This is a genomic window from Halomonas profundus, assembly GCF_020865425.1.
Classification (GTDB): Bacteria; Pseudomonadota; Gammaproteobacteria; order Pseudomonadales; family Halomonadaceae; genus Vreelandella; species Vreelandella titanicae.
This window is the reverse complement of the sequence record NZ_CP086344.1, coordinates 1610264-2533009: the sequence shown is the minus strand read 5'-3', so window position 1 is coordinate 2533009 and position 922746 is coordinate 1610264. Positions and strand designations below refer to the sequence as shown.

The following is a 922746-nucleotide window of genomic DNA, read 5'->3' as shown; positions in this document are numbered from 1 at the left end:
ATCGATGTTCGCGACGGTGGCTCCTTCGGTCGTGGCTGAGCTTGGATCAGTGGGTTCCAGCACTGCCTGTAGCGCCTGTTCCAATGCTTGGTCGTCACGATGGCCAATGTGGGTGATGTGGCCACTGCGATCAATCAGTACGTGCTGCGGGGTGACGCGTAGATTCAGTGCTTCAGCCAGCGTTCCGTCATCTACCGTGATAGGCATGGTCAGGCCCATTTCCTCGCGATACACACGTGCAGACTCTTCGGTGTCAGCGTAACCGGTGTTCACGGCGATTACTTGAATGTCATCACCATGCGCTTCTTGAAATGCTTGGAACCCCGGCATCTGCTGACGACAGGGCACACACCAGGTTGCCCAGAACTTTATATACACCGGTTTGACGCCATACAGTGTGCTGAGATCAATGGTGTCACCATCCAGCGTGGTAACGCTCAAATCAGGGCCAGGTTGACCAATGAGCGACTTGCCTGCCGCTCTGGCACGTTGTTCACCATCGGCGCCCTGATCATAGGCTTGATCGGCTTCTTGTTGATCGGTGGTCTCGGTCGCTTGCACCGGACCAAAGCAGCTGGCCAAAATGGCGAGCAGTATCGTAACGAAAAGCCTCGTGTTTGTTGTCCGCATTGATTTCATCCTTTTGGCAAATTGTTTTGGCCTGGCACAATCGTTCTAAGCGAATTCAAAGACAAAGAACTAACTCCAAGATTCAGGCCGAAAAAAAGTAGGGTAGATAGTGATTGTGAAGGACACCATGGTCTAAAAAAAAGCACCAAGACTGACAGATTTTTATGTACCATAGACCAATGAGTACACTTCGTTTTTCACTTGATCGCCAAGGCGAGCAATCTCTGTCAGAGCAGATACGTTCCAACATCGCTGATGCCATTCGACAGGGACATTTGTATGAGGGCGCGCGACTGCCTTCATGGTGTGACCTTGCGGCACAGCTGGGCGTTTCGCGGGGCACTATTAAAACGGCTTATGATCGGCTGAGCGATGATCAGTTAGTCATTTCGAAGGGTGCCGCCGGCACCTTCGTTAGCTCCGTTCTACCAGCGGCACCAGAAGTGATTGCTGGGGCCACCCGCCTGCCATTGCCTGATCTCTATCAGGATCTGGATAGCGCCCCCCAACTTTTTCAAGTGGGGGTGCCCGCGCAAGACGGTTTTCCATTTAAACATTGGTCACGCATCCTACTGCGCTGTTCGCGACAGGCGGTGGCCAAGCCGTTGCGTTATCCAGACCCGCGCGGAGAGCGGGAATTGCGCAAAGAAATTGCGGCTTATCTGGCGGTGGCCCGCGGACTGCTCTGTTCTGCAGACCAAATTATTATCACCAATGGTTATGCGGGAGCGCTGGGCCTGGCATTGCACTTGCTGCAGTTGAATTCAAGGCGGGTGTGGGTTGAGGATCCCGGTTATCCTCTGACACGGCACGCCTTGTCGCTATCAGGATATACCTCGATTCCCGTTCAAGTGGATGAGCAGGGGATCTCTGTGGAGCAGGGGATATCGCTGGCAGCAGATGCTCAGTTGGCGATTGTGACGCCAAGCCAGCAAGCACCTTTGGGTGTACAGCTATCGCTGGCTCGGCGCCAAGAACTATTACTATGGGCTAAAGAAAATGTTGGCTGGATCATCGAAGATGATTATCTAAGCGAGCTGCAACTAAGCGGCCAAGCAACGCCCGCACTGGCCTCGCTGGATCGGGACGGAAGGGTGATTCACATCGGCACTTTCAGTAAAACCATCAGCCCACAATTGCGGCTCGGGTTTATGGTGGTACCGATGAGGTTGTCAGAGCGTGCAGGAGATACGGCTGCCGCATTGTCGCCAGCGTCTGCTGTGCCTAGCCAACTAGCCGTTGCGGAGTTTCTACGCGATGGCCATTACTTGCGCCATATTCGGCGTATGAAACGTTTGTATATACAGCGCAGAGACGCGCTACTTGCGCTCATGGGCACATCGGTTTCATTGAATAATATGGCGGGCTTGTCACTGTTGCTCACCTTGGCTGATGATGCTGACGACGTTTACATTGCCGAGGCTGCCAAGGCGTTTGGCTTGGCACCGGCGCCGCTGTCTCCCTGGTACGCCACGCAAATCAATGCGCGAAAAGGATTACTCCTAGGCGTGACCAATCTATCGAGTCCAGCAATCGAAGAGGGTTATCAGCAGTTGGCAGCGCTTGTCGCCCGCCATCGCCAATAATGTGTGGTTTGCAGTTTATGGCATCACGTTAGTCAGTATGCCAGCCTTGACCAGAGCAGCCTGCGCCTGATGCCATGCTTTCTCGGTAGCAGACTCACCAAACGCTAAACCCTGTAAATACACGAAGTGGATATCCTGAATGCCGATGGTGTTGAGAATAAGCGTGAGGTAGGGAGTCAGAAAATCCGGTTGCGGGTTATCTCCTTGTAACATGCCTCCAGCGCTAACCAGGACGGTGGTCGGGCGATCTTGCAACAATCCCAGCTTGCCCTCAGCCGAGGCGATAAACGTCCGATTGATACGTACCACATGATCTATCCAGAGTTTCAGCGCCGCCGGTACGCTGAAGTTGTGCATCGGCATCGCAATCAATAAACGGTCGCTCTGTTCCAGCTCACCAATCAACTGTTCGGACTCTGCCAGGGCAGCATCGACGCTGTCGCCGAGATTGTGGTTGACGAGTGCCGAAGCGTAACTGTGGGTCAGCGGCGATAGAGGGGCAGCTAGCAAATCACGCTCCACCAAACTCACACTGGAATGTCTGAGTGTTTTCTCAGCCAGAATCTTTTGAGCCAGACAATAGCCTAACGCATGCTTACCATGCGGGCTGGCGTGAACGAATAAGATGTTACCCATGAAGCTCTCTTTTTAAAGGCGAATTGCAGTACTAAACCATACTGGCTTTCGCGATATCAAACTTCATGAGCCGAAATGAACTGCCTTCTTATTTAACATAATATATATTAAGCGAACCAGTGAGGCCGCTATGGGTAAAATTGCGCTCGTCCATTTCAAAAAAGGCAGCCCGCATATTTAGCAGGCTGCCTTCTGATCTATCACGTAGTCTATCTCACGCTAGCACGATTTACTCTGGGGCTGCGTACGAGCCATCTTCCTGGTGAACTTCATTACCTGTGATCGGTGGAGTAAAGACGCAGGCAACCGTCATGCCCTTCTCTTTGCCACGCAGCAAGTGTTCATCATGCTGGTCGAGTAGATAAATGTCGCCTGCTTTGATCGGCCAGATTTTACCGTCAGCCAGGGTTTCAACTTCGCCTTCACCTTCGTAGCAAAACACTGCTTCGTAGTGATTTTTGTAATGGATATGTGTCTCGGTGCCTGGGAAAATGCGGGTAATATGGAACGAAAAACCTGCATTATCGTTGGCCAGAACAAGGCGCGTACTGTCCCAGTTACCATTTTCAGCGGTCACTAGGCGATCTGTTTTACGCGCTTCATCAAGATTACGAACGATCATAGGAGTACTCCGTTGCAAAACGACTGGCGACTACCAGCCGCTATATCCCTAACTAAAAAACTGTGAGCTACTGCTTCAGCGTAACGCTTAATACTACCGCCAGGTTATTCGCTAGCAACAGCTTTAACGCACATTTCGAGAATATCCAAACCTTCCAGCAGGTCATCATCGCTAATGGTTAGCGGGCATAGGCACTTAACCACTTCACCATCCTGACCACTGGTTTCAATTACCAGACCATGCTCAAAGGCTTTACTGGTAATTTTATCGGCAATATCACCCGACACAACGTCAATACCGCGCATCAAGCCACGACCACGTTCAGTGGCAGGCATGCCGTGCTCCGTTAACAGCGCTGCTAACTTCTGGAAGCGCTCTTCTACAATACGCCCTTTGCGCTGAACATCACGCTCAAAGGTGTCATTAGTCCAGTATTTTTTCAACGCAGCGGTGGCGGTCACCATCGCCAGGCTGAAACCACGGAAAGTGCCGTTATATTGACCCGGTTTCCATTTATCCAGCTCTGGGCGCATCAACACATGGGCAAATGGCAGGCCAAAACCGGAGAGCGATTTCGAGTTGGTAATAATGTCAGGTGTAATACCCGCGTGTTCGAAGCTAAAGAACTTACCCGTACGGCCACAGCCTGCCTGAATATCATCGATAATCAGCAGAATGTCGTGGGCACGACAGATCCCTTCGAGACGCTTCAACCACTCCAAGCCTGCAACATTAATACCGCCCTCGCCTTGCACGGTTTCAATGATGACACCCGCTGGAATATCCAGACCACCAGATTTGTCGCTGAGCAGCTTTTCAAAATAATCCAGGGTATCGGTATGCTCACCCATGTAGCCATCGTAAGGCAGGAAGCTAGCGCCCTGGGTGGGTATGCCACCCGTGGCTTCACGGAATTTACGATTACCCGTGGTCGCCAAAGCCCCCATGGTGACGCCGTGGAAACCATTGGTGAAGGTGACAATGTTGTGACGGCCTTTAGCCACACGAGCCAAGCGGATAGCGGCCTCTACGGCATTGGTACCGGTTGGGCCAGGCAGATGCACTTTATAATCCAGCCCGCGTGGCTTGAAAATAACTTCTTCCAGCGTTTCAAGATAATCACGCTTGGCATTGGTCCACATATCCAAACCGTGAACAACACCGTCAGTCGACAGGTAATCAATCATCGCCTGTTTCATGTGCGGATTATTGTGGCCGTAGTTCAGCGTGCCCGCGCCGGCGAGGAAATCAATGTACTCACGGCCATTCTCATCGGTTAGACGCGCATTTTGCGCTTTGGTAAACACCACCGGAAACGAACGAGAATAAGTACGTACATTGGATTCCATGCGTTCAAGCGTCTGGGTCTGCATTAGCGACCTCCTTGGTTGATCATTTTAACTTTAGGCATTACTTGCCCGAAGCAACATGAGCGGGAAAAACGGTAAGTCCGATACGTGTATCTAGCAAAACGACGTATTAGATGCGATCTGTTTGGAACGGGCCGATACGAACCAGGTTTTCCGGGTCATGCTCTCCTCCGAGCTGTTCGGTAGAGAAGTATTCGCGGCTATTGAGCGGCGCATGCCAGCGTGCCGCCAAGCGACGGAATAAGCCCCAAGAGGCTAGATTGTCAGGGGTGATGGTGGTTTCAAGGTGATGCACATCATCAAGCTCAGGGCGGGACATAATAGCCTCGACCAAGCGTCGCGCTAGCCCTGTACCACGTGCTTTTTCACCGACAGCCACTTGCCATAAAAAGTAGGTGTCTGGAGCATTATCCTTAACATAGCCAGAAACAAAACCAACGATTTCGCCCTCTTCATTGGTAGCCACTGCGCAGGTATCACGAAACTGAGTCGCCAGTAGCAAGTAAGCGTAGGCTGAATTCACATCCAGCGGAGGGCAAGCTTTGACCAGCTCGTAAACTCCCCAGCCATCATCCGCATTGGGTTTGCGAATAAACAGCGGCATCTCCGCATGACCCACAACAGCATCAGCCACCGTTGGCCTGGCAAGGTCAGCAGAGGGGGTAAAAGGTTGTGTCGGCGTACTCATAGTTATGCTTCGCTGTAGCGAATTTGATGTTCATTATAACAGCTGATTATGAGCAATTCAAAAATCATATTATTCTACACCTCGCTTTCCATAATTTTTTGTTATGATCGAGTAGCATAACCACTGCTCACCGCTATCTCTTTTAGAATAGTGCAAGTAGCCTACAAAAAAAGGCGCGCCCATGGGCACGCCTTCACTTTTAATATGCTTATCTGCGTGTCAGCGTACGCAGCGTGACGAACTCCTCGGCCCCCGTTGGGTGGATGCCTACGGTGCGGTCAAAGTCCTGCTTGGTAAGGCCAGCTCTTACCGCGATAGCAATTCCCTGAATAATTTCACCCGCGTCATCTCCGACCATATGGGCCCCTACGACTACATCGGTAGCATCGTCCACGACCAGCTTCATTAAGGTGCGCTCTTGGCTACCTGATAGGGTGTGCTTCATGGCGCGAAAATCGGTGCTATACACACGAATATGGGTGAATTTTTCCCGCGCGGCCTCCTCGGAAAGACCCACGGTACCGATGTTGGGATGGCAAAAAACGGCGGTAGGGATCGTAGTGTAGTCCAACGGCTTGGGAACCGTATCGGCAAAGTGGGCGTCGACAAGCTGCATCGCCTCAGCCAGTGCTACCGGTGTTAATTCCGGCCCAGCCGTCAGGTCGCCCAAGGCTAAAATTGAAGGCAGCGCTGTTTCAAACCGCTCGTTTACGGGGATTTTACCCGCCTCATCCAGGCATAGGCCCAACGCTTCAAGCCCTAGCTCACGGATATTCGCCTTGCGCCCTGTGGCTGCGAGCACCACATCGACTTCAAGCACGTTGCCGTTGGTAAGGTGAACATTGTAGCCGTCTTGGCTGCGCTCAATACGCTCGATGTTAGTGTTGAAATGGAGGTTGACTCCCTTTCTTTCCATTTCCGCGCAGGTGAACTCGCGAACCTGTTGATCAAAGCCTTTTAAAAACAGCTCGCCACGGTAGATGAGGTGCGTCTCGCTGCCCAGACCATTAAAGATACTCGAAAATTCCACCGCAATATAGCCACCGCCAAGCACTAAAAAGCGCTTAGGAAAAGTATCTAGATCAAAAATCTGATTGGAATCCAGTGCGTGTTCACTGCCAGGAAAATCGGGTACCCAGGGCCATCCACCAGTAGCCAGAACGATTTTTTGTGCAGTCACCGATATATCGCCATGCTCGCCGCTTAAGGTCACCGTGTGTGCATCGGCCAAGCGTGCTCGTGCATTGAAGAGCGTTACTCCAGCGCCTTCCAGCATGCGCTGATAAATGCCATTCAGACGTTTGATTTCACTGATTTTGTTGTCGCGCAGTGTGGCCCAATCGAAGCTGGCGGGGCCAGGCAGCTGCCAGCCAAAACCTGCCGCATCATCAAAACTGTCATGGAAATGGGCAGCGTAGGAGTAAAGCTTCTTGGGCACACAGCCAACGTTGACACAGGTTCCGCCCAGGTAGCGATCTTCGGCAATGGCCACTTTGGCGCCGGTAGCCGCGGCCATACGCGCGGTGCGTACACCACCAGAGCCTGCGCCAATAACCAGAAGGTCATATTCGTATTCAGAAACGTCTGCCATGATTTGCTCCTGGGGAGTTAGAATTCGTATGAATCAATATCGGGTTGCCCATTGGTCAAGTGCAGTGGTTGACCTGACTACCCGGGAAGGTTAAAACCTTCTGCTGCTATTTTGTACTGGCCTAGGTTATACAAGGCCTAATTCCACCCTGAGTAGGGCTTTGATAACCCGCTTATCTACCAGCGACTTAACGCCCTTTAACTTTTCTGGAGACGCTATGTCTGACCCTATTGCGACGCTACTCGACAATAATCGCGCCTGGGCTGAGCGTATGTGCGAAGAAGACCCCGACTACTTTAAGCGCCTTTCGAACCAGCAGAACCCCGATTATTTATGGATTGGCTGCTCCGACAGCCGAGTACCGGCGAATCAAATTATTGCACTCCCGCCTGGGGAAGTTTTCGTACACCGCAACGTCGCCAACTTGCTACACCACACCGATATGAACGCCCTCTCGGTGGTTCAGTTCGCGGTGGATGTTCTTAAAGTCAGCCATATCATGATTGTCGGTCACTATGGCTGCGGGGGCATTAAGGCCGCCATGATGGGAGGCGAATGTGGCGTGGTGGATTACTGGCTGCACTCAGTGCGCGAACAGTACAACCATCACAGGAATTCGCTTGACCACCTCCCACTGGAAGATCAAATCGATCGCATGTGCGAGCTCAACGTGAAAGCCCAGGTAAACAGTTTGTGCCGCACCAAAATTTTGCAGCGCGCTTGGCAGCGAGGTCAGCAGATTTCGGTACATGGCTGGGTCTACGGATTAAGCGATGGCCGCGTTAAAGATCTTAACTGCACCGTAAGTGGTTTAGAACAAGTGGAAACACTTTACCGTATTGACCGCATCCAGCAAGGCGATTAAGCACTCCCCCAATGCCTACCGCTACGCTTAGTCGTAGCGGTAGGCACGATGGCAGCTCTTACAGCTCGCGCCCACTTCTGAAAGCGCTCGGGCAGTGTTTCGAGTATCCTCTTGCTCGGCTACATCAATTAAATTAGCGATTTTATCCTCCAGATCGCTAAAACCGGCGGCGAACTCACCCCACTCTTCCCATATGGATGCCCGCGCTTCAGAACCACTGCCGTGGGTGCCCTCAATAAACGCAGGTAGCAAACGATCAGCGCTGGCACGCTCTTGCAGCTTAAGTAACCGCGGCATTGCAGCCTCAAGATCTTGATTATTGATTAGATCAAAGCGCAGCTGACGCACCAGACTTTCAATATCTTTAAGCTCTTCTCGGCGCCAAACCACGGCTTCGCGCTCACTTGCGAATGGCGTGTCGCTGACGGCTTGGGGCATGGCCAGGGCGCTCGTTTCCTCGCCTGCCCAAGCCAGCGGCGTGCAGAGCATTAATGCTAAAGCGCTGGCTGCCGTGCCGCGGGGGGAAGCCCACTTCAGATAATGGCGTTGCTGCATAATGGCTTCCTGTCGATGATTCGGTAGTCAAAGGTTTAGTGCGCACGTTTTAACCTATCGGGCAGGTGACACCCGTACCTTTCAAGCCGCAGTAGCCATGAGGGTTTTTATCCAGGTACTGCTGATGGTAAGCCTCTGCGTAATAAAATGTTTCTAGCGGCTTAATCTCAGTAGTGATTGCCCCTCTGCCCGCTTTGTCGAGCGCCTGTTGGTACGCTGCCGCACTCTGCTCGGCTACCGTTTGCTGCGCTTGGCTGGTGGTAAAAATGGCGGAGCGATACTGCGAGCCAATATCGTTCCCCTGGCGATTGCCCTGGGTCGGGTCGTGCCCTTCCCAGAAAACCTGCAACAACGTTTCCAGCTCGACTTGCTGTGGGTCATAAATCACCCGTACCACTTCGGTGTGGCCAGTACGCCCCGTACATGTCTCGTCGTAGGTGGGGTTAGGTGTCTCACCACCAGCATACCCCGCCGCAGTGACATAGACTCCTGGCAACTGCCAAAACAGGCGTTCAACGCCCCAGAAACACCCCATGCCTAGCACGATCTCCTCGTGGCCTTCGGGAAACGGAGGATGTATCGAGTGCCCATTAATGGTATGCACCTGACTGGTTTCTATGGGCGTATCGCGTCCAGGCAGTACACGGCCTGAACCTGAGCTAGCGTTTGAAAATAGTGACATATCACCCTCACTTATTGCTGCTGAATGATTTCAGGATTACCGGAACGGGTAAAGGTGTAGATTAAGTCCACCGCTTGGTTGGTACCCGAGACGGCCTGTACATAAAGGTTACGCCACAGCGTGTAGCGTAGTGTTAGTTCGGCAATTGGCGAGAAAATTCCCACACCGTAACTAATTCTAAGATCATCGGTGAGTTGGCCACTGACAGCGACTTGGCTATCATCGCCAGCCCCAGTGGTGTCCAGAGTTAAGTCATCAATGCCGAAGGCTTCACCAATGGAACCAACCGCCCCACCGGTGCGCCCTAACGACATGCCTATCAGCGCGGTAGTCAGTGCGCTATCCACACCGCCCCCAGAAGCATCAGGTGCGCGACCCCGTAACAGGTAAGAGAGCGCACGGGATTCATCCATCGCCGGTTCAGAAAAGATCAGTACGTTCGGAGATTCGGCACTACCTGTTACCCGCAAGCCCGCAATAACGTCATCTTCGGTAATGTCAGGGTTGCGAATGGCCTCGAAGTCGAGCGTAGGTAGACCGGGTGGCCCACTAAACAGCAGTTCACCGCGGCGGATAACCAGGTCTTGGCCGAAAGCCTGGAAACGACCATCGACCAAATTAACGTCGCCGAATAACTGTAACGCGCCGCTGCTTTGGCGAATTTCCAGCGCGCCTCCCAAGCCAGATTCCAAGCCGTAGGCTGAAATTTGCATATCGCTACCCAACGTTAAGGTCACCAGTACGTCAATGGCCATACCGGTGGCGGCAAGCTCGTCCGCGGCACTTGGATCATCCTCATTGGCAGCCGCTCGCTGAACCTCAATTTCGGCCTGGCGATCATCGCGCTCGGTAATAATCACTTCATCGCCACTTGGGGTGACTGCTGATGAGGGCATATCGCCAATTTCAAGCCGTGCCCAGGGTAAATTCACATCCCCCCTCACTTGCAGCCTTTCCGGCGTGACCCGGATACGGATATCAGGCGCTACTTCAAGACGTCCAAACTGGGGCAGAACGACCAGGATAGGCTCCTGCACAGCATTCAGATCGACGCCAATCCGCCAATCATCACCGCTTGGCCAATATGCATCACCGGTGATTTCCAAACGCCCTCGCTCAGCGGCCAGGTAGCCATCAATATCCCCCTGTTCACCGTCGAAAGAGACCACCAGTTCGCCACCCTGAATATCGACAGGAATATCCGGACCACTTACCCCTATACCGCGCAGTCCAAGCTGGCCTTGTAAGTCAGGCGCGGCGGTGGTGCCAGTAATTTGGACGTTGCCCGTTAAATCGCCCTCCAGTCGCTCCATTCCTACCAACATAGGTCGATAGGGTTGCAGCGAAACATCTTCTGCACGCAGCTCGCCAGTTAACGCGCCGGCCCCCAAGGGATCATTAACCGCTAGGTCCAAGTTGATATCGCCTGCTTCGGCAAGCGAAAGTGACACATTGGCATTCGCCTGGGCTTGGTTGGCCTCGATCTGAGCGTCGAAACTGACTTCTGGCAGTTGCACAGGCTGGCCATAATCATTAACGGCGGTAATGGCGAGTTCGCTAAGAATTTGTAGATCTGCCTGCCACTGGGCACCCCCTTGACGCCAGTTGGCAACAAGATCCGCGGTTGTATCCCCCTCTAACTGCCACTCTTCAGGCAAAAAGGGCTCCAGCATTTCCATTGGCACTTCACGTACCGAAAGCACGGCGTTGCCCTGTTGCGCAGAGGCAGTGATCTCCTCTTCAGAACAGACTAGCCCACCTTGCTCCCGGCGCAGGCAGAACGGCGATAGGCGCGCCTGACCATTGGCTAGGTCATAGCGCAGGTCTAGAGGCGCTTCAAGACGAATATCCCCCGCCTCAGAATCAACTTCCAGTGGCGTTACGCGGGCTTGGTAAAGCTGGTCTTGCTGGTCAAAGCGGCTTTCCAGGGCAATCAGCGCACGGCTTAAAACGCTGTTGTCTGTGCCCTGGGCGGTCAGTTCAAGCTGATGCTCAGAGAGGCGCCCGGCCAAATTGGCCTCTATGTTTGCAAGGGCCTGCCCCCCAGCATTGACGTTTTGTAGTGCGAGCTGTACGTCGAGGGAAGGATCATCAATGCCCTGTACATCAGCATCTAGGACAAGCCGTTCAATACGATTCTGACCAAAACGCACGCCATCACCCTGTAAATTGGCGAGTAATTGCGGTTGATTAAAACTACCGCTGGCCTCTAGCGTACCGACGATAGTGCCCGCCAAGTCTGGCGATAGTGTCTGCAACTGGCGTAGTGCAATGTCCGCGTTTAACGACATGGCCTGTTCGCTAATTTGCCCCTCTGCTGTTAAGCGATTCTCCCCCTGGGTAAACAGCAACTCGTCAATCTCCAGCTCCAGGTTGCTGTTAGCATCAAAGGCCGCTTGCAGGGTTAGCGGGTAGTCGCGCAGTTCACCGTCAATCGCTAAGTTGGGTACGCTAACTGCCCACTGATCCTCTTGCTGCCTCAGCGTAAGCTCGATGTCGCCGTTTAAATTACCCTCAAGCTGATCCACGAAGTGGGCAGGGTTAAACTGATCCAGACGAATAGTGGTGTTGACCTGTAGCGGTGCAACCCAACTGATGTTCCCTTCGCTGCGCAGGGAGCTTTCGTCGACTGCGAGGGTGAGCGGTTGCCAGCTAAACTGCTCGAGATCGCCCTCTCCGGTAACGTTAATTTGAGTGCGCGGCAGGCTCGGGCCCTCAACCGCCAGAGCCAATTGAGCACTATAATCGCTCAGGCTGCCGGTGACCTGTAGATCCAGGTCATCGACTATATAGGCTTGGGCTGTCTCTTCTTCAGTGCTGTCATCGACGCTTTCATTGCTACTCTCATCTGCGCTGACAGGCAGCGGCCACTGAACTTGGTCACTTTGTAGCTGCAGTTGAAACGGCAGCGTCGGGGCGAGTGCATCGACTTGCCCCCTCAAGGACGCATTGACCGCGCCAGAGGCATCCAACTGCGCTTCAAGCGCATCCAGTGGACCAGACAGCGTTAAGGTTAAAGCTTCGCCACTTAGCTCAGGGTATATCTCAGGTAAAAATAGTTCGACGCCCAAGCGAGCTTCGAGTGGGTAGTTGCCGGTTAGAGTGGCGTTCGCGGTTAATTCCGCCTCAGCATCCGGGGTAACAACGGAAAGCTCAGTTACTTCGACGTTATCACCTTCGGTTAACAGCCCAAGCCGCAGTCGCTCGACGCGGTACTCGGTAGCCCCTTCCAATCGAAAATCGTTGAGCGTGAATTCAGGTATCTGGATATCAACCGGTAGCGTGATCTCTGGTAGTTCCAGGCGTTCGCGTTCTTCAAGCTGCTGCTCTGGAGATTCCACCGACGCCACGGCTTCTTGGGGTGGTTGGTTGATCAAGATAGCGGCATCGATGGCTTCAGCATAAAGCGGCGTTTCAATGCCCTGGGTTAGCAGAACACCTGGGGAAGGTGGCAAATAGACACGAGGCTGCTCCAAATGGGTTGGCGAGAGGCGTACTGTGTTTCCTTCAGCGGTGGCTGCCAAGCTTAACGAGCGCCACGCTACTTCGGTACCATCGGCAAGCCTGAGGTTAACATCGTCCAGCAACAAAGAACGTAGTTCGATGGGGAAAGGAAAACGAATAGTCAGCGGGCTCTCTTCCTCTTCGGGAGGTGGCGCTTGCTCACTGGATGGGCCTAGCTGGATGTCGGCGCCCACCACACGCAGTGTGTCGATGCATAGGCGCCCTGACAGAACACAGTCATCTGCCCACTGGAGTTCGAACTCATCCACGGTTATACGGGTTTCGCCTAGCTGTAGCTGGAAATCTTCGAGCTGGAAATGGTCGAGCAAGCCGCCTTCATGATGCGTGTAGGAGAAAAAATCACGCTGCTCCCCCTGCGAGAGCAGCACCCCAGTGCCCCAGGGGGATAACGCCACCCCGACAATCAGCGCCACAATACCGAACAGCCAAATAGGCAACACGATTACAAGACGCACAAGGCTCCAGAACAGTAGCCAGGCACGATACTTTGGAGACAACATACGGCGTTTATCAGACGCAGCTGGTTCAACCTGAGACAAGTCTCTCTCCTAGAATTCCGGTCCGATAGAAAAGTGCAAACGCCAATCGTCTTCGTGGTCAAAAGGGTGGGCGATGTCAAAACGAATTGGCCCCACCGGCGAGACCCAACGTACCCCGACCCCGGCGCCCGTTTTCAAATCATTAGGCCCCCAGTTATCAAACGCATCGCCGTTATCTATAAACGTGGCCCCCCACCAATCCCCCGTCACGCGACGCTGATACTCCAGGGTCGAGGTGAGCATTTGCTGCCCACCTCGCAGTCGGCCCTCGTCGTTGCGGGGAGATAAGCTCTCATAGGAGTAACCACGCACACTGCGGTCGCCACCCGCGAAAAAGCGCAGCGATGGCGGTATTTTGGCAAAATCATCGGTTTCAATGGCGCCTAAGCTAATACGTGCCAAGAAGCGGTTATCGTTGCCAATCATGCGGATCCACTCCGTATCCCCCGTGATACGAGCGAATGTCGCATCCGAACCCCAAACGGTATCCGAATACTCTAACGAGAGCTGCTGGCGATCACCCCATAACGGAAAGCGCTGAGGGCGTGTCCGCGTACGCGACCACTGAATACCTGGATAAAACAGCCATACTTGATCCGCTTCGCCGCCCTGTTCAAAGTCTTCATAAGTAGTGCGGAAATAGATCGTTTGCACCCAATCGTTATCAAACTCCCAACGCCGGGCTAGCTCGACAGTGCCTTCTAACGACTTGGTGTCGCTGTCATCGACATTACGAACCCCGTACTGAAGCCGATAGCTGTCGCGAAGCGGGTCTTCCAGTGGCACATTATATACCCCGGTAAAACGCTGCTCTGGGGCAGATAAATAGAGGTCGTGATCAAGGCTATGACCAAAGCGGTTAATCCATGGTTGATCCCAACCAAAGCGCAGCCGTGGCCCTACATCGGTGGCGTAACCAATACCCACTTCAAACTGATGGCGATCAGCAGGTTCAACACTGACATCGATAGGCAATTGGGTATCACTGGGCTTATTAAGACTTAGCGCGCTGGCCAAAGCAGCACTGGTGACTCTCGGGCGCTCCGGCTGAGAGGCGGTGGCTTCACTCCACCAGGGGGCACCACCGCCAGGAGGAGAAATAACCAACTCTTGGGCGGTCTCAAGGCGCGGACGCACCGAGACCGAGCTAAACCAGCCGGTTTCCGCAAGCGACCGATTATAGTCTGCCAGGGTCTGCGCCAAATAGGGGTCGCCCGGCTCGAAGGGCTGCATGCGACGCAATCGATCAAGCTCAATATGGCTTCCGGTAATGGAGGATTCACCAAATTGGTAGCGTGGGCCACTGTCAAAATCCATATACAGGCGCGCACTTTGCAGATACGGACGCACTTCCATGCGTCGATCGGTAAACCCCCAGTCAAAGTAACCGCGCTCAATAGCCAGCCCCGAAAACTGGCTGCTTAATCGATCCCAGGGGGCGTGCCGCAACACATCCCCTTCTTCCAAGGGAAAGTCCTCTACGGCCTGTTGGAAAGGTGGGTCTTCACTCGCATCGCCTTCCACATTGATTGACAGAATTTCAATTTCAACCTGAGGGCCGGGCTCGATTTCCAGCCACGCACGTTTATCAGTGGCGCGCTCAAGGGTTATCTCGGGTTCGTAATAGCCGTAAACACGCATTGCTTCCTCGGTGCGTCGGCGGATCTCACCCTCTAAACGCACCTCGGTATATTGTGCCGCATCGATATTCTTTAAGTAGGCTTGGATGTTGCCTTCGACCTCATCGGTAACACCCGTGACAGTCGCTTCTAATGCCCATGCGCTAGGTGATACGCATAACAGCGGTAGCACAACAGTAACGGTGCGCTTTGTGGCTGATGTCCATCGCCGTTGTCTTCCCATACATTTTTATCCCAACCTAAATCAGCGGCTTCATCGCCTAAGCATTTCAACGCATTAGCATGTTAAAGATTAAGCAATCACACTCATACTTCCGTCGCGCCTTATTAACGCAACATCTCTAGCTGGGCACTGAAAGCAAGCTGCGCCTGGCGTACTTGGCGCACATCGCTTTCCAGCGAATTCAGCCGTTGAGACCACTCCTGCTCCAATGCTTCCAGGGCTGCTTGATCTGCGGGTGCTTCTATCTCTGCAACGGATGTTTCCAGCTCATTAAAGCGTGCCTCGAACGCTGCTCTTTGTGCTGATAGCTGCTCTTCCCAAGCGCTACTGACACTGTTGAGCTGACTATCCAGGCCATTGATGCGCCGTTCGGTCAATTGCTCCAGATGGGAGACTTCCTCAACAAGATTTTGACGACCCGAGGAACCCGTTTGTTCCAAGGCGTCAAGAGATTCCCTCACCGCCATTAATTGACTGTCGCGCAGTTCGGCTTGCTCTCTAAGTTGAGACAACTGCCGCAACAGTGTATTGATGGAATCACTAGAGACAGTATCCTCGCTAGAAGTGAGAAAACCGTACAACTCTTCCCGAGTAGCGGCCAACGACACTGACAGCTGCTCCTGCTCTTGGAAAAGCGTCGACATCTGAGCTTGTACAAAGGTTATCGTATCTTGTACATCCGTGTCATCCGAATCCAACCGAGCGTGCACATTGGAGACTTCCCCACTTACCCGGTGCAGCTCACCCAGCAGTCGTTCACGTTCATACCAAAGTCCAGCCGCCGCCGCGCCCATAAGCGCAATGATCAGTAGCAAACATAGCCATAGTGGCCATAGCGTGGGCCCCTTTCGGTGACGCAAGTGTTGCGCCGTCAAGCTTTGATCCACATCGGGCACAATACGAGAGGATGCGGTAGCGTCTGGCATGACATTTCCTCAAAGAGTCTTCGGGTCGGCACGGCGGCCAATACCTCGGTACATTAATCCACAGCTGGCAACGAACTCAGGGTCGTAAATATTGCGTCCGTCTAGTACGAGCTTAGCGTTTAAAAGCGAGCCGAGTCGGTGCCAGTCCGGGTTCCAATACGTTTTCCATTCAGTCACCAGCATCAGTACATCGGCCCCCTCACAGGCTTGGTAAGGGTCATGCGTATAGGTGCGCAGGTCGTCACGTTCGCCCACCAAGGCATGAAGAGCTGGCACTGCTGCTGGGTCGTGGAGCTGAACTTTAATTCCTTGCGCCCAAAGAGCCTCAAGCAGCGTTAATACCGGGGCGTGGTCAATACGCGCTGTGCCGGGCTTAAACGCCGCACCCCATATCGCCACGGTTTTACCCGCCAGCTCACCTGCAAAGTGAGCCCACAGTTTGCGAAACAGGGTCTCTTTCTTCTGCTCGTTAATATCCATTACCTGCTCAAGCAGTGCTGAATAGCGACCACTTTGCAGTTGCACATCGGCCAAGCGCATCAAATCCCGGGAGAAATTCGGCCCGCCAAACCCACATCCGGGGTAGAGATACTCAAACCCGATCCGTGAGTCAGCGCCCATTCCCTGGCGGACATGTTCAACATCCACCCCCAGGGTATCAGCCAAGCCAGCAATTTCATTCATATAACTGATACGGGTAGCCAGCATGCCGTTAATTGCCAGCTTGGTGAGCTCTGCAGCGCGGCGCGGCATACACTGAAATACTTCGCTGCGGCGATTAAAGGCGCGTAATAGTTCCCTGGTCACCTGCTCACCAGTGGCATCATCGCAACCTAGCAGCCGCCTAGTGGGGCGGGTAAACGACTCCCACGCCCGCCCCTCTTCCAACGTATCTGGGAGTGCCACGCTGGTGTGCTGCATGCCCATCAGTGCATGCAGGCGCTCGGTCTCGCCGACCGGAAACGTTGAATTATTGATAAGCACTATGCCCTGCTGATCGACCAATAGCGGGTCTTCAACCAACGCACTGGCTGAACTACGCTGCGCAGGAGATAACGCCAGCCAGATCACTTCAGGCGTGCGCGCCTCTTTAAGCTGCTCAATGACCTCCAGTGTCCCATCCGCCAAACCCTGCTCCAGATGAGCCATCAGCTGAGGTTCGCTGCGCAGCCAGTCCACTCGGGAAAGTGCTGACCAGGGGGCGTCAGCGTGCGGCAACCACTGCACCTGATTCCCGACCCAGGCCAACGCAGCGGCGGCCGTCGCTGCGCTCAATTCGCTACCGTAAAGCAACACCCGCATGGGTTACTCTCCTTGTTGGTAACGTGATAACAGGGCTTGGAAACCCTCACCAAACTCGGGGTGACGACGCGCGTAGGCAAGTGTGGCTTCAAGATAACCCAGCGGCTGGCCACAATCGTAGGTCGTGCCCTGCATACGGTATGCCTGCACCCCCGACTGTTCGCGCAGGGTCTCCAGCGCATCAGTGAGCTGAATTTCGCCACCGGCACCGGGCTTGGTGGCTTCTAAAATGGAGAAAATATGGCCTGGCAGCGCGTAGCGACCAATCACGGCTAGGTTTGAAGGCGCTGCATCGCGCTTTGGCTTTTCCACCATTCCCACAAGATCTGCCGATTGGTTAGGTGCAGGCACATCGCCAGCGGGTGCCACGATGCCATACTTCTCAACTTGCTCCCAAGCCACCTCTTCCACCATTAGCTGCGCCGTTTGCTGTTGATCATAAGCTGCCAACATGCCGGCCAAGTCGGTCGTTTGGTTGGCGCTGTTGTCGACCAGCACATCGGGAAGCAGCACTGCAAAAGGTTCGTCGTCGCCGATGATCGGGCGAGCGCATAGCACCGCATGGCCTAACCCCAGCGGTACACCCTGACGAATACTGATAATGCTGACATCATCAGGCACCAAATTGCGCAACATCGCCAAAAGCTCGTGTTTACCTTTCGCTTCCAGGCTGGCTTCTAGCTCGGCGTGGGTGTCAAAGTGGTTTTCAATAGCGCTTTTATTACTACTGGTGACCAGCACAATCTCACGAATACCCGCGGCAATGGCTTCTTCGACCACATATTGAATAACCGGCCTATCGACAATCGTAATCATCTCCTTGGGAATAGCCTTCGAAGCCGGTAAGCAGCGGGTGCCAAACCCAGCAACAGGAAGTACGGCCTTGCGAATCATAAAGAGGTCCTTTTCATGCGTTCCGACACAGGAGTGGTTAGAATGTCCATAATACTGAAGGCGTGGATGGATGCCACCTCGCCAATGGACGATAACCAGTGCAAATGGATAATAACCAGTAACTAAGCGTCAACTCTTCGCTTAATGCGTAACGACAATGGGAGTCACAACATGCAAGCGACACCACAGGATAGCACTGCTGGTCACTATCAAGGCAATGTCGATGCAGCAGAAGTCGCCAAATTTGAAGCGCTTGCTAGCCGCTGGTGGGATCCGCAGGGTGAATTTAAACCACTCCACGAGATTAACCCTTTGCGGCTCGATTTTATTGATGCGCGTGCGGGCTTGGCAGGAAAAAAAGTGCTGGATGTGGGCTGTGGCGGCGGCATTTTGAGCGAATCAATGGCCAACCGCGGGGCTAAAGTAACTGGTATTGATCTCGGTGAAGCACCTTTAGCGGTGGCTAGGCTGCACGCGGAAGATCGCGGTGTCGAGATCGATTATCAGCACATCAGTGTGGAAGCCATGGCGGCTCAAAAGCCCGGTTTTTACGATGCAGTGACCTGCATGGAGATGCTTGAGCACGTACCCGACCCCGCCTCCGTCATTCGTGCCTGCAGCGCCCTGGTTCGCCCTGGCGGCTATGTGTTTTTCTCTACGCTGAATCGCACCGCCAAGTCCTATGCGTTTGCCATTCTAGGCGCCGAGTACGTGCTTAGACTGCTCCCCCGGGGTACGCATAACTACGCGAAATTTATTCGCCCTTCAGAAATGGCCGCCTGGTCTCGCGACTGTGGCTTAGAAGTGCGTGAGCAGACGGGGCTTACCTACAATCCGCTAACCCGGCACTATCGTTTGGTAAGCCATGATGTTTCGGTCAACTACATGATGTACTGCCGTAAGGTGAGCGATTAAATGCCGATGCAAGCGCCCCAAGCGATTCTCTTCGATCTAGACGGCACCCTGGTCGATACCGCTCCAGATTTAGCCCACGCAACCAATGCGCTACGTATTCACCACGACTTAGAGCCACTTCCCTTTGAAGTGATCCGCCGCCAGGTCTCTAACGGCGGTAGTGCGCTGGTGACGCTGGCGCTAGGGTTAGAAGCGACAGCGGATGGACATACTCAAGCACGCCAGTTTTTGCTGGATGCCTACGAGCAAGCGGTCGCGGTGCACAGCCAGGTCTTCTCGCCGCTCGATGTATGGCTGAAAGAGTGGCATGGCAACCAACGACCCTGGGGGATTGTGACCAATAAACCGCGTCGCTATACGCTACCGTTATTGGACGCATTGGCGCTTCAGCCGGGCGCCCTACTATGTGCAGATGACCTGAGTGTAAAAAAGCCAGCCCCTGAGCCGCTCTGGGAAGCTGCCCGGCGGCTAGGCGTTGAGCCGGGTCAGTGCTGGTACATCGGCGACCATGCACGGGATATCGAGGCCGCCGTCGCTGCGGGGATGACGGCCGTGGCCGTTGGCTACGGCTATATCAGCGCAGAGGATGACTATCAACAGTGGCCTGCTGACTTATGGTTTGGAGAGTGTCACGCGCTGGTCGATGCCCTTAACGGTTTCAGACGCTAGCGACAATTTCAAGCGTAAGTACCGGCGGGCATCGACGTGCTGATAAGGGGTTTAAAAGTAAGCGCTATACCCGTGGCGGCTGGGCATCAAGCTTTTGACCGTTGGTGCCTGCACTGTCTGGCCCCATAAGCCATAAGTAGGTAGGCATGATGTCTTCCGGGGTGCGTAGTGTGAAGGGATCCTCACCGGGGAACGCGGTACGCCGCATTTGAGTCCGTGTGGCACCCGGATTGAGTGAATTAACGCGTACCGTGGACTGGTTATCCAATTCGTCGGCCAACACCTCGACAAACCCTTCGGTGGCAAACTTAGAGACCGAGTACGCTCCCCAATAGGCGCGGCCTTTACGGCCAACGCTGGAGGAGGTGAATATCACCGATGCATCGTCAGACGCCTGCAGTAGCGGCAATAGTGCCTGGGTCATCCAGATGGGCCCATTGATATTCACCTGCATCACCTGCTGCCAGAGCTCAGGGTTATACTGCTCGAAAGGCGTGATGCGACCCAACAACCCAGCGTTATGCAACACCCCGTCCAAACGGCCAAACTCTTTATCCAGCGTTTCCGCCATATCATGAAAATCTTTTAGCGTAGCGCCTTCAAAGTTGAGCGGAAAAATCGCTGGCTGGGGGCCACCGGCCGCTTCGATTTCATCGTAAACGCGCTCTAACTTGGCAATAGTGCGCCCCAATAGAATCACGGTGGCTCCGTGTTGGGCATAGCTCAACGCTGCCGCACGGCCAATCCCGTCCCCTGCGCCGGTTACCAACACGATGCGATTTTCCAATAGGTTGGGCGCTGGTTGATAGTCGATCTTGCAGCTCATGCTGATTCCTTGAAGCAAAAGATATTAACTTGCTGATTGGCGTAAAAAGTCATTGGCAAGGCCCGCGGCACTGCTTTGCGGGTAGTCATCGCGCACTTGCTCGAGTAGCTCACGGCTGCGCTCTGCTTCGCCTTTACGTGCTTTCACTAAGCCTAGCTTATAGATCGCATCCGGCACTTTACTGCTGCCGCTGTACTCCTCGATCACACGGCTAAATGCCTGGTCGGCGGCATCCAGCTCGCCTTCTGCAGCATATAGCTCGCCCAGCCAGTAGTGACCATTAGCCGTTAGACTAGTATCAGGATGGTCGCTAACAAAAGCCTCAAAGGCCGCAATCGCCTCATCAAAACGGCGCGCTTGAACATGCGCAAAAGCCGCTTGGTAATCGGCCTGGGCGTCCTCACTGACATTGCGGCTCGAAGGCGCGTTAACAACTTCTTCAGCGGCCTCAGGCTCGACTGCTGGTGTTGACTGCTCAATCTGAGTTGGACCGCTGCTCATCAGGCGGTCTTCAATATCGAGATACTGCTGCTGGGATTGACGGCGCAGCTGTTCCAACTGGTGGCGTAACTCTTCAATTTGACCACGCAGCTGCTGGATCTCCTGCTGGTGCTCCTGCACCTGGTTAAACAATACCAGGTTACCGCTGGACGCTTCCTGGCGCTGCGTTTGCTGGTAAAAGCTGCTGTTGGAAGAGTTGGAAAGATCTTGAACGAGCGGCTGTTGAGCGGTGGCCGTTAGGGGCAATACGGACAGCGGGAGCACTATGGCTCCCGCACCGCACAGCCTCTCAACGTAACGCTTGAGACTGTGATTCATGATGACTCCGTAGACGTAAACGGCGTGCGATAAGCCGCACGCCGAATTCATCAGTGGTTAAGCATTCAATCGTTAAATGCTCAGTAGTTAAATACAACACGGCGGTTCTGAGCGTAAGCGCTCTCGTCTTGGCCATTGACAGCCGGACGCTCTTCACCATAGCTAACCACGCTCATTTGTGAAGGAGAGACGCCCTGAATATTCAAGAAGCGTTCTACCGCATTCGCACGACGCTCCCCTAGCGCCATGTTGTATTCACGGGTACCGCGTTCATCAGTATGCCCGTGGAGTACCACTTGAGCGTTCGGGTTAGCACGCAGATAGCGCGCATGAGCCATTACCACGGATTCGTACTCGCTCTTAATTGTATCGCGGTCGTAATCGAAATAGATGGTGCGTACTTCTGGGATGCGTGAATCAGCCTGCTGACCAGCGCCTGAACCAGAGGTGGAACCATACTGACTACCCGTGCCTGTACCCGAGGTGCTAGACCCAGTCGTGCTGCCATCCTGGCTACCGTACGAGTCACCGTCTTGGGTTCCGCCGGTGCTGGAACAGCCAGCGATTACCACGATAGATAGCGCTGCTGCTAATGAGCGAGCCAACGGTTTAAGTTGCATAATCAGACTCCTTGCCTGAAAACTGAAATTTTGATGTTAATCAATTTAAGAAGGGTGACCAAGCTGGATCACGAACATCGCCTTGTGCTGACGGCAGCCTGAATGAAGAGCGACCATCGGCAGAAACAGCACTTAGTACCCCACTGTTACCCTGCTGGGTAGCGAAGATTACCATGGTCCCGTTCGGCGCAACACTAGGAGATTCATCTCTTGTTGATTCACTCAATACCACTAAGCGGTCACCGCTTAGGTCTTGCCTTGCTACTTGATAACCACGGCTAGAGCGATGGATCAAGAATATTTGCTCGCCATCCGGCGAGAAGCGGCCACGCGCATTATAATTACCGGTAAATGTCAGGCGCTGGGACTCTCCGCCACCCAGTGTATATTGATAGAGCTGGGGGCCGCCGCTACGATCAGAGGTAAACAACAGGCTGCGTCCATCCGGCGCCCAAGCGGGCTCCGTATCAATACTGTTGTTATTGGTAATGCGCTCTACTGAACGGTTGGCAACATCCATAATGTAAATTTCAGGCTGGCCATCTTTAGACAGTGACATGGCGATACGCCGCCCATCCGGTGACCATGCTGGCGCGCCGTTAATGCCATCGAAGGAGGTCGCCTGCACGCGCTGGCCCGTCGCCACATCCTGGATATAGATCGCCGGACGCTCAGTCTCAAAGGAGACATAGGCGAGCTTGGTGCCGTCGGGCGACCACGCCGGTGACATGATCGGTTCATCAGAGGTCAACACCTGCTCACTACGGCGACCATCGGCGTCTGCAACGTACAGACCAAACTGCATATCGTCACCGATACCTTGGGCCGTGACATAAGCAATTTTGGTGGAGAACGCGCCGCGGATATCAGTAATCTCTTCAAAAATTTGATCGCTGATATAGTGTGCAGCACCGCGCAGGTCATTTCCCCTCACTGTCACGGTTTCACCGATCATTCGACGCTGACCACTGATATCCATCAGTTCAAACTGTAGTTCAAAGCCACCGTCAGTTTGTTCTGCCTGGCCGACGACCAGATAGCGCACGTCCAGCGAACGCCAGGTACCGAACTGCACATCGTCAGATTGGCTAGGCTGCTCAAACATAGCGCTGCGCGCCAAGGGGGCAAAATAGCCACTGCGTTCAAGGTCATCTTGAACAATCTGTGCTACATCTTCGGGAAGGCCGTCTGAACCGGCGAATGGCACGACACCAATCGGCAGCGCTTGATCGCTGCCCCGCGTGATCTCAATGGTTAAGTTAGCACTTGCCACACTGCTAAAAGTGAACAGCAAGCACAATAACCAAAATTTCTTTAACACTTGAGTTTGCATCAACGGACTCCCCCTGGGGAAAAGTTCAAAGTGATATTGCGTCGGATTTCACGCTGTTGATCTTCTGATAATTGTAGTAGCTCAGAAAACGGTGCCGCTTGCTCAACCGCCTGAATAATGGATTGATCAAAGGCACTATCGCCACTCGATGATGTTACGTTTACTAATAATACCTCCCCCGAAGGCCCCAGACGCACATTGACAGAAGCCCGCATACTATCACTTGATCCACCAGGAATTATCCAGGCTTGTTCAATAGCTCGTTTCATTATGTTGCTGAAATTATTTGCAGCCTGCTCAGCCTGCTGGGCATTGGCAGCTGCTTCGGCCTCACCGTCCAGTTGGCGCTGCATAGCCGCCTCGGCAGCTTCTGCGGCTTGGCGTTGGCGCTCAGCTTCTGCTTCACGACGCTGCTGCTCTTCGGCTTCACGCTGACGCTGTGCTTCGGCCTCTCGCTCTCGCTGAGCCTCCTCTTGCTCACGCAATCGCTGTTCTTCAGCTTCGCGTTGGCGTTCAGCCTCCTCCGCTTCACGGCGCTGCTGCTCTTCAGCTTCGCGCTGACGCTCGGCTTCTTCCGCTTCACGGCGCTGCTGTTCTTCGGCTTCGCGCTGGCGTTCTGCTTCTGCCTCTTCGCGTTGCTGCTGCTCGGCGGCTTCCTGCTGGCGTTGTGCCTCTTCCACTTCACGCTGGCGCTTTGCGGCAGCTTCCGCTTCGGCTTCACGTTCAGCCGCTTCAGCAGCCTGCCGTTCGGCCTGCTCAGCCGCTTCTTCAGCTCTACGTTGGGCCTCAGCTTCCGCAGCCGCACGTGCTTCTTCTAGCGCCTGCGCCTCGGCTTCCGCCGCCTGTTGGGCGGCTTCTTCTGCGGCTTGCTGCTCGGCTGCGGCCTGCTGTTCACTAGCTGAAGGCTCTTCCGGTGCATCAGGCTCGGTGGGGGCTTCAGCAGGCGCATTCATCGCCGCCTGCTCTTCCGTTGCTTGCTGCGCCTGGTCAGTAAAGGTTTCGGTGCTTACCAGCGTTGCCTGTACGATCGAGGAGCTGTCAGGTTCTGCGTCTCGATTAGGCAGGCTGATCAAGCTAAACGCTACAATCGCTACGTGCACACCTATCGCCAGAACAGTCGGCCACTTATAGCCGACGTCTTGAGGATCGCGCGGGGATTTCAGTGCCATGTGCTGCGCCTTGCCCTTACCCATCTTTTGACGGCTCAGATAGCAGCCCCACATTAGCCACGCCAGCGCCTTGCAGAGTGCTCATCAAGACGACAATCTGACCGTAGGCCACATTACGGTCGCCGCGTACCATTACCGGTGTGCCTGGGCGACGCTCTATAATCGTTGTCACTCGTGAGGACATCTCATCCAGCGACACCGACGTGGAGTCTTCCCCAAGCGTGATGAAGTACCCACCGTCGCTATCAACCGAGATAATGATCGGATCATTATCCTCCTGGATATCAATGGGCTGAGAGGTGACTTGCGGCAACTCAACTTGTACGCCCTGGGTCAACATGGGCGCGGTGATCATAAAGACCACCAGCAGTACCAGCATGATGTCAATGAAAGGGACGACGTTAATCTCCGCCATTGGCTTGCTTTTGCCGCTACGATTGAATGGTCCTTGCATGGCTCTCTCCCTTAGCTGGCGCTCGGTTTGCCGTCACGACCTTGCAAATTGCGGTGCAGGATAGCGTGAAACTCTTCGGCAAAGTCTTCATATTTGCCCAGCAGGCGAGAAGACGAGTTGGATAGGCGGTTATAGAAAATCACCGCTGGAATCGCCGCAAATAGACCCATGGCTGTGGCAATGAGCGCTTCAGCAATCCAGGGAGCCACCGTAGCAAGGGTCGCTTGCTGAGTCAGTGATAGTGCCTGAAACGACCCCATGATGCCCCATACAGTGCCGAACAAGCCGATATAGGGGCTAGCTGAGGCTACCGTGGCAAGAAACACTAAATGCTGGGTTAAGCGATCCTCTTCCCGAGACCACGCTACGCGCATGCTACGCTGAACGCCTTCCAGCACGGTATCCGGGTCACGGGTTTTAGGCATCAAACGGTTAAATTCACGAAAACCAGCTTGAAAAATATGCTCGGCGCCGTGGCGCGGGTCATCGGCAGGAATCTCACGATAGAGTTCGTTTAAGTCGACACCTGACCAAAAAGACTCCTCAAATTGGTTGTACTCTTTCTTGGCGCGGCCCAGCGCAATACTGCGCTGAAAAATCACTACCCAAGAGAGGATCGACCCCACCAGTAGCAGCAGCATTACCAGTTGCACTACAGTACTGGCATTCATTATCAAATGGGGAATGGACATGGTGTTATCGTTCACAGGTGCCCTCATCAATCTATTAGGGTCGGGATTGCCGACGCAGTGAGTGACCTCTTGGTTAAGAGGCCTGGGTCAAAACTTTAAGCGATGCTGGCCATGCTTTTGGCCGTAAACGTTCGGTGCTCAAGCAGGCTATCTCGACTGTGGCAGAGCATAGGAGTTCCTCATTACGCCAAACCTGCTGTTCAAATGTCATCCGACAGCGCCCAACGTTGGTAACGTGAGCACTAATTTCCAACGCGTCATCCAAGTAAGCCGGTTTCGCGTAGTGACAGGCCAAGCGGTATACCACTAGCTGTGTACCTTCGTCTAGCAGCGTTTGCTGATTCAGGCCCAACTGGCGGAGCCATTCACTACGCGCACGCTCCATAAACTTCAAGTAGTTAACGTAGTAGACAATGCCGCCTGCGTCAGTATCTTCCATATAAACGCGCAGCGGCAGTCGATAACCTTCTCTTGTGCAGCTACTCACGGACGGCGCTCTCCCTCCATATCGGTTGCCTGTTCGTGGGGCACGCGCTCAAAGTGCAGCCACGCCTGGCGGGTGGCCACCCGGCCGCGGGGAGTGCGCATCATCAAGCCCTGCTGAATAAGATAGGGCTCAATAACGTCTTCGATCGTGTCACGTTCTTCACTGATCGCCGCGGCGAGTGAGTCAATACCCACCGGCCCACCGTCAAATTTATCGATCATGGCCAGCAGTAGCCGCCGATCCATATGATCCAAGCCGTGGTGATCCACATTAAGCATATTGAGAGCCGCATCAGCCATGGCGACATCGACGACGCCGTTACCTTTCATTTCGGCGTAATCTCGCACCCGGCGTAGCAGTCGGTTGGCAATTCGCGGCGTGCCCCTTGAACGCCTGGCCACTTCAATGGCGCCATCATGGCTGGTTTCAACTCCTAACAAGCGCGCTGAACGCGAGACAATTTCTGTTAGCTCTTCCAGGTTATAAAACTCAAGCCGCTGCACGATACCAAATCGGTCACGCAGCGGGGAGGTCAATAATCCTGCCCGGGTCGTGGCGCCCACCAGGGTGAAGCGGGGAAGATCCAGTTTAATCGAACGTGCCGCAGGCCCTTCGCCAATCATAATATCGAGCTGAAAATCTTCCATGGCCGGGTAGAGCACTTCTTCGACCACCGGTGACAGGCGATGAATTTCATCGATAAAAAGTACATCGCCAGGCTCTAAATTAGTCAGCATGGCGGCTAGATCGCCTGCCCGCTCGAGTACCGGCCCGGAAGTCGACTTCATACCGACGCCCATCTCGGTGGCAATAATATGCGCAAGGGTCGTTTTACCTAACCCTGGGGGGCCAAATACCAGAGTGTGATCCAGGCTCTCTTCACGCAGCCGCGCGGCGCCGATAAAGATTTCCAGTTGTTCACGCACACGCGGCTGGCCAATATAGTCATCCAGCCGCTTGGGGCGAATCGCGTAATCAATGCGCCCCTCCCCCTGTTCAGGCTCAGCGGCGATCAGCCGATCGTGTTCTAACATAGGTGCTCTTCTTTATGGCGATTCAAAAGGTCTATTCACAAAGGTCTATCCACTACCCACAATTTCGTACTCACACCGCTGCCTGCTTAGCCACCCATGCGCTGGGTGAGCGCGGCTTTAATCAGCGCTTCGGTAGACTGATTGGGGTCGATATCGGCGAGCATTTTCGACGCCTCAGTCAGTTTATACCCCAAGCTAACTAACGCGGCTTCCGCATCAGCAAGACTATCGCGGGTAGAAGCACGGCCATTGGTGGCTTCAAGGGGCAGTAGCGCGTCGCTGCCATCTTCCCACTCGGGAAAACGGTCGCGCATTTCAATAATCAGCCGCTCTGCGGTTTTCTTACCCACTCCTGGCAGGGTTGTCAGCGCTTTGCTGTCGTCATCACGGACGCAGCGCATAAAGGCGTCTTCGTCCATACCCGACAGGATGGCGAGTGCAAGCTTGGGCCCTACGCCATTGACCTTGATCAAGGCGCGGAACAGAGCACGTTCATGCTCACGGCCGAAGCCATAGAGTAAGTGGGCATCATCACGAATGGTTAAATGGGTGAATAATGAGACGCTCTCTTTAATCGCAGGAAGTGCGACCAGCGTATTCATTGAGGTTTCCAGTTCGTAACCTACGCCATGAACGTCGATCACAATCCAGGGAGGTTGCTTTGCCACTAGCTGACCACTCAGACGTCCAATCATAAATACGCTCGCACCGGAATGAAAAAAATAGAGTGAAAAACAGGTGATTACTATAAAGCGACTCTGTACAGGTGACCAGTAGTTCAGCCAGCGGTACAGCGGGAATTAAAGCCGCCAGCGTCCAGTTGAGCGACGGCGGCCCCGAGATGGCGCAGCGGGCAAGCCATGGCTGCTAAACACAGAGCCGTTATAAGCATGGGTTAACGCAATGGCTAACGCGTCGGCGGCATCGGCCTGGGGAGTAGCGGAGAGCTGCAGAATGGCGGTCACCATATGCTGCACCTGCTCTTTGTCCGCGCCGCCCTGGCCGGTCACCGCCTGCTTGATCTGCCGCGCGGCGTACTCGGCAAGGCTCAAGCCATGATTGGCCATACACACCATTGCCGCCCCCCGAGCCTGGCCAAGCTTCAGCGCTGAATCAGGATTTTTGGCCATAAATACCCGCTCAATGGCCACCTGGGAGGGTCGATGCAGGCCGACGACTTCGCTAAGACCGGCGTAAATTTGCGCCAAGCGCTGCTCCAAGGCCCCTTCTGCCGTGCGGATACAGCCACTCGCTACGTAGCAGGGTTTAACGCCAATAATGTCGATCACCCCGTAACCGGTTACCCGGGAGCCAGGGTCTATGCCCAAAATGCGAATGGGTACGACGGGCTTTTGCTCTTCCATGGCGTCGATACTCGTGTGACTAGAACAATCGAGTAGGAAGGGGAGTCGCCTCCCCTGTCCTCTCACACCACCGGGCATACGGTTCCGTACCACGGCGGTTCATGCAGAACGTTTAAGCCATCTTACCGTATCCAGTACCGAGATCAGTCCCTGGTCATAAAACCATTTCCTCGGCAGGGCCTGATTCATGTGCGAAGCCCCGGCATTCCACCAGGGGCCTCGACCGTTCCCCGCCGATTTCCAGGCGCGGTGCCCGTCTAGGCCTAGCCCTCGCAGCTTCCGACGCCGAGTCGATGGGCGTTTCCATTGTCGCCAGATCAGGCCGCGTAAGCGCCGCCGTATCCATTGATCCAGTGCTTCCAAGGGGCGTTTCACATCAACAAGATTGAAGTAGTTAGCCCATCCTCGTAGGACTGGCCTCAACCCTTCGATTACCCGTTGGATGTTACGCCCCCTGCCACGTTTCAGGATCTCACGGACACGCTGCATCATGCGTGTCAGGCTTGTCTTGGCGAGCGTCAGTTTCGACTGCTTGTGCCGAGTGAGGCTGTAGCCCAGATATCCGCGTAGCCATGGCCGATCCACCGCACTTTTACGGCGATTGACCGTCAGCCGAAGTGAGCTCTCGAGATACTCACTCAAGCTGCCCATGACCCGCTCGCCTGCTCGTCGGCTCCGTACATAGATTTGTACATCGTCGGCGTAGCGGCAGAAGCGGTGGCCTCGGCGTTCCAACGCCTTGTCCATGTCGTCCAGCAGGATGTTCGCCAGTAGCGGGCTGAGGGGCCCGCCTTGGGGTGTCCCCCGCCGCCTCGGCGTGGGCAAGCCATGCTGGAACATACCCGCCTCCAGATAGCGACGGATCAGACGCAGTACACGCTTGTCGTCAACGCGCCGCGCGACCCGTGCCATCAGCAGGTCGTGATTCACTCGGTCGAAGAAGGCTTCCAGGTCAAGATCGACCACCCAGCGGTGACCGGCGGTGACGTGGGCCTTCATGGCCGAGACGGCCTGCTTGGCGCTCCGCTTGGGGCGGTAGCCGTAACTCGACTCGGAGAAGCCCGGGTCGAAGATCGGCATCAGTACCTGGGACAGCGCTTGCTGGATTAGGCGGTCGGTAACCGTGGGAATACCGAGCTGCCGCGTCCCACCCTTGGGCTTAGGGATCGTGGTTGCTCGGATCGGGCTGGGGTGGTACTGATCGGCCAACAGCCGCTCGCGCAGCGTTGGCCAGTACTGCTTCAGGTGGTCAGCCAGTTGATGCACCGTCATGCCATCGACACCCGGTGCGCCTTTGTTGGCCACCACCCGACGGTAAGCTCGCTCCATGTTTTCCGGGTCAACGACCCGTTCCATGAGCGAGGTTGGCTCCGCTTTCGTCCACGATAACGACGCCGGGCTGGTCTCGACGCTCACCGGCTGGGACTCGGGGTACTGCCCCTGCCCCTCTGGGTGAGTGACGGTATTAGCGTCATGGTCTGTCTTCATGATCGATCCTCGAGACGTTATCGCCTACTCGCGGTTCTTCATGTTCGGCCCTTGGTGCCGTGGTGAACCGGCACTTACTATGGCCTCGGCTGACGTCTGGTGATCCCTCCCGTCGCCTCTCGACGACGGTAGCACCGTGGCAGACCACCAGACCTCCCAGGGTAAGACGCGCGACCTTCCCGCTTATGCCTGTCGGATTTACATCATGGCGTTCCGTGCAAGTATCGGGCTTTGGTGAGTGTAGCCACCTTACCCCGCCATGACGCCTCGTATCCGCTTCCTGTTCGTCAGGCCAGCGTTTTGCCTCGGGCTGCCTTCAGATTCCCCCTCGCGAGGGACACCCTTGCCGTCGGCTAGCACTTCCCCTTGCCGGGCGTGCAGGGGACTTTCACCCCCAAGTCATCCTGAAGCACCACCCCCAGGAACAGCGCCGGTCAAGGCGCTGCGCGCCATGCCTGGCGCACTACAAAAACACCGACGCCGTGGCGTCGGTGTTGAGCAGCCATCCAAACCGATTTATTCGGCGGCGGGTTCCGCTTTGACTTTCTGACGTAGGCGGATGTTCAAATCTTTCAACTGCTCGGGGCTGACTTCGCCCGGTGCATTGGTCATCAAACAGGCAGCGCTTTGGGTTTTCGGGAAGGCGATGACTTCACGAATAGTTTTGGCACCGACCATCAGCATGACCAAGCGATCCAAGCCAAAGGCTAAGCCACCATGAGGCGGTGCACCATACTGAAGTGCATCCAGCAGGAAGCCAAATTTCTCTTGGGCTTCTTCTTCACCGATGCCTAGAATCTCAAACACCGTGCTCTGCATGGTCTGATCGTGGATACGAATAGAGCCGCCGCCCAATTCGGTACCGTTGAGCACCATATCGTAAGCGCGTGAAAGCGCATTGGCGGGGTCTGCCTTGAGCTCTTCCGGTGTGCAGGAAGGCGCGGTAAAGGGGTGGTGCAGCGGGCTCAGGCGACCACTGTCGTCGGCTTCAAACATTGGGAAGTCGACTACCCACAGTGGCGCCCACTCTTGAGTATAGAGTTCCAGATCAGCACCGAGCTTGACGCGCAGCGCGCCAATGGCTTCGTTAACGATACGGGCTTTATCGGCACCGAAGAAGATGATGTCACCATCTTCTGCGCCCACGCGGTCGAGCAGCTCTTCAACGATGTTTTCCATAAACTTGACGATCGGAGACTGCAGACCTTCAAGCCCTTTGGCGCGCTCGTTGACCTTGATCCACGCCAAGCCTTTGGCGCCGTAGATGCCGACAAACTTGGTATATTCGTCGATCTCTTTGCGCGATAGCTTGGCGCCGCCGGGTACTTTCAGCGCCGCTACGCGGCCATCATCCGCGCTGGCGGGGCCAGAGAAGACTTTGAAATCGACTTGCTGCATCAGGTCGTCGACATCGGTCAGTTCCAGCGGGATACGCAGATCCGGCTTATCGGAACCGAAGCGATCCATCGCTTCCTGCCAGGTCATGCGCGGGAACTCAGGGAGTTCGGCTTTTAGCACGTCCTGGAAAAGCTGACGAATCATGGCTTCGGTAATGCCCATGATGTCGTTCTCTTCCACAAACGACGCCTCGATATCAATCTGGGTGAACTCAGGCTGACGGTCGGCGCGCAGGTCTTCATCGCGGAAGCACTTGGCAATTTGGTAGTAGCGGTCAAAGCCCGCCACCATCAACAGCTGCTTAAACAGTTGCGGCGACTGAGGCAGTGCAAAGAAACTACCCGCGTGGGTACGGCTAGGCACCAGGTAATCACGAGCACCCTCTGGCGTAGCGCGGGTGAGTACCGGCGTTTCGATATCCAGGAAGCCTTGGTTTTCGAGGTACGCGCGCACGTTATGAGAAATACGCGAGCGCAGACGCAGCTTCTCGATCATATCCGGGCGACGCAGATCGATATAGCGATGCTTTAAGCGCACTTCTTCGCCGACCTTGCCATGCTCATCCAGCTGGAATGGCGGGGTAACGGCGGTATTGAGCACTTCAACGTCTTTTGCCAACACTTCAATCATACCCGTCGGCATGTTGGCGTTTTGGGTGCCTTCTGGGCGCAGCCGAACGCGACCAGTGATACGCAGGACAAATTCACTGCGGGCACGGTCGGCATTAGCGAATGCCTCGGCGGTATCAGGGTCGACCACGAACTGTGCGATGCCGTCGCGATCGCGCATATCGAGGAAAATTACCCCACCGTGGTCACGGCGGCGATGAACCCATCCGCATACCGTAACCGTTTGATCCACCAAAGTTTCGTTTAGCTGGCCGCAATAATGGCTGCGCATGTCAAATCCTGTTCTGTTACGTGGCAATGAGTGTGTCGCGGGCGTCCCGACCCTGACTGCCGCGGCTATGCCGCGGCGCCCTTGTCTTTGGGAGTGTCGCTCTTAGCGGTAGCGCTGGAATCGCTTGATTTACCGGCATCTGCAGAGGCAGTTTTGCCATCAGCGGCCAGGTTCTTTTTGCTACCCGTTTTGAAATCAGTTTCGTACCAACCGCCGCCGGCCAAACGGAATCCCGCTGCCGAGACAAGCCGTTCCAAGCCATCACTTTGGCATGCAGGGCAATCCTTGAGAGGATCGGCGCTAATCTTCTGCAATTTTTCCATGCGATGGCCGCAGGCCTTGCACTCATATTCATAGATGGGCATCTTAATGACTCCTAATAAGCTCAACCCTGACAAGCTTAGTTCTGACAGGCCTGATTCTAAAGACCCAGCTCTAAAGGCTCAGTTCTAAAGACCCAGCTCTGACAAATCCAGTTCTATCTAAAAGACTCGTTCTGAAAAGAAAGAACAATGGCGAACACAAACGCTGCCAGGCTGCAATATGTGGCCAGTCGGGGTAAATTCCAAGGCTGCGGTTGATAAAGCGCCGCCATTATACCCTTTTGTGCCCCCTGACGAGCAAGGTTATACAGCCCCCTGCGGTTAATGGAGAGAAGAAAATGCCCCATGCGGTGATACTGGATGCGCAAAGTCTCGGCCCCGAGATCAATTTGGCCGCCATTAAAGAGACGGTTTCAAACCTTGAGGTGTTTGAGCAGAGTACCACGCAACAAGCGCGGGAACGCCTTGCTAACGCCGATGTAGCGATCGTGAACAAGGTAGTGCTGGACGCCGAAACGCTGCAGCAACTGCCAAAACTGCGGCTAATATGCGTATTGGCGACAGGTCTCAATAATATCGATCTTGAAAGCGCAAAAGAACACAACATTGAAGTTAAAAACGTCGCGGCTTACGGCACTGCCAGCGTTTCCCAACACACTTTGATGCTCATGCTCGCGTTAGCCAATCGTCTTCCCCAATATCAGCGCGATGTCGCCGCAGGCGAGTGGCAGCGTAGCGCCTTCTTCTGTTTGCAGGATTACCCAACGCTCCAACTGGCAGGTAAACAGCTAGTGATGGTCGGACAAGGCGAGTTAGGTACCGAAGTAGCACGCTTGGCGGAAGCCTTTGGCATGCAAGTCACCTTCGCCGCCCGCCCCGGCAACGAAGCTAATGATAAGCGCCCTGCCCTGGACGACCTGCTTCCCGATGCCGATGTTATCAGCCTGCACTGCCCGTTGAGCGAGGCCACCAAGCACTTGATCAATCGGGAGCGCTTAACGCGCGCCAAGAACTCACTGCTACTGGTCAACTGCGCCCGCGGCGGGGTTATCGATGAAGTGGCAGCGTTAGAGGCGCTGCGTAGCGGCAAGCTGGGTGGATTAGGCGTTGATGTACTGCCCGCTGAACCACCCAGAGATGGGCACCCACTACTGGATGCACTCAGCGAGCCGCTAAACTTAATTGTCACGCCTCACAACGCCTGGATTACACCAGAAGCGCGCCAGAATATTGTTAGCCTGACAGCTAACAATATCCTTGAATGGAAAGGTGCCCAATAGAGACCTGCCGTCTCATTAGAGGCTCCCAATAGGCTTTACTGGGTGGCAAAGTGGCTCGGGGCGCGGCAGTTATCCAGCACCTCGAGCTCTACATGGGTAACTTGTGCACCTTCTGAGCCCTGCCATAGCCATTCGCTTAGCAGCTTGACTGCGTCGGAGTGACCACACATCAACACTTCAACCCGGCCATCGGGCAAGTTTTTGGCATAGCCGGTGATACTGTGCTGAAGAGCTTTCTCTTGGGTGGCACGGCGATACCAGACACCCTGCACCTTACCGGTCACAAGGGCACGTACACAGCAATCACTCATACTTATCTCCTTACCTTGGCGCTTCTTAACGGAGTGTTAAACAAACTCGCGTTTGACAATCACTGCGCTGTTGCGCGGAATCAGCGGGCGGCCACGGCGTAACAGCAGTGAGCGGGTGAACGCCGCCCCAAACAGCAATATTAGTGAACTGTAGTAGACCCAGAGCAAAATCATGACCACCGACCCGGCGGCACCATAGGTAGATGCTGTAGCCGTATACGCCAGGTAAATCGCGATTACACTGCGCCCAATAGTAAACAGTACGGCAGTGACGACAGCACCAATCAACACATCTTGCCAGCGCAACACAACGTCGGGAAGTACTTTAAAAATGGTGGCAAATAGTAAGGTAACGACAGCCAGCGAGACCAGCGACTCAACTGACGTTGTCAGCAAGCTGGCATAAGGCACCAAATTATCGGCGGCCTGGAGCATACCGCGCAAAACGACACCTAATACCAGCGATACCATCAGTATGAATCCGATGGAGAGCACCACTGTTAACGATAGCAATCGACTTTTAAGAAAGCGTAAAGCGCTATTAGAAGTGGGCTTTGCCGTTACGCCCCAAATGGTATTGAGCGAAAATTGCATCTGGGCGAAAACGGTTGTTGCACCAATCACCAGGGCTCCTACGCCCAATAGCGTTGGCAGGATACCCGACTCCTCAATCCTGGATTGAGCGACGGCGTCTTGAATAGCGACAGCTGCGTCAACCCCTAAGGTACCTTGCAGTTGCGCTACAATTTGTCCCTGAGCCGCCTCTTCTCCCATCACGACACCGATAACTGTGACAGCGATAATAATGGTAGGCGCCAATGAGAAAAGTGTATAGAACGCTAGCGAACCTGCGTAGCTAAAGGCATTACGCTCCAACCATAGTGACGTGGCGTCTTGGACTACTTTCCACCAAAAGATAGCGGCGCGTTTAATCATATTCACTCCCTGTGCTCTGGGTAACGGGGCTTTTTATAAGCGTTATCAACATCCTATTTTTCTAGCATACCTAACCACAGCGTTTAGCGCAGTTTTCTGGTAGGTTGCATCTCTGAGTTCACCAAACGAAAAAGGAAGCTTGGATGGCCACTGATACTTCGCGCTCTGCGACTGCCTGCGATTTCGACTGTTTGGTGTTTATTGGCCGTTTTCAGCCGCCACATCTGGGGCATCTCGCGGTCATTCGTGAAGCGCTCAAACGCGCACGGCAGGTCATTGTGTTGGTAGGCTCTTCTTGGCAGGCTCGCTCACTGCGTAACCCCTGGCGATTCGACGAACGACAAGCCATGCTTCGCGCGGGATTTGACGACGCCGATAATCAACGCTTGGAGATCACCCCGCTACTCGACGCCCTCTATAACGACGATGTTTGGGTGCGCGATGTGCAGCGCAAAGTGCGCGATTTAGCTGCACCTGCCAATGCTCGCCTACCACGTATTGGCTTGATCGGAGCCAGCCGCGGCCAGTCAAGCTACTACCTTTCACTGTTTCCTCAGTGGGAGTCTGTCAGCGTGCCGTCGGTGGAGGGGATTTCAGCCAGTCAAATACGTGAGCGACTGTTTCGCTCGCCGAGCTCAACGAATGACTACCTGAGTACCGGCGCTTACCACGATTTACCGCCAGGGGTGGTGGAGAGCGTCAAACACTTTTGCAATGAGGGCGCCTATCAGCGCCTGATCGAAGAGCAGCAGTTGTTGGATCAGTACCGTCAGGCCTGGGCTCACGCGCCCTACCCGCCTATTTTTGTCACGGTCAACGCAGTGGTCGTGCAGTCGGGCCATGTGCTGCTGGTACGACGCACGGCGGCACCGGGCAAAGGCCTTTATGCCCTGCCGGGAGGGTTTATTAACCCCCACGAACGGCTGCTGGATGCTTGCTTGCGTGAACTTCGCGAACGCATTCGCTTAAAGGTTCCTGAGCCTGTACTCAAAGGCTCGCTGCGTGGGCAACGCCTGTTTGATGAACCCCACCGCAGCTGGCGCGGGCGCACCTTGGCGGAAGCTTTCTATTTTGCGCTACGCCCCGATCAGCAGCTGCCACGCCTAAAGCCCGTTAAAGGCGGTGATCATGCGCGCTGGGTAGCACTTGCAGATCTCGAGCCTGACAGCCTGTTTGAAGATCACTTCTTCATCATTCAGAACTTTTTAGGGCTACCCGCAGATTTTGGCAGTAGCTAAACGTCAACAGGCCCTAGGCTTGTAGGAAATCCCGCGGCAGCTTCATCATCTGCCGCCATAAACGCTCTACGCCGGGCTTATGCACCATGGAGCAGCGATATAAGCGGATTTCCAGGGGGATATCCCAGCTAGGGTCTCCTGCCCTCACCAAACGGCCACTTTTCAGCTCTTCACGAATACAAAAGTCGGGGATCCATGCTACGCCAACGCCCTGTAATACCATTCCCTTCAGGCCTTCAGCCATGGCCGTTTCATATACCGTACGCAGCTTCATACGCAGCGGGTCATTTTTCAGCAGCATGCGCACACTGCGCCCTAAAAAGGCCCCCTGGGTGTACGAAAGATAGGGAATGGAGGTGTCGTGCTGGAGTGAAAATTTTGCTTTCCCATGCTCGTCGGGTAACGAAACGGGCAGCATATTGACCTTACCAATTGAGAAAGAGGGGAATACTTCAGCGTCCAGTTGCATCGTCGCAAAAGGGTCGTAGTAGGCGAGCATCAGATCGCAGTTGCCCTCTCGCAACACATGTATTGCCTCGCCCACATTCATGGCCACCAAGCGGGTCGGCAACTCGCCCAAACCCTGCTGCAGGCGGGAGATCCAAGGCGGATAAAAACTCAATGCCAGGGAGTGCGCCGCGACAATATCCAGCGCCTCATTGGCGATAGAGAGACCGCGCAAATGGCTAAGCGATTCGTTTAACTGTTCGACCAGATTGCGCGCAGTGACCAAAAACAGCTGCCCTTCGGGCGTTAACCCCACGGGGGTAGTTGAACGATCTACCAAGGTGACATCAACGGCCTGCTCCAACGCGCGAATACGGCGACTAAAGGCTGGCTGGGTCACGTGTCGCTGGCGTGCTGACGCAGAGAAGCTGCGTGTATTGGCTAGCGCGACAAAATCCTCCAGCCATTTTGTTTCAAGATTCACCCCATGACTCCTTGTCTCACCCTGCGTTTGAGCATCTCGATTTTCCTTTTAGGCTGACGTATCTATTGAACCGGGGCCATTAAATAGGCCGCCCGCGAAACGACTTTCATCCATACCGGGCGCTGGTTAATTTCATCGATAGTGACACGACGACAGTGAGCAAAGTCTTTTTCCAGCATCGCCTCGACGCTGGTAGCAAAATCGCGGCTAGGAATAAACGCGGTAATCTCAAAATTTAACCGAAACGAGCGATTATCCAAATTGACTGTCCCTACCGTGGCTGCTTCGTCGTCTACCAGCATGACTTTTTGATGTAAAAAACCAGGAAGATAACGGTATATTTTAACACCCGCCCTTAACATATCGGGTAGAAATGAGAACGCAGAGAGGAAAACCAACAAGTGGTCGGGGCGCTCTGGAATCATCACCCGAACGTCGACGCCGCGCATCGCTGCCAGCCGCAGCGCATCCTGAACTCCCTGGTCAGGGACGAAATAGGGGCTAGTCACCCACAGCCGCTGCTTGGCGCTATGAATGACCTGCTGGACGAGAAGGCTGGCGGTGTCCTGACGGTCAGCGGGCCCAGAAGGCACGATCACCACATGGTGGTCGGTCACTGAGGAACACGTATCGGCCATCCAGTTCAGGCTAATCACTTCATCCGTCGCCCAGTGCCAATCCTCCCAAAATGCCTCCTGCAAGCCCAGTACGCTGGGCCCTGCAAGCTTGAGATGGGTATCACGCCAAGGCCCGTGCCGTGGGTTCTCGCCGAGATATTCGACCCCAATATTAAAGCCCCCTATCCAGCCCTCCTTGCCGTCTATTACCGTTATTTTGCGATGGTTGCGAAAGTTAAGCTGAAAACGGTGCTTAAAGCCTCGCGATGAGCGAAAGGCACTCACGGCCACCCCATCGCTGATTAAATCATTGAGGTAGCTATCGGCTAACTTGCGGCTACCCACTTCATCATAAAGAAAATAGACCCGCACGCCGCGCCGGGCAGCACACTGTAAATGGTGCTTCAAACGTTGCCCGAGAGCGTCGTCGCGAACAATGAAGAACTGCACCAAAACATATTTTTCCGCCCGGTCAATACCATCGAACAGGCTTTCAAACGTTGCTGGCCCGTCAATGAGCAGTGTCGCTTGATTGCCATGGGTTAACGGCATCATGGCAAGCTGCTCGACCGCCTGAATATCGGCGTTGGTAGAGGGCGCAACGTAGGGTTGAACGTTAGCCCGGTAGTGCACTAGAACCCGGCGTAGCACGGTGTCCCGCTGGCCGCGGGCAGACACATAGCCATAAAACCTTGGACGCCCGAAAAACCAGTACGCTGGAAGCGCGACATAAGGGAACGTCAGCAGCGAGATGATCCATGCCACGGCCCCCTGAGAGGTGCGACTAGACATCAGCGCCATAATGGCTGAAACGATGCCAAGCAGGTGTATCAGTAAGATGCTGGTCCCTAGCAACCAGGAGGTCATAGTCACGTCCTTATAAAAGCCCTCACATAGAACAAGGCCTCGCCGTCAGCGAGGCCCTTATGCGTCTAAAGCCTAATCAACCTTACCACTCCATTACGCCGATTGGGCAATAATCTCTTTCCACTTCGCAGGCCCGGTTTGATGTACCGATGTGCCCAGGCTATCAACGGCGACGGTCACCGGCATATCTTCAACCTCAAACTCATAGATTGCTTCCATACCTAGGTCTTCGAAGCCCACTACCCGCGATTTTTTAATCGCTTGAGCGACCAGATAAGCCGACCCACCGACCGCCATTAAGTACACCGCTTCATTGTCACGGATAGCATCAATAGCGGCTTGGCCACGCTCTGCTTTGCCGACCATGCCTAACAGGCCAGTCTCTTCCAGCATAGTGCGGGTAAATTTATCCATCCGCGTGGCGGTAGTTGGGCCAGCGGGGCCAACGACTTCGTCACCAATGGGATCAACCGGGCCCACGTAGTAGATAAAGCGACCTTTCATATCCACGGGCAGCGGCTCGCCTTTGGCCAGCATATCGACCATGCGCTTATGAGCAGCATCGCGCCCCGTGAGCAGCTTACCGTTCAACAGCAGCGTATCACCAGGCTGCCAGGTTTTAACCTCCTCAGGCGTCACCGTATCAAGATTGACACGTTTGACGTTTTCACCCGCCTCGCGAGTGATTTCCGGCCAATCCTCAAGCTTCGGCGGCTCAAGTACCGCGGGGCCAGAGCCGTCAAGCGTGAAATGGGCATGACGGGTCGCCGCGCAGTTGGGAATAATCGCGACGGGCTTGTTGGCCGCATGGGTTGGATAGTCTTTGACTTTAATATCCAGCACGGTGGTTAAGCCGCCTAACCCCTGGGCACCGATACCGCTCTTGTTGACCTTGTCAAACAGTTCTAAACGCAGCTCTTCGGCACGGTTGCTGGGGCCACGGGCCTGTAGATCCTGAATATTGATAGGATCGAGTAGCGCTTCTTTGGCAATCAGCATGGCCTTTTCGGCGGTGCCGCCGATGCCAATCCCCAGCATCCCGGGTGGACACCAGCCAGCGCCCATCTTCGGAAGCTGCTCCATCACCCAATCAACCACACTGTCGGAGGGATTCAGCATGGCGAACTTGGATTTTGCTTCGCTACCACCGCCCTTCGCCGCTACGTGAATATCGACCGTATCGCCGGGCACAATCGAGTGGTGAATAATCGCCGGGGTGTTGTCTTTGGTATTGGCACGCTTGCCGTCGGGATCCGCCAGCACCGAGGCGCGCAGGATATTATCGGGGAGCAAATAAGCGCGACGAACACCTTCGTTAATCATGTCGTCCAGGCTCATGTCCGCTTCCCAGGTAACGTTCATGCCCACGTGAACGAATACGGTGACGATGCCAGTGTCCTGACAGATTGGACGGTGCCCGGTGGCGCACATGCGTGAGTTAATCAAAATCTGTGCGATGGCGTCTTTGGCGGCAGGGTTCTCTTCGCGCTCATAGGCGGCGGCCATGGCGTCGATGAAATCTTTAGGATGGTAGTAAGAGATGTACTGCAGAGCATCGGCAACGCTTTGAATAACGTCGTCCTGGCGAATCACGGTCATGGACTAATAGCTCCTAGGTTATCGTCTAGTCAGCGGCTTCCCCTCCGCGCCCGCGGAGGTGCCGTCTTAGCGTGCTACCAGTATACCGTATTGGCACTTACGCAGCAGCAATCCCTGGCACCTATCTGACTACTATGGTTAGGGCTTTAGTCGATGGTATCTCTTAAGCAAGATAACGGTATAACCCTACTCACGCCGACTGACAATATGGGCATAAATAAAGCCTGCGCGCCCCGACCCTTTTGCGCTCGATCACCGTTCCACAGCGGTGGCACTCTAGCCCTGCTCGCTCGAAAACCGCAAAACGCCACTGCCTGCGCGGCTCACCCGCTGCTTTAGCCTGAGCAATCCAGGCCTCACAATTAGTAACACCTGCGGCTTGGTAGGCTTGCCGGGTAACATCAATGATGCAGTCAGCCAGAGTTTGCTGCTGTTCTGGGGTTAAATCCACCGGTCGAGCGCTTGGCGGAAGCTGGGAGAAAAACAGTATTTCAGAGCGCAAATAGTTGCCCAGCCCGGCGACCAACCCCTGATCGAGCAGCAGTGCCCCCAGGCTGCGTTTATGAAACTGCTTTAAATTCAGCCGCTGCTGCACATCGGAGGGAGCCACGTCTTGACTCAGTAGATCAGGGCCCAAGCGGGCTAAGAAAGGGTGTTCGGTGAGATGTTCTGCGTGCCAGAGGGAAATATCGGAGGCGCTATAGAGGCTGGCGCAGTGCCCTTCTGCGCTCAATTGAACCCGCAGCGCTCGCTTGGTATTAGGCGGCTTATCCTCGCTATGCAGCTTCCAAACACCATAAAGTTGGTTGTGGGAATAAAGCACGCGCTGATCGGCAAACCGGACCAGCATTGCTTTACCCCAGGTATCTACTCGGGCAACCCGAACACCAATAAATGAGGCTGCCTGCTCGGCAAGTTCTGGAAAGGCGAACCAGGCATCGTCGATCACCCGTCCACCTATCTGCTGCTCGATACGATCCGCCGCGCGGCGAATTTCTGGGCCTTCTGGCATACCGCTAGCCCAGCGCCAGCTGTTTGTCTTTCATTTGATGGAGCTGGTCGCGAAGCCGAGCCGCCTCTTCGAACTCCAGATTTTGTGCTGCCTCAAACATGGCGTCTTCGAGCTTGCTGATGGCGCCCAACAGATCATGCTTGCTCATCGTGGTGACATCATACTCGGCGGCGCTTTCCGCCACCTTGCGCTCATTACCACGCCGACGGCTGTTCTTCTTGCCCGGCGCCTGGGCGGCTTCAAGGATATCGGCCACTGAGCGGGTAACCGTTGTTGGCGTAATACCGTGTTCTAGGTTGTGTTCGGTCTGCTTGGCGCGACGACGCTCGGTTTCATCAATCGCCTTGCGCATCGAGTCAGTAATCCGATCACCGTAAAGAATCGCCTTGCCGTGGGCGTTACGGGCAGCACGGCCAATGGTCTGTATCAGCGAGCGCTCGGCACGCAGAAAGCCCTCTTTATCGGCGTCGAGAATTGCCACCAACGATACTTCGGGAATATCCAGGCCTTCACGTAGCAGGTTGATGCCCACTAACACATCAAACTTGCCCAGGCGTAAGTCACGAATAATCTCAACCCGCTCGACGGTGTCGATATCCGAATGTAAATAGCGCACTCGAATGCCGTGCTCGTCAAAATACTCGGTCAGGTCTTCCGCCATACGCTTGGTTAGCGTGGTCACCAGCACCCGCTCACCTACTGCAGTGCGCAGTCCAATTTCCGATAGCAGATCGTCTACTTGGGTACTGGCCGGACGCACTTCAATTTCAGGATCCAGCAGCCCGGTGGGACGCACCACCTGCTCAACGGTCTGGCTAGCGTGTTCGCCCTCATAGCGGCCTGGAGTGGCGGAAACAAAGATGGTTTGTGGTGAAATGGCCTCCCACTCTTCAAACTTCATGGGCCGGTTATCCAACGCCGAAGGCAACCGGAAACCATACTCGACCAGGGTCTCTTTACGCGAACGGTCGCCTTTGTACATACCACCTACCTGGGGCACGCTGACGTGGGACTCGTCGATAAATAGCAGTGCGTCATCGGGCAGGTAATCAAAGAAAGTAGGCGGTGGCTCGCCGGGGGCACGCCCAGAGAGGTAGCGGGAGTAGTTTTCGATACCGTTGCAGTAACCCAGCTCCAGCATCATCTCAATATCGTAAAGTGTGCGCTGCTCAAGACGCTGTGCTTCTACCAGCCGTTCATGCTTACGCATCCACTCCAGTCGCTCTTTGAGCTCCTCTTTAATGGCATCAATGGCGCCCAGAATCGTTTCCCGGGGGGTGACGTAGTGCGATTTTGGATAGATAGTCATCCTTGGCACCTCCCCGCGGACAGCGCCAGTGAGCGGATCAAACAGTCGGATAGTGTCGATTTCGCTGTCAAACAGCTCTACCCGCACCGCCTCCTCGTCAGAGTCGGCAGGAAAGATATCGATCACATCGCCGCGCACCCGGTAAGTACCGCGGCGGAAATCCATATCATTACGAGTGTACTGAAGCTCGGCCAAGCGCCGCAGGAAAGCGCGCTGGTCAATCAACTCGCCGCGAGTGAAGTGCAGACGCATCTTTAAGTATTGGTCGGGGTCACCCAAGCCGTAAATCGCTGACACTGATACCACAATCAGCGCATCGCGCCTTTCTAGCAGTGCCTTGGTGGCCGAAAGCCGCATCTGCTCGATATGGTCGTTTATCGAGGCATCTTTCTCGATAAAGGTATCCGAGGAAGGCACATAGGCTTCCGGCTGGTAGTAGTCGTAGTAGGAGACGAAATACTCTACGGCGTTATCCGGGAAAAACGCCTTGAATTCGCCATACAACTGGGCAGCCAGGGTCTTGTTCGGCGCCATCACGATGGTCGGGCGCTGCTGCTGTTCCACCACATTGGCCATGGTGAAGGTTTTGCCCGACCCGGTCACGCCAAGCAGCGTTTGGTGAGCAAGCCCAGATTCCAGGCCACTAATCAGCCCTTTAATAGCAGCAGGCTGGTCGCCAGCGGGCTGAAATTTTGACTGCAATCGAAAGGCTTTGCTCATCGGTGCTCCTATAAAAGATATAATTTAAACTAACCGGGTGGCGATCTCGACCGTAGACTGGGTCATCAGGCGTTGAATCGGGCAGCGGTGGCTAATATCTTCCAGCCGGGCGCGCTGTTCGGGGTCTTCAATACCGTGCAGTGTTAATGCCACGTCTAGCTTGTAGATGCCCTTTTTTTCCTGACTATCGTCCCGCTGCACGGTGACGGTAATGCCCTCAAGCGGCCACTCTTTACGCTTGGCGTACATCTGCACGGTAACCGCCTTGCAGGTACCCAGAGCAATATCGAAATAGTCGTGGGGATCAGGGGCACTGCCCTCGCCACCTACTATCGGTGGCACATCGGCATATAGATCTTCCAAACCATTGACTTCAACTCGCTGCCTAAAGACATGGTTGCGTTCACTGATCACGGTAATGGGAGGGTGCATTAGGATACCTTTACGCCTAGCTTGAGTTTTTCAATGGCATTAATCAGCGTCTCGCGTTTTGCCCGGCCGTCCACATCGGCACCATGGCGCCCCACTTCGGCACTATCAACGCCATCAAGCATCATGAGTGCAGTGGTGATTTTGTTCACCTGATCGACCGATTTAACACCCTGGAATGTCAACGACTGCTGTGCCATAGCGTTTCCCTACCTGTTGCCCTGTGCAAAACTGATACAAGAGAAAGAGTCTAGCACGCTAATGGTGCCTTGCAATCAGTGACGACTGCCCACACCTAATAGCATTCAAGGCACTTTTACTTTTACGTACTGAATGCATCACTATCGAACGCTTTCCCACTTTTGCAGGAGTTTTTATGGCGACCGTTACCGCTAGCACCCCCGCCCTTGGCAGCGTCCGCCTTAACCACTTAGCCGCGCTGGATGTGAAGGGGGCGGATGCAGAAAAGTTCCTACAGGGCCAGACCAGCGCCCAAGTCAGCTTGGCCGACGGGCACTTTGCGCCGCTCACCTGTTTCTGCACGCCTAAGGGCCGCATGCTGGCCAACGCCCAGCTAATGCGCTTGGGCGAAGAGCATTATCGGCTACTGCTCAGTAATACCCTATTGGATAGCCTAGAGAGTCATCTTAAAAAATTCGCCGCTTTTTACCGTGCTGAACTAACCAGCCAACGCGACCTAGTATTCATTGGTGCCAGCGATGAGGCCCAATCGCTTGCGAATCAGCTGGGCCTGACGCTAGCTGATCAAGTAGGCACCCATACTAGCAACGATCAGGCCTGCGCAATCCGCTACCCTGGTGAGACACCGCGCTGGCTATTGTGTTTCGCAAACGACAGCAAGGTCGATTTAGCGTCGGCTCAGGATGACCAAGCGGGCCGTAACGCTTGGCAGCTTGAGGATATTCGTAGCGGTTTGGCGTGGCTAACCGATACCCAACAGGATCACTTCCTGCCCCAAATGCTGAACTGGGAAGCGCTGGGCGGCATTAGCTTTAAAAAAGGCTGTTACACCGGCCAGGAAGTCGTCGCCCGAGCACACTTCCGGGGTCAGGTGAAAAAGCGCTTGATGCGTATTAGCTTAGAAGCCGACTCACTGCCCGCAGCAGGTGCTAGCGTGGTTAATAGTGACGATAAAGCGGTAGGTGAAGTGGTGGTCAGTGCGTTTAATCATCAAGGCGGCGTCGAATTACTGGCAGTCATGAGCACCAAAGTCGCCGAAGAAACTATGCAACTTTATTTAGATGGGGTGCCAGCGACACTTCTCACGTTACCCTATACGATTGAACGCGTTGACCCTGAACAGCTGGCAGTTAGCCTTAACGGCTAGGCTTATTCTAGGTTGAAGGCAAGCCAAACAGCGTCGCGGCGGTATTACTGCTCTGAGCTGCGACCTGCTCCTCTGTTTGCCCGCGCAGTGCGGCAACAACGCTGCATACCTCAGCCACTCGACATGGCTCATTACGCATGCCCTGGTAGCCGCTAAGCGGCATATCGGGGCTGTCGGTTTCCAGCACAAAGGCATCGTCAGGCAGTCCCTCAACGGTTCGCCGTAACCGCCTGGCGCGTTCATAGGTGACTGCGCCGCCCAACCCCAGCTTGAAGCCCAGATCGAGAAACTTGGTTGCTTGCTCAATGGAGCCTGAGAAGGCGTGAATCAGCCCTGCCTCTGGAAGCGCAAGCTGGCGTAGGCGCTTGGCGACCTTATCGTTGGCGTGGACACAGTGCACCACTACCGGCAGAGAATGCTGTTTCGCTAGCTTCAGCTGGACATCAAAGTAGTGCCACTGCGCTTCAAGCGTGTCGGTAAAGCGACCATCAATACCGCACTCGCCCACTGCTACTATCTCAGGGTGCTCAGCGAGCAAATGATCAAGCGCGTTGATATCCGACGCTTGATGCTCATCGACAAAGTAAGGGTGCAAGCCCAAGCATACCGACGTATCCGGCCGCTCGCCGAGCGCCAGCACCTGCTGCCAGCGCGAACGGGTCGTCCCCGGTACCACAAAGTGCACGACACCCACTGCCTTAGCGGACTCGAACACCTCAGCCCGATCATCATCGAACTGGGTAAAATCGAGATGGCAATGAGCATCTATCAGCATGGGAACGCCTGACATATAGGGATTAGTGCTCGCGGGTAGGCTGGAAGCGAATATCCGGCCAACGCTCCTGAGTCATCTGCAGGTTCACCCGGGTAGGCGCAATGTAGGTGAGATAACCACCGCCATCGATCGCCAGGTTGGCGCTGGCCTTGCGCTTGAACTCTTCCAGCTTTTTGGCATCTTCACAGTAGACCCAGCGAGCTGTCTGGACATTGACACCTTCATAGAGGCAGTCGACCTTGTACTCCTCCTTGAGACGGTGGGCGACCACATCGAACTGCAGGGTACCTACGGCGCCGAGAATCAGATCGTTGTTGTCCATCGGCATAAAGACCTGGGTAGCCCCCTCTTCGGAAAGCTGCTGCAAGCCTTTTTGTAGCGCCTTCATCTTAAGTGGATCTTTAAGCCGTACGCGCTTAAATAGCTCGGGGGCAAAGTGGGGTATGCCGGTAAAGCGCATATCTTCGCCCACGGTAAAGGTATCGCCGATCTGAATCGTGCCGTGATTATGCAGGCCAATAATATCGCCGGGCCAAGCCTCTTCTACCTGGGAGCGGTCGGAGGCCATAAAGGTCAAGGCGTCGGCAATTTTAACGTCCTTGCCGATACGCACATGGCGCATCTTCATGTTCTTTTCGTACTTACCCGAGCAGACGCGCAAAAAAGCGATGCGGTCGCGGTGGTTGGGATCCATATTGGCCTGGATTTTAAACACGAAGCCGGTGAAACGCTCATCATCAGATGTAACTACCCGAGTATCGGTTTCGTGGGCCTTGGGCGGCGGTGCGTACTCGACAAAGCCATCCATCATCTCGCGCACCCCAAAGTTACCCATGGCGGTACCGAAATAGACCGGCGAAAGCTCACCCCGGCGATAAGCCTCCAGATCAAATTCATGGGAGGCGCCACGCACAAGTTCTACTTCCATACGCAGCTCTTCGGCCTGATCTTCCCCAAGCACAGCATCCACTTCGGGATTATCCAAACCCTCAATGCGCTTATCCTCGGGAATGCGGCTACCCTGCCCCTGGGTATAAAGATGAATCACGTCGTTATAAAGGTGATAAACGCCCTTAAAGTGGCGACCCATGCCAATCGGCCAGGTCATCGGCGCACACTGGATATTGAGTACCGTTTCAACTTCATCCATCACCTCAATGGGATCACGGATATCGCGATCCATTTTGTTGATGAAAGTGAGAATCGGCGTGGTGCGCAGACGACACACTTCCATCAATTTAATGGTGCGATCCTCAACACCTTTGGCGCCGTCGATCACCATCAAGGCAGAATCAACCGCCGTGAGCGTACGGTAGGTATCTTCAGAGAAGTCTTCGTGACCCGGTGTATCCAGCAGATTGACGATGCGGCCGCCGTAGGGGAACTGCATCACCGAGGTCGTTACCGAGATCCCCCGCTCCTGCTCCATCTTCATCCAGTCTGACGTTGCATGGCGATCGTTACGCTTGCTCTTCACCGAGCCGGCTAACTGGATGGCATTCCCAAATAGCAGCATTTTTTCGGTAATGGTGGTTTTACCGGCGTCGGGGTGCGAAATAATAGCGAATGTCCTGCGAAGCTCGGCTTCACGGGCTAATTGAGTCTCTTTCATTGTGCCTCTTCAAATATAGGGTCTCATTCGCAGCACTCACTCAGCAGCTTTCGCTAACTGGCCACCGCGCGTTGAGCCATGTCCATTGCGACAATTGTAACGCTTGGAGGCGGCTGTTGTCGCGGGTGGCGTCAAATGTGACGCTCTTGAAAAAGGCCAAAAAAAACGCTGAACAAGTCAGCGTTTTAATCTTACAAAGTGGCACAAGGCCGATGTTAACCACCACCAAAGCCGGGGGCTAGGCGAAGGTATTTACCTGCGTACCTAGGGTGCCCTCTTTAGCTAGATCTGGCTGCGCGCCAGTATCGGCAGAGGCCATTATTTCAGTTACTTGATCAGCTTGCGTATCCAAAGCTTCTTTGAAAACCTGCATTTGAGCCTGTTCGGCGGTTTGCGCCTGATTCATATACAGCGATGCACTGACTGAACTGCTGATGCCTACATCCATATATCCACCTCATGGTGTGCAAATGTACTTATAAACTAGCAAAGCATTAGATCACGCGCAAAGATACCGTCTCTATTACTGGTGCTAGCGTCTATTACTATCGGCCTAACTCGCCTGATCATTAATAAATAAAGCGCTAGTTAGAACCTATCAGCACGAAATGGTGCCATATCGATGGCCGTGGGCTGCCCCTCCATCATATCCGCCATTAGATGACCGGTGGCGGGCCCCAGAGTGAACCCCTGATGGCCATGGCCAAAGGCAAGCCACAACCCTGGATGCCTTGGCGCAGGCCCAATCACTGGCTTCATATCGGGCAAACAGGGGCGCGCGCCTTTCCAAGGGGCGTCATCGCGTCGCTCGCCCAAGGGGAACACGCTGCGTGCCACTTTCTCGGCGGCGCCCAGTTGATTGACATCAGCAGGCGCATCCAAGCGATCAAGCTCAGCGCCGGTAGTCAAGCGAACCCCTGCGTTCATCGGCGCCAGCAGGTAGCCCACCTCGGCATCCATAACCCAGAAATTTAGCTTGGCTGGCGCTTGAGGCGCGTAATGCATGTGGTAGCCACGTTTTACAAAGGTAGGAAAGTGGTAGCCCAATTCTTTTAGCCAGCTTCCCGCCCAGGGCCCTAGCGCCACGACGACGTCATCTACTTCTAACGCTTCAGCAGCGGTATTGACCTGCCAGCGATCACCCATTTGCTGAACCGACTTGATATCCGACTGCAAAATACGCCCGCCATCATTACTAAACGCTTGGGCGTAAGCCGCGACCAACCCACCTGGATCAGCAACCGTCCAGGGATCAAGCCAGTGAATTGCGCCGATAATGGTGTCACTCAAAGAGGGCTCTTTCTGCGCAAGAGCCGCCTTATCCAGTTGCTCAAACTGCACGCCATAAAGGCGCCGTGCTTCTTCGGCCTCGGTTATCCGCGCAGCAAGTTTTTCAGGCGTGCGATATAGCTCAAGCCATCCCTGCCTGCGCACCAAGTGCTCAGCGCCTGCGGCTTCAATCATCGGGCCGTGGGTTTTTAGCGAAAGCTGAATCAGTGAGGCGTATTCCGGCACGATTTTCTGGTAAGTCTTCGGCGCTGAGTTCATCCAGTAGCGCAATAGCGGGGAGGCGGCGTTGACCATACCCGCGGGGCGGTAACGAATATCTACCCGACGGTTAGGTAAAACGCTGAGGAGCGTTTTAACGTCGCGGGGAAAAGGGTAAGGCCTTACCGCTTCCCGCTGAATGATACCCGCATTGCCAAACGAGGTTTCGCGGCCAGGCTGAAGGCGATCTACCAGGGTCACCTCATGCCCACGCTGGCGCAGATGCCAGGCAATGCTGACACCGACCATGCCTGCTCCCAAAACTACCGTTTGACGCGCCATCTTGATGCACTCCCTTTTCAGCGTTTATGAACCACAATTGAAGATCTATAACTAATTGAAAAATATCACCAATCAATGCGCATTAACACAGTAGAAAACGCTATTTTATTTCTAAAAATCAGTAATTAATGCTGCCATTAGCGTTAAAAAGGATGACTTCACTATTAGCGGCATAACAATTGCTTAGTTTCTATTAGGAAACCTGAATAGCAGTCAGTTAGCACCGGTGCAACGGTTCCCCCTCCTTCCGCTTAAAACAAACAAAGCACCAAAAAGAAGCGCACTTGCACCAAAAGATACTAAGGAAAACACCATGCCTACCACGCTAAATTTGGACAGCTCGTTGCTCGATATGCTCTGGGTGCTCTGGGCCGCTGCTCTGGTATTTGTGATGCAAGCTGGCTTTCTCTGCCTGGAAGCGGGCACTACGCGCACCAAGAATGCTATCAACGTCGCTATGAAAAACGTAGCGGACTTTGCCATTGCCGTCAGTATTTTTTGGTTAGTCGGTTTTGGTCTCATGTTTGGCGACTCTCACCACGGCTTAATCGGCACAACGCTGTTTGGTTGGCAATTAGAAGCCTCCAGCCACTGGGTGATTACCGTTTTTATTTTCCAAGCAATGTTCTGCGCCACCGCCGCTACCATTGTGTCGGGCGCAGTGGCAGAACGTATGCCCTTTTTAGCCTATACCTGGACGGCCCTCTGGATAGCCTTGGTTATCTATCCGGTTTTTGGGCATTGGGCATGGAGCGGGCTTTTGGATGGCGCGGAAGGCTGGTTAGGGGCGCTAGGGTTTGTCGACTTTGCGGGCTCCACGGTCGTACATAGCGTAGGCGGTTGGGTCGCCCTGGCAGCGGTACTGTGTATTGGGCCACGCAGCGGACGCTTCAGCCACGGTAAACCACCTACTGCCTTCCCTTCAGGCAACTTACCCCTCGCCATGTTAGGCGCACTGTTTATGATCTTAGGCTGGTTTGGCTTTAACGGCGGTAGCACCCTGGCCGTTACCGAGCAAATACCCAGCATAATAGCCAATACTGTTTTGGGCGCCGTCGGCGGCATCCTTTCGGGCATGCTGATGGGGCTACGCACTCGGCGCTACGCCGACGTTATGTATGCGATTAATGGCGCCATTGCGGGCTTGGTCGCCGTCACCGCCAGCGCTCATGTGATCTCCTTATCGGCGGCATTTGGGCTGGGTGCGGTTAGTGGCGTACTGATGGTACTGACCAGCGAATGGCTGATAAGCAAACATATTGATGATGCAGTCAGCGCCATACCCTCGCACCTCGTCGCGGGCGTATGGGGTACGCTAGCACTGCCCTGGGTCGCTGACTTAACACTGATGGATAGTGGCTTGTCGCGATCCGCTCAGTTTGGCGTTCAGTTGATCGGTGTTGTGGTGTGCGGCGTTTGGAGCTTTGGCAGCGCCTGGCTACTGTTCCGCATTACCCGGCGCTTCCTGCCCATACGCGTCTCACCTGAAGCAGAAAAGATGGGCCTCAATCTCGCCGAGCATGGCGCCAAAAATGAGTTGAACCAACTGCTTGAGCATATGCGCCAGCATGAACAGCAGGGTGATATGCGCCAGCGAATTGACGCCGACCCGTTTACCGAAGTGGGCGAAATAGCGGCGAGCTATAATCGCGTAACTGCTGCCCTTGAAAGCGCCGTTGGACATACCCGCGTGATGCTTCGCAATCTCCGCGATGGCGTGATTACCTGGCAGGCAGACGGCACCCTGACCAGCCTTAACCCTGGAGCGGAGCAACTCTTCGAGGTCGACGCCAAACAGATTATTGGCCAACCTGTCTCGCAGCTATTGCCAACCCGCTCCCTCAGCCCCGGAGCACGCCATGAAATTAAACGCCGCTGCGCAGATATGCAGGTGCGCCACCTGGAAATACAAGTCAGCGAAGGAGCCAGCGGTTCCGCGTCAGAGCGCTCAGGGATGGTGCGCGATATTACCGAGCGCAAACAGCTGCAGGAGCAGTTAAACCGCGAACGCGACCTTGCTTGCCCGTACTACCCTGGCATCGATCGGTGATGGCGTTATTACCTGCGACGCTAGTGGCAACGTAACGTTTATCAATGCGGAAGCTAAGCGCTTGACCGGATGGACACTCGAAGAGGCCATGGATAAACCCATTTACGTGGTGTATCAACTACTCGATGAAGCCAGTGGCCAACCGCTAAACAACCCGGCCCGGCAAGTGCTCACTCAACTAACTCCGGTGCACTCCACCGAGCACTGCCTACTGGTCAGTCGTGATCACTCGCATACCCCCATCCAACACAGCGCTTCACCAATACGTTCGCGCAGCGGCATTACCTTAGGTGCAGTGGTCGTTTTTCAGGATGTTAGCCTCACTCGCCAGTTGACCGAACAGCTGAGCTATCAGGTCAGCCATGACAACCTGACCGACCTGCTCAACCGCCGCGCCTTCGAATCAGCACTGACTGCGCTACTTAATCGCGACGATGGCCACCATGTGCTGTGTTACCTGGATCTCGATCAGTTCAAAATCGTCAATGACACCTGCGGCCATCTCGCTGGAGATGAGCTGCTGCGCCAATTGGCGTTAAAATTTAAAGACCATGTGCGCAGCAGCGATATCGCCGCCCGCCTGGGTGGCGATGAATTCGCTTTGTTGCTACCCGATTGCGGTATAGAGCGAGCATTGACGATTGCGGAAGCGTTACGCTGCGATATTGAGCAGTATCGTTTTTCTTGGCAGGGCCATACCTTTGGTATCGGCGTAAGCATTGGTTTGGTTGAACTCAACGCCGCTCAGCCCATGCAGTTGAGCCAGGCTCTCCACGCCTCTGACGCTGCGTGCTACGCCGCGAAAGAGGCAGGCCGCAATCGCATCCACTGCTATCAGCCTGACGATCATGCATTACTGGAGAAACACGGCGAACTGCAGTGGGTACAACGCTTGCAAAATGGCTTGGATAACGACACCTTCCGTCTTTTCGCCCAACCCATTGCAGCCATTTGCGCCACTGGCCCTGGCTACCGGGAAATCCTGCTGCGACTTGAAGAGCATGGAGAGATCATCGCGCCAGGTAGCTTTCTACCCGCTGCCGAGCGTTATCACTTTATGGAGCGCATTGACCGCTGGGTGATTCGTAACACCCTAGCCTGGCTAGGGGATCAAAACCGCCATGCGACGCTGCCACCTCACAGCTTATGGGGGATCAATCTTTCAGGTGCGTCGCTTTCCGATGCGGATTTTTGTCACGACCTTATTACTCAGGTCGCCATGGCAGGCCTGCCCCACGGCACGCTCTGCTTTGAAATTACCGAAAGCACCGCCATTGCCCAACTCTCAAGCGTGAGTGAAATAATTGTCACCCTTAAAGAGTACGGCTGTCGCTTTGCACTGGATGACTTTGGTACCGGCCTCTCCTCTTTTAGTTATTTGAAGCAGTTGCCCGTCGATTATTTGAAAATTGACGGTAATTTTATCCGCAATGTGCATCAGGATCCGATTGATCGGGCGATGGTTGAGGCGATTCATGCCGTCGGCAAGGCGTTAGGAATTGAAACCATTGCTGAATTTGTGGAAACCCAGGCAACGCTGGATATTTTGCACCACATGGGAATCAACTACGCGCAGGGGTATTTGCTGGGCAGGCCTGAGCCGCTCACCCATATGGCGGGTAACCGCATTAAGGTGATGCCGCGCTAGCTACAATAAAGGAGGAGTCTAAAAGCCAGAAACACAAAAACCCCAGTTAAGGGCATACTCTCTAAAAGAAGGGGTAAACTAAAAGGAAATTAAAAATAGCAGAAGCGATATATGCTGGGGTAATGGGGTGGATGATGGGACTTGAACCCACGACCACCGGAGTCACAATCCGGGGCTCTACCACTGAGCTACACCCACCACAACCTAAAACTGGAAACGCAAATATTGTCACTGGGGTGGATGATGGGATTTGAACCCACGACCACCGGAGTCACAATCCGGGGCTCTACCCCTGAGCTACACCCACCAAAGACAATCTTACGTAGAACAAATAGCATGCGCTTGAAGATATGATTCTGACAGGTTGTTACCACTGAATTAGGTGGCACGCCCAGCAGGAATCGAACCCGCAACCTACGGCTTAGAAGGCCGTTGCTCTATCCGGTTGAGCTATGGGCGCACATATAGTATTCATATAATACGAATACCGATGAGCACTAGACCACAACTGCAGCTTGGAAAAGCAAACTACTACCTTTCATGCTAAGTGATTGGTCGGGATGGAGGGATTCGAACCCCCGACATCCTGCTCCCAAAGCAGGCGCGCTACCAGACTGCGCTACATCCCGATTTTTATCACCTTAGACGCTACCGTGCTGCCCGTCTCAAGCGAGGCATATATTACTATTTTTAATTTTAAAGTCAACCATTAAAGTGATTGTTCGTGAAGGCGCTTTGCCTGGATGCTCCAGCGTGCGAAAATTACCGCCTTTAAAGCGCTGTGGCTTGAGCGCTTTAATGCCTAGGCTATTTTTAACATTCACAGGGACTCCATTACATGACCGCCCAACTAATCGATGGCAAAGCCATCGCTGCTACTGTCCGCCAACAGGTTGCCGAAAAGATCGCTGCACGCCGTCAAACCGGCGGACGGGCACCGGGACTAGCCGTGGTTGTGGTCGGGGACGATCCCGCCTCTCATGTGTATGTCAGCAATAAGCACCGCGCCTGCGAACAAGCTGGCATTCTCTCCTTTCAGCATGCCCTACCCGCTACAACCTCACAGCATGAACTGGAAGCCCTGGTTGATCAGCTCAACAGCGACCCGACCGTTGATGGCATCTTGGTTCAACTGCCACTGCCCAAGCATCTCGATGCCGAGCCCATTTTAGAGCGTATTCTGCCTGGCAAAGACGTCGATGGGTTTCACCCCTACAACATTGGCCGCTTAGCGCAGCGTATGCCCGCCCTACGCCCCTGCACGCCGAAAGGAATCATGACCCTACTGGCACAGAGCGATATTGCGCTACGCGGCTTAGATGCCACCGTTGTGGGCGCCTCTAACATTGTAGGCCGCCCTATGGCGCTGGAGCTGATGCTGGCAGGCTGTACCACCACCGTATGTCACCGTTTTACCCGCAACCTTGAAGATCACGTAAGCCGAGCCGACATCCTGGTCGTGGCCGTCGGCAAGCCGGGTATCGTGAAAGGCGAATGGATTAAGCCGGGCGCTATCGTGATCGACGTAGGCATCAATCGTCAGGAGGATGGCACGTTAAAAGGCGATCTTGATTTTGCCACCGCCGCCGAACGCGCCAGCTTTATCACCCCCGTACCTGGCGGCGTGGGGCCGATGACCGTAGCTACTCTGCTGGAAAATACCCTTGAAGCCGCCGAGAAGCACGATTTAGCTCCCCTAGAGCACGCCTGAGTTAAACAACACCACTTTTAATGTAGGAGCATGGCGCAGTGAAGCGTATTGGTATTATTGGCGCAATGGCGCAGGAAGTGAGCACCTTGGTGAGTCAGTTGGACAATCCCCAACGCTACGAGCACGCGGGTTTTGTCTTCCATACCGGCACGCGTTACGGCCTTGAGGTCATTGTGCTGCAGTCAGGGATTGGTAAGGTCAATGCCGCAGTAGGCACGGCTATTTTATTAGAGCGCCATCAGCCCGATGCCATTATCAATACCGGTTCCGCCGGTGGCTTTGCCGCCGATTTAGCCATTGGCGATGTAATCATTTCAGACGAAGTACGCCATCACGACGTCGACGCCGTGGTATTTGGCTACGAGATAGGCCAAGTGCCGGGAATGCCCGCCGCCTACTTGGCCGACAAATCGCTGCGAGAAGTGGCGCGTAATGCCATCGTCTCGTTAGGTGAAGTCCAGGTACGCGAAGGCTTGATCGCTACCGGTGACGCCTTTATGGCTGACCCTGCAAGGGTAGACGCTACCCGTGCCCAGTTCCCTAGCATGCTTGCGGTAGAGATGGAGGGCGCAGCCATTGCTCAAACGTGCCACCTCTACCAGTGCCCCTTCGTGGTGATCCGCGCGCTCTCTGACATTCCTGGCAGTGGCGACAACCACCTCTCCTTCGATGAATTTCTGGAAGTGGCCGCCGACCACTCATCGCGCATGGTTGACCAAATGCTTAAGCAACTTGGCAACGTCTAACAGGGCTTACTAAGCGCTTGGAGCCGTCGACCGTTAAAGCGTCGACGGCGCTTGTTAAGACCTGGCTTGTTAAGACCTAACCGCCCAGTTAAGCGTCTCCCCCGCCAGCAATGGAATAATGTTCTCTCCCTGAGCGTAAGGATAACTCTCCGGCAGTGTCCAACCCCGTCGCTCTAGCGTAATGGTGTCTGCGTTAGCCGATAACCCATAAAAACGCGGCCCATTCAGGCTGGCGAAGGCTTCCAACTTATCCAGGGCACCCATTTCATCGAAGGCGGTGGCGTAAAGCTCAATGGCCACGGGGGCAGTATAGGCACCGGCACAGCCGCAGCTTGACTCTTTAGCCCCCTGGGAGTGGGGCGCGCTATCGGTGCCCAAAAAGAACTTATGGCTACCGCTGGTGGCTGCTTTAAGCAGCGCCTGGCGATGCTGCTCACGCTTTAGAATGGGCAGGCAGTAGTAGTGAGGACGAATCCCACCCACCAGCATCTTATTGCGGTTAAAAAGCAGGTGATGCGCAGTAATGGTGGCGGCCACATTATCCGGTGCCTGGGCAACAAACTCTGCGGCTTGCTGGGTGGTGATATGCTCACACACTACTCTCAGCGCCGGATGGCGTTCCAGCAGCGGTTTTAGCACTGTTTCAATAAACACCGCTTCGCGATCAAAAATATCGATCTCAGCATGGGTGACTTCACCATGCACCAAAAGTGGCATGCCAACCTTAGCCATCATTTCGATAGTGGCGTCACAGTGGGCCAAATCGGTCACCCCTGAATCGGAGTTAGTCGTGGCACCCGCCGGGTAAAGCTTCACCGCTTTGACAATGCCACTTTGTGCCGCGCGCTCGATCTCTTCCGGTGGAGTTGTATCGGTGAGATAGAGCACCATTAAGGGCTCGAAGGTACTGCCCGCTGGCAAGGCAGCAAGAATACGCTGACGATACTCAAGCGCCTGAGCCGTAGTGGTAACCGGCGGGGTGAGATTGGGCATAATGATCGCCCGCCCCATCTGCGCTGCGGTATGGCCTACCACCGCGTTGAGCGCCTCATCGTCGCGCAAGTGAAGGTGCCAGTCATCGGGGCGGGTCAGTGTTACAGTGTCCACGGCATGTCCTGTAGTGGTGTTAAGTCGGGTAAAATACGCCATGTACAGTATACGCAATTGCGCGATGGGATAAATCCGCTCCTCAAGTGCCCACACCCCAGCCCAAGTATCGTATTATGGCGGCGCTGTTTTAGAGACACAGCTCTTTCAAGATCCAGATCTAACGGTTAGTTTTTGCAGTCGTTTATAAAAGTTAGTTTTGACGCTAAGGATTCGGTTGTTTATGCAGAACGTGCGCCGCTATGCGGATATTATTGCCAGCCTGGAAGGATTGATGTGGCTAAGCCTCGCTTGGTCGATTTCGCTCTCCGTTCATATCGGCAGCACAGAACCCACTCTTGCTAGCTTATTGGTGATTGGTGCTCTAGTGGTTTTCTGCTGGGCTCATCGGCCACTGCGTTACCTGTTGCGCCGCTACCATATTCGCAAGCGACGCACCGATATGTGGATCCATACCCTGGCTCTGCCGTTGCTGCTGGCGATGTTCCTCCACATCATGCTTGAAGCGTTATTGGGTAGCGCCTGGTTGCCGCCTAAAATGCTGCTGTTCAATATATTGGCGTCGGCTGGCTGGACAACCTACGTGATGACCCTGTTGATTAAATCTGTCATTCATGGCTTTAAAGCCAAGACCAAGTAAGCCCAAAATGCAAACTGCCCTACCCCTTCCGCTTTCTACTCCCAACCGAAACTTGGTGCGGCTGACTATTGTGCGCGGCATCACCTGGACCGGTTTCTTATTGGCTATTGTGGTGGGCGTTGAACTGCTCGCCTTCGATTTACCGGTGACCGCCGTGGTGAGCGTGGTCATTTCAATGGGCGTACTCAATATTGCCACCTGGTGGCGCCTGGGCCGTCCCCGCGCGGTGACGCACCTTGAGTATTTGCTGCATTTACTTGCCGATATCACCGGCTTAACACTACTGTTCTATTTCTCGGGCGGTTCCACCAACCCTTTTATTACCTACTACCTGGTGCCGGTTACCATCGCCGCCGCCACCCTGCCCTGGCGCCATGCCTGGATCATCGCCGCATGCTCCATGGCGGGCTATACCTTTTTAATGTTCTCCTACCACCCCATCCCGCAACTGGGCCATATCAACAGTGATAGCCCCTTGAGCCTGCATATACTAGGCATGTGGCTTAACTTTGGCCTCTCTGCGGGGCTGGTAACCTTTTTTATCTACAAAATGGCTCACGCGCTGCGTAGCCGTGATCAGGCGCTCTCCCGCACTCGGGAAGCGGCCCTGCGCAATGAGCAGGTGTTGGCGGTCGCGACCCAGGCCGCGGGCACTGCCCACGAACTGGGCACACCACTCTCTACCATGGCAGTCCTCCTCAAAGAGATGCAGGCCGATGCCCCCGCCGATTCGACGCTTGATCAGGACATTAACTTATTGCGCCAGCAGGTCGACGTATGCAAATCACGTCTACAAAATTTGGTCTCCAACGCTGACCGGCGGCGTATGGCAGAACCCGAAGTGCTCGATGCAGAAGTGTGGTTAGCGGGGGTTGTTCAGCGCTGGTTGGTGCTCCGTCCTGATGTGAGCCATCAGTTCGATGTGGCAGAGAAACGCGGAAGACCTTGGCTGGCCGTCGATGCCACGCTCGACCAAGCATTGACCAATTTGCTCAATAACGCCGCTGACGCCAATCCTGAGCACATTGCCATACGCTTAGACTGGCAGAGTGAGAGCGTGGTGATCGATATTCGTGACCATGGCCCAGGTGTCGCCATGTCGATCGCCGACCAGTTGGGTGAGACGTTTATTTCGACTAAAAGCAAAGGCATGGGCATCGGCTTGTTTTTAACCCATGCCACCATCAATCGCTTTGGTGGTGGTGTAAGCCTGTATAATCACCCGGAAGGGGGTACGCTAACGGAAGTCACGCTGCCCCGCTGCGCAGCGCCAACTTAATCGCGCCCGCCCCAAGCACCGCCAGTTATGGATTGAGGACAACATGCAAACGCGAGAGCAACGCCTGCTAATCATAGATGACGATGAAATGTTTTGTCATGTGCTGAACCGTGCCCTTACGCGCCGCGGTTACGACGTTATAGTTGCCCACGATGCCGAGCAGGCCCTGACCATGGCCGCGCAGCATTCACCCACCATGGCGACCCTTGATTTAAAACTGGAAAACAGCTCAGGTTTAAAACTGCTTCCGGAGCTGCTTGCCACCGTGCCCCAGTGTCGCATTGTGGTGCTGACCGGCTACTCCAGCATTGCCACCGCAGTGGAGGCGATTAAGCTCGGCGCGGTTAACTACCTGTGTAAGCCGGTGGATGCCGACGATGTATTAACCGCATTCGAGCGCCAAAGCGGTGACCCGGATATTGAGCTTGCAGACAATCCGCCATCGATTAACCGCATCACCTGGGAGCATATTCAGAAAGTGCTGCAGGAGCACGACGGCAATATATCCGCCACCGCACGAGCGCTGGGCATGCACCGCCGCACCCTGCAGCGCAAACTACAAAAACGCCCCGTACGTCGTTAAAGCCTGCAACAAAGCACCCCGCCAACCACATCAAGGTCACTGGCGGGGCCAAACTGATTAATTAATGCGCCGTCCAGCCTAAATCGATATTAAAGCTTGAGCCAGTCACAGCACCGGCTGCGTCGGATGCCAGATAAGCGACTAATTGCGCCACCTCTTCAGGTTCGATCAAGCGCTTGATGGCCGCCTGTTTGAGCATGACTTTCTCGATGACCTCCTGCTTATCCATACCGTGCAATTTAGCCTGGTCGGCGATTTGGTTGTCCACTAACGGGGTTTTCACATAGGCAGGACATACCGCATTCGCGGTGATGCCTTGTTCACCGCCCTCTAGCGCCGCCGTTTTGGTCAAACCAATCATGCCGTGTTTGGCACTGATGTACGCCGCCTTCCCTGGTGAAGCCACCTGAGCGTGTATCGAGGCCACGTTAACGATGCGTCCCCAACCCTTTTCACGCATATGCGGCCAAGCCGCCTGTGTTAGTAAGAAAGGCGCCGTTAGCATCAAGTCCATAATCTGACGCCACTTTTCCTCGGGGAAGGTCTCAATCGGGGCAACGTGCTGAATCCCAGCGTTATTGACCAATATATCAACACCGCCAAAGCGCTTGACCGCATCCGCCACCGCCGCACGGCAGGCGTCGGGATCGGTTAGATCCGCCTCAAAGAACGCCGCGCCGGATTTTTCAGCGACCGCCTTACCCGCCGGATTAAAATCGACGGCAAGCACTTGATGACCTAATTCGCAAAAGTGCTTAACCACAGCGGCACCGATCCCGCTGCTAGTACCGGTTACCAGCGCAACTCGCGGTGTTGTAACGGCTTGGGAAGTCATGGGTAATTTCCTTTTTCACTGCGTGGATGGAAGATACTGTTTGTAGAAATCCTGACAGTATAGCTGGCTGCACTTAGGCGTTGAGCCCTTCATCGGGTTGCATTAAACGCGCCATCATTTGCTGCGCCAGCCTCGCGGCCTCCTGCATGCTCTCCAGCTCGCTTAAATCTCGCAAAATGGCGCGCTTATAGAGTCCGTAGCCGCCTGGCAAGCGCTCAAGAGATAGTGGGTATGTGCCTGAAGGCAGAGAAAGCGTAAGCGTATCCGCCAGAGTCTCGGTCAGCAGGGAGTGGTCAGGCACTGCAACCAGCCACAGCTCGCAGGGCGTAATCAACGCCCCCACCATGTGCTTAGCGCCATGATGCTGGAAGCATAGCGCATCAACCCCTAAACGCGGGTTCCAGTCACTTTTTCGTTTAATGGATGGCAAGTGCCTATCTCGGTACGCTTTCGACAGATCAGTAAGAAAGGTGTATTCGTCAGCGGTGAGCGTTTGCATAGGCTTGTTGGTTTTCCCAGGTGATAACGGACATTAATGGTTCGTGTAGCGAGCTACTATTGGCGAAACGAGCTCTGCTCAGCCACAATGGGCGCGAATTTATCGCTTAGCCAAACGGCTATTTACCCTTCAGTTACTGTCTACCTGATAACTTACTCAGTTTATCGTAAAGGAGCACCACCTATGTTCGTGGTTATTTTTGGTCGGATGTCATGTCCTTTCTGCGTACGCGCAAAACAGCTGGCCGAGCATTTGGAAAAAGTCGGAAAAATTGAAGGCTATCGCTATGTGGATATGCCCTCTGAAGGCGTCACTAAAGAAGATATCGCCAAAACAGCGGGTAAACCCATTCACACTGTCCCGCAGGTCTTTGTCGATCAAACCCATGTAGGCGGCTTTACTGAATTTGATCAGTTTGTCCGCGATCAACAGCTACTTGCCGTTTAACCGCTCGTTAATAGCCGTTGAACCCTTGCTTACCCCGCTTGCCTATACTGAGCAGTTATTTAATGGCTCACGCTAGGTGTGCCACTTTAGGCAAGGAGTTCACCATGCAGCGTCAGGAGTTCGTTCAGCAGCTGTGGCTTGACTATGTACATACCCATCCCGACATCGGCGCCCTTAGACTTTGGCCACTATCAACGGCGGCTGAATATTTAACGCTGGTAACGCTCAATTACGGGCCCTTTGCCGCTGCCGCGCTTACCGGCAATTTAGCTCATATGGGCTATCGCGTCATGGGCCATTACGCCATGGCCGATAAAGGCCTATTAGTGCAACTACTCGCGCCAAGCGACGGCAGTAGTTGGCTGGTGCTGGCAGAACTGCAAATAGGCACATTGTCCAAGGCGCCCCGGGAAGCCATTGAAGGGCTGGTGCAACAATCTCACCCTCAGGATTGCAAGGGGCATAATTTGCTCTGCCGCGGTCGCCCCTGGCCGATGCCTAGCTGGGCGCTTTATCAACAGCTACAGCAAGCTCACCCCTTGGCTGCCTGGATAGCGGTGATGGGCCCTCGATTGCATCACGCTGGCTTTGATTGTGGGCAGTTGGGGGAGCCCTTGAAAACGCTGGATCAACGCCTAAGTGAAGTGGGCATGCCAAGCCTTGAGGGCCAGCAAAACGGTGTCTTCACGGTATCATCACTGCTTGATCACCGCTTCTACCCCACCACACCACAGAAAACAGTCTTCGCCAATGGCGATGAACATCGCCTCTGCCTAGGCGGCCTGGCGTTAGCCCAAAAGCACGTTGAAGATAATCACGAGCATATTGCCGATTTACTGCTACCCCACCATACGCGCTGTGAAATGGCCTGAGACGCTAGCAGTAATGGCGCTAGCGTCTCACTGTGCAGTTTATTTAACCCTCTAACCTTCGGCTGTTTATCATTCGGGCTAATGGGAGCGTACTTACTCGGCATCAAACGTCATTTCGGGAACATGGTCAGGCACAATCAGTTTGCCCGCCGTCTTCTCGACGATTTCCTCAACGCTTACGCCCGGAGCGCGCTCCTTGAGAATAAAGGCACCGTCTTTGATTTCAAGATAAGCTAAATCTGTCAACACGCGGTTAATGCAGCCTGCGCCGGTCAGCGGTAGTTCGCATTTTTCCAATAGCTTGGATTCGCCGTGCTTAGAGGCATGGGTCATAGTGCAAATGATATTGTCGGCACCGGCAACGAGATCCATGGCACCGCCCATGCCTTTGATCAACTTCCCTGGAATCATCCAGGACGCGATATTGCCCTGCTGATCCACCTCGAAAGCCCCCAGCACGGTGAGATCCACGTGGCCACCACGAATCATCGCAAATGATTCTGCGGAAGAAAAAATCGCTGCGCCTGGGCGCGCCGTCACCGTCTCTTTACCCGCATTAATCATATCTGGATCAAGTTCGTCTTCGGTGGGGTAGCGGCCCATCCCCAGCAGACCGTTCTCGGATTGCAGCATGACATCGATGCCATCCGGAATATAGTTGGCAACCAGGGTGGGAATACCAATGCCCAGGTTGACGTAAAAACCATCTTGAAGTTCGCGGGCGACACGCTGAGCCATCTGTTCTCGTGTTAAAGCCATGGTGACTTCCTCTTGTTGAATCGTTAAATGAGAAGCTAGTGTTGCGTTTGAAGGCGCGGCGTATTAGCTGCGCACCGTGCGTTTCTCTATCCGCTTTTCAAACGTGCCTTGAATAATCCGATCCACATAAATTCCTGGGGTATGGATCTGGCTAGGCTCAAGCTCACCCGGTTCAACGATCTCTTCAACTTCCACCACGGTAATTTTCCCCGCCGTGGCGGCCATGGGGTTAAAATTCTGCGCCGTATGGCGATACATTACATTGCCATAGCGATCCGCCTTCCAGCCTTTCACTATGGCAAAATCACCTACAATGGCTTCTTCTAAAATACAGTGTCGGCCATTAAACTCGCGAACCTCTTTCCCCTCACCAATCGGCGTGCCGTAACCGGTAGCGGTGTAAAAGGCGGGAATACCAGCGCCGCCTGCGCGCATTTTTTCCGCCAATGTGCCTTGAGGCGTTAACACCACTTCAATCTCATCGTTGAGCATTTGCTTCTCAAACAGGGCATTCTCACCTACGTAAGAGGCCAGAATCTTACTGATTTGGCGGTCTTCAAGCAGTATTCCCAAGCCAAAACCATCGACACCGCAATTATTGGATACCACGGTAAGGTCAGTGACGCCGCGTCGCTTGATCTCGGCAATCAGGTTTTCGGGAATACCGCAGAGCCCGAAGCCACCGGCGATGACGGTCATACCGCTTTCGATGCCTTCCATAGCCTCTTCGTAGGAAGCTACACGCTTATCGAATCCTGCCATTGTTGTGCCTCACATTGTTGTTGATGATCAGTGTTATCGTAGATGAGTGCTGTCAAAAATTCGCGAACTGAAGCTTACGATAGTGCCAGTGTTGTGCGAGATGATATATTTGTTAAGTTTGTTTTTCTTATCAATTTATTTTTTAAACTTATAAAAGGTGCTTTATGACCGTCAAACAGCTGCGCGCCTTTCTGGCGGTCGCCCAAACCCTCAGCTTTACTCAAGCCTGCGAGCGCCTGCATTTATCCCAACCAGCGCTAAGCCTGGCAATTAAAGGCCTGGAAGAGTCCCTGGGTGGCAAACTGCTGATTCGTAGCACCCGCAGCGTCAGATTAACCCCAGAAGGCGAGTCGCTACTACCGCTAGCCAAACATCTGCTGGCCCAGTGGGACAATACCGAGGAGCGTTTGCGCCAGCGCTTCACCCTCCAGCTGGGGCGCCTTAGCGTGGCGGCGATGCCCGCCTTTGCCGGTAACTTACTCCCTGCGGCGCTGGTTAAATTTCGCCAACAGTACCCCAAAATCAACATAACCGTGCACGATGTCATCAACGAGGAGGTTACCGCCATGGTGCGCTCCCGACAGGTAGAGATGGGGATCGCTTTTTCTCCGGAGGGTACCGGCAGCCTGCTCTTTACGCCGCTGTTTGAAGACCATTTTGTGGCGGTCGTGCCGACTGGCTCTCCGTTAACCCAGAACACCCAGCTCGCCTGGTCGACGCTGCTAAGCTACGATTTCATTACTCTTCAGCGCCCCTCCATGGTACGTCGTTTATTGGAACAGGAGCTGAGCAAACAGGATATGGAGCTCACTGTGGCCTTTGAAAGCCACCAGCTCTCCACCGTGGGGCGGATGGTTGCCGACGGTCTGGGCGTCAGCGCTGTGCCTTCCATGTGCATTCGTCAAATGCATGAACTGGGCGCTCGCTGCATACCGCTGACAGCGCCCGCTATCTCCTGCCGGGTCGGCATTTTGACTCACCAAGAGCTCTCCGTAGCCACCCATGCACTGCGCACCGTTCTCTTGAACACCGTCCAAGCCCCTTCACTGCCGCTCGCCTAAAACATCATCAAGCTAATGAATTGCTGTAGGTTTCTGCTGGGCAGCGTGGCTAGGATCATTTAGCATTCAGTATTACGTTATTGGTCTGACGGTAAGGAAACGTGGTATGCCTATTTTAAAGGGGCTGATTAGCGCTCTGCTGCTAACGCTCAACACGCTGTTCTGGGGCGTACCTCTCATTCTGCTGACGCTACTTAAAGTCATTGCCCCAGGGCAGCGGCTTAAACAGTTAGTGTTGCAGGGGCTGAATGGCGTTGCGCTTAACTGGATAGGCGTTAATCTTTGGTGGATGCGGCACTGGCTCAAACCCGTGCTACACGCCAGCGTACCTGATAATTTGAGCCCACAGCAGTGGTGGCTGGTGATATCCAACCACCGCAGTTGGACGGATATCTTTATGCTGTTGATGGCGTTGCATCGGCGTATCCCCATGCCACGTTTTTTCTTAAAACGTCAATTAATCTGGATCCCCATCGTAGGGTTGGCTTTTTGGGCACTAGAATTTCCTTTTATGCGCCGCTTTAGCCGCGAACAAGTCGCTAAAAACCCTAAACTGGCCACCATTGATCGAGCAGCTACCGAACGGATGTGTCAGCAGGCAAGGCACTCGCCCATTGCGATTTTTAATTTTGTCGAGGGCACCCGCTTTTCGGTTACCAAACGCGATGCCCAGCAGAGCCCCTACCGCCACTTATTACGCCCTAAAGCGGGCGGCATTGCCCAAGTACTTAGTCTGCTAGGCAACCAATTGGATGGTATCCTGGATGTGACGATCAGCTACGCTAACCCCTCGCCGACGTTTTGGGGCTTTTTATGCGGCAGGGAAGCGCCCATAACATTACAGGCACGGCAACTCAGCATTCCTGAGTGGATGTACGCATCAGAAAACCACGAAGAAAAGCAGCATAAGGAACGCTTCCACACATGGATCAATGCACTCTGGTTGGAAAAAGATGGCATGCTGGACAGCCGAACCGATCACGCCTAGCCGGCTGGCTCACTGTTTGGCTGTTAGCGGGACTACTGACCGGCTGTTCCAGCGCTCCTCCATCGTCATCCCAGCGAGCAGCCGCTCCTAGCGCCAGCCAGATCAGTGGCAACTGGGTGCAAGTACAGCGTGGCGACACGCTGGGTAAGCTGGCGGCCCGGGCTAACGTGCCACTGGAACGCTTGGAGCGCTTTAACCCAGGTGCCGATACGCGGCGCCTGGAAATTGGGCAACGTCTATTAATTCCTACCCAGCAGGAGCGGGCACCTTCAGGTGGCCCCTACCGCTATCAAATCCGTCCTGGTGATACGTTCTCGAGCATCGCCCGACATTTTGGCACTACCAGTGGCCGCATTCAGAGTGCCAACCCTAGTGCCTCTCCCACTAATTTGAGAATTGGCCAAATAGTCAGCCTCCCCCTTAGCGGTTCAGCGGCGCGAAGTTCATCTAGAAGCTCAGCAAACAGTAGCAGCTCTTCAAGCGCTAACAAGCCTGCCGCTGCACCTACCAGCAGCGCTCCCAGTCAGGCGCTACCCTCATCAGCCAGGCGCTGGCCCTGGCCGCTGGAGGATTATCGAGTGGTTCGCCGCTTCGGGCCAGACAGCCGAGGCACCCTGCAGCCCATGCTGCTGGCTACTCAAGCTGGCGCTCAGGCTAAAGCCGTCGCCCCTGGCGAAGTACGCTTTGCCGACGGTATGCGTCAGTTGGGTGAAGTGGTGATTGTGCACCATGCCAATAACCTCCAAACCGTATACGCCCTTTGCGAGCGCATTTTGGTCAAGGTAGGCAAACAGGTTAGCGCGGGAGACCCACTTTGTGAGGTAGGTCAAAGCAGTGCCACCCAACGCTATGATCTACTCTTTGATCTGCGCCAAGGCGGCAAACCCATCGATCCCAAGCAGGTTCTGCGCTAAAACACTCGCTTGAAACCGTCCCTCATAATAAAGCAACGGCCCCTAGCTTAAGCAGGGGCCGCGGGTAGATGGACACGCTTCTAGCCGCGATAGTAGCCCGGCTTTACAAACGGCGTGGGAGTTACCACCATAGGTAACTGTTTACCGCGTACCACCGCGAATACAGTGCTTTGCGGTGCTTCCTGCTCGCGAGTGACATAACCCATCGCCACAGGCTTACCGACGCTGGGACCAAAGCTGCCGGAGGTAACGATTCCAATCTCATTGCCTGCCTCATCCACAAGCGGCGCACCCTCACGCACCGGCGCGCGACCTTCAGCTAACAGCCCAACACGCTTGCGGGTGTGATCTTTGGCATCGACCTGATGAAGAATCACATCGGCGCCTGGAAAACCTCCCGGCCGATCACCGCCACGACGACGGGGCTTGCCAATCGCCCAAATTAGACCTGCTTCTATCGGGGTGGTTTGCTCATCCATATCGTGGCCATACAGGCATAAACCCGCTTCCAAACGCAGCGAGTCCCGCGCTCCCAGGCCAATCGCTTCGACTTCAGGCTCAGCTAGCAGTTGCTCAGCGAAGGCTTCGCAAGCATCGGCGGCGACGGAAATTTCAAAACCATCTTCACCGGTATAGCCGCTGCGGCTCACCCAAACCTCCTGCCCAGCAATGGTGAAGCGGCCATGCTGCATAAACACAAGCTCACAGGCTTCAGGGCAAAGCCGCTGCATGACATCCCGCGCCTGAGGCCCTTGGAGCGCCAGTAAGCCACGATCCAAAGGTTCAATGGTATGGGTTGACGCCAAATTGAGGCGCAGGTGAGTCAAGTCCTGATCTTTACAGGCGGCATTCACTACCAGATAGAAGTGATCACCCGCATTGACCACCATCAGGTCGTCAATAATGCCGCCTTCTGTGTTGGTGAACAGCCCGTAACGTTGGGCACCTTTCTCAAGGCTCATCAAATCGGCAGGAATCAAGGTTTCCAGGGCTTCGGCCACGCCGTCACCGGAAACGCTGATTTGCCCCATATGGGAGACATCGAACAGCCCGCACTTTTGACGGGTGTGTTCATGTTCTTTTTTGACCCCCAGCGGATACTGCACCGGCATATCGTAGCCAGCAAAAGGTACCATCTTGGCGCCTAGCTTGAGGTGCAGCGCATGCAGTGGCGTTTGCTTTAATTCAGACATAGGGGCTTTCCTCGCTTAAAAGTGTTCGCTCAAAAAAGAGAACGGGAAGCCACTGATTAAGTGCCTTCCCGACTCTCCTGTTATTCACGTTCACCTACAGCGCCGATGAACGCGCTGCGGGTATTATTGGTCGTGATCCAGTGCTTCACCCGGCAATACGTCTTTGCCGTCGAAATAGTCCTTGGTTAGCTTAAAGACTACCGGCGAAAGCAGTGCCAAGGCAATCAGGTTCGGGATCGCCATCATGGCGTTGAAGGTATCCGCCATGAGCCAGATAAAGCCCAGTTGAGCGATGGCGCCCAGCGGGATGGCCAGTACGAACAGCACCCGATAGATCATAATAGAGCGAGTGCCAAACAGGAACTGGCAGCACTTCTCACCGTAAAATGACCAGCCTAGGATGGTGGTAAAGGCAAAAATCGCCAACGCAATGGCGACAATCTGATTGCCAAAGCCAGGCAGTGCAGCGTCAAACGAAAGCGCGGTCAGCGACGCCCCCGCTTCACCCTCTTGCCAAACCGTTGAGGTCAAAATCACCAACGCGGTAATCGTGCACACAAGAATGGTATCGATAAAAGTGCCCAACATCGCGATTAAGCCTTGGCGCACTGGATTTTTGGTTTTGGCCGCCGCGTGCGCGATCGGCGCACTACCCAAACCCGCTTCGTTGGAGAAGATCCCGCGTGCCACACCAAAACGAATCGCCGCCATGACGGCGGCGCCCGCGAAACCACCTGCGGCCGCCATGGGGTTGAAGGCATAGTAGAAGATCAAACCAAAAGCTTCACCGATCTGCCCGGCATTGACGATCAATACCAACAAGCCAGCCACTACGTAGGCAATGCCCATAATCGGCACCAACTTGCCCGCCACTTTAGCAATACGCTTGATACCGCCCAGAATCACCGCGCCAGCCAGCACCATAATGACCACCCCCGTGAGCCAGTGCGGCACGCCGAAGGTGGCGTCCATGGCGTCAGCAACGGAGTTGGACTGAACGGTATTGCCGATCCCGAAGGCTGCGACAGCGCCAAAAAATGAGAACAGGCCGCCCAACCATAGCCACTTTTTACCCAGGCCATTCTTGATGTAAAACATCGGCCCGCCCACGTGGTAGCCAGTGCTATCGGTTTCACGATAGCGCACGGCCAGCACCGCTTCAGCAAATTTAGTGGCCATACCCACCAGTGCGGTAATCCACATCCAAAACACAGCGCCAGGGCCACCTAACGCAATGGCTGTGGCGACACCGGCAATATTACCGGTACCGATGGTCGCAGAGAGTGCGGTCATCAAGGCATTAAAAGGAGATATTTCCCCTTCGTCTCCCTCTTTGGCAACTGCCGCTTTACCCACCCCAGGTTTCGCATCACGCCCCGCCCACATTAGCTTGAAGCCCATGCCGAGCTTTCTAATCGGCATCAGTTTCAAGCCAAGCTGCAGGTAGATCCCCACACCGAGTAGCAGAATCAACATGACGGGCCCCCAGACCACGCCGTTGATCGCCCCTAAGAGGCTAGTTAATGCTTCCATGTTCATCTCCTCGCTTTGTTGGTATGCAATATTGGTGTGTATTATTGGCTTGTTGCGATTACGGGCTAGTCCTAACGACGCTATTGTTGGTTAGCGCACGATTTGAATGTTTTACACCATAAACTTAGCTAGCATCTAGGGTGATGTCGCTTGTGCATAGAGGATACCGCTTTTTTCATAACCCGATCTTCTGCACAAACCCGGCGAAAAGTAGCTGAACCGATAACGCTACCAAGCAAGCTTTGAAGCAACGAAGAAATTTGTTTCCGATTGGAAACACGTTAACATGCTTGCTTATTCGCTCGATCTACCCCAGTCACTAGTCGCCAAGGCGAACGGCAACCGCTAGTATGCTCGGGCCCAGAAAACTGTTTCATATAGGAAAACACCATGAGCAATCTTCCTACCAATCTTCGTTACGCAGAAAGCCACGAGTGGGTGCTGGATAATAAGGACGGCACCGTGACCGTGGGTATAACTGATCACGCCCAGCAGGCGCTCGGCGATGTCGTGTTTGTTGAACTGCCTGAAGTGGGAACAGCGCTGAACAAAGGGCAAGAGTTTGGCGTTATCGAATCGGTAAAAGCTGCTTCTGATCTCTACTCACCGGTTGTTGGCGAAGTCATTGAGGTCAATGACGCTCTTGAAGACGCACCTGAAACAGTCAATGAAGCGCCTTACGAAGGCGGCTGGATTATGAAAGTGCGTTTAGACAGCGACTCACTTGATGGCCTGCTCGACGCAGATGCCTATCAAGCAACGCTAAGCGCCGACGACTAAAGGCGGTAGCTGAATCATATATTAGGGCCTGCCTTTATCCTTTATGGCAGGCTCTTCGCTTAACGCCCTGCACGGTTCTCTCTTAACGTCCGGAATCTTCTTCATGTCTCTTGAAACACGCCGTCTGGCCGAGCTGGCCGATCACGATGCTTTTATCAAACGTCATAATGGTCCAAGTCAAGATGACGTGGCCACCATGTTAAAAGCGCTCAACATGCAGCACATGGAAGATCTGATTGAACAGACCGTGCCGAGCGATATCCGTCTTGGCCGTGAGCTAGCGCTTGATGAACCGCGCAGCGAATCAGAGGCGCTAGAGTACCTAGCGCAGCTCGCGCGCCAGAACCGCGTGGCTAAGAGCTATATTGGCCAGGGCTATTACGGCACCCATATGCCCGCGGTGATTCAGCGCAACGTATTGGAAAACCCAGGCTGGTACACGGCCTACACCCCCTACCAGCCGGAGATTTCTCAAGGACGCCTGGAAGGCTTGCTTAACTTCCAGCAGGTGGTCATGGATTTAACCGGCATGGAGCTGGCTAATGCGTCGCTGCTCGACGAAGCCACCGCTGCCGCCGAAGCCATGGCGCTGTGTAAGCGTGGTAATAAGAAAAGCAAATCCAACGCTTTTTTCGTCGCCGACGATGTTTTCCCGCAAACGCTGGATGTCGTTAAAACCCGTGCCGAGTTCTTTGGCTTTGAGCTGATCACCGGCCCTGCAGAAGAGTTGGCCAGCCACGATGTGTTTGGAGCCCTGGTTCAGTACCCCTCTGCCAGTGGTGAAGTGCGCGATCTGGCACCGCTATTAAGCGCCGCGGCTGAGCGCAATATAATGACCTGCGTGGCCAGCGATCTTTTGAGTCTGGTGCTGCTTAAAGAACCCGGCCAGCTGGGCGCGGATATTGTGGTGGGCAACTCCCAACGCTTTGGCGTACCCATGGGCTTTGGTGGCCCTCACGCGGCGTTCTTTGCTACATCCGACAAGCTCAAGCGCTCGATTCCTGGGCGTATCATCGGCGTATCAAAAGATAGCCGTGGTAACACCGCCCTGCGCATGGCAATGCAGACCCGCGAGCAGCATATCCGCCGCGAGAAAGCGACGTCCAATATCTGTACCGCCCAGGCGCTTCTGGCCAACATCGCAGGCTTTTATGCCACCTATCACGGTGCAGAAGGGTTGCGCAAAATTGCCGGCCGCGTTCATCGCCTAGCCACCCTGCTTGCCGAAGGCCTTAAGCAGGCAGGCGTATCGCTCGCTCATGACAGCTGGTTTGATACGCTACGTCTGACAGGTGTTGATGCAGGTAAGATCCATGGCCGAGCCATGACCCATGATATTAATCTGCACTACTTCGGCAATGGCGATGTCGGTATTAGCCTGGATGAAACCACCACCGCCCACGATGTAGCCACATTGTTTGATGTGCTGCTGGGCGATGAGCACGGCCTTGCCGTTGCAGTATTGGACGAGCAAGTGGTAGCTAGCGGCGCTTCCGGCATTCCCGCGGCATGCCAGCGCGAAAGCGACTTCTTGAGCCATCCCACCTTTAACCGCTACCGCAGCGAAACCGAAATGCTGCGCTACTTAAAGCGTCTGGAGAATAAGGATCTGTCGCTTGCCCATGCAATGATCCCGCTCGGCTCCTGCACCATGAAGCTCAACGCCACCAGCGAAATGATCCCCGTCTCCTGGCCCTCGTTTGCGCACCTTCACCCCTTTGCACCTCGCGACCAGGTGGCTGGCTATCATCAAATGATCGACGAGCTCTCGGCCTTCCTGGTCGAAGTCACCGGTTACGATCACCTCTCGATGCAGCCTAACTCCGGCGCTCAGGGTGAATATGCAGGCCTTGTGGCAATTCGTCGTTACCAAGCGGCCCAAGGCGAAGGTCATCGCGATGTCTGCTTGATTCCAAGCTCTGCCCACGGCACCAACCCTGCCTCGGCAGCCATGGTGCAAATGAAGGTGGTGGTGGTCGAGTGCGATCAAAACGGCAATATCGACATAGCGGACTTACGCGCTAAAGCTGAACAGCATAGCGATAAGCTCTCCGCCATTATGCTGACCTACCCATCCACACACGGGGTGTTTGAAACCAGCGTACGCGAAGCGTGCAAGATCGTTCACGACAACGGTGGTCAGGTGTATATCGATGGCGCCAATATGAACGCCCAGGTAGGGTTAACCCGTCCTGGCGATTTTGGCGGCGATGTGTCTCACCTTAACCTGCACAAAACGTTCTGTATTCCCCACGGTGGCGGCGGCCCGGGCATGGGCCCTATCGGCGTGAAAGCCCACTTGGTGCCCTACGTTTCAAACCATGTGGTAACACCTATCAACGGCGTCAACACTGATAGCGGTGCAGTCTCCGCGGCTGCCTTCGGCAGTGCTTCCATTCTGCCCATTTCCTGGGCCTACATTAAGATGATGGGTGCCCGCGGGCTGCGGGAAGCTACCGAGCTTGCCATCCTAAACGCCAATTACATTGCCAAACGATTGGAAGCAGCATTCCCGATTCTATACCGCGGTCAGAACGGTACCGTTGCCCACGAATGCATAATCGATATTCGTCCGCTCAAAGCGACCTCTGGGATTAGCGAGGAGGATATCGCCAAGCGTTTGATGGATTACGGTTTTCACGCACCAACCATGTCGTTCCCAGTGCCGGGCACGCTGATGATCGAGCCGACTGAGTCTGAGTCGCTGTATGAAATCGACCGTTTCTGCGATGCGATGATTGCCATTCGTGACGAGATCGCCCGAGTGGAGAGCGGCGAATGGCCGTTGGATAATAATCCGCTGGTCAATGCGCCACATACCCAGGCGGATCTAATGGATAGCGACTGGCAGCGGCCTTATGACCGCCAGTTGGCCGCCTTCCCGACCGCGGCTGTTCAAGCCGCTAAATACTGGCCCGCCGTTAACCGCGTCGATAACGTTTTCGGTGACCGTCAGTTAATCTGCTCCTGCCCTAGCATCGACGAATATCGCAACTAGCGGCAAAGCTGGCAAGATGTGAAGCGATAGCGCTCTAAGTAACGAAAACGCCCTTGGTGCCTAATCAATTAGACGGCATCAAGGGCGTTTTTTCTTGCAGACGCTGAGCGTGAAAACCGTCTAACAGCTTCGCGTAGCGCTTAGGCAGCACCGAGTCGCGGCGGCGCAGCAAATAGAGCACTTCATTGACCGCATTGGGCAGGTTCAACGCTTTTACCTGGCGCTGCCAAGGCGAAGTTTCCAATACCAATCGCGATACCACGCTAAAGCCCAACCCCCTGGCCACTGCATCCAGCACCATGCTGACTTCATTGGTAAAGCCTTGATGGCGGAAATGGGTCATTGAGCGAAACTCGTCGGGGTAATTGGCTCGCAGCAGTGCATTGGCATGGTTAATGCCGTCGTAATAATTGAGAAAGCCGATGCCCATTAAATCTGATAACGTGCTGCCCGCAAAATCTGCAGGCACCACCAAGCAGAGCGGTTCTTCATGCCAAATGCTGCAGCTAAGCTCAGGGTGCCGCATTGCCTCGGTGACTATCCCGATGTCATAACGCCCTTCAAGCAGGTCATTGACGATTTCGTGGTTGAACGCAAAGCTATAGTTGACCGTTAAATTGGGGTGCATTTGCTGCTGCCCCAATATATACGGATAGAACATCAGGCCAACGCTACCCGGCGAGGCAATGCGGCAGTCGCCGCTATCCAAAGAGTCATCGTCTAGCCCGTGACGGAACTGTTCATGCTCAGCAAATAACTTTAAAGCGTAATCGTAAGCACGCCGCCCCGATTCGGTTAATGTAAAGCTACGCCCCTTGCGCTCTAGCAGCTCTTTATTTAAATAGTCTTCTAACTTGCGTACATGCTGGCTTACGCCCGGCTGGGTCATTTCTAAACGTTGCGCCGTACGGGTAAAACTGCCTGTTTCAACAAGCGTAATAAAGGTACGAAAATAGTGGGCATTGAACATAGTGAAGCGCCATGGTCTTTGATAACGGTCTTTAGCAGCTCTCTTTGAGAACCCGCTTTAGGCAACAGTTTAGTAACTAACAAAAAACGCTATTGCCGCCGCCCTATAAAATAGACCTCATAATAGCACACCCCGGCGAGCCAGCCGCTGCGCTGTACCCACCGCTTGGGCGTGGTAATATGCCAAGAGACATCAAACGATTAGGGACAGCCCCGCTAATGACCGAAAACGTTCAACCTCGCGCCACTCTTTCCAGCATCATTTCCCCCGAGGGGAGCCTCGAAGTACTCTCTCAGCATGAAGTTAATCGACTGCATAAAACTTCTCAAAGCGGTCTGCACGACCTTCTTCGGCGCTGTGCGTTGGCAGTACTCAATTGCGGTAATCCCAGCGACGATAGCCTGGCGATTTTAGAAGCCTATAAAGATTTCGATATTGAAGTGCTGCAGCAAGACCGCGGCATTCGCTTAAAGCTCACTAACGCCCCCGCCGAAGCCTTTGTAGATGGCCGCATGATTCGCGGTATCCGCGAGCATCTATCCTCGATCATTCGCGACATCGTTTACGTCTACAATGAGATTCAGCACCACAATCGTTTTGACCTGAGTACGGGAGAAGGCACCACCAATGCGGTCTTCCATATTCTGCGCAAAGCGGGCACGCTCAAACCCGGCCGCGACCCTAGCCTGGTGGTGTGCTGGGGCGGTCACTCTATCTCCCGGGAAGAGTACGAATATACCAAAGATGTGGGCTATCACTTGGGTCTGCGCGATTTAGATATTTGTACCGGCTGTGGCCCTGGCGCAATGAAAGGCCCCATGAAAGGCGCGAACGTTGCCCATGCCAAGCAGCGGCGTAAAGAAGGCCGCTATTTGGGTGTTTCAGAGCCCGGCATTATCGCTGCCGAAGCGCCTAACCCCATCGTCAATGAACTGGTTGTCATGCCAGACATTGAAAAACGCTTGGAAGCCTTTGTGCGCCTGGGCCATGGCATTATTGTGTTTCCTGGCGGGGTGGGCACCGCAGAAGAGATTCTCTATCTGCTGGGCATTCTGCTGCACCCCAGCAACCAGGATATTCCTTTTCCGTTAATTTTCACTGGCCCTGCTGATTCTGCGGCCTACTTTCAGAAAATTGATGAATTTCTGGTCTATACCCTCGGTGAGGATATCCGCCGTTACTACACCATCATTACCGGCGATCCGGTCTCGGTTGCACGCACCATGCGCCACGGCATCGATGAGATCGCTGAATTCCGACGCACCCATCAGGATGCTTTCTACTACAACTGGCGATTGACCATTGCGCGCGACTTCCAGGCAACCTTTGAACCGACACACGACGCCATGCGTGGCTTAGCGCTCCACCGCCAGCAGCCTACCCATGAGCTCGCTGCTAATCTGCGCCGCGCTTTCTCGGGGATCGTCGCAGGCAACGTCAAAGAGGCTGGCATTCGAGCCATTGAAGCTCATGGCCCCTTTGTACTGACCGCAGAGCCCGAACTAATGCAACGCCTTGACGAGCTACTCACCTCGTTTGTAGCCCAAGGGCGCATGAAACTCGATGGCCAGCACTATGTGCCCTGCTATGTGCTGAAATAACAGCGTTTAGGCTCTGCCTGAAAACTGGCTGCGCTCGACCATACGGCGTTAAAAATCGGCTCAAAGTACTCATTTACACAACGTAAACTCCGTCTTTTCGCCGATTTTTGCCTTGTCTGGCCTTCGCTCGCCGACTTTTCAGACAAAACCTAATCCTGAAGAAAATCAATACGCACAGCTGCCGGTTGCGTGGCGGCTGTGCGCTAAAAAGGGCCGGTAACCTTATGCTGTTAATTGCGTTTATAGCGCTACTCGTTGCAGGTATCGTCAAAGGTGCCATCGGTTCAGGTGTCCCGGTTATTGTCGTACCCATTCTCACCATGCTGTACGACGTTCAACTCGCTATCGCTCTATTAGTCGCGCCTAACCTATTTAGTAATGCTTTACAGGTATGGCAATATCGACGCCACCTACTACCCTTGCGCTTCTTGGCAGCTTTCTCCATTGCTGGCGGGCTAGGCATCGTTCTGGGCACTTGGGGATTAGTCGTTTTATCTCCCGAAATACTGTCACTGGGTGTCGCGGGTGTGATCGTGCTTTACCTGATCATCAAAGTGATGAAACGTCGTATCGCCCTGCCTTTTAATATCGCTGCGCGACTAGTGATCCCTATTGGCCTACTCGCTGGCGTGCTTCAAGGCGCTGCAGGCATGTCGGCGCCAGCCTCGGTTACGTTTCTCAATGCGATGCAGTTGAAACGAAGCGTATTTATTGGCTCCATCTCAGTCTTCTTCGTCGCTATTACCAGTGTTCAAATACCGGCGCTTTTAAACGCGGGCATTTTAACTCTGGAACGCTTTTTGTTTAGTATTTTTGCCCTTGTGGTGATACTCGCCGCCATGCCCCTAGGCGCCCGCCTGGGCAATCGGCTGCCCCACCGCTGGTTTGATAATTTGGTTATGCTGCTGCTGGCAAGTATCGCCGGTAAAATTTTTATCGATACGCTGATGGCTGGCTAGCCCACGGAAAACCTTTTCTACGCTTTTTTTCTCACTTCAGCTAAGCAGTGTTGAGAACCAAGTCAGGTAAAAGCGGCCAGAATAGCTACACTGAGTGAGCATTACCTCACTATTGACCTTGAAAGGAACTCAACATGTCGATGATTAATCAGCTAAAAGATGTCAAAACCAAAGATTTCGCCAAGCACTGCTATGAAAGCAGCAGCGTCGATAAACTACGCGAGGCGTCGGCAGGCAGCGCCGATCAGTCAGAAATGGAGCATTGGGGGTTAACCGAAGGGCAGTGGGAAGAGGCAATTGTTGCCGCCCTCGCCGACCATGAAGCCAAAGAGTAAGTAACCCCGTTTGGCGAAAAGATAATTGGTAGAAATGTTTGCGCCCTATCGGATAACCGCTAGGGCGCTGTGGTTTTTGCATCGCTTACCTCACAAAGAGCTTAGTCCACACGAGACTCACTCCAAACGGGAGAAAGCAATGCCACCATACTCCTTCTGCAGTTGCTCAAGCCTGGCCAGTTCGTGTTCCGTTAGCTCAGGGGAGTCCCATAATGGCTGCTCATCAAGCCCTTTCAACCCTTGCAAGGTGACCGTCAGCTCTGCATCGCTGGGTATTTGAGCATTCCCCCATGGGCCAAAGCGGTTAGGCGCAAGGCTCCACTCAAGTGTTTCACCAGGCTCAATGCCACCAGGAACAACGTAGTAAAACGTTTCGTCTACCCAAGCTGCTGAGTGATCAGAGCTCGTCACCACGCCCCTCAACAGAAGCTCAGAAATGGCCTGATCCGTGTCATTGGTCACTGTAAGATCAATCACAGGTTCCGGAGCGCCATAAGGGCTTGAGCCAATGTAATAGCGAGCACTGTCAATGGTAAACCGCGCTAACTGCTGCTGATCACTGGTGGCTTTTGCACGCTTCTCTTCCAGCCGCTTTAAGGTGCGAATAGCCTGTTCGCGTTCGCGTGCCCGACGCTCGCGCAGAATTTGATCGGCACGCTGAATCACCTGATCCCCCGTTAACCCATGCATTTGCACATTGGCAGTTTCGGCAATCTCGGCGGCATTCATGCGGTGGGGGTTGAGAATATCGATACCACTAAACGACGTCGACGTGGCGATAATGATCAAGCCTTGATCAAACTCATCGCGTTTGTAGGTGGGCAAGGAGTTACGCACTTTCTCAACCGAGACAACCGACGCAGGCATGGAGCTAGTATCAATTTTGGGATCTGAGCAACCAGCTATCATGAGTACTGATAGTGATATTGCAGACAGCCTTAGCAGGCTCCACATACAATCACCTCAACGCAACCAAAAATAAAAAATTGTCGAGGAGCTTAACGGAAAGCGCTATTCACCACTAGCCCCTGTTAGCTTTGAACGCTGACCGAATCGTATTACCCGCCTGTTGCATTCATAAACCTCACTATTTGAACTTCACCATCCGTCGTGAAGTGATGACGCTCAGGTTTTTTCTTCATTGCCGCCACAATGCTCGATTTAAGCCGCTGGGTATCACCCGGATAACGTCGCATTACGGCGCGTAAATCTACCGAGTGCTCATTGCCCAAGCAAAGGAGTAGTCGCCCTTCAGCCGTCACCCGAACACGATTACAGGCAGCGCAGAAATTGTGGCTATGGGGAGAAATAAAGCCAATCCGCGACTGGCTGTCTACCATGCGGTAATAACGGGATGGCCCTAGGGTGGTTTCGGTGGTGGGTAAGAGTTGATAGTGGTTTTCTATGGTCTCGCGTACCGCATCGGTGGAAAGAAAGGTTTCACCACGGTTATGCTCGCTGATAGCGCCCAGCGGCATCTCCTCAATAAAGCTTATATCGACTTGTTCATCCCGGGCAAAGTTTACCAAGTCGATAATTTCGTCGTCATTGCGCCCCTTGAGCAGTACGGCGTTGAGCTTAATCGACTGAAAGCCAGCGCGGCGCGCTGCACGGATACCCGCGATCACCTGATCAAGATCCCCCGTCCGGGTTAATGCTTTAAAGCGTTCGGGCTTGAGCGAGTCGAGGCTAATATTGAGCCGATGTAGCCCGCCTTGCCGCAAAGCATTGGCATGCTTGACCAACCCTGAGCCGTTGGTGGTCATCGCCAGCTCGCGCAGGCCTTCCAATGCACCGAGTTTTTGCACTAGCGTGAGTACGCCCTGGCGTACCAGCGGCTCACCGCCAGTTAGACGGATTTTCTCCACGCCCAGCTCGACAAATGCCTGTGAAAGCGCGGCTATCTCCTCAAGGGTAAGCAGTTGGGCGCGTGGCAGAAAGGTCATTTCCTCAGCCATGCAGTACACACAGCGAAAATCACAACGATCAGTTACCGATATACGCAGGTAACGCACCGTACGGCCATACCCATCGACTAGCGCACTCATTCCATGGGTTCCTCTTGGGTATTGGCATTAACGGGCAGCCGTGCAATAAGTTCTTTTACTTCTGCGGTGACGTCGATGATTGTTTGCTCATCATAAAACTGGCCCCGCCGCTTGCGCAGGCCGTTTTCATATAGCTTTACGTGCTCTGTGGGTATCACATCCGCTTTGGCGAGACAGTGGCTGGCGCAGTGCATCTGGCACCCGTCAATGGCTACAATAGGGCGCCCGGAGCGGGCAATGCGCACCAGACCGGGCACACCACCGCCCACACCAGCAATGCAGGACATTTCTGCCTCTCCTGCATGGTCAAGACGCAGGGCAACGCTATTGGCAAGTTGCGCCACATCAGAGCAGCCGGAGCAGGCATAAATCAGTGTGCGGGGTTTGTGTTGTGAAGACATACCCTCTCCTATGAAAAAAAACGAGGTCAGTGGCCACGATAGGAAAAGCTGTTCAAGCGGCGAACTGATTGATGGGGTAATAGTGATAGGTGGCCCCTTCAGTTACCTCCGTGGCGGGGTTAATCATTAAATAACCATGGGCCTGGCTAGCCGCGCTGAGCATATGTGAGCCCTGCCCGCCCGCTAGCTGCGCCACGGGAGCCCCCTGTGACCAATTCATCACCACCCGTAGTAGCTCGCAGCGCCCCTGGGGGCCACGCTGAGAAAAGCCCGCTTTTACCGGATAACGCTGTAGAGCCGCTACGGCTCTACCTTGCATGGCATGGATAAACGGCAGCGCCAGCAGCTGCCAGCCCACCAGGGAGGCCACAGGATTACCCGGCAGCGCCATTAACGGTGTGGAAGAGGCAGGCTCCGCGCCCAGATAACCGAACGCAAAGGGCTTCCCTGGCTTCATGGCGACACCATGAAAATGTAAGCCACCGCGCTGCTCGATCACTGGGCGTACATGATCCTCCTCGCCTACCGAAACGCCTCCGGTGCACATCACCACATCCGCAACGGTTTGTGCGTGCTCAAAGGCCTGATGCAATGACTGCGGTGAATCAGCGATGATGCCCAAATCCAGCACGTCGCACTGAGCTTGCGCTAGCAGTGCGTTAAGCATGGCGCGGTTGCTGTCGTATACCTGTCCCGGTGATCGCACTGTACCTGGGGCAATCAGCTCATCGCCGGTGGAAAGCAGCGCCACCCTCAGACGCCGTTTGACAGTCACGGCATTGATTCCATGGCTTGCCAGCAGCGCAATCGACGCGGCATCAAGAAGCTTACCCGCAGCGAGCAGCGGGGTGCCTATGCGAGTCTCCTCGCCTTGGCGACGAATGTTAGCGCCTAGCACCAAGCTACCCTCGAGGTGTATATGCCCGCGCGGATCAAGAGTCACCCGCTCTTGAGGCACCACAATATTTGCCCCCATGGGCACCGGCGCGCCGGTAAAAATACGCGCGCAGCCTCCTTCCGGTAGCAGCATGACGCCTGCGCCAGCTGGTACGCGTTGGAGAATGGGTAAGCCTGCGCCGCGAGGTGCCGCTTGGTAATCAGCCAGACACAGCGCGTAACCATCCATAGCGCTATTGTCCACGCCCGGCATATCGAGAGGAGCGACCAGCGTTTCTGCCAGCACTCGCCCTGTCGATTGTTCTAGGGTGATGGTTTCTACTGCATTAATGGGCGTGGCTGCGTCGATAAGCCGTTGGCGCGCATCAAACAGATCTAACAAGCCGGGCGTGACTATTTCTGCGCAGTGACAGTTCATAAGCGCTCCACCTCATTGGAAGAAGTCGCTGTGTGACGTCCACTACACGGGGTCGCTGAAGGCAGCACCATGGCGGCGAAGTTGCAGGGCCGAGTGCGGGAGTCCAGCTGCAAAGCAATAATCCTGTCCCACGCCAAGGCACACGCTTTGGGCGAACCGGGCATCGCAAATATCATCGTTCGGTTGGCCACCCCCGCTACGGCGCGAGACTGGATCGTCGCTGTGCCGATTGTTTTCAGGGAGTAGTGGCGGAACAGCTCGCCATACCCCTCAATCGCTTTGTCGAACAGCGGTATCAACGCCTCGGGAGTGGTATCCCGGGAGGTAAAGCCAGTGCCGCCATTAACCAGAATCGCGTGGACATCCGTTCGGGCAATCCACTCCGAGACCACGGCACGAACCTGGTAGATATCATCAGAAACGATGCGCCTCTCGACCAGGATATGGCCGCTTTCGCTCAGATGTTCAACCAGCAGGTCACCGCTACCATCCTCGTCGAAACCACGGGTATCGGAAACCGTTAGCACCGCGATGCCGAGCGGAGTGAAAAGAGCATCTACAGGAACATGGGACATCAAGCCTCTCCTATTAGCTTTGCTATTGCTTCAAGCTATTGCATCAAGCTGCCGCCAGCATCGTCATCCAGAACAATCCCTTCGACGCCTATTTCGCTCTCTAACGCCAGCAAATAGTGACGCAGCGCACGTCGAGTTGCCTGTTCCCGTAGGCTATGGCGCACCCGGTCAATCACTTGATCGAAAGGTAACGCCCTACCGTCTCGCCGCTCGTCAATACTCACCACATGCCAGCCATAGCGAGACGCCAAGGGGCGCTCGTGTAGACCTTCGGGTAAGTGCTGCAAAGCGCGATCCAACTCCGGAACAGTCTGCCCTGACACCAGCCAGCCCAAATCACCATCCAGCTCTTTTGAAGGGCACGCGGAGTGGTGTTGAGCAAATTCGGCAAACCGTTCGGGTATCTGCTTAAGCTGTTCGAGTAGCTTTTCACCAAGCTGGTAAGCGTCGTCGCGACCCTGGGAGTCATCGGGTGCGGCCGCGAGCAGGATATGCCGAACGCGTAACTGCACTGGTTCGCTGAAGCGCTCGCGGTGGGTGTCAAAAAAGCGCTGGCAATCTGTTTCCCCCGGTTCCGGCACCTCAAGCTCCTGTTCGAGCAAGGCAGCAATCGCCGCATCTTCCTGTGCTTCGTTAGTTTCCTGCCTCGACAGTAGGCCCAGGACGTTGGCTCGCTGGCGCAGCAGTTCCCTGACCACCAGGGCGCGGGCCGCCTGAAGCTGGGCCTCCCCCGACGTTTCGGCGGGGTGGTACTGCATCTCCAACGCAATCGTTGCTTCATCGATAGGGGTGTCACCGACACGTACCGGAGGCGCAGCGACGCCCCCAGGTAGCTGTTCGATATCAATCATCTGCATGTTATTTCTCCTCTAGGCCTGGCCGAGCACAAGCCAGTTTTTAGCCACGACGGCGGACAAGCTGATAGCGCCGGGTTACATAGCCGAACGGCGCGCTCCACACATGCACCAGCCGCGAAAACGGGAACAGCAGGATGATGGTTAAGCCGATAAAGATATGCAGTTTGTAGATCCATGACACTTCCTGCATGTAGTCCGCCGCACCGCCGCTGAAGAAGACAATCGACTGCGCCCAGCTGGAGAGTGTCAGCATCATCTCGCCGTCCATATGGCCCAACGAGAAGATGATGGTCACCATACCCAGGCACGCCTGTAAGACGATCAAGCCCAGGATCAAGGTATCCATCATGCTCGACGACGCCTTTACGCGTGGGTTGGCCAGGCGACGATAGAGCAACATGGCGCCGCCCACCACGCACATGGCACCGGCAATACCGCCCACCACGATAGCCACTAGCTGTTTAGTACCGGCGTGCAGGAACGGTTCATAGACCCAGTGCGGTGTGAGCATGCCCACCAGATGGCCGAAGAAAATCACGATAATACCGATATGAAACAGGTTGCTGCCCAGGCGCATATTCTTTGAAGAGAGCATCTGGCTAGAACCGGTCTTCCAGGTGTACTGACCATGATCAAAACGGAGCAGGCTGCCAAGCAGAAACACCGTGCCCGCGAGATAGGGGTAGTAACCGTAGATCAGATGGGTTAAGTAATGCGCAATCGCGTCATACATGGTGATTCTCCTATTAACGATCGGCGGAAGGAGCGGAAGAGGCATTTAAAGACGGAGCAGGCATAATGCGTACCGGCTGGCTCTGAACGGTGTGTTTGCGCTCGGCCAAGCGGCGGCCTTCGGCAGACTGCAGCGCGCAGTCTTCGTCAGAGGTTGCCGAGAAACGCACCGCTTCTTCTTCCCATACGGCGTCCAAGGCTTCGGGGGTGTTATCAGGCGCTTCTTTTTTGACCTGGGGCCGATGCTCTTCGACATCGCCCTCGGCCCCAATTAACGCCAAGAGTGATAGCGGCACCAGGGCGTGATCCGCTCCGCGCTCCTCCAGCCGCGCGGTGAGCAGCGCCAGGATATGACGTATTTCGCCCAACCAACGGCCGATCTCGGCGTCGTCGCACATCGAAAGGTATTCAAGAAATACCGGTATATGGTCCGGCAGCTCCCGGGCATCCAGTTCGAAACCGGCCGCGCTATATTCGGCCATAAGATCGACCATGGCCTGACCACGATCGCGGGATTCACCGTGAACGTGCTCGAATAGCAGCAGCGACGTAGCCCGCCCCTTATCGAACATGGCGACGTACTCGGCCTGCAGCTCAAGCAGGTCGCCCTCTTGGAGACGCTGACACCACTCCATTAGCGACGATTTGAGAGCCGCCCCCAGGCGGCGTTCGGCATTGAGAATTTCGATGAGCTCACCGCTGGCATCCTGCAGTTCCTGGGTCGGGTAATCGAGCAGGCGGGCCAGTACGCGTAGGCTACGCATACCCTGTAGCGGTTCGAACGACGGCTCTACCGGGGTCGGCGATTGGGTAGCGGCTTCAGTCATGACGAGACTCCTCAAGTTGTGGCTGTGGGTCGAAGACCTCTACCGGTTTTACCAAAACGCTGGTCTGCTTACGGCCGTTAAATAGGTTGGGCTGGCTCTCACCGTGGCAACCATCACCAAAGGTAAAGCCACATCCACCCCGCTCGGGGAAGGCTTCGGTTGCCATCTCACGATGGCTGGTGGGGATCACGAAACGATCCTCGTAGTTGGCAATGGCCAGGTAGCGGTACATTTCTTCCACCTGGGCTACGCTCAGACCTACGGCGTCGAGCACCTCGGCATTAGGGGCGCCATCCACGTGCTTGCCGCGCATGTAGATACGCATCGCCATCAAGCGCTTGAGTGCCAATACCACGGGCTCCTCTTCACCGGCTGTCAACAGGTTAGCCAGGTACTTCACCGGGATACGCAGTGATTCGATCTTGGGCAGGATGCCATCGAACTCTACATGCCCCGCCTCAGCGGCGGACTGAATCGGCGACAGCGGCGGCACGTACCACACCATCGGCAGCGTGCGGTATTCCGGGTGCAGCGGCAGCGCCAATCCCCAGTCGATAGCCATCTTGTAAACCGGTGAGGCCTGGGCGGCTTTGATGACGTTATCCTGGATGCCATCCCGCTTGGCCTGGGCAATCACTTCCGGATCGTTGGGATCTAGGAAAATCTCGCACTGGCGGTGGTAGAGATCACGCTCGTCAGGGGAGCTTGCCACTTCCTCGATCCGATCAGCGTCATACAGCAGCACGCCGAGATAGCGAATGCGGCCCACACAGGTCTCGGAGCAGATGGTCGGCTGACCGGCCTCGATACGCGGGTAGCAGAAAATACACTTCTCGGACTTACCGCTTTTCCAGTTGTAGTAGATCTTCTTGTAGGGGCAGCCGGAGATACACATACGCCAGCCACGGCACTTGTCCTGGTCGATTAGAACGATGCCGTCCTCTTCCCGCTTGTAGATCGCACCACTTGGGCAAGCCGCTACACAGGTTGGGTTCAAGCAGTGCTCGCACAGACGCGGCAGATACATCATGAAGGTGTTTTCGAACTGGCCGTAAATATCTGCCTGCACCTTGTCGAAGTTGGCGTCTTTGCGCCGCTTGGCGAACTCGGTGCCAAGAATCTCTTCCCAGTTCGGGCCCCATTCGATCTTTTTCATACGCTGACCGGAAATCAGCGAGCGCGGACGCGCCACCGGCTGGTGCTCGCCGATCTTGGCGGTATGCAGGTGTTGGTAGTCGAAAGTGAACGGCTCATAGTAGTCATCCATCTCGGGCAAGTCGGGGTTGGCGAAAATGTTCGCCAGCACCCGCCATTTGCCACCAATACGCGGTTCAATCCGACCGTCGTTACGGCGCATCCAGCCGCCCTTCCACTTGGCCTGGTTCTCCCACTCTTTGGGATAGCCGATACCGGGCTTGGTCTCGACATTGTTGAACCAGGCGTACTCCATACCTTCGCGACTGGTCCAGACATTTTTGCAGGTCACCGAACAGGTGTGGCAACCAATACACTTATCAAGATTGAGAACCATGCCTACCTGGGAACGAATTTTCATTTCACGGCCTCCTGAGCACTGTTCTTCTGAACACTGTCATTGCCTTCACCATCCAGCCAGTCAACGTGTTTCATCTTGCGCACTAACACGAACTCATCGCGATTTGAGCCGACGGTGCCGTAATAATTAAAACTGTAAGAGAGCTGCGCGTAGCCGCCGATCATATGGGTTGGCTTGGGGCAGACACGGGTGACCGAGTTGTGAATACCGCCCCGCGTGCCGGTGACCTCAGAGCCAGGGACGTTCACGTTGCGCTCCTGGGCGTGGTACATCATCACCATGCCCGCTTTGACCCGCTGGCTGACCACTGCCCGCGCGGCAATCGAGCCGTTGGCGTTGTAGACCTCGATCCAGTCGTTGTCCTCGATATCGATCTCAGCCGCGTCCGCCTCGGAGAGCCACACCACCGGGCCGCCTCGGTTAAGCGTCAACATCAGCAGGTTGTCCGAGTAAGTAGAGTGGATGCCCCACTTCTGGTGCGGCGTGAGAAAGTTCAGCGCCTTGCTCTTAAAGCCGTTGTCGGCGGGAAGCTGGAAGCCTTTGGCCGCCTTGGTATCGATGGGCGGACGATAGACCAGCAGGCTTTCGCCGAAAGCGCGCATCCAGGCGTGATCCTGATAGAACTGCTGACGGCCACTCACGGTGCGCCAGGGAATCAGCTCGTGAACGTTGGTGTAACCGGCGTTATAGGAGACATGCTCATCCTCGAGGCCGGACCAGGTCGGGCTGGAGATAATCTTGCGCGGCTGGGCGACGACATCGCGAAAGCGAATTTTCTCATCAAACTTAGGCCTCGCAAGGTGAGTATGATCACGCCCGGTAATTTTGGAGAGTGCATCCCACGCTTTAACTGCCACGGCGCCGTTGGTTTCCGGTGCCAGGGTCAGAATCATCTCGGCAGCATCGATAGCGCTGTCGATCAACGGACGCCCTTTATGCGGGCCATCCAGTTTGCGATGGTTGAGTTTGCCCAGCAGCTCGACTTCAGCATCGGTATTCCAAGCGATACCCTTGCCGCCGTTACCAATGCTTTCCAGCAGCGGCCCAACAGAAGTGAAGCGCTCATAGGTTTCGGGATAGTTGCGCTTGACCTCAATCAGCGATGGCATGGTCTTGCCGGGAATCGGCGCGCATTCGCCCTTCTTCCAATCCATCACCGCCGGCTGGGCCAACTCTCCTGGCGAGTCGTGCTGCATCGGCAGCGTGACCAGGTCGGTCTCTTCTCCCAGGTGGCCTACACACACCTTGGAAAACGCTTTGGCAATACCCTTGTAAATATCCCAGTCGCTGCGCGATTCCCAGGCCGGGTCGGTGGCGGCAGTCAAGGGGTGAATAAAGGGGTGCATATCAGAAGTGTTAAGGTCGTCCTTCTCATACCAGGTCGCCGTCGGCAGCACGATATCCGAGTAGAGGCAGGTGGTGGACATGCGGAAATCCAGCGTCACCAGCAGGTCGAGCTTGCCTTCCGGCGCCTCGTCACGCCATACCACTTCTTCGGGCTTCTGGCCGCCGAAGTCGCCCAGATCTTTACCCTGAATACCGTGGCGAGTACCCAGCAGGTACTTGAGCATGTACTCATGGCCCTTACCGGAACTACCCAGCAGGTTGGAGCGCCAGATGAACATATTACGCGGGAAGTTCTCTGGTGCATCCGGGTCTTCCGCGGCAAAGCGCAGTTCACCGCTCTTGAGCTGCTGAACGGCATAGTCGGCAGTGGACATACCCGCGGCTTCGGCTTTTTTCGCTAGGCGTAGCGGGTTAGTGTCCAGTTGAGGTGCTGACGGCAGCCAGCCCATGCGCTCAGCACGCACGTTAAAGTCAATCAGGCTACCGGGGTAATCCTCGGCCTTGGCCAACGGCGAAAGAATTTCTTTAATCTCGAGCTTCTCGTAGCGCCACTGGGAGGAGTGACTATAGAAGAAGGAAGTAGAGTTCATATGGCGCGGCGGGCGCTGCCAGTCGAGGCCAAAGGCCAAAGGCGTCCAGCCAGTCTGCGGACGCAGTTTTTCCTGACCAACGTAGTGGGCCCAGCCGCCACCGCTCTGACCGATACAACCACACATGACCAGCATGTTAATCAGGCCGCGGTAGTTCATATCCATGTGGTACCAGTGGTTCATACCGGCACCAACGATGATCATGCTACGGCCGTTGGTTTTATGGGCGTTGTCGGCAAATTCACGGGCAATGCGGGTGCACTGCTCTGCAGGGACGCCGGTGATTTTCTCCTGCCACGCGGGGGTATAGGGGCGAATCTGATCAAACGAGGTCGCGCCATCATCTTCGCCGTCGCCGACAAAGCCACGGTCGATACCGTAGTTGGCACACATCAGATCAAAAACGGTGACCGCCAGCATTTCGCTGCCATCGGCTCTCTTTAACCGCTTGGCGGGCAAATTGTGGAACAGCAGGTCGTCAGCAGCGCCGACACCGGCCCCTTTGACGTGTTCAAAGTGTTCGTGCTCAATGCCACCGAAATAAGGAAACGCCACGCGAGCGACGCTATCGTGGTGATTGGCCAAACTCAGTAACGGCTTGATCTCGGTGCCTGCGGCGTCCAGCGATTCCAGGTTCCACTTGCCCACTTCGTCGCCGGTTTCGCCCCAGCGGAAACCGATGGAACCGCGTGGTACCACCAGTTGGTCACGGGTTTCGTCCCAGGCAACGGTTTTCCACTCGGGATTGTTTTCCTGGCCCAGGGCAGCATCAAAATCACTGGCACGCAGTTGGCGGCCCGGTGCGAAGCTGCCATCTTCACGCACTTCCAGTTCCACCAGGAACGGCATGTCGGTATAGCGCCGCACATAGTCAGTGAAGTAAGCACTCGGGTTATCGAGGTGGAACTCTTTGAGGATGACATGGCCCATGGCCATCGCCAGGGCGGCATCGGTGCCCTGTTTGGCGGACAGCCATTCGTCGGTGAGTTTGGAAACCTCGGCATAATCTGGGGTGATCGAAACCGTCTTGGTGCCCTTGTAACGTACTTCGGTAAAGAAGTGGGCATCCGGGGTACGCGTCTGGGGCACGTTGGAGCCCCAAGCGATAATGTAGCCGGAGTTGTACCAGTCAGCGGACTCGGGAACGTCGGTCTGCTCGCCCCAGGTCATCGGTGACGCCGGCGGCAAATCGCAGTACCAGTCGTAGAAGCTCATGCAGACGCCACCAATCAGCGAGAGGTAGCGACTACCTGCGGCGTAACTGACCATGGACATGGCAGGAATCGGCGAGAAGCCGAGAATACGGTCGGGGCCGTACTGCTTGGCGGTGTAAACGTTAGAAGCAGCGACCAGCTCGTTGAGCTCGTCCCAGTTACCGCGAACGAAGCCGCCCATGCCGCGAGCACGTTTGTACTGTTTGGTCTTGGCGGGGTCTTCGACAATAGACGCCCAGGCGTCGACCGGATCTGGGTTAGCCTTGAGCGCTTCGCGCCATAGCGCCAGCAACGGCTTGCGAATCAACGGGTACTTGAGGCGGTTGGCGCTGTACAGATACCAGGAGTAGCTGGCGCCGCGGGGGCAGCCACGCGGCTCATGGTTAGGCAGGTCGGGACGGGTACGGGGGTAGTCAGTCTGCTGGGTTTCCCAGGTAACTAAACCGTTCTTAACGTAGATCTTCCAGCTACAGGAGCCGGTGCAGTTCACCCCGTGGGTACTGCGTACTACTTTGTCGTGCTGCCAGCGGGCACGATAACTATCTTCCCACTGGCGGGATTCGCTGCGTAGCTCACCGTGTTCGTTGGCAAAAGGCTCGCGGGACTTGCGGAAGAAATTCAGCCGATCTATGAAGTGACTCATGGTCGATCTCCAGGCTCCTCGGAAATTTGCATACCCGACAGTGCGGGTTCCATGGAGTGGATTCTGCGTGATCGACAAGCGAATTACTGCGTGATTACCTCCATATACACCCTGTCTACCCCCAAGGTGATAGAGCGGCCAACGTAAAGGAATAGACAGTTGGCACTGTTGAAATTACACCGTGCGCGAATAACGGTTTTCCGTTGGTTTCAGGTAGGCGTCGAACGCCATGGCCAGGTTGCGGATCATCAACCTCCCTGAAGGCAGCACCTCGATGTCATGGTCGCGCAAAGCAATTAACCCGTCGTCCGCCATCTCTTCGAGGCTCGCCAAGGCACTCGCGAAGTAGCTGCGAAAATCGATATTGTGCCGGGCCTCGATAGCGGCAAATTCAAGGCGGCCGTGACACATCAGAGTATTAATGACATCGCGGCGCAGGCGGTCGTCATCGCTAAGGCGATAGCCACGGAAAACCGGTAAACGCCCTTCATCCAAGCGATGCTGATACTGGGCAGTTTCCTTGACGTTTTGGCTATAGGTATCGCCCACCTTGCCAATCGAGGTAATGCCCAGCCCAATCATGTCGCAGTCGGCGTGGGTAGAGTAGCCCTGAAAATTGCGCTGCAGAGTGCCATTTTCACGGGCCAAGCTCAGCTCGTCATTCGGAAGGGCGAAGTGATCCATGCCGATGTAGACATACCCTGCGGCCGTCAGGCGGTTAATCGTAAGCTCCAGCAGCTCCAGCTTGCGCTCGGGTGGCGGCATGTCTTCGGGGCGAATTAGCCGCTGAGCTTTAAACAGTTCGGGCAGATGGGCGTAGCTATAAGCGGCAATGCGATCCGGTTGCAGGTCAATAATCTTGGTTAGCGTCGTATCGAAACTCGCCACTGTCTGCAGCGGTAAACCGTAGATCAGGTCAACGCTGACCGATTCAAACCCCGCCTCGCGGGCAGCCTTGACCAGGGATACCACCTGCTCTTCGCTCTGGACGCGATTGACCGCTTGCTGCACGTCGTGATCGAAATCCTGCACACCGAAGCTCAACCGATTGAAGCCCAGCGCGTAGAGCTCGTACACCTGTTCGGGTGTCACGGTGCGAGGGTCTACCTCCAGCGAGAATTCACGCTCTTCAGGTGCGGCGAAGTGAAAGGCTTCGTCCAGCGCCGCCATCAGTTCGCTTAGCTGGGCGTTGCTTAAATAGGTTGGGGTGCCGCCGCCCAGGTGCAGTTGGGTCATTTGGCGGGTGGTATCGAACAGCGCTCCCTGAGCACGTATCTCCTGTTTTAACCACTGGAGGTATTCGGCGGCTCGCTCGGTATTATGAGTAATGATTTTGTTGCAGGCGCAGTAGTAGCACAGGCTTTTGCAGAACGGGATATGCACATAGACCGAAAGCGGCTTGGGTACTGCGACCCGATTACTGCGCTCGGCGGCGCTACGGTAATCATCCTCGGCAAACGCGGCATGAAACTGGGGCGCAGTGGGATAAGAAGTGTACCGCGGGCCTGGGCGGTCATATTTCTCTACCAGGGGGCGATTGAAGAGCAGTTCATCTTGCATGATCGAAGTAGGTCTCTGAAAAGGGGCTCTAAAAGAGGTCTCTGAAATGGAACTCTGGAAGTGGGTGCAGCAAGCATTGGTTAATATTCATACAATATACGTTTTAAAAACTGCCTGCATCCAGCTTGCCTACTCTGCAGCGTTATCCTCTTTTGAAAGCCACCCCGATATGACCTGTGTCAAAAGCCGACAAAAAATAGGCGACTAAAATGCTCGGACTTTTCCCGCAAGGAGTCTCGCTATGGAGCTTGTATGTCCCGCTGGCAACCTGCCCGCTCTAAAGCGCGCTGTAGATGAAGGTGCCGACGCTGTCTATTTCGGTTTCCAGAACATCACCAACGCACGGCAATTCGCCGGGCTAAACTTTACCGACAAACGTGCCCGCGAGGGGGTCGATTACGCCCACCGACATGGCAAACGCGTTTTTTGCGCCATTAATACCTATCCCCAGCCCGATGGCTGGGAACACTGGACTCGGGCCGTGGATCAGGCCGCCGAACTGGGCGTGGATGCGCTGATTCTCGCCGATATGGGACTGCTCGACTACGCTACTCGCCATCACCCCGAAATCTCGCGGCACCTCTCAGTGCAGGGTTCGGCGACCAGCCATGAAGCGCTACGCTTTTACCACCAGCATTTCGGCATTAAGCGCGCCGTACTGCCAAGGGTGCTGTCAATCACTCAAGTACGCGACCTGGCCAAGCAAACACCGGTAGAACTGGAGGTGTTCGCTTTCGGCAGCCTGTGCATCATGGCCGAAGGACGCTGCTATCTCTCCTCCTACCTGACCGGCGAATCGCCCAATACCCGGGGCGTCTGCTCGCCAGCGGCTCATGTCCGCTGGGAAGAAACGCCAGAGGGCTTAGAGTCTCGCCTTAACAATGTTCTTATCGACCGCTACGCCGAAGGCGAGCGCGCGGGCTACCCCACCCTATGCAAGGGTCGCTTCGAGGTGGCGGGCGAGACCTATCACGCCATTGAGGAACCCACCAGCCTCAATACCCTGGAGCTATTGCCGGAGCTACGCGACCTGGGTATTAGCGCCGTCAAAATTGAAGGTCGTCAGCGCAGCCCCGCCTATGTCTCTAAAGTGGCCGGGATCTGGCGCCAGGCGCTCAACCGCCTAGAGGCTCAGCCTGAGCGCTTTGATCCAGAACCCGCCTGGATGGCAGGCCTTGCCGAGCTTTCCGAAGGTGCCATCACTACCCTAGGCGCCTACGAACGCCGCTGGAAATAGGAGCCTACTATGCCGAACACTACACCTCCCCTATCACCGACCTTATCAACCGGCCCTCTTCAACTCTCCCTCGGGCCGGTGCTTTTTTACTGGACTCGGCAACGCTACGCCGACTTCTACCGCGAGGCGGCCGACTGGCCGGTAGAGATTATAACCCTGGGCGAAACCGTCTGCTCGCGGCGCCGCGATATGAAACTGGACGACTGGCTAGGCATTGGGCGCGAGCTCAGCCAGGCGGGCAAGCAGGTAGTACTCGCCAGCCAGACCTTGGTCGAGTCCGAAGCCGACCTGCGTGACTTGCGCAAGCTGTGTGACAACGGTGATTTTATCGTCGAGGCCAATGACCAAAGCGCCCTGCAACGACTCTCCAGTGCCGGACTGCCGTTCATCGCCGGTGCTGCGCTCAACCTCTACAACCCGGCGACACTGGGCGTTATGGCCCGTGCCGGCATGCGGCGTTGGCAAGCGCCGGTGGAAATGTCACAGCAAGACTTAGCCAAACTTATTAACGATTGCCACCAGGCAGGCGTTCCCCACCCATGCGAAGTATTCGCCTACGGGCATCTCCCCTTGGCCTGGTCGTCACGCTGTTTTACCGCCCGGCGTCACCAAACACCCAAAGACCGCTGCAAGTTCGTCTGCCAAAAGTACCCCGAAGGCTTGGTGCTACGTTCACAAGAGTCCCGGGATGTTTTTACCCTGAACGGTATTCAAACCCTTTCCAGCGCCTGCCAGGATCTGCGCCATGAACTTATGGTCATGGCGGATATGGGGGTATCAGTGGCACGTCTCAGCCCACGGGCGGAAGGCATGGCCGAGGTGGTCAAGGCTTTCGATCAGTCCCGCCACGGCAGGTTAGCTACGCCCGATCCTTTGACACTGGTGGATGCTGAAATCTGCGACGGTTACTGGTATGGCCGACCGGGTATGGATAACACCCGCACGATGACCGGCTAAAACAATAGCCTAGGCGCCACCACGCCTTACTATTTTTCCCCACCATTTTTGACCTGGGTCATTTATTGCAAAATCCTGAACGCTTACCCTTTAACACCATATATAGTATTTATTTTTATTAAATCTAGCATATATAGGTGAATTGGGTGAAAAGCTCCACAAGCGTTCAGGTAGCAAAGCATCATATTGACGTCGCCTCGACGGTCAATGAGTACCTCCAACGCGCCGACTGGCGTGTTCACGCCAATGCCAACCAGGGCTATTCATTGGGCGGTTTAATCCTCAACGTCTCGGGCAAGTTGATAGCCAACTACTGGCTCGATGAGATTTACCCCCACACCGTGGGGGAAGCTCATAGGGAAGGTGATTTGCATATTCACGACCTGGATATGCTGTGCGGCTATTGCGCCGGCTGGTCGCTGCGTACTTTGCTGCTAGAGGGATTTAATGGGGTACCGGGACGAGCCGAAAGCCACCCGCCCCGCCACCTTTCAAGTGCCCTGGGGCAAATGGTTAATTTTCTTGGCACCTTGCAGAACGAGTGGGCCGGGGCACAAGCCTTCAGCTCTTTCGATACCTATCTGGCACCCTACGTGCGCAAGGACGGCCTGACCTACGCGCAGGTTAAGCAGGCGCTTCAGGAATTCATCTACAACCTAAATGTACCTTCGCGCTGGGGTAGCCAGACGCCCTTCACCAACCTAACCTTCGACTGGGTCTGCCCCGACGACTTGCGCCATCAGGTACCGGTTATCGGCGAAGAGGAGCAGCCGTTCAGTTACGGCGAACTGCAGGTTGAAATGGACTTGATCAACCGGGCCTATTTGGAAGTCATGGAGGCCGGGGATCGCCACGGGCGTGTGTTCACCTTCCCGATACCCACTTATAACATCACCCATGATTTCGACTGGGAAAGCGACAACGCCGAGCGGCTCTTCGCACTGACCGCCAAGTATGGACTGCCCTACTTTCAAAACTTTCTCAATTCGGATCTGGAACCCCACATGGTGCGTTCCATGTGCTGCCGCCTGCAGCTTGATTTGAGTGAACTGCTCAAACGCGGCAACGGTCTGTTCGGCAGTGCGGAGCAAACCGGATCGTTGGGAGTAGTGACGATCAACTGTGCCCGGTTGGGTTACCGCTTTGCCGGCGACCGGGCCGGGCTGTTCAGCGAGCTGGATCGCCTTCTGTCGCTCGGGCGCGATAGCCTCGAACTCAAGCGCGAGCGCATTCAGCAACTAATGGATCAGGGGCTCTACCCCTTTACCCAGCGCTACCTGGGCACGTTACGCAATCATTTCTCTACTCTGGGTGTGAATGGGCTCAACGAAATGGTGCGCAACTTTACTGGGGATCGCTGCGATATCGCCGACGCCCAAGGGCTACAGCTGGCACTGGATCTTCTTGACCACGTTCGGGAGCGGATGCGCGAATTTCAAGAACAGACCGGCCACATGTATAACCTTGAAGCCACCCCGGCAGAGGGCACCACTCACCGCTTTGCCCGGGAGGATCTGACGCGCTTTCCTGACATTCTTCAAGCCGGTACACCCGAGGCGCCCTACTACACCAATTCCAGTCAATTGCCGGTGGGTCATACCGATGATCCCTTTGAGGCACTGAGCCATCAAGACCCCTTACAGACTCGCTACACCGGTGGCACGGTATTGCATCTCTATATGCGCGAACGGATTACCTCGGCCTCCGCCTGTCGCAAGCTGGTTAAAACGGCGCTCTCTCACTTTCGCTTACCCTACCTCACAGTCACACCCACCTTTTCGATCTGCCCGGTGCATGGCTACCTGTCGGGTGAACATGAGTTCTGCCCCAAGTGCGACGAAGCACTTTGGGCAAAAACGGCGAGCGCAATCGACGCCGCCACGGCTTGAGGCATTTGCCTCACTTTTTCTCAACTCGTTTAAGGAACACGCTAATGCAAACCTCTCAATATGCTAGCTTGCCCACTGAGCAGCGCCAGCGCTGCGAAGTCTGGACCCGCGTCATGGGCTACCACCGCCCGGTAAGTCAGTTCAATATCGGCAAACGTGCCGAACACCAGGAGCGACGCCATTTTACTGAAGCCGCCGCCTCTCGGTAGCTAGCCCTCACTTTTCTCTAACGACAGCTGGGGGGTCTGGCTACAGGCGCCCCAGCAGGGGGATATCACTATGGCTATGCAGACGACACTTGACGACATCACAACTAAATTATCTTCGGTTCGGCTGCCGATTGCCGGCCTTGTGCCCATGACCACACTGGATTATCCCGATCATCTGGCGTGTGTTGTCTTTCTCCAAGGCTGCCCGCTACGCTGCGGCTACTGCCACAATCCCAACATGATCCCGTCGCGCCGAGGTGAACCCCAGGAGTGGCAAGCGATACGGGAATTCCTGAGCACCAGGCAAGGCCTGCTGGAAGCGGTGGTTTTCAGCGGTGGTGAGCCCACCCTGAATGCCGGTTTGTCCGATGCAGTAAAGGAAGTGAAAGCATTGGGCTTTAAGGTGGGACTACATACCGCCGGCCCTTATCCTGACCGCCTCACCCAGCTATTACCGCACCTTGACTGGGTGGGGCTGGATGTAAAAGGACGCGGAAAAGAGTTTGACCGCATCTGCGGCCGTCCCGGCATCTGGCAGTTGCATGCCCGTAGCTTGGAGGCTTTGCTCGACAGCGGACTCAATTTCGAGTGCCGTACCACCATTCACTGGAAAGATTTTCAGCTTACCGATGTGGAACGCCTGGCACTGAGTCTTGCCGACTGTGGGGTACGCCACTATGCGCTGCAGGTGGCCCGCAGCGAGCAATGCTTCGATCCCACCTATTCTCAGCCAGTTGCCAATACTCCATCTACAGCTCAGATGAATGCGCTGGTAAGCCGTTTGAAACCGTACTTTGACCAGCTTGAGCTAAGGCAATAACGCTTTCCTTCTTGACTCAGGTCAGCATTAGTACCCCCATGTTCTGATTGCAACTTACTGAACGTTCATACAACATGTTTCTTTTACAGTTGGATTACTCTCGGAGCAAAGCACACTCCATGCATCTCACTCGATTCACCGATTATTCAATACGCGTGTTGATCTTCCTCGCCGTGAAAGGCGAAGAGCGTTCTACTATCAATGAGATCGCAGAGACCTTTGATATTTCTCGCAATCACCTGATGAAAGTCGTTCAGGAGCTTAGCCAGAAGAACTACGTTACCGCTATTCGGGGCAAGAACGGTGGCCTATTGCTCACGCGAGACCCCGCTACTATCGTGCTGGGTAAACTCGTGCGCGAAATGGAACATGGCATGGAGCTAGTCGAGTGCTTTCATAGCGATAACAACTGCATCATTACTCCCTCGTGTCGGCTCCAGCCCATTCTAAACGAAGCCTTGTCAGCGTTTCTGGAGGTGCTTGACCGCTATACTTTGGCAGATGTGTTGTCCAATCGTTACCCGCAGTTGGCAGGACTAATGCGTATCCCCACCGTCAATGTCTGACGATCACTAGAAACAACCCTATTAATTTCAGCTAAGGAAATTCTGCATAGTTGCTCTACAATAAATGCATTAAAAATGCATTTTAACGCGCTATTAATGATTCCCACTTTGCCGAATGAGGTTTTCTATGGCTATCTCCCCATCATCCATGCCCTCCGCATCTCACTCCGCGGCCACTTCAACGTCGACTTCCTCTAATACGTTTAAGAAAAGCCGCGGGCGTGGCGCGGCTATCGTTGTCTATATGCTCTTTCTGGGTAGCGTATTAGCGGTGGTCACCGCCCCCATAGGGGTACTCATTGCCCACATGAAAAGAAACGATGCCGAGGAGTGGGTCGCTTCCCATTTGCAGTTTCAGATTAGAACGTTTTGGTTAGGGCTATTAGGCGGGGTGTTGTTCACTGCCATTTGGCATCTACTGGGCTGGATCGGGCTACCGGCAGTAGCCCCCTGGGCTCTGGGCTACCTCTATTTTACAGCCTGCCTGATCTGGATGGTGGGCCGTTGCGGGGTAGGTATTACCCGCCTCACCAACAACCGTCCAGTGGCTAACCCACGCAGTCTTGCCTTTGGCGGTGCCCGGGTCACCCTGGCTGATCGCTAATGAGCGTTTGAATACCTCAATGGTTTTAATACGCCTCATCTGGACGGATGCAGGCGCCATCTATTATTCGTTCAGCCATCCTGACCGTCGACTCGCGCCTGCATCAACGGCCAAGTGTAGTGCACGACGAATATTGCGTAGGCAACGCACCAGAAGATGATGCTCAGCGTATAGGTCCAGTGGGTGATCTGGGGAAATAGCGCCAAGACGGGTGAGCGCACCAAGGCGGCTATTAGCATTAAGCCCAGCGCCACACCAATACCGGGCAAAGTGCGTATGGGGCGGCCCGTATGACCTAGCGAAACTCTGGCCATCATGGCCAGCATCATGGTGCCCATGCCACCAATGGTCAGGGCGTGCACGGCAAGTTCAACGCGCATCAGCCCCATGAGTGCCAAGACCCACATGACAAGCCCTAGCGGAATGCAGGCGTAGCTGCCGTGCAGCCCCCAAAGTAAAGGTTCACGCCAGCTATGCAACCCACCCCAACGCGCCATGCGAACAGTGTTGGCCAACGCCGCTAAGAGCATCACTCCCCCCATTAATAAAGCAGGAATGGCAACCCCCAACATGATGACCAGCTGCAGCACGACTACGCCAGCCGTACTCACCAGCGTCACTCCTTCGAGCAAAGCAATAGGTTCAGGTTTGGTGCGGCCCAAACGATTGGCAGTGAACATGGCAATCACACGTCCGCCCACTACGGTCATCATCAGTGTGATTAACAGTACGGCCAAGTAGGCGGCTTGGCGGATCAGCTCGGCGTCACCCTGCATCACCCCTAAGTGCATCGCCAGGTTAGCCGTGGCAAACAGCAACAGCGCGGGAATAAAGATCAGGTTGCGCCAACGCTTTGCGGTAATGACCAGACGCGCCATAACAATGGCGACCACTGGAAGAAATGCAAGGTCAACCGCCAGCAGCAGCCATACTGGCAAATCCATGGGAAAAGCCATCAGCACCCTACCTAATAGCCATAACGCCACCAGACCCAGTAGCGGCCCGCCGTTTAAACTTGGCAATCCGGTCCAGTTTTGTACAGCGGTAAGCAAAAACCCCCCAACCACCGCCGCTGCAAAGCCAAACAGCATTTCATGCTGATGCCAGAACACCAGGCCGCCATAAGGGCGCAGCAAAATATTGCCATGCCAAAAGCCAAGCCATACCAGTAGAGATAAAATACTGAACAGCGCGGCCAACAGGAAAAAGGGCCGAAAAGCCAGCCGTAACAACGGCAGTTGCTTGAGTTTGGAGGCAGGTTGGGAGGAGGTGATAGTCGACATAGCATAATACCCCACTGAATTACTTGGATTTGCATTGTGCGCCAGGCCAATAGCAAAAACCATGACAAGTATCAAAAATGCATCTTATAGACACAGATAAGCTTCATCGTCACTCCATACCAAGCGCTTTTGCATTGTGTTCAGGCCTTGTTGTTCAAATGGCTGGCAGCCCCTCTCCTCAACAGAGCCCCTGCATGGTTGGTATTTATCGCTTTTGGCGTTAAGATGCATTTGTAATGAATCTTAACGCTTGAGGTATTATCCGTGCTAACACATGAGCAAGAAAAGCTGATCAACGCGACCGCTCCCGTCGTGGCCGAACACCTGAATGCGATTACGCAGCGCTTCTATCCGCTGATGTTTACCCGTTACCCAGAGGTTAAGCCGCTCTTTAATGAGGTTCATCAGCAAAGCGGTGGTCAGCCCCGTGCCCTGGCCAACGCCGTGTTGGCCTATGTGCAACTACGCAGTAATCCAGCTCAGGCGCGTGCTACTCTGGATGTTGTGGTCAGTAAACACGTCTCGCTAGGCATTCTTCCCGAGCAGTACCCTATTGTCGGTGAATGCCTGCTGGCAGCGATTGACGAAGTGCTGGGTGAAGCTGTCACCCCGGAAATCGCCGACGCATGGGGCGCTCTATATAACGAGCTTGCCGCCCTGTTAATTGACCTCGAAGACCAGCGCTATCGTGAGTTTGAGCAACGCCCGGGGGGATGGCGCGGCACACGCCGTTTCAAGATTGCCAGTACCCAGCAGGAAAGTGCTTTAATTCGCTCTTTTATCCTTGAGCCCGAGGATGGAGGTCGTGTGGCTGAGCATGAGCCAGGTCAGTATATCGGTGTACGTCTAACCATTAATGGCGAGCTGGTTTATCGGCATTACAGCCTCTCAGACACGCCAAATGGTCAAAGCTATCGAATCTCGATCAAACGCGAAGAACAGGGCCAAGTCAGCCGCCACTTCCACGATGTCTTACAACCTGGCGACACCTTGGAACTGTTACCGCCAGCAGGTGACCTCACGCTGATTGAAGGTGACGAGCCTCTGCTGCTTGCCAGCGGCGGCGTAGGGCAAACGCCCCTGCTTCCCATGGCAAGACATGCCTTGTCCCTTGGGCGGCAAGTCACCTATCTACACGCTGCCCTGGATGCCGACCACCAGGCTTTTAAAGGCGAATTAGAAGCGCTTAAGAGCGAGTACCCTCAACGTCTTAAGGCTGTCCGTATTCATGAGCGCGGCAACGAAGCCGAACATATTGGTCGTATCGACCACAGCTTATTAGCTCACTACCTGCCTGATCTTAAGGCGCGCTGCTATTTCGTCGGCCCCCAAGGATTCATGACAGCGATTAACAGCGCTTTGTCCGAACTGGGTGTCGACGAGGATCGCCGACACTTTGAGCACTTTGGCCCCTCGCGCCCCCTCGACGCAGCTTAATAATGGGCGGCCTCGGGATATCCCAAGGCCGCTTGTGAACATTTCAGAAGCCTGGGTCACTCTTTACGTACCAAACGCTCCAGCCCCAACAACAGTTCCCCCACACGCCCTTGTGCAAGGCCTTCCTCGCAACCGTCAAGTAGATTCTTGAGCGTCAACCCCAGCTCTGTATCCCCTTCAATGATTAAGCGACGCTGGAAAAACAGGCTGTCGGGATCCTCGCGGCGCGTGGCAAGGCACAAGAATTCCCGCCAACCTCCCCGAATGGTTGCCTCGCCTTTCTCGCGACATAATATCAAGCGCTGGGATTCAAGCGTCAGACTTAGCGTCACACCTAAATCGGCGATGGTGAGACTAATGCGCCGACCTTCCAAAGCATCGAATTCCCCCTCAGCAAGCGGCATAGCAAAAGTACGGTTGAGTAAAGGCTCGACTATACGTTGCTTAATTGTAAACGGTACCCGTGGATCAAGGAGACGTATCAAATGGCTAGGCGTTATAGGAGGGGAAATTGAAAAAGAGGGCATGGAAAAAGGTAAAGACAGCAATGACATAACAGTCACTCCGAAGTAAAGGCATCATCGGCAAACACTAGGCCACTGATGCTAAGCGTTGCCGTGGCGCTGGGTAGTGACGCGTGTCAAATAAAAGAAATATTGCACCAAAATTAACATGTATTTAAAATGCACTTAATATATTGACGAAAACTAATGAGCCCTGATACCTCGGCACAACGCTTACCGAGTGGAGTATTAATGAGGCACGACCTGCCCAATCCCGGCTGGGGGCCGCTTTCAGCGCTACCTGGCAATCCACTGATGTGGGTATTGATACTGAGCGAAATGCTGGTTTTCACCGCCTTCTTTGCGCTCTATGCCGGTCAACGCGCCCTTGACCCTGCACTATTCAATGAATCCCAACATCAGCTTGACCCGGTGCTGGGCGGCCTCAATACCCTGGTGCTCTTGACCAGTGGGCTTTTTGTAGCCTTTGCCGTTGAGGCCATAAGCGCTCAGCGCATACAGCGCAGCCGACAGTGGTTAGGCGCCGCTATACTGTTGGGCCTACTGTTCTGCCTCATTAAGGTTTTTGAGTATACAAGTAAGTTTGCCGCTGGAATAACGCCAGAAACGAACGCTTTTTTTGGTTTTTACTATGGTTTAACCGCCTTCCATTTTGCTCACGTTGTGTTCGGCTTAGCGCTACTAGGCTTAGTGAGCTGGCGCACCTCCACCGAGAACGTAGAAACGGCGGCAGCCTTCTGGCATATGGTGGACTTGATTTGGATCCTGCTTTATCCACTGATTTATCTGCTGAGATAATTTTGTGAGGAAACAATGAGGGCACTGCCCGGTACGCGACGTTTACTGATTACTTGGGGCGTATTAATGGCGCTGACCCTGGTTTCCATGGTTTCCGCTCGGCTAGATCAGACCACCGACTGGCAGGCGCTTCCCCTATGGTCAGCCGCCATGATAATGATGGCGACCGGTTTCAAAGCCCACTGTGTGCTCATGGTCTATTTAAACTTGCGCGCCGCGACCCCAGCCTGGAAGGGAGTTTTCATTGCCCTGACACTATTAACGTTAACGCTGATTGCCGCGGGCTACCTGGCCGGTCGCTTTCATTTAGTGGGGTAGCCTCACAGGATTGGATTTAGCGCAGTGCGGAATCAGTACCTCAAGGCCGCTGCGCGGCGTTTGCCCAGGCTTCCAGCGACCGACCCAACCGCATCAAACCATAAACGATAAAGGGAACCAGCAACATCAGCGCCACGCCCCAATCTCGGTTATTGATAAGCCATACCAGCGGCACGACTATCCCTAAAGCGACCAAAGACCACAGACTAATCGCCGCTACAAAGCGCAAGCGCACCATAGATAACCTCCTTAGGAAGCAACAATCTGGCGGTAGATACTCGGCAGCGCCAAGGCGAGATGCTCCGGACGCTGGACAATGGCATAACCCCCTCGCCCAAACAGATGAGGAATATAGCGCCCCGCCTCCCGGTCAATCGTTACCCCGAACACGCGCACTTCTTCCCGTCGCGCTTCAAGTACCGCTTTGTGCGTATCCTCTATACCATAGCGCCCTTCATAATAGTCGGTATCGTTAGGCTTACCGTCGGTCAGAAGTAGCAGCAACCGGTGCCGATTGGGCCGTTTGGCAAGCGCTTGGGAAAGGTGCCGAATAGCGGGCCCCATACGCGTGTAGTGGCCTGGTTTGAGCGCTGCGATCCGCCGTGACACCCGCTCGCCCATTGGCTCATCGAAACTTTTCAGCGTATTGACCCAAACACGGTGACGACGGTGGGAGGTAAAGCTGTGAATGGCATAGTCATCGCCGCACCCCGCAAGGCCGTGCCCCAATACCAGCAGCGCCTCTTTAGCCACATCCAGCACCCGCCGGTCTTCCAGCCAGGCCTCAGTGGAAAGGGATACATCGACCAGGATCGAAACCGCCAAATCCCTCGCCTGGGTACGGCTAGCTTGATAGAGACGGTCGCTGGCTTCACCGGTCGCCGCCAGATCACAGCGGGAGCGGATGACGGCGTCCATATCCAGCTCGCTGCCATCCAACTGGCCACGTAGCGTCTCACGACGCGGCCTAAGTGCTTCAAACTCGCGTCGGACTCGGCGAATGCGCCGTTTTGTCGTTTCATCCGGCTGCCAGTTCTCCCCCTCCTCGCTCTGCACATCGCTGAGTACCACACAGTAGTCAGGCATATAGATTTGCTTACGATGATTCCATTCCGGATAGGTATGGCGCCCACGCAGACTTCCCCCACTCACCTCACCGGGCGCCAGATCAAGATCAAGCTTTAACTTGGAAGCCGCCTTCTTACGGTTAGCACTGAGCACAATTTCATCAATCTGGTCGGCCGCCTGTTTGGCCTCATCATCGTCTTCATCCTCTACATGACGATTGAGATTGACCATTTCGGCCCAGGAAAGCATCTTTTCGGATGCATTGAGCATTAAAGAGTCATCGCGGTCGGCCTGATCCTGCTCGCGCCGGTCAGCCTTACGTTTACCATGATCATCTTGTGGCGAATTCTTCCCTGCGACCGGAGCCTCATCATCTTCCTGCTCGGTTCGTGCCTGCTTATGGGTACCCAGGGCAACGGCTTGCCCCCATAGCGGCACCGGAAGTGGCGGCCGGTATCCACGCGGCGCATGGAAGTTGTCCAAAGGCAGGGACTCATCGAGGATGGCGATATTCATCACGTCGGCCCAGCCGCCCTCGGGCGGCGTTTCTCCAAGCTGAATGCAGAGAACGGATTCAAGCGCTGCTTCCATCGGCGGCAAGCGCTTGCGCTGGGGGCGAATGGCCAGCAATGCCTGACATAACCTGGCGTGACGCTGAGCGAGCCCAGGGAAGTGGGCCAACACAGCCCGAGTCGCCCGGTTTACTTCACGCAGCTGGAGAAGGTCTTGCTGTAGCGGATCGTCGACGACGTGCACATACCGGGTCTCCGCCAGGTACGCTACCAGCCAAAGGTAGAGATCCCGGTTCAAGGAAGCCTCGGCGAACAAGGCAATGCGTGGCGGTAACAACAGGCTTTCTTCGTCACGGCGTGCTTGATCGAGCACCTCCTCATCAAGCCCAAGCCTTTGACGTAAGGATAAGCGATGCGACGAACTACGCCCCGCAATAGCAGCAACATCAATACCCGCCTCGCCGCCTCCGGCGCGGAAAAAGACGCCAAGCATGGGCCGCAGCGTATCAAGGCGCACTGCGGCTTCGGGATGGTCTGGGTAGCTTGCCGCACTGGAAGCCCAACGGTGCCAATGGCGGCCTACAAACTCTTCGACTTCAAGAAAATCAAGCATCCGTGCCCTCACCCAAAGGTTGCTTGAATGGCTTCCATCAGCCCTTCCTGAACATCTGCGTCATCACTTAGCGGCTCCACTAAGGTAGCCCGGGCAGCTTCCAAAATGGGCACCCCGGCGGCAATCAGGGTAGCGCAGTAAACCAACAGGCGAGTAGAAACACCCTCTTCTAAATCCTGCCCCTTCATGGCCCGCAGGCTGGCGGCAAGATTGACCAGCGCGGCGCACTGCTCACCGGGCAAACCACTCTCCCGCGCGACAATATCGCGCTCGACTTTGGGTGGTGGAAAATCAAATGACATGGCCAGGAAGCGCTGGCGGGTACTCGGTTTAAGCGATTTGAGAATATGCTGATAGCCAGGGTTATAAGACACTACCAGCATGAAGTCATCCGGCGCTTCGAGCAGTTCCCCGGTACGTTCCAACGGCAGTAGTCGGCGGTCATCGGTGAGCGGGTGAAGCACCACGGTGACATCTTTACGCGCCTCCACCACCTCATCGAGATAGCAGATCCCCCCTTCGCGCACTGCTCGAGTAAGCGGGCCATCGACCCAGCGGGTCTCACCGCCCTGCAACAGATAGCGGCCTGTAAGGTCGGCTGAAGTCAGGTCGTCGTGACATGAAACGGTAAACAGCGGACGGCCCAGCTTAGCGGCCATATGGCTAACAAAACGTGTTTTACCACACCCGGTAGGACCTTTAAGTAACAGCGGCAGACGTTGACGAAAGGCGTGCTCAAACATAGCGCATTCGTTGCCGACGTTCTCGTAGAAAGGTATTTCACGCTTATCGATAGGATTAGCGACAGAAGATAGAGGCATGGCAAGACTCCATTGCCGGAAAATAAATAAAAGAAGCAAAAACGGCCCCGCAGGGCCGTTTAGTTCAGACCGAGCCTGCCCCAGCGGTAATTTGTGTGCCACCAGCAGGCACTTGCTCACGCGCGGGCCCGAAGAAGGAGTAGATCAACATGATCGCCCCCACAGCCACGGCCACGCCAGCGCCCAGACGCATGATGTAGAACAGGCCTAATTGATCCTGTACTTCCATGTAATTCATACCCAAGACGCGCTGCAAGTGAGTCTGCACGACCCCGGCGAAGGTCAGGGTAAACGTCATAAAGCACATAGCACTGGTGACGATCCAGAAGCCCCACATGTTCAGCACTTGGTTATAAGGCTGTACACGGCGGATCTGCGGCATGGCGTAGGTAATCACGCCAAGAATCAGCATCACATAGGCACCATAGAAAGCTAGATGGCCATGAGCGGCGGTTACCTGAGTACCATGACTGTAGTAATTCACGAACGAGAGGGTATGCATAAAGCCCCACACACCAGCGCCGAAAAAAGCAATAGTTGGGCAGCCTAAGGCCCATAGCATGGCCGCTTTATTAGGATGGTTACGACTGCCCTTCCAGAACATGGTAAAGGCGAACACCACCATGGCGAAGAAAGGCGCCACTTCAAGCGTCGAGAAGATACTGCCGATGGGCTGCCAGTAGCCAGGTGCGCCAATCCAGTAGTAGTGGTGCCCGGTGCCCAGCAGGCCGGAGAATAGTGCCAACCCAACAATGATATAGAGCCATTTTTCGATCACTTCGCGATCCACACCAGTCATTTTGATCAGCAGGTAACCCAGCAAGGAAGCCATGATCAACTCCCATACGCCTTCCACCCAGAGGTGAACCACCCACCACCAGTAGAGTTTATCTACCGCTAGATTGGTCGGGTTGTAGAAAGCGAATAACCAAAATACTGCCGCTAGCCAAAGCCCCAGCATTAACACCAGATTGATAGCGGTCTTGCGGCCCTTGAGCAGCGTCATGCTGGTATTGAAAAGAAACATTAGAAAAGAAATGGTGATGAGTATTTTCACCCAGAACGGTTGCTCAAGAAACTCGCGCCCTTCATGGATACCGAACTGGTAGCCGACCAGCGCAGCGGCGCCAGCAAAAGCAAAGATCGCCAGCTGGATATACGCCAGATTGGGACTGTGAATTTCCTGTTCGGCTTCCTCTGGCATCAAATAGTAGGTACAGCCCATAAAACCGATCAGTAGCCACACAATCAGCAGATTGGTATGGCTGACACGCATGATGTGAAAGGGCATCACTTCAGCCATGAAGTTGGGCCAAGCATAGACAGTGGCGGCCAGCAGACCGAAGACTATTTGTAGCGTAAATAGCGCCATAGCCACCGCAAAAAAGGGTAAAGCGACCTTTTGGGTTTCATATTTCATTGTACGGTTCTCCTTGATTCATCCTTCGGCTGCTTTTTTCAGCCAGCAGGATGTGGGGGCCAGTCCTGGTCGTTAATGCTATTGATCCATTCGAGGAAGTCGATTAACGAATTCATATCTTTTTCGCTAAAATCAAACGCGGGCATTTGGCGACGCCCTTCGATCCCCAATGGCTGTGCACGAATCCAGGCATTGATACCAGCTCTCGCAGCCTCTGGATTCTCGAGACCCCCATAGCGCTCCCAGACATTACTTAGCTCAGGCGCAAAATAAGCCCCTTCTCCCATAATGGTATGGCAGTTGATACACATGTTTTTTTCCCACACTTCTTTACCATGTTTCACGGAATCGGTGAGGCCTTCGCTGTCCGTGGAAACGTTGACCATGTACCAGTGGCTATGAGCCGTAAGCGCGGCAAATAGCAGGAAGAAGAACAGCGAGCCGCCATAGAAAATATTGCGGGCCGCTGATTTAGTTAGACCATCAGCCATAAGCCATACTCCCTTGCTAGTCTTGATAGGCCCCAGGCTTTAAAGCCAGAGACATTTCTTTTTAAGATGTATTTAAATTACCACTTAATGTTAGCAGAAAAATATCCCTACTAGCATTGCCTCAGATCAAGTTTTAAAAAAAGGCAAATATATAGTCACGCCATTGATTTTACTCACGCTGCTTATTACGCCAATTGCATCGCCCCTTCAATGACTGGTGCCTTCTTCATAATGCGTTTTGTTCCAGACATTGTACTTGCCCGACGGCTTGCTCATGGGGATACGCTGAAGCTCTTCTAACGAATCGCTATCGTAGACAATCACAGCGCCGTCCTCTTCCCACAGACTCAGCAGTACGCGATGACCATAGCGGTCGAATTCAAAATGGGCTGCAGTTTTGCCCGGTTCTGGCGTTAGAGTTTCGACAATTTCCAGACTAGCCTTGTCGATAATATGCACCCGATCATGGTGTGGGCCAAAGAACACGTCTACCCAGGCGTAAGGTGATTCGGCATGGCTGCGCATAAAGAAACCGGGGCCATCGGTTTCAAGCGTCTTAATCACCGACCAATCCTGCATATCAATGATTGATACCGCAGCGTTGGCAAGATGGGGAATAGCCATGACTCGTCGCCCCTGATAAGCCCAAGTGATACCAGAGCCCAGGTGCGGCATCCCGGCCAGGGGCAGATCCGCGACCTTCTCACCGCTGTCCAGATCAACCACCATCCCGCCCTGTCCACCCCGGGCGGCGCCGATCACATGGCGGTAATCGAGATCAAAGAAGAAGTCATCCAGATAGTCCGGCACCGCAATGCGTCGAACGCGGAAACTGGGTGTGTCATGGGAGCGGCGGGTAGCCAGTGGCGTGCTCATATGGCCGGTAGACACAACAGGCTCTGTGGGCAGTGGCCAAGGGATTTCCCATACCTCTTTGACGTCTTTCAGTGCGGCAATGAAACTGCCGCGTGGTGGAGCAGCGTAGACGGCACTGACCCGAGAACTATTGCCATCGGCGTCAGCCACCGGATAGACGCGCATTAGATCCAGATCATGGGCGTCGAACAGCACCAAGCTATGCGGTAGATAGTTCGCGGCCATGACATAGCGGCCATCTGCCGAGACAGCAATATTACGCATATTGATACCGGCGCGGACTTCAGCCACCACCTCAAGGTTGTACAGATCGTACTTGGTGATCCAGCCGTCCCGCGAACCAAAGAAAACGTAACGCCCGTCGGGGGTATACTTGGGCCCGCCGTGCAGTGCATAGCGGGTTTCGAATCGATGGATACGCTCGAAGCTATCGCCATCAAGCACACTGGCATGGTGATCTCCGGTTTCTACTACAATGAACAGATTGAGCGGGTCAGCATCAAAAAGTGGTTCGTCCGGCAGGCTACCATTACGGAACGGCACGACCTGGCTGGCAAGTATATCCTCCTCTTCCCAACTGGGTGGAGACGCCGGAGGGCGATAGATCCACTCCCCTAAAGATGTTATTTCATCATCGGTGAGTGTTTCGCCGAACCCCGGCATCTGACTGGCCAAACGCCCATAACGAATGACGTCTGAAGCAGCGTCCGGCGGTAATCGGGAGAGATTACTGGGTAACAGGGCTGGGCCAATACTGCCTAGCCGGTGCTCCCCGTGGCATGCGGCGCATTGGGCCTGATAGAGCGCTGCGGTCTCCGCTTCATCCGCCAGCGCGGAGGCGGTTGATAGTAACAACAAGTACGTAACGGTAGATAGAAGCTTCACAGGGTTAGGTGCTCCCGAGCCAATTCCAGCGTTTCACCATCGGCAAAAACAGCCTGCTCAGGTGTCGGCTGTGCCAACCTACCTGCCAACCGCACGACATCACCGACCACGATGAGCGTCGGCGGCCGCATATCCTGCTCGTCGATAGTCCCGGCCAGATCACCTAAACAGGTAACGATCTGACGATGCTCAGGTGTCGTACCCCGCTCAACCAGGGCGACAGGGTGATCGGCCGTCAGACCGCAGGCTTGTAGCTTCTGGCTGATCAGTGCAGCGTTGGCTAGTCCCATGTAGAACACGACGGTGTGGTGGGGGATTGCCAGGGCCTGCCAGTTCAAGGCCAACTCGCCATCGCCCTTACAGTGACCTGTGACAAAGGTGACACTCTGAGCGTAGTCACGGTGAGTCAAAGGAAACCCGCCGAAAGCAGCGCATCCTTGCGCCGAGGTAATACCCGGCACCACACGAAACGAAATGCCATTTTCAACCAGTATTTCCGCTTCCTCGCCGCCACGGCCGAAAATATACGGGTCGCCTCCCTTGAGACGCACTACCCGTTGCTTTTCACCAGCCAGACGCACCAGCAAGGCATTGGTTTGCTCCTGGGTCATGGCATGACAGCGTGACGCTTTACCGACATAGAAATGGCGGGCGTTGGGGCTGGCCAGAGCCAGTACTTCCTTGGAAACCAGTCGATCAAAAACCAAGCAGTCGGCTTGCTCAATCAGCGCCAAGGCGCGAAGCGTCAGCAGGCCGGGGTCTCCAGGCCCAGCACCGATAATGGCCACCTCGCCGGGCGCTAGAAGCGATTCTTTTAGATCGTAGGCAACACGATGGGATGTCATGGCAGCTCCTTAGCTAGAGTTCGATGGCCGAAATGGGCGCAAAAGGCGCATCGATTCTTCGCCTCCCTGTGGCTTCAACGCCTATTTCCTGGTTAGTCAGGTAACAACCGGGATCCTCTTCCCAGGGGTCGCCACTAACTTTCCAGGCACGAACTCGGGTATTACCATTGCAAATATTTAGGTATCGACAGGCGCTACAGCGGCCCTTAACAGGGCGGGGGCGCTGACGAAACCCCGCCATCAATGGGTCGCGAGTGTCGCGCCAGATATCCGAAAAGCGCCGCTGACGAATATTGCCCAGGGCGTGATCCCACCAGAAAGTATCGGGATGCACAGTACCCAGGTTGTCAATATTGGCAATATGTTCGCCAGAGGCGTTGCCACCCCAGTTCTCCAGGCGTTGACGCAGCGAATCGGCTTGAGCCGGGAAATGCCGCTCGGCCCACTGTAGTAAGAAGGGACCGTCGGCGTCGTTGTTGCCGGTGACGTATTCGCGCTCTACCCCACGCTTGAGCTCATCGTGACAATGATCAAATAAGCGAGTCATGGTATCGCGGGTCATTTGGTACCAAGCGTCTTGTTTGCTGTGGCGACTGCCACGTCCACCGTAATTGAGATGTGAGAGATAGAACTTGTCGATATCATGCTCATCGAGCAGCGTCAGAATATCGCCAAACTGCTCATAGTTTTCCCGGGTCAAGGTAAAGCGAAGCCCTACCTTTATGCCCCTCTGCTTGCAGAGTTTCACTGCGTGCATCGACTCACGAAACGCCCCCCTACGTTGACGAATGGTGTCGTGGGTGTCTTCGAGGCCATCGATACTGATGCCGATATAGTCGTAGCCGACATTGGCGATCTCATCGATGTTGGCTTCGGTAATTAATGTGCCATTGGTTGAAAGACCGGTGTAGACACCCAATGCTCGGGCTCTGCGAGAAAGTTCGAATATATCCGGGCGCATTAATGGCTCTCCGCCGGAAAGAATCAACGCCGGGACATGGAAACGCTGTAAATCGTTGAGCACCTCATGCGCCTCAGCAGTAGAAAGCTCTCCTTTGAAGTCAATATCGGCAGAGACGGTGTAGCAGTGTTTGCACGTCAGGTTACACCGGCGAATCAGGTTCCAGATCACCACGGGGCCTGGGGGCTTGCGCGACGGGGGAATAGGGCCTGGGTTCAACAGGGTCTTGATATAGCGAGTAACGCGGAACATGGTGCTCTCCTTGTGCCGCAAGGCTCAGCCTCGCGCGTCATTCTCAGTGCTAACGGTCTGGGTATCTTTACCGGTAAGGCGTAATCCGGTTTTTTTTAATATGCGCGTACTGTAGAGAATACGATGGTCGTGACATGCATCTCCCAGGCAATCGCGAACCACCTGTGCTTGTTGTTCAACGTCTTCACGAGTTCGCCCATGTAGCATCGCGAAAAGGTTATACGGCCAATGAGGCCTATGGCGGGGGCGCTGATAACAATGACTAACCCCTTTGATTGCAGCAACTTCTCGACCCAACCGCTCAATCTCGGCATCTGTCACATCCCACACTGTCATACCGTTGGCTACGTAACCCAGGCGGTAGTGGTTGGGGACTGCGGCAATGCGGCGGATCACCCCGCGTTCGAGCATAGTCTGCATGCGATAAAGCACCTCGTTACCGCTCATACCCACCTGCTCGCCAACCACGGCCCAGGGGTCGGCAACCAGCGGCAGGCCTTCCTGCGTGGCCAGCACGATGGCCCGATCCCGCTCGTCCAGGCTCGTGGCACCCGCCTTGTTGGTGTCAGACGGACAAATGAAGTCGGACATGGAATTCCCTCTCTTTGGGCATATTGAACACCGGCAGGCCAGTCGCTACTTCTATATCGGTTACTACCTGAAGGATACGTTCCGAGGACTCAGTCGCCAGCACAAACCACATATTTAACGCGTGTTCGCGGCGATAGTTATGAGCGACTTCGGGAACATTGTTGAGGATCTCCACCACCCACGCATAGTCCGCCTCTGGCACCGCCATGGCTGCCAGTGTTAAGCCACCGCCCATTCGCTCGGCGTGGTACATGGGGCCGAAACGACTAAGCACACCGCTGTCACGTAGTCGCGTCAGGCGTGCAAGCAATGCCTCCTCAGAAACACCGAGTTCCGCCGCCACGACTGCGTAAGGGTGAAGCACGAGTGGTAAACCATTTTGCAAGCGGTTGACGATGGCACGGTCTTGGGCATCAAGCTCCAGGAAGTTCATCGCTTCTCCTTCAGGCATAACTACCACCACACTGGCGATAGGCATGTTGACTGAACAGCACCTGATGCTCTATTTCAGCCAAACCAAGGCGGACAACAAGCGTCTCCAGTTGCGCCATAACTACCTCGCGTTTAACGCCATGAATCATGCAGAAGAGATTGAATGGCCAATCGGGTGGTCGGCGAGGACGCCGGTAGCACAGTGTGACTATGGCTTCTTTGGCCAGCGCCTGCCCTACGCGCGTTACCTGCTCATCAGGAACGTTCCACACCACCATAGCGTTGGCGTCGATACCCAGGCGACGATGGCGCACTACCAGCCCCAGACGCTTGATCAGTTTTTCTTCCTGCCACCGCTTAACGCAGGCTATGACCTCGACTTCCTCTAGGCCACACTGTTTAGCCAGCACTTGCCAAGGGTGCGGGGTTAGCGGCAAACCCTGTTCGAGAAGCGCCCGCAACTTACTATGCGCGCAGGGTGCAGTGGGTTGTTGGCAATCGTTTACTCTGGCAAGCGGAATAGCGGTCGTCATGTTTCCTCCAGCTCAGCCCAGGGAATTGTGAACGCCAGGTCGATGTGAAAACTTTCCAACATGGGCAGGCGCAAAATCTCCCGATCGAGCATAGCCTCCAGGCGCTTAAGGGCTTCGACAAGGCTTTTTTCATCGGTTGCGGTCATCACAAACCACAAGTTGTAATAGTGCTCTCGAGCGTAATTATGATTCACCCCGGGGGCTTGATTGATGAGTTCTGCAAAAGCATCGCGTTGATCTTCCGGCACGGCCACAGCGGCCAACAGGCTGGCGCCAGCTAAGGCATGATCAAAGACTGGCCCGACACGGCTCAGAACACCCAACTCTTGCAGCCGTTGCAGGCGGACGATCACCTGTTCTTCGGTCGTATCGAGGCGCGCGGCCATGGCGAAAAATGGCCGGGAACATATCGGCAAGTTGCGCTGATAACACTCGATTAAACGACGATCTAGCGAATCGAGATCATGGGAATGACAATGCATCGGCAGAGCTCACTTTAAGCATGTGCAGCTGGCAGGCAAAGGCAGCAGCCCAGCGGGCTGCTGCATTGTACTGCTCAGTAGATGTCGTTCTGAGTATTGAGAACGTTGAACTTGCCGGTCGGCGTCACCAACCGCTCATCCTTGATCACCGCCTTCAACTCACGGGTCGTGTCGTCCACGATCACCAGAGCAGACTCCTGATCCATTGCATTCCACACCGAGAACCACACTTCGTCACCTGCGTTATTGAACTCCGGCTGAACCACACGCTTGGGGCCTTCTCCCACATCGGCCCACTCAGCGATGGGCAGAACCTCGTATCCAGCTTCCAGATCGTTTAGGTCGTAGACTGCGACACTCTGGCTAATCTCCTCCCCTGGGTTAAGCGGTGTATCCACATACAGATTGCTCGACTCTGGGTGGGTTTTGATAAACAGCGAACCACCGCCCTGCCCTTCGAGGGTACGTACGACCCTCCAGGCATTCTCCGGGTACTCCTCTGGATCGGTGCCAATCAATTGAATGGTGTTATCACCCAGATGGCTGGTCGCCCATACTGGCCCGAACTCTGGGTCGACAAAATTGGCGCCGCGGCCTGGGTGTGGGGTCTGGCCCACGTCAACAATAGCCTCAAGCTCCCGATCTTGTGCATCAATGACTACAATTTGGTTGGATTCGTTAGCCGCGGTCATAAAGTAGCGGCCGCTGCTCTCCCAGCCTCCATCATGTAAGAAGCGGGATGTATCGATCTCCACCATGCTCAATGCATCCAGGTTCTCATAATTGACCAACTGAACCTTACCGGTTTCCTTGACGTTGACGATAAACTCAGGATGTTGATGGGAGGCAACAATCGCTGCCACACGTGGCTCAGGATGATACTCCTGGGTACCCACGGTCATACCTCGTGTACTGACAATCCTCAATGGCTCCAATGTCTCGCCATCCATGATCACGTACTGGGGTGGCCAGTAGGCACCGGCAATGGCAAAGCGATCCTCATATCCCTCGAATTTCGAGGTTTCGACGGAGCGTGCTTCCATCCCTACCTTGATGGTGGCGACAATTCCCGGCTCCTCCATCCACATGTCAATCATGTCCACTTTGGCATCGCGACCAATGACAAACAGATACCGGCCCGACGCGGAGATACGAGAAATATGCACCGCATAGCCGGTATCTAGGATATCGACAATTTCTTTACTGCCCCCGTCTATCAAGGCTATCTGACCCGCATCACGCAGGGTCACAGAGAACATGTTTTCTAGATCCAAGTCGTTCATCTGCTCGGTAGGACGCTCTTCCGGCGGCACCACCACTTCCCAGCTTTCCTGCATTTCTGCCATACCAAATTCAGGCGGAACCGGTGGTTCATGCATGACGTACTTGGCCATCAGCTCGACTTCTTCTTCTGAGAAATCGCCCGAAGTACCCCAATTGGGCATACCAGCTGGCGAGCCGTAATTGATAAAAACCTTGAGATAGTCCAGGCCAAGTTCCTGGGTGATATCTGGGGTCAATGGTTTGCCAGTCGCTCCTTTACGAAGCACGCCATGACAACCTGCACAACGCTGGAAATAGATCTCTTTGGCTCGCTCGAATTCTTCCTCTGTAAGATCGGGGGCGCCTGGGGTTCGAACTGCATTCGCTGATGCTGCATCCACCGGTGAATCAGTGCCTCGATAGAGCCTCTCAGCTTCCTGATCCTGGTTGGGATCATCTTCAAAGGCATGCACTATGCCTAAACCAAGTGAGGCCGCTGTAACGGCCACGGCTAGTGGTCTGAGATACCTGTTTCTCTTTTTCATTGCGTCACCTATGTCATGGTCAACATAAGCAGCCTTGTCAGGTAATGCACTTTTTTAATTTTCGCCGGAAGAAGTCCAGACGTATCGCTGCTTTTAAAAAAGCATGGATTAATAAAATATATTTTTCATGCCTCTTTTGCGGATCGGGCTAGTTATCCTTCACCTAATTGATATGTATCAAAGTGTTCACCACTGCCCCTTCGCCTACCTCCAAAGAGAGATTGCTATTCAATAAAAACCTTAGAGTATTGAGTAAAATTTGCTTCCTTGATCCCAGTCAATAAAGACTTCAGCCAGCCGAACAACACTCTCTCCACGTTTTATCATCTGGAGTCACCATGTCACTCCTAATTCGCACTCTTATGCTCTGTATTCTAGGACTGACCAGCCTTCAAAGTTCAGCTTCCGATATCGCACAGGAGCGTGAGGAAGAACTGGAGATACTGCTCTACCAGGATTGCGGCTCATGTCATGGTATGACGCTCAAGGGAGGCTTGGGGCCTGCCCTATCCCAGGAGCGCATGAACCGCTATACCCGTGAAGGCCTAGCCAGTTTGATCCTTCAAGGCATTCCCGGTACCGCAATGCCCAGCTGGGGGGCATTACTTACTGAAAAGGAGGCTCGCTGGATAGCAGATCAACTGCAACACAACAATCCTTTAAAGCGTTAACGCTGGAGTCGCTATGACCTTAAATTCAATATTCAACCCTTTAGCAAGTGTAATTTTTCTATTACTACTCGCCGGTTGTCAGACAACGCCCGAGTCACTTAGGGGCACTGGGGATCTCGGTGTTATCGTAGAGCGTGCCACTGGTAGCCTTGCTTTGGCGAACACCAGCCAGCAGCAAATTGTTGATCAAGTGGAAGGATTGGGTGATCTTTCACACGCTTCCGTAAAGTTCTCACGCGATGCGCGCTACGCCTTTGTCTTCGGCCGTGATGGTGGGCTTAGCAAAGTCGACTTGTTAACCGGTGAGATCACGGCGCGCATCTTGCAATCAGGCAATAGCATTGGTGGCGCGATTTCTCAGGATGGCCAGCTAGTTGCCGTGGCCAACTATGAGCCAGGCGGGGTCAAACTCTTTAACAGCGACAATCTTGAATTGGTAGCTGATATTCCCGCTACCTGGATCAATGAAAACGGCGACCAGCAACGTTCTAAAGTGGTTGGCTTAGTCGACGCTCCCGGTAACCGTTTCGTATACAGTTTGTTCGATGCGGGGGAGATTCATGTCGTCGATATGAACGGAGCTACACCCGAGCTAACCCGCTTCACCGACGTTGGGAAAAATCCCTATGACGCCCTGATCGACCCGAGCGGACGCTATTACATTGCCGGTCTATTTGGTGAGGACGGCCTGACCCTGCTCGACCTATGGCACACCGAAGCTGGTGTACAACACATTTTGCCCGACTATGGGCGCGGCGAAGAACGTTTGCCCGTCTACAAAATGCCCCATTTGGAAGGCTGGGCCATAGCAGGAGACGAAGCCTGGCTACCTGCGGTAGGCCGTCATGAAGTACTGATCGCCGATAAAGAGGATTGGTCACTAACTGGCCGCATACCAGTTCAAGGCCAACCCATTTTCGTCATGAGTCGGCCGGATCAACGTCAGGTCTGGGTTAGTTTTGCACACCCAGACAACGACGTGGTACAGGTCATTGATACTGAAACCAGGCAAATAGTAGCCACCCTGTCACCAGGCAAAGCTGTGCTGCACATGGAGTTCACGCCGCGTGGCGAGCAGGTTTGGATTTCGGCCAGGGACAGCAATCGTGTGACGGTTTACGACACCCGTACTCTGCAAGAAGTAACACGTCTGGAAAGCGAATCGCCCAGTGGAATCTTTTTTACTGACCGGGCTCATCGCATAGGCCTATAAGACATCAGCGGTAAAATGGTATCGAATGCTGGTACTGTTGCGGATTTACCGCCGGAGGCCAAACCTATGCCGTAAGCCGCCCGATTTACCATACTTTGAGCGGTACAGCAGAATAACCACCCGCAGGATAGAGGGCACGTATCGCAGGACGTCCTGGTATGGATGCTAGCTCAACGGTCGCTTCCAACAGCGCCTCCATGAAAAATTGAAGCTCCATTCGCGCCAGCGGAGCGCCGGGGCAAACATGAATGCCAGCACCGTAAAGCAGATTGTCCTTGGGGTCGCGATCCAGCTTAACCTCATCGGGATTGCCAAAGACTGCCTCATCACGGTTAGCCGAACCCCACAGAATAGTCAGACGCTCTCCGGCCGCCAAGTGCCGCCCGCCAATGTCCACTGGGCAGGTGGTGATGCGTCGGTTCGACATTAACGGCGCGTCGAGACGCAGAATTTCATCGATGGCTGCTGGTAATAATGGTGGCTCCTCACGTAAACGTGCCTGTAGTTCGGGGTTGAGGGCCAGGTAGTTCATCAGAATACCAATGCTTGCCGAGATGGTGCCAAGCTCACCTACCGTCCAATTGCGCAGGATGCTGACAATTTCCTCGTCACTTAGCGGGCGCCCTTTTACCGTCTCCTGCATGATCCTAGCAGTCACGTCATCCGGGGCTGCTTCCTCTATTGAACGGCGTACGGCCAACTGCTCGCGAATCACGCTGTCAAACTCCAATGCCAGAACCCCTAACGCCTCTCGGTCGCCGGTCAGCGTGGCAGCCTGCTGGCGCTTGACCCACGCACGCAGCGGCTCATGCAAACGAGCTGGCCACCCCATGAAGGCGCACTGGATTTCAAGAGCGAAGTCTTGCCCCATTTCAGCCATTGCCTCCACCTCACCGTCGTAAGGTAGCCGCCCCACGACTGCCTCGGCGATGGCCCGGCACTGGGGGGCGAATTCGCGCATGGCCTCAGCGTCAAAATAGGGCTCTATGAGTTGGCGGAAGTGGGTATGTTCGGGAGGATCCATGGCATTGGGTACCGACAGGTGACGACTTGCCGCATTACTGAAGGTATCGTGATCATTGAGTACACACATCACGTCTTCGTGGCGGAAGAGCGACCACTGCAAGTAGTCACTGAAGGCCACCGGACAACGCTGGCGTATTTCGTCATAAGCGGCAATTTGATCATCCAGAACGCTCTTAGCGCGGGGATTCCAATCCTGCTGATTCGTATGGCTCATGCTAACTCCTCCAGAATAAAAGCGGGCTACCTCTTGACAGACCCCCCAAGGAGTCCTAATCCTTAGAATATAATATCATGACATGATATTTTAAAACCAACGACGATTACAATTGACTGCGAGGCTAGACAATGAACCCTCTAACCATTATTCAACTGCCCTTTACCCATTTAGCGGGATGGAAAGACCTTCAGATACGCCACCCTTCAATCGCCACTTTGGCTTGGTGCGTCGTGCTGCCCATGTCGTTGTTACCTCCCGTAATGCTCTATTACGCTGGTACCCACTACGGTGACATCTTCGCTACGGGTTTCGCTGACCGGCAGTGGCGCTTCATCACGACCATTCTGTTCCTGGCCGAGCTGCTCACCTTCTTTGTAATGGGTTGGCTAATTCACTCGGTGGTCAATAGCGATCGCGATCTCTCGATTAGCTACCACGACGCTTATCTGGTGGCAGCCCTAGCACCTTTGCCACTGTGGTCAGCAGCAATCGCTCTGCTGATCCCCAGCCTGTTGTTCAATGCTGTGGCAGTACTGGTGGCACTGAGCATCTCTTGCAGTTTGGTCTACCACGGGCTGCAGGCTCTGTGTAAACGCTCAGCGAATGACGTAACAACGATGTCCGCTACTTACACCGTTATGGCCGCCGGGGTGCTGGCATGGGGTTTGCTGATGGCTATTGTCTGGGCTTACTAGGATTCAAGTAGAGTGAAACCGACTCACTAGCTAGGCTTAAAAGGTAACTCATTGACTTGCGAGATAGCGATGAATATTGAATTAAAGCGTGCCTATGACTCACCTCAAAGCAAAGATGGTTATCGTGTCCTCGTCGACGGTATCTGGCCGCGCGGGGTGTCCAAGGAGGAAGCCAAAATCGATGAATGGCGCAAGGAGGTCGCCCCAAGCAGCGAGCTTCGCAAAGCGTTTCATAATGGTTCGCTAGGGTGGGGAGACTTTCGTCAACGCTACTTAAAGGAATTAACCGCCTATCGCGAGAACCTTCGCGATTTAGCTCAGCGCGCCAAAAAAGAAAGAGTCACCTTAGTGTTCGCTTCCAAGGAAGAGCGCCATAACAATGCTGAAGTACTCCGCCAGTACTTGAACATGTTGAAATAATCCGCGCTGTCAAAAAACATTTCTACATCGCCCCGCCCCTTTGCGCCGTGGTGGATAGCCAATCGTCTGAATTTCGAGTTGGAATCACAATAATGACTGACGCAATCTTCTACCCACTAAGAGGTAAGTTAATACGCTATAGGGGTACGGGTGACTAAAATTGATCCAGGTCAACGTTAGTCACCCCCATTTCTTTAAAGTGAACTTCATACCTTTTCTCGTACTGAGAAATCAGCAACTCGTATACCTCTATAAACCACCTTGCCACGTTGCCGAATTGGTAATTTCAATTCAAAAGATGCATAAGGAATGCTTCAATGAAAACCCTCTCGTCCATACTGTTGCTAGGCGTTATTGCTTCTATTTCGGTTACCGCTCATGCCGATGGCGAAGCCACCTATAACCAAGCCTGCATGGCTTGCCACATGACAGGCGCCGCAGGTGCCCCCATTCGTGGTAATGCCGAAAACTGGGAGCCACGCCTGGAAAAAGGCATCGATACGCTATACGACCACGCTATTAATGGTTTTCAGGCAATGCCGCCGAAAGGAGGCCAATTGGGCTTGAGCGATGACGAAGTGAAAGCTGCCGTCGACCACTTGCTAGAACCGGTTCTATAACGCTCTTGACCCGAAAGGAAACCACGATGTCGTCTGTGGCTTACCCACGCCGTCTAACCGGCATCTGGATTGGCTTACTGTTACTCCTCGCGATAACACTGCCCGCCCAAGCTATCGAACTGGAGCAGGTACGCGAGGGTTTCCCCAATGCAGAGCGTCTTGAAGCGGCGGATTCACAATGGCCGGTAAGCCGTGTACTCGCCAGCGACGATGAGTTGCTCGGCTACGCTTTTGAGAGTGTAGATATCGCTCCGATCCCTGCCTACTCGGGCAAACCGGTCAATGTACTGGTGGGCATCGGTCTGGATGGGCAAATTGTACAGGCCGACGTACTCAGTCATTCTGAGCCGATCATGCTGGTGGGCATTCCCGAATCTAAGCTGAATAGCTTCGCCGATGAGCACGTATCGGCTCACGTTAATGACAGACTCAGGGTTGGCGACAATCTTGACGCTATCTCTGGGGCCACGGTGACCGTCATCGTGGTCAGCGACACCATCATGCGAAGCGCCAGGAAAGTGGCCGCCGAACAACAATTAATTGCCGATCCATCACTGGCCCCACTGGCGCATGTTCGTACAGACGTTTTCACTACCGCCGACTGGAATGAACTAACCGGCGACGGTACCATTCGCCGTTTGCATCTCACCCATGGTGAGGTTGATGAAAGCTTTGCTGGCACGCCCGCCGAAGATTACCTGCGCACGCCACAACCTGCTGACAAAACTTTTATCGAGCTGTTCTATAGCTACCTCAACCCGCCCACTGCCGGTCGTAACCTGCTGGGCGACACCGGCTATGAGCAGCTTATGGCCGAGTTAGATTCTGGCGAACACGCCATTGCTGTCATGGGCCGAGGCGACTATTCCTTTAAGGGGTCAGGCTATGTACGCGGCGGTATTTTTGACCGCATCGAGCTTTCCCAGGGCAATACCCGCGTTAGCTTTCATGATCGTGATCACATCCGCCTGGGTGATCTGTCGCTCGATGGGGCGCCGTCTCTGGCTGAGCGCGATATCTTTATCGTTAGAGAAGCAGCAGGTTTTGATCCGGGCCAACCCTGGCAAATAGAACTGCTGGTGCGTCGCGCCTCAGGCCCCCTGGATACTGAATTCAGCCGTTTCAGCGCCGACTATAGTGTCCCGGAGGCTTACATTGAGCGTCCCGAGCCGCCGGTTGAAGAGCCTATCTGGGTACAGGTCTGGCGTGACAAGGCCTTCCAAATTGGCGTGCTGGGTGCTGGTTTGCTGGTGCTCACCGGTATTATGCTGTTCCAGGACGCTCTGGCTCGCCGCCCGAGGCTGCTGAATCCATTACGCCTGGGATTCAAGATCTACACGCTGATTTTCATCGGCTGGTATTCACTGGCTCAGCTATCAGTCGTCAATATCCTTACCTTCACCAACTCGCTGATCAGCGGTTTTAGCTGGTCGTCGTTTTTGATCGACCCGATGCTATTTATCCTCTGGTCGTTCGTGGCAGTAAGCCTGCTGCTGTGGGGACGTGGAGTGTTCTGTGGCTGGCTGTGCCCCTTCGGCGCGTTACAAGATCTGGTCAACCAAATTGCTCGCAAACTAAACGTTAAGCAGATTGAGGTGCCCTTCGGGCTCCATGAGCGCCTTTGGGCGATTAAATACATCATTCTGCTGGCCTTGTTCGCAGTCTCGCTACATTCGCTCGGCACCGCGGAACGCTACGCCGAAGTGGAGCCGTTCAAGACCGCGATCACCCTGCGTTTCCAACGTGACTGGGCCTTCATTGTTTATGCCCTGGGACTGGTGGCGATTTCTGCCTTCAACCACAAATTCTATTGCCGCTATCTGTGCCCTTTAGGTGCGGGATTGGCTATTCCTTCGCGTTTACGCCTGTTCGACTGGCTCAAACGCCACCGCGGCAGCTGCGGCACGCCGTGCCAAATCTGTGCCAATGAATGCGAAGTGGCCGCTATCCACCCAGACGGCCGCATTAATGCCAACGAATGCCATTACTGTCTCGACTGCCAGGTGACCTACCACGATGACCAGCGTTGCCCGCCTATGGTCAAGCGCCGCAAGCGCTATGAAAAGGCGGCCAATATGTCATCGCGCGGTAATAGCGTTGAGACCCAACGGGATACCGATGCCAGCGGCAAACAGGCCGCATGGCAACGCATCCCTCTTCACCAGCAAGACTGATCTCAGGGGAATCAAGCATGAGCGATAAAAAAGACCATATTCAGGATATCGGCCGTCGCCATTTCTTGCGCAATACCGCCGTCACCGGCGTTGCCGGGGCGGGCCTGGCCAGTGGTTTTGGCGCAGGTGCGTTACTCAATAGCCGTCAAGTTCAGGCCGCCGGCGCCAACGGTATCGACGTTGCACCCGGCGAGCTCGACGATTACTACGGCTTCTGGAGCGGTGGCCACTCGGGCGAGGTTCGGGTGCTCGGTGTTCCTTCAATGCGCGAATTAATGCGAATCCCAGTGTTCAACGTGGATAGCGCCTCTGGCTGGGGGATCAGTAACGAGTCGAAGCGGATACTCGGCGAGTCAAGCCGCTTCCTTAACGGCGACTGCCACCATCCCCATATTTCCATGACCGACGGCAGCTACGACGGCAAGTACTTATTTATCAACGACAAGGCCAACACCCGCGTTGCGCGTATCCGCCTTGACGTCATGAAGACGGACAAGATCACCACCATCCCCAATGTCCAGGCGATTCACGGTTTGCGTTTGCAGAAGGTGCCTTATACCAAGTATGTCTTCGCCAATGCCGAACTGCCGATCCCTCAGATTAACGACGGCCGCGACCTTGAGAACCCCGATAACTACTTCACTATGTTCAACGCTATCGATGCCGAAAGCATGGACGTGGCCTGGCAGGTGATCGTCGATGGCAACCTCGATAACACCGATGCCGACTACACCGGTCGTTTCGTCGCCTCTACCTGCTACAACTCAGAAAAAGGCATGACCCTGACCGAGACCATGCGAAACGAACGCGACTGGGTCGTGGTATTCGACGTTGAAGCGATTGAAGCCGCCGTGGCGGCCGGGAACTACAAGACACTGGGTGAATCAAGCGTGCCGGTACTGGATGGGCGCAAGGGCTCGCAACTGACACGTTACATCCCGATCCCCAAGAACCCCCACGGTGTGAATACCTCACCGGATGGCAAATATTTCATCGCCAACGGCAAGCTATCCCCCACTTGCTCAATCATCGCCATCGACAAGTTGCCTGAGCTGTTCGACGACAGTATCGAACCGCGCGATACCATCGTGGGTGAACCTGAACTGGGCCTGGGCCCGCTTCACACCACCTACGATGGCCGGGGCAATGCCTATACCACGCTGTTCATCGATAGCCAGGTAGCCAAGTGGAATATTGAGGATGCCATTCGCCACTACAATGGCGAAGACGTCAACTACCTGCGTCAGAAGCTCGATGTCCACTACCAGCCTGGGCATAACCACGCCAGTCTCACCGAATCCCGCGATGCCGACGGCAAGTGGCTGGTAGTGCTGTCGAAGTTTTCCAAAGACCGTTTCCTGCCGGTAGGCCCTCTGCATCCCGAAAACGATCAGTTGATCGACATCTCCGGGGAAGAAATGAAACTGGTGCATGACGGCCCCACTTATGCCGAGCCCCACGACTGTATTCTGGTACGCGCCGACCAGATCAACCCAAGCCGAGTATGGACACGAGACGACCCCTTCTTCGCCGAGACCGTGGCCATGGCCGAGGCAGACGGCGTCAACCTGGAGGGCGAAAGCAAGGTAATCCGCGAGGGCAATAAAGTACGCGTGTACATGACCTCCATCGCACCGCAATTTGGCCTGACCGAATTCAAGGTCAAACAGGGTGATGAGGTGACCGTGGTCATCACCAACCTTGACCAGGTCGAGGATCTGACCCACGGCTTCTGCATGGTCAACCACGGCGTGCAGATGGAGATCAGCCCCCAGCAGACCGCTAGTGTCACCTTCACCGCCGACAAAGCCGGGGTGCACTGGTACTACTGCAACTGGTTCTGCCACGCGATGCATATGGAAATGACTGGTCGCATGCTAGTCGAACCCGCCTGACGACAACACGCGGGCCGATTCCTTCGGCCCGCTGCGGGAGAACACCATGAAACGACACCCTGGCTATTTAGGTTGCCTACTGGCGCTGCTATGGCTTTTTTGGCTGCCTAGCGGGGTTTATGCCGCCGACTGGCTCGCCACGCCTGGTGAGCCGTTACAGCCGTTGATCGAACAGGCGACCGACGGCGATCAATTGCTGCTGCCTGCAGGACGCTACCCCGGGCGTGTGGTTATTGACCGCACGCTGCATATTAGGGGCGAGTTGCAAGCCATCCTCGATGCAGGAGGCCACGGCCATGCGGTGGTGCTGGCAGCTCCCGACATTATATTTGAAGGTGTCCGCATTGAAGACTGGGGAGATAACCTGACAGCACTGGAGGCCGCTATTTTTGTCGAGCCCGCCGCTCACGGCAGCAGCATCCGCAATAACCAGCTAAGCGGGCCTGGCTTCGGCATCTGGCTCGATGCTGTCAATAACGTCAGTGTGATAGGCAATACCATTCGTGGCGATACCCGACTGCGCTCTCAGGATCGCGGCAACGGCATTCACCTCTATAACGTTAGTGACTCAATTATTGAATCCAACGATGTTGCGCAGACTCGCGACGGCATCTATCTCGACAGCAGCCGCCACAACGTGCTGCGCGACAACACCCTGCATGACCTGCGCTATGGCGTGCACTACATGTACTCCTTCGACAATCGTCTTGAAGGCAACCTGACCCAACGAACCCGAACCGGCTACGCCCTGATGCAATCCAAACGCCTGGAAGTCGTTGATAACCGTTCGGAAGCAGACGACAACTACGGCATTTTGATGAACAACATCACCGACTCCCTATTGAGCGGCAACCGTGTCGAAGGCGTCACCCAGCCCCTGGGGGCAGATGGCGAGGGGCGTCTAGCGGGCGGCGACGGCAAGGCACTGTTCGTTTACAACTCGCAGTTCAATCGTATCGAGAATAATCGTTTCGCAGCCAGCGACATTGGCATCCATCTCACCGCCGGTTCAGAGGATAACCAAATGGCGGGCAACGCCTTCATCGCTAATAAGCAGCAAGTCATGTATGTCGCCACCCGTGAGCAGGATTGGTCGGGCAATTACTGGAGCGACTACCTGGGTTGGGATCTTGACGATAACGGTGTCGGCGACACCGCTCATGAGCCCAATGACGCCATGGATCATCTTCTCTGGCGCCACCCCTCCGCGCGCCTGTTGATGCAAAGCCCTGCGGTGTTGGCACTGCGCTGGGTGCAACGTCAGTTCCCGGTGTTTCGTCCCCCGGGGGTCAGAGACAGCGCGCCCTTGATGAGCGAGCCCGGCCGAGAAGGAAATGCTCCATGAACCCAGTAATAGAACTACAGCGAGTTACCAAGCGTCACGGGGCGCTGGTGCGACTAGCTGAAATGGATCTCACCATCAAAGAAGGCGAGATGCTCGCCCTGCTGGGACATAATGGCGCGGGCAAGACGACCATCATGAAACTCATACTGGGCTTAATTGCGCCCAGCTCGGGCCACGTTGACGTCCTCGGTGGCGCTCCTGACGGGCCACATGCCGAACGCCTACGGCGTCAGTTGGGCTATCTACCTGAAAACGTCACCTTCTACGAACAGCTCACCGGGCGTGAAGTGCTCACCTATTTCGCTCGTTTAAAGCGCGCTGACCGCCATCAGGTAACGGTTCTGCTTGAGCGTGTGGGCCTGGTCGAAGCCGCCGACCGTCGCGTTAAAACTTACTCCAAGGGCATGCGCCAGCGCCTTGGCCTGGCCCAGGCTTTACTAGGGTCTCCCCGGCTATTGTTGCTGGATGAACCCACCACCGGCCTTGACCCCGCGGCCACCCGCGATTTTTATCAGGCCGTAAAAGCCCTACGCGACAACGGCTGTACCGTGCTGCTCTCTTCCCATGTACTGCCGGGCATCGAACCCTATATCGACCGCGCCTTGATCCTGGGCAAAGGGCGACGCCTGGCCCTGGGCAGCCTTGAACAACTGCGCGAAGAAGCACAGCTACCGCTGACGTTTCGTATCCACGGCACATTGCTGGCCATGCAGTCTCAGCTCTGGAAAGCCATGTCCCTTGAGCCTATCCCAATCAATGAGCGCTGTGTGGAGGTCAACGTGCCCGCGGAAAATAAAATGCAGGTACTACGTCAATTAACCACCATGCCGAATATCGACGACATCGAGTTATCACCACCCACCCTTGAGCATCTCTACACGCATTTTTCTACTCGCCCCGCCTCACTGACGCTAGGAGCCAGCGCATGAAGGCCATGTTCATCGTCGCCGCCAAAGAGTTCCAGGATGGCCTGCGTAATCGCTGGGTACTGGCGATCACCGTGATCCTTGCCGTTCTGGCAATGGGTATTGCCTACTTTGGTGCCGCTGCGAGCGGCGGTCTTGGTTTTACTTCACTGGCCACCACCCTGGTCAGTTTATCAACTCTGGCCGTTTTTCTGATCCCCTTAATCGCGCTGATGCTAGCCTACGACGCCGTTGTCGGTGAGCAGGAGGCCGGCACGCTACTACTGCTACTCACCTACCCTATAAGTCGTTCGGCGTTGCTGTTTGGTAAGTTCTTCGGCCATGGGATGATTCTGGCTGTCGCCACGCTACTCGGTTTTGGTATCGCGGGTATGGTTATTGCGTTGGGCGCTGAAGGCGTACCGCTTATCCAACTAACCGTCGGCCTAGCACGATTGATCGCCAGCAGTGTGCTTTTGGGCTGGGTGTTTTTGGCCTTTGCCTACCTGATCAGCGTAACGGTCACCGAAAAGGCACGGGCCGCCGGGTTGGCACTGGGAGTGTGGTTTCTGTTCGTGCTGGTATTCGATCTAGTACTGCTGGCCCTACTGGTTGGCGTCAAGCAGGGGGGCGACTGGCTCCCCTACCTGATGCTGCTCAATCCCACCGACAGTTTTCGCTTGATCAACCTATCGGGGTTCGACAGCACACAGCTAGAAAGCGGTATCGCGGCTATCGCGCAGCAAGGCGCGTTCCATTCTGCCTGGCCGCCCTTGGCAATGCTGGTTTGGGTCGTGGTGCCCCTGCTATTGGCCGCCCGTCGCTTCCACCGTCATACCGCTTAACATCATCTCTTAACATCATTTTATTAACGAGGATTGACCATGCCCGCCCTGCTGCCCATTCTGGCCCTTATTATTTTGCTCATGGCCGGTTGCAACAATGCCACTGACAGCGCCGAAAGGATGCCGCCTCAGCCTATTAGCGGCGATGACATCTGCCATGTATGCGGTATGTTTATCACCGAATTCGAAGGCCCCAAAGGTCAGGCATTTATGCAAAGCCACAGTGACGCGCGTAAGTTCTGCTCCACGCTGGAGATGTTCGTTTTCCTCCAGCAGCCCGAAAATCAGACCCAGCTGCGCCACGCCTATGTACATGATGTCGGCGTGACACCCTGGGAAGCACCTAAAGACGATGCCTTTATCCCTGCAGCAGACGCTTGGTATGTGGTCGGCCATAATCGGCGCGGCAGCATGGGCCACACCCTTGCGCCGTTCTCCAGCCATGAGCGTGCCGAGCAGTTCGCAGCGGTTCATGGTGGCGAGATAATCACCTATGACGATATCGACCTGGAATTGCTCGCCCGGCTCGGGCGCCACGAAGGGAGCGGCCATGCCGCCCACTCAATGGCGCAATAAAAGTGAGGAGTGAGGAGTGAGGAGTGAGGCAGAAAGTAGCTGCAATTCAGGCTAGCCAGGAAAGCGGGCTGTGATGAACAGCGGCCCCCACCATATAGGCGAAGATAGCCACCGCCACTACCGCGGCTAGGGCTCGCACCGTTGGCGTGGCCCCGCGCTTAATCGCAATGGTGCCAATACCGATATAGGCCAGCAGCGCCAGTAACTTGGCGCCAAGCCAAGGAAGCTGCCAGGGCCATACGGAAAGCAATACCATCAAAGTCACCCCCAGCCCCAACAGAGCCGTATCAATAAGATGAGGCAATACCTTGACCCAACGGGCGTTGAGTCGCGGGCTTTCCTGCACCGACCACCAGGCGCGCACTACGAAGAGCGTGATGCTCAGCGCAGCGGCCGTCATGTGCAGGTGCTTGATGAGGAAATAGTGCTCCATGGTAACCGTCCCTAGCCGACGTTAACCGCATTGCCGTGATGGTCGAAGGCAAGATAGGCGGTGATATTACCCATTTGCAGCGACTCCATCATACGCTGGAGCTGCCGTTCAACCTCAGCGTCATCTTTTGGGTCGTCCATGGCAGCTGTGAAAACTAGATCCCATTCGATCTCGGTACGGCGTGACTCCTCGACCAACGCCGCCATGTTGGTCAACTCCTCCGTCGACTTATCTACGCATACCACAGGCACCAACACTCCCCCTTCACCCTGTTCGAAGCGACGACGCTGGTCAGCATCAGGGAAATCGGGCAGCTCTGCGCGAACGAACACAAACAGCAGGCGCTGGGGCTTAGGTTGTTTACGCGCTTCCAGCAGTAAATCGGCAAACGTGGCTATGGTCATAAAAACTGTGGTCATAAAATGGGCCTTATCGCTAGTGGTTTAGAATCAGAAGGAGAGAGAGTAGGTAAGAATGAACAGGTGAGACTCATAGGCGGCGTTACTCGGGTGACTCTACGAAAAGCCACAGCAGCAGCATTACCATAAACAGAGGGATCAACAGGCTAAGTGGCGCCGCACGCCAACCATAGGCTTGGACTACCAGAGGCGCCATCCGCAAGGAAAACCCTACCCCCGCCGCTAAAGCCAGAAAAAGGGCGACACAAAGACTCACCCAACGACCAGGCATCCAGCCTTTGGCGTGGGCGATGCCCGTCGTAATCACCGCACCTCCCAGTCCAAGCCCAGCCCCCACTAACAAAAACTCCCACGGTCGGCTAGCCATCCCAAACCCGCCCAGCGCCAACGCTAGCCCCAGTAATAGCCATTGCATCAAGCGGCAGGTGTCTCCCCGCCTGGCGATATACCAAGCCGGCCAAGCCAACAGCACACCACTACTCAACGGTACCAGCACATAGAGGGGTTGTTTTGCGAGCAGGGCATAAAGTGTCCAGCCAGCCACCGCTAAAGCGCTTGCCAGCGGCATCAGCAGCATGGCTACCAGCAACTGATAACCATTTACTGGCTGTTTTGATGTCTCCAACGTGGGAGGCGGCACAGATGATGGCATGGCGTTTCCCAGCGAGGGTATAAAGACATCGGAAGACATGTAAGAATTGTCTGTAAATACTGGGCGTAGGTCAAAAGGCATCGGAGGTAGACCGGCTAACCCCAAAGGAATAGCCCTCGTATCGAAATGCAGACAGTGCCACACTCCCTTACCTCTTCCGCGCTATCGGAAATGCCATGAAATTACTTCAGCGCTCCCTGGTTGCTCGCATCATTGCGTCCTTACTTGCCATTAGCGGGATGGCACTCATCAGCATCACCCTGACCATGGCAATGTCTAACAGCAGCCGTGGCGATGCTGCCGCGATTAATGTCGCTGGCTCACTACGCATGAATGCCTATCAAATCATGAGGGCACTGCAACGCCTGGAGTATGCTCCAGAGGAGACTAGCGCAGAACAGCTCGAAGGACTGATTTCGAGCTTCGATCAACGTTTGTATGGCACAACGCTTCAACAAACGATCCCCATCGATGATCGTCACGAGCGCCGCCGTCAACTGGAAAAACTTCAGATCTACTGGCAGCACACGCTTCGTCCGGCACTAGAGGCACCGTCCCCAGCCACTGCGCTTGACCTCGATACGCTAGAAATGATGATCGTGGCGATGGTCAATGACATTGAAGTGCTGGTGACCTATTTGGAAGAGAGCACCGAGGCCAAGGTGCGGCTGCTGGGGATGATGCAAGTGCTCTTTCTTGTACTGATCGCTATAGTGGTCTCGATTGCCCTCTACGATGTTCGCTTCAATCTGGTAGTACCTTTGCGTCAACTGATGGTTCTGGCCCGCGAGGCGGCACAGCGTAACTTCAAGCCACGCTCCCAGCTCCGCGGCAGCGACGAGTTGGCTTTGTTGGGCCATACCTTTAACAAGATGTCTGCCGAACTGGCAACAAGCTACGCCGCATTGGAAGACAAGGTGTCGCGCAAGCAGCAGGAGCTTGAGCGCAGCAATCAGGCGCTGCAGGTAATGCACGATGCCAGCCGCTCGCTGTATGGAGGCGGTAACGACCTCTGTTCTAGCGCAGCGCCCATGTTACGCGAACTGGAAAAGCTGCTGGATATCGGGCCAATACGGCTTTCCCTAAACGATCCTTTCGACCAACGGGAAATGCCGGTTTTAGAAACCCACTCGCGTACCCGACCAGAGTATTGCCGTGACCAGGATTGCCACGCCTGCCTGATCGATCCTCGCCCCTTGGAGATGGTGGCCAATAACCAGTCACAGTGCTTGCTACTGCCTATTAGCGTAGGCGATACGCTGCTAGGCACCCTGGAGGTGTGGTATCCCCAGGAGCGGCTCAACGATAGCACCCGTCGGCTGCTCACCATGTTAGCCGACCAGCTCGCCACGGCGGTGTATCTGCAGCGGCGTATCGAGGAGCAGCAACACGTTACGCTGATCAACGAGCGAACCATCATTGCGCGGGAACTTCACGACTCTCTAGCCCAATCGCTCTCTTATCTCAAGATGCAGGTCGCCCGACTCGAACGCATGCAGCAGAAAGAAGCTACCCGAGAAGTACAGTCTGCGGTATTCGACGAGCTGCGTACCGGCTTAAACAGCGCCTATCGTCAACTGCGTGAGCTACTCACCACCTTCCGACTCAAACTAGAGGGGCCAGGGCTGCAATTTGCCTTACGCCAGACCGTCGATGAGTTTAGCCAGCGCATGGGGGTAACGGTCGAGCTTGACTACGATGTGCCGCCTTACCTACTTAACCCCAATGAAGAAATTCACGTGCTGCAGATCATTCGCGAGGCATTGGCCAATACCCACAAGCATGCCCAAGCCCACTGGGCTGGGGTCACTGTGCGTTTCGCCGATGCTCGCCTGCTAGTGCGTATTGAGGATGACGGCATAGGCCTGGAAGACGATAGCTCGCCACCTATGCACTACGGTTTGGTGATCATTCGCGACCGTGCCACTACCCTGAACGGGGAGCTAAGCATCGCCAATCGCCCCGCAGGAGGTACTGGTATTGAGATACTCTTCACTCCGTTGACCGCTCGCTTAATTCAGCAGCAACCTGTTACGGCTACCCCCGACTCTCATTTAGGTACAGGGACTTCTTAATGACGCTGACCACTGCCAACGATACACCCGCCAGCCTGATGATTATTGACGACCACCCGCTACTACGGCGTGGCGTGATACAGCTGCTTGAATTAGAAGACGACCTTGAATTGGTTGGCGAGACGGGCAACCCGGAAGAAGGTATTGCACTGGCCCTCAAACTTGAGCCTGACCTGGTTTTACTTGATTTAAACATGCCGGGCGTCAATGGCTTAGAAGCCTTGCGCCGCCTACGGGAAGCCAACTATAGCGGCCGTGTGGTGATGTTCACTGTTTCCGACCATGAGGATGATGTTGTCGCCGCACTGCGCAACGGTGCTGACGGTTACCTGTTAAAGGATATGGAGCCTGAAGACATGGTTCGCCAACTGCGTCAGGCTGCTTTGGGGCGCATGGTCATCAGCGAAAGCCTGACCGCCCTACTCGCTGAAGCCCTGCGTAATCAGCGCAATGCCCCCACCACCCCGGATATTCATAGCCTAACGCAGCGTGAACGCGAAATTCTGCAACAGCTTGCTGGCGGACTCTCCAACAAGCTCATCGCGCGCAAGCTGGATATTACCGAAGGCACGGTCAAGGTTCACGTCAAGCATCTGCTCAAAAAGCTCAACTTACGCTCACGTGTCGAAGCTGCCGTCTGGGCAGTCCAGGAAGGTATCGATCACTAATCGATTCTGTGTGGTTACCTCTAAAGACTCCCTGAATACTTTTGCTCTGACTCGCCTTTACCTCCTCTCGATTTTTTCTGTTTAAAATCAATGAATCCAGGCTTTTCAGCGACTACCTCTCAAGAGGTATGTCGCTGTTTTTCATGCTATTTCCACCTATTTCCCAATTTCTTCCCCCAGCGTATCTTGCTTTCTAACTGCTAGATGCAGACAGGTTTGATGCCAAGGGGAAATCGCCATGAGCAAGAGAAATGCCGACATTGAGAAATGGAATGTCGAAGACGCCCAATTCTGGGAACAGGAAGGCAAGCACATTGCCAACCGCAATCTATGGATATCCATTCCCAGTCTGCTGATGGGATTCGCTGTCTGGATGATGTGGGGAATGATTACCACCCAGATGCAGAACCTGGGTTTTTCGTTCACGGTTAACCAGCTATTTTCACTGACGGCGCTTGCCGGTCTAGCAGGTGCCACCCTGCGCATCCCAGCATCGTTCATGATTCGCATCGCTGGCGGGAGAAACACCATATTCCTGACCACCGCGCTATTGATGATCCCCGCAGCCGGCACTGGTATCGCCTTGATGAACCCAGGCACGCCGTTCTGGGTATTCCAGGCATTGGCGCTACTTTCAGGTATCGGTGGCGGTAACTTCGCTTGTTCAATGAGCAACATTTCCACTTTTTATCCCAGCAAGCAGCAAGGTTACGCCCTGGGCATGAATGCAGGCCTTGGTAATTTCGGCGTCACGACCATGCAAATTGTCATCCCGCTGGTAATGACCGTCGGCATTTTCGGCGCTATAGCCGGTTCACCGATGGAATTGCAAAGCGCTAGCGGTACGCTGATCGGCAGGATCGAAGCAGGTACAGATACCTGGATCCAGAATGCTGGCTTTATCTGGCTTGTATTCCTGGTTCCATTAGCGTTCGCCGGTTGGTTCGGTATGAACAATCTTCGCACTATTACGCCCAACCCTGGTTCGCCGCTGGCGGCTTTCAGCAAAATATTAGGCCTCTACGGCGTCGGCATGGTGACTGCCATCGTCGGCATGCTGGCTCTCAGCTGGCTTAATATGTGGGTTGCCCTACCGCTAACCATTGTTCTGACTCTGGTGCTGTTGCGCCTGATTCCTGGCGACATCAAGCCTAATATCCAGAAGCAGTTCGCGATATTTTCCAATAAGCACACTTGGTCAATGACCATCCTCTACATTCTGACCTTCGGCTCTTTTATCGGCTTCTCTGCAGCCCTACCGCTCTCCATCAACGTCATCTTCGGCAACATGATGGAAGCCACTGCCGATGGCACGCTGATTCGCGTGGCCAACCCAGAGGCGCCCAGCGCTTTAACCTGGGCCTGGATAGGCCCCTTCGTGGGCGCCCTGATCCGTCCGCTGGGCGGATGGATCTCCGACAAAGTGGGTGGCTCCATCGTCACCCAAATAATCTCTGCAATCATGGTGGTCGCCTCTATCGCCACCGGTTACGTGATGATGCAGGCCTATAACGCCACCGATCCTAATCAATTCTTCTGGCTATTCCTGCTGCTATTCATCGTGTTATTCGCCGCCAGTGGTATCGGCAACGGCTCTACCTTCCGCAGCATCGGGGTTATTTTCGACCAGCAGCAGAAAGGCCCGGTACTTGGCTGGACCTCAGCCGTCGCTGCCTATGGCGCCTTCATCGCCCCGCGGGTAATGGGCGAGCAAATCCAGGCCGGCACACCGGAGCTTGCCATGTACGGCTTTGCGGTCTTCTACGCCATCTGTCTGGTCATCAACTGGTGGTTCTACCTACGCAAAGGTGCCTACGTTAAGAACCCCTAAATAGGGCTTGCGTCTTTACGCCCGGAGCCAAGCTCCGGGTCTTCACCCCCTACCCCAATGCGGGAGGACACCATGAAAATCATGATCGCCTATGACGGTTCGCGAAACGCCAAGCTGGCTCTCGCTCAGGTCGTCAACATGTTCCGCTGCAACCAACCTCTGCTGGTACTGGTTGGCGTGGTGGAGAACCCACTCGACGCTACCGATAACAACGAGGTGCTTTTTCAGCAGGAGCACGATGAGGTTAAACAACACCTTCAAGAGGGTGTGGCATTCGCCATCGGCGAGGGCTTCCAGGCCGAGCAGCTTCTCGCCGAGGGGGATGCACGCAAGATGCTGCTTCAGGCCACTCGCAAACTCTCGCCAGACCTACTGGTCATTGCCCGCCATAGCCATCAGCCGGACGGCGGCATCATCGCCAAGTCGTTGACTTATTTTGTTGATGAACTCGACTACATGACTTTCGGCAGCGTCAGCTCGTTCCTGGCCCGGCGCGCCGAGTGTCCCTTGTTAATCCTACCCAGCCCTTGAGCAGCCTCTACACCTCCTTTGGTACAGCCCACCTTTGGGACACAGGACGATACGACCATGAAAGTTTCCGCTGTATTCAAGTTTCGCAGCCCCGAAATTCGGGCCTTGCACCTGACCTGGATTGCCTTCTTTATTACCTTTTACGTGTGGTTCAACATGGCGCCGCTCGCGTCGAGCATGCTCAAGAGCGTCGACTGGCTGACCACGGATGATCTCAAGCTGTTCGCCATCTGCAACGTCGCCTTGACCATTCCTGCCCGCATCATCGTTGGCATGGCACTGGATCGGTTCGGCCCGCGACGGGTGTTCTCGGTGCTTATGGTAACTATGTCACTACCGGCACTGGCGTTTGCTTTCGGTAACAGCATGACGCAGCTGTTGGTGGCGCGCTTAGTACTGAGTTCGATTGGTGCCAGCTTCGTGGTGGGTATCCACATGACGGCGCTGTGGTTCAAGCCCAAGGACATTGGCTTCGCTGAAGGTTTCTACGCTGGCTGGGGTAATTTCGGCTCTGCCGTCGCGGCCATGTCGCTGCCGACCATCGCCCTGAGCATGTATGGCGGCCCCGATGGCTGGCGCTGGGCTATCGCCCAGAGCGCTATTGTTATGGCCGCTTACGGTGTTTACTACTGGTTCGCGATTACCGATGGCCCGGATGCTCAGGCTCACCGTAAGCCACGCAAATCCGCTGCCATGGAAGTGAGCTCCTGGGGCGATATGATCAAGCTGATCATCTGGACGATCCCACTGGTCGGCGTACTCGCCATCTTGGTCTGGCGTATTCAGTATATGGGCTATTTATCAGTTACTGGTGCGACCATCGCTTATCTAGCCATTATCACGATCGTCATCTATCAAATTGTCCAGATCCTGCGAGTCAATCTACCGATCCTGCGTAAGGGTGTACCGGAGGATGATAAGTACTCGTTCAACAGCGTAGCGGCGCTTAACAGCACCTATTTTGCCAACTTCGGCGCTGAACTCGCAGTGGTATCGATGCTGCCCATGTTCTTTGAGGAGACCTGGGGCCTGAATGCCGCTACGGCCGGCCTGATCGCTGCGTCATTCGCGTTCGTCAATCTGGTGGCGCGCCCCATGGGCGGCATGGTTTCCGACCGCATGGGTAACCGGCGCTTTGTGATGCTGTGCTACATGTTTGGCATTAGCGTTGGGTTCTTGCTGATGGCAATGCTCAATTCGAGCTGGCCACTCATTCTGGCCATTGCGGTGACCATCGGCACCTCGATTTTCGTACAAGGGGCTGAGGGGGCAACCTTCGGTATCATTCCCTCCATCAAACGCCGCATCACTGGGCAAATCTCGGGCATGGCCGGTGCCTACGGTAATGTTGGCGCGGTGGTTTACCTAACCATCTTTACGTTTGTCACACCGTCGCAGTTCTTCTACATCATCGCGACCGGCGCCTTCATCAGTTGGGTTATCTGCCTAGTGTGGCTCAAAGAGCCAGAAGGCGCTTTTGATGACGAGTACTACGTCTCTTCAGTCGATAGAGACATCGAAGAACAGGCACTGCAGAGTGCTAAGCGCTAATCGTTAGAGTTCTCGGAAGTTCTAGGCACTGTCCAAGATCCAGACAGTGCCTTTAAAAGCCAAAATAGTGACCTTCAGAGCGCACTTAATTAGGAGTCGTGATGTATATTGGTTATATCCAACTTCTTAAGCTCAGCATTAAGTGGGCTTATTCCAACCAGGAAATGGCGTCTCTTCCTGCAAATGACGCAACTCAGGTTGATGAGCTTCAGCGATTTGCGTTACCCGATTCACGCCCTCTTCCAATAAATGCACTTCTATTTGACGGCGATCCTCACGCCCTTGCCGCCGCTCAACCAACGATAGCTGCTCACAGCGGTCAACTAGCGCCACCACCCCATGATGTTTTGATTGAAGCCGTTCCGCTAGCTCCCCCACCGTCGCCCAGTCTCTTCCATAGAAACCACGAAGATGTAGCAATAGTTGATACTGCAAGGGCGTCAGCCCATAGCGGCGACAGATATCTTCACTATGGCGAAGAAAGCAACGCAACCGGTAGCGAAATTGCGACAGCCGCTCAAAGTCGCTTTTATCAAGTGTCTGAGGGTTATTCATTTTTCCAATTCTCTTTACCACATACTCGGCTATTGCTGACTCGCCAATTTAGAGCGCTTTAAAAAAATACAATATCACACCATGATACAAATAACCATTGAGATTACACCTGCAGGGGGGATCTGAAATGAGAGCACTCACTTTTCTCAAATTACCATTCAACCATCGTGAAGGCTGGAAAGAGCTACAGGCTTCCTCCCCCTCCATTCCTTTACTAGCGTGGCTGGTGGTGTTACCCATGTCCCTCTTGCCGCCAGTAATGCTCTATTATGCGGGCACCCATTACGGCGATGCATTTATGGCGGGCTTTGCTGACCGAGAGTGGCGTTTTATCACGACAATTATTTTCCTAGCAGAGATATTGAGTTTTTTCGTTATTGGCTGGGTAATCTACGCTGTAGTCAATGGAACTGAAGAGCTATCTATCAGCTATCAAGATGCCTATTTACTTGCCACACTTGCACCAATACCGTTATTCGTCGCTTCATTGGCACTATTGGTACCCAGCTTACTTTTCAACGTAGTGGTTATACTTAGCGGGCTGGGCGTCTCTTGCAGCTTGATTTACCACGGCTTACAAGCACTCTGTACCCATCAAGAATTTGATGTTGCTACGATCTCAGCCACTTACACAATCATGGCTGCCAGTGCTCTGGGGTGGGGTATTTTGTTTGCTGTTATCTGGGCTTATTAAGCCATGAATATTAGGCGCACTGGCCTACCGGGGCACCAATCCAGTCATCGTCAGCCAAATGATGACGCGTTAAGCAAACGGTCTAACGTTGAGAAGTGGGTAATGTGTGCGCCAGGCAGGGAGATGAGCAAAATTCACGATCACTGGCGTCTTCCCCTTCTAGCGCTGATAGCGCCAGCTCTTTGATTACTGGAAGGTGGGAATCTTCAATTTCACGAGCGGCGGTTAGTAGGGTAACTCGCCCCGCTCGTGCGAATCTCATTAAAGGCAGTAGCTTATCAGGACATGCCTTCAGCTCACGCCTGTATCGCTCAAGAAAGAGTGATTGACTGATTTTTTGCTGTCGATACTGACGGCATAATTGAGACGCAGGCGCTATCTCCGGGTACCACTCATTCAGTGCCAGGAAACTGGGAGACAGCCCGCTAGGACATAATCGATCAACCAACACCCGAGTGCCGTCGTGATCCTCTATCGGCGCATATATACGCTTTAGCATGACTTCATACGACATCGTTTTATGTACCTCCGCCAGCGCGCGCATGGCTTCAGCGAGTAAAGCTATATAGGTATTAACATAGTAGCAAACTTAGACAGGTTAATAGCCATAGGGATTTGCACCATTCATAACCGGGCGTTGGTCATCACCACGGTGGAACGCCCTCGCTCACCCTTATTTTAATAATAGGATTAGGCAAGGATGCAGTAGAATTGTCTCTATGAGCGATTGCTCCCGCTAGTTAAACTTCTCCAGGTATTTTTCATTGTGCGGATTAACACATGACAATTTCAACTAACCTCGTATCAAAAGTTGTTTTATTAACCGGACGACGTTGATACCAGCGACATAGTGGTACGACCTACGGCGAGCCTGTAACTCCGTATGAATATGTGTCCGAGCTATTCAAGCAAATGTGGCATTTAAAGCGAGTGACCTTACATGCAAGACACCAAGCTTCCTATCTACTGGCAACGTGCGATAGTCGTTGCTGGCATTATCACTATTTTCCCCGCCACCACTACGGCTCAAACAGCCCCGAACATAGGAGATAACGCTATGGCAGAACACCCGTATGTTGGCATGTGGGTAACTAAAGATGGCCAAATACGCCACGAACTTTTACCCAACAATCGTTACGATGAAGCCCGTGGTGAGCGTGAAAGCGCCTATCAGGGCCGCTATCAGGTGACAGGTAACTATATCGAATACTGGGACGACACCGGTTTTACCGCTGATGGCGAGTTTATTGATGGCGTGCTCTATCACGGTGGTATGGTGCTATACCGTAACAAAGAGTAGCGCTAAAAAACGAATCACCCGAGCCGGACTTCGCCGTAATTCGTCACTACTTCCCTGAAGTGCCACCACGTGTGGAGTATGAGCTGTCTGAGATGAGCGCCAGTATGCTGCCCGCTCTAGAGGGCTTTACTTCATGGATACGCATTCACTGGCCACAAATTGAAGAGAACCGTCGTGCCTTTGATAAGGAGCAGCCTGCCTCTACCGAAATTCGGTCGACATACCGCGATCGGGACGGTTATTGATGCCAGCGAGTCTGCCTAGTATTTATACTTCGTCTGGAGCTGAGCGATCAAATCTCACAGAGTGGCAGTTTGCGCTTCTCGCCATTGTCTTGGTGACATTCCCGTATAGGCTTTAAAAGCGCGCGATAAGGCCACTTCACTTCCATAACCCACTTCACCGGCAATAATCTTGATCGGCTGGCCGCGCTTCAACGCCTGCTGTGCCATCCTGATACGCCACCCTTGCAGATACTGACCCGGCGTATCACCCACAACGTCGCGAAAGGTGGAAGCAAACACACTGCGCGACATACCTGCCCGTTCCGCCAGTACCTCCAGCGTCCATGTTTTTGTTGGTTCTTCATGCATGGCAACAAGTGCATTGCGCAAGCGTGGGTGTGAGAGGCCCGCCAGCATCCCCCCCTTCACATCGTTATTTTCCATCAACTGTCGCAGTATTTGAATCATCACCACCTCAAATAGGCGGTTAACCAGCGCAACCCGACCGCAGCGTTGGGTAAATGCTTCTTCAAACAGCAGATCGAGAACCTGCGCTACACCAGCAATGGAATCCAAAGGCAAACACACAACGTTAGGCAAACTTGCTGCAATTGGATTCTGCTCGCCTCCCTCAAAACGTAAGCTTGCACAGGCCATGTCGGCACCCTTTTCAGGATCGGTCATGAAACGGTGTGTCATTGGCCGAGCATAGAGCAACAAACTGGGCTGCGTAATGCTCAGAGAGCCATCGTGGTGTACCACTTTAACCGTTCCACGCCGCACCAAGTGCATCTGCCCTGATACCCCATCGGCTTCCAATGTATTGGTGCCGCATAAAGCCCCTGCGTGAAATACCTGAGCCGTTACCGAAAAGTGCTCCATCAGAGTTGCTAACCTATCGACCATTTGATACTCCAAATCAATTTATCGAGATTATAGATCACCAATCGTCCAGTCATAACAGGCAGAATGCCTATCACCGGACAACATTTGTTTTCGGATCAACCACTGCTTTGGAGAAAACTAGACATGACTATCGAAAAAATTCTTTACACAGCTACTGCCTCAGCCACAGGTGGACGCGAAGGCCAAGCCACTTCTTCCGATAACGCTTTGAACGTCAAGCTTTCCACGCCACGCGAACTGGGCGGTGCGGGTGGAGATGGCACCAACCCTGAGCAGCTGTTCGCCGCTGGCTATTCAGCCTGCTTTCTGGGCGCCCTGAAATTCGTGGCGGGCAAGCAAAAAATCAGCCTTCCTGAAAGCACGTCTGTCACCGGAAAAGTTGGTATTGGCCAGATACCTACCGGCTTTGGAATTCAAGCTGAATTAACGATTGCGGCGCCAGGTGTGCCCAACGACGTTTTACAAACGTTAGTCGATCAGGCCCACATCGTCTGCCCTTATTCCAACGCCACGCGCAATAACATCGACGTCACACTCACCATCACCGAATAAACACCACCACCACTACTCAACCGCGAGAACAGGAAACGACATCATGAAAAAACTAAACCGCACATTGACCACTACAGTGCTAGCACTAGGCCTTCAAATTGGCTCAAACGCCTACGCTGCAGATGCCCAAGAAGCCTTCAATGCTGAACAAACTACCAGCACCATCACGACCGCTGATGGTGTGGAACTGTACTACAAAGACTGGGGACCTAAAGAAGGTCAGGCCATCACCTTCAGCCATGGCTGGCCGCTGAGTTCTGACAGCTGGGAGTCACAAATGATTTTCCTGGCCTCTCAAGGTTACCGTGTGATCGCTCATGACCGCCGCGGTCACGGACGTTCCAGCCAACCCTGGGATGGCAACGATATGGATCACTATGCTGACGACCTGGCCACGGTCATCAACACCCTTGACCTGAACGATGTCACACTCGTCGGCTTCTCGACGGGTGGCGGAGAAGTGGCTCGCTACATTGGCCGGCACGGAACAGATCGCGTCGCTAAAGCCGTCCTGGTTTCAGCGGTTCCTCCACTAATGCTGCAAACACCTGATAATCCTAATGGACTACCTATCGATGTGTTCGATGGTATCCGAGAAGCTTCTCTAAACAATCGCTCCCAACTGTACTTGGATATTGCATCAGGGCCTTTCTTTGGCTTTAACCGCCCAGACGCGGAACCCAACCAAGGCCTGATCCAGTCATTTTGGGCACAAGGAATGCAAGGCGGCCATAAAAATACCTATGACTCCATCGCTGCATTCTCGGCCACTGATTTCCGTGAAGACTTGGCGGCATTCGATATTCCCACCCTGGTGATCCATGGTGACGACGACCAAATCGTACCTTTAGACATTTCAGGGCAAGCGTCTGCGGCATTGGTAGACGGCGCGGAGTTAATTGTATATGAGGGAGCCCCACACGGTTTGACCGACACGCACAAAGAGCGGCTGAACCAGGATCTGCTCAATTTCCTTCAAAACTGATCGCTACCCCATTGGCCCACTGCCATGCAGTGGGCCAGTTTGTAACATTTTTGACAGTAAAAGTTCAGTAAACAGCATTGCTCCATGAGTGGGAACAACCTGTACATCATAGCCACTGTCGTCTTCAAGACACTCCCTTTGTACCTCTCTTACGGCCTTGCTTGCCTGCAAACGCACCGGGAGAAAAGCCCTCGTGCCGAACAAATGCCATCCCGAAGGCACTGGCAGATCCGTAGCCGACCCGCAGGGCGATCTCCGTGTTGGTAAGTTTGCCCTGCCGTAGCAGCGTCTTAGCGATGGCCATGCGCCAATCCGTTACGTATTCCATCGGCGCGCGTCCAATTTCCCTCCGGAACTTCTCGAAAAATCCGGAGCGGGACATCCCCGCGTCCTTCGCCAGCCCTGAGACGGAAATCTCGCCACCCGCGTCCGCGTGAATGCGCTGCAAGGCGGCGGCCAGTTGCGGATCGGACAGCCCGCGCAGTAGCCCCGGCGGCATATTCACGGTAGGGCCCGAGCGGAGCGCCTCAATAAGCAGCACCTCTAGAAGCCGCTGGAGGATCAGCTCACGCCCCGGCCGGTCGGCGCGGGTCTCATCGTGGATCACCGGCACCAGGGCCATCAGGCGATCGTGCCCAGAGACATGAATCATCTCGGGCAGCAGTGACACCAGCAAGTCGCTCGCGGGCGTATCGAAGCGGCAATGCCCGACCAGCGCGCGCATCTCCACGGGGGCGTCCGCCGGGCCGAGGCGAACCCGCCCGGGTCCGATTTCAAGCGGCCGGCCCGCCCCCCTGGGTTCCGGCGGCACCTCGCTGATCATGCTAAAGTCATGCAGATCGGGGATCAGGACGAAGTCTCCGGCCGCCAGCGTAACCGGCTTGCGACCGCTCACCTCAACCCGGCATCCCCCCTCGACCATCGCACAATAAAAGGGGCTGGCCATGTCATGCCGCTCGACCTGCCACTGGCCACCCGCCTCGACCATCTTCGAGATAGACACCGACGGTTTGAGCAACGTGACGACACTGGACAGAGGGTCTTCGATACCATCGGGCATATTTTGGACTCTTGATGAAAGAATTTGGACATTTGTGTATCGCATGAACGGGTAATCGCTGTCTATACTCTCCTGCTCATCAAACAAGGAGGCTAATAGATGAACCGACTGATCAACCTGTCCCGCGCACTGCCGACGCCGGATCCCGCCCTGACAGTGGCCTACACGCCGATCTGCCTGAAGATGCCTGGCCGCCAACCCCTGGAGTTGCGCCTTACCGCGCCAGCAATTGGGGACGCCATACCGATCGTGATCCTGTCGCACGGCTTTGGTCCATCAAGCTATATCCCCTCGAAAGACGGCTATGCCCCGCTCGCCCAGTTCTGGGCCGAACGGGGCATAGCCGTCATTCAACCGACCCACGCCAGTTCACGGGTCGGTGGACTTGACCCCGACCTACCTGAAGGCCCCTTCTACTGGCGCGAGCGCGTGCTCGAGATGCGTGCCATCCTAGACCAGTTGGCCGAGATCGAGCAGCAGGCTCCAGCCATCGCAGGACGGCTGGATCACGACCGGATCGCCGTAGCAGGCCACTCCTTCGGCGGCCACACCTGCAGCCTGCTACTTGGCGGACGTTTGTATGGGGAGGATTTCTCTGATCCGCGCATCCGCGCGGGTGTCCTGCTGGCAACCCCTGGGCGTGGCGGCGCCGATCTGACACCCGACCATGCTCGGCGCTTTCCCTTCTTCGACGTGGATTTCAGTGGCATCGAACTGCCCACCCTTGTGGTCTGCGGCGCGGAAGATGCCCCGCATTTCACGCCACGCGGCCCCGAGTGGCACGCGGATGCCTTCCACGACGCGCCGGGGGCCGATGCCCTGCTGACAATCAGTGGCGTGGGCCATGGGCTTGGCGGAATCGCGGGGCTCGACGCGAAAGAGACCGAGGTAGAAGATCCCGATGCGCTGGAGGCGACACGGCGTCTGACACTGGCGTGGCTAAGGAGTATATTCTGCATAGAACAAGACGCCTGGACAAAGAGCCAAGCTGCGCTCAGGGATCGCGCGGCCGCCGTCGCGAAGATCACCGTGAGAGAGCGCTGAGACGCGGTCTCATTGTCAGCTCGCCTGAAGGCTTTTCATGCGTACCGAGGCGGAACCGAGATTTAGCGGCCCGATTGACCAAGCGAAAAAGTCACCAGCTAACTGGGTGTTGGAAGCAGTAATTGCCCAAGCTTACGAGCTGCATATTTAGCCTGTGCACGTGTTAGCGCTGCGAAGCCCAACACAATGGCAGGCGCTAATGCAATCTCACGGCAGCAGTGCCGAAGCGGTTGTAGCACTACTCCCTGCTGTTCCGCTGCATGGATTAACATGTTTTCGTCTTGATCCGGTGATAACCACAGAATCAGGTGGAAGCCTGCATGTTCGCCACTAATGCGATAGCGCCCCGGCGCTTCGGCCCTCAAGGTTTCAAGCACGATGTCACGCAACGTCTGATACTCCTGCCGAGAACGGCGTAAATGCCGTAAGAAAGCAGGGCCTTTCATAAACGCCGCCAACCCCAGTTGCTCCGACACTCCCACACTACGCCCTACCGTATGCCACAATTCGAGCACTTTTCGCTGTAGTTCTGGTGGAGCAAGCATATAGCCAAGCCTCAAATTGGAAAAAAGCGCCTGATTAAAACTCCCGCAATAGACTACTCGATTCATCGTGTCGATGGATTTTAGCGCTGGTAACGGCGCGCTTTGATAGTTGAACTCGCTATCGTAATCATCCTCGATGATCCAGGTGTTGTTGCTTTGGGCCCAGTCAAGAAGCTCTAAACGGCGAGTCGCCGACATGATAACGCCAAGCGGTGACTGGTGCGCCGGTGTCACATAGGCAATACGACATTCAGTTGCGCCTATTATGCCACCCAAATTAAGCCCTTCCTGATCAATAGGCGCGTAAAGCAGGTTAGCGCCTGCTTCTTCAAATATTTGGTGTACAGCTGGATAACCAGGATCCTCGACACACACATGATCACCAGGCTTTACTACACAGCGCGCGACCAGATCAATGCTATGGCGAATGCCGTTAGTGATGAGTATCTGCTCTGCCAGACAATCGATTCCCCGATGGTTACGCAAGTACTTGGCAATCTGTTCCCGCAATACCCAAGCGCCTTGCGGCTCAACGCTACACATCTGCTCGGGCTGCATAGCTGCCATGGCCCGCTGTAGATGCGCGCCCCACTCAGCAGGTGAAATAAGCAACGGGCTGGCAAGCCGGGCAACAAAAGGTACTCCTACCTGGGCTTGGTAGTGTTTTCTTACGCTAACGGGCGCCGCTTCGACCATCGCTGGCTCTTTATGGTGGGTCGCCGTCGTTTGCGCCGTCAAATATCGGTCTGGGATAGTGGCACTGACACGGCTTCCAGACCCCACTTTGCGGGAGATGTAACCCTCGAGTTGCAAACGCTCAAAGACACTTTCCAACGTACCACGCCCTACCCCCCAACGTTGCGAGAGTACGCGTGTGGATGGCAACCGGTCACCCGCCTGTAGCAACCCATTCACAATCCCATCGCGCATGGCTTGGTAGGCCAGTTCAGATTTCGTTACACCGACGGGGCTGGTGGGTAAAGGTAGGTCTAACCCAGCTGTGTTTTTTCCTTTAACCATAATGGTTCGTATCAATCTCGTTTATATGGCTCTCTTATATGAGCCACTTTACTTCTAGCATAGCAACATATTGACGTTTCATTGGCTAAGGAGTGTTCACTATGTTGCTCATTGACTATCTGTTATTCGCCATGATTGCGGCGATGCAAGTTGGCTCGCCGGGCCCTTCGACAATTCTTTTGGTAAACAACGCGCTGGTGCATGGCCCCGGCCGGGCCATCTTGATACTCACCGGGGATTTGGTGGCTATTGCTGGGCTCGCGGCTTGCTCACTACTGGGGGTCGGTGCGCTACTGGAGGCAAATCCAACGGTGTTTATGGCCGTCAAGGTTGCCGGTGCTGTTTATCTTTTATGGCTGGGTATGCAGCAGTTTCGCCTGGCACAAAGGGTTCGTATTTCCAGCGATCAGCCTACAACGCTGCAAAGCATACCCGTACTTTGGCGACAATCGTTTATGGTTGGGCTCAGCAACCCCAAGGCGATTCTATTTTTCTCATCGCTGTTGCCGCAATTCGTAAGTGCCCAACAGGTGTCGCACATTTCTGCGTTCCTTCCCCTCATACTGTTATTTGTGTTTATCAAACTGATCGTGTCGAGCGCTTACGCATTAGCAGCAAGAAAAATGATAGCGAAGGTGGCCACACCAGGCGCCGCCGTTTGGGGTAAGCGCGCGGCCGGAGGAGTGTTAATGCTGTTTAGCATCTTTATGGGCATAAGCGCTCTTTACTAAGTGCCCAAATGTTGGAAAAAGGCAGGCGATTAACTTCATGGTTGGGCTTTCCCCTTGTGCTCGCCAAGTAGCTCGCTCCCAAGCGATGCCTTATAGAATAGAGTTTTGCAAACACTTCTCGCTATTGCTCAAAAACAACACTATGTATCTGGAAAGATATAGTCGGATGTTATGTATGGAGGCCTTTGCGTAAGCACTGATTGAGATCCGACATTGGCTGGTAGCTCAATTCGCTGGCACTCCTACGAGTGAAGTATAAGCTGACTGCTTAAGGCAGCCAGCTTTTTTGGGGCGTTATTTAGCAGGTTCTCCAGGAAAAGGAATGAACTCAGCATCGTCTCCGGGGGGAAGACGAAAGCGACCATTCTCAAAATCCGCTTCTACCCAAGCCTGCTTGGCGGCCTCCAGCTTTTCTCGCGAAGAGGCAACGAAGTTCCAGGATATATAACGGGGGCCATTCAGGGTTTCACCGCCGAGCAGCATCAGCCGAGTTCCGGATTCGCCAGCCACCACCGTGATCGGGTCGCCTGGCCGGAACACCATCATACGGCCGGCCTCGAAGGTCTCGCCTGCAATGATGACGCTACCGGACATGACATAAATGCCACGATCCTCATGATTATCCGGCAATGGTAGTTTTGCCCCTGGCTGCAGTATCGCATCCGCATAGAACATTTCAGAGAAGGTTTGCACCGGCGCCCGCTCCCCCCAGGCCGTGCCCAGGATCAAACGCACTTCCTTACCCTCGCCTTCCAGCATCGGTAGCGACTCCTCGCTATGATGCTCAAAGCTGGCAGGCTGATCTTCATAAGCTTCGGGAAGCGCCACCCACGTCTGTATCCCCAACACCGAGTGCTTGTTTTGACGAGTTATAGCACTGGTGCGCTCCGAATGGGTGACCCCATTGCCCGCCACCATCCAATTAACCGCGCCAGGATGAATCATTTGGTTGGTACCCAGGCTATCGCGGTGTTGGAACTCCCCTTGATATAGATACGTAACCGTGGCAAGCCCAATATGGGGATGCGGGCGAACATCAATGCCTTCGTCGTTAAGAAACTCAACGGGCCCCATCTGATCAAAAAAGATGAACGGCCCCACCATCTGCCGTTTCGGGGCAGGCAGTGCACGGCGCACTTCAAAACCACCCAAATCCCGAGCGCGGGGAACAATCAGCGTCTCTATGTCATTCAAACTGCCGGCGGATGGGCATTTCGGCTCTAAATCAGGCATCCAGCTCATAGGTTTTCTCCAGAAGTGAGAGGTAGGAAAATGGAGTACGCACCTTACAAAAGCACATCGTGCCACTCTGAGTGGCGCGCAAACTGTGCCTTTGCAAATGGGCATAACGGCATGATTTTCTTGCCCGAGGTGCGAACGTCTTCCACCGCTTTTGCGACTAACGCAACACCCACTTTTTGTCCGCGCATGGCATCAGGCACTTCAGTGCTATCAATGATGATCATCGAATCACCCGCTTTCGAATAGGTCATCTCTGCTTTAGCCCCATTGAGCTCAACTACATAGCGCCCCTTGGTATCACTGGTTTCATGCTCAATGGTAAAAGAAGCTTCAGGTGTACCAGACATTGCTTTCTCCTTATCGTATTACTCAGCAAACAACTCAGTATGTGTTTCTATAACTTAATAGTTATCAGGAGCCTTTTCTTTCAATAGAACTTAAGACCAGCACTTAAGACCTGTACTTAAAATTAGCACTAAGCTTAGTACTTAGCCCCTTGAATCAGATCTTACGTTCGGCCTTCATGGGGATGATTGAAAGTCAGGAAATGGCGCACGACCGGGCGTTCCTCACCTTGGTGGAAACGCAGAACTTCTTCTTGGATTTCGGCGGCTGATTTAGAAACACGCTTATGCTGACGCAGATGCTCTGCCCAGGATTCAACTTGGAACCATTCCAACATCAAGCTGGGATCGGCGGAATCCTCGGTAATGCCCCAAGCATAGGCGCCATCACGCCGTCTTTCAGCCGAGAGCCTAGCCAATATTTTCAAAAAGGCTGGACGATCTTCGAGGGCTACTCGGTACTCTATCTGGATAAGCACCGGGCCGCGGTCATACTCGACGGGAGCGGCTGTCAGTGGCTCAGGCCAATGATTCGACGGCATTAAGTCTGATTCGCCTTTGGGCAACTTGATACGATGTGCAATACATCCGATCGCTGCTAGCCCGACCGCGCCAGATAGTAACGCCAACGGCACGCCAATCCCTTGAGCGATTATCCCCCATGCCAAACTGCCCGCAGCCATGGCGCCATTGAACACAGTCAGGTATACCGCCAGAGAGCGGCCACGTACCCAATTGGGAAGAATTGCCTGGGCGACGCCGTTGAGGGTCGTCAACGCTGTAATCCACGCTGCACCAAGGATCAATAGAGAGGACACTGCGAGCCATTTAGGCGGCGCCAGGGTTAGCAAAGCCATGACGGCCGAAGTGACTAATGCCGACGTTAGAAGTAGGCCGTCGGCGCTAAGGTACATACGCAAGCGAGGCATAATAACAGCTCCTCCTATTGCACCCAGGCCAACTGCGCCAAGCAATATGCCATAGAAGCTTGGGCCGCCTTCCAGTAACTGACGTGCGACTAGAGGCAGCAGTGCCCACACTGAGCTGGCCATAGCAAAGAAGAGAAAAGCGCGCAGCAGGACAACATGCAGCTCGCGACTGGCGCGGGCATAACGTAGCCCGGCCCGAAAAGCACCTGGGAAGCGTTCGGATAGGGCATCCCGTTTCGTTGCTGGTCGTTTCCACCAAATCAGCGCAGCGATGACAACTGCATAGCTCAGAACGTCTACTCCATAGGTAAACGCTGCTCCCATACTGGCCAGCAACAGCCCGCCTAAAGCGGGACCTACGGCACGGGCAATGTTGATCCCCAGCGAGTTAAGTCCCACTGCGTTTTTGAAGTCTTTCTTGTCTACCAGCTCGGGGACGATAGCCTGCCAAGTTGGCCCCATCAGAGCAACGCCTATGCCCCCTATAAACGTAAGCATTATAAGTGATGCCACAGAATGCTGATCTGTAAGCGATAGAATAACGAGGCAAACGCTGACACAGGCCAGCAGAAGCTGAACGCAGATCAACAGCTTACGTCGGTCGAGCATATCGGAAAGCACACCTGCCGGGATCGCCAGGAGAAAAACCGGCAGAGCAGCGGCAGCCTGAACCATAGCGACGGCCGCTGGCGAAGAGGATAGATCAGTCACCAGCCAGGCACTGGTCACATCACGCACGAAACTGCCAATGCTGCCGATAATGGTAGCCGCCCAGAGTACGGCGAATAGGGTCTGCCGCAACGGAGCAAAAGCACTGTCCGAAGATGCAGGAAGATGAGTGGATTGAGCCTTACTCATGTTTCTAGCTCCTCCTGCAACCCAAGGAGTCTTTGCTCCAACGAAACGTACGTATGCATTAGGTGTTCACCTTTACACGGCCCAGCAGGAGCAGCCGAGAGCACCGAAAAAACCTTTAAGATCCGACGTCGGCGCATTAGATGCCCAGGCCCGGGCATGATCATGGCCGTGTAGGCCACACGCGCTTGCACAGCCACAGCTGGCCATCGCTTGGGCGTGCAGCGGTGCTAGGGAGTTTTTACCCGCACCCTCGGGCTCGCCCCAGGCACCATAGCCCTTAAAGGTGCGTGTCGGCGACCAGTCCGGCATGGCAGGCGGCAGCAAATTGTCGTCCAGTATCGCAAAATCATTGTCACCATAGACAATGCGCCCACCCACTACCGTCAGGTCGGAGGTCAGGAAAGAGATCTCCTCTTCAGGCACGCTGAAGAAGTCTCTACTCGGTACGATAAAGTCAGCTAACTGACCGGCCTTAATGCAGCCCCGCTTGCCTTCTTCATTGGAGAACCAGGCCACCTTCTCGGTCCACATGCGTAGTGCCGTCTCGCGGTCGAGCAGGTTATCTCGCGGATACAAGCCGAGACCGCCGACCGTTTTTCCGGTGATCATCCACGATAGCGACACCCAGGGGTTATACGAGGCCACGCGGGTAGCATCGGTTCCAGCAGAGACTTTAACGCCCTTCTCGAGCATGTGTTTGACGGGAGGGGTCGCCTCGGCAGCGCGGGCTCCATAACGTTCGACAAAATATTCGCCCTGATAGGCCATGCGGTGCTGCACCGCGATACCGCCACCCAGTGCAGCGATGCGGTCAATGGATTTGTCAGAGATGGTCTCAGCATGGTCGAAGAACCAGTTAATACCGTCCAGCGGAATATCCTGATTAACCTTCTCAAACACGTCCAGTGCGCGAGTAATGGTTTCGTCATAGGTGGCGTGCAACCGCCAGGGCCACTTATTTTCTGCTAACACACGCACGACTTCTTCCAACTCGCCCTCCATTTCTGGCGGCATGTCGGGGCGTTCTACACGAAAATCCTCGAAATCGGCAGCCGAGTACACCAGCATCTCGCCGGCGCCGTTGTGGCGGAAATAGTCATCGCCCTGCTTGTACTTTACGCTGGACGTCCATTTCAGGAAGTCTTCCTTTTCTTCCTTAGGTTTCTGCGTAAACAGGTTGTAGGCCAGACGAACGGTTATCTGCCCTTCGTCAGAAAGCTTCTGGATAACTTCATAGTCTTCTGGGTAATTCTGGAAGCCGCCACCCGCATCGATCACGCCGGTCACGCCGAGACGATTCAGCTCGCGCATGAAGTGGCGAGTGGAGTTAACCTGGTAGTCGAACGGCAGCTTCGGCCCTTTGGCGAGCGTGGAGTAGAGAATCATCGCGTTGGGCTTGGCTAGCAGCAGGCCGGTCGGATTGCCGTTGGCATCGCGGGTGATCTGGCCGCCAGCCGGTTCGGGCGTGTTCCGGGTATAGCCAGCAGCGCGCAAGGCAGCACCATTAAGCAACGCACGGTCATACAGGTGCATCAGGAACACCGGCGTGTCAGGGGCGATCGCATTGATTTCTGCCAGGGTCGGCAGGCGTTTTTCCACGAACTGATGCTCGGTAAAGCCACCAATCACGCGCACCCACTGCGGTGCGGGAGTGATGGCGACTTGGCGCTTGAGCATGTCCATTGCGTCGGCCAGCGAACGTACGCCGTCCCAGCGCAGTTCGAGGTTGTAGTTCAAGCCGCCGCGCACTACGTGGGTATGGTTGTCGAACAGGCCAGGCAGGACGCTACGCCGCTGGAGATTAACAATCTGGGTACCAGGGCTGGCCAAGGCCATGACCTCCTGATCCAAACCGACGGCCAGAAACCTGCCATTTTTAATCGCGACGGCAGTGGCGTTAGGGTTCGCCCTATCAAGCGTCGTGATCTGGCCGTTATGGAAGATAATGTCAGGAGCAGAATCGGACATGGTGGATACTCCTTACGGCCTAAATCTCAGCGTGAACCGGCGCCAGCGTGGGGCCATGCTTCACACGCTCCTCCGCTTTGTGCACCATGGTGTAGGCATAATCAACACCCATGCCGTAAGCGCCGGAATGCTCTTTCACCACCGCCATCACCGCGTCGTAGGTATCGCGGTTTTTCCAGTCACGCTGCCACTCCAGCAACACTTGTTGCCAGGTCACCGGCACCACCCCAGCTTGTACCATCCGCTGCATCGCATAATCGTGGGCCGCCTGGCTGGTGCCGCCGGAAGCGTCAGCTACCATATAGATTTCGTACCCGGCATCGTGCATCGCCGAGAGCGCGAAAGTGGTATTGCAGACTTCTGTCCAAAGGCCGGAAACAATAACTTTCTTTCGGCCGTTGTCCTTGAGCGCATCGCGTACTTTCTGGTCGTCCCAGGAGTTCATCGACGTGCGTTCGAGGATGGGCGCATCAGAGAACACTTCCAGCAGTTCAGGATAGGTGTGACCCGAAAAGCTTTCGGTTTCGACGGTGGTAATGATCGTCGGGATACCGAACACTTTCGCAGCCTTGGCCAAGCCAACGACATTGTTCTTCAAAGCTTGGCGGTCAATTGACTGAACGCCAAAAGCCATCTGCGGCTGTTGGTCGATGAAAATCAACTGTGAATTGCTGGGCGTAAGGACTTCAAGCTTGGGGTTCTGCATCGGGCTCACCTTTGACAAATATGATGGATGCCGTAAAACGGCCATTCACTATCGCAAGCCATCCCCGCGCATGATTGGACGACAATCTTGGCCTTGGGATAATTGTGTGATCTTCTATATATGAACGTTCCAACCATCTGATGCTTCGGTTTAAGTAAGGCGCACCAGCCCATACGATCCGCCAGGGTAGATTTTCAAGATGTCGCGGTTATACAGCTGCACTGACGCTAATCATCATGTCCTGCTGACTTGAGCAGTTTGAGGGGTTGAAGAACCAAGTAAGGCTGCCTGCAACCGGGCTTTGGGTGCATGCAGCTTTCGCCAAGTTTGCGGCGCCAGGCCTGTTTCGCGTCTGAAGACACGACAAAAATGTGACTGATCGCAAAATCCATGTCTAAGCGCAATTTCACTCAAAGAACGCGCCGAACACAGCATGTCTTGCCTTGCAGCCTCCACTCGCGCGGCAGCGACGTACGTTAGCGGAGTGACGCCCGTCGTTTGTTTGAACGCATGTGAAAAGTGACTGACACTCAAACCTAGCAACGATGCAAGTTCGGTTGTCCTTATACAGTGGTCGATATGCTCACTTATGAATGTGTCTACGCGTGATACCTGCCAGCGTGCCAGCCCACCCCTATGTTTACACGGCGAAGGCTCGCTTTGATTGTCGACCGCCAGCAAGGCAATCGCCTGATCAAGATAGGTCGAAGCGATATCGGGATCACTATGAATGGTCTGCTCTGTTTCCATCAGCAACGTGAGCAGTTGTTTCGCCTGCTTTACAAGCTCAGGACGGCTGGATGGCGCTTTCTCAACGTTGCTGGGAGTAACTAAAAATTCAGGCCTGCTCATAGAGTTCTCCAGATTATTTAATCTAGCTAGATGAGATCGGCATGCCTTGCGAGAACTACCGCTTGCAAGATCGCATAGGCAACCAAACACATGCCGCTGAGGGTTGATGTGTACAAAGCGACTGATAACATCTAGGCAACGACTATGCCGCTGGAGCGATCTATATAAAAAATATATATTTATCAAACAGATATACTTTTCATTTGTGCAAAATAGTTCGAGTCCAGGGTTTAGCTATGGGAGGCTGGATTGATCATATGGTAAAGCGATGGCGGAGCGTTGCGGATTTGATCAATGCCACTGCGGTGCTTTCCCTGTCTTTGGGAAGACCGCGAAGAGCGCATCTGGTCCTATGGTTTCGTTACTGTCGGTCAGGATGAAGCCGCGTTCGAACGGATTCTCTAATTCACGGCTACTTCCGGGCCAGGCGTAATGGAGGCACCGAGTATCCTCACACGAGCTTCGCTCTGCGAGTGCGACGTCTGAAATAAACGTTATTACAATAATTAAAGCGGCTTTTAAAACTTTTATTATCGACACATATTTCTTAAAAGCAGTTGTTTAATTTTCGGCCAAACAACACAAGTGTTTGAGGTAGTTTAAATATTGCAAGGTGTCGGACAGGCTTAAGAGTGCTAAACCTGCCCGACAATACTGGCTAAACTCAATCTATCCAGCAACATTTAAGGGTTTTTATCGGTCAAATCGGACGGTGAAAAGTATTTTTCTTCACTGTCTTTTTGCGTTGAAGTGGATTCAGGAGAAATAATCCGGCTACCTTCATCCGAACCTCGCTCCGCGAGTGCCACACCTGAAACAAGTGTTAATGCAATGATTAAAGCTGCGTATAACATTTTCATGATAGAAACTCTCTTTTGATTAGTAGTGGTTGATCCGACAACTAATGTTGTTCGGTGATAAGCATTCTGACTCCTATGTTAGGACTATTGGTGATCAATAGTCTTGATAAAATGATCAATAGTATTAATTGATCTCTAGGTTGGCTGCTTTACTAATCTGTAACCAAACATATGCCGCTGAGTGTTTTTCTATAGAAAGCAACTGATAGGGTAATAGCAACAGCTATGCCACTAGAGCAACCTCTATTAAAAGTATATATTTATCAGCTTGATGCACTTGCCACTGGGGGGCCTGGATAAAGTCCAGGGCTTTGCGGAGGGAGGCTGGATTGATGATATGGTGAAACGATAGCGGCGCGTTGCGGATTTGATTAATGGCGCGGTGGTGCTTATGACAGACCGGCCACAATTCCCCGGGAGCCGCCCGAGAGAAAGCTGATTGAAATCAGTCAGCGCCGCCGTCGTTGAGGATGCCACTTTTCTTCAAACGGTAAGCCAGTGCAGGTCGGGTCAGGCCGAGCATACGAGCGGCTTGCGAAACGTTTTGCTGAGCAAGCTCCATCGCCTGTCGAATCAGCTGTTCTTCCACAGCTTCCAGGCTCACGTTCCTTTCGAAGATCTGCGTGACCCAATCGGCGGTGCTTTCCATGTCTGTGGGCTGTACCAGCTCACCGTCGGCGTTGAGACGATCACCGTCCGGATTGCCTGTCTTGGGGAAGACCGCGAAGAGTGCTTCTTGTACTATAGTTTCGTTGTTGTTGGTGAGGATGACACCGCGTTCAAGTACATTCTCCAGTTCGCGTATATTTCCGGGCCAGGCGTAATGGAGACACAGTTCCAGAGCCTTATCTGATAAACCTAGCGTACGCTTGTGGTACTGCAGATGAAACTTGCTTAGAAAGTGCTCGACCAGCAGCGGCAGGTCCTCAAGCCGCTCGCGCAAGGGGGGGATCTGCACAGGAAACACATTCAAGCGGTAATAAAGATCCGCGCGAAACCGGCCCGCCTCGACCGCGTCAGCGAGGCTCTCATTGGTGGCAGCGATTACTCGCACATCGACTTGGCGGGTTCGTGAGTCTCCCACTCTTTCAAGTTCACTCTCTTGCAATACCCGTAGCAGGGACGCCTGCGCTCTGGGCGTCAGTTCCACCACTTCATCCAGAAAAATGGTTCCGCCACTGGCGCGCTCGAAGCGCCCTGGGCGGGTCTGATTTGCGCCGGTATATGCGCCCTTCTCGACGCCAAACAATTCAGCCTCAATTAGCTCCGGCGGAATGGCGGCACAGTTCAACGCGACGAAAGCTTGCTCGGCGCGCTCGCTGCGAAGATGAACGCTCCGTGCGATGATCTCTTTGCCGACGCCGGTTTCTCCCAGCAACAGAACCGACACCTTGCCCTGGGCTGCCTTGTCGATCGTCTTGCATACGTCCCTGTAAGCAGGGGATTGTCCAATACCGTAGAACTGACCTTCTTGCTTCTTCAGGTTCGTGCGCAGTGAGCTGATCTGTGACTGAAGATCATACAGCTCCTCGATGATTGGATCAGCTTGAAAGTAGCGCTTAAAATCTGCGGCGTTCTCCCATTCCTCAGCCGGTTTTCCAATGATGATGCAGCGCTCATCGCCGCACCCGCGACAGCTCGTTTCCTGGATGATGATTTCGCGGTTCATGAACGAAGAGCTGTACGCACACGCGTAGCCCACCAGAGACCAGCAAACAGGATCTTTCATCAGGCCCAGCTCGGTCTGGCAGGCCTCGACCTCGAAGGAATCGATCCATTCAAGCTCGCAGTAGAAGTGGCCGGCCTCCTGATCTACCTCTAACTGGATCGGCTTCGCATTGACCATGCCTTTCAAGGAGTGCAGCTGCGGTCCAACTAGAAACATCTCAAATTCCGGACTGTTTGGCCTGAGCTTGCGGGCCATTTCCGCGTCCTTTAGTCCAGATTGGTAGCCAAGGCGCAGGAAAAATCCTTTGGCGCGTTCGATACCGAGACTATTGACGAGCTCACGGCGAAAATTAGCCATCGCCGACACCTGCATCAGCAACATACGCTGCTCGCCGAACCAGATCTTACCTTCTGTGCTTTGAAAGCGGACCTGTTCGCTCAGATCCTGATAGTCGGGATACTTGAGCTCCGGTTTGTAGCTGATAGCCATGAAAGAGGCCTCAATTATGTTTTTTGGGAAGGTACCATGCCTGTCTTGCGATGAGATAGGTCATGCAACAACAGCCGTTGATTGACCTTTAACATTCATGATTCACAGTCTGGTAACGGGTTCGCTAGGAAACACCGCTTTGAACTTCGGGTCGGTTAACGACCCGCTGACATATTCCCGCCGCCATTGACCCGGCGTTGTACCCACGAACTGCCGAAACAAGCGCGTGAGGTGGGACTGATCGCACAGCCCACAATCGAGTGCGATGAGACAAAGGGGATCATTGGTCATCATCATCATCTGCTGTGCGTGCTCGACGCGCCGGCGTGCGATATAGACAAACGGAGCTTGGCCGAATGTGGCCTTGAAGGTTCGAAAGAAATGTCCAGGACTCATTCCTGTGAGCGCGATGAGATCAGTACTCCTTATAGGCTTGTCTATATTCTCGTCGATATAAGCTATCAGACGTTTCGCCTGCCAACGCGGTATTTTACCGCGGAATGCGCCCTCGGCTTTAGGTCTGACGTCTCGTTCCAGACTGGCGGACAATAACGCCGTCGCGCGGGATATACATGCTTGCGCAGCCTGATGATCAAGCTCAACCTTGGATTGCGCCACAGTGAGCAACTCCAACAAAGTCGCTGCCAACGCAACCTCAATCTGCCGGCTCTGTTCACGAGCATCGGTGACCAACCCTGCATTACTGCTCATGGGGTTTCCTCCGCTTGTGATCGTTTAAGGCTTTCGATCCACATGCTGAAGATAATTAAACGAATACGCCCACATGCTAAGTAAGAAGGTGAAAAACTCTGTAAAAGCAGGAAGCTTTATCGCGCAGACAGTTTCGTACAAAGCCTAGCGCCTCTACCCTGAGCTGCGAAAAGATGCATCGAAAGAAGAGGTGCCCGAACGATCTCGCAGAATGATCAATTGCACTATCTTGTCTTCGGAGAGAGTAAAATAGAGCAGAACTTCCAGTGGATCGGGCAACCCACGCTTATCGAAATTTCCGTCGGCGTGGGCCGCGACAACAAAGTGGCCGTAGTGCGGGAGGCAATGAGTTGTGCGAAGTGATAGCTGCTGCCCGATAACATCGCGCTCGGCCCACTCGCTTAGTTCAGCCAGCCCGCGCCATTGTTGTAGCTGATCGTTAACAATCGAGTCCGCCGCGAAGGCTTCAAGAAGGCGGAACAGGTCACCGGCATTCGTAGCTTCGATGAACTGTGCGACTATTGGAGGAAGAATCGAACCGCTTGTGTGAGTGGCCAAGCAAACACCTCCTGCAAGGCGTGAACGCCCTCGAATTATTTTCTCTTATTCTCCGAGGTCACAGGCTGGAGCGCTTGTAAATTGGTGTGAAACCGCGTAACAGACGAATGGTCTGGCTGCTAGGTCAATCACTGGTGCGGTACTCCGATGCCCTAGCGGTCGGACGCCAGGCTTCGATCAACTGTTTGGCGGTTCTGAGATCGCGCGTTTCGTGTCCTTCTGTAAAGCGGTCGTAAACCTTCGCCAAGATCGCGTAGGCCTCCTCAGCCCGCTCCTGGTTTGTAAGCAGTGCACCCAAAGCCATGGCTGAGCGCAATTCCAGACTGAGCGCGCCTTGACTATTTGCAAGCGCCATCGAATGCCGCAACGTTGCCTCAGCCGATTTTATATCCAGCCGACCGGAAACAATCCCGATCTGCGCGTGCGTACGCAATAGCTCAGGCATGTCAAATGATTCATCTCGAGCCTCGGCTTGTTCAAGTGCCGCGGTGATCATTGCTTCCGCTTCCATAATATCCCCGCATTCGAGCAACGCTTCGGACAACGATCGGCTCAGCGACGTCGTGAACATGACAAGTTTCTCCGCATACAGGTTGTCAAGCGCATCGCAAAGCCTGCCTGCCGCCGTCCACAGTTCTCCCTTGAGCAAAGCCAGTTCGCCTGAGAGCGCGAGGCCTAAAGCCGCCCTCGGACCAAACGAATAACGACTGAAGTGCTGGTTGAGACGGCTCACCAGCGCTTCCGCTTCCTCTACATCTCCCCTCCACAGAAACACCGGGGAGGCGTATAGCAATACGATGAGCATGCTTACCGGTTGCTCTGTCTGCTCAGCTTCCTCAATTGCTTGATACGCAACTTGGGCGGCGCGATCCGGGGTACCGCTCAACCAGAGCGTACGTGCCAGAACGGTGAGCGCACGGATCTGATGTCCGAAGCCAAGCAGGTCGACCTTTAACGTGCCATGCACCGCAGCTTGCTTGAAGCCCTTTTCGATGTGCTGTAGAGCGTGCGTCTGATTACCGACCAAGTGATACGCTGCCCCAAGCATCCACTCAGACATGACGATACCTGCGGGAGAACCGACCCTGCGTGCTAGTTCGATACTGCGCTGACTTACCTCGACCGCCTCACGGAAGTGACCGATGTGGCACATGAAGATATGCTGTCCTGCGAGCAGTCTGAGTTCGCGTTCGGGGTCGTTCAAGGTTCGCGCAAGACGCAGCCCTTGCTCGATCGGGATACGGACTTCATCTCCATTGCGGCGAGTGAATAGTGCGGAGATCGCCAGCGCTTCCTGCAGGATGAGGTGTGTCGTCGAGCTTTCACGGGAACCCAGTCGCAATAGCGCGGCTTGACACCAGCGATGGCACTCGTCCAGCAGCGATAATTCCAATAAGTACGGTGCAGCGAGCGCTGCTAAACGAACGCCCAACTCACCCTCACCAGCCTCGGAGAATGCCCATAAAAGCGCAGTGCGCATGTTGCCGACCTGAATCAAATCACGATCCATGGCCCGCCGCCCATTCTGACGCTCATGATTTCGGTTGAGGTGCGCAATGAGATACTCGGCAAGCTTGCGTGAGACGGCGTTAACCTCGCCCGACTTCGCCAATTTTGCCGACGCGTAAGTGCGCGTCGTATCCAGGAGGCGCAGATAGCTCGATCCGTTGAGGATCGATGGCGACAGCAGTGACTTATCGCTGAGGCTTGCGATTGCTGCTGTCACTTCGGCCTCCGTAAGGACAGTGTCCACTGCGATCCAATGCGCCGCTTCCATTTGGAACGGACCCACAAACACGGATAACCGATACAGCACGCGGCGTTCACTCTCGGATAGCAGGTTGTAACTCCAATCAAGCATCGCCTGGAGCGTCTTATGCCGGGGAAGCGCGCTGCGCCTGCCCTGCCAGAGAAGGTTGAAGCGGCTGTTGATCAATTCCGCGGTTCCACGCAGGCCATGCGAGCGCACCCGACCGGCTGCCCATTCGATTGCCAGGGCAATGCCATCCGTTTTTCGGCAGATCTCGGCGACGAGCGGGACCACCTCATCCGTCAGCGTCTCCTGCACCCCGCTTGCCGCCACTCGATCCATGAAAAGCTCGACGGCGGGAAACGCCATCGCAGTGGAGGCTGTCATCCCCTCAATGACCGGGGGAACATCGAGCGATGGAAGAATGTGGACGTGTTCGCCCTCAACACGCAATAACTCGCGACTTGTCGCAAGCAAGTGGGTTTGAGGCGCGGATGTATAAAGCCATTCCGCGAGAAGCGCAATCTCGTCGATAAGGTGCTCGCAATTGTCCAATACGAGCAACGCTCTTCGGGCGCCAAAAAACGCCAGGATGCTCGGCTTGGGATCTTGCACTTGCACCTTTAGGCCAAGCACGGAAGCAATCGCGCTAGGAACAAGCGAGGCGTCGCTGACCGAGACAAGGTCGACGTAGTACACGGCGCCGTTAAAAGCTTCGAGCATCGTGTGTGCCACGGAGATCGCGACAGTTGTCTTACCCATTCCCCCCGGACCGATGATGCTCACGAATCGATGTTTGGTGAGCATCTCGCCCACTGCGCGGACTGAAGCATCGCGCCCAATGAGCCGTCCGAGACGCTCGGGCAATGAGTGTTCCGAGACCGATACGGGTGGCTGATTGCCGGAGCGAGGATCGGGAGGTCGGATGGTCTCGAATTTCCCGGGCGAAGCCTCGACCCGCACTCGCGTTAAGGGTGCGACGAAACTGTACCCGCGGCCGGGGAGGTTGACGATGTAGCGTGTGCCTTCCTTGCCCTCACCCAGGCATTTGCGCAGGCTGGCGATATTGACGCGTAGGTTGGCCTCGTCGACTACCAACCCCGCCCAGGCACGCGCCATCAATTCCCGCCGGGAAAGCACTTCTCCAGGCCGCTCAACCAACGCAATCAGCAGGTCGAGCGAGCGACTGCCGATTTTGACGGCCCCCCCCTTCCTCTCCAGCATCCGCCCCGCCACGTGCAGGCGAAACGGGCCAAATTCGACAATCTCGTCAATCTTCGGCACACAAGTCCTCGATGGTGGTGATCATCCAGCTTTCCGCTGAACGTCGTCTGTTGCGAAATATTCGCTTTACATCGGCTCCTACTCGGTAGCATCGAACACTTGCTTGACCAACTCAGCGAGCGTCGGGTGGACGTGGATACTATCGCGCACCCGTTGCGCCTTGGCCCCTGGGGTATTCATGGCGACCACCACCTCGTGAAGTAAGTCGGCTGCCTGGGGACCGATCATATGGAAGCCCAGGATCCGGTCGCTGCCCTTCTCAACCAGGAGTTTAGCAAAGCCCGGTGGTGAACCGACGATCTTGCCCTTGGCGAAATCGGCGTAATGCTTCTGGACCACGGTGTAATCGAGGCCCTGGTCGCGACAGGCACGCTCTGTCAGCCCGACCGAGCCGATCTGCGGATTGCTGAACACGGCGTGCGGGTTGGCGGTGTAGTCGACAACAAGGGAGGCACCGTGCGCGTTACGGTAGGCAAGCTCACCTTCGTAGCTTGAAGTGTGCTTGAACATCCCCTGCCCGATGACGTCGCCATAGGCATAGATGTCGGGGTGCGTGGTCCGCAGCCTGTCGTCGACCACCACGAAGCCGCGATCATTAAGCTCGACCCCCGTCTTCTCCAGTGAGAGCCCATCGGTGTTGGGACGCCGACCGGTGGCCAGCAGGAGCCGATCGCCCAGCACGGTATGTTCGTCATCGCCAGTGGTAACGGTCAGGCCACACTGCCCATCGCGCACCAGCACCTGGCGCACCTCGGCTTGCAGCACGAGCTCCACCCGCTTGGCAAGCTCCTGCGTGAACAGCGCCCTCACGTCGTCGTCTTCGGCCAACAGGCATTCGGAATGGTCAATCACCGTTACGCGGGTACCCAAAGCGGAGAAGAAATGGGCAAACTCGCAGCCGATGTAGCCGCCGCCTAGGATGATCAGGTGTTCGGGTTGTTCAGTGAGGTCGAAGATGACGGACTCGTTGGTGAGGTACCCGCTCTCCGCCAGCCCGGGGATCGGCGGGATCGCGGGGCGCGCGCCCGCCGCGATGAAGATCCGCTCGCCGGTCAGCCGGCGCCCGTCCTCCATTTCGATCAGCTTGTCGCCCACAAAATGCGCTCGGCCATAATAGGGGGTGAAGGCGCTCTCCACCCAGCGGCGCACGTCAGCGGCGTCGTTTTCGCGCCGCCGACGGACCGTGTCGAGAACGGCCTGGAAGTCGACGCGAACCGACGACTGATCCAGGTGGATACCAAAGTCCGCGGCGTGCCGGATTGTCTGCATCACCTCGGCAGCCTGAATCAGGCCCTTCGTCGGAATGCAGCCGCGGTTCACGCAAGTGCCACCGAGCTGGTCGGGCCGATCATCGACCAGTGCGACCGACTTGCCTTCCTGCTGCCCGTAATAGGCGGCAGTCAGACCAGAGCCTCCGCCGATGCAGATCATGTCGTAGTGCTCAATCGCCGCCATGGTTTATCCCCACGTTACTGAGCGGCCCGACACGTCGGACGCCAAAACAGCATCCACCCCGGGCGCAAAGCTTCGGCGAACCTCGCCCCTCCAGACACGCCTAGACCTAGAAATAAAGATAATAAAAAGCAAACAAAAAATAAAGAACATACACTCCCCACAACTAAACTCCCAACTTACGCCCTCGACCTCAGCCACCTCGGCTGCAAAGGTGTCGATCCCTATACATGGGGATCCCTTTCGTCTTGCGGTGCCGTAACGGCCGTGGCCGGGGCGCCATGTGTCGGGACACGACGCTTGGCCGGGCCCTTGGTTCGGGGCCCGGCGCGCCGGGGTCAGGCGAACAGGTCGCGTTCGATGCCAGCGGCCTCGAACAGGTAGTCACGGCTGGCTTCCAGCTCGGAACGCAGGCGCGGCACATCGAAGCCCTGAAGCGCGCCCTGCCACTTCATGATGCGGCCGGCAACCATCACGGTGTCGACGTTGGTCCGCTCCATCAGCGTCACCACCGCGCCCGGCGCGTTGTTCAGTGGCGCCACGTTGATCGCGTTCGCATCCAGCAGGATGATGTCGGCCTCCTTGCCCGGGGTCAGCGAGCCGACCTTGTGCGCAAGGCCCAGCCCTTCGGCCCCGCCCATCGTGGCGAAACGGATCGCGTCGATGCACTGCATCAGGGCGGGGTAATCCTTGGCACCCGACAACGCGGCCTCATTCACCCACATCCGCTGCAGGGTTATCAAATGCCGCATCTGGGTGAAGAAATCCGCCGTCATGGTGCATTCCACATCCGTCGACAACGAGGTCGACAGGCCGAGGTCGATGCATTTCTGGATCGGCGGATAGCCGTGGCGCATGTGCATCTCGATGGGCACGGCCAGCGACACGTGGCTGCCCGCATCCGCCGCCGCCTGCCACGCCATGTCGGACATGCCGGTCATGTGGATGAAGATATGGTTGGGCCCGAACCGGCCGTCGCGCGCAAGCTGGTCGAAGGTGTCGCGCATGCCGAAAGTCCCCACCATGTGCAGCGCGATCGGCAGGTCGAGTTCGCGGCCCACATCCCATGCGGCCTCCCAGCCGGGCATGTAGATCTCGCCACCCATGACCATCGTCATAAGCTGATCGTCGCTGGAGAAATACTGCTCCCTGATGCGGCGCGCGTCGGCCGGGTATTGCAGGCGGTCGCCGTAGCCCTCGAAATAGCCGAACACGCCGCGGCGGCCGGCATCGCGCAGGCCTTCGATGGCAGCGTCGGAATGTTCGGGGCTGTGGTGGATCTGGCTGACATCCATAACGGTCGTCACGCCCGCGTCAAGCTGAGCGATGCCACCGAACAGCTCGTTGATGTAGACGTCCTCGGGGCGGTAGACCATCGAGAATTTATGCAGGATCGTGTCGTAGTAGTTCTGTTCGTTCACCGGCCGGCCGTCGTTGTTCAGGATGCCATTGGCCAGCTGGCTGCGCAGCGCGGTTTCGAACTGGTGGTGGTGGGTGTCGATGAAGCCCGGCATCACGATCTTGCCGGTCGCGTCGATCACCGCCGCGTCGCCAGCGTCGATGGAGGCCGCGACCTCGACGATGCGTTTGCCTTCGACCAGCACGTCGCCGGTGGCGAAGTTGCCCACGCCGTAATCCATCGACAGCACCGTGCCGCCCTTGAGCAGCACCCGGCGGCCCGGCTCTCCGGCGCCCTGCGGCGGGCCGACCTGTTCGCGCGCGGCCGCCTGCGCCTGACTGGCGCCAAGGCCGGTCAGGGTTGCCGCCGCGCCCAGTGCCGACGCCTTAAGCACGTCGCGGCGCGTGAGACACGGCGCCAGCGGCATCTTCAGATCGCAAAGTCTACACATGGTCTTGTCCTTCCTCAGATGCGGCCCGAGGCCACGAAAATGGATTGCAACACGGGAAAGCGTTTCAGGTCGTGCCCGATCGCCGAGGCCGCCGCCGTCAATTAGAGCGCTGACACCTTCTGTCTCAATGTTCACTCTCTCGTGAATACTGATGGTCGCTATGGCGTAAACTCGGAGCTGTCACCTTGGCGATGTCGTAGAGAGTGGCCAATTTTTAGTTAACCATCAGTCTTTCAATCCTTCTGAAAGTAATCGCTACTATCTCCACAACAGCTACCTGAAAATTGGACAAGCGTACGAATTTGGAACAATTATGCGATCAATGGATTGCTGTACGACATTCAGTTTCTGCAGGCCCTTCTACCGCCTATGCCTTTTATGGTCGAGCGCAATGCGATCCTTTCGTGGAAGTCCCACCGGCATGCCCCCCCCTTGCAGCACATCTGCGCATCCGGATTTATCGCCGCACGCTGATTCCAAAACCACAGCAAGCACTCACAGATAGTGAGGCGGAGAAATGGCCAAAGCCGCGGATGTCGTTGTGCAATGCCTGGAGAACGAAGGTGTCGAGTACGTGTTCGGTATTCCCGGTGAAGAAAACCTGGACCTGTTGGAGTCGTTGCGCCGTTCCAGTATCAAGCTGGTATTTGCCTCGTCATGAGCGAATGAACGCCAGCAGATCGACATTAATGAGTTCGGGGTGCGTAGCGAACAGGCTGTGCTCTCAATCTCACTGCCGCTGAAGATGCTATTTCGTTCCAGCGACAGCGAATTGAGCCTCTAGCTTTTGAGTTTAGACGCAATGATGGCGACATATTCGCCCTGATGGCGGGCAATCTCCAGCTCACGATCATCAGGTTGCCGAGAGCCATCAGCGCCCGCAATGGTCGATGCACCGTAAGGTGTGCCTCCACTCACCTTCGAGATATCGAATAGCGCGGGCGTGGTGTAGCCAATAGGCACAATAATCATGCCGTGGTGCGCCAGTGTGGTCCAGGTAGAGGTGATGGTCATTTCCTGACCGCCCGTTGTCCCGGTCGAGGTGAACACGCTCGCCACTTTACCTGCCAGGCTTCCCTTGGCCCAAAGGCCGCCGGTCTGATCGAAGAAGGTACGCATTTGCCCTGACATATTACCGAAGCGGGTTGGCGTACCGACGATGATAGCATCATAGTCGGCCAGCTCCGCTGGTGTCGCCACTGATGCGTCCTGGTCGACCTTTCCGCGCGCTGCCTTGAAGGCTTCGTTATCCATGGTTTCAGGGACACGTTTCACAGTGACCTCTACGCCATCGACGCTACGAGCGCCCTCAGCAACTTTGTTCGCCATGGTTTCGATATGACCATACATGGAGTAATAGAGAACAAGAACCTTTGTCATTTTTGCTTCCTCTTTATTGGGGTTCTGCATTGGGTTCACCTTTGAAAAATGTGATGCCCATTCACTATCACAAGCCCTCCCTGCTTATGATTGGACGACAATCTTTGCTTGGGATGATTGTGTGATTCTGTATATTAACGATCCAACCATCTAATGCTTCGGTGTAAGTAAGGCGCGGCGAACCTTGGAACCGCCTAGGTCGCGGGGATAGTGGTGCACTGGGCAGCATAGCTTTTTAAGGGGCAATCACACTCCTGCTTCGACAGAAACCTCACCGAGGGGCAACGCCGTTTGAAGCTCAGTTCAACACTGACGTGCTGGCGTTTATCCGCAGTAAAAAAGATTACGGCGCCCGAACGATCTTTGGGTGTCGCTCATCACATACTCATCCAAATTCAGAGCGTCATCCAATAACGAGCTGCGGTGTTTTGCGACAGTGACCAGGCAGGGAAGTATTGCCGTCGACGCTCGTTAATTGGTAAATCAGGCTTGCTCATAGCAGAGATATAACCATGACGACTTTCTGTAATAGCCTGGCGTCACTTCTCCCCCCTGAAGATTCAGTACTTATTCTTATCGTCCATCAACTCCATCCATCGAAAAGCATCCCTAAATCCCTTTCTCGAAGCGAGGATCTACAATGAAAGCGCAAATACTTAACTCATTTGGCGGCCCGGAATCGTTCGAGCTTAGCGAGTTACCCAAGCCAGTGCCGCACGCAGGACAAGTGCTGGTGCGGGTACACGCAACCTCCATCAACCCTCTGGATTACCAGGTACGGCGTGGCGACTATCCCGACCTGGTGCCGCTGCCAGCTATTACCGGGCATGACGTATCAGGTGTTGTCGAAGCCGTTGGGCCAGGTGTAACGAGCTTCGTGCCAGGCGACGAAGTCTGGTACACGCCGCAAATTTTTGACGGCCCTGGAAGTTATGCCGAATACCACGTTGCAGCCGAGAGCATCATTGGGAAGAAGCCGCCCTCGCTGAGTCATCTCGAAGCGGCCAGCCTGACCTTGGTTGGCGGGACGGTGTGGGAAGCATTGGTCGTGCGCGCGGCGCTCAGAGTGGGAGAAAGCATCCTGGTGCATGGCGGTGCGGGTGGCGTCGGTCATGTGGCGATTCAGGTGGCAAAAGCCATGGGTGCCAGGGTGTTCACCACCGTGCGTGAAGCTAATTTTGAGTTCGCCCGAAGCCTAGGGGCCGATGTGGTCATCGACTACGGGAAAGAGGATTACGTTGACGCCATCCTGCGGGAAACCGGTGGCCACGGCGTGGATGTAGTGTTCGACACCATTGGCGGCAACACATTGTCGCGCAGCCCCGACGCGCTTGCTCAACTTGGCCGGGTGGTCTCGATTGTGGACATTGCCCAACCGCAAAACCTGGTGGAGGCCTGGGGTAAGAACGCCAGTTATCACTTCGTTTTCACCCGGCAAAACCGCGGCAAGCTTGATGAGCTGAGCGCATTGATAGCCCGCGGTCAGCTGCAGCCACATGTAGGCGCGGTCTACTCACTTGCCGATATTCCAGACGCCCATGCCCTACTGGAGACTCCCAACAACGGCCTCCGGGGAAAAATCGCAATTGCCGTCGAGCCATCGCTCGTCTCGTAAGTGCGAATGTTTAACCGTTGAACTCAACTTGAGGGAATATCCCATGGTTTATGAAATCGCTCTGCTGCCAGTTCGCAAAGAACAGATTGAACAGTTCAGGCGAGCATTTGACGAGGTCGCTCCCTTGCTCACCCGCGCCAAGGGTTACGGCGGCCACATGCTCGCGCAAGGGATTGAAACGCCCGAGTTATTCAACCTGATCGTGCGATGGGCGTCACTTGAGGATCACACGCCGGGCTTCGAAGAGAGTGAAGACCATCAGATGTTCATGATGGGCTTAGAAGCGTATTTTGCGGAGGAACCTAAGGTCTACCATATCGAGGGGCAGTTTAGTGAAAGCTGCCCCTAAAATTACCCATGTTCCGGCTCGCTGAAACTTTTTAAAACTTTCATTATGAACTTTTTAGGGCATTTTCCTTTATGCAATTTTATCTTCAATAACTTCTATCGGGAGCTCTCAAATGACTGACTTCTCTAACCATCGTGGTTATTCTACGATGTTCAAAGAAGAAAAAATGACCCTCGGGCTTTTCTTCGCTATTGAATCTTATTCGGGCTCAGTCCCCGAGATGAACATCGAACAACAGATCAAAACAGCCAAAATGGCAGAGTCATCTGGATTTTCTGCCCTCTTCTTTAGAGACGTTTTCCTGAACGTTCCTTCATTTGGTGATGTCGGCCATATTTATGATCCATGGGTATTCATGGGTTATGTAATGGCACACACATCCCGTATCGCGCTTGCCACGGGCAGCATTGTCAGCACTCTTCGACACCCGCTGCATATTGCAAAGGCGGCGGCGTCAGCTGATCGTCTATCCGGTCAGCGCCTAATCCTAGGACTAGCAACGGGTGACAGACCCTCAGAGTTTTCGGCATTTCAGACACCCATCGATACTCGCAGCGAGCTCTTTCGCGAGACGCTTGCAGTGTCTCGCCAGGTTTGGAAGGAAGACTTCCCTGACATTTCGACTGAACGCGTAAACATGTCGGGCGGCGACTTATTGCCAAAGCCGATGCTGAATGACATACCTGTGTTGGTCACTGGCAATTCGCGACAGTCGGTGGAATGGATCGCGCAAAACGGAGATGGTTGGCTCTATTATCCTCAACAAGTAGACCAACAAGCGCGGACGATTCAGACATGGCGATCACTTACCGAAGGTTTCAGGCCGTTTTCACAATCATTGTATGTAGATCTTTCTGAAAACCCCGATGAACCACCAACTCCCATTCACCTTGGACTCCGAACGGGTTACCGCTCCCTGATTGATTACCTCAATGCCCTGCAAGAGATTGGTGTGAACCATGTCGCGCTAAACCTTAAATATGGTAAACGACCTGCACACGAGGTGGTGCAGGAAATTGGTGAATTTGTGGTTCCCCACTTTTCAGCACATTGAACCGTCGACACATACCAACCCATGAGAAGAGTTACGCAGGCACAAGGCGTTTCAACCCCCTTTTTCATTTGGATGGGCGACCATTGCAGCCTATAGAACCGAGGGAGGATGGCAAACTGAAACCAGTGGCCCTCAAACCGCATACGCGTGCAATCCATCGGGCATTTGTACAAGCCAGCGCGGTTCAGTCTGTTTTATCTTTCCTCCAAAGCCTTATGCGCGCCCCTCGATTGATACCCTGAAAACACTCAAAGAACCGTCTGAAGTATTACTTGGCACGCCTACATCGCTTCTTACCTTTGCGTCGACTTCTTCAATGCACGCATTTATTCGGTGGCAGGTACTAATGGAAAGTAAACCAATACTGAGCAGACTTGGCATTTTACCTCTTGTGCCAAGAGATGCTGCTGAACCTCACCGAGTGGCAACACCGCTTGAGCTGCTGTTTGATCTGGTTTCGGTCATTGCAGTCGCCTCCGCTGCGGCAGGTCTTCATCATGCCATTTTAGCTTTCCACATAACTGAGGGGGTGCTGAAGTTCTCAGCGTCTTTCTTTGCCATTTGGTGGGCGTGGATGAACTTCACTTGGTACGCCTCTGCTTACGACAACAACGACAGTCTGCATAGAGTATTAACAATAGTGGCTATGGCAGGTTCGCTTATTATGGCCGCAGGTATCGATCGATTCTTTCAGACAAACAACATAGACATGATCGTCGCAGGGTTTGTCGTTATGCGCCTTGCAATGGTTTGCTTTTGGTTGAGGGCGGCAAGGCACGACCCGGAACGTCGACTGACGGCCTGCCGGTATGCAGTCGGCATCGCAATTGCTCAGGTGTATTGGGTGGGATTGATGCTCGCCCAACCGTTAGCATTAAATCTATTGATAGGTTTTTATGCTCTCGGTGCCCTGTTCGAGTTAATGGTTCCGGCATACGCGGAGAGTAACTACACCACCCCTTGGCATCGACGCCATCTCATTGAGCGGTATGGCTTGTTTAATATTATTGTGCTGGGGGAAACACTACTGGCTGGCAGTCTAGCCATTCAACGAGTTGCAAGCGACAACATGAGCAAAGAATTAATTGGCATTGTGATCTCTACTTTGGTTTTGATGTTCTCACTTTGGTGGGTTTACTTCTCACAAGAAGAGCACGTTGCCCACCCGCGTTTGTCGTTAGCATTGCTATGGGGGTACGGTCATCTATTGATTTACATGTCTGGGGCAGCCGTTGGTGTGGGTGTCGCGGTACTGATAGATGTGGTCACCGGCTATTCAAGCTTATCCAAATCAGTTGGTTTACACATCATAGCGGTTGCTATCAGTGGTTATTTGTTCGGGCTTTGGTTGATAAGAGAACGATTCGAACTGGAAGGAACTGGGCGCTACATATTGTTATTAACATCAGCCGTGATCCTTTTCTCTCCTCTAATACTACCCATTGAGGGTATCACTGCACTACTGGTCATTGGCGTTGCAGTTCGAAATCAATATGCATGCAAACCCTTCAAGCAAGAAACTCCTCATGAAAGTTGAGCAATGATCTCTTGAACCCGCCATAGCTGCCTATACCGAGCTGGATTAATAACACACGTCACAAGTCTGAAATTCAAACGAACCATGCCTTCACGGACTTAAGAATAATTGACCCATGACTATCGCACCAATCACGGAGAACCAACATGAATGATAAAGCAGCAGAACCGGTACCCAGTGTGCATAACAACGCCGGTAGATCGATCATTATCAGGCATACCGTCCGCCCGGAATTCAGAGAACGTTATGAAACTTGGTTAAAGCAAATAATTGCTGCAGCAGCAGAATTTCCGGGTCATGAAGGTGTCCATATACTTCGCCCCCCCGAAGGGCACGACACTTTTGAGATTGCCGTGCGATTTTCCAGCAATTCCGCTGCGGAAGCATGGCTAGGCTCAAACATCCGCAAGGAGTTGTTATCGTCCATCGTGTTCGCGCTCGCTTCTGATGAGCAACTGGAAATCAAAAGTGGAATTGACTTCTGGTTCACACCCCCGGCTTCGAAAGCCAAGCAACCCACTAGATGGAAACAATGGCTTATAACAACCGCGGTAATATGGCCTTTAACTATCATAATTCCAGTATTGTATCAGCCTCTATTCAACATAATTCCTGCGATCTCCGTCTGGGGTGTTCGTCATGGAATTATCGCCGCGACCATAGTTGCCCTCGTCGTATACTTAATCATGCCTAGGGTAGTTCGACTCGTGGCTGGCTGGTTGTTCCGCTAGGACATCAGTATGCAGCTTTCGCCAGGTTTGTGGTGACAAGCCTGTTTCGCGTCTGAACACGCGGCAAAAATGTGACTGGTCACAAAACCCGAGACTAATCGCAATTTCGCTTAATGGACGCTCGGTACAGAGCATATATCGCCCTGCTGCCTCCACTCGCCTGGCCGACACATACATTAATGGAGTTATGCCGGTCTTCTGCTTGAACGCATGCGAAAAATGACTGACGCTCAAACCCAGTAGTGAAGCCAGTTCGGCTGTGCGAATGCATTGGTCGAGATGTTCATTTATGAATTCATTGACACGCAAGATCTGCCACCGTGCCAACCCTCCCCTGTGTATGCGCTGCGACCCTTCGCTCTGACCCTCAAGCGTTAGCAAGGCGATCGCTTGATTCAAGTAAGTCGAAGCGATTTCGAGATCATGATCAATCGCTCGCTCAGCTTCCGTTAGCAACGTCAGTAATTGCCTATTCTGTTTCAACCACTTGAGCCCACAAGAAGAGGTACTGCTCACTGGATAACATGTGCTGGCACTCCCGTTCATAGCTCACGCTCCTTGGCCAAGGGCAAACTCTGGTAACTTGCTTAATTCGTCGTAGCACAGGATGGCGTTAGCGCGGGGCCTCAAACAGCCCCAAACGGGGAGGCATTAAACAACACTAAAGAGGGGGGAGTTATTACAACAGATCGATAATCCCCCGCTGAATGCTAATAGTCACCGCATGTGTTCGATTGTTGGCTCCGAGTTTGTCCATGATGTTCCGAAGATGTCCCTTTACAGTCTCCTCGCCGATCGCCAGAGCGACAGCTGCTTCCTTGTTCGACAAGCCGCGAGCGACGCATTGCAGTACCTCAAGCTCCCGGCCGGTCAGACCTTCCTGATCAATATGGGCCGCCAGCTCTGCCGCGATCTCTGGTGGGAAACGCCGTTTACCGGCTGCCAGAGCGCGTATCGTGTCAATGAGCTCACGGCGCAGCATACTTTTTAAGAGATAGCCGCGCGCGCCCGCCTTGATCGCTTGCAACGCTCTTACATCGCCTCGGTAGGTGGTGAGTACCGCGATACATGCTTGCGGAAACTCCGACATGATGGCGCTAATGGCACAAATGCCATTGAGCTCAGGCATCTGAACATCCATCAGCGTCACGTCCGGTTGCGTTGCCCGGTACAGCCGGATTGCCTCCAGCCCGTTGGAAGCTTCACCCACCACGCTTATGTCTTCATAATTGCCCACTACCGCTGCAATACCCTCGCGTATCAGAGAATGATCATCGACTACCAATACGGAAATGGGCTCCTGATGATCGACCATAGGTTTACCCTGTCCTGATTGAACGGTTTTGTTTGTTATCGAGTGGTTTTTCATAGGCAATGGTGCCAGGCAATGACAACCTGATACGCGTACCGCTCTGCTCGCTGCTAACGATCATCAGAGTTGCCTCAATTCTTTCAGCAAGTTCATATATGCCCCTCAAACCGCCGTGCCCAGGTCTCCCGCGCATTCGTTGGTAGCGTGGATCCATGCCAACTCCGTCATCAGCAACAAGCATCTCGAATCTGTCCTTAGCGTAGGTAAAGGTAACGGAAATCTGCGTGGCCTCTGCATGACGCAATGCATTGAAAACCGCTTCTCTTCCCACCTGATAGAAAACGTCGCGAACCTCATTGCGCAGCGGCATCGGCTGCCCCACGTTGCTAACGCGATAGGCTACAGAAACCGAAGCGTCGGCCTCCTGCTGTAACAATTGGAATGCAACAGCCAGATCTTCCGCCGGAGATATTTCACCGCGCAACCCCGTAATTCGATCCCGGCCTTCGGCCATCACTTGATCAGCCCGATCCAGCGCACGCTCCATCGCATGACGAGCATGGGACTCTTTAGGCAAACTGTCGGTCACCGCCTGGAAGCTGAGCATCATGCCCTGCACGCTTTGCAGCAAGGTGTCATGCAGTTCGCGTGCGATGCGCTCACGCTCATGAAAGCGCTCTTCCAGGCGTGTTCGAAGGACGGCCTTTTCCCTTTGCGTATAAACACGGGACACCCAGAACACGAGCGCCAGCAACGCCCCTGAAGAGAGCAGTAAAAACCATGGACGTAGATAGAAAGACCGGGGAACGCTGAAAACCAAAGCTTCCTTAGGACGATAGAATTGCCCACTCTCATCAAGCACACGAACATGGAATTCGTAATCACCTGGTCGCAGGCGTGAGAAAACAGCTTTCCTGGAACGCCCTGCATCGACCCATTCTGAATCATGACCCCTAAGTCGGTATTGAAAGCGCATGCTCTCGGGTGCGGTGAGGTTTAACGCAGAATAGTTAATAACAAGCCTTTGCGGTGGTGCTGATAAACGAACAGGTGCAGCGGAGATGCCAACGTCGACACCATCAGCTATAAGCGCCTGGATGGTAATGACGGGTGGATGTGTCATATCACTTGGTTTATGGGGATCAACACGGACGACGCCTTGTCCGGTAGCAAACCATAGCGAGCCTTCAGGCGTAGAGACCCCAGTGGGCAGTGGCAATACTTTGTGGGGATCCATGGGTAGTCGGCCAATGTGATCGTAAGAGCTGTAAAACAGTGTTTCACCGCCAGCTATCACCCGATCTATCTCCGCGGCAGGCAACTTAAAGATGCCACTGCGGCTATGAACCCAGATATCCATCCCGGATTCTCCAGCGTTCTTCTCTGCCGGCACGGCGATTAAGGCGTAGATATTCTGAAATGATCCGGCGGCCGGCACATCTAGACGATGAAAGCGTCCATCCTTGAGGTAGGCCAGACCATGCTGACCACCTACCCAGGTGCGTCCGGGCAGATGCAGCATGGCGGTGACATGGCCAATGTCCAGTCCTTCCTCGTAGCTCCAGCGCTCGAACGTCTGCTCTGCAAAGGACACCAGAAGGTTGTCCCGGTAGCCGAACCACAGTTTCCCTAATGGGTCTCGGGAGGCGCTCACAGGCATTACCTGACGCTCCGAATCACTAAATGGGTCAATAGGTTGCCATTGCTGATCAGCCCAGACGAATAGACCTTCTCTGTTCACGGAGACCCATATATCGCCATTTTGTCCTACCGCCATTGTCCTAACGGCAGATTCCGGGGTGGATTCGACAGGTAATGCTGCAACGCGCACAAGTTCATCGTCCGAAAGTGAAAAAACGCCCTGATGCCCGCCAATCAACAAGCCGTGTTGCTGACTGTTCACCAATGAGTTGATCGGCATGTCTAATTCAAAGGTGGAATCGATTGCATTCGTGAAACCCTTCAGTTGGCCGCTGTCGGAGCCGACCCAAAGTGAACCATCACCATCTACTGCCAGTGCAGTACTGCCCACGCCTGTAGATAAAGCGAGGGGAGCCAAATCTTTACGCTTGAGTCGATCCAGGCCTGCATCCGTACCTACCCACAGATTGCCATCACGGTCTATGAGCTGAGCCAATACATAATCAGAGCTAAGTCCGTCACGAGCGGTATACGAGCTGATTACATCTCTGCCCTCTGTAGCCTCGTGTATCTTTCCGGTAGCAAGGTAGTGCAAACCGGATCCACGTGTGCCCAGCCAAGCGTCTCCCTGCTCATCCAGAACGATACTGTTCGTACTTGATATCGGTATTTCTTCAAACTCGACGCCAGCAAAGCCTGTTTTTGTCAAATGCAGTAACCGCTCCGTGGAGCGATCAGTTACCCACACGTCGCCTGAGGGGGATGATGCTATTTCGCTGATTGATGGACTCCTGATACCCGTTCCTATGAACGAAGATGCTCCCGGGGGGAGCATATAAAGCTCCTCTTCGCTCGCTGCCCAGATATATCCATCTTCGTCCACGTGCACTGCTCGGGCATGGCGGCTAGTAAAGCCCATCTCCTTGCCAATCGGGCGCCAACCTGTGCCGTCATGATGTGCAAGCCCCTCATCCGCCGCGACCCAGACTCGCCCCTGCTGATCCTCTGCAAAGCTGTATACCACCCCGTCCGGCAGGCCTGGATCAACCGGTTGCATCACGCCATCTGCGCTGATCAAACGGGCTCCACCGATACGAAACCCCACCCATAGCCCTTCCGCCGTGCTGGCCAGCGCGGAGACCACGCCCAGCGGCTCGCCGTCAGCAGGCTCGAATTTCTCGAACTCGAAACCATCGAAGCGATACAAGGAGTCATGAGTACCCAGCCAAAGGTACCCATCAACGGTTTGCGCAAGCGCGCCCACTGCAGTGGGCCCCCGGTCGCTGGCAGTCCAGCGACGGTGATCCATGTCGTTCGAAATGCGCGCCACTGCACTTGAGCACGCAAGACAGCCAAGCACTAGGCTCAGCAGTAAAATTACGTATGTTCGCAAGGAATACACCTACAGCGTCTTTTAAGTACCAAAGCCGTTGCGAGCTTTCAAAACCAGCCCAACTGCTGCTGGAGCCATTCAATAATTCGATCGGCGACACGCTCCCAGCCTGACTGTGTAATAAGCAGATGGCCGTACCCGGGAAAAGCGATGTAGTCTGTCGGCGCCAGGGACCGTCTCTGATAGAAATAGTTAGCTAAAACCACTGAACTGGCAACCATTCGATCATCACCAGCCGAAATCAGTAATAGCGGCCCTCGCTCCTGAGTGAAGAGTAGCCGGCCACCCACGCCCAGTGCTGCTGTTATCATCAGTGTTTGCGGGACTCTGCCAACCAACTGCTCATACAGCGGCGCTGCTGACGGGCGCGACCCCGGATACGCCACCCGGCAGAAAAACTGCGCAGGCGTCATGCGCAAAAACCGCATGCCCTGCCGTCGCTCAACGCTTGCCGTGAGTATCTGCAGTAACGAGCGAAAGCCGGGGGAGACCCGCTGCGGTGGACGCGAGGCGATGGCGACACCAGCCAACCCCAGACCACGATCAAGCAACAGCTGAACAATCAGCCCGCCCATTGCATGACCAATTAGAATAGGTGGCGTCGAAAAACCTGCAATCTGAATAGCGTAGAAATCCACAAGGCATTTAAGGGGAGAAAACCTAGCATCTTTGCCATGCAGAATTTGATACCACCCCTGCTCGCCCTGGAGTGGCAGCGATAGGACACTGCAGGCGTAGCCGCAGGCCTTGAAGTGGCGCTCGAACTTTTCCCATACCGTCGGGTTTAGCCAGTCGCCTTGAATAAAGCAGATATGGTAGCCCACGATCGGTAATCAGTGGCCGGCTACGTGCATTGAATGATGCTTCATCGTTTTTCGGAGCTTACCGTTCAATAGCCTGCACCCCGAAAGACATCTGCCGCTGTTGGCCGATAAAGATTAGCTGTGCATAGTTCAGCTGTGAATAGTTCAGCTGTGAATTGCTGGGCATAAGGACTTCAAGCCTGGGCTTCTGCATTGGGTTCACCTTTGACAAATGTGATGAATGTCGTGAAACATCAGTTCACTGTCGCAAAGTACTGCCAATGATTCTTGGATAACTGCCTAAGAGTAGGACAAGAGTGTGATGAGCGACGCCCGACTACCTGCTCGAGCGTCGTAGAAGTTTCAACTGCGGATAAACGCCAGCACGTCGGCGTTGAACTGATCGGCATCAATCTGCGCCAGCCCATGCGAACCACCAGGGTAGACTTTCAGGATGCCGTCATTGACGATCTCAGCAGCCAATTCAGCTGAAGCCGCGAGCGGGACAATCTGATCATCATCGCCGTGGACGAACAATACGGGCTTGTCGATGGCTTTCAGGTCAGCGGTATAATCGACTTCAGAAAACTCGTGAATGCAATCATAGTGAGCCTTGATCCCACCCTGCATGCCCTGCAGCCAAAACGATTCCTGCAGCCCTTCATTGACGGCAGCCCCTTCCCGGTTGAATCCGTAAAAAGGCACGGTCAGGTCGCGGAAAAACTGCGAACGATTCGACGCAGTGCCCGCACGAATACCGTCAAACGCTTCCATTGGCGTGCCATGAGGATTGCTATCGGTTTTCAGCATCAAAGGCGGCACCGCGCCAACCAGTACGGCTTTAGCCACCCGCGAAGAACCATGATGTCCGATATAGTGCGCCACTTCGCCGCCACCGGTGGAATGGCCAATCATGATGATATTGCGTAGATCCAGATGCTCGAACAGTTCGGCGAGATCGTCCGCATAACGATCCATATTATTGCCATCCCAGGTCTGCTCCGAGCGCCCGTGGCCCCGGCGATCGTGCGCAATAACCCGATAACCCTGCTGGCCGAAGAACAGCATCTGGTTATCCCAGGCGTCTGAGGAAAGCGGCCAACCGTGGGAGAAAAAGACTGGCTGACCCGAGCCCCAATCTTTATAGAAAAGTGAGACGTTATCGCTGGTAGTGAACGTAGTCATAAGTACTGCTCCTGTTGGTGAGTACCACTAGGACGTTAAAGCGCTAATAACGAAGGCGATAGAACAAAAATGTCGCGTTTGGATGAATAGAGGCTTGAAGAACTAGTCAGGCGCGGCCCTAGCCGCCTATGCCGTTTCCGGTTGAGAGCGACCCGCTCCCTCGGCGGGATCGAACATAGAGATGCCACCGTGGGCTACCGGCATCTCATCCTGTAATACGTCCCAATGTTCAACCAACTTGCCCTCTTCAACCCGAAAGATATCAACTACCACCTGAGGCGTATCTGCCCAGCCGCGGATACGGCCGTGGATGGCGACAAGGTCACCTTCAGCAATAATCAGGCCGGGCTCGTAGTAGACTGATGGCGAAAGACCTGCCACCAGCGCCTGCAGCGCATCTCTACCTTGGGGGATGTTGGGATTGTGCTGAATGTAATCTGCTGCATAGAGGCGCTCCACTGCAGACGCATCATGGCGCTGGAAAAGTGATGTCATCGCGTCAAGCACCAAAGCCTTGTTGCGATGAGGCCGCTCATCAGAAGTACGATCCGCCGGATGTGTGACCGTAAAAGCCCCGGTCATCCGCAGAAACTCACCGCTAGGTAAGGTTGCGAACGAGTGAATCAGACCTCGATCATAGTCCTGAACGTTCGTGACCGTCGCACCATCATGCTCCTGCCAGCTTACTGCGAAGAGGCTGTTGCCAAGTGGCACGACCTGTATATCGACGGTTTCGGTTCGGGCAAATGACCCATCCTTAATCTCGAATTTCAATTGCGTCACTGACAGTAGCGTCAGATTGACCTGTAGCTCTGGATAGGAAACATGCATTTCCAAGCCAACAGGGAAACTATCTATGGACATTTCACGGCCCCTTATTTTAAGCCCAGCCGGGCTGGCTGCTGCGGTCATCACCAATGGCATGACGGCTTGTTGCAAGAAGGATGACAAGACTCTTACAGTCACTAACTCTCTCGCGACGGCGCTGAAAAATCTCGTCATCCCTGCTCAGATTATCCTGCGCTGCCAGGCACCGGCGTATTGAGCAACTGCTGCTCCCACATGTACGCGATACTGCTGCCGCCGCCATGCTGCCTCATGACGTCGAGTATTCCTTCAAGGTGCTCGGTCCGCGCCCAATCTCGCTGCCATTCGGACGCCAATGCCATCCAGGTCATCATGTTCACGCCGGCCGCAATCATGCGCTGTATGCCGACTTCGTGGGCCTCCAACGACGTACCGCCAGACGCATCCGTGATGACAGTGACGTCCCAGCCCTCGCCTGCAGCCTGAATAGCCGGCATGGCTACACAAATTTCGGTCCACAGGCCAGCAATGATCAGCTGCTTGCGGCCCGTCGCCTTGACCGCATCTACTGTTGGCTTGTCTTCCCAAGTGTTGATGAACGTGCGGTCGATGATCTCCTGGCCAGGAAATACATCAGTAATCTGAGGAAAGATGTCGCCGCCCTGGGCAGCGACCACACTCGTTAGGATGGTAGGAACATTGAAAGCTTTTGCAGCCTTCGCAAGCGCCGCCGAATTGTTAATTACCATCGTTGGTTCGTGACTATTAAGATTTGCGAGCTGGTAAGGTTGGTGGTCAATCATCACCAACACCGAGTCTTCGGGACGAAGAAGAGACGCAAGGCCATTACGAAAAGTCATGAAAATATCCTCTGTCAGTTGTCAACTTTTGCGAGCTTGGTTTCCCGTTAGCAATACGCCAGCGGCGGCATTGCCCGGAATTAGATGCTGCTGCACTTAAGCTCGACGCAGTAGCCCCCTTTGAAGCTAAACTGTGTCGCAAAATGGGGAACAATTACGTTGGAGGAATTTCGCCTACCACCCTCCGCAGGAGTGTGCGTACTCTCCTCGCTAGGTCAGTGCCCCCGCACGGAAGATTCGGGCCCTAACCGAAATCCCGTTAAAGCGTTAAAGGCTGTTCCTTCCTGGGCCGGATTAATGGGGATAGGCTCAAGATTTACGCTCTGAGGCCTTAAATATCATATCGTCCCAAAGGCGAACCTTAGGGTTGTGAGTTCGCCGGAATACCTCGACTGCAGCGATTGAGAGTAGCTCTTCCATTGATTTCGCCGCTTGCTTTGCTAACTGAACAGGATGAGAACTGGGGGAGGAAGAGTGGAGAGTAATCATCGAACAATCGGAATGGTGGTGAACACTCAGCGCAACGTCATTGTTGCCATTGCTCATGATGTTTATTGGGGATTGTCCAGCACAAGCACGCCCCCAATACGTGAGAGCGTGCACCCAGTGTTACTTTTGCTGCGAAGTGAAGCTCTGCATCAAGTTAGAGTAATGGGGAAGGTGACTGGCCAAGATCCCACCAAAGCCTTCGATATCGTTGCGCCAGTCGCGATGTAGCTCGCCTGCCACGGCAAACCAGTTGACAAGTTGGACTCCGGCAGCCTGCATTCTGCTCCATGCGCCATCCCGTGTCACTGGATTGAAGGTACCTGAAGCGTCAGTCACGACGAAAACATCAAAACCTTCTTCAATCGCAGATAGAGCTGGGAACGCCACACACACTTCAGTGACAACCCCAGCGATGAGCAGCTGTTTCTTACCAGTCGCTTTTACCGCCTTCACGAAGTCTTCGTTGTCCCAGGCGTTTATCTGACCTGGACGTGCAATATAAGGCGCATCCGGAAACGCAGCTTTGACCTCCGGAACCATGGGACCATTCGGGCCGTCTTCGAAGCTGGTCGTCAAAATGGCCGGGATATTGAAGAACTTGGCGATGTCTGCCAAAGCCAGGACGTTATTTTTAAACTCATCAGGGGAGAAATCCCGCACCAAAGAAAGCAAACCAGCTTGATGATCTACCATCAGCAGAGCCACATCATTTTTATCCAAACGCTTGTATTCGATACCCATTTTTCTTCTCCTTACCGGTTAAAGGTCGGTTTCCGACCAGAAGTATTGCCTATACCCAGAAACTTAACTCACGCCCTATCAGAACGAACTTTCCGCTCTAAAAGTCCATGATGGCTTATCATTCTTGCCAAGCGCTGCCGCTTATTATTGGATGGTTACCTTAGATTTGGATAAGGGTGTGATCTGCGACGCTGGAACAGTGTTCGTTCGCCGAAAATCTCAACGGCGATGCCTATTGGTAGCAGTATCGTTCTATTCCCGCTCTTTATATGTCAGTACTATTTTGTGGAAACCTTTGTCGCTAGATGCGGGAACACTAAAGTGGACATTGAAGAGCTACAGATATTCGTGAAGAACGACTAGACCTTCGAGTTGCTAATGCAGGAACACTCACGCGTTGAATTATTAGATGTCATTGCCTTCATCCGGGTGGTGGAGACAGGGAGCATCGGGAACGCTGCCGCGCGCCTTGGTATTGCGAAATCCATGGTAAGCCGCCGCGTAAGCCGCCTGGAGGGTGTACTCGGCGCTCAATTGCTAACCCGAACGCCCAGAGGTACGACGCCGACCGATATCGGTCGCGAGTACCATGCCCGCGCTGGCGCCGGCTTGGCTGAACTGGAGTCAGCGCAGGAAGTCGTCAACAAGTTGACGAGTGAGGTTTCCGGCCACCTTCGTATTCAGGTCCAGACTGCGTTTGGCGAGTTTGTATTTGCGCCACTGCTCGCCGAGTTTGCGCTACTGCATCCGCGCCTTCAGCTCGACATTCGCTTCGAGGATCGTCAGGTGGACATGAGCGCCGAAGCCTATGACCTCTCGATCTGGGTGGGCGCTGTCTCAGACCAGACACTCATCACGCGCAAACTAGCCAGTGTGCAATGGGTCGTCGTCGCCAGTCCGGACTATCTGGATGCACGTGGACGCCCACAAACCCCAGCAGAAATGACCTCACACGATGCCCTGCTCCATGCTTTGGATACCGGCCATTGGCGCTTCCAGGGCCCGGAGGGCTGGGAGCATGTGCGCATGAATTCCCGCTTTCGCACCAGTAACGGGCAAATGCTCCTGGCCGCCGCACTTGCGGGTCTGGGCATGGCACTCGTTCCGAGATTCATGGTCGATGATTCGCTGGCACAAGGCGAGCTCGAAGCGGTGCTGCCTGTATTTCCACACGAAGGCGCCGACCTGCATATCTACATGCCGGCTGCACGATCCCGTATCGCGAGGATGCGAGCACTTGTGAACTTCCTATACGAAAGGCTTGCTCCGGGGGTATGAGAAAATCAACTGTGCTTCAGACCGGCAGCTTCCAGGCTGCCAGAACCAGCGCACCACCAAGCAATGCGAGAGCAGTAAATACAGTAGCCAAAGCGGTACTGGGGCGAGGCGGTCGCCAACGGCTCTCGAGCTCCTGATCAATGGGCGTGTCTGCCACCCCCGGTTGAGACGTCAGAGCCGCGTCGCGGAGGGCCCGCAGCTCTGCAAGCTTGCGCCGTATCCGCAGGGTGAGCAGTATCGCAAGGTAGATCGTCGTGAACCCGGCGATCACAGCCACCAGGCGCAACGTATCCAAACTTGCGCCAAGCGGGGTTCCTCCGACTGCCCGGTTCCAGTCATTGTGGCTTCCTAGCAGCGCCGGACCAGCCAGCCCGCCAAGCGCGTTGACGACCCCGAAAAGAACGATGAAGCTGATCAATTCCCTGCCACCGTGTTGAAGTGCGCTAGTAATGCCCAGCAATAACGCGGGCCCCAGAAAGAACGTTCCCGCGAAGGCGATCGCGCCCTGAGTCAAGTAAAAGCGTTGCAGATGATGCGAACCATCCGACATGCTGTCGACCAGGGCGGCAAGGCCGATAATCCCGACTGCGAGCATCATTGGCCTGGCAAGCTTCTCGGCATTTACTGTGAGGGCGCTAATCACAACCCCACCGACCGCTCCGCCCAGCATAGCCATCGAGAGCACGGCAAGTTGCTGCGCCGTGCCGCCCAATTCACTCACCACGCCGATCGCGATTCCCTGTTCTGCCAATACGATCCGCGCCATGAATACTGCTACGGCGAAGCGAGCGACGTCTCCGCGCCCAAGCCAACGAAGGTTCAACAGTGGCGTCCGGCGGGACGTCTCAATGGCACCTGCTGCCATCAGTGCCGGTATGGCGATGAAAAGTGACGCGACTATCCACGGCGCCTGAAACCACCCCTCCCATCGGCCCAGACCCAGCACAGCAGCGATCAGAGCCAAGCTGCTACCCATGAGAACGAAGGTCAACAAGTCGAGCGGCTGGAAGACGCGGACTCGCTCTGCTGGCGGCAGACGTAGCATCGCCACTGCCGCCAGTGAAAGCAGGGCGAGACCCGCTTCGAGCAAAAACAATGAGCGCCATCCTTGGCTGGCAAGTAACGACGGCGAAAGGACGTGGGCCAACGGCACAGCGCACTGCGTCACTCCGATGCCAAGTACCAGCCCCCGCAGACGCCATCTCGCAGGAAAAGCCTGCATCATGTTGAAGAGACAAAGGGGTATCAGTGCAACCGCCACGAACCCGCTGACCGCGCGCACCAACAACGCCGTCCCGAGGCCCGGTACGAACACGAGTATCAGCGCCAGGATGGCATGAAGGCCCAGGAAAGCCAGGGCGAATCGGCGCAGCCCGTATTGTTGTCGCACCTTGATCAGCAGCAGGTTGGCCAAGACAGCGGTCATCACATAACAGGTCGATAGCCAAGCCACTTGGTGGGCACTCAGGTTCATTATTTGCTGCAAATGGAGGGTGTTGACACTCACCAGTGCGCCGTTCAGCCCCGCAGTTGTCCCAACCAGCACTGCGACAAGTACGTAGGCCAGTCGAGTAGCCGGCCCATGCGTCGGCGTTGCAGGCGATCCGGGGACGGGAGAGCGCTCATGTACGGGGAATTCCACAACCTCCTCATCAAGAAGGTCGCGAATCGTGGTCATCGAGCGGTGCTGCTCACGCTGGTGGCTATCGCGGTGAATTGGCATTGACGAAGTATATAAGGCCACTCGCCAATCTGTGGATTGCGTATTGAGCAACGCTAGGTTCTCGAACGCGCATCTGGATCCAGGTCAAGTAGATCCGGGATGATGGACAGTAATGCCGAGTCGGTGTCAATTCCTGACGAGCTGCTCTGAACCATGACCTGATCCACGAAAAGGACTGAACTAATGCTTGAGAGATCGATTGATCGTATTACCAGAATACCTGCGCTGGGTCCGGGTTTTGACGGTGAGAGGCATAAGGCCGCTTTGGTGATAGCACCTGGTGATCTGTCCGCGACCGATCCGTTCTTCCTCATGGCCGATGACAACATCACCGAAGCTGGAAGGTTTGGGGATTCGCACCCGCACGCCGGACTCGAGACCGTCACCTTCATGCTCAACGGCACGATGGAGGATACCGGGGGACGGCTGGAGGAAGGTGATGTCGAATGGATGACGGCTGGCAGCGGCATCGTCCATGCTGAGAATTCTACGGTCTCCACCGGGATGCGCCTGTTCCAGCTTTGGCTGATTTTGCCCGAAGCGCAGCGCAACATACCGCCACGGGTGCAGATCCTACGTCGCGCGGAGATGCCGGTGCACACTGAGCCTGGCGTCCTGGCGACGGTCTACAGCGGCAAGTCAGGGAACGCGGCGGCGCCTACGATGAACGCAGTCCCGGTAACGTTGATCGACATCCGATTGGAGCCTGGGGCCACTTTCGCACCTCATTTACCCGGCTCCTACAACGCGTTTGTGGTGGGAATTAATGGAGAAGTGGAGGTCGGCACCACAGCCGAGATACTTGCTAAAGATACGGTGGGCTGGACAGGCCCCATGGGCGACGGCGACAGTCTGCTTACGTTGCGGGCGGGTGATAATGGCGCTCGCCTGCTGCTATACGCCGGCCAGCCGCAGAACATATCGGTGGTTGCCAAGGGGCCCTTCATCGCTGGATCCGACGAGGAAATGGCCGGCTACTATGCCGCTTATCGCCAGGGGAAATTCCCCCACGCTGGCACGATGCGGCCTGTTTCCTACTCCGGAGACAAGAGCGGCTGACATCCGTGAATGTCGCCGCTGCCGCAGTGCGGATGACCAGCATGCCAGGGCCGTCTTAGCGCGCCGACCCTGCCGAGTGACCAGCCAGACCAGGATTCAACGCTATGTGCTTGTACTCGATGAAGTCATCAAGTGCAGCATGTCCGTTAAGCCTGCCCAGGCCAGACAGCTTGAACCCGCCCTCTTCTGTGCCGTCATACACCTTCGCCCAATCATTGACGAAGACGCTGCCCGCCTCCAGCGCCCCAGCAACACGCAGGGCGCGGTTGATATCCTGCGTCCAAACGCTGGCTGACAATCCGTAGTCGCTGTCGTTGGCAAGGTCGATGGCTTCAGCCTCGTCGCCGAAACGCTGGAGGGTGAGAACGGGCCCGAAGGTCTCTTCCTGAACGATAGCCAGGCTGTTGTCACTGACCTCGATCATGGCGGGGCGAAAGAAGGCTCCTTTGGCGAGCGGACCATCGGTAAACGGCCCCCCTCTGACGACGGCCGTCGCACCAACCTTCAAGGCGTGTCTGACGACCTCGTCGACGCGGGCGACATTCGCCTTGTCGATCAAAGGCCCCATGTCACTGGCTGGATCGGAGGCTGGGCCCACACGCACGGCGCTCAGCCGCTCGGCAAGCTGATCCCGAACCGTATCGTACACCCCGTCCTGAACGAGCAGCCGAGAACCCGTCATGCAGAATTGACCAGCGAAAACCGTTAGTGCCTTCTCGAGCACGGGCAGCATGGGTGGAACGTCAGCGTCATCAAAGACAATCATCGGCGCCTTGCCACCCAGTTCGAGTCCGAAACGCTTAATCCGTCGCGCGCCGACCGCACCGATGGCAGCGCCAGTCTTAGTGCTTCCGGTAAAGCTGATCGTCGGCACATCCGCGCTTTCCACCATGAGAGCTGCGCCCTCTGATCCGCTCTCCGCGAAGATGTTCATGACGCCGTTCGGGAGGTCTCTTACCTCGGAGAGGATCTCTGCCAGCACCGCTGCCGTCTGTGCAACCTGGCCGGGCATTTTTACCACCACCGAACAGCCTGCCGCCAGAGCCGGGGCGAACGATCTGGCCCCCAGGATGATCGGCGAGTTCCAGGGCACAATAACGCCGGCCACCCCCATCGGTTGGCGCAGGATAACCGACAGGCTGCCCGGTCGCGGCTGCGTGGCGCGCCCCGCTTCCGTGCGCGCCATTGCGGCCCAGTAGCGCAGTTTGCTCGGGCTCCCATCGACTTCCATTGCAGCTTCACCCCGAACTTTGCCATTCTCGAGCGAAAGGATGTCAATCAGCCGATCCCGGTTCCTTTCGATCGCCTCAGCCATCTGGTCGAGAACCCTGGCGCGCAGTTCTGTGTCGTGCGCCCAGCCAGTGCCGCGAAAAGCGCGATAGGCGGCGGCGATAGCAGCAGCGGCCGCGGCACCGCCTTCATCGGCGTAGTCTCCGATGGATTCATAGGTCGCAGGGTTGATGGAGTTGCTGCGCTGCGACGAAGAGACAAGGCGGCCATCGATCCAATTACTAGCAGAGTAAGTCGTCATCAATGATTGCTCCGGATTTAATAGGGTGTGACACAGCTCCACACCGCCCCGACAGTGGGGCGATATCGCTAACTCACAGTGCCCCCCGGCCAGAACGAGGCGAGAGGGGGCAGCATCGGGCTCAGGCTTGGAATGGTGGTGGATTCTCGCCGCGCAACCGGTAGCTGGGATTCGGCCGCTCGATGCGGATCGACTCCATCACGGTATAGGCGTGATACTTGGTCTGCGTGGTCACACCCGCCAGGCGCTCCGACCAGAGCTTGCCATTGCTGGTCTTTTTTTCGAGGACGTACTTGGTCGTGTAGTTAACCATCGAGTTGATCCAGTTTTCGGTACCGACCCAGAAGCGGTCGAGACCTGGTTCCAGAACAATGTCCATCAGCCGGTCGGATCGCGCGTAAATATCAACGGCCGCCTGCGCACCTTCGAGAATGTCAGCGAAATACTCGATGGACTCCTTGACCAGCTCGGGCGTGCCATACTTCATATGATGACCGGCGACGAGAAAGTCGAAGTCGTACTCCATAATCTGGTGCTGAGCCTCATACCAGGCGGTGATATTCTGCGAGGCATCGCAGTGCATAAAGGTGGCGCTGCCAGGGCTGACGATATCGATGCAGGTCAGCACTTTCTGGGCTGGTGTGTAGATGAAAATGTTGCCGGGACAGTGGTTCTCGCCCTTGTAGGACAGCTCTAGGGTCACGCCACCTACTGTCAGCGTATACTCTTTCGCAAAAGTGATCGTCGGCAGCGGCCGGCACGGATCCGGGAAGCGCTCCAGCAGTTCTTTGGTGATCTCGTGGGCGACAATCTCGACGTCCGGTCCGTAGACGGAAGCGGCACCGATATGGTCGGTATGCCAATGGCTGTAGATCACATGCGTCACCGGTTTGTCGGTGACCTCCTCGATCGCGGCGAGCATGTTCTCGCCGAGCGTCGGTGGGGCATCGATCGCGATCACACCTTCGTCGGTCACCACGAACGCGGCATCATAGCCGCCGCTGGTCACCCAGTAGAAACCGCCGCGCAGTTCCTCACAGTGATAGCCGAGCCTTTTAAAGCGATCGCTCCAGAAATACGCTGGGTAGTATTCAGCTGGGTCGAGGGGATGCTCGCCCGCTTCCGGGAAACCGTAACGATCGATGCCGAAGAAGGCGGGAGTATCTGATGCCGTAATCGGCTTCTGATGGTTGTCACACATGATTTATTTCCTTTCTCTGTTAAATGTATCGCTTGTTAGTGCTCAGAAGCGCAGCACTGCCTTGATGACGCGGCCTGCGGCAACGTCGTCGAATGCTTGGTTGATGTCCGAGAAATCGTAAAAGGTGATGAGCCGGTCAAACGGAAACCGGCCGCTGCGATAGAGTCCGATCAGTTGGGGAATCATCAGCGCAGACACGGCGTCGCCTTGAATAATGCCCTGGAGCGTCTGCCCAACAGCCAGCCGCGACGCATCGACCATCGCCCCCGAATCGGCACTGAATGCAACGAAGCCGAAACACCCCAGAGACGCTAGTGCGCTAATTCCAGCATCCAGGTTCGACGCCCGCCCGCTGGTATCGAGAACGAACTCAACGCCCCGCTGCTCGATCTGCCGAATGGCGGCGGAGACGTCTACCCCGCCCGAGGCGTTAATGACATGTGTCGCACCAAGCTCCATGGCAAGCGTCAGCCTTTGCTCATTCACATCGATGGCAATGATGGTGGCGGCATCAGCCACCTTGGCGCCCATGATCGCGGCAAGACCGACCGCACCGACTCCGAATATGGCAACAGTGGCGCCGACCGGCACCTTCATCGCTTTCAGTATTGCACCTGCCCCGGTCTGCAAGCCGCAGCCGAGCGGCCCGAGGATTTCCAGTGGAATGTCACTTGGCACTTTGACGGTATTACGCTGGTGGGCGAGCGCATAAGTAGCGAACGAGGACTGGCCAAAGAAATGGGCATGGAGATCGCCAGCATCTTGCGCGTTGACACCGATGGAGCCATCCAGTCTGGCGCCAGCAAAGTTGGCCTCCAAAACTTTGTCGCAATAGGCAGGGTGAGAAGACAGACAGGGCTTGCACTGCCCGCAAGAATTGTAGGACAGCACGACGTGGTCGCCGGGCTTCAAGTGCGTCACCGTTGAACCGACGCGCTCAACAATGCCCGCGCCCTCGTGACCCAGAATTGCCGGCAACGGGGTTGGCAACAGCTGCTGCCGGACATGGGCGTCGGTTGCGCAAATTCCTGTCGCAACCATCCGCACGAGCACCTCGTCCGGCCGTGGGTCTTCAACGCTGACATCGTGCATCACGAACGGGGCATCCTTTCGTTCTATCACTGCTGCGCGAGCTTTAGTGGTCATAAGTCGTCCTGCGGGTCTGGTTGGAAAGTGGAACGGGCTCGTAGGCGTTGCCGTTCCGCAAGATGATCGCCCGTACCCGATCGGCATTGTGCTCACCTCAATGAAATACAGAGGTTCGTAAAACGCCTTCACTGTCGCAAAGCACCGTCGCTTGTTATTGGATGGCTGCCGGAGATTTGTATGAGCGTGTGATCACCTGCGAGCGAGAAAATCTCGATCATCGTCGCCTATTCGGCGAATACAATTACCAGGCGTTGCACTGACAGTCAGAGTTCTTGCGGGGTTGGGAATTTGCCTTGGTGCTCTATGCTGCGGCGGCGCATAGAGGTAGGAGTAGCGTCCTATTTATCTTCTCAATCGGGGAGTCGCGTTTGGCAAAAACGTTTGGTGCTAAATGAGGGACCCTGAAATGGGCATTGAAGAGCTACAGACATTCGTGGAAGTTGCTTACGCTGGAGGGGTTTCGCCTACCACCCTCCGCAGGAGTGCACGTACTCCCCTCGCCAGGTCAGCACCCCAGCACGGAAGACTCGGGTTCTAACCGAAATCACGGTAAAGCGTCAAAGGCTGTTCCTTCCTAGGCCGGATTAATGGGGATAGGCTCAGGGGTTACCCCCTGAGGCCTTAAAAGTCGCCCCAAAGGGGAACCTCAGGGTCGGCGAATCACCAGGTTGCGGATTTCGGTCATGTCTTCCATCGCGAAACGCACGCCTTCGCGGCCCAGGCCGGAATCCTTGACCCCGCCATAGGGCATGTTGTCGACGCGATAGCTGGGCACATCGTTGATCACCACCCCACCGACATCAAGGTGATCCCAAGCATCGAACATCTTGAACAAGTCGCGGGTAAAGACGCCCGCCTGCAGCCCGAATTTAGAGGCATTGACCTCGGCGAGGGCAGCATTGAAATCAGTGAAGCGTGATAGCACAGCCACCGGGCCAAATGCCTCTTCAGTGACGATCTTGGTGTCGGCAGGCACAGCTTCGAGCAAGGTGGCGGCGAGCATCGCTCCCTCGCGGTTGCCGCCGCAGAGCAGAGTACCACCAGCGGCAACTGCCTCATTGACCCAGGTTTCGAGCCGCGTCGCTTCCTTGATATGAATCATCGGGCCGATAAACGTGTCGCGCTGCTTGGGATCGCCCGCCACCAGTGTCTTTGTCCTGTCGACCAGCATATCGCGGAAACGGCCGTAGACATCAGTATGGATAATGATGCGCTGCACCCCGATACAGCTCTGCCCCGACTGGTAGAAAGCGCCGAAAACGACACGCTCCAGCGCATCATCAAGATCGGCATCCGCATCAACGATCACCGCGGCATTACCGCCGAGCTCGAGCACCACCTTCTTCTTGCCGCAGCGGGCCTTGAGATCCCAACCGACATCGGGTGATCCAGTGAACGAGAGTAGCTTGAGTCGGTCGTCGGTGGTGAACAGATCAGCACCGTCGCGACTGGCGGGTAGAATCGAGAAGGCACCTTTGGGCAGGTCGGTCTCGGCAAGCACTTCGCCGATAATGATCGCGCCCAAGGGGGTACGGCTCGCTGGTTTCATCACGAACGGACAGCCCACCGCAAGCGCCGGAGCTATTTTGTGGGCGGCTAGGTTAAGCGGGAAGTTGAACGGCGAGATGAACGAACAGGGCCCGATGGGTACCCGTTTCCAGATGCCCTGATAACCTTTAGCGCGCGGCGAAATATCGAGTGACTGTACCTCTCCCGTCATCCGCACCGACTCCTCGGCGGCGATACGGAAGGTATCGATCAACCGGCCGACCTCACCCTCGCTGTCCTTAATCGGCTTGCCCGCCTCGACGCACAGTGCGTACGCGAGCTCATCGAACCGTTCAGTGAAGCGGGTAACGCAATGGGTGAGCACCGCCTGGCGCTCGTAGCTCGCCATCCGCGCCATCGGTTCTGCCGCCTCGATTGCGCCAGCGATCGCCGCGTCGATCGTCGCAGCATCGGCCTGCGCGACATGGAACGCGACCTCACCGGTGAATTTGTCGGTCACTGCAAGATCAGTGTTCGGCTGCTGTGCCACGTTGTTGAGATAGAGCGGATAGATGGACTTGAGCTTGGTCATTCGAAACTCCCGGGGCGCATCCCACTTTTCGGCGAAGCTGGGGAAAAGGATTGCAATTCTTTCGACAGCGCCTTGATGTCGATGTTGAGGATCTGGTCATTCTCCGAATAATCAACTGGGCAGTCGATCAGATGGACGCCCGGCGTGTCGCGGGTATGCGCGAGCAGTTGCTTAAGGTGCTCTGCACTTTCCACTCGATGCCCGATAGCGCCATAGCTTTCTGCATACTTGACGAAATCGGGGTTGCCATAAGTCAGACCCCAGTCTTTGAAGCCCATGTTCGACTGCTTCCAGCGAATCATGCCATAGCTATTGTCGTTGAGAATCAGCACGGTGAGGTTGAGCTTCAAGCGAACGGCGGTCTCCATTTCCTGGCTGTTCATCATAAAGCCGCCATCGCCGCAGATCGCCATCACCTTGCGATCGGGATAAACCATCGCCGATGCCATGGCCGAAGGCAGTCCCGCGCCCATCGTAGCGAGCGCGTTGTCGAGCAGCACGGTATTGGGGCGGTAAGCCGGATAGTCGCGCGCGAACCAGATCTTGTATATCCCGTTGTCGAGGCAGATGATGCCGTCTTCGGGCATCGCCGTGCGGATCTGTTCTACCAGGTAAGGTGGGAAGATAGGGAAGCGCGCATCCCCCGAGATCGACGCGGTATGCTCGACCTGGCCCTTGCGCGCCGCCAGTATCGCGTCGAACGTCCAGCCGCCATTGGAAACGATGTCCTGCTTGATCTGCCAGATAGCATTGGCGATGTCGCCAACAACCTCGATCTGCGGAAAATAGACCGGATCAACCTCAGCGGTCTTGGACGAAATATGGATCACCTGCGCACCGCCCGGCAGCATGAAGAACGGCGGTTTCTCGATCACGTCATGACCGATATTAACGATCAGGTCGGCGGCCTCGACCGCGCGGTGGACAAAGTCGCCCGATGACAGAGCCGCACAGCCGACAAACTTAGGGTGGCGTTCGTCGATCACGCCCTTGCCGAGCTGAGTGGTAAGAAAAGGGATGCCGGTCTTTTCGATGAATTGGTTCAGCATCCTGCAGGTCATAGTGCGGTTGGCACCTGCGCCGACCACCAGGATCGGCGATTTGGCTTTTTCAAGCGCATGCACCGCAGCGCGGATCGACTTCACGTCGGCACTGGGCCGTCGCGTGTGGGTGCGTTTGAGCGGCATCGACTCGGTCTTCTCGTCGGCGATGTCCTCGGGAAACTCGATATGCGTCGCGCCGGGTTTCTCCTCTTCGGCGAGCCGGAACGCCTCACGCACCCGGCTGGGGATGTTGTCGGCGCTGGCGAGCTGATGTGTGAACTTGGTCAGCGGCTTCATCATGTCAACCACATCAAGGATCTGAAAGCGGCCTTGCTTCGACTTTTTGATTGGTTTTTGACCGGTGACCATCAGGATCGGCATACCGCCAAGCTGCGCATAGGCGGCGGCGGTGACTAGATTCGTCGCGCCCGGCCCTAGCGTCGCCATGCACACCCCGGTCTTGCCGGTATGTCGGCCATAGGTTGCAGCCATAAAGCCTGCCCCCTGTTCGTGCCGGGTAAGGATCAATTGAATCTTGGTAGAGCGGCTAAGGCTGTCGAGCATATCGAGATTCTCCTCGCCAGGCACCCCGAAAATATACTCTACCCCTTCTTCCTCTAGGCACTGGATGAACAGATCGGATGCTTTGGTCATGGTGGAATTCTCCTGTAGCAGGCTGCATGAGGGATAGCGAAGTTACCGTGCCTATCCAATACTGGTGGATCGCGTCTTGAAAAAGGGGGCGGGCTTAGGTATCTCGGTATTGCCGCGGATCATCGCCAAGTCCTCAAACGCTTGCGGCGATTTGCAGCGATTTCCGGCACATCGCTTTTGTCCGTCAACGCTCAGAGCATAACGTTCAAGGCGTTTCATAGGTGGCCCGCACGATTGGCGCGACGCTGGTACCCAGGAGTTCGATAGAACGCTTCATTGCCGCCGTGTCTAACGCCGCAGTACTCATCTGGAATGTGATGCGAGACACGCCGCCGAGCGTCTCGTTTAACTTGAGCATTTTCGCTGCCACCGTTTTTGGGTCGCCGATCAGGAAAGCACCTTCGGGGCTGGCCATATCATCGAACTGATGGCGTGTCGGGGCTGGCCACCCACGCTCGCGCCCTATCGTCCCGGTTAGGTGCGCCCAGCCGGGGAAGAAGGCGTCTCTGGCTTCAGCATCCGTTTCACCGACAAAGCCCATCGCGTGAACGCCTACCTTTAGTTTCTCGGGCGGGTGCCCAGCTCTCAGGCCCGCTTCGCGGTAGAGATCGACGAGTGGGCGGAAACGCTCGAAACTGCCGCCGATAATGGCGACCATCAATGGAAGGCCAAGTGTGCCAGCCCGCGCGAATGATGCCGGTGTTCCGCCGACGCCGACCCATAATGGCAATCGCGGCTGGTGGGGGCGCGGAAAGACACCCTCTCCACGAAGCGCTGGGCGATAACGCCCATCCCAGGTGATATTGGTCGTCTCGCCCAGTTTCAGAAACAGATCAAGCTTTTCAGAAAAGAGTTCATCATAAGCCCGAGTATCAAGGCCAAAGAGTGGAAACGCCTCGCCGAACGAGCCTCGGCCGACGACGATTTCGGCACGCCCTTTGGAAATCAAATCGAGGGTAGCGAACTCCTGGAAGACCCGTACTGGGTCGGCGGCGCTCAGTACTGTCACCGCGCTCGTCAACCTAATCTGGCGGGTACGGGCAGCGGCAGCAGCGAGAATAATCGCGGGTGCGGAATCGAGGAACTCGGCGCGGTGGTGCTCGCCGATACCGAATACGTCGAGCCTGACCCGGTCGGCGATTTCGACCTCCTCGAGAAGGTCGGCCATGCGATCGGTGGCTGAGGGAAGCTTCCCGGTCACCGGGTCAGGAAAAATGGCCGCGAAACTGTCGATACCGATTTCCATCATAAGTCCTCATTCAAGTAGGCCATGCTTGATCATCGGCGAATAACAGTGCTGTTCACCCTTGACGAGCGCGATGAAATTTGTGAATTGACTTGTCACTATCACAAAGAATCGACGCTTATTATTGGATGACAGCCCGCAATTTGGATGCGTGTGTTATGCGCGACGCCCAAAGCCCCTTCAAGTACCGCAAAAATCAGATACGAAGAGCGCAAGAACTCGATAGCCCTGCTGACCAACTAACAACATTCCCCTCCTTGGGCGTTCCCCTTTGCGCGACAAAGCTAATCATCGGGCACTACTACCGAAACGAACATTTGAACATGCATAGTACTAGCCAGAGGCAACGACACCTCTGGCGATGTCTACTTTAAGTCCGATGGGGTATCAACGATTTCAAAGCCATTAAATAAAACCTATTCCGAAGGGCCGACTGCTTGAAACAGACCAGGCTAATGCTGTCACTACTAGTGGAGACGGAAAGAGTTATTCATCTAAACCCCGACGCAGCAGCGACACAGCTGCGTCAGGCAATTTCCTTGCTTACCATTGATAGTGACAGCGAGCCTTCGCAGGGCAGAGTCACCAGTAGGTTAGCCCGGTGGCAAATCGCTCGTGTCGATGACTTCATAGATCAGCAATGTAACTCTTCGATATCCACTGCAGCGTTCCTTATTTCGTGACCCAGCTATAAACAAAGGCGTTCTACCGCATCAGGAATAGGTATAGCAATGTTTACCAGGCAACGTTGCAACGAATAGACTCACTTCTTCGTACCGTAGACTCGGTACTCTTTCGATAGACCATTAGCGTTACCAATTAGCGAATATTAACCTTGCGGGTCGTTCGATGGAGCAGCTTTACACGCAGTCGACCTATTCTCCGATCAGCGCCTTTTTAGCTTGAACCCAATAACCACACTGAATAGCTGAATTTGACCTGACAGTCGTAGACTTAAAAGCCGGAACTGTCAGATCAAACCGCGATTACTACACATTAGCGACATCAGGCCTGCATGTTGCTCACAACAACCAGCCAACAAACCTCCTAAGATGCTGGTATTACCGTGCCAAAGGGGCTGTTCTGATCATCATGTTCTCCTGTAGTAAAAGGTGCCCCCTCAATATGGTAGACCTTCGGCTCCTCCGAAAAATACTCTTCTAAGCCCATCATGAACATCTGATGATCTTCACTCTCTTCGAAGCCCGGCGTGTGATCCTCAAGTGACGCCCATTGCACGATCAGGTTGAATAACTCTGGCGTTTCAATTCCTTGTGCGAGCATGTGGCCGCCGTAACCCTTGGCCCGGGTGAGCAAAGGAGCGACCTCGTCAAATGCACGTCTGAACTGTTCAATCTGTTCTTTGTGAACGGGCAGCAGAGCAATTTCATAAACCATGGGATATTCCCTCAAATTGAGTTCAACGGTTAAACATTCACACTTACGAGACGAGCGATGGCTCGACAGCAATCGCGATTTTTCCTCGAAGACCGTTGTTGGGGCTCTCCAGCAGCGCGTGGGCGCTTGGGATGTCGGCAAGCGAATACACAGCGCCAACATGCGGCCGCAGCTGGCCATGCTCAATCAATGCGCTTAATTCATCCAGTTTGCCGCGGTTTTGCCGGGTGAAAACGAAGTGATAACTGGCGTTCTTACCCCAGGCTTCCACAAGGTTTTGCGGTTGGGCAATGTCCACAATCGAGACCACGCGGCCAAGTTGAGCAAGCACGTCGGGGCTGCGCGATAGTGTGTCGCCGCCGATGGTATCGAACACGACATCGACGCCGTGGCCACCGGTTTCCCGCAGGATGGCGTCCACGTAATCCTCTTTCCTGTAGTCGATGACCACATCGGCACCCAGATCCCGTGCGAACTCAAAATTTGCTTCACGCACGGTGGTGAACACTCTCGCACCCATGGCTTTTGCTACCTGGATCGCCACATGGCCGACGCCTCCCGCGCCGCCGTGCACCAGGATGCTCTCCCCCACCCTGAGCGCAGCACGCACGACCAGTGCTTCCCACACCGTCCCTCCAACCAGGGTCAGGCTGGCCGCCTCAAGATGACTCAGTGAGGGCGGCTTCTTCCCGATAATGCTCTCGGCTGCAACGTGGTACTCGGCATAACTTCCTGGGCCGTCAAAAATTTGTGGGGTGTACCAGACCTTGTCGCCTGGCACAAAGCTCGTTACACCTGGCCCAACGGCTTCGACAACACCCGATACGTCATGCCCGGTGATGGCCGGCAGCGGCACCAGGTCTGGGTAGTCGCCACGTCGTATCTGGTAGTCCAGCGGGTTGATGGAGGTTGCGTGAACCCGCACCAGCACTTGTCCCGCCTGCGGCACTGGCTTGGGTACCTCGCTAAGCTCGAACGCTTCCGGGCCAGCAAATGTTTTAAGTATCTGCGCTTTCATTGTATATCCTCACTTCTATAAAAAGGTATATCGAGATTTCTCGATTTAAAATGATAAAAATTTACACGTAGCCTTTGTGATATCAGTCCATAGCAAATCCTCGTTTCTTAAAAAAGAGATATCGAAATTTATCGATATACGCACTTAAATGATTACAGCTCTTTCCTTATGAGCTCAGCAAGAGCACTGATGGTTTCTTCGTTGCGCTTGTAGTAGGTCCACTGCCCGATGCGCCTGACTTCAATCAGGCCCGCTCGTTGCAGCGTTGCAAGATAACCAGACACCGTTGACTGCGATAGCCCGACGCCTTCTTGAATGCTACTGACGCAAACACCCACCTCATGAACGTCCCCTTCATCCTGGGGAGGAAAGTTCTTCACGGGATCCTTTAAACCCCTCAGGATTTCAAGGCGCGTGCGGTTTGAGAGGGCTTTAAATATTTCGATTAATTCCATACTTTCAATTATATCGATGTTTTTAGATATGTCAATACGCGGATCGAGCATTTTTTGATTGGTAGCCCAACAGTCTAGCTACTCTCAAATATGCAAGCCTCTCGAAGAGTATTTAAAAGGATTACTGCCCCCTGTGGCCGTTGGGCAGTTAACGAGGCTGTAGAAAAACCCGGTTTCGAGCCCTCTCCACCGCCAGTCGTCCTAATTCATTTACCCAGCCAGTCCTCTGGCGGGATAATATTAATATCGGCATTCAGCCACTTGAGCGCCCAGCTAAAGCTAGTCGAAGACGGTCTTTAGCTCTTACAAAGCAATATACCCCGCTCCAAGCCCGTCATGATGCGGCCAAATGACCATAATTCGCTAACTTCTCGATATTGTGCACCAAGCAGTAGAGCTGCCACTGGCCCTGTACTTTCTTCTTACCCCGAAGACTGAAGCGGTTCAGTCTTTTCGTCGTGCCAATGTTGCCAAAGACGGGTTCCACGACTGACATACGATGGCTGTAAATTTCTTTGCCCTTGGGGCTATCGACTCGGTGCTTCATCCAGTCGGTGTAATTGGGTAAACGTTTGGTCTCGATAATAAAAGACACTTGTCGACCGGCACCGTGGCGATGGTCAGCCGAGCTTGGGTTCTGCATGCATCGGTATTTCTTTGGGCAATGCCGGCATTGCAGTAAACGCCCTTCGAAGTGCACCCGGATCTGGCCATTGTCGGTTTCCCGTTGCCCGCGATAGGACAGTTTTTCGCCGGTTGGGCAGATACACGTTAGCGCTACCGGATCAAATTGGAACGCGCTAGCTGGCGTCGTCTTTCGCCAGCCTTTATTGGGTATATTCTGGTGGCGCTTGCCGTATTTGTCTTTCTGGTCGGCGAACTTCGGATCTCGGCTGCGGAACTGGTTATCAGGGATGTAGCCATTGATCTGTTGCTCGTGCAGGTACTTCATATTAGCTTCATTGGCAAAGCCTGTATCTGCGGTGACGATGGGGCCTTTCTGATAGATGTTTTCCGCAATCCCCAGCTTCTTAAAACGGGCTTCGACCGTTTCCAGTACGGGCTGCAAAGTGTGGTGTTCCTGGCCTTCGCCAAAGGCCTGGGCATCAATGACGATCTGGTATTTTTTATCCACCGTGGCGACGCCGTTATAGCCTTGAATCGTGCCCTTGCTGGTGGTCATCTTGGCACTTTCGTTATCGGTGAGGTTGCTCTTCACTTCCTTGATTCGCTTTCCCCGGCCCATCCTTGGGCTGTGCGTCTTTAGGAAACGATCCACTTTGTTCATGGCGGTATCTAGCGAGAGAATCGTCTTGGCCCGTCGGATATCCCGATCCAGATCGGCTTCCGTTTCAGCTTCATCACGCGCGTAGTGCTCCAGTAGGTGATGTCGAATCAGGCCTCTCAGCTTCTCCCGCTTCTCACCCAATTCTTTAAACGTGCCAGACCACTCTTTGGAGGCATCGGAGGGCATCTTGCAGCCGTCAATGGCAAAGAGCTCGTTACCCAACAAGCCTTGTTCGTGGCACACAAGCAGCACTTGTTCGAACAGCGCTTCAATCTCATCGGCATGCCGACTGACGAAGCTTGCCAGTGTGGTGTAGTGGGGAACGGTATCGCAGGAAAGGGCTTTGAAAATAATATTGGTCTCACAGCTCCACTGCATTTCACGGCTGGAGGTGATGCCTTTTGAGTAAGCAAACAAAATGATCTTCAACAAGATAGCCGGATCATAGGCCAGCCGACCGGTCGCATCATTGCGGTACTTGGGATGGAAAACAGACAAGTCGAGTTTGTGCTCGATCAGGTAGTGCACAGCGTGTTCAAAGGTGCCTGGCTGGAGCTGATCCTGGTAGTTGATCACCACCATGGCGTTCTGATCGTAGTTATAAGCCTTGAAGCGCGGCATGCTGACCACTCCTCGTCTGTTTTCTCGATCCTACCAAAACTTAGCCGTCAGCGGGGTTTTTCTACAGGCTCAACGCCATACCTCACGGATGCGAGGTAGCTACTTGATGAGATGAGTTCCAACGGCTTGATCCAATGGGCAAGGAAAGTCCGCGCCATCCCCCAATGGCAATGGCAACATACTGGCCCCCGCGGCGTGGCGAGAAACGCTAAAGGCGAATGCAGAGCAGGTACTCTCGCATTACCAAAGCACACCGGTCGCACAAGAACACGGATTACCTGCAGTCTATGTCCGCGCTCTAGAACGAATTGAAGCCTGAATTGATCCAGACACCGAACGCCACGTACGCGAAATGGTGTTACATGGGCTCAATGAATCGTTAGTGCGGGGAGCATAATGGGAAATGATGAGTGTTTAATCGCGTTTTACCGCGGGGAAGGCCACGATCATAAGGGTCGTCGTCGACTAGAAAACATCTGGGCACTCCCCTACTTCTGGCTGGAACACACCCACGACTATATCCAGTGGCTGTTTCCCATCCCGGAAATGGGCCGCTTTAAAGCCTTTGCATCTTTACTGACGTCCCGGGTCGTGTTGGTGCCAATTATGCTAGCAAAATCGATATTGTCACGTGACGGCCGGAGGTATTTCCAATTTGGGGAGCTAGTGGGGGATGATCTGAATCAAGCCTGGATCAGGCCTAAGCAATCGCGTCGGCGACCGACGCAGGTCACCGACGCGATACTGGAGCAGCTTCGGATCCAGCCCTTTTCGCAAGTTAAGAAACATCGGCCCAAACTCATTACGAGCCGGGGTTAAACGCTGTTCCGTTATTGCGTGTCGGGTGGCTGCGTCAACAAAACCCGGCTCATTGGGTAGCAACGGCAGGAATTTTCTCTTGCATCAAGTCATGTAAAATAATATTAGCTTTCTGTCTTCCTTGCGCATGTGCTTGCTTTTGATACCTATTACTGAAAAGACGCGCTTATAAAGCCCTACATCGTATTGGGCAGATAGGTGGCAATAAATGGGAAGCAGAAAATAAACACAATGGTCACGACTTCCATCAGGATGAACCAGGAAGCGCCGTAAAAGACATCCGTGAGCGAAGTATCCTTATCCAGTCCAGCAATGACGTACACGTTCAACCCTATCGGCGGGGTGATCAAGCCGATTTCACACATCTTGATCGCCAATATACCGAACCAGATGGGATCGAAGCCCAGGCTCGTGACAACAGGAAAGAGAATAGGCAAGGTGATGACTAACATGGAAAAGGCATCCAGGAACATTCCCATGGGGACATATAGCAGCAGAATCAGCGCGATAATCACGATAGCGGGAAGTGGTAAGTCGATCACCCAGCCCGAGATCAACTGCGGAATCTGGATCAAACTCAAGAAGAAACTGTAGACCCCTGCGCCCAGCATGGTCATCATGATCATGACCGTCGTGTTGACCGCATCACGCGAAGAGGTACCAATCGACTGTAACTTGGCCGATCTATCCTGCCGAGAAGCCAGCAGAAACAGGATGGAAGCGACCGCCCCAAGCGAGGCTGCCTCGGTAGGCGTCGCCCAACCCGTATAGATGCTACCCAGCACCACAATGATTAATACCAGTAACTGCCAAGAGCGGCGCAACGAGGTAAAGCGCTTTTTCCAACCAACCCGTTCTCCCTTCGGGCACATATCGGGTTTCAGAACAGAGATGATGAAAACCCCGGCCACGAACACGGCGACTGACAGTATGCCTGGCAGAATACCGGCCACCAGCATCTTGCCAGCAGACACTTCCGTCAATGCCGCGTAGAAGACCAACAATACACTCGGGGGGATCAACACGCCCAGCACACCACCGGCCGCGACACAGCCCGCCGAAAGGCGCTTATCGTAGCCGGCCGCCTTCATTTCGGGTAACGAAATGGAGCCTACCGTTGCAGCAGTGGCCACGCTGGAGCCGGATGTCGCGGAGAAACCAGCGCACGTTAGAATCGTAGAAATCGCCAAACCACCGGGTAAATGCCCGCACCACCGCTTCGCCACGTGAAAGAGCGACTTTCCAACCCCCGCATGAAGGGCAAAGTTACCCATGATGATAAATAACGGGATGACGGTTAACAGGTACGCAGCCGTTTCATCAAAGGCAAAATTCTGCAGGACATTATAGACATAGCTCAGATCCTGAACCATGACGATACCGACAATACCCGCCAGACCCAAGGCTGCGAACACAGGGACACCCAACCCCATAAGCACAAAAATAAGCCCCACGGAAATCAAGCCAAGCAAGCCAGGATTATTCATCAGCAGCCCCAAAGGAAGAATAGATAGCAAGAATGAAATGTAACGTCATTTGTATGAAGGCCAGCAGAAGACCACAAGCAACGATAATTTTTACCCACCAGATAGGCATCTGAACGATTCCCCAGCGGAACTCCTTATCTAGAAACGAGCTATAAGCCCCCTCTATGGTGGGCACGGTAATAGCTAACAGGAAAATAGCCGCAAACAACCAACCAATCCCTTCCCACGCCTGCTTGACCGGAAAAGATCTGTTTTCACTTATCAACGACACACGGATATGTTTTTTGTCGTGCTGAGCCCATAACAGGCCCAGGTAAACAATGATTGCCATTGAAACTTCGGAAAACTCGTAAACACCCGGTAGTGGAAAATTGAACAAGCTGCGAGACGTTGCATCGAGTGCAGTAGACAACATCATGAACAGCAGCGCTGCCGCAGCAATGACGCCTGTTATACTCGCCAAGCGCGACTCTATCTTCCGTAATGCAGCTAATTTTTTCACTTCAGCCTGTTTTGGGTCTGTTTTTTCTAATACACCCATCGTGCGTTACTCCAACGGCATGACAAAGCAGTGGGCTGCTATTCAGCAGCCCTGGTGGAATGCAGCTATTTGTGAAGTAGCGCCAGGAATCAGGATATATCCTGATAAATCTCGTAGGGTGTCTTCAGCTCCCCGGTACCATCATGGCGTTCAATGGCTTCATTGATGATTCCCTGCATTTCCTCGCCATCGATACCGGCACCACTTGCCACGTTATTCACCCAGTTATTGACCTGCTCGGGTTGTACCAGGTGACGCGCCCTATCGATTTGCTCATCGTCCCACTTCGAGAATTGAGCGCCCTCAGCCATTGCCTTGCGTACACGGTCTTCCGCGATGCCCGAATAGATTTCCCGGTACTTGCCCTGGTAAATTTCATCGGCCAATTCCTGCATGACTTGCTTTACGTCATCAGGCAATTGATTCCAGACATTGATACCGATCACCGTGGCCGAAGGGCCGTGAGGACCGGCGCCGATTTCGGTGATATACGGCGCGGCTTCATGCAGGGCGTAACTGATTGCGGTAATGAAATCAAAGCCGTAGGCGCCATCCAGCACGCCGCGCTCCAGGGCTGAATAGACCTCCGGTGCCGCCATGGGAATGGCACGCCCTCCCAGGCTTTCCACCACATCCGTGCCCACCCCATAACCTCGAATCCGCTTACCCTTCAGGTCTTCGATCGAGTGGATGGGATCGCGTGTTATCAGCGGGCAGTAATACCAGTTCGTCCAATACAGCACCTTGGATTTATGGCGTGTTTCCCACTCCTCCCGCAACGGCTCATAGCGCTGGTACACATCGCGGCACACCTTCAGTAGGGCATCCGCACGATCCATCTTGTAGTACCACTCGAGGCCACGGGTAACCGGCAAGTCGCTCTGGTAATAACCGGGGGAGATCAACGAAATTTCCGAAATACCATGCTTGATGGCATCAAGGTGGGCACCCGCCTTGTTGAGCGATTGCGCCCAGTAATAATCGATTTCAACGGCACCGTTGGTTCGCTTTTCCAGCTCCTCCAGGAACCACCGATCCAACACCGAAGGAGAAGCGTGTTCGGTCACATAAGAATCATACTTAAGCCGCGTGCTTGTTTGAGCAAACAACGTACTAGGCATCGTTGTCAGCGTCAGCGTGCCACCAATGGAAACAGCACTGATCTTCAAGAAGTCTCTTCTTTTCATGATTAACTCCTGACATCTTTTTGCTTTATTAGCATTATTATAAAACCCGAGTTTTTCTCGGCAGGAATAGATACTTAGTGTTATTGATTCATTATTGGCAAAGCATCATATAACTCATCCTAGCCGCTCCAGGTACGCTACGGTATACGTAGTACTACGTATCCAAGTAGGGAGTTTTACAGCCCCCTCTGAACTGGGTTGAAACACGCCAGGCCACCCCATGCTCAATCTTCCAACTGTATGATTTTTGATACTAATTCAGCGGTATTGCGACACCCCAGCTTCTTCATTATCTTGGCTCGGTGCGCTTCTACCGTCCGATGCGATATATGCAGCATCCTACCGATTTCCTTGCAAGTATGACCATTCGCTATATAGCTGGACACTTCGAGTTCGCGCATGGTCAAGTCATTAGATTTATCCCGGCCCACATTGATTTTCATGAATGACCAAACAGCTAGTTCAAAGGGAGCGTCGGGGGTTAACGTATTACCTATCGTTTTAGTCCAGAAAACTTCTCCGCGGCTATTACGCATGAAACGTTCATCAATACACTTCTTGTTCTGCAAAAGATCCTTATAACGAAGATCACCGATTGACTTGAAATCCGCATAAGAAGGATAAAGTTTCAACATCAACTGGCCGATCAACTTCTGTTTTTCATAACCAAAGAGATCACAAAAAGCATGGTTGCACTCCAGCACACGACGGTTCCTGGTGACGACAATGGCACAAGGCGCATGTTCAAACGCCACCTGAAGAAGATCTCTGCCTAGCACCGTTGCATTCATCGCTGATCACCGCCGCTGTTATCTGGGCATGCCATTATTGGCATACCACGCTCATTGACAGGTCCACCCCCCATCGATAGGCAGCGTGGTGCCGGTCATATGCGCCGCCTGGTCACCCGCCAGGTAATAGACTAACGCCGCCACATGCTCGGGAGGAACCAACTGGCCTGTAGGCTGTTTCTCCGTCACCAGATTGTGTACTGCCTCATCCCGTGAGCTTCCCAACAGGGCCATTCGCTGCTGGATCTGGGGCCACAGAATAGGCGTATCCGTCCAGCCGGGAGAAATGGCATTGACCGTAATATTCTGGGTCGCCGTCTCCAGTGCCAGTACCTTGGTAAGCCCCACCACACCATGTTTGGCAGCCACATAAGCAGCTTTATTGGCGGAACCCACCAACCCATGTACCGAAGAAAGGTTGATGATACGCCCCCATCCTGAATGGCGCATGTCCTCAACCGCGTGCTGAATGCACCGGTAAACCGCCGTTAGATTGATCGCTAGAATGTCCAACCAAGTGGCCGCATCAAACTCCTGTATGGGAGCCGTTTTCTGAATACCGGCGTTATTGACCAGAATATCGACCCGCAGCCCTTCTTCACGGAGATCCGCAAATAGCGCGTCAATGGCCGAAATTTGCTTCAAGTCCGCTTGAAAGTAATGGACAACAGGCGCACCGGCTTGGCGCAGTTCCTCGACGAACCGGGTAACAACCGTATCGCTTTCAGCGCGGATGTCATGAACGATCACCGAGTCCCCCTGGCCTGCGAATTGGTGGCATATCGCACGCCCGATACCGCCCAATGCCCCGGTGACCAGCAGGGTTCTAGACGCGTGAGGCGTTGTTACCGTTGAGCTTGTTGCTGTATTTGTCATCGCCGACATTGTCATTGTCCGCTCCCGGCCTTAATCGACACGTTGCAAGAGGCTGGCGTAATTGGCCACCGCCAGACCGCCCATATTGAAGACAGCACCCGTATGCGCATCCGCAATCTGGCACCCGCCCGCTTCACCCAGCAATTGGCGTGCCGCCATGACATGCATGGAAACCCCGGTGGCACCGACCGGATGCCCTTTGGCCTTCAAGCCACCGGAAGGGTTGACCGGCAATCGGCCATCTTTCATCACCCACCCTTCCTTGATGGCGCGTGCGCCTTCGCCATAAGGTGTCAAGCCCATGCTTTCATAAATCATCAGCTCCGCGATGGTGAAGCAATCATGCACCTCCGCAAACGAGAGCGAATCGAGCGTCATGTCGGCCTCGCGCAGCACGTTCTGCCACGCTCTGGTCACACCATCGAAGACTAACGGATTACGCTGCTGCATGGGCATGAAATCCGTGACCTGGGTGCGCGCAAGGAAACGCACCTTTTGTGCGGCGGCATCCGCCACATCCTTGGACGAGACCACCACCGCCGCCGCCCCATCGGAAACGGGAGAACAATCGGTACGCTTCAGCGGTGCCGCCACCACCGGGTTCTTTTCCGATACAGCCTCACAGAACGCCACGCCCACGTCTTTCTGTAGCTGCGCATAAGGGTTATGCACCCCGTTGGCATGGTTTTTCGCGGCAATACGTGCCAGTGCTTCCGTCTGGTCGCCGTAGGCCTCGAAATAGCGGGCCGCCACATCGGCAAACACCCCCGCAAACCCCGAACGTTGATGCCGGGTTTCCGGCTGGTAACTCGCCCCCAATAGCCCTTTACCGATCCGGGAAGCATCGGCATCGGTCATTTTTTCGGCACCGATCACCAGCACATTGCGGGCCAGGCCCCCCTCGATCAGATTGATCGCCTGATGCAACGCCGCCGAGCCACTGGCGCAAGCATTCTCTACCCGGGTAGTCGGCTTGAAACGCATGTCCGGCAGCGCGTTCAGCACCAGCGATGCCGGAAACTCCTGATCACACATGCCGCTATTAAAATTCCCGATGTAGACAGCATCGATATCCTTTGCCTCCATCTGTGCCGATGCCAATGCCTCGACCGCGGCCTCGCCTATCAGCTGTTCGAGCGACTGCTCGAGTTTACCGAAGCGTGTGTGCCCACCGGTGCCAATGATATAAGTACGCATGGAACGAACTCCCTAGCTGGTGACGCCATCGAGCCGCTTGCGCAGCTCGGTTTTAAGGATCTTGCCGTAGGCATTCTTGGGCAAGTCAGTGAGGAAATGGTACGACTTGGGGCGTTTGAAACGCGCCATCCTGTTAAGGCAGAACTGATCGAGCGCCGTGGTATCGAGCGAGACCGAGCAGGCGATGAACGCCATCACCACCTCGCCCCACTCGGCATCACGCTGCCCCACCACGGACACTTCTTTGACCCCGGGAAATTGCAACAACACCTCTTCCACTTCACGTGGATAGATGTTCGTGCCACCGCTGATAATCACGTCCTTCAGGCGATCCGTCAGGTAGAGAAAACCCTGCGGGTCGAGATGGCCTATATCCCCTGTCCGCAGCCACCCATCACGCAGCGTTTCTTGTGTCGCGGCAGGGTTATTCCAGTAGCCCGCCATCACCATATCGCCACGCACACAGACTTCCCCCTCTTGGCCGCAGGGCAGGCAGCTACCCTCCTGATCCTGGATAGTGACTTCGAGCTGAGGATGCGACTGGCCCACTGGCAACAAGGGCGAGCCCTCGGCATCCCCGCTCAAGCACTGCGGCGTCAGTTGATGGTGCTGCCCCTTGCCCAGGAAGGTAATGGTCATGGGGCTTTCCCCCTGTCCATAGATCTGCACCAGCCGGTGCCCGAATACCCTTAACGCCTCCTCGAGATCCTTGGCGTACATGGGGCCGCCGCCATAGGTGATGGTAGCGATATGTGCGGCACTATACTCAGGCTGGTGCGCCGCCAGGTAGTCCAGCACGCGACGGATCATCGTGGGGGCCAGGAACATGGAAACGTGGTCATGGCCCGCCAGGGTAGACACGAAACTCTCACCCGAGAACTTCAAGGAACCGGGAATGACATTGGCGCCGCCTGCCATCAGGTAAGGCACGATATACAGCCCTGAACCGTGGGACATGGGGGCAAAATGCACCAGCCTGCTTTGCGCCGTCACCGGTTCGATGTTGGCCGCATAGCACGCCGACATGGCCGCCAGATTGAGATGGGTCAGCGTCGCGCCCTTCGGCTTGCCCGTGGTACCGCTGGTATAGAATATCCATGCCGGTGCGTCAGGGGCACGGAAAACCGGTCGATCGAAGCTCTCTTCATGAACAAGACCTTCCGGCAGCATGGGGGGCAAAACGAGTGTGTCGGTGAGGGCCTGGGCTACATCATCACGTTCGCAGAACACGATGCAGCTGCCGCTATCATCCGCAATGTAACCGACTTCCGCCACGCTCAGCTTGGCATTGACCGGCACCACCACCAGGCCCGCGTACCAGGCGCCGCATAGCAGTTCGATATAGACAGGGCTGTTGGGCAGAAAGAGGGCGACTCGCTCCCCCGGCGCTAAGCCTTGCCGGGCAAAAAACGTTGCCCAGCGCCGGGCTTGGCAAGCCAGCTCAGCGTAACTGAGCGCCGGCACATCCCCCTGGTAAGTCGCGATACGATGAGGAAACCTAACGGCATTGACGGCTAGGTAATTGGCCACATTCAAGGAGCATTCTCCTGCTTTAGTTATTATTGCTCCTTTAGGCTAGGGGTTGTGGCTACCTAGTGATATACGTAGTAATACGAAGCCCGCTAGACTAATAGTCTAGTGTCGGTGCTGGCATCACCCCTGATCTCATGATGGGAAGGCCGACCCACTCACTACAATCTCAAGCGCTGAAGCGCCGTCCACCTTAAACCAAACCCGGAAGTCAAATGTTTAGCCGTCCTGAGCGGTAATCACCAACACATCGCCTTTTAGCATCATGGGGGCAATAACAGCGCCACCTTTACTATCAGGGCTCATGCCAACACGGACCGCTTGGCGCGTCAGGGTGTCGATAAAGCAGACGCGGGCTTTGGGGGCGTATTTTTTGATGTTGGCGGTGTTTTCAGGCCGCTTGTGTGGCTTTGAGATGTTCTGGTTTATCTATATACAGCTGTTCTAGGCTTAGGAAAAAGCCGCTGGACTGACTCTGGCCGCACTCTAGCCGTGACTGAGTCAGTAACCGTGAGCTTTCAATGGAAACCGGTGCTGCCAGCAGGATAAAAACGAATAAGATGTGGCAGTCATTCTTGTGCGCGTAGCCCACCCTGCCCCGAGTGCCTGGGCGACTTGGCGAAGCATCGCGCGCTGATCCTCAAACAGGATCATTATTGGCTCCTTGCACCAGTCATCAGATGTTGCGAGAGCTGTTCAGCGGCCACTTTGCTTTCACGGGGATGGCCCAAACGTATGGCATCTACCAACGCTAACATCGCATAAAGTTCTTTATCACGCCGTACAGCGTAAGTTGCCGTTTTGAACAACGGCTCTACCGCCGGACCTTTACTATTGCCTCGCGGGTCAGGCCAAACCAATAGCAACTCACCCGCACTGTAAATTTGGCCTTTTAACACCGGTGCTGCAAAAGTGGTGGCAATTCCACGCGTAATTTCACCAGGCCTAGCTGGGAATACGTAGCGCAGACCATGCACAATAAAATCAAATAGGGCTCTGACATTCGCACGCGGCACGCCGGTTTTGCGATCTTTTCGCACGAGGCCAACCTCGATGCAGCGTTTCAGCGATAGGCTGATTTGGCTTTTGCTTATCCCTGTTTCAGCTGCCAAGGCCCTTACGCTGTAACACTCTTTAAGTCGCAAACGATGAGCCAAGAAAGCGGCTGGGATACCGAGCCCCAGCCCAGGTGTTCTTAGGTGAATACTCAGGAGCACTAGAAACCACAGGTGCTGCACTTATTAGCTGAATTCAGAACCGAACCCACTCACAACCTATTCAAGTGACACAAAAGCTTCTACGGTTTGGAAAATCTGTGAAACTTAATCTTTAATGCCAGCATAAAGCGCCAAGTAGCGGTTTTTGGAAGGTAGTAGATGCTGGCGACACAGGTCAGACAAGCGTTCGCGGTCTTCGTCGCGAATGGCGTCAATCATCAATTGGTGTTCATTTCTGGCTTGAGCCAGAGCATCGCGATCCGTAATCGCGATAAAGCGGATGCCATGAGCCTTCTGGGCGAACTCATTAATAGTAGCGTACAAATATTCATTCCCGCAGGCTCTGAATAAGGTGCGGTGAAAAGCGATGTTCATATGGAATACTTGCCTTAGGTCGTGAGCATTCACGGCTGAGCTGTGCTGCTGATGAACATCTTCAAGCTCTGAAAGCCATTCCTGCGGAGCTGGCAGGGGCAGTCTACTCACTGCAGCTAATTCGAGAATCTCGCGCATAGCGTAGATGTCCTCGACCTCTTCCGGCGGATAACTCCGGACGAAAGCACCTCTGTTTTTGATGCGCTCAGTTAAACCGATGTTATCGAGTTGGAAGAGAGCCTGGCGAACAACGTGTCGCTTGCAGTCGAAGCGCTCCATCATGGCCTCTTCGACCAGCCGCTCACGCGGGTGCAGTCGGCCGAGCACAATGTCCTCTTCTACAGCGGCCACGATGTCATCGACACCGTTTGCAGGTGTAGAGGGTTGAGTCTCGGCGCCACTTACAGTGGGCGGCTGGGCAGTTCGGTTCATGATCGCTTTCTCAGCATTCTTTGCGGTGCATAAGGAAAATAAGTGTATCAAACTCGCTTTCAGGCTTCATTCTGTCTTGGTATCCGGCACGTAGGTTCAGGCCGACAGGCACGGAAATCGCACCCTTGTTCGGCTTGAAGGATTTGCTCCATAAACAGACGCCGATAGCCCAGCAGTGGCGCTCCGCCCTCCTCCCCCTTGAGGGGTTGGCGTCTAGCATCGAGCACCTTGTTATCCACTTCTAGGTTCAACTGATTGTTAGCAACATCAAGCGATATGAAATCGCCATCGCGTACCAACCCAAGCGGGCCACCCTCAGCGGATTCTGGAGAGACGTGGAGCACAATAGTACCTGCTGCGGTGCCACTCATGCGCCCGTCAGATATGCGAACCATATCTTTAACGCCTTGAGCGGCGAGTTTCTTGGGAATCGGAATGTAACCCGCTTCTGGCATACCCGGTGCTCCTTTGGGCCCTATGTTCTGTAGTACTAGCACGTCGTCAGCTTGCACATCCAGACCCAGGTCATCAATACGGTTAGCCAAGTCTTCTAGACCTGTGAACACGACAGCACGACCGCGGTGAGTCATAAGATCGGCCGAGGCAGCTGACTGCTTAATAATGGCGCCAGACGGTGCCAAGTTACCACGCAAGACTGCTATACCACCCTGGGCGTAGACCGGGCTTTGCATTGACCGCACGACCTTTTGATCGATGAGATGGACGGCGGCATCGATGTTCTCGCCCAAGGTATGGCCATTGATGGTCATGGCGCTCAAGTGTAACAACGGTTTTAACTCACGTAGCAAGGTGGGCAGGCCGCCTGCCCGATGCAAATCTTCCATGTACCCTTCTCCTGATGGTTTGAGATCCATCAGTACAGGGGTTTCCTGGCTCATTCGGTCAAATGCCTCAAGATCGATATCGATGCCCAAGCGCCCTGCGATAGCGGTCAGATGAATCAAGGCATTAGTGGAGCCGCCTAAGGAGAGCAGTACGCGCAAAGCATTTTCGAAAGCTTCAGGAGTAAGAATTTGATCTGGCGTAACGCCTGCGTGTGCAAGTGCAACGGCCTGCGCACCTGACTGTTCGGCAATGCGTTGCCGATCAGCGTAGACAGCCGGCGCAGTGGCGCTATTGGGTAGCATTATTCCCAGTGTCTCGGCTAGGCAGGCCATGGTGCTTGCGGTGCCCATTACCGAGCAAGTACCCACGGTAGGGACCAGCTTGTCGTTGACTTCGTTAATTTCTGCTTCGTCGATGTCATTACCACGGTAGGAGGCCCAGTAACGGCGACAGTCGGTGCAGGCTCCGACGCGAGTACCACGGTGTGAGCCTGCAAGCATGGGTCCGGTGACGACTTGGACTGTTGGAACACCAGCGCTAGCGGCGGCCATCAACTGTGCGGGTACGGTCTTATCGCAACCGCCGATCAGCACCACGGCATCCATCGGCTGGGCACGAATCATCTCCTCCGTATCCAATGCCATAAGGTTACGCAGGTACATGCTGGTGGGGTTAGCGAAAGATTCATGAAGAGTAATGGTGGGAAAGTCTACTGGTAAGCCGCCAGCGAGCATGACGCCACGTTTAACGCTCTCGACCAATCCAGGCACATTGCCATGACAGGCATTGTAGCCACTGTAGGTATTGGCAATCCCAATGACCGGACGCGAGAGCGCATCATCCGTATAACCCATGCCCTTAATGAAGGCCTTGCGCAGAAAGAGCGAAAAGTCTGCATCGCCATAGTTGGTTAGTCGGTTGGACATGCCCAAGGTGGGGGCTTCAGATGTCGATTCATGACGCTCATTGCCGTTGCTATTGTTTTTAAAGTTCTGGCTCATTGCGGTTTCCTCTACTTTATTCGCGGCTTCTCGGAGGTGTCTGTAAATACGGCTCTCGATCCTCAGGCTAGGCGGTATAAATCTAGCTGGCAAGATTATTAATAATATTATTGACAATATTATTGATGTGCAACTACGTTGGATAGTGCAAGCACGCCTTGCTCAACCATGTGCATCACAACGACAAACAGCACTTGAGGTAATAACAATGAAAATCCGTAGCATTTACACAGCGTCCCTACTATCCGCCCTGATACTTTCAGGCGCCGCTCAGGCGGAGTATTCAGCAGCCGATGAGATTAAGGTGCTTCAAGGATTTAAGGCAGGTGGAGGCAGCGATACCTTGGCCCAGTTGACCCAACCATTTTTGCGAGAATCCCTGGGCGTGGAATTTATTAATGAATACATTCCCGGCGCCACAGGCGCGATTGCATGGACGCGGCTAACCCAACAGTCGGCAAATGATGGCAGCGTCATCAGCATCACCAATACCCCGATGCTGATGACGAACTACATCATGAATGACGCTATTAATTACTCAATCGACGAGCTAACGCCCATCGCCAACGTGGTAACCGACCCAGGCGTTATCGTGGTGCCGGAAGACAGCCCCTATCAAACAGTGGAAGATTTTCTCGCTGCTGCCGAGGAACGCCCCGGTCAGATTACAGTGGCAAATTCAGGCGTCGGCGGTGATGACTTCTTTTCAACCATCATGATTGAGAAGGCAACGGGGCTTTCCTTCCAAAAAGTCCCTTTCCAGGGCGATGGCCCCTCTGCGACAGCAGCCCTGGGAAGCAAGGTCGACGCCAGTTTCAATAACCTTGGTAATGTCTATGGCCACATCCAGTCGGGCAGCCTTCGCCCCCTCGCCGTCTTCACTAAAGAGCGTCTGGACATTCTGCCTGATGTGCCCACCATGATTGAGAAAGATATAGATGTCGTGGCCGGCTCTTCACGCGGTTACAGCGCACCAGCAGGCATTCCAGATGAAGCACGCGATGAGCTTATTGCTGCCTTTGAAGCCCTAAAAGATAACGAGGAATTCCAGCAGACGGCTCAGGAACGTGCCATGAATCTCGACATCCAGACCGGTGACGACTACGGCCAGATGATGCAAGACATGGAAGGCCAATTCGAGGAAATCTGGGCAGATGTCAAAGATGAGGTCAACCAGTAAGTCGCTTAACCGGCAGAGGGAAATGGCGAATCGACAAAGGGGTATGAAATGAACATAAGTCGTCTAGTCTTAGGATTTTTTGCCATTGGCATAGCAGCGACCTTTTATATCACTGCGATGGGCTATCCGGCTAAGGCGGCGAACATGCCCCTTATCTATTCGGTTGCCGTCGCATTGTTGGGAGCGGCGATGGTGGGCCAGGAAGTATTCAGTATCCTGCGTCAGCTCTCGGCCGAGGGAGCAGCAACCTCCAATACTGCCGCACCAGAGGAGGAGAGCGTCAGCGGCCAAGCTAGGCACCGCAAGCCATGGAAGGCAATGCTGATTTTCTTATTGGCCGCCTTCTACCTCTACACCATTTCGATAACAGGATACCTGATTGCCACTGTTGGTTTCATGGTAGTGGCGTTAGCGATGATCGGGCATGTTTCATGGCGCTTCGCCGCCATAGGCATTGTGGTGTTGGTCGCGGTGGTGTGTGCGGTTTTCATCGGCTTTCTAGGCCTGCCTGTCCCGCTACTGCCGCCTCTGTTTTCCTCATAACGACAATTAGAGCACCCCTTATTCCCGGCTCGCATGGCTTAGAAAGACATTGCAGCGCGCTGGGAGGGGGTGCCTGACGCAGGCTTCTGGAGTCTAGTCATATGGATAATCTTGTTTTGGTGGGCCTGACCAACGTCATCACGTTCACCAATATCTCCCTAATACTTGGCGGCACCCTGCTGGGGCTGTTTGTAGGCGCCATGCCGGGACTCTCGGCGACCATGGCGTTGGCGCTGCTGTTACCTCTAACCTTTGGCATGAATCCGGCCTCGGGTCTCAGCATGCTGGCTTCGCTCTATGTGGGGGCCTCCTACGGTGGCTCTATCGCCGCCATTCTATTGAAGACGCCAGGCACCCCTTCGGCCGCGGCGACAGTACTTGATGGATTTCCGCTATCGCAACAAGGCCAGGCCGGAAGGGCATTAGGAGTGTCGCTCTTCGCTTCTTTTATCGGGGGGCTGCTGAGCGGCATCGCCCTACTCACTGCAGCGCCGTTGCTTGGCGTACTGGTACTCAAGTTCGGCCCTATCGAGCTGTTCGCGATTGCTGTATTGGGTATCACCATCATTGGCTCTTTATCACAAGGCTCAGTCGTCAGTGGCCTGCTTTCTGGCACCCTGGGATTACTGTTGAGCACAGTAGGTATGGATCTCATCACCGGCACGCCACGAATGACCTACGGGGTCATTAACCTGTTTTCGGGTATCGAATTCACCGTCGCACTGATCGGTCTGTTCTCGATCCCGCAAGCGCTGATATTGATCGAGAATGCCCATGGTGCTCAGAAGGTGGCAAGCAAAATCACCGATAGGTTGATTCCGCCTCTCGCTGAGATTCGCCGCTTGTTACCCAATATCTTCCGTTCCAGTGGCATCGGCATCATCACTGGCCTAATTCCCGGTACCGGCGGCGATACTGCCAGTTGGTTCGCTTACAACGAAGCCAAGCGCTTTGCCAAAGATAAGAGTCGCTTTGGCAAGGGAGACATTGCGGGTGTCGCTGCACCTGAAGCGGCCAACAATGCGGTGGTGGGTGGTGCCTTGATACCCACCATTGCTCTGGGTATTCCTGGCAGTTCCTCTACTGCCATTCTGCTAGGTGCGCTAATGGTTCAGGGCATCCTGCCCGGCCCTAACCTGCTGACTGACTATGGCGATGTCACTTACACCCTCATCTGGGCGGTGATTTTCGCCAACATAGGCCTACTGCTGGTGGGGCTACTGTTCACTCGGCTCTGTGTAAGCGTAACGCGGGTACCTGACAGCTTCGTGGCCTGCTCCATCATCACGCTGTGTGTGATTGGTGCCTTTGCTATCAACAATAGCTTGTTTGAAGTTGGGCTGATGCTGGGCTTTGGGCTGTTTGGTTACTGGATGAACAAAGCCGGTGTCTCACCAGCGCCAATGGTGATCGGGCTGATTCTGGGGCCGGTCATGGAGACCAGTTACCAACAGTCAATGCTGATCGGGCAAGGCAACCTGAGCATCTTTTTGACCAGCCCCATTGCCGTGGTGCTGTTATGCATCGCCGCTTTCTCGATCCTGCAACCGACCCCCCTCTTTCGCTGGCTGCGGGTTGCACTGCGCCAGCGTACTCAGCCTGAGTGACCTTACTCTCAATTCGAGGATTCATCATGACAACGATAACCGAAGTACGTACTCGAACGGTCAATGTACCGCTAGACAACCCCACCAGCTTTTCTAATCGACAGGTACTTAAGCGAGATTATGTACTAGTGGAAGTGGTGGGTGATGATGGCCATATAGGCATTGGGTTTTGCTATGGCGGCAATAATGCTGGCTCACTAGTGGCAAATGCGGTACGGGAACTGCTGAAGCCGGTGCTGTTGGGAGCGGACGCTCATTCGACCGAAGCACTGTGGCAAGCGATGTATCAGGAATCGCTTCTTCATGGCCGCAGCGGTTCGGTGATGCGTGCCATCAGTATTTTGGATACCGCGCTGTGGGACCGTAACGCTCGGGCAGCGAAACTCCCGCTCTATAAATTTCTGGGCGCCAGCGACACCCTCAGCGTGCCGGCTTATGCCAGCGGAGGCTACTACCTAGACGGCAAAACGCCCGCGATGCTTGGCGAAGAGATGGCAGGCTACGTGTCAAAAGGTTTCACCGCGGTAAAGATGAAAGTGGGACGAGAAGACCTAGCGGGAGAGGAAGCTCGCTTGGCGGCGGTTCGCGAGGCGGTGGGCCCAGATGTACAAGTAATGATGGATGCCAACAATGCCTGGCGGGATCTGCCGTCGGCGTTAGCCTTCATGCGCATGGCAGAACCTTATAATCCGTTCTGGATCGAGGAGCCCTTTAGTCCCGATGACATTGACAATCATCGCCGCTTAGCGGAGCGCACGCCAGTTCCGGTAGCCACCGGTGAAATCGAAGCGGGACGCTGGCGCTTCAAGGAGCTGCTGGACAAAGAAGCAGCCATGATTTTGCAGACTGATGCGGCGGTTTGTGGAGGCATCACCGAGTTTCGGCGTATCGCCGCCACGGCTGCCAGCTATGGGGTGGATATTTATCCGCACTGGTTCCACGACTTGCATATCCATCTGGTGGCATCGGCGCCAAACGTGAAGATGGTCGAGTTCTTTGCCGACGATCAGGTGCTTAACTTCAGGCGCCTTGTGGATACCCAGTTGGAGTTTGCCGACGGACAATTGCTACTGCCCACCGCACCCGGACTTGGTTTTGGCTTTGATCAGGCTGCGCTTGAGCGCTATGCCATCGAGCCCTGGCAATAACGACCTTACAACAACAAGGAGAATATCATGTCCCAAGCGAGTGGAGACGTCTGGTCACCGGTGATTACCCCCTTCGGCGCCGACTTGGCGCCGGATACGCAACGTTTTGTGGCGCACTGCCAATGGCTGGCCTCAAATGGTGTCGGCTTGGCCGTGTTCGGCACAAATTCTGAAGCCAACTCAATGACGGTGGGCGAGAAACAGGAGCTTTTAAAAGCGCTAGTGCATGGCGGTGTCGATCCCTCCAGGATTATGCCCGGCACCGGGAGCTGTACAATTGATGATTGCGTGGCGCTGACACGCGAGGCAGTGGACAGTGGCTGTGCCGGTGTGCTGATGCTACCGCCCTTCTACTATAAGGGTGTTAGCGATGAAGGCTTGTTCCGCTATTACAGTGAGGTGATCAATCGCATCGCAAATTCGCGCCTACGGATCTACCTCTACCATATCCCGCCGGTCACTCATGTCCCGCTCTCGTTTGAACTGATCGAGCGTTTACGTGACGCCTTCCCGGGCATTATTGCTGGCATCAAGGACAGCGGCGGAGACTGGGAGCACACCAAAGGGTTAACCGAGCGCTTTGCTGGGCAAGACTTTGCTGTGTATGCCGGCAGCGAGCGGTTCTTGCTGGATACCCTACGAGCAGGCGGTGCTGGCTGCATTAGCGCCACTGCCAACGTCAATCCGGCCGCCATCGTTGAGTTGGCCCGGCATTGGCAGGCGGACGATGCCGACGTTCATCAGCAGAACCTCAATGTTATACGCGACCTATTTGAAAAGTACCCACTGATCCCTGCCATGAAGGCGGCAACAGCTTACTTCTCAGGAAAAGACGCTTGGCGGCGTGTGCGCCCGCCTTTAGTAGAGCTGGAGGAGCAGCGTGTATCTGAACTCGTGTCTTCGCTTAAAGCGATAGGATTCCAGATGGAAGGCATAGGTGAGGCGAGCCATGGATGAGCAAACGAAATCGTGGCGTATTGTCGCTGTACGACGGCTCAGTGAAGCCCAGCTTGAGGCACTTTCCGAAGTTGCCGAGGTCGACTATTTCGAGGACGTGGACGAATCAAACCGTGCTGATTTCATGGCAGCGCTTTCCAGAGCTCATGGCCTAATCGGCGGTAAGCTAGAACTCAATGAGGCAATGCTAGCCGAGGCGCCTGCGCTTCAAGTGGTATCCACCATTTCAGTGGGCTATGACCACCTGCCCCTTAAGGCACTGAATCAACGCCGCATTCTACTCTGCAATACGCCAGATGTGCTTACCGAAACCACTGCCGACACAGCATTTATGCTAATCATGGCGACCCAGCGGCGGCTAGTCGAACTGTCCAACCTTGTCCGCGATGGCGGCTGGCGAACACATATCGGTCCCGAATACTTCGGTATTGATGTACACGGCAAAACCCTAGGCATCGTGGGTGCTGGTCGCATTGGTGCGGCGATTGCACGACGGGGAGCGTTGGGTTTTGGTATGCCCATTCTCTATACCGCCGCCTCATCCAAGCCTGCGCTTGAGCAGCAGTTAGGGGCGAAAAGGCGTGAGCTGAATGACCTGTTAGCTGAAGCAGATATCGTCTGCCTCAGCGTGCCCTATAACAGCGATACACATCACTTAATTGACGCAGATGCTCTAGCACGGATGAAAACGACGGCTGCCCTAATCAATATAGCGAGAGGTAAAGTGGTCGACGAGCCAGCACTGATCGAGGCACTCCACTCCGGCGGAATCCGTGCAGCTGGGCTTGACGTGTTCGTAGAGGAACCGCTTCCACCCGATTCGCCACTGGCGGCCATGGACAATGTAGTGACGACTCCACACATTGGCTCGGCGACCCATGAAACACGTGAGGCCATGGCACAGTTGGCAGTCGATAATCTGCTGGGCACGCTGATCGGCAGCGGCCCGCTTACCGCGGTTAATGAGCATGTCTGGCGACGGGCTGATGCTATTGAGGAAACATAATGCCTCGCCGCCTACAACACATCTTGTGTCTTGATGATTTCGAGCGGGCCACTCAGCGGCATTTAGTCCCGGCCGGTTTGTCGCGGTGGGGAGCGTCCATGAACTGCCCGAGAACGCCCACCATTGTGACGATGACAGCACACCGCGCTGAAGGTCATCGGTGAAGCGGTCAGCGAGGAGCTGCATGTGGTGCCCGCCCGGATCGAGGTGATCCGTCATGTGCGGCGTCAAGATCGCCCCAGCGCCCGCCAAGCATGAGGTTGCTGTGACATCTCCAAATACGATGATGGCGTGACATCACAGAAACTCCGGACAAGTGTCACCTATATGCCACTTATAAAACGCTAACAAACAAAAACGGCCACTGTAGCAATTAGCTAAGTGACCGTTTTATATGTTCTTGGTCGGAGCGACAGGATTCGAACCTGCGACCTTTGCAACCCCATTGCAACGCGCTACCAAGCTGCGCCACGCTCCGCTGTCTTTATTGGCCGCTACATCTTTGCCTCAAGACGGTGCGTATACTAGCGGTTTCTTGCATAAATGAAAAGCCCTTATAGCGCTTTCTTTTCAAGTATTTGTCACACACCGCTATAAATCTCATCACCCTTTATGGCTTACGTTGATCGGCTTCAAGCAGCAGATAAGCCATTGCGTCATATACACCGGGGGCCGTTACGATTAAATGATCCGGGTAGATATCTTCCGGCACCGCTGAAGGTACTGGGTATAGATGCCCTACTCGCGCGCCGGCTTCCCGTGCAATAACCCAGCCCGCAACGAAATCCCAGGGCGAGACACTCTCGTAATACGCATCCAGACGACCGCAGGCTACATCGCATAAATCGAGCGCTGCAGCGCCATTACGACGCATGTCTTGGCACTCAAAAAGCACGGCTTCCAACCGCTTCAAAAGGTGCTTACGCTCCTCTTTACGGTAGGGAAATCCTGTCCCTACCAGGGTGTGCGCCAGTGAATCCGCACTGCTTGGCTGTATGGTTTGACCGTTGCAAAAAGCCCCAGAGCCTTCTGCAGCACTAAAGGTCTCACCTAAAAACGGTGCATGAACAACGCCCACCTTGGCAACGCCCTCTTCCATCCAGCCAATGGAAACCGCTACGTGGCGAAGCCCTTGAGCAAAATTAACAGTGCCATCAATAGGATCCACCACCCACAGCTTAGGTGCTGTTTCATGCAAAGCGCTTTCTGGAGCAAGCTCTTCACTCAGCCGCGCTTCCCCCGGAAAGTGCTCCTCCAGGCGTTGGCTAATGAGTTCATCCACGGCCACATCCACGTCGGTGACCAACTCATTATCCTTTTTTAAGCGCTGGGCAAAGCCTTGCTGCTCCCGCGCCTTGATAATCATCTGCCCAGCTTCTTCGGCAATAGCGATAGTAATTTCAAGACGTGCGGCTAGTGTGTGGTCGCTCATTGAATCTCCCTTTAGAACGCGATGATACTGTGAGCTTCTACCATAAGCCGCCGGGATGTAATTTTCGAGTCATACTGACTTGCGCTTGCAATGGTTAACGCAATACGTCTACCAATACATCCACCACGATGCGCGTAGCGGCTTCAATTAGCACCACATCGGCACCAACACGCTCCCACTCATAGCCTGGGTAGCGCGGCAATTGAGATGCTAACTGGCCGTCAAAACGCTTGGCGATACCTGGGGGCAAAGGTTTGCCACGCTCAAGGTTGCGCTGAATACCTGGCGGCAACGATTCGGCTCGCGGTGCGTCATGCCGGCGCAGCAGTTGGCGCAGCTCACGTTCGTTAATGCGTGGTAAATCAACTCGCTCATCGCGGAAGTGACCAGGTCGGTTAGATTCATGTTGCTGGTGCTGGCCCTTATCGCGGGCACCGTGAGCCGGGGCATGGTCAGGCTGAGCAAAGGCTGCGCTATTAACTAGCAATGCGCCAAGTGCGCTTATGGCAATCAGTTTGATGGGCTTCACTGTAAGCTCCTCGCTTAAGGTCAGAGTTAGCAGTGTACTCGGTGAATAAGTACGAAGTGTGGAATTAAAAAGGAGCCGAAGGCCCCTGACAGAATAAATATATATAAGCGAATATCAGTCACGGCAGCTTGCAGGCAAGAAACGCGTAGGAATAGCATTAGACGCAGCGGGGCGGCACACCCACTCTACAGATCCACTATTATTATCGTTATTTACTTTAGGCTCGAAAACTAGCCGCGTGCCAACTAAAGCATCTACAACACCTTCACTCTTCATAGTCACGACGATCCCAACGCCTTGCCCATCTAACGTTTTTACATTCACACTATTTACGTAGCTTCCTTGGATTTGAGCGGCAGCAGACAAACCAGCTTGATCATTACCTTTAGGCCAATCACCTGTTGTCATATAGTATTCTGAGACTGCTGTCTTAGCTGATGATGCAAGACTAATGGCCTCACTCACCTGAGCCCGACCCACATAGTTTTGATACTGCGGCACAGCAATAGACGCCAATACACCAATAATCGCGACGACGATCATCAGCTCAATCAGCGTGAAACCGCCTTGGATGGTGTTACGAGAAATTGGCTGTGCAGCATTCTGCATGAAGGCATCTCCTGTGGGGTGAAGGAAAAGCCTTTTTAAGGATCGTGAATCCTTAAAAAGAATTAGAAATCGTTGAAATTAAACTAACTTAAATGGTCTACTTTTACAACGAACCTTATTAATATGATCAGCTTAGCCGACTACCGCTTTAACTACATGAAAGGATTAGTCATTTCATCCCTGTAAACGCTAGTTTATGGTACAAGTAACACGCTTATATCGATGTAAAACAGGTTTTTTGATGAGCCAGCCCTCCTTAGAGTCGACGTTAAGCCACGCCTCCGCACATGGCGGCCTGCGCGGCATTGCCCAGCGCTTGGTCAAGCACGGCTTGCTGACCAACGCCCAGGCCGCAACAGCGGAAACAACCGCCTCGGACTTGGAAATATCGTTACTGCAGCATGTGATCGAAAGCGGCCTGGTCGACCCTAACAAAGCCACACTAGCAGTTGGCTGGGAGTATGGGCTTCCAGTCATTAACCTGGAGGCGGTGCGGCTTACCTCACTGCCTCCCGCTGCAGACTATCCTGTCAAAGTACTGCAGAGCCTTAACGTTTTGCCATTAGCGCGCCACGGTCATCGCCTCACGGTGGCGGTGCCCTACCCCGCTACATTGACGCAACTGGATGAATTGCAGTTTGCAACAGGCCTGAGCATTGAAGGTATCCTCGCGCCCGTTGATCAAATCACTGTCGTTCTCAATAGCTACCTTGCTCACAACGAGCGCGGCATGCTGGATGAGTTGGACGATGTGGTCAGCTCGCTGAGCATTATGCAGAACAACGGCGGTAACGATGTACCGCTGGAAGAGTCTTCCCAAAATAGCGAAGATGCACCCATCGTTAAATTTGTGAACAAAATTCTGCTAGATGCTATCCGCCGAGGCGCCTCCGATATCCATTTCGAACCTTACGAAGCGCTTTACCGAGTACGCTTTCGGGTTGATGGAATGCTCATAGAAGTGGCACGACCACCATTCGCCATGCGCAATCGTATCGCGGCCCGGCTAAAAATCATGGCCCGCCTTGATATTTCCGAGCGCCGCCTGCCTCAGGATGGCTCGATAAAACTCAAGCTTTCGCGCACCCGCTCCCTCGATTTCCGGGTTAATTCGCTGCCTACTGTCTATGGTGAAAAGTTGGTGCTGCGAATATTAGACCCTACCGCAATGCAGCTGGGTATTGAGCAACTTGGATTTACCGACGAACAACGGCGCCATTATGAGTACGCCTTAAAACAACCCCAAGGCATGATTCTAGTAACCGGCCCTACCGGTAGTGGTAAAACCGTTTCGCTGTATACCGGCATTAATATTCTTAATAAAGTGGAACGCAATATTTGCACCGCCGAAGACCCGGTTGAAATCAAAGTCGCGGGTATCAATCAGGTGAACGTATTGCCTAAGATCGGCCTCGATTTTGCCAGTGCGTTAAGGGCGTTTCTGCGCCAAGACCCTGATGTGGTCATGGTGGGCGAGATTCGTGACCTTGAAACAGCCGAAATTGCCGTCAAAGCGGCTCAGACAGGCCATCTGGTACTTTCCACGGTGCATACCAACTCGGCAGCTGAGACACTGACTCGACTGGCTAATATGGGAGTCTCTTCGTTTAATATCGCCAGCGCCGTTAGCTTGATTGTTGCCCAACGGCTGGCTCGTAAACTATGCACACACTGCAAAGAGCCCATTGACATTCCCCACGAGGCGCTGCGCAAAGAAGGCTTTAGTAGCGAAGAAATCCATCAGGCAACGATCTACAAACCGTTAGGTTGCATGCACTGTACTCACGGTTATAAAGGTCGAATTGGCATTTATGAGGTAGTGCCGATCACCGAAGCGATGCGTCAACTAATTATGCGTGATGCCAACGCCTTAGATATTGATCAACAGGTGCGCAAGGAGGGCTATCCAAGCCTTCACCGCAGTGGGTTACTGAAAGTCATGCAGGGTATTACCAGCCTGGAAGAGGTTAACCGAGTGAGCAAGGAGTAAGGCATGGCTAAAACGGCACGTCGACGCCAAACGCCCGCCATCAAGCTAGCGCGCTGGAAATGGATCGGTAAAGGCCCCCAGGATAGAGCGCTAAGCGGTGAGATGATTGGCCGCAGTAAAGCCGAAGTAGCCGCTAAACTCACCAAGCAAAATATCGTTATCCACCGGATTAGTAAAAAAGCCAACCTAGGCGGCAACGGCCGAATTAACCCCAACGATGTTATGGTCTTTGCGCGCCAGATGGCCACAATGGTTCGCGCTGGTATCCCCTTGCTACAGGCGCTTCAAGTGGTGGCAGAGAGCCTCAAAAAACCTGCTATGGTTGCCCTAATGCAACAGATGATAAGCGATATATCATCGGGCTCCAGCTTCTCTGATGCATTGAACCGTCACCCCAAACACTTTGATCGCCTGTTTGTTAACCTAGTCAGCGCTGGCGAGCAGTCAGGTGCGCTGGATCAAATGCTTGATCGTCTTGCGACCTATAAGGAGAAGGTTGAGTCGCTGAAAGCGCGAGTAAAAAAAGCGCTTTGGTACCCCACCACCGTTATGACGATTGGCATTGCAGTCACCATGCTGCTATTGATTAAAGTAGTGCCTGAATTTGAAAGCATGTTCCAGAGCTTTGGCGCTGAACTTCCAGCACTGACCCAGTTGACCGTGAATTTATCCGAGCTTGCCCAGCGTTATTGGCTAGTGGCACTCGGCGCAGTGTTTGCTGCCATGTTCCTGCTCAAAATAAGCATTCAGCGCTCGCCCAATGTCGCCTACCGCATGCACGCACTGCTGCTTCGGTTACCGGTCATTGGCGACATCGTGCATAAATCCGCGATCGCGCGCTTTTCTCGCACGTTAGCGACGACCTTTGCCTCCGGTGTACCGCTCGTAGAAGGCTTAGATACCGCCGCCGGTGCCACCGGTAATAAAGTGTACGAACGCGCGGTGGTACAAACGCGCCAGGACGTAGCCACCGGGCAACAGCTACACTTCGCCATGCGGATGACCAACCGCTTTCCCCCCTTGGCAATCCAAATGGTCAGTATCGGTGAAGAAGCGGGGTCGCTGGATGCCATGCTTAATCGTGTTGCCGATTACTACGAAGAAGAAGTCGACAATAAGGTCGATGCTCTTACCTCGCTCATGGAGCCGGTTATTATTGTAGTACTGGGCGTGCTCGTTGGCGGTGTGGTTGTCTCTATGTACTTACCCATTTTCGACTTGGGCGCAGCCCTCTAAGCACCAAATGCTTAGGCTCTGTCAGAAAACTGGCTGCGCTCGACCATACGGCGTTAAAAATCGGCTCAAAGTACTCATTTACACCATGTAAACTCCGTCTTTTCGCCGATTTTTGCCTTGTCTGGCCTTCGCTCGCCGACTTTTCAGACAGAGCCTAAAAAAACGCTAATTTCTAGAAACCTAAGGAGCTCCATGCATCACCCTCCGTTTATCCTGTGGTTAATCGTTTTATTGATTGGGCTATGCCTGGGCAGTTTTCTAAATGTGGTGATTACGCGCCTGCCGGTGATGCTGATGCGTGGCTGGCGTAATGAAGCCCGCGAAGCACTTGAGCTTAGCGCTGAACACTCACAACGCTTTAATTTGGTCACACCAGGCTCTATGTGTCCACGCTGTGAAGCCCCCATTGCATGGCACGACAACCTGCCACTGATTGGCTGGATAAAGCGCCGCGGCCGCTGCGCTGAGTGCCAAACGCCGATTAGCGTTCAATATCCTCTGGTAGAAGTAGCCGGTGGCTTACTGGCCATGGCGGTGCTAGCGCTCCACGGGCTTACGGCAGAATCAGTCTTCGTCTACGGGGCCTGTCTGATGCTGTTAGTGCTCGCCGTGATCGACTTTCGCACCCAGCTTCTCCCCGACATCATCACCCTCCCCTTGCTTTGGGCAGGGTTACTGTTTCAGCTCCTCTTCCAGCCACTGATGCTGCCAAGTGCCGTTATCGGCGCAATGGTAGGCTATCTTTCACTGTGGAGCTTTTATTGGCTATTCAAACTGGCCACCGGCAAAGAGGGTATGGGCTATGGCGACTTTAAGCTGCTGGCAGCACTAGGCGCCTGGCTGGGTTGGAGTTTTTTACCGCTAATATTGATACTTTCCGCAGGGCTTGGGGCCATTGTTGGGCTAGTTGCCCAGGCCTACTCACCTAACCTACGCGGCACACCGTTTCCCTTCGGCCCTTTTCTCGCCCTCGCCGGCTGGGTGGCGTTGTTAGTCGGTGATGAAATAATGGCAATGTATCTCAACCTGCTTATGTAAAATTGAGCCATGTGAACTTTGACCATGTGAAACGTGGCCCTATAAACTTTAGCTATATGAGGCAGCAGATGATTATCGGATTAACGGGTGGCATTGGATCGGGAAAATCGACCGTCGCTCGCGCCTTCGAAACGCTTGGCGCTGCCTGGGTCGATGCCGATGATGTCGCCAGGGAAATAGTCTTACCTGAAGAACCGGCACTGCTAGCCATTAGAAATCGCTTCGGCGAACAGGTCATGCACCAGGATGGCACGCTTAATCGCGCCGCCCTGCGCGAGATTATTTTTAACGATCCAGAACAACGCCAGTGGCTAGAATCCATCACACATCCCAAAATAAGGGAGCGGCTATTGCAGCATTTAGAGCGGCTCAAAGTCCAGGGAGCGCCTTACGTGCTGCTTGTGTCACCGTTACTGTTTGAGTCGGGTCAAAACACACTAGTAAACCGCGCGGTGGTTGTCGATGTGCCCCAAGCGCTACAATTATCGAGAACCCAACAACGTGATGGGGTGAGTGAAAGCCAGGTGCGTGCTATTCTCGCCGCCCAACTTTCCCGCGAACAACGGCTAGCAAAAGCAGATGACGTGATAGATAACAGCGGTGACCACGCCAGCATGATGGAACAAGTGGCACGGCTTGATGAACGCTACCGTCGACAGCTTAACTACTGAGATATCGCACTTGTTAACGCAATTGGAGTTTTTTTATGGCTCGCCCTGCAAACGATTCCCCGCTAGAAGTTAATTGTCCGCAGTGCGCTAAGCGCGTGCCCTGGTTACCAGAAAGCACTTACCGCCCTTTCTGCAGTAAGCGTTGCCAACTATTGGATTTGGGTGCCTGGGCCGATGGGTCACATCGCATATCGGGCGAATCCGCCATGGATGAAGCCGATATAGAAACCTTACTGGCGCAAGCCGACAAGGATGCACCACTGACCTAGTTTTTACGAAAACTGACTTAACGAGCACTGACACTGACTATGGCCGAGATAAACGCTAACCCATCATCGCCGTCGGCCTATCATCTGCTACTTCAACTGGAGCAGCAGTTTGATCATCTACTGGCAACCATTGAAGCCGCCGTTTCACTATACGAACAGCAACTACCGGCAACTTGGCTCTTTCATCAAACGACGCCGTCTAGCGATTGGTTGCGTAAAGCGCTGTTCGATATGTGGCATGAGCAGGATCAAGATGGCCGTGAGACGCGCAACTATATTGCCGTAGTAGCCGCTAATGACGAGCTACTGATGGCAATAGACGCTGTAAATCAAGCCAAAGTCAATTTTAGTGACCAACTACAACATATCAAACAGGCATTTCCCCAAACACTTAGCGATGCAAAAAGTCGCTTACCGCAACGCCACCCTCATGTTGATGAAGTGTTACGCCGCAATGGACTTGCCCGTTTACATCTTAAACAGAGCTGGCGGCAGCTACCTATCGCACAAGCGCCTGTCTCACGCATTCGCTTTGCTTGGTACAGTAGTGGTCGCTCTATTAAACGCCTGTCAGTTCAAGAAGCTGAACATAAGCTATTGCAGCTTGATACTGATGCACCGCATATTCGTATTCAGCTACGCAAGCTAGCCGGTATTCCAAGCGGCGAAGTGCTTGCCCAGGTGCAAACTCAGGCCCCGCTGATGCGGGCAAACCTGTTTTTTACCGAACCACTCGACGATGGGCATACACGACGGGCACTGAATGCCGCTATGCCTATTTTTGTGCCTGACAATAACCAGCGGCTGCCCCACATTAACCTGCCTACGCCAGAACCTCCCACTGCCCGCACACGGGCAAGACGACGCGATGAGAAACTAGAGCAGGATGTATTTCTACCGAGCTTGAGGATTTATCGCTACCGTTAGCATAAAGGCACCTGCAAAGACTTCTACGGTGTTTTGGATGTGCTAGCTGCAGGCACTACATCCTGCTGCCATACCCCATAGCCAAGCAGCGCTTCGATCAGCTCGGCCAGGTCGTAATGATCCACACCATACTCGCTCAACAAAGCTTCAAAGCGCTGTTTAAAAATACGCTCCCGCTCTTGTTGCTGTTCCTCCTGCTGGCTTTCTAAATCTTCTTGCTCCAATGCCGCAAGCGAGCGTACCGGCGGGCCTGTCGGTATATCGAAACCGCTCTCTGGGTCATCTAATTGGCGTAAAGCCTGCGCAAAAGCATCGTCTAACTCACGAAACTTACGCAGCTTCTCGCGCTCATCTATCGGCTTTTGAACCTTTTGATATTTCATCGATGTTTCATTTACACCTTGCTTGAAATGGTCGATATGACTGCCAATGTCGCTTTTTTTGGCAAAAACTGTGCACAAACGCGTAAAGCTAACGAGCAAACTTGCCTTTGCCACCCAATTACCAGCATAAAGGCATCATTATTAGGTATATGAGGGTAACCCACACATTTATCAAACACGTCACAGTCAGCGACAACGCATTAATTGATGCCTCGCATCAACATTACCCACAAGTAGCCTGAATAGAGATTCCACTCTCATCAGTAAGCTGAACTTTTTCCTTTCAGCCAGGTTACCAACACTAACGCACTGGGAGAGTGCATTACAGGCAAGATAAGCACGACCTGTATGATTCACGTATTAGAGGCCAGATAATGTTCAACGCGATGACACGAGCTGAGATCTGGCTGCAGGACACACTTGATAAGCCACTCGGTATTGAAGACCTTGCGAATCACATAGGGTATTCATCTTCCCAAGTTCGGCGCCAATTTCGCCAAAGCTTTGACATCTCACCTAGCGCCTACCGTGAAATAAGGCGATTGGAGCGCGCAGCGGTGTTGCTAGGGCTTACTCCTCTCAATATAGCGCAAATTGCGATACGTTGCGGGTACCATAACCACTCGTCGTTTTCCCGGGCATTTCAACGTCGCTATCAGCTGAGTCCGCGCCATTTTCGACAAACCCTGAAAACCACGCTCATTCAGCCAAAACCGCATCCTGTTTTTAACACGCGCATCGAAAAAAGCAATGACCGCCAAATGATCCTAATGCGACTCTACAAAGCTCCCACGCATATTAAGGGGCTAGGGGATGCCAGCTATCAGAATAAGCAGCTAGCGTGCTTACAGGCGCGCCTTAGACTATCAACGACCGTCATTGCACTGCCCGACATACTCGCAGATAAGGCTAATGCACTTAATAGTGAATTTTTTCATTCATACCGTACCGACTTTGGTCTTTACCTATCGGATACGGACAATGCACAAGACATTGCGTTACCAGTGCACTACCGGCGGGTCGACATTCCCACCCACCACTACGCGAGCACGTGCTTTGACGACTTAGCTGATCTAAATAGCGCGTTGATGCATACCATCATGTATCTACTTCACAAGAAAAATGTCTGTCACGTTAGCGGCCACCCTCCGCAGGTATTATGGAAAGCGAACCATTTAGAACTTCGTATTCCCTTAATAGCCTAGCAGTGATGGCCACGTCTTAGCGATATAGCTGAACACAGGGCAATAAAAAACCGGCATTCCTGTACAGAAATGCCGGTTGTTAACTAACTTAGTCTTCCATGCGCTCCAGCCAAGACTCGACGGTTTCATCGCCATACTGATCTTTCCAGCTACGCAGGCCCTTATGGTTGCCGCCACGAGTCTCAATGACTTCCCCCGTTTTGGGGTTTTTGTAAATTTTAAGACGACGCTTACGACGTGCATTGCCACTGGCTGTGGTTTTAGCCGTACGCTGGTCAGCAGCCGGATCCAATAAGGCAATGACATCGCCTGGGCGCTTGCCAAACTCAGTCATTAGCGCTTCAAGTTTGGCCTTAAATTCCAACTCACTTTTTAGACGCTGGTCGCCTTCTAAGCGCTGCAAATCTTCCTGAAGCTGCTTTAGCTGCTGCTCTTTTTGGATATATTCGTTAAGTAATGACATCGAGGTTCCTTTAATAGCTTATCCAACTGAATGGGGCTCAGCTGAATGGGATCTAACTGAGGTGCAGATTGACAACCTTGACACCCACTAGTTCAGAATGCAGGGACATTATTCCTGTAAAAAGAGTAACTGACAACAGTCTAGTTGATTTTCACTCAATTACTAATCGTTTTTTTAAAACTCAATTGCTGCTTAAAGAGTTTAACCCTAATAGAACATGGCGACTATACACACCTACCGTAGAGCTATTACAAGCACTCAACCACTACAAACAAAAGCGCCGCCCATAAGGGCGGCGCTTTTACAAACCAATAACTAATCGATAATTAGTCTTGGCCCATCTGCTGCTTGATCAAATCACCGATGGTGGTCGGGCCACCTGCAGTTTCCGGCTCTTGCTCACGCATCTTCTTCAGGTTCTGACGCGTATCGTCTTGGTCTTTCGCTTTTACCGACAGATTGATCTGACGACTCTTACGATCAACACTTACGATACGGGCTTCTACGCTGTCGCCTTCATTCAGCACATTGCGCGCGTCTTCTACGCGGTCAGCACTGATTTCAGAGGCTTTCAGCACAGCAATAACGTCAGTCGCCAATTCAACTTGAGCTTCTTTAGCATCAACTTCAATGACGCGACCCGTTACGATGCTGCCCTTATCGTTGACTGACAGGTACTCAGCAACGGGGTCAGAATCCATCTGCTTGATGCCCAGCGAGATGCGCTCACGCTCAGGATCAATAGACAGGATAACGGCTTCAGCTTCATCGCCTTTCTTAAAGCTGCGTACAGCTTCTTCGCCAGTATCAGTCCAAGAAATGTCAGACAAGTGAACCAGACCGTCAATACCGCCTTCTAGGCCGATAAAGATACCGAAGTCAGTAATTGACTTGATGGTACCGGAAACACGGTCACCCTTGTTGTAGTCAGTGTTGAAGGTTTCCCACGGGTTAGCAGTGCACTGCTTGATACCCAGAGAAATACGACGACGCTCTTCGTCGATATCCAACACCATGACGTCAACATCATCGCCCACTTGAACGACTTTAGACGGATGGATGTTTTTGTTAGTCCAGTCCATTTCAGAAACGTGAACCAGACCTTCAACACCCTCTTCCAGCTCGGCAAAGCAGCCGTAGTCAGTCAGGTTAGTGACGACCGCGTGTACTTTCATGCCTTCTGGATAACGCTCTTTAATGTTGACCCACGGATCTTCGCCCAACTGCTTCAGACCCAGTGAAACGCGATTACGTTCACGGTCAAACTTCAGAACTTTGACGTTGATCTCATCGCCAACGGCAACGATTTCGGACGGATGCTTAATACGCTTCCACGCCATGTCTGTAATGTGCAGCAGGCCGTCAACACCACCCAGGTCTACGAAAGCGCCGTAGTCTGTCAGGTTCTTAACGATACCCTTGATCTGCTGACCTTCTTGCAGAGTTGCCAGCAGCGCTTCGCGCTCGGCACTGTTCTCTGCTTCCAGAACCGCACGACGTGATACCACAACGTTGTTGCGCTTCGGATCGAGCTTGATGACTTTAAAGTCCAGCTCTTTGTTTTCCAGGTGCGCAGTGTCGCGAACTGGACGAACGTCAACCAACGAGCCCGGCAAGAAGGCACGGATAGAGTCAACTTCAACAGTGAAGCCGCCTTTAACCTTACCGTTAATAACGCCCTTAATGATTTCGTCTTTCTCGAAGGCTGCTTCAAGAATCTTCCAAGCTTCTGCACGCTTGGCTTTTTCACGAGACAGACGCGTTTCACCGAAACCATCTTCTACGGCTTCAAGTGCAACGTGCACGTCGTCACCGATAGCGATGTTCAGATTACCGTGCTCATCGCGGAATTGTGACGCAGGGATCTGACCTTCAGATTTCAGACCAGCGTTGACAGTAACCCAGTCACCGTCAATGTCGACAACCTGAGCCGCGACAATAGCGCCTGGCTCCATGTTGATGTCGTTAAGAGACTGTTCAAACAGCTCAGCAAAGCTTTCGCTCATGGTGTTCCTACGTAATTACGTTGTTGAGGCATAAATGCCTTCTCCGCACCACCAGCAAGTGCGGGCCTAATGTCACTCAGCCTTTGGGGGTGTTAACGCTGGTTAGACCTGACCGGGCTCACCGATGTGAGTTTAGTGCCCTGCCACGTCGTGACACCTATCCAAAAGCGCCGCAAGGGAGAATCAGACGCCGCTTACCAGCCCTTTTTGGGCGAGCAGTTCGGTCAGTCGATCAACCACTTCCGGTATGCTCAGGCGCGTGGTATCAAGCGTAATGGCATCATCTGCCGGCTTGAGAGGAGCCACACTGCGCTGCGTGTCGCGTGCATCGCGTGCCTGAATCTCCTTTAAAAGACTCGAAAGACTAGCATCCACCCCGGCTTCCTGCAACTGCAGATAGCGTCGACGCGCCCGTTCATCGGCGCTGGCGGTTAAAAAAATCTTCAGCGCCGCGTCAGGAAACACCACGGTACCCATGTCACGACCATCCGCCACCAAGCCCGGCGCTTGGCAAAAATCGCGCTGGCGCTGTAGCAGGGCTTGGCGCACCGCGGGCAGTGCCGCCACTTGAGAAGCTCGCTCGCCGGCCTGTTCGGTGCGAATCACCTGGCCAACATCTTCACCTTCAAGCAGTGTACGTGGCTGTCCCTCTTCAACAGGAAACGCCACATCTAACTGCTCTGCCAAGCGTGCCAGGCCCAACTCGTCGTCAACGGCTACGTTGTGCTTAACTGCTGCTTGAGCCGTCAGTCGATAAAGTGCGCCACTATCGAGAAGATGCCAGCCTAGGCGCTCTGCCACCAAGCCACTGATCGTACCTTTACCTGCGCCGCCAGGCCCATCAATGGTGACAACGGGAGCAGCAGCAACACGATCATTCATGCGCGCCCTCCACGCTAACGCCCATGCCAATACGCGTGGCTAATTCGACAAAGTCAGGGAATGAGGTCGCCACATTGGCGCAGTCTTCAATCACAATTTCTGCACTTGCACGTAGTGATGAAATCGCAAACGCCATAGCAATACGGTGATCGCCCAGACTATCGACACGCCCACCGCCGTAGCTCGCTTTTTGCGCATCGCCATTGCCGACAATATCGATGCCGTCGTCTACAACGGTGTGCTGCACACCTAACACAGCCAAGCCATCGGCCATGGCCTGAATGCGATCAGACTCTTTGACCCGCAGCTCTTCAGCGCCTCTAAGACGGGTCACACCCTCGGCATTAGCGGCGGCAATAAACAGCGCGGGGAATTCATCAATGGCTAACGGCACTTGCTCTTCGGGAATATCAATGCCTTTCAGCGGCGCATAGCGAATACGAATATCGGCCACCGGCTCGCCACCCACTTCGCGCTCATTCTCTAACGCCAAATTCGCCCCCATCAGGGTAAGAATATTGATTACGCCAATCCGGGTGGGATTAATGCCGACGTGTTCAAGGGTGATATCTGAGCCTGGGGTAATGGCAGCTGCCACTAAGAAGAAGGTTGCAGATGAAATATCCGAAGGCACATCAATGGGGCCTGCGGTGAGCTTACCGCCCCCTTTGAGCCAGCAGGTATCGCCCTCACGGGAAACCGCATAGCCAAAACCATTGAGCATACGCTCGGTGTGGTCGCGGGTCGGCGCAGGTTCGCGCACTCGAGTTTCGCCTTCGGCGTACAGCCCCGCCAGCAACAGGCAAGATTTTACCTGGGCACTGGCCATGGGCATATCGTAATGGATGCCTTTAAGCTTGGCGCCACCATGAATCTTCAACGGCGGACGCCCGCCCTCAGCGGTATCAATGGTTGCGCCCATCAAGCGCAGCGGGTCAGCCACGCGCCCCATAGGCCGTTTGGTTAGTGACTCATCGCCGGTCAGCTCGCTATCAAACGCTTGGCCTGCCAGCAGTCCTGAAAAAAGCCGCATGGCGGTGCCCGAGTTACCTACATAGAGCGGGCCTGCTGGGGCTTTTAAGCCATGCATACCCACACCGTGAATCGTCACGCGGCCCTGGTGCGGCCCTTCGATCGCCACACCCATTTCCCGAAACGCCTGCAGGGTCGCCAGGCTATCCTCACCTTCCAGAAAGCCTTTTACTTCAGTGACACCCTCAGCCAGCGCGCCCAACATAATAGAGCGGTGCGACATGGACTTATCGCCAGGTACGCGCAAACGCCCCTGGGCTTGACCGCCCGGCTGCACACGGTAGGTGACCTTACCTTGTGGTTGCATATGATATTCCGCCTGATAACTGGTTTTGTTCAATAAAGAGTCGAAATAGTGCCGGGCGTGGCTAGCCCGATCAAAGGTGGCAATCAGCGCATCGCTGTCACCGGCTTCTACCGCATGACGCAATCGAGAGAGCCCCGCTTCAAAATCATCCAGCGATGCTAACACCGCCTGCTTGTTGGCAATAAAAATATCTCGCCACATCACCGGGTCGCTTCCCGCGATACGGGTAAAGTCGCGAAAGCCGCCCGCTGCGTAACGAAAAATATCTAGCCGCTCATCCTGACGGGCCAGCGTATCCACCAGCGAAAATGCCAGCAAGTGCGGCAAATGGCTGGTACGCGCCAACACTTGGTCATGGCGCTCTACGTCCATTTCCAGCACATCGGCACCACAGGCTTCCCATAAGCAGCGCACGCGCTGCAAAGCCTCACGGTCGACGTTCAGCTCAGGTGTCAAAATAACCTTGTGGTCTACATACAAACGCGGATTCGCCGCTGCCACACCGCTTTTTTCTGAACCGGCAATAGGGTGCCCCAGCACCATATTAGTGGGTACCCGGCCAAATACACGCTGAGCGCAGGCGCGGATAGTCGCCTTGGTACTACCAACATCGGTAATCACAACGTCAGCCGACGCGTTAGGTAGCGCTTCGGCCAAGCTTGCCATCACGCTCTCCATGGCGAGCACCGGCACCGCTAGCACTACCATGGTGGCGTCATTGACTTGCTCATCAAGGTGGGTACTGCCTGAATCGATCAGCCCCATCTCAATACCGCGTGCAATCTCAGCTTCGTCAGGGTCACAGGCAACAATTTGACCCTGAAACCCTACCGCGCGCAGCGCTGCCGCTAGCGAACCACCAATCAATCCCAGACCAACAATCAATAGACGCGACTCATGACAGCCTGATGTTTTTACACCGTCTTCGGCCATTAACGTCACAGCACGCCTATGGGGTAAGAGCCCAGCACGCGTAGATCTGCCGCTCGTAGCTGCACCTCTTCAAGCACTGCCGCGACCTCGGGCTCATCACGATGGCCTTTAAAGTCGATAAAAAAGACGTAGTTCCACACACCGGTACGCGAAGGACGCGTTTCAAGGCGCGTTAAATCAATTTGGTGGCGATGAAAAGGCTCCAGCAGCGCATGCAGCGTTCCCGGCTGGTTGCGCATGGCAACCACAATAGAGGTTTTATCCTCTCCTGCCATGGGCACATCCTGGTTGCCAATAATCAAAAACCGCGTGGAGTTATCCGGGCTGTCTTCAATTTTTTCGGCAATGTGCTCAAGCCCATAAAGCTTGGCCGCCATATCACCTGCAATCGCCGCACTATGCCACTCGGTTTTGACTAACTTGGCCGCTTCCGCATTAGAGGAAACCGGCACGCGCTCCGCATGGGGATAGTGAGCATCCAGCCATTTACGGCACTGGGCAAACGACTGCGGGTGCGAGTAAATACGCGAGACCTTATCGCGGCGCGTCGTTTCACTGACCAATAAATGGTGATGAATACGTAGCACTACCTCGCCACAAATTTTGATCGAGGAGTCCATAAAAGTATCCAGGGTGTGATTAACCACCCCTTCGGTGGAGTTTTCCACCGGCACGACGCCGTAGTGTACGGCCCCCGCCTCTACTTCACGAAATACCTCGTCGATGGCTGCCATGGGCAGGCTAACAGCGCTTTCACCAAAGTGCTTGAGCGCCGCCTGTTGCGTAAAGGTACCTTCAGGGCCTAAGTAAGCAACTTTTACCGGCTGCTCAAGCGCCAAACACGCCGACATGATTTCGCGAAACAGCCGCGCCATTTCTTCTGAATCGAGCGGCCCCTTATTCAACGCCATAATGCGCCGAAGCACCTGCGCCTCTCGCTCAGGGCGATAAAACACCGCATCTTTATCTTCAGCTAGCTTGACATGGGCCACCTGCTGGGCACAGCTGGCGCGCTCACTGATCAGGTTCAGAATATCGCTATCGAGCTGATCGATACGCTGGCGCAACTCATCCAGATTGATCGACGTGTCGGACATGGTGATTTAGCCCCTTGTTTTTTCAAAATCGGCCATAAATGCAATTAGGGCATCTACCGCAGACTCAGGCACCGCGTTGTAAAGGCTGGCACGCATACCGCCCACGCTGCGATGACCTTTCAAATTAAGCAGCCCCGTCGCATCGGCCTGCTGTAAAAACGCTTTATCCAGTGCCGAATCGGCCAGTACAAAGGGCACGTTCATGCGCGAACGGTTGGCTTTAGCAATTGGATTGCTATAAAGCTCGCTGGCATCAATCGCTGCGTAAAGTTTATCTGCCTTACGCTGATTGATAGCGTCCATCGCCGCCAATCCGCCAATATCGTCCTTCAGCCACTGAAACACCAGCCCGGCTAAATACCAAGCGTAAGTGGGGGGCGTATTGACCATCGAACCAGCGTCCGCCAGCATTTGATAATCAAATAGCGAAGGTATATTGGCCCTAGCTTTACCTAGCAGGTCGTCACGCACCACCACCAGCGTTAACCCGGCGGGGCCAATATTTTTCTGTGCCCCAGCGTAGATAACGCCAAATTCGCTAACGTCGATGGGCCCAGACAGAATGTTCGACGACATATCGCAGACCAGCGGCACGTGAGCACCATCGGCACGCTGAATATGCGGCGTATAATCAAATTCCAAGCCACCAATTGTCTCGTTAGAGGTGTAGTGCAAATAGGCAGCATCTGCGCTCACCCGCAGTTCGTCTTGTGCGGGTACCGCCGTATGACCGTTGGACTCACTGCTGGCAACCACATGGCAATCAAAACCAAGGTGCTTGGCCTCATTGAGCGCCTTCTTGCCCCAGATGCCGGTCTGAATAAAATTGCCTCTACCGCCTTGACCCAACAGGTTCATCGGCAGCATGGCAAACTGCAAGCTGGCGCCGCCCTGTAGAAACAGCACGCGGTAGTTATCCGGCACGCCCAACAGATGACGAAAGTCGGCTTCGGCGCGCTCGGCAATGGCAATAAATTCATCGCTGCGGTGGCTCATTTCCATTACTGAAAGGCCGCGCCCCTGGTAGTCCAGCAATTCTTCCCGGGCGCGCTCCAGCACGGCCACTGGCAGGGCCGCTGGCCCTGCGCAGAAATTATAGTGACGTGTCATCAGTCCCCGTTTCCTGTGCATCATCGGATGTTTTATTCGCCTGTGCGTCTTCAAGGCTGCTTTCTTCAGGATCACCCGCTCCTTCAAGAGCGCTTAGCTCGTCGCTCTCTTCCGGTTCATCAACGCGCACCGTCTTGACCAGCTTCTCCTCTTTGCCAAGACGAATCAGCATCACGCCCTGGGTATTCCGTGATGTGGTCGAGACCTCTTCCACACGGGTACGCACTAGCGTGCCGCGGTCGGTGATCAGCATCATTTCATCGCTGTCATAGACCTGCATCGCCGCCACGAGCGAACCGTTACGCTCGCTGGTTTGCATGGCGATGACACCCTGGCCACCACGACCACGCAGCGGGAATTCTTCCAGGCGCGTGCGCTTGCCGTAACCATTCTCACTGGCGGTCATAATGTAGATCTGACCAACGGCGGTCTCGGCTACAGTGCTCTCTTGGGCACCGTCTTGCGTTTCCCCTTCGGCATCCGCCTCGGCGTCGATCTGCTGGCTTTTAGGAATAATCAGGCTAATGACTTCCGCGTCGCCGGCTAGGCGCATACCACGCACCCCGCGGGCAGTACGCCCCATGGCGCGGGCTTTGCCCTCTTCAAAGCGAATCGCCTTGCCGTTAGACGACAGCAGCATGGCATGGTCATTACCCGTGGTAATCGCCGCACCAACCAAGCGGTCACCCTCTTCCAGGTCAATGGCAATCAGGCCAACGCTGCGTGGGCGCGAGAACTGCTCAAGGCTAGTCCGCTTAACGGTGCCTTTGGCTGTAGCAAAGAAGATGTAGTTATCAGGGTTGTAGTCGCGCACCGGCAAGATGGCGTTGACCGCTTCACCTTCTTCAAGCGGCAGCATATTCACCAGCGGTTTACCCCGCGATCCACGGCTGGCGTTGGGCATTTCGTACACCTTCAGCCAGTACACTTTGCCGCGATTTGAGAACAGCAGCACGGTGTCATGAGTAGAGGCCACCAGCAGATGTTCAATCACGTCTTCGTCTTTCATGGCCGTTGCGGACTTACCGCGGCCACCACGGCGCTGAGCCTGATAATCCGACAGCGGCTGCGTCTTGGCATAGCCTGAACGCGACACGGTTACCACCATGTCCTCTTCGGCGATTAAGTCCTCCATCGACAAATCGAGGTGACTAGCCTGAATTTCAGTACGACGGTCATCGCCAAACTGATCACGAACCGCCCGCAGCTCTTCGCGAATCACTTCCATCAAGCGGTCAGCAGAGGCCAGGATCTCGGTTAGCTCGGCAATTTTCTCAAGAATGCTGAGGTATTCATCAAGCAGCTTCTCAGTCTCAAGTCCCGTCAAGCGATGCAGGCGTAGCTCAAGAATCGCCTGCGCCTGGGCAGGAGAAAGCCGATAAGAGGTGGCCGCGGTATTTAAACCAAAACCCTCTTCCAGCTCTTCTGGCTTGCAAGAAGTAGCCCCGGCCCGCTCTAACATGGCAGTCACCTGACCGGGCTGCCAAGTCTTGGCGAGCAGCTTTTCACGCGCTTCAGCCGCGTTGGGTGAGGCTTTGATCAGCTCAATCACTTCATCGATATTCGAGATAGCGACGGCCAAGCCTTCCAACAGATGCCCACGCTCACGGGCTTTTTTCAGCTCATACAGTGTGCGCCGGGTAACCACTTCGCGCCGGTGACGAATAAAGGCTTCCAGCATCTCTTTAAGATTGAGCGTGCGTGGCTGGCCATTTTCCAGCGCCACCATGTTAATCCCGAACACGTTTTGCAGCTGCGTTTGAGCAAACAGGTTATTGACCACTACTTCGCCGGACTCACCGCGCTTGATTTCAATCACCACGCGCAGACCATCTTTATCCGACTCATCGCGCAGTTCGGCGATGCCTTCAATCTTCTTCTCTTTCACCAGCTCGGCGATCTTCTCGATCAACCGCGCCTTATTCACCTGATAAGGCAGTTCGGTGATGATGATGTGATCGCGACCGGTTTTGTCGTGGTGCTCAATGGTATGGCAAGCGCGCACATAAATACGTCCACGGCCTGTACGATACGCCGACAAAATGCCCGCGCGGCCATTGATAATGGCACCGGTGGGGAAGTCAGGCCCGGGGATATACTCCATCAAGTCATCTACCGACAGCGTGTAGTCGTCGATGAGGGCCAAACAGCCGTCAATCACTTCACGCATGTTGTGCGGTGGAATATTGGTTGCCATACCTACCGCGATACCCGACGAGCCGTTGATTAGCAGGTTGGGTACCTTGGTGGGTAATACGGCGGGGATACGCTCGGTACCGTCGTAGTTATCCACCCAATCGACGGTATCTTTCTCAAGGTCAGCAAGCAGTTCGTGGGCAAGGCGCGACATACGCACCTCGGTATAACGCATGGCGGCCGCGTTATCCCCATCAATAGAACCGAAGTTGCCCTGACCGTCGACCAGGACATGGCGCATCGAGAAGTGCTGCGCCATACGTACGATAGTGTCGTATACCGCGCTATCACCGTGCGGATGGTATTTACCGATGACATCGCCGACGACACGCGCCGACTTCTTGTACGGTTTATTCCAATCATTACCCAGTTCATGCATGGCAAACAGCACACGCCGGTGAACCGGTTTAAGGCCATCCCGCACATCTGGAAGCGCGCGGCCGATAATGACGCTCATCGCATAGTCGAGATACGACTGTTTAAGCTCGTCTTCAATATTGACGGGCAAGATTTCTCTGGCGATGTCACCCATGAAAGTCAGATCCTTTGCACTGCATTGGCACTGCGAGAGTTGAAAGCGCTGGTAAACACCGCTCTGAAATTACCATAGAGCGGCGCGCAAATACTGCGACATCATACCACCGCAAAAGCAGCAAGGGCAGCCAGGGAGCTCACCAAAGCCGTTTAGACGCTAAATGCCTCTTTCCCCAAGGTTAACGCGGCTAACGCCTCACGCACCTCTCCTTCGATTGCAGCGGCCTTGTTGGCGCGCATATCGAGTAGCACGAAGGTTAAATCGGCACGGGCGATGACGGTGCCATCCTTACGCCCACCGTTTTTACGAACAATACGATGGTGGCAAAGCCCGCTGCGCTCACCAACGTCGATGATCCCGGTCATCACTTCCAAATCATCCCCTTGGCGGGCAGCGGCCAGATAATCAATGTTCAAATTGACGACGACGAATGCCCGCCCGGCCTGATGGAGCTCTTTGATCATCTCTGGGTGTTGATCAAAGAAGTCCCAGCGCCCTTCTTCCATAAACTCAAGATAGCGAGCGTTATTGACATGCCCATAGCCATCCAGATGATAGCCTCTAACGCGTAAATGAACTCGCGACAGCGATGCACTCATATCGACTCCTCTATAGTGATTGGCAACGATTCAATCAAACACAAGTTTGAAACACGTGCAACAGAGACGATTGGTGACAGCCGCTGGTAGGAATGCCCCGCTTTCGCCATAATGTGCCACCTTTTAAACAGGATTGGCTCCATGTGGTTTAAGCACTTGCATTTATACCGCCTGCACGACGCGCCCGAATTATCCAGCGATGAGCTCGCTAGCGCTTTACAAGAGCATGCCGCCAAACCACTCGGCAACGCCGACGCACGCCGCCTGGGCTGGACTGCACCTGCTGGACGTTTGGGCGCAGGGCAGCTTGTTCACGAAATTCAATCACATCGGCTGCTTTCAGCGCTGCGTCAAGAGCGCCTACTGCCCGCCTCTGTTGTAAAAGAGGAAGTCGATGAGCAGGTGGCGGATATTGAGGCCAGCGAAGGCCGCAAAGTGACCCGCAAAGAGAAGACCGCGTTAAAAGAGCAGGTAACCGAGAATTTATTGCCCCGCGCTTTTGTGCGTAGTCAGAAAATTGATCTTTGGTGGGACATTCGCGGCCAGATGATAGGCATCAATGCCAGTTCACGCACCCGCGCCGAAGATATTCTGGATTTGCTTCGCGAAACCCTAGGCAGCCTAAAAGTCACCCCACTGAGTTCACAGACGCTGCCTATTCGCGCCATGACCACTTGGCTAGGTGACGCGGCCAGTCGCCCGGCCGATCTTCAGCTTGGTGACCAGGTTGAACTCAAAGCTAAAGGTGATGACGGTGTACTGCGCGCTCGTCAGGTCGATTTAGACAGCGATGAAATTCAGCAACTGCTTGAGACCGGCCGCCAAGCCAGTAAACTCGCGATTAGCCTGGAAGGACGGCTAAGTTGTGTGTTACACGATGATTTGGCGCTGAAATCGTTGCGCTTTGGCGATGCCTTGATTGAAGAAGCCGATCACGCTGACGACGGAGACGACGCGCTTGCCCGTCTGGAAACAGACTTTATTCTAATGGCGCAGGCGCTATCTACCGATATTCCACGCTTGATAGAGTGGCTTGGCGGCGAGACACAGCGGGAACCCGCGGCGCAGTAAGGGCTCTATAGTCATTCAAGACTGTTATCCGAAGTCGTCTTTTCGCCTCGATGTTATTAATCGATATTTACTATTTATCATCCAACGGTTCGCATGACTCATCACAACAACGCTACCAACGCCTCTACCGAGACAGACCCGTGGGCCGATATTCGGCCCTTTATGGATCATGAAGTGGCCGATGTGCTGGCCAGACTCTCACGGGACAACGAGCTGCTGGATGCACTGACCCGCTTTCGGCTGCCTCGCATGGCGCGCTGGGCACCATCCCTGGCGCGTGTTTTTGCCAGCCGTGCCGTACGTCGTGAAGTCAAAGACGTAACGACGGTTTATGAGTTTCAAATGCGTATTGCCCATTACATGGAGCGCATGATTCGCACCACCACGGATGCCTTTGAAGTTACCGGCCTCGACAAACTCGACGCCAACGGCGCTTACCTGTTCATAGGTAACCACCGCGATATCTCGCTGGATCCCGCGTTCGTCAACTATGCGCTGTATCAAGCAAACCGCGATACCGTGCGTATCGCGATCGGTGACAATCTGCTTAAAAAGCCCTATGTCACAGATCTAATGCGGCTTAATAAAAGCTTTATCGTGCCACGCAGCGCCCGAGGTAAGCGGGCTATGCTGGCAGCATACCAGCAACTTTCCGCTTATATTCGCCATACCATTACCGAAGACCAGCACTCAATCTGGATGGCACAGCGGGAAGGGCGGGCCAAGAACGGCATCGATCACACTGAGCCCGCCATTATCAAAATGTTGATCATGGCCAGGCGAGCCGCAGAACGAGACATGGTATTTGGCGAGGCAATTGCTGAGTTAAAGCTGGTGCCGGTATCGATTAGCTATGAATACGACCCCTGCGATGTCCAAAAAGCCCAGGAGCTGCACGATATCGACACACTGGGTAGCTACGCTAAAAGTGAGTTTGAAGATATTCGCTCCATTGTAGCCGGCATTACCGGCTCCAAAGGGCGTGTACGGCTGCACTTTGGCACACCGGTAGGTTCTGATATGGCCACGCCCGACGAAGTCGCTGCTGAGATTGACCGCCAGGTGATTGGTGGCTATCGACTGTTCCCCAGCCATTATTTGGCTTTAGAGGCGCTGGGCGAAGCACCGGAGCTGGTGGCACGCAAAGCCATCACTCGACAAGACCGTGAACGCTTTAATGCCCGGCTTGCCGAAGTGCCGGAGCCTCTGCGCCCCTACTGGCTTGCCCAGTACGCGAACCCTGTTAAACACAAGGCAGGGCGACTAACGCTCTAAATCAGCGTTTTAAGCTGCCATTTTAATAACGGGCAATTCATGCCCGTTGGCGGAAAAAATGCTATGGTCGACGCATTGATTGGTTTCGCATGGCGCTGTCGTCAATTGCGATCCTAAGGAGACCCCCATGTCCGGTTCAGAAATTCAGAAAACACGTATCATCAACGAGCTACGTGGCTTTATTCGTAAGCTGCTGCAAGATCCAAAGATCCTTGAGCAATCACTGGCGATTGCCAGAGAACAGCTGACCGAAGGCAATAGCCCTGCGGTGATGGCGCGGATTGCCAACGAAATTTCCGATACCACCAGCGTGCATATACCGGAAGACCCGGCTGAACACTCTGAGGCTGATAAGCTCTTTTTAGAACTGCTGCGTGAAGTCGTTCAAGAAGAGCAAGCGCTTTATTAATCGTTGCTAGGACGTAACGGTATCGGCGAAGCGTTTAGCGACTTCGCCGTCTTTTTTACTATCGCCTGACCGGCACCCTTATTCACTCGGAATTAACCTTCACCATGTCTACTACCGCCACGCGCAACATTTTGGTGACTAGCGCGCTCCCTTACGCCAACGGAGCCATTCACCTCGGTCACTTACTTGAGTATATCCAGACTGATATCTGGGTACGTTTCCAGAAAAGCCGTGGCCAGCAGTGCTACTACGTATGTGCCGATGACGCCCATGGCACCGCCATTATGCTGCGTGCCGAGCAGGAAGGTATTACCTCTGAAGCCCTGATTGAGCGGGTTTCCAACGATCACCAAACAGACTTTGCCCGTTTTGGCGTTGGGTTCGACAATTACCACTCGACCCACTCCGCTGAAAACCGCCACTTCAGCGAAATGATTTATAAGCGCTTACGGGATAAAGGCCATATTGCCACCCGTGATATCGAGCAGATGTTTGACCCCCAGAAAGGCCTGTTTCTGGCTGACCGTTTTATTAAAGGCACCTGCCCTAAATGTGGCGCTGAAGACCAGTATGGCGATAACTGCGAAAAGTGCGGCGCTACCTATACTCCCGCCGACTTGATCAACCCCGTTTCAGCCATTTCAGGCGCAACGCCCGAAGTACGTACATCGACCCACTACTTCTTTAAACTGCCTGACTTTGCCGACTTCCTGCAGGGCTGGATTGACGACGGCCATGTGCAGCCGCAAATCCGCAATAAGCTGATGGAGTGGTTTGAGTCTGGCTTTAACGAGTGGGATATTTCCCGGGATGCGCCCTACTTCGGCTTCGAAATTCCCGATGCCCCGGGCAAATACTTTTATGTCTGGCTGGATGCGCCAATTGGCTATTTGGCCAGCTTCAAGAACTTGTGTGACCGCGAAGGTATCGACTTCGACAGCTACTGGAACAAAGGCTCTGATGCCGAGGTATATCACTTTATCGGCAAAGATATCGTCTACTTCCACGCGCTCTTCTGGCCCGCCATGCTGCATGGCGCGGATCTGCGCACCCCCACCGCCGTCAACTGCCACGGTTTCCTGACGGTAGACGGCGCCAAGATGTCGAAATCCCGCGGCACCTTTATTAAAGCCGCCACCTACGCCGACCATCTCAACCCGGAATACCTGCGCTACTACTTTGCCGCCAAGCTTACTTCCAAAGTTGATGACCTGGATCTGAATTTGGACGATTTTGCCGCGCGGGTAAATTCAGATTTAGTCGGCAAGGTGGTCAACATTGCCAGCCGCTGCGCCGGTTTTGTTAAAAAGCTCGGCAGTGGCAGCCTCTCAAGCCACTGCGCTGAGCCACAGATGGTCGCCCGCTTTATTGCCGCCGGTGATGATATTGCCGAAGACTTTGAAGCCCGGGAATTTAGCCGGGCAATGCGCAAAATTATGGAACTGGCGGATGAAGCCAACACCTATATTGCTGATAAAGAACCCTGGGCGCTGGCCAAGCAGGATGGCCGTGACACAGAGGTGCTTGAGATATGCTCGGTAGGCATTAATCTGTTCCGCCAGTTGATGGTTTATTTGGCTCCTGTGGTACCCGCCATGGCTGAAGAGGCCCGTGTTTTTCTTAACGTTGAGTCGCTGGACTGGCACACTCGTCAAAGCGTACTCACTGATCACCCAATCAATAAATTCAAACCGCTGATGACACGCGTTGAACGCGATAAAATCGATGCCATGATTGAAGCGTCGAAGGAAGATCTCGTGGAAGAGCAAAAATTGAAAGAAGCGCCCAAAGGCCCGCTGGCGGAAGAGCCTATCGCCGAGGAAATCGACTTTGCCGCCTTTGCTAAAGTCGACCTGCGCATTGCGCGTATTGCCAAAGCCGAATACGTAGAAGGCGCCGACAAACTGCTGCAATTGACCCTCGACCTGGGTGGCGAAACCCGCAACGTCTTCTCCGGCATTCGCTCCGCCTACGCCCCGGAAGCCCTGGAAGGCCGCTTAACGGTCATGGTCGCCAACCTGGCTCCGCGCAAAATGCGCTTCGGCGTATCGGAAGGCATGGTGCTGGCCTCTGCTAACGAAGATGGCATCTACCTGCTCTCTCCCGATGCAGGTGCCGAGCCGGGTCAGCGGGTAACCTAACCCGTCGCATAAGCGGTAAGCAGGTTAAAGGGCAGAGACTCAAAAGCGCTCTGCCCTTTGCATTTTTATTATAGCGGCAATTTTATTCAAACTTCCTCCTGCATAGGTTTTTCACACATCAAACTTCCTTGCCTCCCACTAGCCAGCGCCGCCTTTTCTTCGCACAATACGCTGTCATGAGTGAGTTATTTATCATTTTGATCAGCACTGCCCTGGTCAACAACTTCGTACTGGTTCAGTTCTTGGGCCTATGCCCGTTTATGGGCGTCTCCAATAAACTGGAGTCGGCCATGGGCATGTCCCTGGCCACTACCTTTGTGCTGACTCTGGCATCGGCCGCTAGCTTCGTGGTTTATCACGGCCTGCTTGTGCCGCTGGATGTAACCTACCTGCGTACCATTAGTTTTATCGTGGTGATCGCCGCCGTGGTGCAGTTTACCGAAATCATGGTGCGCCAACTGAGTCCGCTGCTGCACCAGGTGCTGGGCATTTTCCTGCCGCTGATCACCACCAACTGCGCGGTATTGGGTGTAGCCCTGCTGTCGTTAAACCGTGAATTAAGCTTTTTCCACACCATCCTTTATGGATTGGGCGCAGCACTGGGCTTCTCGCTTATTTTGGTGCTGTTTGCCGCGATGCGCGAACGTTTAGCGGGGGCGGATATTCCCAAACCCTTCCAAGGCGCCGCGATTGCTATGGTCACCGCCAGCCTTATGTCGTTAGCATTTTTAGGGTTTTCAGGGTTGGTGCAGGGATGAAGGCAGCGCGCAATGAATAGCATCATTGGAATCCTCAGCGCCGTCGCGGTATTAACCGGCTTGGGTATCGGTTTTGGCGCCCTGCTGGGCTTGGTGAGCGAGCGCTTTAAGCGCGAAGATAACCCGCTAGTTGAGCAAATTGATGCGCTACTGCCGCAAACCCAGTGCGGCCAGTGCGGCTACCCAGGCTGCCGCCCTTACGCTGAAGCCATTAACCAGGGTGATGCGCTGAATAAATGCCCTCCGGGTGGCGAAGCGACGATTCACGCCCTTGCCGATCTTCTCGGGCGCGACCCCGAGCCCCTGGATGGCGAAGCGCAAAGCGAAGCCAAGGTGGCATTTATTCGCGAAGCGGAGTGCATTGGCTGCACCAAGTGCATCCAGGCCTGCCCGGTCGATGCGATTATCGGCGCGGCTAAATTAATGCATACCGTGATTGAAGACGAGTGCACCGGCTGCGATCTCTGCCTTGACCCCTGCCCCGTGGACTGTATCGATATGCTGCCACGCTCAGCCCCGCTCACCCAGTGGCAGCCGGTAGTGGCGCACTCATCAAACATGATTGCCAGCGACCGCCAACCCGCTTCAGGGGTGTCTTGATGTCGAACGCCTTTGACTTCCCGGGAGGGATTTACCCCCCCGAACGCAAACAGCGTTCAAACCAATCCGCGCTGATTGAAGCGCCACTGCCCCGCCGGGTCACTCTCCCCCTTCAGCAGCACAGCGGTCAGCCAGCGAAGCCCTGTGTGGCGCAAGGAAATGCGGTAAAAGTGGGCAGCGTGATTGCCAAACGTGAAGGTATGGTCTCTAGTGCCCTGCACGCCAGTATTAGCGGTACGGTGAGCGAGGTTAGCACTACCCAAATCAGCATTGAGGGTGACGGGCAAGATGAGTGGCTTAGACTGCCACCATTGGTGTGGCAAAATGTCGAACCCCACGCGCTGCTTGAGCGTTTAAACGAGAGCGGCATCGTCGGCTTAGGTGGCGCCGGGTTTCCCACCCATATTAAAGCGCGGGTGGTCGAACAACATACGATTCACACCCTGGTGATTAACGCCGCCGAGTGCGAGCCCTATATCACCGCCGATGATCTTACCCTGCGCCACTACGCTAACGAGGTGCTTGAAGGCGCACAGATAATCGCCAAACTGTGTGGCGCGCAGCATATCGTTATTGGCATCGAGGATAACAAACCCGAGGCCATTGACGCGCTGAAGCAAGCCCTAACCAATAGTCAGCCAGTCCCCGTCGAGCTGGCCGTGATCGCCACCCGCTACCCCAGCGGCGGCGAACGACAACTGATTAAAAAACTGCTAGACCTCAACGTACCCAGTGGCGGGCTGCCTGCTGATGTTGGCGTGCTGTGCCACAACCCAGGCACGCTACTGGCGATACTACACGCAGTGCGCGATGGTCAGCCGCTGGTTTCCAGGGTGGTCACGCTGACTGGAGAGGCCATCACCCAGCCCGGCAATCGCTGGGTGCGTCTGGGCACATCGGTTAGAGAGCTGCTGGAGCAGGCAGGGTTAAATACCCCAGAGTTACACCAAGTGATTCAAGGTGGCCCCATGATGGGCGCGCCACTGCTAACGCTCGATACGCCGGTCACTAAGCTTACCAACTGCTTAATCGCGGCCACGCTTGAAGAGTTACCGCCGCCCCCAGCAGAATCGCCCTGCATTCGCTGCGGTGAGTGTGAAAGCGTTTGCCCGGTAGCACTGCTGCCCCAACAGCTGCACTGGTACGCCCGCGCTCAGGATGATGCCAAGCTTGAGCGCTACCACCTATTTGATTGCATTGAGTGCGGTGCCTGCAGCTACGTCTGCCCCAGCCATATTCCGCTCGTGGTGGATTACCGGGAAGCTAAAAGCCGGTTACGCCTGCAGCGAATTGAGACAGCAAAAGCGGAGCACGCCAAGCACCGTTTTGAGTTTCGCCAAGCGCGGCTTGCTCGGGAGGAGGCTGAGAAACAGGCACGCAAGCAAGCCCGCCAGGCGCAGCAGCGGCGCCCTTCTAACACTGCCGCAACCAACAGCGAAAAGGTCGACTTACGCGGTCTGCGCATCGCCCATGCCGCCGCCAAAGCATCGGTCAAAAAGGCTGAAAAAACCCTGGCGCGCGTCGCTCAGGAAGATCCTAAACAATCCCTGGATGACTTAGAAATGCAGCTTGCCACCGCCCAGGAGAACTTGAAAGCAGCCGAGTTGCAGCTTGCCCAGGCGCGCGAACAGCAGTCTAGCGAGGAGTCGCCATGAGCATGATGCACGCCTCAGGCGTTAAAGATGCCATGACGGCAACCGCGGTGCCACCAACGGCAAGCTTAATGCGCTGGGTAATTGCAGCAACCCTGCCAGGCATCGCCACCATGAGCTACTTCTTTGGCCTTGGAGTTATCAGCAATGTACTGTTAGCCGCCGCTTTTGGTATTGCGCTTGAAGCCGCCGTGCTACGGCTACGCAAGCGCCCCATTCGTGTGACGCTGAATGACTCAAGTGCCCTGCTTACCGGCGTTTTGCTGGGCACGTCACTGCCACCCGCTAGCCCCTGGTGGCTTGTCGGCGTGGGTATGATCGCGGCAATTGTAGTCGCCAAGCAGCTATACGGCGGCTTGGGGCATAACCCGTTTAACCCCGCCATGGTGGGCTATGCGCTGCTATTGGTGTCGTTTCCTACCTACATGACGCTATGGGCACCGCCCCAGGAAATGCTACCTAATGATTTATGGGCGCAAATCACCGGAACTCTACCGACCGCCCAACTAGATAGTTTGAGCGGCGCAACACCGCTAGATGCTTTTAAGCACAAAGGGGACGCCGTGCTTGCCAGCGAGTTTTGGGCGGCTAACCCACTGCCGAATGGAACCCTAACTGCCTGGCGATGGGTAGCACTTGCTTGGCTAGTAGGTGGTGTGGTGTTGTTAGCGAAGCGGATTATTAGTTGGCATATTCCGATCGCGATGCTTGGCAGCCTAGTACTACTGGACACGCTGTTTTATCTCAGCGACCCCAGCCACTTTGCTTCACCGCTGTTTCACCTGCTCACCGGGGCAACGCTATTCGGGGCGTTCTTTATTGCCACCGACCCGGTCTCCGCTGCCACCAGCCAACGCGGCAAACTTATTTATGGCGCGGGGATCGGTGCGCTGGTTATCATTATTCGCACCTTTGGCGGCTACCCCGATGCTGTGGCGTTTGCGGTCTTACTGATGAACCTGTGCGTACCATTACTGGATATATATAGCGTGCCGCGGCCCACTGGTCAGCAAAAAGCTTCACCGGGTAAGCCAGGAGAACAGCCATGACGCTGCTCCAGGCCATGCGGCGTGGCGCCTTCGCGCTGGGCACCTTTGCACTGATTACCGCCGGCAGTGTCGCGCTTACCCGCGCGCTAACCGCCGAACGTATAGAGACACATCAGTTGGCTTACCAACACCGCCAGTTGCAGGAAGTACTGCCCCAAGCGCTGGCGAATACCCCCGTCACCCAGGTACTGGAGAGCACCTTTACCCTTCCCAACCCACAAGCGCTAGGGCTGGCGAGTGATAGCCAAGGCTGGTGGGTAAGTGGCAGCGAGAACAATAACCCGAGCCGAAACGGAAGCAGCGCAGTGATCTTGCCGGTGGTAACCCGCCAGGGATATAACGGCAAAATCCACCTACTGATTGGCATTGATGAGCACCAGCGTATCAGCGGCGTGCGCGTTACCCAGCACCAGGAAACGCCTGGGCTAGGCGATGACATTGAGCGCAGCCGCAGCGACTGGATCACCCGGTTTAATGGTTTAAGGTTAGATAGCTTGCCACCAGAAGGCTGGGCGGTAGCTAAAGATGGCGGTCACTTTGATGCGTTCACCGGTGCAACGATTACGCCCCGAGCCGTGGTCAACGCTGTCCATAAAGCGCTTCAGTACGCCGCCGATACACCGCTACCGATGTCATTTGAGGAGCCCACCTTATGAGCCAGTGGCGCGAACTAGCCCAAAGCGGCCTTTGGTCGAATAACCCCGCGCTGGTGCAACTGCTGGGACTTTGCCCGCTGCTAGCCGTGAGTGGAAATGTCGTCAATGCGCTGGGGCTGGCGCTGGCTACGCTACTGGTAATGGTAGGCGCCAGCACGGCGATTTCGCTGATTCGTCACCAGGTGCCCAGCGCGGTGCGCTTGCCCGCTTTCGTAATGGTAATTGCAGCTTTTGTTACCTGCGCTGAACTGCTCATGGCCGCCTACGCCTACCCGCTCTATCAGGTATTGGGGATTTTTATTCCGCTGATCGTGACCAACTGCGCCATTCTTGGCCGAGCCGATGCATTTGCTTCCCGCCAGCCGGTGCTTCCAGCGGCCATTGATGGCTTTATGATGGGGTTGGGTTTTGCTGCGGTACTGGTGTTACTTGGCGCTCTGCGCGAGTTGCTGGGCCAAGGCACGCTGTTTAGCGATATGGCGCTACTGTTTGGGCCGCAAGCGGCCAGTTGGCAGCTGACGATTGCCGACGACTACCAGTTCCTGTTTTTCGTGCTGCCGCCCGGCGCGTTCTTTGTGGCGGGCCTGTTAATCGCGCTGAAAAACGTTATCGATCAACGCAATGCTGCCCGTGCCAAGCCAGTCGCGGCAGCACCCCGAACTGAGCGCCGCGTACGGGTTACCGGCACGATTAAATAGTTGGCAAGATGCCGAAAGTACACATGTAAGCAACTGCTTGTATTTATAACGCGTATTTATTAAGAGACCCGCCATGAATGCCCAAAAGCGTCATGAAATCTTTGCTCGCCTTCAGGCAGAGAACCCGCACCCCACCACCGAGCTTAATTGGAACACGCCCTTTGAGCTGCTGGCTGCCGTACTGCTTTCTGCTCAAGCCACCGATGTAGGCGTCAACAAAGCCACGGCGCGGCTCTACCCGGTCGCTAACACACCCCAAGCGATCATTGATTTAGGTATCGATGAGCTTAAAGCGCATATCAAAACCATCGGCCTGTACAACACCAAAGCCGAAAACCTGATGAAAACCTGCCATATCCTCGTTAATCAGCACGGTGGCGAAGTGCCCGACACCCGCCAAGCGTTGGAAGCCTTACCCGGCGTAGGCCGTAAAACTGCCAATGTGATTCTCAACACGGCATTTGGTCAGCCCACCATGGCGGTGGATACGCATATTTTCCGGGTATCCAATCGCACCGGCATCGCTAAAGGCAAAGATGTCGTTGAGGTGGAGCAAAAACTGCTGCGCCATGTGCCAAAAGGGTTTCTGCACGATGCTCACCACTGGCTAATTCTGCACGGCCGCTACACCTGTATCGCGCGCAAACCCCGCTGTGGTAGCTGCATTATCGAGGATCTGTGCGACTATAAAGACAAAACCGAACTTGCTTAACGGCTAGCAGCCTGTCGGGCTTGACCGATCGTCGCGAGAAGCACGGATTTTGAGCCAAATTTATCGATCGATTGAGGCGAATAGCGCGCTATTTAACGAAATCGATCGAATAAAGTTGGCCAAAATACCGGGATTCGCAGTAGATCAGTGTTAAGTCCGACAGGCTGCTAGGCCATCAAGTCGAACTCATCAGCAACTGGCGGTAAGCCTCACGCCAAGCGGGCCACTCCCAAGCGGTAGTATCAAGTAGTTCAGGGCGAGTCGCTGGATCGTTAAGCCAAGCACTGAGCCGGTCGTAAAGCCCTTCCCGGGTACCGTCATAGCGATAGGCAGGCGGATAAAGCGCCGGGAAGCAGAGCCGATCAGGCACCAGCGGCAACGCCCCGCGCTGGGCCGCCTCCATGATCGCCAACCCCTGAAATTCATGCCAAGTGGTCGAAACCACAATATCCGCGCTATCCAACAACTCACGGTAGGCCTCCTCCGGCTGTGGCTCCCAAGCCACAATATGCTTGGCTAAGCGCTGCTCGGCCTCGGCAAAAATAGCGGGGACTTGGCGGAAACGCTGACCAAGCACCGCCAGTTCAAACGCTACACCGGCTTCGCTTAACGCAAACAACACGGTGAAGAAGTCGTCGGGATTTTTGTCATACTCCCAGCGGTGATTCCAGATAATTCGCTGTGGCACCATTTTTTGAAAAGCCGTTTGCTGGCAAGGTGCTAAGTTTTTAGATGCTAAGTTTTCAAGCTCTACGTTTTCAGGTGCTAAGTTTTCAGGGGCTGTGCTATCAGGAATGGGCACCGGCAATACCATAGCCCGCTCGCGTATCGCTTCTAATGGCTTAGCTGCCGGAAGGTTTTCCGGCATTTTTTTCAAAAAAGCTCGCGCGCCATCAATAAAGGAGTCACGGTTATAGGCGCTGTTAAACACCACGCTATCCGCCGCCAGCGCCGTATAGAGATTGACCATTTTGGCCTCTACTTGTGGCATTTGATCGCTCGACTCAGGATAGGCGAACTGGTTTTCATGAAAGTAGACAACCTTTTTTGCTCGACCCAGATGCGGGAACAGCCCTACCAGCGTTGCCAGATCAACCATCGAAGTGGCTAGCACTACATCAAACGACTGGCTGAGAGTATCGTGCTCTTTGAGCATCCAGCTCAGCGGATTGCCACGAATACGCCAAGCAAAATGTCGTGGCGGCAGGCTCAACTGCGTCCACGACACCTCCTCAAGCTGCGCCATTAAACTTTGTGCCCAGTAGCGATGGCTCACCGCCTCGTAGGCAGATAACAGGAGAACGCGCATTTACAGCCCTAACAGCCAGATCAGTGGAACGCCATAACATGTTAAGCAATGGCACAGAGGTGTGCAGTGTAACAAAGCGCGCTTACTAGGCTTTGTACGAAAACTGCCTGCGCTCGACAATACTGCGTTAAAAATCGCCTCGTGCGCGAGTCCGATCGAAATGCTCATTTACACCCCGTAAACTCCGCTTTCTCGTTGATTTTTGCCTTGTCTAGTCTTCGCTCGCCGACTTTTCGTGCAAACCCTAGCTCTTTTGCAATAGCACCCTGAACTTGCATGCATTCGGCCAAGGTCGTCTTGGCTGACCTGTTAGATCTATCTAGACTGCATCCATGCAGCTTTAAAACAAATAAACGTTAAAACAAATAAAAGCAGGAGAGCTCCATGGCTAAAGTGCTCGTCGTCGATGACGAACCCAACATTGTTTTATCGCTAGAATTCCTGATGGAGCAAGCAGGGTTTGAGGTCGTCACTGCCGAAGATGGTGAACAGGCCCTGGCAAGAGTGAATGATAGCCAGCCTGATCTACTGCTACTTGATATTAGCTTGCCGGGGATTAGCGGTTTTGACGTTTTAGAGCGACTGCGGAGCGAAGCGGCTACCGCCCAGCTCCCCATTATTATGTTGACCGCTCACGGGCGTGACGTTGAGCGGGAAAAAGGCATGGCGCTGGGCGCCGATGATTACATCACCAAGCCCTTCTCTACTCAGTCGCTGGTCGAAAAAGTCAAAGCGCTACTGATTGAGGAGCAGCCATGACCCGAGGCGGGCTGCCCAAGCGTCAGCGCCTGATTGGCCTCTGGTTGCTACTTAGCGGCATCAGCCTGCTGGGTGGAGCCATTTTCGCCGCTTGGCTGGATGCCAAGCTTGCTCCCACAGGCGTAACGCGCATCGCTCTCTGGCTAGGCAGTTTCTCCGGTGGCGCGACGATTTTTTTAGTCGGTTTGCTGCTTGAGCGCATGCTGTTTACCCCGCTGCGCCATTTACAGGTGCAGCTGGCACGCCTGGTCGCCAACCCGGACGCCCGAGACGAGCACCCACCCGAAGGTTGGTTAAAAGGATTGGGGCCCGACCTACGTCGAGTACGCGAAAGCTGGCGATCAGATCGCAGTCGCCTTGCCACTGCCCACGCTGACGGCGCCCGCAGCGCTGCACGTATTCGTCAGGAGCTGGAAACGCTGCTGCAAGTGCTCGAAACACCGCTGCTACTGTGTGATCACCACCGCCGGCTCATGCTGTTCAATCAGGCAGCCGAGGACTTCTTTGAGGGTAATACCGGGTTAGGGCTGGGTAAACGCCTGGAGGCGCTGCTGCCAGTAGTAAGCTTACAGCAAATGCTCGGTCAACTGCCTAATGACGGCTCCCCGCGGGAGTTACTCGCTCCCTGTGATGACCGCTGGCTCAAAGTCATTTTACGCCGCGTACCGGGTAGCGATGGCGAAACACTGCTGACTTTTAGTGACGCCACCGCCTCTTGGTCGAGCGAAATGGGCGTTAGAGCGGAACTGGCGGCCATGCTGACCCCGCTTCGCCAGCATACCGCCAGCCTGACCAGCGCTGCTGATGCGCTGATACAGCTGCGCGATCAAAATGACGCCAGTACATCCTCTTTACGCCAGCGTTTTGAGCGGGTAATCCACGAGGAAGGCGTTACGCTTGGCGACAACGTGGCTAAAATCGGCCAGCTACTCGACGACATGCAACACCAGGGCGAGCGCTTGACGCCCATGTGGTCAAACGATTTCTGGCAAGCGTTGGATGAGCGTCTTGATCCGGAGCACCGCCTAATCACCCCGGTGGGCATGCCAGCCTGGTTTAAAGGCGACGCTCCGGCACTCATTGCGCTGTTCGACTCTTTAGTCAAACACCTCAATACCCATCTGCCTGACAGTGGCTTTGAGGGTGAGATGTGCCTGGGCAATAAGCGCGTCTATCTCGACCTTATTTGGCGTGGCAAAGCAATCCCTGAACACGAACTGGCGGAGTGGCGCCAGCAGCCGCTAAACTCCCTGCCATTGACGCCAAGCGTCGCGGATGTGCTGCGTCAACACGCCAGCGACATCTGGAGCCTTGCCGACGATGACGGCGTTCATTCACGCCTGCGACTCCCCCTGCCCGCCATGGAGCGCGTCGGCGCCCCACGCGAAACCGCCCCGCCGCGCCCTGAATTCCATGACTTTGGCATTGCCGACCTGCCTCCACCAGATGAAGCGCTGGCCAGCCGAACACTGCGCAGCCTGGAAATAGTCGCCTTTGATACGGAAACCACCGGGCTTGAGCTACGCCGAGGCGACACCGTCATCAGTCTTGGCGCCTGCCGCGTGGTCAACGCCCGTTTATTGGCAAGCGAGGTCTTCGATCAAAAAGTTGATCCGCAGCGGCCGATCCCGCCGGCTAGCACCGCGATTCACGGCCTTACCGATGCCGATGTGATCGGTGCGCCACCGCTGGATATTGTGCTTACCCGCTTTCGTGATTATGTCGGCGAAGCTGTCTTGCTGGCCCATAATGCCGCCTTTGATCTACTTGCCATTAGCCACAAAGGGGTCGCCTTTGATATCCCTGTGATCGACACCCTGCTGATTTCACGGGCACTTGACGAAGCACTCGACGGGCATGATTTGGATAGCCTTGCCCAGCGCTACGATCTGGCTTTTCCACCAGGGACACGCCACACTGCATTAGGCGATGCCCGCGTCACCGCCGAGCTATGGCTAGCCCTACTGCCACGCTTAGAAGCCCGCGGCGTCGATACGCTTGAGCAGTTGTTAGCGCTGCAAGCCAACGCCTTCGACCGACAGGATGCCAGCGCCTGATGAAACCTTTCGGTATGAAATCACGCCAAACAGAGCGCCTAATGGCTCTGGTGGCGATTGCCCTACTACTGTTCTGCCCGCCGCTGATTATCGTGGTGGATCGCCTTCCCGCGTTTAGCGTGGGCTGGCTACCGCTCTATCTATTTATCGCCTGGGCTGGGGTGATCGGCTTAACCGCCTGGCTGATGGAACAGCGTGCAGGCCGCTAACCATGCGTAGTGAGGCGATTATCCTCGGCACCGCTTTTGGCTACTTGGCGCTGCTGTTTGTGGTCGCCGCCTGGGGCGACCGGCGGGCAGAGCAGGGTCGTTCCATCATTGGCTCGCCAACGGTCTATGCCCTTTCTATTGCTGTTTACTGCACGGCCTGGACGTTCTACGGCAGCGTAGGGCGCGCCACTGAGTATGGCCCCAGTTTTATGCTCATCTATCTGGGGCCGACGCTGGCGATGCTGTTGGCCCCTTTTGTTATACGCAAGATGGTGCGCATTGCAGCGCGGCAACGGATCACCTCAATTGCCGACTTTATCAGTGCCCGCTACGGCAAAAGCACCAGTTTAGGCGCACTGGTTGCCCTAATGGCGCTGATTAGCATCACCCCCTATATTGCCCTGCAGTTAAAAGCCATCACTGTTAGCCATGCGGTACTGATCAATTATCCCCGCGCGGCCGACACTACGTTGCTGGATGAACACTTCTGGATGGATAAGTCCCTCTGGGTCGCCCTGGTGTTAGCGGTGTTTATTATTCTGTTTGGCACACGCCACCTGGATGCCAGCGAGCGCCATGAAGGCATGGTGGCAGCGATCGCCGTGGAATCTATCGTTAAGCTGGTAGCCTTTATGGCCGTTGGCGTGTTCGTGGTGTTTGTGATGTTTGAAGGCCCCGCCGCGCTGTTTGCCCAGGTAGCGGCCACGCCGGCCCTTGTCGATAGCATGCGGTTGAATAGTGTTCCTGGTGGGGTCACCGGCTGGGTGGGCATGCTGGTGCTGGCCTTTTTGGCCTTCTTAACTCTGCCTCGCCAATTCCAGGTATTGGTGGTGGAGAATGTCGATGAGCAGCACTTAGCCAGAGCAAGCTGGCTATTCCCCCTCTACATGCTGCTGATTAATCTGTTCGTTATTCCCATTGCGCTGGCTGGCCTGCTGTTAGGCGTAAGCGCAGGTGATCCAGACAGCTTCGTACTCACGCTGCCGCTCTCAGCTGGTTTAGAAGGGCTGCCGCTACTGGTCTTTATTGGTGGTTTGTCTGCGGCGACAGGCATGGTGATTGTGGAGACAATCGCGCTTTCCACTATGGTTAGCAATCAGTTGGTGATGCCACTGCTGCTGCGCTCACGGCGCCTGCACCTGAGTACCAAAGGGGAGCTTGCCGGCTGGCTGTTGGGTATTCGGCGCATCGCTATCGTGCTGATTCTACTGCTTGGCTATCTCTACCACGCGTTGATTGGTGACTCCTATAGTTTAGTGACGATTGGGCTGGTCTCCTTTGCCGGAGCGGCCCAGTTCGCCCCGGCGCTGTTAATTGGCCTGTATTGGCGCGGCGCTACTCGCCAAGGCGCCACTGTTGGCTTAATCGCCGGCTTCTTAATCTGGTGTTATACGCTGCTGCTTCCCGGGTTTGCCCAGTCCGGCTGGCTAGATGCTTCGCTGCTCACTGAAGGCCCCTGGGGAATTGCCTGGCTGATGCCCTATGGTTTATTCGGTCTGGAGAACTGGGATATTTACACCCATTCGTTGCTCTGGAGCATGTTGGCCAACGTGGGGTTATTGGTGGGTGTATCGCTATTTACCCGCCCCACGCCCCTTGAGCAAACCCAGGCGGCACTGTTCACCGAAGCGATGCACCCCAATTTGCAAACCACCTCACTATCTACATCACTATGGCGCGGGCAAACTACCCAGGGTGCACTCAAAGAACTACTCGTTCGCTATCTTGGCACCCCGACCACCCGCCGTGTATTTAGCCATAGCGGAGCCAAAAGCGCTTATGCAGCGGACGAGCCCGCCACCGCGGAGCTGATTACTCGCGCCGAACAGGCACTGGCGGGGGCGTTGGGTAGCTCCTCAGCGCGAGTATTGATCAACTCGGTGGTACGCGGCGAAGCACTGGATATTGAGTCGATTCTGAGCATTCTGGACACGACCTCACAAACTCTGGAGTACAACCGCCGCTTGGAGCAGAAGTCTCAGGAGCTGGTGCAAATTGGCGAAGAACTGCGTAGTGCCAATGAGCGCCTGCGTGAGCTGGATCGCTTGAAAGATGAGTTTGTCGCCATGGTCAGCCACGAGCTACGCACGCCGCTCACCTCGATTCGCGCCTTTGCCGAAATATTGCGCGATAGCAGCCAACTGCCTGATGAAAAACGTCAGCATTTTCTTGGCGTGATCGTCCACGAGAGCCAGCGCCTGTCACGTTTAATTGAAGAAATTCTGGATCTTGCCCGTCTGGAGAGCGGCCGTTTAACGCTTAACCCCGTTCCTCTTGATCTTGTCGCCTTGACTCGGCATAGCATTGATGCTATTGCGCATCTGCATGAGGAGCGCGGCATAGTGCTAGACGTTAGCTTAGAAGCTGATCCTGCGATGGTGGTTGGCGATCATGACCGTTTAGAACAGGTGATTATTAACCTGCTTGATAACGCGGGTAAGTTTGCCGATCGGGAGCAGCCAAAAGTGCGCCTCACGCTTTATCGTCATCGGCGTCATTTCCGTCTGAGTGTAGAGGATAACGGTGCGGGTATTAGCGAAGATGAGCGTGAGCGGGTATTTGAAAAATTCCATCAAATTCAGCAAGGCGATGATATTCCCCGTGGTCGGCCAAGGGGCAGTGGCTTAGGGCTACCGATTAGCCGGGGCATTATCGCCCACCTGGGGGGACGGCTTTGGGTCGAAGATGCTAAAACCTTAGGCGGTGCCTGCTTAACGCTAGAACTCCCCGCTGCGCCTCCAACATAAAGCGTTGATTCCTTATTGGTGACAACGGCTAGCCTTGCTCACTAAAACTAAGTTATTCTTTACTCCAGAGTTCTACTTTCGCCTAAAGAAGCATGTCGTGGATGAGCCGATGAAAAATGAGTGTCACCTTCCTCAAAAAGCGAACACAAATGAGTACACTATTGCGATCCAGCCAATAGTGGATGCTCAGCTACGTCATGTCGCCGATGAACTTCTTTATCGGGCTAATGAAACGAATCAGACTGCTAACGTTTTTGATAATGTCCAAGCCACCGCCAGAGCATGTGCTATTGCTGTCTATGAAATTGGCCTGGATAAACTTTGCGGCACACGCCAGCTGTTTATTAATGCTTCTGCAGACTGGCTCACCAATCCAGACCTGACTGGGCTACCTAGTCAACAAATAGTCATTGAGGTTCTCGAGGATACTTCGCCTACTAAAGAAGTTATTGATGCCTTGCACTACATTAAAAGCCAAGGGTATAAATTAGCGTTAGATGATTTTATCCTAGATGAACATAACCATGCATTTCTGCCCTTCTGCGACATCGTCAAATTTGACATATCCAACGGCTTACCTAAAAACCTAATAAAAAAGCTACACAAAGAAGGGATTACGCTTCTGGCTGAACGAGTTGAGACACAGGAAGAGTTCAAGCAGTGTAAAGCGCTAGGTTTTACTCTTTTCCAGGGCTATTTTTATGAGCGCCCCAAAACCCAACTAACTCAAACAGCTCGTCTCTCAACGTCACGCGCCAATCAAATGCAGCTACTCTCCGCACTGTATAGTGACAATGTGCGTCTCTCTGAAATCAGTACGTTAGTGGCTAGGGATCCTTACTTACTGAGCGCAATATTCAAGCGCGCAAACTCCGCGGAGAAGGGCTCACGTCGTCCCACGACGAAACTGATTGATTGTTTACATATTATAGGGCTGAGGGAGCTACGTACCCTGGTTACCATTGTTATGCTCGCTAACAACAGCCCTGTGAGCAAACTTAACCTTATCAAAGGGTTAACCCGGGCATTTGCATGTGAAATGATGGCCGACCAACGTAGACTCGATGAACAGGAAAGCTTTATCGCGGGTTTATTCTCGCTAATGCCTACCATCCTGGGGATTAGTGCCGAACTCATGAAGAATGAAATCAGGCTTGGGCGCTTTATTGAAGATGCTATCAATCAGCGTATAGGCTCATTAGGTAAGTTACTTAATGATGTGGAGGCCGCAGAGAGTCAATTTTCTCCTCTAGATTTTCCATCCGACGTCATGCTCCAAGCGGCTTCTAAAGCGCGCTCGCTTGTTTATACCGACGCTAGCTGATTTATTTTATACGCTGCTTTGAGCGCTAGCACTCAAACGTTTAATCTGCTGTAGATCAAACTTCAGCAGTAATCGCTCGTCTTCGCGCAGGCGCCGCAGGTCAACCCAGCCATCTGCAGCCTGACCGCGAGCTTTGTTATACCGCTGCTGATCCAATAGGCGCTGCTGCAGTCGCTCAAAAGCGGCTACAAGCAACGCCGATTCAGCCGACGTTAGCGCATCCGTTGCATGGCTTAGCGCGATCAATCGCTCGCGTGTGGGTATATCGCGCAGTCCGTACCGCAAGCAGAGTAAGCGTGCAGCGCTAATCAACGGCAACAAGCCTTGATGCTTAAGATTAAGGGCTTGTTCGTGAGGGGCATCCAGGCCCGGGCTTGAGGCAAGCCGCCCAAAGCGATCCAGCGCCACCGGCAACTCATCCAGTAGCGCCGCCATTTCATCCATAAACAGTGGCGCTTTGGGAAGTGTCGAAGCGATGCTCTCACCCAACTGCTTAGCAAGCGCCGGATTACCAGCGATCGGGGCAAAATCGAGTAAGATATTAGTCTGTTGTACGCGCTTTACCCGGCGGTCAGCGCTCCAAATGTCTAGCTGCGCGTGCCACTCACTCAGCCGTTTGCGCCACATCGGCCATCGCGCCATGACATGGCCATTGCAGAGCGGAATACCGGCCTCATCCAGGCGCTGGGTAAACCGCTCACCCAGCGCTTGAAAGTAGCCGTCGATCTCTACGTGGCGATGGTCAGGATAATCGTCAATAATCAGCGCATTATCCTGGTCGGGGCCTAGCAGGCTCTCAAAACGCGCCGCGGAACCTAGTAGCAGTATGCAGTAGTCGACTGGCGGAGCGCCCCACCCCTGCGCCTGCATTTCGTCCAGGGATTGCGCAATAGCCTGACGATAAAGTAAAGCATTGTGGTCGCTGATGATTTGGCTAATACGCCAGGCGGGTAAATCATAATGCACCAACGTTTCGACCAGCGGCAGTTGCCACGCATAGACGTCAGCTAATGAGGTTTGCGGCGAGGGGAATGTAGAGAAGAGTTTCGAGAAGAGATGATCTAACGGCGCATTAAGCGCCGAGGCATTAAGCGTTCCATCCTCATGGAACAGAGAGCGCCAGGGTGAGGCTTGGTGTACTAAACGCATACGCCTCTCCTTTACTAGAATGATATGATGGCGTTGTTGCTACTCGCCCTCGCCTGCCCTGCGCGGGTCTGGCTCGAACATCGCTTCACCTACTTCATCAATATAGCGTTGCGCTTTGGTGATCATCATGGCATCACAGGCCTCTCGCCCTGGGAGCATATCGGAACGCTCAAAGCGGTGCTCAAGAGTTTCACCACTGGCGTCGGCCTTGCGAATCCAGCCACTGACGCGGTACTGACCGCTCTGATTGTCTGGCTGAGAGACAATCTCGTAACCTTTGTATTCCACCGGCTCAGCAGCTTTGGTGGTAGCACCTGGCTCAGCCTGACGATCACTACCGAAGAGACCGGAAAATAATTTCTTAAGCATAATGGCTCCTTTGCTTGCAGGGCGGCAAGGAGATGGCCACCCTGCAAGATATAAGCTGCTTTTATCAGCGCTTAATTAGCTCTGCTTACGACCCTTGCCTGCGGCAATGCGCAAACGCAGCGCGTTTAGCTTAATAAAGCCTTCGGCATCTTTCTGATTGTAAGCGCCAGCATCATCTTCAAAGGTAGCGATTGATTCATCAAACAGCGACTCATCGGACTTGCGGCCCACTACGGTAGCGCTGCCTTTGTAGAGCTTCATACGCACGACACCCGCTACATTCTTTTGGGTCTCGTCAATGGCCGCCTGCAGCATGCGACGCTCAGGGCTCCACCAGTAACCGTTGTAGATCACTTCTGCGTACTTCGGCATCAACTGATCTTTTAGGTGGGCTTCTTCGCGGTCTAGGGTGAGCGACTCAATGGCACGGTGAGCACGCAACATAATAGTGCCCCCTGGCGTTTCATAACAGCCACGAGATTTCATGCCCACGTAGCGGTTTTCAACAATATCCAAACGGCCAATACCGTTGTCGCCACCCAGTTTGTTGAGCTTTTCGAGCACTTCATGGGCTTTCAACGGCTCGCCGTCGATGGCCACGATATCGCCCTTTTCAAACGTCAGCTCAACATAGGTGGGCTGGTCGGGCGCGGCTTCAGGAGAGACACTCCAGCGCCACATATCGTCTTCAGCTTCGGCCCAGGGATCTTCCAAAATGCCGCCCTCATAGGAGATGTGCAGCAGGTTGGCATCCATTGAGTAGGGCGATTTTTTCTTTTTATTAGAAAAATCGACCGGAATTTTATGCTCTTCGCAATACGCCATTAGCTTTTCGCGGGAAGTTAAATCCCACTCCCGCCAAGGGGCGATCACTTTTACGCCAGGCTTCAGGGCATAGCCGCCAAGTTCGAAACGCACCTGGTCGTTGCCTTTACCCGTAGCACCATGGGAAATAGCGTCAGCACCCGTTTCATTGGCAATTTCGATCAACCGCTTGGCAATCAGCGGACGAGCGATAGAGGTACCCAGCAGGTACTCGCCTTCATAGATAGTATTGGCGCGGAACATCGGGTAGACGTAGTCACGCACGAACTCTTCACGCAAGTCTTCGATGTAAATCTCTTTCACGCCAAGCGCTTGCGCTTTAGTTCGCGCCGGTTCGACTTCTTCGCCCTGACCGATGTCGGCAGTAAAGGTCACTACCTCGCAGTTGTAGGTTTCTTGCAACCACTTAACGATAACGGATGTGTCCAGGCCGCCTGAATATGCCAGCACAACCTTTTTGACATCGGACATTCTTTGCTCCTCGTTGACCATAAGATATTCATTAGTAAAAACTACCCTTGCCACTAGCGCCTGGCGAATGTGATAGCTCGTATTTGATAGCTCGTTGGAGTAAACCGTTGAGACTGACGTTGAGTATAGCGTTCTCAATGCCCAGCGAATACCGTCAACGACGCCTGGGGGCTAAAGCTGCTAGAATCTCTCCATTCAAAGCGGTGGTTTGCCGCTGATGTTGACTGATGACTCGCTTTACTATTACTCGCTTTAAACCAAGGAGAGCTGCATGAGCGAGGCTATTGCCCGCGAATTAATGGCCCAACGTTTTCGCAGTTACCTGCCTGTGGTCGTTGATTTAGAAACCGGGGGATTTAATGCCCAAGGCGACGCTGTACTCGAGATAGCCGCCGTCACGCTGACCATGGATCCGGAGGGCAACCTGCTTCCTGATGCCACCTATGCCTACCACATTCAGCCCTTTGAGGGCGCGAATGTAGAGCAGTCTGCGCTCGATTTTACCGGTATCAACCTGGACGACCCTCTGCGTCGCCAGGTGGCGCTGAGCGAGTCTGAAGCGCTGGGCGAAATTTTCCGCCCGATTCGTAAATCGATCAAAGCCCACGACTGCACGCGCGCTATTTTAGTCGGCCATAATGCGGCGTTCGACCAGGGCTTCTTGAATGCGGCGGTCAATCGCTGCGGCATTAAGCGCAATCCTTTTCACCCGTTCTCAAGCTTTGATACCGCCACCCTTGCAGGCCTGGTCTATGGTCAAACGGTGCTTGCCCGGGCCTGTCGTGCCGCAGGCATCGAGTTTGACAACAAAGCCGCTCACTCCGCTCGTTATGACACCGAGCGCACTGCCGAACTGTTTTGCGCAATGGTTAATCGCTATAAAGACCTGGGTGGCTGGCAGCTTGCCCAGCGCGAGCAAGAGATGGACGGTGCGGATTAACACCTCGCCGTCAACAGCGTAGCCGCTGATACAGAGAGCCGCTAATGCAGAGAGCCATTGATGCAGAGAACCAGGCTTTACGCTAAACTTCGCCCCATTACAGCAATCTGGTTTAGCACCGACAATGCCGGGTAGCGGGTATTTGGCGGTGATAAATATATCGATTAAAACTATCCGTTTTTAGGAGATGAGACGTTTCCATGGCCCAGCATAATGCCTTTTACGCCCAATCAGGTGGCGTCACCGCCGTGATCAACGCCAGCGCCTGCGGCGTTATCGAAGCCTGCCGTCAAGCCCCCGATCAAATTGGCAAGGTTTACGCCGGTCATAACGGCATTATCGGTGCCTTAACGGAAGACCTTATCGACGTTACCCAGGAGAGCGATGAGGCAATTGCAGCGCTGCGCCATACGCCGGGCGGCGCTTTTGGCTCCTGCCGCTATAAGCTCAAAGATATTGACACCCACCGTGCCCAGTACGAGCGCTTGATCGAAGTCTTCAAAGCCCACGATATTCGCTATTTTTTCTATAACGGCGGCGGCGATAGCGCCGACACCTGCTTAAAGGTCTCTCAACTTTCCGAGAAGCTGGGCTATCCGCTGACCGCTATCCACGTGCCTAAAACCGTCGATAACGACCTGCCGATTACCGATAACAGCCCGGGCTTTGGCAGCGTGGCCAAGTATATTGCCACCTCAACGCTGGAAGCATCGCTGGATATCGCCTCCATGTGCGCTACCTCCACCAAGGTATTTGTGCTCGAAGTGATGGGCCGCCACGCGGGCTGGATTGCCGCTGCAGGTGGTTTAGCCGGCGAAGCCGAAGGCGAGCCGCCGCATATGATTATCTTCCCGGAAATCCCCTTTAACCGTAAAGCGGCCATGGCACGGGTTGAAGAAAGCGTTAAACAGTATGGCTACTGCGTTATTGTGGTTTCTGAAGGCGCTCGCTACGAAGATGGCACTTTCCTGGCCGATGCAGGTAACACCGATGCGTTCGGCCACCGCCAGCTTGGCGGCGTGGCACCAACACTTGCCGGTATGATCAAGCAGGATTTGGGCTACAAGTATCACTGGGCAGTGGCCGACTATCTGCAGCGCGCGGCGCGTCATCTGGCATCTAAAACCGACGTTGAACAAGCCTATGCGGTGGGTCGCGAAGCAGTAACCTTGGCGCTGGCGGGTAAAAACGCCATGATGCCCGCCATTCGTCGCATCTCTCAGGCGCCCTACCAGTGGGATGTGATCTCTGCCCCGCTCTCCCAGGTGGCCAACCAAGAGAAGTTTATGCCCCGTGACTTTATTAGCGAAAACGGTTTTGCCATTACCCAGACCTGCCGGGACTACCTCTCACCGCTGATTCAGGGCGAAGACTTCCCACCGTTCGAGAATGGCCTACCCAAAGTCGCCAAACTGAAACTGGCCAAAGCAGAACGCAAGTTGCCCATTTTTACGCTGTAAACGGATCACCGGTCATTGCGAACTGAGATTGCTTCGTCGCTTCACTCCTCGCAATGACCTACCCTTATGTCATTGCGAACGCAGTGAAGCAATCTCGGGGTTGGCTGCCACAATACACTTAGATTCCCGCGTCGCTTCGCTCCTCGCAATGACATAATCTTATTTATCTACCTTTACTACTTGGAGTTAGCGTAGCAACCAGGAAAGCACTAACAGCAATAACAGAATTCCCGCCACACCCTGCCAGAAACGCCGCGGCTCCTGGCGGCTCTCTTCCCGATTGGGCAGCCGCCCGAGCGGCACCCTAAGCGCATGCAAAAACTCGGACATACGCCTAAACCGCAACGCCCTTTGTGGATCCAAGGCGCGGCGTAGTGCATCGTCTAATTCCTGAGAGATTTCAGGATTGGTGGTTCGCGCGCTGCGATAGGTCAACTCTTCGAGGTCGGTATGGCTGCGCAGCCTGTTGGGAGTCAGTGTATAAGGTAACGCACCGGTCAATAGCCAGTAAGTAGTGGAGGCTAGCGAGTACTGATCACTACGCCGACCGATGCTGTCGCCCAAGGCATACTCAGGTGCGCTGTGTTCGTTAAAGCCAATCTGCCTGAGCAACTCACCTGAGTGGCGATGCCCTTCCCCATCACGCATATGGCAGGCACTAAAATCGGTGAGCACGAGCTTGCCGTGAGGGTCGATCAAAATATTATCGGGATTGATCTGCTGATGAATAATGTCCCGATGATGCAGCGCTTGCACCGCTTTACCCAACTGATTGGCAATGTCCAGGCGCTGGGTCAGGCTGGCTTGAGGATGGCGCTCTGCCCACTGCCGCAGCGTCTCGCCTTCAATATGCTGCATCAGATAATAGAGGTAGCGTCGTGGCCGAGATGGCTCCATCACCTTAACCACAAAGGGGGAGTTAACCCGCTCCACTACCCACTGCTGGAGCAGAAAGTGCTCAAGATAGGCATTGCGCAACGAGAGCTCGGGGCTGGGCGCTTTCATGACCATTTCCCGTTCGCTATGCACATCACGGACACGGTACACCCGCGACTGCGCCGTTCGCGATAGCACGGCGAGAACCTCCAGGCCATCTAAACGCTCACCCGGCGCCAGCTCAGGGGGAATGGGTAGATCACCGTAGAGCTGCCCCGGGTGCTCGGCGACCTCATCGGGTAATTCATCGATACGTACCAGCTGAAAGCAGAACTGATCACCGCCATAGCCACGCTCCTGGGCGCGCTGCTTCGCCTCATCAGCTAGCCGCTCGCAGGCGGCATCCAGATCACTGGCATCCTGGCGAATCAAGCGCACATAGTCGGAAGGTAGCAGCGTGCCGCGCACGCCCTGGGTAGTGAACAGAAACAGATCGCCCTGCTTAAGCGCAATGTGGGTGTAATCGATATCGACGCTGCCATCCAGACCCAGTGCCCGTGAAGGATAACGATAGCCACCTAAATCAGTCACATGGTCGCGGCTTAGCTGTTCAAACTCGGCACCCCGTAAGCGAAAGACCAGTGTATCGCCCATATGGAACAGGTGGGCTTCACGGCCACGAAACACCATCGCCGACATGGATGAAACAAAACTACCCTCTTTCACATGCTGGCTTTGGCTGTAGCACCAGCTATTAAGCGCGCGCAGTACGCGGGTGGCCGAGGTTTTTACGTCCCAGTGATCGGGGGTGGAGAAGTAGTCGGCCAGGAAGCCGCGTACGCTGATATCACCGGCCTGTTTGGCCATGGTATTGCGTGAAATGGAGTCGCTGATCACCGCACAGCCGCCTTTGGCGCGAAGCAGCGGTGCTTCAGGAAAGCGAACTGACATTGAACTGCGATGCAGGCGCCGATCGGGCGCGACAAACGCTTGACCATAACTAATGAGCAACTGGGCGTGCGACAAGTCATCCTCCTAGGCTGCCGACTCGATCGAGGGACATCACTGTCAACCAATTAGCGCTATGATACACGCAGCGGAACAGAAACGATGCCCACCAAACGTCTCTATCGTATTCATCCTATTTGCAAGACACATGAATTATCACTAGCGGCCAACCTATGTCGCATTGGTAATCGTGCAGTCATGTTCGTATAATTCTCCGCCATAAACGACTCTGACACGTTTGCCTAACCACGGCACGACTCTAGCCACAGCACTACCAAGGAATCAACGATGAACTTCGATAATATCCCTGCTGGAAAGGATCTCCCCAACGACGTTTACGTGGTGATCGAAATTCCAGCCAACCACGACCCGATCAAATATGAAATTGATAAGGACATGGGCGCGCTACTCGTTGACCGCTTTATGGCCACTCCCATGTTCTACCCCGCCAATTACGGCTTTATCCCGCATACCCTCGCCGACGATGGCGATGCGCTGGACGCCTTGGTGGTTACCCCGCACCCGGTTCAACCTGGCAGCATTATTCGCGCGCGCCCGGTAGGCATTCTGAACATGACCGACGAAGCCGGTGAAGATGCGAAGTTGATCTGCGTACCCCATGCCAAGCTAAGCTCGCTCTACGACGATGTCCACGAAGTTACCGACCTGCCTGAGCTACTGCGCCAGCAAATTGCTCACTTCTTTGAGAACTACAAAGATCTCGAGAAAGGCAAATGGGTAAAGGTTGAGTCATGGGAAGGTGCTGACGCTGCGCGTAAGGCGATTGAAAAGTCCGTAACCGCCTATCAAAAAGCGTAACAATCTCCTTGCGGTGTATTTTTCTGCCGCCAATGGGATAAAAGGCCGCCTTCAGGCGGTCTTTTTATATGCGTAGGATTAAGGCACTGTTAGGGGCCGCGTCACGTCACCGCAGCGTATACGCCAGGGACTTAAGGTTGCGGTATGCTGTTCGCCTTTCATTGCGATGCCATTGATTAAGGACGCACCGTGTTATCTCTTAAACGCCTGAGCCTGTTTACATTATTGATTTTCTTTCTTGGCTTGCTACCGCTAAGTGCAAACGCCCAATGGTTTTCATCGTCTAGCAACCAAGATGAATTTTTGCCGGTTATGGAAGCCTTTCAGCCGACTGCTTGGCATGATGGCGATACGCTCTATATCGGCATGGATATCGCAGATGAGTACTACCTATATCGCCACCAGTTCGCGGTAGTCAGCCAAACGGAGGATGTCAGTCTCGGCGACCCCATTATCCCCCAAGGCATCTTTACCAACGATGAGTTTATGGGCGATGTGTATGTGTTCCGCGATCAGGTAGTGTTTGAAGTACCGCTGAAAGCACCCTACTCAGGCCCGCTCAATATTGCCCTGACCTTTCAAGGCTGCGCAGATGCCGGGCTCTGCTACCCTCCAGAGCAAACAACCCTAGAGGCCAGCGAAACCCAACCCCCCAGCCAGTTTTCCGATTGGCAAGCCGATAGTACGGCATCCAGTCCAGCAGCCAACACTTCAGCCGCTAACACCTCTGAACAGAATGGTTTCGCCGCCACCAAAAGCGAAGATAGCCGCTTTAGCGCTTTGATTAGCGATGCTAGCCTACCACTGGCGCTGGGGCTGTTTTTTATTGCTGGCCTGGGGCTTACCTTTACCCCCTGCGTGTTGCCGATGATTCCAATTTTGTCATCGATCGTGGTTGGCCAGAATCCCACACGCCCCCGCGCCTTTGCCCTTTCGTTAAGCTATGTGCTCGGCATGGCGCTGACCTACGCCCTGGTCGGGGTGTTAATGGGGTTGTTTGGCGCCGGGCTTAATCTTCAGGCGCGACTGCAGTCAGCACCGGTATTGATCATCTTTGCAGTACTCTTCACGCTCTTTGCCCTGGCCATGTTTGGGGCATTTAACCTCAATCTGTCGCCTCGTTTAGCCAACCGTGTTGACGCTTGGCAGGCACGCGCTCAGCGCAGTGGCCCGGCCGGCCTAGCGCTGGCTGGCGCCCTCTCGGTATTGGTGGTATCGCCCTGTGTAACGGCGCCTTTGGCCGGCGCGCTGGTGTTTATCTCTTCAACAGGGGATGCCGCGATGGGCGGCGCGGTGCTGTTTGCGCTGGGCATGGGCATGGGCGTGCCACTGCTTTTGGTCGGTACCTTTGGCGCCACGCTGCTGCCCCGTTCCGGCGCCTGGATGAACGGCGTAAAAATTGCCTTTGGCCTTTTACTGTTGGGCGTAGCGATTTGGATGGTCGAGCGTTTAGTGTCCGCGCCTATTGCGCTGCTGCTATGGGCAACCCTTGCGATCGGCACGGCACTGGCACTTGGGGCGCTGAATTTCAATCAGCCGCAGGGGTGGCCGCGGGCACGCCAAACGCTGGGGCTTATGCTGCTAGCTTGGGGGGTAGTGTTGGTGATTGGCGCCGCTCAGGGGGGTAGTAACCCCTTGCGCCCCCTTGCAGCAACCTCCAGCATTTCCGGCGAACCTCAGGCAGAAGCACTCGACTTCATCGAGGTAAACAGCTTAACTGAGCTTGATGCGGCTATTGCACAAGCTGAAGACGCCAACCAGCCCGTCTTTGTCCACTTTACCGCCGACTGGTGTATTTCGTGCAAGCTGCTGGAGCGGGATGTTTACCCCGACCCGCAGGTCGTCGCAGCGCTTAATGATTACACCTTGATCGCCGCCGACGTCACCCGCACGGACTCTCAAAGTCGCGAGTTGCTCAACCAATATAATCTTTTCGGCCCACCCAGCCTGCTCTTTTTCAGCCAGGGTGAGGAGATTCGCGATGCACGCATTCAAGGCGAAGTGACCGCCGATCAGTTGCGCGAACATCTGGAGTCAGTTAGCCAGTGGCTAGCAAATAGCTAAGCTCAAACCCTATGCTGGCTACTCATTGAGGCACTAAAGCCGCTTTCTGACGCGAACATCGTCAAACAGTTGTTTAATTCTTAACTACATGATGGCTTGGACGTTGGCGTAGGCAGTTGCTGGACATCCTGGCACTTTTTCGGCAAACTCCGCTCCCATATTAGCTAAAAACTTGCTTTTTTAACGGTGAGAACGGGGTAACGTTCGCTAACATGCAGCGTTCTCTTCATTTTTAAATTTGGTTTACTGCGCAACGTACGCGCCATAAAGAGCTTCCTGCACTTATGCTCGCGCGCTTTGTGACTACCTTTTATGACATTGATGGGGCTATGCCATGGATATCCGCAAAGTTAAGAAACTGATTGAGCTACTCGAAGAGTCCAATATTAGCGAGATTGAAATTCAGGAAGGCGAAGAGTCAGTCCGCATCAGTCGTCACCCTAATGGCGCTTCGTGGCAGCCACAGCCGATGCCGCAGTATGCGCAGCAACCTGGCTATGCGCCTGCTCCCCCCGCAGCGGGTACTCCAGCATCAGCACCGGCTGCTGAAGCAGAGCCTCAGGGCGCAAGCTACCGTGGCGAGGCAGTCAACTCTCCCATGGTAGGCACCTTCTACCGCAGCCCAGCGCCGGGCGCCAAATCGTTTGTGGAAGTCGGCGATAGCGTCAAACAAGGTGACACTGTATGCATCATTGAAGCCATGAAAATGATGAACCAGATTGAAGCTGACCGTGACGGTGTAGTGGAAGCCATCCTGGTGGAAGATGGCGAGCCTGTAGAATTCGATCAACCCATGATCGTTATCGCTTAATCTTTCATTTTCAACACGGGTGGACTCTCCCATGCTGGACAAGGTACTTATCGCCAACCGCGGCGAGATTGCCCTCCGTATCCTACGGGCCTGTAAAGAACTCGGCATCAAAACCGTAGCGGTACACTCCAAAGCTGATCGTGAACTGATGCACGTTCGCCTGGCGGATGAAGCCGTGTGTATTGGCCCGGCATCGTCAGCGCAGTCTTACTTAAACATTCCGGCCCTGATCAGTGCAGCCGAAGTCACCGACTCGACCGCCATTCACCCCGGCTATGGCTTTTTGTCTGAAAACGCCAACTTTGCTGAACAGGTTGAGCGCTCAGGCTTTACCTTTATTGGCCCCCGCGCCGAGACGATTCGTCTGATGGGCGACAAAGTCAGCGCCATCCAGTCGATGAAGGAAGCGGGCGTTCCCACGGTGCCAGGCTCAGACGGCCCCTTGGGTGATGATGACGCAACGAATCTCGCCACGGCACGTCGCATTGGCTACCCGGTGATCATTAAGGCGGCCTCTGGCGGCGGTGGTCGTGGTATGCGCGTAGTGCACACGGAAGGCCATCTCCTTTCGGCGATTACCGTTACCCGCACTGAAGCCCACGCCGCCTTCGGTGACGGCACGGTCTACATGGAAAAATTCCTTGAGAAGCCGCGCCACGTGGAAGTACAAGTATTAGCCGACGGCCAGGGTAACGCGATCCATCTTTATGACCGCGACTGCTCGCTGCAACGTCGTCACCAGAAAGTGCTTGAAGAAGCCCCGGCGCCAGGCCTTGACCCAGATGCCCGCGCCCAGGTGCTTGAAGCGTGCCGCCAGGCATGTATCAAGATCAACTACCGTGGTGCGGGCACCTTTGAATTCTTGTATGAAGATGGCGAATACTTCTTCATCGAGATGAATACCCGCGTTCAGGTCGAGCACCCGGTCACCGAAATGGTCACTGGCGTGGATATCGTCAAAGAGCAGTTGCGTATTGCCTCAGGCCTGCCGCTGTCGATTCGCCAGGAAGACGTGCAACTCAACGGCCACTCCTTCGAGTGCCGTATTAACGCCGAAGACTCGCGTACCTTTATGCCGTCTCCCGGCAAGGTAACGCTGTTTCACGCACCGGGTGGCCTCGGCGTGCGGATGGATTCCCATCTCTATACCGGCTACACCGTGCCGCCGCACTATGACTCTCTGATCGGCAAGCTGATCAGTTGGGGCGCGGATCGTGAAATAGCCCTGACACGGATGCGTAACGCCCTCGACGAGCTGCTGGTGGAAGGCATTAAAACCAATATCGACTTACAAAAGGATTTGGTTCGCGACAGCTACTTCCGTCAAGGCGGTGTCAACATTCACTACCTGGAAAAGAAACTCGGCAGCTAATGCAGCAGCCAAGCGCTTTCCAGCGCACTGTGTGATACCCAGCGGGGTGGCCATGTCCACCCCGTCCTTGTCTTTACTCCATGTGTCTGTACTGTATTTGTCTTTAATTCGCCTTGCGGAGAACCTCCATGCCCTGGCTTCAACTCAAAGCCCACGTCGCCCCCGAACAGGCAGAGTTCCTAGAAGAACTACTGCTTGACGAAGGCGCAACGGCTATTGGTCTTCAGGATGCCCACGATGATCCGGTATTTGAGCCAGAGCGTGGCACCACACCACTGTGGGAAGATACCATCCTTACCGGCTTATACGATGACCTGGAGGGGGTCGAGAGCATGCTGGAGCGTATCGAGGCCGCCTGGTCAGAGCAGATGCCTGGAGAGCCCTGCCCGACCATCGAGTATGAGCTGCTCGCTGATCGAGATTGGGAGCGCGAGTGGATGGATGACTTCACGCCGCTGCGCATGGGTCAACGCCTGTGGATTGTACCCAGCTGGCACGAACCACCCGAGGCCGACGCCGTTAACCTGATACTCGACCCGGGCCTCGCCTTTGGTACCGGTACGCACCCCACCACAGCGCTGTGTCTTGAGTGGCTGGATGAGCTGGCCGTAACCGGTCACCTAGCTCAGCAAACCGTACTGGATGTGGGCTGCGGTTCTGGCATTCTCGCTATCGCCGCGCTCAAACTGGGCGCTAGCCACGCCGACGCCACCGACATTGATCCCCAGGCGCTGCAGGCCAGCCGAGACAACGCCGAACGGAATGGTATTGCCGAGTCGGACCTAAACCTCTACTACCCTGAGCAGTTAAGCGACGGCGGTGACTATCCTATCGTAACCGCCAATATTTTAGCGGGGCCGCTGGTCGAACTAGCGCCAATGATTGCCGGGCACGTGGCGCCAGGTGGGCGCATTGCGCTATCGGGGGTGTTGGCAAACCAGGCCAATGAGGTTTACGAGGCCTATGCAGCGCAAGGCATTGCTATGGATGAACCGGTGATTCGCGAAGGCTGGGTGCGGCTTAGTGGCTTGCGTCCACGTTAAAGCGGCAATTGGCCTTCACCCCACCACCGAGTAGGCGTATCATACGCCTCCTTGAAACACCTACTCGCCGTTAGCACTGCACCCATAGCTTAAAACCAACAAAGTCTGACGCCATGACGTTAACCACACTACCTGCCAGCATTGGCCCGTTTGCATTACCTAATCGAGTAATGCTTGCGCCCATGGCTGGCGTCACTGACCGACCTTTTCGCCAGCTATGCCGGCGGCTTGGGGCTGGCTGGGTAGTGGGCGAAATGGTCACTTCAGACCCTAGTTTGTGGCATACTCGTAAATCGCAGCTGCGCATGGATCACCGCGGTGAACCTGACCCGCGAGTGGTGCAAATTGCCGGAGGCGACGCTGAAATGCTCGCCCAGGCGGCGCGTTTGAATGCCGAGCTGGGCGCCCAGATTATCGATATCAATATGGGCTGCCCAGCTAAAAAAGTATGTAACAAGGCGGCAGGGTCGGCGCTCCTTCGAGATGAAGCCTTGGTGGCCGAAATTCTCGATGCAGTAGTGGCAGCAGTTGATATACCCGTGACGCTAAAAATACGCACGGGCTGGTGTGCCGAATCCAACAACGCCCTGCGCATTGCCCGGCTCGCCGAGTCAGCCGGCATTCAATCGTTAGCGATACATGGCCGTCATCGCCAGCAGCGCTATACTGGAAAAGCAGAGTACGACACAATTGCCGAGATTAAATCTCACCTATCGATCCCGGTGATTGCCAACGGCGACATAACAAGTCCGGAAAAAGCCGCCGAGGTACTCGCTTATACCGGCGCTGATGCCGTGATGGTAGGCCGCGCTGCGCAGGGCAACCCATGGATATTTCAACAGATCAGCCACTACCTCCAGCATGGAGAGCGGATGGCACTGCCAAATCTTTCGGAGCGTCACCAAGTGCTCCACGGGCACGTTGAGGCGCTGCATGAGTTCTATGGCACCACCATGGGTGTACGTATCGCGCGCAAGCATGTCGGCTGGTACCTCAGCGATGACCAACGCTTTACGCCGCCCCAACAGCGCGCGCTTAAGCAGCAGTTCAATGCGTTAGCGTCACCTGAAACGCAATTTGATTGGATCAACAACGCGATGGCCCCCGGCGCCGCCTCGCGTTTGCTAGCCAAAGGAAACCTTGCTGCATGACCGAACGCGATCTTCTCTCTAGCGACACCTATTCAAGCGATAGCTATTCCAATGATGTCGGCTCCAGCGATAGTTACTCCCATTTAGCAGGCACGCTAGCGGATCCTGCAGCCAACTCACCGCCGCAGCCGCTTCGGGAGGCAGTGGAAACGGCCATGCGACGCTACTTTGAACATTTAGATGGCAGCCAGGCGACCGATCTATACGCCATGGTGATGGCCGAAGTTGAGGCGCCTTTACTTGCCTGCGTCTTGGAGCACACCGACGGCAATCAGACCCGTGCCGCCGATGCGCTAGGGCTAAACCGTGGCACCCTGCGCAAAAAACTCAAGCTATACGGACTTATCGAAGGTGACGCCCCATAACCAGGGGCGTTGTTGTTTTTAATTCTCGACTCTGCACACGAGCACTCTAATGGCTGATACCCCTCTCATGGCTGATAATCCTTCCCTGACTGACAGCAACGCCACTCCCGTCCGCCGCGCCCTGCTGAGCGTTTCTGATAAAACCGGCATTGTGGAATTTGCTCGGGGCCTCACTGAGCACGGTGTTGAACTCCTCTCCACTGGTGGCACCTTCCGTCTACTGCAAGAAAATGCTATTGCCGTGAAAGAAGTGTCTGAGCACACAGGCTTCCCCGAAATCATGGATGGCCGCGTTAAAACGCTGCACCCGAAAATTCACGGCGGCATCTTGGCTCGTCGCGGCCAGGATGATGCGGTCATGGCTGAGAACGATATTACGCCGATCGACATGGTGGTGGTCAATCTCTACCCCTTTGCCGCCACGGTAGCCAAGCCCGACTGCACACTTGAAGATGCTATCGAGAATATCGATATCGGCGGCCCCACCATGGTTCGCGCCTGCGCCAAAAATCACGCCTACACCACTATCGTCGTCAATAGCAGTGACTACGCGCGAGTGCTGGGCGAGCTGGCCGCCCAAGATGGTCAGGTCAGTAGCGCTACGCGCTTTGACTTAGCGGTTAAAGCCTTTGAGCACACCGCCGGTTATGACGGCGCGATTGCTGACTACCTAGGCCGTAAGGTCAATGCCGCTGATGAAGCGTTCCCACGCACCTTTAACCTGCAGCTCGAGAAAAAGCAGGATATGCGGTACGGCGAAAACCCGCACCAAAAGGCAGCTTTCTACGTTGACCCCCAGGCAAGCGAACCCAGCGTTGCCACGGCAAAAATGCTTCAGGGCAAACCCCTCTCGTATAACAACGTCGCCGATACCGACGCTGCATTTGAATGCGTAAAAGCGTTTAGCGAGACGGCCTGCGTGATTGTTAAGCATGCCAACCCTTGCGGCGTCGCCATTGGTGCAACCGCCTTAACAGCTTACGACAAAGCCTTTGCCACCGACCCTACCAGCGCGTTTGGCGGCATTATCGCCTTCAATACGCCGCTGGAAGCCGAAACCGCCCAGGCGATTATTGACCGCCAGTTTGTCGAGGTGATTATTGCCCCGGGCGTCAGCGATGAAGCTGCCGCAATCGTGGCTAATAAGCAAAACGTACGCTTACTGGACGTCAGCGCTCACTGGCCCGGCGAGCAACAGCCTGCACTAGACTTTAAGCGCGTCAACGGCGGCTTGCTGGTGCAAGAACGTGACGACGGAATGGTCACCCGCGACGAATTGACCGTGGTCAGTCAGCGCGCTCCCAGCGAGCAGGAACTGCGTGACCTTGCTTTTGCTTGGCGGGTAGCTAAATTCGTTAAGTCCAACGCCATTGTGTATGCCAAAGAGGGCCAAACGGTGGGCGTTGGCGCGGGTCAAATGAGCCGTGTTTATTCGGCTAAAATTGCAGGCATCAAGGCCGCAGACGAAGGCCTTTCGGTTCCCGGCTCGGTGATGGCGTCTGATGCTTTCTTCCCTTTCCGTGACGGCATCGATGCTGCCGCAGCGGCAGGTATTACCGCGGTTATTCAGCCCGGTGGTTCCATGCGTGATCAGGAAGTGATCGACGCCGCCAACGAAGCAGGCATTGCCATGGTATTTACCGGTATGCGCCACTTCCGCCACTAAGTCCGCTAAATAACCCAGATTAGAAACACAAAGCCCCTTAGGCGCTCTTTTGATAGGAGCATGCCTAAGGGGCTTTCTTACTATCATCAATAAACGCTAATCAATCACTGCCTATCGACTCAATATCGAGTTTCTAGCCAATATTGAGCCTTTCAGCCCAGATCAATACACAGATACTTGGTTTCCAGATACTCTTCCAAGCCCTGATGACCACCTTCGCGGCCTAGGCCCGAGGCTTTTATCCCCCCAAAGGGCGCAGCAGCGTTAGAAATGGCGCCAGTATTAATACCCACCATACCGTACTCCAGCGCCTCGGCGACACGCCATACGCGCGCAAGATCACGGGAGTAGAAATAAGACGCCAGGCCATACTGGGTATCGTTGGCCATCTCAATAGCGGTCTCTTCATCATCAAACGGGAAGACAGCAGCTAGCGGGCCAAAGGTCTCTTCGTGGGCCACCTTCATCTTGTCAGTGGCAAAACTGATCAGCGTAGGCGTGAAGAAATTACCCCCCAGCGGGTGCGGATGCCCACCTAACAGCAGCTCAGCGCCATTATCAATGGCGTCCTGCACATGTTCACTGACTTTCTTAACAGCATTTTCATCGATAAGCGGCCCAATATTAATATTGGGCTTGGTGCCATCACCCACATGCAGCTCGCTGTTCATGGCAACGGCCAGCTTTTCACAAAAGGCGTTAATTACACTGGACTGAACCAGGAAGCGATTAGTGCAGACACAGGTTTGCCCGGCGTTACGGAATTTAGCGGCCATGGCGCCTTCCACAGCGGCGTCTAAATCGGCATCCTCAAACACGATAAAGGGCGCATTACCGCCTAGCTCTAGCGATATTTTTTGGATATGTTCCGCCGCTTGGGCCATCAGCTTGCGCCCTACTTCAGTCGAACCCGTAAAGGTGATCTTGCGCACTTTGGGAGATTGGGTCATCGCTTGGGCAATATCGCTAGCGCTACCTGGCACCACATTAAAGACGCCGCGTGGGATGCCTGCCCGCTCAGCCAACAGCGCCAAGGCTGTTGCGGAAAACGGCGTTTGGCTAGCGGGCTTCACCACTATCGTGCAGCCAGCAGCCAATGCAGCCCCGGCTTTACGGGTAATCATCGCCGCAGGGAAATTCCAGGGCGTGATCGCACCAACAACACCGACTGGCTGCTTGGCAACCACAATGCGTTGATTGGCGTTAGCCGCGGGAATCGTTTCACCATAAACGCGCCGCGCCTCTTCGGCAAACCAGCGTAAGAAGCTGGCTGCATAGGCAATTTCGCCCGCGGCTTCTTTAAGTGGCTTGCCCTGCTCAAATGTCATCAGCATGGCTAAATCCTGCTGATGCTCCAACATCAGGTCGTGCCACTTCATCAGCAAGTCAGCGCGTTCTTGAGCAGTCAACGCCCGCCAAGCCGGTAGCGCAGCGTCCGCCGCATCAATGGCCCGCTCGGTTTCGGCTTTACCCAAGCGAGGTATATCGCCAATCGCTTCACCGGTGGCCGGATTCAATACCGTGATCTGCTCACCGCTATCTGCCGCGACCCAACTGCCGTCAATATAGGCAAAGGGGCAATATAGCTGTGTTTCTTTAAGCGCTTCCATGACAGGCTCCTGACCAAAAATGATGGCCTTGTAGGCTCATTAACGTCTTCATGCTAAGACGAAACACCCCTTTAAACCAAATTTACGGCGTGCATAATCGGTCAATGACAACCGTACACGTTAGCTAATGAGCATTAAAAATTCTTGCCGGGTTGCTTGGTTTTGACGAAATCCACCCAGCATGACAGACGATGTCATGCTGGAGTTTTGCTTCTCCACGCCACGCATCATCATGCAGAGGTGCCGCGCTTCAATAACCACAGCAACGCCCTTTGCCTCGGTCACTTCCTGCACCGCCTCTGCAATCTCGCGGGTTAGGTTCTCCTGAATCTGCATACGGCGAGCATACATATCGACGATTCTGGCAAATTTAGATAGCCCCAACACTTTGCCGTTAGGCAAATAGGCGATATGGCATTTGCCTATGAACGGTAACAGGTGGTGCTCGCACATTGAGTAGAGCTCAATGTCTTTTACCAACACCATCTCATCCGTTTGCGACTCAAACACCGCCCCATTGATAATGTCGTCCAATGACTGAGTGTAGCCCGCATTGAGAAACTGCATGGCCTTGGCCGCACGTTTAGGCGTATCTCGCAGACCTTCCCGGGCGGGGTCTTCGCCAAGTGCTGAGATTATCTGGCGGTAGTGCTCGGCGATATCATCGGACATATTTAGCCTCATCAATAGGTATCTCAAAAACGATGCGCAATCGCTTCCAGGTGGTCACCAAGGTCATCCCCTTTTGCGCATGAAAAAGTAACATCATTATTAGGAGGACATTAATCAGCGTCATCCACCACTTTCATTGTACAAAAGGTATACTTTAAAAAAGCACTGCACAATGAGTATTAAGCAAAGAGTGCATTTTACCGCATCTAGGCTGCCTGTGGCTCCCCAGGCTTTGTACGAAAACTGCTGGCCCTCACTCAGGGGCTTTTTTGCGCAGCCTTGAACTGCGTCAGAGCGCCGCGCCACTCAATTTGTCCCCCCAATGCCTGTGATATAATAAAGCGTTTTTATTTAACTGCCTTTATTGCAGGCGCCAACATTGAGAGCTCGCCATGTCATTCAAGCCAACGCCTTTGTGGTTAACCGCCCTTGCAGCCCCCTTTCTTGCTACACCGCTCTTGGCTACCGCTGCAGACGCTACGCTTTCGCTGCCCAATGAAGCAACCGTCGGCGTAGAGGTTGTGGAAGAGCTTGCGTTTGAATCAAACCAAACGCGCCTTAACGATATTTTGCTACACCCTACTCAGGCTGCTAGCGCCTCACACTCTTTACCGGAATACTGCGTTATCGTAGGTAGGGCGCAACGGGTTGATGAGCGCATTCGCGTTACCACCCAAGAGGCGACCTGTATTGAAACACACGACGCTGACAGCGATATTTTCACTGGCGAATTTAGCGCCAGCGCTTATGGCGAAGATGGCCAATATGGTATCGCCTGCGAAGGTTCACAGTGCGCACTCTCCCCTGGTCAGACATTCCTTCTCACACTGGATCAACCCGTAGAGATTGAAGAACTGGACAATCCGTCTGCAGAGCTTAACGAACAGCGTCGCCAAGCAGACGGAGAAGGTATCGCCAACCCTGTGCCGCGCGACGAAGCCGTGCCTGATTGACCTTGTTCTAATATCGCCATAACAAGTCAGTGGTGAGCTGAAAGCTCATTACGCCAGCCAGCGTGGGTTCTCTAACTGCAGGCACTGCTGCTCTAATTGGCGGATATGCTGATCCCAGTAGCCACTATCCGCCAGCCAGGGGAACGCCCGAGGAAAAGCGGGATCCTCCCAACGTGATACCAGCCACGCTGAGTGCCTGATCAGCCGATAACTCCTAAGCGGCTCGATAAGCGCCATCTGCTCGCTAGGAAACGGGCACGTCTCTTCATACCCTTCGGTAATTTCACTTAACTGCGATCGCCATCCCTGCGGGTCATCGGTGGGCAGTAGCATCCAAATATCCTGCATGGCGGGCGCCATGGTGCAGTCGTCAAAATCGACCAGGGTAAACTGCTCGTCACGCCCCAGCACATTCCCCAAATGGCAGTCGCCATGGCAGCGAATCATGCTGCTGGCGGGCACATTATGTTTTAGGAGCTGCTGGTGAACCTTTTCGATCACACGGTCATAGGCCCGGCGCTGATGACGGCTCATCCAATTGCTGGCCAGCACGCGCTGCTGAGCATCAAGAATACCGCTCGCCATTTCTAAACGCGGGCGATGCTGAAAGGTTTTTTTAGCTGACACTTGGTGCAACCGCCCCAGCAACTCCCCCATGGCAAATAGGTGCGATGGATTATCAAGCTCTGGCGCCTGGCCGGGGCAATGGGGGAACAGCGTAAACCGAAAGCCCTTAAAATAGTGTAAAGACGTCCCCGCCTTATCACGCCAAGGGGCAACGACCGACACCTGTTGATCTACCAGCTCCTGCAGAAAATCATGCTCTTCCTGAATCGCACTGTCTGACCAACGATCAGGCCGATAAAACTTAACAATCCAGTTCTTGCCATCGTCATCGCGAAATAGCAGTACACGGTTTTCATAGCTATTTAGCGCAAAAGGCTCGCCTGCAGGCCAAATATCCAGCGACTCCACTGCAGACATCACTAAATCAGGCGAAAGAGAGCTAAACGGGTGTGACATAGGCCACTCCTGGGTTGGCGAAAGAGCTAATGAATAAGCGAAAAGACTATTCTATCAATCCTTACCTAACGGTGTCCGTGCGGCCGCCCAAATATCAACACGTTTGGCACCTGCCTCCAGCGCAGCGCGCCCTAATGCGTTGCCTGTGGATCCGGTGGTGACCACATCATCGATTATTAACAAATGCGCCGGGGGCGGTGATTCAAAGACAAAGGCACCCGCCAGGTTGGCAGCCCGTTGGCGGCGGTTCAACGTGCGCTGGGAGGGGGAATCCTTTATCCGTTTGGCCGACACCATTGGAATTCCAAGCTGGCGGCTGAGATGTTCGGCCAACCAGTGCGACTGGTTAAATCCTCGGGTGCACGCATGCGTGGTCGTCATAGGCACTGATAGAAGTGCGTTTCCCAGGTCTATCGGCGGGGTTAAGAGCATCAATTCAGCCAATAGCGTGCCCGCCCGCGGAGAAGCATGAAATTTAAAATCATGCACCAACTGTTTGATCGACCCTTGATACAACAGCCCCGCTTGGGTGGTCGAAAATGCCGGTGGGTCAACTAAGCAGTGCCCACACAAGCTCGTACCATGAGCAACTGGGTCACCGCATTGGCGACAGGCATGTAGGTTCCACGGCAGCTCGTACAAACAGGTTGCGCACCACCCTTGCCCTGCGGATGCAGGCGCCAAACAAAATGCGCAGTATCCGGGCATGGCCTGCTTTACCCAATTACTACCCCACTGTAGCCACCCCTTTAATGCCATGCCCTCTCCTGACTGCCATATGCATTAATATCAAATCATTGATTGACTTCTATCACAAAGTTGATAATATACGCCTCGTCTTAGCGGATGTGGTGGAATTGGTAGACACGCTAGATTTAGGTTCTAGTGCCGTAAGGTGTGGGAGTTCGAGTCTCCCCATCCGCACCAATTACTTGTTAGTCTTCAAGAAGTTAGCACAACTCCTCTTGTATTTTGAATAGCTTCCAAACAGCTTGATGTTAGCGCTACCTGGATAGCTTTTGGTCAGTATTCTTCGCAAAATACCTTCTCTTCGTTTGAAAAATACCAATGGCTTAATGCCATTTTTTTGTGTGTCTGTTATTTGCTTAATACTACCTCTATCAAAGGCCGATTTGGCTGACTTACCCCCACTTTTCCGCTAGTCTCTATTCCTAAATAATGCTACCCAACCTCCCTCAATGGCTATCCTCAAAAGCCCGCGTCAGGGATTAACACCAATAACAATGAGAAGGATCTCATATAATGGAATGGCTCAACGATAATGCTCAGGCAATCTCGGCTGTAGCGAGCATTTGCACACTCTTTGTATGGGTATTTTACGCCCAGCTACTTTATAACGGCTATGTGCGACAGCGTCGCCCCCGCGTGATCATTAATCGCGGCAAGGGTATCGGCGTGGACTCCATCTGCTTAATTAGCAATATGAGCAGCGAAGCGATCTATGTTCAACACCTGGTAGCGGTACTGCATACCCAAAAGGGCAGTTACTCCCTTGACGTAGTGGAGTACCAGCGGCACGGTGGTGAACAGCAAACGGGTAGCCAACAGAAAGGTGAGCAACAAGAACCCAGCTACCGCACTCATCAAGGCCCGTTAGCTTCCGGGGATTATCTGAACATTCAATCGTTTGGTGATATTGTGAATCAGGTTAAAGATTATTGGGAAATCGATGATAATCTACTGCAAGAGCAGGATATTCAGCTTGAAATTCGCGTTATCGCTATTTATGGCTCCGAGGATATGCCGACAGGCGCGTCACGAACCTTTAACCTCGACCTTAACGCGCCACCCAATCATCAGCTTATCCCGGCGAGCGTCGATACGGATCGACTCAATAGCCGTGGCCAACGCAAGCGTGTGCTGGAGTGGGCAAAAGAGATCGAGACCCATAAAGCACGCTAAATAAACGCTATTGTTAAGCAGCGACGCCCCATTACCGAGACTATCGACAATGCATAAACTGTTAACCCTCTGCTGGCTTGGCCTACTCACTACGGTTTCGACGAATGTGTATGCCGAAGAGGAAGATAGTGACTTACCCGAGTGGGCGGAAGAGCGCATTGAGCCGTTTCGTGAAAGTGTAGGCAACTGGGTTGATAACACATCGCGCCGCATCGATGGATTCTTTGGCACTGACGACCATATGCAGGTCAACAACGAGTCCTATCTACGTTTCGGCCAAGAGATTGATTGGATGGAGGGGGATGGCACCCGCGGCGACACCACCCTTCGTTACCGTATTGACCTACCTACCTCAGAGGATCGCCTGCGACTGGTCATCGAGAGTGACCCGGAAGAGTCGCAAGGCACCCTAGAAGAACAGGGCTCTGGGCGCCTTGCCAATGACCAGCGTGACCGTCGCAGCTCTACGCTCGGCCTGGATTGGTTAGAAAGCCGAGATAAACGCGAAAACTGGAGCAATCGAGTAGGTGCCGGTGTTCGCCTGCGCCTCCCTCTTGACCCCTACGTGCGTTTTACCAGCGAGCGCCTGTGGCAACTGGGTGAAGGGCCGTGGCAGCTTGAGTCAAATAACCGCGTCTCATGGTTCAACAATGAAGGCTACTCAGCGCGCACACGCTGGGATGTCGGCCGACCGTTGAGCAAACGCCGCCATTTACGCTTTATCTCGACAGTTCAGTGGCGCGAGGAAGAAGACAAACTGGAGTACAGTGAAGTTGCCGAAATCAATCACCGCATCAACCGCCGCAGTGCACTGCGCTACTCGGCTATCGCCATCGGCGAAAGTGTGTCTAATCCTCGCATGACTAATTACTACCTTCAGACGCGCTACCGCCGTGATCTTCATAAAGGTATTTTATTCGCCGATGTGATTCCGGAGCTACACTTCCAGCGCGATGTCAGCTACGACCCACGCTGGGCGATGACCCTGCGCCTTGAGATGTATTTTCAGCGCAAAATTAGCCACGACTACTTTTAAGCGTTATGTACAGATGAGTGAGTTCACACGTTCATCTACACACGCAACCCGGGCGGCCTTTTAGAGCCGCCCACCTATGCAACACGCCTTTGTCTTACCACCGCCAAGAAACTACAGCCGTAAACCGCCGTCACACTCGATGATGCGCCCAGAGAAGTAGTCGTTCTCCATAATAAAGGCAACGCTTTGGGCAATATTATCGGGCTCACCCAAACGCTTTAACGGCACGCTTGACGAGATACGCTCCAACATATCAGGACGCATCGCAGCGGTCATTTCGGTAGCCACAAACCCAGGCGCTACGGTGCCGGTACGAATACCATAGCGTGCCAACTCCTGGCTCCAAGTGACGGTCAACGCATGTACGCCCGCTTTTGCGGCAGCGTAATTGCTTTGCCCCATATTGCCTGCCCGGGAAATACTGGAGATATTGACGATCACGCCTTCATGCCCGGTTTCAATCATCTGAGTGGCGGCTTCGCGACCACACAGGAAAACGCCAGTTAAATTGACATTAATAACGTTTTGCCAAGCCTCTAAGGACATGCGCTTTTCCACTTGCCCCTCTTTGGCTTTTACCAGCAGCGCATCCTGGGTAATGCCCGCATTATTGACACAACCGCTGATAGGCCCCATGCGTTGCGCGATATCGGCAAACGTCTGAGTCACGGAGGCTTCTTCGGCGACATTCACCACAAACGCCTGGGCATCGATACCTTCAGCGGCAAGTTGCGATACTGCCTGATCAAGCGCTTCAGCGCTCATATCCAATAGCGCCATGCGTGCACCCTGCCTGCCCAAGCGCAGCGCCATGGCATAACCCAACCCTCGCGCCCCACCCGTGACTGCAATGACTTTATCGGTAAGTACCATTCGTGACTCCTTACAAAAGATTAAACCAGCCTCATTGTGCATCGCAGCATAGAAGAATTATGGACATAAATCGAGCTACATCATCGCTGGAATACGCCATGTCAGCTGCTTGCTATTTATATTTATGTCACCATATTACGCATTTACGACTGTTATCGAGTCGCTTTTTCGGGAGTTAGCCATGCCTATTCTTATTTTTATATCACTTTTCACTCTACTGGATTTTGTGGTTCTGTTTTCGATTGGCAGCCAGATCGGCCTACTCACCACCCTACTTTTAGTGCTCGGCACAGGTTTTGCCGGGCTACACCTGATTCGTAAAGAGGGTGTATCCACCTTTGCGCGGGCACGCCAGCGCATGGAGGCTGGTGAACTCCCCTCCAGTGAGCTATTAACTGGCGCTGCACTTATCTTCGGCGGTGCCTTATTAATGGCCCCAGGCTTTTTGTCTGATGCAGTAGGCTTGGCATGCTTGATCCCCAGCGCGCGGCAATTGATGTTCAAAGCACTTACCTGGCTGGGGCTTAAAAAAGTTGCCGGACAACAGCAAGGCCCCAGCGCTTCATCAGCTCGGCCCAATGAATATCAAAACAGCCAGTCTTCACAACAGGATGGCCCGATTGAAGGTGATTTTATTAGTCGAGATGAGCCCCCACGCCGTCGCTGAGGTTTTCTTCGGAAGAAATTCAGCGGAAAAGCAATTTTTTTATTACTCGCCCCCTTGAAAGGCCATTCGCAGCCCCCATTTTTCATTCAGCACACAAATTCGGCAGCGATCGAGACGGTAGCTGCCATTAACAAAGAAGACCGTGAGGTCTTCACTTCTCGCGGGTTACTCCCTCGAGAACACTTTTAGGCTAACCGCCCTCACCAGGGCTTCAACCATACTCAGGAGAACGTGAATGAATATCCGTCCTTTGCACGATCGTGTCATCGTCCGTCGCGTTGAAGAAGAGCAAAAAACCGCAGGCGGCATCGTGCTTCCGGGCAATGCAGCAGAAAAACCGACACGCGGTGAAATACTCGCCGTCGGTAATGGTCGCATTCTGGAAAATGGCGATGTCCGTCCGCTAGACGTTAAGGTTGGCGATAACGTGATCTTTAAAGATGGCTATGGCGTCGAGAAGCAAAAAATCGACGGCGAAGAAGTCTTGATCATGAGCGAAGCCGATATTCTTGCCGTTGTTGAAGGCTAAGCATCGTTGCAGCTGGTACTTATTTAACCAGTGCTTCGACTATTTACTTTCACGTTTTTGCATTCAATATTAGGAAGTAGCAGATATGTCAGCTAAACAAGTTAAGTTCTCCGATGATGCTCGTAAACGCATGGCCCGCGGTGTCGACGTTCTCGCCAACGCGGTAAAAGTTACCCTCGGCCCGAAAGGCCGTAACGTAGTACTGGAAAAATCTTTCGGCTCCCCCACCGTTACTAAAGACGGTGTTTCTGTTGCCAAAGAGATCGAACTGAAAGACAAGTTCGAAAACATGGGCGCCCAGATGGTTAAAGAAGTCGCCTCACAGACTTCTGACGCTGCTGGTGACGGTACTACTACCGCTACCGTTTTGGCCCAGGCCATTATCGCTGAAGGCCTGAAAGGCGTAACAGCGGGCATGAACCCGATGGATCTTAAGCGCGGCATCGACCAAGCGGTCAACGCTGCGGTTAAAGAAATCAAAGCCATGTCGGTACCTTGCACCGATACCAAGTCGATTGCTCAGGTAGGCACTATCTCTGCAAACGGCGACAAACGCATCGGTGAAATCATCGCCGAAGCGATGGAAAAAGTCGGCAAAGAAGGCGTCATCACCGTTGATGAAGGCCGTGGCTTTGAAGACGAGCTGGAAGTCGTTGAAGGTATGCAGTTTGACCGCGGCTACCTCTCGCCCTACTTTGTTACCAACCAGGACACCATGACGGTTGAACTGGAAGATCCCTACATCCTGCTAGTGGATAAAAAGATCTCCAACATCCGTGAGCTGCTGCCGGTGCTAGAAGCCGTTGCCAAGCAAGGCAAGCCACTGGCCATCATCGCTGAAGATATCGAAGGCGAAGCCCTGGCAACGTTGGTTGTAAACAACATGCGCGGTATCGTTAAAGTAGCCGCTGCTAAAGCACCGGGCTTCGGCGACCGTCGTAAGTCCATGCTGCAGGATATCGCTATTCTGACTAACGGCACGGTCATTTCTGAAGAAGTCGGCCTGACGCTTGAGCAAGCCAACCTGGATCACCTGGGTACTGCTAAGCGCATGACGATGTCTAAAGAAAACACCACTATCATCGATGGTGCTGGTGCAGAAGGCGATATCGAAGCACGCGTTAGCCAGATCCGCGCGCAAATCGAAGACACCTCTTCTGACTATGACAAAGAGAAACTGCAAGAGCGCGTTGCCAAACTGGCAGGCGGTGTTGCCGTTATCCGCGTCGGTGCTGCCACCGAAGTGGAAATGAAAGAGAAGAAAGCCCGTGTTGAAGACGCTCTGCACTCTACTCGTGCAGCCGTTGAAGAAGGCGTGGTGCCAGGTGGCGGTACAGCACTGGTTCGCGTAATGGCCAAAGTACAGGGCCTTACTGGCGATAACGAAGACCAGAATCACGGTATCAACATGGCGCTACGCGCTATGCAGTCACCACTGCGTCAAATCGTTTCCAACGCTGGTGAAGAGCCTGCCGTTGTGATTAACCGTGTGAAAGATGGCGAAGGCAACTTCGGCTACAACGCACAAACCGGTGAGTATGGCGACCTGTTTGAAATGGGCGTCCTGGATCCAGCGAAAGTAACCCGTACTGCACTGCAGTCCGCTGGTTCTGTTGCTGGCCTGATGATCACCACTGAGTGCATGATCGCAGAAGACCCTGAAGAGAAAGACGCTGCACCTGATATGGGTGGCATGGGCGGAATGGGTGGTATGGGCGGCATGATGTAATGCACCCCTGAGCCCTTCGCTCTATCGACGGCTAGCATTTAGCTGTCAACAAGAACCCCGCCTTGTGCGGGGTTCTTGCGTTTTGAGGCGCCTACAGGCGTGAGGTTGTCGATAGCGTTTTGTCAGCCATTTCCAGGGCCGAACGTGCTACTATCTGGGCGATTTTTTTAAGCTACATTCTCACTACTGGGCACCAGCGCATGTTGCAGCATATCCGTATCGTACTCGTTCAGACCTTCCATCCCGGCAATATCGGCGCTGCCGCGCGAGCCATGAAAACCATGGGCCTGACCGAGCTGGTGCTGGTTAATCCGCGCCTATTCCCCGATGAAGAAGCGAATCGGCTAGCGGCGGGTGCCACTGATGTCCTGGAGAGTGCGCGGGTGGTTACCTCGCTGGAGGAAGCCGTTAACGACTGCGTGCAGGTCATGGGTGCCAGTGCACGCTTGCGCAGCCTGCCCCTTCCCCACTTTGACGAACCTGATGAGATGGCAACAGACGTCATCCAGAACGCTCAAACGGCGCCGGTGGCACTGGTGTTTGGGCGTGAACGTTCGGGGCTGACTAACGATGAGATTCGCTGCTGCACGCATCAGGTCAGCATTCCTGCCAACCCTGATTACGGTATTCTGAATCTATCCCAGGCAGTACAGATACTCGCTTATGAAGTACATCGCGCCTGGCGTAAAGGTGATGGGAGCGGTTTTACTTATCAGCGCCCGCTGGAGGCAACGCCACCCAGCCGCGAACAGTTCTTACACTTTCAAGCGCATCTGGGCCGCTTAATGCAGGAAAGTGGCTTTTTAACCCAGCCACATGCCCGCACTGAAGAGCAGCTTCAAGCCCTATTCGCTCGCGCTCAGCCCAGCCGCAAAGAGCTTTCGCTTCTGCGTGGGCTATTAAGCGCGTTTGAAAGTCATCTGCCTAAATAGTGATAGAGTTAAAGCGACTAAAAAGGGACAACCAAGTTGTCCCTTTTTAGTTTGAAGATAAGGCTTTTAGAGCATCATTGCCGCTAGCCAGCCAAAGCCGACTAACGGAATGTTGTAGTGCAGAAACGTTGGCACCACGCTGTCCCACATATGATCGTGCTGACGGTCAACGTTAAGGCCTGAAGTGGGGCCCAGGGTAGAGTCAGAGGCAGGCGAGCCTGCATCACCCAACGCCGCTGCCGTACCCACCAGCACCACCGTGGCCATGGGAGAGAAGCCAAACTGTACCGCCAAGGGCACAAAGATGGCAGCAATAATGGGAATGGTTGAGAACGACGAGCCGATACCCAGGGTAATGAATAGCCCTACCAGCAGCATCACCAGTGCCGCTAAGCCGCGGTTATCGCCAAAGAGTGAAAAAGCTCCTGACACCAGGGCATCAATCTCTCCCGTGGTTTTCATGACCTCGGCAAAGCCCGCTGCGGAGATCATGATAAAACCAATCAGCGCCATCATGCGCATACCGCTGGTAAATAGATCGTCAGCTTCGCGCCACTTAAAGATGCCCCCCATTGAAAGCAGGCCAATCCCTACCAAGCCCCCCAGTATCATTGAGCCACTGTAAAGCTGGAGGCCGAGCGCTGCGACGATTGCCACCCCCGACATCACAAGCCCCAGCCTATGCGGTTTGGCGGGCGTATGGCCTTCGGCAACGTTGGCGTTAGCGATATCTTCGGCTTGATACTCACGCGGGCGGCGGTAACTCCAAAATAGCGCAACGATTAGCCCCAGTGCCATCCCCCCTACCGGTACTGCCATGGCCAGCGGCACCATGCCACGGGTGATCTCTAAACCCAGCGGTTCCCCAGCGCTATTTAAGTTGGCCAAAAGAATATCGTTTAGAAAGATCGCCCCAAACCCTACCGGCAGCAGCATATAAGGGGCCGTTAAACCAAAGGTGAGCGCACAGGCCACCGCGCGTCGATCCAACTTTAAGCGGTTCATCACGGTTAATAGCGGCGGAATCAGCACCGGTATAAAGGCAATATGTACCGGGATAGCGTTCTGAGAAGAAATAGCCACCAACAACACAGCCGTTAGCAACAGCATTTTGACCCGCGTCTGCTGCGCAACGGTTGCCTCTTTTTTACCCAGCAGCGTAATCAAACGATTAGCCAGCATATCCGGTAGCCCAGAGCGAGAGATCGCCACAGCGAAGGCCCCCAAAGTGGCGTAGGCCAGCGCCACCTGGGCCCCGCCGCCCACGCCTGTATTAAAGGCTTCCAGAGTTTGTTCTAGTGACAACCCGCCCACTAAACCGCCGACTAAAGCGCCCACCACTAACGCAAATACCACCGAGACACGCGCCAGCGATAGCGCCACCATCACCAGCACCGCAAGAATTACTGCATTCATGAAAATCCTTAGAGCTATTGAGAGGTCATTAACGGCGAAGGGGGCGGATTTTAGCAGATTAATAGCATAAAACTAATACTGCCTTACTTACCTATTCCTAGCTTCTAAAAGCGCACAACGCATGCGATAGTGAGCTAACTGTTAGCCTGCCAACAAAGAGAACATCATGGCCTTCGTTCTTCGCCACTCACTACTGCTGATTATATTGGGAAGCTTGGTTATTTCCACGGCCATGGGCTTACGCCATGGTTTCGGGCTCTTTATGGAGCCCCTCAGCAGCGAGCTCGGCTGGGGGCGTGGTGTATTTGCTTTTGCACTAGCCTTACAAAACCTGGTTTGGGGCTTATCGCAACCCTTTACCGGGGCGCTCGCGGATCGCTTTGGTGCGGCCAGGATTATCGTTGTTGGCGGCTTGCTGTATGCCTTGGGGCTGCTGTTTATGAGCCTCTCTACGTCAGAACTAGGCATGACGGTCAGCGCCGGGCTGTTGATTGGCCTTGGCCTCTCCGGTACCACATTCTCGGTTATTTTAGGTGCTGTGGGGCGCGCAGTGGCGCCTGAAAAACGCAGTATGGCCATGGGGATCGTTAGCGCAGCGGGCTCGTTCGGGCAATTTGCCATGCTGCCTGGCACCCTGGGTTTGCTCGAGTGGCTCGGCTGGGCCGCAGCACTGATGGCGATGGCAGCTATCGCGACCATCATCATTCCCCTGGGGGCAATACTGCGCGACAAACCCTCCCCCAAAACGGCATCCGATTTAAGCCTCAAAGATGCGCTCAACGAAGCAGCAGGCCAAAAAAGCTTCTGGCTACTCTGTTTAGGCTTTTTTGTCTGTGGCTTTCAGGTGGTGTTCATTGCCGTGCACCTCCCCGGCTACTTATTCGATAACGGCCTGGCGGTAAAGGTGGGCACGACGGTACTGGCCTTAGTGGGACTGTTTAATATTGTTGGCACTTATACCGCGGGTTGGATGGGCGGCATCTGGTCAAAACCCAAGCTGCTAACCTGGCTCTATTTGATTCGCGGCGTAGTGATTACGGCGTTTGTTTATTTGCCGTTAAGCCCAACCAGCGCTTACCTATTTGGTATCGTCATGGGGCTTCTATGGCTCTCTACCGTGCCATTAACCAACGGCATTGTGGCTTCCGTGTTTGGTGTTCGTCACCTCTCCATGCTGGGCGGCATCGTATTTCTGTTTCACCAGTTAGGCTCTTTTATGGGTGTATGGCTGGGTGGCTATTTTTATGACCTTACTGGCAACTACAATACGGTCTGGCAAATTGCTATTGTGCTCTCGGTCGTCGCTGCTGCACTGCATTGGTTTATCAATGAAAAGCCGCTCGAGCGCTCGCAGTCAACAACGGTGATCCCATGACACGCAATAATTTACTCAAGGCCATGGTGGCAACTCTGCTGTTTAGCTGTTTAATACTCGCATGGTGGGGCTGGCAGCATATGGATGCTGCCTTGCTACTGATGGGAACCCGGTTATGCTAACGAGCAAAGGTTGACTACTTGCTAAGATGACTATTCCTTACCCTGAGCATGTCACCGTGGTGGTAACCACTTTTATTACCGTGGTCATTGCGGTGCTGCTTCACTATGAAGCCCTGTGGCTTATCTCGCACCAAATAGAAAAATCTCGAAGACCACATCGGCAACGCATCCTGGCGATGGCGTTTGGAGTATTGATGACCCACGTTGTCGAAATTTGGCTATTTGGCATCACTGGCTGGTGGCTTACCGAGCAATTAAGCATTGGTGCTTTACATGGGTACGACAGCTTCAACATTTTTGATTATATCTTCTTCTCTGCGGTGACCTATACCACCGTGGGCTATGGCGATATATATGCCATTGGGCCGGTACGTTTTCTGTACGGCACGCTGGCTTTAACAGGCTTTGTATTGATCACTTGGTCAGCATCATTCACTTTTATAGAAATGCAAAAGCACTGGCGAGTTGGAAGATAATCAGCTTCGTTACGCGCTCTAGGGATCCGGCATGTTTGAAGTGGTTATTCTATCGGTAGCGTTTATCTTTGGTATCGCAGCACGACAGCTAAGTTTACCGCCACTCGTGGGGTTCTTATCAGCAGGGTTTGCACTCAATGCCTTTGGGCCCAGTATTGGCCTCCCAAGTGATGCGGGCCCAATGCTTGAACACCTTGCCCATCTAGGGGTTCTGCTACTGTTGTTCACCATTGGTCTTAAACTCAATATCCGCAGCCTGGCAGAGCCCGTTGTGCTAGGAAGTTCCTTTATACACTTGGCAATTACCTGCCTGTTGTTTACATCTGGTTTTGTCATTTTTCTATCGCTGCCCCTGGACAAAGCAATTCTGCTGGCCACTGCGCTGTCTTTTTCAAGCACAGTATTAGCGGCCAAAGTCCTTGAAAGCAAACGCGAATTACGCGCCCTACATGGCCGAATTGCGATTGGCATTCTGATTATTCAAGACCTTGTGGCTTTAGCCGTTCTCAGCATCTACAGCGGCAACTCCCCTAGCCCCTGGGCCGTGCTGGTTTTTTTGGTACCGTTATTAAGGCCGGTACTTTATTGGCTTATGAACGCGGCGCAGCACGATGAATTACTGGTGCTACTAGGCGTCGTATTAGCTATTGCCGTTGGCGGCATGGGCTTTGAAGCAGTGGGTTTAAGCTCAGAAGTAGGAGCCCTGGTCATGGGCCTGCTGCTGGCCAAACACCCCCGTGCGCAAGAATTATCCAAGGCGCTCTGGGGGCTGAAAGAAGTATTGTTAATCAGCTTCTTTCTGCAGATAGGCATGGCTGGCTTACCTGATCAAGACGCACTGCTATTTGCGGTTATCCTAGCAGTTCTGCTTCCGCTTAAAGGGATCCTGTTTTTTGCACTACTCATTGCCTTCCGAATCAGGGCACGCAACGCCTTTTTGGGAGGCTTAAGCTTGACGGCTTACAGTGAGTTTGGCCTGATCGTCGCTGCGAGCATTTTGCAAGAGTGGCTTGTTCCTTTGGCAATTACCGTTGCCTTGTCGTTTGTCATCGCCGCACCGCTGAATCGCATTGCCCATCAGCTTTTTGATCGCTGGGAGAAACACCTGCTCTGTTTTGAGCGGCACGCCCGACATCCTGACGAACAGCCTGTGGATTTAGGCAACGCCACCATCTTAGTGCTAGGCATGGGGCGAACCGGTAACGCCGCCTACGACTTTTTTACCGATAAGGGCTTGGCGGCAGTGGGCATTGATTCAGATCCCAATAAAATAAATACTCAACGGCATGTTTTTTATGGTGATATCGAGGATGTGGGTTTTTGGCACCATCTTGATATTGCGCAAATAACAGCTGTTACGCTAGCCACTCCGGAACTTGAGAGCAAGCTTATTGCCACCCGCGAACTACGCGAAGCGGGCTTCACTGGCCACATTATTGCGGGCATCCACTTCCAGGATGAAGCCGAACCGCTGCATGCCGCTGGAGTAGATCAAACGTATTTGCTGATGACCGGTGCTGGCATCGGTATTGCCGAGAAAACCTGGGAATGCCTGCAGTCGCCGCCGTTGTAGACGCTTGAGTAAGTGGTGTTAACTTAATGTGACGATGCCGCCAAAAAAACGCATCAGGCACCCCTTGCTTGGGCGAGAACAGCAGCGCCATAAAGACCAACAGGGCCATACCTAGATTGTCCTTACTCGTTGCCTCTCACTTTTTGCTCATGACCGATACGTGGACTTTAGCTCTGCAAGAAAGCTTTGTGCGAACAGTTTAGCCTTGGCTAACAATATTACACAAAAATACGTTACTATCCCCCCGACTATCCAATGATTGTTCCCACTGCTTCCGATATAATTTACCAATGACTGATTCTAATCCGAACGCCTCATTGACTGCCCCAAGCATTCCTGGAGATGCCCTGCCCCCTGTGGAGCAGCATGCCCAGCAGTATGCAACGGTGCGAAATGCCCACGAAACCGAACTGATTGAAGACTATGTTGAGCTAATTGGCGACCTGCTGGCACACCGCGGCGAAGCGCGCGCGGCGGACATTGCCAGCCGTATGGCGGTCAGCCAGGCGACGGTTTCAAAAATGATTCGGCGTTTAAATGAGCTGGAGTTGGTTACTAGCAAGCCTTATCGCTCGCTGTTTCTAACCGAAGCGGGTCAAAAAATGGCGGAAACGTCACGCGCCCGCCACGATATCGTGCTGCACTTTTTACGCGCCCTTGGGGTGAGAGATGCGACTGCGCGTATTGACGCTGAAGGCATGGAGCACCATGTGAGCGACGAAACCCTCGCTATCATGCAGCGCTTTACCGAACAGCAGCAAAACAACTAAACCCGCTGCTCGTCCTCAATGGGAAAAACGCAATTGATTCGCCTGGGTAATGGCGCCGTTCCAAATCATTTCCAAATAAGTGGTTTGGATAATGTCAGCAACGCAGCTTGGTGTCATCAGCGCCCAGTAGTTACTAGTTTAATAAAAAGTATCTGCAAACACAGTTTTTTACTCTTATTGATCAACCTTCTGTTACCTTGACGGGCATCCCCAACCGCCCGATGCCCGGCAATTTCAAAGCGGGTCGCATGACATCGATACCAAAGCTCAAGCCCAGGAGGTTAAGTTCAATGCCCTCCTCAAGCGCCAACATAATGCCAACCACCCCACCCAAAGACAGCTGGTAACCGCTGCCACTGGGCGCAGCAGCAAAAACGCCATTGAAAATATAATCCTTACCAATAGCAGTTACCGGGAGCGTCACCTCAAAGCCTGGCACTTCGCGTATAACCCAGGCAATAAAGCTATTGCTGTTCGGGCCAGGCCACACTCGATAAAGCTCAGCTTGTGGGTAGTCAGCGGCGGCGGCCTCTATCTGCGGTATTATCTGTGCAGCCGCCTCGCCGCGATAGTCAGCCAACAGTGTAGGAGGACTGCCAAACCAGGCTCGATCAGGCGTGTCGATTGAAGACACCACCGTGGGACGCCGCCAGCTCAACACCTGATGCAGTCGGTAACTATCGGCGTTTTCAGTCTTGGTCGCAATCCAGATATGCTCGCCAAACGCTCCGCGCCAGTTATAAGCCCGGGCTGAATATACCTGAACGACGGCTTCAGCATTCACCGCTGGATCAGGCGCTATGCCAGCAGATGACCGATCCAGCGACGACCAATGCCCATCGGTCGCCACCTGATTACTCGCCAATAGCCAAACAGGCCCCGCTAACAGCAACGCTAACAGCAACGCTAACAGCAACGCTAACAGCGCCACTAGACTATGAAGCCAACGCAGTAGCATTTTCATCGCATTATCCGTAATTGGAGATTATCTGTTTATTACCGCATAGCTCAATGGGTGCAAGTATAGATTCCAACGACGCCATGTGCTCTATAGAGTATGATCAACAGTACAGTAAGCTACTTTTCAGGCACCACTTGAAAAATTAAAGAAAAATTTATACCAAAAAAACCCTCCAATATTTATGGAGGGTTTATATTTTATGAACCTTATACAGAGTCAACAACATTTCATTTTATTGATCAAGACCTCTCGGGCTTTGCAATACCTATTAGCAAGGCTAACTTATAAGTAGTTGAGTAAATCTTAAAGTAATAACACAACAAATATGCCAAAAACTTTCTAGAAAATGAGAGTCCTTTTCTACCAAAAATATTTAACTGTCTTCGTGGAGGAAAATAGCCTTTAAGAAGAATTAAAAAAAAGGTATTTTTAGAAGCATTATTTTTATTGCATACTTCCCCACCGATCACCCTTTTGCGTTTTTTTAGCATAGCTTTCATATCGGCACGAGCAGGATGATTTACAATAACGTCTGGAGCATACTCAATAGATATACCTTTATCTTTTGCTCGCCAGCCCCACTCATTATCGCCTCCTGACATTAATGTATCGTTAAAAAGCCCAACCGTCTCAAAGTGTTTCGCCAATGTAATCATATTGGCAGTTGCTGCTCCTCCAGTCTGAGCATATTTTTCCTGATCAAAGGCAAAAGCTTTCTCATAAATTTCGACTAGGGTGAGCTTATCAGACTTAAAAAAAAGCTCTATTTTTCCTGCTATTCGCTCTACACCTTTATCAAAATGGTTAACAGCAGCTTCCAACCAGTAAGGATCCGGAATACAATCAGAATCAGTAAAAGCAATAATTTCACCTTTCGCCAATTTTAAAGCTGCATTTCTTGCAGCATATGATCCCGGCTTTCCCTCTTTAATGATACAGAAATTGTGAGGCAAAGAGAAATCAACAGGTGGTGTATCTTCTGGTGCATTATTTACAATAATAACTTCAAAATCATCCTGGGGAAATGTTTGGTTTTTCAAAGCATTAACACACAGCTTCAATCGAGCCCAATCATGATAAGTAGGCACAATTACTGAAGCTCTTGGGCTGCGAACCTTCGTAACCCCACCTGCATCCTCTATCGCACTTTTACATTTCACCGCTTTTTCAAATTCATAAATGGACATTTAGTTGCTCTCCCCGTAATTATTAAAAACCTGAAAAATTGACGTCTGATGCTCAAGCGAAGCTTTCAGGCTTGGGGTGATATATTCCAGATAATTTCGAGTCAGGTGGTGGGTATCAGACCACATCAATCTTTCATCAAAATATGCCGGACATAATCCCTCAACACAAATTAATTCGGTAAAGTCTATTGAGATAAACAGAGGTATTTCACCTACATACGCATCTGCAGGATTAACAGATAGCAACACCTCTTCAATGGGTCGAGCACATAGGCTTGCCTCATGACGGTTCTTCCAAACGCAATAGCTTGGATCACTTTCAAACCAAGGGTTATCTCTTATACCCATTACAGGAATACCTAAAGCAGATATTTCCTTCCATTTTTCCACATGTCCAGAAGGAACAAACTCAACAGGATTCCCTACTACTAATCTATTCTCACGGGGACGATTCGACCTCGTCGAGTTTGTTATAACAAGATCAGGGGACAGGTCACTTAAATAATCAACGATATTTTCATTCCATAACTTACAAGTATCATTACCTTCCACAATTTCATAGCCAAGGGAACAAGAATTCTTTATGATACTTACCACTTTAAATCCATATTCATTCCCTAGACTCGAGAAAAAAGGTTCCCACTGACCTATATGCGACCCGCCTACGAGTGCGACTACATTTCCTGAAGAGGTATCTCCAAAATCACAAGATGAAATTTTGGACTCTGTAATGACCGTAGCACAACCATTATCTCTGTCCATGGTCTCGCCTAAGTCATTAGAAATGGCGGTAACATACCAATAGTTCAAATTGGAAGCATCGTCTTGTATAGAAATCTCATCGCCCTCGAATGCAGATCTTTTAAAATCAACTTTTACATCATGCAGATTTTCAATATAGTATTTAGCACCCAACCCAAGCGTAACCGAAGGAATGAAAAATGAAAAACCTGCAATATAGGAGATCCAAACCCTAGACTTGGGTATTTTCCTAAAAGGCTTTTCAATCAACCAGGTCGTAATAATAGCCAGCAAAACTCCTAATACAACAATGGTCATACCTTTTACAACGCCTAAGTTTGTTGTTTCATAATAGTGCTGAAAAAAAACCAATATCGGCCAGTGCCAAAGGTAAATGGTAAAAGACATGGCACCCAACATGACAAGATATCGATTTGACAATAACCTATTCACCAGTGTACGTTTTTCAGATTCGTTTCCTGAAATGATGATAAAAGCAGCTGAAACAACAGGAAATAGCGCGACATATCCAGGGAAATTCCAGTCGCTAGGAAATGCTATACCGATGCTAAAGAGAATAAAAATACCTAGAAAAGAGATGATTGATGCCGTTTTTTTATTCAACTTAACATAAGGGATAAATATAGCAACCAAGGCGCCGGCTAGAAACTCCCAGACTCTTCCCAAAGGATTAAAATAGGCTGTGTTAGGAGTAAAATGCGTAGAGACCAACGAGTAAAAAAAAGAAATAAAAAAAACTATAGAAACTCCCAACATTAAAGGTATCAATGATTTCATTTTGTTTGAAATATACAATAGTGGCCCAATAAGCAAAGGGAGAAAGGCATAGAATTGCACTTGAATTGATAGTGCCCAATACTGTTGAAAAGGGCTTGCTGGGTCTCCAATTTGTAAGTAATCAACCTCTCTTCTTATTAGCAATAAGTTTTCTAAATGCCCTGCGCTAAAAATAAATTCATGTATTGTAGCCACCCAGTAAACAGGTGGTACGAAAAAATAACTGAGAATGAAAGTCGTTAAGAGTACAACATAAGCGGATGGAGCCACCCGTTTAATAATTCCTCCCCAAAAATGAAAGGGCTTTATATTACCATCCCTTGCATACTGACGAAGCAACATTCCGGTCATTAGAAAACCAGATACAACGAAAAATACATCGACACCTCCAGATACCTTCTGAAACCAGATATGGAAAACAAGCACCAGCATCGCGCCGATGGCACGAACTCCTTGAATATCCTTACGATACTTGTTATCGAGAGTATAAACATCAAACGTTTTGTTCACTTCTATCCTCCTTAATAAATAGCAAAAACATTCAATACATCTACCCACAGATACCCTTGAGGGCCTCCAGAGGAGAGTTTAAAGTCTGCGTAAAGGAGTTTCGGCAAAAATAGATAATTTTCTTACTCATCAACGGGTATTTTCTAGAAAAACCAACCTCGAGTTAAATCAATTAGCTCCTAAGTAATCATTCATTAGTATTTTGATAAAACCATCTATGTGTTTCGTATTCGCTTGCTCACCATCTTCAGCATTAACCGTTAATACTGGTACTCCTCTTTTCTCAAATTCCCCGATCATTTTATTTCTTTTTTTTTGAGCTTTTCTACAATATTCAGCAATTTCATATTCATGTTTATTTTTATAATATGGCAACAGGTTACCAGTCTTCCTATAACGCTTAAGAATGCGCTCCGCTATAATTTCTGGCCGAGCGGTCATATGCACAATAACCCTTTTTTCCATCAGCTTACTAAATAAAGTCTTATCTTTTCCCCAATTATCACTAATTTCATATTTGAAGTGGTGAAAAAGGCCTTCGTCTATTAGCAAGACAGTCGGGATTTTTTTATCTTCAACATATTTATCTATTGCTCTTGGAGTAATAGCGCACTGGGAATACTTAAACCTTGATTTTTCATTCTCTAAACTTATTAACTTGTAATCTAAAATTCTTTTATAAGCACTATCGATGTTCGTATTACGTTGTAGTCTGGCAATCCACAATCTTGCACGAATAAAATCTTTAATTAACCTCTTTTCTTCCATATAATCTATCAGAGTACTCTTTCCCCCCCCTGGACACCCTACAACTTCTATAAAAAGTGATTTATTTGCGTTCTCTATCTGATAATCAAAGACACCTTTCACAAAAAAATGTGCCTCATACTCAAAAGTACGCAGTCGACCTAACCAGTTTTTTGCGATGAATTCTAATTGTGTCATGGCTAATCACCTAATAAGGAAGATGTTGCATAGATTTATTATTATTCGCTGAGATATGCTGACGTCAGACAGGGTAGTTAGTGTTAGCGACACAACAGTTCCCGCGAATCATCTGAGAATTGCGCCGTTATTTAGATAGTCAACTTTACTTTATCACTTTAATTTCGAAAAAAATCTCTGCGATAAAAAAGAAGATACGGTTTTTAACCACTTAGCACACGATCCCGTAATCTACAGTAATATGGCTGAGGTATTATTAGAGTCGCCAAGGTCATCCACTGGCGGGGCCGCATACTCAATAGTATTAATGAGCATATATCTTTCTTAACCGACCTTCCAACTATCTTTTTTTCAACCGCCCATGACAATATTTTACGATTAATGGCGGCATTTAGATAATGTTTTTCAAGCCACGTTAGGCCAACTTCACATTCACTCTTTAAGTCTAAGCAAGGATGAATTTGAATCATATTATTTTTGTCGCTTACCACGCCACTATTATGAAGCAACCACATGCTCGTAACGATGGGATCATAGTGAACCATTTTAAGACTGCATATAACTTTTAACCAAAAATAAACATCCCCAGCACGTCGGTATCGATCAACAGGAAAACCACCAAGGGCCATGAATGTATTTTTATGTATGCAAGCGCCGTTCATGTGAATGAAATCAGAACGTGAGAACGCTGCTAAAGCTTCCTGTCGACTCATGACTCCATTTTTTAAAGGTTCACTTCTCGGAATTACTATATTTCCTTCCATCTTCCGAAATGCATTTACAAAAAGATTAACAGATGGGTTTACGGAAATAGCATTAGCAAACCTTGAAAGGTGGTCATACACAAGCAGGTCGTCTGCATCAAAAAAAACCAACCATTCAGCTGTTGCCTGCTGTGCTCCATAATTGCGTGCTGCGTAGCCGCCTGGGCCAGGCTTATCTCGCTGGAACAGTCGCAGCTTACCCTTGCGTTCCTCTTGTAATAAAATCTGGAGAGACCCATCTGTAGAGGCATCATCAACGACAATGATTTCAAAATTCTTAAAGGTCTGATTATAAAGACACGAGAGAGAGTCCAACAAAGTTGAAGCCTTGTTATGAACAGGCACTATGACAGAAAACTTATACATAAACTCACCTCGTCTTAAGCTATTAGCCAACTTTATCCAAAAAACTATAAACTTTCACATTTATAAATTCTCAATGGAAGACATTGACTTTTAACCGGTGAATCAATGTATTCAATTTCAGGTGAAAACAAAAAACCTTCAACCAACCCAGCTGTTACAATACCAGCTTTTTTTAACTGTCTTCTTCGTAATAATTTTAATATCATATATAAATCTAAACACATAATTTTTACTACGACATGAGCTGGACGATATTTTTTTGTGACAAATATTCTATTTCTTATTAAGTGTTTATAATACTTAAGACGCACCTCACTATTTTCAGAAATAATATTTAGCACTCCTTTCTCCTGCCGTAAATGTATCACTTTGCTGGCACCCACAACAAACCCGGGAACATCTTCCGTTATTCTTAATGTATATTCAGTATCCTCGCCCCATATGAACATATCGGAAATAGGCAAACCATACCTGTCAATGGTACCGCGGGGAACAAGAATAGATACAAAAGTTGCTCGATCAACGGAGACAACACCATATTGAGCAAATTTTGGCCAATCTTTATATCCAATATGATTAATTTTTTTGTTGATAGAAGGTGAATTAGTTACATAACCATTTTCTGTAAAAGCAGTAGAGATCAGGTAGGCTCTGTCAATACCATTTTTATCCAAGGTATTATCTGCTTCAATCAATCTTTGCAAGGCAAACGGCTCCGGAATGACATCATCGTCCATCATCCAGATATAATCGGCTCCTTCCTTATATGCGAGACGAAACCCAGCATTGAATCCACCTGCTGCACCTACATTCTGCGACAGCAAATACACTTTTAGATTCGAATAGTCCAATTTACTTAGCATTTCTTGTGTATTATCATCGCTAGCATTATCGACCACAATCACCTGGTCACAAATGCATGTTTGTGAATAAATGGCAGCTAAACATAGCTGTAGCAAATCCTGCCGATTGTAGGTGAGTATCACCGCGATCACCTTGCTCATAGTGTCCCCTGCATAATCATGCCCTTGAAAACTCAATACAGCGTTTAATTATTAGCTAACATATACATGCGATTAATACGGCAGCACCTGACCTTAGTTACCATTTTAATATAATAAACATTTTTGTTTGGTATAAAGAGAAGCCTGGAATTCCGTGCATTCGTAAAATGCAAATGGAGAACATACACACTTTATGTCGCTAATTATTTAGGATTATGCTATTCCAGGTGCGATCCCTAAAGCATATCAAAGATGAGCATCATTATAATTTCCAAAGGCTCACCCTTTTCAAGCGGCGCCGGATGCTTCTTGGAATGTTATTATAAAAAAATTTAACAAAAGCAATTGGAAAATAGTAGAAAGGAGCTTTAAGCTGTCGTAATTTTTTTAGACTAATTTTCAATGAATTAAATGTATAACTCAATCGATTTCCGACTTCAAAGCTCTGTCCTTCATGAAGTCGTTTAACTGTTAGCGGTAAATCCACTTGGTAAAATATAAAACCTTTTCTCAGAGCGCGTACCCACAGGTCTATATCGACCTGTCTAAACAATGCTTCATCGTACCCTCCAACCTCATCAAAAAATCGTCGAGAGAACAATATAGAGCTATGATTTATTGGATTGTTAACATAAAAACTATCACACCCCATTGGTGTGACTGAGAATCCTCTACTAATAACTAACTCCCCTTCCCCTTCTCCATAAACGATCTGGCTAGCTGTTACGACAAGCTCCACATTTGGAAATAGGCTTATAGTAGCGACCTGCTGCGCCAATTTTTCGGGTAGCCATTGGTCGTCTGCGTCGATATTGGCCAGCCACGGATAACGAGTATGGTTGACAGCAAGGTTAAGCGCCCGCGCACGACCAACACCTTGCGTATCCACTAACTGAACCTGGACAGGGGCCATGTGACGTAACTTCTTGAGCACTTCCCAGGTATCATCGTCTGACCCATCGTTGACCACAACAACTTCTTTAGGTAGATAGGTTTGAGAAAAAACGGAAGAAAGACTTGATTCCAGGTATTTGGATCCATTTTTCACAGTCATAATGACAGAAATATCAATCTGATTCATTAGGCCACCTCCATGGCATCAGACAAGCTGATGATGAGAATTTTTTCTATTAATAATAATTAGCATAAATAGACAGTAAAAACTCACTAGCATATTAACTAAAGAACTAACAATTTATTTAGCCAGAAAATAATTTATATCTCTTTTCTATCGGCGAAATTTCATATTGACTACTTTCCATATCAATAATTTTATTTTATTCTTGGCAAAACGAGCCCCAAGCTTATCTTCAGGGTTATATATACGGCTATCACTAAAACAGAAAACAGGCTTACCTGCTTCTCGACAAATTAGTTTTGCTTGATAAGAATTAAACTCGACAAACAAGTCCGCCGTGGATGCAACAAAAGTCTCAACCTTGAATTTCACCTGCGAATCAATAGTCATGACATTATTATTATTTTTCTTCATAACGAGATTACGATACGAAACCCCGTTATCCATCAGTAAAGCTTCTACCTTATGTCGGTTTGACTCACTCTGAGACGTAACGATTGTATCGATATCTCTTGAAGGAAGGTAACGAAAGCGTATAGTACCTGTATCATCACAAAGTTCGTTTTCTGACATCATCCCCTCAAGACAAATACAAGACCTACTCATTACATTATGATGAAATATATTCCATTCAAAAGCTCTTGGATGGGGAAGAAATTCAAGAATAATATCTACATCACTTCTGATTGGCTTGCCTGAGTAAATAGCCAGTGTCGATGCACGTGCTGCTAACCAATCGGGAAGCGCGTTAATTTCGTTTCTTATTGAATTTCCGGTCATTATACTGTCGTCTACAATAAGAACTTTTTGTGCCTCCCAGGGAGAGTTCAAATCTTTTCTCACGCATCGCGTAAGCCCTTTTTTCAATGGATAATTATTAACCCAGGATGAAATATCCGTACAATTTATATTTAGTGCAAGTGCAATCATGTAGGCGGGAACCATACCACTTCTTGGTACCCCTACGACTAAGTCCCAGTCACCAGAAAATTTTTCAAAATTCTTTGTAATATCCCTGCCGAGATCACCATATGACTTGAACTGAATCTGCATTAAGTTTTCTCCGACAACTCGCTCAATATTTTCAGCAACAGCTATCTACCACCCATTTAGCTGATACAGATAGATATATGGTGACCACCAATCGAAATACCTATTGCATCAGAGATGCCGCAGCTATTAAATTAGATAAAATCAGGAAATTAGTATCGAGGCTGTTAGTACTTTTGCAGGGTATAATGTAGATAACACGCAGTACTACGCTACAATTTTATTTAGCAGTAATAGTATCAAATGGTTTTTGCACCCTATTACGAAGCTCTGGTTTTCCTATACCCATTGCTTCAAGCATAACGGCATTGACTTTATGCACATCGTATTTATCTTTAGCAATCTCGTGGGAGCGCTGTCCCATGGTTTTAACTAAAGCTGGTCTGTCAATAAAGTGTTGCATGGCTTTAACAAGCGCATCGACATTTTTTACAGGTATCAAGTAGCCGTTATCGCCATTAGTGACGGTTTCTCGACATCCAGGTGCATCGGTAGTGATGACCGCTCGCCCCATAGACATGGCTTCCAGAATTGAGCGCGGCGTGCCTTCTCGGTAATAACTAGGCAGTACAAAAACGCTACTCTCGGCAAGTGCCGGGCGCACATCATTCAGCCAACCCAAGTGTTCAAGCGATCCCTCCCCCACCCAAGTATCCAGCTCTTGTTGCGAAATCGTATCGGGGTTGCTGTCGATATCACCAGCCAGTTGAAATACTACCTCAGGGCGCTGCTGCTTGATTCGCCTAGCTGCCTCAGCGTACTGGCGGACACCTTTGTCTGCCAACAAGCGAGCAACCAATAAAAAACGTGGCGGCCCATCAGGTAAAGGGGCTGCAGCAAAATGCGCCATATCGACCCCTGACCCATTGAGTACTTGGGAAGGTACGCGATCGCGTAGTATTCCCAAATCACGAAATAAGCTTTCATCATCGGGGTTCTGGAAAAACACCTTATCCACCTTATTCAAAGCTGCCGAATACAGCCTACGCACCAGATGGAAAACCAGAGCGCGCTTACCGCGTGCCTCTCCGGCAAAGGCATATCCCAGGCCAGTGATCAATGCATAACGTTGAGGAACCTTCGCCAGCCAAGCCGCCAACATCCCATACACCACCGGCTTGATGGTATATGCCAGAACGACATCGGGTCGTATATTACGCATCAACAAGTAAAGTGCTTTTAGCGTCAAAAAATCATACCACGGGTTAAGGCCTGTTCGTTGCATGGGGATATCGTGAACAAATACTCCCCAAGCCTCTAACTGGCGGCATGTCCTTGGATCATCATGTAACCCTGGTGATGCCGCATGTACTTCTAATCCTGCACTAATCAGGCTTTGTACGAGCGGCCCTCGAAAATTGACTAAGGAATAGCTAGAGCCCGACACTAGCAAAAAGCGACGTTTTGGTTTATTAAGCTTAGAGTTCATGCTGCCTCCTCAACGAACACCAGATAGTAAAAAAATTACCAGCTAAAAACATATAAATTCTAAAATATAAACGCCTACTTATAATAAAGAACCATGCATAACATAAATGCATCCTTAAAGTAGTGAATATAAACAAAACCATGTGATACATGGAATATTTAATTAGAAGCTAGATATGAAGATTCTAATGGGCTGGGCCTACCTACTGAATAATAAGTAAATCCTTTCGCCCTCATTCGGCGCGGCTCATAAATATTACGCCCATCAAAGATAGTGGGTTCAGTTAATTTCTCTTTAATAAGATCAAAATCAGGTGCACGGAAGTTCTGCCACTCCGTGACGATAATCAAGGCGTCAGTATTCTTTAAAGCTGCTTCTTTGGTTCCACAAAGGATTAAGTGATCATGACTCCCGTAAAGACGCTGAGCTTCTTCCATGGCTTCCGGATCATAAGCCTGCACCTTGGCACCAGCTGCCCAAAGTGCCTCCATTAGTACCCTGCTGGGGGCATCGCGCATATCATCAGTGTTGGGCTTGAATGAAAGCCCCCAAATGGCGAAGGTCTTACCCTTTAATTCAGCATGGAAGTGCTGGCTTATCTTATTGAATAGCGTGTTTTTTTGCTCTTTATTACGCGACTCCACTGCTTTGAGTAATTTGGCGTCAAAATCAATGGTATTCGAGACGTGGATAAGAGCCTGCAGATCTTTAGGAAAGCACGAACCGCCATAGCCCACACCGGGATAAATGAAGTCGTAACCAATGCGTGGATCCGAGCCTATTCCTTTACGCACCGCCTCAATATCGGCACCCAGACGCTCAGCTAGGTTTGCCATTTCGTTCATAAAACTGATTTTGGTAGCCAACATGCAATTAGCTGCATACTTGGTCAGTTCGGCACTTTTTACATCCATCACTATGATCTTGTCGTGATTACGATTGAAGGGGGCGTATAGCTCGCGCATGACTTCAATCGTGGCATCGCACTCTGTGCCGATAATAATACGATCAGGCTTTTGGCAGTCTACGACCGCACTACCTTCTTTTAAAAACTCAGGATTAGACACCACGTCAAACGCGATATCATGGCGTCCGCGCCTTTCCAGCACTTTTTCCACCTCGTCACGCACTTTGTCAGCACTACCTACAGGTACGGTGGATTTGTTAATGATAATTTGGTTCTGCTCCATATGTTCGGCAATGGTGGCAGCCACAGTGAGAACGTACTTGAGATCAGCACTACCGTCTTCGTCCGGTGGAGTTCCCACAGCAATAAACTGTACTTGGCCATGGTTGACTCCCGCGGCCGCATCGGTAGAAAACTCAAGGCGCCCAGCGGCGTAGTTCTCTTTTACTAAAGATTCTAGACCAGGTTCATAAATAGGGATGCTGCCCTGCCTAAGTTGTTCGACCTTATGATCATCTAGATCGATGCAAACAACATGATGGCCAACTTCAGCCAGAATAGTTCCTTGAACCAGGCCTACGTAACCCGTGCCGAAAACTGTAACGTTCATTGGATTTCCTAACTGGAGAGTAAAGTGATGAGAAAAATTAGAGAGAAGTTTTATTTAGGCAAGCTATGAATTTCACTTATGGTGCTGCTCGCCTTATTTGGCGAATAGTAACTTCGATACCATTCGACAAACTTGGCAACGCCATGAAAAACTGATGTGGCGGGCCTATAACCAACCTTTTTTTCTAATTCACCTGAATCCGCATAAGTGTCTGGAACATCGCCAGGCTGCAAAGGCAGTAGATCCTTGATGGCCTTTCTACCTAATGCTTTTTCAATGGCTTCGATATAGATGTTGACCGTCACAGGATCATTATTGCCAATGTTGAAGATACGAAATGGCGCATTGCTGGTAGCAGGGTCAGGGTTATCGCTATTCCACTCAAAAGCAGGAGTGGCTATATCATCACTGGCGCGAATAACGCCCTCAACAATATCATCCACATAGGTGAAGTCGCGGGTATGGCAGCCATAATTGAAAACCTGGATGGGCTCATTGGCCAAAATATTTTTGGTGAATTTAAAAAGCGCCATATCTGGGCGCCCCCAGGGGCCATAGACGGTGAAAAACCTTAGCCCGGTGGTCGGTAATCCAAACAAATGACTATAACTGTGGGCCATCATTTCATTGGCTTTTTTGGTGGCAGCATAAAATTGCAGTGGATGGTTGGCTCCTTCATGCTCGGAAAACGGCATTAAAGTATTAGCGCCATAAACACTACTGGTACTGGCGTACGTCAGGTGCGCAATGCTGGAGTAACGACACGCCTCCAAAACATTAGTAAACCCAATCAAGTTACTTTCCACATAACTAAGTGGGTTTTCCAGCGAATAACGAACCCCTGCTTGGGCAGCTAGATGAATAACTCGGTCAAAGTGGTGTTCATTAAAACACTCGGCCACCGCCTGTTGATCAGCTAGATTAGCGCGAATAGAAAGGTAGTCGTTTCTTGTCTCTTTCGCCGTCTGCTCAAGAATTTTTAGGCGCGCCTCCTTAATGGCAGGGTCATAATAGTCATTGACGCTATCAAAGCCGACGACACTATCACCGCGCTCCAGTAGCCGCTTGGCAGTGTGAAAGCCGATGAATCCGGCATGTCCGGTAACAAGAATCTTCATTTAATAACTCCATGACGTGGGAGGAATAGAGGGCATTGGCAGGAGTAGGGCAAATAACAGCGCTAATCTCAGCTGCGTACAAAGCGCTGAATATGGCGCCAGCTCACTCGCCTCAAGCCATCCAACGTCAAGGGCACCAGAGCCACTGAACGCACCATGGCAAGTAATGGACGCGGAAGCTCACTCAGACATAAGGTTCGCGGCAGGCCGGTATAGGGAAACCAACATTGTCGATAGGAGCTCTGCCGGGCTGAAGGAGGTAAATCGCCGGTAAAAATCGAAGGTACGGCGTACCAGGCATAGTTGCCTTTCAGCGTCTTTATTTCGTCAGAACCGGGCTGTAGAAACTCGAAATCGATAATCTTTAGCCCTTGGCAAGGGTCATAGATAAGGTCATGCGGATTAAGATCGATGCATTCATAGCCAAGACTGCGATAGTGCAAAATAACGGCTCTCACGCGCTCGATGGCCCAGATAGGCAGCAAACCATGATTTGAAAAAGGCGCACGAGGCGATAAAATGCGTTCCATGCAATTGGCATAGCGCTCAAACACTAGATAATGAGTACCGACTTCTAGCAGACGGGATACTTCTGGCAGAGAGGCACCGAGTTCACGCGCCTTTACTTCACGCTCTAGGTAGCGCTCACGCCCAGGCCGAAATGTCTTGCAAATCGCCTCAGTGCCATGAAAATCCACCAGCTCTACTTTGGCTCGGCAAACCTCTTTACTTAGGTCAGCTAATACCGGGTAAGGTGTGCGAAATGCTGCATCGTTGCTTAGGGCTGTTTCACGTATCTTACCGATCTGCTCGGGCACCAAGGTTTTGAGATACTTAAACGCCTGATCCGCATCGCGGGAGCAATGTATCGGACTCTGTTGTTCTGCTTTGCTCTCCTCTGGAGAGAGCGTGGCACTGAAGGTTGCCCTGATGGTAGGTAGTCTTAAATTGGGAGAGTCACTCGACATCCGCTTCACCGGTACTGGATGGACATCCTGTACCACAAGCAGAAAAACTGGCGGCGACCCACTGCTGGCAAAATTTCCTTGCTCTTGTCCATCATCAAGCACCCACTGAGCGAGCGCCTGTTGCTGCCCACTTTCGATTGGCACGCTACACAACACATTAAATCCATAGTGATCAAGCAACTTAAGAAGGGTGTCCAGATACGCCAACTCACACTCTCTAATCAGAAAAACAGTAATCCCGGATAGCCACTCTTGTTGCTCGTCATTAGATTGTTTATTCATCATGACTTGCCTCCTTGTGCTAAAGAGAGCACTTATTTTTAAATAAGCATTGATGACATGCTCAATAATGCTTTTCGCATCACTCAAGCATGAAAAGTGGTGATCAGAGCGAGGGGGAAACGGCTCAGTCGCTATGGCGTAGGCGCCGGAAGTAAACGGGTTGCAGCAAAGTTGGTAAGATTCCGTCGTCTTGTGATAGCCAGCGATTCAATAAGATTCTCAACCTTCTTTGGGTACGGAGCGTAATACAGGGCCTAGTCTGGCGACCGACCTTAAGGCTGTGTTCGTTGCATCAACATGTTGGCGTTGCGTATCTGAGGTCATGGTCTGACGCGCTTTCCATACCAAGTCGGCTATTTCGTCCAAAGGGTTGTAGTCCAGTGGAGCCGACTGCAACAACTGGCGGATACTCAGGTGATCAGTAGCGATAAATGCCTGCTCCAGCTGCTTTAAAAAGGCTTCGAGCCTCGGCCATTCCCAGAAGCGCTCTTTTGAAGTCATGATACGATCATGGCGCGTCTTGCTGACGTCATGACCTATCAACAATTCCTCGTAAAGCTTTTCACCAGGCCGCAAGCCGGAATAGATGATTTCGATATCCCCTTCAGGATGCGCAGCGTCTCTTACCTCCAATCCCGAAAGGCGAATCATATTCATGGCCAGATCATGAATGCGTACCGGCTCGCCCATATCGAGCACGAAAACCTCCCCACCTTCCCCCATGGCGCCAGCCTGGATAACCAGCTGAGCAGCTTCGGGAATTGTCATGAAATAGCGGGTGATATCCGGGTGAGTCACCTTCACGGGGCCGCCCTGCTCAATCTGCTGACGAAACACTGGGACAACGGAGCCACTTGAACCCAGAACATTGCCAAAGCGCACCATGCAGAATCGAGTGTTGGACTGAGAATGTGCGAAGGCCTGACAGATAAGCTCAGTCAAACGCTTGGATGCACCCATGGCATTGGAGGGGCGAACCGCTTTATCGGTGGATACCACCACAAAGGTTTCAACATTGGCCGACATTGCCGCCTTGGCCAGATTCAATGTGCCAAAGACGTTATTACTCACTCCTTGCACGAGATTAAATTCCACCATCGGCACATGCTTGTAAGCAGCAGCGTGGTAGACAGTATGCACCTCGAAACATTCGAACACTGCCTTAAGACTGCCCGAATGCTGCACTGAGATAAGCAATGGTTTTAGCTCGCACCGTGACGCGGTGCTTTCGATATGTTGCTTCAACTCTTGCTCAATGGCGTATAGCGCAAATTCGCAGTTATCGATCAAAAGCAGGCGGACAGGATTCTGATCAAGAATCTGACGACACAGTTCACTGCCTATCGAGCCTCCTGCCCCCGTCACCATGACCGATTTATCGCGGATATTGGCCTCCATCAGTTCGGGGAAGGCAGGCACAGACTCCCTACCCAATAAGTCCTCCAGCGCCACATCGCGAAGTTCACTGATTTTGGCTCTACCGGCAATTACATCGGCGCTACCAGGAATTGTCTTAAGAGGCACGGAAAGGCCCGAAAGCCAGTGCAGTATCTCGCGGCGACGCCAACGTGGGGCGCTGGGGATAGCTAACAAGACCATTGTGGCGCGGTGTTCTTGAACCAGAGCAGCTAATGCTACCGGCTGATGTACCCGCAGCCCTTCTACCATGGCGCCTTCCAATCCCCGCCAGTCATCAACGAAGGCCACCGGCTGGTATTCCTCTCCATTGCGCAGAGCAGCCACCAGCTCGCAACCCGCGGCCCCTGCCCCATAAATCACCACTGGCTTGCGCTGTCGAAGCTGACTGTGGCGATACAACTCTCGCAATAGAAAACGCAGGCTACCGATACCCAACAATAAGAGCAGCGCATAAATGATGATAATAGATAGTCCAATGGGCGAGTTAACCATGTAACTGGCCGGCGCTACTAACAAAGTCGATGCCAGCACAACAACAGCGATAGTGGATACAGTGGCATGGCTCATGTAGCGAATGACGGCGCGATAAAGCCCTAACCAGCGGAAAAGCAAAAGGCTTATCGGAACTAACACGCTGATGGTCATCCACAAGGAAATGCTGCTGAGTGGTTGTAGGCTTTCCAGGTGAATCATTGTGGCAAGTTGCAGGCTACCCACCACAATCAAACCATCAAATACAACAAGTACCCGGCGCTTTATGGAGCGCGGCGCCATTGATAACGACTTTATTAAACTAGCCATAGTTATCTCTATCCGTCCTTGCGGGTTGCCAAGTTACAGCGCTGGCAGCCGCATTATTGAAGTGGGCGATCAAAAACGAGATTTTGACGGGAAGCCGCTATCGAGCCTTCTCGATAGAGATGCCAACAGATCACTAGTAGTACCCAGAATAACGTCGCGCGCAGCCCGTTATGAGTAGTGGAATAAATCAATGGCCCTGCTACTCCAGCCCAGATGTAAAGGGGAGCTCGGCGCAATACGGTGGCTATTATCGATAGGAAAAGCACTAGGCCTGGCAAGCCATAAGCAAACAACATGTTAATAAAGGAGGAGTGGATTTCGGCCCCATCATATGGTGCAAAACGCTGCCGTTCGGCTTCTCCTGCCCCCAATATTGCGTAGGCGGGAAAGTTAGTCAGTCGGTCAAACTTGCGTTCTTCATACACACTATCAATTTTGCTTGGTGCTCGATCCATACGCGCTTCCAGGTTGCGCAACACCTGCCCCTCAGTACTAATATTGGCGAGCACAACACCTCCCAATAATAGTGGCACCAGCAGCAACAGGCGCGCAAAGTACTTGACCTGCTTAGCATTTGCTATGGCCCAGCCGATCCCCACCATAGCCCCACCTCCCATAGCGGCCAACGACGACGCCGATAAGATCCCCAACACGCCGCTAGCTAGCCCGGCCAATGCCAAAGGCCTCATTTTAGGGTGAAAATCATCGAGCATTAACAACACCACTACGCCACATAGCGAAAAGTAGGCCAGCTGATTGGGATTATTAAAGCTGCCAGTGGTGCGGTTGATCCCCAAGGCTAATTGCACTAACACATGGCCACCGGCGATCACTAGCGCAATAGAGATGCTATTTCGAATAAGCCCTATGGCACGTTCACCGTAAACGCTTAGGAAACGCAGCAGCCCCATACCGATTAAAAAATTGAACAGGAAAAACTGGGCTGGTCTAAAAAATTCAGTGGTTTCCATCACTAACGTCCAGCTAAGGCATACCATTACTACCCACAACACCATTAATCCCCAGCACATAGCGAAGGGTGAAACTTTCAGGTGTTTGTCTCCTAATGACATCAAAAGCATCACGCCGGCAAAACCGATCAGCACAAAATCAGCCAGCTGTGGCCCACCGCTGGGAAACAAATAAAGGCTGCTTAGCGAAAGCCCCACAAACAGCAATAGCGCACCGATCAGATTCATGGCGATACCTTTTTTCTACTGTGGCTAGAGGTTAGCCATCATCTGGAAGGTATGATTGCGACTGGCCAGGTCATCATAAGTACCTGCATCACTTACTTGCCCGTCCTCAAGCATATAAATTATGTCGCACTCTTTGACCGTGGCCAGGCGGTGGGCAATAAGCACCACCGTCATTTGGCCTGCGAAGCGCTGGATATCTTCCATCACACGACGTTCGGTGATCCCATCCAGAGCACTGGTGGCTTCATCAAAAACTAATACACTGGCTTGCTGATAAAGAGCACGGGCGATACCCAAACGCTGACGCTGTCCCCCTGATATCTGCACTCCGCGCTCCCCGATTCTAGTTTCGAGCCCTTCGGGAAATCGCATGATCAGTTCATCGAGTTGCGCCATGTGTAGGGCTTCTTTGACTCTCTCAACATCAATATTTTCGCGTTCAATGGCAAAGGCGACGTTTTCGAGAATCGTGGCATCGGACAGAAATATCTGTTGCGGCACAAACCCCACACTGGCATGCCAATTCCGCAAGTTCTCCTGCGTTAAAGCCACACCATCAATGAGTATTTGCCCTTGCTGAGGCTCGATCAGACCCAGCAATAGATCCACAGCAGTACTTTTACCACTGCCAGAAGCACCGACTAAGCCGACCATCTTGTTGACCGGAATTGTCAGAGTCAGGCCATTCAGCGCCCGTGCTCGCGCTCCTGGGTAGTCGAAGGCGACCTCATGAATTTTGATTTCTCGCTGAGGAACCCACGGCATTGACTGAGCAGCAGGCTTAGATTCACTGCCTGTTTTCAGTTTTATGGTTTCCTCACTGCTGGCGATCAAATCTTCACGGATTGCATCATAAGCCGCCAGGTTGCCGCGTATTTTAGTAATGGAGGTATAGATTTTCTGAAAGCCAGGCAGCATCTTGAAACCGGCTAGGGCATAAATTGAAAGCGCCGGCAAAATGGCGCCCAGATTGCCTTGGTAGAGGTTAAGCAGGTAAAGAACCAGCAGGATTACCGAACCAAAGGCCACCAGCTCGATAGCATAACGGGGTGCCTCACTCAGTCCTTGTGTTACACCTTGGCCTCGCGCTATGCGGTTGCTGGCCTTTTCAAACCGCGTGGTAAAACTCGCCTGACGATGCAATAAAAGAAGATCTTTGATGCCTCCAAACCCTTCAGTCATCAGCTTGAAGCGTTTCGATTGAGCCTCAGATATACGCCTTCCATTAATGCTGAGAAAGCGCCGCACCGTCTGATAAAGCAGTAGATAAGTGGCGAGGAATATCACTAAGCCGGATATTGCTACAACAGGGTTATAGATAAAGATAGCCAAGCTCATCAAGGTCACCATGACCGCCTTGGCGTTGAGCTCCATCGCTGGATTGATCACCTTTGTCGTAACGCGCTGGACTTCAACGGAGACCTTGCTGATCAGGACACTGGTATTCTGGTTCGAATGAAATAACCAAGGTTGGTACAGATAATAACGATAGAGGCGGCTAGAGAGTTCCGCTCCCACTTGCTCACTGTAGAGCGACAGCCGCCAGGTGGTATACATGGAAATTAGCGCTGCCATTAACAACACTCCAAGTACCATACCGCCCAATAGACTCAAGAAGGACTTGTGGCTTTGCATTCCGCTATAAGTATAAGCCCAGGCTAACCAACCATTGCCCTGGAGTTTGCTCATATCGCCGACCACCGCCATAAAAGGCCCAATGGCGATGACACTGGCAATTTGAGCTAGCGCCATCACAATGATCAGTGCCTGAAGCCCTAACAATCGGCGGCGCTGTTGTTGCGTTAGTAAAGAATAAAATTCGCGCAATTGATTAAGCATATTGGCTCACCGGTAAGCATAGAGGTAGCTGCCATAGTATCCGTGACGGCTGCTGGTCGGCTTCTTAACACCATTTAGAATTCCACCTTTGAGCCTCACACCAGCACTCTCAAGACGACGCTTAGCGGCTTTGATTTCGCCAGGAGGGTTCGTGTCGAACCGCACCACCATTAGACTGGTACCAACCAACTTGCCGACTACCGAGGCATCGGTTACCGCCAGAATCGGGGGCGTATCCACGATTACCAGGTCATAGTGCTGGCTTATCGTGTCTAGAAAGTCGTGAAAACTCTGCTGCATCAAAAGCTCTGATGGATTAGGCGGTACGCTTCCTCTTGCCACATAATCAAGTCCATCAAGCTCACTATGGCGAATGGCCTCCTCCACACTGATACGCCGTGCCAACAACTCTGAAAGTCCCTTTATTCCCTTACCGTGAAAGGCATGGTGCAAATGGCCGCGGCGCATATCAGCATCGATTAACAACACTTTTTGGCCAGCCTGGGCACATACCGCCGCTAAGTTCGCGGCTATGAAGCTCTTACCTACCCCCGGACTAGCACCAGTAATCATCAACCGATTGTTATCGGATTCGAGCATGGCGAAGTAGAGGCTGGTACGAAGCCCACGCAATGCCTCAACGGCAATTTCAGCGGGTTTCTTGACGGCCAGCAAGCCACGAAAAACTTCTTGGGCTTTCTTGGCACGACGCGGACGAATACGCTCGGTAAGCCCTGCCTGTTCACCGGAATTCGGTAAGGTGGCATAGACAGGCAGACCCAATTCTTCAAGCTGCTCGGGGGTTTTGATAGACCGACTAAGCAACATACGAACGATCACTAATAACATTGCCAACAAGGCGCCAAACAGGCCGCTAACAGCGGTTATTAAAGGGATACGTGGAGCAATGGTACCGGGGGACAGCATGGCCGCATCCAAGATACGCACATTGCCTACTGTGCCAGCCTTCACCAAACGCATCTCTTGAAGCTGGTTGAGTAGCTGGACATACACTTGCTGATTGACCTGAGTATCCCGAGTAAGACGCAGCACTTCCTGTTGGGTTTCGGGTAATTCACTCACCAGAGCGTTAAGTCGGTCACGCTCGGCTTCTAGCTGGCCGCGTTGTCTCAGTAACGTTTGGTAGTTAGGGTGTGAAGGACGGTACCTCTCAGCCAGATCCGCTTCCCGCATAGCCAACTCACCAAGCTGGTTTTCCACATCGACTACCCGAGTAAGCAGGTTCTGTGTCTCGAACGTCAGGTCGACAGAGTCACGCTGAGCTCGGTAATCGTTGAGCATGCCTTCGGCATCTGACAATTGGTTGCTAACCTGAGGAATTTGCTCGTTGAGAAAGGCGATCTGTTTTTCTGCTTCTTCTGAATGACGCTGCACGTTTTGAGTCAAAAAAACGCTGGTCAGCGTATCTAGTGTTGGCTGAATCTGGTTTTGATCCGCCCCGTTCAACGTCAGTTCATAGACGCCCGACTCTAACCCACGCGGAATGATTTCAAAGCGATTCTTCAGCTCACTTATTGCACTAAGAGCAGACGTTCTTACTAATGTGAATTCTGCGCCGGGGTGGGCCTCTGCCTGGCTGACAAAAAGACGATACCCCAATTCATCATTCTGTACCGTTTCCCCAACGCTACCAGTAAGCAGCGTTTCTTCTTCCAGCAGCAGCTCGAATTCACCGCCGTCGAGAAGCCGCAACACATGCTCCCCCCCCACGTTCTCCTCGGGAACATCGAAACGAGCGACTCGCAGTGATTCCCCAGCCCACACATAGGGGTTACTCCAAGCATCATCCACAGAGTCTGCTAACCACTGGCGAATGAATTCAGGCGTGAGGCTCTCGAACCACTGCTGATTAACTCCATGATGAACCAGAAAGTCCCCCACCACCGGCAACCTACGCGGCTCAACCTGAATGGCAAGGTCAAGACGGTCAGCGGTTTCACCCAACACCATACGTGACTGCAGAATTTCGAGCTCAGCAGAGGTAGGGTTGCCTTGTTGCGGCTCTCCCAATGACTCCATAAACGCCAAGTTCGATCCTCGGGTCTCTATCTGAACTAAGGCATCGGCCTGATAAATTCTCGGCTGAGAGCTGGCATTAAAGTAGCCCGCCAGCAGAAAAAATCCCGTCACCGACACAATAAACCAGCGATGATCGGACAGCGTGTCTACCAACTTACGCAGATTAAGCTCATCGCTCTCTCGAGGTGCTGGCGACGGCGCTGGTGAAGGGAAATTAGTCATGGAGATGCCTCATCACTCAGAAAATATATTAAAGCTCACCGGCATCAATAGCAGACGTTGCAAAGTCGCCTGGCAAACTAACTGATGGCAACAGCAGGGAGATCACAGAGTTCCAGCGAGCCAGCGGTGCTGACGTCACGTACACCACATCCTGCGGCTCAAGAGGAAAGCGTGTTCCTAGCAATAAGCGAGTGGCATCCTGAATATCCAACTGATAGACGGTGGCAATTTTCTCGCTACCCGGCGGGTTTCCCCTTACTACGAAAATACCCGACGGCTGGGCGCGATTTTCATTCACACCACCTGCCCTTCCCAATGCATCCGTCAACGTGATGCGTTCATTGCCCAGGGCAATGGCACCTGGACGGCTAACCTGTCCCAGAACGACCACGTTTTGATTTTCCATGGTGGGCACGTGAAGTAGATCGCCATCACGCAGTAACCGGTTTTGTGTCATATCCCCTTGACGCATCATGGCGTAAAGCGATATCACCTCTTCACCACCATTGCGGCTTAGGGTGACATTACGCCAATCCGCATTATCACGTGCCCCGCCTACTTCACTAATGGCATCAAGTACCGTCATCGGCACAATACTCAGAGGCAGAGTGCCGGGGTTTTCCACTGCACCACTGATGTACACTTTTTGGGAGTTAAACGCCGCAATGCCTACCTCTACCTGCGGCTCATTGATTACTGCGGACAATCGCCGTGCGATTAACTCGCGCACCTCGTCAAGCGTCATGCCCTCGACTCTCACACGCCCTACGTAGGGATAGAACATCGTGCCATTGGGCCGTATACGGTTCCCGGTTTCCGCAGCGGAGCGCTCGGCACCGGCAGGAATCGTTAATTCTGGATGGTCATAGACGATCACGCTTAAAATGTCCCCAGGCCCTACCCGATATTCGTAGTCTTGCACTTCTTGATTCAATGCTTGAGACGTGGCTTGCGTGGTAGGCTCTTCTGGGACATACAACCTATCTACAAACTCTGGTGTAATGGGTTGTACGTCCACTCGGCCATCAAGCGATTGGTCGAGCTCGCTTTCATCAATATGCCCGCCTGGGGCCATGGCACAGCCACTTAATATCCCCAGCAGCATGATGAACATTAGATAGCGAACCAGCCGCAATGGGTTTTTTCTGGTTTCTACACCTTCTATTTCTTTGAAATTATTCATTTTTTGTTCCCTTTGCTTTGTGTCTTACCACGCTACCGCCCGGGGATTTTAAATGGCATTTCCCAGAGCCTATTTGGAAACTCGCCTTGGCAGTGCAACCTTCGAGCCGCCATAAGACATGAATGCCATTACGGCAGACAAATATAATGTTACATAAAAAAACAAAAAACATACTTTGATTTACTTCATTGCTGAGGATGAGATAGCTAACGCTATTTAGGCGTTTAGAAATGAGGTTTGGCGTCATGGGTGAGAGGAGAGGAGATCATGCCTAGCGGTATTAAACATTTAATGATAATAAAAAATTTATATTTAAAATTAATAAGTTGTAAAAAGTTACAAAAGAAGAAATTTCAAGTTACAATCGCGGAACAATTGTAATATCGCCTTAATTGAGGGGTTTCTTAGTGACAGTGGTCACATAGAAAAAAGCCACCCTTGGAGGGGCGGCCATAAGTTGGTCTTTGAATCCGCTCACGCCTTTTTGGGTTTCCACCGCTCCCTCAGTGCCGTCTTGAGGGGGCTTGGAAAGCTAGATAAAATCTTTCTTTTGCTGGCGCTGAGAAGGCGTTTCGTATAGCTATGCGATCCCTTTTTGGCGGAGATTTTATCAGACGCTGTATAGACTCTATTATCTTCACAGCAATAAACGGCTTTCCCCGATATTTTTGCAATACTTGCAGCCTGCCTGGTAGCACTCTCAATGAAGAAAGTGTAATCCGAGTTCTTATAGAACAGGCCCTTGTGCGTAGAGTGAATCCCCTGGCGTTGGCGCTCCTCTTTCGAAGGCAGATCCAGCATGACCAAGCGCTCATAGTCAATTCCCTGTTGCTTCAGCCACTGCTCTGTCTGGCTACGGTACTTCTCAAGACGGTTGGTTACCAAGCAGCCGATTCGGCCAGCAGGTAGGAAAAGAAGCTCCGCGTTATTCAAAAACGCAATGTACTGCTCTCCATCATCGTTCTGAAGGTCGGTAGGATCGACGCACAGTACACCATCGATATCGACACATGACTGGGAAAGTATGGCAGGAGTGAAAAGGTTCCACTGGAAAGCACAAGGCGATTCTAGCGTGTAAAAATGAAAATCAACATGTTGCTTACCGTCGGGATCAGCATAGATCGCCAAGGTATCTATTATACAAGGACAGTTTTCGGGGATAGCACTCCGTGCTTCCTGCACAGTCTTCCCTGTAATGACGCTATCATCGACGAAAAGAACTTTTTTCGCGTCCCAGGCGGCTCCCGGCGGCTTTTCTTCCTTTCTACGCAAGCGAGTTTTCAGCGGTTGGTTGTCAATAAAGTCTGGGAGCCCAATCATATCGAGATGCAAACCCAACGCAACCATGCTGGCAGGGATGATGCCGCTACGGGGAATACCGACCACCAGGTCGTAATCCTTCCCGTGAACTTTGAACAAGGACGCAGCGATGTCCTCACTTAAATCACCATAGGATTTGTAATTCATTGTCTATCCCTCCTTATTTATCAGGCTTGACCGCCAAATTAATGGATGGTTAGGTAGAATCGCCTTTCTTGTAAAACCCAGCGGTGATGGCCCTAAACACAAAGACATACTCTCGGTACGTCACGCCTCTACCCAAGATGGAGCATCACGCCAGAGAGTTAAAAAGGCTTTTCCGATAGTTTCTGCAATGAACAAAATCGCTTAGTTACGACTTATAGTGGAACGGTAACTTTATCGAATGACAAAATCGTGTCACTTAAATGATAGGTTATATGATATCTCCAGAAAAAATTATTAAAACTACAATAAAAAAATACAAGCATTTGTTTCTGTTAAATTTATTCACCTTCATAGTCTAAAGACAGAAACCTCAATCTTCTACTTTATTGGCATTTAAATCAGGCATTTTTAACAATTTTACTCCTTCAAAATAAATGAGAAAAACAATACATAAATCCCATCATAAATACAAAGATCAACATATTAAAAACAAGAAATACATAATTAAAAAATAGCAAAAAAAACAGCAAAAAAATCATTACTTAATGATTAGTCAACTAAAAATTTTAAAACGAAAAATGGATCTAATACTGACATGCACATTGGCCATACCGCAGACAGATCAAGCAGTAAAAAAGAAAAAGAAGCGATGGCGATGCCTCTAGAGCCTCTCTGCCCACGTAAAGGCAGCGTCCTTTAGCAACATATGGATATGCTCGAAAACTTCCCTGGATTTTCGGTAAGGATCGGGGATATTGCGCCCTTTGCCACTATCTAGCCAACGACCTAGCAATAGCGTCTTACCTAAGGCTTGGGGTACGTGTTGTCCTACGGCACGGCGCTGGCCCTCAGACATCACCAGAATGAGATCGGCTTCCTGTATCATTATCACCGTTAATTGCCGTGCCTGGTGGCTGGTCACATCCAAACCATCGGCCTCGGCCAATTGACGTGCAAACGGGGATACAGGCTCGCCTTCCAAGGCGCCCAAGCCTGCAGAACTGATATGACGCTCGGGTAGCCGCTGTTTAAGAAATGCCTCAGCGACAGGACTACGACAAATATTACCTGTACACACCACTAAAATACGCTCGAACATGTCTTACTTATCTCCTGGGTGAGCAGAGGTAGACGTTTTCAAATGACACCTTCAATGCTCCCACTGAATAGCAAGCAACCCAAGGGTTTCGTAGATTGCCCTCTCAGTCTTGCGTAGCTCACGGGCAGAGGGCAGCCAATAAGCTAGCGCTAATCCCTCCGTTCGATCGGCCAAATAATGGGTAGGTGCAGCAACTGGAGCTAGGCCTGCCGCCTCGAAATGACGCATAGCGCGCGGCATATGCGACGCTGATGTCACAATCAATACTTGCGCACCTTCACCGAGCAGCGCCCGAACTGACTTGGCCTCTTCAGCAGTATCGTTGGGCGACACCAGCGTCACGATACTCTCTGGCGGAACCCCCAATGCTTCGGCAGCTTCGGCGTAACCATGAGCCATGGTCATTTTTGGATCTTGCCCTCCCCCTGACACTACCAGTAGCAAGTCTGGACGCTCATGCCATAGCCGCAGGCCTTCCATCAGACGCAAACCCGAACTTTCGCTGAGCCTGCCGGTTATCGACCAAGGGCGATCCGGCTGCCAACCACCCCCGAGGACTACCACTGCTTCGATGTTCTGCTCTTCAGGCCATTTCTCCCAAGCGACATATTGAGACTCCAACGGCCCTAGCAAATTATCTGCCACTGGTGCCCAGGCCGCCAGCAATAGCAAGAGCATTGCTAACGTCATTATGCTGTGACCCAGGCGGTACCACCCAAGCTTACGAATCAACCATCCGATAGTAAAAGTGAGGGCCATCAGAGACATTGGCATCAGCAATATCGCCGTCAGGCTTTTCATTAGTGTATACATGGCAACCATCTTGCAGAACTTGCTCGGAAACGAGAACCCAAAGGAAAATCAGCCAGCTAGCATACACCGCTACCCCTGCTGGATAAGCAAAAAAAGAATAGCTTAAGCCAAAGCCCATAAAAGTGATTGGCAGCAATATACCAGCCACGGCATAGGAGCGCTGAGTGGCGCTTTCAGCGCGTAAACCTGGGAAAAAAAGCCACAGGGGAATGAGATAGAGGCTCACTACTATAACAAGACCTGGCAGCCCTTTTCGTACCCAGGCATCCAGAAGGTCGTTATGCGCATGCCAGTAATTGCCTAACTCGGGGCTTAGCACGCCTTGAGTCTCTAGTCTTTGCATGGCGGGTAGATAGCCCTGATGCCCGTAGCCCACGAGGGGACGTTCATAAATCAGCCAGAATGCGCCGCGATACATTTCCAAGCGAGCCCCTACGGAGCCATAGTCAGCGCCTTCCATGTAGCGATGCACCTCGGCCACCGCCTTATCCACCCTTTTTTCTACGCCGCTATGGGGCGTCGTATACACCCCTATCATCACAGCTATTGCAGCAGTCAGTGCCAACCATCGCCACAGCGCTCGCCAGCGACGCGCATAACCGTAATAAAATACCCATATCACTAGCGGCAGTGCCAACCACCCGCCCCGGGTGCCAGAAAGAGCCGAGGCTAGTCCGCCCCCCATTGCGCCGCTCAGCAAAAGCGCTACCCAAAAAAAACGTGTTGATCGCTGTTGCCAGGCCCACCCCAATCCGGCCAAACATAACAGCGCCATCAATAGCGCAAGATTGCCGAAAAAGATTGAATGTAACGGTGGGTGGCCTGTAGCACGGGTTAAACCGACTATCCATTTTTGCCACGCCGCCCAACCCCCTGCACCCAATCCACTTAGCGCTAAACCCACCCACCATGCTGAAGGACGTGGTGGAACGGCGCGCACTAACATAAACGCCAATGCCGCGAGCCAAGCTGCACCAGCTAATGGCAAGGCCCGCTCCAAGCTAGAATGCCAAGCGCCAGCCACTACTTCGACAATACCGACTCCTAGTAGCAACGCCAAAAGAAGGCCATCACCACGCCCCATTGGTTTTCTAAAAAAGCTACGCCTTTGTCGCTCATGCCTAGCAAGAAACGACCATATAATAGTGATCGCCAATCCTAGCCAATAGCCCAAGGGGGCCAATAGCGGTAACACGGTGATTGCTAAAGCCTGCATGCAGTATTTACCTTGTAGGCCACAGGAGTGCGCATGCTTTATTGTCTCACCCGGTCTCCGCTTCCTCTACCCATCACAGTGAGGAACAGGTAGCGAAAATACGTCGGCATCGCCATTGTCGCCAACATTTTTTGATCCGTTTCTGCCAGTAATTGAGGCGTAGACATATCAATATCGTTAAGTTGCGCCAGCCCGGTAATTCCTGGGCGAGCATTGTATACACCACGCTCAGTACGCTCTTTGATCAACTCATCTTGCGTATATAAGCAAGGACGAGGCCCCACAAGGCTCATATCCCCTTTCAATACATTCCATAGCTGCGGTAACTCATCCAATTTGGTACGCCGTAAGAAATGACCGAATTTGGTAATTGAAGAAGAATCCGCAAGATGCGAAGCAACCCAAGCGGTATCAGGCTTCATAGTACGAAATTTAATCAATACAAACGGCTGGCCACGGTATCCCACACGCTTTTGCAAAAATAAAGGAGACCCCGTGTCCCAGTAACCGATTAAGGCTAATATAAGCAATAATGGCAGACCAATGAGTAGGCCCGTGGCAGCAAACAGGATATCAAAAAATCGTAATATTTTAGTCATGATGTCAATACCCGCATGGTTAAGTCACTATTATTACCATATAAAAATTAGATCTTGGCAACTTCCACTTCAACAAGAATACGCTTTATCACCCAAACAAAGGCAACCAAAGAGTAACGATCTCGAAGAGAAGTATATAAACAAGCTGTTCATATAGCTATAACTGTTAATCTAACAATTTAGGAATATTTTCTCATTCTATTTCACTAGACCAACTAATTAGCAATTAAGTAAAAAAAGGCTAAAACAAGTCCCGTTAGCGCATATTATTTAATGAGAAATATAACGAATGCAGTTTTGTTAACAGAGGTCAGCCGTAATTTTCATGACATCACAACGATTAACTCAGCAGAAAAAGCCAGTCCAGATAATGATCTAAAACTGAGCGACATTTCTCTGACACGCAATGTCTCTGAGGTGCTGATTAAAAGCCAGTGACAATGCCTCGAAAGGTAATTTTTTCAGTAGGTCTGAGGGTTACTCTAGGTTTAGGGGGCACTACAGGTTTAGGAGGGGAGTACAAGCTAAAGCGGGCAGGATATCAGAAATGGAGGCGGCCCCAAAAGCCACATCCCGGCACACGCAGCCACCACTACCGTTGCTCCCTTCCGGGCCTGGCGGGGTTCGCAGTTTAGCGTTGCGGGAGGACCTAAGGGACCACCATAACGGCACACTCTGTTATAGAGTAAGTGTGCTGAGGCTGATGTGGTGGCTACGCCCTGATTTGAACAGGGGACCCCATCATTATGAGTGATGTGCTCTAACCAGCTGAGCTACGTAGCCTTTCCCTCATCAACGGGTGCAGATTATGCCTACCTTAATGACGAAAGGCAAGCCGGATTCCGGCTTGCCCTGCTAGTCAACAAAGCGTATCGAAATCGACTTACTGAATAGCGGCGCGCACGGCCTCTGCACCTGGCTCGCCGTCTCGTGTTGTAACGCCGTCTAACCACTCGTCCAGTAGGCTATCATTGGCCTTCAAATAGTCACGCGCCGCATCACGGGGATCTTCGCCATCATCCATGATCGCGCTCATGAGCTGATTTTCCATTTCCAGCGTGAAGGTCATATTGCGCAGCAAGGTACCCACATTCGGGCACTCATCCACGAATCCCGCTCGGGTATTCGTGTGCACAGTCGCGCCGCCTAAATTTGGGCCAAAATAGTCGTCGGCATCAGCAAGATAAGCCATATCGAAGTTAGAGTTCATGGGGTGCGGCTCCCAGCCCAAAAACACCATCCACTGCTCATTGGGCACCCGGGCGCGCAGTTCCGCCAACATTCCCGCTTCGCTGGAATCGATCACCTGCCAATCGCCTAACCCATAAGCATCGTCATCGATCATCTGCTCAATGAGCTCGTTACCGTCGTTACCCGCTTCGATGCCGTGCACGCTACGCTCAAACTGCTCCGCATGCTCGGCCAAATCATTAACCGACGTTACCCCCGCATCGTAAACGTACTGAGGCACTGCCAGAGTATACTTCGCCCCTTCCAGGTTGGTCGCCAAGCGCTCAACTTCACCGCGCTCGATATAGGGGTCACTAATAGAGGCCATCGAGGGCATCCAGTTACCCAGGAAGACATCGAAATCATTGTTGCGCATACCGGCGTAGGCAATCGGAACGGAAACTGTATCGACGCTTGGCTCATAGCCAAGCCCTTCAAGGACTTCGCTGGCGAGCGCCGTGGTGGCGGTAATATCTGTCCAGCCCACTTCAGCAAAGCGCACGCTGCTGCACTCGTTTGCATAGGCTGCCGTTGGCAGACCCGCTGCCAGCAATAAAGCACCTGCATAGCGTGAAGAAGTTCTGCTCATCATCGTAGTCCCCTTTTATAAGCTTATTGCCAATACCTATTGCCAATACGTATTTCCAAAACATAGATACGAACACTCCGTTGCTGCAGTGGTCGCAGTGCGTAACAATCATCGGCGTCTTTTTATTGATTGAACGTTCAATAAAAAAATGCCATCATTGTTAGGTAATCATGTCTACGCTCGGGTTTCAAGCAACGACCCTGTTAGGCATTCAACGAATTAGGAGAACGTCGTGCCAAAGGTGGGAATGGAACCGATACGCCGCCAGCAGTTAATCAACGCGACTATGGCAGCCATTGATGAAGTCGGCTTAGCCGAAACTACCGTGATGCGAATTGCCCGCCATGCGGGCGTGTCAGCGGGCATTATCAGCCACTACTTTGGCGGTAAAGATGGCTTGCTGGAAGCGACGATGCGGCAAATCCTGACCGACCTGTCCGGAGCCGTTGCGGTGCGTCGCCATGCGCTGGAAGACGACTCTCCCCGCGCCCATATCGGTGCCATTATTGAGGGTAACTTTGACCGCACTCAGGTCACCGGCCCCGCCGCCAAGACATGGTTAGCGTTCTGGGCCAGCAGCATGCATAAGCCTATGCTGCAGCGTCTGCAAAACGTCAATGATCGCCGTCTTTACAGCAATTTATGTCACCAGTTCCGACGTGTTATGCCCCGCGTAGAAGCCCGCAACGCAGCACGCGGCTTAGCCGCCATGATTGATGGGCTATGGCTGCGTGGCGCACTAACGCCAGAAGGCCTTGACGCCGAAGAGGCCCGCTACCTTGCCCACACCTATCTCGACCAGCTTTTTGCTCATCATGGATGCACCAACAAAGCATCCAATATTTACCTTTAATTTTCTGATTCTTGGAGATCGACATGGCCGCTCAAGACGTACAGCCACTTTATATTGATGGTCGCCAGGTAAACGCCACTTCAGGCGATACTTTTACCGTTACCAACCCCTTCGATGGCAGCCTGCTGGCCACTATCGGCCAAGCCAGCCAAGCGGATGTTGACACCGCGGTCGCCGCAGCCCAGCGCGGCCAGCGCGAGTGGGCCGCGATGAGCGGCATGGAGCGCTCACGCATCCTGCTGCGCGCCGTCGCGCTGCTGAGGGAGCGCAATGACGAGCTAGCTGAGCTTGAAACCCGCAATACCGGCAAGCCGATCAGCGAAACGGCCAGTGTCGATATCGTTACCGGCGCAGATGCGTTGGAGTACTACGCGGGCCTGGCGCCGGCTATTGAAGGCAGCCAGATCCCCCTTCGCGACAGCTCTTTTGTGTACACTCGCCGCGAGCCCTTGGGTGTCATTGGTGCCATTGGCGCCTGGAACTACCCGATCCAAATCGCCTGCTGGAAAGCCGCCCCGGCGCTGGCGGCAGGCAACGCAGTGGTATTCAAGCCCAGCGAAGTGACCCCGCTGACCGTGATGAAACTAGCGGAAATCTTTACCGAGGCAGGCCTGCCCAACGGCGTCTTTAACGTGGTTCAGGGCGACGGCCGCGTGGGCGCCATGCTCACCGAGCACCCAGGCATCGCCAAAGTCTCGTTCACCGGCGAAGCAGGCACCGGCAAGAAAGTGATGGCCGCCGCTGCTAGCTCAACGCTGAAAGACGTCACCATGGAACTGGGCGGCAAATCGCCGCTGCTGGTGTTTGCAGATGCCGACCTTGATCGCGCTGCAGACGCCGCCATGATGGCCAATTTCTACTCCAGCGGCCAAATCTGTACCAACGGCACGCGGGTATTTGTTGAGCGCAGCGTTAAAGATGCTTTTGAAGCCAAACTGGTGGAGCGCGTTAAGCGCATCAAAGCAGGCGACCCCATGGATCCCAGCGTCAACTTTGGTCCCCTAGTCAGCTTCGAGCATCAGGAGAAAGTGCTCTCCTATATTGCCCTGGGCAAAGAGCAAGGCGCTCGCCTGCTCGTGGGTGGCGACGACTGGAACACTGGTAGCTTTGCCAATGGCGCCTGGGCTGCACCCACCGTGTTTACCGACTGCACTGATGAGATGCGTATCGTGCGCGAAGAGATCTTTGGCCCGGTGATGTCGGTACTCGCCTTTGATGATGAGGCGGAAGTCATTCGCCGCGCCAATGACACCACCTACGGCCTGGCCGCCGGTGTCTTCAGCGAAAGCTTGAACCGCGCCCACCGCGTGATCCACCAGTTGGAAGCGGGTATTTGCTGGATTAACACCTGGGGTGAGTCACCCTCGGAGATGCCGGTAGGCGGCTATAAAGAGTCGGGCATTGGTCGCGAAAATGGTGTTGAGACGCTCAATCACTACACCCAGACCAAGTCGGTACAAATCGAGATGGGGCCATTTGAGTCAGTGTTTTAACTCTAAGCACTAAGCTCCGCCGGTAGGCATAACACGAAGACGCTGTGAACCCATCCATGGGTGCTCGGCTTTTTCATCTGACCGCCAAGGATGGCGGGAATGCTGGAATCGCATGGAGCACTTTCCGGCCCTGAAAAAGACGCTTCGCTTTTATGCCTACCGGCTCACTTCCTCGACTCGCCAGATTTCTTAAGGAGACACTATGTCTCAACCACGCGAATTTGATTACATCATTATCGGTGCAGGCTCGGCGGGCAATGTGCTCGCTACCCGCCTCACCGAAGACAGCAACGTCAGCGTATTGCTGTTAGAAGCGGGCGGGCCCGACTACCGCTTCGATTTCCGCACCCAAATGCCCGCTGCCTTGGCATTCCCACTACAGGGCAAGCGCTACAACTGGGCGTTTGAAACCGACCCCGAGCCACATATGGATGGTCGCCGCATGGAGTGTGGTCGTGGCAAAGGGTTGGGCGGCTCCTCACTGATTAACGGCATGTGCTATATCCGCGGTAATGCACTCGATTACGACAACTGGGCCAAACAGCCCGGCCTCGAAGATTGGGACTACCTAAGCTGCCTGCCCTACTTCAAAAAGTGCGAAGCCCGCGACATTGGACCCAACAGCTACCACGGTGGCGACGGCCCGGTCAGCGTGACCACGCCCAAAGCGGATAACAACCCGCTTTATCGCACCTTTATTGAAGCCGGCAAGCAGGCTGGCTACCCGGAAACCGAAGACGTTAACGGCTACCAGCAAGAAGGCTTCGGCCCTATGGATCGCTTCGTCACGCCCAAAGGCCGCCGCGCATCAACGGCCCGAGGCTACCTGGATACCGCCAAACAGCGCCACAACCTCACCATCGAAACCCATGCCGTTACCGATATTATTGAATTCGAAGGTAAACGTGCGGTGGGGGTACGTTATGAGCAGAAAGGCGAAAAACAGCAGGCCTACGCCCACCGTGAAGTACTCCTGTGCGGTGGCGCCATCGCTTCCCCGCAGATTCTGCAGCGCTCAGGCATCGGCAACCCTGAACTGCTGAAGGAACTGGGTATCGAGACGGTTCACGCCCTGCCCGGCGTAGGTGAAAACCTCCAGGATCACCTGGAGATGTACATCCAGTACGAGTGCAAAGAACCCATCTCGCTCTACCCCGCGCTAAAGTGGTACAACCAGCCCAAAATTGGTGCTGAATGGCTGTTCAATGGCACCGGCGTGGGCGCCAGCAACCAGTTTGAATCCTGTGGTTTTATCCGCAGCCGCGATGAAGAGGAGTGGCCCAATCTGCAATACCACTTCCTGCCCATTGCCATTAGCTATAACGGCAAGAGCGCGGTGCAGGCCCATGGCTTCCAGGCCCACGTTGGCTCCATGCGTTCAGAAAGCCGTGGTCGTATTCGACTTACCTCGAAAGATCCACACGCCGCGCCCAGCATCCTGTTCAACTACATGGCCAAAGAGAAAGATTGGGAAGAGTTCCGCGATGCTATTCGCCTGACTCGCGATATCATCGCTCAGCCAGCCTTTGATAAATACCGTGGTCGCGAGATAGCACCAGGGCCCGACGTGCAGTCGGATGCCGAGCTCGATGCCTTCGTCAAACAGCACGCCGAAACCGCCTACCACCCCTGCGGTAGCTGCCGTATGGGCGAGGGTGAAATGGCCGTCACCGACGGCCAGGGTCGTGTCCATGGTATTGAAGGCCTTCGCGTCGTAGATGCCTCACTGTTCCCGGTGATTCCCACCGGCAACCTGAATGCGCCCACCATTATGTTGGCCGAGAAAATCGCCGACCGTATCAAAGGCCATGAGCCGCTTCCCCGTGCCAGCGTTGACTATTACGTCGCCAACGGAGCACCGGCCAAACGCGCCTGAACATTTAGTCTGTTTTTTACTCCAAACGCCATGGCTTGTCGCCATGGCGTTTTTTTTGGCTACGTTAAAGGAACAAGCTACGCCAAACGTGCCTAAAAACTTGCGTGTGATAGCCCCCATCTGCCAATATTCAAACAAGTGTTCGACTCAATATCTCAACAACGATGTTACTCGCGTTTTATTAACAACAGTCGGCCTGCAACAGTGGCCAGCAAAAAGAGAGATAACCTATGCTCACCCTACTTCTGATCGTGCTCGCCATTGTCGGCTTGCTCGTGGTCATGCGTCGCGAAGCAGGCGCTCCCGCGGCGCTAGCTGTGTTTGGCGTATTAGGCCTTGTTGGCCTACTGTTTGACGCGGAAATCATTGGTGGTCTGCTGCTTCTTGGCGCTGCGGCAGTAGCCGTGGCAGGCCTGCCTGCACTGCGTCGCAAGTGGCTCACACCGCGCTTATTCGCCACCTTTAAAAAAGTCGCCCCCAAAGTTTCCGCCACCGAGCGCACAGCTCTGGAAGCGGGCAGCGTTTCCTGGGACGGAGAGCTATTTTCAGGCAAACCCCAGTGGGAAAAACTGCTCGCCTTTAAAGACGATGGCCTACGCGACGATGAGAAAGCCTTCCTAGCCAATCAGTGTGCGAAAGCCGCTGGCATGTGCAACGCCTGGGACATCGCCCAGGAGCGCGCCGACCTGCCCCAGCAGCTTTGGGACTACCTGAAAAAAGAGGGTTTCTTCGGCATGATTATTCCGAAGGAGTACGGTGGTCTTGGCTTCTCGGCTAAGGCTCAGTCCATGGTACTGCAGAAGCTCTCCGTCAATGAAACCCTGATGGTGACCGTGGGCGTACCCAACTCCCTCGGCCCTGGCGAGCTGCTGCTTAAATACGGTACCCAAGAGCAGAAAGATCATTACCTGCCGCGCTTATCCGATGGCCGCGAGATCCCCTGTTTTGGCCTCACCGGCCCCCGCGCAGGTTCTGACGCTACCTCGCTGCCAGACACTGGCGTTGTATGTAAGCAAACCATTAACGGCGAAGAAGTGATCGGCCTGCGCCTTAACTTCGAAAAACGCTGGATCACTCTGGCGCCCATCGCCACAGTCGTTGGTCTTGCCTTCCGTCTGTTTGACCCGGAAAAATTGCTGGGTGACGAAGAAGATCGCGGTATTACCCTGGCGTTGATTCCCCGCGATACCGACGGCATGGAAATCGGCCGCCGTCACCACCCTATCGGCAGCCCGTTTATGAACGGCCCGATTATCGGCAAAGATGTCTTTGTTCCGCTGGACACCATCATTGGCGGCCCAGACATGATCGGCCAGGGGTGGCGGATGCTGGTGGAGTGTCTGTCTATCGGCCGCTGCATCACGCTGCCGTCAGGCGCCACCGGCACCGCGCGTTACGCCCTGGGCTGGAGCGGCGGTTTCACCCGTGTTCGTCGTCAGTTCAACGTGCCGGTTGCCGAAATGGAAGGTGTGCAAGAGCCCCTCGCCCGCATGACGGCGCTGGCCTATATCTCCCAGGCCACCGTGTATCAAACCGCCAATATGATCGACCACGGCGAAAAACCCGCCGTGCCCTCAGCCATCCTGAAGAGCCAGTTGACCGAGTTCCAGCGCGTATTGCTTAGCGATGCGATGGACGTTCACGGCGGCAAGGCGGTCACTCTTGGCCCGCGCAACTACCTCGGTATCGGTTACAGCGCCAACCCGGTGGCGATCACCGTGGAAGGCGCCAACATCATGACCCGCAACCTGATGATCTTTGGTCAGGGTGCTATTCGCTGCCACCCCTACGTACTAGAAGAACTGGCTGCCAAAGACGCCAACGATATGCAGGCGTTCGATAAAGCCTTCTTCGGTCACGCGGGCTTGATCTTTGGTAACGCTGCGCGCGCCTTTACCCTCGGCTTTGGCATTGGTAAAGCCAGCGTACCCTTCGACGGCCCCGCCGCCGCCTATGCCCAGGATATTGCCCGCCTCTCCGCTGGCTTTGGCCTGTGTGCCGATGCTGCCATGGCAAGCCTGGGTTCAGCGCTGAAGAAACGTGAAATGATCTCTGCACGGCTGGGGGATGTGCTGTCTAACCTCTATCTCACCTCAATGGTACTCAAGCAGTGGCAGGCAGGCAGTAAAGTAGAAGGCGAAGAGGCGCTGTTGCACTACAGCTGCCGCTTCCTGCTCCAGCGTGCCGAGCAGGCGTTTGTGGAGATTTTCGATAATCTACCCAACCGTGCGCTAGGTAAAACGCTCAACGCCGTAGTAATGCCCACCGGTCGCCGCTGGAATAAACCCCACGATGACCTGGCCCGGGATATCGCTAAGCGTGTGTCTACACACAGTGCCCTGCGCACCAAGCTGCTGGAAAACACCTGGGATGCAGACGACGGTGAACAGCGCAACCCGCTGGCGCGCTACAACGCTTTGCTGGTCGATTATGACCGCGCCGAGGCGATCTACCGCACGGTGAACAAGGCGTATGCTAAAGGCGAACTCCCGCAAACGGCGCTGCATCCTGAGGCTCGTGTAGAAGCCGGTCTGGAAAAAGGCCTGATCAATGAAGAGGATGCCGACTTTATGCGTACCTTCGAGGCCGAAGTACTGGAAATGCTCACCGTGGACGATTTTGCCTACGATGCCTTTGCCAAGAATAAGTCCACGCTGATCGAGCACAACGGAAAACCTGCGGTAGCGCCTAAGCCGGAGGAAGAAAACGTTAAGTAATACCTCTCTTGTTCAAAGCGTTACCTGTAAAAAAAGCCGACTTCTGCATGCCAGGAGTCGGCTTTTTTGTGTTCACTTTCTACACCTAAATGCGTAGACCGAGGAACCAAAAACGCGTTGCAAGTTCGCAAACGATCAACTAGCCTTTCGTAAACGAAAACGATCTACCTTATCCAACAACAATGACGCTAGCGAGATCGGCATGTCCTTACATTTGCAAAATATCGATCACATCGTTAACGGTGTGCCCCATATCAGTGGGATAGACTTAGCCCTAGAGCCAGGATCCTTTAATGTGCTGCTTGGGCGAACACTTGCTGGCAAAACCACTTTAATGCGCCTAATGGCGGGGCTTGAACCACCCACCCGCGGCAAAATTATTATGGATGGCAAAGACGTCACGAACGTCTCAGTGCGTAAACGCAATGTCTCCATGGTGTACCAGCAGTTTATCAACTACCCCAGCCTCACCGTTTATGACAACATTGCGTCGCCGCTTAAACTGGCCAAACACCCAAAAAGCGAAATTGATAAGCGGGTTGGCGAAATTGCTGAAATGCTGCATATCGAGCACCTGCTTAACCGCTACCCGCAGGAACTCTCTGGTGGCCAACAGCAGCGTACCGCCATGGGGCGGGCCTTGATCAAAGATGCCGACTTAATTCTGTTTGATGAACCGCTGGTCAATCTGGATTATAAGCTCCGCGAAGAGCTACGCGATGAGTTGCGTGATCTGTTTAAAGCGCGTAACTGCATTGCGGTATATGCCACCACCGAGCCCAATGAAGCGTTAGCGCTGGGCGGTAACACGGCGGTACTGCACGAAGGCAGGCTTCTCCAATACGGCCCTACCGAGCAGGTCTATCGCGAGCCCAATGGCCGCTTTAGCGCAGAAATGTTCTCCGAACCCCCAATCAATATCGTTCCCGGTCAGCTGACCGACAGCGAGATCACCTTCGACCAAACGCTTCACTTTCCCTGCGATGACGAGCTAAAGCGTCTTGAACCGGGTGATTACGACTTTGGCGTGCGAGCTTCGCATCTCACTCTACAACCCCAGCAGGCCGATGACCTGGCCCTGGATGTCCATGTGGATGTAGCGGAAATTAGCGGCTCTGAAACCTTCCTGCATGTTCGCCACGAACGCTTTCCCTTAGTGCTGCACTTAGCGGGTATTCACCAGTTTAGTGTTAATGAACCTCTGAAAGTTTACTTCCCCACCCATCAACTTTACGCCTTCGACAAGCAGGGGCACACGGTACATATTCCTGCACGTCAGGGAGGAGCTGCCCATGGCTGAGATCACACTAAAAGGCTTGGCGCACTCCTACGAAAAAACACCCAAGGGTGCGGCAGATTACGCCATCCGACAGATGGATCATGTATGGCATCAGGGCGGCGCCTATGCCCTATTGGGCCCTTCAGGGTGCGGTAAATCGACCCTTCTGAACATTATTTCGGGCCTGCTTGAACCCTCGGAGGGTGACGTACTTTTCGACGGTCAGCGGGTCAATGAGTTGCCCCCAGAAGAGCGCAATATTGCCCAGGTGTTCCAGTTTCCGGTGATCTACGACACCATGACGGTGTTCGATAATCTTGCCTTTCCCCTGCGCAATATGAATACCCCCGAGTACCGGGTGAAACCCAAGGTACTCGAAGTCGCCGATATTCTTGAGCTGACCCCTTTGCTGGATCGTAAGGCCAAAAACCTGACCGCCGACGAGAAGCAGAAGGTCTCCATGGGCCGTGGGCTGGTACGTGACGACGTAACGGCGATTCTGTTTGATGAGCCGCTCACCGTTATCGACCCGCAGCTAAAGTGGAAGCTGCGTCGCAAGCTCAAAGAGATTCACGAGCGCTTCAATATCACCATGATCTACGTGACCCACGATCAGCTCGAGGCCTCTACTTTCGCGGATAAAATTGCCGTGATGTATGAGGGCCAGGTGGTGCAATTCGGCACCCCACGTGAGCTGTTCGAGCGCCCTGCGCATACCTTTGTGGGTTACTTTATTGGCAGCCCGGGCATGAATTTTATGGCCGTGGAATATCGCGACGATCAGGTAATGTTCGGCACACAGCCACTGCCGGTTAGCGAGCAGATGAAGCACGCTGTCGCCAGCGCTGCCAATGCCAGCGCTAACAATATTAGCCATAACAATATAAAACTAGGCATCCGCCCCGAGTTTATCGCCATTTCCTCAAGTGAAGTGGCCAATAGCGTGCCGATTCAGGTGACCAGCGTGCAAGACCTGGGCACCTACTCCCTGCTGACCTTCAAACTCAACGAGCAAACGTTTAAGGCACGCCTGCCCGAAGGCCATCCGCCGGTCAGTGAAGCGGCGTTTGCGCACTTCGATGCTGCTCACGTAGCGCTGTATATCGATGAATACCTGGTGGAGGCTGGTCATGAATAACAAGGTACCCAATAACAGAGCCTGGCTACTGGTGCTTCCCATGCTGGTGTTGGTGGCCTTCTCCGCCATCATTCCGCTCATGACCGTGGTCAACTACTCGGTGCAGGACGTGCTCGGGCCGAACGCACGCTTTTTTACCGGCACTGAGTGGTTTCAAAGCATGCTCAACGACGACGCACTGCAGGCAGCGTTTCTGCGCCAAATTTCGTTTTCGCTGATTATTCTGGCTATTCAGATCCCGCTAGGGATTGGCATCGCGCTGATTATGCCCAAACGCGGTTGGCAAGCCTCGGCGGTGTTGATCCTGATTACCCTGCCGTTGCTGATTCCCTGGAACGTAGTGGGCAGTATCTGGCAAATCTTTACCCGTGGCGATATCGGCTTAATGGGCTGGGGCCTGCGCGAACTGGGCATGGAATACAATATCACCCGCAATGCAGGCGACGCCTGGGTAACGATCATTTTAATGGACGTGTGGCACTGGACGCCGCTGGTGGCCATGCTGTGCTACAGCGGTCTACGCTCGATTCCCGAAGCCTACTATCAAGCAGCACGTATCGACCGTGCCTCAAAATGGGCGGTATTCCGCTATATTCAGCTCCCCAAGCTAACCAACGTGTTGGTAATCGCTGTACTGCTGCGCTTTATGCACTCCTTTATGATCTACGCCGAACCCTTTGTACTGACGGGCGGCGGGCCGGGCAGCGCCACCACTTTCTTAAGTCAATCACTAACCACTATGGCTGTCGGCCAACAGGATTTAGGCCCTTCTGCAGCTTTCTCGCTGATCTACTTCCTGGTCATTCTGCTGGTGAGCTGGGTGTTCTACACCACCATTATGAATATGCAGAAAGACAAACCGCCGCACGGAGGTGCCTAACATGAGCTATCAACTCGAAAACACCCAGCGCGGTGAAAAGTACAACACGATTTTTAGCAAGGTTTCACCGGCCAAGCGGCGTAACCGCACCGCCCGTGCACACTGGCGCTCGCGTATCCTGCTTGGCCTTTATCTGGCGCTGATGATTCTGCCCATTTACTGGCTGATCAATATGTCGCTACAGACCAATAGCGAAATTCTCGGCTCGATGACGCTGTGGCCCCAGAACCTTACTTTTGATAACTACATCGGCATTTTCACCAACTCAAGCTGGTACATGGGCTACGTCAACTCGATGCTCTACGTAGCGATGAATATGCTCATCACCATCTGCGTCGCGCTACCCGCCGCCTACGCCTTTAGCCGCTACACCTTTATTGGCGACAAGCATCTATTTTTCTGGCTGCTGACCAACCTAATGGCGCCACCTGCGGTATTTCTGCTGCCCTACTTCCAGCTCTACTACTCGGTAGGCCTGTTCGATACCCACATCGCCGTCGCGCTGGCTCACTGCCTGTTCAATATCCCCCTTGCTATCTGGATTTTGGAGGGCTTTATGAGCAGCGTGCCTAAAGAGATCGATGAAACCGCCTATATCGACGGCTATAGCTTTCCGCGCTTTTTCGTCAAGATTTTTATCCCCATGATCCGCTCAGGCATTGGCGTCACGCTGTTCTTCCTGTTCATGTTCTCCTGGGTGGAGCTGTTGCTGGCCCGCACGTTGACAGCCACTGACGCCCAGCCCATTGGCATGATCATGACGCGCACATCGACTGCTTCTGGGATTGACTGGGGCACTTTGGCCGCCGCCGGTGTACTCACCATCATTCCCGGCATTCTGGTGGTCTACTTCGTTCGTAACCATATCGCCAAGGGCTTTGCCCTGGGCCGTACCTGAGGAGATCTCGCTATGTCTTGGATGGTATGGACAGTGCCCACCGCCATATTCTTTTCATCCATTGCGGCCATGCTGGCAGGCATGACGGTATGGGAGATCATGTCGCCCACTGTTGAACGCAAAGGTTTTTTACCCATTGCCACCACTCGCGGGGATCGGCTGTTTATCGGCCTGCTCTCCGCAGCCTTTATCCATTTGGGCGTGATCGGCTTCACGTCACTTTCCATTTGGATAGCACTAGCGGTATCAGCCGTATGGCTGCTGGTTTTAATGCGCTGGGGATAGCCCTTGGGACTAGCCCTTGGGAAATGCCATCAGCGTTTAATCGGTATCAAGGACGGCCAAGCCATCAAGGAAGAACACAACAAAACGAGGTCAACATGCAAAAGCACGACAATAAATCCAAACTGACTAAATTCAAACTGACTAAATTCAAACTGACAACCCTCGCCGCCAGCTTGTTGCTGGCGTCGGGAACGCTGTCAGCGCAAGAGCAGGATACCCGTGCCATCGCTGAACGCTTGGTCGACGAGCACTTCCAGAACTCAACCCTGAGCCGCGAAGAGCAGATCGAAGAGCTGATGTGGTTTGCCAACGCTGCCGAGCCTTTCCGCGGCATGGATATTCAAACCGTGGCTGAAGGCCTCACGACTCACGTTTATGAAAGTGAAGTGCTTGCAGAAGCCTTTAGTGAGCTGACCGGCATTAACCTGACCCACAACATCATCGGTGAAGGTGATGTGGTGGACACCATGCAGAATCAGATGCAGTCGGGTAACAGCATCTACGATGGCTTCGTCAATGACACCGACTCCATCGGCACGCATATTCGTTATGGCACCACCATCAACCTGTCTGAAGCGATGGAGAACGAGTGGGCCGACTATACGTTGCCCACCCTGGATTTAGACGACTTTATTGGACTGCAGTACGGCACCGGGCCAGATGGCAGCCTCTTTCAACTGCCCACCCAACAGTTCGCTAACCTCTACTGGTTCCGCTATGACTGGTTTACCGACCCTGAGCTGATGGCACAGTTCGAAGAGGTCTACGGCTACCCTCTTGGCGTTCCCACTAACTGGACGGCCTATCAAGATATCGCCGAGTTCTTTACCGAGCATGTCGGCGAAATAGATGGCACCAAGGTGTATGGCCATATGGATTACGGCCGCCGCGATCCGTCACTGGGCTGGCGCTTCCACGACTCCTGGCTCTCCATGGCAGGTATGGGCAGCCCCGGCGTCCCTTCCGGCAACCCGGTGGATGACTGGGGTATCCGCGTCAACGAAGATAGCCAGCCAGTAGGCGCAAGCGTAAGCCGCGGCGGTGCTACTAACTCACCGGCCTCGGTATTTGCCATGCAAAAAGCCGTCGATTGGCTGCGTGACTATGCCCCTCCTGAAGCACAGGGCATGACCTTTGGTGAGGCTGGCCCGGTACCTGCGCAGGGACACATTGCCCAGCAGATTTTCTGGTACACCGCCTTTACTGCCGACATGACCGACCCTGCAGTCGCAGTGACCGATGATGAAGGCAACCCGCTATGGCGCATGGCTCCATCCCCCACCGGCCCGTACTGGGAAGAGGGTATGAAGGTCGGCTACCAAGATGTAGGCGCCTGGACGTTCTTCGATTCAACGCCGGAAGATCGTCGCACCGCGGCGTGGCTGTTCGGCCAGTTCACCGTGTCTAAAACGGTGTCTTTGGAAAAACTGATGCACGGTCTAACGCCGATTCGTGAATCTGACATCTTCTCTGAGCAGATGACCGAGATGGCCCCCAAATTAGGCGGCCTGGTGGAGTTCTACCGCAGCCCCAACGAGTCGAACTGGACGCCTACCGGCACCAATGTGCCTGACTACCCACGCATGGCCCCACTGTGGTGGCAAAACCTGGCGCCTGTCATGAGTGGTGAAGTCACGCCTCAGGAAGGCTTGGACAAACTGGCGTCGGATATGGACAGCACCATGCATCGCCTAGCCAGGGCCAACGTCTTCGACAGCTATGCGCCCGTGCTCAATGAAGAGCAGGATCCGCAATACTGGCTGGATCAGGAAGGCGCACCCAAAGCCAAGCTGGACAATGAAATGCCCCAAGGCACCACCGTTCCTTATGACGAAATGATGGAAGCCTGGATGGCAGCCGGTACGCGCCAAGAGTAATCACGCGTAACGCTTGCAGGGTGGGCAACCGCCCTGCAAGGGTTTCATTGGCGGCAGGCCATAGCACAAGAGAAAACACCCAGGGCACCAGGGCTATTTATTTGTTAATTGGATCCGCTATGAAACTGCGAAATCGAAATATAGAAAAATTACCTACCGAGACCTTTGATGCCCTGATTATAGGGGGCGGTATCAATGGCGCGGCCACTGCGGCGGCGCTGGCTGGAAAAGGCGCTAAAGTCGCACTGATTGATCGCGGCGACTTCGCTGGCAGCACCAGCATGCACTCCTCCAACTTAGTTTGGGGAGGCATTAAATACATGGAAAGCAAGGATTTTGCACTGGTTCGAAAATTGTGCAAAAGCCGCAATCACTTGATAAAGAGTTACCCCTCTACCGTGCAGGAGATTCGTTTCCTGACCACTATTTCGAAAGGTTTCCGCCACTCACCACGCTACCTATGGGCGGGCACCTGGCTTTACTGGCTGATGGGCAACGGCTTCACTAAACTGCCCCGCCTGCTTTCGCCTAACAAGATTAAGCAGCAAGAACCCATTATCGATATTGAGGACGCCGTTGGCGGCTTTGAGTACTCCGACGCCTACCTCCACGATAATGACGCACGCTTTGTGTTCAACTTTGTGCGCCACGCGCTTAACTATGGAGCAATTGCCGCCAACTACGTCGAGTCACTCGGCGCCGAACGGGTCGGCGACCTATGGGTGACCAAAGCGCACAACGTGATGGATGGCAGCACTTTCGATATTCATGCCAAGGTATTAATCAACGCTGCTGGCCCCTGGGTAGATCAGCATAACGAGCTGACCGGCCAAAAGACTACCCATCATCACCTCTACTCCAAGGGCATTCACCTCATCGTTCCACAGCTAACCGATTCACAGCGGGTGTTGGCATTTTTTGCCGACGATGGAAGGCTGTTCTTCGTCATTCCCATGGGCAATCGCACCTGTATCGGCACTACCGATACCCATATGGAGCATCCAGAGGTGGACGTTACTGCTGACGATATCGCCTTTGTGCTGGAAAATATCAATAAACGCCTAACGCTAGATCAACCGCTCACACAAGACGACATTATCTCGACACGCTGTGGCGTAAGGCCTTTAGCCATCAAAGATGATCAGGGCAGTGACCGAGACTTTTTACAGCTTTCTCGCAAGCATGTGGTCGATACCAACGTTGAGAGTGCGCATATCAGCATCTTTGGTGGAAAACTTACCGACTGTTTGAACGTAGGGGATGAGATTGCCGAAGAGATAAGCCGCCTGGGCGTTTCACTTTCAGACCCCAACTTTCGGTGGTACGGGGAACCTGCCAAGCCCGTGAAACAGCAGTTTATGGATCAAGCCAAGCGTATGAACCTGGATGCCATGACCGCCTCTACGTCATCGGAGCTGCTCTCCTCTCGGCTGTGGCGGCGCTATGCCGATCAAGCCATACCGATGCTGGAGAAAATTCGTCAGGATCCCGCTCAGGGCGAAATCCTCATTGAAGGCACTGAGTACATCCGTTGTGAAATTGAGCATGCCCGCGACCACGAGATGATCACCCAGCTTGAGGACTTCCTGCGCCGCCGCGCCAAAGTTTCTCTGGTGGTACCTCATGAGCAGTTACGCCATTCCACAGGTTTAAAGGAAGCGTGTCGGGTACTGTTTGGTGACGATGCTGAAAATCGATTTAGCCAGTACTTCGAACAAAATCGCGATACTGCACTTCCGCCGACATCGACAACGGTTTAGCGTAAAAAAGCCCCCTCACCTAAGTGAGGGGGCTCAAACAATCAATAAGCGAGTCTTGCCCTACTCTTCGTCTTCAATTCGCATTTGAGAGTCCCCTGAGAGCACTTCATCCCAAGCTTCTTCCAGTGTGCAGCCTGAGCGGCTATCCACTGTGTCGATGACCTCAACGGCATGCTGCAGTGATTCACGGTTGCCCTTCAGTGCCACAACAAGTCTAGCGAGATCTTGTTTGCTGAAAGTGCTGGCGATGCTGTCGGCTTGTTGGCTCAGTTCGATGCAGTTCATTAGTAATACCTCATGGTATGGTCATCCGCTGCTTAACCGACTATCGGTTAAAAAAAGCAGCCATCTTAGTTAACGACGTATGGTGACGTTGCTACTCATGCTGGGCCGGATAAGTGCCCAGTTCGGCAACTGCGAAACGGTCACAAGCTTTGCAAGACCTTCGCCTTTAGCGCTCGGGTAATACTGAAGCGCTATGGTTCTGTAGCAGGGATCGGGTCAGTGACTCGGGATAACGAAGCACCCTCCTGATCCATGGCTTCACTATGGTTCACTGCAACAAAACCCACAATGCATCATTGGCAGCAGGGGTGGTTGTAACTCGACTACATAAACACTCATTAAGTGTTAAGTGTGTTAAAGACTTTCATGAGGGGCGCTAAAAGCGAAGAAAGGCGGCCAATGGTTTAATTGGCCGCCGCATTATAAAGAATCGAAAGAGTTAATAGATAGTGTGCTTAAGTAGTGGGCTAAATCGTTATTACCTAAGGCGTGGAGCGCACGCGCGAAACCGCATCCAACCAGCCTTGATAGAGCTGCTCGCGAGTGGTCTCCTCCATAGCAGGCATAAAGCTCTTCTCACAGCGCCACAGCTGCTCAATCTCTTCGAGGGTTTGATACCAACCTAAACGCAACCCGGCTAAGTAAGCAGCCCCCAGCGCCGTGGTTTCCAAAATCGTAGGGCGATCTACTTGTACACCCAGCATATCGGCAAGAAACTGCATCACCCAGCTGTTCTTCACCATGCCACCGTCGACGCGCAAAGTGCCTGGCGCGGCCTCCATGTCGTCGTTCATACAGTGCTGGAGGTCGCGGGTTTGATAGCACACCGCTTGCAGGCCAGCGGCGACTATTTCAGCGATACCGGTATCGCGAGTTAGCCCAAAAATAGCGCCACGCGCTTTGGGATCCCAGTGTGGAGCGCCCAAGCCGGTAAAGGCGGGCACCAGATAAACGCTGTGACCACTGCGGGTCTCCTGGGCCAAGGCCTCCGTCTCTGACGCATCAGCAAACAGGTTCAAGCCGTCACGTAACCACTGCACCGTCGCCCCCGCCACGAAAATACTGCCCTCCATGGCATAGGTCGGCTTTCCATTAAGCCGGTAGCCAATGGTGGTCAACAGGCGATTGCGCGACAGCGAGGGCGTTTCGCCGGTATTCACAATCATAAAACAGCCTGTGCCATAGGTGCTTTTACCCATCCCCGGTTGAAAGCACGCCTGCCCCACTAAAGCAGCCTGCTGATCCCCCGCTACCCCAGCAATGGGGAGCGCGGCACCCAGCCAGTGCGCTTCGGTGGTGCCAAAATCATCGCTGGAGTCTTTCACTTCGGGCAATAAATTGGCGGGAATATTAAACAGCGCCAGCAGCTCTTCATCCCACTCCTGAGTATGGATATTAAACAACGCCGTGCGTGAAGCATTGGTGGCATCGGTCACGTGCTGCTGACCGCCTGTCAGCCGCCAGATTAAAAAGCTATCTACCGTTCCAAATGCCAACTCGCCCTGCTCGGCGCGCTCCCGAGCACCCTCAACGTTGTCCAGTACCCAACCAAGCTTGGTGGCTGAAAAGTAGGGATCAATCAATAGGCCCGTTTTAGCTTGAACGGTATCGGTATAGCCTTGATCGCGCAGTGACTGGCATAAATCTGAGGTGCGGCGATCCTGCCAAACGATGGCGTTATAGAGTGGCTTACCCGTTTTCCGATCCCACAGAATAGTGGTTTCCCGCTGGTTGGTAATGCCGATCCCGGCTATTTGGTCGGCGGAAACTTCAGCGTTACGCATCACATCTCGGCAAGTCGCCACCACGGTTTCCCAAATGTCTTCGGGGTTGTGCTCAATCCATCCGTCGTGGGGGAAGTGCTGAGTGAATTCTTGCTGGGCAACAGCGGCCACCTGGCCTTGGCGGTCAAACAGAATGGCGCGAGAACTGGTGGTACCTTGATCAATGGCGAGTATAAAAGAGGACATATCGAGTTCGCTTTGTTGTATTATCTTTCGATTTTGTATGATTGAAAACCTCTGATTAACGCGATGAGCGCAGGCCAGACAAGGCAAAAATCAACGAAAAAGCGGAGTTTACGGGGTGTAAATGAGCATTTTGAGGCGATTTTTAACGCTGTATGGCCAAGCGCAATAGTTAATCAGAGGTTTCCACGTTTTCGCTTTATTATCATCCAAGGCTACTCTAGCCGCCCAAAATGCTCAAGGCTGAAACTACCTCATTAAGCAATGTAGAGCGCCACATCGTGTTGCGTCAGCAAGCGCTGAATCGCGTCTGGGGGTTTGCGGTCGGTAAATAGCGCATCCAGCTGTTCCAGGTTACCTTGCCGAACAACCGGGTTACGGTGAAATTTAGAGTAGTCCGCCGCCAGATAGATGCGCCTGGAATTGGCGATAATCGCCTGAGCAACGCGCACTTCCTGGTAATCAAACTCCAGCAGTGAGCCATCCTCATCGATACCGCTGATGCCGATAATGCCGTAGTCCACTTTGAACTGATTGATAAAGTCGATCGTTGCTTCACCGATAATGCCGCCGTCCCGGGAGCGCACCTGACCGCCGGCGATAATCACGGTGAAATCCTCTTTATGTTGCAGGATAGCGGCAACATTTAAATTATTGGTAATGATCTCAAGGCCCTGGTGCTCTAACAGCGCTTGAGCAATCACTTCATTGCTGGTGCCGATATTAATAAACAGAGAGGAGTGATTCGGGATGTGCTGTGCTAAACAGCGGGCAATGCGCTCCTTTTCTTCCAGATGCAGTGTCTTGCGCGTGCTGTAGGCGGTATTGACTGTACTCGACTCGATTCCTACTCCGCCATGCACCCGCCTCACCCGGCCCTCATTGGCCAGGGTATTTAAATCGCGACGGATGGTTTGTGGTGTCACGGCAAAATGATCGGTGAGCTGCTCAATACTCATATAGCCGTGCTGACGAACCAGCTCGACAATGGCATCCTGACGAAATTGTTGATTCATAAGCCCGGCCTGTTCGATTTTTATTGATATCTGAACATAATCTAGCAAAATTTTCGAAACCTAATAGCACTATTCATACAATTCCGCAGGTGCCAAACCGACAGACCAAGCGGCGACCTCGCCTATTAAAGCGGCCACACCCATAGGATCATTGGGATAGCAACCACCAGCACCACCAGTGATAGCGGCAAGCCCAGTTTCCAATAATCACCAAAGCGGTAGCCGCCAGGCCCAAGCACCAGCGTATTGGATTGGTGCCCAATAGGGGTTAAAAACGCACAGGAAGCGCTAACAGCTACGACCATCAAAAACGGATCCAGTGAGACGTCAAAGCCATTGGCTAAGCTCACCGCAATCGGTGCCATCAGTAGCGCAGCCGCCGCATTGTTAACCACATTGGAGAGCAGCATAGAGAGTAAAAACAGCCCTATCATGGTCACCACCACCGGCCAATCGCTGCCAAAACTGAGCAGCGCGTTAGCAATCAAATCTGCACCTCCACTGGTTTCTAATGCTTCGCCCACGGGAATCATCGCCGCGAGCAGCACTATGACGGGGCCATCAATGGCCTGATACCCTTCCCGGAGTGGTAACACGCCAATCAGGAGCGAAATCAGTGCCGCACTACTCATGGCCACCGCTGCGGGGAGTAGATCAAACAGCATGGCGACGATTGCCAAGGCAAAAATAGCAATCGACATAGCAAGTTTGCGTGGCTGCCCCAGATGCAGTTCACGGCTAGCCAGGGGTAGACACCCAAGCGAGGCCAGGCTATCTGACATCTCGTTTTCACTGCCCTGGAGGAGCAAAACATCACCGTTTTTAAAACGAATATCCCGCAACCGCTGCTTCAAGCGCCCGCCATCCCGTGCGACAGCCACCAAGTGCAGGCCAAACTGATGGTTTAAGCGTAGCTGGCGTACGCTGCGGTTAATCATCATTGAGTCGTTACGCACCACGGCCTCGATCAGTTGCAGGCCCTCGGTATCCACGGGCTGTCGATCCTGCGCAGAATCTTTCTTATTCACAGGATCCTTATCACTCTCCGTAGGCTCAGCATCCTCCGCCTCAGGGTCTTCCTCCAACTCTGCAATCGCGCTTAGCCCTACTTTGTCTTCCAGCATTTGAAGCTCATCAGGCCCTGCTTCTAATAGCAGAATATCGCCCTCTTCCAGTGCGCCGTGGAAGTTATAGCCTGCACGGCGGTTGTCATCACGCACCACCGCTAACACGGGAATGGTTTCGTCCAGTTCGTCGCGCAACTGTTGTAGCGTTAGCCCCTTGGCCTTCGACTCTTCGCCTACTTTCAATTCGACTAAATAGTTGGCGGTATCGAACATTTCATCCGTAGAGGCCTGGCCGCTACGCTTGGGCGTCAAGCGCCAGCCCACCAGAACAATAAAGGCCAGCCCCGCCAGCGCAACTACGATGCCTACAGGCGAGAAGCTAAACATACTAAATGCTTCATCTGTCACATCACGGCGATAACTGGAAATAATGATATTGGGTGGGGTACCAATCATCGTGGTCAGGCCGCCGAGCAGAGAGCCAAACGCCAGGGGCATAAGCAGTAAGGAAGGCGAGGTGTTGTGTTCGCGGGCAAGCCGCATAGCTACCGGTAGCAGCAGTGCCAGGGCGCCCACATTATTCATAATACCTGACAGCACAACAATGGTACCCACCAGCACCAGGAGTTGGAGCAGCAGGTTTTCCCCCACTTTAAGCACTTGGTTGGCAATAATATCGACCACGCCCGAGCGCTCAAACCCTCGGCTAAGCACCAGTACAGCGGCCACGGTAATCACCGCCGGATGGCCGAAACCGGCGAAAGCGCTTTCGGCCGGCACAAGCCCCAGCATGACCGAACCCAACAACGCTGCCAGCGCCACTAAGTCATAACGAAAGCGTCCCCATATAAACGCGGCGAGCGTTAGCCCAAGTACGATAAACACCAGTGTGCTAGGTGTAAGCGTTAACCCGCCAAGATCCAATGCTTCAATACTTACGTTTTCAATACCGGAGCCCTCAGCGCTTGAGCCCTCAACACTTATGTCCTCAGCCGACATCCTTTTCCCACTCCCTTGCTGGCGTTTGAAAGTTCACCATGCGATTGATGCAAAACACGCTTTAACATGACTATTTCTTCTGCACATTAGACGTTTACTATACAGAGGTATAGACCCTGCATACGCAAAGCCTATAAACACATAGCCAAAAGGGACAAAAGCTCGGCAAAGCCGAGCTTCATATCGGTAGTGTAATGAAGGGTAAAGCGGGCTAATAAAAGCGCTTACTTTTGGCGCTCAACAATAATGTGAGCATCAACAATCTTATAGCGATGCGTGCAGCCTTTGAGATATAGGAAACTTCACGGGGCCCTGGCCAACCGCTTCAGGCTGCCCCTGCTGCTGCTCTCAAAGCTCTATCGTCGGATAAAACGAATTCGCTACGGCAAAAGAATAGTTGAGCCCGTGGTCTTGCGGCTTTGCAGGGCGTCTTGGGCTTTGCCAGCTTCTGCAAGTGGGTAGCGGTTGGCGATATCAATGTTGACCTTACCGCTTTCAATCATGGCGAAAAACTCTTCGCACATCATCTCCAAACGCTCGCGGGTGTCGGCGTAGCCATTCAGGCTGGGGCGGGTCACGTAAAGTGCGCCCTTCTGATTCAGAATGCCGATATTAACGCCCTCCACCGGGCCAGACGCGTTGCCAAAGCTGACCATCAGACCACGGGGCTTCAGGCAGTCCAGTGACATTTCCCAGGTGTCTTTACCCACCGAGTCATACACCACATCGCACATATCGCCGTTGGTAAGCTCGCGTACGCGCTCTACCACGTTCTCTTCGCTGTAATTAATTGTCGCCCAGGCACCGTTGGCCATGGCTAGATCCGCTTTTTCCTGTGAACTGACTGTGCCGATCAGCTTAACGCCTAACGACTTCGCCCACTGGCAGGCAATCGAACCTACCCCGCCCGCTGCGGCGTGAAATAGAATGGTTTCGCCACCTTTTAGTTCATAGGTTTGGCGAAGCAGATACTGCACGGTAAGGCCCTTGAGCATACTCGCCGCTGCGGTGTCGAAATCAACGAAGTCGGGTAGCTTGACCACTTTAGCCGCTGGCAGCGTATGCAGTTCAGCATAGGCGCCCAACGGGCCTTGGGCATAGGCCACGCGATCGCCAACCTGAAGGTGTGTGACTCCTTCGCCAACCGCATTGACCACGCCTGCACCTTCGGTGCCTAGACCAGAAGGCATGGAAGGGGTTGGATAGAGCCCGGTACGAAAATAGATGTCGATAAAATTAAGGCCAACGGCTTTATTAGCAATACGTACTTCACCCTGGCCAGGTTCAGCAGGGGTAACGTCGACCAGTTCAAGTACCTCAGAACCGCCGGTGCGGGCAAATTGAATACGCTGAGACATTAGGACTCCTTATTGTGTAATTCGGCTATTATTCGAGTTGATACGCCATCTCTGAATAATGCTAAGCATGGCAACAGGTGCTGCTATACAAGCGCGTCATGGCATTTAAATCAAGCTAGCACGCTAGCGTATTTTTACCCACTAGAACGCGAGGCAATGCAATCCTGCTGTCATGCGCCCATGCTAGTATTAGCGCTTCTTTATCGTCTAAGGCTTAGAGATTTGTCATGACGCATCCTGCTATTCAACTCCCCGCGCTGATTGCCCACCGCGGCTACTCCGCCGCTGCCCCTGAAAACACCCTCGCCGCGGTGCGCGCCGCCTATGAAGCGGGAGCCACATGGGTAGAGCTGGATGTGCAGCTACTGGGTGATGGCACCCCGGTGATTTGGCACGACGGCGATGTAGCACGCTGCTCAAACGGACGGGGCGGACTCGCCTCCATGAGCTGGGCGAAGGCGCAAACCCTGGATGCCGGGGCTTGGTTTGACGATCGTTTTGCGGGTGAGAAGATGCCTAGCCTCAGCGAGATGTTGGCACTGCTTAACGAGCTGGAAATGGGCGCCAATATGGAAATCAAGGTCAACAAAGGCCGCGACCCCATCGCGCTGGTGGAACGCGCGCTGCCGGAAATGCTCGACACTCTCCCCCCCGAGCGCTTGATTATCTCCTCCTTCAATGCCGCGGCTCTTGGCCACTGCCGTCAATTTGCCAGCAAAGAACGGCTGGCCCTGGGTGTGCTGTTCGGTAGCGTGCCCAAAAGTTGGCGTGAGCAGTGCGAGGCCATTGAGGCTTTTAGCGTGCACCCCCACTGGCCGCGTTTGAAGCGCGCCCAAGCCGACGCTATGCAGCGCGATGGCTATCAAATATTGTGCTATACCGCCAATGACCCCAGTGCCTTTCATAGCCGCTGGGAGTGGGGCATCGGCAGTGTCATCACCGATGAACCCGCCGCGTTCAAGCGCTTTTTAGACAGCCATTGATAAACTCTAACAACTTATAAGTTCACACACTGACAAGGAGTCCACCATGAAGTACCTAGGAGCCCATGTGAGCGCCGCTGGCGGCGCAGACCAAGCCGTGCAGCGAGCAGTGGAAATCGGTGCGGATGCGTTTGCGCTATTCACCAAAAATCAGCGTCAATGGAAAGGTAAACCGCTCACCGATGAGGCGATTCAAGCCTTTCGCGATGCCTGTGCCGAGCACAACTTTTCTGCAGAGCAGATTTTGCCCCACGACAGCTATCTGATTAATCTAGGTCACCCCGAGCAGGAAGGGCTGCGCAAATCCCGCGATGCGTTTCTGGATGAGATGCAGCGCTGCGAGCAGTTGGGGCTGACGCTGCTTAATTTTCACCCTGGCAGCCATTTGAACAAAATCAGCGAAAGCGACTGCTTAAAGCGTATTGCAGAATCCGTTAACGAAGCGCTAACGCATACCCAAGGCGTTACCGCAGTCATTGAAAATACCGCTGGCCAAGGCACTAACCTGGGTTGGCGCTTCGAGCATTTGGCCGAAATCATTGCCCACGTGGACGATAAAACTCGCGTGGGGGTGTGTATTGACACCTGCCACGCCTTTGCGGCGGGCTATGATCTACGCACGACAGAGGCCACCCAAGCAACGCTTGATGAGCTAGACAGCGTGGTCGGCTTTGAGTATCTGCGCGGTATGCATTTAAACGATGCCAAAAGCAACCTTGCCAGCCGCGTGGATCGCCACCATAGCCTGGGTAAAGGCAATATTGGCCTACCTGCCTTTACCACCATCATGCAGGAACCACGGATTAACGGCATTCCAATGATACTGGAGACCATCGAACCCGAGATATGGGCCGATGAAATAGCTTGGCTACGCGCTCAAGCCTCCTGAAGTGGATACAAAGAGTCAGCCTACGATTCAGCGGTTTTTGCACGCCCGGTAATGCTTGCCTACGCTTAAACTCCTTTACCCAAGCCCCAGCCTACGTAAGGAGTGTGCAATGAGCGATACCGATCTTGGCAGTTTAGATGCCCAGACCCTAGCTCACTTGTTTGCAAGCCGAGAGGCCTCCCCGCTAGAAGCGACTCGTGCCGCTCTTGATCGAATCGAGCGCTTCAACCCAGACGTTAACGCCTATGTGTATGTAGATGCTGAAGGTGCGGAATCGGCGGCCAAAGCCTCGGCGCGGCGCTGGGGGCAAGGCAAGCCGCTAAGCCCCATCGACGGGGTGCCGGTATCGCTTAAAGACCTGACCCAAGTGGCGGGCATGCCCTGCCGAGAAGGCTCGCTAACCTCTTCTGAAGCGCTATGTGACACCGATGCGCCACCCGCACGCATGCTGCGTGAAGCAGGCGCCGTCATTTTAGGTAAAACCAACACGCCCGAATTTGGCTGGAAAGCCGTGACCGATAACCGTGTCTTCGGTGCCACGGCTAACCCCTGGGATACTCGGTTAACCCCCGGCGGTTCTTCCGGCGGGGCCGCCGCTGCTGCGGCACTCAATATGGGGGTACTGCACCAGGGCGGCGACTCCGGCGGATCCATACGTATCCCCGCGGCGTTCACCGGTGTTTTTGGCTTCAAACCCACATTTGGCTGGACGCCCCAATGGCCTCCAGCTAAAGAACCCAGCCTATCGCACCTGGGGCCGTTAACGCGCACCGTGCGGGATGCGGTTAGCATGCTCAATGTGATGGGCCGTTACGACTACCGTGACCCTTACGCCACCCGCGGGCAGCCCGAGTGCTGGGGGATGGATTTGGATAAAGGTTTAACCGGACTACGGATTGGCTACTCGGCCGATCTTGGCTACGCCAAGGTAGATCCACAGGTTGCCGAACGCGTGCGAGAAGCAGCCAGCAGACTGGAGGCGTTGGGCGCTGAAATCGTCGAAGTGCATCCCGGCTTTTCGTCACCGCTGGATACCTTCCGTAAGCTGTGGTTTACCGCCTCTTTAGAGCAGTGGTCACAAATGGATGATCACCAGCGTACGCTGCTGGATCCCGGCATGGTGGCCAATGCCCGTGAGGCCGACCCCTGGAAAGCCGTTGAACTGTTTCGTGCCTTGGCAGATCGTGCGGAGTTAACCCAGCTCCTGGAGCACTTTAACCAAGAGTATCATCTACTGATGACCCCCTCGGTGGCGATACCGCCGTTTGAAATTAACCAGGAAGTTCCCCTCAGCAGCGATATGCAGGACTGGGAAGAGTGGGCGCCCTTTAGCTATCCTTTTAACCTTAGCCAGCAGCCCGCCGCGTCAGTGCCCTGTGGTTTTACCGATAACGGTTTACCGGTGGGTTTTCAGCTTGCGGGTGGCAAGTATGATGATGTGCGGGTACTGCGTGCCTGCCACGCCTACATGGAAGCGCACCCACCACGCTTTCCCAGCGTCCCCAACCCCGCCCAGTATGCTTGACAGCTGGGCTGCATAAACTGAGCCGCATGAAAAAGCTCAGCCAAGCATAACGCTCGGCTGGGCTTTAGCGGTCAATTAGGAGCATTACATCGCCGAGAGTTTCTCTTGGTCTAACACGCCAGACATACGCACCATAGCCAGCGCTTCGTCCAAGCTGCCCATCTCTTCGATCATCACTAACTCGCTCTCCAAACTCACCGGCTGACCGGCTGTTTCAGAGAGCAGTTTTTCAAGAGAGGCTATATCCATAGCGTCGTCTAATTGGTGAACATCTACTGAGGCGCTGTTGCGGCCCGGCAAATAGATGGTGCCATTAGAGAAATCCACGGCGTAGGCAATTACTCCGGGTACAATAAAAAACAGCAAGCCGACACCATTGGCGACAGCAATAACCGGATCAATATCACCGCTCAATTGCCCTTTACGCTCAGGGTGAAAAAGCGTACCACAACCACTCAATGACACGATGGAAACGCCAACCACGGCGCCGGTCAACCAGCGACGAACTGCTTGATGCATGAAGGTTCCCTCAAACAAAATAGTAACGATAGTCGAAATAGCATATTGAGCTTTCGTTTTTTGCCGACTATCGCGCCATAAAACTTGCTCAGTCTAGCACAACCATCCAAAAGCATAGATCAATTGAACATAAGCACTATTTTGCCGCTTTAACCGCTAGGCCGTACAATGGCCCCATTCAACGCCTCCAAGCACTTTTTCAAGAATTCAGTTTCAAAAACCAGTCTTAAAAAAACTTAAGGAATGCTCACGCCCATGCGCGCCAGCCAATTACTGATTGCCACACTCAAAGAAACTCCGGCTGACGCCGAAGTCATTAGCCACCAGCTAATGCTCCGTGCCGGGATGATTCGCCGTTTAACCTCAGGGCTATACACTTGGCTGCCCCTTGGCCTGCGCACACTGCGCAAGGTGGAAGCCATTGTGCGCGAAGAGATGAACCGTGCCGGTGCTCAAGAGGTACTGATGCCCGCCGTGCAGCCCGCTGAGCTTTGGCAGGAGTCTGGCCGTTGGGAGCAGTATGGCCCCGAGCTGTTACGCCTGAAAGATCGCCACGACCGCGACTACTGCGTCGGCCCGACCCACGAAGAAGTGATCACCGACCTGGTGCGCAAAGAGATTGCCAGCTATAAACAGCTGCCGGTCAATTTCTATCAGATTCAGACCAAGTTCCGTGACGAGATTCGCCCACGCTTTGGGGTAATGCGCTCCCGCGAGTTCATCATGAAGGATGCTTACTCCTTCCACCTGGATGAAGCCTCGCTGAAGCAGACCTACCAGGATATGTACGACGCCTACACACGCATTTTCACGCGGCTGGGCCTCGACTTTCGCCCGGTAATTGCCGACAACGGCTCTATCGGCGGCACCGGCTCCCATGAATTCCACGTACTGGCCGACTCGGGCGAAGACGATATCGTATTCTCCAACGCCTCCGAGTACGCCGCAAACATGGAAAAGGCCGAAGCCTTGCCTGCCCCAGTGGGCAGCGATATACAGCGCGAAGCACCTACCCAAGAGATGCATCTGGTAGATACACCTAATGCCAAGACCATTGCCGCCCTGGTTGAGCAGTTTGATCTGCCGATCGAGAAAACGGTCAAGACCCTCATCGTACGTGCCGCTGAAGGTGGCCTGATTGCCCTATTGGTGCGCGGTGATCATGAGCTGAACGAGGTAAAAGCAGAGAACCTTCCCCAAGTGGCGGCCCCGCTGACCATGGGCAGCGAAGAAGAAATTCGCGCAGCAGTTGGTGCAGGCTTTGGCTCGCTTGGCCCGGTGAACCTTGATATGCCCATTATTGCCGACCGCAGCGTTGCCCTGATGAGCGACTTTGGCGCGGGTGCCAATATTGAAGGCAAACACTATTTCGGCATTAACTGGGAGCGTGATGTTGCCCTTCCCGAGGTGGCCGACCTACGCAATGTGGTGGAAGGCGACCCTTCTCCCGACGGTCAAGGCACGCTCTCTATCAAGCGCGGCATCGAGGTTGGCCACGTCTTCCAGCTTGGCCAAAAGTACTCCCAGGCCATGAACGCCAACGTACTGGGCGACAACGGCAAAACCAGCCATCCTTGGATGGGTTGCTACGGCATCGGCGTGACCCGTGTGGTCGCCGCGGCCATTGAGCAGAACCACGATGAATCCGGCATTATCTGGCCTAACGCTATTGCGCCCTTCCAGGTGGCACTGGTGCCGATGAATGCACACAAATCCCAGCGTGTTCGCGAAGAGTCTGAACGTCTTTACCAAGCACTCACCGCCGCTGGCTTAGACGTCTTGCTGGATGACCGAGACACCCGGCCCGGCGTTAAATTTGCCGACTTGGAGCTGATGGGCGTTCCTCACCGCCTGGTAATCGGCGACCGCGGCCTGGACAACGGCGAACTGGAATATAAAGGACGTCGGGATAGCGAAGCCACCATGGTGCCTGCAGATCACATCATCGATTTTTTGCGTGAGAAAGCGAGTAGCTAAGACCGCAACGCTTTGCGGAGTCTTGCCGAGCGGCGCTGGACTTGTCACCACAAGCCCAGTGGCCGCTCAGCCGTTGCCGCAACGACTGCGATGGCAGTTTGGGCGAAACGTGGTACCCGGAGCGGGTATTGCAAGCATAGCGGAGTACCTGGCGTCAGGCAGCATTGCGTTAAGTGTTGGCCTACCGTTAAGCCAAACACATGACTTTCTTGCATAATCCATCCACTATTAAGTTTAATACTGCACGGGCTAACTAAGAGCCAGCTTAATACGGGATGCCGACCTCAATGCCAAAGCCAACACGACTGCGTCACCCTTTTATGGGTTTTGTCAGTGTATACCCACTCCCGCTATTGGCACTGGCGGTTATCAGCCTACTTATCCCCACCGCTAATGCCGCTCAGATAACCGTCAGCAGTAGTGATGGCCAACCCCTTGCGGATGCAGTTGTTGAGGTTTACTACGATTCGGCGGCGGCCAATCCTCCTCAGGAAGAGAGCATCTATCAGCGGGGTGCTGCCTTTCACCCCAAGGTACTCGCCGTACCGACCGGCAGCTATGTGGCATTTCCCAACCAAGACACCACCCGCCACCACGTCTACTCTTTTTCACCGGCCAAAACCTTTGATTTAAACCTCTACTTGCAAGAAACACCGCCACCGGTTCACTTCGACCAAGCAGGGGTTGTCGTCTTAGGGTGTAATATTCACGACCATATGCAGGCGTTTATTGTAGTCAGCGATGCCCCCTACTCGGCGATAACGGGCGCCGAAGGCATGCTTTCCCTGCCCATGCTGCCAGCTGGTGAGCATCGTGTGCGCGTGTGGCACCCGCAACTTGATGACAGCCAGCAAGTTTGGTGGGAAGGTATCATTACCGACAGCGACCAGTTGGAAGTCAATTTAGAACTCAACGCACTGCCACCTCCAGCGCCAACCCTCTCTCCCCTTCAGCAGCGATTTAAAGATGCTACTTAAGACCCTAGCAGGGTTCAGAAGGTGGAACTCAACCACTTAGTGAGGTTGCTATGCGCTTTAGAACGCGCCTAATGCTCGTACTATTGACAGTGGTTATTGTCTCGCAACTCGCTACCGGGGTGGCGTTTCTTCGTGCGACCCAAAACGACGTCATTGCAAAAGGCTCCCAACGTTTAGAAGTGGGTGCCAATGTATTGGAACAACTGCTGGACGCACGCGGTGAGCAGTTAGCTAATAACGTCGCCATTCTTGCCGATGACTTCGGTTTTAAAAGCGCCGTTTCCACCCAGGACACCGATACGCTCTACTCCGTATTGGCCAACCATGGTGATCGAGCCAAGGCGGATATCGTGTTACTCAGCGGCCTGGATGGGCGTATTTTGGCAAGCAGCCATCACGCGCAAAATAGCCCAATGCCTTTCCCGCAGTTGTTCGATCGAGCCAGCCAAGAAGGCGAAGCTGTTAGCGTCGTCATCGCCGAAGGGCAGCCGTACGAGTTTGCCCTGCTGCCAGTGCGTGCCCCCAACCTGATTGGCTGGGTGGGTATGGGCTTTTTAATCAATGAAGCGGTCACGGAAGAGATTAATGTATTAACCGGGTTGGACATCAGCGTAGTCAACTATCGCGACAACGGCGAGATCAGCTACCTTGCCAGTTCTCATCCCGAGCAGCTGGCCCTGGAATTAATGAGCGGGCGTGACGATGAGCTAATCGAAGGTGAATATGCCTTACACAGCCAGATGACGCCGGATGCCGAGTACCTGACCTACGCGTCTCAGCTCTATTCCGATGACGTCAACCAGACCTATGCGTTGTTACAACTCTCACGCAACGAGCTGCTTGGCGCTTACCGCTCGCTGCAGTGGCAACTGCTGGGAATCATTGCTTTGATCCTGCTGTTTACCGTGCTGATTGCGATGTGGAGCGCCCGGAGTATGAGCAAACCGTTAATGGAGTTGGCGAAGGCGGCACAGCGCATTGGGCGCGGAGAGCGTTTCACTGAGTTACCGATCGGTACTGAGCGCAGCGAAACCGGGCTTTTAGCGTCGACGCTACTGGCCATGCAGGAGGGTATCGCTCAGCGTGAGTCCACTCTTCATCATCAGTCCCGTCACGACTTACTTACCGACCTGCCCAATCGCATCAGCGCCCAGGAAGATATCAGCCTTTTGATCAAACGCGGCGAGCCGTTTACCCTTCTGCGCCTGGCGATTAACAACTTTCGCGACATTAATGACACCTTCGGCTACGCGCTGGGGGATCACGTGCTGGTCACCCTGGCCAAACGCTTGCAGCACTTTGATGGCTCGGAGAGCACAGCCTACCGGATTGATGGTGATGAGCTGCTACTACTCGTCAAGCAGTCAAGAAGCGACTTTGCCTGGCGTACCCGACTGTTCACTACGCTGCATCACCCTATCGATCTTGATAAATCACCCATCACACCCTCACTTTCAGCAGGGGAAACCAACTACCCCGACCATGGCGACAGCCCACAATTGTTGCTGCGGCGATCCGATATAGCGCTGGATATGGCACGCCGTCACCGGCACCACCACCAACGCTACCTGGAGGGTCAGGATGAGCACCATTTGCGCCAGCTCACCCTGATTCGCGATCTACAGGATGCGGTGGGCAACGGTGAACTGTGGATGGCCTACCAGCCCAAAGTAGACACCCGTAACGGCCGTGTCGATCAGTGCGAAGCGTTGATGCGCTGGCGTCACCCGTCGTTAGGTTTTGTGCCACCCGATGAGTTTATTAGCTTGGCCGAGCGTTCGGGAAGCATCAGCATGCTTAGCCACTGGATGTTAGCCAATGTCTGCGCTCAACTGCATGCTTGGCAGCAGCATGGTTACCACTTATCGGTAGCAGTTAATCTCTCCGCCAGTGATGTGGTGGATCGCCAATTAGCTGCTTATTTGGCTAGCCTGCTTGAGCGCTATCGTCTTGCCCCTGCCCGCCTGAGTATCGAAGTCACTGAAAGTGCCGTTATGCAGGACGTTGATGCCGCCATGGCCACGTTGATGGAGCTCAACCAACTAGGGCTGCGTATCGCGATTGACGATTACGGCACCGGCTACTCTTCCCTAGCGCAAATCAAACGCTTGCCCGTGGATGAACTCAAGATCGATAAATCGTTCGTGTTGGCCATTGATTCCCAAAAAGATGACTTGACGATTGTCAGCTCGACCATCGAAATGGGCCACAGCTTAGGACTGCGCTTAGTGGCCGAAGGCGTCGAGAATCGCGCCAGCGCCGAGCTGTTAAGCAAGCTTGGCTGTGACTTTTTACAGGGCTATTGGATTGCTAAACCAATGCCAGCTGATGAACTCCCCGCCTGGTTGGATAATTTTACGCCGCCCTCCTTGCCCCACCCGATGTCTTCCTTACTAAAGGCGTTCCAGAGAAAGCCATGATGTTATTTCAATCTATATTTTCACCATCCAGTTCACCCTTTCGGCACTTTTTTTTCAGCTGCCTTGCGGTCTGTTTAGCGCTTGCGGCCATGCCCTCCTATGCCGGTAGCCGTATTGTAAGTACGGGCGGAGTGAGTGCTATTGAAGGGGCCGCGGGGGGTGGCTTATCGCCTTGGGCAGTGCTGGCCAGCACCGCCAGCGAACAGGAAATCGGCGTCACTGCCGCCGCTACCCGTGCCTGGGTGGACGATTATCGGCTAACAGTGACCGGCGCAAGCCTGAATGTTTATGACCGTATTGAAGTCTCAGTGGCGCGTCAAACGCTTGATCTAGACACCCTGGGTGGCGAGCTAGGCCAGGATATTTACGGTGCTAAGGTGCGCTTGCTCGGTGATGTGCTCTATCACCCTTGGGGCATTTGGAGTGTTGGGATGCAACATAAACGACTGGTTGATGGCACCATTCCCACCGCCCTCGGTGCCGATAAAACAAGCGGTACCGATATGTATCTTAGCGCCAGCAAGTTGCTGTTTAGCGCTGTTGCCGGGCGCAATGTGCTATTCAACGCCACCCTGCGCAATACCAATGCCAACCAGGGCGGTCTGCTTGGCTTTGGCGGCGATCAGAGTAGCCGCTCGTGGATGGCCGAGGGGAGCGTGGGCGTTTTTATTACCCCGCAATGGGTTGTCGGTGCAGAGTATCGCCAGAAACCCGATAACCTAAGCGTAGTTAAAGAGGATGATTGGCAAAGTCTCTACAGTGCCTACTTCTTCAATAAGCACTTATCACTCACGGGCGCGTGGTTGAACTTAGGCGACATTGCCGGCCTACCTTCCCAACGCGGCGGCTATCTTTCACTTCAGGCAGCTTTCTAAGCGGGGCGCTATGAGCTTTCCACACAAATACAAGCGGACACACCGTGGTTTAATAACGGTTATTTTTGCAACAATCGCAATTACGCTCGCAGGCTGCACTCATCAGTCAGCCACTCAATCAACAACGCTTTACGAACGGCTTGGCGGTCAGGGCACTATCGACACGGTGGTCGAGAATCTCTTATACCGAATTGCGGATGATCCCGAAGTAGTGGTGTTTTTTGCTAACACCAATATCGATTTATTTGCTGAATCCCTGGCCAGCCAGCTATGCGATGTAAGCGATGGCCCCTGCCACTATGAAGGCCCGCCGATGGATCGTGCTCATCAACATATGGGGCTAACAGATGCACATTTTAATCGCTTGGTGGAACATCTCGATGCGGCTATGCAGGCGGAGGGTATTGCCCTTGGCGCACGTAATGAACTGCTGGGCAGACTCGCCCCTATGTACACAGACGTTATGCGTCTTCAGTAACCTGCCAACCGTCACGGCCCATCGCTTTTACCCGGTAGAGTGCTTTGTCGGCGGCTTCGTAAGCGTAGGGAAACGTTGCTTCATCGGCTACAAAACAGCTCCCGCCAACGCTTAACGTCACGCCTTTTTTATCCGGATGGGCAGAGTGGGCAAAACCAGCTTCCCGCAGCCCTTCAATTAGCTGACGGCAGTAACGCTTCAGCGTGTCGGTGTTCGGGCAGTGAAGTAGTGCCGCGAACTCATCGCCTCCCAAGCGGTAGAGCTGCGCTTCATCATTCAGCGTTTCACCAATCAATGTGGCCAATTGGCGCAAAAGGGTATCGCCTTGCGGATGCCCGTAGGCATCGTTGTACTGTTTAAAAAAGTCTATATCGACCAGAATCAGCCCCAGCGACTGGTGCTGCTGCACCAACACATCCTGATGCAAAGCGCTGCGATTACCGATCCCGGTGAGCGGGTCGCGCATGGCGCGTTTCATCCACTCGAAGGTCTCTTGAGTGGCGCGATCAGTGCGTCTTAGCTGGCGCTCATGGAGCCACCAAAACGCCAAGCCCATCACAAAGATCAATAAACTGGAGTAGGTCAGCACCTGACTATGCTGACGGGTGCTTTCGGAAAAATCGTTAATCGCTGCGCCCCGACGATCAAGCTGATCCATCTCAATATGGGTTAAGCATTGAATCGGTGCGAACAACGCCATCGCCGCAGCGATACGGTCAATGCCCCGCGCCGCGAGCAGCGCCACCAGCCGATCCAACTCCTTCAAACTAGGCTCAACGCAGGTATATTCACGCCGATAAATGTGCACATCGGCTAAGCCGTAGGCCAGGTCAATATCCAAGGCTGCGGCATCCAGCGCATCTTGCTCTGCCTGGTCACTCAATAGCTCGGATTGGGCATTTTGTAGGTAGACCCGTGCCCGAGTAGAAAGCTGCTGACCTGTAAGGCTCCCCGTCTGGCTGAAATAAGCCTGTATTTCGGGGTATACCCAGCGCGATTCATAAACAATCAACACCATAAGTGCCAAAAAGCTCATCAAGCTCAATGATAACCACGTAAAATAGCGGTGCTGGCGAGCTAAAGGCCGGGGACGAACTGTGGGCTGCGCGACGGGCCTAGTTTTGGATGTCACCACTTCGCCTCTATGCTACGAATCATCCAGATCCAGTCATTGAACTCACGCAGGTTTTCTACGTCGCGATCACCCTTGCCCTGATTATTGTAGTCACGCTCTACCAGCCGCACAGGGCCTCGCGTACGGATGGTGAGCGGATCGCCATCCTCAGAGCTAATCAGGTACCAGTTAGGGTCGTCCCACCCTTCTAAGGTAACCTCGTAGTCGTCCCAAGCGGTAAAGTGAAGCGCCGGGGGCACTTCGCCAAACTGTTCAATCAGAAAGGTGCGAAACTCGACGCCCTGCATCTCCACATCGCGCCCTTGATAGGGGTCATAGAGTGTAAACGTCGTATCAGACATGTCGTGCAAGTCACTTAAAGCGACCTTTTGAGTGACATCGCCGTTGATCATATTTACTGCCTGGGCAAAGGCAGTCGCGGGAAGTATTATGCCCACGACAATTAACGCGCACGCTAACCGATCACGTACACGACCCCACGGGCTGTGGTGTAAGGCAACTGCGTTCATGACAAAGCATCCTAGTGTAGTCATTGCTTCAATGGACTTTACCAGAGCACGCCTTGCATTGCTCATTAACGCACGCTATGCGATTGCAACTTTTCAGCACATTTCAGGCAAAAAAAAGCCAGCCCATGGTGGGCTGGCAACAGGAGGTTTACTGCGATAGCAAACCCCCTCCCCTGACAAGGTTTACACGAGGTGGGAAAGCTACTTTTTACGCTCATCTTTACGTAGATGATCACGAATCACGAAGCCCACCCACCCCAGCATAAAAACGATCACTAACGCGACGGTCACTAAGCCGAAAATAACTGTGTCATCCCAATACATGGTGAATCCCCCCGCCGTGATGTATGCGTTCATACTAGCCACTCAACGGCAGAAGAATGCTGACCTAGATCAAGTTACGGCAGGCGGGGGTAAGCGGTTAAACAGGAAATTGATACTGGTCAATTTTTGGGTGCTATTAACCTACAGCACCTTGCGGTCTTCGACTTTACTGTGTTCGGTACCTGGTGGTAACGGATGGCCTTTAGCTAATTCTGCACGGGTAGCTTCGCGTACGTCTAAAATGGTGACTTTATAGTTCAGCGTGCGCCCGGCCAGGGGGTGATTGGTATCGACGGTGACGCGGTCGCCATCGACTTTGAGTACCGTAACAATTTGCGGCCCGGCTTCGCCCTCAGTTTGAAAGCGGCTGCCCGGTTCCAACTCAGCGTTACCAAAAGAGCCACGGCTGACTTCTTGCACCAAATCTTCGTTACGCACACCGTAGGCATCCGCGGGCATTAGTTGAACGCTGAGCTCGGCACCAACGGTTTGACCTGCTAGTGCACTCTCCAACCCTGGCACGATATTGTCGTGGCCATGCAAATACTCTAGCGGCTTATTGCGCGCCTGGGAGTCATCCAATACCTGCTTGCTGCCATCGTTGAGCACGTCGCTGAGGACATAGTGCAAGGTAACTACCTGATGCGCCGTAATCGACATGGAAAACTCCTCTCCGGTAAGCTGTCGGTTTTGTGATAGAACTTCGCGATAGAACTTTGTGATAGCACTTTGCGATAAATACACTGCCTCAGTTTATCACTTGGCCGTTGCCAGCGTCTTTCCACCAGGAGTAGCGTTTAATGTTAAACCCCACCCCCCAGCGCACTTGGCTTGCTGCGCTGGCTATTTATTGTCGTGCCCCCGTTATTACCATGCTGTTTTTGGGGTTTTCTGCAGGCCTACCCTTTTTATTAGTGTTTTCAACACTCTCCGCCTGGCTGCGTAGCGACGGCGTGGAGGTAGCGGCAATTGGCTTTTTTGCCTGGATTGGCATGCTCTACTCGATCAAGTTTTTCTGGGCGCCGGTGGTAGACCGGTTAGCGCTCCCGATTTTGACCCGCGCCTTCGGCCAACGCCGCGGCTGGATGCTGTTAGCCCAGGGGTTGATCGTTGCGGGGTTAGTGGGGCTGGCCGGTTTGAGCCCGGTGGGTAATCTCGGCTGGGTGGCCCTCTTTGCACTGCTGGTGGCGTTTGGCTCAGCGACGCAGGATATCGCTATCGATGCCTATCGCATTGAGTCCGCCGATGACGATGTTCAGGCCGCCATGGCCTCGACCTATATTATTGGCTATCGCGGTGGCTTACTTGCCGCCGGTGCCGGCGCACTGTATATCGCGGCCTCTGCCTCTTGGGATGTGGCCTACATGAGCATGGCGGCGCTAATGGGCATTGGCGTTCTCACCGTGCTGCTGCGCCCTGAACCGAAGCGCGCTTCGCTTTCTATTCAACTTATCCATGAGCCTAAGGTACGGGCGTTTATTCGCGCCAGCCGCGGTAAGCCCAAACTGTTACGCCGCCTGGGTGCCTGGAGCATTGGTGCACTGGTCTGTCCGTTTACCGACTTTTTTCGCCGCTATGGAGTGAAAGCGCTGTGGATTTTGGTGTTTATTGCCGTATTTAGAATCAGCGATTTGGCCATGGCCTCCATGGCCAACCCGCTGTATATCGACCTGGGCTTCTCGCTGGCAGAGATTGCTAACGTGACCAATATATTCGGCATTGCGATGAGCATTACCGGTGGAATTCTAGGCGGGCTATGCGTGGCGCGCTACGGCATTGGCCCGCTGCTGATCTTCGGCGCGGGGTTGGTGATGGTAACTAACCTGCTGTTTGCCGTGCTTGCCGTGGTGGGTAATCAGTTGCCCATGCTGGTGGTGACGATTATCGGCGATAACCTTGCCAATGGCTTAGCCAGTGCGGTGTTTATCGCCTTTCTTTCCAGTCTCACATCACGCGCCTATACTGCAACGCAGTACGCGCTGTTCTCATCACTAATGACGCTGCCAGGAAAGTTTTTGAGCGGTTTTGGTGGGCTGGTCGTAACCTCTCAGGGCTACCCAAGCTTCTTTGTCATCGCAACGTTATTGGGCCTTCCCGCCATTATCTTGGCAATTTGGATCAGCCGAGACAAGCAGTTAGTACCTACCCCCAAGCCTGCTTAAGCAGGCTTGAAGGTTTAGGCTAGCGGTGTGCTTCGAGCCAGTCCAAGGCCCCTGGCGTAGTCCGCCACTGATCGCGCATCAAGGTGCGGTACTGCCACGCTTCCGCCCGGGAGCCGGGGTCAACTTGACCATCGGGGTGAGGCATGGAAGGCCGCGGGCTCTCTGCACAAATTAGCTCTAACGCGTAACGGTTATGGCCAAGCACATCGCCTAGCGCCGCTTCTGCCGCCTCACGCTGCTCTAACCGATAGAGTGCCAGGGCTTTACCCATCAAAAGCCCCAGTACCAGCGAGCCGTCGTCGTCACTCTCTTCCGCAAGTGCCAACGCTTCCTCGTTGCGATCATCGCGCAGCAGCTGGTCAAGTACCAGCTCGCGCAGGCCCAAGCTATCCTCCTGGTCGATCAGCAGTAGCTCCTCGGCGAGCTCCCTGGAGTGCTGTCGCGCCCCGCGCTCCATGCCAACCACCAACGCTAACCCCGTGCGTAGCAGCATGGCGTTGTTGGCATCGTCCCAGCAAAGGTTGCCGTCGCCTTCGGCGCGGGCTTGTTCCAACCACCTTGAGAGGCGCAGCGCCAATGGTTCCAGCAGGCTTGGGGCCATCCACGGCAGGCTGCCAAAGCGGCTGGTGAGCGCCAACGTTAAGTCTTGCACTACCTGTGGGGCGTCCAGCCACTCGGGATGTGCACAGAGTGCCGACATCCACTCAATGGCGTTGCCCCAGGGGTCATCTCGGAAGCCCAACGCTACGTCTTCATCCACCAACACCTGAAACTGCTCATGCCAAGCGGCAAACAGAGTCTCTTCACGAGCACTGGTGTTATATAGCAATCGCCCACTTTCAGGGTCGGCGCTTACATCGATTTTGGGGGCAGTGGGCAGCGCGGCCAGCAATGCCTGAAGCGCTACCAGCGGCGTTGCCAGATCCTCTTCCGCACTCAGCAACTGATCGGCAAGCGTCGCACCGGGGTTATCCGCCAACGCGGCTAAAAAATCCAGCTGATCTTCATCCAGGTCACCCTGGCGAACCAGGCGACGATACCAGAAATTGGCGCGCTCTTTGGCTTCCTGTTCGTGCCCTTCATGCAGCAACAGCATGGCTTCGATGTAGGCCAAGGTAGGCGAATCGGGCAGCGCCTGCTGAGCCTTCACAAAGGCACCGCGGGCACTATCCAGGTCATCGTTATCCAAGTGCATCAGGCATAAACGCTCAAGAGCCACGCCGCGCAAAAACAGCGGCCCCCGCTCCATCACATCATCAAGTAGGTCAGCACGTTTACGGCTAAAACCGCGCTCTTGATAAATATCCAGCAGGATTTCAAAGGCAGGCTCGGCCTGCTCAGGCAGCCGTGACCAGTCACTACCATCGAAGAGTGATTCAAGGATTTGCATAGCGCGGCCCGTCTGACCGCTTTCAGCAGCAATCAACCCGGCTTCCAGTAGCGCTTGAGCCGGAGCCTGTCGGCTATCCAACGCGGCTTTCAGGGTCGCGCCCTTCCATTCGCGCAGCGAGAGCATCCACATCATCTGATCGGGGATCTCAGTGGGAAACTCGATCTGATAGCAACACTGCTTGAATTTGCGCCCTGAGTCACACCAGCACGGTTCATTACGCCCCGGCGTGGCGAGGGGCTCACAGGCAAAGTCGAGCCGCTCTAGCGGTGTTTGCGACCACAGCACTGGTGCCAGCGCTTGGGCCATGGACACATCGCCTTCAAATGAATCCGCGCCTTTGGCACGCACCCAGGTCATAAAATCCGGATAGTGTTCTTGTTGCCTGATTGCCGAGAGTGCCCCGGAGGCGAATCCCAGCAGCTGATCGACCCATACCGCCAGCATTGCCGTCTCCATGTTGTGACAGGATGGCTTGTTAAACGATGTCGTGTTCAACGATATCGAATTAAACAATGACCTGTTTAAAAGCGGCATAGTTTAGCATGAAGGCCGACATGGTCGCAGTGGCAATCGGTTGATCATTAATAGGCTCGATGTAATAGCGGAAGCGTGCGCTCGTGCATATTCAGTCGCGCGCCCAAACGCACTAAATTCCAATAGTGACCGTTCAGCGCCCGGGAAAGCAGCAGCGTTTCTGCGGGAGGCTGTAGGCGATCCATCGCCGCCCACACTTTAGGGGTTAGCTCGCGCAGGCGACGGTGCACCCGCACATCGCTGAAATCCTGCTCGCCCGGCTCAAACAGTGGCGCGATACATTCAGCAGATTCACGATAGAGCGCCAGCGGCGCGCCCTGCCCCTGGCGGCCACCCATTTGCATCAAGGCTTCGTCCATCCCCATGGGGTCATGCTTCAAGGTGGCATCCAACAGTTGCATCATCGCCGTTATACGCGCATCGGGGACCACAATTACCGCGCCCAAATCGTAAATCACCAGCCGCCCTTGGGCATCGGCTGCGAAATTACCCGCATGGGGGTCGGCATGTAGTTCGCCGTAGGTAAACAGCTCTTGGGTAATCCAGTCTGCTAATGTCTCGGCAATACCCTGGCGCGTCGTGTCATCTGCCTCGGCTAATTCGCGCAATGGCGCTCCTTCCACGTAGCGCATCGCCAGCACATGGGGGCCGGAGAGCGCTGGCAAAGGCTCGGGAATCACTAGCCGTAGATCATCTTTATAGCGCTCACGGTAACGGGCCAACGCAGCAGCTTCGGCGTGATAATCCAGTTCCCCACGCAGGCTTTCGGCGAGCTCTTCAAACAGCGCGTCCAAGCGCGCCTGGGGTACTTTGAACCAGCGGCCTAAACGCATAATGCGTCGCACCTGGATTAAATCACTCTCCAACACCTCAGCAAGGCCGGGGTACTGCACCTTGAGCACGACCGTTTCGCCCTCATGAGTGGTCGCGCGGTGAACCTGCCCCATGGAGGCGCTGGCAAAGGGGCGCTCCTCGACTTCGCTGAAATAGTGGTCAATGTCGCCGTACTGCTGAACCAGCGCTTCATGAATACGTGGCCAGGGCATCGGTTCGGCTTGGCGCTGCAGGCGGGCAAGCTCCTCGGCGAGATCGGGCGGTAGCAGATCGTCCCACTGGGACATAATTTGGGCAAGCTTCATGGCCGGGCCTTTAAGCTCTGAAAGCCCCTCAAACAGCGCTTCGCCCAGGGCTCGCCAATCCGCTTGGCCACCTAAACGGGTTTTCAGCAGCGCTCCACCAGTGCGTGCACCCAACCCCATTAAACGTCGTGTTCTACCTCGATCACGCATTGATGATGCCCCTTAAATACCAGCCCTGACCATCAAATAGATTGCTATCAAACAGATTGCTAGCCAACAAAACTATTTGTACATAATTTATACAACTTAACAGTATCAGCAATTTATCGCATCACTACATTGACCTGCCCCCTCTGGCGCCAATGCTGGCCAGCGTCTGCTACCATAGGCGCCATCAAAGGATACGATGAAGGCTTCGCTGCTATGCGCCTGATAATTGCCGAAAAACCCAGCCTCGCCCAAGCCATTGCCGAGGCGTTACCGGGCACTAGCAAACGCCAGGAGGGCGCGGTGCTATGTGGCGACACCACGGTCACTTGGTGCCTAGGGCACTTATTAGAGCAAGCGCCACCGGAAGCCTATGACCCCGCTGACAAGCAGTGGCGGCTGGATCGGCTCCCTATCGTGCCGCAGCAGTGGAAGCTGATGCCACGCCCCAAGGCGCGTGGGCAGCTCGCGGTGATTCGCAAGCTGATCAAACAAGCCACCGATGTGGTTCACGCGGGTGACCCTGACCGCGAAGGTCAGCTGCTGGTGCAGGAAGTGATCGAGTACATGAAGTACCGTGGCCCGGTACAACGGCTGCTGATCAGCGACCTTAATAAACCTGCAGTGAGCCGGGCGCTTGCCAAGCTACGCTCCAACGCCGATTACCAGCCGCTGTTTCAGGCAGCCCAGGCCCGCTCTCGCGCCGACTGGCTGTATGGCATTAACCTAACCCGTGCCTGGACACTCACCGGCCGACAAGCGGGGCACGACGGTGTGCTTTCTGTCGGCCGTGTGCAAACCCCAGTACTGGGATTAATCGTGCGCCGCGATAACGCCATCCGTGATTTTGTGCCTCATCCGTTTTATCCACTATGGGTGGATCTCAAGGTTGCCCAAGGTCAACTGCGCGCCTGGTGGGCGCCCAAAGAGCACCAACCCCTTGACGATCAAGGCCGTTTGATTGACCGCAGGCCCGCCGATGCCCTGGCGGCTCAGTTACCCGGCGCATCAGGGCAACTCACCAAGCTCGACCAGCAGGAGAAACGCCAGGCACCGCCACTGCCCTACTCGCTCTCTGCTCTTCAGGTAGACGCCGCCCGCCGCCACGGGCTCTCTGCGCAGATGGTGCTGGATATTTGCCAGCGGCTCTACGAGCGCCACAAGTTGATCACCTACCCCCGTTCAGACTGCCGCTACCTACCCGAGGAGCATCTTCAGCTTGCTCAGCGCAGCCTCACCAGTGCCTGCCAGAACGATGAAGCGCTTCAGCAGTGGCTGAATGGAGCAGACTTTACCCTGCGCTCCAAGGCGTGGAACGATAAGCAGGTCGGTGCCCACCACGCAATCGCACCGACCGGAAAACCCGCTGATTTCAGCCAGCTCTCCGCTACCGAAGGCCATGTGTTTCGGTTGATCGTGCGCAACGTGATGGCGCAGTTCTACCGTCCTCTGCGCACCTTCGAAGTCAAAGCCGAATTTACGCTGCTTAATGAAGCCTTCCGCGCCCGCGGGCAAAGCATTCTCGACCCCGGCTGGAAACCGCTATTCACTACTCGGGATGAAACACCACCGCTGCCGCCGCTGACCCAAGGCGAGCCCTGCCAGGCGCTGGGAGCAGGCGTAGAGGAGAAGGAAACCCGCCCACCGGAACCATTCACTGATGCCAGCCTGATCAAGGCCATGATGAACATTGGCCGCTACGTGGACGACCCGGAAGTGCGCCGTACGCTTCGCGACACCGATGGCCTGGGCACCGAAGCCACCCGGGCGGGCATTATCGAAACCCTGGTACAGCGCGGCTACCTGGTACGCCAGCAAAAAGCCCTGCGTGCCACCAAACTGGGTAGCGCCCTAATCGCCGCCCTGCCCAGCGCGGTAAGCACGCCGGAGCGCACCGCATTATGGGAGCAGCGCCTGCGCGCAATTTCCGAACAGCAGGACGACCCTGGCGCGTTTCAGCAAGCGCTGTTGGATGATTTACGCGGCCTGCTCACCCACAGTGACGCTGCCAAGCTCAGGCAGAGCCTGCAAACCGCCCAGGGTGAGGCCGGTGGCCCGCCGAAACGCACGGGTAAGCCGAGAAAGAGCTATGCAAGAAGGAAAAGCCCCAGTGGGAGAAAGAAGGCTTCCAACAAATAACAATTATACCGTCTGGATGTAGTTCCCTGATTATAAAAAGGCGAGGCCTTACCAGAGGATTTAACTCTCTGTTCATTCACGCCCTCTAGTTTTTGCATTCGGCTCCCATCAAATATCGGTATTGTCTTCGTCATCGCCCAAGGACGAAGACTTTTTGTTGCTGATTGAACCGGAAAAGAAAGGCACTACGTAGAGGACTACCCAGGCCAGCAGCGTACACAGAACCGCCGTCTGCTCGCGTCCCAGGCCGACGGCTATGCCAATTGCCGCCGTTAACCAAACCCCTGCCGCCGTGGTAAGCCCGGACGTACCTTTTTCATCTTTACGGGTGATAATGGTGCCGGCACACAGAAAACCGATGCCTGCAATCACGCCTTGGATGACCCGGCTCATTTCCGCATCAGAGATACCCGTTTGCTGAGGTATAAATATAAACAAAGCCGCCCCCATACAGACCAGCATATGGGTGCGTATTCCAGCGGCCTTGCCTCTCTGCTCTCGCTCGAGCCCCAATAGACCGCCTAGTACAGCCGCCAATAGCAAGCGAATCACAACAATGATGAATTCACTCAGGTCATTAAAATCTGAAAACTCGGATATTATAGTATTAATAATTACTTCCATCGTTTCGTTCCTTGATTGCCAGAGCGACGGCTCTTAAATACTATGAGTTGAATTCAGGGGAACAGCATTTCTCACCTGCAGTAGGACGAGCATCAGCTCGGAGATACACTTTAGAAGCTCCTTGAACAACAGCGAAGCTTCGAAGGTCATCCAGCAGCGTGGCCTGTTAACCAAGTCAGTAAGGTGGATGGGTAGCTTGCCTATAAGATAACGGTATAAAAGTCCTCCACTATCAATTCATCAACGTACACAACCCACCCGGCACCGCCAAAACCCAATCACTGATCGCTTGAATGGTTGGGTCATGCCGTCGGCTTTCTGGGTAGACCAGAAAGAACGGCTTACCTTCAAATTCGGGGCCGAAAGGTTGCACCAAACGCCCCTCTTCCAACTCATCCTGAATCAACTGGCGGCTCATCAGCGCTACACCCTGCTCCCCAACGGCAGCCGAGATAGCGTGGGTCTCATCAGAAAAGACCAGCCCGGCACTCACGTCCAGCCCAGGTACCCTTGCTTCTTTCTGCCACGTCGCCCAATCCAGTGGTGATGATATGGCCCCCTGACTGCTGAAGTGAATCAATGGGTGCAAAGGTAGCTGTTCTACCTCGTGTAGACCAAGGCGTGGGCTACAGGTCGGGATAAAGGTGTTATCAAACAGCTTCTCGGCGACCAACCCTGGCCAACGGCCATCGCCATAGCGAATGGCAATGTCTGCCGTTACCCCATCCAGAGGAACCGACTCATGCGAAGCATGAATACGCAGATCTATATCTGGATGGGAGTCACGCAGCATACACACCCAGGGCAGCAACCAGCGCACCGCAACCGCTGGCGTTGTAGAGAGCGTAACGGTTTGGCGAACAGGTACAGCACTCAACCGCTCGACAACATGACTAATGCTATCAAACGCAGTCTCCAGAACCTGCAGTAGCTCACGGCCCTGAGGTGTCAGCGCCAACTGTCGGGGTTTACGTAAAAATAGGGTAACGCCTAGCGCCTCTTCAAGACCCCGAACCTGATGGCTAATGGCAGTGGCAGTAACGGATAATTCCTGCGCCGCCTGCTTGGCACTTTCATGGCGGGCAGCGGCTTCGAAAGCTCGTAGTGCTGAAAGCGAGGGTAATCGGCGATGGTTCATGAATGAGTTTCACTCATCTATAGCTGCAAGAAAAGATCGTTTGTTCAGGCTGAAAGGCAAAGCCTAAGCTAAGCCTGTTGTTAATCATAGATGAGTTCAACTCAGATTAGGAGGCCACCATGACACACATCCTGCATATAGACGCTAGCGCCCGCCCCGGTATTGCTGGCACAGATAACCACGGCTCGCATAGTCGCCATTTAACCTATCAGTTTGTCAGCCAGTGGCAATCAAGCCGACCGCAAGACACGGTTACCTATCGCGATATTGGTCAAAACCCACCGTCGATTATCAGCCACGACTGGATTGCGTCTGCCTTCGCCCCCGAAGAGCACCGAGAAAGCTGGATGAAGGACGCACTGACAGAGAGCGACCATCTGATTGATGAGTTAATTGCTGCTGATATTGTGGTAATCGGAACGCCGCTATACAACTTCGGTATGCCTGCCGCCCTCAAGGCGTGGGTCGACCAAGTAGTACGGCCCGGTCGAACGGTAGAGTTCGATGACACCAACCCGATAGACCCTTACATACCCAAGCTCACAGACCGAAAAAGGCATGCCGTTGTGCTCACCGCTAGAGGCGGCGTAAATATGGCGCCAGGTGAAGAAATGGCCCATATGAACCACCTTGAGCCACACTTGGCCACAGCACTGGCATTTATCGGCATCACTCGCGTTCACTACATCGCGATCGAAGGACAGGAAGTGGGCGGCGAGGTATTGGCCAAATCGGTTGCTGCCGCGATACAGAAAGTTGAAACGCTTGTTGAAGAGTTGCAGGTAGCGTTGGAAAGCACGCCATCACCTCAACCGGCCTAAATTATAGTTAATGGTCTTTCATCGTAAATACGCTGAAGTATAAGGAGCGGCTATCGCTACCCAAGGATGTCCGCTCCTTTATGCCCTTCTGGTACACCTTGAACTAATAGCACATCGCCCTCTGTATTCCGGGTACGCAATGGGCGGATCGCTTTATAAGCAGCCGAGTCATACCAACCTTGCGCATGCTCCATGGAAGGAAATTCAATCACCACCATATCCCCTGTCCACCCTCCCTCAAGCGGAATGTATGGCCCACCATGCACGAGGTATTTGCCCGAGAACGGCGCGAGGGTTGCATCAATGCCTTCTAAATATTGTTTAATTTCAGGATCGAATCGGGTTTCGCGGATAAGAGCAACGGCGTAAGCAGACATTATCACCATCCTTCATTTAAACGAAAAGAGACCTCCTCCCCAGCACTTCAAAAACAAAAATAGCATTACGTAGCCTACCTTGCACTCGCAGCCAACCGTGCACCCAACGCGACGAAAAGTGCTCCAAGGGATCTATCCATCCATAAACCAACGTGTGGTTTTCTCTTTAAGTAAGCACCCAACTTAGCACCAGCCAAAACCAAAGGGGGCTCTATTACGGCAGCAACTGCAATAATAAGGCTGCCATGCAATAAAAGCTGTGCCTCGGCTGGGCCAGCGCCTTCCACGATAAATTGCGGCAGGAAAGCCAGAAAGAAGATAGCGACTTTGGGGTTTAGCGCAGATACCAGCATGCCCTGCCAATAAACAGTGGAGAGGTTCTTGTTACCCGGCTTTTCTGCAGCGACAAACTGATCCCCTTGAGACAGCAACATTTTAATACCGAGCCATATCAGGTAGGCGGCCCCTACCCATTTAACAATCGAAAACGCCAATGCAGAGGTGGCTAAAATAGCCGAAAGACCAACTGCAGCCATTACTACATGGAGCGCCGCTCCTGTCCAAATCCCAAACATAGCGGCAAACCCTTGTCGTCGCCCGCTACGTAATGTTTGCCCCAGTATGTAGGCAATATCTGGCCCCGGCGATAGGTTCAAAAGCACGGCCGCTGATAAAAAAGTCATCCAGTGCAGCAATGTATACTCAAACATAAGCGCTCTCTTGTATTTTTCCTTTGCCAAGCTAAAAGAATGTTAACGTGCTAGTTGGAAAGGTTCAGCTGCCAGGAAACGCCGTATTTATCATTCAACCATCCGAATTTTTCACTAAAGCCGTAATTATCTAGAGGCATCAAAACCTTACCTCCATCGCTCAATGCTTTAAATACGTCTTCTATTTCTTTCTCTGAGCCGCACTCAACGTGTAATGACATTGTTGGCGTAAAACTGAACTGATGGTCGTAATAGCTATCCATTGCCAGGAAGAGAGTGCCGTTTATCGAGAAGCGGGCGAGCTTAACTGCCCCTTCGGGATCATGCCCCCCAGCTTCGACACGCTCGATATCGATGATTTTCGAGTTCTCAAATAGCGAAGTGTAAAACTTGATAGCTTCTTCGGCTTTACCGGCCTGATCCCCCACAAACATTAAAGATGTTTTGATAGTCTTCACTTTAACCTCCCATTTCATTTGACGCGCTAAGCGTTACTGTAGAAAGGTCTGCAAAACAGACGCGACATTGACTGCTGTGGTTAAGAGGCATTCTTGAGCGCCTGTTTAATGAAATCCCCTTTCGCCGCCGTATAGGCTTCTCGGTCTGACGTAAATTCCGCCGCCCACAGACGCTTCTTTTTCTCATAACGTTGCGCCAGTTCAGTATCAGCGCGCAGTCTATTGCGAAAAGCCAATCGCCGATGCCACTCTTCACCGCTATACACCATAAGATGCAGATGATGCGTCCTACGCCCCTCGGCCCATCGCATTAACCAACGCCGCCCGACCAAGGAAGCGTTGTACGCTAATGATGTCGCATATTTGGCACGGCACAACGGCTCCAGCAAGTCATCAGCCTGGTGCATTGACTCTACGCCTGCCAGGATATCGATGATTGGCTTGGCCGAGAGACCATGAACAGCGGTACTTCCGATGTGCTCAATGGCTAGAAATTCATCTGGAAATAAATCCAGCAGCCTGTCTCGCTCCTTCTCGAATAGAGCTGGCCAAGCCATATCATATGGAAATAGCGCGACCTCCTCATGGATGGCTCGATTTAAAGATTCCGTTTCATCCATGGCTGAGGCTCCCCTGTATCGAAAATTGTTGCCTATGCTTCATCTGATAACAGTGGCGGCATGGGGCAATCGAGAATATCGGCCATGGCACGGAACAGTTCGGCTTCGGCAGGCAGAATACGTCCACTGTGCTCAATACAGCGCGCCATCGCTTGCAACAGCGCAGGCTTATGCAGAGGCTTTAAGCGCCGCAAACGCTCAACGGCCAGGCTAAGCGCATGCATATCACTTATATCGTCAGTGGCCCTCAATGAGAACGGCAGCTCACTCTCAGCGGCATCGAGCGCGGCGCTTATCTCAGCCGGGTCATCTTGACCGGCGGTGGCAAGCACCGTCAGTAGCATCTGACACTCCCGCGGCAGGTCGTTTATCTTGAGGTTTGCAAGCCCACTGCCTTGCTTGCTGATGTTATTCAACACCAACTGATATAGCGTCCACTCCAACAGACTGACCTGACCATCCGCCTCAATCAACCGTTCCATACAGAGGCGAAAGTGCTGGGCCTGCTCCATCGAGAGCGACCGTAACGCTGGCAGCGTCAGTTCTATTAGAGGCAAGCGTAACTGTACATCCAGCCTCAACATTTCCGGGCCATAATCCATCAGCGCTCGGTAAACATCTGGCAGTGCAACTTGATGCAACGCCTTAAGCTGATGCCTACGCATTGTCTTATCCTGGCTAAGCAGCAGTGAATGGACCAGAGCACGAGCGGTATGGGGCTCATGGGCGGCGATTTTAATCCGCTCAGGTAGCGCATCTAGTGTCGCTCTAGCCTGGTTAAGATGGCGCTGGTCAGGCTGGCCCATGGTGTTAATGGCGGTTTGAGCAGAGGCACCGGTTAACACAGCGGCCATTGCCCCCGTTCCCGTGGCTGTTCCCGAGCCGAATCTGGGCTCCGCTTCAGACCGCTCACCGTTGCCTTCTGGTTCTGTTGCGTCATTCTCGGCTTGCTGGATGGGCCAAGTGACTTCGAAGCGGCCATTCCAGTCTGGCATGACCCGCTTGATACGATCTTTAATCGGCGGATGGGTGGCCATCATTTGGCTAAAGCCCTGCCGTACGCCTTGACCGAAGAACAGGTGGCTGAATTCCGCCGCCTGTGTCGCTTGCAGGTGAGAACCCTGGCTGTGCGAGCCGATTTTAACCAGCGCATTACCAATCCCCTTAGGGTTACGGGTAAACTGCACCGCAGAGGCATCCGCCAGATATTCACGCTGCCGACTAACCGCCGACTTGATCAAGTTACCAAAGAAGGTACCTGCATAACCGATCAGCATTAGCGCCGCCCCGAGCGCTAAAACGACTGCTCCTGAGTTGTCGCGTTTTCCACCGCCGACCCGCCGAAAGCGCATACTACGCAGCACTGTTCCGCCCAATAAGCCAATGATTAGGATGCCATGCAGTATGCTGATCAGGCGCATATTCAACCGCATGTCACCATGCAGAATATGGCTAAACTCATGAGCTACGACGCCCTGCAGCTCATCCCGCGTCAGGTTACGGATCGTGCCACGAGTAATCCCGATCACTGCATCATTGGTTTGATAACCGGCGGCGAAGGCATTGATGCTCTCCTCCTCCAGCACATACACGGAGGGCACTGGCGTACCAGAGGCAATCGCCATCTCTTCGACCACATTGAGAATACGCCGCTCATCAGCATCACGGGTATTAAGATTGATCTCGCGTCCACCAAGGGCTTCTGCCACTACCCGGCCACCACGCCTTAGCTGACTGCGTTTGAATAGCCCGCCCAGCACCACGACGGCCAACACTGCAATAGCAACGCCAGTGACCAGTTCAATCGAGAGTGCCGACCACATTCCCTGAGCAGAAAGATTGGTTTGTGTAGCGGATTGCTCCCCCATTAAATGCAGCGCGATGGTAATTGCCAGCGTGGTAACAGCAATCAGGGCAAGTACTGCCAGTACCATCAAAACGACCAGACGCCCGGTTTTACGACGAGCGTTATCCTGCGCGGTAAAAAAATCCATGTCGCGTTTTCCCTGAGCTTAGAACGACACCGTCGGCGCCGCTTGAATCTGGGCGCTGTCTTCAAACTCTAACAACGAGGCATCCTGCCCATGGCCGAACATGCCCGCCACTGCTACCGGCGGGAAGCTCTGCCGATAGGTGTTGTAGTGCATCACCGCATCATTAAATGACTGCCGCGCAAAGGCCACTTTGTTTTCAGTGCTGGTTAGCTCTTCTGACAATTGCTGCATATTTTCTGAGGCTTTTAGATCCGGGTAGGCTTCCATGACCACATTGAGCCGCCCCATCGCCTGTGTCAGCACGCCCTCTGCACCGCCCAGGTCTGCCATGGCTTTGGCACTGCCTGGGTTTGCCGCGGCCGCTTTTAGCCCAGCGGCGGCTGTATTACGAGCCTCGATGACCGACTGCAGCGTCTCCCGTTCATGGCTGAGGTAACCTTTTGCGGTCTCTACCAGATTAGGAATCAGGTCATGCCGACGCTTAAGTTGCACTTCAATTTGCGCAAAGGCGTTCTCAAAGCGATTTTTCAAAGACACAAGTCGGTTGTAGATACCGATGACGTAAAACGCGATAACGGCGATGATCGCCACAGTGATGATGATAGTGAGCACTATGGTTCTTCCTTATAGTAGGCATTCGTCAGTAAAAGCCGGTCTATGAAAAGCTAGACAATGAATGCCTAGCTAGTGAAAAAAGTAGCCACCAAGTTCAATATCCGACGTTCACACATCACTTTGCAAGCTTAGGGAGAAAGGGAATGTCGACATAGCATTGCTCAAGATCACCTTTCTCATAAAACACTGTGATCGTATCGGTACCTGCTCGAAACGATTATCGAGCAGGGCCTGAAGCTCGCCGCCGGTATACTCTGGGACTTAGGTGAACCTAAAGAACAGGCTTGCAAACAAACGACAACAACCACACATTGCACAGCAACCAAGGCAGAATAAAATGACGACTCCTGAAGAAAACAGCGTCGATAATGAAGCCATTCATTGGGATCAGGATATTAGCTACGGCCAGTACCTGGATCTGGAACCCTTGCTTGCTTGCCAAAATCCCGCTTCTGATGAACACGATGAATTACTCTTTATCGTTATCCATCAAGTATCGGAGCTATGGATCAAACTGTGCCTTCACGAAGCTCATGGTGCCGCAGCGCATATTCAAGAAGATAACCTGCGCCCTGCTTTCAAGATGCTAGCGCGGGTTTCCAGAATTCAAGAACAGCTTATCAAGGCCTGGGAAGTGTTGGTCACCATGACCCCCGCCGACTATGCCAGCTTCCGAGACAGCCTTGGCCAAAGCTCTGGGTTTCAGTCCTATCAATATCGGGAAATGGAATTCCTGTTGGGTAACAAGAACGCCAAGCTAATCGAAGCCCACCGATCAAAACCCAAACACTACCAAAAACTTCAGGAATCCCTCCACTCACCCAGTCTGTACGATATCGTGCTGCAGCTGCTTGCCAAACGCGGCTTCAGCATTCCGGAAAGCAAAACCCAACGCGATTGGAGTATTCCCTACACCGCCAGTAGCGAGGTGGAAGCGGTCTGGACGGAAATCTACCGCAACAGCGAACAACACTGGGATCTATACGAGCTTGCTGAAAAACTGGTGGATGTCGAATTCAACTTTCAGCGCTGGCGATTCAGCCACATGAAAACAGTCGAACGTATCATTGGTTATAGACGCGGCACAGGGGGAACGGCTGGGGTGAACTATCTGGTCAAAGCGCTGGATCTTCAATTCTTCCCGGAACTGTGGAGTGTTCGGACGACGATATAAGCACTTGGCGCACTACTGCGCACCCAGTTTAACTACCGTCATGATATTCAAAACAGCGACATACAATTTTTCGGAGCAGCCATATGCCTGTAAGCCTGGATAGTGTTCGTGAGCGTGACCGCCAAGACCCATTGGCAGACTTTAAAAGCCATTTCGCCCTGCCTGAAGGCGTGCTTTATCTTGATGGGAACTCACTGGGCGCTCAACCGAAGGCCGCCAAACAGGCGGTCGATGAGACTCTGGATCAATGGCGCGACCAACTGATCAAAGGCTGGAACCAGGGCTGGTTCGATGCTCCGGAACGCTTGGGCAATCTGCTAGCCCCGGTGATTGGTGCGCAACGCGGTGAGGTAAGCGTCACTGACAATATCACGCTAAATATCTTCAAGCTGCTGGGGTATATCCTCGGCCAAGGCAAGGAGGGTCGCCAGGCGGTTCTTAGCGAAGGCGGCAACTTCCCGACCGATGGCTACATCGCCCAAGGCTATTGCCGGGTGAGTGGCGCCGAGCACCGCTTCCTGCCCGAAGGAGGCAACTTGGCCGAACACCTCGACGGTGTAGCCGTGGTGGTACTGAGCCAAGTTAATTACCGTACTGGCAAATTACGCGATATAGCCACCACCACGAAACTGGTGCACGACCACGGCGCGGAAGTCATCTGGGATTTGGCCCATTCCGCAGGCGCACTGCCCATTGATCTAAACGGTTGCGGTGCTCGCTACGCCGTAGGCTGTACGTACAAGTACCTTAACGGCGGCCCTGGCGCGCCAGCTTTTTTATACGTGCATAGCGATCACCAAGACAAAGGTTGGCAGCCGCTTTCCGGCTGGCACGGCCATGCATCGCCCTTCGCTTTTGAAGCGGATTACACCCCAGCGGGGGATATTTCCCGCTTTCGCACTGGCACCCATTCGGCACTTGCCTACGCCGCTCTGGAAGCCTCACTCGCCCTATGGAGCGAGGTGGACATGCAGGCGCTGAGAGAAAAAAGTCTGGCAATGAGCGACCTGTTTCGAGAGTGTTTAAGCGATATTTTTACCACTCATAATATTGACGATATAACCCCATCAGCCAGTGAGCGCGGCAGCCAGGTATCACTGGTGGATAGTCAAAACGGCTACGCTATCGTTCAAGCCTTGATTGCCCGCGGAGTGATCGGCGACTACCGGGAACCCGGCCTAATGCGTTTTGGTTTTACCCCGCTGTATCTCAGTTTTGAAGATGTTTGGCAGGCCGCCCAGCACTTCCGCGAGGTAATGGAAAGCGGTGAGTACCAGGATCCGCAGTTTCATGTGCGTGATGCCGTTACCTAATAGAGGTACGTGATGACTGAAATACCCCTGAACCTCGCCTACTCGCCGAGCCATTTCGCTCGGGATTTCGAAGCCACTTTAACGCGCCAGGCAGCTTTAGGTATCGACCTGGTGGCACGCCACCAGCCGATTACCCTGCGCTACGGTGAAGATCCGGCGGCCCGTCTCAACCTGTTCGTCCCGGAAAGTACCGCGGGCCCCTGGCCATTGATGCTATTTATTCACGGCGGCTACTGGCAGGCGCTGGATAACACCGCGACGGACTTTCTGGCTGAACGCTACCTGGCCCGTGGTATGGCCTTCGCCTCCCTGGGTTACGGCTTAGCACCGGAAACCTCCATTAACACCATGGTGAGCCAATGCATTGAGGGGATTGGGGCGGCATGCAACGCCCTCGCGGATAACGGTGGCGTGTGGTCTATTGTATTAGGCGGCCATAGCGCCGGTGCCCAGCTAGCCTACTGGGTAGCCACCAGTGGTGATATACCCATTGATAAGTTGATACTGGTTAGCGGCGTTTATGACCTAACACCATTGGTGGATACCTACGTTAACGAAGCGCTGGAGCTCACTCCACCCCAAGCGCTTGCGTTAAGTCCTATATTTGCCGATTCCAGCAAACTACCCTCATGCCAAGTGGTGATCGCCGAAAGCGATCCGCCCGCTTTTCGCCAACAAACACACGATTTTGTTGCAGCGTTAAAAACTAGCCATATCCAAGTCGAGCTCGTGGATATAGCTAATTGCGATCACTTTGATGTGTTAGATGCTCTATGAGTTTGAACAAACAATCGGCAGAAGTACGTACAACAATGACCAACACTAAGCGGTCGAATAACGTAAAAACAGTATCACCCACCCTGTCTCAACCGTGAAGCGCCGCCTCTATTTCCGCGACGTTGATTTTTCTCATCTGCATCATTGCGTCGAATGCGCGTTTAGCGGCGGCAGGGTCAGGGTCGGTAATGGCGTTAATCAGTACAGCAGGCGTTATCTGCCACGATATTCCCCATTTATCCTTGCACCAGCCACAGGCACTTTCCTCGCCACCATTGCTAACAATGGCATTCCAATAGCGATCCGTTTCGGCTTGGTCATTCGTTGAGACCTGAAAAGAGAACGACTCATTGTGCGTAACCCCAGGCCCGCCGTTGAGTCCAAGGCACGGAATGCCCATCACGGTAAGCTCTACGGTCAATACATCCCCTTGCTTACCCGATGGAAAGTCTCCCGGTGCGTGATGAACCGCCCTGACAAACGAATCAGGAAAGGTATCGGCGTAAAAGCGTGCTGCCTCTTCTGCACCACCATCGTACCAAAGGCAAACAGTGTTCTTTGCGGGGGTTGCCATATCACATCTCCACTAAAACCATAGCGTCATTAAGCCCAGTGAAATATTTACCGAGCTTACCAAGTCTCCTCAGAGCCCGGTGGCCCCATATCGATCTGCATATCAGGCGCTATATCCACTACGCCTTTGATCTTTTTCAGCCGTTCCGCCGTGGCATCGTCAGCCGAGCCGGTAATGCAACCGATCTCCTCCAGCACCTCCTGGATATTTAATCCTTCAGCGCTGAGACGTGTGGCCATTTCATTTATCGGTTGATCGCTGGAAATAGTGATCAACCATAGCGCTACCGCTGGCATCTGGCGTACCTCCCTAGTAAGTGCACTGGGCGGCCTGAAAGGAGCGCCTGCCCAGTGCGTCGCCCAACATCAAGGCGCTTGTACCAACCCAGCTCCCACGCGGGATTCAGGCGATGGCAGCTCTTGCACCGAAGTCACTAGCTGTTGCCACAGTTTCCTTCCCCACAATGAGGCATCTGATTGCGCCCACAGTGCCGCGCAGCCTGCCACGTGTGGCGCCGCCATGCTGGTGCCACTGATCGTTTTATGGCGAGTGGGCCGGGGCCATGAGGAGAAGATATCGCGTCCAGGCGCGGCAATTTCGATCTTGCCATGATTGGAAAAGCTGGAAGGCTTCAGGTTCGGATCGAGAGACGCCACCGACATCACGGTAGGCGAGTTGGCAGGCGCCCCTGTATTGGTAGCTGAATTACCCGCTGCAGCGATAACGAGACACCCATTACGCAGTGCCGCTTCACCAGCATGGGTGTAAGCGGCCTGCACCGGGCTCTGGCTGCCAAGCGACATCGAGATCACCTCACAGCGGTTGGCGATGGCCCAGTTCAGGCCAGCGAGAACGCCCGCCCCGGTACTGCTGCCCGAGTTGGTCAGCACCTTGCCGACGAAGACCTGCGCCTCATACGCGATCCCGTAACGCTGTGTGTTTTCACCGGGCGCCTGGGGGCCACAGGCCGTGCCGATACAGTGAGTACCGTGCCCGTTGATATCCTGCACCGGCTCCCCAACGAATGAGCGGGTAACGAACTCCCTACCCTCGAAATCCGGGTGGCCAAGATCCATCCCGGTATCCAGCACGGCGACTTTTATACCCGCGCCACTCCAGCTACTTTGCGGCACCTTACAGCGTTTTAGCCCCCAAGTTGGCCGAAGGGCGTCCTCTTCAAGGTTCTCTTCGCCTTCTTCCAAATCCAGCTCAACGCCAAGATCACGAGCGATGGTGCTGGCTGCCCGCAAAAAACCCCGTAGATATTCAGAATTTTCAGAAAAGGCGAAATACTCTGGCTCAATAATTTCGATGGGACTATCCGCGGCTACTTTACCCAGCGCACTCATGCCATGCTGCTGTAGGGCATCGCCGCCTACCAGCGCTACTCCAATCTCCGGAAATACCATTGCCTCAGCATCTCCGGCATCTTCCAGGCTAACGGCTTGATCGGTGAAATCCCGCGCATCAGCGATGCGAAATTTCTGGGCTTTTAGCGACTTAATGCCCTCTTCTACCCGCCCCTCACGATAGCTAATCAGAAAGCGCCCGGTTTCAAGGCAACTGCCGCCCCGCTCTAAGGCTGCCAATAGCAATTTTTCGGTGCCGCATGAAACAGTGGCGAGTAACTCACCCGCTGGCGTACTGCCTTTTCCGTTACCTGTCGGTTTTTTCGCCATCGTAGACATCCTTTTCATTTAGCTGGTAAGCGATATGGAATAGGTGAATCATAGACACCATGCAAGGGAAAGCATGCCTAGCTATGCCACATCCACCATTTCAGCTTAACGCACCTGATATGCTTCGCCAGATCGATTTCAGGCTACGGCCCTTAAACATACAGGGCGCTTAAACGAAGGAGGATAGATCATGGCCGTTATGGGTTAATCTCAGTAGGGAGGCACTCGTCATCGCGGAGTGTTAGCACTTCGAAACCAGAGGATGTGACCGCTACCGTATGCTCCCACTGAGCAGACAATTTCTTGTCACTGGTCACCACCGTCCAGCCATCCCGCTTGGTTTTTATCTTGGCCCTGCCCTGATTAATCATGGGCTCGATGGTAAACACCATCCCTTCTTTCAACGCCAGGCCTCTGCCTCTCTTCCCGTAATGCAGCACTTGCGGCTCTTCATGCATTTCGCGACCTATTCCATGGCCGCAATACTCACGAACGACAGAGTATCCGTGTTTTTCGGCATATTGCTGAATTGCGTAGCCTACATCACCCAATGTGGCACCTGGCTTGACCGCGTGTATTCCTTGCCACATGGCCTCGTAGGTTTTATCGACCAGTCGCTTGGCATAGGGAGTCACATCGCCAATCAGATACATCTTGCTGGAGTCAGCAATAAAGCCGTCTTTCTCCAGGGTAATGTCGACATTGACGATATCGCCTGTTTTGAGTATTTGCTTCTCGGATGGAATGCCATGGCACACCACGTGGTTGACTGAGGCATTCAATACGTACTGGTAATCGTATTGCCCCTTACTGGCCGGTCGAGCCTGCAATTGATCGACGATATAGCGCTCGGCCCAATCGTTAAAAGCCATGGTGGATACGCCGGGCGCTATCCGATTGTCGAGATGACTGAACACCAATCCGAGTAGCCGTCCGGCTTCCCGCATCAAACGCAACTCCTCCTCGCTTTTTAGCGTCAGCTCACTCACCGGCCACCTTCCTTACTTCAACGTCGGCTTGCTTCATTTGCTCACGCATGATGTCAGAGAAGGTCATGCCCGGATTGGCCTCGGCAAGCATGCCCACCTTTATCCAATACTCAGCCTGGGCATTGATAGAGCGCACCATGACAGTGCTTGCCTTGCGAATATCCTCATGCAACTGGTCATTGATCTTAACGATACCCATCACACCACCCAATATATGAAACGAATATGAAACATATACGAATCATATATTGCGTAACGATTGGCGGCAAGGCTACCTGATTACGTTGTTACGGGGACACGTTGGCCAGAGGTTCCAACGCCAATACTTCTTTGCGCAGCACAAGCTTCGGCTTCTCTAACGAATCGCGCCACTGAACACACTCCTGCTGTTGCTGCGAGTCGTTATCGGGGTTTGCGACAAAGGCATCCAACCAGGCCTGGCGGGAACACAGGTCTTGATACTCCCCGAGCAGGCGCTGGCGGTGCTTCAATTGGGACAGAAACGGCTCAGGGGTCTCTGGATTCAGATCAGCCAGGTAACGAATCCGCTTCACGCCCTTCCGCAGTTCATGGAACTCGGTGTCATGGGTATCCAGCGAGAGTGCCGCCAGGTCTTCATCGTGGCGTGCGATACGCTCATTCAGTACCCTACGTATACGCTTTGGCGTAAGTTTCGAAAGCGCCTTACCAACGTCATCGGAAGCGATAAAGTGCTTCCATGCCTCCATCTCCTCAGCATATGCCGGTGCACTTAACTGCTGACACAGCGCCTGGAGGCGCTCCCGCTGGCAAGCCTGGAGCCACTGCATCAATCCCTGGCGACTACCAGGAGTGAGCGGTGGGGGCGTCTTGACCATATCCTCCAGAAACACATCAATATCACGCAGGTCACTGGTAGCCTGGGCACGTTGCTTGAGCCGCTTAAGCATCTTTTTCAGGCCAGGCACTCGGGTAATGGCGCGCACGGATTCACCCACTGCCCGGCTACGACGCAGATTGACCCGGTACTGGTGCAGGAACTCAGGATCAACACCTGCGATGACACCAGCTTCCAAGGTACGGATCATCTGATACTGGTGCTCCAGCATGTCACGAATGCGGCTGGTAGTGTCGTTATTGCGTTTGGGTGGTCGGGGGGCAAGGCGCTGAAAAAGAGGATAACTGGCCGCTTCCGGGGTCTGGCACCCTGCCAGCTTGGCTCCGCCCTGCCTCACACTTTCCCAGGAAGAGCCGGACAGCGTGAAATGCAGTACGCTCCCGGTGGGCAGCGAATGCGGCGCGGTCTTGTCGAGCCAACGAGCCAGATCATGCAGCGCCGGGTTATGCCCAATCACCAGCACCCTTTCGGCTTCATTCGGCAGCGATTCGAGCCATGCCTGCAGCCCGCCACCATCGAACGTGTAAAGGTCTTCATCGAAGTGAACCTGATTGACCAGGGTACGATCAGGCAGTTGCGCTGCGATCTCGTCGAAGGTTTCCCGCGTGCGAACCGCTGTACTGGCGTAAATCCCCCCTTCTAACGCTTGCCAGTGCTGCAGCACATGCGCCATCGCCGCTGCCTGACGTTTACCACGCTTTCGCAACGGCCGTTGGTGGTCGGTCATATCGCCACTGGGCTGTTTAGCCTTGGCGTGCCGCATTAGGTATAGGTGCCGCATGGATTCGCTCCCAAGCACAGTGTGGTACGCAAAGTTTAGTACATGCCCATCTTCTAGCGAGAGCGCTGACAAGGCTTCACTACACACCAACTGGCCAGCACCAGGCTACCGAATAGCGTGTACACCACCACAAACACCCACTCCGGCAAAGTGAAATAGAGCAGGTTGTGCAGCCAGTACTGAATAAACGAGCCCGAATAGGTGACGGCGCCTGCCTCTGCCCTCAGCGCCATTTCCCAGGTGGTTAACGGGCAAACCACGCCAAGCCAAGCCTGAACCACCACATAGCCAATGGCGCAAAGATGTACGATACGAAAGGTTTTATTACGAACCCACCGCCAGTTGAAGAAATAGCCTGCGTAAATGGCGACCAGGCCTAACACCACGAAGGCCACAAACAGCACGTGGAGAATTAGAAAGGTGTCGGCGAGCATTAGCAGCAGTGATGGGGGCATAGGAAAGCGCTACTTGCTGCCAACGGGTGAATCTGGTGCTTCGACGACATCGCTGCAGACGACGACTTGGTTCCTCCCAGCGCGTTTGCCAACATAAAGCATCTCATCCGCTCGTTTAATTAAAGACTCCAGATCGGCTTCCTCTGAATCGGTAGCCGCCACGCCAACGGTGACGCTTGGGCGCAGTTTGCCCATCTCTTCTGTTAACGAAAGTTCAGCCACCTTCTTTTTCAAACGCTCTGCTACCATTTGCGCATCGCTCGAGCTGGTGTCTGGGAGTGCGACAACAAACTCTTCACCACCAAAACGTCCTATCACATCCGTTGGGCGCAGCGATTCTGCACAGACTTCGGCAATCTTGGTTAGCACCCAATCCCCGTGGCTATGCCCCCAGGTGTCGTTAATGTGTTTGAAGTGATCCACATCGATCATAAACAGGCTGAATGGCACCTTGTGGGTTTGCGAGTGCTGCAACAGATCTTTAGCCAGTTTTATAAAATGGCCGCGATTATTCAGGCTGGTCAGCGCGTCCTGCTCAGCGACTACCCTCAGCTGTTCTTCCAGTGATTTTCGGTGCGCGATCTCTTTGTGTAACTGGTGGTTATTCTCTCGCTCTTCTTGAAGCAGTGCATATTGCTTACGCTGCAGGCATTCCAAGCGCAGCAGGGCGAAAAACCCTACAACGCTGCCCATAATCAGCAACAGTGCGACCAGTAGCGTCGCTATCGGGGCAAGACTTGCGAACAGCACCGCAGCCACTAAAAAGCCAATATTTAAATAGAGGCTGGCCGCTGTCACGACTGTTAGCGGATTGGGAATCAGAAGATAAAACGCCATGGTAGCCACCACCACCGCGGTGATTTGAGTGGGGAGGCTTTCGGGTCGTAGGGGGACAATCAATATAATGCCCGTGGCAAATACCCACAGCGGTAAGGCGTGCAACCAAGCACGGTAATCATTGCCACCCCAGCGCCGCACAACGAGTGCCACCAACAGGCAAATGCTCACCACCACTATTCGCATGGTAAGCAGCAGATAGAACTCCCTGGTAAGGCCCAGCAGGTAGTAATCCGCAATCGCGAACATGCCAAAGACACATGCCGCAACGCTCACAGCAAAGCTAAACTCAAGCCGCACGCTTTCCTGGATAGAGCGGCGATACATCAACTCACGGCTGGCATCGCAAAACTGCCCGGTTAACCCATGCACCTGATACTGTTGTTTCTGTAATGGCACAGCCCCACACTCCCGACGTCACGTGGCAATTTTTCTTATTTTATCAATAACGCGATGCCACTCACCTCAACATTCAGCAGGCGTAACCGTACGATAGCTGGCCGTGGCCTTTTCCAGCCCTTGCTGTAATGCCCGAATGCGCGATTCATGGGCAGGATGCTTAGAAAGAAATTCAAGGGGCTGACCACCACCGCTAGCAGCCATGTTGCGCCACAGGGTCACGCTCTGCTGCGGGTCAAACCCCGCACGGGCCATAATTTCCAAGCCCATCAAATCGGCCTCCTCCTCATGGGTGCGGCTGAAAGGCAGGCTAATGCCCAACTGGGCACCGATACCCAAGGCCTGCATCAATTGCTGGTTGCCAAATTCCTCTTCCCCTAATAACCCCACCACCAATAACACGGCTTTAATGCCAAGCTGCTGGGTAAGCCGCTCATTGCCATGATCCGCCAACACATGCCCCACCTCGTGCCCAATCACCGCCGCTAGCTGGGCTGGCGTCTCGGCCACTCGCAGTAGCCCGCTATGCACCCCGATGCGTCCACCCGGCAGAGCAAACGCATTGGGGGAAGCATCCTCAAATACCACCACTTCCCAGCGTTCAGGGAAAGCGAGCCCTGGGTAGCTCGCCTTAGCGCCAGCCACCACTTTTTCAGCCACGCACTGCACCAACTGATTAGCCTGCGTATCGCGATTGATCGGCTGGCTATTGCGCAGCTGATTAAAGGCATCTTCCCCCATGTCAGCCATTAACGCGTTCGGTACTAACGCCAATTGGGAGCGCCCGGTGGGCGTTTCCCCGCAACCAGCCAAAGAGGCCAGCAACATCAAAAGGAAAAGAGGTAACAGAAATCGCCGATGCATCGGATAGTATCGCCTGGATTAAGAAACGTGCAGTAGAGTGTAAGGCGCTTCTCAGGCGTAGCGCACGTCGCGTTCATCAACGCTACCCAGCCCAAGGTGCCGGTCGTAATCGTAGGCCACAAATAGGCGGACATAATCCAACTCGGTATGAAGCTCTAGCGAACCTACCACTCATTGGCGGAGCAGTAGATATCGTCTAGAACCTCCCCGTTAAAGTAACGGGGAGACACGTCTAGAGTTCTTCGCTGCGAGGTATTATTCGTTAAGGCTGTAAATCACTCAGGCGTTTGCGCTTCGTCGCGCATCACTTCGAGCGAAGTGATTTCAACGGTGAGTGCGTCACGCGTTGTTTCTAACTCACTTACCCGATCACCGACCGCTGAAAGTTGGTTATTGGCCTCTTCTATCTGAGTATTTAGCGCTTCAAGGTCAGCTTCAACCTGACTGCGGGCATCTTCTGCCTCTTGACGAGCCTGTTGCGCGGTATCGCTGGCGGCTTCGGCTTCTTCAATCTCGGCGTTGAGCGCTTCAAGGTCTGCTTCAGCCTCGCTGCGAGCGTCTTCTGCGTCTTGACGAGACTGTTGAGCGGCATCGCGGGCGGCTTCGGCCTCTTCTTTCTCTTTTTCTACCTCGGCGTAGTTCTCATTCAGCTCTTCAAGGCTGCTCTGCCGTTCGTCGACCTGCTCATTGAGGGTCTCCACTTCTTCTTCGCGGGTTTCACGCTCGCCCCGTAAAGCCTTCAAATCTTCTTCAGCGTGGGAAATATCTGCTCGCGTCGAAGCTAGCTCGGCTTCAGCATCAGCTTGCTCAACCTCAAGGGCGCTCATTCTCTGCTGCAGTGTTGCTAAATCAAGCTCCGCGGCTTCAACCTCAGACATCTCCGCCTGAATCTGTTGATGCTCCCGCTCAGTTTCAGCCAGACGCGCTTCGAGCGCATCCATACTGTCTCCCCGCGACCCAGCAATGGTGTGCGCCACCACGGCCCAGACCACCGCAATAATCGCGATGACCAAGAGCACCTTTACCCGGTTATCGCTCAACAATGCTATCGTTGATGGTTTATTTGTCCCTGTCATTGGTGCAATCCTCTCGCTTAAGCGTTATCGCTAATATAGCAGCTAACGTATCTACGTCAGCAGGCCGTCATCTGCCCCGTTGTTAATATGGAGGAAAGTTTTTGATTCGGCTAGAAACGATCATTCAACACATTCATGTACCTGAAGCCATGGCTCCGAGGAAAATTTTTCCAATAGCAACGCCTAGCTTAGATACCCCACCCCTGCCTAGATCCTTTCACCCCAGGGGTTTTAACGCGCTGCGCAACCGCTGAGTCAGGTGTTCAGGTTGGACTGCATTCAAAGAGACGGAGTCAGATTTTTGAAAATGACAAAACTGAACGATGGCTTCCACAAAAGCAGTAACGACTCTATGTTCATCAAAAGGGTGTGGCTCGAAATATAAGTTCTTGATCTCTAAGTGACTGGTTTTGCGATGGACTTTACAATCCATCCGGCCAACAAATGCATCGCGATAAAGTAGCGGCAGGCAAAAGTAACCATACTGACGCTTGGCTTCGGGCACATAACATTCCAGCTGATAGTCGTATTGAAACAGCGCCCTGAGCCGCTCCCGCTGAATGACACTGTTGTCGAAGGGGGAAAGAATCAACATTCGCTCTTTCAAACGAGGAAGAGGGCGTTCGAGCGCTCCCCTTTCCAATATAAATACATCGCCACTGCTCACTTTCACTCTCTCTAAATCACCCTGCGCTAACCTTTCATTTACCAGGGCATTCACAGCTTTGCGTAACTCTGTATTTCGGCGCAGATAGGTCAGCCCTTTGAGTGAAGCAAACCCATGACAGCTCAATTGTTGGTCTACAAGGTGCGCCGCATACTCCTCCATGGAGGGCATCTGTAAATTTACGTGAGATGGCAATACCCGCTCGGTTAGATCATATGTCTTTTGAAAACCGTCGCGGTCGCTGACCATCAGATCGCCTTGCATATACAGCTGTTCAAGTGCCTTTTTGGCGGGCTTCCAGTCCCACCAGCCTGCACGTTTGATGCTGCTAGCCCCTACATCTCGAGACCGCAGCGGGCCATCTGAACGTATGCGAGCCAACAACTCTCCCATGAGCTTTTTATCAGGTGATCTAAACCAATGCGTTTGCCCACTTTTGATAGCGTTTTTGTAGGGCAAGGAAAAGCGAAAATCGGTAATGGGTAAAAATGCAGCCGCGTGCGACCAATACTCAAAAATGTCTTTATTGATCAACAGCTGGTTCAGCATGTGTGGCTCAAACCCTGGTACTCGGGAGTGAATAACATGATGATGGGCTCGTTCCACCACAGATATGGTGTCTATCTGAACATAACCCAGGTGGTTAATCGCTTTACGGGCACCGGCTAAGCCACGTCCATAAGGCTTATTCTGCAGCAAACCTTGCGCAGCCAGAGCAAGGCGACGTAAGCGCGACAGCTCTTGTGGGCGTTTAATTTCAGTGATTGTCATACTTGCCTCGAAGCTCGTCATTAACAGTACAAGTTTGCACTTTACCCAATGGCTACACGCCTAGAAGCGGCAAGCGCTTAAGCTTGTGGTACTTCAGAGCCAACTCGATGCAATGCCTTAACGGAACCTGTTCGATATTCACACTCAGAGGGAGCACAATAGCTCTCTTACCCTCATACTCAAATTCATCAGGATATATTTCTTTGAACGTTTCAATCAAACATGTTTGGCAGTGAAAAAATACCTTAATGACGTCTGGATCTTTAGGTTTCCAGTCGATTCGAATGGTAGTGCCCCCTTTGACAAGATAACTAGCTTCTCCCCATTTAAGCGCTTCTTCGACATCGCCAAGCTCATCTTCAGCAGCTACTGCCAGAATGAGTTGTCGCACGCTCTCAAGCTGCAACCGTGCGCCTTTCGGGTAGCTTTCAAACTTAGCCTGAACATCTGGATTCACGTTAAACTTACTCCAGGGTTAGCAGCGAGAGGCATAAAATTCATCTATCACACCAAACCGAAAGGCCATCGTTCCACGATAGTCTCAACATGCCGGCTCCCACCATTCTGAGTTACGTCCATAGTGTCTAATTACATCAACCTTGCTTTCAGCATGTTGAGTTACTATCAGTTAGTCAGATTTAGCTGCCAATAGCCAACGTCGTGCCATTGATCGAACTTAAACCCTACCTTTTCAAAATGGGCCACTTTTTTCATGCCCATTTTTTCGTGCAGTGCAACGCTGGCCGGGTTGGGAAGCGTGATACCGCCCATCACCGCATGAATACCGCACTCTGTGAGCGTGGAAAAGAGCGTTTCGTACAGCTTTGCGCCCAAGCCCCTACCGTGCGCCTGATTGGAAAGGTAGACGCTGACTTCAACTGAAAATCGATAGGCGCTTCTCTCTTTCCATTTGGTAGCGTAGGCATAGCCCACCACATCACCCTCTTCTACTGCCACCAACCAAGGCAAACCTGCCCCCTGAACGTTTTCAATCCGGCCTTGGATGTCTGAACCCAATACTGGCTTTTCTTCAAATGAAATAGCGGTATTTTCGATGTAGTGGTTATAAATGTGCGCTATGGTTTCCGAATCACCCTTTACGGCATCTCTGATCATGTTTTTTTCCATTTATATTCTGACGGTTTACGTTCACTGATTAACATAATTCAACTTCCGCTTTCGTGATCAGCTAGAGTGCCGTTTAAGCCAAGCTAAGCCGCAATAAGAGCCGCCCTCTAACCACCGCACCGCGTTGCCAGAAACTCGCCATTGCCAACAGGTACAGTGCACGTGGTGAAATCAGGATCTGCCGATACCAGCGCCATAAAATCAGCCATTTCATCTGCATGGGAAGTGGCGTTATCCACCACAAGCAGTCCGCCCTTGCGTAAAACTCGCTGGATATTCGGCCACCAATTCACATAATCAGAGCGCTTTGAGTCTAAAAAGAGCAGATCGAAACAGGCATCGTCCAGGCTTTCAAGAAGCCCACCCACCTCCCCTCGCTGCTGAGTGATGACATCAGAGAGGCCTGAGCGCTCAAAATTTCTCGCGGCCATCTCAAGCTTGTATTCGGAAAGCTCAACAGTGGTAACGTGCCCACCAACCCTCTGCACTGCCTGAGCCAGCCATAAGGTGGAGTACCCATTCGAGGTGCCAATTTCCAGCACTCGTTGAGCATTGGTTGCTTGAACTAGTACCGATAGGAACTCCCCCGTATCACGGGTGATATTGAGCATTCGTCTTGGGCGCTCAGAAATAGCAGCATCGTTTTGTTGGCCAAATTGCTCAAGTTCCGTTAGCAGTTCTTGAAGGGTTTCACTCATAGTTGTCTCCCGATACGAACACATCCAATTTACCGTCTTTTGCTTATACAGGTCGCTTAGCAAGCAGTGCCCAGACACCCGCCGAAGAGAGTAACGTTCCGCCAACCAAGTTGAAGCGACGCTGGGCGCGACGCGATGCCAGCATCTTGCGCACCGATGCTGCGAATACGGCGTAGAGAGTGGCATTAAGCGTTGCCAACGCCACAAACGTGATCGCAAGTATCCACAGTTGTTGCCCAGCATCGGCGTTCGGGCTGACGAATTGCGGCAAAAAGGCGACGAAGAAGATAATGCCCTTCGGGTTGAGCGCAGTAACGAGATAGGTATTGGTGAAAAGCTTCCAGCGCGAACCTGATACCGCCGGTGTTACCGGCTGCACAGAGGATATACCGGCACGCAATAGTTTGATGCCCATATAGAGAAGGTATAAACCGCCGATCCACTTGATCACAGTGAACCAGAATGCCGAGGTGGCTAACACCGCTCCCAAGCCAAGCAGTGAAAAGAGCAGCGCCGTTGAATCACCCAATGCCACCGCAGCAACAAGCGGAATATTGGCGCGCCTACCTTGGGCGATAGAGTAGCTGACCACGGTCAGAATCGTTGGCCCAGGGATGGCGAGCAATGCCACCGACGCCAGGGCAAAGGCGAACCAGATTTCAATAGACATGGAAAGCTACCTCACAGGTTGTTAATGCTAAGTTAGCATAAGCTCAACAATGATTGGAGTGCTCTGCTAGAAGCTAAGCGGCTCTAGCTATCATTCTTGCTTTTAACCATCAGCACATACCCAGCTGAGCGGCGATCCAGCGTCCCAGCGCCAGGGAACCAACAAAAGCACCGACTAGCCCCAGATAGGCGCCAACCATCCAACTGCGATGCTGCTCTATCCTGCCCTTGAGGATAGCCACCACTGCAACGGCAAGAGCTACTAACACCCACAACGAAAGCAGATGAATCGGTCTAAAGTGACCTATCAGCGGCAGAACGCCACCACCAGCTCAAGGAACGCCTAACGACCTACGCTGCCATAGAACGAGAGTGGTTTAGCAACCCAGAGACGTTCACGCCCGTCCAGCGCGCTCCCTGGCACACGCTGAGGCTTGGCCAACGCCTTACCGAGACGTGGGTGGAATGGGTCGAGGAAGTGATGGAAGAGGATTAGCTATTGGTGAAACCAGCTTCTCGTGGAAGCTTGGGGCTTTGGAGGGAGGGATTGTTATCGGCCAGGAGCTAACTTCAAGAAAGCCTTGACGTTTCAATAACAAGAGCAAGTTGGTGGGTCGAAATTAACCAAAATTTTGCAGGCAAGGTCTGCATCTATCAAAAAACACCATAACCACTTATCAATAATCAACCGTGGTCAGGCCATGATGATTAATGGATCGTTCGAAGAAAAAAGAGAAACTCTTGACAGACCTCCCTATACTGTATCTATCCACTGACGAAATACCAATCAAAGGGTCGCTGTGAAGATTGGGGATAATCGCCAGCTTGGTAGTTTTCCTCACTTACCCGCCCGGCGGCCCCTCGTATGAACCTTGCCCTGGGCATACCTCAAGGTGTTCGTCATGAACCAACTTTCACAAACCGCAATAGAGGAGTTCAAAACCAATTTTTCAGGAAGCGTGATTCTTCCAGAAGATAAACAATACGAGGAAGCGCGTCAGATATGGAATGCCATGATTGATCGCAGACCCTCCATGATTGCCTGTTGCACTTCACCTGACGATGTTGTTCAGTCCTTAAACTTCGTACGCCGGCACGATCTCCCTTTCTCCGTGCGCGGCGGTGGTCACAACATTGCAGGCACCTCTGCCTGCGACGATGGCGTTATGATCGACCTCTCGCAAATGAAGAGAGTAGACATTGATCCAGAACTTCACCTTGGATACGTCGAGCCAGGTTGCAACCTGGCGGACTTCGATGCCTCTGCCCAAGCGTATGGTCTTGCTACCCCACTGGGCATCAACTCCACCACGGGTGTGGCCGGTCTGACCTTGGGAGGAGGATTCGGTTGGCTAAGCCGAAAGTACGGCATGACCATCGACAACCTGCTTGGCATGGACGTCATTACCGCCGATGGCCAACAGTTGCATGCCAGTGAATCGGAAAACGACGACCTTTTCTGGGGGCTTCGCGGTGGAGGCGGTAACTTCGGTATCGTTACCCGTTTCGAGTACCAATTGCATCCGGTAGGCCCGAATGTTCTATGCGGTCTTATCGTCTTTCCCTTCGACGAAGCAAAATCGATCATCACACAGTTCGCCCGCTTCACGCAGACGATGCCAGACGAACTCAACGTGTGGATGGTGACGCGCAAGGCGCCCCCCTTGCCTTTCCTGGCCGGGGCAGTACACGGGAAAGAGATTGTCGCTCTTGCCATTTGCTACGCAGGCGACCCCTTAGAAGGCGAGAAACACATCGAACCGCTTAGAAGGTTTGGTAACGCATACGGCGAGCATATCGGTGTGCAGCCATATATCGACTGGCAAAAAGCGTTCGACCCACTGTTAACGCCAGGGGCACGCAACTACTGGAAGTCTCATAATTTCTCGACGCTGGCAGAAGAGCCGATCGATGCTATCATCGAATACGCTGGTGCCCTACCGTCTTCACAGTGCGAGATTTTTATTGCCACGATAGGCGGTCAAACAGGCCGAGTGCAACCCGAAGCGATGGCGTACTCGAACCGTGATGCTAATTATGTGATGAACGTGCATGCTCGTTGGGAGACGGCCGTAGAGGATGAACGCTGCATTGCCTGGGCGCGTGAATTCTTCAACCGGTCACAGCCTTATGCCAGTGGAGGTGCCTACGTCAACTTTCTGACCGGAGATGAAGCTGACCGCACTGCCTTCGCCTATGGAGCGAGCTATGAGCGGCTGGTGGCGCTCAAGAAGAAGTTCGATCCGACAAACCTCTTCCGTATCAACCAGAATATCCTCCCGACCTGAATGCATTTCGCGTCATAGCGCTATAAGCTTTAGAGTTCAAACTGTGCAACCCCCTGAAAGCGTCGCGGTTGTTCACCTGCGCTGGCACTCTGCTCCTTCGAAGTCGTCCAGCGCTTGCCAATGATGAGAAAGCTTCTCTGAGACAAGAACATGGCCCTTGATTCTCCAGGCTTTCCACGTTTCACCGATCTTCTTCATGACGTTTTCATTAGGACGTCCTGAACCGAGGATCCCAGAAATGAAAAGGCGCTCCATGGTATGGCCCCAAGCGGATGGTGGTAAGGGGTGGGAAAGTTTAGTGACACAGATTAGTCAGGACAAGTCCAACACGAGACTCCTAAGATGATTAGTCCAGCCTGGCTGTCGATGATGAAGAGTCATGTCCCCACCATTCCAATGCATAGAAAAGTTTACGGAAATTCTTTACGCATAACCTTCTTCATAGGGCGTTAGGGAGGGCAAGGCGCCGCATATAAAGAAACGACCGAATTGTATTCCTTCAGATATCGTCCAGAAGCAGTCTTTGAGTTAACTCCGTTCACAAGTGAGTTTTTAGAATACCACCTTAGCGTCAGCTCTGGCGCTAAGATCAAAAACTGCGAGAGCACCCATTCTGCTCAGTTCCTGCACGTCGATTCGAGCGGGAATCCTACATGGATGACCCGGCTCCCAAACACCGCCCTCCATCCGTGGTGCATTGAAGGCGGCAATGAGGTGGCCACATCTCGCAGGGCTATTCCAAGCACCCTTTGTTCGACCTCTCCATCGTAGCAATGCCGGGAGAGCCGCCAGAAAGCGAGCAAGTAGTGACGGTAAGACCCGACGGCGGTCTGGAGCTGCTCGATAGTGTGGATATTGCGGTGGTGCCTGGCTGGCATGACCTGAACGAAGCCCCGCCACCCGAGTTGGTTGCGGCGCTCGTCCGCTGTCATGACCGGGGCGCCCATGTGGTGGGGCTCTGTTACGGCACCTATGCCCTAAGCCTATGCCGGGCGGCTTGATGGCAGGCGGGCATCAACGCACTGGATTGCTGAGCAGGACTTCAGAGCCCGATTCCCAAAGGTCAAGCTGGTCACCAATGCACTCTACGTGGAGGAGGATCAACTGGTGACCTCGGCGGGCACGGCCGCTGGCATGGATTGCTGCTTGTGCCTGGTGCGCGAGTATTACGGCGCGCAGATCGCCAACAAGATTGCCCGCGTCATGGTGGTTCCGCCGCATCGGGAAGGTGGGCAGGCACAGTTCATTGAACAACCGGTTGCCGTCTCCACCCAGGATGCCCATATCAATCGCCTGCTCGACTACCTGCGCGAACATCTGGCCTCCTCGCACACTATCGACGAACTCGCCGCCCGAACGGCCATGAGTCGGCGAACCTTTACGCGCCATTTTCATAAAGCCACCGGAATGACGGTCGTAGAGTGGCTGGTCAACGAGCGTTTACGGCGCGGGCGCGAGCTGTTGGAAACCACCTCCTTGTCGGTAGAAGCCATTGCGGAAAAAAGCGGCTTTCACACGGCAACTTCGTTTTGGCAACATTTCAGGCAGCGCCATCAGGTCAGCCCCCGCGACTGGCGCAAGACCTTCGGCGACAATGCCTGACTGTCCTGCCAAACTCCTCCAGTCAAAACGGCAGAATTGGCGCTGCGTACCCCTTCTCAAAGCAAAGGAGTTGCAAATGAAGCACCATGAAAAACTTGGACAAGTTGGGCGCAAAAGCTTTTCCCTGCTGGCTCGGCTCGGCCGCTACGAACTGGCGATGCTGCTATGCGTCGCGGTACTTTCCGGTGGGATTTGGGGGTTCATCGCGCTGGCCGACGAAGTTATCGAGGGGGACACCCGTAGCATCGATGAGAGCCTACTGCTCGCCCTTCGCAACCCCGCAGATATTAGCGACCCGATCGGGCCGGGCTGGGTTGAGGAAATGGGCCGGGACTTCACCGCACTGGGCGGTGTCGGCGTGCTGGTACTCATCACATTGGGTGCCCTGGGCTACTTGTTACTTGCCAGGCACTATCGCGCGGCTCTCTTTGCCTCAATCGCGGTGCCCGGTGGCATACTTCTCAGCACCGTGATGAAGCTGGGCTTTGACCGCCCTCGCCCCGATCTCGTGCCTCATGAAGCCATGGTCTATACCGCGAGCTTTCCCAGCGGCCACTCAATGATGTCTGCCGTGACCTACCTCACCCTGGCAGCGCTACTCATTCGCGTACAGCCCGCGCTGAGGCTAAAGGTTTACCTTTTGATACTGGCGATATTGTTGACCCTGCTGGTGGGCATAAGCCGCGTTTACCTTGGGGTTCATTGGCCGACCGATGTACTTGCCGGTTGGACGGCCGGGGCTAGCTGGGCAGCACTGTGCTGGATCGTGATGCACTGGCTTCAGCGGCATGGGCAGTTAGAACCGGAAGAGAGCAGTTCCAGCATCGAATAACGTGGCTCAAACAGCGCTGGGTAACACAGAGAGTATTGCACAGCCACCTGGAAGAACGAATATTTAGCTTGAAGCCGATTAAAAGGGGCTGATGACATCCAGACCAACCAGCCACGCCAGTGCACTACTTGCAAAATCAGCGCTTTTTGGGCGTTCTGTGAGGAAAATAGCCGCTTAAAAGCCAGCGTAGAATATTGCTCGGTTCAATTATCGGACAAAAAAATAACTTTAGTCACAGCTAACAAATAAGCTTAACCCTATAGAAACAAAGAATTAGCTTGTAGTGGAGCAAGGTGCAGTCTGTCTACTTCCTGAAGATTTCATATGGCCAGGGTGAGGCCAGCCTTTACGTTTTAGCAGAGTATTAACTATATACAATGCGCGTCGACACTTTATGCGCTAACATCAGCTCACGGAAGCTGGTTTCATACAGCTTAACGGGTCAACTAATGGATTAATAGAGGCAAATAGCATGAGCAAAGGAAAAGACAGTAAAAAAGACACTAAAAAGAAACCCCTTCTAACAGCCAAAGAAAAGAAAGCTGCTAAATCATCAAAGAAAAGCGAAACCAACGTACTAGGTAACTAAGCGAGCCTAACTAAGCACTACCGCTCCCTGCTAAGACTAAATAGCAAAATGCAGTAGTGTTAGGCGTTGCTTATGATAGAACGAAACTTTGTTACCTTACATAATTTCAAACAGCCCCTTCACACTCTTGCCTTTCACTTTTAATTGACCACTACACAAACCACGCCAATAAAAACTGCAAAGGTAAGCGGGCATATAAATACAGCCTGGGTATATCAGAATATTGCTCAGGGTATAATGTAATATTTATATCAGCAAATATCTGACGGTGCTTTTCAGCTTAGGGAGATACAGGAGCAGTTGCACCGCTACACGAAGCAACACGCCTGCCTAGCGTCCTGTGTAAGACTTAATCGCCACTCCAGAACTCACCTATATAGCGAATGGTTTCACACATAAAATCTACATTTACCTTAAATAAAAAAACGCTCAGGAAAACTAGGTGGAGAGGAAGGTAAACCGCCCAGCCACGCTCTCGTAAATCAAGGACTCGACCTCAAGCGAACAAGCAGGCATGGTGAGTATTATTATCCACCATCAGCAAACCAACAGGAGGTTACGCCAATGCTGAACTCTCTTACTCAAAACCTGTCTCAAAACCTAGGCAGGATGGGGCTATTATCGCTCTTGGCGTTGTCCCCCAATGCCTTCAGCCAACAACAACCGGGGGCAGCCTCCGGTAATGATGTCACTACCGAGTCGTTTCAGGATTGGGAAGTTCGTTGCCAGCGTAGTGCCGAGGGTCCGAGCCCTTGTGCGATGTCGCAATTGATCACTCAACCTGACAGCGACCAGCCCTTGATGCAGGTAATTCTCGACTACCCGCCCCAGATCGATGACCCGGTGATGAGCTTCTTCGTGCCGCTAGGGGTACGTCTGGCCCCGGGCTTGCAATTCAGTGTGGATAACGGTGAGCCAATCCAATTCCCCTATCAGGTATGCCAGGAGCAAGGGTGCCGTGCTGACGTGCCCATTGAAGCGGCAATGTTGCAGCAACTCCGCAGTGGCAATACAGCAACCCTCAGCATGATTAGTCCACGCGGTGAACGCATGGACATAGATATTTCGCTGATCGGCTTTACCGACGCCAGTACCCGCATCGCGCCCTGATCTTAGGGGCCTTGCCCGACAAAGCCGGCTAAAAGGGCCGGCAAGCCTACTAAGCCGTTGCCAGCAGGCGTATGTTTACGCCTGCTGCCGTGGTGGCAATTACAGAGGTTACGCCTTCATCATAAGCCAACTGCCATCCCTCACCGAGGCTACCCGCTAACACAACTACTGGAACACCCATTTCCCGTGCGCAGCGGGCAATGCCAATTGGGGTCTTCCCTGCCATACTTTGACCGTCTAGCCTTCCCTCGCCGGTAATGACCAAATCGACAAGCTCAAGTCGTTGTCGAAACCCGACCTGGGTCATCACCAATTCAATACCTGGACACAGCTCCGCCCCGAGAAAGGTGCGTGCCGCGAACCCCATCCCTCCAGCAGCCCCTGAACCGGGTAATTCACGGAAGTCATTTCCCAGAGTCTCAGCCACCTTGCTGGCGAAATGTGCTAGTGCAGCATCCAATATGACGACATCTTTTTCGCTAGCGCCTTTTTGAGGGCCGAATACAACACTGGCACCGCGCTCACCGACCAGCGGATTATCTACATCCACGGCGGTCTCAACGATCACCTCAGACAGACGCGAATCAAGTCCATCAAGCTCCACTTGAGCAAGATTGATCAGAGCCGCCCCACCGGGCGACAGAGGTCGTCCTTGGTCATCAAGCAATCTTGCCCCTAAAGCCTGCAGCATGCCTGCACCCGCGTCGTTGGTCGCACTCCCCCCTAGCATGAGTATTATGCGCTTAGCACTCGCGTTCAGAGCGGCGATAATCAGCTCACCTACCCCATGGGTGGAGCTATGCAGTGCCGTGCGCTCCAGAAGAGTTAGGTGCTGCAGACCACACGCTTCAGCCAGTTCAATATATGCTGTGAAATTAATGGGATGCCAGCCCCACGCTGCCTGACGAAGTTCTCCCAAAGGTCCCTGCACCGTCTGGTAATGCCGCTCCGCTCCTGCTCCTGTAGCGTCAATCAAAGCATCCAAAGTACCTTCCCCACCATCGCCCATCGGGCAAGCATCATACTGTGCAGATGGTAAAGCTCTACAAATACCGTCAGTGATCGCGCTGACGGCCTCGCTAGCCGAGAGAGCATCTTTAAAGCTATCTGGCGCTAGGATGATGTGCATCGCTCACCTCCTCTAGGTTCTCCTTAGGATGGCGTGCCGAGCGGCGGGTGCTGTTTCGCAGCATTGGCGTTACCGGGAGCATGATGTGCTCCGTATTAATGTCGATCTGATTGATTTGTGCCATCAGTAGCTCAGTAGCCTTCAAGACCATTAATTCCACCGGCTGTTTCAGGGTTGTCAGGGAATGACTCGGCCAATCCGCCATCGGTATATCGTCGAAACCAATGACCGATACGTCATCAGGCACTGCAAGCCCGAATTCATGCCGCAAGGTATCAATAGCAGCGATTGCCATCAGATCGTTAGCACAAAACAGCGCATCCGGTGGTGTTGAATTAGCAAACAGGCGCCTCGTTGCATGGCAGGCATCTGCGTACCGGTAGTTACCGACCTCCATCGCATAGCAATCCACACCCACATCGGCAAGTCCTTTCAGAAAGCCGGCTTGCCGCTGGAGGTCGGTGGAAGAGTCTGGCAACCCTGCCAGATAGGCAATACGGCGATGACCAAGGGAGGAAAGGTAGTGACCTGCCCAATACCCCCCGCTGTAGTTATCACTGCCGACTTGGCTTATACCATCAAAATTGACAGTACGATTGATGACAACGAAAGGAATACCAAAATTCGCCACCTCCTCTGCCTGGGCGCTATCCATGGTTATCGCCAGCATCAGCACCCCCTCGACTTGGCTTCTAATTATGTCGTCAATTACCGTAGCGAAACCGTTATCTGACGGAGCAAAGAAAAGCTGAAGATGGTAGCCCTGTTGCTGAAAGTAGCGTGACGCCTTTTCCAGCATGACACTGTAGAAAGGATTTTCGAGGCTGTAAGCCACTACAGCAATGGTACGACTCGATCTGGTAATCAGCGAGCGCGCAATGGAGTTGGGGCGATATCCTAGCTCCCGGGCTGCCTCCAGCACCCTTTTGCGCGTTTTCTCCGCCACCTTGGCATCAGCTGAAAAGCTGCGACTCACTGCTGACTGAGACACACCAGCTAACTTCGCCACATCGCGGGAGGTTACGGATTTTCTTTTCATGCATCACGCTCCCAGAGGGCCGTTTAGATTATATACAGCCCGATTCATCAGAACCAAAGGCAGTGACTTACCGTACTCACTCTCAAACCTTTTCAAGAGACCGATACTGGTCGATCTTTTTCACGTAAACTTTGCTGTTATCTAATGCTCCTTGCACTTCATCATCGGTTAGCTCTCTGACCACCTTAGCGGGCACACCCATAATTAACGAGCGTGGAGGGAATCGTTTGCCCGAGGTGACCAAAGCGCCGGCACCTATGATGCAATGATCACCAATTTCTGCGCCATTGAGTAAAGTTGCGTTCATGCCCACCAGTACGCCATCGCCGATTTTACAACCATGTAACATGGCTAGGTGCCCTACGGTCACCTGACAGCCGATGTCGACCGGGTAACCAGGGTCGGTATGTATCACACAGCCATCTTGCAGATTGCTGCCTTCCCCGACGGTGATAGGTTCATTATCCCCTCGTAGCACTGCGCCAGGCCAGACAGAGACTTCGTGAGCAAGATGAATACGCCCGATAAGCGTAGCTTCTTCCATCACCATGGCACCTGGCGCTATCTCGGGAACGTTACCTTCGAGTCGATATACTGGCATTAAGTACTCTCCCTAGAAGCCGACTTGGTCGCCACCTTTAAGTTGAAGTATCTCGCGTGCTTCGTCGGGCGTTGCTATTTCAAAGGAAAGGCCTTCGAGAATTTCGCGTACTTTGGCTACTTGTGCTGCGTTGCTTTCGGCTAACTTGCCCGGAGAAAGCCATAGTGAGTCTTCAAGGCCGACGCGAACATGGCCTCCAATGGCTGCCGCCTGAGCAGCAATCCGCATCTGGTTGCCTCCGGCACCCAGCACTGACCACTCGTAGTCATCACCGAATAAGCGGTTGGCGGTTCGGCGCATATGCATAACATCCTCGGGGTGGGGGCCGATACCGCCCAGGATGCCGAACACACTCTGCACGAAGACTTTTCCACTAATAATGCCGCGATCCATCAAATTGCGTAAATTGTAAAGATGGCCAATATCGTAGCATTCACATTCAAAGCGAGTGCCGTTCTCTGCACCAAGTGTCATGGCCTTTTCGATATCAGCGAAAGTGTTCTTGAACACTAAGTCGCGACTATTCTCAAGATGGGCGCGCTCCCAATCGTGCTTGAGATCCTCATATCGGTTAAGCATGGGAAAAAGCCCAAAGTTCATCGACCCCATGTTCATAGAGGCAAGCTCAGGCTTAAACTCCATGGCTGGCCGCATACGTTCCTCAACGGTCATGTGAGGGCTGCCACCAGTGGTAAGGTTGATGACCGCGTCGGTAGCTTTCTTGATACGCGGTAGAAACCGCTCGAAGACAGCTGGATCTTGTGTGGGCTTACCGTTATCGGGATCGCGGGCATGAAGGTGAAGTATGGAAGCGCCTGCCTCAGCGGCAGCGATACCAGCCTCGGCAATCTCTTCAGGTGTTACCGGTAGGTGTGGCGACATGGAGGGCGTATGGATGGCACCGGTTACTGCACAGGTGATTATGACTTTACGTTTATTAGCCATCAGAAGTTTCTCCTAGTTAAAGTGAAAAAGTTATTTGGTATCGATATGGCGCTGATGAGCCATCAGCGCCATTAGGCGTCGGTCGCGCCAAGCTTGTCGCTCAGCTAGACCTTCGGAAGGTAGCTGTGACCGGCGTTCTTGGCCCAAGGCAGCCAGGGTTGCGGTATCCCAGGGGTCATCATCGCTGCGCTGACGGTCGACATCGCGGTAAAGTGGCCCATAGCGCTGGCCGTAATCGACGACTCCATTAGGCGCATTGAGGTCGATGGTCTCGAAAGGCCCCATAAACGACCAACGCAGGCCAAGTCCGTGTTTAACTGTCTTATCCAGATCCTCAGCGGAAACATAGCCATCGCGAAACAGGCGTAGCGCTTCGTTCAACAATGCGCCTTGCAAACGATTGAGAATGAAGCCTTGGACTTCCTTCCGAACCAGTATCGGGGTTTGCTGAGCCTGTTCCATCAGTTGCATGGTGCGGTTCACCGCTGCTTCCGAAGTGTCAGGTGATGGGGCTACTTCGACGAGTGGAATCAAGTAAGGCGGATTGACGGGATGTGCTACTAAGCAGCGCTCAGGGTGTTTCAGATGGTTTGTGAACCGAGACGCGGCGATGCCGGAGGTAGAGCTAGCCAACACGGTATCTATGGCCACCACCGACTCAAGTTCTGAATAGATACGTCGTTTGGCATCAATGTCTTCTGGCCCACATTCCTGAACGTACTCAACATCCCTCATAGCATGCGCCAGATTGTTTTCTGTCTGGATGAGAGATAGCGGAACCTCAATATCTTCAATTAGGCCAGCCTGAAATAAGTCTTGAAGAGACTGCCGAATGCCGTCTCGGACTTGGCTGAGAGCGCTAGCATCAACATCATAGAGACATACAGACATCCCGCTTCGTGCAAAGACAATGGCCCAAGCCCGGCCAATCAAGCCTGCGCCGATAATTCCTATACGTGCTGTCATGAGGCTGCTCCTATATCAGTCACAAAGACTCAACGTTGGCGCAGACACTCAGCGCCTGGCCTGAAACATTGGAACCACCAGGTGCCGACAGGAACAGGGCCATAGACGCTATGTCGGAGGGTTCAACCATGCGTCGCATAGATATCTTAGAAAGATTTTCCTGCTCCATTTCGGCATAGCTAAGCCCACGCTTGACCGCACGATCTTCAATGACCTTTTCGATACGCGGTCCACGCACGATGCCAGGTAGAATTGCGTTGACTCTCACCCCTTCTGGGCCGAGCTCAATTGCCAAGCTCTTAGTCAGTCCGACGACAGCCCATTTGCTGGCGGCATAAGGAGTGCGGTATGCAAAGCCCAGGCGACCTGCGACTGATGCCAAGTTGATCAACAGCCCCTGGCTTTCCTTCAGTAACGGCGTCGCGCGGTGAGCAACCCGGTACTGACCATTGAGATTGATGTCGATAGTACGGGTCCAGGCGTCATTATCGATCTCATCGATCCCCGCAGTGGGCCCTGCGATGCCAGCATTATTAACGACGACGTCAAGCCCACCCAGAGAGACGACATCTTGGAACAGCCGGTCGACGTCTTCCTCTTTGCTGACATCCGCCACAGTGTGTGAGATGCCCTCCGGCAGCGAGGCCAAGGCCTGGGTGTCGATATCACAAACGTGCACTCGTGCGCCCGCCTCCTGGAAGGCCTTAGCGATTGCTAAGCCGATACCATTGGCACCAGCGGTAATCAGCACTCTGAGGCCATGGCGTGGCGTTAAACTTTCTACAACGGTCATAAGGTTTCTCTCCTTGGAGGGGTTTACAGCGAAGGCAGCCAAGTAGACAGGAAAGGCAGCAGGCTGATAATCAGAAGATTGATGAGTACGATTCCTACGAAGGGCAGTACGGACCAGGTGAGTCGAGCGATACTAATATTAGCTATCTGTGATGCCACGAAGAGGTTAAGGCCGACCGGTGGGGTGAACATTCCCATGGCCAGGTTGACCACCATTATGATCCCGAAGTGGACAGGGTCGAATCCGAAGCTGATCGCAATGGGTAACAGGATAGGCACGAAGATCAGGATCGCCGCTGCTGCCTCAATAAACATTCCTGCAAACAACAGCAGGAGATTGGCCAGGATAATGAACAGTAGTGGGCTGTCGATGGCCGATATTGCGAATTGGGACACCATATCAGGCACCCTTAGCCGCTGAAGCATACGACCATAGAGTCCTGCAGCGCCGATGATGCTTAGCACAATAGCGCTGGTAACAGCCGATTGTTTGAGGATATCAACCAGGCTGCTCAGTTTGATTTCCTTATAGATGACAAACCCGATCAGGAAAGAGTAAGCCACCGCGATGACTGCGGCTTCAGTCGGCGTGAATATGCCACTGTAGATACCGCCCAAGATGATGACTGGCATAAGGATTGCCAGGATCGCCTTGCGCCCCGCCCGCAGGACGTCCATCCAAGAACTCTTTTCGATACTCCCAGCCAAACCATTCGCCTTGGCGAAGAAGTAGGCAAAGATCAGCAGAGTCAGCGTTACTAGGATGCCGGGCAGAATGCCTGCGATGAACATGTCCCCCACGGACACATTGGCAGCTATCCCGTAAAGAATCAGCGGGATGCTGGGCGGGATAATGACGCCGAGGGCGCCGGAGGCAGCTTGGTTGGCGGCGGTATAGCCTCCAGGGTAACCCTTGGCCAGCATGGCCGGTATCAAGATGGAGCCGATGGCAGCGGTTGTGGCTGCGCCAGATCCTGATATGGCCGCGAAGAAAAGTGAAGTGACGATGGCCACCATCGCCAAGCCGCCCGTCATACTGCCGACCAGGGTGTTGGAGAAGTCGACCAGACGCCGGGATATTCCACCGCTCTGCATCAAGGAACCCGCGAGGATGAAGAAGGGTATCGCCATCAACGGGAAGGAGTTCACCGAAGCGATGAGCTGTTGGGGAACAATCAACATGGGTGATAAATCCCCATGCCAAATAGTTATCGCAGAAGCTAGCCCGAGAGAGAGAGCAATGGGTACGCCGATGATGAACAGCGAAATCAGCAGTAGGAACAAGAGCAGTGCCATGGTCAGTTCACCTCCTGCTTGGGCTGATTGTGAATATTGAGTGCCTCATCAAGCAACAGCCCCAGGCTATTGATCATGATAACCACGCCTCCAACGGGAATGGCCATGTAAGGCCACATCATAGAAATTCTAGTACTGGGTGCTGTCTGGCTGGCGACCCGATCCATCAGGTCGTAACCGTGTTTAATCAAGATAAAGGCGAAGAGAGCGGAACACAGGATGATGGCAATTCGCAGCAGGCGCGCCAGTGTTCTTCCAGCGTGTTCCAGTAAGATGTCCACGGAGATTAGTGTGCCCTTGCGATAGGCATATCCAGCTCCGAGAAAGGTCAACCAGAGCATGGAGAAGCGGGCTATTTCATCTGAGAAGAACAGCGGGCTGCCTACGACAAAACGGGCAAATACCTGCCAGAAGATAAGTACCGTCATCACTAACAACAATCCGGCCAATATCCAGCCGATCAGACGGTTAAACTCATCAATGGCTCTGTGGGCCAGTAGTAGATAAGACTTCATGGCTGCCTCATGCGTCGGAAAAGCGCCCGCAGGACGTCGTGTTACCTGCGGACGTTGTGGGCTCAGTATTCGTAATTGACGGCAGCGTCGACCAGATCCTCACCGATGGTGGGGGCCCATTCTTCAAGGACAGGTTTGACCGCTTCGCGAAACGGGGCAAGGTCGGGATGGGTTACGGTCATGCCCAATTCTTCGAGTTGCCCGAGGTAACGCTGTTCTAACTCCTGGCTGGCCTCACGCTGTACCGGCAAGGCAATCTGGGCCGCCTCCATGATGATCGCCTGGTCTTCTTCGCTGAAAGAATTGAACAGATCCAGGCCCATCATCAGTGGCGCTGGCGAATAGACGTGTTGTGTCATGTTCAGGTAGTCCTGAACTTCGTAGAAGTTAACGTCATAGATGGTGGCCAAGGGGTTTTCCTGGCTATCCATAACACCTTGCTGGAGGGCGGTGTAAACCTCGGTCCATGCCATGGGTGTCGCGTTAGCACCCAGTGCTTCCCAGGTATCGACCTGGACGCGACTTTCCTGTGTGCGGTGGTTAATGCCTTCCAGATCGCTGGGTTTCTCGATTGGACGTACCGAGTTGGTGTTGTGGCGGAAGCCGTTCTCCATCCACGCCAGAAACTTCACGTTCATGCCTTCCTCGGCCAGCCGTGCGAGCTCCTCGCCATGCTCGCTGTCTAGAAAGGCATAGGCATGCTCGTGGTTCTCGAAGACGTAGGGTAAGTCAAAGAGCATGAATTCATCGACGAAGCCTCCCATCGGACCGGTGGAGGAAATGCCCGCATCGATGATGCCAAAGCCCATGCCTTCAACGACTTCGCGTTCAGCACCCAATGCGTTGTCGTAGTGGGGCTCAATGGTCAGTCGGCCTTCTGAGAGGCGCTCAAGCTCGTCACCAAACTTAAGAACCCCAATACCCTGCTGTGAGTCAGGGCCGAGCGGTAGACTCACATTGATAACACGTTCTGCTTGTGCAACAGCTTGGGTTGAAGCGGCCAAAGCGATGGCAGCGGCCAAAGATGTGAGCGGAAGAAAAAGCTTCATACAGCACTCCTAGTTGTAATCCAGCAATAACGCTGTGCGTATTGTCGTTGTAGTCTGTCAGTTGCTTCATACGGGCCTCAGCCGTGATTCTGCAATACTGCTCAAGCCCAATTGAAGTTATAGTAGAGAATGCATACGTATGCAAAAATGTTGGAAATATGCCTTTAAAATCTAGTTGTATCTAACTGATTAAAAAGGAATATACTTTAGTATTAGCCGTGAATACGTAGTCATATATGTTTAACAAATACGGGGTTCATTATTAATATAAGCAGAGTGAAGTAATACGCAAGCTTCCCTGGATTACTTTTTAAAAGGTAATCAATAGCTTATAAGCAAAACGTTGAATGAAGGCAGAGACTCTGCCCCCAATACAATACACCCCACTGTCCGAGACAAAATCTGTCAGGTCTGACTAATGAACAGAAACTCATTTCACTGGGATGCATAGTGCGGTGCTCTTAGATTGCTCTGAGTTGTTGCGTCAGCAGTTTATGGGGTTTCGGTAACAACGAGTTAGAATGTCAGCTTTGAACGGTAGCACCCATACAGGAATTTCCTGTTTCGGCCAGAAGCCGCCATTGAGACTTTCCTGATGTAACGCCAACATTCAGCAGCGGCCTTTACGTAGCGAAGCGGAGAAAAGGCCATCCGGTGGAGGGCCGAAGGCCCAGAACGAACTAGAACTAATGGTTAGATTAAAACAATATCCGCACGGCCTGAGCTGCCTGATGGGGAATCAAAACCGTAAGAGGTGGAGCCTAATGAGGTTTCGCGAGCAGGTGCTGAAAGTCGCCGCCACGCTCACCATGCATGCATTGCGGGTGACCTTGCACCTGGGAGCCGCCGCCGACAATTGGTGGCCAACCCTAATGCGAGGAGGGCCAAGATTGGCCGCATTGTCCTAACCGCCACCACGACCGCCTTTCTTAAGGCATCGTCCAGTGGTCGAGGGGGCCGTGAGCAAGCGCCCCGCCCTCTTTACTTGATATTATAAGCGACAAGTATTTAGAGAATAAATGAGCATATGTGGCGGTGCTGCCATGTCGTTGGCAGAAGAATAAGAACCGGAAGCGTGCGATCAGCCACTTTAACAAGACCGTGATGAATCACACGGGTTACCAGTTGACGGTTATGACCACGCTGATCATTGGGGTGAAGAAAACAGGTCTGTCCCCATTTTTGTCCCCCATTTTCGATACCGGAAGCGAAATGCAGCCGTTGGTCTAATGTTAGAAGAATGGGTATGTGATTTTCGACCTACGGACATGACTGATGACTGACTACTTTGTTCAGGCGTTTATCTACCTGGTGGCAGCGGTAATCGCGGTGCCACTGGCCAGACAGTTCGGGCTGGGGTCGGTACTCGGTTATCTGGTGGCCGGTGTGGTCATAGGACCGGTGACAGGACTGGTGGGTCAGGAGGCCCTTACTCTTCAGCATTTTGCCGAGTTCGGCGTGGTAATGATGCTGTTCCTGGTGGGGATGGAGCTTGACCCAAAATCCCTCTGGGCCATGCGGGTCAGGCTGCTCGGTCTTGGCGGCCTGCAGGTCACACTGACTGCAGCCGCCGCCACCTATTTTGCTTGGTCCCAGGGGATGGCCTGGCAAACAGCCGTGGCAGTAGGGTTTCTCTTCTCCCTCTCTTCAACAGCGATTGTCTTGCAAACACTTACCGAAAGGGGGCTAGTCAAAACCGAAGGTGGCCAGAGTGCCTTCTCAGTGCTGCTTTTCCAGGACATTGCAGTGATTCCCATGCTGGCCGTTATCCCGCTGCTGGCCGTGTCCGAAATGTCCGGTAGTGGCAGCGAGGGCGGGCATAGCAGCCTCAGCCTGGTTGAGAACCTGCCGGGCTGGGCGCATGGGCTGGCCGTTGTCGGCGCGATCGTGATCGTGATTATCTGTGGCCATTACCTGAGTAGGCCGCTGTTCCGCTACGTGGTGCAATCCGGCATGCGGGAAGTATTCACCGCCGCGTCCCTGATGCTGATTATCGGCATCGCGGCGCTCATGAGCCTAGTGAACCTCTCACCTGCGCTCGGCGCATTCCTGGCCGGTGTGGTCCTCGCCAACAGCGAATTCCGGCACGAGTTGGAAGCCAATATCGAACCTTTCAAGGGGCTACTGCTGGGGCTTTTCTTCATGACCGTAGGCGCGGGAATCAATTTCGGCGTTCTGGCGGCTTCATGGGATACGATCTTTCTTCTCGCCCTGGCGGTTATCATTGGCAAGACGCTGATTCTGTTTGGCTTGGCTTTCGCATTCGGCATCCGCGGCAGTGAAGGCTGGTTGTTCAGCCTCGGGCTGGCCCAGGCCGGTGAGTTCGGGTTTGTGCTGCTGACCTACAGTACCCAGAACCAAGTTATCCCTGCAGACACCGCTCAGGTGCTGTCACTGGTGGTGGCCCTGTCCATGTTCCTGACACCGCTGTTGTTCATTGTCTATGACCGGGTGGTGCTGCCACGCTATCAGAAGGCTTCCAATGAAGAAGCAGAGCCGGACGAGATAGAAGAGCAGGCCCCGGTGATCGTGGCAGGGGTCGGCCGCTTCGGACAGATCGTGTGTCGTTTGCTTCGCGCCAACAACATTCCCAGCGTAGCCCTGGACCATGCTCTGGATCAGATCGAAAATCTGCGCCTGATCCAACTGAAAAGTTACTTTGGCGACGCCACCCGCATCCAGCTACTGGAAACCGCCGGCATTGCCGAGGCACGCCTGCTCGTCGTCGCCATCGATGACCGCGACCGGGCCGTGAGCCTGGTGCGTCACGTCAAACAGCTTTACCCAGAGGTCTGGATACTCGCCCGCGCCTTCGACCGCGGCCATGGTTACGAGCTGCGTGAAGCCGGCGCCGACGACGTGGTGAGCGAGACCTACTACTCCGCCCTGGAACTCGGCGGCGAGGCCCTCACGGCCATGGGCGTCCACCCACAACGCGCGCGCCGGATGACCCGCTCCTTTATCGCCAGCGAAAAAGCCCACGAAGATCAACTGTTCGACACATGGCGCAATATAGAAGAAGGCATCCACTTCAGCCCGCGCTACGGGGAGTTGTTCATGAAGCTCGAAGAGGCATTGGATCATGCCATGCGGGAGGACGTACGGCTAACCGAGGACGAAACACTGGCATGGACACCACCAAAGAACAATGGTTGATCGCGAAAACAAAGAGATACTAGAAGGCCGTCCCACGTTTGGTTGCGTCTTTTAATTGTCGACGCGCATCAGCGCTTATCCGCTTCTTGGTTGCGGCGTCGCTGCCGGTAGCCATAAGTAGCGTTTCTGACGGTTTCTTCATCTTCTAATCCGGCCCCCAGGGCACCAGCGATGGTGGCAACCGAAGTCGCGAGCCAAGCAAGGGCAGTATAATCTAGAAGGCTGGCCGCTTGGCCGAGTTGCTCTTCCAGCATGTTGACCGGAATGAAAACGAGGACCGTGAAACAGAACAGACCCAGTAGGATCGTATAATAGAATATAACCCCAGTACTTAGCGTCAGTACAGTGACCGTATTGTAGAGGCGAACCAAGTGTGGCAGTGGGGAGTTTCTTATCGACTCCCAAAGAGAATGCGCAAGTATGATCCAGGCGATCATCGCCACCATGGAGACTCCCATCAGAAGAACAAGGCGAGGCCAACCATAATTGGCGCTGAGATTCCAAAGGGTGGGAAACACTAGGCCATAGGCACCGGTCGCGAACGCTACGGCGATGACGCCTTTGAAAGCAGGAAAGATGGTCCAGGGGCGGTTGGCGCGAACCATGCCGGCCAGGATGCGAAGATTGCCGTTAATCCATGAATCAGCAATGAAGCGTACGTCGAAGGACTCTCCCTCGCCCGATCGCGTGACCCGCCGTATCGGGAACAACTTCTCGTAGAGGCGTCTGCCCAGTAGTTGCCAGGCACCTTTGCCACGCAGGCTCTCGTGAACTTTATAGGATTGCTCAGTACGCTGCTCTTGGCGAGCACGGTCCTCTTCCGAGCTGCCATGATGCAATTCGTTGACCAGTTGCAGAATCGCTTCGCTAAGGCGACGGCGTACCGCGGTAATGCCGAAAGCGGGTAATGAGATTATTGCAACGCCATGCACCATGCTGGTTTCAGCTATCACGAAGCGTCCAGACTTGTGGATCGGCAAATCGGTAATGCAAATCGCGTAGTCCCACTGCTGATGCCGCTTGTATTCGAGAATACTCCCGATGATATAGGTGGAAACCTCTGCAGCGCCGATCAACGGATCAACGATGAGTTGAACCTCCCAGCTCAACCGGTCATCTACGTAGTTGGCCAGAAGTTCGGGTAACTGGTCGATTACCTTTTCGGCCATCTCAGCGGACATCTCCGGAGCAGGTACTAGGCCCACCACTTTTCGGCATGGGTTAACCGTCTGGATCCCTTCTGCTGCGGGCTGCTTGGTGTAGACCTCGTTTTGAGCTTTGGTCATAAGCGCTCCTTGACGACGTAGCTAGCGGACTTAGGAGTGGGACCCTGTAAAGCCCGCCTAGTATATCCAAGCTTAGATGAAGATCAGCATAGCGCGACTCTCGCTATAGTCATTGGAGAAATTGAAACCGGGCCCCATCAGCCGGCCATGCTCGCTGCCCTATCTCTACCCCAAGAGATTAGATGACTGGGTCCATTAAATGCTGGCATCCCTACCGGACGCTCCACGATTACCCCATTCCGCGTTTCAAGCCGGTAGATAGTATTAAGACTTTTACAACGCCGTGGAATCGTCGTGGGCATGTCTGATCCGACGAACCCTCCACCAGATCAACAGCATCACGACGGGTACCAGTACCGACATCACCGGTGTGACAACATCGTAAATGAATGGAATTCCCTTCAGGAAATAGCCTGAAAGACTCACGACGTAATATGAAATTGCTGCCACAGACAAGCCTTCAACCGTTTGCTGAAGACGCAATTGCAGCTTGACTCGGTTATTCATCGACGCCAGCAAGTCCCGATTCTGGCGTTCCAGTTCGACATCGACCCAGGAGCGCAGTAGTGAGATGTTTCGGGTCAGTTCGTCGGAGAGCTTGGCCTGGCGCTCTTTAACCGAAAGGCAGGTTCGCATCGCAGGCGCAATACGGCGCTGAAGGAAATCCCGCCAGGTGAAGTATCCGGATACGCCCTCCTCCACTAGCGCTGCCAACCTCTCTTCAACAATCTCGTAGTAAGCCCGACTGGCGCCAAATCGATAGAGATTTGCAGCAACGCAGGCCTCCAGTTTTGCCGCCAGACTGGTCAATTCTGACAGAAGGAGGTGGTTGTCACGCCGCGCTTCCGAGTTCGTCGACATCTCATCAGTCATCATGGCCAGTTGTGACTCTATGCTTCGCAGCTCCTTCGTCATTGACCTGGTCAATGGCAACGACAATAAGGCCAAAGTCCGATAGGTCTCAATCTCCAGAAGACGTTGCGCCAGCGCCCCCGCTCGCGCGGGTTTCAAATCACGCGCAAGGATCAGGATGTGCGTCAGGCCGTCTTCATCCTGTCGGAAATCGGTCAGGATGGCAGCGTTCCCACTTTCTACCAGCGAGTAACAAAGGCTGGAAGGATCGAAGCGATCTACCTCCTTCTCAGTATCTGAATTCCATGGAAGAAAGGTCAGGCGCACGCCCGATACCACCGGGCCGGGAGGGATGAATCCATGCTTGAACGGATTCTCGCCGCATGGTTCTCCGGTTTCGGGATCAAGCTCGGCACACCACAGATACGTCGAATACTCCGAGTGCTTTTCACAATGCAGGTCTCCGTCTTCCCAGGCCAAGCCATGAAATGACGTAGATTGGTCAGGCTCAGCCACGCGGAGACGACCAGACAACTCATTCATTGCCAACTTATCCTTGGTCAGATCTCCTCCCCTCATGAAAGCGAACTGCAACATCTCCCTCGGGGCCTGAATCATGAGGAGTGGGCGTGCATGCACTTCGTTCACGGCCGCAGCCCTGTCGGCATAAGCCGGCATTCCATACACCGTATCGCTTGAGGCCGGCTGATCGTTCGGATTGTGGATCGACTCGGCCATAATGACCTCGGTTGACGGGTAAAGGAAATACAGAGCGGGACTCTAGTAACACTATAGCTCACTACGCGAAGCCCTATGTGCATACCGAAGCCCTGACCGGCTTATACCGACATGGCGAAGTCAGGTAAAACGAATTGGCCGATTTCCTCAACGACCTCGCCGGCAGGTCGTTGGCCGTATTTCAAATTGATAATCACATGGTTTACGCCGATCTCCTGCAAACTGTGGAGCAGCGCAATAAGGTGATGCCGTCCCAGTTGATACCCCAAATGGATCGGCCGTGGGGGTGTCTGCGGGTTATCTGTCAGGTCGAGGTAAAGTGACTGGCTGAAGGGTTTGAACAGCTCGCCACATTCATCACGAACCGCCGTGCGCCAGCTCTCGACAACCGCTTGCTGGGACTTCGGGGGGCGCGGATAACTGATCCACCCATGACTGTAGCGGGCGATCCACTCCAGCGTCTGGCGGCTATGGCCGGTCACGAAGAATGGAATTTCCGCTGTGGTTGGCTTGGGAATCAGATCGGCTCCCTGAAGCGTCCCGCCCGACCAGGTCAAAGGCACGAAACTGCTGAGCTGAACCTCGCGAAATACCTTGAGATATTCGCGGAATAGGCTGCCGCGTTGCTCCGGGTCGACACCGAACGCCGGGAACTCTACCGGACGGTCACCGGAAGCTACGCCGAGTAACAGACGGCCACCACTGAGTTGATCGACACTCGTTGCGGCCTTGGCAGTGTGCAGGGGATTACGGATTGGCAGGATGACCGACGCGGTACCCAGCGCAATCGAGCGAGTATGTGCGGCCATAAAACCCAGGTAGACCCAGGGATCGAACACCTGGCCCGAATCCCCGAAGCTGGGGTCGCGTAACGGCACGTCCCGAAACCAGAGAGCAGAGAAACCCAGTTGCTCGGCACGTTGGGCCAAGCTTACCTGGTTGGTCATAGTCGGCATATCGCCGGTAAAGGCTTCGAGAGGGAAGAAAAGGCCCAGGCTCAGGCGGCCTTGGCGGTAGGTGCGCTGAAAGCCAGCTTGTTGCTGATAGGCAATGGAATTCGGAGTAAACATGCTCTTTCCTCCATTTATTCCCGCTGCAAGGCGGCGAGACACTGCGAGACGGTCGAGTACACCGGGTCTATCCCATTATCCCATTAGTCGCTTCTCCCCTGGCCGCAGCTTCCGTGGCTTCGTTACTCCGGTTCGGAGGCAGGCACCTTTGTTTCCTTCTCCCAGCGGATCTCACTTCGCCCCTTGTCGTAGACGAAGCGCAGGCTATCACCTTCTTCTATGTCGCCCTGCAATACGGCACTCGCTAGGCGCGTCTCGATCAGGGAACGGATCTGGCGACGAAGTTCGCGCGCACCGAATTCCGGCCGGTAGCCGACATCCGCCAAATGGTCGATGAGCGAGTCGTCGAACTCCACCGTCAAGCCCTGCCCGTGCGCGAGACGCTTCACGCGCTCGAGCTGCAGGCCTACGATGTCACCGATTTGCTTGCGATCAAGTGCGTGGAACACGATGATCTCATCAATGCGGTTGATGAACTCCGGGCGGAGATAACGACGGAGCACGTTCAACAGTTCCGACTTCAATTCCGCGTCGTCCTTGCGCTTGCCTTTCGGGGCCTCGAGGTTGTCCCGGATAACATCGGAACCGATGTTGCTCGTGGCGATTATGATGGTATTGGTGAAGTCTACGACACGCCCTTTGCCATCAGTGAGCCGCCCATCCTCGAAGACCTGCAGCAGCACGTTCTGGACATCCATATGTGCTTTCTCGAACTCGTCCAGAAGAACGACACTGTACGGTTTTCTGCGTACCTTTTCGGTAAGCTGCCCCCCTTCCTCGAACCCGACGTATCCGGGAGGCGCCCCGATGAGGCGCGCGACCGTATGCCGCTCCATGTACTCGCTCATGTCAATGCGGATCATCGCCTCTTCATCACCAAAGACCGTTTCCGCAAGGGCTTTGGTCAATTCCGTCTTTCCCACTCCCGTGGGTCCGAGAAAGAAGAAGGTTGCGATGGGACGGCGGCGGTCGCCCAGCCCGGCGCGAGACAAGCGCACGGCATCGGATACGGCTCTTACCGCCTCGTCCTGACCGACTACCTGCTGATGCAGGCGCTGTTCCATCTCCATCAGTCTGGTGCGCTCCTCCGTGGTGAGCTCTGCCACCGGAACGCCGGTCAGGCGCGAAACGATCTGCGCCACATCCTCGACGCCCACCTGGTTGGCGCTGGTGCTCCGGGTCGTGTTCCATTCCTCCAGGCCTTGGTCATAGTCGCCCTGGTGTTCTTCGATACGAGCTTCCAGCGCGCTCGCGCGCTCGAAATTCTTGCGGTTGGATGCGTAGTCACGCTCGCGCCGCAATTGGTCGATCTGCGCACCGAGCTCATGAAGCTCCGGCGGCCTTGAGGTGCCACCGATTCGTACCCGGGCAGCCGCCTGATCTATCAGATCGATGGCCTTATCCGGCAGGAACCGGTTGGTGACGTAGCGGTCGGCCATCTCCACGGCGGCGACAATCGCCTCGTCGGTGATAGTCACCTTGTGGTGAGCCTCCAGCCGATCCCTAAGCCCTCTTAGGATATTGATGGTCTGGTCAATCGTTGGTTCGGCGACGAACACCGGTTGCAGCCGCCGCTCCAGCGCAGCGTCTTTTTCGATGAGCTTCTGGTATTCGCCCAGCGTGGTCGCCCCGACCAAATGCAATTCACCACGCGCCAGTTGGGGCTTGAGGGTATTCGCGACGTCCAGCCCGCCTTCGCCCCCGGTCGATCCTGCGCCGACAATGGTGTGCAGCTCGTCGATAAACAGCACAATCTCGTTTTGATGGGACGTAATCTCGTCGAGGACTTGTTTGATCCGCTCCTCGAATTGGCCACGATACTGGGAGCCCGCCACCAGCGAGTTGATGTTTAGCTCAACCACCCGTTTGTTCTGCAACAGGTCCGGCACTTCGTTGTGAACAATTCGCTGCGCCAGCCCTTCGACGATGGCGGTCTTGCCGACCCCCGGCTCACCGATAAGAACAGGGTTGTTCTTGCGGCGCCGGGAAAGAACCTCGATCAGGGTCTCGACCTCGGCCGCTCGCCCGATCACCGGGTCGAGCTTGTCCTCGTTAGCCAATGCCGTAAGATCCCGACTGTACTTGTCCAGGGTGGGCGTGTCGCTTTGCTCCGGCAGTCGCCCCTCCTGTGCCCCCTTTCCGACCACCTGCACAGCCTTCTGCCGAAGACCGTGTGCAGAGAGACCATAACGGTTCAGCAAGTCGCTGGCTAGTCCCTCCTCCTCGGCCAGACCGATCAGAAGGTGTTCGGGACCAATATAGCCATGCCCGAGGTCTCTCGACGCCTGGAAGGCGCGCTGTAGCGCGGCTTTCACCCGTGGGGAAACTCCGATCTTTGTAGGCCCGTCCGTTTCAGGTTCGCTCGCAGCTTTGGGTGTCAGTTGCTCAATCTGGGCCTTGAGTTCCTTGGCCGACAGCTGGTATCGCTTGAGGAGCGCCTGCACCACATCGTTATCGGCCAGCGCGTAAAGCAGGTGGCTGGTATCGATGAGCTGCGAACCCCACTCCGTCGCGGTAGCCGCGGCTTGCTGCAGAATCTGCTCGCTTTGCTCGCTAAGCAGGTCACCGAGGGCGACCGATTCGCTATCCTGCGGCCGGCCGTTCTCTCGACTGGCGACACTGCCAAAGCCGAAATTCTCGTCTCGCGCCAGCCGCTCGAAGAAATCGTCGGCGAGTAGCCCGCTTCCAAAAAGGGATTCAAACGGAGAGGCACTTCGTGCTCTCAGGCGCAAATAATCCGTTTGGCATACGTTGAGGGTGCGTCTTCGACCGGCTTGTGAAACGGTGACCTGCAGAGCCGCAGGGCGTTGCCGGCAGATATCGCATGATACTTGGGGTGATTGTTCCGCGCTCTTGCCCATGATGCCTCCGTTGTACCGTTGTGTGGCTTACAACAGTCGTATAGGAACGGCTAAGCCTTGGAGAAGGGGCGGAGCCCAGTGAAACCTGGGAGGGGGCAGAGCCCGGGAGAAGATTAAATAAGTATAGCCCGAGGTAGACTGAAAGCAAGGCGGCACGAAGCAGCAGGACCCCGCCATCCCGGGCGAATGAACCGCCAGCACCAACTCCATACCCTGGTTCTGTTTTACTGCTGGCCGTGTTCGAACAAGCCGCATCAACACAAACCGCGTCAGAGGTGCCTGCCGACGTGCCCCACACGCAACAGTTTAGTTAGATCCTCTGTCGGCACCGGCCTTGCGAACAGGTAACCCTGCATATACCGACATCCGCTTTCACGCAGCAATCGGCACTGCTCCGGTGTCTCCACGCCCTCGGCGATAACATCCAGATTCAGGCGCTGAGCCATGGCGATGATGGCGCCGGCGATCGCGGCACTGGCCGGATCGCTGGTGATTTCGCGGACGAACGACTGGTCGATCTTAAGCGTATCGATCGGGAAACGCTTCAGGTAGCTCAGGCCGGAATACCCGGTGCCGAAGTCATCCACCGCGATGCTCACGCCGTAATCCTTGAAGCACGTCATCGTTGCGACCGCCGTATCGACATCCTCCATGAGCATGCTTTCGGTCAGCTCGAGTTCCAGGTGTTGCGGGTCAAGTCCGGTCTCCGGAATAACCGGGGCGGTTCACCAACAGCAAATGGAGCCGCCCAGCGCTTGACATATTCCCCTATCAACACGCCGTGCACAGCAGGCATGTCTAGAGCTTGGGGTAGGTTGACCGAAGTAAGCCGTGCATGGGCATGCGGTGAGCGCAACACTGCAGCATGCAAGGTACCCGGAGGTGTAGCGAGATCACCACCATAGCGTCCAAGCCCCCTCAGCAGGGCTTCGTCTTCGACGCGAGCTTGGCTCTTGCCAATAAAGTTGCTGTGCTTACTATTAAGTCCGGTTGGCTCAAGCGCGGTCATGCTCTCCTCCTTGGTGGCGTCATGAAGGCCGACCACCTGTAAGGGAGTCTAAGGAGCACACGTGGGGAAGCCTTGCCTCACAAAATGAGAACTTCCCGAATTGTACTGAGATTTTCCCGAGAGTCTGATCCGTGCAATAGCCCCCAGACACAACGCGCCGCGACAGGGTGGTTCAACACATTAATAGAAGGCAATTGACCTTCCCTGCGCTCGGCGAGCACTGCCGTCTGGCAGGCGTGCGAATCGAAGAAGGCTGTCGAGGGTTGCTAAGATAGTTTTGGAAACTGTTTCACACCTAGGGTGCGAACCGCTGAAAAATATGACATTTCCAGATGAAAGCTAAGCATATCGTCTTCGCTTGCATCGATGCCTGATTCTTACTGAGTCGGGTTAACAATGCTTTTCAAAACCTGCCTCGAAGCTTGTTCAGACAGAACAGCGAGCATCCCAGCAGCGTAAGGCATAATGAATATCGACACAACGCTGATGGAGTATCGCCATCGTCTCACTCAACCTAGCCAGACAAAGGTTCTCTCGACAAGCCAGCGATGGCGTCCGAGTCGTTGATCACCCTCTATGCCCCGGCGAGCGATGCGAGGCTGGATGCCGCGAGCCTGATATGACCGGCGGCAGCGAGAACGCTCTGGTCGGCCCCTTGAAACTGCTGAACACTATCGAGCATCGAGCAGAGCCATCAAAAGCAAACTGTCATGCATGTTGACCCTCGACAGTAGGATGGACAACGGAACATGCGTTTACCATTTATTGATAACGGCCATGGTCAACCTAGAAACGCAAACCAACCTTTCATCGTTATTTTTGATATGTATTTCCCATATCTGAGTAGATCCGCCGATATGTAGCGGCCTCGCTGTTCCATAGACCCAGCCAGACTGCATTGGCCTCACATGGTTCGCATTAATCTCCTGGCCAACGGCGATCTTGCTGCAGTCTTTCAGACAGAAGTTAGCAGCTATACTACCTAGGGTTTCAGCAAGTACTACCGATGCACCACCATGCAGTATGCCGGCAGGCTGAATGGTTCTTGCATCTACTGGCATCCTTCCACTAAGAGAATCATCCCCAATTTTAGTGAATTCAATTCCGAGATGACTTATTAAGGTCTCCTTTGCACTCAAGCCAAGCTCATCAAGAGTTATCTGTTTTTGCCAAATCATAATTCATACCCTGTTATGATAACCAATCACACGATTAATAAAAAACCGCAGATACAAGCGTTGCTATACTATTAGAAAGAATCTACGTATTTCCTGAACCGTTGAACAACAGCTCCTCCCTAGCCGGCAGCTCCGCGTCGGCACTTTCTTTGCCACTCCCCAGCCGGCTATCAGCCCATACATGCTCAAGCCCCATTAACTTAAGCCAGTTCGGCTTATTAGTGAAGTCGAGCAGCCCTCTTATTAAGCGGCATGCTTGCGAGGATGTAGAGCCGAAGGAGCAATATTCAGGCGCTTTCGCTATCGAAACCTTCTTATTAGTGAGGAGCACCCAAAGGTATAGCGATTCCTCACGGGAGCGGTGCCGCCGGACTGGTATCGCCAAAGCGTCGTCGAACCAAGTCCTTCCCATGCGGTCAACATGGACTTCACCTCGCAACTGTACGAGCGCCTATTCAGACCCGGCGGATTATTCATACGGAGCCTAACCGGAAGGCTGGAAGTGCCAAATGACCTTTTCAGTAAGCCTCTATTAATATCCGTAACCATGTTTGCATTACCCTCTCTATGGTCGAGTCCTGTCAAAAAAGGAAACCTGCATCGCTTGTACAAGCGTAAGGCCCTGGGCCGTGCTCAGAGCGAGGAAGTGCTGGATACACTGAAGCTATATGTCGAAGCCGGAAAGGTCTTAGGTGATCGTGATAGCGCCCAGGAGTGGCTGCACAGCGAGGTTCGAGCGCTGAATGGGTCTCAGCCCATCGATATTTTCGATACCTTCGCTGGCCGCGAAATGGTGAGGGATGTACTAGGCAAGATTGAGTTCGGGGAGTTCAGCTAATAATATTTTGGATGCGGGGAGGCAATCATCTCGCAAAGCCACATAAATGCCCTTAGCACTTACCAACACTAAGGGTACCCGAGTCAAGTTATATCGAATCACCTAAGTACGCTATTTGACCACCCTTTCTGGCCAGGGGGCGGAAGCTGCCGAGACGGTGGACGCTGGAACAAAACCGGCCATTCTTTACTGTATTTCGGCCTGTTAGTTAGCTGCGACCGTCATGCTCGAAATGGGGAACTACACCTCGAATCCCCGGCGGCGTTGCCAAAATCATGCACATCACCGCGCCAAGTAGTGACTTCTTCAGGCTACCGCCCTCGGTGAACACCACGAATAAAGCCCATCATGAACGTAAGCATGGCCACCAAAGTGATGGGCAAAAAAATCCAGCAGCCCATGCCAGAAGTTGGGGTCTCTGCCATTCATAGGGCGTTTCTCTTTTCGTCTTGGGTTCATAGCGCACCTCTCGGGCGGGCCTCGTCAGTTAGGCGATGGAAATACCGCCAGCCGCTTCATAAACACTCAGCAGATCATCTGTCGCCAGCTCCCGCTGGCCATAGCCAGCATCTGGGACGCTTGCCCAGATGCACCGACACGCATGAATCGCTTCTTTGATGCGGCCATAATGGATTAGGGAAAATGCCTTGCATTAGCGTATTGGATAGCTCCTAGGCTCAGTATTGAGACTGACTATTGCTGAGGAAGGCTAGTACGCTCACCGTACTATAAGACTCCAGGGCAAATAACCAGACTCTAAGGCATGAATGCATATTTCCAGGCAAAGCGTCGCGCCGGGTAATTGGCGAGAATTAGCTTTAAATTTTCGTGCATAAAAACAAGAGCTCGCCATGAATATGCAAAAAAGTATTGCCGAAGCCACCATCGGTCACATCGGAAGTCGTCAGGCTCGAGTCGAGGACGCAGCTCTGCTTCAAGGCCAAGGTCGCTACGCTGACGACATGGCGACACCACCAGGAACCCTGCAAGCCGCTGTTGTCCGTTCTCCCCATGCCCACGCCCGTATCCGTTCGGTGGATGCCTCACGCGCTCTGACTATGAAAGGCGTACATGGTGTGCTCACTGGCGATGACGTCAAGCGCTGGTCTAACCCGTTTCCGGTGGGCGTCAGAGCACCTATGGAGCATTGGCCTCTGGCTGTCGACAAGGTGCGCTACGTTGGCGAACCGGTCTGCGTAGTGATTGCCGACGACCGCTACCTAGCCGAGGATGCTCTGGATGCCGTTCAGGTCGAATACGAGCCGCTGACACCAATCATCGACCCCGAAGCGGCCACCCTAAATGATGCGCCGATTCTGCACGAAGCCGTAGGCAGCAACGTGGTAAACGAACGCAGCTTCCGCTACGGCGACCCGGAGCGGGCTTTCGCCGAAGCGCCACACCGCATCACACTGAAGGTTCAGTACCCGCGAAACTCCTGCACGCCGATTGAATGCTACGTGGTACTGGCGCAGTACCTGCCAGCCTCGGAAACCTATGATGTAATGGCCAATTTCCAGGGCCCCTACGCGCTGCACTCGGTAATGTGCCGCGCACTCAACGTGCCGGCCAACCGCCTGCGCCTGCGTACCCCGCCGGATTCCGGTGGCAGCTTCGGCATCAAGCAGGGGGTGTTCCCCTATGTGGTGCTGATGGGCTTGGCCTCGCGCAAGGTCGGTGCTCCGGTGAAGTGGGTGGAGGATCGCCTCGAGCATCTACAGGCCTCTTCCAGCGCCACCAACCGCGTCTGCGAAATTGAGGCCGCAGTGGAAGCCAATGGCCGCGTCACAGCCCTGCGCTACGACCAGATTGATGATTGTGGCGCTTACCTACGGGCCCCTGAACCAGCCACCTTCTACCGCATGCACGGTAATCTCAGTGGCGCTTACACCATCCGAAACCTGGCGGTGCGCAACCGGGTGGTGCTCACCAACAAAATGCCTACCGGACTGAACCGCGGATTCGGGGGCGGTCAGGTCTATTTCGCCCTTGAGCGGCTGATGCAACACGTCGCTGCAGAACTCGGCCTCGACCCGCTCGAGGTCATCCAGCGCAACCTGGTTCCCGCTGGCGTGTTCCCCTACCGCGCAGCAGCGGGCGCACTGCTCGATTCCGGCGACTATCCTGCTGCTGTGGAACTGGCGCGCCGTAAAGGCAATCTCGACGAGCTCCTACAGCGCCGTGACCAGGCCCGTGCCGAGGGACGTTTGTATGGCATAGGCTATGCCGCTGTGGTGGAACCCTCAATCTCCAACATGGGCTACATCACCGTCGCCATGACGCCCGAAGAGCGTCAGAAGGCTGGACCGAAGAATGGAGCAGTGAGCACTGCCACAGTCAGTGTCGACCCGCTCGGCAGCGTGACCGCTCACGTGTCCTCGACACCGCAAGGTCAGGGCCATCAAACAGTGGTCGCGCAGATCATTAGCGAGTTACTAGGTGTGAAGCTGGAAAGCATCAGCGTGAATGTCGAGTTGGACACCGGCAAGGACGCCTGGTCGATAGCCTCCGGCAACTACTCGAGCCGCTTCTCGGGCGCCGTCGCCGGGTCGGTGTATAACGCCACCTTGAAGATCCGTGAACGCATGGCCGCCATCGCCGCGGACATGTGGCAGGTATCCTCCACTGACGTCCGATTCGCCGACGGCAAGATCTTCGTAGAGAACGGCCCTAGCCAGCCCTTTCATCGTGTGGCTGGTACCACCCACTGGTCACCGGGCCTGCTGCCGGAAGGCGCAACGGGCGGTCTGCGGGAAACTGCCTTCTGGACGCCTCCCCAACTCGAGGCGCCGAACGACCAGGACTGCATTAACAGCTCTCTGTGTTACGGCTTCATCCTCGATTTCTGCGGAGTAGAGATCGATCGTGTCACCGGTCAGGTACGCATCGACAAGTACGTCACTACCCATGACGCCGGGCGCATTCTCAATCCAATGCTGGTCGAGGGACAAATCCTCGGTGCCTATTCCCAGGCGCTGGGCGTGGCGCTAATGGAAGAGTTTGCCTACGGCGAGGACGGCAGCTTCCTTTCTGGCACCCTGGCCGACTACCTGATCCCGACCGCACCGGAGGTAGTCGACCCGGTGATCCTGCACATGGAAACTCCCTCGCCCTTCACCCCGCTGGGGGCTAAGGGTGTCGGTGAAGGCAACAACATGAGCACTCCGGTGTGCATCGCCAATGCCGTAGCCGATGCGCTAGGCCGCTCTGACATCAAGCTTCCTCTGACGCCGTCGCGGGTTCGCTCGATGATCGGCATCGACGAGCCGGCGGCGCCAGAAGGTCTTGTTATGGATGCACCGAAGGTAGCCGGTGGTTCGGCCCTGCAGGCTAACGACTTGGTTGAGATTCCCGCGTCACCGCAGCAGGTATTCGACGCCATTCTCGACCCCGAGACGCTGAAGGCCATCATCCCGGGTTGCCACGCCTTGGAACTGGAAAGCGAAAACCATTACCGGGCCGACGTCACCGTCGGCGTGGGCATGATCCGCGCGCGCTTCGCCGCACGGGTCGCCCTGACCGACCTCGATCCACCGCACTCGCTACGTCTGTCCGGCTCCGGCAACAGCCCTATGGGCTCGGCTACCGGCAGCGCAAAGATCAACCTGGTGGCGCTGGAGAACGGGAATACACGGTTGGAGTACGCCTATGAGGCCGCAGTGACCGGTAAGGTCGCCGCCGTCGGCGGGCGCATGTTGCAGAGCGCCTCGCGCGTAATCATTGGCCAAATATTCACCCGTCTGGCCCAGCGGCTTTCCGGCAAGCCTATCGACACCAGCCTGTGGCAGCGCCTGCGCGCCCTGCTCGGCATGGGAGGTACGAAATGAAACCCGCCGTATTCGACTACGTCCGCGCGGCCAACAAGCGCGAGGTCCTGCAGCAGCTTACAGAGCACGGTGAACAGGCCCGGATCATTGCCGGCGGCCAGTCGCTGATGGCCGTTCTGAACATGCGCCTGGCCCAGCCGAAGGTGCTGATCGACATCAGTCAGGCCAGCGATCTGCATTATCTGAAGGTGGAAAACAACTGCCTTAAGGTCGGTGCGGCGGTGCGTCAGGTCGAACTGCTCGACCGTACAAGCTTAGTCGATGAAGTCCCCCTGCTGGCCCAGGCGATGCCTTGGATCGGCCACTTCCAGACGCGCAATCGCGGCACCGTGTGCGGCTCGGTCGCGCATGCCGACCCGAGCGCCGAAATTCCGCTGTGTCTGGTCACTTTGGGCGGCACTGTAGTGCTCGAATCGCTCAAGGGCAAGCGCCGCGAGGTTCCCGCCGCCGAGTTCTTCCAAGGCGTGCTAACCACTGAGAAGCGGCCGGACGAAATGGTCGTGGAAGTCCAATTTCCACTGCGTGAGGCCGACGTGATCTACCGCTTCCACGAGGTCGCCATGCGCCACGGTGACTTCGCCCTGGTGGCGCTCGCCGCCTGTATCCGCCAAGGCGAGGTGGACCTGGGTGTCGGCGGCGTCGCCGACCGGCCAACGTTGCGCCGCCTGCCCTTGGGGGCAGAACTGAAGGATTCACTCAATACCCTGGCCTGGTCGCTTGGCGCCCAAGACGACGTGCACGCCAGCGCACCCTACCGCCGCCAGTTGGTACGGGAACTGGGCCAACAACTGATCGAGGACAACGACCATGCACGTGCGAGCTGATCAGCGCTTCCCCATACAGATAGAACTCAACGGCCGTCAACGCGAAGGGCTCGCCGAGCCACGCATGCAGCTGTGTGATTTCCTGCGACACGAATTGGGCACCACCGGCGTGCATGTCGGTTGCGAACACGGCGTCTGCGGCGCCTGCACCGTGCTGGTCGATGGCGTTGCCTCACGCTCCTGCCTAATGCTCGCCGTGCAGGCCCACGAGCGCCGGGTCGACACGGTGGAGTCGCTGTCACGCGACAACATCATGAACGACCTGCAGCAGGCCTTCAGCCGCCATCACGCTCTGCAGTGCGGCTTCTGCACCGCGGGCATCTTAATGTCCTGCGTGGAATTCCTCGAGCGCGTCCCGAGCCCGGACGAAACCCAAGTTCGCGACATGCTCTCCGGGCATCTGTGCCGCTGCACCGGCTACACCGGCATGGTCCGGGCGGTGCTAGAAGTGGCGCAGCAACGACAAGTAACACTTGTGGAGAACAACAACGATGTTTGACCTTGGACGCAGCTTTCTCGCCGCGGTCGAGCGGCGCCCTAATGCCATAGCGATCAGCGACGGCGACCTGAAGAAGAGCTACGAGGCTTGGTTCAGCGACATCCAGCGTGCCGCGCACGGGCTCGAAAGGCTCGGCCTGAAAAAAGGTGACCACCTCGTGGCGGTAATGCAGAACCGCTGGCAGATGGCGACCCTGCACTGGGCCTGCCAGTTCAGCGGTATCATAATGACCCCGCTCAACTGGCGCTCCTCCGCCGACGAACTCGCTTGGTGCACCAATGACGCCGAAGCGCGTGTGGTTATCCATGACGATTCAGCCCAAGAAGCCGTTGCCGGTTGCGGCAGGAGCACCTGGCAGTGCGTCAGTGTTGGCCAGCCGGGCAACGATAACGCGATCAGCTTCGAAGAACTGTGCGCCGAAACGCCGAGCGAAATCATCCTGCGCGCCGACCCCGAGGACTGGTCGTTGATGCTCTACACCTCCGGCACCACCAGCCGGCCCAAGGGCGTGCCGCGCCGCCACCGCGCCGAACGCGCCGCCGCGGTCGCCCACTTAGCGCAGAACATGTATAGCCAAGAGGAATGCACCCTCGGCGTGATGCCGCTCTACCACACCATGGGCGTGCGTTCGCTACTGTCGATGGCATTGCTAGACGGGCATTTCGTCTGCGTGCCAAAGTTCGATGTGGAAGCCACGCTGGACGCCATCGAGCGCGAGAAGATCACCAACCTGTACTTGGTGCCGACGCTCTACCACATGCTGATTGAACATTCGGCCTTCAGCCCCGAGCGGGTAGCCAGCGTCACCAAGTTAGGTTTCGCCGGCGCGGCCATGAGCGATGGGCTGCTGCAACGTGTCGAGGCCGCGTTCAAGCCGGAGCTGTTCGTCAACCACTATGGCAGCTCGGAAATCTACACCTTCACCATCGACCAGAAGGCCAGCGCCAAGCCTGGCTCGTCTGGTCGCAGCGCGCTGAACCAACGCATTCGCGTGGTGGCGCTGGGCAGCGAGTCGCCGGACGACCTCTGCAAGCACAACGAGGAAGGCCAGATCATCGCCGACCTGTCCAGCGACGAGGCCTTCGAAGGCTACTGGAAGCGGCCCGACGCCGATGCCAAGTCGATCCATGAGGGTTGGTACTTCACCAGCGATACTGGCTTCTTCGACGAGGACGGCGACCTGTTTGTGACTGGTCGTGTCGACGATCTGATCATTACCGGTGGCGAGAACGTCAGCCCGGCGGAGATCGAGAACGCCCTATCGCTGCACCCTGCGGTCGAGGAAGTCGCCGTGGTCGGCCTACCCGACGAACAATGGGGCAAGCTGGTCGTCGCCTTCATCAAGCTGCGTCATCCGATTACTGAGGAAGAGCTGGACGCCCACTGCGTATCCTCGGGTCTGGCGCGCTTCAAGCGCCCGCGCCGCTACGAATTCATCGACCAGATCCCCAAGTCCCCGGTCGGCAAGATCTTGCGCCGCGTGCTGGTGACCGATTACGGCCACCCCACTTCCGCCAACTAACACTATTGCTTTACACGAGGAAAGAGCTTACATGAATACTCAGCAGATCGAACAATTCCTGAGCACTGAGTTCGACGGCTTCACCGTGGAACTGAACCTCGAGCACGAGCGCGGGGACATCATCCTCGGCCGCCCGCCGTTCAACGTCATCGCCATGAGCCAGCGTGACATCCTGCGCCAGGTCTTTGAAGCGTTTGATGCCCATTCCGGGATCCGGGTGATCGTGTTACGTGCCCAAGGCGAACACTTCTCCAGCGGCGGCGATATCAAAGGCTTTTTGGAGGCCTCGCCGGAGCACGTTTCTAAGCTGGCCTGGAACGTCGCCGCGCCGGAGCGGTGCACTAAGCCGGTGATCGTGGCCAACCGCGGCTACACCTTCGGCGTCGGCTTCGAGCTGTCGCTGGCCTGCGATTTTCGCATTGCGTCGGAAACCACCCGCTATGCTCTGCCCGAGCAAAACCTCGGCCAGATTCCTGGCTCTGGCGGCTCGGCTCGGCTACAAAAGATGATCGGCATCACACGCACCAAGCACATCGTTATGCGCGCCAAGCGCATCTCCGGCCAGCAAGGTTATGACTGGGGCTTCGTCACAGAGTGCGTGCCCGACGCAGATCTAGAAAGCACCGTCGATGCGATGGTCGATGAACTGCGCCGATTCTCGCCGCTCGCCCAGCGTACGGCGAAGAAACTGATCAACGACAACGAGGACGCATCACTAAAGGTCGCCATTGAGATGGAAGGCCACTGCTACAGCCGCCTGCGTAGCTCGGCGGACTTCAAGGAGGGCGTCGAGGCGTTCCACAGCAAGCGTCCGGCCGTATTCCGCGGCGAGTAATACCTATGTGACTGCGACGGTTGCACGTCTGGGCAACCGTCGACCTAGCACCTGATGGCCTGTATGGGCTAAGCGCTAAGCGCCCCGCCACCGTATGCCAAACCGCCCTGACTCTTATAAAACAATTAACTAGCGGAGCACACCCATGTCTAGCCCCGTCGCACCCGATGCAAACGCTTCCCATGCCGAACCAGTTACGAAGACCCCCTTGCGCCATGCATTCAACTCGAAGTCCATCAGTGCAGGTGTTGTCGCCGCGCTGTTCGGTTGCACTGGCCCTGCGCTGGTCATTATCAATGCCGCCGAAGCAGGGGGCCTGACCAATGGCCAGACGGTCGCCTGGCTGTTCGCCGTGTACGTGCTGGGCGGCCTGATCAGCCTTTTCATGGCGCTGCGTTATCGTCAGCCGATCTGCGGTGCCTACACCATTCCCGGCGCAGCGATCCTGGTCGGTTCGCTCAGTGTCATTCCCTTCAGCGAGGCTATCGGGGCCTTCATCATGAGCGGCCTGCTAGTGCTGATCCTCGGTGTCACCGGGTTGATCGGCCGGTTAATGCGCTGGCTACCGATGCCGATCGTGATGGCGATGATCGCAGGTGCGCTGATCCGCTTCGCCACCGGTGCGGTGGACTCGGTTGTCACCGCGCCCATCATCGCAGGAGCCGCGGCGCTGAGCTTCTTCCTCGTTACTCGGTTCGCCAAATCGGTACCACCGGTGCTGGTGGCTGGCGTTTTTGGGCTGGTCCTGGCCTTCGCCATGGGCCAACTGCAGCCGGCTGACGTGAATATCGGTTTCGTCATGCCGGCTTTCACCCTCCCTAGTTTCTCTCTGGACGCTTTCCTGGCTATCACCATCCCGCTGACGGCACTGGTGATTGGTGCAGAAAACGCTCAGGCGACCGGTGTGCTGATTACAGAGGGCTACCGCCCTCCGGTCAATGCAATGACGGTAATCAGTGGCATCGGAGGCATGCTCGCCGGGCTACTCGGCGGTCACAACGCTAACATTGCCGGCCCGATGACCGCCATATGCTCCTCTGAGCAGGCCGGTGAGGACCGCAACCTGCGTTATGGTGCAGCCTTGGTGAACGGTGCGCTGTTCGCGCTGTTCGGCTTATTCGCCGGGCTTGCCGTACCATTCATCCTGGCTTTCCCCAAGGCGCTGATCGTCGTGATCGCTGGCCTGGCCATGCTGGGCGTACTGCTCGGCGCACTGCAGCAGGCCTTCCAAAAGGGCGGTTACTGCCAGATCGGCGCCTTTATTGCGCTAGCCGTGGCGATGAGTCAGTTCTCCTTCATGGGCATCAGCTCGCCATTCTGGGCACTGTTGTTTGGAGTGTTGGTATCCGGGCTACTGGGCGAAATCAAGCGCTGATCGGATGCGACTACCGTACCAGGCGCACGGTAGTCGCCTTTAGTGGACTGTGATTACGCGCACCAAAATTCATTAATAAACAGTGCTTTACCTATATTCCTAATTTTTCCTCAAGCCGGTCAGGACGACGACCACGCCCTGCAGCGGCATTTGTGGTGTCGTCGCAATACGGTCGGTTCCGTACAGGCGATGTCGATTCATATAAACACAACTATAACTAACAGATATTCGAGCTTGGCTATGGGGTTCTCAATGAATTGTCGGCGCGTGACCAAATTCGGTTCCAGCTATCAGTGCCTCGAAGGTTAACTGACTGGAACACTCCTCTCCAGAGCTGCACAGGCTATAGTGCAGACATAAAGAATAAGATGAAAAACGACCTCATCACTCCCGAGGTCAAGGGCTAAACCTAGATAAAGGAGGCGCAGCGCAACATAAAAAAACTGATTCAGGGCAAGCCCTGTTGATCCCTGAGAGCAGCATGAGTCTGAGCTGCGGTGAAAAAAGGGGCCTTGGGCTAAGCCAGAGCCATTATCAAACGCCGCTAGAGCCGGTGCTACAACGAAGAACGGCCACATCGGTCTCTTAGCTATAAAATCCGGGCATACTCTTCAGTAGCAACGTGGATGTGCAGAACCGTAGACATTACAGACTTACGCGGCGCCTCATGCGACCGCGCCCATAACGAGGATGCTGTTATGCGTCAACTCGACCTTCAGGTCGTTCACACCGCTTTGCAGTGGGCTCGCAAGGGTCACTCCTTTTGGCTGTGCACGGTGCTTTCAACCTACGGCTCGGCACCCCGTACACCCGGCGCGATGCTGGCCGTGCGGGCGGACGGCCAACTCACCGGCTCCCTTTCGGGCGGCTGCGTCGAGGAAGCCTTTCTCGAAAGTCTCGCTGACGGCGAGCTGCGTGCACCGACCCAGATCGTCCTGTATGGGGAGAGCGATGAAGAGCGTCAGCGGCTGCAACTGCCGTGCGGCGGTGTTCTTAAGGTACTAGTCGAGCATCGCGCACCGGACAAAACCTGGGTCGACCATCTGCAGGGCATGTACAACGCACTGCTCGGCCAACATCGGTTGGTGCGTGAACTCGACCTGTCCTCCGGTGCCTTCGTGCTCATGGCGGACGATCATGGCGGCGAGATTGCGCAGCTCCTGAACGAACGCGTGCGAATACGCATCGGCCCTGTGCTTAGGATGATTCTTGCCGGGTTGTCGCCGGTGGCCGAATACTGCGCCAGCTTCGCTCGTACCATCGGCTGTGAGGTGATTGCCTGTGATCCGCGCGAAGAGATGCTGCGACGCCCACCCGAGGGAGTTCAAGTACATCCAGTGCTGCCTTCCGAATTCATCGCCGCTGGCCATTGCCACGAAGCTACCGCTGTGGTCGCACTGACCCACGACCCACGCATCGACGACCTGGCGCTGATGGAAGCAGTGCGCTCTCCGGCCTTTTACATCGGCGCTATGGGCTCGCGGCAAACCTCCATCCGGCGTGCTGAACGGCTGAGCCGGGTCGGCGGACTGTCTTCACAGCAGATCGCGCGTATCCACATGCCTATCGGGCTTGACCTCGGCAGCAAAACGCCTGCCGAGATCGCCTTGTCAGTGGTCGCCGACGTACTGCGCGTTTATCACGGGAAAGGTCGCGATGCGCTCTGAAACGAAAGTAGTAGACTTGTCGCTGGTCGACCTACACCTGCCGCGGCAGGTTGGGTGATAAACTTATAGAGCACACCATCCTGCCACTACACCCGCGACCATAAGGAGCTAGCGATGTCCACCGCGCAACGCGTCTTCCACGGCAAGTTCGGGAGAGTCGCCCTCCTCGATATGGACCGACCACTTGTAACCCATTCGCACCACGAATGCCATGTGCTGGTGAAAGTGTCAGGCTCCGACACATTTTTCAACGTCAATGGCTATCAGGTACCTCTTACCGACCGCAATGCGGTACTGATCAACGCTTGGCAGCCGCATTTCTTTGATTACCAGCCCAGCGCCGAGCAGACACAGATTCTCGCACTCTATATCGAACCGGCCTGGCTGGCTGAAGCCCAGCATACGTTAGCCCTTAGCTCGCATCCGGGATTTTTTGCCCAGCCTAGTATTGAGCTTAACAGCAAGAAACGGGCGATGGCCGACCGGTTAATAGCCGAGGCCTATAGTGCCGGGCTAATTCCCCGAGAGCACATTGAATTTTTACTATTCGACTTTCTAATCGAGCTTATCGAGGATTTCTCGCAATGGAAGCACCTGTGCCGCCTCGGCACTCAGATGCGCCAAGGATTCAATGATGCACGCATCCGCCGTGCTTGCGCCTACCTGCAAACCCATCTTGACGACCCTGATTGCGTAGCCAACGCTGCAAAGGCCGCCGGGTTATCCCGTGCGCACTTCTTTACCTTATTTCGCAAAGACACTGGCATGACACCAAGGCTCATGCTCAATGATGCGAGAATGCGGCGGGCCTTCATTTGGCTTGAGCGAGAGCGCAGCGGTACTCTAGGCCAACTCGCTGAGAACCTTGGCTTTACCGAGCAGGGTCACTTTACTCGATTCTTCCGCCAACACATTGGCGCATCTCCAAGCCAGTATCGATGTGTAGTGGACAGTTATTGGACAGGAGAGATGTGACCACGATAGCGTGACCCACAAGGTCTTCGCGAAACTAGCTCAACGAACATAAAGATAAAAGAGCTTGCTCTTTGTGCGTTTGAATATGAGTCTGTACAAAAACAGCGGCAAAAACTGAGACTAAAATCGACACTCACCGCAATAAGCCTACTTATCTAGGTTGGTAAATATCTTAAGGAAACGTTGAACAATTCGTCTCGGAGCAACAGAAGCATTCAACGTGGACTTTATTATTGTCTCAGTCATAGATATTTAACCACCTCAAGTAGCCTGCTTACCTGGCAGCCGTGTTATCCGGCTGGCAATACTGAATCGCCCCGGGTTTTTTAGACACTACCTGGTCTTATACTTGGGGTTTGAGAGGGTAGCCTGAATGGTCGATTTGAGTTCGTGGATAGATTATGTGGTGTTACATTAGCTTTAATTAATTGACCGCTTTGGGTCGCTAGCAAACTTTCCTCAACGCTTTTTTAAAAGAAACACACCTAGCACGACTTCCCAACCAACAACCCATCCTCAAAATCTTCTTAGCTTTACGCTAGCAGACTATGCTTACCGGCGTCACTATCAAATAGTCCCGTTCCTAGTGCTTTTTTCTACCTTCGCCTCCTTACATTGAACGCGGTAAGCTTGTCGGCATTCCCGCTGATGATGATGTTTAGACAATGACGACCCACTGGATTCTTGGTCCTGGCGCGATTGGCCGATTATTGGCGCATTCGCTGGCACCATTTGCAGAAGTGGCGCTGATCGGCCGCCGTGACTTGCCCGCGCAGCAGAGGTTAATGACGCCGGAGGGCGAAGCGCGTACCCAGCGCTTATCCTCGCTTACCGCTGGGCAGTTGGCGGTTGATGCGCCTGAGCCGCCTGCGCTTGTGCATATCACTACCAAAGCTATGAGCGCTGAGGCGGCGCTGGAAAGCGTTGCTGACTCCCTATCCCCCATTACGCCGCTGGTGCTGTGGCAGAACGGTTTTTTGGCGCAGCCGCGTATTACCCAGGCGTGGCCGGGGCCGGTGTTGTGTGCGACAACAACCGAAGGTGCTTATCTAACCGGCGATGATGGCGTGGTGCATGCGGGGCGTGGGCATACCTTTTTGGGCGATTTAAATAACCACCACGGCGCTCTAGCGGAAGAACTGGCGCAAGCATTAACCCAGGCAGGGCTTGCCGCCACAAAGGTGAGTGATATTCGCCAACGCTTGTGGCAGAAGCTGGCGGTGAACGCGGCGATTAACCCACTGGTGGCATTGAATAGCGTACGTAACGGCGAGTTGCGCGGTGAAGCTTATGCGGGCCGTATGGTGGCGGTGGTAAATGAAGTCGCGGCGATTATGTTGGCCGAGGGCATTGCGCCGCCCAATGATGGCAATGGTGAAGATGAGTGGTTGGCGTTGGTGTGGCAGGTGGTGGAGAACACGGCAAACAATAAGGCTTCGATGTTGCAGGACGTGGAGGCCAAACGCCCCACCGAGCGCGGGGCTATATTGGGGCCGTTGATTGAGAGTGCCCAGCGCCATGGGTTAGCGTGCGAGGTTTTGCAGGCGCTGGATAATGAGTTGGCGGAGGTTGAGGCGAGCTTTTAGGCATTACCACGCGTTACCCCATTCCTACATTGTACAGGCTTAATGGCTTAGCACCGGGTATAGCGACGCGATTAACAGCAAAGCCATGGTGATATTGAACACGCGATAACGACGGTGGCTGGTCAGCCATTGGCGCACCATGATGCCCAACCAAGCCCATACCGAGATGGCGGGAAAGCTGATAATGGCAAACACACTGGTCACCATCAGCACGGAGAAGATCGATTTGTTGGGGGCGTAGAGCGTAATGGCGGAAAGGCCCATGGCCCAGGCTTTGGGGTTTACCCACTGAAACGCTGCGGCTTGTAATAGCGTCATCGGACTACCTTTATGATTGCTCTCGTTGAGAGGTGCGGCTGTTGCGATTTTCCAAGCTAACCACAACAAATAGCCCGTCGAGAGGATGCTTAGCCATGTGTTGAGTACCGGGTAGGCTTCAAACAATGCCATTAATCCACCACCCACCACAAGCGTTAGCCCACTCAACCCCACCACTATGCCGAACATATGGGGCACCGTTTTTTTAAAGCCGAAGTTGGCGCCAGAGGCCAGCAGCATCAAGTTGTTAGGGCCTGGGGTTACCGTCGTGACAAATGCAAACGCTGCCAGCGCTGCTAAAACCGACGAGGTCATTGCGCCTCTCCTTTCGTTTATGAGTAGTTAGAGAGGAATTTTACGAGCTTCAAGGCGCAACTTTTGATTTAATCACACCCTCTTTTCACTATTTATGCAACAAAACATGAAGATTGACGCGATTGATCGCAGAATATTGCAAGCACTAAAACAGGACGGAAGAATCAGCAACGTGCAACTAGCTCAGCGCGTTGATCTCTCTCCTTCTGCCTGTTTGCGGCGAGTTCAAGAGCTTGAAAAAAATGGTGTAATCAAGGGTTACCGTGTCGTAACCTCACCTGAGCACATGGGCAGAGGTTTTGTGGCCTATGTCACAGTGGGCTTATCGTCACACACCAAAGCTGCCCAGGAGGGGTTTGAGCGAGCCATGTTGGTGGCCCAGGAAGTAGCTGAGTGCCATAACATTGCAGGCTCTTTTGAATATCTGCTGCGAGTGGAAACCAAAGACCTCAGCAGCTATAAGCGTTTTCATACCGATGTACTTGGCACCCAAGCCCATGTGAGTGCCATCTCTACCCATATTGTGATGAATTCTTCAAAGGATGAGCGAGGCTAACCCCCACTCTTCCATCAAAGCCTGCTATTTACGTAACAGGAATCACCACCACTTTTTGGTAGGCGGGACGTTCAGCGATTTGTTGGTACCAGCGTTCTAAATGGGGGCGCGGCTGCCAGGTTAAGCCGATATGCCATAAGTTGTAGATAAAGGGTGCAACGGCAATATCACCCAGGCCAAACTCATTGCCCGAGAAGAACGCTTGTTTAGCCAGCACGTTATCCATCAACTCAAACAGCTCTTCACACGCCTGCATGCCCGCTTCAATGGCAGCATTATCGCGTTTTCCGGGTGGGGTTCTGACATAGCCCATCAGGATCGTGCGGTGCCTGGGTGACAGGGTGCTGTTTGACCAATCCATCCACTTTTCTGCCTGCGCCCGTTCGGCGGGGGCTTCGATCCATAGCTTGCTTTGCCCGTACTGCGCGGCAAGGTAGCGAATAATCGTATTGGATTCCCACAGCACGCTGTTGGTGGCGTCATCTTTGAGTAGCGGCACTAGCCCGGTGGGGTTCATGGCCAGGTATTCCGGAGTGTTGTTGACCCCGTGCTCCAAGCCAGCCTGGATCTGCTCAAACGGCAAATCCAGCTCTTCTAGCACCCAGCGCACTTTTTTGACGTTGGTGGAGTTATTGCGGCCCCAAAGCGTGATCATGGCAGTCCTTGTATATGAGCAGTTTCTTTAAGTTTGCCCGCCCTTGAGATCGGAGACAAGCTGTGGCTTTGGTGGGATAGCTGGGGCGGCTTCGCCGCCCTCTCGCGGGTGCCTCGTTTCTCGCTGCGCTCGCTACTCGTTACCACGCGCTACAAAACCTATTCACCACTCACCATTTACCATTCACACCTCACACCTCACTCTTTATCCTGATAAAACTGCATCAGGCTTGAGAAGTCGAGTTTACCATTGCCTTTGGCTTTATGCAGGGTGAACAGTGAGCGGGCGGCGGAGCCCATGGGGACTGCGGAGGCGCTTTGCTGACTGACATCCATGGCGAGGCCTAAGTCTTTGATCATTAGATCGACCTGGAAGCCACCCTGGTAGTTTTTGGAGGCCGGTGCGTTTTCCATGACGCCTGGGTAGGGATTGTAAACATTGAGCGCCCAGTTACCGCCGGAGCTCTGCTTCATGATTTCCGAAAGCACCGCGGGATCCAGGCCGTTTTTGACGCCCATATTGATCGCTTCGCAGGTGCCCGCCATCAAGATAGAGAGCAGCATGTTATTGCAGGCTTTGGCCACCTGCCCTGCGCCGTGATCTCCGGCGTGGAAGATATTTTTGCCCATGGCTTCCAGCACCGGCTTGGCCAGTCTGAACTCGACCTCGCTGCCGCCCACAATAAAGGTCAAGGTGCCCGCTTGCGCGCCGCCCACGCCACCGGAAACCGGCGCATCGATAAAGCCGATACCCAGCTTCTCGCCCTCTTCAGCAACGCCTCGGGCAGTGGCACCGTCAATGGTAGAGCAGTCGATGACCAGCGCTCCACGTTTGATCACTTCAAACAGCGGCGCATCGTCTTCAATATATAGCCCGCGTACATGCTTTCCGGCGGGCAGCATTGAAATAATAAAATCGGCGTCGGTGGCAGCTTCCTGGGCCGAGAAAGCCACTTCACAACCATTCGCTTTGGCGGTCTCTTGCGCCTCTTGAGAAAGATCAAAGGCGCGCACGTCAAAGCCCGCTTTTACTAGATTGGCAGCCATGGGGCCGCCCATATTGCCCAGGCCGATAAATGCGATGGTGTTCATTTTATTATCCTTATTAGCCGGTAATGGGAAGATTATATTAGCGTAGATCCGCCAGCGGATTTTGCGACCATGCGGAAGATAGTAGCTCGTTGATAAAGCTCTCCTCTACCGAGGCCACATCGGGATACGTCCAATTCGGTTGCCCGTCTTTATCGACCAGCAGTGCGCGAACGCCCTCGGGGAACTCACGGTGTCGGCAGCACTGCACCGAGAGTGACATTTCGGATTGGAACACTTCTGCCAGCGACATATGTTTAGCCCGCTTTAGCTGCTCATCAATCAATTTCACTGACACCGGGCTACCGTGGGCCAGCGTTTTCTGTGCCTTACCAAACCACTGATTATCGCTTTTTACCGCCGTAATAGCGGCGACAATTTGCTCCACGCTGTCGTGATCCATCAATTCGCGAATCAGCGGTGAGTGCTGGTAAACGGGCGCTTCCAACTCGGCAAATACAGGCTGGGATGTTTGCTCAAGCTCACGCATGATGCGGTTAACCACACCGTTGGCATCGGTATTCTCCCCGGCTCCCCATTGTGCGTCGGTCAGCTGCTGCAGCATGACATCACGGTGGTGGCTGGCGATACAGCGGTCTGCCAAGCCTAGATGTACAGCATCTGGCGCATTGATCTGGCAGCCGGTCATGGCTAGAAAGCGCCCTGCGCCGTTGGGAAGCCGGTTTAAAAACCAGCTGGCGCCAACATCCGGGTACAGCCCGATAGTGACTTCCGGCATTGCCAAACGCGATGTCTCGGTCACTACACGGTGGCTACTGGCGCTTAACAGCCCCATGCCGCCGCCCATGACAATGCCGTTACCCCAGCAGATCACCGGCTTGGGGTAAGTGTGCAAGAGAAAATCGAGCCGATACTCGGTCTCGAAAAAGCGCTCGGGGAAGCTGGGGTCGCCCTCGCCGGTAATCGTTTTATACAAATTCACCACGTCGCCACCGGCGCAAAAGGCTTTTTCGCCTGCGCTATCCAGCAGCACCGCCACCACCCGCTCGTCGGTGGCCCAGTCATGAAGGCGGGGCAACATCTCTTCACACATCTCAAGCGTTAAGGCATTGAGCGAACGCTCGGCGTTGAGCTTGATCTCCGCGATGACGTGGCCGTCTTGGGTGGTGTGTTCGGTAAACAGTACGCTGCTCATTGGCATTCCTTATCCGTCGCTATCGTATCCACCGTAATCTTATTCATCGTCATTTACAGCTCGGTGGCGCCGTCTGCCAGCACCCGGCGGGAGATGATCAGCCGCATAATTTCGTTGGTGCCTTCAAGAATCCGGTGTACCCGGGTATCGCGCACGTAGCGCTCCATCGGGTACTCCTTGATATAGCCATTGCCGCCGTAAAGTTGAAGCGCTTCGTCGCACACCTTGAAGCCCACATCGGTAGCAAAGCGTTTAGCCATGGCACAGTAGGTCGGTGCATCGGCATGGCCTGCGTCCAGCTTGGTAGCGGCCATACGCACCAGCTGCCGTGCAGCGACCAGCTCAGTGACCATATCGGCTAAGCGGAACTGCAGCGCCTGGAACTCGGCTAAGCGTTTACCGAACTGTTTGCGCTCCAGCATATACTCCCGCGCTTTGTGGATCGCCTGCTGGGCGGTGCCGATAGAGCAGGTAGCAATATTGATACGCCCGCCGTCGAGGCCCTTCATGGCGATTTTAAAACCGTCGCCTTCATTGCCGAGCAGATGATTGGCGGGCACCCGAACGTCTTCAAACGTGATCATGCGGGTTGGCTGGCTGTTCCAGCCCATTTTCTCTTCCTTGCGCCCATAGCTAATGCCGTCACTCTTGGCATCGACCGCAAACGCCGAAACGCCGCTGGCGCCCTCACCGCCGGTGCGCGCCATCACCACGAGAAAATCGGTGCTACCGGCGCCGGAAATAAACATCTTGCTGCCGGTCAACACATAATGGTCGCCGTCGCGCTTGGCAGTAGTCTTCAGCGAGGCGGCGTCGGAGCCTGAGTTAGGTTCGGTTAAACAGTAAGAACCCAGCAGCTCGCCCGTGGCCAGCCTTGCGCCCCACTGCTCTACCGCTTCCGGCGTGCCGAAATCCGCCAGCATCCAGGTGACCATATTGTGAATGGTTAGGTAGGCCGTGGTAGAGGTGCAGCCCATGGAGAGCTGTTCGAAAATGATGCTGGCATCCAAACGCGAGAGGCCTAGCCCACCCACGCTTTCCGGTGCATAAAGAGAGCAGAAGCCCAGCTCGCCTGCTTTACGAATCACATCGACGGGAAAGAAGGAGGTTTGATCCCACTCGGCTGCGTGGGGCTCTAGCTCGTTTTGGGCAAACGCCCGCGCCATATCGGCAAAGGCGACCTGATCTTCGTTGAGTTCAAAATTCATGGCGTATCTCCGCAAATGCGCGTGCGCACTGCTGTTGTCGTTATAATTGACGTTAACGTTAACTTATCCATTTACCCGGCTACAAGCAACCTGCCAACACTTGCGACCTTAGGCGTAGGCCTTATAAAAGAATCAAAAAAAGGGCGCCAAACGGCGCCCAAAATCGGACAGAGAGAGTGCTATTTAATAAAAACGCTTACTTAAAGTTTTTGCGATACATCTTGTCCAGCTCACCGATTATTCCGCTACGGAAACTGAGTACACAGACCACAAAGATGATACCGAGAATAACGCTAACCCAATTCCCCAGCGGTGACTGCGCCAGGATATGCTGCAAGCTGACCACAATACCTGCGCCCATTAACGGGCCCAGCAAGGTGCCCACACCGCCCAGCAGGGTCATCAGAATTACCTCACCGGACATATGCCAGTGCGCATCGGTCAACGAAGCCAACTGGAAGACCACGGTTTTGGTGGAACCCGCCAAGCCCGCTAAACCTGCAGAGATGACGAACGCCACTAGCTTGTAGGCATCGGTGTTGTAACCTAGCGATACCGCGCGAGGCTCGTTTTCACGAATCGCTTTTAGCACCTGGCCAAACGGCGAGTGCACCGTGCGTTGAATCAGCGCGAAGCCGAAGATGAAAATCGCGAACACAAAGTAGTACATCGCCAGGTTACTGCTCAGGCTGATAAACCCAAACAGTTCGCCACGGGGCACGCCATGCAAGCCATCCTCACCGCCGGTAAACGGCGCCTGTACAAACATGAAGTACACCAGTTGGGCGATCGCCAACGTCACCATGGCAAAATAGATACCCTGACGCCTGATGGAGAGCACCCCAAACACCACCCCAAGCAGGGTGGCCAGAACAGTCCCGGCGATAATACCCAGCTCAGGCGTCAGCCCTGGGTAGCTCGCCAACAGGTATCCGGTTACGTAGCCGCCGGTGGCCAAAAATGCCGCATGGCCGAAAGACAAAAGCCCCGCATAGCCCAGCAACAGGTTGAACGCGCAAGCAAACAGCGCAAAACAGAGCACTTTCATCAAGAACACGGGGTAGGCCAAAAATGGCGCGACCAAACCCACCACAATCAGAGCCAGATAGAACATATTGCGGCGAAACTTGGCCCGCTTCTGACGTTCCAGCACCGCGGATGGCGCCGCCATTGATTGAGATTCTGCCATGTTCATGCCTCCTTACCGAACAGCCCAACGGGGCGCAACATGAGCACGAGGATCATGACAAGAAAGATCACCGTATTAGAGGCTTCGGGGTAGTACACCTTGGTCAGCCCTTCGATGATGCCCATGGAAAGCCCGGTAATAATGGCACCTAGAATCGAGCCCATCCCGCCGATTACCACCACCGCAAACACCACGATTAACAAACTCGACCCCATGGTCGGCGATACCGGATAGAGCGGCGCTGCCAACACGCCGGCAAACGCAGCAAGACCAACCCCAAATCCATAGGTAAGCGTGATCAGCAGCGGCACATTAACGCCAAATGCCTGCATCAGCTGCGAGTTCTCAGTACCTGCGCGAAGGTAAGCACCCAACCGCGTACGCTCAATCATAAACCAGGTAAACAGGCACATCGCCAGCGCTGCCACCAGCACCCAGGCGCGATATGTCGGTAGGAACATAAAGCCCAGGTTCAAACCGCCCTGAAGGATCTCCGGTGTAGCGTAACGCGCCCCGGAAACACCGAAGAAGTTGACCAGCGTGCCCTCAAAAATCAGCGCTAAGCCGAAGGTCAGCAGCAGCCCATAGAGGTGATCCAGATGGGCGATCCTGCGCAGCAAAAAGCGCTCTAGCAGCACACCGAAAGCGCCGACCACTAACGGCACCAATATGAGCGCCAGCCAGTAATTAATGCCCAAATAGCGAAAGCCTAATAGCGCGGCGAAGGCTCCCAGCATGTATTGCGCCCCATGGGCAAAGTTGACGATCTTCAACAGGCCGAAGATGACCGCCAGGCCCAGGCTAAGCAGTGCGTAAAAGGCGCCATTCACAAGACCCAGCGTTAGCTGGCCCATGAAGACGGCCATTGGCACGCCGAATATCATCGTCATAACGCGACTCTCCTCGCCCTCAAACAGTTGGCGGCAACTTGCCGCCAACCGGTTCTACACATCACTTGCGATGGCTATCTGGCTCAAGCTCAGCCGGGAAATTAGTTTTGCACCAATTTGCACTGGCTTTCAGATAGCGGGCGGTAGGCTTCTTCGGCGGGAATGGTGCTGAGGATTTCGTAAAGATCCCACTCACCGGTGGACTCATCCGGCGTTTTAACCTGGGCCAGGTACATGTCGTGGATCATGCGGCCATCTTCACGAATGCTGCCGTTGCGGGCAAAGAAGTCCTCAATAGGCATCTCGGCCATTTGTGCACGTACGGTTTCAGGGTCGTCGGTGCCAGCGGCTTCAACGGCTTTCAGGTAGTGCATGGTGCTGGAGTAGATACCCGCTTGAACCATGGTCGGCATGCGGCCTACTTCATCGAAATAGCGCTGTGCCCATTCGCGGGACTGCTCATCCATATCCCAGTACCAGCCTGTAGTTAGCAGCAGGTTCTGAGTGGCTTCCAGGCCAAGGGCGTGAACGTCATTCAAGAAAATCAACAGGCCTGCTAGCTGCTGCCCAGATTGAGTCAAGCCAAACTGGCTGGCCGTAGTGATCGCGTTAACGGTATCGGCACCGGCGTTGGCCAAGCCAATAATTTTCGCGCCAGAGCCCTGAGCCTGAAGAATGTACGAAGAGAAGTCGTTAGTCGGGAAGGGATGACGAACGCCGCCCACAATTTCACCGCCGCTCTCTTCCACTACTTTGGTTACATCGGACTCAAGTGCATGACCGAAGGCGTAGTCTGCGGTCAGCATAAACCAGCTGTCGCCGCCCTGCTCTACGACGGCTTTGGCGGTACCGTTAGCGAGCGGATAGGTGTCGTACACCCAGTGGATGTGGTTAGGAGTACAGTGTTCGTTGGTAATGCTAGAAGCCGCCGAGCCGGACACGATACCCAGACCATTGTTCTCTTCCAGCACTTTGGTCACCGCAATGGACACAGAAGACGCTACTAAACCGCCCACCATATCGACGTTATCCTGATCGATCCAACCACGCACGGTATTAGCACCGACGTCAGCGCTGTTGCGATCATCTGCACTGGAAATAACGATGGACGCGCCATTTACACTGCCGCCAAAATCGGCCACTGCCATCTCCATGGCGGTTAAGCCGCCGGGGCCTGCGAGGTCTCGATAAGTGCCTGACATATCGGCAAGGTAACCAATACGGACTTCACCATCGCTCATATCAGCCTGGGCGGTAGACATAGCGAGGCTTGAAGCGGCCGCGACGGCGATACTGGCGGCCAGCGTTTTTTTCATAAAGGTCATATTCGTCTCCTGGCCCGGAGGCCTTTGTTGTTGTGTAGTCTTTGAGCTGTCGTGAAAGTGTGTACTGCAAATTACTGATTAATATTGTTGTTTTGTGAGCAGCGAAACTGTTGGCGGAATGAACATTTAAGTGTCTAGCCGTGTGTTATACCCCTAGCATTGAGTTGAGATGTTCCCGACGCGATGGCAGCTGCGCGGCGCTGATTTCTTCGACAATCTGACCGTGATCCATCACGAAGTGGCGATCCGCAAGGGGCGCCGCAAAGCGAAAGTTCTGTTCAACAAGCACAATGGTCATACCGCGCTCTTTAAGCTGAACCAGCACTTCGGCAAGTTTCTGCACAATGACGGGAGCAAGCCCTTCGGTAATTTCATCGAGTAGCAGCATGCGCGCACCGGTGCGCAAGATACGCGCCATGGCTAACATCTGCTGTTCACCCCCGGAAAGACGGGTGCCTTGGCTTTTCCGCCGCTCGTAGAGGTTGGGGAACATGGAATAGATTTCATCTAAACTCATCCCACCTGAGCGAACAGTAGGGGGTAAAAGTAGATTTTCGTGGACATCCAAACTGGCAAAAATGCCGCGCTCTTCCGGGCAGTAACCCACCCCTAGACGCGGTATATGGTGCGGCTTCATATGCAGCGTTTCATTGCCGTTAATCACGATAGAGCCCGTTCGGCGCCCTACCATGTTCATGATCGATTTCAATGTGGTGCTACGTCCGGCGCCGTTGCGGCCCAGCAGCGTCACCAGCTCGCCACGCTTCACATCAAAATTGACGCCGTGCAGGATGTGCGACTCGCCATAAAAGGCGTGTAGATCCTGCACGCGCAACATTTCCAGGCTTTGCGTATTTTCAACCGGCGCTTCGGCCTCAGCGATATTCATACGGCTGCTCCCTCTTTTTCAGAACCATCCTCTTCCGCGGCGTCGCTTCCCATATAGGCTTCGCGTACCAATGGATTCCGAGAGACAGCTTCGTAATCGCCCTCAGCCAAAACAGCGCCCCGCGCCAGTACGGTAATGCGATCACACAGTCGGCTAACCACGCTAAGGTTATGCTCCACCATTAATACAGTGCGCCCCTGGGAGACACGCTTTATCAGCGCCACGATGCGGTCGACGTCTTCTGCGCCCATGCCTTGAGTCGGTTCATCAAGCAGCATCATGGTGGGGTCGAGCGCAAGCGTAGTGGCCAGCTCAAGCGCTCGTTTACGACCGTAGGGCATTTCTACCGTTAGCGTATCGGCATATTCACGCAACCCCACTTCTTCCAGTAGTTCAAGCGCGCGCTCATTAAGGTGATCCAGGGATTTCTCAGATTTCCAGAAATGAAACGAGGTACCCAGTTTGCGCTGCAGGGCCACTCGCACATTCTCCAGCGCGGTCATATGGGCGAATACCGCAGAAATCTGAAACGAACGCACCAACCCTAACTGGGCTATTTCGTTGGATTTTTTACTGGTGATTGAGTTGCCGCGATACAAAATATCGCCGCGGGTAGGCGGCAGAAATTTGGTCAATAAGTTAAATACGGTGGTTTTACCCGCACCATTGGGGCCAATCAGTGCGTGAATATGCCCTTCCTGTACCTGGAGATTGACATCGTCCACGGCGGTGAAGCCGCGAAACTCTTTGGTCAGCCCTCGGGTTTCGAGGACAGGTCCCTGAAGGACATCGTTTGCACTCATAGAGTGGCAAGCCTCTTATTGTTGTTGTGCTAATTCTTTACAGGCATGGCAAAAGCGGCTGCTACTGCCTTACCTGAACGTAAGGTGTATGTGCAAACTAGCAACTGTCGCTATAGCAATACAATTACAACTTTGGTCTATCGAGGACATTATCCTGAATTAATAACTGCCTTCAAAACATAAATATCAACAACTTACCTGATTTCAACGCTTTTCAACTGCTAGCAACAATTGCTTTACGTTAACGTAAACTTGTTTTAGCCTCAGTGGCAGTGTTCCATAGGAGTCATATATTGGGAACAACGCCTTATTGAGAGAACGTCACCATGAGCAAAACTTACTCGATCAGTGAACTAGCCAACGAGTTTGATTTAACCACCCGTAGCATTCGCTTCTATGAAGATCAGGAGCTGCTCCACCCTACGCGCCGCGGGCAAACCAGGGTTTACAGCAGCAAAGACCGTGTACGGCTGAAGCTCACTATTCGCGGTAAGCGGCTAGGGTTTTCATTGGCAGAGATACGCGAACTGTTCGAGCTTTGGGACGAAACCCGCAGCGGCAGTAAAAAGCAGCTGCATCTAATGCTTAGCAAAATAGGCGAGCGCCGTGCGGCGCTGGATCAACAAATGAAAGACATCACCATGGTTCAGCTAGAGCTTGAAAGCGCTGAGATCCGCTGCCGCCAAGCGCTCGAAGAACTGCTCGAAAAAGAGCCTCAAGAAACACAAAACGAAGAAGAGCACGCGAGTTCGGCCGATAAAGCCTCAGCCCCCTCTTCCGCCACTATGCACTGACGCGTCCGCCAGCTCGATTAGCCGACACAGCTACGCCAGCCCAGATGGCTAATTACAAATAGCAAACACAAATAATCAGCACAGGTGATTGACCATGTTTTCACACTACTCAGAACTCAATTTTGGCCTCGAAGACGAACTGAACATGTTACGCGAGCAGGTCAACGCCTTTGCTGCCAGCGAGATTGCGCCCCGCGCGGCCGAAATCGACCGCAACAACGAATTCCCTAACGACCTGTGGAAGAAGTTTGGCGATATGGGGCTATTAGGGATTACCGTCTCGGAAGAGGATGGCGGCAGCGGCATGGGCTATCTTGCCCACTGCATTGCCATGGAAGAGATCTCCCGGGCCAGCGCATCGGTAGCGCTCTCTTACGGCGCCCACTCCAACCTGTGCGTTAACCAGATCAAGATCAACGCCACCGCCGAACAGAAAGCCAAGTACCTCCCCAAACTGATCAGCGGCGACCACGTGGGCGCTTTGGCCATGTCGGAACCCGGCGCAGGCTCTGACGTTGTCTCGATGCAGCTGCGTGCCAAGCAGAATGGCGACCACTACATCCTTAACGGCAATAAAATGTGGATCACCAACGGCCCCGATGCGGATGTGCTGGTGGTGTACGCCAAAACAGATCCAGACGCCGGTTCCAAAGGCATCACTGCGTTTATTATCGAAAAAGGCATGCCCGGTTTCTCCACCGCTCAGAAGCTCGACAAGCTGGGCATGCGCGGTTCCAACACCTGTGAGCTGGTGTTCCAGGATTGCGCCGTGCCTGCTGAAAACATTCTCGGTGACGAAGGAAAAGGCGTACGCGTACTGATGAGCGGGCTGGATTATGAGCGTACCGTACTGGCCGCTGGCCCGATTGGCATTATGCAGGCCGCCATGGATGTGGTGATGCCCTATATTCACGAGCGCAAGCAGTTCAATCAGTCGATTGGTGAGTTCCAACTGGTGCAGGGCAAAGTGGCGGATATGTACACGACTCTGAACGCCTGTCGCGCCTACCTTTATGCCGTAGCCGGTGCCTGTGATCGTGGCCAAACTTCTCGCAAAGACGCCGCCGGGGTGATTCTCTACTGCGCTGAAAAGGCCACGCAAGTAGCGCTGGATTCCATTCAATTGCTGGGCGGCAACGGCTATATCAACGAATACCCCACCGGGCGCCTGCTGCGCGATGCCAAGCTGTATGAGATCGGCGCGGGCACCAGCGAAATTCGCCGGATGCTGATTGGTCGCGAACTGTTCACTGAAAGTAAGTAAGGGTCCTGTCATGAGCTCCATTTCCACTCAGATCAACCCGCGCAGCGATGTGTTTCAAGCCAACGAAGCCTCAATGCTCGGTGAAGTGAACAAACTGCGTGAACTGACCGCTGCCGTCGCCCAGGGTGGCGGTGCCAAAGCCCGCGAGCGTCACGAAAGCCGCGGCAAGCTGTTTGTACGCGACCGCATCGATCACTTGATTGATGAAGGTTCGCCATTTCTAGAGTTTTCCGCCCTTGCGGCGCACAACATATACGATAGCGAGATCCCTGCCGCTGGTGTGGTCACTGGTATTGGCCGTGTTTCCGGCGTGGAGTGCGTGATCGTCGCTAACGATGCCACGGTGAAAGGCGGCACCTACTTTCCGCTCACGGTGAAAAAGCATATTCGCGCCCAGGAGATTGCCCGCAAGCATCGCCTGCCGTGTATCTATTTAGTCGATTCCGGCGGTGCCTTTCTGCCCCGCCAGGATGAAGTCTTCCCCGACCGTGATCACTTCGGGCGCATTTTCTATAATCAGGCGACCATGTCCGCCGAGGGCATCCCGCAAATCGCCGTGGTGATGGGGTCGTGTACCGCAGGTGGCGCTTATGTGCCTGCAATGGCGGATGAGTCGATCATCGTCAAAGAACAGGGAACGATTTTCCTGGGTGGCCCGCCCTTGGTAAAAGCCGCCACCGGTGAAAGCATTAGCGCTGAAGATCTGGGCGGTGCAGATGTTCACGCCAAGGTCAGCGGTGTCGCCGACCACTACGCGGAAAACGACGCCCATGCGCTACAGTTGGCTCGCGCCTGTGTGTCGCGGCTGAACTGGCAAAAGCGTGGCAAGCTCGCCATGCAGGCACCCAAGCCACCCAAGCTTGACCCTGCTGAGCTGTACGGCATTGTCGGTACCGACCTGAAAAAGCCCTACGACGTGCGGGAAGTGATTGGCCGCATCGTCGATGACTCCGACTTTGACGAGTTCAAGCGCTACTACGGTGAAACCCTGGTCACCGGCTTTGCGCATATTCACGGCTACCCAGTGGGTATTGTGGCCAATAACGGCGTGCTGTTTTCCGAAAGTGCGGTGAAAGGCGCGCACTTTATCGAGCTTTGCGCCCAGCGCAAGATCCCGCTGATCTTCCTGCAGAACATTACCGGCTTTATGGTCGGCTCCAAATACGAGCACGAAGGCATCGCCAAGCACGGCGCCAAACTTGTGACTGCCGTAGCCTGCGCCAAGGTGCCCAAATACACCGTTCTGATTGGCGGCAGCTTCGGCGCCGGTAACTACGGTATGTGTGGCCGCGCTTACGACCCCAACCTGCTGTTTATGTGGCCCAACGCGCGCATTTCAGTGATGGGCGGCGAGCAGGCGGCGGGCGTGCTGGCCCAGGTTAAGCGCGAGCAACATGAGCGCGAAGGCCGCGAGTGGAGTAAAGCGGACGAAGAAGCCTTTAAGCAGCCCACCCGCGACCAGTACGAGCATCAGGGCCACCCCTACTACGCCAGCGCCCGCTTATGGGACGACGGCGTGATTGATCCGCTGCAAACCCGCGATGTGTTAGGGCTTTCTTTAGCTGCCGCGATGAACGCAGAAATCGAAGAGACACGCTTCGGCGTGTTCCGGATGTAAGGGGGTCTTACCATGGCTTACTCAACACTGAATATAGAAGAGGGTGTGGCGCGCCTGACCTTAAACCGCCCCGAAGTGCATAACGCTTTTGATGACAGCCTGATTGCTGAGCTAAACGCGCACCTTGACCAGTTGCATTCGTTGGCCGAATCAGGCGATGTGCGCGCGGTAGTGCTGGGTTCAGAAGGCAAAAGCTTCTCAGCGGGTGCCGATCTGAACTGGATGAAGCGCATGGTCGATTACGACCTGGATGATAACGTCGCCGATTCCCACAAGCTCGCCGCGCTCATGCACGGCCTGGATACGCTGCCCTGCCCTACCGTCTGCCGTGTGCAAGGCGCCGCCTTTGGCGGCGCGGTGGGTTTGGCCGCTTGCTGCGATGTAGTGATCGCCTCGGGAAAAGCCAAATTCTGCCTTTCGGAAGTCAAAATAGGCCTATCGCCCGCGGTCATCAGCCCTTACGTGCAGCGGGCTCTGGGCGAGCGACAGATGCGCCGCTATGCGTTAACCGCAGAAGTCATGGACGCCGAAATAGCGCTCGCGCTGGGTTTAGTCCATCTGGTGGTGGAGCACGACAAGCTAGACGACGAGGTGGACGCCATGCTGGCCACCCTATTAGCCGGCTCGCCCCAAGCCCAGCGCGCCACCAAGGCACTGATGGCCTCGGTTGCTCAAGCGCCTGACAGTGACGCCACCCGCGAACATACCTGCCAGGTGATCGCCAAGCTGCGAGTAAGCCAAGAAGGGCAAGAGGGTTTATCCAGTTTCTTTGAAAAGCGCCGCCCCGTCTGGGCCGATTCTAATAACACACCCCACGCTTCGGAGCGTCGCTCATGAGTCATTCGCCAGTCACTGAAAACGCCGCTCGCACGACGCCTTTTGACACGCTTCTAGTCGCCAACCGCGGCGAAATCGCCTGCCGGGTAATGCGCACTGCCCGCCGCATGGGCCTGAAAACCGTCGCGGTTTACTCTGATGCCGATGCCAGCGCACGCCACGTACGTGAAGCCGACGAGGCCGTACGCCTGGGGCCTGCTGCCGCCCGGGAAAGCTATCTCAATATCGATGCGGTGATCGAAGCCGCCAAGCGCACCGGCACCGGCGCTATTCACCCCGGCTACGGCTTTCTTTCTGAAAACGGCAGCTTCGTCAAAGCCCTTGAAGAAGCAGGCGTTACCTTTGTCGGCCCGCCCGCCTCGGCGATTGCCGCCATGGGCGACAAATCCGCCGCCAAAGCGCGTATGGCCAATGCGGGCGTGCCGCTGGTGCCGGGCTACCATGGTGACGATCAGGACGACGCTCTGCTGCGCGGCGAAGCCGACAAAATCGGCTACCCGGTGATGCTCAAAGCCAGCGCCGGTGGCGGTGGTAAAGGGATGCGCGTGGTTGAATCTGGCGATAGTTTTCAAGCTGCATTAGATGGCTGCCGCCGTGAATCCAAAGCGGCTTTTGGTGATGACCGGATGCTGATCGAGAAGTATCTGGTGCAGCCCCGCCATGTGGAAGTACAGGTATTCTGCGACCGCCACGGCAACGGCGTTTACCTGTTCGAGCGGGACTGCAGCGTTCAGCGGCGCCATCAAAAAGTGATCGAAGAAGCCCCGGCCCCCGGCATGACGGCAGAGCTGCGCAGCGCTATGGGCGATGCCGCGGTGCGCGCCGCCCAGGAGATCGGCTATGTGGGCGCAGGTACCGTCGAATTTTTACTCGACATTGATGGTTCGTTCTACTTTATGGAGATGAACACTCGCCTCCAGGTCGAACACCCGGTGACCGAAATGATCACCGGTCAGGATCTGGTCGAGTGGCAGCTGCGCGTCGCCATGGGCGAGCCGCTGCCTTGCACCCAGGACGAACTCACGATCACCGGCCATAGCTTTGAAGCGCGTATCTACGCCGAAGACCCGGATCAGGATTTCCTGCCCGCCACCGGCCTGCTCACTCACTTTGCACTGGATTTAGAAGGTGCTGGTCTAAGCGTAGATCAGGTGCGTTTGGACAGCGGTGTGGAGAGCGGTGATGCAGTGTCAATGCACTACGACCCCATGCTCGCCAAGCTGATCGTTCACGGCGCCGACCGCGATGCGGCGCTGGCTACACTCAACCGCGCATTGGCGGCGCTGGATGTACAGGGTGTTGTGACCAACCGTGCCTTCTTAATGCGCCTGGCGACCCATCCCGGCTTTAAGAGCGTGGAGCTGGATACCCGCTTTATCGAGCGCAACGAAGCGACGCTGTTTGCTCCCCGCACTTATAGCATGGAGGCCTACGCCAGCGCGGCGCTGATTGGCCTGAATCAACTGGCTCAGGAGTGCGAAAGCGACTCGCCCTGGGATCGCCACGACGGCTTCCGCCTCAACGCACCGCACACCATTCGCATCGCCCTGTGTGACCCGGCAAGTGCACAAGCGCCGGATAGCTATGAAGCGGTAGTGATCGTCGAAGGTAAACGCAGCCCTGGCGAGTCGCTGTGGAATCTCACTATTGGTGATGAAACCCTTACCGCGAGTTTGCAGCCGCTCACCGGCGATGCGGTCGCGGTTACCTTGAATGGCCATCGCCGCCGTCTGCAGGCGCGGCGCGACGGACATGTAGTGGTGATGGCCGACCCAAGCGGTGAAACGCGCCTGTTCTGGCGGCGCATTGATGCCATCGACCACGGCCACCACGAAGCGGAATCCACGCTGACCGCCCCCATGAACGGCACGGTCGTTGCATTGCTGGTGGAACCCGGCGTTAATGTTGAGAAAGGCATGCCGCTAATGGTGATGGAAGCCATGAAAATGGAGCACACCATGACCGCCCCCGCCGATGGCAGCGTGGAGACGTTCCACTTCCAGGCCGGAGACACCGTCAGCCAAGGCGCCATACTGCTCGACTTTGCGGCCAACGAATAGGAGTCACTGATGCCACTGCCTACCTCTGTAAAGCTGTTTGAAATGTCGCCCCGTGACGGCCTGCAAAACGAGCCCGGTGCCATTGTGCCCACCGCGACTAAGATTGCTCTGATCGAGCGGCTTGCTCAAGCGGGTATCACGCATATCGAAGCCGCCAGCTTTGTATCACCTAAGTGGGTGCCACAAATGGGCGACGCCGTTGAGGTCATGGCCGGCATCAAACGCCAGCCAGGCGTGGTGTACTCCGCGCTGACGCCCAATCTAAAAGGGCTCGAAAACGCGCTAACCGTGGGTATTGAGGAGGTCGCGGTATTTGGTGCGGCGTCTGAAGCCTTCTCGCAAAAGAACATTAATTGTTCGATTGCTGAATCGCTGACCCGCTTTGAGCCGGTGTTAGAGCGCGCCCGAGAGGCTGGCGTGCGCGTGCGCGGCTACGTCTCCTGCGTATTGGGCTGCCCCTACGAAGGCGAGATAGCCCCCGCCAAAGTGGCTGAAGTGGCCAAGGCGCTTTATGAAATGGGATGCTACGAGGTGTCCCTGGGCGACACCATTGGCGTCGGCACGCCGCTGGCTGCTAAACGCATGATTGAGACGACGCGCCAACAGGTGCCCATTGAGTTTCTGGCCGCTCACTTCCACGACACCTACGGCATGGCGCTGGCCAATCTTTATGCCGTCCTAGAAGAAGGCGTTAGCGTTATTGATGCCGCTACCGCAGGGCTTGGCGGCTGCCCCTATGCCAAGGGCGCTTCCGGCAACGTAGCCACTGAAGACGTGCTCTATCTGATGGAAGGGCTGGGGATTGAAACGGGCATCGACCTACAGGCCGTGATCGAAACCGGCTACTGGATCACCCACGAGCTAGGCCGCAAGCCCAGTTCCAAGGTGGCCTTGGCAAAAGGCCTTAGCCGTTAAATAAGACATGAATAATAAAAATTAAAAGCAGCTAGCTAGCCCCTGCCTTCCCGTTCGGACAAGAAAAAAATCGGAGAGATACACCATGGCATCACCGGCTCTTACCCAACCCAGCTACTCCAGCAGCATGGCTGACAAGCCGCTTCTTGGCATGACGATCGGCGATAAATTTGACCAAATCGCGACGCAATATGCTGATAATGACGCGCTGATCGTACTGCATCAGAACATTCACTGGAGCTACCGCCAGCTCCAGGAAGAGGTCAACCGCTGTGCCCGTGCGCTGCTCTCCATCGGCGTCAATAAAGGCGACCGTGTGGCCATTTGGGCACCCAACTGCAGCGAATGGACATTGACTCAGTTCGCCACGGCCAAAATCGGTGCCATTCTGGTCAACATCAATCCCTCTTACCGCACCCACGAATTGGAGTACGCGCTAAACCAATCCGGCGCGCGCTTCTTGGTCACCGCTAACAGCTTCAAGAGCTCTGACTACAGCGCCATGCTGTATGAGCTGGCACCCGAATTAAAAGCCAGTAACGATGGCGAGCTGAAGTCACAAAAGCTGCCCGACCTTGAGTGCATTATTAATTTAAGCAGCGAAAAGCTGAGCGGCATGTGGCGCTGGTCTGACCTGATGAAAGAAGCTAATAAGGTTAGGCAAACCGATGTTGACGACCTGCAGGCGACGCTGCAGTTTGATGATGCGATCAATATCCAATACACCTCCGGCACCACAGGCTTTCCTAAAGGTGCGACGCTTTCCCACCATAATATTCTCAACAACGGCTTCTTCGTGGCGGAGAGCATGGGCTTTACCAGCGAAGACCGCCTGGTGATTCCGGTACCGCTTTATCACTGCTTTGGCATGGTGATGGGCAACCTGGGCTGTATGACCCACGGCGCCACCATGATCTACCCGGATGAGGGCTTCGATCCCGGCAAGGTGCTCAAGGCAGTGCACGATCAAAAAGCCACCGCGCTCTACGGCGTGCCCACCATGTTTATCGCCGAGCTTGATCATCCCGACTTCCCTGGTACCGACCTCTCATCCCTGCGCACTGGCATCATGGCGGGCTCGATCTGCCCTGCGGAAATCATGAAGCAGGTGATCAACAAGATGAATATGAAGGGCGTGCAGATCGCCTACGGCATGACCGAAACCAGCCCGGTCTCCACTCAAACGGGTGCCAACGACAGCATTGAGAAACGCGTTTCCACCGTGGGCCGTACCCAGCCGCACCTGGAAAGCAAAATCGTCGACCCCGGTAACGGCGGTATCTTGCCACGTGGTGAAATCGGCGAGCTGTGTACCCGCGGCTACAGCGTGATGCTCAAGTACTGGAATAACGACAAAGCTACCGCCGAGGCGATTGACGAAGCGGGCTGGATGCACACCGGTGACCTGGCCACCATGGATGAAGAGGGCTACATCCAGATCGTCGGCCGCATCAAAGATATGGTCATTCGCGGCGGCGAGAACGTCTATCCCAAAGAGATCGAAGAATTTCTCTACGCCCACCCGGCGATCTCAGAAGTACAGGTCACCGGCGTGCCCGACAAGAAGTATGGTGAAGAGCTGATTGCCTGGGTGAAACTCAACAGCACCGCGGGTGACGTCACCGGTGAAGAGCTACGCGAGTACTGCAAAGGCAAGATCACCCACTTCAAAATTCCGCGCTACTTTAAGTTCGTTGACGAATTTCCAATGACCGTCACCGGCAAGATTCAGAAATTTAAAATGCGTGAAATTTCCATTCAAGAGTTGGGCTTGGATCAAGAATCGTAAGCGATGCCCCCTTCCAACCCTTTAGCCGATCATTATCAGCGCGCCCTGCGCGCTGATGAGGTATTGGCACAGATTGATAGCCACTATCCCGCAGGTCCCACGCTGCATCAACTGGCTCCCTTGGATCAGTTGCATATTGGCGGCGTGGCAGCCTCTACACGGCTGCTGGAACGGCTCAACCCTGACACCCACAGAAAGGTGCTGGATATTGGCGCTGGGCTGGGCGGGCTAATGCGCCAGGGTGCTTCACTTGGTTTTCAAATGACGGGGCTGGATATCACCCACGGTTTTAGTGCGCTCAATAAATCGCTGAGCTTACGGATCAGTCAGCCAGACGCCCCACCGCTTGCCTGGGTAACGGGCGATGCTTGCGCTCTGCCCTTTGCGGATAACAGCTTTGATGCCGTGCTGTTTCAGCACAGCCTGCTCAATATGCCCAATGCCTCCAAGGTAATCACAGAAAGTCGACGAGTTCTGCGCCCCGGTGGGCAGTTAGTGATGCACGAAGTCGTCAGTGGCCCCAACGTAGCTCAACTTCGCTACCCAGTGCCTTGGGCAGCCTCCTCCAAGCACTCCCATCTACTTACCTTGGTTGAACTGACTCGACTGCTTGAAATAGGCGGCTTTCAACTTGAACACGTGGACGACTGGAGCGAAATGGCCTTGGCGTGGCGCCAGCGGCAACGTCAAAAAGAGCAAGCGCCACAGCAAGCGGTGCTGTCCCCCCAGTGGGTATTTGGCGAGCGCTTTATCACTATGGGTAAAAATTTAGTCGATAACCTAGCCCAGGGCGCAATTAAAGTGGTGGAAATCCAAGCCAGTTGCTAATCTGAATAGAGTTGCTTTTTCCTCTCTACCCATGGCTATACGACAACACTTGGGTATGTACCGATAGGTGTAAGAGAAATGCCAATCAAACGCTTGGCAAGCACCCTGCTCTGCTGCTCCGTTCCCTGGTTTAGCAGCTACGCCGACGACACTCCGCCGGTGATGGCCTATACCGCCCCTAATAGCGAACTCATGCAGCTGGATAACGGCGTTATCTTAGAAGGCAGTGACCTTCAAAGCCTCGATAACTATACCAGCGGTTTTCGGGTCACCGCAGGCTACAGCCCCTGGCGCCTCCCCCAACTCGATATTGGCGCTGAAATTGCCTACCGGGAAAGCGACGAAATCTCCACTTCCTCCGGTGTTAACCCGCTCATCATGGATACGCTCAGTTTAGGTGGCGCCATTGTTGCCGGAGTTCGCATGGGTGCTTTCAGCGTCTATGCGAAGTCCGGCATCACAGAATGGCGTGGGGAAAGCGACCTGGAAGGCGCCGATGAAAGCGGTACTGCATTGCTACAAGGTTTCGGCGCCACGGTAACGATCAACCGGCTCGTCAGCCGCCTAGAGTACGAACGCATCGACGCCCCAACGCTCAGCCACCTCAATATGCTAAGTGCCTCGTTGCATCTTCCGTTCTAACGCCCAACCTAAATTAATTTAAATTCGCTTTTCTCTGATTACCCATCGATTTGTAAGATATGGCTTAAAATTTTGTAAGCCATATCTTACAAGCGTGTAAGCCATTAACGCTTCGTGCCCTCAAGGGGTTGCGCTTCAACTCTGCCTCGCTATTCTGACCGCTTCTCATTAGCAGTTAATGATCCAAGGAGCGGAGCGATGGCGGACAAAACGGGCCTGCAATTTACCCTGACCCTACCCGGGGCCGATGACACCGCCGTGGTGCGCTTTACCCATCGCGAGGCGCTGTCGGAGCCGTTTGCGCTCTCGGTTGAGTTTGCCAGCCGTACCCACAACCTATCGCCCAGCGACTGTTTGGATCAAAACGCCACCCTGACCATTTGGCAGGACGGCGAGCCGCTACGCCGCGTGCATGGGATGATTTCAGAGCTTCACCGCGGCGATAGGGGGCACCGCCGCAGCTTTTACCGGGTCGAGATTCGTCCCGCGCTGTGGCGGCTATCGCTGCGCCATAATTCGCGGATCTTTCAGGACACCTCGCCTTTTGACGCCATCACCACCCTCGCTAATGAGCGTAGCCTCACCGATATCGGCTTTGCGACTACTCGCACGCCCCTTGATCGGGAGTTTTTGGTTCAGTACCGGGAGACCGATCTGGCCTTTATCGAGCGTTTAGCCGCCGAAGAGGGCTGCTTCTATTTCCATGAGTTTGAGAACGCCGAGGGTGGCAAACACCAGCTGGTGTTTGCCGATGCCACGGTGGTGCTGCCCAGCGTGGGCGAGCGCACCTACCACGGCCGCGCCGGGGGCACCCCGCCTCGACGCCACCTGCGTAAATTGCGTCAGGCCAACCGCGTGCGCCCCGCCTCGGCGATGCTCAAGGACTACACCTTTAAAAACCCGCCCTATGCGCAGATCCATGAGCACCTCGCTCCCAACTTGGGCGAACACGCCCAGCGGGAGGATTACGAACACTTTGACTACCCTGGCCGCTACAAGAAGGACGCCTCCGGCAAGCCGTTTACCCGCCACCGGTTAGAGTCCCTACGCGCCGACGCCACCACCGCCGAGGCCGAGAGTGACTTACCGGAGCTCGCCCCGGGTATCTGCTTTACCCTCGCCGACCACGATATCGACAGCCTTAACCGTGCCTGGCAGGTGGTCTCGGTGGTGCACTACGGCGAGCAGCCCCAGGCCCTGGAAGAGGACGGTATGGCGCGGGGTGGTAATGGCGGTAGCAGTGCCCAGTCGGGCGAGCTGATGACCCGTTACCACAACGACGTGGTGATCATGCCGAAGGATCAGACTTTCCGCCCGTTGCCCAATCCCAAACCGCGGGTCGATGGGCCCCAGGTGGCCTTTGTGGTCGGCCCCGAAGGCGAAGAGATCTACTGCGACGAACACGGCCGGGTCAAGGTGCAGTTCCCCTGGGATCGCTACGCCGAACCCAACGAGACCGCCAGCTGTTGGATACGGGTGGCTCAGGGTTGGGCAGGCGGTGGCTACGGCAGTATGGCGATCCCCCGGATCGGCCACGAGGTCATTGTCTCGTTTTTAGAGGGCGACCCCGATCAGCCGCTGGTCACCGGGCGCACCTACCACGCGGTGAATACCCCGCCCTATCCACTGCCGGCCAACAAGACCCGCACGGTGATCCGCACCCAGAGCCATAAGTCGGAAGGCTTTAACGAACTGCGCTTTGAGGACGCCACCGGCGAAGAGCAGATCTGGCTGCATGCCCAGAAAGACCTGGAGCTGCTCACCCTTAACGACCGCACCGAGGAGATCCGTCGGGACAGCCACCTTAAGCTCCACCGCAACCGCTTGAGCGAAATCCATAACGACGACCATCTCACCGTACACGGCAAGCGCTACACTCAGATCAAGGGCGATGACCACCTCCAGGTCGATCAGACCCGCCATGAGGTCTACGGTGAAGCCCAACTGGTCGAGACCGGCCGCGAGCTGCACCACAAAGCGGGCAGCCAGATCGTCCTGGAAGCAGGCAGCGAGATCACCCTGAAGGCGGGCGGCAGCTTTATCAAGCTCGACCCCGGCGGCGTGACCATTGTCGGCCCCCAGGTCAAGATCAACTCCGGCGGTAGCCCCGGGCGTGGCCAGGGCCAGGCGATTGTACTGCCCCGCTTACCCGGGGAGGCCGAGCCCGAGGAGAGCGAGAACGTTACCCTCGAACCGCACCAGACGCCGCTGCTGAGCAGCGAGATTGCCGCCGCCACGCCGTTAGCGCTGGACGATATCGATATCACCGATGGCTTAGCCGACGACTGCAGCGCCTGCCAACCCGCGGTGGGTAGCCCGGTGAACCCGCTGCTGGGCGCCAAGTTGCTGCCCGCGGAGACCGATTTTGCGCTACCGGCGCCACGGCCCTTTGTGTTTAGCCGTGGCTATCTCTCCAGCAACGGAGCGGTAGGCGCCCTGGGTCAAGGCTGGTCGCTCCCAGGCGAGTCCCTGGCCATTACCCTTAACGATGATGCCTGCATTGTTCACGATGCCCAGGGGCGTCAAATTACCTTTGGGCCACTGGCCCCCGGCCAGACGCGCTTCTCCCCTACCGAGCAGCTATGGATTCGTCGTGGGGGTGCCACAACCGCTGAAGAGAGCAACGCGCCCCGCTGGCAAGCCCTGGACGAGACGTTACGCAGTGATCCTGAGCGTATCGTGTTAAGCGACGCCAGCGGGCTTTACTATGTGTTTGCCAGCCCAACCTCTGCCCATCCAGCAGACGCGGCGTCCACCACGGATACGCCTTCAGGTGATAGTTCAAAAGATAACGCTGCTCGCTGGCCCTTAATCGAAGAGCGCGACCGCAACGGCTATGCCACCCAGTACCACTGGGAAGCCGGTCTGCTGGTCACGGTAATCGACAGCGCCCAGCGTCACTACCAATTCGTTTACGACAGCCTGCTTCCTGCCCAGCCCGACGATGCCGGGCAGCGCCTAACCGGCGTCAAGCTGGTGCAAGCGCACGACGGCAGCGCCCAGGACGACTGGCTGGTGCGCTACTCGTTTAGCCCCGCGGGGGATTTGATTGCGGTGCGCCACCGCCACGGCGAGGTGGTGCGCGAGTTCGAGTGGCAGGATCATATGCTGACCGCCCACCGGGTCCCCGGGGGCATGGAAGCCCACTACACCTGGGATCGCCACGCCCCGGATGGCCGGGTGGTCGGCCAGCAGGAAGCCGGCGGTTTAGCGCGGACGTACAGCTACCAGATGGATCACACCCTGGTCACCGACAGCCTAGGCCGGGAGGAGCGCTACCACTTCGTGGGCAGTGGGCCCGGTCGCCGCTGGACGGCCCATACCCGCGCCGACGGCTCGCGCATCGAGTTCCGCTACGACCGTGCGGGTCTCAAGGTAGCCACCGTGGATCCGCTAGGCCACGAGACGCTGATTGAGCGGGATGAGCATGGGCAAGTGATTGCACAGACCGGCCCGGACGGCACCCGCTGGGCGATTGAGCGCGATCCCCTGGGCCAGCCGGTGAGTATCGAAGGGCCTGAGGATCAAACGTGGCAAATAACGCGCAACGAACGGGGGCTTCCAGTGGAAGTCACTGGGCCGGAAGGCACTACCGCCTTCGCCTACGGCAATACCGACCTGCCTGACCGACCTACCACTGTCACCGATGCAGTGGGTGCTACCCACCAGCGCGAGTGGAACGCCCTGGGTCAGGTTACCGCCCAGATCGATTGTTCTCAGCAGCGCACCACTTATAGCTACGACCGCCACGGCTATCTGGCCAGCGCCACCAACGCCTTGGGCGAGACCACCCGCACCCAGCACGACAAGATGGGCCGGCGGCTCGCCACGCAACTGCCGGACGGCACCCACTGGCATCACCATGTGGATGCGGTTGGGCGGCTGGTGGAGCTGGAAGGCCCCCAAGGGTTTAGGCAGCAGTTCTTCTTTGATGACCACGGCCGACCGGTGCAGCGCATCGAGGCCGATGGCAGTCAACAGTTTACCGCCTACGATGACATTGGCCGCCTCAGCGAGCTGACCCTGGGTAACGGCGCAGTCTACCGCTTTGCCTATGACGAGATGGATCGCCTCGCCAGCGAGACCGGCCCCGACGGCCGGGAACAGCAGTACCGCTACGATGAAGCCGGTCAATTGATCGAGCGGGTGGAAGCCAACCGCCCAGGCCCGGACGGCCAGCCGCTGGTCACCCGTTACGATTACGATGAAGCCGGCCGCCTCACCGCCCGACACCTGCCCGCCACCGAGCACGCCCCGACCAGCACGGAGCAGTACCAGTGGGGTACCAATGGTCAGCTCCTCAGCGTCACCAACGATCATGGTGAAGTCACATTCCGCTACGACGAAGCCCAGCGCTTAATCGGCGAACAGCAGAGTCATGCGGGCCTAGCAGGTGAGAGTGGCTGGCAGTGGCAGCACCAGCACACGCTCACAGCCAACGGCGCCCCCGAAGCCAGCCAGTTCGGCGACCTACCCGCGCTTAATTGGCACACCTACGGCAGCGGCCACCTGCATGGCCTAAGCGCCCCCGGCCTGGATCTGGAAATTGCTCTGGAGCCCGACGCCCTGCACCGGGAGACCCAGCGCCGTCTTAGCACCGGTGCCAATGCGCACAACCAGCCGCTAGTGCTGGAGCGCGGGTACACGAACCTGGGCCAGCTAGACCACCTCACGCTGCGCAGCCCGGACACCACTAGCCAGCAGGACTACCAATACGACGCCCTGGGCCGGATGAGCTTCCGCAGCCTGCAAGGCGATCCAGCAGAAAAAGTCATCGCCTACAGTTACGACGCTGCCGGTCGCTTGATCGGCAGCCAGCACGGCGACCACGCCCACCGCTATAGCGTGGACGCGGCCGGTAACCGGTTAGAAGGCCAACAGGCCCTGTCTGATAATCGCCTGGGGCAGTTAAACGGTACCCGCTACCGCTACGACGGTGCCGGTAACCTGGTCGAACGCCAACAGCCCAACGGCGAACGCCTAACGCTTGGCTACGACGGCGCCAACCGCTTAGTGCACCTGATCCACGCCAGCGAGCTGGGAGCTACCCGCGAAGCCACTTACCGTTATGACGGCCTAGGAAGACGCATCAGCAAAACAGTACGCCATACCAACGGCACCACCGCCACCACCCACTACGGCTGGGACGGTGATCGCATCGTACGGGAAGAAACGGATAACCAACGCACTACCGTGGTCTACGAGCCCGGTAGTTTTGTGCCCATGCTGCGTATTGATGATACTGAACAAGGCCAAGTGCTCAGCGCCTATATCACCGATGCCCTAGGCACCCCGATGCAACTGGTCACCCCCAACGGCCAACCCCGCTGGCTGGCCGAACCCGACGACTGGGCGGCAGTCAAAAACCAACGCGCCGTGCGCAATGTCACCCAACCAATCCGGTTCCAGGGTCAATGGCACGACGAAGAGAGTGGGCTTTACTACAACCGCCACCGTTATTATGACCCGCAGCAGGGGCGGTATATCAGTCAGGATCCGATTGGGTTAAAGGGCGGGGGGAATTTGTATGGTTACGTGGGGAACCCTACCGGCATGGTGGATCCGCTGGGGTTGGAGGGAGTAATTCAATGTGCGCAAAATGGGCAAGGTACTGCAGATCGTGTGGCTGGAGAAGTTACTGCCAGAGGTAACTTTAAAGGAAAGGGTGAAGCAGACTGGATTTATCAAAATAATTCTAACCCTAACTTGTCAGTTACAGTTGATGCTTCTCAGTTAACAGTGGAATCTGATGGAAACTGGGGAGCATGTCCTAATGGCCATGCTGGCTCGTGTTCTACAGGGTATATTACAGGAGATGATTATGCTGTTCATGGGCAAGGAACTATCAGACACAGGCCGGATGGTACTTACGGGGTTTACAATCAGCGATATGACTATGAGTTGCATTTTGACTTTTCCCCAAGAGGCATAGGTCGTAATTTAGGAACTATTGTGGGGTCTCCTCCTGGTGGCTGGCCTAATACGCCATTCACAATAGAATATAAGGGCGATGTTAATATCACTAACCCTAGGCAATAAATTATGATAAAGATATTATATGTTTTTTGTGTACTTAGTGCTTTGGTTATTATTGGCAATTGGGTTGGTGATTTTAACAACTTCCGAGTTTCTTATACGGGATATAAGTTTGTTCCTAACTCATACGCTGACCAAGTAGGGTTGGTTGACATTGAGAGTGGCCATCTTATTATCAATCAGCACATTGTTGACTATGATATTACCAATGACTTCTTGATGATTTTAAGAATGGTCTCTGAGTCTTTTGAGTGCATTGATGGCAACTTATCTAAAACGATAATTACTCACTATAGCAATAAACGAGAGTATTACCTTATTAACTTTAAAGAGAATGTTTTATACGGGCCATATAGCCATGATCGATTTTTTATTGAAGCTCAAAAACATAGACTTGGATCGCCCTCGCTTTCTGTGCCCAGCAACTATTATGCCAACTCCAACTCTTTCAAAGAACGAGTTGGCAAATGCGATTTAATAGAAAGGTTATAATTAACTTTATGGCCCCGGAGTCAGGGTAGTTGTCGCCTGATTGGTTTTACCCTAACTAAACCCCGGGAGCGTGCCAGTTCCACCATGACTCATATCAAACTTCGCCACATCGACAGCGGCCAAAGCACCCTTACGGGCTCTACTACATCCTGCCCCCAAGAGGGTGAACTTGGTAACTGCAAAAAATAGCCTCCACTCGTGCACTCAGGCGCTGACATCGACAGTAATATAGCAAATGCAAGTGATAAATGGAGTCCGTGGTGGTTTAGGAATCAAGTGAAAAATGGAGGGCCCTGGGATTACAAGCAGCAAGGTAGTGATTATGAAGACTTCGGCAATTTTAACTATGGCGCTACTGGGGCAGCTTTTGGCTTTCCTGATACAATCCTCTTGAATGAAGCAGGTCGAGCGCAGCAAGCTGCGGGAACTTCTTTACCCTCTTGGGGTAGCCCAGGGCCTAGCTTATTCCCCTTTCTCGGCACAGCTCCTTTTGGCGATGATCCGCAGGATCAGTACTGGATTAAGGAAGGAATAGATTTTTATCGTAATAGAGAACAGTGGAACACTCCTATTCAACTCGGACCATGATGAGATGAAAGTTTTGAAGATAATAATCATTGGTAGTAGTTTTGTTTTCCTCGCTCTTTTAGGTATTTTGGTGTGGTTTTTTTTCAGTGGTGGTATTTTTTCAGATTGTGAAACACATGAAATTTCCCGCAGTAAATCTCCGAGCGGTAAATATGAAGCGATGGTTTATATCAAAGGCTGTGGAGCAACCACACCTACTGCGACGATAGTAGCACTTAGACAAGATGGAAAGGTTAGCGCCTTCGAAGATATTTTCATTATAGAGGCTACTGTATCTATAGATTTTGAATGGACAGGCCCCGACCAATTAAATATTTTTTCACCCAAAACTATAACTAATGCAGATATATTTAGAAAAGAAAATAATTGGCAAACAGTGTCCATTGAATATCAATAGAAGTGCGCAGCCAATTGACGACGGCGCCAACCGCTTAGTGCACCTGATCCACGCCAGCGAGCTGGGGGCGACCCGCGAAGCCACCTACCGCTACGACGGCCTGGGAAGACGCATCAGCAAAACCGTGCGCCACCCCAACGGCACCACCGCCACCACCTACTACGGCTGGGACGGTGATCGCATCGTCCGCGAAGAAACCGAGAACCAGCGCACTACGGTGGTCTACGAGCCGGGCAGTTTTGTGCCTATGCTGCGTATTGGGGTCAGCGCTGCAAAGTGCATAAGTGATACACGTGAGTGGTTTGATCAACATATAAAAGGCGATTCAGTATCATCTTCCGAAGATGATCAAGTGGCTAACCATCATGGCCGAAATAATGGGGCTGCAAATTCAACCGAAGATTGCAGTCAAATATGTGAGTTATTTAGACCTAATGGACTACCGTCTCAATATTAAGGTGTTTATGAATAAAATAATCGCTGTGATTGTAATACTACCACTTCTTTATGGCTGTGAATTTTGGGAAGTGGACAAATGTCTGGACAGAGGCGGAAAATGGAATTACGACGATGGAGTTTGCGAGTTTGAAGAGTCCGCAAAAAAGTCTGCATAACTACCTGCTAGGTAAGAGAAGGCACTTGTCATTTTTCATTGGCGATAGCGGCTGGACGCTTTATCACTATAATACGCACCATATGCGGCCACCTGCACAACTTAAGCGCCCCCGGTTTGGATCTGGAAATCAACCTGGAGCCCGATGCCCTGCATCAGGAGACCCAGCACCGCCTCAGCACAAGTGCCACCAGCCGCGGGTGCTAGAGCGCGTGTATAACCACCTCGGTCAGTTCGATCACCTCACCCGCCCCCGCCAGCAGAGCTATCAATACGACGCTCTGGGCCGGATGAGCTTCCGCAGCTTGCAAGGCGACCCGGCTTCTAAGGTGATTGTTTAAAGTTACGACGCCGCCGTGCGCTTGATCGGCAGCCAACACGGCGACCAAGCCCATCGCTACTCGGTAGAAGGGTGTGCCCCCTAATAAATCAGCGCACCACCGCAAACCGCCATTATTTACGTCATTGCCTATGCTTTGTGCTCCTGATCAATCTCAGGCGGTGTCCAAATAGGCACATCCTGCCGTTGCGGCTCTGGCCAATCCTGCTGCATTGCGCTGTTCAACGACTCTTCCAGCTTCATAAATAGCTCACCGTAGCGGGGGCTGAAGCTGATGCCCTCTTCGATCTCTTTCCAGGCTTCAAACAGTTCATCTTCGTGGGCATCTTCGTTCTGTACAAAGGCCCAGGTCATCTGCTTAGCTCGCATGGGGTGCACGCCCATGGCAGTCAGTGCGTGTCCGCCCAGTTCCAGCGCTGAATGATAGGTTTCACTGATAACGTCGTCGGCACCCGCGTCACGTAGCTGATAGCCATGCCCACGGTCGAATGCACGGGCCAGCACCCACACCTGTGGGTAGGCATGCTTCACATGCTTAACCATCTGTACGGCACGCTCACGATCGTCTAACGCGATAACTAGTAACCTAGCGTGCTCAATCCCTGCGGTCTCAAGCAAGTCGGAGCGGCTGGCGTCGCCAAAGTAGCTTTTGATGTTAATTTTGCGCAGATTCTCGATCTGCTCGATCTCATGATCCAAAGCCACAATGGGAATGTTGTTGGCGCGCAACAAGCGGCAGATTATTTGTCCAAACCGCCCTACCCCTGCAACGATAACGGGTGCCTGCTCCTCAATAGTATCGGCTTCGCGATCATCGTTTTTAGCGATAAGGTAGCGCGGTAGCACCAGCCGGTCATAGGCAATAAATAGCAACGGCGTTAAGAACATCGATAGCGCCACCACCAGTGAGAGAATCTGAGAGATATCAGTAGGAATCACGTTGTTTTGGACGCTGTAGGTTAGCAGCACAAAGCCGAATTCACCGGCTTGGGCAAGGCTTAAAGTAAACAGCCAGCCGTTACTACCATGCACCCGAAATAACAGCGCCAAGCCCAGCAGAATCATACCTTTAACAACGATAACCGCCACGCCTAGTGATAGCACCGCGCCCCACTCCGCCGCTAACACCGAGAAGTTGATGCCCGCTCCTACGGTAATAAAGAACAGCCCCAGTAGTAGCCCTTTGAAGGGCTCAATATTGGCTTCCAGCTCGTGTTTAAATTCACTGTTGGCGAGCACCACCCCCGCCAGGAAGGCACCCAGGGCGGGGGATAAATTGACCACACTCATCAGGGCGGCGATGCCAATCACCAGCATCAGCGCAGTAGCGGTAAATACTTCACGCAGGCCAGAGCCAATCACATAGCGAAACAGCAGCGGCATCAAATAGTAGCCAGCGGCAATAACGCTTGCGATAGCTGCCACGACCACTAAAGCGTGCGCCCAGCCGGGCAAGTGGGCTACCAGGCTTAAGCTGGCGTGGCCATCATCACCGCCCTCCCCCATCAACTCAGGCAGCGCCAGAAGCGGGATCAGTGCCAGCATGGGGATCACCGCAATATCCTGAAACAACAGCACCGAGAAAGCGCTGCGCCCGCCCTCCGTTTTGGCGAGCCCCTTTTCATTCAGTGTTTGCAGAACAATCGCCGTGGAAGAGAGTGCAAAAATCAGTCCCACCGCCAGGGCGGTTTGCCAAACGAGTCCCAGCCACCAAGCGATAGCGGTACCAGCGGTCGCCGTGAGCACTACCTGCAGCCCGCCGAGACCGATCAGCCGAACCCGCATGGCCCAGAGCCCCTTGGGATCAAGCTCCATGCCTACCAAAAACAGCATCATCACCACGCCAAACTCGGCAAAGTGCTGAATGGTGGTGGTCTCCTGACCTACCAGTCCCAGGATTGGCCCAATCACTACCCCGGCGACCAAGTAACCCAGTACCGACCCCAGGCCAAAACGCTTGGCAAGAGGTACGGCGATCACCGCGGCAACAAGATAAATAAAGGCTTGAATGAAATAACTGGTCATCGGGGCTCCTTAAATTGACAGACGCTACTTGACTTCCCAGAGCAATCAGGTAGCGTACTAGTACGTTAGTACATCACTAATTACTCGGTAGCGAACTATGCCTTCAAACGGTCACTATCAGGCAGAGCTAATCGACCACCTACTCTCCATTGATTCACCTGAAGCAATGGATCGAGCACTGGCGAGCCTGCTAACGCCTGCAGAGTACCAAGAAATCAGTAAACGCCTACAAATTTTTAAGCTGCTGCGTGAAGGCGTGCCCCACCGCAAAATTGCCGAAACCCTGGGCGTGGGAATTGCTACGGTTTCACGGGGCTCCCGCGCGCTTACCACGTTACCCTCTTCAAGCCCTTCTTCACGGAATGATGCATCATGACCACTGCCAATACACATGCCTTATCAGGCCCGCAGCCTTTTACGCTGCCGCGCAAACCTCACTATGTGACCTTGGCGGCGGACTGCGACTTCTTTGCCCTGTTTCAGAAAATCGAGCGCCGGTTTGATACCTGCTACATGCTTGAGTCTCTGGGTGAAGATAGCCATATGGCGCGCCACTCGATTATCGGCTTCGACCCCGAGTACACGCTCTACGCCAACGGCAACACACTGACCATTGAAGAGCGTAACGGCAATGCCAACCACTACACTAGCGACAACCCCTACGAACTGCTGCGCAGCCTGATCCCGCAGAATATTATTTCCCGCAAGTATGCCGGTGGGCTCAGCGGTTATCTTGGCTATGATGCCATGCAGTACTTCGAACCATCGCTTACGTTAAAAGCCAGCGATGATTTCGATACCTTCCGCTTTGGGCTCTACAAAGATGGTCTGATCCTCGACAAGATGACCGGGGAAGTCACCTACTTCTACTACGACAACAGCCGCTACGAATTTCTGCAGACGCTGATCGATGCAGACGATGAGCCGGCAGGCCCGCTGAAAATCACCGCCTTAGGCGACACTATGAGCCAGGCAGAACACGCCGAGGCGGTGGCCAAGGTGAAACAGGATATTATCGACGGCAAAGTGTTCCAGTGCGAAGTTGGCTTTAAAAAACGCTTTAGTATTAAAGGCGACGCCCTGGCGCTGTATGACCAGCTACGCACCATCAACCCGTCGCCGCAAATGTACTACGTCAAATTTGGCGAGCAGAAGCTGATCGGCGCAAGCCCAGAGCTTTTATTTCGGCTTCGCCAGGGCGAGATGGAGACCTTTCCGCTGGCGGGTACCACCACCCGGGGTCAAACGCCCCAAGAAGATACCCAGCTCGCCCGCGCGCTGCTTAACGATCCCAAAGAGATCGCCGAGCACAATATGATCGTGGATCTACACCGCAACGATATTGGCCGGGTAGCGCAGTTTGGCACGGTGAAAGTGCGCAGTTTGATGGATATCAAACGCTTTAGCCACGTGCAGCATATCTCCAGCGAGATCGTCGGCATCATCGCCGAAGGCGAAGATATGTTTACCGCGCTGGCCAGCAACTTCCCCGCGGGCACCCTCACCGGCGCACCCAAAATCGAGGCGATGAAAATTATCGATGATCTGGAAACCGACGGGCGCGGCCCCTACGGCGGCGCAGTGGGTCAGTTCTCGTTCAACGGCGACTGCACCTTTGCGATTCCCATTCGTACCGTGTTTGTGAATGGTGAGCGTGCCTACGTGCAAACCTGCGGTGGCAATGTGTTTGATAGCAATGCCGCCGATGAGTACGAGGAGATCCGCCGCAAGTTTGCCGGTACTCGCAAAGCCCTTACCCCCTTTATGGAGACGGACATGGAGAGCCCAGCATGAAGGTACTTATCATCGATAATTACGACTCCTTCACCTATAACCTCTACCAGTTTATTGGTGAGATTCTAACCACAGAGAAGAATCGCGGCGGGCTGGCCAATTTTGAGATTATCGTTAAGCGCAACAATCAGATCGATTACGGCGCCATCGAAGCCATGGCCCCGGATCGCATTATCATCTCCCCCGGCCCCGGCTCGCCAGATGACCCACGCTACTTTGGTGTGTGTGCAGAAGTGATAGAGAAACTGGGCAAAACCACACCGCTGCTGGGAGTATGCCTGGGCATGCAGGGCATCGTGCACGTGTTTGGCGGCAAGGTGGTGAAAGCTCCGCTACCGATGCATGGCAAGATCAGCCCAATCAACCACAATAACGCATCGGTGTTTAACGGCGTGCCCGATCAGCTTGAGGTAATGCGCTACCACTCGCTAATTGCCGATGCGACCACCCTGCCCGAGTGCCTGGAAGTGACCGCCACCGTAGGCGCACTGGCAGCCGATAGCTTTGAGCAGCGCAGCCGTTGGCTGGCACTGGGGGAATTCGAACTGATGGGGGTTAAACATCGGGAGTACCCGATTCACGGCATCCAGTTTCACCCGGAATCGTTTGCCACCGAAGGCGGCAAAGAGCTGATCGCTAATTTTCTTTTCGCGCACGGCAATCACGCCAGAGCGTAGGCACCAAGTATAGGGTGGCTAAACGGGTGGCTAAATGAGACTCAATGAAACCGTTAGCCACCCTAGACAGGCCAGATTTACGACAACCGTCAGCCAGAACGTAACTTGAAAGGCGGTTTTCTGGGTTTTATGCCTCAGTTGCTGTTGGGCCAGTAGCGCACCCGGCCAGCCACCCATTACCCCAAGCAGATGTAGCGACTTTTCACTCACCCGACGGCGGTTTTTAATAGCTGCCTTTTTGTCGAGAGCGTAAGTGATATAAGCGATAACGCTCACTACAGCGTAAAAGGCGACGATTGGGATCACAGTGAAGACTCTTGAATAATGGGGAGTTACTTGCGCCGCTGGGAAGGCTTTCCGACCGCCGCTGGCTTACCGCGGCCTTTACCAACGGGCTTACCTTTAGCACCAGGCTTGCTTTTAGCACCAAGCTTGCCGGGGGCTTTGCCGCCCTTGGAGTGCGGCTTGCCTAACGTACTGCCTTTCGGGCCGGTACCTGTTTTTCCACTGACTTTTCCGCTGGCGGCTTTTTTACCCTTGACGGGTGGTTTAGCCCCGGCGGCTTTGGCACCAGCCGCCTTCGCGCCTGCTTTGGCCGGGCGCCCTTTTGCGGAAGGCGGTTTTGCCTTTCCTGCGCCGGAGCTGTAGTTGGGCCTTTCCGGTTTAGCTTTGCTTTTCTTTTCTGGTGCCGCCTCTGAGCGTTCGGTCAGCGCGATAATGGTATCGATCTCTTTGGCAGTGAGATCGCGCCAGTCGCCCAGGGCTAAGCCTTTTAGCGGCACATTCATAATGCGCGTGCGAATAAGCTGCGTGACCTCATAGCCGAAGTATTCACACATACGGCGAATTTGCCGATTGAGCCCCTGCACCAAGGTAATGGTGAATACGAAGGTGGACTCTTTTTGTACCTTGCAGCGCTTGGTTACCTTGCCAAGAATCGGCACGCCGCTCTGCATGCCGTCAATAAACTCGTCGGTGATCGGCTTGTTCACCGTCACCTGGTACTCTTTTTCGTGGTTGTTATTGGCGCGCAGAATCTTATTAACCAAATCGCCGTTATTGGTTAAAAAAATCAGCCCTTGGGAGTCTTTATCGAGCCGCCCAATGGGAAAAATACGCACGCCATGCTTCACAAACTCAACGATATTGTCCTTTTCGCTGGACTCAGTGGTGCTGACAATGCCCACCGGTTTGTTCAGCGCGATCAGCACCAGATCCTCCTCTTCCTGAGGCTCGATCTCCTGACCGTTTACTTTAACCAAGTCCCCTGCCACCACTTGATCACCGGTAGTCGCACGGCGACCGTTTATCCATACGTTGCCCTGCTCCACAAAGCGGTCGGCTTCACGGCGAGAGCACATCCCGCTCTCGCTAATATATTTATTGATACGGGTAGATTTTCGAAACGACATAAAACGCCATGTGGCTATAAGAGGATAAGCAAACAGTTAAAAAGAGGAGCCGGGCTCCTTTAAGAAGGCCAACTCCTCGTCGGTAGAGCCCCGCCCCAACAGTGCGTTGCGGTGCGGGTAGCGCCCAAAACGATCAATAATCGCCTTGTGGCGCACTTCAAAGTCGTAGTTATTCTCTAACCCCGGCTGGTCAAACAGCTGCATCGCCAGCTCATGAATGGCCGCGGATTCGCTATGCATATAGGGCATATACAAAAACGCACGCTGCTCGCTGGTTAGTTCTGCGTCTGCCCCAGCGGCTACCGCCTCTTGAGCTAGCGCCAGCGCTAAGGGATCAGTGGCAAAGGCGCGAGCGTCATCGCGATAGATATTGCGCGAGAACTGATCCAGCACAATGATCTCCGCAAGCCGCCCTTCGGCTGTTTGCCGCCAAGCGTAGCACTCGCACTGTGCGGCCTGGACATGCAGCGCGCCAAACCTCTGCGAGATTGTACGGTCCAACTCAGCGTCTTTTTTAAACCACTGAGCAGGCGTCAAGGCTTCAAACCAAAAGTCGAGTACCGCTTGAGCATCTGAGGACATTGACGCCTCTCTGTTGTAATAGAACGTTGTAGTAAAACGTTACGGTTAAAAATCACGGTAAAAAATCGTGTTAAAACAGCCTAGCCGGTGTTGCGCAGACCTGCTGCTATGCCCGCCATAGTGACCATCAACGCCCGGGAAAGATCGGCGCTAATCGCCCCATCGGCATCGCGATTACGCTGCAGCAGCTCCGCCTGCAAACCGTGCAGCGGATCGATGTAGGGGTTGCGAACATCGATCGCCTGGCGAATCAGCGGCGTGTTCTCCAGCAGCTTCTCCTGCTGAAGAATATCCAGCACTGCTTCCTCCAACGACGCGAAGCGCTGACGTAACTGTTTACCCAACGCCTTCAGTGAGGGCTCGTCGACTAAGCGGTGCTCGTAGTAAGCGGCAATCGCTACGTCAGCTTTGGCCAGCAGCATCTCAAGCATGTCCAGGTAGGTGCCGAAGAAGGGCCACTCGTTGCGCATCTCCTGCAGCACATCACGGCCACCGGGCTGTTCCAAGCGCCGCGAGAAGGCTTCGCCGCTGCCCAGCCACGCGGGTAGCATCAGGCGAATCTGCGTCCAGGCGAAAATCCATGGAATGGCGCGCAGGGTTTCCACCCCGCCATCCTGGCGCCGCTTGGTGGGGCGTGAGCCCAACGGCAGCCTACCCAAGGCGCCTTCCGGTGTGACCGCGCGGAAATAGGGCACGAAGTCCGGGTCTTCACGCACCACGCCCACATAGGCGCCATGCGCTACCTTGGCGAGTTGATCCATCTCTTCACGCCAGTGCGGCTCTGGCGCGCGTGGCGGCAGCAGCGTAGCTTCCAACACTGCACAGGCATAGATCTCCATGGAGCGCAGGGCAATATCTGGTTGGCCAAACTTGAAGCGAATCATCTCGCCCTGCTCGGTTACCCGCAGACTGCCGTTTACCGAGCCTGGAGGCTGGGAGAGTATCGCCGCATGGGCCGGGCCGCCACCACGACCAACGGTACCACCGCGACCGTGGAACAGGGTTAAATCGACGCCGTGCCGGTTACACACATTCACCAGCGACTCTTGAGCACGGTACTGCGCCCAGGCAGCGGCCAGCTGGCCGGCATCTTTTGCCGAGTCGGAGTAGCCGATCATGACCTCCTGACGGTCATCGATCAGCGAACGGTAGCCCGGTATCGCCAGCAGCTGATCCACCACATCGCCTGCGTGATCCAGGTCGTTAAGGGTTTCAAACAGCGGTGCAATAGGTAGCGTTACCTGCCCCCCGACCTCTTTCATCAGCAGTGCTACGGTGAGCACGTCCGAGGGTTCAGCGGCCATGGAAATGATGTAAGTTCCCAGCGCTTCGGAGTGCTCCTGGGCGATAACTTTGAAGGTATCCAGCACTTCGCGGGACTCGGCGGAGCACTCCCAGCGGCGCGGAATCAGCGGGCGACGTGAGGCCAGCTCCTCAAGCAGAAATTCCTGACGTTTGGCTTCGTCCCACTCCTGGTAGTGACCCAGGCCAAGGGCGCTTGTTAGCTCTTCAATGACCTGGGCATGGCGACTGGCTTCCTGACGTAGGTCAAGCTTGGTCAGCGTAACGCCAAACACCGCTACTCGGCGCAGCGTATCCAGCAGCGCGCCGTTAGCGATGGTGTCGAGGCCCACATCACACAGCGAGCGGTAACAGGCGAGCAGCGGTGAGTAGAGCTGATCGCGGGTTTCAATAATCGGCCCGCCGTCGTAGTTGCGCCCTTCCAGTTCGGCCTTGGCCCAATCCCGGGTCGACTCCATCTTAGCCAGTAGGCGTTTCAACACTTCGCGATAAGGCTCTGCTACATCGCCTGCCTCGGCTTTGAGGGCGCTATTGGCCTTCCACATGGAGAGCTCGGTTTTAAGCTGTTCAAGATCGCGCAGATAGAGATCAGCGGCCATCCAGCGGCCTAAAAGTAGTACTTCACGGGTCACACGAGCGGTCACATTCGGATTACCGTCCCTGTCGCCCCCCATCCAGGAGGCGTAGCGAATCGGTGCGGCGTCCAACGGCAGTCGCTCACCGGCGGTATCCAGCAGCAGGTTATCCAAATCTCTATGGAAATCTGGCACCGCCTGCCACAGGGAGTTTTCAATCACCGCAAATCCCCATTTGGCTTCGTCCACCGGGGTGGGCCGCTCGTGGCGAATCTCGTCGGTGTGCCACGCCTGGCTAATCAGCTCCTCCAGGCGGCCCTGGGCACGGGTTCCACGCTCTGGGTAATCTTCGGAGCTCTCAATGGCGGTTAAGCACTCATCGATGGCATCATATTTTTGAATCAAGGTTCGGCGGATAACTTCGGTGGGGTGCGCGGTGAGTACCAGCTCAACGCGCATATTGGCGAGGGTCTCGACCAGTTTACGCGGTGAGTTGCCCGCCTGCTCGGCACGCGCAAGCAGTTCCCCGAGCACCGGCTGGGAGCCGGGCTTGTAGTCCTCTACCCGGCGAAAGCGCGCCCGATAGTGCTGTTCGGCAATGTTCGCGAGGTTTAAGAACTGGTTAAACGCCCGGGTGACCGGCAGCAGATCCTGCTCGGGAAGCTCACGCAGGTACTCGATCAGTTCGCGCTGCTGCAGTGAATCGCCCTGGCGCCCGCGCTTGGCGTGGGCGCGAATGGTTTCAATTTTATCGACAAATGCTTGGCCCAAATCGTCGGCAATGGTTCGCCCCAGGCTGTCGCCCAGAATACGCACATTATCGCGCAGAGATTCGTGTAGGTCGTGACTCATTGGCATGGCCTCCTTGCAGGGGTCGCGTCATTATTAGATCAGGAATGGGTAGATTGTTTTTCTTCTGCTTTGGCTGCCTGCCAGTGGGCTTCCATCTCGTCTAGGGAAGCCTCTATTAATGGCCGCTGGGCAGCGCTAAGCTCGCGCTCGACAAAACGAAAGCGGCGCTCGAACTTGGCATTGGTAGCGCGCAGGCACTGCTCTGGATCGGCATTCAGCGTGCGGGCAAGATTGGTCACTGCAAACAGCAAATCGCCGACTTCTTCCTGGGCGTGCTGTTGATCACCGGCGGCGAGCGCCTCTTCTACTTCCGCCAGCTCTTCACGAATTTTAGCCACCACGCCGCGCGCATCGGGCCAATCGAAGCCTACTCGCGCGGCGCGCTTGGACAGCTTGGCAGCGCGGCTAAGGGCGGGCAGCGTGCGCGGCACATCGTCTAGCACAGAGGGCCGCTCAACAGCTCTCTCGGCACGCTTCCTTTTCTCACGCTCTTCGGCCTTCAATGACTCCCAGCGGCTGTTGACCTGCTGAGTTTGCACCTCTTCGGCACTCACTCCTGGCGGGCGGCGGGAGGCCAGCGTGCCATCCGGAAACACGTGCGGATGGCGGCGCAGCATTTTGGCGGTCAGCGTATCGACGATATCAGCAAAGTCGAAGCGCTGCTCTTCCGCGCCGAATTGGGCGTAGTAGACCACTTGAAAGAGCAGATCGCCCAGCTCGCCGGGTAGTTCGTCAAAAGCGCGCCGCTCGATGGCATCGGCGACCTCGTAGGCCTCTTCCAGGGTGTGGGGCACAATGCTGTCCCAATCCTGCTGGAGATCCCAGGGGCAGCCCTGCTGCCGGTCGCGCAGCACCTTCATCAGGGTCAGCAGATCATCGATACCATGGCGCATTATGCCCCTCCCTTGCGAATTTGTTGTTCCGGGTCGGCGTTGCGCAAACGGCGCACTTCGGTAACGTTGGGCAACTGCTGGATACGCGAGAACAACCGTCCCAGGGATTCAAGGCCATCGACTTCCAGGGTAATGCGCAGCCGGGCAATGCCTTCATCGGTGTCCGTTAGCGTGTTCACGGCAAGCACGTTGACTTTTTCATTACCGAGCAGGCCCGTGACATCGCGCAGCAGCCCGGAGCGATCCCAGGCCTGAATCTCGATGGTCACCGGGTAGCGGGTCTGGGCGCGTTCGCCCCACTCCACTTCGATAATGCGCTGGGGTTCGTCCAGCCGCAATTGCAGAATATTACTGCAGTCCTGGCGGTGAACGGTGACGCCGCGCCCCTGGGTAATAAAGCCGATAATCGGTTCGCCAGGCACCGGACGGCAGCAGTTGGCCATACTGGTTTTAAGGTTGCCGACGCCGAGCACCGTGATATCGCTTTTGGTGGCTTTGCTGGATTGGCGCTTAGGTTTGGCGAGCAGGCGATCGAGCTGCTCTTGGTCGTCGGTTTCACCAAACAGTTGCTGAGCCTGGTGCAGCACCTGACCGATACGCAGGTCACCAGCGCCGATGGCCGCGTACATGTCCTCGGCGTTTTGGTAGTTGACCGCCTTGGCCAGCTTGGGCAAATCGAGACCTTCCACATCCAGGCGGCGCATTTCACGGTCAAACAGCACGCGCCCCTCGTCCAGGTTTTGATCCCGTGCCTGATGTTTGAACCACGCCTGAATTTTGGCCCGCGCCCGGGAAGTGCGCACATAGCCCAGACTGGGGTTTAGCCAGTCGCGACTTGGGCCACCTTTGGTAGCGGTTAGAATTTCAATTTGCTGGCCGGTTTTTAATTTATAGGTGAGCGGCACAATGCGCCCATTAATCTTGGCGCCTCGGCAGCGGTGGCCAATTTCGGTATGCACCCGGTAGGCAAAATCGATCGGTGTGGCAATCCGCGGCAGATCAATCACATGACCGTCGGGAGTGAAGACGTAAATGCGGTCAGGGGCCACATCACTGGAGAGCCCTTCGCGCAAATCGCCAAAGCCACCCACCTCGTCCTGCCACTCCAGTACCTGACGCAGCCAGGCAATTTTCTCTTCGTAGCTACGGCTTTTGGCGTTGGTATCGTGGCCTTTGTAACGCCAGTGGGCGCAAACGCCCAGCTCCGCTTCGTCGTGCATGGCGAAGGTGCGAATCTGGATTTCGAGCACCTTGTTTTCCGGCCCCATCACGGCGGTATGCAGCGACTGATAGCCGTTCTTTTTGGGGTTGGCGATATAGTCGTCAAACTCGTTGGGCACGTGGTGCCAGCGCGAGTGAATAATCCCCAGCACGGTGTAGCAGTCCGCCACTTCCGGCACCAGAATACGCACTGCGCGCACGTCATGAACTTGTGAAAAATCGATCCGTTTGCGCTTCATTTTGCGCCAGATCGAATAGATATGCTTGGCTCGCCCATCCACGTCGTAGCGGTGGATGTGCTGAGCTTCCATCAAGCCTTTGATGGTTTCGACCACATCGTGAATATAGCGGTCGCGGTCAAGGCGTTTCTCCGCCAACAGCTTGGCAATCGCCTTGTACTCATCTTCGTGCAGGTAGCGAAACGATAGATCTTCCAGTTCCCACTTAAGCTGACCGATGCCCAGGCGGTGGGCCAGCGGCGCATAAATATCGGCGACTTCACGAGCCACCAGTAAACTTTTTTCCCGGGGAGCGTCTTTTACCTGGCGTAGTGCGCAGGTGCGTTCGGCAATCTTAATGAGTGCCACGCGCACATCACCGACCATATTGACCAGCATCTTACGCAGGTTTTCCTGCTGATTGTGTTGGCCCATGCCATGGTCAGGCGCCAACGGGTAGCTAATAGCGGCCATTTGCAGCACGCCATCAATCAGACTGGCCACTTCTTCGCCAAAGCGTTTTGTCACGGACTCAAGGCTCAGCAGCCCTTCCCGCACTGCACGGTAGAGAACGGCGGCCTCAAGCGTGGCTTGGTCTAGCTTTAACTCACCAAGGATATCGGCCATTTCCAGGCCCATGCGAAAACTAGAGCCTGGCGATAGCCATACGCGATGGGTGCGCGGGGCTTCAAGCTCCAGTTGTTCGGCGAGTTCACAGGCGCCGACTAGACGCTCAGGCTCAGGTAGGCGCACATCCTCCTGCAGGCGCGTTAACCACTGCTGTATATCCACCTTTCCGCCCGCGGTTAGCGGCTGGTCTTCACGCACTTTCACCATGACAATTACTCATCCTTTCAGGGAGACGGTCTCTGCACGACCGCCACCGTGGCTTGATGCGATGGGGAAACGTCTAGTCCCCGTATTCGAACAGCATCAGCGTTTCCATATGCGCAGTGTGAAGGAACATATCCGCCACTGCTACTTGCTTGACCCGGTAACCCGCATGCACAAGATGTGCCGCATCCCGAGCAAGCGTCGCCGGATCACAGGAAATATAGACCACCCTGGGCACCGGGTGATGCGCCAGCGCCTGACAAATAACTTCGGCGCCGCTTCGCGGCGGATCGAGCACAAGCGCATCGCTACCGCCATGAACGGTCAACAGCTCCTTAACGCTGGCAGCGCTGTTTAAATCAGCCTGCTGACCGCTGACCATCAGTTGGTTGCGCTTAGCGTTAATCGCAATGCGCGCCACCATGGCAGGGTTACCTTCCACTGCATAAACCTCAGCACCCGCTGCCGCTATGGGTAGGCTGAAATTACCGATACCAGCAAACAAGTCGAGTAATTTTTGCCCCGGCTTAGGCGCTAACCACTGGATGACCTGGGCGACCATTTGCTGGTTAACCGGGGCGTTGACCTGTAAAAAATCTCCCGGTGCAAAACTTAGGCTAAGCGGTGGTTGGCCGGTAACGGTTAGCGACTCTTCAAGCGCCGGCGCTGCGCCATGCCAGTGCAGTGTGGGTGTTTCTCGCCCCAACCAAGTGCCCAGCGCCACTCCCTGCTGCTGCGCAAAGGCTTGCCAGCGTTCGGCGTCCCCGGTGTGCTCTTTTAACTGACGAACCAACACGACCTGCGCGGTCGCCGTTGCCAATAATTCGATGTGCCCTACCTGGCGCGGCGCCTCTAACGTACCCAGCAGCTCACGCAGAGGTGTTAATAGGCGCTGTAAGGGATCGACCAACACCGGGCAGCGTTCAATATCCACCAGGCGATGGCTATGGGCGGCACGAAAGCCCAGGCGCGTAGTGCCTTGGCTGTCGACTTTGACCCCCAGCCGTGCGCGGCGCCGATAGCCCTGATCGCTGCCTTGAATCGAACCGATCTCGCTTAGCGTTATACCCTGGCGAGAAAACAGATCGCGCACTACTTCTCGTTTATGGTCGCGCTGGGCATCGACACTTAGGTGCTGCAGATCACAACCGCCACAGTGCCCAAAATGCGGACAAGGCGGCTTGACGCGCAGCTCGGAGGTGGTCAGCAGCGATTTGATATGCGCTTCATCAAAGCGTTTGCGAGTGAGATGAATGGCCACTTCGACCTGCTCACCGGGCAACGCCTTATCAACAAAGACCGTTTTACCGTTGGCTGAGTGGGCAACGCCACGGCCATCGTGCGCTAAGCGCTCAATCACCATAGGAGATGTGTCACCCGTAGCCGCATGACGCGTTTTGCCACCAGGCGTGCCCGCTAGCCCAGAGTGGCCTGACGCGGGCCTGGGCGGCCGCCGTTTTCCCAACATGGCCATGGTTATACTCCTGGGGCAAATAGGCCAGTGGAGAGATAACGATCACCACGGTCGCAGACGATAAACACAATCACCGCATTTTCGGTTTGCTCCGCGATACGTAGCGCGCCCGCGAGACTGCCACCCGATGAGACCCCGGCCAGAATGCCCTCTTCACGGGCCAGACGGCGCATATGCTCTTCGGCCTCTTGTTGGCCAATATCAAGGGTGACATCCACCCGCGGCGCTTCAAAAATAGCCGGCAGGTACGCTTGTGGCCAGCGACGAATGCCGGGAATACTGGCGCCATCGGCGGGCTGCAAACCGACAATCTGAATAGCCGGGTTTTGCTCTTTCAAATAGCGCGACACCCCCATAATGGTGCCCGTGGTGCCCATCGAGCTGACGAAATGCGTCACCTCGCCCCCGGTTTGCTCCCATACTTCGGGACCGGTGGTACGATAGTGGGCCAGCGGGTTATCAGTGTTGGCGAACTGGTTTAGCGGCTTGCCTTCGCCCCTGGCGATCATGCCATCCGCAATATCCCGAGCCTCTTCCATACCGCCCGCTTTGCTGGCGGAAATTAATTTAGCGCCATAGGCCGCCATTGCCTGCTTACGCTCTTCCGAGGCGTTTTCCGGCATAACCAGCACCATCTGGTAGCCCTTAATCGCGGCCGCCATGGCTAGCGCAATACCGGTATTACCTGAGGTCGCTTCAATCAGCGTATCACCGGGGGCTATATCACCTCGGGCTTCTGCTTCATTGATCATTGAGAGCGCGGGGCGGTCTTTAACCGACCCAGCGGGATTATTGCCTTCAAGCTTGGCCAACAGGGTATTGTTACGCCCCGCGCTAATGCGCTTAAGGCGTACCAGGGGCGTGTTGCCAACCACATCTTCTATTGTGGGATAGCCCTTAAGATCGTTCATGAATGTTCCTTATCGTCACCGTTATGCTGCATTATATCGGTGCTGCCTTAGGCTGGACAGGCAACCTCATTGAATCAGCGAGCTTCTTTTCATGTCTTTGAATACCCGACTGCTGTTTGCGTTACTCGGTTTCCCGCTCCTGGTGTACGCCATGATGGCCGTACTGCTGGTTATACAGAGTGATACGCAAGCTCGCGAGGCACACCAAACGCGGTTAGAAAGCGTCGGCGAGCTGCTCGCCCCGAACCTTGCTGCGGCGGTCGCAACGGGTGATGAGCAACGTCTGGAAGCCCTGTCGCGTCAACTCCTTGCTATGAAAGGACTGCGAGCGGTTGCGCTATTTGATGCCCAGGGCGACCGTCTATTATTACTCGGGCAATCCAACCTACCACCGCTAAACGCCCCAGATGATCAGCAATTGATTAAGCAGCAGGATGCATGGCGACTGCGCTTGCCACTGAACCCTCCTCAAACAAGTGTCAGCCAAGCTGGGGACAGCCGCGTTGGCTGGCTAGATATCGAAATGGATACCCGTACGCTAACCCTTGGTCGCTATAAGTTGATTGCCAGCCTTAGCTTGGGTGGCATGCTGCTTGGCCTGCTGCTGTTTTTAGTCGCTTTTGCGATCAGTCGCTATACCACCCGCCCGCTGGAAGAAGCCAACCAAGCCCTTTATCGGCTATCCCGCGGCGACTATCGGCTACATCTGGCGCCCTCTAATGCCACAGAACTCCATCACCTGAGTAGCTATATTAACGCCCTGGCCGAGCACTTTCAGCAAGCCCAGCGGGATATGCAAACGCAAATCGAGCAGGCCACCAGCGAGCTGCAAGAATCCATGGAAACCATTGAAGAGCAGAATATCAAGCTCGATTTGGCCCACCGCAGCGCGCTGCGGGCTAATGCCGTGAAGTCTGAATTTCTGGCCAATATGAGCCATGAGATCCGCACACCGCTAAACGGGATTATCGGTTTTTGCCGGTTACTGGGACGCTCATCACTGGATACGCGCCAGCGGGAGTGGCTGCAGCACGTACACCGCGCTTGCGACAACCTGCTTATGCTGGTTAACGACGTGCTCGACTTCTCCAAACTTGAAGCGAATCGCCTCACCCTGGAAGAGACAGATATCGACATTGTCGCACTGGTCGACGAAGTGGTCGGGCTACACGCCCCTGAAGCCCAGCGCAAGCAACTGCACTTGGTGGCCATGGTATATGACGATGTGCCTACCCCGCTAACCGGTGATCCGCTGCGTATTCATCAGGTATTGAATAACTTGATAGGCAATGCGCTTAAATTCACCCAGCACGGCGAGGTGATCGTGCGTGTCATGTTGGATAATTTAGAAGGCCAGCATGTGGTGCTTAATCTGAGCGTCAGTGACACGGGCATTGGCCTCAGCGATGCCCACCAGGAGGCCCTCTTCAGCGCCTTTTCCCAAGCAGAACCAAGCCACTCACGGCAATTTGGTGGCAGCGGCCTTGGGCTTACTATCTGCCGCCAGTTGATTGAACGCATGGGCGGCGAGATTGGCGTGGAAAGCTCGCTGGGCAAAGGAACCACTTTCTTCTTTACGCTGCCTATGCTGGCTCATAAAGCGGCCGAGCGACCTCCAGAAATTAGCTTGGCCAATCCGACCATTCGCTTATATGAAACTCATGCTCCAACCCGCCATGTACTGGAGCACTTGCTAGAGCGCTGGGAAGCACAACCCATCGCCTTTGATGTCTCGGAGCCAGCGAAATTACTGATATTGGGACTTGAACACAGCGACTTTAGCCCCGAATGGCACGCTCACTGGCAAGCGGTGATTGATCAAACACCCTGCCCCACATTGATTTTAGCCAATGGCAATAGTTTTGATCTGCCGCCACTGCACTTAACCCATGGCGGCGAGACACTCTACAAACCTTTTTCCCGCGCGCAGTTGGTAACGACGCTCAAGCAGCTACTGCTATCTACGCACATGCCGAATAAGAGCGAACAGGAACTCCCCGCGTTACCAGCGGCGTCTCAGCCACTCAAACTACTGATTGTCGATGACAATGCACCCAATCGTGAGCTGCTCAAAAACCTACTTGAAGACCCTGCCCTCCATGTTTCTACGGTGGAAAGCGGCCACCAAGCGCTAGAATTCGCCCGTACCAGTAACGTCGACATGGTGTTAATGGATATTCGTATGCCGGGGATGGATGGCGTACAAACCACCCAAGCATTGCGCCGGTTGAGTAGCACCTGGGCCCGCTGCCCAATTATTGCCGTTACCGCCCACGTGCTCAGCAATGAACGCCAGCAGTGGCTCGCGGAAGGTCTGGATGACGTGCTGGTAAAACCCATTGACGAAACACAGCTAGCACAGTTGCTCAACCGCTTTTTGGGGGTGACTCATCGGCTGACCGCCAGCATTGCAGAGCCGCCCTATCCACAGCACGACATTAACGCCACCCAGAGGACACGGGTTAGCCATGCGGCACCGGCCACGCTACCCATCATTGATCTGGAGATTGGCGCACGTTTAGCGGGGGGTAAGGAGCATCTGGCACGAGAGCAGCTAAAACGTCTGATCGACAGCTTGGATGAGAGTGAACAGCATATGCGCGCCGCTTTTGGTCAACAGCATTTGCCCACGCTGCTCGATTGGGTACATGGTCTCAATGGCGCTAGCCGCTACTGCGGTGCGCCCGAGTTGGCCTTACTGGTAGAGACCCTGGAAACTCGCCTACGCACCAGCGGTTTAGACCATGTTGAGGGGCTATTGGAAGACCTTTACCGGGCAATGGCCCGGCTGCGAGCACTGCGCCCGCAGCTGGTTAGGCATTGATTGAACAGGCTTCAAGACGCTGCCTATTAGATACTTGGAATAAATGACATGACCCCAGCATTGGCTGATCTGGCGGCGAGCTGTTAACGCTCTAACACCACAAAAGCTACCGCATACTCGGCTTCATCGCTCAGGGTAACGTGGCTAGCGGTGACACCCGCCGCTTGCAATAGCCGCTCGGCTTCGCCATTAAGCAGGAAATAGGGCTTACCCAAGGCATCGTTCAACACCTGAATGTCCCCCCACTGCAGTCCTTGGCGCAGGCCTAAACCCAGCGCTTTTACAAATGCCTCTTTGGCAGCAAAACGCTTAGCCAGAAACGCCGCCGGTTGGGCTTTGTGTAGCCAAAGCGCCTGCTCATCGGGGCCTAAAATCCGCTCAGCAAAGCGTGGCCCGTGCCGTTTCATGGCCCGTGTAAAACGCTCCACACGGGCAATATCCGAGCCAATTCCCACAATCATCGCCTTAAAAACCTCTGAATAGACAACCTCTGATCAGTGCCCGCAACAGCCATTATGAACATGCTCAGAGTGGTTTTCATGCTCATGATCGTGAGCATCGAGAGCCGCCATTAAGCCCGCCTCTTGGCCAGCGATGATCAAGCGTTTCATCTCCTGAACGGCCTCTTTGAGGCCCACAAACAGCGCACGGGCAATAATGGCATGGCCGATATTGAGCTCGTTAACGCCCGGCAGAGCCGCAATCGCTTCAACGTTATGGTAATGCAAGCCGTGACCGGCATTGACCACTAAACCCAGCGAGATAGCGTGAGTCGCTGCAGTCGTTAAGCGATGATACTCTGCATTCGCTGCATCGCTGCCGGGACGCGCTTCTGCGTAAGCGCCCGTGTGCAGTTCAATCGTCGGTGCACCGGCGCGCTGAGCAGCCTCAATCTGCTCCACGTCAGGGTCGATAAACAGGGATACATCGCAACCCGCCGCACTTAGCCGTTGGCAAGCGCTGGCAATGGCATCAAAGCCGCCGACAACGTCAAGACCGCCTTCGGTGGTCAGCTCTTCGCGCTTCTCAGGCACTAAACAGACATGGGCGGGGCGCACTTCTTCGGCCAGCGCCAGCATCTCTTCAGTAACAGCCATTTCCAGGTTCATGCGCGTATTAAGCATTTCGGCCAGAATGCGTACATCGCGGGGCTGAATATGACGCCGGTCTTCACGCAAATGCACCGTAATGCCATCGGCACCCGCCTCTTCCGCAACTAATGCCGCCTGCACGGGGTCAGGATAGCGAGTACCTCGGGCTTGGCGAAGTGTCGCAATGTGATCGATATTGACGCCTAACAGTATCCGTGGGGGGTGCATAGTGCCTCCAGCGCAACAATAAGGTAAGAGTTTGTGAACAGGGAATTCAAAAAATCAGGGACGATAGCGACGCCGAGCTAAATCGAGCATCAGTTCTCGCGAACGCAAAACGGTGGTGCCAAGATGGGGTGCCAGCGCCGCTCGCATTACCGCCTTTAATGCATTGGCAAGGCCTTCATGTTGCCAATCACCCTGCTCAATGTAACGTAACGTCCTGCCGTCGAGGCCACGCTCAGCAGGTATGAATGCCCGGCTGGCGGTGTCAAAACGGTAGCGGAGCTGAGGATCCAAAACGCTACCTTCTGGTGTCGCAAACTGCGGCGTGGCCTCGAGCGCCTCTAACAGCGCCCACTCATAGCGGCGGAGCGCTAATGCGCGCTCCGCTGGCGCTGGCAGTGCTTCCAGTAGCGCGGTATAAAACGCGAAAACGTCAGGCGCCGGCAGTTCTAACGGCAGCAGCCGGGTGGCGATCTCATTGGCGTAAAGCCCGCACAGCAACCCCTCCCCGGCCAACAGCGCCGTCTGGCCGCGAGACTCCATCAACGTTAGCCGCTTTAAATCGCGGCTGCCCTGCCAGGTCACGAACAGCGGCGTAAACGGCTGCAGGCGTTGGCGCGATTTAGAACCGGGCCTTTGCCCGCCATGGGCCACAGCACGCACTCTGCCGTGATCAAGCGTTAATAGATCCACCAGCGCACTGGTTTCACGATATGGCCGACGGTGGAGTAAAAAAGCCGGCTCTGGCGACATCGCTACCTTCAATCGAGGTCGTAACCCAAGCTTTTCAAGGCGCGCTCGTCATCCGACCAGCCGCGTTTTACTTTCACCCATAAATTGAGCATCACTTTGGTGCCTAGCGCGCGCTCCATATCCAGGCGCGCTTCACGACCAATGCTCTTGAGGCGATCGCCGTTTTCACCAATTAAAATGACTTTTTGGCCTTGGCGCTCAACGAGAATAAGCGCGCTGATATGCGTTACACGCTCTGTCTCGCGGAACTCTTCAATTTCAACGGTCATCTGGTAAGGCAGCTCATCGCCCAGCTGGCGCATCACTTTTTCACGCACCAGCTCAGCGGCCATAAAGCGCAGGCTTTTATCGGTAATCTGGTCTTCAGGGAAGAAGTGGACACTTTCAGGCAGGTGTTTGGCCACTTCCTCTTCCAGAGTATCGACCTGAGTGCCATGCTTGGCTGAAATCGGCACGATAGCGGCGAAGTCGCGGCGAGCACCGACATCCGCCAGCCAAGGCAGCAAATCGCCCTTTTCGCCCAGACGATCGACTTTATTAACCGCCAAAATCACCGGCGCTTTTACGTGCTCCAGGCGCTTCAACACCGCCTGGTCTTCTTCCGTCCAGCGGGTGCGGTCGATAATAAATACTACGCAGTCCACATCACGCAGGGCCTGGGTAGCCGCCTGGTTCATAAAGCGGTTGATCGCTTTATTACGATCCTTGGACATGATGTGCATGCCCGGCGTATCAACATAGATGAACTGCGTCTCATCAACCGTTTTAATACCCATGACCTGGTGGCGCGTGGTTTGTGGTCGCCGTGAGGTAATCGATATTTTCTGCCCCAGAATACGGTTCATGAGGGTCGATTTGCCCACGTTGGGTCGGCCGACGATGGCAACGAATCCGCAGGTTTGGCTCATGATTTATCTCCAGGGCTTTTTTCGAGGTACGACAGCGCTTCTTCTGCCGCCTGCTGTTCAGCATGACGGCGGCTTGGGCCTTTACCAGTGGTATGCTCAGCCAACAGGTCAATGTAGCACTCCACGGTAAAGGTCTGGGCATGCGCCTCGCCCTTTACGCAGACAACTTCATAGCGCGGCAACGCGGCTTGACGCGACTGCAAAAACTCCTGCAACCGTGTTTTGGGATCTTTTTGGGTATCTTGTAAAGAGATATTACCCAGCCTTTCCGCGTACCAGTCCAACACCCGGTTGCGCACCACATCCATCCCAGCATCCAGATAGATAGCGCCAATAATGGCTTCGACCGCATCCGCCAAGATCGATTCACGACGATGCCCGCCACTTTTCATCTCGCCGGAACCTAGCCGCAAGCATTCACCGAACTCCATTTCTCGGGCCAGTTCCGCCAGGGTTTGTCCTTTCACCAGTCGCGCGCGCAGGCGCGAAAGCTGTCCTTCACGGGCCTGAGGAAAGCGCTGAAACAGCGCCTCGGCGATGACAAAGTTGACGATGGAGTCACCTAGAAACTCCAGGCGCTCATTGTTACGACCACCGAAGCTGCGGTGGGTCAAGGCCAATTCCAGTAGCGTATCGTCGCCAAAGGTATGACCGATTCGTCGGCAAAAAGCGTTCAAGGAATTACTCACAGCTCTCCTACGTCATTGACGTTAACTAAAGTGACATAACTGACTAAATTCAGCACACGCAGCGTCTTCATTCAATGCGCCGCACGCTGGTAAAACTTGGCAACCCGCCATCCCAGTGCATCCACACCGCAAAGGCGCGGCCCACAATGTTCTCTTCCGGCACGAAGCCCCAATAGCGGCTGTCGTTGGAGTGGTCACGGTTGTCCCCCATCATGAAATAGTGCCCTTCAGGAACCTCCACTTCACGCATTTGCGGGCCAGGGTCTCGCGGGTTGTTATAAATAAAGTGCTCGGTGTCGCCAAGGCGCTCTTCTAACAATAGCTGCTGGGGCGAACCATCGGGCCCATCCTCGATCAGCTCTTTGGCCACCGGTTCGCCGTTAACGTAAAGCTGCTTTCCCTCATAGCGGATATGATCCCCTGGCATACCGACCACCCGCTTGATGAAGTTCACCGAAGGCTCGTCGGGGAAACGAAACACCATCACATCGCCACGCTCAGGATCATCGACTTCGAGAAAGCGGGTGTTGACTACCGGTAAGCGTAAGCCGTAGGCAAATTTGTTGACCAGAATAAAGTCGCCCACTTCAAGCGTAGGCCGCATTGAGCCAGAGGGGATCTGAAAAGGCTCAATGATAAAACTACGCACCACCAGCACCACCAGCAGCACCGGGAAAAATGAACGGGCGTAGTCAACCGGCCACGGCTCTTTAAGTAGCTTTTCGCTGGTAACTGGATCCAGCCCTTCCTGGGTATTGGCCTCTGCGGCGGCGAAGCGTTGGCGGCGCTTGGGCTTTAATAGCCACACGTCCAACAGGTAAATAACGCCCGAAAGCGCAACGGCAAGTACCAGCAGTAATGAAAAATCCATGAGTGGTGTTCTTTCCTAGTCGTTAACCTTGAGCACAGCAAGGAAGGCATCCTGGGGAATTTCCACACGCCCCACCTGTTTCATGCGTTTCTTACCCGCTTTCTGTTTCTCGAGCAGTTTCTTCTTACGGCTGACATCGCCGCCGTAACACTTGGCCGTCACGTTTTTGCGCAGCGCTTTCACGGTGGAACGTGCCACCACTTGACCACCAATAGCCGCCTGAATCGCCACATCAAACATCTGCCGTGGAATCAGCTCTTTCATTTTTTCCACTAACAAACGACCACGATGGTGGGCGTGATCACGGTGGATAATCACCGCTAGCGCGTCAACTTTGTCGCCATTAATAAGTACGTCAAGACGCACCAACTTGGCCATTTCAAAACGCTCGAAGTTGTACTCTAGCGAAGCGTACCCCTTGGAGATCGATTTCAGGCGGTCAAAGAAGTCCATGACCACCTCAGACATGGGCAATTCATAGGCCAACTGGATTTGGTTACCCAGAAACTGCATATCCAGTTGCGTGCCTCGGCGCTGCTCACACTCGGTGATCACGTTACCCACATACTCCTGGGGAACCAGAATGCTGGCGCGCACCACTGGCTCACGCATTTCATCCACGTCAGCCATATCGGGAAGCTTTGAGGGGTTGGAGACGTAGGTGATGTCGCCATTTTTCATCGCTAGTTCATAGACAACCGTGGGAGCGGTAGTGAGCAGATCGATATTATACTCACGCTCCAGACGCTCCTGGACGATTTCCATGTGCAGCGTGCCCAGAAACCCCACCCGGAAGCCAAAGCCAAGGGCATCAGAATTTTCCGGTTCATAGGCAAGTGAGGCATCGTTAAGCGCCAGCTTCTCTAGCGCATCACGAAAGTCTTCATAATCATCCGCACTGACCGGGAACATACCGGCATACACCTGCGGTTTTACTTTTTGGAAGCCAGGCAGACGCGCGACATCTGGCGTCTTGGTGTGGGTAATGGTATCGCCCACCGGTGCGCCGTGGATTTCTTTGATACCCGCGACAATAAAGCCGACTTCCCCGGCACGCAGAATCCCGGTCTGCTTGCGCTGGGGGGTGAAGATCCCTACTTCCGTGGTACCCCAGTCGCGGCCCGTCGATTTAATACGGATCTTATCGCCTTTGCGCAGCGTGCCATCAAACAGACGAACCAGCGAAACTACCCCAAGGTAGTTATCAAACCAGGAGTCGATAATGAGCGCTTGCAGCGGCGCTTCCGGATCGCCCTTGGGCGGCGGAATATCGCGCACCAAGCGCTCTAGCAAGGCATCAATGCCCAAGCCACTTTTGGCCGAGACCTGGCAGGCGTCGGTGGCATCCAGGCCGATAATCTCTTCAATCTCCTGGGAAACCTTGTCGCAATCCGCCTGAGGCAAATCGATTTTGTTGAGTACCGGCAGAACTTCTAGTCCCTGTTCGATAGCGGTATAACAGTTGGCCACCGATTGCGCCTCTACCCCTTGTGCGGCATCGACAACCAGCAACGCCCCTTCACAGGCGTAGAGCGAACGCGACACTTCATAAGAGAAGTCAACATGCCCAGGCGTATCGATAAAGTTCAACTGGTAAACCTGGCCATCGGCGGCGGTGTAATCCAGCGTGACCGACTGCGCCTTAATCGTGATGCCTCTCTCGCGCTCGATATCCATGGAGTCGAGCACTTGCTCTTTTAGCTCACGCTCGGTTAATCCTTCGCAGGTCTGAATCAAACGATCAGAGAGCGTCGATTTACCGTGGTCGATGTGGGCGATAATAGAGAAATTGCGTATGTGCTTAAGCTTTCCGTTGGGAACGTCTTGGGACATCGAGTCTGTTCTGCCTTAGTGGTACGCAAGCGGCCGCATAAACAGGCCGCTTCGAGAGTTCAAAGCTCGAAAACAGCTGCCGTTTAAAAATAAGGGCCATTTCCGACAAAAAGATATCCGCTATTGTAGCGATATGCGCAGGCTAGGAACAGCGGTCCGGCGAGAACCGCCGGACCAGGAGTGAAAATAGGCGGGTTATTCCAGACGCAGCGCTACAAACAGGGAACGTCCGTCGCGGAACAGACGAACTGGAATAGCGCGATCAGTCGGCAACGCCTCGACAATCTCTACCAGCTCAGCTGAGGAGGAAACGCTGCGGTGATCAATACTCACTAACACATCGCCTGGGCGAATGCCGGCCTCAGCAGCCACGCTGCCAGACTCAACCTGACGAACGATCACACCGCCGGGAACATTCAGTTGCTCGCGCATGGTGTCATCAATTTCAGCGACCATTACGCCAAGACGCGCTTGGTTATTGCTGCCTGCCTGTGCCGACTGCTGCTCAGTGTCTGGCCAACTACCTAACTCGACAGACTCGGTCAGTTCTTCACCGTCACGCATCAAGGTGAGCTCCACCTCGGTGCCTGGCGCGCCTTTACCGATCAGTCGCGGCAGCGAGCTTGAGCGCTCAACCTCTTCACCATTGACCTCAAGAATGACATCGCCCGCCTGGAGTCCACCCTGGGCCGCTGGGCCTTCTGGATCAAGATCGGCAATCAAGGCGCCAATCGCATTCTCCATACCGAACGACTCGGCCAGATCATCAGACACAGGCTGAATCATGACGCCCAACCAACCACGGTCTACCCGACCGCCTTCACGCAGTTGCTCGGCCACATCCATGGCAACGTTAATGGGAATGGCAAACGAGACGCCCATAAAGCCGCCGCTACGGGTAAATATTTGCGAGTTGATTCCCACAACTTCGCCGTCTAAGTTGAACAGCGGGCCACCGGAGTTGCCGGGATTGATTGCCACATCGGTTTGAATAAAGGGCACATATGCATCCCGCGGCAAGGTGCGATTAATCGCACTGACGATACCCGCAGTGACCGAGTGGTCGAAACCGAAAGGAGAGCCAATCGCGGCAACCCACTCACCTACTTTTAGCTCGTCAGAGTCACCTAGATTGAGCGTAGGCAGATCATTGGCATCAATTTTGAGTACTGCCACGTCGGTTTGTGGGTCGCTACCAACCACTTCTGCTCTCAATTCGCGGCGATCATTGAGCCGCACAAGGATCTCATCGGCATCTTGCACCACGTGCGCGTTGGTCATTACATAACCATCTTCACTGATGACGAACCCCGAGCCTAGAGACTGTCGCTCTTCTGTGCGTCCCTGACCATTACTGGGGGGCGCTGGAAAGCTATCCCCAAAGAAATGGCGGAAAATCTCGGGGATTTCCTGACCACCGAACCCGCCAAAACCGGGCGCGCTGCTGCGCTGAACCGTTCGACTGGTTGAGATGTTCACCACCCCAGGGGCAGCGTCTTCAACTAATGCGGTGAAATCAGGCAAATTCTGAGCGCTGGCGGCTTGGCCAAACGTCAGCAATGCCACCACACAAACCCAAAGCGTGGAAGGGAGAATCAAGCGCTTCATGCAAGAGCTCCTACTTAATGTGATAGTAAGCGAAGGTATATCAACAACTCACGGCGAGATACCGGAGAACTCATTAACAAACTAATTGACCAAGCGTGGGCGAAAGCGTTCCCCACGCCCGCGCATTAGACATTTAATACTTAGCGCACCGGCCATCAAAGCAATAAAAAAGCCCAGGGGCGCCAGCCAAATCGTAGTACTAACGAGCGCGACCAGCCCGGATAGCAACAGCGCAAGCAGTAGCGGCAGCCCATAAACACAAAAAGCCAGCAACGTGACAGAGGCACGCGGCAGGCTGATAATGACTTGGCTTCCTAACGGATAGTTGCGCTCGGCGTTATCTGTTTTGGAGGGAACCGCTACGGCAATGCGTTGGCTGCGCTGGCGCGCCAGCAATCCGACCCCGCACCCTCTCCCTTGAGCACACTGCTCGCAGTTCTGCTGGGCGGCAATTTCAACGATTACTCCCTGGGAGGTGTAATCGACAACCGTGCCAGTACGAAGCAGAGAAGTGCCAAGTAAAGAGCCACAGGGCGCGGAGGTCGTCATTTTATCTACTCACCTCATCGACGCTTTCTTGAGATTGGTCTTCTAGCAGGTCGAAAGTGATTGAGCGAACAATACGCTGCAGCGTTGCTACGGGCAGCTCACCAATGGCCACCAACTGCCAGCGCCCTTCAGCGGTGATGGTGTGCTCAATGGCGACGGCCGAGACACCCAACTGCTGCACACCTTCCTGCAAGGCAATGGTTGCTTCAGATGCAAGAGGCTCTACAAAGATACTCACGGTAGCCAAACCATCACTGTAAACACGCTGATGCACATCGTCGCCGGCAAAAGTAACCGGTTGCGCAACAAAGCCGTCGGGTAACCAAGTGGTATGCCAAGGCGTGTTGAGGATAACGGTGGGCGAGCCCACTCGTACGCGGCCGGTATATTTTTGGGGCGATTGGAGCTGGGTAATTTGGAAGGTTTCAATGATCCTACCTTGCTGATCACTGAGTACATGCTTAAGGAGTAGGCCGGTATCTCGATCTAACCACCACTGATGGGAAAAACGCCATTGATCCCGAGGCTCGAAAATAAGTTTAACGGCATCGCGACCGGCTACCCGAGCATCATCCTCAAGCTCAATAGCGTAATATTTCTCAAGATGAGCCGCCCACCCTGCAGGAGTAGGCATCTCCCCATTACTATGCTCTTCAGTCCAAGCCAGTCGACCCACCGGCGAGCGCCGCTCAATACTCACGGAAGGACCGTCTAGGTACTGAACCACCTGCTGCCGAATGCCATTCTGGATGCGATGCGACAGCGCCAGCGTGCGAACATCAATAGCATCAATCGCCACCGCCCTGGCTTGGAAGGCATAACAGTGGCTAGCCAACAAACCACGCTCAAGCCACTGCGTGGCATTACTGGGCTGCTCTTCGGATTCCGCCGCGCACTCGTAGCCAGCATGACGAACCGGTTGGCTAACGTCGGACGAGCTATTGGCGTTTTCTGCATGCACTTGAAAAGAGAGCGTACCAACTACTGCTGCCAGTACCCAGGCACGCTTTAATCGCCAGGGCACGATCATGTTGCGCACTCCCATCCCGCGCACTCCCTACTCACTTAACAGGCTTCGTCAAAAAGAACGTCATTCAGCTTAGCGCTGACCTAATGGTTCAGTCACTGCAGATGAACGCATTAATGGCATCCAACTATCACCACTGCCGTAAGCAGCGCTCTGAGTATGCTGCTCTAAATAAGATTGCAGCAAGCCAATCTGATCTACATCAATATTGGTTCCCTGGGAAGCAGTCACTCCCTGAGGCGTCTGCGCTGAAAACCCAGTTTCACTAATATTCATCAGACCGCCCTGACCCGACTGACCGCTAAGCCGAAACGGCGTAGGCTCAAACATGGGCATATCAGCACGTGAGGCTACTGCCGACTGAGAGGCCAAATTGACGGGCTGTACCTGATTAGCGCCAGGTGCGGTCGTTGCCATGTCACCACTGCCCTGGCCAACGGGTGAGTCGTTGCCAAAGAACTGAACGCCGGTGATCACCATCAGTGACACTGCAGCAGCAACGCCAGCGCCGCGGGCGAACGAAATACCCCCCGTACGGTGAGCTACAGGCTCGGCACCTTGTGTCATTGGAGCAGGCTCTTCGCGCAGTCTGGCCATAATGCCAGCGGAGAGATCAACGCTTACATCAACGCCCTGCTCCCGCTGCATCATGCTGCGGGCAAGGTGATATCGGCGCCATGTATCTGCGGCATCGTCATCATTAGGCAGTGCCTTCAACACTCGGCGAAGCTCAAGCTCATCACTCTCGCCATCCATTAACACCGAAAGTGATTCCCGTGTGTTTTGACTCATACTTCACACCCTCACACTGTTTAAAAGAAGTACTGGGGTGATGGCTTGCGTTATACGCACCACCACTCCGACGACTTCCAAGGCCAAGACTCAGTTAAGGCTAATTAAATGAGCAAAACTCATTAGCCTGCGACGCCAAGCTCATGACACTTTGCACATTGATATATCAGCGATTGACACACCAGCGTGCTCATCAAGATAGTCAGGCTTTATGACGCCTTACATGCCAGACAGTTCACAAAAAATAAAACCTTTATTTTTAAGGCTGACATCCTATAACGCTCATATCGCCTCCCCCACTACGACCACTACCCTTCGCGACTGTTCCGCGCGGTCGATACTAATGGGCGGATATGTTCATCAACCGCCTCGCGGGCGCGGAAAATTCGTGAACGCACGGTTCCCACAGGGCACTGCATGACCTGAGCAATATCTTCATAAGCAAGACCATCCAGTTCACGCAGGGTAATCGCCGTGCGCAGATCATCCGGCAAATTTTCGATTGCCTGATAAACCGCGGCTTCAAGCTGGTCTCTGGCAATCGCCGCTTCCGGTGACTCGGAATCTGCCAGTCGACCGCTTTGATCAATGATTTCAGCGTCGACAATATCCATATCACTTCCCGGCGGGCGCCTTCCCCGCGAGACCAGATAGTTTTTCGCCGTGTTAATCGCGATGCGATACATCCAGGTGTAAAACGCACTTTCTGAGCGAAATTTACCCAAGGCGCGATACGCCTTAATAAATGCCTCCTGGGCTACATCCTGAACTTCAGAGTGATCATGAACATAACGACCAATCAGGCCGATAATTTTGTGCTGGTACTTCTTCACCAGCAGATCGAAAGCGCGCGTATCACCTTTTTGGGCACGTTCAACAAGCTGTTGGTCTGTTTCCCGAGTGCCCATTCACACGCTCCTCCAGCTCGTACGGCATGCGCCGAGCCCAATTCCTATTAGCCCTGACAAATGGGCGTTCACAGCAAGCAGCATAGCGTCCCTTGGGCATTGATTAATAATAGAGTGAATAAAAGAGCGAATACGTCGCCCGAGTAAATTGCTGCATTATTATAACGGTACTAAATTTTAACGACAGGGCTCCCAGTGTTGCGCGTTCCGCGCAACGCATCAAGCGCTTACCGCCTTTCGCAAAAACCGTGCGGCTGACACTTTTAATGCCGCTATAGTTCCGCAGCAATTGATTTTTACCTGCCCGGCGAGCGATAGTATGTGCCACTTTTATCGCCCCCTTACTTTTTCAGTCATTACGCAAAGCACAGGTAGCAAGATGCCAGAACAGCAGGTTAATAACCTTAACGTCCTCGCTCAAGACGTTCTCACCACGCCAGAAGCGCTCAAGAATGCCGTGCCGTTAACGGAGGCGGCAGAGCGCACCGTGATCGAAGGTCGCCAAACCATTCAGAACATCCTGGATGGCAATGACCCGCGACTGTTGGTAGTGGTCGGTCCATGCTCAATCCACGATGTGGAAGCCGCCCTCGACTATGCCCGCCGCCTTCGTGAGCTGGCTGACCAGGTCAGCGATAGCCTGTATATCGTGATGCGTGTCTATTTTGAAAAACCGCGCACAACGGTCGGCTGGAAAGGCCTGATCAACGACCCGCACCTCAACGACTCCTTTGAGATCGATGAGGGTCTGCATATCGCCCGTAAATTGCTGGTCGATCTGGCCGAAATGGGCTTACCGCTAGCCACAGAAGCACTGGATCCCATTTCTCCCCAATACCTGCAGGACTGCATCAGCTGGTCAGCGATTGGCGCCCGTACCACCGAGTCCCAGACCCACCGGGAAATGGCTTCCGGCCTTTCCTGCCCGGTCGGCTTTAAAAACGGTACCGACGGCAGCCTGGACGTGGCGATTAACGCGCTTCAGTCCGTGGCCAGCCCGCACAATTTCCTGGGCATTAACCAAGCGGGCCAGGTAGCCATTATTCGCACCCGCGGCAACGCCTACGGCCACGTCGTTCTACGCGGTGGCAACGGCAAGCCCAACTACGACAGTGTAAGCGTTGCCCTGGCGGAGAAAGAGCTCGAAAAAGCCAAGCTCTCACCCAACATAATGATCGACTGCTCCCACGCCAACTCCAACAAAGACGCTGCGCTACAGCCATTGGTGCTGGAAAACGTCACCAACCAGATTTTGGAAGGCAACACTTCCATTATCGGCCTGATGGTTGAATCCAACATTGGCTGGGGTAATCAAAAACTTACCCAAGACCTTAGCCAACTGCAGTATGGTGTCTCCATTACCGATGCCTGCATCGACTGGGATACCACGGTGGAGACCTTCAGCCGCATGAACGATAAACTTGCCGCCACACTGGCCAAGCGCATCGTCAAGTAAGTCAACAACCCCGCTACGGCGGGGTTTTTCATGACGTTCTAGCGACTAATCTCACGCCGAAATGGCGGCAGTGCATCCAGCAGTGCTTGTCCGTAGCGGCGGGTAATCACCCGCTTATCCAGCAAGGTGATCGTCCCACGATCGCTCTCTTTGCGAATCAAGCGCCCACAGGCTTGCACCAGCTTAATAGACGCATCGGGCACGCTAATGCGCATAAACGCATTACCGCCCTGGCTTTCTATCCACTCCGCTAACGTAGCACCCACTGGGTCGTCGGGTACCGCAAAGGGTAACCGCGTAATCACCACGTGCGTCAAATAGTCGCCGGGAAGATCGATACCCTCAGCAAAGCTCGCCAAGCCAAAGATAATACTGCCCTCGCCCCTATCCACTGCCGCCCGATGGCGCTCGATAAGCTCACGCTTAGGTAATGCATCCTGAGCGAGCACGCGCTCCTTCACACTCGCGGGCAACGCTTTGTCTACTGCACGCAGCTGGGCGCGGGAAGAGAACAGCACCAGCGCCGCCTCTTGGTCGGCCAACTGCGAGACAAAAGTCACAATCGCCCGCTCATGGGCCTCCCTGTCGCCAGGGTCAGTGGCCTCTTTAGGCACTCGCAGCACGGCATTGGCGTAATCAAAGGGGCTCGGCAGCGCCTGATAGCGGTAGCGATTCGCCAAGCCTGCACGCTCTTGCAGGCGTTCAAAGCGCCCCAGCGCGGTCAACGTTGCCGAGGTGACCACCGCCCCATGGCAACGCCCCCATAAATGCTTGGCCAGGGTATGTGCGGCTGAAACGGGGCTAGCCGAAAACTCAACTTCCGGCTCCCCCGCTACACGGCTTAGGGTAATCCAGCGAGCGCTGGGCGCCTCATTAGCAACATCCTGCTCACTGAATGCCTGCCACAAGGCATGCGCCTCTAACGCCCGCCCATGAAGCAACGCAACGAGCGGCAGCCAGGTTTCTGCCTGCTCACGATCGAGGCCGGTCTGCTTATCGGGATCAAGGCTTTCGCGCAGAATATCGCTGATACTCTCGAGGCAGCGCGACAGTGAAGCAAACATCACCAATAGCTGCTGCGCCTGTTCCCGCAGGGCATCGGGCACTTGGCCCTTCTCAAAACGCGATTGATGGGTGGCCTCTTCGTCAGCCAAACCGTTTGGCCGCTCCGCCAACTGATGCCCCATACTAAACACGTCGCCCAGTGCGGGCTCCAGGTTATGAATCAGCTCTGGCAAGCTAACCAAAAGCCGCGACACCGTTGGCTGAATAGCCAACGCCTGGTGAAGGTCGGTCAAACTGCTTCTCAGCGTTTTCAGCCAACGCAAGCAGCCGTGTACCGCAAAGCGGTGGGCAAAGTGGGAAAGCGCCTTCTCGGGCAGGTGGTGGCCTTCGTCGAAGACAAAGATGCAGTCCGCTGGGTCGGGCAGAATAGCGCCGCCGCCCAAGGCCAAGTCAGCCAGCACAAGGTCGTGGTTGGCGACGATAACGTCAGCATTCTCAAGCTCTCGGCGGGAACGGAAAAACGCGCAGGCACCGAAGTGCCCACAGCGCCTACCCGTGCACTGGCGATGGTCAACCGTCAGCCGCCGCCAGTGGGCATCCTCAATCGCCTCAGGCCAATTATCACGATCCCCTTCCCATTCACCCTGACCGTAAGCTTGCGCCATATCGCTGGCAATCACGGTGAAGTCGCTACTTTGTGTTTGCAGCGACTGCTCAAACAGCGATAGCGTCGGGTTGGGTTCAGTACCTTCGAGCGCCTGATCCAGACGTGCCACGCACACATAGCGGCCACGCCCTTTGGCTAATGCGTAGCGAAACGCAATGCCGCTATGACTGGCCAGCGAGGGTAGATCCTGATTCAGCACCTGCTCCTGAAGAGCAACCGTGGCCGTGGAAATAATCAGCCGCTTGCCCCGCGCTTTCGCGATCGGCAAGGCGGCGATCAGATAGGCCAGTGTTTTACCGGTACCAGTACCCGCTTCAAGCACACAGACATGGGTATCGCTGGTGCGCTTACCCTCGTCGTCGCTCTCTATATTACCCAGCGTCCGGGCGATTTCGGCGATCATCATGCGCTGACCGTAGCGTGGGGTCAGCTCAAGGGTGTCCACCACGCGACGGTAAGCGTCTTGAATCTCACTTTTGAGGGCTGTATCGAGCATGCGGCTTAGAGCATACCTTCCGGCGGATGCACGCAGGGCAGCTTGTCGTTGATATAGCGTTCGATTTCCGGCAGCGAGAAGGCATCCTCTTCACCGACGAAGCTAATCGACACACCCTTAGCGCCAGCTCGACCAGTACGACCGATACGGTGTACGTAGTCTTCCGGATCTTCCGGCAGGGTGTAGTTGATGACGTGACTAACGTCTTCAATATGGATCCCACGGCCTGCAACGTCAGTGGCGACCAATACCTGAATCTCGCCTTCGCGGAAGCTTTCCAGGGTTTTAATACGCTGATTCTGAGGCACATCGCCCGACAGCATCGCCGCACTGACACCGGCTTTTTTGAGCAGATCGTCAAGCTTGCGAACTAAATCGCGACGGTTACCAAAGACCATCACACGCTCAAAGCTCTCTTGCTGAAGCAAATTAACCAGCAAGCGCTGCTTGTCGTCATCAGACACCAGATACACACGCTGATCTATATCCGCCTGATTCTCAACGGTGACTTCGATCTCAACGTGGGCAGGATCAAGCGTCCATTGACTGGCGAGATTCAAGATGTCGTCGGTAAAGGTGGCCGAGAAGAGGAAGGTCTGGCGCTCCTCTTTTTTCGGCGTGTAGCGAATAATCCGCTTCACATCGGGGATAAAGCCCATCGACAACATGCGGTCGGCTTCATCTAACACCAAAACTTCGACTTCATTGAGGTCGATATCGCGCTTCTGATGGAAATCCAACAGACGCCCAGGTGTTGCCACCAGGATATCGATCTTGCTGCCCAGGCTGTCACGCTGTTTTTGGTAGTCCATACCGCCGACCACACTCGCCACATTGAGCTGCGTGAAACGCGCTAACGCTTTAGCATCTTTTTCGATCTGCAGCGCCAGCTCGCGGGTGGGCGCAATAATTAAGGCACGCGGAGCCCCCGGCTTTTGACCATTGGGTGTTGGCTCTTCCAGGAAGTAGGCCATCATAGAGATCAAAAAGGCTGCGGTTTTACCGGTTCCCGTTTGCGCTTTGCCAACAATGTCGCCACCTAATAGCGTCTGGCGCAGGGCCTCCGCTTGAATAGGTGTGCAGTACTCAAACCCCTGGGCATGAATAGCGCGCATTAAGGGCAGCGGCAGATCAAAGTCATGAAAGCGCCACTTACCGGCCACGGCGGGCACCTGAAACTGACGAAGATCCCAGTTCGACTGGCGACGACGCGGTTTACGGCGGCGACGTTTTGGCTTGCGATTCTGGGCCGGGGCTGTGGTCTGTTCCGACTCGCTCATAGGCTGTCTATCTGTCCATTGCTGTGGAAGTTGGCTTCTTGACGTGCGCATTGTACCAGGGCTTGGCGATAAGAGCGCGTCCTGCTGTCGAAGGAGTCCCAAGGCCTGTTAGAATAGCCGTCAAATCGACGTAAGGAGCGCGACATGACGCGTAAGAAAAAAACTCGTTCACTGGCCGATAAGGTGACAATCCGTACCGGCCGGCGGAAAGATTATAAAAAATGGCGCCACGACAATCCCGACCAAGTGGCCCCTTCGCGCCGTTTTGTAGCGAAAAAGCAGCAGCAGCGCAAACTGCAGGCGGTGAGAAAACTCGCTCGCCAGCAGAGCGGGCAGGATATTGCTATACACCCTGACAAATCGAGCAGCGACGCTAGCAAACCTAAGGGGGACGACTCGTAATGCGCTTGGTCTCGTTCAACATTAATGGCATTCGAGCACGACTTCACCAGTTACAGGCGTTGATCGACACTCAGCAGCCGGACGTAATTGGGCTGCAGGAAACCAAGGTACAGGACAGCGAGTTCCCGCTTGCCGACGTGGAAGCCATGGGCTACCACGTTTTTTATCACGGCCAAAAAGGCCATTACGGCGTCGCTTTAATGTGCCGTCAGGCGCCCGAAGAGATTTTTTACGGTTTCCCCGATGATGAGGAAGACGCTCAGCGACGCATGATCGGCGTTCGTCTGATCGCAGAGAACGGAGAAGCCGTGACGGTATGGAACGGCTATTTTCCTCAGGGCGAAAACGTTACTCACCCGACCAAATTCCCCCATAAAGAGCGCTTTTATGGCCAACTAGCGCGATTGCTCAACGAACAGCACCGTCCCGACGAGCGGCTGGCGATCATGGGCGACTTTAATATCTCGCCGGAAGATCAGGACATTGGCATTGGCGACGCTAACCGCAAGCGCTGGCTGCGCGAAGGCAAAACCAGCTTTCAACCCATTGAGCGCGAATGGCTCGAAGGCATTAAAGCCTGGGGACTTACCGACAGCTATCGCCTCTGCTATCCACAAAGCGATGACCGCTTTAGCTGGTTCGACTACCGCTCAAAAGGGTTTAACCAGGAGCCCAAGCGCGGCCTGCGTATCGACTATATTCTAGTCACCAAGGCGCTAGCCGATCAGGTTACTGCCGCTGGCATCGACTATGACCTGCGCGGCATGGAACGCCCCTCTGATCACGCGCCTACCTGGAGCGACTTCGCTCTCACGCTTAAGGCGTAGTTTTCTACGTAGTCTTTTCTAGTTAAAGCTGGCCAGCCACTGCTCCGCCTCCTCGTCACCTAGCGACGAGGCGCGGGCAAAGGCTTGTTTCGCTTGCCCATCCTCACCCCAGGCGTAAGCAAGTTGACCATAGGCTCGCCAGTCGGCAGCAACTTGCGTATGCAGCGCTAAGGCGTGCCAGGCATTCAGGGCCTTCTCAACGTCTTTAGCCTGCCGCCAAGCGTTGGCAAGCAAACGCAGATGGGACTCATCGCGAACGATATCGCCCTCATTCAGCGCCCGCTCTAGGTGTTCTGCCGCTCTAGCGGGGGTTCCGCCGGCGAGATGGAGTTGAATCAACAGCCAGAAATCTTCCTGCTCGGTCAACTTACCTAATTGCCACCCGGCCTCCCACAAACCAGCGGCAACCCCTGACTGCCCAGCCTGCTGGGCAAGCCCGGCGGCTTGGCGCCAATCTGCGGGGTCGCTTTGCGCATTCAAGTCATCTAGCAGCCAGCCCAATGCCTGATCGCCTTGCCCGGCATTGCGATACACAGCAAGCGCCAGAGCCTGCTGTACTTCGTTGGGCTCTGGCGTCTCATTAAGTGCTTGCTCAAGCCAGCCAGCGGCTTCTTCCCAACGCTCCTGTTGCGCCAGCAGGCGGGTTAGCTGCCAGGTAGTATCACTATCTTGCTGATTGGCTAACCACTCACTGAGTAGCTCAATGGCCTGATCACGCTGGCCAGCAGCACGGCGCAGTGAGGCCTCCTCACGTAGCCAACGGGCTGCTTGGACACTATCCACACCGTTTAAGCCACGGGCAATCGCCAGCCGATCCGCTGCCGCAGCGTGCTGATCCTGACGCGCCAAGGCACCTGCCGCTAACTGTTGATAGAGCGCACTGGCCCACTGATCCGATTGGTTGCCGGATGCCAACCGCTCAGCCTGGGCCGTTGCCCGCTCAACGACCTGAGGCAACGCGCCCTCTTTTAACTGGCTTTGCAGCGCATTGAGGTCAGCAATCACATCACCTTGTAGCGCAGGGCTGGCCTGTGACGAAAGAGGCCAAACGCTGAGTAATAGAATGCATAAAAGACGCTTCATACGGCTACCTCAACTCAAACTCGATCCGCTGGGTGGCATTGCGTAACCGATCGCTGGGTTCAAATTGCCACTTGGCAATCGCCTCCCGCGCGGCATCATCAAACACCCGACGCGGCTGCGCGCTGGTAACCCGTATAGAAGAGCTGTCGACACTGCCATCACGCCGAATCGTAAAGGCCACCTCTACAAAGCCTTCCATACCTCGGCGCTGGGCACGGGGCGGGTACTTTGGACCAACTTGGTTCGTCGGTGTCACTTGGCCCACATTCACCGGCTCATTAGAGGGCGCTGGCTGAGCTTCCGGGGCAGCTTCGCGCACGGCGGGTGCAGAATCCACTGACGCAGGGGCTGCTCTAGGAGCTGCCTCGACAGGTTGCTGTTGCGGGGTCGGCTCTGGTCTCGGCTCAGGAGTAGGTTCGGGCCGGGGTTCCGGTTTAACTTCCGTTAGCTCCGGGAGTTCGCTGTCCATTTCAACCGGCTCGACGGGCTCATCTGGCAGTTCCACTTCCGGCAGACTAATAGTGCTTTCCGCTACCGGAGGCGGCTCGGGTGCAGGCATGGGCGGCGGCGTTTGCTGGGGTGCCGCTTCAACAGGCTGAGGCGTGGGCGCCTCCTGCTCAGGGGCCACCTCCGGCGCTTCAATCATGGTCATCGCCATGCTCATGGTCAGCTCTTCGGGCTCCCGCTCAGGGGGAGCCACTAACTGGGCAAGTAGCCAGAACAAGCCCACCGCCAGCACGACGCCTCCCAATAATGACAGCAGGTGGCGCATCATGACCCACTCCGACTCGCCGCCACCGCCACTTGGTCAACGCCCGCCTCACGTAGGCGATCCATCACCTCGATCAGCAAGCCCGTGGTGGATTCGCGATCCGCCTGAATAACCACCGAGCCATCATCACTTAGCATATCGGCTACCTGCTGGCCGACCCGATGGGCATCCACGGGACTGCCATCTACCCACACTGCACCCTCGGGGGAAATCGCCACGAGCACCTGGGCATCCGGGCGCGGGGTGGCGGCGCTAGATTCCGGCCGCTCAATCTCGACACCGCTCTCTTTGACAAAGCTGGTAGTCACAATAAAGAAAATCAGCATGATAAATACCACGTCAAGCATCGGGGTAAGATTCACCTCGTTGCTCTCAGCAGTCGCATCTATGGAACGACGTCTACGCATCACTCTCCTCCAGTGCCCGCGCCAGGCGATCATGCAGCCGCTGGTCTTCGCGACGGATGACGTGCTCTAAACGGCTAATAAATAACAGCCCTACTACGGCAATGGCCATGCCGGTCAAGGTCGGCAGCGTCGCCCGGGCAACCCCATCTGCCATAGCGCGGGCTTGATGGGTCTCGCTCAGCGAAAGGCTATCGAACACGCTAATCATGCCCGTCACGGTGCCTAACAGGCCTAGTAACGGACATAGCGCGACTAACAGTTTTAACCATGGCAAGGGTTTGCGCAGCCTGGCGACCAGCGCCTCGGCCCACACCTGACGCAGTGTCCGGGCACTCCAACTGGAGTGGTCACTACGTGCCGCCCAGCGGCGTAACAGTTGACGGCGTGCTATACGCCAAGTAATCCGGTAGTACCACCAGCGCTCCATAGCCATGGCAAACACCAGTACGGCCACGACGGCCAAAACCACCAGTACCGCGCCACCCGCCTCTACTAAGCGCTCAACGGGTTCGAGCCAGAGAGGAAGAGTGGACATGTTAATTCACCACGGGCGTGTGAGATTCCAGATGATCTGCCAGTGTCGCGCTCGCCTGCCCTTCAATCACGTGGGTCAAGTAACGGCTGCGGCCTGCCAAAGCGGTCTGTACAAACAACAGCGGTACGGCGGTAATTAGACCTAGTACGGTGGTCACTAGTGCCTGACTGATGCCGCCCGCCATAAGTTGCGGGTCGCCGGTGCCAAACACGGTAATCGCCTGGAAAGTCACGATCATGCCGGTTACCGTGCCCAGCAGGCCGAGCAACGGTGCTATCGCGGCAAGCAGCTTCACCATCGGCTGGCTGCGTTCCAACCTGGGCAACTCGGCCAACACCGCTTCATCCAACCGCGCTTCCAGCGCCTCCGGAGTTTGATGTTTATCCATGCCTTCAAAGCGCAGTAGCACCCGCCCCAACGGGTTATTGTCCCGCAACTGATCGAGGGATTGCCGCTGACGCTTTACGCGCAGGCTAACCAGCACTAGATAGAGATACTGCCCCAGACCGATGATCATACCCAGAATACCCAGCGCCACGACAACGTAGCCGACATAGCCGCCCTGCTGGAAACGCTCCCATAGACTGGGTTGCTGGGCCAAGGCCTCCAGCACGCTGCCCTGGGTAGGATCAATGGCAAAGACGCTGCTCTCGCCTTGGTAGTAATCCGCCAGTACCCCGCCAATGGCATCGGGGGTACGCGGCAGAACCACTAAGTTGCCGTCATTTTCACCGCGCTCTAAAAGCTCGTTCTCGGTAAAGGCCGCAAAATCGCCCAACCGCACCAACTCGCGGGCGGCCACCTCGCCGTTAGCATCGGCTACTGGCATTGAAAGCCGTTCGGCACGGCCGGTGCGCGCGGTTAGCGTTGCCAAGCGATCCACCACGTTTTCCAGCTGATGGCGCTCAAGCACTTCCACTTCATCCAACCGCGGCGGCAGCGAGCCCTCCTCAAGGGTTAGCAGACTCTGTTCGCCAAGCGTGTTGCGAATCTCTGAGCTATGTCGGGCAAGATTGGCCAGCAGACCCGAGAGCGCTTCGCCCTGCTCTGCCTGGCGCTCGCTCAGCTCGCTGGCTTGATCTGTTTGCTCTGCCTGCTGCGCCTGTAGTGCTTCATGCTGCTGCTGGACATCTTCGTGCTCTGCGCGCGCCTGCTCCAGCGCGGACTCTAGCGCCTGCTGGTCATCCAGAAAGCTCATTAGCCGCTGCTGGTCTCGCGCTTCAGCAGCCTCACGGGCTTCACGCAGAGAAGTAGCGCTTTCGGTTTGCGCCATTGATATACCACTTACCGCTACCAGTCCCAATACAACACAGACATAGCCAAGTTGACGGAGTGTTAGTCGACTCATGGTTGCTCTCCCTGCAGGTCATTGGCACTGATCGAGAGCGGCAAGGTTAATAGATCAGGGGCGCGCTGATCTTCCGCCATACGCAGCCCACTGCGCACTTCACGCAGGTACTCGTCATCCAGCGGCTGCCATGCGCCGTTCTCAGCACTCCAACCCCCCCCCTCACGGCCATCGGGGGTTAGGTAATAAAAGCCGATACGCCCGATGCGCAAGAAATCCACTTCGCGTTCGCGACCATCCTGACTTAAACGCCCCCGCCAGCTGTCCATCTCCTGACCATAATCGAGCTCAACGCGCCAGGCCTCTAACAGTCCATTAATACGCTCGATAGTGTTTTGACCTTGCTCGTCTGGCTGACGCTCAACCCGCGCCAACCGCTCTTCACGTAGAAACGGCAGGTCACGCTCAATCCAGCCGCTCAGTTGCTCGGCCATATTCTGTTCGATCACGGGCAGCGCTGCGCGGGTCTCTTCCAGCGTATCCAGCGCCGTCGCCAAACGCTGCTGACGCTCGGCCTCTTCCGCCAAGCGCCCGGACAGAGAGGCGTTATCAGCCTTCAACTGGCGGGTTTCGCGCTCCAAACGGCGCAACTCCTCCAACTGCTCCCGGGTCTGTTCATCGGCAGCATCAATCTGCTCCTGAAGCGCTGCCTGGGTTTGCTGGGCTTCGACACTTTCGGCCGCTTGAGCCACTGCTTGTTCACTTGCCATCAGCGTGCCACTGGCCAGCACTCCCGCTAGCCACCATCCACGCAAGGCAAAGAAAGGCCTGTTCAGCACGTCGACTCTCCGTCACTGAGTAGCGGGCGGCGAGCACCGCGCCACTAAAAACTAATTGGGTATTAGAACGATTTGCGTTTATCTTTTCTGGGACATAGCCTACCACTAATAGAATAAATGACAATATTTATCATTAACGATCATTTGATTTCGCTTACCTAACACGCATAAAAAAAGGCGCCCATCTGAACTGCACCCCAAAAGTTGGACGCTCATCCAACGATTGGGGTGTTTTTCATGACGAAACATAATGAAGCGTTCAAGTTACTAGTAGTGCAACGCTACGCAGAAGGACAGCAGGGTTACAAGAGTCTGGCCAGACAGTACGGTCTTGGCCCTACAACCGTCAGGCGTTGGGTTAAACACTTTGAACAGCATGGTCTAAGTGGCTTGCAGAAAAAGTTCACCCACTACAGCGCTGAGTTCAAATTAGCGGTGTTGCAACAGATGAGGCAAGAGGAGCTATCAGCCTTACAAGCGACGACTCTGTTCGATATTCGAGGTGGTACGAGCGTCGTACGACAGTGGGAAAGCCAGTATCATGAAGGAGGCTTCCAAGCGTTGGAGCCTAAAGCCCGAGGACGTCCGACGAAGATGCCTACAACAGAGCCCCCAAAGCCCCCACTTCCACTGACGGATAAGAGCTCGCTGGAGCAGCTGCTCCAAGAGAATGAGTACTTGCGTGCTGAGGTGGCCTACCTAAAAAAGTTGAGGGCCTTGCGTCAGGCAAAAGAACAAGCCGCGCAGAAAAAGCGCAGATAGTCCTTGAGCTGAAGCAAGGCCACCCTTTGGCGGTGCTGCTAAAAGTAGCAGAATTGTCGCGTAGTACGTTCTATTATCAGGCAAGGGCTCAGCAGTTGGAAGATCGGCATGCTGGTCTGAAGCGACGCATTCACGTCCTCTACGAGCATCACAAAGGCCGCTACGGTTATCGCCGAATCACAGCAGCGTTGCGTCAGTCGGGCGAGCAGGTCAACCATAAGACAGTCCAGCGCCTAATGCAGCATCTAGGCTTGAAGTCGCTGGTACGCCCGAAGAAATACCGCTCCTATCGTGGACAACAGGCCAGTGTTCCCAATCTTCTTGCCCGCCAGTTTCATGCTGAACGACCCAACCAAAAGTGGGTAACCGACGTCACGGAGTTTAATATCCGAGGCGAAAAGCTGTACTTGTCGCCTGTGATGGATCTCTACAACGGGGAAATCGTGTCCTACTCAATGCAGAAACAGCCGCAGTACTCGCTGGTAGGGGGGATGCTCAAGAAAGCCTTGGCTAAGTTGGCCGACCAAGACGCGCCTTTACTGCATTCTGATCAAGGCTGGCAATATCAGATGTCAGCTTACCGGCGTAAGCTCAGCGAGCATGGCGTGATTCAGAGCATGTCACGTAAAGGCAATTGCCTGGATAATGCCGCAATGGAGAGCTTCTTTGGTACGCTGAAGTCAGAATATTTTTACCTGAACCGCTTTGACACCATTGAGCAATTACAGGCGGGCATTCGGCACTATATCCATTACTACAATCACGAGCGGATTAAGACCAAATTAAAAGGCCTGAGTCCGGTGCAGTACCGAAATCAGGCCTTGGCTGCTTAGTTTTTCACTGTCCAAGTTTATGGGGTCAGTTCACATCAGCGCCCGTTATCACAATATCTAAGCTTAATAGTTAACCACTACGTACTCTTTTGTCAGCGGCGCCAGCGGGAGTTGCCAAGCCTCTTCACGGGTTACCCATCTTGCTTCGGCTATTTCAGCCGCCGCCTCCACAGGCTCGTCGATAACCAGGCTAAACAGGTGCGCTTCAAGCATAATGTCCGGTTCATTGGCAGCGGGAGCGCTGTGCACGCCTAGCGGAATCAGTTGATCTTCATTAACCTGCAAGCCCAACTCCTCTTTCAGCTCACGGCACAGCGCCTCTGGGGCGGTTTCACCCGCATCGATCTTGCCGCCGGGCTGCATAAAGAAGGACGTATTGTGCTTACGCACTAATAGCAAACGACCATCGGGATCGCTCACCATTGCTGCAGCAATTTTTAATACGTTAGCGGGACTGTCTGGCATACCTCCTCCTCTATGCACATTTATTTATACCATCAACTCATCTCCTCCCACTCATACGGCTATTAAAACGCCCAGTCGTCGTCTTCGGTGGCGACGGCTTTGCCGATGACGTAAGAAGAACCGGAGCCGGAGAAGAAGTCGTGATTCTCGTCGGCGTTAGGTGACAGAGCCGCCATGATGGTCGGGTCCACATCGGTGACGCTGCTGGGGAATAGGGGCTCAAAGCCAAGATTCATCAGCGCTTTATTGGCGTTGTAGTGAAGGAATTTTTTCACATCTTCGCTAAGGCCTACCTCGTCATAAAGAGACTCGGTGTAGCGCACTTCGTTGTCGTAGAGCTCCAGCAGCAGCTCATAGGCGTAATCTTTGACTTCCTGCTGACGCGCTGGCGTCGCTTCCGCCATTGCCTGCTGGAATTTATAGCCGATGTAGTAGCCGTGTACCGCTTCGTCGCGAATGATTAGACGAATAAGGTCGGCGGTGTTGGTCAACTTGGCATGGCTTGACCAGTACATCGGCAGGTAGAAGCCGGAGTAGAACAGAAATGACTCAAGGAACACGCTGGCAACTTTGCGCATCAGCGGATCATCCGAGCGGTAGCGCTCCAGAATCAGCTGAGATTTTGCCTGCAGAGTAGGGTTCTCTTCGCTCCAGCGGAACGCGTCATCCACATCACGGGTGGTACAGAGCGTCGAGAAGATCGAGCTATAGGAGCGCGCATGCACTGATTCCATAAAGGCGATGTTGGTGTAAACCGCCTCTTCATGGGGAGTGCGAGCGTCTTCCATTAATACCGGCGCACCCACGCTGCTTTGGATGGTGTCCAGCAGTGTAAGGCCCGTGAAAACGCGGATCGTCAGCTGCTTTTCTTTCTCGGTCAGCGTATTCCACGACTGAATATCGTTCGACAGCGGCACCTTCTCGGGAAGCCAAAAATTACTGGTCAAGCGGTTCCACACTTCCAGGTCTTTATCATCCTGAAGCCGGTTCCAGTTAATCGCATCAATGCGCGATAAACGTTGCATGGTATTCATATCACTCTCTCAAAGCCCGGCTATGAGAGCCGGGCTAGCAAAGCTCGTTTAAAAACGAATGCTCAATAACGGACACAAGGCGTAGCGGCAGAAATCAGTACCATTACAGCGTGCAGGAAACGCAGCCTTCTACCTCAGTACCTTCTAACGCGCTCTGGCGCAGGCGAATGTAGTAAAGCGTTTTGATGCCTTTGCGCCAGGCGTAAATCTGCGCCTTATTGATATCGCGCGTGCTTGCGGTGTCCGGGAAGAACAGCGTTAGCGATAAGCCCTGGTCGACGTGCTGCGAGGCTTCCGCGTAGGTATCGATGATCTTTTCCGGGCCGATTTCGTAGGCGTCCTGGAAGTAGTCAAAATTAGCTTCATCCAGGAAAGGTGCCGGGTAGTAAACACGCCCCAATTTGCCCTCTTTACGAATCTCGATTCTCGCAGCCACCGGGTGAATACTGGAGGTGGAGTTATTGATGTAGGAGATCGACCCCGTGGGCGGTACTGCCTGCAGGTTACGGTTATACAAACCGTGGGCCATGACCGAGGCTTTCAGCTCCTGCCAATCGTCCTGGGTCGGCAGCGCGATACCGCTGCGCTCAAACAGCCCACGTACTTTATCAGTCCGCGGCAACCACGCCTGGTCGGTGTACTTATCGAAGAAAGTACCCGAGGCGTAGGTAGAGTCTGCAAAGCCCGCAAACGACTCTTTGTGCTCAATCGCCAAACGGTTCGACGCACGAATCGCATGGAAGGCAACGCAGTAGAAGTAGAGATTGGTAAAATCCAAACCTTCGTCAGAGCCGTAGTAGATGTGCTCCCGTGCCAGATAGCCGTGTAGATTCATCTGGCCCAAGCCAATCGCCCGCGACTTGGCATTACCTTCGGCAATAGAGGGCACGCTGCGCAGGTTACTCATCTCTGATACGGCGGTGAGGCCACGAATGGCGATTTCCACACTGGTACCGATATCGCCTGCGTCCATCACCTTGGCAATGTTCATGGAGCCCAGGTTACAGGAGATGTCCTGACCGATTTGGCGATAACCCAGGTCATCGTCATACTCGGTAGGCGTATTGACCTGAAGAATTTCCGAGCAAAGGTTGCTCATGTTGATACGGCCAGCAATCGGGTTGGCGCGATTAACCGTGTCTTCGAACATGATGTACGGGTAGCCCGACTCGAACTGCAGCTCGGCTAGAGTTTGGAAGAAGGCCCGTGCATTGATCTTATGCTTACGAATGCGCGCATCCGCAACCATCTCTTGGTACTTCTCGGTAACGCTGATGTCGCCAAAGGGCACGCCGTAAACACGCTCTACATCGTAGGGCGAGAACAGGTACATGTCGTCGTTGCGCTTGGCAAGTTCAAAGGTAATATCCGGAATCGTCACGCCCAGGGAGAGCGTTTTGATACGAATTTTCTCGTCGGCATTTTCCCGCTTGGTATCCAAAAAGCGCAGGATATCCGGGTGGTGAGCGTTAAGATACACCGCCCCTGCCCCCTGACGAGCCCCCAGCTGGTTAGCATAGGAGAAGGCGTCTTCCAGCAGTTTCATAATCGGGATGATGCCCGATGACTGGTTTTCAATACGCTTGATGGGCGCACCCGACTCACGAATATTACTGAGCAGAAACGCCACGCCGCCGCCGCGTTTGGAGAGCTGGAGGGCCGAGTTAATCGAACGGCCAATCGACTCCATATTGTCTTCGATACGCAGTAGGAAGCATGACACCAGCTCGCCGCGCTGCTGCTTGCCACAGTTCAAAAAGGTGGGGGTCGCCGGCTGAAAGCGGCCGCTAATGATTTCATCCACCAGCGACTTCGCCAGCGTTTCGTCGCCCCGCGCCAGGGTTAGCGCGACCATGCAGACGCGGTCTTCGTAACGCTCTAGATAGCGCTTGCCGTCGAACGTCTTCAGCGTGTAGCTGGTGTAGTACTTAAAGGCGCCCAAAAAGCTAGGGAAGCGAAACTTATATGCATAGGCCTGCTCGAACAGCGCCTTGATAAAGGCGAAGCTGTACTGGGCCAGCATCTCGGCTTCGTAATACTGCTCTTCGACCAGGTAATCGAGTTTCTCCTCTAACGAGTGGAAAAACACCGTGTTCTGGTTAACGTGCTGCAAAAAGTACTGGCGTGCCGCTTCGCGATCTTTATCCAACTGCAGCTCGCCATTGGCACCGTACAGGTTGAGCATGGCGTTAAGAGCGTGATAGTCCAGCGTGCGAGCTTCTGTCTTCGCCGCTGGCCGCTTGGCCTCACCGTTTTTAGTGGATACGTCGTTCGAGACTGAGTCTTTCGGCGCTGAGTCTTTCAGGGCTAGGTTTGTCGTTTCCAAAACTCTTCTACTCCTTGACGGACATTGGCCACGTCATCGTCGGTGCCAAATAATTCGAATCGATACAGCAGCGGCACTTGGCATTTTTTCGCAATAATGCGGCCAGCAAGGCCATACGCTTCGCCAAAATTTGTATTTCCCGCTGCAATCACCCCCCGCAGGAGGCTTCGATTATGTGTGTCGTTAAGAAAATGGATCACCTGCTTGGGCACCGCACCCTGCTCGCTTCCCCCACCATAAGTGGGGGTAATTAAAATATACGGCTGGGTGACTCGTGGAACAGGCTCATCTCGATTCAACGGCAGTCGCTTTGCGGCAAAACCAAGTTTTTCTACAAATCGATGGGTATTGCCTGATTTTGTAGAGAAGTAAACCAAACTGCCGGCGATAGGTGAAGGTGAGCAACTTGCCAGCATTGGGATGACTTAAGCCAGCGCTTGAATGCGGTCTGGGCGGAAACCCGACCAGTGATCCTCGCCGACGACTACGACAGGAAGCTGGCGATAGCCGAGAGCTTCGACTTCTTCTTGGGCACCGGATTCGGCGGTAATATCGATAACAGTGTAATCAAGCCCCTGCTTGTCGAGCGCGCGGTAAGTCGCGGTGCATTGAACACAAGCGGGCTTGCTATAAATTTGGATTTCCATGGCTATTTTCCTTTTCATAGCGGCATTTTTCGGGTAGGGCACATCTAGTGCCTGCCCTCTCTAAAAGATACGACGCATACTATATATAGACCAATGAAAAATCAATTCAAGCATATGTGGTATTTTTCATCCACAGGATATTGACAGCTAATGCCCAACCCTGCCCCTAAAACACTGTCCCAGGCAATAAAAAACCGCCCACTAAAAAGTGGACGGTTTTTAACAGCGCCGTGAACCGGCGCAGTTAGCGGCTCATAGCAATATTAGCTAATCGCAGCTTGATAACGACGCTCAACGTCTTCCCAGTTAACTACGTTAAAGAACGCAGCAATGTAGTCAGGACGCTTGTTTTGATACTTCAGGTAGTAGGCATGCTCCCAAACATCCAGACCGAGCAGCGGCGTGTTGCCGTGCATCAACGGGCTGTCTTGGTTCAGGGTATTCTCTACCACCAATTTCTTTTCAGGAGTAATGGAGAGCCAAGCCCAACCACTGCCGAAACGGCCAAGGGCGGCTTTTTTGAATTCTTCTTTAAAGGCTTCCAGGCCACCCAGCTCAGCGTCAATCGCTTTTGCGACATCACCCTGGGGATTACCACCACCGTTAGGCGACATCATTTGCCAAAACATAGAGTGGTTGGCATGACCGCCACCGTTATTGATAACGGCTTGACGCTTGGCTTCTGGAACGCGATCCAGATTAGCGACCAGCTCTTCGACAGGTACATCTTCAAGACCTGTGCCTTCCAGCGTGGCGTTCAGGTTGTTGATGTAGGTTTGATGGTGACGAGAATGGTGAATTTCCATCGTCATCGCATCGATGTTTGGTTCGAGAGCGTCATATGCGTACGGCAATTCGGGTAGTGTATGTGCCATATCATCATCTCCTTGAGTGGCTTTCGTTGCTTTCATTTATCTATGTGCGGTCAGCCCGCAGCTTTTTCAACCACCGGGGTGGTTTTTCTTACCTTTTGCCCCAGTACTTTAGTCAACTATTGCCAGTTTACCTAATACACCCGCCAAAAAAAAAGCCGACTTCTGGCGAAGTCGGCCCACCGCTATTGAATCACGGTATTGCTTACAGCTTGCTCTCAAGTTCCGGCAGGATCTCAAATAGATCCCCCACCAGGCCGTAATCCGCCACCTGGAAAATCGGTGCTTCGTCGTCTTTATTGATCGCGACGATCACCTTGGAGTCTTTCATGCCCGCCAGGTGCTGAATGGCACCGGAAATACCCACGGCGATATACAGATCTGGGGCAACGATCTTGCCGGTCTGGCCAACCTGCATATCGTTGGGCACAAAGCCTGCGTCTACCGCGGCCCGGGAAGCACCAATGGCAGCCCCCAGCTTGTCGGCAATGCCGTCGAGCAGCTTGAAGTTTTCGCCGTTGCCCATACCGCGGCCACCGGAGATCACCACCTTGGCTCCGCCCAATTCGGGACGATCTGACTGCGCCAGCTCCTCTTTGACAAAGCTGGACTGGCTGTTGTCCACCACTACGTCGACGGCTTCCACCGTCGCGCTGCCGCTGGTGCCGACCGCATCAAAGCCGGTGGAACGCACGGTGATGACCTTGAGCACATCGTCGCTTTTCACCGTCGCAATGGCGTTACCGGCGTAGATAGGACGCTTGAAGGTATCGGCACTGTCCACGGCGATAACGTCCGACAGCTGGCTAACATCTTTTAGCGCCGCTAAACGCGGCAGTACGTTTTTGCCGGTGGTGGAGGCGCTGGCCAGTACGTGGGTGTAGCCATCGGCCAGTTCGACCAGCAGCGCGCCCATTGGCTCGGCCAGCTGGTGGGCGTAAACGGCGTTATCCGCGACGCGTACTTTGCTTACGCCGTCGAGTTTGGCGGCAGCTTCCGCGGCGGCCTGAACCCCTTCACCGGCCACCAGCACGTCAATATCGCCACCGATGGCTTGGGCGGCCGCTACGACGTGGGCAGTGGCGCCGGCCAGTTGGCCTTCGTGTAGATCCGCAAGTACCAGAATGCTCATGGCATCAACTCCTTTCAAAGCTCTTTTCTTAAAGTACGGTTTTCAAAGCACTTATCTTAAAGAGCTTATCTCAAAGAACTTTGGCTTCGTTTTTCAGTTTGTCGATCAGCTCGTCTACCGAGGCGACTTTGACGCCGCCTTTGCGCTCGGCGGGCGACTCTACTTTGAGCAGACTGACCTTGGAGGCGACCTCGATGCCGTAGTCGGCGGGGGTTTTCACATCCAGCGGCTTCTTCTTGGCCTTCATGATGTCGGGCAGCTTGGCGTAGCGAGGCTCGTTGAGGCGCAGGTCGGTGGTGACGATCGCCGGTAGCGTCAGTGCGATGGTTTGCAGGCCGCCGTCGATTTCACGCGTCACGTTCACCTTGTCACCGTCCACTGCAACTTCCGAGGCAAAAGTGCCTTGGGGCAGACCGGTCAGCGCGGCGAGCATTTGGCCGGTCTGGTTGTTGTCGGTGTCGATGGCCTGCTTGCCCAGCACCACCAACCCCGGCTGCTCCTCTTCGACCACTTTGGCCAGCAGCTTGGCCACGGCCAGGGATTCGGCGCGCTCGTCGGTTTCGATATGAATGGCGCGGTCGGCGCCCAGCGCCAGCGCCGTACGCAGCTGCTCTTGGGCGGCTTTGGGCCCTACCGTGACGGCGACGACTTCTGTCGCCACGCCCTTCTCTTTCAGGCGTACCGCCTCTTCCACGGCAATTTCGCAGAAAGGGTTCATGGCCATTTTGACGTTGGTAAGATCGACGTCCGAATGATCCGCCTTAACGCGGATTTTGACGTTGTAGTCGATGACGCGTTTCACCGCGACGAGTACTTTCATAGGTTCCTCGCTTGGCTTGTCGTAAAGCCGTTACCCTGAGACGGCACCCGCCCAGCGGATACCCCTTTTTAAGATGTGTGGTGTATTGAAGACTTACCGGCAATCGCTCAACAGCGATTCGCCTGCCCCAATACAGGCGCTGCCAACAAAAAATGGCGGCGCTTTTAAATTCAATGCATAAAATTCAATCGAGCGTTTGATAGGTGCGCAATTGAAAAACCCTCCCAATTTGCCATAGCCTGCCACAAAGCGACAATACCTAATGCTTAATCATCCACTACGGCCTTAGTCGTAGCACTGAACGAGGGTTAACAAAGCATACCGTCAATAAATGCTCCTTTCACCATCGTAGGCGTGACCTGACACAGGTATTATGCCTATCATGAGGCATAACCAGAAGCAAACGACCGTTTTAAATTAAGGCCGACTTTTTATAAGCTAGTTCCCTGGAGTTAACCTTAGATTAGCTTTGTAAACGCTGGCACTTAAAGAGAATAAGGAGAAACCGGGTGGAAACTGTAGAACGCGATGTAATGGACTTTGATGTCGTCATTGTCGGTGCGGGCCCATCTGGGCTTTCCGCCGCATGCCGACTAATGCAGCAAGCCAACGAGGCTGAGCAAGAGCTCACGGTTTGCGTCGTTGAGAAAGGCTCAGAAGTTGGCGCACATATTTTATCGGGCGCGGTCTTTGAACCTCGCGCACTGGCGGAACTGTTTCCAGATTGGGAAGAGCGCGGCGCACCGCTCAATACCCCGGCGATTCGCGATGACGTTTTCTTGCTCAAAGACGCCGAAAAAGCGCAGAAAGTGCCCAACGCCTTGGTACCTAAAAGCATGCATAACACCGGCGGCGAGCTTACCCGCTATGTAATCAGTGCAGGCAATCTGTGCCGCTGGCTGGCGGAACAGGCAGAGGGCCTCGGCGTAGAAATCTTCCCAGGCTTTGCCGCCCAAGAGGTCATTATTGAAGAAGGCGCCGTGCGCGGCATTCTGATTGGCGACATGGGTGTTGCCGCAGATGGCACCCCTAAAGATGGCCATATGCCGGGCATGGAACTACGCGCCAAATACACGCTGTTTGCCGAAGGCTCGCGGGGGCATTTGGGCAAGCGCTTAATCAAAGACTTCTCACTGGATGCAGGTCGCGACCCGCAACACTACGGTATCGGCCTTAAAGAGCTGTGGGATGTGCCTGCCGACAAGCATGAGCCTGGGCTTGTGTTGCATGGTTCTGGCTGGCCATTAGATAAAAACGCTCACGGCGGCTGGTTTCTTTACCATGCGGAAAACCAGCAGGTGGTGGTGGGTTTGATTATGGATCTGGGCTACCAGAACCCGTGGCTCTCGCCCTTCGACGAATTTCAGCGTATGAAGCATCATCCGGTACTTAGTCAGTATCTGGAGGGGGGCAAGCGCGTGGCTTATGGCGCCCGGGCGATTACCAAGGGGGGCTTTAACAGCCTACCCAAAATGACCTTCCCCGGCGGGCTATTGATTGGCTGCGATGCGGGCACTCTCAACTTTTCCAAGATCAAAGGCCTGCACACCGCCATGAAGTCTGGTTTGGTTGCCGCGGAGAGCGTATTTGAGGCGATCAAAGGTGGTGATGAAGGCGCCCAGGAGCTAACGAGCTTTACCCAGAAATGGGAAGCCAGCTGGGCCTACCAAGAGCTTAAAGAGAGCGCCAGCTTCGGCCCCGCGATCCATAAATATGGCACCGTGGGCGGTGGAGCATATAATTTTGCTCACCAGTTGCTGGGCAACAAGCTGCCTAACGTCCACGACACCACCACAGACTATGGCGCCCTCAAGCCTGCAGCCGAGTTTGAAAAGATTAACTATCCCAAGCCGGACGGCAAACTCTCCTTCGACAAGCCTACCTCTGTGTTTCTGTCGAACACCAACCATGAAGAGGATCAGCCGTGTCATTTGCGCCTGGACGATCCTGAGCTACCGATCCGCGAAAACCTGCCCAAATACGCAGAACCGGCGCAGCGCTACTGCCCGGCCGGTGTTTACGAAGTGGTAGAGGATAGCGCGGGCCAGCCACGCTTTCAGATCAATTTCCAAAACTGCGTGCACTGCAAAACTTGCGACATCAAAGACCCAGCGCAAAATATTACCTGGGTAGCACCAGAAGGCGGTGGCGGACCCAACTACCCTAATATGTAAAGTAGTCGGCTAAAACCTGTGCACTGCTTGCCCTACATTGGCTGTAAAAGGGTAAGCGGTGTCTGTCTGGGCTATTTCTCCCTTTGACAGCTCTCCTCTGCTGATAACGGTCTATTACTATAAAAGCCGTGAAAAGGGAGACTGGAGTGGCTGCCTATGAAATGGGACTGCTCATGAGAAGCGACCCCTTTCGCGAACACCTGCATCCCTAGACGCTTACCCAACTCAATGACCGATGACGATAACTGCTGGTCGCGACGAGTGCCTGATAAGCGCTTAACTAAAGAAGAACTTACTTTTAACGTATCGACAGGCAAAGCGTTTAAGTCAGATAAAGAAGAATACCCTGTACCAAAATCGTCAATGACTATCTTAACCCCGAGTTTTTTAATCTCGGCAAAGATACTCGCCGTACGCTGAACATCCTGCAGCAGCATGCTCTCTGTCATTTCCAACTCAAGTAGCCAGGGATCCATTCCAGTAGTGGCTAATGCCTCCTTGATACTCTCCACAAAGCTGTTGTCGTAAAATTGGCGTGCAGAAATCTTGACCGCCATCGTTAATGCGGGAAACCCTTCTTGTTGCCACAGCATGTTTTGCCTACAGGCATTTTCGAGCACCCATTGAGCGATAGGCATGGCCAAACCGCTCTCTTCAGCCAGGGGCATGAATTGGGCGGGTTCCAGCAATCCAAGCGTTGGATGCTGCCAACGAAGCAATGCCTCCATGCCAAGCGTGCTACCTACTTCGACGTCATGCTTTGACTGGAAGAACAACCTAAACTCATGACTCACAAGCGCACGATGCAGGCCAGACTCCAAGGTTAAACGCACATCCATTTCCGCACTTAATTCATCGGTATAGAACTGGACAGTGTTTTTGCCCAGCAGCTTCGCCTGATACATCGCCATATCAGCGCTTTTCATTAATGTTTGCTCGTCAAGCCCGTCAAACGGATACAGCGAGACACCAATACTTACCGAGACATGGCACTCCTGGCCCGCTAGCATAAAGGGCTCTCTGATGGCTGAAAGAATTTTTTGGGCGATGGGCTCAATCTGGTCTCGTCGACTAACCTTACTCAAAAGGATGACAAATTCATCGCCCCCTAACCGAGCGACGACATCACTTTCACGCACCGAAGTGGTCAGTCGACTTGCTGCTTCTTGCAGGAGATGGTCTCCGGCATCGTGACCCAAGGTGTCATTGATTAACTTAAAGCGGTCAAGATCCAAGAAAAGCAGCGCGAAGGATTCACTATGGCGACCGCCAAGCTTCACGGCCTGAGTAATCAAGTGGCTCAAAAAGGCTCGATTAGGCAAATCGGTTAGCGTGTCATGGAAAGCTAAGTGTTCGACCTGCTGAGCATGTGATACACGCTCTTCCATTACCCGCCGCCGCGCCCACTGAAGTTGCCAGCTCAAACGACCGAGTATAGCCAGAATGATGAGTAGCAGGCCGCTAGTCCAACCGGCCCGCTGCCAATAGTTTCGCGCAAGCTGGTGAGCTGCGGCCAACTGCTCCTGGGCAGAGAGCCCTACCACGATCGAGAGTGGAAAATCATACAGCTCGCGCACCAGTGTGTAACGCTCAACCCCTTGCCAGTGGGTCATAAAGGGCGCACTAACAGCATCCAGTGTGCTACTTTTCCAGGCTCCTATATCCATTAACTCGCCTGAATGGATCACATCTCCAGAACGCCTGACCCGTACGATGCCATCCGCACCGACGAGTGCCAGCATGCCCTGCTGGCCCAAAGACCGAACTTCATAACTGCTCACAAAGTAATTGGCATCAATAGCGATGATGACCCAGCCTGAGCCTCCCCCTTGCGCAGATTCTTGCTCAGGCCTTAATGGCCGAGTAAAGGTAATCTGGTTAGCATCCTTTTCTCCCACGGCTAAGTAATCATCGTCCAGCATTGCTTGCGCAGGAGGCGTTAGGCGCTGCCCAAGCAGCCCAGGATCAGTGGTCTCAACAACCATGCCCTGCGAATCAACAATACTGATGGTAAAAAGCAGTGCGGGAGGCAGCAGCCGCTGCTCATTTAACACACTGAGCACGCTCGAGTGATTGCTGCTATTGGCGGTAAAACGTACTAACTTCAGTGTCGTGTCAATTTCCCTGAGGGCCCTTACAACCCTTGCTTCGTAGGTGTCGGTGATTTCACCTACGGACAGCTCTGCCTGGCGCTCAATGGACATACGCTCTTTATTGACTAAAAAATAAGTACTTCCCCATATAACCAGTAACATCATAAAAGCCACGATGCTAAAGAGTACCAGTGGCTCTACAAGATGATGCGACCATCGATGAATAAAGGCTCTGGATGAGCTGACCCGGCTCGGGCCTCTTGGATCATTGAGACTACTCAATTGTCACCACTCTCAAACGCTCATCAAGAAAGGAAGGGTCTATATAGCCCAGTGCTTTTGCATCACTGACTAATCGCTCTACCACTGCGCGACTATTAGCCAGCGCTTGGGGCGGCTGCCCTCGCCCGGTAAATATCTGCCTGGCCCAGTGTGCCTTGATCTGCGCAGGGGTTTGCCCCGTGTAGCGGGTGTAGAACTCACTTCTCGCTGCCGTACCTTCAGTCAGATCCAAGGGCACCACCTGTGCTCCGTTAACTATTAGCGTGCGGCGCCCTAAATAAACATCCCTTAAATCGCTGCTGGTAAGGCGAGTAAAAGGCGCCTCGGCTGATACCACCACCAATACTTCGGCTGAAGCAGGATGATAAGTCATGCTCAACATCGCCCCCAATAAGAGGCTGATTCCGGATCCAGTTAGACGTTTAAGCATGGCCACTCTCCTTAAAACACAAAGTCGAGCGAAAGGCTGAACAGGTTAATACGTCCACCTGGGGTAAACTCGGGCTGTTGATTAATCAGCCCCCCTGATGTCCCTGAGCGCATATCGATGTGATCATATTGGGCCGTAAGAGCCATACCCGGTCTGAAATCCCAGCGTGCACCAACCGTTATGCTTTCTTGCTGTATTCCGCTGGATAGTAGCTCATTCAACATCCCGTTAAGGAGCTGGGCACCTTCTGCAAAGGGCGATGGATACAGGGCAGCATTTAGCCCAGGCTCTGACGTATTGCTGGTGACTTTTGCTCGCGCCACACCTACATACGGTGTCCACTCGGCGACACGGTAACCTAACGTCATGTAGGCTCCTTCGCTCTCCCCTAACAGAGAAGGCGACGAAGAGCGTGCCCACTCGCCCATAACAAACCATGACCCGGGGTCATAACCTAACCCTAAGCTCAGCAGGCTCGTACGCTTACCATCAACTTCGTAGCGGCTAGCAAGCTGTTCACCGGGTAGACCAAAGAGGCGGTAAACATCGAAGAATTGTGAGAGTTCATCTGCGCTTACTTTCAGTTCGCCGTAGCTGGCAAACAGGGTGGCATCCCCCCAATGAGTACGGTGAGAAACGCCCCAGGAATCGCTGGCGTCGATACTACCCGTTGAGTAATCAACGCTGCCACCACCAAAATTCAACTGCAATTCATTGGTAGTCTCCCCTACTGGGTATCGATAGCGCATATCAACACCGTCAAAATTAGCCACCGGCATTAGACGATAAACTTCTTGCGGAGGCCGCACCCATGGAGTGGCGTAATTAACTTTACGATGTTCAGAAGCCATGAATGAGCTCTGCACCATACGCCCAACGCGGAAACTAAGATTAGGGGTAATGTCGTATTGAACATTCGCCCATTCAATCTCAGGTGCGTAAGAGCCGTCATACCGCTTCTCGCTGACTACTTGAACAACCGAGGACAGTTTAGGCGTGAGATGCAGCGTAGCTTGAAGCCCTAAGCGGCTATCAACTTCTGCGCTCCAATCATGGCTGTATCCAGCACCTTGTGAAGCAAAAGGGTCATTAACGAAGTCAGCATTTTGCTCGTCAGAGTGAACGACCCCCAGCGTGCCAAAACCATTGAATTCAAGATTAGGTAGGGAGTTATCAGCAAGCAAGGCGCCGCTTTGGGTAACGATCAAAATGGCGCAAAGCCAAGTGACTTGCCTTACCATGCTCGTTCCCTATTTCATTAGTTATATACTATGAGCTGCTGAGTATTAACTCGGTAGAAGTGTGGGTATTAAATCGGCAGGGCGATGCTAAGTCAAACAGCTCTAAAGCTTAATTTGAGTTCAAATGTGAAAGAGTGTGTACTGTTAGAAAATCAATGACTTACCCAGCAAGCGTTGAGCCATTTTCGAGTAGCTCAATGGGTGCGCGGCGGGCAATGAGCCGCCTTCGCCCTGCCTGATCAAAACGCACATCAATGACCGGGTCGCTGGCGCTTCCCTCCACCGCCGCCACTTCGCCTACGCCAAATACCGCGTGATGAAGCCGTTGACCAGGGTAGAAATTTGCCTCTGCTGAATAACCCGCTTTGGACTCATCAACCTGTGCCGGCGCAAGCGCAATGTCGTCTCGCCCTAACCGCGCCAGATAGCGTTCAACCAGGCCCACCGATGTCACTTGCAGGGTCGCCGCGGGCGCACTGGTACTGGCCAAGCAGGAGGCAACCCGCATGCTATCCTGCCAGGCGCTTTCGGCAATAAAGCGACTCGGCCGGTGCACGCCCCCATCATGAAGCACTAATAGCTGCTCCTGGGCGCGGGTAATTGCCACGTAGAAGAGCCGCCGCTCCTCCTCAAGCCGCTCATCGCTGAGCGGGTTATCGCGGCTATAGTGAGGAAAGTCTTCTTCGTTAACACCGGCTACCGCGACCAGTGGCCACTCCAGCCCTTTGGCCCCGTGCACAGTGCTAATCAGCACACCACCCGCCTGATTTTCTACCGGGCGCTCAAGAAGTTCGATAAAGGCATCCGGGTCTTGCACGCTTTGCGCTTGTTCGATCAGCACGTCGAGTAAGCGTACATCCTCTTCGCCTTTATCCCGCCGCGCTGCCGCACGCTTAAGCGTTTTTTCAGCATCAATGCTTTCCACCACATGGCGTAGCAACTTAGCGGGTGGCCATGCACTCAGCTGTGGTAGCTCACAAAGCAGCAGCCAGCGCTTTTTCAGCGTGCGCCTCTGGATCGGCTTTAACGCCGTTAACATGGCGTCATGCCGCTCGGGCCACTGCTGAGTAGTCGCCAGTTGGTGCGCCAAACGCTGAAGCCGCTCACGGGCAACGAAGGGGGGCGGCTGTGAAAGCAGCAGTAACAGTTGCTGCGGGTCGCGAAGAAGATCTGGACGACGCGACAGCTTTAAATAGCCCGCCAAGGCCTGCACCAGCGGCAGACGAAACACAAAACGATCCTCGCGCTGAAGCCGAAATGGAATCCCTGCTTGTAGCAGCGCCAGTTGAAACGGCACCGAAAGCGCCCAACTGCGTACCAGCAAACTAGCTTCGTTAAACGCTCGTCCCTGGGCCTGCCAGTCCATCAACGCATCAAGTAGCAAACGGCTCCCCTGCCCGACTGAGACGCGGGTCTCCGGGTTATTAGCCGCTGCAAGGCATAGCTGATTAGGACGCCGCTGGTTAGCGGCAATGGCATGGTTAGCAGCCAGCGCCAACGCATGACCGTGCCGGAAGGTGGTTGATAGTGGGTAATCGGTCGCTTCGCCAAAGGTGGCGGCGAAATTTTCCAGCATGGTGTCGGGCTTGGCACCGCGCCACTCGTAAATACACTGGTTGGCATCGCCAACTGCCATTACCTCGGCACGAGTGCCCACCAACACAGATAAAAGTCGCTGCTGTGCGGCGTTAATATCCTGATACTCATCAATAATGACATGGTCGAGGAACCCTTCGACGCGACCACGTAAAGCACTATCTGCTTCTAGCGCCAACAGCGGACGATAAAGCAGATCGGCATAAGTCATCACGCCTTCCGCTTCCAATAGCCTCTCTGCTTCGGCAAACGCCGCTGGGAAATAGTCGGTGTCTGGATCAAAATTCAGCCGCTCATAGAGCGCCTCTGGGGTAATCATTTCTGCTTTAACCAAGCCGCAAAAGTGGGCTAAGGTTTCTAGCCGATCCCCTTCCAGAGCAGCATCTCGGCGCTCAACGGCATCACGCAGTACATTAATACTTGCCTGACGAAGCAGCCTCTCTAATTGCCAATCGGCGGATAATAGCTGGCGCGGCGCTAGCGCCCCCCAGCGGCATAAGCTTTGAGTCAAGCGGTGCCCCAGGGAGTGGAAGGTGCGGACATCGGGCAATGCCTGCCCGGCAGGTGCCATTGCGGCTAAACGACGCTGAAAATCATCCTTTGCTGAGCGGTTAAACATCAGCACTAAAATACGTTTTGGCGGTACACCGCCGGCCAATAGATGCAGCACCCGAGCGGCCATGGTGGTGGTTTTGCCTGCCCCGGCCACCGCTGCCACGCGCGCATGCCCGGCCTGATGATTAACAACAGCTTGCTGTTCAGCAGTTAACTTCACGGCGCCTCGCCAAGTAATTCATCATCCACCTGACCCAGCGCAAACCACTGACCGGCACTCGTTAGCCCCAGTTCACTCTTGCCACCGGCCACATCACGGCTTTCAGCCGCCTCAACCAACTGGTAATAGACATTGCGGTGCAAGCGGGCAGCTAGCCCAAAACGCACTGGCAGCTGTGGCACCGCCTCACCTTGGGGGGTTGAGGTGACGGTGAGCGGATGCTCGGCATCTAAGCGAACAACGTCGTCAAACTGGGTGGTAAACCACCAGGCACCGTCACGGAAGTCAGCCTCTACCGCCACCAATGGCAGGTCTTCGACCTTTATTCGCCAGCGCTCTACCGGCGTAACCAGGCAGTAACCCTCGTCATCCAGGCGCAGCAGCGTTGCCAATAGGCGTGCCACCTTGGGTCGGGCAAACGGCTGACCTTCGTGCGACCAGCGACCATCGGCGTGAATGATGATGTTCATATCGCCAGAGAGCACAGGCTGCCACTCATTGAGTGGAGGAATAGCGCCAGTGCGCCCTTCATCTCCATTACCTTGCTGCAGCAATCGATCAATATTCATCTCACCCACCTCGCTTGAGCGTATTCAAGGCACTTCAGGCTATAGAAGCCCTGAGTGGGCCAACGCCTCTTTAACGTGTTCCGGGGCATCGGGAGCGGCGGCACGAAAAAGCTGATAAAAGTTAGCGGTCGTCTGCATGGCCACTTCATCGACACTGATACCTCGCTCCTTGGCGATGCACTCAGCTACTTGCACCACCCACGCGGGCTCATTGGGCTTGCCGCGATGAGGAACGGGTGCTAGATAAGGGCTATCGGTCTCAATCAGCAGGCGATCCAGCGGCAGTTGACGGGCAAGTTCACGCAGCGGAGCGGCGTTTCGAAAAGTAATAATGCCCGACAGCGAGATATAAAAACCCAGCCGCACCGCTTCACGGGCCATCGCCAAGTCTTCAGTAAAACAGTGTAATACACCGCCCACTCGCGGGTCGCTATATTCACGTAGCAAGGCCAAGGTTTCCTCTTTGGCTTCGCGGGTATGAATAATCACCGGCAGTTCTAACTCACGCGCGGCGATTAAGTGACGCTTAAAGCGCTCGTGCTGAATCTCGATAGGTACGCTGTCGCGATAGTGGTAATCCAGGCCAGTTTCGCCGATCGCCACCGCACAATACTGCTCAGCGGTGTCTTTTATATCGGCAACGCTGGGTTCATTCTCACTGTGGTGCAGGGGGTGCAAACCAGCGGAAATCGCCACATCGTGATGTTCGCGTGAAATGGCCGCAAGCTGCGGCATGTCTTCTAGGGTAACCGCTACAGCAAGAAATTGGCTGACATGGGCAGCGCGGGCGGCGGCCAAAGTGGCGGCAATATTGCCCCCATGGGTCTGGTCGGATAAACGATCTAAGTGACAGTGTGAATCAACAAACATACGGTTCTCAACAAATAGGTCAAAACAGATAGGCCATAACGACTGGATCAGAAAAATGGCATTCAGAGCGTGAACGATGGAGCTGCTTTATCTAATTGACCGGCAAGCAGCGCCTCAATGCGGTCACGCACGGGATAGTCCTGCTGGCTGAAGTGAAGGCCAATGCCTGGCATACGGCGGCCACTCACCCCCTCTGGAGATACCCACACCACCTGGCCGGTAATTGAAAGGCGCTCGCTTTCACCCGGCAGCGTAAGCAGCAAAAACACTTGCTGGCCAAGTGCGTAAGGGGTTTGAGTAGGTACAAAAATCCCCCCGCGATCCAGAAAAGGCATATACGCGGAAAGCAGTGTCGGAACATCCGGAACGGTAAGAGAGAGCGCTTTCTGAGCTGCCATGACGACCTCGCTGCACTGTTTTGAACAGCCGTGGGGGATTGAATAAACACCACTATGAACGCAGCAGCGCCGCCCAGCGCACCAGCCATGCTTCAAGCACTAGCTGAGGATTGGGGTTTGCCCCCACCGCCAACAACCGTCGCTGCTCGCGGGCATAATCAAGCAGGCGAAACCAATCCTGAACACGACCATTTTTCACCGCCTGGCGGTAGAGCGGTTCTAAATCAGGGTTATGCAACACCGCCGCCTCCCCAGACAAACCTAGACGAATCAGGTCTTCCAGCCAGGCGATACCGTACCACAAGATGGCATCAATCGCCTGGCGATCCAGACGGGCCGCCTCTGAAACGGGCTCGGCCCCACGCACCAGCTGTTCGAAACTGTCGTGAATTTGATGGCGTAAAGCGCGCTCTTCGGGCGCTGCCAGCTCCACGGCGAGCAGTGGTAGCCCACCCGCTACCTGCCACCAGAAGTAGGCTTCGTCAGTGCTGCCCAATTGCTCAATCAACCAACCACGACACGCCTCAAAGGCAACGCTGGGTAGTGACCACTGCTGACAGCGCGAACGGATCGTCGCCAGCATCCGCGACGGCACGTCGGAAAGCAGAATAAACAGGGTTTTGTCACCGGGCTCTTCAAGGCTTTTGAGCAGCGCATTGGCGGCGGCAACGTTCATTGCCTCGGCGGGGGAAACCACAATCACTCGATAACCGCCCTGCTGAGCCGTTTGCGACACAAAGCGATTAACCTCGCGGATAGGGTCAATGCGGATTTGGCGCTTTCCCTCTTCTGGTGAAACCCGCAGCAGATCCGGGTGATAGCCCGATTCCAGCATCGAGCAGCTATGGCAATGGCCACAGGCTTGATCAGCGGGCGAGGCGCATAGCGTTCGGGCAATTAACGCCTCCGCTAACTGCTGCTTACCCACGCCGTGGGCGCCGTGAATTAACAACGCGTGGGGCATCCGTCCACCATCAGCCAAGCGGGTCAAATGCTGCCAGGTGGCTTGGTGCCACGGCATTACGCCGGTTAACGCCATGCCGCGACCTTTGTTAATAGGACTTGTCGGATTTGGCTTTGTACCTTATCCAGTGTGTATTGTGCATCGATCACCGCAAAGCGCTCGGGCGCTTCTTCCGCTCGTGCCAAATAGCCATCCCGCACAGCCTGGAAAAAGTCAGCCTGCTCCTGTTCAAAACGATCAAGCTGCTCATGGCGATCACGCAGGCGCGACTCTAAGCGTTGTCTTGCAGCCTCTTTGGGCATATCGAGCAGTAGGGTTAAATCGGGCGAAAGCCCCTGCTGAACAAAATTCTCCAGCACGGCGATACGCTCCTTGGGAATGCCCCGCCCCCCGCCCTGATAGGCAAAGGTGGCATCGGTAAAGCGATCACACACTACCCACGCCCCTCTTGCCAAGGCGGGGAGTATTTTTTCCGCCAAGTGCTGCGCTCGCGCGGCGAACATTAGCAGCAGCTCAGCGTCGACATGTAGCGGCTCTTGGGGGACAGGATCCAGTAACAGTGCGCGAATAGCTTCACCACGAACGGTGCCGCCCGGCTCGCGGGTACGCACCACTTCCAACCCCTGGGCCTCCAAACACTCGGCCACAAAGCCCACATTGGTGGATTTACCCACACCTTCGCCGCCTTCCAGCGTAATGAAGCGTCCACGCTTACTCATCATGCTCCCTTACAGTGGTCATCAATCATGGGTGATGTGTCATGGCGATTAGCGATTGCGGATATAGCGATTAACGGCATTGTTATGCTCCCGCAGCGTACGCGAGAAATGGTGCGTGCCATCGCCACGGGAAACGAAATAGAGCGTTTCGCCAGGCAGTGGATTCACCGCTGCCTCCAAGGAGGCACGCCCAGGCATGGCAATCGGCGTGGGCGGTATGCCGTCAATGACGTAAGTGTTATAGGGCGTGGCCTCGCGAATATCGGCGCGGGTAATTCGCCCTTCATAACGCTCCCCCATACCGTAAATAATCGTCGGGTCGGTTTGCAGGCGCATGCCCTGCTCCATGCGGCGCTTGAACACACCGGCAATTTCGCGCCGCTCCTCGGGCGCACCGGTTTCCCGCTCGATCAAGGAGGCCATAATCAGCGCTTCGTAGGGGGAGTCAATGGTTAGGTCGTCCGCGCGCTCCTCCCACACCTCTTCCAAAATGCGCTCCATCCGCTCCAATGACTGGCGCAGGATATCGACATCGCTCATACCCAGATGATAGCGATAGGTATCGGGAAAGAACCAGCCCTCGGGAAAGGTGCCTTCTCGATCGAGTAACGTCATCACCTCTGCATCGCTCAACTCCGCCGTGCGGTGGTCGAGTTTCGGCGCCGCATTGAGTAATTCGCGCATCTGCCGAAAAGACCACCCCTCAGGAATGGTCAGCGAGTAGGTAACCACCTTATTGCTACCCAGCAGTGCCATCATTTCCAGACCGCTCATATTCGGCAATAGCTGATACTCGCCGGTACGCAGTTGCGGCACGCGTTCCGGCTCGACCCGCGCTAGCAAGCGAAACGCCCAAGCATCCTCCAGCACGCCCTGCTCTTCCAATTGCGCCACGACCTGATTAAAGCCCGCACCAGAGGGCACTTGGTAAAGCATTGGCTCATCGAGCGCTAGCGGTGCCTCTAATCGGCTCTGCCAATAGAAATAACCGCCTGCTGCACTTGCAGCCCCAACCACTACTAACACCAATAAAGCGGTTAATAACCGTTTCACCATGACACCTCTAAAAAATTGCAGAGCGATATCTAAACACTGGCGTTTAAACAACGCCCAATAGCTGATGTGCCAAACGCTGGAACGGGTCAGGCTGACTCAGAGGCCAGCGTTGCAGCAGTGAACCATCCGCGGCAAGCAAGGTGGTAACAGGCCATACACCCTGAACAGAGTTGGCCACCCATAGCCGCTCGACATCAACAAGTTGATGAAGCGTCAGCGACGCCTGAGCGGCGGCACCTTGGTCAAGCAATGCAGCACGCAACGTGCCAGCCACGCCGCACTGGTCAAGCAGAGGCGTTAACACTTCCCCCGCCTGTTGCCAAAAAACATTCATACTGGTGGCTTCTACCACAAGGCCTTCACTGTCGGCGAGCAATCCTTCGGCAATAGTGGCATCGCCCCACTCTTGGCGGGCCAGTACGTTTTCCAGTCGATTGAGGTGCTTGATACCCGCCAACCGAGGCTGACGGGCCAGCCGCAAATCGCAAAGCCGCACTGTCACGCCTTCCTGCCAGCGCTTAACCGACGGTTGAAACGGCGTTCGACGACTGAGCAGCCGCGGCGTGATCTGATCGGGCTGGGCATAGCCACGCCCGCCGCTGCCTCGGGTCAGTATCAGCTTAAGCACTTCGAACTCAGCAGTGGGATCGCCTTGCCAAGTGGCGTCAAGGGCCTCCTGGCAAGGTAACGGTAGCCCCAGGCGATGACAGCCTTGTGCCAGACGCTCCCTGTGATAGCGCCATAGCACCGGCTTTCCCGTACGCAATAGCACCGTTTCAAACAGACCATCACCATACGCCAGCCCACGATCATCAAACGGTACAGATTGATCATCACATAACGTAGGCGTCAGCATCGCTAACTACACCTTCTTAAATAGCAGCGAGCCGTTGGTACCACCAAAACCGAAGGAATTTGAAAGCGCCATATCAATGCGCATATCCCTCGCAGTATGCGGCACATAGTCCAGATTGCAGCCTTCCTGCGGGTTATCCAGATTAATCGTGGGCGGCGCGACCTGATCACGAATAGCCAGAATACTAAACACCGCCTCTACCGCACCGGCGGCGCCCAACAGGTGGCCAATCATCGATTTGGTGGAGCTCACTGCCACGCTGCTTGCAGCGCCACCCAAGACGTTCTCAATGGCACGACTTTCGGCCAGATCGCCTGCCGCAGTGGAGGTACCATGGGCGTTGATGTAGTGAACCGAAGAAACGTCAACCTGGGCATCTTTAATCGCATTGCGCATGGAGAGCGCTGCACCACGTCCATCTTCCGGCGGTGAAGTCATGTGATAAGCATCATCGCTCATACCAAAGCCCACCAGCTCGGCGTAGATATTGGCACCCCGCGCCTTGGCGTGCTCATACTCCTCAAGCACCAGCACACCGGCACCATCGGATAACACGAAACCATCACGGTCGGTATCCCAAGGGCGGCTTGCCGCTTGTGGATCGTCATTACGCGTAGAGAGCGCGCGAGCCGCAGAAAAACCACCCAGGCCCAGCGGCGTGGTGGCCATTTCAGCCCCACCACAGATCATCACGTCCGCATCGCCATAGGCGATGGTGCGTGCGCTATAACCAATATTATGAGTACCGGTGGTGCAGGCAGTCGTAATGGCAATGTTCGGGCCTCTGAAGCCGTGCTGAATCGCCATATTGCCCGAAATCATATTGATGATAGAGCCCGGCACGAAGAATGGCGATATCTTGCGAGCGCCACCTTTGTTGAGTGCGTTGTGGTTATGCTCAATCATGGGTAGGCCACCAATGCCTGAGCCGATAGCCACACCGATGCGATCGGCATTCTCTTCGCTGCACTCAATCCCCGAATCTTCTACCGCTTGGGCGCCCGCCGCCATTCCGTACTGAATAAACAGATCCATCTTGCGGGCATCTTTAGGATTCAGATACGGGCTAATATCAAAGTTTTTGATCGATCCACCAAAACGAGTGTTAAAACCGCTGGTGTCGAAATGCTCAATAGGCGTAATACCGCTTTTACCGGCCACAATGTTGGCCCACGACTCATCAACGCTATTACCCACTGGGGTCACCAGGCCTAACCCAGTTACCACTACCCTTTTCCGTGCCATCAGCTTTCCTCCAGGCATCCATGGTGACGCGACCCACTTGGGTCATTTGCTGCTTAAATTTGGTCAACAGTATAACGGAGATTGAACGTTATAAGCATTGTGGCAGCAAAGCAAAAAAGCCGTCCTGGAAAAGGACGGCTTTTAAGGCGGGTGGCTAGCACCCCACCCTGGTTCGATGCATCGACGCAGCCCTTACTGGTGGGCGTTCACGTAATCGATGGCTTCTTGAACCGTGGTGATCTTCTCAGCTTCTTCATCGGGAATTTCAGTATCGAATTCCTCTTCCAAAGCCATGACCAGCTCAACGGTGTCGAGCGAATCAGCACCCAAGTCTTCTGTAAAAGAAGAGCTGTTTTGGATGTCTTCTTCTTTAACGTTCAGGCGCTCTGCTACAACTTTCTTAACGCGCTCTTCAATAGTACTCATTAACGTACTCCAGTCGTTCACATTAGCCGTTTTTGATAACCAGCTATTTGGAAACCGCAAGCCAAAAGCTGCGGGGTAGTTTATAGACGCCCTTGGGTAGACGCAACCGCCAAGCCCAAGGCCATCAACGCATATTCATGCCGCCATTCACGTGAAGCGTCTCGCCAGTGATGTAACCGGCTGCATCACTGGTCAAAAAACCCACTGCTGCGGCGATCTCTTCCGGCGCCCCTAAACGGGCCAGCGGAATTTGCTTAAGCAGCATTTCGTGCTGTGCTTCAGGTAGCGCTTCGGTCATATCAGTCGCAATAAAGCCCGGTGCCACTGCGTTAACCGTAATCGCACGAGAGGAGACCTCACGCGCTAGCGCGCGGCTAAAACCTTCCATACCGGCCTTAGCTGCAGCATAGTTAGTTTGGCCCAGGTTGCCCATGGTTGCCACTACAGAACTAATCGACACAATACGCCCAAACCGCGCCTTGGTCATACCCCGTAAACACGCCTTGCTAACACGATAGACAGATTTCAGATTGGTATCCATGACGGAATCCCACTCATCTTCTTTCATGCGCATCAGCAGATTATCACGCGTGATACCCGCGTTGTTGACCAAAATAGTCGGCGCACCAAAGCGCTCAGTAATCGTTTTCAATACGCTATCGATACTGGCCTGGTCGGTCACGTTAAGACATAGACCTGCCCCTTCAATGCCGTGCTCTTTCAAATCGGCATCAATTTTTTCAGCGCCAGACTCACTGGTCGCGGTGCCAATGACGATACGGCCCTGGCGACCTAGCTCGCGAGCAATGGCCTGACCAATACCACGACTCGCCCCTGTTACCAGGGCAACTCTACTCTCTTGTGTCATAACGTTCTGCCTCTAACCGTGTAATCAAGCAAGGATAGTGGATTGCAATCTCTCTTGGTCACGCCTTATCAGCCAAGGTTTCACGCGCCAGCTCAAGCGCGGCTTCCAGACTGTCAGGATCATTCACCGCCAATCCCTTGCTACCCTTCACGATACGCTTATTGAGGCCAGTCAACACCTTTCCTGGCCCGCACTCAATGAACACCTCCACGCCTTGATCCGCCATGGCTTCAACACAGGCGCTCCAACGCACCGGCTGATAAAGCTGCTCGACTAGCCGCGTGCTCAATGTCGCGGTATCGGCATGGGCCTGGGCATCGACGTTTTGGATGACACTGTAGCGCGGCGCCCGCAGCTCGATAGTTTGTATCGCCTCTGCCAGGCGCTCGGCCGCAGGGCGCATCAATGCACAGTGCGAAGGCACGGAAACCGGCAATGCCATGGCACGCCTGGCACCGGCCTCCTGGCAAGCAATAATAGCTCGCTCAACGGCTACTTTAGAGCCCGCTATCACCACTTGCCCTGGGGAATTGTAGTTGACCGCTGAAACAACGTCGCCCTGGGCAGCCTTTTCACAGGCGGCTTCAACCGCATCGTCTGCCAAGCCCAGGATCGCCGCCATGCCGCCTTCGCCAGCAGGCACTGCCGCCTGCATGGCTTCTCCGCGCAGACGTACCAAGTTGACGCCTTCGGCAAAGCTCATGACGCCTGCGCACACCATAGCGCTGTATTCGCCTAGGCTATGGCCCGCCATCACTGTCGGCCGCGGCCCTTCCAGCTCTTGCCACACACGCCAAATGGCGACGCTGGCAGAAAGCAGCGCAGGCTGGGTGCAAGCGGTTGCATTAAGCGACTCTTCGGGACCTTCTTGGACGACTTTCCACAAATCGTAGCCCAAAGCATCCGACGCTTCCTCAAATGTCGTTCCCACCACACTATAGCGCTCGGCAAGCTCTCGCAGCATTCCAAGCTGCTGAGAGCCTTGCCCGGGAAAAATGAGGGCAAGGGGTTGAGACATGTCGTTCACCTTTGCTCTTGTAGGCATTTGCTCATATGAGCGATAGGCGAGGTTATTGGCACATCCTGATGCCACCTATAAACCCGCAAAAAAGTTAAATCGTTATTATCTGATCATGGCTGGCCTGTGCCATCGTTTTCACTTGATGGCGCTTGCCAGCGGCCTGCGATCCGCGCAGGTAAGTTATGTTCTACTTCCTGCAGGGCGCGATGAATAGCGTAGTAAAACCCATCGGCATGAGTACTGCCGTGACTTTTCACTACGATACCGCGCAACCCCAATAAACTGGCCCCGTTGTAGCGCACGGGATCAAGCTCTTGCTTTAAGCGCTTTAACACAGGCTTGGCCAGTAGGCTTGCCAAACGACCACTTAGGCGCGACTCAAACGCCATCTGCACGCGTTCAACCAACATACTCGTCAAACCTTCGCTCGCCTTGAGGACAGCGTTGCCCACAAAGCCATCACACACCACCACATCAAGCTGGCCTTTAAACAGGTCGCCACCCTCAGCATAGCCTTGATAGTCGAAAGCACTACCACTGGCATACTCGCGCAGCAGACGATCAGCCTCACGTACGCTCACACTCCCCTTGGTGGCTTCAGCGCCAACGTTGAGTAGCGCCACGCGCGGCACCGCAGTGCCATCGATACACTGCGCCATCGCCGCCCCCATCAGTGCAAAATCGACCAGTCGATGGGCAGGGGAATCCACGTTGGCGCCTAAGTCCAGCAAATAGCAGCGGCGCCCTTGGCGGGCTGGGATCGCGGTACTGATTGCCGGACGGGAAATCCCCTCGACCATCCCCAGTTCGCGCCTTGCCAAGGCAACAAGCGCTGCCGTATTGCCTGCGCTGACACCAGCCACAGCTTCACCCTGGGCGACACACTGCAGCATGTGCGCCATGCTCGTTGCCTCGCCTCTGCGCAACGCCCAGGCCGCTGTTGACCCCGGCATTACGCTATCGGGCGAATCACGCGCCACCAAACGTGACGTTGCCGCAGCCAGAGGCTGCGGCAAGCGCGAAAGCTCAGCAATAATCTGCTGACGCGGGCCAAACAGAACCAGCTCAAGACCGGGGTGTTCTAACACCGCTCTTGCGGAGCCTGCGATAATCGCATGAGGGCCTTGGTCACCCCCCATCACATCAATCGCTAAGCGCATACCGCACTGAGTCCGTTTAGCCGCTTAGTAATGCAATTGAGGCTTATACCTCAACCACTTTACGACCACGGTAGAAACCGTCTGGAGAAACGTGGTGACGCAGGTGAGTCGTACCGGTTTCTTTGTCCTGAGACAGCGTCGGAGCGGTCAGCGCATCGTGGCTGCGACGCATGCCGCGCTTGGAACGAGTTTTACGGTTCTGTTGAACTGCCATGGGGGTTTACTCCAAGGTATTTAAGGTAAAGGGTGCTTATTTTTTGCCTTTCAAGACATTCAGCACCGCGAAAGGGTTCGTCGCTGGCGCTGTATCTGACGCCGCGCCTTCTGTTTTGCTGACCAGCTGCTCCGCCGAGACATGACATTCGGCTTCATCGTGATAGACCACCTGGGGCAGGCTGAGAATCAATTCATCCTCAACTACCGTCAGAAGATCCAGCTGTTCCTTTTCCACCAGCACCGGTTCATGACTAGCAGGCAACTCGGCCGCCAAGGCTTCATCAGTGACCATTCCAAGCAGAAAGTCACTACTCACCTCTTGAGGCAGCGGCACTAGGCAGCGTCGGCAGGCAAGCGCCAACGTCGCTTGCAAGTGGCCACGAATTTCACGACGGCCTTGAGCATCGACACCAAACTCAAGCACGACATGACAGTCGCCGGTTTGGTCACCCGCTTCTTCGGCAAGACGTGGCAGCTTATCCAGCGCTACCAAGCCTTCGATTCGTTCGTGGCGGGCTGCGAGCTTATAAGGCTCCACCCGACTGGGGAGTTGTGAGGTCAACATAGGCGCGCAATGATAGGCACTCCCCCTGCTGGTGTCAAAGCTGTCGGTGTATTTCTTCATCGCTTCCTCAATAAATAACCAACATAGGCCTCAATAAACAGCCGACATGGGCACAATTCGCAGCTTTCGCTACACTCTACTGCTTTGCCGTCCCACTAGCGCAACCACATTAGCCAGGAGTTATACTGTGACCTCACCCGCCATGACCGAGCCATCAAGCACTCAGTCATCAACTGCGCAGTCCTTAAGTACAGAAAATACAGAGCTAGTGCTTGCCTCAAGCTCACGCTGGCGGCGTGAGCTGCTGGATCGCCTACAACTCCCCTACCGGTGCCATTCACCGGATATTGATGAAACGCCGCATAATGGCGAAACACCACACGCACTGGTACATCGCCTAGCACTTAGCAAAGCCAACGCCGTGTCGGCTCACTTCCCCCACCACTGCATTATAGGCTCCGACCAGGTTGCGGTATTTGAAGGCGATATTCTTGGCAAACCACATACCACAGAAAAGGCCTGCGCTAACCTTGCCCGCTTTTCTGGCCAGCGCGTCACCTTCCTGACCGGTTTAGCGCTACTGGATACTCGCCACCAGCGCCATCAAGTCCATGTCGAGCCCTTCGAGGTCGTGTTTCGCACTCTTAGCACGCAGGAGATCGAAAACTATGTGGCCAAAGAGCAGCCCCTAGATAGCGCTGGCAGCTTTCGTATGGAAGGCCTTGGCATTGCGCTGTTTGAAAGACTGGAAGGCCGTGACCCCAACGCGCTGATTGGGCTACCGCTGATCGCGCTCTGCGACATGTTGCGCCAAGCGGGCTTGGATCCGCTTGGCGCGCCCTAGGGCCCAGGACGTGAATTGGCGATCAGAAACGAAGCGGGGTGTTAGGAGCCCTAATACCTAGCACTTCAGCGGCAACCTCGGTAAAACGCCGAGTAAAGCGCTCAAATGGATCAAGACTCGGCGTATAGTCCACCCAGTCGATGTTACCTACTTGATCGCGAGACAGCTGTTCGAGGCTACCCAACTGATCGACCAACCCTAGCTCGATGCTCTGCTCGCCACTCCAGATCAGGCCTGAGAAAATGTCCGAGCTATCACTGAGCCGCTCGCCGCGCCCCGCGCGGACGTCATCGATAAACTGGCGGTGAGTTTGGCTCAGCACGCCTTGCCAAAACGTCTCTGCATCATCGTCCAGCGGCTGGAATGGATCTAAGAAGGCCTTATTCTCTCCTGCCGTAAGCACGCGGCGCTCCACGCCAATGCGCTCTATCGCCTCCTCAAAGCCAAAACCAGCGTAAATCACACCAATCGAGCCCACTAAGCTCACTGGCGACGCAATAATCTCATCTGCCGCTGCAGCTATGTAATAAGCGCCGCTGGCACCGACATCCTCAATCACCGCGATAATCGGTTTATCACCCTGCTCGCGCAGGCGCATGATTTCCGCATAGATACGCTGAGACTGAACAGGGCTACCACCGGGGCTATTAATGTGCAGCACCACGGCTGCAGCGCTTTCGGCATCCCAGGCTCGGTTTAACCCTTGGATGATGCGCTCCGCATTGGCTGGCGAATCGCTGGCGATTACGCCATTAACCTCAACAATGCCCAAGTGGCGTTGGGCGGGCGTTGCGACACTCGGCGAATCCCAGAACAGGCTATAAAGCGCAGCAGACAGCGCAACCAATACGACAGCGAGAAACATCAGACGGAAAAACAGCTTCCAGCGGCGGGTACGCCGTTGCTCGGTCAAGACGCCGCCTATCCAGTGATCCATCATTTCCAGCTGCGCTAATCGCTGGCGTTCGCGCAGGGTTTCGGCATCATCACCTGGCGTCCCAGGGGGCTGCTTAGCCCCCTTACCAGGCGGAACCTCGGGCCCTTCAGTCCAGGGATCCTCCTTGAACTCGTTGGGCTGGTCGCTATTAGCCGGGCCATCACGCCCCTCTTGTGCACCCTCTTGGCGGGTTGGATCGTCACTCATAAAATGTCCTTATAACCGATCAAAAAGCTCGTCAACGCTATGGGCAATCCACTTTGGCTCGCTCATTGCCAGGCGCTCAGGCGCATGCACCCCATAGCTTACCCCCACCCGATCCATGCCCATCGCCCTAGCCATTTCCATATCATACTCAGTATCGCCGACCATCACCGCCCGCTCGACCGGCACCGCAAGCTCAGCCAGTAACTCTGAAAGCATCTGCGGGTGCGGTTTAGAGCGGGTTTCATCCGCGGTACGGCTGGCATGAAACCACGCGCCGCTACCGGTCTCAGTAAAAATACGGTCAAGCCCGCGACGGCTTTTACCTGTTGCGACCGCTAAACGCTGTTGCTCATGCCCACGCAAACGGGCGATATGCGCTTCGACACCGCTAAAAAACGCCATTGGCGTGGTATCAGCCTGCACAAAATGGTGCGCGTAACGCTCGCGAAGCCGCTCGGCCTGAGCAGGCAATATACCTGGGCAGAGCTTGGCAATTGCTTCGGGCAGCCCCAGACCAATAATATCTTCAACCTCCGCAGTTGAAAGCGCCCCCCACTCGGCCTCCAAAGCAGCCGCCTGCATACACGACACAATCCGCGGCACTGAGTCCATCAAGGTGCCGTCCCAATCAAATATAATTAGCTCGTACTGCATGGCAGCTCCCTGTAAAAGGCAACGCGGTGAAGAAAGAAGTTATTGACGGGCGCGCTTGAGCGCTTCTTCCAGGGCTTCTGGCAGCGGCGCTTTGACGGTAACCGGGCGGCCGTTAGTGGGCTCAGGAAAGGTCAGCGCTCGCGCATGAAGGAACAAACGCCCCAGACCTAACTGCTTGGTGAGCAGACCACTTTCACGGGTAGCGTACTTATCGTCACCTAATAACGCATGGCCTGCGTGGGCGGCATGTACGCGAATCTGGTGGGTACGGCCCGTGACCGGCTCAGCCTCTATAAGGGTTACTTTTTCGAAGGTTTCGACCACCGAAAAATGGGTGCGCGACACTTTTCCGTTGGGATCTACCCTTACCCTCCGCTCGCCGTTACCGGCATCAAAGCGGTCTAACCGAGCACTCTCATAGGTTTTCCGCGCTGGCCAGCGCCCACTGACCAAGGCCAGATAACGCTTATCCATACCGTGCTTTTTCAACGACTCGTTCAGCGTCACCAGCGCATCGCGTGACTTGGCCAGCAGCAAACAGCCCGACGTATCGCGATCCAAGCGGTGAACCAGTTCCAGAAAGCTCAGATCATCGCGCACTTGACGCAGCGCTTCTATTAAACCAATTTTAACCCCGCTGCCGCCATGCACTGCCAAACCAGAAGGTTTATTAAGCACCATCCAATCGGGGCCTTCCATAATAACGCTGCCTACCAGGAGGTCGCGCAAATTATCACTGACTTCCTTCACCGCTTCGCGAGGCGCCAAACGCAGCGGCGGAACGCGTACTAAATCCCCCGCTTGCAAACGGTAATCCACCTTCACGCGTTTTTTATTAACGCGCACCTCGCCTTTACGTACGATGCGATAAATAAGCGCGCGAGGCGCCCCTTTAAGCCGCGTCATGAGAAAATTATCAATTCGCTGCCCTGCTTGCTCCGGGGCGATATCCACCCACTGCACTTCACGCCCTTCGGACATTACTACTTACTCCTGCTTAAAAACGGCATTCTAGCGTAGACCCAAGGGCATTGCGTCAATTGCTGGTCGTAGTCTTTACTGTTATATTCGAAATCGTTCACCAGCTAAGCGCAGAAAGCTGTCTTGTCTAGCGCTAGTGACTAGCTGTTCGATAGCTAATTGATTAAATTTGTTAGCAGAGAGCATCACCGCTGAGCTTGGTTAATGCGCCTGCCCGACTAACACGCAGGCCTGAACGCAAAAACGGCACCAGTGTACGCATTGCCCGTTTTCCAGTATTAAAACTGATCTTAAAAATGCAGTAACTCTGCCGCCCGTTTTTTATGCCGGCAGAGGAAAATAAGCCTTGCCCTCAACGGCAGGCAGCAACGAAACAACGCCACGTCCTGAGCAGCTCCGCCTTATTCGTCACAAGGCGATGACTGTCTCCGGGCGAAAAGTTCAACGCTGTGCCGGTGGCCGGCGTTGGTGAATCGATGAATGCCAGGTGTTGGCGGTGTCAGCAGGGCCGGATGGACGTGACAGCCACCGGAACACGTCCTGCCTCCGCCACGTACTCAACGCCCTATCGGCCGGGTTGGCGATGATGCCTTCCCGGCTTGACGCGTCAGCATTGCAATGCGCCGAGCACAAGCACGCAGCACCCAGCGATTCGCCTACGTCACCCAATAGGCAGTTCGCCGGCACGCAACGCTATGCGAGACACTATGAAACGGATGCTTATCAATGCGACCCAGCCCGAAGAGCTGCGTGTCGCTTTAGTTGATGGACAACGCCTATACGATTTAGATATCGAATCCGGCGCAAGAGAACAGAAAAAAGCCAATATCTATCGCGGTAAAATCACCCGCGTAGAACCCTCCCTGGAAGCTGCCTTCGTTGACTACGGCGCCGACCGTCACGGCTTTTTGCCCCTCAAGGAGATCTCTCGCGAGTACTTTGTCAAAGACGTTTCCGGACGTCCGAGCATTAAAGAAGTGCTTAAAGAAGGCCAAGAGGTCATCGTCCAGGTCGATAAAGAGGAGCGTGGCAACAAAGGTGCCGCGCTAACCACCTTTGTCAGCCTGGCTGGTCGCTTTTTGGTATTGATGCCCAATAACCCGCGTGCAGGTGGCATTTCTCGCCGTATCGAAGGCGACGAGCGCAGTCAGCTCAAAGACGCCATGGGTCAGTTGACCGTGCCGGATAAAATGGGCCTGATCGTGCGCACTGCAGGCATTGGTCGCAATCCGGAAGAGCTCCAGTGGGACTTGGACTACTTGGTTCAGGTGTGGGAATCGATCACCACTGAAGCTGCCAAGCGCCCTGCCCCGTTCCTGATCTACCGTGAATCCAACGTCATCATTCGCGCCATGCGCGACTACCTACGCCAGGACATCGGCGAAGTATTGATCGACAGCCCCGAGATTCACGCCGAAGCGCTGAGCTTTATTCGCCAGGTAATGCCCTCGTACCAGCAGAAGATCAAGCTCTACGCGGACGAAGTACCGCTATTCTCGCGCTTCCAGATCGAATCACAAATCGAAACCGCCTATCAGCGCGAAGTGAAGCTGCCTTCTGGCGGCTCGATTGTGATCGATCACACCGAAGCGCTAGTCTCCATCGATATCAACTCCGCCCGCGCCACCCGCGGCAGCGATATCGAAGAGACCGCCCTACAGACCAACTCTGAAGCCGCCGATGAAATCGCCCGCCAGCTGCGCCTGCGTGATATCGGCGGTTTGGTGGTTATTGACTTTATCGACATGGGGCCTGCACGCAACCAGCGTGAAGTTGAAAACCGCATGCGCGATGCCCTCAAGCTGGATCGCGCACGGGTACAGATTGGGCGTATTTCACGCTTTGGCCTGATGGAAATGTCCCGCCAGCGCCTGCGTCCCTCGCTGGGAGAAACCAGTGGCGTGGTCTGCCCGCGCTGTAATGGCCAGGGCACCATTCGCGATGTTCGCTCGCTCTCCCTCTCTATCATGCGCCTGATTGAAGAAGAGGCGATGAAAGAGAATAGCGCACAGATTCGCGCCATTCTACCGGTACCCGTGGCGACTTACCTGCTCAATGAAAAACGCAGCGTGTTGGCAGATCTTGAGTCTCGCCAGAATGTTCGTGTGGTACTGCTGCCCAATCCTGATATGGATACGCCCCACTACGACGTGCAGCGGCTGCGTGATGACCACCTGGACGAGGATGACACTCAAAGCCTATCGAGCTTTGAGCTCTCCACCGACACCGAAGTAGGCAAAGAGCCGACACCTAGCTTCGTGCCGCCCGCTCAACGCGCCGAAGCCGCCGTCAAGAGTGTCACCCACAACGCTCCCGCCCCAGCATCGCTGCAAACGGAAGAGAAAGCGCCCGCTGCAGCCCCAGCGGCCAAAGCAGCACCTGTAGCCAGCGAGCAACCCAGCGTTATTGGGCGCTTTATCCGCGGCTTCGCCAAACTGCTTGGTAGCGACGAAAGCGGCGCCGAAGCCACACCAGAGCCCAAGGTTGAAACACCGGCGCCGCGCAAATCAGGCGAGCGCAAAACCAATCAGCGCAGCAGCGAGTCGCGGCAAAAATCGTCGCGTGGCGACAACGCCAGCCGTAACGAGTCACGCAGCGATAATAGCGCCCGCCCTGAGCCAAAAGCTGAACAAAAAGCCGAGCAGCGCAGCAGCACACCGCGTCCTGCCAGTGACGACAATAGCGATAAGCGGAGCGGCCCCAGCCGTACCCGCAACCGCCGTCGCCACCCCCAGCAGGACGATGCTAACGGTCAAGAGTCAGCCAAAGCGCCTCGTAAAGAGAACCAGGCTGATAGCTCTTCCAAAGACAGCCCTAGCAAAGACAGCTCCACGAAAGAGGGCTCTAAAGAAAGCACCAGCGGCAAAAGTGCAGCGCAGAAAGAGTCGCGTCGTGATGGTGGTGACAAAAACCGCGACAGCCAGCGCGATGCAACGGCCAAGAGCCCAGAGTCCAAGAACTTAGAGACCAAGCAGGATGACGGCAAGCCGAAGCGTACGCGTAACAACCCGCGTAACCGCACGCGCACCCAGGCGATCAACCCTCAGGCAGAAGCTGAGCAGTTAAAACTGCAGGCCGAGGCTCAGAATGAAGCGTCAGCAGTAACACCAGAGCCGGCCGAAGCCCCTGAGGCAGAAGAACAGGCACAGGTGGCTAAAGCAGCGACAAATGACACAACGATTGCACTAGGATCGGACTCGGACGTCACCGCTCAGCCAGAAGCGGCAGCAGCCGATGCGCCTGAGTCCGACGCCGAGCAAGCGAACGACGCAACGACCGCCGACCGCCCCGTGGCAGAAAACGCTAAAGCGCGCAAGTCGACGCACCAGCGCCGCCAGCCTAAAGCGGCTTCACCGGCGGAGCAAACGTCAACTGCCAGCACCGTTGAGCAGGATGAGGCCGCCGCCAAGCCAAGCGAACCGGAGGCCACAGCCAGCGAAGAGCCGTCAGCGCCATCTGAGGTGACCTCAGCAACGGCCAAAGCCAACGCCGAACCAGCTGAAAGTAAGAAAACCGCCGATAGTCAGCAGCCCAGTGCTAGCGAACAGGCAGCGCCTGAAGCCGTCGAACCGTCTGCGGCCAACGCCGTTGATCCAGCCGCAACGATTGAAGAGGCGGCCTCCCCTGCACCTTTCAATAGTGCGGGTACGGATCAAAGCAGCGATGAGCATCAGCCCGAAGCTTCAACTAACGTCCAAGTTCGCCAGGAAGCGGCAAACCCAGATGTTGCTGAGAGTACTTCCGAGAGCGCTTCTGAGAGCGTCGACGCAACCCCTTCAACTGAAGAGCCTACCAGCAGCGAGCCGCAGCAAGACAGCGCAGAAAAAGGTGATGAGCCTAAGAGTGTTAAAGACACAAACGCTGAAGACCGAGTCGCTGAAGAAAGGAGCATTGAAGAGAGTAGCGCTGAACCGAATAGTTCTGAAGACAGTCCTGAAAATGGTTCTGAAAATAGCTCTGAAAAGAGCAGCGATGAACTAGCAGCGACTGAAACACCTGCGACTGAAACACCTGCGACTGAAACACCTGCGACTGAAGCTACTGCAACTGAAGCAGACGCTCAACCGGTCGCCAGTGAAGCACCCGTTGAAGCTGCTGTAACTGAAGAAGCGCCTAAACCCCGCCGCCGTCGCACACGGGCCCACAATGACCCGCGTGAGAAGCGCAAACAGGCACAACAAGACACACGCTCCGAATAGATCGTTCGCGCGTATTGCAGTAACAAAAATCCCCGCTTCGGCGGGGATTTTTGCGTTATGTGCACCTTAGAGGCAGGGCCTAGAGATTAACTAATAGAGATTAACTAACAGGGATTAATGAACCGCGGCTCGGGCTCTAAACGCACCCCAAAGCGTGCCTCGACCTGGTCAGCGATATAGCTAGCTGTTTTCATTAGCCTCTGACGATCACCGCCGCCAAAGTGCACCAACACCAGCGCTTGATGCTGGTGTACTCCGAAGGCACCATCACGCATCCCTTTCAAGCCACACTGGTCGATTAACCACCCCGCCGCCAGCTTTGTTTGCCCTCCTTCCTGGGGGAAATGGGGCATAGCAGGATACTGCTGCAACAACTGCGCTGCCAGCACATCAGCTACCAGCGGATTTTTGAAGAAGCTCCCCGCATTGGCCAGCACCTGTGGGTCGGGCAGCTTCTCGCGTCGAATACCACATACCGCTTCGGCTACCGCGAGCGGTGTGGGAGGGCTTGCTAGGCGTGCGGCGAGATCGCCATACCCTAGCCGGGGCGCTGGCGTGCGTGACAAACGCAAGACTAACTGAGTGATCACAATGCTACCTGCCAACTCGCCTTTAAAAATACTCTCACGGTAACCAAAGGCGCACTCTTGCGCGCTTAGCCAATTTACCCGCCCGGTGGCAAGCTCCATTACCTGCACCGCTTGCAGCGTATCGGCAAGCTCAACACCGTAGGCGCCAATGTTCTGCACTGGCGCAGCACCACAACTGCCAGGGATCAGCGCCAGATTTTCAATGCCCCACAGGCCGCGTGCAGCAGTCGCCATCACCAACGTATGCCAATTAACTCCCGCCCCTACATGGGCAAGCACATGCCCTTGACGCTGACTGAGCCAGTGTTGTTGCAAATCAGGCCGCACCACCAAACCTGGTAGTGCCTCGGGAAGCAGAACATTGCTGCCGCCACCGAGCAGCGTGACGGGCCAGCCTTCATGGCGTGCCTCTGCTAGTGTTTGGCGTAGAGCTGTTAATGTCTTTGGTGACGCGAAGCGCTCTGCTTGGCAGGGGAGCCTAAGTGTATTAGCGGCGGACAAATCCACATTGCTGAGAATATTCATCTGTGCAGCCACACCATTAGCCCCATTACAGCTCTCGCTTAAGGTGTCGAATCAGCCCTTCTGATGCAGCTTCAATCATATCCAGAGCCTTCTCAAATCCCTCATCACCGCCAAAATAGGGGTCTGGGACTTCAGCACCGGGGGTACCAGCGAAATCTAAAAACAGCCCAACATGCGCCTGGCTATTAGCAGGCTTCAGCTCGCGTATGGCGCGTAAATTGTCCTGATCCATGCCTAACACGTAGTCGAATTGGGTAAAATCGTGCTCGCTTAGCTGGCGGGCACGCAGGTCGCTTATATCGATACCGCGCAGTAGTGCTGCCTGCTGCGCGCGGGCGTCTGGCGCTTTGCCCAAATGCCAACTGCCGACGCCGCAGGAGTCTATCTCGACCTCATCGGCCAACCCTGCTCGCTCAAGAGCACGACGAAAAACACCTTCGGCGGTCGGTGAACGGCAAATATTGCCTAAACATACAAATAATACTTTCACGATAGCTCCTTAAAAACTGAGCTGCCCAAGCAAGCGCCCGCCCCTGCGCTAAGCCGGCAACGCCCGAACCCGCGCTAGGCCAGCAGCGCCCGAATCCGCGCTAGATCCTCGGCCGTATCAACACCGGCAGGGTTTACTTCGCAGGCCAGCGCCACTTGAATAGCGTGACCATTCTGCAGCGCACGCAGTTGCTCGAGCTGTTCAAGCTGTTCGAGGCTTGAGGCTGGCCAGTCTCGGTAGGCAGCTAGAAAACCGGCACGATACGCATAGAGACCGATATGGCGCAGCCAGGCATCGGTTGCCAGCATGGTCGGTGGCGTTTTGAACTGCTCACGATCCCAGGGGATAGGGGCCCGTGAGAAATACAGCGCGCGGCCTTGTAGCGTTCGCACCACCTTGACCACGTTGGGATTAAACAGCGTGTCCACGTCATTGATAGGCTCCGCCAACGTGGCTATCGACGCTCCGGGATCGTCGGCTAGGCGCAGAGCCACCTGGTCGATCAGCGCGGGAGGAATCAGCGGCTCATCGCCCTGCACATTCACCAGCAGCGCATCATCCGTCAATGCCAATATACCAGCCACCTCGGCTAATCGGTCGGTGCCCGAGGGGTGATCGTCGCGGGTCATGATCACTTCGGCGCCGTAGTGCAGCATGGCATCACGAATACGGCTATCGTCTGTTGCCACGACCACTCGGCTGGCGTGGCTTTGGCAAGCACGGCGCCATACGTGAGCAACCATCGGTTCCCCGGCAATATCAAGCAGTGGCTTGCCGGGCAGCCGGGTAGAGCCGTAGCGAGCAGGTACGACGACGGTAAAATCAGGCACCTTGAAATCAACCATGTCATCAAAGACAGCCATTAAGCGTCTCCTAAACGCTCTTGGGAACGTCCTGGAGAGCGTCCTGGAGAACGCCCTTGTGAAGTGTGCAGCTTTTCATCAGCATCCATCACGCGAGCCTCTTCCGGCAACATCACCGGAATCCCCTCTTTGATCGGATAGGCAAGGCCATCGTAGTGGCAGCGCAGCTCTTGAGCATCGCGATCATACTTCAGCTTACCGTTACACAACGGGCAGACCAGCATTGCCAGCAGTTCCTTATCCATGCGCTTATCTCCTTTAGGAAAGTGCCGACAGCCGCGCTGCCAGCCAGTGCTCAAATTCGGGTGGAAGGGATGCCTCCACATCTAATACCCAACTGTTAGGCGGGGCCAGGGCGTAACACTTAACGGCGTCTTTAGCGGTCATAATCACTGGGCGGGTATCTGCAAAGCTTAGCGCGCCCGCACTAAAGTGCTGGTGGTCGGCCAACGGGTGCCACTCGCCCTCAACACCCAACGCGGAGAGTGTACGAAAAAAGCGCTCGGGATGCCCGATACCTGCCACCGCGTGCACCGGCAGCGTAAACGGCAGCGGCGCAAGCGGAAAACGTGCGCCGTCATCAAGGCGACGCCAGCGCAGCGGCGCCAGCTGCATAGTAGTGGCTGCCTGCATGATAGACGGAGTAAGCGACAAAGAGGGCGGTGAGTCGCCGTTAATGATCACCGCGTCAACACGCTGCAACCGGCTGGGCGACTCGCGCAGCGGCCCGGCGGGCAGGCAGCGCCCGTTGCCCAATCCACGGTCACCATCCACAACCACCAACTCAATATCTCGATCCAGTGCCAAGTGCTGTAAACCGTCGTCGCTCAAGATAATATCGCAGCCCTTCTCGATCAGTGCCTGAACACCGCGCACGCGATTGGGGTCTGCGGCCACTGGCAGTCCCGTCTGCTGTGCCAGCATCAGCGGCTCATCACCGCTTTCGACAACGTTCGTGTCGGCGGTGACCAGCAGCGGGTAACTGGGCGCTTTTCCGCCATAGCCGCGGCTAACGATACCTGGCGACCAGCCTTGGGCCACCAGCCAGCCAGCTAGCCACGCCACCAGCGGCGATTTACCCGTCCCCCCCAAGGTGATATTGCCTACCACGATAACCGGCACCGGCGCCTTCCAAGTAGCTTTTTGGCCGCTAGAGTATTCCCGCTCCCGCCGCGCCATGGCCCACTGATAAAGCGCCCCTAAAGGCCTCAGCGGCGATAGCCAGCGACTGCCCTGGTAAGCGCCTTGCAGCCAGCGCTCCGCCAGCGTTCTCTTGGCAAAGCTCATAACGATAGGCTCATATCAAAAGGCTCATATCGATAGCCTCATGGCGCTTCTTGAAACTGCAGTTGATGCAGCGCCGCGTAGGCGCCATCGGCATCCAGCAGCGACTGATGCGACCCCTCTTCGATAATGCGCCCCTGATCCATCACCACAATCCGGTCAGCCCGCTCTATGGTAGAGAGGCGGTGGGCGATGACCAGCGTGGTGCGCCCTTCACAGACTCGCTCAAGGGCTTTTTGAATATAGCGCTCGGATTCTGTATCCAACGCAGAAGTGGCCTCATCCAGCACCAGTAGCGGCGCGTCCTTGAAGATCGCCCGGGCAATCGCCAGCCGCTGGCGTTGGCCGCCCGAGAGCATCACGCCATTTTCACCCACGGTGGTGGCATAACCATTGGGGAGCTTATCGATAAACTCATGGGCATAGGCGGCTTCAGCTGCAGCCTGTACAGCCTGGGGGTCAGGATTGGCCACCCCGTAAGCAATATTATCGGCAATCGAGGCGTTAAATAGCGTCACCTGCTGCGACACCAGAGCAATCTGCTGGCGCAGTGGGCCAAGCGCGTATTCATCAACATTAATGCCATCGATAGTAATACTGCCTTGAGTGGGGCAGTAAAAACGCGGCAGCAAGCTGACCAGAGTGGACTTGCCGCTCCCCGAACGCCCGACTATCGCCACCAGTTCGCCCGGTGCTATGCGCAGATTAATATCGTGCAGGACTTCGGGCTGGTCGTCGGCATAGCGGAAGCTAACATGATCGATCACGACATCGCCGTTTAAACGGCTGGCAATATGTTTGCCACTATCCTCTTCAGGGGTCATATCCAGCAATCCGAAAAGCTCTGACGCGGCCGCCAGGCCTTTCTGAATTTCACCGTTAATCTCGGTCAGTTGACGTACCGGCTTGATCATCAGGGCAGCCGCGGTAATAAAGGCCACAAACTCACCAGGCGTCATGTTCTCCATCAGCGAGGGTGCCATGGCCAGCCAGACCAGTAGCGCCATGGAGATGGCCACCAACATCAGAATCACAGGGGAACTGACCGCACGGGTCATGGCTTCTTTCATACTTTGGCGGCGATTCTCTTCACTGACCCGCTCAAAGCGCTGCTTTTCATACGGCTCTGCGCCGTGGGTGCGCACTACCCGATAGCCCGACAGCGCTTCCGAGGCAATATGGGTGACATCGCCCATGGAGTGCTGAATGCGTTTTGAAATGCGTCTAAAGCGCTTGCTGACGTAGCTTACCACCACGGCAATGATCGGCGTCACGCCCAGAAACAGCAGTGTTAGCATCCAGTTAGTCCAGAGTAGATAGAGCACCAAGCCGACGACGAACAGGCCTTCCCGAAGAATAATCGTCACCGCTTTGGTGGCCGCCCCCGCGACTTGCTCAACGTGGTAGGTCACCCGTGATACCAGTTGACCGCTGGAGTGATGGTCAAAAAACCAGCCCGGCAGATGGAGTAGATGGGCAAACACGTCGCAACGCAGGGTATGAATCACGTAGCGGCCCACATAGGCCATGAAGTAGGTGCTTAAAAAAGTACCTAACCCCCGGGCGGAAAACATAATAATTACAAACAGCGGTAGAAAGAACCGAAACGCCGCATCTGGGTTTTGAATGCCATCAATTAATCGCTTCATCATTTCCGCCAGCGCGGTACTCGACGCGGCGTAAACCACAAAGCCCACTATCGCTAGCGCAAAAGCTCGCCAATGCGGCTTCACATAGCCCAACAACCGCTTATAAATACCCCAACCTGAATCAGTCACACGCGCTCCTGGCCATAGTGTGCAATCGGAGAATTCTACCTGATGGCGACGCGCTTCAACACTGGTTGCGTCGCCCTGGCAATGGTCGCGTTGTTTCAACCTGGATGGGCTGGGCCGCTTTTAGCCAAAAACGCAGTGCGCCGTCATGCGCCGTGTTCCATAGACAGCTGCCCTGCTGGCGAAAACGGCGCACGACAGAATCTACCGGATGTTGAAACGCATTACTCCGCCCGGCGCTAAATATCACGTGCTCAGGAGCGATGGAACGTACGAACTGGATACCCGAGCTGGTGCCGCTGCCATGGTGCCCTGCCACCAATACACTAACAGGCGGCTCCACCTTTCGCAGAAAGCGACGCTCTACCTCAGTGCTCACATCCCCCGTAATCAGCAGTCTCTGCTCACCAGCGCTCACCTCAAGTACGCAGGAGCGATCGTTGGCAGATAAATCGTTATCACCCGCGGGCGGCCAGAGAATACGGTAACTCACCCCATCACGCTGCCATGTTTGACCACGCTGACAATCAATACCGGAAATTGGCAGCGCCTCACCTGCAGGAGCCATCCACTGTTTGACCCGATGATCGGCTAACAATGCGCTGATACCGCCCGCATGGTCATTATCAGCGTGGCTGACTAACACTTGATCAAACAACTGCCCCGGTGACCAAAGCGCCTCCAGAGGCATAAAACCACTACGAAAGCGAGGGCCGGTGTCGTAGAGCAGGCGATAATGCGCGCTGCGCAGTTCTATCAACTGCCCCTGCCCCACATCATGGACGCTGACTCTGAGCGCATTGGGGGGAATCGATGACGGAAGCGACCACCAGGGCAGCGCAACGATCAGCGCTGAGGCTGCCAGCCGTAAGCTTGGCAGCACGGCAGGTAGCCCCCAGCATAACGACAGTAGCAACAGTGCGAGGGAGAGCGGATACGTTAACGACCGATCAGGTTCCCATAGTGGCCAGTGCTGCACCACCAGCGTCAGCAACAGGTGGAAAACGCTTAGCGCCTGCTCAAACAGCCACCATACCGTCTCTCCCACCATGGGCAGAGGTGACAGCAGCCACCCCAGCAGTGCGGTCGGCACCATCACCGAGCTTACCCAGGGTACGGCGACTAAATTGATCAATGGGGCAGCGGGTGCCACTCGTCCAAAGGCCACCAATACGGCGGCGGCCATTAGCGGGGCTAGCAGCAGTTGCGATCTCACCAGCGCCCAGAACCAGCCCTTTATCCCTTGAGGACGCCGCCGCCCCTGCCAAATAATAATCAGCCACGCCACTGCCACAAACGATAGCCACATCCCTGGGCGCCATAGCGCTAGCGGATCGACAATAAGTACCAGCGCGAGAGCCAGCCACCAGCCCTGCCAAGCCCCCGGCGCATGCCGACCACTCAGCACCCACAGCCCGATCAATGTCATCACCATCGCCCGCATAGCCGGTGGCGCCATCCCGGCAAGGGTGGCGTAACTGACACAAGCTAGCGCTGCTAACCACCACGGCCAGGTGCGCATACGCCAGTTGGTGGGAGTTGCAAACCGAGCGACTGACTTGGCTAGCAGCAGTACAAATGAGGCCACCAGCCCGACATGCAAGCCTGAAATCACCACCAGATGCGTGGTTCCGGTGGCATTCAGCAGCGACCAGTCGTCTTGGGTAAGCTGTTCGCTATCGCCTAACGTCAATGCGGCCAGCCAGCGTTTGGTTCGATCGTCGAGCGGCTGACGGGCTAAAAAATCCAGCGCTAGCTGGCGCAACGAAGGGCCCGCAGAAGAAAGCCGAACCGGCGCTGGCTCCTGGCGCAAGTAGCCGGTGGCGTGGATTCCCTCACGCCACAGCCACTGCTCATAATTGAAGGCATCAGGATTGGCAAAGCCACTTGGGGGACGCAAACGAAGCGTCATTTGCCACTGCTCGCCGGGCCTAAAGCGAACATCGCTATAAGCGGTAATGCGCACCTTGGTGAGCGCGGAACAGCTGGGCCGTTGTGCCAGGCTAGTCGAAGAGCTTTGACACTGATCAACGCTTAACAGCAGGCGCGTGGCATTACCCACCGGTTGGGCGGTCAACACGGTTGCCTCAACAGCAAGATCTTCTCCGCTTAGCCCCGTCGGTAAGCGACTCCCCCACTCTTCTTGTACGCCAGTGAAGACCCAGGCGCCGATCAGCAGCCATATACCAAATCGCGGGCACCGCCCCACTACCAGCAACGCGGCTACCAACACCCAGCCAAACGCATTTGGAGTCACCTCTGCGGTGTGGAAATACCAGGCAAAAATACCTCCTGCAAGTGCTGCAAGCGCCGCGGGCATGGCAACACCTAACCGCATAGAGCCCTCCAGCGAATGTTCATTAATGGCCTAGCATAGCCGAAGAGTGGCTCTATATGGATAATGAGCCACATCGATAGGCAAGAGTATCCGCCATGCCGCGCAGATTCCTGCAGCGCTACATGCCCAAACCCGACACTATCAGGAAACAGCGCTCGCTACGCTTTATTGCACCGCTGATTGCAGACCCGGGGTTGTGGCTTCTAACTCGCCGAAGCGTTGCCAATGCGTTTAGCGTGGGCGTGTTTTGCGCGATGCTGCCCATCCCTTTTCAGATGGTCGTTGCCGCGCTAGGCGCGCGCCTAACACGCTGCAATTTAGCCCTCTCGGTAGGCTTGGTATGGATTACTAATCCATTAACGATGCCGCTGATTTTTTACGGCAACTACTGGATTGGCACCTTTATCCTCGGCGCGCCCGTGCGGGAGGCCCCTTCACGTATTTCAACGCACTGGATCGCCGAACAGATGCACGACATTATGCCGCCACTGATCGTCGGCTCGTTGGTAACAGCGATCATATTAGCCATCGTGGTCAATATTGGCATTCGCTTGATCTGGCGCTGGCACGTCTCCCATAACTGGAAACGCCGCCGCCAGATACGTCGGCAGCGGCGTGCGCAGATAGAAGCAGAATTTGACGATAAGGTTTAATGATTGAACCCGACGGTTAAAGCGCCGGCGCCTGCTCGACCAACTTACCCGCATCCAGTTTAAGCACGCGGTCTTGATGGGCCGCCAGGCTAACGTCGTGGGTCACAATCACGAATGCACAGGCGCTCTCTTTGGCCAGTTCATCCATTAGCGCCAAAATGGTCGCCGCTGTGGTTTGATCCAGATTGCCCGTGGGCTCATCCATCAGCACCAAACTAGGATCGGTGACCAACGCACGGGCAATCGCCACGCGCTGGCGCTCCCCGCCGGAAAGCTCACCCGGCTTATGATCCGCCCGCGGCTGCATGCCTACCCGCTCAAGTATCTGCATGGCACGCTTCTCGGCCGCCTTTTTCGACTGACCGCGAATAATCAGCGGTAACGCCGCATTTTCGAGTGCAGTGAATTCCGCCAATAGATGGTGGAATTGATACACAAACCCGATGTAACGGTTACGAAAGCTGCCAAGCGCTGCTTCATTCAGCCCTGATAGCGGCTCACCGGCGATAACGACGCTGCCTTCACTAGGGCGGTCAAGACCGCCCAGCAGGTTTAACAGCGTTGTCTTACCTGACCCCGAGCTGCCGACGATGGCCACCCGTTCCCCGGCGCGCACCTGCAAATTGAGCTTATCCAGTACCGTCAGATCCTGGGGGCCTTCGCTGTAGGTTCGTGTCAGCGTCTGGCAATCGAGCATGACGGCAGCTTCTTGCCCTGTATTTATCGACATCGTGTCATCCTTATTCCTGAAGCCATTATTCATAGCGCAATACATCCGCCGGCTGAACTTTTGCCGCCCGCCAAGCGGGATAAAGTGTCGACAGGAACGTCAGACCAAAGGCGGCCAATACGATACGACTGACATCATTCCACTGCAGGCGTGAAGGCAGGTCGCTAATGAAATAGACCCCAGCATCCAGGAACTGAATCCCCAGCGTTCCTTCCACCCAGCCAATCAGATCCGCAATGGTCAGCGCCAGCAGCACACCCACGGCCACCCCAACAGCGATACCAATCAGCCCGATGGCCATGCCCTGAACAATAAAAATCCCCATAATAGAGCTCGGTTTAGCACCGATAGTCCGCAGAATGGCGATATCCGCGCGTTTATCGGTGACGACCATGACCAGCGTCGAGACGATATTAAACGCCGCCACGGCGATAATCACAGTTAACAGTAGCGCGATCATGCGCTTTTCCATCTGTATCGCCTGGAAAAGATTGCCTTGAGAGAAAGTCCAATCGCTGCCCCGATACTCCGGGCCAAGCTCATTGAGAATCGCCTGGGTCTCGCTACTGGCAGCAAACAGATCATCCAGCTGGAGGCGAAGCCCGCCAACCGCATCACCCAGGCGCGCAAGAGTCTGCATATCTTCAATATTGGCGTAGGCCAAATTAGCGTCTAGTTCGGCACCGACGCTAAAAATACCGCTAACGGTAAAGCGTTTTAAGCGTGGAAAGACCCCGGCGGGGGTAATTGATGCTTCGGGTACCAGCAGCGTTACTCGATCCCCCACGCCAACGCCCAAGTTGCGCGCCAGCATTGAGCCCAGCACCACATGCCACTCTCCGGGAACCAGATCGGTCAATTCACCTTGGCGCATGTGCTCACCAATAATTGACACTCGGTCTTCCCATTCCGGGTTGATGCCATTGACCATGGCTCCCTGATTACGCCCGCCCACGGAGAACATACCTTGTTGCTCAACGTAGGGCGCCGCACCAATGACCCGCTCCCTTTGCATAAGCTCTTCAGCCAGAGCCTGCCATTCAACCATGCCCTCCCGGGACTCAATTTTAGCGTGGGGCACCATGCCTAAAATACGTGTGCGCAGCTCATGGTCGAAGCCATTCATCACCGACAGCACCAAAATAAGTACGGCGACCCCCAGCATTAGCCCCAACATCGAGGTGAGCGAAATAAACGAAATAAAGTGGTTCCGGCGTTTAGCGCGCACGTAGCGCAGCCCCACCAGAAAAGGCAAACGATCAAGCATGGCGTCATTCCTTATCAATAAGCGCTCATGGTACGGTTTTTTTAGTCTCTCTGCATGTTCAAACGGCCATTAGAGCGGCCTTCGCCGTGAGCGTTCAGAATAAAAACGTTACGCTTGCAACTTGCCCCGCCACACCCTACATTGCGCCGATTTACTGCTGACAGTGGGGCTGCGCTTTTATGACGTATCGTTTGCTACCCGAATGGTATCCCCAAGATGGGATACAACTGACCTGGCCACGCCCAGACGGCGATTGGGCGCCTCTGCTTGCGCGCATCGAAGCCACCCTCGAGCGTATCGTGATGGCCACCGCGCGCTATCAGCGTGTGCTTATTTGCGTACCAGACGAACTAACCAAGCAGCGCTTGGCCGATACTTTTCACGCCTACGCTGTGCCCGCTGAACGCCTGCAGCTTATTGTCGCACCCACCGACGATACCTGGGCGCGGGATCATGGCCCGATCAGCGTGGTCGATGAAGATGGCCAATGTGTCTTGCTCGACTACACGTTCACCGGCTGGGGTGGAAAATTTCCCGCCGAACGCGATAACTTGCTCACCCAGTGGCTTGCCGATGCGGGGGCCTGGGCCTGCCCGGTGGCCTCGCGGAATCTGGTACTGGAAGGCGGCGGTATAGAAACTGACGGCGAAGGCACCCTGCTCACCACCGAAGCATGCCTGCTTAACCCCAACCGTAACCCCACGCTATCCCGAGCAGAGGTAGAAGCGCAGCTTGGCGAAGACTTCGGCGTTGACCGTGTGCTGTGGCTGGCCAACGGCCATTTAGAGGGCGATGATACCGACAGCCATATTGATACCCTGGCACGCTTCTGCAACCCAACCACCATCGCCTATGTGCGTTGTGACGACCCTCACGACCCGCACTACGCGGCCTTGGCGGCGATGGAGCAAGAACTGCAGTCTTTCCGGCAACGCAATGGTGAACCCTACCGGCTTGTTCCACTGCCCTGGCCCCAAGCCTGCTTTGACCCGGAAGATGGCCACCGCCTGCCCGCCACCTACGCAAATTTCCTGATCATCAATCAGGCCGTACTGGTGCCTACCTACGGCGACCCGGCGGATGTCACTGCACTGAACGCGCTAGCGGTTGCTTTTCCTGAGCACACGCTAATTCCGATTGAGTGCGTAAGCGTTATTCGCCAACATGGCAGCCTGCACTGTTTAACCATGCAGCTTCCACAAGGCACGCTTGCCCGGGGCACGCCTGCCACGACCGCTATTTGCTAAAGGAGTCACCATGTCGACAACGCTAACCGTCGCTGTTGTGCAGCAACCCGCGTGGCCGGACAAAGCCCAAAGCCTGTCAGCAAGCGAAGAAGGTATCCGTAGCGCCGCTAAACAAGGCGCGCAGTTGGTACTGCTACAAGAACTGCACGCCACCCACTACTTCTGCCAATTTGAAGACCCTGCCCTGTTTGATCTAGCGGAACCGCTGGATGGCCCTACCGGCCAGCGCCTGGCGGCGCTCGCTAAAGAGTTGAATATTGTGCTGGTTGGGTCGCTATTTGAACGCCGCGCTCCAGGGCTATACCACAATACTGCGGTGGTCTATGACCGCGCCAAGGGCCGGGTAGGTCAGTATCGTAAGATGCACATTCCCGATGATCCCGGGTTTTATGAGAAGTTTTACTTCACGCCGGGTGATCATGACAGCACCCGCGGAGAAGGCTTTACTCCGATCGAAACATCCGTGGGCCGTCTCGGCGTCTTGGTCTGCTGGGATCAGTGGTACCCCGAAGCCGCCCGTCTTATGGCGCTAGCCGGTGCCGATTTACTGCTCTACCCCACGGCGATCGGCTGGGATCCCAATGACGACGGGGAAGAAAAGAGCCGCCAAAAAGATGCCTGGACAGTAATTCAGCGCGCCCACGGTGTCGCCAACGGCTTGCCGGTTCTAGTCGCCAACCGGGTTGGCTTTGAGGCGGATCATTCTGGGGTGGGAGACGGCATTCAGTTCTGGGGCGGCAGCTTCGTCTGCGGACCACAAGGTGAACTATTGGCCCATGCGGGGGAAGAGACTGAACAGTTAGTCGTTCAGCTAGATATGGCGCGCAGTGAAAATACCCGCCGCATCTGGCCCTATCTGCGCGATCGTCGTGTGGACGCTTATGGGGATCTGACTCGCCGCTACCGCGACTAGTAGGCTTGGCCTTAGTCTTAAAGATGAAAACGTAAAAACGCCTGCCTTGGCTAAATACCGAGGCAGGCGTTTTTCATTATATAACGCTCTTTTTATGCGTTCTGGCTTGGCGTGTTATTTCCAGAAATCGCGGATCGATGCGATTCCTTGAGCGCCCACGGCACGGGCATGATTGGCATCAAAGCGCGTCATGCCACCCAGTGCGAATACCGGCATGCCTGCGCGCTCTACCAACTGCTGGAAATCATGCCAGCCGAGCGGGAATACTTCCGGGTGTGACGGTGTGGTGCGCAGCGGCGATAAGCTAACAAAGTCGCAGCCTAACACCGCCGCCTGGGTAAGCTGCGTTTGGTTGTGTGTTGATGCGGACAGCCACTTGCTTTCGGCAATCGGACGACGTTCGAGCTGCATCAAACGCTCGCTGGTCAAATGAATGCCATCGGCGTCAATGTGATCAAGCAGCGTCGGCTCACCATTGAGCAGCAGTCGCGCGCCGTACTCACGACACAGGCTCAAGGCACGCTGGGCACGAGCCAGATAAGCCGCTTCATCCAACTGCTTGGCGCGCAGTTGTACCAGGCGAATTTTGTCTTCACGCAGCGCGCGTTCCAAAAACGCATCGAAACGCGCCTCATCCAACTCTTCCCCGGTAATTAAATACTCGGTAGGCAACCTTACCGCTCGCAGAATCGGCAAATTAGCCGCCGGGAAGGGGTAGTTGGAGAGCTCGCTCATGGGCACCCAGCGCACCGCCTGCCCTTCACGACCAAAGGGCTCGCCAGCAAACTCATGCACTTGCCATACATCGAGCAAGATATGCTTGTCGGGGTACTCATGGTGGACGCGAATCAACGGCTGGGCACAAACAATCTCAACGCCTAGCTCTTCGTGCAGTTCACGCTTTAACCCTTCAAGACCTGTTTCATAAGGGGCCAGTTTGCCGCCTGGAAACTCCCAAAGCCCGCCATGATCTACGTTTGATGGCCGACGAGCGATCAGTACTTGCTGTTGATCGGCGCTGATAATCGCTGCCGCCGCGACGTGAACCCGTCGTTTTACCTTTATGCTCATAGACTCATATACTCGTTACGTCTTTATCCACTGCGTGCACCAATGCTAAAGGCATCGGTGCTATATCGCTGCGTGTGCCCACTACCCCTGCCAACCAACGCCCCACACAGGGGGAGACTGATTAGCTGCGGTAATCCGCGTTAATAGACACATAGTCATGGGAGAGGTCGGAGGTCCATACCGTGGCACTTTCCTCGCCGCGCCCCAAGTTAATGCGAATGGTAATTTCTGACTCGGCCATGACGGCGCTTCCTGCCGCTTCGGTATAGCCTGCAGCACGCCCGCCATTTTCAACTAGACGTACATCGCCTAAATCAATCACCACACGGTTGACATCAAAGTCGCTTACAGGCGCTCGTCCTACCGCGGCCAAAATACGCCCCCAATTAGCATCTGAAGCGTAAAGCGCTGTTTTGACTAGCGGTGAGTGCGCAACAGTAAAGGCCACATCGAGCGCCTCTTGACGACTTTTCGCTTCGTCGACCTGAAGGGTAACGAATTTGGTTGCGCCCTCGGCGTCGCGAATAATCGCCTGCGCCAGCTCGGTCATTACCCGCTGCAAGGCGTTGCTGAAAACGGCAATCTGCTCATCGTCGGCAATGCGGGAGCCTGTGCCGGTCGCTGCCAACATACAAGCGTCATTGGTAGAGGTATCGCTATCCACCGTGATGCAGTTAAACGAGCGATCGACGGTTTCACGCAGTAGCCGATCCAGCAGCGGTGCTTCGATAGTTGCATCGGTCACCACAAAGCCCAGCATGGTCGCCATATTGGGCTTAATCATGCCAGACCCTTTCGTGATGCCGTTAATCGTTACCTGCTGATTGCCTATTTCAACCGTGACACTGGCGCCTTTGGCACGAGTATCGGTGGTTAAAATACCTTGGCCTGCGTGTTCCCAGGCAACACTGTCGCTGGCCATGCTTTCAAGTGCCGGTGCCAATCCCGCTAGCAGACGCTCCATCGGCAGCGGCTCGCCAATTACGCCGGTTGAAAACGGCAGCACGTCCTGCGACGACACACCGGCTTGTTTAGCCAGTTCTGCACAGCTAGCCCTGGCATCCCGCAAACCTGCTTCACCCGTACCTGCGTTAGCATTGCCAGTGTTGATCAGCCAAAAGCGTGGCGAACGGTGTTCTGCCCGGCACTGCTCGAGGTGTTGCTTGGCCACCAAAACGGGCGCTGCGCAGAACGCATTACGGGTAAAGACCCCAGACACCGTCACGGTCTCGGGCAGTTCAATCACCACTACATCACGACGATCCGGCTTTTTGATACCCGCCATTGCAACCCCCAGGCGCACCCCTTTTAGGGGTGGCAACTCTGGAAAGGGAGTGTTTCCAACCGCCATGATTTTCTCCTTTAGACAAAGACCGTTTCACAGACCGTCTCAAAAAACGGTCTCAAAACGGGCGCCGTTAGCTTAGTTTTCCACAGCACTGCTTGTACTTTTTACCCGAGCCACAAAAACACGGGTCGTTGCGGCCCACTTTCGGGCCTTCGCGACGCACAGGGCGGCCATCAACACCAGGCGCTTCCTGCTCAGTTTCGGGCTGCTCCTGGGTCGGGGTGTCATGACGGCTTGCCGCCGTGGCGGTTTCCCGCGCCAGCGCTTCGCGGCGCTGTTGCTCAAGGGCGTCTACTTCCTCGGGCTGACGAACCTGTACGTGGCTCAGAATACGCGTCACATCGGCTTTAATGTGCTCTAACAGCTGCTGGAAGAGTTCAAAGGATTCACGCTTGTACTCTTGCTTGGGGTTTTTCTGAGCATAGCCACGTAGGTGGATACCGCGACGCAAATGATCCATCGACTGAAGGTGTTCTTTCCAACGCGTGTCCAGCACTTGCAGCATGACCTGCTTCTCAAAGCGACGAATCAGCTTCTCGCCAGCCGCCTCGATTTTGGCTGCATAGGCCTCGCGGTGCATCGTCTGCAGCCGTTCACGCAACTGCTCTTCACTAAAGCGATCATCTTCGGCGGCCCATTTAACCACCGGTGCGTCAAGGTTGAACTCCGTCTTCAAGTGCGCTTCCAAGCCGGGCAGATCCCACTGCTCGGGCAGGCTTTGGGGCGGCACGTAGTCGCTGATGGCCGTCTCCATCACCTCTTCGCGGATACCAATAACGGCATCAGCCACATCGTCCGCGGCCAGAATCTCATTGCGCTGGTCGTAGATCACTCGACGCTGATCGTTGGCAACATCGTCGTACTCAAGTAGCTGCTTACGAATATCGAAGTTACGCCCTTCAACTTTCTTCTGGGCACGCTCAACGGCGTTAGAGACCATTTTATGCTCAATGGCTTCGCCATGCTCAAGCCCCAATGCCTGCATCAAGCGTTTGACGCGGTCAGAGCCGAACAGGCGCATCAGACTATCTTCAAGCGACAAGAAGAAGCGCGTTGAGCCGGGGTCACCCTGGCGTCCGGCACGGCCACGCAGCTGGTTATCGATACGCCGGGACTCGTGGCGTTCAGAGCCCACCACATGCAGGCCGCCAGCGGCGAGCACACCATCGTGGCGCGCTTGCCACTCGACTTTTAACGCCTCAACCTGTTCTTGGATAGGGTTTTGCAGCTTGGCGACTTCAGCCTCCCAGTTACCGCCTAGAACGATATCGGTGCCACGACCGGCCATGTTAGTGGCGATCGTAATCGCCCCTGGGCGGCCTGCCTGAGCAATGATCTCCGCTTCACTCTGGTGCTGCTTGGCGTTAAGCACATTGAACGTAAGGCCCGCCTCGCGCATCAGCTTGGCAAGGTACTCGGATGTCTCAATAGAAGCCGTACCCACCAGCACTGGACGCCCGGCTTCGGTCTCGGTTTTGACATCTTTGATGATCGCTTCGTACTTCTCTTCCGCGCTCAAATAAACCAGATCGTTGAGGTCTTTACGGGCCAGTGGCCGATTGGTGGGAATCACCACCACGTCGAGGCCGTAAATTTGCCGAAACTCAAAGGCTTCAGTATCCGCCGTACCGGTCATCCCGGCGAGTTTTTCATACAGACGGAAGTAGTTCTGGAACGTCGTTGAGGCTAGCGTTTGGCTTTCGCGCTGCACCGTGACGCCCTCTTTGGCCTCGACGGCTTGGTGCAACCCTTCCGACCAGCGGCGCCCGGGCATAGAGCGGCCGGTGTGCTCGTCGACGATCACCACCTGACCTTCAGAGATGATGTAGTCGACATCACGGTTATAGAGATGGCGGGCGCGCAGCGCCGAGTGCATATGCTGAAGCAAGTTAAGGTTTTGCGCGGCATACAGCGACTCGTCATCGCCCAATAAACCTTCAGCGCGCATCAGCTCTTCAACTTTATTATGCCCCTGCTCGGTTAACTCTACTTGCTTCTGCTTCTCGTCGACCAAGAAGTCACCAACAACCGTGGCTTCCTCATCTTCAATCTCTTCGCCTTTTTCAAGCTGCTGGGCAAGTTGATTGACGACTTTATAGAGGTCGGTATTCTCATCGACCGCACCGGAAATAATCAGCGGCGTACGCGCTTCATCGATAAGAATCGAGTCAACTTCATCGACAATCGCATAGTGCAGGCCACGCTGAACTTTATCTTCTAACGAGAACGCCATGTTATCGCGTAGATAATCGAAGCCGAACTCGTTGTTGGTGCCATAGGTAATATCACACTGGTACGCATGACGCTTCTCTTCGCCTGTCTGGCCGGAGAAAATGACGCCAATGGTAAGGCCCAGAAATTCATACAGCGGACGCATCCACTCAGCATCACGGCGAGCCAGGTAGTCGTTCACCGTGACCACGTGCACCCCTTTACCCGGCAATGCATTCAGGTACACCGCCAGCGTCGCCACCAGCGTTTTACCCTCACCGGTTTTCATTTCAGCGATGCGGCCACGGTGCAGGGTCATGCCGCCTACCATCTGCACATCGAAGTGACGCATGCCCATAACGCGCTTACTGGCTTCTCGCACGATCGCAAAGGCGGGCGCTAACAGCGAATCAAGCGATTCACCGGCTTCTAAGCGCTGGCGCAGCTCGGCGGTTTTACCTTGCAGTTCAGCATCGCTAATCGCCTCAAGCTCTGCTTCTAATGCGTTAATCTGCGGCACCTTCTTGTGCATGCGTTTGACATCGCGGTCGTTTTTAGAGCCCACGACTTTTCGTAATAAATTATTAAGCATGAAATATCCAAGTATTCACGAGCGTCCCAGCGGACATTGCCCTTTCAATGCATGCTGTTTATCTCTAGAGCATGCACAAAGTAGATGTATTATCGACAGACTTAGCGGGAAGGCGGGCCGCGCTGGGTCAAGACATCCCGGGCGGCGACCAGCATAGCCATCGGGGCTAGCCAGAGACATAGACGCCGAACAGGCGCAAAGCGCTGGGGGCTTTGAGCAAAACGTTGCAGCGCGCGCCGACGCCTGGCCACCCAGTGGGACTGGGCGCGTAAAATCGCGGGCACCCAGAAACAGATCGTGACGCTACGCTCACCGCCGCGGAATGCATCTGCAGGGCCTAAACTGGCGGGTAAAAGACAACTCACCAACAGACCGGCCAGCCACCAACGCGCTAAACCGTAACGGCGATGGCGCCGCGGCAAAGCTGATTGAACATCAAGCGTAGGTGACATGCTGTAGACCGGCTCCTGAGCGTGGTAGAGTTTACTAATCAGCCATCGGCGAAGGTGGCCGACGTCATTAGTAGCGGTGCCTAAACAGCAGCACCCTAGGAATTAAGCGTATGAGTATAAAGGTTAAGCGTTCTCGCGCACAGCCCATCGCCCGTCTGCTCTCCAAGTCGGGTGATATTAATCAGTTAATGCGCCTATCTCGTCTCATCGATCAGGCCCAGCGACACTTGCGCGCCCACTTGCCCGAAGAGATGCGCGAACATATTTTTGTGGGTGGCTTTAGCGAAGGTCGTTTAACCCTGATTAGCGGTCAGGCGAGCTGGCTGACGTGGTTACGCTTCGAACAGCGGCGCTTATTGGAACTGCTCCATCAACTGCCTGGCTTTGAAGGAGTCAGCGGCTTTACCTTTAAGGTACGCCCTGTACGCCCTATTGTGGCACCAAAGCGTAACACGCGTAGTCTGTCGGCCGACGCGGGCAAAACCCTTTCCGAGTGCGCTGAAGATACTACCAATCCAGCGCTAAAACGTGCCTTGGAACGGCTTGCATCTCATGCTCGGCCAGCCAAGTAACGCTCACACCATTTTCTCTTCCCATCAGGCTTAGTGCCTTATCGCCACACTCTTAAAAGCATAAAGCACCGCCTAAGCGATGCTTTATGAATCAAAAAGTAAAAAAGCGCTAATATAAAAAGCGAAGCCTAGCTACATCACGCCATTGCAGGTGCGGCATAAGAGATCGGCGCAACCGCCTTTTCCTCTTCAAAGGTGACAATTTCATAGGCATCGGGCTGCGCCATCAATTCGCGGCAGAGCTGATTATTGAGTGCGTGGCCAGATTTCACCCCACGGAACTCGCCGATCAGGCTATAACCCAGCTGGTACAAGTCACCGATAGCATCCAATACTTTGTGCTTAACAAACTCATCTTCGTAGCGCAGGCCGCCTTCATTAACGATGCGGTAATCATCCACCACAATGGCGTTGTCTAGACTTCCGCCTAGCGCCAGATTGTTAGAGCGTAAGAACTCTAGGTCACGCATAAATCCAAAAGTACGTGCACGGGAAACTTCTTTAACGAAGGACGTGGTCGAGAAATCGATCAACGCGGTCTGTTTCTGCTGCTCAAAAACAGGATGATCAAAGTCGATTGCAAAGGAGACTTTGAACCCTTGATGGGGTAAGAACACCGCTTCTTTATCGCCATCGGTCACCGCTACACGGTGCTTGATGCGAATGAATTTCTTCGCAGCATCCTGCTCTAAAATTCCCGCTGATTGGATTAAAAACACAAATGGACTCGCACTGCCGTCCATAATAGGCACTTCAGGTTCACTAACATCCACATAGGCGTTATCGATACCCAACCCAGCAAAGGCCGACATCAGGTGCTCAACGGTAGCTACCTTGACCCCGTTAAACACAAGAGCAGTACATAGCTTGGTATCTTCAACCAATTCTGCCCGTGCGGGAACGTGCGCAACGGGATCCAGATCGGTTCTAACAAACACAATCCCAGTATTGGCCGGCGCCGGACGCAGAGCTAAGTGGACTTTTTTGCCAGAATGCAGGCCCACTCCGGTGGCGCGAATGACGTTTTGTAGGGTGCGTTGTCTGATCATGGATAGTAGCCGAGCTCTAATGACGGTAATAACCGCAGGGGAAAAGTTATCAAACAGTGTTCACTTTAACAGCAAACGAGCGTTTTAGCCAATAAAACGCTCGCTCGCTGTTGCAATGAGCCTGATAGCGAGAATCAATCCGCCTGGCGGCGTAGAAACGCGGGGATGTCCAGATAGTCATCGGCTTCGGAAGCGCGACGCTTTTCAGGACGCGGTTTTGCGGCCGCTTCGGGTGCTTCAGCGCGTGCTGTTGCCTGCTGACGCATTACCGTTGGCTGTTGCAACTTGCGGTAATCCGAGGACTCTGCAGCTGACCGACGGGCAGGCTCGCGCGCGGACGCCTTAGGCTTTTGCCCGTCCAAGCCGGCGGCAACAACAGTGACACGCAGCTCGTCGGACATTTCCATATCAATGGAGGTGCCGACGACAATGGTGGCATCTGGAGACGCAAACTCCTGGACGGTAGCGCCTACATCGTTGAACTCGCCGATCGACAAATCGGGGCCTGCAGTAATGTTGACCAAGATACCGCGTGCGCCGTGAAGGTCGATATCTTCCAGCAGCGGGCTGCGGATCGCTTTCTCGGCGGCTTCGCGAGCACGATTTTCACCCGTGGCACCACCGGTACCCATCATCGCCATGCCCATTTCAGACATAACGGTGCGCACATCAGCAAAATCGACGTTGATGATGCCCGGGCTGGTGATCAGTTCTGCGATACCTTGAACAGCCCCCAGCAGCACATCGTTCGCCGCACTAAAGGCCGTCAGTAGCGTGGCACTCTTGCCCAGCACAGAAAGCAATTTTTCATTAGGAATAGTGATCAGCGAATCCACGTGCTCAGAGAGCTCTTTCATGCCCTCTTCAGCAGCGCGCATACGCTTTGGCCCTTCAAAGGGGAAGGGGCGCGTCACTACCGCAACGGTGAGAATCCCCAGTTCCTTGGCGACCTGGGCAACCACCGGCGCACCTCCTGTGCCCGTACCACCGCCCATACCAGCAGTGATGAAGACCATATCGGCACCGACCAGCAATTCCGCAATGCGTTCGCGGTCTTCCATTGCGGCTTGGCGGCCCACGTCGGGATTGGCACCTGCGCCTAATCCTTTAGTGATTTCGCTACCCAATTGCAACACCGTCTTCGCTGCACAGCGTTTCAGCGCCTGGGCGTCCGTGTTGGCGCAGATAAACTCAACGCCTTCAATATTGCTTTCGACCATGTGGTTAACAGCATTGCCGCCACCGCCGCCAACGCCAACCACTTTGATGACCGCACTGCTCGAGGGTGCGTTATCTACCAATTCGAACATAAGCCCCGTCTCCTGAACCGCGCTTGCGGCCCTGTCAGAAATTTCCTTTGAACCAGCCTTTAATTCTTGCCAGCGCCGAATGGTCTTCCTTGATATCACGCCGGGCAAGCTCGTTACGGCCCTTATGGGCTGCAACCACTCCCCCGTGGCTTCTTAGACCTTGCCCATGACGCGTTTCCTGCAAGGCATAATGCAGCAGACCAACGCCCGTCGCATAAATGGGATTACAAACGACGTCAGCCAAACCTCTTACATTCTGCGGACATGCGATACGAACGGGCATATGGAAAATCTCTTCTGCCAATTCGCTAACCCCTTCCATGCGCGAGGTACCGCCGGTAAGCACTATCCCAGCAGCCACCATGTCTTCATAGCCACTACGGCGCAATTCGTCTCTCACTAGCGTAAATAGCTCTTCGTAGCGTGGTTCTACCACTTCAGCAAGCGCTTGGCGCGATAGATCACGCGCTGGACGATCACCTACGCTAGGTACTTTAATCATTTCATCGCTGGCGGCTAAATGGGTTAGCGCGCAAGCGTATTTAACTTTGATCTCTTCAGCGTGCTGCGTGGGTGTTCGCAACGCCATGGCGATATCGTTAGTGACTTGATCCCCGGCGATAGGAATCACCGCCGTATGGCGTATGGCGCCTTCGCTGAAAATAGCCATGTCGGTGGTTCCACCACCAATGTCGACCATACAGACGCCCAGTTCACGCTCATCTTCAGTCAGCACGGCCATACTAGAGGCGAGCTGCTCTAAGATAATAGCATCCACTTCAAGCCCACAGCGGCGCACACACTTTTCGATATTCTGCACCGCGTTTAATGCGGCTGTCACTAAGTGCACCTGTGCTTCCAAGCGCACACCGGACATGCCAAGCGGCTCACGAATGCCCCCCTGGGCATCAATCGAGAACTCTTGGGGCAGCACATGCAGCACTCGCTGGCCTTCAGAGATGGCACGCGCCCGCGCGGAGTCAATCACACGTTCAATATCGGAGGGCGTTACCTCACGCTCTTTAATAGCGACAACGCCATCCGAGTTCATTGAACTGATATGGCTGCCTGCCACGCCAACGTATACCGAGTGAATATCACAACCGGCCATTAATTCTGCTTCTTCAACGGCGCGCTGGATAGACTGCACAGTCGATTCAATATTGATCACTACGCCACGCTTCATGCCACGCGAAGGATGCGAACCAATACCTGCAATTTCAATTCCGCCGTCGTCGGTAGGTTGACCGACTATCGCGACGACCTTGGACGTTCCAATGTCCAGCCCGACCACCATATTGGATGCGTTGGGTGAGCCTGCCATGAGTCGGGAAATCTCCTTGCGTCATTGTTAAAAATAAATATAAATAGGGTGGCGCTTAATCTAACGCTTAACATTGAAAGCGTGCTACCCAAAATAATCAGTGCTGCTTTTCAGACAATCGCTAAGTACCAATAGTCGAAATTAAAAACTATTTAACCCGCTTCTGGCCCATAGTATAGAAACAATAGTCGCAATACGACTAGTACAAATCCACAATAATAGGCTTGGGTAGCAATTTAAAGCCGATTACTGGCTTTTTCAACGATGGCAACCACTCACTTTTACACCTTATTTGCATCAAGTAATAGAAGAGCTACTCATCTTGCACCGTAAATTCACTTTCTCCATGCCAAGCAACAGCAACACCGTTAGGGTAGCGCAGGTCAATATAACGAATCTGATCGCCAAGAGACGACAACTCACGCTGCCATGAAGCCGACAATCGTGCTAAGCGCACTTCATGCTGACGCCGACCTAACATCACCCAAGCGCCATCGTTTAATTGTAGCCGCCAGGCACCGCGCGGCTCTAAACGAAGTTGAGTAAGATTCAACGATAACTGTTCAAAGTGAAGTTTTAACCGGTGGTAATAATCCAGCACTTCTTCACTGCTTCCAGCAGGGCCAGCGAGATCGGGTAAACCTGCAGGTGGTGATAATGGCGCAAAAGCGAAAGGCTCACCTTCAGGGTTAAGCAAGAAGTCATCATTCCAGCGTGCGACAGGCTGCTGTTCAACCAGCTCAAACACCAGTGCATTCGGCCACTCACGGGAAATGCGCACTTCGTTTAACCAACCCACTTGCAGTGCACGGTCGCGTAATTCACCCAAATCAGCTGATAACCAGGTGGCATCAACCACCAGGGGCGCCAACTGAGTACGCAGGTAGTCAGCGCTGACGTACTCCCATTCACCGCGAATAGACACACGTTCAATCGGACGATCCAGCCACAGCCAAAGCGCCCGCCCGCCAGCTCCCATAAGTAGCGCCAGCAGGAGAATTCCCAACCAAGCGTTACGCTTTTTCATAAGGCACTTTTTAAAAAGGCGCTTTTAAACAGGTCGTTACTCATGCTGTGAACTGCTCGCCTGCGGTATTGAGTATTCGTAACACTAGATCATCAAAGCTAATGCCCGCATGAGCCGCCGCTTGAGGTACCAAACTATGATCGGTCATACCTGGCACCGTATTGACTTCCAACAGCCAAAAACGCCCTTCACTATCACGCATGACATCAACCCGGCCCCAGCCGACTCCACCGATAGCGGCAAACGCCTGCTGGCAAAGCAATGCAAGCTCAGCCTCATGTTGCGCCGACAAACCGCAGGGCAAGTGATACTGGGTGGTATTAGCGATATATTTGGCCTCGTAGTCGTAGAAACCACCCGGTACTTCAACACGAATCGCCGGCAGCACCTGATCACCTAGCAGCGCAACGGTATACTCTTCACCCACCACAAAACGCTCTGCCATCACGCGGGCGTCGAACTGGGCCGCCTCGTGATAAGCCGCTTCAAGCGCTGCCTGGCTTTTTACAATGCTAATACCCAGCGTCGACCCCTCATGCACAGGCTTCACAATCAACGGCAAGCCAAGTTGCTCGACCACGGCGGACCACTCCGCCGTTGCCTCCAACATGATACTTTCCGGAGTGGGTAGCCCAACTGCGCTCCATACCTGCTTGGTGCGCTGCTTATCCATCCCCAGGGCCGAAGCAAGCACCCCGCTGCCGGTATAAGGAATGTCGAGCAGTTCTAGCGCGCCCTGTAGGGTGCCGTCTTCCCCGCCGCGGCCATGCAGAGCCACAAAGACAAGCGAAGGAGCCAGTTGTTCCAAGCCCACTAGGCCGTTGTCGCGGGGATCATAGCCGCAGGCGTTGACACCTTTACGCTGCAGCGCCGCAAGCACCGCCGACCCGCTTTTCAGCGACACCTCGCGTTCAGCAGAGGTGCCACCGTAAACGACAACGACTTTTTCAAGAGACTGGGGAGTTGCTACGTCAACACTCACAGATCCACCTCGTTCATCGCTAGCTGTGCCTGGGCCAGGCGCAGGGAGATCCCACCCACATCACCGGCACCCTGGGTTATTAAAATATCGCCTGGGCGCAATACGTTGGTTAACAGCGCAGGCAGTTCGTGTTTATGCTCGACAAATAGCGGGTCGACGTCACCACGCTGACGAATGGAGCCCGCCAAGGTTTTTCCTTCGGCACCAGGAATAACCGCTTCACCGGCACTGTAAACATCAAGCAGCACAAGCGTATCGACTTGAGAAAGCACCCTGACAAAATCTTCGTATAAATCGCGGGTACGGCTATAGCGATGGGGCTGATAAAGCATGACTAGGCGACGATCTGGCCAGCCTGCACGAATAGCCTGAATGACCATATCCACTTCACGAGGATGGTGGCCATAGTCATCCACCAGCATGATATCGCCGCCTCCTTGGGGTGCAGGGAAATGGCCATGCACCTGAAAACGGCGACCAACACCGGCAAAACCTGCCAGACCGCTCAAAATAGCGCTATCGCTCACACCGGCATCGGTGGCTACCACAATTGCCGCCATGGCGTTTAGAGCATTGTGGCGCCCCGGCATAGCCAAACGGACATTTAACGGCGCAGCGCCGCCAGGGCGTAGCGCAGTGAACGACACTTCCCCGCCACGCTGGGCAAAATCAACAATCCGGTAATCGGCATCGCTATCAAACCCATAGGTCACGAACTGCCGCTTCACCTGCTCACAAAGCATGCGCACATGGGGGTCATCGATACACAGCACAGCCAAGCCATAAAACGGCAAGTTGTGTAGGAATTCGATAAAGGTACTCTTGAGCCGCTCAAAGTCGCCGCCATAGGTCGCCATATGGTCAGCATCGATATTGGTGACAATCGATACCATCGGCTGTAGGTGCAAAAAGGAGGCGTCGGACTCATCGGCTTCAGCAACTAAATAGTCGCCCTCACCTAAACGGGCATTGGCGCCGGCACTGGTCAGCTTGCCACCAATCACAAAGGTGGGATCGAGCCCCCCTTCAGCCAGCAGTGTTGCCGTCAAGCTGGTCGTGGTGGTTTTACCATGGGTGCCCGCCACGGCAATACCGTGACGAAAACGCATTAGTTCAGCGAGCATTTCAGCCCGGCGCACCACCGGCACACGGTTCTCATGGGCCCAGCGTATTTCTGGATTGGTTTCATCAATGGCGCTCGACACCACCACCACATCAGCGCCCTCGACATTGGCCTCGGCATGCCCGATCGCGACAACAACACCGCATTGCCGCAGCCGCTCCACGACCGAAGAGGCTTTCGCATCACTACCGCTCACGGTGTAACCTTGATTCGCTAACACCTCGGCAATACCACACATCCCTGCGCCACCAATGCCGACAAAATGGAGTCGCCGAATTCGGCGCATGCCGGGGCCAGCGGCAGAACGTGAGGGTGTCATGGTTTTGTCTGAATCGATCACGCAGAGTCTCCTAACGGCACCATCGCCAAACACCCTTCAGCCAAGCGCTTTGTGGCGTCTAAATGGGCGGCCTGACGTGCATTCGCCGCCATCGCAGCCAGGGTATTTGGGACGAGCAATTGATTTAAAAATTCACTTAACCGCTCAACGGTGAGCTCAGACTGAACCACGCACTTTGCCGCCCCCGCCTTGACGAGTACCTGGGCGTTGATCCGCTGATGGTCATCAACGGCAAAAGGAAACGGCACTAGCAGCGCTGGCTTGGCCGCAGCTGCCAACTCCGCGACAGTCAGGGCGCCTGAGCGACACACCACTAAGTCGGCCCACTCGTAGGCAGCGGCCATATCGTCAATAAAGGGGCTAACCTCGGCGCTCACGCCGTGCTGCTGATAATTTTCAGCAGTGGTCTTTTCACGGTTTTTACCCGCCTGATGGCGCACCTGGGGGCGACGCTCAATGGGCAGAGCTGCCAGCGCGGGGGCCAAGCGCTCGTTAAGGGCGACAGCACCGAGCGAGCCTCCCACCACCAGCAACCGCAAAGGCCTTGCAGAGAGGCTCTCCGCATCTCTTGGGGTATTCCCTAAGGCGGCGATATCGTCACGCACTGGGTTGCCAATGACGTCGGCACGCGCCCCAAAGGCCTCGGGGAAAGCGGCATAGGTACGCTTGGCGAGTCGCGACAGCACTCGATTGGTCAGGCCTGCCACGGCATTCTGCTCATGGATCACTAAAGGAACGCGCGTCAGCCAAGCGGCTAACCCGCCAGGACCACTGGCAAAGCCACCCAAGCCGACCACCACATGAGGCTTGAAGTCGCGAATAACCGCACGCGCCTGCAGTACCGCACGGCTAAGGTTTAGCGGTGCTTTTAGCCAGCCCGTCAAGCCATTGCCGCGCAGCCCGCTAATCGCAATTGTATGTAATTTAATGCCCGCTTCGGGCACCAGGCGGTTTTCAATTCCTCTAGGACTGCCCAACCACTCAACGTCGACCTGCTGCGCCTGCAAAGCGTTGGCGAGTGACAAGGCTGGGAACACGTGGCCGCCGGTGCCCCCTGCCATAATCAGTACTCGTCGGCTAACGTTAGTCGTCACATCAAACTCCTGATAGCACCAAGCGGCATAGCGTTACGATAAACGCGGTTCATGGCGCGATTTATAGGGGGTGGACGCGCGTCGGGGGCGATGACGTGTTTCAGCATCCGTGCGCAGCAGTAGCCCAACCATTATGCCTGTCACTAGCAGACTAGAGCCGCCATAGCTCATCAGCGGCAGCGTTAGCCCTTTAGTCGGCAACAGCCCGGAACTTACCGCCATGTTAATAAACGCCTGGGCGGCTACGACAAAGCCGATGCCGTAGCTTACATAAGCGCCAAATAGATGCCCTGCCAGTTCAGCTTTGCGCCCTATCCACATAGCGCGGGCAATAAACAGCGTGAACAACAGCACGACGATAATCGCGCCGATCATGCCCAACTCTTCAGCGATTACGGCAAAGATAAAGTCGGTATGCGCTTCGGGCAGGTAATGCAGTTTTTGCACACTGTTACCCAAGCCAGTACCGGTGACGTGCCCCCGTCCGAAGGCGATTAACGCTTGGGTTAACTGGTAGCCGGTTGCAAACTGATCGGCCCAGGGGTCTAAAAAACTGGTCCACCGGGCCAGCCGGTAGGGTTCTATCAACACCATTACAACCGCCCCGGAGCCGAGCAGCAGCCCGCTGCCAACCAGCAGCACCAGCGAGGCACCGCACATCATCAGCATGCCAATCACGCAGACGGTAAAGACCACCATCCCGCCGAAATCAGGTGCTAAAAATAGCAGCCCAACCGGTACGGCCAGCACAGCCAGAGGGCGCCACATGCTGAACGCTCGGCGACGCAAATCGTAGGTAAAACGCGACATAAACGCCGCCATATAGAAAATCAGCCCGACTTTGGCAAATTCAGAGACCTGTAAACTCGGCAAGGGCCCCGGCAACGCTATCCAGCGCTTACTACCATTGATCTCCTGACCAACAATCAGCACCAAAACCAATAGAAAAATAGTGGCGAGCAGAATCAGCGCTGCGTTTTGGCGCCACACTTCAAGCGGCACGCAGAGCATAAATACGCAGGCGATGATGGCAAGCACCAGGAAAACGCCATGCTGACGTGAGTAGTGATAGGTATCTTCCAGCAAGCCAATCGACGCCGAGCTGACCATGACCCAACCCAACCCCGCCAAGGCAACCGCCGCTACAATGAGCCATACATCGCAGGGTAGATCCCGAGTGGTAAGCACCGTGCGCAGACGCTGAATTCGACTCATGGCGCTTCCTCGGCTGTAGTCGATGCTTTATCCAGCACCCAGCGACGAAACGCCTCGCCGCGCGCTGGGTAATTGGCAAATTGATCCAGGCTTGCACAGGCGGGTGAGAGCAGCACACAGTCACCCGGCTGGGCGAGTTCAAACGCTGCCTGCATGGCCTGGGTTAAATCGTCAACTTGCTGGGTCGTTACGTGCCCATGCAGCGCCTCGGCCAGTAGCGGAGCATCTCTGCCAAACAACAGCACGTGGCGCGCGCAGGCTGTTAAGGGTTTGGCCAACGGGGTAAAGTCTGCGCCTTTGCCAATCCCGCCCGCGAGTAAAATCAAACGGCCTTCCAGCGTCGCGCCAATGCCGTTAATCGCCGCCAGCGTGGCCCCAACATTGGTGCCTTTGGTGTCGTTAACCCAGGTGACGCCGTTAATTTCTGCAATCACTTCGCTGCGGTGTACCAAGCCTTTAAATTCCCGCAGCGCGCTGCACATGGACTCAGCCGCAAAGCCCAGCACTTGCCCCATGGCCAGTGCCGCCAAAGCATTGAGATAGTTGTGCTGGCCGGCCATTTTTAACTCATCAATAGCCAACCAAGGGGTGAAGCCCTGCATTAACGTCAATTTGCTCTGGTGATACGCCAGCCCCCACTCGCTCCCCTTTGGGGCTGCTTGCGTAAAGTAAGTCACTTGGTCAACGGGATATTCAGGCCACGTGTTAGTATCATCGGCATTCACCACGGCGTGCTCGGCACCCATAAAAATACGCTGTTTGGCGGTGCGATAGCCGTGCATATCCCCATGGCGATCCAGGTGGTCTTCGGATAAGTTCAGAAAGGCAGCACAACTGGCATTCAGGTGTGGCGTCATTTCAAGCTGAAAGCTTGAAAGTTCTAAGATATAGAGCGCGGCATCGGGATGGCTGGCCAACAGATCCAGCGCGGGGGTGCCAAGATTCCCCCCCACCGCCGCATTAACACCGGCAGCAGCGGCCATGTCTCCCAGCAGCGAAGTGACTGTTGACTTGGCATTGGATCCGGTAATAGCGGCGATGGGGGCGCTAGCGGCGCGTACAAAGAGGGCTATCTCGCCCACCACCATCGGCTCACCTGTGCGCGGGTTTAGTTGATCCGCCAGCTCTATCAAGCCCGACATTCTCGGATCAAGACCAGGGCTAACCACTACCTCTTCAACATCGCACAGATCCAGCGACGTTAACGGGCCACAGTGAACTTCAACACCCGGATGAGCGGCTTTAAAGTCATCCAACCCCGGAGGTTCGGCACGTGTATCCGCTACCATGTAGGGCACTTTTAAGCGGCTTAAATGGCGGCATATCGCTCGGCCCGACAGCCCCAGCCCCACCACTAGCGTTAATCCTTTAGCAACTCGAACCATCACCGGTTTCCTCTCGCCTCATGCTCTCGACCCATCGATCCACTCTTGGCCATTTGCATCAACGAACTTTCATTAACGAACCTTGAGCGTTGCGAGGCCGAGCAGCACCAGCACCACGGTAATGATCCAAAAACGCACGATTACCCGCGGCTCAGGCCAACCTTTCAATTCATAGTGGTGATGCAGTGGCGCCATGCGAAAGATGCGCCGCCCGGTAAGCTTATAGGATCCCACCTGAAGAATGACCGACACCGTCTCCATGACAAAAATACCGCCCATAATAAACAGCACGATCTCCTGACGCACGATCACTGCCACCACGCCCAACGCAGCCCCTAACGCCAAGGCACCTACGTCGCCCATAAAGACCTGGGCGGGGTAAGTGTTGAACCATAAAAAACCAAGCCCGGCACCAGCGATGGTGGCACAAAAAACCGCCAGCTCACCGGTACCGGCAATAAACGGTATATGTAAATACTCGGCAAACACGGTATTGCCGCTGGCATAAGCAAACACTGACAAGCCCATGGCCACCAGTACCGTAGGCATAATTGCCAAGCCATCCAGACCATCGGTCAAATTAACCGCATTGGAACTGCCCACAATCACTAGGTAGGTGAGCACGATATAGAATAGGCCCAGCGGCAGTGCGACCTCTTTGAACATTGGCACTAACAAGCTGGTTTCGACCGGCGTTGAGGCAGTCAAATAGAGCAGCACTGCCGCCCCAATCCCCACCACCGACTGCCAGAAATACTTCCAGCGGGCAGGTAAGCCACGCGGATTTTTCTCCACTACTTTGCGGTAATCATCGACCCAGCCGATGGCACCAAAACCTAGTGTGACACCTAACACCACCCAAATATAAAGATTGGTTAGGTCGCCCCATAGCAAGGTACTCATGGCGATGGCCAACAGAATCATCGCCCCCCCCATGGTCGGGGTACCCGCCTTGGAAAGATGGGACTGAGGACCATCGTCACGCACGGATTGACCGATTTGCCCCTCGACCAGCTTGCGGATCATCCATGGCCCCAGCCATAAGCAGAGCATTAATGAGGTGAGAGCGCCTAAAATCACGCGCAGGGTTAAATAATTGACTACCTGAAAATCAGATTGGTACTGCGACAGAAAATTCGCCAAGTGAAGTAACATGAACGGCGTTTACCTTATTTATCCGAACGCAGTGCATTGATGACATGTTCCATGCCCGCACTGCGCGACCCTTTCACCAGCAAGGTGGTGTCCGGCGGCAAAGTATTAGTGACATGACGCGTTAGCGCCTCGTGATCGTTAAAATGCAGCCCACGACCAAAGGCCTCGCTGGCAGCGCGTGCCGCGTCGCCCAGCGTCAACAGTTGATCGATGCCAAGCTCAGCGGCGTAACGGCCAATGTCCGCGTGCAGCGCTGCCGACTCGTCTCCCAGCTCGCCCATTACGCCCAACGCACACCAGCGTGGGGCCGGGAAACTTGCCAGCGTATCCAGAGCGGCTTTGACCGCCCCAGGGTTGGCATTGTAAGTATCATCCAGTAGCTTGCCCCCTCGCAAACCGGGCACCACGGTTAGCCTACCCGCTAGCGCTTGCAATGCACCCAAGCGCGTAATGATTTGCTCTGGCGGCACGCCCAGCGCTAATGCCGCGGCAGCCGCAGCTAAGGCATTGCTGACATTATGCTTGCCAAGTAGCGGTAAACGCACTTGGCCCAGCGCCTGACCATGCTGCAGTAGCGTGAAAGCATACCGCCCTTGAGGATCACAGGAAAGCGCTGAGGCGCTGACATCTGCCTGGGGATGAAAGCCAAAGCTAACCACTCGCCTTGGGGCCGCACGCGAAGCCCAAAAGGAGTAGTAGCGATCATCGCGGTTCAATATGGCCGTACCCTGCTCGCTTACCCCGGCGAGCAGTTCACTTTTCGCCTGGGCGATCTGCCCCATGCCGCCAAACTCACCCACATGGGCGCCGGTGACATTGGTGATAATCGCAATATCGGGCTGTGCCAGCGGCGCCGTCCAGGCGATTTCACCCAGATGATTAGCGCCTAACTCTATCACGGCGACTTTGTGCTGTTGGCGCAATCGCAATAAGGTCAGCGGCGCACCGAAATCATTGTTCAGATTCCCCTCGGTCGCTAACACCTCGCCCAAAGGCCTCAGCAGTGCCGCGCACATCTCCTTAACCGTGGTTTTACCACTATTGCCGGTGACCGCTACCAAGGGCCCGTGCCATGCGCGCCGATGTGCACCGGCTAGCAATCCCAGGGCTAAGCGCGTATCGGGACACACCAATTGGGGTAAGTCGCTAGCAACAGGTGCGTCGACCAACGCCGCTGCCGCGCCAAGCGCATGGGCACGCTCGACAAAATCGTGGCCATCAAAATTGACGCCTTTTAACGCGACAAACAGGCAGCCAGGCTCAATTTTACGGCTATCGGTAACAACCGAGTGAATGATTAACTGTGCACTGCCTGATGGCGCTTCGATGCCGAGCGCGGCGGCCACTTGACCAAGAGCCCAATGCATTACTGCGCTCTCCGCTGAGCAAAAGCGCGTTGAATCTCTTCGCTATCGGCGTAAGGATGGTGCACCCCCTGTATCTCCTGATACGCCTCATGCCCTTTCCCGGCGATCAGCACCACATCCTGGGCGCCAGCTTGTTGAATAGCCGCTACTACGGCCTCGCGACGCTCAGCAATTTCAATCGGCTGCACAGCGGTTGAGAACCCGGTCAGAATCTGCTCACGGATTTGCGCGGCGGATTCATTCCGCGGATTATCGTCAGTGACAACGATGCGATCTGCCAACTGCTCGGCGACCCGGGCCATCTCGGCTCGCTTACCCGTATCACGCTCCCCGCCGCAGCCAAACACACACCACAATTTACCCGCGTCCCCCAAGTGAGCACGTAGCGCCTGAAGGGCACTCTGTAGGGCATCCGGTGTGTGGGCATAGTCCACGACCACACTGGGGGCGTCCACATCGCCATAGCGCTCCATACGCCCCGGCACCGGAGAAAGTGTTGTCGCTGCATCAAACAGCGCATCGAGGGATTCACCTAACCCATACAGCACAGCCATCGCCAGCAGGACGTTATCTAAATTAAAGCGTCCCATTAACGTTAAGCGCAGCATTTTCTCGCCGTCGGGGGTCGCAATCATTGCCTGCTGCCCCTGCTCGAACGCCTGCCAGTCCAGCACCCGCAGCGTAACAGCCTCGTCTTGCCCAGTGGCCAGCACACGTACGCGGCTACTAGAACCAGCCAGCATTAAGCGCGCCAAGGGGTCATCACCATTCACCACCGCCAAGCTAAGCTCAGAACGGCGAAACAGCTTGGCTTTCGAGGCCGCATAGGCCGCCATGCTGCCGTGATAATCTAAATGGTCGCGGGTCAGATTGGTAAACACCCCTACACTAACGTTGACCGCTTCCAACCGGTACTGATCCAGAGCGTGGGAAGAGGCTTCGAGGGCAACGCGCTTCACCCCCTGTTGGGCCAACTCACCCAGCGTCGCCTGCAGCGCCAAGGGGCCAGGCGTGGTTAAGCCACTATCGCTCAGTTCGCCAGGACGCCCCACGCCTAAGGTGCCGACAAGACCCGCAGGTGTTCCCAACGCTTCGCTGAGGGCAGCAATATAGTGAGTAACAGAGCTTTTACCATTGGTACCGGTCACCGCAATGACTTCCAGATCACTAGGCACCTGGTACAGCGCCCTACCTAGCTCACCTAAGCGCGACGACAAATGTGGCAGTTGCAACACCCGCCCTTCAAGCTGTACATCGCCGTGAGCCCCCTGCGCTAAAACAAGCGAAGCCCCAGCTTCAAGGGCTTGCTCAATGAAATCGCGTCCGTCACGCTGACTGCCGGGCACGGCCACGAAAATGTCGCCCTTGGCAAGCTTGCGCGAGTTCATTTCAATGCGCACCTGATCCGGCAGCTTGGGCAGGTCAGCGGGCAGTGGTGACTTGGGCCATACTTTCGCGAGTGCCGTTAATATTTCGCCTGGACTCAGCGTCATGCCATCTCCTTAAAAAACTACTCCGCCTCGTGATCCGGCGGGACGTCCAGCAAGCGTAAAGCATTCCCCGTCACGCTGGAAAAAACCGGTGCGGCAACGGCGCCGCCATAAAATTCGCCTGCTTTGGGGTGATCAATCATTACCACTGTGACAATGCGCGGGTCGGAAATAGGCGCAATACCGGCAAAAACGCTGCGGTAGGCATCGGTGGTATAGCCCTGCTGGCCTATTTTGCGCACCGTGCCCGTTTTTCCGCCAACACGATAACCCTCGACACGAGCTCGCCGCCCGCCGGTATAGGCCGCAACGGAAGTTTCCAGTATTCGCAACAGGTCATTGGCAACCGTGGGCTCTATCGCGGGGATGCCTTGGGGTGGCTCAGAAAGGCGTAACAGCGAAGGCGGCAGACGCACGCCATCATTGGCTAGCGCCGTGTAAGCACTCGCCAACTGCACCGCTGACACGGATAGGCCGTAACCGTAGGAGAGCGTCGCCCGCTCGCTGCGCGACCAGCGAACTGGCGCCGGTAAGCTGCCAGTGGACTCGCCAGGAAAACCGGTTCCGGGTGCCTGCCCCAGCCCTAACTGGTTATACTTTTCCCAAATCGCCGTATCGCTCAACCGCAGTGCTAGTCGGGACATCCCCACATTCGAAGAGTGTTCCAGAATGCCAGCCAAATCCAGTTCGCCATAATTACGGAAATCGCGAATGGTGAACTGATCCAATCGCATCCAACCGGGCGAGGTATCGACCACAGCGTCGCGATCCACCACGCCACTCTCTAACACGGCAGCCATGGCCAGCGGCTTCATCACCGAACCGGGCTCAAATACATCGACCAACGCTTGGTTACGTAACCCACGCGGATCAAGCCCCGCTCGGTTGTTAGGGTTGTAGGAGGGCAAGTTAGCCATAGCCAACACCTCTCCCGTACGGGCATCCATCATCACCAGCACGCCACCATCAGCCTCATTCTCAGCCACCGCTGCGCGCAGCTCCCGGTAAGCCATATACTGGATGCGTTGATCAATAGAGAGGGTCAGTTCGCCCCCTGGCTGGGCTTCGTCAATAACGCCCAGCTCGCGCACCAAGCGCCCGCGACGATCTTTAATGACCCGCCGCTGACCTGGTCGCCCTGCCAGGTAAGGCTGATAAGCAAGCTCCAGGCCTTCCTGACCGACATCGTCAACGTTGGTTACCCCCAGCAGTTGAGCGGCAACCTCGCCAGCGGGATAGTAGCGTTTATATTCACGCTGCGGGTAAACGCCGGGCGTGCGCAGGTTTAGAATCTGCTGGGCCGCCGCGGGGGTCATCTGACGGCGTAAATACATGAACTCATGCTCGCTGAAGCGCGCCACCCGCGCCTCGAAGTCACCCAGCGTCATACCCAGCGCCTGGGCCAGCATTACACGCTGTATAGCATCGTCGGGTAGTTCTTGCGGATTGGCCCAGAGGGTGACCACTGGTGTGGAAATCGCCAACGGTTCGCCATTGCGGTCTGTAATCATGCCGCGGTGGGCAGGGATCGTTTCGTGACGAAGAGTACGCGCGTCGCCCTGGCTTTGCAGAAAGGGTCGGTCAATGACCTGCAGCAAGGTAATCCGACCAATCAAAATAGCCGATGCCAAGCCAATCGCAAGCAGAATAAACATGAACCGCCCGCTGCCGAGCGGAGGGGCAATCGGCGCCTGACGCGAGGTACCGCCTCGACGTTCGCTTCTCATGGTCGAATCACCTCAACATCATGGACATCGGGGATTCGCATACCCAGGCGGTCAGTGGCAATTTGTTCAATACGGGCAGGTGTCGACCATGCGCCCTCCTCGAGCAGCAGTTGCCCCCACTCCGTTTGCAGCTGGTTCTCTTCTTGCTCCAGCTGTTGCAGCTGAGCAAATTGAACCCGCGTCATATGGGTAGTGACAACCACGCCCAGCCCGGAGGCCATGCAGAGTAGAAAGAGTAGCGTAATAGCTACCGGCCAGGCGCGTAAACGCAGCCTGAAAGGCCATTCGGTGCGTAGCGTGGTTGCCCACTGCTCAATCCGATCCATGCTCATGATGACATTTACATCCGTTTGCGTGCAGCCCGCATGACGGCGCTACGTGCGCGGGGATTGGCATCCACTTCCTCCTCGCTTGGCCGCACACCTTTGCCTAGCGCTTCAAGACGCCGATTCATTTGATCATCGCGAATCGGCACCCCTCGCGGCAAGTCGGTATCGCCGCGGACATGGTGGCGAATAAAGCGCTTCACGCGACGATCTTCCAACGAGTGAAAGCTGATAACCACTAAGTGACCACCAGGTGCCAGCGCCTCTAGCGCGGCGTCTAAAGCACTGTCTAACTGCTCCAGCTCGCCGTTGACGAAAATACGCAGCCCTTGAAACGCTTTGGTGGCAGGATGGCGTCCCTTTTCCCAGGCGGGGTGGGCTACTTTTAATACCTCGGCCAAATCCACCGTGTGGGTAAACGGCTTCTCGACCCGGCGAGTGACCACAGCGCGGGCCAAACGTTTGGCATAGCGCTCTTCGCCGTAGGTTTTAAACACGTAGGCAATGTCTGCTTCACTGGCCCGGGCCAGGAAATCAGCCACACTTTGCCCTTGGGTAGGATCCATACGCATATCTAGCGGGCCATCGCGCATAAAGCTGAAGCCGCGCTCGGGGTCATCTAGTTGAGGCGACGACACGCCAACATCGAGTAACACACCGGAAAGCTTGCCAAATACGCCCTGTTCACGGGCAAACTCGGCGAGCTGAGCAAATTCTCGCTGGGCAATCTGAAAGCGTGGATCGTCTATGTCAGCGGCCGCGGCAATCGCTTGGGGATCGCGATCCATCGCAAGCAGCTGGCCCTGAGCATCCAGACGATCAAGGATCAAGCGTGAGTGACCGCCCCTCCCAAAGGTGCCATCTAAATAGACGCCTCGCGCATCGTGCACCAGAGTATCGACAGCACCTTCCAGTAGTACGCTGGTATGGCGAAAGCGGGTAGCAACCTGTTCAGCGTCAGGAGAAGGCATGTTTTTCTCACACAAGATGATAGAGATAGCGTCATTAAGGGCGTGCAAGCACGCCCTGGTACGTAAGTGGGGGAGTCGGCCGATAAGCCGGGTTCTGTCGTGGACAGCCATTCCTCTAGGCGCTGCGTTACCACAGCGCTCAAGCAACCTACCCGGATCCAGCGCGGGCCACGCCATTGGATCCCTATTTGGTCTTGCTCCGAGTGGGGTTTACCATGCCACGCACTGTTACCAGGCGCGCGGTGCGCTCTTACCGCACCCTTTCACCCTTACCGGCCCCGAAAGGCTTAGGCGGTCTACTCTCTGCTGCACTTTCCGTCGGCTCACGCCGCCCAGGCGTTACCTGGCACTCTGCCCTATGGAGCCCGGACTTTCCTCCCCCAACACCTTTTAAGGGGTATTAGCGGCGACTGTCTGGCCAACTCCGGCGGCAAGCATACCAGCGCCCTCGACTTGCCTCAATGCTCACCTTTAATTGCTTGCAAACGCGCGTACCAGACTTGCTTACGACCACCAAGCATTCGCGCGGCAATTGCAGCGCCCTGTTTCACGCCAACCCCCTCTGCCAGCAGTGCCTCCAGCAAGGCGTCCGCTGATATATCCTGATGTTCACTCTGCTCAACCGGCGGAGCCCCAGCAACAATCACCACGAATTCGCCGCGGGCTTGATTAGGGTCGGCAGTCAATTGTTCCAGTAACGATGCAGGCGTACCGTGCAAAAACGTTTCGAAGGTTTTAGTTAGCTCACGCGCCAATACCACATCGCGATCCGCCATTTGCGCCTGTAACGCTTCAAGGGTATGCACGATACGATGGGGAGATTCATAAAACACCAGCGTCTCTTCGCGGGTTTTCCAACCCTCCAATGCTTGGCGCCTTGCGCCTGGCTTGGCAGGCAGAAAACCGGCAAATACAAAGCGGTCTGTCGGCAGGCCCGCCCCTGACAGCGCAGTAATCAGCGCACAGGGGCCGGGAATTGGCACAATATGGCGATTGCGTGCCCGCAACTCACGTACCAGCACAAAGCCGGGATCGCTAATCAACGGTGTCCCGGCGTCACTGATCAGGGCAATATCTTCACCTGCAGCGAGATAGCTATCCAAAGTATCTACCCGGCGCGCTTCGTTGTGTTCATGCAAAGAGAGCATCGGCTTGTTGAGCCCCAAGTGCGCCAACAGGCGGCCACTATGGCGGGTATCTTCAGCAGCAATACGTGTCACTTGGCCCAGCACCCGAGCGGCACGCGCGGTTAAGTCATCCAAATTCCCAATTGGCGTAGCAACCACGTACAATGTGCCCGGATTATCGTCTGTCATTGTTGACTCTCAATTCGTTGATGGCTTGCCCTGCTGGTGCGCTATGCTTGTGCAGTGGCTTGGTCAATCGCTGACAAGCAGCGACAGCGCAAATGGAAACCTAAGGAAGGATACATGAAACAGTCATTACGTGGCTTACTCGCCGCTGCCCTTGTGGCATTTCTCGTTGCTGGCTGTGCGATGCAATCGCCTAGCGTGGTAGATCGAGTGCCCGATGAAAACCCTGGCCAGCTACTCAGCCAAGCGGAACAGCAAGCGCCAGAGCAAGCCGCAAAAACACGCCTGGAAGCGGCTAATATTCTGGCCCGTCAAGGTGAGCGCGACAAAGCCTTCGAAACCGCCGATGGGATTGATGAAAGCTTGCTCTCAGAACCCGACCGGGTACGCTGGGCACTGCTATTTTCCGAGCTTGCCCGCGCGTTGAATGAACCCCGTGCCGTGCTGCGCGCCACTCAGGTACTCGGCGACGAGCTGCCGATGCAGGCTAACCAGCAGGAGCGGCTTGAAGAACGCCAGCGCTGGGCCCGTGAGGCGCTTGATCAGCCCAGCGGCGCAGTGAGCGTTGCGCTGCCAGAGCTTGAGGGTCAGGAAATACGCCGCATCGTGGTAGCACTGCCCGAATCAGGCCCGCTTAGCAGCGTCGCCAATACTATCGCTTCGGCTATGCGGCAGCACCATGACGCCAAGGGCAGCAACGTCGAGCTAAGCTTCCTGGACACCTCGCGCTACTCGATGGATGAGCTCTATGACCGCGCCCAACAAATGAATGCGCAGTTAATTATTGGCCCGCTGGATAAGGATCGAGTTACCCAGCTAGAACAGCGCGATAGCGTGCCGCTCCCTACACTGGCACTCAACTATGGTAGCGGTGATAACAATCAAGCCCAGCGACTCTTCCAGTACGGCCTTTCAGCTGAAGACGAAGCACGCCAAGTTGCCCGCCGCGCCTGGCAGGACGGGCACCGCCAAATGTCCATGATGGTTCCGGATAACGGCTGGGGCCGACGCGTAGGCGAAGCCTTCTGGAATGAGTGGCATAGCCAGGGTGGCGAAATCACCAACGCCGTGCGCTATAACCCGGATAGCTCGGTCTCCAATGCCGTACAAACCGCGCTCAGTGTTAGCGGTGATCGCGCGCGCCTAGGCAATATTGACGCCCTATTCCTGCTCGCACTGCCCGAGTATGCGCGCCAGGTACCGCCGACTATGGATTACTACTACGCTCCCAATCTGCCAATCTATGCCACCTCACACTTGCATGAAGGACGCCTACAGACTCGCCTCGATCAAGATCTAAACGATGTCATGTTCGTTGATATTCCCTGGCAAATCCCCGACGCCGCCGTTGGTGGCGAAGAGGCTCTGCCCTTTGCATCTACCTACCAAAGCCTGCGGGATGAATCAGACGCTTCCATGTTCCGCCTGATGGCAATGGGCGTTGATGCTTACGAGCTGGCTATCCGCTTTTCCAACCTTGGCGAGCTGAACGGCCTTCATGGCAGCACCGGCACTCTCTACTTAAGCGACGATGGCCGCATCTACCGCGAGCTGCCCTGGGCTAAATTCCAGAATGGCGTTCCATCACCTATTTTAATTCCTAACCTGATCGAAAGTGACGACTAACGCCCACACTGCCCGTGCCCGCGGCGCAGCCATTGAGCAGCTTGCCGCTCAATGGCTGCGCCAACAGGGGCTCACCCTTGTCACGCAGAATCATTACGTGAAAGGGGGTGAGCTTGACTTGGTAATGCGCGATGGCGATATTCTCGTCTTTGTTGAAGTCAAACACCGCACCACGACGCGCTACGGCCACCCGCTGGAAACCGTCACTTATCAGAAGCAACAGCGCCTGGTGCGTGCAGCACGGCTTTATATCGCCCGCGGCGGGCTTTCTTCACCCTGCCGCTTTGATATCCTGGCCATAACGGGTAAGCCGCCCAACCTGGAGTTTCACTGGGTAAAAGCTGCCTTTGATGCCTTTTGACTGTTTTTTAAAGCTGTTTGTATAAACTGGCTTTAAAAACGGTCTTTAAAAAACACTCTTTATCACTATTCAACCAGGAAGCCCTGATGGACTTTCAATCTCGGATACTCGGCCACTTCAACGCTAGCATCGACACCAAGACGTACGCCAGCGAAGTACTTCCGCCGTTCATTGAAGTGGCTAGCCAAATGATGGTGCAGTGCCTTGTCAGCGAAGGAAAAATTCTTGCCTGCGGCAATGGCGGCAGCGCTGGTGACAGCCAACACTTCTCCTCTGAACTGCTCAACCGCTTTGAGCGAGAACGCCCTAGCCTACCCGCACTGGCACTCACCACTGATACGTCCACGCTCACTTCAATCGCAAACGACTATAGCTACAACGAGGTGTTTTCAAAGCAGATTCGCGCCCTCGGGCAGCCCGGTGATGTACTCTTGGCCATCTCCACCAGTGGCAATTCGGGCAATATTGTGCAGGCCATTCAAGCCGCCCATGATCGCGATATGACCGTAGTTGCCCTTACCGGCCGCGACGGTGGCGATATGGCGTCACTGTTAGGCCAGGATGACTGCGAGATTCGCGTCCCGGCGACATCAACGGCCCGCATCCAGGAAGTTCACCTGCTGGTGATTCACTGTTTATGCGATCTTATCGATGAACAGTTGTTTGGCAGCGCTTAGTCGCCATTTGTACTGTGTTAACAACCACGATGTCTTTAACTGCTAGCATCAAAGGAGTCATACGATGACCCAACGCCTCTCCCCCCGCGGCTTCATGGCCGTTGCGCTTTGCGCGGCACTCTTCATTACCGGCTGCGCTAACAACTCAGCCTCCAATCAGTCCAACTATGCTCAGCGTAGCGACGATGTTGAAGCCATCGACACCACCATTGAGCGTGAAGTTGATGACGCGTTAAAGCGTGCTGACGCCCGGCTAGGCGATGCCCGCATTCGTGCCCACAGTTATAACGGCGTTGTGCTCCTGGTGGGCCAAGTACCCAGTGAAGAGCTTCGCGATATGGCGGGTGAAGTTACCAGCAACCTACGCGGTGTTACTGACATCCACAACGAACTCACCATCGCCGCTCGCCTACCGGCCAGCCAGCGCCTGACCGACACATGGCTCACCACGAATGTCGTCAGCCACCTGGCAACCAACGACCGCATCGACTCTTCAAAAATCAAAGTCACAACCGAAAATGCCAGCGTATATCTGATGGGCCGCGTGACCCGGGAAGAGGCTGACCGTATCGTCAATGCCGCTTCCTCGGTTGGTGGTGTACAACGAATCGTAAAAGTATTTGATTACCTAGACTAATCCACTGTTTTCCCATTGCGTTTTAGCAGCCACAAAAAAGCCTCGCTTAATAAGCGAGGCTTTTTTGTGGGCGGCACACCCCAGGGTGTTATTTAACGACCCGCAGGGTGGGTTTTTTCTTCGTCTTGCTCTTAGCTTGAGACTCTTTTTCAGACGTATCCGCTGACGCCGTTGAGTCACTGTCACTCTTTTCGGAGACGGGCTCTGTGATCGACAGCTCAGGCTTACTAGAGGGCTTCTCTTCGTCCTCAATAGCGCCAAAAGAGTCGGCTCCATCACCTAGCTCAGGCTCATGACCAAAGACCATTCCTGCACCGTTCTCACGGGCGTAAATAGCGATTAAGGCCGGAGTCGGTATCATTACCTGCATAGGCTGCCCGCCAAAGCGCGCATTAAAGCCTATCGCCTGATTCTCCATAAAAAGATCACGTACCGCAGTCGGCGCCACGTTCAAAACGATCTGACCGTTTTGAACAAACTGACGGGGCACCTCAACGCCAGGCAAGGTAGCATCAACCACCAGGTAAGGCGTTAGCTCATTATCCAGCAACCACTCATAGAGTGCTCGGGCGAGATAGGGGCGACTCGATTTCATCTAGACTCCCTCCTCCTTACAAGAAAGGCTCCCTGCCCTTATCAAGCACAAAGGAGCCAAATGAATTCAAGCGCGCATCTCTTTTTCACGCTCACTTAAAGATGCCTTGAACGCTTCACGCTCGAATACTCGCGACATGTAGGACAGCAGCGGCTTAACCTGCTTCTCGGGCAATTCGATATTGAGTTCCGGCAAACGCCACAATACAGGCGCTAAACAACAATCCACCAGCGTAAACTCTTCGCTCATGAAGTAAGGCATATCCTCGAAAATTGGCGATATGCCGATCAGACTTTCACGCAACTCTTTACGCGCTTTATCTGCCTCTTTCTTTCCACCACTGCGAATCAGGTCGACCATTGGGCACCACTCGCGCTCAATGCGGTGCATCCATAGGCGGCTTTGCGCACGCGCTACTGGATAAACAGGCAATAGCGGAGGATGCGGGAAACGCTCATCCAGGTACTCCATCATAACTTTGGACTCATACAGCACCAAGTCACGATCTAACAGCGTCGGTACGCTGTTGTACGGATTGAGGTCTGCCAGCTCTTCCGGTGGTTTTTCGTCGAGTACATCGACGATGTCGACGGCAACCCCCTTCTCGGCCAGCACAATGCGCACACGATGACTGAAATGATCATCACTGCCTGAGTAAAAGATCATCGACGACCGTTTGGCCACAACACCCATGAAAGCATCCTCACATCAAAACAATCTTGGATAATAACACGCCAGCGCTACCTTAGGGGAAGCCAGCTTGCTTTGCTTTACTGCCATGCTGACAAGCAAAAGGCGCACGACTTACGCCGTGCGCCCCACTGACCATCAGCTACTGCTAATTAGTGGATATCTCGCCAGTACTCGCGCTTGAGCAGGTAAGCAATCACACCAAAAATGAAAATAAAGATCAGTACTTTAGGTGCCAGCGCCTGTGCTTGAAGCTTGGAGGGCTCACCTACATAAGCCAGGAAGTTAGTAAGATCATACATCGCCTCCTCAAATTCCGCAGGTTCGAGCTCCCCCGGCTCGGTCACTTGCAGCACGTTACAAGACTGATACTTGCCCGATAACGCATCCGGTTCTTGCCCTTCTACCGGGTGATCGGTTTCAGCACATACCAGCTCTTGCACGCCCTGCAGAGGCTCTAACACGTTCGGCATTGCCACTAGGTCAAACACCGTATTGTTAACGCCCGTGGGACGGCTAGGATCTTTGTAGAAACCGAGCAAATAAGAGTAAATCCAATCGGTCCCACGCACACGCGCCTTGAGCGACAGGTCGGGCGGCGGCGCACCAAACCAACCCTCCGCATCACCGCTGTTCATGGCGTTATGCATTTGATCGTTGTAAGCCAAATCTGACGAGAAAATCAAATTCTCTTCAACCAAATCCTGAGGCATCCCCAAGTCGTCTGCCGCACGCGAAAAGCGTTGATAGTTAAGCGAGTGACAGCCCATGCAGTAGTTAACATAGAGCTTCATGCCATTTTGCAACGAGGCCTGATCATGCAGATCAGGATCCATCGAGTGAGGCACACTTCCGCCCCCCGCAGCCATCGCGGTTACTGGCACTAAGGCGAAAAGGAGTCCAAATAGATACTTTTTCATTAGCCAGTCACCCTTTCCGGAACGGGTTTAGTCTTCTCCAGCTTGGTGTAGAACGGCATCAAGACAAAGAAGGCGAAATAGATCACGGTGCACGCCTGGGCTAGCAGTGTTCTACCCTCTGTCGATGGCAACACACCTAAAACACCCAGGATGACAAAACTGATAGCAAACAGCAGCAGCATGACTTTCGACATCCAGCCTTTGTAACGCATAGAGCGCACGGGGCTACGATCCAGCCAGGGCAGAACAAACAGGATTGCAATCGCCGCGCCCATAAAGATAACCCCTAGGAACTTGGCGTCTAAACCAAAGACCGAGAAGGTGATGGCGCGGAGAATGGCGTAGAACGGTGTCATATACCAAACGGGGGCAATGTGATCTGGTGTCTGCAGCGGGTTCGCCTGATCAAAGTTAGGCCGCTCAATAAAGTAGCCACCACCTTCGGGGAAGTAGAACACCACTACGCAGAAAACGAACAGGAACACTGCCACACCGACAAGGTCTTTCACCGTGTAGTAAGGGTGGAAAGGAATTCCATCCAACGGCACACCAGCCTCATCCTTCTTCTGCTTGATATCAATGCCGTCCGGGTTATTCGAGCCCACCTCATGCAAAGCAATGATGTGCAGCACAACCAGTGCCAGAATAACGATTGGCAGCGCAACCACATGCAGTGCAAAGAAGCGGTTTAGGGTAATGCCTGAAATCAGGAAGTCACCACGCACCCACTGTGCCAGGTCAGGGCCGATCGCCGGAATCGCTGAGAACAGCGAGATAATCACCTGCGCCCCCCAGTAGGACATTTGCCCCCACGGCAGCAGATAACCCATAAAGGCTTCCGCCATTAGCACCAGGTAAATAGTCATGCCGAAGACCCACACTAACTCGCGCGGGGCTTTATAAGAACCGTACAAAAGGCCACGGAACATATGCAGATAGACAACGAGGAAGAAGGCGGAGGCCCCCGTGGTGTGCATATAGCGAATCAACCACCCCCATTCCACATCACGCATGATGTATTCGACGGAATCGAAGGCACCTTCAGCTGAGGGGTTAAAGCTCATGGTCAACCAAACCCCGGTGAGGATTTGGTTGACCAGCGCCAGCAGCGCTAACGAGCCAAAGAAGTACCAGAAATTGAAGTTTTTCGGCGCGTAATATTTGGAGAGGTGCTCTTGCCACATCTGAGTAGCAGGGAAGCGATCATCCACCCAACGCATGAGGCCTTTTTCCGCCTTGGCTTTATTCGGATTACCCATTAGGCAGTCTCCTCATCTTCGCCGACGATAATGATATCGTCATTCTCAAAGCGGTAGGGTGGAACCTCAAGATTGGTCGGCGCAGGAACGTTGTTAAATACGCGACCAGCCAAATCAAAGCGGGAACCGTGGCATGGGCAGAAGAAACCACCCGGCCAGTTATCAACGCCTACGCCCTCTGCGTCGGGTTCAGGCCGGAATAACGGCGAACAGCCTAGGTGAGTACAAATACCGATCAACACCCCAATCTCGGGCTTGATAGAGCGCAATCCACCCTCGATATAAGCGGGCTGTTGTGGCTCTTCCGAATCCGGATCGGCCAGTTGCTCACCGCTCAGCGACTCAGTACGCTCGATCATTTCCGGCGTGCGATTAATGATCCATATTGGCCGACCACGCCACTCAACGGTCATACGCTGCCCAGGCTCAAGCTTGGAAATATCTGCTTGAACGGGAGCACCCGCCGCTCTTGCTTTGGCACTAGGCTGCCAAGAAGCCACAAAGGGTACCGCTACCCCGACAGCACCTACCGCACCCACAACGGAGGTGGCGCCTACGAGGAAACGGCGTCGGCCTTTGTTTACGCCGTTATCTGCCATTTCAGGTTTCTCCCATCAGCTTACCCGTTCCGCCACAAAGGCGTCTTGCGGCGACGAATATTAATTACGCTCTATGGTAAAAAAACAAAGCGCTGTGCACAAGAACAACCGCTCGTGACCATAGTGGTACGAGCAATATAATTTTTTGATATTCCAATAAAAAACGCCCAGGTCGATGACCTGGGCGTTTTTCCGCATAGCGTAAAAATTAACGCTTCGAGAACTGCGGACGACGACGTGCTTTGCGCAGACCGACTTTCTTACGTTCAACTTGACGTGCATCACGCGTTACGTAGCCAGCGGCACGTAGCGAAGGACGCAGGTCTTCATTGTAGTTCATCAGGGCACGTGTAATGCCGTGACGGATCGCACCAGCTTGAGAAGAACCACCACCACCAGCGACAGTCACGAAGATGTCAAACTGGTTCAGGGTTTCAGTCAGTTCAAGCGGCTGGCGAACAACCATACGACCGGTAACACGACCAAAATAGAGGTCAAGGTCTTGGTTGTTGACAGTAATTTTGCCAGAGCCCGGCTTCATAAACACGCGAGCGGTGGAAGTCTTGCGGCGCCCGGTACCGTAATACTGCTGTGTCATGGCGAAGATTTCCTCAGAGGTTCAGTTCAAGCGGCTGTTGGGCAGCATGCGGATGCTCGTCGCCAGCGTACACTTTCAACTTCGTGTACATGGCACGGCCCAAGGGACCTTTCGGCAACATACCTTTAACGGCAGACTCAATGATACGCTCGGGCGCATGATCAAGCATTTTGTCGAATGTCATAGAGCGCAGACCGCCCGGGTAACCAGTGTGGCGGTAATAGGTTTTAGCCTTCGCCTTATTACCAGTTACGTGGACTTTCTCTGCGTTGATCACGACGATGTAGTCGCCAGTATCAACGTGAGGGGTAAATTCGGGCTTATGCTTGCCACGTAGGCGGCGAGCAATCTCGGTTGCCAGACGACCGAGCGTTTTGTCCGTAGCGTCGACTACATACCAGTCGCGCTGGACGGACTGCGGCTTAGCACTGAACGTCTTCATGGATGAAATCACCAGATTAAATGTATTGGGTGACTTACACCGTTGTACGGCGAAGCACCATCCCTATTCTTTTTGGTTGCTGGTTTAACCCAGCAACATGCAGCGAGGCGGCATTCTACAGTAAGGCTACTGACAAGTTAAGCCGTATCGTGACTTTTTTACTGACCCGACACCCCGTCAGGCTTTAAGGCTTATGCGCCAGCGCCAAGTACTCCTTGGACTGCATCTCTTGTAGACGCGACAAAGTCCGCTGGAACTCGAACGTGAGCTTGCCATCGCTATACAGCTCTTCAATCGGCGCTTCCGCGGACATCAGTAGTTTGACGCCACGATCATAAAACTCATCGACCATATTGATGAAGCGGCGCGCCTGATCATCCTGCTTGGCATTCATACGCCTCACATTGGAAACCAGCACCGTATGAAATTCCCTGGCCAGTTCAATATAGTCATTTTGACTGCGCGGCCCGTCACACAGCTCAAGAAACTCAAACCAAGCGACATCATCATGCAGCCGACGCGTTTTCAACACACGGTGATTTACCTCTAGCGACGCCTCTGACTCGCCTTTGTGCCCGGCTATTTCCCGAAAGCTACGCGATAGTTCGCGCTCAGCCGCTTCATCCAGCGGCGAGTAGAAGATGGCCGCACGCTCCAATGCGCGCAGTCGATAATCCACCCCTGAATCGACATTAACCACCTCACAATGACGATTCACAAGCTCAATGGCTGGCAAAAAGCGCGCCCGCTGCAGGCCATCTTTATATAAATCATCAGGTACGATATTAGAGGTCGCCACCAATACCACTCCGCGCTCAAATAACGCCTCTAGCAAGTTGGCAAGAATCATCGCATCGGTAATATCTTTGACGAAAAATTCATCAAAGCAAATAACACGCGCCTCAGTGGCAAACTTACCCGCGATTAGGGTCAGTGGATTCTTTTCACCTTTATAGTGGGTCAGCTCGTTATGGACACGCTGCATAAAGCGGTGAAAATGGGTACGCATTTTGTCGGGAAAGGGCAAGGCTTCATAAAAGGTATCGACCAAGTAGGTTTTGCCCCGCCCTACCCCACCCCAAAAATAGAGGCCTTGGATATCAGGCAAGACAGGCTCATCAGCCAATGAGGATTTCTTGCCCATGAAACCCGCCATCTTGGCTTTTAACCCTTTATGGAGCCCCTTATTCGCAACCAGAGCTTTGGGAACGGTTGTTGGCGCAGCGACAAGCTCATCATAGAGCCGCTGTAGATGCTTTACGGCCAACTCCTGCGCTGCATCATATTGAAAATCATCGCGCTCTAAGTCCGCCCGATAGCGCTCTATAGGCGATGCAGGGCGCGTTTTTGACGATGCCCTACTCGCAGTTGTTGATAACATGCACTCGCCTCCCACAGCATGTAAGGCAGCCGCCAGTACATGACTGGCAACCTTGAAAAGGTTGTGATTATACCTGTAGAGACATCTAAGCGCATGAGCGGATTGACCCAACCGGCTGAGTGACGCCTATAATGGCAGCCTGTTTGATTCTTAAGCTGCTAGCATATGCAGCCTCTAAATCATTATATTCAAGGCGCCAGGGAGAACACTGTGGACGCGAGCTCACCATTAACGTTTGCCATAATCGGTTTTATCGTCGGCCTGATCATTGGAGCGGTTGCTTATCGCCTCTTCAGCAAAAGCCAGCGTGAAGCGGCTTCCATGCGCCAAAAGCTACTCGAACGCGAGCACCAGATTGCCGAGATGAAGAGCAGCGTGGGCAGCCATTTAACGGGTATTTATCAACGCCTAAGCAATATACGCGATGAAGCCAACCAGCTTGAGCTTCAACTGAAAGAGGACGCCGCGGAGTGGGATATTCGCGACGCTGCTATTCAGCCTAGCCTTGATCTCTCGGGTATTGATCCAGCGCGCGAGCAGCAGACGACGGCAGACGCCAGCTCCCCTTCGACGCCACGTGACTACGCGGATGGTAAGGGCGGCACGCTGTCAGAAGACTTTGGCTTGAAGAGCAATGAGGCGGCGACACCACAGCCACCGCGCTACTAATAATGATTGATCAGCCCCGGCTTCTGTTATCGGTGATCCGGGGCATTTAATGCGTTAAGCGGGATTATCAATATCCACAAAGCGGTGCTCAACGTCATACTCATCGCTTAGCCACTCGCCCAGCGCCTGAACACCATAACGTTCAGTGGCATGGTGCCCGGCGGCGATATAATGAATACCCATCTCCCTCGCCAGGTGAGTGGTTCGCTCGGATATCTCACCCGATACAAATACCTGTGCGCCCGACTCATAGGCGTCGGTGATCATGTCCTGCGCACCACCGGTACACCAGGCGATGCGCTCAATATCTCCCACCTGCGGGGCTTCAATGACCAACGGCTTGCGCTGTAAGGTTTGCGCTATTTGCGCTGCCAGCTTACTGACTGAGTGTGGCTGCGGTAATCGTCCTGACCACAAAAGCCCCTCCCCCAGCGCGCCATCAATGCATCCCTCTACTTTCCACCCCAAGTGACGGGCTAACTCCGCGTTATTGCCCATCTCGGCATGCGCATCCAGAGGCAGATGATACGCTAACAGACTAATGTCATGATCAAGCAGGGTTTTAATCCGCCGCTGCTTCATACCAGTAATCGCCACGGGCTCGTTTTTCCAAAAGTAACCGTGATGCACCAGCACCATATCTGCCTGCCAGGCAACGGCTTCGTCCAGCAGCGCTTGGCAGGCAGTAACACCGGTCATGATGCGCTTGACGTGCTCACTGCCCGCCACCTGTAAGCCATTAATGGTAAAATCTTTAAACTCTGCCGCACGTAACTGATGGTCACAAGCCGCTACTAGTTGATCACGATGAATCATATTGAGTCCTTTATTGATTTAACCGCACCCGTGAGGTAGCTGCTAAGAAAGTGTTACCATAAAACCATTGTAAAACTCGCTGCTTTATATCGCGAACAGCGAGACTGACCCGTTAAGGAATTGATTGCATGCGACGCTACGTGCTGCCTTATCTCTGGCCTGTTATCACTGGCGTACTGCTCGCGGTGGTGATTCTCTTCGCACTCCCCGAGCAGTTGCCCAACCCGTTTCGTGACTCGTCGCCTCAAGCCCCCCAAGTCGCCGCGCCGGTCATCTCGACGACACCAGAAGTGGTAGAACCCAACCCTAGTCGCCCTGCGCCTGAAATTCATCAGGCAGCGCCGCTTTCCCGGAACAAAGGCCCCGTCAGCTATGCTCAGGCAGTGGAGCAAGCCGCGCCGGCGGTAGTAAATATCTACTCATCGCGCATCGTTGAGCGCGACCAGCACCCACTGATGTCAGATCCATTTTTTCAGCAATTTTTTGATAACCAGGGAGATGACGCGACGACCCATCAACGCATGCTCTCAAGCTTGGGCTCTGGCGTTATAGTCAGTGAGGACGGCTACGTACTAACCAATCACCACGTCATCAACGGCGCCGATGAAATCCAGGTCGCTCTGCGCGACGGACGCGAAACCCTGGCAGAGGTGATCGGCACAGATCCTGAAAGTGATTTAGCCGTGCTAAGAATTAACCTGGACGATTTGCCAGTCATTGAACTCACAGACTCAGCCGACGTAGCGGTAGGCGACGTAGCGCTCGCTATTGGCAACCCTTTTGGTGTCGGTCAGACGGTCACCATGGGTATTATTAGTGCCACGGGGCGCAATCATTTAGGGCTAAACGCCTATGAAGACTTTATTCAAACAGATGCGGCTATCAACCCGGGTAACTCAGGTGGCGCGCTGGTCAATCCTGAGGGCGCCATGGTCGGCATTAATACGGCTATTTTCTCGCGCTCAGGTGGCTCCCAAGGCATTGGCTTTGCCATTCCTGCCAACCTTGCCCACAGCATTCTGGATGAACTGGTCACTCAAGGACGGGTAATTCGTGGCTGGTTAGGCATTGAAGCGCAAGCACTATCACGGGAACTGGCAGCCTCTTTTGGACTGCAAACACCCCAAGGTGTGATCGTCGCGGGGGTGGTCAGCGGAGGGCCTGCCGCGGAAGCGGGGCTAGAGCCAGGCGATGTGCTTCTCTCTGTCAATGGCCAGCCGATTCTGGATGCCCGCACCACGATGAGTGAAATCGCCTCTATCGCCCCCGGCACCTCGCTACCACTCACCATCGTCCGTAGCGGCGAGCGCCTGGAGATGACCCTCGAAGTGGGCGAACGCCCACTCCCTACCATCCCAATTAATGAAGAGACTCCTGGCCCACGCGACTCGTAGCCTGTTTACAAAACGCGCTGGCGTAGCGCAAAGCGCATTGGCAGTATCAATCGCGAATCCGGTACTCCGCGGAGCGGGCGTGGGCGGTGAGTGATTCACCTCGCGCCAATACCGAGGCGATTTTGCCCAGCTCAGAAGCACCGTCTGCGGAGCAGTGAATAATCGAAGAGCGCTTCTGGAAATCGTAAACCCCCAACGGTGAAGAGAAGCGCGCCGTGCCAGAGGTAGGCAGCACGTGATTTGGCCCAGCACAGTAATCACCCAGCGCTTCGGCGGTGTAACGCCCCATAAAGATTGCCCCGGCATGGCGAATATCGTCCAACCATGTCTCGGGGGCAGACACCGAAAGCTCCAGGTGCTCAGGAGCAATCCGGTTAATCAACGTAATCGCTTCTTGGGCGTCCTGGCAGAGCACTAACGCTCCTCGCTTACGCAGCGACTCACGCACGATCTCTTCCCGCTCTAAGGTCGGCAGTAGCCGCTCAATTGCCGACTCCACAGCATCTAAGTGTCCGGCATCCCAGCTCACCAAGATCGCCTGGGCATCTTCGTCGTGTTCGGCTTGAGAAAATAGATCCATTGCCAGCCAATCGGGATCAGTCTGACCATCGGAAACCACCATAATCTCCGAGGGCCCGGCAATCATATCAATGCCCACTTGACCAAATACTGCACGCTTCGCCGTGGCCACATAAATATTGCCCGGCCCAACTATTTTATCGACTCGGGGGACACTTTCAGTGCCGTAGGCAAGCGCGGCTACGGCCTGAGCGCCACCGATGGTAAACACATAGTCGACTCCCGCCAGGTGGGCCGCTGCCAGCACCAACTCATTGAGCACGCCATCCGGCGTAGGCACGACCATAACGATTTCGCGCACACCGGCCACATGGGCCGGAATCGCATTCATCAGCACTGACGAGGGATAGGCAGCCTTGCCACCAGGAACATAAATACCGGCGCGATCCAGGGGGGCAACTTTCTGCCCCAGTACCGTGCCGTCTGCTTCTTCGTATTGCCAGGAGCTGGGCTTCTGACGCTCGTGGTAGCACTTAATCCGCTCGGCGGCGCTGGAAAGCGCCTCGCGCTGCTCAGCAGGCAAGCTATCAAACGCTCTTTTCAACTGCTCGGGCGTTAACTGCAATTCGTCCATCGAGGTAGCCGCAAGTCGGTCAAAACGATTCGTGGCTTCCACTACCGCAGCATCGCCGCGCTGCTTTACACTGGCAAGAATTTCTTCGACCCGCGCCTGCACCGCTTTGTCAGACACCCCTTCCCAATCTAACAGCGCATCAAGTCGATGGTTAAAGGCATCATCGCTTGTCGATAGGCGTGAAATCGTTGCAGTCGTCTGTTTGCTCATGGGTTCACTCATGGGTCACCTCACATCATTCGGCAAGCTGGGTCTGACGCTTTTTGACCGCACTGTCCAAGCGCTCTAGTAACGGCTTAATACGCTCATGCTTCATGGTCATGGCGGCCTTATTCACCACCAGCCGGGTGCTGATATGGGCAATAAGCTCACGCGGCTCCATACCATTCGCCCGCAGGGTATTGCCAGTATCGACGATATCGACAATTTCATCGGCGAGATTCATTAACGGCGCCAGTTCCATAGCGCCATAAAGTTTGATCACCTCAGCCTGAATTCCCTGCTCGGCGTAGTAGCGTCGCGCCACGTTAACAAATTTCGTTGCCACCCGACGCCGGGCACGGGCTGGCAACTGGCCGGTCACACCCGCAGTCATCAACTTACAGCGGGCAATTTCCAAATCCAACGGCTCATAAAGCCCTTCGGCACCGTGCTCAAGCAGCACATCTTTACCTGCGATACCGACATCGGCTGCCCCTAGCTGAACGTAGGTGGGCACGTCGGTGGCACGGATAATCACCAGTTTTACGTCGGGCAAGTTGGTATCAAATAGCAGCTTACGACTTTTGCTTAAATCCTCTGCAGGTGTAATACCCGCATCGGCCAGTAGTGGCAGCGTCTCTTCCAGAATACGGCCCTTCGAGAGGGCTAAAATCAATTGCTTACTCATCGTGTTGCCCAGTGGTTATTAGCATGCAGGGGCTTAGCAGCAGAGACTCAGTAGAAATGGTCTAGCCAGGAATACGGCGAATGCGCGCACCCAGCAGCTGCAATTTCTCTTCGATACACTCGTAGCCACGGTCAATGTGATAGATGCGGTCTACTAGAGTTTCCCCCTCGGCCATCATGGCCGCAATCACCAGCGAAGCCGACGCGCGCAGATCGGTTGCCATTACCGGTGCACCGGAAAGCTTCTCAACCCCCTCAATCAAGGCGGTGTTGCCCTCCAGCACGATATTGGCGCCCATTCGGTTAAGCTCTTGAACATGCATAAAGCGGTTTTCGAAGATCGTCTCGACCACCCGAGAGTGCCCCACGGCCACAGCGTTCATGGCCACGAACTGCGCCTGCATATCGGTTGGGAACGCTGGATAAGGCGCAGTACGAATATTCACCGCCTTAGGACGCTTGCCGTGCATATCCAGGGCGATCCAGTCGTCTCCACTGGTGACTTCCGCACCCGCCTCTTCCAGCTTGGCAATGACCGCGTCCAGGATATCGGCCCGGGTGCGCTTGACCTTCACCCGTCCGCCAGTCATGGCGGCGGCAACTAGAAAGGTGCCTGTCTCGATACGGTCGGGCATGACATCGTGCTCGCAACCGTGCAGTTTTTCGACGCCTTCGATAGTAATGGTGTCAGTGCCTTGACCGCTGATTTTAGCGCCCATTTTGATCAAGCACTCAGCCAAGTCGACAATTTCAGGCTCGCGGGCAGCGTTTTCCAGAACGGTTTTGCCATCGGCTAGGGTCGCCGCCATCAGCAGGTTTTCGGTACCGGTCACTGTCACGGTATCAAAGTAGATAGTTGCCCCTTTTAGACGACCGTCCACCCGCGCGCGGATATAGCCAGCCTCAACACGAATCTCAGCCCCCATGGCTTCTAAACCACGAATGTGTAAATCCACCGGGCGAGAGCCAATGGCGCAACCGCCAGGCAGCGATACATCAGCTTTACCGAAGTGGGCAAGCAGAGGGCCCAACACCAGGATCGAGGCACGCATTTTTTTAACCAGCTCATACGGTGCGTGACACTGAGTCACCTGGGAACCATCCAACTGAATACTCAGCTTTTCGCCCATCACCGGCTCAACGCCCATGCGGCCGAGCAGTTCTAAGGTGGTGGTAATATCCTGCAAGTGCGGCAAGTTACCAATCACCACGGGGCCATTGGCCAACAGGCTGGCACACAAAATAGGCAGCGCCGCATTTTTAGCGCCACTCACCCACACTTCACCGTCTACCGACCCATTGCCGGTAATGATTAATTTATCCATGGGGCGACCGTTATTGAACGTTTTCCGGTGCAGTTTGCCACTGCACCGGGGTAAACGTTTTGATGCTAATAGCGTGGAGCGCACCCGAGGCGATCTCATCGCTCAGCGCAGCGTAGACAAGCTGCTGACGTTTGACCGGAGAGAGACCTTCAAAGGCATCGCCAACCGCAATCACCTGAAAGTTACAGCCTTCACCCTGGATATGGAACTGGCATCCGTCGATACGGGATTCAAGCAGTGCTTTTACCTCGTTGGGTTGCATGGCGCAGAAAACTCCTTTGGGGTCATCGTTATTAATGAACGTAATTGGGTCGACATAATAAAGAAAAGCAGCGCGCTTGGCGATGCCGGTGCGTTAAACGGCCAGAGTAGCCGCAGGCTGATCGATCAAAGCATCCAACTCAGCCAGGGAGGCAAGTCGGCGTAGCGGCGCTGAAAAAAGAATGGCTTGGATATGGATACCGCGCTGCCGACAAACTCGAAGCCATTCAAACAGCACACTAATGGCAGCGCTGCTAGCCTTTTCAACGCGACTAAAATCTAAACTGAGCGAGGTTAGCTCGGTGTGCTTGAGCCATTTAACACCACTGGCGGCCAAATCGGCCGCCAAGGTTACCTCCACATCACCTTCCACCAGCAAGGTAGTGTTTTCTACACTAACCGTTACACTGGGGCGTGAAAACAGCACTGTCACGCATCGCCTCCCTGCTCAAGCTCTTCAACGCCCACTTCAGGTGACCATCCGTCAATAACCGCGTCATAATCACGATTGTTATCGCGCATGGCTTGGTCAAACTGATTGCGGAACGTCAGACCCAGATTAATACCGTTAACGATCACGTTAACCACCCGCCATTCGCCGTCGGAGAGTCTTAGGCTATAGCTTACGGGGTACACCTTGCCGTTATTGGCCACCACTTCCATGGCAACGCTGGCCTGGTCGTCATAGCGCTGAGCCTGCTGGGCATTCAGCACCCGCAGCTCATCATAATCAAACGTCACCAGCCCGCGGGTATAGGTATCAATCAGCGTTTGGCGAAACACATCGACAAAACGACGGCGCTGTTCCGGGGAAGCGTTGCGGAAGTAGTTTCCCATCACGCTGGCCCCGATATAGCGGAAATCCGCCACTTGTTCGAGGTTGCTATCCACTAACGCCTCAAGCTCGCTAAGATTATTGGCGTAATAATCCTTGCGACCTTCGAGTTCCGACATCAGTGACTCAACGTTATCGCGAATCATCGCTTCTGGCGTCTGGGACTGCGCCTGTGACTGCAGTGGCACCATTAACGCTGCCATCATCATTACCACCAATAACCAACGACCCATCATCAAGTTCACTCCATTCATAACCATCATCTCCCCACCCGGTATTGCACTGGGCCCGTTATTACACTGGATTAGTGCCTGCCGTTTGAAACACTAGTTAGTTGCCATATTGGACACAAACTGCTGGATAAGTTCTTCCAGCACCAGCGCCGACTGGGTGTCGCGAATCGTATCGCCATCCTCCAGCATTTCAGGGTCGCCACCCACGCTAAGGCCAATGTACTGCTCACCTAATAAGCCTGCGGTCAGGATCGAGGCAATCGAGTCTTTGGAAAGCTGACCCTCAAGCTCGCTATCCAGGCTAAGAACGACCCGCGCATCGAACCACTGCGTATCCAGCTCAATGGCTTCTACCCGCCCCACTGTCACACCCGCCATGGTGACCCTGGCACGGGGTTTTAAACTACCAATATTGGCGAAGTTGGCCTCTAACTGAAACGACTGCGTGGGCGCTGAGAGCGTCAGTCCACTCACACGTAGGCCGAGGAACACCAGCCCCAGAATGCCCGCCACCATAAACAGGCCCACACCGAACTCCATGGTTTTACTGCGTTTCATGAAACTGCTCCAGCCATTAAAGGCCGCCAAACATAATGGCGGTCAACACAAAATCAAGCCCCAATACTGCAAGCGACGAATACACCACCGTGCGCGTAGTAGCGCGGGAAATGCCTTCAGAAGTGGGCACCAAATCATAACCTTGAAATACCGCGATCCAGGTCACCACCAAAGCAAATACGGCGCTTTTGATCATGCCGTTACCGATATCACTGATAAAGGCTACATTGGCCTGCATGTTGCTCCAGTAAGAGCCCTCGAAGACGCCTAGCCACTCCACGCCCACCAAGTAGCCGCCCCAGATGCCCACGACACTAAACCCAACCGTTAAAATAGGCAGTGACACAAAGCCTGCCCATAGGCGTGGCGCCACCACGCGGCGCAGTGGGTCAACACCGATCATCTCCATGCTGGTGAGCTGCTCTGTCGCTTTCATTAAACCGATCTCGGCGGTGAGCGCAGATCCCGCCCGGCCAGCAAACAGTAGTGCTGCCACCACTGGGGCTAACTCCCTCAATAGCGACAGTGCCACCATTTGTCCCAGCGCCTGCTCAGCCCCGAAATCGACCAAAATGGTATAGCCCTGCAGTGCCAGCACCATGCCGATAAACAGCCCCGACACCAATACAATGGCTAACGAAAGCACGCCAACAAAGTGCATCTGGTGCAACCATAATCGCCAGCCTTCCCGGGAAGGCACGCCGACCACCGACTGGAATAGAAACACGCCCGCGCGACCCAATGCTTCCATTAAGTCGCACCCTCGGCGCCCCAGCCGTGTAACACGCGCGGCGCTATTAGAGAACTTTGACTGCATTAACTCTGCCCTTTATTTACCCTGCATTGGTGCATTTAAGCGCCTTGTGTCACCCACCCCAGCAGTTCTATTTAACCGGAGCCTCGCCCAGAATATCGCGATAAAACGCCTCAGCGGGGTAGTGAAATGGTACCGGGCCATCAGGTTCGCCATGAATAAACTGGCTAACCCGGGGATCTTGATTTGTGTCCAAGGTTTGCGGCGTGCCATGGGCTACCACCTGGCCATCGGCGATCAGATAGAGATAGTCCGCAATGCTCAAGGTCTCCTTGATATCATGGGAGACCACCACCGAGGTTAGCTGCAGCGCTTGATTAAGGCGCTTGATTAGCTGCACCAACACGCCCATAGAGATGGGATCCTGACCAACAAACGGCTCATCATACAGAATCAGTTCTGGATCCAGCGCCACCGCACGAGCCAATGCGACCCGGCGCGCCATCCCTCCGGACAGCTCCGCAGGCGTTAAGTGTCGCGCTCCGCGCAGGCCGACCGCCTGTAGCTTGAGCAACACCAGGTCACGCACCATGGTATCGGGCAAATCCGTATGCACCCGCAGCGGAAAGGCAACGTTTTCAAACACATCCAAATCAGAAAACAGCGCACCACTCTGAAACAGCATTCCCATCCGCTTGCGTAGCGTGAATAGTGCCTTCCGGGACAGTTTATGAACATCACGCCCATCAATGAGTATTCGACCACTCTCCGGGGTTAGCTGGCCGCCGATCAGCTTCAGTAGCGTGGTTTTACCGGTACCACTTGGTCCCATGATCGCGGTTACTTTACCCCGCGGTATGGTCATATTCACGCCACGGAAAATTTCGTGATCACCACGCGAAAAGTAAAGCTCTTCAATTTCTATAAAGGGTGCATCTGTCATGGATCAGTTGACTCTTAACGAGGCGCGACTAAAGCTGTATAGCATACCCTACTTGCGGCTATCGCAATTAGAAAACAGCGTTTCTAAAACATTATCGAACATTGTACTATAACGCTACAAGGCATTACTGCACGAATGGGCTTTCCTATTGTTCAGGGTTATCAAAGTTGCAAAGGCTTGCTTACCCTCGCCTAAACCTGCTCTCGACACTGGTGATGCGGGTATGCCCCCAGGGAGTCGCCTCAATTACTGCCTATTAGAGGTGTCGAGATGTTATTCTTACCGGTTACTACTTGTATATTTTCACTTGTTAAGAGAAAACGCTATGCGCCAGCCTATCGCCCCCTCCAGCCTACTACGTGAAAGCGCACTGCGTACGCTACAAATCGAGCAGGCAGCGATTGGAGGCCTTCAGGCTAAGCTAGACGAAAGCTTTGATCGCGCCTGTGAGCTAATTCTCGCCTGCCAAGGTCGTGTCGTGGTGACCGGTATGGGCAAGTCGGGGCATATTGCTGGCAAGCTAGCGGCGACACTTGCCAGTACCGGCACGCCGGCTTTTTTCGTTCACCCCGGCGAAGCCAGCCATGGCGATCTAGGCATGATTACCCGCGCAGATGTAGTGTTGGCGCTCTCTAACTCGGGCGAAACTGCCGAAGTCACTGCTCTGCTACCACTGCTTAAACGCCTGGGCACACCGCTGGTCAGCATGACGGGGCGGCCCCACTCCACGCTTGCCAAGCACGCTGATGCGCACCTAAACAGTGGCGTCGAGCGTGAGGCTTGCCCGCTCGATCTAGCCCCCACCAGTTCCACCACCGCTGCCCTCGCCCTGGGTGATGCACTGGCGGTTGCGTTACTGGAAGCACGCGGCTTTACCGCTGAAGATTTTGCCCTCTCCCACCCCGGCGGCAGTTTGGGCAAGCGCTTACTGCTACGCGTTAGAGACCTCATGCACGACGGCGCACGCCTGCCCCAAGTCGCATTGGGCAGCCCGCTGCGCGACGCATTACTCGAAATTACCCGGCAAGGGCTTGGCTTTACCTGCGTAGTGGATAGCGAAGGACGATTAGCGGGGGTCTACACCGATGGCGATCTACGCCGCACGCTGGATCAATTCCATAATCTGCGCGACGTGCGCGTTGATGATGTCATGACCCGGCCGGGCAAGCGCATAGGCCCCGATATCCTGGCGGCCGAAGCGGTACGTATCATGGAAGAAAGCCGTATTACCGCGCTAGCGGTGGTTGATGAACAACAGCGCCCAATTGGGGCTCTACATATGCACGACCTGCTCGCCAGCGGCGTTATTTAACCCAGCGGCGCCAACACGACCTGCTTTACGAACTGATTGATATGGAGGTTCTATGACCCTACCTGCCTCGCTACTCGACCGACTCCGCCGTGTACGCCTGCTAGCACTGGATGTTGACGGCGTCCTTACCGATGGGCGCCTCTACTTTCAGGCCGATGGTATCGAAATCAAAGCATTCCACACCCAGGATGGCCACGGGCTAAAGCTTCTCAAACGCGTGGGCGTACATGTCGCGTTGATTACCGGGCGCGACTCCCCCATGGTTAGCCAACGCGCGGCGGCACTCGGCATTGACCATGTTCACCAAGGCTGTGAAGACAAGCTGGCCACACTGCGCGGGCTCTGCCAGCGCCTCGATATTGAACTAGAGCAGGTGGCTTATTGTGGCGACGACCTACCCGACCTAGCGGCTATCAAACGTTGCGGCGTCGGCATTACCGTGCCAAACGCGCCGGACTATATGCATACCCACGCCGACTGGACTACCGAACGCCTGGGTGGCCACGGTGCCGTACGTGAGATCTGCGATACGCTGCTTGAATCTCAAGGACACTGGGGCGCGGTGCTCGACACCTATCTGCACGGCCGCACGTAAATGTTTAAACGCTTTAAAGTACGCCTCTGGTTAGCCGGGCTAGTCATCGCGCTGGGGATTCTGCTGGTATGGCTTGACCCCCGCGGGCCTCAAGACACCAGCATCGATCCCGAAGCACAGGCTCAGGAACCTGGCCACGTGCTGGAAAATGCCGAGATTACCCTATTCGGGGATAACGGCAGTGTCATGCAGTCGCTAAAAACACCGCGCCTTATCCATACCCCGCAGCGCAGCGAAACCTGGACGGAAGAGCCCGAGGCAGTACTGTATGACAGCGAAAACCGTCAGTGGCTGGCCAGCGCCGCTGTAGGCACGCTCAACACCGCTACCCAAGCCCTGCTGCTGTCAGGTTCGGCTCGGCTGTTTGCACCAGATGAAGGCTGGCAGCTAGATACCGAGCTACTGCACTATGATGGCCTCGAGCAGCATGCATGGAGTGACACACCGGTATTGATGCAGCAACCGCCACAGCAAATGAGCGCTTCACATATGGACGTTTGGCTTAACACCAGCCAGGTTCGCTTAACGGATAATGTGCGCGGCACGCACCCCCCGGCCACACAACGCTAATAGGAACCGCCATGAAAGCCATGATTTCCCCAGCCCTGCTCTACACTGCACTGTTCGGTTTAGCGATACCTTTATCAGTGTTAGCCCAAACCAACTCATCTTCCCAACAAGCCCCAGTGGAAGTGGAAGCCGACCGTTTAGATCTTGATCAGCGGGCAGGCACAGCTGTTTATACTGGGGATGTGGACATTCGCCAAGGCGAAATGCAGCTGCGCGGCGAGCGGGTAGAGATCGAACGCAACGACGCGGGCGAACTCTCGACAGCCACCGCTACCGGTGAGCGCGCCTACTTGCGCCATCAAGGCGAAGGGCAAGAAGGCCCCACGGAAGGCTGGGCGCGGCGGATTATTTATCACGTCGCCGAGCGTCGCGTAGAGCTGATCGACCAAGCCGAACTGACCCAGCAAGAGGACACCTTTAGTGGCGGTCGCCTTGAGTATTTTATTGACCGAGAAGTGATTCAAGCGCGCTCTGACGTTGATGGCAGCGAGCCCCAGCGCATACGCATGACCCTTCAGCCTGAACAATAGGGAGCCTAGCTGTGGCCACTGCTGACACTGCGCCGATCAAAACCCTTTATGCCCACCACCTGGCTAAAAGCTACAAACGCCGCCGAGTGGTCAAAGACATCAATCTAGAGATATCCCAAGGCAGTGTCGTTGGCCTTTTGGGCCCCAACGGCGCGGGCAAAACCACCTCATTTTATATGATTGTTGGGCTGGTCAAATCCGACGCTGGCAAGGTGGGTATCGACGATGTGGATTTAACGCGCGCCCCCATGCACGAGCGCGCAGCCGCGGGGATTGGCTATCTACCTCAAGAGGCGTCTATTTTCCGCAAACTCTCGGTTGCCGAGAATATTATGGCGATACTCGAGACCCGCAAAGAGCTTAACCGCAGCGATCGCGAACAGCGCCTGGAAGCGCTACTCGAAGACTTCCATATCACCCATATTCGCGACAACCTGGGCATGAGCCTTTCGGGCGGCGAGCGCAGGCGTGTAGAAATAGCCCGCTCGCTAGCCACAGAGCCCGCTTTTATTCTGCTCGATGAGCCTTTTGCGGGCGTTGACCCCATCTCGGTAGGTGAGATTAAAACCATCATTCGTGCACTGAAACAGCGCCATATCGGCGTGCTGATCACCGATCACAACGTGCGTGAAACACTAGACATTTGCGATATCGCCTATATCGTCGGCGATGGGCAAATCATCGCCAGTGGCTCGCCCGCCTCGATTCTCACCAACCAAAAAGTAAGGGATGTGTATTTGGGCGCCGATTTTCGCCTGTAATGTTTTTGCCTTAATCGCCCCTAAATAGCGCTTTAAAACAACTTTACGACCAATGGCATGCTTATTGCACTTGCGCCAAGCACTCACTCGCACTAGGGTGGAGCATTCTGATTAACGAGTGGTTCTCAGATGGTCATGAAAGCTTCTCTCCAACTGCGTATCGGCACACAGCTGACCATGACGCCCCAGTTGCAGCAGGCCATTGCGCTGCTGCAACTCTCTACGCTGGATCTTCGTCAAGAAATTCAGCAGGCCCTCGATGCCAATCCCATGCTGGAGCAGGAAGATGAATTTAGTGAACAGGCTGTCAGCGAGCCTAAGGAAGAAGAGTGGTCAGAGAGCATCCCTACTGAGCTCTCGGTAGATAGCGACTGGTCAGATACCTATCAAGATATGGGAAGCCAGGGGGGCAGCAGCAGCGAAGGCCCCGACTTTGAGCGCCAGGCAGCCGGGCAGAGCCTTCATGGCCACCTGCTGTGGCAACTCGCCATGACCGATTTTAGCGCTCGCGAGCAGCTTGTCGCGGAAAGTTTAATCGACGCGCTAGACGCCAACGGCTACCTGACCCAGCCGCTCAACGACATCCGTGAAGGGCTTCGTGCCCAGGGCATTGACGGGCTAAGCCAACGCGAAGTGGAAACCATTCTACTCAAGCTCCAGCAGTTTGAGCCGACCGGCATATTTGCCCGTGACTTGCGTGAATGCTTGATGCTGCAGCTCGCCGCTCTCCCCGATAATACGCCACTGCTGGTTCCCGCCCGCCGCTTGGTGCGGCAGTTTCTCGAAGCGCTTGGCAAAGACGATATGCGTCTGCTGAAACGCCGTCTAGGGCTCGACGACGAACAGCTGGCCGATGTCATCCTGCTTATTCGCAGCCTAGACCCACGCCCAGGCAGCGCCTACGGCGACACCGATGACAGCTATGTCACCCCCGATCTAGTCGTCCGCCACGATAATGAAGGCTGGCATTTAGAGCTCAACCCCGAGGCCCTGCCACGGCTGCGCATTCAGCCCGACTACGCCAGCTTGATTAAGCGTGCGGATAAAAGCGATGACAACCAGTTTCTCAAAGAGCACTTGCAGGAAGCGCGCTGGTTGATCAAGAGCCTCTCTAGCCGAAACGATACGCTGCTGCGTGTTGGTCGCGAAATCATTACCCGCCAGATTGGCTTTTTAGAGCACGGCGAAGAAGCCATGAAACCACTGATACTGGCCGACATTGCCGAAGCCGTGGAGATGCACGAGTCGACTATTTCACGGGTAACGACGCAAAAATATATCCATACACCCCGTGGTGTGTTTGAACTCAAATACTTTTTCTCAAGCCAGGTGAGCGGTCAAGATGGCGACAGCCACTCCAGCACCGCCATCCGTGCACGACTCAAGAAACTGATTCAAGAGGAGCCGCCCGGCAAGCCGCTTTCAGACAGCCGCTTAGTGACGCTATTAGGCGAAGGAGGGATTCAAGTGGCGCGTCGTACGGTGGCGAAATACCGTGAAGCCATGGGCATTCCCTCTTCCAGTGAACGGCGTCGTTTGCGCTAACTTCGTTAACGTTTCAGGGAAACTCTCGACAAGGGCTTTGCAACGCGGCAAAAAGGGTTACAATCGAAGTACAGTCCGATGGATAAGGAGCACGTCAATGCAAGTAAATATCACTGGTCATCACGTAGAACTGACTGACGCCTTGCGTGACTATGTCAACGAGAAGCTTGAGCGTGTAGAGCGCCATTACGACAATATAACTACGGTGCAAGTCACCTTATCAGTGGAGAAAGAGCGCCAGCAGGCCGCCTGTACGCTGCACGCCGCAGGTGCTGACTTACATGCGGAAGCCCTAGACAGTGATATGTACGCCGCTATCGACGCACTAGCGGACAAAATCGACCGTCAACTCGTTAAACACAAGGAAAAAGCACAAGCTCGCGCCCAAGGCGCCGGTGTGCGTTAATTCAATGACGTTGGAAACCATACTCCCCCCGGAACGCGTTCTGTTCGACGTCCCCGGGGGCAGCAAAAAAAGGGTGCTGGAGTTTTACAGCACCTTTATCGCCCAAAATATCCCCAGCCTGGACAGCCAAGAAGTGTTTAGCCGTTTAATCGGCCGCGAGCGCTTAGGTAGTACGGGTATTGGTAACGGCGTGGCTATTCCTCATGCGCGTAGCCCCCACTGCAACGCCCCTATCGCTGGATTTTTGAAACTGGCTGAAGCGATCGATTTTGACGCTATCGACGGCGACCCGGTAGATCTGGTGTTTGTCCTGTTGGTACCCGAAGAGGCAGATGACACGCATCTCTCACTACTGGGTCAGGTAGCGACCATCATGAATGATGCGGACACGCGCCAGCAACTGCGTAAAGCAGCCAGCCAGCGCGAACTGCTTGAGCTGATTACCGCCAAAATTCGCGAGCAATCAGCGGCCTAAGGGTCTGAAACCCTGTTCAGGGCAGATCACAGCAGGTTATCCGCTCACCACCCTCAACGCAGCTTGATCAAAGCAAAGAGAGACTCTATGCAACTGGTGATCATTAGCGGCCGCTCCGGGTCAGGTAAATCTATCGCCTTGCAAGCGCTGGAAGATCTTGGCTACTACGCGATTGATAACCTCCCAGCTATGTTGCTGGGGTCGTTGGTGGATGAACTGCGTGACCAGGGCGACCGAGCACATTTAGCGGTGAGTATTGATGCCCGCAATTTGCCGGGAGCTCTGGAGCGCCTGCCCTCTTTATTAGACGAGTTGCGCCAGCGTAAAATCGTCTTTCAAGTTATTTACCTGACCACCGATGCGCGCATACTGCTTGAGCGTTACTCAGCAACGCGTCGCCGTCATCCGCTGACCCGCGATAGCGAAATGACGCTGGAAGAGGCGATCAATAAAGAAGAGACGACGCTAGAGGATATTCGCGATCTGGCCGATCTATTGATCGATACATCACGATTATCGGTGCACGATTTACGCCGTCGCATTACCGACCAAGTAGCCCATCAGCGGCGCGACAAGCTGACGCTAACGCTGGAATCGTTTGGGTATAAACGCGGCGTACCGTTAGACGCCGACCTGGTCTTCGATGTGCGCTGCCTGCCAAATCCGTACTGGGATCCAACGCTGCGCCAGTTCACTGGCCGCGACGCGGAAATCGTGGCTTTTTTGAACAGCTATCCGATTGTTGATGCCATGAGCGACGACATCTTGGCCTGGCTAGAGCGTTGGCTACCCGCTTACCAGAATAGCCAACGTAGCTACATGACTATCGCGATTGGCTGTACTGGTGGCCAGCACCGCTCGGTCTATATGGCCGAGAAGTTAGCGGAAAAATTGACTCCTAGCATGGGCGAAGTTCAACTTCGCCACCGCGAACTGGGTCTGCACTACACCATAAGCGAACAGTTGGCCGCTCCCCTCGTCAGCGCTTCCACACCTAACGAGCGGCCAGAGACCTCTTAAGCGCGTCTATCCATTAATGACACCACTCGGCGAAAAGGAACCAGGGTGCCAGAACGCATACTTACACTTACCAATCAACGCGGGCTACACGCTCGCGCGGCGACAAAACTGGTCAAATGCGGCCAACAGTTCACGGCAAAAATACGCGTTTACAAACAGCAACAGGCCGCCGACGCCGCCAATATCATGTCACTGCTGATGCTTGCCGCACCTTGTGGCACCGAGCTTAGAATCACCGCCGAAGGCGATGACGCCGAACAGGCGCTTGAAGCGATTCAAGCGCTGTTCGACGCCCGCTTTGAGGAGGATCAGTAAGCCGCCGCTTGGCTTGTTAGTCCCCCGCCACGGTCATGGCATCAATCAACCAGCTACCCGTGTGAACACTGCCACGGGTATCAGTGTCATCGCCAATACCTACTAAGCCAGCAAACATCCGCTCCAGGTTTCCGGCAATGGTGAACTCTTCGACCGGGTACTGCACCTTTCCATTTTCGACCCAAAAACCTGCTGCACCGCGGGAATAGTCACCGGTCACACCGTTGACACCTTGGCCCATCAACTCAGTCACCCAAATACCCCGCCCCATCTCTTGCAACAAGCTTTCGCGTGATTGCAGTGGCGTTGCTAAACGCACGTTACGTGCCCCACCGGCATTGCCCGTGGTTTGCATATCGAGACGACGAGCGCTGTAAGAAGAGAGCATATAGCTGGCAATGCGTCCCTGATCGATAAAGCGATTATTGCGCGTTTGCACGCCCTCGCCATCAAACGGTGAGCTTGCCGTAGCGCCAATCTCCATTGGCCGCTCTTCAAGACTAAACCAGTCGGGAAACAATGGTGTACCGAGCCGGTCGCACAAAAACGAGGCCTGCCGGTAAAGCGCACCACCGGCTAACCCACCGAGCAGGTGGCCAATCAAGCCACTGGCCAACGATGGGTCAAACAGCACCGGAAAGGTGCCCGTTGGCGGCCGTTTAGCACCTAGCCTGCGCAGCGTACGCATCGCGGCTTCGCGCCCCACCTCAGCGGGGTCACGTAGCGCCTTGGGGTCACGGGCAGAGGTGTAGTCATAATCACGCTGCATACCGCTCGCGTCTTGGGCAATCAGCATGCAAGAAAGAGAGTGACTACTGCCCTTTTGGGTACCTAAAAAGCCGTGGCTATTGGCGTAAACGCGCACCCCTTCGCCACTGGAGAGAGACGCGCCATCTGACTGTGAGATGCCGTCAACGTCTCGCCCCGCCTGCTCGCAGGCAAGCGCTAACTCAATCGCCTCATCCGTTGTGAGCGCCCAGGGGTAGTGCACTTTTAGATCGGGCAACTCAGTAGCCATAAGGGAGGCATCGGCCAACCCTGCGGCCGGGTCTTCGCCGGTATAGCGGGCAATCGCCAGCGCTTTCTCTACGGCTGCCTGGATCGAGGCACTGCTGGCATCAGTGGATGAAGCGCTGCCTTTACGTTGACCCACGTATAGCGTGACGGCAATGCCTTGGTCACGGGATAACTCAACCGTTTCAACTTCGCCCAGGCGTACGCTAACGCCTATACCCTGATCGACGCTTGCGCCTACTTCGGCAGCATCCGCGCCCAAGCGCTTCGCCAGCGCTAACGCCTCTTCGGCGCGCGCGGTCAATAGCGACTGCTGCGCGGATGCATCAAATGCCTGTGCCATATGGCCTCCTATTTCAACCGAATGCCTCTCAACCAAAGTCTTGCAAGAGAGTGTCATCGGCGAATCAATGTTGTACTCGCAGCTGGTATAATGCCGCCACGAATCTTGTCTGTGAGTCACACTATGCGTAAGCAACGTCCCGATCCCGTTGAAGTAGAAGAACAGGAAGAACGCCCTAGCAAGTCGCAACTCAAACGCGAAATGCATGCCTTACAGGCACTTGGGGAAACCTTAATCGCCATGCGACCGGCGGAACGCGCCCGTTTCCCCCTCTCTGACGATATGCTACGCGCTATCGAGGAAACCTCGCGTATTCGCTCCCATGAAGGTCGCCGCCGCCATATGCAGTATGTCGGTAAGCTGATCCGTAAAGAGGATCTTACCGCCATTCAAGCCGTGTTCGACTCCATCGACCAGGAGCAAAAGCAGCGCGACCACGCGTTCCACCGACTGGAAAAATGGCGGGAACGCTTAATTGACGAGGGCGATGCGGCAGTTGACCTGTTTATGGCGGAGCACCCCGACGCCGATCGCCAGACACTGCGTCAATTGATTCGCAACGCCCAGCGGGAACGCGAACAGGGCAAACCGCCGACCAGCTCGCGCAAGCTCTTCAAACACCTGCGCGAAACCCTCGCACTTTAAAAACAGCCTCTTTAAGACGGTTTTTCAAGACCGCCTATCAAGACTGCGTGCCGCCGACGGTCAGCTCATCCAATTTCAGGGTGGGCTGGCCCACACCCACCGGCACGCCCTGCCCTTCTTTACCACACACGCCAATGCCGGTATCCAGCGCCATATCATGGCCAATCATGGAAACACGCTGCATCGCTTCCGGCCCGTTACCAATCAAGGTGGCGCCTTTCACCGGCACCGTCACCTTACCGTCTTCAATCAAGTAGGCTTCGCTGGCAGAGAACACAAATTTGCCAGAGGTGATATCCACCTGCCCGCCCCCAAAGCTCACCGCGTAAATACCGCGCTTAACGCTTTTGATAATATCGCTGGGCTCATCTTGGCCCGCAAGCATGACCGTATTCGTCATGCGCGGCATCGGCAGGTGGGCAAAGGATTCGCGTCGCGCATTGCCTGTGGGAGCCATACCCATTAAGCGGGCATTGAGTTTGTCCTGCATATAGCCGGTCAAAATGCCGTCTTCGATAAGCGGCGTGTATTGGCCCGGCGTGCCCTCGTCATCCACGCTCATCGAGCCACGGCAATCCGATAGTGTCGCATCATCGACAATCGTCACGCCTTTTGCGGCCACGCGCTCGCCCATTTTGCCAGCAAAAGCGGAACTGCCCTTACGGTTGAAATCCCCTTCCAAACCATGGCCGACGGCTTCATGAAGCAAAATTCCCGGCCACCCCCACGCCAGCACCACAGGCATTTGCCCCGCGGGCGCATCGACGGCTTCCAGGTTGACCAGTGCCTGACGCACCGCCTCTTTGGCGTACTGCTCGGCAACTTGGTCATCGCGCAGCTTGGCCATGGAGTAACGGCCACCGCCGCCCGCACTGCCACGCTCACGACGACCATTTTTAACCGCGATAACGCTGACATTAAAGCGCACCAGCGGGCGAATATCCGCCGCCAAGGTGCCATCGCTTGCCCGCACCAGCACTACTTCGTAGGTACCTGAAAGAGAAGCACTCACTTGACTGATGCTCGGGTCTGCAGCACGCGCGATTTTGTCAGCCTGTTTTAGCATGGCGACTTTGTCTTCCGCGCTTAGCCCGGCCAGGGGGTCGATTCCCGCATAGCGCGACATGGCGGATACCGGGCGCACCAACTGTCCAGGCAGACGTTGACCGCTGCGGACGATGCCTGCCGCCGTGCGGCCGGTGTCCATTAGCGCATCGGCCGTTATTTGGTTGGAGTAGGCAAAGCCAGTCTTTTCACCTGCCAGTGAGCGTACGCCGACGCCACCGTCAATATTGTAGCTGGCCTCTTTTACCTCTCCATCCTCCAGTACCCAGCCCTCTTGCCAGGTACGCTGGAAATAGAGATCGGCATAGTCAATGCCCGCGCCCATGGCGTAGCCCAACCCCGTTTCCAGAGCCTCTAAATCGAGCCCTCCGGGGGTCAACAGAATGGCAGCGGCCGTATCTACATCACTTTTATATGCGGTCATTGGGGGCCTTCTAAAGTAACCTGCGGCGAAGTCCAAGGGCCTCGCACGCGATAATGGAGTGTCGTGGCGCGATCTAAGGCGTCGCCAAACAGCTGGTCAGCAAGGAACAGCGCGCCACCCACGATGGGTGCGCCAACGGCAATCGCCGCGATCGGTAAACTTTGCGTCACTGGTAGTGTGACGCCAAGCCGCTGGTCAAGTTCACGCGTCACCAGGTTGACACTGCCGGTAAGCGTTAGGGTGGTGGCCGGAGTATCAATTTGCAATGGCCCGCGCAGCGTCAGCAACTCACCAGTAACATCAGCCGTCCCCTTAACACGGTCAAATGCCGTGCCGCGGCCGGTAACGTCGGAAAAATCCAAGCGTAGACGACGTAAAATATTATCGAAATTGAGCAAGCCAATTAAGCGCGCAGGTGCCGATTCCAGAGTGACAAAGCGGCCATCACGAATGTCGGTACTGATATAGCCATCTGAGCGGCTTAACTCCAACTGCCAGGGCGCCCCCGGCCAATCAAGCGAAGCAGCCACATCGGTACTTCGGCTACGCATGGCCACCGGTTGGTCAAGACGCTCAAGGGCGGTGCCGATGTCGCCACCCTGAATCGTAATGTCCGCACGGGTATGACTGGAAACAGCGTCCCCCTCCCAGTAAAGCTCACCTCGCGCAGAGAGCTGACCCAGGGTTAAGCCAACGGGGGTAAGCGAAAAACGCTCGCCGTCAGTTTTCCAGTAAGCAGTCAAAGGGCCGAAGCGGCGCGGCCCCATAGCAATTTCGGCTAAGCGTAATCGTCCATTGGGCACATCGGCTAGCCAATCAGGAATGGCCACAGGCACCTTGCGCTGGGTGTCGACCGTTTCCATCCAGGAGTCTGGCATCGGAGCATCGCTGTCGTGTTCAACATTGGCTAACGCCAGCAAGCGATCAAGCGCCAGCGCTTCAATGGCCACATCTAACGGTTGCGGTGATTGAGCATCGTACAGTAAATGCCCAGTGACCAGATTACCGCTTAGCCCCAAATCGATCCGGCCATCGTTCACGCCTCCCGACGCGTTAAGGCTGCCTAAACACTCCCTTTGGTAAACCACACAGGGTGTGGCTAACGAGACCGCCAACGGTATTTGAGTACCTCCACCCGACGCACTGAGCAACCCGCTGGGCATTAGCGGTGAAATCGCCTGCTGCCACGCTAGCGGGTCAATGCGAGGTAGGGCAGCATCGATACTAACCCCTGGCTGGGAGGGCCAGTCGGGCAGGCGCACCGCCTGGCTGCCTAAATTTAGCGTCCCGGCAAGCGAGCCATTAAGCTGTTGCAGTCGTGCAGAAGCGATATCGGCTAGGCGGCTTTCGATACGTTTTGTGTCCATATCGGCGGTTAATGTCCAGGGCCAGGCCTGCTGTGGCGATTTTGCAAAGGGCTCGGGAAGATGACTGGTGACGCCGACTAAACGACTCTCCAAGCGCAGGATGGGCGTTGGCGTTAGGGCGACACTGCCCTGCCACTCTAGCGGTCCTTCTAGCGGCATACGCCCTTGACTATCCAACCCTGCAAGCCCAAAAAGCGCCCCAGTGGCGACACTCCCCTGCAGCTGTATGTCGTTGCGTTGAGTATCAATATCAGCGTTGATAGGGCCTCCCAGCAACTGCCCACTAACCTCACCGACGAGACCTGAACTCTTCCCGTTTTGAAGCCAGGCGAGATCCCCCTCAACCGATTGAAGACGTAGATCGAGCGGTTTATACACCACTTCCGGAAAGCGTGGCCGAGCATTGATTTCCAGTTGCAGCGCTTCAGGGTTTGCCAACGGCAACGACAACGCAATATCGCCGTTAACGCCACCCGTTACGCGCAAATCACTTAGTGGGGAAAGATCAATCTCGGGCATTGCCTGTAAAAATGATATCAGCGCTGGCCCATCCGATGTTAACTGCCCCGAAAGGTTGAGCGTCTCATCCTCCATCACCACCTCACCCTCTGAAGCAGTGATGCCATGGCTCTGAGCGTTATCAATTTCAGCTTCTAACACTCTGTTTTGCCACTTTAAGCGCCCCTCGACGTCGTCAAGACGTGGCCAGCCTGGCGCAATCGGCAAATGTCCTTGGGTCACCGCCAGAGCGAGCGTTGCAGTAAAGTCGTTGGCGGTCGCCCCTTCGCCTAACGGTTGGCTAAGCTGTAGGGAGCCCTCGCTCACGTAGCCACCAATATCATTAAGCAGCCATTCGCGAAGCTCGTCATCCATGACGCTGAGCGGCAACCACTGGGCCAGCGGACGCTCAACAGCATCCACGTCACTGAAATTGAGGTCTAAACCAAAATGCCCGCGCTGATTACCCGTCACCAAACCAAAGCCGCCCGCTATCTGGGCGCCGTCCCAGTCGACGCTTAGGCGCTTGCCACTCACCATGGTATTGGGGCCGTCGTATACCCACTCCACTTCCCCTTCAGCACGTCGCAGTTGCATGGGAGCGGCAAAAAACTCAGGAAAGTAGAGGGTGCTTTCACCGTTGCTGCTAAACAGCACGCGGCCGCGTAAATCCCGCGCCTGTACCCAGGCATCCAGCGGGCCTCCGCCCGGTGCCTGCTGCCACGGTGAGACCTCCACGCCGGTTAGCGCCGCATCCACTCCCCAGTGGCCATCCTGCTGCCCCACGTGCAAACCCTCGACTTGCCCACGGGGAGCGAGGGTTTGTAATACCCGGGTGACGGATTCAGGGAGCAATACGTAGTCACGCCAAGCGGTCAGCGAGGCAAGCTCAAAGGCGCTGGTGCGCACTTCCCACTGTCCTGGTTGGTGGGTGGCATGCCAGTGGCGTGGCAACGCTGGCCCAACGTTACCTCCAGGGGGCTGGGCCCACTCAACGCTCTCCGCGTCGCCGCTTAGCCACGCCTCACCACCTTCGCCGTCGCGCTGCCACAGGCCATTAGCCTTAATATCTCTTAACACCGCGTACTGAACCTGGTGGCGAAGCGTCAACTGTGGAACGTCGACGGCAACACGAGCTTCCTCAAGGCGCCCGGTGGTCCAACGCCCCCATAGCCGCGCACTGCCCCCGGCTTGCTCTAAATAGGCGGCATGATCAGGTCGAAACATATCCGCCAGAACCACTAACTGATCAAGCTGAATATCCAACTGCAGTGCTGCCGAAAAATCGCTAAAACCTCGTCGGCCGGGCTGCATTTCGACCTTCATTTCCGCCGCAGGAAGGTCTATATCGCGAGCCTGCTCTAACGATGGGGCAATATTGATGGCGCCCTCTAACCTTGTGCGCCGCTCATCACCGGTCAGCAGCAGTGTCTGAGCATGCAGCATCACGGTGTCGTCTTTGCCGTGCAGTACAACCCGCGTGTCATCCACCCACAGGCGTTGGCGTAGAATCAAGCCCGCCCAGCTATCAATTGTGGCCAGATCCACATCGGGTTCTGCCGCCATCAATAGCGGTAACTCCGCAGGCTCAGGCCACTGTAAAGACCTCCCCGAACCTTGATAGAGGTGAACCTGTGTACCACTGATACGCGCATCACTAAAAATCGGTGCCAGATTGGCAAACGACGCCCAGGTATCTAAGCGCAGTCCCGCATGCTCAAGGGAAAAGAGTGCTTGGCCATCGGGGGTTTCCGCGTTCACCCCGTCAAGCCGTAGCAGTAGATCGCTACGCGCTAGCGATAGCGATAAGCGATCGATGGTCACCGGCACGCCAATGCGCGCCTCGAGTAACGCTTCAATGTGGGGGGTAAGGGCATCGGATTGGCTGATCGCTAGACGCAGCAGCAACAGCAGCACAGCCGCGCTGCCCAAAAGCCAGGCCGCTATCAGCAAACTCCAACGCACCAGCGAACGAGTCAGCATGGTTACATCAGCACAATATCGTACTGCTCTTGGGAGTAGTGTTGCTCAACCTGAAAACGGATCGTTTTATTGATAAACGTCTCCAGGTCAGCCACTGCCGCTGACTCTTCATCTAGTAAGCGGTCAACAACGGGCTGCGATGCAAGCACCATATAAGTTTCAGCACTGTAGGCACGCTCTTCGCGCAGAATTTCACGGAAAATTTCGTAGCAGACAGTCTCAGGCGTTTTAAGTGTGCCCCGGCCACTACAGGTGGGGCATGCTTCGCAGAGCGTTTGCTCCAGGCTCTCCCGGGTGCGCTTGCGGGTAAGCTGAACCAAGCCAAGCTCGGTGACACCGGTACACTTGGTTTTAGCGTGGTCGCGCTCTAAGGCTTTTTCCAATACTCGCAACACTTGCCGCTGATGCTCAACATCGCTCATATCGATAAAGTCGATAATGATGATGCCGCCCAGGTTGCGCAACCGAAGTTGGCGGGCAATCGCCGTGGCCGCCTCAAGGTTGGTTTTGAAAATGGTCTCTTCAAGGTTGCGGTGACCTACATAGCCGCCGGTATTAACATCAATGGTGGTCATTGCCTCGGTGGGGTCAATCACCAGATAGCCACCGGATTTCAGCTGCACCTTGCGACCCAAGGCTTTCTGGATCTCATCCTCGACACTGTAGAGATCAAAGATGGGGCGCTCACCTGGGTAGTACTCAATCCGCTCAACGGCATCGGGCATAAACTCTTCGGCAAACTCGACCAGTTTGACGAAGTTTTCCCGCGAATCGATACGCACTTTTTCAATATCGTCGCGCATTACGTCGCGCAGAGTGCGCATAAAGAGCGGCAAATCATCATAAATGACGCTTTGTGGCGTCGCGGTGACTTTACGCTCACTCACCTTACGCCACAGCCGCAACAGAAAGTGCATATCGCCTTTTAGCTCTTCGTCACCTACGCCTTCCGCGGCAGTTCGGACAATAAAGCCACCCGTCACTTCCAGCGTCTGCTCCGCCACGCTGTTATCCAGCAGGGCTTTTAAACGCTCGCGTTCACGCTCATCCTCGATGCGCTGCGAAACGCCGTGATGCGGCGAGTCGGGCATATACACCAAATAGCGGGAAGGGATCGAGAGGTGCGTGGTTAAGCGCGCACCTTTACTTCCAATAGGGTCTTTGGTCGCTTGCACCACCAACGCCTGACCTTCATGAAGCAACTGGCCGATGGTCTGCTGCTCATCGAGCGGCGTGCCGGGTGGCATCACTTCGTGGGCATGAATAAATGCCGCCCGCTCTAAGCCAATATCAACAAAGGCAGCCTGCATACCAGGCAACACACGCACTACTTTGCCTTTGTAGATATTGCCCACGATGCCACGCCGACGGGAACGCTCGATCAGTGCCTCTTGCAAAACGCCATTTTCAACCAGCGCGACGCGGGTTTCCATTGGCGTTAAATTGATGAGAACTTCACCGCTCATGCAAAATTCCTTGTTGGTTGACGTATTCCTTGCCAGCGATACAGGCGGCGTTGCCCTCTATATCTAGAGAATTAAACGCGCTGCCAGATAGGAACTCCCTGTCGGCATAGCAAGTGCGTCGTCTCATACAGCGGTAGCCCTACCACTGCTGAGTGACTGCCTTGAATCTGTTTTACAAATATGGCGGCTAACCCCTGTATTGCGTAGCCACCAGCCTTATCAGCAGGTTCACCCGTGCGCCAATAGGCAACGATTTCATCAGCGCTTATCTCACGCATTGTCACCTGAGTAGTCACGCAGGAGGAGAGCATACCTTCTGGCCCACTTATCGCCACAGCGGTAAGCACCTCGTGGCACCGCCCCGAAAGCAGCCGCAGCATCTCGGCGCCCTCCTCAGCATTCGCTGGTTTACCTAGGATACGCCCATCGACCACCACAGCGGTATCTGAACCTAGGATAGGCAAGTGGGTAAAAGGGGCTGCTGCCTCGGCTTTGGCAACTGCTAAGCGCTGCACATACGCTTGAGCCGACTCACCCACCTGCGGAGTCTCATCAATATCACAAGGGTGAACCGCGACCGGCACACCAATGGATGCCAGCAAAGCTCGACGGCGTGGAGAGGCAGACGCTAAACACAAAACAGGCGCAGTCATGAAGCGGCCAACCGACGTTCTAATGCTTGAAACATCGTCGCTAGCCATGGCCATAGCAACGCACTGATCAGCGCGGGAATCAAAAAGGCTAAATGAATCGAAAAATCACCCACGATAGTGCGTAGCCATTGAGCGACTAGCTGCATCAAGCCCAACAGCACCAGCACCAGCGCTGATTGCTGTACTAGTGAATAAGCACGGAAGCGGGGATAGACCAGCGCACACAAGAAGGCCAGCAGTGCATAAATAAGCGCATGCTGGCCCAGCACGGTGCCTTCAATTAAATCCATCAAAATCCCCAGCACAAAGCCATGAAAAACGCCGACTCTGTCGGGTGTGCGCATACACCAGTAGATCAGCATCAGCCCTAACCACTCGGGGCGATATACCTGCCAGCCATCGGCCAGCGGCATCACCTGCAAGCAAAGAGCCAAGACCAAACTAAACCAAATAATCACTAGCGGAACAATCGGTGCTCGTGGCATCAGGGCACCTCTTGAGATGATGCATTTGAGTCGCGCAACGCATTGTTGGGGCTTGTTGAAAGCTGGAGTGAAGAGCGCAAGGCCTCTGCGGAGATATCCAGCGTCTCATCCCAGGCATGTTCTTCTACCTCCTCTCGCGGGGGCGGAAAAAGTAGCAAGAAATGACGCGAGCGCTGCAGTTGAGCCATCGGTTCGGCCGTCACGCGAGCAAAAGGCTGCCCCGGATCGTGAAACACCTCGGTGACTCGCGCCACGGGGTAACCCGGAGGAAAGCGTCCAGCCAAGCCCGATGTGGTCAGTAAATCACCTTCACGGATATCAGCCGTATCAGGTACGTGCATCACATTAACGCTGCTGTAACGCCCCGCCCCTTGGACGATAAAACGTAAGCCATTGCGGTTTAACTGAACCGGCAACGCATGACTGGCATCAGCTAACAGCAGTACCCGACTTGAGTAGGCAGAGACCGCGGTAATTTGCCCCACCAAGCCCGAGGCATCAATCACCGGCTGCCCCACGTAGGTGCCATTGCGATGGCCGCGATTAATCACCATCTGATGACTAAAGGGGTCGTTATCAAGCGACAACAGTTCGGCGGTGATATAAGGAATATCACGCCGCTTCGCGGCTTTTAGCAATTCGCGCAGCTCGCTGTTTTCCGCGGTCAAATTCGCCATTCGCTGACCACGATGGGAAAGGGTGAGAATCTGCTCACGCAGGCGACGGTTTTCATCCACCAACGCCTGCTGATCGGAGAGCGCAAGCGACCCCCAATTCAACAGGTCGCTAGGCACACTGACGACCCATTGAATAGGAGCAACGACCATCGACATTTGCGCGCGCACTTTCTCCATACGCGTGAAATGCTGGTCGACAAACATCAATGCACTGGCGGCCAAGACGCAAAAAAACAGCCGGTAGCCCGGCAGTGGCCCGTGCGAAAACAGCGGTTTAATAGGCAATCCCCCCGCAATTAACCGCTGCGATTAGTCGCTCGACAGCAACTCAAAGGTGTGCTGATCAATCATCTCCAGCGCCTTACCACCGCCGCGAGCAACGCAGGTCAACGGGTCTTCGGCAACAATTACTGGCAACCCTGTCTCTTCAGCGATCAGCTTGTCCAGGTCGCGCAACAGCGCCCCACCGCCCGTTAGCACCAAGCCTCGCTCAGCGATGTCGGATGCCAACTCAGGCGGTGACTGCTCAAGGGCGCTCTTAATTGCGGCCACGATAGAACCCAGGGTTTCTTGCAATGCTTCCAGGGTTTCGTGGGAATTGAGCGTGAAGCTGCGTGGAATGCCTTCGGCCAGATTACGACCGCGCACGTCAATTTCGCGCAGTTCGCCACCGGGGTAGGCGCAACCAATCTCTTCCTTGATGCGCTCGGCTGTCGCTTCGCCTATCAGGCTGCCGTAGTGACGACGTACATAGGCGGTAATGGCCTCATCAAAGCGGTCGCCGCCCACCCGAATCGATTCGGAGTAGACCACGCCGTTGAGTGAAATAATCGCGATTTCAGTGGTACCACCACCGATATCCACCACCATCGACCCCTGCGCTTCATCAACCGGAAGGCCAGCGCCAATTGCCGCCGCCATGGGTTCTTCGATCAAGAACACCTCGCGGGCACCTGCCCCTTCGGCAGACTCACGAATCGCCCGACGTTCTACTTGTGTTGACATGCAAGGAACGCATACCAGAACGCGTGGACTGGGGGTTAAGAAGGTGCTTTGGTGAACTTTACGGATAAAGTGCTGAAGCATCTGCTCGGTGACGGTGAAGTCGGCAATAACGCCATCTTTCATCGGCCGAATCGCGGTAATATTGCCGGGCGTACGCCCCAGCATTCGCTTGGCATCAGTACCAACTGCCGCGACGCTGCGCATATTGCCAGACTGGCGGATAGCAACCACGGACGGCTCATCGAGCACGATACCGCGACCGCGAACATAAATCAGTGTGTTGGCCGTACCCAAGTCGATCGATAGATCGCTGGAAAACAGCCCCCTCAAACGTTTAAACATGGATGTTGTTACCTAGTGCAGACCGGGAACCCTGTGCGGATGCAAACGGTATCACCGCAACCCCCTGGCAGCAAGCACGAGTCGCGCCTAACACTGCCCGTTAAGGCCAAGATGTGGTACCTTTTGCGGCTATTTTCCACGTCTGCAACACAAGACGTTTTTTTGATATCGGTATGTATACCGCTTAAAGCCGATTATGTTCCATCACGTTTATGAGGAAATATCGATCATGGCGCTTGAAGAATCTCATGTGCGCCGGGCCGCTCACTTGGCCCGACTCGCTGTCAGCGATGACCAAGCCAGCGGCTTTGTAGACGACCTAAGCCGGATTCTGGACATGGTCGACCAGCTACAAAGCCTCGATACTGAAGGCGTTACGCCGCTCGCCCATCCGCTAGATGCGACCCAGCGACTGCGCGCCGATGAAGTGACGGAAACCAACCAGCGCGACACGTTTCAGCGCTGTGCTCCGGCAGTGGAAAATGGCCTGTATCTCGTGCCCCGCGTCGTTGAATAAGTACGCTGAGTAACAACGCACGAATATTTAATCAAGCCACCACTATTGCCTCTTTTTTTCTCCCCTGAACGGAGCTTCTGGGTCATGTACGAGAAAACCTTAACGCAACTCGCCGCCGCGCTAAAAAGCGGTGAGTTCTCAAGCCGCGAGCTGACCGCTCACTATTTGCAGCGTATCGAACAGGCTGACGGCAAGCTGAATAGTTTTATCAGCGTGACCGCCGAGCAAGCGCTGAAACAGGCTGAAGTAGCCGACAACGCCCGAGCGGCGGGCAACGCCGGGCCGCTGGCAGGCATTCCCCTAGCGCTCAAAGATATTTTTTGCACCCAGGGCGTGAAAACCAGCTGCGGTTCAAAAATGCTGGATAATTTTATCGCCCCCTACAACGCCACAGTGGTTGAAAAGCTCAACGCGGCGGGCACGATCAGCCTGGGCAAAACCAATATGGACGAGTTCGCCATGGGCTCCTCCAACGAAAACAGCTACTACGGCCCGGTCAAAAATCCCTGGGATCTGACAGCGGTGCCCGGCGGCAGCTCCGGCGGCAGCGCAGCAGCAGTCGCGGCTGGTTTGGTGCCCGCCGCCATGGGTACCGACACCGGCGGCTCGATTCGCCAGCCCGCGGCATTTTGTGGCATCACCGGTTTAAAGCCCACCTATGGTCGTGTGTCGCGCTTCGGCATTATTGCCTACGCCTCAAGCCTTGATCAGGCTGGCCCCATGGCGCGCAGCGCCGAAGATTGCGCCCACCTACTGGGTGTTATTGCGGGCCATGACGGCCGCGATTCCACCAGCGTTGCCCGCGGCGTACCCGACTATGTGGAAGGCCTCAATGCCCCCCTTTCGGGCCTCAAGATCGGGCTTCCCAAAGAGTATTTCGGCGATGGTTTAGACCCTGATGTCGAAAAAGCCGTCCGTGAGGCGGTAAAAGTTTACGAATCCCTAGGCGCGACGGTTCGTGAGGTCAGCCTACCGCATACCCACTATGCGATTCCGGCCTACTACGTGATCGCCCCCGCGGAAGCCTCTTCCAACCTGTCCCGCTACGACGGTGTGCGTTTTGGTCACCGCTGCGACAATCCCAGCGATTTGATCGATCTCTACACACGTTCGCGGGCTGAAGGCTTCGGCGAAGAAGTTAAACGACGCATCCTGATCGGCACTCACACGCTCTCTGAAGGCTTCTTTGACGCCTACTACACCAAAGCCCAGCAGGTGCGCCGTTTGATCCGTCAGGACTTCCTGGACGCCTTTGAAGACGTCGACGTGCTGATGGGCCCCGCCTCGCCTACCCCCGCGTTTGACCTGGGTGCCAAAAAAGATCCGGTGTCGATGTACCTGCAGGATATCTACACTATCGCGGTGAACCTAGCGGGCATTCCCGGCATCAGCGTGCCGGCGGGTTTGGCCGGTGGCCGCCCCGTTGGTCTCCAGATTCTGGGCACCCACTTTGCCGAAGCGCAGCTGCTTAACGTCGCTCACCAGTTTCAGCAAGCGACCGACTGGCACTTACAACGTCCTGCCTTTGCCGAGGAGTACGCCTAATGCAATGGGAAACCGTGATTGGGCTTGAAGTCCACGTTCAGCTCGCAACGCGTTCAAAAATCTTTTCCGGTGCCTCAACGGCGTTTGGCGCCGAGCCAAACACCCAGGCCTGCGCGGTGGATTTAGGCCTACCTGGCGTGCTGCCAGTGCTCAATGAGCAGGCCGTGGCCATGGCCGTGCAGTTTGGCCTGGCGGTGCATGCGGATATCGCCGAAGTCTCGGTGTTTGACCGTAAAAATTACTTCTACCCCGACCTGCCCAAGGGTTATCAAACCAGCCAGATGTACCATCCCATCGTCGGCCCTGGCGATGTTGAGATTACGCTGGAAGATGGCAGCACCAAGCGTATCCGCATTCACCATGCCCACCTTGAGGAAGATGCCGGTAAATCGCTGCATGAAGATTTTCACGGCATGACCGGTATCGACTTGAACCGTGCTGGCACGCCGCTACTGGAGATCGTCTCCGAGCCGGATATGCGTAGCGCCAAAGAGGCCGCGGCGTATCTCAAAGCGATTCACTCGATCGTTACTTACCTGGGCATTTCCGACGGCAATATGGCGGAAGGCTCCATGCGTTGCGACGTTAACGTCTCGGTACGCCCCAAAGGTCAGGAAGCCTTTGGCACCCGCGCTGAGATTAAAAACGTTAACTCTTTCCGTTTTGTCGAGCGCGCCATTGCCTTTGAGGTTGAGCGACAAATTGAGCTGATCGAAGATGGCGGCAGCGTGGTTCAAGAAACCCGCTTGTTTGACCCAGACCGTGATGAAACCCGCAGCATGCGTACCAAGGAGGAGGCCAACGACTACCGTTACTTCCCCTGCCCTGACCTGCTGCCGGTGGTGCTTGACCAAGCTTATCTTGACCACCTGCGTGGCCAGTTGCCCGAGCTGCCAGCAGATAAGCGTGAGCGCTTCCAGAACGAGCTGGGTCTGTCTGCTTATGACGCCAATGTCATCTCCGCCAGTCGCGATATGGCCGAATTCTTTGAAGCGGTGCATAGCGAGTGCGGCGATGCCAAGCAGGCAGCTAACTGGGTACAGGGTGAACTTTCCGGGGCACTTAACCGCGAAAACCTGAGCATTGCCAATAGCCCGATCTCAGCGCGCCAGCTAGGCGAGCTGATCAGCCGCGTACTGGATGACACCATTAACGGCAAAGCCGCTAAAGAGGTTTTTCAGGCGCTGTGGAACGGTCAGGGTGAGTCCGCCGATGAGGTGATTGACGCAAAAGGCCTCAAGCAGGTGACCGACACCGGCGCCATTGAAGCAATGATCGACCAAGTGATTGCCGACAGCCCCGCTCAGGTCGCCCAGTACTGCGACTCGGAGCCGGAAAAACGCGGTAAAATGATCGGCTACTTTGTTGGTCAGGTGATGAAGGCGTCACGCGGCACCGCCAACCCACAGCAGGTGAACGGCTTGCTAAAAGAGAAGCTCGACGCGCTGCTGTAAAACCTAAAAACGGCTGCCTAGGCAGCCGTTTTTTAATGACACACATTTGAACTAGGCCAACTGGCTGGGCTGGGTAAATCGCTTCAACTGCGCACAGCCTGCCGCCCATACGTCGGCCTCAAGCTCGGCGATGGCGGCGGTAGGGAAGCCAAGCCCCTGAGCAGGGCTGCCCTCTACTAACAGCCCCGCCAGCTCGCCTACCAGCGGCATATGGCTGACCAGCATGATCGGCGCACCTTCAGGCTGCTCAAGCAACCAGTCGCTTACTGCATGAGGCGAGTCATCCGGAGTGATAAAATCCAGCGTTTCCAGCGAGGCTCCCAGCGCATCACATAGCGTTTGCGCGGTTTGCTGCGCGCGAGAATAGGGGCTGGCATAAATTTGCGGCATAAACAGCTCCCCATCAGCCACGCGCTCAGTCAGCCAGCGGGCCATTTTTTTGACCTCCTGCTCACCATGAGGCGTTAATCGACGCGCTTGGTCGGGATACCCCGGTGCGGCCTCAGCGTGGCGCATAATCAACACATCAGGCATTCCTGCCTCCATTGCCCTTAGAAACCTGGTTCTTAGAAGCGTGGTTGTGAGGAGCTTGGTCTCGATGGGCCTGCTGTACGGCTTCACGGGGCAGAATAAACTCTACATCGCTACTCTGCTCACCCATCATAAGGGTGCGCGCCATCTCCTGGGCGGGCACGCCGTCAAACAGCACATGATTGAGACCTTCCGCCAGCGGCATATAAACACCCATTTCACTCGCTTTAGCGCATACCAGCTTAACGGTATTCACCCCTTCTGCGACCTGGCCAAGGGCATCAACCGCCTCTTCCAACGTGCGCCCTTCGCCCATGGCGTAGCCAACACGGTAATTGCGCGATAGGTTAGACGAGCAGGTAACGATCAAATCCCCCACCCCCGCCAGTCCTAAAAAGGTCATCGGGTTAGCACCCTGGGCGACGGCAAAGCGGCTCATTTCGGCTAAGGCGCGAGTCATCAGCATACTGCGGGTGTTTTCGCCCATGCCCAGCGCCGCCGCCATACCGGCGGCAATCGCATAAATATTTTTCAGTGCACCACCCAGTTCAACACCATGACGGTCATCGCTAGCGTACACACGAAAGTAACGGCAACCCAATACTTGCTGTACGCGGGTGCGGGTAAGCGGGTCAGCGCTGGCAATCACGGTAGCAGTTAACTGCTTATCGGCAATTTCAGAGGCCAGATTTGGGCCCGCAATCACGCCAATGTGACTAAAGCCCGTTTCCTGCTCGAGTACTTGGCTCATCAACAGAAAGCCTTCTTGCTCGATCCCCTTGGTGGTACTGACCAGTATCTGCTCGGGCCTCAACCACGCTTTCGCCGCCTGCACAACGCTGCGAAAGGCCTTTGATGGAATAGCGATGAGTACTAGCTCCGCGTCGGCCAGCACGGCTTGAAGGTCGGTTGAGGCCTCCACGGCCGGATTCATTGCATAGTGGGGCAGATAACGACCGTTACGGTGCTCTTGGTTGATTTGTGTGACCAGCGTTTCGTCACGCATCCACTGACGAACGCGGGCACCATTATCGGCGGCAATGCTCGCTAGCGCCGTACCAAAACTACCGCCTCCCAGCACCGCTACGTTGGTTGTCACTGGGACATTGGTTTGCTGCTCAGCCATGACGATATCCTGATCGTTAGTCTCTTACATTTACTGGGTACTTTAGCATCTTCACCCATAGCATCTTCACTAACAGATGCGGCCCGCTTGGAAATCCAAGCGGGCCGCATGTCTGACGTTATTGGCTCATTAAGCCGTCAAGACGCTATTCAGACGTTTCACGTAGGCAGCCGGGTCATCCAGATGGCCGCCCTCTGCAATAATTGCCTGATCGAGCAGGATGTGGGCTAACTGTCCAAATTGATCGCCTTCAGCCCCTTCCAAACGCGCTACCAGCGCGTGGCTAGGGTTAAGCTCAAGAATCGGCTTCACCTCGGGCAGCGGCTGACCGGCGGCTTCCATAATGCGGCGCATCTGGTAGCCCATTTCATGCTCGGGTAGCACGACGCAGGCCGGTGAATCGGTAAGGCGGTGAGTCACTTTTACCTCTTGAACACCATCGCCCAGCGCTTCTTTTACGCGCTTCACCAGTTCCTCTTTGGCTTTAGCGGTCTCCTCCTGAGCTTTTTTCTCTGCTTCGTCTTCCACATCGCCAAGATCAAGCTCGCCCTTGGCCACATCAGCAAAGGTTTTACCGTCGAATTCAGTCAGATGGCTCATCAACCAGTCATCGATACGGTCAGACAACAGCAGAACTTCGATGCCTTTTTTGCGGAAGATCTCGAGGTGAGGGCTGTTTTTCGCCGCATTGAAGCTATCAGCTACGACGTAATAAATCTTCTGCTGCCCCTCTTTCATGCGCTCGACATAGTCCGCCAGCCCGTGCTCCTGGGCAGCCGTATCGGTATGGGTTGAGGCAAAGCGCAGCAGGCCAGCAATTTTTTCCCGATTAGAGGGGTCTTCGCCCGGCCCTTCTTTCAACACGCTACCAAAGGTATTCCAGAACGTCTGGTACTGCTCTTTATCTTTGGCCAGCTTCTTCAACATATCCAAACCGCGCTTAGTAAGCGCCGATTTGATCTTATCAACATTGGGATCCTGCTGGAGCAGCTCACGGGATACGTTTAGCGACAGCTCGCGGGTATCCAGTACGCCTTTGATAAAGCGCAGGTAGAGCGGCAGGAACTGTTCGGCGTCGTCCATAATAAAGACACGCTGAACGTAGAGCTTAACGCCCCGGGCACCGTCGCGCTCAAACAGGTCAAAAGGTGCCCGCCCCGGTACATAGAGCAGGCTAGTGTATTCGAGCTTGCCTTCGACCTTGTTGTGGCTCCAGGTCAGGGGGTCAGAGAAATCGTGGGCAACGTGCTTGTAGAACGCCTTGTACTCATCGTCGGAAACCTCGCTCTTGGGACGCGACCACAGCGCCGTCGCCTCGTTAACGGTTTCCCAGGTAGTCACTTCACTACCCTCGATAGGATTGCCCTCGTCGTCCTTCGCCGTTTCTGTTTTCGGCATGCGCACGGGGACTTCGATATGATCCGAGTACTTACGAACCAAGCCCTGCAGCCGATAGTCGTCAGCAAACTCTTTGGCGTCCTCTTTCAGATGCAGAGTGATTTCTGTGCCGTGCTGAGCACGCTCAATATCGGCAACGGTAAATTCACCTTCCCCTTTCGAGCGCCACTCAACGCCTTCTGAAGCGTCTGTACCCGCCTTGCGGGTGCGCACCGAAATTTCATCAGCGACGATAAAACCCGAGTAGAAACCAACGCCGAACTGACCGATTAGCTTGGCGTCTTTCTGCTGCTCACCAGAGAGCTGCTTGAGAAACTCAGCGGTACCGGAACGCGCAATGGTACCCAAGTTGGCGATCACGTCTTCCCGGTTCATGCCAACGCCATTATCACGTAGGGTGATAGTGTTGGCATCGCGGTCGTGTTCGATTTCAATGCGTAGTTCGCTGTCGCCTTCGTAGAGCGCATCGTTATCGAGAGCCGCGTAACGTAGCTTATCGCAGGCGTCGGCGGCGTTTGAGATAAGCTCGCGTAAGAAAATCTCCCGGTTAGAGTACAGGGAGTGAATCATCAAATTCAGCAGTTGCTTAACTTCCGTTTGAAAGCCTAGCGTTTCTTCGTGGTTAGCCGATTTATCAGTCGCTTGTTCGTGGGTAGCTGTAGTCATGCGCTTAGCCCTTATCAATCACGTTGAGTCGCATCCCTCTGCGTGTACATGCAATGGGATAAAATGGTTTCGTGGAGTAGATATGGGGATAGGCAGCGATTTTTCAAGCAACCTTGATCAAGAAGCCACTGGGGGGTAGCAAGCCGCTGGGGTCAAGAAGGCGTCATATCGGGATCGGTATATTTCCAGGCTCGATAGCCTTCCAGGCGCTGATCGATACGATTGAGCAGCCAGCCGACAATCAGCACGTCATCCACCACGCCGATTAGCATCAGAAAATCGGGTATCAGATCGAACGGCAGTACCAAATAACCCAGCGCTAATGCCATCATGCCGAATGCCGACCAGGGAATAGGCCGAAAATCGCCACGCATGACGTCTCGCGTCATGGGGATAAACAGTTTTAAAGCACGCACTATACGTTTTGTCGCCCAAACGCGTGATTTGAGTCGACGCAGCAACGACCAAGTGGATAATGGGGCCATAGGTAATTAAATCCTTTTAGTATCTGGGCTGTCAGATCATGACGGCTAATATTCGTTCAGTATAGCGGTTGCACCGCAAACTGCGTGGGCTGCTCCCGAGCCCCGATTAAGTGACACCGATTTACAGAGAGAGAGCACCATGTTGGTTTCGCCATTTCGCCATACCGCCCGCGTGCTGTGTACAGCACTACTGGCGGGATTACCTGCATTTTCGTGGGCCGCATCCGATAGTGAGTTACGCGATGCCCTCGCTGCTGCCCGCGAGCAGCAGTGGGCACGGGTCGATGAGCGCTCAATTGAAGACCACCCGCTGCGTGGCTATGTGGAGTACCACCGCTTAAGGGGGCAATTGCCTAACGTGGCTCCTGAAAGGGTGCATCAATTTATCGACCAGCACGCAGACTCTCCTCTAGCAGGGTGGCTGCGTGGTCAAGCGATCGCAAAGTATGGCCATGCGGGCCGCTATAGCGACCTGCTGGCAGTGGCCGATGGCGAGCCTGCGGGCACGGTTCGCCAGTGCTACTACTACACGGCGCTGCTGGATGAGCAGCCTCAGCAGGCGAGCGAAGCGGGGTTGGCTTTATGGCGCGTAGGCAGCTCGCAGCCTAATGCTTGCGACCCGCTATTTGCACGCCTGCGGGCCAATGGCACTATTGATGCCACAGCTATTTGGGAGCGTAAAATGCTCGCCTGGCAGGCGGGAGAAACACGCCTGTCGAGCTATCTTGGTGGGCTATTAAGCAGCCAGTGGCAAACCGCTCTAGAGACGGTGGATAGTGTCACCGCGCGCAGCAGCGCCATTACCCAGGCGCCCAGTTGCCTAGGCCCCGAGTGTGCCGCCACGGCAAGCTTCTACCGGGCCGCCATGCAGCGTTACACCCGTGAAGATACGCCTGCAGCCTTTGCCGCCTGGCAGACGCTCTCGTCGCGTTTAAACCTGCTGCCCAGTGACCGTCAAGCTATTGAAGAAGAACTGGCTTTTTACGCCCTGGTGCGCAATGTACCGGGCACGCTAAGCTGGGTTGACAGCGTGCTACCGGGCCTGGAAAGCGAGCGCGTATTAGAGCTGCGTGTCCGCAATGCGCTGGCTAGCCGGGATTGGAACGGAGTGCTCTACTGGATTGCCGAAATGCCCGCTATCCAGCAGGAGAATAGCCGTTGGCAGTATTGGCTGGGCCGCGCCAATGAGCAGCTTGGCAACCAGGCGGCCGCCGAAGCACGCTACCAACAGGCTGCGCAGGATCGCAGTTTTTACGGCTTTGCAGCAGCAGAAAAGCTCGGCCAACCCTATCAACTGAATCTTGAACGCAATCATTTTGACGAAGCGTCGCGTCAACGTATTGCCCAACTACCCGCCGTTCAGCGCACCGAGGCCTTGCTACGCATTGGTGAGGATGGTCTCGCCAACAGTGAGTGGCTGCACGCGGTGCAGAGCGGTTCGCCGCAACAGGCACGAGCGCTAGCCGACTATGCCGCTCAACAGCAGTGGCATGCGCGCCTGGTGCAAACCACCATTGCCGCTGAAATGTGGGACGCCTTGGATTGGCGCTTCCCCCAGGCCTACCACGATAGCTTTCAACATTGGGGCCGTCTCACCGGCGTGGATCCATACCTATTGATGGCCATTACCCGACGTGAAAGCGCTTACAACCCTAACGCCCTTTCACCCGCAGGGGCGCGTGGATTAATGCAGCTAATGCCCGGCACCGCCAGCCAAGTCAGTCGCGAATTGGGCATTAGCGATCCTGGCCCCTACGGCGTTCTCGACCCAGAGCTTAATATACGCCTGGGCAGCACCTACCTGCGCGACAAGCTGCAACGCTACCAGGGCAATCGACTGGCCGCCGCAGCGGCTTATAATGCGGGCCCTGGCCGCGTCGATCAGTGGCTGGGCGATGGCGTAGAGGCCTTTGATCTCTTTGTAGAGAGCATCCCCTTCCGCGAAACCCGCGACTACGTGCAGGCGGTGCTTAGCTATCGGGTGATTTTTGAAAGCCTCGCTAACGGTGGCAGTAGCGAAGGCGTTTCACTGCTTAGCGATAACGAGCAGCAGGTACGCTACGACCGAGCCCTGCTCGCCCGCCGCTAAGCCCTTCTCTACCTACCACATTACCAGCGTCCGGTTTATACCGGGCGCTGTGTTAATGCCAGCCGAATACCAAACACCACCAATACACTGCCCGTAGCGGCATTAAGCGCTTGCGCAAAACGTGCGTTAGCCAACCATTTGCCGGCACTTCCCACCATCATGACCACGCTGATTTGCCAAATATTGGCGATGATAAAGTGCACTCCCGCCAGCCATAGCGACTTCAGTAGCGCAGGATCGCCAGGAGCAATGAACTGAGGCAAAAAGGCCATGTAGAACACCACGGTTTTGGGGTTCAACACATTGGACAAAAAACCCTCTTTGACCGGCTGCCAGCGCGAAACGGCAGGCACACCTTCTAGCACACCATTAACCGGCAGTGGCTGGCCTTTCCGCGCTGCTAACAAGCTGGTAATACCCAGCCAAATTAGGTAGCCCGCCCCCACCAGCTTCAGCATATGAAACGCCCAGGCCGACTGGAGCAGGATCAACGAAATGCCCAATGCAGAAATCGTGGCATGCACAAACAGGCCGCAGCAGATAGCTAAACTCGTGGTGACCCCATCGCGGATGCCTCCGCGGGCCGTATTGCGTATCACCAGCAACGTATCAACACCGGGGCTTATCGTCAGCAACGTGATCGCTACCAAAAAGGAAATAAACTGCGCATCAATAAAACCTAACTGCATCATTTGTGCTTGCTCGCAACCAAATAAAAAATCTTAGGAATGTCGCTGGACGACAGCCGTGTTTACATCTAGAGTAATTGTAGCGGGTGGACAATAGAGTTGCCCGTGATTACTAAGCACGTTAAGGAAATAGAAAATGGCAACTGGCACTGTTAAGTGGTTCAACGACACTAAAGGCTTCGGCTTCATCTCTCCTGATGACGGCGGAGACGATCTGTTCGCCCACTTCTCCGAAATTCAAGCTGAAGGCTTCAAGACCCTGCAAGACGGTCAAAAAGTCAGCTTTGAAGTGACTCAGGGTAAAAAAGGCCTTCAGGCTTCCAACATCCGCCCAGCTTAATTGCTAACGGATGGACAAAGGCCCGCAAACGCGGGCCTTTTTTATTGCCTAACGACCATCACTCAAGCGATCCTCCCTCACTCCGCGACTCTCCATTAGCACCGGTTTCCTGGCTATCTTCAGCGCTATCGACATCACGATTATCAGAATCACCGCTATCGGAGTCATTGCTATCAAGCTCGCCTGACGGCTCGACCACAGCACCACTCTCCGCCTCACGATTCTCCAACTCTTGGAATTGTTCCTCAAGCCGCTGCTGCGCTTCTTCAAAGCGACGTTCGGTGTCTTCAATCAAGGCGTCAACATCGGTTACATCACTGTCATCCTGCAAGGGTGTGCGCTCGGGCAGACTGCTTTCGGTGTCCCAGCTAGGCGGTACATCCTCGTTCTCCATCGGCTCCAAGGTCGGCGCCTGCTGCTCTACCTCCTGAAACTGCTCTTCCAAACGCTGCTCGGCCTCTTCAAAACGGCGTTCAGTTTCGGCAATGATGTCATCTACATCGGAACGTGTAGCTTCACCCGGCATAGCGCTCTCTTCATCGAGCACCTCTTCAGGATCCGCCGCCAGGGTGTCTTCACCAGCCTCAACCTCTTCACCGCCAGCCGTCGCACTGCCACTAGCCTGAGTGTCGCTATCCTCGCGCAGCGCTTCCGCTCGCTCAAGCTCCTCAGCAGCTTGGCGCTCCTCAATATCATCCTCTACTTCTTCAGGACTGGACATCTCAGTCGCGTTTTCAGCCGTGGCCGACGCTTCTTCGCCCGCCCCCTCATCGCGAGCCGTTTCTTCATCCGTCACCGCAGCATTATCATCGGGTGTCACGGTGGGATCTTCCTGGGAGTCACCGCAGGCACTCAGCAAAAGTGCCACGGCGGCGAGCGCGGGTATCCACACGCGATTTGCCATTTAATTCTTCTCCTTTATAACGTTAACAATGTGAGCCAAAAGAACTAAGGCCGGCTGGTCGAGGAGAGCAACGGGCACTCCTCAGGCAGTAACACACGCAGAGCAAGGGGCACTACTTCCGCGCAGAACTGGTCATAGTAGCGCGCTTCGCCGTCTAACGTGAGTGGCCAGGGCGAACCATTTGCCTGGGTGGTCACGGTTAGTTGGGTCGTGGTGAAGTAGCGCACGAATCGCCCGTCATAGGGGAAACTCTGCAGCTCGCTAATGAGTTTGGTCAGTTCCGTTATCGACCGAAAGTCTTTGACCAGCAGCACGTCCAGACGGCCATCATCCAGCTTGGCACGCGGCCCCAGTACCTGTCCCCCGCCCGACTGGCGGCCATTACCTAGCGCCAGTAGCAACAAAGACGCACTCTCCTCTTTTTCGTCCCAATGGAGCGTGCCGCGATAGCTGCGGTGGCGCCAAGCCTTCAGCGCGCCCATCACTGAGTAAGCCCCGCCCCCGAGCAGCCGCTTAAGCGTTTTCGGTGTCGACGAGGTAACTTCAGCGCCAAACCCACCGGTGGTCATGTTGATATAGTAGCTGGTGGACGATTCGCCACCTGCACCTGCGGTCACGCGCACAACATCAATGGGATAGGCGCTTAACTCCCGTGCAGCGGCCAAAGCGGCGCCTGGCTCCAGCGGTAAACCAACGGAGGTAGCAAAATCATTGGCACTGCCTAGGGGCACAATGCCCAACGCAGGACGCCGGTCATGAGGCAAGCGCATCAGCCCGTTCATGACTTCACTGACGGTGCCATCGCCACCACAGGCAATCACGTGGGTAATGCCCATGGCGCCAGACTGCTCTGCAATATCCGCAGCGTCGCCCCCTTCCCAGGTAGCGCGAACCGTAATCAGCATCCCTGCCTGACGTTGTTCATTGACTGCTTCACGCAATGCCGGGTTACCGGCGGATTTACCATTGATAATCAGTAAATAGTGTTGCTGTGAGTCTGTCACTATTGTTATTCCTTTCCATGGTTTAACTGCGGTTGTTCACTACTGCGCTAAACGCTTATGCCAGTGCTTTCTCGACCACCTCGTATACATTTGAAGATAGCGGCTGTTGTTTGATCCGCTCAAGCTCAGACCGCATTAGTGCTTGGCGGGTTTCATCAAAGCGCTGCCAGCGGGTTAACGGGGTGATTAGCCGCGCAGCAATTTCCGGGTTAAGCCGGTTGAGCTCGATGACCACATCAGCCAGCAGTTGGTAGCCTTGACCATCCAAACGGTGGAAATTAACCCGGTTCTGAGCAAAAGCGCCGACCAATGCACGGACTCGATTGGGATTCTTGAGTGAAAAGGCGGGATGCTGCATCAGGTACTTCACCCGCTCAAGCACATCTGGCTGAGGGCGCGATACCTGGACGGTGAACCACTGATCCATCACCAACGGGTCATGCGCCCACTTCTCACCGAAGGCTTTGAGTGCTGGCGAAGCCAGGTCGTCGCGGTCGCTGTGCACCAGCAGGGTGAGCGCCTGACGCACATCGGTCATATTGTGGTCAGCAGCGAATTGGCTTTCACACAGTGCCAAGCCCTGCTCATCTTCAATCGACATAAGATAAGAGAGCGCCACGTTTTTCAGGCTACGCTGAGCTATTTGCTCCGGTGTCGGCGCGTACGCTTCTTCCGTCACATTGGCTTCATAGATAGCCAGAAACTCATCCCGCAGAGCCACGGCTAATGACTGACGGACAAATTCCCGCGCGGCATGGATAGCATCTACATCCACAATGGGCTGCTGCTCGGCGATATATGCTTCAGAGGGTAGCGTCAGCATCTCTGCCAATACCGCCTTATCGCTCATTGGCCCGCTCAGCAGCGCTCTAAAGGCATCGACAACGCGGCTATCCATGACCTTTTCGACGCCATTCCTATGGGCAGCAATCAAGTCATCCAAGGCCAAAAGCGCTAGGCGTTGACCCGCATCCCAGCGGTTGAAACCATCGCTGTCATGGGTCAATAAGAAGGCGAGATCTTCCCTTGAATAGGGATAATGCAGCTTCACCGGGGCGGAAAATTCGCGTAGCAAAGAGGGCACCGGCGCTTCGGCAACATCGGTGAATACAAACGTTTGCTCATCGTCACGTAGATGAATAACCGCGTCTTTGCCGAGCTTTTCGCCATTGAGCGTCAGGGTGAGATCCTGCCCCGACTTGGTACCTACCAGCCCCATACGCACCGGGATATGCAACGGCAGCTTATCTGGCTGGCCGGGTGTTGCAGGCGTACGCTGACGCAGCGTCAAGTGGTACTCGCCCTGAACATAATCATACTCACCGTGGGCATCAATATCCGGCGTTCCCGCCTGGGAGTACCAGCGCATAAACTGGCTGAAGTCTTCACCGGAGGCTTCAGCCATACAGCCGACAAAGTCTTCAATGGTCACCGCTTGACCGTCGAACCGCTCGAAGTAAAGGTCTGAACCGCGACGAAAGCTCTCCTCCCCTACTAAATTACGCAACATGCGTACGACTTCGGCCCCTTTCTCATAAATCGTCAGGGTGTAGAAGTTGGTAATTTCGATAAAGTGGTCGGGACGAATCGGATGCGCCGTGGGGCCAGCATCTTCGGCAAACTGGGCCGTGCGGAAAAAGGAGACATCCTGAATGCGCTTAACCGGCGCTGAATTGGTATCCGCCGAAAAGCACTGGTCACGAAAGACCGTAAAGCCCTCTTTCAGCGAGAGCTGGAACCAGTCGCGGCAGGTGACGCGATTACCCGACCAGTTGTGAAAGTATTCGTGGGCGACTATGCCTTCCACGTTTTGGAACGCTGCATCGGTGGCGGTCTGGGGGTGGGTCAAGACCGCGGCGGAGTTAAAGATATTGAGGCCTTTGTTCTCCATCGCTCCCATATTGAAATCATTGACGGCCACGATCATAAACAGATCCAGGTCGTACTCGCGCCCATACGCCTGCTCGTCCCACTCCATGGCACGCTTTAACGAGGCCATGGCATGCTCGGTCTTATCCAGGTTCTCTTTTTCTACCCAAATCTGCAGCGTGACATCCCTTCCGCTCATGGTGGTGAAGTGATCTTCTACGCTATGCAGGTTGCCTGCCACCAAAGCAAACAGGTAACAGGGCTTGGGGTGCGGGTCTTCCCAAGTAACAAAGTGGCGACCGCCCTTCAGCTCGCCGCGCTCAATCGGGTTACCGTTAGCCAGCAAAATCGGCTCTTGCTGCTGATCGCCGATCACAGTGACCTTAAAGGTCGCCATGACGTCTGGGCGGTCAGGGTAAAAGGTAATCCGCCGGAAGCCTTCGGCCTCGCACTGGGTGCAGTACATACCGTTGGATTGGTACAGCCCCTCTAACGCCGTATTCTCCTGCGGGGCGATCTCCACCTCGCTCTCCAACACAAAACGCTCGGGCACCTGAGCAATGCGCAGGACTTCATCATCTAGTTCATAAGCAGCGACATCCAGCGGCGTTGCATCAATCGCCAGGGAGATAAGCTTTAGGTGCTCGCCATTTAAGACGAGCGGTGCCTTAGCGTCAGCTTCTGGATGTCGCTCAATCAACAGTCGCGCTTTCACACGGGTCGCGGCGGGGTCAAGATCAAACGTCAGCTCGGTATGAGTTACCCGGTAGGCGGGTGGCTGGTAGTCGCTTAAATAAACCGGCTGCGGATCAGACATAGTGCGTGACTCCTGTATAAAACGAATATTACATAGTTCAAAATGTTCGACAGCTTAACACCGCTACCTAGTCGCGGAAGTTATCGAATTGGAGCGGTAAATCCGGCCCCTCTTCGCCGCGCAGCAATGCCATAACAGCTTGTAAATCGTCGCGCTTTTTACCCGTTACACGCACTTTCTCACCTTGAATTTGCGCCTGCACTTTGAGCTTGCTGGCCTTGATGCGCTTGACCACATCTTTGGCTTCCGCCGCGTCGAGCCCCTCCTTAAGAGCGACTTCCTGGCGTGCTTTCACGCCGGAGAGCACCGGGTCTTGAACATCCATACAGCGGGCATCGATACCCCGGGCGATTAAACGGGCTCGCAGCACATCGAGCATCTGCTTGAGCTGGAAATCGACTTCCGCCTCTAGCTGCACTTTGTCACCTTCAAGGGTGAAGCTGGCATCGACCCCCTTAAAATCGAACCGTGACTGCACTTCCCGGTTAGCTTGGTCTACGGCGTTAGCGCCTTCGTGTTTATCGAACTCTGAAACAATATCAAATGAGGGCATGATGTAATTCCTGAAAAGACATGACCACCTATTCTAGAGCAGCCAGCCCCCTAGGGGCCAATCCTGTTCTTTTTTGTTGGATTTTAGGGTACATTATTGAGACAAATATTCACAAAACACCGAAAATACCTGTACAAAAATTATCTTCAAGTACCTCCATAAAGATGTTCAACCCTGTGCTGATAGCTTAGGCTAGCGGATTATGAATATTGGCTATTTTTCAGCTTTCCGCTTTATCAGGAGATACCATGAGTGACCGCGACACCCGCCACAAAGCCTCTATGGAGAAGCTTAAAACGCGCGTAGAGGAGAAAGTCGCCAGTGCTAACGAGCAGCGCGGCCTAATCATCGTTAACACCGGTAACGGTAAAGGCAAAACAACCGCTGCCTGGGGCACGGTCACCCGCGCTTTGGGTTATGGCTATAAAGTGGGCGTAGTGCAGTTTATCAAGGGGTTGTGGGAGTGCGGCGAACGCAATCGATTGGAGGAGGATGCCAATCTAGAGGTGGCGATAATGGCTACCGGTTTCACCTGGGATACGCAAAATCGCCAAGCGGACACCGACGCCTGCCAAGCAGTGTGGAAAGAGGCTGAGCGTATGCTCGCAGACCCAGAGACCTATCTGGTGGTGCTCGACGAAATCACCTATATGCTCAAGTTTGGCTACCTGGAGATCGAAACCGTTAAACAAGCACTGGAGAATCGTCCTAAAGAACAGACAGTGATTATTACCGGCCGCAACGCTCACCGCGAACTCGTCGCTATGGCCGATACAGTGACTGAAATGCAGGAAGTGCGCCATGCCTTCAACAATGGCCTGCAGGCGCGTCGGGGTATCGACTTTTAAATAGCAAAAGGGGCAACTAAGTTGCCCCTTTTGCTCATCTGCTCACTAATGGCCCGCTTAAAGCGTGCTTAGCTATCGAACGGGTTACGTAGCACGATGGTTTCCATGCGGTCTGGACCGGTGGAGATAATATCGATACTGGTACCTACCTGCTCTTCAAGGTAACTGATATAAGCGCGGGCATTGGCAGGTAAATCCTCTACCTTTTTAGCCCCTAGAGTCGACTCTTTCCAGCCTGGCAGGTCTTCGTAGAGGGGTTCAACAGCTTCATAGCCTTCTGAATCCACTGGCGTTTCCAGCACGTCACCATCTTTACTGCGATAGCCAACGCACACGCGGATATTTTCCAGCCCGTCCAGTACGTCCAGCTTGGTCAGGCAGATACCGGTGACCGAGTTGATTTGCACCGCGTGACGCAGTGCCACAGCGTCAAACCAGCCACAGCGGCGGGCACGGCCAGTGGTAGCACCAAACTCGTGGCCACGCTCGGCAAGGTGGCGGCCATCGACATCGAACAGCTCAGTGGGGAACGGGCCTGAACCAACACGGGTGGTATACGCCTTGGTGATACCCAGCACGTAGTCCAAATAGAGCGGGCCGACGCCAGAGCCGGTGGCTGTGCCGCCTGCGGTGGTGTTAGAGCTGGTTACATAGGGGTAGGTACCGTGGTCGATATCCAACAGCGAGCCCTGAGCCCCTTCAAACAGGATATTCTCACCGGCTTTTCGCAGGTCGTGCACCATACTGACGGTATCGCACACCATGGGACGCAGCTCTTCGGCCATTTGCATCGCCGTGTCCAGCACTTCCTGGAAGTCGACCGCCGGTTCACCGTGGTAATTCACCAACACGAAGTTGTGGTAGTCGAGCACTTCGCCCAACTTGGAAGCGAAACGTTCGCGATGCAGCATATCGCCTAAGCGCAGGCCACGACGGGCGACTTTGTCTTCGTAGGCAGGCCCAATGCCCCGGCCAGTGGTGCCAATTTTGGCAATGCCACGGGCTTTTTCACGGGCCTGATCCAGGCGCACATGGTAGGGCAGGATCAGCGGACAAGCTGGCGACAGACGCAGGCGTTCGCGTACTGGCACACCTTTGGCTTCCAGCTCACGGATCTCTTTGATCAGCGCTTCCGGCGAGAGCACCACACCATTACCAATCACGCAGGTTTTGCCTGGACGCAAAACGCCGGATGGAATCAGGTGGAGAACGGTCTTTTCACCGTCGATGACCAGCGTATGACCCGCGTTATGGCCACCTTGAAAACGCACCACGGCGGATGCGGACTCAGTCAGCAGGTCAACGATTTTACCCTTGCCTTCGTCACCCCATTGGGTGCCCAGCACTACGACATTCTTACCCATTATGATGCACTCGTCTCTTGTGTCAGGGCCGTTGGCTGCCAACGACCATCGATAAGCTCAAGACGGCGGTCACACTCATGCTCCGCCGGCCCAGTACGCTGCCCTGGCAGCGCTTGAATCACGCGTTCCCCCTGCTCACGCAGCGCGACAATGGCAGCGTTGAGCGACTCATCCTGCACAGCGGGCGACCAAATAGCCCCGCGACTCGGTGATGCCAGCGCCAGCGACGCCAGCTGTTTCAGATCCATCGAGAAGCCGGTGGCCGGGCGCGCACGACCAAAAGCCCGCCCGGTATCGTCATAACGTCCGCCTTTAGCCAGCGCATGTCCGTAGCCCGGCACATAAGCGGCAAACATCATACCCGTGTGGTATTGATAGCCGCGCAGTTCCGCCAAGTCAAAGTAGAGCGACACATCAAAGCGTGCCAGCACCCCTTGATAGAGCGCATCCAACTGATCCAGTGCCGCCGTGACCGAGGCCGGCGCACCGGCAAAACGCTCCCGCGCCTGGCGTAAAACATCCGCACCGCCGTGCAGATCACCCAGAGCTAACAGCATGTCCGCTAAGGCCGGGTCGCTGACGCTGGCATCTACATGCTGCGCCAGTTGACTGGGTGATTTTAGCGCTAACGCCTCAAATAACGCACGCTCCTGCTCGTCACTGAGCGCTGCCGCTTCTGCAAGGCTTCGATAGATGCCGATATGCCCTAACGCCAAGTGAATCTCCTCAGCGCCCGCGGCCTTCATACTGGCCAGCGCCAAGTGAATTATCTCACTGTCCGCTTCTAGCCCGGCATGACCAAACAGCTCAGCACCCACCTGCACCGGGCTACGGCCACCCTGATGCTGGTCTGCCTTAGCACGCAGTACATTAGTGCAGTAGCAAAGGCGCACCGGCCCCTGACGCTTTAGCGAATGGGCATCCATACGCGCAACTTGCGGCGTAACGTCCGCCGAGGCGCCCATCATGCGACCCGTTAACTGGTCGGTCAGCTTAAAGGTCTGAAGATCCAGATCCGTGCCGGTGCCTGTTAACAGTGAGTCCAGAAACTCCACTGGGGGCGGCATTACCTGGTCATAGCCCCAGCAGTGGTAAAGATCGAGCAGCGCGCGGCGCAGCTCTTCCATACGGCTTGCCTGAGGCGGGAGCACCTCATCCATGCCGTCGGGCAGTAGCCAGCGGTCAGCGATGGTCATGACGATTGCCTTGAACTTGAAGAAATAGGAGCCACAAAAAAACCGGGCGACGCCCGGTCAACAAATTCTATCACGTTTATTGGCCGGGTGAACCCCGCTTGGCTATCAACAAACCAAGACGAGGAGCACCGGCCAACGGCGGTTTACTCGCCGCTGTCTTCACCGCTTTCTGGTTCAGCGCTGCGCAAATAGCGGAAGAAGTCGCTACTCGGCTCCAGCACCATCAGATTGCCATCGTCGGCAAAGCTTTCGCTATAGGCATTAAGGCTACGCCAGAAAGAGTAGAACTCCTGATCCTGACCATACGCTTCAGAGAAAATCGCAGCGGCTTGGGCATCACCTTCACCGCGCAGCGTCTCGGAGCGCTCATTGGCCTGGGCAAGCAGTACTTGGCGACGACGATCCGCATTGGCGCGAATACGCTCAGCCTCTTCCTGACCCTGAGCACGCCATTCACGAGCTTCACGCTCACGCTCGGAGCGCATCCGCTCAAAAACAGCGGCTGATACGTCTTCGGGCAAATCGATGCGCTTGATACGAATATCGCGAATTGCCACCCCGAGCTCTTCACGCATCAGCTCGTCGAGTTCTGCGGTGGGGCCCGTCATCAGGTCATCACGACGCTCGGCGATAATTTCCTGAAGATTCAAGCGACCAAATTCATTACGCAGGCTCTCATCCACCCGCGGCTGAATCAGGCGAATGGCCATCAACTCATCGCCGGCAGTCGCCTCGTAGTAGCGAGTAGGATTAACCACCTGCCACTTAACATAGGAGTCAACGATAACCGCTTTCTGCTCAAGGGTCAGATAGCGGCTGGTATCGGTGTCCAGCGTCAACAAGCGCGTATCAAACTTACGAATCGTTTGCGCGATCGGCACTTTGGCATGCAAGCCAGGCTGAATATTCTCTTCAATGACTTCACCAAAGCGCAGTTTAACGGCACGCTCGGTTTCGTCTACCACGTACAGAGTGTTGCTTGCCAGCCACGCCACGGCAGCCAGACCACCAACAATCAGCAGGGATCGATTATTAATCATTTACCGGCCCTCCCTGCGGATGGAGCTACTATTGGTATTCGATGAAGAGCTGGAACTGCCCTGGGTGTTGCGTAACCGCTCAAGCACACTCGGGTCTAGCTGTTCATCGCTATTGGCGCTTCCGCTCGAAGAGTTATTTCGACTACTGCTCCCACCGCTAAGCTGATCGAGGGGCAGATACATCAGCGGCGCGTTTTCGCTTACATCCAACAGCACCTTCGGCGAATTACTAAACACTTCTTCCATTGTGTCCAGGTACATACGTTCACGCATGATATCCGGGGCATTTGTGTACTCGGAGAGTAGCGAGTTAAAGCGGTTGGCTTGACCTTGCGCTTCAGCAACGACCGACTCACGGTAACCCTGGCCCTGCTCAACGATACGCTGCGCCTGACCTTGCGCTTCCGGAATAATCGCGTTGGCGTAAGCAATACCCTGGTTGATCGTACGCTGACGATCTTCACGGGCCCGGATAACGTCATCGAAGGCGTCAATCACTGGCGCGGGCGCCGAAGTGGACTCGATGTTAATGGTTTGCAGGCGAATACCGGCACCGTAGTTGTCGAGATAGGACTGTAGACGACTAGCAACCGAGCTACCCAGAATCTCACGGCCAGAGGTTAGGATATCGATCATATCGGTACCGCCGACGACGTGACGTAGTGCCGAATCCAGCGCATTCTCAATCGAGATAGCAGGATCGCGTACGTTAAGCACAAAATCGCGTGGATTAGCTACTTGGTACTGAGCAGAAATTTCCACTTCGACAATGTTTTCGTCGCGGGTCAGCATCGACTGGGTCTGCGACAGAGAGCGCACACGGGTCACATTGACCATACGTACATCGTCAATCAGCGGCGGATTCCACTGCAGGCCTGGATCTACGATGCCCTGAAACTCACCAAACCGCAGCACAACGCCGCGCTCGGATTGATCCACGAGGTAGAAGCCCATTGCAGCCCAAATAGCCAGCGCAACAATAATCAGCAGGCCTGGCAGCGCGAAAGGGTTGCGGTTCTTATCACTACCGCCACCACCGGTTTTCTTGCCGCCGCCTTTTTTGCCGCCACCCAACATGCTGTTGAGCTTGTCCTGAAACTTTTTCAGCGCTTCATCCAGGTCAGGTGGACCTTGGTTGTTGCCCCCTTTATTGCCATTGTTGCCGCTGCCATTATTACTGCCACGGTTTCCATCGCCGTCGTTTCCACCGCGTCGGCCGCCACTACTCCAAGGGTCGTGCTGGTTGCCACCACCAGGCTCATTCCAGGCCATACTTCGTCTCCACTAAGGTATTCGCTAACGCTAATGGCATCACACTTAGGCGGCACCACCGCGTTTTGATATTATTGCTCTATAAACCTTGTACCATTTTTATACAAAACTGCATACATGCAGCGTACTAGGATGGGTAATTAAGTCGCTTACCACTCATTGGTTTCACGCAGCGCTTCAGGTAAATAGGTGTTGGCTCGCTCGCCCAGTTGGGCCATCAACTGATTAAAGTCACGCCGCGGCAAACGCACATCAAGCACTGAATGCCCCTGCTCATCAAAGGCTTCCTCGCGAACGGCATTGAGCTCGTGCAACCCTGCCCGCAGCTTACCCTGCTCGGGAGTCAGTGTCAGCGAAAAGCCAATGACATCATTTGCCAAGCGCTCGGTCAGCGCCTCATGGAGCAGCTCAAGCCCCTGGCCCTGCTGGGCCGAAAGCCAAACCACTTCGGGCACACCATGCCCATCACGCTCTATACGTGGGGCACTATCGAGCTTATCAATTTTATTCATGACTTTGAGTACCGGCACATCATCGGCGCCGATCTCTTTGAGCACTAGCTCCACCTGCTCCACGTTTAACTCGCGGTCAGGATCTGCGGCATCGATCACGTGTACCAACAACGACGCTTCAGAGGCTTCCTGGAGCGTCGCTTGAAACGCCTCAACCAACTTGTGCGGCAAGTGGCGAATAAAGCCCACGGTATCGGCCATCACTACCGGACCAACGTCTTCAATCTCAAGCCGCCGCAAAGTAGGGTCAAGTGTCGCAAACAGCTGGTCGGCTGCATACACCTCAGAATTGGTTAAGGCGTTAAATAGCGTTGACTTACCGGCGTTGGTGTACCCCACCAGCGATACGCTATGAATTTCCGCGCGCGCACGCGCTCGGCGATTCTGGTCGCGCTGGCTGCGCACTTTATCGAGCCGTTTGTGAATCGATTTGATCCGACCACGCAGCAGACGACGGTCAGTTTCTAACTGCGTCTCGCCTGGGCCGCGCAGGCCAATCCCACCTTTTTGCCGCTCTAGGTGTGTCCAACCACGCACGAGGCGAGTCGACATATATTCAAGCTGAGCAAGCTCTACCTGCAGCTTACCTTCATGGGTTCTTGCCCGTTGCGCAAAGATATCGAGGATCAAACCAGTACGGTCGAGCACTCGACACTTGAGCTCTTGCTCTACATTGCGCTCTTGAGAGGGACTTAAGCTATGGTTGAAGATCACCAGCTCTGCCTCATGAGCCGCGAGCAGTGCCCGCAGCTCTTCCAACTTACCTGACCCAATAAAGGTGCGCGAGTCAGGTCGGTGGCGGCTAGCAGTGAGAAGAGTCGCAGGCTCTGCACCAGCAGAGCGTACGAGCTCTAAAAACTCACCCGGGTCTTCACGTTTTTGTTCATCATGAAAATCGACGTGAACAAGAACTGCCGTTTCACCGGCGTCTGGGCGTTCGAAAAACAATCAATACCTCGTGGACTCTCTTGCTTCTCCAGCGGTGTTAAATCTCCGCATCCTGCTCTGCCGGGTCTTGCGCAGGCAAGCGTACGTTGCGAGATGGAACAACCGTGGAAATAGCGTGTTTATAAACCATCTGACTAACGGTATTGCGCAGCAGGATAACAAACTGGTCAAACGATTCGATCTGGCCCTGCAGCTTAATGCCGTTGACCAAAAAGATAGAGACCGGAATGCGCTCCTTGCGCAGAATGTTCAAGTACGGGTCTTGAAGGGACTGCCCTTTGGACATGTTGCTCTCCCTAAAACTGTCGTTGGGGTTAATTATCAAATGGCGTGCCCTACTGGTGCTACGCCGCACTATTTTATTACTGCCCGAAAGGCCGAATGATGCCCGAAGAGCCTAGTGATATTCGAAAGGCTCAAACACCCAGCCAATCGAAAACACACTACCTAAATTACCAGCTTAGCGAACTATCTTACGCTAAGCACTGCTGTCACGCACGAGTTTCAACACCTGATCCAGTGCATCTGAGCGCTGTGAATCTACCCAGTTAAGTTCTGGCCAGCTTCTTAACCAGGTTAATTGTCGCTTGGCTAGCTGACGAGTTGCGATCACGCCTCGCTCAACGAGGGAGGCATAATCATACTCACCTTCCAGGTACTCCCACACTTGGCGATAACCAACACTCTTCATCGCCGGTAGGCCTAAATGTAAGTCATTACGCTTTTTGAGGGCGGCGACTTCATTTATCAAGCCCTCACCCAACATTACTTCGAAACGCTGGGCAATACGTTGATGCAGCAAGCTGCGATCACTGGGCGCCAAAGCTATCGACAACACGCGCCAGGGAAAGGTTTCCGGCTGTTGCTCCGCCCACAGCTCACTCATTGGCCGCCCACTGGCGTAGTACACCTCCAGCGCGCGCATGACGCGCTGCGGGTCATTGGGGTGAATGCGCTGGGCGGATAGCGCATCCACCTCTGCCAGGCGTTGATGTAGCGACAATAGTCCTTCGTTTTGCCACTGTGCTTCAAGCCGCTGGCGAATAGCCGGGTCGGCAGAAGGCAAGTTTGCCACCCCTTCGACCAGCCGCTTGTAGTAAAGCATAGTACCGCCGACCAGCAGGGGGACTTTGCCCGCCGCGCTGATTTGTCGCATAAGAGAAAGCGCATCTACACGAAAATCGGCCGCCGAATAGGGCTCTGCTGGATCGCGAATATCAATCAAGTGGTGAGGCGCACGGGCAAGCTCACTCGCGCTGGGCTTGGCACTGCCAATATCCATACCGCGGTACACCATGGCCGAGTCAACGCTAATCAGCTCATGCCCCAGGTGCTCGTGTAGCGCCATCGCAGCATCGGTTTTCCCAGCGGCCGTGGGGCCCATTAAAAAAATCGCCCAGGGGCGGGTATCAGCCATGCGCGGTTCCATTAGCTAAGAAAAAGGTGATTACTGATCGCGCAGCTGTTGTTCAAGCATCTATTGGCCGCGCAAGAAGAGCCGATCAAGCGCTTTGAGCCCCATCTGCGTCCAGGTGGGACGACCGTGATTACATTGGTCGCTGCGCTCGGTGCGCTCCATGTCGCGCAGTAGCGCGTTCATCTCGTCGATAGTAAGCCGACGGTTGGCACGCACGCTGCCATGACAGGCCATAGTAGAGAGTAGTTCATGCACCCTAGCCTCGACTTGATGGGTACGCCCATAGCGCGCCAGCTCTTCCAGCATCTGACGCACCAGCGCCTCAGGATCAGCCTGGGCAAGTAACGCCGGCAGTTGGCGTACCAGCAGCGTCTCTGGCCCGGCGATATCCAGCTCAATACCCAGCTTGGCAATTGCCTCTTGCTCGCTCTCTGCCGTGGCCACTTCGGCCCGGCTAGCAGCAATGGAGACAGGCACTAGCAGCGGCTGCGCATCCAACCCTTTGGCAGCGGCCAGCTGTGTCTTCATGCGCTCATAGACGATTCGCTCATGGGCGGCATGCATATCCACCAGCACCAATCCCTCAGCGTTCTGGGCCAGAATATAAATGCCGTGCAACTGCCCTAGCGCAAACCCTAGTGGTGGTGGCGCAGTGGGGTCGTTATCAGGCATCGCCAGGGGCGCTTCACGCACCTCACTACCTCGCTCACTGGGAGGGCTCGGCTGAGGCGTTAACAGCGTTTCTTCGTGATTGGGGTGTAGCGCCTGATAACCCTGCATAAAGCGGCGCACGCGCTCAGCACCGGGGTGGCGATCCGGCGAGTGGGTCAGCGCAATCCCCTGCTGCTGCCAGCGGGGTTGTTCAGCCCCCATTTCTGAAGCTTCGCCCTGTGGCGATGCGCCTGACGTATCAGCCACCTCGGCATCATGCTCCTCTGCACTCTCAGCGGGTTTAGCCGACGCCAGGGAGTGATGGAGGCTCGAATAGAGAAAGTCGTGAACCATACGACCATCACGAAAGCGCACTTCATGCTTGGTGGGGTGGACGTTGACGTCCACAACGTCTGGATCAAGCTCCAGATAGAGCACAAAGACCGGATGACGGCCGTTAAACAGCACATCACGATAGGCCTGACGCACCGCGTGGGCGACCAAACGATCACGCACCACGCGTCCATTGACAAAAAAGTACTGTTGGTCAGCCTGTGAGCGCGAGTGGGTGGGCAAGCCAACCCAGCCGCTTAGCCGTATACCGCCCGCTTCGCGCTCGATATAGCGAGCATGCTCGATAAAATTCTTGCCCAACAGCGAGGCAATACGCCGCTCCCGGGCCGCCGCAGAGTGACCGGCGGGCAACTGGTGAATGACTTTTTGGTTATGGCGCAATACCCAGGCGATGTCGTAGCGGGATAGCGCCTGACGGCGAAATGCCTCTTCTACATGGGCAAATTCGGTCTTTTCTGTACGCAGAAACTTGCGCCGGGCGGGGGTATTAAAAAACAGATCGCGCACGCCAACGCTGGTACCACGGGGGTGTGGCGCAGGTGTCACCCGTGCTTCCATGCCCCGCCCTTCCGCAACCACCCGCCAGCCATGGCGGGGGTCGTCTTCGGCATTGGAGATCAGCTCCAGCCGCGAGACGGAGCTAATTGATGCCAGCGCTTCACCGCGAAAGCCTAGCGAACTAACGCCCTCTAAGTCTTCCAGGCTGCCAATCTTACTGGTGGCATGGCGGGCCAGGGCCAGCGGTAAATCCTCTTCGCCAATGCCAATCCCGTCATCGCGCACTTTGATCAGCCGCGCGCCCCCTTGCTCGATCTCTACTTCGATACGCTGGCTGCCAGCATCAATAGCGTTCTCTATCAACTCTTTGGTGACCGATGAGGGGCGCTCAACCACCTCCCCGGCGGCAATCTGGTTGGCCAACCGCGGGTCGAGTACCTGTATACGCGGTGCGGTAGCGGTCATATCAGTCAACACGGCACCTCATGAACGGGGAATCTGTAACACTTGGCCAACACGAATCACGTCACCATTCAGGTCATTGGCCTGCCTCAACTGATTAACCGGCACGCCATGACGCACAGCAATCGCTGACAGGGTGTCTCCCGACTGAATACGGTACTCGTTACCCGAAGGGCGATGCTGATTATCACGCTGCCAGGCAAGCAGGCTGGCCGGCGGTGGGAAGCGCTCGAAATGCTCGCGCAAACCGCTGAAGATAGCCTGAGAAAGCCCTGATTGGTGTACTGGGTCGCGTAGCCGACGCTCTTCGTCAGGGTTAGAGATAAAGCCAACCTCGATCAACAGCGAGGGGATATCGGGAGACTTCAGTACCATAAACCCAGCCTGCTCGACCCGCGACTTATGCAGCCGGTTAATGCGGCCTAACTGCTCCAATACCTGACCACCGATCGAGAGCGAGTCATTCAGCGTGGCAGTCATGGTCAAATCCAACAACACGCCGCGCAGCACCTGGTCTTTATCACGCAAGGAGAGACTGCCATCGACACCGCCGATAAGGTCGGAGCGGTTCTCACTATCCGCCAGCCACTGGGCGGTTTCCGAGGTGGCGCCGCGCTGAGAAAGCGCATAGACCGAGCTCCCTTGGGGTCTTGGGCTGGTGAAAGCATCGGCGTGTATCGAAACAAAAAAGTCGGCTTTCTGCTCACGTGCCAGTGCGGTACGCTGACGCAACCCTATATAGTAGTCACCATCCCGCACCAGCACGGCTTTAAAGCCCTCAGTACCGTTCACTTCAGCGGCTAGGCGACGGGCAATTTCCAGCACTACGTCCTTTTCCCGTGTGCCTGAAGGGCCAATCGCCCCTGGGTCTTCACCACCATGACCGGCGTCGACGGCAATAATAATATCGCGCCTTGGGTGCGGCTTGGCTTCCTGCACTTCTGTCGGCGCTGCCTCGCTAGGCGGCGCCACGCTGTCCGACAGCTGGCCTTGAGCAGATGCCCGCTGGGCCTGAATTTCCTGGTCCCGAATCATCGCCTCAATGGGGTCAATCGGATTCTCGACGGCACTCTCACCAGGATATTCGAGATCAACGACCAGTCGGTGACCGTACTGGTCGTTAGGTGTCAGGGTAAAATGGCGTGGCTCAATTTCTCGATTGAGTTCAAGCACTACCCGCAGGCCCCCACCCTCCCGCACGCCGGTACGCACCGAGGTAATGGCACTGTCGTGCAAAGGCAGCGTACTGGGGTCGGTATCCATTTGGGTATCATCTAAATCAATCACCAACCGCGCCGGGTTCTCCAGCGAAAATACGTTGGCATTAGTCGCAGCGGAGAGATCAAACACCAGCCGGGCATGATCTGGCGCCGCCCAAAGCCGCATGCTCTCTACGCTGGACGCTTGTACATCAACCGCCGCCAGGGCAAAAAAACCGGCGGCTAATAAGCGATATACGCCTGCCGCTATGCCCTTCATTTCCATTGAATCACACCGTTCTCCAACTGGTCGGAACCTTCTTTACTGACTGCACTTACCTTACTTCGCAATAATTCAAGCATACGCTGACCGTTATCACTACCCGCAGCTAATGAGACTAAACGCCCTTGCGCCACTACTTCCAAGGTTAGGCGCAGGTCAGGCGCTGGCAACCACCCTTCACCGCGGCTGGGCCACTCAATAATGGTGACTGCATCGTCGGCCAGCACGTCTCGACCACCAATAAACTCAAGCTCTTCTGGATCCGCTAAGCGGTATAAATCCAGATGATAAACCCGCTGATCGTTCAACTCATAAGGCTCTACCAAGGTGTAAGTGGGGCTTTTAACCGCCCCTTGATGGCCGTAAGCCCGCAGGATGCCACGCGTTAACGTGGTTTTACCGGCACCTAGCTCACCCTCTAGATAGACGAGCCCGCGTCCTTGCAATACGTGCCCGAGAGTTTCGCCAAAAGCGACCTGGGCCTCTTCGTTGTCTAATTGCACCTGCATGTGGGCTGCCTTCACGGATTAATCAATTTTCGCGCATAGGATGCCAGATCGCTGGCCAGCAGGCCACGCTCGCCTTCTTCCGCTGCCGCGCGATCGGCCGCTAACGCATGCACCATGGCACCTAGCCAGACACTAAACTCCACCTCGCCCCGCTGAGCAACCAACGCCCCCAGCATGCCGCTGAGCACATCGCCCATGCCGCCGCTGGCCATACCGGGGTTCCCGTAAGGGCACACCACCAAACCGCTAGGCCCAGCAATTAAACTGCCCGCGCCTTTTAAAATCACCACACCACCCCGAGCGCGTTGCAGTGCCTGGGCAGCAGCGGGCCGGTCGGACTGGATATCGGCAACGGAACAGTTCAATAGTCGCGCGGCCTCACCGGGGTGTGGAGTCAAAATCCAGTTATCACGGCGAACCTCCGGCCACTGGCGCGCCAGCAGGTTAAGCCCGTCGGCATCCACCACCAGTGGGGTATCTGACTGCAACGCACTCTGTAGCACCGCCTGCCCCCAGGCAGACTGACCAAGCCCTGGCCCTACCACCACAACGTCAGCGTTACTGGGCAGCTCAGCGGCCTCAGCGCCACCGCGTACGCCATGAGCCATCACTTCCGGGCAACGTACCAAGCTGGCGGTGATATGCTCAGGAGCCGTCGCCAAACTTACTTTACCCGCTCCCAAACGCGCGGCTGCTTGGCAGGCCAGTAGCGCTGCGCCACCAAAACCTGGAGCGCCCCCCATCACCAGCACATGCCCCATGTCACCTTTATGGTTAGTGCGTAGGCGTGGTGCAAAAGCCTCTGCCAGCAGCGAATCATCCAGCCGCCAAGCCGTGGGGGGAATATCGAAATAGGCCTGGGCTTTGACACCCAGGGGTCGAAAGTCGATCTCGCCAGTATAGGCAGGGGCATCACCTGTATGTAATCCAACCTTATCGCCAATAAAGGTCACCGTGCAGGAGGCCTTCACAGCAATACCCGGTACCGCACCGGTGTCGGCAACCAATCCAGAGGGAATATCAATCGCCAGGACTGGCTGCTTTGCAGCGTTGATCGTTTCAATAGCACGCTTGAAGCGCCCCTCTACTTCACCGGTCAACCCGGTACCCAGCAATGCATCAACAATCACTTCGCCGGTGAGCTCAATCCCAGCGTGCCACTCCTCGCAGCCCACGCCCGCGGATGTTGCTAATTCTGCGGCACGGGTCGCGGCGCCGCTGAGCTCTTCAACGGACTTAAGGGTTATCCGCTGTACTTTGAGGCCCGACTGCATGGCTAGCGCTGCCAGCACGTGACCATCGCCACCGTTGTTGCCACTCCCACATAGCACGGTGATACTACGTGCTTGTGGCCAGCGGGAGCGGAAGCTGTGCCAGGCGCTTGAGGCGGCGCGCTGCATCAATGCAAAGCCATCGATACCCCCGGCGATCGTGCGCCGATCGAGTTCCTGAACCTGGGCGGCTTTATAGAGGGGGCGTAGCATGGAAGTATTCGGGACTGTCACGATCGCTCCTTTCACATGTTTTGATGGCTGCCAATGCGTTAGCATAGCGCGCTTAATGCCTTGCTGTTGATTGACTATGTCGAATTCCACTGCCTTTGCACGTTCTGATGGTGCAATGACTGACCAGAAACTTGCTCGCCTTGCCGACCTGATTAAAACCTGGGGGCGAGAGCTGGGTTTTCAGCAGGTGGGCATCACCGATACTGAACTGTCGGCTCATGAAGACCACCTCGACGCGTGGCTGGAAAAGGGCTACCACGGCGAAATGGGCTTTATGGCCAAGCATGGCACCAAGCGCACTCGCCCAGAGGAGCTGGAACCCGGCACTCAACGCATTATCAGCGTGCGTATGGATTACCTGCCCGCCGAGGTGGAGAGCACCAAGGTGCTCGGTCAGCCCAACCGCGCCTATGTATCGCGCTACGCCCTTGGCCGTGATTATCACAAGCTAATCCGCAAACGGTTAGCCCTATTAGCAAAAAAAATTGAGCAGGAAGTCGGCAGCTTCGGTTACCGCGCTTTTGTCGACTCAGCGCCGGTGATGGAACGCGCCCTGGCTCAAAAAGCGGGGCTCGGCTGGTTTGGCAAAAACGCCATGCTGCTCAACCCCAAGGCGGGTTCGCTGTTTTTTGTTGGCGAACTCTATACTGACCTTCCATTGCCCATTGACGCACCGTTTGAGCACGAACACTGCGGTAGCTGTAACGCGTGCAAAGTGGCCTGCCCCACCGGTGCCATTGTTGACGATAAAGTGGTCGACTCGCGCAAGTGCATTTCGTATCTCACTATTGAGTTGCACGGGGCGATTCCAGTCGAGTTTCGTCGCGCCATGGGCAACCGTATTTACGGCTGCGATGACTGCCAATTGGTATGCCCTTTTACGCGTTTTACCCATATTACCCAGGAAGATGACTTTGAGCCGCGCCATGACCTGGATCGCGCATCGCTTATTAGCCTGTTTGGCTGGGGCGAAGCGGAGTTTCTGGATAAAACCGCTGGCAGCCCCATTCGGCGCATTGGCTACCAGCGCTGGCTGCGCAATATCGCCATTGGCCTGGGCAACGCGCCCTGGAGCGAGGCCGTTGAAGCCGCGCTCTGGGCGCGCAGAGCCTACCCAAGCTCGCTGGTGCGTGAACACGTCGGCTGGGCGCTTGAGGAGCAGCGCCTCAAACGCGGTGAGCTAATTACTACTGACGGGGCTTAAGCGCTTACTCTTCTTCGTCGCTGCGCTGATCAACGCGTAAAAATGTATTGCGGTAGTGGGCCAGCTCGGCAATCGACTCTTTAATATCGTCCATGGCCAAGTGCACATTCTGTTTACTAAAGCCCGCCAGCGCACCGGGGTTCCAGCGTTTGGCCACTTCTTTTATGGTAGACACATCAAGATTGCGGTAGTGGAAAAAGTTGAGCAACGCAGGCATTTCACGCTCGAGAAAACGACGATCCTGATGGATGCTGTTGCCACACATGGGCGACGAACCTGCCACTGCGTACTGCTGCAAAAACGCCAGGGTTTGCTGCTCAGCTTCCGCGGTTTCCACTTGGCTTGCCTTCACGCGTGCGACTAAGCCTGATTCGCCGTGGGTTTTCTGGTTCCAGTCATCCATCTGCGCCAGCAGACTATCGGGCTGCTTCACCGCAATAACCGGCCCCTCGGCGACCACATTCAAATCCGCATCTGTAATGAGCGTGGCTACTTCAATGATGCGCTCTTTATTAGGATCGAGACCGGTCATCTCTAGATCAATCCACACCAGCAGATCATTCCGCGGCGCTGTTTTTCCTTCTGTTGCACCCGTCGTATCGTTGCTCATTACCGTTATCCTTTTGCCTAAATGGCTATTCAAATCATGCCATTGTGCCTTAAATTTACGCTTACAGTTAAACAAGGGCCTGTGGACGTTTCAGCGTGAATCACGACGAAACGTCCACAGGCCCTATAAATTCTCGCACTTTAACACGAGAGGAAACAGTTCTGCATCTGCCGCTGAAGCTATATCATCAGCAAACTATGCCGTTTTAATTATGGGTAAAGATTCACAAGCAGATCTCTGATTTAATTGGCATTTAAGTAGAAACAATGTTCACAAGATCGCCGTCACCCTTGGAAAGTTTATTAATATTGCGTGCCATCGTTAACTGGCGGCGCTTTACCGTACCGTGTGTCCATCCTGACATGTGCGGGGTCATAATCACGTTGTCTAATTCATGGAAAGGAAGAGAAGCGGGTAAAGGGTTAGACTCTGAGCCTGCTGGATAGACATACCAAGTATCTATGACCGCGCTAGCAATTCTCGACTCATTTAGGGCATCAAATAACGCTTTCTCATCAACCACGCGGCCACGACCAACATTGACAAAAACAGCGCTCCTCTTCATATCTTTAAACTCTTTTTGACCAATAAAACCTTCAGTATCTTTAGACAGCGGAAGCGTATTAACGACAATATCGACATCTTTCAACATAGAAGATAGATCATCAAAAGCATAATATTTTTTTATTTGGTTAGACGCTTCAACTATGCTCCTATTTGCTATTGAAACATCCATTCCAAAAGCATGAGCTCGACTTGCCAATTCTTTCCCAATATGTCCAAAACCGATGATACCTATGGATTCAGAAGATAGCTCAGTGCGTAGGCCTGATGCACCACCAGCCCAATACTCCCAGTCACCATGTCTTAATTTTTTATCAGCATCCGCTAGAGGAACATGTCTCAGCAGCAGAGCTGATATAATATACTCAACGATGGCTTGCTCATGGCCAAAACAATTACAGACCGTTGTTGTGCTTGGAAGCAGAGAGAGGTCTAAACCGTCATAACCAGCGCCTGGGACATGAAACAACTTTGTTTTTGTTAAAGTAGGTAGCGATGAATCATGTTTGACACCAACAATGACATCGGCACCAGCATAGCAAGCAATATCTTCTTCGGATTCGAGCGTATCTGGCAACAGTTTTATGGTGTGATCGTCCTCAAGAAGGGATTCAAAATTGCTAAAAAATGTTTGTGCATTTTTGCCATGAAAGACTATGTCCATGGAAGCTCCAGTATTGTTATTAAATTAAGGTTGTTTAAATTCCATTCTTACATCAAAGACACTAGGAGGTAATTCATCGCTTAAAACCGGCAACATATCTTTCACAAAGTCAATAAGCTTATCAGATGCCAGTGCGGCTTGTTCTGGCTTACCGGAAAGTATGGCATCCAGGACAGCGATATGACCTTCCACGGTACTATCAAGACTTTCCCCACCGGCAGTATAGGAATGATAAACCCAGCCAATTCTTCGAAAAATAGTATGCAGAGGTCTAAGCGTATACTGTAGAAAAGGCTCACCGCACGCGGAAAGCACCATTTGGTCTATTTTGCTATCATAAGCATTGAATTCAGAGATAGTTAAAGACTCACTTGTTTTTAACAAGTTAGCTATGTGGCGAAACTGACTTCTTTGCGCGTCGCTTGCCCTTTGGCTAGCCAGCGATATAACAAACCTTTCAAGGTCTCGACGTAAGTCAAGCAGTAATGAAGCACGAGACAAGTCTATTGGTGAAATCTGGACACCTTGTCGCGGATGAATAATCATTAACGTATCAGCAGCCAAACGAGTTGTCGCCTGATACACCGGCATTCGATTAAAGCCTGTCATCGTTTGTAAGTCTTGAATCCTAAGATGGCTGCCTGGCTTTAGCTCGCAGGTGACAATGAGTTCTTCAAGCTTATCATAGGCGAGATCAAGCAGGTTCTGACCCGCATTACTAGTTTTATTGCTCATATCTATTCAGCCATTGTTATCGGACAAAACTTACCTATTTTTCCATGCATAAGCTCGCCAAATAAAATATTATGCTTGGTAAATAAATAAAAATACTCATCGCACCTTTCATAGCAAACATAAATTTAACATTCAATCAACCTCTATCAAAAAAGCACAAAAAATTACCATGTAAAAAACTCATTTTCCGTCAAAATCAAGCTGAACTTTCATGGATTTTTCACGCAGAGAAGCTAGATCGAAAGCAGACTTTGCCTCTCCAAAAGGTATAACTGAAGATACGAAAGGTTTTAAATCAACCACCTTTCTATCAATAAGATCAGCTGCCTGGGAAAATTCCTCGTCAAAGCGGAAGCTCCCCATCATCTTAATCTCTTTAGCAACCGCTAAATTTAAGGGAAATGGAATCTCACCACCTAAACCGACCAAAATAATAATACCGCCGGGCTTAATAATCTCTAATGCCGACGCAAGTGCTTTGGGGCTACCCGAGCATTCAAAGATAACATCTTGGCTACCCTTCCCGTGAGCAAGGGAGGTCAACGCATCTGGTTGGCTATTGAGATTAACACTACGATGCGCACCTAATTGAGCCGCAATCGCTAAAGGAGCATCAGAAAGATCTGTCGCGGTAATATATTGAGCCCCAGCACGAGCAGCAGAAAGTACCGTTAAGCAGCCAATCGGCCCGCATCCCGAGACTAATACGTTACTCCCGACCAAAGAGCCTGCTTGGCGTACAGCATGGAGGCAAACGGCTAAAGGCTCTGCGCAAGCAGCATATGTCAGGTCAGTATCGGGTTGTAGCGGGTAGAGTTGTTGGGCTGGAATCGTGACATTTTGGCGAAACAACCCCTGTTGATGAGGAAAACGCATGGCACTTCCAAAAAAACGCATGTCTTCGCATTGGTTTCGTTGGCCATTTTGACAGTACTGGCATGTGCCACAAGGCATAGAAGGATTCACAGCCACCTTATCGCCCACTTTCAAATGTGAAACACCTATGCCAAGTTCCGCGACAACACCAGCTACTTCATGCCCTAGAACCATAGGCTCTTGCAACCTTACCGCACCAAAACCGCCGTTATGGAAGTAATGAAGGTCAGAGCCGCAAATACCACCTTTACTAATCGTTATTTTTGCTTCACCTGAACCAGGCGGATGCGCTTCTTGATGCTCTTCGACGCGCAAGTCACCGGGGGAGTGTATAACTATTGTTTGCATAAAGGCCCCCTATAGCACTGATATCATGCCGCCATCAGCATAAATTATTTGTCCATTAACATAGGCTGAAGCAGCGGAGCTAAGGTAAATGGCTGTTCCTGCGAGTTCCTCAGGCTTTCCCCAACGACGGGCAGGTGTTCGGCTTTTTACCCATGCATCAAAATCTGGGTTTGAGGTTAGGGCTTCATTCATATCAGTCAACATATAACCAGGCCCAATGGCGTTAGCCTGGATACCATGCTCTCCCCACTCAGCTGCCATCGCCTTAGTCAGCATTTTAACGCCGCCCTTGGCTACCGTGTAGGGAGCAACCGTTGCCCGGGCTAGCTCACTGGTTAGGGATCCAATATTAATGATCTTGCCGTAACCACGCTCAATCATTCTTTTTGCCGCTTCTCTGCCGACAACAAAAGCTGAGGTTAAATTAGTATCAATTACACGATGCCAATCGGATGTTTCAAGCTCAACCATCGGCTTTCTAAACTGCACCCCGGCATTATTAATCAAAATGTCAATATTGATACCAGCTTTATCGAATTTAGCGAAGGCTGATTTAACCTCGCTCTCATCGGTAACATCAAAAGCAGCGATTTCGACATGATAGCCACTCTGAGTCATCTCTCTTTCAGCAGCTTCTAGTCGCTCTCGGTTCATTCCGTTAAGGATGATCGAAGCTCCAGCACTGGCAAGCCCCTCGGCAAAAGCGCGACCCAAGCCCCGTGAAGAGCCGGTAATGAGAGCGGTTTTACCTGTTAAATCAAAAAGATTCGTTGCCATGGGTATCTCCTTTAAAGTGACGTTTTTCTCACGCTCAAATCGGAGCGTTTAAAGAAAGTGGGCAGAAGCTCAACACCAAGCCCTGGCCCTTCCATGGGGTATACAAAGCCATTCTCGATTTTGGGTACAGCCGTTACCAACTCGGTGTACCAGCCTCGATAAAAAGCTCTTACACTCTCCTGAATGAGCGTGTTTGGCTGGCTAAACGACATATGAATGGCGGCCACAAACCCGACCGGGCCAATACAGTCATGAGGAGCAAAAGGGCGATGCCAGGTTTCGGCAAGGGAGGCTATTTTGCGCCCTTCTGTTAACCCCCCAGTCCAGCAGAGATCGACCATGACCACATGGGTTGCGTCACGATCCAGCATGTCTTTATAGGGCCAACGAGAGCCAAGCGTTTCACTGGCACACGTCCAAACAGAGGTAGAAGCAGCAAACTCAGCAAGTGCTTGCGGTGAGTTCATTCGAATTGGGTCCTCATACCAAGTAGGATTAAATTGCTCCAATTCCTTAGCAATATTTTTTGCAGTAGGTAAATTCCACTGAGAATGGAACTCAACCATAATGTCCATATCATCGCCAACGGCCTTACGTATTTCTTCGAAGGGCTTTATGGCTTTTTTCATTTGCGGTGAGGTGATGTACTGGCCACGCGTTTCAGCAGCAATAGGGTCAAATGGCCAGATTTTCATTGCCGTAATACCCGACTCCAGGAGATTTTCAGCTAACTGCGCTGGGCGGTTCATAAAGCCGTCCAGATCCTCATAAGGCCCCTCTGAGGCACCTATATTCCAATTTGAAACCGGCTTGATATTGTTGGTTCGAACGTAACGATAACCTGCGCAAGTGTTATATATACGAATTTTCTCCCAACAAAGCCCCCCTAACATTTGGTGGACTGGCTGGTTACATACTTTACCGAAGATATCCCAGAGAGCTATGTCGATAGCAGAGGCTGCGCGGTATTCAGCGCCTGTTGAAGACTGCGCCATGGGGAGTGATACCATCTCTTTGTGCAAAGCCTCAATATGAAGAGGATCTTTGCCCAACAACCGCTCGGAAAGTGTTTCGTGTATATGGGCCTCTACAGCCCCAGCACCATAAAATGTTTCACCTAAACCGACGATACCAGCATCCGTTTCAACGTGCACCCAAAGCACATTGGAAAATTCTTTTAGTCGATATGTTTTTATCGCTGTTATTTTCATTTTTAATCCTTTTTAGCTGAGTGCGGCAGGCAACCAAAGTGCTATACCAGGAAAAGCCAACATAAATACCAGTATTGCTATTTGTATAAGCATAAATGGCCAAAGCGAAGCATATATTGTTTGAAGGCTGATCTCAGGTGGGGCAACACTTTTCAAATAAAATGCAGCCGGCCCAAATGGAGGTGACAAAAATGCAACTTGCATCGTTAGTGAAAAGAGCACACCAAACCATACTGGGTCATAACCTAAATGAGTTACAATGGGTACAAAAATAGGAATTGTAAGAAGCAGTATTCCAATCCAATCCATAAACAGTCCAAGCACAAAAAACACTAGCATCATAACCAAGATTGTTGCAAAAGGAGAAATACCTAGCCCAGCAATAAAGCTAGTAACATACTGTTGCCCCCCTGAGAGATTGTATATTCCAATTAATACCGCTGCGCCAAAAGTTACCCATAAAATGATACCGCATGACAGGAGCGTCCTTTTAAGCGCTTGCCACACTAACTCTTTGCAAAGCTCTTTGCGTGCATATATCACCATAAGGGTGGCGCCCACAGCTACCCCAGCTGCTTCTGTAATTGATGTTACTCCTCCATAGATGCACCCAAACACGATAAAAATTAGCAACAGAAACGGAAGGAAACCATGAATGATGTCCTTCCAACCAATGGCTTCGACTTCTACTTTATTGGGCATTGGGGCTAGGTTTGGATTTAACGTACAACGAATATAGATATAAGCATAATAGGCAAGCGCTAATACAAAGCCTGGAAAAAATGAAGCGAGAAACAATTTATGCACTGAGACTTCGGCGGTGAGCCCATAAACAATTAGCACAATTGACGGAGGGATCATTGTCCCCAAGGAACCGCCAGCACAGATCACTCCAATTGCCAGTTTTTTATCATAGTTAAGCCTCAACATTTGAGGTAGTGCCACTAGACCGAGCAGAACAATCTCACCACCTATGATACCGCTTATGGCAGCCATAAAGATGGATATAACAAGCGTAACGGTCATTACGCCACCTTTTCGGTGCCCAAATAGTTTATTGAGACTATTGTAAAGGTCGTGGGCTATTCTCGATCTTTCTAACAGCGTTGCCATAAATATAAACAACGGAATAGAGAGTAACGCATACTCAGTAGCCAGCCCATATATCGTTTTGTGGGCAATGGCGATGACGGGAGTACCATAATTAAAGTAAGCGATTGTGATCGCAAGAGAGCCCGCAGCAAAGGCCAGCGGCACACCTATAGCCATCAGAAATAGAACGCCAAGAACAAGTACTAGGGTAATTAACTCAATCGACACGTCCCTTCTCCTCAGCCAGTGAGCGAGTGTCGATCCCCCGCATATTGTTGACGAAATTGATAATCGCGTAGATCGCTATTATCAGTGCTGCGAACACTATGGCAGGCTTGACTGTCGCAGGTATGGGAGGGTTCCAAGCGGTACCAAAGCGCTCCCACGTTGACAATGCTTTCCATGAACTGGGCCAACCGAACCAGGATACCGCCAAGCAGTAAGTAAGCACGCAAATAAGCTGGATACAGTCGAATACTCGCTTTAGCCAAGATGGCGAAGCGTCATATAAGACGGTAATACGGAGGTGTTGGTCGAGCTGCATTGCATAGACACCTGCCGCCGCATAAAGAATCGCAGATAACCAAAGTGCCAGCTCATTGGCCCAAAGGGTGGGAGCTTTAAATATATACCTGGCTAACACTTCGTAAAAAGTGACGGCCACAATCACGAGTAGCAGCAAAGAAAAAAGTGCCGTTATTGTTTTTGCAATCGATGACTTATGCTTAGCAGGTGGCATAGAGTCTCTCCTTGAGTAAGCCGAGGCCTAATGGCCTCGGTTTATTGGCATTTTCATCTATTCAAGGATGCCTATTTTCGTCATATAGGCGATATGTGAATCGTACGCGGCTTTCGCTTCAGGACTACGTGTCGACCAATCTTCCCACACTGCTTGAGCTGCCTCCCTGAATGCCTGACGGTCTTCCTCGCTCCAATCGTGTAGAGTTACGCCTTCTTGTCTAAGTTCTACTGCTGCTTGACGATCGAGCATTGTGGAGTCTTGAACTATCTCCAATGCAATGGTATCCAGAGCAGAACGAAGTATTTGTTGCTCTGCTTCACTAAGGCTATTCCACTTTTCAAGATTCATCGCCACGTGCTCAATGGGCATTGAATGAAAACCCGGATAAGTAGCATGCTCTGCTATATCGTAGAGACCTAAACCTTTATTCACTGCCAAGGTGGATGCATCCGCGCCGGAAACGGTTCCTGTGGACATCGCCGTAAACACTTCACCAAAAGGCATTACAACTGGGCCAGCTCCCAAACTTGCAAATATTTCAGACTCCATACCAGGAGGAGAGCGGAACTTCCAACCATCTATATCTTCTATCCCCGCTAACTCAGTAGTCGAGCTGAGCGCTTCAGGAGTCGCGATAAACACTCCAACCAAGTGCATATCAAACTTGTGGTATAGTTCGTTAGCTAGCTCTAATCCGCCTCCATCTTTATACCAACCGATTAACTCGAGAGGTGTGTTGTACCCTCCCATGATATCGCCATAAAATTGAAAGGCTGGATTTTTACCCGTTATATATCCTGCCCCTGTTGCATCACCATCAATAATTCCCATGCTGGCTGACTCAAATGCCTCAGACGCTTTCACTACTGCTGAGTCAGTATGCATTTTTATATCTAAACTACCGCCTGACATTTCGTTTGCCAAATCGGCAAATCTAATAAGAGCCTCCCCTTGTAGCGATGAGGAACTATGATGCGTTTGAAAGTTAAGCGTTGTTACATCTTGCGCGTAACTGTTGGTTAAAGGCGTGAGTAAAGCAATGCCAAGCGCTGCTACGATAGATCTTTTTATAGTTTTCATAAGCTGCTCCATGTTTGCGATGCATGCTGTGATATATCACAAAATATTAATAGCAGTCCTCAGATTGCTGTGTCAAATAGCCCTTGGTGAAGATTTTTTAAAGACCCATAAAAAGACTAGTGAGACCTATGCTTATACAACCCTATAATTCAGCCTGGCTCAGAACATAAAATGTATTCTTATACATTTTATGTTATATAAAACAATTCCTTACGAGAGCCACTCCGATTTCAGGTGCATACGACATAAGGTCATCTGATTTGACGCCCACAGTAAATGCGTAGTGAGCAGCTACAATGCCTTATACTAATTGATGAGTGCTCTTGAGACATTTCACCAGACAGAGCGAGCGCACAACCTCCGCGAATCTCACCTTGAGCACGGTTACGATACCTTGTAATGCTTAGACTTTTTAGGTGTTGATGAGAGCACTGCAATGAGTAGCAGACGTGAATGCAACCTGAATAGTGAAAAACAAAATAATACTTAAAGAGCCTCTGATTAACGTAATGAGTGAAGGCCAGACAAGGCAAAAATCAACGAAAAATCGGAGTTTACGGGTTGTAAATGAGCATTTTGATCGGACTCGCGCACGAGGCGATTTTTAACGCCGTATGGTCGAGCGCAATAGTTAATCAGAGGTTTCTTAAATAACACTGAAAATAGACCCTTCAAGCAGCTACAAAGGAGAGCTTGGCTACTTGATGGCATCTTTGATAAGTACAATCACACCTTTGATAGGTACAATGACATCTATTGTAGCGATCATCAGGTGGTCATGAGCAAACGTAAATTAAGTCGCCAGCAACAGTGGCGCGTCGAGAAAGTCCAGGCGGAACGTGCCCAGCGTGCAGAAAAGCGCGATGTTCAAGACGCTGAAAAGCTCGCCGCCGGTGAATACGGTGCCGAACAGCCAGGCCGTGTCGTTGCTCACTTTGGACGCACCTTGGAGGTGCGCAATAGCGATAATGAACCGGTGCGCTGTCACTTACGCGCCAACTTGGACGGCCTAGTCACCGGCGACAGAGTGATATGGCGCGCAGGGCAAGAAGGCTCCGGCGTGGTGGTGGCCCGTGAAGAGCGCGATAGCGTGCTTAAGCGCCCAGATGCTCGCGGCCTGCTCAAGCCAGTGGCCGCCAATATTGACCAGCTGTTGATCGTGTTTGCGGTGGAACCCGCACCTCACGCCAACCTTATCGATCGCTATCTGGTCGCCGCCGAGGCCACCGGTATAGCGCCAGTGCTGGTGCTCAACAAAACCGATCTGCTGCCAGAAGATGGCGGCGAGTTAGGCAAATTATTAGAACGCTATCGCGATTTAGGCTATCCCGTCGTGCGCACCACCACAGCTACCGAAACCGGGCTGGATGATCTGCGCAGCCAGCTTGAAGGCCGTACCTCGGTATTCGTCGGTCAAAGCGGCGTGGGCAAGTCTTCGCTAATCGACCTGCTGCTACCCGATGAAACCCTGCGCATTGGCGCGCTCTCGGAAGACTCGCGTAAAGGTACTCACACCACCACCACGGCACGCCTCTACACCATGAGTCGTGCTGAAGTGGCCGATGGCGATCTCATCGACTCACCGGGTATTCGCGAGTTTGGCCTGGTGCACCTCAACGAGCAGGAAGTCACCGACGGCTTTATCGAGTTTCACGACTATATTGGTCACTGCCGCTTCCGCGACTGCCGCCACCGCAATGAGCCAGGCTGTGCTTTACTCGCAGCGGTCGAGGCAGGCAAGATTCATCCAGCACGCTTTACCAGCTACCGGCGCATACTTGATAGCTTGGATAGCTAGGATTTAGAGGAGTTACTCATGAGCACCGAAAGCCAATCGTCGGAATCCAACCTGCTGCCGCTAATCGTTGAGCCCGAACAACTGCAGGAACATTTGGATGACCCACAGCTGCTGATTATCGATGTACCGGTCAACGGCGATAGCTATCGCCAGGGCCATGTGCCTGGGGCTATCTTCCTCGATTTTCGCTACTTGATGCGCGGTGAAGGGCCTGTGCCCAGCGACGTTCCCAGCGTCGAGGCGCTATCAAGGCTGTTCAGTGCCCTGGGCTTAACCCGCGATACTCACGTGGTCGCTTACGACGACGAAGGCGGCGGCTGGGCGGCACGGTTACTGTGGACGCTAGACCTGATCGGCCACACTCGCTACTCCTATTTGAACGGCGGCATTCACGCCTGGCGCGATGCGGGCCTGGAAGAGAGTACAGAACCGACCGCCCCAACCCCCAGCGAATACCACGCTGAGTTTCTCAACCCCCAAGCCCTGATTACCTGCGACGAAATCAAAGAAAAGCTCGATGATAGGCAGTTTGCGGTATGGGATGCGCGCTCCAAAGATGAGTACGATGGCTTACGCGGTAACAACAAGCACCTGGGCCATATTCCGGGGGCGGTCAATATGGATTGGCTCCATGCCATGGATCGCAACCGCGCGCTACGTATACGCGATTACGCCGAGCTGATCACCGAGCTAGGCGCCCTGGGCCTCACGCCCGACATGGAAATTGCCACCCATTGCCAAAGCCACCACCGCAGCAGCTTCACCTGGCTGGTGGGCAAGGCGCTAGGCTTTAATATGCGCGGCTATGCGGGTTCCTGGGGTGAATGGGGCAACCGCGACGACACACCGATTGAGAAGTAATAACACACTCTTCCCCAATGTTTAAAACAAATATGTGCTCGATCAAGAGCGCCGGGGACAGGTTGTAGAGGGGGTCATTTGCCATGGCCGGAAAATGTTCCATACCATTCCGGCATTTCCGCCATCCATGGCGGTCAGATGGCAAATGTAGCGCCCAAGGAAGGGTTCACAGCGCCCCCTCGTAGACCTGTCACCGGGGTAGCTCTTAATGACAATATCCCACTACAAGCCACTGCCAAAAAGTAACCACTGTGACTCTTTCCCAAAAAACCTTTTCGCTACTCCAATATCCGCTGCCTCACCACGCGATCTCGCGCCTAACCGGCCAGTTCGCCCAGTGTGACAATCCCTGGGTGAAAAACACCTTGATTAAAGCGTTTATCAAACGCTTCAACGTTGATATGAGCCAGGCGCTAGAGCCAGACCCTACCGCCTACGCTACGTTCAACGACTTCTTCACCCGTGCGCTCAAAGCGGATGCCCGCCCGCTAGGCGACGGTATTCTCAGCCCCGCCGATGGTACGCTCTCCCAATACGGACGCCTACAGGCCGGACAACTGGTGCAGGCCAAAGGCCACACCTACCCCGCGCAAACCCTGCTCGGCGGCGATACGGCACTGGCAGAAGAGTTCTTAGGCGGCAGCTTTGCCACCGTTTACCTCTCCCCTCGGGACTACCACCGGGTGCACATGCCGGTGACGGGTACGCTTAGGGAAATGATCTACGTGCCGGGGCGACTATTCTCGGTCAACCAAGCCACTGCCAACTGCGTGCCAGGCCTCTTCGCCCGCAACGAGCGCTTAGTATGTATCTTTGATACCGAGCACGGCCCCATGGCGATGGTACTGGTTGGTGCGATGATCGTCGCTGCCATCGAAACCGTCTGGTCAGGGCAGGTGACGCCGCTTGCGGGCTGCCCTCAGCGCACACAATTTAGCCAACCTATCACACTTGAAAAAGGCGCTGAGATGGGCCGCTTCAAGCTCGGCTCAACGGTGGTGATGTGTTTCGCCAAGCCGCCCAATTTCGCAAACAATCCGCTGGGCAGCATGGTGCAGATGGGGCAAACGCTGGGAGCTTATTGATGACCTTTCCCCCTGAACGACCTAGGTCGAAGCACTAGCCGCACCTGAGAGGAAGAGCTCGACACAGCGTCGAGCTCGAGCGTTGCACCGCGTCTCGTCAAGACGCACATGGCGACCAAGCAGAGCGTCAATGTGCCATTCACCAAGCAACATTCCCATAAACATACCGGCCGCTTCACGCGGATCGTCGAGGTCAAGACGGCCGCTATCCACCTGCTCGCTTAAGTAAGCAGCTAGCGCCTGACGGGTCTGGTCGGGGCCGCGAGTGAGAAACAGCTCACCAAGCTCCGGAGCCCGTTCGGCCTCAAAGGCTAAGCCGCGAACTAAACGGATCACGCCCGGCTCGAACACCAACGTCAGCATTCGGCGGCCTAGCTCGTACAGCACCTGCTCTAGGGCTTGGTGATCCCGTCGCCCCTCCTCCAGCACTGCCCAAGCGGTGGAGATATGACGCTCCATCGCCGCTGTGAATAATCCCTCCTTGTTACCGAACTGCTTATACAGCGTCGCCAAAGATCCGCCGGCGCGGGCAACCACTTCGTTAACGCTGGCACCGGCATAGCCCTGTTCAAGAAAAACATCCCGGGCAGCGTCCAGCAGACGTTCACGGCGCGCCACGCCGCGCGACGTTACGCCATCAGTTATGTTGGGATCTGGCGTGGTTGAGCGTGGCATTGACACTCCTATAGAGGTATATAAAGAAGGATTAATTATAAAGACGCGGCGCACAGAAGTAATATTTTTTGCCCTGGAAATGTAATGTAGCATTCATTACACTATTTGTCTTTTTCCCAAGGGAGGTGTCTTTGCCTCACAGGGAGCCCCTAGCAGGAGCGCTATTGCCTTAAGGAGTGGTCATGACATCGAATACTAAGCCGGGCGAGCCCCCGGATGAGCGCCAAAGCAGCCATACCGTCGCGGGTCAAGATGCCCACTCCAGCGGCAAAACTAGCCGCAAGTTACTCGCTATGGTGGCGGGGATTATCGTCCTGGCGGCGCTAATTTGGTGGGGCATGGGCTGGTGGCAAACCGGGCGCTTCATGGAAGAGACCGACAATGCCTATGTGCGCACCGACAGCGTCGCGGTACGCGCCGAGCTATCAGCGCGGGTCGTCGAGGTGGCGGTAGATGATAACCAAACGGTCAAGCAAGGCGATCTGCTGATACGTCTAGACGCCGAGAGCTACCGCGACCAGGTGACCCAGGCCGAGGCCCAGCAGGCAGTGGCCGCAGCCTCAATCGCCCAATCACACCGCCAGGTAGATTTGCAGCAGGCGGCTATCGATCAGGCCACGGCTCAGCAGCAGGCGGCCCAGGCTAATCTTGACCAGGCGCGCCAGCATCTGGAGCGCTCCTCATCGCTTGCCGCCAACAACTATGGCTCCCGTCAGCAGCGCGAAGATGACCAGGCCGCACTGAGTGTCGCCCAGGCAAAGCTTGCCGAAAGCCAAGCCGCGGTTGTCTCGGCCAGGCGGCAGCTAGCCGTGGCCGAGAGCGACGTGACCCGTGCTGAAGCCAATCTGGACGCCGCTAGCGCCGATCTTGACTATGCTCGCCACCAGTTGGATAAGACCCGCATCGTCGCCCCCCGGGACGGCGTGATTGGCAATCTACGCGTTGAGGTCGGCACCTTAGCGCAGCCGTCGCTGACGCTTTTGCAGCTGGTACCCATCGAGTCGGCCTACGTGGCAGCCAACTTTAAGGAGACCCAGCTCGAACGGATTCGCGTCGGCCAGCCAGTCGCGGTGCATTTGGATGCCTACCCGGATATTACCTACGAAGGCATCGTCGACAGCCTGTCGCCAGCCACCGGCACCGAGTTCAGCCTGCTGCCCCAGGACAATGCCACCGGCAATTTCAACAAAATCGTCCAGCGGGTGCCGGTCAAGATCCGCGTCACCGGCCCCACCGAGGCGCTGAGCCAACTGCGCGCCGGGCTATCGGCCGTGCCCGAGATCGATACTCGTCATCTTGAACCACAAAATGACTCCCGCCCTGCCCAGCAGTTGGCAGCGGAGCGGCCCAAGTCATGAGCGAGACGGTCGCCGGCTCGGTGACGGGCGTTAACGACATGCCACCCTGGCCACAGCGCATTGGCTTCATTGCTGCGGTGTTTGGCATGTTCATGGCAATTCTGGATATTCAGATCGTCGCCAGCTCGCTCAACGAAATCCAGGCGGGGCTCTCAGCCAGCGAGGATCAAATCTCCTGGGTGCAGACCGCTTACCTGATCGCCGAGATTGTGATGATCCCGCTGTCGGGCATGCTGATGCGCATTCTCTCCACTCGAGTAGCCTTCACCCTGTCGTGCGTCGGCTTCACCCTGGCGAGCCTGGGCTGCGCGCTGGCCACCTCGATCGAGCAACTGATCGTGCTGCGCGCTATTCAGGGCTTTATGGGCGGAGCGATGATACCCATTACCCAGGCAGTTAGCTTTTCGATCTTTCCCCGCCGGGTGATGGGCAGCGTGCAGGCGGTGATCGGCATGGTTGTCACCATGGCACCCTCTGTGGGTCCCACCGTGGGCGGCTACATCACCGAGACGCTCAGCTGGCACTGGCTGTTCCTGGCCAACGTGATCCCCGGCGTTCTGGTCTGCTGGGCCGCCTGGACATTTCTCGATATCGATAAGCCCAACCACGCGGTCGCGCGCCACCTGGACTTGATCGGCCTGGTATTGATCGCGGTATTTTTGGGCTCGCTAGAGTTTGTGCTTGAAGAAGGGCCCGGCGATGACTGGTTTGCCAGCCAGCGGATCTTGCTGTTCAGCCTGACCTGTCTGGTGGCGGGAGCCTGGTTCTTCATCCGCACCCTGCGCAGCGACCACCCAATCGTCGATCTGCGCGCCTTTACCAACCGCAACTTTGCCATCGGCGCCGTAATGGGCTTTATCATCGGCATCGCGCTCTACGGGCTGGTCTACATCATGCCGCTGTTTTTTGGCTATGTGCGCGGCTATTCGAGCCTGCAAATTGGCCAGGTGATGTTCGTCACCGGGCTGACGATGTTTCTTTGCGCGCCTATTGTCGGTCAGCTGTCCAACCGCCTCGATCTGCGCATTATGCTGTTTATGGGCCTACTGCTGGTCGGCGTGGGCACCATAATGAACGCCAATCTTACCGTGGAGTCGGGCTTTTGGCAGTTCTGCGTGCCGCAGATCGTGCGCGGCATGGGGCTGATCTTGTGTATCATTCCAGCCTCGCGTATTGCCCTGGGCACCCTGCCGCCGAGCGAGGTAGGCAACGCCAGCGGGCTTTTTAACGTGATGCGCAACCTGGGGGGTGCCATGGGACTGGCGCTGATCGATACGGTGCGCGACATCCGCGAGGACTTTCACTGGAATCAGCTCATTCCTGCTATCGATACTAGCCGCGAGGTCGTGGTAGCGGAGATCGCCAAATACCAAGCGATGCTCGCCGGCTCGGTGCCCGATACCTATCACACCGCCGTCGCCATGCTGGCGCAACGAGTCTCTCAGCAGGCACAAGTGCTGGCCTTTAACGACATCTTTACTTGGATGGGACTGATCTACATTGCCAGCGTACCGCTGGTATTCCTACTGCGGAGGATTTCGGCTTGACGGCTTGCAGCCTGTTAGCAACTAGCCGCTAACAGCTGGGCGTTGAGAATGTAAGCACGTCTTCCAGGCGTGCTTTGCCGAGTGCCAACTGAATCAAGCGATCTATCCCCAGCGCCACACCGGCGCCTTCGGGCATTCCGTGCTCAAGTGCGGCCAGCAGCCGCTCATCCACATCCACTTCCGGTAAGCCCAAACGGCGGCGCTCAGCGTTATCTTCAGCAAAGCGCGTGCGCTGCTCAGCCGCATCGGTCAGCTCATCGTAGCCGTTAGCCAACTCAATACCGTTAAGATAGACCTCAAAGCGGGAAGCCACCCACTCACCATCTGCATCTTGATGGCGTCGCGCCAAGGCTGCTTGGCTAGCCGGATAATCAACTACCACGCTTAGCTCCTGCTGGCCTAACTGCGGCTCGATCACCACGCTCATTAACAGGTCAAGACAGGTCTCGCGGCCTTCATCAGCTAAGGATTGGGCAGACATTTGTGCCCGCTCGGCAGCTATCGCCCTCAGCCTATCCAGAGACGTCGTGAACGGATCAACCTCTACGTAAGTATGAAACAACTCCCGGTAGCGGTAATGCACAGGTGGGCCGGGGAAACTGGGCAACAGTGACATAATGAGCGTCGCAGTCTCATCAATCAGTTGATCCAGCGTAAATTGGGGCCGATACCACTCCAGCATAGTGAACTCAATATTATGGCGGGCGCCGATTTCGCCATCGCGAAAACTTCGCGCAAGCTGAAAGATCGGCCCACTGCCCGCTGCGAGCAAGCGCTTCATATGGAATTCAGGGGAGGTTTGTAGCCATAGACGGCGCTGCCCTTTGTCCGTGCGCGCCAGAGTGTGCAGCGACACCAAATGGATATCCGTGCTTCCCCCCTGCCCCAGCACGGGCGTTTCCACTTCCAGCACGTCACGCTGGGCAAAAAAAGCGCGCACTTTGACCATTAACCGCGCCCGTTCGCGCAGCGTTTCAAAGGACGCTGAGGGTTGCCAATCAATGGCCATAACGACTCCTTGAAAAAATCACCTTAAATAATAATGGCCACGCACAAAGCGTGGCCATTAAGACATACAAGCGCCCTGGAAAGCGATCAAGCGCGTGAGACGTAGTCCCCACTGCGCGTATCGATTTTCAACACTTCGCCCTGGTTAATGAAGAGCGGCACACGCACCACAGCGCCAGAAGACAACGTCGCAGGCTTAGAACCACCCTGTGCCGTATCGCCTTTCAAACCGGGATCTGTTTCCACGACTTCCAACTCGATAAAGTTAGGCGGCGTCACGGAAATGGCCTTATCATCCCAAAGCGTAATGATATAGGGCACCTGCTCTTTCAGCCACTTGACGGTATCGCCTAGCGCTTTTTTCTCTACCGCATACTGCTCAAACGAGCCATCGGTCTTCATGAAGTGCCACATATCACCATCGGTGTAGAGATACTCCATTTCTAAATCCATGACATCGGCACCTTCCAGCGAGTCACCGGATTTGAAAGTCTTCTCACCTACGCGGCCAGTCATCAAATTCCGCAGTTTAACGCGGTTAAACGCCTGCCCCTTACCGGGCTTGACCAGCTCGTTCTCAACGATTGCACAAGGATCGCCGTCGAGCATTACTTTCAGACCGGCCTTGAATTCGTTGGTAGAATAGTTCGCCATAATGTCTCTCAATCATCCATTTCAGTTATTTGTATCAACAGGTGGTGCGCGAAGCCATACTTTGCCGCTGTCAGCAGGTTTATATACCAGTAGCTATATGCCAGCAGCGTTGCAAATGGCGTCGTTAAATAAGTGCGCGCATGATAACCCGAAGGAGGGCTTTTTTGCAGGAGAACATCATTATTGCCGCGTCTGAAACGCAAAGCCAGCGCGACTCACTGGCGCATTCCACTTGGCAGCAGCAGCTTTCTCATGCCATTCGTGATCCGCAAACACTTTGCGAACGGCTGGGCCTAAGCCACGACTGGTTGGCGGGCGCCAAGGCTGGACATGCACTGTTTGACGTATGTGTGCCTGAAGCGTACCTCAACAGAATAGCCTATGCCGACATAAACGACCCGCTGCTGCGTCAGGTACTGCCGCTTGGCGAGGAAGCACTAACGCCACATGGCTACGTCGTCGATCCGCTTGAAGAAGCCGAACATCGGCCCGCCAAAGGGCTGATCCATAAGTATGCTGGCCGAGTGCTGCTTATCGCCAGCCCCAACTGTGCCATCAACTGCCGCTACTGCTTTCGCCGCCATTTCCCCTACAGCGATAACTCACCCTCCAGAGCGCAGTGGCAGGAAGCGCTGGATTACCTGCGCGCTGACACCACTATTCACGAGGCGATTCTGTCTGGCGGCGATCCGTTGGCCGCCAGCGATCGCCAGTTGGCATGGCTGGTGGAGCAGCTAGAAAGCATCCTGCACCTAAAACGGCTACGCATTCATACCCGCCTGCCGGTGGTGATTCCCGATCGGGTCGATGACGCTCTGCTTGGCTGGCTTTCCTCTACACGCCTGCAAAAGGTGGTGGTGTTGCATATTAACCACGCCAATGAAATCGACCAGGCGGTGGTAGACGCCTGCGCGCGCCTTAAGCAGACGGGTGCAACACTACTCAACCAGAGTGTACTGCTGCGCAATGTGAACGATAGTGTCACGGCCCTTACCGCACTTTCTGAACGGCTATTCGAAGCAGGTATTCTGCCCTATTACCTGCATGTACTGGATCCTGTGCAAGGCGCTGCGCATTTTGATGTGCCGGACAGCGAAGCACGCGAGCTGGTTGCTCATCTTCGCGATCATTTACCCGGCTTCTTAATGCCACGCCTAGTGCGAGAAATTCCTGGAAGGGGAAGTAAAACGCCGTTGTGACGCATGTTGAAGAAACAGCCGGCACTGAGACGCTTGAATGGCTCAGTGCTGAAGCCTTAAGCCACAAGTTAGTTATACCCTCCGGATAGGCCCAGCATACTGAGCCACCAGCTCATCCGCAGTAAGCAGCAAAAATCCCTCAGCTTCTGCCTGGGCCACCAAAATTCGATCAAAAGGGTCTTTGTGGATGACTGGTAAATGAGCAACGTTAAGTGTATGCAATGAATTGATAGAAAGTTCTAAATAACCGTTATCCAGCAGCCCACGACGCAGCAAGTGCGGGTCAACGTGAAAATCAGGGCGTTGCAGACTGTTCTTAATGACCACTTCCCATATGCTGGCAGCGCTAAAATAGAGCCTGTTATCTTCGTCATTAATCATAGCTCGCGCATCAACAGAAAGCCTCTCCGGCGCTGCCGCCGCCCAGAGCAAAACATGCGTGTCCAGAAGTAGATTCACATCAACCTCCAAACATCTCGGCTATTTCCTCCTGTCCCATACGATCAAAATCATTAGGTATCTTAAACTGGCCTGCCAGAAATCCCAGACGCTTTTGCTGTCCAGAAGTAGGGCTATCAATGGCCGTCACGCGTGCCATCGGTTTGCCTGCTTTGGCAATAATAAACCCCTCCCCCTCGGCAGCCCTCGCCACTAGCTGAGACAACCGTGTTTTAGCTTCGTGAATATTGATAGCCTCCATATAAAATCTCCTAAAAATGCGACTTGGTTAGTAAGCTTAGTTTAATAGGTCTAGTTTAGCTGAGACGAACGCTTTTACAATGCCTCCCCTTCATTGAAAAAACAGCGCTGGGTGTTGCTACAGTTAATCAAGACATGTCACCCAGATCGTAAAAATATCGTTTTCTGCTAAAGTTATAGTGCTAACGATTTCTGACGTTGAATTAGCCTCAACGTTGGGCATCTCACTCAGCAGGAGGCCATAGCGTTATGTCACCATCCCTCTCGTCCAGACCGGGCGCTTTCGTCCTCTTAATAGCCTCGCTTGCCGGGCTGGCCATCGCTTTATATGCCTATTTCACACCACTAACCGGCGTCACTGGAACGCTCGGGGCACTGGTCGCCATTGTGGCCTGTCTCGCCCTTGCGGTGATGGCGTTACTTCTCTTTAAAGTCAAAAGGCGTGGTGCTTCCATCGTACTGCGGATACTCATCCTGATCGGGCTTGCCGGTACATTTTTCGCCGGAATGCTGCTGCATCAGTGGTGGATCAGCGCAGCCATGGTAGTCGGTCTGATCGGCTTGATTGTTGATATGGTTCGCGCAACCCATCACGCCCGTCTCACCCACACCTGAGGAGCCGCCCATGCCGACATTATTACCCACCCCGTTTAAATCGATAACCCCAGGCTTAGGCGCAGTCACCGCCCTGGCGATCTGTTTTACGCCCTTGCCGTTACTGGCTCAGGGTCAACCCAGTGAGCAGGAGAATCCCGAGCAGGAAGAAGCGCCCAGTCGCGCTCCCATCCCGCTGGTGCCTGGCGAGCCGACCTGGAACAGCTTCCATGGCCAGCTTAATGCCCAAAAATATAGCCCACTTGATCAAATCAATACTGATAACGTCGGCGAGCTGGAGAAGGTATGGGAAGTGCATACCGGCGATGTCGCGGATGGCTCGGGGGAATTGCCAGCCACCGTTTGGTCAGCGACCCCGGTGTTTGCTAACGATACCCTTTATATTGGTACCCCCTTCTATCGCATACTCGCGTTAGACCCCGGTAGTGGCGAAGAGAAATGGAGTTTCGATACTCAATCCTCTCTGGAAGCGCTAACTCAACCCGCCTTGAAAAACCGTGGTGTGGCCTATTGGGAAGCCGACGATCCGGTAGCAGGCGAGCCCTGTCAGAAAATTATCTATATGGGCACCATGGATGCACAGCTTTTCGCGGTTGATGCCGATAGTGGCGAACAGTGCGCCGACTTTGCCGATAACGGTGTGCTCGACGTCAACCAGTGGAACGACACCAACGACCGCTGGCCGCTTTCGCTACTACAACCCCCTACCGTGGTGGGAGACCACTTAGTGCTCGGCTGGGCGGGGATGGACTGGGCCTACGAACAGGCGCCACCCGGCACTGTTTACTCAATTAATGCCCGCACTGGAGAACGTGAATGGACGTTCCAGGCACTTTCAGATGAGATGCGCGATCAAAGCGGCACCGCCAATGTCTGGACACATATGTCCGCCGACGAGGAGCGTGGTTTAGTCTATCTGCCGGTTTCCTCACCCTCGCCGAACTACTGGGGCGGCAATCGCACCGAAGAAGTGCCTCTGGGCACATCCACCACTGCCCTGGATATCGAGACCGGCGAAGTGGTTTGGTCGCGGCAGTGGGTACATCACGATATCTGGGATTACGATATCAATGCCGCACCAACGCTGATGGACATCACAGTAGATGGTGAAGAAATACCGGCACTCATCCAAGCAACCAAAATGGGCTTTCTGTTCGTGGTTAATCGCGAAACAGGCGAAGACGTTTGGCCGATTGAGGAGCGCCCGGTACCCAGCGGCGACGGCAGCGTTGAGGGCGAAGTTTACGCGCCAACCCAGCCTTTCCCGACTAAACCGGAACCGCTGTTAGATCAGTCTGAAAAGCCCAACGTCTGGGCGCTGGCCGACGCGGTTAGCTTCGGAGAGTGTTCCGCATTGTGGGACGATCTTCACTATGAAGGCATGTACACCCCGCCCACTACCCAAGGCGAAGGCACGCTCGGCTATCCGATCAGCGCAGGCGGCGTACAGTGGGGTGGTGTGGCCTTTGATCCGAAGAGCCAAACAGCAATCGTCAATACCTCGCACATTGTGCAGTACATAAAACTCTATAATCGCGAAGATTATGACAAAGCGGATAGCGGATCCGGCAATGAAAGCGGTTTTGCCCCACAGGAAGGCGCGCCCTATGGGATGCGTCTTGAGGTAGCGCTTAACCGGCTAGGCATGCCCTGCTGGGAGCCCCCCTTTGGCGAGCTTGTCGCCCTGGATATGACCAGCGGTGATATCAAATGGCGTCGTCCGGTGGGTGCATCGCAACAGTATGGCTTTTTTATGCCTGAGAGCTGGGGCTCGCCCACCATCGGTGGCCCGGCCGTAACCGCAGGCAATATTATCTTTATTGGCGCTTCCATGGATGCCAAGGTGCGTGCCTACTCCCTTGAGACCGGCGAGGAGCTCTGGTCAGACCAGACCGAAGCCCCCTCCGTCTCGAACCCCGCGGTCTACGAGTACAATGGCCGCCAATATGTCGCCTTTGTTTCCGGTGGCAATACCATTCTGAAAGACCAGGTGGGTGATCAGATCGCGGTCTACGCGCTGCCAGAGTAACCCTTAGCGTAAAACGGGGCGGCCTCAGAGGCTGCCCCGTTTACGTTAACAACTACTTTCTCTCACTGCTTCAGCCAAGATCACGGGTCTGAGGCTTGGTACGCCTGGCTAACTGATTGTTTGCCGCCCTAAAGCATACCCGCATCAGCGGCACCAGCAGCCACAGTATCGGCGTAAGTAGCCAGCGGTAAATAAAGCGCGCAATGAAGAGTACTGGCAGTAGCACGATGAGCCAGATAAGAAACTGACCGAGCCAAACCGGCCAGCCTAGCCAGGAAGAGAGGTTGGCGCCAAGTGCGCTCACAAGGCTTGGATGGCGAACCACTACATAGGCAGTGCCCGCCACAGCGGCTACTTTGGCCATACGTGGCAACGCCGCAAAACGCCCGCCACCACTCATTAACGCGCCTTGGCGCAAACCAGCACGAGTCCCCTGGGCTTCCACACTGCCCACCCGGGCAGCACGAGCGGCCTTGCCTGCCCGCAGCACCTTCACGGTGCTGGCCATCACGAGTAGATCGACACCGGCCCAGCCTAGATCGGCGGCGCCAATGTCGTCACCCCGCCGCCACTGGCTTTCCAAATCGCGTAGCCCGCTGGTGAAGAAATCGCCTAGGCCCGCAACCAGACGCTCACCCTGTAGCCACTCCACGTCGCCTTGTTCACTGACCACAAACTGGTTGAGCAGCGCGTGACCATTGGCATCCAGCAGCACAATGCCCATCTGCCCACGTCGATAAGGAGTAAACGCTGAATCCGCATCTCCCTCCTCATCGCTCCACCAGCGGCTGAATTGCTGATAACGCTCACCGACCCAGTACTGCGCCTTTAGCGTGGCCACATCGTGGTTGCGAAAGTAGCTAATGGGAAGTACAGCGTCAGCCCCATAGCGCACCAGTACTCGCTGAAAATTGGGCAGTAAGCCGTACTCCACTAATACATCGCGGGCCATATCACCGTGGCGCAAAATCGCCAAAGAGGCGCTCATCCACAGCGCCTGATCGTCAGCATAACTGAGAAACAGCGCATTGAGCTCCGCTGTTTCCTGCTGAAGCGCCGCCTCTAGCGAGGGCAATGCCCGCTGAGCTTCCAATCTTACCAGTTTGGACTCAAACGGCTCATGAGAGGCCAATGTTGATGCTAGCCCGGCGATCACTATCGCGGTTACTACCATTATCTGCCAGGGCCGCATTGCAATTCACCTCGCTCAACTGGTAACTGCAGTATTACCCCAACGTCTCTGCCGTTACGTTGGCCGCCGCAGGCTGGGTCGAATAGTGGCGATTGATCGCACTCAATACCCCCTTCATCGACGCGCTGGTAATGCTTTCATCGTTACCTACACCGAATACCGCTTTGCCGTCGATACGCACTTCCACATAGGCGATCGCTTCAGCGTCGGCGCCCTGGCCACGGGAGTGCTCGTGGTAGTCAATAATCTCTACATCGTGCCCTGCGGCTGCCAGTGCTTTAACAAAGGCCGCTAACGGGCCGTTGCCCTCGCCCTTTAACGTTTGCCGTGTGCCGCTCTCCTCAATCACGGCGTCCAGCGTGACTTTGGGGCTGTCGGGTTCAGACGACAAACGGTGGTTAACTAATGCAAAGGGCACTCGCTGCTCTAAATACTCATCCGAGAACGCCTGATAGATCATCTGCGAGGTGATCTCACGCCCGGTGCGCTCTGCCACTTCCTGAACGACCTGACTAAACTCGATGGAAAGCCGGCGCGGTAGCTCAATACCGTGTTCCTGCTCAAGCAGGTAGGAAACACCGCCTTTACCCGATTGGCTGTTAACCCGAATCACCGCTTCGTAGCTACGGCCCACGTCCAGCGGATCGATAGGCAAATAAGGCACATCCCAAACGGCATCAGGGTTGGCGCGACGATCCGCCATGCCTTTTTTGATCGCATCCTGGTGAGAGCCGGAGAAGGCGGTAAACACCAAATCGCCCACGTAGGGGTGGCGCGGATGCACCGGCAGTTGGTTGCAGTACTCCACTTCGCGCATGATGGGCGTGATATTGGAAAAATCGAGCTGGGGGTTAACGCCCTGGGTATACATATTCATCGCCAGAGTGACGATATCAACGTTGCCGGTGCGCTCGCCGTTCCCAAACAGCGTGCCCTCAACGCGATCAGCCCCGGCCATCAACGTCAGCTCTGCCGCCGCTACGCCGGTACCGCGGTCGTTATGGGGGTGAACGCTGACAATCAAGTGGTCGCGGTTTTTGACGTGGCGACAGAACCACTCGATCTGGTCGGCGTAGTTGTTGGGCGTGGCGACTTCTACCGTGGCAGGCAGGTTCACGATCATGGGCTTATCGGCGCGGGTGCCGTAAGCGTCCATGACCGCTTCGACGATCTCAACGGCAAAGTCCATCTCGGTGGTAGTGAAGAGTTCCGGCGAGTACTGGAACGTCCAGTTGGTTTCTGGTGCGGCGTCCATCTGCGCGCGAATCTGCTGGGTTGCTTCGACGGCGATTTGCACGCATTCAGCTTTATCGACATTGAACACTACCCGGCGAAACATGGGATCGGTAGCGTTATAGACGTGGACGATAGCGTTTTTGGCGCCTTGTAGCGCTTCAAAGGTGCGTTCAATCAAGTGCGGACGTGCCTGGGTTAGCACTTGAATGGTCACATCCTCAGGAATTTTATCCTGCTCAATCAGCGAGCGCACAAAGTCGAAGTCCGTTTGCGATGCTGACGGAAACCCTACTTCTATCTGTTTAAAACCGACACTTAGCAGCATGTCGAATAAGCGCTGTTTGCGCTCCTGATCCATAGGGTCGATCAGCGACTGGTTACCGTCGCGCAGGTCAACGCTACACCAGACAGGCGCCGTCTCGATACGCTTGCTCGGCCACTGGCGGTCGGGCAGATCAACGGCCACAAAGGGGCGATACTTTTTGGCAGGATCAGTCAACATCATGGCGGCTCTCCTAAAATCAGTCAGTTGTGGGCTTATCGCTGTGCTTACCGCCCGCGTCATTCTGGTGTGTTGGGGCTGTCGAGTATGCTTGAGAGAGCGCTGACTCCATACGGTCAAGCTGCGCTTTCAGCCCGCGAACATCATTGCGCAGCGACTGCAGCTCGGCTTCTTCACCTTCGCCGTTGTCCAGCGCCATTTGCGCGCTCTCTTTCTGCATCACGTCCAGCACAATACCAATCATCATATTGAGAAAGATAAAGGCGTTCAAAAAGATAAAGGTGAGAAAATAGATCCAAGCGTAGGGGTAGACCTCCATGGCCGGATACAGCACAGCGGTAGCCCAGCTCTCAAAGGTCGCCACCTGAAATAGAGTTAGCATGGCCAGGGAAATATTGCCCCACAGCCCCTCGTCTACATTGTGAAACAGAAAGCTCCCAATGGCAGCGTATATATAGAAGATGATAAACATCAGCAGTACCACATAGCCCATCCGTGGCACCGACTTCACCAGGGCGCTAAGTAGCATCTGAAGTTCAGGAATCATCGACACCAGGCGCAGTACCCGGAAAATGCGCAGCAGCCTGGCCAGTAGCACCATTTCCGAGTCATCCATGGGGATAAGACTGGCAGTCACAATCAGGAAGTCAAAAACGTTCCAGCCCTTTTTGAAGAAGTCGAGCAGGCTGCGCTCCGCGGCCATTCTGATTAAAATCTCAATCAGGAAAAATATCGTTACCGCGATATCGAGATAAAGCAGCCACTGCTCAACCTGAGTGGTTTCGTCGTAGGTTTTTGCCCCGATCACCAGGGCAGAAATGACGATAATGGCGATCACCATCGCTTCAAAAAGCTTATTAGAGCGTAGCTTTTCAAATCGGGCCTGCCAGGTAGTAAAGGACTCACTCATGTAACAAAAAATCTCTCAACGGTTAATCCGCACACTTTATACTAAAATTACACACCTGCTACACAAGTGATATCCTGTTGTTTCACTTGATGTATCCTACGCCACCAGAACGCCTCTTTAGACGCCCTGTTGGTACTCTTTTGACTTTTTTTACTTTAGCCGCTGGATGATCCCCATGACACTGCTTTGGATAGCCTTATTGCCTCTGCTAGGCGTACTGGTGCCGGCACTCACCGCACGGCGCGGGCGCGGTTTCTGTTCCCTTGCAACGGCGGTGCTGCCCGCTACCGCCCTCGTAATGACGCTACTCAACGTGCCAGCTCTTTTAGATGGCGAGCAGCTACGTTTTTCGGTCACCTGGATGCCGGAACTGGCACTGAACCTGGCGTTCCGCCTGGATGGGCTATCGCTGCTGTTCAACCTATTGATACTCGGCATCGGTCTGCTGATTATTCTTTATGCTCACTACTATTTAGCCAAAGACGAACCCTATGGCCGATTCTACGCCTTCCTGATGCTTTTTATGGCGTCAATGGTGGGTATTTCAATGTCGGACAACCTGATTCTGCTATGGCTCTTCTGGGAGTTAACCAGCCTCTCTTCGTTTTTGCTGATCGGTTACTGGTCGCACCAGTCGGATGCCCGTAAAGGCGCACGCATGGCGCTAACAGTCACCGGCGCGGGCGGCCTTGCGCTATTGGCGGGCTTACTGCTGTTGGGCGATATGGCGGGCAGCTTCAATATGGGCGATGTACTGGCTAGCGGCGAAGTGATTCTGGCGGATTCCCGCTACCCGCTTATGCTGGGTTTGGTACTGCTGGGGGCGTTTACCAAATCAGCACAGTTCCCGTTCCACTTTTGGTTGCCCCACGCCATGGCGGCACCCACGCCAGTATCAGCCTATCTGCACTCGGCCACCATGGTTAAAGCGGGCATTTTTCTGATGGCACGACTGCACCCAGCCATCGCGGGTAGCGAGCTGTGGAGCGTGGTGGTCTCCCTAGTGGGCATCGTGACGATGCTATATGGCGCTTGGTTTGCACTGATGAAGACCGACCTAAAGGGTATTCTGGCGTTCTCCACCGTTAGCCATTTAGGCTTGATTACCGTGCTGTTGGGTATCGGCAGCCCCATGGCGATTTTAGCTGCCCTGTTTCACATTCTGAATCACGCCACCTTTAAAGCCGCACTGTTTATGAGTGCCGGTATTATCGATCACGAGACCGGCACCCGGGAGCTGAAACAGTTGGGCGGGCTGAAAAAAGCTATGCCAGTGACGGCACTCTTGACCACGCTAGCGGCTGCCTCAATGGCGGGCGTACCGCTATTTAATGGTTTCTTATCCAAAGAGATGTTCTTCACCGAAGCGCTAGCGACGCCCGTGTTAGGCGGCCTTAGTTGGCTATTGCCCGCGCTGGCAACACTGGGCGGTATCCTCTCTGTGGCTTACTCGCTGCGTTTGGTGCACGCCGTTTTCTTCAAACCGGCCCGTGAAGCACCACCGAAATCGCCCCACGAGCCGCCGCACCTTATGCGTTTGCCGGTAGAAATATTGGTAGCCCTGTGCGTGGTAGTGGGCCTGTTCCCGGCTTTTATGGCAACGGGATTATTAGAGCTCGCCAGCCAAGCGGTGATTGGTAGCCCACTGGATTTCCACCTGGCTATTTGGCACGGCGTGAATCTACCGCTCATCATGAGTTTGCTCGCCTTTGTGGTGGGTATTGCACTCTATTGGCGCTATGGCGAGGTGCGTCGATTTACCCAGCAGTTTGCCGGGGTCGATGCTCGGCGGGTGTTTGAGCGCATGCTTGTCTCCATGGGCTATCGCGCCGAGCAGCTTATTGCCAAGCTTGAAGGCAATTCGCTACAGCGTTATGTGGGCTGGCTCTGGCTAGGCGCATTAGTCATGGGTGGGATCGGCCTGGTTCAGATCACTGACTTAACGGGTGCTGCTGGCAATCAAGAGCTGGATGGTATCCTCATACTCGGGGCGGGGATGCTGATGTTTGGCGGCGTGGCCACCGCTGCCACTCACCGCTACCGGCTGATCTCTCTGCTGATGCTATCGGTCGTCGGGCTCTTTGTGGCGCTCACCTTTGCTCGTTTCTCAGCACCCGATTTAGCGCTGACACAGCTTTCGGTGGAAGTGGTGACCATGATCCTGTTGATGCTGGCGCTATTTTTCTTGCCCCAAAAGACCCCGCGCGAATCCAGCCCACTGCGCAATGTTCGCGATATGTTGCTGGCAGGCACGCTAGGCTTGGTGATTGCCAGCCTTAACTACGCGGTCATGACCCGCGAGACGCTGTCGATTTCCAGTTTCTTTGTGGAAAACAGCAAGCCCGGTGGTGGCGGCTACAATGTGGTCAACGTGATTCTGGTCGACTTCCGGGGATTCGACACCTTGGGTGAAATCACCGTACTCGCCATCGCAGGCCTGGCGATCTTTAAGCTGCTGAACCGCTTACGCCTGTTTATGCCGCACAGTGACGGCGAAGGCCGGGTATGGTCACCTGACCGCTACCCTGCGGTACTCACGTCAATTTCAATGACGCTGCTGCCACTGGCACTGTTGGTATCTGCATTTATCTTCCTGCGCGGCCATAACCAGCCAGGGGGTGGCTTTATCGCGGGGTTGATTACTGCGGTAGCCTTGATCCTGCTGTACATGGCCCGGGGTGTGGCGTGGGCGCAAGAACGTTTGGACTTCCCTTTCCAACCGGTAGCCGTCATTGGGGTGGCGATAGCCACTCTAACCGGGCTGGGTAGCTGGCTATTTGGTCACCCGTTCTTAACATCCGCATTTGGCTATTTCAGCCTACCACTCATCGGTACCTTTGAACTGGCCACCGCGCTGCTCTTTGATCTGGGTGTCTACTTAGCGGTGGTGGGCGCTACGCTGATGATTCTTGCCAACCTTGGTAAGGTCACCACCGCTCACCGCCCGGTGACCGAAGCAAGCGAACAGGATGCTGATGCCAGCGCCGCCGCCACCTCTGCCAAGGAGCCTCGTTAATGGAACTGCTTTATGCGATGACCACCGGTGTATTGACTGCTTCTGGCCTCTATCTAACGTTACGCGGCCGTACTTTCCCGGTCGTGGTGGGCCTTACGCTGCTCTCTTACGCAGTGAATTTGTTCCTGTTTTCGATGGGGGGATTAACCACTGATGGCGCTGCCATTGTCTCTGAGGGTGCAGGTTTCGCCGACCCGTTGCCCCAGGCACTAGTGCTCACGGCCATAGTGATTGGCTTTGCGATGACGGCGTTTGTGGTGATCCTGGCCATGCGGGCGCGGAGTGAAGTGGGGAACGACCACGTCGACGGTAAAAAGGAAGACCGAGAATGATGCAGCATCTAATTGTTTTCCCTGTCGTTCTGCCGCTAGTCGCGGGCATATTGCTGCTCTATCAGCGCCAAGGATTAGTGCGTTACAAGCGCACGGTGAGTGTTGTGGCCACGGTGCTACTGCTGCTGGTTGCGATAGGCCTATTACGCCAAGCCGCCAGTGGGGAGATCACCTACTACGCGCTGGGTGACTGGCAAGCCCCGTTCGGCATCGTATTGGTACTCGATCGCCTCTCGGCGTTAATGCTACTGCTGACTGCCGTATTGGCCGTTGGCGCAGTGGTGTTTGCCTGCGCTGGTGACGATGAAAAAGGCAGCAACTTCCACGGCCTTTTTCAGTGGCAACTGCTGGGCATTAACGGTGCTTTTTTAACCGGTGATTTGTTTAACCTGTTTGTCTTTTTTGAAGTTCTGCTGCTGGCGTCCTACGCCCTGCTGCTTCACGGCGGCGGTAAAGCGCGCATTCAAGCCAGCGTCCACTACGTGGTGCTCAACCTAGCGGGATCTTCGCTGTTTCTGATTGCAGTGGGGATTCTGTATGGCGCAACAGGCACGCTCAATATGGCCGATATGGCGATCCGGGTAGCCGAACTACCCGAAGAGCGTGACGGCTTAGTGAGCGCTGGGGCACTGATGCTGCTGGTCGTGTTTGGGTTAAAAGCCGCCATTCTGCCGCTCTACTTCTGGCTACCCAAAGCTTACGCCTCGGCCCCCGCGCCAGTGGCGGCGCTGTTTGCCATCATGACCAAAGTGGGCATTTACGCCATTCTGCGCGTCTACTCGCTCATTTTTGGCGATAGCGCTGGCGGTTTGGAGGCGCTGGAACAGCCCTGGGTGTGGTGGCTATCGCTTACCACTCTGGCGGCCGCTGGCGTTGGGGTAATGGCCGCACGGGACTTACGACTGCTGGTGGCTTATTTGGTGCTGGTGTCAGTGGGCACGCTGCTGGCGGGTATCGGCATGCGCTCGCCACAGGCGGTCTCTGCACTACTCTACTATTTGATCCACACTACGTTGATCACCGGGGGTCTGTTCCTGCTAGCGGAAATGATTGGCCTCCAGCGTGGCAAAGCGGGTACTCGCATAGTCAAGGGCCGCCCTATGGTGCAGGGCGCAGCACTCGCCATGTTGTTTTTTGTCGGCGCTATCGCCGTCGCAGGCATCCCGCCGTTCTCCGGCGCTTTCGGCAAAGCATTGATGCTCAATGCTGCCGAAGGCACCCAGCGACTATGGCTATGGCCGCTGCTGCTGCTAACCAGTTTAGCCTCGCTGATAGCCCTCTCCCGGGCCGGCTCTACGCTGTTTTGGCGTAGCCACCGGGGCACGATCAGCGGTACGCCGCTTTCCCATTGCCAGTGGTTTGGGGTTATTTGGCTGCTGAGTGCAGCCCCTCTATTAGTCGCCATGGCCGGGCCAGTGAGCAGCTACACTCAAGCCACGGCTGAGCAATTAGCCAACCCCCAGGTGCTGATTCGCACGCTACTACCTGATGCTGGAGATGCCCAATGATTGCTCCGCGCTCCTGGCTACCCACGCCTATTTTATCGATACTACTGCTCGTCGTTTGGCTGCTGCTGGTACGCAGCTACGCCTTTGGTCAATTCGTACTCGGTGGCTCGTTAGCCATTTTGATCCCTCTGCTGACCCACCGCTTTTGGGATGCACGCCCCCGGATCTCTAAGCCTCTCGCCTTACTGCGCTTTGTACTTCGAGTACTAGGCGATATCGTAGTGGCCAATTTCGAAGTCGCGTATTTGATTGCCAACCCCTGGCGAAGGATGAAACCTCATTTTATTGAATATCCATTAATGCTAGAGGATCGATTTACTATCACGCTGCTGGCTAGCACCATTAGCCTGACTCCCGGTACTGTCTCCGCCAATCTGCGCCTGGATGGCAAGTCACTGCTGATTCACGCCTTAGATGTAGACAATGAGGAGGCGCTGATTAACCAGATTCGTGAGCGCTACGAACGTCCGCTCAAGGAGATTTACGAATGCTGAGCATTGCGCTTTATATCACCTTATCCCTGGTGGTGATGGCACTGTTGATGAATCTCTACCGGCTTACCATCGGCCCCAGCCTGCCCGACCGGGTACTCGCCCTGGACACTATGTACGTCAACTCGATTGCACTGATCGTGCTGCTGGGACTATGGCTGAACAGCAAAACCTATTTCGAGTCGGCGCTGCTGATCGCGATGCTAGGTTTCATCAGTACCGTTGCGGTGTGCAAATATATTCTGCGCGGAGATATTATCGAATGAGTACCGTGATCGTCGCCTCCATAAAGAGGCAGCCGCTATGCCAGAAAGGCTCATGCCAGGGGGCGTTATGTCAGGAGTAATAGAGGCGGTTATTTCGCTGCTGCTGGTTGCTGGCGGCATCTTTGTGTTTATTGGTTCGCTAGGGATGGCCCACTTGCGTGACTTTTATATGCGCCTGCATGGCCCGACTAAGGCCACCACTCTGGGTATCGGCTGTATGCTGATCGCTTCGATGATGTATTTCTGGAGCGTGGATGGCAAACCCGATATTCAGGAAATGTTGATTACGCTCTTCCTGTTCATTACCGCCCCCGTTAGCGCCCACTTGCTGGCCAAGTCCGGCTTGCACCTGCGTTTAAAGCACGCTGATAAAACCCAGGGTAAGCCAGTAGAGCTGCGCCCGGAAGAAGTCAGCGATAAACCGGTACCCCACCCGGATAAAGGCCATGGCTGAAAGCTAAGCAACCTCGCTTTTGTCATTGCGAGCGAAGCGCGGCAATCCTGAATCTGTCATTGCGAGCGAAGCGCGGCAATCTTGGGTTGAACTGCGCCTGCGCAGGTTGAGATTGCCGCGTCGCAAGCTCCTCGCAATGACACTTTGCGCGACTGTGCCAAAGCAGAATTTACGGGGTTAAATCCTGCTGGTGATAGCCCAGTAGATAGAGCAAGCCATCAAGGCCCGAGGTTGAAATCGCCTGGCGCGCCTGGGCACGCACCAGGGGCTTGGCCCGAAACGCAATCCCCATGCCCGCTTTGGCAAGCATTTTCAGATCATTGGCGCCATCCCCTACCGCAATCGTTTGACCCAGGGTAAAACCTTCACGCTGAGCAATGGACTCTAATAGTTCGGCTTTGCGCTCGGCATCGACGATCGGTTCACTTACTTCGCCGGTTACCTTGCCATTTTCGATGATCAGTTCATTGGCATGGATCTCGTCAAAGCCCAGCTTCTCCTGTAAGTGGCGAGCAAAGTAGGTGAAGCCGCCGGAGAGGATGGCGGTGCGAAAACCTAAGTGCTTCAGGTTAACCATTAAGCGCTCTACGCCTTCCATTAGCGGCAATTCCTCAGCGATCTCCGCCAGCACGGACTCATCCAAACCTTCAAGTTTGCTCATCCGCTCACGAAAGCTGGCTTTGAAATCCAACTCGCCGCGCATGGCACGCTCGGTGACTTCTGCGACTTCATCACCCACGCCATGGCGGCGGGCCAGTTCGTCAATCACTTCAGCTTTGATCAGCGTGGAGTCCATATCGAAACACACCAAACGGGGCTGAACGTGATCACGAGTATCTGCTTGGATAACAATATCAGCACTCAGAGTTTCGCTCAGTACCCGTGCGGCATTACGAACCGCTTCAACATCCACCTCACCTACCAGACGATGCTCGATACAGTCGATGCACTTGCTCAGCTGTACCGAGTTCTGCTGTAACGACAGATCGGCAAGTCGCCGGGTGCTCCTTTTCTGCAGACCAAATTGCACGATCAGGGCATCTACCTGGGATTGAATATCTGCGGTTAAACGTGCCGCTAAAACGGTTAGGATCAAGTCACCGCCTGCCATCACTTAGCTCCTGCCATTATTTACTCTCCTGCCTCTAAACGGTCGACTTTCTGGAAGCCACGGGGCAACTTGCTACCGCGGCGGCCACGCTCGCCACGATAATAAGCTAAATCGTCGGCTTTTAGGGTTAGCTTGCGCTTACCAGCATGAATCATCAGCGCATCACTGGCAGCGAGAACCACAATGCCGGTAACAAACTCCTCCCGGCGGGCAGCGCGTGGGCCAGGGATATCGAGCATCTTATTGCCTTTGCCCTTGGACATTTCCGGTAGTTGATCCAAGGGAAACAGCAGTAGCCGGCCTTCGTTTGAAACCGAGGCAACCCACAGCTCGTCGCCCTCTGGCACTTCAACCGGCGCCATCACATTGCAGCCTTTGGGCAGGCTAAGCACCGCTTTACCGGCTTTGTTTTTACCGGTAAGTGTATCGAGCCGTGCCACAAAGCCATAACCGCCGTCAGTGGCGAGCACGAAGCGCCGCTCCGGCGGTGCGAACATCAGTCCCGCCATTTTCGCCCCAGCGGCAACGTTCGCGCGACCGGTGACCGGCTCCCCCTGCCCCCGCGCACTGGGAAGATTGTGAGCAGACAGCGTATAGGCACGACCGGTGTCATCCAGCAGCACCAGCGGCTGATTGGTTTTACCTTTCGCCGCCAGTTGGAAGCTATCCCCGGCTTTATAGGAGAGCCCCTCGGGGTCGATATCGTGCCCCTTGGCCGCCCGAATCCAGCCTTTATCGGAGAGCACCACGGTAATCGGGTCAGCGCCCAGCAGCTCCACTTCTGAAAGCGCCTTGGACTCTTCGCGCTCGACCAGCGGTGAGCGACGCTCATCGCCATGCTCTTTACCTGCTGCGCGGATCTCTTTTTCAATCAGCGTAGTGAGCTTGGCTTCGCTGCCCAGCAGCCCCTCTAGATATTTGCGCTCTTTTTCCAGCTCATCCTGCTCGCCGCGAATTTTCATTTCTTCGAGCTTGGCAAGGTGACGCAGGCGTAACTCTAAAATGGCTTCGGCTTGGCGCTCAGAGAGACTAAACGTTGCTATCAGCGAGGCTTTAGGGTCGTCCTCCTCGCGAATAATGCGGATCACTTCGTCCAGATCAAGGTAGGCAATTAGCAAGCCTTCCAGGATATGCAGCCGGTCTTCGACTTTGCCTAAGCGGTGCTCTAAACGACGACGCACCGTGCTGCGCCGGAACTGCAGCCACTCACCCAGCATTTCGGGCAGCGGCATCACCCGTGGGCGGCCGTCCAGGCCGATCACGTTCATGTTCACCCGCACGTTCTTTTCCAGGTCGGTGGTGGCGAATAGGTGCGCCATCAACGACTCTACATCAATGCGGTTGGAGCGTGGTTCGATGACCAGGCGAGTCGGCTCTTCGTGGGTCGACTCATCGCGCAGGTCAGCCACCATGGGCAGCTTTTTGGCCTGCATTTGCGCGGCAATCTGCTCCAATACTTTGGCACCGCTGACCTGATAGGGTACGGCGGTGATAACAATATTGGCTTCTTCGCGGATGTAGCGGGCACGCAGCTTGACCGAGCCACGCCCGGATTCGTAGAGCTTCCGAAGATCCGCGGGCGGGGTAATAATTTCTGCATCGGTGGGGAAATCGGGCGCGGGCACGAATTCCATTAAATCAGCGGTGGTCGCCTTGGGGTTGCGCAACAGATGACAGGTGGCTTCGACCACTTCCGAGACATTATGGGGAGGAATATCGGTGGCCATGCCAACCGCAATCCCTGTGCCACCATTGAGCAGCACATGGGGTAACTTGGCCGGCAGTACCAGCGGCTCTTGCATGGTGCCGTCAAAGTTGGGCGCCCAATCGACGGTGCCTTGGCCTAGCTCGCCCAGCAGCACTTCGGCGAACTTGGAAAGCTTGGCTTCGGTGTAGCGCATGGCGGCGAAGGATTTGGGGTCATCGGGGCTACCCCAGTTGCCTTGGCCGTCTACCAGCGGGTAGCGGTAGCTAAATGGTTGCGCCATCAACACCATGGCTTCGTAGCAGGCGCTATCCCCATGGGGGTGGAATTTACCCAGCACGTCACCGACGGTACGCGCCGACTTTTTGTACTTGGCGTTGGCGTGCAGCGCCAGCTCACGCATGGCGTAAATTATCCGCCGCTGCACGGGTTTCATGCCGTCGCCAATATTGGGCAAGGCGCGGTCGAGAATGACGTACATCGAGTAGTCGAGGTACGCTTTTTCGGTGTAGTCGCGCAGGGAGAGACGCTCGACGTCTCCTTCCGCTACTTGAATATCCATGTCGATCATATCCTACCTTGACAACAAAACCGCCCCTGTTGGGGCGGCTGATAAGCGGACACGCGGCCACTTAACATGGCTCGCTATGTTAATTGATACCTTTCGTTTGATGCATTGGATAGCGCTGCCGTAGATGACGCTTCTTGAGAACTACCGTGAAACTCGTCTAACAGCCCTTTTAAGCGCTGAGCCTGTAATGACAGCTCATTGGCAGCACTCGCCGCTTCGCTAACCAACCCGGCATTTTGCTGCGTCACCGTATCCATTTGCGTGACCGCCCGGTTGATCTCATCAATACCGTTGGTCTGCTCGCCAGACGCTTGGCTGATTTCGCTAATACGTGCAGTAACCTCTTCAATCGCCACCACGATATCTTTCATGGCGGATTCAGCTGCTTGAGCATAGCCACTACCGGTGGCAATCTGCTCTGAGGTGGTTTTAATCAGCCCATTAATGTTTCTGGCAGAAGCAGCGCTACGCGACGCCAGCTCACGTACTTCGCTGGCCACTACGGCAAAGCCACGCCCATGTTCACCGGCTCGCGCCGCCTCTACAGAGGCATTTAACGCTAAAATATTGGTTTGGAAGGCAATGTTTTCAATCACATCGACTATCGAAGAGACCTCAGTAGAGCTTGCGTTGATAGCCTCCATGGATTGCGCCAGCCGTGATACCTGCTCTCCACCTTGTTTCACTTTTTCTGCTGACTCTTTCGCTCGCTGATCCGCCTCTTGAGCGTTGTCAGCATTGCGCTTCACCGTAGCGGCCATCTCTTCCATCGTAGAAGAAGTCTCTTGCAGAGAAGCCGCTTGCTGCTCAGTGCGGCTAGAAAGCTCGGTATTGCCCGCGGCAATTTCCGTCGATTCACTGGCAATGGCATCCGCTACGCCACGCACATCACCAAACAGGCGCTGCAACTTCTCCGCGTAGCGATTCACAGCACCGCGTAGCTCGCCGATTTCATCATCGCGATAAATGGTCAGTTCACGACTGGAACCGCCCTGGCCCAGTTGATCAATCTGCCCAGTAGTGCTGCGAATCTGACGTAACAAGATACGCCCACCCCACCAGCCTAGCGCGAGCAGCAGCGCCAACAGCGGTAAAATAAACATCAATAAATCACGCGTTAAGGTGCGCGCCAAGGCTGTTACCTGTTCGCTAGGCGTTACCAAGCCGAGTGTCCAGCCAGTGTCTGGCATATCAAACAAACGCACTGCCGCAGGCTCGTCCAATACGCCCGCACTTTCTACATTGGCCTCATCACGGCCAGCCTCAACGGCCTCTACAACGGGCTGAAGCCAAGGCATATCCCCCACTAAATCGCCCAGGCCGCGCATTTCATCCGACGCCTGCTCAACGCCCGGTAGGTCAATCACGTTGTGATCTTTATCCAGTACAAAGGCATAGCCGCCCGTTCCACCACCATTTTCGGCGAGAAACTCAGCAACACCGTTTAACTGCATATCAATGGTGGCCACACCGGCAAAGTCATTATCGAGGTAATAAGGCACACTACAGGTCACCATCGCGACGCCGGTCGCCGGATCGCGATAAGCAGCAGACCAAACACACTGCCCGGGGGTCGCATCACGGGCACTGCTGTACCATGCCTCATCATGATAGGCGGCAATATCGCTTGCGTTATAGTCATCCAAAAATTCCAGCTCGCCCTGGGCATTGCGTGCCCAAAAAAAGCTAAAGCGCTCGACACCCGAGGAAAATGCGCCAGGTTCAGGCCAAATACCGCCGCCCGCCACCGTGGCATTGCCGTTGTCATCAACGACATTTGGCAAGGCCTCAAGGTAAATGGCTTCTTCACGCGGCAGCGATTCGGCCAAAGCCGCCAAGCTCGATGTATTGCCTTCGACCCGGGCTAATTGACCATTGAGCGCATTGACAATCGAGCCCCCCGTACGCTCTATCAATGACTGGCTCGCATCGATAACCAGCGGCTGACCTCGCCACGCCATTACGCCGTAAATACTGGCCGCCATCAGAAGCATAAGTACGACTGCAGACAGCGTTAACTGTCGAGATATCGTGTTAAACAAAAGCCTTCCCCTTATATATGAATGTACGTTTATTACGTCTTTTTAGTATGTAAGCTCTACATTCAACTATCGGCTAAAGTACGCGTTACTGTAACAACGGCTTGTTAACGCTTGTCTGCTTTTACCTACACTTCGATATCGGCAAGATTGCCGTAATCTTCCAGCCATTTTTTGCGATCACCGGCACGCTTCTTGGCCAGCAGCATATCCATCATTTCCATGGTGCCGTCGCCGACGGTCAACGTCAGTTGCACAAGGCGACGGGTTTCCGTCGACATGGTGGTTTCACGTAGCTGTAGCGGGCTCATCTCACCCAGACCTTTAAAGCGCTGCACATTAGGTGTGCCACGCTTATTGGCCAGTTGCTTGAGAATGGCGGCTTTTTCGCTCTCATCCAGGGCGTAGTGCACTTCTTTACCCAGATCGATACGGTAAAGAGGTGGCATGGCGACATACACATGGCCTGCGTCTACCAGGCTCGGAAAATGGCGTACAAACAGCGCGCACAGTAGCGTGGCAATGTGCAAGCCATCGGAGTCGGCATCGGCGAGAATACAGATCTTGTGATAGCGCAGCTTTTCCAGATCAGCGCTGCCGGGGTCAGCGCCAATGGCGACGGCGATATCGTGCACCTCCTGGGAACCGTAGATATCGTGGGTTTCCACTTCCCAGGTATTCAGGATCTTACCGCGCAGGGGCAGTATCGCCTGGGTCTCGCGGTTACGCGCCTGCTTGGCACTGCCGCCAGCGGAGTCCCCTTCGACCAAAAACAGCTCACTCTGGGCAGGGTCTTGGCCGGAGCAGTCCGCTAGCTTACCGGGCAAGGCCGGGCCGGACGTGACCTTTTTACGGGCGACTTTTTTGGCTTTTTTCTGGCGATTTTGCGCCGCGCTGATGACCAGCTCGGCAATCGCTTCGGCTTGATCCACATGGTGGTTCAGCCATAGCGAGAAAGCATCTTTAACCACGCCGGAAACAAAACCGGCAATCGTGCGCGATGACAGCCGCTCTTTGGTTTGCCCGGCAAACTGCGGGTCGAGCATCTTCACTGAGAGCACAAAGGAGGTGCGCTCCCAAAGGTCATCAGCGGTGAGTTTGATGCCGCGGGGCAACAAGTTGCGGTATTCGCAGAATTCCCGCAGCGCGTCCAGCAGCCCGGAACGAAAGCCGTTTACATGGGTACCGCCCTGAGGGGTGGGAATAAGGTTAACGTAGCTCTCCAGCAGCGCTTCGCCGCCTTCTGGTAGCCATTGAATCGCCCAATCGACACCGTGCTCGTCGTCATTGAAGTGGCCTACAAAAGGCTCCTTGGGCAGTACTTCATAACCATCGGTGGCTTCAACTAAGTAGTCGCGCAAACCATCGGCGAACTCCCACTCTGTGGAAGTGCCGTCAGGTTCTACCAGCGTGACTTTCAAGCCGGGACACAGCACCGCTTTGGCACGCAGCAGGTGTTTCAACCGGGTTAGCGCTAACTTGGGGCTATCGAAGTAGCTCTCATCCGGCCAGAAACGCACCAAAGTGCCACTTGCCCGCTTGGGGGCTTTACCAATTTCATGCAGCTCTTCGACTTTCTCACCGAACTCGAAGGCCATGGCATGGCGTGCCCCATCCCGGGTAACTTCGACATCCAACCGGCGCGATAGCGCATTAACCACCGAGACACCTACCCCGTGTAGGCCGCCGGAGAAGCGGTAGCTAGTGGAGGAGAATTTGCCACCCGAGTGCAATTTGGTAAATATCAGTTCAACGCCCGAAACACCGTGTTCAGGGTGTAGGTCGATGGGCATACCACGGCCATTATCCTGCACCTCAATCCCGCCGTCGCTATGCAGCACGACGTTAATCATGGTGGCGTGGCCCGCTAGCGCTTCATCGACGCTGTTATCAATCACTTCCTGAGCAAGGTGGTTGGGGCGTGTGGTGTCGGTATACATACCGGGACGCTTACGTACCGGCTCGAGGCCCGACAGGACTTCGATGGAACTCGCGCCGTACTGAGAGGCATCAAACTGAGTCATGTAACGTCGGTTCCCTGAAAAATCGTACTGGCAGCCATATTGATTGCTGAAACGAGTGATTGGCGGCTGGCAAAGAGGCACAGGATAGCGGAAAAGCAAAAAGCTGTATATCTAGCCATGCTTCATGCTTGTTACCAGGGGCGCCGGAGATAGGTCGCAGAGGAGGTCATTTGCCATGGATGGCAAATGTAGCGCCCATGGATGGGTTTACAGCGCCTCCTCGTAGACCTGTCGCCGGGTTAGCCCCAGCTCGCTATCTGCTTAATTCACTCCTGCTCAGCCGCCCAAAATGCTTCAATCAATCCCTTACTAGAAGCATCCATCCGCGATAGATCTCCCTCATGGTCGATAATCTTTTGAGTATCCGTGGCAATCTGTTTGCCTAGCTCAACGCCCCACTGATCGAACGGGTTGATATCCCAAATCACCGCCTGAACAAAGACTTTGTGCTCGTAAAGCGCGATAAGCGAACCAAGGGTCGCTGGGGTGAGCTGGTCAAGCAGCACCGTCGTCGAGGGCTGGTTACCACGATAACGCTTATGCTCTGGCCGTGGGCCGTCGTCCTCCAAAGCGTCATCACCAAGCATTAATACGCGGGACTGCGCAAAACAGTTGGCCAGTGCCAAGCGATGCTGGGTTTTAAGATGGCGGCGGGTATCCGGGTCTTCCACCTCATCGTACCGCTTGAGCGGCGCGATAAAATCGCACACCACTGGTTGAGTTCCCTGATGTAATAGCTGATAAAACGCGTGCTGGGCGTTGGGGCCCAACTGCCCCCAGAGCACAGGGCAGGTGGAGTAGTTAATCGGCTGGCCTTGACGGGTAACCGACTTGCCGTTGGACTCCATCTCAAGCTGTTCAAGATAGGCGGCGAAATACTCCAAGCGCCCATCGTAGGGCAGAATGGAGTGCGCGCGGATATCCAGGAAATTGACATTCCAGATGCCCGCTAACGCCAGCAGTACGGGCAGGTTTTCCGACATTTCTGCCTCAGCGAAATGGCGATCCATGGCGTGCGCGCCGGCTAAAAACTCGCGGAAATTCGCCATCCCTACCACCAGCGCAATGGGTAAACCAATGGTGCCCCATAGCGAGTAGCGCCCGCCGACCCACTCCCAAAAGGTTAACTGGTGATCCTCCGCAATGCCCCACTCGGTCATTTTCTCAGGGCTCGCCGACACACCAATAAAGTGCTGACGCACCACCAGTTCAGCGCTAATCGGCGTCGCGCCATGCTGCGTTAAGCGACTAAGTAACCACTCCCGAGCGGTGTTAGCGTTAGAGAGCGTATCGATGGTGGTGAACGACTTGGATGACAATACAAAGATAGTGGTTTCAGGATTCAACCGGCTCAGATAGTCCGCTAACTGCGAGCCATCCATGGTGGAGGCAAAATGCACCTCAACCGGATGAATATCTTTGGGTCGGAAATCTGCCAAGGCATGGGTGACCATTAGTGGGCCTAGATCTGAACCGCCTACGCCCAGGTTAACCACATGCCGAATCGGCTTGCCGGTGGCACCACGCCACTGGCCTGCGTGCAGTCTGCTGACCAAGCGCTCCATTTGGGCAAGGCTTTCATGCACGGCAGCGACGATATCTTCCCCCTCAACCTCCAGCGTCGCATCGGCGGGTAAACGCAGCGCCGTATGTAACGCCGGGCGGTTTTCGCTGACATTCACTCGCTTACCGCTCAGCAGCGCTTCAATAGCAGAGGGTACGCCCGCTTCACTGGCCAGCGTAAACAGATGCTCGAGCGTATCGTCATCCCAGCGCTGCTTGGAAAGATCCAGGGTCAAGCCCGCCACCTGGCGAGTAAAGCTCTCCCAGCGGGAAGGCTCGGTGCCAAACAGCGTTTTCAAATGGACATGCTGCAGCGTTTCAGCGTGATGCTTTAACGTTTGCCATGCGGGTAACGTATCGGGTGTAGCGCTTGATGCTGAGGCCATTTAGCTTCTCCAGTGGCGTCGATCCTTGCAGCGGGGCTTTTTAAGCAGGTTAATAAACTTAAACAGGGCTGTTCTATGTAAGTCTGTGCTAGACAGGCCTGTTCTCGTCAATTAAGGGCGCGTAAACTAGCACGCCTTTTCCATGATCCCGGCTTGCCCATGAGTGATGCATCTTACCGTGACGCTATCTTTTCGACACCCCTTGACCGAGTCGCGCGGTTCTCTTTCGACGAAAAGGTGGTCGCTTGCTTTCCTGACATGATCCGCCGATCGGTACCCGGCTACGGGCAAATTCTCGGCATGTTGAGCTTAATTGCCCAGCGCCACCTGCGCCATGGCGCCCATGTCTATGATTTGGGCTGCTCGCTGGGCGCTTCCGGCCTTGCGCTGGCAGGGGCGCTGGCGCCTGACGCCTTTCGCTATACGGGCGTTGACCTATCGCCCGCCATGGTCGCCCAGGCTCGGCAAACCTTTGCTGACGAGTGCCCAGCGTACGCTATGCAGGTCGAAGAAGCCGACATTCGTACCCTAGAGTATGCGTCTTCGGGCATGATCATTCTCAATTTTACCCTACAGTTTCTACCCGCCGCCGACCGCGATGCACTACTGGCGCGGCTTTATGCAGCGCTGGAACCCGGCGGCGTGATGATCCTCTCGGAGAAAACCGTCGACGCCGACGAGCGCGACAACGCCTGGCGGGTAGAACGCTACCACGATTTCAAGCGCGCCAATGGCTACAGTGATCTGGAAATCAGCCAGAAGCGCACCGCTCTTGAGAACGTACTGGTGCCGGATACCCTCGATGCACTTCATGGTCGTTTGAAACAAGCAGGTTTTCCACGTTCGATGACCTGGTTCCAGTACCTTAACTTTGCCTCGCTGATTGCGTTTAAGGAGGGTTAAAGGTGGCGCCACTACCCGACGATCATCGCGCAATTTATCAGGCGTTTTTAGATCAAGCCACGCTTGATGCCTCGCTAACGCCCTGGCTAGCGAAGCTACCCGAGCAGTTAGCTCACGGGCTTGACCGTAACCGCCACGGCGATTTATCCGCCTGGGAAAAAGCCGTGGCCAAGCTTCCGGCGCTGCCCGCTGCGCGGCGCGTGGATTTAAACAGCGACACCGTCAGCGTTGATCTCGATCTTAGCGATAGCCAGCAGCGCCAGTGTTTTAACCTGCTAAGAAAACTCGCCCCCTGGCGAAAGGGCCCTTTTCAACTGGGTGGCATTCATATTGATACCGAGTGGCGCTCGGACTGGAAGTGGCAGAGAGTGGCTCCCCACTTGGCGCCGCTAAAATACCGTAAGGTACTCGACGTGGGGGGTGGCAGCGGTTACCACGCCTGGCGGATGGCTGGGGCAGGGGCTGCTTTCGTATTAGTAATTGACCCTTCGCCGCGCTTCTACTGGCAATTTCAGGCGGTACGCCACTTCGTCGGCGATACCGATGACGGCAGAACGCAGTTTTTACCAGTGGGTATAGAAGATGTGCCGGAGAACCTGGGCTTTTTCGATACGGTATTTTCCATGGGCGTGCTCTACCATCGCCCTGCCCCGTTGGAACATCTTCAGCAGCTAAAAGCCGCGTTAGTTCCGGGCGGCGAGCTGGTGCTAGAAACCCTGGTAGTCGAAGGCGACGAGCAGACCGTATTTGTGCCCGGCGAACGTTACGCCGCCATGCCCAACGTCTACTTCCTGCCCTCTTCTCAAGCACTCTGCCACTGGCTGGAGCGCTGCGGCTTTACCAACGTGCGCGTGGTCGATGAAGCCGTTACCACGTTAGACGAGCAGCGCTCGACGGAGTGGATGACCTACCAATCGTTGGCTGATTTTCTCGACCCCAACGACCGCACCCGCACCATTGAAGGCTACCCTGCACCGCGGCGGGCGGTGATTTTGGCGAATAAGCCGGGCCAATTAGCCGTTAGCCGTTAGCCGTTAGCCGTTAGCCGTTAGCCGTTAGCCGTTAGCCGTTAGCCAAGTGTGCGAAGAAGGTGTCAAAACCGCCCCGGCGTCCGCCAAGCCGCCGCATTGAATTGCCCCCCAAATATTGACTTATACTAAAACTCATAGTAATAGTAACTTTTCCGAGGGGTGCCTGTTATTCAGGCTGAGATGGAGTTATCCAAACCCTTTGAACCTGATCCGGCTGATACCGGCGTAGGAACGGACATAAACCATATATGAATCTGTTTTGACACCTACGCCTGTATTATCCGAATCTCAATGCAGGAGTGTATCGTGTCGCAAGGTAACTCAACGCCCGCTAACGCATCTACGCTCAGTAGTACCTCCCCTTTTAACACGTCTGATAAAAACCGCCTGAACTCCGTACTTGCCAAGCCACGCTTGGCAGCAATCGCCGTAACTCTGCGTAATAATGAAGTTCTCCTCGTCCAACGCAGTAAAGAACCTCAACGGGGCACTTGGGGCTTCCCCGGAGGATCAGTGGAACCGGGAGAAAGCCTACATTGTGCAGCAAAGCGCGAATTAATGGAGGAAACCGGTATCACAGCATTGGTAGGACCGTTAATTGATGTAGTAGAAGTAATCGGATATGACCCAGAGGGAAGTCACCACCACTTCGCCTTGGTTGCCCTTTTATGTCACTACGTTGATGGCGAGCTACGGCCTGGTGATGATGCTGCGGACTGCCGCTGGGCGAAAGTTATAAACGGAAAACTCAACTTCAATGAAGCCTTAGCTGATCACGTCGCAGATACTGTCGTGAAAGCCTTTAATTTGCACAGTTTGATCGTCAAAGAAAAATCAAACGCGATTCACAGCTCCAATTCAGCTTTTTAAACTACTCGCCATCATTCGTATCAGCAAAATACGCCTCTTTGTCCACCGAAAGAGATGAATATAATGATGCACAAACATTATACGAATTTCACCAGCCTCTACAGAGATACACTGCATAAAATCTGCTTTGAATATGAATATGTTAACTCACCTAGAGGAAATAAAGAGCGAGAACTCATTGGCTTCAATATCCGACTCGACAATCCTCCTGATCGTTTTTGTCTAAGCAAAATACGCAAACAAAATATTGTTTTTAATTATGCAGAAGCGTTATGGTATTTATCAGGTAAAAACGACTTAGCATTTATTTCCTGGTACGCCCCTTCAATGCAACGCTACAGCCCAGATGGTATAAGCTTACCTGGTACTGGTTACGGAGCTCGTCTTAAAAACTTTGGTGCAGACACGCTCGATCAAATCGAACGAGTGATTGATATCCTTAAAAATGACGATCCCGACAGTAAGCGCGCTGTCCTTCAAATATTTAGTGCGGAAGAAGATCTTTATCGACGCAATATCGACGTTTCATGTACCTTGGGTCTTCAGTTGCTACTCCGCGAAGAAAAGTTGAACATGGTCAGCTATATGCGTGCAAATGATGCCTACGTTGGCATGCTGAACGATATTTTCTCTTTTACTTTCTTGCAAGAGTATATTGCTGCCCGCATAGGCTGCAAAATCGGTCACTACACACATCAAGTTGGTTCTATTCACGTCTATGAAAGCACACATGAGCGTGCGCTTGAACTTTTGAATAGTAATGAAACTATACCCCAGCCAGGCACAGTACCTTTAATGCCAATTGGCACCTCCCCGACTACCATACGCAAACTATTGGAATATGAGTCAGAGATCCGTAGCGGCTTGTTGACGTTTAATGATATGGCTAATCTTAACCTAACGACGTATTGGCGAGATGTGCTGATGTTGTTCTGGATCTATCGCCAAATCAAGATAGGGAATGCGCTGCCTCAAAAGGCGTTAGAGATAATTAACCCCTACTATCAACCGTTTCTTATTAATCGCTGGGGATAGTACAAGCATTCATACATGAGCAAATATTAGGGGATTTATTTTTATGAATACTAATTGGACTGAACAAAATATCGCCGAGCTTTTTGACGCTTATGATGATTGGGTGGAGAATGCTTTTGGCTATCAACCACTCATCGCGGAGTTAACCTGCTCTTATGGCAAGGGAATTAGTGTATTGGACTACGGCTGTGGCAGCGGCAAAGTGTCCAGAAGATTAAGAGACGACGGATTCGACTATGTCACCGGTGTTGACATCTCTCCAACAATGATTGAAAAAGCAATATCCGCAGGCACTAACCGTCTTCGCTTTGAGCAAATCCATGGTCCAAATTTGCCATTTCCTGATAACAGTTTTGAAGCTGTCATTAGTTGTTTTCTGTTTATTAACATTCCCGAAAGACGTGAACTAGTACGCATCACTACGGAAGTAATGCGCGTACTTAAACCTGGCGGCTCCTATTACATCCTCGACACTCATCCTCAAACCACCGGAGTCGATTATCCGACCTACCGCAATGGAGAGCATGGTATTTCCTATCAAGACGGAGATAATCGCCCAGTCTACCTCACGATACCGGGAAGGCAGCAACCATTAGAGATTGTCGACAAACAATGGGGTTTATCCACATATCGAAATACATTCGCCGCAGCGGGGCTTTCACTAACCACAGAACGTAATCTACCATTTGACAATTCGCAGTTGCCAGTTCATACGAATGAATTCCGCACTCTACAGGACACAAAACCCTATATTCTACTGCGCGCCACAAAGCAATAAAGACAGACAATAGGTATTAACTAAGTGCCTATGAAAAAGTAAATCAGGTATAAATATCTAGTAAGCTACTGATTTTTTTATAACCTTTAATGCACGAAAAATTATGCATAGACACTTAGTGGCACTGAAAACACAGCTTCAATACACGCTCACCGCCGCAAAATCACCAGCCAGCGCCCCAGGTTCATAACACTGGCCAGCGAGGCGGCCACGTAGGTAAACGCGCAGGCGGTGAGTACGTGCCGGGCACCGGGCATATCGTAAGGCGGGACGTACTCTTTCAAGAGCGGCAGCGCCCGGTTAAAGCTGGCATCAAACTCAACTGGCAGGGTCACAAAATGCACCAGCGCCGCGGTGCCAAAGCTGATCACCGCCATGGCAATTACAATGGCTAAACCACCCGGCAGACGCGTCAATAAAAACAGAAAAGGTGCAGCCATCATCAGTACAGCGCCGAGTTTCTCAGCTTTTTGGGCAACGCCGACTAAGCGGCTACGCGCCAGTAGCGGCGCGTAACCCTGGTGATGCTGAATGGCGTGCCCTACTTCATGGGCAGCCACCGTGACGGCCGTTAGCGAACGCCCATCGTAGTTATCCGGAGAAAGACGTACGCAGCGGGTTTCAGGATCATAATGGTCACCGAACTCAGTGCGCTCAACGCTTGCGCCCTCAATGCCTAGTCGGCGCAGCAAATGATCGGCAAGCTCTGCACCCGTGCCCGGGTAATCGTCACGACCGCGGGTATGGCGTTTAAGCACCCACTTGGCCCAAACATTGGGGAGCACAAATACCGCCAGCGCAAAAATGATCAGCACAACAACCATGGCAGTCCCTATCTACAAACAACCGTCGTTAAACACACTTCTTTCGCAGCGTACTTTTACCATGGGGACTGACTTGGCAACAGCGTTATACGGGATCGTTGCGATGCTCTTCCACTTCGCGCTGTACTGCCGCTAAGCCATGGGCGGAGATATCACCCTGGGCGTGGGCGTGTTCGGCAATTAGCACGCTATCCGCGGCAAGCACTAAATCACACTGGGTGCCGACTAACTCATCCCGCAACCGCTGGATCGCCTGCTCGCGCTTGGGGTTTTTATCCACTCGACGAATGTAAATCGCTTTAATACGATCCGGGTAGGCTTTCACGATTTCAATATATACTTCTGGATCGTGCTGACCGCTGTCGCCAATGAGAATACACGGCATATCTTTATAAAGCGTCAACATACGGTCGATCAGTTCGCGCTTATGCTCTTCTGCGCGGCGCGGCCAGGGCTTGCGTAAAGAGACGCCCCATTCGCGTAAAAAAATAATCGGCCCAACGGGGATGCGGTTGATCTGAAAAAAGGTTTCGAGCATTTCGTATATCGCCCAAGGGCCACGGGATACATACAAAATGGGCCGCTCAGCGCGTTCACTAACGCCACGATGTAAAGCTTGATAAAGCGGCGCAACCCCAGGGAAAGCGGTGCGGCGATGAGGCTTTTTAACAAATAAGCGGTAAAGCATTTTGAGCTTTTCTGCCACCCCGGTAAACATAACGGTGTCATCAATATCACTGATGATCAGCAAATCCGCCTCTGACGGAGGTACATAAACTTCTACGTGAGTACGTACCGGCGTCTGCCCCGAGCAATGCACTAGAATATCGGCGCGGTGCCAGGAGACATCAATGGGCAGGGTGTGACTAATCGGTAAGTGGACGTCGAAATAGCCATCTCGATCCGTGCCGACGCAGAGCTTATTTTCGCCGATGTGAATTTCTACCTGCGCATCGGCCAGCCCCCGGCGTAAAACGCGCCGTGCCACGTCCGCAGTATCGCGTAGCATGCCATGGCGAGGAATGGCTCGACCTAATGCGGCTTGGCGAAACACCCGGCCCATGACAAAAACTTCACGTTGGGAACCATAGCCGCGGTAAGGATGAACCACCATTCCGCCGCGGCTACTGTCTCCTTTGATAGGTTTGGCAATAACGTGGACAAGCCTTTTGATAAAGCTTGTCCACTGACGCAATACGCTCATCAAGCATGTTGACCGGAGTGACGCCCTTCCTGCAGCTCTTCGAGTAACTTGGCGTTAAAGGCATCCAAGTCCTTCGGCGTACGGCTGGTCACAAGACCGCTGTCCACAACAACTGGCTCATCGACCCACTCAACGCCGGCATTGCGCAAATCTTGCGCGACGCTGTGTACCGAGGTCATGCGGCGGCCTTCAACCACGCCCGCATTAATTAAAATCCACGGCGCATGGCAAATAGCAGCAACAGGCTTACCTGCCTGGAAAAACCCTTTTACAAAACTCAAGGCATCGTCGTTAATGCGCAGTTCATCGGGGTTGAATAAACCACCCGGCAGTACCAAGGCGTGGTAGTCAGACTCACTGGCATCAGCAAGGGCTTTATCGGCTTCATAGGTGTCGCCCCAGTCGGTTTCCGCCCAAGCGCGGACTCCTTTACCGTCGGGGGTGACCACATGAACCTCAACACCCTCTTTCTGTAAGGCGGCGCGCGGTACGCTCAGCTCAGACTCTTCAAAACCAGCTGCCGTTAAAATAGCAACACGCTTACCGTTTAGTGCTTGTTTCATCATGCTCTCCTTTTCGTGATGATTTGCGTTAGTAACGCCCCACTAGTGTGGCGTATATTGAATCAGGGTCAAGCTCTCCTACTGACGCCGCAGGTTAGCGAATAGCGCGCTAGGCGTTATGCACAATCCTTCCTAGTTCAGCAATATCATAACCTCCTAACTGTGTTGCCCTCTCGGCAAAACGCGCTTGATGAGCAAACGCCAACAGGCGCTGTATTGAAGGTTCGAAATAACTGCGCCGCTGCATAATTAAATCAAACGGCTCATCGCAAAGTGTAACGAAGCCAAGGTGCTGGCGATGGGCGGCGGCTTCAACCCCCAGCCCAACATCTGCCTCACCCTGCCCAATGCTAAGCGCCAAATCATCTTCACTTAAGGAGGCATGGGGCGCCCAGTTGATCGCCGAGCTTTCAATGCCTGCTTGTTGTAGCAAACAGTGCAGCAACCGTGCTGCTCCAGCGTCGGGCTGGCGATGCGCCACGTGGATCCCGGGCCGTTTTAAATCATTTAGCCCAGAGATGCTCATCGGGTTGCCAGCGGGTAAAAGCAGCCCTTGGCGGCGCTTTGCCCAGTGCACTATCAACAGATCACGCATGCCGCTTAAGCCGAGCGCGCTGGGTTCGTTATAGCGCTGAGTAGAAGCATCCAGCAGATGAATGCCCGCCAACATCGCCTTGCCGTCAAGCAACCGCCGCACGCCGTCGCCACTGCCTTGGCAGAGCATCGCCAAATCAGAGCCGCTTTCCCGAATAGCCCACTCCAACAGTGGATCCTGGCTACCGGCTGCTACTAGCGGCACTGATAAACGCTGCGCCTGATCGCCTTCTAAATGGTTCAGCACCCATAAATCGATCTGTTGGCGGGGAAACAGCAACTTTCCCGTTACCCGACTACAGGGAATCTGGCCTTGGCGCACCAAGTCATACACCTTGCGCTCTTTTAAACGCAAATAGTCAGCGACTTCTGCGGTGGTCAGGTAAGTATGTGGTTCAGACATCGCAAGGTAGCCTCGCTGGGTAAAATGCAAACCTCTTTTGTATTTTAACTGCATATGACTGCATAAATTTCAGGACGCAGTGCATTAAGTCATTTTTCGATACATCATGCCAATTCTCAGATAACAGTTTTCCTACAACAGCTCTTCATACAAAAGTGAAACCGACGCTCAATGCTCACCAGTGATAATGCTTTTAGTACTGCTCTCACCCTGATCCTGAGTATGGATAGCGCGCTAATCTCCATCGTGATGCTCTCGCTGCAGGTATCGCTGATGGCGGTATTGATTGCCAGCCTGATAGCCCTGCCCTTAGGCGCTGCTCTGGCGCTATGGCGCTTTCCTGGACGTAACGTCGTGATTGTCGCCCTCAATGCCTTGATGGGCTTACCGCCAGTCGTGGCAGGGCTTTGTGTCTACCTACTGCTTTCGCGGGCAGGCCCACTGGGTGAATGGGGGCTGCTGTTTACGCCAACAGCGATGGTGATAGCCCAAGTGATTCTGGTACTACCCATTATTGCCGCCCTCACCCGCCAGCAGGTTGAAGCGCTTCACGGAGAGTATGACGAGCAGTTGAACTCACTGGGGCTAACGCGCCTACGCATGATCCCCACCCTGCTATGGGACGCACGCTTTGGGCTGTTAACGGTGATCCTGGCAGGCTTTGGCCGCGCCAGCGCCGAAGTGGGCGCAGTGATGATTGTGGGCGGGAACATCGACGGCGTCACCCGCGTGATGACCACCAGCATTGTGTTGGAAACCAGCAAGGGCAACCTGCCTATGGCCCTTGGCTTAGGGATCATTCTGCTCGCCCTGGTCACCATGATTAACGCGATTGCCCACATAATCGGCGAAACGGCGAAAAGGCGGCTGGGATGAACGCACATCATACGCCCCCCGTCGCCACCCTTGAGCTCGACAGCGTGAGCTTTATCCATCGCGGCCATACCCTGCTTAGTCCCACATCGATGCGCCTTGCAGGCTGCCAGCGAACGCTAATAATGGGGCCGAACGGTGCGGGCAAAAGCCTATTAATGCGTCTAGCTCACGGCCTACTAACGCCCTCCAGCGGTTCGGTTCGCTGGCAAGGGGTTCAGCCCGCGCAAGCCATGGTTTTCCAACGCCCTGTGCTGTTACGCCGCTCAGCGCTGGATAACCTGACCTATGTGCTAGCCATTAACAAAGCGGCTCGACCAGAACTGAAAGCATTACCTCGAAAAGTCCAGGCGATGAGTGCCCTTGAAAAGTTTGGCTTAGCACACCTAGCCAAACGGCCTGCGCGGGTGCTTTCCGGCGGAGAGCAGCAGCGTTTGGCGTTAGCACGGGCCTGGCTGCTCAACCCCCAAGTGCTGTTTTTAGACGAACCCACCTCGGCGCTCGACCCCGCCGCCATCAAGGCCGTTGAAGATGCCGTACTGGAGTTTCATCACAGCGGTACACGTATCGTTATGACCACTCACGACTTGCACCAAGCACATCGCTTAGCCAATGACGTGGTGTTTTTGCACAACGGCGAACTACTTGAACACACCCCTGCCCGCGACTTTTTTACCGCCCCCACCTCACCTGAGGCGGGGGCGTTTATTCGCGGCGAGTTGGTCTGGTAGCTCCAATATAAGTGAGCCCTAGGATTGAAGAAAAACGATTCATGAAAAGCGATCAAGGAGCAAAAATGAACAAAACTACCGCATTCATCACCGCAGGCACCCTAGGGCTGACCTTCAGCGCTACGCTGATGGCGGCCGATGACTACATTACCCTGGCCTCCACGACCTCTACCGAAAACTCTGGCCTGTTTGACGCCATCATCCCCGCATTCAGCGAAGAGACCGGGATTGATGTGCACGTGGTCGCCGTGGGCACCGGCCAGGCATTTGAAATTGGTCGCCGTGGCGATGCGGATAGCCTGCTGGTTCACGACACCGCAGGTGAAGAAAAGTTTGTGGCCGATGGCTACGCCACAGAACGCTTGAATGTAATGTACAACGATTTCGTGATTGTTGGCCCGAGCGATGACCCTGCAGGCATTAGTGATAGCGACACCGTTATCGATGCCATGCAGCGCATTGCCGAGAGCGAGTCCCCCTTCGCCTCACGCGGGGACGATAGCGGCACGAACCGCGCGGAATTGCGCTTGTGGGAAGACGCTGGGGTCACGCCTCAGGGCGAGTGGTACCGCGAGCTGGGTAGTGGCATGGGCCCTACGTTGAATACCGCCGCGGGTATGAATGCCTATACGTTTACCGACCGCGCCACCTGGGTCGCCTTTGACAACCCACAAGACCTTACCTTGCTGTTTGAAGGCGATGAAGCGCTATTCAATCAGTATGGCAGCCTATTGCTCTCGGCAGAGCGACACCCGCATTTGAAGCACGACCTCGCCGCCCAGTGGCACGAGTGGCTGGTTTCTGAACAGGGCCAGCAAGCGATTGCGGATTTTGAGGTAGATGGTCAGCAGCTGTTTTTCCCTAATGCTGAGTAAATCTAATCACCTACCGCCATTGCGAGTAGCTTGCGACGAAGCAATCTCATACCGGCGATGGCACTAACTTTGAGATTGCCGCGCTGCGCTCGCAATGACAAAAGCAAGATTGCCGCGTCGCTTCGCTCCTCGCAATGACATAAGGAGAACTCCTCGCACGGATGTGAGGAGGCTCATGACCGGAGCTTATGCCGGTTAGCGGCTGAATAAACCGCTGATATCTTTCGCTTCCCAGTGAGGGAAATGCTTACGCACTAGGGCATTCAAGTCACGCTCAAAGTCGGCCCAATCGGTGGCGTTTGAAGCATTGCCTGGGGCGCTGGCGGTACCGCGGATCATACCGGCGCCTACGGTCACGTTGGTCAGCCGATCAATGATGATAAAGCTACCGGTACCGGGGCTGGTGCGGTAATCATCCACGGGAATAGCAGCTGTCAGTTCCACGTCGCAGCGGGCAATAGCATTTAGCCCCAGCGAGTGAGTGGCATGCTTCTCCAGAGTATTGACGTCGATTTGGTAATCAATCGCACTGATCTGACCGGAAAGATCGCGGGTCGCCAGTTTGAAATCGTAGAGCTTACCTGGCGTTAACGCCTCTTCCTGCATCCAAACAATATCGGCTTTAAAGGTGTTGGAGAGCGGCAGTTCGCTATCCGCTGCCACCAGCCAGTCGCCACGGGAGATATCGATTTCATCTTCCAGAGTCACAGTGATCGCCTGACCTGGATAAGCGGCCGCAAGGTCACCATCAAAAGTGACAATCCGTGCAACCCGCGACGTTTTACCCGATGGAAGTGCCTTAACGGCTTGACCAGGACGTAATACACCCGCGGCTAAGGTGCCGCAGTAACCGCGAAAATCAAGGTTCGGGCGGTTAACGTACTGAACCGGTAAACGCAGATCGCTGAGGTTCTGGTCGCGGGTAATCTCGACACTCTCTAATAGCTCGATCAGCGTTTGCCCCTGGTAAGTATCGCTAAAATACCAGGGCGTTTGTTCGCTACGATTGACCACGTTGTCGCCATTCAGTGCCGACATCGGCACAAAGCGAATATCCGGTGCTTGGAGGTTAGTGGCAAAGGCGCGGTACTCATCGACTATCTCGTTAAAGCGCTGCTCAGAGAAGTCCACCAGATCCATCTTATTGACCGCAATCACCAGATGCTGAATACCTAGCAGGTCGGCAATAAAGCTATGGCGGCGAGTCTGGGTCTGCACACCGTAGCGGGCATCGATCAGGATAATCGCCAGGCTGGCGGTTGATGCCCCCGTGGCCATATTGCGGGTGTACTGCTCATGCCCAGGCGTATCGGCGATAATAAACTTGCGCTTATCGGTAGAGAAAAAGCGGTACGCCACATCGATGGTAATGCCCTGCTCACGCTCTGACTGCAGCCCATCCACCAACAGCGCCAGATCAACGGTATCACCAGTAGTACCACTGGTTTTAGAAGCCTGAGTGATCGCCGCCAGTTGATCTTCAAAGATCATTTTCGAGTCGTGAAGCAGACGGCCAATCAGCGTCGATTTGCCGTCGTCTACGCTACCGCAGGTGATAAAACGCAGCAGGTCTTTGTTTTCGTGCTCGTGCAGGTACTGCTCGATATTATCGGCGATTAAATTAGATTGGTGAGACATCAGAAGTACCCCTCGCGCTTTTTCTTCTCCATCGAACCCACCTGGTCGCGGTCAATGGCACGGCCACTGCGCTCGCTGGTTCGGGTCAGCAGCATCTCTTGAATAATTTCCGGAAGCGTCGCGGCTTCGGATTCCACCGCGCCGGTTAGCGGGTAGCAGCCAAGCGTTCGAAACCGTACCGACTTCATTTCCGGCACTTCGCCAGGTGCTAACGGCATACGGTCGTCATCGACCATAACTTGCATACCGTCGCGCTCGACTATGGGCCGCTTGGCCGAGTAGTAGAGCGGCACGATGGGAATCGACTCTAAGTAGATGTACTGCCAGATATCCAGCTCGGTCCAGTTAGAGAGTGGGAACACGCGGATCGATTCACCTTTATTGACCTTAGCGTTATATACGTTCCAAAGCTCAGGGCGCTGGTTCTTGGGATCCCAACGGTGATACTTATCACGGAACGAGTAGACGCGCTCTTTGGCACGCGAGGCTTCTTCATCACGACGCGCGCCACCAAAGGCCGCATCAAACCCATACTTATCCAGCGCTTGCTTGAGCGCCTGGGTTTTCATGATATCGGTGTATTTGGCGCTGCCGTGGTCGAACGGGTTGATATTGGCTGCCCGCCCCTCTTCGTTGGTGTGCACGATCAGTTCCATACCCGCCTCTTCAGCCATGCGGTTACGGAACTCGATCATTTCGCGAAACTTCCACGTGGTGTCCACGTGCATCAGCGGGAATGGCGGTGTACCGGGGTAAAAAGCTTTGCGCGCCAAGTGCAGCATTACCGACGAATCTTTACCGATGGAGTACATCATCACCGGGTTGGCGAACTCGGCGGCAACTTCACGGATGATATGGATAGACTCGGCTTCTAATTGCTTGAGGTGGGTCAAGCGCGCGGCATCAGGGGCATTAAAAGCCTCCCCCTGCGTCGCTGAAGATGAAGAACGCGTCTCTGAAGACCGCTCTTTTGACGACAATGTAGACAATTGGGTCATGGCCCCTTACCTCACAAGAACAAGCTCGTCACACAAGCTAAAATCAGCGTACGTTATAGATAAATGTACGTTCGAATGTGAGTAGGGTAACGCCGAGCCGGTAATAACCCAAAAGAATTAATAACTATCTTTTTATTCCTAAAAAACCTATCCAGAAATGGGAGAGAAATAAGAGAGCAATTAACGTCTAATCAATGCGCTCTATCCAGCTCTGCCACTCGCTTCCCTGGGCATCGCTATACGCCAAATCGATAACCCGATAGCCAGGGCGGGAAGCTTCATCAATGGCAAACTGCTCGGCACCGGGCAGAAACTGATCGGCCATCGCCGGGCAGCCATAAACATCAATAGTGGCCTCACCTATGCCTCTACCTGTGCCTAAAATATGATGCTCGGCGTAGGCTTGGTGCGCGTGACCAAACAGGATGATCTTGACGTGCGGGTGTTTACTTAGCAGTTGCCAAAATGCGTCGCGATCTTGTAGGCCAATGGCATCCATCCACACCGCGCCGACGTCCACCGGCGGGTGGTGCATGGCTATCAGCGTGGGCCGGTCATCGTTCTCTAACTGTTCAGCGAGCTTAGCTAGCCGCTCGCTTCCCAGTTCACCGTGGGGTTTGCCCTCCACCTGGGTATTGAGCAACAGGATGCGCCACGAATCCAAGTCCACTTGTTCAACCATCGGCCGCTCGGCCGCCATGAACTCGGGCTGATCGTGATTACCCGGCAGCCAGTACCAGGGGCAAGGCAACTGCTCCAGCGCCTGCACCGCCAAGGCGTAGGAAGCGGCCGATTCATCCTGGCTAATATCACCAGTAAACAGCACGATATCGGGCTTTTCGGCGACAACGGCATTCAACACCTGCTGAAACTGCCGCCAGGGTATGCCCGCCCGGGAACGCGCTTCGATATCCGCATAGAGATGGGCGTCGGTAATTTGCACCACACGCATTAGGGCATCTCCGGCACGTCGACCGTGTGACCGTGGGCAAGGCCATGAGCCAGCCACTCGCCCAAGAAGCGGTTGAGTTGAAGCTTCTCATCCGGCTGATGCATCCGGGCATTGGGGTAGCGGTAGCGGCCACTAAAGTGGCGCTCGCGCTGAAAGTCGGTCACTTCCGCCATGCGTACATCGTGATAAAGATGTACGCGCATACGCGGCCCTTCCAAAACGGTATCTAGTGGGCCGGTCTGAGAAACATTCACCATGGTGGTGTAAGGCGCCTGCTCTTGAATATACAGATGCAGATCACCGAAATGCTGTTTATCACCGCGCAAGGCAATATCGCGGCGCTGGCCGGCCTCCATATCGCCCACCAGGCGCACCAAACGTAAATAGTTGGCGCTGCACTCCCCTTGGAGCGATTTTAAATCGGTGACATAGGCCGTTCTCGCCATGTTCACTCCTCGTCGGTTACGCTTTGCGTCAAAGCGCGCTGCGAGGCAGCACGCAGTGAGGCTCGCTGACTATTCAGCCAATGTAGACCAATTAAACACATGGCGTTGTCGAGTCGCCCCTTCTCTAAGAGCTCCCAAGCGTTAGCGAAAGGCATGACGTGAACACGAATATCCTCATGCTCTTCATCTAGGCCATGAATCCCACCTAATCCTTGGGTATCTACCAAACCACAAAATAGTGTCACTTGCTCGCTACAGGCGCCTGGGCTGGGATAATACGTGTGAAGTTTGGTCAGTTGGGCCACTTTACAACCGGCTTCCTCCCACGCCTCGCGACGCGCCACATCTTCCAGCGATTCGTCTTTTTCGACCAAACCGGCCACGAGCTCGAGCTTCCAGGGAGAAGCGGAATCATCAATGGCGCCGGCACGAAACTGCTCAATGAGCACCAATGAGTCGCGCTCGGGGTCGTAGAGCAGCACACCCACTGCATCAAAGCGATTATGCACTTCACGACGCATGGGTTCGCTCCAACCGCCTTCAAACAGCCGGTGACGAAGCTCTAAGGCTTCCAGGCGGAAAAACCCCTGGTGTAGCGTCTCCCGCTTAAGCAGCTCAACATCATTGCGCTTTAAGTCTGGAACGCTAAGAGCCGTGTTTTTAAAAGGAGGGCGCTGAAAATTAGGATTCTGAACAGCATCGTGCTTGGAGTTGGACGCCATGAGGCACTCCCGGTGGTGATAATCGATCTATTATCAATGCTTGCCACCGGGAATGCCAATTCAGCGGGGGATTTACAGCTGCTTAAGCAGCGCTTCGGCATCACGGCGTAGCGCTTCATCGGAGACTTGCCGGTTGTCTCGAGCGGTGCCGTTAACCGCTCGCTGGGCGTGCTCGCGAGCGGCCTGCTCATTGCCCTCTTCTTTCAAAAAGGCAGCGTAGTAGTAGTTCACATCGATGCCGTCTGGGCGGATCTCCAAGGCACGCTGGAACATGCGTTCAGCGGTATCACTATTGCCAAAACCGAGTGGCCGCCCTGGAGCGCGATCGTAAAGCGCACCTAGCGTGACGTAGGCGGAACCATTCAACCCCTGAGGATCTATTTCAATCGCCTTTTCTAACGCGTCACGCGCATCACCTGCGATTCCTAATGCGCCTAAACCACCGCGCTCACGGGCATAAGAAGCCAGAACTATTCCCTGCCAGACAAGTACATCAGCTTCATCGCTGTACTGCTCGGCCAACTGCTCCGCTTCACCTGCCAATGCCTTTAACGTGCTCTCGCGCTCGTTGGCGGGCATCTCAGTCACGGTATGCTCCCACCTGTTTTTAAGCGAAAACAGCTCGCCTTCAAAGGCAGAGGCGGTTAGCGGAGACAGCATCAGCGCGCTGCCAATGGCGGCGGCGATTATTAAACGTGACAAAGAGTTGCGTGAAAAAGAGTGAGTTCGCATACATGCTCCTAACATTATTGTTGTCCTGGTTAGACCTACTAATAGCGGGCCTCTCGCTCAATATAGCAAAAAATGTAACAAACGTTTGAATGATTTTCCAGTAGCATGTTGCTTGGTATGCTTCGCGCAATTAACGTAAGGTAGATAGCTCGAAACACAATGGGGAATAGGTAATGAAAGGCCGCAACATGACCCGCTGGCGCGATCCAGCCAAAGATCCGCGTCAAGCCCCTAAGAGCAATCTGATTACCCCAGAAGGGGCGGCTCGCTTGCGCGCTATCTTGGATCACCTATCGCGGGTTAAACGCCCGGATATTTCAGCAAAAGTCGGCGAAGCAGCCGCCCAGGGCGACCGCAGTGAAAACGCCGATTACACCTATAACAAGAAAGAGCTGAACCGCGTTATCGCCCGGATTACTTACCTGACGAAACGCTTGGACGAACTGCAAATCGTAGACCGCCTGCCAGCCGATACCAGCAAGGTGTTTTTCGGCGCTTATGTAAGCCTGGAGGATGAAAATGGCGGTGAGGTACATCTCAGGATCGTTGGCCACGATGAAATCGACACCAAAAAGCGCTGGATCAGTATCGATGCACCTATGGCTAAAGCACTGCTCGGTAAACAGGTGGGTGATGAAGCAAAAGTGCTCACGCCTAACGGTGATACGTTTTATACCATCACCGCCATTGATTACACTGGCTAATCCCTGCGCCATTAACGCCGCCTAGGGCCTAATCTTGTAAGGAGTAGTCCACCGTGGTGACAACGCGAACACGTTTGGTTTGCGGCGTGTAGCTGTCCAAGTCCTCGATGGAGAAGTAGCCCTGGGTCGCCTGACGAATCTGGCCCACTTGGCTACCGGAATCTTCGGCAAACTGCTGTGCGGCGTTACGCGCATCCGCAGTGGCCGCCGCAATCATTTCAGGCTTGATCGCATCAAGTCCGGTAAATAGAAACTCCGTGCGGTATTCGTAGCTGGGCGAGAGCAATACGCCCTCCCGCACCAGTGAAGTCGCATTGGGGATTGCCTCGATCACGCCCTCGACATTGGGGGAGCGCAGTAGCAGTGTTGCTTCGGCGCGATAGCGCTCATCCGGGCGCTGACCACCGTACTGATTGCTATATTGGTCGGTAATCCGCGGCGGAGTGGAGCTAACATGCTCTGATGCAAACCCCTGGGCCTCCAGAAAATCGCGAATTGCCTGCTCGTCACTGGACAACTGCTGCTCAAGGTCACTCAAGCTATTAGCGCTGACACTGTAATTGAACGGCCACAGCACCAAATCCGCCGGCACTTCTCGCTCGGCTAAGCCGCGCACCGTGACGCTACGTGACGACTGCTGCCATACTTCTGCGGCGCCCTTGATATAACTACCGCTCCATACCAGCCCAAGCGCCAGCAGCCCGCCCAACAGAACGGCACTTCCCAGTACCGCCGTATTTCGAATATTTCCCGCCATTGCTGCCACTCCTACTCATACCGTTAAATTAACGACTTCTTAATTTGCATAATAGACCTTACCGGTAAATTCGTCGGCGGCTGAATGTGGCAAGTTTGAGGAAACGATGCAGAAGTGTTAATGATCAATCGATATCATGGCCTTGATAACCTGATTAGCGGGGTCACACCACTGGGGCATCTGGGCAGGCACGTCAGCAAGGTAAGCACGGTGGGTAATCATTGCTTCAGCATTGATGTCCCCACTATCCATCAGTGACACCACACTATCAAAGTCTTCCCGAGTGGCATTACGGCTGCCGATCAAGGTCAACTCTTTCTTGTGGAAATCAGGATCACTGAAGGTAATGTCTGCTTTGACTATACTCACCAGAACATAGCAACCGCCATGCCCCACCAGATCGAACCCAGCCTCCATAGCACGAGGGCTCCCTGTGGCATCAAACACCACATCTGCTAACGCACCGCCATTTAGCTTGCTGATCTGTGCAGCCACTTCCACTTCCTGAGGGTTCGCCACCGCATCGGCACCCAGTACGTCACGGCAAAAAGCCAGACGTGATGGATTGGTATCCACCATCAAGGTACGCGCACCCTGGCTTTTAGCGACCTGGAGTACGCCCATACCAATAGGCCCCGCACCCACGATGACGGCTAATTCATCCGCTTGTAGCACGCTACGCCTTACAGCGTGAGCACCAATTGCCATGCACTCCACCAGGGCCAATTGATCGATGCTAAGGGTTTCAGATACCACTAAGTGAGTGGTAGGTACGGCCAGGTACTCCGCCATGCCACCATCTTGATGTACGCCAATAACCTGCATGTTCTGGCAGCAGTTGGTTTTATGCTGCTGGCAGGCACGGCATTCACCACAATGCAGGTAGGGTATGACATAAACCTGCTTGCCCAGTAAGTGCTGGTCATGGTCATCAGCGACTTCGACTATCTCACCGGCAAGCTCATGGCCTAACACCCTGGGGTATTCAAAATAGGGTTGGTTTCCACCATAAGCATGAATATCCGTTCCGCAGATACCGATACGGCGTATCCGTACCACGGCATGCCCAGAGGCACACTCTGGCTTAGAAGCGTGACGCAGCTCCAGATGTTGCGGCTTTGAACAGATAAGCACTTCCATAAGCGCGCTTCTCCTCGTTATGTTTAGGCCTGAACGACCCGCTGCCGCTGCACACCTAAGCCCTCAATACCTAAACGCATTTGCTGCCCATCACGAAGGTAAACGGCAGGCTTCTGGCCCATACCCACACCGGGAGGTGTGCCGGTTGAGATAACATCGCCAGGCTGCAAACTCATGAAACGACTCAAGTAACTGATCAGAAAAGGCACTTGATACACCATGGTGCGTGTATTGCCGTCCTGGTAACGCTGGCCGTCTACCTCAAGCCACATACCTAACTGGTGTGGGTCAGCAATCTCATCACGGGTAACTAACCAGGGCCCCAAGGGGCCAAACGTATCGCAGCCTTTGCCCTTGTCCCAAGTACCACTGCGCTCCAACTGAAACTCGCGTTCAGACACATCATTAACTACGCAGAACCCCGCCACATGTAACATCGCCTCAGCTTCATCAATGTAACGACCACCCTTTCCAATAATTACCCCAAGCTCGACTTCCCAATCGGTCTTTTTGGAGCCACGGGGGATCTCCACATTGTCATTGGGACCACAGATAGCGCTTGTCCACTTATTGAAAATGACCGGCTCGGGGGGAACCTCGGCGCCGGTTTCTGCTGCGTGATCGGAGTAGTTGAGACCAATACAAATAAATTTGCCCACCTGACCAACACAAGGCCCCAGACGCACATCAGCCGCGACCTCTGGCAATGTAGAGAGATCCACATCGCGAAGTTTCTGCAACCCTTCGTCGCTCAACACATCACCGGCAACATCGCTAACGAGGGCGGAAAGATCACGCACCTTACCCTGACTATCGAGAATGCCCGGCTTTTCCTGGCCCAGCGTTCCAAAGCGTAAAAGTTTCATATTGTTATTCCTTCTGAAGTAATCAGTTAGCCCAACCACCATCGATCAATTGCGTGGTACCGGTAATAAACTGCGATTCATCACAAGCCAGAAAAGCCGCCAGCGCAGCCACTTCCTCCACTCGCCCCAGCCTACCCATTGGCTGACGGGCAATAAAAGAGGCTAGCACCTCTGCATCACTGCGCCCCTCTTTATGTGCCTGCTCAGCAATACGCTGTTTGAGAGAGGGAGACTCAACGGTGCCAGGGCAGATCGCATTGCAGCGAATTCCCTGGGTCATAAAGTCGGCGGCGACAGACTTGGTCAGTCCGATCACCGCGGCTTTAGAAGTACCGTAAGCGCAGCGATTAGCAACTCCTTTAATGCTAGATGCCAGGGAAGCCATGTTGATGATGCTGCCACTCTCTTTTGCCAACATGCCCGGTAAAAAAGCCTGCAAGGTATGAAACATTGAAGTGACATTCAGATCCATCGATCGCTGCCAAGTGGCCTCGTCGCATTCGAGTACGCTGCCACCTGCCACCATACCGGCGCAGTTAAACAGTACATCCAAGGCTGGCAGTGAAGCGGCTAAATGGTGGATCGCTTGGCTATCCGTGACGTCCAGGCGATAAGCTTCAACACCCGGTATACCTTCTAAGCTGGCAATATCGATATCTGTCGCGAATACGCGTGCGCCCTCGGCAACAAAGCGCTCGACGCTAGCACGCCCAATGCCGTTTGCAGCGGCGGTGATCAGTGCAGTTTTGTTCCTGAGTCTCATGTTATTTGCACATCCCTAACGGCTAAGGCGCGCCCCTAAAAGCTGTGGCACGACCTTGAAAAGAATGGGAACATACATTAGGCCAAATCATCCAGACACCTAATGGCCTGACCAATGAGCCGAGTATGAGCGAGAAACTTTGACCCTGACAAGCCTCAAAAGGCCAAATAGCAGCTTTTGGGAATAAACTTTAGTAGCCATCAACTTTAGTCGAAAAACACCAGTGAAACGGATAGGAAACACCACGAATGCCGATTCAAACCATCCGCCCGCAGCGCCTCTATCGCCAGATTGCTGATCAATTACAGCAGTTAATCAATGATGGTGAGTTTCCCCCAGGAACGCTGTTACCCCCCGAGCGAGAGCTTGCCCAAGCTCTTGGCGTTAGTCGGGCTTCAGTGAGAGAGGCCTTGATTGCTCTCGAAGTGGTTGGGCAGGTAGCTGTTCGAGTCGGCCATGGTGTCGTGGTGCTTGAATCGCGTTCCACTCCCATGGAGTCGGTGATGCGCGCAGCCGCTCGAACCGAGCCCTGGGCAATAGACCCAGAGTTCGAGAGCGAAATTGAGCTCAATCTGGACGAAGAGATCCCGCCCTTTTCACTGCTCCAGACGCGCCGCTATCTGGAACCGGAAATTGCCGCGTTAGCAGCCATGAACGCCACTGAAGAGGATATGAAAGCGATCCGTTTGGCATTTGAGCGGAATGTGTCTGACAACGCCAATGGCGGGCGCAACTGCGCCGGAGATCGATTACTGCATATTCGTATTGCTGAGGCCTCAGGCAACGCGGCCTACGCACTTGTCATCAAGCATCTGCTTGGCCACAAGTACGGCGCCATGTTTCGTCGACTCCAGGAACTCTTTATGGAAACAGATATGCCGCAGCGCTCCCAGGATGACCATAAGCGCATCGTTGAAGCCATTGAAGAACGTGACCCGGCGGCTGCTCGTCGTGCCATGGAAGTGCATCTGGATCACGTACTTAATGTTTTCTTTGCTGAGTAAGTACCTCATCAAATGCCGTAGACCTAGCGCTGTGACTTAATCGCACCGTAAACCTTGAAGCGGCGATTATCCGCCAGGGTCTGGAAGTCTTGAAATGCCCGCTGCAAGAGGTCTGGATAGGGCAAAAAGCCATTTGCCACCAGGATTAACCGCCCGCCCGCATTGAGATGCTCTGGCGCTGCGCTGATCAAACGCTGGCTAGGGCCATAACTGATATCACGCTCTTTATGGAAAGGCGGGTTGCTAACAATCCAGTCAAACTGCTCACCTTCAAGTGCACTGAATACATCACTGCAGAGTACCCGCCCCTCTAGCCCATTCGCCGCCAAGGTGCGCTTACACGCCTCTACCGCAAAAGCGCTGACGTCCACTGCGGTCACATGATGGCCACGCTGGGCCAACCAAGCGCTAATAATCCCATCGCCACAGCCCATATCCAGCACTTTGAGCGGTTTTTTCGGCAAGCTATTCTCAATGCTTTCCAACAGTAACAGCGTTCCTTCATCGACTTTGCCGTGGCCAAATACGCCCGGGTGGCTGTTCAGCGTCAGCCCTAATGTCTCGAATTGCTGCCAAGCGCTATCGCTAGTCGAATCCAATGCCACGGTTTGGGTGGCAAAGAGTGAACAGCGCCGGGCGTTGTCGCGCTTATCCCAAGGCATCCCCAGCTCTTCCAGCATCTTGGGAACGCGTTTAATGCCACCTTGATGCTCGCCGACAATTTCAATGGGTGTGCCTTCAGGTAGCTGCTCACATAACCACTTGAGCCACCAAATACCTAACTGATGCGTCTTCGGCCAAAACAGCACTACCTCTTTGCCGAATGGCTCACCCACCGCCAAGTCAAAAGGCGTTCGGGCCTGCTTGCCTTTCGCCTGCCACTCACGCAGTACGTCAAAATCGCCACTGACCACACCCGACGATTGATCAATAAGCCAGCTATCGACTGGCGGGCCAATGACCCACAGCGCTACATAGTTATCTTTTTGCCGCTCTAACAGTTGGCACGCTGGGGCTTGGGCACTCATTCAACGATCTCCGGTTTAATTAATGTATAAAGTAGGTAGCGGCCTAAGCGCCAATGGGGGTCATGGCGACAATACTTTTTTTCCAGCGCCAGCAGCGTTTCAGTTTCTACTGGCGTGGCGGGAGGGTGGCGCAAGTAATCTTGAAAAACGCGGATACCGGCGACTGCATCTATCACTAAGCCGTTATCTGCACTCCACTGCTCAACCTCGGCATGACTAACAGGCGAAATAGGCGTCAATCGTTGTCGCTTGCCCTTCCCCGCTAAGCGGTCGCTCAACGCCTTCTCAAGATTGCCTTTGACCGCGTTGGAAAAGCGCAGTGCATCGCGATTAAACACCATCAAGCTAAGCTGGCCACCCGGTGTCAATAAATGACTCAAGGTAGCCAGTGCTGCTTGCGGGTCGCCCAACCACTCCAACACTGCATGGCAGGTAATGAGCGGCCATGGGCCAGGAGCTTGTTCTGTTAACAGTTGTAGCGGCGCCTGCAGATAAGTAATCGCCTCTTCCGGTAACGTTTTAACGTCCCGGTGCCAGGTTTTGGCGTAGCTCAACATATCTGCTGAGGGTTCAGTCATCGTGACATCGTGCCCCCGCTCAGCAAACCATGCCGCCTGCTGGCCCAGGCCACCGCCCACGTCCAGCACGCACTGCCCCTCTAGATTCAGCATTTCCGGTAGCAGGTAGTCGAGCATTGCGAGACGCAGCTCGCCCCGGGGCGCCTGATAGAGCGAACGGGAGAATTTCTCGGCCAGGCCATCGAAATAGCGATCGCCAGACGGCGTTAATTCATAGCTGCTCGATTGAGAATGGAGTGATTTAGGGTTTGAGGGCATGCCGCGAGCATCGCTGTAAAAGAAAGCGTGCAGTTTACCTGATTATCCCTACCCGGCCGAATGGCGGCCTGGCCTGCATCAAACACAAACAAAAGTTATCAAATCATTACAAATGTCTCTTAAAATAGATATAAATCGGTTTGCAAACTGGAGCGAAATAATAGCTAATCGACACAGGAAAAATGTCCTATCATGGTAGAAGTGACAAGCAATAGAAGCATATAGCAGTCACCACCAAGTCGATATAAATTATAACAAAATAAATACGGTGGGTTTTATATGATTATCGATACGGCGAACCAAAATACCACTGGGCAGATAATACGCTCACTGCTAAAAAAAGAGCATGCTATTTCTATCTTTTCTAAAGAAGCAGCCTACGCCATAGAAGCGAAGGCAATTAAGATGGAGCTGGATACCGGAAAAATAACCTTAGCTATTCACTACACCGGAAATTCGCTTTCTCCATATTTTAAAAACGAAACTATTTGCTTTGACATAGAGGCTTCGCACCCTTCACCTGGTATAGAAGAAGAAATTTACAACATTGAGCAAGTACCTGCACACGTCATTAAGATAGATGCCTGCACTTACCATCTTGAGTGTCAGCTTCCCAACTCTATTTTTGCTTCCGATAATAGAGGTGCTCTACGCGTTCCTTTTATTCTTGGTATGCATGCACGTGTGCACCTTGAAGTCTTTGCTCATGAGCTTAATGTGGAAGGAAAAGTGCGTAACCTTTCAGTGGGCGGCTGCATGGTGTATGTCAGCCTCGAAGACAGCATGGCCCTTAGCGTTAACCAGACGCTGCCAGAGGTAACACTCGAGTTTCCAAACGGAGAAACATTCAATACTCAGGGGCGTATTCGTCATATGCGCCCTTTTGGAAGCCACGACTACGCGGCTATCGGTATTGAGTTTATTAATATGACAGCCACAATGGCTGAAACACTTTTCCATTATGTATCGGAGTCTGAGTTCGAAGCCGCTTTTCGTTCAGGGCTACAAAATAGCAATTCACGTGCTAAGTCGCGGCTTTTCATCGCAGATGCCAAAGAGAAGAAAATGCAGCACAAAGAAGAGCATGATCAAACCAAGAGTAGCCAACGATCTCCTCTGCTACGCGGTGTTCTTGAAGTCGCTCACCAGCTACAAGTCATGTTAATGTTTACTAAAAACAAAGACTTATTTCCAGAAGAGAGCCTCTATGAGTGTGTCGACAGCCTTCTTTATATGGTCACTCAAGACCGAAGGGGGCTTCAGTATGCGCTGGCTTTTTTGCATGATGAACCCGAGTGGGTTCGCCATGCCATACAAGTGAGTAGCCAGCTAGCGATGATCCTGATCAGTCGTGACCCACACGCGCCACAGACACGGGAAACAGTAGCGGGCGCCCTACTACACACCATGGGTAAACCACTGCTGATTAGCGAACAGCTCCCCTCACTTAAAATTCGCATGTCTCCATCGCAAGCCGAGCTACTCAAAGAACATGTTGTTGCACTGAATAACAAGCTAACGGCACTGGGCTGGGTCGCCAGCCCAGCCTGCCATGACATTATCCTCAATGCCAACGAACGGCTCGATGGCAGCGGCTATCCAGCAGGAAAGCAGGCTGCAGAGTTATCCGAGCGTGTTCGATTAATCAGTGTTATTAAAATAATCAATAAATTAACCCATGAGCGAAATGGTCAGCATCCGCGGCAACCTCTTGATGCCTACCGCTGGGTTAATAACTGCCCAACTATTTATGAAAAGTCATTACTTGTAGAGTATATCCAACACTTTGGCTTATACCCAATCGGTAGCTTAGCAAAGTTCTCAAACGGTTTTTTAGCATGGATAATGGATGTAGATGCAAAGGGAATGCCGTGTAAAGTTAACGTTATTAAAAACCTCTCCTTTAGAGACACATCTATTGACACGGTTCTTGAAAATAGTGACTTTACTCAAATTGGGCGTCTTGAGGGCACGGTGAACCCCACAGACTACAATATTCATATGGCCAATCACCCTTAGCGGCTCGCACTCCGTTGCTTTTGGCCTAGCAAACACCCAAAATTGAGCTACTTTCATTCCGTTAATCACAATGTAACGGAAGACACTTTAACGCAAAACGCTATTTATTTAAGCACTCTATTTTAAAGTACACTATGCCACCTACACCGCGCCGTTCCACCATTCTTGAAGTAGCCCGCCTCGCTGGTGCCTCTAAAACCAGCGTATCGCGCTATTTTGGCGAAGAGCGTGATCGGCTCTCGCCCTCACTTCAAGCGCGCATCGCCCATGCGGCAGGTACCCTTGGCTACCAGCCAAATCAAATGGCACGCGGGTTAAAAGGTGGTCGCTCTAAATTGTTAGGTATGTTGGTGGCAGATATCCGCAACCCATTTTCAGTGGCTATCACACATGGTGTAGAGCAAGCGTGCCGCCAATACGGCTACTCATTGGTAGTATGTAATACTGATAACGACCCAGAACAGGAGCGCCAGCATTTAGACCTGTTGGGTGCCTATCAGGTGGAAGGTCTCGTGGTAAATGCATCCGGCAGCCCTGAACGCCAACTACATACTTTCATCAGCCAGGGGACACCCATTGTGCTGCTAGACCGCGAAGTCGATCATGTGGAAGCGGAGGTGGTTGGACTCGATAATCACCTGGCGGTCGATATGGCGCTAGAACACTTGGCCGATCAGGGCTACCAGGCCGTGCTGTATGTCAGCGAAGCTCCCCAGCAGTCAAGCACCCGACAAAAACGCTTGGCCCGCTTTAACCACACTGCCGAGCAGTTGGGGCTTATTCATTCATCCTCCCTGCTTGCTAACTCAGATGGCACTGCAACGCTTCAAGAATTAAGCGACTTTTTAGCCGCCCAGCAACAGCACGCTTGCGCTGTCTTGTGCGGCAATGGCACTGCCACCCTAACCGTGACCCGCCTGTTTCAGCAGTTGGACTTACTGCTTGGCAAGGTAGGCTTGATGGGGATTGATGAACTCGATTGGTGCGCTTTGATCTCTCCCGGCATTACCACGCTTGCCCAACCCACCGATGCAATGGGTAAAACGGCTGTTCAATGCTTGATGCATCGCATTGCTCCCCACGTATCATCAATGCCAGCGGCGCTGAGGTTTTCACCTACTCTGATCGAACGAGGTTCTACTCAACGCTAATTTTTTTAGTCGGTGCTAAAAAATTGCCACAAAAATGGTATCGTTCCCATTGGATGATAATGAACAACTCGAAGAGATTACTGACTATGCCCCACTCCTTCTCTAACCCACCAGAAATTCTCACCTTCGGCGAAGCTATGGCTATGTTTGTCGCTGATTCACCAGGCGACTTATCCGGCATTGAGCGTTTCCACCGCCGCTTGGCAGGCGCCGATAATAATGTCGCTATCGGCCTCTCCAGGCTGGGTTTCCACGTGGGCTGGTTAAGTCGAGTGGGAACCGATAGCTTTGGAGGGTTTATTCAGGCGGCATTAACAGCGGAAGGTATCGATGATCGCTATATTCACGCCGATGCACAGCACCCCACCGGGCTGCTCTTTAAAGAACGTGCCCAGAACGGCGCCGACCCGCGAGTTGAATATTTTAGACGTGGCAGTGCCGCCAGCCATCTCACTATTGACGACGCCCGGGATGTCGACTTTCAGGCACTTAACCACCTTCACGCGACGGGCATTACCCCAGCATTATCTGAAAGCGCCTGCCAGCTTAGCCATCATTTGATGGAAGAGGCCCGCGCCCACGGCGCTAGTATTTCCTTTGACCCCAATTTACGGCCGTCACTTTGGCCCAGCGAAAACGTTATGCGGTCGACCCTTAATGAGCTCGCAGGTCGCGCCGATTGGGTGTTGCCTGGGCTTTCAGAGGGCCAGCTTCTCACCGGGCAGAAGACGCCTTACGACATAGCAGGCTATTATCTGGATCAAGGTGCCTCGGCTGTGATCATCAAGCTGGGCCCCGAAGGTAGCTATTACCGTGGCAACCTGGATGGGCAAGAAGAGAGCTTTACAGTGGCCGGTTGCCACGTTGCTGAGGTGGTGGATACCGTAGGTGCAGGCGATGGCTTCGCCGTCGGTGTCATTAGCGCCCTGCTTGACGGAAGAACGGCGCGTCAAGCCGCCCAACGCGGCAACCTCATTGGCGCCCAAGCCATCCAGGTAGTGGGTGATATGGAAGGTTTGCCTAATCGCGAGCAACTATTAGCGCTTGAAGTCGACCAGCCCATTGGCTAATCGCCACACACTATTTTTTTAAATAGCAGGTTTTAAATAGCAGGTTTTAGATAACAGGCTTTTCACCATGGAGATAACAATGAAAAAACGTCTAGTGATTCAAGGACGACTCAGCGACGCTCAACAGACTGAACTTAGCGATTTGTTTGAAGTGGATGTGTTGCCGAAAACCAGCTCGCTTGATGCCCCTGAAAATCGCGCTCTATTAGCGGAGACACACGGCATTATCGGTTCCGGCTTAGCCATTACCCCCCAGTTGCTGGACGCAGCGCCCAACTTGAAAGTCATCGCGACCATCTCGGTTGGCTACGACAACATCCCGGTTGATGAACTGACTAAGCGCGGCATTATGCTATGCAATACGCCTGATGTGCTTACCGAAACCACTGCTGACACCGGCTTTGCGTTGATCATGGCCGCGGCGCGCCGGGTGGTTGAACTAGCCGAGTGGGTCAAAGCGGGCAAATGGCAAGCCAGCATTGGCCCGGCACTATTTGGCAGCGATGTGCATGGCAAAACCCTAGGCATGGTGGGGTTTGGGCGCATCGGTCAAGCCGTTGCCAGGCGCGGAGCCCTGGGCTTTGGTATGCAGGTGCTCTACTCCAACGCTTCACCCAAGCCCGATTTAGAGAGTGAGCTTGGTGCGCAGCGCCGCGAACTCAACGAGCTATTGGCTGAAGCCGATTTCGTCTGTGTCACTGTGCCGCTTACCGCCGAGACCGAGCATTTGATCGGTGCCCAAGAGCTTGCGCTGATGAAGCCTTCAGGCATTTTTATCAATATCGCCCGCGGCAAAGTAGTCGATGAAAGCGCCTTAATACACGCCTTGGAAACCAGCGTTATTCAAGCAGCAGGGCTGGATGTATTTGAGCAGGAGCCACTACGCGCTGCGTCACCGCTGACGAAGATGCCCAATGTGGTCGCCCTGCCGCATATCGGCTCTGCTACCCATGAGACCCGCGACGCCATGGCCCAGCGAGCGGTGGATAATATGCGTCTAGCACTCCAGGGTGAGCGGCCAATTAGCTTAGTCAACGAGGAAACCTATCAATGAAGCCAGCCACGCCCCTGTGCTTACTGTTCGATTGCGATGGCACCCTGGTGGATAGCGAAATACTGCTTGCCGAGGTAATGGGGGATATTCTTCCCGAGTTCGGCTTACCCTTTTCAGCGCGTCAGTATATGGATGAATTTCGCGGGGTGCGTTTCCAGACGATCGTCCAAACCCTGGAAAAGCGTTTTCAAACATTAGCAGAAGATGCATTTTCCCAGCTTGAGGCAGGTATGCGGGCGCGTATGGAAGCCCGTATGCGTGCCGAGCTGGTGGCGATTCCTGGTATGGTCGCCGCACTGGAACAGTTAAGTAGCCACCCCAAGGCCGTGGTCTCTAATGGCCCCGAGCGCAAAATTCGCTGTGCGCTGGAAAGCACCGAACTAGGCCATCACTTTGCTGACAAGCTCTTTAGCGCCTATACCCTCAATGTCTGGAAACCCGACCCCGAGCTGTACCGTAAAGCTGCCGCCGCTATGGGCCATGCTCCTCAGCAGTGCGTGGTGATCGATGACGCGGCGGTGGGTGTGGAAGCGGGGCTAGCGGCGGGCATGCACGTGATTCACCTCAACCACTTCCCTAATGAAGAACTCACCCCCGAAGGGGCGATTGGTATCCACCACGCCAGCGAGCTTCCCACCGCCATTGCGCGCCTACACTTCTGATCGCGGTTGCTTGGTTAACTGATTAACCGCCGCTAATCAACTCTCCAACGCCCACCCTCGACAGGCATGTTTCCCGTGCCTGCCGACGACGCCGCCTGCGTGCTTATAACCCCCTCTCTCTGTACTGAAAATATGCATCGCGACCAATGTCGCATAGCCCAAGCATTGACCTATGCAGGAATGACGTTAAGCTTGGTCTCACATCAAATATAAAAACAGATTTTATATTTGAGAAAACAACCATCGCATCGCAACAAAAACATCACAATAAAACGGAGAACCTTCCATGCGCCTAACCCACTTAATGATGGCCAGCCTCGCTATTGGCTTCACCACGTCGCTCCAAGCTGCCGATTTCACCTTCAAGTATGCTCATTCGCAAACCGATGAGGCGCCGCGTTCTGAGTCCATGCGCTACTTCAAAGAAGCGCTTGAAGAGCGCAGTGATGGGCGTATCGCTGTCGAACTCTATTTCAATGGCACCCTGGGGAAGGAGGAGGACGTACTTCAGCAAGTCCAAATGGGGCTTATTCAGGGCTATCGCGGTGGTTTGTTTGCCCAAGCTAACCCCGCCTACCTGATCTATACCATGCCGTTCCTGTTCACCACGCCTGAGCAGGCTATTGACGTGATGGAGGGCGAGCTTGGCCAGGCCATTAATGAAGGCGCACGAGAAAGCCAGCTGCATATACCGGTGACCGGCGTTGCAGGCGGTATGCGCCAGTTAACCAATAACGTTCGCGCCGTTAATCAAGTTGATGACCTCCGTGGCTTGAAGATTCGCACCCCGCCGCTGGCTCCCACGCTGCGCGCGTTTGAAGATCTGGGAGCATCCCCCCAGCAAGTGCCTTACACCGAGACCTATATGGCGCTGCGCACAGGCGTGGTCGATGGGCAAGAAAACCCGCCCTCCAATATCGCCGATATGAAGTTTCATGAAGCTCAGGAGTACATGTCATTACTGAACTGGCAAATCCATCCTGATCCCTTCTTTATCAGCGCCCAGTGGTACGACCAGCTACCTGAAGAGCTGCAGTTGATCGTCGACGACGTCGCTCAGGAGACGATGACCCGCTCCAACGAAATTTGGCTAGCCTCCGAAGCCAACTACCTCGAAACACTGGGCGAGCACATGAGCATTAATGACATCGCCGACGAACACCGCCAAGGCTTCGTAGATGCCGTCGTTCCTGTCTGGGAGCACTTTGTTGAGCGTGGTGACTTTAGCCAGGAGCAGTTAGAGCAAGTGCTCGCGCTGACCGATCAAGCCGAGGTATTGGAGTAATGAATCCACCTCCACTGGCGCAGCCGATGGCGGAAGATACCGCCTTGATGCGGGTAATGCGCCGCTTCGCTAGCCTGCTGGAAAATCTGATCGCCGCATTGATTGCGGCGGTTTTCCTGCTCTGCTTGGCACTGGTGATACTGCGCTACGTATTCAGCATTGGCTTTGCCGGTGCTGAAGAGGTGATGCGCTTTCTATTTGTGTATTCCACCGCACTGGGGGCATCGGTCGCCATTTTGCGCGGCGAGCATATCCGTATCAGTGTGCTTGTGGATGCACTGCCTTCGGCAATAGCCGTCTGGCTGAACCGCTTACGCCACTGTCTTGTGATGCTATTCAATGGCTATTTGGCATGGCTCAGTATCAGCTGGATTGGGCAAGTGGGTCGTTTCCGCTCCGCCGTGCTGGATGTGCCTAATTGGGTAGTGCAAATCAGTGTCCCCATTGGCGCGCTACTGGTCATTCTGTTTTCCTTGGCGGTGCTAGTGGGTGGAGAGCGCCCCTCAGCTCAACGAGAAGACGCGCAGGAGGGCCAGGCATGATTTTACTGCTTGTTAGCCTGATGGTGCTGCTGTTGATTGGGGTGCCCATCGCCTATTCCCTAGGGCTTTCGGGGCTGGTCTACTTCTTGATCATGCAGCCAAGCTTGATTGGCGTGCTTCCCCAGCGGGTACTGTCCGGTATGGATCTGTACACCATGATTGCCCTGCCGCTGTTCATTTTGATGGGGCTGGTGATGAACGCCTCAGGCATTACCACGCGCTTGATCGACTTCTGTTTGATGTTGGTAGGCCGTTTTCCAGGTGGGCTGGGGCACGTCAATATCTCGACATCGATGATCTTTGGCGGCATATCGGGCTCTTCTGTGTCTGATACGGCATCGGTGGGTTCCGCCATGATTCCTGAGATGGCACGCAAGGGATACAGCGTAGAAACCGCCAGCGGTATTACCGTGGCATCTTCCACCATGGGCATGATCATTCCTCCCAGTGTGCCCATGGTGATCTACGCTGTTACCGCGCAGCAGTCTATCGGCACCATGTTTATGGCGAGCCTTGTGCCAGGTTTACTCATTGGCCTGCTGATGATGGGCATCATTGCGCTAATGGCCGGTCGTCAAGGCTACCCCCGTGCCCACGCAGGATTAAACCCGCAACAGCGCCGCCAGGTGATTCAGCGTGCGGTACTCGCGCTATTAATTCCTCTGTTTGTAGTGGGTGCGGTGGTCGGTGGTGTCGCTACAGCCACTGAGTCCGCCGCGTTAGGCGTGGGCTATGCGCTGTTTCTAGCATTGGTGGTATTTAAAAGCCTCAAACTGCGTGAACTGCCCGCACTGTTTCGCTCTGCCGTAATGACCAGCGCAACGGTGATGATCATTATTGCCATGAGCCAGCTGTACGTGTGGATTCTCTCGATGGAGCAGATTCCCCAGCTGTTGGCAGGCTTTTTAGGCGGGCTGGATCTTACCCCGATATTGCTCCTGCTGGTGATTGCAGCTGCCGTGCTACTGATCGGCACCTTTATTGATGTGACCCCCGCGATTTTGCTGATTACCCCAGTGGTGCTGCCGGTGCTTGCCCTGGCCAATATTTCACCTGTGCAGTTTGGTGTCCTGTTGATCAGTGGCCTAGCTATTGGCTTGGTCACGCCGCCGGTGGGCATGTGCCTGAACGTCTGCTCATCCATCACTGGCCTCTCGATTGGGCGTATTTTCCGCGGCGCCCTGCCGTTCCTGCTCGCAAATCTCCTGGTGATACTGCTGGTCATTGTCTTTCCGGCTATCACCCTGTGGCCGCTCACGCTGTTCTCGTGAGCCCATTTACTTTTACTATTAAAGGAAATTCATATGGATATTCGCCAAGCGCTTCATAGCGATCATTTTAAAACCCTCGATACCCAGCGCCTGCGTGACAAAATGCTGGTCACCAAGATTATGGAGCCTGGGCAACTGTCGCTAACCTACAGCCACGTTGACCGCATTATTGTCGGTGGCGCGGTACCCACTGATTCACCGCTTACCCTGAGCGGTGGCAAAGAACTTGGCGTTGACTATTTTCTAGAGCGGCGGGAAATGGGCGTTATCAACATTGGCGCGCCCGGGCGCATTACTGTCGACGGTGAAACGGTCGAGCTGGGCACCCACCACGGCTTGTATATTCCCAAAGAGAGCCGTGAAGTCAGCTTTGAGAGCCTCGATGCGACCAAGCCTGCGCGCTTTTATATCAACTCAACGCCTGCCCATGTACGTTACCAGCTTCGCCATATCCGCCCGGAAGATGCCTCGCCCACCACCCTTGGCGACCCCGAAACCGGAAATGTGCGTACCATTAATAAGTACCTGCATACCGATGTACTGGATACCTGCCAGCTCTCCATGGGGCTTACCCAGTTAGAGCCCGGCAGTATGTGGAACACCATGCCCTGCCATACCCACGAACGGCGCATGGAAGTGTACTTCTACTTTGACTTGAGTGAAGACGATGTGGTGTTCCACCTGTGTGGTGAACCCCAAGAGACCCGGCATATCGTGGTTGCCAACGAACAAGCCGTGATTCACCCCAGCTGGTCGATTCACTGCGGCTTTGGCACTCGCCGCTACACCTTTATTTGGGGTATGTGCGGTGAAAACCTGACCTACGATGATATGGACTTTATCGCTTCTAAAGAGCTGCGCTAAACCACTACCCAGGGAGAGTGACCAATGAAGCTATTTTCGCTGAACGGCCAAGTTGCCATGGTGACGGGTTGCAACAAAGGGCTGGGCCAGGGAATTGCCATTGCACTGGCACAGGCGGGTGCCGATATCGTGGGCGTCAACCGCAGCCCTGCGGGTGACACCCGCCAGCAGGTGGAGGCTCTAGGGCGCCAGTTTTACGACATTACGGCGGAGCTGGGCAGCCAAGCGCCTAGCGAGATTGTCTCACAGGCGATCGCGCAAGCGGGCAAGGTGGATATCCTGATCAACAATGCGGGGATTATTCGCCGGGCAGCAGCCGTTGAATTTTCAGAGCAAGATTGGGATGACGTCATTGACGTTAACTTGAAAGCCGCTTTTTTTCTCGCACAGCAGGTTGCCAAACACCTTATCGAGCGCAAAGCGCCGGGCAAGATCGTCAATATCGCTTCATTACTGTCGTTTCAGGGCGGCATTCGTGTGCCCTCCTACACCGCCAGCAAAAGCGGCATTCTCGGCCTAACGCGTCTGCTCGCCAATGAGTGGGCGGGCCATGACATCAACGTTAATGGCATCGCCCCTGGCTATATGGCCACCGACAACACCCAAGCGTTGCGCGACGACCCCCAGCGCCATGCTGAAATTCTTGGCCGAATCCCCGCCGGACGCTGGGGCACGCCAGAAGACTTGGCCGGCGCTGTGATATTCTTATGCTCCGATGCCGCCCGCTACGTGCATGGGCATACCCTGGCGGTAGACGGCGGCTGGCTGGCACGCTAACCAAGCATTTTGGTTAACGCCACGATCAACGAGCGATAGGCAATCACGTAAGGGAGCTTGAATGAAGGAGAAGGCTGAAACGCAGTACCACGCCCCTGCCTTAGAGAAAGGGTTGGATATTTTGGAGCTGCTTGCCCAATCTTCCCAGCCGCTAAGCACCCAAGCGATTGCCGAGCAGATCGGCCGTAAAACCAATGAGATGTACCGCATGCTGATGGTGCTGCGGGATCGTGGCTACGTCAGCATGGATGATAGCGGTAGCCGCTATCAGCTAACGCTAAAGATGTTTGAGATGGCCCACCGCTTCCCGCCCACCAAGCGGTTAGTACAGGCCGCGCTACCGCGCATGGAAGAGCTGTGCCATGAAATCTCCCAGTCGTGTCACCTTAGCGTTGCTCGTCCTGGTCATCTATTGGTAGTGGCCCAGTATGAAAACCCCGACAAGATGGGCTTTGGGCTGCGCCTGGGGGCCAACATCGATATATGCGGCTCCGGTTCTGGGGCCGTCATGCTGGCCTTTCTGGATGAGCCACGCCGGGAGCGCATTCTCGCCGCCAGCGATGCAACGCAACAAGAGGTTGACCGAACGCGGGCGCTATTTGATCCGATTCGCCAGCAGGGCTACCACGTGGGGCCAAGCCCTCAAGTCCAAGGGTTAACCAATATCAGCTTCCCTGTCTTTGGGGTTCATGACGTTATCGAAGCCGTTATCACCATCCCTTATCTCACTCTGATTCCAGAAGCGATGCATCGGGAAGTTCCCAGCATCGACCGCTGCCGGGAACAGCTAGGGGAACTGGCAGACGCCCTGACACTGGCTATTGGTGGGCGCCTACCAGCAGGTACAACGAGCTAAATGATGTTCTCTATAACGGCGTTCTCTATAACAGGGCGCTAAAAGTAGGTCGCCATACGCTCTTTAACGTTTAGTTGATCATCCACTAACAGTATCTGGCGCCATTTATCGAAGGTTAAACAGGGATGAGAGGCGCCAAAGGCGACAATATCACCGACCTCGACATCTTGAGCCCCTTCCGGAAGGCGCACAAAGGTGTGCTGATCCATAATTTTTGCCACCTCCCAGCCAGCAACTGACATTGACTGAGAGGGCTCACCGGCTTCCCGGAACCGACGCAGGGCAATAGGTAGCTGGTCATGACCGATATCACGCTTACCTAGCGCCACAATGGCAAGCCCAGGTTCGGGAAGCGACTGCACCTGGGCAAAGACTTCCAGGGCAGGCTCAAGCCCCTGCTGCAAATCCGGCCGGCGGCCTAATACCGCTGATTGCGCTTCACGATAAAGCCCATGGTCGTGGACGATGTAGCAACCTGGGCGTAGCACGGGGGTAAATCTCCCCTGAAGTGGTGCGCCCTGAAAGGCCTCCGCAATCACGTCATACCAGGCGGAACCTGACGCGGTGACAATCGGGTTCTCTTCAGCAAAGCGTCCAGCAGCTTCGAGCTCTACGGCAACATCCACCAGGTATTTAGCATAGGTACGAATACCGGATTCGGGATTATCCCCGTGAACCACACCCTCATAGCCCTCCAGGCCCACCAGAGAAAGTGCTGGTTCACTAGCAATCACCTCCGCCAGCGAAAGAATTTGCTGCTGATTGCGGCAGCCACAGCGGCCACCCTCCACGCCTATCTCAATAAGCACCGATAACGTCAAGCCCCGCTCAGCAAAAAAGCGCCCGAGCTGGCGCGCATTCTCATGGCTATCGACCACACAATAAAACGCAGCGCCCTGTTCGATCAGACTGGCGATAATGGCCATATTTGCCTGACCCACCAGTTGGTTCGCCATCAATATTCGGGTAACGCCATTGGCGAAGGCAGCACGACACTGGGGTGCAGTCGCCAGGGTGATCCCCCACGCACCCGCCTGAAGCTGACGATGGAAAAGCGCGGGCGTCATGGTGGTTTTGCCATGGGGCGCCAAGCGGGCACCATGAGCCTCTGCGAATCGTTGCATCCACTCTACGTTATGAGCCAGTGGGCCTTCATGCACCACGGCAGCGGGAAGGCTGACACCTGATAGCAGGTTTGATCCCAATTCCTCACCGCCTTTATCCATCGCTAACGCCATTGTCTGCATTCGCCCATATCCTCTTTTTTAATAAAGCATCAATGTTAGATATTTTCACAACTATTGACTTAAGGTTAAAAACTAACATACTTTTTAAATCAGGCAACCATTAGGAGTCCACGGTGAGCCAGGAAATCGACATCTTGTCACGTATTACCACTGACTTTGCTGCCTTGCGTGAAGCTGAAAAAAAAGTCGCCGAGCTGATATTTGCTGACATCGAGTTTGTCACCGAAGCAAGCATCGGTGACATCGCCCAGCGCGCGGGGGTAAGTGATGCCAGTGTCACCCGGTTTGCACGCGCTATCGGCTGCACTAATGTGCGCGACTTAAAAACGCGCTTAACACGCGCTTTAGCAGCAGGTCGCCGTTTTATACAAGAAGCGACCCCCGAAGACAGCTCAAGCGTGGTGTATGACATTGCCACACAAACCCTCGCGCTTAACCGTGACTTGCTCGCCCAGGCCGATGTGGCAGGCGCTGTCGAACAGCTGGATAAAGCGCGCCAGATATTGGTATTTGGCGCAGGGGGCGGTTCCAGCATTCTCTCCCAAGAGCTTCAGTTTCGCCTGGTACGCCTTGGCTATGCGATCTGTGCTTACCCTCAAGCACTACTACCCCGCATGGTGGCATCCACTCTTGAGCCTGATGACGTCGTCGTCGTGCTGTCGGTGACTGGCTACACGCCGGAGATGGTGGAGTCAGCAAAGATCGCAAAACAGTACGGCGCCAAAGTGATTGCGATAACCGCAATGAATTCTCCATTAGCCGAAACATCCGACATTGTGCTCCCGATCACCTCCCGGGAGACCGACTTTATCTATCACCCTTCAGCTTCCCGCTACGCCATGCTGGCGGTCGTTGATGTGTTGGCACTTGAACTTGCCATGCGCCATCGCGAACGCTCGCGGACTAAATTGCGTCGTCTCAAGCTTAGCCTGGATGATCATCGCGGTGGCGACAACCGCCAGCCATTAGGAGATTAGGATGGTTTACGACCTGCTGATTCGTAACACCAACGTACTGGATGGCTCCGGCGCAGCCCATTTTCGTGCCGATGTGGCTATACAAGGCGAGCGTATCTGCGCCATCGGTGACATGCCTTACGCCACCGCCACCACCATTATTGACGCCCAAGATCGCTATCTGGCCCCTGGTTTTATCGATGTCCACACTCACGATGATACCAATGTGATTCGTACTCCCGAGATGCTGCCGAAGCTGACACAAGGAGTAACGACGGTGGTGGTGGGTAACTGTGGGATCAGTGCCAGCCCCGTGACACTCACACGCGAAGTACCCGACCCCATGAATTTACTGGGCAAGCTAGAGGACTTTAGCTACCCAAGCTTCAGCGCCTATGCCAACGCCGTAGACGCTGCCGCACCAAGTATCAACGTCGCCGCCTTGGTGGGGCATACGAGTCTGCGCAGCCAGGTGATGGATAGCTTTGCCCGGCCTGCGACTCAAGAAGAAATTGCCAACATGGAAGTGTTGCTAAGCCAAGCGCTGGATGAGGGAGCCCTAGGGCTTAGTTCAGGGCTTGCCTACCGTAACGCGATACACGCGCCGACCGCCGAGATGGCCCCACTGGTGGCAGCCGTTGGCCAATCAGGCGGCGTATATACCACCCATCTTCGAGATGAGTTTGCGGGCCTGCTGGGTGCCATGGACGAAGCATTTTCCACCGCTCGCAATGGCCAGGTGCCTCTGGTGATCTCGCACCTTAAATGCGCAGGCGCGGGCAATTGGGGAGGCGCTGGTAAAGCGCTGAGTAAACTGGAGACTGCCGCCCAGCATCAGCATGCTCACTGCGATTGCTACCCCTACACCGCAGGCTCCTCCACCCTCGATCTCGGTCAGGTAACCGACGAGATTGAGATCACCATTACCTGGTCGACACCGCACCCTGAGCAGGCGCGTCGTCCACTTAAAGTGATCGCCGCTGAGTGGGGAATATCACTGCTAGATGCGGCCAAACAGCTACAGCCTGCCGGTGCGGTTTACCACAACATGAGTGAAGCGGATATGCAGCAAGTGTTAGCGCACCCGCTCTCCATGGTCGGTTCCGATGGATTACCGAACGACCCCCACCCTCATCCGCGCCTATGGGGTGCTTTTCCACGTGTACTGGCTCACTACAGCCGCGATTTAAAACTCATGCCGCTGTCAGAAGCAGTGCGCAAGATGACCAGCCTTTCAGCGGCCAATTTCGGCTTAACGGATCGCGGTGAGATCCGTATTGGCGCTTACGCAGATCTCACTCTTTTTGATCTTGCGGTGCTGGAAGATACAGCGAATTACGAAGTCCCTATTGCGGCAGCTAAAGGCATCGACATGGTCGTGGTGAACGGCAAGATCGCCTATCACCAAGGCGCAATTTCAGATCAACGGTCTGGCCGGATGCTACGCAGAACAGAGCGAATTTCTCAAACGATCCCTCCCCTACAAACCAACCAGGAGCAAACCCCATGAGCATTACTCGATACGGTACCGAAGGCGGCGTAGGCACCGGCGGCCAGAAGCTGCCCTTTGCCCGTGCCGTCGCAGCAGGCGGCTGGCTATACGTTTCTGGCCAAACACCCATGACCGATGGCGAAGTCGTTGAAGGCGGCATTGTTGAGCAGACACGCCTCGCCTTCGACAACTGCTTGGCCATCATGCAAGAAGCCGGCTACGGCGTTGAGGACGTAGTACATGTCACCACGGTATTGACTGATGCCCGCTATTTCACGTCGTTCAACAAAGTCTTCAAGGAGATATTTGGCGACAACCCACCGGCACGTATTTGCAGCGTTCAAGACCTGGTGGTGGATTGCAAAGTAGAAGTTGACGTTAAGTGTTACCGCGCCGATCGCGCTTAAACAACCAGCTTTAAGTACCAATAAAAAGCGCCGCGCCCCGGCAAGGGCGCAGCGCCAGATTACCGCGTGATTAGGATAAAAAAGCCCCGCGGTAATCGCTTCCATTGCCTACCTTCGGCCGCGGCAACGGCCGGATAAACAACGATAAGAGGTTAACATGAACAGCCAACTATTCCTTATTACCTTCGTGCTCTACATCGTCGCCATGATTGTGTTTGGCTGGTGGATTTCAAGACACAAACGGGGCAGCGGCGACGACTTTCTACTCGGCGGGCGAAGCGTACCGCTATTTCTCACCGTAGGTACTACGGTCGCGACCATGGTGGGCACCGGCTCCAGCATGGGCGCCGTCGGATTTGGTTACGCCAACGGCTGGGCAGGTGCTTTATACGGGCTCGGGGGAGCCGTGGGTATTTTACTGCTCGCGGTCTGTTTTGCTCCCGTACGTAAACTTCGCTTTATGACCATGAGTGAGGAACTCGCCTATTACGTCGGTGCGAATCGGCTGGTACGTAATGTGGTCGCGCTACTTATCTATATCGCCTGTATAGGCTGGTTGGGCGCGCATATTCTTGGCGGTGGTCTCTACCTCTCCTGGATGGCGGATATCGATCTAACCACCGCACGTATTCTGGTGGCGTTAGGCTTCGGCATTTACTGCGTGGTAGGGGGTTATTTTGCGGTTATCTGGACTGACACCATTCAAGCGGTCGTGCTGTTTGCGGGTTTTATTTTGATGGCGGTGCTGGCGCTAGTGGAGGTTGGCGGCTTCTCAGGCCTTACGGCAGGTATGGATGCGGGGGCCACTAGCTTTCTAGGTATTGGTCAAATTGGTGCGCTGCCAGCGCTGTCACTGGCTGCCGTCATTGCCATTGGCGTGCTTGCTACGCCCTCCTTTCGTCAGCGCATTTATTCAGGAAAATCAGTCAAATCGGTACGCCGCTCGTTCTTAATCACCGGCGTTCTTTACCTGGGCTTTTCGATCATTCCCGCGATTATTGGTATGGCCACCCACGCCCTTAACCCTGGGCTTGAAAATAGCAACTTCGCCTTCCCTTTTCTGGCCACTGAAATTATGCCCCTAGGATTAGGACTACTGCTATTGGTAGCGGGTCTTTCCGCTACGATGTCTAGCGCGAGCTCTGATGCCATTGCCGGTGTTTCCACACTGATTCGCGATCTGTACGTGCTGGCAACGGGCCGCACGCCCTCAGCGCGAAATGTAGTGCGCTTCTCGCGTATTGCGCTAGTGGCAACCATTGGTCTGGCGCTGCTGTTCGCGCTGGCCTCAGACAATGTCATCACCTACATCACCCGCATGATCTCGACGATTCTGTCAGGGCTGTTTGTGAGTGCCATGCTGGGCCGTTTCTGGTCACGTTATAACTGGCAGGGTGCCATCGCCACGTTAATTTGCGCGTCGGTGACCTCCTTAACGATTATTGCCAATAACGACTGGACAGCCTTCTGGGGTAACCCAAGCATCCCCGCTGTGCTAGTAGCGCTGGTAGCGGGTGTGGTTGTAAGCCTAGTGACGCCCGCCTCACGCGTGACTTCTGCCCAGGCACTGGCAATTCTTGACCAAGAGCGCAAGCGTATGGAGCAAGTGCCCGAACCGACTCTCACGAACGCTGAAGCGCCCGCTGCCCCTCACTAAGCGTTAGCCATAAGTGCGCACTAAAAAACCCCACTGATTGATTCAATCAGTGGGGTTTTGAACTTAACGGGATTATAAGCCCGCTAGTGCCTCACGCAACCCGCCCTGGGTGAGTGTTTGATATGCCACCAGCACCGCCTGTGCAAACGCATCGTCTTGTGCCAATGCGTTTGGCACCACATCGTCCATGGCTAAATAGGCCGCTACCAGCGCGCGGGGATCGCTACCATGCATCTGGTGCAGCTCTGCAAAGCGCTTGGCTAGCGGATCATCCACGGGGTAACTATTTCCTTGCAGGTCTTGACCCGCGGTATAGCGAATCCAGGCCGCCACTCCCAGCGCCACGCAGGGCGAAGTTTGACCAGCGGCACTACGTTCCAGCGCGCCGGAAAGCCAGCGCTGTGGAAGCTTTTGGCTACCATCCATAGCGATCTGCTGTAGACGATGACGCAAACTGTCATTGGCAAAGCGTGCCAGCAGCGAGTCAGCATAAGCGTCTAAATCGATTCCCTCGGGCATCTCTAGCGTAGGTGCTGCCTCTTCAAGCATATAGCGGCGTAACAACGCCCTAAGCTCGCCATGATTGATGCCGTCATAGACCGTTTCGATACCTGCAAGTGCACCAAGATAGGCCAACAAGGAGTGGCTGCCATTTAGCATACGCAGCTTCATGGTTTCAAACGGCGCCACGTCGGCAACCATCTCGACGCCCTCCGCTTCCCAGCCTGGCCGCCCCATGGGGAAGTTATCTTCCACCACCCACTGAGAGAAAGCTTCACATACCACCGCATTTGAGTCGGAAATTCCCAGCGCCGCTAAGCGCTCAAAGTCGGCATCCGTCATCGCGGGGACGATGCGATCCACCATGCTGCAGGGAAACGCTACTTCAGTGGCAATCCAACTGGCCAGTTCTGCGTCACGATGCTCGGCTAGTTGCACCACCGCCTGGCGTGTCCGCTTACCGTTATCTGGCATATTGTCGCAAGAGAGCACGGTAAAGGGGGCAATGCCAGCCTCACGCCGCTGAGCCAACGCGTCTACCAATAAGCCTGGGGCCGTTCGCGGCTGTTGGGGCGAGGCAATATCACCGATGATCATTGGGTCATCGACTTTTAACTCACCGCTCGCGGGGTTTAAAAAGTAGCCCTTCTCAGTGACTGTTAACGTAACGACACGGGTATCCGCAGAGGCCATTCGTGCCAGTAGCACCTCTCGGTCTCGGCCCCAGCTATCCATACCTTCGTCCGCGCCATCACGGCCCGAGAATAGCGTCTCTTCAATAACGCCAATTTCACGCAGCGTGACGCTGTCACTATCGGCGTACTCCGCTACATGATAGCGCTGCCCTGCCGCACGTAAGCCGTCGACTAAACCAACGCTAGAGCGTAAATTCGCGCTGCAAACGCCCCACTCACCATCGCCACTGCGTTGGCGATAACGTTCTAAATAGACCGCTTGGTGGGCACGATGAAAAGCGCCTAACCCCAGATGGACAATCCCGATCCGACCACTTCTTGGCTTTGCTTCAATAAGCTTTGGAGCCATCATCAACTACTCTCCCATCAGCAAGTTAGGCAACCAAAGCGAAATCGCGGGGACATAGGTCACCAACAACAGTACCGCCAAGTTGCACAGCAAAAAAGGCACGATGGCTTTTGCCACCGTCAACATAGGTAGCTTGCCAATCCCCGCTACCACGAATAGGCAGACCCCCACCGGCGGGGTTGTCAGCCCAATCATCAGGTTCAACACCGCGATTACCGCAAAGTGAACCGGATCGACACCCACGCCAGTGGCGACTCCCACCAAGGCCGGGAAAAGAATAATCAGCGCGGCAATAGTCTCCATAAAAGCGCCAACAAACAAAAGAATCAGGTTAAGGATGAGTAAAACAATGAGCGGGTTATCGCTAATGGAGAGAATCAGTGAGGCTATCATCTGAGGGATCTGCTCACTGGTGAGTATCCAGCCAAACAGGTTGGCTAACCCCACCATCAGCAGGAGTGCCGAAGAGGTTAATACGGTGTCTGACAAAATCGCCGGAAGCTTTTTCCACGACAGGCCTTTATACACATACATGCCGACGACCAAGGCATAGAGGCAAGCCACAATAGAAGCTTCGGTAGGGGTAAAGAACCCGCCAATAATGCCGTAGAGAATAATCACAGTCATCAGCAGTGCCCAGAAGGCCGTTTTGGCTTCGCGCAGCAGCTGCAAAAACGGTACCCGCTGCTCTTTGGGATATCCACGCCGAACGGCCAGGAGATACACCGTAATCATCATGGCGAGGCCCATTAGAAGCCCCGGTACGGCACCTGCCAGGAACATCCGTCCGACCGAAATCCCGCTGAGCGAACCGGCAATGATCATGGGTACGCTGGGCGGTATAATCGGCCCAACGGTTGACGAGGCGGCGGTAACCGCAGCAGCAAACGGCTTGTCATAGCCTGAGCGAGCCATACCGGGAATCATCACCGAACCGATGCTGGCTGAATCTGCAACCGCCGTGCCGGAGATACCACCGAAAATCATCGACCCTGCCACATTGGCCAAGCCAAGACCGCCGCGAATGTGGCCTAACAGAGCATTGGAAAAACGCACAATATGATCAGTGATATTGCCCACGTTCATTAAATTGCCGGCCAGCACAAAGCCGGGAATACACAGCAGCACGAAGGTGTCGATACCCGCATACATGCGCTGCGGCACGATGGTTAATGAAATGCCTTCAAGCAGCAGATAAGAGAGCGAGGCTAACCCCAGCGCAAACGCAATGGGCATTCCCACCAAGAGCAAAACCAAGAAAACGCTAAAGAGGATAATAACTTCCATGCTTACGACTCCGGAAGGGAGGCAGAGGAGCGACACATTGCGATAATTCCCTCAAGACACCCCAGCAAGCTGTAAACCAGGAGAAGCGCAAAGGTGACTACCGTTGAGAAAAAGATATACAGCATGGGAACATGCAGCGTTGGCGAGGTTTGCCAAGCGCCGTTTTGCGCATACTGCCAAGCGTAAGGCAGCACCAAAAAGGCAAACAGGCCAATCAGCGCACAGATCAACACTTGAAAGGCTGCTTGTATGCGCGGCCCCAGTAGATGATGGAAAAGCTCAACGCTGATGTTTCGGTTCTGTCGCAGCACCACACCAACAGATAGTGCCACCATATAAATAAACAGATAGCGCGAGAGTTCTTCGGTCCAGGCTATCGAAAACGGCAAAAATAGCCGTGAACAAATTTGCAGCAGTACCGTGGCGGCAATCGCAATCAGCGCCGTAACAGCCAACGTCAGAAAGCACGTGTCCACCCAGCCAATGACACGCCCAATGGGGCCTTTAAATTTAGGCACCGCCGACATTGAATCCAGACTCTCCAACGCTTGCTGTTCAAGCGCTTTGTGACCCGAGTTCATAACCGTATCCTCATGGGCAAGCTGCTTGTATCGTTAGAAAATGGACTGGCGCACGCCAGCCCATTGTCATTATCAATTGACCACAAATCCGAGCTTACAGGTCTTGGATAGCGTCAAAGAGTTCACGCTGCTCTTCGGTTAAGGCCTCAAGCACGGCGGGGCGAGCTTTCTCTGCAAAGGCATCGACATCGACTTCCACGAACTCCATGCCACGCTCCTGTAGCGCTTGCTCAAGACGTGCTTGGTCATCAACGAAAAGCTCGGCTTGATACTCCTGCATCGTTTGAGCAGCGTCTCGCACCACTTGCTGAAGTTCTTCCGGCATACTTTCCAACTGGTTACGGCCAATCACCACGTAGATCCAGCTGCGCACATGGCCGGTCATGTTGACGTAGTCCTGCACCTCATTAAAGCTGGCGCTTTCGATCAGACTAAGCGGGTTCTCTTGACCTTCCAGGGTGTTTTGCTGCAGCGCAGTGAACACTTCGCTAAACGCCATTGGGGTTGGACGTGCCCCCATTGCCTGCCATGTATCAACGAATAGCGGCACGTTAGGAACGCGAAGACGTAACCCATCCAGCTCATCAGGCGTGCGGATAGGACGATTGGAGGTCAGCTCACGGGGGCCACGCTCAAACCACGCCAAAGGTACCAGGTTAGTGCGTTCAGTGATTTGCGCTTCAATCTCAGCACCAATATCGCCGTTAACGGCGGCATGGAGGTGTTCGGAATCTCTAAAGGCGTACGGTACCGCCATCATCGCGGCTTTCGGCGCCCAGTTCTGTAAGCTTTCACCGGTAATAGTCATATCCGCCGTGCCCAGTTGGATACTGTTGATCACGTCCATCTCGTTCCCAAGCTGCTCACTGGGATAGAGGCGTACTTCGATCTGCCCGTCAGAGTTTGCTTCGACCTCCTGTTTAAATTTCTCAGCGGCCTGGTGCCAAATGTTCTGCTCATTGGCTAAATGGCCAAAACGCAGGGTAAAGTCTGCCGCCATTAGTGAGTGACTGCCTAGCATGGCGGCCCCAAGAACAGCGCTGGTGATAAGTTGTTTGATCATTATCTTTCTCCTGCACACGGGTGTTGTTAGTTGTTTATTGCAGCTATTAATTTCGCGTGGGTTGGCGTGGGTTGGAGTAGCATCCCTCAAGCACTGATTTGAATCAGCACCTTGCGGGCCTCTTCTGGCCGGTGATCAAGCATGTCGATGGCGCTGGGCATGTCGCTTAGCGGCAACCGGTGGCTGACTAACGCCAACGGATCCAACTGCCCACTTGCCATTAGCTTTAGCACCTCCGGAAACTTACGGTTGTTGAGCCGCGACCCGACCAGGGTCAGCTCTTTCTTAATCACCTCTAACTGCACTAGCTCGCTGGGCTGAACGCTAAAGCCCAGTAGACCAATGCGCCCTGCTGGCGACGCTAAACGCAGCATTTGCGGTAACAGCGCTGGCACGCATGCCGCATCGGCAATAAGCGGCACGCCTTCCCCCTGGGTTAAGGCAAGCACCTCTTTTTCCACATCCTGCTCGCGGCTATTAAATACCTGCGTTGCCCCAAGCTGTTTTGCCGCCACTAACCGCTCGTTAATAACGTCAGTGACGATGACCTCTTCAATCCCCTTGGCCAGGGCCATTTGCAGGATCGTAAGGCCAATAACGCCGGCGCCCAGAATCATTAGTCGATCACCAGGATGCGGCTGCATACGATCAAGTACGTTGGCGGCAATGGTATAAGGCTCAACTAAGGCAGCGGCGTCTAGCCCGATATGCTCGGGTAGGTGGTGTACGTTAGCCGCGGGTACGGCCACAAACTCTTCAAAACCACCATCGCGATGCACGCCGATCACTTCCAGCGAACTGCACACGTTGGGACGTCCAATCCGGCAGGGGTAGCACTCACCACAGCTGATAACGGGGTCAATGCACACGCGATCCCCAACGGCTACGTCAGCCACGCCTTCCCCTACCGCCTCCACTACCCCGGCGAACTCATGACCGGTGATGCGCGGAAAGCGCACAAAGGCGTTGTCGCCATGGATAATGTGCATATCCGAGCCGCAGATACCGGCAAATGCTACGCGTACCAACGCTTCACCAGCGGCCACCTTGGGCGGATCAACTTCCGCGACCTGGTAGTCATGGGGCGCCTTTACCTGGAATGCTTTCATCTAGATGAACTCCTTCACCAGTGCCACAAGGTGCCGTCTTCTAACCGGTTCACCGGCAGGCTGGCGCGCTTATAGGGGTATTGCTTGGCTAACTGTTCATCGATATCAACACCATGCCCCGGCTTTTCACCAACGATGAAATGCCCGTCCTCAAAGCGATAATCGTGGGGGAATACCTCGTCAGTGGCGCTGGTATGCGGCATATACTCCTGGATGCCGAAGTTGGGTACCCAGGTGTCAAAGTGAATCGCCGCCCCCAAGCAAACCGGCGAAAGATCCGTTGGCCCGTGGAAGCCGGTACGCACATGGTAAAGACCCGCCAAATCGGCAATGCGCCGTACGTGGGTGATCCCCCCGGCGTGGGTTAAAGTGGCGCGTATATAGTCAATCCACTGATTCTCGATCAACGCTTTGGCGTCAAACAGGCTGTTAAAGACTTCGCCCACCGCCAGCGGCGTGGTGGTGTGCTGGCGGATAAGACCAAACGCCTCCTGGTTCTCAGCCGGTACGCAGTCTTCAAGCCAAAAGAGATGGTAGGGCTCAACTTCTTTACCTAAGCGAGCAGCCTCGATGGGCGTCAGGCGATGATGAACATCGTGTAGCACGTGCAAATCATCGCCGAAGCGCTCACGTACGGCGGCAAATAGTTTAGGCACATGGTTTAAGTATTTACTGGTACTCCACACATGCTCTGCGGGCAAATCAGAATCTGCAGGTTCATAGGGCTCACCCTCTTTTTTGGCGACACCATAGATGCTGGCAATGCCTGGCACACCAGCTTGAACGCGTACCGCTCTGTAGCCCTCATCCACATGGCGGGCGACCTCTTCCAGGCACGCTTCAATATCTCGCCCCGTTGCATGACCGTAGACCATTACCCGGTCACGGCTCTTGCCACCCAACAGTTGATACAGAGGCATGCCCGCAACCTTCGCTTTGATGTCCCATAGGGCTACGTCGACTGCCGCAATAGCCGTCATCGTTACTGGGCCACGCCGCCAGTATGCGCCGCGATAAAGGTAGTGCCAGATATCTTCGATACGGCTAGCATCACGCCCAATTAATGTTGGTAATACATGCTCTTCCAGGTAAGCGACCACCGACAGCTCGCGGCCGTTTAAAGTGGCGTCGCCGATCCCATACACTCCTGATTCGGTAACAATTTTCAGCGTGACAAAGTTGCGGCCTGGGGACGTTACGATTAAATATGCATCGCTAATGATCATGGTAAATCCATCACAAGAAGTAAAAAGAAGTTAACGCTCAAATAGGTAGCGCTGCACATTGTGGTAGCACACCGCACGAACCAGCTCGCCAACTCGGTCAATATCGTTGGGTAACTCGCCGCGGGTCATTTGAGTCCCCAGCATTTGGCAAAAAATACGCCGAAAATACTCATGACGAGAAAACGATAGAAGGCTACGAGAATCAGTCAGCATGCCCACAAAGTGGCGCAGCAAACCAAACTGCATCTGGGTAGTTAGCTGGCGTTCCATGCCATCACGCTGGTCGTTAAACCACCATGCGGCTCCAAACTGCACTTTTCCGGGGATTCCATCACCTTGAAAGGAACCGGCCAGCCCAGCGAGCATTTCGTTATCCCGCGGGTTGAGGTTATAAAGCACGGTGCGCGGCAGTTGATGCTGGCTATCCAGCGCATCCAACAGCGCCGCTAAAGGTTCTGCGTAGGTGATATCGCCAATCGCATCGAAACCACTGTTAGCGCCTATGTCACGACGCCCCCGCTGGCTTAAATCGCGCAAAGCGCCAATGTGAAGCTGCATGACCCAGCCCCGGCGTGCATACTCCTTGCCGAGCCATAGCAGCACTGCTGTGGTAAAGCCGTGCACTTCATCACTGCTCAGTTCATTTCCGCGCTTTCTGCGGTCGAGTATCCGATCCAGCTCATAAGTTGCAGGAGGTTCAACAAAAACGGGCTGCTCAAGGCTATGATCGGAAAGGCAGCAACCTAAACTTTCGAAATGTTCGAGACGCTGGTACAGAGCAGCCAGCAAATCATCGAAACGCTGTATCGTCACGCCACTGGCAACTTCGAGCGTAGCGAGATAATCGACAAACGCTGGCTGTTCTATTTTGAGAACCGCATCAGCTCGAAATGTCGGCAGCATAGTCGGCCCAGCATTCGCCTTCGCGTGCCGTTGATGGGTTTCCAAGCTATCCACAGGATCATCCGTGGTACAAATAGTACGCACGTTAAAGCGCTCCAAAATCCCTTGAGCACTAAGCTGTGGAGTTGCTAGCCGCTGTTTAGATAGGTGCCATATCTCCTCAGCTGTCTGTGCAGAGAGGAGAATATTGTCGATCCCTAACGGCTTCTTAAGCTCAAGATGCGTCCAATGATAGAGTGGATTGCCTAAGCAGTCGGGTACGGTTTCCGCCCATGCTTGAAAGCGTTCTCGGTCACTGACATCTCCGGTTATACGCTGCTCAGCAACACCCGCGCAGCGCATTGCACGCCATTTATAGTGATCCCCTTTTAGCCATAGCTGGGTTAAATTATCGAACTGAGTATTATGAGCTATTTCGACTGGATCTAAGTGCGAGTGATAATCGCAAATCGGCATGATCGCTGCGTGCTCATGATAAAGCCGTCGGGCTGCTTCATTTTCTAACAGAAAGTCTTTGCCCATGAACTCAACATTATCATTAAACTTCATCATCGCTCCTTCATTATGAGAGTGCCATAGGCAGATTTAGCCCAGCAATAAGTTAGGCAAAAACAGCACTACATTGGGGAAGAAGAGAATGCCCAGCACAACCACAAATACAGCAAAGGCAAAAGGCAGTAACTCACGGCTATACTCATAAAAAGAGCATCGTAATATTCCGCACACGGTATACATTGAAATACCCACAGGAGGTGTCATGCCACCGAACGTAACCAGCGTCATCATTAACAGCCCAAAATGAACAGGATCAACACCTGCGGCTTTAATAACGGGCACCAAGATGGGGGTTAACAACATGACAACAACCGTGGCTTCTAACAACATACCTAGAAAAACAAGTATTACGGAAACTGCCAGCAACAGTGTTATATGACTAGAGAATACGCCGAGTGTTAGCTCTGCTATTGTTTGCGGCACCCTTTCGAAAGAGACGACATAACCAATAATGCCTGAGAACATAATAATCAGCATTATCATGCCAATATCTCTTACGCTGGCACGCATGGCATTAAGTATCTCTTTAATACCCATTTCTCGGTGTATTACGCAGCCCACCAACAAGGCATAAGCAACCGCAAAAGCACCTGCTTCGGAGGGGGTAAAAAGTCCATAGCGAATACCCACCAAGAGCCATACGGGGAAGAGAATTGCCCAGATACTGCCACGTAGGGCCTTAAGCACTTCACGGCCGGTGGGTAACCGCTCCCTTACTGGCTGATAGCCCCGTCGTTTAGCCATGATGTAAGTGGTCAGCATCAGCGCCACCATTAGCAAGAAGCCCGGCACGAGGCCTGCGATAAATAGCCGCCCTATCGAAACTTCGCCAAGATAGCCGTAAAGGATCAATCCGATACTCGGTGGAATGGTCGCAGTAATCAGCCCCCCAATAGAGAGCACCGCCCCAGTAAACCCCGCTGAATAGCCTCCCTTGATCATGCTTTTTCCCAGCACCCTGGATTGCATTGCGGCATCCGCCACGGCAGAACCGGAAACCCCGCCCATTAAGGTGCTCAACACGATACTTGCCTGGGCTAAACCACCGCTCATCCATCCTGCTAATAGAGTAGAAAGGTGAACCAAACGGGGGGTAATACCGCTGGCGTTCATTAAATGGCCGATGAAAATAAACAACGGCACAGCTAATAGTGGAAATGATTGCGTCGAAGATACAATGCGCTGGACGGCAATGCTTGTCGGTAAAAATGTTTCTGGCAATAAGAAATAGGAGAAACCCGCAATTCCAATAGCAAAGGCAACGGGCATACCTATCGCCATGAGAAGCAGACCGAATCCTAATAACAGAGCTGCCGTCATAGCGCCTCCTCCACAATGTCATCATCGTCAACAACCAAACTCCCGATGACGCCCTTAGCGAACAAGCGGCGTACCAGTGAAAGCATCATTAACAATGCCCCGACAGGAAGTGCCAGAGTGATATACCCATAACTAAGCCCTGCCACTCCCATGGGACGCTGCCAGTTTGAAGCTGCTAGAACGAAGCCATACCAGATTAAAAGAGCCAAAAAGAGCATCATCATCCCAACACATAGGCTGGTAATCATGAGCTGTAACTTAAGAGGTAAACGAATGACAAGGGCATCAATTCGCACCTGGCCTCCCTGGCGCAGGGTAATATCAGCCCCTAATACAGCAGTCCAAATAAACAAAAATTGTGCAAGCTCAGCGCCCCCTGCAAAAGGATTTCCTATTGCCCTAGCCGTTGAGCTAACTAACATGGTGAGAGAGGTACCACCAAGTAGCATAATAGCCAGCCACTCCTCACCTTTATCGTACCAATGCCACATACAGCATTCCTCGCCCTATACGGGCATCCGGACAGTTAAGTAATAGCAAAAGACAAAAAGGGTGCAGCCCCCGCCCTGGCGAGCAGAGGGCTGAGACTCACTCTGAAGAAAGCAATTGATCACGATACTGGTTGTAACCTAGCTCTTCATAAACGCTGCCCATTCGATCTCTGAATACGCCCATATCCACTTGAGAAAACGTAACGCCATCCGCTACCATCCGCGCGCGCACTGAGGCTTGAGCCGCTGCGGTTGCTTGACTAGCAGCTTCGCCAGCTTTTAGCAGTTCTTCATCAAGAATAGAGCGCAGCTCATCAGGTAATGCTTGATACCACTGTTCAGAAGTCGCAATACCGGTCATCAAATGAATATGGTTTGTTAGTGCCACATGAGTAATAACTTCATGCAGATTTTGGCCTTCAGCGGCGGTTAGTTGTGCTTCAGCCCCGTCGATCGACCCTAGCTGTAGCGCTGAGTAAACTTCTGACCAAGGCAGCGGTGTTGGAGTAGCGCCCATCGCTTCGACGGTTTTCACCCATACTGGTGAGTTGATAGTCCGCACACGCACACCACTCAAATCATCAGGTGTCTTCACTTCATTTTGAGTCAGCATCTGTCGTGACCCTTGAAACCAGTTATAATTGAGTAATCGTAAACCACTGGTTTCTGCCATACTTTCGACCCAATCAAGGTAAAGCGGAGATGTTGTGATTTGGTCATAATCACGATAGTCTTCAACTAAATAAGGGGCACTTAAGATACCCAACTCAGGTTGATACTCTGATAAACGCCCCGCATCGACTAAGATCGCGATATTGGCACCACTACGAATTTGTTCGATCACGTCTTCGTCAGAACCAAGCTGGCTGTTTGGGAAAATCTGAATGGTCAGCTCTCCCTCTGAGCGCTCATCAATCGCCTCTTTAGCGCTCTCCATCGCCTGAGCAATGGGATCCTGAGGACTCAACGCAATTGAGACATTAAGCTGGTAAGCAGCGTGAGCCGAATGGCTTGCGACAACCAATGCAACAGCAGGCAGTAATTTTGTGAGTTTCATGTAGGGCTCCTAAAGACATCTATTTATTGTTGATAATTCACCAGCCAGTTCTGGCTGGATCTACTCCATGCAACTTGTGCAGCGTTGTTGTACTCATTAGTGGGTTTTATATAGTTAGCGCATGAACATTCATGCTCACACCTTCAAACAGCTCCGGAAAGCGATGCTCTAATTCAGGCAGAGAGTGGAGTATTTCACATTGATGAATACTCATTGCCTGAACTGCCGCGTCAGTATCTCCAGCAGATATCGCATCCACGATGGCCTGATGCTGATCGGCCAATTTCGGAATAGGCGTAGAATCAGGAATACTCAAATACCGTACTCTGTCTAATTGTGCTTTGACGTCTTCAATCACATTCCACGCCATGGTTTGTCCCGTAGCCAATGCCAAGGTGCGATGAAACATTTCATCAAGAAAGAAGAAGCGGTCATGGTCTTGTCGCTCGATGCAGCTACGCTGTCGATCAATAAGCTCGTTAAGCTCCATTAGCACGCCAGACTGAAGGGGTTGCTTGGTGGCTTCGCGTACGATTGACACCTCAAGCGACTCACGAATAAATCGTGCCTCTAGCACCGCTTGGCGCGAAATGCGTACAACATAGGTTCCCCTTTGAGGGCGAACTTCCACCAAGCCTGACTCTGAGAGCCTTATGAAAGCTTCCCGCACTGGCTGACGGCTCACCGAAAAAGTGTCGGCAAGCTCCTTTTCCGATAGCGCCTGCCCCGGCGCCAGTACCATCTGAATAATCGACTGCCTCAGCACATGAAATAACCGTTGGCGAACCGATTCCCCTTCGTGGGTTCCCTGCCAGAGCGTTTGTAATGTCGTGTGCATTGCACCTGATCCTAATTAGAGAAGCCCGAGACGATTAGCGCCAGAAGCTGATATGACTAGTATGGTAGTTGAATTGAGATAAAAAAAGGCTCATCGCTATACCCTTTAGTCGCATGTCGCGCCGGACATCTAATAGCCAACTTCTTAGCTGGTTCTGAGAAATATCTTACATAACCTCTCGGTTTAGCGTATTTTTTGAACTTTGAGCTGTAATAAAATCGGCATTCAAACGCGAGTATTTAGCAGACGAATCACCTAAAATGGTTTGAGACAAACGACTGAATACTGCCCAATACGGCAATTGCCATGGATGGCTCACGGCTGCTGCAAGCTAAATACGCGTAAGGAGAGAATAATGCAGGCCATCCAGGCAAAGGATAATTCGAAAGACCTGGTCTTAACGACAGAATTACCGTTATTTTTGATAGCTGATCTACTCAAGTGCCCAAACTTACCTACCCTCCCTGCTGTCGCCGTTAACGTTTTAAAAGTGGCGCGTACTGAGCATCCGTCGGTAAACGACTACGCCAATGCTATCGAGCGTGATCCTGCCTTGAGCATGCGTATCATTGCCCTTGCCAATAGCGCTTTTTTCTCACGTAGTCATATAAAGGTACATGCGTGCCAAGAAGCAACGGCACGTTTGGGGTTAGACACCACGCTGGCAGCGGTAATGAGCTTCAGCCTGCTTCAAAACAGAGGTATTGACGCCCATTACCAGCGGGTATGGATGCGCTCTATCATCGCCTCGTTAGCAGCACGACACCTTGCCATACAGCTTTGCCCGGACATGGCGGGGCCCGTTTTCACTGCCGCCTTACTACAAGACATTGGCATCATGGCTTTAAGAGCGACATACCCTAAAGAGAGCAATGAGTTGTATGCTGAAGCCGCACTCTCTCATCGACAGTTATCCGAGTCGGAACAGCGCCTTTTTGGCTGCGATCACTCTCAAGTAGGTGCTTGGCTCGCTGCCAAATGGGGTGTTCCAACACCGCTCGCTCAGCGTATCTGCGATAGCCACAATGAGTACGACATTACCGCCGCCGATAGGCTTTGCATTCAGCTGTCTGGGCCCATCGCCGACGCCTGGCTCTCTTCACATCCTGCGCAGTCGCTCGTCGCCGTGGTACGAGAGTTTGAAACCTACCAGGGCGCCCATGCGATCTCATTACGGCTTTTGTTAGAGAATATTCAGGAACAGTTGCCAGCGCTGGCGGACATGCTGCAAATGACGGCCCCCCCTTTGCAGGATAACGAATCGTTGCTTGCCGAGGCCCAACAGCTGTTGTTTCAACAGACGTTACAGCTCAAAGCGCGCTTTGAAACGCAACAAGTAGAGCTCGCCTCCCTGCGTCAACGACAAGAAGAGTTAGAAGAGCGTTCACGAACCGATATGCTCACCGGTCTTGCCAACCGATCCTGGCTTGAAGAGCAGATGCATAAGCGCTTTGTCTTGTGCCAGGAACAGTCTCGCATCATGTCAGTGGTATTTATTGACCTTGACCACTTTAAGAAGCTCAACGATCAATACGGCCACCAAATGGGCGACAACGTGCTGCAAAAATTCGGCAAAACGCTGCAGTCGCTTATTCGTGAAGGCGATCTTGCGGGGCGCTGGGGAGGCGAAGAGTTCCTGGTCATTTTGCCAGATGAAGATGCCCAGGCAGCTCAAGTATTCGCCAAACGTATTGCCCAGCGTTTAGAAAAAACGCCCATGGCTCACAACGACCAGCACCCTATCTATGTCTCCGTTTCGATTGGCATTGCCTGCCTGAACGACGGCGGATTTGGCGATGCGGGCGAGCTTATTGATGCCGCGGATAAAAGTATGTATTTCATTAAACGCACGGGCAGGGGTGGAATAGCAGTATATGGGGAGCGCGGTGCGCCAGGGGCCCCAAACTAGCATCAACTAGCCTCTACCTTAATGGACAACAAAGGCAGCCATGCTGGAATTTCATCAGGTACATAAAACCTACACGACGCCACAAGGGCCGCTGAACGTGCTCAACGATGTCTCCCTTCGTCTCGCGGCAGGAGAAAGCCTGGCGCTAATGGGAGAATCTGGGAGTGGCAAATCCACCCTACTGCACCTTGCCGCCGGTTTAGATCTTCCCGACCAAGGAACAGTTAGCTTCGAAAACCAGAACGTCGCGTCTCTACCTGAGCCCACACGTGCCAAGCTACGCCGCGAGCAACTGGGTTTAGTCTTCCAGCAATTCCACTTGGTGCCCAGCTTAACGGTCATCGACAATCTGCGCTTACAGGCGCGCTTAGCCAATCGCGACGATGCCGACTGGACAGACCACTTAATTGAGCGGCTTGGGCTGAGTGGCATGGAAACACGTTACCCGGAGCAGCTCTCTGGCGGTCAGCAGCAGCGCTTAGCTATTGGTCGTGCTCTGGCGCCGCGCCCACCTCTGCTGCTTGCCGATGAACCCACGGGCAATTTGGATGAAACCACCGCAGGCGAAGTGCTTGAACTGCTATTGAGCCTGGTTCGCGAAACTCAGTGCGCCCTGCTCATTGTCACCCACAGCCCCCAAGTGGCGGCTCCGCTTGATCGCTGCCTACGTCTAAGCCACGGTCATCTACTAGAAGCGGCACTATGACCCGGGTGCTATCCACGCTACTTAGCCACTACCGGCGCCACCCCGGCCAACTGATAATGCTGCTGCTCGGACTATGGGTGGCTAGTGCCCTATGGAGTGGCATCCAGGCGATCAACGCCACCGCTCGCGACAGCTACGCCCGCGCCGATGCGCTGTTTGACACCCAGCTGGATCAGCTTGAGCGGCGCGATGGCATGCCATTCAGTCGTGCCGAGTATCACGCCCTGCGTCAAGCAGGCTTGCCCGTATCGCCCATGCTAGAGGGTGAAGTCGTTACCCAAGATGGCACCCGGCTAACTCTGATCGGCATTGACCCACTGACCCTTTCCAACGATAACGCGCTGGCTCAAGCCAACACCTCCGCGTCGTTAAGTGACTTTCTAACGCCCCCGTGGCAAACACGCGTAGCGCCTGACGCTTTGGAAGCCCTAGGGATAACGCGCGAGAATGCATCGGCTGCCACCCCGACCTTGGCAGATGGCAAAACACTCCCGCCGCTCGTTTTAGCGCCAGCACTACCCCCAGACACGCTGATCATGGATATTGCCGCCGCAGCGCGGTTGCTTGAAAGCGGCGACCAGCTTACGCGCATCGTGGCCGCCCCGGGGGCACTCACTGAAGCGCCCCCAGGATTAACGCTCACCCGCGCCACCACGCTTGCCTCCCCTGGTCAACTGACCGAAAGCTTTCACCTGAACCTTACCGCACTGGGGCTACTTGCCTGGGTCGTGGGGCTATTCATCGTTCAAGCAGCGCTAGGCCTAGCGTTGGAGCAACGCCTGGGCATGCTGCGCACCCTGCGAGTGCTGGGTGTATCAGGGCGCAGTTTAGTGCTAGCGCTCAGCTTAGAGCTGCTCCTGCTCGGCCTAATCGGAGCGCTTGCCGGTATTGCCAGCGGCGTATGGCTGGCACGCTTGTTACTACCCGATGTCGCGGCAACCCTGGGCTCACTTTATGGCGCAGGCATCGGGCAAGAGCTCAACCTGCCCTGGCATTACTGGGTCGGTGGGCTGGCGGTTAGCCTTGGCGGACTACTGCTGGCAGGCAGCGGCGTGCTATGGCGCGCGGCCCGCTTAAACATGTTGGAGTTAGGTCAGATGCAGGCCTGGCGTAGCGGTTACCGCCGCCAATTATCGCTAATGAGCATCGGCGGCGCTTTCGCGATGGGCGTTGCGCTAGCATTGTATGTTTGGCTTCGCTTTCAGCCCCCTGGCGATGGATTAGTGACAGGCTTTACGCTGGTAGCGGCGTTACTTCTGGCTAGCGCCCTGTGGCTGCCGCCCTTTTTAGCACTGCTACTAAAAGCGCTGACGTACCTCACCCGGCGGCGCCCACTTATTCACTGGGCACTGGCGGATATGCAGCTTCAGCTACCTAGGCTGTCACTGGCCATGATGGCACTACTTATCGCCCTGGCGACCAATCTGGGGGTCGGTAGCATGGTCGGCGGCTTTCGCCTGACGTTTTTAGACTGGCTCGATCAGCGCTTGGTCGCCCCGCTCTACTTGAATGCCCCCGCCGAGCAATATGCGGATATTGATGCTTGGCTGGCTGATCGCCCGGAGGTCTTCGAGCGCCTGCTCACACGGCGCAGCGATGCAACACTACAGGCCGCTACAACGCTGGAAGGTAGCCGCTCTTTAGGCACGCCTATCGAGCTTTACGGCATTACCCCTGGCGAATCACTCACTCCGCACTGGCCGCTGCTGGCAACCCAACAAGACCGCTCATCCGCCTGGGCAGCCTTTAGTGATGGCGCGATTTTTATTAACGAGCAACTTGCCACTGCAGAGAACCTCTCCCCCGGTGATCGCCTGACGCTGAACGCGCCCGGCGCCAATGAAACGCTGACCATCGCCGCTATTTATCCCGACTACGGCAACCCCAGCGGGCAGGTGCTAATGGCATCGCCCCAGCTTGCCGCTCGTTTTGATGCGCCGCCTAGCTCCATAGGGTTAGTGCTGAGTGACGATGCCAATGTTGATGCCCTGCGTACTGCCCTGCTCGAACGCTTTGACCTCGGTAGCGATGCGCTGAGCGATCAACGCGAGATCAAGCGTATTGCCACCGAGATTTTTGAGCGTACCTTTACCATTACCCGCGCGCTCAATGCATTAACCCTAGCGGTAGCGGCACTAGCGCTTCTCGCCAGCCTGCTGACCCAGGCACGCAGCCGACGCCAACAGTTAGCGCCGCTATGGGCGCTGGGCGTTCCCCGAGCACAGCTGGCACAATTAAATCTGGCACAACTGAGCGGTGCCGCATTAGCCACCGGCCTGCTGGCCATTCCACTGGGTATCGCGATTACCTGGGGATTAGTGGCGATTATTAATGTGGCCGCCTTCGGCTGGCGACTACCGCTCTATCTATTTCCTGGGGAAATGGCCGTTACCCTGGCCACCGCCGTTGGTGTGGCACTCCTGGCAGCAGCCCTGCCCACGCTGCGTTTCTGGCGCGCCTCACCGCGGGTCTTACTGGCAGAAGAGGCCAATCAATGAGCTTAAGGCTTCGACTAACCTTGCATCTTCTACTGATAGCCACTGTAGCGCTAACGCTTTACGGCTGTGACGAAGAGAATCAAACCGAAACCAACAACACAGGCTTTGCCGGTTTAGGACAAGACGCCGATGGTTTTAGGCATGCCGAGCCTAATCAGCCGCTCAGTTTTCCACAAGAGCACGCCGCCCACCCGGACTACCGCATTGAATGGTGGTATTTAACCGCCAATTTAGAAGACGCCGACGGTGAGCCACTTGGCCTGCAGTGGACGCTCTTTCGCCAGGCGCTGATGCCTCCCAACGAACGCCCCGCGCCTACTCCTTGGGCAGCCGATCAACTGTGGATGGCCCATATGGCGATCTCCCAGGGCGAGCAACACCAGGTGGCCGAACGTTTCGGGCGCAGCCATTCACAGGCCTCATTGAATACTCCTCAGGACAGCCAAGCAGGCGTAATGATTAGCCCCTTTCATGCCTGGCTGGATGATTGGCAGCTTAAAGCTAACGAAGAAGCCGATAGCAGCGATTTTAATCACCTCACACTAACCGCCTACAGCGGCGAGGGTGCATCGCGTTTTGGCTACCGTTTAGAACTGACTGCAGAGGGGCCGCTGGTGCTTCACGGCGAACAGGGTTTTAGCCAGAAAGCCGCCAATGGCCAGGGCTCCATGTACTACAGTCAGCCCTTCTGGCGGATAAACGGCGAAGTCACCATTAACGGCGAGACAAAAACCGTTAGCGGACGCGGCTGGCTGGATCGTGAGTGGAGCAGCCAACTGCTTGATGCCCGCCAATCAGGCTGGGACTGGTTCTCGATTCACCTTAATGACGGCCACAAGCTGATGGCGTTTCAACTACGTGGTGGCTCCGCTCAAAACGCCGACTACCGCTCCGGCACCTGGATTACTCCCCAAGGCGACGCCACCCCCTTAGCATCAGATGACATTACCCTAACGCCGCTGGCAACGTCGGCTGTCGCCGGTCGCAATGTGCCCACCCAATGGCGGCTGGAAATACCGTCAGTAGGGATCGACATCAACATCGAAGCGCCCCACGCCAACCGCTGGATGACCACCAGCGTGCCCTACTGGGAAGGTGAAGTGGTGGTCAACGACCTCGCCAGCGGCGAACCGCTTGGCGAGGGTTATTTGGAAATGACAGGGTATTAACAAATTAATGGCGAATTGTTTCGATAATACACAGGGGCTAATACAAAGGGCTGAGTCACTCAGCCTTATCTGCGATGTAAGCGGCGAGGTTGGCGATATCATCGTCGGACAAATCAGTGGCGTTGGGGATCATCAGAAAGGAGTTTGACCCCACCTTTTCACCGGCCCGATACGTTTCAAGGCGAGAAGTAATATACTCCGCGTCCCGACCACTAAGCGATGGAAAGCTAGCCATCCCTTGTGCATTTGGGCCGTGACACTGGGCGCAGGCGTCCGCATAGAGTGTTTCTCCCGTCGACTTATCTGCCGCCTGCAGAGTAGCCGACCCCATTAGCAGCGCCGTCGCAATAACGCAAAACAGTGATACCTTCATAGTGACCTTTTCCCATTGGAGTGATCTTGATCAAAAAGCTTAAGACGGCTTGAAGACAGCGCAGCCGCACAGGCATACGCCAGCGCGGCTGCCAATAGCTCACTCCGGTGTGATGCGGTAAATACTGCCTTCATCAACTGCCGTATAAAGATCACCATCAGGGCCCAGCACTATCGACCGGAAACGAGCCGCCCCCATGGGCAACGGCATTTCGGCAACGTCATTGACCGAAAGACCATCCTCCGCAATATCAATCAGGTTAATGCGCTGTCCTACCGGGGTGCCCCCGAAACCGATGCCCATAAAACCAACAATCAGACGGCCATCCCAGTCGCCCCACTGCTCACCGGTCAGAAACTCGGCAGATGAGATGCCTTGAGAAAGCCCATCATTTTTCCAGGCAGGCTGCATAGCGTCAGGGTAGGTTTCGGTGTCGGTCACCGGCATATAGGCCGCACGCTCTTTGGGATCCATCCCCTCGGTCTGATTAGGCTCATAACCACAGTAATCATCTGGGCAATCGCCGCGGCCAGCCATATTGGGTTTCGGATCCCAGCCACTGTTACCACCATTGACCAACGCATTGATCTCATCCGAATGCCAGGGGCCGTGTTCCGTTACGATTGGCTGGCCGGTGTTCGGGTGGAAGGTAATGCCCTGTACGTTGCGGTGACCATAGGTATAAATCCGCGGATCAAAGCCCTCAGGCGGTTCGTTACCCTCGGCAGCCTCGCCATCCCGGTCAATGCGCAGAACTTTGCCCCCTAGCAGCTCCGGAGACTGAGGAATCTCGCTGTTATGGTTATCGCCGGTGGTCACGTAGAGGTAACCGTCCTCTGGGCTGAAGCGGATACGTCCGCCATTATGGGCGCCAGCATCGCCGAACGGATGGTCGGTGGCGGCAGGCTTGTACGGAATATCCTCGACAATGTCGGTACGATCCGATACTTCATTAAACTCACTGTTTACCGTCATGCGCAGCACACGATTGGTGCGTGGCTCAGACATGTTAGAAGCAGAGTAAACGTAGACTGTCCGGTTTTCGTCGAAATCGGGGTCGACCGCCACACCGTTCATCCCCGCCTGCCCCTCGCAGACAAGATCATCGGCGGTGGTGGCATACTCGTCCGTGCCTTCCATGCCTAGCAGGTTCTCTACCTCACCATCGGGTAGCCGTACCGACAGCCCTCGACAACGTTCGGTGTAAAACATCGTCCCATCAGGCAGAAAGGCCATATCCCACGGGTTTTCAAGGCCGGTTAACACCTCAGTTTGGCTGAGTTCAGGCTCATTGGCAGTCGCAACGGCGGGTAAGCCGATGATCACCGCAGAAGCGATGAACGTAGATAGCGGCCGCAGAACGGGTTTATAGGACATTGAAGGCACTCCTTCATAACGTTGTTTGTACTTGTTATCGCTTTGCTATGGGCTTATTTAGTTTAGATCGGCAGCCATGGCGGTCAATATTTCCCGCTAACCAAGTTTCTAATCAGCACATTTCAAAGTGAGTAATCCCCATCGTTAGGAATGAGATGGAGTAGATTAATTAACGAAGCTCAAAAATCGCATCTTATGTATAGCGAATGTCGCTTTATGACAACTAATGTCTGCACACGGCGACACACTAGTAAGCGAATAAACTGCTGACTAGAGAGCACGCCATGAACCGCAATGTCATTCTTACCTGTGCCGTGACAGGCGCGGGAGATACCACCGCAAAAAACCCCAATGTGCCTGTTACACCCAAGGCCATTGCAGCTTCCTGCATTGAAGCGGCGCATGCCGGGGTCAGCATCGCCCATATTCACGTTCGCGACCCGGAGACCGGCGGCATCAGCCACTCTACTGAGCAGTTCCGCGAAGTGATGGAGCGCGTACGCGAGGCCGATGTGGATATTGTGATGAACATCACCGCTGGTGGCGGCGGCGACTGGATACCCGATGCCACCGACCCAACGCGCGGCGGCCCAGGCACCGATATCCAAACACCCGCCGAGCGTCACGCCCCGGTCGGCGAGCTGCTTCCCGAGCTGTGTACGCTGGACTGCGGCAGCCTCAATTTTGGCGATATGGTGTACGTAAACCCTGCGGACTGGCTGCGCGAGCACGCCCGCCTGGTTCAGGCCGCCGGCGTTAAGCCAGAATTGGAGTGCTTTGATTTAGGTCATGTCTGGTTTGCTCGCCAGCTTCAGCAAGAGGGCTTGATCGATGGCGACCCGCTCTATCAGCTCTGTCTGGGTATTCCCTGGGGTGCCGAAGCGGACACAGAAACGATGCTGGCCATGCGCAACAAATTACCTGCCAACGCTAACTGGGCCGCCTTCGGCATTGGTCGACATCAAATGCCCATGGTCGCCCAGGCGGTGCTGCTGGGTGGCCACGCTAGGGTTGGGTTGGAAGATAACCTGTTTTTAGAGAAAGGCGTGCTGGCTAACAACGGCCAACTGGTCGAGAAAGCGTCGACCATTATTGAAAACCTCGGCGCCCGAGTAATGACGCCTGCAGAAACCCGCGCTCATCTCAAACTACGCGACCCGATGACCGGACGTATCATGGGTAACACAGCAGGAGGTGACAAATGAGCCGCTTAGCCGTCATCGGTACCGGCGTGATTGGCAACGGCTGGATTGCCCGTGCCCTCGCCCAGGGGTGGGACGTAGTGGCCTTTGACCCAGATCCCCAGGCGCCAGCGCGTACCCAATCGTTTATCGACAATGCCTGGCCCTCGTTAACCCAGCTCGGCTTAGCGCCCGATGCTAGCCCTGAGCGGTTAACCTTTGCGGATACGATTGAAAAAGCCGTGGATGGCGCTGACCTGATTCAGGAAAACGTGCCCGAGCGCCTACCGCTAAAGCAAAAGATTTTAGCCGCTATTGACGCTGCTGCCTCACCGAACGTCATTATTGGCTCGTCTACCTCCGGCTTTAAGCCCACCGACCTGCAGCAACAGTGTTCACAAGCGCCTGGGCGAGTGATCGTCGCTCACCCCTTCAACCCGGTGTATTTACTGCCATTGGTCGAGCTTGTTGGCGGCAAGGCCACCCGGCCCATACAGATTGCCAGCGCCCAAGGGTTGTATCAGGCGCTCGCCATGCGCCCACTGGTGGTTCGCCGTGAAATTGAGGGCCACATCGCCGACCGCTTAATGGAAGCGCTGTGGCGGGAAGCCCTGCATCTGGTTAACGATGGCGTAGCGACCACCGAAGAGATCGATGCCGCCGTGGTTTACGGCTGTGGACTCCGCTGGCCGTTAATGGGCACGTTCTTAACCTTCCACCTAGCGGGCGGCGAGCCAGGCATGCGCCATATGCTGGAGCAATTTGGCCCAGCGCTAAAACTGCCCTGGACAAAGCTGGAGGCCCCGGAACTCACCGACGAACTGATTGATAAAGTCGTCGAGGGGTGTGAGCATCAAGCGGCAGGACGATCAGTGGCCACCCTTGACCGGCGCCGGGATGACTTTTTAGTCGAGCTGCTGGAGGTGGTGCAAAAATATTGGCCAGAAGCCGAAGGCTTACAGGGGCGCATTTAATGATTATTTATGAAACCCACGTCGCTCCCGAGTGGGTCGACTACAACGGGCATATGAACGACGCGGAGTACGCCCGCGTCTTCTCTCTGGCCTGCGAGGCGCTTATCGACACCATTGGGTTGGATGAAGCGGGCCGAGAACACTATGGCTACACGATCTATACTCTGGAAACGCACCTCTGCTACCGCCGCGAGGCCCACCAAGGCCAAGCCCTGAACGTCAGCCTGACACTACTGGATAGCGACACCAAGCGCCTGCACGTCTTTTTCACCCTGTTCGATGACGAAGGCAACCTGATAGCGACCAGCGAACAGATGTTGATGGGCATGAAACAAGCCTCTGGGCGTCCAAGCCCGTTTCCAGAAGCGGTCGCAAATCGCGTGACAGAACTACCCCAAGCCCATAAAGACGCTTGGCCCGAGCTTGCCAGCCGCACCATTGGCATTCGGCGCTAAGGGTTACAGTAGCGATGAACGTGGACGACTTCATTCAGCGCTTTAGCGCCGGGCTGGCAAAGATAAAGGAGCTGCCATTACCTCAAGCACGGCGCGCCTACGTTGAGCTTTGCCGAACGTTCGCCCCACCCGACCCGGCAGGAATGCGGGTCGAAAATAGCGCTTTGGGTGGTGTTCGCGTGCGTCGTTTTATTCCCCAGCAGCGCACACCAGGCCGCGCGCTGTTTATCCATGGCGGCGGTTTTACCATCGGCTCAACAGAGAGCCACCATGGCCCCGCCGCCAGTTTGGCCCAGATGCTTGAGCGTGAAGTGGTAAGCGTTAACTATCGGCTGGCACCAGAGGTAGATTACCCCGCCATGTTGGCAGACTGCCGTACGGTGTTAGAAGCGATTCAACCTATCGCGCTGGTGGGTGACAGCGCGGGCGGGCGATTAGCCATTGACCTTGCCCATCAGCAGAATGAAGCGCCGCCGCTAGGATTGATCTACCCAACCGTTGGCGCGCTTTCCCTTGAATGCTTGGGAGAAAATGCGCCGCTACTTTCACGGGATGATGTACTCGACATTCGTCAACAGTGTCCTGACATCATTGCTACTCAGCGTGATCGCCGCCCTCCTGCCGCAAGCATTGAAATGCTGACCGTGGAGAGGGATCCACTGACACTCCCCATCGAAGCCGCAATAGCCAATTGGCGCGAGGAAGGTGCCTCGGTAGGCTATCGCTGCGCCCCGAACATGGTTCATGCCGCCCTTCACGCTCATGCGCTGCTACCCGGTATGAGTGCGGCTTGGCAGGACTTTTGCCAAAAACTAAAACAGCGCCTTAATTAGGCGCTGTTTGGCGTTAATCGCAGCTTAGGCTTTACGAATCGTGTGATTAAGAGCCGTGCTATTAACTATTAAGAGCTAAATTGGGCCCGCACCTGCTCAATGGCGGGTTCGCCATCGCGGGTTTCAACACCCTCCAGCCACTCGGCAACGGTATCCAGGTTGTTGCCAATCCACTCATTAGCCACTTCATCCGCCGGGCGCTCTTCGTAGCTGTACTCGTGCACCCAGTCATTCTGATCTTCGATATCGACCACGTACTGCGACAGAAAGCGGTGAACCTCAGGTGCTTCGTCCGCCAGGCTGGCTGGGGTAATTGTCCATACCGTGCTTTCAATGGAGGCCACGCCCGCATCATCGCTATCGGCTAAATAGGCCAGATCGAAGCTCACGTTCATCCAGTGAGGCTCCCAGCCGACAAAGGTCACCCACTCTTCATCGGCCATTTTTTGCTCAGCCTGGGCCAGCATGGCCGAAGTCGAGCTTTCACGGAGCTGCCAATCGCCCAAACCTGCGAGGTCGTTATCGATGGCATTGAGAATCGCATCGTTAATACCGGTGCCTGCTTCAATCCCCTGAATTTCACCATCGAAGCGGTCGTGATGCTCTGCCAGCTCAGCCACCGTGGTGACGCCTGCATCGTAAACATACTGGGGAACTACTAGCCCGGAATTGGCGCCGCGGATATTGGAAACCACTTTTTCGACTTTACCGTCGGCCACCAGGGGCTCGACCATATCAGTCTGAACGGGATACCAGCCGCCTAGATAAATTTCCAAGTCGTTCCGCGTTAAGCCTTCGAGGATAACGCTCACGGCTAAATCTTGCTGTCGGGTCTCGTACCCCATGGTCTCAAGTAGCTGGGCCGCCACTTCAGACTTTACCGTCACCCCAGGCCACGGCGGCACCCCAAAGCGCAGTTCATCAAGCTCTGCCATAGCGGGTGTGGCAGCAAACGCAGCGAGTAAAAAGCTCGCTGTCAACGACAGCGTCTTAGTAGTGGTAGGGCTGGTAGTGGCAGAGCTAGTGGTGGCGAAGCTAGTTGTGACCGACATTTGGCTAAACCTCTTTATTAGTTGGGTTTAGCTAGTATGCGCGGCTACTCCCCTATCACTAGACACTAAGCGACGCTTATCAGGCATTAAGCGACACTCATTGCGCTTTAAAGGTCTTCTCCGCTATGGCAGAACGCACCTGCCGAGGCGAGTAGCCGTAATGCGCACGAAACGTACGCGCAAAGCTCGACGACGAACTAAACCCACAGGCCACGCCCACTTCTAATACCGCTAAGTCAGTCTCGGCCAGCAGCCGCCGGGCGCGCTTCACACGCAGCTGCAAATACCATTGACGCGGGGTCACGTTTAGCTCCTGCTCAAACAGACGCTGCAACTGGCGCACCGATACCTCTACTTGGCTGGCTATCTCGTCAAGGGGGAGCGGTTCTTCCAGGTTCTGCTCCATCAGCGCAACCGCCTCCACAACGCGCCGGTTATGCGTACCTAAGCGCTTCACCAACGCCATGCGCTGCTGATCGCTGCGGGTGCGAATTCGGTCATGGATCAGTTGCTCGGAGACATCGATAGCCAACTTTGCGCCATGCCGCCGGGCAATCACTTCCAGCGCCATATCCATCGCCGCTGCCCCACCCGCACAGGAGAAGCGCCGCTCGCCCAACTCGTAAAGCTCATCGGTAGTGTCAATACCCGGAAAACGCTCACGAAACGCGGGCAGACTCTCCCAGTGCAGTGCCACCCGCTCGTGCTTTAACAACCCTGTAGCGGCGAGTAGAAACGCTCCGGTATCAATACCACCCAAACAGCAGCCCGCCTGATCCAACTGATGAAGCCAGGCCATTAACGGCCGGGTAAGATGCGCCTCGGGAGTAAAGCCGCTGCATACCGCAAGCGAGGGCAAATGGTGAACATCCGCCGTTGCGTGATCCACCATCAAGGTCATACCGTTCGACGCCGTCACCGGCCCGCCATCAGCGCTAATCAACGTCCAGTCGAACAGCGGTCGATGGGCAATGCGGTTGGCAATTCGCAGCGGCTCCACCGCCGCAAAGAAAGCCATCATCGAATACTGCGGCAATAGCAAAAACCCCACCATTTCAGGCAGCGGGCCCTGGTAACTAAGACGCATAGCAATGCCCAAGGTCATTTAGAGTATGTCGGTGTCAGGTCAACCCAAGCAGCGCTTCAGCCAGCTTAACGTCATCATAACGTTGGGTATCAGCATTCTCCGGCGCAAGATCTAGATCAATAATTTGAATACCCATTTCATCGCGTAGCGTCTCAATCTGATCAGCCGAAACACTCAGAAGCTGCGAATCAAACAGTAAAAAATCGATTGAAGACCGCTTAGACGATAAGGGTTCGAGTGTGCCAGACAAATGCTCATTGAGCACTTGAACCTGATCCACCAACGTCATGCCAAGCGTTTCAAGATCAGTTCCCAGGCTTGGCACATACACCTTGGGTGACGGGTTTTTAGCCAATGCCTTATCAACCCCCTTTGGCAGCAGGTTGGCAATGACACTGCTATAAAAACTGCCCGGCGGGAAAACCAACAGCTCTGCCGAATCAATGAGCTTACGGGTCTCTTTACACACCTTGGAGGCATCCAAGGTATCGATATCGTCCGCCTCGCCTGATAATTTTATCGCTCTGATGGGCGAATCGATTTGAGCCGTCTCTTTGCCGGTAAAGCAGTGTTGACCAATAATCGTTCGACCGTTCTCTAACAATACCTCCAATTGAAGGTTGGCATCCGTCGTTGTCCGAACGGTGCCGCGGGTCTTGATCAGTTGACCAAAGAGAAAGGCGATCGGATCCAGAGAGCGATCATGAATCAGATAACCGCCGGTCAAGATCAGGTTCCCCACACTGGCACCAGCGAGGTTAAAATCTTTGGGCATATGTTTGTAGAATGCGGCGATATAGCTCTGGATCAGCGACCGCATGGGCTCAGCAATTGCCTTGAGCAGCGGATGCTTAGCACTGACAAGGGCCTGCAGACTTTGCTCAAGTGCTGTCTTTGCCGTCGCGTCTTCCCCCTCCCTTGCCGATAGCCGATGTGAAAAAAGCGCAGCCACCTCTGGGTGCCCGGTGACAGAATCATCAGCCAGAGCAAGCAGGCGTGCCCTTAGGTCGCCCACCGCAGGCATCGCGAAGGCCCGGCGTAACTCTGCCGAGCTGCCTCCTGAATCAAAAGGGGTAACCAGATGAATGGAGTTATGGGTATAGTCCGTCAACACCTCAGAAAAATGTCTTAGTGCCGTGCCGCCACTAAAGAAGAGTATTTTCGGCCCTAACTCGGGGGCTTTTCGGTATCTGGCCAGACGCAGATCCCGCCCCTTGCCAATCTCACGGGGCAGGCACATTCGGGTACCGATAAAACGTCTTTTTTTCATACAACTCTTTGAACTGTAAGAAACATGTAACGTAAACGATGGCACTGTTACTTATACTGTTGACTCTCAGAAGCAGTAACCACCTAAGCGCACGTTATCTTGGTGAGGCAGCGTATCAATACGTCGATTTTGGAGCATTTCTATTTTCTACGATTCGAAGTTGAAAATCACTTCGAGTTAGTTGAAGTTTATGTGACTCAGCCAAGTGAATCCGTTTCTCGGCGCCTGATCAATCGCAAAGGCTATAGGAACACGCTGGTGGAGAAAGTTGAGCTCGCCGTCGCCATGGATGTGCAGCGACGCAAAGTCGATGGGCAGGGTTTTCAGCAATCCAAATCCCTTGAGCGCTTAGCCCGACTACTTGACCAGTTAGGCCAATCCTGCCTTGAATTCACCGCCATCAAGGCCCTGAAGCAGCTTCCCGATAAATCGCGAAAAGAGTATGCCAAGCTCATTCGACTGGTGGGTAAATCATTGAAGCTGGTGATCATTAATATCGATGATGCAAACACTCGCCAAGGCCTGAAAATTGGACGCCGAATTCCCAAAATAACCGCCCGCTTAACCACTGCTTTTGAGCAGGACGCTTCAGGCATGCGTAACAGCGCCGTGGTGGATTTTCAGCTTAACCGTATGATCCATCTGCTTTCGGAGCTTGCCGACGCCCTACTCGCCGCCAACTTCGGCCCTGCCGTACGCTTGCAAAACTACAAGCAACTGAAAAATGCCGCCCACGCGATGACCGCCCAGAATGACGACTTTACCGTTGAGCGGCTGGCGCTTACCCGCAGCGGCAGCACCATTGCCACACTGAGAGCCGAGCACGCCACCTCTGGCAAGATGATGGCAGTCTACAAAGAGGGTGAAAGCCAGAAAGTCATTGAAGAACTTTACGGGGTAGATCAATGGAAACGGGTCTATCCGAAGGTGGCTCCAACGGTTCTCTCGCACCATGTCGAGCAGGGGGATGAGCTGGGTTCAATGGTGATCGAACACCTTCCCGGCCGAACGCTTGAGTCACTACTGTTAAACGACCAGTGGAAATCCGCCAAGCAACTTGCCCACACACTCCAACGGACGTTGAGAAAGATCTGGAAGACATCACGTACTAGCGAGCCGGCTCAACCCGAGTATATGCAGCAGTTGCGTAAACGCATGCCCGAAACCCGCCACACGCACCCGACACTGTTTCATACACACCAAACCATTTGCGGACTACCCCGCCCCAGTTTTGATGAGTTGATCGATCGCGTAGAGTCCCTAGAGCGTCAGCTTAGGGCGCCATTTTCCGTGCTGATCCACGGCGACTTTAACGTCGACAACCTCATCTATGACGAACTCAAAAATCGCATCTACTTTATCGACCTGCACCGCGCCTCCTATTCTGATTATGTTCAGGATTTATCCGTTCTGATGGCGTCAATTTATCGGCTGCCCATTATGGATGCGGCCCCTAGAGCCGAACTAATGGGATTGATCAGACAGCTCTATCAGTTTGCGCGCCGGTTCGCCAAAGAGAATAACGATGTAAGCTTTGATGCGCGGCTAGCCATCGCGCTGGGGCGCTCCTTTGCCACCTCTACGCGCTTTATCTACGACAAACGTTTTGCCAACCGACTCGCCCTTAGAGCGAGCTACCTGCTAGAGGCCATAACACTTCTAACCCCTGAGAAAATAGAGAAGTACAGGCTTCCCCTAGAGGATATTTTTAGTGATTAATAAGCGAATTGCGGTCATTGGGATACCTGGCAAATGGTCAACCGAGGTCTTGGCGAATCATTTGGAACAGCGCACCGGCTACCGCTGCGTTATCGATATGGCTGACGTAGTGCTGGAACTTGAAACCGGCGAGTTGCGTTATCGAGACACCCTGCTCAACACGCTTGACGGCGTGATCATCAAAAAAATAAGCGAAACCTACTCCCCTGCCGCCGACGACCGACTGCGCATGCTCAAAACCCTTGAAGCGGACGGGGTGCGCTGTTTCAGCTCGCCAAGCCAGGTCGGGCGCCTGATTAATCGTCTTGAGGGCACCGCCGCCCTGGCATCCGGCGGTATCCCGCTGCCCGCGACCCGAGTAACCGAGAGCACTGATGCAGCGCTGGAGGCTATCCAAACGTTCGGGAAGGTGATCCTAAAACCGCTCTACTCAACCAAAGCCCGCGGCATGGTGGTGTTAAAAGCGGCAGATGGTGTTAAAGCCAACACCCAAATACTGAATAAATTTAAGGCTAAGCATGGCCTTTTTTACCTTCAGAAATTCGTCAACCTGGGCGGTCAAGATCTAGGCATGGTATTTCTAGGCGGCAAGTACCTGTGCACCTATGCCCGTGTCGGCGATGACAAGTCGTGGAATACAACGATACACAGCGGGGGCAAATATCGAACCTTTGATGCAAGCCCTGAGCTGATTGAGCTTGGCCTAAAAGCCCAGTCATGCTTCGATCTAAGCTTTACCACTGTAGACATTGCATTGACCGATGAAGGGCCCGTGGTCTTTGAGGTCTCGGCCTTTGGCGGATTTAGCGGCGCGAAAAAAGGGTGTGGTATCGATGCCGCTGAGAAGCTGTGTGATTATGTGCTTAGCCAGCTTGAGGCCGAGACAGCAGAGACAGAGACAGCAGAGGCAGGTGAATGATCAACCTTTTTGATAATCAACAAATCAATCAGGCAAAGGCCGCCTGCACCTATGCGTTACCGCTGACGTTCAATGGTTTAACAATTCGCGTGCTGGCCGACCACCCAGCCATTCTTGACCATCTTGAGGTTTACTATGCTGGTTTAACGGCGTCTGGTTTGCTCCCGAAAGAAGTCCATACCCTTGACCAGCCAGAACTACCGGTATGGCTGTTGGATCAGCAAGCGGATACCAGCGGCCGCGAGTGGACAGCGGTAACACGGGCCAAAACCAGCGCTCTGGGGCTGAAAGAGGCCTACGTGGATACTCCTCAAGGGCGCTGGATTCATAAAGTACGCACGGGGATGGTGCTGTTCCAATCGTTAACGGCGCCAGCTGCGATTGGCGAGTTAAACAAGCACTCATCGCAAGTCATCAACTTTATTAACAACCAGTTTCTCAATCACCATCAGCGCCATGGTTACCTGCTCGGCCACGCCTCGGCCTTTGATATCGATGGCAACGTCACGGCCATTGCCGCCAGCTCTGGTGGTGGTAAATCGACGCTAATGCTGAAAGCGCTGGAAACCGCAAAGGCGCGCTTTCTCTCCAATGACCGGATTCTGTTTAAGCCCGAAAACGACCAGGTAAGCGTTATCGGTGTCGCCAAGCACCCCCGCGTTAACCCAGGCACGCTGATCAACTCCCCGCGTTTGAGCGACATACTGCCCACTGAAGAGCGCGACCGATTTACCGGCATGCCCAAAAGCCAGCTATGGGATATTGAGCAGAAGTACGATGTATTGATTCCTAACGCCTATGGCGAGGGTAAAACCGCTCTCTCCGGCACGCTCAAACACCTAATACTGCTGGACTGGGCATTAGACGCTACCGCCCCGACAGCCCTGAGTAGCGTGGATATCCCCCAAACACCTGAGGCGCTTGATGGCTTACGCAAAAGCCCAGGGCCATTTTTTCAGCACGTGGATGGCCGCTTTCCCGCCGAGCAAGCCCAATCTGCCAAGGTCTATGCCGAACATCTAGCGAGCGTTGAGGTGCTGCGCCTCACCGGTGCCATCGATTTTGAGCGTGCCATTGCGCTGCTCCAAGCCAAAGGCATTCTCTGATGGTGGCACTGGCGCTGATTCGGCACGGTGAATATTCTCAACTGGCGGATACACCCAGCGCCCTGCAGCCCTACCCACTCACGGAAAAGGGTGCGGCAGACGTTCGAGAGCAGGCGCGTCAATTCGGCGCGTGGCTAGCCACTTCAGGCTATCAGCTCAATGCGGAGATACACTGCTCGACGCTGCTAAGAGCTTGGCAAACGGCCGAAATCTTCCGCGAAGAGCTAACGCCGCTGTTTGCGGAGCCACCCTGTTCGCGCAGCTTTTCGGCCCTATGTGAACGCAGCGTTGGGGCGTTGGCCAATCTCAGCATTCAGGAAATAGAACGGATCGTCGCCCTCGACCCTCGCCTTGAGCCCTTACCTAAGGGCTGGAAATCAGCCAGCGATTTCAGACTGCCCTTCGACGGCGCGGAATCTCTGTTGGAGGCAGGTGCAAGGGTCGCTGCCCATTTACAAGCACTTTTAGAGCCACAGCCGCGGCTCGAGACAACGAAGCAACTGAATCAGCTTCAGCACCTAAATCAACTACAGCTGGTGGTAGGCCACGGCGCCTCCATTCGCCACGCCAGCTATCATTTAAATGTCATACCCTTCAGCGATATTAAACGGTTAAGTATGTTTCATGGTCATCCGGTCGTTTTCGAGCGGCATAACCAAGGCTGGCACCGACTGTACGGAAACTGGAAACAGCGCCAGCCAGCAGACCCTCTCGATTAGACGATAGCGATGAATAAGATGGCTTCTATGACCGCGTGCAATGTTATTCCAAAGGTAAGCAAACAACCGTATCACAACGCCATCTTGACGCGCCTTCCGACAGAGTGGGCGCCCTGGCCCGATGACGCGACTTCGGTCAATCACGATGAGGCGCTAGGCACCTTTGTTAAGCGCTCGCGAAAAAAAGGCTTCGCCTGGCCCAAAAAGCCAGTGGCATTCATCTCAGATCCCCATGCGGACGCCGAGGCATTTGAAGCCTCGCTAATTGCTGCAGGCGTGATCGAACGCGAAGGCTCCCACCTATGTGAATATGCACTGACGAAATTCGGCAAAAAGGCCGAAATCGTGGTGGGCGGAGACTGCCTGGACAAAGGCCCCAGCAATCTGATGATGCTGCGCAGCCTGGCCCACTTATACCGCCTCAAAGCAGATATCACTCTGCTGGCCGGTAACCATGATCTCCGCTTGCTGATGGGGCTGCTATCGTTGGAACGCGACACTGACGCCGGTAGCCAACATCTCTTTGTGCGCATGGGCAAGAAGGTGATACCGCTGTTTAAAGAGGTATTCGATCAATACCTGGCCGATACCCATTGGGACAAAGGATTACCGTCCGAGCAGGCGTGCCGACAGGCGCTGTTTCCAGGCAACGACTGGTTCGAGAACTTCCCCTTCTATGCCGCCGGGTTTCTCACCCCCGAGGGTATAGAGCGTGAAATCAGCAAGATGACCACCAAGGCACAGAGCTTCGAGGCGCACTGTGCAAAAAACGGCCTGACGCTCACCCAAGTCTACGCCGCCGCGATGAAGTGTCGTTCGCTATTTCTTAACAAATCGGGGGAATTTAGCTGGTTTTTCCGCCGCATGCAGTTGGTTAAAAAGCGCGGTTCCTTTCTGTTTCTGCATGCCGGCCTCGATGATCATATGGCCGAACTGCTGGCCAAGTACGGCGTAAAACATGCCAACCGTGCTTTCAAAAAAAACCTAATGCACCAAAACCTGTTCAGTTTTTATTATGGCTCTTTGGCCAATACCTTTAGAACCAAATACCGTAAAGCCGATCTTCCCCTTACGCCGCGCGGCGCCTACGTTGCCCGGCGAGCGGGCATTCAGGTGCTGGTTCACGGCCATATCAACCAACACTTTGGCCAGCGGGTCACGCTCAAAAACGGGCTTATCCATATCGAAGCCGATATCACCCTGGACGCTCACTCGCGTAAAAATGAGGGGCTCGATGGCTACGGTGTAGGGGTAACGTTAATCGACAAAAACCGTGGGCTGATCGGCCTTAGCTGCGATTACCCTCAGGCAAAAGTGTTCAAGCCCGGCCGCAAAGGAAAACTGGTGGAGCCCGCTAAATGAAGTCAAAAACGAAATTCAGTCACGATTCGCTGCTGGATCGTCAGTCAACCCAAGAGTTACTGATTACCCTGGCAAATGCGATCAATAAAGGCGAGTTAGCCTTCCAGGAAAGTGAAGGTGAGCTGGTACTTTCTCCGCAGCAGTTGCTGCAAGTCTCTCTGCGCGCCAGTGATGAAGGCGATAAACAGGAGGTGGAAGTAAAGATTAAATGGCGCACCAAAGAGAAAGAGCTTTCCGACACGCCTCCCAAAATTAAAACAAAAGCGGGTAAGCGTTAAGAGCTGACGCCCCGAGCCCTACCCACATGAATGTGGGTGTATGATGCCCATGTTCGCGCCAGAGCCCTTTCGGCTCACGAAAGAAAGCTATGGGAGAAAGACTATGGGAGCGTGGAAATGGACGTCACACATTTAGAGCACGTCGTTATCGCTTTGATCATTCAGCTCTCACTATTGCCCTTTGTTTCTGCTCGCGTGGCGGGTGTTATCCCGGTAGCGATACTGCTTGGCCGCGAGATCGCTCAGCACGAATACAGGCTAGGCATCCAACGAGGTTGGGCATGGGGCGAAACGCTACCGGTCGGTATGTTTGAGGGCGTCTGGCGTGGATGGACGTTAGACTCAGTGCTTGATGTTTTGCTTCCAGCACTGGCGTGCGGGCTGCTAGCGGTTATGATTGGCTTTAAGAAAAGGCATACAACCAAAAACAGCTAGGCCCCTGGCACCCAGTGGCTGGCCTGGGTGGCATCAAAGGTGTCAGCTAGTCATTATCGAGATGCTCGGTACGGTATAACTTCCACTCATTTTCAACCCGGCCATCAGGCAAGCGGCAATAGCGGCCAGTGCCTAGGCTGCTTTCGCGAATTTCATTCTCCCCACCGACACTTCTGCAGTATTCAGCCGCGTATTGGGTCATCTGGTTTTGAGAATTGGGGTCACCACCGCCCGTGGCACAGCCGCCGAGCATTAGTAGCACTGTCATTGGGCCGTAGCGGTATATAGATCCTGTAAGCATTGGAACCTCCCTCCCTGAGCATACAGTTCAGCGTCACTTTGATTCTGGTGAGTAACCGCGGACACATCAAGCAGGATGTTACTAGGCAAGAGATATGATGATTCCATAGAGCGTTTGCTGATATGGAAAATGGTAGCTAGGCTGTAGCTAGTCCTCTTCGATGTACAAGCATTGTCTATGGCTATTTTCAGCATTGAATTCATAAGGCCAGCATCTATTTTATAAGGCCAGGATCGTATTCATAAGGAGGGTGACGCTATGTCCAGCCCGGAACATAAGCAAAAGATCTGGAAAATGATCAAAGATATAAAAGTCGGCATGCTGGTGACGTTGGATCACGACACCCCACGCGCCCGGCCAATGCATCTGGTGCAAGACGAATACGACGGCACCTTGTGGTTCTTCACCCGCCGCAGTGCCGAAAAAGTATTTGAAACCAAAAGCGACCACGATGTGTGCCTTAGCTTCTCCGACCAGGAAGATGGCGTCTACGTTTCGCTATCGGGTAAAGCCAACCTGACAGATAACCGTGAATTGATTGAAAAATACTGGAACCCTTTCATCGCCGCCTGGTTCCCCGAAGGTAAAGACGACCCAGACGTCGCCCTGCTAGAAATTAAAGTGCAGATGGGTGAGCACTGGAAAGCCAAAGAGAGCAAGACATTCCAGCTTTACGAAATTGCCAAAGCCAACCTCAAAAAGGACGCCACGCCGGATCTTGGCGAAAATGAGAAGTTCGGTGGATAAGGTCCTTCCCAAGCGCCCCGCTGCCGGGGCGCTTTACGGCCTGACCGTTATCATGTTGCTCATGGGTTCATCCACCTCATGGGCCAATGATCAGTCCCAGAGTGATAATGCTCCCCCTCAGGGCGAATGCGAACTCAACGATCAGCAGCAGGCAATGCTGTCTCAAATCAACGAGGCGCGTAGCCAAGCGAGACAATGCGGTGACCAGCAGTATAAAGCAGTAGAGTCGTTAGCATGGAGCTGCAAGCTGGAAGCAGCGGCCAAGAGCCACTCTGAAGACATGGCTGAGAATGACTACTTTAGCCATACCGGCCCGGAGGGTGTAGGCATCGAGCAGCGTGTGGGTAATCAGGATTATGTGTGGCAAGCCGTGGGTGAGAATATCGCCGCTGGCCACACCTCGGTCTCTGCCGTCGTGGAAGGCTGGCTAGACAGCCCCGGCCATTGCCGCAACATCATGAATGACGCCTTTACCGAGATGGGCATGGCAAAAGCCGAGGATTCGGAGTCGCGCTACTCGACCTACTGGACACAAACGTTAGGCAACCCGCGCTAAGCGCCCAAGAGTCAGTTATTGCCCGCCTCCTAGCTCACCGTAGTGGACAGCCGTAATCGCGTTTTTAGGCGAGCCATCGACCAGCTTGGTGCTATAAGTCAGGTACACAAAGGTCTGGGTTTCGGCGTCATGCATGCGAACGACGCGCATATTCTTGAAAAGCGCCGAGCGGCGTTGACTAAAAATCACCTCTTGCTCTTCTACTTCAGCGGGATCGAAGACAACCTCCCCTGTCTGCCGACACGCCACGCTCGCCTCACTGGCTTCCTCAGCAAGCCCCACCGCCCCAGTGATCCCGCCAATCTGTGAGTAAGAGAGATAACAGGAGATACCCTGAACCTTCGGGTCATCGAAGCGCTCCACTTCAATGGTGTTGTTCGGGCCCAGCAGTTTGAACTCGGTACGCACGCTGCCAATGTGAGCATCCTGAGCGAATAGCGTGGGCGGCAGCAGTGATAACATAACCATAAGTGGCCCGAGGGCAGCGCGTTTAGAGAAAAACATGGTGAGCTTCCTTGATAATAGTCAGTCGAGCGATGATCAAGCCTAGAGGATACGTTAATCCAGGAGAAAGCTCAGCGATTATCAAATTACAGGTACACATTAACTAAGTGCTATTTATTGTTACGAGGTGCTGAATTCGATGCTCGATAGAATGAAGCCAACAACTACGTAATAAAATCAAAATTTAAACTCATCTCCGTCTTCGTAAAATAGATCAATATCATTTTCAAGCTTTGACTGTTTAGCCTGCTCTTGCGCATGGAATTTCACTCGTTCTGTTAACTGAATTACTTGACTCATTGAGAATAGTTGAGCGTAGGCTAACGGCAAGGCACCACGGCGATGTAAATCAGCTAACGTTCCTTCTCCTAATTGGTTCAGAGCTTGCTGATTAATACAATGTAAACCCTGCATATGCAGTGACGCCTGCTTGTCAACCCAGGTCAGCTGTAGAGGCCAAGGCTCGATTAGGCCTGCTTCACTTAACACTTGGCAGGCAGCAGTCGTTAAGTGTCGGTTACACTCGCTTTGTTTGAGAAAACTCAGTGTTTGTTCGACTTGATTAGCAAGATTTCCCTTCTCTCCAAAAAGTGGCTCGGCGCTCAAATCGTCAGTGAGGTGCTGCCGTTCTATGCAGAATACTTTTTTATTCGTCTCGGCCTTTGCCAAGGTAAACGGATACTCTCGCAGCGACGCGGGCACATAATCACCCAGCCAACGACCATCGCGATGCAAATACAAGTTGCATTCGTTAAATCCCAGTACTGCTACTGGGTGATAACCCTCATTCTGGTAAATAAAGCCCAATACATAATGGGGTACCAGTCTGGCTAGCTCTTCCAGAAGAATGGGAGCCAAGTGATATTCTGCAGAAAAGAAATAGCCTTGACGTGACCAGAATCGTTTATTGACATGCTGAGTGCGTGATATGGCGATCCATTCAAGCATGAGTGCACCTACTGTTCTTCAAAAAAAAGGGGCTGGTGAAACCAGCCCCTCATGCTACTAAGCTACTAACTTATCAAAAACTTCCTACCGTTGACTCATCATTAATACCAACTAGGCCAACTTCTTGGCTCATTGATGAGGGATTGAGAGTTCCAAACTCATCATCTGCCGACATATCACTTATAGAGTTACTCTCGAACAGAAGGGTTGCATTATTACTTAGTTGGCTAGCACTGGCGTTATCAGCCACAGTAATAGCAAGCGTTGGAGCAGTCCGGTCTCCTCCAGCCGCCTCGACAAAGCGAGTCCCACCAGTTCCTTCTATTTTGACCGTGATCAGATCTCCTGAGTTAAGTCCCTCCTGAGCAATAAGTGAATTAAGTTGATTTGCCAAGTTAATACCTACGGTTATATTTTCACCATCCTGCCATGTACCTGTAGCCTGCCACACTTCCTCTTCAGAGAGATAATTACGGTTAGTGACTGAGCCGAAGCCCGCTCCGTTGAGTGAGTTCTCTACGGAGAAAGTCATCGTCGAGTTAGCAGAATGCGTCCTATCAGATACCCAACTGATAATCGCACTATCAATAGTTTCACTATCATCAAGATTAATATTATCAGGCACGGTAAATTGAATACCGACAACATATGAGCCTATCTCTAAATCAGGACTAGACAGAGATGAACCCTGTTCAATGTCGCCATTAGCACTCTCGACCATGGCGACAAAGTAAGTATCTGGCTCGTTTTGATCCTCTGGCACCACCACCAAGTCAAAACCAGCTGTCGCAGTAGCACCATCTTCATCGGTTACCTGAACTTCCAGCGCGTAATTACCTACCCCTGCACTAGGGCTCCCCGAGAAAGTCTTCGTTTGTGCGTCGAAGAAGACTCCATCAGGTATGTTTAGGGCTTCATAGGTCAATATATCGCCATCCAGGTCGCGAAAGGTATCATCAGGAATCTCGAAGAAAAACTCATCTTCAGCTTCGATCGTCTGATTTTCAAGAGGGTTATTAACGAAAGGCTCGGTATCACCGCTAAGTATAAAGGTAGAGTTCGTCGCGTTTATACTTGGCGCATTGCCTTGGTAAAGCTCAAAGAAGTCAATATGGAAGCCTTCGGAACGGCCTGCGAAAGTAATCGTATGAACACCGGCGTCAAGCACAAACTCCGCTGGGAAATTCGGTACCGAATCCGAGGTGCTATCGATAAAGTTCGCGAAGCCAAAATCGCCTGTTGCATTACCATACAGCTTTATAAACCCACTATTATCTATCGCATTGACATTACTAACGAGAAGCTCTTCAGCATTGTCATCTATCTTCACCCAGACATCATTCTGGGCATCGCTGGCCCCACCTGGATCCCGTGTCCCCCGAACTCGCAAGGTAAACTCCCCTGCTGCCGACTCAGGAATGACGAATGTATAGGTCAGTTCTGCCTGCGGCCCATTAAGAGCCTCACTGTCCTCATCGCCCCAGAGATAGTAACCAACTCCCTGGAAGTTCGCCTGGTTACCATTTTCGTCTGCCTCATCGAAGAACTGCCATTTGCCAGGAGGGTTTACTCCACCAGGTCCATTTATATCCTCAAACTGTACTTTAAGACGACTGCCCTCCATAAGGTAATAACCTTCCGACGGGATTGTCGTATCGCCATCCACAACAGGCGTACCATTCGAAATTAGATAGATCGGCTGCGATACCGGCCCCAATCCCAAGCCATCAGAGGTATTCGGGTTATCAATGACGGATGCAACAAAACCAAGCGGAAGTGTGTCATCTCCATCGAAGCTGGAGGTGTCGTTCAGGAAATCCCCATAGGTAAACTCCTGCGAAACATCGGCTGTGCCACTGGCGCCCAGCTGTACATCTACAAACTGGAACTCTGCAGCATTGTTAGCAGGGAAATTCTTATCCGCTAGACGGGCATTTACAGTATCAGCAATGCCATCCTGATTATTGGTTACTGGCTGGTGCCCCTTAGTCATGACGACTCGCACCCATTCACCAGCTGGCCCGCTAACAATTACCGAAGGTACTTCACCACCGTAGGTCCCTTGACTACCGGCAGAAAGCCCGTTGACACTCAATTCGGCAACTAGGTTAGGTGGCGTTTCACTCACCAGCACTTGTGCTCCAGCCTGGCTGCCATCGCTCATCAATTGTCCGCTGGCAGTACTACCATCAGTAAACTTGATATACACATTGGAGCCGATAAGTTCCGCCCCTGAGATCCCCCCCACATCCCAGAAGGGAATCGATCCCGTATCGACACTGGATTTGGTAAAGCCAGCAATCGAGTTAGGATCCATATCACCACTGAAACCAACTGTTTCACCGTTAGTAAATCCACCGTTGGCAGTGGCCGAAAATTTCACCAAGGCCCCACGGTAACCACCATTATTATCTGAATTCTCAGGCTCAGGATCGATTCCCGGCAGGAAATAATGCTCGTAGCCAGACGACCCCACAGGCTGAATTGCCCCGGTGTTACCGGCACTGTTGATCGCCCACTCCTTGGCTGTCGCATCCCCACCCTTGCCATCGGGATCAAACACGCTATCGCCATAGAGGGCTGTCGTCACATCAAAGAAAACCGCGGCGATCTTCTTATCTCCGGTATTTTGCACCTGGAACGAGTTACTGCCGTAATTGGAACTCTGTACGTCATTCCCGCCAGGAGTCACAGTGACCAATGCAGAGCCAACATCACCTTGATCATAGCTATCCGATAATTCGAGGTTAGCACCAGCAAAAATTTCTTCGATCTCGGTCGCCGGCACCGGCAAAGGAGTGCTAGTGTCTTCCTTGGCACTTACCTCGAAGTAGTCATAGGCAGCGGTAAAGGCTTCCGCCGCACCATGCGTGTGGGTAATCCCTACGCCGACCGAAGCTGCAGGGTCTAGTATCGCCTCCTTAAGGGCTCCGGTGAGTTCCAACCCGCTAATGGTCACGCTGGCATTACCCGGTAAAGGTTCACCTGATGCGTCCAGTAAAGTGACTGTCGCCGTCGCCATAGTATTGCCGACGTTATTGACACTGACATCGAGTACTAGCTTCGCTTTTGCAAAATCACCAAAGCCATAATCATCTGGGAAGTCAGCCCCAAGTTTGGTTTCGGCGTTGTTGTCACGCGAGGAAAACTCAATGTCCTGACCAACACTGCCAAATACCAACTTGGCAAAATCATTACTGTTCACACTAACCGCCAGCCCTAGCTGCGAATAACTACCGGGCGCCGAAGCAAAGGGGTTATCCACCACGGACTCCAGGATGAAGCCTCCATCACGAATAATGCCCAAGTGATAATCATTCTGTGGCGTATTTGCAGACCCCGTATCACCACTCGTTGTCGTGACCCTGAGTTGATTATCGGCAACGATGCCGGCGCCGGTATCTTCGTCCTGAAATGCCACATCAGAACTGGCCATAACCCCGGTGAAACCGTTCTGATAGGGAGTGCCGTTTACTTCGAAATTAAGGCGTATGCTTTCGCCGTCGGCCAAAGGCTGCCCATTTTTGGCGTCATAAGCAAAGACATCATCTACATTGGCATCACCATCACCATCAATATCTTCATCCGCCTGATTGGCAGTGCCATCTTCGTCCAGGTCATCACCCGGGGCATAACCGCCAAGCGGGCTGCCCTCATCAAAGTCGATCATGAAGCTCGTCGATGGCGTTGAATCGACAAGGTTGGCATTCTCTGAGGCATCTGAGACCGCCCCCTGAGCCACCCAGACCGTATAACTACCATTTTCATTCCAACCTCCAGCTGGAGACGAGATCGCATAAGTTGCTTCGCCCGTCGTTGCGTTGAAGCCATCGAAACTGATCGTGGCAGCAACTGGAACCCCATCCAGCATGAGTGCGATGTCACTGTTATCAAGCGTCTCCGTAGCGATGCCCGAGGCATCAGCGTAAGTGACAACAACCGTAAGTTCCGCGTCGGTGTTGACTGGCTGTAGGATAGCAATCGTCGCGACCGGCTTGTCATTATCGTCAGTGGATTCTTCGCCCTGTTGCTGAATACGCAAGTAGTCATAATTAGCAACAAAAACTGGACCGGAACCAAACGAGGTCTGGGTTACGCCAACACCGAACTCTTCTCCCGCACTAGTAATGGCTGTATTCAAAGGGCCATCCGGTAGGAGCAGTGCTGGCAGAGCCGTATCTCCCAAACTTTGTCCCGATGCATCAAGGAAGGTCATGGTGCCCGAGAAACTCGCCATGCCACCATCAACACTGGCTTCGATAGCCACAACAACATCAGCAATCTGCGCGAAGCTGATGCTTGGCGGCAGGCTGAAGGTCTGTTTGCTTTGTGAACCTCCTAGCTCATAGGAGTATTCAATTTGCCCGCCTCCGACGTTGCCGAAGGTTACCTTCAGATATTCGTCCTGGCTGAGGCTTATATTAAGACCCAGCTGCGAATACTGTGCAGGCAGCGAAGGGAAAGGGTTGCCAAATTTAAGCTCAGCAGTAAAACCATCACCTCCAGACACATTAGTATAGTAATTATCATTGGCGTTATTACTGCCTCCAGCATCACCCTCACTGGCCGAAATAACCAAATTTCCATTAATGATTTCAGCTGTACCGGTTTCCTCTGTGTCAGTACCCGAACCTTCAGTCACTCCGTCAAATAAGCCTTGTAGAGTCTCACCTTCATCGAATTCAAGATTGATCGTCGCAGGATCGGTGCTGGTAATATCATCCTCCGTCACCGTTCCCATTGCCGTCGCAGCAGCGGGATCGATAGCAAACGCCTCGTCTGCAATCCCGGCTAGGATGACACTGACCTGCTCCGGGCCGTTGGCTTGATCATCGTTGGCGACGTCAACCGTCAAACTGCCGACGCCGCCGGTGAAGACCACCGTGCGGGGCTCGGATGTACCATTAATAGTGAGATCCAATGCCACCTCGCCGCTGAAGCCTTCCGAGGCGGTAAGGCCGAAGCTTAGCGTGGTGGCACCCTCGTCGCCGCTTTCGACCATCGGATCAGCATCGGAAATACCGATCAAGGTCGGCGCCGGTGGCTCGACAATTCCCGCGGGCACAAACTCGATATAGTCGATACGTGCGTATTCCAGCGTAGCCGCAGTTGCAGAGAGCGCCAGAGTAGCATCGTCGCCCACTGTGACATTTTCGAAAGTCACCGTGCGGAAGCTTGCTGCCTGGGCAGCATTGCCACTGGTGGCGTCGTTATCGAAGATCCAGTCGCCGCTGAAGCTCTGGCCCTGGGCATTACCGATGCTCAACTGCGCCGTACTTTCGCCGTCGTTTTCGTCAAAATACCCGACAATCACGGTGTAAGTGCCCGCCGCAACCGCACCGGCTAGCGCGTAACTGGCCGTGCCCGACTCGCCACCCTGCAGCCGGATACCTTGACCCTCATCCGCTGCGCCGATGTTCTCGACGGTGTAATTGGTTGCCGTGGTAAAGTCCTCGGCCTGAAGGCGTACGGGCGTTGTTGGTGCGACCTCGTCATCCTCTGTCACTGTGCCCGTTGCCGTCGCAGCAGCGGGATCGATAGCAAACGCCTCGTCTGCAATCCCATTCAGGATGACACTGACCTGCTCCGGGCCGTTGGCTTGATCATCGTTGGCGACGTCAACCGTCAAACTGCCAACGCCGCCGGTGAAGACCACCGTGCGGGGCTCGGATGTACCATTAATAGTGAGATCCAATGCCACCTCGCCGCTGAAGCCTTCCGAAGCGGTGAGGCCGAAACTTAGCGTGGTGGCACCCTCGTCGCCGCTTTCGACCATCGGATCAGCATCGGAAATGCCGATCAAGGTCGGCGCCGGTGGCTCGACGATTCCCGCGGGCACGAACTCGATATAGTCGATACGTGCGTATTCCAGCGTAGCCGCAGTTGCAGAGAGCGCCAGAGTAGCATCGTCGCCCACCGTGACGTTTTCGAAAGTCACCGTGCGGAAGCTTGAAGCTTGGGCAGCATTGCCACTGGTGGCGTCGTTATCGAAGATCCAGTCGCCGCTAAAGCTCTGGCCCTGGGCATTACCGATGCTCAACTGCGCCGTACTTTCGCCATCGTTTTCGTCAAAATACCCGACAATCACGGTGTAAGTGCCCGCCGCAACCGCACCGGCTAGCGCGTAGCTGGCCGTGCCCGACTCGCCACCCTGCAGCCGGATACCTTGACCCTCATCCGCTGCGCCGATGTTCTCGACGGTGTAATTGGTTGCCGTGGTAAAGTCCTCGGCCTGGAGGCGTACGGGTGTTGTTGGCGCGACGTCATCATCCTCTGTCACTGTGCCCGTTGCCGTTGCAGCCGCGGGATCGATAGCAAACGCCTCGTCTGCAATCCCGGCTAGGATGACACTGACTTGCTCAGGGCCATTAGCTTGATCATCGTTGGCGACGTCAACCGTCAAACTGCCGATGCCGCCGGTGAAGACCACCGTGCGGGGCTCGACCACCCCATCAATATCCACGCTCAAGGCTACCTCGCCGCTAAAGCCTTCTGAGGCGGTAAGGCCGAAGCTTAGCGTGGTGGAGCCCTCGTCGCCGTTTTCGACCATTGGGTCGGCGTCGGTAATACCGATTACCGTTTGGCCAACATCATCCTCTGTCACTGTGCCCGTCGCCGTCGCAGCAGCGGGATCGATAGCAAACGCCTCATCTGCAATCCCAGCTAGGATGACACTGACTTGCTCAGGGCCATTGGCTTGATCATCGTTGGCGACGTCAACCGTCAAACTGCCGACGCCGCCGGTGAAGACCACCGTGCGGGGCTCGACCACCCCATCAATATCCACGCTCAGAGCCACCTCGCCGCTAAAGCCTTCCGAGGCGGTAAGGCCGAAGCTTAGCGTGGTGGTCCCCTCGTCGCCGTTTTCGACCATTGAATCGGCGTCGGTAATACCGATTACCGTTTGGCCAACATCATCTTCTGTCACTGTGCCCGTTGCCGTCGCAGCGGCGGGATCGATAGCAAACGCCTCGTCTGCAATCCCATTCAGGATGACACTGACCTGCTCCGGGCCGTTGGCTTGATCATCGTTGGCGACGTCAACCGTCAAACTGCCGACGCCGCCGGTGAAGACCACCGTGCGGGGCTCGGATGTACCATTAATAGTGAGATCCAATGCCACCTCGCCGCTAAAGCCTTCCGAGGCGGTAAGGCCGAAGCTTAGCGTGGTAGTGCCCTCGTCGCCGTTTTCGACCATTGAGTCGGCGTCGGTAATACCGATCAAGGTCGGCGCCGGTGGCTCGACAATTCCCGCGGGCACAAACTCGATATAGTCGATGCGCGCATATTCGAAGGGTGCCGCCGTGCTTGCCAGGTCCAGAGTAGCGTCGTCACCCACCGTGACGTTTTCGAAAGTCACCGTGCGGAAGCTTGCTGCCTGGGCAGCATTACCACTGCTGGCGTCGTTATCAAAGATCCAGTCGCCGCTGAAGCTCTGGCCCTGGGCATTACCGATGCTCAACTGCGCCGTACTTTCGCCGTCGTTTTCGTCAAAATACCCGACAATCACGGTGTAAGTGCCCGCCGCAACCGCACCGGCTAGCACATAACTGGCCGTACCCGACTCGCCACCCTGCAGCCGGATGCCTTGACCCTCATCCGCTGCGCCGATGTTCTCGACGGTGTAATTGGTTGCCGTGGTAAAGTCCTCGGCCTGGAGGCGTACGGGTGTTGTTGGCGCGACCTCGTCATCCTCTGTCACTGTGCCCGTTGCCGTCGCAGCGGAAGGATCGATGGCGAACGCCTCGTCTGCAATCCCAGCTAGGATGACACTGACCTGCTCCGGACCATTGGCTTGATCATCGTTGGCGACGTCAACCGTCAAACTGCCGACGCCGCCGGTGAAGACCACCGTGCGGGGCTCGGATGTACCATTAATAGTGAGATCCAATGCCACCTCGCCGCTAAAGCCTTCCGAGGCGGTAAGGCCGAAGCTTAGCGTGGTGGAGCCCTCGTCGCCGTTTTCGACCATCGGATCAGCATTGGAAATACCGATCAAGGTCGGCGCCGGTGGCTCGACAATTCCCGCGGGCACAAACTCGATATAGTCGATGCGCGCATATTCGAAGGGTGCTGCCGTGCTTGCCAGGTCCAGAGTGGCGTCGTCACCCACCGTGACGTTTTCGAAAGTCACCGTGCGGAAGCTTGCTGCCTGAGCAGCATTGCCACTGGTGGCGTCGTTATCGAAGATCCAGTCGCCGCTAAAGCTCTGACCCTGGGCATTACCGATGCTCAACTGCGCCGTACTTTCGCCGTCGTTTTCGTCAAAATACCCGACAATCACGGTATAAGTGCCCGCCGCAACCGCACCGGCTAGCGCGTAACTGGCCGTGCCCGACTCGCCACCCTGCAGCCGGATGCCTTGACCCTCATCCGCTGCGCCGATGTTCTCGACGGTGTAATTGGTTGCCGTGGTAAAGTCCTCGGTCTGGAGGCGTACGGGTGTTGTTGGCGCGACCTCGTCATCCTCTGTCACTGTGCCCGTTGCCGTCGCAGCGGAAGGATCGATGGCGAACGCCTCGTCTGCAATCCCAGCTAGGATGACACTGACCTGCTCCGGACCATTGGCTTGATCATCGTTGGCGACGTCAACCTTCAAACTGCCGACGCCGCCGGTGAAGACCACCGTGCGGGGCTCGACCACCCCATCAATATCCACGCTCAAGGCTACCTCGCCGCTAAAGCCTTCTGAGGCGGTAAGGCCGAAGCTTAGTGTGGTGGTGCCCTCGTCGCCGTTTTCGACCATCGGATCAGCATTGGAAATACCGATCAAGGTCGGCGCCGGTGGCTCGACAATTGCCGCGGGCACAAACTCGATATAGTCGATGCGCGCATATTCGAAGGGTGCCGCCGTGCTTGCCAGGTCCAGAGTAGCGTCGTCACCCACCGTGACGTTTTCGAAAGTCACCGTGCGGAAGCTTGCTGCCTGGGCAGCATTACCACTGCTGGCGTCGTTATCAAAGATCCAGTCGCCGCTGAAGCTCTGGCCCTGGGCATTACCGATGCTCAACTGCGCCGTACTTTCGCCGTCGTTTTCGTCAAAATACCCGACAATCACGGTGTAAGTGCCCGCCGCAACCGCACCGGCTAGCACATAACTGGCCGTACCCGACTCGCCACCCTGCAGCCGGATACCTTGACCCTCATCCGCTGCGCCGATGTTCTCGACGGTGTAATTGGTCGCTGCGGTAAAGTCCTCGGCCTGGAGGCGTACGGGTGTTGTTGGCGCGACCTCGTCATCCTCTGTCACTGTGCCCGTTGCCGTCGCAGCAGCGGGATCGATAGCAAACGCCTCGTCTGCAATCCCGGCTAGGATGACACTGACCTGCTCCGGACCATTGGCTTGATCATCGTTGGCGACGTCAACCGTCAAACTGCCAACGCCGCCGGTGAAGACCACCGTGCGGGGCTCGGATGTACCATTAATAGTGAGATCCAATGCCACCTCGCCGCTGAAGCCTTCCGAAGCGGTGAGGCCGAAACTTAGCGTGGTGGCACCCTCGTCGCCGTTTTCGACCATTGAATCGGCGTCGGTAATACCGATTACCGTTTGGCCAACATCATCTTCTGCCACTGTGCCCGTTGCCGTCGCAGCAGCAGGATCGATAGCAAACGCCTCATCTGCAGTCCCGGCTAGGATGACACTGACCTGCTCCGGACCATTGGCTTGATCATCGTTGGCGACGTCAACCGTCAAACTGCCGACGCCGCCGGTGAAGACCACCGTGCGGGGCTCGGATGTACCATTAATAGTGAGATCCAATGCCACCTCGCCGCTGAAGCTTTCCGAAGCGGTAAGGCCGAAGCTTAGTGTGGTAGAGCCCTCGTCGCCGTTTTCGACCACCGGACCAGCATCTGTTATGCCAACCAGTACCTGAGGTGTGGCCTCTTCGGTCGAGGACACCTGGAGATAGTCGTAAGAAATGTCGAAAGTATCAGGCGACTGACCACCGGTGGATGTTTGTATAAAGCCTACGCTGACGCCCTGAGCTTCATCCTTAATTGCTGAAGCCAACGGATCAGTCAGCGTTATTTCTCCCGAAGCACCGTCAATTATATTGGTATTATTCAACGTCAATACAGAGCGAGTGAGTGCCGTAACTTCGCCAGATGTAGTATCTACGACTATTTCAAGCATCAGCTTCACTGAAGCTATGTCGCTGTAGACAACACCACTCGGCAAGGCAAAGGTCGCGCCTGGTACAGCAGGTGTTGCTCCCTCTACCTGTTTATTTTCATGAGCGAGCTGGAAAGCAGCGGTGCCGTTCGCACCGAAAATCCATTTCACTAGATTGTCTTCCGAAAGACTGACCGCAACACCACCAGCCTGGTAGTTAAGTGGTGCCTGCAGGCCCTCTTGCTGATCATCGAAGTCCGGCATAGTAAAACTTGTCTCAACGATAAAGCCACCAGGATTCTTAACCCCTACCGCATATGCATCCTTCTGAGAATTGTTGTTGGTATAGTGATCACCTGTATCGGCTACAATATTGAGTGTGCCATTCTCGACACTTGCTGTACCGCTCTCGACAGCTCCAGCAGAATTACTCTCATTTGCCCGGCCCATTAACCCCGTCAGGCCAGCCTCATAGGGACTCGCGGTGTCTTCTTCAAAGTCAAGCAAGAAGGTTTCGCCAGCCGCTAAAATCATGCCATTAGCAGCATCGTATGGGAAAAGGTCGTCATCATTACTAACGCCGTCCTCATCCAGGTCGTCCGGATTGGGCACAGAGCCCTCATCGTCTTCGGTCACACTGCCCGTTGCTGTGGCCGCCGATGCATCAATTTCAAACAACCCTGTGCTATTGACTGCGACCAAAGTGACTGAAATTTCGTTGGTACCATTAGCCACATCGTCATTAGGCACATCAACCGACAGGATGGCGGTGCCGTCGCTGAAGTTCAACGTATCCGTCACGGCCGCGCCATCGATGCTCAGGGTCAATTCCACCTCGCCACTAAAGCCATCTGAAGCGGTGAGGCCGAAGTTCAGTGTCGTGAAGCCATCGTCTCCATTCTCGATGATGTCAGGAGCATTGACGATAGCCAGAGTAGTGGTGGGATCCGTTGGCTCTGAAATGAGATCCGGCGAGGTCACGTTGAGATAATCCCAACTAGCCATGAACGACTCTATGGGATCGTTGTAATCAGTTGAAGTGACCCCGACTGCCGTTGTTGAGTTCGGATCAGTAAGATTACTTAGCACTGCGGGTGGCAACACCTCAGGGGACGCCGTTGCGAAACCTTCGGTTGCCTCGGCACGCAAGCCCCCCAGAACATTTTCGTTAGTATCGAAGAAAGTAACGATAGGAGTCACAGTACCGGCTGTTTTGTTGACGACTAGCGTCAGTTCTACAGAGGCAATATCATTCAGGGTTGTTGAGGCATTACTCAGCATACTCGCAAGCGGAATGACTGTATCAATGGCGCTTTTGGACCAGATTTGCACCCCGTTACCGCCATTACCACCGAACACTAGCTTGACAAGCTCATTATTGCCCTGACTGCCAAGACCGAAGACTATGCCTTGCTGGGCATAGTTCGGGACAATATCAGTTGGTAGCTCTTGGGCTGCGAGCGCGGCAGGGAAGGGATTATCAAAGCGCGAGGTAATGTTTATCGTCTCTAACGCTGGATCGCCCAGTGCCACATACTTGATAAAGTCATTCGCACTCGGGGCAGCCGCTTGTGAAATGTCGCCATTGGATGTCCAGACGACCAGTTCGCCCCCCTCCACAGTCGTGAAGACCGTATCATCTACAACGTCACCCAGCGTGCCATCAAAACCGCCTTCCTCAAGTGGCGATCCGGGATTCTCGAAATCAAGTTCGAGAATGACTCCATCGCTCGAGTAATTCACATAAACCGAACTAGCCGTTGCGCTGTTGCCATTGTTATCGCTATCGAGTACTGCATTGGCGGCGACTGAAGCGGTGATTGTCCCGGTTTGCCAGCCGCTCTCAGGGGCGTCAAAGATATAGGTGGCAATGCCACTGGCGCTATCATAAGCCACCAGCGAAGGAGTAACTAACGCACCAGCGGCAGAGGAAACAGTGACATCGGTAGCACCGATCTGTGTGCCAGAAATGTTGCCATCGTCAGTGTACTGGACAGTGACAATAACCTGTCCATCGCTCGATTCCGGCGCTTCAATCGAAAGAATGCTGGCAATCGGTATACCGCTGTCGACTGCCTGATAAATAGCTATGGCGTTGAAGCCCGGCTCGCCGTTATCCGCATTGACATCAATAACAATCTTGCCATCTGTCACTATAACGTTTTTGGTAAGAACGGTTGGCTTGTCGGCTCCTCCCGCTGCTATAAAGGCATCAAAGTTCTCAGCAAACAACTCGCCTTGTATCGTGTAGTCACCCTGGCGCTGGCCGCCCTGGGTTTGATAAAGCTCAGCAAAATGCAGCTCTACCACATATAAACCATTGGGCACTTCATAGGTTGCTGTGTATGAGCCAGCGGCAGAGTCACGATAGGTGTGGTAGGCAGAACCATCCAGATCGACCCCACCACTGTTACTACCGGTTGCTCCGGCTTTACCATCAATATTACTGCCTGTTTTTGTACTCGGCGAGTAATACGCGGGGTCATCCGCCTCAAGATCGATACCCAGAATCGGATCATTAGTGATGGCACCGCCATAAGTATTTTTATCATCACCCTCGAGACTATTATCGATAGTGTTGCTGGTTGGTCCGACGTTTATCGCTCTTTGCAACGCCCCCTTGACGAGCTGTTCAAGGTTCCGGGCAATAATGACATCCGTTTCAAAAGCGGCGATACCAAGGCCTGTCGTATCAGTAAAGCTACCTGCAGCAACGCCAACCTTGAAAGCACCATTTTCCCAAGCATTAGAACCTGTCGGCGGGGAAATGGTGTACTGGATAGTAGCGGTTTTGCCATCATTGCTGAGTGTAATAGCATCGTTATCAGCCAGGGAGACGGCACCAGGCTCATAACCGGTAAAAATCAGCTCATCACCATTGATAGAATCAACATTAATTCCAGCGTTATCGGTAACCACTACTGTGGCCAAGATGTCACTGTCGTTATCGAAAGGTTGATCGATCATTATCGACACGACTTCCGGTGGTGTTACATCTTCAGGTGGCACATAGGTGCCACCAACTTGCCAGACCACCAAACCGCTGATTTTGGCCTGATTGACCGAGGCATCGAAGCCAATGTTGAGAACCCCATCAGTGACGGTAACGGCATAGGTCTTGATCACTTCGGTTGCTGCGCTACCAACATCGCCAATAATGTCATAGTCATCTTCCACCAGCGCATCTTCAATGCTGATGTCAAAGACACGCGCTCCGGTACCACTGCTGTTTTCCACACCATGGTAAATTTCGGCGAAGTACATATCGATCAGGTATTCACCGTTCTCGACCGGAATCGAGTAGCCCCATTCGCCGGCATCTTCTGCCGAGCGCTCAGACTGATGCAGCTCATCGGGGACACTGCCGTCGATGTCGACTACGTTGACATAATCTTTGGAGGTGACACCGCTAACCCAGCCATTAACCTCAGCGTTGGTCATGTCTGAGAGGAAATCAATTGTCTGGTCACGTACGGTGACGTTGTTAATATCGGGGCCCCCCGAGCTGATCGCAGCAACCGCGGTCAACGCAGGTACAGTGGTAATGCGCGTCCCGTTGGCGGTGGACGTGAAGCTGAATACTGACTCGCCAGTACTGGGATCGAAGTCGTCAAAACCTTCACCACTAAAAGTGATTGCTGTTTCGTTATTGATAGTAATGATCGCGGATCCAGCTTGATAGGTTACGTCGCTGGCATCGAACGAAGCACCCTGAACAACGACTTCATCGTCGGGTGTGAAGTCGGTGATTTCAGTACCGTTTATAGTATCGAGCGTACCTTGGAAGCTGTCGGCTCCACCGCCCCCTGTAAACGTATTATTGCCACTCCCGGCGATCATCACGTTGTCGCCGCCATTACCAGTGGCATGAAAATCTGCCATGGTGCCGGAGCCATCGAAGTTCTCGACGCTGTCATCCAGCGGCGACAGTACGGTATCGGTTCCGGTATAGATAATAGTGTCAATACCATTAGAGCCTTCGGCCCCCACACCGCCAGCCGAATCTGCCTCAATCTCATTACCGAAGCCATTTATTTTGAGGTTTTCGAAGTTAACCGGTGCAAGAGGCGCACCTTCACTGGTTTCAGCTAGGAAGCCAAAAGCAGCTCCAGAGGAGGCCTGGGAATCACCATCGCTGATGGTATGATTACCTGTCAGGACGTCACGTAAAACACCCTCAGGCAGCGTAAAACCATTCAGAGGCAGTTCGGTAAAGGCATCCTCGCTATTGAGACGGTAGCTCGCATAGAGGGCAAAGCCGTCAGCCATATCGATCTCGAGGTATAATTCAACCTGCGTAACAGCAGTATCTGTCAGTCCTGGCACCGCCACTTGAGCCAACGCCAGATAATTGTTGTCGTTGATTTCATAACCAACTTCAAAGCCAGCTTCTCCGTTTACCTCTCCAAACACAAGGCGTACGAAGTTGGCCTGAGTACCATCGCCAAACATGAGTCCAGTCAGTTGGCCATCTTCAACACTGCCATTATCGGCAATCCAGTTGAGCACCTGTGTTGTGGCCACCAGACGCTGAACATCACTGCTGGGATTAACACCCACATGCATAGCATCACGAACGCTATTTACAGGGCCGACCACAGTGCCCGGCACAACCTCCTTGATTTGGAACAGCGCGGCATTGGCACCGGGAATGATATTACCGCCGATATCATAAAGGCCGGGAAGCCCCTGATCCGGGTTGGCATCCTGGTTCGGTGTCGTACCATCAAGTGCTGCGCCCATCAAACCAGTATCACCGATGGTGCCGGGATAGGGAGCCTCGGTAGGCTGAAAATTCATGACGATGGCTTCGCCTGGCGTCAGCGCGAGACCATTTGCAGCGCTGTACTCAAATGGATCATGAATATGGTTAATGCCGTCAAGATCATGATCAGTCGGATCAGCGGCTTCACTGCCGGCGAGAGGAACAGCGCCATTATTGGGCTGGAGGATTTCGATTTTGGTACCACTTCCGCTGTAAACAGTTGCCCAAACAGAACCACGAAACGCTGCCTGGTTATCCCATGCAGATAGGTCATCGCCAATAGAAGCCAGCCCAAGAGGACTGCCTGACAACGTCAATGTGATCCTCTCAGCAGCTTTTACCCCACCGCTACCGCTAGCGGTTTGCATGACGCCATTCTCATCCCGCCCCATCACGATGAGGTTGCCACCGCCCAACTGTACTGCCATAAGAGCGCCGGACATCTTCGTCTCACCATCATCAAAAACGGTCGACGTATATTCGGTCAAGCCATTGATCGACCCTGTACCTGAGTCAATTGCGCCATCGTTATATCCTCCTTCGAGATAGTTGCCTTCGATAGCGTTAAGTGTGGCCACCACGTCATCAATATCTGCTGGCACCCCAGCGGTTCCGAGTACATCGGATCCCCCGATACTCGACGGCGTCTGGGTATAGTCACTAGTCAGGTACGCTTCACCATTTTCGGTAATGTAATACAGCTCTCCAGGAGCTAAGCTAATAACGCGGCTTGTAAGATCCCCAGAAGACACGCCGTTAGACTCACCCTCCACAGTTACCAGCCAGTCGATAACACTGTCATAGTGCTCTTCAGATACCAGCAGAAAAGCGTCCTCAACCCCATTTTTGGGCGTAAAGAGGAGCCCAGCTTCACCGCCACTGGCACGTGTCGGGTTCGGGTGGCCGCCGTAAACCAGGGTTAAAGGATCGTCAAAATCAGGATGCGCCATTACGTAGGTGGCGGCGCCCGCCTGACCAGCGGAAAGAACCCGGCCAGCGAGATCGTCTGATCGAGTGATTTCGTGAAACTGATCGAGGTTTTTAGGATTCCAAGCTTCAGTATTGATGCTGTCACTACCACTACCATCACCGTTATTAAGATTGGTAGCTATATAGTTTTCATCTTGTTCAGCATCGATATTGCCACCATTATCCCCCGCCTCGCCAACAGGGCGACCGCCCCAGCTATTATTAGCGCCGTTATCATAAGTCCAAACGCGTCCATCTTCGGTAACTTCTACATCATAGGCATTACGATACCCCGCAGAATAAATCTGCACTGGACCGTTAGGGTCTATTTTTCCACCGTTGAAGCCATCATTACCACCAAAGGGGTCAGTGAGCGCTTCTTCGCTCGGAGAGCGTGAGGGGGCGTTTAAGGTAGGAATGTCATAGACGTAATTGCGGCCATCATCGTTTTTGATCTCCATGGATTTAAGTTGATCAAGATCGACCTCTAGAATCGCCGCACTATAGGCCGTTTCCTGCTGTCCAGAAAAATTATTCGAAGGTGCACCAGCATTGGCATTACCCCCGTTAGCAACGATGAGCCTCTCACTTAGTAAACGACCGTTATCGTCAAACTCTTGTATGACTTCCAAACCATTAAGAGAGTGATTCTCTTCGGAACGAGCAAGTCCCCGGACAAGATCTAGTGCTTCCCATCCATCTACTGTCTGCGTTAGGCGCGTAATGATGCCAGAGTTTGTATCGAGACCTGTGTCAGAGCCACTACTCCCAGCACCAATGCGATTATCACTAGATGTCACATAGATATTGACTGCCGGCTTTCCATTAATTATGACCGGGTCACCGTTTTCATCATATTGCGGGGTTACATCAATACCCGTAACTTGACGATTGTTAGATCCCCCCTCGGTACCATCATCGTTATGGTTAGGTAATTCCTTTACTAAAAAAACAGTTTCAGCTTCAACAACATAGAAACTTGCCGTACTGTCACTATCTGCTGTATTAGGATCTCCAAATGCTACGGTTAAAACCTTGACATCACCACTCTGTTCAGTGATATAGAGGCGACCATCTGCCCCCCACACCAGTGCGGTAGGTTGGGACAAGGTAATTTTTCCGTTGAGATCTAAACTGCTTTGAGAAAAATTATTCGTAACCATGATGGGAGGATCCTTTTAACTGATTATTTTAAAACAGCTTTCGGGCAACAAATTAACTAAAAATTACTAAAACAGAACGCAAGCCCTACTTCGCATCATGAACTTTAATCTGCAAGCAATTTTCAGCTTCATTAGTTTTATCAACAATGCTAAAGCTACGCGGCAACAAACGCTGCTGCATAGCTTCCTCGCAAAGCCACGCACTGGTTAAAAAATAGTTCGGATAAAAAAAACATCAACAGACTTATTATAAAAATCAGGCCAACTAACCAAGAAAACAAAGTTTAGGTTTTATTTTTTACTGTTACCAAGCAAAAAAAACATTAAAAATAATACATTTTCCGTTTAAAAAATGACGCCAACTAATGCTTTTTTACAGTAGAAACCTAGCTATCAAGGACTAAAAACATACCATTCCAGGCCACACCCAGAAGCTAATGCACTGATTTCTTATTAACAACATCAATCAAGACAGCTTCCCTTACTTTATTTTAAACAACTAAATAACCGAGGAAATACATTTGACTACCTCGTTTGAACAAAGCATTGTTTAAGCGAGCGTATGTATTAGCCCTTTTAAATGATTGGGAACTTATTCGTGCAAGAAAAAATCAAGTGGTGGAAATTGTCTTTAATAAAATCGTAAGTTGGTAGCCATAGTTTTCGTGACGTACAAATGTCCAGCCGTGCCACTCAGCAGCAAAGACGACCAAATAAACGATAAGCACTTAAAGGCAGTCACTGTATTTCATCCGCTGGTATAGAAGGCAGTCTCAATAACCAAGCGCGCACGACGTGACTTCCACTCCAGTTCGATCTACATCGTCCAGGCGTGATGGATGTCAATGGCATCTAATTAGCAGATAGAGTTTGGCGTCCCTGGCGGGAGTCAAATCAACCGCCCGCCCTGCCTAACACGCCAACGCCCCGCACAAAGGCGGGGCGTTGGTCATACGCTGGCGTATGATTAGGTAATGCTTAAGCGTCGCAAAATTGTATTGCGGTTCGATCCAGTGAGTGGAATTAAAGCACCATGGCAGCGACCCAGCCGAACACAATCAGCGGAATGTTGTAGTGCAGGAAGGTAGGCACCACGCTATCCCATATATGGTCATGCTGCCCATCGGCATTGAGGCCTGCGGTGGGGCCTAGGGTGGAGTCTGAAGCGGGTGAGCCTGCGTCGCCCAGGGCAGCGGCCGTGCCTACCAATGCCACTGTCGCCATGGGTGAAAATCCAAAGCTCAGTGCCAGAGGCACATAGAGCGAAGCAATAATGGGAATGGTCGAAAACGAAGAGCCAATGCCCATGGTGATAAAGAGACCGACCAGCAGCATAATCAATGCGGCCAGCCCTTTATTATCACCGATAAGCTCGGCAGAACTCGCCACTAGCCCTTCCACCTCGCCACTGGCTTGCATCACACTGGCAAAACCAGCCGCTGAAATCATGATAAAGCCGACCAGGGCCATCATGCGCATCCCCTCGGTAAAGATACCGTCCTGCTCATGCCAGCGGAAAACGCCACTCATGGAGAGCAAGGCAAACCCAAAGATGCCGCCAAGTACCATCGAGCCCGTCATCAGTTGCACGGTGACCGTACCTACCAGGGAAATAACCAACATGGTCTTTTGCCAACCGGCTAGAGAAAGCGCGGCCTCTTGGGGCGATTTGTCACCATGGGCCAGCTCACGGTCTTCGTAGTCACGCCCCTTGCGATAACTCCAAAACACCGCCACCGCCAACCCTAATGCCATTCCACCGATGGGAATCGCCATCGCCAGTGGCACCATTTGACGGGTCACTTCCAACCCCAGCGCCGCGCCGCTTTCGTTGAGGTTCGCGAGCAGTATGTCATTCAGAAATATCGCCCCAAACCCCACGGGCAATAACATATACGGCGCCGTGATACCGAAGGTAATCACGCAAGCCACCAGTCGCCGGTCAAGCTTCAGATGGTTCATCAGCTTTAGCAGCGGCGGCACCAGCACTGGAATAAAAGCGATATGGACAGGAATCAAGTTCTGCGAGCTGACTGCCGCGGCTAATAGCGCCGCCAGCAGCGTATAGGTAACCGTGCGGCGGCTACCCCCGGACTCGTCTAACTGGAAACGCCTAATGGCTCGGCTGGCCAGCAGCTCGGTGATACCAGAACGGGATAAAGCAACGGCAAACGCCCCTAACACAGCATAAGAGAGCGCGATGGTGGCGCCATTACCCAGCCCCTCATTAAAGGCGTCAAGGATCTCTCCAATAGGCATACCCGCATATAACCCGCCTACCAGCGTGGCGACGATAAGGGCAAACACAACTGAAACGCGAGCAAGACTCAAGCCGACCATCACTAGGATAGCCAGAACGATAGCATTCATGAAAAACCTACTTTGTTGTTAGATGGTAATAATGCGTTCCCTATGGCCTAGCGCCACAGGGTACGCATGAAACGCCTTAAAACTGGCTTGGCAACGTATGCGGATGCGCCAGCGGGCTTAACGTGCGCTCACGTATTAGTTCGCTAGCGGCTTCGATATCGGGCGCGAAGAAGCGATCCTGCTTGTAGTGGCTGACCCGCGCACGTAGCAGTTGCCTGGCTTGCTCTAGCGGCTGGGTAGTGGTCAAGCCCTGGCGCATGTCCAACCCCTGGCACGCCCCCAGCCATTCGATGGCTAAAATGCCGCACACATTCTCCGCCATTTCCCACAACCGCTTACCGGCGGCAGGCGCCATTGAGACATGGTCTTCCTGGTTAGCCGAGGTAGGCAGGCTGTCGACACTATGGGGGTGCGCCAAGGCTTTATTTTCACTCGCCAGCGCCGCGGCGGTGACCTGGGCAATCATAAACCCGGAATTGACCCCGCCGTTCTCGACCAGAAATGGCGGAAGCTGCGACATGTGTTTGTCCATCATCAAAGAGACACGCCGCTCGGCAAGAGAACCGATCTCGGCGATGGCTAACGCCAGGTTGTCAGCGGCCATGGCCACCGGTTCAGCATGAAAATTACCGCCGGAGATAATGTCATCCTGCTCGGCAAATACCAGCGGGTTATCAGAGACCGCGTTGATTTCCGCCGCGAGCACCTCGGCTGTCTGACGAATCTGGGTTAATACCGCACCCATCACCTGTGGCTGGCAGCGCAACGAGTAGGGATCCTGAACTTTATCGCAGTTGGCATGGGAGTCGCCGACGGCACTCTTTTCACCGAGTAGATGGCGATAAGCGGCGGCCGCGTCAATTTGGCCGCGCTGGCCACGCACCTCATGAATCCGGGCATCAAAGGGCGAGCGTGACCCCAAGGTGGCTTCTACGGTTAACGAACCGCACACCGTCGCTGCCGCAAACAGGTCTTCGGCGTCGAATAGCCCCCGCAGGGCATAAGCGGTCGAGACCTGCGTGCCATTCAGCAGCGCCAGGCCCTCTTTGGGTGCCAGCGTGATTGGCGCCAGGCCAGCGATCTCCAATGCTTTTTCGGCGGTAACCCACTCCCCTTTGTAGCGGGCTTTGCCCTCGCCCAGCAGCACGACACTCATATGCGCCAGGGGCGCCAAATCACCGGATGCCCCCACCGATCCTTTAAGTGGAATATGCGGGTAAACCTCGGCATTGATCAGTGCCACCAGGGCATCCAATACCTCACTGCGGATGCCGGAGAAGCCCCTCGCCAAACTGTTGACTTTGAGCACCATAATCAAACGCACCAGGGCGTCGTCTATCGCCCTTCCCACGCCAGTGGCATGAGAGAGCACCAGAGAACTCTGTAACGATTCAAGATCTTCGTTGGCAATGCGGGTCTGGGCCAATAAGCCAAACCCCGTATTAATGCCATAGACCGTGCGATTCTCACTGACGACCCGGTTAACGCAATCGACGCTTCGCTGGATATCCGCATTGGCGCTTTCCGGTAACGTGACAGGCACATGCGCTTCGTGGATCTGGCGGGCTTGGGCAAGGGTCATTTTGCCGGGCTGGATTTCGAGATGTTTCATTTGATCGCCTTTAGAGACAGGAAGGTGGTCATCCCACCATCTCAACTGTTGTATTTGTGCGGGCTTTACTGATTAAGCATCGGCAAATCAAGACCATTTTCCTGGGCGCACTGTTTAGCAATGTCATAACCAGCATCGGCATGGCGCATCACGCCGGTACCCGGGTCGTTGCGCAGCACACGGCCTAAGCGAGCGTGGGCATCATCGCTGCCGTCACACACGATCACCACGCCAGAGTGCTGGGAATAACCCATACCTACCCCACCGCCATGATGTAACGACACCCATGTGGCACCGCCTGCGGTGTTTAGCAGCGCGTTGAGCAGTGGCCAGTCGGAAACGGCGTCAGAACCATCCATCATCGCCTCGGTTTCACGGTTGGGGCTGGCAACGGAGCCTGAGTCGAGATGGTCGCGACCAATAACGATCGGTGCTTTTAGCTCGCCGTTCTTAACCATTTCGTTGAAGGCCTGCCCCAGGCGGGCACGGTCTTTAAGCCCCACCCAGCAAATGCGTGCTGGCAGCCCCTGGAAGCTAATACGCTCGCGCGCCATGTCGAGCCAGTTATGCAGGTGCGGGTCGTCGGGAATGAGCTCTTTGACCTTCTGGTCGGTCTTATAAATGTCCTCAGGATCCCCGGAGAGCGCCACCCAGCGGAAGGGGCCGATACCCTGGCAAAAGAGAGGACGAATATAGGCAGGCACAAAACCCGGAAAATCAAAGGCGTTAGCAACCCCCTCCTCCATTGCCATCTGCCGAATGTTATTGCCGTAATCAAACGTGGGCACGCCCATTTTCTGGAAGTCGAGCATCGCTTGCACATGCACCGCCATCGATTGCTTGGCCGCCTTCACGGTGGCTTCAGGCTCAGACTTGCCCCGCGCCACGTACTCTTCCCATGTCCAGCCGGAAGGCAGGTAGCCATGCAATGGGTCGTGGGCACTAGTCTGATCCGTGACCATATCTGGTTTGATGCCGCGTTTAATCAGTTCCGGCAGCACATCGGCGGCGTTACCACACAGGCCGATAGAAATAGCTTTGCCTTCGGCGGTATAGCGCTCAATACGCGCCAGGGCGTCATCAAGGTTGTCAGCCTGCTCATCCAGATAGCGGGTACGCAAGCGGAAGTCGAGGCTCGCCTGCCGACACTCAATATTCAGCGAACAGGCACCGGCCAACGTAGCCGCCAGCGGCTGAGCACCGCCCATACCACCCAGCCCTGCGGTCAGAATCCAACGCCCCTTAAGCTCACCGTCGTAGTGCTGGCGACCCGCCTCAACAAAGGTTTCATAGGTGCCTTGCACAATTCCCTGGGAGCCAATATAGATCCAAGAACCCGCCGTCATCTGGCCGTACATCATCAAGCCTTTGCGATCCAGTTCGTTGAAGTGCTCCCAGTTAGCCCAGGCGGGTACCAAGTTGGAGTTGGCGATCAATACCCGGGGCGCATCCTTATGGGTTTCAAAAACGCCGACGGGTTTACCAGACTGCACTAGCAGGGTCTGGGTATCTTCCAGGCGCTGTAACGTTTCGACGATTTTGTCGTAGCACGCCCAGTCACGGGCAGCGCGGCCGATGCCGCCGTACACCACTAAATCCTCGGGGCTTTCGGCCACATCCGGATGAAGATTGTTCATCAGCATACGAAGTGGCGCTTCGGTCAGCCAGCTTTTACAGCTGAGCTCAGTACCGGTCGGCGCAATGATCTTACGTGAAGCATCGTGACGTTTATCGTTGGTTGGCATGGCGTCATTCCTTGTGTTTCTGTTCGTTATTCGTTGGTCTAGAACGGTGCCCTGGTCAGTCATTCAGGGTTAGCTTTCTAAATTCAGTTATCTAAGGTCAGCAAATGCACAAGCCGAGCCGCCGCTCTGGCGGTGCGGCTGTCGATATCCAGGCTGGGGTTGAGCTCTGCCAAGTCCGCCAGACGAAGCTTGCCGCTGTCACGCACTGCTTCAATCAGCGGCTCGATCAAGGCAAGCGAAACACCGCGTGCGGCAGGCGCACTGACGCCGGGGGCTTCGGCAGCAGGGAGCACATCCAGGTCAATGGTTAGGTAAAGGTGGTCGCATTTGGCGATGAAGCGCTGCATGTCTCTAACGATAGAATCAAGGCGTAGCGCATCGATCTCGCGATCTTCCCGAACCAATGTTCCGAGCGCGGCGGCGCGGGTAAATAAGGCGCGCGTATTAGCAGCGCGGCTTACCCCCAGGCAGGCGTAACGAAACGACCAATCCCACTCTTGGCACTTATCGGCAATCTGGGCGAAGGGTGTGCCTGAGGAGCGAATATGCGCTGGATCGCGCAAATCAAAGTGCGCGTCCAGGTTTATGATGCCAATCCGCGGTGGCGCCGTTTTTGGCATAAAAGACTGCGCCAGACCCAGCCAACTGGCATAGGCCACTTCATGCCCGCCACCCAGCACAATGGGCAGATGGCCAGCGGTTAATAATGATGTCAGCCGATCAGCCAGCGCCTGTTGCGCTGCCTCTAACCCATCATCAACACAGCGCACATTGCCGGCATCGTAAGCAGGTGCGGTGCGATGCCAGGCCAACGGCGCCAGTGCACGGCGTAACGCATTAGGCCCTTCAGCCGCGCCGGGGCGGCCCTGGTTACGCGCAACGCCGGCATCGCTTTCGAAGCCCAGCAGTGCACACCCCGGCACGGCGTTGTTGGTTAACGGCTCAATACGCTGGTGCCAACGGTCACTATCGGGTTCAGGATCCGTGCGCCCCTGCCAGAGCGACATATCAATAAGCGTATCAGCGGCCATGGGTTAACTCCCCCTGATAGACGCGCTGCCGGAGGCGGCCTGGCTGTACCGCGTATGCCAGTTCAGCGGGGGTCTCAATATCCCAGACACACAGATCAGCCACCGCGCCTTCGTGAAGCTGCCCCTGCCCTTTCAACCCTAGCGCGGCAGCTCCATTGGCGGTCATCCCCGCCAACGCTTCCTGGGGCGTCATGCGGAACAGCGTACAAGCCAGGTTGAGCATTAACGTGGGCATAAATATCGGCGAGCTGCCTGGGTTGGCGTCGGTAGCAACAGCCATCGGCACCCCCGCTTCGCGCAGCCCCGCAATGGGCGGCTGCTGCGTTTCACGCAAGGTGTGGAAAGCACCGGGAAGAATGACAGCCACGCTGCCTGCCTCGCGCATGGCTGCAATGCCGGCGTCGTCAAGATACTCAATGTGGTCAGCTGACAATGCGCAGTGGCGGGCTGCCATCGCAGCGCCCCCCAAATTTGAGAGTTGCTCGGCATGTGCTTTGATGGGTAAACCATGAGCTTGGGCGGCTTTGAAAACCCGCTCACACTGCGCTACTGAAAAGGCGATTTTTTCACAAAAGACATCGACGGCATCGGCCAGCCCCTCGGCCGCTGCGGCAGGAATCATTTCATTGCAGACCAGATCGATATAGCCGTCGCTATCGTTCTCATACTCCGGCGGCAAAGCATGGGCACCTAACAGTGTCGTAAACACCCGTACTGGCAACTCTTCACCTAGACGCCGGGCCACCCGCAGCATCTTCAGCTCATTAGCCACGTCCAACCCATAGCCCGACTTGATCTCGACCGTAGTGACGCCTTCCTCAACCAGCGCTTTAAGACGTGGCAAGGCGGCATTGAAGAGCGTTTGCTCACTCGCTTCCCGCGTCGCCAGAACGGTACTTAGAATGCCCCCGCCACGGCGGGCAATGTCTTCATAACTGGCGCCTTCCAAACGCGCCTCGAACTCGTCGGCGCGCGCGCCGCCAAACACCAAATGCGTATGGCAATCCACCAGGCCGGGCGTCATGACGCCGCCCCGCCCCATATCATGGCAACCATCCGCCTGTGACTCATCGAAGCCATCCATGGGCGTCATGGTGACGACACGCCCATCTTGAGTAATGACGGCCATAGGCTCCGGCAACGTTTTCTGACCATCGAAGACACTGATATCGCGCCAAATGTAGCGACGTTTGTTATTAGCCATGGAGGTCTCCTTGGAGCAAACATAATGTATATACAATTAAGCCCACCCTCTAACCCTTCGTCAAGCAGTGAAACAACAAAACAAGCGCCCAAAAAAATCTAACAAAAACTCAAAAAATAAAATAAAACATTTACTTAACAATTGGTTAATTAAATAAAAAGAAGCGGATCAGAAATACATGGCGACTACCAAATTAGACTAATGTCTATTTTTAAAGCGCTATACGTAAATGCCACATAGGGGTAGCTTATTGTATATACATGACAAGAAACCAAGGTCATAGCGATGACAACCAAACAACGAGAGGCGCCCCCATGCACCCCGTAGACCCGCCCACTAAGCAGCGAACCAACGCTGCCACCATCTTTAAACTGTTTGTGCCTAGCGCTCTGGGCATCCTGATCTTTTTTGTTCCCATCGAGATAGCGGGGCAGCGTACTATCCTGCTCGATCATATGGTCACAGGACTGCGTTCGTTGATGGGTGAATACAGCGGCATCTATGCTTTAGCCATGATCGTGGCGGGTGCCGCCTACCCACTGTTCAAAGGCTATTGGCGGCGAACACTGACCGAAAGCATTTTCACAGTGCTGAAAATCATTGGCATCGTTGTTGCTGTAATGGCGTTAACGGGTTGGGGACCTGCGTTTCTGCACGAACCGGATATGCTGCCCTTCCTGTTCGAGAAACTGGTGATTCCGGTAGGTTTGATCGTGCCAATCGGCGCTATTTTCCTGGCGCTGTTGATCAGCTACGGGTTGCTGGAATTGATTGGCGTACTGGTTCAGCCGGTCATGCGGCCCATTTGGCGAACCCCTGGGCGCTCGGCAATCGATGCCGTTGCTTCTTTTGTAGGTAGTTACTCGATCGGGCTATTGATTACCAATCGGGTTTATCAAGCGGGACAGTATTCAGCCCGGGAAGCCGCCATCATTGCCACTGGTTTTTCCACGGTGTCGGCAACGTTCATGATCATCGTGGCCCGTACGCTAGATCTGATGAGCATTTGGAATTTGTACTTTTGGCTCACCCTGTTGATTACGTTCATCGTCACGGCTATCACGGTGCGGCTGCCGCCTCTGGCAAACATGGATGACCACAAGAGTGACGGAGAACCGGAGCCAATACCGGGGAAACGCTTGAGCACGGCCTGGCAAGCGGGTACGGAGATTGCTGCCAAAGCGCCCAGTCTTCACCGCAGCGTAGCACTCAACTTTAAAGAAGGGTTGATAATGGCCATCAGCATCCTACCGTCGATCATGTCGGTAGGCCTGCTCGGGCTTCTCATCGCCAAATACACGCCTTTATTTGACTGGTTGGGATGGCTGTTTTACCCCTTTGTCGCCATTTGGGGGCTAGACGACGCTGCAGCGCTAGCGCAGGCATCTGCTTCTGGGCTGGCGGAAATGTTCTTACCGGCCCTACTGATGGCCGAGGCCGAATTCGTCGCCCGCTTTACGGCTGGCGTGGTGTCAGTCTCCGCCGTGCTGTTCTTTTCTGCTTCCATCCCCTGCATTCTTTCTACCAGCATTCCGCTTTCAGTAGGCCGCATGTTGATCGTGTGGTTCATTCGCGTGGCCTTGAGCTTGCTACTCGCGATACCCGCGGGCTACTTGGTGCAGTCACTGACCAGTTGAATCCCAGTATTAACGAGATGCCACGAGGTCGAACAAACAGGCCTCGCTGGGCTCTTGCTTTGCTTCAATTTAGGCGCTTTTTCTTTGCAGGGAGGAGCGTAATTTATAGCGGTCTCCAGGGTGGATCAGGCGCGCATAGCTAATCAAGTGCTCTTCAGACCATGTACGCCGCACCATGCTCAAGCAAGGCGTCTGGGTATCGATACTTAGCCATTTTGCAGTCTGCTCATCCACCAGCACCGCCTCAACGATGTGTTCCATATCCGTTATGGGACAGGCGGCGACCAGCACCTCGTTAGGCGTATGGCGTGAAAAATCGGTGTCAAGATAATCAGGCACCCAGCGTGGGTTGACGTAGCGGTTTTCAAGCTGAATCGGGATATCATTCTCATGGTGTACCACTAGCGTATGAAAAACCCGACTCCCAAGCCTCATGCCTAACCGCAGCGCAACTTCATCATCTGCTTCAATCGCCTCTTGGGTGATTACTTTATTGCTGTATCGATGCCCACGCGAAAGCACTTCTTCGGCAATGTTGTATACCTCCACCAAAGAGGACTCAACCTTACGGTCGGTAACGAAGGTGCCGACACCGGGTTGACGCACGAGGTATCCCTGCTGCACTAAATCTCTAATGGCTTTATTGGCCGTCATCCGGCTCACGCCAAAGTCTTTCGCCAGCCGCTCTTCCGTAGGTATCTGATGATTCAGTTGCCAATCTCCGCACTGAATCTTATCCAACAGATGTTGACGGATCTGCTGGTAGAGAGGAGGACGCGTCATGAAGCTCCTTTTCGATTAAGACCGTTTGTCTATACAGCTATCTTACTAGCCTTGGTTAACAAAGCACACTGCTGCCAGGTCAACGCCATTGACCAATCATGCGTGTAGCGCAAACGCCACCCACGGCTGCTTGTGCTGCATGACAATGAAGCTGGTTCATTCGCTAGCCTGTATGTGTTCTCGCGGTCTGGAGGAAATCGTTGATAGCTTCGAGTCATTCATTTATTTTGAATGGGGAAAAAGCACATTATCTAGCGCGTCTGAACCTTTTCAGCTTTTACGCCAAATAATAAAAAGCGACCTGAACAAAGCTCAGATCGCTATCTCCATCATTTAGCATGAATAACCAAAACCTTTGGACATGTGGAGCTTGTACCAACCTCACTCACCTTTTTGCTGGCTTGCCTCCAGGTGGCGCAACTCCCGATCAAGCTGACTCATTGCAGCCTCTAGCTGACGCTTCACCTCGCTGAGGTTTCTATAATCGCTGTTCGGCATGGTTTCCTTCTCCTCATACCCCACCCTTTCGAGTGCTTTTTCTCGACCATCTAGCTCAACTGTGCGGAGCAGTCTGGCGACTATCTCAGCATTCATGGATCGATGGTTAGTGTCGGCAGCCTCTTTCAACCAGTCCCGTAACTCGGGCGGCATACGGAGTTTGTACTGTGTGTGGGTATCGTGAGTTGTCATTTCTTAATGATGAACCAGACCGGTTCTTTACAGCAATGGCACCCATCGGGTACCATATGGAACCCATTGGGTTCCTTTGGCAAATCCAGTAGGTTACACAATTCAAAAGACAGCTTGAGACAGAGCTAAAACCATGGTTTTAGAGCAAAGCTCAGAACATGTGCTTCGCCTGAAATGGCTAGTGAGTCAGGTGGAACGAGAAATGAAGCAGCTTAAGGAAAAAAGCTATGCATAATGCCAGCTATATTCATGACCTAGAGAATATGTGTGAGTTAATTCAAAACGGAATGTCTACCGATGAAGAGGCGGTATACCTAACTTTATCCATTTCACATATAGCCATTAGCTTTGCCCCAATGGATAACAAATCCACATCAGAAAAAGAAGTAGAAGTAAAAATCAAAAATATTGATAAAGCAATGGCATTAATTGCCAAAGCTTACAACGTGCTTGGTAATTATCCAGAATTACAGTTGCAACTAGGAAAGCTACACAGCCTTTTCAAGGTATTACTAATACAACAGCTAAGTTGTGGCATAAAACTTAACGACATAACGCGCAAGGCTAAGCACAGCAGACATACTACTAACCTACCACTCGGAGGTCACATACAAGACAACACCGTAAAACTGGAAAATACCAAGGAATCGATTTGCCACATCACTGGCGACTTGAAACCTAAGGAATAATTTTCCGTACTACCTCCCTGGATCATATGGGGTTGTCGTTGCTATTGGCCGAAGGAGGTCGGTGAAAAAAGGTAGGCTCCAGCCCCTCTTTCAAGCTCAAGCTCTGGCATGCAGCTAGCCGCAACTCCACAGGCCAACATCCATCCAAGCAATAGGGCACGTAGTGGTGCAGGTATTTCCTGTTATATGCCTTCAGCACAGTTATCCCCTGCCCTGATTCAATGAACCGGTCAACATCACACCTAAAGCTGGTAAACCCCCGCCGACCGAGAACTACCGTATCAAATGCATCGGCAAAGGCTTGCCTGATCTTGGTACTGGGAGCATGAATCCTCATCGCTTTCAGCTTGCGAAAGCAACTCAAGAATATAAGCGAAGCAAGTTATTACCTGAAAGCACACACTTACCCATACCACAAAATCATTGATTAGTGTGGTGTCGTCACAGGCCAGCTATCAGGGATAAATCCGCATAGTTATCGGGTCTCCGGTGTAACCCGGGGAGACTAGAGAGAGTGATATGGCGTCTTGGAAGGATCAAGACCTAACCATCAAGCCATTGATTAATATAGCTTCAATAAAGTATAAAAAATCTTCGCATACCTTATCGCATACCATTTATCAGTTGGCTGGATGTATTTTTCTCGATTTCCCACGATGGTGACTAGGTTTAAGGGGGCCTCAATCGAGGGGTGCTCTGACCTCCGGTTCATCCTTTTCTGAATAGCCTTTTGAACCTGAGCATTTCTGAGCAAGCGAATGGCGTTAATTTCTGCGGCATTACCACGAGCAGAGTAAGCAGCTCTCTAGTATGCCTTGGTGGCATTCAGGTCAATCAAATGCTCATCAACGAATCGAGACTGCCAAAGGGGCTGTCGAGTTGACGCCTCGGTAGTCTTCATATCAGCTCTTTGCTGAGAACACATTGAAAGAATGAGACGGTCTTAAATTTTAAGAGGGCATCTGAATGGGCGGCAGCATCATCGAAAGTTTAATAATGGCAGTACCTATACTAGGTGTAGCTGTGGCGTTTATCTCGCATTGGCGCGGACATAAGCTGAGTCGAAGCGCGATCAAGATGAATGTAATGGTGAGGATCGTAGACTTCGGAGCTGACTATCGCTCTCAGGCTGCGCTTGAGGAAGGGCTTCAAAGGACGCTGAAGCGGCTTTTCCACCTCTATTCTGGACAAAGCGTCAATGGCGCTCTGGTATGGGCGGTACTAAGTCATCACCCAAGAGCTGATGCCCTTGACTTGTTGGCGCTAGCGCATGATGAAGTCGGGATAGATAAGACGTCAGGCAAGATCCGGCACAAGCGACCAAGATGGAAGCTCGACAGCACCGAGGCGGTGCTTTTCATTATCTATATAGCTTTGTCCTTAGGCTGGTATCTGATGATAGGGCCGGGCCTACGCTGGCTATATGGAAGCCCTGACAGCATGGCCACTTCCGACAAAATTTGGGCGACTATTGCCGTGGTCTTATCAAGCTGCTTTGTCATCCTCTATGCTAGGTACTGCTTTAGGTATGTTGCGAAAGTGCGAGCGGTGAGGGAGCTTACACAAACTAAGCGAATGAAGGCCTCAAGGTCTATCTGGATGAGGTGCCTTGACGTGCAGCGCAAGGTGAAAGCGCTGCTGGCCCAGATGAGGAAGCTGCTTCCTAGCTAAGGCCACCATTAGACCATGCTGTCAACGCCAATGAAGGTTGTCCGCACCTCCTTTACGGACTTATAGCACCGGCGTCGACAAGCTATAGAGGACTTTAATAAGTCCAGATGATGCAACGAAAATTGCATCGTCAATTTGCTGGCGCTTCCCTCACCCATCGCAGGCACACCCTCTTGGCTGACGACAAGTATAGTTGCGGTTAATGCAAGAGTTACCGCAAGCTTTACCCTTTCGACAAACACGACAACAGCCGCCTTGGACTATAGTCAGCTCATCAGGGATCGCGTCAAACGATAAGGTGCACTCTGCTTCCTCATTGCCAACTTGAAGGTCTGCTTGTCCAATCCAGCCGCCATAGCTATCTAGTGGCTGTTCAGCACTCAAGGCTCCAGAGAAGCATAGCGCCAGCACTAATATGATTACTCGCACGGTCATGACTATTCCCTTTAGTTATTATGTGCCAGCGCAGTATAGACGGGAATGCTCGCAGCACGTCTCTAGATTGTTAGCAGCCAGGTCTCATAACCATGCAACAATAATGGCATCAGCAACGGGCGCAAAATTGCTCAGATGGTAAAAATCATCATGCGAGAGCAAGCTTTTACTCGCGACTGTCTATTTTGACCGAGAATAATGGGAACGGCGGGAATAGGCTGGATATTCAAGCAAATAGCGCTGGCGCTAGCTCAAAGCAGAGATTCCGGCTTTACGTGCCAGCGCCATACTAATTTTGAAGCAGATTTTCCTTGCAGCCTTAAGATTAAGGTGAAAGTAAAGGTCGTTACTACTCAACACTTGATTCCTGAATTCATAGAATAACTGCAGCACTTTGGATCATACGGTAGAGGCAGGAGGGCCAGCAGCGGTACCCTCTCCGCCTTACCGACCAAAGTGAAGCAGAGTATGGGATACCGACAACTGACCCAGGCACAACGATATCAAATTTTTGCCCATAGGGATGTAGGATTGAGCCAACGTCAGATTGCTCAACAGCTTGGCATTCACAGCAGTACCGTGAGCCGTGAGCTGAGACGTAATTCGGGTGCCAAGGGATATGAACCCGCACAAGCGCAGCGTTACAGCGATCAGAGACGCCGCTCCGCCTGGAAGTGGACAAAGCAACTCCCTAGCCTGATCAATGCCGTAGCTGACAGGCTTAGAGAAGAGTGGAGTCCAGAGCAGATTAGCGGTTTTATGGCGCCGTTGACGGGGATAGGAGTTAGTCATCAATGGGTCTATTCGCTGATCTGGGACGATAAGGCCAAGGGTGGCGATTTGTGGCGACACCTCCGCCAGCCCAAGCGTCGCAGTAAACATCGTGCCCATGCCAAAAGTGCAGGACTAGGCAAGATTCCTAAGCGTGTGGGGATAGAGCATCGGCCACCTGCTATCGAAAAACGCCTCACCATCGGTCACTGGGAAGGCGACACGGTGCTTTATGGGCACAAGCAAGCGGGGATAGTGACGTTGGTAGAGCGACGAAGTGGCTACTTGTTGGCGGCACGTCTGCCAAAGGTAACGGCAGAACTAACGCAGAGAGCCATGGTCCGTTTACTTAAGCCTCGTCGGGGCGCGGTGAAGACGATCACGCTCGACAATGGCTCGGAGTTTGCAGACCACGAGACGGTCGCAAAAGCGGTTAGCGCCTCCGTGTATTTCTGTGATCCTTACTGTTCAGGCCAGCGTGGGACAAACGAGAACACCAACGGCCTGATCAGGCAGTATTTTCCGAAAGGTACAGACTTCCGGAAGGTGACTAATGCAGAGCTGCGACGCGTTGTTCACAAGCTGAACGATAGACCCAGAAAGCGGCTGGGATATCGAACCCCAGCCCAGGTGTTTTTAGGAGAATATTCAGGAGCACTAGAAACCGCAGGTGCTGCACTTATTAGTTGAATTCAGGTTCAAAGGCACCCACTATCCCTTAGAGCCCTTCAACTTGAGATGGAATAAATCCATTATCAGACAGGGCTTTTATGACACCTCTGACTAGAAAGCTATTATCAAAACCAATCGTATATTGTCGAGCCCCTTCAGCTATAGGCCTAAGCATTCCAGCTTCAACAAGCTTCCGTACTTGGTATGTTCTTTGAGGGGATTTTGAGCCCTTCATTACAGAAGCAAGGTCGCTTGCTTTAACAATTTTTCTTTCAATAGCCAAATTTAGAATATCTTTCTCTTGTGCCGTTATCAGCTCTCTTTCTCGGGCATTCTCTAGCGCTGGCCACAAAATATTCTCTTTCAAAAATGTATAGTCTGAAAGCTTATCCAGCTTTTTCAGCTCATCTAGAACCCCTTGCAAAACGTATACACACCAGTCATGTAGTGCTTTTGGGGAGCCTGAGTCAGCAAGCGATAACATTTCATAATAGCGTTCTCGATCATTGCAAAAAACAGCCGTCGGGTTGAGCACACGGCCTGTGACCGTCTTGCCCATCGAAACGTTAAAGCCATATTTTATCATCAATGCATAGGTTAATAAGCGAACTACTCTCCCATTTCCATTGGTGAATGGATGTATCCACCCAAATCGATGATGGGCTAAAGCTACTTTCATAAGATCGTATTTTTGTTGATCGCTATTATTTATAAAGTTAACCAGCTCTTGCATGTACTCTCCGACCCGAAATGGCTCTGGAGGAAGATGGCTAGACTTGGCTATTCTGACTTGACCTGTTCTGTAAGCACCTGGAGTTTCATCGCCTTCTCGCTCAAGGCCATCTACTGCAAGTTGATGTAACTCTCTTATAAAATGTTCTGATATGGGATAATCAGGTTCCAGCTCTTCCTCAATGTATGACATAGCCCTTTCGATGTTAGCTATCTCGCTCAAGTGATCACTCGAACGTTGCGTACCCTCTAAAGTGCTTTCCACATAATCAGCCAGCGTAGTGTGGTTACCTTCAATTCTTGCCGATCCCAAGCTTTCCAATATATGGAAAATATTTTTAAGCTGAAAAAATGTAGGTGCTGGCGTACTCCCACCAAGCTGAAGCCTCCTAAGGTACTCAAGCTCAGTCAGTACATCGACGAGAGGTGAATCGAAGGATGGATTTAGCAGCACCAGGTCATGATGATGAAATGAAGCAGGGTCACTCATTATCTCAAATCCCCTAAAATTTTATCTCAAAAAAATGAATAAAAAATACTAAAAAAACATAAACTTACAAAAAATTATGTAAAAAATAACTGAAATCACGTACAAAAATATGTTGAATCCATCTGCACAACAAGTCAAATGACGGGCTACATATTTAGCCTAAACACGTCGTCATGCGCCCGGACACACTTCTAGCTGCGCACCTATCGTGCGTACCAAGCTGCGTACCGATTCGTACTTTTCGCTCGTAAGAAAATTCGTGCCTACATTTAGTTAACAGTGCTGGCTGTTCACCCTTCGTGTTAACTAGCCATCTGATGGATACCGCCATGGATACCAGGAGGCGGATACTGGCGATCTGGTGGAAACCGGCACCAGTGCAGTTGAGAACACCAGGTTGGCGGCCTAGGCAATCTCAACATTCATCAACATGCGGCGGTTAAACCGCGCCAGCAACATGAGGTTTTTGAGGAAGCTGGCCCAGCTTGAGATAGGCTTAATATCCCTACTTTATCTTTCCCTAGATCGACGCCTGTTAGCTCGGCGATAAGCTCAGGAAATCGCTTGGACAGCTGATCTAATGCTAGCAGCGAGTTCGCTATTCGCTGTATCGGTACGGGATTTTTGGTCGAAAAATATATATTGAGCGGTATATCGATATAAGACGGATCTGCTTCCGGCGCCATTGGATTCCCTTAAAGTATTTGTCGGCACGCCTCTACGGGCGCTCTAACCGATCTTGGCTCTAAAGGGTGGGGTGGTGCCAGTTTGTTAAAATAGAGCTTGACTCCCAAAACGGGAGAACCCAAAATCTCCCAAAATGGGATAAAGTATGAGAGTCATAGCAAAGCGCACACTGAAAGAGTTTTGGGAGCAGGGCTATGACGACGCCAAGACCTCATTAACCGAGTGGTACAACATGATGCTAAAAGCATCCTGGGAAACGCCACAACAGTTGAAGGCCGACATTGGAACCGCCAGCATCCTTAAAGGTGGCAGGGTTGTTTTCAATATCGGTGGTAACAAGTACCGAGTCATACTCTCCATTCGGTATGAGCAGCAAATTGCTTGGGTTCGTTTTGTTAGCACCCACGCCCAGTACGATAAAGTCGATGCGGAGACAATATAATGAACATCCAGCCTATCCATAATGATGCCGATCTTGACCGCGCATTTGCTCGTCTTGAAGAGCTTTGGGCTGCTGAGACAGGCACTCCTGAAGCGGACGAAATCGAAGTGCTCTCAATCCTCATAGAGAAATACGAGGATAAACACTACCCCATCGGGCCATCTGATCCTATTGAGGCGATCAAATTCCGCATGGAGCAGCAGGGCCTAACGCCGCGTGATCTTGAAGCATACATCGGCTCGAGCGGCCGAGTGTCAGAGGTGCTGAACCGTAAGCGCAAACTCAGCCTTCGCATGATCAAAAACCTGCATGAGGGGCTTCGAATCCCTTATGAGAGCTTGATGAGTCAGGCCACTTAATTATTCAGCCCCGCATTAGCGGTTTTTTTTATGCCACAGTGACCGTATTAGATATACCACAGCTTGAAATGTCCGCCATCCAAGGGCTCGAGTTCAAATGCTGGAGTTTTCCGTATACCAAAACATCCACCAAAGCATACATAACACCATGATTCGGTTACATAATACCAATCATAGCGCATGCAGCATTTCCGCTGCCTTTGTCGCCATATCCGCTTTGGATTGATAGCTGCCTTGAAGAGGAAGTGTAACGTGCACACGGCCTTGGAAACCCCATCTTCATGTGCACGCGAGATCGAGTAGCGCGTGGTAAGCGAAGCGCACCCGCGGGAGCAGCGCGAAGCGGTGTCGTGGTTGGTTCGTGCAGGTGGCGTTGCTTGGGCGCCACGGGGCGCCGTCCCGACGCCTTTTTGCAGATGCCTCGTATGTTCGTTTCTCTCACATGCTCGTTACCACGGGCTACGGGAGTAAACACTCAATTTCGGTGGTGTGATTACGTGCCACCGCCATATGCATAACGTGCACACTCCCTTGGAATCCCCGCCTTCATGTGCAGGCGTGATTTAGTAGCGCGTGGTAAGCCTACGGCGCACCCGCGGAAGCAGCGCGTAGCGGTGCCGGGGTTAGTGTTGTGCCATCGTTCCGGCGCTTTCCGCGGGTGCTAGCGCAAACGCCACCCATGGGCTAGTTCCTAAGCTCTAACCCTTGGCCATCGTTGAAAGCTACAATTTTCGTGCTAGGTTTGGTTGAGTTTATCTGTCGAACGGTTAGCGCCATGGAGATATACCGAGCATCTTCGAATGGGGGTATATACCATTCTGTATACCATTTAGCAGCGGGATTTGGAAGGAACGATGAGGAACGACGAGGAGTAAAAAACCATGTATTTCAGAGTATTGTACTCTTTTTTAGGCCTTCTCAGGACGTCTCAAGAATGGCCGTTGGCGTCCCTGGCAGGAGTCGAACCTGCGACCTGCCGCTTAGGAGGCGGCTGCTCTATCCTACTGAGCTACAGGGACTAACGTCGTCCAAACTTGCGGGCGCGTAGTATAACGCGTCAGCTTAGGCAGGGCCAACCGAGTTGCGCTATTCAACTCTATATCCAGCCGAGTAAACGCAGCGCGAAGACGCCCAGCGTAACGGTAATGCTCGCCATCAGGGTGGTAATGGCGATGATATTGGCGGCCAGAGCCACATTGCCGCCTATTGCTTTGACCATTACAAAACTTGCGGCAGCGGTGGGGCTGGCAAAGAACAGAAACAGTAAGCCCAGTTGTTCGCCGGAAAAGCCCACCAACCAGGCCGCCACGGTGGAGAGCACCGGTAGTGTTACCATCTTCATCAAGCTAGCGCCAAGTGCCACTTGGCTGCTGTCACGCATGCTCGACACGGAGAGCGTCGCACCAATACAAATCAGCGCCAACGGTAGTGTTAACGAGGCAAAATAGTTTCCTGAGGTAATCACCCAACTGGGCAGTGGGATCGACAGCGCGGTAAAGGGTAATGCTGCAAATACGGAAATAATGAGTGGGTTTTTCGCTACATGTTTGAGCAGGCTGCGCCAATCGGTGGATTGACCAGGTTGGTAAAATGCCAGCACGATGACCGAAAGCGCGTTATACATCACGATGACCACGCCCAGCAAAAGACTGCCCGCTGACAGGCCATAGTTACCGTACATGCCCGCCGCTAGCGCCAAACCCACTATCCCACAATTGCCGCGAAACGCGCCTTGAACGTAAATACCACGATCCTGAGGTGCTACACGGTAGCGCGCCCAGCCCCAACTGAATAAAAACTGCCCCAGCGTTGCCACAGCAAAAAACAGCATCAGCGAAACGTCCAGCGCAACGCTTAGGTCAGCTTTAATCAAACTAAGGAAGATCAGCGTGGGGAGTGTTGCTTTGAATACCAGCGCAGAAGCGGTCGAGACGAAGGCACTATCAATCCATTTCAAGCGCTTAAGGCCCAGGCCTACAAACACCATCGCAAAGACAGGCAGCGTGACATCCAGCGTGCGGGCAAACAGTTCAAGTAGGTTCACAACAGTATCTCAGTCAGCCTTGATTTTAAAAACTGGCTTCTAACGACAATTTCAGCATCTGCTTATACTCTACTGCTGGACATGTTTTGTCGACTGCTAAGCACGCCAAACCACTGCACAGGCTTAGAGTGCTTATATGAGAAACTATTTGGGCGAATCGAAAAGCGCCATTACGTCATCGTTATTGTGAGGCATATTGACAACTACCCCATCGCGTCCCATCCCTTTGGCTTTGTAACTACCGGCATCGGCCCGTGCCAGAACGTCAGACACATTAGAATCCTCTTCATCAAAGGTGGTAACGCCAATACTGAGTGTAACCATGTACTCTTTGCCTTCATGGGTAACAGAGATTTCCCCTACCGACTGACGCAGGGATTCAGCGATTCTCCTTGCCTGAGCCAAGGTGCAGCTGGGGAGCAGCACACCAAACTCATCTCCCCCTTGGCGCGCCACATGGTCGCTACGGCGGACTTCCCAGGCAACCACCTGAGCAATGCGGCGCAACATCTCATCGCCTAGAGCATGGCCACCTTCATCATTGATGGGTTTGAAGTGATCCAAATCAAACAACAAAAGAGCTGAAGGCGTGCTGGTTTTTTGGAAATCGGCAAAGGCTTCTTCTAGGCGGCGCTCAAAGCCCCTACGATTCAACAGGCCGGTTAACGGGTCATGTTCAGCTTCCCAGCGCTGAATGGCTTCCTGCTCCCTACGCTCGGTAATATCTTTAACTACACCCACTAAACCAAGGGTATGGCCATCTTGAGAAAGCGTGACTACCCGCGCATGTATATCTAGCCAAAGAAGTTCGTTATCACTGCGCAAAAAACGCAATTGGCGGACAAAATCACTACCGGTGCGCAGGCTATGTAGCCACATGTCTTTAGCCCCATCACGATCAGACATGTGGATCTGCTTAAGCCAAGATTCCATAGGCGAACCTGGAAGAATACCCAGCATATCGAGTAGCGCAGGGTTCATGTAAGTAATGTCACCTTTCATATTAGCGACAAACATACCCTGCGGCGCGGCATTCAGTACCGAGTCAAGAAACGCCTCGCGCTCTTGAAGATTGCCTAACAACAGCTGCCGTTCATCTTCCACTCGGTTAAAGGTGCTCGCCACCTGCTGTAGCTCTTGCATCTTGGTAGCCAAACTGACGCTCTCACGGTGCCCTAAACCCACCTCGCCAATCTGTTTCTCCAAATGCCTCAACGGTGTAAGCACTCGTCCCAACATCCACCACAGCAAAGGGAACATAAGTAAAACAAGCACAACCCATGTCCACCAAAGCTGCTTGATAAAATCTGCTAGGGGAAGTTGTGCTTGGGAAATAGGCACGTAAAGGCCAACGATCCAACCAGCAGGCCAAATCTGCGCATAAGATTGCAGCCCCATTTCCCCGCTCACAAGCCGACCTACAGCATCACCTTCCCAACCATCCAGCGCCAAATCCAGCCATGGGTTCAATGCCTTACTGGGTACAGAAGCATTAATTAATGAATTTTCAGGATGGTATAAGACTTTACCCGAGGCAGTAGCAACACCTGCATAGCCTTTTTCACCCAAGCGAACTTTAGCTAAACGGCTAAATATCCCTCCTGAATCCAAGCTAAGGACACCTCCAATAAAACCGTCAAACTCGCCTTGCTTGGTAAATCGTGGCACGCCCACTAGCACCATCGGCATACCGCTCGCACGACCGACAAAGGGCTCGCTAACATAGGGTCGGCGAATACCACGAAGCATATGAAAATACTCAAGCTCAGAGGTGTCGAGCCCTACGCGACCAACGATTGCAGGCCAATCAGCAATAACCTCACCATCACTGTTAGCAACCACAATCCCCTCAAACAAAGCTAGTAGGCTATCGTTCTGCTGCAGTTGATAGCTGATCCAGCTCGCATCCTCTGTGGTGCCAATCATTTCGCTTAAGCGTTCTAATGCTTGGAAGCGCATCTCAATTTGTTGGGTCACCTCATCAGCAAGTAGAGTGGCTTCATAGCGCAAGTGCGACATATTAGTCTCTTGCACCATAGTCTTTCCGACTTGCCACGCCATACCCAGCACCAACGCGATCAGCAACAGCAAAGTAAAGGAGAGCCCCAGCAAAAGGCGCCCCTTCAAGGAACTGAAAGAAAATAGATTCTTTAGCAGACAGGCAAAGCGCACCGACTATCCTTTTTATGCATACTTTACTTTAATTCCAGATCCTAGAGAACGGTATTAAGGGCACATAGAGTAAGCGAATCTACCAAAAAAGTGACAACCATGCGCGTTGAATAAATCAAACTTAAGGTAATTTTTTTTATCATGCAAATAGTTGCTATGCATCGAAAAAATAGTGAGTACTCACAACGCCTGAATTGATAACCCCCTCCAATTAACGTATGTTCGCCCGCCTACCCCTAATCCTGTTACCTCAAAGCGGCCTCATGTATGGCGAAACGAACGGCAGGTTACACGTCCCCAGGTATTCGCAAGCTGGCTACCTTGCCTGCGCTACTGCCCGAATTTGACCAATTCGTCCGAATAAGCTCCCTTAAAAAGATGCCCGAGGCAGTGATTGGATGGGGATTAAAACCCACCAGCGTAAGCGCTAGGCAGTATGCCCAACGCCATCAACTGATCTATATCGCATTAGAAGATGGCTTTTTACGCTCGTTAGGGCTAGGCGTAAATGGCTTTCAGCCGCACAGTTTGGTAGTCGATGAGACCGGCATTTATTACGACGCCTCACGCCCTTCTGATTTGGAAAACTGGCTCAACACAACCAGTTTCAACAATGAAGAGTTAGAGCAGGCTGAACGATGCATGGCATTGATCGCTCGCTATCGGCTCTCCAAATATAACCACTCCCCCGATCAGCCGATTAACGATGCCAGCCGGGCGAGTGTATTAGTGGTCGACCAAACCGCTGGGGATGCTTCAATTCACTATGGGGGCGCTAGCGCTAGTAGCTTCAACCAGATGCTTGAGGCGGCATTAGCAGAGCACCCCGACGCCGAGATATTAGTCAAGATCCATCCTGACGTTATCGCGGGTAAAAAACAGGGCCACCTACTTAACGCCGCAGACCACCCGCGCTGCAGGGTCATCGGTGAAGACCTCAACCCCTGGGCGCTATTTGACCAGATTGACCACGTTTACGTCGTGACCAGCCAGCTCGGCTTTGAAGCACTGCTGGCCGGAAAGCAGGTGCACTGCTTTGGTATTCCGTTTTATGCAGGTTGGGGGCTTACCCATGATCAACTGCCCTGCCACCGCCGTCGTGTAAAGCGCACCTTAGTTGAGGTCTTTGCCGCCGCCTATTTACGCTATTGCCGCTACGCTAACCCTTACACTCAGCAGCCTGCCACGCTGGAAGAGACCATTGCCTTGATCGCCGATCAAAGGCGCCAGCAGGAGCGCTATCGGGGAAGCTGGCGAGCATGCGGGTTCTCTACTTGGAAGCGTCGCTTTATTGGCGACTTTCTAGGCGCCTTCGCACGCGTGAACTATCAAGCGAAGCTTCCCGAGAGCGAGCAGCCCGATGAACGGCTGCTGGTATGGTCAAGCCGTATTGATGCAGACTTTAAATGCCAGCACGCCCAACACATGGAGAAGCTATGGCGCATGGAAGATGGGTTCATTCGTTCAGTGGGGCTGGGAGTCGATCTTACTCAGCCGTTGTCGCTGGTGATTGATTCACAGGGTATCTACTACGACCCCAGCCAACCCAGTGATTTAGAGACGCTGCTCAATAGCGCCCCCTTTAGCGACGACCTGCTGCAACGTGCGCTGCAGTTACGTAAGCGATTAGTGGCGCTCAAACTCTCCAAGTACAACGTACGTGGAAAGTCGGGGATCGAACTGCCCAAAGGGCGTTACACCATACTGGTGCCTGGCCAAGTAGAGAGCGACGCCTCGATTGCCACCGGCTCGCCGCACATTAACACCAATAGCGGGCTGTTAAGGGCAGTGCGGGAAGCACATCCGGATGCCTTTATTGTCTATAAAGCCCATCCCGATGTATTGAGCGGTGCGCGTGTCGGAGCACTCGATACCGATGCCAAACGCCTGTATGATCTAGACGCCAGCGATATCGACATCGCAACCCTTTTAGAGCGCGTCGATGCAGTGCATACGATGAGCTCTTTAACCGGCTTTGAAGCACTTTTGCGCAAACGAGAAGTCAGCACCTACGGCCTACCGTTTTATGCTGGCTGGGGCTTAACTCAGGATGCGCTTAGCTGCCCACGCCGTACGCGTTCACTCTCGCTGGATGCCTTGGTCGCCGGCACCCTGATTCTCTATCCCGGCTATGTAGACCCAACGACTCGCCAGCTATGCAATGCTGAAACCGTCGTCAGCCTGTTGGAACAGGCAAGAGCACACAAAAACACCCTTACATGGAAACAGCATCTCTACCGCTGTTATCGTAATTTGTTGATCGGAAGGCATTGAGTTGAAGCATCAGAAGCGTGCATTCTTATTTTTGCAGGGCGTTTGCTCACCTTTTTACCAGCGCTTAGCCAAGCGCCTGGTGAACGATGGGCACCGTGTCGTTAAGGTCAACTTCAATGCGGGCGATATCGCCTACTGGCAGCGCACCCACGGCCAAAGCCATCTGTTTCGTGGCCCTACCGCTGAACTACCTGGCTATATCAAGTCACTCTGGCAGCGGTACGCGATCACCGACCAAGTAGTATTTGGTGATCGTCGCCCGATTCATCGCCCAGCAGTGGATAACGCCGCCGCGGCCGGTATACGCACCCACGTATTTGAAGAGGGCTACTTTCGCCCGTTCTGGATCACACTGGAGCGCGAAGGCGTTAACGGCCACTCGCTACTGCCCCGTGACCCAAGTTGGTTTTATGAAACCGGCAAAGCACTGCCCGAACTACCCGCCCCTGTGCGTTTTCGCTCCTCGTTTAAAATTCGCGCCATGCACGATGTGGGCTACCACTTGGCCGGGCTAGCCAATCCGCTGGTTGCGCCGCACTACCGCAATCACGCGCCGATCACCGCCCCGGTCGAGTACGCGGGCTACCTGAAGCGCTTTGCTCAGTTAAAAGCCGCTTGGAAAAAACGCGATGCCGAACGCATCAAAGCGTTGATCGAAAGTGGCCGCCCCTATTTTATGCTGCCGCTACAGCTAAATAGCGATGCGCAAATTCGCGATCACTCCCCCTACGCCAATATGCAGGAAGTGATGGACGATGTGATGGCCTCGTTCGCCAAGCACGCGCCCAGCGATTCTCTGCTATGTATTAAAAACCATCCTTTGGATATGGGCTTGGTCAATTACCCCAAGATCATCAAGCAGCTTGCCGAACGCCATGGTCTGCAAGGGCGCATCGTCTATCTAGAGTCTGGGGATCTCAACGCCCTGCTCAAACACGCCAAGGGCAATGTCACCGTTAACAGCACCGTGGGCATCGTTTCACTGGAGAAGAACTGCCCCACCTACGCGCTTAGCGACCCGATCTATAATCTGGATGGGCTAACCTATCAAGGTGACTTAGCGGATTTTTGGCAGCAGCCGCAGCCGCCTAACAGCGAGCTATTTGGTTATTTTCAAAAGACCGTGATGCATGCCGTTCAAGTTAACGGTGGCTACTACTGCCAGCCCGGTATCGATTTAGCCGTGGATAACGCCGCCCGCATACTAGAAGCCTGCCCATCGCCGTTGGAGAAGCTTCTGTGAACGTTGTTGTGAAAGAAGCTGCAAAAGAGACTGTGAGCCCATCTCTACACTCACGCTGCGTGCTGATCACTGGCGCCACCGGCGCGATTGGGGGCGCCTTGGCAAACGCCTATGCCGATCCCAGCACCCACCTGGTATTGCACGGACGCCAGCAGGAGAAGCTAGAGGCGCTTGCCACCACTTGCCGCCAAAAAGGTGCCCAGGTCACTCTCTCAACCATCAATCTAACCGATGACCACGCCCTGAAAAGCTGGCTAGCCGAAGTCTGCGCCCAACAGGTACCGGACATCTTGATTGCCAATGCGGGCAAAAACACCCACCCCCAAGGGCCTGATATCTTAGAGCCCTGGGCAGACGTGCAGGCGCTGTTGGATATCAACCTGAAAACCCCCATCGCCATGGTGCAACACCTAGTGCCAGCCATGCAGACCCGCGGCAGCGGTCAATTGGTGCTGATCAGCTCGCTTGCCGCATGGCACGGTTTACCGACCACTCCCAGCTATAGCGCCAGCAAAGCAGGCATCAAAGCCTATGGCGAAGGGCTGCGCGGGCTACTCGCGCCTCACGGCATTGGCGTAACGGTGGTTATGCCCGGCTATGTTACCTCACCGATGTGCGAGGCCATGCCCGGCCCCAAACCCTGGGAGTGGCCGCCCGAGCGCGCGGCCAAGGTAATTAAACGCGGTATCGCCGCAAACCGTGCGCGCATCAGCTTCCCCTTCCCACTTAATTTTGGCACCTGGTGGCTGGCGGTACTGCCCGCAGGGGTTTCGCAATGGTTGATCAAGCGACTGGGCTTCAACCACTCAGGAGACACACCCCATGATTAGCGCGCTGATATGGCCGCTACTCGTGGGGCTATTGATCAGTGGTCTGTTTGAAGCCCTGCTTAGCCCTCGGCCGCGCCCATTTTGGCAGCGTGGAGCAGCGGCCAATAGTGTCCACCTTGGCTCATGGCTTCTACTTTTCGGGCTGCTGGCATTGTTACTCCAGCGCCCCTGGTTTGCGGTGATGGTGTGTCTCTCGCTGCAACTAGTCGTAGTGCAGTCAAGCAACGCCAAATCGCATACCCTCAACGAGCCGTTTATCTGCCACGACTTCGAGTACTTTTGGGACGCTATCCTGCACCCGCGTCTCTACGTGCCTTTTTTCGGCGTGGGTTTGGCGATTGCCGCCAGCAGCGCCGCCGTAGTGGCAATTGGTGGATTCTTTTACTGGGAAGGGTCGCTGGTCACTAGCGAGGGCGCCAACCGCTTTCTAACCAATGCGCTGGGATTAATAGCCTTGGGCTCGCTGCTGCTTGCTGTTAGTGTCCGCAGGCTGCCCGCCATCGTATTACAGCCCATAGACGACATGCACCGTTTAGGGCTTTTCGCTAGCCTATGGGCCTACGGCGTGGCGCTAATGCGCGCTCCCGTTCCGACGCCAGAGCAATCGCCCTTCCACGCTTTAATACCGATAGCGAGCGCGCATCAGGGCAAACAGCCACTGCCCAACGTGGTGCTGGTGCAGAGTGAATCGTTTTTCGACCCTCGGCCCTGGTGTGAAGAGGTCGATGCCAGCCTGCTTCACCATTTCGACATCACTCGCGCAAACGCCACCCTGCATGGCGCATTAAACGTGCCCGCCTGGGGTGCCAATACAGTGCGTACCGAGTGCGCGGTATTAACGGGCATTGCACCCGACCACTGGGGCATTCGCCAGTTCAACCCTTACCGCACGCTTGCCCGCCATCCAATGCCCAGTTTAGCGAGCGCGCTAAAAGCGGCAGGCTATCGCACGGTTTGTGTGCATCCGTACCTGGCGAGCTTCTATTTTCGTCACAAGGTGATCCCCCAATTAGGCTTTGACCACTTTATAGATATCAATGCCTTCCAGAGCAGCGACAAAAACGGTCAATACGTTAGTGACCAGGCAGTGGCACGAAAAATTGGACGGCTGCTTGAAGATGACGATAATAGACCGCTATTTGTATTTGTTATCACCATGGAAAATCACGGCCCGCTACATTTAGAAGCACCGAACCAAGCAACGTTAGCCGATACGCTGCCCGGCGCTCCTTGGCCGTTACCCGACCATCTGCGTGACTTAGCGGTCTATTTGCAGCATTTAAGTGAATCCGACAAGATGTTGGCAAGCGTTAAAAATTCGCTGAATACTGCAAAGCGACCGGGCCTGCTAGGCTGGTATGGGGATCATGTTCCCATTCTTCCTGAGGCGTATGCACACTTCACGCCGCCTGATGGCCGCACTCCCTACATGGTATGGTCAACAGAGAGTTGGGTAACAGCAGGGGTAGGGGCAGCAAACGCTTACGAGCCATTTGAGCTAGCCGCAAACGAACTTGGTGTCCAGTTATTCAAACAGGTGTTTGGACACGATATAAGTAGCGATGTGATCAAGGTAGAACCAGAACCTCAGGAGCAAGAATGACTAAACGCGTTGCCATCATCGGCGCCGCCCATCGTTTCCCCGGCACCACCCCTGAAACGTTCTGGCAGGATCTGCAAGCCGAAAAAGATTTAGTGACTGAAGTGGCCGCTGACCGCTGGAGCCACGACGTTTTTATGCACCCGGATAAGCGCCACCCGGGTACCAGCGTGACCTTTGCCGCCGGTAGCCTGGGCGATATCAGCGGGTTTGACGCTGAGTTTTTTGGTATTTCGCCTCGTGAAGCGGCCAATATGGATCCTCAGCAGCGCATGCTTCTAGAGCTCGCCTGGGAAGCCATGGAAGATGCCAGCATTCTGCCCAGCTCCCTGCGCGGCAGCCAGTGCGGGGTATTTTTGGGCGTGGCCAGCCTCGACTACTCTTATCGCATCGCGGACGATATGGCAGCGATTGATGCCTCCACCGCTACTGGCAACACCTCCAGCATCGCCTCGAATCGATTGTCTTACGTGTTTGACCTGCACGGCCCCAGCATGTCGCTGGATACTGCCTGCTCGTCCTCCATGGTGGCCTTTCACCAGGCCTGCCAATCGATTCGCAGTGGCGAAACCAGTATGGCGCTGGCGGGCGGCATCAGCCTGCACCTGCACCCCTATGGCTTTATCATCTTCTCTAAAGCCAGCATGCTTTCACCCACTGGCCGCTGTCAGGTATTCGATGAAGCGGGTAACGGCTATGTGCGCTCGGAAGGCGGTGGCATTTTCCTGCTTAAGGATTACGACCAAGCGGTAGCCGACGGCGACAATATTATTGCCGTAGTAGCAGGCTCCGCGGTGAACACAGACGGTCACAAATCTGGCCTAACGGTGCCTAACCCAAGCGCCCAAATTGATCTAATGAAGCGCGCCTATGAACAGGCGGGCATCTCGCCGGATGAAATTGACTACCTGGAAGCCCACGGCACCGGCACCGCCGTTGGCGACCCGATTGAAACCCGTGCGATTGGTGAAGCACTCGGCCAGCAGCGCAAAACGCCGCTGCTGATTGGCTCGGTAAAGAGCAACCTGGGCCACCTGGAAACCGCTTCCGGCGTAGCGGGTCTGGCCAAGGCGCTCTACAGCATTCAGCACCGCGAAGTCCCGGCCACGATTGGCATCCGCAAACTCAATCCGCGCATTAAGTTTGATGAGTGGAACATCTCAGTGGTCACCAAAGGCCAGCCGCTGAAAAAACAAGGCCGTCTGGTTATCGGCGTGAACTCCTTTGGGTTTGGCGGGGCCAACGCCCACGTTATTTTGGAAAGCCCGCCTGAACGGGTCAAACCTGAAACGCAGACGCCAGACTCACCGCTACCGATTCACCTTAGCGCCCGCAGTGAAGCCGCGCTCAGCCAAAGCGCCGAAACGCTCGCCAACTACCTGCGCGAGAACGACTTACGCGAAAGTAGCGACATAAGCCTGTATGACATCGCTTATACGCTGTTCCACCACCGTGACCGGCATAGCCATGGCGCACTGCTGTTTGCACAAACGGCTGAAGAAGCCGCCACGCAACTCAGCGAGTTTGCCGCGGGTGAAACCAACAGCGTTACCACACTCGAGCGCTTGCCCGACGCAGTAGGCCCAGTGTTTGTTTATGATGGCAACGGCTGCCAGTGGGAAACCATGGGGCACGATCTGCTCAGCGATTCGCCGGTTTTCGCCGCGGCGATTGATCGAGTCGACGCACTCTTTCAGCAGCACGGGGATTTCTCGTTACGCGCCGAACTGGAAGGCCGCAATGGGGAGAACCGTTTCCCGCTAACTGAAATCGCCCAACCAGCGCTGTTTGCACTGCAGGTGGCATTAACTGAGTGGCTGCACGACCAAGGCATTACGCCCACGGCAGTATTCGGTCACAGCGTAGGTGAAGTGGCCGCCGCCTGGGCCTGCGGTGCGTTGAGTCTGGAAGATGCGGTCAAAGTGATTTACTACCGCAGCGACTACCAGGGTAAAACCCGTGGCCTTGGCGAAATGACCGCGGTGGCCATGAGCGCTGACGACATCGCCGCGTGGCTAGAAAAGCCCGAGTTCAATCAGGTATGCCTGGCAGGTATTAACAGCCCGAAAGGCATTACGCTGGCGGGAGATAGCCAACAGCTCAGCGCTTTGGAAGCCGCTCTGGGCGAGCAGGATGTTTTTGCCAAACGCCTGCCCCTGGACTATGCCTTCCACAGCCCCGCGATGGACAGCATTCAAGCTGGGGTCATTGACGCGCTGGCCGATATTACCCCGAGTGCCACGCAGATTCCCTACTACTCCACCGTTACCGGTACGCTGAGTGACGGGCTTGAGCTGGATGCCACCTACTGGTGGAAAAACATTCGTGAGCCGGTGCTGTTTGAAGCCGTCGCTAGCGCGCTGATCGAACAAGGCAATAACGTCTTTGTAGAGATTGGCGCCCACCCCATTCTACGCCGCTACCTCAATGAGTCACTGCGCCAACTGGAGCGACCAGGGTTGGTATTCGGCACCATTGAGCGCCACAAGCCCGGCCTTGAAGGTTTGCAACGTAGCCTAAGCCAACTACTGCTGAGTGGTCTTAGCCTGGCTAGCCGCCACTTCCCGGTGGTCGGTCAGCGTGTGCCGCTACCGCGCTATGCCTGGCAGCGCAGCCACCATTGGGTACACGGCACCAATGACGGCCAAGGCCTGCTGTCACGCTATTATCAGCACCCACTGCTGGGCTACCCGCTAGCGCAGCACGAACACACCTGGGAGAGCCAACTCGACACCCAACGCCAGCCCTGGTTGGCCGACCATGTGGTGGGCGAAGGCGCGGTGTTCCCCGGTGCCGGTTTTGTGGAACTGACGCTGGCGGCGGCGCTGCAGCTAAAAGACAGCCCGTTGCTGGATATCGAAGGGTTGGAAATCCGTGCCCCGCTGCTGCTGGACAGCCCCTATGGCCGCACCATGCGGCTTAGCTACCTACCGGAAGATGGCCGCCTGGAGATCCACTCCCGCGAACCTGCCACCGGGGTAGAGTGGCAGTTAAATGCCGTGGCCCGCACCATGCGTGAAAGCCGTGGTTTCCTGCTCAACCGCACAGCGCCGGTGATGCCTACTCGTGCCCCGGACTACACGCTGGAAGATCACCTGCAGATGGCTGAGCGTATTGGCCTTCACTATGGCCCTGCCTTTCAGGCTATCTCCAGGGGCTGGATTGACGGCGATGCAGTGATTGGTGAAATAGCCCTGTCGGATGAAGTCCAGGCGCAGCTCAGCACATTGCACGTGCACCCCGGCATTCTGGATAGCGCCTTCCAGATGTTTATCCCACTGCTCGCGCAACATAGTGAGTTTGCCACCCAGCTCGCCTTTGTGCCGGTTCGCGTGGAACGTATTCAAGTGAATACCCAGGCAGGCGTGCCGGTTCTCGCCCGCGCCGTGATGGGTAAGCGCGCACCGCACTCCTTTACCGCCGATTTCGAGCTGTATGACGCCGCCGGTAACGCCGTTGCAGTACTGAGCAAAACCCGCTTCAAAGCGATTCGACTCAACCGCGCCCATCATCAGCACTTCAGCTATTTGGATGTGGAACTGACGCCGGCGCCGCTACACGCAGAACCGCTGGCACTACCTGCCGATGCGCTTGCTCGTCTTGCAGATATCGCCAGCGTTTACGGCGAAAGCACCGGCCAGCGTTACGGCAACGAAGTCGCCCCTCTGCTCGATAGCCTTAGCGAAGCCTTTGCTCAGCAGGGTCTCGGCGTCGATAGCGAAGAAGCACAGCACTCGCCGGACGTTATCTGGCAACTGCTGGTGCAAGACTACCCCGACTATTTTGCGCCCATTCACCTGGTGGGCCGGTTAGGGCTTCACCAACAGGCGCTGCGTAGCGGCACCAGTGACCTGGAAACCCTGGGCATTAGCCACGACCACTTGGCGCGATTAAACCGTGTGTTAGTGGGCGAAAGCGGCTGGCAAGCGTTGGCAGGCGAGTTAGCCGAGTTAATAGATGCGCTGATCGCAGAGCTCCCCGCCGGGCAGCGTTTGCAACTGCTCGAAGCAGGCCCCAGCGCGCCAGCGTTGGGCGAACGCCTACTGGAACGCAGCGCTCAAGCGCTGTATCACGACCTTACCCATTACCGCGTGATCACCACCCTCGACAGCACGCGCCATCAGGCAGAACAGCTGCAAGAGCGTTTCCCGCTGATGGATATGCAGCACCTTGGCCAAAACGAGGTTGCTGCGCTAACCGCCCCCATCGGTGTTGAAAAGGCTCAATTGGCGTTTGTAAGCGTGGATATTACCCACCCGGCCGCCACGCGTCAGTTAATCGAAGCATTACCTGAGCAACTCGCCCCTGGCGCCCAGGTCATGCTGATTGGTATCGCCCCAAGTCGCTGGCTGGATGATCTGCTGGCCACGCCCGGCATCGATCAAACCGCCTTGGAGCAAGATACGCTCATTAGCTGGCTAAACGACCAAGGCTTTGTGGTCTCCGCGCCGATGGCGCTGGAAGAGAGCGACAGCGGCGCCTACCTGCTCCACGCCCACTACCCGTTAGCAGCGGCAGACGACGAGTCCAATACGGCCCAACGGCGTCACTTGGTGGTCGCCGACCACAACAGTGAAGCGCTGGCGGCCAATCTGGTCGAGGCACTGCAATCGCAAGGCGCTTCCGCGCTGCTCAGCGTTAGTCAGAGCGCGCCTGCTGAGCTGCTGGCTCATGCACTGTCTCAACCTACACTGGCTCAACCCGCACCTGATAACCAGGGCGAGCTAACCCTCAATGTGATTGACCTGCGTGGCCTGGGCGCGAACAGCACTGAAGCGCAAACCGCCCGCTGTAATCACGCTCTGCAGTGGACGCTGGCCTTAGAGCAGCACTCGCTTGCTGCCTCTTTGTGGTTGGTGACCAACGGGGTAAGCGCTCTATGGCAGACAACGTCACCCGCCAGCGCGACAGACGCCCCTGGCGATGCCGTGCTGTGGGGGTTTGGCCGCTCGCTAGCCAACGAAGCCGTCGGCCATAGCGTCTATCTACTGGATATACCTGCAGCGGTCAGCGAGCCTGCGTTACACGCCTGGGCCACCCTACTGACTCAACCAGATAGCGAAAACGAAGCGCTGATCGATAACCAGGGCCATCGCTTTGCGACGAGGCTGCGCACCCTGCCCGCGCCACACCCAGCTGCGGAAGGGCAAACTAATGAACAGACCAAGCAGCCGCATCAGGCGATGTCACTGGGCTTTGCCATGCCCGGCCAGCTGCGCCAATTAACCTGGCGCCCGCGCCCGTTGCCACAAGTCAGTGCCGACGAGGTGGAAATCAGTGTTAAGGCCACCGGGCTTAACTTCCGCGATGTGATGTACACCCTGGGTTTGCTCTCCGATGAAGCGATAGAGAACGGCTTCGCCGGCCCCACCCTCGGCCTTGAGTTTTCAGGCGTGGTCAAGGCCGTGGGCAGCAACGTCACCCACGTGGCGCCGGGGCAAGCCGTGGTCGGCTTCGGCCCTGCCAGCTTTAGCGACAAGGTCATTGCCAACCAGCACGCCGTTGCAGCACTGCCGGAAGGCATTAGCTTTGCCGCCGCGGCGACGATTCCGACGACCTTCTTCACGGTCTACTACGCGCTCAAACATCTGGCGCGAGTCGAACCTGGCGAAAAAATCCTGATTCACGGCGCCGCGGGCGGCGTGGGCATTGCAGCGCTGCAAATAGCCCAGTGGCTGGGAGCGGAAATTTACGCCACGGTGGGCTCCGAAGAGAAGCGCGACTTCCTGCGTCTGATGGGCATCGAGCGACTCTATGACTCGCGCTCGCTCACCTTCGCCGAAGAAATCCTGGAAGACACCCAGGGCGAAGGCGTGGATGTGGTGCTCAACTCCCTGGCCGGGGAAGCGATCAACCAGAACCTGCGCGCCCTGCGCCCGTTCGGCCGCTTCCTGGAGCTGGGCAAACGCGATTTCTACGAAAACACTCATATTGGCCTGCGCCCGTTCCGCAATAACCTCAGCTACTTCGGTATCGACTCCGATCAGCTAATGAAGGTGCAGCCTGCGCTGACACAACGCCTGTTTGGCGAGATGATGGCGCTATTTAACGACGGTACCTTAAGCCCGCTGCCGTTTACCTCGTTTAGCCACACCCAGGTAATCGACGCCTTCCGCTATATGCAGCAGGCGCGCCAGATCGGCAAAGTGGTAGTGACCTATGAACAACCCATAGCGCCACCCAAGAACGAGGTGTTGGGCACGGCAGCGATGCAGCTCTCCGCAGATGCCAGCTACCTGGTCACCGGCGGCCTGGGTGGCTTTGGGTTAAGAACTGCTCAGTGGCTGGTAGAGAAAGGCGCGCGGCAGTTGATCCTGCTCAGCCGCAGCGGCCCCACCAGTGAAGAGGCTCAGGCAGCCATTGCGTCGTTTGAACAGCAAGGCGTTACGGTACTCGCCGTCGCCTGCGATATTACCGACCGCACTGCGCTGGCCGATGTGCTGGAGCGCGCCAAGGGTGAACTAGCACCGCTGCGGGGCATTGTGCACGCCGCCACGGTGATCGACGACGGTTTGATTCGCAACCTGGATGCCGAGCGCATTCAGAAAGTGTTAGCGCCCAAAATCGATGGCGCCCGCCACCTGGACGCACTCACCCGCGAGGCAGAACTGGAGTTCTTCGTGCTCTACTCATCGGCCACCACCCTGTTCGGCAACCCCGGCCAGGCCAACTACGTGGCCGCCAACCACTGGCTGGAAGCGTTCGCCGCCAATCGCCGTGCCGCGGGTTTACCAGCCACCTGCGTACGCTGGGGCGCCATTGAGGATGTCGGCTTCCTGGCTCGTAACACCCGCACCCGTGATGCGCTGCAAGAGCGCCTGGGCGGTTCCGCGCTACGCTCGGATGACGCGCTGAAAGTGCTTGAGCAGATGCTGCTGGCCCCTGGGCCAAGCCTAGGTGTGCTGGAACTAGAGTGGGGCGCGCTTGCTCGCTTCCTACCCACTGCCGAAGCGCCGCGCTTTAACGAAATTGCCCGCGCCAGCGACGACGACGGCAGCGCGGATGCAGATGACGACATCAGCGCCCTGCTCGCCGACCTCTCACCCGAGGAGCTGCACAGCACCGTCACCGATCTACTGCGCGCCGAGCTGGCCAGCATTCTGCTGATTGATGAAGAGAAGCTCGATATTCACCGCTCGGTCTACGATATGGGCTTCGACTCCCTGATGGGCGTTGAGCTAATGACCGCTATCGAGAACCGCTTGGGCGTTCAGGTGTCAGTGATGGTGCTCAGTGAAGCATCGACACTCGACAAACTGGCGGGCGTGCTGATTCAGAAAATGCATCAGCACGACGATGTTGAAGACGCTCCGCAAGATGCGATAGCCTCACTGGCCGCACAACATGGCACTGAAGATTTAGGCCCTGAAGGGTTTACCACTGAGCCTACGTCCGCTTCCTCATCACCCGCGACTGAGACTCCATGACCGCCAAGCGCTCTGAACTGAAACAGCAATTGTTGGAACAAGCACGCCGGCGTACTACGCCGCGTGCTGCCAGCGCCACGCCCTCTTCCAATGGGCAAGGCGGAGAACAACGCACGGTGCCCGAGCGCTTCACGCGCTTTGATGCCCAGCCGGGCTATCAGCAAATCGCCATGATGCGCCAGGCCGCCGACCAACTCGGCTTGGTCGACCCGTTCTTCAAGGTCCACGAAGGCACCGCCGGGGCGACCAGCGTGATCAATGGGCAGACCTGCATCAACTTTGCCAGCTACAACTACCTCGGCTTCTCAGGCGACCCGCGCATTAATCAAGCCGCCTGCGATGCCGTGGCGCGTTACGGCACCTCGGTTTCCGCCAGCCGCGTGGTCTCCGGCGAACGGCCTATCCACCAAGAGCTGGAGCAGGCCCTGGCCACTGCCTACAACGTTGAAGATGCAGTGGTGTTTGTGAGCGGTCACGCCACTAACGTCTCCACACTGGGCCACCTGCTGGGCCCTAAAGATTTAGTGCTCCACGACGAGTACATCCATAACAGCTCGTTGGTTGGCACGCAGCTTTCCGGCGCCAAGCGCATGTCGTTTAGCCATAACGACCCCGCCGCGCTGGAAGCCCTGTTGGCCCGGCATCGGCATCAGTTCGAACGCGTTCTGGTAGTGATCGAAGGGCTCTACAGCATGGATGGCGACATCCCTGAGCTGCCGCGTTTTATCGAACTGAAGCAACGCTATCAAGCCTGGCTGATGGTCGATGAAGCCCACTCCTTTGGGGTCATGGGCGACACCGGCCTGGGGCTGCGCGAGTATTTCGATATCGACCCGCGCGACGTGGATATCTGGATGGGCACCATGAGCAAAACCATGGCAGGCTGCGGCGGCTATATCGCAGGCAGCAAGCCGCTGGTGGAAACACTACGCTACCTGGCCCCCGGTTTTCTCTACAGCGTGGGCATGCCCGCCCAAGTCGCCGCCCCCTCACTAGCCGCGCTGCAGCTGATGCAGCAAGAGCCCGAACGGGTTCAGCGCCTGCATGCTATTTCGCGCTACTTTCTTGAACAGGCCACTGCCCGCGGCTTGGATACCGGCAAAAGCATCGGTGCCGCGGTCGTACCGGTGATTATTGGCAGCTCCGCGGCGGCTGCCCGGCTTTCTAACGCATTGTTAGAACAGCACATCAACGTACAGCCGATTCTGCACCCAGCGGTACCCGAAAAAAGCGCACGGCTGCGCTTCTTTCTCTCCTGTGAGCATACCCAGGCGCACATTGACCAAACGCTTGATGCACTCACCGCGCTGCTGCCATAATTTTGTAACGCTTTTCCAGACGCAAGGATGATGGCATGGATGTTTACAATGACCAGGAGGGCGCAGCAACACCCGCCTGGTACGTTATTCAGTGTAAAGGGGGCGAATCATTTCGCGCTGCCGAACACCTCGCCAACCAAGGTTATGAGGTGTTTCATCCTGTCCTGAAGAGCCAACGCAAGCGCCAGGGAAAGCTCACCACGGTGACCGAGCCGCTCTTCCCCTACTACCTGTTTATCTGTTTGGATCAGTTGGTCAGCAACTGGCGTCCGATTCGCTCTACTCGCGGGGTGCTACGCCTGCTGACCTTCGGTGACAGGCCCGTCGCCGTGCCCTCACAGCTTGTCGAGACCCTACGCGCTCAGCCGCACAGCAAGGAAGGGATTCACACCTACTTCAGCGCTGGCGAGAAAGTCACCATCACCGACGGCCCCTTCAAAGACCTGGAAGCCATCTTCACCCGCCTTAAAGGCGAAGAGCGCGCCATCGTCCTGCTCAACGTGCTCAATCGGCCACAGTATTTGGAAGTACCGCTAGACACCCTAAGCAAGCCGTAGGCTGCCCCACCGCTAATAACAATGCGCTACAATGGGCCTTTATAAGCCAATTATTTTGCATGGAGGCACGGGTGGCAACCTATCGACGCGCGCATGTTCCTGGCGGCTGCTACTTTTTTACAGTCGTCACCTACGCACGACAACCCCTGTTGGCGGATCGTCTCAATATTGAAGCCCTTGGTCGTGCCTTCCGCACAGTTCGAGAAGAGCGCCCCTTCGTAATGGATGCGTTTGTACTGCTCCCCGACCACCTCCACTGCCTCTGGAGACTGCCTGAAGGCGACGCGGACTACTCCTCACGCTGGCGGGATATCAAAAAATACGCCTCACAGGAATTCTTCTTCCCGCCCGGTACCCATAACGCCTGGCAGCGCGGCTTCTGGGAACACGTCATTCGTGATGAAAACGACTGGCAACGCCATATGGATTACATCCATTACAACCCCGTCAAACACGGCTGGTCTAGAGCGCCCCGCGACTGGGAATGGTCAAGCTTTCAACAATGCGTACAAAAAGGCTGGTACACCCCCGACTGGGGCACCCAACAAGCCCCCGACGTCGCCGAAATGGATTGGGAGTGATGGCGAAAACCCCGGCACCGCTTCGCGCTGCTTTCGCGGGTGCGCTTCGCTTACCCAATGGGATGGACTCCTCCTCACCCTACTCCGGCGTCAGTGCGCCATACTGGTAGGTGGTTTGAAAACTATCAGCTTGAGAGTCAGGAGAAGCCCATATGAACATTAGCCGAGTTGGTGTGGATATCGCAAAGTCTGTCTTTCACGTACATGGCGTTGACCGGCATGAGAAGCCTCAATGGCGAGGTAAATATACCCGGGCCAAGTGGCTGGAGGCTGTCTGTCGGCGCGTTCCTCAAGGCGCCACCATCGGCATGGAAGCATGTGCAGCGGCGCATTATTGGGCGCGCGAACTTCAAGCGCGTGGCTACCATGTGAAGCTCATTGCGGCCCAATTCGTGAAGCCTTACGTTAAAACGAATAAAAATGATCGGGCAGATGCTGAAGCGATTTGTGAAGCATTAGGCCGTCCCACGATGCGCTTCGTGGCCGTCAAAACCGTTGATCAACAGGACAGCCAGGCCACCCACCGGATCCGTGAAGAGCTGATTAGCCAGCGCACAGCGAAGGCCAATCAAATCCGTGGCCTCATCGGTGAGTATGGGTTTATTGCCCCCACCGGTATTCAGCAGTTACGGCGGGCGCTGCCTCTTTGGCTGGAGGATGCCACCAACGGGCTCAGTGACCGCTTTCGCCGCCTATTGGCCGACTTAGCGGATGACTTACGTTATTTAGACGAGCGTGTTGCGCAGTTAACGTCCGCCATTGAAACGCATGCCAACACCGACCCGGTTGCCAAGCGCTTGATGACCCTCCGCGGCATTGGCCCCATCACCGCCAGTGCCTTATCGGGTGTGCTGGGTGACGGCGCTATATACAAGCGAGGACGCGACTTTGCCGCCTCGTTAGGGCTGACCCCGCGTCAACATAGCACGGGCGGACGAGAGCGCCTGTTGGGGATCAGTAAACGTGGCAATAGTTACTTACGCAAGCTGCTGGTACATGGCGCCCGCGCCGTCCTTCGTTATGCGGTGAAAAAAGACGACGGACTCAGCCAGTGGATCAAGCACCTTGCCGTGCGCAAACATCGCAACGTGGCGATCGTAGCACTCGCCAATAAGACAGCGCGCATGGCGTGGGCCGTCACACGTTACGAAGTGCCGTATAACCCTGAGTTGGCCGCCGCCGCTTAACCAGGCGACGCGACCATCAATATTGAACCTTTGACCGGTGTTCCTACCGCCCCGACTGCACCACCACAAGAGAGATGGCGAACAGGTCGAACCGACGTCGGGCCATACCGTGTAGCGCGTAGAGCCATAGAGCTCGTTTACGCTGAGGGTACCCGACGTGCGAATAGCCCATTAAGGTCCGATGCCCACACGTTAGGCATCTTTTACGAGACCGGATATACGCTAGCAGTCGACCGTGCCGCTATGACCTTTTGTGCTTGCAGACGAGGAGGAGTCCATATACGCGCTACTAGATCTCGCATGCACATGAAGGTGGGGATGCCACCGGAATCGAGTGATTGTCGTAGCGCGTGGTAACGAGAACGCGAGTTCAGCGAGCGTTTCGAGGCACCCGCGGGTGGCGGCGGAACGACGCCCGGTGGCACCCAACCTTCCTACATGGGCCAACCCCGGCACCGCTTCGCGCTGCTTTCGCGGGTGCACTTCGCTTACCACGCGCTACTAGATCTCGCATGCACATTGAGGTGAGGATTCCACCGGAATTGAGTGATTGTCGTAGCGCGGGGTAACGAGAAAGCGAGTTCAGCGAGCGTTTCGAGGCACCCGCGGGTGGCGGCGGAACGACGCCCAATGGCACCGAACCATCATCGCCTACACAGGCCAACCCCGGCACCGCTGCGCGCTGCTCCCGCGGGTGCGCTTCGCTTACCACGCGCTACTAAATCTCGCGTGCACATGAAAGCGGGGATGCCACCGGAATCGAGTGATTGCACCCGTAGCGCGTGGTAACGAGAAAGCGAGTTCAGCGAGCGTTTCGAGGCACCCGCGGGAGGCGGCGGAACGACGCCCGGTGGCACCCAACCTTCCTACATGGGCCAACCCCGGCACCGCTTCGCTCTACGCTACCTTTTGAGAGTGAGTTTCCAGCATTGCAGCAATGCTCAAGTGGTAATCAATATCCGGCCATTCAATACCGGTGGCGTCACAAATAAACAGGTAATGCCGCAAGACCTTCACAGAGGCCTGCTCAAGTTCTGGATACCAGCTCATAGGCGTTGAAATGCGCCGCCCATCACTCAATTCGACATGAAGATAATGGTCGTCAAAATGGACTTCTTTACCTGATAAACCAGTCATTCCACACCTCCAAAAATTCCTGTCTATGCAAACTTACTAGCTCAAGACACTCCTTGAGCTCTTGCTTCTTTAGTGACGAATAAATTACCACACTCGTCTCAGTCTCAATTTTAGCCCAGCCTCCTGCCTTCATCACATGCACATGTGGCGGAGGATGTTCATTTGCATAGAAAAAGAATTTGAAACCTTTTTCATTAAGTAGAGTTGGCACTTCATTATCTCTTGCAGTGATGCTAGAAGCATACCAACCCCCTTGCACATCGTCACTTATAAGCCTAAGCGAATACGGCTCTCCAACACATTCACAGCCAACTACATTATTGCTTCAACATCACCATCTCACCAACCCCGGCACCGCTGCGCGATGCATCCGCGGGTGCGCTTTGCTTACCACGCGCTACTAGATCTCGCATGCACATGAAGGTGGGGATGCCACCGGAATCGAGTGATTATCGTAGCGCGGGATAACGAGAAAGCGAGTTCAGCGAGCGTTTCGAGGCACCCGCGGGTGGCGGCGGGATGACGCCCGGTGGCACCGAACCATCATCGCCTACACAGGCCAACCCCGGCACCGCTGCGCGCTGCTTTCGCGGGTGCACTTCGCTTACCACGCGCTACTAAATCTCGCATGCACATTGAGGTGAGGATTCCACCGGAATCGAGTGATTGTCGTAGCGCGTGGTAACGAGAAAGCGAGTTCAGCGAGCGTTTCGAGGCACCCGCGGGTGGCGGCGGAACGACGCCTAATGGCACCGAACCATCATCGCCTACGCGGGCCAAACCCGGCACCGCTTCGCGCTGCTTTCGCGGGTGCGCTTCGCTTACCGCGCGCTACTAGATCTCGCATGCACATGAAGGTGGGGATGCCACCGGAATCGAGTGATTATCGTAGCGCGTGGTAACGAGAAAGCGAGCTCAGCGAGCGTTTCGAGGCACCCGCGGGAGGCGGCGGAACGACGCCCGGTGGCACCCAACCTTCCTACATGGGCCAACCCCGGCACCGCCGCGCTCTACGCTACCTTTTGAGAGTGAGTTTCCAGCATTGCAGCAATGCTCAAGTGGTAATCAATATCCGGCCATTCAATACCGGTGGCGTCACAAATAAACAGGTAATGCCGCAAGACCTTCACAGAGGCCTGCTCAAGTTCTGGATACCAGCTCATAGGCGTTGAAATGCGCCGCCCATCACTCAATTCGACATGAAGATAATGGTCGTCAAAATGGACTTCTTTACCTGATAAACCAGTCATTCCACACCTCCAAAAATTCCTGTCTATGCAAACTTACTAGCTCAAGACACTCCTTGAGCTCTTGCTTCTTTAGTGACGAATAAATTACCACACTCGTCTCAGTCTCAATTTTAGCCCAGCCTCCTGCCTTCATCACATGCACATGTGGCGGAGGATGTTCATTTGCATAGAAAAAGAATTTGAAACCTTTTTCATTAAGTAGAGTTGGCACTTCATTATCTCTTGCAGTGATGCTAGAAGCAAACCAACCCCCTTGCACATCGTCACTTATAAGCCTAAGCGAATACGGCTCTCCAACACATTCACAGCCAACTACATTATTGCTTCAACATCACCATCTCACCAACCCCGGCACCGCTGCGCGATGCATCCGCGGGTGCGCTTCGCTTACCACGCGCTACTAAATCTCGCGTGCACATGAAAGCGGGATGCCACCGGAATAGAGTGATTGTCGTAGCGCGTGGTAACGAGAAAGCGAGTTCAGCGAGCGTTTCGAGGCACCCGCGGGTGGCGGCGGAACGACGCCCAATGGCACCGAACCATCATCGCCTACACGGGCCAACCCCGGCACCGCTTCGCGCTGCTCCCGCGGGTGCGCTTCGCTTACCATGCGCTACTAGATCTCGCATGCACATGAAGGTGGGGATGCCACCGGAATCGAGTGATTGTCGTAGCGCGTGGTAACGAGAAAGCGAGTTCAGCGAGCGTTTCGAGGCACCCGCGGGAGGCGGCGGAACGACGCCTAATGGCACCGAACCATCATCGCCTACGCGGGCCAAACCCGGCACCGCTTCGCGCTGCTTTCGCGGGTGCGCTTCGCTTACCACGCGCTACTAGATCTCGCATGCACATGAAGGTGGGGATGCCACCGGAATCGAGTGATTATCGTAGCGCGGGATAACGAGAAAGCGAGTTCAGCGAGCGTTTCGAGGCACCCGCGGGAGGCGGCGGGATGACGCCCGGTGGCACCGAACCATCATCGCCTACACAGGCCAACCCCGGCACCGCTGCGCGCTGCTTTCGCGGGTGCACTTCGCTTACCACGCGCTACTAAATCTCGCATGCACATTGAGGTGAGGATTCCACCGGAATCGAGTGATTGTCGTAGCGCGTGGTAACGAGAAAGCGAGTTCAGCGAGCGTTTCGAGGCACCCGCGGGTGGCGGCGGAACGACGCCTAATGGCACCGAACCATCATCGCCTACGCGGGCCAAACCCGGCACCGCTTCGCGCTGCTTTCGCGGGTGCGCTTCGCTTACCACGCGCTACTAAATCACGCATGCCCGTGAATATGTGGCCTCCAATCATATCCGCATGAACGGCGCCCCGTGGCATCCAACCAATCCTGCCTACATGGCCCGGCACCGCTTCGCGCTGCTCCCGCGGGTGCGCTTCGCTTACCACGCGCTACTAAATCTCGCATGCACATTGAGGTGAGGATTCCAAGGATGTGTGCACATGGCCATGGCACGTCATCACGCCACCGAAGCCAAACCGTAGCGCGTGGTAACGAAGAACGCGAGCTGAGCGAGCGTAAAGCCATCTTCTCAATCACTGCCAAACAAATCGCGGGTGTATACCTTGGATTCCACATCGCTAAGCTCAGTGACCATGCGATTAGCCAGGATGACATCACACTTGTCTTTAAACGCCGCTAAATCGCGCATAACGGTTGAGCCAAAGAATTTATCTTCTTCCAACACCGGCTCGTAAACGACCACTTCCACACCTTTCGCTTTGATGCGCTTCATAACACCTTGCATGGCACTGGCGCGGAAGTTATCCGAGCCCGTTTTCATGATGAGACGGTAAACCCCAACCACAGTCGGATTGCGGCGCAGAACGGACTCGGCAATAAAGTCTTTACGCGTGCGGTTGGCATCTACAATTGCCTGAACCATATTACTCGGCACATCGGTATAGTTGGCGAGCAGTTGCTTGGTATCCTTCGGCAGGCAATAGCCACCATACCCAAAGCTGGGGTTGTTATAGTGCTTACCAATACGCGGGTCTAGGCCAACGCCTTGAATGATCTGCTTGGCATCAAGGCCATGGGTTTCCGCATAGGTATCTAATTCATTAAAGTAAGCGACCCGCATTGCCAGATACGTGTTCGCGAACAGCTTGATTGCCTCGGCCTCGGTGCTGTTCGTCAACAATACCTCTATTTCTTCGGCAATCGCCCCCTGCTTGAGGAGTTCAGCAAAGGCCTCGCCCCGCTCGGAACGCTCTCCGACAATAATGCGCGAAGGATAAAGATTATCGTAAAGCGCCTTTCCTTCCCGTAAAAATTCAGGCGAGAAAATAAGGTTTTGCGTGTTAAAGCGTTCAGCGGCACCTTTGGTGTACCCCACTGGCACGGTGGATTTTATGACCATCACCGCCTCAGGGTTAATCTGCATGACCTGCTCAATAACAGCTTCAACGCTTTTAGTATTGAAATAGTTGGTTTGAGGATCGTAATCAGTGGGAGTGGCAATAATCACGAACTGCGCGCCAGCGTAAGCCTGCTCGGCATCCAGCGTCGCAGTAAAAGTCAGGTCAGTACGATTTAAAAAAGCCGCTATTTCAGCATCCTCAATCGGAGAAAGGCGATTGTTCAACAGCGCTACTTTCTCGGGGACGATATCCACCGCGACCACTTCGTGGTGCTGCGCTAACAACATCGCATTGGAAAGCCCCACATAGCCGGTTCCTGCAACGGCAATTTTCATCCAAATAATTCCTAAAATTAATATAAAACAAAAACTTGAAGCACATGCTAAAAGCATAACGGGCACCACTAAAGGTGCCCGCCGAAGGATGAAACGGCCTCAAAGAATCTATTTCAACACACCAGCCAGCAATGCCTGGGCGTTCCCAATCAATTCATCCAAGTGCTGTGCGCCTTTGAAGCTTTCGGCATACACCTTGTAAAGCGATTCAGTGCCGCTTGGCCGAGCGGCAAACCAGCCGTTTTCGGTGGTGACTTTGATGCCGCCAATAGCAGTGCCATTGCCCGGCGCGTCTACCAATACAGCGGTGATAGCGTCGCCTGCCAGAGTTTTCTCAGTCACGCTCTCAGCACTCAGCTTTTTAAACGCCGCTTTCTCTTCGGGTGAACAGGCGGTATCGACGCGCTTGTAAAAAGGCTCACCAAAGCGCTCGGTAAGCGTGCGGTAATACTCGCTGGGCGTTTTGCCGGTGACCGCCATAATTTCCGCTGCCAACAAACACAGCACGATGCCGTCTTTATCGGTGGACCACGCCTTACCGTCGCGGGTTAGCAAGCTGGCGCCTGCACTCTCTTCCCCGCCGAAGGCAAGCCAGCCCTCGTGCAGGCCATCCACGAACCACTTGAAGCCTACCGGCACTTCGTAAAGCTCGCGCTGGTGGGAAGCCACCACTCGGTCGATCATGGAAGAGGACACCAACGTCTTGCCGATCTTCAGGCTAGCCGCCCACTCTGGGCGGTGGGTGATCAGATAATCGATACACACGGCCAAAAAGTGGTTCGGATTCATCAGACCACTAGCATCAACTATTCCGTGACGATCAGCATCCGGGTCATTGCCAAAGGCTATATCGAAGCGGTCTTTAATCTTGAGTAGGTTAGCCATTGCTGCCGGGCTAGAGCAATCCATACGAATTTTGCCGTCGTGATCCGGCGGCATAAACGCAAACTCAGGATCAACTATAGTATTCACGACATCAAGATTCAGGTCGTAGTGCGCCGCTATCGCCTGCCATACCGGCAGCGCGGTGCCGCCCATGGGGTCAGCACCTAACGCTAAGTTTGCGCCCTGAATAGCGGCCATATCCACTACGCTGCCAAGCTTGGCAACGTAATGCGCAGTGAAATCGTACTCCTGGGCGTGGGCAATCGCCTCATCCACCGGCACGGTGGGTATATCTTCCAACTGGCGCAGCAGGTAGGCATTTGCACGCAGTTCAATCCAGCCGGTGGCATCAGTATCCGCGGGGCCACCATGGTGCGGATTATACTTAATACCGCCATCTTCCGGCGGGTTGTGCGAAGGCGTGATGATTAAGCCATCCGCAAGCGCCACATCGGGCGCCGCCAGGTCATGGGGATTATTATGGTGCAGGATCGCCTGGCTAATCAGCGGCGTCGCGGTGTAGCCGTGATCTTTCTCGACAAATACCGGCACCTTGTTGGCAGCCAACACTTGCAGCGCGCACTCCCAGGCAGGGCGAGAAAGCGCGTGGGTATCGAAACCTAAAAACAGCGGCCCCTGATAGCCCGCCTCACGCCGGTAGTCGACCACCGCCTGGGTGATGGCATAAATATGCGAAGCATTAAACGTACGCTCAATGGAGCGGCCACGATGGCCAGAGGTACCAAACGACACGCGCTCCCCAACGACGTTAGCGCTGGGTCGCTCTTCATAAAAAGCTTTAACAGTAGATTCCATGGTTCCCTCTCCCTGTTTATCTTATTGCGGCACGGCACCACTACGTTTTAGCCAAAACTGCACAGCTGCTTCTACGTTACCGATACGTTTTGCATCAACAGCGGCTTGCTTAGCCATGTTGGCAGCCGCTATGGGGTTTTCTAACAAGTGTTCTAACGCACTTCGCCATTCAACGTGCGCATCATTGACTAGCAAACCATTTTTTCCGTGCTGGACAATCTCAGTGTACGGGTAACGATTTGAGTATATTCCTACCCCGCCCATGGCGGTAATATCAAAAAATTTGATGAAAGATTTGCCATGGTTAAACGGGGTATTTAACAACGGGGCTAGGCCTATATGGCAGCGGTGCTCTCGTTGATAAACCTTAAACGCCTCCCAGGCTAAGGGGCAAGGCGCGTTTAAGCGTGGCAGCGTGATTAAACTTTCTGGAGTGTGTGGCCCCAGCATAATTTCCACCTGGGTATCCATACGCTGGGACTGCATGCCTTCTATGGCCGGGGCGATGTGCATAAGGTCAGCTAAATGCGCCCGCGTGCCGTAAAAGCCGATTTTCCAGTTAGCGCTGGAAGATGGCGGTTGCGAGAAATGCTGAAGTGAAGGCAGAGGAGTAATCAGAGGTGGCGTGAGCACTTGAACATTATCGTGCTCGCTAAAAAAACAGCGCGCCAATTGCTCGCTAGAGGCCACCACTTCATCAGCCAGTGACACTAAGCGAGGTTGATGTTTAGCAATCCCACCCATTCGCTTACGGTAGGCAGCCGGTAAGGTTGGGTCATTGGACGCCGCAAAAATATCATCATCGATTAAATAGGCAATATAGCCAAAAGCATCGCGGTGACGTTCTAGCCAGCGCAGCCAACCTAACGGTAGCGAGCGACAAAGCAGCAGATTAGCCCCCGCGAAACGCCGCAGCAGAGAACGACCATGTACCCAGCTGGCCCCGAAAGATCGAGAAGCGGTAAAACGTTCGACCGCCACGCCCCGGCGGCGCAGACCGGAGGCAGCAGATGCCAAGAAATAAATGTCCTCGGTCGGCCGCGCCCCATCGCTCAGAACAACCCAGGTAGTGTGGCGACTCACGGTACATCCTTGATTAAGATAATTCTTCTCCTTTCCACTAGCCCTATTCAGCACCGCTTCGCGGGTAGCGGCGGAACGACGCCCCGTGGCACGGAACCAACCCCGCCTGCACAAGCAAACCCCGGCACCGCTTCGCGGTGCATCCGCGGGTGCGCTTCGCTTACCACGCGCTACTAAATCTCGCATGCACATGAAGGTGGGGATTCCAAGGACATGTGCACATTATGTACATGGCCGTGGCACGTAATCACTCCACCGGAATCGAGTAAGTGCACCCGCGGAACGACGCCCCGGAGCTTCCAACTCAGCGTTATTGACTAATACCAGGGTACATTTTGAACTGTTTATATAACTTGTAAATACGAGCCCGCAGCTGGGCAGCCTCTTCAGACCGCATGAAATGGGCGACGTCCAAACACTGAAACAGATAGGTGAACACCAAGGCGCCCAACTGCTGATCAACTCTTTTTTCAGCCAAGGTTTCTACGGCAGCCCAGGGCAGCCCACGCAACAGAAGCGCCACATCGAACCCTAACGGCAAATACGCCCATCGATCCCAGTCAATAAGCGCTACCTGCTGCTGCTGAGTATCAATGAGTACGTTATTACGGTGTAGGTCACCATGCGACAACACGCGTGGTAAGCGCGCAGTAACACGCATTAAAAAGACAAAAAATGTCAGTTCAATCCTACTACCGCCTTCCCGCAAGGCCTGCGCGATGACCGATGGAAATAACTTATGCAACAAACTTTTAAAACGACTGTAGCGGCGTTTTAAAGCGCTGCGCCCAACTTCACCAGCTTGCTGAAGAGTGACAAGTTGCGCCATTACCATAGGCACCCATGCTTCCCACCCGTTACCCACTTCTTCCAGAGTTATGCCTGGCTGAAAAGCAAACATCTGTAGCATGTGTCTTTCTTGAGAAAACGCAGCCAATAAAGGCGGCGCGGCTATACGACTAGGCGTGATCACTTTGTCATAAAGCTGCATCACGTTTGCATGAGCCTTGGGCTCTACATCAAAACGCGCCATGACAGGAGCCTGGTTAGCAACGTTAAGTACAGCGCCAGCCATTCGTCGTTCAGCAGACTGCCCAAACAGGGGTTTAAATCTATCAACCAACAATTGATCAGGAAGCGAAGCCACGGCTTTATACTCCGCGTGCTGATGGGAGATGGCAATAGGTAACCAATCGCTTTGCTTCGGATGCCTAAAGAGCCAAGGGCTATGCCGCAATGGCACGTCTTTCGGGGTCACCACGCGAACGACATCTCCATGCTTCAGCGCCAACGTTCCATGAAAACCCACGTTGCCACTCAACGAAAGCCCTGCCTTTTTCACATCCGCTCGTGGGCGGTTACAAGACAGCCGGCAACGTGTTCGGCCATTCACCACCACAGTCACGTATGGCGATAGGCTCCAGCCACTAATCGCATCCTCACTAACCCGGTCTATAAAACCTAGTACGCCCGGTTTTTTTATTACTTTCAACATAACCTATTACTTGAATATCCAGCGAAAATTGTTGATTGATGTATCAAAGTGTCTGATAAGTACCACTACACGGGTACTTTAAGATTTATATGGATATTCAAGCGTTTATCGCAACGAGAAATCCTCATGAACCAAGGTCAGATTAGGGTTATAGGCCGGGTCACTGTCCAGTAATTCGCCCCAGGTTTTGCGCATATAGGCATATTCGCTTAGCCAACGCGCACGCTTTTCAGGGGTGTCATCGGCACCGCGGGAAATGGATTCATGATGGTAAAGCTCAGCAAACGGCGTCCACAGATTACGGTAACCCGCCTCACGAACCTTAATGCATAAATCCACATCGTTGTAAGCGACAGCCAGATCTTCCTCGTTCAAACCATTAACAGCATCGAAGACCTCTTTACGCAGTAGCAGACAGGCTGCCGTCACGGCAGAAAGGTTCTGAGCCACTTTCAAGCGCCCCATATAACCATCTTCGTCACGCTGAAAGAAGCGATGGGCATGTCCCGCTAAGCCACCTAACCCAAGAATCACACCACCATGCTGGATGGTGTCATTGGGGTAGTAGAGCTTCGCGCCTACACAACCAATATCAGGGCGTGAAACCTGCTCTACCATCTCCGTCAGCCACTGCCCATCAATCGGCTCTACATCATTATTGATTAAACCAATAACACTTCCCCGAGCATGGTCGGCACCATAGTTATTGATGGATGAATAATTAAACGGAGCGTTCCAGGACAACACCTTTACTCGGGTGTCACGGGCTGCCACTTCGTCCAAATACGCCAGGGTCTCTTTGCAGCTGCTTTGGTTATCCAGAATAAGCAGTTCAAAGTGGCTATAGTCGGTACGGTCTAAAATAGCATCAACACAAGGGCGCAATATATCGACGCCATCGCGGGTAGGCACCAGCAAGCTCACCAAGGGTTCTGGCGTAGGCATCGGCCAACGAATGCGCTGCGTGCCGGGTAATAACCCTGGCGCTACTTGTGCAACCTGCCCACAGGCCTCTAAATGCTGCTCAACAGCCCCAACATAACTGGAAGGCGTTGTGGCAGCCCCCGGTGCACCGTGATAGGCAATATGGGGTACGTGGGCAAGCTGTTGCGACGAAAAATGATCGCGCCGTGTTACGTCCAACGTTTGTACGTAATCCAGCCAATCAGGGTTATTGGCATTGTCACCACACATATCGGCTGAAAGGCGTGGAAAAAAGCGGTGCTGGTAACACACGGCCCGGCCCATATACGGCATCGAAAGCAGCAAATCAGCATTCCACTCAGGCTTAAACTGCGGCGAGTGCCGAACTCCCTCCTCATCAAGGCTATCCTCATCGGCTATCAGCATCTGCGCTTGAGGATTATCTGCGGCAATACTGGCCATATGAAACAGTGCATTCGCCGCTAAACGATCGCCTGGGCGTAAAAACCATATCCAGGAGTGTTTGCAATAGGAAAGGGCCTCTATCCGCAAGGCCGCAACACTGGTGGCATGACTTTCTACAACGCGAAGAACGGGCATCTCACGCTGCCATTCTTCTAACCATGCCTGCCAGCCATGAAATGCCGGTGACGGTAACAAAAGTACGGCCTGCCGTGGCGACAAGGACTGCTCCGCCACACTGGCCAGGCTGCCTTTTAAGCTGTTTTGTAAAGCCTGTAATGCATCAGGCGTCGCCTCGCCAATAGGACACACCAGCAAAATACTACAATCAAAAGAGTGAACATGGTGGCGCATGGCCACCTCATGGTCGCTAGGCGCACGCCTTCGTTCTACCTGACGAATCCACTGCTGGTAGTGGCGACGAGTGGAAAAACTAATAAATGTACTTTCGTAGTCCTCTAGGGCAATGGTTTGCCATTTGCGGCTCTGTTTACGCGCCTGCTGCTTCAAACTGAGCTCAATTTCTTTCAAAGAAAGATCACGGTAGTGTTCATGCATGTTGGATAACCGCTGCAGCAAACGGTTATAGGCAAACATTGGCGTTAGCCATACGAAGCGAAAATGTTCCAGGGAAAACGTGCCCGTGGCGTTCATGGGCGCAAACGTCACACGTTTCACACCCCATGGCACGTATACAAGCCGCTTCGTGATCTTACCCACACGCAGAGGTAGCTCTACCGTTAACGAGCGCCGTGCAGACTCAAACGTGAGGCTAGACACCACACTGGTCACGTCTCGCTCACAGGCAATTTCGACCATGTTCCAGCCGGGCAAAGGTAACTGCCCTTCTAACGCAAAAAGCGGCTCCGCGCCCAGGGATTGCCATTCACCAGGGCGTGAAGCCGCCTTTAATTGCTGTAAAGGAACAAATTGCTGAGGGCTGCGGTGGTGAGGGTACCAAGGCTTATCGCGTGACGTGTGGTTAGCATTCATTCAAAAGCGTCTTATCCGGCGGATATGGAGCGAGCATGTTACCAGCCCTTAGGCTGCGTCACACCAGCCTGTTATAAAACCCTGCTAGGCTCTGTCTGAAAAGTCGGCGAGCGAAGGCCAGACAAGGCAAAAATCGGCGAAAAGACGGAGTTTACATGGTGTAAATGAGTACTTTGAGCCGATTTTTAACGCCGTATGGTCGAGCGCAGCCAGTTTTCAGACAGAGCCTAGACTAGCCAGGGTGTTAAATTAAGTTTATGAATCAAGGCATCATCGCGTGCGACGGAGATCTTTCGCTTAGCCACTGAAGCCCACTCATCTTCAGATAGCCTGGCGCGTTTTTCATCGATTAACTTCAAAAGTGACTGATCCACCTCAGGTACTTGCACCATAAACCGTGCATTGGTTTGCATCACCAAATAAGCCGGATTAACCGCTTTCACCAGCTCAGGGTCGAGGCTTCCCGCGCTGTGTACAAACACCACTTGTTGAAACAGACGGCATAAGTAGTTAAGCATTGAATAGCTGGAAGACGAGCCAAAGAGTAAACACACACTAGGCATCAGTGCCTGGTCATTCACTAACACCGACAAACGCCCAAAGTTGGGCAAGCCATTATCATAATAGCGGCACTTCATATAGCTAAACGAGCGCAGCACCTCTATGTTGCAATGGCGTTCCGGCGTAAATTTATTGCCCAAGTCGCCGACAATTGTACGTTGCACGTACTCATCTTCGGCAAAAAGCGCGTTAACCGCATTGGGATCAAGGTCAAGCGCCGTTGCCAGCGCTTTTGCAGCCACCATCGCGCCTTGCTGGGACCAGTGGCTATCCGTGCGAATAAAGGCCTCATCACCCAACTGGGTCAAAAGCGCCTGGGGGTACACAATGCTGTGTGCTTCCGGCAACGCCATTAACTGTTGTATGGGGCCATTGCTACCTTCAGTAAACGGATGATAGCTAGGCCCCATGACACTCTCTTTAGACGGTGCCACCAACACCGCATGAGCGGCCTCGGCACTGTCAGCCAGTTGCTCAACGGCTTGAAAGTACTGTTGCCACTGCTCGACCCCTCCTTCCGTTAGGCGAAGCCGCCCCCGGTACTGATCAACACTCCCATTGGTATCATTATCCAAAAACAACCACCCCTGCTTACCCTCAAGCACTTTAAGGGAAGGAGGGAGTGCATCATCTAAATGAACATCAGACGGTATATCTACCTGGGAAAGGGGAAACTGCATATCTCCTAAGCGCAGAAACAGTGAGAACTGCTCCAAACGGTGAGGAACCGTAAAACGAAAGCCACACTGCACTTGAGGGTGTGACTCATCAGCGGTTCCAAAAAGCGCTTCAATGACATCAGGACGGCGCACCGACAGAGGGTGGCAAAGCTCAAAGGTTTTGCTCCAGCGAGCAATTATTTCAGCCTTGCCTACCCACTCGGCTAACGCTTCAGGCAGCACTACCCACCCCTGCACGACCCACCCCCCTGGGAGCAACCACGGGGGGCGTTGCGCATCAGGGAAATCAAGGTGCCAGCGGAGCCCTGAGGTATAGCGGTCTAAAGTGTCCCGCCCAACAAACCGTTTAACAAACCGTTTAACAAACCGAGCGAAACGTATGGCTGGCATCTCCCACGGGGTTTTAAGGGCTGAATTTCTAAAGCCTTTATTTTTAAGAGCACTGTTTTTAAGGGCTCTGTTTTGAAGAGCTCTGCTTTGAAGGACTATGCTTTCAATCATTCTCAGTGAAACCGTCCATAGCTGACTGTAAGAACGCTTGATCAGGCCCATAACGATGGGCCAAGTGGACACTCAGACAACCCCGTTACGGGAAAGTGCAGAAGTGTCATAAGCGACGCTCTTCCAGTCAGAGATCCCACACCGCTTTACGAAAGCCAAGGGTATGTCGCGTTGGTTCATCCCACTGATTTTTCCTGAACATTAGATCGAATTGACTATTGGAACGACCAGACAGCACCCGAGTAGACTTCTGCAGTTTATGCACGACACAAGCATCGCTGACATGGTAAATCCGCAGCCCTAACAGGTGTCTTACCACATCGCAGTAAATACGATCAGAGCGGTAATGGCGGCCAAACTGCGCATCCAGAGGCCCAGCGCTACGATATGTTTCCCGGGGAATATAGACACAGAAGAACGGTGCAAAGCTGATCTCCAGCACTCTTCCGTCATGCAATAACGGCGGAGTCACAATATTACTGTGATGAGCCGAGAGATTGACATCACAGGGTTGATCGGCGTCGGCATAAGGCACGTGGGTGGTTAAAGTGGGCGTACCACCAGGCAAAATTTGCTGGGGAACGACCAGGCCGCATTCTGGCAATTGAGTCGCTGCCAGTTGCATAGCTTCCAACGCACCTGGCTCAACATGCGCATCGTTATTAAGCAGCATCAAATCGTGGTCTGTTTTAGCCGCTGCCAATCCCAGGTTAACTGCGTGAGTAAAGCCATAGTTGCAGGAATTAAAAATTGCTTTCAGGCGCCCGGCAGCCTGAGCCTCTTCAAGGAACTTCTTCACCGGAGACGAAGAGTCATTATCGACAACGATCACCTCCAGCTTATCGCCCAGCGCCAGCGCTTCCAGGCTAGTGAGGCAATCACGCAGATCCTCCAACGACTCATAGCTGGGGATAACCACTGACACCCCTCGCTGCAGTACAGTAGAGGCAGTTGATTTAGCGGCAGACCACTGATACCCAGTTGCCTCACGTACCTGGTCTAAATAGCCCACGTACTCCGTGTTAGCCGTCAACGTGTTAGCGGCACGGCCATAATAATAGTGGGTTAATACGACTGGCACTGAACAAAGCCGTACCCGCTGGCTATAGCGGCGGATCAAATCCCAGTCCACAAACCTCGGCAGCGTCTCGTCAAAGCCCCCACACTGTTGATAGGCCTCGCGAGTGTGACAAAACGCATTGAGGTCTACATAGTTCCTATTGAACAACAATGCGCGATTCAAAGGACCAAACAGCACGCCTGAAGGCTCTGTGGCATTGCCGGTGTAGCGATATAAGCCTGAATAAAACGCCTGAGCTGTGGGTTCGCGGCTAAAAGCCCCCACCATGGCAGCCAAATAGCGTGGATCCCAAACGTTATCAGAGTCCAGGTAAGCGATATAAGCCCCCTGCGCTACCTCCAACCCTTGGTTGCGCGCATGGGAGACTCCTCGGTTTTTTTTCAGAGCAATCAGTTGAATACGTTCGTTTTTGGCGGCCTGCCGCTCACACCACTCACGGGTGCCATCGGTACTGCCGTCATCTACCAACAGCAATTCCCAGTTGGCATACACCTGGCTACTCACCGACTCGACCGCTGCCTCAATGGTATCCAAACGGTTAAAGCAAGGCATAATGACAGTAACTAGCGGCGCCTTTGCGAGTGCTTGCGCATCACGAGTCAGCCCATCCGCCACGTTCTCCATGGCGGCCAAGCATCGCTTATCAGCCTCGCGAAACGGGCGCGACAGATAAGGATCAACCAAACCATGGGCAAGATAACCCGCAAAATCGCTAAAGGAACGCTGAAACTCCCAGACAGCATCGCCACTGGCCACCACATGACCACTCAGGGCGTCGATTAACTCAAGGTGATGGTTTTGGCCGTCTACCAACTCAACCGGCGGATATGTCTCAAAGGCATGGCGCCCCTCATGAATGCCGTTATCACGCAGGTCATTGCGGAACTGGTTAGCGATCACTTCAATCTCATGGTGACCATCAATACGGATCAACGCCGAACGCGGCGCGCTGGAACCACTGTCCGCCAGCCAGCCACAAATCGCGAGATCGCCGTTGAGGTTAAGGTCTCCATTCACCCCTTGTTTTCTGGCCGCTTTCACACCACTAGTACCAAGCACCTGCAATTCTTGAAGGTCACTGCTATCGATCAGCAGCTCTGATGGCATGGTGCTTTCCAGCCCGGTCTCCATCTGATAAGGCGAAAGCTCGCCATTAGACCCATGGGGTAACAGCAACACCCGCTCTGACTGGGGGCGCACGACACCGCCCACCAAGCGTTCCAACGCATGGGACAACTCACCATCCTGCTCGCCGGTTTCTGGCTCAAACATTAATGGCGCCACTTCGGCGGCCAAGGCAGATAGCGCTTGGGGGCGGCACCAAAACATACTGCCAGCAAAAAAGCCCCAGTCGCTTTCCAGCGATACATTGACCCGCGGCGCAAGCTTTTCCAACCAAGGGCCATTGCCAAAGCGCATTGACAGCTGGCTCATAAACAGCCGCTGAGGGCCTGCTAACTGCAAGCGGGGGTCGCTGCGTAGCTTATGCAGCAACGCCTGCACGCCGCCGTCACTCGGCAATACGCTGCTCAAAAGTGTATCCCGCCACTGTTTAGCCACCGGCGTTACACCCTGCTTGGTGTGCAGCTTCAAGCACAGCGTATACTGTTGCAGATGAGGTATTAGCGAAAAAAACGGCGCAATATCCCGCCCCCGATTAGGGCAGTGCACCACTTTTGCACCAGGGTAGCGTTTCTTCAGCGCCACAATTTCCCGCGTATTTGGCGCATGGGACGTGGTAATAAACAGATCAAAGGGCTCCTTCAGCAAGGCAAGCCTGTCACCTAGCAGTGCCACCAATTCAAGATGGTAAGCATGCAAAACGACCGCCAGCTGTGGAACAGCGGGGGAATCCCCTTCCCCCACTACTGCCCGCCGCCCTTCACTGCGGCCATGACGAAGGTAATGCAGCAACGGGCTCAGCCCCGATGTGGCAACATCCGGGTAGCGTCGGGAATACTCTTCAGGATCAAAACCAGGCCCCGGGCAGCGGCCCAGTGCCCAGCCATAATTTAAAAAATGCTCCAGCGGAGAAAGCTGACTATGCTGAGCATCTAGATAACGGTTTACATACCACGATGCATTAAATAATTCTGCATCCAATAACAACTTACGATTAGCATCGCTCATTACAGTTCCTTTGTACTAGGCTTTAGTACCACGCTTTAGTGCTACGTTTTAGTACTTAGCTTTAGTACTTAGCTTTAGTACTTTGCTTTAGTACTTTGCGTTAGTACTACGCTGCTCTTTCTCACCAAACTTAAGGTAGTGCACAAGCGGGTTGATTCCGCTTTCTACCACGTCGGGGTTGTGCTGAAGGTAGTACGCCGAGTCAAACCCCGGGCCTGGGTTACGCCCTTCGAAACCGCCCATCAACAGATAGTGGCGGGCAGGATTCGCCGACATTTTGCTATCACGAGCAATATCAGGGTATTGCGCTAAATACCACTTAGCGTCGAACCACTGACTCGCTTCGATTAACGCGACCTGCCGCTTGATCGCTCGCTTTGTCAGCGGTGGGGCTTTAGCAACACTTTTGGGGGCGCTTAACTCCGCTTGAGTAGACGTATCAGTACTAGGTGCTGCTGCTCGCAGAGCTTCTAGCTGATCCACTAGATTGGCTAACTCATGAGATTGACGCTCTATTTCGCGACGCTGCTGAGCCTGCGTTTCGCGGTTGGCTTTAGCGTCCACTTCAAGTTTCTGGTTAGCAGATTTTGTATCATCAAGCTCGCGTTTCAACTGCCCGCGTTGTGCTTCGTTTTTCTTGAGCTGTTCGGTTAGCTCGTCAACAGTGCTAAGCGCTTCTTTTTCGCGCTCAGTGGTCGCTTTCAATTGAGCAGAAAGCGTGGCGTGTTCTTTCTTTTGCTGCGCCAGCTGTTGTTCAACATCTGAACGGCTCTTTTCAGCATCGCCAATACGCTGCTCCGCTTCTTGTAGCTTACGGGTCAATTGACCCATTTCATTAAAGCGCGCCTGAAGCGACGATTCAGCTTTTTGCAGCTTGTTAGTTAACCCAGTGTTTTCTTCATGGGCGCTACGCAAGCTCTTCTCGTTGGCTTCAAGTAGGCTGGTAAGTTTTGCCAGTTCGCTAAAGCGAGTTTCCAGCGTCCGCTTATATTCATCCACTTCTTGCTGAGCTTTGTTGAGCGCCTGTTCGCTGGCTTTCAACGCCTGGGCATACTCACGTGACTCAGCAGCGTAGCGCTCTCTTTGCTCACGGGCCTCATTCGCTTGGCGTTCGCCCTGTTCACGCTGGCGCATCAGCTCCTTTTTCAGCTCGTCGTTAAATTCTTCCAGCGAACTCACCCGCTCGGCCAAACGGCCACGTTCCTGGGCAAACCGAGATTCTTGCTGTTCAAGGCACGCTTTCAGCTTATCGCGCTCTTCACCCACCTGCTGTAAATGCTCTTCCTGCTCATTTACCCGCTGTTCGGCAGCCGCCAGATTGCTCGCCTGTTCGTTAACTCGGGTTTCCAGAGCCTGTGAAAGCGCCTGCTGGTGGCGCACAGTTACTTTATCCTGGCAACTGCGCCCCAGGCGGGCGAAAACATCCTGCACCACCTGCGTAGAGGCAGCCGACTCCAGCGCGCCTAAAAGGTTTTTAAGCAGCGGGGGCAGATTATTACCTACCGCAATAATCCCCAGCCCACCGGCATGGTGAAACACAAAGTGCGGGTAGCGGGCTTTAAGGGTTTCGAAAGCACGGAACACAAGGCAACCAGGCTCGCGGCGGGCAACCCCTGGCACTACCACGACACCCTGAGTTGAAAGCTTGGATAACCAGCGATCCAACAGATAATCCACGCTGTTGTCATCGGCTTCTACATGCAGCAGTAGCAGGTCGATTGAGCCCTCATCGAACTGGTCAATCGCCCGGATGGGAGTCGCCTCTAGCCACTGACTGATTGTAGAGAAGTGGTCAGCGGCATAGGCCCGAATAGCCTCGGCATCTTGCTTGCTTGCTGCATCTTCCTCATGCACTCCCACCATAAAGCAACGTGTACCCAGGCGAAGCCGGGAGGCTGACTGGCAAACCGCAAAGTGCGCGACGCTCTCTACCCCCAGGCCCACTGCCTGCTGTGGCCGCAACGCCTCTACCAACCAAAACAGAAACGGTAGATGTTCCAGCCAGGGAGATGCCTCACGGTAATCAGGCTGCCAAAACATGGATCCCTGGGCTAACGTATTGATAGAAGGCTTGATAGCAAGGTCTTGTGTAGCGTTGGCCGCTACCGAATGCTGTTGCTGGCTCACAATGAATTCCTAACACGTAATAAATGGGCAATAGGATACCAGTTCAACCGGGCAAGTTGGCAGCCGGTGCTGGAAAGGGGCGAACATCAGGGTTGGCCGGCAGGTACAAATCACTTGGCTGTTCGGCACTCTCGTGCCATTGAGCCGCGGCAATGTGGTAATCGCAGCGTAACCCCTTAAATAGGGTAACCAAATGAGTAGGACCAGTCTGACTGAGGGAAGTAGGTAGACTTCGACCAAAGGCCAGAGGAATACCTTTCTTTATCTCACCAACCACTTTAGCGCCAAAAGCGGCAACTATACGGCGAAAGTATTCAGTATCAGCGGCCACTTTAACAACATCACAAAACCCTAATATTTCGAAAACCTCCCGCCGAAACATAAACGATGACATATTGCGATGAACCCAACCGTCCTGTGACTCAATCCTCCAATGATTAAATAGCATTTCTGAAGAACAACGAACCCAATCGCTAAAACACGCCTTCCATTCTGGATGGCTTTCCAATCCTGCCACCTGCATTTCAAGCTTTTGAGGATGCGACCAATCATCACTATCGTGAACGGTGATATATTCCCCCTTCGCTGCCATCAGGCCATGGTTGCGAGTCGCGTAAGCTCCCTGGTTGGTGGGCTGACTCAATACCCTAAAGCGGGAATCCTGCTGGCTAAACGCCTGGGCCACGGCTAACGAGTCATCTGTAGACGCATCGTCCACCACGATAACTTCTATATTGGTATAAGTCTGTTCCGCTAGGCTGCGCAGTGCGGTTTCCAAGTGAGCCTCTGCATTAAATAACGGCACAATGACGCTGACCAACTCCCGGTTCTCAGGCGCTAGAAAATGAGACGTAGTTGCGTTTTCGTAAGTTAAGTTATCGAGTGTTAAGGTCTTACTTGGGTCTTTAAGAGCAACCGCGCATAGGTTTGCGCTGCTAAACAGCGCGTTAATATGCTGTAAACGAAACTGTTCCGTTAACGCATGTGCCTGTGAAGACGTTGGAGACATGGCTGAACCCCCTGCTTGGGCACCGGCCTGCACCGCTAACAAGTTAGCGAGCGCCAAGGAGGTATCAGGGTAGTCGGGGTATGCGGCAATTAACTGCTGGATACGCTGCCAAGCTTTCACAAGCTGTCCGCTGTTGATCAGGGCTTCCACCTCTAATAACCGTGGGGCCGCCGTATCAGGCTTAACATCGTGTAGCTGGTAGCGGCGCGATAACACCTCAGCGCAGCATTGCCACTTCTCTTGCAAGGCATACCAACGCCCCATAGCCCATGCGGCGTAACTGGCCTCCCAAGGATCGTGGTGAATAAGTAAAGCCTCTAAGCGCGACAATTGCGATTCCACATTTTCTTGCTGCCAAAGTAGCTCTTCAAGCTGATGGGCACGTAGCTGAATCGGCATGCGCCCCTCTTTTTCTCCATTACGCGTGAAGTGCAGCAATGGGCTAACGCCCGCTTTAGCGACATCCTGATGAGTATTAAGGTAATACTCGGCATCAAAACGCGGGCCAGCTTTTCGCCCCCAGGCCTCTCCCAACTGCAGGTAGTGCTGTGCGGGCGACATACCGGAAACAGCCACATCGGGGTATTGCATCATATACCAGTCAGCATCAAACCAAGGGCTTTGCTCGATGTCCGCGATATCTGACAAATGCCTCTCTGTCTTATGCCCAGGGGGCAAGCTAAGCGTTGAAGATGATGTCAAAAGTCATTACCTCGTGTAACAGGAGAACCTACCGTGTTCGCCTAAGAAAACGCATCAGCAATTTGCTGGGCACTGCCTTGCGCCCGATCAGCATCTACAGCCTCGACCATCACACGAATCAATGGTTCGGTACCAGATTTGCGCAGCAGCACGCGGCCCGCTTGGCCAAGCTGCCGTTCTACCAGTGCAACGGCTTGCAGTACCGCTGGGGTATCAAGAGGATCATGCCCTGCTTGGGCGGTATAACGCACATTAATTAAGGTTTGCGGGAGTTTGTGCATACCCTGTTTGGCGTCATACAGCGTTGCCTGTTGCTCTAACAAACTAGCCAGCACGCGCAGTGAGGCGATGATCGCATCGCCAGTGGATGCATGATCCAAGCTTAGCAAGTGACCAGAGCCTTCCCCACCTAACCGCCAGCCCATGGCGTTTAACTGTTCCAGCACATAGCGGTCGCCTACTTTGGCGCGCTTAAAAGGAATATTCAATCCATTAAGCGCCTGCTCAAGCCCCAAATTACTCATTTGGGTACCCACTACACCGCCGGTGTAGCCCGCGCGCTTCGCATCTTTCGCAAGCAAGTATAAAAGCTCATCGCCGTCTACCACGACCCCCGTATGATCCACCATCATCAGGCGGTCAGCATCGCCATCCAAAGCGATACCCATATCCGCCTGATGGGCGAGCACTTCATCGCACAGGCTCTGCATAGAGGTAGCGCCGCAGTTTTCGTTTATGTTGAGGCCATTGGGCTTATCGTGAATACTAATTAGCTCGGCGCCTAACTCGCGAAAAACCGCTGGGCCCACTCGGTAACCCGCGCCATTGGCACTATCCAACACAATTTTCAGGCCATTCAAACTCAAGTGCCCCGGCAGGTTAGCCTTGCAGTATTCGGTATAACGGCCAGCGGCATCATCAATACGGCGCGCTTTACCTAGTTTCTCGGAGCTAACGCAGGTCATGCCGCCGTCAATGGCTACTTGTAACCAGCGCTCTATTTCCTGCTCTTGGATATCATTAAGCTTCTGACCGCCCTGCCCGAAAATCTTAATACCATTATCATCAAAAGGATTATGCGACGCGCTAATCACTACCCCCGCATCCGCACGGAAGGTAGAGGTTAAATAGGCAACGCCAGGGGTCGGCAACGGCCCCACCAGAGCAACATTAACACCCGCCGCTGAAAAGCCCGCCTCTAACGCGGATTCCAACATATACCCACTGGCACGGGTATCTTTACCAATTAACACTTCTCTAACACCTTCAGCACCCAACACCTGCCCTGCGGCCCAACCCAACTTCATAGCAAAATCAGGCGTCATGGGAAACTCCCCCACGCGACCGCGTACACCGTCAGTACCGAAATATTTACGCATTATTTAGTAACCTTAAAAGTGAATCGTGAATCGTGAATCGTGAATCGTGAATCGTGAATCGTGAATCGTGAATCGTGAATCGTGAATCGTGAATCGTGAATCGTGAATCGTCAGGAGTATAGGTCTTGAAGCGCGTGGTAACGAGTATGTGAGTGGAACGAACATAACGAGGCACCGAACCAACTCTGCCTGCACGAACCAACCCCGGCACCGCTTCGCGGTGCATCCGCGGGTGCGCTTCGCTTACCACGCGCTACGAAAACCACCCATACCAAGTTAGTGCACATACCGTAGCGCGTGGTAACGAGAAAGCGAGCTCCGCGAGCGTTTCGAGGCACCCGCTAGAGGCGTCGGAACGACGCCCAATGGCACCGAACCATCATCGCCTACATGGGCCAAACCCGGCGCTGCTTCCGCGGGTGCGCTTCGCTTACCACGCGCTACTAAATCTCGCGTGCACATGAAGATGGGGATTCCATGGGCATGTGCACGTTATGTATATAGAAGGTTGGTAAAACAATACCGATGGCGCCTTGGCTTAATGCCCCCACACCACAAAATAGGGGTTGAGCTTTTCGCTGGGGTTGGCGTAGCTAAGCGCGGTGCCTTCCAGGGTTTCTACCCGGCCGCCAGCTTCGAGCACAACCGCATGAGCGGCGCCGGTATCCCACAAACAGGTGGGGCCCAAACGTGGGTAGGCATCGGCGAAACCTTCGGCAATGATGCACAACTTTAACGAACTGCCCATGGGCAGCATGGTGTGCTCACCCAACTGTTCCAACCAAGCGGCCAAATCAGGGCTGGGGTGCGAACGGCTACCCACCACGCGCCACGTTACGCCCTCTTTAGGCTTGCCTGCCACGGAAATGGCCTTACGACTACCATCGGCTTCAACCTTAAACGCGCCCAGCCCCCGCGCGGCCACATAGGCCACCTCCAGCGCTGGCGCAGTCACCACGCCGAGCACCGGCTTACCGTTTTCAATCAGGGCAATATTGACGGTGAACTCACCGTTACGCTTGATGAACTCTTTGGTGCCATCCAGCGGGTCGACTAGCCAGTAGCGGCCCTCAGCATCAGCACCGGAAAAACCCTCGATGTCCTCTTCAGAGAGGATCGGGATCTGCACCGGCAGCGCCTGTAAACCGCGCACAATAACGTTGTGCGCGGCCATATCAGCCTCGGTTAACGGGCTTTTATCTTCCTTCTCCTCCACGCTAAACTCGCGGGCGTAAACACTCATGATGGCGACATCAGCTTCGCGGGCAATGCGTTCAACGGCATCCAGCAGTGCTTGATCAATAAGCGCCATAATCTAATCCCTCTATAAGACTTAGTCCTTAAAAACCTAGCCCTTAAAAACCTAGCCCTTTAAGATTTAGTCTTTAAGACCCAGCCCTTGCATAAAAAAAGCTGCCAAGTAGCAGCCAACCTCGCCACCACCTGACAGCTAGCGCATTCAAGTCAGCTAATCATTCCACGTTCACGCAATGCAGCGATCACAGCGTCAGCCGCTTCTTCAGCGTCCATTTCAGATGTTTTCAAATGAACATCCGGTGCCTCAGGCGCTTCATAAGCGGAATCAATCCCAGTGAAGTTTTTCAGCTCTCCACGGCGGGCCTTTTTGTAGAGGCCTTTCGGGTCACGTGCCTCAACAACATCCAGCGGAGCATCGACAAAAATCTCCATGAACTCGCCCGCTTCCAACAGATCCCGCGCCAACTGGCGCTCGCTGCGGAAAGGCGAGATAAACGCCGACATCACAATCAGCCCGGCATCCACCATTAGCTTGGCGGTTTCCGCTACCCTGCGAACATTTTCAACGCGGTCAGCATCGGTAAAGCCTAAATCACGATTCAAGCCATGGCGCACATTATCGCCATCCAACAGGTAGGTATGATGGCCGTGGGTGAAGAGTTTTTTCTCGACCAGGTTAGCAATGGTCGATTTACCTGCTCCGGAAAGCCCGGTGAACCACAGCACAGCTGGCTTTTGTCCTTTGGCCAACGCACGTGCCTGTTTATCAATATCCACATGTTGCATATGGATATTCTCGCTACGCCGTAAGGCGAAGTGCAGCATTCCTGCGCCAACCGTATTGTTGCTCATACGGTCGATGAGGATAAAGCCGCCGGTATCGTGGTTGTCTTTATAGGCATCGAAGGCAACCGCACGGTTAAGGCTTAGGGTACAAATACCAATACCGTTCAAATCAAGCTGCTTGCTCGCCGTGTGTTCCAGGGTATTCACATTGACCTGGTACTTGATATCCGTCACGGTCGCGGAAACCGTTTGGGTGCCCAGCTTCATCAAGTATGGGCGACCCGGCAACAGCGGCGCTTCGTGCATCCACACCAGGGTGGTTTCAAACTGGTCGGCAGTATGGGCTGGCTGGTCTACGCCGGAAATCACATCGCCACGGGAAATATCAATCTCATCTTCCAGCAACAGTGTGATGGACTGCCCGGCCACGGCCTCATCCAGGTCACCATCCAGGGTATAAATCCGTGAAACAGCGCTGGTATTGCCAGAAGGCTGAACGCGGATTTGATCACCCGGGTGCACCACACCGCTAGCCACCATGCCGGTAAAACCGCGGAAATCCAGGTTGGGCCGATTGACCCACTGCACGGGCATGCGGAAAGGCGAGCGCTGAAGGTGCTCCGCATCCAGCTCGACCGTTTCCAGGTAACCCAGCAGCGTCGTACCGTGGTACCAAGGCATTTTAGCGCTGTGTTCTATGACGTTGTCGCCCTTCAGCGCCGACATGGGAATGAAGGTGATGTTCTCCAGTCCCAGCTGTTTGGCGAAAGCGCGGTACTCTTCCACAATCTGATCAAAACGCGCTTTGGAGTAGTCGACCAAATCCATCTTGTTAATGGCCACCACCACGTGGCGCATGCCCATTAACGACATCAAAAAGCTATGGCGGCGGGTTTGGGTCAAAATGCCGTGGCGGGCATCGACCATCAAGATAGCAGCATCAGCCGTGGAAGCCCCTGTCACCATGTTTCGGGTGTACTGCTCGTGGCCTGGGGTATCCGCCACGATAAACTTGCGCTTCTCGGTGGAAAAGAACCGATACGCCACATCGATGGTAATACCCTGCTCGCGCTCTGCGGCCAAACCATCTACCAGCAGCGCAAAATCCATCTCGCCGCCCTGGGTGCCGTATTTTTTCGAATCCGCCTCAATGGAGGCCAACTGGTCTTCAAACAGCAACTTGGACTCAAACAGCAAACGGCCAATCAGAGTACTTTTGCCATCGTCCACGCTGCCGCAAGTAATAAAACGCAGCAAGCCCTTATGCTCGTGGGCTTTCAGGTAGCCTTCGATATCGTCAGCAATCAGGTCAGATGAGTGAGACATTAAAAATACCCCTCTTGCTTCTTCTTCTCCATGGATGCCGCACTATCGCTATCAATCACCCGGCCCTGGCGTTCCGATGTTTTGGTCAGCAGCATTTCTTGAATAATGGCAGGCAAGGTATCCGCTTCTGACTCAACCGCACCGGTGAGCGGGTAGCAGCCCAGGGTGCGAAAACGTACTTTACGCATCATAGGCACTTCACCCGGTTCTAACGGCATGCGTTCATCATCGACCATAATCAGCGCACCATCACGCTCCACCACCGGCCGTTCAGCCGCATAGTAGAGCGGCACAATGGGGATATTCTGCAGATAGATGTACTGCCAGATATCCAGTTCGGTCCAGTTGGAGATCGGAAACACGCGTATCGACTCTTTACCATTCTTGCGGGTGTTATAGAGCTTCCAAAGTTCGGGGCGCTGATTTTTCGGATCCCAGCGGTGCTGTGCAGTACGGAACGAGAAAATACGCTCCTTGGCACGGGACTTCTCCTCATCGCGCCGGGCGCCGCCGAAAGCCGCATCAAAGCCGTACTTATCCAGTGCCTGCTTCAGGCCTTCGGTCTTCATTATGTCGGTATGAATCGCCGAGCCGTGGGTAAACGGATTAATGTCCTTCTCGACGCCCTCCGGGTTGATGTGCACCAACAGATCCATACCAATCTCTTCCGCCATATTGTCGCGGAATTCATACATGGCCCGGAACTTCCAGCGGGTATCAACGTGCAGCAGCGGGAACGGCGGCGGCGAAGGTGCAAAAGCTTTACGGGCCAAGTGCAGCATGACTGCCGAGTCTTTGCCAACGGAATAAAGCATTACCGGGTTTTCAGTCTCGGCAACCACTTCGCGCATGATCTGAATGCTTTCCGCTTCCAGTCGCTGTAAATGGGTGAGTGATGTCATCATCTATCCCAACAATTGTGTGAAAAAACATAGCGTGAAAAATTTGTTCTTAAGTGCTAAGAAGCCAAGCCAATATCGGCAGGTACCGGCACTAACCAAAACATCGTATGTTACGCTAACCAAACCGTTATTTCTGGGCTGGCTGACAACCAAGCGCCCTGACATGTCAAAGCGTCTAGTCTCTTACTGTGTTGACTTCGCCATCTTGCCCCTTATTTAACCAGCGCTTGTATACTGGACAAATAATTATTCCCCAGGGCTAGCGCTTAAACAGCGCATCCAAACGTACCTTGCAATTAAAATTAATACATCGGCTGCAGAGATATTCCTCGCGAGACATGCCACCCTTGCCAACGCTGGTCAGCACTTTTTGCTATTCCATGAGGCTAGCTGTCACCTACTTGTATCAACACCGTTGCTTTAAGCGCAGTTACGGTAGGAACGGGTTTGCTGACGGCTCAACGGGATCATCAAACTACCCTGAAGCAGCTTTACGATTTGCATGGAGAGCCGAATTACCCTTTCACGTGATAAGCCTATAATGCTCAAACTTATCGTTAATCAGCTGTATTTAGATTTTTATCAATTAAAACATCGCAGATTTACAAACATTAGACTCCATCATAAAAGCCTGCGTAAAATCCAGCAAGCGAACCATGAAGTTACCGTATTTTAAGGACCCACCATGACCCCCTGGGCCGTTCTGCTTTCCATTACGATTTTATTAGCGCTGTTAATCAGCGGGCGTGTAAAGCCCGCCATTGCTTTTGCCACATTAGCCGCTATTTTTTTGCTGCTCGGGTTTGTCGACACCGCCACCCTGCTCAACCAATACACCAACCCCGCGCTCGCAACGCTGCTGCTCTTGCTGCTGGTATCGCTGGCGCTTGAACGTTCGCCCTTGCTGGACTGGCTTTCGCGCCACCTATTAAAAGGCCACCCGCGGCTTGCTACGGCACGCTTAATGGGAAGTACGGCGGTACTTTCCGCTTTTTTGAATAACACAGCCGTGGTAGCAGCCTTTCTCGGGGCTATTTCACGCCAGCAGCGTATCGCCCCTTCACGGTTATTAATCCCGCTCTCTTACGCTTCAATCTTGGGCGGTATTACTACACTCGTGGGCACATCCACCAACCTGGTAGTGAACTCATTCAATTTAAGTGCCAGTGGCAGCGAGCTGGGCATGTTCCAATTTAGTTTGGTGGGTATACCTGTGGCGCTGATTACCCTTTGCGTTCTAATGTGGCGTGCTAACGCCTTACCTCACCATCAATTGGAAGACACCAACGAAAAGCTCTCCTACTTTCTAGCAGCAGACCTAGAGCCAGACTCAACCATGATTGGGAAAACCATTGAAGAAAACGGCCTGCGCAGCTTAGAGGGGCTTTATTTACTGGAAATAGAGCGACAAGGACGACTGATAAGCCCCGTGGCACCGGATGAGCAACTGCAAGCCTATGACACGCTGGTTTTCACGGGCGAAGTAGGCAAAGTGCAAGCCCTACAACGCTTTCCAGGGCTGCATTTATTTGGTCATCAAGCAGATAACCTGCTGGCAACCAACCTAGTCGAGGTCGTTATTTCCCACGAATCCGAGCTGTCAGGCAAAACCCTGCAGGATGTAGATTTTCGCAGCATGTTCAGTGCTGGTGTGGTTGGTATAAGGCGTGGAGAAAAACGCTTAGAGGGCCAGCTGGGAAAAATTCCCTTACGTGTAGGTGACTGCTTACTGCTAGCGGTGAGCGCCGATTTCCGCCAGCACCGCAATCTAGACCGTAACTTCCATTTACTGAGCGGCAGTTTCACCCGGCCGCAATTGAGCAACAGGGAAAGCCTATTCACCGTGGGCGGGTTTGCGGCAGTGATCACCCTAGCCACCGCCAATTTACTGCCACTGTTCCAGGGGCTATTGATGCTGCTGGGTGGGCTGCTGCTTATGAAAGTGATTAGCCTGGCGGAACTGCGCCGCCGTTTCCCGTTTGAGCTATGGCTGATTATTGGTTCGGCGTTAGCGATTGCCCAAGCACTGGAAAACTCAGGCGCGGCGGGCTTGTTAGCCAGCGGTATGCAGGGGCTGTTCAGCGGCTACGGTATCTATGCCGCATTTGTGGGTTGTTATCTACTAACGCTGCTACTCACAGAAACCGTGACCAACAACGCCGCTGCCGCGCTAGCCTTTCCGGTGGCCTGGAGCACCGCCCACGCCTTTGGCGCCGACCCACTGCCGTTTGTGATGGCCGTAGCGTACGGCGCCAGCGCCTGCTTTTTGATCCCGTTTGGCTACCAAACCCACCTGATGGTCTATTCACCCGGGCGCTACCGCATCACGGACTTCCTAAAGATCGGCTTGCCGGTCAGCCTGACCTATTCAGCGGCGGTACTGCTGATTACGCCGCTGGTGTTTCCGTTTTGAAGTGTGGGTGAATCGTGAATCGTGAATCGTGAATCGTGAATCGTGAATCGTGAATCGTGAATCGTGAATCGTGAATCGTGAATCGTGAATCGTCAGGAGTATAGGTCTCGTAGCGCGTGGTAGCGAGAAAGCGAGTTCAGCGAGCGTTTTGAGGCACCCGCGGGAGGCGGTGGAACGACGCCCAATAGCAATCAACCAACTCAGCCTGCACGAACCAACCCCGGCACCGCTGCACGCTGCTTTCGCGCCGTGCCGCCGCTGCGGGTGCGCTTCGCTTACCACGCGCTACAAAGTTAGTGCTCCAACACCGGCGAGTAGTGCCAGTCCCCGACTGACGTTGCCCTTGAAGGTATTACGTCTCCGTTTCCTCAATTAGACGCGGGCTTGGCGGAAACCACTGGCCCGTAGCAGCAACACGGCACTGCACCTTATCAAGAGGAGACAATTTCAGAGGCAGATGGAAACCCACATACCCGCCACGCGGCGGCAGCAAACGACACAACTCCTGGCGAAACTCCACCGCGCGCACGGTGCTGGTAAGCTCACCATTGACCCACAGTTCGACCTCCAACGGCACATCTCGCTCATCCGCCCACCAAGCCCAACCATTGACACCCTCCGTGGTGGCCTCCACAAGGCAAGCATGCGCCCAGGGCTGGTTCGACTTGAACATCTCATAACGTGAATCAAACAATGCGGAGGCATACTGGTAAAGCTCAATGTCTCGTCTATTCAATTTCCTGAGTTCAGCGAGATCCTCTTCATCAAATTCATACTCGTCCTCCAGACGAGTCTTACCCTGATTATCTTCGCGCTCAAGAATGCGGGTTGCAAAACGATCATTCAACATTTCCAGACTTTCAGAATAACGTTCTGTTAAGCCTATAAACCCGATAGCCTCAAGATTTACCCTGGAAAAGGCCCTGCGCTGACGATTCCGCATCGCTGGGTCTGAATAGAACTCCTTAAAGCTTCCTTTGTAATCCATATTCCTGACAAAGTGCTCATATTCAGATGCAATGCGTTGCAGTGGTTCACGAAGGAAGGTGATGGTGTTTCCCACGCCCCACAGGGAAACAAAGCGCACGATAGGCACATGCCCTACGATCATGGCTGGATTATCAAGTGCCTGCCTGAACTGCCAGAAATCAGGTTGATCGACATGCAGAGACTCCTTCACAAAAGGAGACGTCGCCTTAGCATTCGGACCATAATCATAAACAATTCGCTCTGGCGAAAAATACGTTTCAGCACCCTTGCGAAAGCTTGTCCCGGCAGTTTTAGGTATGTGCATAAAAAAAAGCGACATCTATTACATCTCCTTTATACAACGCCCGCTTACCAATCACTTCAGCGTAAAGTTGGCGAGAGTCCATTCATAAATGAGTATTCTTGAGATATCCACTATTATGAGCAGAATCAGGTGCATCCACCGTAGCGCGTGGTAACGAAGAACGCGAGTTCAGCGAGCGTTCTTAGGCACCCGCGGGAGGCGTCGGGACGACGCCCACTGGCACCCAACCAACCCTGCCTGCACGAGCAAACCCCGGCACCGCTGCGCGCTGCACCCGCGGGTGCGCTTCGCTTACCACGCGCTACTAAATCTCGCATGCACATGAAGGTGAGGATTCCAAGGCCATGTGCACGTAATCACGCCACCGGGATCGAGTGATAACCGTAGCGCGTGGTAACGAGAAAGCGAGCTCCGCGAACGTTTCGAGGCACCCGCGGGAGGCGTCGGAACGACGCCCATTAGCACTACTCTACCGTCACGCTCTTAGCCAAATTACGCGGCTTATCCACATCCGTGCCTTTCACCAGCGCTACGTGGTAGGAAAGCAACTGAAGCGCTACCACGTGCAACACCGGCGAAAGCAGGCCGTAATGCTCTGGCATCATCAGCACATTGACGCCTTCAGAGGACTTCACGGCACTGTCGCCATCGGCAAACACATACAGCTGGCCGCCACGGGCGCTGACTTCCTGCATGTTGGCTTTTAACTTCTCCAACATCTCATCGTTGGGAGCCACCACGACTACCGGCATTTCTGCATCGACTAACGCCAATGGGCCATGCTTTAACTCACCCGCCGGGTAAGCTTCCGCATGAATATAGGAGATCTCTTTAAGCTTAAGCGCCCCTTCCAACGCAATGGGGTAATGCCGCCCACGGCCTAAGAACAGCGCATGATGTTTATTAGCAAAGTGCTTCGCCCAGGCTTCAATGCTGGGTTCAAGCGCAAGCACCTTATCTACCGCGATGGGAAGGTGACGCAGCTCATCAAGGTAAGCTTTTTCATCTGCTTCACTTAAGCGCTGGTTGGCTTTGGCAAGCAGCAGAGTAAGCAGGAACAGCGCACTTAGCTGAGTGGTGAACGCCTTGGTAGAGGCAACGCCAATTTCCGGCCCGGCGCGGGTAATAAATCGCAGCGCTGTTTCACGCACAATGGCGGATTCCGGTACGTTGCAGATCGCCAAGGTATGGGTATGGCCTAGCGATTTAGCGTGGTGAAGCGCCGCCAGTGTATCCGCCGTTTCACCAGACTGTGAGATAACCACTACCAGCTGTTTAGGATTAGCAACGCTTTGACGGTAACGGTACTCGCTGGCGATTTCGACGTTGCAGGGGATGCCCGCCACTTGCTCAATCCAGTACTTAGCGGTCATGCCCGCATAGCTGGAAGTACCGCAGGCCAGGATTAGCACGGCTTCTACCTGGTCGAAAATATCAGCGGCTTTTGCACCGAAGATGCCCGGCTGTAGCTGCCCTGCCCCGCTAATCATTTCCAGCGTATTGCTAAGCGCCTGGGGCTGCTCGAAGATTTCCTTCTGCATGAAGTGATTGTAGTCACCCAGCTCTACCGCATTAGCGCTCAAGCTTGAAGTAATGACCTTACGATCGACCGGCTGGCCAATACCATCAACGACAACCACCGCTTCACGGCTTAGACGAGCCACATCGCCGTTTTCCAGATACATCAAACGCTTGGTAGTGGAGATCAGTGCGGAAGCATCAGAAGCGGCATAGTGCCCATCATCTCCAATGCCCAACATTAGCGGCGAACCTTCACGGGCCACCACTAAGCAGTCCGGCTCTTCTTCACTAATCACTGCCAGAGCAAAGGCTCCTTTTAGATGCTCAACGGCGCACTGCACGGCAGAAAAGAGGTTTTCCGCTGGCTCACCAATTTGGCCTTTAAAGCAGGCCTGGATCAGGTGGGCGATGGTCTCGGTGTCGGTGTCTGAAGTAAATTCATACCCCAAGCCCTGCAACTGGGTACGCAACGCTTCGTAGTTTTCGATAATGCCGTTGTGCACCACCGCCAAACCACCGGAGATATGCGGGTGGGCATTACGTTCTGCCGGTACGCCGTGGGTGGCCCAACGGGTGTGGGCAATACCCACATGACCACTTAGCGCCTTTTCCTTCACTAGGGCGGCTAATTCCGCCACACGCCCTTTAGAGCGGGCACGCTGCAAACCGCTGCTTTGCTCACCCGATAGCAGGGCTAAACCCGCTGAATCGTAACCGCGATACTCCAATGTAGATAAGCCTTCCAAAAGAAAGGCGGTGCTATCCTTTGCGCTTACCGCGCCAACAATTCCGCACATAAAGATCCTATTTTAGATAATTAAATCTTTTGCTTAACATACCATTCTTAAACCTGATAACAGGCAAACTGAATACACTTTGACATGCCCTTACTATCAAGCATGGTTTATATTCAATGGGACTTTTAAGTAATGTTGACCATTATCTTCAGCCGGAGGGGCTTTACCTGCGCGCATATTCACTTGTACAGACGGTATTAGTAAGCGCGGCATTGGTAGTTTTTCATCACGGGCGCGACGCATAGCAACGAACGCATCTTCATTTGTCCCTTCACGCACATGCACGTTATGCCCCCGCTCCTCCCTCACAGTCGTAGCATTCCTAAATTCCTGGCGCCCGGCAGTCTTGTAGTCATGGCACATATAGAGCTGTATTTCATCTGGCAAACTTAGCAACTTTTGTATTGAACGATACAGTTGACGCGCATCGCCACCGGGAAAGTCACAACGAGCCGTGCCAAAATCAGGCATAAACAATGTATCACCTACAAAGGCAAAGCTATCATTTACCAAGTAGGCAACGCACGCTGGCGTATGGCCTGGGGTGTGTAAAACTCGCACCGGCAGGTTTCCAATGGAAAAAGTATCCCCTTCATGAAACAACTGATCAAACTGGCTTCCATCCCTCTCAAATTCAGTGCCCGCGTTAAACACCTTCCCGAAGATATCTTGCACTTGAATAATTTGTGCACCAATACCAAGCTTTCCGCCTAGCTTACTCTTAATATAGGGCGCAGCAGAAAGATGGTCTGCGTGAACATGCGTTTCTAAAATCCATTCAAGTTTCAACCCTTGCTCGCGAATGTACTCAATGATTACATTCGCAGATTCAAACGATGCAGTGCCTGATGCATAGTCAAAATCCATTACTGAATCGACAACAGCACAACACTGCGTAGCGGGGTCACTGACCACATAACTAAAGGTATTAGAATCACTATCGAAAAAGTCTTTAACTACTGAATGGGCCATAGCTGTATACCTTAATTAATCATGTAAAAAAGAAACAAGATAGTCCGCTGCTTGATCAGCACCAGAAGGCGAAATTGCCGGATAGCGCTCCTGGTTTAACAGGTGCTCCATCTCGCAGGAGAATTTGCCATCTGCCAACGCATCGCGTGAGATTTGTGCTGAAAGGCCGACCTTTTCAATCCATTGCACCAGACTATCAGAGTCTGGCCAATCATCGCGGGCTACAAATAACAGTGGTAACCCCGTAGCCGCTGCTTCAACGAAAGTGCCATAACCCGGTTTGGTTATCATAAGGTCAACCGATGCCATCAGGTCTTGATACATCAAGTCGGTATGAGAGACCGCGTGAAAGTATGACGCTAAAACTCCCTCACCTTTAATTGCTGATAACTGTGAATCGGGTAGAAGATAATGCACCGGCCGCCCATGCAACTCATTGGCCCAATGCCTTGCAGAGAGTGAGAGAGCCATTCCCCCCATACCGACCAAAACGATGTAACAGTTCGCTGGTAGAGCCAATCGTGCAATGAGCGCTTCACGCTGGCATCGCCCTACGCGCCCGATGGGAGCTACCTGAAGACGATTATCAAGCCAAAGCATAGGCATACTGGGGGCTGGTTGAATAAACACCTTGGCTTGTTGGTACGCTTGCCTCGCCTGATCCTTCCAGTACTTGGCCTGTTCACTGCTGAAATAACGCTCTATTACCTCTGCCCAATTCAGTGAACAAATCACCGCGCTAGGAATGGCCGCATACTGCGCAGCTGCCAGTGGTAAATAAGCAACATCGGTAAGCACGTGGGTTACGTGTTGCTGCCGCAACCACGTGGCCAATGCTTCCACTTTCAAATCCCATTGGTCGTGAAGCGCAGTATAGGCCGCTTCACTGGCATTTAAGTCCACATCAAGCGCACTCGTCATACGCATACCGATATCATCTTCAACGCAATAGTGCGTAAACGCTGGTGATATCCACTCCTGAAGCACAGTGGTAGCAAGCGATGAGCGTATCGATAACTTTATACGAGGATAACGACTGGATAGCGAATTGATGACGGCGCTGGCTTGGCTAAGATGGCCAAGGCCATGACCTGAAATTGTAACCAGAAGGTGCTGTCCATGCATAAAAAGACTCCGATGCTATTACCGATGGTTGATCAGTATCGTACCGGAAAAGAGGGAATCAATAGCAACAGCACCCATAGAACGCGGTGAAATTAGACTACAAGTGCAAGCCACACTCACGTTTTAGACCAAAGAAGCGAGTATCTTCCTCCTGCATACCAGGCGTTAGCGGCTGGCTTGTATGCCAATCGCCTACTGTGACATAGCCCTTCTCCCACAACGGGTGGTAAGGAAGATTATGTTCCGTCAGGTAATGATGAATATCACGACTATGCCAATCGATCAGGGGGTACACCTTGTAGCGGCCATCATGACGCTGCTCTATTACCGGGCGTTGCTCACGAGAACCCGATTGCTGGCGGCGTAAACCTGCAAACCAAGTCCCAACGTCTAGCTCGTCCAGGGCTTTTTCCATCGGCGTCACTTTCATCAGCTGATTATAGCGATTTAGCCCCGCAAGCCCTTGCTCCCACAGTTTACCGAAGTTTTCCTCCAAGCACGCCGGGGTGAAATCGGGTTTCGCCACCTTAAGATTTAGGCCAAGCCGTTTAGTTAAAAGATCAACAAACTGGTAGGTTTCAGGGAAAAGGTAGCCAGTATCCACCAGCAAAACTGTCATTTCTGGCTGAATACGCGTAGCTAGATGCAGCAATACCGCAGACTGGATTCCAAAACTGGAGCTAAGCACGAAGGTGCCTGGCAAGTGAGCCAACGACCACGCGATACGCTCTTGGGCCGGAGCTTGCTCGAGCATTTCATTTACATTCGTCAGATCAATACCGATTGCCTCAGCCGCAAATGTCATGCTGGCTTCTCCTTGCTTTGGAAATTAATCAGCCTCAGCATATCCAAATGCCGAAAGACTACAAAAGAATAAAAAACAATGTTTATATAACCATTTAAAATAAAATCTAATTTACAGACACTTACGCAAGGAAAAGCATCTATTCCCCCTCAAACACTAAATAACACACTCATAAGAATTAAAGTAGGGCTCGGCGATATCGCCCTTAACTAAATATAATTTACTCAGCAAGATATTACATTAATTAATCAAAAATTAAAAAAAACATCATTTTTACACCAACATTGATTTCTGCTACTGATTTTAATGATTCAGTGTATGGCACAACCTCAAAAATTTGTAGTCAACTTGGTACCATTGTCGCGAAATCAGTCCAGCTTTTTTGAAACAAGGAAACATCTAAGTCTTGAGGATTACGGTGTCCGTTCACTTCATATATGGGCAGCGCAAGATCACGCGGAGCACTAGGACAGGAACACTCGTTTCAATGGTTATGCCTCAACTTTTGATCTTTTATTAAAACCAAATCGAAAATATAAACATTACCGCCTACTCAAATCATCTATAATCGAATATTCTTTACCTGGCCTCCTGTCTGGCCATTCCTCATAATACCTATCATCAACTAAAAATGGGAAACATCCTTCAAAGGCTCCTACTGTATAAAAGTGAAAAAGTGGATTTATATTTTGGCTTTTGCCATTACAGTACAAACTTAGATACAACTCACCATCAAACTCAGGTGAAGGATTAAACCCTTTTTTCCAGCCTACTGACAGATAATGAAGCAAAGGATCTACTCCTTCTATCTTCACTTCTGGATAGGTTTGAAGATAATATTGATCATTAAAAAGTCGACGTCCAAATATAGTTAAGTACTCTTCACGATACTCATTATACAAGGCATTATCAAATGGAAAAATTAAAGCATTAGCATATTGGTTTCGCTTTGCCATGCTTACCATTTTAGAATCTAGTCTCTTTGCATTCTGGCAAGAAAGATTCTTTTTTTCCATGTGCTTTTCAATAGTTTGCAACAACAATCTCTCCCACTTTCTATTGATAGGCTCAGGTAGGTATTCCCTTGCTTTTACAATCCCATTACGCCCATACTCAGCACGTTTAGTTGGGCTAAGAATCAAATTAACTATGGCATCGTATAACCCTTTAACAGGGTCGTCTGAACGGGCCAGTAGACCATCATGACCATGCTCTATAATCTCATTACTTCCTGAACAAGTGTCATAAGCAATCACAGGGAGGCCATGTGCCATGGCCTCACGTAAAGCCATTGGGCAACCTTCATATGAACTAGGCAGAACCTTAATATTTGCTTTAGGATATAACTGATACATTTCTTCAGTATTATCTACACTTAGCCATTCCACTGCATTTTCAAGACCCAGTGTTCGAGACCTTTTCTTAAGATCATCTTCTAGAGGACCAGACCCAACAATTTGCAAATCCCAATCAGGAAAATCATTACGTAACAAAGCATAAGCTTCAAGCAAGAAGTGTAGCTGTTTTTCGAATGAAAGTCTCCCTGAATACAGAATTTTATATCGTCCATTATGATCCGACTGATCAGGCTTACCAAATACAGAAGCAGGCTCAATCTGGCTCGGAATAGTTATTACAGACTCTCGCTGATGTTCCTTTAAGACATTTTTATAGGATGGCATTAGTAGATGTATCATATCTGCGGCATCTAAAACCATGTCTAAAACTTCACGACAAGACCATAAATATCGAAGACAATATTCTGTAGACCCTCTCATTGAATAAAGCACTGGTATATTCAAATACCTAGCCACTGCTGTATACAAAAAAGCTCGCCTAGCGCTGTTAACAACTAAAATTACATCTGGATTTACAGCTTTCACTTTCTTAACAAGCTGTTCAAACTGACCTGAGCTTTTCACGGTCTTTGTAATATTTTCAACATTTACATCATCATTCAAAGGATACGCTAGCATAGAGTTATCTGGGCTTCCTGGCAAAGTTTGCGCAAACCCAAAAACACTAATTTTCCAGCCAGCACCTAACAAATAATCTGTCAATATTTGATAGGAACGCTGAACGCCTCCAATTCTATCTAACTGGCCAGAAGCAAATATTAATACATGCAATCTACTTTTATACATTTGACCATCTCCTCCTAAATACCTTACTTTCAATTTCAGAAAAGTCAGCTTTATACTCTAGCTCTTTTCTAAGCAAAGAATTAAAATCAGAACAACTTGACTGTTCAGAAAAATCTTTTACTGCGCTTAAATAAATAGAACTAACCATTCTTTTGCCATGCACTTCCATATCACTAACATATCTATTTTTATGATTTTTAATCGCAGTATCTATTAAATTATCCCAATGCGAAAAAACAACCTCTGGATCGAACATGGTCGCATCTTTTCGTGCCTGCTTACCCAATTTTTTGCACAATTCGTTGTTATTTATTAAAAGCTCTAATGCATCGGAAAATTCAGACTCAGCCACTAGAAGTCCATTCCTCTCATCTGATATAACACCATCAACTCCATTGACACCTTTAAGTCCTACACTAGGAACCCCATAAGTCATTGCCTCACAAATTGCATTATTCAATCCCTCTGAAAGCGAGGTTATAGCATGAATCTTTGATCTAGCATACTCTATACCAATATCATCGACTTCCCCATGTATAAACACTTTTTCCTGAAGATTGTAATTGTCAATAAAGTTGTTAATCTTCTTTAAATGTCTATCTCCTTCGCCTGTCTTATGTGTTGCTGAGAAAATATGTAGCTCCCAGCTTGGATGTTTCTCAAATACAATTTTACATGCATGTAATAAGGGAATGATATTTTTGTTTGGCTTTAAACCGCCAATGTTTATTATGCGATTAAGCTTCGTCACTTCTTGACAGTCTTTACATGAAGGTAACGGAAAAGCATTTGGAAATGAAAATGCCTTATAGTGAATGCATTGAGGCAATGAGTCTACATAATTAGACATAGTAAACCTTATGGCTGATGACGTAGAGTAGATTGTTTCACGCTCCCAAGAGGCTGAATACGTTCCTATCTTACGAGCTCTTGCCCAGTTATCATTAATTACTCGGTCTGGATTACTACCTTCATGAATAATAAAAGGGATATCAAAATCATGAATCAAACTTACCGCTTCCATCAAAGCTGCTGATGCGCCAAAAAAAATTGCTAAATCAGGTTTCCCTTCAAAAACTCGCCTTACATAATAATTTCTTGAGCCTTCAACAGCTTTTTCCCAAGGCGCTTTAAGAACAGAAGCATCCACATTATAAGCAGGGGCATTTACTTCATTCCTTTTGTAATACCCCAAAGTCACTACATTTTTCTGCGCCAAGTAATTAGCCAAATTTATAGCGGTCTTTTCCATACCACCTTTCCCAAAGGCTAGTGGCCCGCAGAAGATAAAAATATTCATATCAGGCATATTCTCTCAAAGTCTAAAACCTTTTTACAAGCACCTAACCGCCTTATCTGAATGGCAATTAAGGTCTTGAAAGGGCAATCCTAACTGTTGAAATATCGTCATTAGACGATGAAAAAAAGTATGTTTAATCAGCACTTCATCTCTCATTTTCTGAGAAACACTCTGATAATACAAATAATCTTTATCATATCGGATAAGCTCAGCAAAAAATTGATTTTGATTTCCAGGTTTCAGGCAAAATGAATCATATTTCCCCACATCTACTTTTATATCAAGCAATACGGTCATGTGACTTGCGATTGCTTCAACGATTGACCATTGTAATTCAGTGCGAGTTATTTTTTCACTTTTCAAAATTACTAAGGTGCGTGATTGCTGAAAAAGTGCAACTCTAGCTTGAAAGTCCAATGATCCTAGAAGCCTTTCTGAACTCAGCTGCAATTCCTTGACATCTTTATGCTCAATTCTATTACGAGAATCGTAAAAGTGGGCACCGAATTCTTGTAGATCCTGATAAAAACTATCTCTTAAACCCTTAGAGCTTATTACTTCGAATAAATTATCACAAATTACTCGTTTTAACATGTGGGTTTCTAACTTGGATAGAATTGGCTTATTAAACAATGCAGGCTGAACAGCTGGTGGTAAGTAAGTTGAGGATATAGCTTGCTTCCTTAATGCGACAGCTACACGGTCGTCAGCACAAAAAGCATGGCCAATCCACTTTATCGCGGGCTCGTATTGCGGTAGGTAAATTTCATCTAAAGTAAACCAATAAGCCACTGGAACATGGTACTGGCGAGCGGCTTTTATCAGCATGCCCAAAGGCGAGTATTTCAAGTCCGAAACAGTCTGAGCCATAACCCAATCGCCTGTTGACGCGACAGAACACGACTCAATTAAAATCAGATCCACGCCGCCATGTTTTAAAACCCACATCCAATTAGTTTCTGTTAGCACAATAGTATTGGCTTCATACTGTAATGAGAAATATAATTCTTCACCAGAAATCAGTGCAATATTTAATGAAGAGCTAGGTTGTTTGGATACAATTTCGCTTTTTTCTGTGAGCCAACTTATCTGTTTTGAAAGAGAGCTTACAGATTGTAGTTGCTTTTTAGCGTGTTTTAATTGCTTCATCACTTATTCCATTTCATCATATAGACGCTCAAAACTTTTAATGGCAATTTGGTACTGTTCCAACGCTTGTCCTTTTCGTCTAAGATGCTGTCGGCAAACGTTTAGTCGCCTTTTTTGAGTTGATGCATCATTCAGCTGTTCACGATATTCATGATTTAGCTGTTCAATTTTTGTCACCAATCTTTCCCATGGTCTAAACGCTTCAACAATCCCACGCTGATGTAACACACAGTTTAAAAGCGAGTCACGCATTTCGGGTAGATTATGACAATCAACTAGATGTTGATATAACTCATTTACCATTGGGTTGATTATCTTAATATCACCCTTATTCCGACGATTTAAAATTTCCGAAGCTGGAGATTTTATACCTGTAATATCTACTTTATTTTCAAAGAGAAAGTCGGCTAAGCCTTGTAGAGTTTCAGTCGGCTTATTGAACCAATCTTCATAAGCCAATTTATAAAAATTGCCATCTGTATACTGGATTGCATCTAATGTCCTTAGAAGAAAAATCAGCTCAGCATAGCTCTGATCCTCTCTTCCGGATTGAACCGCAAACGATTGGATAAAGGAGTGGGGGCTACGTATTGCCATAACAAAGCGTGGCACGATCTTGAGTTGATTAAACAGCCTGATCCATAGCGGCAAAAATGTCGCCGTACGGGGGTCTTTAAAGGCCCAGACTCCTTTACCAGCACCTAACTGAGCTTCCACAATAGCTTTTAGCTGCTTTAATGCCTGCCTGGCCTGCGGGGTATTTATCCAGCCTTCCTGTAAAGGCATGGCCGGACTGGGCGTGAGTGTGTTTAAAAGCTGTTTATGAATCTCGACAATATCGGCGTCTTCATAGAACCCTTTCGGGTTACTAACATTAGGTGGAATAATGTTCTCTGATACTCTTATACCCAGAGTTTCCAGCGCTTGCATAGCCAACGAGGTGCCAGAGCGCCCTACGCCTAACACGACCACTACCTCACGGTTATTGCTCTCTTGTTCTTGCTGAGTTGTCATGTCACTCCTTTACCTTTTTCGACTTGCTTATTTAACGCGCCAGAAACCAGCGGATGGTTTCACCAATGCCTTCATTAATGTCCATTTGGGTCTGCCACCCAAGTATGGTTTTTGCTTTAGTGGTATCCGAGTAGTTGCGCATAACATCGCCCAGGCGTTTTGCTTCGTGGGTGATCTGCATGCTTTTACCGTGGGCTTCGAGGTTTTTGGCGATCAACTCAGCCACTTCACCTACAGTGCGCTCTTTACCCGTCGCAATCTGGAACGTTTCACCACCAACAGGCGCTTCCATGGCTGCTTGAATGGCGCGAATAAGGTCAAAAATGTAGATAAAATCGCGGGTTTGGCTACCATCACCGTAAATGGCACAGGTCTCTCCCGCTAACGCCTGTTTGATAAACTTGGCGACGACACTGGCTTTGTTTTTTGAGCGCGGGCCGTAAACATTGCCAAAGCGCAGGCAAATTGTGTCAATTCCAAACGTCTTGTTGTACGAGGAGCAATACCCTTCCCCTGCTAGCTTGCTGGAACCATAAGGCGATACAGGGTGCGGTGGCAGTTCTTCATGAATCGGCGGTTCTACTTCACCTGCCGGAGCACCGCTGGAAGCAAACACGAATTTCTTGACGCCATGTTTGCGGGCGGCTTCCAGCATATTGAAAGTGCCAACAACATTGCACTCCATATCTAGCCGTGGATCTTCCACCGAGGGGCCCACACCCGTGTTAGCAGCCAAGTGAACGATGGTGCTTACGCCTTGGGCTACCTGCTCGGTTAACGTGATATCGCGGATATCGCCCTGCACCAGCACTACTTGCTTGGCAGCTGTATGCAGTTGGTTAACGGTCAAGGTTTCAAACTCGGTGACTTCGGCAAGGTCTTCAGGGCTGCCGGTTACCAAGCTATCCAGCACACGAATAGGCTGCGTGCAGCCGCCTTGTAAAAGCGCATCAATAAGGGAGGTGCCGATAAAACCACAACCACCAGTGATTAAAATTACATTATTTTGAGCCATGAAAGGTTACCTCTTTAAAATGAGTTTAAGTAACGGCACGAGTAACAAAAAGATTTAGGCAACAATGCTGTAGCGACGAATACGTAGCCGCTCCAGTTCGTCATGTTGGCTCTTGAGTGTCTTCAATGTGTCGTTGGCGTTGAATACGCGCTCTTTGAGCTGAGCTTTGAGCCGCTGTGTTTCTTCCGGCGACTGGCCCTCGCCCTGTAGCTTCTCGTATTGAATATCCAGTTCGTCAATCTCTCGGTATTGCGTGCTCAAGGATTGGTCGAGCTTTTCTAACTCTTGCTCAAGAGCATGAATTTGCTGATCCAGAACGGCGTTTTCAGCTACAGACACTTTCGGTTGTTGCCGCGCTGAGGGTTTACTATCCAGCGCTTGCTGCAAGGCATTGGGTGCCGCCGTTAGTGATTGCCCTTCTAGATGCGACATGCGGGCGTGCTTTATGAGTAGCGCCTGGCCAGGGGCTTTCAGTGCTAGGTAGTGTTTATTGCTGTTGCGTAGCTGTTGCGTAGCCTTTGGCAACACATCGTCTTTTATCTCTACAGGTGTGGTGAGTATCAGTATCTGCTCATAACGCAGTTGTCCTGCCACATTGGCAAAGGTACGCCCCTTGGCTGGGCGGATAATCAGCGATACTTTACCAGCGAACTCACGCATCAGTTGCAGGTGTTTAGCCTGCGGCTCGTTGAACAGCAACACCACTTCGACAGGAAGGAGCGTATTCACCTTGATCAATTGATGCAGAAACTGTTTTGCAGATTCTATGTTGTTACCTGCACGTAACAGAATTGACACTCCGGCCTTGTTCACTTGATTGCCTCCTTTGCTTGTCTTCTGTCACTCATCAAACATATACCTTTCCGGTTATAGGTGACTCATTACACGTTGATGTGATCGCGCGTGATGGGCATAGCAGTATTTAGCAATGCTGCATCATTCTCTTTCCAAGTATGATGGCTTTTATCAGCGGCGCGAAAAACGGTGAAGTTAAAATCATCAGCCAACATTACATGTAACTGTTTTTTAAGCGCTCCGCGAAAAAACTCTACATCCACCGACGAACGACGCACTTCTGAAAATGGGTTAAGCTTCAGCAGGCTATGTTTTCCAAAGAAAGTCGCCCCCGCCATATGATGGTGGTTGTCGTCGTATATCAAAAAGTCACTCGCTGCCATAGATGCTGGATCGCGATATAAAGTTTGCTCTAAGGCTTCAAAATAGGTTGGCCCCATTTTTTTGCCCATTAAGTCGATATCCAATGCCTGGGTATTGAGCACATAGTCTTGCAGATAATGAGGCCCATATTCATCATCGTCATCCATCTTGGCCCAGTAGCCCCCACGGGCGTGCTGCATCAGCCAGTTAAGACAGAAGCCAATATTACGTTCGCTGCCAATTTGAAATACACGCGCATTGGGCACGGCTTGCAGCACTTGTGATTTGATAGCTTCTATATCGACATCTGCGCTATTAAGAGCGATCAGTAGTTCCTTATGGGGATACGATTGGCGTTCATAGTTATCGATCACAGTTTGGATCAATTGCGGGCGTTTGGTAACGGTCAGGCAACTGACTAGCGGCTCTACATTGACGCGCTTGGGGCTTCCAGCTCCTTCGAGCAGCTGATCAATACGTTGTTGAATAGTGTGGTACTGGTGAACCGCACGCCAACCTCGCTGCGCTTCACCTTTGCATTGCCAAGGATTTTCTTTAAACCATTCCAGCCGCTCAAACAATGTGCCCGCATCGCGATAATACTCTACATACTCACCGAAGGGGCCGAGGTCAATAACATCATCTTCATGAACGTATACGAGCACCCTACACTTGGCGGCCAATGCTTCAGCGACTTCTTGCTGAAGCTTAATGGAAGATTTCAGCGTACGCGATGTAACCAACAGTATGCTGAACTCTTTTAGCGCTTGATGCTTTTGCTCGGCAGAAAGAAAGCCTAAAACATACGGAGAGAATTCAGGAAAATCGTTGAGTTTAAGCTGATTAAACTGCCACTGACTGTCAGCAATAAGTAAATCATTACGTTTGTGCTGGCTAAGTAGTATACGATTTTCTTCAAATTCGATTAAATCAGCCCAGCCATCGTATAGGACATGAAGGTTTTCAAATGTATCTGCCTTAAACTGCCTAATAGCATTGTGATGTGCTGATGCTATGCAGGGTGACAGAATATCAATAGTCGTAGCATTTGGCTTACACACCGCAAGGTGTTGCTCCAGATCTTGAGCACTAGCCGGCTCTATAGCGTAAGCGTTGTCAAAATGGCTAGCTAGATTCGCTAGCAATGGCAAATGCGCCAGTGATTCAGTTAGCCAGAAAGCACTAGGTTTGCTTGCTTGCTTAAACTGGGCAGCCCACGTAATGCATGCACTTTCGTAATCTTGCTGGTTGCCGGAAAGCAGTAGGGATTCCACCAGCAACAAGTCGCACTGGCTAGGAATGTTTGCCTGCTTTACTTTATCTGCATAGTGTGTCAAATCAAGAGGAAAAACACGGCAGACACTTTCCAGTTGCTTGCAAAGCGCACTACTTCCAATAAAGGCGATGCTGACTAGATGATCAGGCAAATGCCGCCAGGGCTGTAAGTTTTCATCACGAAAATGGGGTGTGGAGTGAAGCAGCAAATTTGAGGGATTATTTACACTATTACACCAAATGCTGGGTAATTTTTGGCGCTTTTTCAATCTTTGCTGAATGCTCAAGGCGTTAATACGCTGCGTCAACCGCCACTGCATCTCTGGTTCTATATGACCCGCACCAATAGTAAAGTCTTTCAAAGATAGTGGTGCGCCCCTACTGCTCTCACATGCATTTAAGTATTCAGGCAGGCTAAGCAGAACTGCTTTTGGGGAAAGAGCATCATCTAACGCCAGCCACGGCACCTGCTCTTCCTCTAACACGTCAAACGCGCTTGTTAATTCATCTGGCCCTATCGTTAACGGCTCGCCTGCCAATAAAAGAGTTGAATACCGTGCCCGCTGAGCCAGCGTTGATTGCTGCCAGTGTTTTACAGGCAATACATAGCAGGCTAGACGACCTGCGAAATGCTTGACAATATGCAGGGCTAGTTCTTGAGTTTCACCGGCTGTGCCTGCGAAAAGCAGAAGCACTTCTAGCGAATAGTGCTGATCATGGCTCGCTAGAGGCTCCAAAGAGTTTATAAGGTCTGAGAGCTCTACTCTATTCCTCATATACAGCACAAGGGTAATACCGTGCTGTGTTATAGAATAATACGTTGACGTTATGGGTATGTCGTTGGCTTGCAACCACGCACGATAAGCTGCGCCAAGGGCTTTCCGTTCTTGCTTGGCATCAAGGCGCGTTCCCTCAGCAAAATCATGCTGCAACACTAGCATCGGCCAGTAACGGATAAGACCTTGCGGCTGTATACGTTGGCAACGTTCAGCCAACTCTTCGCCTTCATGGCCAAACATCAGCGGATCGAAACCGCCGACCGACTGGAATATGCTACGCTTAATGGCCATGTTGCCTTCCAAATTAAAGCTAGCGTCTTCCTTAACTTTGTTGCCCAAATCATAGTGCGGCGCTATGGCCCCACCTTGGCTAAAAGGCACAATGCGACCCCGTACACCGATAGTATCCGGGATGGCCAGTGCATTGATGGCCTGCTGAATATAGTCTTCTGCTGGAAAACCATCATCATCTACAAATATCAGCAGCGGCGCACGGGCAAAAAAAGCACCGATATTACGCCCCTCAGAGGGTAAAAAATTGTACGGACAACGAATATGCAACAGCGAGCGTTTCGCTAGCTCAGCGTGCAAGGCTTCGTTGCCACCGTTGTCTACTACGATGATTTCACTGCGATCAGCTCCAGCTTGAGCTTGCAGCCGATCAATACATTCGAGTGTGTCAGAACTTGCTCGATGGATTACGATAATGATTGAACATACCGGCGACGATGCTATGCGCTGCTCGGTCATTGAAAAACGGCGATAGGCAATAAGACGCCTGTATTCACGTGCTTTTTCACGCGCTTCATTAAATTGATGCTGCTGAAAAAGCAGTCTGGCCGCCTTGAAGGCGGCCAGAGCTTTTGGCTGCGTATTAGCCAGGGTTTTCATTCAGACGCTTACCATTTAACTCCGCGGAAGATGACATCATTGCGGATATTATCCTTGTACCTATCTGCAACACGAAGCATCTGCTCCATCACTTCTTCCGTTAGGTAGTGCGGCTCTACACCAATATCGATCAGCCCTTGATAGGAAGGGTTATAGTAATGCTCTTCGGCTTCTTTGCGTGGGTTTTCAATACTCTTCACTTCCACGTTATGGCCCAGCTTGTTACCGACCTTCTGGGTAAGCTCGGCGAGCTCCTTGACGCTGAAGGTTTCCATAATCTGGTTGAAAATTCGCAGCTCACCTTTATCCGCCGGAGTTTCGGTGGATCTGTGTACGCATTGGAGGGTGTCTTTGATATTCAGATAACCACGCGTCTGCCCGCCCTGACCGTATACGGTAAGCGGGTAACCGGCAATAGCCTGCACAACAAAGCGATTAACCACAGTGCCGAACACTTCATCATAGTTGAAGATGGTATTCAGTCGTTCATCAATGGCGGACTCTTCGGTTTCGTTGCCATATACCGGGCCCTGCATGAGATCGGTCACTTTCAGATCCCACATGCGCACAGCAAACCACAATAGATCGGTGTCCATCACTTTAGTGGTGTGGTACAGGGAACCGGCCTGGCGTGGGAACAGGAACTTACCCTTACGACCTTTATGCTCGATCTCAAGCCAGCCTTCCTCGATATCGATGTTCGGGGTGCCGTACTCACCCATAGTACCCAGCTTGATGATGTGAGTGTCGCGGGCGTAGTCACGAACAGCGAAAACCAGGTTGTTGGTCACGCGCAGATTGTTGGTGATGGTGATATCAGCGCGCTTATAGTCCATCAGCGAGTATGGCGCGGAGGGTTGCTCGGCATAGTGGACAACAGTTTCTGGAATGCCGCTAAATTGGGGGTTGACCGCCCAGTCGTATTTGACGTTGCCGTTGAACAACGAGCGCATAACTTCTGGGTCGCCCAGATCGCCAATCACAACTTTAATTTCTTTGCCGGTGTGCTCGTGCCATATCTTGGCTCGCGCTTGCAGCGTGGGTACCGGGTAAAGCATACCTACATCGATTTCGTCACAGGCATGGCGGCGCATGTAGTTGTCTACGACCGTGACTTCATAACCACGTTGAGAGAAATACATAGCCGTGGGCCAACCGAGGTAACCGTCGCCGCCAAGAATCAAAATATGTGATGCCATGGTAAATACCTTGTTAATGGATGATGAGAATGTCGAAAATTCGTCTTTAGGTTGGGCACTCGGTGAAAGAGCGCCTCATATCACTGAAGGAGAAGAACCGAAATTATTCAGCGTCTTCCAAGAGCTTGTGCTCACGAAGAAAAGCATTGAGCTCATCTTTGGACAGTGTAGGTTCTAGCTCCGAGTTATACGGGTTGGTAATACTGTCGGAGATCTTACCTGTATAGTCGTACTTAATATTTTTATACATGTTGCTAAGCGCTGGTAAGACAGCGAAGTAATCTTCCAGTTCACATGTACGACGAGTTTCCTCTCCACTCATCAGCTCTTCATAGAGCTTTTCACCTGGCTTGGAGCCGATGATTTTGATCTCGATATCTTCTGGCTTATGCCCATAGCGCGGTGCGAGTTCTTGAATCATGCACTCTGCGAGGTCTTGAATTTTGATCACCGGCATTTTGGTGACAAAGACTTCGCCACCACGAGCAATTAGGCTGGAATCAATCACCAAACGCGTCGCTTCATGAATACTCATAATAAAGCGCGTCATATTGGGGTCTGTCAGGGTGATAGGGCCACCCTTTCTGATCTGCTCTTTGAAAATAGGGATAACCGAACCACGAGAGCCAAGCACATTACCGAAGCGCGTGGAACTGAAAATTGTGTTGTGGCCCCGCTGAGCGTTATTAGCGGCGGTGATCAGCCGTTCCCCCATTAATTTGGAGGTACCCATAACGCTGGTGGGATTAACTGCTTTGTCCGAACTAGTGAAAATAACCTTCTCTACTCCGGCATCGTAGGCAGCTTCAATCACATTCTGCACACCGTGAATGTTGGTCTGCACAGCATCGAAGGGGGAGCGCTCACACAATACTACGTGTTTAAAGGCCGCCGCATGGAAGACGATGTCCACATCTTTGAACAGGCGGGTAAGCTTCATCCGATCTCGCATATCGGCAAGAAAGAAGCTTGCGTGCTCGTATTCCTGGTACTCCTGCTGCGTGAAGAACAGCTCGGATTCACTGTTATCGATGCCTATGAGATGGCCCACACCGAAATTCTCCAGCAACTGCTTAACCAGCTCACTTCCGACGGTGCCGCAACAGCCAGTAACGAGAACCGATTTGTCCTTTAAATATTCCATTATTTATCTACCTATCAAATGCTCGAGTTACCGAGCGGGTTAACTTCCAGCTTTTGCAGCATAGCCTTGAGATCGTCTTTAGATATGTCTGCAAGTTGCGAGGAAATGCGTGATTGAATATGGCGCTCAGCATCAGGGATATCACCACTGATGGTATTAAGTGATTTATGAAAATAGACGAGGGCTTCATCTTGATCGCCCAGTAGGGCGCTGGCACAAGCAAGGCGATTGTAGATACCCGAAAGTAAGAACCGCTTAATTTGACTGGTTGACGCCCCCCATTGGCGAACCATTTTAACACAGCGTTGCTCGGCTTCGCCGTCACCTAGCTGCTGATGACCACAGGCAGCATAAATTCCCAATAAGATGCGCTGAGGGTGCTCGGAAAGTGTCAGGTTATCCAGTTGGGTCAGCTTTTGCCAGTTGCCCGTGACCCAGTCGAGTTGCGCCTGCTGATACGCTTTGTCAGTGGCATGATCACTTTCATTGCCATGCGTGCTTTCGTTGCGGCTTGAAGAGCCTATAACCGATAGAGTCAACTCACCAGCATGCTCATTCACCTCGCCAACTCCCTCTAACTCTGCAGCTACGCGGGCTTTTATCAAGTAGCTAGGAGGGGTCATGCCATGTTCCAAGGTGAGGGCCTGACGGAAATTAGCAAATGCACGCTCGCTGTTATCACTCAATGCGTGGATGCGGCCAAGAACATTGTGCACGCCTCCCGCTAATACGCGAACGACTTGCTCTTTACTGGCACCCCAACCTCGGGCCAACCGCATCAGTTGCCGTGCCTCTGTCAACTGGCCCAATTGCTGATGAGCTGCTGCGCATAGCATGGCAAGATTAGCGCGCTCAGGATGAGACTGAATTACCTCAGTAGAAAGCTTAGCCAGGGCTTCCCAATCACCAAACTGCCATTGAATCTTAGCGGTTTCCAGCAGGTGAGGATCTACATCCGCAGGTAGCCATTCAGCGTTCACGAGTGCACGCTCTGACGGAAGCAGCTGTACTTCTACATGCTGTCTACGCTTTTGCGTAGTTTTTTGCTTACGCTTTTCCATTTTACTCATGCAGCACGAACTCTTTCATTAGCTGGAGCTGAGTTTCTGCTTTTACAATATCTTGCTTTATGAGCTGATTTTGGCTCTCTAGTGCATCGTTTTGTTGTGTTAACTGAGCTAGTTGCGCTTCGAGTAACGTGATCTTTTGCTGCTCCTGAGACTGCCCCCGCTTTTTTGCACTCAACTCCTGTTGCACTTTCTCCAGCTCTTTTTGGCTCTTAGCAAGTTCCTTTTGTGCTTGATCAAGCTTCTGCTTTTGAGTGTCACGTTGCTCAGTGCACTGCTGAAGCTGTGTATCCGTTTTACGTAAGGCTGTGGCAGCTTCATTGAGTTGCCCTGCATTTTCCTTAAGAAGGGACTCATATTCGGCGAGGCGTGCTTTCAGGCTGGCAGTCTCTACTTTGGCGTCAGTCAGCTCGCGGAAAAGGGGGTTACGAGTCATGTTGAGCAGCACGAAGTCAGGATCATCGGCATAATGGTCGCTGGCCGAGAGTCGGTGCTCAAACCCTTGCTTCGCCAGCCAATCAATAAGTTCTTCCTGGGTGGCCATACCTTCATAGAGGCTTAGAGGACTGGTGCGCACATAGAGCGCTTCCAGATTATCCAGTAGACCTTCCTCGTTCAGAGCCACAAGTAGCTCAAGAGCATTTTCTGGCTGCTCAATCACCAACTGAGTGAGTGACGCATTCTTTTGCCCCTGGGCCACCATCAATTGCGCTAGCGTTTGCGTTTCTACCGTTTTGCATTGTTGCTCTTTCACACCAGGGTAAAGAGTTTTGAGCCCTGTGGCCGGAGCGAGGCTGGCAAAATCGGGGAGATTGAAAGTATGCCGCATGGCCTGGCCTGCTTTCGGAGCAATGAAGGTATTACTCAGGTACTTAATCGCTCGTTTTGGGCCTGCAGGAACGTCTTTCGGCAAGTTAAAAGCTTTCTTAACCGAAGGAGTAATCACAAGTGCTGGCAATGTGCCTCGCTCCAGTATGGCTTTACTCTCCTGACGAAGCGGCCCAATGTGAACAAGTAACGATGTTACAGAAGCACTCATGCAGGGGCCTCCTGTGTTTTACGCTGCTCTTTAATGCCATCGCGCAAATAATGCATTAGCGGGTGATGGCCAGAGGCAGCTACATCAGAGTAGGTCAGCAAATAAAACTCAGTATTAAAGCGAGCGCTTGGATTACGGCCTTCAATCGCGCCGAATTTTATATAGTGCTCAGCTGGGTTTATATTGGCCTCGGCAATATCTTTGTATTGCGCTAGGTACCAGTCGCCATCGAACAGGTCGGTTTGCTCTAGTAAGTCGACCTGTTCTTTTAATACTTGATTATCGCTACCTTTATAGGCAGCAGCAGATTGACGGCGAGCATGGGCGCGCAACCAGGTAATCAGGCTTTTCAGCCTTTTAGTTTCAGCTTCGCTGGTACCTGACTTACGTTCCAGATAAGCTGCTTCTAATGATTCTTGAACTATATGTAACTGTTTCAATAACAGCTCATTTTCTTCCTGAGCACTATCCCGCTCATTAGCTTTCTGCTCAACTGTTGTTAATGCTTTCTGTAGACTATCCAGTTGAGTGAGTAAACGTTTGTTCTCTTCCGTTGCGCTGTCACGCTCATTAGCTTTCTGCTCAGCTGTTGTTAATGCCTTCTGTAGACTATCCAGTTGAGTGAGTAAACGTTTGTTCTCTTCCGTTGCGCTGTCACGCTCTTGAGTGAGTTGTTTAAGTTGCTGCTCAGCACGATGGCTCTCGTTCACACCCTGTAGAACCTTGTGCACGATTTCGCTTGCTTGCTCATGAGGGATACTAGAGGCGTGGCTACTTGCGCTGAGGAAAGCCAACTCGTCTTGTAGCTCAGCATCTTCAGCAACTAACTGTGCTGCGGCTAGGCGGTAGAGCGGCGTGGCTTCAGGCAGACGTTTTACTGCAGCTTCGGCTTGCAGAATCACATCGGTAATGTTGGCGGGCAGCTCGTCTGAAAGCGTGAGCGTTTCTCCCGGTGCCATGCCTAATAATGTTAGTTGGCTGCGGTGGCGACGAAATAGTTTCAGTAGCCGTTTAGCCATTTCTTTCCACTGTACAAGAGACCCGTCAATAGGTTCTTCTCGCGCCAGGCAATCGGCAATGAAAGCAGCGGGCCTAGGCCATATAATCAGAGCTTCAGGCATGCTCTCATGCTTCAGCCAGTTGCTAAATGTTTCTAACTGGCTGTCGGATAGGGTATCCAATGTTAACGCCCCTGCTTTTTTAGGTGCTTGTTGTAGTGCAGAGAGCGTTATTGGCGTTTGTTGAGGCAACGCAAAAAGGCCAAGATAGATTACCCGTGGCATCGTGTATTGGCTCCTTGTTATGTAAATTGTGGGGCTTCGTTAAGCGGCACACCATCGGCATCTTTATCTGATACCTGGGGCGATTTACCCTCTACTAGCGGCCACTCAATCGCAAGATGGGGGTCATTCCAGCTAATGCTCACTTCGTCACCAGGCGCGTAGTAATCCGTACATTTGTACTGGAACTCGGCTGTTCCGCTGGTCACGTAAAAGCCGTGGGCAAACCCAGGTGGCACCCACAGCAACTGCTTGTTCTCTTCGCTTAAGGTTACCCCTACCCACTGGCCGAACGTCGGTGAACTCTTGCGCATATCAACGGCGACATCGAATACTTCGCCTTGGGTGACGCGTACTAGCTTTCCCTGGGGCTGCTTATATTGGTAGTGCAGGCCCCGCAAAATACCTTGAACGGACTTGCTGTGGTTGTCCTGAACGAACTGGTAGTTGCCACAGTGGGTTTCAAATTCGTTTTGGCGAAAGGTTTCCATGAAGAAGCCCCGCTCGTCGCCAAATACTTTGGGAGTGAGCAGGACTAGATCGGGAATGGCGAGTTTTTCGTAGTGCATAGATAGCTCGTGAAAGGTGAAGAGTTAGGTGTGAGGCGTTAAAAGCGAGGAGCAAGACTCCTCCCTCCTCACGTTTTACCCTTCACTTTTAAAAGGCGTTGGAGATATAGGCCGTACTGGGTTTTGGCGAGGGGCTTGGCGAGTGTGGCTAAGCGGTCGTCATCGATCCAGCCATGTTGCCAGGCGATCTCTTCCAGGCAGGCGATTTTGAGGCCTTGACGGTGCTCAATGGTTTGCACGTATTGGCTGGCTTCCAGCAGGCTGTCGTGAGTGCCTGTATCTAGCCAGGCAAAACCGCGGCCCAAGCGTTCAACGCGCAGGTCGCCCCGCTCTAAATAGGCGTTATTGACGCTGGTAATTTCCAGCTCGCCACGCTCGGAGGGCTCTACGGCTTTGGCAATTTCAACGACATCGTTATCGTAGAAGTACAGACCGGTAACGGCATACGCCGATTTGGGTTTTTGTGGCTTTTCTTCGATGGAGATCGCGTTGCCGTTTTCGTTAAACTCCACCACGCCAAAGCGCTCTGGGTCTTTAACCAGGTAACCAAATACGGTGGCACCGCTAGCCTGCTGGCTAGCTCGCTTTAGTTGGTCTGAAAAGTGCTGGCCATGAAAGATATTGTCGCCTAGCACCAGGCAGACGAGGCTTTCGCCAATAAACTCTTCACCGATAATAAATGCTTGGGCGAGGCCATCCGGGCTTGGTTGTTCGGCGTACTGCAGGCTGATACCAAAATCTTCACCGTTGCCGAGTAGGTTCTGGTATTGGGGGAGATCTTCTGGCGTGGAAATAATCAGTATTTCACGAATGCCCGCTAGCATGAGCACCGAGATCGGATAGTAGATCATCGGCTTGTCGTAGATGGGCAGGAGCTGCTTGGATACACCGCGGGTAATGGGGTGCAGCCGAGTGCCGGAACCACCGGCTAGAATAATGCCCTTTCTTTGTGAAGGGTTAGGTGTGAGGTGTGAGGTGGTCATGGTCTATCATCCGTGATGAAACAAGTAGTAGTTGTGAGGCGTGAGGGGTGAGGTGGGAGGTCTACTCCTCACATTTCACCCCTCACGCCTCACAGCATTCTGCAAGCGTTAGCGCTAGCTGGTGCTGCCAAACCGGTAATGTGACACCAAGCGCGGCCTCAAGTTTAGTCAGGCGCATACGTGAGTTGAGCGGGCGCTGGGCGGGGGTTGGAAATTCCACGGTGGGTATGCCACTCACGGTGCCGGATTGGATCGCTAACTCTTCGCCAAGTACCTGTGCTTGCTTGAAAATCTCGCTGGCGAAGCCGTGCCAGCTGGTTTCCCCTCTTGGCGCCAGGTGGTAGATGCCTGAGGGGATGTGAGGTGTGAGGGGTGAATGGTGAGGCGTTAAGTGTGAGGGGTAAGGAGTCAATGCTAGTGCGGTGACTTGGGCGATTAGGCGTGCTGGGGTGGGCGCGCCTATTTGGTCGTTGACGATGCTCAGTGCATCGCGCTCGCGGCCTAAACGCAGCATGGTTTTCATAAAGTTGTTGCCGCGGGCGGCGTATACCCAGCTGGTGCGGAAAATTAGATGTTGGCAACCACTTTGGGTAACCGCTTGGTCGCCTTCCAGCTTGGTTTGGCCGTATACGCTCAGCGGTGCCGTGGGGCTGTCTTCCTGCCAAGGTGTTTCACCATCCCCTGGGTAGACATAATCCGTTGAGTAGTGCACCAGCGGGATATTTTGCTTGGTGGCATACTCGGCTAGTTGTGCTGGCAGCTCGGCATTGAGGCGTTTGGCTTGCGCTGGTTCGCTTTCGGCTTTATCAACCGCTGTGTAAGCGCCGGCGTTGAGGATCAACGCCGGCTGGTGTTCAGCCAAGTAGGCGTCTACTGCATTGGCATCTGTTAAATCAAGTTCATGCCGTGTAGGGGCTAACACATTACCGAATAGGGAAAATTGGCGTTGTAGCTCAAAGCCGACCTGGCCGTTGCCGCCGGTGATGAAAATAGTGAGGGGCGAAGCGTGAGGAGTGAGGAGTGCATGTTCAGATGTCATAGTGAAGCCTTTAAATGCTTGATCAGCCCGCCTAGCTGTGAAAATACAGAGTTAATCGCTAGTTCCAGTGCTGAAATATCATCCATATACCCTAAGCGTTGGGCAATTTGACATTGAGTTTCAAGTTCACTGAGCGAACCACGTGCTATATGCAAAAATCTTAAAAAGTCGGGCTTACTGCCACGAGCCGCGCCTTCGGCTATATTGCTTGGCACAGATACAGCAGCACGTTGCATTTGGCTAGCTAGCCCATATCGCTCAACTGAAGGAAAGGATGAGGTCATTGAGTAAATAGCGACAACGAGATCCATTGCTTCTTGCCATACCCGCAGTTGCTGATGCTTTCTCACAACTCTTCCCCTTACCACTAACAAGCGAAGCGCTTACTCCTCACAAACTACCTAGACGTTGACCCTGGTAGCTGCCGTCTTGGACGCGTTTCCACCAAGTTTCGTTGGCGAGGTACCACTGCACTGTTTTGCGCAGGCCGGTTTCAAAGGTTTCTTCTGGTACCCAGCCTAGCTCGCGTTCGATTTTGCTGGCGTCGATGGCGTAGCGGACGTCATGGCCGGGGCGGTCGGTGACGAACTTTATCAAGTCGCGGTAAGAAGCTTCCTGGGGTACCAGCTCTTGCAGCAAGTCACATAGCGTTTCTACCACGGTAAGGTTGGCTTTTTCATTGTGCCCGCCGATGTTGTAGGTCTCGCCTACCTGCCCTTCTGTGGCTACTTTGATCAATGCGCGGGCGTGGTCTTCTACATACAGCCAATCGCGGATCTGCTGGCCGTCGCCGTAAACCGGGAGTGGCTTACCGGCTAGGGCGTTGAGAATCATCAGCGGAATCAGCTTTTCCGGGAAATGGAACGGTCCGTAGTTGTTCGAGCAGTTGGTGACTAACGTGGGCAGGCCATACGTACGCTGCCATGCGCGTACCAAGTGGTCAGAACTGGCTTTACTGGCCGAATAAGGCGAACTGGGCGCATAGGGTGTCGTTTCTGTAAACAGTGAGGCGTGAGCGCGCTGCGCGCTTGTGAGGGGTGAGTTTTCCTCCTCACTCCTCGCTCCTGACTCCTCACATTCAGCCAGATCACCATAAACCTCATCCGTACTGATATGGTGGAATCGAAAAGCGTTGCGACGCTCGCTTTCCAAGCTATTCCAATAAGCGCGTGCGGCTTCCAGCAGTACGGCAGTGCCCACCACATTGGTTTGAATAAACTCTGCCGGGCCATCGATGGAGCGGTCTACGTGGCTCTCCGCCGCTAAGTGCATCACCACATCAGGCTGGTGCTGCTCGAACAGTTGTTGCATGGCCTGTGCATCGCAAATATCGGCCTGGGCAAAGGTGTAGCGCTCATTGGCTTCAACGCTTGCCAGGGATTCTAAATTGCCTGCATAGGTAAGTTTGTCTACGTTCACCACCTTATGGGCAGTGTTTTGAATAAGTTCGCGCACTACTGCAGAACCGATAAAGCCTGCGCCACCGGTAATTAAAAAGGTTTTGGTGTACATAGTTCTCTTAATAGCCGATGTTAATGGGCTTTTCGCTGTGGCCTGATATCTTTAAACACTAGGCAGATTTACGTTTTGCCTTGCGCTGCTGCTCTTCCAGCATTTCCAGGTGCTCGCGCGCAATTTTCGATGCTTTTACCGCCTTTTGAACTTCTTGATGAGCAATGGCAATGTCTTGCTGTGGCGCTTGGCGCTCTCGATAATCCTCTAGGTTTTCCTGTGCGGCTTTAAGCACCTGATGACATTCTTGCAGGTGTTTTCTGGCACTGGGCACATCGCTAGGCAGTGCGGTGCCGTCGGTTTTGGCATCTACATCAATATGGTAGGCAGCGATAGCTTCGTTTACGTCATCGTACCAGTGCGCAGTCCCGTGCTTTAAGTAAACACCGGCTTGGCATAAATCCTTCAAAATGCCTTCCGAGTGAGACACCATGATTAGCGATGATTGGCCCACTTTCGATTCGAATAGCTCTTTTGCTTTGGCTTTGAAAGATCTATCGCCAACGGCGGTGGCTTCATCGGAGATATAGACGTCGAAATCGAACGCTAAAGAGAGGCCAAACGAAATACGCGAACGCATGCCTGAAGAGTAGGTGCGGATCGGTTCGTCAAAGGCTTCGCCTATTTCAGCGAAGTCTTCGACAAATTTGATTATTCGCGCGACCTCTTCTGAGCCACTGCCCTGAACACGGGCTACGAATTTGACGTTTTGGCGACCGGTCATGTTGCTTTGCATACCGCCCGACAGCCCTACGGGCCAGGAAACGCGGGTGTGGCGAATGACTTCACCGCGTTCTGGCGTATCCATACCGGCAATTAAACGCAGCAGCGTGGATTTACCCGCACCGTTGGCACCAATCAAGCCGACACTCACCCCTTTGGGGATCGTGAGGTTGATGTCTTTAAGCACCCAATCGCTGCCGTGGTGGTTGTGGTAGCGTTTGTAGAGATTTTTGATTTCAATCATTGGTTTTTTGGTGAAGGGTAAGGGGTTAGCGCTTCGCTTGTGAGGGGGAACACCTCACTGCTATCAGCTAACTCCTTACCGTTACACTTCTGCCTTTGCGTTTATAGAGGCTTTCGAGTTCAGCTTTGAGCGCTGCGCGGGCGGTTTGTTCGCCGTGTACCAGGCGGATGGTTTGGGGCCAGCGGCGCATGCGTTTTACGAAGTTGAGCAGGTCTTTTTGGTCGGCGTGGGCTGAATAGCCGCTGATGGAGGTTACGCCTGCCTTTATATCAAATCGTTCGCCGTCGATGTTTACCCAGCCGCCCTGTGGGCCGTATTGCTGTATGTCCCGCCCGGGGGTGCCTGCGCCTTGGTAGCCCACAAACAGCACTTGGTGGCGTTCATCGCCGAGCATGGCTTTTAGGTAGTTCATGATTCGCCCGCCTGCACACATGCCGCTGGCGGCAATGACTAGCGCCGGTCGGCCTGTTTTGGCCAGATATTCAACGGTTTGCTCGTGCTCTGCGTGGCTATCCACGGTGTAGATATTGGCGAAGTTGAGTGGGTGGCGGCCACTGCGCAGGCGCCCTTGAGCTTCTTTATCCCAATAGGGCTTTAGCTCGCGATAAACCTTTGTAAAACGGGCTGCTAGCGGTGAGTCGACAATGATTTCCAGTGACTGCCACTGCGGCGAGCGCGCTTGATGAATAATGGTTTCTAGCTCGTAGAGCAGCTCTTGGGTGCGGCCAATACTAAACGCAGGCACCATCACCGTGCCACCGTTAGCAAGTGCTTGCTCTACGGCGGCTTTTAGGGTGGCGCGGCGCTGGCGGCGGTCTGGGTGTTGGCGGTTGCCATAGGTGCTTTCGAGTACCAGTTGGTCGCAGCCGTAGGGGGATTTAGACGCAGGTAGTAGCGGTGCGTAAGGGGCGCCTAAATCGCCGGAGAATACGATGCGCTCTTTTTCGCCGGTCTCAGCATCCTGGTAGCTCACTTCAACGTAGCTGGAACCTAGAATGTGCCCTGCCCGTTTTAGTTTTACCCGTGTGGTGCTTGTGCCTTCACCTATCTCTGCGTTTTCAGTCGTGCTTGCGCTAGCGCCGGTGTGGTCGCTTACTTCGCTTGCCCTACCTATGCTGTGCCATTTGCCATAGGGCATGCTAACGATTTGCTTTTCGAGCTGCGCTTGAAAGCGCTCGATCAGTTGGGCGTTGCGGGTGAAGCCAATTTTTAGCGCGTCTTCAATCACCAGGGGCAGCAGCCTGGCCGTGGGGATCGAGCAGATAATCGGGCCAGCGAAACCCGCCGCCAGTAAGTAAGGCAGCCTGCCCACATGGTCAATATGGACATGGGTAATGATGAGCGCCTTAACGGTGCTGATATCGAATTCAATTTGCAGCTGCTCGAAGCTGTCTTCCGCGGCGTCTTCCCCTTGGAAGAGGCCACAATCCACCAGTAGGGATTCGTGTCGATTGAATAGCAGTTGGTGACAGCTGCCAGTTACCCCAGTGGCCCCGCCGTGGTGAATGATGTCGAGCATTGGTAAACCGTTAGTGGTGAATTGTGAGGTGTGAGGCGTTTGGCTTCAGCGAACCCGCGGTCGCAGTGTGGGGCGGTGCTGGGGTTGGTTATGTGCCCTTGGGCGTCGTTCCGACGCCATCCGTGCCGGGCTGCCGCTGCGGGTGCCCACGAACGCTCGCTGAACTCGCTTTCTCGTTACCACGCGCTACGGGTCGTGCTTCCACCATGGTTCTGTGCATGCGTGATTTAGTAGCGCGTGGTAAGCCTCAGGCGCACCCGCGAGAGCAGCGCGGAGCGGTGCCGGGGGTTTGGTTACGTGCCATTGGGCGTCGTTCCGACGCCTCCCGCGGGTGCCTCGAAACGCTCGCTGAACTCGCTTTCTCGTTACCACGCGCTACGGGTCGTGCTTCCACAATGTTCTGTGCATGCGCGATTTAGTAGCGCGTGGTAAGCCCCAGGCGCACCCGCGAAAGCAGCGCGAAGCGGTGCCGGGGTTGGTTGTGTGCCGTTGGTCGTGCTTCCACAATGTTCTGTGCATGCGTGATTTAGTAGCGCGTGGTAAGCCTCAGGCGCACCCGCGGGAGCAGCGCGGAGCGGTGCCGGGGGTTGGGTTACGCTGCTTGGCTCTTTAAGAGCGGCCATGCCCCCTGCTTAGAAGCGTCAAGGATGACAATTTCAGTAATTGTGCCATCTTCCGCGTAACTAATATGCGTATTCCAGTCTTGAGAAATTTCTTTAACCGTACGTTTATCTGAAAGATGCAGAACTAGAATGTCATCCACTTCATCGTAGGTTGTACGCATTATTTATCCTCCCACTCAAAGTGATGCATAACGGTTTTGACAACCAGTTTGTCTTCTAAGACAGCTGCGACAGACAAAAGGTTGTCTTGGCGACTTTCAACATGCATCGCTATCCAAAACCGCGTAGCATCTTTGTACTTTACTGTTCCCCGCTCTATCAATTCTAGCAGTTCACTTTCTGTGATATTTCGACTAGCCATGCGCTCACGGGCATGGCTTGTTATGTAAATATCTACCTTGAAACGGTGACTGTACATATTCTCAAACTACATACTTAGTTTGGACAACTGAATCGACACCCGCGATCGCATGCCGGGGTTGGTTACGTGCCGTTGGGCGTCGTTCCGACGCCTCCCGCGGGTGCCTCAAAAGCTCGCTGAACTCGCTTTCTCGTTACCACGCGCTACAAAAATGTGAATCGTGAGTGGTAAATGGTGAATCGTTTCGTACCATTCACCCTTCACGATCCACCCCTCACCATTCACTATTCACCCTTCACCCTTCACCCCAACCTTAATCGCGGTGATCTTTGATGATCATCATCAGCATGCTGAAGATAAAGGCGAGGAAGATGGTGATGATAGCGAATACGCTGCTGTTGTAGAGCCGGTTGGGTTCTGTGGGGTACTCCGGGAATAGCGGGCTTTGCAGCACGCTTACCTGCTTGAGCTGGCGGGCAGCTTCTAAGCGGGTGTTTTCTAACGCAGCCAGCGCACTTGAGTAGGTTTCCTGAGCAAACTGTGCCTGCAGTTCTAGTGTTTCATATTGCGCTGACACACTGTTGAGCGAGTCGCCTGAAGCTTGGGCGATTCGATCACGCTGCTCAATAATTTGGTCGCGCAATGCCGTGATATTACGCTCGACTTGGCGCAATTCAGAAGACTGGGAGCTTTGGAAGCTGGCTAATGCGCTGCGCTGCGCTTGCAGGCGGGCTAGATCAGCCTCAAGTGTTGCCACCACTTGGTTAATATTTTCCACCGTTGCGGTGGGTGAAACCAAACCATATTCGTTTTGGAATTCAAGCAGCTTGGCCCGGGTCTCTTCAAAGCGCTCTTCAAGTCGAACCATTTGCTGCTCTAAAAATTTCACCTGCTCATCCGCTAGACGGTGCCCCATTTCGTTCATATGGTCTTCACCTGCTTCCAGCAGCAGCGTAGCCACTTCATGGGCAAACTCTGGCGTATACGCCTGCACGCGGATATTAAGCACGCCTGCGTACTCATCCAGCTCTACCTCTACACGACGTAGGTAATATTTGTGCAGATCTTCAATTGGGGCATCGCGGTTATGCAGCTTGGCGAAGATATCTCCATGCTCGGCATAGTGTTCACGAAAATTGAGCTGCTCATCCAGTAGGCGCAGCATATCGACTGAGAGTAAGTGCTCACGCAGCAGTAATAAATCATGCGTATTGCCGCCTCCACCGCTGCCCATAATGGACGACAGGCTAAATTCCGGCGTAGCGACTTGGGGGCTTTCTAAAACTACGGTTGCGCGGGATACATAGCGATCTTCCGCCCATACAAACCAATAAAACGAGACCAAAGCTATCGCGACTATCGCCACGGCCCAGTGTGGCGATGTTTTTATAAAATGACGAAAAGAACGTTGCATAGTTTATTGTGCCTTCAATCGATCAATAAAGCGCAGGTGCATCAATAGCCCCAGGGCGATTAGCGTAAATGTAAAGAGCCAGAGGTAGAGCATGCTGGTGCCCTGGACGACTTGGTACTTGTCAAAAAAGCCCAGGCGCAGGGTTTCGAGGCCGTGCGGTATTGGGTTGAGCATCAAGTATTCCAGCAACCAGTGGGGCAATGAATTTAGCGGTAAGATCACCCCAGAAATTATTAGCAGTGGTAAAGAGAGCATGGTTATCACCCGGCCAAGCTCGGGTACCAAGGTGGCCGCGACCGAGGTTACCAACCCTAAACCAAGCCCTAGACTCCATAACGAAAACCAAGCAGCCATCACTCGAAGAGCATTATCTGGATACATGTCCAGCCCCAGCATCAATCCGCCGCCTATGAATATCAGGAAGATAAAGCTACGCAGCATGCCTTCTAAAAAGTTGCGCACTAGAACGGAGTCTACGGGCAGCACTTGCCGGTAAGCGAACAGGGCTTTGTTGCCATTAATGGCGCCCATCCCCCGCATCATTCCTTCCCGCACTAGAAAAAAGCCCATTAAGCCCGTAATCATCCAAGGGATAAATTCGGCATTCACTACCAGGCGGTCGCCACGAATAAAGCTACGAATGCCTACCATAATGGCGACCAAAGCGACTGGCTCGAAGACCATCCAAAACCAGCCCATGCGGTCTGACATGGTGCGCGAAATGGCTTCGCGCATGAACATGGCGTACCACACGCTGCGCGTGACTTGCCACGGTGTTCGTGCACTCCGCCGTGGGCCGCTGTTTACGTTATCCATAGCGCTACTTCTTGAATAAGTGAGGTGTAAGGGGTGAGAGGTGAGGGGTGAGGTGTAAATTGTGAAGTGTGAGAGGGGCTTTCTTCACCCCTCACTCCTTACTCTTCACTCCAGCCCCCTAACTCCTCACCCTTCTCCTATTACAGATCAACCGCTACTCTGGTTGCTACGGCAATCTGGTAGAGGATCTGCGTTATCGTAGAGGCTAGCTGAAGGTTGTGCGTGGGTGCCGCGGGCATGACGAGGATTTCATCGCCTGGGCGTAAATTAACATTGCGGGCGTTCTCGACAGCACCATTCTGACGTACCACAAGAATATGGTCGTCATCTGCACGGTCAGTGAAGCCGCCTGCGCCTTCAATGTAATCGATCACGCTCATACCTGGGCGATAAACAGCGGCTTGGGGCACAAGCACTTCACCACTTATCAGCATGGAGTCACTCACTTCCGGAATAGTGACTACATCACCATCCTGCAGGCGAATATCGGAAATACGGCCATCGTAAGCGACGACTAAACGGCCACTGGGCTCTAACTCACTGGCACGAGAGATGAAGTCCTGAATCAGCTCCGCTTCTTGAACACGAATCTGCGCTTCTTCATTGGTGCTGGAGGGTGCGCCTAGGTAGGTGGTCTCTAGACGGCGTAGGCTCTCTTCCAGGGACTGCGCTTGCTGCTCTTTAACACTTTCACGCTTTATTGAGATGCTTTCTACGGCGGTCATGTTTTCGGGCACGGCGATGGCGTCTAGTAATTCGCTTAAACGAGCATCCCGCGGCAGTGCGTACCGTGAAGGGCCGTAATAGCTGCCTTCTACTTCCACAACGATGGTTTCACTGCGCTTATCTGAGCTAAACAGCACTTCGTCGCCGCTGCGGATCGTTTGACCGGCAAACATATCAATGGGGAAGTATTGAGCAATAGGTCCTTCTTCACGGTCACCACGTAGCAAAACGTGTGAAACACCGCTTCTTAACCGCGCTAGATTCACCAGCTCAGCGCCACTCAAACTGTTGCCTGTCATTTCATAACGGTATTCACGGTGAACATCTCCACCTACCGCAATTGCGGGGCCACGCTCTTCGACTACGATGGTGTCGCCATCTTGAAATTGCGGGCGGGGTATATTGCCGTTGATCAAGAAGTCATAGAGGTCGACGGTGGCGACATTGCGACCGTCGCGCATTACACGAATTTGGCGATAACTGCCCAGGTCTTGATCTATACCGCCGGACTGATCTAGAAAATAGAGCAGGGAGTCGTTGGGTGTGCCCGCGTAACGGCCGGGGTTTTCAACATAGCCTGTGACGTAGACGGCTACGGGCTGCACACCTTGCAGGTTGGTATAGACCTGGACGTTATCTGGGTATACCGAGGTAATGGCTTGACGCACGCTGGCATCAACTTGTTGGCTGCTCTGCCCTTCTACTTTGAGCGGCCCTGAGCCAGGAATGAAAATATTTCCTTGGGCGTCGACGGGTAACACGCGATCAAGTTCAAATGCGCCCCAGGCGCGAACCGTGACTTGGTCGCCGGGCTTAATCCGGTAATCAGGGTTGAGACCATCCCCCATCGCGCCACGAAACCCACCTGTGAATAAGTTGGCGCCAAATGGCGGTAGCGCATCGGGATCTTGTACCTTGGGCGAAACTGGGCCATATGTACCGCTATCCCAGTTGGCTCGGGGCGTATCATTGACTTCTTGCTGCTGTAGGCTGCCTTGCTGGTTAGCCTGCTCAGGTAGAATGCTGTCGGAAAGGCTTAGCGCCTGCGCCCATGTGTTGGGCACTGCAAAAACGCCGACAAGCGCTATGGAAGCAACGGCTAACGAGCGATTTAGCGTAGCGCGGTCAAGCAGTGTGGTCACTTTCATTAATTGCGCCCCTGTGTTGTTTGTGCCACAACGCGTTGATTAACCCAACCATTGGGTGTTTTGCAGACGAGTGCAGAACGCGCGTTATTGGAGTCGACGGCTACTACTCTTAGCTTGCGACACTCGCGCCCACTGGCGGCAAGGTAGGCGGCGTCAGCCACAATCTCGACATTATTACCCCATGGGCTGTCTGAAACATTAATCACGGCACCTGCGGGCGCTTGTGTTAAAAAGCCATTGAGGTTGTCGTCTTGCAGCAAGGTGGCCGGGTCGTTATTCAATACATACTGCGCTTCTTGCTGAGCTGAGCTGGAGGGGTACGAGGCACAACCACTCACCACGGCTAAACTCAGCGCTGCCAGCAGCATGCGTGCTGGAGAGACCACTGAACGTTGAGATATCGACATAGTTATTTCCAAATAAAAGGCACGCTACCGCCCAGGGATTATAACGGGCGTATTCCCTTGCCCTACTTCTCTGGGTGGATGAAAGTGGTTGGCACAAGCGCAAAGCACTTTTGCCAGCCGCCCATTGTAGGGGAATACCGCCAGCGGCTCTACATAGACAGCTCTTGTACAACCTATTCATTCTTATTGTGAGAATAACAGCCATTGAAAAGCAAAAAAAACGGCCACATAAATGTGGCCGTTTTGATATAAACAAATTCTTTAAAACGACGTTAGAAGTGATAACGTGCGCCTGTCAGCCAATATGTCCTGTCTGCCGAACTTTCTTTCCGCATGCTTGGCGCATCACCATCGGCTAGCTCTACGAACACGTCAAATGCACTGGTGACTTTATAGTAAGCGCCTGCAGCCCAGGCGTTACTCTCCTCGCCTTCGTCACGGTCTACATTGTAGTAATCTGCGGTAAAAGCCCAGGGCCCTGTGGAGTAGGTACCACCTAGGCCGACCGTTTCGAACCCTTTGCCATAAGTATCGCTGTTGTCTTGAGTCTCAACACCTAAGCGCATTGATAGCTGATCAGATAGCGAGTATGTCCCAATAAGGCCATACAGCATTTCGCCATTTCCACTGCCACCACCACGCACTACGTTTTCCACTGCACCAAACCCGACTTTGAGTGGGCCTTGCTGATAGCGAATACCACCTTGCGCGGCAACAACTTCACCTTCACTACTCTGCTCTGCAGCCGTTAATCCGCGCTCGCTGTAGTGCTTAACTTGGAGGAAAGAGGTGAAGCCGTTTAACTCAGGCGTGTAGTAGCCTATCGAATCGCCTCGCGACTGCAGCCCGGTTGAATTGAAAAGCAGGCCACGGTCGAGATATACATCAAACGGTGCCGATACAAATTGGTAGTAGAGGCTATCGAAGTTACCTGCTTGCAGCGTGCCGTACTGTTTACTTGCCAAGCCGATATAGCTCTGACGAATTTCATTAAAACCCTGGTCAGTATTGCGTTCATCACCGGTAAATCGCCACTCTAAGCGACCAAAGGCGTCTAGCTAGATCTGATGTGACCTTGTGACTCATTCGAAACCCTAGGCGGGAGTAAACATCAATAAATTCCGCGCCGTCATCCACTTTATTGCCAGCGCTATCAAACTCAGGGCCACCCCCTGCAATCCCCATGGAGATACGGCCGTAAATATCCAGTTTCGTGCCGTCCTGATCATAAAGTGTTGTGGCTTGAACCGAGGAAATACTTAACAGGCCGGCTACAACCACCGCTAACTGCTTCTTCTGCATTAGAAATAATCCCTTGATACGCTAATTTTGTTAGCTGCTTTAGCTATTCAGCTATTCTCAGCTATATGCAGCGAAACAATGTTATACAATATCAAGTTGGCTTTAAAGGAAAACAGTTCTTATTTGTATTAATAAATATTATTGACAAAAATGCAAAAAAAAACCGGCCTCTAAAGAGGCCGGTTCTATTTGGTTCTGCTAGGCAGTTAACCCTTCATGCGTGGTAATTAAACCAGGCTTAGAAGTGGTAACGAGCGCCTGTCAGCCAATACATGTCGTCGCCATCAGCGCGCTCAACATCGATGCCACTGCCACCGCCGACGGTAACGTCGATAGACGGCTGGTCAGCTTGCTGCAGCTCTAGGAACACATCAAAGTTGCTGGAAACTTTATAGTAAGAACCCAGGGCCCAAGAAGTGCGGCTGTCGCCGTTGTCAGGATCTACGTCGTAGACGTCAGCAGCAAATGCCCAAGGACCAGTGGTGAAAGTACCACCTAGGCCAACTGTGTCGTAACCACCACCACGAAGGTTGTTATCGTCGCGAGTTTCGTAACCCAAGCGAGCAGAGAACTGGTCAGTAATATCGTAAGAACCGATCAGACCGTACAACATTTCAGCGTTACCGCCGCCACGTGCAACGTCTTCAACAAAACCCAGACCTACAGTTACAGGGCCTTGTGCGTAACGAACACCACCTTGCGGTGCGATTACGTCACCTTCAGAAGTTTCTTCCGCTTCAGTCAGGCCGCGCTCGCTATAGTGTTTCAGCTGCAAGAAGGCAGTGAAGCCGCTCAGGTCAGGCGTGTAGTAACCGATAGAGTCGCCACGCGACTGCTTCGGGTGACCAGCAAACTCTAAACCGCGATCAATTTCCCAATCGAACGGCTTGGAAACGAACTGGTTGTAGAAGCTGTCGAAATTACCTGCTTGGAAAGTACCGAACTGGTCGCTTTGCAAGCCGATGTAGCTCTGACGAACTTCTTTGAAACCGCTGTTGCCATTACCGCTAGGGCCGGTACGCTCGTCACCGTCGAAACGCCACTCAACACGACCGAAAGCAGTCAGGTCACGTGAAACTTCGTGGCTCATGCGCAGACCAAGACGTGAGTAAACATCTACGAACTCAGCGTCGTTGTTGATTTTTTCGCCGCCACCGTTGTACTCAGGGCCGCCACCAGCAACACCCATGGCGATACGGCCATAGACGTCAAGCCTGGTGCCATCCTGGTCATAAACGGTTGCAGCTTGGGCTGCAGCAGAGGCACCCAGGGCGCCAACGATAGCAGTCGCTAAAAGTGTCTTTTTCATGATGTAAGTTCCTTAACTCGTATACTGTTTCGATCGTTGCTGCTCAACTCTTAATAAGTTGGCAGTTGGCTTTTGCGGGCCATGCTCTTTTGCCATCCATCGGTTTTTCCCGATGGTATGCGGCATGTCCTCAACTAAGCCTTGTTATAGTCCAATGCTCGCAGAACAAACTCTATACCGGGACTCCAGGGAACGCAATAGAAAAAAACAGTGTTTTCTTACTATTTGTGCTTTTTTATGGAACCCCTGCTGCTGGGCCCGGTCTCAGCGGCCTTTGAATTTCTGCTGTAAATCTAACAATTTGTCTTCCAAGCTAAGCGACTTACGCGGCTCGCCTTTTCCTGCCTTCGGTTCTGCATCCTGCGCTAAATCAGGCTGTTTCGGTTTTTCTTGACGGGTGTTTTTAGCGGCAGGCGATGGTTTAGGTTGCGCTTTTTTGGGCTGCCCTCCTTCTTTCTTCTCACCGCGTTTTTCTGCTGCGTGTCGCGCCGCTTCTTTATCGACCTTACCTGCGGGTTGGCCATCCAAATCTACCCGTTCGGCACCCTCGCGCACTGCTTTTATATAGCGCGGGAGGTTCACGTAGTTGGCTAAGGCTCGACGAATTAGCTTATTAGGCCACTCTTCGCGCTCTGCAAGCTGTTGATGAATACCAACTTTTAAGGGCTTTGTGTGGCCTTTAAAAAACGCCTTGGGGTAGCGCTCGTACCATTGATTCAGCAGGGCATGCGGCGAAGGCGCTTTGGCCGTTTCAGCGGTAGCCGATAATTCACCTTTTTCTTCTAGCACTGTTTCTACTGGCTTGGCTTCTTCTGGCTCGGCCTGATCTGGCGTTTCAGGCGCTTTTGGGTCGAGAACTTTTGCATCGACAGCTTCTTCGCTATGTATTTCAGTGTCTATTGTAGTCGTGGCTTCGGAGCTTGGCTCGCTTTGCGATTGGGCGTTTTTCAATGCCAATTGCTGCTTTAGCCGCTGGTTTTCTTCACGCAGGGCATGTAGCTCAGCTTGTGTGCGTTCAAGACGCGCTTCTAAATCATCTAATATATTCATTAAGCTGGCGGCCATAGCCTTCTCCTTTGCCCTTTTTAGTCGGCGATGCGCTCGTAAACGACGAAATCATAACTTGGCTGCCCTTCTGCTGGCTGCCCCGCTACGCGCTGTACTTCTTGCCACTCGCTGGGGTCGAAGTCAGGAAACGTTGCGTCGCCTTCTACCTCTATGTCCACTTCCGTTATGTAAAGCCGCTGGGCAAAGGGAAGCGCCTGGCGGTAGATTTCTCCGCCTCCCATTACCATGATCTCTTCTGCCGCCTCTATGGTGGCGTGCTGGTCGGCTAGCTCTAGCGCTGCGGGCAGGTCATGGCACACGCGTACGCCTTCGTGGGAAAACTCGGCGTTGCGGGTGACAACGACATTAAGCCGATTAGGCAGCGGCTTGCCAATGGAAGCGTAGGTTTTACGCCCCATGACCAGCGGTTTTGCCTGGGTGATGCGCTTGAAGAACTTTAAATCTTCGGGCAGGTACCAGGGTAACTTGCCGTCTACGCCGATCACACGATTTTTAGCCATGGCAACGATCATTGCCACCGGCACCAGAGAATCGAAAGCGCCGTTTTGGTTACTCGTAACGTTTTGCTGGCTCATACCGCTACCTCGGCCTTGATGTGCGGGTGCGCCTCGTAAGCGTCAATGTGAATGTCTTCAAAACGGAATGCGAACAGGTCGCCTATCTCTGGGTTGAGCACCAGTTTAGGCGGCGCTTTAGGCGTACGCGATAGCTGTTCTTTGGCCTGTTCAAGGTGGTTACTGTACAGGTGCGCATCGCCTAGGGTGTGGATAAACTCACCCGGCTGCAGGCCGGTTACCTGGGCGACCATGGTCAGTAGTAAGGCGTAGCTGGCGATATTAAACGGCACACCGAGGAAAATGTCGGCGCTGCGCTGATAGAGCTGGCACGACAGCTTGCCATTGGCCACGTAGAACTGGAACAGGCAGTGGCACGGTGGTAGCTGCATTTCATCGACCTGGGCTGGGTTCCATGCAGAAACAATCAGGCGGCGGGATTGAGGTGTGGTGCGAATTTGACCGAGCACCTTGGCAATTTGGTCAACGCTGCCACCTTTGGGGTCGGGCCAGCTGCGCCACTGATAGCCGTAAACGGGGCCTAGATCGCCGTTTTCATCCGCCCACTCGTCCCAAATCCGCACGCCGTTCTCTTTTAGGTAGGCGATGTTGGTGTCGCCTTTCAGGAACCACAGGAGTTCGTGAATAATCGAGCGCAGGTGGAGCTTTTTGGTGGTCAGTAGTGGAAAACCACGCGATAAATCAAAGCGCATTTGATGGCCAAACACGGAGCGCGTGCCGACGCCTGTACGGTCGTGGCGGTCAACGCCATGCTCCAAAACGGTTTGCATCAAGTCTAAATAGGGTTGCTCAAGCGCGGGCGTTGGTGCAGTCACAGAATTTCCAAATTAACAGGCGATGTAGCGGTTTATTCTAGGCGCCCATAGCTGCCCGGTCTAGCGGTGCCGGCCTGTTAGCGTTATCCAGTTAACCCCGGCACCGCTTCGCGATGCTTTCGCGGGTGCGCTTCGCTTACCACGCGCTACTAAATCTCGCATGCACATGAATACGGGGGATCCAATGTACTGTGCACATTATGATATGGCTGCGGTACGTAATCACACCACCGAAAGCGAGCGAGTGCACATCCCCGTACGAGTTCAGCGAGCGTTTGAGGCACCCGCTGGTGTACTCCCCCAATTATCAGATAGTTGAGTTCCTTCACCTTCCAAGAACACTAGCTATTAGGTAAATCCAACAACCCCGGCAAATCAGCTAAGGCCATTTTACTTTCAGCATAATTGTGAAGCTGGTTATAGGTATCCATAAGCATAAGACTCGAATCTCGCGCAATATTGATCGCCTCTGCAAACTCGCATGCATTTTCCATGTACTCATGAACCAACTGGTTACGAAGTTTTCTGGCAATCAGCCACCTTTCAACACTTTCTACTACACCTAAGCGCTCAGCCCGGTTTAGTGTTTCAATTTGGCTTCCCGGCTTTTCCGCAAGCGCCTGTAACCAGCGAGGTAATAACTTGTCGGCTAACGTATCTTGCATTCGGCCAAACCTGGAAACGAAAGCTTCTAAAAGAACCGCCTCTTCTGGCTGTTCGTCTAGCACCTCTACCCATGTTTGGGTAATCAGCTTCCCTTCAGCAAATAGCGTAAGCCAACTGTATGCTAAGTGATTCCCTTCGCGCTTTACTATGCTAAGCGTCGCCACGAAGCGCTCAACCGGAAGAAGACCACTCATATTAGCTCTCCATTAGTAAGCGCTTGCTCATACACAGGTGACAAGGGTGTTTCTGGATCATAAATCAATATGTCGATTGGCTGGTCGCCCAGGCGCATCTGTAACCGAGCCGTCATGGTCAACATCTTGATCATTTTGCCCGTCATTGGCTTGTCACTCTTGACTAAAATGTCGATGTCCCCGCCCTTGACATGGTCGTTTAAGCGGGAACCAAAGAGCGCAAGCTGAACATTATTACCGAAAACTTCCTGGCCTACCTGCTTTACGATAGCTTTCTGCTCTTCACTGAGTCTCATACCACACCTCTGTATTAACTCAATTTGGCTTTGTCATGAACAACTATTTCCCAATAGGTTCTAATGACAACCTGACGTAATACCGCTATTTCCAACTGAATCAGGCAAGGCTCTATGACCCCATCAAACCTTAACATCCACTGGCTGGGAGCGTGACCAGGCGATGATGACGAGGCCCAGCGCGATCATGGGGAGCGAGAGCAGCATGCCCATGGTGACCCAGCCGAAGGCGATAAAGCCGATGTGGGCGTCGGGCATGCGGACAAATTCGACCATAAAACGGAATACGCCGTAGCAGACTAAAAACAGCCCGGATAAAAAGCCTCGTGCGGTCGGCTTGGCGGAGACCCACCACAGAATGACGAACAGCACGACGCCTTCTAACAACGCCTCGTAGAGTGCTGATGGATGGCGCGGCTCAGGCCCCATGCCGGGAAACGGCATGCCCCAAGGAAGCGAGGTCATGCGGCCCGGTAGCTCATGATTAATAAAGTTACCGATACGCCCGGCCCCCAAGCCAATCGGCACCAGAGGAGCGATAAAGTCGGTGAGCGTTAAAAAAGCCAACTGCTTACGCCGAGCGAATATCCAGGCGGCGAGGAGTACCCCGAGTAGGCCGCCGTGAAAGCTCATGCCGCCATCCCATACGCGGAAGATCCACAGCGGGTCGGCTGTCCACTGCCCTAGCCCGTAGAACAGCGCGTACCCTAAGCGCCCACCCGCCACGACACCGATGGCACAGTAGAAGAGCAAATCACCAATATCGTCATTATTGAGGCCAATACGCGATGCGCGCCGACAGCCAAGCCACCAGGCGGCGACAAATCCCACCACATACATCAGGCCATACCAATGGACTTGCAGCGGCCCCAAGGAGATAGCCACTGGGTCAATCGTTGGGTAATTAATCATTTACATTCTCTAATCTGACCAAAGGAAATATGCAAGACGCCCACTCAGCACGTAAAACGGTCACAGACTAGGCTTTGTACGAAAACTGCCTGCACTCGACAATACTGCGTTAAAAATCGCCTCGAAATGCTCATTTACACCCCGTAAACTCGAGCGCGAGCCCGGTCCTTTTCTCGTTGATTTTTGCCTTGTCTAGTCTTCGCTCGCCGACTTTTCGTACAAACCCTAGGTGAGCAGGAAACGCACCCCTACCACTGCCAGCAGTAACGCGAAGGAGAGACGTAGCACATGAGCGGGCAAAACATGGGCAAGTTTAACGCCTAAGCGGGCAAATGGAACGCTGGTGACCACGATACTGAAAAACGCTGGCCACATAACAAAGCCAGTCGTCCAGGCAGGCAGCAGCGGATTACCCCAGCCCACCACGATAAACGCCAGAGCCCCCACCAGCGCGATGGGTAGCCCTACGGCCGCTGCCGTGCCCACCGCTTGAGTCATGCTGGCACCACAGCGTGATAGTAGCGGCACTGTCATGGCGCCTCCGCCAATCCCGAACAGTGCTGAAACAGCGCCGATCGCGCCACCGGCGAGCGTCATTATCCATTTGCCGGGTGAGGCACTGCCCTGCTTAGGCGTTAATCCAAACACCATTTTAGCGGCAATGAGTAGAACAAAGATGCCAAACATAGTTCCCAGCGCCGTGCCGGAGAGGTTGTCGGCAATAAACGCCCCAGCGATGGAACCTAATACTAAGCCAGGCAGCAGCGCTTTAAGCCACCCACGGTGAATGCTGCCGCGTCGATAATGGCCAAGGGTGGACGATGAACCGGTGACGAGAATGGTGGCGAGAGAAGTACCAATGGCTAAATGCATGGCAATTTCAGAGGCGATGTTCTGCAGACCAAACGCAAACACCAATACAGGAACGATAATAAGCCCACCGCCCACCCCAAATACGCCTGCCATGGTGCCGGCAACGGCGCCTAAGGTTAAATAAATCGATAGCGCCGTGACGATGGTCATTCAGATGGGGCCGCTTTAACTGTGCCTGGAAACCAGTGAGCAATCATATTCATGAGGGTTTGGGGTTGGTAAGGCTTGGCAAGTAAGTCATCCATACCGGCCGCCAGACAAGCATCGCGCCCGGCATTGTCGACGTTGGCCGTTAGTGCGACCAGCACGCTTTGGCTACCGCCATGGTTGCGCTCGTACTCGCGCCAGCGCCGGGTGGTTTCGAGCCCGTCCAGAGTAGGCATAAAAATATCCATAAATACCAGATCAAAGATCGCGTTTTGCTGGCGTTCCAACGCCTGTTCACCGCTGCTAGCGCCTTCCACCTGTAAGCCTTGGGTTTCCAGCATCTGCCGGGCCAGCATCAAATTTACCGGTCCGTCGTCGACGACCAATACGCGTAAAGTGCGCGGTGCCCCCGGGCGATCACCACTTCCCCCTTGTGCCTCACCGCTCAAAGAGCCTTGCCCAGAACCTGACTCAATTCTCTCATCAGCGCTTTGTTGAACAAGATTGGTCAGTAGCGCGCGGATATCCGATACATGCTCATACACTTCCATGACATTTTGCCGACAGCTATCGGTAATTTCTTTATCAGCCATGCTGTTTAAATGGTCTAACAAGCTATCCGTTTCACGCTGCAGCAGCGTTAAGTAGCCTGATTTTAATCGTGACTCTTCCCGCGCCCTTTCACGACCGGCGATCAAGTGCTTGAGCTGCCGTTGCTGGTGCTGAAGATCGTCCAGCAGGGTTTGCTCATGCTCCTGCCGGGTGTTCTTAGTAGCGGCAGTGGCCACTTGGGAGCAGTGCATGCAGCGCTCAAGACCGGCGAGGATTTCATTAACGCTGGCCAGCCGCTGAAGGGGTAGATGAGATTCGTCAGCGACATCCGGCGGGGAACATTTATGCTCGGGCAGTGAACGCGCAGCGGTAGCGCATAGTGCTTGACTGTGCCGTTCAAGTTCGGTGAGTTCTTGCATAAAGCGATTATCTTGACGCCGAGCATGCGCTTTAACCAACATCAGGAAGGCGCCGACATTCAAACTGCTGCCGATAAGCAGCGCCGCCATTAGCCACAACATGGTGCTCCAAGAGACGTAGCTGGGCGACATCCACCACATCATGGCGCCAACCACCACGCAGAGCACGATTAATGCTGCTTGCACAAGCAGCAGTGGCCACAGCAGAGGCCAAACAATGGCATTCCAAAAGTGCTCCCTTTGATAGCGCTGCATGATCTCGCCTTCCTATTGGCCGTATGGCCGCTGATAACGTGACCGCTGTTTAAGGCCCCACACCCATTCGGTGTGACGATTTATGCTACAAACATGATACTAATGTCAGTGTACGTCTACGCTTCGTTACTGTCATGCGGCTCTTGCGTTGAACGTTTTTCATCCTTATCGCCTGCGAGTTTGTTATGTGCTTGATATCGTTTGCTTGGCAACCCGGCACCCCCATGCCTTTGCGGCTAATGGGTAACCGTGATGAGTTCCATGCGCGCCCCACCGCGCCGCTGGGTGAGTGGCAAGATAACTCGGCCATTGTCGGTGGCCGCGATTTAGAGGCCGGTGGCTCGTGGCTGGCAGCCAAGCGCGGCGGTGTAGTGGCCGCGTTAACCAACGTACGTGACCCGCAATTGGGCACACCACCCGGCGCGCCAAGCAGGGGGGAACTGGTCGCCGATGCCCTGCAATGTAGCGATATAGAAGCGTGGCTAACTGCGCTCAGCCAGGGCGAGGCAATGCGCTACGCGGGCTTTAATTTATTGGTCGCCACGCCCCAACGGCTTTGGCACCTACACCGCAGCAGAGATCGTCTGGCTCTCACTGAGGTAGCTCCCGGGGTTCATGGCCTCTCCAACGCTGATCTCAACTCACCCTGGCCAAAGCTTCTACATGTACGCACTGCGCTTGAGCACACTCTTTTACAGCCAGCCCCGTTCCAGGCATGGCCTAGTGGCGTTCAGCGCGCTATGCAAAATCCACAAGAAGCGGCTATCGAGGAGTTGCCGGATACCGGCGTGGGGCTTGAATTGGAGCGCCAGCTTTCAGCGGCGTTTATTGTCGGCGAACGCTATGGCACCCGCGCCACCTCGTGGCTCACTCTGGATAGCGACGGGCACATCGAAGTTACAGAACAGCGCTTTGGGCCGCTGGGGCGCTTTGAGGGTGAAACCTCTTTAGCGTTGCCCAGCAGTTCGCTTGAATCTACACCCTAGGCTTTGCATAAAGAACTTAGTCACGGGGCGGCATCAGATGCGATAGCTGCCACTCATCCATGCGCCCCTCTAGATGGGTATGCACCTGGGCAGGGGTGTCTAGCTCCATCACTTCTTTGAGCAACTGCTCAGCATCGCTGAACGGCACCCGGCGAATGGCCGCGCGCACTTTGGGCAGGCTTGGCGCATTCATGGAAAGACTGGTAAAGCCCATGGCCATGAGCAGCAGCGCTCCAGCCGGGTCTCCGGCCAATTCACCACAGAGCGAAATGGGCTTATCGAGCCGCGTGGCATCGTTAGCAAGTTCCAGCAGAGCGCCGAGCAACGCCGGGTGCAGCGCATCGTAAAGGCTCGAGACGCGTGGGTTGTTACGATCCACCGCCAGCAGGTACTGGGTGAGATCGTTGCTGCCCACGGAGAAAAAGTCGACTCGCTTCGCCAGCGCGTCCATTTGATAGATAGTGGCGGGCACTTCAATCATCACGCCCACTTTAGGTCTGACGACAGTAATCCCTTCTTCGCCCAGCTCTAGAATGGCGCGATCCAGCAGGCGCAGCGCTTCATCGACCTCTTCGACGTTGGTAATCATCGGGAAGAGAACGTAGAGGTTATCCAGGTCGATCGAGGCTTTGAGCATGGCGCGCAGTTGCACCATTAACACTTCCGGGTGATCCAGCGTTACCCGCATACCGCGCCAGCCTAGAAACGGATTCGCCTCTTCAATGGGGAAATAGGGCAGATCCTTGTCACCGCCGATATCCAATGTGCGCATCACCACCGGCAACGGGGCAAAGCCTTCGAGCTGCTCACGATAAAGCTTGGTTTGCTCTTTCTCGCCGGGGAAGCGTTCGGTAATCATAAACGGCACTTCGGTTCGATAGAGGCCCACTCCACCGATACGGCTTTTAAGCAGCGCGGTGGCATCTACCGCTAACCCGGTATTGACCATGAGCGGCATCGTGTGACCGTCGGGCGTGGCGCTGGGCAGATCCTGCTCGTGCTCAAGCAGTTCGCTGAGCGCCTCTTCTTCGGCGATCAGACTTTCATAACGGGCCGTAAGTTCAGGCGCTGGGCGCACAAACAGGCGACCACGGTGACCATCCAGCACCACCGGCGCCCCGCCTAGGCGCGGCAGCGGTAAATCCATCATGCCCAGCACCGTAGGAATGCCCATGGCCCGGGCGACAATCGCCACGTGGGACGTGCTGGAGCCGCGTACCGAGACCAACCCTTTGAGCTTTTCGCGGGGGACTTCACCCAGCATGGCCACGCTGATCTCATCACCGACCAGAATAGCGTTATCGGGGTAGGTTTCCGGCGTGGATGGGGTATCTTCTTGCAGATGCGCAAGCACCCGGCGGCCAAGATCACGAATATCAGCCGCTCGCTCGCGTAGGTAGTTGTCGTCTACCCGCTCCAGATACTGGACGTGACGACGCACTACATCGGCCAGAGCGCCTGGTGCCCACTGGCCTTCGCGAATGCGTTTTTCCACTTCATCAGCCAGCGCGGCTTCGCCGAGCATCTGCTGATAAACATCGAACAGCGCCAGCTCTTGAGCAGAAATCCTGCTTGCCAAACGTTCGGCCGCGGCACGAATTTCGTTGCGGGTTTTGCCAATGGCTTCTTTGAGGCGGGCGACCTCATAATCCTGATCGCGGGGTATCAGATCCGGCACGCTGTTTAAATCCGCGGGCGGGGTAATCACCACTGCTTCCCCCATGGCCATGCCAGGCGAGGCAGCAACGCCTTTAAACATTGCCTGCCCTCCGGCAAGCGCCGGGCGCAGCAGGTTGCCCGTGGCTAAAGCATGCGCCAGCACACCAGCCAACTGCGCGGCCATGGTGACCAGAAAGGCTTCGTCCTCATCGTCGTAGCGGCGCTTTTCGGCTTGCTGAACCACCAATACGCCCAGCATGTGGCGCTGATGAATAATCGGCACACCCAAAAAGCTGGAGTAGCGCTCTTCACCGGTGGCTTCAAAGTAGCGGAATTGCGGGTGGGTCTGGGCATCTTCGAGGTTAAGCGGCTCGCTGCGTTTGGCCACCAAGCCCACCAGGCCTTCACCTAACGGCAGTACTACGCGCCCTACGGCTTGAGTGCGCAGACCAATGGTCTCCATCAATACCAGCGACTCAAGCTCCTTGTCGTAAAGGTAGAAGGAGCACACATCAGTCTGCATCGCTTTACGAATTCGGCGTACCATCGTGGACAGCGCGGCGTCGAGGGTGCGCGCGCCGTTCACTTCCTGAATCACCCGGCGCAACACCTCAAGCATGGACGTTTTACTTTTCACTATTATTTGCCTCGCTGAGGAATTTTCTGGCAGACTGCTGCCGCCCTACCCTGGGCAGCGGCCAATCGCCCTAATCGTCATCCTGTGCCAGACGCTGAACGCGGGGAGACAACTCCCGCAGCGCGCGCCGATATACCTCTCGTTTAAAAGGCACTACCTGCCCTAGCGGGTACCAGTAGCTCACCCAACGCCACCCATCAAACTCGGGGGTTGGGGTTGCCGTCATACAAATCTGGCTTTCCTGGCAACGGATTTTAAGTAAAAACCACTTCTGCTTCTGGCCTATACAGACCGGACGCGAATGTGTGCGAATCATACGTCGTGGCAGACGGTAGCGTAGCCAGCCCCGGGTGCAGGCAACAATATCAACATCGTCGGCGGTTAGGCCGATCTCTTCGTAAAGTTCACGAAAAAGTGCTTGTTGTGGCGTCTCGCTTGCATTGATGCCCCCCTGGGGAAATTGCCACGCATTTTGTCCTACCCGACGCGCCCAAAGCAGCTGCCCCTGGCTATTGGCAATGATGATGCCAACATTGGGGCGAAAGCCGTCAGCGTCGATCACGGACATCACCTTAATAAATTTTCAGTTGTCCCCATTTTTCCACAAGGGTGACAAGCGTATCAATACAATATAACGCTAAGTGATGAATGGTTGCGTATCAGCATGGAGCGAAGAACGTGCGTTGGTGGGAATGACATGGCGACTCTGCGATAATCCGCGTCCGCTATTTGCCTAACTAGCGTCTTTGAGCACTAACGACTGTCTACTATCCACTGACTAAAAAAGGGGAGCGCCGTGAGTCTGGCCATATTCGATTTGGATAATACGCTGCTATCCATCGACAGCGATCATGCCTGGGGCGAGTTTTTACTCGAACAAGGGGCAGTCGACCCGGTTGCCTACCGGGAAGCCAATGAGCGCTTCATGGCTGATTACAACGCGGGCACCCTGGATATGGCTGCTTTTTTGGAGATGGCGCTTAAACCGCTGGCCGATAATTCGCCGGAACAGCTTTCAGCATGGCACCAGCAGTTCATGGCCAGCAAGATCGAACCCAATATTCTGCCCAAAGCCGAAGAGCTTCTGGCACGCCACCGCACCAAAGGCGACACGCTGCTGATTATTACCGCCACCAACCGCTTTATTACCGCCCCAATTGCCGAGCGTTTGGGGGTCGATCACTTAATCGCGGTGAACCCGGAGGTCAAAGAGGGTCGCTACACGGGGCGCGTTTCGGGCATTCCCAGCTACCGCGAAGGCAAAGTCACCCGCTTAGAAAAGTGGCTGGAAGATCAAGACCTGACCATGGAAGGCGCGTGGTTCTACAGCGACTCGCACAATGATTTGCCGCTGTTAGAAATAGTCGAGCACCCCGTCGCCGTCGACCCCGACGACACCCTGCGCGAAATCGCCAAAGAACGCCAGTGGCGGATTATGAGTTTGCGGGATTAGGTTGTGTGAGGTGTGAGTCGTGAATCGTGAATCGTGAATCGTGAATCGTGAATCGTGAATCGTGAATCGTGAATCGTGAATCGTGAATCGTGAATCGTGAATCGTGAATCGTGAATCGTGAATCGTGAATCGTGAATCGTGAATCGTCAGGAGTATAGGTCTCGTAGCGCGTGGTAACGAGCAACCGAGGCACTTGAGGATGACGGCGGGATGACGCCCAGTGGTACCCCACACCAACCCCGGCACCGCTTCGCGCTGCTTTCGCGGGTGCGCTGACGCTTACCCAATGGGATGGACTCCTCCTCACCCTACTCCGGCGTCAGTGCGCCATACTGGTAGGTGGTTTGAAAACTATCAGCTTGAGAGTCAGGAGAAGCCCATATGAACATTAGCCGAGTTGGTGTGGATATCGCAAAGTCTGTCTTTCACGTACATGGCGTTGACCGGCATGAGAAGCCTCAATGGCGAGGTAAATATACCCGGGCCAAGTGGCTGGAGGCTGTCTGTCGGCGCGTTCCTCAAGGCGCCACCATCGGCATGGAAGCATGTGCAGCGGCGCATTATTGGGCGCGCGAACTTCAAGCGCGTGGCTACCATGTGAAGCTCATTGCGGCCCAATTCGTGAAGCCTTACGTTAAAACGAATAAAAATGATCGGGCAGATGCTGAAGCGATTTGTGAAGCATTAGGCCGTCCCACGATGCGCTTCGTGGCCGTCAAAACCGTTGATCAACAGGACAGCCAGGCCACCCACCGGATCCGTGAAGAGCTGATTAGCCAGCGCACAGCGAAGGCCAATCAAATCCGTGGCCTCATCGGTGAGTATGGGTTTATTGCCCCCACCGGTATTCAGCAGTTACGGCGGGCGCTGCCTCTTTGGCTGGAGGATGCCACCAACGGGCTCAGTGACCGCTTTCGCCGCCTATTGGCCGACTTAGCGGATGACTTACGTTATTTAGACGAGCGTGTTGCGCAGTTAACGTCCGCCATTGAAACGCATGCCAACACCGACCCGGTTGCCAAGCGCTTGATGACCCTCCGCGGCATTGGCCCCATCACCGCCAGTGCCTTATCGGGTGTGCTGGGTGACGGCGCTATATACAAGCGAGGACGCGACTTTGCCGCCTCGTTAGGGCTGACCCCGCGTCAACATAGCACGGGCGGACGAGAGCGCCTGTTGGGGATCAGTAAACGTGGCAATAGTTACTTACGCAAGCTGCTGGTACATGGCGCCCGCGCCGTCCTTCGTTATGCGGTGAAAAAAGACGACGGACTCAGCCAGTGGATCAAGCACCTTGCCGTGCGCAAACATCGCAACGTGGCGATCGTAGCACTCGCCAATAAGACAGCGCGCATGGCGTGGGCCGTCACACGTTACGAAGTGCCGTATAACCCTGAGTTGGCCGCCGCCGCTTAACCAGGCGACGCGACCATCAATATTGAACCTTTGACCGGTGTTCCTACCGCCCCGACTGCACCACCACAAGAGAGATGGCGAACAGGTCGAACCGACGTCGGGCCATACCGTGTAGCGCGTAGAGCCATAGAGCTCGTTTACGCTGAGGGTACCCGACGTGCGAATAGCCCATTAAGGTCCGATGCCCACACGTTAGGCATCTTTTACGAGACCGGATATACGCTAGCAGTCGACCGTGCCGCTATGACCTTTTGTGCTTGCAGACGAGGAGGAGTCCATATACGCGCTACTAAATCTCGCAGGCACATGCAGGTGGGGATTCCAAGGGCGTGTGCACGTTATGCAAATGGCCGTAGCACGTTATCATGCCACCGAAATCGAGTGATTGTCGTAGCGCGTGGTAACGAGAAAGCGAGTTCAGCGAGCGTTTCGAGGCACCCGCGGGAGGCGGCGGAACGACGCCCAAGAGCACCGCACGCGCCCTGGTATCAATAATTGCCACACGCAGGTAAATATTTAACGGCTTAGGAGAGTATCAAGCGAAATCACATTGCCAGCATGTTTATCTGCTAACTTAACGTCATCTGTGACCAACGTTGCTGCTGCTACAGATGCGGAAGCAGAGATAATACTATCCGGCAGTTTCATTTGAGTACTTCGTCGTACCTTGATGGTTTCGTTTTTGACCTGATGATCCAGTTCCACTCTTGTTAGCTGGGCCAATATCACCTTAATCGCCTGCTCGTCCTCTGGGAGCAAACCGGGAAAGGCCAGAAGCTCAAGCTCAGTGATGACAGAAAAGGCGTAATGGGCAGCTGGCAGACACAACTGACGTTCAATGGCATTAATGAAGACATTGGTATCGAGGAGATAGCTACCACTCATCCCGCAAATTCCTTTGGTATTCGACGCCGTCATGTGCTGTCAGAGACGGAGCTTTCACAGAGGTAAAATCTATTCCAACTTGCTTAACGGAGGGGTTCTCCTCCTCCTTTGTATTCTCATACAAAACAACGATTCGGGCATGTCTGTTCTTTAAATGCGCATATTCATCGGGGATTTTAACTACCCCATTCTGAATATCTGCCTCAAATTCAATCGCATGCATTTCAATCCCCCTTACAAATAAATAGCTTACCTCGCCATTTGACACTCTTTCTGTCAAAAATTCGAGTCACTAACGAACGGACTTATAATCCCGGCACCGCTCCGCGCTGCTTTCGCGGGTGCGCTTCGCTTACCACGCGCTACTAAATCTCGCAGGCACATGAAGGTGGGGATTCCAAGAGCGTGTGTACGCTATGCAAATGGCCGTGGCACCCCACACCAACCTCGGCACCGTTTCATGCTGCTAAATCTCACCCAACAAAAAACCCCACAAGCTAAGCTTGCGGGGTTTGGCGTTAACTGGCGCTAGTGTAAAAGCGTCAGCGGGCGCGTTTAGCCGAGCAGGTGCTCGACTGCTGCACGCTCTTCGCGCAGTTCTTTCTCGGTGGCTTTCATCTTCTCTTGGCTGAATTCGTCAATTTCGAAGCCTTGAACGATTTCATACTTGCCACCCTGGCAACGTACCGGGTAGGAGTAGATGATGCCTTCGTCGATGCCGTAGCTGCCGTCAGACGGAATTGCCATGCTGACGATGCCTTTGGAACCCAGCGCCCAGTCGTGCATATGGTCGATGGCGGAAGAGGCAGCAGAAGCGGCAGAAGAAGCGCCACGTGCTTTGATGATCGCCGCGCCGCGCTGCTGCACGGTGGGGATAAAGTCGTTTTCGTACCAATCGCGCTCAACCAGATCGAACGCTGCTTTGCCGTCGACTTTGCACTGAGCCAGATCCGGGTACTGGGTGGCACTGTGGTTGCCCCAGATGATCATGTTTTCAACGTCAGTGACATGCTTACCGGTTTTCTGTGCCAGCTGGGTCAGGGCACGGTTGTGATCCAAACGCGTCATGGCGGTGAACTGACCTGCGTCCAGATCCGGCGCGTTGCAGGAAGCAATCAGCGCGTTGGTGTTGGCCGGGTTACCGACGACCAGCACTTTCACATCACGGCTGGCGTGATCGTTCAATGCTTTACCTTGAACGGAGAAGATCGCTGCGTTGGCTTCCAGCAGGTCTTTACGCTCCATGCCTGGGCCACGCGGACGTGCGCCAACCAGCAAGGCGAAATCAGCGTCTTTGAACGCTACGTTCGGGTCATCGGTGGCGACGATGTCTTGTACCAGCGGGAAGGCACAGTCGTTGACTTCCATTACCACGCCGTTCAGGGCGTCCATTGCCTGGGGAATTTCCAGAAGCTGGAGAATGACAGGCTGATCCGGCCCCAACATGTCGCCAGCGGCGATGCGGAAAATAAGAGAGTAGCTGATCTGACCGGCGCCGCCGGTAATCGCAATACGTACTGGATCTTTCATCATTGCTCCTTGATTGGTTCGCCTAGGGATGGTTCTCGCCTGAGGAGTGGCTTAACAGAACTCAAGACGCAAAGATGGTATGCCCAGCCGGGGAAAAACTCAATCAGACATGAGACTACAACCCATTTACCAACCTTGCTATCCGCTCAATGGCTTGCTACTCGCTGAAAAGGCTGAGTTGCGCTATGGTATCTTCGGCTTTATGGCCTCCTTTCTTGTTTTGCTAAGGACATGGATGCTCCATGCGAAAAATTCCGTTTTCTTATGCCTTGGCTAGCCTACTGGTGCTGGCGCTAGTGATATGGCTCGCTTTTGGTAATTTTCAGCGCTTTCAAACCACGCCCCCAGACGCACCCGCGCGCAGCGAAGCAGGTTCGCGGGTTGAAATTGTCGTGCAGCAGAGCACGCCGTTTATTCCTCAGCAAATCGTCCAGGGCCAACTGACGGCAGAGCGCGAAACCACCCTGCGCGCCAACGTCGCAGGCTTTGTGGCTGAGAAGCCGGTCGCGCAAGGTAGCCGCGTTGCGGCGGGCGATACGCTACTGGTGCTGGATAATGACGCTCTGCCCGAGCAGCTACAGCAGGCCCGGGATGAACTAGCCGTGGCCGAGGCGGAGTATGCCGGGGCTCGCAACCTGCGCCAACGGGAGCTGATTTCCCAGCCCGAGTTACTGCGCCTGCAGAGCGCACTAAGCGCCAGCGCTGCTTCCGTGGCGCAACTGCAGAAGCAGTTGGACGACAGCCGACCCACCGCACCTTTCGATGGTGTGCTGAACCGCGTTCAGGTGGAGCTAGGCGACCTATTACAGCCCGGTGAAGAGTGGGGCCAACTGGTCGATGACCGCCGTTTGAAAGGTGCGGCCTGGGTTTCTCAGCAGCAAGTGGGCGATTTAAGCGAGGGGTTACCGGTCACCGCGCGGCTACTCAATGGCGACCACCTCGAAGGTGAGCTGACCTTTGTTAGTCACCGCGCTGAAGAGGCCACTCGCAGCTTTTATATCGAAGCCACGCTGGATAACCCGGCCGGTAAACGCTTAGCAGGCGGCAGTGCGGAGTTGACCATTACGCTGCCACCCCGCCAGGTGCATACCCTTTCGCCTGCGCTGCTGAGTTTGAATAGCGAAGGCCAACTGGCGGTCAAGCACCTGGATGAGAACGACACAGTACAGCAGACCACCGTGGAGCTGGTGAGTGCCGATACGCAGCACGCCTACGTGACTGGCCTACCCGACCCGCTACGCCTGATCACGTTGGGCGCTGGCATGGTAGATATCGGTGAGACAGTGACCCCGGTGCCTGTTGAAGAGGCGATTATTTCACAGCCGGCGGAACAGGATAGCGTTCATGCGCCAGTTGATTAATGCGGCGCTAGCCCACACTCGTACGACATTACTGCTGTTGGTGAGTCTTCTATTAGCGGGCATCACTGCCTGGCAGATGATTCCTAAAGAAGCTAACCCCGACGTCACCATTCCGATGATTTATGTCTCGCTGACACTGGAGGGGGTGAGCCCCGAGGATGGCGAACGGCTACTGATTCGCCCCATGGAGCAGGAACTGCGTGGCATTGAAGGGTTGCGCAAGTTCACCGCCCAATCCAGCGAGGGGCATGGCTCGATTACTCTGGAATTCGACCCCGGCTTTGATCCCGACACCGCGCTAACCGATGTACGTGACCGGGTGGATATTGCCCGCAGCGAACTACCTTCCGAGGCCGATGAGCCGCGGGTGATGGAGGTCAACGTCTCGGAGTTTCCGGTGTTGACCATTGGCCTCTCCGGGCAGTTGGATACCCGTGAGCGCATGACGATTGCCCGACGCTTGCAGGAGGAGATCGAAGGTATTGCCGATGTGCTGGAAGTCGATATTGCCGGTGAGCGGGAAGATCTGCTGGAGATCGTCGTGGATCCGCTGGTATTGGAAAGCTACGGCGTCGACTTTGACACGCTATTTAATCAGGTATCGCGCAATAACCGCTTGGTGGCAGCGGGCAGTTTGGATACCGGCGCGGGGCGCCTGGCGCTGAAAGTCCCCGGTATTATCGAGTCCCTTGACGATGTTATGAATATGCCGGTCAAGGTCGATGAGGATCGTGTGGTCACCTTTGGCGATGTGGCCTGGATCAACCCTACCTATAAAGACCCCGAAGGCTTTGCCCGCATCGATGGCCAACCAGCGGTGGTGCTGGAAGTTTCCAAACGCGCCGGGGCGAATATCATCGCCACCATTGGCGCGGTGCGTGACCGCTTAGCCGATGCAGATGACTTACTTCCCGAGCAGTTGCGTTTCACCACTATTCTGGATGAGTCGACCACCGTTAAGAACATGCTCTCCGAGCTGCTCAATAACGTACTGACCGCCGTTGTGCTAGTGCTGATTGTAGTGGTCGCGGTGATGGGCTGGCGCATGGCGCTGCTGGTGGGGCTTACCATTCCCGGTGCCTTCTTAACCGGTATTCTGCTGGTATGGGCGTTTGGTTTTACGCTCAATATCGTGGTGCTGTTTGCACTGATTCTGGTGGCGGGCATGCTGGTGGATGGCGCTATCGTGGTCAGCGAGCTTGCCGACCGCCATCTGCACGATGGCCAAACGCCTCATCAGGCGTGGCTCAACGCTGCTGCTAGAATGAGCTGGCCGGTGGTTGCCTCGACGGCCACTACGCTGGCGGTCTTTATTCCCCTGCTGTTCTGGCCCGGCGTGGTCGGTCAGTTTATGAAGTACCTGCCCGCCACGGTAATTTTGTGCCTGCTGGCATCGCTGGCCATGGCGTTGGTGTTCTTGCCTACTCTTGGGCGCCTGTTTACGCGTACCACCGCAACCACGACAGACGCTAACCCTGATGAGGCGACGACTTCCTTTGGGCGTGGCTATCGCCACCTGCTGGCAAGGCTACTTATGCACCCTGCCTGGGTACTGCTGGTGACCGTATTGTTAATGGCTCTGCTGTATACCGGTTATGCGCGCTTTAACCACGGTGTCGACTTCTTCCCAGCCGTAGAGCCTGACAGCGCCCAGGTGTTGGTGCGCGCCCGAGGCGACTTCTCCGCCGTTGAAACCGACGCCATTGTGCAGCGGGTGGAAGCCAAACTATCCGGCATGAGTGAAGTGCGAGCGTTGTATGCGCGCTCCTTTGCGGTGCCTAACCAGCAGATGGGCAACGATGTGATTGGCATGCTGCAGTTCCAGTTTATCGATTGGCATGAGCGTCGCCCTGCCCAGGCCATTTTGGACGATATGGCCGAGCGCGCTGGGGATATCCCCGGCATTACGCTGGAATTTCAGGAGCAGGAGATGGGCCCCGGCGGCGGTAAGCCAATCGTGCTTGAGGTCAGCGCCACGAATCCCGACGTCGCCGATGCAGGCGTTAACCAGATAACCCAACTAATGCGCGAGCTGAGTGGCTTTACCGACATTGAGGATAACCGCAGCCTTCCGGGCGTGGAGTGGCAGGTTAACGTGGATCGCGAAGCGGCGGCGCGCATGGGTACCGATGTAACGACCATTGGAAGCGCGGTGCAACTGCTGACGACCGGCCTTCAGGTGGCTAGCTATCGCCCGCCGGAAGTCAGCGATGAAGTGGATATCCGCGTGCGTCTGCCGCAAAACTGGCGTTCGCTGGATCAGCTTGAGCGCTTGACCATCAACACTCAGCGGGGCCAAGTGCCGATCTCGAATTTTGTGACTCTGGAACCGGCGCCGAAGGTCGGCACCCTTAACCGCATCAATGGTCGCCGGGCGATTACCATTGAGGCTGACTTAGCACCGGGCTATCTCGCTGATGAGCGCCTAACTGCCCTGCTAGCCGCAAGCAGCGGCAGTTTGCCTGATGGCCTGATGGTCAACGTGGCGGGTGAGCAGGAGGACCAGCAGGAGTCGATGCAGTTCTTAGCCAGTGCCTTCTTGATTGCTATCGGTTTGATGGCGCTGATTCTGGTCACCCAGTTCAATAGCTTTTATCAAGCGGGGTTGGTGCTCTCGGCGATTGTGTTCTCCACCGCGGGCGTGCTCATGGGCCTACTGATTACCGGCCAGGCGTTTGGCATTGTCATGGTGGGGATGGGCGTGATTGCTCTGGCGGGTATCGTGGTCAATAACAACATTGTTTTGATCGATACCTACAACGAACTGCGCGGCCAGGGTATGACACCCGGCGAAGCCGCCCTTGAAGCGGGCTGTTTACGCCTACGCCCTGTGCTGTTAACGGCGATTACTACGGTATTGGGGCTCATGCCGATGGTGCTGGGGATCAATGTAGACCTGTTCACCCCTGCCCTGGGATTTAATGCGCCCTCCGCCCAGTGGTGGACGCAGATGTCGAGCGCCATAGCCGGCGGCCTCACCTTCGCCACCGCGCTAACGCTGCTGCTCACGCCGTGTATGTTGGTGATTGGGGGTAAATTACGGCGCAGGGGGTGAGGGGTGAGGGGTGAGGGGTGAGGGGTGAGGGGTGAGGGGTGAGGGGTGAGGGGTGAGGGGTGAGGGGTGAGGGGTGAGGGGTGAGGGGTGAATCGATTATGAGGTATTGGGCGCCCGCCGTTTTATATGCATGCGTGATTTAGTAGCGCGTGGTAAGCGAAGCGCACCCGCGGGAGCAGCGCGAGAAGCGGTGCCGGGGTTGAAGCGGGATTACCATGGAGCAAAAGCGCCGCATAGCGGCGCCTGTCTAATGGAAGGTCTTACTTAAGCGGGGGCTTTGGTGTGCTGCGGGCTATGTGCGGCGTGTAAGCGCGCGATTAACTGGTCTTCCAGCGCGAAGCGTTCGGTAAGGCCGCGGGCTAAGCGGTCGATCCAGGCAGGTAGGCGGGCGATATTTTGCTCGCAGCTGAGCGTGGAGCCAAAATCGGTATCGAATTCCAACACCATCTCGGTGGACATTTCTAAACGCTCAAGCAACTTCTCCGCGATGACGAGCGCGCCCTCGTCGCTAAAGGCCCGTGCCTCTTCCGAGAGCTGGGGGTAAATCTCAAAGTGACCGGCGCTGATGTAATCCATCAGCTTTTCACTAAACGTATCGATAGGCGCTTTGCTCACTGCTTCCAATTCAGCATCACACGCTTCTTTTAGCTCAATAAAGCTGATCAATAGCTGACGGCGCTGATCCAGCCAGCGGTCAATCAGGGAATGCACGCCTCCCCAGCGCTCCAGGGCATTTTTGCAATCTTCGAGCATGGGGCTTTCTCCTTAAAGTCACCTTTAACTGCTATTAATAACTACTATCAAACGCTCAGATCAAATAATAGGCTTAGAGTCGCGCCTCCCACTACCTCTGTCAATCCCAGCAAGTACGGTTTCCATGGTACTAAAAGTTCACTGCCCATAACGCTTTCTTCTATGGCTGATAACCAGCGCTCTCAAGCGGCAGCCCCTGCCATATTCCTGCGTCTATTTATGCTCTCATCTTCCGGCCACCATTGCGAGCACAGCCGCATGAGGGCTTTAAACGCTCGCACGCCTACTCACAGAAAAATACTTTAAGCTTAAAAAGTTTATACTTGAATTTTATAGAGTCCTCTCCTATCTTCAGGAAAGAGAGTGTTTTCCGTGGAGAATAAAAATGAGAATCGCCTGCCTGGGTGGAGGGCCTGCTGGCCTCTATTTCGCTATCAGCATGAAGCTACACGATCCCTCCCATGAGGTCGTGGTGATTGAGCGCAATCGTGCAGACGATACCTTCGGCTGGGGCGTGGTGCTGTCAGACGAAACCCTCGACAACCTGGCGGCCAACGACCCGGTCAGTGCAGAGCGCATTCGTGAGCATTTCGCCTATTGGGACGACATTGCGGTCGTTCATAAAGGCGCCAAAACAGTCTCTACAGGCCATGGATTTTGTGGCATTGGCCGCCGCCAACTGCTAATTCTGCTACAGGAACGCGCTCGCGAGCTCGGCGTGGAGATGCGCTTTGAAACCGATATTACAGAAGCCTCCATTGAGCAGTACCGGCGTGAGTATGACTTGGTCCTGGCCGCCGATGGCCTTAATTCTCTCACCCGTCAAACCTACGCCGATCACTTCAAGCCCGACATTGATGTACGAGCGTGCAAGTTCGTTTGGCTGGGTACCCATCAAACCTTCAACGATGCCTTCACCTTTATTTTCGAAAAGACCGAGCATGGCTGGGTGTGGGCTCACGCTTATCAGTTTGATAGGGATACGGCGACCTTTATTGTCGAGTGCAGTGAGGCCACTTGGCAGGCGTTTGGCTTTGGCGAAATGAACCAGCAGGAGTCGATTGCAGTCTGCGAGCGCATCTTTGCCAAGCATCTCGACGGCCACGCGCTGATGACCAATGCCAACCATATACGCGGCTCCGCCTGGATCAACTTTCCACGGGTACTCTGCGAACGCTGGAGCTATGAAAACGTCGTATTGATGGGTGACGCCGCCGCCACCGCACACTTTTCAATTGGCTCCGGCTCCAAGCTCGCTCTGGAGAGCGCCATCGCGCTGGCCAACTACTTGCACAGCGAAAGCAGCATGGCAGCTGCCATTGCTCGCTATGAAGAGGATCGCCGCTTCGAAGTGCTGCGCTTACAGTCCGCCGCGCGCAACTCCACCGAGTGGTTTGAGCAGGTGGAGCGCTACCTGGATCTCGACCCGGTGCAGTTCAACTACTCGCTATTGACCCGCTCCCAGCGCATCAGTCACGAAAACTTGCGGGTACGCGACCCACAGTGGCTAGAAAGTGCAGAGCGCTGGTTCCAAACCCAGGCGGGCAACGCTGGCAGCGCCCGTGCACCGATGTTTGCGCCTTATCAACTACGCGATATGACGCTGGTTAATCGCGTGGTGGTCTCCCCCATGGCGCAGTATAAAGCCGTCGATGGCTGCCCTACCGATTGGCACTTTAGCCACTATGCCGAGCGAGCCAAGGGTGGCGCAGGCCTGGTATATACAGAGATGACCTGCGTCAGCCCCAGTGGGCGAATCACCCCCGGCTGCCCAGGCTTGTACGCGCCCGAACATGAAGTGGCGTGGAAGCGTCTTTGCGATTTCGTGCACACGGAAACCCAGGCCAAGCTATGCGCCCAAATCGGCCATTCAGGAGCAAAGGGCTCTACTCAGTTGGGCTGGCAAGAGATGGATGCCCCGCTTACGGATGGCAATTGGCCAATATTGGCAGCTTCAGCACAGCCCTGGTCAGCGCGTAACCAAGTGCCCAAGGCAATGGATTGCGATGATATGGATCGGGTGCGCGATGAGTTTGTCAGTGCGGCGCAGATGGCCGATCGCGCGGGTTTTGACATGATCGAGGTCCACGCCGCCCACGGCTACCTGCTCTCTTCGTTTATCACGCCATTAACCAACCATCGTGACGATGAGTACGGCGGCTCGCTGGATAACCGGCTGCGCTACCCGCTTGAAGTGATCAACGCCGTGCGCCGCGTTTGGCCTGCCCATAAGCCGCTTTCGGTGCGTATTTCTGCCAACGACTGGTGCGGCGATGAAGGCATCACCCCAGACGATGCGGTGGAGATCGCCAAACGGTTGCGCGATGCGGAGGTGGATATTGTCGATGTCTCTGCCGGACAAACCTCGACCCAGGCAAAGCCGGTCTATGGACGTATGTTCCAAACGCCCTTCTCTGACCGGATTCGTAACGAGACGCCTATCGCCACCATGTCGGTGGGCAATATCTATCAGGCCGACCATGTGAACTCGATCCTGATGGCCGGACGCGCCGACTTAGTCTGTATCGCCCGCCCTCATCTCGCCGATCCTTACTGGCTGCTGCACGTTGCTGCGGGGTTGGGTGATAGTGAGGTGGAGTGGCCAGCACCCTACCGGGCAGGCGCCGATCAGCTACAGCGCTTGGCTGAACGTGGCGAGGGTTGGGTATGAGCCAATCCGATAGAAACTCGGCAGCGAACAGCCTGGCAGGCAAGCGGGCGGTGATTACCGGCGGCGGCAGCGGTATCGGTGCCGATATGGCCCTGGCCTTTGCCCAGGCGGGCGCCGAGGTCACGATTACCGGCCGCCGTGAGGCAGCCCTTCAAGCCGTTGCCGAGCAGCATGATGGCATTCGTACCGCCGTGGTCGATGTCACCGACGAAGCCGCCATGGTGACGCTCTTCGAGAAGATCGGCAATGTGGATATCGTTATTGCCAACGCCGGGGCGGCAGAGAGCGCGCCGTTCGCCAAGACCTCTTTCGGGCAGTGGCAACGTATGTTGAATGTAAACCTTAGCGGAGTGTTTCTGACCCTGCGTGAGGGTTTGAAGCAGTTGAACGACGGCGGGCGCCTTATCGCCGTTGCCTCCACCGCGGGCCTGAAAGGTTACGCCTATGTGGGTGCTTACTGTGCGGCCAAACACGGCGTGGTGGGGCTGGTGCGTTCACTGGCGGCTGAAACCGCCACTCGCGATATGACCGTTAATGCGCTCTGCCCAGGTTTTACCGACACGCCGTTACTGGCCGCCAGCGTGGAGAATATTGTGACCAAAACAGGCCAATCCGCCGAACAGGCCACCGCGCATTTTCAATCGACCAACCCTACAGGGCGATTAGTCACTCCTGCAGAGGTCACCGCGACGGCTCTATGGCTATGCGGGCCTAACAGTGGCGCAATCAACGGCCAGACGATTTCCATCTCAGGGGGTGAAGTATGACGGCAGAAAGCTTAAGCAAGGAGCGCCTGCGCTTATGGCTGCGCATGCTGCGGGTTACCCGTCAGGTGGAGTCCGAGCTGCGCGAACGGCTGCGAACCGAGCACGACTCTACACTGCCGCGTTTTGATGTGATGGCCGCGCTATATGCCGCTGAGGAGGGCCTGAAAATGAACGAGCTCTCCAAGCGGCTGCGGGTTTCCAACGGCAACGTCACCGGCATTATTGACCGCTTGGTGGAGGATGGCGCCGTGGAACGTATTGCTATTGAGGGCGACCGGCGCGCCACGCGGGTCTGCCTGACCAGTGCTGGTCGCGAAAGCTTCAGGGCCATGGCCGTTGAGCATGAGCGCTGGATCAATGCGCTGTTCGAAGGGGTGACCGAAGAGGATGCCCATCATATCGGCGAGCTGCTGCATCGTTTACCGACTGCTCCTCACGATGCCTCCTTATCTTAACGACGGCGACTCCGATTAATCACTGACAGGCGAGAACAACAATATGAAGAGCATGGCTGACCTGGCCCCCGAGCACTTTATTTGGGAAATGAGTGGTGATGTCGCCGTTATCCGGTTGAATCGCCCAGAGCGCAAGAACCCGCTGACATTCGAGAGCTACGCCGAACTGCGCGATACCTTTCGTGACTTGGCCTATGCATCCGATGTGCATGCCGTGGTGTTTACCTCCAACGGCGAGAACTTCTGCTCCGGAGGCGACGTACATGAAATCATCGGCCCCCTAGTGGGCAAGGATATGAAGGGACTGCTCGAGTTCACCCGCATGACCGGTGACCTGGTCAAGGCCATGCTGAACTGCGGCAAACCGATCATTGCCGCCGTCGACGGCATCTGCGTTGGCGCGGGGGCGATTATTGCTATGTCCTCGGATATTCGTTTTGCCACCCCCCGCGCCAGCACGGCGTTTCTGTTTACCCGTGTGGGACTGGCGGGCTGTGACATGGGCGCCTGCGCAATTCTACCGCGCATTATCGGCCAGGGCCGCGCCGCCGATCTACTCTACAGCGGCCGTAGCATGAGTGCCGAGGAAGGCCTCCAGTGGGGCTTTTACAACCGAGTGGTCGAACCAGACGCCCTGGAAGAAGACGCCATTGCTTACGCCACCCGCCTGGCTCAGGGCCCCACCTTCGGCCACAGCATTACCAAAACCCAGCTAAACCAGGAGTGGTCGATGAGCCTGGAGCAGGCCATCGAATCGGAAGCCCAGGCCCAGGCGATTTGCATGCAGACCAACGATTTCGAACGCGCCTACCACGCCTTCGTAGCCAAGCAAAAACCTGAGTTCAAGGGGGACTGATGAGCGACAAGAGCTTTCTAGCGTGGCCCTTTTTCGAGGCCAGACACCGCGAACTTTCCGAGCAGCTCGAAGCGTGGTGCCGCACTGAACTACCCCGCGACCACAGCGATGTGGATGCGACCTGCATTCAACTGGTACGCGATTTAGGCAAAGCTGGGGTTCTGGAAGGCACGGCGGGCGAGCATATCGATGTGCGCAGCCTGTGCCTAATCCGTGAAACCCTGGCCCGCCATGATGGCCTGGCCGATTTTTCGTTTGCCATGCAGGGGCTGGGAACCGGTGCGATCAGCCTATATGGCAGCGATGAACAGAAGCAGTGGCTGGACAGAACCCGGCGTGGTGAAGCAATTTCCGCGTTTGCCCTGAGCGAGCCTCGCTCGGGCTCTGATGTGGCCCAGTTGGATACCACCGCTGAGCGCGAGGGCGATAGCTACCGTTTGAATGGCGAAAAGACCTGGATCTCCAACGGTGGTATTGCCGATATCTACACAGTCTTTGCCCGCACCGGTGAAGGTCCCGGCGCCAAAGGGCTTTCAGCCTTTTTAGTGCCTGCCGACACACCCGGATTGGAGATTCGTGAGCGCCTGGAGTCGGTGGCGCCTCACCCGCTGGCACGGCTGGGCTTCAACGATATGGTGCTGCCTGCCAGCGCGCTGATCGGCAAGCCTGGGCAAGGCTTTCGGATCGCCATGTCGGTGCTGGACGTTTTCCGCTCCACGGTTGGCGCGGCAGCCCTGGGCTTCGCCCGCCGGGCACTGGAAGAGTCGCTCTCCCGCAGCCGCTCCCGGGAGCTGTTTGGCGCCACCCTCTCCGACTTACAGATGGTGCAGGGCCACTTGGCTGATATGGCGCTAAACGTGGATGCCTCCGCCCTGCTGGTTTACCGCGCTGCCTGGACGAAAGATCAAGGTGCTGAGCGGGTGACCCGTGAAGCGGCAATGGCCAAGCTATTTGCCACCGACCAGGCCCAGCAGGTGATTGACCAGGCAGTACAACTTCACGGCGGCGACGGCGTTCGCAAAGGCCATATTATCGAAAGTCTCTACCGGGAAATCCGCGCGCTGCGAATTTATGAAGGCGCTTCAGATGTACAAAAAGTAGTCATTGCCCGCAGCATGCTCGCGGAAGAGTAAATAGCAAAAAACCGTACAGTAGCTCTCAAAAACAATAAAACACAACGCCAGACACCGTATCCCTGCCCGCGCTTCCTTTGAGCCGTGGGCAGGAATAAACAACGACACCAAATACGGAGGTTGGTCATGTACATCCAGTCGGCTCATGCTGATACTTTTGCGCGGGATAACCTGCCACCCACTGATTGTCAGCCTGAGTTCCTGCTCGGGGGCTACCATTATCCCCAACGACTTAACGCGGGCGTTGAGCTCTGCGATCGACTGCTCGACCAGGGTCACGGTGAACGAATTGCCTTAGCGGGCAATGGCCGTCGTCGCACCTATCAAGAGCTCACTGAGTGGACCAACCGCCTTGCCCACGTGCTGGTCGAAGACCTGGGCGTGGTTCCCGGCCAGCGGGTATTGATCCGTTCCGCCAACAACCCGGCCATGGTGGCCTGTTGGCTGGCCGCCACCAAGGCGGGGGCCGTGGTGGTCAACACCATGCCGATGCTACGCACCAAAGAGCTATGCCAGGTAATCGATAAAGCGGAAATCAGCCTAGCCCTGTGCGATACCCGCCTGCTCGATGAACTGGTTGAGTGCCAACAACACAGCCCGGTACTCAAACGTGTGGTTGGCTTTGATGGCACGGCTAACCACGACGCCGAGCTTGACCGTTTAGCGCTGGGCAAACCCGCCACCTTTGAAGCGGTGGATACCGCCGCCGACGATGTGGCGCTGCTGGGGTTTACCTCTGGCACTACCGGCTCACCCAAAGCCACTATGCACTTTCACCGCGACCTGCTGGTCATTGCCGACGGCTACGCCAAGGAAGTCCTACAGGTAACGCCGGAGGACGTGTTCGTCGGTTCGCCGCCGCTGGCATTTACCTTTGGCCTGGGCGGGCTGGCCATTTTCCCGCTGCGCTTCGGCGCCACCGCCGTACTACTCGAACACGCCTCCCCGCCCAATATGATGGACATTATCCGCGAGTATCAGGCCACGGTGGTCTTCACCGCACCGACGGCCTACCGGGCGATGCTCTCAGCACCTACTCGCCATGAGGATTTGAGCAGCCTGCGCGTGGCGGTTTCCGCTGGCGAAACCCTGCCCGCACCGATTTATCATGACTGGATCAAGCAAACCGGCACACCGATTCTCGACGGCATCGGCGCAACTGAAATGCTGCATATCTTTATCTCTAATCACCTGAATGACCATCGCCCCAGCTGCACCGGCAAACCGGTGACCGGTTACGAGGCACGAATCGTTGATGACGAGATGAATGATGTCCCTCGCGGCACGGTCGGCAAACTGGCCGTGCGCGGCCCTACCGGCTGCCGCTACCTGGCCGACAAGCGCCAGCAAAAGTATGTAAAGGCGGGCTGGAATATCACCGGTGATGCGTTTTACCAGGACGAGGAGGGCTACTTCCACTTCGCCGCTCGCAACGACGATATGATCGTCTCGGCGGGCTATAACATCGCAGGCCCCGAGGTGGAAGCAGCCCTGCTGGCCCACCCCGCCGTGAAAGAGTGCGCAGTGATAGGTGCCCCTAGCCAGGAGCGTGGCCAAATTGTCGAGGCTTTTGTTGTTCTAAACGATGGTTTTCAGCAAGATGAAGAATGTCAGCAAATGTTGCAGGACTTCGTGAAGCAGACCATCGCGCCGTATAAGTACCCTCGCTCCATACGATTTATCGAGGCACTACCTAAAACATCCACGGGTAAGGTTCAGCGCTTTCGGCTGAGCCAAGAACATTACCCGAGTGCTGGCTCTCCTGGCATCAATGTGAATAGCACTAACATCAATAGCACCAACACCAACGCATGACCCTCTAAGCAATAAACGATTAAAAAATGAGGAATGATCCATGAAAATGATATCCCGCTTTGGCCTTGGCTTACTGCTCTCCTCCAGCCTGGTAACCACTGCTCACGCTGATGACGTTAAAATTGGCATGATTACCACCCTCTCAGGCGGCGGTTCGCACCTGGGCGTGGACGTTCGCGATGGCTTCATGCTGGCCCTTGAGCAGTCGGGCCGCGACGACGTGGAAGTGCTGATTCAGGATGATGCGAGACGCCCCGACCTGGCGCGTACGCTGGCCAATGAGTTTATGCAGCGTGATGAGGTCGATATTCTTACCGGCATTATCTGGTCAAACTTGGCAATGGCGGTCGTTCCTTCGGTGGTACGCCAGGGCACCTTCTACCTGTCACCTAATGCCGGGCCCTCGGATTTGGCAGGACGCATGTGCCACGAGAACTACTTCAACGTGGCGTATCAGAACGACAACCTGCACGGCGCCATGGGCGCGTATATGCGCGAAGAGGGGTATGAGCGCCCCATCATCATGGCGCCCAACTACCCCGCAGGCACCGATGCGCTGGCAGGCTTCAAACATCTTTACGAGGGTGAGGTCGTTGGCGAGCTTTACACCCAAATGGGCCAGACCGACTACGCGGCTGAAATTGCCCAGATTCGCGATAGCGATGCCGACAGCTTGTTCTTCTTCTTACCCGGCGGTATGGGCATCTCGTTTATGAAGCAGTGGGAAAGCTCCGGTGTCGATATGCCGATCTTTGGCGCCGCCTTCTCGTTTGATGAAATCTTAATCAAAGCGGTAGGCAGTGCGGCGATTGGCGCACGCAACACCTCGCTATGGGCATATGACCTGGAAAACGAGGCCAACGATCGCTTTGTTGAGGGCTTCCGGGAAGCCTATGACCGCACGCCAACGTTGTACGCGGCACAAGGTTACGACACCGCCAACCTGATTCTTAGCGCGCTTGAAACTGCCCACCCCGATGACAAAGACGCCTTCCGCGAAGCACTGCGGGCCGCTGACTTTGACAGCGTACGCGGTGAGTTCCGCTTCGGCCCGAACCAGCACCCTATCCAGGATATTTACGTGCGTGAAGTCGTGGAGGGTGACGATGGCGAGCCCACCAATCGCCTGATCGGTGTCGCCATCGAAGATATCCAAGACGTCTATTACGAGCAGTGCCAGATGTAAGCTCGCCTCGGCTGGGTGTAGCCACCCAGCCATTTCTCTTCACCTTCGTTAAGGTTAACTAACGTGTCCGTTACTCTGCTGATAGAGCAATTACTGAACGGCGTGCAGCTCGGCACGATGCTGTTTTTGATGGCCAGCGGCCTCACCTTGGTGTTTGGGGTGATGGGGCTGATCAATCTTGCCCACGGCTCTTTTTATATGGTGGGCGCCTACGCTACGGCAGCGGTGACTGCCTCAACGGGCTCTTTTCTGATTGGACTGGCTGCAGGGATGACTGCGGCCGCCCTGGTAGGTGCACTGGTAGAACTGTTGGTGATACGCCGACTTTACCACCGTCCTCATCTTGATCAGGTATTGGCAACCTTTGCGCTAATACTGATTTTTTCGGAGGGCACACGCTGGATCTTTGGCTCTTCACCGTTATGGTTGAGTCCTCCTTCTTGGCTGACGGGTTTTGTCACCCTGCCAGGTGATACCCGCTACCCCATCTATCGGCTGATGCTGATTGGGGTGGGTATCGCTATTTCGATTGCCCTTTACTTGCTTATCTCGCGAACTCGACTCGGTATGCGCATTCGGGCAGGTGAAAGCGATCGCGAAATGATTGGTGCGCTGGGGGTCAATATTTCAAAACTCTATACCTTGGTGTTTGCCTTAGGGGCGGCGTTAGCGGGTTTAGCCGGCGCTTTAGTAGGCGCATTGCAATCTGTACAGGTGGGTATGGGCGAGCCAGTGCTGATTTTAGCGTTTGTCGTAATCGTCATTGGCGGTATCGGCTCAATTAAAGGCGCGCTACTCGGTGCCCTGCTGGTGGGTATTGTCGACACCTTGGGTCGGGTCTATCTGCCCATCTTCTTTCAAGCGTTTATGCCACCGTCTGAGGCGACCGGCGTCGGTTCGGCGTTGGCCGCGATGCTGATCTATATCCTCATGGCCGTCATTCTCGCGTTCAAGCCTAAGGGACTGTTCTCTGCCCATGACTAATACCACTTCCTTGTCCAAGAACGCTGCGCTAGCGCCCGAAGCGGATAGACCTTTTGACCGCAAAGGGCTGGTTCAGATGGCCCTGCTCGGGCTACTGCTGTTACTGCCTGTAGCAGCCTATTTCTTGGGCCATATTTATTATGTCAATCTGGCCTCGCGTATCACCATTATTGCCATGGCGGCCGTTGGCCTTAACCTGGCCATTGGCTATGGGGGCATGGTGAGCTTTGGCCACGCGGCCTATTTCGGCTTAGGTGGCTATGTGGCAGGCATCAGTGCTTATCACGCTTTTGATATGACCCCATTTATGACGTGGCCTTTCAGCGTGCCGGGCAGCGACAATTTACTGGTGATATGGCTCGCCGCTATGTTGCTGTGCGGGCTGCTAGCGCTGGTCATCGGCGCTATCTCACTGCGTACCACGGGGGTCTATTTCATTATGATCACCCTCGCCTTTGCGCAGATGATTTACTACTTTGCCAACTCCTGGCCGACCTATGGCGGCGAAGATGGTCTGCCTATTTATATTCGCAACACCCTGCCCCTGTTCAATAACAACATGCTCGATAGCAGCGATGCACTCACCTATTTCCTGATCTGCTTCACCGGGCTTGTGTTAGCAATGGCAATTACCTCACGAATGATGAAATCGCGCTTTGGTGCGGCCTTGACCATGGCACGGCTTAACGATGTACGCCTTGCCACTGCCGGGATCAGCCCCTACCCCATTCGCTTGGTGGCGTTTGTGATTTCTGCCGCGATTACCGGGCTTGCTGGTGCGCTTTATGCGGATCTGAATGGCTTTGTTAGCCCGACAATGTTGAGTTGGCACTTCTCCGGCGAACTTATGGTCATCGTCATTTTGGGCGGCGTGGGGCGCCTTTACGGCCCGTTAGCCGGTGCGGTGCTGTTTGTGATGATGGAAACCTTTCTGGGGGGAGTCACCCAATATTGGCAGCTTTTCCTCGGGTTAGTACTGCTTGGGGTGGTGCTATTTGCCAAACATGGTGTGATGGGTTGGCTGGCCGGGAGGGAACGCAATGAGTGATGTGGTTCTTTCACTACAAAACCTGCATAAGCGCTTTGGCGCACTACAGGCGACCAGCGATGTTTCGTTGGATCTTAGACCCGGGGAGATTCACGCCTTGATTGGCCCCAACGGCGCGGGGAAATCGACCCTGATTGGCCAAATCGCGGGGAATATACGCCCTGATGAAGGGAGTGTTTACTTAGCAGGCTGTGAGATCACGAGCATGAGTATCGCTCAGCGGGCGCGCCTGGGCCTGGGGCGTAGCTTTCAGGTCTCCTCGCTGGCGGAGCCGCTATCGGTGATGCGCAATGTGATGATGGGAGTTCAAGCGCTGCAGAGTCACAGTTTTCGGTTCTGGAAGCCCGTTGCTCGCGATCGGCAACTGCTTGAACCAGCCTATGAAGCACTGGCGCGTATGCAGCTTAGTCACCGCGCCTGGACGCCGGTATTTGAACTTTCCCACGGGGAACGCCGCCAGGTTGAGGTGGCTTGCGCTCTGGCGCTCAAGCCCCGCGCACTGCTGCTGGACGAACCCATGGCAGGCTTGGGTCCAGAAGGATCGGCAAAGCTGACCGAGCTGCTGGAGGCGCTTAAGCTGGAAGTGCCTATCCTGCTGATCGAGCACGATATGGAGGCGGTATTTCGTCTGGCTGATCGTATCTCTGTGTTGGTATCCGGGAGCGTTATCGCCCATGGGGATAGCCACACTATTAGGCAGGATCCCCGCGTCCGTGAAGCCTACCTGGGGGATTCTGATGCTTAAGGTTGCTGATATTGAAACGTTTTATGGGCCCTCTCAGGCGTTATTTGGCGTTAGCCTTGACGTTAACGCCGGTGAGATGGTCGCCCTAATGGGGCGTAACGGTATGGGTAAAACCACCACCATTCGCTCGATATTCGGTCTGACTCCGGCCAGCCGTGGCACGATTGAGTTTGAATCCCAGAACATACGCCGCTTACCCGCTTTTCGTATCGCTAAAGCGGGGCTTGGCTTGGTGCCGGAGGGGCGCCGCTGTTTCCCTAATTTGTCGGTGCGCGAAAACCTATTGGTGACCGCCCGCCCGGGCGAGTGGACACTGGAGAAAGTAGAAACGCTGTTTCCGCGCTTGGAGGAGCGCCGCGCGCAAATGGCCAAGACCCTCTCCGGCGGTGAGCAGCAGATGCTGGCTATTGGCCGGGCGCTGATGACCAATCCGCGTTTGCTGGTGCTGGATGAAGCCACTGAAGGATTGGCGCCGGTGATTCGCCAGGAGATCTGGCGGGCAATTCGGCTGCTCAAGGAGCAAGGTCAAGCTACGCTGCTGGTGGATAAGTCATTAAGCGAAATTCTACCCATCGCTGACCGCTGCACCATCCTGGAAAAAGGCTGCACCGTATGGGATGGCAAACCCGCCGCGCTGGACAGCACTGTGCGTGACCGTTATCTGGGCGTGTAGGGAGGAGAAAACAGTGGCGTTTACTACCCAGCGAAAAGTTCGTTTCCAGCACTGTGATCCGGCGGGAATCGTTTTTTACCCCCGCTATTTCGAGATGATCAATTCAGTGGTGGAGGATTGGTTTGAGGAGGTCGTGCAGCGTGACTTTAACCAACTGCATGTGGAGAGCGGCACCGGGGTTCCCACCGCCGCTATCGACACCCAGTTTCATGCGCCGAGCCGGTTAGGCGAACGACTCACCTTTGAATTAGCGGTTCAAGCCGTTGGGCGTAGCAGCCTTACCCTTCAGATTATCGCTTACTGCGGTGATCAGAAACGTCTAACCAGTCGTTCAACCCTTGTATATGTGGATCTAAATAGCGGTCAGCCAATGCCCTGGACAGAGGCTATGCGCCAGCACTTTACCGTCGAAAACCTATAAGGATAGCCATAATGAGTGACGCCAACTTTCATCAGCTTCTTCACCCTTCGCATTGGAAAGCAGCGGTGGGCTACGCTAACGGCGTGCTGGCTTCAGGCCAGAGTGTGTTTGTAGGTGGGCAGATTGGTTGGAATGCCGACCAGGTATTTGAAAGCGATGACTTTGTCGTTCAAGTGAATCAGGCGCTGCAAAATATCGTGGCGATCTTAAAAGAGGCGAACGCAGGCCCGGAGCATATCGTGCGGTTGACCTGGTATGTGACGGACAAGCAGGAGTATCTGGCGCGGCTTAAGGAGGTGGGCGCCGCCTATCGCGAGGTGCTGGGCAAGCATTTTCCGGCAATGACGATGGTTCAGGTGGCGGGGCTGGTTGAGGATCAGGCTAAGGTGGAAATCGAAGCGACGGCGGTGATTCCGGCTCATTAAGGATAATCAAAAGTGCCTCTAGCAGAGTACAAAGAGGTGCACCGGATCGAAACAACCTTCCGCGGGGGCGCTGTGAACCCATCCCTGGGCGCTACTTTCGCCATCTGACCGCCATGGATGGCGGAAATGCCGGAATTGTCGGGAACATTTTCCGGCCCTGGCGAAAGACCCCCGCTTCAGGCTGATTTCGATCCTGTATTGAGAAGCTTCGTTAGTTTTTAATCATATCTTAACGCTAGCGTGAAATTCTTTAATCCACTCAACAAAACAACCATCGTTAAGATAGTGCTCAAGAATCGAGAAGTGGTCTACGTCGGAAAGTAGCTGCTGAGTCACTGTTTGGCCTTGCTGGCTCAAATGCTCAGCATAGCTGCTCATCTGGCGCTCGAACTCTTCTGACTCCAGGCCCCCTGCTACCAGCTTTATAGGCGCAGGTACTCGGCATGGCAGCCATATGGGGCTGAACTCCTGCACATCGCGCCCGCTAAGCTGAAGCTTGGGCTGCAGCCACGACCAGGGAAAAGGCCGCAGGTCGTATAAACCGCTGATACACAGCGCACCACGAATCAGCTGGTTGGGTAAGCCAAAAGCGCCCTCCCAGTCCGTCGACATTAGCATCGCGCATAAATGCCCGCCCGCCGAGTGTCCCGAAATACTCAGCTGCTCAGGATCAACGCCCAATTCAGCGGCATGGCGATAAACGTAGGCCACCGCTGCTTGGCTCTGCCGCACCAGCTCGCTAAAGCGTACCTGCGGGCAGAGAGCGTAGTTGACCACCGCGACGGTGATACCGGCTTTCACCAAGTCGTCAACGATAAAGCTAAATTCACGATGACTCAGCGAGCGCCAGTAGCCGCCGTGGAAAAACACATGCACCGGCGCTTTTGGGCTATCGGTATCAGGTGCATCGGCATGAAAGATATCCATGCGTTCCGCAAGCGTTGGGCCATAAGGCAGATCGAGCGTTGTGCGGTGGTTAACTCTTGATGCTTCACTGCGCTCACGCCAATCCTTTACCAACACCGCCGGGTCACGACCCATCATCGGGTCGTAGGCGCGGTCGATCTCTTCTTGAGTCGCAAAATGTTGATAAAGCATGTACGTCTCCTTATCCCTGACGCCCTACTAACCCCGACTTTTCATCAACAGCATACGCAGCGGTGCGATTGCCAGAATGGCAAATCCGATTAGCGTCCAGGCGGGCAGTGATAGGCCGAGCAACGAGAAATCGATATTGGCGCACTCGCCTGAGCCGGTTAACACCATGGCCACCACGTCCTGCATGGGCAGAATATCCATCATGTAATCGAGCCCAGGGCCGCAGGAAGGGACTTCATCGGCGGGCAAGCCTTGTAGCCAAACGTGGCGGCCAGCGATAAAGGCACCGGTTCCCACAGCAGCCAGCGACAGCAGCCCGTAAATCACTTTGCCTACACGCCCGGCGGGACTGTGAATAGCGGCTATCGCGAACACGATGCCCGCGACGATCACCGCTACGCGCTGAAAGATACACAGCGGGCAGGGTTCATATCCGCCGATGTGCTCAAGCCCCAGGGCTACCGCCATCATTAAAACGCAGAAGGCTAAACCAGCCAGGGCGGCCGAGCGAAAGGAGTGCAGAATCATTGTCTAACCTCAGATGGCAGCGCCGACATGGCGCGGGACTCACGAGCTTTAGTGAAATAGGCCTGCAAGAACTCTTCGAAGGTCTCTTTATCAGCAGCTTCAATATCGTGCTGCTGCTGGTGCGAGGTCTCAATCAGCTGAGCAAGCAGCGCTTCACGACTGCGCTGCATCGGCGCGGCTTTTAACTGCTCCGCCTGCTCTTTGGCTAGGCTAAGCATCAAATCGCTTAACGATCCGCCGTGCGCTTTTAACCGTTCCAGCACCTGGGCAGAAGGCGTTAGCGAAGGGTCTGCAAGACGTGGTGCAAGGCTTGCCAGCGCATCAGCATGCGGGCTCCCCTCCTCGACCGCATCCAGCAGGCGGGCAACTTCGCCCATCTCGGCGAAAATTTGTTCGCCCCACTCACGCACCGAGGTGGTTTCACCATGGTTGATTAGCATGAGTTCAGGGTCACGGCCGCGTTCCACCACCCAGCGGCGGTTGTCGTCCAAGCGGTCACACTCTTCGTCGGAGATCCACGGGCTGTCGCTGAGTAGGCACCACATCAAAAAGGTGTCCACAAAGCGCATCTGGTCTTCAGTAACGCCCAGGGGGTCGAAGGGGTTTAAATCCAAACAGCGTACTTCGATATACTCCACGCCGCGGGCTTCGAGGGCTTGGCTGGGCGTTTCGTTGTGTTTGGCAACCCGCTTGGGCCGAATGTCGCTGTAGTACTCGTTTTCGATCTGGAGAATATTAGCGTTCAACTGACGCCACTCACCATCCACGTTAACACCCATTTTTTCATAGTCGGGCCACGGTGAAGAGATGGCGTGCCGCAGGGTATTAACGTAGTTAGAGAGCGAGTTAAAACAGATTTTAAGCTGCGACTGTACTTTGTTTTGATACCCCAGATCGGACATCCGCAGAGTCGTCGCGTAGGGGGCAAAGTAGGTGTCGTCGCTAAGCGACTGCAGTTTTTCGGGTACCTTACCTTCAGGCAAAAAACTTTTATCGATGGCCGGTGAAGCGCCAAACAGATAGAGCAACAACCAGCTATGGCGGCGGAAGTGACGGATCATGCCGAAATAGCGGGTGGAACGATAGTCGTTGAAGGGAATATTGGTGGCTTTTTCCAACTCGCGTAGGGCGTGCCACATATCATCAGGCAGGGAAACGTTGTAATGAACGCCTGCAATCGCCTGCATGATGCGGCCGTAACGCATGTCCAACCCTTTGCGGTAAACATGCTTCATGGTGCCCACGTTGGAGCTGCCATAATCGGCAATCGGCACGCTGTCGTTGCCGGATAGCCTAGAGGGCATGCTGCCGGGCCAGATCCATTCGTTTTGCAGGTGATGATAAGTAAAAGTATGCAGGTCAGATAGAAAGCACAGCGCTTCACCAGGCTGAGAGTAAACCGGCGTGATGTACTCTAACAGCGACTCTGAGTAGTCGGTGGTGATATGCGGGTGGGTTAATTTCGACCCCAGCGCGTGCGGGTGCGGCGTTTGCGCAATGTGGCCAGTAGCATCGACCCGCAGCCCCTCTTTTTCAAGCCCACGACGCAGGCGGCCCAACCGACCAAGTCGCGCACTGGGTATCAGGCGCTCGACTTGCGCGGTCAGCGCGGATGGCACAGTGAGTGGTTCAGGCAAGGTGAACACTCCTTGTCAGTAAAGCCCGCCGTGAGCGGGCCTTGGTGTAGTCAGGTGGCATCGCCATCATCGCTGATTCAAAAACAGAAAACAGGATATGGCGGCAACGAACGTTTTTTCAAGACACCTTCGCTTCCAGGGCGCGCGACTATTTGCCGCCACGCGCTTTCAACAGCGCAGCACCCAGCGCCCCCATAGGCTCCGGCGCTTCAGTTTTATTAGCGTTATTACGCTGGTTTCGAGCCGGTTTACGGGCACCACTGTGTTGATCTTTAGGCGAGCCACTGTTCTTATTGGCACCGCTGTTAGCACCGTTTTCAGCCTCAGGCTGGTCATCCAAACGCATCGATAGACCTACCCGTTTGCGGGGGATATCAATGCTCATCACTTTAACGGTGACAATATCACCTGCTTTCACCACGCTGCGGGGGTCATCGATAAAGCGATCAGATAGCGCCGAGATATGTACCAGGCCGTCCTGATGGACACCGATATCCACAAAAGCGCCGAAGTGGGTCACATTGGTGACTGTGCCTTCGAGCACCATGGAAAGCTTGAGGTCATTAAGGGTTTCGACACCTTCGCGGAATTCGGCCGCTTTAAACTCAGGGCGAGGGTCGCGACCAGGTTTATCCAGTTCTTTGAGAATATCGCTGACGGTGGGCACGCCGAAACGCTCATCGGCAAAATCGGCGGGCTTTAAGGCTTTCAACGCGGCGCTGTCGCCAATCAAGCCGCGTACTTCACGCCCGCTCTGCTTGGCGATACGTTCCACCAGTGGGTAGGCTTCCGGGTGAACGGCGCTGGCATCCAAGGGGTTATCGGCATTGTGGATACGCAGGAAACCCGCACACTGCTCGAAGGTTTTGGCACCAAGGCGGCTCACTTCTAACAATTCTTTACGGCTTTTGAAAGCGCCTTTGACATTGCGCTGAGCAACGATATTTTCGGCCAGCGCAGCGCTCAGACCAGCTACCCGTGAGAGCAGTGCGCTGGAAGCGGTATTCAAGTCGACGCCCACGGCGTTAACACAGTCCTCAATGACGACTTCCAGACTACGCGACAGCTGCACCTGGGAGACATCGTGCTGGTATTGGCCTACGCCAATCGACTTGGGCTCAATTTTAACCAGTTCGGCCAGCGGATCCTGCAGGCGGCGACCAATAGAGACGGCACCGCGCACCGTCACATCAAGATCCGGCATTTCCCGCGAGGCGTATTCAGAGGCAGAGTAGACCGAGGCGCCCGCTTCAGAGACCATCACTTTGCTTAACCGGTGCGCTGGCGCCAGGGCTTTTAGTAGTTCGCCCGCGAGCTTGTCAGTTTCACGACTGGCGGTACCATTGCCCACCGCAATCAGCTCGACGCCGTACTGTTTCACCAGCTTAGCCAGCACGCTCAAGGCTTCATTCCACTGGTTTTGCGGCGCATGGGGATAGATAGTGGTGTGATCGACAAATTGCCCAGTGGCATCGATCACCGCGACCTTACAGCCGGTGCGCTGGCCGGGGTCGATGGCAAGGGTGACTTTCTGCCCCGCCGGCGCGGCTAGCAGCAGGTCTTTTAGATTAGCCGCAAACACTTCAATGGCGGTGAGCTCAGCCTGTTCGCGCAGGCGGCCCAGCAGCTCGGTCTCCAGTGCTGTATAGAGCTTCACCCGCCAGGTCCAGCGCACCACTTCGGCTAACCACTTATCCGCCGGGCGGCCCTGGTCGCTGATGCCAAACTGCTTGGCAATCGCCAACTGGGCGGGGTGAATGGGGGCCTCGTCTTCGCCGGGCAGTCGAATCGACAGGCTCAACACGCCTTCGTTACGCGCCCGGAACATTGCCAAAGCGCGGTGTGATGGCGCTTTGGCGAGTTTCTCATCGTGCTCGAAATAGTCGGAGAACTTGGCGCCCTCCTGCTGCTTACCCTCCAGCACACGGGCGCTGAGCTGGCCCTCTTGCCACAGCCGTTCGCGCAGTTGGCCGATGAGCTCGGGATCCTCGGCGAAGCGCTCCATCAAGATCTGCTTGGCGCCATCCAGAGCGGCCTTGGCATCTTCGATGGCAGGAATATCGCCTTCTGCTGGGCGCAGATAGTTTTCCGCTTCGCTTTCCGGATTAAGCGTTGGATCGGCAAGCAGCGCATCCGCCAGCGGCTCAAGCCCTGCTTCGCGAGCGATTTGCGCTTTGGTGCGGCGTTTTTTCTTAAACGGCAGGTATAAATCTTCCAAGCGTTGCTTGGTCTCGGCAGCGTCGATGCTGGCTTTCAGCGTAGCATCGAGCTTGCCCTGCTCATCAATGGCGACAAGTACCGCGGCGCGGCGCTCTTCCAACTCACGCAGATAGCGAAGCCGTTCATCCAACTGGCGCAGCTGGATATCGTCCAGCGCGCCGGTGACTTCTTTACGGTAACGGGCAATGAAGGGCACTGTGGCGCCGCCATCCAGCAGCTCCACCGTGGCGGACACTTGCTCGGGACGCACACCAAGCTCAGTGGCCAGGCGGGAAATAATACGCTGATTGACATCCATAAATTGCAACTAACTCATGCAGCATTTTTTAGTGCCAACAAGGTATCACAAACGCGCCACGGCTGGCATGACTTGCGGCTTCAGCGTCGCCACCCGTGGTCATCCCAGAACGGGCGGCGTGACTCGCGCTGTACGTCATCGCGGCTGATGCCAATATCTTTCAGCATGTCATCGCTCAAATGGCGCAAGGAATCCCGCTCGCGACGCAATTGGTACCAGCGATAAATTCTTTCCCGCCAGGTGATGCTGGGTTGCTTCTCAGCAGATTGGCACTGTTGGTTCTGCAAGCAGTGTAGCGAGCGCTCCATTTCAACCTCCCTTCGCCGCCAGCAGCGGCGTGGTGAATAAGTGTTGAAGGAAGTATTGAACAGCGCCTAAAATCAATCCAACGAATACTCCTTATGTTCAACATCAAAAAGATTGATAGCCATGGCCACACTACCCACCATCGATCATGAGCTGCTGCGCACCTTTGTGGCCATTGTCGACCAGGGCGGCTTCACCCGCGCCGCTCAGACGGTAAACCGCACTCAATCAGCCGTCAGCATGCAAATCAAGCGGCTGGAAGAGGATGTTATTCAGCGCCCACTGTTTGTGCGCCAGAATCGCCAGCTGCTGTTAACCAGCGAAGGGCATACGCTGCTGGGTTATGCACGCAAAATTCTTTCATTGCAGGGAGAAGCGCTGACGCTGCTGCGCCAGCCGGATATGGTGGGCCGTGTGCGACTGGGGGTGCCGGATGACTATGTGATGCGTTTTCTGCCCGGCATTCTGAAAACCTTCTCCCAAGCCTGGCCGCTAGTGGATGTGGATGTGCACTGCGCCCCCTCGTCGGTACTCTCTCAGCAGCCGCAAGGGAGCCTAGACCTGATTATTATGACACGGGAGATAGGCGACGAAGTTGGCACCATTTTAAGGCGTGAGGCTACCGTGTGGGTCTCAGCTGAGAGCCATTGCACACATTTACAGACACCAGTACCCCTTGCCATGTTTGAGGCTCCCTGCTTTTGTCGGCGTCATGCCTGCAATGCACTGGATCGCGCAGGCCGGGCCTATCGAGTCGCTTACAGCAGCCCGAGCTTGGCGACGTTACAGGCGGTTGTGGGGGCGGGCTTGGCAGTGTCTGCCTGGATGCGCAGTTTAGTCACCGCCGACATGCAGATATTGGGTAAAAAAGAAGGGTTTCCCGAACTGCCGGAAGCGTCCATCGTTTTGCAGCACACCTCCGCCACTCAATCACCGATTATCGATAGCCTGGCCGAGCATATTGTTGAAGGGTTTAGGCTTTGATGAGACAGATGCACATCCCGTAGCGCGTGGTAACGAGAAAGCGAGTTCAGCGAGCGTTCGTAGGCACCCGCGGGAGGCGTCGGCACGACGCCCAATGGCACTTCAGCCAAACTCCGGCACCGCTTCGCGCTGCTTCCGCGGGTGCGCCTTAGGCTTACCACGCGCTACTAAATCTCGCATGCACATGGATGTGGGGATTCCATGGCCATGTGCACGTTATGCACATGGCCGAGGCACGTAATCACACTGTTGATAGGTAGAGGCAGGAGCGGTCTAGCTGTGAGAGACTGGTCAGCCCTAGCAAAGCCATATTGCGCTCAATTTCACGCTGTAAAAGATCGGCGACATGCTCTACCCCAGCCTGCCCTGCGCAGGCGGCGGCATAGTTGAAAGGACGCCCCACAAAGACAAAATCAGCCCCCAATGCCAGCGCCTTGATCACATCGGAGCCACGCCGGAAGCCGCTGTCGATCATAATGGGGATATCACTAACGCGACGCTTGATCTCGGGCAGCACCTGGAGCGGGGAAATGGTGCAGTCCAACTGGCGTGCGCCATGGTTTGAAAGAATAATGCCATCAACCCCTGCTTGCTGAGCACGTACTGCGTCTTCCGGGTTTAATATCCCTTTGACGATCAAGGTGTCGGGCCACAGGCGCCGTACAAGATCGAGATAACCCCAATCAAAATGGCGCCGCCCCGAAAAGTCCCGCGCGGCTTGTCGGGAGATAACGGGCGCGCCCCGCTCGGCATAGTTGTTTTCGAAATGCGGCATGCCGTGCTTCCACAAGGTGCGCAGGAAGGTATTGCATAGCCAACCAGGTCGTATCAGACCGTCAAATGCTAGGCGAAGGGTTGGCTCGAGAGGGGATGAAAACCCCGAACGGCGGAAATTGTCGGGGTTGGGCGGCACCGGGTAATCAAGCGTTACCACCAGCTTCTTGAAGCCGGCTCGCTTGATCCGCTCGAGCAGGGCCTCGATACCTTCTGGGGTACCGGGCAGGTAGGCCTGGAACCAGTCGGCCCCCTCCACCTTAGCCACCTCCTCCATGGGCACCAGCGATGAACCACTCATAACCATGGGCAGGTTGCGCTTCGCTGCTGCCCGCGCCAGCACTAAGTCGCCCTGGTAAGTTGACAGCGCACTAATGCCCATGGGAGCGATACCGAAAGGAACGGTATAGCGCTTGCCATAAAGCTCGGTGTGCAGATCAATCTGCGAGACGTTGACAAACGCCTTGGGCAAAAAGTGGTAATCATCAAAAGCGGTGAGGTTGGCTCGCTGGGTTCGCCCATCCTCGGCCACATGGTCGATATAGCCAAAAATAGGCCTGGGCAACACTTTTCGGGCCAGCCGCTCAACATCATGCAGGTTATGGATGCTGGCGAGTTTCTTTCGAGTCCATCGTTGTTGGAGCCAACCTTTCACGCAACACTCCTAAT

General features: G+C 54.3%; 812 protein-coding genes, 8 tRNA genes, 2 other RNA genes, 6 pseudogenes and 1 riboswitch (1 of these 829 running past the window's edge). Of the genes and pseudogenes, 311 read left to right on the top strand and 517 right to left on the bottom strand.

The features are described 5' to 3' along the window. A protein-coding gene (locus LMS44_RS11385) for a TlpA family protein disulfide reductase (RefSeq protein ID WP_498947277.1) crosses the window boundary here: on the bottom strand, positions 1-630 show its 5' portion. The gene continues 459 nt to the left of window position 1, outside the view; 630 of the gene's 1089 nt are visible here — the first part of the coding sequence; it begins with the start codon at positions 628-630; the stop codon falls past the left edge of the window. Positions 631-809: 179 nt separating this feature from the next. Here LMS44_RS11385 and pdxR (LMS44_RS11380) point away from each other — a divergent pair, with 179 nt between their 5' ends. After that, positions 810-2216 (top strand): aminotransferase-like domain-containing protein, encoded by a 1407-nt coding sequence (gene pdxR, locus LMS44_RS11380; RefSeq protein WP_498947276.1) that lies wholly within the window; start codon positions 810-812, stop codon positions 2214-2216. A gap of 15 nt (positions 2217-2231) precedes the next feature. On the opposite strand, the gene LMS44_RS11375 is transcribed toward pdxR (LMS44_RS11380), so the two are convergent. The 5 genes from LMS44_RS11375 to gorA form a co-directional block, all read right to left on the bottom strand. Further along, entirely contained in the window at positions 2232-2852 is a 621-nt protein-coding gene (locus LMS44_RS11375) for an FMN-dependent NADH-azoreductase (protein WP_498947275.1), read from the bottom strand. Between the two features lie 229 nt (positions 2853-3081). Then, positions 3082-3474 carry an ectoine synthase gene (locus LMS44_RS11370; protein WP_022523470.1) on the bottom strand — a complete coding sequence of 131 codons (393 nt, stop codon included), beginning with the start codon at positions 3472-3474 and terminating at the stop codon, positions 3082-3084. Positions 3475-3578: 104 nt separating this feature from the next. Continuing rightward, positions 3579-4847: a diaminobutyrate--2-oxoglutarate transaminase gene (gene ectB / locus LMS44_RS11365; protein ID WP_022523471.1), complete on the bottom strand. Its 1269-nt coding sequence runs from the start codon at positions 4845-4847 to the stop codon at positions 3579-3581. Positions 4848-4953: 106 nt separating this feature from the next. Then, positions 4954-5532: a diaminobutyrate acetyltransferase gene (ectA, locus tag LMS44_RS11360; protein WP_009286706.1), complete on the bottom strand. Its 579-nt coding sequence runs from the start codon at positions 5530-5532 to the stop codon at positions 4954-4956. Positions 5533-5740: 208 nt separating this feature from the next. Beyond that, a complete protein-coding gene (gorA, locus tag LMS44_RS11355) occupies positions 5741-7123 on the bottom strand; it encodes a glutathione-disulfide reductase (protein ID WP_009286705.1) in 1383 nt (460 codons plus the stop codon). A 217-nt stretch (positions 7124-7340) separates the two neighbouring features. Between gorA and can the strand changes: the two genes are divergently transcribed. Further along, a complete protein-coding gene (gene can, locus LMS44_RS11350; RefSeq protein WP_022523472.1) occupies positions 7341-7988 on the top strand; it encodes a carbonate dehydratase in 648 nt (215 codons plus the stop codon). A 27-nt stretch (positions 7989-8015) separates the two neighbouring features. On the opposite strand, the gene LMS44_RS11345 is transcribed toward can, so the two are convergent. From LMS44_RS11345 to galU, 7 genes are all read right to left on the bottom strand, one after another. Beyond that, positions 8016-8543 carry a cytochrome c gene (locus tag LMS44_RS11345; protein ID WP_022523473.1) on the bottom strand — a complete coding sequence of 176 codons (528 nt, stop codon included), beginning with the start codon at positions 8541-8543 and terminating at the stop codon, positions 8016-8018. 49 nt (positions 8544-8592) lie between these two features. Further along, positions 8593-9225 carry a peptide-methionine (S)-S-oxide reductase MsrA gene (msrA, locus tag LMS44_RS11340; protein ID WP_022523474.1) on the bottom strand — a complete coding sequence of 211 codons (633 nt, stop codon included), beginning with the start codon at positions 9223-9225 and terminating at the stop codon, positions 8593-8595. Positions 9226-9236: 11 nt separating this feature from the next. Further along, positions 9237-13289, bottom strand: a complete 4053-nt coding sequence (gene tamB / locus LMS44_RS11335) for an autotransporter assembly complex protein TamB (protein ID WP_278370925.1) — start codon at positions 13287-13289, stop codon at positions 9237-9239. 9 nt (positions 13290-13298) lie between these two features. Further along, positions 13299-15152: an autotransporter assembly complex protein TamA gene (gene tamA, locus LMS44_RS11330; protein ID WP_022523476.1), complete on the bottom strand. Its 1854-nt coding sequence runs from the start codon at positions 15150-15152 to the stop codon at positions 13299-13301. 104 nt (positions 15153-15256) lie between these two features. Continuing rightward, the gene (locus LMS44_RS11325) at positions 15257-16078 is read right to left on the bottom strand and encodes a hypothetical protein (RefSeq protein ID WP_022523478.1); all 822 of its coding nucleotides are present in this window, start codon (positions 16076-16078) and stop codon (positions 15257-15259) included. 9 nt (positions 16079-16087) lie between these two features. Further along, positions 16088-17380 carry a nucleotide sugar dehydrogenase gene (locus LMS44_RS11320; RefSeq protein WP_278370926.1) on the bottom strand — a complete coding sequence of 431 codons (1293 nt, stop codon included), beginning with the start codon at positions 17378-17380 and terminating at the stop codon, positions 16088-16090. A gap of 3 nt (positions 17381-17383) precedes the next feature. After that, a complete protein-coding gene (gene galU, locus LMS44_RS11315) occupies positions 17384-18274 on the bottom strand; it encodes a UTP--glucose-1-phosphate uridylyltransferase GalU (protein ID WP_022523480.1) in 891 nt (296 codons plus the stop codon). A 171-nt stretch (positions 18275-18445) separates the two neighbouring features. Between galU and ubiG the strand changes: the two genes are divergently transcribed. Together ubiG and LMS44_RS11305 are read left to right on the top strand one after the other, a co-directional pair. Further along, positions 18446-19189 (top strand): bifunctional 2-polyprenyl-6-hydroxyphenol methylase/3-demethylubiquinol 3-O-methyltransferase UbiG, encoded by a 744-nt coding sequence (gene ubiG / locus LMS44_RS11310; RefSeq protein WP_022523481.1) that lies wholly within the window; start codon positions 18446-18448, stop codon positions 19187-19189. Then, positions 19190-19858: an HAD-IA family hydrolase gene (locus LMS44_RS11305; RefSeq protein ID WP_022523482.1), complete on the top strand. Its 669-nt coding sequence runs from the start codon at positions 19190-19192 to the stop codon at positions 19856-19858. Between the two features lie 64 nt (positions 19859-19922). On the opposite strand, the gene LMS44_RS11300 is transcribed toward LMS44_RS11305, so the two are convergent. The 14 genes from LMS44_RS11300 to LMS44_RS11235 form a co-directional block, all read right to left on the bottom strand. After that, positions 19923-20684, bottom strand: coding sequence for a YciK family oxidoreductase (locus tag LMS44_RS11300; RefSeq protein ID WP_022523483.1), 762 nt, complete (start codon positions 20682-20684; stop codon positions 19923-19925). Between the two features lie 24 nt (positions 20685-20708). Next, complete coding sequence (gene ybgF, locus LMS44_RS11295; RefSeq protein ID WP_022523484.1) at positions 20709-21503, bottom strand: tol-pal system protein YbgF; 795 nt, start codon at positions 21501-21503, stop codon at positions 20709-20711. 80 nt (positions 21504-21583) lie between these two features. Continuing rightward, positions 21584-22123, bottom strand: coding sequence for a peptidoglycan-associated lipoprotein Pal (gene pal, locus LMS44_RS11290; RefSeq protein WP_009286695.1), 540 nt, complete (start codon positions 22121-22123; stop codon positions 21584-21586). Between the two features lie 40 nt (positions 22124-22163). Then, positions 22164-23456 carry a Tol-Pal system beta propeller repeat protein TolB gene (gene tolB / locus LMS44_RS11285; protein WP_022523486.1) on the bottom strand — a complete coding sequence of 431 codons (1293 nt, stop codon included), beginning with the start codon at positions 23454-23456 and terminating at the stop codon, positions 22164-22166. Further along, positions 23456-24625 (bottom strand): cell envelope integrity protein TolA, encoded by a 1170-nt coding sequence (gene tolA, locus LMS44_RS11280; protein ID WP_230805427.1) that lies wholly within the window; start codon positions 24623-24625, stop codon positions 23456-23458. The genes tolB and tolA overlap by 1 nt, the downstream gene beginning before the upstream one ends. 16 nt (positions 24626-24641) lie before the next feature. Next, on the bottom strand, positions 24642-25079 hold the full coding sequence (tolR, locus tag LMS44_RS11275) for a protein TolR (RefSeq protein WP_022523488.1): 438 nt from the start codon (positions 25077-25079) through the stop codon (positions 24642-24644). A gap of 11 nt (positions 25080-25090) precedes the next feature. Next, positions 25091-25771 (bottom strand): protein TolQ, encoded by a 681-nt coding sequence (tolQ, locus tag LMS44_RS11270; protein WP_202606291.1) that lies wholly within the window; start codon positions 25769-25771, stop codon positions 25091-25093. A gap of 73 nt (positions 25772-25844) precedes the next feature. Then, a complete protein-coding gene (ybgC, locus tag LMS44_RS11265; protein ID WP_009286692.1) occupies positions 25845-26258 on the bottom strand; it encodes a tol-pal system-associated acyl-CoA thioesterase in 414 nt (137 codons plus the stop codon). Continuing rightward, positions 26255-27292: a Holliday junction branch migration DNA helicase RuvB gene (gene ruvB / locus LMS44_RS11260; protein ID WP_022523489.1), complete on the bottom strand. Its 1038-nt coding sequence runs from the start codon at positions 27290-27292 to the stop codon at positions 26255-26257. Before ruvB ends, ybgC begins: the two co-directional genes overlap by 4 nt. An 86-nt stretch (positions 27293-27378) precedes the next feature. Continuing rightward, the gene (ruvA, locus tag LMS44_RS11255) at positions 27379-27987 is read right to left on the bottom strand and encodes a Holliday junction branch migration protein RuvA (RefSeq protein WP_159176784.1); all 609 of its coding nucleotides are present in this window, start codon (positions 27985-27987) and stop codon (positions 27379-27381) included. Positions 27988-28092: 105 nt separating this feature from the next. After that, positions 28093-28656, bottom strand: coding sequence for a crossover junction endodeoxyribonuclease RuvC (gene ruvC, locus LMS44_RS11250; RefSeq protein WP_027959417.1), 564 nt, complete (start codon positions 28654-28656; stop codon positions 28093-28095). A 99-nt stretch (positions 28657-28755) separates the two neighbouring features. Then, entirely contained in the window at positions 28756-30144 is a 1389-nt protein-coding gene (gene ltrA, locus LMS44_RS11245; protein ID WP_022521957.1) for a group II intron reverse transcriptase/maturase, read from the bottom strand. Between the two features lie 516 nt (positions 30145-30660). Then, positions 30661-32442 (bottom strand): aspartate--tRNA ligase, encoded by a 1782-nt coding sequence (gene aspS, locus LMS44_RS11240; protein WP_022523491.1) that lies wholly within the window; start codon positions 32440-32442, stop codon positions 30661-30663. A gap of 65 nt (positions 32443-32507) precedes the next feature. Continuing rightward, the gene (locus LMS44_RS11235) at positions 32508-32807 is read right to left on the bottom strand and encodes an FmdB family zinc ribbon protein (RefSeq protein ID WP_133732523.1); all 300 of its coding nucleotides are present in this window, start codon (positions 32805-32807) and stop codon (positions 32508-32510) included. 296 nt (positions 32808-33103) lie between these two features. On the opposite strand from LMS44_RS11235, the gene LMS44_RS11230 reads away from it, so the two are divergent. After that, complete coding sequence (locus LMS44_RS11230; protein WP_159176782.1) at positions 33104-34045, top strand: D-2-hydroxyacid dehydrogenase; 942 nt, start codon at positions 33104-33106, stop codon at positions 34043-34045. Between the two features lie 35 nt (positions 34046-34080). On the opposite strand, the gene LMS44_RS11225 is transcribed toward LMS44_RS11230, so the two are convergent. Both LMS44_RS11225 and LMS44_RS11220 read right to left on the bottom strand, forming a co-directional pair. Then, a complete protein-coding gene (locus LMS44_RS11225; protein ID WP_027959414.1) occupies positions 34081-34356 on the bottom strand; it encodes an acylphosphatase in 276 nt (91 codons plus the stop codon). Positions 34357-34392: 36 nt separating this feature from the next. Then, on the bottom strand, positions 34393-35292 hold the full coding sequence (locus LMS44_RS11220; protein WP_027959413.1) for a YihY/virulence factor BrkB family protein: 900 nt from the start codon (positions 35290-35292) through the stop codon (positions 34393-34395). 143 nt (positions 35293-35435) lie between these two features. On the opposite strand from LMS44_RS11220, the gene LMS44_RS11215 reads away from it, so the two are divergent. Then, positions 35436-36530: a bifunctional nicotinamide-nucleotide adenylyltransferase/Nudix hydroxylase gene (locus LMS44_RS11215; RefSeq protein ID WP_022523496.1), complete on the top strand. Its 1095-nt coding sequence runs from the start codon at positions 35436-35438 to the stop codon at positions 36528-36530. Positions 36531-36543: 13 nt separating this feature from the next. Here LMS44_RS11215 and LMS44_RS11210 read toward each other — a convergent pair whose 3' ends face one another. From LMS44_RS11210 to LMS44_RS11180, 7 genes are all read right to left on the bottom strand, one after another. Then, positions 36544-37461, bottom strand: coding sequence for a LysR substrate-binding domain-containing protein (locus LMS44_RS11210; protein ID WP_009286686.1), 918 nt, complete (start codon positions 37459-37461; stop codon positions 36544-36546). Positions 37462-37523: 62 nt separating this feature from the next. Then, entirely contained in the window at positions 37524-38945 is a 1422-nt protein-coding gene (gene cls, locus LMS44_RS11205; protein ID WP_022523497.1) for a cardiolipin synthase, read from the bottom strand. Positions 38946-39038: 93 nt separating this feature from the next. Further along, positions 39039-40544, bottom strand: a complete 1506-nt coding sequence (locus tag LMS44_RS11200; RefSeq protein ID WP_022523498.1) for a fumarate hydratase — start codon at positions 40542-40544, stop codon at positions 39039-39041. Between the two features lie 190 nt (positions 40545-40734). Continuing rightward, positions 40735-41556 carry an endonuclease VIII gene (gene nei / locus LMS44_RS11195; RefSeq protein ID WP_476489343.1) on the bottom strand — a complete coding sequence of 274 codons (822 nt, stop codon included), beginning with the start codon at positions 41554-41556 and terminating at the stop codon, positions 40735-40737. Positions 41557-41560: 4 nt separating this feature from the next. Continuing rightward, entirely contained in the window at positions 41561-43585 is a 2025-nt protein-coding gene (gene uvrB, locus LMS44_RS11190; protein ID WP_009286682.1) for an excinuclease ABC subunit UvrB, read from the bottom strand. Between the two features lie 24 nt (positions 43586-43609). Beyond that, positions 43610-44017 (bottom strand): OsmC family protein, encoded by a 408-nt coding sequence (locus LMS44_RS11185; protein WP_022523500.1) that lies wholly within the window; start codon positions 44015-44017, stop codon positions 43610-43612. After that, complete coding sequence (locus LMS44_RS11180; RefSeq protein ID WP_007114205.1) at positions 44017-44214, bottom strand: hypothetical protein; 198 nt, start codon at positions 44212-44214, stop codon at positions 44017-44019. The genes LMS44_RS11185 and LMS44_RS11180 overlap by 1 nt, the downstream gene beginning before the upstream one ends. 176 nt (positions 44215-44390) lie before the next feature. Between LMS44_RS11180 and ygfZ the strand changes: the two genes are divergently transcribed. Further along, positions 44391-45362 (top strand): CAF17-like 4Fe-4S cluster assembly/insertion protein YgfZ, encoded by a 972-nt coding sequence (gene ygfZ / locus LMS44_RS11175; protein WP_009286681.1) that lies wholly within the window; start codon positions 44391-44393, stop codon positions 45360-45362. Between the two features lie 7 nt (positions 45363-45369). Here the strand turns inward: ygfZ and LMS44_RS11170 are convergent, their stop codons facing one another. The 4 genes from LMS44_RS11170 to LMS44_RS11155 all read right to left on the bottom strand — a co-directional run bounded on the left by LMS44_RS11170 (position 45370) and on the right by LMS44_RS11155 (position 49579). After that, the gene (locus LMS44_RS11170) at positions 45370-46137 is read right to left on the bottom strand and encodes a TatD family hydrolase (RefSeq protein ID WP_027959408.1); all 768 of its coding nucleotides are present in this window, start codon (positions 46135-46137) and stop codon (positions 45370-45372) included. A gap of 22 nt (positions 46138-46159) precedes the next feature. Then, the gene (locus tag LMS44_RS11165; RefSeq protein ID WP_009286679.1) at positions 46160-47749 is read right to left on the bottom strand and encodes a peptide chain release factor 3; all 1590 of its coding nucleotides are present in this window, start codon (positions 47747-47749) and stop codon (positions 46160-46162) included. A 238-nt stretch (positions 47750-47987) separates the two neighbouring features. Next, entirely contained in the window at positions 47988-48197 is a 210-nt protein-coding gene (locus LMS44_RS11160; RefSeq protein WP_022523503.1) for a putative motility protein, read from the bottom strand. Between the two features lie 140 nt (positions 48198-48337). Continuing rightward, the gene (locus LMS44_RS11155) at positions 48338-49579 is read right to left on the bottom strand and encodes an NAD(P)/FAD-dependent oxidoreductase (RefSeq protein ID WP_009286678.1); all 1242 of its coding nucleotides are present in this window, start codon (positions 49577-49579) and stop codon (positions 48338-48340) included. 313 nt (positions 49580-49892) lie between these two features. Here LMS44_RS11155 and LMS44_RS11150 point away from each other — a divergent pair, with 313 nt between their 5' ends. Both LMS44_RS11150 and LMS44_RS11145 read left to right on the top strand, forming a co-directional pair. Then, entirely contained in the window at positions 49893-51629 is a 1737-nt protein-coding gene (locus LMS44_RS11150) for an ammonium transporter (protein WP_476489342.1), read from the top strand. Beyond that, complete coding sequence (locus LMS44_RS11145) at positions 51595-53277, top strand: diguanylate cyclase family protein (protein ID WP_498947274.1); 1683 nt, start codon at positions 51595-51597, stop codon at positions 53275-53277. Before LMS44_RS11150 ends, LMS44_RS11145 begins: the two co-directional genes overlap by 35 nt. Positions 53278-53400: 123 nt before the next feature. Here the strand turns inward: LMS44_RS11145 and LMS44_RS11140 are convergent. From LMS44_RS11140 to LMS44_RS11120, 5 genes are all read right to left on the bottom strand, one after another. Next, positions 53401-53475: transfer RNA gene (locus LMS44_RS11140), tRNA-His, on the bottom strand. A gap of 34 nt (positions 53476-53509) precedes the next feature. After that, positions 53510-53584: transfer RNA gene (locus LMS44_RS11135), tRNA-His, on the bottom strand. 76 nt (positions 53585-53660) lie between these two features. Further along, positions 53661-53737, bottom strand: a tRNA-Arg gene (locus tag LMS44_RS11130). A 92-nt stretch (positions 53738-53829) separates the two neighbouring features. Beyond that, positions 53830-53906 (bottom strand) — tRNA-Pro (locus LMS44_RS11125). A gap of 36 nt (positions 53907-53942) precedes the next feature. Beyond that, positions 53943-54101: a hypothetical protein gene (locus LMS44_RS11120; RefSeq protein WP_022523505.1), complete on the bottom strand. Its 159-nt coding sequence runs from the start codon at positions 54099-54101 to the stop codon at positions 53943-53945. A 14-nt stretch (positions 54102-54115) separates the two neighbouring features. On the opposite strand from LMS44_RS11120, the gene folD reads away from it, so the two are divergent. Further along, a complete protein-coding gene (gene folD / locus LMS44_RS11115; RefSeq protein WP_009286677.1) occupies positions 54116-54988 on the top strand; it encodes a bifunctional methylenetetrahydrofolate dehydrogenase/methenyltetrahydrofolate cyclohydrolase FolD in 873 nt (290 codons plus the stop codon). A gap of 38 nt (positions 54989-55026) precedes the next feature. Further along, positions 55027-55734 (top strand): 5'-methylthioadenosine/S-adenosylhomocysteine nucleosidase, encoded by a 708-nt coding sequence (mtnN, locus tag LMS44_RS11110; RefSeq protein WP_022523506.1) that lies wholly within the window; start codon positions 55027-55029, stop codon positions 55732-55734. 69 nt (positions 55735-55803) lie between these two features. Here the strand turns inward: mtnN and pyrC are convergent, their stop codons facing one another. Beyond that, positions 55804-56841 carry a dihydroorotase gene (pyrC, locus tag LMS44_RS11105; RefSeq protein ID WP_022523507.1) on the bottom strand — a complete coding sequence of 346 codons (1038 nt, stop codon included), beginning with the start codon at positions 56839-56841 and terminating at the stop codon, positions 55804-55806. A 223-nt stretch (positions 56842-57064) separates the two neighbouring features. On the opposite strand from pyrC, the gene LMS44_RS11100 reads away from it, so the two are divergent. The 3 genes from LMS44_RS11100 to LMS44_RS11090 are packed head-to-tail and all read left to right on the top strand — an operon-like array spanning position 57065 to position 59343. Then, positions 57065-57481, top strand: a complete 417-nt coding sequence (locus LMS44_RS11100) for a hypothetical protein (RefSeq protein WP_022523508.1) — start codon at positions 57065-57067, stop codon at positions 57479-57481. A gap of 7 nt (positions 57482-57488) precedes the next feature. Beyond that, positions 57489-58760 carry an ATP-binding protein gene (locus tag LMS44_RS11095; protein WP_022523509.1) on the top strand — a complete coding sequence of 424 codons (1272 nt, stop codon included), beginning with the start codon at positions 57489-57491 and terminating at the stop codon, positions 58758-58760. A gap of 43 nt (positions 58761-58803) precedes the next feature. Next, a complete protein-coding gene (locus LMS44_RS11090) occupies positions 58804-59343 on the top strand; it encodes a response regulator transcription factor (RefSeq protein ID WP_009286672.1) in 540 nt (179 codons plus the stop codon). A 61-nt stretch (positions 59344-59404) separates the two neighbouring features. On the opposite strand, the gene LMS44_RS11085 is transcribed toward LMS44_RS11090, so the two are convergent. Further along, positions 59405-60178 carry a 3-hydroxybutyrate dehydrogenase gene (locus tag LMS44_RS11085; protein ID WP_498947273.1) on the bottom strand — a complete coding sequence of 258 codons (774 nt, stop codon included), beginning with the start codon at positions 60176-60178 and terminating at the stop codon, positions 59405-59407. Positions 60179-60251: 73 nt separating this feature from the next. After that, positions 60252-60677, bottom strand: a complete 426-nt coding sequence (gene hybE, locus LMS44_RS11080) for a [NiFe]-hydrogenase assembly chaperone HybE (protein ID WP_022523511.1) — start codon at positions 60675-60677, stop codon at positions 60252-60254. A 183-nt stretch (positions 60678-60860) separates the two neighbouring features. On the opposite strand from hybE, the gene LMS44_RS11075 reads away from it, so the two are divergent. Continuing rightward, a complete protein-coding gene (locus LMS44_RS11075) occupies positions 60861-61124 on the top strand; it encodes a GrxA family glutaredoxin (protein WP_022523512.1) in 264 nt (87 codons plus the stop codon). Positions 61125-61228: 104 nt separating this feature from the next. Then, positions 61229-61996, top strand: a complete 768-nt coding sequence (locus tag LMS44_RS11070; RefSeq protein ID WP_022523513.1) for a VOC family protein — start codon at positions 61229-61231, stop codon at positions 61994-61996. 93 nt (positions 61997-62089) lie between these two features. Here the strand turns inward: LMS44_RS11070 and LMS44_RS11065 are convergent, their stop codons facing one another. Both LMS44_RS11065 and LMS44_RS11060 read right to left on the bottom strand, forming a co-directional pair. After that, positions 62090-62755, bottom strand: a complete 666-nt coding sequence (locus LMS44_RS11065) for a CoA transferase subunit B (protein WP_022523514.1) — start codon at positions 62753-62755, stop codon at positions 62090-62092. A 63-nt stretch (positions 62756-62818) separates the two neighbouring features. After that, complete coding sequence (locus LMS44_RS11060; RefSeq protein ID WP_009286666.1) at positions 62819-63517, bottom strand: CoA transferase subunit A; 699 nt, start codon at positions 63515-63517, stop codon at positions 62819-62821. 164 nt (positions 63518-63681) lie between these two features. Between LMS44_RS11060 and LMS44_RS11055 the strand changes: the two genes are divergently transcribed. The 3 genes from LMS44_RS11055 (at position 63682) to LMS44_RS11045 (ending at position 66480) form a co-directional block, all read left to right on the top strand. Further along, positions 63682-64578 carry a LysR family transcriptional regulator gene (locus LMS44_RS11055; RefSeq protein ID WP_022523515.1) on the top strand — a complete coding sequence of 299 codons (897 nt, stop codon included), beginning with the start codon at positions 63682-63684 and terminating at the stop codon, positions 64576-64578. Between the two features lie 106 nt (positions 64579-64684). Continuing rightward, positions 64685-65566, top strand: coding sequence for a 1-acylglycerol-3-phosphate O-acyltransferase, YihG family (yihG, locus tag LMS44_RS11050; RefSeq protein ID WP_022523516.1), 882 nt, complete (start codon positions 64685-64687; stop codon positions 65564-65566). Positions 65567-65682: 116 nt separating this feature from the next. Next, positions 65683-66480: a LysM peptidoglycan-binding domain-containing protein gene (locus tag LMS44_RS11045; protein ID WP_159177928.1), complete on the top strand. Its 798-nt coding sequence runs from the start codon at positions 65683-65685 to the stop codon at positions 66478-66480. 80 nt (positions 66481-66560) lie between these two features. On the opposite strand, the gene gcvT is transcribed toward LMS44_RS11045, so the two are convergent. Then, positions 66561-67673 (bottom strand): glycine cleavage system aminomethyltransferase GcvT, encoded by a 1113-nt coding sequence (gene gcvT / locus LMS44_RS11040; RefSeq protein WP_022523518.1) that lies wholly within the window; start codon positions 67671-67673, stop codon positions 66561-66563. Between the two features lie 123 nt (positions 67674-67796). Beyond that, entirely contained in the window at positions 67797-69206 is a 1410-nt protein-coding gene (locus tag LMS44_RS11035; protein ID WP_027959396.1) for an alanine/glycine:cation symporter family protein, read from the bottom strand. 390 nt (positions 69207-69596) lie between these two features. On the opposite strand from LMS44_RS11035, the gene gcvH reads away from it, so the two are divergent. Together gcvH and gcvP are read left to right on the top strand one after the other, a co-directional pair. Then, a complete protein-coding gene (gcvH, locus tag LMS44_RS11030) occupies positions 69597-69986 on the top strand; it encodes a glycine cleavage system protein GcvH (RefSeq protein ID WP_022523520.1) in 390 nt (129 codons plus the stop codon). Positions 69987-70089: 103 nt separating this feature from the next. Beyond that, on the top strand, positions 70090-72984 hold the full coding sequence (gcvP, locus tag LMS44_RS11025) for an aminomethyl-transferring glycine dehydrogenase (RefSeq protein WP_159176776.1): 2895 nt from the start codon (positions 70090-70092) through the stop codon (positions 72982-72984). 64 nt (positions 72985-73048) lie between these two features. On the opposite strand, the gene LMS44_RS11020 is transcribed toward gcvP, so the two are convergent. Beyond that, positions 73049-73954 carry a LysR family transcriptional regulator gene (locus tag LMS44_RS11020; protein ID WP_009286662.1) on the bottom strand — a complete coding sequence of 302 codons (906 nt, stop codon included), beginning with the start codon at positions 73952-73954 and terminating at the stop codon, positions 73049-73051. A 218-nt stretch (positions 73955-74172) separates the two neighbouring features. Between LMS44_RS11020 and ppnN the strand changes: the two genes are divergently transcribed. The 3 genes from ppnN (at position 74173) to LMS44_RS11005 (ending at position 76849) form a co-directional block, all read left to right on the top strand. Further along, the gene (gene ppnN / locus LMS44_RS11015; protein ID WP_022523522.1) at positions 74173-75555 is read left to right on the top strand and encodes a nucleotide 5'-monophosphate nucleosidase PpnN; all 1383 of its coding nucleotides are present in this window, start codon (positions 74173-74175) and stop codon (positions 75553-75555) included. 224 nt (positions 75556-75779) lie between these two features. Next, entirely contained in the window at positions 75780-76514 is a 735-nt protein-coding gene (locus LMS44_RS11010) for a sulfite exporter TauE/SafE family protein (RefSeq protein ID WP_022523523.1), read from the top strand. Positions 76515-76648: 134 nt separating this feature from the next. After that, positions 76649-76849: a hypothetical protein gene (locus tag LMS44_RS11005; RefSeq protein ID WP_022523524.1), complete on the top strand. Its 201-nt coding sequence runs from the start codon at positions 76649-76651 to the stop codon at positions 76847-76849. A 117-nt stretch (positions 76850-76966) separates the two neighbouring features. Here the strand turns inward: LMS44_RS11005 and LMS44_RS11000 are convergent, their stop codons facing one another. From LMS44_RS11000 to hemN, 11 genes are all read right to left on the bottom strand, one after another. Then, entirely contained in the window at positions 76967-77758 is a 792-nt protein-coding gene (locus LMS44_RS11000; RefSeq protein ID WP_340146502.1) for a DUF6694 family lipoprotein, read from the bottom strand. Between the two features lie 149 nt (positions 77759-77907). Next, on the bottom strand, positions 77908-78897 hold the full coding sequence (gene moaA, locus LMS44_RS10995) for a GTP 3',8-cyclase MoaA (RefSeq protein ID WP_009286658.1): 990 nt from the start codon (positions 78895-78897) through the stop codon (positions 77908-77910). After that, positions 78894-79298, bottom strand: coding sequence for a putative zinc-binding protein (locus LMS44_RS10990; protein ID WP_009286657.1), 405 nt, complete (start codon positions 79296-79298; stop codon positions 78894-78896). The genes moaA and LMS44_RS10990 overlap by 4 nt, the downstream gene beginning before the upstream one ends. A 52-nt stretch (positions 79299-79350) precedes the next feature. Beyond that, the gene (locus LMS44_RS10985; RefSeq protein WP_138801025.1) at positions 79351-80613 is read right to left on the bottom strand and encodes a molybdopterin molybdotransferase MoeA; all 1263 of its coding nucleotides are present in this window, start codon (positions 80611-80613) and stop codon (positions 79351-79353) included. Then, positions 80610-81188, bottom strand: coding sequence for a molybdenum cofactor biosynthesis protein B (moaB, locus tag LMS44_RS10980; RefSeq protein ID WP_138801024.1), 579 nt, complete (start codon positions 81186-81188; stop codon positions 80610-80612). Before moaB ends, LMS44_RS10985 begins: the two co-directional genes overlap by 4 nt. A gap of 35 nt (positions 81189-81223) precedes the next feature. Further along, positions 81224-82045, bottom strand: a complete 822-nt coding sequence (locus LMS44_RS10975; protein ID WP_027959391.1) for a peptidylprolyl isomerase — start codon at positions 82043-82045, stop codon at positions 81224-81226. A 40-nt stretch (positions 82046-82085) separates the two neighbouring features. After that, complete coding sequence (narI, locus tag LMS44_RS10970) at positions 82086-82778, bottom strand: respiratory nitrate reductase subunit gamma (RefSeq protein ID WP_039858452.1); 693 nt, start codon at positions 82776-82778, stop codon at positions 82086-82088. Between the two features lie 13 nt (positions 82779-82791). Beyond that, positions 82792-83604 carry a nitrate reductase molybdenum cofactor assembly chaperone gene (narJ, locus tag LMS44_RS10965; RefSeq protein WP_022523530.1) on the bottom strand — a complete coding sequence of 271 codons (813 nt, stop codon included), beginning with the start codon at positions 83602-83604 and terminating at the stop codon, positions 82792-82794. Beyond that, complete coding sequence (narH, locus tag LMS44_RS10960; protein WP_498947272.1) at positions 83597-85159, bottom strand: nitrate reductase subunit beta; 1563 nt, start codon at positions 85157-85159, stop codon at positions 83597-83599. The genes narJ and narH overlap by 8 nt, the downstream gene beginning before the upstream one ends. Further along, complete coding sequence (locus LMS44_RS10955; protein WP_498947271.1) at positions 85156-88953, bottom strand: nitrate reductase subunit alpha; 3798 nt, start codon at positions 88951-88953, stop codon at positions 85156-85158. Before LMS44_RS10955 ends, narH begins: the two co-directional genes overlap by 4 nt. Positions 88954-89127: 174 nt before the next feature. Next, positions 89128-90513, bottom strand: coding sequence for an oxygen-independent coproporphyrinogen III oxidase (gene hemN, locus LMS44_RS10950; protein WP_138801021.1), 1386 nt, complete (start codon positions 90511-90513; stop codon positions 89128-89130). 241 nt (positions 90514-90754) lie between these two features. Between hemN and ubiU the strand changes: the two genes are divergently transcribed. From ubiU to LMS44_RS10915, 7 genes are all read left to right on the top strand, one after another. Then, entirely contained in the window at positions 90755-91750 is a 996-nt protein-coding gene (ubiU, locus tag LMS44_RS10945; protein WP_022523534.1) for a ubiquinone anaerobic biosynthesis protein UbiU, read from the top strand. A gap of 9 nt (positions 91751-91759) precedes the next feature. Further along, positions 91760-92707 (top strand): U32 family peptidase, encoded by a 948-nt coding sequence (locus tag LMS44_RS10940; RefSeq protein WP_022523535.1) that lies wholly within the window; start codon positions 91760-91762, stop codon positions 92705-92707. 137 nt (positions 92708-92844) lie between these two features. Continuing rightward, on the top strand, positions 92845-94596 hold the full coding sequence (locus LMS44_RS10935) for a ribonucleoside triphosphate reductase (protein WP_053857057.1): 1752 nt from the start codon (positions 92845-92847) through the stop codon (positions 94594-94596). 44 nt (positions 94597-94640) lie between these two features. Further along, the gene (nrdD, locus tag LMS44_RS10930; RefSeq protein WP_027959384.1) at positions 94641-94805 is read left to right on the top strand and encodes an anaerobic ribonucleoside-triphosphate reductase; all 165 of its coding nucleotides are present in this window, start codon (positions 94641-94643) and stop codon (positions 94803-94805) included. 70 nt (positions 94806-94875) lie between these two features. Next, entirely contained in the window at positions 94876-95625 is a 750-nt protein-coding gene (locus LMS44_RS10925; RefSeq protein WP_022523537.1) for an anaerobic ribonucleoside-triphosphate reductase activating protein, read from the top strand. A 119-nt stretch (positions 95626-95744) separates the two neighbouring features. Next, complete coding sequence (locus LMS44_RS10920) at positions 95745-96191, top strand: Rrf2 family transcriptional regulator (protein WP_022523538.1); 447 nt, start codon at positions 95745-95747, stop codon at positions 96189-96191. Positions 96192-96318: 127 nt separating this feature from the next. Next, positions 96319-96795, top strand: a complete 477-nt coding sequence (locus tag LMS44_RS10915) for a DUF4870 family protein (protein ID WP_022523539.1) — start codon at positions 96319-96321, stop codon at positions 96793-96795. A 71-nt stretch (positions 96796-96866) separates the two neighbouring features. Here the strand turns inward: LMS44_RS10915 and LMS44_RS10910 are convergent, their stop codons facing one another. Continuing rightward, positions 96867-98078, bottom strand: a complete 1212-nt coding sequence (locus LMS44_RS10910; protein ID WP_498947270.1) for an NnrS family protein — start codon at positions 98076-98078, stop codon at positions 96867-96869. A gap of 264 nt (positions 98079-98342) precedes the next feature. On the opposite strand from LMS44_RS10910, the gene hmpA reads away from it, so the two are divergent. Further along, on the top strand, positions 98343-99515 hold the full coding sequence (hmpA, locus tag LMS44_RS10905) for an NO-inducible flavohemoprotein (RefSeq protein ID WP_009286645.1): 1173 nt from the start codon (positions 98343-98345) through the stop codon (positions 99513-99515). Between the two features lie 56 nt (positions 99516-99571). On the opposite strand, the gene ubiT is transcribed toward hmpA, so the two are convergent. Next, the gene (gene ubiT, locus LMS44_RS10900; protein ID WP_039858597.1) at positions 99572-100042 is read right to left on the bottom strand and encodes a ubiquinone anaerobic biosynthesis accessory factor UbiT; all 471 of its coding nucleotides are present in this window, start codon (positions 100040-100042) and stop codon (positions 99572-99574) included. Between the two features lie 183 nt (positions 100043-100225). Here ubiT and LMS44_RS10895 point away from each other — a divergent pair, with 183 nt between their 5' ends. Together LMS44_RS10895 and LMS44_RS10890 are read left to right on the top strand one after the other, a co-directional pair. After that, positions 100226-100837: a cytochrome c oxidase subunit 3 family protein gene (locus LMS44_RS10895; RefSeq protein WP_238326099.1), complete on the top strand. Its 612-nt coding sequence runs from the start codon at positions 100226-100228 to the stop codon at positions 100835-100837. Between the two features lie 15 nt (positions 100838-100852). Further along, the gene (locus LMS44_RS10890; RefSeq protein WP_022523543.1) at positions 100853-101155 is read left to right on the top strand and encodes a cytochrome C oxidase subunit IV family protein; all 303 of its coding nucleotides are present in this window, start codon (positions 100853-100855) and stop codon (positions 101153-101155) included. Positions 101156-101195: 40 nt separating this feature from the next. On the opposite strand, the gene LMS44_RS10885 is transcribed toward LMS44_RS10890, so the two are convergent. The 13 genes from LMS44_RS10885 to LMS44_RS10825 form a co-directional block, all read right to left on the bottom strand. Beyond that, complete coding sequence (locus LMS44_RS10885; RefSeq protein ID WP_022523544.1) at positions 101196-101393, bottom strand: hypothetical protein; 198 nt, start codon at positions 101391-101393, stop codon at positions 101196-101198. Positions 101394-101404: 11 nt separating this feature from the next. Further along, positions 101405-103348, bottom strand: a complete 1944-nt coding sequence (locus LMS44_RS10880; protein ID WP_498947269.1) for a nitric oxide reductase activation protein NorD — start codon at positions 103346-103348, stop codon at positions 101405-101407. Between the two features lie 8 nt (positions 103349-103356). Then, positions 103357-104169: a CbbQ/NirQ/NorQ/GpvN family protein gene (locus LMS44_RS10875; protein ID WP_022523546.1), complete on the bottom strand. Its 813-nt coding sequence runs from the start codon at positions 104167-104169 to the stop codon at positions 103357-103359. Positions 104170-104233: 64 nt separating this feature from the next. Next, a complete protein-coding gene (locus LMS44_RS10870; RefSeq protein ID WP_022523547.1) occupies positions 104234-105589 on the bottom strand; it encodes a cbb3-type cytochrome c oxidase subunit I in 1356 nt (451 codons plus the stop codon). A 38-nt stretch (positions 105590-105627) separates the two neighbouring features. Then, complete coding sequence (locus tag LMS44_RS10865) at positions 105628-106080, bottom strand: c-type cytochrome (RefSeq protein WP_476489334.1); 453 nt, start codon at positions 106078-106080, stop codon at positions 105628-105630. A gap of 207 nt (positions 106081-106287) precedes the next feature. After that, positions 106288-107841 carry a nitrite reductase gene (locus tag LMS44_RS10860; RefSeq protein WP_476489333.1) on the bottom strand — a complete coding sequence of 518 codons (1554 nt, stop codon included), beginning with the start codon at positions 107839-107841 and terminating at the stop codon, positions 106288-106290. Continuing rightward, the gene (cobA, locus tag LMS44_RS10855; protein ID WP_476489332.1) at positions 107838-108686 is read right to left on the bottom strand and encodes a uroporphyrinogen-III C-methyltransferase; all 849 of its coding nucleotides are present in this window, start codon (positions 108684-108686) and stop codon (positions 107838-107840) included. Before cobA ends, LMS44_RS10860 begins: the two co-directional genes overlap by 4 nt. A 13-nt stretch (positions 108687-108699) precedes the next feature. Then, on the bottom strand, positions 108700-109899 hold the full coding sequence (nirJ, locus tag LMS44_RS10850; RefSeq protein ID WP_476489331.1) for a heme d1 biosynthesis radical SAM protein NirJ: 1200 nt from the start codon (positions 109897-109899) through the stop codon (positions 108700-108702). 24 nt (positions 109900-109923) lie between these two features. Further along, the gene (gene ahbB, locus LMS44_RS10845) at positions 109924-110490 is read right to left on the bottom strand and encodes a siroheme decarboxylase subunit beta (RefSeq protein ID WP_476489330.1); all 567 of its coding nucleotides are present in this window, start codon (positions 110488-110490) and stop codon (positions 109924-109926) included. Further along, positions 110465-110941: an Lrp/AsnC family transcriptional regulator gene (locus LMS44_RS10840; RefSeq protein ID WP_476489329.1), complete on the bottom strand. Its 477-nt coding sequence runs from the start codon at positions 110939-110941 to the stop codon at positions 110465-110467. The genes ahbB (LMS44_RS10845) and LMS44_RS10840 overlap by 26 nt, the downstream gene beginning before the upstream one ends. Then, the gene (ahbB, locus tag LMS44_RS10835; protein ID WP_476489328.1) at positions 110934-111455 is read right to left on the bottom strand and encodes a siroheme decarboxylase subunit beta; all 522 of its coding nucleotides are present in this window, start codon (positions 111453-111455) and stop codon (positions 110934-110936) included. The genes LMS44_RS10840 and ahbB (LMS44_RS10835) overlap by 8 nt, the downstream gene beginning before the upstream one ends. Continuing rightward, positions 111452-111937, bottom strand: coding sequence for an Lrp/AsnC family transcriptional regulator (locus tag LMS44_RS10830; RefSeq protein ID WP_476489327.1), 486 nt, complete (start codon positions 111935-111937; stop codon positions 111452-111454). The genes ahbB (LMS44_RS10835) and LMS44_RS10830 overlap by 4 nt, the downstream gene beginning before the upstream one ends. A 74-nt stretch (positions 111938-112011) precedes the next feature. Further along, positions 112012-113745, bottom strand: coding sequence for a cytochrome D1 domain-containing protein (locus LMS44_RS10825; protein ID WP_476489326.1), 1734 nt, complete (start codon positions 113743-113745; stop codon positions 112012-112014). 338 nt (positions 113746-114083) lie between these two features. On the opposite strand from LMS44_RS10825, the gene LMS44_RS10820 reads away from it, so the two are divergent. Together LMS44_RS10820 and LMS44_RS10815 are read left to right on the top strand one after the other, a co-directional pair. Continuing rightward, on the top strand, positions 114084-114416 hold the full coding sequence (locus tag LMS44_RS10820) for a c-type cytochrome (RefSeq protein WP_280111991.1): 333 nt from the start codon (positions 114084-114086) through the stop codon (positions 114414-114416). Positions 114417-114429: 13 nt separating this feature from the next. Next, entirely contained in the window at positions 114430-115629 is a 1200-nt protein-coding gene (locus LMS44_RS10815; protein ID WP_476489325.1) for a cytochrome D1 domain-containing protein, read from the top strand. Positions 115630-115714: 85 nt separating this feature from the next. On the opposite strand, the gene LMS44_RS10810 is transcribed toward LMS44_RS10815, so the two are convergent. After that, entirely contained in the window at positions 115715-116869 is a 1155-nt protein-coding gene (locus LMS44_RS10810) for a cytochrome P450 (RefSeq protein WP_476489324.1), read from the bottom strand. Positions 116870-117000: 131 nt separating this feature from the next. On the opposite strand from LMS44_RS10810, the gene LMS44_RS10805 reads away from it, so the two are divergent. From LMS44_RS10805 to LMS44_RS10765, 9 genes are all read left to right on the top strand, one after another. After that, positions 117001-117567, top strand: coding sequence for a Yip1 family protein (locus LMS44_RS10805; protein ID WP_476489323.1), 567 nt, complete (start codon positions 117001-117003; stop codon positions 117565-117567). A 69-nt stretch (positions 117568-117636) separates the two neighbouring features. Next, the gene (locus LMS44_RS10800) at positions 117637-117987 is read left to right on the top strand and encodes a DUF488 domain-containing protein (RefSeq protein WP_476489322.1); all 351 of its coding nucleotides are present in this window, start codon (positions 117637-117639) and stop codon (positions 117985-117987) included. 317 nt (positions 117988-118304) lie between these two features. Then, positions 118305-118607, top strand: coding sequence for a c-type cytochrome (locus tag LMS44_RS10795; protein WP_476489321.1), 303 nt, complete (start codon positions 118305-118307; stop codon positions 118605-118607). 26 nt (positions 118608-118633) lie between these two features. Next, positions 118634-120781, top strand: a complete 2148-nt coding sequence (nosR, locus tag LMS44_RS10790) for a transcriptional regulator NosR (protein WP_476489320.1) — start codon at positions 118634-118636, stop codon at positions 120779-120781. A 17-nt stretch (positions 120782-120798) separates the two neighbouring features. Further along, positions 120799-122676 carry a TAT-dependent nitrous-oxide reductase gene (gene nosZ / locus LMS44_RS10785; protein ID WP_022523553.1) on the top strand — a complete coding sequence of 626 codons (1878 nt, stop codon included), beginning with the start codon at positions 120799-120801 and terminating at the stop codon, positions 122674-122676. A 46-nt stretch (positions 122677-122722) separates the two neighbouring features. Next, a complete protein-coding gene (locus LMS44_RS10780) occupies positions 122723-124021 on the top strand; it encodes a nitrous oxide reductase family maturation protein NosD (RefSeq protein WP_022523554.1) in 1299 nt (432 codons plus the stop codon). After that, positions 124018-124950, top strand: a complete 933-nt coding sequence (locus tag LMS44_RS10775) for an ABC transporter ATP-binding protein (protein WP_022523555.1) — start codon at positions 124018-124020, stop codon at positions 124948-124950. Before LMS44_RS10780 ends, LMS44_RS10775 begins: the two co-directional genes overlap by 4 nt. Beyond that, positions 124947-125771 carry an ABC transporter permease gene (locus tag LMS44_RS10770; RefSeq protein ID WP_022523556.1) on the top strand — a complete coding sequence of 275 codons (825 nt, stop codon included), beginning with the start codon at positions 124947-124949 and terminating at the stop codon, positions 125769-125771. The genes LMS44_RS10775 and LMS44_RS10770 overlap by 4 nt, the downstream gene beginning before the upstream one ends. Before the next feature lie 39 nt (positions 125772-125810). Further along, positions 125811-126347, top strand: coding sequence for a nitrous oxide reductase accessory protein NosL (locus tag LMS44_RS10765; RefSeq protein ID WP_022523557.1), 537 nt, complete (start codon positions 125811-125813; stop codon positions 126345-126347). Between the two features lie 46 nt (positions 126348-126393). On the opposite strand, the gene LMS44_RS10760 is transcribed toward LMS44_RS10765, so the two are convergent. From LMS44_RS10760 to LMS44_RS10750, 3 genes are all read right to left on the bottom strand, one after another. Further along, positions 126394-126780 (bottom strand): SirB2 family protein, encoded by a 387-nt coding sequence (locus LMS44_RS10760; protein ID WP_022523558.1) that lies wholly within the window; start codon positions 126778-126780, stop codon positions 126394-126396. Between the two features lie 11 nt (positions 126781-126791). Further along, a complete protein-coding gene (locus tag LMS44_RS10755; RefSeq protein ID WP_498947268.1) occupies positions 126792-127199 on the bottom strand; it encodes a ribonucleotide reductase subunit alpha in 408 nt (135 codons plus the stop codon). A gap of 82 nt (positions 127200-127281) precedes the next feature. Beyond that, positions 127282-127851, bottom strand: a complete 570-nt coding sequence (locus LMS44_RS10750; protein ID WP_223827952.1) for a hypothetical protein — start codon at positions 127849-127851, stop codon at positions 127282-127284. Between the two features lie 176 nt (positions 127852-128027). Here LMS44_RS10750 and LMS44_RS10745 point away from each other — a divergent pair, with 176 nt between their 5' ends. From LMS44_RS10745 to LMS44_RS10725, 5 genes are all read left to right on the top strand, one after another. Next, entirely contained in the window at positions 128028-129926 is a 1899-nt protein-coding gene (locus LMS44_RS10745) for a sensor histidine kinase family protein (protein WP_498947267.1), read from the top strand. Beyond that, positions 129926-130594, top strand: coding sequence for a two-component system response regulator NarL (gene narL, locus LMS44_RS10740; RefSeq protein ID WP_022523562.1), 669 nt, complete (start codon positions 129926-129928; stop codon positions 130592-130594). The genes LMS44_RS10745 and narL overlap by 1 nt, the downstream gene beginning before the upstream one ends. Before the next feature lie 238 nt (positions 130595-130832). After that, positions 130833-132425 (top strand): MFS transporter, encoded by a 1593-nt coding sequence (locus tag LMS44_RS10735; RefSeq protein ID WP_027959365.1) that lies wholly within the window; start codon positions 130833-130835, stop codon positions 132423-132425. A gap of 72 nt (positions 132426-132497) precedes the next feature. Next, positions 132498-132956, top strand: a complete 459-nt coding sequence (locus LMS44_RS10730; protein ID WP_009724647.1) for a universal stress protein — start codon at positions 132498-132500, stop codon at positions 132954-132956. 57 nt (positions 132957-133013) lie between these two features. Next, positions 133014-134507, top strand: a complete 1494-nt coding sequence (locus LMS44_RS10725) for an MFS transporter (protein ID WP_190373240.1) — start codon at positions 133014-133016, stop codon at positions 134505-134507. Between the two features lie 138 nt (positions 134508-134645). Here the strand turns inward: LMS44_RS10725 and LMS44_RS10720 are convergent, their stop codons facing one another. Then, on the bottom strand, positions 134646-135062 hold the full coding sequence (locus LMS44_RS10720; protein ID WP_027959362.1) for a MarR family winged helix-turn-helix transcriptional regulator: 417 nt from the start codon (positions 135060-135062) through the stop codon (positions 134646-134648). Between the two features lie 127 nt (positions 135063-135189). Between LMS44_RS10720 and LMS44_RS10715 the strand changes: the two genes are divergently transcribed. After that, a complete protein-coding gene (locus LMS44_RS10715) occupies positions 135190-135756 on the top strand; it encodes a Yip1 family protein (protein WP_022523567.1) in 567 nt (188 codons plus the stop codon). An 82-nt stretch (positions 135757-135838) separates the two neighbouring features. On the opposite strand, the gene LMS44_RS10710 is transcribed toward LMS44_RS10715, so the two are convergent. After that, complete coding sequence (locus LMS44_RS10710; protein WP_238326126.1) at positions 135839-136255, bottom strand: DUF488 domain-containing protein; 417 nt, start codon at positions 136253-136255, stop codon at positions 135839-135841. A gap of 441 nt (positions 136256-136696) precedes the next feature. On the opposite strand from LMS44_RS10710, the gene LMS44_RS10705 reads away from it, so the two are divergent. After that, positions 136697-137056: an Atu4866 domain-containing protein gene (locus LMS44_RS10705; RefSeq protein WP_081742520.1), complete on the top strand. Its 360-nt coding sequence runs from the start codon at positions 136697-136699 to the stop codon at positions 137054-137056. A 38-nt stretch (positions 137057-137094) separates the two neighbouring features. After that, positions 137095-137301 (top strand): winged helix-turn-helix transcriptional regulator, encoded by a 207-nt coding sequence (locus LMS44_RS10700; protein ID WP_414120496.1) that lies wholly within the window; start codon positions 137095-137097, stop codon positions 137299-137301. Positions 137302-137355: 54 nt separating this feature from the next. On the opposite strand, the gene LMS44_RS10695 is transcribed toward LMS44_RS10700, so the two are convergent. Further along, positions 137356-138186 carry an AraC family transcriptional regulator gene (locus LMS44_RS10695; RefSeq protein WP_414120303.1) on the bottom strand — a complete coding sequence of 277 codons (831 nt, stop codon included), beginning with the start codon at positions 138184-138186 and terminating at the stop codon, positions 137356-137358. A 123-nt stretch (positions 138187-138309) separates the two neighbouring features. Here LMS44_RS10695 and LMS44_RS10690 point away from each other — a divergent pair, with 123 nt between their 5' ends. Both LMS44_RS10690 and LMS44_RS10685 read left to right on the top strand, forming a co-directional pair. Continuing rightward, complete coding sequence (locus LMS44_RS10690; RefSeq protein WP_027959358.1) at positions 138310-138738, top strand: organic hydroperoxide resistance protein; 429 nt, start codon at positions 138310-138312, stop codon at positions 138736-138738. A gap of 43 nt (positions 138739-138781) precedes the next feature. Further along, the gene (locus LMS44_RS10685; protein ID WP_414120305.1) at positions 138782-139723 is read left to right on the top strand and encodes an alpha/beta fold hydrolase; all 942 of its coding nucleotides are present in this window, start codon (positions 138782-138784) and stop codon (positions 139721-139723) included. Between the two features lie 124 nt (positions 139724-139847). Here LMS44_RS10685 and LMS44_RS10680 read toward each other — a convergent pair whose 3' ends face one another. After that, positions 139848-140783: an AraC family transcriptional regulator gene (locus LMS44_RS10680; protein WP_414120307.1), complete on the bottom strand. Its 936-nt coding sequence runs from the start codon at positions 140781-140783 to the stop codon at positions 139848-139850. A 99-nt stretch (positions 140784-140882) separates the two neighbouring features. Here LMS44_RS10680 and LMS44_RS10675 point away from each other — a divergent pair, with 99 nt between their 5' ends. Further along, positions 140883-141827 carry an alpha/beta hydrolase family protein gene (locus tag LMS44_RS10675; protein ID WP_414120309.1) on the top strand — a complete coding sequence of 315 codons (945 nt, stop codon included), beginning with the start codon at positions 140883-140885 and terminating at the stop codon, positions 141825-141827. 98 nt (positions 141828-141925) lie between these two features. Here LMS44_RS10675 and pdxR (LMS44_RS10670) read toward each other — a convergent pair whose 3' ends face one another. Continuing rightward, positions 141926-143392: an aminotransferase-like domain-containing protein gene (pdxR, locus tag LMS44_RS10670; protein WP_498947266.1), complete on the bottom strand. Its 1467-nt coding sequence runs from the start codon at positions 143390-143392 to the stop codon at positions 141926-141928. Between the two features lie 101 nt (positions 143393-143493). Here pdxR (LMS44_RS10670) and LMS44_RS10665 point away from each other — a divergent pair, with 101 nt between their 5' ends. Next, complete coding sequence (locus LMS44_RS10665) at positions 143494-144123, top strand: LysE family translocator (RefSeq protein ID WP_414120313.1); 630 nt, start codon at positions 143494-143496, stop codon at positions 144121-144123. A 294-nt stretch (positions 144124-144417) separates the two neighbouring features. Here LMS44_RS10665 and LMS44_RS10660 read toward each other — a convergent pair whose 3' ends face one another. The 13 genes from LMS44_RS10660 to LMS44_RS10600 form a co-directional block, all read right to left on the bottom strand. Next, the gene (locus tag LMS44_RS10660; RefSeq protein WP_141441155.1) at positions 144418-145365 is read right to left on the bottom strand and encodes a pirin family protein; all 948 of its coding nucleotides are present in this window, start codon (positions 145363-145365) and stop codon (positions 144418-144420) included. Between the two features lie 44 nt (positions 145366-145409). After that, complete coding sequence (locus tag LMS44_RS10655) at positions 145410-145712, bottom strand: GNAT family N-acetyltransferase (RefSeq protein WP_141441156.1); 303 nt, start codon at positions 145710-145712, stop codon at positions 145410-145412. Positions 145713-145873: 161 nt separating this feature from the next. Continuing rightward, positions 145874-147496, bottom strand: coding sequence for an MFS transporter (locus tag LMS44_RS10650; protein ID WP_498947265.1), 1623 nt, complete (start codon positions 147494-147496; stop codon positions 145874-145876). Between the two features lie 72 nt (positions 147497-147568). Beyond that, positions 147569-149464, bottom strand: coding sequence for an amidohydrolase (locus LMS44_RS10645; RefSeq protein WP_414120318.1), 1896 nt, complete (start codon positions 149462-149464; stop codon positions 147569-147571). A gap of 19 nt (positions 149465-149483) precedes the next feature. Continuing rightward, positions 149484-150170 (bottom strand): hydrolase, encoded by a 687-nt coding sequence (locus LMS44_RS10640; protein ID WP_414120320.1) that lies wholly within the window; start codon positions 150168-150170, stop codon positions 149484-149486. A 234-nt stretch (positions 150171-150404) separates the two neighbouring features. Next, complete coding sequence (locus tag LMS44_RS10635) at positions 150405-151022, bottom strand: helix-turn-helix domain-containing protein (protein WP_051430431.1); 618 nt, start codon at positions 151020-151022, stop codon at positions 150405-150407. A gap of 683 nt (positions 151023-151705) precedes the next feature. Further along, positions 151706-151882 (bottom strand): hypothetical protein, encoded by a 177-nt coding sequence (locus LMS44_RS10630; RefSeq protein WP_196518006.1) that lies wholly within the window; start codon positions 151880-151882, stop codon positions 151706-151708. 445 nt (positions 151883-152327) lie between these two features. Continuing rightward, positions 152328-154040 (bottom strand): sigma-54-dependent Fis family transcriptional regulator, encoded by a 1713-nt coding sequence (locus tag LMS44_RS10625; RefSeq protein ID WP_027959348.1) that lies wholly within the window; start codon positions 154038-154040, stop codon positions 152328-152330. Positions 154041-154142: 102 nt separating this feature from the next. Next, positions 154143-154751 carry a helix-turn-helix domain-containing protein gene (locus LMS44_RS10620; RefSeq protein WP_414120325.1) on the bottom strand — a complete coding sequence of 203 codons (609 nt, stop codon included), beginning with the start codon at positions 154749-154751 and terminating at the stop codon, positions 154143-154145. 153 nt (positions 154752-154904) lie between these two features. Then, on the bottom strand, positions 154905-155309 hold the full coding sequence (locus LMS44_RS10615) for a nuclear transport factor 2 family protein (protein WP_027959347.1): 405 nt from the start codon (positions 155307-155309) through the stop codon (positions 154905-154907). A gap of 124 nt (positions 155310-155433) precedes the next feature. Further along, positions 155434-158343 (bottom strand): ATP-binding protein, encoded by a 2910-nt coding sequence (locus LMS44_RS10610; RefSeq protein ID WP_414120328.1) that lies wholly within the window; start codon positions 158341-158343, stop codon positions 155434-155436. 78 nt (positions 158344-158421) lie between these two features. Continuing rightward, a complete protein-coding gene (locus LMS44_RS10605) occupies positions 158422-159798 on the bottom strand; it encodes a dihydrolipoyl dehydrogenase family protein (RefSeq protein ID WP_498947264.1) in 1377 nt (458 codons plus the stop codon). 335 nt (positions 159799-160133) lie between these two features. Further along, positions 160134-161780, bottom strand: a complete 1647-nt coding sequence (locus LMS44_RS10600; RefSeq protein WP_498947263.1) for an amidohydrolase family protein — start codon at positions 161778-161780, stop codon at positions 160134-160136. Between the two features lie 382 nt (positions 161781-162162). On the opposite strand from LMS44_RS10600, the gene LMS44_RS10595 reads away from it, so the two are divergent. After that, entirely contained in the window at positions 162163-162306 is a 144-nt protein-coding gene (locus tag LMS44_RS10595; RefSeq protein WP_498947262.1) for a thiamine pyrophosphate-binding protein, read from the top strand. 119 nt (positions 162307-162425) lie between these two features. Here LMS44_RS10595 and wrbA read toward each other — a convergent pair whose 3' ends face one another. Beyond that, entirely contained in the window at positions 162426-163025 is a 600-nt protein-coding gene (wrbA, locus tag LMS44_RS10590; protein WP_498947261.1) for an NAD(P)H:quinone oxidoreductase, read from the bottom strand. A 640-nt stretch (positions 163026-163665) separates the two neighbouring features. Here wrbA and LMS44_RS10585 point away from each other — a divergent pair. The 5 genes from LMS44_RS10585 (at position 163666) to LMS44_RS10565 (ending at position 168311) form a co-directional block, all read left to right on the top strand. After that, positions 163666-164640, top strand: a complete 975-nt coding sequence (locus tag LMS44_RS10585) for a zinc-dependent alcohol dehydrogenase family protein (protein ID WP_161463390.1) — start codon at positions 163666-163668, stop codon at positions 164638-164640. Between the two features lie 43 nt (positions 164641-164683). Beyond that, complete coding sequence (locus LMS44_RS10580; protein ID WP_027959342.1) at positions 164684-164989, top strand: antibiotic biosynthesis monooxygenase family protein; 306 nt, start codon at positions 164684-164686, stop codon at positions 164987-164989. Between the two features lie 112 nt (positions 164990-165101). Continuing rightward, positions 165102-166043: an LLM class oxidoreductase gene (locus LMS44_RS10575; RefSeq protein ID WP_498947260.1), complete on the top strand. Its 942-nt coding sequence runs from the start codon at positions 165102-165104 to the stop codon at positions 166041-166043. A 346-nt stretch (positions 166044-166389) separates the two neighbouring features. Continuing rightward, positions 166390-167580, top strand: coding sequence for a low temperature requirement protein A (locus LMS44_RS10570; protein WP_414120342.1), 1191 nt, complete (start codon positions 166390-166392; stop codon positions 167578-167580). Positions 167581-167726: 146 nt separating this feature from the next. Then, positions 167727-168311 carry an antibiotic biosynthesis monooxygenase gene (locus LMS44_RS10565; protein WP_027959339.1) on the top strand — a complete coding sequence of 195 codons (585 nt, stop codon included), beginning with the start codon at positions 167727-167729 and terminating at the stop codon, positions 168309-168311. On the opposite strand, the gene LMS44_RS10560 is transcribed toward LMS44_RS10565, so the two are convergent. The 8 genes from LMS44_RS10560 to ycaC form a co-directional block, all read right to left on the bottom strand. Next, the gene (locus LMS44_RS10560; protein ID WP_498947259.1) at positions 168261-168857 is read right to left on the bottom strand and encodes a helix-turn-helix domain-containing protein; all 597 of its coding nucleotides are present in this window, start codon (positions 168855-168857) and stop codon (positions 168261-168263) included. The two genes, LMS44_RS10565 and LMS44_RS10560, sit on opposite strands and share 51 nt — an antisense overlap. A 133-nt stretch (positions 168858-168990) precedes the next feature. Then, a complete protein-coding gene (locus LMS44_RS10555; RefSeq protein ID WP_498947258.1) occupies positions 168991-169626 on the bottom strand; it encodes a response regulator transcription factor in 636 nt (211 codons plus the stop codon). A gap of 4 nt (positions 169627-169630) precedes the next feature. Further along, on the bottom strand, positions 169631-172528 hold the full coding sequence (locus LMS44_RS10550; protein WP_498947257.1) for a sensor histidine kinase: 2898 nt from the start codon (positions 172526-172528) through the stop codon (positions 169631-169633). Between the two features lie 176 nt (positions 172529-172704). Continuing rightward, positions 172705-173481: an alpha/beta hydrolase gene (locus LMS44_RS10545; RefSeq protein WP_414120347.1), complete on the bottom strand. Its 777-nt coding sequence runs from the start codon at positions 173479-173481 to the stop codon at positions 172705-172707. A 342-nt stretch (positions 173482-173823) separates the two neighbouring features. Further along, positions 173824-174645 (bottom strand): alpha/beta fold hydrolase, encoded by an 822-nt coding sequence (locus LMS44_RS10540; RefSeq protein WP_498947256.1) that lies wholly within the window; start codon positions 174643-174645, stop codon positions 173824-173826. 126 nt (positions 174646-174771) lie between these two features. After that, on the bottom strand, positions 174772-175509 hold the full coding sequence (locus LMS44_RS10535) for a nuclear transport factor 2 family protein (protein ID WP_414120351.1): 738 nt from the start codon (positions 175507-175509) through the stop codon (positions 174772-174774). A gap of 149 nt (positions 175510-175658) precedes the next feature. Then, positions 175659-176312 carry a hydrolase gene (locus LMS44_RS10530; RefSeq protein WP_144812144.1) on the bottom strand — a complete coding sequence of 218 codons (654 nt, stop codon included), beginning with the start codon at positions 176310-176312 and terminating at the stop codon, positions 175659-175661. Between the two features lie 609 nt (positions 176313-176921). After that, positions 176922-177542, bottom strand: a complete 621-nt coding sequence (gene ycaC, locus LMS44_RS10525; protein WP_414120354.1) for an isochorismate family cysteine hydrolase YcaC — start codon at positions 177540-177542, stop codon at positions 176922-176924. A gap of 378 nt (positions 177543-177920) precedes the next feature. On the opposite strand from ycaC, the gene LMS44_RS10520 reads away from it, so the two are divergent. After that, positions 177921-178820, top strand: a complete 900-nt coding sequence (locus LMS44_RS10520; protein ID WP_144812137.1) for a LysR family transcriptional regulator — start codon at positions 177921-177923, stop codon at positions 178818-178820. Between the two features lie 16 nt (positions 178821-178836). On the opposite strand, the gene LMS44_RS10515 is transcribed toward LMS44_RS10520, so the two are convergent. Further along, positions 178837-180498, bottom strand: coding sequence for an MFS transporter (locus LMS44_RS10515; RefSeq protein ID WP_498947255.1), 1662 nt, complete (start codon positions 180496-180498; stop codon positions 178837-178839). A 228-nt stretch (positions 180499-180726) separates the two neighbouring features. Here LMS44_RS10515 and LMS44_RS10510 point away from each other — a divergent pair, with 228 nt between their 5' ends. Further along, on the top strand, positions 180727-181602 hold the full coding sequence (locus tag LMS44_RS10510) for a pirin family protein (RefSeq protein WP_414120360.1): 876 nt from the start codon (positions 180727-180729) through the stop codon (positions 181600-181602). Between the two features lie 55 nt (positions 181603-181657). Here LMS44_RS10510 and LMS44_RS10505 read toward each other — a convergent pair whose 3' ends face one another. The 10 genes from LMS44_RS10505 to LMS44_RS10460 all read right to left on the bottom strand — a co-directional run bounded on the left by LMS44_RS10505 (position 181658) and on the right by LMS44_RS10460 (position 195286). Continuing rightward, positions 181658-183133 (bottom strand): aldehyde dehydrogenase family protein, encoded by a 1476-nt coding sequence (locus LMS44_RS10505; RefSeq protein WP_498947254.1) that lies wholly within the window; start codon positions 183131-183133, stop codon positions 181658-181660. Between the two features lie 121 nt (positions 183134-183254). Beyond that, positions 183255-184334, bottom strand: coding sequence for an MBL fold metallo-hydrolase (locus tag LMS44_RS10500; RefSeq protein ID WP_414120364.1), 1080 nt, complete (start codon positions 184332-184334; stop codon positions 183255-183257). Positions 184335-184376: 42 nt separating this feature from the next. Further along, positions 184377-185480 (bottom strand): NAD(P)-dependent alcohol dehydrogenase, encoded by a 1104-nt coding sequence (locus LMS44_RS10495; RefSeq protein WP_414120366.1) that lies wholly within the window; start codon positions 185478-185480, stop codon positions 184377-184379. A gap of 649 nt (positions 185481-186129) precedes the next feature. After that, positions 186130-187563, bottom strand: coding sequence for an aldehyde dehydrogenase family protein (locus LMS44_RS10490; protein ID WP_414120368.1), 1434 nt, complete (start codon positions 187561-187563; stop codon positions 186130-186132). Beyond that, on the bottom strand, positions 187560-189260 hold the full coding sequence (locus LMS44_RS10485; protein ID WP_414120370.1) for an acetolactate synthase large subunit: 1701 nt from the start codon (positions 189258-189260) through the stop codon (positions 187560-187562). Before LMS44_RS10485 ends, LMS44_RS10490 begins: the two co-directional genes overlap by 4 nt. 205 nt (positions 189261-189465) lie before the next feature. Beyond that, positions 189466-190506: an LLM class flavin-dependent oxidoreductase gene (locus LMS44_RS10480; protein WP_498947294.1), complete on the bottom strand. Its 1041-nt coding sequence runs from the start codon at positions 190504-190506 to the stop codon at positions 189466-189468. A 1047-nt stretch (positions 190507-191553) separates the two neighbouring features. After that, complete coding sequence (locus LMS44_RS10475) at positions 191554-191904, bottom strand: antibiotic biosynthesis monooxygenase family protein (RefSeq protein ID WP_498947253.1); 351 nt, start codon at positions 191902-191904, stop codon at positions 191554-191556. 43 nt (positions 191905-191947) lie between these two features. Continuing rightward, positions 191948-192922, bottom strand: a complete 975-nt coding sequence (locus tag LMS44_RS10470; protein ID WP_498947252.1) for a zinc-dependent alcohol dehydrogenase family protein — start codon at positions 192920-192922, stop codon at positions 191948-191950. A 152-nt stretch (positions 192923-193074) separates the two neighbouring features. After that, positions 193075-193428, bottom strand: a complete 354-nt coding sequence (locus tag LMS44_RS10465) for an ArsR/SmtB family transcription factor (RefSeq protein WP_498947251.1) — start codon at positions 193426-193428, stop codon at positions 193075-193077. A 283-nt stretch (positions 193429-193711) separates the two neighbouring features. Continuing rightward, positions 193712-195286, bottom strand: coding sequence for a transposase (locus tag LMS44_RS10460; protein ID WP_498947250.1), 1575 nt, complete (start codon positions 195284-195286; stop codon positions 193712-193714). A 396-nt stretch (positions 195287-195682) separates the two neighbouring features. Between LMS44_RS10460 and LMS44_RS10455 the strand changes: the two genes are divergently transcribed. Next, positions 195683-196105 carry an opioid growth factor receptor-related protein gene (locus LMS44_RS10455; protein ID WP_498947249.1) on the top strand — a complete coding sequence of 141 codons (423 nt, stop codon included), beginning with the start codon at positions 195683-195685 and terminating at the stop codon, positions 196103-196105. A 176-nt stretch (positions 196106-196281) separates the two neighbouring features. Here LMS44_RS10455 and LMS44_RS10450 read toward each other — a convergent pair whose 3' ends face one another. From LMS44_RS10450 to LMS44_RS10415, 8 genes are all read right to left on the bottom strand, one after another. After that, entirely contained in the window at positions 196282-197592 is a 1311-nt protein-coding gene (locus tag LMS44_RS10450; protein ID WP_138800348.1) for a TRAP transporter large permease, read from the bottom strand. Further along, positions 197585-198133 carry a TRAP transporter small permease subunit gene (locus LMS44_RS10445; RefSeq protein ID WP_498947248.1) on the bottom strand — a complete coding sequence of 183 codons (549 nt, stop codon included), beginning with the start codon at positions 198131-198133 and terminating at the stop codon, positions 197585-197587. The genes LMS44_RS10450 and LMS44_RS10445 overlap by 8 nt, the downstream gene beginning before the upstream one ends. An 89-nt stretch (positions 198134-198222) precedes the next feature. Then, a complete protein-coding gene (locus LMS44_RS10440) occupies positions 198223-199320 on the bottom strand; it encodes a C4-dicarboxylate TRAP transporter substrate-binding protein (RefSeq protein WP_498947247.1) in 1098 nt (365 codons plus the stop codon). 224 nt (positions 199321-199544) lie between these two features. After that, positions 199545-200111: a LuxR C-terminal-related transcriptional regulator gene (locus LMS44_RS10435; protein ID WP_022523573.1), complete on the bottom strand. Its 567-nt coding sequence runs from the start codon at positions 200109-200111 to the stop codon at positions 199545-199547. A gap of 51 nt (positions 200112-200162) precedes the next feature. After that, positions 200163-201002 (bottom strand): 3-hydroxybutyrate dehydrogenase, encoded by an 840-nt coding sequence (locus tag LMS44_RS10430; RefSeq protein WP_022523574.1) that lies wholly within the window; start codon positions 201000-201002, stop codon positions 200163-200165. A 15-nt stretch (positions 201003-201017) separates the two neighbouring features. Further along, on the bottom strand, positions 201018-202184 hold the full coding sequence (locus tag LMS44_RS10425) for an acetyl-CoA acetyltransferase (RefSeq protein ID WP_022523575.1): 1167 nt from the start codon (positions 202182-202184) through the stop codon (positions 201018-201020). A 12-nt stretch (positions 202185-202196) separates the two neighbouring features. Beyond that, positions 202197-203714, bottom strand: a complete 1518-nt coding sequence (locus LMS44_RS10420) for a class I adenylate-forming enzyme family protein (protein WP_223828143.1) — start codon at positions 203712-203714, stop codon at positions 202197-202199. 653 nt (positions 203715-204367) lie between these two features. Further along, positions 204368-204826, bottom strand: a complete 459-nt coding sequence (locus tag LMS44_RS10415) for a hypothetical protein (protein ID WP_051430439.1) — start codon at positions 204824-204826, stop codon at positions 204368-204370. A gap of 32 nt (positions 204827-204858) precedes the next feature. On the opposite strand from LMS44_RS10415, the pseudogene LMS44_RS10410 reads away from it, so the two are divergent. Next, positions 204859-204963 (top strand): annotated as a pseudogene (locus tag LMS44_RS10410) (IS30 family transposase); the annotation flags it as partial. 73 nt (positions 204964-205036) lie between these two features. Here the strand turns inward: LMS44_RS10410 and LMS44_RS10405 are convergent. Together LMS44_RS10405 and LMS44_RS10400 are read right to left on the bottom strand one after the other, a co-directional pair. Further along, on the bottom strand, positions 205037-205738 hold the full coding sequence (locus tag LMS44_RS10405; RefSeq protein WP_022523580.1) for a GntR family transcriptional regulator: 702 nt from the start codon (positions 205736-205738) through the stop codon (positions 205037-205039). Positions 205739-205797: 59 nt separating this feature from the next. Further along, positions 205798-207585 (bottom strand): IlvD/Edd family dehydratase, encoded by a 1788-nt coding sequence (locus LMS44_RS10400; protein WP_138800346.1) that lies wholly within the window; start codon positions 207583-207585, stop codon positions 205798-205800. Between the two features lie 208 nt (positions 207586-207793). Here LMS44_RS10400 and LMS44_RS10395 point away from each other — a divergent pair, with 208 nt between their 5' ends. The 7 genes from LMS44_RS10395 to LMS44_RS10365 all read left to right on the top strand — a co-directional run bounded on the left by LMS44_RS10395 (position 207794) and on the right by LMS44_RS10365 (position 214284). Continuing rightward, positions 207794-208765 carry a tripartite tricarboxylate transporter substrate binding protein gene (locus LMS44_RS10395; protein ID WP_022523582.1) on the top strand — a complete coding sequence of 324 codons (972 nt, stop codon included), beginning with the start codon at positions 207794-207796 and terminating at the stop codon, positions 208763-208765. Positions 208766-208813: 48 nt separating this feature from the next. Further along, positions 208814-209308, top strand: a complete 495-nt coding sequence (locus LMS44_RS10390; protein WP_022523583.1) for a tripartite tricarboxylate transporter TctB family protein — start codon at positions 208814-208816, stop codon at positions 209306-209308. Positions 209309-209409: 101 nt separating this feature from the next. Continuing rightward, a complete protein-coding gene (locus LMS44_RS10385; RefSeq protein WP_022523584.1) occupies positions 209410-210915 on the top strand; it encodes a tripartite tricarboxylate transporter permease in 1506 nt (501 codons plus the stop codon). 26 nt (positions 210916-210941) lie between these two features. Beyond that, positions 210942-212063, top strand: coding sequence for a mandelate racemase/muconate lactonizing enzyme family protein (locus tag LMS44_RS10380; RefSeq protein WP_022523585.1), 1122 nt, complete (start codon positions 210942-210944; stop codon positions 212061-212063). 27 nt (positions 212064-212090) lie between these two features. Continuing rightward, complete coding sequence (locus tag LMS44_RS10375; protein ID WP_022523586.1) at positions 212091-213020, top strand: dihydrodipicolinate synthase family protein; 930 nt, start codon at positions 212091-212093, stop codon at positions 213018-213020. After that, positions 213013-214026, top strand: a complete 1014-nt coding sequence (locus tag LMS44_RS10370) for a 2-hydroxyacid dehydrogenase (RefSeq protein ID WP_022523587.1) — start codon at positions 213013-213015, stop codon at positions 214024-214026. The genes LMS44_RS10375 and LMS44_RS10370 overlap by 8 nt, the downstream gene beginning before the upstream one ends. A gap of 147 nt (positions 214027-214173) precedes the next feature. Beyond that, a complete protein-coding gene (locus LMS44_RS10365; RefSeq protein WP_309599316.1) occupies positions 214174-214284 on the top strand; it encodes an IS66 family transposase zinc-finger binding domain-containing protein in 111 nt (36 codons plus the stop codon). Positions 214285-214427: 143 nt separating this feature from the next. Here LMS44_RS10365 and LMS44_RS10360 read toward each other — a convergent pair. The 4 genes from LMS44_RS10360 to LMS44_RS10345 all read right to left on the bottom strand — a co-directional run bounded on the left by LMS44_RS10360 (position 214428) and on the right by LMS44_RS10345 (position 216596). After that, positions 214428-214504, bottom strand: a tRNA-Pro gene (locus tag LMS44_RS10360). Positions 214505-214636: 132 nt separating this feature from the next. Then, positions 214637-215458 (bottom strand): inositol monophosphatase family protein, encoded by an 822-nt coding sequence (locus LMS44_RS10355; protein ID WP_159176760.1) that lies wholly within the window; start codon positions 215456-215458, stop codon positions 214637-214639. 94 nt (positions 215459-215552) lie between these two features. After that, positions 215553-215987, bottom strand: coding sequence for an anti-virulence regulator CigR family protein (locus tag LMS44_RS10350; RefSeq protein ID WP_009286595.1), 435 nt, complete (start codon positions 215985-215987; stop codon positions 215553-215555). Positions 215988-216101: 114 nt separating this feature from the next. Next, positions 216102-216596, bottom strand: coding sequence for a pilin (locus LMS44_RS10345; RefSeq protein ID WP_201304213.1), 495 nt, complete (start codon positions 216594-216596; stop codon positions 216102-216104). Positions 216597-216837: 241 nt separating this feature from the next. Between LMS44_RS10345 and pilB the strand changes: the two genes are divergently transcribed. The 6 genes from pilB (at position 216838) to LMS44_RS10315 (ending at position 222727) form a co-directional block, all read left to right on the top strand. Further along, positions 216838-218586 carry a type IV-A pilus assembly ATPase PilB gene (pilB, locus tag LMS44_RS10340; protein WP_159176759.1) on the top strand — a complete coding sequence of 583 codons (1749 nt, stop codon included), beginning with the start codon at positions 216838-216840 and terminating at the stop codon, positions 218584-218586. Positions 218587-218589: 3 nt separating this feature from the next. Then, the gene (locus tag LMS44_RS10335) at positions 218590-219822 is read left to right on the top strand and encodes a type II secretion system F family protein (protein ID WP_159176758.1); all 1233 of its coding nucleotides are present in this window, start codon (positions 218590-218592) and stop codon (positions 219820-219822) included. Between the two features lie 192 nt (positions 219823-220014). Beyond that, positions 220015-220860 carry a prepilin peptidase gene (locus LMS44_RS10330; RefSeq protein WP_159176757.1) on the top strand — a complete coding sequence of 282 codons (846 nt, stop codon included), beginning with the start codon at positions 220015-220017 and terminating at the stop codon, positions 220858-220860. A 68-nt stretch (positions 220861-220928) separates the two neighbouring features. Beyond that, the gene (gene coaE / locus LMS44_RS10325; RefSeq protein WP_159176756.1) at positions 220929-221531 is read left to right on the top strand and encodes a dephospho-CoA kinase; all 603 of its coding nucleotides are present in this window, start codon (positions 220929-220931) and stop codon (positions 221529-221531) included. Between the two features lie 35 nt (positions 221532-221566). Further along, positions 221567-221800 carry a DNA gyrase inhibitor YacG gene (gene yacG, locus LMS44_RS10320; protein WP_159176755.1) on the top strand — a complete coding sequence of 78 codons (234 nt, stop codon included), beginning with the start codon at positions 221567-221569 and terminating at the stop codon, positions 221798-221800. Positions 221801-221839: 39 nt separating this feature from the next. After that, entirely contained in the window at positions 221840-222727 is an 888-nt protein-coding gene (locus LMS44_RS10315) for a DNA replication terminus site-binding protein (RefSeq protein WP_278370626.1), read from the top strand. Between the two features lie 23 nt (positions 222728-222750). Here the strand turns inward: LMS44_RS10315 and LMS44_RS10310 are convergent, their stop codons facing one another. Beyond that, complete coding sequence (locus LMS44_RS10310) at positions 222751-223110, bottom strand: hypothetical protein (RefSeq protein WP_035537408.1); 360 nt, start codon at positions 223108-223110, stop codon at positions 222751-222753. A gap of 374 nt (positions 223111-223484) precedes the next feature. On the opposite strand from LMS44_RS10310, the gene LMS44_RS10305 reads away from it, so the two are divergent. Continuing rightward, positions 223485-224315: a helix-turn-helix transcriptional regulator gene (locus LMS44_RS10305; RefSeq protein WP_027959300.1), complete on the top strand. Its 831-nt coding sequence runs from the start codon at positions 223485-223487 to the stop codon at positions 224313-224315. A gap of 88 nt (positions 224316-224403) precedes the next feature. Here LMS44_RS10305 and LMS44_RS10300 read toward each other — a convergent pair whose 3' ends face one another. From LMS44_RS10300 to LMS44_RS10265, 8 genes are all read right to left on the bottom strand, one after another. Then, positions 224404-224778 (bottom strand): histone-like nucleoid-structuring protein, MvaT/MvaU family, encoded by a 375-nt coding sequence (locus LMS44_RS10300; RefSeq protein ID WP_022523599.1) that lies wholly within the window; start codon positions 224776-224778, stop codon positions 224404-224406. Positions 224779-225104: 326 nt separating this feature from the next. Further along, the gene (rpsA, locus tag LMS44_RS10295) at positions 225105-226784 is read right to left on the bottom strand and encodes a 30S ribosomal protein S1 (RefSeq protein WP_008957327.1); all 1680 of its coding nucleotides are present in this window, start codon (positions 226782-226784) and stop codon (positions 225105-225107) included. A 183-nt stretch (positions 226785-226967) separates the two neighbouring features. Further along, complete coding sequence (cmk, locus tag LMS44_RS10290; RefSeq protein ID WP_022523601.1) at positions 226968-227666, bottom strand: (d)CMP kinase; 699 nt, start codon at positions 227664-227666, stop codon at positions 226968-226970. Beyond that, positions 227659-229938, bottom strand: a complete 2280-nt coding sequence (locus LMS44_RS10285; protein ID WP_278370695.1) for a bifunctional prephenate dehydrogenase/3-phosphoshikimate 1-carboxyvinyltransferase — start codon at positions 229936-229938, stop codon at positions 227659-227661. Before LMS44_RS10285 ends, cmk begins: the two co-directional genes overlap by 8 nt. Positions 229939-229943: 5 nt before the next feature. Beyond that, the gene (pheA, locus tag LMS44_RS10280) at positions 229944-231035 is read right to left on the bottom strand and encodes a prephenate dehydratase (protein WP_009286587.1); all 1092 of its coding nucleotides are present in this window, start codon (positions 231033-231035) and stop codon (positions 229944-229946) included. Between the two features lie 6 nt (positions 231036-231041). Next, the gene (serC, locus tag LMS44_RS10275; RefSeq protein ID WP_278370624.1) at positions 231042-232145 is read right to left on the bottom strand and encodes a 3-phosphoserine/phosphohydroxythreonine transaminase; all 1104 of its coding nucleotides are present in this window, start codon (positions 232143-232145) and stop codon (positions 231042-231044) included. Further along, positions 232129-234873, bottom strand: a complete 2745-nt coding sequence (gene gyrA / locus LMS44_RS10270; protein WP_027959296.1) for a DNA gyrase subunit A — start codon at positions 234871-234873, stop codon at positions 232129-232131. Before gyrA ends, serC begins: the two co-directional genes overlap by 17 nt. A 152-nt stretch (positions 234874-235025) precedes the next feature. Next, entirely contained in the window at positions 235026-235475 is a 450-nt protein-coding gene (locus LMS44_RS10265; RefSeq protein ID WP_022523637.1) for an acyl-CoA thioesterase, read from the bottom strand. 141 nt (positions 235476-235616) lie between these two features. Here LMS44_RS10265 and LMS44_RS10260 point away from each other — a divergent pair, with 141 nt between their 5' ends. The 11 genes from LMS44_RS10260 to nth all read left to right on the top strand — a co-directional run bounded on the left by LMS44_RS10260 (position 235617) and on the right by nth (position 246496). Then, complete coding sequence (locus LMS44_RS10260) at positions 235617-236546, top strand: recombination-associated protein RdgC (RefSeq protein ID WP_027959295.1); 930 nt, start codon at positions 235617-235619, stop codon at positions 236544-236546. A gap of 93 nt (positions 236547-236639) precedes the next feature. After that, entirely contained in the window at positions 236640-237821 is a 1182-nt protein-coding gene (locus LMS44_RS10255) for a 1-acyl-sn-glycerol-3-phosphate acyltransferase (protein ID WP_009286584.1), read from the top strand. 127 nt (positions 237822-237948) lie between these two features. After that, positions 237949-238230: a hypothetical protein gene (locus LMS44_RS10250; protein ID WP_022523639.1), complete on the top strand. Its 282-nt coding sequence runs from the start codon at positions 237949-237951 to the stop codon at positions 238228-238230. Between the two features lie 104 nt (positions 238231-238334). After that, positions 238335-240371: a methionine--tRNA ligase gene (gene metG / locus LMS44_RS10245; protein WP_022523640.1), complete on the top strand. Its 2037-nt coding sequence runs from the start codon at positions 238335-238337 to the stop codon at positions 240369-240371. 176 nt (positions 240372-240547) lie between these two features. After that, positions 240548-241129: an electron transport complex subunit RsxA gene (gene rsxA, locus LMS44_RS10240; RefSeq protein ID WP_022523641.1), complete on the top strand. Its 582-nt coding sequence runs from the start codon at positions 240548-240550 to the stop codon at positions 241127-241129. A gap of 12 nt (positions 241130-241141) precedes the next feature. Next, entirely contained in the window at positions 241142-241729 is a 588-nt protein-coding gene (gene rsxB / locus LMS44_RS10235; protein ID WP_022523642.1) for an electron transport complex subunit RsxB, read from the top strand. Continuing rightward, complete coding sequence (gene rsxC, locus LMS44_RS10230) at positions 241729-243384, top strand: electron transport complex subunit RsxC (protein WP_053857062.1); 1656 nt, start codon at positions 241729-241731, stop codon at positions 243382-243384. Before rsxB ends, rsxC begins: the two co-directional genes overlap by 1 nt. Next, positions 243381-244430 carry an RnfABCDGE type electron transport complex subunit D gene (locus LMS44_RS10225; RefSeq protein WP_009286581.1) on the top strand — a complete coding sequence of 350 codons (1050 nt, stop codon included), beginning with the start codon at positions 243381-243383 and terminating at the stop codon, positions 244428-244430. The genes rsxC and LMS44_RS10225 overlap by 4 nt, the downstream gene beginning before the upstream one ends. Beyond that, a complete protein-coding gene (rsxG, locus tag LMS44_RS10220; RefSeq protein ID WP_009286580.1) occupies positions 244427-245086 on the top strand; it encodes an electron transport complex subunit RsxG in 660 nt (219 codons plus the stop codon). Before LMS44_RS10225 ends, rsxG begins: the two co-directional genes overlap by 4 nt. Then, a complete protein-coding gene (locus LMS44_RS10215; protein ID WP_009286579.1) occupies positions 245083-245784 on the top strand; it encodes an electron transport complex subunit E in 702 nt (233 codons plus the stop codon). Before rsxG ends, LMS44_RS10215 begins: the two co-directional genes overlap by 4 nt. A gap of 73 nt (positions 245785-245857) precedes the next feature. Continuing rightward, the gene (nth, locus tag LMS44_RS10210) at positions 245858-246496 is read left to right on the top strand and encodes an endonuclease III (RefSeq protein WP_009286578.1); all 639 of its coding nucleotides are present in this window, start codon (positions 245858-245860) and stop codon (positions 246494-246496) included. Between the two features lie 175 nt (positions 246497-246671). On the opposite strand, the gene LMS44_RS10205 is transcribed toward nth, so the two are convergent. Continuing rightward, positions 246672-247805 (bottom strand): tRNA-queuosine alpha-mannosyltransferase domain-containing protein, encoded by a 1134-nt coding sequence (locus LMS44_RS10205; RefSeq protein WP_159176753.1) that lies wholly within the window; start codon positions 247803-247805, stop codon positions 246672-246674. A 384-nt stretch (positions 247806-248189) separates the two neighbouring features. On the opposite strand from LMS44_RS10205, the gene LMS44_RS10200 reads away from it, so the two are divergent. The 5 genes from LMS44_RS10200 to LMS44_RS10180 all read left to right on the top strand — a co-directional run bounded on the left by LMS44_RS10200 (position 248190) and on the right by LMS44_RS10180 (position 254901). Then, positions 248190-248564: a response regulator transcription factor gene (locus tag LMS44_RS10200; protein WP_022523646.1), complete on the top strand. Its 375-nt coding sequence runs from the start codon at positions 248190-248192 to the stop codon at positions 248562-248564. Continuing rightward, on the top strand, positions 248561-250621 hold the full coding sequence (locus LMS44_RS10195) for a 3'-5' exonuclease (RefSeq protein WP_159176752.1): 2061 nt from the start codon (positions 248561-248563) through the stop codon (positions 250619-250621). The genes LMS44_RS10200 and LMS44_RS10195 overlap by 4 nt, the downstream gene beginning before the upstream one ends. Beyond that, the gene (locus LMS44_RS10190; RefSeq protein WP_138800321.1) at positions 250621-250830 is read left to right on the top strand and encodes a hypothetical protein; all 210 of its coding nucleotides are present in this window, start codon (positions 250621-250623) and stop codon (positions 250828-250830) included. Before LMS44_RS10195 ends, LMS44_RS10190 begins: the two co-directional genes overlap by 1 nt. 2 nt (positions 250831-250832) lie before the next feature. After that, on the top strand, positions 250833-253577 hold the full coding sequence (locus LMS44_RS10185; RefSeq protein ID WP_498947246.1) for a sensor histidine kinase: 2745 nt from the start codon (positions 250833-250835) through the stop codon (positions 253575-253577). A gap of 97 nt (positions 253578-253674) precedes the next feature. Further along, entirely contained in the window at positions 253675-254901 is a 1227-nt protein-coding gene (locus LMS44_RS10180) for an EAL and HDOD domain-containing protein (RefSeq protein WP_498947245.1), read from the top strand. Positions 254902-254907: 6 nt separating this feature from the next. Here LMS44_RS10180 and LMS44_RS10175 read toward each other — a convergent pair whose 3' ends face one another. The 3 genes from LMS44_RS10175 to LMS44_RS10165 form a co-directional block, all read right to left on the bottom strand. After that, the gene (locus LMS44_RS10175) at positions 254908-256050 is read right to left on the bottom strand and encodes a DUF294 nucleotidyltransferase-like domain-containing protein (protein ID WP_278370614.1); all 1143 of its coding nucleotides are present in this window, start codon (positions 256048-256050) and stop codon (positions 254908-254910) included. 39 nt (positions 256051-256089) lie between these two features. Beyond that, complete coding sequence (locus LMS44_RS10170; RefSeq protein ID WP_022523652.1) at positions 256090-256419, bottom strand: HlyU family transcriptional regulator; 330 nt, start codon at positions 256417-256419, stop codon at positions 256090-256092. Positions 256420-256494: 75 nt separating this feature from the next. Next, positions 256495-257715, bottom strand: coding sequence for an argininosuccinate synthase (locus tag LMS44_RS10165; protein ID WP_027959286.1), 1221 nt, complete (start codon positions 257713-257715; stop codon positions 256495-256497). 271 nt (positions 257716-257986) lie between these two features. Between LMS44_RS10165 and rnt the strand changes: the two genes are divergently transcribed. Together rnt and LMS44_RS10155 are read left to right on the top strand one after the other, a co-directional pair. Next, positions 257987-258655, top strand: a complete 669-nt coding sequence (rnt, locus tag LMS44_RS10160) for a ribonuclease T (protein WP_009286574.1) — start codon at positions 257987-257989, stop codon at positions 258653-258655. A 200-nt stretch (positions 258656-258855) separates the two neighbouring features. Next, a complete protein-coding gene (locus LMS44_RS10155; protein WP_009286573.1) occupies positions 258856-260115 on the top strand; it encodes a 6-phosphofructokinase in 1260 nt (419 codons plus the stop codon). Positions 260116-260301: 186 nt separating this feature from the next. Here the strand turns inward: LMS44_RS10155 and LMS44_RS10150 are convergent, their stop codons facing one another. Next, positions 260302-262017 (bottom strand): bifunctional protein-serine/threonine kinase/phosphatase, encoded by a 1716-nt coding sequence (locus tag LMS44_RS10150; RefSeq protein ID WP_009286572.1) that lies wholly within the window; start codon positions 262015-262017, stop codon positions 260302-260304. Between the two features lie 270 nt (positions 262018-262287). Between LMS44_RS10150 and ppa the strand changes: the two genes are divergently transcribed. The 8 genes from ppa to purH all read left to right on the top strand — a co-directional run bounded on the left by ppa (position 262288) and on the right by purH (position 271290). Next, positions 262288-262818, top strand: coding sequence for an inorganic diphosphatase (gene ppa, locus LMS44_RS10145; RefSeq protein ID WP_022523655.1), 531 nt, complete (start codon positions 262288-262290; stop codon positions 262816-262818). Between the two features lie 189 nt (positions 262819-263007). Next, on the top strand, positions 263008-264882 hold the full coding sequence (dsbD, locus tag LMS44_RS10140) for a protein-disulfide reductase DsbD (RefSeq protein ID WP_278370613.1): 1875 nt from the start codon (positions 263008-263010) through the stop codon (positions 264880-264882). A 334-nt stretch (positions 264883-265216) separates the two neighbouring features. After that, positions 265217-265693 carry an acetyl-CoA carboxylase biotin carboxyl carrier protein gene (gene accB, locus LMS44_RS10135; protein WP_159176746.1) on the top strand — a complete coding sequence of 159 codons (477 nt, stop codon included), beginning with the start codon at positions 265217-265219 and terminating at the stop codon, positions 265691-265693. A gap of 31 nt (positions 265694-265724) precedes the next feature. Further along, entirely contained in the window at positions 265725-267065 is a 1341-nt protein-coding gene (gene accC / locus LMS44_RS10130) for an acetyl-CoA carboxylase biotin carboxylase subunit (RefSeq protein WP_027959283.1), read from the top strand. A gap of 128 nt (positions 267066-267193) precedes the next feature. Next, complete coding sequence (gene prmA / locus LMS44_RS10125) at positions 267194-268108, top strand: 50S ribosomal protein L11 methyltransferase (protein WP_141441170.1); 915 nt, start codon at positions 267194-267196, stop codon at positions 268106-268108. A gap of 113 nt (positions 268109-268221) precedes the next feature. Next, on the top strand, positions 268222-269259 hold the full coding sequence (gene dusB / locus LMS44_RS10120; protein ID WP_159176745.1) for a tRNA dihydrouridine synthase DusB: 1038 nt from the start codon (positions 268222-268224) through the stop codon (positions 269257-269259). Then, on the top strand, positions 269256-269624 hold the full coding sequence (fis, locus tag LMS44_RS10115; RefSeq protein ID WP_022523661.1) for a DNA-binding transcriptional regulator Fis: 369 nt from the start codon (positions 269256-269258) through the stop codon (positions 269622-269624). The genes dusB and fis overlap by 4 nt, the downstream gene beginning before the upstream one ends. A 49-nt stretch (positions 269625-269673) precedes the next feature. After that, a complete protein-coding gene (gene purH, locus LMS44_RS10110; RefSeq protein WP_022523662.1) occupies positions 269674-271290 on the top strand; it encodes a bifunctional phosphoribosylaminoimidazolecarboxamide formyltransferase/IMP cyclohydrolase in 1617 nt (538 codons plus the stop codon). Positions 271291-271442: 152 nt separating this feature from the next. On the opposite strand, the gene LMS44_RS10105 is transcribed toward purH, so the two are convergent. After that, entirely contained in the window at positions 271443-272900 is a 1458-nt protein-coding gene (locus tag LMS44_RS10105; protein WP_498947244.1) for an NAD-dependent succinate-semialdehyde dehydrogenase, read from the bottom strand. A gap of 120 nt (positions 272901-273020) precedes the next feature. Beyond that, positions 273021-273572: a GTP cyclohydrolase I FolE gene (gene folE, locus LMS44_RS10100; protein WP_022523664.1), complete on the bottom strand. Its 552-nt coding sequence runs from the start codon at positions 273570-273572 to the stop codon at positions 273021-273023. A 392-nt stretch (positions 273573-273964) separates the two neighbouring features. On the opposite strand from folE, the gene LMS44_RS10095 reads away from it, so the two are divergent. Then, positions 273965-274525, top strand: a complete 561-nt coding sequence (locus LMS44_RS10095) for a hypothetical protein (protein WP_009286567.1) — start codon at positions 273965-273967, stop codon at positions 274523-274525. Positions 274526-274573: 48 nt separating this feature from the next. On the opposite strand, the gene LMS44_RS10090 is transcribed toward LMS44_RS10095, so the two are convergent. Then, entirely contained in the window at positions 274574-275548 is a 975-nt protein-coding gene (locus tag LMS44_RS10090) for a serine/threonine protein kinase (protein WP_041158432.1), read from the bottom strand. A 54-nt stretch (positions 275549-275602) separates the two neighbouring features. After that, positions 275603-276307 carry a ComFC family protein gene (locus LMS44_RS10085; RefSeq protein ID WP_027959278.1) on the bottom strand — a complete coding sequence of 235 codons (705 nt, stop codon included), beginning with the start codon at positions 276305-276307 and terminating at the stop codon, positions 275603-275605. 83 nt (positions 276308-276390) lie between these two features. Between LMS44_RS10085 and LMS44_RS10080 the strand changes: the two genes are divergently transcribed. The 3 genes from LMS44_RS10080 (at position 276391) to LMS44_RS10070 (ending at position 278507) form a co-directional block, all read left to right on the top strand. After that, positions 276391-276475, top strand: a tRNA-Leu gene (locus LMS44_RS10080). Positions 276476-276811: 336 nt separating this feature from the next. Then, positions 276812-277471, top strand: a complete 660-nt coding sequence (locus tag LMS44_RS10075; protein ID WP_498947243.1) for a hypothetical protein — start codon at positions 276812-276814, stop codon at positions 277469-277471. A 49-nt stretch (positions 277472-277520) separates the two neighbouring features. Further along, on the top strand, positions 277521-278507 hold the full coding sequence (locus LMS44_RS10070) for a hypothetical protein (protein ID WP_027959276.1): 987 nt from the start codon (positions 277521-277523) through the stop codon (positions 278505-278507). 111 nt (positions 278508-278618) lie between these two features. On the opposite strand, the gene LMS44_RS10065 is transcribed toward LMS44_RS10070, so the two are convergent. Next, a complete protein-coding gene (locus LMS44_RS10065) occupies positions 278619-279380 on the bottom strand; it encodes an SDR family oxidoreductase (protein WP_027959275.1) in 762 nt (253 codons plus the stop codon). Between the two features lie 181 nt (positions 279381-279561). Here LMS44_RS10065 and LMS44_RS10060 point away from each other — a divergent pair, with 181 nt between their 5' ends. The 4 genes from LMS44_RS10060 to LMS44_RS10045 all read left to right on the top strand — a co-directional run bounded on the left by LMS44_RS10060 (position 279562) and on the right by LMS44_RS10045 (position 283237). Continuing rightward, complete coding sequence (locus LMS44_RS10060; RefSeq protein WP_039858336.1) at positions 279562-280047, top strand: FxsA family protein; 486 nt, start codon at positions 279562-279564, stop codon at positions 280045-280047. Between the two features lie 235 nt (positions 280048-280282). Beyond that, complete coding sequence (locus LMS44_RS10055) at positions 280283-280576, top strand: co-chaperone GroES (RefSeq protein ID WP_027959273.1); 294 nt, start codon at positions 280283-280285, stop codon at positions 280574-280576. An 85-nt stretch (positions 280577-280661) separates the two neighbouring features. Continuing rightward, positions 280662-282305 (top strand): chaperonin GroEL, encoded by a 1644-nt coding sequence (gene groL, locus LMS44_RS10050; RefSeq protein ID WP_041158428.1) that lies wholly within the window; start codon positions 280662-280664, stop codon positions 282303-282305. Positions 282306-282505: 200 nt separating this feature from the next. Beyond that, positions 282506-283237 (top strand): RNA methyltransferase, encoded by a 732-nt coding sequence (locus LMS44_RS10045; protein ID WP_498947242.1) that lies wholly within the window; start codon positions 282506-282508, stop codon positions 283235-283237. 66 nt (positions 283238-283303) lie between these two features. Here LMS44_RS10045 and LMS44_RS10040 read toward each other — a convergent pair whose 3' ends face one another. Beyond that, on the bottom strand, positions 283304-284653 hold the full coding sequence (locus LMS44_RS10040) for a Na+/H+ antiporter family protein (RefSeq protein ID WP_027959271.1): 1350 nt from the start codon (positions 284651-284653) through the stop codon (positions 283304-283306). Positions 284654-284819: 166 nt separating this feature from the next. On the opposite strand from LMS44_RS10040, the gene LMS44_RS10035 reads away from it, so the two are divergent. From LMS44_RS10035 to mntR, 6 genes and pseudogenes are all read left to right on the top strand, one after another. Further along, on the top strand, positions 284820-286028 hold the full coding sequence (locus LMS44_RS10035) for an MFS transporter (RefSeq protein WP_498947241.1): 1209 nt from the start codon (positions 284820-284822) through the stop codon (positions 286026-286028). Then, positions 286025-286150: a hypothetical protein gene (locus LMS44_RS10030; RefSeq protein WP_268747805.1), complete on the top strand. Its 126-nt coding sequence runs from the start codon at positions 286025-286027 to the stop codon at positions 286148-286150. Before LMS44_RS10035 ends, LMS44_RS10030 begins: the two co-directional genes overlap by 4 nt. A 26-nt stretch (positions 286151-286176) precedes the next feature. Continuing rightward, a complete protein-coding gene (locus tag LMS44_RS10025; protein ID WP_041158426.1) occupies positions 286177-286626 on the top strand; it encodes a potassium channel family protein in 450 nt (149 codons plus the stop codon). A gap of 31 nt (positions 286627-286657) precedes the next feature. After that, positions 286658-287665, top strand: a pseudogene (locus LMS44_RS10020) (cation:proton antiporter domain-containing protein); the annotation flags it as partial. Positions 287666-287776: 111 nt separating this feature from the next. Beyond that, the gene (locus LMS44_RS10015) at positions 287777-288199 is read left to right on the top strand and encodes an NAD-binding protein (RefSeq protein ID WP_498947293.1); all 423 of its coding nucleotides are present in this window, start codon (positions 287777-287779) and stop codon (positions 288197-288199) included. Positions 288200-288489: 290 nt separating this feature from the next. Then, positions 288490-288969 (top strand): manganese-binding transcriptional regulator MntR, encoded by a 480-nt coding sequence (gene mntR / locus LMS44_RS10010; protein ID WP_138800315.1) that lies wholly within the window; start codon positions 288490-288492, stop codon positions 288967-288969. Between the two features lie 181 nt (positions 288970-289150). On the opposite strand, the gene LMS44_RS10005 is transcribed toward mntR, so the two are convergent. The 25 genes from LMS44_RS10005 to LMS44_RS09885 form a co-directional block, all read right to left on the bottom strand. Beyond that, positions 289151-289933: a DUF3750 domain-containing protein gene (locus LMS44_RS10005; protein ID WP_498947240.1), complete on the bottom strand. Its 783-nt coding sequence runs from the start codon at positions 289931-289933 to the stop codon at positions 289151-289153. A 236-nt stretch (positions 289934-290169) separates the two neighbouring features. Continuing rightward, positions 290170-291117: a glycosyltransferase family 2 protein gene (locus tag LMS44_RS10000; protein WP_009286559.1), complete on the bottom strand. Its 948-nt coding sequence runs from the start codon at positions 291115-291117 to the stop codon at positions 290170-290172. Continuing rightward, complete coding sequence (locus tag LMS44_RS09995; RefSeq protein ID WP_414120422.1) at positions 291118-293166, bottom strand: acyltransferase family protein; 2049 nt, start codon at positions 293164-293166, stop codon at positions 291118-291120. A gap of 168 nt (positions 293167-293334) precedes the next feature. Further along, on the bottom strand, positions 293335-294111 hold the full coding sequence (locus tag LMS44_RS09990) for a DEAD/DEAH box helicase family protein (RefSeq protein ID WP_159176738.1): 777 nt from the start codon (positions 294109-294111) through the stop codon (positions 293335-293337). A 203-nt stretch (positions 294112-294314) separates the two neighbouring features. Next, positions 294315-295241, bottom strand: a complete 927-nt coding sequence (locus LMS44_RS09985) for a glycosyltransferase family A protein (RefSeq protein ID WP_138800310.1) — start codon at positions 295239-295241, stop codon at positions 294315-294317. Between the two features lie 44 nt (positions 295242-295285). Further along, positions 295286-296245, bottom strand: coding sequence for a glycosyltransferase family 2 protein (locus LMS44_RS09980; protein WP_236561336.1), 960 nt, complete (start codon positions 296243-296245; stop codon positions 295286-295288). Positions 296246-296507: 262 nt separating this feature from the next. Continuing rightward, entirely contained in the window at positions 296508-297326 is an 819-nt protein-coding gene (locus LMS44_RS09975) for a glycosyltransferase family 2 protein (RefSeq protein WP_138800308.1), read from the bottom strand. Between the two features lie 147 nt (positions 297327-297473). Continuing rightward, a complete protein-coding gene (locus tag LMS44_RS09970) occupies positions 297474-298376 on the bottom strand; it encodes a phosphoribosyltransferase (RefSeq protein WP_159176736.1) in 903 nt (300 codons plus the stop codon). 217 nt (positions 298377-298593) lie between these two features. After that, positions 298594-299802 carry a glycosyltransferase family 4 protein gene (locus LMS44_RS09965; RefSeq protein WP_138800306.1) on the bottom strand — a complete coding sequence of 403 codons (1209 nt, stop codon included), beginning with the start codon at positions 299800-299802 and terminating at the stop codon, positions 298594-298596. 158 nt (positions 299803-299960) lie between these two features. Next, positions 299961-301319: a UDP-glucose dehydrogenase family protein gene (locus tag LMS44_RS09960; RefSeq protein WP_138800305.1), complete on the bottom strand. Its 1359-nt coding sequence runs from the start codon at positions 301317-301319 to the stop codon at positions 299961-299963. Positions 301320-301369: 50 nt separating this feature from the next. Continuing rightward, on the bottom strand, positions 301370-302437 hold the full coding sequence (locus tag LMS44_RS09955; RefSeq protein WP_138800304.1) for an NAD-dependent epimerase: 1068 nt from the start codon (positions 302435-302437) through the stop codon (positions 301370-301372). A 68-nt stretch (positions 302438-302505) separates the two neighbouring features. Beyond that, a complete protein-coding gene (locus LMS44_RS09950) occupies positions 302506-303690 on the bottom strand; it encodes a hypothetical protein (protein WP_138800303.1) in 1185 nt (394 codons plus the stop codon). 216 nt (positions 303691-303906) lie between these two features. Beyond that, a complete protein-coding gene (locus LMS44_RS09945) occupies positions 303907-305907 on the bottom strand; it encodes a polysaccharide biosynthesis protein (protein ID WP_138800302.1) in 2001 nt (666 codons plus the stop codon). A gap of 53 nt (positions 305908-305960) precedes the next feature. Continuing rightward, positions 305961-307106 (bottom strand): hypothetical protein, encoded by a 1146-nt coding sequence (locus LMS44_RS09940; protein WP_022523694.1) that lies wholly within the window; start codon positions 307104-307106, stop codon positions 305961-305963. A 24-nt stretch (positions 307107-307130) separates the two neighbouring features. Continuing rightward, entirely contained in the window at positions 307131-308945 is a 1815-nt protein-coding gene (locus LMS44_RS09935) for an ABC transporter ATP-binding protein (protein WP_138800301.1), read from the bottom strand. A 6-nt stretch (positions 308946-308951) separates the two neighbouring features. Continuing rightward, positions 308952-311207: a polysaccharide biosynthesis tyrosine autokinase gene (locus tag LMS44_RS09930; protein WP_022523695.1), complete on the bottom strand. Its 2256-nt coding sequence runs from the start codon at positions 311205-311207 to the stop codon at positions 308952-308954. Between the two features lie 28 nt (positions 311208-311235). Continuing rightward, positions 311236-312390, bottom strand: coding sequence for a polysaccharide export protein (locus LMS44_RS09925; RefSeq protein WP_009286547.1), 1155 nt, complete (start codon positions 312388-312390; stop codon positions 311236-311238). A gap of 474 nt (positions 312391-312864) precedes the next feature. Then, on the bottom strand, positions 312865-313857 hold the full coding sequence (locus tag LMS44_RS09920) for a phosphoribosyltransferase (RefSeq protein ID WP_159176735.1): 993 nt from the start codon (positions 313855-313857) through the stop codon (positions 312865-312867). 661 nt (positions 313858-314518) lie between these two features. After that, the gene (locus LMS44_RS09915) at positions 314519-314956 is read right to left on the bottom strand and encodes a low molecular weight protein-tyrosine-phosphatase (RefSeq protein ID WP_009286545.1); all 438 of its coding nucleotides are present in this window, start codon (positions 314954-314956) and stop codon (positions 314519-314521) included. A 51-nt stretch (positions 314957-315007) separates the two neighbouring features. Then, positions 315008-315634, bottom strand: a complete 627-nt coding sequence (locus LMS44_RS09910; RefSeq protein WP_230805089.1) for an ElyC/SanA/YdcF family protein — start codon at positions 315632-315634, stop codon at positions 315008-315010. 43 nt (positions 315635-315677) lie between these two features. After that, positions 315678-316853 (bottom strand): O-antigen ligase family protein, encoded by a 1176-nt coding sequence (locus LMS44_RS09905; protein WP_051051897.1) that lies wholly within the window; start codon positions 316851-316853, stop codon positions 315678-315680. A 170-nt stretch (positions 316854-317023) separates the two neighbouring features. After that, positions 317024-317584, bottom strand: a complete 561-nt coding sequence (locus LMS44_RS09900; protein ID WP_035537425.1) for a sugar transferase — start codon at positions 317582-317584, stop codon at positions 317024-317026. 557 nt (positions 317585-318141) lie between these two features. Further along, positions 318142-318238, bottom strand: an RNA gene (gene ffs / locus LMS44_RS09895) — signal recognition particle sRNA small type. A 52-nt stretch (positions 318239-318290) separates the two neighbouring features. Further along, positions 318291-318367: transfer RNA gene (locus tag LMS44_RS09890), tRNA-Met, on the bottom strand. Between the two features lie 100 nt (positions 318368-318467). After that, positions 318468-319406 (bottom strand): choline ABC transporter substrate-binding protein, encoded by a 939-nt coding sequence (locus LMS44_RS09885; RefSeq protein ID WP_009286517.1) that lies wholly within the window; start codon positions 319404-319406, stop codon positions 318468-318470. A gap of 229 nt (positions 319407-319635) precedes the next feature. Here LMS44_RS09885 and betI point away from each other — a divergent pair, with 229 nt between their 5' ends. From betI to LMS44_RS09830, 11 genes are all read left to right on the top strand, one after another. Then, positions 319636-320256 carry a transcriptional regulator BetI gene (gene betI, locus LMS44_RS09880; protein WP_009286516.1) on the top strand — a complete coding sequence of 207 codons (621 nt, stop codon included), beginning with the start codon at positions 319636-319638 and terminating at the stop codon, positions 320254-320256. A 23-nt stretch (positions 320257-320279) separates the two neighbouring features. Beyond that, complete coding sequence (gene betB / locus LMS44_RS09875; RefSeq protein WP_027959237.1) at positions 320280-321749, top strand: betaine-aldehyde dehydrogenase; 1470 nt, start codon at positions 320280-320282, stop codon at positions 321747-321749. Between the two features lie 202 nt (positions 321750-321951). Continuing rightward, positions 321952-323625 carry a choline dehydrogenase gene (betA, locus tag LMS44_RS09870; protein ID WP_159176721.1) on the top strand — a complete coding sequence of 558 codons (1674 nt, stop codon included), beginning with the start codon at positions 321952-321954 and terminating at the stop codon, positions 323623-323625. 230 nt (positions 323626-323855) lie between these two features. After that, entirely contained in the window at positions 323856-326342 is a 2487-nt protein-coding gene (locus LMS44_RS09865) for an acyl-CoA dehydrogenase (protein WP_022523705.1), read from the top strand. Positions 326343-326544: 202 nt separating this feature from the next. Further along, complete coding sequence (locus LMS44_RS09860; RefSeq protein ID WP_022523706.1) at positions 326545-327642, top strand: ABC transporter ATP-binding protein; 1098 nt, start codon at positions 326545-326547, stop codon at positions 327640-327642. Continuing rightward, on the top strand, positions 327635-328759 hold the full coding sequence (locus tag LMS44_RS09855; RefSeq protein WP_022523707.1) for an ABC transporter ATP-binding protein: 1125 nt from the start codon (positions 327635-327637) through the stop codon (positions 328757-328759). Before LMS44_RS09860 ends, LMS44_RS09855 begins: the two co-directional genes overlap by 8 nt. Next, positions 328752-329639: a carbohydrate ABC transporter permease gene (locus LMS44_RS09850; protein ID WP_159176720.1), complete on the top strand. Its 888-nt coding sequence runs from the start codon at positions 328752-328754 to the stop codon at positions 329637-329639. Before LMS44_RS09855 ends, LMS44_RS09850 begins: the two co-directional genes overlap by 8 nt. Position 329640: 1 nt before the next feature. Continuing rightward, positions 329641-330537: a carbohydrate ABC transporter permease gene (locus LMS44_RS09845; RefSeq protein WP_008956663.1), complete on the top strand. Its 897-nt coding sequence runs from the start codon at positions 329641-329643 to the stop codon at positions 330535-330537. 12 nt (positions 330538-330549) lie between these two features. Further along, the gene (locus LMS44_RS09840; RefSeq protein WP_022523709.1) at positions 330550-330822 is read left to right on the top strand and encodes a DUF2160 domain-containing protein; all 273 of its coding nucleotides are present in this window, start codon (positions 330550-330552) and stop codon (positions 330820-330822) included. 95 nt (positions 330823-330917) lie between these two features. Then, positions 330918-332699 (top strand): ABC transporter substrate-binding protein, encoded by a 1782-nt coding sequence (locus LMS44_RS09835; protein WP_159176719.1) that lies wholly within the window; start codon positions 330918-330920, stop codon positions 332697-332699. Positions 332700-332818: 119 nt separating this feature from the next. Beyond that, on the top strand, positions 332819-334459 hold the full coding sequence (locus LMS44_RS09830; RefSeq protein ID WP_230805230.1) for a glycerol-3-phosphate dehydrogenase/oxidase: 1641 nt from the start codon (positions 332819-332821) through the stop codon (positions 334457-334459). 60 nt (positions 334460-334519) lie between these two features. On the opposite strand, the gene LMS44_RS09825 is transcribed toward LMS44_RS09830, so the two are convergent. From LMS44_RS09825 to LMS44_RS09805, 5 genes are all read right to left on the bottom strand, one after another. Then, complete coding sequence (locus LMS44_RS09825) at positions 334520-334744, bottom strand: hypothetical protein (RefSeq protein WP_022523712.1); 225 nt, start codon at positions 334742-334744, stop codon at positions 334520-334522. Between the two features lie 482 nt (positions 334745-335226). Next, complete coding sequence (gene glpK, locus LMS44_RS09820) at positions 335227-336714, bottom strand: glycerol kinase GlpK (RefSeq protein ID WP_138800295.1); 1488 nt, start codon at positions 336712-336714, stop codon at positions 335227-335229. 254 nt (positions 336715-336968) lie between these two features. After that, positions 336969-337727 (bottom strand): DeoR/GlpR family transcriptional regulator, encoded by a 759-nt coding sequence (locus tag LMS44_RS09815; RefSeq protein WP_022523714.1) that lies wholly within the window; start codon positions 337725-337727, stop codon positions 336969-336971. A gap of 125 nt (positions 337728-337852) precedes the next feature. Then, positions 337853-339793, bottom strand: a complete 1941-nt coding sequence (locus LMS44_RS09810; RefSeq protein WP_022523715.1) for an SLC13 family permease — start codon at positions 339791-339793, stop codon at positions 337853-337855. Positions 339794-340173: 380 nt separating this feature from the next. Then, positions 340174-341151: an NADPH:quinone reductase gene (locus LMS44_RS09805; RefSeq protein WP_476489304.1), complete on the bottom strand. Its 978-nt coding sequence runs from the start codon at positions 341149-341151 to the stop codon at positions 340174-340176. Positions 341152-341378: 227 nt separating this feature from the next. Between LMS44_RS09805 and LMS44_RS09800 the strand changes: the two genes are divergently transcribed. From LMS44_RS09800 to LMS44_RS09790, 3 genes are all read left to right on the top strand, one after another. Next, a complete protein-coding gene (locus LMS44_RS09800; RefSeq protein WP_009286507.1) occupies positions 341379-342134 on the top strand; it encodes a glycerophosphodiester phosphodiesterase family protein in 756 nt (251 codons plus the stop codon). Positions 342135-342180: 46 nt separating this feature from the next. After that, a complete protein-coding gene (gene nfo / locus LMS44_RS09795; RefSeq protein ID WP_009286506.1) occupies positions 342181-343023 on the top strand; it encodes a deoxyribonuclease IV in 843 nt (280 codons plus the stop codon). Positions 343024-343132: 109 nt separating this feature from the next. Beyond that, positions 343133-344548 carry an amidase gene (locus tag LMS44_RS09790; RefSeq protein ID WP_476489303.1) on the top strand — a complete coding sequence of 472 codons (1416 nt, stop codon included), beginning with the start codon at positions 343133-343135 and terminating at the stop codon, positions 344546-344548. Between the two features lie 84 nt (positions 344549-344632). Here the strand turns inward: LMS44_RS09790 and LMS44_RS09785 are convergent, their stop codons facing one another. Further along, positions 344633-345067 carry a hypothetical protein gene (locus LMS44_RS09785; protein ID WP_022523720.1) on the bottom strand — a complete coding sequence of 145 codons (435 nt, stop codon included), beginning with the start codon at positions 345065-345067 and terminating at the stop codon, positions 344633-344635. 255 nt (positions 345068-345322) lie between these two features. Between LMS44_RS09785 and LMS44_RS09780 the strand changes: the two genes are divergently transcribed. The 5 genes from LMS44_RS09780 (at position 345323) to LMS44_RS09760 (ending at position 351794) form a co-directional block, all read left to right on the top strand. Next, positions 345323-347044 (top strand): proline--tRNA ligase, encoded by a 1722-nt coding sequence (locus LMS44_RS09780; RefSeq protein WP_476489302.1) that lies wholly within the window; start codon positions 345323-345325, stop codon positions 347042-347044. Between the two features lie 287 nt (positions 347045-347331). Next, on the top strand, positions 347332-348021 hold the full coding sequence (locus LMS44_RS09775) for a cupredoxin domain-containing protein (RefSeq protein WP_022523722.1): 690 nt from the start codon (positions 347332-347334) through the stop codon (positions 348019-348021). A 50-nt stretch (positions 348022-348071) separates the two neighbouring features. Continuing rightward, the gene (locus LMS44_RS09770; protein WP_476489301.1) at positions 348072-350441 is read left to right on the top strand and encodes a bifunctional diguanylate cyclase/phosphodiesterase; all 2370 of its coding nucleotides are present in this window, start codon (positions 348072-348074) and stop codon (positions 350439-350441) included. 131 nt (positions 350442-350572) lie between these two features. After that, positions 350573-351316: a DUF3034 family protein gene (locus LMS44_RS09765; protein WP_278371362.1), complete on the top strand. Its 744-nt coding sequence runs from the start codon at positions 350573-350575 to the stop codon at positions 351314-351316. A 10-nt stretch (positions 351317-351326) separates the two neighbouring features. Further along, complete coding sequence (locus tag LMS44_RS09760; protein ID WP_022523725.1) at positions 351327-351794, top strand: group I truncated hemoglobin; 468 nt, start codon at positions 351327-351329, stop codon at positions 351792-351794. Here LMS44_RS09760 and LMS44_RS09755 read toward each other — a convergent pair. The 4 genes from LMS44_RS09755 to LMS44_RS09740 all read right to left on the bottom strand — a co-directional run bounded on the left by LMS44_RS09755 (position 351778) and on the right by LMS44_RS09740 (position 354422). After that, positions 351778-352830: a GGDEF domain-containing protein gene (locus LMS44_RS09755; protein ID WP_171051138.1), complete on the bottom strand. Its 1053-nt coding sequence runs from the start codon at positions 352828-352830 to the stop codon at positions 351778-351780. The genes LMS44_RS09760 and LMS44_RS09755 overlap by 17 nt on opposite strands. A 92-nt stretch (positions 352831-352922) precedes the next feature. Continuing rightward, positions 352923-353438: a hypothetical protein gene (locus LMS44_RS09750; RefSeq protein ID WP_022523727.1), complete on the bottom strand. Its 516-nt coding sequence runs from the start codon at positions 353436-353438 to the stop codon at positions 352923-352925. A 201-nt stretch (positions 353439-353639) separates the two neighbouring features. Then, a complete protein-coding gene (gene ccoM / locus LMS44_RS09745; RefSeq protein WP_022523728.1) occupies positions 353640-353795 on the bottom strand; it encodes a cytochrome c oxidase subunit CcoM in 156 nt (51 codons plus the stop codon). A 108-nt stretch (positions 353796-353903) separates the two neighbouring features. Beyond that, positions 353904-354422 (bottom strand): FKBP-type peptidyl-prolyl cis-trans isomerase, encoded by a 519-nt coding sequence (locus LMS44_RS09740; RefSeq protein WP_022523729.1) that lies wholly within the window; start codon positions 354420-354422, stop codon positions 353904-353906. Positions 354423-354562: 140 nt separating this feature from the next. Here LMS44_RS09740 and LMS44_RS09735 point away from each other — a divergent pair, with 140 nt between their 5' ends. Then, positions 354563-355924 carry an AmpG family muropeptide MFS transporter gene (locus tag LMS44_RS09735; protein ID WP_009286498.1) on the top strand — a complete coding sequence of 454 codons (1362 nt, stop codon included), beginning with the start codon at positions 354563-354565 and terminating at the stop codon, positions 355922-355924. 19 nt (positions 355925-355943) lie between these two features. Here the strand turns inward: LMS44_RS09735 and LMS44_RS09730 are convergent, their stop codons facing one another. Both LMS44_RS09730 and LMS44_RS09725 read right to left on the bottom strand, forming a co-directional pair. Beyond that, complete coding sequence (locus LMS44_RS09730; RefSeq protein ID WP_022523731.1) at positions 355944-357761, bottom strand: SEC-C domain-containing protein; 1818 nt, start codon at positions 357759-357761, stop codon at positions 355944-355946. 137 nt (positions 357762-357898) lie between these two features. Continuing rightward, on the bottom strand, positions 357899-359140 hold the full coding sequence (locus tag LMS44_RS09725) for an ABC1 kinase family protein (RefSeq protein WP_476489300.1): 1242 nt from the start codon (positions 359138-359140) through the stop codon (positions 357899-357901). 213 nt (positions 359141-359353) lie between these two features. Between LMS44_RS09725 and LMS44_RS09720 the strand changes: the two genes are divergently transcribed. Continuing rightward, positions 359354-361276 (top strand): DNA topoisomerase III, encoded by a 1923-nt coding sequence (locus tag LMS44_RS09720; protein WP_022523733.1) that lies wholly within the window; start codon positions 359354-359356, stop codon positions 361274-361276. Between the two features lie 108 nt (positions 361277-361384). Here the strand turns inward: LMS44_RS09720 and LMS44_RS09715 are convergent, their stop codons facing one another. Beyond that, positions 361385-361900 (bottom strand): MgtC/SapB family protein, encoded by a 516-nt coding sequence (locus LMS44_RS09715; RefSeq protein ID WP_022523734.1) that lies wholly within the window; start codon positions 361898-361900, stop codon positions 361385-361387. Between the two features lie 232 nt (positions 361901-362132). Beyond that, positions 362133-363038 (bottom strand): LysR substrate-binding domain-containing protein, encoded by a 906-nt coding sequence (locus tag LMS44_RS09710; protein WP_022523735.1) that lies wholly within the window; start codon positions 363036-363038, stop codon positions 362133-362135. Positions 363039-363157: 119 nt separating this feature from the next. On the opposite strand from LMS44_RS09710, the gene LMS44_RS09705 reads away from it, so the two are divergent. After that, positions 363158-363859, top strand: coding sequence for an FMN-dependent NADH-azoreductase (locus tag LMS44_RS09705; protein WP_022523736.1), 702 nt, complete (start codon positions 363158-363160; stop codon positions 363857-363859). Between the two features lie 56 nt (positions 363860-363915). On the opposite strand, the gene LMS44_RS09700 is transcribed toward LMS44_RS09705, so the two are convergent. The 6 genes from LMS44_RS09700 to LMS44_RS09675 form a co-directional block, all read right to left on the bottom strand. Continuing rightward, the gene (locus LMS44_RS09700) at positions 363916-364236 is read right to left on the bottom strand and encodes a DUF1330 domain-containing protein (RefSeq protein ID WP_022523737.1); all 321 of its coding nucleotides are present in this window, start codon (positions 364234-364236) and stop codon (positions 363916-363918) included. Positions 364237-364310: 74 nt separating this feature from the next. Continuing rightward, the gene (locus LMS44_RS09695; protein WP_138800282.1) at positions 364311-364946 is read right to left on the bottom strand and encodes a LysE family translocator; all 636 of its coding nucleotides are present in this window, start codon (positions 364944-364946) and stop codon (positions 364311-364313) included. 50 nt (positions 364947-364996) lie between these two features. Continuing rightward, the gene (locus LMS44_RS09690) at positions 364997-365404 is read right to left on the bottom strand and encodes a VOC family protein (protein ID WP_022523739.1); all 408 of its coding nucleotides are present in this window, start codon (positions 365402-365404) and stop codon (positions 364997-364999) included. Between the two features lie 80 nt (positions 365405-365484). Then, complete coding sequence (locus tag LMS44_RS09685; RefSeq protein ID WP_278371358.1) at positions 365485-366024, bottom strand: GrpB family protein; 540 nt, start codon at positions 366022-366024, stop codon at positions 365485-365487. A 32-nt stretch (positions 366025-366056) separates the two neighbouring features. Then, positions 366057-368018, bottom strand: coding sequence for a M48 family metallopeptidase (locus LMS44_RS09680; RefSeq protein ID WP_278371357.1), 1962 nt, complete (start codon positions 368016-368018; stop codon positions 366057-366059). An 18-nt stretch (positions 368019-368036) separates the two neighbouring features. After that, the gene (locus LMS44_RS09675; RefSeq protein ID WP_170834116.1) at positions 368037-368633 is read right to left on the bottom strand and encodes a LemA family protein; all 597 of its coding nucleotides are present in this window, start codon (positions 368631-368633) and stop codon (positions 368037-368039) included. Between the two features lie 337 nt (positions 368634-368970). Between LMS44_RS09675 and kynA the strand changes: the two genes are divergently transcribed. The 3 genes from kynA to LMS44_RS09660 all read left to right on the top strand — a co-directional run bounded on the left by kynA (position 368971) and on the right by LMS44_RS09660 (position 371897). After that, a complete protein-coding gene (kynA, locus tag LMS44_RS09670; RefSeq protein WP_022523743.1) occupies positions 368971-369807 on the top strand; it encodes a tryptophan 2,3-dioxygenase in 837 nt (278 codons plus the stop codon). 83 nt (positions 369808-369890) lie between these two features. Further along, positions 369891-371120: a kynureninase gene (gene kynU / locus LMS44_RS09665; protein ID WP_027959204.1), complete on the top strand. Its 1230-nt coding sequence runs from the start codon at positions 369891-369893 to the stop codon at positions 371118-371120. A 12-nt stretch (positions 371121-371132) separates the two neighbouring features. Further along, positions 371133-371897: an alpha/beta hydrolase gene (locus tag LMS44_RS09660; protein WP_159176708.1), complete on the top strand. Its 765-nt coding sequence runs from the start codon at positions 371133-371135 to the stop codon at positions 371895-371897. An 88-nt stretch (positions 371898-371985) separates the two neighbouring features. On the opposite strand, the gene LMS44_RS09655 is transcribed toward LMS44_RS09660, so the two are convergent. From LMS44_RS09655 to LMS44_RS09580, 16 genes are all read right to left on the bottom strand, one after another. Next, positions 371986-372471, bottom strand: a complete 486-nt coding sequence (locus LMS44_RS09655; RefSeq protein WP_278371355.1) for a VOC family protein — start codon at positions 372469-372471, stop codon at positions 371986-371988. 56 nt (positions 372472-372527) lie between these two features. Further along, positions 372528-372767: a hypothetical protein gene (locus LMS44_RS09650; protein WP_027959201.1), complete on the bottom strand. Its 240-nt coding sequence runs from the start codon at positions 372765-372767 to the stop codon at positions 372528-372530. 69 nt (positions 372768-372836) lie between these two features. Then, positions 372837-374150 carry a S8 family serine peptidase gene (locus LMS44_RS09645; RefSeq protein ID WP_278371354.1) on the bottom strand — a complete coding sequence of 438 codons (1314 nt, stop codon included), beginning with the start codon at positions 374148-374150 and terminating at the stop codon, positions 372837-372839. Between the two features lie 197 nt (positions 374151-374347). Then, positions 374348-375139: a type I methionyl aminopeptidase gene (gene map / locus LMS44_RS09640; RefSeq protein WP_278371353.1), complete on the bottom strand. Its 792-nt coding sequence runs from the start codon at positions 375137-375139 to the stop codon at positions 374348-374350. After that, the gene (locus LMS44_RS09635) at positions 375132-375338 is read right to left on the bottom strand and encodes a ParD-like family protein (RefSeq protein ID WP_035578729.1); all 207 of its coding nucleotides are present in this window, start codon (positions 375336-375338) and stop codon (positions 375132-375134) included. The genes map and LMS44_RS09635 overlap by 8 nt, the downstream gene beginning before the upstream one ends. A gap of 88 nt (positions 375339-375426) precedes the next feature. Beyond that, positions 375427-376797, bottom strand: coding sequence for a CHAD domain-containing protein (locus LMS44_RS09630; protein ID WP_278371352.1), 1371 nt, complete (start codon positions 376795-376797; stop codon positions 375427-375429). 53 nt (positions 376798-376850) lie between these two features. Then, the gene (locus LMS44_RS09625) at positions 376851-377252 is read right to left on the bottom strand and encodes a DUF2784 domain-containing protein (protein WP_278371351.1); all 402 of its coding nucleotides are present in this window, start codon (positions 377250-377252) and stop codon (positions 376851-376853) included. A gap of 9 nt (positions 377253-377261) precedes the next feature. Continuing rightward, the gene (locus LMS44_RS09620) at positions 377262-378488 is read right to left on the bottom strand and encodes a GGDEF domain-containing protein (RefSeq protein WP_230805278.1); all 1227 of its coding nucleotides are present in this window, start codon (positions 378486-378488) and stop codon (positions 377262-377264) included. Positions 378489-378554: 66 nt separating this feature from the next. Then, a complete protein-coding gene (locus tag LMS44_RS09615) occupies positions 378555-379352 on the bottom strand; it encodes a M48 family metallopeptidase (RefSeq protein ID WP_278371350.1) in 798 nt (265 codons plus the stop codon). 275 nt (positions 379353-379627) lie between these two features. Then, on the bottom strand, positions 379628-380428 hold the full coding sequence (locus LMS44_RS09610) for a coiled-coil domain-containing protein (RefSeq protein WP_009286481.1): 801 nt from the start codon (positions 380426-380428) through the stop codon (positions 379628-379630). Between the two features lie 217 nt (positions 380429-380645). Further along, entirely contained in the window at positions 380646-381866 is a 1221-nt protein-coding gene (locus tag LMS44_RS09605) for a winged helix-turn-helix domain-containing protein (RefSeq protein ID WP_238326104.1), read from the bottom strand. A 52-nt stretch (positions 381867-381918) separates the two neighbouring features. Beyond that, positions 381919-382323, bottom strand: coding sequence for a DUF1801 domain-containing protein (locus LMS44_RS09600; RefSeq protein ID WP_022523758.1), 405 nt, complete (start codon positions 382321-382323; stop codon positions 381919-381921). Positions 382324-382490: 167 nt separating this feature from the next. Beyond that, a complete protein-coding gene (locus LMS44_RS09595; RefSeq protein WP_238326105.1) occupies positions 382491-382994 on the bottom strand; it encodes an arsinothricin resistance N-acetyltransferase ArsN1 family B in 504 nt (167 codons plus the stop codon). 107 nt (positions 382995-383101) lie between these two features. Next, a complete protein-coding gene (locus LMS44_RS09590) occupies positions 383102-383692 on the bottom strand; it encodes an O-methyltransferase (RefSeq protein WP_022523760.1) in 591 nt (196 codons plus the stop codon). 43 nt (positions 383693-383735) lie between these two features. Further along, positions 383736-384362 carry a LysE family translocator gene (locus LMS44_RS09585; RefSeq protein ID WP_022523761.1) on the bottom strand — a complete coding sequence of 209 codons (627 nt, stop codon included), beginning with the start codon at positions 384360-384362 and terminating at the stop codon, positions 383736-383738. A gap of 109 nt (positions 384363-384471) precedes the next feature. Continuing rightward, on the bottom strand, positions 384472-384651 hold the full coding sequence (locus LMS44_RS09580; RefSeq protein WP_258955956.1) for a DUF2306 domain-containing protein: 180 nt from the start codon (positions 384649-384651) through the stop codon (positions 384472-384474). A 71-nt stretch (positions 384652-384722) separates the two neighbouring features. Here LMS44_RS09580 and LMS44_RS09575 point away from each other — a divergent pair, with 71 nt between their 5' ends. From LMS44_RS09575 to LMS44_RS09550, 6 genes are all read left to right on the top strand, one after another. Then, positions 384723-384857 (top strand): hypothetical protein, encoded by a 135-nt coding sequence (locus LMS44_RS09575; protein ID WP_231500688.1) that lies wholly within the window; start codon positions 384723-384725, stop codon positions 384855-384857. Between the two features lie 406 nt (positions 384858-385263). After that, positions 385264-386649 (top strand): FAD-binding oxidoreductase, encoded by a 1386-nt coding sequence (locus tag LMS44_RS09570; protein ID WP_022523763.1) that lies wholly within the window; start codon positions 385264-385266, stop codon positions 386647-386649. Between the two features lie 806 nt (positions 386650-387455). Further along, positions 387456-387650: a hypothetical protein gene (locus LMS44_RS09565; RefSeq protein WP_199105108.1), complete on the top strand. Its 195-nt coding sequence runs from the start codon at positions 387456-387458 to the stop codon at positions 387648-387650. A gap of 133 nt (positions 387651-387783) precedes the next feature. Next, positions 387784-388251: a helix-turn-helix domain-containing protein gene (locus LMS44_RS09560; protein WP_278371347.1), complete on the top strand. Its 468-nt coding sequence runs from the start codon at positions 387784-387786 to the stop codon at positions 388249-388251. A 76-nt stretch (positions 388252-388327) separates the two neighbouring features. Continuing rightward, complete coding sequence (locus tag LMS44_RS09555; RefSeq protein WP_278371346.1) at positions 388328-389083, top strand: phosphatase PAP2 family protein; 756 nt, start codon at positions 388328-388330, stop codon at positions 389081-389083. 1153 nt (positions 389084-390236) lie between these two features. Then, the gene (locus tag LMS44_RS09550) at positions 390237-390782 is read left to right on the top strand and encodes an invasion associated locus B family protein (protein WP_278371345.1); all 546 of its coding nucleotides are present in this window, start codon (positions 390237-390239) and stop codon (positions 390780-390782) included. Between the two features lie 49 nt (positions 390783-390831). On the opposite strand, the gene LMS44_RS09545 is transcribed toward LMS44_RS09550, so the two are convergent. The 9 genes from LMS44_RS09545 to LMS44_RS09505 form a co-directional block, all read right to left on the bottom strand. After that, complete coding sequence (locus LMS44_RS09545) at positions 390832-391911, bottom strand: glycerate kinase (protein WP_278371344.1); 1080 nt, start codon at positions 391909-391911, stop codon at positions 390832-390834. Continuing rightward, on the bottom strand, positions 391886-392950 hold the full coding sequence (locus LMS44_RS09540; RefSeq protein WP_008957891.1) for a LacI family DNA-binding transcriptional regulator: 1065 nt from the start codon (positions 392948-392950) through the stop codon (positions 391886-391888). The genes LMS44_RS09545 and LMS44_RS09540 overlap by 26 nt, the downstream gene beginning before the upstream one ends. Before the next feature lie 82 nt (positions 392951-393032). After that, positions 393033-393551, bottom strand: a complete 519-nt coding sequence (locus tag LMS44_RS09535; RefSeq protein ID WP_159176686.1) for a gamma carbonic anhydrase family protein — start codon at positions 393549-393551, stop codon at positions 393033-393035. 12 nt (positions 393552-393563) lie between these two features. Further along, the gene (kce, locus tag LMS44_RS09530; protein WP_008957889.1) at positions 393564-394496 is read right to left on the bottom strand and encodes a 3,5-dioxohexanoate:acetyl-CoA acetone transferase; all 933 of its coding nucleotides are present in this window, start codon (positions 394494-394496) and stop codon (positions 393564-393566) included. A gap of 30 nt (positions 394497-394526) precedes the next feature. After that, a complete protein-coding gene (locus LMS44_RS09525; protein WP_022523773.1) occupies positions 394527-395462 on the bottom strand; it encodes a 3-hydroxyacyl-CoA dehydrogenase in 936 nt (311 codons plus the stop codon). A gap of 19 nt (positions 395463-395481) precedes the next feature. Next, entirely contained in the window at positions 395482-396255 is a 774-nt protein-coding gene (locus tag LMS44_RS09520; RefSeq protein WP_022523774.1) for an SDR family oxidoreductase, read from the bottom strand. 23 nt (positions 396256-396278) lie between these two features. Further along, on the bottom strand, positions 396279-397550 hold the full coding sequence (locus tag LMS44_RS09515) for a TRAP transporter large permease (protein ID WP_008957886.1): 1272 nt from the start codon (positions 397548-397550) through the stop codon (positions 396279-396281). Positions 397551-397552: 2 nt separating this feature from the next. Next, positions 397553-398065, bottom strand: coding sequence for a TRAP transporter small permease (locus LMS44_RS09510; RefSeq protein WP_159176684.1), 513 nt, complete (start codon positions 398063-398065; stop codon positions 397553-397555). A gap of 62 nt (positions 398066-398127) precedes the next feature. Next, complete coding sequence (locus tag LMS44_RS09505; protein WP_159176683.1) at positions 398128-399114, bottom strand: TRAP transporter substrate-binding protein; 987 nt, start codon at positions 399112-399114, stop codon at positions 398128-398130. Positions 399115-399782: 668 nt separating this feature from the next. Here LMS44_RS09505 and LMS44_RS09500 point away from each other — a divergent pair. The 3 genes and pseudogenes from LMS44_RS09500 to LMS44_RS09490 form a co-directional block, all read left to right on the top strand. After that, positions 399783-400022, top strand: a pseudogene (locus LMS44_RS09500) (IS1380 family transposase); the annotation flags it as partial. 121 nt (positions 400023-400143) lie between these two features. Continuing rightward, a complete protein-coding gene (locus LMS44_RS09495) occupies positions 400144-400344 on the top strand; it encodes a hypothetical protein (RefSeq protein ID WP_053857072.1) in 201 nt (66 codons plus the stop codon). A 45-nt stretch (positions 400345-400389) separates the two neighbouring features. Then, positions 400390-402270 carry a monovalent cation:proton antiporter-2 (CPA2) family protein gene (locus LMS44_RS09490; protein WP_022523779.1) on the top strand — a complete coding sequence of 627 codons (1881 nt, stop codon included), beginning with the start codon at positions 400390-400392 and terminating at the stop codon, positions 402268-402270. A 68-nt stretch (positions 402271-402338) separates the two neighbouring features. On the opposite strand, the gene LMS44_RS09485 is transcribed toward LMS44_RS09490, so the two are convergent. The 7 genes from LMS44_RS09485 to LMS44_RS09455 all read right to left on the bottom strand — a co-directional run bounded on the left by LMS44_RS09485 (position 402339) and on the right by LMS44_RS09455 (position 411264). Then, complete coding sequence (locus LMS44_RS09485) at positions 402339-403556, bottom strand: MFS transporter (protein WP_498947239.1); 1218 nt, start codon at positions 403554-403556, stop codon at positions 402339-402341. Positions 403557-403829: 273 nt separating this feature from the next. Further along, entirely contained in the window at positions 403830-405146 is a 1317-nt protein-coding gene (locus LMS44_RS09480) for a DUF3422 family protein (protein ID WP_278371340.1), read from the bottom strand. Positions 405147-405247: 101 nt separating this feature from the next. Beyond that, positions 405248-406216 (bottom strand): LLM class oxidoreductase, encoded by a 969-nt coding sequence (locus LMS44_RS09475; protein WP_278371339.1) that lies wholly within the window; start codon positions 406214-406216, stop codon positions 405248-405250. A gap of 122 nt (positions 406217-406338) precedes the next feature. Beyond that, positions 406339-409077 carry an ATP-dependent Clp protease ATP-binding subunit gene (locus LMS44_RS09470; RefSeq protein ID WP_278371338.1) on the bottom strand — a complete coding sequence of 913 codons (2739 nt, stop codon included), beginning with the start codon at positions 409075-409077 and terminating at the stop codon, positions 406339-406341. Between the two features lie 269 nt (positions 409078-409346). Then, positions 409347-409730 carry an EAL domain-containing protein gene (locus LMS44_RS09465; protein WP_278371337.1) on the bottom strand — a complete coding sequence of 128 codons (384 nt, stop codon included), beginning with the start codon at positions 409728-409730 and terminating at the stop codon, positions 409347-409349. Between the two features lie 14 nt (positions 409731-409744). Next, entirely contained in the window at positions 409745-410086 is a 342-nt protein-coding gene (locus LMS44_RS09460; protein ID WP_022523786.1) for a hypothetical protein, read from the bottom strand. A 755-nt stretch (positions 410087-410841) separates the two neighbouring features. Beyond that, positions 410842-411264, bottom strand: coding sequence for a hotdog fold thioesterase (locus LMS44_RS09455; protein WP_022523788.1), 423 nt, complete (start codon positions 411262-411264; stop codon positions 410842-410844). A 604-nt stretch (positions 411265-411868) separates the two neighbouring features. Between LMS44_RS09455 and LMS44_RS09450 the strand changes: the two genes are divergently transcribed. Next, the gene (locus tag LMS44_RS09450) at positions 411869-412102 is read left to right on the top strand and encodes an MbcA/ParS/Xre antitoxin family protein (RefSeq protein WP_053857075.1); all 234 of its coding nucleotides are present in this window, start codon (positions 411869-411871) and stop codon (positions 412100-412102) included. Between the two features lie 487 nt (positions 412103-412589). On the opposite strand, the pseudogene LMS44_RS09445 reads toward LMS44_RS09450, so the two are convergent. After that, positions 412590-412742, bottom strand: a pseudogene (locus tag LMS44_RS09445) (glycoside hydrolase); the annotation flags it as partial. A 211-nt stretch (positions 412743-412953) separates the two neighbouring features. On the opposite strand from LMS44_RS09445, the gene LMS44_RS09440 reads away from it, so the two are divergent. The 9 genes from LMS44_RS09440 to LMS44_RS09400 all read left to right on the top strand — a co-directional run bounded on the left by LMS44_RS09440 (position 412954) and on the right by LMS44_RS09400 (position 425212). Then, positions 412954-415929, top strand: coding sequence for a xanthine dehydrogenase family protein molybdopterin-binding subunit (locus tag LMS44_RS09440; RefSeq protein WP_022523791.1), 2976 nt, complete (start codon positions 412954-412956; stop codon positions 415927-415929). After that, on the top strand, positions 415926-416753 hold the full coding sequence (locus LMS44_RS09435; protein ID WP_278371336.1) for an FAD binding domain-containing protein: 828 nt from the start codon (positions 415926-415928) through the stop codon (positions 416751-416753). The genes LMS44_RS09440 and LMS44_RS09435 overlap by 4 nt, the downstream gene beginning before the upstream one ends. Then, a complete protein-coding gene (locus LMS44_RS09430) occupies positions 416737-417252 on the top strand; it encodes a (2Fe-2S)-binding protein (RefSeq protein WP_022523793.1) in 516 nt (171 codons plus the stop codon). The genes LMS44_RS09435 and LMS44_RS09430 overlap by 17 nt, the downstream gene beginning before the upstream one ends. Continuing rightward, entirely contained in the window at positions 417245-418774 is a 1530-nt protein-coding gene (locus LMS44_RS09425; protein WP_278371334.1) for an AMP-binding protein, read from the top strand. Before LMS44_RS09430 ends, LMS44_RS09425 begins: the two co-directional genes overlap by 8 nt. A 31-nt stretch (positions 418775-418805) precedes the next feature. Continuing rightward, positions 418806-419609 carry an enoyl-CoA hydratase/isomerase family protein gene (locus tag LMS44_RS09420; protein WP_022523795.1) on the top strand — a complete coding sequence of 268 codons (804 nt, stop codon included), beginning with the start codon at positions 418806-418808 and terminating at the stop codon, positions 419607-419609. A 145-nt stretch (positions 419610-419754) separates the two neighbouring features. Further along, complete coding sequence (locus LMS44_RS09415; RefSeq protein WP_278371332.1) at positions 419755-420984, top strand: benzoate/H(+) symporter BenE family transporter; 1230 nt, start codon at positions 419755-419757, stop codon at positions 420982-420984. Between the two features lie 698 nt (positions 420985-421682). After that, on the top strand, positions 421683-422651 hold the full coding sequence (locus tag LMS44_RS09410) for an XdhC family protein (protein ID WP_278371331.1): 969 nt from the start codon (positions 421683-421685) through the stop codon (positions 422649-422651). A gap of 114 nt (positions 422652-422765) precedes the next feature. Beyond that, positions 422766-423626 (top strand): helix-turn-helix transcriptional regulator, encoded by an 861-nt coding sequence (locus LMS44_RS09405; RefSeq protein ID WP_159176682.1) that lies wholly within the window; start codon positions 422766-422768, stop codon positions 423624-423626. A 665-nt stretch (positions 423627-424291) separates the two neighbouring features. Then, positions 424292-425212: a ketopantoate reductase family protein gene (locus LMS44_RS09400; RefSeq protein WP_278371329.1), complete on the top strand. Its 921-nt coding sequence runs from the start codon at positions 424292-424294 to the stop codon at positions 425210-425212. Between the two features lie 39 nt (positions 425213-425251). Here LMS44_RS09400 and LMS44_RS09395 read toward each other — a convergent pair whose 3' ends face one another. Next, on the bottom strand, positions 425252-425845 hold the full coding sequence (locus tag LMS44_RS09395; protein ID WP_278371327.1) for a LysE family translocator: 594 nt from the start codon (positions 425843-425845) through the stop codon (positions 425252-425254). Between the two features lie 106 nt (positions 425846-425951). Between LMS44_RS09395 and LMS44_RS09390 the strand changes: the two genes are divergently transcribed. Next, positions 425952-426401 carry an Lrp/AsnC family transcriptional regulator gene (locus LMS44_RS09390; RefSeq protein ID WP_159176679.1) on the top strand — a complete coding sequence of 150 codons (450 nt, stop codon included), beginning with the start codon at positions 425952-425954 and terminating at the stop codon, positions 426399-426401. A gap of 28 nt (positions 426402-426429) precedes the next feature. Here the strand turns inward: LMS44_RS09390 and LMS44_RS09385 are convergent, their stop codons facing one another. The 9 genes from LMS44_RS09385 to LMS44_RS09345 form a co-directional block, all read right to left on the bottom strand. After that, positions 426430-427056 (bottom strand): glutathione S-transferase family protein, encoded by a 627-nt coding sequence (locus LMS44_RS09385; RefSeq protein WP_022523802.1) that lies wholly within the window; start codon positions 427054-427056, stop codon positions 426430-426432. Positions 427057-427253: 197 nt separating this feature from the next. After that, on the bottom strand, positions 427254-428147 hold the full coding sequence (gene mmsB, locus LMS44_RS09380; protein WP_009286467.1) for a 3-hydroxyisobutyrate dehydrogenase: 894 nt from the start codon (positions 428145-428147) through the stop codon (positions 427254-427256). A gap of 37 nt (positions 428148-428184) precedes the next feature. Then, positions 428185-429300, bottom strand: coding sequence for an enoyl-CoA hydratase/isomerase family protein (locus tag LMS44_RS09375; protein ID WP_278371325.1), 1116 nt, complete (start codon positions 429298-429300; stop codon positions 428185-428187). 53 nt (positions 429301-429353) lie between these two features. Then, positions 429354-430508 carry an acyl-CoA dehydrogenase family protein gene (locus LMS44_RS09370; RefSeq protein WP_278371324.1) on the bottom strand — a complete coding sequence of 385 codons (1155 nt, stop codon included), beginning with the start codon at positions 430506-430508 and terminating at the stop codon, positions 429354-429356. Between the two features lie 196 nt (positions 430509-430704). Beyond that, complete coding sequence (locus LMS44_RS09365; protein ID WP_027959159.1) at positions 430705-431697, bottom strand: branched-chain amino acid ABC transporter permease; 993 nt, start codon at positions 431695-431697, stop codon at positions 430705-430707. A gap of 2 nt (positions 431698-431699) precedes the next feature. After that, positions 431700-432587 carry a branched-chain amino acid ABC transporter permease gene (locus tag LMS44_RS09360; protein ID WP_022523807.1) on the bottom strand — a complete coding sequence of 296 codons (888 nt, stop codon included), beginning with the start codon at positions 432585-432587 and terminating at the stop codon, positions 431700-431702. A 101-nt stretch (positions 432588-432688) separates the two neighbouring features. Continuing rightward, positions 432689-433912 carry an ABC transporter substrate-binding protein gene (locus LMS44_RS09355; protein WP_022523808.1) on the bottom strand — a complete coding sequence of 408 codons (1224 nt, stop codon included), beginning with the start codon at positions 433910-433912 and terminating at the stop codon, positions 432689-432691. A 145-nt stretch (positions 433913-434057) separates the two neighbouring features. After that, positions 434058-434801, bottom strand: coding sequence for an ABC transporter ATP-binding protein (locus LMS44_RS09350; protein WP_278371322.1), 744 nt, complete (start codon positions 434799-434801; stop codon positions 434058-434060). Beyond that, complete coding sequence (locus tag LMS44_RS09345; protein WP_278371321.1) at positions 434798-435604, bottom strand: ABC transporter ATP-binding protein; 807 nt, start codon at positions 435602-435604, stop codon at positions 434798-434800. The genes LMS44_RS09350 and LMS44_RS09345 overlap by 4 nt, the downstream gene beginning before the upstream one ends. A gap of 326 nt (positions 435605-435930) precedes the next feature. Between LMS44_RS09345 and LMS44_RS09340 the strand changes: the two genes are divergently transcribed. The 16 genes and pseudogenes from LMS44_RS09340 (at position 435931) to LMS44_RS09265 (ending at position 454818) form a co-directional block, all read left to right on the top strand. Next, on the top strand, positions 435931-436398 hold the full coding sequence (locus LMS44_RS09340; RefSeq protein ID WP_022523812.1) for a MerR family transcriptional regulator: 468 nt from the start codon (positions 435931-435933) through the stop codon (positions 436396-436398). A 94-nt stretch (positions 436399-436492) separates the two neighbouring features. Next, positions 436493-437662, top strand: coding sequence for an isovaleryl-CoA dehydrogenase (locus tag LMS44_RS09335; protein WP_278371320.1), 1170 nt, complete (start codon positions 436493-436495; stop codon positions 437660-437662). A gap of 10 nt (positions 437663-437672) precedes the next feature. Further along, positions 437673-439280, top strand: a complete 1608-nt coding sequence (locus LMS44_RS09330) for a carboxyl transferase domain-containing protein (protein ID WP_035578659.1) — start codon at positions 437673-437675, stop codon at positions 439278-439280. 12 nt (positions 439281-439292) lie between these two features. Next, positions 439293-440117, top strand: a complete 825-nt coding sequence (locus LMS44_RS09325; protein ID WP_278371319.1) for an enoyl-CoA hydratase/isomerase family protein — start codon at positions 439293-439295, stop codon at positions 440115-440117. Then, positions 440114-442177: an acetyl/propionyl/methylcrotonyl-CoA carboxylase subunit alpha gene (locus LMS44_RS09320; protein WP_278371292.1), complete on the top strand. Its 2064-nt coding sequence runs from the start codon at positions 440114-440116 to the stop codon at positions 442175-442177. Before LMS44_RS09325 ends, LMS44_RS09320 begins: the two co-directional genes overlap by 4 nt. Before the next feature lie 9 nt (positions 442178-442186). Beyond that, a complete protein-coding gene (locus LMS44_RS09315; protein WP_498947238.1) occupies positions 442187-443092 on the top strand; it encodes a hydroxymethylglutaryl-CoA lyase in 906 nt (301 codons plus the stop codon). Between the two features lie 85 nt (positions 443093-443177). Next, the gene (locus LMS44_RS09310) at positions 443178-444881 is read left to right on the top strand and encodes an AMP-binding protein (RefSeq protein ID WP_278371284.1); all 1704 of its coding nucleotides are present in this window, start codon (positions 443178-443180) and stop codon (positions 444879-444881) included. Positions 444882-444884: 3 nt separating this feature from the next. Next, positions 444885-445709 carry a class I SAM-dependent methyltransferase gene (locus LMS44_RS09305; protein WP_278371282.1) on the top strand — a complete coding sequence of 275 codons (825 nt, stop codon included), beginning with the start codon at positions 444885-444887 and terminating at the stop codon, positions 445707-445709. Positions 445710-445787: 78 nt separating this feature from the next. Further along, positions 445788-446351 (top strand): putative outer membrane beta-barrel protein, encoded by a 564-nt coding sequence (locus LMS44_RS09300; protein ID WP_009286455.1) that lies wholly within the window; start codon positions 445788-445790, stop codon positions 446349-446351. Between the two features lie 198 nt (positions 446352-446549). After that, a pseudogene (locus LMS44_RS09295) lies at positions 446550-448562 on the top strand (type VI secretion system Vgr family protein); the annotation flags it as partial. Between the two features lie 96 nt (positions 448563-448658). After that, on the top strand, positions 448659-452390 hold the full coding sequence (locus tag LMS44_RS09290) for an RHS repeat-associated core domain-containing protein (RefSeq protein ID WP_498947292.1): 3732 nt from the start codon (positions 448659-448661) through the stop codon (positions 452388-452390). Between the two features lie 3 nt (positions 452391-452393). Further along, positions 452394-452879 carry a hypothetical protein gene (locus LMS44_RS09285; protein WP_342411207.1) on the top strand — a complete coding sequence of 162 codons (486 nt, stop codon included), beginning with the start codon at positions 452394-452396 and terminating at the stop codon, positions 452877-452879. 276 nt (positions 452880-453155) lie between these two features. Beyond that, positions 453156-453467, top strand: a complete 312-nt coding sequence (locus LMS44_RS09280; RefSeq protein ID WP_476489282.1) for a polymorphic toxin type 44 domain-containing protein — start codon at positions 453156-453158, stop codon at positions 453465-453467. Between the two features lie 4 nt (positions 453468-453471). Then, on the top strand, positions 453472-453864 hold the full coding sequence (locus tag LMS44_RS09275; protein ID WP_280110955.1) for a DUF5412 family protein: 393 nt from the start codon (positions 453472-453474) through the stop codon (positions 453862-453864). After that, positions 453851-454321 carry a hypothetical protein gene (locus tag LMS44_RS09270; protein WP_342411209.1) on the top strand — a complete coding sequence of 157 codons (471 nt, stop codon included), beginning with the start codon at positions 453851-453853 and terminating at the stop codon, positions 454319-454321. Before LMS44_RS09275 ends, LMS44_RS09270 begins: the two co-directional genes overlap by 14 nt. A 368-nt stretch (positions 454322-454689) precedes the next feature. Next, a complete protein-coding gene (locus LMS44_RS09265) occupies positions 454690-454818 on the top strand; it encodes a hypothetical protein (protein WP_280115076.1) in 129 nt (42 codons plus the stop codon). 128 nt (positions 454819-454946) lie between these two features. On the opposite strand, the gene LMS44_RS09260 is transcribed toward LMS44_RS09265, so the two are convergent. Then, a complete protein-coding gene (locus LMS44_RS09260) occupies positions 454947-456842 on the bottom strand; it encodes a monovalent cation:proton antiporter-2 (CPA2) family protein (RefSeq protein WP_278371470.1) in 1896 nt (631 codons plus the stop codon). Positions 456843-456939: 97 nt separating this feature from the next. Between LMS44_RS09260 and LMS44_RS09255 the strand changes: the two genes are divergently transcribed. The 3 genes from LMS44_RS09255 to LMS44_RS09245 are packed head-to-tail and all read left to right on the top strand — an operon-like array spanning position 456940 to position 459313. Next, positions 456940-457218 carry a Trp family transcriptional regulator gene (locus LMS44_RS09255; protein WP_027959142.1) on the top strand — a complete coding sequence of 93 codons (279 nt, stop codon included), beginning with the start codon at positions 456940-456942 and terminating at the stop codon, positions 457216-457218. Next, entirely contained in the window at positions 457215-458636 is a 1422-nt protein-coding gene (locus tag LMS44_RS09250) for an anthranilate synthase component I family protein (RefSeq protein ID WP_278371468.1), read from the top strand. The genes LMS44_RS09255 and LMS44_RS09250 overlap by 4 nt, the downstream gene beginning before the upstream one ends. Further along, positions 458633-459313, top strand: coding sequence for an anthranilate synthase component II (locus LMS44_RS09245; RefSeq protein WP_278371467.1), 681 nt, complete (start codon positions 458633-458635; stop codon positions 459311-459313). Before LMS44_RS09250 ends, LMS44_RS09245 begins: the two co-directional genes overlap by 4 nt. A 30-nt stretch (positions 459314-459343) precedes the next feature. Here the strand turns inward: LMS44_RS09245 and LMS44_RS09240 are convergent, their stop codons facing one another. From LMS44_RS09240 to cysM, 8 genes are all read right to left on the bottom strand, one after another. Further along, complete coding sequence (locus LMS44_RS09240) at positions 459344-459619, bottom strand: DUF1294 domain-containing protein (protein WP_342411167.1); 276 nt, start codon at positions 459617-459619, stop codon at positions 459344-459346. A 26-nt stretch (positions 459620-459645) separates the two neighbouring features. Next, positions 459646-460725, bottom strand: coding sequence for a 23S rRNA pseudouridine(2604) synthase RluF (gene rluF / locus LMS44_RS09235; protein WP_278371466.1), 1080 nt, complete (start codon positions 460723-460725; stop codon positions 459646-459648). A gap of 36 nt (positions 460726-460761) precedes the next feature. Then, positions 460762-461307, bottom strand: a complete 546-nt coding sequence (locus LMS44_RS09230) for a DUF924 family protein (protein ID WP_278371465.1) — start codon at positions 461305-461307, stop codon at positions 460762-460764. Between the two features lie 80 nt (positions 461308-461387). After that, positions 461388-464036: a phosphoenolpyruvate carboxylase gene (gene ppc / locus LMS44_RS09225; protein ID WP_278371463.1), complete on the bottom strand. Its 2649-nt coding sequence runs from the start codon at positions 464034-464036 to the stop codon at positions 461388-461390. Positions 464037-464074: 38 nt separating this feature from the next. After that, the gene (mazG, locus tag LMS44_RS09220; RefSeq protein ID WP_278371461.1) at positions 464075-464929 is read right to left on the bottom strand and encodes a nucleoside triphosphate pyrophosphohydrolase; all 855 of its coding nucleotides are present in this window, start codon (positions 464927-464929) and stop codon (positions 464075-464077) included. After that, positions 464929-467205, bottom strand: coding sequence for a GTP diphosphokinase (relA, locus tag LMS44_RS09215; RefSeq protein WP_027959135.1), 2277 nt, complete (start codon positions 467203-467205; stop codon positions 464929-464931). The genes mazG and relA overlap by 1 nt, the downstream gene beginning before the upstream one ends. 73 nt (positions 467206-467278) lie before the next feature. Then, positions 467279-468676 carry a 23S rRNA (uracil(1939)-C(5))-methyltransferase gene (locus LMS44_RS09210; RefSeq protein ID WP_022523835.1) on the bottom strand — a complete coding sequence of 466 codons (1398 nt, stop codon included), beginning with the start codon at positions 468674-468676 and terminating at the stop codon, positions 467279-467281. Between the two features lie 2 nt (positions 468677-468678). After that, on the bottom strand, positions 468679-469587 hold the full coding sequence (cysM, locus tag LMS44_RS09205) for a cysteine synthase CysM (RefSeq protein WP_009286444.1): 909 nt from the start codon (positions 469585-469587) through the stop codon (positions 468679-468681). 91 nt (positions 469588-469678) lie between these two features. Between cysM and LMS44_RS09200 the strand changes: the two genes are divergently transcribed. Next, a complete protein-coding gene (locus LMS44_RS09200) occupies positions 469679-472411 on the top strand; it encodes a response regulator (RefSeq protein WP_278371459.1) in 2733 nt (910 codons plus the stop codon). An 83-nt stretch (positions 472412-472494) separates the two neighbouring features. Here LMS44_RS09200 and acpS read toward each other — a convergent pair whose 3' ends face one another. The 12 genes from acpS to rpoE all read right to left on the bottom strand — a co-directional run bounded on the left by acpS (position 472495) and on the right by rpoE (position 483665). Continuing rightward, positions 472495-472872 carry a holo-ACP synthase gene (gene acpS / locus LMS44_RS09195; protein WP_027959133.1) on the bottom strand — a complete coding sequence of 126 codons (378 nt, stop codon included), beginning with the start codon at positions 472870-472872 and terminating at the stop codon, positions 472495-472497. A 33-nt stretch (positions 472873-472905) separates the two neighbouring features. Beyond that, positions 472906-473730, bottom strand: a complete 825-nt coding sequence (pdxJ, locus tag LMS44_RS09190; RefSeq protein WP_027959132.1) for a pyridoxine 5'-phosphate synthase — start codon at positions 473728-473730, stop codon at positions 472906-472908. Positions 473731-473784: 54 nt separating this feature from the next. Beyond that, positions 473785-474480: a DNA repair protein RecO gene (gene recO, locus LMS44_RS09185; RefSeq protein ID WP_041158333.1), complete on the bottom strand. Its 696-nt coding sequence runs from the start codon at positions 474478-474480 to the stop codon at positions 473785-473787. Between the two features lie 8 nt (positions 474481-474488). Then, a complete protein-coding gene (gene era / locus LMS44_RS09180) occupies positions 474489-475388 on the bottom strand; it encodes a GTPase Era (RefSeq protein ID WP_009286442.1) in 900 nt (299 codons plus the stop codon). Then, positions 475385-476077 carry a ribonuclease III gene (gene rnc / locus LMS44_RS09175; protein WP_009286441.1) on the bottom strand — a complete coding sequence of 231 codons (693 nt, stop codon included), beginning with the start codon at positions 476075-476077 and terminating at the stop codon, positions 475385-475387. The genes era and rnc overlap by 4 nt, the downstream gene beginning before the upstream one ends. Before the next feature lie 67 nt (positions 476078-476144). Beyond that, positions 476145-476948 carry a signal peptidase I gene (gene lepB, locus LMS44_RS09170; protein WP_009286440.1) on the bottom strand — a complete coding sequence of 268 codons (804 nt, stop codon included), beginning with the start codon at positions 476946-476948 and terminating at the stop codon, positions 476145-476147. A 15-nt stretch (positions 476949-476963) separates the two neighbouring features. Beyond that, positions 476964-478781, bottom strand: coding sequence for a translation elongation factor 4 (gene lepA, locus LMS44_RS09165; protein ID WP_009286439.1), 1818 nt, complete (start codon positions 478779-478781; stop codon positions 476964-476966). A gap of 195 nt (positions 478782-478976) precedes the next feature. Then, positions 478977-480389: a DegQ family serine endoprotease gene (locus LMS44_RS09160; protein ID WP_022523841.1), complete on the bottom strand. Its 1413-nt coding sequence runs from the start codon at positions 480387-480389 to the stop codon at positions 478977-478979. Positions 480390-480470: 81 nt separating this feature from the next. Continuing rightward, positions 480471-480938, bottom strand: coding sequence for a SoxR reducing system RseC family protein (locus tag LMS44_RS09155; RefSeq protein WP_022523842.1), 468 nt, complete (start codon positions 480936-480938; stop codon positions 480471-480473). A gap of 1 nt (position 480939) precedes the next feature. Beyond that, complete coding sequence (locus LMS44_RS09150) at positions 480940-481983, bottom strand: MucB/RseB C-terminal domain-containing protein (RefSeq protein WP_159176665.1); 1044 nt, start codon at positions 481981-481983, stop codon at positions 480940-480942. Positions 481984-482037: 54 nt separating this feature from the next. After that, on the bottom strand, positions 482038-482757 hold the full coding sequence (locus tag LMS44_RS09145; RefSeq protein ID WP_022523844.1) for a sigma-E factor negative regulatory protein: 720 nt from the start codon (positions 482755-482757) through the stop codon (positions 482038-482040). 308 nt (positions 482758-483065) lie between these two features. After that, positions 483066-483665, bottom strand: coding sequence for an RNA polymerase sigma factor RpoE (gene rpoE / locus LMS44_RS09140; protein ID WP_009286436.1), 600 nt, complete (start codon positions 483663-483665; stop codon positions 483066-483068). 379 nt (positions 483666-484044) lie between these two features. Between rpoE and LMS44_RS09135 the strand changes: the two genes are divergently transcribed. Continuing rightward, entirely contained in the window at positions 484045-485121 is a 1077-nt protein-coding gene (locus LMS44_RS09135) for a 3-deoxy-7-phosphoheptulonate synthase (RefSeq protein WP_022523845.1), read from the top strand. A gap of 38 nt (positions 485122-485159) precedes the next feature. On the opposite strand, the gene dinG is transcribed toward LMS44_RS09135, so the two are convergent. Both dinG and rhlB read right to left on the bottom strand, forming a co-directional pair. Then, the gene (gene dinG / locus LMS44_RS09130) at positions 485160-487289 is read right to left on the bottom strand and encodes an ATP-dependent DNA helicase DinG (protein WP_022523846.1); all 2130 of its coding nucleotides are present in this window, start codon (positions 487287-487289) and stop codon (positions 485160-485162) included. Positions 487290-487294: 5 nt separating this feature from the next. After that, entirely contained in the window at positions 487295-488569 is a 1275-nt protein-coding gene (gene rhlB / locus LMS44_RS09125; RefSeq protein WP_236561334.1) for an ATP-dependent RNA helicase RhlB, read from the bottom strand. 144 nt (positions 488570-488713) lie between these two features. Here rhlB and LMS44_RS09120 point away from each other — a divergent pair, with 144 nt between their 5' ends. Beyond that, on the top strand, positions 488714-488971 hold the full coding sequence (locus LMS44_RS09120) for a hypothetical protein (RefSeq protein WP_022523848.1): 258 nt from the start codon (positions 488714-488716) through the stop codon (positions 488969-488971). Beyond that, complete coding sequence (gene xthA / locus LMS44_RS09115) at positions 488971-489798, top strand: exodeoxyribonuclease III (protein WP_159176663.1); 828 nt, start codon at positions 488971-488973, stop codon at positions 489796-489798. The genes LMS44_RS09120 and xthA overlap by 1 nt, the downstream gene beginning before the upstream one ends. An 18-nt stretch (positions 489799-489816) precedes the next feature. On the opposite strand, the gene LMS44_RS09110 is transcribed toward xthA, so the two are convergent. Genes LMS44_RS09110 through LMS44_RS09085 form a run of 6 tightly spaced genes read right to left on the bottom strand, consistent with a single transcriptional unit; the run spans position 489817 to position 494722 of the window. Continuing rightward, positions 489817-490881, bottom strand: a complete 1065-nt coding sequence (locus LMS44_RS09110) for a tetratricopeptide repeat protein (protein WP_159176662.1) — start codon at positions 490879-490881, stop codon at positions 489817-489819. Between the two features lie 4 nt (positions 490882-490885). After that, complete coding sequence (locus tag LMS44_RS09105) at positions 490886-491656, bottom strand: energy transducer TonB (protein WP_159176660.1); 771 nt, start codon at positions 491654-491656, stop codon at positions 490886-490888. Next, positions 491653-492060, bottom strand: coding sequence for an ExbD/TolR family protein (locus tag LMS44_RS09100; protein WP_022523852.1), 408 nt, complete (start codon positions 492058-492060; stop codon positions 491653-491655). The genes LMS44_RS09105 and LMS44_RS09100 overlap by 4 nt, the downstream gene beginning before the upstream one ends. Further along, positions 492053-492595 carry a MotA/TolQ/ExbB proton channel family protein gene (locus LMS44_RS09095; RefSeq protein WP_022523853.1) on the bottom strand — a complete coding sequence of 181 codons (543 nt, stop codon included), beginning with the start codon at positions 492593-492595 and terminating at the stop codon, positions 492053-492055. The genes LMS44_RS09100 and LMS44_RS09095 overlap by 8 nt, the downstream gene beginning before the upstream one ends. Before the next feature lies 1 nt (position 492596). Continuing rightward, entirely contained in the window at positions 492597-493943 is a 1347-nt protein-coding gene (locus LMS44_RS09090; RefSeq protein WP_022523854.1) for a MotA/TolQ/ExbB proton channel family protein, read from the bottom strand. Continuing rightward, complete coding sequence (locus tag LMS44_RS09085) at positions 493940-494722, bottom strand: DUF3450 domain-containing protein (RefSeq protein ID WP_278371451.1); 783 nt, start codon at positions 494720-494722, stop codon at positions 493940-493942. The genes LMS44_RS09090 and LMS44_RS09085 overlap by 4 nt, the downstream gene beginning before the upstream one ends. A gap of 237 nt (positions 494723-494959) precedes the next feature. On the opposite strand from LMS44_RS09085, the gene LMS44_RS09080 reads away from it, so the two are divergent. Next, positions 494960-496317, top strand: a protein-coding gene (locus tag LMS44_RS09080) for an IS3 family transposase (protein ID WP_223827930.1) whose coding sequence is annotated in 2 segments (ribosomal slippage) — positions 494960-495439 and positions 495442-496317 — 1356 coding nt in all. Because the reading frame shifts where the segments join, the coding sequence is not laid out codon by codon here. 63 nt (positions 496318-496380) lie between these two features. Here LMS44_RS09080 and LMS44_RS09075 read toward each other — a convergent pair. From LMS44_RS09075 to LMS44_RS09040, 8 genes are all read right to left on the bottom strand, one after another. Then, complete coding sequence (locus LMS44_RS09075) at positions 496381-496782, bottom strand: NUDIX hydrolase (RefSeq protein ID WP_022523857.1); 402 nt, start codon at positions 496780-496782, stop codon at positions 496381-496383. A 62-nt stretch (positions 496783-496844) separates the two neighbouring features. Next, positions 496845-497816 (bottom strand): class 1b ribonucleoside-diphosphate reductase subunit beta, encoded by a 972-nt coding sequence (gene nrdF, locus LMS44_RS09070; protein WP_159176658.1) that lies wholly within the window; start codon positions 497814-497816, stop codon positions 496845-496847. A gap of 103 nt (positions 497817-497919) precedes the next feature. Continuing rightward, on the bottom strand, positions 497920-500142 hold the full coding sequence (gene nrdE / locus LMS44_RS09065) for a class 1b ribonucleoside-diphosphate reductase subunit alpha (RefSeq protein WP_022523858.1): 2223 nt from the start codon (positions 500140-500142) through the stop codon (positions 497920-497922). After that, positions 500124-500558, bottom strand: a complete 435-nt coding sequence (gene nrdI, locus LMS44_RS09060; protein WP_009286427.1) for a class Ib ribonucleoside-diphosphate reductase assembly flavoprotein NrdI — start codon at positions 500556-500558, stop codon at positions 500124-500126. Before nrdI ends, nrdE begins: the two co-directional genes overlap by 19 nt. 9 nt (positions 500559-500567) lie before the next feature. Continuing rightward, a complete protein-coding gene (nrdH, locus tag LMS44_RS09055; protein WP_008956787.1) occupies positions 500568-500789 on the bottom strand; it encodes a glutaredoxin-like protein NrdH in 222 nt (73 codons plus the stop codon). A gap of 263 nt (positions 500790-501052) precedes the next feature. After that, positions 501053-501664, bottom strand: coding sequence for a superoxide dismutase (locus LMS44_RS09050; protein WP_022523859.1), 612 nt, complete (start codon positions 501662-501664; stop codon positions 501053-501055). Positions 501665-501866: 202 nt separating this feature from the next. Beyond that, positions 501867-502793, bottom strand: coding sequence for an electron transfer flavoprotein subunit alpha/FixB family protein (locus LMS44_RS09045; RefSeq protein WP_174788138.1), 927 nt, complete (start codon positions 502791-502793; stop codon positions 501867-501869). 70 nt (positions 502794-502863) lie between these two features. Beyond that, positions 502864-503613, bottom strand: coding sequence for an electron transfer flavoprotein subunit beta/FixA family protein (locus LMS44_RS09040; RefSeq protein WP_009287816.1), 750 nt, complete (start codon positions 503611-503613; stop codon positions 502864-502866). A gap of 509 nt (positions 503614-504122) precedes the next feature. On the opposite strand from LMS44_RS09040, the gene LMS44_RS09035 reads away from it, so the two are divergent. Beyond that, positions 504123-505787, top strand: coding sequence for an electron transfer flavoprotein-ubiquinone oxidoreductase (locus LMS44_RS09035; protein WP_009286425.1), 1665 nt, complete (start codon positions 504123-504125; stop codon positions 505785-505787). Between the two features lie 71 nt (positions 505788-505858). Here the strand turns inward: LMS44_RS09035 and LMS44_RS09030 are convergent, their stop codons facing one another. From LMS44_RS09030 to LMS44_RS08945, 18 genes are all read right to left on the bottom strand, one after another. Beyond that, a complete protein-coding gene (locus LMS44_RS09030) occupies positions 505859-508045 on the bottom strand; it encodes a putative bifunctional diguanylate cyclase/phosphodiesterase (protein WP_233974852.1) in 2187 nt (728 codons plus the stop codon). A 109-nt stretch (positions 508046-508154) separates the two neighbouring features. After that, positions 508155-508592, bottom strand: a complete 438-nt coding sequence (locus LMS44_RS09025; protein WP_022523865.1) for a hypothetical protein — start codon at positions 508590-508592, stop codon at positions 508155-508157. An 11-nt stretch (positions 508593-508603) separates the two neighbouring features. Then, a complete protein-coding gene (locus tag LMS44_RS09020) occupies positions 508604-509833 on the bottom strand; it encodes a porin (RefSeq protein WP_278369361.1) in 1230 nt (409 codons plus the stop codon). 160 nt (positions 509834-509993) lie between these two features. Next, on the bottom strand, positions 509994-512204 hold the full coding sequence (locus tag LMS44_RS09015) for an ATP-dependent helicase (protein ID WP_278369362.1): 2211 nt from the start codon (positions 512202-512204) through the stop codon (positions 509994-509996). Beyond that, positions 512201-512773 (bottom strand): DUF1285 domain-containing protein, encoded by a 573-nt coding sequence (locus tag LMS44_RS09010; protein WP_041158073.1) that lies wholly within the window; start codon positions 512771-512773, stop codon positions 512201-512203. Before LMS44_RS09010 ends, LMS44_RS09015 begins: the two co-directional genes overlap by 4 nt. 39 nt (positions 512774-512812) lie before the next feature. Next, a complete protein-coding gene (locus LMS44_RS09005) occupies positions 512813-513643 on the bottom strand; it encodes a TatD family hydrolase (RefSeq protein WP_278369363.1) in 831 nt (276 codons plus the stop codon). Positions 513644-513705: 62 nt separating this feature from the next. Next, positions 513706-514041 (bottom strand): PilZ domain-containing protein, encoded by a 336-nt coding sequence (locus LMS44_RS09000; RefSeq protein ID WP_022523869.1) that lies wholly within the window; start codon positions 514039-514041, stop codon positions 513706-513708. A gap of 52 nt (positions 514042-514093) precedes the next feature. Beyond that, complete coding sequence (locus LMS44_RS08995; RefSeq protein ID WP_022523870.1) at positions 514094-515080, bottom strand: DNA polymerase III subunit delta'; 987 nt, start codon at positions 515078-515080, stop codon at positions 514094-514096. Continuing rightward, entirely contained in the window at positions 515071-515724 is a 654-nt protein-coding gene (tmk, locus tag LMS44_RS08990; RefSeq protein ID WP_022523871.1) for a dTMP kinase, read from the bottom strand. The genes LMS44_RS08995 and tmk overlap by 10 nt, the downstream gene beginning before the upstream one ends. Before the next feature lie 48 nt (positions 515725-515772). After that, entirely contained in the window at positions 515773-516780 is a 1008-nt protein-coding gene (gene mltG, locus LMS44_RS08985) for an endolytic transglycosylase MltG (RefSeq protein WP_022523872.1), read from the bottom strand. Positions 516781-516823: 43 nt separating this feature from the next. After that, positions 516824-517636, bottom strand: a complete 813-nt coding sequence (gene pabC / locus LMS44_RS08980; RefSeq protein WP_138800095.1) for an aminodeoxychorismate lyase — start codon at positions 517634-517636, stop codon at positions 516824-516826. 6 nt (positions 517637-517642) lie between these two features. Continuing rightward, a complete protein-coding gene (fabF, locus tag LMS44_RS08975; RefSeq protein ID WP_041158069.1) occupies positions 517643-518881 on the bottom strand; it encodes a beta-ketoacyl-ACP synthase II in 1239 nt (412 codons plus the stop codon). Positions 518882-519073: 192 nt separating this feature from the next. Further along, positions 519074-519307 carry an acyl carrier protein gene (gene acpP / locus LMS44_RS08970; protein ID WP_008956801.1) on the bottom strand — a complete coding sequence of 78 codons (234 nt, stop codon included), beginning with the start codon at positions 519305-519307 and terminating at the stop codon, positions 519074-519076. Between the two features lie 124 nt (positions 519308-519431). Then, on the bottom strand, positions 519432-520175 hold the full coding sequence (gene fabG / locus LMS44_RS08965; protein WP_009286414.1) for a 3-oxoacyl-ACP reductase FabG: 744 nt from the start codon (positions 520173-520175) through the stop codon (positions 519432-519434). A gap of 58 nt (positions 520176-520233) precedes the next feature. After that, complete coding sequence (fabD, locus tag LMS44_RS08960) at positions 520234-521193, bottom strand: ACP S-malonyltransferase (protein WP_138800094.1); 960 nt, start codon at positions 521191-521193, stop codon at positions 520234-520236. Positions 521194-521306: 113 nt separating this feature from the next. Beyond that, positions 521307-522356, bottom strand: a complete 1050-nt coding sequence (gene plsX / locus LMS44_RS08955) for a phosphate acyltransferase PlsX (RefSeq protein ID WP_009286412.1) — start codon at positions 522354-522356, stop codon at positions 521307-521309. A gap of 43 nt (positions 522357-522399) precedes the next feature. Further along, positions 522400-522570: a 50S ribosomal protein L32 gene (gene rpmF, locus LMS44_RS08950; protein ID WP_007114757.1), complete on the bottom strand. Its 171-nt coding sequence runs from the start codon at positions 522568-522570 to the stop codon at positions 522400-522402. Between the two features lie 36 nt (positions 522571-522606). Continuing rightward, positions 522607-523137, bottom strand: a complete 531-nt coding sequence (locus LMS44_RS08945; RefSeq protein WP_041158158.1) for a YceD family protein — start codon at positions 523135-523137, stop codon at positions 522607-522609. Between the two features lie 202 nt (positions 523138-523339). On the opposite strand from LMS44_RS08945, the gene LMS44_RS08940 reads away from it, so the two are divergent. Then, positions 523340-523981 carry a Maf family protein gene (locus tag LMS44_RS08940; RefSeq protein ID WP_171051135.1) on the top strand — a complete coding sequence of 214 codons (642 nt, stop codon included), beginning with the start codon at positions 523340-523342 and terminating at the stop codon, positions 523979-523981. Between the two features lie 22 nt (positions 523982-524003). Here LMS44_RS08940 and sppA read toward each other — a convergent pair whose 3' ends face one another. The 3 genes from sppA to LMS44_RS08925 are packed head-to-tail and all read right to left on the bottom strand — an operon-like array spanning position 524004 to position 526760. Beyond that, positions 524004-525125: a signal peptide peptidase SppA gene (gene sppA, locus LMS44_RS08935; RefSeq protein ID WP_278369381.1), complete on the bottom strand. Its 1122-nt coding sequence runs from the start codon at positions 525123-525125 to the stop codon at positions 524004-524006. Between the two features lie 9 nt (positions 525126-525134). Continuing rightward, positions 525135-525779, bottom strand: coding sequence for an HAD family hydrolase (locus LMS44_RS08930; protein ID WP_278369382.1), 645 nt, complete (start codon positions 525777-525779; stop codon positions 525135-525137). 39 nt (positions 525780-525818) lie between these two features. Continuing rightward, a complete protein-coding gene (locus LMS44_RS08925) occupies positions 525819-526760 on the bottom strand; it encodes an RluA family pseudouridine synthase (protein WP_009286408.1) in 942 nt (313 codons plus the stop codon). Between the two features lie 707 nt (positions 526761-527467). Here LMS44_RS08925 and rne point away from each other — a divergent pair. Next, the gene (gene rne, locus LMS44_RS08920) at positions 527468-530959 is read left to right on the top strand and encodes a ribonuclease E (RefSeq protein WP_278369384.1); all 3492 of its coding nucleotides are present in this window, start codon (positions 527468-527470) and stop codon (positions 530957-530959) included. A 104-nt stretch (positions 530960-531063) separates the two neighbouring features. Here the strand turns inward: rne and murB are convergent, their stop codons facing one another. The 7 genes from murB to LMS44_RS08885 all read right to left on the bottom strand — a co-directional run bounded on the left by murB (position 531064) and on the right by LMS44_RS08885 (position 538824). After that, a complete protein-coding gene (gene murB / locus LMS44_RS08915) occupies positions 531064-532074 on the bottom strand; it encodes a UDP-N-acetylmuramate dehydrogenase (RefSeq protein WP_278369386.1) in 1011 nt (336 codons plus the stop codon). A 25-nt stretch (positions 532075-532099) separates the two neighbouring features. Continuing rightward, on the bottom strand, positions 532100-532564 hold the full coding sequence (locus tag LMS44_RS08910; RefSeq protein ID WP_138800087.1) for a low molecular weight protein-tyrosine-phosphatase: 465 nt from the start codon (positions 532562-532564) through the stop codon (positions 532100-532102). 74 nt (positions 532565-532638) lie between these two features. Next, positions 532639-533427 (bottom strand): 3-deoxy-manno-octulosonate cytidylyltransferase, encoded by a 789-nt coding sequence (gene kdsB, locus LMS44_RS08905; protein WP_190373397.1) that lies wholly within the window; start codon positions 533425-533427, stop codon positions 532639-532641. Continuing rightward, the gene (locus LMS44_RS08900) at positions 533427-533672 is read right to left on the bottom strand and encodes a Trm112 family protein (RefSeq protein WP_190373398.1); all 246 of its coding nucleotides are present in this window, start codon (positions 533670-533672) and stop codon (positions 533427-533429) included. Before LMS44_RS08900 ends, kdsB begins: the two co-directional genes overlap by 1 nt. A 13-nt stretch (positions 533673-533685) precedes the next feature. After that, positions 533686-534714 (bottom strand): tetraacyldisaccharide 4'-kinase, encoded by a 1029-nt coding sequence (gene lpxK / locus LMS44_RS08895; RefSeq protein ID WP_022523887.1) that lies wholly within the window; start codon positions 534712-534714, stop codon positions 533686-533688. 38 nt (positions 534715-534752) lie between these two features. Further along, complete coding sequence (msbA, locus tag LMS44_RS08890; RefSeq protein WP_041158063.1) at positions 534753-536489, bottom strand: lipid A export permease/ATP-binding protein MsbA; 1737 nt, start codon at positions 536487-536489, stop codon at positions 534753-534755. A 55-nt stretch (positions 536490-536544) separates the two neighbouring features. Further along, complete coding sequence (locus LMS44_RS08885; protein WP_278369392.1) at positions 536545-538824, bottom strand: DNA internalization-related competence protein ComEC/Rec2; 2280 nt, start codon at positions 538822-538824, stop codon at positions 536545-536547. A gap of 95 nt (positions 538825-538919) precedes the next feature. Here LMS44_RS08885 and LMS44_RS08880 point away from each other — a divergent pair, with 95 nt between their 5' ends. Beyond that, complete coding sequence (locus tag LMS44_RS08880; protein WP_009286403.1) at positions 538920-539477, top strand: DUF2062 domain-containing protein; 558 nt, start codon at positions 538920-538922, stop codon at positions 539475-539477. A gap of 16 nt (positions 539478-539493) precedes the next feature. Here the strand turns inward: LMS44_RS08880 and LMS44_RS08875 are convergent, their stop codons facing one another. Both LMS44_RS08875 and LMS44_RS08870 read right to left on the bottom strand, forming a co-directional pair. Next, positions 539494-540207: an ABC transporter ATP-binding protein gene (locus tag LMS44_RS08875; protein WP_022523890.1), complete on the bottom strand. Its 714-nt coding sequence runs from the start codon at positions 540205-540207 to the stop codon at positions 539494-539496. A 25-nt stretch (positions 540208-540232) separates the two neighbouring features. Next, entirely contained in the window at positions 540233-541474 is a 1242-nt protein-coding gene (locus tag LMS44_RS08870) for a lipoprotein-releasing ABC transporter permease subunit (RefSeq protein ID WP_022523891.1), read from the bottom strand. Positions 541475-541653: 179 nt separating this feature from the next. Between LMS44_RS08870 and LMS44_RS08865 the strand changes: the two genes are divergently transcribed. Both LMS44_RS08865 and LMS44_RS08860 read left to right on the top strand, forming a co-directional pair. After that, positions 541654-542721: an agmatine deiminase family protein gene (locus tag LMS44_RS08865; RefSeq protein ID WP_022523892.1), complete on the top strand. Its 1068-nt coding sequence runs from the start codon at positions 541654-541656 to the stop codon at positions 542719-542721. 10 nt (positions 542722-542731) lie between these two features. Continuing rightward, on the top strand, positions 542732-543634 hold the full coding sequence (locus tag LMS44_RS08860) for a carbon-nitrogen hydrolase (protein ID WP_022523893.1): 903 nt from the start codon (positions 542732-542734) through the stop codon (positions 543632-543634). A gap of 114 nt (positions 543635-543748) precedes the next feature. Here LMS44_RS08860 and LMS44_RS08855 read toward each other — a convergent pair whose 3' ends face one another. From LMS44_RS08855 to LMS44_RS08840, 4 genes are all read right to left on the bottom strand, one after another. Beyond that, positions 543749-544705, bottom strand: a complete 957-nt coding sequence (locus LMS44_RS08855) for a Nudix family hydrolase (RefSeq protein ID WP_022523894.1) — start codon at positions 544703-544705, stop codon at positions 543749-543751. Positions 544706-544826: 121 nt separating this feature from the next. Next, positions 544827-546056, bottom strand: coding sequence for a bifunctional glutamate N-acetyltransferase/amino-acid acetyltransferase ArgJ (gene argJ, locus LMS44_RS08850; RefSeq protein ID WP_022523895.1), 1230 nt, complete (start codon positions 546054-546056; stop codon positions 544827-544829). A 67-nt stretch (positions 546057-546123) separates the two neighbouring features. Then, positions 546124-548856: a preprotein translocase subunit SecA gene (secA, locus tag LMS44_RS08845; protein WP_022523896.1), complete on the bottom strand. Its 2733-nt coding sequence runs from the start codon at positions 548854-548856 to the stop codon at positions 546124-546126. A gap of 101 nt (positions 548857-548957) precedes the next feature. Next, a complete protein-coding gene (locus LMS44_RS08840; RefSeq protein WP_022523897.1) occupies positions 548958-549308 on the bottom strand; it encodes a hypothetical protein in 351 nt (116 codons plus the stop codon). 110 nt (positions 549309-549418) lie between these two features. Here LMS44_RS08840 and LMS44_RS08835 point away from each other — a divergent pair, with 110 nt between their 5' ends. Next, a complete protein-coding gene (locus LMS44_RS08835) occupies positions 549419-549880 on the top strand; it encodes a DUF721 domain-containing protein (protein ID WP_009286397.1) in 462 nt (153 codons plus the stop codon). 137 nt (positions 549881-550017) lie between these two features. Here the strand turns inward: LMS44_RS08835 and lpxC are convergent, their stop codons facing one another. The 17 genes from lpxC to rsmI all read right to left on the bottom strand — a co-directional run bounded on the left by lpxC (position 550018) and on the right by rsmI (position 569081). Next, positions 550018-550929 carry a UDP-3-O-acyl-N-acetylglucosamine deacetylase gene (gene lpxC / locus LMS44_RS08830; RefSeq protein ID WP_009286396.1) on the bottom strand — a complete coding sequence of 304 codons (912 nt, stop codon included), beginning with the start codon at positions 550927-550929 and terminating at the stop codon, positions 550018-550020. A 134-nt stretch (positions 550930-551063) separates the two neighbouring features. Next, on the bottom strand, positions 551064-552239 hold the full coding sequence (gene ftsZ, locus LMS44_RS08825; protein WP_498947237.1) for a cell division protein FtsZ: 1176 nt from the start codon (positions 552237-552239) through the stop codon (positions 551064-551066). Positions 552240-552273: 34 nt separating this feature from the next. Next, positions 552274-553563 (bottom strand): cell division protein FtsA, encoded by a 1290-nt coding sequence (gene ftsA / locus LMS44_RS08820; protein ID WP_022523899.1) that lies wholly within the window; start codon positions 553561-553563, stop codon positions 552274-552276. Between the two features lie 313 nt (positions 553564-553876). Continuing rightward, positions 553877-554590, bottom strand: a complete 714-nt coding sequence (locus tag LMS44_RS08815; RefSeq protein WP_009286395.1) for a cell division protein FtsQ/DivIB — start codon at positions 554588-554590, stop codon at positions 553877-553879. Between the two features lie 40 nt (positions 554591-554630). Next, entirely contained in the window at positions 554631-555572 is a 942-nt protein-coding gene (locus LMS44_RS08810; RefSeq protein ID WP_159176642.1) for a D-alanine--D-alanine ligase, read from the bottom strand. Further along, positions 555569-557014, bottom strand: coding sequence for a UDP-N-acetylmuramate--L-alanine ligase (gene murC, locus LMS44_RS08805; protein ID WP_159177922.1), 1446 nt, complete (start codon positions 557012-557014; stop codon positions 555569-555571). The genes LMS44_RS08810 and murC overlap by 4 nt, the downstream gene beginning before the upstream one ends. Before the next feature lie 17 nt (positions 557015-557031). Further along, positions 557032-558129, bottom strand: a complete 1098-nt coding sequence (gene murG / locus LMS44_RS08800) for a UDP-N-acetylglucosamine--N-acetylmuramyl-(pentapeptide) pyrophosphoryl-undecaprenol N-acetylglucosamine transferase (protein WP_498947236.1) — start codon at positions 558127-558129, stop codon at positions 557032-557034. A gap of 33 nt (positions 558130-558162) precedes the next feature. Further along, the gene (gene ftsW, locus LMS44_RS08795) at positions 558163-559344 is read right to left on the bottom strand and encodes an FtsW/RodA/SpoVE family cell cycle protein (RefSeq protein ID WP_498947235.1); all 1182 of its coding nucleotides are present in this window, start codon (positions 559342-559344) and stop codon (positions 558163-558165) included. Next, entirely contained in the window at positions 559341-560729 is a 1389-nt protein-coding gene (gene murD, locus LMS44_RS08790) for a Mur ligase family protein (RefSeq protein WP_498947234.1), read from the bottom strand. Before murD ends, ftsW begins: the two co-directional genes overlap by 4 nt. Positions 560730-560801: 72 nt before the next feature. Beyond that, a complete protein-coding gene (gene mraY, locus LMS44_RS08785) occupies positions 560802-561884 on the bottom strand; it encodes a phospho-N-acetylmuramoyl-pentapeptide-transferase (protein ID WP_022523905.1) in 1083 nt (360 codons plus the stop codon). 14 nt (positions 561885-561898) lie between these two features. Further along, positions 561899-563251 (bottom strand): UDP-N-acetylmuramoyl-tripeptide--D-alanyl-D-alanine ligase, encoded by a 1353-nt coding sequence (locus LMS44_RS08780; protein WP_498947233.1) that lies wholly within the window; start codon positions 563249-563251, stop codon positions 561899-561901. Next, entirely contained in the window at positions 563251-564744 is a 1494-nt protein-coding gene (locus tag LMS44_RS08775; RefSeq protein WP_414121127.1) for a UDP-N-acetylmuramoyl-L-alanyl-D-glutamate--2,6-diaminopimelate ligase, read from the bottom strand. Before LMS44_RS08775 ends, LMS44_RS08780 begins: the two co-directional genes overlap by 1 nt. Positions 564745-564761: 17 nt before the next feature. Continuing rightward, the gene (locus tag LMS44_RS08770; RefSeq protein WP_022523908.1) at positions 564762-566468 is read right to left on the bottom strand and encodes a peptidoglycan D,D-transpeptidase FtsI family protein; all 1707 of its coding nucleotides are present in this window, start codon (positions 566466-566468) and stop codon (positions 564762-564764) included. Next, positions 566465-566800, bottom strand: a complete 336-nt coding sequence (ftsL, locus tag LMS44_RS08765; protein WP_022523909.1) for a cell division protein FtsL — start codon at positions 566798-566800, stop codon at positions 566465-566467. The genes LMS44_RS08770 and ftsL overlap by 4 nt, the downstream gene beginning before the upstream one ends. Before the next feature lie 8 nt (positions 566801-566808). Beyond that, complete coding sequence (rsmH, locus tag LMS44_RS08760) at positions 566809-567765, bottom strand: 16S rRNA (cytosine(1402)-N(4))-methyltransferase RsmH (protein ID WP_138800077.1); 957 nt, start codon at positions 567763-567765, stop codon at positions 566809-566811. Between the two features lie 67 nt (positions 567766-567832). Beyond that, positions 567833-568191: RNase P RNA component class A (gene rnpB, locus LMS44_RS08755), an RNA gene on the bottom strand. A 32-nt stretch (positions 568192-568223) separates the two neighbouring features. Next, positions 568224-569081, bottom strand: a complete 858-nt coding sequence (rsmI, locus tag LMS44_RS08750) for a 16S rRNA (cytidine(1402)-2'-O)-methyltransferase (protein ID WP_138800076.1) — start codon at positions 569079-569081, stop codon at positions 568224-568226. A gap of 114 nt (positions 569082-569195) precedes the next feature. Here rsmI and LMS44_RS08745 point away from each other — a divergent pair, with 114 nt between their 5' ends. From LMS44_RS08745 to LMS44_RS08730, 4 genes are all read left to right on the top strand, one after another. Then, positions 569196-570704, top strand: coding sequence for a penicillin-binding protein activator (locus LMS44_RS08745; RefSeq protein ID WP_159176637.1), 1509 nt, complete (start codon positions 569196-569198; stop codon positions 570702-570704). Then, on the top strand, positions 570694-571065 hold the full coding sequence (locus LMS44_RS08740; RefSeq protein ID WP_022523915.1) for a YraN family protein: 372 nt from the start codon (positions 570694-570696) through the stop codon (positions 571063-571065). Before LMS44_RS08745 ends, LMS44_RS08740 begins: the two co-directional genes overlap by 11 nt. Before the next feature lie 86 nt (positions 571066-571151). Continuing rightward, positions 571152-571742 carry a phosphoheptose isomerase gene (locus tag LMS44_RS08735; RefSeq protein ID WP_007114714.1) on the top strand — a complete coding sequence of 197 codons (591 nt, stop codon included), beginning with the start codon at positions 571152-571154 and terminating at the stop codon, positions 571740-571742. Between the two features lie 64 nt (positions 571743-571806). Continuing rightward, positions 571807-572379 carry a BON domain-containing protein gene (locus tag LMS44_RS08730; RefSeq protein WP_022523916.1) on the top strand — a complete coding sequence of 191 codons (573 nt, stop codon included), beginning with the start codon at positions 571807-571809 and terminating at the stop codon, positions 572377-572379. Between the two features lie 88 nt (positions 572380-572467). Here LMS44_RS08730 and LMS44_RS08725 read toward each other — a convergent pair whose 3' ends face one another. The 8 genes from LMS44_RS08725 to zapE form a co-directional block, all read right to left on the bottom strand. Further along, on the bottom strand, positions 572468-572974 hold the full coding sequence (locus LMS44_RS08725; RefSeq protein ID WP_009287785.1) for a ClpXP protease specificity-enhancing factor: 507 nt from the start codon (positions 572972-572974) through the stop codon (positions 572468-572470). A gap of 66 nt (positions 572975-573040) precedes the next feature. Next, entirely contained in the window at positions 573041-573667 is a 627-nt protein-coding gene (sspA, locus tag LMS44_RS08720) for a stringent starvation protein SspA (protein WP_007114711.1), read from the bottom strand. Between the two features lie 149 nt (positions 573668-573816). After that, entirely contained in the window at positions 573817-574584 is a 768-nt protein-coding gene (locus LMS44_RS08715) for a cytochrome c1 (protein WP_414121122.1), read from the bottom strand. Beyond that, positions 574584-575843, bottom strand: coding sequence for a cytochrome b (locus LMS44_RS08710; RefSeq protein ID WP_009287783.1), 1260 nt, complete (start codon positions 575841-575843; stop codon positions 574584-574586). The genes LMS44_RS08715 and LMS44_RS08710 overlap by 1 nt, the downstream gene beginning before the upstream one ends. After that, positions 575843-576442, bottom strand: a complete 600-nt coding sequence (petA, locus tag LMS44_RS08705) for a ubiquinol-cytochrome c reductase iron-sulfur subunit (protein WP_022523917.1) — start codon at positions 576440-576442, stop codon at positions 575843-575845. Before petA ends, LMS44_RS08710 begins: the two co-directional genes overlap by 1 nt. A gap of 208 nt (positions 576443-576650) precedes the next feature. Further along, complete coding sequence (rpsI, locus tag LMS44_RS08700) at positions 576651-577040, bottom strand: 30S ribosomal protein S9 (RefSeq protein ID WP_022523918.1); 390 nt, start codon at positions 577038-577040, stop codon at positions 576651-576653. A gap of 13 nt (positions 577041-577053) precedes the next feature. Continuing rightward, positions 577054-577482, bottom strand: coding sequence for a 50S ribosomal protein L13 (rplM, locus tag LMS44_RS08695; RefSeq protein ID WP_022523919.1), 429 nt, complete (start codon positions 577480-577482; stop codon positions 577054-577056). Between the two features lie 184 nt (positions 577483-577666). Next, on the bottom strand, positions 577667-578863 hold the full coding sequence (gene zapE / locus LMS44_RS08690; protein ID WP_138800073.1) for a cell division protein ZapE: 1197 nt from the start codon (positions 578861-578863) through the stop codon (positions 577667-577669). A 210-nt stretch (positions 578864-579073) separates the two neighbouring features. Between zapE and LMS44_RS08685 the strand changes: the two genes are divergently transcribed. Beyond that, entirely contained in the window at positions 579074-579532 is a 459-nt protein-coding gene (locus LMS44_RS08685) for a Z-ring associated ZapG family protein (RefSeq protein ID WP_022523921.1), read from the top strand. Positions 579533-579586: 54 nt separating this feature from the next. Here LMS44_RS08685 and LMS44_RS08680 read toward each other — a convergent pair whose 3' ends face one another. Beyond that, positions 579587-580348: a Nif3-like dinuclear metal center hexameric protein gene (locus LMS44_RS08680; RefSeq protein WP_022523922.1), complete on the bottom strand. Its 762-nt coding sequence runs from the start codon at positions 580346-580348 to the stop codon at positions 579587-579589. Positions 580349-580476: 128 nt separating this feature from the next. Here LMS44_RS08680 and LMS44_RS08675 point away from each other — a divergent pair, with 128 nt between their 5' ends. Then, positions 580477-581742 carry a Do family serine endopeptidase gene (locus tag LMS44_RS08675; RefSeq protein ID WP_022523923.1) on the top strand — a complete coding sequence of 422 codons (1266 nt, stop codon included), beginning with the start codon at positions 580477-580479 and terminating at the stop codon, positions 581740-581742. A 46-nt stretch (positions 581743-581788) separates the two neighbouring features. On the opposite strand, the gene hisD is transcribed toward LMS44_RS08675, so the two are convergent. The 9 genes from hisD to LMS44_RS08630 form a co-directional block, all read right to left on the bottom strand. Then, on the bottom strand, positions 581789-583105 hold the full coding sequence (gene hisD, locus LMS44_RS08670; protein WP_236557280.1) for a histidinol dehydrogenase: 1317 nt from the start codon (positions 583103-583105) through the stop codon (positions 581789-581791). 25 nt (positions 583106-583130) lie between these two features. Further along, positions 583131-583784, bottom strand: coding sequence for an ATP phosphoribosyltransferase (gene hisG, locus LMS44_RS08665; RefSeq protein WP_022523925.1), 654 nt, complete (start codon positions 583782-583784; stop codon positions 583131-583133). Positions 583785-583845: 61 nt separating this feature from the next. Next, the gene (murA, locus tag LMS44_RS08660) at positions 583846-585108 is read right to left on the bottom strand and encodes a UDP-N-acetylglucosamine 1-carboxyvinyltransferase (RefSeq protein WP_498947232.1); all 1263 of its coding nucleotides are present in this window, start codon (positions 585106-585108) and stop codon (positions 583846-583848) included. 10 nt (positions 585109-585118) lie between these two features. Next, positions 585119-585370, bottom strand: coding sequence for a BolA family protein (locus tag LMS44_RS08655; RefSeq protein WP_022523927.1), 252 nt, complete (start codon positions 585368-585370; stop codon positions 585119-585121). A 93-nt stretch (positions 585371-585463) separates the two neighbouring features. Then, the gene (locus tag LMS44_RS08650; RefSeq protein ID WP_159176632.1) at positions 585464-585802 is read right to left on the bottom strand and encodes an STAS domain-containing protein; all 339 of its coding nucleotides are present in this window, start codon (positions 585800-585802) and stop codon (positions 585464-585466) included. Further along, on the bottom strand, positions 585799-586440 hold the full coding sequence (locus LMS44_RS08645) for an MlaC/ttg2D family ABC transporter substrate-binding protein (RefSeq protein WP_081742670.1): 642 nt from the start codon (positions 586438-586440) through the stop codon (positions 585799-585801). The genes LMS44_RS08650 and LMS44_RS08645 overlap by 4 nt, the downstream gene beginning before the upstream one ends. Positions 586441-586530: 90 nt before the next feature. Then, positions 586531-586995, bottom strand: a complete 465-nt coding sequence (mlaD, locus tag LMS44_RS08640) for an outer membrane lipid asymmetry maintenance protein MlaD (protein WP_022523930.1) — start codon at positions 586993-586995, stop codon at positions 586531-586533. Positions 586996-587011: 16 nt separating this feature from the next. After that, the gene (gene mlaE / locus LMS44_RS08635; RefSeq protein WP_035539165.1) at positions 587012-587812 is read right to left on the bottom strand and encodes a lipid asymmetry maintenance ABC transporter permease subunit MlaE; all 801 of its coding nucleotides are present in this window, start codon (positions 587810-587812) and stop codon (positions 587012-587014) included. Between the two features lie 67 nt (positions 587813-587879). Then, a complete protein-coding gene (locus tag LMS44_RS08630; protein ID WP_159176631.1) occupies positions 587880-588692 on the bottom strand; it encodes an ATP-binding cassette domain-containing protein in 813 nt (270 codons plus the stop codon). Between the two features lie 325 nt (positions 588693-589017). Between LMS44_RS08630 and LMS44_RS08625 the strand changes: the two genes are divergently transcribed. From LMS44_RS08625 to LMS44_RS08580, 10 genes are all read left to right on the top strand, one after another. Beyond that, entirely contained in the window at positions 589018-590004 is a 987-nt protein-coding gene (locus LMS44_RS08625; protein WP_022523933.1) for a KpsF/GutQ family sugar-phosphate isomerase, read from the top strand. Positions 590005-590056: 52 nt separating this feature from the next. Then, positions 590057-590599, top strand: coding sequence for a KdsC family phosphatase (locus tag LMS44_RS08620; RefSeq protein ID WP_159176630.1), 543 nt, complete (start codon positions 590057-590059; stop codon positions 590597-590599). Then, positions 590600-591169 (top strand): LPS export ABC transporter periplasmic protein LptC, encoded by a 570-nt coding sequence (gene lptC / locus LMS44_RS08615; protein WP_159176629.1) that lies wholly within the window; start codon positions 590600-590602, stop codon positions 591167-591169. A gap of 11 nt (positions 591170-591180) precedes the next feature. Next, the gene (gene lptA, locus LMS44_RS08610; RefSeq protein WP_159176628.1) at positions 591181-591699 is read left to right on the top strand and encodes a lipopolysaccharide transport periplasmic protein LptA; all 519 of its coding nucleotides are present in this window, start codon (positions 591181-591183) and stop codon (positions 591697-591699) included. A gap of 11 nt (positions 591700-591710) precedes the next feature. Next, entirely contained in the window at positions 591711-592460 is a 750-nt protein-coding gene (gene lptB, locus LMS44_RS08605; RefSeq protein WP_022523936.1) for an LPS export ABC transporter ATP-binding protein, read from the top strand. 129 nt (positions 592461-592589) lie between these two features. Further along, positions 592590-594005 carry an RNA polymerase factor sigma-54 gene (locus tag LMS44_RS08600; protein WP_278369434.1) on the top strand — a complete coding sequence of 472 codons (1416 nt, stop codon included), beginning with the start codon at positions 592590-592592 and terminating at the stop codon, positions 594003-594005. A gap of 97 nt (positions 594006-594102) precedes the next feature. Continuing rightward, complete coding sequence (hpf, locus tag LMS44_RS08595) at positions 594103-594411, top strand: ribosome hibernation-promoting factor, HPF/YfiA family (protein ID WP_007114683.1); 309 nt, start codon at positions 594103-594105, stop codon at positions 594409-594411. 4 nt (positions 594412-594415) lie between these two features. After that, positions 594416-594886, top strand: a complete 471-nt coding sequence (locus LMS44_RS08590; protein ID WP_039859784.1) for a PTS sugar transporter subunit IIA — start codon at positions 594416-594418, stop codon at positions 594884-594886. 87 nt (positions 594887-594973) lie between these two features. Then, on the top strand, positions 594974-595906 hold the full coding sequence (gene rapZ / locus LMS44_RS08585; protein WP_159176626.1) for an RNase adapter RapZ: 933 nt from the start codon (positions 594974-594976) through the stop codon (positions 595904-595906). A gap of 45 nt (positions 595907-595951) precedes the next feature. Continuing rightward, positions 595952-596221 carry an HPr family phosphocarrier protein gene (locus LMS44_RS08580; protein ID WP_027959080.1) on the top strand — a complete coding sequence of 90 codons (270 nt, stop codon included), beginning with the start codon at positions 595952-595954 and terminating at the stop codon, positions 596219-596221. Positions 596222-596237: 16 nt separating this feature from the next. Here the strand turns inward: LMS44_RS08580 and pmbA are convergent, their stop codons facing one another. Further along, a complete protein-coding gene (gene pmbA / locus LMS44_RS08575; protein ID WP_027959079.1) occupies positions 596238-597578 on the bottom strand; it encodes a metalloprotease PmbA in 1341 nt (446 codons plus the stop codon). Positions 597579-597701: 123 nt separating this feature from the next. Here pmbA and yjgA point away from each other — a divergent pair, with 123 nt between their 5' ends. Further along, complete coding sequence (gene yjgA, locus LMS44_RS08570) at positions 597702-598223, top strand: ribosome biogenesis factor YjgA (protein WP_159176625.1); 522 nt, start codon at positions 597702-597704, stop codon at positions 598221-598223. Between the two features lie 37 nt (positions 598224-598260). Here the strand turns inward: yjgA and tldD are convergent, their stop codons facing one another. The 7 genes from tldD to LMS44_RS08535 form a co-directional block, all read right to left on the bottom strand. Continuing rightward, complete coding sequence (tldD, locus tag LMS44_RS08565; RefSeq protein WP_498947231.1) at positions 598261-599712, bottom strand: metalloprotease PmbA/TldD family protein; 1452 nt, start codon at positions 599710-599712, stop codon at positions 598261-598263. After that, on the bottom strand, positions 599709-603560 hold the full coding sequence (locus tag LMS44_RS08560) for a YhdP family phospholipid transporter (protein WP_159176624.1): 3852 nt from the start codon (positions 603558-603560) through the stop codon (positions 599709-599711). The genes tldD and LMS44_RS08560 overlap by 4 nt, the downstream gene beginning before the upstream one ends. 2 nt (positions 603561-603562) lie before the next feature. Then, a complete protein-coding gene (gene rng, locus LMS44_RS08555) occupies positions 603563-605026 on the bottom strand; it encodes a ribonuclease G (RefSeq protein WP_022523945.1) in 1464 nt (487 codons plus the stop codon). Positions 605027-605097: 71 nt separating this feature from the next. Then, a complete protein-coding gene (locus tag LMS44_RS08550; protein ID WP_022523946.1) occupies positions 605098-605679 on the bottom strand; it encodes a Maf family protein in 582 nt (193 codons plus the stop codon). Next, positions 605676-606164 carry a rod shape-determining protein MreD gene (gene mreD / locus LMS44_RS08545; protein WP_022523947.1) on the bottom strand — a complete coding sequence of 163 codons (489 nt, stop codon included), beginning with the start codon at positions 606162-606164 and terminating at the stop codon, positions 605676-605678. The genes LMS44_RS08550 and mreD overlap by 4 nt, the downstream gene beginning before the upstream one ends. Continuing rightward, the gene (gene mreC, locus LMS44_RS08540; protein WP_009287769.1) at positions 606164-607126 is read right to left on the bottom strand and encodes a rod shape-determining protein MreC; all 963 of its coding nucleotides are present in this window, start codon (positions 607124-607126) and stop codon (positions 606164-606166) included. The genes mreD and mreC overlap by 1 nt, the downstream gene beginning before the upstream one ends. Positions 607127-607150: 24 nt before the next feature. Further along, the gene (locus LMS44_RS08535) at positions 607151-608188 is read right to left on the bottom strand and encodes a rod shape-determining protein (RefSeq protein ID WP_007114671.1); all 1038 of its coding nucleotides are present in this window, start codon (positions 608186-608188) and stop codon (positions 607151-607153) included. Positions 608189-608417: 229 nt separating this feature from the next. Here LMS44_RS08535 and gatC point away from each other — a divergent pair, with 229 nt between their 5' ends. The 3 genes from gatC (at position 608418) to gatB (ending at position 611704) form a co-directional block, all read left to right on the top strand. Beyond that, a complete protein-coding gene (gatC, locus tag LMS44_RS08530; protein ID WP_022523948.1) occupies positions 608418-608705 on the top strand; it encodes an Asp-tRNA(Asn)/Glu-tRNA(Gln) amidotransferase subunit GatC in 288 nt (95 codons plus the stop codon). Between the two features lie 84 nt (positions 608706-608789). Further along, complete coding sequence (gene gatA / locus LMS44_RS08525) at positions 608790-610250, top strand: Asp-tRNA(Asn)/Glu-tRNA(Gln) amidotransferase subunit GatA (RefSeq protein ID WP_039859774.1); 1461 nt, start codon at positions 608790-608792, stop codon at positions 610248-610250. Beyond that, a complete protein-coding gene (gene gatB / locus LMS44_RS08520; RefSeq protein ID WP_009287767.1) occupies positions 610250-611704 on the top strand; it encodes an Asp-tRNA(Asn)/Glu-tRNA(Gln) amidotransferase subunit GatB in 1455 nt (484 codons plus the stop codon). The genes gatA and gatB overlap by 1 nt, the downstream gene beginning before the upstream one ends. 51 nt (positions 611705-611755) lie before the next feature. Here the strand turns inward: gatB and sixA are convergent, their stop codons facing one another. From sixA to LMS44_RS08500, 4 genes are all read right to left on the bottom strand, one after another. Next, positions 611756-612238, bottom strand: a complete 483-nt coding sequence (gene sixA, locus LMS44_RS08515; protein WP_141441284.1) for a phosphohistidine phosphatase SixA — start codon at positions 612236-612238, stop codon at positions 611756-611758. Then, entirely contained in the window at positions 612231-613361 is a 1131-nt protein-coding gene (locus LMS44_RS08510) for an NAD(P)H-dependent glycerol-3-phosphate dehydrogenase (protein WP_159176623.1), read from the bottom strand. The genes sixA and LMS44_RS08510 overlap by 8 nt, the downstream gene beginning before the upstream one ends. A gap of 129 nt (positions 613362-613490) precedes the next feature. Beyond that, on the bottom strand, positions 613491-615425 hold the full coding sequence (gene htpG / locus LMS44_RS08505; RefSeq protein ID WP_022523953.1) for a molecular chaperone HtpG: 1935 nt from the start codon (positions 615423-615425) through the stop codon (positions 613491-613493). 152 nt (positions 615426-615577) lie between these two features. Then, positions 615578-615910 (bottom strand): YkvA family protein, encoded by a 333-nt coding sequence (locus LMS44_RS08500; protein WP_022523954.1) that lies wholly within the window; start codon positions 615908-615910, stop codon positions 615578-615580. A 139-nt stretch (positions 615911-616049) separates the two neighbouring features. Between LMS44_RS08500 and LMS44_RS08495 the strand changes: the two genes are divergently transcribed. Further along, positions 616050-617999 (top strand): transglycosylase SLT domain-containing protein, encoded by a 1950-nt coding sequence (locus LMS44_RS08495; RefSeq protein ID WP_138800066.1) that lies wholly within the window; start codon positions 616050-616052, stop codon positions 617997-617999. A gap of 35 nt (positions 618000-618034) precedes the next feature. Here the strand turns inward: LMS44_RS08495 and LMS44_RS08490 are convergent, their stop codons facing one another. Beyond that, on the bottom strand, positions 618035-618691 hold the full coding sequence (locus LMS44_RS08490; RefSeq protein WP_159176622.1) for a LysE family translocator: 657 nt from the start codon (positions 618689-618691) through the stop codon (positions 618035-618037). Positions 618692-618824: 133 nt separating this feature from the next. Between LMS44_RS08490 and LMS44_RS08485 the strand changes: the two genes are divergently transcribed. Continuing rightward, positions 618825-619028 (top strand): cold-shock protein, encoded by a 204-nt coding sequence (locus LMS44_RS08485; RefSeq protein WP_007114660.1) that lies wholly within the window; start codon positions 618825-618827, stop codon positions 619026-619028. A gap of 58 nt (positions 619029-619086) precedes the next feature. Here LMS44_RS08485 and LMS44_RS08480 read toward each other — a convergent pair whose 3' ends face one another. The 4 genes from LMS44_RS08480 to LMS44_RS08465 all read right to left on the bottom strand — a co-directional run bounded on the left by LMS44_RS08480 (position 619087) and on the right by LMS44_RS08465 (position 624175). Further along, positions 619087-619932, bottom strand: coding sequence for a hypothetical protein (locus LMS44_RS08480; RefSeq protein WP_278369462.1), 846 nt, complete (start codon positions 619930-619932; stop codon positions 619087-619089). Between the two features lie 44 nt (positions 619933-619976). After that, positions 619977-620936 (bottom strand): lipid kinase YegS, encoded by a 960-nt coding sequence (yegS, locus tag LMS44_RS08475; RefSeq protein WP_022523958.1) that lies wholly within the window; start codon positions 620934-620936, stop codon positions 619977-619979. A 55-nt stretch (positions 620937-620991) separates the two neighbouring features. Then, positions 620992-623622: an aminopeptidase N gene (gene pepN / locus LMS44_RS08470; RefSeq protein WP_027959069.1), complete on the bottom strand. Its 2631-nt coding sequence runs from the start codon at positions 623620-623622 to the stop codon at positions 620992-620994. Positions 623623-623689: 67 nt separating this feature from the next. After that, positions 623690-624175 (bottom strand): YajQ family cyclic di-GMP-binding protein, encoded by a 486-nt coding sequence (locus LMS44_RS08465; protein ID WP_007114656.1) that lies wholly within the window; start codon positions 624173-624175, stop codon positions 623690-623692. Between the two features lie 248 nt (positions 624176-624423). Between LMS44_RS08465 and cobO the strand changes: the two genes are divergently transcribed. Further along, positions 624424-625023, top strand: a complete 600-nt coding sequence (cobO, locus tag LMS44_RS08460; protein WP_141441287.1) for a cob(I)yrinic acid a,c-diamide adenosyltransferase — start codon at positions 624424-624426, stop codon at positions 625021-625023. A 68-nt stretch (positions 625024-625091) separates the two neighbouring features. Here cobO and LMS44_RS08455 read toward each other — a convergent pair whose 3' ends face one another. The 11 genes from LMS44_RS08455 to LMS44_RS08405 form a co-directional block, all read right to left on the bottom strand. After that, the gene (locus LMS44_RS08455; protein WP_022523961.1) at positions 625092-626387 is read right to left on the bottom strand and encodes an adenylosuccinate synthase; all 1296 of its coding nucleotides are present in this window, start codon (positions 626385-626387) and stop codon (positions 625092-625094) included. Beyond that, entirely contained in the window at positions 626387-627583 is a 1197-nt protein-coding gene (locus tag LMS44_RS08450; protein WP_022523962.1) for an ATP phosphoribosyltransferase regulatory subunit, read from the bottom strand. Before LMS44_RS08450 ends, LMS44_RS08455 begins: the two co-directional genes overlap by 1 nt. Positions 627584-627726: 143 nt before the next feature. Further along, entirely contained in the window at positions 627727-628623 is an 897-nt protein-coding gene (gene hflC / locus LMS44_RS08445) for a protease modulator HflC (RefSeq protein ID WP_009287760.1), read from the bottom strand. Then, a complete protein-coding gene (hflK, locus tag LMS44_RS08440) occupies positions 628624-629895 on the bottom strand; it encodes an FtsH protease activity modulator HflK (RefSeq protein ID WP_159176620.1) in 1272 nt (423 codons plus the stop codon). A 149-nt stretch (positions 629896-630044) separates the two neighbouring features. Then, positions 630045-631355 carry a ribosome rescue GTPase HflX gene (gene hflX, locus LMS44_RS08435; protein ID WP_009287759.1) on the bottom strand — a complete coding sequence of 437 codons (1311 nt, stop codon included), beginning with the start codon at positions 631353-631355 and terminating at the stop codon, positions 630045-630047. A 37-nt stretch (positions 631356-631392) separates the two neighbouring features. Beyond that, the gene (gene hfq, locus LMS44_RS08430) at positions 631393-631641 is read right to left on the bottom strand and encodes an RNA chaperone Hfq (protein WP_007114649.1); all 249 of its coding nucleotides are present in this window, start codon (positions 631639-631641) and stop codon (positions 631393-631395) included. A gap of 192 nt (positions 631642-631833) precedes the next feature. After that, complete coding sequence (miaA, locus tag LMS44_RS08425; protein ID WP_009287758.1) at positions 631834-632772, bottom strand: tRNA (adenosine(37)-N6)-dimethylallyltransferase MiaA; 939 nt, start codon at positions 632770-632772, stop codon at positions 631834-631836. A 60-nt stretch (positions 632773-632832) separates the two neighbouring features. Beyond that, the gene (gene mutL, locus LMS44_RS08420; protein WP_159177921.1) at positions 632833-634740 is read right to left on the bottom strand and encodes a DNA mismatch repair endonuclease MutL; all 1908 of its coding nucleotides are present in this window, start codon (positions 634738-634740) and stop codon (positions 632833-632835) included. A gap of 18 nt (positions 634741-634758) precedes the next feature. Continuing rightward, positions 634759-636222, bottom strand: a complete 1464-nt coding sequence (locus tag LMS44_RS08415; protein WP_159176619.1) for an N-acetylmuramoyl-L-alanine amidase — start codon at positions 636220-636222, stop codon at positions 634759-634761. Then, positions 636213-636728, bottom strand: coding sequence for a tRNA (adenosine(37)-N6)-threonylcarbamoyltransferase complex ATPase subunit type 1 TsaE (gene tsaE / locus LMS44_RS08410; RefSeq protein ID WP_039859770.1), 516 nt, complete (start codon positions 636726-636728; stop codon positions 636213-636215). Before tsaE ends, LMS44_RS08415 begins: the two co-directional genes overlap by 10 nt. 11 nt (positions 636729-636739) lie before the next feature. Then, positions 636740-638212: an NAD(P)H-hydrate dehydratase gene (locus LMS44_RS08405; protein ID WP_159177920.1), complete on the bottom strand. Its 1473-nt coding sequence runs from the start codon at positions 638210-638212 to the stop codon at positions 636740-636742. Positions 638213-638309: 97 nt separating this feature from the next. Here LMS44_RS08405 and queG point away from each other — a divergent pair, with 97 nt between their 5' ends. After that, the gene (gene queG, locus LMS44_RS08400) at positions 638310-639437 is read left to right on the top strand and encodes a tRNA epoxyqueuosine(34) reductase QueG (RefSeq protein WP_414727630.1); all 1128 of its coding nucleotides are present in this window, start codon (positions 638310-638312) and stop codon (positions 639435-639437) included. A gap of 4 nt (positions 639438-639441) precedes the next feature. On the opposite strand, the gene orn is transcribed toward queG, so the two are convergent. The 9 genes from orn to LMS44_RS08355 all read right to left on the bottom strand — a co-directional run bounded on the left by orn (position 639442) and on the right by LMS44_RS08355 (position 648136). After that, on the bottom strand, positions 639442-640047 hold the full coding sequence (gene orn, locus LMS44_RS08395; RefSeq protein ID WP_039859766.1) for an oligoribonuclease: 606 nt from the start codon (positions 640045-640047) through the stop codon (positions 639442-639444). Positions 640048-640300: 253 nt separating this feature from the next. Continuing rightward, complete coding sequence (locus LMS44_RS08390) at positions 640301-641275, bottom strand: 2-hydroxyacid dehydrogenase (RefSeq protein WP_009287756.1); 975 nt, start codon at positions 641273-641275, stop codon at positions 640301-640303. Positions 641276-641299: 24 nt separating this feature from the next. Further along, positions 641300-642010, bottom strand: a complete 711-nt coding sequence (locus tag LMS44_RS08385) for a GntR family transcriptional regulator (protein ID WP_051052087.1) — start codon at positions 642008-642010, stop codon at positions 641300-641302. Positions 642011-642190: 180 nt separating this feature from the next. Next, on the bottom strand, positions 642191-643234 hold the full coding sequence (locus LMS44_RS08380) for an L-idonate 5-dehydrogenase (protein ID WP_159176618.1): 1044 nt from the start codon (positions 643232-643234) through the stop codon (positions 642191-642193). A gap of 9 nt (positions 643235-643243) precedes the next feature. Continuing rightward, positions 643244-644011 carry an SDR family oxidoreductase gene (locus LMS44_RS08375; RefSeq protein WP_159176617.1) on the bottom strand — a complete coding sequence of 256 codons (768 nt, stop codon included), beginning with the start codon at positions 644009-644011 and terminating at the stop codon, positions 643244-643246. A gap of 11 nt (positions 644012-644022) precedes the next feature. Continuing rightward, the gene (locus tag LMS44_RS08370) at positions 644023-645222 is read right to left on the bottom strand and encodes a mandelate racemase/muconate lactonizing enzyme family protein (protein ID WP_278369471.1); all 1200 of its coding nucleotides are present in this window, start codon (positions 645220-645222) and stop codon (positions 644023-644025) included. A gap of 12 nt (positions 645223-645234) precedes the next feature. Further along, the gene (locus LMS44_RS08365; RefSeq protein ID WP_278369473.1) at positions 645235-646542 is read right to left on the bottom strand and encodes a TRAP transporter large permease; all 1308 of its coding nucleotides are present in this window, start codon (positions 646540-646542) and stop codon (positions 645235-645237) included. After that, positions 646532-647053 carry a TRAP transporter small permease subunit gene (locus LMS44_RS08360; RefSeq protein WP_159176615.1) on the bottom strand — a complete coding sequence of 174 codons (522 nt, stop codon included), beginning with the start codon at positions 647051-647053 and terminating at the stop codon, positions 646532-646534. Before LMS44_RS08360 ends, LMS44_RS08365 begins: the two co-directional genes overlap by 11 nt. Before the next feature lie 57 nt (positions 647054-647110). Further along, a complete protein-coding gene (locus LMS44_RS08355; protein ID WP_236557279.1) occupies positions 647111-648136 on the bottom strand; it encodes a TRAP transporter substrate-binding protein in 1026 nt (341 codons plus the stop codon). A 778-nt stretch (positions 648137-648914) separates the two neighbouring features. Between LMS44_RS08355 and rsgA the strand changes: the two genes are divergently transcribed. The 3 genes from rsgA (at position 648915) to asd (ending at position 651880) form a co-directional block, all read left to right on the top strand. Next, the gene (gene rsgA / locus LMS44_RS08350; protein ID WP_022523982.1) at positions 648915-649934 is read left to right on the top strand and encodes a small ribosomal subunit biogenesis GTPase RsgA; all 1020 of its coding nucleotides are present in this window, start codon (positions 648915-648917) and stop codon (positions 649932-649934) included. A gap of 18 nt (positions 649935-649952) precedes the next feature. Further along, positions 649953-650795: a sulfurtransferase gene (locus LMS44_RS08345; protein ID WP_022523983.1), complete on the top strand. Its 843-nt coding sequence runs from the start codon at positions 649953-649955 to the stop codon at positions 650793-650795. 251 nt (positions 650796-651046) lie between these two features. Further along, complete coding sequence (gene asd, locus LMS44_RS08340; protein ID WP_022523984.1) at positions 651047-651880, top strand: archaetidylserine decarboxylase; 834 nt, start codon at positions 651047-651049, stop codon at positions 651878-651880. Positions 651881-651901: 21 nt separating this feature from the next. Here the strand turns inward: asd and LMS44_RS08335 are convergent, their stop codons facing one another. Next, on the bottom strand, positions 651902-652555 hold the full coding sequence (locus LMS44_RS08335) for a TetR/AcrR family transcriptional regulator (protein WP_141441294.1): 654 nt from the start codon (positions 652553-652555) through the stop codon (positions 651902-651904). A gap of 182 nt (positions 652556-652737) precedes the next feature. Between LMS44_RS08335 and LMS44_RS08330 the strand changes: the two genes are divergently transcribed. Both LMS44_RS08330 and LMS44_RS08325 read left to right on the top strand, forming a co-directional pair. After that, complete coding sequence (locus LMS44_RS08330; RefSeq protein WP_051430615.1) at positions 652738-653913, top strand: HlyD family secretion protein; 1176 nt, start codon at positions 652738-652740, stop codon at positions 653911-653913. Beyond that, positions 653910-655460 carry a DHA2 family efflux MFS transporter permease subunit gene (locus tag LMS44_RS08325; protein WP_190373434.1) on the top strand — a complete coding sequence of 517 codons (1551 nt, stop codon included), beginning with the start codon at positions 653910-653912 and terminating at the stop codon, positions 655458-655460. The genes LMS44_RS08330 and LMS44_RS08325 overlap by 4 nt, the downstream gene beginning before the upstream one ends. Positions 655461-655488: 28 nt before the next feature. Here the strand turns inward: LMS44_RS08325 and epmA are convergent, their stop codons facing one another. Both epmA and efp read right to left on the bottom strand, forming a co-directional pair. After that, on the bottom strand, positions 655489-656469 hold the full coding sequence (epmA, locus tag LMS44_RS08320; protein WP_278369479.1) for an EF-P lysine aminoacylase EpmA: 981 nt from the start codon (positions 656467-656469) through the stop codon (positions 655489-655491). Positions 656470-656555: 86 nt separating this feature from the next. Continuing rightward, positions 656556-657122 carry an elongation factor P gene (gene efp / locus LMS44_RS08315; RefSeq protein WP_027959052.1) on the bottom strand — a complete coding sequence of 189 codons (567 nt, stop codon included), beginning with the start codon at positions 657120-657122 and terminating at the stop codon, positions 656556-656558. A 164-nt stretch (positions 657123-657286) separates the two neighbouring features. Here efp and epmB point away from each other — a divergent pair, with 164 nt between their 5' ends. After that, entirely contained in the window at positions 657287-658321 is a 1035-nt protein-coding gene (epmB, locus tag LMS44_RS08310; protein ID WP_278369481.1) for an EF-P beta-lysylation protein EpmB, read from the top strand. A 72-nt stretch (positions 658322-658393) separates the two neighbouring features. Here epmB and LMS44_RS08305 read toward each other — a convergent pair whose 3' ends face one another. Further along, positions 658394-658780, bottom strand: coding sequence for a type II toxin-antitoxin system VapC family toxin (locus tag LMS44_RS08305; protein ID WP_041158023.1), 387 nt, complete (start codon positions 658778-658780; stop codon positions 658394-658396). Between the two features lies 1 nt (position 658781). Continuing rightward, entirely contained in the window at positions 658782-659021 is a 240-nt protein-coding gene (locus LMS44_RS08300) for a type II toxin-antitoxin system Phd/YefM family antitoxin (RefSeq protein ID WP_161463459.1), read from the bottom strand. Positions 659022-659269: 248 nt separating this feature from the next. On the opposite strand from LMS44_RS08300, the gene LMS44_RS08295 reads away from it, so the two are divergent. Together LMS44_RS08295 and LMS44_RS08290 are read left to right on the top strand one after the other, a co-directional pair. After that, positions 659270-659635 (top strand): hypothetical protein, encoded by a 366-nt coding sequence (locus LMS44_RS08295; RefSeq protein ID WP_027959048.1) that lies wholly within the window; start codon positions 659270-659272, stop codon positions 659633-659635. A 10-nt stretch (positions 659636-659645) separates the two neighbouring features. After that, positions 659646-661664, top strand: coding sequence for a pyrroloquinoline quinone-dependent dehydrogenase (locus tag LMS44_RS08290; protein WP_278369484.1), 2019 nt, complete (start codon positions 659646-659648; stop codon positions 661662-661664). Positions 661665-661734: 70 nt separating this feature from the next. Here LMS44_RS08290 and LMS44_RS08285 read toward each other — a convergent pair whose 3' ends face one another. Genes LMS44_RS08285 through LMS44_RS08275 form a run of 3 tightly spaced genes read right to left on the bottom strand, consistent with a single transcriptional unit; the run spans position 661735 to position 665504 of the window. Then, positions 661735-662856, bottom strand: coding sequence for a hypothetical protein (locus LMS44_RS08285; RefSeq protein ID WP_138800051.1), 1122 nt, complete (start codon positions 662854-662856; stop codon positions 661735-661737). 34 nt (positions 662857-662890) lie between these two features. Next, entirely contained in the window at positions 662891-664597 is a 1707-nt protein-coding gene (gene leuA / locus LMS44_RS08280; protein WP_138800050.1) for a 2-isopropylmalate synthase, read from the bottom strand. A 16-nt stretch (positions 664598-664613) separates the two neighbouring features. Then, entirely contained in the window at positions 664614-665504 is an 891-nt protein-coding gene (locus LMS44_RS08275) for an ion transporter (protein ID WP_138800049.1), read from the bottom strand. A 175-nt stretch (positions 665505-665679) separates the two neighbouring features. Here LMS44_RS08275 and LMS44_RS08270 point away from each other — a divergent pair, with 175 nt between their 5' ends. The 6 genes from LMS44_RS08270 to LMS44_RS08245 all read left to right on the top strand — a co-directional run bounded on the left by LMS44_RS08270 (position 665680) and on the right by LMS44_RS08245 (position 671571). Continuing rightward, positions 665680-668520, top strand: coding sequence for a monovalent cation/H+ antiporter subunit A (locus LMS44_RS08270; protein WP_041158019.1), 2841 nt, complete (start codon positions 665680-665682; stop codon positions 668518-668520). Then, the gene (locus tag LMS44_RS08265) at positions 668520-668852 is read left to right on the top strand and encodes a Na+/H+ antiporter subunit C (protein ID WP_022523997.1); all 333 of its coding nucleotides are present in this window, start codon (positions 668520-668522) and stop codon (positions 668850-668852) included. The genes LMS44_RS08270 and LMS44_RS08265 overlap by 1 nt, the downstream gene beginning before the upstream one ends. Next, positions 668849-670360, top strand: a complete 1512-nt coding sequence (locus LMS44_RS08260; RefSeq protein ID WP_498947230.1) for a monovalent cation/H+ antiporter subunit D — start codon at positions 668849-668851, stop codon at positions 670358-670360. The genes LMS44_RS08265 and LMS44_RS08260 overlap by 4 nt, the downstream gene beginning before the upstream one ends. Continuing rightward, on the top strand, positions 670357-670854 hold the full coding sequence (locus LMS44_RS08255; RefSeq protein WP_498947229.1) for a Na+/H+ antiporter subunit E: 498 nt from the start codon (positions 670357-670359) through the stop codon (positions 670852-670854). Before LMS44_RS08260 ends, LMS44_RS08255 begins: the two co-directional genes overlap by 4 nt. Beyond that, complete coding sequence (locus LMS44_RS08250; RefSeq protein WP_138800045.1) at positions 670848-671117, top strand: K+/H+ antiporter subunit F; 270 nt, start codon at positions 670848-670850, stop codon at positions 671115-671117. The genes LMS44_RS08255 and LMS44_RS08250 overlap by 7 nt, the downstream gene beginning before the upstream one ends. Before the next feature lie 67 nt (positions 671118-671184). After that, positions 671185-671571: a cation:proton antiporter gene (locus LMS44_RS08245; RefSeq protein ID WP_498947228.1), complete on the top strand. Its 387-nt coding sequence runs from the start codon at positions 671185-671187 to the stop codon at positions 671569-671571. 169 nt (positions 671572-671740) lie between these two features. Here the strand turns inward: LMS44_RS08245 and serB are convergent, their stop codons facing one another. The 5 genes from serB to pgi form a co-directional block, all read right to left on the bottom strand. Continuing rightward, positions 671741-672682 (bottom strand): phosphoserine phosphatase SerB, encoded by a 942-nt coding sequence (gene serB / locus LMS44_RS08240; RefSeq protein WP_498947227.1) that lies wholly within the window; start codon positions 672680-672682, stop codon positions 671741-671743. 20 nt (positions 672683-672702) lie between these two features. Then, entirely contained in the window at positions 672703-674958 is a 2256-nt protein-coding gene (gene parC, locus LMS44_RS08235; protein WP_235270479.1) for a DNA topoisomerase IV subunit A, read from the bottom strand. A gap of 74 nt (positions 674959-675032) precedes the next feature. Further along, on the bottom strand, positions 675033-677000 hold the full coding sequence (locus tag LMS44_RS08230) for a methyl-accepting chemotaxis protein (RefSeq protein ID WP_233974805.1): 1968 nt from the start codon (positions 676998-677000) through the stop codon (positions 675033-675035). Between the two features lie 125 nt (positions 677001-677125). Further along, positions 677126-679021, bottom strand: coding sequence for a DNA topoisomerase IV subunit B (gene parE / locus LMS44_RS08225; RefSeq protein WP_009287735.1), 1896 nt, complete (start codon positions 679019-679021; stop codon positions 677126-677128). A 266-nt stretch (positions 679022-679287) separates the two neighbouring features. Next, the gene (gene pgi / locus LMS44_RS08220; RefSeq protein ID WP_498947226.1) at positions 679288-680970 is read right to left on the bottom strand and encodes a glucose-6-phosphate isomerase; all 1683 of its coding nucleotides are present in this window, start codon (positions 680968-680970) and stop codon (positions 679288-679290) included. A 159-nt stretch (positions 680971-681129) separates the two neighbouring features. Here pgi and cmoA point away from each other — a divergent pair, with 159 nt between their 5' ends. The 5 genes from cmoA (at position 681130) to LMS44_RS08195 (ending at position 685587) form a co-directional block, all read left to right on the top strand. After that, complete coding sequence (cmoA, locus tag LMS44_RS08215; protein ID WP_498947225.1) at positions 681130-681873, top strand: class I SAM-dependent methyltransferase; 744 nt, start codon at positions 681130-681132, stop codon at positions 681871-681873. Between the two features lie 2 nt (positions 681874-681875). Beyond that, positions 681876-682904 carry a tRNA 5-methoxyuridine(34)/uridine 5-oxyacetic acid(34) synthase CmoB gene (cmoB, locus tag LMS44_RS08210; protein ID WP_498947224.1) on the top strand — a complete coding sequence of 343 codons (1029 nt, stop codon included), beginning with the start codon at positions 681876-681878 and terminating at the stop codon, positions 682902-682904. 145 nt (positions 682905-683049) lie between these two features. Next, a riboswitch (TPP riboswitch) is annotated at positions 683050-683153 on the top strand. A 57-nt stretch (positions 683154-683210) separates the two neighbouring features. Continuing rightward, complete coding sequence (locus LMS44_RS08205) at positions 683211-683774, top strand: NUDIX hydrolase (protein ID WP_022524007.1); 564 nt, start codon at positions 683211-683213, stop codon at positions 683772-683774. Positions 683775-683837: 63 nt separating this feature from the next. Beyond that, on the top strand, positions 683838-684809 hold the full coding sequence (locus tag LMS44_RS08200; RefSeq protein WP_022524008.1) for a thymidylate synthase: 972 nt from the start codon (positions 683838-683840) through the stop codon (positions 684807-684809). Positions 684810-684852: 43 nt separating this feature from the next. Continuing rightward, positions 684853-685587, top strand: a complete 735-nt coding sequence (locus LMS44_RS08195; protein ID WP_041158013.1) for a class I SAM-dependent methyltransferase — start codon at positions 684853-684855, stop codon at positions 685585-685587. 149 nt (positions 685588-685736) lie between these two features. On the opposite strand, the gene LMS44_RS08190 is transcribed toward LMS44_RS08195, so the two are convergent. From LMS44_RS08190 to LMS44_RS08175, 4 genes are all read right to left on the bottom strand, one after another. Continuing rightward, on the bottom strand, positions 685737-686411 hold the full coding sequence (locus tag LMS44_RS08190) for a zinc metallopeptidase (RefSeq protein WP_041158012.1): 675 nt from the start codon (positions 686409-686411) through the stop codon (positions 685737-685739). An 85-nt stretch (positions 686412-686496) separates the two neighbouring features. Beyond that, positions 686497-687615, bottom strand: coding sequence for an App1 family protein phosphatidate phosphatase (locus tag LMS44_RS08185; protein ID WP_138800039.1), 1119 nt, complete (start codon positions 687613-687615; stop codon positions 686497-686499). Continuing rightward, on the bottom strand, positions 687615-688178 hold the full coding sequence (locus LMS44_RS08180) for a type 1 glutamine amidotransferase domain-containing protein (protein ID WP_498947223.1): 564 nt from the start codon (positions 688176-688178) through the stop codon (positions 687615-687617). The genes LMS44_RS08185 and LMS44_RS08180 overlap by 1 nt, the downstream gene beginning before the upstream one ends. Before the next feature lie 109 nt (positions 688179-688287). Next, the gene (locus LMS44_RS08175) at positions 688288-689175 is read right to left on the bottom strand and encodes a substrate-binding domain-containing protein (RefSeq protein ID WP_498947222.1); all 888 of its coding nucleotides are present in this window, start codon (positions 689173-689175) and stop codon (positions 688288-688290) included. Between the two features lie 171 nt (positions 689176-689346). Between LMS44_RS08175 and LMS44_RS08170 the strand changes: the two genes are divergently transcribed. From LMS44_RS08170 to LMS44_RS08160, 3 genes are all read left to right on the top strand, one after another. Further along, complete coding sequence (locus LMS44_RS08170; RefSeq protein WP_138800038.1) at positions 689347-690051, top strand: ABC transporter permease; 705 nt, start codon at positions 689347-689349, stop codon at positions 690049-690051. Beyond that, the gene (locus LMS44_RS08165) at positions 690048-690779 is read left to right on the top strand and encodes a P-loop NTPase family protein (protein ID WP_498947221.1); all 732 of its coding nucleotides are present in this window, start codon (positions 690048-690050) and stop codon (positions 690777-690779) included. The genes LMS44_RS08170 and LMS44_RS08165 overlap by 4 nt, the downstream gene beginning before the upstream one ends. A 65-nt stretch (positions 690780-690844) precedes the next feature. Next, the gene (locus tag LMS44_RS08160; protein ID WP_498947220.1) at positions 690845-691654 is read left to right on the top strand and encodes an ABC transporter substrate-binding protein; all 810 of its coding nucleotides are present in this window, start codon (positions 690845-690847) and stop codon (positions 691652-691654) included. Between the two features lie 195 nt (positions 691655-691849). Here LMS44_RS08160 and cysN (LMS44_RS08155) read toward each other — a convergent pair whose 3' ends face one another. The 6 genes from cysN (LMS44_RS08155) to LMS44_RS08130 form a co-directional block, all read right to left on the bottom strand. Continuing rightward, positions 691850-693292 carry a sulfate adenylyltransferase subunit 1 gene (gene cysN / locus LMS44_RS08155; protein ID WP_498947219.1) on the bottom strand — a complete coding sequence of 481 codons (1443 nt, stop codon included), beginning with the start codon at positions 693290-693292 and terminating at the stop codon, positions 691850-691852. Then, positions 693292-694290, bottom strand: a complete 999-nt coding sequence (gene cysD, locus LMS44_RS08150; RefSeq protein WP_009287723.1) for a sulfate adenylyltransferase subunit CysD — start codon at positions 694288-694290, stop codon at positions 693292-693294. Before cysD (LMS44_RS08150) ends, cysN (LMS44_RS08155) begins: the two co-directional genes overlap by 1 nt. A gap of 187 nt (positions 694291-694477) precedes the next feature. Further along, entirely contained in the window at positions 694478-695242 is a 765-nt protein-coding gene (locus LMS44_RS08145; RefSeq protein WP_161463474.1) for a phosphodiesterase, read from the bottom strand. Then, the gene (locus LMS44_RS08140; RefSeq protein ID WP_022524019.1) at positions 695242-695688 is read right to left on the bottom strand and encodes a DUF1249 domain-containing protein; all 447 of its coding nucleotides are present in this window, start codon (positions 695686-695688) and stop codon (positions 695242-695244) included. The genes LMS44_RS08145 and LMS44_RS08140 overlap by 1 nt, the downstream gene beginning before the upstream one ends. A gap of 2 nt (positions 695689-695690) precedes the next feature. Then, complete coding sequence (locus tag LMS44_RS08135; RefSeq protein ID WP_498947218.1) at positions 695691-696410, bottom strand: NUDIX hydrolase; 720 nt, start codon at positions 696408-696410, stop codon at positions 695691-695693. Between the two features lie 72 nt (positions 696411-696482). Next, on the bottom strand, positions 696483-697142 hold the full coding sequence (locus tag LMS44_RS08130) for a tetratricopeptide repeat protein (RefSeq protein ID WP_159176591.1): 660 nt from the start codon (positions 697140-697142) through the stop codon (positions 696483-696485). A 173-nt stretch (positions 697143-697315) separates the two neighbouring features. Here LMS44_RS08130 and greB point away from each other — a divergent pair, with 173 nt between their 5' ends. Further along, complete coding sequence (gene greB / locus LMS44_RS08125) at positions 697316-697846, top strand: transcription elongation factor GreB (RefSeq protein WP_180090652.1); 531 nt, start codon at positions 697316-697318, stop codon at positions 697844-697846. Positions 697847-697874: 28 nt separating this feature from the next. Here the strand turns inward: greB and LMS44_RS08120 are convergent, their stop codons facing one another. From LMS44_RS08120 to LMS44_RS08105, 4 genes are all read right to left on the bottom strand, one after another. Beyond that, positions 697875-698603, bottom strand: a complete 729-nt coding sequence (locus LMS44_RS08120; protein ID WP_498947217.1) for an SIMPL domain-containing protein — start codon at positions 698601-698603, stop codon at positions 697875-697877. Positions 698604-698720: 117 nt separating this feature from the next. Next, positions 698721-699743 carry a zinc-binding alcohol dehydrogenase family protein gene (locus LMS44_RS08115; RefSeq protein WP_027959023.1) on the bottom strand — a complete coding sequence of 341 codons (1023 nt, stop codon included), beginning with the start codon at positions 699741-699743 and terminating at the stop codon, positions 698721-698723. A gap of 23 nt (positions 699744-699766) precedes the next feature. Then, a complete protein-coding gene (locus LMS44_RS08110; RefSeq protein WP_027959022.1) occupies positions 699767-700609 on the bottom strand; it encodes a fumarylacetoacetate hydrolase family protein in 843 nt (280 codons plus the stop codon). 22 nt (positions 700610-700631) lie between these two features. Further along, a complete protein-coding gene (locus LMS44_RS08105) occupies positions 700632-701372 on the bottom strand; it encodes a Rossmann-fold NAD(P)-binding domain-containing protein (protein WP_498947216.1) in 741 nt (246 codons plus the stop codon). A 248-nt stretch (positions 701373-701620) separates the two neighbouring features. Here LMS44_RS08105 and LMS44_RS08100 point away from each other — a divergent pair, with 248 nt between their 5' ends. Next, positions 701621-702376 (top strand): FadR/GntR family transcriptional regulator, encoded by a 756-nt coding sequence (locus tag LMS44_RS08100; protein ID WP_159176589.1) that lies wholly within the window; start codon positions 701621-701623, stop codon positions 702374-702376. Between the two features lie 23 nt (positions 702377-702399). Here LMS44_RS08100 and LMS44_RS08095 read toward each other — a convergent pair whose 3' ends face one another. Then, positions 702400-703404 carry a 16S rRNA (guanine(1207)-N(2))-methyltransferase RsmC gene (locus tag LMS44_RS08095; protein WP_498947215.1) on the bottom strand — a complete coding sequence of 335 codons (1005 nt, stop codon included), beginning with the start codon at positions 703402-703404 and terminating at the stop codon, positions 702400-702402. Then, a complete protein-coding gene (locus LMS44_RS08090; protein WP_041158005.1) occupies positions 703401-704240 on the bottom strand; it encodes a methyltransferase domain-containing protein in 840 nt (279 codons plus the stop codon). The genes LMS44_RS08095 and LMS44_RS08090 overlap by 4 nt, the downstream gene beginning before the upstream one ends. Before the next feature lie 279 nt (positions 704241-704519). On the opposite strand from LMS44_RS08090, the gene LMS44_RS08085 reads away from it, so the two are divergent. The 11 genes from LMS44_RS08085 to LMS44_RS08035 all read left to right on the top strand — a co-directional run bounded on the left by LMS44_RS08085 (position 704520) and on the right by LMS44_RS08035 (position 715791). Further along, entirely contained in the window at positions 704520-706259 is a 1740-nt protein-coding gene (locus LMS44_RS08085) for an HD domain-containing phosphohydrolase (RefSeq protein WP_498947214.1), read from the top strand. Positions 706260-706393: 134 nt separating this feature from the next. Next, a complete protein-coding gene (locus LMS44_RS08080; protein WP_474193104.1) occupies positions 706394-707410 on the top strand; it encodes a LacI family DNA-binding transcriptional regulator in 1017 nt (338 codons plus the stop codon). 86 nt (positions 707411-707496) lie between these two features. Further along, positions 707497-708480, top strand: a complete 984-nt coding sequence (locus LMS44_RS08075; RefSeq protein WP_474193105.1) for a sugar kinase — start codon at positions 707497-707499, stop codon at positions 708478-708480. Positions 708481-708559: 79 nt separating this feature from the next. Further along, a complete protein-coding gene (locus tag LMS44_RS08070; RefSeq protein ID WP_498947213.1) occupies positions 708560-709534 on the top strand; it encodes a 2-hydroxyacid dehydrogenase in 975 nt (324 codons plus the stop codon). Further along, positions 709531-710196: an HAD family hydrolase gene (locus tag LMS44_RS08065; protein ID WP_041158001.1), complete on the top strand. Its 666-nt coding sequence runs from the start codon at positions 709531-709533 to the stop codon at positions 710194-710196. The genes LMS44_RS08070 and LMS44_RS08065 overlap by 4 nt, the downstream gene beginning before the upstream one ends. 286 nt (positions 710197-710482) lie before the next feature. Then, positions 710483-711481 carry a TRAP transporter substrate-binding protein gene (locus LMS44_RS08060; protein WP_498947212.1) on the top strand — a complete coding sequence of 333 codons (999 nt, stop codon included), beginning with the start codon at positions 710483-710485 and terminating at the stop codon, positions 711479-711481. Next, positions 711481-712023, top strand: a complete 543-nt coding sequence (locus LMS44_RS08055; RefSeq protein WP_022524036.1) for a TRAP transporter small permease — start codon at positions 711481-711483, stop codon at positions 712021-712023. Before LMS44_RS08060 ends, LMS44_RS08055 begins: the two co-directional genes overlap by 1 nt. After that, complete coding sequence (locus LMS44_RS08050; RefSeq protein WP_498947211.1) at positions 712020-713294, top strand: TRAP transporter large permease; 1275 nt, start codon at positions 712020-712022, stop codon at positions 713292-713294. The genes LMS44_RS08055 and LMS44_RS08050 overlap by 4 nt, the downstream gene beginning before the upstream one ends. A gap of 33 nt (positions 713295-713327) precedes the next feature. Beyond that, positions 713328-714158, top strand: coding sequence for a 5-dehydro-4-deoxy-D-glucuronate isomerase (gene kduI / locus LMS44_RS08045; RefSeq protein ID WP_498947210.1), 831 nt, complete (start codon positions 713328-713330; stop codon positions 714156-714158). Between the two features lie 24 nt (positions 714159-714182). Next, positions 714183-714935, top strand: coding sequence for a 2-dehydro-3-deoxy-D-gluconate 5-dehydrogenase KduD (kduD, locus tag LMS44_RS08040; protein ID WP_278369588.1), 753 nt, complete (start codon positions 714183-714185; stop codon positions 714933-714935). 61 nt (positions 714936-714996) lie between these two features. Further along, positions 714997-715791 carry an IclR family transcriptional regulator gene (locus LMS44_RS08035; protein WP_041157996.1) on the top strand — a complete coding sequence of 265 codons (795 nt, stop codon included), beginning with the start codon at positions 714997-714999 and terminating at the stop codon, positions 715789-715791. 38 nt (positions 715792-715829) lie between these two features. Here the strand turns inward: LMS44_RS08035 and LMS44_RS08030 are convergent, their stop codons facing one another. Continuing rightward, positions 715830-717038: an amino acid deaminase gene (locus tag LMS44_RS08030; RefSeq protein WP_278369589.1), complete on the bottom strand. Its 1209-nt coding sequence runs from the start codon at positions 717036-717038 to the stop codon at positions 715830-715832. Between the two features lie 113 nt (positions 717039-717151). Between LMS44_RS08030 and LMS44_RS08025 the strand changes: the two genes are divergently transcribed. From LMS44_RS08025 to LMS44_RS08010, 4 genes are all read left to right on the top strand, one after another. Then, entirely contained in the window at positions 717152-718015 is an 864-nt protein-coding gene (locus tag LMS44_RS08025) for a MurR/RpiR family transcriptional regulator (protein WP_278369590.1), read from the top strand. A 1-nt stretch (position 718016) separates the two neighbouring features. Beyond that, positions 718017-719504 carry an N-acyl-D-amino-acid deacylase family protein gene (locus LMS44_RS08020; protein WP_278369591.1) on the top strand — a complete coding sequence of 496 codons (1488 nt, stop codon included), beginning with the start codon at positions 718017-718019 and terminating at the stop codon, positions 719502-719504. Then, complete coding sequence (locus LMS44_RS08015; protein ID WP_278369592.1) at positions 719501-719893, top strand: RidA family protein; 393 nt, start codon at positions 719501-719503, stop codon at positions 719891-719893. The genes LMS44_RS08020 and LMS44_RS08015 overlap by 4 nt, the downstream gene beginning before the upstream one ends. A gap of 157 nt (positions 719894-720050) precedes the next feature. After that, positions 720051-721550, top strand: coding sequence for a sodium:solute symporter family protein (locus LMS44_RS08010; protein WP_278369593.1), 1500 nt, complete (start codon positions 720051-720053; stop codon positions 721548-721550). A gap of 72 nt (positions 721551-721622) precedes the next feature. On the opposite strand, the gene LMS44_RS08005 is transcribed toward LMS44_RS08010, so the two are convergent. The 11 genes from LMS44_RS08005 to LMS44_RS07955 all read right to left on the bottom strand — a co-directional run bounded on the left by LMS44_RS08005 (position 721623) and on the right by LMS44_RS07955 (position 733525). Beyond that, the gene (locus tag LMS44_RS08005) at positions 721623-723098 is read right to left on the bottom strand and encodes a mannitol dehydrogenase family protein (protein WP_278369594.1); all 1476 of its coding nucleotides are present in this window, start codon (positions 723096-723098) and stop codon (positions 721623-721625) included. Between the two features lie 3 nt (positions 723099-723101). Next, the gene (locus LMS44_RS08000) at positions 723102-724382 is read right to left on the bottom strand and encodes a TRAP transporter large permease (protein ID WP_278369595.1); all 1281 of its coding nucleotides are present in this window, start codon (positions 724380-724382) and stop codon (positions 723102-723104) included. A 2-nt stretch (positions 724383-724384) separates the two neighbouring features. Next, positions 724385-724963 carry a TRAP transporter small permease gene (locus LMS44_RS07995; protein WP_159176574.1) on the bottom strand — a complete coding sequence of 193 codons (579 nt, stop codon included), beginning with the start codon at positions 724961-724963 and terminating at the stop codon, positions 724385-724387. Between the two features lie 94 nt (positions 724964-725057). Further along, positions 725058-726026, bottom strand: a complete 969-nt coding sequence (locus LMS44_RS07990) for a TRAP transporter substrate-binding protein (protein WP_022524048.1) — start codon at positions 726024-726026, stop codon at positions 725058-725060. A gap of 86 nt (positions 726027-726112) precedes the next feature. Next, on the bottom strand, positions 726113-727135 hold the full coding sequence (locus tag LMS44_RS07985) for a Zn-dependent oxidoreductase (RefSeq protein ID WP_009287704.1): 1023 nt from the start codon (positions 727133-727135) through the stop codon (positions 726113-726115). 14 nt (positions 727136-727149) lie between these two features. Further along, positions 727150-728361: a D-mannonate dehydratase ManD gene (gene manD, locus LMS44_RS07980; RefSeq protein WP_159176573.1), complete on the bottom strand. Its 1212-nt coding sequence runs from the start codon at positions 728359-728361 to the stop codon at positions 727150-727152. A gap of 30 nt (positions 728362-728391) precedes the next feature. After that, positions 728392-729813, bottom strand: coding sequence for a glucuronate isomerase (gene uxaC, locus LMS44_RS07975; RefSeq protein ID WP_236557275.1), 1422 nt, complete (start codon positions 729811-729813; stop codon positions 728392-728394). A 36-nt stretch (positions 729814-729849) separates the two neighbouring features. After that, positions 729850-731139, bottom strand: a complete 1290-nt coding sequence (locus LMS44_RS07970; protein ID WP_022524051.1) for a TRAP transporter large permease — start codon at positions 731137-731139, stop codon at positions 729850-729852. Beyond that, positions 731136-731630: a TRAP transporter small permease gene (locus LMS44_RS07965; RefSeq protein ID WP_022524052.1), complete on the bottom strand. Its 495-nt coding sequence runs from the start codon at positions 731628-731630 to the stop codon at positions 731136-731138. The genes LMS44_RS07970 and LMS44_RS07965 overlap by 4 nt, the downstream gene beginning before the upstream one ends. A gap of 97 nt (positions 731631-731727) precedes the next feature. Next, positions 731728-732687, bottom strand: coding sequence for a C4-dicarboxylate TRAP transporter substrate-binding protein (locus LMS44_RS07960; RefSeq protein ID WP_159176571.1), 960 nt, complete (start codon positions 732685-732687; stop codon positions 731728-731730). Positions 732688-732793: 106 nt separating this feature from the next. Further along, a complete protein-coding gene (locus LMS44_RS07955; protein WP_027959012.1) occupies positions 732794-733525 on the bottom strand; it encodes a GntR family transcriptional regulator in 732 nt (243 codons plus the stop codon). Between the two features lie 355 nt (positions 733526-733880). On the opposite strand from LMS44_RS07955, the gene LMS44_RS07950 reads away from it, so the two are divergent. The 4 genes from LMS44_RS07950 to LMS44_RS07935 are packed head-to-tail and all read left to right on the top strand — an operon-like array spanning position 733881 to position 739807. Next, positions 733881-735434: a sensor domain-containing diguanylate cyclase gene (locus LMS44_RS07950; protein WP_159176570.1), complete on the top strand. Its 1554-nt coding sequence runs from the start codon at positions 733881-733883 to the stop codon at positions 735432-735434. A 40-nt stretch (positions 735435-735474) separates the two neighbouring features. After that, positions 735475-736140 (top strand): ABC transporter ATP-binding protein, encoded by a 666-nt coding sequence (locus tag LMS44_RS07945; protein WP_138800013.1) that lies wholly within the window; start codon positions 735475-735477, stop codon positions 736138-736140. Continuing rightward, complete coding sequence (locus LMS44_RS07940) at positions 736137-738638, top strand: ABC transporter permease (protein WP_278369596.1); 2502 nt, start codon at positions 736137-736139, stop codon at positions 738636-738638. Before LMS44_RS07945 ends, LMS44_RS07940 begins: the two co-directional genes overlap by 4 nt. Then, complete coding sequence (locus LMS44_RS07935) at positions 738635-739807, top strand: lipocalin-like domain-containing protein (RefSeq protein ID WP_159176568.1); 1173 nt, start codon at positions 738635-738637, stop codon at positions 739805-739807. The genes LMS44_RS07940 and LMS44_RS07935 overlap by 4 nt, the downstream gene beginning before the upstream one ends. Positions 739808-739862: 55 nt before the next feature. Here the strand turns inward: LMS44_RS07935 and LMS44_RS07930 are convergent, their stop codons facing one another. Both LMS44_RS07930 and LMS44_RS07925 read right to left on the bottom strand, forming a co-directional pair. Further along, the gene (locus LMS44_RS07930; protein ID WP_159176567.1) at positions 739863-740180 is read right to left on the bottom strand and encodes a c-type cytochrome; all 318 of its coding nucleotides are present in this window, start codon (positions 740178-740180) and stop codon (positions 739863-739865) included. 99 nt (positions 740181-740279) lie between these two features. Continuing rightward, on the bottom strand, positions 740280-741557 hold the full coding sequence (locus tag LMS44_RS07925) for a PQQ-dependent sugar dehydrogenase (protein ID WP_159176566.1): 1278 nt from the start codon (positions 741555-741557) through the stop codon (positions 740280-740282). 284 nt (positions 741558-741841) lie between these two features. Between LMS44_RS07925 and LMS44_RS07920 the strand changes: the two genes are divergently transcribed. Genes LMS44_RS07920 through LMS44_RS07905 form a run of 4 tightly spaced genes read left to right on the top strand, consistent with a single transcriptional unit; the run spans position 741842 to position 745000 of the window. Continuing rightward, positions 741842-742762 carry a beta-keto acid cleavage family enzyme gene (locus LMS44_RS07920; RefSeq protein WP_159176565.1) on the top strand — a complete coding sequence of 307 codons (921 nt, stop codon included), beginning with the start codon at positions 741842-741844 and terminating at the stop codon, positions 742760-742762. Further along, a complete protein-coding gene (locus LMS44_RS07915; RefSeq protein WP_159176564.1) occupies positions 742759-743712 on the top strand; it encodes an L-carnitine dehydrogenase in 954 nt (317 codons plus the stop codon). Before LMS44_RS07920 ends, LMS44_RS07915 begins: the two co-directional genes overlap by 4 nt. Beyond that, a complete protein-coding gene (locus tag LMS44_RS07910) occupies positions 743712-744167 on the top strand; it encodes a thioesterase family protein (RefSeq protein WP_159176563.1) in 456 nt (151 codons plus the stop codon). The genes LMS44_RS07915 and LMS44_RS07910 overlap by 1 nt, the downstream gene beginning before the upstream one ends. A gap of 14 nt (positions 744168-744181) precedes the next feature. Next, positions 744182-745000, top strand: a complete 819-nt coding sequence (locus LMS44_RS07905; RefSeq protein ID WP_201304206.1) for an alpha/beta hydrolase fold domain-containing protein — start codon at positions 744182-744184, stop codon at positions 744998-745000. 68 nt (positions 745001-745068) lie between these two features. On the opposite strand, the gene LMS44_RS07900 is transcribed toward LMS44_RS07905, so the two are convergent. The 3 genes from LMS44_RS07900 to LMS44_RS07890 all read right to left on the bottom strand — a co-directional run bounded on the left by LMS44_RS07900 (position 745069) and on the right by LMS44_RS07890 (position 748409). Beyond that, the gene (locus LMS44_RS07900) at positions 745069-746052 is read right to left on the bottom strand and encodes an ABC transporter substrate-binding protein (RefSeq protein WP_159176561.1); all 984 of its coding nucleotides are present in this window, start codon (positions 746050-746052) and stop codon (positions 745069-745071) included. 97 nt (positions 746053-746149) lie between these two features. Beyond that, positions 746150-747139 (bottom strand): GlxA family transcriptional regulator, encoded by a 990-nt coding sequence (locus LMS44_RS07895; protein WP_052475578.1) that lies wholly within the window; start codon positions 747137-747139, stop codon positions 746150-746152. 34 nt (positions 747140-747173) lie between these two features. Next, on the bottom strand, positions 747174-748409 hold the full coding sequence (locus LMS44_RS07890; RefSeq protein WP_233974770.1) for a GAK system CofD-like protein: 1236 nt from the start codon (positions 748407-748409) through the stop codon (positions 747174-747176). 258 nt (positions 748410-748667) lie between these two features. On the opposite strand from LMS44_RS07890, the gene LMS44_RS07885 reads away from it, so the two are divergent. The 7 genes from LMS44_RS07885 (at position 748668) to LMS44_RS07855 (ending at position 754947) form a co-directional block, all read left to right on the top strand. Further along, positions 748668-750128, top strand: a complete 1461-nt coding sequence (locus tag LMS44_RS07885; RefSeq protein ID WP_159176560.1) for an aminoglycoside phosphotransferase family protein — start codon at positions 748668-748670, stop codon at positions 750126-750128. Then, a complete protein-coding gene (locus LMS44_RS07880) occupies positions 750121-751047 on the top strand; it encodes a GAK system ATP-grasp enzyme (RefSeq protein WP_159176559.1) in 927 nt (308 codons plus the stop codon). The genes LMS44_RS07885 and LMS44_RS07880 overlap by 8 nt, the downstream gene beginning before the upstream one ends. Beyond that, positions 751044-752153 (top strand): HprK-related kinase B, encoded by a 1110-nt coding sequence (locus tag LMS44_RS07875; RefSeq protein ID WP_159176558.1) that lies wholly within the window; start codon positions 751044-751046, stop codon positions 752151-752153. The genes LMS44_RS07880 and LMS44_RS07875 overlap by 4 nt, the downstream gene beginning before the upstream one ends. Next, positions 752153-752872, top strand: coding sequence for a histidine phosphatase family protein (locus tag LMS44_RS07870; RefSeq protein ID WP_159176557.1), 720 nt, complete (start codon positions 752153-752155; stop codon positions 752870-752872). The genes LMS44_RS07875 and LMS44_RS07870 overlap by 1 nt, the downstream gene beginning before the upstream one ends. A gap of 27 nt (positions 752873-752899) precedes the next feature. Further along, positions 752900-754234 carry a metallophosphoesterase gene (locus LMS44_RS07865; protein ID WP_236557274.1) on the top strand — a complete coding sequence of 445 codons (1335 nt, stop codon included), beginning with the start codon at positions 752900-752902 and terminating at the stop codon, positions 754232-754234. Further along, the gene (locus LMS44_RS07860) at positions 754231-754512 is read left to right on the top strand and encodes an amphi-Trp domain-containing protein (protein WP_022524071.1); all 282 of its coding nucleotides are present in this window, start codon (positions 754231-754233) and stop codon (positions 754510-754512) included. Before LMS44_RS07865 ends, LMS44_RS07860 begins: the two co-directional genes overlap by 4 nt. A gap of 117 nt (positions 754513-754629) precedes the next feature. Further along, positions 754630-754947, top strand: coding sequence for a hypothetical protein (locus tag LMS44_RS07855; RefSeq protein ID WP_089690695.1), 318 nt, complete (start codon positions 754630-754632; stop codon positions 754945-754947). Between the two features lie 46 nt (positions 754948-754993). On the opposite strand, the gene LMS44_RS07850 is transcribed toward LMS44_RS07855, so the two are convergent. Then, positions 754994-755248 (bottom strand): putative hemolysin, encoded by a 255-nt coding sequence (locus LMS44_RS07850; RefSeq protein WP_022524073.1) that lies wholly within the window; start codon positions 755246-755248, stop codon positions 754994-754996. A gap of 258 nt (positions 755249-755506) precedes the next feature. Here LMS44_RS07850 and LMS44_RS07845 point away from each other — a divergent pair, with 258 nt between their 5' ends. Together LMS44_RS07845 and LMS44_RS07840 are read left to right on the top strand one after the other, a co-directional pair. Continuing rightward, positions 755507-755995 carry a pyridoxamine 5'-phosphate oxidase family protein gene (locus tag LMS44_RS07845; protein ID WP_089690652.1) on the top strand — a complete coding sequence of 163 codons (489 nt, stop codon included), beginning with the start codon at positions 755507-755509 and terminating at the stop codon, positions 755993-755995. Next, positions 755988-756551 carry a CAP domain-containing protein gene (locus tag LMS44_RS07840; RefSeq protein WP_236557273.1) on the top strand — a complete coding sequence of 188 codons (564 nt, stop codon included), beginning with the start codon at positions 755988-755990 and terminating at the stop codon, positions 756549-756551. Before LMS44_RS07845 ends, LMS44_RS07840 begins: the two co-directional genes overlap by 8 nt. 15 nt (positions 756552-756566) lie before the next feature. On the opposite strand, the gene LMS44_RS07835 is transcribed toward LMS44_RS07840, so the two are convergent. The 8 genes from LMS44_RS07835 to hutI form a co-directional block, all read right to left on the bottom strand. Continuing rightward, entirely contained in the window at positions 756567-757055 is a 489-nt protein-coding gene (locus LMS44_RS07835) for a CreA family protein (RefSeq protein ID WP_089690648.1), read from the bottom strand. A 177-nt stretch (positions 757056-757232) separates the two neighbouring features. Then, complete coding sequence (locus tag LMS44_RS07830; protein ID WP_159176555.1) at positions 757233-758003, bottom strand: SapC family protein; 771 nt, start codon at positions 758001-758003, stop codon at positions 757233-757235. 73 nt (positions 758004-758076) lie between these two features. Further along, positions 758077-775017, bottom strand: coding sequence for a malectin domain-containing carbohydrate-binding protein (locus LMS44_RS07825; RefSeq protein WP_498947209.1), 16941 nt, complete (start codon positions 775015-775017; stop codon positions 758077-758079). A 1023-nt stretch (positions 775018-776040) separates the two neighbouring features. Next, positions 776041-777387 carry a Na+/H+ antiporter family protein gene (locus LMS44_RS07820; protein WP_278369166.1) on the bottom strand — a complete coding sequence of 449 codons (1347 nt, stop codon included), beginning with the start codon at positions 777385-777387 and terminating at the stop codon, positions 776041-776043. Between the two features lie 76 nt (positions 777388-777463). Continuing rightward, positions 777464-778999, bottom strand: coding sequence for a histidine ammonia-lyase (gene hutH / locus LMS44_RS07815; RefSeq protein ID WP_278369167.1), 1536 nt, complete (start codon positions 778997-778999; stop codon positions 777464-777466). Positions 779000-779064: 65 nt separating this feature from the next. After that, positions 779065-780744, bottom strand: coding sequence for a urocanate hydratase (gene hutU / locus LMS44_RS07810; RefSeq protein WP_278369168.1), 1680 nt, complete (start codon positions 780742-780744; stop codon positions 779065-779067). A gap of 83 nt (positions 780745-780827) precedes the next feature. After that, positions 780828-781775 (bottom strand): formimidoylglutamase, encoded by a 948-nt coding sequence (gene hutG, locus LMS44_RS07805; protein ID WP_278369169.1) that lies wholly within the window; start codon positions 781773-781775, stop codon positions 780828-780830. Then, entirely contained in the window at positions 781765-782979 is a 1215-nt protein-coding gene (gene hutI / locus LMS44_RS07800; RefSeq protein WP_278369170.1) for an imidazolonepropionase, read from the bottom strand. The genes hutG and hutI overlap by 11 nt, the downstream gene beginning before the upstream one ends. 314 nt (positions 782980-783293) lie before the next feature. On the opposite strand from hutI, the gene LMS44_RS07795 reads away from it, so the two are divergent. Then, positions 783294-784616 (top strand): YjiH family protein, encoded by a 1323-nt coding sequence (locus tag LMS44_RS07795; RefSeq protein WP_278369171.1) that lies wholly within the window; start codon positions 783294-783296, stop codon positions 784614-784616. 69 nt (positions 784617-784685) lie between these two features. Here LMS44_RS07795 and hutC read toward each other — a convergent pair whose 3' ends face one another. Both hutC and LMS44_RS07785 read right to left on the bottom strand, forming a co-directional pair. Further along, entirely contained in the window at positions 784686-785399 is a 714-nt protein-coding gene (gene hutC / locus LMS44_RS07790; protein WP_278369172.1) for a histidine utilization transcriptional repressor HutC, read from the bottom strand. Between the two features lie 381 nt (positions 785400-785780). Beyond that, the gene (locus LMS44_RS07785) at positions 785781-786089 is read right to left on the bottom strand and encodes an Arc family DNA-binding protein (RefSeq protein WP_035539112.1); all 309 of its coding nucleotides are present in this window, start codon (positions 786087-786089) and stop codon (positions 785781-785783) included. 227 nt (positions 786090-786316) lie between these two features. Here LMS44_RS07785 and LMS44_RS07780 point away from each other — a divergent pair, with 227 nt between their 5' ends. Both LMS44_RS07780 and LMS44_RS07775 read left to right on the top strand, forming a co-directional pair. After that, positions 786317-786778 (top strand): hypothetical protein, encoded by a 462-nt coding sequence (locus tag LMS44_RS07780; protein ID WP_278369174.1) that lies wholly within the window; start codon positions 786317-786319, stop codon positions 786776-786778. Between the two features lie 2574 nt (positions 786779-789352). Further along, complete coding sequence (locus LMS44_RS07775) at positions 789353-790345, top strand: IS30 family transposase (protein WP_193054299.1); 993 nt, start codon at positions 789353-789355, stop codon at positions 790343-790345. Between the two features lie 28 nt (positions 790346-790373). Here LMS44_RS07775 and LMS44_RS07770 read toward each other — a convergent pair whose 3' ends face one another. Next, the gene (locus tag LMS44_RS07770) at positions 790374-791549 is read right to left on the bottom strand and encodes a Fic family protein (protein ID WP_278369178.1); all 1176 of its coding nucleotides are present in this window, start codon (positions 791547-791549) and stop codon (positions 790374-790376) included. Positions 791550-792381: 832 nt separating this feature from the next. Between LMS44_RS07770 and LMS44_RS07765 the strand changes: the two genes are divergently transcribed. Together LMS44_RS07765 and LMS44_RS07760 are read left to right on the top strand one after the other, a co-directional pair. Beyond that, positions 792382-792678: a type II toxin-antitoxin system HigB family toxin gene (locus tag LMS44_RS07765; RefSeq protein ID WP_278369180.1), complete on the top strand. Its 297-nt coding sequence runs from the start codon at positions 792382-792384 to the stop codon at positions 792676-792678. Then, positions 792678-793037 carry a helix-turn-helix domain-containing protein gene (locus LMS44_RS07760; RefSeq protein WP_138800571.1) on the top strand — a complete coding sequence of 120 codons (360 nt, stop codon included), beginning with the start codon at positions 792678-792680 and terminating at the stop codon, positions 793035-793037. The genes LMS44_RS07765 and LMS44_RS07760 overlap by 1 nt, the downstream gene beginning before the upstream one ends. A gap of 942 nt (positions 793038-793979) precedes the next feature. On the opposite strand, the gene LMS44_RS07755 is transcribed toward LMS44_RS07760, so the two are convergent. The 3 genes from LMS44_RS07755 to LMS44_RS07745 form a co-directional block, all read right to left on the bottom strand. Further along, positions 793980-794056 (bottom strand) — tRNA-Arg (locus tag LMS44_RS07755). Between the two features lie 77 nt (positions 794057-794133). Beyond that, positions 794134-795081, bottom strand: a complete 948-nt coding sequence (locus tag LMS44_RS07750; protein ID WP_009288312.1) for an AEC family transporter — start codon at positions 795079-795081, stop codon at positions 794134-794136. A 144-nt stretch (positions 795082-795225) separates the two neighbouring features. Continuing rightward, complete coding sequence (locus tag LMS44_RS07745; protein ID WP_138800573.1) at positions 795226-797193, bottom strand: sensor domain-containing diguanylate cyclase; 1968 nt, start codon at positions 797191-797193, stop codon at positions 795226-795228. Between the two features lie 327 nt (positions 797194-797520). Here LMS44_RS07745 and LMS44_RS07740 point away from each other — a divergent pair, with 327 nt between their 5' ends. The 9 genes from LMS44_RS07740 to LMS44_RS07700 all read left to right on the top strand — a co-directional run bounded on the left by LMS44_RS07740 (position 797521) and on the right by LMS44_RS07700 (position 814271). Further along, positions 797521-799527 carry a capsule polysaccharide biogenesis protein gene (locus LMS44_RS07740; protein ID WP_230804085.1) on the top strand — a complete coding sequence of 669 codons (2007 nt, stop codon included), beginning with the start codon at positions 797521-797523 and terminating at the stop codon, positions 799525-799527. A 1-nt stretch (position 799528) separates the two neighbouring features. Then, complete coding sequence (locus LMS44_RS07735) at positions 799529-800770, top strand: capsule polysaccharide biogenesis protein (protein WP_141441369.1); 1242 nt, start codon at positions 799529-799531, stop codon at positions 800768-800770. Between the two features lie 32 nt (positions 800771-800802). Continuing rightward, a complete protein-coding gene (locus LMS44_RS07730) occupies positions 800803-801600 on the top strand; it encodes an SDR family NAD(P)-dependent oxidoreductase (protein ID WP_498947208.1) in 798 nt (265 codons plus the stop codon). Continuing rightward, positions 801593-803203, top strand: coding sequence for an LTA synthase family protein (locus LMS44_RS07725; RefSeq protein ID WP_414127601.1), 1611 nt, complete (start codon positions 801593-801595; stop codon positions 803201-803203). The genes LMS44_RS07730 and LMS44_RS07725 overlap by 8 nt, the downstream gene beginning before the upstream one ends. Further along, complete coding sequence (locus LMS44_RS07720; RefSeq protein ID WP_498947207.1) at positions 803200-810627, top strand: type I polyketide synthase; 7428 nt, start codon at positions 803200-803202, stop codon at positions 810625-810627. Before LMS44_RS07725 ends, LMS44_RS07720 begins: the two co-directional genes overlap by 4 nt. Beyond that, entirely contained in the window at positions 810624-811946 is a 1323-nt protein-coding gene (locus tag LMS44_RS07715) for an aminotransferase class I/II-fold pyridoxal phosphate-dependent enzyme (protein WP_009288306.1), read from the top strand. The genes LMS44_RS07720 and LMS44_RS07715 overlap by 4 nt, the downstream gene beginning before the upstream one ends. 35 nt (positions 811947-811981) lie before the next feature. After that, positions 811982-812503 carry a transcription/translation regulatory transformer protein RfaH gene (gene rfaH, locus LMS44_RS07710; RefSeq protein ID WP_022524098.1) on the top strand — a complete coding sequence of 174 codons (522 nt, stop codon included), beginning with the start codon at positions 811982-811984 and terminating at the stop codon, positions 812501-812503. 71 nt (positions 812504-812574) lie between these two features. Beyond that, the gene (locus LMS44_RS07705; RefSeq protein WP_039860446.1) at positions 812575-813084 is read left to right on the top strand and encodes an REP-associated tyrosine transposase; all 510 of its coding nucleotides are present in this window, start codon (positions 812575-812577) and stop codon (positions 813082-813084) included. 152 nt (positions 813085-813236) lie between these two features. After that, positions 813237-814271 (top strand): IS110 family RNA-guided transposase, encoded by a 1035-nt coding sequence (locus LMS44_RS07700; RefSeq protein WP_342411216.1) that lies wholly within the window; start codon positions 813237-813239, stop codon positions 814269-814271. Positions 814272-815168: 897 nt separating this feature from the next. Here the strand turns inward: LMS44_RS07700 and LMS44_RS07695 are convergent. The 18 genes from LMS44_RS07695 to cysD (LMS44_RS07610) all read right to left on the bottom strand — a co-directional run bounded on the left by LMS44_RS07695 (position 815169) and on the right by cysD (LMS44_RS07610) (position 840470). Continuing rightward, on the bottom strand, positions 815169-815408 hold the full coding sequence (locus LMS44_RS07695; protein ID WP_022524100.1) for a DUF2442 domain-containing protein: 240 nt from the start codon (positions 815406-815408) through the stop codon (positions 815169-815171). Further along, on the bottom strand, positions 815389-815541 hold the full coding sequence (locus LMS44_RS07690; RefSeq protein WP_350340067.1) for a DUF4160 domain-containing protein: 153 nt from the start codon (positions 815539-815541) through the stop codon (positions 815389-815391). Before LMS44_RS07690 ends, LMS44_RS07695 begins: the two co-directional genes overlap by 20 nt. Before the next feature lie 877 nt (positions 815542-816418). Beyond that, positions 816419-816658: a DUF2442 domain-containing protein gene (locus LMS44_RS07685; RefSeq protein ID WP_022524100.1), complete on the bottom strand. Its 240-nt coding sequence runs from the start codon at positions 816656-816658 to the stop codon at positions 816419-816421. Beyond that, complete coding sequence (locus LMS44_RS07680) at positions 816639-816791, bottom strand: DUF4160 domain-containing protein (protein WP_350340067.1); 153 nt, start codon at positions 816789-816791, stop codon at positions 816639-816641. Before LMS44_RS07680 ends, LMS44_RS07685 begins: the two co-directional genes overlap by 20 nt. A gap of 267 nt (positions 816792-817058) precedes the next feature. Then, positions 817059-817268, bottom strand: coding sequence for a hypothetical protein (locus tag LMS44_RS07675; RefSeq protein WP_039860445.1), 210 nt, complete (start codon positions 817266-817268; stop codon positions 817059-817061). Positions 817269-818204: 936 nt separating this feature from the next. Beyond that, the gene (locus LMS44_RS07670; RefSeq protein WP_039860443.1) at positions 818205-819371 is read right to left on the bottom strand and encodes a nucleotide sugar dehydrogenase; all 1167 of its coding nucleotides are present in this window, start codon (positions 819369-819371) and stop codon (positions 818205-818207) included. A gap of 108 nt (positions 819372-819479) precedes the next feature. Further along, entirely contained in the window at positions 819480-821072 is a 1593-nt protein-coding gene (pgm, locus tag LMS44_RS07665) for a phosphoglucomutase (alpha-D-glucose-1,6-bisphosphate-dependent) (protein WP_009288303.1), read from the bottom strand. Between the two features lie 21 nt (positions 821073-821093). Continuing rightward, the gene (locus tag LMS44_RS07660; RefSeq protein ID WP_039860441.1) at positions 821094-822155 is read right to left on the bottom strand and encodes a glycosyltransferase family protein; all 1062 of its coding nucleotides are present in this window, start codon (positions 822153-822155) and stop codon (positions 821094-821096) included. A 310-nt stretch (positions 822156-822465) separates the two neighbouring features. Continuing rightward, positions 822466-823497 carry an aminoglycoside phosphotransferase family protein gene (locus tag LMS44_RS07655; protein WP_039860439.1) on the bottom strand — a complete coding sequence of 344 codons (1032 nt, stop codon included), beginning with the start codon at positions 823495-823497 and terminating at the stop codon, positions 822466-822468. 258 nt (positions 823498-823755) lie between these two features. Next, positions 823756-826029 (bottom strand): glycosyltransferase family 2 protein, encoded by a 2274-nt coding sequence (locus LMS44_RS07650; RefSeq protein WP_009288300.1) that lies wholly within the window; start codon positions 826027-826029, stop codon positions 823756-823758. A 227-nt stretch (positions 826030-826256) separates the two neighbouring features. After that, positions 826257-827507, bottom strand: coding sequence for an alginate O-acetyltransferase AlgX-related protein (locus LMS44_RS07645; protein ID WP_161609193.1), 1251 nt, complete (start codon positions 827505-827507; stop codon positions 826257-826259). A gap of 391 nt (positions 827508-827898) precedes the next feature. After that, complete coding sequence (locus LMS44_RS07640; RefSeq protein WP_498947206.1) at positions 827899-830982, bottom strand: glycosyltransferase; 3084 nt, start codon at positions 830980-830982, stop codon at positions 827899-827901. A gap of 87 nt (positions 830983-831069) precedes the next feature. Then, positions 831070-833109: a coiled-coil domain-containing protein gene (locus LMS44_RS07635; RefSeq protein ID WP_498947205.1), complete on the bottom strand. Its 2040-nt coding sequence runs from the start codon at positions 833107-833109 to the stop codon at positions 831070-831072. A 43-nt stretch (positions 833110-833152) separates the two neighbouring features. Continuing rightward, positions 833153-834766 carry a glycosyltransferase family 2 protein gene (locus LMS44_RS07630; RefSeq protein WP_241254248.1) on the bottom strand — a complete coding sequence of 538 codons (1614 nt, stop codon included), beginning with the start codon at positions 834764-834766 and terminating at the stop codon, positions 833153-833155. A 95-nt stretch (positions 834767-834861) separates the two neighbouring features. Next, positions 834862-836199 carry a phosphoglucosamine mutase gene (gene glmM, locus LMS44_RS07625; RefSeq protein ID WP_498947204.1) on the bottom strand — a complete coding sequence of 446 codons (1338 nt, stop codon included), beginning with the start codon at positions 836197-836199 and terminating at the stop codon, positions 834862-834864. Between the two features lie 538 nt (positions 836200-836737). Further along, complete coding sequence (cysQ, locus tag LMS44_RS07620; protein WP_498947203.1) at positions 836738-837511, bottom strand: 3'(2'),5'-bisphosphate nucleotidase CysQ family protein; 774 nt, start codon at positions 837509-837511, stop codon at positions 836738-836740. Positions 837512-837663: 152 nt separating this feature from the next. After that, positions 837664-839568, bottom strand: coding sequence for a bifunctional sulfate adenylyltransferase subunit 1/adenylyl-sulfate kinase (gene cysN / locus LMS44_RS07615; RefSeq protein ID WP_498947202.1), 1905 nt, complete (start codon positions 839566-839568; stop codon positions 837664-837666). Then, on the bottom strand, positions 839568-840470 hold the full coding sequence (cysD, locus tag LMS44_RS07610) for a sulfate adenylyltransferase subunit CysD (RefSeq protein WP_027958948.1): 903 nt from the start codon (positions 840468-840470) through the stop codon (positions 839568-839570). The genes cysN (LMS44_RS07615) and cysD (LMS44_RS07610) overlap by 1 nt, the downstream gene beginning before the upstream one ends. Before the next feature lie 685 nt (positions 840471-841155). Between cysD (LMS44_RS07610) and LMS44_RS07605 the strand changes: the two genes are divergently transcribed. Beyond that, positions 841156-842883, top strand: coding sequence for an SLC13 family permease (locus LMS44_RS07605; RefSeq protein ID WP_498947201.1), 1728 nt, complete (start codon positions 841156-841158; stop codon positions 842881-842883). 352 nt (positions 842884-843235) lie between these two features. Here LMS44_RS07605 and LMS44_RS07600 read toward each other — a convergent pair whose 3' ends face one another. The 40 genes and pseudogenes from LMS44_RS07600 to LMS44_RS07405 form a co-directional block, all read right to left on the bottom strand. Further along, positions 843236-844192: a sulfotransferase family protein gene (locus LMS44_RS07600; protein WP_498947200.1), complete on the bottom strand. Its 957-nt coding sequence runs from the start codon at positions 844190-844192 to the stop codon at positions 843236-843238. Between the two features lie 449 nt (positions 844193-844641). Beyond that, on the bottom strand, positions 844642-846495 hold the full coding sequence (glmS, locus tag LMS44_RS07595) for a glutamine--fructose-6-phosphate aminotransferase (protein ID WP_498947199.1): 1854 nt from the start codon (positions 846493-846495) through the stop codon (positions 844642-844644). 96 nt (positions 846496-846591) lie between these two features. After that, positions 846592-847467 carry an MBL fold metallo-hydrolase gene (locus tag LMS44_RS07590; protein WP_138800591.1) on the bottom strand — a complete coding sequence of 292 codons (876 nt, stop codon included), beginning with the start codon at positions 847465-847467 and terminating at the stop codon, positions 846592-846594. 15 nt (positions 847468-847482) lie between these two features. Further along, positions 847483-848592, bottom strand: coding sequence for a hypothetical protein (locus tag LMS44_RS07585; RefSeq protein WP_498947198.1), 1110 nt, complete (start codon positions 848590-848592; stop codon positions 847483-847485). Positions 848593-848689: 97 nt separating this feature from the next. Then, positions 848690-849397 (bottom strand): adenylyl/phosphoadenylyl-sulfate reductase, encoded by a 708-nt coding sequence (locus LMS44_RS07580; RefSeq protein WP_498947197.1) that lies wholly within the window; start codon positions 849395-849397, stop codon positions 848690-848692. Positions 849398-849939: 542 nt separating this feature from the next. After that, positions 849940-851541 (bottom strand): glycosyltransferase family protein, encoded by a 1602-nt coding sequence (locus tag LMS44_RS07575; RefSeq protein WP_498947196.1) that lies wholly within the window; start codon positions 851539-851541, stop codon positions 849940-849942. Further along, positions 851534-852850 carry a glycosyltransferase family protein gene (locus tag LMS44_RS07570; RefSeq protein WP_498947195.1) on the bottom strand — a complete coding sequence of 439 codons (1317 nt, stop codon included), beginning with the start codon at positions 852848-852850 and terminating at the stop codon, positions 851534-851536. Before LMS44_RS07570 ends, LMS44_RS07575 begins: the two co-directional genes overlap by 8 nt. Positions 852851-852874: 24 nt before the next feature. Further along, a complete protein-coding gene (locus LMS44_RS07565; RefSeq protein WP_498947194.1) occupies positions 852875-853990 on the bottom strand; it encodes a CgeB family protein in 1116 nt (371 codons plus the stop codon). A 3-nt stretch (positions 853991-853993) separates the two neighbouring features. Beyond that, on the bottom strand, positions 853994-855004 hold the full coding sequence (locus LMS44_RS07560) for a sulfotransferase family protein (RefSeq protein ID WP_498947193.1): 1011 nt from the start codon (positions 855002-855004) through the stop codon (positions 853994-853996). A gap of 31 nt (positions 855005-855035) precedes the next feature. After that, on the bottom strand, positions 855036-856019 hold the full coding sequence (locus LMS44_RS07555; RefSeq protein WP_498947192.1) for a Rossmann-fold NAD(P)-binding domain-containing protein: 984 nt from the start codon (positions 856017-856019) through the stop codon (positions 855036-855038). A 54-nt stretch (positions 856020-856073) separates the two neighbouring features. Then, a complete protein-coding gene (locus LMS44_RS07550) occupies positions 856074-856832 on the bottom strand; it encodes a hypothetical protein (RefSeq protein WP_498947191.1) in 759 nt (252 codons plus the stop codon). Between the two features lie 68 nt (positions 856833-856900). Next, positions 856901-860122 carry a glycosyltransferase gene (locus tag LMS44_RS07545; protein WP_498947190.1) on the bottom strand — a complete coding sequence of 1074 codons (3222 nt, stop codon included), beginning with the start codon at positions 860120-860122 and terminating at the stop codon, positions 856901-856903. A gap of 8 nt (positions 860123-860130) precedes the next feature. Continuing rightward, on the bottom strand, positions 860131-861321 hold the full coding sequence (locus LMS44_RS07540; RefSeq protein WP_206478059.1) for an NAD-dependent epimerase/dehydratase family protein: 1191 nt from the start codon (positions 861319-861321) through the stop codon (positions 860131-860133). A gap of 103 nt (positions 861322-861424) precedes the next feature. Continuing rightward, positions 861425-862465, bottom strand: coding sequence for an SDR family NAD(P)-dependent oxidoreductase (locus LMS44_RS07535; RefSeq protein ID WP_206478060.1), 1041 nt, complete (start codon positions 862463-862465; stop codon positions 861425-861427). A 14-nt stretch (positions 862466-862479) separates the two neighbouring features. Next, positions 862480-863535: a hypothetical protein gene (locus LMS44_RS07530; protein ID WP_206478061.1), complete on the bottom strand. Its 1056-nt coding sequence runs from the start codon at positions 863533-863535 to the stop codon at positions 862480-862482. After that, positions 863528-864571: a hypothetical protein gene (locus LMS44_RS07525; RefSeq protein WP_498947189.1), complete on the bottom strand. Its 1044-nt coding sequence runs from the start codon at positions 864569-864571 to the stop codon at positions 863528-863530. Before LMS44_RS07525 ends, LMS44_RS07530 begins: the two co-directional genes overlap by 8 nt. Next, a complete protein-coding gene (locus LMS44_RS07520; RefSeq protein WP_498947188.1) occupies positions 864568-865854 on the bottom strand; it encodes a hypothetical protein in 1287 nt (428 codons plus the stop codon). Before LMS44_RS07520 ends, LMS44_RS07525 begins: the two co-directional genes overlap by 4 nt. A gap of 17 nt (positions 865855-865871) precedes the next feature. Continuing rightward, a complete protein-coding gene (gene rfbC / locus LMS44_RS07515; protein ID WP_498947187.1) occupies positions 865872-866420 on the bottom strand; it encodes a dTDP-4-dehydrorhamnose 3,5-epimerase family protein in 549 nt (182 codons plus the stop codon). 68 nt (positions 866421-866488) lie between these two features. Next, complete coding sequence (rfbA, locus tag LMS44_RS07510; RefSeq protein WP_498947186.1) at positions 866489-867403, bottom strand: sugar nucleotidyltransferase; 915 nt, start codon at positions 867401-867403, stop codon at positions 866489-866491. Between the two features lie 82 nt (positions 867404-867485). Next, positions 867486-868442: an SDR family oxidoreductase gene (gene rfbD / locus LMS44_RS07505; RefSeq protein WP_498947185.1), complete on the bottom strand. Its 957-nt coding sequence runs from the start codon at positions 868440-868442 to the stop codon at positions 867486-867488. Next, a complete protein-coding gene (locus LMS44_RS07500) occupies positions 868439-868792 on the bottom strand; it encodes a four helix bundle protein (protein ID WP_022524126.1) in 354 nt (117 codons plus the stop codon). Before LMS44_RS07500 ends, rfbD begins: the two co-directional genes overlap by 4 nt. A 40-nt stretch (positions 868793-868832) precedes the next feature. After that, on the bottom strand, positions 868833-869954 hold the full coding sequence (locus tag LMS44_RS07495; RefSeq protein WP_498947184.1) for a dTDP-glucose 4,6-dehydratase: 1122 nt from the start codon (positions 869952-869954) through the stop codon (positions 868833-868835). 58 nt (positions 869955-870012) lie between these two features. Next, the gene (locus LMS44_RS07490; protein ID WP_022524128.1) at positions 870013-870921 is read right to left on the bottom strand and encodes an ABC transporter ATP-binding protein; all 909 of its coding nucleotides are present in this window, start codon (positions 870919-870921) and stop codon (positions 870013-870015) included. A gap of 67 nt (positions 870922-870988) precedes the next feature. Then, positions 870989-872440, bottom strand: a complete 1452-nt coding sequence (locus LMS44_RS07485; protein WP_498947183.1) for an MBL fold metallo-hydrolase RNA specificity domain-containing protein — start codon at positions 872438-872440, stop codon at positions 870989-870991. Positions 872441-873032: 592 nt separating this feature from the next. Further along, positions 873033-873224 carry a DUF2283 domain-containing protein gene (locus LMS44_RS07480; RefSeq protein WP_138800611.1) on the bottom strand — a complete coding sequence of 64 codons (192 nt, stop codon included), beginning with the start codon at positions 873222-873224 and terminating at the stop codon, positions 873033-873035. Beyond that, on the bottom strand, positions 873224-873481 hold the full coding sequence (locus tag LMS44_RS07475; RefSeq protein WP_498947182.1) for a DUF4258 domain-containing protein: 258 nt from the start codon (positions 873479-873481) through the stop codon (positions 873224-873226). Before LMS44_RS07475 ends, LMS44_RS07480 begins: the two co-directional genes overlap by 1 nt. A 256-nt stretch (positions 873482-873737) precedes the next feature. Continuing rightward, positions 873738-874838, bottom strand: a complete 1101-nt coding sequence (locus LMS44_RS07470; protein WP_498947181.1) for a KpsE/RkpR family capsule polysaccharide export protein — start codon at positions 874836-874838, stop codon at positions 873738-873740. A 3-nt stretch (positions 874839-874841) separates the two neighbouring features. Next, positions 874842-875654 (bottom strand): ABC transporter permease, encoded by an 813-nt coding sequence (locus tag LMS44_RS07465; protein ID WP_498947180.1) that lies wholly within the window; start codon positions 875652-875654, stop codon positions 874842-874844. Between the two features lie 140 nt (positions 875655-875794). Beyond that, positions 875795-877528: a polysaccharide biosynthesis/export family protein gene (locus LMS44_RS07460; protein ID WP_498947179.1), complete on the bottom strand. Its 1734-nt coding sequence runs from the start codon at positions 877526-877528 to the stop codon at positions 875795-875797. After that, positions 877528-877935 carry an RT0821/Lpp0805 family surface protein gene (locus tag LMS44_RS07455; protein ID WP_089691503.1) on the bottom strand — a complete coding sequence of 136 codons (408 nt, stop codon included), beginning with the start codon at positions 877933-877935 and terminating at the stop codon, positions 877528-877530. The genes LMS44_RS07460 and LMS44_RS07455 overlap by 1 nt, the downstream gene beginning before the upstream one ends. Positions 877936-878207: 272 nt before the next feature. Continuing rightward, positions 878208-879237: pseudogene (locus tag LMS44_RS07450) on the bottom strand (porin). 238 nt (positions 879238-879475) lie between these two features. Further along, on the bottom strand, positions 879476-880546 hold the full coding sequence (locus LMS44_RS07445) for a porin (RefSeq protein ID WP_230805938.1): 1071 nt from the start codon (positions 880544-880546) through the stop codon (positions 879476-879478). Between the two features lie 264 nt (positions 880547-880810). Then, complete coding sequence (locus LMS44_RS07440; protein ID WP_230805940.1) at positions 880811-881611, bottom strand: ProQ/FINO family protein; 801 nt, start codon at positions 881609-881611, stop codon at positions 880811-880813. Between the two features lie 20 nt (positions 881612-881631). Then, positions 881632-882189, bottom strand: coding sequence for a dihydrofolate reductase (locus LMS44_RS07435; RefSeq protein WP_498947178.1), 558 nt, complete (start codon positions 882187-882189; stop codon positions 881632-881634). Beyond that, complete coding sequence (locus LMS44_RS07430; RefSeq protein WP_498947291.1) at positions 882186-882959, bottom strand: thymidylate synthase; 774 nt, start codon at positions 882957-882959, stop codon at positions 882186-882188. Before LMS44_RS07430 ends, LMS44_RS07435 begins: the two co-directional genes overlap by 4 nt. Before the next feature lie 386 nt (positions 882960-883345). After that, positions 883346-883864: a hypothetical protein gene (locus tag LMS44_RS07425; protein WP_498947177.1), complete on the bottom strand. Its 519-nt coding sequence runs from the start codon at positions 883862-883864 to the stop codon at positions 883346-883348. Then, entirely contained in the window at positions 883861-884160 is a 300-nt protein-coding gene (locus LMS44_RS07420; RefSeq protein ID WP_022519678.1) for a nucleotidyltransferase domain-containing protein, read from the bottom strand. The genes LMS44_RS07425 and LMS44_RS07420 overlap by 4 nt, the downstream gene beginning before the upstream one ends. A 123-nt stretch (positions 884161-884283) precedes the next feature. Next, complete coding sequence (gene lgt / locus LMS44_RS07415) at positions 884284-885072, bottom strand: prolipoprotein diacylglyceryl transferase (protein ID WP_498947176.1); 789 nt, start codon at positions 885070-885072, stop codon at positions 884284-884286. A 225-nt stretch (positions 885073-885297) separates the two neighbouring features. Continuing rightward, positions 885298-886095 carry a sulfite exporter TauE/SafE family protein gene (locus LMS44_RS07410; RefSeq protein ID WP_498947175.1) on the bottom strand — a complete coding sequence of 266 codons (798 nt, stop codon included), beginning with the start codon at positions 886093-886095 and terminating at the stop codon, positions 885298-885300. Continuing rightward, positions 886092-887318 carry a response regulator gene (locus LMS44_RS07405; RefSeq protein ID WP_498947174.1) on the bottom strand — a complete coding sequence of 409 codons (1227 nt, stop codon included), beginning with the start codon at positions 887316-887318 and terminating at the stop codon, positions 886092-886094. Before LMS44_RS07405 ends, LMS44_RS07410 begins: the two co-directional genes overlap by 4 nt. Before the next feature lie 185 nt (positions 887319-887503). Between LMS44_RS07405 and LMS44_RS07400 the strand changes: the two genes are divergently transcribed. Further along, positions 887504-888304, top strand: coding sequence for an NRDE family protein (locus tag LMS44_RS07400; protein ID WP_498947173.1), 801 nt, complete (start codon positions 887504-887506; stop codon positions 888302-888304). A gap of 16 nt (positions 888305-888320) precedes the next feature. Here the strand turns inward: LMS44_RS07400 and ptsP are convergent, their stop codons facing one another. Together ptsP and rppH are read right to left on the bottom strand one after the other, a co-directional pair. Further along, on the bottom strand, positions 888321-890582 hold the full coding sequence (gene ptsP, locus LMS44_RS07395; RefSeq protein WP_039860909.1) for a phosphoenolpyruvate--protein phosphotransferase: 2262 nt from the start codon (positions 890580-890582) through the stop codon (positions 888321-888323). A gap of 88 nt (positions 890583-890670) precedes the next feature. After that, entirely contained in the window at positions 890671-891162 is a 492-nt protein-coding gene (rppH, locus tag LMS44_RS07390) for an RNA pyrophosphohydrolase (RefSeq protein ID WP_022519684.1), read from the bottom strand. A 234-nt stretch (positions 891163-891396) separates the two neighbouring features. On the opposite strand from rppH, the gene LMS44_RS07385 reads away from it, so the two are divergent. Together LMS44_RS07385 and LMS44_RS07380 are read left to right on the top strand one after the other, a co-directional pair. Beyond that, on the top strand, positions 891397-892053 hold the full coding sequence (locus LMS44_RS07385; RefSeq protein WP_009288657.1) for a histidinol-phosphatase: 657 nt from the start codon (positions 891397-891399) through the stop codon (positions 892051-892053). A 381-nt stretch (positions 892054-892434) separates the two neighbouring features. Then, on the top strand, positions 892435-893469 hold the full coding sequence (locus LMS44_RS07380; RefSeq protein ID WP_342411216.1) for an IS110 family RNA-guided transposase: 1035 nt from the start codon (positions 892435-892437) through the stop codon (positions 893467-893469). A 516-nt stretch (positions 893470-893985) separates the two neighbouring features. Here LMS44_RS07380 and LMS44_RS07375 read toward each other — a convergent pair. From LMS44_RS07375 to LMS44_RS07365, 3 genes are all read right to left on the bottom strand, one after another. Next, positions 893986-894354 (bottom strand): PIN domain-containing protein, encoded by a 369-nt coding sequence (locus tag LMS44_RS07375; protein ID WP_138800623.1) that lies wholly within the window; start codon positions 894352-894354, stop codon positions 893986-893988. Then, positions 894344-894577 carry a hypothetical protein gene (locus LMS44_RS07370; RefSeq protein WP_138800624.1) on the bottom strand — a complete coding sequence of 78 codons (234 nt, stop codon included), beginning with the start codon at positions 894575-894577 and terminating at the stop codon, positions 894344-894346. Before LMS44_RS07370 ends, LMS44_RS07375 begins: the two co-directional genes overlap by 11 nt. A gap of 332 nt (positions 894578-894909) precedes the next feature. Further along, on the bottom strand, positions 894910-895884 hold the full coding sequence (locus LMS44_RS07365) for a malate dehydrogenase (RefSeq protein ID WP_022519687.1): 975 nt from the start codon (positions 895882-895884) through the stop codon (positions 894910-894912). A 242-nt stretch (positions 895885-896126) separates the two neighbouring features. Here LMS44_RS07365 and LMS44_RS07360 point away from each other — a divergent pair, with 242 nt between their 5' ends. Both LMS44_RS07360 and LMS44_RS07355 read left to right on the top strand, forming a co-directional pair. Further along, a complete protein-coding gene (locus tag LMS44_RS07360) occupies positions 896127-897245 on the top strand; it encodes an efflux RND transporter periplasmic adaptor subunit (protein ID WP_041157935.1) in 1119 nt (372 codons plus the stop codon). Further along, entirely contained in the window at positions 897229-900300 is a 3072-nt protein-coding gene (locus tag LMS44_RS07355; RefSeq protein ID WP_498947172.1) for an efflux RND transporter permease subunit, read from the top strand. Before LMS44_RS07360 ends, LMS44_RS07355 begins: the two co-directional genes overlap by 17 nt. A 264-nt stretch (positions 900301-900564) precedes the next feature. On the opposite strand, the gene LMS44_RS07350 is transcribed toward LMS44_RS07355, so the two are convergent. Continuing rightward, the gene (locus LMS44_RS07350) at positions 900565-901053 is read right to left on the bottom strand and encodes an Rsd/AlgQ family anti-sigma factor (protein WP_009288487.1); all 489 of its coding nucleotides are present in this window, start codon (positions 901051-901053) and stop codon (positions 900565-900567) included. A 385-nt stretch (positions 901054-901438) separates the two neighbouring features. Between LMS44_RS07350 and LMS44_RS07345 the strand changes: the two genes are divergently transcribed. The 13 genes from LMS44_RS07345 to LMS44_RS07285 all read left to right on the top strand — a co-directional run bounded on the left by LMS44_RS07345 (position 901439) and on the right by LMS44_RS07285 (position 914232). After that, positions 901439-903724 carry an oxidoreductase gene (locus LMS44_RS07345; RefSeq protein ID WP_498947171.1) on the top strand — a complete coding sequence of 762 codons (2286 nt, stop codon included), beginning with the start codon at positions 901439-901441 and terminating at the stop codon, positions 903722-903724. Then, on the top strand, positions 903721-904491 hold the full coding sequence (locus LMS44_RS07340) for an SDR family NAD(P)-dependent oxidoreductase (protein WP_138800628.1): 771 nt from the start codon (positions 903721-903723) through the stop codon (positions 904489-904491). Before LMS44_RS07345 ends, LMS44_RS07340 begins: the two co-directional genes overlap by 4 nt. Then, positions 904488-904946 (top strand): MarR family winged helix-turn-helix transcriptional regulator, encoded by a 459-nt coding sequence (locus LMS44_RS07335; protein ID WP_041157930.1) that lies wholly within the window; start codon positions 904488-904490, stop codon positions 904944-904946. Before LMS44_RS07340 ends, LMS44_RS07335 begins: the two co-directional genes overlap by 4 nt. Before the next feature lie 43 nt (positions 904947-904989). Further along, the gene (locus LMS44_RS07330; protein ID WP_022519695.1) at positions 904990-905802 is read left to right on the top strand and encodes an enoyl-CoA hydratase family protein; all 813 of its coding nucleotides are present in this window, start codon (positions 904990-904992) and stop codon (positions 905800-905802) included. Continuing rightward, positions 905802-906935 (top strand): acyl-CoA dehydrogenase family protein, encoded by a 1134-nt coding sequence (locus LMS44_RS07325; protein WP_159176495.1) that lies wholly within the window; start codon positions 905802-905804, stop codon positions 906933-906935. The genes LMS44_RS07330 and LMS44_RS07325 overlap by 1 nt, the downstream gene beginning before the upstream one ends. A 126-nt stretch (positions 906936-907061) precedes the next feature. Beyond that, positions 907062-908750: a benzoate-CoA ligase family protein gene (locus LMS44_RS07320; protein ID WP_159176494.1), complete on the top strand. Its 1689-nt coding sequence runs from the start codon at positions 907062-907064 to the stop codon at positions 908748-908750. A 40-nt stretch (positions 908751-908790) separates the two neighbouring features. Continuing rightward, positions 908791-909936: an ABC transporter substrate-binding protein gene (locus LMS44_RS07315; RefSeq protein ID WP_009288483.1), complete on the top strand. Its 1146-nt coding sequence runs from the start codon at positions 908791-908793 to the stop codon at positions 909934-909936. A gap of 63 nt (positions 909937-909999) precedes the next feature. Continuing rightward, the gene (locus LMS44_RS07310; RefSeq protein ID WP_009288482.1) at positions 910000-910920 is read left to right on the top strand and encodes a branched-chain amino acid ABC transporter permease; all 921 of its coding nucleotides are present in this window, start codon (positions 910000-910002) and stop codon (positions 910918-910920) included. After that, positions 910913-911968, top strand: coding sequence for a branched-chain amino acid ABC transporter permease (locus LMS44_RS07305; protein WP_022519699.1), 1056 nt, complete (start codon positions 910913-910915; stop codon positions 911966-911968). The genes LMS44_RS07310 and LMS44_RS07305 overlap by 8 nt, the downstream gene beginning before the upstream one ends. Beyond that, on the top strand, positions 911961-912713 hold the full coding sequence (locus LMS44_RS07300) for an ABC transporter ATP-binding protein (RefSeq protein WP_022519700.1): 753 nt from the start codon (positions 911961-911963) through the stop codon (positions 912711-912713). Before LMS44_RS07305 ends, LMS44_RS07300 begins: the two co-directional genes overlap by 8 nt. After that, positions 912706-913386, top strand: a complete 681-nt coding sequence (locus LMS44_RS07295) for an ABC transporter ATP-binding protein (protein WP_035538356.1) — start codon at positions 912706-912708, stop codon at positions 913384-913386. Before LMS44_RS07300 ends, LMS44_RS07295 begins: the two co-directional genes overlap by 8 nt. Positions 913387-913399: 13 nt before the next feature. Beyond that, entirely contained in the window at positions 913400-913807 is a 408-nt protein-coding gene (locus LMS44_RS07290; protein ID WP_022519702.1) for an acyl-CoA thioesterase, read from the top strand. An 11-nt stretch (positions 913808-913818) separates the two neighbouring features. Then, on the top strand, positions 913819-914232 hold the full coding sequence (locus LMS44_RS07285) for a RidA family protein (RefSeq protein WP_022519703.1): 414 nt from the start codon (positions 913819-913821) through the stop codon (positions 914230-914232). Positions 914233-914454: 222 nt separating this feature from the next. Here LMS44_RS07285 and LMS44_RS07280 read toward each other — a convergent pair whose 3' ends face one another. The 5 genes from LMS44_RS07280 to LMS44_RS07260 form a co-directional block, all read right to left on the bottom strand. Continuing rightward, a complete protein-coding gene (locus tag LMS44_RS07280; protein WP_022519704.1) occupies positions 914455-915330 on the bottom strand; it encodes an alpha/beta hydrolase in 876 nt (291 codons plus the stop codon). Between the two features lie 27 nt (positions 915331-915357). After that, positions 915358-915858 carry a disulfide bond formation protein B gene (locus LMS44_RS07275; protein ID WP_022519705.1) on the bottom strand — a complete coding sequence of 167 codons (501 nt, stop codon included), beginning with the start codon at positions 915856-915858 and terminating at the stop codon, positions 915358-915360. Beyond that, positions 915855-917495, bottom strand: coding sequence for a glutamate--cysteine ligase (gene gshA, locus LMS44_RS07270; protein ID WP_027958822.1), 1641 nt, complete (start codon positions 917493-917495; stop codon positions 915855-915857). Before gshA ends, LMS44_RS07275 begins: the two co-directional genes overlap by 4 nt. Before the next feature lie 148 nt (positions 917496-917643). Next, on the bottom strand, positions 917644-920013 hold the full coding sequence (locus LMS44_RS07265) for a Tex family protein (protein WP_414127568.1): 2370 nt from the start codon (positions 920011-920013) through the stop codon (positions 917644-917646). Positions 920014-920093: 80 nt separating this feature from the next. Beyond that, positions 920094-920321 carry a DUF1127 domain-containing protein gene (locus LMS44_RS07260; RefSeq protein WP_027958820.1) on the bottom strand — a complete coding sequence of 76 codons (228 nt, stop codon included), beginning with the start codon at positions 920319-920321 and terminating at the stop codon, positions 920094-920096. A gap of 121 nt (positions 920322-920442) precedes the next feature. Between LMS44_RS07260 and LMS44_RS07255 the strand changes: the two genes are divergently transcribed. After that, on the top strand, positions 920443-921303 hold the full coding sequence (locus LMS44_RS07255) for a LysR substrate-binding domain-containing protein (RefSeq protein WP_039860607.1): 861 nt from the start codon (positions 920443-920445) through the stop codon (positions 921301-921303). Positions 921304-921544: 241 nt separating this feature from the next. Here the strand turns inward: LMS44_RS07255 and LMS44_RS07250 are convergent, their stop codons facing one another. Next, positions 921545-922732 (bottom strand): alpha-hydroxy acid oxidase, encoded by a 1188-nt coding sequence (locus LMS44_RS07250; protein WP_022519710.1) that lies wholly within the window; start codon positions 922730-922732, stop codon positions 921545-921547. Positions 922733-922746: the final 14 nt, after the last annotated feature.

Excerpts from the sequence above, each read along its gene's own strand:
- LMS44_RS07355 (WP_498947172.1), top strand. The coding sequence starts at position 897,229 with ATGCGCCAGTTGATTAATGCGGCGCTAGCCCACACTCGTACGACATTA.
- LMS44_RS09970 (WP_159176736.1), bottom strand. The coding sequence starts at position 298,376 with ATGCAGATTCAGTTCAAGTCATATGGTGATCTCGGCAGGGATATTACA.
- LMS44_RS08275 (WP_138800049.1), bottom strand. The coding sequence starts at position 665,504 with ATGAGTGAGTCCTTTACTACCTGGCAGGCCCGATTTGAAAAGCTACGC.
- LMS44_RS09210 (WP_022523835.1), bottom strand. The coding sequence starts at position 468,676 with ATGGCCATGTTGGGAAAACGGCGGCCGCCCAGGCCCGCGTCAGGCCAC.
- LMS44_RS10990 (WP_009286657.1), bottom strand. The coding sequence starts at position 79,298 with ATGTCTTCACAACACAAACCCCGCACACTGATTTATGCCTGCTCCGGC.
- LMS44_RS09525 (WP_022523773.1), bottom strand. The coding sequence starts at position 395,462 with ATGACAGCACGTATAGGAATTATCGGCGCAGGCTTGATTGGCCGGGCT.
- murA (WP_498947232.1), bottom strand. The coding sequence starts at position 585,108 with ATGGATAAATTAATCATTACCGGCAATGGGTCGGTAGACGGTGAAGTG.
- LMS44_RS08065 (WP_041158001.1), top strand. The coding sequence starts at position 709,531 with ATGAAGCCAGCCACGCCCCTGTGCTTACTGTTCGATTGCGATGGCACC.
- mmsB (WP_009286467.1), bottom strand. The coding sequence starts at position 428,147 with ATGAACACCATCGCATTTATCGGCCTGGGCAATATGGGCGGCCCCATG.
- LMS44_RS11305 (WP_022523482.1), top strand. The coding sequence starts at position 19,190 with ATGCCGATGCAAGCGCCCCAAGCGATTCTCTTCGATCTAGACGGCACC.
- LMS44_RS07530 (WP_206478061.1), bottom strand. The coding sequence starts at position 863,535 with ATGAGTAAAATGGAAAAGCGTAAGCAAAAAACTACGCAAAAGCGTAGA.
- LMS44_RS10715 (WP_022523567.1), top strand. The coding sequence starts at position 135,190 with ATGAGAGCACTCACTTTTCTCAAATTACCATTCAACCATCGTGAAGGC.
- LMS44_RS09335 (WP_278371320.1), top strand. The coding sequence starts at position 436,493 with ATGTTTTCACACTACTCAGAACTCAATTTTGGCCTCGAAGACGAACTG.
- LMS44_RS10530 (WP_144812144.1), bottom strand. The coding sequence starts at position 176,312 with ATGACTTTTCGTAATGGCCTTGCGTCTCTTCTTCGTCCCGAAGACTCG.
- LMS44_RS08495 (WP_138800066.1), top strand. The coding sequence starts at position 616,050 with ATGTTGGTTTCGCCATTTCGCCATACCGCCCGCGTGCTGTGTACAGCA.
- LMS44_RS08200 (WP_022524008.1), top strand. The coding sequence starts at position 683,838 with ATGATGCACAAACATTATACGAATTTCACCAGCCTCTACAGAGATACA.
- LMS44_RS07260 (WP_027958820.1), bottom strand. The coding sequence starts at position 920,321 with ATGGAGCGCTCGCTACACTGCTTGCAGAACCAACAGTGCCAATCTGCT.
- gorA (WP_009286705.1), bottom strand. The coding sequence starts at position 7,123 with ATGGCAGACGTTTCTGAATACGAATATGACCTTCTGGTTATTGGCGCA.
- LMS44_RS10565 (WP_027959339.1), top strand. The coding sequence starts at position 167,727 with ATGAATGATAAAGCAGCAGAACCGGTACCCAGTGTGCATAACAACGCC.
- LMS44_RS10305 (WP_027959300.1), top strand. The coding sequence starts at position 223,485 with ATGTTCAACGCGATGACACGAGCTGAGATCTGGCTGCAGGACACACTT.
- LMS44_RS09395 (WP_278371327.1), bottom strand. The coding sequence starts at position 425,845 with ATGACCTCGTCGGTTTTAGCAGCGCTGGCAGCGTTTGCATTTGTCACG.
- LMS44_RS07265 (WP_414127568.1), bottom strand. The coding sequence starts at position 920,013 with ATGGATGTCAATCAGCGTATTATTTCCCGCCTGGCCACTGAGCTTGGT.
- LMS44_RS08270 (WP_041158019.1), top strand. The coding sequence starts at position 665,680 with ATGACACTGCTTTGGATAGCCTTATTGCCTCTGCTAGGCGTACTGGTG.
- plsX (WP_009286412.1), bottom strand. The coding sequence starts at position 522,356 with ATGCGCTTAGCGATTGATGTGATGGGGGGTGACCAAGGCCCTCATGCG.
- LMS44_RS11220 (WP_027959413.1), bottom strand. The coding sequence starts at position 35,292 with ATGATTAAACGCGCCGCTATCTTTTGGTGGAAAGTAGTCCAAGACGCC.
- hutG (WP_278369169.1), bottom strand. The coding sequence starts at position 781,775 with ATGGCCGCTGATACGCTTATTGATATGTCGCTCTGGCAGGGGCGCACG.
- LMS44_RS10260 (WP_027959295.1), top strand. The coding sequence starts at position 235,617 with ATGTGGTTTAAGCACTTGCATTTATACCGCCTGCACGACGCGCCCGAA.
- LMS44_RS09275 (WP_280110955.1), top strand. The coding sequence starts at position 453,472 with ATGAAAGTTTTGAAGATAATAATCATTGGTAGTAGTTTTGTTTTCCTC.
- LMS44_RS11075 (WP_022523512.1), top strand. The coding sequence starts at position 60,861 with ATGTTCGTGGTTATTTTTGGTCGGATGTCATGTCCTTTCTGCGTACGC.
- LMS44_RS08050 (WP_498947211.1), top strand. The coding sequence starts at position 712,020 with ATGATTTTACTGCTTGTTAGCCTGATGGTGCTGCTGTTGATTGGGGTG.
- lptA (WP_159176628.1), top strand. The coding sequence starts at position 591,181 with ATGAAAGCCATGATTTCCCCAGCCCTGCTCTACACTGCACTGTTCGGT.
- LMS44_RS07370 (WP_138800624.1), bottom strand. The coding sequence starts at position 894,577 with ATGCATGCGATTGAATTTGAGGCAGATATTCAGAATGGGGTAGTTAAA.
- LMS44_RS09285 (WP_342411207.1), top strand. The coding sequence starts at position 452,394 with ATGATAAAGATATTATATGTTTTTTGTGTACTTAGTGCTTTGGTTATT.
- ygfZ (WP_009286681.1), top strand. The coding sequence starts at position 44,391 with ATGGCGACCGTTACCGCTAGCACCCCCGCCCTTGGCAGCGTCCGCCTT.
- tamA (WP_022523476.1), bottom strand. The coding sequence starts at position 15,152 with ATGGGAAGACAACGGCGATGGACATCAGCCACAAAGCGCACCGTTACT.
- LMS44_RS10200 (WP_022523646.1), top strand. The coding sequence starts at position 248,190 with ATGGCTAAAGTGCTCGTCGTCGATGACGAACCCAACATTGTTTTATCG.
- gcvP (WP_159176776.1), top strand. The coding sequence starts at position 70,090 with ATGTCTCTTGAAACACGCCGTCTGGCCGAGCTGGCCGATCACGATGCT.
- LMS44_RS09595 (WP_238326105.1), bottom strand. The coding sequence starts at position 382,994 with ATGGAAAAAAACATGATCAGAGATGCCGTAAAGGGTGATTCGGAAACC.
- LMS44_RS08870 (WP_022523891.1), bottom strand. The coding sequence starts at position 541,474 with ATGCTTGATCGTTTGCCTTTTCTGGTGGGGCTGCGCTACGTGCGCGCT.
- LMS44_RS08455 (WP_022523961.1), bottom strand. The coding sequence starts at position 626,387 with ATGGGTAAGAATGTCGTAGTGCTGGGCACCCAATGGGGTGACGAAGGC.
- LMS44_RS09845 (WP_008956663.1), top strand. The coding sequence starts at position 329,641 with ATGAGCTATCAACTCGAAAACACCCAGCGCGGTGAAAAGTACAACACG.
- fabF (WP_041158069.1), bottom strand. The coding sequence starts at position 518,881 with ATGGCACGGAAAAGGGTAGTGGTAACTGGGTTAGGCCTGGTGACCCCA.
- LMS44_RS07545 (WP_498947190.1), bottom strand. The coding sequence starts at position 860,122 with ATGAAAACCCTGGCTAATACGCAGCCAAAAGCTCTGGCCGCCTTCAAG.
- LMS44_RS09990 (WP_159176738.1), bottom strand. The coding sequence starts at position 294,111 with ATGACACAATTAGAATTCATCGCAAAAAACTGGTTAGGTCGACTGCGT.
- LMS44_RS07480 (WP_138800611.1), bottom strand. The coding sequence starts at position 873,224 with ATGCGTACAACCTACGATGAAGTGGATGACATTCTAGTTCTGCATCTT.
- LMS44_RS11090 (WP_009286672.1), top strand. The coding sequence starts at position 58,804 with ATGCAAACGCGAGAGCAACGCCTGCTAATCATAGATGACGATGAAATG.
- LMS44_RS08780 (WP_498947233.1), bottom strand. The coding sequence starts at position 563,251 with ATGCATTGGGCTCTTGGTCAAGTGGCCGCCGCGCTCGGCATCGAAGCG.
- LMS44_RS07945 (WP_138800013.1), top strand. The coding sequence starts at position 735,475 with ATGCTGGAATTTCATCAGGTACATAAAACCTACACGACGCCACAAGGG.
- LMS44_RS08710 (WP_009287783.1), bottom strand. The coding sequence starts at position 575,843 with ATGGGTAATCCGAATAAAGCCAAGGCGGAAAAAGGCCTCATGCGTTGG.
- fis (WP_022523661.1), top strand. The coding sequence starts at position 269,256 with ATGACCGAACGCGATCTTCTCTCTAGCGACACCTATTCAAGCGATAGC.
- LMS44_RS07865 (WP_236557274.1), top strand. The coding sequence starts at position 752,900 with ATGACCGCGTGCAATGTTATTCCAAAGGTAAGCAAACAACCGTATCAC.
- LMS44_RS08030 (WP_278369589.1), bottom strand. The coding sequence starts at position 717,038 with ATGCAGACAATGGCGTTAGCGATGGATAAAGGCGGTGAGGAATTGGGA.
- LMS44_RS09545 (WP_278371344.1), bottom strand. The coding sequence starts at position 391,911 with ATGCACATCATCCTAGCGCCAGATAGCTTTAAAGATGCTCTCTCGGCT.
- LMS44_RS10390 (WP_022523583.1), top strand. The coding sequence starts at position 208,814 with ATGAACATAAGTCGTCTAGTCTTAGGATTTTTTGCCATTGGCATAGCA.
- LMS44_RS09000 (WP_022523869.1), bottom strand. The coding sequence starts at position 514,041 with ATGGCAGCTCAGAAAGCGCTCTCTCTTACCGTTCCGGATGTTCCGACA.
- kduD (WP_278369588.1), top strand. The coding sequence starts at position 714,183 with ATGAAGCTATTTTCGCTGAACGGCCAAGTTGCCATGGTGACGGGTTGC.
- LMS44_RS07670 (WP_039860443.1), bottom strand. The coding sequence starts at position 819,371 with ATGAAAATTGCCGTTGCAGGAACCGGCTATGTGGGGCTTTCCAATGCG.
- LMS44_RS10000 (WP_009286559.1), bottom strand. The coding sequence starts at position 291,117 with ATGTCCATTTATGAATTTGAAAAAGCGGTGAAATGTAAAAGTGCGATA.
- LMS44_RS10085 (WP_027959278.1), bottom strand. The coding sequence starts at position 276,307 with ATGGCATTAAAGGGGTGGCTACAGTGGGGTAGTAATTGGGTAAAGCAG.
- LMS44_RS07890 (WP_233974770.1), bottom strand. The coding sequence starts at position 748,409 with ATGAAAAAAAGACGTTTTATCGGTACCCGAATGTGCCTGCCCCGTGAG.
- rpsI (WP_022523918.1), bottom strand. The coding sequence starts at position 577,040 with ATGACACAGCAGTATTACGGTACCGGGCGCCGCAAGACTTCCACCGCT.
- hisG (WP_022523925.1), bottom strand. The coding sequence starts at position 583,784 with ATGAGTAAGCAATTGATTTTAGCCCTCTCGAAGGGCCGTATTCTGGAA.
- prmA (WP_141441170.1), top strand. The coding sequence starts at position 267,194 with ATGCCCTGGCTTCAACTCAAAGCCCACGTCGCCCCCGAACAGGCAGAG.
- LMS44_RS08480 (WP_278369462.1), bottom strand. The coding sequence starts at position 619,932 with ATGGCAAATCGCGTGTGGATACCCGCGCTCGCCGCCGTGGCACTTTTG.
- rpoE (WP_009286436.1), bottom strand. The coding sequence starts at position 483,665 with ATGGGCACTCGGGAAACAGACCAACAGCTTGTTGAACGTGCCCAAAAA.
- LMS44_RS10190 (WP_138800321.1), top strand. The coding sequence starts at position 250,621 with ATGAAACCTTTCGGTATGAAATCACGCCAAACAGAGCGCCTAATGGCT.
- LMS44_RS07410 (WP_498947175.1), bottom strand. The coding sequence starts at position 886,095 with ATGACCATCGTCACGGCGCTATCGATTTATTTAACCTTAGGCGCCGTT.
- LMS44_RS09300 (WP_009286455.1), top strand. The coding sequence starts at position 445,788 with ATGCCAATCAAACGCTTGGCAAGCACCCTGCTCTGCTGCTCCGTTCCC.
- LMS44_RS10595 (WP_498947262.1), top strand. The coding sequence starts at position 162,163 with ATGGCCAAAGCCGCGGATGTCGTTGTGCAATGCCTGGAGAACGAAGGT.
- LMS44_RS07335 (WP_041157930.1), top strand. The coding sequence starts at position 904,488 with ATGACGGCAGAAAGCTTAAGCAAGGAGCGCCTGCGCTTATGGCTGCGC.
- lptC (WP_159176629.1), top strand. The coding sequence starts at position 590,600 with ATGTTTAAACGCTTTAAAGTACGCCTCTGGTTAGCCGGGCTAGTCATC.
- LMS44_RS08000 (WP_278369595.1), bottom strand. The coding sequence starts at position 724,382 with ATGGAAGTTATTATCCTCTTTAGCGTTTTCTTGGTTTTGCTCTTGGTG.
- LMS44_RS09805 (WP_476489304.1), bottom strand. The coding sequence starts at position 341,151 with ATGTCTCAGCGTATTCAATTTGCCCGCACCGGCGGTTCTGAGGTACTT.
- lpxC (WP_009286396.1), bottom strand. The coding sequence starts at position 550,929 with ATGATCAGACAACGCACCCTACAAAACGTCATTCGCGCCACCGGAGTG.
- LMS44_RS09020 (WP_278369361.1), bottom strand. The coding sequence starts at position 509,833 with ATGGTAAGGCAAGTCACTTGGCTTTGCGCCATTTTGATCGTTACCCAA.
- msrA (WP_022523474.1), bottom strand. The coding sequence starts at position 9,225 with ATGTCACTATTTTCAAACGCTAGCTCAGGTTCAGGCCGTGTACTGCCT.
- LMS44_RS09610 (WP_009286481.1), bottom strand. The coding sequence starts at position 380,428 with ATGACAGGGACAAATAAACCATCAACGATAGCATTGTTGAGCGATAAC.
- LMS44_RS07895 (WP_052475578.1), bottom strand. The coding sequence starts at position 747,139 with ATGCGTCTTAGTTACCAGGGCCCGCTGCCTGAAATGGTGGGGTTTTTG.
- ybgF (WP_022523484.1), bottom strand. The coding sequence starts at position 21,503 with ATGAATCACAGTCTCAAGCGTTACGTTGAGAGGCTGTGCGGTGCGGGA.
- narJ (WP_022523530.1), bottom strand. The coding sequence starts at position 83,604 with ATGACTGAAGCCGCTACCCAATCGCCGACCCCGGTAGAGCCGTCGTTC.
- LMS44_RS07275 (WP_022519705.1), bottom strand. The coding sequence starts at position 915,858 with ATGATTCTGCACTCCTTTCGCTCGGCCGCCCTGGCTGGTTTAGCCTTC.
- LMS44_RS09705 (WP_022523736.1), top strand. The coding sequence starts at position 363,158 with ATGACACACATCCTGCATATAGACGCTAGCGCCCGCCCCGGTATTGCT.
- serC (WP_278370624.1), bottom strand. The coding sequence starts at position 232,145 with ATGACACGTCACTATAATTTCTGCGCAGGGCCAGCGGCCCTGCCAGTG.
- LMS44_RS08880 (WP_009286403.1), top strand. The coding sequence starts at position 538,920 with ATGCCGCGCAGATTCCTGCAGCGCTACATGCCCAAACCCGACACTATC.
- LMS44_RS08510 (WP_159176623.1), bottom strand. The coding sequence starts at position 613,361 with ATGGCTGAGCAGCAAACCAATGTCCCAGTGACAACCAACGTAGCGGTG.
- mltG (WP_022523872.1), bottom strand. The coding sequence starts at position 516,780 with ATGGTGAAACGGTTATTAACCGCTTTATTGGTGTTAGTAGTGGTTGGG.
- ppnN (WP_022523522.1), top strand. The coding sequence starts at position 74,173 with ATGACCGAAAACGTTCAACCTCGCGCCACTCTTTCCAGCATCATTTCC.
- LMS44_RS11055 (WP_022523515.1), top strand. The coding sequence starts at position 63,682 with ATGACCGTCAAACAGCTGCGCGCCTTTCTGGCGGTCGCCCAAACCCTC.
- LMS44_RS11370 (WP_022523470.1), bottom strand. The coding sequence starts at position 3,474 with ATGATCGTTCGTAATCTTGATGAAGCGCGTAAAACAGATCGCCTAGTG.
- nth (WP_009286578.1), top strand. The coding sequence starts at position 245,858 with ATGAATGCCCAAAAGCGTCATGAAATCTTTGCTCGCCTTCAGGCAGAG.
- LMS44_RS10745 (WP_498947267.1), top strand. The coding sequence starts at position 128,028 with ATGAAATTACTTCAGCGCTCCCTGGTTGCTCGCATCATTGCGTCCTTA.
- htpG (WP_022523953.1), bottom strand. The coding sequence starts at position 615,425 with ATGACTACAGCTACCCACGAACAAGCGACTGATAAATCGGCTAACCAC.
- LMS44_RS08630 (WP_159176631.1), bottom strand. The coding sequence starts at position 588,692 with ATGACAGATGCACCCTTTATAGAAATTGAAGAGCTTTACTTTTCGCGT.
- LMS44_RS08335 (WP_141441294.1), bottom strand. The coding sequence starts at position 652,555 with ATGCCACGCTCAACCACGCCAGATCCCAACATAACTGATGGCGTAACG.
- LMS44_RS09010 (WP_041158073.1), bottom strand. The coding sequence starts at position 512,773 with ATGAATATTGATCGATTGCTGCAGCAAGGTAATGGAGATGAAGGGCGC.
- purH (WP_022523662.1), top strand. The coding sequence starts at position 269,674 with ATGGCTGATACCCCTCTCATGGCTGATAATCCTTCCCTGACTGACAGC.
- tmk (WP_022523871.1), bottom strand. The coding sequence starts at position 515,724 with ATGAGTAAGCGTGGACGCTTCATTACGCTGGAAGGCGGCGAAGGTGTG.
- LMS44_RS07915 (WP_159176564.1), top strand. The coding sequence starts at position 742,759 with ATGAGCCGCTTAGCCGTCATCGGTACCGGCGTGATTGGCAACGGCTGG.
- LMS44_RS09645 (WP_278371354.1), bottom strand. The coding sequence starts at position 374,150 with ATGGCGAAAAAACCGACAGGTAACGGAAAAGGCAGTACGCCAGCGGGT.
- mlaE (WP_035539165.1), bottom strand. The coding sequence starts at position 587,812 with ATGCAGTCAAAGTTCTCTAATAGCGCCGCGCGTGTTACACGGCTGGGG.
- rng (WP_022523945.1), bottom strand. The coding sequence starts at position 605,026 with ATGAGCGGTGAAGTTCTCATCAATTTAACGCCAATGGAAACCCGCGTC.
- glpK (WP_138800295.1), bottom strand. The coding sequence starts at position 336,714 with ATGTCCTCTTTTATACTCGCCATTGATCAAGGTACCACCAGTTCTCGC.
- queG (WP_414727630.1), top strand. The coding sequence starts at position 638,310 with ATGTCGAATTCCACTGCCTTTGCACGTTCTGATGGTGCAATGACTGAC.
- LMS44_RS10720 (WP_027959362.1), bottom strand. The coding sequence starts at position 135,062 with ATGAATAACCCTCAGACACTTGATAAAAGCGACTTTGAGCGGCTGTCG.
- pmbA (WP_027959079.1), bottom strand. The coding sequence starts at position 597,578 with ATGGCACAGGCATTTGATGCATCCGCGCAGCAGTCGCTATTGACCGCG.
- sixA (WP_141441284.1), bottom strand. The coding sequence starts at position 612,238 with ATGCCTGATGTGTTGATTATGCGCCACGCTGAGGCCGCACCGGGGTAT.
- LMS44_RS07700 (WP_342411216.1), top strand. The coding sequence starts at position 813,237 with ATGAACATTAGCCGAGTTGGTGTGGATATCGCAAAGTCTGTCTTTCAC.
- LMS44_RS10915 (WP_022523539.1), top strand. The coding sequence starts at position 96,319 with ATGGCTATCTCCCCATCATCCATGCCCTCCGCATCTCACTCCGCGGCC.
- LMS44_RS10535 (WP_414120351.1), bottom strand. The coding sequence starts at position 175,509 with ATGTCCATAGATAGTTTCCCTGTTGGCTTGGAAATGCATGTTTCCTAT.
- LMS44_RS09160 (WP_022523841.1), bottom strand. The coding sequence starts at position 480,389 with ATGAAGCGCTTGATTCTCCCTTCCACGCTTTGGGTTTGTGTGGTGGCA.
- LMS44_RS10075 (WP_498947243.1), top strand. The coding sequence starts at position 276,812 with ATGGAATGGCTCAACGATAATGCTCAGGCAATCTCGGCTGTAGCGAGC.
- yacG (WP_159176755.1), top strand. The coding sequence starts at position 221,567 with ATGGCTCGCCCTGCAAACGATTCCCCGCTAGAAGTTAATTGTCCGCAG.
- LMS44_RS09680 (WP_278371357.1), bottom strand. The coding sequence starts at position 368,018 with ATGGATTTTTTTACCGCGCAGGATAACGCTCGTCGTAAAACCGGGCGT.
- LMS44_RS11060 (WP_009286666.1), bottom strand. The coding sequence starts at position 63,517 with ATGGCAGGATTCGATAAGCGTGTAGCTTCCTACGAAGAGGCTATGGAA.
- narL (WP_022523562.1), top strand. The coding sequence starts at position 129,926 with ATGACGCTGACCACTGCCAACGATACACCCGCCAGCCTGATGATTATT.
- LMS44_RS07675 (WP_039860445.1), bottom strand. The coding sequence starts at position 817,268 with ATGGTAAGCGAAGCGCACCCGCGGGAGCAGCGCGAAGCGGTGCCGGGG.
- LMS44_RS08405 (WP_159177920.1), bottom strand. The coding sequence starts at position 638,212 with ATGCTACGCCCCCTCTATAAAGCCGCCCAGGTTCAGGAACTCGATCGG.
- LMS44_RS10660 (WP_141441155.1), bottom strand. The coding sequence starts at position 145,365 with ATGAGCTGGATGCCTGATTTAGAGCCGAAATGCCCATCCGCCGGCAGT.
- LMS44_RS10480 (WP_498947294.1), bottom strand. The coding sequence starts at position 190,506 with ATGGAAATCGGTATCGACAGTTTCGCGGCCATTTTTCCTGACCCGGTG.
- LMS44_RS07465 (WP_498947180.1), bottom strand. The coding sequence starts at position 875,654 with ATGGATAACGTAAACAGCGGCCCACGGCGGAGTGCACGAACACCGTGG.
- nrdD (WP_027959384.1), top strand. The coding sequence starts at position 94,641 with ATGCAAACCTCTCAATATGCTAGCTTGCCCACTGAGCAGCGCCAGCGC.
- LMS44_RS08145 (WP_161463474.1), bottom strand. The coding sequence starts at position 695,242 with ATGCGTGTGGTGCAAATTACCGACGCCCATCTCTATGCGGATATCGAA.
- LMS44_RS08330 (WP_051430615.1), top strand. The coding sequence starts at position 652,738 with ATGACATCGAATACTAAGCCGGGCGAGCCCCCGGATGAGCGCCAAAGC.
- moaB (WP_138801024.1), bottom strand. The coding sequence starts at position 81,188 with ATGTCCCATGTTCCTGTAGATGCTCTTTTCACTCCGCTCGGCATCGCG.
- LMS44_RS10690 (WP_027959358.1), top strand. The coding sequence starts at position 138,310 with ATGACTATCGAAAAAATTCTTTACACAGCTACTGCCTCAGCCACAGGT.
- LMS44_RS08855 (WP_022523894.1), bottom strand. The coding sequence starts at position 544,705 with ATGAGCATAAAGGTAAAACGACGGGTTCACGTCGCGGCGGCAGCGATT.
- LMS44_RS08170 (WP_138800038.1), top strand. The coding sequence starts at position 689,347 with ATGCTCACCAGTGATAATGCTTTTAGTACTGCTCTCACCCTGATCCTG.
- LMS44_RS10710 (WP_238326126.1), bottom strand. The coding sequence starts at position 136,255 with ATGCTAAAGCGTATATATGCGCCGATAGAGGATCACGACGGCACTCGG.
- LMS44_RS11200 (WP_022523498.1), bottom strand. The coding sequence starts at position 40,544 with ATGACCGTGATTCGCCAGGACGACGTTATTCAAAGCGTTGCCGATGCT.
- xthA (WP_159176663.1), top strand. The coding sequence starts at position 488,971 with ATGCGCTTGGTCTCGTTCAACATTAATGGCATTCGAGCACGACTTCAC.
- LMS44_RS10300 (WP_022523599.1), bottom strand. The coding sequence starts at position 224,778 with ATGTCATTACTTAACGAATATATCCAAAAAGAGCAGCAGCTAAAGCAG.
- LMS44_RS08290 (WP_278369484.1), top strand. The coding sequence starts at position 659,646 with ATGCCGACATTATTACCCACCCCGTTTAAATCGATAACCCCAGGCTTA.
- pgi (WP_498947226.1), bottom strand. The coding sequence starts at position 680,970 with ATGGCCTCAGCATCAAGCGCTACACCCGATACGTTACCCGCATGGCAA.
- LMS44_RS09510 (WP_159176684.1), bottom strand. The coding sequence starts at position 398,065 with ATGAAGTCTTATCTACTACTGGCCCACAGAGCCATTGATGAGTTTAAC.
- LMS44_RS08070 (WP_498947213.1), top strand. The coding sequence starts at position 708,560 with ATGAAAAAACGTCTAGTGATTCAAGGACGACTCAGCGACGCTCAACAG.
- LMS44_RS10620 (WP_414120325.1), bottom strand. The coding sequence starts at position 154,751 with ATGAGCAGTAATGCAGGGTTGGTCACCGATGCTCGTGAACAGAGCCGG.
- LMS44_RS07765 (WP_278369180.1), top strand. The coding sequence starts at position 792,382 with ATGAGAGTCATAGCAAAGCGCACACTGAAAGAGTTTTGGGAGCAGGGC.
- LMS44_RS09410 (WP_278371331.1), top strand. The coding sequence starts at position 421,683 with ATGCGTCAACTCGACCTTCAGGTCGTTCACACCGCTTTGCAGTGGGCT.
- LMS44_RS07680 (WP_350340067.1), bottom strand. The coding sequence starts at position 816,791 with ATGAAGGCAGGAGGCTGGGCTAAAATTGAGACTGAGACGAGTGTGGTA.
- LMS44_RS09855 (WP_022523707.1), top strand. The coding sequence starts at position 327,635 with ATGGCTGAGATCACACTAAAAGGCTTGGCGCACTCCTACGAAAAAACA.
- LMS44_RS09465 (WP_278371337.1), bottom strand. The coding sequence starts at position 409,730 with ATGGAGGATGTCGATACGGCGGTCGCAACGATGACGTGCTTCAAGGAT.
- narI (WP_039858452.1), bottom strand. The coding sequence starts at position 82,778 with ATGTATGACGCGATTGCGCATTACTTAACCCATCTGATCTACGGTTAC.
- murC (WP_159177922.1), bottom strand. The coding sequence starts at position 557,014 with ATGACACCCTCACGTTCTGCCGCTGGCCCCGGCATGCGCCGAATTCGG.
- gyrA (WP_027959296.1), bottom strand. The coding sequence starts at position 234,873 with ATGGGTGACATCGCCAGAGAAATCTTGCCCGTCAATATTGAAGACGAG.
- LMS44_RS09230 (WP_278371465.1), bottom strand. The coding sequence starts at position 461,307 with ATGTCCTCAGATGCTCAAGCGGTACTCGACTTTTGGTTTGAAGCCTTG.
- LMS44_RS09550 (WP_278371345.1), top strand. The coding sequence starts at position 390,237 with ATGCTGAACTCTCTTACTCAAAACCTGTCTCAAAACCTAGGCAGGATG.
- LMS44_RS10820 (WP_280111991.1), top strand. The coding sequence starts at position 114,084 with ATGTCACTCCTAATTCGCACTCTTATGCTCTGTATTCTAGGACTGACC.
- LMS44_RS07380 (WP_342411216.1), top strand. The coding sequence starts at position 892,435 with ATGAACATTAGCCGAGTTGGTGTGGATATCGCAAAGTCTGTCTTTCAC.
- LMS44_RS10555 (WP_498947258.1), bottom strand. The coding sequence starts at position 169,626 with ATGGTCGATCATCAGGAGCCCATTTCCGTATTGGTAGTCGATGATCAT.
- LMS44_RS10155 (WP_009286573.1), top strand. The coding sequence starts at position 258,856 with ATGGCCCAGCATAATGCCTTTTACGCCCAATCAGGTGGCGTCACCGCC.
- LMS44_RS10370 (WP_022523587.1), top strand. The coding sequence starts at position 213,013 with ATGGATGAGCAAACGAAATCGTGGCGTATTGTCGCTGTACGACGGCTC.
- LMS44_RS09710 (WP_022523735.1), bottom strand. The coding sequence starts at position 363,038 with ATGAACCATCGCCGATTACCCTCGCTTTCAGCACTACGAGCTTTCGAA.
- LMS44_RS11035 (WP_027959396.1), bottom strand. The coding sequence starts at position 69,206 with ATGGAAGCATTAACTAGCCTCTTAGGGGCGATCAACGGCGTGGTCTGG.
- LMS44_RS09145 (WP_022523844.1), bottom strand. The coding sequence starts at position 482,757 with ATGAGTCAAAACACACGGGAATCACTTTCGGTGTTAATGGATGGCGAG.
- LMS44_RS09750 (WP_022523727.1), bottom strand. The coding sequence starts at position 353,438 with ATGAACGCAGTTGCCTTACACCACAGCCCGTGGGGTCGTGTACGTGAT.
- LMS44_RS07740 (WP_230804085.1), top strand. The coding sequence starts at position 797,521 with ATGGCGAAACGAACGGCAGGTTACACGTCCCCAGGTATTCGCAAGCTG.
- LMS44_RS10450 (WP_138800348.1), bottom strand. The coding sequence starts at position 197,592 with ATGAATAATCCTGGCTTGCTTGGCTTGATTTCCGTGGGGCTTATTTTT.
- LMS44_RS09650 (WP_027959201.1), bottom strand. The coding sequence starts at position 372,767 with ATGCCAGCGGTAGCGCTATGGTTGATCACTATTTCCAGCGATCAACCG.
- LMS44_RS09535 (WP_159176686.1), bottom strand. The coding sequence starts at position 393,551 with ATGCCAGTATATCGACTCGAAGGTAACGTTCCCGAGATAGCGCCAGGT.
- LMS44_RS07715 (WP_009288306.1), top strand. The coding sequence starts at position 810,624 with ATGACCGCCAAGCGCTCTGAACTGAAACAGCAATTGTTGGAACAAGCA.
- LMS44_RS07435 (WP_498947178.1), bottom strand. The coding sequence starts at position 882,189 with ATGAGCCAGCAAAACGTTACGAGTAACCAAAACGGCGCTTTCGATTCT.
- galU (WP_022523480.1), bottom strand. The coding sequence starts at position 18,274 with ATGATTCGCAAGGCCGTACTTCCTGTTGCTGGGTTTGGCACCCGCTGC.
- LMS44_RS08100 (WP_159176589.1), top strand. The coding sequence starts at position 701,621 with ATGCCGATTCAAACCATCCGCCCGCAGCGCCTCTATCGCCAGATTGCT.
- LMS44_RS09390 (WP_159176679.1), top strand. The coding sequence starts at position 425,952 with ATGAAGATTGACGCGATTGATCGCAGAATATTGCAAGCACTAAAACAG.
- LMS44_RS07425 (WP_498947177.1), bottom strand. The coding sequence starts at position 883,864 with ATGAGTGGTCTTCTTCCGGTTGAGCGCTTCGTGGCGACGCTTAGCATA.
- LMS44_RS10225 (WP_009286581.1), top strand. The coding sequence starts at position 243,381 with ATGAGCATGATGCACGCCTCAGGCGTTAAAGATGCCATGACGGCAACC.
- LMS44_RS09200 (WP_278371459.1), top strand. The coding sequence starts at position 469,679 with ATGTCTTTGAATACCCGACTGCTGTTTGCGTTACTCGGTTTCCCGCTC.
- LMS44_RS10605 (WP_498947264.1), bottom strand. The coding sequence starts at position 159,798 with ATGGCGGCGATTGAGCACTACGACATGATCTGCATCGGCGGAGGCTCT.
- rsxA (WP_022523641.1), top strand. The coding sequence starts at position 240,548 with ATGAGTGAGTTATTTATCATTTTGATCAGCACTGCCCTGGTCAACAAC.
- LMS44_RS07305 (WP_022519699.1), top strand. The coding sequence starts at position 910,913 with ATGACTAATACCACTTCCTTGTCCAAGAACGCTGCGCTAGCGCCCGAA.
- LMS44_RS10815 (WP_476489325.1), top strand. The coding sequence starts at position 114,430 with ATGACCTTAAATTCAATATTCAACCCTTTAGCAAGTGTAATTTTTCTA.
- LMS44_RS07930 (WP_159176567.1), bottom strand. The coding sequence starts at position 740,180 with ATGAAGGTATCACTGTTTTGCGTTATTGCGACGGCGCTGCTAATGGGG.
- LMS44_RS09030 (WP_233974852.1), bottom strand. The coding sequence starts at position 508,045 with ATGATGTTACTGGTTATATGGGGAAGTACTTATTTTTTAGTCAATAAA.
- LMS44_RS10625 (WP_027959348.1), bottom strand. The coding sequence starts at position 154,040 with ATGGCTATCAGCTACAAACCGGAGCTCAAGTATCCCGACTATCAGGAT.
- nrdI (WP_009286427.1), bottom strand. The coding sequence starts at position 500,558 with ATGCTGGCAAGTTGCTCACCTTCACCTATCGCCGGCAGTTTGGTTTAC.
- LMS44_RS09730 (WP_022523731.1), bottom strand. The coding sequence starts at position 357,761 with ATGCTGGCGGTATGGGTCGATCAGCTGCTGGGATTCGCCTCCGGGGCA.
- LMS44_RS10165 (WP_027959286.1), bottom strand. The coding sequence starts at position 257,715 with ATGTCCGATGTCAAAAAGGTTGTGCTGGCATATTCAGGCGGCCTGGAC.
- LMS44_RS08715 (WP_414121122.1), bottom strand. The coding sequence starts at position 574,584 with ATGAAAAAGTATCTATTTGGACTCCTTTTCGCCTTAGTGCCAGTAACC.
- LMS44_RS09740 (WP_022523729.1), bottom strand. The coding sequence starts at position 354,422 with ATGTCGATTACGGCGCATCAGGTAGTTACCTTGCACTATGTCCTCAGC.
- LMS44_RS07420 (WP_022519678.1), bottom strand. The coding sequence starts at position 884,160 with ATGAGACTCAGTGAAGAGCAGAAAGCTATCGTAAAGCAGGTAGGCCAG.
- cysN (WP_498947202.1), bottom strand. The coding sequence starts at position 839,568 with ATGTCTCACTCATCTGACCTGATTGCTGACGATATCGAAGGCTACCTG.
- LMS44_RS07295 (WP_035538356.1), top strand. The coding sequence starts at position 912,706 with ATGCTTAAGGTTGCTGATATTGAAACGTTTTATGGGCCCTCTCAGGCG.
- ruvA (WP_159176784.1), bottom strand. The coding sequence starts at position 27,987 with ATGATTGGACGTCTGAGTGGTCAGCTAGTGGCAAAGCAACCTCCCTGG.
- LMS44_RS07430 (WP_498947291.1), bottom strand. The coding sequence starts at position 882,959 with ATGCAAACCGTTTTGGAGCATGGCGTTGACCGCCACGACCGTACAGGC.
- rpmF (WP_007114757.1), bottom strand. The coding sequence starts at position 522,570 with ATGGCAGTTCAACAGAACCGTAAAACTCGTTCCAAGCGCGGCATGCGT.
- LMS44_RS07330 (WP_022519695.1), top strand. The coding sequence starts at position 904,990 with ATGAAGAGCATGGCTGACCTGGCCCCCGAGCACTTTATTTGGGAAATG.
- LMS44_RS07570 (WP_498947195.1), bottom strand. The coding sequence starts at position 852,850 with ATGCCTGATATGAATATTTTTATCTTCTGCGGGCCACTAGCCTTTGGG.
- rpsA (WP_008957327.1), bottom strand. The coding sequence starts at position 226,784 with ATGAGCGAAAGCTTTGCTGAGCTGTTTGAACAGTCTCTTAACGACATC.
- tolQ (WP_202606291.1), bottom strand. The coding sequence starts at position 25,771 with ATGTCCATTCCCCATTTGATAATGAATGCCAGTACTGTAGTGCAACTG.
- betA (WP_159176721.1), top strand. The coding sequence starts at position 321,952 with ATGTCTCAACCACGCGAATTTGATTACATCATTATCGGTGCAGGCTCG.
- LMS44_RS10765 (WP_022523557.1), top strand. The coding sequence starts at position 125,811 with ATGCCCGCCCTGCTGCCCATTCTGGCCCTTATTATTTTGCTCATGGCC.
- LMS44_RS10500 (WP_414120364.1), bottom strand. The coding sequence starts at position 184,334 with ATGTGTGACAACCATCAGAAGCCGATTACGGCATCAGATACTCCCGCC.
- LMS44_RS08345 (WP_022523983.1), top strand. The coding sequence starts at position 649,953 with ATGAGCACCGAAAGCCAATCGTCGGAATCCAACCTGCTGCCGCTAATC.
- LMS44_RS08300 (WP_161463459.1), bottom strand. The coding sequence starts at position 659,021 with ATGGAGGCTATCAATATTCACGAAGCTAAAACACGGTTGTCTCAGCTA.
- pdxR (WP_498947266.1), bottom strand. The coding sequence starts at position 143,392 with ATGGTTAAAGGAAAAAACACAGCTGGGTTAGACCTACCTTTACCCACC.
- LMS44_RS07835 (WP_089690648.1), bottom strand. The coding sequence starts at position 757,055 with ATGTTTTTCTCTAAACGCGCTGCCCTCGGGCCACTTATGGTTATGTTA.
- LMS44_RS09735 (WP_009286498.1), top strand. The coding sequence starts at position 354,563 with ATGTTAAACCCCACCCCCCAGCGCACTTGGCTTGCTGCGCTGGCTATT.
- LMS44_RS09980 (WP_236561336.1), bottom strand. The coding sequence starts at position 296,245 with ATGAGCAAGGTGATCGCGGTGATACTCACCTACAATCGGCAGGATTTG.
- hutU (WP_278369168.1), bottom strand. The coding sequence starts at position 780,744 with ATGCCAACCAACGATAAACGTCACGATGCTTCACGTAAGATCATTGCG.
- parE (WP_009287735.1), bottom strand. The coding sequence starts at position 679,021 with ATGACTCAGTTTGATGCCTCTCAGTACGGCGCGAGTTCCATCGAAGTC.
- LMS44_RS08195 (WP_041158013.1), top strand. The coding sequence starts at position 684,853 with ATGAATACTAATTGGACTGAACAAAATATCGCCGAGCTTTTTGACGCT.
- rhlB (WP_236561334.1), bottom strand. The coding sequence starts at position 488,569 with ATGAGCGAGTCGGAACAGACCACAGCCCCGGCCCAGAATCGCAAGCCA.
- glmM (WP_498947204.1), bottom strand. The coding sequence starts at position 836,199 with ATGCGTAAATATTTCGGTACTGACGGTGTACGCGGTCGCGTGGGGGAG.
- rfaH (WP_022524098.1), top strand. The coding sequence starts at position 811,982 with ATGGATGTTTACAATGACCAGGAGGGCGCAGCAACACCCGCCTGGTAC.
- rsxB (WP_022523642.1), top strand. The coding sequence starts at position 241,142 with ATGAATAGCATCATTGGAATCCTCAGCGCCGTCGCGGTATTAACCGGC.
- LMS44_RS09260 (WP_278371470.1), bottom strand. The coding sequence starts at position 456,842 with ATGACCAGTTATTTCATTCAAGCCTTTATTTATCTTGTTGCCGCGGTG.
- LMS44_RS08375 (WP_159176617.1), bottom strand. The coding sequence starts at position 644,011 with ATGGCAACGAATCTTTTTGATTTAACAGGTAAAACCGCTCTCATTACC.
- nrdH (WP_008956787.1), bottom strand. The coding sequence starts at position 500,789 with ATGGAAATCCAAATTTATAGCAAGCCCGCTTGTGTTCAATGCACCGCG.
- cobA (WP_476489332.1), bottom strand. The coding sequence starts at position 108,686 with ATGACATCCCATCGTGTTGCCTACGATCTAAAAGAATCGCTTCTAGCG.
- LMS44_RS08560 (WP_159176624.1), bottom strand. The coding sequence starts at position 603,560 with ATGCTGACTCGTTCGCTGGTGCGTTGGAGTTTGCTGATAGCGGCCTGG.
- cobO (WP_141441287.1), top strand. The coding sequence starts at position 624,424 with ATGAGTGACCGCGACACCCGCCACAAAGCCTCTATGGAGAAGCTTAAA.
- LMS44_RS10095 (WP_009286567.1), top strand. The coding sequence starts at position 273,965 with ATGTCATTCAAGCCAACGCCTTTGTGGTTAACCGCCCTTGCAGCCCCC.
- LMS44_RS10920 (WP_022523538.1), top strand. The coding sequence starts at position 95,745 with ATGCATCTCACTCGATTCACCGATTATTCAATACGCGTGTTGATCTTC.
- can (WP_022523472.1), top strand. The coding sequence starts at position 7,341 with ATGTCTGACCCTATTGCGACGCTACTCGACAATAATCGCGCCTGGGCT.
- LMS44_RS09785 (WP_022523720.1), bottom strand. The coding sequence starts at position 345,067 with ATGCATCAAGCAGTTCGTCGCTGGTTGACCGGCGCCGTGGTTGGCGTT.
- groL (WP_041158428.1), top strand. The coding sequence starts at position 280,662 with ATGTCAGCTAAACAAGTTAAGTTCTCCGATGATGCTCGTAAACGCATG.
- LMS44_RS10725 (WP_190373240.1), top strand. The coding sequence starts at position 133,014 with ATGAAAGTTTCCGCTGTATTCAAGTTTCGCAGCCCCGAAATTCGGGCC.
- LMS44_RS10685 (WP_414120305.1), top strand. The coding sequence starts at position 138,782 with ATGAAAAAACTAAACCGCACATTGACCACTACAGTGCTAGCACTAGGC.
- LMS44_RS09825 (WP_022523712.1), bottom strand. The coding sequence starts at position 334,744 with ATGAACTGCATCGAACTGAGCCAACAAGCCGACAGCATCGCCAGCACT.
- LMS44_RS08135 (WP_498947218.1), bottom strand. The coding sequence starts at position 696,410 with ATGGCGTCCAACTCCAAGCACGATGCTGTTCAGAATCCTAATTTTCAG.
- epmA (WP_278369479.1), bottom strand. The coding sequence starts at position 656,469 with ATGGCCATTGATTGGCAACCCTCAGCGTCCTTTGAAACGCTGCGCGAA.
- tolR (WP_022523488.1), bottom strand. The coding sequence starts at position 25,079 with ATGCAAGGACCATTCAATCGTAGCGGCAAAAGCAAGCCAATGGCGGAG.
- mreD (WP_022523947.1), bottom strand. The coding sequence starts at position 606,164 with ATGCCACGAGCACCGATTGTTCCGCTAGTGATTATTTGGTTTAGTTTG.
- LMS44_RS07995 (WP_159176574.1), bottom strand. The coding sequence starts at position 724,963 with ATGAACTCGGGTCACAAAGCGCTTGAACAGCAAGCGTTGGAGAGTCTG.
- wrbA (WP_498947261.1), bottom strand. The coding sequence starts at position 163,025 with ATGACAAAGGTTCTTGTTCTCTATTACTCCATGTATGGTCATATCGAA.
- LMS44_RS09630 (WP_278371352.1), bottom strand. The coding sequence starts at position 376,797 with ATGCGGCACCTATACCTAATGCGGCACGCCAAGGCTAAACAGCCCAGT.
- LMS44_RS10045 (WP_498947242.1), top strand. The coding sequence starts at position 282,506 with ATGTTGCAGCATATCCGTATCGTACTCGTTCAGACCTTCCATCCCGGC.
- LMS44_RS10255 (WP_009286584.1), top strand. The coding sequence starts at position 236,640 with ATGACTCATCACAACAACGCTACCAACGCCTCTACCGAGACAGACCCG.
- LMS44_RS07555 (WP_498947192.1), bottom strand. The coding sequence starts at position 856,019 with ATGGCTCAAAATAATGTAATTTTAATCACTGGTGGTTGTGGTTTTATC.
- LMS44_RS10840 (WP_476489329.1), bottom strand. The coding sequence starts at position 110,941 with ATGCCTGAAGGAGAAGCGATGAACTTCCTGGAGCTTGATGCCCAAGAC.
- LMS44_RS10195 (WP_159176752.1), top strand. The coding sequence starts at position 248,561 with ATGACCCGAGGCGGGCTGCCCAAGCGTCAGCGCCTGATTGGCCTCTGG.
- LMS44_RS08625 (WP_022523933.1), top strand. The coding sequence starts at position 589,018 with ATGCGCCAGCCTATCGCCCCCTCCAGCCTACTACGTGAAAGCGCACTG.
- LMS44_RS08390 (WP_009287756.1), bottom strand. The coding sequence starts at position 641,275 with ATGGACATAGTCTTTCATGGCAAAAATGCACAAACATTTTTTAGCAAT.
- LMS44_RS09315 (WP_498947238.1), top strand. The coding sequence starts at position 442,187 with ATGCCACTGCCTACCTCTGTAAAGCTGTTTGAAATGTCGCCCCGTGAC.
- LMS44_RS10875 (WP_022523546.1), bottom strand. The coding sequence starts at position 104,169 with ATGCCTCTATCTTCTGTCGCTAATCCTATCGATAAGCGTGAAATACCT.
- rluF (WP_278371466.1), bottom strand. The coding sequence starts at position 460,725 with ATGTCGTTTCGAAAATCTACCCGTATCAATAAATATATTAGCGAGAGC.
- LMS44_RS08940 (WP_171051135.1), top strand. The coding sequence starts at position 523,340 with ATGACCGAGCCATCAAGCACTCAGTCATCAACTGCGCAGTCCTTAAGT.
- LMS44_RS07770 (WP_278369178.1), bottom strand. The coding sequence starts at position 791,549 with ATGAGTGACCCTGCTTCATTTCATCATCATGACCTGGTGCTGCTAAAT.
- LMS44_RS11160 (WP_022523503.1), bottom strand. The coding sequence starts at position 48,197 with ATGGATGTAGGCATCAGCAGTTCAGTCAGTGCATCGCTGTATATGAAT.
- LMS44_RS07285 (WP_022519703.1), top strand. The coding sequence starts at position 913,819 with ATGAGTGACGCCAACTTTCATCAGCTTCTTCACCCTTCGCATTGGAAA.
- LMS44_RS07650 (WP_009288300.1), bottom strand. The coding sequence starts at position 826,029 with ATGAATGCTAACCACACGTCACGCGATAAGCCTTGGTACCCTCACCAC.
- LMS44_RS10105 (WP_498947244.1), bottom strand. The coding sequence starts at position 272,900 with ATGGAAGCGCTTAAAGAAACACAGCTATATTGCCCCTTTGCCTATATT.
- tolB (WP_022523486.1), bottom strand. The coding sequence starts at position 23,456 with ATGCAAACTCAAGTGTTAAAGAAATTTTGGTTATTGTGCTTGCTGTTC.
- nirJ (WP_476489331.1), bottom strand. The coding sequence starts at position 109,899 with ATGTTCCGCGTTACTCGCTATATCAAGACCCTGTTGAACCCAGGCCCT.
- nrdF (WP_159176658.1), bottom strand. The coding sequence starts at position 497,816 with ATGAATACCATGCAACGTTTATCGCGCATTGATGCGATTAACTGGAAC.
- LMS44_RS10445 (WP_498947248.1), bottom strand. The coding sequence starts at position 198,133 with ATGGGTGTATTAGAAAAAACAGACCCAAAACAGGCTGAAGTGAAAAAA.
- pilB (WP_159176759.1), top strand. The coding sequence starts at position 216,838 with ATGAGCCAGCCCTCCTTAGAGTCGACGTTAAGCCACGCCTCCGCACAT.
- LMS44_RS09340 (WP_022523812.1), top strand. The coding sequence starts at position 435,931 with ATGAGCAAAACTTACTCGATCAGTGAACTAGCCAACGAGTTTGATTTA.
- LMS44_RS10580 (WP_027959342.1), top strand. The coding sequence starts at position 164,684 with ATGGTTTATGAAATCGCTCTGCTGCCAGTTCGCAAAGAACAGATTGAA.
- tsaE (WP_039859770.1), bottom strand. The coding sequence starts at position 636,728 with ATGCAGGTGCAATTAGACAACGAAGAGGCCCAGGTCGCTTTTGGCGAA.
- LMS44_RS07795 (WP_278369171.1), top strand. The coding sequence starts at position 783,294 with ATGCACCCCGTAGACCCGCCCACTAAGCAGCGAACCAACGCTGCCACC.
- LMS44_RS09050 (WP_022523859.1), bottom strand. The coding sequence starts at position 501,664 with ATGGCACATACACTACCCGAATTGCCGTACGCATATGACGCTCTCGAA.
- LMS44_RS09375 (WP_278371325.1), bottom strand. The coding sequence starts at position 429,300 with ATGAGCAGCGTACTGTTTACCGAACACACCACCCAAGACGGCCACGTC.
- LMS44_RS10645 (WP_414120318.1), bottom strand. The coding sequence starts at position 149,464 with ATGTCCGATTCTGCTCCTGACATTATCTTCCATAACGGCCAGATCACG.
- LMS44_RS11095 (WP_022523509.1), top strand. The coding sequence starts at position 57,489 with ATGCAAACTGCCCTACCCCTTCCGCTTTCTACTCCCAACCGAAACTTG.
- LMS44_RS10640 (WP_414120320.1), bottom strand. The coding sequence starts at position 150,170 with ATGCAGAACCCCAAGCTTGAAGTCCTTACGCCCAGCAATTCACAGTTG.
- LMS44_RS08550 (WP_022523946.1), bottom strand. The coding sequence starts at position 605,679 with ATGACTGCGCCTGTTTTGTGTTTAGCGTCTGCCTCTCCACGCCGTCGA.
- LMS44_RS10750 (WP_223827952.1), bottom strand. The coding sequence starts at position 127,851 with ATGCCATCATCTGTGCCGCCTCCCACGTTGGAGACATCAAAACAGCCA.
- accC (WP_027959283.1), top strand. The coding sequence starts at position 265,725 with ATGCTGGACAAGGTACTTATCGCCAACCGCGGCGAGATTGCCCTCCGT.
- ectB (WP_022523471.1), bottom strand. The coding sequence starts at position 4,847 with ATGCAGACCCAGACGCTTGAACGCATGGAATCCAATGTACGTACTTAT.
- nei (WP_476489343.1), bottom strand. The coding sequence starts at position 41,556 with ATGCCAGAAGGCCCAGAAATTCGCCGCGCGGCGGATCGTATCGAGCAG.
- LMS44_RS10570 (WP_414120342.1), top strand. The coding sequence starts at position 166,390 with ATGGAAAGTAAACCAATACTGAGCAGACTTGGCATTTTACCTCTTGTG.
- LMS44_RS10755 (WP_498947268.1), bottom strand. The coding sequence starts at position 127,199 with ATGACCACAGTTTTTATGACCATAGCCACGTTTGCCGATTTACTGCTG.
- LMS44_RS10380 (WP_022523585.1), top strand. The coding sequence starts at position 210,942 with ATGACAACGATAACCGAAGTACGTACTCGAACGGTCAATGTACCGCTA.
- LMS44_RS09965 (WP_138800306.1), bottom strand. The coding sequence starts at position 299,802 with ATGAACTCTAAGCTTAATAAACCAAAACGTCGCTTTTTGCTAGTGTCG.
- LMS44_RS10030 (WP_268747805.1), top strand. The coding sequence starts at position 286,025 with ATGACACGCAATAATTTACTCAAGGCCATGGTGGCAACTCTGCTGTTT.
- LMS44_RS08590 (WP_039859784.1), top strand. The coding sequence starts at position 594,416 with ATGACGTTGGAAACCATACTCCCCCCGGAACGCGTTCTGTTCGACGTC.
- LMS44_RS07860 (WP_022524071.1), top strand. The coding sequence starts at position 754,231 with ATGAAGTCAAAAACGAAATTCAGTCACGATTCGCTGCTGGATCGTCAG.
- LMS44_RS10760 (WP_022523558.1), bottom strand. The coding sequence starts at position 126,780 with ATGGAGCACTATTTCCTCATCAAGCACCTGCACATGACGGCCGCTGCG.
- kduI (WP_498947210.1), top strand. The coding sequence starts at position 713,328 with ATGGATATTCGCCAAGCGCTTCATAGCGATCATTTTAAAACCCTCGAT.
- ahbB (WP_476489330.1), bottom strand. The coding sequence starts at position 110,490 with ATGTCCGACTTCATTTGTCCGTCTGACACCAACAAGGCGGGTGCCACG.
- LMS44_RS07560 (WP_498947193.1), bottom strand. The coding sequence starts at position 855,004 with ATGACAACTCAGCAAGAACAAGAGAGCAATAACCGTGAGGTAGTGGTC.
- LMS44_RS10680 (WP_414120307.1), bottom strand. The coding sequence starts at position 140,783 with ATGCCCGATGGTATCGAAGACCCTCTGTCCAGTGTCGTCACGTTGCTC.
- cls (WP_022523497.1), bottom strand. The coding sequence starts at position 38,945 with ATGACCTCCTGGTTGCTAGGGACCAGCATCTTACTGATACACCTGCTT.
- LMS44_RS10795 (WP_476489321.1), top strand. The coding sequence starts at position 118,305 with ATGAAAACCCTCTCGTCCATACTGTTGCTAGGCGTTATTGCTTCTATT.
- LMS44_RS10065 (WP_027959275.1), bottom strand. The coding sequence starts at position 279,380 with ATGGTACTTACCGATAAAGTCATTGCAGTCACGGGTGGGGCGCGAGGG.
- LMS44_RS10505 (WP_498947254.1), bottom strand. The coding sequence starts at position 183,133 with ATGACGACTTACTCTGCTAGTAATTGGATCGATGGCCGCCTTGTCTCT.
- LMS44_RS10495 (WP_414120366.1), bottom strand. The coding sequence starts at position 185,480 with ATGACCACTAAAGCTCGCGCAGCAGTGATAGAACGAAAGGATGCCCCG.
- rsxG (WP_009286580.1), top strand. The coding sequence starts at position 244,427 with ATGACGCTGCTCCAGGCCATGCGGCGTGGCGCCTTCGCGCTGGGCACC.
- LMS44_RS08385 (WP_051052087.1), bottom strand. The coding sequence starts at position 642,010 with ATGAGCAATAAAACTAGTAATGCGGGTCAGAACCTGCTTGATCTCGCC.
- ubiU (WP_022523534.1), top strand. The coding sequence starts at position 90,755 with ATGGAGCTTGTATGTCCCGCTGGCAACCTGCCCGCTCTAAAGCGCGCT.
- hutI (WP_278369170.1), bottom strand. The coding sequence starts at position 782,979 with ATGGCTAATAACAAACGTCGCTACATTTGGCGCGATATCAGTGTCTTC.
- LMS44_RS08600 (WP_278369434.1), top strand. The coding sequence starts at position 592,590 with ATGGTCATGAAAGCTTCTCTCCAACTGCGTATCGGCACACAGCTGACC.
- sspA (WP_007114711.1), bottom strand. The coding sequence starts at position 573,667 with ATGGGTGTTGTGGCCAAACGGTCGTCGATGATCTTTTACTCAGGCAGT.
- LMS44_RS09715 (WP_022523734.1), bottom strand. The coding sequence starts at position 361,900 with ATGGAAGTAATTATTAATACTATAATATCCGAGTTTTCAGATTTTAAT.
- LMS44_RS11235 (WP_133732523.1), bottom strand. The coding sequence starts at position 32,807 with ATGCCCATCTATGAATATGAGTGCAAGGCCTGCGGCCATCGCATGGAA.
- LMS44_RS07950 (WP_159176570.1), top strand. The coding sequence starts at position 733,881 with ATGCAGGCCATCCAGGCAAAGGATAATTCGAAAGACCTGGTCTTAACG.
- LMS44_RS10355 (WP_159176760.1), bottom strand. The coding sequence starts at position 215,458 with ATGAGCGACCACACACTAGCCGCACGTCTTGAAATTACTATCGCTATT.
- LMS44_RS10910 (WP_498947270.1), bottom strand. The coding sequence starts at position 98,078 with ATGTCGACTATCACCTCCTCCCAACCTGCCTCCAAACTCAAGCAACTG.
- LMS44_RS11005 (WP_022523524.1), top strand. The coding sequence starts at position 76,649 with ATGTCGATGATTAATCAGCTAAAAGATGTCAAAACCAAAGATTTCGCC.
- rsmI (WP_138800076.1), bottom strand. The coding sequence starts at position 569,081 with ATGACAGACGATAATCCGGGCACATTGTACGTGGTTGCTACGCCAATT.
- LMS44_RS09975 (WP_138800308.1), bottom strand. The coding sequence starts at position 297,326 with ATGAATCAGATTGATATTTCTGTCATTATGACTGTGAAAAATGGATCC.
- LMS44_RS09790 (WP_476489303.1), top strand. The coding sequence starts at position 343,133 with ATGAGCGATACCGATCTTGGCAGTTTAGATGCCCAGACCCTAGCTCAC.
- LMS44_RS07585 (WP_498947198.1), bottom strand. The coding sequence starts at position 848,592 with ATGCATGGACAGCACCTTCTGGTTACAATTTCAGGTCATGGCCTTGGC.
- LMS44_RS10215 (WP_009286579.1), top strand. The coding sequence starts at position 245,083 with ATGAGCCAGTGGCGCGAACTAGCCCAAAGCGGCCTTTGGTCGAATAAC.
- fabG (WP_009286414.1), bottom strand. The coding sequence starts at position 520,175 with ATGACACAAGAGAGTAGAGTTGCCCTGGTAACAGGGGCGAGTCGTGGT.
- LMS44_RS09755 (WP_171051138.1), bottom strand. The coding sequence starts at position 352,830 with ATGAGCTTTTTGGCACTTATGGTGTTGATTGTTTATGAATCGCGCTGG.
- rnt (WP_009286574.1), top strand. The coding sequence starts at position 257,987 with ATGAGCGAGGCTATTGCCCGCGAATTAATGGCCCAACGTTTTCGCAGT.
- LMS44_RS09660 (WP_159176708.1), top strand. The coding sequence starts at position 371,133 with ATGACTGAAATACCCCTGAACCTCGCCTACTCGCCGAGCCATTTCGCT.
- LMS44_RS07785 (WP_035539112.1), bottom strand. The coding sequence starts at position 786,089 with ATGACAACTCACGATACCCACACACAGTACAAACTCCGTATGCCGCCC.
- LMS44_RS10040 (WP_027959271.1), bottom strand. The coding sequence starts at position 284,653 with ATGAATGCAGTAATTCTTGCGGTGCTGGTGATGGTGGCGCTATCGCTG.
- LMS44_RS07820 (WP_278369166.1), bottom strand. The coding sequence starts at position 777,387 with ATGAATGCTATCGTTCTGGCTATCCTAGTGATGGTCGGCTTGAGTCTT.
- LMS44_RS10705 (WP_081742520.1), top strand. The coding sequence starts at position 136,697 with ATGCAAGACACCAAGCTTCCTATCTACTGGCAACGTGCGATAGTCGTT.
- LMS44_RS09100 (WP_022523852.1), bottom strand. The coding sequence starts at position 492,060 with ATGCGTAGACGTCGTTCCATAGATGCGACTGCTGAGAGCAACGAGGTG.
- kynA (WP_022523743.1), top strand. The coding sequence starts at position 368,971 with ATGACGACTCCTGAAGAAAACAGCGTCGATAATGAAGCCATTCATTGG.
- LMS44_RS10650 (WP_498947265.1), bottom strand. The coding sequence starts at position 147,496 with ATGAGTAAGGCTCAATCCACTCATCTTCCTGCATCTTCGGACAGTGCT.
- uvrB (WP_009286682.1), bottom strand. The coding sequence starts at position 43,585 with ATGAGCAAAGCCTTTCGATTGCAGTCAAAATTTCAGCCCGCTGGCGAC.
- LMS44_RS07875 (WP_159176558.1), top strand. The coding sequence starts at position 751,044 with ATGATCAACCTTTTTGATAATCAACAAATCAATCAGGCAAAGGCCGCC.
- LMS44_RS10890 (WP_022523543.1), top strand. The coding sequence starts at position 100,853 with ATGAGGGCACTGCCCGGTACGCGACGTTTACTGATTACTTGGGGCGTA.
- ectA (WP_009286706.1), bottom strand. The coding sequence starts at position 5,532 with ATGAGTACGCCGACACAACCTTTTACCCCCTCTGCTGACCTTGCCAGG.
- LMS44_RS08105 (WP_498947216.1), bottom strand. The coding sequence starts at position 701,372 with ATGAGACTCAGGAACAAAACTGCACTGATCACCGCCGCTGCAAACGGC.
- LMS44_RS07280 (WP_022519704.1), bottom strand. The coding sequence starts at position 915,330 with ATGCTTTATCAACATTTTGCGACTCAAGAAGAGATCGACCGCGCCTAC.
- LMS44_RS08075 (WP_474193105.1), top strand. The coding sequence starts at position 707,497 with ATGCCCCACTCCTTCTCTAACCCACCAGAAATTCTCACCTTCGGCGAA.
- murD (WP_498947234.1), bottom strand. The coding sequence starts at position 560,729 with ATGGTTCGAGTTGCTAAAGGATTAACGCTAGTGGTGGGGCTGGGGCTG.
- LMS44_RS07300 (WP_022519700.1), top strand. The coding sequence starts at position 911,961 with ATGAGTGATGTGGTTCTTTCACTACAAAACCTGCATAAGCGCTTTGGC.
- LMS44_RS07905 (WP_201304206.1), top strand. The coding sequence starts at position 744,182 with ATGAACGTGGACGACTTCATTCAGCGCTTTAGCGCCGGGCTGGCAAAG.
- LMS44_RS10385 (WP_022523584.1), top strand. The coding sequence starts at position 209,410 with ATGGATAATCTTGTTTTGGTGGGCCTGACCAACGTCATCACGTTCACC.
- LMS44_RS08450 (WP_022523962.1), bottom strand. The coding sequence starts at position 627,583 with ATGACCATCGCTGACCGCTGGCTACTGCCCGACGGCATGGATGAGGTG.
- hisD (WP_236557280.1), bottom strand. The coding sequence starts at position 583,105 with ATGAGCAAACAGACGACTGCAACGATTTCACGCCTATCGACAAGCGAT.
- LMS44_RS10070 (WP_027959276.1), top strand. The coding sequence starts at position 277,521 with ATGCATAAACTGTTAACCCTCTGCTGGCTTGGCCTACTCACTACGGTT.
- LMS44_RS10940 (WP_022523535.1), top strand. The coding sequence starts at position 91,760 with ATGCCGAACACTACACCTCCCCTATCACCGACCTTATCAACCGGCCCT.
- LMS44_RS09700 (WP_022523737.1), bottom strand. The coding sequence starts at position 364,236 with ATGTCTGCTTACGCCGTTGCTCTTATCCGCGAAACCCGATTCGATCCT.
- LMS44_RS08725 (WP_009287785.1), bottom strand. The coding sequence starts at position 572,974 with ATGAAATCGAGTCGCCCCTATCTCGCCCGAGCACTCTATGAGTGGTTG.
- gcvH (WP_022523520.1), top strand. The coding sequence starts at position 69,597 with ATGAGCAATCTTCCTACCAATCTTCGTTACGCAGAAAGCCACGAGTGG.
- argJ (WP_022523895.1), bottom strand. The coding sequence starts at position 546,056 with ATGGCGGTTGGAAACACTCCCTTTCCAGAGTTGCCACCCCTAAAAGGG.
- LMS44_RS09770 (WP_476489301.1), top strand. The coding sequence starts at position 348,072 with ATGCGCTTTAGAACGCGCCTAATGCTCGTACTATTGACAGTGGTTATT.
- LMS44_RS07725 (WP_414127601.1), top strand. The coding sequence starts at position 801,593 with ATGATTAGCGCGCTGATATGGCCGCTACTCGTGGGGCTATTGATCAGT.
- LMS44_RS08055 (WP_022524036.1), top strand. The coding sequence starts at position 711,481 with ATGAATCCACCTCCACTGGCGCAGCCGATGGCGGAAGATACCGCCTTG.
- LMS44_RS11375 (WP_498947275.1), bottom strand. The coding sequence starts at position 2,852 with ATGGGTAACATCTTATTCGTTCACGCCAGCCCGCATGGTAAGCATGCG.
- LMS44_RS08190 (WP_041158012.1), bottom strand. The coding sequence starts at position 686,411 with ATGGTTGTTGTGCTGATCATTTTTGCGCTGGCGGTATTTGTGCTCCCC.
- LMS44_RS09025 (WP_022523865.1), bottom strand. The coding sequence starts at position 508,592 with ATGCTTAAACGTCTAACTGGATCCGGAATCAGCCTCTTATTGGGGGCG.
- LMS44_RS09775 (WP_022523722.1), top strand. The coding sequence starts at position 347,332 with ATGCCAAAGCCAACACGACTGCGTCACCCTTTTATGGGTTTTGTCAGT.
- LMS44_RS09960 (WP_138800305.1), bottom strand. The coding sequence starts at position 301,319 with ATGAACGTTACAGTTTTCGGCACGGGTTACGTAGGCCTGGTTCAAGGA.
- LMS44_RS11325 (WP_022523478.1), bottom strand. The coding sequence starts at position 16,078 with ATGCCAGACGCTACCGCATCCTCTCGTATTGTGCCCGATGTGGATCAA.
- LMS44_RS08035 (WP_041157996.1), top strand. The coding sequence starts at position 714,997 with ATGAAGGAGAAGGCTGAAACGCAGTACCACGCCCCTGCCTTAGAGAAA.
- LMS44_RS07470 (WP_498947181.1), bottom strand. The coding sequence starts at position 874,838 with ATGCAACGTTCTTTTCGTCATTTTATAAAAACATCGCCACACTGGGCC.
- LMS44_RS07850 (WP_022524073.1), bottom strand. The coding sequence starts at position 755,248 with ATGCTTACAGGATCTATATACCGCTACGGCCCAATGACAGTGCTACTA.
- nosR (WP_476489320.1), top strand. The coding sequence starts at position 118,634 with ATGTCGTCTGTGGCTTACCCACGCCGTCTAACCGGCATCTGGATTGGC.
- LMS44_RS08355 (WP_236557279.1), bottom strand. The coding sequence starts at position 648,136 with ATGAAAACTATAAAAAGATCTATCGTAGCAGCGCTTGGCATTGCTTTA.
- LMS44_RS10055 (WP_027959273.1), top strand. The coding sequence starts at position 280,283 with ATGAATATCCGTCCTTTGCACGATCGTGTCATCGTCCGTCGCGTTGAA.
- LMS44_RS09625 (WP_278371351.1), bottom strand. The coding sequence starts at position 377,252 with ATGCCCCCATCACTGCTGCTAATGCTCGCCGACACCTTTCTAATTCTC.
- pgm (WP_009288303.1), bottom strand. The coding sequence starts at position 821,072 with ATGGAATCTACTGTTAAAGCTTTTTATGAAGAGCGACCCAGCGCTAAC.
- LMS44_RS07695 (WP_022524100.1), bottom strand. The coding sequence starts at position 815,408 with ATGACTGGTTTATCAGGTAAAGAAGTCCATTTTGACGACCATTATCTT.
- acpS (WP_027959133.1), bottom strand. The coding sequence starts at position 472,872 with ATGATTGTGGGAATTGGCTCGGATATTGCCCGTGTGGAGCGTTTTACA.
- LMS44_RS07455 (WP_089691503.1), bottom strand. The coding sequence starts at position 877,935 with ATGTCGATATCTCAACGTTCAGTGGTCTCTCCAGCACGCATGCTGCTG.
- hfq (WP_007114649.1), bottom strand. The coding sequence starts at position 631,641 with ATGTCCAAAGGGCAGTCCCTTCAAGACCCGTACTTGAACATTCTGCGC.
- LMS44_RS09435 (WP_278371336.1), top strand. The coding sequence starts at position 415,926 with ATGAAACCCGCCGTATTCGACTACGTCCGCGCGGCCAACAAGCGCGAG.
- LMS44_RS07855 (WP_089690695.1), top strand. The coding sequence starts at position 754,630 with ATGGACGTCACACATTTAGAGCACGTCGTTATCGCTTTGATCATTCAG.
- miaA (WP_009287758.1), bottom strand. The coding sequence starts at position 632,772 with ATGGCTGATACCCGCCCCTGGGCGATTTTTTTAATGGGCCCCACGGCC.
- LMS44_RS10870 (WP_022523547.1), bottom strand. The coding sequence starts at position 105,589 with ATGAAATATGAAACCCAAAAGGTCGCTTTACCCTTTTTTGCGGTGGCT.
- ahbB (WP_476489328.1), bottom strand. The coding sequence starts at position 111,455 with ATGACGACCGCTATTCCGCTTGCCAGAGTAAACGATTGCCAACAACCC.
- narH (WP_498947272.1), bottom strand. The coding sequence starts at position 85,159 with ATGAAAATTCGTTCCCAGGTAGGCATGGTTCTCAATCTTGATAAGTGT.
- leuA (WP_138800050.1), bottom strand. The coding sequence starts at position 664,597 with ATGATGTTGACTGATCCTGCCAAAAAGTATCGCCCCTTTGTGGCCGTT.
- LMS44_RS07870 (WP_159176557.1), top strand. The coding sequence starts at position 752,153 with ATGGTGGCACTGGCGCTGATTCGGCACGGTGAATATTCTCAACTGGCG.
- mutL (WP_159177921.1), bottom strand. The coding sequence starts at position 634,740 with ATGACCGCTACCGCACCGCGTATACAGGTACTCGACCCGCGGTTGGCC.
- LMS44_RS08730 (WP_022523916.1), top strand. The coding sequence starts at position 571,807 with ATGACCCAACGCCTCTCCCCCCGCGGCTTCATGGCCGTTGCGCTTTGC.
- fabD (WP_138800094.1), bottom strand. The coding sequence starts at position 521,193 with ATGTCTCAACCCCTTGCCCTCATTTTTCCCGGGCAAGGCTCTCAGCAG.
- LMS44_RS10435 (WP_022523573.1), bottom strand. The coding sequence starts at position 200,111 with ATGAATGCAACGGTGCTAGGCAGAGATCTTCTTCAGGTGGCGTTTGAA.
- mazG (WP_278371461.1), bottom strand. The coding sequence starts at position 464,929 with ATGCGCCATGGTATCGATGATCTGCTGACCCTGATGAAGGTGCTGCGC.
- rplM (WP_022523919.1), bottom strand. The coding sequence starts at position 577,482 with ATGAAGACGTTCAGTGCTAAGCCGCAGTCCGTCCAGCGCGACTGGTAT.
- LMS44_RS09350 (WP_278371322.1), bottom strand. The coding sequence starts at position 434,801 with ATGAATATCGCTGAGGCCGAAGCGCCGGTTGAAAATACGCAAAGCCTG.
- LMS44_RS08110 (WP_027959022.1), bottom strand. The coding sequence starts at position 700,609 with ATGAAACTTTTACGCTTTGGAACGCTGGGCCAGGAAAAGCCGGGCATT.
- uxaC (WP_236557275.1), bottom strand. The coding sequence starts at position 729,813 with ATGAAGTTTAATGATAATGTTGAGTTCATGGGCAAAGACTTTCTGTTA.
- LMS44_RS07485 (WP_498947183.1), bottom strand. The coding sequence starts at position 872,440 with ATGCTCGACATCATTCACCACGGCGGGGCCACTGGGGTAACTGGCAGC.
- LMS44_RS07535 (WP_206478060.1), bottom strand. The coding sequence starts at position 862,465 with ATGGAATATTTAAAGGACAAATCGGTTCTCGTTACTGGCTGTTGCGGC.
- LMS44_RS09725 (WP_476489300.1), bottom strand. The coding sequence starts at position 359,140 with ATGCGTGATCGAGGTAGAACACGACGTTTAATGGGGTTGGGTGCACGC.
- LMS44_RS07540 (WP_206478059.1), bottom strand. The coding sequence starts at position 861,321 with ATGGCATCACATATTTTGATTCTTGGCGGCGACGGTTACCTCGGTTGG.
- LMS44_RS09800 (WP_009286507.1), top strand. The coding sequence starts at position 341,379 with ATGACGCATCCTGCTATTCAACTCCCCGCGCTGATTGCCCACCGCGGC.
- LMS44_RS08655 (WP_022523927.1), bottom strand. The coding sequence starts at position 585,370 with ATGCAACCCAACGAGGTAAAAGCACTGCTTGAATCCCGTATCGACGGA.
- LMS44_RS08060 (WP_498947212.1), top strand. The coding sequence starts at position 710,483 with ATGCGCCTAACCCACTTAATGATGGCCAGCCTCGCTATTGGCTTCACC.
- LMS44_RS09355 (WP_022523808.1), bottom strand. The coding sequence starts at position 433,912 with ATGACCTTTATGAAAAAAACGCTGGCCGCCAGTATCGCCGTCGCGGCC.
- LMS44_RS08770 (WP_022523908.1), bottom strand. The coding sequence starts at position 566,468 with ATGAGAAGCGAACGTCGAGGCGGTACCTCGCGTCAGGCGCCGATTGCC.
- LMS44_RS10440 (WP_498947247.1), bottom strand. The coding sequence starts at position 199,320 with ATGAAAAGAAGAGACTTCTTGAAGATCAGTGCTGTTTCCATTGGTGGC.
- LMS44_RS09925 (WP_009286547.1), bottom strand. The coding sequence starts at position 312,390 with ATGAATAATTTCAAAGAAATAGAAGGTGTAGAAACCAGAAAAAACCCA.
- LMS44_RS09860 (WP_022523706.1), top strand. The coding sequence starts at position 326,545 with ATGTCCTTACATTTGCAAAATATCGATCACATCGTTAACGGTGTGCCC.
- LMS44_RS08370 (WP_278369471.1), bottom strand. The coding sequence starts at position 645,222 with ATGAAAATAACAGCGATAAAAACATATCGACTAAAAGAATTTTCCAAT.
- LMS44_RS10805 (WP_476489323.1), top strand. The coding sequence starts at position 117,001 with ATGAACCCTCTAACCATTATTCAACTGCCCTTTACCCATTTAGCGGGA.
- LMS44_RS07955 (WP_027959012.1), bottom strand. The coding sequence starts at position 733,525 with ATGCACACGACATTACAAACGCTCTGGCAGGGAACCCACGAAGGGGAA.
- LMS44_RS07460 (WP_498947179.1), bottom strand. The coding sequence starts at position 877,528 with ATGAAAGTGACCACACTGCTTGACCGCGCTACGCTAAATCGCTCGTTA.
- LMS44_RS08140 (WP_022524019.1), bottom strand. The coding sequence starts at position 695,688 with ATGGCGAGAACGGCCTATGTCACCGATTTAAAATCGCTCCAAGGGGAG.
- LMS44_RS08160 (WP_498947220.1), top strand. The coding sequence starts at position 690,845 with ATGAACAAAACTACCGCATTCATCACCGCAGGCACCCTAGGGCTGACC.
- LMS44_RS07960 (WP_159176571.1), bottom strand. The coding sequence starts at position 732,687 with ATGAAACTCACAAAATTACTGCCTGCTGTTGCATTGGTTGTCGCAAGC.
- LMS44_RS09590 (WP_022523760.1), bottom strand. The coding sequence starts at position 383,692 with ATGAGTGAAACCCTTCAAGAACTGCTAACGGAACTTGAGCAATTTGGC.
- LMS44_RS09945 (WP_138800302.1), bottom strand. The coding sequence starts at position 305,907 with ATGGCTAGTTTAATAAAGTCGTTATCAATGGCGCCGCGCTCCATAAAG.
- cmk (WP_022523601.1), bottom strand. The coding sequence starts at position 227,666 with ATGAATGATCGTGTTGCTGCTGCTCCCGTTGTCACCATTGATGGGCCT.
- LMS44_RS10655 (WP_141441156.1), bottom strand. The coding sequence starts at position 145,712 with ATGTCTGGTACACCTGAAGCTTCTTTTACCATTGAGCATGAAACCAGT.
- LMS44_RS07400 (WP_498947173.1), top strand. The coding sequence starts at position 887,504 with ATGTGCTTGATATCGTTTGCTTGGCAACCCGGCACCCCCATGCCTTTG.
- hutH (WP_278369167.1), bottom strand. The coding sequence starts at position 778,999 with ATGAAACATCTCGAAATCCAGCCCGGCAAAATGACCCTTGCCCAAGCC.
- LMS44_RS07475 (WP_498947182.1), bottom strand. The coding sequence starts at position 873,481 with ATGTACAGTCACCGTTTCAAGGTAGATATTTACATAACAAGCCATGCC.
- LMS44_RS07935 (WP_159176568.1), top strand. The coding sequence starts at position 738,635 with ATGAGCTTAAGGCTTCGACTAACCTTGCATCTTCTACTGATAGCCACT.
- tolA (WP_230805427.1), bottom strand. The coding sequence starts at position 24,625 with ATGGCACTGAAATCCCCGCGCGATCCTCAAGACGTCGGCTATAAGTGG.
- LMS44_RS10810 (WP_476489324.1), bottom strand. The coding sequence starts at position 116,869 with ATGAGCCATACGAATCAGCAGGATTGGAATCCCCGCGCTAAGAGCGTT.
- LMS44_RS09935 (WP_138800301.1), bottom strand. The coding sequence starts at position 308,945 with ATGCTTAATCAATTGCGCGAATTTTATTCTTTACTAACGCAACAACAG.
- LMS44_RS09255 (WP_027959142.1), top strand. The coding sequence starts at position 456,940 with ATGCCTTCAAACGGTCACTATCAGGCAGAGCTAATCGACCACCTACTC.
- LMS44_RS09455 (WP_022523788.1), bottom strand. The coding sequence starts at position 411,264 with ATGATTTGGCAAAAACAGATAACTCTTGATGAGCTTGGCTTGAGTGCA.
- LMS44_RS11230 (WP_159176782.1), top strand. The coding sequence starts at position 33,104 with ATGCCCCATGCGGTGATACTGGATGCGCAAAGTCTCGGCCCCGAGATC.
- LMS44_RS08735 (WP_007114714.1), top strand. The coding sequence starts at position 571,152 with ATGGACTTTCAATCTCGGATACTCGGCCACTTCAACGCTAGCATCGAC.
- LMS44_RS07255 (WP_039860607.1), top strand. The coding sequence starts at position 920,443 with ATGGCCACACTACCCACCATCGATCATGAGCTGCTGCGCACCTTTGTG.
- lgt (WP_498947176.1), bottom strand. The coding sequence starts at position 885,072 with ATGATTAATTACCCAACGATTGACCCAGTGGCTATCTCCTTGGGGCCG.
- LMS44_RS09075 (WP_022523857.1), bottom strand. The coding sequence starts at position 496,782 with ATGCCAGACAGTCCCGCTAACGTATTAAAAATTGCTGCAGCAATGGTG.
- pabC (WP_138800095.1), bottom strand. The coding sequence starts at position 517,636 with ATGCTGACGCCTACGTTATGTGATGATCAATCTGTACCGTTTGATGAT.
- LMS44_RS07985 (WP_009287704.1), bottom strand. The coding sequence starts at position 727,135 with ATGAAAGCATTCCAGGTAAAGGCGCCCCATGACTACCAGGTCGCGGAA.
- LMS44_RS08865 (WP_022523892.1), top strand. The coding sequence starts at position 541,654 with ATGACGTATCGTTTGCTACCCGAATGGTATCCCCAAGATGGGATACAA.
- LMS44_RS08005 (WP_278369594.1), bottom strand. The coding sequence starts at position 723,098 with ATGATGGCTCCAAAGCTTATTGAAGCAAAGCCAAGAAGTGGTCGGATC.
- LMS44_RS10025 (WP_041158426.1), top strand. The coding sequence starts at position 286,177 with ATGACTATTCCTTACCCTGAGCATGTCACCGTGGTGGTAACCACTTTT.
- mlaD (WP_022523930.1), bottom strand. The coding sequence starts at position 586,995 with ATGAAACGCAGTAAAACCATGGAGTTCGGTGTGGGCCTGTTTATGGTG.
- LMS44_RS10775 (WP_022523555.1), top strand. The coding sequence starts at position 124,018 with ATGAACCCAGTAATAGAACTACAGCGAGTTACCAAGCGTCACGGGGCG.
- yjgA (WP_159176625.1), top strand. The coding sequence starts at position 597,702 with ATGCGTAAGCAACGTCCCGATCCCGTTGAAGTAGAAGAACAGGAAGAA.
- LMS44_RS09365 (WP_027959159.1), bottom strand. The coding sequence starts at position 431,697 with ATGGCAGAATCTCAATCAATGGCGGCGCCATCCGCGGTGCTGGAACGT.
- LMS44_RS09505 (WP_159176683.1), bottom strand. The coding sequence starts at position 399,114 with ATGAAGCTTTTTCTTCCGCTCACATCTTTGGCCGCTGCCATCGCTTTG.
- LMS44_RS09850 (WP_159176720.1), top strand. The coding sequence starts at position 328,752 with ATGAATAACAAGGTACCCAATAACAGAGCCTGGCTACTGGTGCTTCCC.
- LMS44_RS10315 (WP_278370626.1), top strand. The coding sequence starts at position 221,840 with ATGGCCGAGATAAACGCTAACCCATCATCGCCGTCGGCCTATCATCTG.
- LMS44_RS10730 (WP_009724647.1), top strand. The coding sequence starts at position 132,498 with ATGAAAATCATGATCGCCTATGACGGTTCGCGAAACGCCAAGCTGGCT.
- glmS (WP_498947199.1), bottom strand. The coding sequence starts at position 846,495 with ATGTGCGGAATTGTTGGCGCGGTAAGCGCAAAGGATAGCACCGCCTTT.
- rsxC (WP_053857062.1), top strand. The coding sequence starts at position 241,729 with ATGTCGAACGCCTTTGACTTCCCGGGAGGGATTTACCCCCCCGAACGC.
- LMS44_RS09840 (WP_022523709.1), top strand. The coding sequence starts at position 330,550 with ATGTCTTGGATGGTATGGACAGTGCCCACCGCCATATTCTTTTCATCC.
- LMS44_RS09695 (WP_138800282.1), bottom strand. The coding sequence starts at position 364,946 with ATGTTTGAGTATACATTGCTGCACTGGATGACTTTTTTATCAGCGGCC.
- ftsZ (WP_498947237.1), bottom strand. The coding sequence starts at position 552,239 with ATGTTCGAATTGGTAGATAACGCACCCTCGAGCAGTGCGGTCATCAAA.
- LMS44_RS11085 (WP_498947273.1), bottom strand. The coding sequence starts at position 60,178 with ATGACTTCCCAAGCCGTTACAACACCGCGAGTTGCGCTGGTAACCGGT.
- LMS44_RS09885 (WP_009286517.1), bottom strand. The coding sequence starts at position 319,406 with ATGATGAGCAGAACTTCTTCACGCTATGCAGGTGCTTTATTGCTGGCA.
- LMS44_RS08945 (WP_041158158.1), bottom strand. The coding sequence starts at position 523,137 with ATGTTGACCTCACAACTCCCCAGTCGGGTGGAGCCTTATAAGCTCGCA.
- LMS44_RS08250 (WP_138800045.1), top strand. The coding sequence starts at position 670,848 with ATGCTGAGCATTGCGCTTTATATCACCTTATCCCTGGTGGTGATGGCA.
- LMS44_RS07575 (WP_498947196.1), bottom strand. The coding sequence starts at position 851,541 with ATGTATAAAAGTAGATTGCATGTATTAATATTTGCTTCTGGCCAGTTA.
- LMS44_RS09685 (WP_278371358.1), bottom strand. The coding sequence starts at position 366,024 with ATGGATGAAACGGAATCTTTAAATCGAGCCATCCATGAGGAGGTCGCG.
- LMS44_RS07360 (WP_041157935.1), top strand. The coding sequence starts at position 896,127 with ATGCGAAAAATTCCGTTTTCTTATGCCTTGGCTAGCCTACTGGTGCTG.
- LMS44_RS10675 (WP_414120309.1), top strand. The coding sequence starts at position 140,883 with ATGAACCGACTGATCAACCTGTCCCGCGCACTGCCGACGCCGGATCCC.
- kce (WP_008957889.1), bottom strand. The coding sequence starts at position 394,496 with ATGGCTAATAAACGTAAAGTCATAATCACCTGTGCAGTAACCGGTGCC.
- cysD (WP_027958948.1), bottom strand. The coding sequence starts at position 840,470 with ATGACATCACTCACCCATTTACAGCGACTGGAAGCGGAAAGCATTCAG.
- LMS44_RS08900 (WP_190373398.1), bottom strand. The coding sequence starts at position 533,672 with ATGGATAAGGAACTGCTGGCAATGCTGGTCTGCCCGTTGTGTAACGGT.
- LMS44_RS10005 (WP_498947240.1), bottom strand. The coding sequence starts at position 289,933 with ATGAAAATGCTACTGCGTTGGCTTCATAGTCTAGTGGCGCTGTTAGCG.
- LMS44_RS08680 (WP_022523922.1), bottom strand. The coding sequence starts at position 580,348 with ATGATTCATCGTGATCAACTAGTAGCGGCTTGTGACCATCAGTTACGT.
- LMS44_RS10460 (WP_498947250.1), bottom strand. The coding sequence starts at position 195,286 with ATGCCGCGCTTCAAGGCTTATAACTACGATCAGAACGCCATGGTGGTG.
- LMS44_RS07720 (WP_498947207.1), top strand. The coding sequence starts at position 803,200 with ATGACTAAACGCGTTGCCATCATCGGCGCCGCCCATCGTTTCCCCGGC.
- betB (WP_027959237.1), top strand. The coding sequence starts at position 320,280 with ATGGCCGCTCAAGACGTACAGCCACTTTATATTGATGGTCGCCAGGTA.
- LMS44_RS11170 (WP_027959408.1), bottom strand. The coding sequence starts at position 46,137 with ATGCTGATAGATGCTCATTGCCATCTCGATTTTACCCAGTTCGATGAT.
- pal (WP_009286695.1), bottom strand. The coding sequence starts at position 22,123 with ATGCAACTTAAACCGTTGGCTCGCTCATTAGCAGCAGCGCTATCTATC.
- LMS44_RS09360 (WP_022523807.1), bottom strand. The coding sequence starts at position 432,587 with ATGACGATGATATTCGGCGTGCCAATGGCCGTCTTCATGGGCCAGCTA.
- LMS44_RS08175 (WP_498947222.1), bottom strand. The coding sequence starts at position 689,175 with ATGTCTGAACCACATACTTACCTGACCACCGCAGAAGTCGCTGACTAT.
- LMS44_RS09555 (WP_278371346.1), top strand. The coding sequence starts at position 388,328 with ATGAAGCACCATGAAAAACTTGGACAAGTTGGGCGCAAAAGCTTTTCC.
- LMS44_RS10475 (WP_498947253.1), bottom strand. The coding sequence starts at position 191,904 with ATGGTTTATGAAATTGCTCTGCTGCCCGTTCACAAAGAACAGATTGAA.
- LMS44_RS11185 (WP_022523500.1), bottom strand. The coding sequence starts at position 44,017 with ATGCACCCTCCCATTACCGTGATCAGTGAACGCAACCATGTCTTTAGG.
- LMS44_RS09460 (WP_022523786.1), bottom strand. The coding sequence starts at position 410,086 with ATGACCGCGCTTGAGCCAACCGGACTTAATAGTAAGCACAGCAACTTT.
- LMS44_RS09305 (WP_278371282.1), top strand. The coding sequence starts at position 444,885 with ATGCCCCCTTCCAACCCTTTAGCCGATCATTATCAGCGCGCCCTGCGC.
- LMS44_RS08490 (WP_159176622.1), bottom strand. The coding sequence starts at position 618,691 with ATGATGCAGTTAGGTTTTATTGATGCGCAGTTTATTTCCTTTTTGGTA.
- LMS44_RS10585 (WP_161463390.1), top strand. The coding sequence starts at position 163,666 with ATGAAAGCGCAAATACTTAACTCATTTGGCGGCCCGGAATCGTTCGAG.
- rfbD (WP_498947185.1), bottom strand. The coding sequence starts at position 868,442 with ATGACATCTGAACATGCACTCCTCACTCCTCACGCTTCGCCCCTCACT.
- LMS44_RS10185 (WP_498947246.1), top strand. The coding sequence starts at position 250,833 with ATGCGTAGTGAGGCGATTATCCTCGGCACCGCTTTTGGCTACTTGGCG.
- LMS44_RS09815 (WP_022523714.1), bottom strand. The coding sequence starts at position 337,727 with ATGAATCAACAATTTCGTCAGGATGCCATTGTCGAGCTGGTTCGTCAG.
- LMS44_RS09105 (WP_159176660.1), bottom strand. The coding sequence starts at position 491,656 with ATGATGCGCCACCTGCTGTCATTATTGGGAGGCGTCGTGCTGGCGGTG.
- LMS44_RS07775 (WP_193054299.1), top strand. The coding sequence starts at position 789,353 with ATGGGATACCGACAACTGACCCAGGCACAACGATATCAAATTTTTGCC.
- LMS44_RS11345 (WP_022523473.1), bottom strand. The coding sequence starts at position 8,543 with ATGCAGCAACGCCATTATCTGAAGTGGGCTTCCCCCCGCGGCACGGCA.
- LMS44_RS08095 (WP_498947215.1), bottom strand. The coding sequence starts at position 703,404 with ATGAGTGCCCAAGCCCCAGCGTGCCAACTGTTAGAGCGGCAAAAAGAT.
- LMS44_RS09910 (WP_230805089.1), bottom strand. The coding sequence starts at position 315,634 with ATGCTCTTGCTATTGCTGGCGGCCTGGGCACCAGTGGCAGATAATTTG.
- coaE (WP_159176756.1), top strand. The coding sequence starts at position 220,929 with ATGATTATCGGATTAACGGGTGGCATTGGATCGGGAAAATCGACCGTC.
- lepB (WP_009286440.1), bottom strand. The coding sequence starts at position 476,948 with ATGGATTTTTCATTACTGCTGGTACTTGCCGTTGCGCTTTCGGGCGTT.
- LMS44_RS08360 (WP_159176615.1), bottom strand. The coding sequence starts at position 647,053 with ATGCCACCTGCTAAGCATAAGTCATCGATTGCAAAAACAATAACGGCA.
- LMS44_RS07345 (WP_498947171.1), top strand. The coding sequence starts at position 901,439 with ATGAGAATCGCCTGCCTGGGTGGAGGGCCTGCTGGCCTCTATTTCGCT.
- LMS44_RS08285 (WP_138800051.1), bottom strand. The coding sequence starts at position 662,856 with ATGCGGCCCTGGCAGATAATGGTAGTAACCGCGATAGTGATCGCCGGG.
- pepN (WP_027959069.1), bottom strand. The coding sequence starts at position 623,622 with ATGTCTGATCCGCAGCCGGTTTATTTAAGCGACTACCAGCCACCCGCC.
- LMS44_RS08415 (WP_159176619.1), bottom strand. The coding sequence starts at position 636,222 with ATGGAAATGAAGGGCATAGCGGCAGGCGTATATCGCTTATTAGCCGCC.
- LMS44_RS08620 (WP_159176630.1), top strand. The coding sequence starts at position 590,057 with ATGACCCTACCTGCCTCGCTACTCGACCGACTCCGCCGTGTACGCCTG.
- LMS44_RS10490 (WP_414120368.1), bottom strand. The coding sequence starts at position 187,563 with ATGACCAAGCTCAAGTCCATCTATCCGCTCTATCTCAACAACGTGGCA.
- LMS44_RS10780 (WP_022523554.1), top strand. The coding sequence starts at position 122,723 with ATGAAACGACACCCTGGCTATTTAGGTTGCCTACTGGCGCTGCTATGG.
- LMS44_RS08745 (WP_159176637.1), top strand. The coding sequence starts at position 569,196 with ATGAAACAGTCATTACGTGGCTTACTCGCCGCTGCCCTTGTGGCATTT.
- LMS44_RS08085 (WP_498947214.1), top strand. The coding sequence starts at position 704,520 with ATGATTATCGATACGGCGAACCAAAATACCACTGGGCAGATAATACGC.
- LMS44_RS09780 (WP_476489302.1), top strand. The coding sequence starts at position 345,323 with ATGCGCGCCAGCCAATTACTGATTGCCACACTCAAAGAAACTCCGGCT.
- LMS44_RS08775 (WP_414121127.1), bottom strand. The coding sequence starts at position 564,744 with ATGACGCTGAGTCCAGGCGAAATATTAACGGCACTCGCGAAAGTATGG.
- LMS44_RS10895 (WP_238326099.1), top strand. The coding sequence starts at position 100,226 with ATGAGCCCTGATACCTCGGCACAACGCTTACCGAGTGGAGTATTAATG.
- LMS44_RS08875 (WP_022523890.1), bottom strand. The coding sequence starts at position 540,207 with ATGTCGATAAATACAGGGCAAGAAGCTGCCGTCATGCTCGATTGCCAG.
- LMS44_RS07920 (WP_159176565.1), top strand. The coding sequence starts at position 741,842 with ATGAACCGCAATGTCATTCTTACCTGTGCCGTGACAGGCGCGGGAGAT.
- LMS44_RS08185 (WP_138800039.1), bottom strand. The coding sequence starts at position 687,615 with ATGAGCGTATTGCGTCAGTGGACAAGCTTTATCAAAAGGCTTGTCCAC.
- LMS44_RS10090 (WP_041158432.1), bottom strand. The coding sequence starts at position 275,548 with ATGTCACACCCGTTTAGCTCTCTTTCGCCTGATTTAGTGATGTCTGCA.
- LMS44_RS10335 (WP_159176758.1), top strand. The coding sequence starts at position 218,590 with ATGGCTAAAACGGCACGTCGACGCCAAACGCCCGCCATCAAGCTAGCG.
- LMS44_RS10485 (WP_414120370.1), bottom strand. The coding sequence starts at position 189,260 with ATGACCAAAGCATCCGATCTGTTCATCCAGTGCCTAGAGGAAGAAGGG.
- LMS44_RS10770 (WP_022523556.1), top strand. The coding sequence starts at position 124,947 with ATGAAGGCCATGTTCATCGTCGCCGCCAAAGAGTTCCAGGATGGCCTG.
- LMS44_RS09245 (WP_278371467.1), top strand. The coding sequence starts at position 458,633 with ATGAAGGTACTTATCATCGATAATTACGACTCCTTCACCTATAACCTC.
- yihG (WP_022523516.1), top strand. The coding sequence starts at position 64,685 with ATGCCTATTTTAAAGGGGCTGATTAGCGCTCTGCTGCTAACGCTCAAC.
- LMS44_RS08295 (WP_027959048.1), top strand. The coding sequence starts at position 659,270 with ATGTCACCATCCCTCTCGTCCAGACCGGGCGCTTTCGTCCTCTTAATA.
- LMS44_RS07760 (WP_138800571.1), top strand. The coding sequence starts at position 792,678 with ATGAACATCCAGCCTATCCATAATGATGCCGATCTTGACCGCGCATTT.
- LMS44_RS07605 (WP_498947201.1), top strand. The coding sequence starts at position 841,156 with ATGACCCCCTGGGCCGTTCTGCTTTCCATTACGATTTTATTAGCGCTG.
- LMS44_RS09570 (WP_022523763.1), top strand. The coding sequence starts at position 385,264 with ATGAACCAACTTTCACAAACCGCAATAGAGGAGTTCAAAACCAATTTT.
- LMS44_RS09605 (WP_238326104.1), bottom strand. The coding sequence starts at position 381,866 with ATGACAATCACTGAAATTAAACGCCCACAAGAGCTGTCGCGCTTACGT.
- LMS44_RS09400 (WP_278371329.1), top strand. The coding sequence starts at position 424,292 with ATGACGACCCACTGGATTCTTGGTCCTGGCGCGATTGGCCGATTATTG.
- LMS44_RS08245 (WP_498947228.1), top strand. The coding sequence starts at position 671,185 with ATGTCAGGAGTAATAGAGGCGGTTATTTCGCTGCTGCTGGTTGCTGGC.
- LMS44_RS09250 (WP_278371468.1), top strand. The coding sequence starts at position 457,215 with ATGACCACTGCCAATACACATGCCTTATCAGGCCCGCAGCCTTTTACG.
- LMS44_RS10630 (WP_196518006.1), bottom strand. The coding sequence starts at position 151,882 with ATGAAAATGTTATACGCAGCTTTAATCATTGCATTAACACTTGTTTCA.
- cmoA (WP_498947225.1), top strand. The coding sequence starts at position 681,130 with ATGAGTGATGCATCTTACCGTGACGCTATCTTTTCGACACCCCTTGAC.
- LMS44_RS09955 (WP_138800304.1), bottom strand. The coding sequence starts at position 302,437 with ATGAAGATTCTTGTTACCGGACATGCCGGATTCATCGGCTTTCACACT.
- LMS44_RS07690 (WP_350340067.1), bottom strand. The coding sequence starts at position 815,541 with ATGAAGGCAGGAGGCTGGGCTAAAATTGAGACTGAGACGAGTGTGGTA.
- LMS44_RS07320 (WP_159176494.1), top strand. The coding sequence starts at position 907,062 with ATGTACATCCAGTCGGCTCATGCTGATACTTTTGCGCGGGATAACCTG.
- LMS44_RS10345 (WP_201304213.1), bottom strand. The coding sequence starts at position 216,596 with ATGCAGAATGCTGCACAGCCAATTTCTCGTAACACCATCCAAGGCGGT.
- LMS44_RS07925 (WP_159176566.1), bottom strand. The coding sequence starts at position 741,557 with ATGTCCTATAAACCCGTTCTGCGGCCGCTATCTACGTTCATCGCTTCT.
- LMS44_RS08885 (WP_278369392.1), bottom strand. The coding sequence starts at position 538,824 with ATGCGGTTAGGTGTTGCCATGCCCGCGGCGCTTGCAGCACTTGCAGGA.
- kdsB (WP_190373397.1), bottom strand. The coding sequence starts at position 533,427 with ATGGCTGTCTTTGATGACATGGTTGATTTCAAGGTGCCTGATTTTACC.
- LMS44_RS09480 (WP_278371340.1), bottom strand. The coding sequence starts at position 405,146 with ATGGCCGAGTCGATCCACAATCCGAACGATCAGCCGGCCTCAAGCGAT.
- LMS44_RS07910 (WP_159176563.1), top strand. The coding sequence starts at position 743,712 with ATGATTATTTATGAAACCCACGTCGCTCCCGAGTGGGTCGACTACAAC.
- hemN (WP_138801021.1), bottom strand. The coding sequence starts at position 90,513 with ATGCAAGATGAACTGCTCTTCAATCGCCCCCTGGTAGAGAAATATGAC.
- recO (WP_041158333.1), bottom strand. The coding sequence starts at position 474,480 with ATGTCGCCAGAGCCGGCTTTTTTACTCCACCGTCGGCCATATCGTGAA.
- LMS44_RS09585 (WP_022523761.1), bottom strand. The coding sequence starts at position 384,362 with ATGTCTATTGAAATCTGGTTCGCCTTTGCCCTGGCGTCGGTGGCATTG.
- LMS44_RS09045 (WP_174788138.1), bottom strand. The coding sequence starts at position 502,793 with ATGAGCATTCTGGTACTTGCGGATCTACACGAAGGCCAACTGGCCGGC.
- LMS44_RS10035 (WP_498947241.1), top strand. The coding sequence starts at position 284,820 with ATGGCCTTCGTTCTTCGCCACTCACTACTGCTGATTATATTGGGAAGC.
- LMS44_RS09155 (WP_022523842.1), bottom strand. The coding sequence starts at position 480,938 with ATGACGACCTCCGCGCCCTGTGGCTCTTTACTTGGCACTTCTCTGCTT.
- LMS44_RS09520 (WP_022523774.1), bottom strand. The coding sequence starts at position 396,255 with ATGACCGTTGTAGAAAGTTTAACGCCACGCCATGGCCTCAGAGTGCTG.
- LMS44_RS09330 (WP_035578659.1), top strand. The coding sequence starts at position 437,673 with ATGAGCTCCATTTCCACTCAGATCAACCCGCGCAGCGATGTGTTTCAA.
- dusB (WP_159176745.1), top strand. The coding sequence starts at position 268,222 with ATGACGTTAACCACACTACCTGCCAGCATTGGCCCGTTTGCATTACCT.
- LMS44_RS10395 (WP_022523582.1), top strand. The coding sequence starts at position 207,794 with ATGAAAATCCGTAGCATTTACACAGCGTCCCTACTATCCGCCCTGATA.
- LMS44_RS08995 (WP_022523870.1), bottom strand. The coding sequence starts at position 515,080 with ATGGCGTTAACCGGCGTAATGCCGTGGCACCAAGCCACCTGGCAGCAT.
- LMS44_RS09915 (WP_009286545.1), bottom strand. The coding sequence starts at position 314,956 with ATGTTCGAGCGTATTTTAGTGGTGTGTACAGGTAATATTTGTCGTAGT.
- ycaC (WP_414120354.1), bottom strand. The coding sequence starts at position 177,542 with ATGGGTATCGAATACAAGCGTTTGGATAAAAATGATGTGGCTCTGCTG.
- LMS44_RS09905 (WP_051051897.1), bottom strand. The coding sequence starts at position 316,853 with ATGGGGCGTGGTGATGGCCTTCTTTTGGCGTTGCTACTAGGAGTCGGT.
- LMS44_RS08485 (WP_007114660.1), top strand. The coding sequence starts at position 618,825 with ATGGCAACTGGCACTGTTAAGTGGTTCAACGACACTAAAGGCTTCGGC.
- LMS44_RS07940 (WP_278369596.1), top strand. The coding sequence starts at position 736,137 with ATGACCCGGGTGCTATCCACGCTACTTAGCCACTACCGGCGCCACCCC.
- LMS44_RS08860 (WP_022523893.1), top strand. The coding sequence starts at position 542,732 with ATGTCGACAACGCTAACCGTCGCTGTTGTGCAGCAACCCGCGTGGCCG.
- pheA (WP_009286587.1), bottom strand. The coding sequence starts at position 231,035 with ATGTCCGACACGTCGATCAATCTGGATGAGTTGCGCCAGCGTATCGAT.
- accB (WP_159176746.1), top strand. The coding sequence starts at position 265,217 with ATGGATATCCGCAAAGTTAAGAAACTGATTGAGCTACTCGAAGAGTCC.
- LMS44_RS08325 (WP_190373434.1), top strand. The coding sequence starts at position 653,910 with ATGAGCGAGACGGTCGCCGGCTCGGTGACGGGCGTTAACGACATGCCA.
- LMS44_RS09985 (WP_138800310.1), bottom strand. The coding sequence starts at position 295,241 with ATGTATAAGTTTTCTGTCATAGTGCCTGTTCATAACAAGGCTTCAACT.
- LMS44_RS10800 (WP_476489322.1), top strand. The coding sequence starts at position 117,637 with ATGAATATTGAATTAAAGCGTGCCTATGACTCACCTCAAAGCAAAGAT.
- efp (WP_027959052.1), bottom strand. The coding sequence starts at position 657,122 with ATGGCGAACTATTCTACCAACGAATTCAAGGCCGGTCTGAAAGTAATG.
- petA (WP_022523917.1), bottom strand. The coding sequence starts at position 576,442 with ATGGCAGATAACGGCGTAAACAAAGGCCGACGCCGTTTCCTCGTAGGC.
- LMS44_RS11010 (WP_022523523.1), top strand. The coding sequence starts at position 75,780 with ATGCTGTTAATTGCGTTTATAGCGCTACTCGTTGCAGGTATCGTCAAA.
- LMS44_RS10885 (WP_022523544.1), bottom strand. The coding sequence starts at position 101,393 with ATGGTGCGCTTGCGCTTTGTAGCGGCGATTAGTCTGTGGTCTTTGGTC.
- hflK (WP_159176620.1), bottom strand. The coding sequence starts at position 629,895 with ATGGCCTGGAATGAGCCTGGTGGTGGCAACCAGCACGACCCTTGGAGT.
- lpxK (WP_022523887.1), bottom strand. The coding sequence starts at position 534,714 with ATGAGCTTTGCCAAGAGAACGCTGGCGGAGCGCTGGCTGCAAGGCGCT.
- LMS44_RS09830 (WP_230805230.1), top strand. The coding sequence starts at position 332,819 with ATGAAACTGCGAAATCGAAATATAGAAAAATTACCTACCGAGACCTTT.
- LMS44_RS07965 (WP_022524052.1), bottom strand. The coding sequence starts at position 731,630 with ATGTGGCATTGGTACGATAAAGGTGAGGAGTGGCTGGCTATTATGCTA.
- LMS44_RS10865 (WP_476489334.1), bottom strand. The coding sequence starts at position 106,080 with ATGGCTGATGGTCTAACTAAATCAGCGGCCCGCAATATTTTCTATGGC.
- LMS44_RS09430 (WP_022523793.1), top strand. The coding sequence starts at position 416,737 with ATGCACGTGCGAGCTGATCAGCGCTTCCCCATACAGATAGAACTCAAC.
- LMS44_RS11165 (WP_009286679.1), bottom strand. The coding sequence starts at position 47,749 with ATGAAAGAGACTCAATTAGCCCGTGAAGCCGAGCTTCGCAGGACATTC.
- LMS44_RS10430 (WP_022523574.1), bottom strand. The coding sequence starts at position 201,002 with ATGACAATGTCGGCGATGACAAATACAGCAACAAGCTCAACGGTAACA.
- LMS44_RS10330 (WP_159176757.1), top strand. The coding sequence starts at position 220,015 with ATGCATCACCCTCCGTTTATCCTGTGGTTAATCGTTTTATTGATTGGG.
- cysQ (WP_498947203.1), bottom strand. The coding sequence starts at position 837,511 with ATGGCGCTTATTGATCAAGCACTGCTGGATGCCGTTGAACGCATTGCC.
- era (WP_009286442.1), bottom strand. The coding sequence starts at position 475,388 with ATGAGCCAAACCTGCGGATTCGTTGCCATCGTCGGCCGACCCAACGTG.
- metG (WP_022523640.1), top strand. The coding sequence starts at position 238,335 with ATGTCTACTACCGCCACGCGCAACATTTTGGTGACTAGCGCGCTCCCT.
- LMS44_RS11215 (WP_022523496.1), top strand. The coding sequence starts at position 35,436 with ATGGCCACTGATACTTCGCGCTCTGCGACTGCCTGCGATTTCGACTGT.
- LMS44_RS07780 (WP_278369174.1), top strand. The coding sequence starts at position 786,317 with ATGCATAATGCCAGCTATATTCATGACCTAGAGAATATGTGTGAGTTA.
- LMS44_RS07325 (WP_159176495.1), top strand. The coding sequence starts at position 905,802 with ATGAGCGACAAGAGCTTTCTAGCGTGGCCCTTTTTCGAGGCCAGACAC.
- LMS44_RS09950 (WP_138800303.1), bottom strand. The coding sequence starts at position 303,690 with ATGATGAATAAACAATCTAATGACGAGCAACAAGAGTGGCTATCCGGG.
- mraY (WP_022523905.1), bottom strand. The coding sequence starts at position 561,884 with ATGTTACTTCACTTGGCGAATTTTCTGTCGCAGTACCAATCTGATTTT.
- pdxR (WP_498947276.1), top strand. The coding sequence starts at position 810 with ATGAGTACACTTCGTTTTTCACTTGATCGCCAAGGCGAGCAATCTCTG.
- gatB (WP_009287767.1), top strand. The coding sequence starts at position 610,250 with ATGCAATGGGAAACCGTGATTGGGCTTGAAGTCCACGTTCAGCTCGCA.
- LMS44_RS08165 (WP_498947221.1), top strand. The coding sequence starts at position 690,048 with ATGAACGCACATCATACGCCCCCCGTCGCCACCCTTGAGCTCGACAGC.
- hutC (WP_278369172.1), bottom strand. The coding sequence starts at position 785,399 with ATGACGCGTCCTCCTCTCTACCAGCAGATCCGTCAACATCTGTTGGAT.
- parC (WP_235270479.1), bottom strand. The coding sequence starts at position 674,958 with ATGATCGACATGGATATTCAAGTAGCGGAAGGAGACGTCGAGCGTCTC.
- LMS44_RS08815 (WP_009286395.1), bottom strand. The coding sequence starts at position 554,590 with ATGAAAAAGCGTAACGCTTGGTTGGGAATTCTCCTGCTGGCGCTACTT.
- LMS44_RS10400 (WP_138800346.1), bottom strand. The coding sequence starts at position 207,585 with ATGAGCCAGAACTTTAAAAACAATAGCAACGGCAATGAGCGTCATGAA.
- LMS44_RS09135 (WP_022523845.1), top strand. The coding sequence starts at position 484,045 with ATGCCAGAACAGCAGGTTAATAACCTTAACGTCCTCGCTCAAGACGTT.
- rne (WP_278369384.1), top strand. The coding sequence starts at position 527,468 with ATGAAACGGATGCTTATCAATGCGACCCAGCCCGAAGAGCTGCGTGTC.
- LMS44_RS10375 (WP_022523586.1), top strand. The coding sequence starts at position 212,091 with ATGTCCCAAGCGAGTGGAGACGTCTGGTCACCGGTGATTACCCCCTTC.
- sppA (WP_278369381.1), bottom strand. The coding sequence starts at position 525,125 with ATGAGTGACGATCCAACCCGCCAAGAGGGTGCACAAGAGGGGCGTGAT.
- LMS44_RS09405 (WP_159176682.1), top strand. The coding sequence starts at position 422,766 with ATGTCCACCGCGCAACGCGTCTTCCACGGCAAGTTCGGGAGAGTCGCC.
- acpP (WP_008956801.1), bottom strand. The coding sequence starts at position 519,307 with ATGAGTACTATTGAAGAGCGCGTTAAGAAAGTTGTAGCAGAGCGCCTG.
- LMS44_RS07685 (WP_022524100.1), bottom strand. The coding sequence starts at position 816,658 with ATGACTGGTTTATCAGGTAAAGAAGTCCATTTTGACGACCATTATCTT.
- LMS44_RS07490 (WP_022524128.1), bottom strand. The coding sequence starts at position 870,921 with ATGATTGAAATCAAAAATCTCTACAAACGCTACCACAACCACCACGGC.
- ptsP (WP_039860909.1), bottom strand. The coding sequence starts at position 890,582 with ATGCTTGAGGTGTTGCGCCGGGTGATTCAGGAAGTGAACGGCGCGCGC.
- LMS44_RS07365 (WP_022519687.1), bottom strand. The coding sequence starts at position 895,884 with ATGAAAGATCCAGTACGTATTGCGATTACCGGCGGCGCCGGTCAGATC.
- LMS44_RS11070 (WP_022523513.1), top strand. The coding sequence starts at position 61,229 with ATGCAGCGTCAGGAGTTCGTTCAGCAGCTGTGGCTTGACTATGTACAT.
- LMS44_RS09485 (WP_498947239.1), bottom strand. The coding sequence starts at position 403,556 with ATGACCAAAGCTCAAAACGAGGTCTACACCAAGCAGCCCGCAGCAGAA.
- LMS44_RS09540 (WP_008957891.1), bottom strand. The coding sequence starts at position 392,950 with ATGAAAAGAAAATCCGTAACCTCCCGCGATGTGGCGAAGTTAGCTGGT.
- LMS44_RS09120 (WP_022523848.1), top strand. The coding sequence starts at position 488,714 with ATGACGCGTAAGAAAAAAACTCGTTCACTGGCCGATAAGGTGACAATC.
- LMS44_RS07565 (WP_498947194.1), bottom strand. The coding sequence starts at position 853,990 with ATGAAGCAATTAAAACACGCTAAAAAGCAACTACAATCTGTAAGCTCT.
- LMS44_RS08645 (WP_081742670.1), bottom strand. The coding sequence starts at position 586,440 with ATGATGGGTCGTTGGTTATTGGTGGTAATGATGATGGCAGCGTTAATG.
- LMS44_RS09150 (WP_159176665.1), bottom strand. The coding sequence starts at position 481,983 with ATGGGAGTGCGCAACATGATCGTGCCCTGGCGATTAAAGCGTGCCTGG.
- nosZ (WP_022523553.1), top strand. The coding sequence starts at position 120,799 with ATGAGCGATAAAAAAGACCATATTCAGGATATCGGCCGTCGCCATTTC.
- LMS44_RS07495 (WP_498947184.1), bottom strand. The coding sequence starts at position 869,954 with ATGTACACCAAAACCTTTTTAATTACCGGTGGCGCAGGCTTTATCGGT.
- LMS44_RS10665 (WP_414120313.1), top strand. The coding sequence starts at position 143,494 with ATGTTGCTCATTGACTATCTGTTATTCGCCATGATTGCGGCGATGCAA.
- serB (WP_498947227.1), bottom strand. The coding sequence starts at position 672,682 with ATGGCAGGCGGTGACTTGATCCTAACCGTTTTAGCGGCACGTTTAACC.
- LMS44_RS09655 (WP_278371355.1), bottom strand. The coding sequence starts at position 372,471 with ATGGCAACCCCCGCAAAGAACACTGTTTGCCTTTGGTACGATGGTGGT.
- LMS44_RS10170 (WP_022523652.1), bottom strand. The coding sequence starts at position 256,419 with ATGCTTAAGAAATTATTTTCCGGTCTCTTCGGTAGTGATCGTCAGGCT.
- LMS44_RS11225 (WP_027959414.1), bottom strand. The coding sequence starts at position 34,356 with ATGAGTGATTGCTGTGTACGTGCCCTTGTGACCGGTAAGGTGCAGGGT.
- LMS44_RS10455 (WP_498947249.1), top strand. The coding sequence starts at position 195,683 with ATGGGAAATGATGAGTGTTTAATCGCGTTTTACCGCGGGGAAGGCCAC.
- rsmH (WP_138800077.1), bottom strand. The coding sequence starts at position 567,765 with ATGCCTTCTCCTGACGCTGAACAGGTTGCTACCCGCTTTCGCCATACC.
- LMS44_RS09810 (WP_022523715.1), bottom strand. The coding sequence starts at position 339,793 with ATGTCGGCTGAGGACATAAGTGTTGAGGGCTCAAGCGCTGAGGGCTCC.
- LMS44_RS08675 (WP_022523923.1), top strand. The coding sequence starts at position 580,477 with ATGCGACGCTACGTGCTGCCTTATCTCTGGCCTGTTATCACTGGCGTA.
- LMS44_RS09090 (WP_022523854.1), bottom strand. The coding sequence starts at position 493,943 with ATGAGTCGACTAACACTCCGTCAACTTGGCTATGTCTGTGTTGTATTG.
- LMS44_RS09930 (WP_022523695.1), bottom strand. The coding sequence starts at position 311,207 with ATGACTAATTTCCCTTCACCAGCGCCGTCGCCAGCACCTCGAGAGAGC.
- rfbC (WP_498947187.1), bottom strand. The coding sequence starts at position 866,420 with ATGCACTACGAAAAACTCGCCATTCCCGATCTAGTCCTGCTCACTCCC.
- folE (WP_022523664.1), bottom strand. The coding sequence starts at position 273,572 with ATGTCCGATGATATCGCCGAGCACTACCGCCAGATAATCTCAGCACTT.
- LMS44_RS07970 (WP_022524051.1), bottom strand. The coding sequence starts at position 731,139 with ATGACGGCAGCTCTGTTATTAGGATTCGGTCTGCTTCTCATGGCGATA.
- LMS44_RS08010 (WP_278369593.1), top strand. The coding sequence starts at position 720,051 with ATGAACAGCCAACTATTCCTTATTACCTTCGTGCTCTACATCGTCGCC.
- LMS44_RS10425 (WP_022523575.1), bottom strand. The coding sequence starts at position 202,184 with ATGCGTACTTATATCATTGGCACCGGTGGGCACACACGCTTCGGTAAA.
- ppc (WP_278371463.1), bottom strand. The coding sequence starts at position 464,036 with ATGAGTCACGACCTACACGAATCTCTGCGCGATAATGTGCGTATTCTG.
- ppa (WP_022523655.1), top strand. The coding sequence starts at position 262,288 with ATGAACTTCGATAATATCCCTGCTGGAAAGGATCTCCCCAACGACGTT.
- zapE (WP_138800073.1), bottom strand. The coding sequence starts at position 578,863 with ATGTTATCAACAACTGCGAGTAGGGCATCGTCAAAAACGCGCCCTGCA.
- relA (WP_027959135.1), bottom strand. The coding sequence starts at position 467,205 with ATGGTGAAAGTGCGTGAAGACCAGCCGCTAACCGCGGGCGGAAAGGTG.
- lepA (WP_009286439.1), bottom strand. The coding sequence starts at position 478,781 with ATGTCCCAAGACGTTCCCAACGGAAAGCTTAAGCACATACGCAATTTC.
- cysD (WP_009287723.1), bottom strand. The coding sequence starts at position 694,290 with ATGACCCAATTGTCTACATTGTCGTCAAAAGAGCGGTCTTCAGAGACG.
- LMS44_RS09385 (WP_022523802.1), bottom strand. The coding sequence starts at position 427,056 with ATGATCACGCTTTGGGGCCGCAATAACTCCACCAACGTCAAAAAAGTG.
- LMS44_RS09420 (WP_022523795.1), top strand. The coding sequence starts at position 418,806 with ATGAATACTCAGCAGATCGAACAATTCCTGAGCACTGAGTTCGACGGC.
- LMS44_RS08835 (WP_009286397.1), top strand. The coding sequence starts at position 549,419 with ATGAGTATAAAGGTTAAGCGTTCTCGCGCACAGCCCATCGCCCGTCTG.
- secA (WP_022523896.1), bottom strand. The coding sequence starts at position 548,856 with ATGCTTAATAATTTATTACGAAAAGTCGTGGGCTCTAAAAACGACCGC.
- LMS44_RS09325 (WP_278371319.1), top strand. The coding sequence starts at position 439,293 with ATGGCTTACTCAACACTGAATATAGAAGAGGGTGTGGCGCGCCTGACC.
- moaA (WP_009286658.1), bottom strand. The coding sequence starts at position 78,897 with ATGAGTGCGCTAGTCGATGGGTATGGCCGTACGGTGCGTTACCTGCGT.
- ubiT (WP_039858597.1), bottom strand. The coding sequence starts at position 100,042 with ATGCCCTCTTTTTCAATTTCCCCTCCTATAACGCCTAGCCATTTGATA.
- LMS44_RS10510 (WP_414120360.1), top strand. The coding sequence starts at position 180,727 with ATGCTTGAGAGATCGATTGATCGTATTACCAGAATACCTGCGCTGGGT.
- ruvC (WP_027959417.1), bottom strand. The coding sequence starts at position 28,656 with ATGGAAGAGCAAAAGCCCGTCGTACCCATTCGCATTTTGGGCATAGAC.
- LMS44_RS10175 (WP_278370614.1), bottom strand. The coding sequence starts at position 256,050 with ATGCGTTTAGTACACCAAGCCTCACCCTGGCGCTCTCTGTTCCATGAG.
- LMS44_RS07440 (WP_230805940.1), bottom strand. The coding sequence starts at position 881,611 with ATGGCCGCCAGCTTAATGAATATATTAGATGATTTAGAAGCGCGTCTT.
- LMS44_RS10285 (WP_278370695.1), bottom strand. The coding sequence starts at position 229,938 with ATGGCCGAAGACGGTGTAAAAACATCAGGCTGTCATGAGTCGCGTCTA.
- LMS44_RS07640 (WP_498947206.1), bottom strand. The coding sequence starts at position 830,982 with ATGAGCGATGCTAATCGTAAGTTGTTATTGGATGCAGAATTATTTAAT.
- LMS44_RS09475 (WP_278371339.1), bottom strand. The coding sequence starts at position 406,216 with ATGTTTACTCCGAATTCCATTGCCTATCAGCAACAAGCTGGCTTTCAG.
- hpf (WP_007114683.1), top strand. The coding sequence starts at position 594,103 with ATGCAAGTAAATATCACTGGTCATCACGTAGAACTGACTGACGCCTTG.
- LMS44_RS11180 (WP_007114205.1), bottom strand. The coding sequence starts at position 44,214 with ATGGCACAGCAGTCGTTGACATTCCAGGGTGTTAAATCGGTCGATCAG.
- LMS44_RS09005 (WP_278369363.1), bottom strand. The coding sequence starts at position 513,643 with ATGTTTGTTGATTCACACTGTCACTTAGATCGTTTATCCGACCAGACC.
- LMS44_RS08500 (WP_022523954.1), bottom strand. The coding sequence starts at position 615,910 with ATGGCCCCATTATCCACTTGGTCGTTGCTGCGTCGACTCAAATCACGC.
- ruvB (WP_022523489.1), bottom strand. The coding sequence starts at position 27,292 with ATGTTAGAACACGATCGGCTGATCGCCGCTGAGCCTGAACAGGGGGAG.
- LMS44_RS09310 (WP_278371284.1), top strand. The coding sequence starts at position 443,178 with ATGGCATCACCGGCTCTTACCCAACCCAGCTACTCCAGCAGCATGGCT.
- LMS44_RS11320 (WP_278370926.1), bottom strand. The coding sequence starts at position 17,380 with ATGCGGGTGTTGCTTTACGGTAGCGAATTGAGCGCAGCGACGGCCGCC.
- LMS44_RS09720 (WP_022523733.1), top strand. The coding sequence starts at position 359,354 with ATGCGCCTGATAATTGCCGAAAAACCCAGCCTCGCCCAAGCCATTGCC.
- LMS44_RS10925 (WP_022523537.1), top strand. The coding sequence starts at position 94,876 with ATGGCTATGCAGACGACACTTGACGACATCACAACTAAATTATCTTCG.
- hflC (WP_009287760.1), bottom strand. The coding sequence starts at position 628,623 with ATGATTAATAATCGATCCCTGCTGATTGTTGGTGGTCTGGCTGCCGTG.
- aspS (WP_022523491.1), bottom strand. The coding sequence starts at position 32,442 with ATGCGCAGCCATTATTGCGGCCAGCTAAACGAAACTTTGGTGGATCAA.
- LMS44_RS10825 (WP_476489326.1), bottom strand. The coding sequence starts at position 113,745 with ATGAAAAAGAGAAACAGGTATCTCAGACCACTAGCCGTGGCCGTTACA.
- ftsW (WP_498947235.1), bottom strand. The coding sequence starts at position 559,344 with ATGAGTCGAATTCAGCGTCTGCGCACGGTGCTTACCACTCGGGATCTA.
- LMS44_RS09835 (WP_159176719.1), top strand. The coding sequence starts at position 330,918 with ATGCAAAAGCACGACAATAAATCCAAACTGACTAAATTCAAACTGACT.
- LMS44_RS07405 (WP_498947174.1), bottom strand. The coding sequence starts at position 887,318 with ATGCAGCGCTATCAAAGGGAGCACTTTTGGAATGCCATTGTTTGGCCT.
- LMS44_RS08180 (WP_498947223.1), bottom strand. The coding sequence starts at position 688,178 with ATGAAACAAGCACTAAACGGTAAGCGTGTTGCTATTTTAACGGCAGCT.
- LMS44_RS10830 (WP_476489327.1), bottom strand. The coding sequence starts at position 111,937 with ATGCATTGTCATTCCCATGATCTCGATTCGCTAGATCGTCGTTTAATC.
- LMS44_RS10520 (WP_144812137.1), top strand. The coding sequence starts at position 177,921 with ATGCAGGAACACTCACGCGTTGAATTATTAGATGTCATTGCCTTCATC.
- LMS44_RS09440 (WP_022523791.1), top strand. The coding sequence starts at position 412,954 with ATGAATATGCAAAAAAGTATTGCCGAAGCCACCATCGGTCACATCGGA.
- LMS44_RS11000 (WP_340146502.1), bottom strand. The coding sequence starts at position 77,758 with ATGATAGCTGGTTGCTCAGATCCCAAAATTGATACTAGCTCCATGCCT.
- LMS44_RS09040 (WP_009287816.1), bottom strand. The coding sequence starts at position 503,613 with ATGAAAGTACTCGTCGCGGTGAAACGCGTCATCGACTACAACGTCAAA.
- LMS44_RS10735 (WP_027959365.1), top strand. The coding sequence starts at position 130,833 with ATGAGCAAGAGAAATGCCGACATTGAGAAATGGAATGTCGAAGACGCC.
- LMS44_RS10205 (WP_159176753.1), bottom strand. The coding sequence starts at position 247,805 with ATGCGCGTTCTCCTGTTATCTGCCTACGAGGCGGTGAGCCATCGCTAC.
- LMS44_RS11300 (WP_022523483.1), bottom strand. The coding sequence starts at position 20,684 with ATGAGCTGCAAGATCGACTATCAACCAGCGCCCAACCTATTGGAAAAT.
- LMS44_RS10250 (WP_022523639.1), top strand. The coding sequence starts at position 237,949 with ATGTCCGGTTCAGAAATTCAGAAAACACGTATCATCAACGAGCTACGT.
- LMS44_RS08840 (WP_022523897.1), bottom strand. The coding sequence starts at position 549,308 with ATGTCACCTACGCTTGATGTTCAATCAGCTTTGCCGCGGCGCCATCGC.
- LMS44_RS09110 (WP_159176662.1), bottom strand. The coding sequence starts at position 490,881 with ATGAAGCGTCTTTTATGCATTCTATTACTCAGCGTTTGGCCTCTTTCG.
- LMS44_RS08255 (WP_498947229.1), top strand. The coding sequence starts at position 670,357 with ATGATTGCTCCGCGCTCCTGGCTACCCACGCCTATTTTATCGATACTA.
- mntR (WP_138800315.1), top strand. The coding sequence starts at position 288,490 with ATGACTGATTCTAATCCGAACGCCTCATTGACTGCCCCAAGCATTCCT.
- LMS44_RS07445 (WP_230805938.1), bottom strand. The coding sequence starts at position 880,546 with ATGAAAAAGACACTTTTAGCGACTGCTATCGTTGGCGCCCTGGGTGCC.
- LMS44_RS10540 (WP_498947256.1), bottom strand. The coding sequence starts at position 174,645 with ATGACTACGTTCACTACCAGCGATAACGTCTCACTTTTCTATAAAGAT.
- LMS44_RS10975 (WP_027959391.1), bottom strand. The coding sequence starts at position 82,045 with ATGCAGATGATTGATATCGAACAGCTACCTGGGGGCGTCGCTGCGCCT.
- LMS44_RS10405 (WP_022523580.1), bottom strand. The coding sequence starts at position 205,738 with ATGAACCGAACTGCCCAGCCGCCCACTGTAAGTGGCGCCGAGACTCAA.
- LMS44_RS10465 (WP_498947251.1), bottom strand. The coding sequence starts at position 193,428 with ATGCTCGATCCGCGTATTGACATATCTAAAAACATCGATATAATTGAA.
- LMS44_RS09345 (WP_278371321.1), bottom strand. The coding sequence starts at position 435,604 with ATGAGTGCAAACGATGTCCTTCAGGGACCTGTCCTCGAAACCCGAGGG.
- LMS44_RS09760 (WP_022523725.1), top strand. The coding sequence starts at position 351,327 with ATGAGCTTTCCACACAAATACAAGCGGACACACCGTGGTTTAATAACG.
- murB (WP_278369386.1), bottom strand. The coding sequence starts at position 532,074 with ATGAATATTCTCAGCAATGTGGATTTGTCCGCCGCTAATACACTTAGG.
- ccoM (WP_022523728.1), bottom strand. The coding sequence starts at position 353,795 with ATGAACGCATACATCACGGCGGGGGGATTCACCATGTATTGGGATGAC.
- LMS44_RS09865 (WP_022523705.1), top strand. The coding sequence starts at position 323,856 with ATGCTCACCCTACTTCTGATCGTGCTCGCCATTGTCGGCTTGCTCGTG.
- LMS44_RS08090 (WP_041158005.1), bottom strand. The coding sequence starts at position 704,240 with ATGCCCTCAAACCCTAAATCACTCCATTCTCAATCGAGCAGCTATGAA.
- LMS44_RS08535 (WP_007114671.1), bottom strand. The coding sequence starts at position 608,188 with ATGTTTAAACGTTTGAGGGGGCTGTTTTCCAGCGATCTATCGATCGAC.
- hybE (WP_022523511.1), bottom strand. The coding sequence starts at position 60,677 with ATGCAAACGCTCACCGCTGACGAATACACCTTTCTTACTGATCTGTCG.
- LMS44_RS08260 (WP_498947230.1), top strand. The coding sequence starts at position 668,849 with ATGATGCAGCATCTAATTGTTTTCCCTGTCGTTCTGCCGCTAGTCGCG.
- LMS44_RS10515 (WP_498947255.1), bottom strand. The coding sequence starts at position 180,498 with ATGACCACGATTCGCGACCTTCTTGATGAGGAGGTTGTGGAATTCCCC.
- LMS44_RS07825 (WP_498947209.1), bottom strand. The coding sequence starts at position 775,017 with ATGGTTACGAATAATTTTTCTCAAAGCAGTTTAGATCTCAACGGAAAA.
- LMS44_RS09615 (WP_278371350.1), bottom strand. The coding sequence starts at position 379,352 with ATGCATCGGCGATTTCTGTTACCTCTTTTCCTTTTGATGTTGCTGGCC.
- LMS44_RS09320 (WP_278371292.1), top strand. The coding sequence starts at position 440,114 with ATGAGTCATTCGCCAGTCACTGAAAACGCCGCTCGCACGACGCCTTTT.
- LMS44_RS08115 (WP_027959023.1), bottom strand. The coding sequence starts at position 699,743 with ATGGAAGTGCTTATCTGTTCAAAGCCGCAACATCTGGAGCTGCGTCAC.
- LMS44_RS08265 (WP_022523997.1), top strand. The coding sequence starts at position 668,520 with ATGGAACTGCTTTATGCGATGACCACCGGTGTATTGACTGCTTCTGGC.
- LMS44_RS08930 (WP_278369382.1), bottom strand. The coding sequence starts at position 525,779 with ATGCAGTACGAGCTAATTATATTTGATTGGGACGGCACCTTGATGGAC.
- rfbA (WP_498947186.1), bottom strand. The coding sequence starts at position 867,403 with ATGACCACCTCACACCTCACACCTAACCCTTCACAAAGAAAGGGCATT.
- greB (WP_180090652.1), top strand. The coding sequence starts at position 697,316 with ATGAAAGGCCGCAACATGACCCGCTGGCGCGATCCAGCCAAAGATCCG.
- LMS44_RS11155 (WP_009286678.1), bottom strand. The coding sequence starts at position 49,579 with ATGGCGCGTCAAACGGTAGTTTTGGGAGCAGGCATGGTCGGTGTCAGC.
- LMS44_RS07525 (WP_498947189.1), bottom strand. The coding sequence starts at position 864,571 with ATGAGTGCTTCTGTAACATCGTTACTTGTTCACATTGGGCCGCTTCGT.
- LMS44_RS08020 (WP_278369591.1), top strand. The coding sequence starts at position 718,017 with ATGGTTTACGACCTGCTGATTCGTAACACCAACGTACTGGATGGCTCC.
- LMS44_RS07315 (WP_009288483.1), top strand. The coding sequence starts at position 908,791 with ATGAAAATGATATCCCGCTTTGGCCTTGGCTTACTGCTCTCCTCCAGC.
- rsgA (WP_022523982.1), top strand. The coding sequence starts at position 648,915 with ATGAGCAAACGTAAATTAAGTCGCCAGCAACAGTGGCGCGTCGAGAAA.
- LMS44_RS07340 (WP_138800628.1), top strand. The coding sequence starts at position 903,721 with ATGAGCCAATCCGATAGAAACTCGGCAGCGAACAGCCTGGCAGGCAAG.
- LMS44_RS07990 (WP_022524048.1), bottom strand. The coding sequence starts at position 726,026 with ATGATCAAACAACTTATCACCAGCGCTGTTCTTGGGGCCGCCATGCTA.
- LMS44_RS09515 (WP_008957886.1), bottom strand. The coding sequence starts at position 397,550 with ATGGCACTGCTCTTGTTCCTACTGCTGATTTCGCTGTTCATCATCGGC.
- LMS44_RS09370 (WP_278371324.1), bottom strand. The coding sequence starts at position 430,508 with ATGAATTTTGAACTCAACGAAGATCAGGTCGCCTTTGCCGATATGGCG.
- dinG (WP_022523846.1), bottom strand. The coding sequence starts at position 487,289 with ATGCTCGATACAGCCCTCAAAAGTGAGATTCAAGACGCTTACCGTCGC.
- LMS44_RS11020 (WP_009286662.1), bottom strand. The coding sequence starts at position 73,954 with ATGTTCAATGCCCACTATTTTCGTACCTTTATTACGCTTGTTGAAACA.
- LMS44_RS07600 (WP_498947200.1), bottom strand. The coding sequence starts at position 844,192 with ATGTCGCTTTTTTTTATGCACATACCTAAAACTGCCGGGACAAGCTTT.
- LMS44_RS09635 (WP_035578729.1), bottom strand. The coding sequence starts at position 375,338 with ATGGGTATCGTTAAGATCAATGACCAGTTGCATGAGGATATTCGCAAG.
- LMS44_RS10265 (WP_022523637.1), bottom strand. The coding sequence starts at position 235,475 with ATGAGTGCATCGCTGTCGCGAGTTCATTTACGCGTTAGAGGCTATCAT.
- LMS44_RS07520 (WP_498947188.1), bottom strand. The coding sequence starts at position 865,854 with ATGCCACGGGTAATCTATCTTGGCCTTTTTGCGTTGCCTCAACAAACG.
- LMS44_RS11065 (WP_022523514.1), bottom strand. The coding sequence starts at position 62,755 with ATGGCTTTAACACGAGAACAGATGGCTCAGCGTGTCGCCCGCGAACTT.
- LMS44_RS09940 (WP_022523694.1), bottom strand. The coding sequence starts at position 307,106 with ATGAATCTGATCGGTGCGCTATTGCTGTTTGTGGGGCTTTCGCTAAGC.
- LMS44_RS07375 (WP_138800623.1), bottom strand. The coding sequence starts at position 894,354 with ATGAGTGGTAGCTATCTCCTCGATACCAATGTCTTCATTAATGCCATT.
- LMS44_RS07900 (WP_159176561.1), bottom strand. The coding sequence starts at position 746,052 with ATGTCGGTCACAACTAGCTTCGCCACCACTAGCTCTGCCACTACCAGC.
- gatA (WP_039859774.1), top strand. The coding sequence starts at position 608,790 with ATGTACGAGAAAACCTTAACGCAACTCGCCGCCGCGCTAAAAAGCGGT.
- LMS44_RS08080 (WP_474193104.1), top strand. The coding sequence starts at position 706,394 with ATGCCACCTACACCGCGCCGTTCCACCATTCTTGAAGTAGCCCGCCTC.
- LMS44_RS09920 (WP_159176735.1), bottom strand. The coding sequence starts at position 313,857 with ATGAATTACAAATCCTATGGTGATTTAAGTGAGGACATCGCTGCGTCC.
- LMS44_RS07830 (WP_159176555.1), bottom strand. The coding sequence starts at position 758,003 with ATGCTTGAATGGATCGCCATATCACGCACTCAGCATGTCAATAAACGA.
- LMS44_RS10060 (WP_039858336.1), top strand. The coding sequence starts at position 279,562 with ATGCCTATTCTTATTTTTATATCACTTTTCACTCTACTGGATTTTGTG.
- cysM (WP_009286444.1), bottom strand. The coding sequence starts at position 469,587 with ATGAACGATCTTAAGGGCTATCCCACAATAGAAGATGTGGTTGGCAAC.
- kynU (WP_027959204.1), top strand. The coding sequence starts at position 369,891 with ATGCCTGTAAGCCTGGATAGTGTTCGTGAGCGTGACCGCCAAGACCCA.
- LMS44_RS08015 (WP_278369592.1), top strand. The coding sequence starts at position 719,501 with ATGAGCATTACTCGATACGGTACCGAAGGCGGCGTAGGCACCGGCGGC.
- rapZ (WP_159176626.1), top strand. The coding sequence starts at position 594,974 with ATGCAACTGGTGATCATTAGCGGCCGCTCCGGGTCAGGTAAATCTATC.
- LMS44_RS10695 (WP_414120303.1), bottom strand. The coding sequence starts at position 138,186 with ATGGTCGATAGGTTAGCAACTCTGATGGAGCACTTTTCGGTAACGGCT.
- LMS44_RS10560 (WP_498947259.1), bottom strand. The coding sequence starts at position 168,857 with ATGAACGGGAGTGCCAGCACATGTTATCCAGTGAGCAGTACCTCTTCT.
- LMS44_RS08925 (WP_009286408.1), bottom strand. The coding sequence starts at position 526,760 with ATGTCCGAAGGGCGTGAAGTGCAGTGGGTGGATATCGCCCCGGAGCAA.
- LMS44_RS10880 (WP_498947269.1), bottom strand. The coding sequence starts at position 103,348 with ATGCTTGATTTTCTTGAAGTCGAAGAGTTTGTAGGCCGCCATTGGCAC.
- LMS44_RS09900 (WP_035537425.1), bottom strand. The coding sequence starts at position 317,584 with ATGACTAAAATATTACGATTTTTTGATATCCTGTTTGCTGCCACGGGC.
- ltrA (WP_022521957.1), bottom strand. The coding sequence starts at position 30,144 with ATGAAGACAGACCATGACGCTAATACCGTCACTCACCCAGAGGGGCAG.
- gcvT (WP_022523518.1), bottom strand. The coding sequence starts at position 67,673 with ATGTCTGAATTAAAGCAAACGCCACTGCATGCGCTGCACCTCAAGCTA.
- LMS44_RS09095 (WP_022523853.1), bottom strand. The coding sequence starts at position 492,595 with ATGTCCACTCTTCCTCTCTGGCTCGAACCCGTTGAGCGCTTAGTAGAG.
- LMS44_RS08130 (WP_159176591.1), bottom strand. The coding sequence starts at position 697,142 with ATGCGAACTCACTCTTTTTCACGCAACTCTTTGTCACGTTTAATAATC.
- LMS44_RS07580 (WP_498947197.1), bottom strand. The coding sequence starts at position 849,397 with ATGACATTTGCGGCTGAGGCAATCGGTATTGATCTGACGAATGTAAAT.
- LMS44_RS09425 (WP_278371334.1), top strand. The coding sequence starts at position 417,245 with ATGTTTGACCTTGGACGCAGCTTTCTCGCCGCGGTCGAGCGGCGCCCT.
- LMS44_RS10575 (WP_498947260.1), top strand. The coding sequence starts at position 165,102 with ATGACTGACTTCTCTAACCATCGTGGTTATTCTACGATGTTCAAAGAA.
- pdxJ (WP_027959132.1), bottom strand. The coding sequence starts at position 473,730 with ATGCACCCCCCACGGATACTGTTAGGCGTCAATATCGATCACATTGCG.
- ftsA (WP_022523899.1), bottom strand. The coding sequence starts at position 553,563 with ATGGCAGGCTCACCCAACGCATCCAATATGGTGGTCGGGCTGGACATT.
- cysN (WP_498947219.1), bottom strand. The coding sequence starts at position 693,292 with ATGTCTCACCAATCTAATTTAATCGCCGATAATATCGAGCAGTACCTG.
- LMS44_RS07845 (WP_089690652.1), top strand. The coding sequence starts at position 755,507 with ATGTCCAGCCCGGAACATAAGCAAAAGATCTGGAAAATGATCAAAGAT.
- ftsL (WP_022523909.1), bottom strand. The coding sequence starts at position 566,800 with ATGAGCATGGATCGGATTGAGCAGTGGGCAACCACGCTACGCACCGAA.
- LMS44_RS09415 (WP_278371332.1), top strand. The coding sequence starts at position 419,755 with ATGTCTAGCCCCGTCGCACCCGATGCAAACGCTTCCCATGCCGAACCA.
- orn (WP_039859766.1), bottom strand. The coding sequence starts at position 640,047 with ATGAGCAACGATACGACGGGTGCAACAGAAGGAAAAACAGCGCCGCGG.
- folD (WP_009286677.1), top strand. The coding sequence starts at position 54,116 with ATGACCGCCCAACTAATCGATGGCAAAGCCATCGCTGCTACTGTCCGC.
- LMS44_RS07350 (WP_009288487.1), bottom strand. The coding sequence starts at position 901,053 with ATGCTCGAAGATTGCAAAAATGCCCTGGAGCGCTGGGGAGGCGTGCAT.
- LMS44_RS08465 (WP_007114656.1), bottom strand. The coding sequence starts at position 624,175 with ATGCCCTCATTTGATATTGTTTCAGAGTTCGATAAACACGAAGGCGCT.
- LMS44_RS11100 (WP_022523508.1), top strand. The coding sequence starts at position 57,065 with ATGCAGAACGTGCGCCGCTATGCGGATATTATTGCCAGCCTGGAAGGA.
- LMS44_RS11150 (WP_476489342.1), top strand. The coding sequence starts at position 49,893 with ATGCCTACCACGCTAAATTTGGACAGCTCGTTGCTCGATATGCTCTGG.
- LMS44_RS09470 (WP_278371338.1), bottom strand. The coding sequence starts at position 409,077 with ATGGGCAAGAGCGCGGAACAATCACCCCAAGTATCATGCGATATCTGC.
- LMS44_RS08120 (WP_498947217.1), bottom strand. The coding sequence starts at position 698,603 with ATGGCGGGAAATATTCGAAATACGGCGGTACTGGGAAGTGCCGTTCTG.
- LMS44_RS10470 (WP_498947252.1), bottom strand. The coding sequence starts at position 192,922 with ATGAAAGCGCAGATACTTAAAACATTTGCTGGCCCGGAAGCGTTCGAG.
- LMS44_RS07590 (WP_138800591.1), bottom strand. The coding sequence starts at position 847,467 with ATGGCCCATTCAGTAGTTAAAGACTTTTTCGATAGTGATTCTAATACC.
- nfo (WP_009286506.1), top strand. The coding sequence starts at position 342,181 with ATGAAGTACCTAGGAGCCCATGTGAGCGCCGCTGGCGGCGCAGACCAA.
- tldD (WP_498947231.1), bottom strand. The coding sequence starts at position 599,712 with ATGACCGCATATAAAAGTGATGTAGATACGGCCGCTGCCATTCTGTTG.
- LMS44_RS10985 (WP_138801025.1), bottom strand. The coding sequence starts at position 80,613 with ATGAACTGTCACTGCGCAGAAATAGTCACGCCCGGCTTGTTAGATCTG.
- ubiG (WP_022523481.1), top strand. The coding sequence starts at position 18,446 with ATGCAAGCGACACCACAGGATAGCACTGCTGGTCACTATCAAGGCAAT.
- manD (WP_159176573.1), bottom strand. The coding sequence starts at position 728,361 with ATGATCATTAGCGATGCATATTTAATCGTAACGTCCCCAGGCCGCAAC.
- LMS44_RS08380 (WP_159176618.1), bottom strand. The coding sequence starts at position 643,234 with ATGCAAACAATAGTTATACACTCCCCCGGTGACTTGCGCGTCGAAGAG.
- LMS44_RS10310 (WP_035537408.1), bottom strand. The coding sequence starts at position 223,110 with ATGAAATATCAAAAGGTTCAAAAGCCGATAGATGAGCGCGAGAAGCTG.
- LMS44_RS10955 (WP_498947271.1), bottom strand. The coding sequence starts at position 88,953 with ATGAGTCACTTCATAGATCGGCTGAATTTCTTCCGCAAGTCCCGCGAG.
- LMS44_RS10635 (WP_051430431.1), bottom strand. The coding sequence starts at position 151,022 with ATGAGCAGGCCTGAATTTTTAGTTACTCCCAGCAACGTTGAGAAAGCG.
- LMS44_RS09560 (WP_278371347.1), top strand. The coding sequence starts at position 387,784 with ATGGATTGCTGCTTGTGCCTGGTGCGCGAGTATTACGGCGCGCAGATC.
- gatC (WP_022523948.1), top strand. The coding sequence starts at position 608,418 with ATGGCGCTTGAAGAATCTCATGTGCGCCGGGCCGCTCACTTGGCCCGA.
- LMS44_RS09490 (WP_022523779.1), top strand. The coding sequence starts at position 400,390 with ATGACTGACTACTTTGTTCAGGCGTTTATCTACCTGGTGGCAGCGGTA.